653 protein-coding genes, 3 tRNA genes, 54 pseudogenes and 2 riboswitches (2 of these 712 running past the window's edge) are annotated in these 922,746 nt (G+C 69.9%); of the genes and pseudogenes, 396 read left to right on the top strand and 314 right to left on the bottom strand.

The window, feature by feature from the left end:
* Both OG609_RS06515 and OG609_RS06510 read left to right on the top strand, forming a co-directional pair.
* Positions 1-601, top strand: partial view of a response regulator transcription factor gene (locus tag OG609_RS06515; protein WP_327271919.1) — the 3' portion only. 89 nt of this gene lie to the left of the window's left edge; only the last 601 of its 690 coding nucleotides appear in the window; its start codon lies beyond the left edge, outside the window; the stop codon is at positions 599-601.
* A 108-nt stretch (positions 602-709) separates the two neighbouring features.
* Complete coding sequence (locus OG609_RS06510; RefSeq protein WP_327277955.1) at positions 710-3,238, top strand: SpoIIE family protein phosphatase; 2,529 nt, start codon at positions 710-712, stop codon at positions 3,236-3,238.
* Positions 3,239-3,286: 48 nt separating this feature from the next.
* On the opposite strand, the gene OG609_RS06505 is transcribed toward OG609_RS06510, so the two are convergent.
* The 3 genes and pseudogenes from OG609_RS06505 to OG609_RS06495 form a co-directional block, all read right to left on the bottom strand.
* On the bottom strand, positions 3,287-4,342 hold the full coding sequence (locus OG609_RS06505) for a lipoate--protein ligase family protein (RefSeq protein ID WP_327277954.1): 1,056 nt from the start codon (positions 4,340-4,342) through the stop codon (positions 3,287-3,289).
* Between the two features lie 235 nt (positions 4,343-4,577).
* A pseudogene (locus tag OG609_RS06500) lies at positions 4,578-4,823 on the bottom strand (transposase); the annotation flags it as partial.
* A gap of 137 nt (positions 4,824-4,960) precedes the next feature.
* Positions 4,961-5,902, bottom strand: coding sequence for an aminoglycoside phosphotransferase family protein (locus tag OG609_RS06495; protein WP_327271918.1), 942 nt, complete (start codon positions 5,900-5,902; stop codon positions 4,961-4,963).
* Between the two features lie 373 nt (positions 5,903-6,275).
* Between OG609_RS06495 and OG609_RS06490 the strand changes: the two genes are divergently transcribed.
* The 4 genes from OG609_RS06490 to OG609_RS06475 all read left to right on the top strand — a co-directional run bounded on the left by OG609_RS06490 (position 6,276) and on the right by OG609_RS06475 (position 12,260).
* Positions 6,276-6,701, top strand: coding sequence for a hypothetical protein (locus tag OG609_RS06490; RefSeq protein WP_327271917.1), 426 nt, complete (start codon positions 6,276-6,278; stop codon positions 6,699-6,701).
* Between the two features lie 776 nt (positions 6,702-7,477).
* Positions 7,478-8,917, top strand: a complete 1,440-nt coding sequence (locus OG609_RS06485) for a SulP family inorganic anion transporter (RefSeq protein WP_327271916.1) — start codon at positions 7,478-7,480, stop codon at positions 8,915-8,917.
* Between the two features lie 935 nt (positions 8,918-9,852).
* Positions 9,853-10,980 carry a PLP-dependent cysteine synthase family protein gene (locus tag OG609_RS06480; protein ID WP_382910305.1) on the top strand — a complete coding sequence of 376 codons (1,128 nt, stop codon included), beginning with the start codon at positions 9,853-9,855 and terminating at the stop codon, positions 10,978-10,980.
* Complete coding sequence (locus tag OG609_RS06475) at positions 10,977-12,260, top strand: MFS transporter (RefSeq protein WP_327271914.1); 1,284 nt, start codon at positions 10,977-10,979, stop codon at positions 12,258-12,260. The genes OG609_RS06480 and OG609_RS06475 overlap by 4 nt, the downstream gene beginning before the upstream one ends.
* Positions 12,261-12,426: 166 nt before the next feature.
* Here OG609_RS06475 and OG609_RS06470 read toward each other — a convergent pair whose 3' ends face one another.
* The 4 genes and pseudogenes from OG609_RS06470 to OG609_RS06455 all read right to left on the bottom strand — a co-directional run bounded on the left by OG609_RS06470 (position 12,427) and on the right by OG609_RS06455 (position 15,713).
* Positions 12,427-13,167 (bottom strand): SDR family NAD(P)-dependent oxidoreductase, encoded by a 741-nt coding sequence (locus OG609_RS06470; RefSeq protein ID WP_327271913.1) that lies wholly within the window; start codon positions 13,165-13,167, stop codon positions 12,427-12,429.
* A 243-nt stretch (positions 13,168-13,410) separates the two neighbouring features.
* A pseudogene (locus OG609_RS06465) lies at positions 13,411-13,677 on the bottom strand (CorA family divalent cation transporter); the annotation flags it as partial.
* Positions 13,678-13,828: 151 nt separating this feature from the next.
* Positions 13,829-14,974 (bottom strand): magnesium and cobalt transport protein CorA, encoded by a 1,146-nt coding sequence (locus OG609_RS06460; RefSeq protein WP_327271912.1) that lies wholly within the window; start codon positions 14,972-14,974, stop codon positions 13,829-13,831.
* 391 nt (positions 14,975-15,365) lie between these two features.
* Positions 15,366-15,713, bottom strand: a complete 348-nt coding sequence (locus tag OG609_RS06455) for an ArsR/SmtB family transcription factor (RefSeq protein WP_327271911.1) — start codon at positions 15,711-15,713, stop codon at positions 15,366-15,368.
* Between the two features lie 126 nt (positions 15,714-15,839).
* Between OG609_RS06455 and OG609_RS06450 the strand changes: the two genes are divergently transcribed.
* Together OG609_RS06450 and OG609_RS06445 are read left to right on the top strand one after the other, a co-directional pair.
* Positions 15,840-16,889: a cation diffusion facilitator family transporter gene (locus tag OG609_RS06450; RefSeq protein ID WP_327277953.1), complete on the top strand. Its 1,050-nt coding sequence runs from the start codon at positions 15,840-15,842 to the stop codon at positions 16,887-16,889.
* Between the two features lie 98 nt (positions 16,890-16,987).
* Positions 16,988-17,137 (top strand): annotated as a pseudogene (locus tag OG609_RS06445) (HoxN/HupN/NixA family nickel/cobalt transporter); the annotation flags it as partial.
* A gap of 141 nt (positions 17,138-17,278) precedes the next feature.
* Here the strand turns inward: OG609_RS06445 and OG609_RS06440 are convergent.
* Both OG609_RS06440 and OG609_RS06435 read right to left on the bottom strand, forming a co-directional pair.
* Complete coding sequence (locus tag OG609_RS06440) at positions 17,279-18,241, bottom strand: electron transfer flavoprotein subunit alpha/FixB family protein (protein WP_327271910.1); 963 nt, start codon at positions 18,239-18,241, stop codon at positions 17,279-17,281.
* A gap of 54 nt (positions 18,242-18,295) precedes the next feature.
* On the bottom strand, positions 18,296-19,081 hold the full coding sequence (locus OG609_RS06435; RefSeq protein WP_327271909.1) for an electron transfer flavoprotein subunit beta/FixA family protein: 786 nt from the start codon (positions 19,079-19,081) through the stop codon (positions 18,296-18,298).
* Between the two features lie 109 nt (positions 19,082-19,190).
* On the opposite strand from OG609_RS06435, the gene OG609_RS06430 reads away from it, so the two are divergent.
* The 5 genes and pseudogenes from OG609_RS06430 (at position 19,191) to OG609_RS06410 (ending at position 23,495) form a co-directional block, all read left to right on the top strand.
* The gene (locus tag OG609_RS06430) at positions 19,191-19,898 is read left to right on the top strand and encodes a TetR family transcriptional regulator (RefSeq protein WP_327271908.1); all 708 of its coding nucleotides are present in this window, start codon (positions 19,191-19,193) and stop codon (positions 19,896-19,898) included.
* 154 nt (positions 19,899-20,052) lie between these two features.
* On the top strand, positions 20,053-20,403 hold the full coding sequence (locus OG609_RS06425; protein WP_442817943.1) for a Zn-ribbon domain-containing OB-fold protein: 351 nt from the start codon (positions 20,053-20,055) through the stop codon (positions 20,401-20,403).
* Positions 20,404-20,689 (top strand): annotated as a pseudogene (locus OG609_RS06420) (oligopeptide/dipeptide ABC transporter ATP-binding protein); the annotation flags it as partial.
* A 73-nt stretch (positions 20,690-20,762) separates the two neighbouring features.
* On the top strand, positions 20,763-22,604 hold the full coding sequence (locus OG609_RS06415; protein WP_327271906.1) for a gamma-glutamyltransferase family protein: 1,842 nt from the start codon (positions 20,763-20,765) through the stop codon (positions 22,602-22,604).
* A 63-nt stretch (positions 22,605-22,667) separates the two neighbouring features.
* Complete coding sequence (locus OG609_RS06410) at positions 22,668-23,495, top strand: inositol monophosphatase family protein (protein WP_327271905.1); 828 nt, start codon at positions 22,668-22,670, stop codon at positions 23,493-23,495.
* Here the strand turns inward: OG609_RS06410 and OG609_RS06405 are convergent.
* Together OG609_RS06405 and OG609_RS06400 are read right to left on the bottom strand one after the other, a co-directional pair.
* A complete protein-coding gene (locus OG609_RS06405; protein WP_327271904.1) occupies positions 23,471-23,896 on the bottom strand; it encodes a VOC family protein in 426 nt (141 codons plus the stop codon). The two genes, OG609_RS06410 and OG609_RS06405, sit on opposite strands and share 25 nt — an antisense overlap.
* Positions 23,893-24,696, bottom strand: coding sequence for a nucleotidyltransferase family protein (locus OG609_RS06400; protein WP_327277952.1), 804 nt, complete (start codon positions 24,694-24,696; stop codon positions 23,893-23,895). Before OG609_RS06400 ends, OG609_RS06405 begins: the two co-directional genes overlap by 4 nt.
* A gap of 159 nt (positions 24,697-24,855) precedes the next feature.
* On the opposite strand from OG609_RS06400, the gene OG609_RS06395 reads away from it, so the two are divergent.
* Positions 24,856-26,271, top strand: coding sequence for a phytoene desaturase family protein (locus tag OG609_RS06395; RefSeq protein ID WP_327271903.1), 1,416 nt, complete (start codon positions 24,856-24,858; stop codon positions 26,269-26,271).
* Positions 26,272-26,352: 81 nt separating this feature from the next.
* On the opposite strand, the gene OG609_RS06390 is transcribed toward OG609_RS06395, so the two are convergent.
* Entirely contained in the window at positions 26,353-26,640 is a 288-nt protein-coding gene (locus OG609_RS06390) for a hypothetical protein (RefSeq protein WP_327271902.1), read from the bottom strand.
* A 14-nt stretch (positions 26,641-26,654) separates the two neighbouring features.
* On the opposite strand from OG609_RS06390, the gene OG609_RS06385 reads away from it, so the two are divergent.
* Positions 26,655-27,191, top strand: coding sequence for an O-acetyl-ADP-ribose deacetylase (locus tag OG609_RS06385; RefSeq protein WP_327271901.1), 537 nt, complete (start codon positions 26,655-26,657; stop codon positions 27,189-27,191).
* 85 nt (positions 27,192-27,276) lie between these two features.
* On the opposite strand, the gene rpsR is transcribed toward OG609_RS06385, so the two are convergent.
* From rpsR to rpmG, 4 genes are read right to left on the bottom strand one after another with little or no spacing between them, the layout of a single operon-like run.
* Complete coding sequence (gene rpsR, locus OG609_RS06380; RefSeq protein WP_327271900.1) at positions 27,277-27,513, bottom strand: 30S ribosomal protein S18; 237 nt, start codon at positions 27,511-27,513, stop codon at positions 27,277-27,279.
* A gap of 48 nt (positions 27,514-27,561) precedes the next feature.
* Positions 27,562-28,716, bottom strand: a complete 1,155-nt coding sequence (locus OG609_RS06375) for a CobW family GTP-binding protein (RefSeq protein WP_327271899.1) — start codon at positions 28,714-28,716, stop codon at positions 27,562-27,564.
* Positions 28,716-28,970 carry a type B 50S ribosomal protein L31 gene (locus OG609_RS06370; RefSeq protein WP_327271898.1) on the bottom strand — a complete coding sequence of 85 codons (255 nt, stop codon included), beginning with the start codon at positions 28,968-28,970 and terminating at the stop codon, positions 28,716-28,718. Before OG609_RS06370 ends, OG609_RS06375 begins: the two co-directional genes overlap by 1 nt.
* A gap of 32 nt (positions 28,971-29,002) precedes the next feature.
* Positions 29,003-29,167, bottom strand: a complete 165-nt coding sequence (gene rpmG, locus OG609_RS06365; RefSeq protein ID WP_327271897.1) for a 50S ribosomal protein L33 — start codon at positions 29,165-29,167, stop codon at positions 29,003-29,005.
* A gap of 67 nt (positions 29,168-29,234) precedes the next feature.
* Here rpmG and rpmB point away from each other — a divergent pair, with 67 nt between their 5' ends.
* Entirely contained in the window at positions 29,235-29,471 is a 237-nt protein-coding gene (gene rpmB, locus OG609_RS06360; protein ID WP_327271896.1) for a 50S ribosomal protein L28, read from the top strand.
* Complete coding sequence (gene rpsN, locus OG609_RS06355) at positions 29,471-29,776, top strand: 30S ribosomal protein S14 (RefSeq protein WP_327271895.1); 306 nt, start codon at positions 29,471-29,473, stop codon at positions 29,774-29,776. Before rpmB ends, rpsN begins: the two co-directional genes overlap by 1 nt.
* Positions 29,777-29,901: 125 nt before the next feature.
* On the opposite strand, the gene OG609_RS06350 is transcribed toward rpsN, so the two are convergent.
* Entirely contained in the window at positions 29,902-31,107 is a 1,206-nt protein-coding gene (locus OG609_RS06350) for a PstS family phosphate ABC transporter substrate-binding protein (RefSeq protein WP_327271894.1), read from the bottom strand.
* A gap of 285 nt (positions 31,108-31,392) precedes the next feature.
* Here OG609_RS06350 and OG609_RS06345 point away from each other — a divergent pair, with 285 nt between their 5' ends.
* Together OG609_RS06345 and OG609_RS06340 are read left to right on the top strand one after the other, a co-directional pair.
* On the top strand, positions 31,393-32,865 hold the full coding sequence (locus tag OG609_RS06345) for an AlkA N-terminal domain-containing protein (protein ID WP_327271893.1): 1,473 nt from the start codon (positions 31,393-31,395) through the stop codon (positions 32,863-32,865).
* Positions 32,866-32,885: 20 nt separating this feature from the next.
* On the top strand, positions 32,886-33,410 hold the full coding sequence (locus tag OG609_RS06340; protein WP_327271892.1) for a methylated-DNA--[protein]-cysteine S-methyltransferase: 525 nt from the start codon (positions 32,886-32,888) through the stop codon (positions 33,408-33,410).
* An 88-nt stretch (positions 33,411-33,498) separates the two neighbouring features.
* On the opposite strand, the gene OG609_RS06335 is transcribed toward OG609_RS06340, so the two are convergent.
* From OG609_RS06335 to OG609_RS06325, 3 genes are all read right to left on the bottom strand, one after another.
* Positions 33,499-34,083: a TMEM165/GDT1 family protein gene (locus OG609_RS06335; protein ID WP_327271891.1), complete on the bottom strand. Its 585-nt coding sequence runs from the start codon at positions 34,081-34,083 to the stop codon at positions 33,499-33,501.
* A gap of 235 nt (positions 34,084-34,318) precedes the next feature.
* Positions 34,319-34,948 (bottom strand): class I SAM-dependent methyltransferase, encoded by a 630-nt coding sequence (locus OG609_RS46085; protein WP_442817942.1) that lies wholly within the window; start codon positions 34,946-34,948, stop codon positions 34,319-34,321.
* 59 nt (positions 34,949-35,007) lie between these two features.
* Positions 35,008-35,757 carry an SIR2 family NAD-dependent protein deacylase gene (locus OG609_RS06325; protein ID WP_327271890.1) on the bottom strand — a complete coding sequence of 250 codons (750 nt, stop codon included), beginning with the start codon at positions 35,755-35,757 and terminating at the stop codon, positions 35,008-35,010.
* Between the two features lie 68 nt (positions 35,758-35,825).
* Here OG609_RS06325 and OG609_RS06320 point away from each other — a divergent pair.
* Positions 35,826-36,025 (top strand): annotated as a pseudogene (locus tag OG609_RS06320) (DUF2191 domain-containing protein).
* Here OG609_RS06320 and OG609_RS06315 read toward each other — a convergent pair.
* Positions 36,000-37,202 (bottom strand): hypothetical protein, encoded by a 1,203-nt coding sequence (locus OG609_RS06315; protein WP_327271889.1) that lies wholly within the window; start codon positions 37,200-37,202, stop codon positions 36,000-36,002. The pseudogene OG609_RS06320 and the gene OG609_RS06315 overlap by 26 nt on opposite strands.
* Before the next feature lie 191 nt (positions 37,203-37,393).
* Positions 37,394-37,888 carry an NUDIX hydrolase gene (locus OG609_RS06310; RefSeq protein WP_327271888.1) on the bottom strand — a complete coding sequence of 165 codons (495 nt, stop codon included), beginning with the start codon at positions 37,886-37,888 and terminating at the stop codon, positions 37,394-37,396.
* A gap of 132 nt (positions 37,889-38,020) precedes the next feature.
* On the opposite strand from OG609_RS06310, the gene OG609_RS06305 reads away from it, so the two are divergent.
* Positions 38,021-39,136: a glycerate kinase gene (locus tag OG609_RS06305; RefSeq protein ID WP_327271887.1), complete on the top strand. Its 1,116-nt coding sequence runs from the start codon at positions 38,021-38,023 to the stop codon at positions 39,134-39,136.
* A 73-nt stretch (positions 39,137-39,209) separates the two neighbouring features.
* Here the strand turns inward: OG609_RS06305 and OG609_RS06300 are convergent, their stop codons facing one another.
* The 4 genes and pseudogenes from OG609_RS06300 to OG609_RS06285 form a co-directional block, all read right to left on the bottom strand.
* On the bottom strand, positions 39,210-39,704 hold the full coding sequence (locus OG609_RS06300) for an SRPBCC family protein (RefSeq protein ID WP_327271886.1): 495 nt from the start codon (positions 39,702-39,704) through the stop codon (positions 39,210-39,212).
* A 128-nt stretch (positions 39,705-39,832) separates the two neighbouring features.
* On the bottom strand, positions 39,833-40,774 hold the full coding sequence (locus OG609_RS06295; protein WP_442818062.1) for an MASE1 domain-containing protein: 942 nt from the start codon (positions 40,772-40,774) through the stop codon (positions 39,833-39,835).
* A 139-nt stretch (positions 40,775-40,913) separates the two neighbouring features.
* On the bottom strand, positions 40,914-41,741 hold the full coding sequence (locus OG609_RS06290; protein ID WP_327271885.1) for a PP2C family protein-serine/threonine phosphatase: 828 nt from the start codon (positions 41,739-41,741) through the stop codon (positions 40,914-40,916).
* 198 nt (positions 41,742-41,939) lie between these two features.
* A pseudogene (locus tag OG609_RS06285) lies at positions 41,940-43,330 on the bottom strand (IS1380 family transposase).
* Positions 43,331-43,600: 270 nt separating this feature from the next.
* Between OG609_RS06285 and OG609_RS06280 the strand changes: the two are divergent.
* On the top strand, positions 43,601-44,632 hold the full coding sequence (locus OG609_RS06280) for a zinc-binding alcohol dehydrogenase family protein (protein ID WP_327271884.1): 1,032 nt from the start codon (positions 43,601-43,603) through the stop codon (positions 44,630-44,632).
* 127 nt (positions 44,633-44,759) lie between these two features.
* On the opposite strand, the gene pssA is transcribed toward OG609_RS06280, so the two are convergent.
* The 10 genes from pssA to OG609_RS06230 all read right to left on the bottom strand — a co-directional run bounded on the left by pssA (position 44,760) and on the right by OG609_RS06230 (position 56,420).
* Positions 44,760-45,617 carry a CDP-diacylglycerol--serine O-phosphatidyltransferase gene (gene pssA, locus OG609_RS06275; protein ID WP_327271883.1) on the bottom strand — a complete coding sequence of 286 codons (858 nt, stop codon included), beginning with the start codon at positions 45,615-45,617 and terminating at the stop codon, positions 44,760-44,762.
* A complete protein-coding gene (locus tag OG609_RS06270; RefSeq protein WP_327271882.1) occupies positions 45,604-46,251 on the bottom strand; it encodes a phosphatidylserine decarboxylase in 648 nt (215 codons plus the stop codon). The genes pssA and OG609_RS06270 overlap by 14 nt, the downstream gene beginning before the upstream one ends.
* A gap of 181 nt (positions 46,252-46,432) precedes the next feature.
* Complete coding sequence (locus OG609_RS06265; RefSeq protein WP_327271880.1) at positions 46,433-47,638, bottom strand: acyl-CoA dehydrogenase family protein; 1,206 nt, start codon at positions 47,636-47,638, stop codon at positions 46,433-46,435.
* A 2-nt stretch (positions 47,639-47,640) separates the two neighbouring features.
* Complete coding sequence (locus OG609_RS06260) at positions 47,641-48,168, bottom strand: MaoC family dehydratase (protein ID WP_327271879.1); 528 nt, start codon at positions 48,166-48,168, stop codon at positions 47,641-47,643.
* A 2-nt stretch (positions 48,169-48,170) separates the two neighbouring features.
* On the bottom strand, positions 48,171-49,136 hold the full coding sequence (locus OG609_RS06255; RefSeq protein ID WP_030971713.1) for an HpcH/HpaI aldolase/citrate lyase family protein: 966 nt from the start codon (positions 49,134-49,136) through the stop codon (positions 48,171-48,173).
* The gene (locus OG609_RS06250; RefSeq protein ID WP_327271878.1) at positions 49,133-51,145 is read right to left on the bottom strand and encodes a protein meaA; all 2,013 of its coding nucleotides are present in this window, start codon (positions 51,143-51,145) and stop codon (positions 49,133-49,135) included. Before OG609_RS06250 ends, OG609_RS06255 begins: the two co-directional genes overlap by 4 nt.
* A gap of 1 nt (position 51,146) precedes the next feature.
* Entirely contained in the window at positions 51,147-52,484 is a 1,338-nt protein-coding gene (gene ccrA / locus OG609_RS06245) for a crotonyl-CoA carboxylase/reductase (RefSeq protein WP_327271877.1), read from the bottom strand.
* A gap of 358 nt (positions 52,485-52,842) precedes the next feature.
* Complete coding sequence (locus OG609_RS06240) at positions 52,843-53,640, bottom strand: GNAT family N-acetyltransferase (protein ID WP_327271876.1); 798 nt, start codon at positions 53,638-53,640, stop codon at positions 52,843-52,845.
* A gap of 91 nt (positions 53,641-53,731) precedes the next feature.
* Positions 53,732-54,547 carry a TetR family transcriptional regulator gene (locus tag OG609_RS06235; protein ID WP_327271875.1) on the bottom strand — a complete coding sequence of 272 codons (816 nt, stop codon included), beginning with the start codon at positions 54,545-54,547 and terminating at the stop codon, positions 53,732-53,734.
* Positions 54,548-54,638: 91 nt separating this feature from the next.
* The gene (locus tag OG609_RS06230; RefSeq protein WP_327271874.1) at positions 54,639-56,420 is read right to left on the bottom strand and encodes a 3-hydroxyacyl-CoA dehydrogenase family protein; all 1,782 of its coding nucleotides are present in this window, start codon (positions 56,418-56,420) and stop codon (positions 54,639-54,641) included.
* A gap of 340 nt (positions 56,421-56,760) precedes the next feature.
* Between OG609_RS06230 and OG609_RS06225 the strand changes: the two genes are divergently transcribed.
* Entirely contained in the window at positions 56,761-57,333 is a 573-nt protein-coding gene (locus OG609_RS06225) for an adenylosuccinate lyase (protein ID WP_327271873.1), read from the top strand.
* 39 nt (positions 57,334-57,372) lie between these two features.
* Here OG609_RS06225 and OG609_RS06220 read toward each other — a convergent pair whose 3' ends face one another.
* The 3 genes from OG609_RS06220 to OG609_RS06210 all read right to left on the bottom strand — a co-directional run bounded on the left by OG609_RS06220 (position 57,373) and on the right by OG609_RS06210 (position 60,779).
* The gene (locus tag OG609_RS06220; protein WP_327271872.1) at positions 57,373-57,915 is read right to left on the bottom strand and encodes a GNAT family N-acetyltransferase; all 543 of its coding nucleotides are present in this window, start codon (positions 57,913-57,915) and stop codon (positions 57,373-57,375) included.
* A gap of 65 nt (positions 57,916-57,980) precedes the next feature.
* On the bottom strand, positions 57,981-59,585 hold the full coding sequence (locus OG609_RS06215) for an alpha/beta hydrolase (protein ID WP_327271871.1): 1,605 nt from the start codon (positions 59,583-59,585) through the stop codon (positions 57,981-57,983).
* Between the two features lie 153 nt (positions 59,586-59,738).
* A complete protein-coding gene (locus tag OG609_RS06210) occupies positions 59,739-60,779 on the bottom strand; it encodes an Rv2578c family radical SAM protein (RefSeq protein ID WP_327271870.1) in 1,041 nt (346 codons plus the stop codon).
* A 149-nt stretch (positions 60,780-60,928) separates the two neighbouring features.
* Here OG609_RS06210 and OG609_RS06205 point away from each other — a divergent pair, with 149 nt between their 5' ends.
* From OG609_RS06205 to OG609_RS06195, 3 genes are all read left to right on the top strand, one after another.
* On the top strand, positions 60,929-61,372 hold the full coding sequence (locus OG609_RS06205) for an SRPBCC family protein (protein WP_327271869.1): 444 nt from the start codon (positions 60,929-60,931) through the stop codon (positions 61,370-61,372).
* A 188-nt stretch (positions 61,373-61,560) separates the two neighbouring features.
* Positions 61,561-64,020 carry an MFS transporter gene (locus OG609_RS06200; protein WP_327271868.1) on the top strand — a complete coding sequence of 820 codons (2,460 nt, stop codon included), beginning with the start codon at positions 61,561-61,563 and terminating at the stop codon, positions 64,018-64,020.
* A gap of 163 nt (positions 64,021-64,183) precedes the next feature.
* Positions 64,184-64,915, top strand: a complete 732-nt coding sequence (locus OG609_RS06195; RefSeq protein ID WP_327271867.1) for a class I SAM-dependent methyltransferase — start codon at positions 64,184-64,186, stop codon at positions 64,913-64,915.
* Positions 64,916-65,243: 328 nt separating this feature from the next.
* On the opposite strand, the pseudogene OG609_RS06190 reads toward OG609_RS06195, so the two are convergent.
* A pseudogene (locus OG609_RS06190) lies at positions 65,244-66,680 on the bottom strand (IS200/IS605 family accessory protein TnpB-related protein); the annotation flags it as partial.
* A 14-nt stretch (positions 66,681-66,694) separates the two neighbouring features.
* Between OG609_RS06190 and OG609_RS06185 the strand changes: the two are divergent.
* The gene (locus OG609_RS06185; protein WP_327271866.1) at positions 66,695-66,946 is read left to right on the top strand and encodes a hypothetical protein; all 252 of its coding nucleotides are present in this window, start codon (positions 66,695-66,697) and stop codon (positions 66,944-66,946) included.
* Positions 66,947-66,977: 31 nt separating this feature from the next.
* On the opposite strand, the gene OG609_RS06180 is transcribed toward OG609_RS06185, so the two are convergent.
* Entirely contained in the window at positions 66,978-67,868 is an 891-nt protein-coding gene (locus tag OG609_RS06180; protein ID WP_327271865.1) for a LysR family transcriptional regulator, read from the bottom strand.
* A 117-nt stretch (positions 67,869-67,985) separates the two neighbouring features.
* Between OG609_RS06180 and OG609_RS06175 the strand changes: the two genes are divergently transcribed.
* Entirely contained in the window at positions 67,986-68,987 is a 1,002-nt protein-coding gene (locus OG609_RS06175) for an aldo/keto reductase (RefSeq protein ID WP_327271864.1), read from the top strand.
* A gap of 37 nt (positions 68,988-69,024) precedes the next feature.
* Here OG609_RS06175 and OG609_RS06170 read toward each other — a convergent pair.
* Positions 69,025-69,812 (bottom strand): annotated as a pseudogene (locus OG609_RS06170) (amidase family protein).
* Between the two features lie 47 nt (positions 69,813-69,859).
* On the opposite strand from OG609_RS06170, the gene OG609_RS06165 reads away from it, so the two are divergent.
* Positions 69,860-70,510 carry a TetR/AcrR family transcriptional regulator gene (locus OG609_RS06165; RefSeq protein ID WP_327271863.1) on the top strand — a complete coding sequence of 217 codons (651 nt, stop codon included), beginning with the start codon at positions 69,860-69,862 and terminating at the stop codon, positions 70,508-70,510.
* Positions 70,507-71,427 (top strand): alpha/beta fold hydrolase, encoded by a 921-nt coding sequence (locus tag OG609_RS06160; protein WP_327271862.1) that lies wholly within the window; start codon positions 70,507-70,509, stop codon positions 71,425-71,427. The genes OG609_RS06165 and OG609_RS06160 overlap by 4 nt, the downstream gene beginning before the upstream one ends.
* Positions 71,428-71,741: 314 nt before the next feature.
* Here the strand turns inward: OG609_RS06160 and OG609_RS06155 are convergent, their stop codons facing one another.
* From OG609_RS06155 to OG609_RS06145, 3 genes are read right to left on the bottom strand one after another with little or no spacing between them, the layout of a single operon-like run.
* Complete coding sequence (locus OG609_RS06155; RefSeq protein WP_327271861.1) at positions 71,742-72,236, bottom strand: hypothetical protein; 495 nt, start codon at positions 72,234-72,236, stop codon at positions 71,742-71,744.
* Complete coding sequence (locus OG609_RS06150; protein WP_327271860.1) at positions 72,233-73,753, bottom strand: HAMP domain-containing sensor histidine kinase; 1,521 nt, start codon at positions 73,751-73,753, stop codon at positions 72,233-72,235. Before OG609_RS06150 ends, OG609_RS06155 begins: the two co-directional genes overlap by 4 nt.
* Complete coding sequence (locus OG609_RS06145; RefSeq protein ID WP_327271859.1) at positions 73,750-74,442, bottom strand: response regulator transcription factor; 693 nt, start codon at positions 74,440-74,442, stop codon at positions 73,750-73,752. The genes OG609_RS06150 and OG609_RS06145 overlap by 4 nt, the downstream gene beginning before the upstream one ends.
* Before the next feature lie 135 nt (positions 74,443-74,577).
* Between OG609_RS06145 and OG609_RS06140 the strand changes: the two genes are divergently transcribed.
* The 5 genes from OG609_RS06140 to OG609_RS06120 all read left to right on the top strand — a co-directional run bounded on the left by OG609_RS06140 (position 74,578) and on the right by OG609_RS06120 (position 78,966).
* Positions 74,578-75,231 (top strand): hypothetical protein, encoded by a 654-nt coding sequence (locus OG609_RS06140; protein WP_327271858.1) that lies wholly within the window; start codon positions 74,578-74,580, stop codon positions 75,229-75,231.
* Entirely contained in the window at positions 75,228-76,304 is a 1,077-nt protein-coding gene (locus tag OG609_RS06135) for a peptidoglycan-binding domain-containing protein (RefSeq protein ID WP_327271857.1), read from the top strand. The genes OG609_RS06140 and OG609_RS06135 overlap by 4 nt, the downstream gene beginning before the upstream one ends.
* Entirely contained in the window at positions 76,301-77,026 is a 726-nt protein-coding gene (locus OG609_RS06130) for an ABC transporter ATP-binding protein (protein WP_327271856.1), read from the top strand. The genes OG609_RS06135 and OG609_RS06130 overlap by 4 nt, the downstream gene beginning before the upstream one ends.
* Positions 77,023-78,216 carry an ABC transporter permease gene (locus OG609_RS06125; RefSeq protein WP_327271855.1) on the top strand — a complete coding sequence of 398 codons (1,194 nt, stop codon included), beginning with the start codon at positions 77,023-77,025 and terminating at the stop codon, positions 78,214-78,216. The genes OG609_RS06130 and OG609_RS06125 overlap by 4 nt, the downstream gene beginning before the upstream one ends.
* 192 nt (positions 78,217-78,408) lie before the next feature.
* Positions 78,409-78,966, top strand: coding sequence for a DinB family protein (locus OG609_RS06120; protein ID WP_327271854.1), 558 nt, complete (start codon positions 78,409-78,411; stop codon positions 78,964-78,966).
* Positions 78,967-79,009: 43 nt separating this feature from the next.
* Here OG609_RS06120 and OG609_RS06115 read toward each other — a convergent pair whose 3' ends face one another.
* The 3 genes from OG609_RS06115 to OG609_RS06105 are packed head-to-tail and all read right to left on the bottom strand — an operon-like array spanning position 79,010 to position 81,375.
* Entirely contained in the window at positions 79,010-79,414 is a 405-nt protein-coding gene (locus tag OG609_RS06115; protein WP_327271853.1) for a GntR family transcriptional regulator, read from the bottom strand.
* 45 nt (positions 79,415-79,459) lie between these two features.
* Positions 79,460-80,434 (bottom strand): ABC transporter permease, encoded by a 975-nt coding sequence (locus OG609_RS06110; protein WP_327271852.1) that lies wholly within the window; start codon positions 80,432-80,434, stop codon positions 79,460-79,462.
* Entirely contained in the window at positions 80,431-81,375 is a 945-nt protein-coding gene (locus OG609_RS06105; protein WP_327271851.1) for an ABC transporter ATP-binding protein, read from the bottom strand. The genes OG609_RS06110 and OG609_RS06105 overlap by 4 nt, the downstream gene beginning before the upstream one ends.
* Before the next feature lie 217 nt (positions 81,376-81,592).
* On the opposite strand from OG609_RS06105, the gene OG609_RS06100 reads away from it, so the two are divergent.
* The 5 genes from OG609_RS06100 (at position 81,593) to OG609_RS06080 (ending at position 88,680) form a co-directional block, all read left to right on the top strand.
* A complete protein-coding gene (locus OG609_RS06100) occupies positions 81,593-82,426 on the top strand; it encodes a M55 family metallopeptidase (protein WP_327271850.1) in 834 nt (277 codons plus the stop codon).
* Positions 82,419-83,771, top strand: a complete 1,353-nt coding sequence (locus OG609_RS06095) for a M20/M25/M40 family metallo-hydrolase (RefSeq protein WP_327271849.1) — start codon at positions 82,419-82,421, stop codon at positions 83,769-83,771. The genes OG609_RS06100 and OG609_RS06095 overlap by 8 nt, the downstream gene beginning before the upstream one ends.
* Before the next feature lie 22 nt (positions 83,772-83,793).
* Complete coding sequence (locus OG609_RS06090) at positions 83,794-85,782, top strand: prolyl oligopeptidase family serine peptidase (protein WP_327271848.1); 1,989 nt, start codon at positions 83,794-83,796, stop codon at positions 85,780-85,782.
* Positions 85,779-86,723 carry a S66 peptidase family protein gene (locus OG609_RS06085; RefSeq protein WP_327271847.1) on the top strand — a complete coding sequence of 315 codons (945 nt, stop codon included), beginning with the start codon at positions 85,779-85,781 and terminating at the stop codon, positions 86,721-86,723. The genes OG609_RS06090 and OG609_RS06085 overlap by 4 nt, the downstream gene beginning before the upstream one ends.
* A 127-nt stretch (positions 86,724-86,850) precedes the next feature.
* On the top strand, positions 86,851-88,680 hold the full coding sequence (locus OG609_RS06080; RefSeq protein WP_385649370.1) for a CocE/NonD family hydrolase: 1,830 nt from the start codon (positions 86,851-86,853) through the stop codon (positions 88,678-88,680).
* A gap of 48 nt (positions 88,681-88,728) precedes the next feature.
* On the opposite strand, the gene OG609_RS06075 is transcribed toward OG609_RS06080, so the two are convergent.
* Positions 88,729-89,100, bottom strand: a complete 372-nt coding sequence (locus tag OG609_RS06075; RefSeq protein WP_327271846.1) for a substrate-binding domain-containing protein — start codon at positions 89,098-89,100, stop codon at positions 88,729-88,731.
* Here OG609_RS06075 and OG609_RS06070 point away from each other — a divergent pair.
* Together OG609_RS06070 and OG609_RS06065 are read left to right on the top strand one after the other, a co-directional pair.
* A complete protein-coding gene (locus tag OG609_RS06070) occupies positions 89,088-89,228 on the top strand; it encodes a hypothetical protein (RefSeq protein ID WP_327271845.1) in 141 nt (46 codons plus the stop codon). The genes OG609_RS06075 and OG609_RS06070 overlap by 13 nt on opposite strands.
* Before the next feature lie 22 nt (positions 89,229-89,250).
* Positions 89,251-89,835 (top strand): GNAT family N-acetyltransferase, encoded by a 585-nt coding sequence (locus OG609_RS06065; RefSeq protein WP_327271844.1) that lies wholly within the window; start codon positions 89,251-89,253, stop codon positions 89,833-89,835.
* Here OG609_RS06065 and OG609_RS06060 read toward each other — a convergent pair.
* Both OG609_RS06060 and OG609_RS06055 read right to left on the bottom strand, forming a co-directional pair.
* Positions 89,832-90,557: a carbon-nitrogen hydrolase family protein gene (locus OG609_RS06060; protein WP_327271843.1), complete on the bottom strand. Its 726-nt coding sequence runs from the start codon at positions 90,555-90,557 to the stop codon at positions 89,832-89,834. The two genes, OG609_RS06065 and OG609_RS06060, sit on opposite strands and share 4 nt — an antisense overlap.
* Before the next feature lie 227 nt (positions 90,558-90,784).
* The gene (locus OG609_RS06055; RefSeq protein WP_327271842.1) at positions 90,785-92,077 is read right to left on the bottom strand and encodes a glycosyltransferase family 39 protein; all 1,293 of its coding nucleotides are present in this window, start codon (positions 92,075-92,077) and stop codon (positions 90,785-90,787) included.
* A gap of 394 nt (positions 92,078-92,471) precedes the next feature.
* On the opposite strand from OG609_RS06055, the gene OG609_RS06050 reads away from it, so the two are divergent.
* Together OG609_RS06050 and asnB are read left to right on the top strand one after the other, a co-directional pair.
* Positions 92,472-96,107 (top strand): nSTAND1 domain-containing NTPase, encoded by a 3,636-nt coding sequence (locus tag OG609_RS06050; RefSeq protein WP_327271841.1) that lies wholly within the window; start codon positions 92,472-92,474, stop codon positions 96,105-96,107.
* A gap of 334 nt (positions 96,108-96,441) precedes the next feature.
* Positions 96,442-98,289 carry an asparagine synthase (glutamine-hydrolyzing) gene (asnB, locus tag OG609_RS06045; RefSeq protein ID WP_327271840.1) on the top strand — a complete coding sequence of 616 codons (1,848 nt, stop codon included), beginning with the start codon at positions 96,442-96,444 and terminating at the stop codon, positions 98,287-98,289.
* Between the two features lie 49 nt (positions 98,290-98,338).
* Here asnB and OG609_RS06040 read toward each other — a convergent pair whose 3' ends face one another.
* Genes OG609_RS06040 through OG609_RS06030 form a run of 3 tightly spaced genes read right to left on the bottom strand, consistent with a single transcriptional unit; the run spans position 98,339 to position 100,874 of the window.
* Complete coding sequence (locus OG609_RS06040) at positions 98,339-99,079, bottom strand: polysaccharide deacetylase family protein (protein ID WP_327271839.1); 741 nt, start codon at positions 99,077-99,079, stop codon at positions 98,339-98,341.
* Positions 99,080-99,090: 11 nt separating this feature from the next.
* Positions 99,091-100,050 (bottom strand): DMT family transporter, encoded by a 960-nt coding sequence (locus OG609_RS06035; RefSeq protein WP_327271838.1) that lies wholly within the window; start codon positions 100,048-100,050, stop codon positions 99,091-99,093.
* Positions 100,051-100,058: 8 nt separating this feature from the next.
* Positions 100,059-100,874, bottom strand: coding sequence for an SDR family NAD(P)-dependent oxidoreductase (locus OG609_RS06030; RefSeq protein WP_327271837.1), 816 nt, complete (start codon positions 100,872-100,874; stop codon positions 100,059-100,061).
* A gap of 413 nt (positions 100,875-101,287) precedes the next feature.
* Between OG609_RS06030 and OG609_RS06025 the strand changes: the two genes are divergently transcribed.
* A complete protein-coding gene (locus OG609_RS06025; RefSeq protein ID WP_327271836.1) occupies positions 101,288-102,382 on the top strand; it encodes an MGDG synthase family glycosyltransferase in 1,095 nt (364 codons plus the stop codon).
* 115 nt (positions 102,383-102,497) lie between these two features.
* On the opposite strand, the gene OG609_RS06020 is transcribed toward OG609_RS06025, so the two are convergent.
* Positions 102,498-102,842: a DUF6204 family protein gene (locus tag OG609_RS06020; protein ID WP_327271835.1), complete on the bottom strand. Its 345-nt coding sequence runs from the start codon at positions 102,840-102,842 to the stop codon at positions 102,498-102,500.
* 253 nt (positions 102,843-103,095) lie between these two features.
* Between OG609_RS06020 and OG609_RS06015 the strand changes: the two genes are divergently transcribed.
* Positions 103,096-105,066, top strand: coding sequence for a DUF5107 domain-containing protein (locus OG609_RS06015; protein WP_327271834.1), 1,971 nt, complete (start codon positions 103,096-103,098; stop codon positions 105,064-105,066).
* A 57-nt stretch (positions 105,067-105,123) separates the two neighbouring features.
* Here the strand turns inward: OG609_RS06015 and OG609_RS06010 are convergent, their stop codons facing one another.
* The 3 genes and pseudogenes from OG609_RS06010 to OG609_RS06000 form a co-directional block, all read right to left on the bottom strand.
* Positions 105,124-105,477 (bottom strand): VOC family protein, encoded by a 354-nt coding sequence (locus tag OG609_RS06010; protein ID WP_327271833.1) that lies wholly within the window; start codon positions 105,475-105,477, stop codon positions 105,124-105,126.
* A gap of 24 nt (positions 105,478-105,501) precedes the next feature.
* A complete protein-coding gene (locus OG609_RS06005; RefSeq protein WP_327277949.1) occupies positions 105,502-106,311 on the bottom strand; it encodes a methyltransferase domain-containing protein in 810 nt (269 codons plus the stop codon).
* A 213-nt stretch (positions 106,312-106,524) separates the two neighbouring features.
* Positions 106,525-106,677 (bottom strand): annotated as a pseudogene (locus OG609_RS06000) (phosphoesterase); the annotation flags it as partial.
* 26 nt (positions 106,678-106,703) lie between these two features.
* Between OG609_RS06000 and OG609_RS05995 the strand changes: the two are divergent.
* The 6 genes from OG609_RS05995 to OG609_RS05970 all read left to right on the top strand — a co-directional run bounded on the left by OG609_RS05995 (position 106,704) and on the right by OG609_RS05970 (position 113,113).
* Positions 106,704-106,829 carry a hypothetical protein gene (locus tag OG609_RS05995; protein ID WP_327278404.1) on the top strand — a complete coding sequence of 42 codons (126 nt, stop codon included), beginning with the start codon at positions 106,704-106,706 and terminating at the stop codon, positions 106,827-106,829.
* Positions 106,830-107,297: 468 nt separating this feature from the next.
* Positions 107,298-108,590: a cytochrome P450 gene (locus OG609_RS05990; RefSeq protein WP_327271832.1), complete on the top strand. Its 1,293-nt coding sequence runs from the start codon at positions 107,298-107,300 to the stop codon at positions 108,588-108,590.
* Positions 108,591-108,910: 320 nt separating this feature from the next.
* Positions 108,911-109,684 (top strand): IclR family transcriptional regulator, encoded by a 774-nt coding sequence (locus tag OG609_RS05985; protein WP_327271830.1) that lies wholly within the window; start codon positions 108,911-108,913, stop codon positions 109,682-109,684.
* Between the two features lie 2 nt (positions 109,685-109,686).
* Positions 109,687-110,532 (top strand): SMP-30/gluconolactonase/LRE family protein, encoded by an 846-nt coding sequence (locus OG609_RS05980; protein ID WP_327277948.1) that lies wholly within the window; start codon positions 109,687-109,689, stop codon positions 110,530-110,532.
* Positions 110,533-110,677: 145 nt separating this feature from the next.
* A complete protein-coding gene (locus tag OG609_RS05975) occupies positions 110,678-111,955 on the top strand; it encodes an aminotransferase class I/II-fold pyridoxal phosphate-dependent enzyme (RefSeq protein WP_327271829.1) in 1,278 nt (425 codons plus the stop codon).
* Between the two features lie 102 nt (positions 111,956-112,057).
* Positions 112,058-113,113 carry an MBL fold metallo-hydrolase gene (locus OG609_RS05970; RefSeq protein WP_327271828.1) on the top strand — a complete coding sequence of 352 codons (1,056 nt, stop codon included), beginning with the start codon at positions 112,058-112,060 and terminating at the stop codon, positions 113,111-113,113.
* On the opposite strand, the gene OG609_RS05965 is transcribed toward OG609_RS05970, so the two are convergent.
* The 3 genes from OG609_RS05965 to OG609_RS05955 form a co-directional block, all read right to left on the bottom strand.
* Positions 113,103-113,723 (bottom strand): DedA family protein, encoded by a 621-nt coding sequence (locus tag OG609_RS05965; protein ID WP_327271827.1) that lies wholly within the window; start codon positions 113,721-113,723, stop codon positions 113,103-113,105. The genes OG609_RS05970 and OG609_RS05965 overlap by 11 nt on opposite strands.
* The gene (locus tag OG609_RS05960; RefSeq protein WP_327271826.1) at positions 113,720-114,502 is read right to left on the bottom strand and encodes an MBL fold metallo-hydrolase; all 783 of its coding nucleotides are present in this window, start codon (positions 114,500-114,502) and stop codon (positions 113,720-113,722) included. Before OG609_RS05960 ends, OG609_RS05965 begins: the two co-directional genes overlap by 4 nt.
* 113 nt (positions 114,503-114,615) lie before the next feature.
* On the bottom strand, positions 114,616-116,067 hold the full coding sequence (locus OG609_RS05955; RefSeq protein WP_327271825.1) for a PucR family transcriptional regulator: 1,452 nt from the start codon (positions 116,065-116,067) through the stop codon (positions 114,616-114,618).
* A gap of 98 nt (positions 116,068-116,165) precedes the next feature.
* Between OG609_RS05955 and OG609_RS05950 the strand changes: the two genes are divergently transcribed.
* The 10 genes from OG609_RS05950 to OG609_RS05905 all read left to right on the top strand — a co-directional run bounded on the left by OG609_RS05950 (position 116,166) and on the right by OG609_RS05905 (position 129,367).
* Positions 116,166-117,704, top strand: a complete 1,539-nt coding sequence (locus OG609_RS05950; protein ID WP_327271824.1) for a purine-cytosine permease family protein — start codon at positions 116,166-116,168, stop codon at positions 117,702-117,704.
* Positions 117,705-117,736: 32 nt separating this feature from the next.
* Positions 117,737-118,147, top strand: a complete 411-nt coding sequence (locus tag OG609_RS05945; RefSeq protein ID WP_327271823.1) for a YybH family protein — start codon at positions 117,737-117,739, stop codon at positions 118,145-118,147.
* A gap of 64 nt (positions 118,148-118,211) precedes the next feature.
* On the top strand, positions 118,212-119,651 hold the full coding sequence (locus OG609_RS05940; RefSeq protein WP_327271822.1) for a gamma-aminobutyraldehyde dehydrogenase: 1,440 nt from the start codon (positions 118,212-118,214) through the stop codon (positions 119,649-119,651).
* Between the two features lie 154 nt (positions 119,652-119,805).
* On the top strand, positions 119,806-120,219 hold the full coding sequence (locus tag OG609_RS05935) for a hypothetical protein (protein ID WP_327271821.1): 414 nt from the start codon (positions 119,806-119,808) through the stop codon (positions 120,217-120,219).
* Positions 120,220-120,319: 100 nt separating this feature from the next.
* On the top strand, positions 120,320-122,419 hold the full coding sequence (locus tag OG609_RS05930) for a phage holin family protein (protein WP_327271820.1): 2,100 nt from the start codon (positions 120,320-120,322) through the stop codon (positions 122,417-122,419).
* Positions 122,420-122,446: 27 nt separating this feature from the next.
* On the top strand, positions 122,447-124,558 hold the full coding sequence (ligA, locus tag OG609_RS05925) for an NAD-dependent DNA ligase LigA (protein WP_327271819.1): 2,112 nt from the start codon (positions 122,447-122,449) through the stop codon (positions 124,556-124,558).
* A 157-nt stretch (positions 124,559-124,715) separates the two neighbouring features.
* Positions 124,716-125,540, top strand: coding sequence for a rod shape-determining protein MreC (locus OG609_RS05920; protein ID WP_327271818.1), 825 nt, complete (start codon positions 124,716-124,718; stop codon positions 125,538-125,540).
* A gap of 29 nt (positions 125,541-125,569) precedes the next feature.
* Positions 125,570-126,139: a hypothetical protein gene (locus tag OG609_RS05915; RefSeq protein WP_327271817.1), complete on the top strand. Its 570-nt coding sequence runs from the start codon at positions 125,570-125,572 to the stop codon at positions 126,137-126,139.
* Positions 126,140-126,169: 30 nt separating this feature from the next.
* Positions 126,170-128,485, top strand: coding sequence for a protein translocase subunit SecD (gene secD / locus OG609_RS05910; RefSeq protein WP_327271816.1), 2,316 nt, complete (start codon positions 126,170-126,172; stop codon positions 128,483-128,485).
* 138 nt (positions 128,486-128,623) lie between these two features.
* On the top strand, positions 128,624-129,367 hold the full coding sequence (locus OG609_RS05905) for a YoaK family protein (RefSeq protein WP_327277947.1): 744 nt from the start codon (positions 128,624-128,626) through the stop codon (positions 129,365-129,367).
* Here the strand turns inward: OG609_RS05905 and OG609_RS05900 are convergent.
* Positions 129,357-130,220, bottom strand: coding sequence for a helix-turn-helix domain-containing protein (locus OG609_RS05900; RefSeq protein ID WP_327271815.1), 864 nt, complete (start codon positions 130,218-130,220; stop codon positions 129,357-129,359). The genes OG609_RS05905 and OG609_RS05900 overlap by 11 nt on opposite strands.
* Positions 130,221-130,283: 63 nt before the next feature.
* Here OG609_RS05900 and OG609_RS05895 point away from each other — a divergent pair, with 63 nt between their 5' ends.
* Positions 130,284-130,589, top strand: coding sequence for a 4a-hydroxytetrahydrobiopterin dehydratase (locus OG609_RS05895; RefSeq protein ID WP_114247647.1), 306 nt, complete (start codon positions 130,284-130,286; stop codon positions 130,587-130,589).
* Positions 130,590-130,749: 160 nt separating this feature from the next.
* On the opposite strand, the pseudogene OG609_RS05890 reads toward OG609_RS05895, so the two are convergent.
* Positions 130,750-131,205: pseudogene (locus OG609_RS05890) on the bottom strand (LysR family transcriptional regulator); the annotation flags it as partial.
* Positions 131,206-131,295: 90 nt separating this feature from the next.
* On the opposite strand from OG609_RS05890, the gene OG609_RS05885 reads away from it, so the two are divergent.
* Entirely contained in the window at positions 131,296-132,039 is a 744-nt protein-coding gene (locus tag OG609_RS05885) for a class I SAM-dependent methyltransferase (protein WP_327271814.1), read from the top strand.
* Between the two features lie 8 nt (positions 132,040-132,047).
* Here OG609_RS05885 and OG609_RS05880 read toward each other — a convergent pair whose 3' ends face one another.
* The gene (locus tag OG609_RS05880; protein WP_327271813.1) at positions 132,048-132,899 is read right to left on the bottom strand and encodes an NmrA family transcriptional regulator; all 852 of its coding nucleotides are present in this window, start codon (positions 132,897-132,899) and stop codon (positions 132,048-132,050) included.
* Between the two features lie 81 nt (positions 132,900-132,980).
* Here OG609_RS05880 and OG609_RS05875 point away from each other — a divergent pair, with 81 nt between their 5' ends.
* Both OG609_RS05875 and OG609_RS05870 read left to right on the top strand, forming a co-directional pair.
* The gene (locus OG609_RS05875) at positions 132,981-133,949 is read left to right on the top strand and encodes an AraC family transcriptional regulator (RefSeq protein ID WP_327271812.1); all 969 of its coding nucleotides are present in this window, start codon (positions 132,981-132,983) and stop codon (positions 133,947-133,949) included.
* A gap of 20 nt (positions 133,950-133,969) precedes the next feature.
* Positions 133,970-134,932 (top strand): class I SAM-dependent methyltransferase, encoded by a 963-nt coding sequence (locus OG609_RS05870; RefSeq protein WP_327271811.1) that lies wholly within the window; start codon positions 133,970-133,972, stop codon positions 134,930-134,932.
* A 272-nt stretch (positions 134,933-135,204) separates the two neighbouring features.
* On the opposite strand, the gene OG609_RS05865 is transcribed toward OG609_RS05870, so the two are convergent.
* Positions 135,205-135,396, bottom strand: a complete 192-nt coding sequence (locus OG609_RS05865) for a hypothetical protein (RefSeq protein ID WP_327278403.1) — start codon at positions 135,394-135,396, stop codon at positions 135,205-135,207.
* Between OG609_RS05865 and OG609_RS05860 the strand changes: the two genes are divergently transcribed.
* From OG609_RS05860 to OG609_RS05850, 3 genes are all read left to right on the top strand, one after another.
* Positions 135,395-135,559 (top strand): hypothetical protein, encoded by a 165-nt coding sequence (locus OG609_RS05860; RefSeq protein ID WP_327271810.1) that lies wholly within the window; start codon positions 135,395-135,397, stop codon positions 135,557-135,559. The genes OG609_RS05865 and OG609_RS05860 overlap by 2 nt on opposite strands.
* 36 nt (positions 135,560-135,595) lie before the next feature.
* Positions 135,596-135,871, top strand: a complete 276-nt coding sequence (locus OG609_RS05855; RefSeq protein WP_327271809.1) for a hypothetical protein — start codon at positions 135,596-135,598, stop codon at positions 135,869-135,871.
* Positions 135,872-136,282: 411 nt separating this feature from the next.
* A complete protein-coding gene (locus OG609_RS05850) occupies positions 136,283-136,882 on the top strand; it encodes a hypothetical protein (RefSeq protein WP_327271808.1) in 600 nt (199 codons plus the stop codon).
* Positions 136,883-137,403: 521 nt separating this feature from the next.
* On the opposite strand, the gene OG609_RS05845 is transcribed toward OG609_RS05850, so the two are convergent.
* On the bottom strand, positions 137,404-137,886 hold the full coding sequence (locus OG609_RS05845; protein WP_327271807.1) for an RICIN domain-containing protein: 483 nt from the start codon (positions 137,884-137,886) through the stop codon (positions 137,404-137,406).
* Between the two features lie 87 nt (positions 137,887-137,973).
* Positions 137,974-138,810, bottom strand: coding sequence for an aldo/keto reductase (locus tag OG609_RS05840; RefSeq protein ID WP_327271806.1), 837 nt, complete (start codon positions 138,808-138,810; stop codon positions 137,974-137,976).
* Between the two features lie 413 nt (positions 138,811-139,223).
* Here OG609_RS05840 and OG609_RS05835 point away from each other — a divergent pair.
* The 4 genes and pseudogenes from OG609_RS05835 to OG609_RS05820 all read left to right on the top strand — a co-directional run.
* Positions 139,224-139,340 (top strand): annotated as a pseudogene (locus OG609_RS05835) (Tat pathway signal sequence domain protein); the annotation flags it as partial.
* A gap of 276 nt (positions 139,341-139,616) precedes the next feature.
* Positions 139,617-140,999 carry a carbohydrate-binding protein gene (locus OG609_RS05830; RefSeq protein WP_327271805.1) on the top strand — a complete coding sequence of 461 codons (1,383 nt, stop codon included), beginning with the start codon at positions 139,617-139,619 and terminating at the stop codon, positions 140,997-140,999.
* Between the two features lie 9 nt (positions 141,000-141,008).
* The gene (locus tag OG609_RS05825) at positions 141,009-142,649 is read left to right on the top strand and encodes a glycosyl hydrolase family 8 (protein ID WP_327271804.1); all 1,641 of its coding nucleotides are present in this window, start codon (positions 141,009-141,011) and stop codon (positions 142,647-142,649) included.
* A gap of 11 nt (positions 142,650-142,660) precedes the next feature.
* A complete protein-coding gene (locus tag OG609_RS05820) occupies positions 142,661-144,724 on the top strand; it encodes a PQQ-dependent sugar dehydrogenase (protein WP_327271803.1) in 2,064 nt (687 codons plus the stop codon).
* 32 nt (positions 144,725-144,756) lie between these two features.
* Here OG609_RS05820 and OG609_RS05815 read toward each other — a convergent pair whose 3' ends face one another.
* On the bottom strand, positions 144,757-146,556 hold the full coding sequence (locus OG609_RS05815) for an AMP-dependent synthetase/ligase (protein ID WP_327271802.1): 1,800 nt from the start codon (positions 146,554-146,556) through the stop codon (positions 144,757-144,759).
* A gap of 365 nt (positions 146,557-146,921) precedes the next feature.
* Positions 146,922-147,833: a LysR substrate-binding domain-containing protein gene (locus OG609_RS05810; protein ID WP_327277946.1), complete on the bottom strand. Its 912-nt coding sequence runs from the start codon at positions 147,831-147,833 to the stop codon at positions 146,922-146,924.
* A gap of 110 nt (positions 147,834-147,943) precedes the next feature.
* Between OG609_RS05810 and OG609_RS05805 the strand changes: the two genes are divergently transcribed.
* Entirely contained in the window at positions 147,944-148,972 is a 1,029-nt protein-coding gene (locus OG609_RS05805; protein WP_327271801.1) for a bile acid:sodium symporter family protein, read from the top strand.
* Between the two features lie 88 nt (positions 148,973-149,060).
* Here OG609_RS05805 and fdhD read toward each other — a convergent pair whose 3' ends face one another.
* Both fdhD and OG609_RS05795 read right to left on the bottom strand, forming a co-directional pair.
* Entirely contained in the window at positions 149,061-149,909 is an 849-nt protein-coding gene (gene fdhD, locus OG609_RS05800; protein WP_327271800.1) for a formate dehydrogenase accessory sulfurtransferase FdhD, read from the bottom strand.
* 5 nt (positions 149,910-149,914) lie between these two features.
* Positions 149,915-150,213, bottom strand: a pseudogene (locus OG609_RS05795) (4Fe-4S binding protein); the annotation flags it as partial.
* A 158-nt stretch (positions 150,214-150,371) separates the two neighbouring features.
* On the opposite strand from OG609_RS05795, the gene OG609_RS05790 reads away from it, so the two are divergent.
* The 22 genes from OG609_RS05790 (at position 150,372) to OG609_RS05685 (ending at position 175,752) form a co-directional block, all read left to right on the top strand.
* On the top strand, positions 150,372-151,322 hold the full coding sequence (locus tag OG609_RS05790; RefSeq protein ID WP_327271799.1) for a beta-ketoacyl-ACP synthase III: 951 nt from the start codon (positions 150,372-150,374) through the stop codon (positions 151,320-151,322).
* 64 nt (positions 151,323-151,386) lie between these two features.
* Positions 151,387-152,067: a GntR family transcriptional regulator gene (locus OG609_RS05785; RefSeq protein WP_327271798.1), complete on the top strand. Its 681-nt coding sequence runs from the start codon at positions 151,387-151,389 to the stop codon at positions 152,065-152,067.
* A 154-nt stretch (positions 152,068-152,221) separates the two neighbouring features.
* The gene (locus tag OG609_RS05780; protein WP_327271797.1) at positions 152,222-153,007 is read left to right on the top strand and encodes a DeoR/GlpR family DNA-binding transcription regulator; all 786 of its coding nucleotides are present in this window, start codon (positions 152,222-152,224) and stop codon (positions 153,005-153,007) included.
* 30 nt (positions 153,008-153,037) lie between these two features.
* Positions 153,038-153,697, top strand: a complete 660-nt coding sequence (locus OG609_RS05775) for an NUDIX domain-containing protein (protein WP_327271796.1) — start codon at positions 153,038-153,040, stop codon at positions 153,695-153,697.
* Between the two features lie 221 nt (positions 153,698-153,918).
* The gene (locus tag OG609_RS05770) at positions 153,919-155,100 is read left to right on the top strand and encodes an ROK family transcriptional regulator (RefSeq protein WP_327277945.1); all 1,182 of its coding nucleotides are present in this window, start codon (positions 153,919-153,921) and stop codon (positions 155,098-155,100) included.
* Between the two features lie 140 nt (positions 155,101-155,240).
* Positions 155,241-156,767: a sugar ABC transporter ATP-binding protein gene (locus OG609_RS05765; protein WP_327271795.1), complete on the top strand. Its 1,527-nt coding sequence runs from the start codon at positions 155,241-155,243 to the stop codon at positions 156,765-156,767.
* Positions 156,764-157,813 (top strand): ABC transporter permease, encoded by a 1,050-nt coding sequence (locus tag OG609_RS05760; RefSeq protein ID WP_327271794.1) that lies wholly within the window; start codon positions 156,764-156,766, stop codon positions 157,811-157,813. Before OG609_RS05765 ends, OG609_RS05760 begins: the two co-directional genes overlap by 4 nt.
* A 100-nt stretch (positions 157,814-157,913) precedes the next feature.
* Entirely contained in the window at positions 157,914-158,951 is a 1,038-nt protein-coding gene (locus OG609_RS05755) for a substrate-binding domain-containing protein (RefSeq protein WP_327271793.1), read from the top strand.
* Between the two features lie 68 nt (positions 158,952-159,019).
* Positions 159,020-160,261: a Gfo/Idh/MocA family protein gene (locus OG609_RS05750; RefSeq protein ID WP_327271792.1), complete on the top strand. Its 1,242-nt coding sequence runs from the start codon at positions 159,020-159,022 to the stop codon at positions 160,259-160,261.
* A gap of 12 nt (positions 160,262-160,273) precedes the next feature.
* Positions 160,274-161,278, top strand: coding sequence for a sugar phosphate isomerase/epimerase family protein (locus OG609_RS05745; protein WP_114247673.1), 1,005 nt, complete (start codon positions 160,274-160,276; stop codon positions 161,276-161,278).
* Between the two features lie 294 nt (positions 161,279-161,572).
* Entirely contained in the window at positions 161,573-165,295 is a 3,723-nt protein-coding gene (locus tag OG609_RS05740; protein ID WP_327271791.1) for a ThuA domain-containing protein, read from the top strand.
* A gap of 84 nt (positions 165,296-165,379) precedes the next feature.
* Entirely contained in the window at positions 165,380-166,534 is a 1,155-nt protein-coding gene (locus OG609_RS05735; protein WP_442818061.1) for an inositol-3-phosphate synthase, read from the top strand.
* The gene (locus OG609_RS05730; RefSeq protein WP_327271789.1) at positions 166,531-167,598 is read left to right on the top strand and encodes an SCO3242 family prenyltransferase; all 1,068 of its coding nucleotides are present in this window, start codon (positions 166,531-166,533) and stop codon (positions 167,596-167,598) included. Before OG609_RS05735 ends, OG609_RS05730 begins: the two co-directional genes overlap by 4 nt.
* On the top strand, positions 167,595-168,452 hold the full coding sequence (locus OG609_RS05725) for a sugar phosphate isomerase/epimerase family protein (RefSeq protein WP_327271788.1): 858 nt from the start codon (positions 167,595-167,597) through the stop codon (positions 168,450-168,452). Before OG609_RS05730 ends, OG609_RS05725 begins: the two co-directional genes overlap by 4 nt.
* 22 nt (positions 168,453-168,474) lie before the next feature.
* Complete coding sequence (locus tag OG609_RS05720) at positions 168,475-169,140, top strand: EboA domain-containing protein (protein WP_327271787.1); 666 nt, start codon at positions 168,475-168,477, stop codon at positions 169,138-169,140.
* Positions 169,140-169,988: a TatD family hydrolase gene (locus OG609_RS05715; protein ID WP_327271786.1), complete on the top strand. Its 849-nt coding sequence runs from the start codon at positions 169,140-169,142 to the stop codon at positions 169,986-169,988. Before OG609_RS05720 ends, OG609_RS05715 begins: the two co-directional genes overlap by 1 nt.
* Before the next feature lie 4 nt (positions 169,989-169,992).
* Positions 169,993-171,168, top strand: coding sequence for a metabolite traffic protein EboE (eboE, locus tag OG609_RS05710; RefSeq protein WP_327271785.1), 1,176 nt, complete (start codon positions 169,993-169,995; stop codon positions 171,166-171,168).
* Positions 171,165-172,583 (top strand): nucleotide pyrophosphatase/phosphodiesterase family protein, encoded by a 1,419-nt coding sequence (locus OG609_RS05705; protein WP_327271784.1) that lies wholly within the window; start codon positions 171,165-171,167, stop codon positions 172,581-172,583. Before eboE ends, OG609_RS05705 begins: the two co-directional genes overlap by 4 nt.
* 49 nt (positions 172,584-172,632) lie before the next feature.
* The gene (locus OG609_RS05700) at positions 172,633-173,784 is read left to right on the top strand and encodes a sugar phosphate isomerase/epimerase family protein (protein ID WP_327271783.1); all 1,152 of its coding nucleotides are present in this window, start codon (positions 172,633-172,635) and stop codon (positions 173,782-173,784) included.
* 128 nt (positions 173,785-173,912) lie between these two features.
* Positions 173,913-174,209 carry a hypothetical protein gene (locus OG609_RS05695; protein ID WP_327271782.1) on the top strand — a complete coding sequence of 99 codons (297 nt, stop codon included), beginning with the start codon at positions 173,913-173,915 and terminating at the stop codon, positions 174,207-174,209.
* 134 nt (positions 174,210-174,343) lie between these two features.
* A tRNA-Leu gene (locus OG609_RS05690) sits at positions 174,344-174,431 on the top strand.
* 487 nt (positions 174,432-174,918) lie between these two features.
* Positions 174,919-175,752 (top strand): recombinase family protein, encoded by an 834-nt coding sequence (locus tag OG609_RS05685; protein WP_442817941.1) that lies wholly within the window; start codon positions 174,919-174,921, stop codon positions 175,750-175,752.
* A 71-nt stretch (positions 175,753-175,823) separates the two neighbouring features.
* Here the strand turns inward: OG609_RS05685 and OG609_RS05680 are convergent, their stop codons facing one another.
* From OG609_RS05680 to OG609_RS05660, 5 genes are all read right to left on the bottom strand, one after another.
* Positions 175,824-176,678, bottom strand: coding sequence for a hypothetical protein (locus OG609_RS05680; protein ID WP_327271780.1), 855 nt, complete (start codon positions 176,676-176,678; stop codon positions 175,824-175,826).
* Positions 176,659-177,564, bottom strand: coding sequence for an aldo/keto reductase (locus OG609_RS05675; RefSeq protein ID WP_327271779.1), 906 nt, complete (start codon positions 177,562-177,564; stop codon positions 176,659-176,661). Before OG609_RS05675 ends, OG609_RS05680 begins: the two co-directional genes overlap by 20 nt.
* The gene (locus OG609_RS05670) at positions 177,561-178,748 is read right to left on the bottom strand and encodes a JmjC domain-containing protein (protein ID WP_327271778.1); all 1,188 of its coding nucleotides are present in this window, start codon (positions 178,746-178,748) and stop codon (positions 177,561-177,563) included. Before OG609_RS05670 ends, OG609_RS05675 begins: the two co-directional genes overlap by 4 nt.
* A 14-nt stretch (positions 178,749-178,762) precedes the next feature.
* Positions 178,763-178,900, bottom strand: coding sequence for a hypothetical protein (locus OG609_RS05665; protein ID WP_327271777.1), 138 nt, complete (start codon positions 178,898-178,900; stop codon positions 178,763-178,765).
* A gap of 195 nt (positions 178,901-179,095) precedes the next feature.
* Positions 179,096-179,368 carry a hypothetical protein gene (locus OG609_RS05660; protein WP_327271776.1) on the bottom strand — a complete coding sequence of 91 codons (273 nt, stop codon included), beginning with the start codon at positions 179,366-179,368 and terminating at the stop codon, positions 179,096-179,098.
* Between the two features lie 154 nt (positions 179,369-179,522).
* On the opposite strand from OG609_RS05660, the gene OG609_RS05655 reads away from it, so the two are divergent.
* Both OG609_RS05655 and OG609_RS05650 read left to right on the top strand, forming a co-directional pair.
* A complete protein-coding gene (locus OG609_RS05655; protein WP_327271775.1) occupies positions 179,523-180,779 on the top strand; it encodes a helix-turn-helix domain-containing protein in 1,257 nt (418 codons plus the stop codon).
* A gap of 14 nt (positions 180,780-180,793) precedes the next feature.
* On the top strand, positions 180,794-181,153 hold the full coding sequence (locus OG609_RS05650) for a hypothetical protein (RefSeq protein ID WP_327271774.1): 360 nt from the start codon (positions 180,794-180,796) through the stop codon (positions 181,151-181,153).
* Between the two features lie 307 nt (positions 181,154-181,460).
* On the opposite strand, the gene OG609_RS05645 is transcribed toward OG609_RS05650, so the two are convergent.
* On the bottom strand, positions 181,461-182,921 hold the full coding sequence (locus tag OG609_RS05645; protein WP_327271773.1) for an amino acid permease: 1,461 nt from the start codon (positions 182,919-182,921) through the stop codon (positions 181,461-181,463).
* Positions 182,922-183,145: 224 nt separating this feature from the next.
* The gene (locus OG609_RS05640; RefSeq protein ID WP_327271772.1) at positions 183,146-184,270 is read right to left on the bottom strand and encodes a serine hydrolase domain-containing protein; all 1,125 of its coding nucleotides are present in this window, start codon (positions 184,268-184,270) and stop codon (positions 183,146-183,148) included.
* Positions 184,271-184,564: 294 nt separating this feature from the next.
* Between OG609_RS05640 and OG609_RS05635 the strand changes: the two genes are divergently transcribed.
* The 3 genes and pseudogenes from OG609_RS05635 to OG609_RS05620 form a co-directional block, all read left to right on the top strand.
* Positions 184,565-185,581 carry a LacI family DNA-binding transcriptional regulator gene (locus tag OG609_RS05635; protein ID WP_327271771.1) on the top strand — a complete coding sequence of 339 codons (1,017 nt, stop codon included), beginning with the start codon at positions 184,565-184,567 and terminating at the stop codon, positions 185,579-185,581.
* A 424-nt stretch (positions 185,582-186,005) separates the two neighbouring features.
* Positions 186,006-186,926, top strand: coding sequence for a ribokinase (locus OG609_RS05625; protein ID WP_327271770.1), 921 nt, complete (start codon positions 186,006-186,008; stop codon positions 186,924-186,926).
* Positions 186,923-187,091: pseudogene (locus tag OG609_RS05620) on the top strand (RbsD/FucU domain-containing protein); the annotation flags it as partial. The gene OG609_RS05625 and the pseudogene OG609_RS05620, both read left to right, overlap by 4 nt.
* Before the next feature lie 156 nt (positions 187,092-187,247).
* On the opposite strand, the gene OG609_RS05615 reads toward OG609_RS05620, so the two are convergent.
* The 3 genes from OG609_RS05615 to OG609_RS05605 form a co-directional block, all read right to left on the bottom strand.
* Complete coding sequence (locus OG609_RS05615; protein WP_327271769.1) at positions 187,248-187,592, bottom strand: hypothetical protein; 345 nt, start codon at positions 187,590-187,592, stop codon at positions 187,248-187,250.
* Positions 187,593-187,622: 30 nt separating this feature from the next.
* The gene (locus tag OG609_RS05610; protein WP_327271768.1) at positions 187,623-189,293 is read right to left on the bottom strand and encodes a DUF262 domain-containing protein; all 1,671 of its coding nucleotides are present in this window, start codon (positions 189,291-189,293) and stop codon (positions 187,623-187,625) included.
* Between the two features lie 423 nt (positions 189,294-189,716).
* Positions 189,717-190,757 (bottom strand): LacI family DNA-binding transcriptional regulator, encoded by a 1,041-nt coding sequence (locus OG609_RS05605; RefSeq protein WP_327271767.1) that lies wholly within the window; start codon positions 190,755-190,757, stop codon positions 189,717-189,719.
* A 425-nt stretch (positions 190,758-191,182) separates the two neighbouring features.
* On the opposite strand from OG609_RS05605, the gene uriH reads away from it, so the two are divergent.
* The 4 genes from uriH to OG609_RS05585 all read left to right on the top strand — a co-directional run bounded on the left by uriH (position 191,183) and on the right by OG609_RS05585 (position 195,991).
* A complete protein-coding gene (uriH, locus tag OG609_RS05600) occupies positions 191,183-192,130 on the top strand; it encodes a uridine-preferring nucleoside hydrolase UriH (protein WP_327271766.1) in 948 nt (315 codons plus the stop codon).
* Positions 192,127-193,578: a uridine transporter UriT gene (uriT, locus tag OG609_RS05595; protein ID WP_327271765.1), complete on the top strand. Its 1,452-nt coding sequence runs from the start codon at positions 192,127-192,129 to the stop codon at positions 193,576-193,578. The genes uriH and uriT overlap by 4 nt, the downstream gene beginning before the upstream one ends.
* A gap of 641 nt (positions 193,579-194,219) precedes the next feature.
* The gene (locus tag OG609_RS05590; protein ID WP_327271764.1) at positions 194,220-195,155 is read left to right on the top strand and encodes an ATP-grasp domain-containing protein; all 936 of its coding nucleotides are present in this window, start codon (positions 194,220-194,222) and stop codon (positions 195,153-195,155) included.
* Positions 195,152-195,991, top strand: coding sequence for an ATP-grasp domain-containing protein (locus OG609_RS05585; protein WP_327271763.1), 840 nt, complete (start codon positions 195,152-195,154; stop codon positions 195,989-195,991). The genes OG609_RS05590 and OG609_RS05585 overlap by 4 nt, the downstream gene beginning before the upstream one ends.
* Here OG609_RS05585 and OG609_RS05580 read toward each other — a convergent pair.
* A pseudogene (locus OG609_RS05580) lies at positions 195,979-196,110 on the bottom strand (DNA helicase); the annotation flags it as partial. The gene OG609_RS05585 and the pseudogene OG609_RS05580 sit on opposite strands and share 13 nt — an antisense overlap.
* Before the next feature lie 261 nt (positions 196,111-196,371).
* On the opposite strand from OG609_RS05580, the pseudogene OG609_RS46080 reads away from it, so the two are divergent.
* Positions 196,372-196,522 (top strand): annotated as a pseudogene (locus OG609_RS46080) (DUF4158 domain-containing protein); the annotation flags it as partial.
* Between the two features lie 109 nt (positions 196,523-196,631).
* Here the strand turns inward: OG609_RS46080 and OG609_RS05575 are convergent.
* On the bottom strand, positions 196,632-197,156 hold the full coding sequence (locus OG609_RS05575) for an RICIN domain-containing protein (protein ID WP_327271762.1): 525 nt from the start codon (positions 197,154-197,156) through the stop codon (positions 196,632-196,634).
* 654 nt (positions 197,157-197,810) lie between these two features.
* Here OG609_RS05575 and OG609_RS05570 point away from each other — a divergent pair.
* From OG609_RS05570 to OG609_RS05435, 35 genes and pseudogenes are all read left to right on the top strand, one after another.
* A complete protein-coding gene (locus OG609_RS05570) occupies positions 197,811-199,100 on the top strand; it encodes a sensor histidine kinase (protein ID WP_327271761.1) in 1,290 nt (429 codons plus the stop codon).
* Positions 199,064-199,708 carry a response regulator transcription factor gene (locus tag OG609_RS05565; RefSeq protein WP_327271760.1) on the top strand — a complete coding sequence of 215 codons (645 nt, stop codon included), beginning with the start codon at positions 199,064-199,066 and terminating at the stop codon, positions 199,706-199,708. Before OG609_RS05570 ends, OG609_RS05565 begins: the two co-directional genes overlap by 37 nt.
* A 182-nt stretch (positions 199,709-199,890) precedes the next feature.
* The gene (locus tag OG609_RS05560; protein WP_327271759.1) at positions 199,891-202,038 is read left to right on the top strand and encodes an MMPL family transporter; all 2,148 of its coding nucleotides are present in this window, start codon (positions 199,891-199,893) and stop codon (positions 202,036-202,038) included.
* 10 nt (positions 202,039-202,048) lie between these two features.
* Positions 202,049-202,237 (top strand): annotated as a pseudogene (locus OG609_RS05555) (DUF6009 family protein); the annotation flags it as partial.
* A 532-nt stretch (positions 202,238-202,769) separates the two neighbouring features.
* Positions 202,770-203,933, top strand: coding sequence for a DegT/DnrJ/EryC1/StrS family aminotransferase (locus tag OG609_RS05550; RefSeq protein ID WP_327271758.1), 1,164 nt, complete (start codon positions 202,770-202,772; stop codon positions 203,931-203,933).
* A complete protein-coding gene (locus tag OG609_RS05545; RefSeq protein WP_327271757.1) occupies positions 203,930-205,714 on the top strand; it encodes an HAD-IA family hydrolase in 1,785 nt (594 codons plus the stop codon). Before OG609_RS05550 ends, OG609_RS05545 begins: the two co-directional genes overlap by 4 nt.
* A gap of 294 nt (positions 205,715-206,008) precedes the next feature.
* On the top strand, positions 206,009-219,196 hold the full coding sequence (locus OG609_RS05540) for a type I polyketide synthase (RefSeq protein ID WP_327271756.1): 13,188 nt from the start codon (positions 206,009-206,011) through the stop codon (positions 219,194-219,196).
* Positions 219,197-219,239: 43 nt separating this feature from the next.
* Entirely contained in the window at positions 219,240-220,862 is a 1,623-nt protein-coding gene (gene mhpA / locus OG609_RS05535; protein WP_327271755.1) for a bifunctional 3-(3-hydroxy-phenyl)propionate/3-hydroxycinnamic acid hydroxylase MhpA, read from the top strand.
* Positions 220,863-220,891: 29 nt separating this feature from the next.
* Positions 220,892-221,785, top strand: coding sequence for an SAM-dependent methyltransferase (locus tag OG609_RS05530; RefSeq protein WP_327271754.1), 894 nt, complete (start codon positions 220,892-220,894; stop codon positions 221,783-221,785).
* 62 nt (positions 221,786-221,847) lie between these two features.
* On the top strand, positions 221,848-224,697 hold the full coding sequence (locus OG609_RS05525) for a helix-turn-helix transcriptional regulator (RefSeq protein WP_327271753.1): 2,850 nt from the start codon (positions 221,848-221,850) through the stop codon (positions 224,695-224,697).
* Between the two features lie 37 nt (positions 224,698-224,734).
* Complete coding sequence (locus OG609_RS05520) at positions 224,735-225,262, top strand: YceI family protein (protein WP_327271752.1); 528 nt, start codon at positions 224,735-224,737, stop codon at positions 225,260-225,262.
* Positions 225,259-226,149 (top strand): ROK family protein, encoded by an 891-nt coding sequence (locus tag OG609_RS05515; protein ID WP_327271751.1) that lies wholly within the window; start codon positions 225,259-225,261, stop codon positions 226,147-226,149. The genes OG609_RS05520 and OG609_RS05515 overlap by 4 nt, the downstream gene beginning before the upstream one ends.
* A gap of 240 nt (positions 226,150-226,389) precedes the next feature.
* A pseudogene (locus tag OG609_RS46075) lies at positions 226,390-232,635 on the top strand (SDR family NAD(P)-dependent oxidoreductase); the annotation flags it as partial.
* Between the two features lie 12 nt (positions 232,636-232,647).
* Positions 232,648-232,986, top strand: a pseudogene (locus tag OG609_RS46070) (ketoacyl-synthetase C-terminal extension domain-containing protein); the annotation flags it as partial.
* Between the two features lie 36 nt (positions 232,987-233,022).
* Positions 233,023-233,961, top strand: a pseudogene (locus OG609_RS46065) (acyltransferase domain-containing protein); the annotation flags it as partial.
* 45 nt (positions 233,962-234,006) lie between these two features.
* A pseudogene (locus OG609_RS46060) lies at positions 234,007-234,456 on the top strand (polyketide synthase dehydratase domain-containing protein); the annotation flags it as partial.
* Positions 234,457-234,954: pseudogene (locus OG609_RS46055) on the top strand (polyketide synthase dehydratase domain-containing protein); the annotation flags it as partial.
* Positions 234,937-235,461, top strand: a pseudogene (locus tag OG609_RS46050) (SpnB-like Rossmann fold domain-containing protein); the annotation flags it as partial. The pseudogenes OG609_RS46055 and OG609_RS46050, both read left to right, overlap by 18 nt.
* A pseudogene (locus OG609_RS46045) lies at positions 235,435-236,046 on the top strand (beta-ketoacyl reductase); the annotation flags it as partial. The pseudogenes OG609_RS46050 and OG609_RS46045, both read left to right, overlap by 27 nt.
* A gap of 24 nt (positions 236,047-236,070) precedes the next feature.
* Entirely contained in the window at positions 236,071-236,886 is an 816-nt protein-coding gene (locus tag OG609_RS46040; RefSeq protein ID WP_442818060.1) for a phosphopantetheine-binding protein, read from the top strand.
* Between the two features lie 7 nt (positions 236,887-236,893).
* On the top strand, positions 236,894-250,420 hold the full coding sequence (locus tag OG609_RS05505) for a type I polyketide synthase (protein WP_327271749.1): 13,527 nt from the start codon (positions 236,894-236,896) through the stop codon (positions 250,418-250,420).
* A gap of 47 nt (positions 250,421-250,467) precedes the next feature.
* Positions 250,468-266,895 (top strand): type I polyketide synthase, encoded by a 16,428-nt coding sequence (locus OG609_RS05500; RefSeq protein ID WP_442817940.1) that lies wholly within the window; start codon positions 250,468-250,470, stop codon positions 266,893-266,895.
* Between the two features lie 25 nt (positions 266,896-266,920).
* Entirely contained in the window at positions 266,921-296,395 is a 29,475-nt protein-coding gene (locus OG609_RS05495) for a type I polyketide synthase (protein WP_327271747.1), read from the top strand.
* A 567-nt stretch (positions 296,396-296,962) separates the two neighbouring features.
* Positions 296,963-307,108 carry a type I polyketide synthase gene (locus OG609_RS05490; protein WP_442818059.1) on the top strand — a complete coding sequence of 3,382 codons (10,146 nt, stop codon included), beginning with the start codon at positions 296,963-296,965 and terminating at the stop codon, positions 307,106-307,108.
* 60 nt (positions 307,109-307,168) lie between these two features.
* Positions 307,169-316,651, top strand: a complete 9,483-nt coding sequence (locus OG609_RS05485) for a type I polyketide synthase (RefSeq protein ID WP_327271745.1) — start codon at positions 307,169-307,171, stop codon at positions 316,649-316,651.
* A gap of 48 nt (positions 316,652-316,699) precedes the next feature.
* Positions 316,700-337,267, top strand: a complete 20,568-nt coding sequence (locus OG609_RS05480) for a type I polyketide synthase (RefSeq protein WP_442817939.1) — start codon at positions 316,700-316,702, stop codon at positions 337,265-337,267.
* A 45-nt stretch (positions 337,268-337,312) separates the two neighbouring features.
* Positions 337,313-348,205 (top strand): type I polyketide synthase, encoded by a 10,893-nt coding sequence (locus OG609_RS05475; protein ID WP_327271744.1) that lies wholly within the window; start codon positions 337,313-337,315, stop codon positions 348,203-348,205.
* Complete coding sequence (locus OG609_RS05470; RefSeq protein ID WP_442817938.1) at positions 348,202-353,184, top strand: type I polyketide synthase; 4,983 nt, start codon at positions 348,202-348,204, stop codon at positions 353,182-353,184. Before OG609_RS05475 ends, OG609_RS05470 begins: the two co-directional genes overlap by 4 nt.
* 60 nt (positions 353,185-353,244) lie before the next feature.
* Positions 353,245-362,757, top strand: coding sequence for a type I polyketide synthase (locus tag OG609_RS05465; protein WP_327271742.1), 9,513 nt, complete (start codon positions 353,245-353,247; stop codon positions 362,755-362,757).
* Between the two features lie 25 nt (positions 362,758-362,782).
* A complete protein-coding gene (locus OG609_RS05460; protein ID WP_327277943.1) occupies positions 362,783-366,751 on the top strand; it encodes a type I polyketide synthase in 3,969 nt (1,322 codons plus the stop codon).
* A gap of 155 nt (positions 366,752-366,906) precedes the next feature.
* A complete protein-coding gene (locus tag OG609_RS05455; protein ID WP_327271741.1) occupies positions 366,907-367,911 on the top strand; it encodes a TauD/TfdA family dioxygenase in 1,005 nt (334 codons plus the stop codon).
* A gap of 48 nt (positions 367,912-367,959) precedes the next feature.
* The gene (locus OG609_RS05450; RefSeq protein ID WP_327271740.1) at positions 367,960-370,986 is read left to right on the top strand and encodes an amino acid adenylation domain-containing protein; all 3,027 of its coding nucleotides are present in this window, start codon (positions 367,960-367,962) and stop codon (positions 370,984-370,986) included.
* Positions 370,976-371,845, top strand: a complete 870-nt coding sequence (locus OG609_RS05445) for a metallophosphoesterase family protein (protein WP_382910940.1) — start codon at positions 370,976-370,978, stop codon at positions 371,843-371,845. Before OG609_RS05450 ends, OG609_RS05445 begins: the two co-directional genes overlap by 11 nt.
* The gene (locus OG609_RS05440) at positions 371,845-373,434 is read left to right on the top strand and encodes an acyl-CoA carboxylase subunit beta (protein WP_327271738.1); all 1,590 of its coding nucleotides are present in this window, start codon (positions 371,845-371,847) and stop codon (positions 373,432-373,434) included. The genes OG609_RS05445 and OG609_RS05440 overlap by 1 nt, the downstream gene beginning before the upstream one ends.
* 195 nt (positions 373,435-373,629) lie before the next feature.
* The gene (locus OG609_RS05435; RefSeq protein ID WP_327271737.1) at positions 373,630-374,820 is read left to right on the top strand and encodes a 3-deoxy-7-phosphoheptulonate synthase; all 1,191 of its coding nucleotides are present in this window, start codon (positions 373,630-373,632) and stop codon (positions 374,818-374,820) included.
* 324 nt (positions 374,821-375,144) lie between these two features.
* On the opposite strand, the gene OG609_RS05430 is transcribed toward OG609_RS05435, so the two are convergent.
* Complete coding sequence (locus tag OG609_RS05430) at positions 375,145-375,351, bottom strand: hypothetical protein (RefSeq protein ID WP_327271736.1); 207 nt, start codon at positions 375,349-375,351, stop codon at positions 375,145-375,147.
* Positions 375,352-376,038: 687 nt separating this feature from the next.
* Here OG609_RS05430 and OG609_RS05425 point away from each other — a divergent pair.
* The gene (locus OG609_RS05425) at positions 376,039-378,801 is read left to right on the top strand and encodes a helix-turn-helix transcriptional regulator (RefSeq protein ID WP_327271735.1); all 2,763 of its coding nucleotides are present in this window, start codon (positions 376,039-376,041) and stop codon (positions 378,799-378,801) included.
* Between the two features lie 35 nt (positions 378,802-378,836).
* Here OG609_RS05425 and OG609_RS05420 read toward each other — a convergent pair whose 3' ends face one another.
* Positions 378,837-379,496: a response regulator transcription factor gene (locus OG609_RS05420; protein ID WP_327271734.1), complete on the bottom strand. Its 660-nt coding sequence runs from the start codon at positions 379,494-379,496 to the stop codon at positions 378,837-378,839.
* On the bottom strand, positions 379,448-381,334 hold the full coding sequence (locus OG609_RS05415; protein WP_327271733.1) for a sensor histidine kinase: 1,887 nt from the start codon (positions 381,332-381,334) through the stop codon (positions 379,448-379,450). The genes OG609_RS05420 and OG609_RS05415 overlap by 49 nt, the downstream gene beginning before the upstream one ends.
* Positions 381,335-381,513: 179 nt before the next feature.
* Between OG609_RS05415 and OG609_RS05410 the strand changes: the two genes are divergently transcribed.
* Positions 381,514-382,221 carry a VC0807 family protein gene (locus OG609_RS05410; RefSeq protein WP_327271732.1) on the top strand — a complete coding sequence of 236 codons (708 nt, stop codon included), beginning with the start codon at positions 381,514-381,516 and terminating at the stop codon, positions 382,219-382,221.
* Between the two features lie 93 nt (positions 382,222-382,314).
* Here the strand turns inward: OG609_RS05410 and OG609_RS05405 are convergent, their stop codons facing one another.
* A complete protein-coding gene (locus OG609_RS05405; RefSeq protein ID WP_327271731.1) occupies positions 382,315-382,749 on the bottom strand; it encodes a type II 3-dehydroquinate dehydratase in 435 nt (144 codons plus the stop codon).
* On the bottom strand, positions 382,746-383,813 hold the full coding sequence (locus OG609_RS05400; RefSeq protein WP_327271730.1) for a 3-dehydroquinate synthase family protein: 1,068 nt from the start codon (positions 383,811-383,813) through the stop codon (positions 382,746-382,748). Before OG609_RS05400 ends, OG609_RS05405 begins: the two co-directional genes overlap by 4 nt.
* A 162-nt stretch (positions 383,814-383,975) precedes the next feature.
* Between OG609_RS05400 and OG609_RS05395 the strand changes: the two genes are divergently transcribed.
* Together OG609_RS05395 and OG609_RS05390 are read left to right on the top strand one after the other, a co-directional pair.
* Positions 383,976-384,752: a 4'-phosphopantetheinyl transferase family protein gene (locus OG609_RS05395; protein ID WP_327271729.1), complete on the top strand. Its 777-nt coding sequence runs from the start codon at positions 383,976-383,978 to the stop codon at positions 384,750-384,752.
* Complete coding sequence (locus OG609_RS05390) at positions 384,749-384,967, top strand: DUF5988 family protein (protein ID WP_327271728.1); 219 nt, start codon at positions 384,749-384,751, stop codon at positions 384,965-384,967. Before OG609_RS05395 ends, OG609_RS05390 begins: the two co-directional genes overlap by 4 nt.
* A 279-nt stretch (positions 384,968-385,246) precedes the next feature.
* On the opposite strand, the gene OG609_RS05385 is transcribed toward OG609_RS05390, so the two are convergent.
* The gene (locus OG609_RS05385; protein WP_327271727.1) at positions 385,247-386,005 is read right to left on the bottom strand and encodes a thioesterase II family protein; all 759 of its coding nucleotides are present in this window, start codon (positions 386,003-386,005) and stop codon (positions 385,247-385,249) included.
* Between the two features lie 138 nt (positions 386,006-386,143).
* On the opposite strand from OG609_RS05385, the gene OG609_RS05380 reads away from it, so the two are divergent.
* The 3 genes from OG609_RS05380 to OG609_RS05370 all read left to right on the top strand — a co-directional run bounded on the left by OG609_RS05380 (position 386,144) and on the right by OG609_RS05370 (position 389,059).
* Complete coding sequence (locus OG609_RS05380; protein ID WP_327271726.1) at positions 386,144-387,001, top strand: shikimate dehydrogenase family protein; 858 nt, start codon at positions 386,144-386,146, stop codon at positions 386,999-387,001.
* A gap of 163 nt (positions 387,002-387,164) precedes the next feature.
* Positions 387,165-388,205 carry an ATP-binding cassette domain-containing protein gene (locus OG609_RS05375; RefSeq protein ID WP_327271725.1) on the top strand — a complete coding sequence of 347 codons (1,041 nt, stop codon included), beginning with the start codon at positions 387,165-387,167 and terminating at the stop codon, positions 388,203-388,205.
* Positions 388,202-389,059: an ABC transporter permease gene (locus OG609_RS05370; RefSeq protein WP_327271724.1), complete on the top strand. Its 858-nt coding sequence runs from the start codon at positions 388,202-388,204 to the stop codon at positions 389,057-389,059. Before OG609_RS05375 ends, OG609_RS05370 begins: the two co-directional genes overlap by 4 nt.
* A 27-nt stretch (positions 389,060-389,086) precedes the next feature.
* Here OG609_RS05370 and OG609_RS05365 read toward each other — a convergent pair whose 3' ends face one another.
* The 9 genes from OG609_RS05365 to OG609_RS05325 form a co-directional block, all read right to left on the bottom strand.
* A complete protein-coding gene (locus OG609_RS05365; RefSeq protein WP_327271722.1) occupies positions 389,087-392,365 on the bottom strand; it encodes a BTAD domain-containing putative transcriptional regulator in 3,279 nt (1,092 codons plus the stop codon).
* 234 nt (positions 392,366-392,599) lie between these two features.
* Positions 392,600-393,256 (bottom strand): class F sortase, encoded by a 657-nt coding sequence (locus OG609_RS05360; protein ID WP_327271721.1) that lies wholly within the window; start codon positions 393,254-393,256, stop codon positions 392,600-392,602.
* Positions 393,257-393,409: 153 nt separating this feature from the next.
* Positions 393,410-393,838, bottom strand: coding sequence for a hypothetical protein (locus OG609_RS05355; RefSeq protein ID WP_327271720.1), 429 nt, complete (start codon positions 393,836-393,838; stop codon positions 393,410-393,412).
* A gap of 124 nt (positions 393,839-393,962) precedes the next feature.
* A complete protein-coding gene (locus OG609_RS05350) occupies positions 393,963-396,056 on the bottom strand; it encodes a HAMP domain-containing sensor histidine kinase (RefSeq protein WP_327271719.1) in 2,094 nt (697 codons plus the stop codon).
* Complete coding sequence (locus OG609_RS05345; RefSeq protein ID WP_327271718.1) at positions 396,034-396,762, bottom strand: response regulator transcription factor; 729 nt, start codon at positions 396,760-396,762, stop codon at positions 396,034-396,036. The genes OG609_RS05350 and OG609_RS05345 overlap by 23 nt, the downstream gene beginning before the upstream one ends.
* A 375-nt stretch (positions 396,763-397,137) precedes the next feature.
* The gene (locus tag OG609_RS05340) at positions 397,138-398,388 is read right to left on the bottom strand and encodes a TIGR02679 family protein (RefSeq protein ID WP_327271717.1); all 1,251 of its coding nucleotides are present in this window, start codon (positions 398,386-398,388) and stop codon (positions 397,138-397,140) included.
* A gap of 110 nt (positions 398,389-398,498) precedes the next feature.
* The gene (locus OG609_RS05335) at positions 398,499-402,932 is read right to left on the bottom strand and encodes a TIGR02680 family protein (RefSeq protein ID WP_327271716.1); all 4,434 of its coding nucleotides are present in this window, start codon (positions 402,930-402,932) and stop codon (positions 398,499-398,501) included.
* Complete coding sequence (locus tag OG609_RS05330; RefSeq protein ID WP_327271715.1) at positions 402,929-404,155, bottom strand: TIGR02678 family protein; 1,227 nt, start codon at positions 404,153-404,155, stop codon at positions 402,929-402,931. Before OG609_RS05330 ends, OG609_RS05335 begins: the two co-directional genes overlap by 4 nt.
* On the bottom strand, positions 404,152-405,777 hold the full coding sequence (locus OG609_RS05325) for a TIGR02677 family protein (protein WP_327271714.1): 1,626 nt from the start codon (positions 405,775-405,777) through the stop codon (positions 404,152-404,154). The genes OG609_RS05330 and OG609_RS05325 overlap by 4 nt, the downstream gene beginning before the upstream one ends.
* A 473-nt stretch (positions 405,778-406,250) precedes the next feature.
* Between OG609_RS05325 and OG609_RS05320 the strand changes: the two genes are divergently transcribed.
* The gene (locus tag OG609_RS05320; RefSeq protein ID WP_327271713.1) at positions 406,251-407,063 is read left to right on the top strand and encodes a maleylpyruvate isomerase family mycothiol-dependent enzyme; all 813 of its coding nucleotides are present in this window, start codon (positions 406,251-406,253) and stop codon (positions 407,061-407,063) included.
* Positions 407,064-407,219: 156 nt separating this feature from the next.
* On the top strand, positions 407,220-409,352 hold the full coding sequence (locus OG609_RS05315) for a tetratricopeptide repeat protein (protein WP_327271712.1): 2,133 nt from the start codon (positions 407,220-407,222) through the stop codon (positions 409,350-409,352).
* A 27-nt stretch (positions 409,353-409,379) separates the two neighbouring features.
* Here OG609_RS05315 and OG609_RS05310 read toward each other — a convergent pair whose 3' ends face one another.
* The 3 genes from OG609_RS05310 to OG609_RS05300 form a co-directional block, all read right to left on the bottom strand.
* Positions 409,380-410,768 carry a hypothetical protein gene (locus OG609_RS05310; protein WP_327271711.1) on the bottom strand — a complete coding sequence of 463 codons (1,389 nt, stop codon included), beginning with the start codon at positions 410,766-410,768 and terminating at the stop codon, positions 409,380-409,382.
* 560 nt (positions 410,769-411,328) lie between these two features.
* Entirely contained in the window at positions 411,329-411,811 is a 483-nt protein-coding gene (locus OG609_RS05305) for a GtrA family protein (protein WP_327271710.1), read from the bottom strand.
* 286 nt (positions 411,812-412,097) lie between these two features.
* Positions 412,098-412,502: a hypothetical protein gene (locus OG609_RS05300; protein WP_327271709.1), complete on the bottom strand. Its 405-nt coding sequence runs from the start codon at positions 412,500-412,502 to the stop codon at positions 412,098-412,100.
* 195 nt (positions 412,503-412,697) lie between these two features.
* Here OG609_RS05300 and OG609_RS05295 point away from each other — a divergent pair, with 195 nt between their 5' ends.
* Positions 412,698-414,314 carry a competence protein CoiA family protein gene (locus OG609_RS05295; RefSeq protein WP_327271708.1) on the top strand — a complete coding sequence of 539 codons (1,617 nt, stop codon included), beginning with the start codon at positions 412,698-412,700 and terminating at the stop codon, positions 414,312-414,314.
* Positions 414,315-414,354: 40 nt separating this feature from the next.
* Here the strand turns inward: OG609_RS05295 and OG609_RS05290 are convergent.
* Positions 414,355-414,558, bottom strand: a pseudogene (locus tag OG609_RS05290) (MarR family transcriptional regulator); the annotation flags it as partial.
* A 484-nt stretch (positions 414,559-415,042) separates the two neighbouring features.
* On the opposite strand from OG609_RS05290, the gene OG609_RS05285 reads away from it, so the two are divergent.
* Both OG609_RS05285 and OG609_RS05280 read left to right on the top strand, forming a co-directional pair.
* Positions 415,043-416,302, top strand: coding sequence for an esterase/lipase family protein (locus OG609_RS05285; protein ID WP_327271707.1), 1,260 nt, complete (start codon positions 415,043-415,045; stop codon positions 416,300-416,302).
* 24 nt (positions 416,303-416,326) lie between these two features.
* Positions 416,327-417,388, top strand: coding sequence for an alpha/beta fold hydrolase (locus tag OG609_RS05280; RefSeq protein ID WP_327271706.1), 1,062 nt, complete (start codon positions 416,327-416,329; stop codon positions 417,386-417,388).
* 252 nt (positions 417,389-417,640) lie between these two features.
* Here OG609_RS05280 and OG609_RS05275 read toward each other — a convergent pair whose 3' ends face one another.
* On the bottom strand, positions 417,641-420,367 hold the full coding sequence (locus OG609_RS05275; protein WP_327271705.1) for a glycoside hydrolase family 31 protein: 2,727 nt from the start codon (positions 420,365-420,367) through the stop codon (positions 417,641-417,643).
* Positions 420,368-420,788: 421 nt separating this feature from the next.
* On the opposite strand from OG609_RS05275, the gene OG609_RS05270 reads away from it, so the two are divergent.
* The gene (locus tag OG609_RS05270) at positions 420,789-422,846 is read left to right on the top strand and encodes a phosphocholine-specific phospholipase C (protein ID WP_327271704.1); all 2,058 of its coding nucleotides are present in this window, start codon (positions 420,789-420,791) and stop codon (positions 422,844-422,846) included.
* Between the two features lie 356 nt (positions 422,847-423,202).
* Here the strand turns inward: OG609_RS05270 and OG609_RS05265 are convergent, their stop codons facing one another.
* From OG609_RS05265 to xylB, 4 genes are all read right to left on the bottom strand, one after another.
* Complete coding sequence (locus OG609_RS05265; RefSeq protein ID WP_327271703.1) at positions 423,203-424,570, bottom strand: cytochrome P450; 1,368 nt, start codon at positions 424,568-424,570, stop codon at positions 423,203-423,205.
* A gap of 261 nt (positions 424,571-424,831) precedes the next feature.
* Entirely contained in the window at positions 424,832-425,677 is an 846-nt protein-coding gene (locus OG609_RS05260; protein ID WP_327271702.1) for a hypothetical protein, read from the bottom strand.
* On the bottom strand, positions 425,677-426,954 hold the full coding sequence (locus OG609_RS05255; RefSeq protein WP_327271701.1) for a VWA domain-containing protein: 1,278 nt from the start codon (positions 426,952-426,954) through the stop codon (positions 425,677-425,679). The genes OG609_RS05260 and OG609_RS05255 overlap by 1 nt, the downstream gene beginning before the upstream one ends.
* Before the next feature lie 178 nt (positions 426,955-427,132).
* The gene (gene xylB, locus OG609_RS05250) at positions 427,133-428,614 is read right to left on the bottom strand and encodes a xylulokinase (protein ID WP_327271700.1); all 1,482 of its coding nucleotides are present in this window, start codon (positions 428,612-428,614) and stop codon (positions 427,133-427,135) included.
* A gap of 299 nt (positions 428,615-428,913) precedes the next feature.
* Here xylB and xylA point away from each other — a divergent pair, with 299 nt between their 5' ends.
* The gene (gene xylA / locus OG609_RS05245) at positions 428,914-430,083 is read left to right on the top strand and encodes a xylose isomerase (RefSeq protein WP_327271699.1); all 1,170 of its coding nucleotides are present in this window, start codon (positions 428,914-428,916) and stop codon (positions 430,081-430,083) included.
* 190 nt (positions 430,084-430,273) lie between these two features.
* On the opposite strand, the gene OG609_RS05240 is transcribed toward xylA, so the two are convergent.
* The 4 genes from OG609_RS05240 to OG609_RS05225 all read right to left on the bottom strand — a co-directional run bounded on the left by OG609_RS05240 (position 430,274) and on the right by OG609_RS05225 (position 433,552).
* A complete protein-coding gene (locus OG609_RS05240) occupies positions 430,274-431,515 on the bottom strand; it encodes an ROK family protein (RefSeq protein ID WP_327271698.1) in 1,242 nt (413 codons plus the stop codon).
* 199 nt (positions 431,516-431,714) lie between these two features.
* The gene (locus tag OG609_RS05235) at positions 431,715-432,359 is read right to left on the bottom strand and encodes a DUF305 domain-containing protein (protein WP_327271697.1); all 645 of its coding nucleotides are present in this window, start codon (positions 432,357-432,359) and stop codon (positions 431,715-431,717) included.
* On the bottom strand, positions 432,356-433,006 hold the full coding sequence (locus tag OG609_RS05230) for a DUF3105 domain-containing protein (protein WP_327271696.1): 651 nt from the start codon (positions 433,004-433,006) through the stop codon (positions 432,356-432,358). Before OG609_RS05230 ends, OG609_RS05235 begins: the two co-directional genes overlap by 4 nt.
* A gap of 87 nt (positions 433,007-433,093) precedes the next feature.
* Complete coding sequence (locus tag OG609_RS05225) at positions 433,094-433,552, bottom strand: hypothetical protein (protein ID WP_327271695.1); 459 nt, start codon at positions 433,550-433,552, stop codon at positions 433,094-433,096.
* Positions 433,553-433,698: 146 nt separating this feature from the next.
* Here OG609_RS05225 and OG609_RS05220 point away from each other — a divergent pair, with 146 nt between their 5' ends.
* Positions 433,699-434,307, top strand: a complete 609-nt coding sequence (locus tag OG609_RS05220) for a GNAT family N-acetyltransferase (RefSeq protein WP_327271694.1) — start codon at positions 433,699-433,701, stop codon at positions 434,305-434,307.
* A gap of 49 nt (positions 434,308-434,356) precedes the next feature.
* Here the strand turns inward: OG609_RS05220 and pcaB are convergent, their stop codons facing one another.
* Both pcaB and OG609_RS05210 read right to left on the bottom strand, forming a co-directional pair.
* Entirely contained in the window at positions 434,357-435,727 is a 1,371-nt protein-coding gene (gene pcaB / locus OG609_RS05215; RefSeq protein ID WP_327271693.1) for a 3-carboxy-cis,cis-muconate cycloisomerase, read from the bottom strand.
* Between the two features lie 253 nt (positions 435,728-435,980).
* Positions 435,981-436,751: a VOC family protein gene (locus OG609_RS05210; protein ID WP_327271692.1), complete on the bottom strand. Its 771-nt coding sequence runs from the start codon at positions 436,749-436,751 to the stop codon at positions 435,981-435,983.
* A gap of 148 nt (positions 436,752-436,899) precedes the next feature.
* Here OG609_RS05210 and OG609_RS05205 point away from each other — a divergent pair, with 148 nt between their 5' ends.
* The 3 genes from OG609_RS05205 (at position 436,900) to thrS (ending at position 440,614) form a co-directional block, all read left to right on the top strand.
* On the top strand, positions 436,900-438,624 hold the full coding sequence (locus OG609_RS05205) for an FUSC family protein (protein WP_327271691.1): 1,725 nt from the start codon (positions 436,900-436,902) through the stop codon (positions 438,622-438,624).
* On the top strand, positions 438,621-439,127 hold the full coding sequence (locus OG609_RS05200) for a MarR family winged helix-turn-helix transcriptional regulator (RefSeq protein ID WP_327271690.1): 507 nt from the start codon (positions 438,621-438,623) through the stop codon (positions 439,125-439,127). The genes OG609_RS05205 and OG609_RS05200 overlap by 4 nt, the downstream gene beginning before the upstream one ends.
* 191 nt (positions 439,128-439,318) lie before the next feature.
* Positions 439,319-440,614 carry a threonine--tRNA ligase gene (gene thrS / locus OG609_RS05195; protein ID WP_327277942.1) on the top strand — a complete coding sequence of 432 codons (1,296 nt, stop codon included), beginning with the start codon at positions 439,319-439,321 and terminating at the stop codon, positions 440,612-440,614.
* Here thrS and OG609_RS05190 read toward each other — a convergent pair.
* On the bottom strand, positions 440,611-440,886 hold the full coding sequence (locus tag OG609_RS05190) for a hypothetical protein (RefSeq protein WP_327271689.1): 276 nt from the start codon (positions 440,884-440,886) through the stop codon (positions 440,611-440,613). The genes thrS and OG609_RS05190 overlap by 4 nt on opposite strands.
* Before the next feature lie 50 nt (positions 440,887-440,936).
* Positions 440,937-441,692, bottom strand: a complete 756-nt coding sequence (locus tag OG609_RS05185; protein ID WP_327271687.1) for an IclR family transcriptional regulator — start codon at positions 441,690-441,692, stop codon at positions 440,937-440,939.
* 577 nt (positions 441,693-442,269) lie between these two features.
* On the opposite strand from OG609_RS05185, the gene OG609_RS05180 reads away from it, so the two are divergent.
* The 6 genes from OG609_RS05180 (at position 442,270) to OG609_RS05155 (ending at position 448,398) form a co-directional block, all read left to right on the top strand.
* Entirely contained in the window at positions 442,270-443,877 is a 1,608-nt protein-coding gene (locus OG609_RS05180; RefSeq protein ID WP_327271686.1) for a sensor histidine kinase, read from the top strand.
* Positions 443,874-444,281 (top strand): roadblock/LC7 domain-containing protein, encoded by a 408-nt coding sequence (locus OG609_RS05175; RefSeq protein WP_093896207.1) that lies wholly within the window; start codon positions 443,874-443,876, stop codon positions 444,279-444,281. The genes OG609_RS05180 and OG609_RS05175 overlap by 4 nt, the downstream gene beginning before the upstream one ends.
* The gene (locus tag OG609_RS05170) at positions 444,278-444,649 is read left to right on the top strand and encodes a DUF742 domain-containing protein (RefSeq protein ID WP_327271685.1); all 372 of its coding nucleotides are present in this window, start codon (positions 444,278-444,280) and stop codon (positions 444,647-444,649) included. Before OG609_RS05175 ends, OG609_RS05170 begins: the two co-directional genes overlap by 4 nt.
* A complete protein-coding gene (locus tag OG609_RS05165; protein WP_327271684.1) occupies positions 444,630-445,244 on the top strand; it encodes a GTP-binding protein in 615 nt (204 codons plus the stop codon). Before OG609_RS05170 ends, OG609_RS05165 begins: the two co-directional genes overlap by 20 nt.
* Before the next feature lie 66 nt (positions 445,245-445,310).
* The gene (locus OG609_RS05160) at positions 445,311-446,903 is read left to right on the top strand and encodes a cytochrome P450 (RefSeq protein WP_327271683.1); all 1,593 of its coding nucleotides are present in this window, start codon (positions 445,311-445,313) and stop codon (positions 446,901-446,903) included.
* Between the two features lie 148 nt (positions 446,904-447,051).
* On the top strand, positions 447,052-448,398 hold the full coding sequence (locus tag OG609_RS05155) for a 6-phospho-beta-glucosidase (protein ID WP_327271682.1): 1,347 nt from the start codon (positions 447,052-447,054) through the stop codon (positions 448,396-448,398).
* Here the strand turns inward: OG609_RS05155 and OG609_RS05150 are convergent.
* The 5 genes from OG609_RS05150 to OG609_RS05130 are packed head-to-tail and all read right to left on the bottom strand — an operon-like array spanning position 448,395 to position 458,740.
* Positions 448,395-450,419, bottom strand: coding sequence for a hypothetical protein (locus OG609_RS05150; RefSeq protein ID WP_327271681.1), 2,025 nt, complete (start codon positions 450,417-450,419; stop codon positions 448,395-448,397). The two genes, OG609_RS05155 and OG609_RS05150, sit on opposite strands and share 4 nt — an antisense overlap.
* Complete coding sequence (locus OG609_RS05145; RefSeq protein WP_327271680.1) at positions 450,416-451,609, bottom strand: VWA domain-containing protein; 1,194 nt, start codon at positions 451,607-451,609, stop codon at positions 450,416-450,418. Before OG609_RS05145 ends, OG609_RS05150 begins: the two co-directional genes overlap by 4 nt.
* On the bottom strand, positions 451,606-453,966 hold the full coding sequence (locus OG609_RS05140; protein ID WP_327271679.1) for a DUF5682 family protein: 2,361 nt from the start codon (positions 453,964-453,966) through the stop codon (positions 451,606-451,608). Before OG609_RS05140 ends, OG609_RS05145 begins: the two co-directional genes overlap by 4 nt.
* Entirely contained in the window at positions 453,966-455,102 is a 1,137-nt protein-coding gene (locus tag OG609_RS05135) for an ATP-binding protein (protein ID WP_327271678.1), read from the bottom strand. The genes OG609_RS05140 and OG609_RS05135 overlap by 1 nt, the downstream gene beginning before the upstream one ends.
* Positions 455,099-458,740 carry a DUF4132 domain-containing protein gene (locus OG609_RS05130; RefSeq protein ID WP_327271677.1) on the bottom strand — a complete coding sequence of 1,214 codons (3,642 nt, stop codon included), beginning with the start codon at positions 458,738-458,740 and terminating at the stop codon, positions 455,099-455,101. Before OG609_RS05130 ends, OG609_RS05135 begins: the two co-directional genes overlap by 4 nt.
* A gap of 472 nt (positions 458,741-459,212) precedes the next feature.
* Between OG609_RS05130 and OG609_RS05120 the strand changes: the two are divergent.
* A pseudogene (locus tag OG609_RS05120) lies at positions 459,213-459,389 on the top strand (carbohydrate-binding protein); the annotation flags it as partial.
* A gap of 96 nt (positions 459,390-459,485) precedes the next feature.
* Here the strand turns inward: OG609_RS05120 and OG609_RS05115 are convergent.
* Both OG609_RS05115 and OG609_RS05110 read right to left on the bottom strand, forming a co-directional pair.
* Positions 459,486-459,926: a hypothetical protein gene (locus OG609_RS05115; RefSeq protein WP_327271676.1), complete on the bottom strand. Its 441-nt coding sequence runs from the start codon at positions 459,924-459,926 to the stop codon at positions 459,486-459,488.
* Complete coding sequence (locus OG609_RS05110; RefSeq protein ID WP_327271675.1) at positions 459,920-460,378, bottom strand: ATP-binding protein; 459 nt, start codon at positions 460,376-460,378, stop codon at positions 459,920-459,922. Before OG609_RS05110 ends, OG609_RS05115 begins: the two co-directional genes overlap by 7 nt.
* 207 nt (positions 460,379-460,585) lie before the next feature.
* On the opposite strand from OG609_RS05110, the gene OG609_RS05105 reads away from it, so the two are divergent.
* From OG609_RS05105 to OG609_RS05095, 3 genes are all read left to right on the top strand, one after another.
* On the top strand, positions 460,586-461,446 hold the full coding sequence (locus OG609_RS05105) for a helix-turn-helix domain-containing protein (RefSeq protein WP_327271674.1): 861 nt from the start codon (positions 460,586-460,588) through the stop codon (positions 461,444-461,446).
* Entirely contained in the window at positions 461,446-461,682 is a 237-nt protein-coding gene (locus OG609_RS05100; RefSeq protein ID WP_093896218.1) for a DUF397 domain-containing protein, read from the top strand. Before OG609_RS05105 ends, OG609_RS05100 begins: the two co-directional genes overlap by 1 nt.
* A gap of 73 nt (positions 461,683-461,755) precedes the next feature.
* Entirely contained in the window at positions 461,756-462,565 is an 810-nt protein-coding gene (locus tag OG609_RS05095; RefSeq protein WP_327271673.1) for an SAM-dependent methyltransferase, read from the top strand.
* An 18-nt stretch (positions 462,566-462,583) separates the two neighbouring features.
* On the opposite strand, the gene OG609_RS05090 is transcribed toward OG609_RS05095, so the two are convergent.
* Positions 462,584-464,071: a membrane-associated oxidoreductase gene (locus OG609_RS05090; RefSeq protein ID WP_327271672.1), complete on the bottom strand. Its 1,488-nt coding sequence runs from the start codon at positions 464,069-464,071 to the stop codon at positions 462,584-462,586.
* Positions 464,072-464,130: 59 nt separating this feature from the next.
* Positions 464,131-464,547, bottom strand: coding sequence for a cupin domain-containing protein (locus OG609_RS05085; protein ID WP_327271671.1), 417 nt, complete (start codon positions 464,545-464,547; stop codon positions 464,131-464,133).
* A 52-nt stretch (positions 464,548-464,599) separates the two neighbouring features.
* Here OG609_RS05085 and OG609_RS05080 point away from each other — a divergent pair, with 52 nt between their 5' ends.
* Together OG609_RS05080 and OG609_RS05075 are read left to right on the top strand one after the other, a co-directional pair.
* A complete protein-coding gene (locus OG609_RS05080; RefSeq protein WP_327271670.1) occupies positions 464,600-465,565 on the top strand; it encodes a GlxA family transcriptional regulator in 966 nt (321 codons plus the stop codon).
* A 30-nt stretch (positions 465,566-465,595) separates the two neighbouring features.
* The gene (locus OG609_RS05075; RefSeq protein WP_327271669.1) at positions 465,596-466,045 is read left to right on the top strand and encodes a YchJ family protein; all 450 of its coding nucleotides are present in this window, start codon (positions 465,596-465,598) and stop codon (positions 466,043-466,045) included.
* Positions 466,046-466,071: 26 nt separating this feature from the next.
* Here OG609_RS05075 and OG609_RS05070 read toward each other — a convergent pair whose 3' ends face one another.
* The 5 genes from OG609_RS05070 to OG609_RS05050 all read right to left on the bottom strand — a co-directional run bounded on the left by OG609_RS05070 (position 466,072) and on the right by OG609_RS05050 (position 471,576).
* Entirely contained in the window at positions 466,072-468,147 is a 2,076-nt protein-coding gene (locus OG609_RS05070) for an MDR family MFS transporter (RefSeq protein ID WP_327271668.1), read from the bottom strand.
* A 58-nt stretch (positions 468,148-468,205) separates the two neighbouring features.
* The gene (locus tag OG609_RS05065) at positions 468,206-469,033 is read right to left on the bottom strand and encodes a hypothetical protein (protein ID WP_327271667.1); all 828 of its coding nucleotides are present in this window, start codon (positions 469,031-469,033) and stop codon (positions 468,206-468,208) included.
* 258 nt (positions 469,034-469,291) lie between these two features.
* A complete protein-coding gene (locus OG609_RS05060; RefSeq protein ID WP_327271666.1) occupies positions 469,292-469,822 on the bottom strand; it encodes an acyl-CoA dehydrogenase family protein in 531 nt (176 codons plus the stop codon).
* A gap of 55 nt (positions 469,823-469,877) precedes the next feature.
* A complete protein-coding gene (locus tag OG609_RS05055; protein ID WP_327271665.1) occupies positions 469,878-470,141 on the bottom strand; it encodes a hypothetical protein in 264 nt (87 codons plus the stop codon).
* Between the two features lie 220 nt (positions 470,142-470,361).
* Positions 470,362-471,576, bottom strand: coding sequence for a helix-turn-helix domain-containing protein (locus tag OG609_RS05050; RefSeq protein ID WP_327271664.1), 1,215 nt, complete (start codon positions 471,574-471,576; stop codon positions 470,362-470,364).
* Positions 471,577-472,349: 773 nt separating this feature from the next.
* Here OG609_RS05050 and OG609_RS05045 point away from each other — a divergent pair.
* From OG609_RS05045 to OG609_RS05035, 3 genes are all read left to right on the top strand, one after another.
* Positions 472,350-472,967 carry a hypothetical protein gene (locus OG609_RS05045; protein ID WP_327271663.1) on the top strand — a complete coding sequence of 206 codons (618 nt, stop codon included), beginning with the start codon at positions 472,350-472,352 and terminating at the stop codon, positions 472,965-472,967.
* Between the two features lie 139 nt (positions 472,968-473,106).
* The gene (locus tag OG609_RS05040; protein ID WP_327271662.1) at positions 473,107-474,606 is read left to right on the top strand and encodes a DUF6801 domain-containing protein; all 1,500 of its coding nucleotides are present in this window, start codon (positions 473,107-473,109) and stop codon (positions 474,604-474,606) included.
* A 170-nt stretch (positions 474,607-474,776) separates the two neighbouring features.
* A complete protein-coding gene (locus tag OG609_RS05035; RefSeq protein WP_327271661.1) occupies positions 474,777-474,932 on the top strand; it encodes a hypothetical protein in 156 nt (51 codons plus the stop codon).
* A 190-nt stretch (positions 474,933-475,122) separates the two neighbouring features.
* On the opposite strand, the gene OG609_RS05030 is transcribed toward OG609_RS05035, so the two are convergent.
* Positions 475,123-476,055 carry a hypothetical protein gene (locus OG609_RS05030; protein ID WP_327271660.1) on the bottom strand — a complete coding sequence of 311 codons (933 nt, stop codon included), beginning with the start codon at positions 476,053-476,055 and terminating at the stop codon, positions 475,123-475,125.
* A 945-nt stretch (positions 476,056-477,000) separates the two neighbouring features.
* Here OG609_RS05030 and OG609_RS05025 point away from each other — a divergent pair.
* The 14 genes from OG609_RS05025 to OG609_RS04960 all read left to right on the top strand — a co-directional run bounded on the left by OG609_RS05025 (position 477,001) and on the right by OG609_RS04960 (position 490,386).
* On the top strand, positions 477,001-477,990 hold the full coding sequence (locus OG609_RS05025) for an ABC transporter ATP-binding protein (protein WP_327271659.1): 990 nt from the start codon (positions 477,001-477,003) through the stop codon (positions 477,988-477,990).
* Positions 477,987-478,841, top strand: a complete 855-nt coding sequence (locus tag OG609_RS05020) for an MlaE family ABC transporter permease (protein WP_327271657.1) — start codon at positions 477,987-477,989, stop codon at positions 478,839-478,841. The genes OG609_RS05025 and OG609_RS05020 overlap by 4 nt, the downstream gene beginning before the upstream one ends.
* 6 nt (positions 478,842-478,847) lie before the next feature.
* Positions 478,848-479,651 carry an MlaE family ABC transporter permease gene (locus OG609_RS05015; RefSeq protein ID WP_327271656.1) on the top strand — a complete coding sequence of 268 codons (804 nt, stop codon included), beginning with the start codon at positions 478,848-478,850 and terminating at the stop codon, positions 479,649-479,651.
* Positions 479,648-480,949: an MCE family protein gene (locus OG609_RS05010; protein ID WP_442817937.1), complete on the top strand. Its 1,302-nt coding sequence runs from the start codon at positions 479,648-479,650 to the stop codon at positions 480,947-480,949. Before OG609_RS05015 ends, OG609_RS05010 begins: the two co-directional genes overlap by 4 nt.
* The gene (locus tag OG609_RS05005) at positions 480,946-481,977 is read left to right on the top strand and encodes an MCE family protein (protein WP_327271654.1); all 1,032 of its coding nucleotides are present in this window, start codon (positions 480,946-480,948) and stop codon (positions 481,975-481,977) included. The genes OG609_RS05010 and OG609_RS05005 overlap by 4 nt, the downstream gene beginning before the upstream one ends.
* Positions 481,974-482,993 carry an MCE family protein gene (locus OG609_RS05000; protein WP_327271653.1) on the top strand — a complete coding sequence of 340 codons (1,020 nt, stop codon included), beginning with the start codon at positions 481,974-481,976 and terminating at the stop codon, positions 482,991-482,993. Before OG609_RS05005 ends, OG609_RS05000 begins: the two co-directional genes overlap by 4 nt.
* 1 nt (position 482,994) lies before the next feature.
* Positions 482,995-484,122 (top strand): MCE family protein, encoded by a 1,128-nt coding sequence (locus OG609_RS04995; RefSeq protein WP_327271652.1) that lies wholly within the window; start codon positions 482,995-482,997, stop codon positions 484,120-484,122.
* On the top strand, positions 484,119-485,360 hold the full coding sequence (locus OG609_RS04990; protein WP_327271651.1) for an MCE family protein: 1,242 nt from the start codon (positions 484,119-484,121) through the stop codon (positions 485,358-485,360). Before OG609_RS04995 ends, OG609_RS04990 begins: the two co-directional genes overlap by 4 nt.
* Positions 485,360-486,616 carry an MlaD family protein gene (locus tag OG609_RS04985; protein WP_327271650.1) on the top strand — a complete coding sequence of 419 codons (1,257 nt, stop codon included), beginning with the start codon at positions 485,360-485,362 and terminating at the stop codon, positions 486,614-486,616. Before OG609_RS04990 ends, OG609_RS04985 begins: the two co-directional genes overlap by 1 nt.
* Positions 486,613-487,131 carry a hypothetical protein gene (locus OG609_RS04980; protein ID WP_327271649.1) on the top strand — a complete coding sequence of 173 codons (519 nt, stop codon included), beginning with the start codon at positions 486,613-486,615 and terminating at the stop codon, positions 487,129-487,131. Before OG609_RS04985 ends, OG609_RS04980 begins: the two co-directional genes overlap by 4 nt.
* Before the next feature lie 19 nt (positions 487,132-487,150).
* Complete coding sequence (locus tag OG609_RS04975; protein ID WP_327271648.1) at positions 487,151-487,750, top strand: hypothetical protein; 600 nt, start codon at positions 487,151-487,153, stop codon at positions 487,748-487,750.
* 83 nt (positions 487,751-487,833) lie between these two features.
* The gene (locus OG609_RS04970) at positions 487,834-488,364 is read left to right on the top strand and encodes a nuclear transport factor 2 family protein (protein WP_327271647.1); all 531 of its coding nucleotides are present in this window, start codon (positions 487,834-487,836) and stop codon (positions 488,362-488,364) included.
* Between the two features lie 50 nt (positions 488,365-488,414).
* Positions 488,415-489,155 carry a hypothetical protein gene (locus tag OG609_RS04965; RefSeq protein ID WP_327271646.1) on the top strand — a complete coding sequence of 247 codons (741 nt, stop codon included), beginning with the start codon at positions 488,415-488,417 and terminating at the stop codon, positions 489,153-489,155.
* Positions 489,156-489,177: 22 nt separating this feature from the next.
* Positions 489,178-490,386, top strand: coding sequence for a lytic transglycosylase domain-containing protein (locus tag OG609_RS04960; protein WP_327271645.1), 1,209 nt, complete (start codon positions 489,178-489,180; stop codon positions 490,384-490,386).
* Here OG609_RS04960 and OG609_RS04955 read toward each other — a convergent pair.
* Positions 490,369-491,436: an ATP-dependent DNA ligase gene (locus OG609_RS04955; protein WP_327271644.1), complete on the bottom strand. Its 1,068-nt coding sequence runs from the start codon at positions 491,434-491,436 to the stop codon at positions 490,369-490,371. The two genes, OG609_RS04960 and OG609_RS04955, sit on opposite strands and share 18 nt — an antisense overlap.
* A gap of 98 nt (positions 491,437-491,534) precedes the next feature.
* Between OG609_RS04955 and ligD the strand changes: the two genes are divergently transcribed.
* Both ligD and OG609_RS04945 read left to right on the top strand, forming a co-directional pair.
* Positions 491,535-492,545, top strand: coding sequence for a non-homologous end-joining DNA ligase (ligD, locus tag OG609_RS04950; RefSeq protein ID WP_327277941.1), 1,011 nt, complete (start codon positions 491,535-491,537; stop codon positions 492,543-492,545).
* The gene (locus OG609_RS04945; RefSeq protein ID WP_327271643.1) at positions 492,542-493,621 is read left to right on the top strand and encodes an ABC transporter permease; all 1,080 of its coding nucleotides are present in this window, start codon (positions 492,542-492,544) and stop codon (positions 493,619-493,621) included. The genes ligD and OG609_RS04945 overlap by 4 nt, the downstream gene beginning before the upstream one ends.
* Positions 493,622-493,634: 13 nt before the next feature.
* On the opposite strand, the gene OG609_RS04940 is transcribed toward OG609_RS04945, so the two are convergent.
* Both OG609_RS04940 and OG609_RS04935 read right to left on the bottom strand, forming a co-directional pair.
* A complete protein-coding gene (locus tag OG609_RS04940; RefSeq protein WP_442818058.1) occupies positions 493,635-495,788 on the bottom strand; it encodes an OmpL47-type beta-barrel domain-containing protein in 2,154 nt (717 codons plus the stop codon).
* Positions 495,789-495,862: 74 nt separating this feature from the next.
* Positions 495,863-498,355 (bottom strand): ThuA domain-containing protein, encoded by a 2,493-nt coding sequence (locus OG609_RS04935; RefSeq protein WP_327271641.1) that lies wholly within the window; start codon positions 498,353-498,355, stop codon positions 495,863-495,865.
* A gap of 297 nt (positions 498,356-498,652) precedes the next feature.
* On the opposite strand from OG609_RS04935, the pseudogene OG609_RS04930 reads away from it, so the two are divergent.
* Positions 498,653-499,699, top strand: a pseudogene (locus tag OG609_RS04930) (multicopper oxidase domain-containing protein); the annotation flags it as partial.
* On the opposite strand, the pseudogene OG609_RS46035 reads toward OG609_RS04930, so the two are convergent.
* The 3 genes and pseudogenes from OG609_RS46035 to OG609_RS04920 all read right to left on the bottom strand — a co-directional run.
* Positions 499,672-499,731 (bottom strand): annotated as a pseudogene (locus tag OG609_RS46035) (pentapeptide repeat-containing protein); the annotation flags it as partial. The pseudogenes OG609_RS04930 and OG609_RS46035 overlap by 28 nt on opposite strands.
* 66 nt (positions 499,732-499,797) lie before the next feature.
* Entirely contained in the window at positions 499,798-502,011 is a 2,214-nt protein-coding gene (locus OG609_RS04925; RefSeq protein WP_327271639.1) for a DEAD/DEAH box helicase, read from the bottom strand.
* A gap of 97 nt (positions 502,012-502,108) precedes the next feature.
* A complete protein-coding gene (locus OG609_RS04920) occupies positions 502,109-502,891 on the bottom strand; it encodes an IclR family transcriptional regulator (RefSeq protein ID WP_327271638.1) in 783 nt (260 codons plus the stop codon).
* Between the two features lie 198 nt (positions 502,892-503,089).
* Between OG609_RS04920 and OG609_RS04915 the strand changes: the two genes are divergently transcribed.
* From OG609_RS04915 to OG609_RS04885, 7 genes are all read left to right on the top strand, one after another.
* Positions 503,090-503,200, top strand: a complete 111-nt coding sequence (locus OG609_RS04915; RefSeq protein WP_327271637.1) for a putative leader peptide — start codon at positions 503,090-503,092, stop codon at positions 503,198-503,200.
* Between the two features lie 151 nt (positions 503,201-503,351).
* The gene (locus OG609_RS04910) at positions 503,352-504,374 is read left to right on the top strand and encodes an ABC transporter substrate-binding protein (RefSeq protein WP_327271636.1); all 1,023 of its coding nucleotides are present in this window, start codon (positions 503,352-503,354) and stop codon (positions 504,372-504,374) included.
* 21 nt (positions 504,375-504,395) lie between these two features.
* The gene (locus tag OG609_RS04905) at positions 504,396-505,418 is read left to right on the top strand and encodes an NrtA/SsuA/CpmA family ABC transporter substrate-binding protein (protein WP_327271635.1); all 1,023 of its coding nucleotides are present in this window, start codon (positions 504,396-504,398) and stop codon (positions 505,416-505,418) included.
* Positions 505,415-506,245: an ABC transporter permease gene (locus tag OG609_RS04900; protein WP_327271634.1), complete on the top strand. Its 831-nt coding sequence runs from the start codon at positions 505,415-505,417 to the stop codon at positions 506,243-506,245. The genes OG609_RS04905 and OG609_RS04900 overlap by 4 nt, the downstream gene beginning before the upstream one ends.
* On the top strand, positions 506,242-507,000 hold the full coding sequence (locus OG609_RS04895) for an ABC transporter ATP-binding protein (protein WP_327271633.1): 759 nt from the start codon (positions 506,242-506,244) through the stop codon (positions 506,998-507,000). Before OG609_RS04900 ends, OG609_RS04895 begins: the two co-directional genes overlap by 4 nt.
* Positions 507,001-507,888, top strand: coding sequence for an ABC transporter substrate-binding protein (locus tag OG609_RS04890; protein ID WP_327271632.1), 888 nt, complete (start codon positions 507,001-507,003; stop codon positions 507,886-507,888). It abuts the gene before it with no gap.
* 4 nt (positions 507,889-507,892) lie between these two features.
* Positions 507,893-508,966, top strand: a complete 1,074-nt coding sequence (locus OG609_RS04885; RefSeq protein WP_327271631.1) for an LLM class flavin-dependent oxidoreductase — start codon at positions 507,893-507,895, stop codon at positions 508,964-508,966.
* Positions 508,967-509,029: 63 nt separating this feature from the next.
* Here OG609_RS04885 and OG609_RS04880 read toward each other — a convergent pair whose 3' ends face one another.
* Positions 509,030-509,506: a hypothetical protein gene (locus tag OG609_RS04880; RefSeq protein WP_327271630.1), complete on the bottom strand. Its 477-nt coding sequence runs from the start codon at positions 509,504-509,506 to the stop codon at positions 509,030-509,032.
* A 143-nt stretch (positions 509,507-509,649) separates the two neighbouring features.
* Between OG609_RS04880 and OG609_RS04875 the strand changes: the two genes are divergently transcribed.
* The 3 genes from OG609_RS04875 to OG609_RS04865 all read left to right on the top strand — a co-directional run bounded on the left by OG609_RS04875 (position 509,650) and on the right by OG609_RS04865 (position 511,392).
* Positions 509,650-510,450: a VOC family protein gene (locus OG609_RS04875; protein WP_327271629.1), complete on the top strand. Its 801-nt coding sequence runs from the start codon at positions 509,650-509,652 to the stop codon at positions 510,448-510,450.
* Between the two features lie 73 nt (positions 510,451-510,523).
* Positions 510,524-510,778, top strand: coding sequence for a WhiB family transcriptional regulator (locus OG609_RS04870; protein WP_327271628.1), 255 nt, complete (start codon positions 510,524-510,526; stop codon positions 510,776-510,778).
* 113 nt (positions 510,779-510,891) lie between these two features.
* Positions 510,892-511,392 carry a tetratricopeptide repeat protein gene (locus tag OG609_RS04865; protein WP_327271627.1) on the top strand — a complete coding sequence of 167 codons (501 nt, stop codon included), beginning with the start codon at positions 510,892-510,894 and terminating at the stop codon, positions 511,390-511,392.
* A 124-nt stretch (positions 511,393-511,516) separates the two neighbouring features.
* On the opposite strand, the gene OG609_RS04860 is transcribed toward OG609_RS04865, so the two are convergent.
* The 3 genes from OG609_RS04860 to OG609_RS04850 all read right to left on the bottom strand — a co-directional run bounded on the left by OG609_RS04860 (position 511,517) and on the right by OG609_RS04850 (position 515,778).
* Positions 511,517-512,491, bottom strand: coding sequence for an acyl-ACP desaturase (locus OG609_RS04860; protein ID WP_327271626.1), 975 nt, complete (start codon positions 512,489-512,491; stop codon positions 511,517-511,519).
* Positions 512,492-512,729: 238 nt separating this feature from the next.
* Complete coding sequence (locus OG609_RS04855) at positions 512,730-515,021, bottom strand: excinuclease ABC subunit UvrA (RefSeq protein ID WP_327271625.1); 2,292 nt, start codon at positions 515,019-515,021, stop codon at positions 512,730-512,732.
* A gap of 340 nt (positions 515,022-515,361) precedes the next feature.
* Positions 515,362-515,778: an SsgA family sporulation/cell division regulator gene (locus OG609_RS04850; protein ID WP_327271624.1), complete on the bottom strand. Its 417-nt coding sequence runs from the start codon at positions 515,776-515,778 to the stop codon at positions 515,362-515,364.
* A gap of 184 nt (positions 515,779-515,962) precedes the next feature.
* Between OG609_RS04850 and OG609_RS04845 the strand changes: the two genes are divergently transcribed.
* Complete coding sequence (locus OG609_RS04845; RefSeq protein ID WP_327271623.1) at positions 515,963-517,063, top strand: WD40/YVTN/BNR-like repeat-containing protein; 1,101 nt, start codon at positions 515,963-515,965, stop codon at positions 517,061-517,063.
* 92 nt (positions 517,064-517,155) lie between these two features.
* Here OG609_RS04845 and OG609_RS04840 read toward each other — a convergent pair whose 3' ends face one another.
* On the bottom strand, positions 517,156-517,455 hold the full coding sequence (locus OG609_RS04840) for a YciI family protein (protein WP_327271622.1): 300 nt from the start codon (positions 517,453-517,455) through the stop codon (positions 517,156-517,158).
* 112 nt (positions 517,456-517,567) lie between these two features.
* On the opposite strand from OG609_RS04840, the gene OG609_RS04835 reads away from it, so the two are divergent.
* Together OG609_RS04835 and mmpA are read left to right on the top strand one after the other, a co-directional pair.
* Positions 517,568-518,245: an endonuclease V gene (locus tag OG609_RS04835; RefSeq protein ID WP_327271621.1), complete on the top strand. Its 678-nt coding sequence runs from the start codon at positions 517,568-517,570 to the stop codon at positions 518,243-518,245.
* A gap of 49 nt (positions 518,246-518,294) precedes the next feature.
* A complete protein-coding gene (gene mmpA / locus OG609_RS04830) occupies positions 518,295-518,438 on the top strand; it encodes a morphogenic membrane protein MmpA (protein ID WP_327271620.1) in 144 nt (47 codons plus the stop codon).
* Positions 518,439-518,562: 124 nt separating this feature from the next.
* Here the strand turns inward: mmpA and OG609_RS46030 are convergent.
* Positions 518,563-518,649, bottom strand: a pseudogene (locus OG609_RS46030) (hypothetical protein); the annotation flags it as partial.
* A 231-nt stretch (positions 518,650-518,880) separates the two neighbouring features.
* Positions 518,881-520,071: a saccharopine dehydrogenase family protein gene (locus OG609_RS04825; RefSeq protein WP_327271619.1), complete on the bottom strand. Its 1,191-nt coding sequence runs from the start codon at positions 520,069-520,071 to the stop codon at positions 518,881-518,883.
* A gap of 204 nt (positions 520,072-520,275) precedes the next feature.
* Between OG609_RS04825 and OG609_RS04820 the strand changes: the two genes are divergently transcribed.
* The 5 genes from OG609_RS04820 to OG609_RS04800 are packed head-to-tail and all read left to right on the top strand — an operon-like array spanning position 520,276 to position 527,093.
* The gene (locus tag OG609_RS04820; RefSeq protein WP_327271618.1) at positions 520,276-521,418 is read left to right on the top strand and encodes a CaiB/BaiF CoA transferase family protein; all 1,143 of its coding nucleotides are present in this window, start codon (positions 520,276-520,278) and stop codon (positions 521,416-521,418) included.
* Positions 521,418-522,443 carry an LLM class F420-dependent oxidoreductase gene (locus OG609_RS04815; RefSeq protein WP_327271617.1) on the top strand — a complete coding sequence of 342 codons (1,026 nt, stop codon included), beginning with the start codon at positions 521,418-521,420 and terminating at the stop codon, positions 522,441-522,443. Before OG609_RS04820 ends, OG609_RS04815 begins: the two co-directional genes overlap by 1 nt.
* Positions 522,444-522,453: 10 nt before the next feature.
* Positions 522,454-523,596, top strand: a complete 1,143-nt coding sequence (locus OG609_RS04810) for an acyl-CoA dehydrogenase family protein (protein WP_327271616.1) — start codon at positions 522,454-522,456, stop codon at positions 523,594-523,596.
* Between the two features lie 36 nt (positions 523,597-523,632).
* Positions 523,633-524,847, top strand: coding sequence for an acetyl-CoA C-acetyltransferase (locus tag OG609_RS04805; protein WP_327271615.1), 1,215 nt, complete (start codon positions 523,633-523,635; stop codon positions 524,845-524,847).
* 38 nt (positions 524,848-524,885) lie between these two features.
* Complete coding sequence (locus OG609_RS04800) at positions 524,886-527,093, top strand: 3-hydroxyacyl-CoA dehydrogenase NAD-binding domain-containing protein (protein ID WP_327271614.1); 2,208 nt, start codon at positions 524,886-524,888, stop codon at positions 527,091-527,093.
* 21 nt (positions 527,094-527,114) lie between these two features.
* Here OG609_RS04800 and OG609_RS04795 read toward each other — a convergent pair whose 3' ends face one another.
* Positions 527,115-527,846, bottom strand: a complete 732-nt coding sequence (locus tag OG609_RS04795; RefSeq protein ID WP_327271613.1) for a MerR family transcriptional regulator — start codon at positions 527,844-527,846, stop codon at positions 527,115-527,117.
* A 167-nt stretch (positions 527,847-528,013) separates the two neighbouring features.
* On the opposite strand from OG609_RS04795, the gene OG609_RS04790 reads away from it, so the two are divergent.
* From OG609_RS04790 to OG609_RS04780, 3 genes are all read left to right on the top strand, one after another.
* Complete coding sequence (locus tag OG609_RS04790; protein ID WP_327271612.1) at positions 528,014-529,849, top strand: AMP-dependent synthetase/ligase; 1,836 nt, start codon at positions 528,014-528,016, stop codon at positions 529,847-529,849.
* Between the two features lie 45 nt (positions 529,850-529,894).
* A complete protein-coding gene (locus OG609_RS04785) occupies positions 529,895-530,371 on the top strand; it encodes a macro domain-containing protein (RefSeq protein WP_327271611.1) in 477 nt (158 codons plus the stop codon).
* Between the two features lie 315 nt (positions 530,372-530,686).
* Complete coding sequence (locus tag OG609_RS04780; RefSeq protein WP_327271610.1) at positions 530,687-531,319, top strand: TetR/AcrR family transcriptional regulator; 633 nt, start codon at positions 530,687-530,689, stop codon at positions 531,317-531,319.
* Positions 531,320-531,497: 178 nt separating this feature from the next.
* Here the strand turns inward: OG609_RS04780 and OG609_RS04775 are convergent, their stop codons facing one another.
* The gene (locus OG609_RS04775) at positions 531,498-532,448 is read right to left on the bottom strand and encodes an oxygenase MpaB family protein (protein ID WP_327271609.1); all 951 of its coding nucleotides are present in this window, start codon (positions 532,446-532,448) and stop codon (positions 531,498-531,500) included.
* A 290-nt stretch (positions 532,449-532,738) separates the two neighbouring features.
* Here OG609_RS04775 and OG609_RS04770 point away from each other — a divergent pair, with 290 nt between their 5' ends.
* Complete coding sequence (locus OG609_RS04770; protein WP_327271608.1) at positions 532,739-533,662, top strand: oxygenase MpaB family protein; 924 nt, start codon at positions 532,739-532,741, stop codon at positions 533,660-533,662.
* Here OG609_RS04770 and OG609_RS04765 read toward each other — a convergent pair.
* A pseudogene (locus OG609_RS04765) lies at positions 533,625-534,670 on the bottom strand (LacI family DNA-binding transcriptional regulator). The gene OG609_RS04770 and the pseudogene OG609_RS04765 sit on opposite strands and share 38 nt — an antisense overlap.
* Before the next feature lie 160 nt (positions 534,671-534,830).
* A complete protein-coding gene (locus OG609_RS04760; protein WP_327271607.1) occupies positions 534,831-536,315 on the bottom strand; it encodes a M1 family metallopeptidase in 1,485 nt (494 codons plus the stop codon).
* 211 nt (positions 536,316-536,526) lie between these two features.
* Here OG609_RS04760 and OG609_RS04755 point away from each other — a divergent pair, with 211 nt between their 5' ends.
* The 4 genes from OG609_RS04755 to OG609_RS04740 all read left to right on the top strand — a co-directional run bounded on the left by OG609_RS04755 (position 536,527) and on the right by OG609_RS04740 (position 541,904).
* Positions 536,527-538,536, top strand: coding sequence for a Xaa-Pro dipeptidyl-peptidase (locus tag OG609_RS04755; protein ID WP_327271606.1), 2,010 nt, complete (start codon positions 536,527-536,529; stop codon positions 538,534-538,536).
* Positions 538,533-539,846: a M14 family metallopeptidase gene (locus OG609_RS04750; RefSeq protein ID WP_327271605.1), complete on the top strand. Its 1,314-nt coding sequence runs from the start codon at positions 538,533-538,535 to the stop codon at positions 539,844-539,846. The genes OG609_RS04755 and OG609_RS04750 overlap by 4 nt, the downstream gene beginning before the upstream one ends.
* Before the next feature lie 118 nt (positions 539,847-539,964).
* Positions 539,965-540,216, top strand: coding sequence for a hypothetical protein (locus OG609_RS04745; RefSeq protein WP_327271604.1), 252 nt, complete (start codon positions 539,965-539,967; stop codon positions 540,214-540,216).
* A 50-nt stretch (positions 540,217-540,266) separates the two neighbouring features.
* Entirely contained in the window at positions 540,267-541,904 is a 1,638-nt protein-coding gene (locus OG609_RS04740) for an ABC-F family ATP-binding cassette domain-containing protein (RefSeq protein WP_327271603.1), read from the top strand.
* A gap of 140 nt (positions 541,905-542,044) precedes the next feature.
* On the opposite strand, the gene OG609_RS04735 is transcribed toward OG609_RS04740, so the two are convergent.
* Together OG609_RS04735 and OG609_RS04730 are read right to left on the bottom strand one after the other, a co-directional pair.
* On the bottom strand, positions 542,045-544,477 hold the full coding sequence (locus tag OG609_RS04735) for a Tex family protein (protein WP_327271602.1): 2,433 nt from the start codon (positions 544,475-544,477) through the stop codon (positions 542,045-542,047).
* A gap of 124 nt (positions 544,478-544,601) precedes the next feature.
* Positions 544,602-545,465 (bottom strand): SCO6745 family protein, encoded by an 864-nt coding sequence (locus OG609_RS04730; RefSeq protein ID WP_327271601.1) that lies wholly within the window; start codon positions 545,463-545,465, stop codon positions 544,602-544,604.
* Positions 545,466-545,599: 134 nt separating this feature from the next.
* On the opposite strand from OG609_RS04730, the gene OG609_RS04725 reads away from it, so the two are divergent.
* Together OG609_RS04725 and OG609_RS04720 are read left to right on the top strand one after the other, a co-directional pair.
* On the top strand, positions 545,600-546,562 hold the full coding sequence (locus tag OG609_RS04725) for a GlxA family transcriptional regulator (protein ID WP_327271600.1): 963 nt from the start codon (positions 545,600-545,602) through the stop codon (positions 546,560-546,562).
* A gap of 19 nt (positions 546,563-546,581) precedes the next feature.
* Positions 546,582-547,220, top strand: coding sequence for a DJ-1/PfpI family protein (locus OG609_RS04720; RefSeq protein WP_327271599.1), 639 nt, complete (start codon positions 546,582-546,584; stop codon positions 547,218-547,220).
* Between the two features lie 11 nt (positions 547,221-547,231).
* On the opposite strand, the gene OG609_RS04715 is transcribed toward OG609_RS04720, so the two are convergent.
* Entirely contained in the window at positions 547,232-547,990 is a 759-nt protein-coding gene (locus tag OG609_RS04715) for an enoyl-CoA hydratase/isomerase family protein (protein ID WP_327271598.1), read from the bottom strand.
* A gap of 80 nt (positions 547,991-548,070) precedes the next feature.
* Between OG609_RS04715 and OG609_RS04710 the strand changes: the two are divergent.
* Together OG609_RS04710 and OG609_RS04705 are read left to right on the top strand one after the other, a co-directional pair.
* A pseudogene (locus tag OG609_RS04710) lies at positions 548,071-548,343 on the top strand (DUF308 domain-containing protein); the annotation flags it as partial.
* A gap of 167 nt (positions 548,344-548,510) precedes the next feature.
* Positions 548,511-548,966 (top strand): ATP-binding protein, encoded by a 456-nt coding sequence (locus OG609_RS04705; protein WP_327271597.1) that lies wholly within the window; start codon positions 548,511-548,513, stop codon positions 548,964-548,966.
* A 39-nt stretch (positions 548,967-549,005) separates the two neighbouring features.
* Here the strand turns inward: OG609_RS04705 and idi are convergent, their stop codons facing one another.
* The 4 genes from idi to galE form a co-directional block, all read right to left on the bottom strand.
* Positions 549,006-549,599: an isopentenyl-diphosphate Delta-isomerase gene (gene idi, locus OG609_RS04700; protein ID WP_327271596.1), complete on the bottom strand. Its 594-nt coding sequence runs from the start codon at positions 549,597-549,599 to the stop codon at positions 549,006-549,008.
* 147 nt (positions 549,600-549,746) lie between these two features.
* Positions 549,747-551,015, bottom strand: coding sequence for a bifunctional class I SAM-dependent methyltransferase/N-acetyltransferase (locus OG609_RS04695; RefSeq protein WP_327271595.1), 1,269 nt, complete (start codon positions 551,013-551,015; stop codon positions 549,747-549,749).
* Positions 551,016-551,224: 209 nt separating this feature from the next.
* The gene (locus OG609_RS04690; RefSeq protein WP_327271594.1) at positions 551,225-552,166 is read right to left on the bottom strand and encodes a cation diffusion facilitator family transporter; all 942 of its coding nucleotides are present in this window, start codon (positions 552,164-552,166) and stop codon (positions 551,225-551,227) included.
* Between the two features lie 166 nt (positions 552,167-552,332).
* A complete protein-coding gene (gene galE / locus OG609_RS04685; protein ID WP_327271593.1) occupies positions 552,333-553,313 on the bottom strand; it encodes a UDP-glucose 4-epimerase GalE in 981 nt (326 codons plus the stop codon).
* A 274-nt stretch (positions 553,314-553,587) separates the two neighbouring features.
* On the opposite strand from galE, the gene OG609_RS04680 reads away from it, so the two are divergent.
* The 19 genes from OG609_RS04680 (at position 553,588) to OG609_RS04590 (ending at position 574,704) form a co-directional block, all read left to right on the top strand.
* Positions 553,588-555,360: a DUF5941 domain-containing protein gene (locus tag OG609_RS04680; RefSeq protein WP_327271592.1), complete on the top strand. Its 1,773-nt coding sequence runs from the start codon at positions 553,588-553,590 to the stop codon at positions 555,358-555,360.
* Complete coding sequence (locus tag OG609_RS04675; RefSeq protein ID WP_327271591.1) at positions 555,357-556,094, top strand: phosphocholine cytidylyltransferase family protein; 738 nt, start codon at positions 555,357-555,359, stop codon at positions 556,092-556,094. Before OG609_RS04680 ends, OG609_RS04675 begins: the two co-directional genes overlap by 4 nt.
* The gene (locus OG609_RS04670) at positions 556,082-557,143 is read left to right on the top strand and encodes an iron-containing alcohol dehydrogenase family protein (RefSeq protein WP_327271590.1); all 1,062 of its coding nucleotides are present in this window, start codon (positions 556,082-556,084) and stop codon (positions 557,141-557,143) included. The genes OG609_RS04675 and OG609_RS04670 overlap by 13 nt, the downstream gene beginning before the upstream one ends.
* Positions 557,121-557,906, top strand: a complete 786-nt coding sequence (locus OG609_RS04665) for a CDP-alcohol phosphatidyltransferase family protein (protein WP_327271589.1) — start codon at positions 557,121-557,123, stop codon at positions 557,904-557,906. Before OG609_RS04670 ends, OG609_RS04665 begins: the two co-directional genes overlap by 23 nt.
* A gap of 8 nt (positions 557,907-557,914) precedes the next feature.
* On the top strand, positions 557,915-558,787 hold the full coding sequence (locus tag OG609_RS04660) for a glycosyltransferase family 2 protein (protein WP_327277940.1): 873 nt from the start codon (positions 557,915-557,917) through the stop codon (positions 558,785-558,787).
* Positions 558,788-558,894: 107 nt separating this feature from the next.
* Positions 558,895-559,824, top strand: a complete 930-nt coding sequence (locus OG609_RS04655; protein WP_327271588.1) for an ABC transporter permease — start codon at positions 558,895-558,897, stop codon at positions 559,822-559,824.
* On the top strand, positions 559,817-560,602 hold the full coding sequence (locus OG609_RS04650; protein ID WP_327271587.1) for an ABC transporter ATP-binding protein: 786 nt from the start codon (positions 559,817-559,819) through the stop codon (positions 560,600-560,602). The genes OG609_RS04655 and OG609_RS04650 overlap by 8 nt, the downstream gene beginning before the upstream one ends.
* A 442-nt stretch (positions 560,603-561,044) precedes the next feature.
* Complete coding sequence (gene hpnC / locus OG609_RS04645) at positions 561,045-561,965, top strand: squalene synthase HpnC (protein ID WP_327271586.1); 921 nt, start codon at positions 561,045-561,047, stop codon at positions 561,963-561,965.
* Between the two features lie 29 nt (positions 561,966-561,994).
* The gene (gene hpnD / locus OG609_RS04640; protein WP_327271585.1) at positions 561,995-562,915 is read left to right on the top strand and encodes a presqualene diphosphate synthase HpnD; all 921 of its coding nucleotides are present in this window, start codon (positions 561,995-561,997) and stop codon (positions 562,913-562,915) included.
* A gap of 118 nt (positions 562,916-563,033) precedes the next feature.
* Positions 563,034-564,422: a hydroxysqualene dehydroxylase HpnE gene (hpnE, locus tag OG609_RS04635; protein WP_327271584.1), complete on the top strand. Its 1,389-nt coding sequence runs from the start codon at positions 563,034-563,036 to the stop codon at positions 564,420-564,422.
* Complete coding sequence (locus tag OG609_RS04630; RefSeq protein ID WP_327271583.1) at positions 564,419-565,522, top strand: polyprenyl synthetase family protein; 1,104 nt, start codon at positions 564,419-564,421, stop codon at positions 565,520-565,522. The genes hpnE and OG609_RS04630 overlap by 4 nt, the downstream gene beginning before the upstream one ends.
* A gap of 107 nt (positions 565,523-565,629) precedes the next feature.
* Positions 565,630-567,630, top strand: coding sequence for a squalene--hopene cyclase (shc, locus tag OG609_RS04625; protein ID WP_327271582.1), 2,001 nt, complete (start codon positions 565,630-565,632; stop codon positions 567,628-567,630).
* A complete protein-coding gene (locus tag OG609_RS04620; protein ID WP_327271581.1) occupies positions 567,630-568,289 on the top strand; it encodes a phosphorylase family protein in 660 nt (219 codons plus the stop codon). The genes shc and OG609_RS04620 overlap by 1 nt, the downstream gene beginning before the upstream one ends.
* Positions 568,290-568,294: 5 nt before the next feature.
* Positions 568,295-569,314, top strand: a complete 1,020-nt coding sequence (hpnH, locus tag OG609_RS04615) for an adenosyl-hopene transferase HpnH (RefSeq protein WP_327271580.1) — start codon at positions 568,295-568,297, stop codon at positions 569,312-569,314.
* A 4-nt stretch (positions 569,315-569,318) separates the two neighbouring features.
* A complete protein-coding gene (ispG, locus tag OG609_RS04610) occupies positions 569,319-570,485 on the top strand; it encodes a flavodoxin-dependent (E)-4-hydroxy-3-methylbut-2-enyl-diphosphate synthase (protein WP_327271579.1) in 1,167 nt (388 codons plus the stop codon).
* Between the two features lie 26 nt (positions 570,486-570,511).
* A complete protein-coding gene (gene dxs, locus OG609_RS04605) occupies positions 570,512-572,413 on the top strand; it encodes a 1-deoxy-D-xylulose-5-phosphate synthase (RefSeq protein ID WP_327271578.1) in 1,902 nt (633 codons plus the stop codon).
* Entirely contained in the window at positions 572,410-573,807 is a 1,398-nt protein-coding gene (locus OG609_RS04600; protein WP_327271577.1) for an aspartate aminotransferase family protein, read from the top strand. The genes dxs and OG609_RS04600 overlap by 4 nt, the downstream gene beginning before the upstream one ends.
* A gap of 87 nt (positions 573,808-573,894) precedes the next feature.
* Positions 573,895-574,503 carry a helix-turn-helix domain-containing protein gene (locus tag OG609_RS04595; protein ID WP_327271576.1) on the top strand — a complete coding sequence of 203 codons (609 nt, stop codon included), beginning with the start codon at positions 573,895-573,897 and terminating at the stop codon, positions 574,501-574,503.
* A 33-nt stretch (positions 574,504-574,536) separates the two neighbouring features.
* Positions 574,537-574,704 (top strand): DUF6126 family protein, encoded by a 168-nt coding sequence (locus tag OG609_RS04590; RefSeq protein WP_176729046.1) that lies wholly within the window; start codon positions 574,537-574,539, stop codon positions 574,702-574,704.
* Between the two features lie 23 nt (positions 574,705-574,727).
* On the opposite strand, the gene OG609_RS04585 is transcribed toward OG609_RS04590, so the two are convergent.
* On the bottom strand, positions 574,728-575,540 hold the full coding sequence (locus OG609_RS04585; protein ID WP_327271575.1) for a tyrosine-protein phosphatase: 813 nt from the start codon (positions 575,538-575,540) through the stop codon (positions 574,728-574,730).
* Between the two features lie 225 nt (positions 575,541-575,765).
* Here OG609_RS04585 and OG609_RS04580 point away from each other — a divergent pair, with 225 nt between their 5' ends.
* The 3 genes from OG609_RS04580 (at position 575,766) to OG609_RS04570 (ending at position 580,345) form a co-directional block, all read left to right on the top strand.
* Positions 575,766-577,862: an alpha-galactosidase gene (locus OG609_RS04580; RefSeq protein WP_327271574.1), complete on the top strand. Its 2,097-nt coding sequence runs from the start codon at positions 575,766-575,768 to the stop codon at positions 577,860-577,862.
* 296 nt (positions 577,863-578,158) lie between these two features.
* A riboswitch (cyclic di-AMP (ydaO/yuaA leader) is annotated at positions 578,159-578,317 on the top strand.
* Between the two features lie 3 nt (positions 578,318-578,320).
* Positions 578,321-579,310: a M23 family metallopeptidase gene (locus tag OG609_RS04575; RefSeq protein WP_327271573.1), complete on the top strand. Its 990-nt coding sequence runs from the start codon at positions 578,321-578,323 to the stop codon at positions 579,308-579,310.
* Between the two features lie 189 nt (positions 579,311-579,499).
* On the top strand, positions 579,500-580,345 hold the full coding sequence (locus OG609_RS04570; protein ID WP_327271572.1) for an SGNH/GDSL hydrolase family protein: 846 nt from the start codon (positions 579,500-579,502) through the stop codon (positions 580,343-580,345).
* Positions 580,346-580,393: 48 nt separating this feature from the next.
* Here OG609_RS04570 and OG609_RS04565 read toward each other — a convergent pair whose 3' ends face one another.
* Genes OG609_RS04565 through OG609_RS04540 form a run of 6 tightly spaced genes read right to left on the bottom strand, consistent with a single transcriptional unit; the run spans position 580,394 to position 586,555 of the window.
* On the bottom strand, positions 580,394-581,272 hold the full coding sequence (locus OG609_RS04565) for an STM4011 family radical SAM protein (RefSeq protein ID WP_327271571.1): 879 nt from the start codon (positions 581,270-581,272) through the stop codon (positions 580,394-580,396).
* A gap of 8 nt (positions 581,273-581,280) precedes the next feature.
* Positions 581,281-582,645, bottom strand: coding sequence for an STM4012 family radical SAM protein (locus OG609_RS04560; protein WP_327271570.1), 1,365 nt, complete (start codon positions 582,643-582,645; stop codon positions 581,281-581,283).
* Complete coding sequence (locus tag OG609_RS04555; protein ID WP_327277939.1) at positions 582,642-583,457, bottom strand: STM4013/SEN3800 family hydrolase; 816 nt, start codon at positions 583,455-583,457, stop codon at positions 582,642-582,644. The genes OG609_RS04560 and OG609_RS04555 overlap by 4 nt, the downstream gene beginning before the upstream one ends.
* A 37-nt stretch (positions 583,458-583,494) precedes the next feature.
* Positions 583,495-584,616 carry an STM4014 family protein gene (locus tag OG609_RS04550; protein ID WP_382905517.1) on the bottom strand — a complete coding sequence of 374 codons (1,122 nt, stop codon included), beginning with the start codon at positions 584,614-584,616 and terminating at the stop codon, positions 583,495-583,497.
* 4 nt (positions 584,617-584,620) lie between these two features.
* On the bottom strand, positions 584,621-585,592 hold the full coding sequence (locus tag OG609_RS04545; protein ID WP_327271568.1) for an STM4015 family protein: 972 nt from the start codon (positions 585,590-585,592) through the stop codon (positions 584,621-584,623).
* Positions 585,593-585,598: 6 nt separating this feature from the next.
* Positions 585,599-586,555, bottom strand: a complete 957-nt coding sequence (locus tag OG609_RS04540) for an STM4015 family protein (protein WP_327271567.1) — start codon at positions 586,553-586,555, stop codon at positions 585,599-585,601.
* A 200-nt stretch (positions 586,556-586,755) separates the two neighbouring features.
* Between OG609_RS04540 and OG609_RS04535 the strand changes: the two genes are divergently transcribed.
* The gene (locus OG609_RS04535; protein WP_114247858.1) at positions 586,756-587,082 is read left to right on the top strand and encodes a hypothetical protein; all 327 of its coding nucleotides are present in this window, start codon (positions 586,756-586,758) and stop codon (positions 587,080-587,082) included.
* A gap of 109 nt (positions 587,083-587,191) precedes the next feature.
* Complete coding sequence (locus OG609_RS04530; protein ID WP_327271566.1) at positions 587,192-588,193, top strand: DUF6745 domain-containing protein; 1,002 nt, start codon at positions 587,192-587,194, stop codon at positions 588,191-588,193.
* Positions 588,194-588,223: 30 nt separating this feature from the next.
* On the opposite strand, the gene OG609_RS04525 is transcribed toward OG609_RS04530, so the two are convergent.
* Together OG609_RS04525 and OG609_RS04520 are read right to left on the bottom strand one after the other, a co-directional pair.
* A complete protein-coding gene (locus OG609_RS04525; RefSeq protein WP_327271565.1) occupies positions 588,224-589,414 on the bottom strand; it encodes a serine hydrolase domain-containing protein in 1,191 nt (396 codons plus the stop codon).
* A gap of 85 nt (positions 589,415-589,499) precedes the next feature.
* Positions 589,500-590,141 carry a TetR/AcrR family transcriptional regulator gene (locus OG609_RS04520; protein ID WP_327271564.1) on the bottom strand — a complete coding sequence of 214 codons (642 nt, stop codon included), beginning with the start codon at positions 590,139-590,141 and terminating at the stop codon, positions 589,500-589,502.
* Positions 590,142-590,252: 111 nt separating this feature from the next.
* Between OG609_RS04520 and OG609_RS04515 the strand changes: the two genes are divergently transcribed.
* From OG609_RS04515 to OG609_RS04505, 3 genes are all read left to right on the top strand, one after another.
* Positions 590,253-591,809, top strand: coding sequence for an acyl-CoA synthetase (locus OG609_RS04515; RefSeq protein ID WP_327271563.1), 1,557 nt, complete (start codon positions 590,253-590,255; stop codon positions 591,807-591,809).
* 13 nt (positions 591,810-591,822) lie between these two features.
* Positions 591,823-592,992 carry an acyl-CoA dehydrogenase family protein gene (locus OG609_RS04510; protein ID WP_327271562.1) on the top strand — a complete coding sequence of 390 codons (1,170 nt, stop codon included), beginning with the start codon at positions 591,823-591,825 and terminating at the stop codon, positions 592,990-592,992.
* Positions 592,993-593,129: 137 nt separating this feature from the next.
* Entirely contained in the window at positions 593,130-594,503 is a 1,374-nt protein-coding gene (locus OG609_RS04505) for an MFS transporter (RefSeq protein WP_327271561.1), read from the top strand.
* A 21-nt stretch (positions 594,504-594,524) separates the two neighbouring features.
* On the opposite strand, the gene OG609_RS04500 is transcribed toward OG609_RS04505, so the two are convergent.
* The 5 genes and pseudogenes from OG609_RS04500 to OG609_RS04480 all read right to left on the bottom strand — a co-directional run bounded on the left by OG609_RS04500 (position 594,525) and on the right by OG609_RS04480 (position 602,631).
* Complete coding sequence (locus tag OG609_RS04500) at positions 594,525-595,136, bottom strand: TetR/AcrR family transcriptional regulator (RefSeq protein WP_327271560.1); 612 nt, start codon at positions 595,134-595,136, stop codon at positions 594,525-594,527.
* Positions 595,137-595,240: 104 nt separating this feature from the next.
* Positions 595,241-598,674: pseudogene (locus OG609_RS04495) on the bottom strand (S8 family serine peptidase).
* A 459-nt stretch (positions 598,675-599,133) separates the two neighbouring features.
* Positions 599,134-600,354 (bottom strand): Glu/Leu/Phe/Val dehydrogenase dimerization domain-containing protein, encoded by a 1,221-nt coding sequence (locus OG609_RS04490; RefSeq protein WP_327271559.1) that lies wholly within the window; start codon positions 600,352-600,354, stop codon positions 599,134-599,136.
* Entirely contained in the window at positions 600,351-601,946 is a 1,596-nt protein-coding gene (locus tag OG609_RS04485) for a thiamine pyrophosphate-binding protein (protein WP_327271558.1), read from the bottom strand. The genes OG609_RS04490 and OG609_RS04485 overlap by 4 nt, the downstream gene beginning before the upstream one ends.
* A 124-nt stretch (positions 601,947-602,070) precedes the next feature.
* Complete coding sequence (locus tag OG609_RS04480) at positions 602,071-602,631, bottom strand: carboxymuconolactone decarboxylase family protein (protein WP_327271557.1); 561 nt, start codon at positions 602,629-602,631, stop codon at positions 602,071-602,073.
* Between OG609_RS04480 and OG609_RS04475 the strand changes: the two genes are divergently transcribed.
* The 6 genes from OG609_RS04475 (at position 602,630) to OG609_RS04450 (ending at position 610,227) form a co-directional block, all read left to right on the top strand.
* Positions 602,630-603,070, top strand: a complete 441-nt coding sequence (locus OG609_RS04475; RefSeq protein ID WP_327271556.1) for a PPOX class F420-dependent oxidoreductase — start codon at positions 602,630-602,632, stop codon at positions 603,068-603,070. The genes OG609_RS04480 and OG609_RS04475 overlap by 2 nt on opposite strands.
* A gap of 99 nt (positions 603,071-603,169) precedes the next feature.
* A complete protein-coding gene (locus OG609_RS04470; protein WP_327271555.1) occupies positions 603,170-604,411 on the top strand; it encodes an MBL fold metallo-hydrolase in 1,242 nt (413 codons plus the stop codon).
* 769 nt (positions 604,412-605,180) lie between these two features.
* Positions 605,181-606,377, top strand: coding sequence for a M20 family metallopeptidase (locus OG609_RS04465; protein ID WP_327277938.1), 1,197 nt, complete (start codon positions 605,181-605,183; stop codon positions 606,375-606,377).
* Positions 606,378-606,390: 13 nt separating this feature from the next.
* The gene (locus tag OG609_RS04460) at positions 606,391-607,347 is read left to right on the top strand and encodes a GNAT family N-acetyltransferase (protein ID WP_327271554.1); all 957 of its coding nucleotides are present in this window, start codon (positions 606,391-606,393) and stop codon (positions 607,345-607,347) included.
* Positions 607,344-608,450: an o-succinylbenzoate synthase gene (gene menC / locus OG609_RS04455; protein WP_327271553.1), complete on the top strand. Its 1,107-nt coding sequence runs from the start codon at positions 607,344-607,346 to the stop codon at positions 608,448-608,450. Before OG609_RS04460 ends, menC begins: the two co-directional genes overlap by 4 nt.
* 106 nt (positions 608,451-608,556) lie before the next feature.
* Positions 608,557-610,227 (top strand): PucR family transcriptional regulator, encoded by a 1,671-nt coding sequence (locus OG609_RS04450; RefSeq protein WP_327271552.1) that lies wholly within the window; start codon positions 608,557-608,559, stop codon positions 610,225-610,227.
* 22 nt (positions 610,228-610,249) lie between these two features.
* On the opposite strand, the gene OG609_RS04445 is transcribed toward OG609_RS04450, so the two are convergent.
* The 9 genes from OG609_RS04445 to OG609_RS04405 all read right to left on the bottom strand — a co-directional run bounded on the left by OG609_RS04445 (position 610,250) and on the right by OG609_RS04405 (position 622,569).
* Positions 610,250-612,340 carry a prolyl oligopeptidase family serine peptidase gene (locus OG609_RS04445; protein ID WP_327271551.1) on the bottom strand — a complete coding sequence of 697 codons (2,091 nt, stop codon included), beginning with the start codon at positions 612,338-612,340 and terminating at the stop codon, positions 610,250-610,252.
* The gene (locus OG609_RS04440; protein WP_327271550.1) at positions 612,337-613,623 is read right to left on the bottom strand and encodes an erythromycin esterase family protein; all 1,287 of its coding nucleotides are present in this window, start codon (positions 613,621-613,623) and stop codon (positions 612,337-612,339) included. The genes OG609_RS04445 and OG609_RS04440 overlap by 4 nt, the downstream gene beginning before the upstream one ends.
* Positions 613,624-613,653: 30 nt before the next feature.
* Positions 613,654-615,516: an ABC transporter substrate-binding protein gene (locus OG609_RS04435; protein ID WP_327271549.1), complete on the bottom strand. Its 1,863-nt coding sequence runs from the start codon at positions 615,514-615,516 to the stop codon at positions 613,654-613,656.
* A 62-nt stretch (positions 615,517-615,578) separates the two neighbouring features.
* Complete coding sequence (locus OG609_RS04430; RefSeq protein WP_327271548.1) at positions 615,579-616,514, bottom strand: ABC transporter permease; 936 nt, start codon at positions 616,512-616,514, stop codon at positions 615,579-615,581.
* Entirely contained in the window at positions 616,511-617,461 is a 951-nt protein-coding gene (locus OG609_RS04425; protein ID WP_327271547.1) for an ABC transporter permease, read from the bottom strand. Before OG609_RS04425 ends, OG609_RS04430 begins: the two co-directional genes overlap by 4 nt.
* A gap of 67 nt (positions 617,462-617,528) precedes the next feature.
* On the bottom strand, positions 617,529-619,646 hold the full coding sequence (locus OG609_RS04420) for an ABC transporter ATP-binding protein (RefSeq protein WP_327271546.1): 2,118 nt from the start codon (positions 619,644-619,646) through the stop codon (positions 617,529-617,531).
* A 120-nt stretch (positions 619,647-619,766) separates the two neighbouring features.
* Positions 619,767-620,804: a dipeptidase gene (locus OG609_RS04415; RefSeq protein ID WP_327271545.1), complete on the bottom strand. Its 1,038-nt coding sequence runs from the start codon at positions 620,802-620,804 to the stop codon at positions 619,767-619,769.
* A complete protein-coding gene (locus tag OG609_RS04410) occupies positions 620,801-622,213 on the bottom strand; it encodes a serine hydrolase domain-containing protein (RefSeq protein ID WP_327271544.1) in 1,413 nt (470 codons plus the stop codon). Before OG609_RS04410 ends, OG609_RS04415 begins: the two co-directional genes overlap by 4 nt.
* Complete coding sequence (locus OG609_RS04405; RefSeq protein ID WP_327271543.1) at positions 622,183-622,569, bottom strand: beta-ketoacyl synthase N-terminal-like domain-containing protein; 387 nt, start codon at positions 622,567-622,569, stop codon at positions 622,183-622,185. The genes OG609_RS04410 and OG609_RS04405 overlap by 31 nt, the downstream gene beginning before the upstream one ends.
* 61 nt (positions 622,570-622,630) lie before the next feature.
* Between OG609_RS04405 and OG609_RS46025 the strand changes: the two are divergent.
* From OG609_RS46025 to OG609_RS04375, 7 genes and pseudogenes are all read left to right on the top strand, one after another.
* Positions 622,631-622,834, top strand: a pseudogene (locus tag OG609_RS46025) (IS630 family transposase); the annotation flags it as partial.
* Positions 622,835-623,369: 535 nt separating this feature from the next.
* A complete protein-coding gene (locus OG609_RS04400; protein ID WP_327271542.1) occupies positions 623,370-624,980 on the top strand; it encodes a sensor histidine kinase in 1,611 nt (536 codons plus the stop codon).
* A gap of 2 nt (positions 624,981-624,982) precedes the next feature.
* Positions 624,983-625,390 (top strand): roadblock/LC7 domain-containing protein, encoded by a 408-nt coding sequence (locus OG609_RS04395; protein WP_327271541.1) that lies wholly within the window; start codon positions 624,983-624,985, stop codon positions 625,388-625,390.
* Positions 625,387-625,752, top strand: coding sequence for a DUF742 domain-containing protein (locus tag OG609_RS04390; protein ID WP_327271540.1), 366 nt, complete (start codon positions 625,387-625,389; stop codon positions 625,750-625,752). Before OG609_RS04395 ends, OG609_RS04390 begins: the two co-directional genes overlap by 4 nt.
* Complete coding sequence (locus OG609_RS04385; RefSeq protein ID WP_327271539.1) at positions 625,730-626,338, top strand: GTP-binding protein; 609 nt, start codon at positions 625,730-625,732, stop codon at positions 626,336-626,338. The genes OG609_RS04390 and OG609_RS04385 overlap by 23 nt, the downstream gene beginning before the upstream one ends.
* Positions 626,335-627,609, top strand: coding sequence for a cytochrome P450 (locus tag OG609_RS04380; protein WP_327271538.1), 1,275 nt, complete (start codon positions 626,335-626,337; stop codon positions 627,607-627,609). The genes OG609_RS04385 and OG609_RS04380 overlap by 4 nt, the downstream gene beginning before the upstream one ends.
* A 57-nt stretch (positions 627,610-627,666) precedes the next feature.
* Positions 627,667-628,899, top strand: coding sequence for a cytochrome P450 family protein (locus OG609_RS04375; protein ID WP_327271537.1), 1,233 nt, complete (start codon positions 627,667-627,669; stop codon positions 628,897-628,899).
* Positions 628,900-629,090: 191 nt separating this feature from the next.
* On the opposite strand, the gene OG609_RS04370 is transcribed toward OG609_RS04375, so the two are convergent.
* On the bottom strand, positions 629,091-630,677 hold the full coding sequence (locus tag OG609_RS04370; RefSeq protein ID WP_327271536.1) for a M48 family metalloprotease: 1,587 nt from the start codon (positions 630,675-630,677) through the stop codon (positions 629,091-629,093).
* A 167-nt stretch (positions 630,678-630,844) separates the two neighbouring features.
* Entirely contained in the window at positions 630,845-631,369 is a 525-nt protein-coding gene (locus tag OG609_RS04365) for a hypothetical protein (RefSeq protein ID WP_327271535.1), read from the bottom strand.
* Positions 631,370-631,971: 602 nt separating this feature from the next.
* On the opposite strand from OG609_RS04365, the gene OG609_RS04360 reads away from it, so the two are divergent.
* The 5 genes from OG609_RS04360 (at position 631,972) to OG609_RS04340 (ending at position 636,138) form a co-directional block, all read left to right on the top strand.
* Positions 631,972-633,948 carry an ATP-binding protein gene (locus OG609_RS04360; protein WP_327271534.1) on the top strand — a complete coding sequence of 659 codons (1,977 nt, stop codon included), beginning with the start codon at positions 631,972-631,974 and terminating at the stop codon, positions 633,946-633,948.
* Between the two features lie 7 nt (positions 633,949-633,955).
* Complete coding sequence (locus OG609_RS04355; protein WP_266355709.1) at positions 633,956-634,390, top strand: roadblock/LC7 domain-containing protein; 435 nt, start codon at positions 633,956-633,958, stop codon at positions 634,388-634,390.
* Positions 634,391-634,392: 2 nt separating this feature from the next.
* Entirely contained in the window at positions 634,393-634,764 is a 372-nt protein-coding gene (locus tag OG609_RS04350) for a DUF742 domain-containing protein (protein WP_327271533.1), read from the top strand.
* Between the two features lie 229 nt (positions 634,765-634,993).
* Complete coding sequence (locus OG609_RS04345) at positions 634,994-635,554, top strand: GTP-binding protein (RefSeq protein WP_327277937.1); 561 nt, start codon at positions 634,994-634,996, stop codon at positions 635,552-635,554.
* A 20-nt stretch (positions 635,555-635,574) separates the two neighbouring features.
* Positions 635,575-636,138, top strand: a complete 564-nt coding sequence (locus tag OG609_RS04340) for a GAF domain-containing protein (protein ID WP_327277936.1) — start codon at positions 635,575-635,577, stop codon at positions 636,136-636,138.
* A gap of 83 nt (positions 636,139-636,221) precedes the next feature.
* Here the strand turns inward: OG609_RS04340 and OG609_RS04335 are convergent, their stop codons facing one another.
* The 5 genes from OG609_RS04335 to OG609_RS04315 form a co-directional block, all read right to left on the bottom strand.
* Entirely contained in the window at positions 636,222-638,132 is a 1,911-nt protein-coding gene (locus OG609_RS04335; RefSeq protein WP_327271532.1) for a DUF2264 domain-containing protein, read from the bottom strand.
* 37 nt (positions 638,133-638,169) lie between these two features.
* Positions 638,170-640,602 (bottom strand): polysaccharide lyase 8 family protein, encoded by a 2,433-nt coding sequence (locus OG609_RS04330; protein WP_327271531.1) that lies wholly within the window; start codon positions 640,600-640,602, stop codon positions 638,170-638,172.
* 22 nt (positions 640,603-640,624) lie between these two features.
* Positions 640,625-642,010: a M60 family metallopeptidase gene (locus tag OG609_RS04325; RefSeq protein WP_385650038.1), complete on the bottom strand. Its 1,386-nt coding sequence runs from the start codon at positions 642,008-642,010 to the stop codon at positions 640,625-640,627.
* Between the two features lie 163 nt (positions 642,011-642,173).
* Positions 642,174-643,268: a LacI family DNA-binding transcriptional regulator gene (locus OG609_RS04320; RefSeq protein WP_327271529.1), complete on the bottom strand. Its 1,095-nt coding sequence runs from the start codon at positions 643,266-643,268 to the stop codon at positions 642,174-642,176.
* A gap of 62 nt (positions 643,269-643,330) precedes the next feature.
* On the bottom strand, positions 643,331-644,317 hold the full coding sequence (locus OG609_RS04315) for a hydroxyacid dehydrogenase (protein WP_327271528.1): 987 nt from the start codon (positions 644,315-644,317) through the stop codon (positions 643,331-643,333).
* A 339-nt stretch (positions 644,318-644,656) separates the two neighbouring features.
* Between OG609_RS04315 and OG609_RS04310 the strand changes: the two genes are divergently transcribed.
* The 5 genes from OG609_RS04310 to OG609_RS04290 all read left to right on the top strand — a co-directional run bounded on the left by OG609_RS04310 (position 644,657) and on the right by OG609_RS04290 (position 652,014).
* Entirely contained in the window at positions 644,657-645,670 is a 1,014-nt protein-coding gene (locus tag OG609_RS04310; RefSeq protein WP_189279601.1) for an ABC transporter permease, read from the top strand.
* A gap of 82 nt (positions 645,671-645,752) precedes the next feature.
* Positions 645,753-646,613 carry a carbohydrate ABC transporter permease gene (locus OG609_RS04305; protein ID WP_327277935.1) on the top strand — a complete coding sequence of 287 codons (861 nt, stop codon included), beginning with the start codon at positions 645,753-645,755 and terminating at the stop codon, positions 646,611-646,613.
* Between the two features lie 51 nt (positions 646,614-646,664).
* On the top strand, positions 646,665-648,338 hold the full coding sequence (locus tag OG609_RS04300; RefSeq protein ID WP_327271527.1) for an extracellular solute-binding protein: 1,674 nt from the start codon (positions 646,665-646,667) through the stop codon (positions 648,336-648,338).
* Positions 648,335-649,801: a M1 family metallopeptidase gene (locus OG609_RS04295; RefSeq protein WP_327271526.1), complete on the top strand. Its 1,467-nt coding sequence runs from the start codon at positions 648,335-648,337 to the stop codon at positions 649,799-649,801. The genes OG609_RS04300 and OG609_RS04295 overlap by 4 nt, the downstream gene beginning before the upstream one ends.
* Entirely contained in the window at positions 649,798-652,014 is a 2,217-nt protein-coding gene (locus OG609_RS04290; RefSeq protein WP_327271525.1) for a right-handed parallel beta-helix repeat-containing protein, read from the top strand. Before OG609_RS04295 ends, OG609_RS04290 begins: the two co-directional genes overlap by 4 nt.
* A 64-nt stretch (positions 652,015-652,078) precedes the next feature.
* Here OG609_RS04290 and OG609_RS04285 read toward each other — a convergent pair whose 3' ends face one another.
* The gene (locus OG609_RS04285) at positions 652,079-653,101 is read right to left on the bottom strand and encodes a LacI family DNA-binding transcriptional regulator (RefSeq protein ID WP_327277934.1); all 1,023 of its coding nucleotides are present in this window, start codon (positions 653,099-653,101) and stop codon (positions 652,079-652,081) included.
* 246 nt (positions 653,102-653,347) lie between these two features.
* On the opposite strand from OG609_RS04285, the gene OG609_RS04280 reads away from it, so the two are divergent.
* Genes OG609_RS04280 through OG609_RS04270 form a run of 3 tightly spaced genes read left to right on the top strand, consistent with a single transcriptional unit; the run spans position 653,348 to position 656,087 of the window.
* The gene (locus OG609_RS04280) at positions 653,348-654,211 is read left to right on the top strand and encodes an ABC transporter permease (RefSeq protein ID WP_327271524.1); all 864 of its coding nucleotides are present in this window, start codon (positions 653,348-653,350) and stop codon (positions 654,209-654,211) included.
* 38 nt (positions 654,212-654,249) lie between these two features.
* A complete protein-coding gene (locus OG609_RS04275; RefSeq protein ID WP_327271523.1) occupies positions 654,250-655,269 on the top strand; it encodes an ABC transporter substrate-binding protein in 1,020 nt (339 codons plus the stop codon).
* Positions 655,266-656,087, top strand: a complete 822-nt coding sequence (locus OG609_RS04270) for an ABC transporter ATP-binding protein (RefSeq protein WP_327271522.1) — start codon at positions 655,266-655,268, stop codon at positions 656,085-656,087. Before OG609_RS04275 ends, OG609_RS04270 begins: the two co-directional genes overlap by 4 nt.
* Before the next feature lie 75 nt (positions 656,088-656,162).
* On the opposite strand, the gene OG609_RS04265 is transcribed toward OG609_RS04270, so the two are convergent.
* Entirely contained in the window at positions 656,163-656,888 is a 726-nt protein-coding gene (locus OG609_RS04265) for a TetR/AcrR family transcriptional regulator (protein WP_327277933.1), read from the bottom strand.
* A gap of 152 nt (positions 656,889-657,040) precedes the next feature.
* On the opposite strand from OG609_RS04265, the gene OG609_RS04260 reads away from it, so the two are divergent.
* A complete protein-coding gene (locus OG609_RS04260) occupies positions 657,041-657,988 on the top strand; it encodes an NAD-dependent epimerase/dehydratase family protein (protein ID WP_327271521.1) in 948 nt (315 codons plus the stop codon).
* Positions 657,989-658,055: 67 nt separating this feature from the next.
* Here OG609_RS04260 and OG609_RS04255 read toward each other — a convergent pair whose 3' ends face one another.
* The 4 genes from OG609_RS04255 to OG609_RS04240 form a co-directional block, all read right to left on the bottom strand.
* Entirely contained in the window at positions 658,056-658,913 is an 858-nt protein-coding gene (locus OG609_RS04255; RefSeq protein WP_327271520.1) for a sugar phosphate isomerase/epimerase family protein, read from the bottom strand.
* A 14-nt stretch (positions 658,914-658,927) separates the two neighbouring features.
* Complete coding sequence (locus OG609_RS04250) at positions 658,928-662,410, bottom strand: ThuA domain-containing protein (RefSeq protein ID WP_327271519.1); 3,483 nt, start codon at positions 662,408-662,410, stop codon at positions 658,928-658,930.
* A 181-nt stretch (positions 662,411-662,591) separates the two neighbouring features.
* The gene (locus OG609_RS04245) at positions 662,592-663,494 is read right to left on the bottom strand and encodes a transketolase family protein (protein ID WP_327271518.1); all 903 of its coding nucleotides are present in this window, start codon (positions 663,492-663,494) and stop codon (positions 662,592-662,594) included.
* 59 nt (positions 663,495-663,553) lie between these two features.
* Positions 663,554-664,255: a transketolase gene (locus tag OG609_RS04240; protein ID WP_327271517.1), complete on the bottom strand. Its 702-nt coding sequence runs from the start codon at positions 664,253-664,255 to the stop codon at positions 663,554-663,556.
* A gap of 127 nt (positions 664,256-664,382) precedes the next feature.
* On the opposite strand from OG609_RS04240, the gene OG609_RS04235 reads away from it, so the two are divergent.
* Positions 664,383-664,456, top strand: a tRNA-Pro gene (locus OG609_RS04235).
* A 189-nt stretch (positions 664,457-664,645) separates the two neighbouring features.
* Here the strand turns inward: OG609_RS04235 and OG609_RS04230 are convergent.
* Positions 664,646-665,113: a tyrosine-type recombinase/integrase gene (locus tag OG609_RS04230; protein WP_327271516.1), complete on the bottom strand. Its 468-nt coding sequence runs from the start codon at positions 665,111-665,113 to the stop codon at positions 664,646-664,648.
* 460 nt (positions 665,114-665,573) lie between these two features.
* On the opposite strand from OG609_RS04230, the pseudogene OG609_RS04225 reads away from it, so the two are divergent.
* Positions 665,574-665,840: pseudogene (locus OG609_RS04225) on the top strand (IS701 family transposase); the annotation flags it as partial.
* Positions 665,841-666,274: 434 nt separating this feature from the next.
* Here OG609_RS04225 and OG609_RS04220 read toward each other — a convergent pair.
* The 4 genes from OG609_RS04220 to OG609_RS04205 all read right to left on the bottom strand — a co-directional run bounded on the left by OG609_RS04220 (position 666,275) and on the right by OG609_RS04205 (position 673,081).
* Complete coding sequence (locus tag OG609_RS04220) at positions 666,275-666,457, bottom strand: hypothetical protein (RefSeq protein WP_327278402.1); 183 nt, start codon at positions 666,455-666,457, stop codon at positions 666,275-666,277.
* A 288-nt stretch (positions 666,458-666,745) separates the two neighbouring features.
* Positions 666,746-669,460, bottom strand: coding sequence for an ATP-binding protein (locus OG609_RS04215; protein WP_327271515.1), 2,715 nt, complete (start codon positions 669,458-669,460; stop codon positions 666,746-666,748).
* Between the two features lie 448 nt (positions 669,461-669,908).
* The gene (locus tag OG609_RS04210) at positions 669,909-671,603 is read right to left on the bottom strand and encodes an ISAzo13 family transposase (protein WP_327271514.1); all 1,695 of its coding nucleotides are present in this window, start codon (positions 671,601-671,603) and stop codon (positions 669,909-669,911) included.
* 422 nt (positions 671,604-672,025) lie between these two features.
* Positions 672,026-673,081 carry a terpene synthase family protein gene (locus OG609_RS04205; RefSeq protein WP_327271513.1) on the bottom strand — a complete coding sequence of 352 codons (1,056 nt, stop codon included), beginning with the start codon at positions 673,079-673,081 and terminating at the stop codon, positions 672,026-672,028.
* Between the two features lie 197 nt (positions 673,082-673,278).
* Here OG609_RS04205 and OG609_RS04200 point away from each other — a divergent pair, with 197 nt between their 5' ends.
* The 6 genes and pseudogenes from OG609_RS04200 to OG609_RS04175 all read left to right on the top strand — a co-directional run bounded on the left by OG609_RS04200 (position 673,279) and on the right by OG609_RS04175 (position 678,334).
* Positions 673,279-674,556, top strand: coding sequence for an FAD-dependent oxidoreductase (locus OG609_RS04200; protein ID WP_327271512.1), 1,278 nt, complete (start codon positions 673,279-673,281; stop codon positions 674,554-674,556).
* Positions 674,557-674,593: 37 nt separating this feature from the next.
* Positions 674,594-675,848 (top strand): annotated as a pseudogene (locus tag OG609_RS04195) (ABC transporter substrate-binding protein).
* Positions 675,845-676,567: a carbohydrate ABC transporter permease gene (locus OG609_RS04190; protein ID WP_327271511.1), complete on the top strand. Its 723-nt coding sequence runs from the start codon at positions 675,845-675,847 to the stop codon at positions 676,565-676,567. The pseudogene OG609_RS04195 and the gene OG609_RS04190 overlap by 4 nt, the downstream one beginning before the upstream one ends.
* Positions 676,564-676,824: a carbohydrate ABC transporter permease gene (locus OG609_RS04185; RefSeq protein ID WP_327271510.1), complete on the top strand. Its 261-nt coding sequence runs from the start codon at positions 676,564-676,566 to the stop codon at positions 676,822-676,824. The genes OG609_RS04190 and OG609_RS04185 overlap by 4 nt, the downstream gene beginning before the upstream one ends.
* Positions 676,814-677,647 (top strand): carbohydrate ABC transporter permease, encoded by an 834-nt coding sequence (locus OG609_RS04180; protein ID WP_327271509.1) that lies wholly within the window; start codon positions 676,814-676,816, stop codon positions 677,645-677,647. The genes OG609_RS04185 and OG609_RS04180 overlap by 11 nt, the downstream gene beginning before the upstream one ends.
* A gap of 108 nt (positions 677,648-677,755) precedes the next feature.
* Positions 677,756-678,334 carry a hypothetical protein gene (locus OG609_RS04175; protein ID WP_327271508.1) on the top strand — a complete coding sequence of 193 codons (579 nt, stop codon included), beginning with the start codon at positions 677,756-677,758 and terminating at the stop codon, positions 678,332-678,334.
* On the opposite strand, the gene OG609_RS04170 is transcribed toward OG609_RS04175, so the two are convergent.
* Positions 678,322-678,870 (bottom strand): hypothetical protein, encoded by a 549-nt coding sequence (locus OG609_RS04170; RefSeq protein WP_327271507.1) that lies wholly within the window; start codon positions 678,868-678,870, stop codon positions 678,322-678,324. The two genes, OG609_RS04175 and OG609_RS04170, sit on opposite strands and share 13 nt — an antisense overlap.
* Before the next feature lie 172 nt (positions 678,871-679,042).
* Here OG609_RS04170 and OG609_RS04165 point away from each other — a divergent pair, with 172 nt between their 5' ends.
* The 4 genes from OG609_RS04165 to OG609_RS04150 all read left to right on the top strand — a co-directional run bounded on the left by OG609_RS04165 (position 679,043) and on the right by OG609_RS04150 (position 681,687).
* Positions 679,043-679,276 (top strand): hypothetical protein, encoded by a 234-nt coding sequence (locus OG609_RS04165; RefSeq protein ID WP_327278401.1) that lies wholly within the window; start codon positions 679,043-679,045, stop codon positions 679,274-679,276.
* A 133-nt stretch (positions 679,277-679,409) separates the two neighbouring features.
* A complete protein-coding gene (locus OG609_RS04160; RefSeq protein ID WP_327271506.1) occupies positions 679,410-680,081 on the top strand; it encodes an SMI1/KNR4 family protein in 672 nt (223 codons plus the stop codon).
* A 359-nt stretch (positions 680,082-680,440) separates the two neighbouring features.
* Positions 680,441-680,755, top strand: coding sequence for a hypothetical protein (locus tag OG609_RS04155; protein WP_327271505.1), 315 nt, complete (start codon positions 680,441-680,443; stop codon positions 680,753-680,755).
* Positions 680,756-680,886: 131 nt separating this feature from the next.
* Positions 680,887-681,687 (top strand): hypothetical protein, encoded by an 801-nt coding sequence (locus OG609_RS04150; protein ID WP_327271504.1) that lies wholly within the window; start codon positions 680,887-680,889, stop codon positions 681,685-681,687.
* Between the two features lie 929 nt (positions 681,688-682,616).
* On the opposite strand, the gene OG609_RS04145 is transcribed toward OG609_RS04150, so the two are convergent.
* Positions 682,617-682,823 (bottom strand): hypothetical protein, encoded by a 207-nt coding sequence (locus OG609_RS04145; protein ID WP_327277932.1) that lies wholly within the window; start codon positions 682,821-682,823, stop codon positions 682,617-682,619.
* A gap of 554 nt (positions 682,824-683,377) precedes the next feature.
* Positions 683,378-683,995: a hypothetical protein gene (locus OG609_RS04140; protein WP_327271503.1), complete on the bottom strand. Its 618-nt coding sequence runs from the start codon at positions 683,993-683,995 to the stop codon at positions 683,378-683,380.
* Between the two features lie 563 nt (positions 683,996-684,558).
* On the opposite strand from OG609_RS04140, the gene OG609_RS04135 reads away from it, so the two are divergent.
* Positions 684,559-684,693, top strand: coding sequence for a hypothetical protein (locus OG609_RS04135; RefSeq protein ID WP_327271502.1), 135 nt, complete (start codon positions 684,559-684,561; stop codon positions 684,691-684,693).
* Positions 684,694-684,936: 243 nt separating this feature from the next.
* Entirely contained in the window at positions 684,937-686,220 is a 1,284-nt protein-coding gene (locus OG609_RS04130) for a phosphatase PAP2 family protein (protein WP_327271501.1), read from the top strand.
* A 1,137-nt stretch (positions 686,221-687,357) separates the two neighbouring features.
* Here the strand turns inward: OG609_RS04130 and OG609_RS04125 are convergent.
* The 3 genes from OG609_RS04125 to OG609_RS04115 all read right to left on the bottom strand — a co-directional run bounded on the left by OG609_RS04125 (position 687,358) and on the right by OG609_RS04115 (position 690,011).
* Positions 687,358-688,800, bottom strand: a complete 1,443-nt coding sequence (locus OG609_RS04125) for a hypothetical protein (protein ID WP_327271500.1) — start codon at positions 688,798-688,800, stop codon at positions 687,358-687,360.
* Between the two features lie 156 nt (positions 688,801-688,956).
* Positions 688,957-689,373, bottom strand: coding sequence for an outer membrane protein assembly factor BamB family protein (locus OG609_RS04120; RefSeq protein ID WP_327271499.1), 417 nt, complete (start codon positions 689,371-689,373; stop codon positions 688,957-688,959).
* Positions 689,374-689,390: 17 nt separating this feature from the next.
* On the bottom strand, positions 689,391-690,011 hold the full coding sequence (locus OG609_RS04115) for a metallophosphoesterase family protein (RefSeq protein ID WP_327271498.1): 621 nt from the start codon (positions 690,009-690,011) through the stop codon (positions 689,391-689,393).
* 688 nt (positions 690,012-690,699) lie between these two features.
* On the opposite strand from OG609_RS04115, the gene OG609_RS04110 reads away from it, so the two are divergent.
* The gene (locus tag OG609_RS04110) at positions 690,700-691,203 is read left to right on the top strand and encodes an NUDIX hydrolase (RefSeq protein WP_327271497.1); all 504 of its coding nucleotides are present in this window, start codon (positions 690,700-690,702) and stop codon (positions 691,201-691,203) included.
* A gap of 95 nt (positions 691,204-691,298) precedes the next feature.
* On the opposite strand, the gene fusA is transcribed toward OG609_RS04110, so the two are convergent.
* The gene (fusA, locus tag OG609_RS04105; RefSeq protein ID WP_327271496.1) at positions 691,299-693,398 is read right to left on the bottom strand and encodes an elongation factor G; all 2,100 of its coding nucleotides are present in this window, start codon (positions 693,396-693,398) and stop codon (positions 691,299-691,301) included.
* Positions 693,399-694,039: 641 nt separating this feature from the next.
* On the opposite strand from fusA, the gene OG609_RS04100 reads away from it, so the two are divergent.
* Positions 694,040-694,672, top strand: a complete 633-nt coding sequence (locus tag OG609_RS04100; protein WP_327271495.1) for a class I SAM-dependent methyltransferase — start codon at positions 694,040-694,042, stop codon at positions 694,670-694,672.
* A gap of 39 nt (positions 694,673-694,711) precedes the next feature.
* On the opposite strand, the gene OG609_RS04095 is transcribed toward OG609_RS04100, so the two are convergent.
* The 3 genes from OG609_RS04095 to OG609_RS04085 all read right to left on the bottom strand — a co-directional run bounded on the left by OG609_RS04095 (position 694,712) and on the right by OG609_RS04085 (position 696,718).
* Positions 694,712-695,038 (bottom strand): hypothetical protein, encoded by a 327-nt coding sequence (locus OG609_RS04095; protein ID WP_327271494.1) that lies wholly within the window; start codon positions 695,036-695,038, stop codon positions 694,712-694,714.
* Between the two features lie 120 nt (positions 695,039-695,158).
* Complete coding sequence (locus OG609_RS04090; protein ID WP_327277931.1) at positions 695,159-696,031, bottom strand: DUF2510 domain-containing protein; 873 nt, start codon at positions 696,029-696,031, stop codon at positions 695,159-695,161.
* 93 nt (positions 696,032-696,124) lie between these two features.
* Complete coding sequence (locus tag OG609_RS04085) at positions 696,125-696,718, bottom strand: TetR/AcrR family transcriptional regulator (RefSeq protein WP_327271493.1); 594 nt, start codon at positions 696,716-696,718, stop codon at positions 696,125-696,127.
* Positions 696,719-696,796: 78 nt separating this feature from the next.
* Here OG609_RS04085 and OG609_RS04080 point away from each other — a divergent pair, with 78 nt between their 5' ends.
* From OG609_RS04080 to OG609_RS04055, 6 genes are all read left to right on the top strand, one after another.
* Positions 696,797-698,329 carry a class I adenylate-forming enzyme family protein gene (locus tag OG609_RS04080; protein WP_327271492.1) on the top strand — a complete coding sequence of 511 codons (1,533 nt, stop codon included), beginning with the start codon at positions 696,797-696,799 and terminating at the stop codon, positions 698,327-698,329.
* Positions 698,326-699,105 carry a crotonase/enoyl-CoA hydratase family protein gene (locus tag OG609_RS04075; RefSeq protein ID WP_327271491.1) on the top strand — a complete coding sequence of 260 codons (780 nt, stop codon included), beginning with the start codon at positions 698,326-698,328 and terminating at the stop codon, positions 699,103-699,105. Before OG609_RS04080 ends, OG609_RS04075 begins: the two co-directional genes overlap by 4 nt.
* A gap of 379 nt (positions 699,106-699,484) precedes the next feature.
* Positions 699,485-700,222 carry a FadR/GntR family transcriptional regulator gene (locus OG609_RS04070; RefSeq protein WP_327271490.1) on the top strand — a complete coding sequence of 246 codons (738 nt, stop codon included), beginning with the start codon at positions 699,485-699,487 and terminating at the stop codon, positions 700,220-700,222.
* 155 nt (positions 700,223-700,377) lie between these two features.
* Positions 700,378-701,145 carry a (Fe-S)-binding protein gene (locus tag OG609_RS04065; protein ID WP_327271489.1) on the top strand — a complete coding sequence of 256 codons (768 nt, stop codon included), beginning with the start codon at positions 700,378-700,380 and terminating at the stop codon, positions 701,143-701,145.
* The gene (locus tag OG609_RS04060; protein ID WP_327271488.1) at positions 701,142-702,680 is read left to right on the top strand and encodes a lactate utilization protein B; all 1,539 of its coding nucleotides are present in this window, start codon (positions 701,142-701,144) and stop codon (positions 702,678-702,680) included. Before OG609_RS04065 ends, OG609_RS04060 begins: the two co-directional genes overlap by 4 nt.
* Positions 702,677-703,309, top strand: a complete 633-nt coding sequence (locus tag OG609_RS04055; protein ID WP_327271487.1) for a LutC/YkgG family protein — start codon at positions 702,677-702,679, stop codon at positions 703,307-703,309. The genes OG609_RS04060 and OG609_RS04055 overlap by 4 nt, the downstream gene beginning before the upstream one ends.
* A gap of 45 nt (positions 703,310-703,354) precedes the next feature.
* Here OG609_RS04055 and OG609_RS04050 read toward each other — a convergent pair whose 3' ends face one another.
* From OG609_RS04050 to OG609_RS04035, 5 genes and pseudogenes are all read right to left on the bottom strand, one after another.
* Entirely contained in the window at positions 703,355-705,256 is a 1,902-nt protein-coding gene (locus OG609_RS04050) for a DUF2264 domain-containing protein (protein WP_327271486.1), read from the bottom strand.
* A complete protein-coding gene (locus tag OG609_RS04045; RefSeq protein WP_327271485.1) occupies positions 705,253-706,293 on the bottom strand; it encodes a hydroxyacid dehydrogenase in 1,041 nt (346 codons plus the stop codon). The genes OG609_RS04050 and OG609_RS04045 overlap by 4 nt, the downstream gene beginning before the upstream one ends.
* Before the next feature lie 31 nt (positions 706,294-706,324).
* Positions 706,325-706,462, bottom strand: a pseudogene (locus OG609_RS46020) (carbohydrate ABC transporter permease); the annotation flags it as partial.
* Between the two features lie 7 nt (positions 706,463-706,469).
* Positions 706,470-706,718, bottom strand: a pseudogene (locus OG609_RS04040) (sugar ABC transporter substrate-binding protein); the annotation flags it as partial.
* Between the two features lie 102 nt (positions 706,719-706,820).
* The gene (locus OG609_RS04035; protein WP_327271484.1) at positions 706,821-707,993 is read right to left on the bottom strand and encodes a substrate-binding domain-containing protein; all 1,173 of its coding nucleotides are present in this window, start codon (positions 707,991-707,993) and stop codon (positions 706,821-706,823) included.
* Positions 707,994-708,203: 210 nt separating this feature from the next.
* Between OG609_RS04035 and OG609_RS04030 the strand changes: the two genes are divergently transcribed.
* Both OG609_RS04030 and OG609_RS04025 read left to right on the top strand, forming a co-directional pair.
* On the top strand, positions 708,204-708,389 hold the full coding sequence (locus OG609_RS04030; protein WP_327271483.1) for a hypothetical protein: 186 nt from the start codon (positions 708,204-708,206) through the stop codon (positions 708,387-708,389).
* 99 nt (positions 708,390-708,488) lie between these two features.
* On the top strand, positions 708,489-708,668 hold the full coding sequence (locus OG609_RS04025; protein ID WP_327271482.1) for a hypothetical protein: 180 nt from the start codon (positions 708,489-708,491) through the stop codon (positions 708,666-708,668).
* Between the two features lie 23 nt (positions 708,669-708,691).
* On the opposite strand, the gene OG609_RS04020 is transcribed toward OG609_RS04025, so the two are convergent.
* Complete coding sequence (locus OG609_RS04020; protein WP_327271481.1) at positions 708,692-711,649, bottom strand: alpha-L-fucosidase; 2,958 nt, start codon at positions 711,647-711,649, stop codon at positions 708,692-708,694.
* Between the two features lie 242 nt (positions 711,650-711,891).
* Here OG609_RS04020 and OG609_RS04015 point away from each other — a divergent pair.
* Positions 711,892-712,137: pseudogene (locus OG609_RS04015) on the top strand (sulfite exporter TauE/SafE family protein); the annotation flags it as partial.
* 120 nt (positions 712,138-712,257) lie between these two features.
* On the opposite strand, the gene OG609_RS04010 reads toward OG609_RS04015, so the two are convergent.
* Both OG609_RS04010 and OG609_RS04005 read right to left on the bottom strand, forming a co-directional pair.
* Positions 712,258-713,787, bottom strand: a complete 1,530-nt coding sequence (locus tag OG609_RS04010) for an amino acid permease (RefSeq protein ID WP_327271480.1) — start codon at positions 713,785-713,787, stop codon at positions 712,258-712,260.
* A 92-nt stretch (positions 713,788-713,879) separates the two neighbouring features.
* A complete protein-coding gene (locus OG609_RS04005; RefSeq protein WP_327271479.1) occupies positions 713,880-714,887 on the bottom strand; it encodes a hypothetical protein in 1,008 nt (335 codons plus the stop codon).
* 443 nt (positions 714,888-715,330) lie between these two features.
* On the opposite strand from OG609_RS04005, the gene OG609_RS04000 reads away from it, so the two are divergent.
* Complete coding sequence (locus OG609_RS04000) at positions 715,331-716,764, top strand: FGGY family carbohydrate kinase (RefSeq protein ID WP_327271478.1); 1,434 nt, start codon at positions 715,331-715,333, stop codon at positions 716,762-716,764.
* 182 nt (positions 716,765-716,946) lie between these two features.
* Here OG609_RS04000 and OG609_RS03995 read toward each other — a convergent pair whose 3' ends face one another.
* Positions 716,947-717,351 carry a hypothetical protein gene (locus OG609_RS03995; RefSeq protein ID WP_327271477.1) on the bottom strand — a complete coding sequence of 135 codons (405 nt, stop codon included), beginning with the start codon at positions 717,349-717,351 and terminating at the stop codon, positions 716,947-716,949.
* Positions 717,352-717,431: 80 nt separating this feature from the next.
* Here OG609_RS03995 and OG609_RS03990 point away from each other — a divergent pair, with 80 nt between their 5' ends.
* On the top strand, positions 717,432-718,193 hold the full coding sequence (locus tag OG609_RS03990; protein WP_327271476.1) for a cobalt-precorrin-6A reductase: 762 nt from the start codon (positions 717,432-717,434) through the stop codon (positions 718,191-718,193).
* 1 nt (position 718,194) lies between these two features.
* On the opposite strand, the gene cobF is transcribed toward OG609_RS03990, so the two are convergent.
* Complete coding sequence (gene cobF, locus OG609_RS03985) at positions 718,195-718,950, bottom strand: precorrin-6A synthase (deacetylating) (RefSeq protein WP_327271475.1); 756 nt, start codon at positions 718,948-718,950, stop codon at positions 718,195-718,197.
* A 43-nt stretch (positions 718,951-718,993) separates the two neighbouring features.
* The gene (locus tag OG609_RS03980) at positions 718,994-719,512 is read right to left on the bottom strand and encodes a DUF309 domain-containing protein (RefSeq protein WP_327271474.1); all 519 of its coding nucleotides are present in this window, start codon (positions 719,510-719,512) and stop codon (positions 718,994-718,996) included.
* Positions 719,513-719,620: 108 nt separating this feature from the next.
* Between OG609_RS03980 and OG609_RS03975 the strand changes: the two genes are divergently transcribed.
* On the top strand, positions 719,621-722,254 hold the full coding sequence (locus OG609_RS03975; protein WP_327271473.1) for an ATP-binding protein: 2,634 nt from the start codon (positions 719,621-719,623) through the stop codon (positions 722,252-722,254).
* 50 nt (positions 722,255-722,304) lie between these two features.
* Positions 722,305-722,378, top strand: a tRNA-Pro gene (locus OG609_RS03970).
* Between the two features lie 316 nt (positions 722,379-722,694).
* Here OG609_RS03970 and OG609_RS03965 read toward each other — a convergent pair.
* The 4 genes from OG609_RS03965 to OG609_RS03950 form a co-directional block, all read right to left on the bottom strand.
* Positions 722,695-723,333, bottom strand: a complete 639-nt coding sequence (locus tag OG609_RS03965; RefSeq protein WP_327271472.1) for a response regulator transcription factor — start codon at positions 723,331-723,333, stop codon at positions 722,695-722,697.
* A complete protein-coding gene (locus OG609_RS03960) occupies positions 723,330-724,565 on the bottom strand; it encodes a sensor histidine kinase (protein WP_327271471.1) in 1,236 nt (411 codons plus the stop codon). Before OG609_RS03960 ends, OG609_RS03965 begins: the two co-directional genes overlap by 4 nt.
* A gap of 68 nt (positions 724,566-724,633) precedes the next feature.
* Positions 724,634-725,362, bottom strand: coding sequence for an ABC transporter permease (locus OG609_RS03955; RefSeq protein ID WP_327271470.1), 729 nt, complete (start codon positions 725,360-725,362; stop codon positions 724,634-724,636).
* 64 nt (positions 725,363-725,426) lie between these two features.
* Positions 725,427-726,344, bottom strand: a complete 918-nt coding sequence (locus OG609_RS03950) for an ABC transporter ATP-binding protein (protein ID WP_327271469.1) — start codon at positions 726,342-726,344, stop codon at positions 725,427-725,429.
* Positions 726,345-726,717: 373 nt separating this feature from the next.
* Here OG609_RS03950 and OG609_RS03945 point away from each other — a divergent pair, with 373 nt between their 5' ends.
* Positions 726,718-727,593 carry a hypothetical protein gene (locus tag OG609_RS03945; protein WP_327271468.1) on the top strand — a complete coding sequence of 292 codons (876 nt, stop codon included), beginning with the start codon at positions 726,718-726,720 and terminating at the stop codon, positions 727,591-727,593.
* A complete protein-coding gene (locus OG609_RS03940; RefSeq protein WP_327271467.1) occupies positions 727,530-728,027 on the top strand; it encodes a cupin domain-containing protein in 498 nt (165 codons plus the stop codon). The genes OG609_RS03945 and OG609_RS03940 overlap by 64 nt, the downstream gene beginning before the upstream one ends.
* Before the next feature lie 229 nt (positions 728,028-728,256).
* Here OG609_RS03940 and OG609_RS03935 read toward each other — a convergent pair whose 3' ends face one another.
* Genes OG609_RS03935 through OG609_RS03925 form a run of 3 tightly spaced genes read right to left on the bottom strand, consistent with a single transcriptional unit; the run spans position 728,257 to position 732,285 of the window.
* Positions 728,257-729,675, bottom strand: coding sequence for an amidase (locus OG609_RS03935; protein WP_327271466.1), 1,419 nt, complete (start codon positions 729,673-729,675; stop codon positions 728,257-728,259).
* Positions 729,672-731,093 carry an MFS transporter gene (locus tag OG609_RS03930; protein ID WP_327271465.1) on the bottom strand — a complete coding sequence of 474 codons (1,422 nt, stop codon included), beginning with the start codon at positions 731,091-731,093 and terminating at the stop codon, positions 729,672-729,674. Before OG609_RS03930 ends, OG609_RS03935 begins: the two co-directional genes overlap by 4 nt.
* A gap of 1 nt (position 731,094) precedes the next feature.
* On the bottom strand, positions 731,095-732,285 hold the full coding sequence (locus OG609_RS03925; RefSeq protein WP_327271464.1) for a CaiB/BaiF CoA transferase family protein: 1,191 nt from the start codon (positions 732,283-732,285) through the stop codon (positions 731,095-731,097).
* Between the two features lie 132 nt (positions 732,286-732,417).
* Here OG609_RS03925 and OG609_RS03920 point away from each other — a divergent pair, with 132 nt between their 5' ends.
* Together OG609_RS03920 and OG609_RS03915 are read left to right on the top strand one after the other, a co-directional pair.
* The gene (locus OG609_RS03920) at positions 732,418-733,056 is read left to right on the top strand and encodes a TetR/AcrR family transcriptional regulator (protein WP_327271463.1); all 639 of its coding nucleotides are present in this window, start codon (positions 732,418-732,420) and stop codon (positions 733,054-733,056) included.
* Between the two features lie 151 nt (positions 733,057-733,207).
* Positions 733,208-734,449: a cytochrome P450 family protein gene (locus tag OG609_RS03915; protein ID WP_327271462.1), complete on the top strand. Its 1,242-nt coding sequence runs from the start codon at positions 733,208-733,210 to the stop codon at positions 734,447-734,449.
* A gap of 68 nt (positions 734,450-734,517) precedes the next feature.
* On the opposite strand, the pseudogene OG609_RS03910 reads toward OG609_RS03915, so the two are convergent.
* Positions 734,518-734,613 (bottom strand): annotated as a pseudogene (locus tag OG609_RS03910) (formylglycine-generating enzyme family protein); the annotation flags it as partial.
* A gap of 99 nt (positions 734,614-734,712) precedes the next feature.
* Between OG609_RS03910 and OG609_RS03905 the strand changes: the two are divergent.
* Positions 734,713-734,874 (top strand): hypothetical protein, encoded by a 162-nt coding sequence (locus tag OG609_RS03905; RefSeq protein WP_327271461.1) that lies wholly within the window; start codon positions 734,713-734,715, stop codon positions 734,872-734,874.
* A gap of 56 nt (positions 734,875-734,930) precedes the next feature.
* On the opposite strand, the gene OG609_RS03900 is transcribed toward OG609_RS03905, so the two are convergent.
* A complete protein-coding gene (locus tag OG609_RS03900) occupies positions 734,931-735,692 on the bottom strand; it encodes a metallophosphoesterase family protein (RefSeq protein WP_327271460.1) in 762 nt (253 codons plus the stop codon).
* 183 nt (positions 735,693-735,875) lie between these two features.
* On the opposite strand from OG609_RS03900, the gene OG609_RS03895 reads away from it, so the two are divergent.
* A complete protein-coding gene (locus OG609_RS03895; RefSeq protein ID WP_327271459.1) occupies positions 735,876-736,844 on the top strand; it encodes a DUF4331 family protein in 969 nt (322 codons plus the stop codon).
* Positions 736,845-736,950: 106 nt separating this feature from the next.
* The gene (locus tag OG609_RS03890; RefSeq protein WP_442817936.1) at positions 736,951-738,057 is read left to right on the top strand and encodes a PP2C family protein-serine/threonine phosphatase; all 1,107 of its coding nucleotides are present in this window, start codon (positions 736,951-736,953) and stop codon (positions 738,055-738,057) included.
* A 47-nt stretch (positions 738,058-738,104) separates the two neighbouring features.
* On the opposite strand, the gene OG609_RS03885 is transcribed toward OG609_RS03890, so the two are convergent.
* Together OG609_RS03885 and OG609_RS03880 are read right to left on the bottom strand one after the other, a co-directional pair.
* On the bottom strand, positions 738,105-738,605 hold the full coding sequence (locus OG609_RS03885; RefSeq protein ID WP_327271458.1) for a nucleotide triphosphate diphosphatase NUDT15: 501 nt from the start codon (positions 738,603-738,605) through the stop codon (positions 738,105-738,107).
* Between the two features lie 142 nt (positions 738,606-738,747).
* Entirely contained in the window at positions 738,748-739,740 is a 993-nt protein-coding gene (locus OG609_RS03880) for a helix-turn-helix domain-containing protein (RefSeq protein WP_327271457.1), read from the bottom strand.
* 231 nt (positions 739,741-739,971) lie between these two features.
* On the opposite strand from OG609_RS03880, the gene OG609_RS03875 reads away from it, so the two are divergent.
* Positions 739,972-742,539 carry a S8 family serine peptidase gene (locus OG609_RS03875; RefSeq protein ID WP_327271456.1) on the top strand — a complete coding sequence of 856 codons (2,568 nt, stop codon included), beginning with the start codon at positions 739,972-739,974 and terminating at the stop codon, positions 742,537-742,539.
* Between the two features lie 83 nt (positions 742,540-742,622).
* Here OG609_RS03875 and OG609_RS03870 read toward each other — a convergent pair whose 3' ends face one another.
* The 4 genes from OG609_RS03870 to OG609_RS03855 form a co-directional block, all read right to left on the bottom strand.
* Positions 742,623-743,522, bottom strand: a complete 900-nt coding sequence (locus OG609_RS03870) for a hypothetical protein (RefSeq protein WP_327271455.1) — start codon at positions 743,520-743,522, stop codon at positions 742,623-742,625.
* Positions 743,519-744,532, bottom strand: a complete 1,014-nt coding sequence (locus OG609_RS03865; RefSeq protein WP_327271454.1) for an SPFH domain-containing protein — start codon at positions 744,530-744,532, stop codon at positions 743,519-743,521. Before OG609_RS03865 ends, OG609_RS03870 begins: the two co-directional genes overlap by 4 nt.
* A 151-nt stretch (positions 744,533-744,683) precedes the next feature.
* A complete protein-coding gene (locus OG609_RS03860; protein WP_327271453.1) occupies positions 744,684-745,469 on the bottom strand; it encodes an SDR family oxidoreductase in 786 nt (261 codons plus the stop codon).
* 241 nt (positions 745,470-745,710) lie between these two features.
* Positions 745,711-746,334 (bottom strand): TetR/AcrR family transcriptional regulator, encoded by a 624-nt coding sequence (locus OG609_RS03855; RefSeq protein ID WP_327271452.1) that lies wholly within the window; start codon positions 746,332-746,334, stop codon positions 745,711-745,713.
* A 165-nt stretch (positions 746,335-746,499) separates the two neighbouring features.
* Here OG609_RS03855 and OG609_RS03850 point away from each other — a divergent pair, with 165 nt between their 5' ends.
* On the top strand, positions 746,500-747,378 hold the full coding sequence (locus OG609_RS03850; protein WP_390098012.1) for a phosphatase PAP2 family protein: 879 nt from the start codon (positions 746,500-746,502) through the stop codon (positions 747,376-747,378).
* A complete protein-coding gene (locus tag OG609_RS03845; RefSeq protein ID WP_327271450.1) occupies positions 747,375-748,340 on the top strand; it encodes a hypothetical protein in 966 nt (321 codons plus the stop codon). Before OG609_RS03850 ends, OG609_RS03845 begins: the two co-directional genes overlap by 4 nt.
* 82 nt (positions 748,341-748,422) lie before the next feature.
* Here the strand turns inward: OG609_RS03845 and OG609_RS03840 are convergent, their stop codons facing one another.
* Positions 748,423-748,962, bottom strand: a complete 540-nt coding sequence (locus tag OG609_RS03840; RefSeq protein WP_327271449.1) for a PadR family transcriptional regulator — start codon at positions 748,960-748,962, stop codon at positions 748,423-748,425.
* Between the two features lie 89 nt (positions 748,963-749,051).
* Positions 749,052-751,067, bottom strand: coding sequence for an NADPH-dependent 2,4-dienoyl-CoA reductase (locus tag OG609_RS03835; RefSeq protein ID WP_327271448.1), 2,016 nt, complete (start codon positions 751,065-751,067; stop codon positions 749,052-749,054).
* Between the two features lie 237 nt (positions 751,068-751,304).
* On the opposite strand from OG609_RS03835, the gene OG609_RS03830 reads away from it, so the two are divergent.
* Entirely contained in the window at positions 751,305-751,832 is a 528-nt protein-coding gene (locus OG609_RS03830) for a DoxX family protein (protein WP_327277929.1), read from the top strand.
* A 62-nt stretch (positions 751,833-751,894) separates the two neighbouring features.
* Here OG609_RS03830 and OG609_RS03825 read toward each other — a convergent pair whose 3' ends face one another.
* Positions 751,895-753,511: a chitobiase/beta-hexosaminidase C-terminal domain-containing protein gene (locus OG609_RS03825; protein ID WP_327271447.1), complete on the bottom strand. Its 1,617-nt coding sequence runs from the start codon at positions 753,509-753,511 to the stop codon at positions 751,895-751,897.
* Between the two features lie 326 nt (positions 753,512-753,837).
* On the opposite strand from OG609_RS03825, the gene OG609_RS03820 reads away from it, so the two are divergent.
* A complete protein-coding gene (locus OG609_RS03820; RefSeq protein WP_327271446.1) occupies positions 753,838-754,251 on the top strand; it encodes a hypothetical protein in 414 nt (137 codons plus the stop codon).
* Between the two features lie 309 nt (positions 754,252-754,560).
* The gene (locus OG609_RS03815; RefSeq protein ID WP_327271315.1) at positions 754,561-755,079 is read left to right on the top strand and encodes a transglycosylase SLT domain-containing protein; all 519 of its coding nucleotides are present in this window, start codon (positions 754,561-754,563) and stop codon (positions 755,077-755,079) included.
* A 124-nt stretch (positions 755,080-755,203) separates the two neighbouring features.
* On the opposite strand, the pseudogene OG609_RS03810 reads toward OG609_RS03815, so the two are convergent.
* Positions 755,204-755,383: pseudogene (locus OG609_RS03810) on the bottom strand (SDR family NAD(P)-dependent oxidoreductase); the annotation flags it as partial.
* A 412-nt stretch (positions 755,384-755,795) separates the two neighbouring features.
* Between OG609_RS03810 and OG609_RS03805 the strand changes: the two are divergent.
* The 3 genes and pseudogenes from OG609_RS03805 to OG609_RS03795 all read left to right on the top strand — a co-directional run.
* Entirely contained in the window at positions 755,796-759,710 is a 3,915-nt protein-coding gene (locus OG609_RS03805) for a metallophosphoesterase (protein ID WP_327271445.1), read from the top strand.
* A gap of 117 nt (positions 759,711-759,827) precedes the next feature.
* Complete coding sequence (locus tag OG609_RS03800) at positions 759,828-761,021, top strand: HupE/UreJ family protein (RefSeq protein WP_327271444.1); 1,194 nt, start codon at positions 759,828-759,830, stop codon at positions 761,019-761,021.
* Positions 761,022-761,127: 106 nt separating this feature from the next.
* Positions 761,128-761,332: pseudogene (locus OG609_RS03795) on the top strand (helix-turn-helix domain-containing protein); the annotation flags it as partial.
* 89 nt (positions 761,333-761,421) lie between these two features.
* Here OG609_RS03795 and OG609_RS03790 read toward each other — a convergent pair.
* The 8 genes from OG609_RS03790 to OG609_RS03755 form a co-directional block, all read right to left on the bottom strand.
* The gene (locus OG609_RS03790) at positions 761,422-762,186 is read right to left on the bottom strand and encodes an ABC transporter ATP-binding protein (RefSeq protein ID WP_327271443.1); all 765 of its coding nucleotides are present in this window, start codon (positions 762,184-762,186) and stop codon (positions 761,422-761,424) included.
* Positions 762,183-762,983: an ABC transporter ATP-binding protein gene (locus OG609_RS03785; RefSeq protein ID WP_327271442.1), complete on the bottom strand. Its 801-nt coding sequence runs from the start codon at positions 762,981-762,983 to the stop codon at positions 762,183-762,185. The genes OG609_RS03790 and OG609_RS03785 overlap by 4 nt, the downstream gene beginning before the upstream one ends.
* Complete coding sequence (locus OG609_RS03780) at positions 762,980-763,807, bottom strand: ABC transporter permease (RefSeq protein ID WP_327271441.1); 828 nt, start codon at positions 763,805-763,807, stop codon at positions 762,980-762,982. The genes OG609_RS03785 and OG609_RS03780 overlap by 4 nt, the downstream gene beginning before the upstream one ends.
* Positions 763,804-764,769 (bottom strand): ABC transporter permease, encoded by a 966-nt coding sequence (locus OG609_RS03775; protein ID WP_327271440.1) that lies wholly within the window; start codon positions 764,767-764,769, stop codon positions 763,804-763,806. The genes OG609_RS03780 and OG609_RS03775 overlap by 4 nt, the downstream gene beginning before the upstream one ends.
* Positions 764,769-766,286 carry an ABC transporter substrate-binding protein gene (locus tag OG609_RS03770; RefSeq protein WP_327271439.1) on the bottom strand — a complete coding sequence of 506 codons (1,518 nt, stop codon included), beginning with the start codon at positions 766,284-766,286 and terminating at the stop codon, positions 764,769-764,771. The genes OG609_RS03775 and OG609_RS03770 overlap by 1 nt, the downstream gene beginning before the upstream one ends.
* A gap of 47 nt (positions 766,287-766,333) precedes the next feature.
* The gene (locus OG609_RS03765) at positions 766,334-767,074 is read right to left on the bottom strand and encodes a DUF1684 domain-containing protein (RefSeq protein ID WP_327271438.1); all 741 of its coding nucleotides are present in this window, start codon (positions 767,072-767,074) and stop codon (positions 766,334-766,336) included.
* A 627-nt stretch (positions 767,075-767,701) separates the two neighbouring features.
* Positions 767,702-768,691, bottom strand: a complete 990-nt coding sequence (locus OG609_RS03760) for a pyridoxal-phosphate dependent enzyme (RefSeq protein WP_327271437.1) — start codon at positions 768,689-768,691, stop codon at positions 767,702-767,704.
* A gap of 487 nt (positions 768,692-769,178) precedes the next feature.
* Entirely contained in the window at positions 769,179-769,877 is a 699-nt protein-coding gene (locus OG609_RS03755) for an HAD family hydrolase (RefSeq protein WP_327271436.1), read from the bottom strand.
* Between the two features lie 551 nt (positions 769,878-770,428).
* Here OG609_RS03755 and OG609_RS03750 point away from each other — a divergent pair.
* On the top strand, positions 770,429-771,103 hold the full coding sequence (locus OG609_RS03750; protein WP_327271435.1) for a ScbR family autoregulator-binding transcription factor: 675 nt from the start codon (positions 770,429-770,431) through the stop codon (positions 771,101-771,103).
* 8 nt (positions 771,104-771,111) lie between these two features.
* Here the strand turns inward: OG609_RS03750 and OG609_RS03745 are convergent.
* Positions 771,112-771,319 (bottom strand): annotated as a pseudogene (locus tag OG609_RS03745) (IS701 family transposase); the annotation flags it as partial.
* 330 nt (positions 771,320-771,649) lie between these two features.
* Between OG609_RS03745 and OG609_RS03740 the strand changes: the two are divergent.
* The 3 genes from OG609_RS03740 to OG609_RS03730 all read left to right on the top strand — a co-directional run bounded on the left by OG609_RS03740 (position 771,650) and on the right by OG609_RS03730 (position 773,296).
* Positions 771,650-772,198 (top strand): GNAT family N-acetyltransferase, encoded by a 549-nt coding sequence (locus OG609_RS03740; RefSeq protein ID WP_327271434.1) that lies wholly within the window; start codon positions 771,650-771,652, stop codon positions 772,196-772,198.
* A gap of 373 nt (positions 772,199-772,571) precedes the next feature.
* On the top strand, positions 772,572-772,739 hold the full coding sequence (locus tag OG609_RS03735) for a hypothetical protein (RefSeq protein ID WP_327271433.1): 168 nt from the start codon (positions 772,572-772,574) through the stop codon (positions 772,737-772,739).
* Positions 772,736-773,296 carry a cysteine hydrolase family protein gene (locus OG609_RS03730; RefSeq protein ID WP_327271432.1) on the top strand — a complete coding sequence of 187 codons (561 nt, stop codon included), beginning with the start codon at positions 772,736-772,738 and terminating at the stop codon, positions 773,294-773,296. Before OG609_RS03735 ends, OG609_RS03730 begins: the two co-directional genes overlap by 4 nt.
* Here the strand turns inward: OG609_RS03730 and OG609_RS03725 are convergent.
* Positions 773,293-773,721 carry a peptidoglycan-binding domain-containing protein gene (locus tag OG609_RS03725; RefSeq protein WP_442818057.1) on the bottom strand — a complete coding sequence of 143 codons (429 nt, stop codon included), beginning with the start codon at positions 773,719-773,721 and terminating at the stop codon, positions 773,293-773,295. The genes OG609_RS03730 and OG609_RS03725 overlap by 4 nt on opposite strands.
* Before the next feature lie 366 nt (positions 773,722-774,087).
* Between OG609_RS03725 and OG609_RS03720 the strand changes: the two genes are divergently transcribed.
* The 4 genes from OG609_RS03720 to OG609_RS03705 all read left to right on the top strand — a co-directional run bounded on the left by OG609_RS03720 (position 774,088) and on the right by OG609_RS03705 (position 781,025).
* Positions 774,088-774,228, top strand: a complete 141-nt coding sequence (locus OG609_RS03720) for a hypothetical protein (RefSeq protein ID WP_327271431.1) — start codon at positions 774,088-774,090, stop codon at positions 774,226-774,228.
* Between the two features lie 184 nt (positions 774,229-774,412).
* Positions 774,413-774,850, top strand: a complete 438-nt coding sequence (locus OG609_RS03715) for a hypothetical protein (RefSeq protein ID WP_327271430.1) — start codon at positions 774,413-774,415, stop codon at positions 774,848-774,850.
* Positions 774,847-777,714 (top strand): hypothetical protein, encoded by a 2,868-nt coding sequence (locus tag OG609_RS03710; protein ID WP_327271429.1) that lies wholly within the window; start codon positions 774,847-774,849, stop codon positions 777,712-777,714. Before OG609_RS03715 ends, OG609_RS03710 begins: the two co-directional genes overlap by 4 nt.
* A gap of 35 nt (positions 777,715-777,749) precedes the next feature.
* Positions 777,750-781,025 carry a DEAD/DEAH box helicase gene (locus tag OG609_RS03705; protein ID WP_327271428.1) on the top strand — a complete coding sequence of 1,092 codons (3,276 nt, stop codon included), beginning with the start codon at positions 777,750-777,752 and terminating at the stop codon, positions 781,023-781,025.
* Positions 781,026-781,051: 26 nt separating this feature from the next.
* Here the strand turns inward: OG609_RS03705 and OG609_RS03700 are convergent, their stop codons facing one another.
* The 3 genes from OG609_RS03700 to OG609_RS03690 all read right to left on the bottom strand — a co-directional run bounded on the left by OG609_RS03700 (position 781,052) and on the right by OG609_RS03690 (position 784,643).
* Entirely contained in the window at positions 781,052-781,921 is an 870-nt protein-coding gene (locus OG609_RS03700) for an IS5 family transposase (protein WP_327271427.1), read from the bottom strand.
* 552 nt (positions 781,922-782,473) lie between these two features.
* Positions 782,474-783,484: a clavaminate synthase family protein gene (locus OG609_RS03695; protein WP_327271426.1), complete on the bottom strand. Its 1,011-nt coding sequence runs from the start codon at positions 783,482-783,484 to the stop codon at positions 782,474-782,476.
* Positions 783,485-783,524: 40 nt separating this feature from the next.
* The gene (locus OG609_RS03690; RefSeq protein WP_327271425.1) at positions 783,525-784,643 is read right to left on the bottom strand and encodes a hypothetical protein; all 1,119 of its coding nucleotides are present in this window, start codon (positions 784,641-784,643) and stop codon (positions 783,525-783,527) included.
* A gap of 483 nt (positions 784,644-785,126) precedes the next feature.
* Here OG609_RS03690 and OG609_RS03685 point away from each other — a divergent pair, with 483 nt between their 5' ends.
* The 6 genes and pseudogenes from OG609_RS03685 to OG609_RS46015 all read left to right on the top strand — a co-directional run bounded on the left by OG609_RS03685 (position 785,127) and on the right by OG609_RS46015 (position 789,448).
* Entirely contained in the window at positions 785,127-785,918 is a 792-nt protein-coding gene (locus OG609_RS03685; protein ID WP_327271424.1) for a DUF2785 domain-containing protein, read from the top strand.
* 859 nt (positions 785,919-786,777) lie between these two features.
* Positions 786,778-787,104 carry a transposase gene (locus tag OG609_RS03680; RefSeq protein WP_327271423.1) on the top strand — a complete coding sequence of 109 codons (327 nt, stop codon included), beginning with the start codon at positions 786,778-786,780 and terminating at the stop codon, positions 787,102-787,104.
* Positions 787,105-787,109: 5 nt separating this feature from the next.
* Positions 787,110-787,850, top strand: a complete 741-nt coding sequence (locus OG609_RS03675) for an IS3 family transposase (RefSeq protein WP_327277927.1) — start codon at positions 787,110-787,112, stop codon at positions 787,848-787,850.
* A gap of 105 nt (positions 787,851-787,955) precedes the next feature.
* The gene (gene panD, locus OG609_RS03670) at positions 787,956-788,381 is read left to right on the top strand and encodes an aspartate 1-decarboxylase (protein ID WP_327271422.1); all 426 of its coding nucleotides are present in this window, start codon (positions 787,956-787,958) and stop codon (positions 788,379-788,381) included.
* A gap of 30 nt (positions 788,382-788,411) precedes the next feature.
* Positions 788,412-788,771 carry a GNAT family N-acetyltransferase gene (locus OG609_RS03665; RefSeq protein WP_327271421.1) on the top strand — a complete coding sequence of 120 codons (360 nt, stop codon included), beginning with the start codon at positions 788,412-788,414 and terminating at the stop codon, positions 788,769-788,771.
* Positions 788,772-788,806: 35 nt separating this feature from the next.
* A pseudogene (locus tag OG609_RS46015) lies at positions 788,807-789,448 on the top strand (arylsulfatase).
* Positions 789,449-790,015: 567 nt separating this feature from the next.
* Here the strand turns inward: OG609_RS46015 and OG609_RS03655 are convergent.
* Positions 790,016-790,174 (bottom strand): annotated as a pseudogene (locus tag OG609_RS03655) (Rid family hydrolase); the annotation flags it as partial.
* 136 nt (positions 790,175-790,310) lie between these two features.
* Here OG609_RS03655 and OG609_RS03650 point away from each other — a divergent pair.
* The gene (locus OG609_RS03650) at positions 790,311-790,568 is read left to right on the top strand and encodes an alpha/beta fold hydrolase (RefSeq protein ID WP_327271419.1); all 258 of its coding nucleotides are present in this window, start codon (positions 790,311-790,313) and stop codon (positions 790,566-790,568) included.
* A 16-nt stretch (positions 790,569-790,584) separates the two neighbouring features.
* On the opposite strand, the gene OG609_RS03645 is transcribed toward OG609_RS03650, so the two are convergent.
* A complete protein-coding gene (locus OG609_RS03645; protein WP_327271418.1) occupies positions 790,585-792,000 on the bottom strand; it encodes a helix-turn-helix domain-containing protein in 1,416 nt (471 codons plus the stop codon).
* A 243-nt stretch (positions 792,001-792,243) separates the two neighbouring features.
* On the opposite strand from OG609_RS03645, the gene OG609_RS03640 reads away from it, so the two are divergent.
* A complete protein-coding gene (locus OG609_RS03640) occupies positions 792,244-793,620 on the top strand; it encodes a M64 family metallopeptidase (protein ID WP_327271417.1) in 1,377 nt (458 codons plus the stop codon).
* A 7-nt stretch (positions 793,621-793,627) separates the two neighbouring features.
* On the opposite strand, the gene OG609_RS03635 is transcribed toward OG609_RS03640, so the two are convergent.
* The 4 genes from OG609_RS03635 to gndA form a co-directional block, all read right to left on the bottom strand.
* Positions 793,628-794,425, bottom strand: a complete 798-nt coding sequence (locus OG609_RS03635; protein WP_327271416.1) for a family 1 encapsulin nanocompartment shell protein — start codon at positions 794,423-794,425, stop codon at positions 793,628-793,630.
* Positions 794,422-795,498: a Dyp-type peroxidase gene (locus OG609_RS03630; RefSeq protein ID WP_327271415.1), complete on the bottom strand. Its 1,077-nt coding sequence runs from the start codon at positions 795,496-795,498 to the stop codon at positions 794,422-794,424. The genes OG609_RS03635 and OG609_RS03630 overlap by 4 nt, the downstream gene beginning before the upstream one ends.
* A gap of 429 nt (positions 795,499-795,927) precedes the next feature.
* Entirely contained in the window at positions 795,928-796,107 is a 180-nt protein-coding gene (locus tag OG609_RS03625) for a hypothetical protein (RefSeq protein ID WP_327271414.1), read from the bottom strand.
* Between the two features lie 36 nt (positions 796,108-796,143).
* Positions 796,144-797,586 (bottom strand): NADP-dependent phosphogluconate dehydrogenase, encoded by a 1,443-nt coding sequence (gene gndA, locus OG609_RS03620; RefSeq protein ID WP_327271413.1) that lies wholly within the window; start codon positions 797,584-797,586, stop codon positions 796,144-796,146.
* Between the two features lie 154 nt (positions 797,587-797,740).
* Between gndA and OG609_RS03615 the strand changes: the two genes are divergently transcribed.
* Together OG609_RS03615 and OG609_RS03610 are read left to right on the top strand one after the other, a co-directional pair.
* Complete coding sequence (locus OG609_RS03615; protein ID WP_327271412.1) at positions 797,741-798,334, top strand: TetR/AcrR family transcriptional regulator; 594 nt, start codon at positions 797,741-797,743, stop codon at positions 798,332-798,334.
* Positions 798,327-799,241 (top strand): alpha/beta fold hydrolase, encoded by a 915-nt coding sequence (locus tag OG609_RS03610; protein WP_327271411.1) that lies wholly within the window; start codon positions 798,327-798,329, stop codon positions 799,239-799,241. Before OG609_RS03615 ends, OG609_RS03610 begins: the two co-directional genes overlap by 8 nt.
* A gap of 15 nt (positions 799,242-799,256) precedes the next feature.
* Here OG609_RS03610 and OG609_RS03605 read toward each other — a convergent pair whose 3' ends face one another.
* Complete coding sequence (locus OG609_RS03605; RefSeq protein ID WP_327271410.1) at positions 799,257-800,180, bottom strand: LysR family transcriptional regulator; 924 nt, start codon at positions 800,178-800,180, stop codon at positions 799,257-799,259.
* A gap of 71 nt (positions 800,181-800,251) precedes the next feature.
* Between OG609_RS03605 and OG609_RS03600 the strand changes: the two genes are divergently transcribed.
* From OG609_RS03600 to OG609_RS03590, 3 genes are all read left to right on the top strand, one after another.
* A complete protein-coding gene (locus OG609_RS03600) occupies positions 800,252-800,905 on the top strand; it encodes a maleylpyruvate isomerase family mycothiol-dependent enzyme (RefSeq protein ID WP_327271409.1) in 654 nt (217 codons plus the stop codon).
* Between the two features lie 318 nt (positions 800,906-801,223).
* Complete coding sequence (locus OG609_RS03595; RefSeq protein WP_327271408.1) at positions 801,224-801,727, top strand: DUF1772 domain-containing protein; 504 nt, start codon at positions 801,224-801,226, stop codon at positions 801,725-801,727.
* Positions 801,728-802,061: 334 nt separating this feature from the next.
* Entirely contained in the window at positions 802,062-803,357 is a 1,296-nt protein-coding gene (locus tag OG609_RS03590) for a transglycosylase family protein (RefSeq protein WP_327271407.1), read from the top strand.
* On the opposite strand, the gene OG609_RS03585 is transcribed toward OG609_RS03590, so the two are convergent.
* Positions 803,327-804,556: a DMT family transporter gene (locus tag OG609_RS03585; RefSeq protein WP_442817935.1), complete on the bottom strand. Its 1,230-nt coding sequence runs from the start codon at positions 804,554-804,556 to the stop codon at positions 803,327-803,329. The genes OG609_RS03590 and OG609_RS03585 overlap by 31 nt on opposite strands.
* A gap of 224 nt (positions 804,557-804,780) precedes the next feature.
* On the opposite strand from OG609_RS03585, the gene OG609_RS03580 reads away from it, so the two are divergent.
* Complete coding sequence (locus OG609_RS03580; RefSeq protein WP_442817934.1) at positions 804,781-805,461, top strand: (2Fe-2S)-binding protein; 681 nt, start codon at positions 804,781-804,783, stop codon at positions 805,459-805,461.
* A gap of 35 nt (positions 805,462-805,496) precedes the next feature.
* Here OG609_RS03580 and OG609_RS03575 read toward each other — a convergent pair whose 3' ends face one another.
* Positions 805,497-807,143 (bottom strand): APC family permease, encoded by a 1,647-nt coding sequence (locus OG609_RS03575; protein ID WP_327271405.1) that lies wholly within the window; start codon positions 807,141-807,143, stop codon positions 805,497-805,499.
* 222 nt (positions 807,144-807,365) lie between these two features.
* Between OG609_RS03575 and OG609_RS03570 the strand changes: the two are divergent.
* Both OG609_RS03570 and OG609_RS03565 read left to right on the top strand, forming a co-directional pair.
* Positions 807,366-807,677, top strand: a pseudogene (locus OG609_RS03570) (RNA-guided endonuclease TnpB family protein); the annotation flags it as partial.
* 277 nt (positions 807,678-807,954) lie between these two features.
* Positions 807,955-808,149 (top strand): annotated as a pseudogene (locus OG609_RS03565) (hypothetical protein); the annotation flags it as partial.
* A 41-nt stretch (positions 808,150-808,190) separates the two neighbouring features.
* Here OG609_RS03565 and OG609_RS03560 read toward each other — a convergent pair.
* The 3 genes from OG609_RS03560 to OG609_RS03550 all read right to left on the bottom strand — a co-directional run bounded on the left by OG609_RS03560 (position 808,191) and on the right by OG609_RS03550 (position 811,648).
* Positions 808,191-808,646, bottom strand: a complete 456-nt coding sequence (locus OG609_RS03560) for an ATP-binding protein (RefSeq protein WP_327271404.1) — start codon at positions 808,644-808,646, stop codon at positions 808,191-808,193.
* A gap of 99 nt (positions 808,647-808,745) precedes the next feature.
* Complete coding sequence (locus OG609_RS03555; RefSeq protein WP_327271403.1) at positions 808,746-810,371, bottom strand: sensor histidine kinase; 1,626 nt, start codon at positions 810,369-810,371, stop codon at positions 808,746-808,748.
* Positions 810,368-811,648, bottom strand: a complete 1,281-nt coding sequence (locus OG609_RS03550) for a PP2C family protein-serine/threonine phosphatase (RefSeq protein ID WP_442817933.1) — start codon at positions 811,646-811,648, stop codon at positions 810,368-810,370. Before OG609_RS03550 ends, OG609_RS03555 begins: the two co-directional genes overlap by 4 nt.
* Positions 811,649-811,906: 258 nt before the next feature.
* Between OG609_RS03550 and OG609_RS03545 the strand changes: the two genes are divergently transcribed.
* Positions 811,907-813,391: an SDR family NAD(P)-dependent oxidoreductase gene (locus tag OG609_RS03545; RefSeq protein ID WP_327271402.1), complete on the top strand. Its 1,485-nt coding sequence runs from the start codon at positions 811,907-811,909 to the stop codon at positions 813,389-813,391.
* Positions 813,392-813,740: 349 nt separating this feature from the next.
* Positions 813,741-813,914: a hypothetical protein gene (locus OG609_RS03540; protein WP_327271401.1), complete on the top strand. Its 174-nt coding sequence runs from the start codon at positions 813,741-813,743 to the stop codon at positions 813,912-813,914.
* Positions 813,915-813,998: 84 nt separating this feature from the next.
* Here the strand turns inward: OG609_RS03540 and OG609_RS03535 are convergent, their stop codons facing one another.
* The 7 genes from OG609_RS03535 to OG609_RS03505 all read right to left on the bottom strand — a co-directional run bounded on the left by OG609_RS03535 (position 813,999) and on the right by OG609_RS03505 (position 820,473).
* Complete coding sequence (locus tag OG609_RS03535) at positions 813,999-814,172, bottom strand: hypothetical protein (protein ID WP_327271400.1); 174 nt, start codon at positions 814,170-814,172, stop codon at positions 813,999-814,001.
* Positions 814,169-815,605: a lipase maturation factor family protein gene (locus tag OG609_RS03530; protein ID WP_327271399.1), complete on the bottom strand. Its 1,437-nt coding sequence runs from the start codon at positions 815,603-815,605 to the stop codon at positions 814,169-814,171. Before OG609_RS03530 ends, OG609_RS03535 begins: the two co-directional genes overlap by 4 nt.
* A gap of 36 nt (positions 815,606-815,641) precedes the next feature.
* Positions 815,642-816,172: a DUF1990 family protein gene (locus OG609_RS03525; RefSeq protein WP_327271398.1), complete on the bottom strand. Its 531-nt coding sequence runs from the start codon at positions 816,170-816,172 to the stop codon at positions 815,642-815,644.
* Complete coding sequence (locus tag OG609_RS03520; protein ID WP_327271397.1) at positions 816,169-817,023, bottom strand: YndJ family protein; 855 nt, start codon at positions 817,021-817,023, stop codon at positions 816,169-816,171. Before OG609_RS03520 ends, OG609_RS03525 begins: the two co-directional genes overlap by 4 nt.
* A gap of 284 nt (positions 817,024-817,307) precedes the next feature.
* Positions 817,308-818,372: a FecCD family ABC transporter permease gene (locus OG609_RS03515; RefSeq protein ID WP_327271396.1), complete on the bottom strand. Its 1,065-nt coding sequence runs from the start codon at positions 818,370-818,372 to the stop codon at positions 817,308-817,310.
* Complete coding sequence (locus tag OG609_RS03510; RefSeq protein ID WP_327271395.1) at positions 818,369-819,406, bottom strand: FecCD family ABC transporter permease; 1,038 nt, start codon at positions 819,404-819,406, stop codon at positions 818,369-818,371. Before OG609_RS03510 ends, OG609_RS03515 begins: the two co-directional genes overlap by 4 nt.
* Before the next feature lie 17 nt (positions 819,407-819,423).
* Positions 819,424-820,473: an iron-siderophore ABC transporter substrate-binding protein gene (locus OG609_RS03505; RefSeq protein WP_327271394.1), complete on the bottom strand. Its 1,050-nt coding sequence runs from the start codon at positions 820,471-820,473 to the stop codon at positions 819,424-819,426.
* 265 nt (positions 820,474-820,738) lie between these two features.
* Here OG609_RS03505 and OG609_RS03500 point away from each other — a divergent pair, with 265 nt between their 5' ends.
* The gene (locus tag OG609_RS03500) at positions 820,739-821,791 is read left to right on the top strand and encodes a chitinase (protein WP_327271393.1); all 1,053 of its coding nucleotides are present in this window, start codon (positions 820,739-820,741) and stop codon (positions 821,789-821,791) included.
* A gap of 93 nt (positions 821,792-821,884) precedes the next feature.
* Here the strand turns inward: OG609_RS03500 and OG609_RS03495 are convergent, their stop codons facing one another.
* The gene (locus tag OG609_RS03495; RefSeq protein WP_327271392.1) at positions 821,885-823,252 is read right to left on the bottom strand and encodes an FAD-dependent oxidoreductase; all 1,368 of its coding nucleotides are present in this window, start codon (positions 823,250-823,252) and stop codon (positions 821,885-821,887) included.
* Positions 823,253-823,511: 259 nt separating this feature from the next.
* On the opposite strand from OG609_RS03495, the gene OG609_RS03490 reads away from it, so the two are divergent.
* From OG609_RS03490 to OG609_RS03445, 10 genes are all read left to right on the top strand, one after another.
* Positions 823,512-825,578, top strand: coding sequence for a SpoIIE family protein phosphatase (locus OG609_RS03490; protein WP_327271391.1), 2,067 nt, complete (start codon positions 823,512-823,514; stop codon positions 825,576-825,578).
* Positions 825,579-825,699: 121 nt separating this feature from the next.
* Entirely contained in the window at positions 825,700-827,091 is a 1,392-nt protein-coding gene (locus OG609_RS03485; protein WP_327271390.1) for a wax ester/triacylglycerol synthase family O-acyltransferase, read from the top strand.
* Positions 827,092-827,237: 146 nt separating this feature from the next.
* Entirely contained in the window at positions 827,238-828,233 is a 996-nt protein-coding gene (locus OG609_RS03480) for an aldo/keto reductase (protein WP_327271389.1), read from the top strand.
* A gap of 1 nt (position 828,234) precedes the next feature.
* A complete protein-coding gene (locus OG609_RS03475; protein WP_327271388.1) occupies positions 828,235-828,546 on the top strand; it encodes an L-rhamnose mutarotase in 312 nt (103 codons plus the stop codon).
* Between the two features lies 1 nt (position 828,547).
* Complete coding sequence (locus OG609_RS03470) at positions 828,548-829,402, top strand: amidohydrolase family protein (RefSeq protein ID WP_327271387.1); 855 nt, start codon at positions 828,548-828,550, stop codon at positions 829,400-829,402.
* Positions 829,403-829,438: 36 nt separating this feature from the next.
* Complete coding sequence (locus tag OG609_RS03465) at positions 829,439-830,299, top strand: Fpg/Nei family DNA glycosylase (RefSeq protein ID WP_327271386.1); 861 nt, start codon at positions 829,439-829,441, stop codon at positions 830,297-830,299.
* 63 nt (positions 830,300-830,362) lie between these two features.
* Entirely contained in the window at positions 830,363-831,115 is a 753-nt protein-coding gene (locus OG609_RS03460; protein ID WP_327271385.1) for a LytR/AlgR family response regulator transcription factor, read from the top strand.
* 64 nt (positions 831,116-831,179) lie between these two features.
* Positions 831,180-831,542 carry a hypothetical protein gene (locus OG609_RS03455; protein ID WP_327271384.1) on the top strand — a complete coding sequence of 121 codons (363 nt, stop codon included), beginning with the start codon at positions 831,180-831,182 and terminating at the stop codon, positions 831,540-831,542.
* On the top strand, positions 831,539-833,002 hold the full coding sequence (locus OG609_RS03450) for a sodium/solute symporter (RefSeq protein ID WP_327271383.1): 1,464 nt from the start codon (positions 831,539-831,541) through the stop codon (positions 833,000-833,002). The genes OG609_RS03455 and OG609_RS03450 overlap by 4 nt, the downstream gene beginning before the upstream one ends.
* Before the next feature lie 217 nt (positions 833,003-833,219).
* On the top strand, positions 833,220-834,449 hold the full coding sequence (locus tag OG609_RS03445; RefSeq protein WP_327271382.1) for a sensor histidine kinase: 1,230 nt from the start codon (positions 833,220-833,222) through the stop codon (positions 834,447-834,449).
* Between the two features lie 19 nt (positions 834,450-834,468).
* Here OG609_RS03445 and OG609_RS03440 read toward each other — a convergent pair whose 3' ends face one another.
* On the bottom strand, positions 834,469-834,987 hold the full coding sequence (locus OG609_RS03440) for a hypothetical protein (RefSeq protein WP_327271381.1): 519 nt from the start codon (positions 834,985-834,987) through the stop codon (positions 834,469-834,471).
* Between the two features lie 125 nt (positions 834,988-835,112).
* Here OG609_RS03440 and OG609_RS03435 point away from each other — a divergent pair, with 125 nt between their 5' ends.
* Positions 835,113-835,310, top strand: a complete 198-nt coding sequence (locus tag OG609_RS03435) for a zf-HC2 domain-containing protein (protein ID WP_327271380.1) — start codon at positions 835,113-835,115, stop codon at positions 835,308-835,310.
* Here the strand turns inward: OG609_RS03435 and OG609_RS03430 are convergent.
* The 6 genes from OG609_RS03430 to OG609_RS03400 all read right to left on the bottom strand — a co-directional run bounded on the left by OG609_RS03430 (position 835,244) and on the right by OG609_RS03400 (position 840,081).
* The gene (locus OG609_RS03430; RefSeq protein WP_327271379.1) at positions 835,244-835,813 is read right to left on the bottom strand and encodes a sigma-70 family RNA polymerase sigma factor; all 570 of its coding nucleotides are present in this window, start codon (positions 835,811-835,813) and stop codon (positions 835,244-835,246) included. The genes OG609_RS03435 and OG609_RS03430 overlap by 67 nt on opposite strands.
* Before the next feature lie 182 nt (positions 835,814-835,995).
* Positions 835,996-837,450, bottom strand: a complete 1,455-nt coding sequence (locus OG609_RS03425) for an amino acid permease (RefSeq protein WP_327271378.1) — start codon at positions 837,448-837,450, stop codon at positions 835,996-835,998.
* 109 nt (positions 837,451-837,559) lie between these two features.
* A complete protein-coding gene (locus OG609_RS03420) occupies positions 837,560-838,021 on the bottom strand; it encodes a universal stress protein (RefSeq protein WP_327271377.1) in 462 nt (153 codons plus the stop codon).
* Between the two features lie 409 nt (positions 838,022-838,430).
* Entirely contained in the window at positions 838,431-838,964 is a 534-nt protein-coding gene (locus tag OG609_RS03410; protein WP_327271376.1) for a hypothetical protein, read from the bottom strand.
* A 172-nt stretch (positions 838,965-839,136) separates the two neighbouring features.
* Positions 839,137-839,904: a bestrophin-like domain gene (locus OG609_RS03405; RefSeq protein ID WP_327271375.1), complete on the bottom strand. Its 768-nt coding sequence runs from the start codon at positions 839,902-839,904 to the stop codon at positions 839,137-839,139.
* A gap of 15 nt (positions 839,905-839,919) precedes the next feature.
* Positions 839,920-840,081 carry a hypothetical protein gene (locus OG609_RS03400; protein WP_327271374.1) on the bottom strand — a complete coding sequence of 54 codons (162 nt, stop codon included), beginning with the start codon at positions 840,079-840,081 and terminating at the stop codon, positions 839,920-839,922.
* A 581-nt stretch (positions 840,082-840,662) separates the two neighbouring features.
* On the opposite strand from OG609_RS03400, the pseudogene OG609_RS03395 reads away from it, so the two are divergent.
* From OG609_RS03395 to OG609_RS03385, 3 genes and pseudogenes are all read left to right on the top strand, one after another.
* Positions 840,663-841,620 (top strand): annotated as a pseudogene (locus tag OG609_RS03395) (SCO0930 family lipoprotein).
* A 202-nt stretch (positions 841,621-841,822) separates the two neighbouring features.
* Positions 841,823-842,641 (top strand): SAM-dependent methyltransferase, encoded by an 819-nt coding sequence (locus OG609_RS03390; protein ID WP_327271373.1) that lies wholly within the window; start codon positions 841,823-841,825, stop codon positions 842,639-842,641.
* On the top strand, positions 842,638-844,812 hold the full coding sequence (locus tag OG609_RS03385; RefSeq protein WP_327271372.1) for a putative bifunctional diguanylate cyclase/phosphodiesterase: 2,175 nt from the start codon (positions 842,638-842,640) through the stop codon (positions 844,810-844,812). The genes OG609_RS03390 and OG609_RS03385 overlap by 4 nt, the downstream gene beginning before the upstream one ends.
* Positions 844,813-844,941: 129 nt before the next feature.
* Here the strand turns inward: OG609_RS03385 and OG609_RS03380 are convergent, their stop codons facing one another.
* Positions 844,942-845,832 carry a LysR family transcriptional regulator gene (locus tag OG609_RS03380; RefSeq protein ID WP_266355367.1) on the bottom strand — a complete coding sequence of 297 codons (891 nt, stop codon included), beginning with the start codon at positions 845,830-845,832 and terminating at the stop codon, positions 844,942-844,944.
* A gap of 95 nt (positions 845,833-845,927) precedes the next feature.
* On the opposite strand from OG609_RS03380, the gene OG609_RS03375 reads away from it, so the two are divergent.
* Genes OG609_RS03375 through OG609_RS03365 form a run of 3 tightly spaced genes read left to right on the top strand, consistent with a single transcriptional unit; the run spans position 845,928 to position 849,329 of the window.
* Positions 845,928-846,635 (top strand): succinate dehydrogenase, encoded by a 708-nt coding sequence (locus OG609_RS03375; protein WP_114248013.1) that lies wholly within the window; start codon positions 845,928-845,930, stop codon positions 846,633-846,635.
* Position 846,636: 1 nt separating this feature from the next.
* Positions 846,637-848,586, top strand: coding sequence for a fumarate reductase/succinate dehydrogenase flavoprotein subunit (locus tag OG609_RS03370; RefSeq protein WP_327271371.1), 1,950 nt, complete (start codon positions 846,637-846,639; stop codon positions 848,584-848,586).
* Positions 848,583-849,329 carry a succinate dehydrogenase/fumarate reductase iron-sulfur subunit gene (locus OG609_RS03365; protein ID WP_327271370.1) on the top strand — a complete coding sequence of 249 codons (747 nt, stop codon included), beginning with the start codon at positions 848,583-848,585 and terminating at the stop codon, positions 849,327-849,329. Before OG609_RS03370 ends, OG609_RS03365 begins: the two co-directional genes overlap by 4 nt.
* Before the next feature lie 72 nt (positions 849,330-849,401).
* On the opposite strand, the gene OG609_RS03360 is transcribed toward OG609_RS03365, so the two are convergent.
* The 3 genes from OG609_RS03360 to OG609_RS03350 form a co-directional block, all read right to left on the bottom strand.
* Positions 849,402-851,165: a glycosyl hydrolase family 18 protein gene (locus tag OG609_RS03360; protein ID WP_327271369.1), complete on the bottom strand. Its 1,764-nt coding sequence runs from the start codon at positions 851,163-851,165 to the stop codon at positions 849,402-849,404.
* Between the two features lie 248 nt (positions 851,166-851,413).
* On the bottom strand, positions 851,414-853,837 hold the full coding sequence (locus OG609_RS03355; RefSeq protein ID WP_327271368.1) for an excinuclease ABC subunit UvrA: 2,424 nt from the start codon (positions 853,835-853,837) through the stop codon (positions 851,414-851,416).
* Positions 853,838-854,053: 216 nt separating this feature from the next.
* A complete protein-coding gene (locus OG609_RS03350) occupies positions 854,054-855,445 on the bottom strand; it encodes a polysaccharide pyruvyl transferase family protein (protein WP_327271367.1) in 1,392 nt (463 codons plus the stop codon).
* Positions 855,446-856,266: 821 nt separating this feature from the next.
* Here OG609_RS03350 and OG609_RS03345 point away from each other — a divergent pair.
* Positions 856,267-856,416 (top strand): hypothetical protein, encoded by a 150-nt coding sequence (locus OG609_RS03345; RefSeq protein WP_327271366.1) that lies wholly within the window; start codon positions 856,267-856,269, stop codon positions 856,414-856,416.
* Positions 856,417-856,428: 12 nt separating this feature from the next.
* Entirely contained in the window at positions 856,429-856,917 is a 489-nt protein-coding gene (locus tag OG609_RS03340; RefSeq protein WP_327271365.1) for a phosphatase domain-containing protein, read from the top strand.
* Between the two features lie 51 nt (positions 856,918-856,968).
* On the opposite strand, the gene OG609_RS03335 is transcribed toward OG609_RS03340, so the two are convergent.
* The gene (locus tag OG609_RS03335; protein WP_266355349.1) at positions 856,969-857,184 is read right to left on the bottom strand and encodes a dodecin; all 216 of its coding nucleotides are present in this window, start codon (positions 857,182-857,184) and stop codon (positions 856,969-856,971) included.
* Between the two features lie 202 nt (positions 857,185-857,386).
* Between OG609_RS03335 and OG609_RS03330 the strand changes: the two genes are divergently transcribed.
* The 3 genes from OG609_RS03330 (at position 857,387) to OG609_RS03320 (ending at position 860,563) form a co-directional block, all read left to right on the top strand.
* Complete coding sequence (locus OG609_RS03330) at positions 857,387-858,643, top strand: extracellular solute-binding protein (RefSeq protein ID WP_327271364.1); 1,257 nt, start codon at positions 857,387-857,389, stop codon at positions 858,641-858,643.
* Between the two features lie 172 nt (positions 858,644-858,815).
* Positions 858,816-859,631, top strand: coding sequence for a GNAT family N-acetyltransferase (locus OG609_RS03325; protein ID WP_327271363.1), 816 nt, complete (start codon positions 858,816-858,818; stop codon positions 859,629-859,631).
* On the top strand, positions 859,628-860,563 hold the full coding sequence (locus tag OG609_RS03320; protein WP_327271362.1) for a lysophospholipid acyltransferase family protein: 936 nt from the start codon (positions 859,628-859,630) through the stop codon (positions 860,561-860,563). Before OG609_RS03325 ends, OG609_RS03320 begins: the two co-directional genes overlap by 4 nt.
* On the opposite strand, the gene egtD is transcribed toward OG609_RS03320, so the two are convergent.
* Genes egtD through egtA form a run of 4 tightly spaced genes read right to left on the bottom strand, consistent with a single transcriptional unit; the run spans position 860,506 to position 864,900 of the window.
* Positions 860,506-861,468: an L-histidine N(alpha)-methyltransferase gene (egtD, locus tag OG609_RS03315; protein ID WP_327271361.1), complete on the bottom strand. Its 963-nt coding sequence runs from the start codon at positions 861,466-861,468 to the stop codon at positions 860,506-860,508. The genes OG609_RS03320 and egtD overlap by 58 nt on opposite strands.
* On the bottom strand, positions 861,465-862,220 hold the full coding sequence (gene egtC, locus OG609_RS03310) for an ergothioneine biosynthesis protein EgtC (RefSeq protein ID WP_327271360.1): 756 nt from the start codon (positions 862,218-862,220) through the stop codon (positions 861,465-861,467). Before egtC ends, egtD begins: the two co-directional genes overlap by 4 nt.
* Positions 862,220-863,584: an ergothioneine biosynthesis protein EgtB gene (gene egtB, locus OG609_RS03305; protein ID WP_327271359.1), complete on the bottom strand. Its 1,365-nt coding sequence runs from the start codon at positions 863,582-863,584 to the stop codon at positions 862,220-862,222. The genes egtC and egtB overlap by 1 nt, the downstream gene beginning before the upstream one ends.
* The gene (gene egtA, locus OG609_RS03300) at positions 863,581-864,900 is read right to left on the bottom strand and encodes an ergothioneine biosynthesis glutamate--cysteine ligase EgtA (RefSeq protein WP_327271358.1); all 1,320 of its coding nucleotides are present in this window, start codon (positions 864,898-864,900) and stop codon (positions 863,581-863,583) included. Before egtA ends, egtB begins: the two co-directional genes overlap by 4 nt.
* Positions 864,901-865,050: 150 nt before the next feature.
* Between egtA and OG609_RS03295 the strand changes: the two genes are divergently transcribed.
* On the top strand, positions 865,051-865,887 hold the full coding sequence (locus OG609_RS03295; RefSeq protein ID WP_327271357.1) for a TIGR02452 family protein: 837 nt from the start codon (positions 865,051-865,053) through the stop codon (positions 865,885-865,887).
* Here the strand turns inward: OG609_RS03295 and OG609_RS03290 are convergent.
* From OG609_RS03290 to OG609_RS03280, 3 genes are all read right to left on the bottom strand, one after another.
* Positions 865,872-866,339: a type II toxin-antitoxin system PemK/MazF family toxin gene (locus tag OG609_RS03290; protein WP_327271356.1), complete on the bottom strand. Its 468-nt coding sequence runs from the start codon at positions 866,337-866,339 to the stop codon at positions 865,872-865,874. The two genes, OG609_RS03295 and OG609_RS03290, sit on opposite strands and share 16 nt — an antisense overlap.
* A gap of 149 nt (positions 866,340-866,488) precedes the next feature.
* Complete coding sequence (locus tag OG609_RS03285; RefSeq protein ID WP_327271355.1) at positions 866,489-868,003, bottom strand: flotillin family protein; 1,515 nt, start codon at positions 868,001-868,003, stop codon at positions 866,489-866,491.
* Positions 868,004-868,141: 138 nt separating this feature from the next.
* On the bottom strand, positions 868,142-868,360 hold the full coding sequence (locus OG609_RS03280; RefSeq protein WP_093897988.1) for a hypothetical protein: 219 nt from the start codon (positions 868,358-868,360) through the stop codon (positions 868,142-868,144).
* 49 nt (positions 868,361-868,409) lie between these two features.
* On the opposite strand from OG609_RS03280, the gene OG609_RS03275 reads away from it, so the two are divergent.
* Complete coding sequence (locus OG609_RS03275) at positions 868,410-869,432, top strand: LacI family DNA-binding transcriptional regulator (protein ID WP_327271354.1); 1,023 nt, start codon at positions 868,410-868,412, stop codon at positions 869,430-869,432.
* A 71-nt stretch (positions 869,433-869,503) separates the two neighbouring features.
* Positions 869,504-869,785 (top strand): hypothetical protein, encoded by a 282-nt coding sequence (locus OG609_RS03270; protein WP_327271353.1) that lies wholly within the window; start codon positions 869,504-869,506, stop codon positions 869,783-869,785.
* A gap of 103 nt (positions 869,786-869,888) precedes the next feature.
* Here the strand turns inward: OG609_RS03270 and trxA are convergent, their stop codons facing one another.
* Positions 869,889-870,260, bottom strand: coding sequence for a thioredoxin (gene trxA, locus OG609_RS03265; RefSeq protein WP_327271352.1), 372 nt, complete (start codon positions 870,258-870,260; stop codon positions 869,889-869,891).
* 115 nt (positions 870,261-870,375) lie between these two features.
* Between trxA and OG609_RS03260 the strand changes: the two genes are divergently transcribed.
* The gene (locus tag OG609_RS03260; RefSeq protein WP_327271351.1) at positions 870,376-871,818 is read left to right on the top strand and encodes a dihydrolipoyl dehydrogenase family protein; all 1,443 of its coding nucleotides are present in this window, start codon (positions 870,376-870,378) and stop codon (positions 871,816-871,818) included.
* On the opposite strand, the gene OG609_RS03255 is transcribed toward OG609_RS03260, so the two are convergent.
* Together OG609_RS03255 and OG609_RS03250 are read right to left on the bottom strand one after the other, a co-directional pair.
* Complete coding sequence (locus OG609_RS03255; protein ID WP_327271350.1) at positions 871,803-871,973, bottom strand: hypothetical protein; 171 nt, start codon at positions 871,971-871,973, stop codon at positions 871,803-871,805. The genes OG609_RS03260 and OG609_RS03255 overlap by 16 nt on opposite strands.
* Positions 871,974-872,074: 101 nt before the next feature.
* Positions 872,075-872,668, bottom strand: coding sequence for a histidine phosphatase family protein (locus OG609_RS03250; protein ID WP_327271349.1), 594 nt, complete (start codon positions 872,666-872,668; stop codon positions 872,075-872,077).
* Between the two features lie 122 nt (positions 872,669-872,790).
* Positions 872,791-872,883: riboswitch (adenosylcobalamin (AdoCbl) riboswitch) on the top strand.
* Positions 872,884-872,928: 45 nt separating this feature from the next.
* Here OG609_RS03250 and OG609_RS03245 point away from each other — a divergent pair.
* Together OG609_RS03245 and OG609_RS03240 are read left to right on the top strand one after the other, a co-directional pair.
* Positions 872,929-873,144 carry a CbtB domain-containing protein gene (locus tag OG609_RS03245; RefSeq protein ID WP_124720415.1) on the top strand — a complete coding sequence of 72 codons (216 nt, stop codon included), beginning with the start codon at positions 872,929-872,931 and terminating at the stop codon, positions 873,142-873,144.
* Positions 873,145-873,172: 28 nt separating this feature from the next.
* On the top strand, positions 873,173-873,946 hold the full coding sequence (locus OG609_RS03240) for a CbtA family protein (protein ID WP_327271348.1): 774 nt from the start codon (positions 873,173-873,175) through the stop codon (positions 873,944-873,946).
* A 132-nt stretch (positions 873,947-874,078) separates the two neighbouring features.
* Here the strand turns inward: OG609_RS03240 and OG609_RS03235 are convergent, their stop codons facing one another.
* Complete coding sequence (locus OG609_RS03235) at positions 874,079-874,579, bottom strand: GNAT family N-acetyltransferase (RefSeq protein WP_327271347.1); 501 nt, start codon at positions 874,577-874,579, stop codon at positions 874,079-874,081.
* A 133-nt stretch (positions 874,580-874,712) separates the two neighbouring features.
* On the opposite strand from OG609_RS03235, the pseudogene OG609_RS03230 reads away from it, so the two are divergent.
* A pseudogene (locus tag OG609_RS03230) lies at positions 874,713-875,393 on the top strand (TetR/AcrR family transcriptional regulator).
* Here the strand turns inward: OG609_RS03230 and OG609_RS03225 are convergent.
* Positions 875,390-875,755, bottom strand: coding sequence for a tetratricopeptide repeat protein (locus OG609_RS03225; RefSeq protein ID WP_327271346.1), 366 nt, complete (start codon positions 875,753-875,755; stop codon positions 875,390-875,392). The pseudogene OG609_RS03230 and the gene OG609_RS03225 overlap by 4 nt on opposite strands.
* 178 nt (positions 875,756-875,933) lie before the next feature.
* Here OG609_RS03225 and OG609_RS03220 point away from each other — a divergent pair, with 178 nt between their 5' ends.
* Positions 875,934-876,899, top strand: a complete 966-nt coding sequence (locus OG609_RS03220; protein WP_327271345.1) for a pirin family protein — start codon at positions 875,934-875,936, stop codon at positions 876,897-876,899.
* Between the two features lie 300 nt (positions 876,900-877,199).
* Here OG609_RS03220 and OG609_RS03215 read toward each other — a convergent pair.
* Positions 877,200-877,424: pseudogene (locus tag OG609_RS03215) on the bottom strand (hypothetical protein); the annotation flags it as partial.
* Between the two features lie 3 nt (positions 877,425-877,427).
* Here OG609_RS03215 and OG609_RS46010 point away from each other — a divergent pair.
* Together OG609_RS46010 and OG609_RS03210 are read left to right on the top strand one after the other, a co-directional pair.
* Positions 877,428-877,928: a phosphotransferase family protein gene (locus OG609_RS46010; protein WP_442817932.1), complete on the top strand. Its 501-nt coding sequence runs from the start codon at positions 877,428-877,430 to the stop codon at positions 877,926-877,928.
* A gap of 67 nt (positions 877,929-877,995) precedes the next feature.
* Positions 877,996-878,139, top strand: a pseudogene (locus tag OG609_RS03210) (IS110 family transposase); the annotation flags it as partial.
* Between the two features lie 22 nt (positions 878,140-878,161).
* Here OG609_RS03210 and OG609_RS03205 read toward each other — a convergent pair.
* Together OG609_RS03205 and OG609_RS03200 are read right to left on the bottom strand one after the other, a co-directional pair.
* Positions 878,162-878,782: a hypothetical protein gene (locus OG609_RS03205; protein ID WP_327271342.1), complete on the bottom strand. Its 621-nt coding sequence runs from the start codon at positions 878,780-878,782 to the stop codon at positions 878,162-878,164.
* A 46-nt stretch (positions 878,783-878,828) separates the two neighbouring features.
* Positions 878,829-878,981 carry a hypothetical protein gene (locus tag OG609_RS03200; RefSeq protein WP_327271341.1) on the bottom strand — a complete coding sequence of 51 codons (153 nt, stop codon included), beginning with the start codon at positions 878,979-878,981 and terminating at the stop codon, positions 878,829-878,831.
* Positions 878,982-879,221: 240 nt separating this feature from the next.
* On the opposite strand from OG609_RS03200, the gene OG609_RS03195 reads away from it, so the two are divergent.
* A complete protein-coding gene (locus OG609_RS03195) occupies positions 879,222-879,827 on the top strand; it encodes a hypothetical protein (protein ID WP_327271340.1) in 606 nt (201 codons plus the stop codon).
* Between the two features lie 883 nt (positions 879,828-880,710).
* Here the strand turns inward: OG609_RS03195 and OG609_RS03190 are convergent.
* The gene (locus OG609_RS03190; protein ID WP_327278400.1) at positions 880,711-880,839 is read right to left on the bottom strand and encodes a hypothetical protein; all 129 of its coding nucleotides are present in this window, start codon (positions 880,837-880,839) and stop codon (positions 880,711-880,713) included.
* A 316-nt stretch (positions 880,840-881,155) separates the two neighbouring features.
* Between OG609_RS03190 and OG609_RS03185 the strand changes: the two genes are divergently transcribed.
* The 3 genes from OG609_RS03185 to OG609_RS03175 are packed head-to-tail and all read left to right on the top strand — an operon-like array spanning position 881,156 to position 882,434.
* Positions 881,156-881,617 (top strand): SRPBCC domain-containing protein, encoded by a 462-nt coding sequence (locus OG609_RS03185; RefSeq protein WP_327271339.1) that lies wholly within the window; start codon positions 881,156-881,158, stop codon positions 881,615-881,617.
* A 5-nt stretch (positions 881,618-881,622) separates the two neighbouring features.
* The gene (locus OG609_RS03180) at positions 881,623-881,976 is read left to right on the top strand and encodes an ArsR/SmtB family transcription factor (protein WP_327271338.1); all 354 of its coding nucleotides are present in this window, start codon (positions 881,623-881,625) and stop codon (positions 881,974-881,976) included.
* Positions 881,977-881,990: 14 nt separating this feature from the next.
* Positions 881,991-882,434: an SRPBCC family protein gene (locus OG609_RS03175; RefSeq protein WP_327271337.1), complete on the top strand. Its 444-nt coding sequence runs from the start codon at positions 881,991-881,993 to the stop codon at positions 882,432-882,434.
* Positions 882,435-882,821: 387 nt separating this feature from the next.
* Here OG609_RS03175 and OG609_RS03165 read toward each other — a convergent pair whose 3' ends face one another.
* From OG609_RS03165 to OG609_RS03145, 5 genes are all read right to left on the bottom strand, one after another.
* Entirely contained in the window at positions 882,822-882,953 is a 132-nt protein-coding gene (locus OG609_RS03165) for a hypothetical protein (protein ID WP_327271336.1), read from the bottom strand.
* A gap of 135 nt (positions 882,954-883,088) precedes the next feature.
* On the bottom strand, positions 883,089-889,802 hold the full coding sequence (locus OG609_RS03160) for a polyketide synthase (RefSeq protein WP_327271335.1): 6,714 nt from the start codon (positions 889,800-889,802) through the stop codon (positions 883,089-883,091).
* Between the two features lie 88 nt (positions 889,803-889,890).
* Positions 889,891-895,986, bottom strand: coding sequence for an SDR family NAD(P)-dependent oxidoreductase (locus tag OG609_RS03155; protein WP_327271334.1), 6,096 nt, complete (start codon positions 895,984-895,986; stop codon positions 889,891-889,893).
* Positions 895,983-897,566 carry a PfaD family polyunsaturated fatty acid/polyketide biosynthesis protein gene (locus tag OG609_RS03150; protein WP_327271333.1) on the bottom strand — a complete coding sequence of 528 codons (1,584 nt, stop codon included), beginning with the start codon at positions 897,564-897,566 and terminating at the stop codon, positions 895,983-895,985. The genes OG609_RS03155 and OG609_RS03150 overlap by 4 nt, the downstream gene beginning before the upstream one ends.
* Positions 897,567-897,677: 111 nt before the next feature.
* Positions 897,678-898,790, bottom strand: coding sequence for an SDR family oxidoreductase (locus OG609_RS03145; protein ID WP_327271332.1), 1,113 nt, complete (start codon positions 898,788-898,790; stop codon positions 897,678-897,680).
* Positions 898,791-899,391: 601 nt separating this feature from the next.
* Here OG609_RS03145 and OG609_RS03140 point away from each other — a divergent pair.
* Positions 899,392-900,708, top strand: a complete 1,317-nt coding sequence (locus OG609_RS03140; protein WP_327271331.1) for a wax ester/triacylglycerol synthase domain-containing protein — start codon at positions 899,392-899,394, stop codon at positions 900,706-900,708.
* Positions 900,709-900,733: 25 nt separating this feature from the next.
* On the opposite strand, the gene OG609_RS03135 is transcribed toward OG609_RS03140, so the two are convergent.
* Positions 900,734-901,927 carry a wax ester/triacylglycerol synthase domain-containing protein gene (locus OG609_RS03135; RefSeq protein ID WP_327271330.1) on the bottom strand — a complete coding sequence of 398 codons (1,194 nt, stop codon included), beginning with the start codon at positions 901,925-901,927 and terminating at the stop codon, positions 900,734-900,736.
* 25 nt (positions 901,928-901,952) lie between these two features.
* Entirely contained in the window at positions 901,953-903,314 is a 1,362-nt protein-coding gene (locus tag OG609_RS03130) for a flavin-containing monooxygenase (protein ID WP_327271329.1), read from the bottom strand.
* 358 nt (positions 903,315-903,672) lie between these two features.
* Here OG609_RS03130 and OG609_RS03125 point away from each other — a divergent pair, with 358 nt between their 5' ends.
* The 3 genes from OG609_RS03125 to OG609_RS03115 all read left to right on the top strand — a co-directional run bounded on the left by OG609_RS03125 (position 903,673) and on the right by OG609_RS03115 (position 905,803).
* Positions 903,673-904,287: an ABC transporter ATP-binding protein gene (locus OG609_RS03125; RefSeq protein WP_327271328.1), complete on the top strand. Its 615-nt coding sequence runs from the start codon at positions 903,673-903,675 to the stop codon at positions 904,285-904,287.
* Positions 904,284-905,132 carry an ABC transporter permease gene (locus OG609_RS03120; protein WP_327271327.1) on the top strand — a complete coding sequence of 283 codons (849 nt, stop codon included), beginning with the start codon at positions 904,284-904,286 and terminating at the stop codon, positions 905,130-905,132. Before OG609_RS03125 ends, OG609_RS03120 begins: the two co-directional genes overlap by 4 nt.
* A gap of 149 nt (positions 905,133-905,281) precedes the next feature.
* Positions 905,282-905,803 carry a hypothetical protein gene (locus OG609_RS03115; RefSeq protein WP_327271326.1) on the top strand — a complete coding sequence of 174 codons (522 nt, stop codon included), beginning with the start codon at positions 905,282-905,284 and terminating at the stop codon, positions 905,801-905,803.
* A 155-nt stretch (positions 905,804-905,958) separates the two neighbouring features.
* Here OG609_RS03115 and OG609_RS03110 read toward each other — a convergent pair.
* Positions 905,959-906,487 (bottom strand): annotated as a pseudogene (locus OG609_RS03110) (TerD family protein); the annotation flags it as partial.
* Positions 906,488-906,596: 109 nt separating this feature from the next.
* Here OG609_RS03110 and OG609_RS03105 point away from each other — a divergent pair.
* Positions 906,597-906,827, top strand: coding sequence for a hypothetical protein (locus tag OG609_RS03105; protein ID WP_327271325.1), 231 nt, complete (start codon positions 906,597-906,599; stop codon positions 906,825-906,827).
* A 19-nt stretch (positions 906,828-906,846) separates the two neighbouring features.
* Here the strand turns inward: OG609_RS03105 and tatA are convergent, their stop codons facing one another.
* Complete coding sequence (tatA, locus tag OG609_RS03100; RefSeq protein WP_327271324.1) at positions 906,847-907,122, bottom strand: Sec-independent protein translocase subunit TatA; 276 nt, start codon at positions 907,120-907,122, stop codon at positions 906,847-906,849.
* A gap of 149 nt (positions 907,123-907,271) precedes the next feature.
* On the opposite strand from tatA, the gene OG609_RS03095 reads away from it, so the two are divergent.
* Positions 907,272-908,795 (top strand): LCP family protein, encoded by a 1,524-nt coding sequence (locus OG609_RS03095; RefSeq protein WP_327271323.1) that lies wholly within the window; start codon positions 907,272-907,274, stop codon positions 908,793-908,795.
* Here OG609_RS03095 and OG609_RS03090 read toward each other — a convergent pair.
* The 4 genes from OG609_RS03090 to OG609_RS03075 form a co-directional block, all read right to left on the bottom strand.
* On the bottom strand, positions 908,786-909,484 hold the full coding sequence (locus OG609_RS03090) for a transglycosylase SLT domain-containing protein (protein WP_327271322.1): 699 nt from the start codon (positions 909,482-909,484) through the stop codon (positions 908,786-908,788). The genes OG609_RS03095 and OG609_RS03090 overlap by 10 nt on opposite strands.
* 90 nt (positions 909,485-909,574) lie before the next feature.
* On the bottom strand, positions 909,575-909,811 hold the full coding sequence (locus OG609_RS03085; protein ID WP_327271321.1) for a CPBP family intramembrane glutamic endopeptidase: 237 nt from the start codon (positions 909,809-909,811) through the stop codon (positions 909,575-909,577).
* Positions 909,811-912,495, bottom strand: coding sequence for a magnesium-translocating P-type ATPase (mgtA, locus tag OG609_RS03080; RefSeq protein ID WP_327271320.1), 2,685 nt, complete (start codon positions 912,493-912,495; stop codon positions 909,811-909,813). The genes OG609_RS03085 and mgtA overlap by 1 nt, the downstream gene beginning before the upstream one ends.
* A complete protein-coding gene (locus OG609_RS03075; protein WP_327277925.1) occupies positions 912,449-912,811 on the bottom strand; it encodes an ArsR/SmtB family transcription factor in 363 nt (120 codons plus the stop codon). Before OG609_RS03075 ends, mgtA begins: the two co-directional genes overlap by 47 nt.
* A 152-nt stretch (positions 912,812-912,963) precedes the next feature.
* On the opposite strand from OG609_RS03075, the pseudogene OG609_RS46005 reads away from it, so the two are divergent.
* Positions 912,964-913,134: pseudogene (locus OG609_RS46005) on the top strand (transposase); the annotation flags it as partial.
* A gap of 76 nt (positions 913,135-913,210) precedes the next feature.
* Here OG609_RS46005 and OG609_RS03065 read toward each other — a convergent pair.
* Positions 913,211-913,615 (bottom strand): nuclear transport factor 2 family protein, encoded by a 405-nt coding sequence (locus OG609_RS03065; RefSeq protein WP_327271319.1) that lies wholly within the window; start codon positions 913,613-913,615, stop codon positions 913,211-913,213.
* A 216-nt stretch (positions 913,616-913,831) separates the two neighbouring features.
* Between OG609_RS03065 and OG609_RS03060 the strand changes: the two genes are divergently transcribed.
* Positions 913,832-914,287, top strand: a complete 456-nt coding sequence (locus OG609_RS03060) for a hypothetical protein (RefSeq protein ID WP_327271318.1) — start codon at positions 913,832-913,834, stop codon at positions 914,285-914,287.
* A gap of 291 nt (positions 914,288-914,578) precedes the next feature.
* Here OG609_RS03060 and OG609_RS46000 read toward each other — a convergent pair.
* Positions 914,579-914,686 (bottom strand): annotated as a pseudogene (locus OG609_RS46000) (transposase); the annotation flags it as partial.
* A gap of 43 nt (positions 914,687-914,729) precedes the next feature.
* On the opposite strand from OG609_RS46000, the pseudogene OG609_RS03050 reads away from it, so the two are divergent.
* Positions 914,730-914,944 (top strand): annotated as a pseudogene (locus OG609_RS03050) (transposase); the annotation flags it as partial.
* A 34-nt stretch (positions 914,945-914,978) separates the two neighbouring features.
* Here OG609_RS03050 and OG609_RS03045 read toward each other — a convergent pair.
* Both OG609_RS03045 and OG609_RS03040 read right to left on the bottom strand, forming a co-directional pair.
* Entirely contained in the window at positions 914,979-915,566 is a 588-nt protein-coding gene (locus OG609_RS03045; protein ID WP_327271317.1) for a histidine phosphatase family protein, read from the bottom strand.
* A 109-nt stretch (positions 915,567-915,675) separates the two neighbouring features.
* The gene (locus tag OG609_RS03040) at positions 915,676-916,476 is read right to left on the bottom strand and encodes an SAM-dependent methyltransferase (RefSeq protein ID WP_327271316.1); all 801 of its coding nucleotides are present in this window, start codon (positions 916,474-916,476) and stop codon (positions 915,676-915,678) included.
* Positions 916,477-917,106: 630 nt separating this feature from the next.
* Here OG609_RS03040 and ggt point away from each other — a divergent pair.
* The 4 genes and pseudogenes from ggt (at position 917,107) to OG609_RS03020 (ending at position 922,004) form a co-directional block, all read left to right on the top strand.
* Positions 917,107-918,967: pseudogene (gene ggt / locus OG609_RS03035) on the top strand (gamma-glutamyltransferase).
* 804 nt (positions 918,968-919,771) lie between these two features.
* A complete protein-coding gene (locus tag OG609_RS03030; RefSeq protein ID WP_327271315.1) occupies positions 919,772-920,290 on the top strand; it encodes a transglycosylase SLT domain-containing protein in 519 nt (172 codons plus the stop codon).
* Positions 920,291-920,534: 244 nt separating this feature from the next.
* Positions 920,535-921,161, top strand: a complete 627-nt coding sequence (locus OG609_RS03025) for a hypothetical protein (protein ID WP_327271314.1) — start codon at positions 920,535-920,537, stop codon at positions 921,159-921,161.
* A gap of 438 nt (positions 921,162-921,599) precedes the next feature.
* The gene (locus tag OG609_RS03020; RefSeq protein ID WP_327271313.1) at positions 921,600-922,004 is read left to right on the top strand and encodes a CBS domain-containing protein; all 405 of its coding nucleotides are present in this window, start codon (positions 921,600-921,602) and stop codon (positions 922,002-922,004) included.
* Between the two features lie 203 nt (positions 922,005-922,207).
* Here OG609_RS03020 and OG609_RS03015 read toward each other — a convergent pair whose 3' ends face one another.
* A protein-coding gene (locus OG609_RS03015; RefSeq protein WP_327277924.1) for an NADP-dependent oxidoreductase crosses the window boundary here: on the bottom strand, positions 922,208-922,746 show its 3' portion. 415 nt of this gene lie beyond the right edge of the window; the window shows 539 of its 954 coding nt (coding positions 416-954); its start codon lies off the right edge, out of view — the gene reads right to left on this strand; the stop codon is at positions 922,208-922,210.

Here is a 922,746-nt window from a genome sequence, read left to right as displayed (position 1 = left end):
GGAGGACGGCATCGAGGTGATCGGCGAGGCCGCCGACGGCCGCCACGGCCTGGAACTCGCCCGGCTGCACACTCCGGACGTCGCCCTCGTCGACGTACAGATGCCGGTGATGGGAGGCATCGAGGCCACCCGCGAGATCGCCGCCGACCCCTTGCTGGCGGGCGTCCATGTCGTGATCCTCACCAATTACGGCCTCGACGAGTACGTCTTCGACGCGCTGCGCGCCGGAGCCGCCGGTTTTCTCCTGAAGGACACCGAGCCCGCCGAACTCCTGAGGGCCATCCGCGTCGCGGCCGTCGGTGACGCACTGCTCTCGCCCGCCGTCACCCGCCGGCTGATCGGCGAATTCGTCGCCAGACCACCCGACCGGAGCACTGCGCCCGGCTTCGAGACCCTCACCCGCCGGGAGCGCGAAGTCAGCGCGCTCGCCGCTCGCGGTCTCACCAACGAGGAGATCGCCGCACACATGGTGATCAGCCCGTTCACCGCGAAGACCCACATCAGCCGCGCCATGACGAAGCTGGGCGCCCGCGACCGGGCGCAGCTCGTCGTCTTCGCCTACGAATCCGGCCTCGTCGCACCCCGGGAACCCCGCCCCTGAAGGCGGCCGACAGCGGCCCTGCCCGCCCGTCCACGCCGCTTGACATTCGCACCGGAGCGCCGTAGGCGGGATCATGGACTGGAACGGAGCGGATGGGTGGTGACCAGTATGGCGTCCAAAGGCCCGCCGTCGGCGCCCGGAGCCGAACCGTCGCAGCCCAGGACCCCCCAGCACTCCTTCGGCACGGCGAATGACGCGACCGCGGTGGTCGCCGCTGCCGGAACGGTCATCGGCTGGACTCACAGCGCACAGGACCTGCTGGGATACCGCGCCGCCGAGGTGGTCGGGCGGTCCGCGGGCTTCCTCCTCGCGATGCCCGAGGACCCGGTAAGAGTGGCGAGGATCGCCGAGCGGTGCCGTGCGGGCGTGGGCTGGAGCGGCCGCGCCGATGTGCGCCGGAGCGACGGCCGGCAGATCGAAGTGGATCTGCGGGTCTCGGCCTCGTTCCACCTGGACGGCCGGGTGTGTTTCCTGGTCTCCGGACGTGAACGGAAGCCGGAGCGGACGGTCGGGCAGTCCGTGCTGGATGCCTTCCTGACCAGCGCGCCGATCGGTATGGCGGTGATGAGCCCGCAACTGCGCTACGTCTGGATGAACGAAACCCTGGAGCGCATCGGCGGCGTCCCGCGTGAGCAGCGCGTGGGCCGCCGGATGAGTGAAGTGCTCCCGGGACTGGAGACCGACGCCATAGAGCCCCTGATGCGCCGTGTGCTGGACACCGGGGTACCCGTCATCGACTTCGAGTACCGGGGCTGGAGCTGGGCGGATCCGCACCGTGAGCGCGCCTACTCCACGTCGTTCTTCCCTCTGACCGACGGCGACGGTACCGTCACCGGCATCTGCTACATGGTCCTGGACGTCACCGACCGGTGGAGGGCCCAGCAGCGCCTGGCCCTGGTCAACGACGCCGGAGCCAGCATCGGCTCCACCCTGGACGTGATGCGCACGGCTCAGGAGCTGGCCGACTTCGCGGTGCCGCGGTTCGCCGACTTCGTCACCGTCGACCTGCTGGAGCCGGTTGCCAGCCCTGAGGAGACCGGTCCGTGGTCCTCCGGCACGGGGCTGTCCGGCCTGAGGCTTTCCGGTACGGGAGCCGCTCATCCCGGTGCGCCTGCCGAGCCGGGCCGGCCGAGGATGCGCCGCGCCGGGATGAGTTCGGTGCGGGAGGGCTGCCCGGAGGCGGTCTGCCGGATCGGGGACCCGGTGGATTTCGTGCCCCCGCCCCACGACATCCGGTTTCTCATCGATGGTGAACCCATCCTGATCCCGGTCCTCGACTCCGTCAGACATCTGTGGGCGGTCGAACAACCCGCCAGGGCGGCGCGCATCCGCGAGTACGGTTTCCACTCCCTCATCGCCGTACCCATGCGGGCCAGGGACACGGTGCTCGGCCTGACCACCTTCGTACGATCGGTGAATCCGGTCCCTTTCGAACCGGACGACGTGCTGCCGGCCCGCGATCTGGTGGCACGGGCGGCGGTGTGCGTGGACAACGCCCGCCGTTACACCCGAGAGCACGCCGCCGCACTGACACTGCAGCGCAGTCTGCTCCCGCACACGCTGCCCGGAGGGATGGCCCTGGACGTGGCCTCCGCGTATCTCCCGGCGGACGCCAAGGACGGTGTCGGGGGCGACTGGTTCGATGTGATCCCGCTGTCCGGCGCCCGGGTCGCCCTGGTCGTCGGCGATGTCGTCGGCCACGGCATCAGCGCCGCCGCGACCATGGGCAGGCTCCGCACCGCGGTGCACACCCTCGCCGACATGGACCTTCCCCCCGACGAACTGCTGGCCCACCTCGACGACCTCGTACTCCGCCTGAGCGACGAGGAACCCGAGGGCGAGTCGAGCGGCACGACCGTGCTGGGCGCCACCTGTCTGTACGCCGTCTACGACCCGGTCACCCAGCTCTGCACGATGGCGCGCGCCGGCCACCCGCCCCCCGTCGTCGTCTCCCCGGACGGGCGCGTCAACTTCCCCGAACTGCCCGCAGGCCCCCCGCTCGGCGTGGGCGGGCTGCCCTTCGAGACAGCGGAGATCGAGCTGCCGGAAGGCAGCCTGATCGCCCTCTACACCAACGGTCTCATCGAAGGCAGGGACCGGGACGCCGACCTCGGGATGTCCCGCCTCGGCGGTGCCCTGGCGCAGCACGGACTTCCGCTCGACACACTGTGCGCGACGGTCGTGGAGCAGTTGCTTCCCGTGCCGCAGCCCGACGACGTCGCCCTGCTGCTCGCCCGCACCCACGAATTGACCGCCGACCACGTCGTCTCATGGGAGGTACCCGCCGACCCGGCAGCCGTCGCGGGCGTCCGGGCCCGGACGGCCCGACTGCTGAGGAGCTGGGGCCTGGAGGAGCTGCAGATGACGACCGAGCTGATCGTCAGCGAGCTGGTCACCAACGCGCTGCGCCACGCCACCGGCCCGATCCGGCTGCGGCTGCTGCGCCAGTCCGTCCTGATCTGCGAGGTCTCCGACGCCAGCAGCACATCACCCCGGCTGCGCCACGCCAGGACCACGGACGAGGGCGGTCGCGGCCTCTTCCTCGTAGCCCAGCTCACCCGCCGCTGGGGTACCCGCTACACGCCCGAAGGCAAGATCATCTGGACCGAGCAGGAACTGCCGGCGACCGGAACGTGAGGACGTTCCGGGGAAGCCGTTCATGGCACCGGCTCCGCAGCACCGGCACTACGGCACCCGAGCGGTCCACTCCTCGGTGCCGAACTTCGTACGTACGAGCTCCTCGGCCTGCGCCATCTCCTCGTCCGTCACCTTGCCCTGCGTGAGGCCGTGCCGGTTTCGGAAGGAGGCGATCATCCGCTCGATGACGGCCTCGCGCGCCAGTCCGGTCTGGCGGCGCAGCGGGTCGACACGCTTCTTCGCGCTCTTGGTGCCCTTGTCGGAAAGCTTCTCCTTGCCGATCCGGAGCACCTCCAGCATCTTGTCGGCGTCGATGTCGTACGACATGGTCACGTGGTGCAGAACGGCCCCCTCCCCGCCGGCCACACGCTTCTGCGCCGCGCCCGCGATCTTCCCGGCCTCCGTCGCGATGTCGTTGAGCGGCTGGTACCAGGCCTTGATGCCCATGTCGCCGAGCGCGCCCAGGACCCAGTCGTCGAGGTAGGCGTAACTGTCGGCGAAGGAGAGGCCTGACACCAGCGACTCCGGCACGGACAGAGAGTAGGTGATCGTACTCATGGGCTCTACAAACATGGCGCCGCCACCAGAAATGCGGCGTACCACGGTCATCCCGTATTTCGCCGCCCCTCCGGGATCCACCTCGTTCCGCAGCGACTGGAAGCTGCCGATGACCACAGCAGGCGAGGCCCATTCCCAGATCCGCAACGTGGGTGCCCGTCGCCCGGCGGCCACCTCGGCGGTGAGGACTTCGTCCAGTGCCATGTGCAGGGCCGGGGCCTGCGGTCCCATGTGCACCAGTTGCCAGTGGTAGTCGCTCCACTCGGTCGCGTGGGCCAAGGCTCGCCGAGCTGCGATGCCAACGCCCTCCGCGGTCAGTCCGAGCATGACGGTCGACTCCGGCAGCGCCGCCGTGATCCGGGCCGCCAGGCCTGCGGCGCCCATCGAAGAAGGGGCACCCTCCAGTGCGCTGTTGATCGAGAGGATCGCCTCGTCGGGCTCCAGGAAGAAGTCCCCGGCGACGCGCACGTTGCGTAGTGCGCTTTCCTCGACGTCCAGATCCACGACGACAAGCTTGCCGCCGGGCACCTTGTACTCGCCATGCACGGCTTCGTTCCCTTCCAGTGCGCGGCGCAGATCCTGAGCCTGTTGCACCGACATCTGCATGAACGCGCACACACTTCACATCGGACTTCAATGCTCGCTCGTGACGAGCGGCTACGCAGCCCCGATGCCGCTGGAGCGGCATCGGGGCTGCGACCGTCAGGCCTGCCATACGCCTGCGGGCCGAACAGAATCCGGCGTACAGCCCGACTCGTCTGCCACTACCTGCGGCTTTGCTCAGTACTCCAGCTGTGTCGTCGTGCAGATGCTCCACCACGTAGCCCCGCAGGTCGTCACGGACCGCGTCGGCGTCCCACTTGGCCCGGCTGAGCAGGTGCTGCATGCCGTCCGGGGTGGACTCCCCGGCCCGTTCGGCGATGGTCCAGCAGTTCTTGTGCGGGAGGTCCGACAGGAGTCCGAGTACCAACCGCTGGACGCGACGACGTGGCTCCACCCGCGCGAAACGACCCGCGATCCGCCCCATCAGACCCTCGAATGCGTCCTGCCAACGGGCAGGATCTACGCTGTGACCTGCGGCCACTGCTTGATCGTTCGTTGGCTTCACAAACCACGGTGATCACTGGTGGCCGCACCCGTTCCCGCTCCGCCCCACCGGAAGGATCACGGGCCCAAGTGCGGCGCCGTGAGCAACTCCGCCATGCGGTCCGCGAATTCGGTGAGCCAGTCCAAGCGTGGTCCGCCGCGCGCAATACGGAATCCATGACGGCGGCCCCAGAATGCAGCCTGGACGGCATGGAACTGGGCCCAACGCCGGGTGCGCTCGCGGTCGAGTTCCGCGGCCTCAGTGAAGACGTCCAAGGTGCGGTGGAGAGCTTTGCGAAGGTCGTCGCGTTCAAGGAGCGTCAGCGCGCGTGACTTCAGCAGCGTGCCGCCGTCGTAGGCCGGGTCTCCCGCGTACCCCTTGGGGTCGACTGCCAGCCATGGCCCGCGGTCGGCGCGCAGGATGTTTCTGGCGTGCAGGTCACCGTGGATGAGGGTGTCCGGCTGAATGCGACCCAGCTCGCGGATGGTCGCCACGGCGGCGTCCACCGCATAAGGCGACAGTGCGTGCGTCAGCTCCTCGGCGTCCTTGCGCACCTGCTCCTCCCAGGCGTCGGCCTGCTCCCGCAGCCGGGGCAGGCCGGCCGGCGCGGGGATGGCCAGCCGGTGGCTGATCCGCCCTGCTACCGTCACGACCTCCTCGCCGTCTTCGACCTCGGCCAGGGTTGACGCCTGGGCACGTTCGAGCAGCATCGCGAACCGCTCATCGTCGCGCTCGTGCAGCAGAACGGCTCCGCGCCCACCCCACGCCGCCAAAGCATCTGGCTCGTGGACGTTGCCGGGGTGCGGAAACGACACCTTGAACACAGCCGTGTCCCCGGCTCTCCGCCGCACCGGGACGATGACTCCGACACCGCCGTGCATGACCTCCCCGTCCGGCACGCACCCCCAGTGCTCCAGCAGCTCTTCCACGATCCCGGGCAGTTCGGCGAGCCACGCCGCTCCGCGTTCTCCTTCGCGCTCGATGGTGCTGCGCGCGAACGGCTCTGGTGTCTCGAACATCCGGGAACCTTACGCACCAGCCCGAGGCCGCCGCCAGGAGCCCAAGCCAGTCACGGGTGTGTCAGCTTTGCCCGTCCTGGCGGCGCTGTCCGGTCCCGGCACCGCCAGGTGTGGGGGCGGGCCCGTACAGCACTCCTTCCCCGCCCGCCACGCCGCCCGACCGGCAACCGGCCAGTGCCTGCTCGACCGGCGACCGTCCGGCGGGCACGAACACGCGGACTACTACTACGGGCCGCGGACGACATCGCTGATCCAGCGCGCTTCCGGTGATTCGCCGTCCGGGTGAATTCGACACCGTACAGCTCATGTGCAGTGTCATCAGAAGCACTGGTGGGGTTTTCTGGTGACCCGGAGTCCGGTGGGAGGTGTGCACATGGTGTCCAGCAGCGGCAATGCGATGCGCCTGCTGTCCCGTGCCCTCTGTGCGATCACACTGATCACTCTGGCGACGCTGGCACACGCCGTCTCACCCCCGGCCTGGCAGCAGCCGACCTCCTCGCACATCGGCCTTGAAGGCCGCACTGTTCACACCGTGACCGAGGACATCGACAGTGCCGCTCTCCCCGTAGTGGGGTCCGCCGTCCCGGACTCCGGAGGTCACGCGGGCGCCCATGGCTGGCGAGTGGGTTCGACTTCCATCGGTAAGCCGAAGCATGCTGCCGACCTCGCGGGTGCTTCCTCTGTTGTCTCGCACGCGGTCCGCCGGGATGCAGAGGCAGGCAGTGGAACTGCAGGGCCCGCTCCTGCCGCAGCCGCGGGCGCTCCCGGATTCTCCTCAGGGTGCGCCCTGCGCTGCTGAGCGAACCCGGCCTCTTCGACGTGCCTGCCAGTGGGCGGGGCGCTGCGGAAGAGGCCTGCCGTCACAGTAGTTGACGCTCACTGACTCCGCAGGAGCACTTCCTCATGCCCGCAGACGTCTTTGCGGCCATGGGCGCGTTGGTACGCGCCGAGGCCGCCCGGAAACTCACCTCACCTGCCCCGCCCGTGAACATCGCCCCATCTCCACTCAGCGATGGGTCCGTTCACGGCTCCCGTCCGCTGCCACGGGCACCACGTCCTGCAAAGGCGCCGTCCGGGTGGTGGCGCCGGGTTGTGGTCACGCGGCACCCCTGGTGTGTCACATTGTGCCGCCACGACCCCGTCGGGGACGGCTCACCCGAACCCCGCCTCTGACTGCTTCCCGGCGGTAGGTGGACCCAGCGGCGTACGCCGCACCGGTGCCTTCTGCCCGGGTGCATTCACCCACGTCACAGACGCGCCCCGGGCGCATTGGGGACACCCGCCTGACATGCGATCCTTCATCGATCACGCCCGCGTCCTTCGCCATCCGCCCCTTCGACGCGGCGATTACCCGGCCCGTCCGGCAATGGCGGACGGCATCATCCCCCACCACAAGGGGAGGCGCATACAACTGCGCGCGTGGTGCTACGAAATCCACATCCGTACCGTGCTTGCCCCGCGGCCGCACCAAGACGCGTTTCTCCCGTTGTGACCGGCACCCGCGTACGCGACCGCGATCGGAACCCCAGGGGCAGGGGGGATGACCCCGAAGTCGGTAAACCGCGCGCCGGAGCGGTGGGACGTGAGGTAGCGGCGTCCTTCGTCGTCTTCCTCGTGGCGCTTCCCCTGTGCGTCGGAGTGGCGACTGCGTCCGGCGTTCCGGCTGAACTCGGCCTGGTCACCGGCATTGTCGGCGGGCTGGTGGTCGGCTGCCTGCCTGGCAGCAGCCTGCAGGTGAGCGGCCCGGCGGCCGGCCTGACAGTGCTGGTCCACGAGGCGGTCAGCGCTTACGGCATCACCGTGGTGGGGGTGATTGTCCTGGCGGCAGGCGTACTGCAGCTGGCCATGGGCCTCGCACGCATCGGAGGATGGTTCCGGGCAGTCTCTGTCGCCGTCGTACAAGGAATGCTCGCCGGAATCGGACTTGTGCTGATCGCCGGTCAGCTCTACGCGATGGCGGACGCGACGTCACCGAGTACAGGCCCGGCAAAGATCACCGGCCTACCGGGACTGTTCACGGGAGCAGTGGGCTCCTTCGAGGCACAGGCCGCACTCGCACTCGGGGCCACAACCATCGCGGTGATGACCGTGTGGAGACATCTGCCGCACGCTGTACGACGAGTACCGTCTCCGCTCGCTGGGGTGGGTGTGGCCACCGGATTGGCGGTTCTGTCCGACGCCCCTGTGGCGAAGATCGAAGTGCAGGGGGTGTTCCAGGCCATTCAGCCTCCGACCGCAGACGCCTTCGGGCAGTTGGCCGGGGTGAGTCTGGTCGGCACCGTGCTCGCCTTTGCCCTGATCGCCTCGGCGGAAAGCCTGTTCAGCGCAGCGGCGGTGGACCGGCTGCACGACGGGCCGCGTACCGACTACGACAAGGAGCTCGTTGCCCAGGGCGTCGGAAACACGGTCTGCGGGATGCTCGGCACCCTGCCGTTGACGGCAGTCATCGTGCGCAGCGCGGCCAACGTCCAGGCAGGTGCGCACACCAAGGCTTCCCGTGTACTGCACGGCGTCTGGCTTCTGCTGTTCGCTGCGATTCTGCCGTCCGCCCTCTCCGCGGTGCCGCTCGCCTCACTGGCCGGGGTCCTGATCTACTCGGGCGGCAAGCTGATCCCCGTCAGGCAATGGCGCGGACTGTGGCGCGAACAGCGCGGAGAGGCCGTGATCCTCGTAGCAACGGCAGCCTCGATCGTCGTGGTCAACATGTTCGAAGGCGTGCTGATCGGTCTGGCGTTCGCCGTGGCCAAGACTGCTTGGGACACCTCCCACCTGCGCTTGGAGGTGTCCGATCAGGGCAGTGGGCCGGTCAAGGTGTACATGATCGGCAATGCCACCTTTCTGCGACTGCCGAAGATGCTGGACGCGTTGGAGGCACTGCCCCGAAACCGCAGCGTGGAAATCGACCTGACGGGCCTGCGCCACCTTGACCACGCATGCCGCACTGCATTGTCCACATGGGCGGAGCCGCGCAATGAAGGACGCACCCAACCGGTCACCGTCATCGATGCCTCATGAGCCGGCCCACGCTTGGATACATCCGACAGGTGTCGAGTGTTCCGCACGCAGACCGGCAGCGTCGGGGAAGTCCTACAGGTGACGGTGTGGAGCCTCGGCCACTACGGATGGCGGCCCGAGTCGCATGGCGAGGAGGATCGTTCAGATGGCCGATGCGCGGCGCAGGGCCCGTCGTTGCCGATGACCCCGCCGAGGAGGACGCCCGCGGAGCACACCGCTGGGCTCACCGGCTGAGTTCCTTAGCAGATTCGCATGGCTGGTACTGTCTCGATGAGGTTTTTCACCCTTAATTCCCCATAAATGCACATCACTTCCTGTTCGGCGATATGGTCGGGGCGTGCCGTCCGTTGTTGTCCCGGGGCCGGGTGTTCGCCGCCTCGTCATCACTCTGTTCCTGAGCCTGGCGATCGCCGCCGTGGCCCATGTGCTGACATGTGGTGTGCAGGCGCAGGACGGACATCACGTGTCACTCCTCAGCGGTCCGCCGCCCGCAGCCGACCCCCACGTGCGGGACACGGGACCCGTGTTGGACACAGCGGAAACCACCGACAGCGACGGGTCCGAGACCGGGCATCATCCAGCGACTCCCGGCGGATGCTGTGATTCGGCGGTGCTCCTGGTCGAGGCGCCGACGCGCTCCGGGCTCCCCCTCCTGGCGGCGCTGCTGAACACCCTGGCAGCGTGGGGACTCATGGAGGCGGGCCTCTCGAGTCCGTCGCGGCGCCGTCCCGTAGGGCTCGCAGCCGGTGGGACGCCGTGCCCCACGGGATTCTCTCTGCTGCAACTGGTCTGCGTCAGCCGTACGTGACACGGCTCGGTGCGCCCGGCCGCTCCCGCGACCGCCCGCACGAGCCGCCCGTACCCGTACCGTTCTCACGCGACGGCCCCGACCCGGTTCGCGGCCGTGGAAAGACCAGGTCGCCATGACCGCTGCCATGCGCAGCATTTCCACCGACGACGTGCACACCTTCGTGGCCGCACACGGACTCCCCGAACCGGCAGGTGCGCCCCGCCGCACCCCCGCCGGTATGGTGGGCAACACCCCGGTCCTCTGGGTCGGAAGCCCTTTCACTCCCGCAGGCCGAGGCTTCTGGGCCAAGTTGGAGGGCGCCAATCCCGGCGGCATCAAGGACCGCCCGGCCCTTCACATGGTTGCGGCTGCCCGGGCCCGCGGAGAGCTCAGGCCCGAAGCGCCCGTCATCGAGTCCACCAGCGGGACGCTCGGACTCGGTCTCGCGCTCGCGGGCATCACCTACGGCCATCCGGTCACTCTGGTCACCGACCCAGGCATGGAACCGCTCATGGTCCACCAGCTCCGCGCCCTCGGCGCCCGGGTGGAGGTGGTGGCAGAGCCGAGTCCGGCCGGCGGCTGGCAGCAGGCGCGCAGGGACCGCGTCCGCTCCCTGCTCGCCGCGCATCCGGGCTCCTGGTGCCCCGACCAGTACCACAACCCGGACAACCCGGCGGCGTACGCGAATCTTGCCCTCGAACTCGTCGTACAGCTCGGCCGGGTGGACGTGCTGGTGGCCGCCGTTGGAACGGGCGGGCACTCGGCCGGGACCGCCCGTGCCCTGCGCGCGATCTCGCCGGGCGTGCGGCTGGTGGGCGTCGACTCGGTGCGCTCCACCATCTTCGGCCAGCCCGCCGGTGTTCGCCTGATGCGGGGCCTGGGCAGCAGTATTTACCCGCGCAACGTCGACCACGCCGCCTTCGACGAGGCCCATTGGGTCGCACCGAACGAGGCGGTCCGGGCGGCCCGGCAGCTGGCGAGGCACCACTGTGCGAGCGGCGGCTGGAGCGTCGGCGCCGTTGCGCTGGTGGCCGGCTGGCTCGCCCGCACCCACACCCCGGGTACCCGCATCGCGGCGATCTTCCCCGACGGAGTCCACCGCTACTGGGACACGGTCTACAACGACGACTACTGCCGCACGCACGACCTCCTCTCACGCCGGACCGCTGACGACCCCGATGAGATCGCCCATCCCGGCGAGCGCGTCGTGGAGCGCTGGACGCGCTGTGTGAACGTCACCGCGCCCCGCGCCGACGAGGAGACCACACGATGAGGGAGCTCGCCCGGCAGTTCCGCTCCTTCGACGGTGCCCTACGGCTGTTGATGGTCCAGCAGTTCACCATCAACACGGCGTTCTACATGCTCATGCCCTACCTTGCGATCCACCTCTCGGGTGGCCTGGGCATGGCCGCCTGGGCGGTCGGACTCGTGCTCGGCGTAAGGAACTTCAGCCAACAGGGCATGTTCCTCATCGGCGGCACGCTCGCGGACCGGCTCGGCTGCAAGAGCGTGATCGTCGCCGGATGTGTGCTGCGGACCGTGGGCTTCGGACTGCTCGGCTTCGTCGACTCGCTGCCCGCGCTGATCGTCGCGTCGGCGCTGACGGGCTTCGCGGGGGCGTTGTTCAACCCGGCTGTGCGGGCCCTGCTCGCACGGGAAGCGGGGGAGCGACGGGTGGAGGCGTTCGCGCTGTTCAACGTCTTCTACCAAGTGGGCATGTTCGCCGGCCCCTTGATCGGTCTTGCCCTGATCGCACTGAATTTCCGCCTGGTGTGCGCGGTGGCGGCACTGCTCTTCCTCGCACTCACCCTCGTACAGGTCAAGGTCCTGCCCGACCGCGGGCGCCCGCCGGCTGCGAAGGAGCGGCGCCAAGGAGTGCTCGCCGACTGGCGCACTGTCGTGTCCAACCGCCCCTTCCTGCTCTTTTCCGCGGCGATGATCGGCTCGTACGTCCTGTCCTTCCAGATCTACCTGGCGCTGCCGTTGCAGGCGCAGCGGGTGGCCCCGGGGAGCGGGGACGGCGTCACCACGTCGCTCTTCGCCGTGTCGGCGGGTGTTGCCGCGGCAGGGCAGCTGCGCATCACCGCCTGGGCGCGGGCGCGTTGGTCTCCGGGCCGGTCCGTCGTGTACGGCTTGACGCTGATGGGCGGCGCCTTCGCACCGCTCTTTGTCGCGGGCGCACCACCCCGGGGCGAGGGACTGCTGATCCGGGCGGTGGCCCTGACACCGCTGTTCCTTGCGGCCGCCCTGCTCGCCCTCGGTACGGCCCTGGTGTATCCGTTCGAGATGGACACCGTCGTCGCGTTCTCCGGCGAGCGGTTGGTCGCCACCCATTACGGCCTGTACAACACCATCTCGGGCGTCGGGATCACCGTCGGGAACCTTGCGACCGGCGCCGTGTGGGATGCCTCCACTGAGCAACCGCGCCTGCCCTGGCTCGTGTTGTGCATCGTGGGCGTCGTGTGCGCCGCAGCCATCGCAGGTTTGACGCGTACCGGGAGACTTGGACCTCTCCGGGTCGGCCGGGCGGGGGAACCTGTTCCGCAGCGGTGAGGCAATGCCGTCCGGCGCGATGGCCTGCTCAGCTCGCCGGGAAAACTGGGCGCACTGACCGCGACATTGCTCATTCGGCCGTGACCGAGCGCTCTAGCCGCCAGTCTTGAGCGCGGTGGTTGGCCGGCAGGGTAGTTCGCCGGCGTGGCATAGCCCTCCGGCCGGCTCAGGTCAGGTTCAGTCCTCCGTCGAGCACGATGACCTCGCCGGTGAGATAGGTGCTGGCGATCACCGACGCCACCAGGTCGGCCACGTCGGCGGGCTGAGCCGGGCGGCGCATGGGCGCGCGGTCCCGCCACAACTCGTGCGCCTGAGCCCAGTCCTTCGTCATCGGCGTGTCCACCAGCCCCGGAGCGACCGCGTTGACCCGCACATCCGGCCCGAGCGCAGCCGCGAGCAGCCGGGTCACGTGATTCAGCGCGGCCTTGCTCGCTGCGTACGGCACCGACGAGCCCTTGGGGCGCACCCCGGCATGACTGGTGATGTTCACGATGCTGCCGCCTGCGGGGGATCGGCGCAGCATCGGAAGTGCCGCTGTGCACAGCACCCACGGTGCGATCAGGTTGACTTCCAGCAACTGCCGCCAGTCCGCCGGTGTCGCAGCGGCCAAGTCGTCGTGCGGGATCGGCCAGCTGATGCCCGCGTTGTTCACCAGCACGTCCAGGCGCCCGAACCGGCCGAGTGCCGCCTCGACCAGCCCCCGGGCCTCCTCCTCCACCGCCAGATCCGCCCGTACGTACGCCCCGCCGAGCTCGGCCGCCAGCGCCTCCCCGGCCTCCGCACTGCGTCGCGAGTGCACGACGACCCGCATTCCGTCCGCCGCCAGCCTCCGTGCAACGGCCTCCCCGATCCCCGACGTGGACCCGCTGACCAGGGCGACGGGCCTATCCGCTTGTTCAGTCCTCATGCCGACGGATCCTGTCATGGCCTCCAGCAGAGATGTCGGGGCGTGGCCATCGCCACCCCACGCCGCGCCCGCGCCATCGACGCAGTCCTGCGTAACCGAGCGCCCCGGTTGGCCGGACGCGCCAACCAGGGCGCTCGGTCACATCGGTGTTCAAGGAATCCGGCCCCGGGAAAGGCCGCTGAGAGTGCAGCCCTCCCGCGTGAGGTGCTACCGCATGGCCGGAGCAGGTCCGGAGGACGCTGGTCAGAGCCAGCCGGCACGGTGGAAGCTTCGGTGGATGACGAGGCAGGCGGTAGCCATGACTCCGAGGGTGAGGGGATATCCGTAGGTTCAGCGCAGCTCCGGCATGTGGTCGAAGTTCATGCCGTAGACGCCGCAGACCATCGTCGGTACGGCGATGATCGCCGCCCATGCCGTGATCTTGCGCATGTCCTCGTTCTGGGCGACGGTCACCTGGGCGAGGTGGGCCTGGAGGATTGAACCGAGCAGGGCGTCGAACGACGCGACGCGGGGTTCAGTCGGCGCCGGTCCGTTTCCGGAGCGTGCACCGACTCATCCGCACGACGCGGGCGCCCCGCGCGGCGATACAAACTTTCGGGAGGATTGGACACACAGCCGATCTCCCGATCCTGGCGCATCCTCGATCTCCCGGTCCATGGGGTCAGAGCCAGTCCCGGCGTTTGAAGACCACGTACAGCCCGAGACATACGACAGCCATCAGCGCGATTGCGAAGGGGTACCCCAGGACCCAGCCGAGCTCCGGCATGTGTGCGAAGTTCATCCCGTAGATGGTCCCCACCAGTGTCGGCGCGAACAGAATCGCCGCCCACGAGGAGATCTTCTTGATCTCCTCGTTCTGCGCGTGGCCGGCCTGCGCCAGCTGCTTCATCTCCTCGTTCTGCTGCTGGCTGACCAGCGTGGCATTGACCGCGAGGATGTCCTGCAGCGCCAGGCGGAAGCCGTCGACACGTTCGGTGACATGGGTGGAGTGGTCGGCCACATCGCGCAGGTACCTGCGCAGTTCCTCGTCGATTCCGTACTTCTCGAATCCGGCGCTCAGCCCCTCCAGGATCCTCGTCAGCGGACGGGTCGCGCGCGCGAACTCCACCACTTCCCGGGAGAGCTCATAGATACGGCGGGACACCTTCGGGTCGCCACTGAAGACCTCGGTCTCGATCTCGTCTACGTCGTTCTCCACGCCGGCGACCACGGGCGCGTAGCCGTCGACGACCGCATCGAGGATCGCGTACAGCACCGCCTCGGGGCCGCGCTTGAGCAGATCCGGGGTGTCCTCCATACGACGCCGGACCGCTGCCAGATCCGGGGCGGCCCCGTGGCGCACGGTGATCACGAAGTCGGTTCCCACGAAGACGTGCAGCTCGCCGAAATCGACCTCTTCGGCGTCATCCAGGTAGCGGGCGGCACGCAGCACCACGAACAGGGTGTCGCCGTAACGTTCCAGCTTGGGGCGCTGGTGCGCCTCCAACGCGTCCTCGACGGCGAGCGGATGCAGGTCGAACTCGTCCGCAACGGACAGCAGCTCGGCCTCGGTCGGCCGGTGCAGGCCGATCCACGCCATGCCGCCGTCCGCCTCGCGGAGCTTCTGGAAGGTCTCGGCGAGCGAGTCATGGGTGCTGGTGCGGTGGCCGTCGTGATACAGCGCGGCAGTGATGACGCTGGTCTCACGGGGCGGCTGCTGCCCGGCCGATGCAGCCGTGCCGGGCTGCTCATCGGCGGGGAGATGCCCGGCCGGGCGCTTGGCCGGCTTCTTGAACGCGCGCAGGGCACGCAGACGACGCTCGGACATGACGGAGTCCTTCCGCAGGCAGGAAGTAGAAGGCGTAGGGATGGGCGAGGGCACGCCGCAGACGTCGCCTTCGGATCCGGCTAGGGTCCGGTCATGGCAGCGTCCCGCGGCGTGCGACTAGGAGGTTCACCACACATCGTGGATCTCACCTGCCTTTCTGTACGCACGGGACGGGGCCGGTGAGCAGGCTATACCTTGCCGGGCGAACTCTCTGGACCGATGAACACGGCGCCGTGGAGTACGCCTGCCAAGGCGAACCGCCTGCTCCTGGTGTGACCGGGGCCGCGGTCGGCCCGTCGCTGCCGGCCGGGGTGATGGTGAGGAGTCTGTACGCCGCGGCCTCAACCGCCTGCTGTGGCGCCGCCTCCACCGCCTCGCAGAGGCCCGCTGCTCAGTCGTGCACGGCAGCGCCGCTGAGGTGGTGGTCGGCGAGGTTCATGACTTCGTCGACCACGCGTCGCAAGTGCTCGTCGGGCAGGCCGTAAATCATGCGCCGACCCTCCTTGCGTACGGACACGAGCCCCGCCAGTCGCAGCTTGGCCAAGTGCTGACTGACCGCCGGACGAGCGGCTCCGCAGGCTGCCGTCAGTGAGGTGACATCCGCTTCACCTTTGCCGAGCGTGTGCACCAGTGCGAGCCGGGTGCGGTCGGCGAGCAGGATCAGGACCGCGGCGGCGTGGGTGAGCTGTTCGGCGCCTGGATCTCGCGGGTGCGTACCGTGTGCAGGTGATAGGTGCATGCGTGCGCTCATCTGCACATAATGGGTCAGGGCGCCTTGTGGTGTCCACATCCCCGTCCCGCGTCGAAAGGCCGGACCGTGAGCGAGCAGCCTGGACACACCCACCACCCGCACGAGTACCGGCACATGCGCGACCATGATCACGGACGGGACAGCGGGCAGGCCCATGGGCGCGGTGGCACCCGCCGCCGGGCACGGTGGCGGCATCAACTCGGCCACCTGGTGAAACCGCACTCGCACGAGTCCGCCGACAAGGTCGACCGTGCCCTGGAGTCCTGCGCGCAGGGCATGCGGGCGCTGTGGATTTCGCTGGCGGTGCTCGGCGTCACGGCTGTGACGCAGGCTTTGGTGGTCGTCCTGTCCGGCTCGGTGGCTCTGCTCGGCGACACCGTGCACAACGCGGCCGACGCACTGACCGCACTGCCACTGGGCGTGGCCTTCGTCCTGGGTCGCCGGTTGGCGAACCGCCGTTTCACCTACGGCTACGGGCGGGCCGAGGACCTGGCCGGCATCGTCATCGTGGTGACCATTGCGGCCTCCGCGTTCTTTGCCGCCTGGACCGCGATCGACCGCCTGCTGAACCCACAGGGGATCAGCTACCTGCCCGCCGTCGCTGCCGCGGCCGTGGTCGGCTTCGTAGGCAATGAGTGGGTGGCCCGCTACCGCATCCGAGTCGGACGCGAGATCGGCTCGGCTGCCTTGATAGCCGACGGATTGCACGCCCGAACCGACGGATTCACCTCGCTCGCCGTGTTGTTGGGCGCAGGCGGTGCCGCGATCGGCTGGCGGCTTGCCGACCCGATCGTGGGTCTTGTCATCACCGCTGCGATTCTGCTGGTGCTGCGCGACGCCTGCCGGGAAGTCTTCCGCCGGGTGATGGACGCCGTCGATCCCGCCCTGGTCGACGCAGCCGAGCACGCGCTGGAACACGTGGCGGGCGTAAGGGCGGTGGGTGAGCTGCGGCTGCGCTGGATCGGCCACCGGCTGCGTGCGGAGGTCGCGGTCGTCGTCGACGGCGAGCTGAATGTGCGTGAAGCCCACCAGGTGGCCGTGGAGGCCGAGCATGCCCTGCTGCACGCCGTACCGAAGCTGACCGCGGCCTTGGTCCATGCCGACCCGACTCCGGCGCCGGGTGCCCCGGACCCGCACCTGGTCCTGGCACACCACGGGACCTGAGCCGAGAGATCTGCAACGGCACCAGGACCATGAGGACTTCGTCGGCCGTGGCCGGCGAATACCTCCAGGGCGTGGACCGGTCGGTCCGCGTCGTCACGGTCGCCGGCTGGATCTCAGGCCTCGACCTGGGCAATGTCGGCTACATCATCGTCGGACTCTTCGTGCTGGTGCGGGCGGTGGCGTCGGCTTACTGGAGGATCGCGAAAGTCGAGGAACGCTGGACGGCCCGTGCCACCGACAACGGCTGACGCCGACTTCGTCCGAACCGGCAGGGGACGCCGCCGGATCTGCGTCGATGGTGATCGGAAACGGTCCGGGGCCGCGCGGTGAGTTCACACGACGCGGCCCCGGACCGTCGGAAAAGAAGGGGGGTGCGGCTGGGCGGCGGGTCAGCCCTTGCGGGACTTGACCTCGTCGGTGAGCTGGGGGACGACCTGGAAGAGGTCGCCGACGACGCCGTAGTCGACGAGGTCGAAGATGGGGGCCTCGGCGTCCTTGTTGATCGCGACGATCGTCTTGGACGTCTGCATGCCGGCGCGGTGCTGGATCGCGCCGGAGATGCCGGAGGCGATGTACAGCTGCGGGGAGACGGACTTGCCGGTCTGGCCGACCTGGCTGGAGTGCGGGTACCAGCCGGCGTCGACTGCGGCACGCGAGGCGCCGACGGCCGCGCCGAGCGAGTCGGCCAGCGCCTCGATGACCGCGAAGTTCTCCGCACCGTTGACGCCACGGCCGCCGGAGACGACGATCGCGGCCTCGGTCAGCTCCGGACGGCCCGTCGACTCGCGCGGCGTGCGGGACAGCACCTTCGTGCCGGTGGCCTGCGCGGAGAACGACACCGCCAGGGTCTCGACCGCGCCCGCCGCCGGAGCGGCCTCGACCGGAGCCGAGTTCGGCTTGACCGTGATGACCGGGGTCCCCCTGGAGACACGGGACTTGGTGGTGAACGACGCGGCGAACGCGGACTGCGTGGCGACAGGACCCTGCTCACCGGCCTCCAGGTCGACGGCGTCGGTGATGACGCCCGACCCGATCCGGACCGCGAGACGGGCCGCGATCTCCTTGCCCTCCGCGGAGGACGGGACCAGCACCGCCACCGGAGACAGGGCGGCATGGGCGGCCTGCAGCGCGTCGACCTTCGGCACGACCAGATAGTCGGCGAACTCCGGCGCATCGGCGGTCAGAACCCTCACCGCACCGTGCTCCGCCAGCACCCCCGCGGTACCGGCGGCACCACTGCCGAGCGCCACCGCGACCGGCTCACCGACACGACGCGCCAGCGTCAAAAGCTCCAGGGTCGGCTTGCGGACGGCACCGTCCACGTGATCGACATAAACGAGAACTTCAGCCATGGGACTTCAATCTCCTGCGAGTAGCGAAGAAACGACGGGGGACAAACAGGGGGGTCAGATGAACTTCTGGCCGGCCAGGAACTCGGCCAGCTGCCTGCCGCCCTCGCCCTCGTCCTTGACGATCGTGCCCGCCGTACGGGCCGGACGCTGCGCCACGGAATCCACCACGGTCCAGGCACCCGCCAGACCGACCTCGCCCGCCTCGATCTCCAGGTCCTCCAGGTCCAGCGACTGAACCGGCTTCTTCTTCGCCGCCATGATCCCCTTGAACGACGGGTAACGCGCCTCACCCGACTGGTCCGTCACCGACACCACCGCCGGCAACGACGCCTCCAGCCGCTCCGAGGCCGTGTCGCCGTCCCGGCGGCCCGTCACCGTGCCACCCTCGACCGACACCTCCGACAACAGCGTCACCTGCGGGACACCCAGACGCTCCGCCAGCACCGCCGGCAGCACACCCATCGTGCCGTCCGTCGACGCCATGCCACAGATCACCAGGTCGTAACCCGTCTTCTCGATCGCCTTCGCCAGCACCAGCGACGTGCCCATCACATCACTGCCGTGCAGATCGTCGTCCTCGACGTGAACAGCCTTGTCCGCACCCATCGACAGCGCCTTGCGCAACGCGTCCTTGGCATCCTCCGGACCCACCGTCAGCACAGTGATCTCCGCACCGTCCGTACCGTCCGCGATCTGCAGCGCCTGCTCCACCGCGTACTCGTCGAGCTCCGACAGCAGACCGTCGACATCCTCACGGTCCAGCGTCAGGTCATCGGCGAAGTGCCGGTCGCCGGTGGCGTCGGGCACGTACTTCACACAGACAACGATCCTCAAGCTCACGCCGGCTCTCCTACCTGGGTGTGGTTCGTATCGACGACAATATGGCACTCAGTACCCTCTGTAAAGGAACTCGGTGCCAGAAAGGGCATTCCGGTGCTACGTTCCCCGCATGACTGACGCACGCAGACCAGCGAAGAAGCCCCCCATGCGGGAGGTGCTCGCCCAGGCGGCCTTCCAGCTCTTCCTGGAGCGGGGCTTCGAGCGGACCACGGTGGACGACATCGTGGCGCGGGCCGGGGTCGGGCGCCGGTCGTTCTTCCGGTACTTCCCCTCCAAGGAGGACGCGGTCTTCCCGGATCACGAGCGCTGCCTTGCCGACATGACGGCGTTTCTCGCGGAGGTCGGTGACGCGGAGCCGGTCGACGCGGTGTGCGACGCGGCCCGGCTCGTGCTGCGCATGTATTCCGCAAACCCCGAATTCTCCGTCCAGCGCTACCGGCTCACCCGGGAGGTGCCCGGGCTGCGTACCTACGAACTGTCCGTGGTGCGCCGTTACGAACAGACGTTGGCCGGCTATCTCCGTGACCGGTACGGCGAGTCGGGGGACGGTGCGCTGCGGGCCGAGGTGATCGCCGCTTCCGTGGTTGCCGCGCACAACAACGGGCTGCGGACCTGGCTGCGTTCGGGCGGTGAGGGGGACGCGGAGGCCGCGGTGGATCTCGCACTCGGTCTGGTGCGTCAGGTGTGGGGGAGTGCGCCGGCCGGGGGTGCGTACCCGGCCGCCACCGACGGTGACGTGGTTGTCATGGTTGCCGCCAAGGGGGCCCCGATGTGGCGCGTCGTGCAGCAGATCGAGTCGGTCATCGGCCAGGGCTGACACCGGGGCCGACCTCGGTATGGCACTGAGTGCGTTTACGTTTCGGCACTCAGTGCCCTATGGTGCGGACGCGCCGACGCGCAGGTGCGGCGCATCCGAGCCGAGCTCAGGGGGTCGAAGCGTGTCCCAGTCATCAAGTGGCACCGTGCAGACGGTGCATGAGGAAGTCGGCCTGTACTACCACCGGTGCCGCTGGTGCGGCACGGCCTCCTTCCGGAGGCTGCTGTGTCCGGTGTGCGCATCAAGTGATCTGAAGCCCGAACGCAGCGCCGGTCTGGGTGTCGTGGTGAGGTCCGGCGTCGTGCATCGCTATACGGACGCGGCACGCAACGAGTCCCTCGTCCGGCTCCCCGAGGGCTTTGTGTTCCGTTGCCGTGTCGTGGGTGCCGCACCGCACCAGGTGTCGGCCGGCACGCGGGTGCGCCCGGTTGCCGACGGTGATCGGGATGCCGGTGAGGTGGTCTTCGAACTCTGCGACCCGCCCGGGCGCGACGACTGGTTCTGACAGGCCCCGACCGCCGAGCTGTTCGCCTCCCCGAAACACCTGTACACCCAGGCGCTGCTCTCCGCCGCGCCGGTCCCCGACCCGGTCGAGCAGCGCTCCCGCGAACGCATCGTGCTGCACGGCGAGCTCCCCAGCCCGCTGGACCCCGCCGCCCGGCTGCCGCTTCCACACCCGCTGCCCGCTCGCCACCGACCGGTGCCGCACCGAGGCCCCGGCCCTGCGCGAACTGCCCGGCGGCCGGCGGGTCTCCTGCGACCTCGTCAAGGACGACGGCACCGCCCCGGACCCGCCTGACCTTCCGTACATACGATCCGAACCGAACTCCAGAACCTCGCACGTCGCAGCAAGGAGCCATATCCGTGTTCACCACCCGGCCGACCCTCCAGGGCACCTTCGGCATGGTGTCCTCCACCCACTGGCTCGCCTCGCAGTCCGCGATGGCCGTCCTGGAGGACGGCGGCAACGCCTACGACGCCGCCGTCGCGGCCGGATTCGTCCTGCATGTCGTCGAACCGCACCTCAACGGCCCGGCCGGTGAAGTGCCGATGATCCTGGCGCCGAAGGACGGCGAGGTGCAGGTGCTGTGCGGCCAGGGCCCGGCCCCCGCCGGTGCCACCGTCGCCCACTACCGCTCCCTCGGCCTCGACCTGGTCCCCGGCACCGGACCGCTCGCCGCAGCCGTGCCGGGCGCGTTCGACGCCTGGATGCTGCTGCTGCGCGACCACGGCACCAGGACCGTCGCCGAGGTGCTGCGGTACGCCATCGGGTACGCGCAGGACGGCCACGCGCCCGTCGAGCGGATCGGCCAGACCGTCGAGACCGTCCGCGAACTCTTCGAGACCGAGTGGCGGTCCTCCGCCGACGTCTACCTGCCCGGCGGCAAGTCGCCGAGGCCGGGCGAGCTGTTCCGCAACCCCGCACTCGCCGCCACCTGGCGCCGGCTGATCGCCGAGGCCGAGGAGACCGGCGGCGAGGACCGCATCGCCCAGATCGACGCCGCACGGAAGATCTGGAGCGAGGGTTTCATAGCCGAGGCCCTGGTGCGCCAGGCGGCCCGCCCCACCATGGACACCAGCGGCTCCCGCCACACCGGTACCCTCACCACCGCCGACCTGGCCGGCTGGTCCGCGTCCTACGAGGCGCCCGCCACGTACGACTGGAACGGCTGGACGCTCGCCAAGGCGGCCGGCTGGAGCCAGGGCCCCGCCTTCCTTCAGCAGCTCGCCCTGCTCCCGGCCGAGCTTCCGCAGTACGGCTCCGCCGACTACGTCCACCTGCTCATCGAGGGCTGCAAGCTGGCCATGGCCGACCGCGAGGCCTGGTACGGAGACGCCGCCGACATCCCCCTCGACACGCTGCTCTCGGAGCCGTACAACGCCGAGCGCCGCGCCCTCATCACCGACGAGGCCTCGCGCGAACTGCGCCCCGGCAGCCCGGACGGCCGCACTCCCGTCCTCAGCGAGCACGCCCATGCCGTCGCCTCCGGCGAGGCCGGCTTCGATGCCATGGGCATCCCGGCGGCGGGCGTCGGCGAGCCGACCGTGGCGAAGAACCGCGCCGGTGCCGGCGAGCCGACCGTCGACAAGGACGGCACGACGCGCGGCGACACGTGCCACGTCGACGTGGTCGACCGCTGGGGCAACATGGTCTCCGCCACGCCCAGCGGTGGCTGGCTCCAGTCCAACCCGGTCGTGCCGGAGCTCGGCTTCCCGCTCGGCACCCGGCTCCAGATGGCCTGGCTCGACGAGGACCTGCCGAACTCCCTCACCCCCGGCCGCCGCCCCCGAACCACCCTCACCCCCTCCCTCGCCCTGCGCGACGGCGTTCCGGTCATGGCGTTCGGCACGCCCGGCGGCGACCAGCAGGACCAGTGGCAGGTCCACTTCTTCCTGGCGGTCGCGCTGCGCGCCGAGGTCCGCGGCGGCCTCGACCTCCAGGGCGCCATCGACGCCCCGAACTGGCACAACGACAGCTTCCCCGGCTCCTTCTTCCCGCGCGGGATGCGCCCCGGCAGCGTCACCGTCGAGGAGGGCATGGACCCGGAGGTCGTCGAGGAGCTGCGCCGCCGCGGCCATGACGTCACCGTCGGCGACCCGTGGTCCGAGGGCCGGATGTGCGCCGTGGCCCGTGACCCGGAGACCGGAGTGCTGTCCGCGGCCGCGAACCCGCGCGGCATGCAGGGGTACGCCGTCGGACGCTGACCGGCCACCTCCCCGTCATGACCAGGTCGTCGGCACCGCGGTGGACCGTGCTTAGCTGGGGTCATGATCGATGAATTCCTTGCCGGAGACCTGACCGAGGTCGAGGCGGCGGTCCGCGCAGCGGCCGCCGCCGAGATCATGCCGCGCTACCGGCAGCTCGCCGCGCACGAGATCGTCGAGAAGAGCGGCCCGCACGACCTCGTCACCACCGCCGACCGCCTCGCCGAGGAACACCTCACCGCATCCCTGACCAGGCTCCTGCCCGGCTCGGTCGTCGTCGGCGAGGAAGCGGTCCACGCCGATCCGAAGGTGTACGACGCGCTGGGCGGCGACGCACCGGTGTGGGTCGTCGACCCGGTCGACGGCACCCGCCAGTTCGTCCGCGGCGAACCGGGCTTCTGCACCCTGGTCGCCCTGGCCCACCGCGGCGAACTCCTGGCCTCCTGGACGTATGCCGCGGCCCTGGATGAGATGGCGATCGCCGTCCGCGGCCGCGGTGCCACGCTCGACGGCAAGCCGATATGCTCCGGCTCGCCCGCACCCGGGGCTGTTCTGCGGGTGGCGATGTCGCACCCCGACTACACCACCGAGGCCCAGAAGCGCGCCCTCCTCGGCCTGCGCACCGAGGGCATCGATGCCCGCCCCTGTGGTTCCGCGGGCCTCGAATACCTCGCCGTCGCCCGCGGCGACCAGGATGCGGTCGCCTTCAACTGGGAGTACGCCTGGGACCACGCGGCAGGCCTGCTCCTGGTCACCGAGGCGGGCGGCGCCCAGGCCACGCTCTCCGGCGCACCGTTCCGCATCACCGGCGGCAACGCCCTGCCGTTCACGGCGGCCCGTGACGAGGCGACCGTCGAACGCATCCTTCAGGCACTCCGCGGCGAAGCCTGACCGACCGCCGCCTCGCCGTGGCCGTGCTGGACCAGGCAGAACGGATGCCCGGCCGGGTCCGCATAGATCCGCCACGGGCGCGCCGTCCCGGCTCCGCCGTCGAGGATCACCGCACCGGCCGCCACTGCCTGTGTCTGCGCCGCGCCCAGATCCGGGACGCCGAAGTCGAGATGGAACTGCTGCGGGTGCGCCGGATCCCCCCACCGCGGCGGCCGGTGGTCCGCCACCCGCTGGAAGGCGAGGACCGGCCCGGCTGCCGTGTGGAGCGTCGCCCAGCCGTCGCCGAGCGCCCATCGCCGGTCCGGCCGGTCGATCTCCCCGCCGAGCAGGCAATGGTAGAACCCGGCGAGGCGTGCGGGATCGGCGCAGTCGAGTACCACGCACTGGAGTTCGGCGATCACGAGCAGATCCCGGGTGCTCCGGCGCCCGTCGCCAGCACCGATCGGACGTCCCGCACCAACTCCGCAGCCCTCTGCACCGCCGCCGCGTCCAGCCCCCTCAGCGCCTCGCCGACCCGTTCGGCGAAGTCCGCGGGGGTGTCCGGCAGGGCGCCCGCAGCGGCCAGCGCACCCTTCTCGTTCAGACACCAGGTGCGGTGGTGGGCGTGGAGTGACTGGGTGAGGATGCCGAACGCCCGCGACAGGCACAGGGCGACATGGAGCGGGTCCCCGGCAGGGGCCGACTTGCGGGCGGCCGCAACCGAGAATTCCGCCTCCCACGCGGCTTCGACGAGCGCGGTGCGCAGAGGCTCCGGATAGGTCCTGGTCTCCTGCTGAAGTGCTGTCAATTCGTTTCGGGGATCGGCAAGTACGTGCCCGAGCGCGACCTCCCCGGGATAGGCGGGGGACCAGAAGCCGAGCGGATGCCCCGGCTGCACGCCCACTTCGAAGCGGCCTTCGAGACAGTCGGACCAGACCGCCTCCACCCGGTCCAGATCGCGCAGGATCCAGTCCACCGGGGCGCCGTCCACCCGCAGCCAGGCCCCCCCGTCGACCCAGGGCCCCCAGCCACCGGGACCCGCGACCTCCGCCGGGGAGCCCTGTACCTCGGACGCCAACGCGGTCAGTGCGGCCAGGTCAGGAGCGCCGCGGTAGTACACGCCCAGATCCCAGTCGGAGTCCGGGCGATGCGTGCCGCGGGCCCGGCTGCCGCCCAGGGCGACGGCCCGGATGCCGGGCAGCGCGGCGAGCCGGGAGGCCATGTCCGCGATACGGACGGGCGTGACAGAGGAGGTATGCGACACGGGCGCGGCGTGAGAATTCGGCGTGTTCATCGAGCGGCGACCCTACCCGCGACCGAGTTGTCGACGCCTCGGAATATCCTGGGTGTCCTTGCCGTCGGCTGACGAAGGAGTCCGAAGGTGCCGTCGATGCTTGATGCTGTCGTCGTGGGGGCGGGGCCCAACGGACTGACCGCCGCGGCCGAACTGGCCCGCCGTGGCTTCGCCGTGGAGGTCTTCGAGGCGGCCGAGACCGTCGGAGGCGGTGCCCGCACCGAAGAGCTCACCCTCCCCGGATTCCGCCACGACCCCTGCTCCGCCGTTCATCCGCTGGGCATCGGCTCGCCCGCGTTCAACGCGATGCCGCTGGCCCGGCACGGGCTGGAGTGGCTCCAGCCCGAGCTGGCGCTCGCCCACCCGTTCCCGGACGGGTCGGCCGCCGTGCTCACCGGGTCGGTGGGGGAGAGCGCCATGTCGCTCGGTGCCCAGGACGCGGGGGCGTACCGCAGGCTCGTCGCCCCGTACCTGGGCCACTGGGACACCCTCGCCGAGGACTTTCTGCGCACCCCGTGGGACGGGCTGCCCCGTGACCCGTACCGCTGGGTGCGATTCGGTCTCGACGCGCTTCAGCCCGCGACGCTGCTCTCCCGCCGCTTCCGCGGTGCGAAGGCGCGCGGTCTGTTCGCCGGGCTCGGCGCCCACGCCATAGCGCCCGTCAGCGGTCTGGGCACCGGCGGGGTCGCCCTGCTCTTCGCCCTCGCCGCGCACGAGAAGGGCTGGCCGGTGCCGCGCGGCGGATCGCAGGCCATCTCCGACGCCCTTGCCTCGTACATACGCGAACAGGGCGGCACGATCCGTACCGGCACGGAGGTCAAGCGCCTGGACGAGCTCCCGCCCGCCCGCGCCTACATCTTCGACACCTCGCCCACCGCCCTCGCCCGCATCGCGGGGCTGGGCCACGCCTACAGCGGCTATCGGTACGGGGCATCCTGCTTCAAGATCGATTACGCGTTGTCGGGCCCCGTCCCCTGGACCGCGAAGGAGGCCCGCCGCGCCGGAACGGTCCACATCGGCCCCACGGCCGGCGAGATCAACTCCGCGCTGAGCGCCGCGGTGGCGGGCCGCGACCCGAGCGTGCCGTTCCTGATCACGGCACAGCCCACCCTGGTCGATCCGTCCCGCGCGCCCGAGGGCCGGCATGTCTTCTGGGCGTACGGACATGTCCCGGCGGGCTGGGAGGGCGACGCCACCGATGTCATCGAGCGGCAGCTGGAGCGCTTCGCCCCGGGCTTCCGCGACCTGGTGCTCGCCCGAGCGGTCGCGGGGCCGCCCCAACTCGCGGCGCGCAACGCCAATTACGTCGGCGGCGACATCGCGTGCGGCGCGTTCTCCGGCCTCCAGACGGTGATCCGGCCCAAGCTCGCACGGGTCCCGTATGCGACGGCGCATCCGGCGGTTTTCATGTGCTCCTCGGCCACTCCGCCCGGCCCGGGCGTGCACGGCATGTCCGGTCACCATGCGGCGAAGGCCGTCTGGCGGCGGCTTCGGGCGGCCTGAGCAACTCAAGGCCGTCCGTAGCGCCGGGACCGTCCGGACCGGGCCGATGTGCCCCCTGCACCACCGGGCAGGGGGCACCCATCATCTCCGGCCGGTCACGGCCGCACACCCGCGGCCGTGACCTTCGGGGCCTTCGCCTGCCGGCCGTGGACGCGGCAGGACGACGGCGACCAGGGCCGGGATCACGTCGGGCACGGCGAGGGAGGCGAGCGGAGGCATCCAGACCGCGGCGACACCGGCGGCGCATGCGATGAGCCGTCCGGCCCGGGCCCGGCGGGTGATGACGCGGTAGTACCGGGCTCGGTCGGCCAGGTGGACCACGGGACTGCCGAACAGCAGCGCCAAGGGCCGTCCGGCCGACGGGGACACGGCATCATGGCCGCATGCGCACACCCGAGGCCGTCACCGTCACCCTGGTACGCGGTGACATCACCCAGCAGTCCGCCGATGTCATCGTCAACGCGGCAAACTCCTCCCTGCTCGGCGGCGGCGGAGTCGACGGGGCGATCCACCGGCGCGGTGGTCCGGAGATCCTCGCCGCGTGCCGAGAGCTGCGTGCCTCGCGGTACGGAAAGGGCCTGCGCACCGGCCAGGCCGTTGCCACGACCGCCGGAAAGCTGGATGCCCGATGGGTGGTCCACACCGTAGGGCCGGTCTGGAGCGGCGCCGAGGACCGGTCCGCGCTCCTCGCCTCCTGCTACCGCGAATCGTTGCGTGTGGCTGCGGAGCTGGGGGCACGCACCGTCGCTTTTCCCGCCATCTCGACCGGGATCTATGGCTGGCCCATGGACGACGGGGCGCGTATCGCCGTCCGTACAGTTCTGGAGGAGGCCGCGCCGCCCGTCGAGGAGGTGCGGTTCGTGCTGTTCGACGCGCAGGCGTATGCGGAGTTCGAAGAGGCCGTGGCCGCGCGGGGCTGATGCGCGCGGCGCGTGCGCAGGGCAGGTGGGCTGCGTGCGTCCGACGGGCCGCGGAGGGGCCGGCGAACGCACGCAGCCTGCGCTGTTACCTGTGCGCGTAGGGCAGCAGGGCCATCTCGCGGGCGTTCCTGATCGCCCGGGCGAGCTGCCGCTGCTGCTGTGCGGTGACCCGGGTCACGCGACGGCTGCGGATCTTGCCGCGGTCGGAGATGAACTTCCGCAGCAGATCGGTGTCCTTGTAGTCGATGTAGGTGATCCCGGCCGTGTCCAGCGGACTGGGGCGGGACTTCAGCGGCTTGTGGGGATCGTTGCATCGTGCCATGTGACATTCCTTGGAGATGAGGGCTGCGCCGCCGCGTTCGGTGCGGGGTCAGGAAACCGGGTCGAGGAGCGAGTCGAAGGTGGCCGGGAGCTGTTTCCACGCCTCGGGTCCCGCGGCGTATTCGGTGTCGGTGAGCAGACAGGATTCGAGGAGTTCGGCCAGCCCGTCGCGGTCGAGGCCGGGGGAGGTGAAGACGAGGTGCTGGCAGCAGTCGCCGTGCTCGGGGTGCCAGTCGAGCGAGGCCGCCGCCCTGCGCATGGGGCTCACCATGTCCCAGGCCGCGTCCGGCAGGGACGCCAGCCACGGCCCTGCGCTCTCCACGCAGAGCGCACCACCGGCGGCGTCCCAGGCCAGAAGGGTGTCGGGACGGTCGGCGAGCCAGAACCGGCCACGGCTGCGCGCGGCCGCGCAGCACAGGTCTTCCAGCGCCTCGTAGAGCCGCTCGGGATGGAAGGGGCGGCGGCGGTGCCAGACGAGCGTGGCGACCCCGGCCTCGTCCGCCTCCTGCGGCAGCAGGGCGCAGGCGGGGTGCTGGGCCGCAGCCGCCGTCTCCACGTCGAAGCCCGCGAAGGCCAGTCGGCCGAGTTCGCCCGAACCTGCGGGCACCTGACGTGCGGTCGGGTGGAGCTGGGTGAGCAGAGCGCGGTCCTTGTCGTCGGCCGCTTCGCTGTCGACGAGGGCGAGCACGGGCGCGTACTCCAACTGTCGGGCCCAGGTGTCTCCCACGGTTCGCCGGTCGGTGGTGGCCGCCGCGAGACCCGCCTCGGCCAGGTCGTCGCCGTTGCCCAGGTACGGCAGCACGAGTGCGGGGTCGACGGCCGTCATCACATTGGTGAGTTCGAGTACGTGACCGCCGTGCGCGACGACGACCTCGGCCATCGCTCCGGGCTCGACCGAGTCCCACAGCTCGACGATCGCCAGCCGGGTCAGACCGCTGCCGGCCAGTCGCTCCAGCTCGGGGACCAGGTCCTCGCGCAGCGCGCAGCAGGCGCAGTCGTTGACGAGCGGGGCGTCGCCGCGGGACAGCTCACCCGACGCGTCCCGTACGAGGCGCCGCACGGTGCCCTCGGCGCCGGTGGCCAGATCGTGGTGGAGGGCGACGCTGCCGGGGACGGTACGCAGCAGTCGTTCCACGACCTCCTTGCGGGCGTCGGAGTGGAGCCCGCCGACGATCACGACGGGCAACCGGTCCTGGTCCTGCATCAGTTCGCCCCGTGTCGGCCGTAGCGGCGCTCGAATCGCTCGACGCGGCCGGCGGTGTCCAGAACGCGGGCGGTGCCCGTGTAGAAGGGATGGCTCGCGGAGGAGATCTCGACATCGACGACGGGGTAGGTGTTGCCGTCCTCCCAATCGACCGTCCTGTCGCTGGTCGCGGTGGAACGGGTGAGGAAGGCGGAGCCGGCGGCCTTGTCGCGGAAGACGACGGGACCGTACGCGGGGTGGATTCCGGGCTTCATGAAGTGTCCTTCTGGTTCGGACGGGGGAACGGTCAGCGCTCTTCGCGGAAGTCGACGTGCTTGCGGGCGACCGGGTCGTACTTGCGCAGAACCATGCGCTCGGGGTCGCTCCGGCGGTTCTTGCGGGTGACGTACGTGTAGCCGGTCCCCGCGATGGAGCGGAGCTTGACGACGGGGCGTAGTTCGTTGCGAGCCATGGGCGCTACTATATGGCAATGATTTCCATTTCCAACAAGCATTCCGTCGTGGAAAGCAGGTAGCGCCATGTCCGCCCACTGCCAACTGACCGGCGCCCGGCCGGGCTTCGGCAACAACATCTCCCATTCGCACCGGCGCACCTCGCGCCGCTTCGACCCCAACATTCAGTGCAAGAGGTACTGGCTGCCGAGCGAAGGCCGGAACATCCGGCTGACGCTCAGCGCCAAGGCGATCAAGACGATCGACAGCATCGGGATCGAGGCGGCCGTCGCCCGTATCCGTGCCGGGGGAGTGAAGGTCTGATGGCCAAGAAGAGCAAGATCGCGCAGAACGAGAAGCGCGAGGCGATCGTCGAGCGGTATGCCGCCCGCCGTGCCGAGTTGAAGGAGGTCATCCGCCGCCCGTCCTTCACGGATGCCGAGCGCCGCGCCGCCGTGGACGAACTCCGACGCCAGCCGCGCGACGCGAGCGCGACCCGGGTGCGCAACCGTGACGGCGTGGACGGAAGGCCGCGCGGACACCTGCGGAAGTTCGGGCTTTCTCGCGTCCGTATGCGCGAGCTGGCCCATGCCGGATACCTCCCCGGAGTCACCAAGTCCTCCTGGTGACCTGGTCATTCGTGATGTGTAGTGGTCGGTCGTGATCCCCGGCTGCAGCGGTTCGCCGAATGAAGGTGTGACATGACACAGCCCCGGCGGCCGAATCGGCTACCGGGGCTGCGAGCGAGAGCAGATCAGGGTGCGCTGTCGAGTGCGTCGAGGCTGTTGCGTGTCTGGCCGGATCGAAGCGGCAGGAAGATCTGCTGCCCCGAGACCACCTGCTGGCCCTGCTTGCTGAGGATGAAGCGGATCAGTTCCTCCATGACCGGGTCCAGTTGCTTCCCCGGCCGCTTGTTGACATTGAGATATGTGACCCGGCTCAGGGGGTACGCGGCCGAGGCGACGTTCTCGTACGTCGGGGCGTATGCCGGGTCACCGGCATGGTCGCTGAGCGAGATGACCTTGACCGCCGAGTCGACGTAGGCCATCCCCGTGTACCCGATGGCATAGGGGTCGTCGGAGACGGCCTTGGAGAGGTTGAAGACGGTCTTCTCCCAGTGCACCGCGGGATCGGCGGGGGTGGTGCCGTCCGCTGCCCCTGGGCGCCACTCACCGCGCTTGCCGTTGTGGTCGAGTACCCGCTGGCGGACGAACTCCTCGAAGCCGTTCCACGGCTGAAGGCCGACGATATGGACCGGCTTGTCGGCCCAGTCGCCGGTCGCGCCCAGATCGCCCCAGGTGGTTGCGGTCTTCCCGCCGCGGTTGTGGGTGGTGGACAGCACGGCGTCGAGCTGGTCGAGGGTGAGCTTGTCCACCGGGTTCTTCTTGTTGACCATGAACCCGACGGAGTCCAGGAAGCCGAAGTGCCGGTAGCTCCCGCCGGATATGGGGATGCTGAGCGGGTCGTAGCCGAAGGCGTCGTGGAAACCCTGGATGTCGGTCGGCTTCAGCTCGCGCGATACGAAGACGCAGTCGAGCTTGCCCTTGATCAGCTCCAGGGCGCCGAGACTTCCGGCGTAGGGCGGGTTCACGCTGATGTGGACCTTGGGGTACTTCTTCTCGAATTCCTTGATCCACTTTTGGGAGAGATCGGCGAGCACGTCCGAGGCGGCGCACTCGTAGTCACCGCGCAGCGAGTTCTTCGGCCGGGCCCGGTACTTCCCCAGGCCGGCGTCGAGCGTCGGCTGGAGGAGTTCCGGGGCGGGGAGGGGGCGGCCGTGCGTCTTGTTGTACTCGTCCTGCTCGGGGGTCTGCGGGGCCACCTTCTTCTGCGGTGCGACGGCCCAGGTCGTCAGATTGTCGGCGTTGTTGTCGGTGCTGGCGAGACTGGTGACGGTTCCGGCCGCCGCGAGCGCGACGGTGACAGCCAGTGCGGTTGCTGCGCGAGCCGTACGTTTCATCGATGGTCTCCCGGATAGCGGTCCGAAGGGCAACCGGAGAGGGACACTCCGTACCCGGCGGCCTGCCCTGCGATGGCGACCGGAACGCTAGGGCCGGGTGTCCGGAGGAGGCCAGAAGGATGCTGTTAATGCTCGTTGATCGCCCTTTAGATCATTCTGCTCAAGATCGATCACCATCCCGTCCGTTTTGTTCGCGAGATGATGAATTCGAAGAGGTCCTGGCAGTGCAAGGTTGATGTCGTATTTTCGCCAGCCCACAGGTGCCCGGTGACCGATCCTTGAACCATGCACACCGACACCGAGCGCTGCGTGCGGGCCGTCCAGTCCAAGGACTCCCGCTTCGACGGCTGGTTCTTCACGGCGGTCCTGACCACCCGGATCTACTGCCGCCCCAGCTGCCCCGTCGTACCGCCCAAGGTCGAGAACATGACCTTCTATCCAAGCGCCGCCGCTTGTCAGCAGGCCGGATTCCGGGCCTGCAAGCGGTGCCGGCCCGATACCAGCCCCGGCTCCCCGGAGTGGAACGCCCGCGCCGACTCCGTCGCCCGTGCGATGCGACTCATCCGGGACGGTGTCGTCGACCGCGAGGGCGTTCCCGGACTCGCGGCCCGGCTGGGCTACTCCGCCCGGCAGATCGAACGCCAGCTCCTCGCCGAGCTGGGCGCCGGCCCGCTCGCCCTGGCCCGCGCACAGCGCGCCCAGACCGCACGGCTGCTCATCGAGACGACCGGCCTCCCCATGGCCGAGGTCGCGTTCGCCGCCGGGTTCTCCTCGATCCGTACCTTCAACGACACCGTCCGTGAGGTCTTCGCGCTCGCCCCGGGCGAGCTGCGCAGCCGCGCCGCCCGGTCCGCCACACCGTCGCCCACCCCGGGAGTGATTGCGCTGCGGCTGCCGTACCGCGCCCCGCTCAACCCCACCAACCTCTTCGGTCACCTGGCCGCGACCGCGGTCCCCGGCGTCGAGGAGTGGCGCGACGGCGCCTACCGCCGCACGCTCACCCTCCGGTACGGACACGGCATCGTCGCCCTCACTCCGCACCCCGACCACATCGCCTGCCGGCTCTCCCTCACCGATCCGCGCGATCTCACCCTCGCGATCAGTCGCTGCCGCTGGCTGCTCGACCTGGACGCCGACCCCGTGGCCGTCGACGACCAGCTGCGCGCCGATCCACTGCTCGCCCCCCTGGTCGACAAGGCGCCGGGCCGACGGGTGCCGCGTACCGTCGACGGTACGGAATTCGCCGTACGAGCGGTGCTCGGCCAGCAGGTCTCGACCGCGGCCGCCCGCACCCATGCGGCCCGCCTGGTCACCGCCCACGGCCTTCCCGTCGACGACCCGGAGGGCGGCCTCACTCATCTCTTCCCGACCCCCGAGGCCCTCGCCGCGCTCGACCCCGAACAGCTCGCCCTGCCGCGCAGCCGCCGCACCACCCTCACCACACTCGTCGGCGCACTCGCCGATGGCACACTGCGACTCGGCACCGACACCGACTGGGAGAAGGCGCGGGCCGAGCTGACCGCCCTGCCCGGCTTCGGCCCCTGGACCGTCGAGGTGATCACGATGCGGGCGCTCGGGGACCCGGACGCGTTCCTCCCCACCGACCTCGGCATCCGGCGCGCGGCCGAACAAATGGGCCTCCCGTCGACGCCCGCAGCGCTCACCGCCCGCGCGGCGGCCTGGCGGCCCTGGCGGGCCTACGCGGTCCAGTATCTTTGGACCGTGGACGATCACCCCATCAACCACCTGCCCGTATAAGCAAGTTGGGAAGTTCACCCATGACCGCGACGCATACGCGTGCGGCGACCCGGCAGCACACGGTCGTCGACAGCCCGTACGGTCCGCTCACCCTCGTCGCCGCCGACGGTGTCCTCGCAGGCCTCTATATGACGGACCAGCGGCACCGCCCGCCCGAGGAGACCTTCGGCGACCTGGACCCACGCCCCTTCACGGAGACGATCCGCCAGCTCGACGCCTACTTCGCCGGTGAACTGCGCGAGTTCGACCTTCCGCTGCATCTGGACGGCACCCCGTTCCAGCGCAGCGTCTGGGCGCAGCTCCAGCTGATCCCGTACGGCGAGACCCGCTCGTACGGCGAACTGGCCGAGTTCCTCGGCAAGCCGGGCGCCTCACGCGCGGTGGGCCTCGCCAACGGCAAGAATCCGGTGGGCATCATCGTCCCCTGCCACCGTGTCATCGGCGCCTCGGGCAGCCTCACCGGCTACGGCGGCGGGCTCGACCGCAAGCAGCGGCTGCTGGCCTTCGAGAACGGTACGCAGGACGACACCCTGGCGCTCTTCTGACGCCGCCCGCGGGAAGAACGCGAGGACGGGCCTGGAATTCCAAGCCCGTCCGCGAGCCACGCATGAAGAAGCCGAGTCGAGGAAGACGTCAGCCGGTGAAGATCTCCACCAGGGTCCAGATCGCCAGTCCCAGCATGCAGAGCCCGCCGATCCGCTGAACCGTCTTGAGGGGCACCCGCTTCGCGATGAACCGCCCCGCGAGCAGCGCCAGTGCCGAGACGGACATCAGGGCGGCCGCGGACCCGATCGCCGTGGACCAGGTGCCGTTGCTCGCGGCCAGATTGGCCGTGGTGATCTGGGTGAGGTCGCCCCACTCGCTGATGAAGACCGCCATGAATGCGGTCGAGTAGACCGGCCAGAAGCCGGTCACCGTCTTGATGCCGCCCTCCTCCTCGTCATCGCCGCCGCCGTTGCGCAGCAGCATGAACGCCCCGAACGCGAAGAGGGACGCCGAGACGAGCTTGACGATCCAGTCGGGCAGCAGCCCGATCAGGCTGCCCGCCCCGACGGCGATGGCCACGTGCACGATGAACGCGGACGACGTACCGAACCAGACATACAGCGGTCGCATACGGGTGCCCATGGCAAGCGACGCGAACATCGTCTTGTCGGGGAGTTCCGCGAGGAAGATCAGCCCGAAGGCGGTGAGGATCGCCAGGGGGTCGAGGTGCATTCCGGGTGGCTTTCTGTAAGAGCCGGGCCCCGGGTCTTCGCGAAGCGCCACTCGGGCTTTTCGGAGGACCACTCGGCCCGGCATGACGTCAGCGCCCACGGGGCGCGGGCGCGTCATACCTGACCGAAGGTCTCGCCCGCCCGTAAGGATCTACGGGCCCGGCCACCGGGAACCCGGGGGCTCCAGTGTGTCGACGACCGGTTTGCGGGGCTACTCCCCTTCGCAGCCATCAACTCTACCTCACCGGCCGGCGGGGGAGCGCAGGTGTTCGATCCGGCGGAGGGATCGGTAGAGCCCCACGGCGATCATCCGCGTCGGCACCGGAGGCGTCCTCGTATGAGCCGCCGTACCCGCAAGGTGCGACCCCGCCCAGGGCACGCCCTGCCCCACCGTCAGCGTCTGCCGCGGCTGCTGCTGCGGGACACCGAAGGTCCCGGACGTCGACCACGCCGGTCAGCTCGCCGAGCTGCGCCGCTCGCTCGGCGAGGCCGTCACGGTCCGTGCCGTCGAGCGCCTGGACGCCTGCGAGCAGGCCGACGTCATCGTCGTACAGCCTTCCGCGCAGGGACGCAGGGCGGGCGGCCGCCCGGTCCGGCTCGGGCTGGTCAACGACCCGGACGCCGTGACGGACATCGCCGCCTGGGTCGAGGCGGGCGGCCCGGGGCCGGTGGACCCGCCCGAGATCCTCGGCCTGGAGAATGTCCGGCAGTTGCTCCGGCGGGGTGTGGGGGAGGCAGTACCAGGCGAGGGCACCGGCCAGGCTGCCGTCCGCCAGATCCAGGGCAGTCATCGACCCCTCGTCGAACGTGAGGTCCGGGTGTGCCCGGCGGGCCACCGCAGCCATGTCCGGTGACAGATCCGACACTGCCCGGCTCGATCGGCGCCGCTGCGGCAGGGGTGAGCGTTTTCGGCCGTAGCGACCACTCAGCCCCTGGAGTCCGTACCCGTGTCCGGGCCCGCGGCCAGTCGTTTCAGCAGTGCGGGAAGAGCCGTGCCGATGGGCTCGCGGATGGTCTCGTCGGCCAGTTCGTCGTACGGTGTGGGCTCCGCGTTCACCACGATCAGCCGCGCCCCGTTGTCCACCGCGATCCCGGCCAGCGAGGCGGCGGGCTGCACCTGCAGCGTCGTACCGACTGCGATGAAGACCTCGCAGGCCTTGGCGATCGACATCGCCTCGCCCAGCACCACCGGATCGAGCCGCTCGCCGAACATGATCGTCGCCGATTTCAGGATGCCGCCGCAGACGGTGCACGGCGGGTCGGCCTCGCCCGCCTCCACCCGGGCCAGCGCCTCGGCCATCGGGGAGCGGGCATGGCAGCGGGTGCAGACCGTCTCGTGCGCGCTCCCGTGCAGTTCGAGTACCTTGCGGGCGGTCAGACCGGCGAGCTGATGCAGACCGTCGACGTTCTGAGTGATCACCCGTACCGCGGCGCCGGACCGCTCCAGCTCCGCCACCGCCCGGTGGGCCGCGTTCGGCTCCGCGCCCCAGGTCGCGCTGGTGCGGCGCATCTGCCAGGAGCGGCGGCGGATCTCCGGATCGGCCATGTAGAAGTCGTACGTGACAAGCTTCTCGGCCTCCGGATCCTTGCGCCAAAGCCCATGGGGCCCGCGGTAGTCGGGGATGCCGGAGTCCGTGGAGATACCGGCGCCGCTGAGGATCGCGACGAGAGTCATGGCACGAGCGTACGCAGCGCCGGCCGTCTCCCGCGAGGTCATTTCACCCGGTGCCGTGGTCCCGTTCCATGGCCGAGGTCACCGTAGGTCTCGATGCGGAACTCGTGGTGGAAGTGATGGTGCTCGCGGGCGTCGGCAGCCCGCAGGACGCCGTCGAACTCGTCGTGCGCGACTCCTCGCGCGCGGCCACCGCACCGAAGCGCGGACCGCTGCGCGCGAGGAGTCGCTGCGCGAGGTGGACGTCAAGCCGCAGGACCGACAGGGCTGAACGGTGACGGGGTCCGGCCCGTCCAGGTGTTCAGCACGGCGCGGGCTGTCTGCTTGGTGATGCCGCCGTCCTGGACCGTGCCGCTCCGAGCGACATAGAACCGCCCGTCGTCGAGCGAGATCAGCCCGTACTGCCCGTACTGCCCCGGCACCGGCCACCCGTACGTGCCGGTCGCCGCATCGTGCGCCCCATCGCGCAGCAGGGGGAGCAGCAGACCGCGCTCCGGCCTCTGCTGACCGAGGACAGGGCCGCGTACCGGCTTCCTCGCACCGTCCAGTGCGAAGACCGAGTAGTTGGGGAAGCCCGGCTTGGTGCCCTTGTAGACGGCCATCAGCCAGTTGCCGCTGTGGCCGTCGTACTCCAGGTTCTGCACGCCGTACGTGGTGTTTCCGGTGTACGCGAAGAACTTTCCGTCGACGTGTGCGGGGCCGCTGGTGTGCGGCGCGGTCTCGGTCAGCGGGCGCTCGTACTTCTTCCACCGTGTGACGTCGTACTGGAGCAGCACCTGGTGGTCGTTGTCCGTGCGGCCCGTGTTGGCGTACACGCCGTACGCGACCGTCAGTTCTTCCTCACCGCGCTTGCCGCGCCGGTCGCCGAACGCCGGGCCGAACGCGACGCCGTCGATGCCGCTGCAGCCGTAGCGGTGATCGGGCGTATTGGCCGTGTCGCCGTCGAAGACGCCGTCGCCGTTCATATCGGCGGTGAAGTCCCTCACCACCTCCCTGAGATAGACGGTCGACACGACACCCGTGGACTGGGCGTCCATGTCCATCCGGGTGATGCGGTCGACGTCGAGGATCGCGATGTAGAAGGACTTCGCCTCCTTGTACTCCAGCGAGCCGTAGACCCTGCCGTCCTTCTCGTTGAAGTCCAGATCGCCGAGATGGCCGGTGAATCCGGTGACCGAGCCGACCGGGTTGCCCTTGAGGTCCGTCTTGACCAGCAGGTTGGTCATCGAGAAGTACATGAAGCCCTTGCGGCGGTCGATGGCAATGCCCTGGACATGCCCCGACTGCCACGCGCCGCCGTCGACCGACAGCGGCACCTTGCGGTGTGCTGCCGGGGCCGATGCCGGCTGCGCGATCGCGGTCGACGCCGTGGCGACAACTGCCGTACAGGCGAACGCTGCGACGATCGTGGCCAGCAGCCCGCCGAGGTGTCCCGTGTGCGTACGCATGATCCCTCCGCTGTCGTGGAGTCCGGATGATGCCGGTCGAGCGTGCACTGCGGACAAATGACACATGAACTGGGGTGTCCGGCAGCTGTCGACCGGACTATCAGCTGACGGCCCGTCAAGACAACGGGGCACAACGGGAATACGGGCTATACGTGACGGCGGTGGGTGCGGGGCGCGATCGGGCGCGTACGTCAGCCGGCCACCGGGCGGCCGTCCTCCAGCTCCACTGCACCGCTGCTGGAATCGAGCACATCCAGTGCCGCCCTCAGGCGCAGCGCGAGACCACCGTGCAGATAGCGGTCCAGGTCGTCGCGCTCGACCAGTTCCCAGGACAGGAGTTCCTCATCCTGCAGCCGGATCGCCTTCAACTCCGCCTCGTCCAGCACTCCGCCGTCATACAGATACGCGGCGATCGGTGGCCGCTTCGGGCCGCGTGCCCAGTCGATCGCGAGCAGCCGTCCCGGCTCCAGATCGAGACCGATCTCCTCGGCCGTCTCGCGTCGCGCGGCCTGCCGAGGGCTCTCGCCCTCGTCCGACTCGACCGTTCCGCCGGGCAGCGCCCAGCCGTCCCGGTAGTTCGGCTCGACGAGCAGCACTCGCCCGTGGACGTCCCGGAACACGGTGGCGGCGGCAGCGAGAACCCGGGGGAGTCCCGCGATGTAGGTGGCGTAATCAGTGGTGGTCACGCGGGCAGCGTAGTAGGAGCGGAGCCGGTGCGAGGACGGCTCTGGGCAGCAGGTATCCGCTGCGGATAGGGTCGGGGGCGGCGCGACTGCCTGTTCGAAAGCAAGGGATTCAAGGTGGCGGACGGAGCAGTGATGGAGACCGCACGCGTGCTCGTCGCGGCGGACAAGTTCAAGGGCTCGCTCACGGCCGCACAGGTCGCGGAGCGGGTGACGGCCGGGCTGCGGCGCGTCGTCCCCGGGGTGCAGGTCGAGACCCTGCCTGTGGCGGACGGCGGCGACGGCACGGTGGCGGCGGCGGTGGCCGCCGGGTTCGAGCGCCGCGAGGTGCGGGTGACGGGGCCGCTCGGGGATCCGGTGACCGCGGCGTACGCGCTGCGCGACACCACGGCGGTGGTGGAGATGGCCGAGGCCTCGGGCCTCCAGCACCTCCCCCCAGGGGTGTTCGCCCCGCTCACGGCCACGACGTGCGGCTCCGGCGAGCTGCTGGCCGCGGCGCTCGACGCGGGTGCCCGGACGATCGTGTTCGGCGTCGGCGGCAGCGCGACCACGGACGGCGGCGCGGGCATGCTGGCCGCGCTCGGAGCCCGCTTCCTGGACACGGACGGCAAGCCCGTCGGCCCCGGTGGCGGCGGCCTCGCCGACCTGGCCGAGGCGGACCTGTCCGGCCTCGACCCGCGAATGGCCGATGTGGACCTGATCCTCGCCAGCGACGTGGACAACCCACTGACGGGTCCGAAGGGTGCCCCGGAGATCTACGGCCGGCAGAAGGGCGCGACCGACGACGACATCGCGGCGCTCGATGCCGCGCTCGCTCACTACGCGTCCGTTCTGGGCCCGGACCACGCCCGGCTGCCCGGAGCAGGCGCCGCGGGCGGCATCGGCTACGGGGCGCTGGTCGCTCTCGGCGCCCGGTTCCGCCCCGGCATCGAGGTCATGCTCGATGTCCTCGGCTTCGCCCCGGCGCTGGCACGCGCCACGCTGGTGATCACCGGGGAGGGTTCGCTCGACGAGCAGACCCTCCATGGCAAGGCCCCGGCAGGTGTGGCCGCGGCAGCCCGTTCCGCGGGCGTCGAGGTCGTGGCGGTCTGCGGCCGCCTCGCCCTGCGGTCGGAAGCCCTGGCCGGCGCGGGCATCAGCCGCGCGTACGCCCTCACGGACCTGGAACCGGACCCCGCGGTCTCCATGGCCCAGGCGGGTCCACTACTGGAACGGGCGTCCGAGGCGATCGCGCGCGACTTCCTGCTGTAATCCGCTGCGGTTTCGGGAAGGACGGGTTGGGGGAGCCCCTTCCCGAAACCGCACCCCCACCTCACCCTCCGCGTCACCCCACAGAGGGCGCCGCCCCCTGACCGTCAGTCGTGTCCGCGTCGGGACGGTCCCCGTCGGTGAGCAGCTCCGCCAGACACCGCAGCTCCGCCGGCAGATCACGACGCCACGCCATCGTCACGAACGGCGCAAGAATGATCATTCCGCCATCCAGATGGGGCTTGACCGAAACGGTGACCATCGTTCCCTGCCGGCTCGGACTCAGCCGGAACTCGAGTTCCGGGGAGTGGCGGCCCAGCGGGGTCCACATACGCGCACCGCGGAAGGCCAGGTACTCGACAGGTGAGCTCGCGGTGCACGTGAGGCGATGCATCCGTCGCCTGCCCGGGAACTTGCAGGTGTACTCGTCGCCGAGTTCCGTGGTGATCGGGCCTTCGATCACCTGATCTATGCTCGATGACCACACGGCCAGATTCCGCGGATCCCGGAGAAACGAGAAGATCTCGTCGGCGGGGCGGGACACATGGACCTTCGCAGACACATGGGGCATGGCTCCACCTCTTACGGCGCCCGTCCGCCGAGTCTCGGCGTCCGGTTGCCCTCGTTGCGGTGCCGTTCGCCCATCAGCTTGCTTCGGATCGCGGGTCCGCGCACTCTTCGCACGGCCGATGGAGTGATTCAGGTGTCCTGCTGCGACACCTTCTCGGAGAGTTGCTCACAGAGTCGCTTGATCTCCTGGTATGTGCGGTTCCGTTCGGTGACGACCGCCGCGAGGAGCAGAGCTGTGAGTGAGGTGGCTCCGTTGAATGCCTGGAGCGTGATCATGCTGGTGAGGAGGCCGTGGTGGGCGAAGGGGCCTGTCATCCGTCCGGCGGCGAGGATCGCGAAGACGGACACGCCCAGTGCGCAGCACGCGGCGCCGGCCCGCTCGAAGCGGAAGGCGGCCCAGATCAGGAACGGGAACACGAGGAAGAGCAGGGAAGCGTTGGAGGTGTCGGTCGCCAGAAGGGTGACGGTCACCGTGCACACCACCAGCGCGGTGGCCTCGGCCCACCTGGGCAGGCCGACGCCGTCCGGCCATCGGACCCTTCGGACGACGAGCAGGAACGGCGTGACGACCATGACGCCCATGGCGTCGCCCGTCCACCAGACCGACCAGGTCGGCCGGAAGTCACCGGCCGCCAGCGCCCCCGACAGGACCAGGATGCTGGTGCCCACGGTCGCGCTGACCAGCATGCCTCCCAGCGCACCGAGGAAGACAAGCGCCAGCGCGTCCCGCAAGCGGTCGAGGTCGTTGTGGAAGCCGGCACGGCGCAGCATCAGGCAGGAGCAGATCGGGGCGAGGGTGTTTCCGGCAGCGATAAGCAGCACGGGCAGAACGGAAGGCCCGATGAAAATGTTGACGACGAGGGCGCCGAGGGCGATTCCCGGCCAGATCCGCACACCGAACACGAGCAGCGCTGCGACCGCGATCCCGGTCGGCGGCCACAGCGGCGTGACTTGGCCGCGTACCAGTTCCTGGAGCAGCCCCAGACGGGCCGTCGCGAAGTAGCAGACGGCCACCGCCAGGGACGTCAGGATCGTGGCCGTGTGCTGCCGGAGCTGTGCGCTGTCCACCACCACAGCATCAGACACCACGTCGAGGAGTCCCGGTCGGTCAGGCACGCCGACGCCACCCCGATGAAACGGACGAACGAGGTACGTCCCTGCCGGGCCGGAGCACGGTCGGTCGCCGTGGCCGACGAACGAGGACACCCCGCTAGCCGCCGCCCGGCACACCGTCGTAGCGGATGACGAGGACAGCGGCGTCGTCCTCATGACCGGTCAGGTCCGCCACCTTGATCACTCGCGAGGCCAGCTCGCCGGGATCGGCCCCGTCCGCCCTACCGACCAGCGCGGACACCGCGGCCAGTCCCTCGTCCATCGGATAGGCCGGCCCTTCCACGACACCGTCGGTCACCAGGACCAGATAACCGGGTTGCTTCAGCCGCCGGCGGGTCACGGGGTACTCCTGACAGGGCAGTATCCCCAGGGGCACCCCGCCGGCATCCAGGGAGATGCCCGAGTCGCCGCCGTCGGTGCCCCAGACGATCGGGACGTGCCCGGCCCGGGCGACGCAGAGCTCACCGCTCTTTGGGACGATGCTCAGCAGACAACAGGTCGTGAACAGTTCACCGCCCAGTGAGATCAGCAGATCGTTGGCGCAGGCCAGCACCTTCCCCGGGTCGGCCGTGACACTGGCGAGGGCCCTGAGACTGGCACGGGCCTCACCCATGAAGGCGGCGGCCTCCACCCCGTGACCCTGCACATCACCGATGGCGACCTCCGCCACTCCGTCCCTCATCGAGAACGCATCGTAGAAGTCACCGCCGACGGCCAGACCGTTCTGCGAGGGCGAGTACCGGGCCGCGATCCGGATGCCCGGAAAGTCCGGCAGTTCGGCCGGGAGCATGTGCCGCTGCAGCGCCATGCCCATCTCCGCCCGGGCTCGCTGCAGCCTGATGTTCGCCAGCGCCTGATCGACCAGACGCCCAAGGGTGACCAGGAGCTCCTGGGTGCTGTCCGGTGCGCTGCGGTGTCGGTGCATGACGTCCCTGGGCGTTCTTGGTGCGCCCCTGTTGAAACCTTAGCCTTGATCCACCGAGGTGGTTTGAGAGTGGTCTTTTGATCGGCTTGGGGTCGGGTGGTCGGGTGAGGGCAGGTTGTTTCCGCTGGTCTGCCCAGCATTTCCACGGTTCGGTTCCGGTCGGGCCCTTGCGGGCGGGGTGGGCAGGGGCTGTTCGTATCAGCCGGCCGGTCCGTGGGCCGTGGAGAACAGGTGTGTCCAGGCGTGCTGCCAGGGCCAGTTGTGCGGTAGGTGCAGTGTGATGCGGCGGGCGGAGTGGGCGATCCGGGCCGGAACATGGACCAGGTGGGTGCGGATCGTGGCGGTGGTGGCCCTGGCGTGGAAGGCGGAGGCTTGTGCGCCGGTGGCCCGCAGCAGGTTGTAGGTCATCGCCCACAGGGTGAGCCATGCTGCGTTGGCGTGGAAGTGTGCGGAGGGCAGGTGGGCCAGGGCGGAGGCTTTGCTGTCGGCGATGACCTGCTCGATGACCGCGTGGTGGCGGTGTTCGCGTTCGGCCTGGAGGGTTTGTGCAGGCTGGTCGGTGAAGAACGGGTGGTAGCGCCAGACGGGAAACAACTCGCCCTGCTCACCCACAATGGCGGGTTTGGCCAGGTCACGGACCCGGCGCACGATCAGCCGCGCGGTGACCCGCTCCGCTTTCGTGCGGCTGGCGAAGGCGGTGTAGGCGGGTATCTCGGCGACTTCGGCGTCCGAGACGAGCTCACCGGTTGCAGGATCGGGCACCGCGGTCGGGTATGTGATCTGCTGCCAGGCCTGGTCGGGAATGCCGAGGACGGCCCGTTTGATGGAGGGGTTCAACCCGCAGGTAATCGAGAAGTGGGCTCCGGCCCGGCGGCAGGCCGAGATCACCCCGGCGTTGTAGAACTGCGAGTCCGCTCGCAGGATCCGGGTGCCGGTGCAGCCCGCCTCGACGGCGGTGGACAGCGCCTCACTGACGAACTTCGGGGCCCCACGGGAATCGGCTGCCTTGCCGCGGCGCATCCGTACTGTGGCGATCACCGGCCGCGCGTGCGGGGTGCAGATCGTGGCGAGCAGGGGGTGCAGGGTGCGGATGCCCTTGAACCGGCCGTACTCGGCACCCTGCTTGGCCCGGCCGTAGACCCGCTTGTGGGTGGAGTCGATATCAATGAACGCCTTGTCGCCGGCACCGGGCAGCAGCGGGGCGTGCGCGGCCAGTTGACCGAGGAACCTGCGGTGGACAGCGTGGAGTTGGAGTGCGTGACCGTGGGTGAACGAACGGAGGAAGGTGCCCAGCGTGGACGGCGCACGGGCCCCCGGAACAGGGCCGGCATCGCGCCGTGCCGCAGGATATGGAGGTCGTCGATACTGTCCGCGCCCGCCGCCATGCCGGCCACGATGCTGCTGACCTTGACGTCCGCCGACGCACCCGCGCCGTTCCTCGTCCCGCTCAGCTTCACCTTCTGCGCCACCAGGCCCGACAGCCCGCACCGTTCGGCCAGCCGCATCACCGGAACCAGCCCGGCATGCGCGACCAGATTCGGGTCATCGAACGCAGCGGAGACCGCCGCTGGAGTATGGGAAACTTGCATCTCGGAAGTGCCTTGCCGATCGTGCGTGCTGGAAGCCTCAAGAACTCCCATCATCGCAGGTCACAAGGCACTTCCTTGTTTCTCGAAGAGTCATCCACAGCCATCAGATCGGTGGATCAAGGCTTAGCCCTCCTGCCGCCACATGCAGGAGCGCGCGGGTGAACACGGTCGAGGCACCACGGCGGTCCGGGCTCGGGGCTGTGGCCGTTCCCCCGCATCCGGACAACGGGGCCGGTTGCCTCTCCGACTCCGCCGCCGCACGCTGGATGGGTGGATGTCTCCGCGTCCGTTCCGGCCGAGCAGAGCGGCTGGGCCGTCCGGGCACCAGGTCCGATCGGCACCGGGCCCTTGGCGCGCGTGCGCCGCGCGATGCCTGCTCCCGGTCCCGGGGAGCTTCTGCTGAACGTGGAAGCGTGCGGCGTCTGTCGCACGGATCTCCATCTGGCCGAGGGCGATCTCCTGCCACGCCGTCCCTCCACGGTGCCCGGTCATGAGATCGTCGGCCGGGTGGCGGCCGTCGGCGACGGGGCCGGCCTCTTCCGTATCGGCGACCGGGCGGGTGGAGCGTGGCTGCGCGGAACGTGCGGGAGCTGCCGGTACTGCCTGGGCGGCCGGGAGAACCTCTGCCCGCGGTCCACCTATACGGGGTGGGACGCGGACGGCGGCTTCGCCGACACGGCGCTGGTTCCGGAGGCGTTCGCCTACCGGCTCCCGGAAGACCAGGACGCCGTCCGGCTCGCGCCACTCCTCTGCGCGGGAATTATCGGATACCGGTCGCTGAGGCGCAGCGCGCTGCCGGAGGGCGGGCGGCTGGGAATCTACGGCTTCGGCGCGTCGGCCCATCTGGCTGCCCAGGTGGCCATCGCCGAGGGCGCCACCGTTCATGTGCTGACCCGCTCGGCGCAGGCACGCGCGCTCGCTCTGGACCTCGGCGCCGCGTCGGCGGGCGGTGCCTACGACCGCCCACCGGAGCCCCTGGACTCGGCGATCCTGTTCGCACCCGTCGGTGACCTGGTGCCGGTGGCGATGGAGGCACTGGACAGGTCCGGCACGCTCGCCATCGCCGGAATCCATCTGTCGGACATTCCCGTGCTGAACTACCAGCGCCATCTGTTCCAAGAGCGCAATCTGCGCAGCGTCACCTCCAACACCCGCGAGGACGGCCGCGATTTCCTCGCTCTGGCCGGGCGCGTGGGCATCCGGGTCACGGTGAGCACCTACCCGCTCAGCAGGGCCGACCAGGCGCTGGCCGATCTGGCGGCCGACCGGGTGAACGGGGCCGCCGTGCTCGTACCCGGCTGAGGGCCGGGCGGTGCGCAGCGAGCGGCAGCACCGGAACACGTGCGTCAGCGGGTCCGCTCCCCAGCACACGCGGAGGGCCCCGGGTGCTGGGGAGCACCCGGGGCCCTCTTACGTATGTGCTGTGCGGCTACGGCAGTTGCGTCGCCCGTGCCTCACGCCGGTTGCCGCGGAAGGTGTTCACCCGCCGTGCCGTCGCGAAGAGCGGGATGACCGCTCCCAGGACCACCTGCAGAGCACAGCCGGTCTGGAGAAGCAGCTGACCGCCGGGGGCGTCGAACGCCCACGCGGCGAGGAGCCCCATCGCGGCCACGATCCAGCTGAGCATCGCCACCGCGAGCACGCCCCGCGGTTTCGGGTACTCGACCCGGCTGACCATCAGCCACGCCACTCCGACGATCGCGAGCAGCGTCGGTACGAAGGGCAGCTCCAGGAGCACGATCGAGACGACCGTGAGCGCTCCGAAGGGGCTCGGCATGCCCTGGAACATGCCGTCCTTCATGGTCACGCAGGAGAATCTCGCAAGTCTGAGCACCACAGCCAGCAGCACCACGATCGCCGCCAGCGCCGAGACCCGCTGGTGTGCGTCGTCCGCGACCATGCCGTACACGAGGACGAAGTACGCCGGAGCGAGTCCGAAGCTGATCAGGTCCGAGAGGTTGTCCAGCTCGGCACCCATCGGCGAGGAGCGCAGCTTGCGTGCCACGAGCCCGTCGAAGAGGTCGAACACCGCGGCCATGAGCATGAGGATCACGGCGGTGGCCGCGGAGTGCCGGGCCATACCGCTCTCGTCGCTGCCCGTGAGGTGCGGGATGAGGATTCCGGTGGTGGTGAAGTACACCGCCATGAAACCGCACGTCGCGTTGCCGAGAGTGAGGGTGTCCGCTATCGACAGCCGCAGAGAGAGCGGCATGTCCTCGCCGGCGTCCTCCTCGGACTCCGCCTCCGGCACCCAGCCCGCCTGCGTGTCAGGATCAATCACGGTCAATTCGAGTCACCCCCGCGGTGGTGGCCTGGCCGACCTCGACCGCGACATCGATACCTTCCGGAAGGTAGATGTCGACCCGGGAGCCGAAACGGATCAGGCCGATGCGCTCGCCCTGCTCCACCTTCGTGCCCTGCGGGACATAAGGGACGATGCGACGGGCGACCGCACCCGCGATCTGCACCATCTCGATGTCACCGAGCTCGGTGTCGAAGTGCCAGACAACGCGCTCGTTGTTCTCGCTCTCCTTGTTGAACGCCGGAACGAACCCACCGGGGACGTGCTCGACCGAGGTCACCGTGCCGGCCAGGGGCGCACGGTTGACATGGACATTCAGCGGGCTCATGAAGATCGCGACGCGGGTGCGCCCGTCCTTCCACGGCATGATGCTCTGCACCACGCCGTCGGCCGGCGAAATGACCCGGCCCTGGGTGATCTCACGCTCGGGGTCGCGGAAGAACCACAGCATGCCCGCCGCGAGCGCGGTGGTGGGCACGGCCACCGCGGCCCAGCGTCCGGACTTGCGGGCCCGGCTGAGGCTGAGTGCCGCGGTGGCCACGGTCGGGAGGAGCCACGGCGAAGCTCCGCGCGCAAGGCGGACTCCGCCGCGTGGTGCAGAGGTTTGGCTGTCGGGCATGGATGACCTTCGTAGCGGATGATGCCGCGCTGGCAACGGGGGACGGCGGCTTTTCCGGCGATGTTATCGGTTGCGAGCCGCAACTGGGCAAGCCAGCAGCCGAGTCGGACGGCTTGAAGGCACCGCCCGAGGGTGACAGGGTGTGATCTTCTTCGCGGCTAAATCGCCTCGAAAGGGACAATCACCCCTGGAACCGGTACTCCTCGAGGAGTCGGCGCCCAATGATCATTTTCTGGATCTCGGCGGTACCTTCACCGATCAGCAGCATCGGGGCCTCCCGGTAGAGGCGCTCGATCTCGTACTCCTTGGAGAAGCCGTAACCGCCGTGGATCCGGAAGGCGTCCTCGACGACTTCCTTGCAGTACTCGGAGGCGAGGTACTTCGCCATCCCTGCCTCCAGGTCGTTTCGCTCCCCGGAGTCCTTTTTGCGCGCTGCATTTACCATCATCGCATGGGCGGCCTCGACCTTGGTGGCCATTTCGGCCAGCTTGAACTGGATCGCCTGGTGCTGAGCGATCGGCTTTCCGAAAGTGTGGCGCTGCTGGGCATAGGAAACACCCAGCTCGAATGCACGCTGTGCGACGCCGCAGCCACGCGCAGCCACATTTACCCGGCCGACCTCGACGCCGTCCATCATTTGGTAAAACCCTCGGCCGGTGGTGCCGCCCAGTACCCGATTGGCTGGAATGCGTAGCCCGTCCATGATGAGTTCGGTCGTGTCGACGCCCTTGTAGCCCATTTTGTCGATTTTGCCGGGGATGGTGAGACCGGGCCGGACCTCGCCGAAACCGGGCTCCTTCTCCACCAGGAACGTCGTCATCGACTTGTGCGGGGCGGTCCCTTCGGGGTGGCCTTCGTCACTTCGGCACAGCACGGCGACGAGCGAGGACGTGCCACCGTTAGTCAGCCACATCTTCTGGCCGTTCAGGACGTACTCATCGCCGTCCTTGACGCCCTTGGAAGTGATCGCCGCGACATCGGAGCCCAGTGCCGGCTCGGACATCGAGAACGCGCCCCGGACCTCGCCCAGAGCCATCCGTGGCAGGAATGTGTCCTTCTGCTCCTGCGTGCCGTGCTGCTTGAGCATGTACGCCACGATGAAGTGCGTATTGATGATTCCCGACACGCTCATCCAGCCACGGGCAATTTCCTCCACGCAGAGTGCGTATGTGAGAAGCGACTCACCCAGGCCCCCGTACTCCTCGGGAATCATCAGCCCGAACAGGCCGAGCTCCTTGAGCCCCTCGACGATCTCGGTCGGGTACTCGTCACGGTGTTCCAGCCGGGTCGCGACCGGAATGATCTCCTTGTCGACGAAATCCCGCACCGTGGAGAGAATCTCCTGCTGGACATCGTTGAGACCGGCAGTCTGGGCAAGTCGCGTCATGGCTACTTCTCCACGTTCTTCTGCGAAGGCTGGTTCAGCTCGGGGCGGCCGGGCTGCTCCCCGCCACGCTCCTTGATGTATGTCTCGGTGGGGACCATCACCTTGCGACGGAACACGCAGACCAGCGTGCCGTCCTGCTTGTACCCCCTGGTCTCCACATAAACGATTCCACGGTCGTTCTTGGACTTTGACGGAGTCTTTTCCAGAACGGTCGTCTCGCCGTAGATCGTGTCGCCGTGGAAGGTTGGCGCGACATGCTTCAGCGACTCGACTTCGAGGTTGACGATTGCCTTTCCGGAGACGTCCGGAACGGACATTCCGAGCAGTAGTGAGTAAATGTAGTTGCCGACGACAACGTTCTTCCCGAAGTCGGTTGTCTTCTCCGCGTAATTGCTGTCCATGTGGAGCGGGTGATGATTCATGGTCAGCAGGCAGAAAAGGTGGTCGTCGTACTCGGTGACCGTTTTTCCGGGCCAGTGCTTGTAGACCGCGCCGACCTCGAACTCCTCGAATGTGCGTCCGAACTGCATGATCAGGCCTCCGGTGCTTCGAACTTGGAGGTGCGCTGCATACCGGCCGCGCGGCCCTTGCCCGCGATGACGAGGGCCATCTTGCGGCTCGCCTCGTCGATCATCTCGTCGCCGAGCATCGCCGAGCCCTTCTTGCCGCCCTCCTCCGAGGTGCACCACTCGTATGCGTCGAGGATCAGCTCGGCGTGGTCGTAGTCCTCCTGCGACGGCGAGAACACCTCGTTGGCCGCGTCGACCTGACCGGGGTGCAGCACCCACTTGCCGTCGAAGCCCAGCGCCGCCGCACGACCCGCGACCTCGCGGTACGCGTCCACGTCGCGGATCTGCAGGAAGGGGCCGTCGATCGCCTGGAGGTCGTGCGTGCGGGCCGCCATCAGAATGCGCATCAGGATGTAGTGGTACGCGTCCGCGCCGTACCCGGGCGGCTGCTGACCGACGACCAGGGTCTTCATGTTGATCGAGGCCATGAAGTCGGCCGGGCCGAAGATCAGCGTCTCCAGGCGGGGCGAGGCGGCGGCGATGTCGTCGATGTTCACCAGGCCCTTGGCGTTCTCGATCTGCGCCTCGATGCCGATCTTCCCGACCTCGAAGCCCATGGTCTTCTCGATCTGGGTGAGCAGCAGATCGAGCGCGACGACCTGCTGGGCGTCCTGGACCTTCGGCAGCATGATGCAGTCGAGGTTCTGGCCCGCGCCCTCGACCACCGTGATCACATCGCGGTACGTCCAGTGCGTCGTCCAGTCGTTGACACGCACGACCCGGGTCTTGCCCGTCCAGTCGCCGTTGTTCAGCGCGTCGACGATGTGGTGCCGGGCGCCCTCCTTGGCGAGCGGCGCGCAGGCGTCCTCCAGGTCGAGGAAGACCTGGTCGGCCGGGAGGCCCTGGGCCTTCTCCAGGAACCGCGGGTTCGAGCCGGGCACTGCCAGACAGGAACGCCGCGGACGCAGACGGTTCACGGGCTGGGTCATGCGGGGACCTCCAGAGGGTCGAGCTTGTTCGCTTTCCGGATCTCGTCGACGATACGGCCGATGATCTCCGTGATACCGAAATCCTTCGGGGTGAATACGGCGGCGACGCCCGCCTCGATCAGCGCGGTGGCGTCGGCGGGCGGAATGATCCCGCCCGCGATCACCGGGATGTCGGCGGCGCCCGCCTCGCGCAGCCGGGTGAGTACGTCGGGGACGAGTTCGGCGTGCGAACCCGACAGGATCGACAGACCGACGCAGTGCACGTCCTCGGCGAGCGCGGCCGAGACGATCTGTTCGGGGGTCAGCCTGATTCCCTGGTAGACGACCTCGAAGCCGGCGTCACGGGCCCGTACGGCGATCTGCTCGGCGCCATTGGAGTGCCCGTCCAGGCCCGGCTTGCCGACCAGCAGCCGCAGCCGCCCGGCGCCCAGGTCGGCCGCGGTGCGGGCGACCTTCTCGCGGACCAGGGCGAGCGGTGTCCCGGCCTCCGCGGTGACCGCGACCGGAGCGGACGAGACGCCCGTCGGAGCCCGGAACTCGCCGAAGACATCACGCAGCGCCCAGGACCACTCGCCGGTGGTGACACCCGCGCGGGCGCACTCCACGGTCGCTTCCATCATGTTCTCGGTGCCGGCCGCGGCCTTCTTCAGGGCCGCCAGCGCCTCGGAGGCACGGGTCTCGTCACGGTTGTCGCGCCACTCGTGGAGGGCTGTGACGACCTTGGCCTCATTGGCGGGGTCGACCGTCATGATCGCCCCGTCGAGGTCCGCGGTGAGCGGGTTCGGTTCGGTCGTCTCGTAGATGTTGACGCCGACGATCTTCTCCTCGCCGCCCTCGATCCGGGCCCGGCGGGCGGCGTGCGAGGAGACCAGCTCGGACTTCAGATAGCCGGACTCGACGGCCGCCATGGCGCCGCCCATCCGCTGGATCCGGTCGATCTCGGCAAGCGACTCGGTGACCAGCTCGTCCACCTTGGCCTCGATGACGTGCGATCCGGCGAAGATGTCCTCGTACTCCAGCAGATCGCTCTCGTGCGCGAGCACCTGCTGGATACGGAGCGACCACTGCTGGTCCCAGGGCCGGGGGAGCCCCAGTGCCTCGTTCCAGGCCGGCAGCTGGACGGCCCGGGCGCGGGCGTCCTTGGAGAGGGTGACGGCCAGCATCTCCAGGACGATGCGCTGGACGTTGTTCTCCGGCTGTGCCTCGGTCAGACCGAGCGAGTTGACCTGGACGCCGTAGCGGAAGCGGCGCCGCTTGGCGTCGGTGATGCCGTACCGCTCGCCGGTGATCCGGTCCCAGATGCGGCCGAAGGCGCGCATCTTGCACATCTCCTCGATGAAGCGGACGCCCGCGTTCACGAAGAAGGAGATCCGCGCGACCACATCGCCGAACTTCTCCTCGGGCACCTGACCGGAATCGCGTACGGCGTCCAGGACCGCGATGGCCGTCGACATGGCGTAGGCGATCTCCTGGACCGGAGTGGCTCCCGCCTCCTGCAGGTGGTAACTGCAGATGTTGATCGGGTTCCACTTCGGGATGTGGCTGACCGTGTACGTGATCATGTCGGTGGTCAGCCGCAGCGAAGGACCGGGCGGGAAGACATGCGTCCCGCGCGAGAGGTACTCCTTGACGATGTCGTTCTGCGTGGTGCCCTGGAGCCTGGTGGCGTCGGCGCCCTGTTCCTCCGCGACCACCTGGTAGAGCGCCAGCAGCCACATCGCGGTGGCGTTGATCGTCATTGAGGTGTTCATCTGCTCAAGGGGGATGTCCTGGAAAAGCCGGCGCATGTCACCGAGGTGCGACACGGGCACGCCGACCCGGCCGACCTCGCCGCGGGCGAGGATGTGATCGGGGTCGTACCCGGTCTGCGTCGGCAGGTCGAAGGCGACCGACAGGCCCGTCTGGCCCTTGGCGAGGTTGCGCCGGTAGAGCTCGTTGGACGCCTCGGCGGTCGAGTGACCGGCGTACGTCCGCATGAGCCACGGGCGGTCCTTCTGACGGTCACTCATGTCAGACATCCCGGAAGCGATTGATGGCGTCGATGTGCTGCTCGCGCAGCTCCTCGTTGCGTACACCCAGACCCTCGCGGGGGGCCAGTGCGAGCACGCCGACCTTGCCCTGGTGGAGGTTGCGGTGGACGTCGTACGCGGCCTGGCCGGTCTCCTCCAGCGAGTAGACCTTCGACAGCGTCGGGTGGATCTTGCCCTTGGCCACCAGCCGGTTGGCCTCCCACGCCTCGCGGTAGTTGGCGAAGTGCGAGCCCACGATCTTCTTCAGCGACATCCACAGGTAGCGGTTGTCGTACTCGTGGTTGTAGCCGGACGTGGACGCGCAGGTGACGATCGTGCCGCCCTTGCGGGTCACGTACACGGAGGCACCGAACGTCTCACGGCCCGGGTGCTCGAAGACGATGTCCACGTCCTCGCCGCCGGTCAGCTCACGGATGCGCTTGCCGAACCGCTTCCACTCGCGCGGGTCCTGGTTGTGCTCGTCCTTCCAGAACTTGTAGCCCTCGGCGTTGCGGTCGATGATCGCCTCGGCGCCCATCTTCCGGCAGATGTCCGCCTTCTGGTCGCTGGAGACGACACAGATCGGGTTGGCACCACCGGCCAGCGCGAACTGCGTGGCGTATGAACCGAGTCCGCCGCTGGCGCCCCAGATCAGCACGTTGTCGCCCTGCTTCATACCCGCGCCGTTGCGCGAGACGAGCTGACGGTACGCCGTGGAGTTGACGAGGCCGGGAGCCGCGGCCTCCTCCCAGCTGAGGTGCTGCGGCTTCGGCATCAGCTGGTTGGACTTGACGAGCGCGATCTCGGCGAGGCCGCCGAAGTTGGTCTCGAAGCCCCAGATGCGCTGCTCGGGGTCGAGCATCGTGTCGTTGTGGCCGTCCGAGGACTCCAGTTCGACCGAGAGGCAGTGCGCGACGACCTCGTCGCCCGGGTGCCAGGCGTTGACGCCGGGGCCCGTGCGCAGGACGACGCCCGCCAGGTCGGAGCCGATGACGTGGTACGGCAGGTCGTGGCGCCTGGTGAGCTCGCTGAGCTTGCCGTAGCGCTCCAGGAAGCCGAAGGTGGCCATCGGCTCGAAGATCGAGGTCCACACGGAGTTGTAGTTCACCGAGCTGGCCATGACGGCGACCAGCGCCTCGCCGGGCCCGAGCTCGGGCACCGGAACCTCGTCGAGATGCAGTGACTTGCGGGGGTCCTTGTCGCGGGTGGTGAGCCCGGCGAACATCTCCGTCTCGTCCTTGTGCACGGTCGCCGCGCGGTACGACTCAGGGATGGACAGGGCCGCGAAGTCTGCGGCGGTGCTGTCCTGCGATTGGATCGCGTCCAGGATTTCCTTCACGGTGTGCCTCCGGCGGATGGGGGCGCTGAGGGAACGCTTGAGGATCCCTGCAAGCTGAGGGGAGCGGTGTGGTGTGGAGGTGTTGCCGTCGGTTCGGCTGGTAAGGCTTCGGCTTGCTCTGTGGAGCAGAAGGGTTTGCCTGTGACGCAGGCGTCCGGGCGCGCAGGCATATTGCTTGCGGGGACAGCCGGCGTACGTGAGGTCTCAGCACGCCGGCCGCCCGGACAACTTCAACGTATGGCACTCCGTGACACCTGGCAAGGCACTCGGTGCCAACAATTTCTCTCACTTGTCACCCGCCGGGCACGCATGAGCAACGCAAGAGGTGTTTCGGGGGGTTCTGTCCCGCCGGGAGCGGTCAGCGTGAGGGCCGGTACACGTAAGGAATCGTGGTGCTCAGGGCCAGGAATCCGAGTCGCTGGAGGATCGGGCTGCTCTGATCGGAGGCGTCGACCTGAAGGTAGCCGTAGCCGCGCTCCGCCGCGATCCGGGCGCGGAAGGCGACCAGGGACCGGTAGACGCCCCTCCCGCGCCACGCCTCGACCGTTCCGCCGCCCCAGAGCCCCGCGAAGCCCGTGCCCGGGTACAGCTCCATCCTGGCCGAACTCACCGGCTCGTCGCCCGCCATGGCGAGGACGCCGACGAAGCTGTCCGGGTCCTCGGACAGCCTGGCCAGCACCTGATGCCGCAGCCGCGACCAGTCCGAGCCGAATGCCTGCTCATGGGCACGGGCCATCAGTTCCACATCGTCCGCGTCACTCACGGTGCGCAGCCGGACGCCCTCGGGCACTTCCACCGCCGTCGAGAGGTCCGCCACCGGGGCGACCAGCAGGGTCTCCGGCTCCTCCGCCTCGAAACCGGCCGCCAGCAGCCGCTCCGCCAGATCCGCCGGCCGGTCGTGCGCGTACAGCTTCCACTCGAACTCGTCGTGTCCCAGCGCCGTGTAGTGCGCCACCTGTGCCGCGATCGCCGCGTCCGCCCGTACGGCATCCAGGTCCGGGGCCGACCACACGACACCGTTCCAGTCGTCGGCCGCGCCGACCTGCCGTACGACATCACCGGCGCGCTCGACCCGGACGCCGGGGCCGTCGGGGCGGGCGTGCTCGCGCATTTCGCGGTCGAAAAGGGTCAGAAGTGTGTCGCGATCATGATTCATCCGCACACCACAGCACCGGGGCGCGGACGCGGCAACCGGGTTTCCGGTACGGGGACGTTTCCGGTACGGGGACGGGGGCGGCCGCCCCTGCTCAGCGGTTCTTGAGTGCCTGCTGGATCGTGCGCATCACTTCTTCGAGGGGCGCGTCCGTCCGCGCCACCGTGACGAGTACCTCGCCCTGGGACGTCACCGAAGCGGCCGGCTGCTTCGCCGGTTCGGTGCCGACGATCCGGCCCGCGCCGATGCCGGTCCCGAACGTGTCGCGGACGATCGAGAAGGCATGGTCGAGCTGGGCCTCCACATCGCCCTCGCCGCCCGCCCGCAGCCAGCGGCGCAGCACATGGTTGTGCGCGGTGACGACGGCGGAAGCCGCGACCTCCGCGAGCAGCGGGTCGTCATTGCCGACATGATGGTCGCGCTCGTCGAAGTGGCCCAGCAGATAGCGCGTGAACAGCCGCTCGTAGCGGGCCACCGAGGCGATCTCCGCCTCGCGCAGGGTCGGGACCTCACGGGTCAGCTTGTAGCGGGCCACGGAGACCGCGGGCTTCGCCGCGTACATCTTCATGACTTCCTTGATGCCGCGGCAGACGGTGTCGAGCGGGTGCTCGTGCGCGGGGGCGGCATTGAGGACGGCCTCGGCCCTGACGAGGGTGTCGTCGTGGTCCGGGAAGATCGCCTCTTCCTTGGAGCGGAAGTGCCGGAAGAAGGTCCGCCGGGCAACTCCCGCGGCGCCCGCGATCTCGTCGACCGTCGTCGCCTCGTACCCCTTCGTGGCGAAGAGCTCCATCGCTGCGGCGGCCAGTTCGCGGCGCATCTTGAGCCGTTGGGCGGCGGCGCGCGTGCCTGCGGCACTCTCCGGGGCGTCGGGTGCGGCGGAGACACGGGGGGACCTGGCGGGCTGGGACATGGTGTGAACGTACTGCATCGGTGCAGGGGAATGCGCCCGTGGGGGCGGGCCGCCCGAAGGATCGAGCAGCCCGCCCCACCCGGCTCCCGGCTCAGCGCCGGGCATATTCGCGGAAGCCGCGCCCCGTCTTGCGACCGAGGCAGCCGGCGGCCACCAGATGCTCCAGCAACGGAGCCGGGGCCAGGCCCGGGTCGCGGAACTCGCTGTGCAGCACCTTCTCGATGGCGAGCGAGACATCGAGTCCGACGACGTCGAGGAGCTCGAACGGGCCCATCGGGTAGCCGCCGCCCAGCTTCATCGCGGCGTCGATGTCGTCGAGGCTCGCGTAGTGCTCCTCGACCATCTTGATCGCGTTGTTGAGGTACGGGAACAGCAGCGCGTTCACGATGAAGCCGGCCCGGTCCCCGCAGTCCACCGGGTGCTTGCGGACCTTGACGCACACCTCGCGGACGGTGGCGTGGACATCGTCGGCGGTGAGTACCGTACGGACGACCTCGACCAGCTTCATCGCGGGTGCCGGGTTGAAGAAGTGCATCCCGACGACGTCCTGCGGGCGCGAGGTGGCCCGCGCGATCGCCACGACCGGCAGTGACGAGGTGGTGGTGGCGAGCACCGCACCCGGCTTGCAGACCTTGTCCATCGTCCCGAACAGCTGCTGCTTGACCGACAGGTCCTCGGCGACCGCCTCGACCGCGAGATCGACATCGGCGAAGGCGTCCAGCGAACCGGCTGCGGTGATCCGGGCCAGGGTTTCGTCCCGCGCCTCGGCGGTCAGCCGCCCCTTGGTGACGGAACGCTCCAGGGACTTGGCGATCCGGCCCTTCGCCGTGTCCGCCTTCTCCTGGCTGCGGGCGGCGAGCACCACGTCGTAGCCGGCCTTCGCGAAGACCTCGGCGATCCCCGAAGCCATCGTCCCGGAGCCCGCGACGCCCACCGAGCGCACCGCGCGTCCGTCGGCCGCCGACGTGCTCTCCCGCGGGGTCAGCGCGTCCGGCACCACGGTCTGGCTGCCGGATTCCGTGTACGTGTAGAACCCGCGGCCCGACTTGCGGCCGGTCAGCCCCGCCTCGCTGAGCTGCCTGAGGATGGGGGCCGGGGCGTGCAGCCGGTCGTGCGACGCGGAGTACATCGCCTCCAGGACGGTGCGGGCGGTGTCGATCCCGATCAGGTCGAGGAGGGTGAGCGGGCCCATCGGCAGGCCGCAGCCCAGCTTCATCGCCGCGTCGATGTCCTCACGGGAGGCGTAGTTCGCCTCGTACATCGCGGCGGCCTGGTTGAGGTACCCGAACAGCAGCCCGTCGGCCACGAAGCCCGGCCGGTCGCCGACCTCGACCGGCTCCTTGCCCAGGCTGCGGGCGAGCGCGGTGACGGCCTCGACGGCCGGCGGTGCGGTCAGCACCGAGGAGACCACCTCGACCAGCTTCATCGCGGGCGCCGGGTTGAAGAAGTGCAGACCGAGCACGCGCTCGGGGTGCAGAGATTCGGCGGCGAGCCGGGTGACCGACAGGGCGTTGGTGCCGGTCGCCAGGATCGCGGTCGGGGAGACGATCGCGTCGAGCTCCCGGAAGAGCTGCTGCTTGATCTCGTACGACTCGGGCACGACCTCGATGACCAGCTCCGCCTCCACGGCGGCCTGGAGGTCACCGAAGGTACAGAACCGGGCGAGGATGTCGCTGCGCTCCTCCTCCGTGATCCGCTCGCGCCGTACGGCGCGAGCGGTCGCGGCTTCCAGGGCGGCGACGGCCTGACGGGCGGCCGCGTCGTTGATGTCGATACCGATGACCTCGTGGCCGGCGCGGGCCAGGACTTCGGCAATGCCGGTGCCCATGGTGCCGAGACCGACGACGGCAATGGTGCTGAGCGGGGTGTCCATCACGGGACTCCAGAGAATGAGTGACGACTGTGAGGAGCACGGCGCGCGCCGAAGGGGAGAACTGGCGCAGAGCGTGCGGGGGTTGCGTGTCGTGGTGCTCAAGGCCGAGGCGCGATGGGCACGCCCGGACCGGGAAGGGGTGACGGACTCTGTCCCGGAGTCACGTCTCGCAAAGCTGCCGGACCGACAAGCACTCCGGGTGGCTGCGTCACCAGGCCACCGGAGCCGGCGGGGAGTGTGTCCCGCTCACATGAGCTTAACCGGTGGGTAACGAGCGCGCCAGCCCCGAATTGCTGTGGTCCGGCTCACACTCACTGTCATCGCCGATACGCTGACGGTCATGGACGAGGAGTTCCGGTCGCTGACGGACCGGCTTGCGGACGAGGCGGGCGAGTCGGCGGCGTACCGCAGACTGCTCGCCACCGACGACGACGAGGAGCTGGCCCGGGTCCTTGTGGAACGCGAACGCCCGCTCTGGGCGCGGGAGATCGCAGCGTTCAGACTCGGCTGTGGCGGCGACCGACGGGCCTTCGAGGCGCTGGTCCTGCTGCTCAACCACCGAGATCCGGAGCGCTGCGTCTCCGCCGCCCACGCCCTGGTGCGCCTCGGCGACCCCCGCACCCCCCGGGCCGCCGCCGCCCTGGCAACGAACAACCTGCGCACCGCGTACGCCCTGCACCCGGTGCGGCTGCTCACCGCGCTTCGGGCCCCGGAGTCCGTACCGGCGCTGATGAGCACCCTGGAGCGACTCCTGGCCCCGGACGATCCGCACTGGCGGGTGGCGCTCGCCTGTGTGGAAGGGCTCGGGCAGCTCGGGGACGAACAGGCCCGCCCGCTCCTGGAGGCGGCGCTGCCGCACCCGCGACTGGGCGGCGCGGCACGGGACGCGCTCAGCCGCCTGCGGGGGGCCTGAGTGCGCGGACCGCTGCCGGCCGGTCCGGCGCCGACGCGTTCAAGGGGTGCCGAGGGCGCGCACGTACCGCACCTCGGGCACGAGTACGCCGTCGACCTCGAAGGGCTCCTCGGCGCCGTCGGGGCGGAAACCCGAGCGCTCGTAGAAGCGGCGGGCCGGGGCATTCTCCTTCAGCACCCAGAGCGCCAGGTCCGGAAAGCCGTCCGCGGTGGCGCGGGTGAGCACCTGCGCCATCAGGGCGCGGCCGGCTCCGGTCCCGATCTGCTCGGGCAGCACATAGATCGCGTACAGCTCGCCCCGCGCCAGCCGTCTGCCGTTCTCGCGGTACGGGCCGTAGCAGGCCCAGCCGATCACACCGAGGCCCGCCCGTTCGGCCACCACATTCACTACCGGGTTGTCCTCGGTGAAGAATCCACGGCGCCGCTCCGCGTCCTCGGCGATGTCCATGGCGTCCAGATGCGACTGCGGCATCAGTCCGGCGTACGCGGCCTGCCAGCCGCGCACCCGGACTCTCGCGACCGCATCGCAGTCGTCGACAGTCATGTCCCGTACGAGCACATCGGGCGTGGTCCGTATCGTCATACGGGTCATCCTGACGCATGCGTCAGGATGACCCGTACAGGAATTCGGCCCGGGTTCGCAGGGCGTCAGCCGCGGAAGCCGAGCAGGCCGTGCAGGATGCTGCCCCTGCTGCCGGAACCCGTTCCCCGGGCCGACTCCACCGCCGCCCTGCCGGTCAGCGGCTTCGGGTCGGGGGACTTGGCGCAGACCGCGTCCGCGTCGGCCCCGCTGCCTTTGCCGCGCGGGACGGTGCCCTTGTCGAGATAGTCCGCCAGATAGGTGTCCAGACAGTCGTTGCCGCTCAGGGTGATGCCGTGATTGCCGCCGCCCTGCTCGACCACCAGGCTGGAGTCGCGCAGCTTGCGGTGCAGGGTGACTCCGCCCTCGTACGGCGTGGCCGCGTCCTCCGTGGCCTGGAAGAGCAGCACCGGCGGCAGGCTGTCGTTGGAGACCCGTACCGGGTTCAGCGGCTCCACCGGCCAGTCGACGCATGGGGCGTTGTACCAGGTGTTGTTCCAGGTGAAGAAGCGTGCCTTGTCGTGCACCTTCCAGCTGTCGTTGCGCCAGGTGTTCCACTGACGGGGCCACTGGGTGTCGCGGCACTGCACGGCCGAGTAGACCGAGTACCCGTTGTCGGCCTTCGCGTCGACCGCGCCGAACTTCTCGTACGCCTTCACGAGCGCGTCCTGGTCCTGGTCGTTCACATACGCCGCGAACGCATCGGCCAGATAGGGCCAGTAGCCGTTGTAGTAGCCGCCGGGCAGGAAGGTGTCCTCCAGCTCGCTCGCCCCGACCTTCCCGCCCGCGGGGTGCGCCTTGACGGCGGCACGCATCGCGTACCAGGCATCCTCGACCTTCGCCGGGTCGCTGCCGAGCCGGTACGTGGTGTCGTGCTTCGCGACCCAGGCGGCGAACGCCTTGTGACGGGCGTCGAAGGCGTAATTCTGGCCGATGTTGTCTTCGTACCAGACGCCCTCCGGGTCGACGTTCGAGTCGAGGACCAGGCGCCGCACCCGCTCCGGGAACAGCTTGGCGTACACCGCGCCGAGGTAGGTCCCGTACGAGTACCCGAAGTAGTTGAGCTGCTGGGAACCGGTTGCCTGCCGGATCACATCGAGGTCCTTGGCGGCGCTGACCGTGTCCATGTAGGGCAGCAGATCCGGGTACTTCTCGCCACATGCCTGCGCGAACGAACGGGCCCGGTTGCGGTTGGCATCCTCGACCGCGAGCGAGTCCGGCACCGAGTCGGGGCGCAGCGGATCGAAGTAATTCGGTACGCAGTCCAGTGCGGGCTCGCTCCGACCGACGCCGCGCGGGTCGAACCCGATCACGTCGTACTGCGCGGCAACCGACTTCGGCAGCGAGGACGCCACGAAGCCGGCCATCGAGAGGCCGCTGCCCCCGGGGCCGCCCGGGTTGACCAGCAGGGGACCCTGGAAGGTCTTCGCGGTGTGCGGGATCCGGGACAGGGCGAGGGTGATCTGCCGACCCGACGGATCGTCATGATCGAGCGGCGTACTGACCGATGAGCACTGCAGACTCGGGTACGACTTGGTGCCGCAGTCGGTCCATCTGAGCTCGGCCGCGGTGTGCCGCGCACCGTTGTCGGCGGTCGCCGGGGACGGGGCGGCGGTCACCAGACCGGCGACCGTCGCACCGACGGCGAACAGAATTCCTGGACGTTTCGTCATATGGCCTCCCGTGGTGGGGGAAAGACGGCTGCGCGTGACGCAGCCCCCGCCGCATGCTCCCCACATTCGCGCCCGGAAGGACATGATCTGTTGAGAGTTGACCCGTTTGCCCGCGTCGGATGCGCCGGGCCTGCCCGTGTCGAATCCGACGGGTCAGAGCAGGGTCAGCTGGGTGGGCTCGGGGCCGTCGAGCGGTGACCGCTGCTCCTGACGCACGGGGAGCCGGCGGGCCGAACCGCGGTGCGAGGGGCCGATGCCGAACTCGGTCGCCAGTTCGTGGACGTACCGCGTGATGCGCCGCTGGTACCACTTGGGCGCATAGGCCCCCTCGGCGTACAGCCGCTCGTAGCGCCGTACCAGATGGGGGTGGTGCTGCCCGAGCCACCGCATGTACCACTCCCGGGCGCCGGGCCGCAGATGGAGGACGAGCGGGGTCACCGAGGTCGCCCCGGCGGCGGCGATCGCCCGGACCGTGGCGCGCAACTGGTCCGGGTGGTCGCCGAGGAACGGGATGACGGGCGCCATCAGCACGCCGCAGTCGATGCCGTGCTCGCTCAGCGTCCGGACGGCGTCGAGGCGGCGCTCGGGGGAAGGTGTGCCGGGTTCTACGGTGCGCCACAGCCCGTCGTCGACGAAGCCCACCGAGACGGAGATGCCGACATCGGTGACCTCGGCCGCCTGTCGCAGCAGCTCCAGATCGCGCAGGATCAAAGTCCCCTTGGTCAGGATCGAGAACGGGTTCGCGTGATCGCGCAGGGCCGAGATGATGCCGGGCATCAACCGGTAGCGGCCCTCGGCGCGCTGATAACAGTCGACATTGGTCCCCATCGCGATGTGTGCGCCGTGCCAGCGGCTGGACGCCAGCTGGCTGCGCAGCAGCTCCGGGGCGTTGATCTTGACGACGATCTGGGAGTCGAAGCCGATTCCGGTGTCGAGGTCCAGATAGCTGTGGGTCTTGCGTGCGAAGCAGTACACGCAGGCGTGCGTACAGCCCCGGTACGGATTGACGGTCCACTCGAACGGCATCCGCGACGCGCCCGGCACCCGGTTCACGATCGAGCGGGCCCGGATCTCGTGGAAGGTGATGCCTCGGAATTCGGGGGTGTCAAAGGTGCGGGTGGTCACCGCGTCAGCGGTGAAGAGCGCGCTGGCTCCGGTATTGGTGGGGTTTTCGACCAGATTGTCCCAGCGCATGGACGCCTCCTCGGTAGCACTGGACAGAGAATAGAACACTTGTTCCCTTGATCGTTTTCTCTCCTTCGTCCCGGCCCGGATTTTGAGCGGCGTCCCGGAGGTGGTTGGCTCAGCACACCCCCGAACAACCGAGTGCTGGAGGAACAGCCATGGCGCAGGTCGAGGCAACGACGGAGCGAGTCATCGCGGCGGACGCGGAGACGGTGTTCGACGCGCTGGCCGACTACAAGGAGGTCCGGGGCAAGGTGCTGCCCGGACACTTCAGCGAGTACGAGGTGCGTGAGGGCGGTGACGGCGAGGGCACCCTCGTCCACTGGAAGCTCCAGGCCACCAGCAAGCGGGTGCGCGACTGTCTGCTGGAGGTCACCGAGCCCACCGACGGCCGGCTCGTGGAGAAGGACCGCAACTCCTCGATGGTCACCACCTGGACCGTCACTCCGGCCGGTGAGGGCAAGTCGAAGGCGGTCGTGTCGACCGTCTGGAACGGCGCCGGCGGCATCGGTGGATTCTTCGAGAAGACCTTTGCGCCCAAGGGACTTGGGCGGATCTACGACGAACTGCTGCAGAACCTTGCCACCGAGGTCGAGAAGTAGCTCCCACCTCTCTTGACCGGCCTCACCGGTTCGGGTGGTTTTCTCGGCCCGTCGGTTGTGCGCCGTAGTGGCTCCCACCGGCGGCTAAGCCCCCCGAGTGCGCCGTCAGCGCCCCCCCGTCACGTTTGCCCTCGCTTATCGCGCAATGCGAGAAATGGGCGGCGCAGATGCGACGAGGGGAGCGGCACGTGGTGGGTGGGATCACTCTGTTGGAGGACGAGCCGAGCGGTGCGGGGGCCGCCGGGGCGGCGACCACACCGCCCTCGCCGCTCCCTGACGTGAAAAAGACGGAAGAGGCGGAAGAAGCCGCAGTCATCGCGCCTTCCGCCGTACCGGAGACCACCCCCCGCCACATCCGGCTGGTCTTCCTCGGGCTGATGCTCACGCTGCTGCTCGCGGCGCTCGACCAGATGATCGTCGCCACCGCACTGCCGAAGATCGTCGGCGAGCTGCACGGCCTGGAGAAGATGTCCTGGGCCGTCACCGCGTACCTCCTCGCCTCCACCATCGGCCTGCCGATCTACGGGAAGCTCGGCGACCTCTTCGGCCGCAAGGTCGTCTTCCAGTTCGCCATCGTCATCTTCGTCATCGGCTCCGCGCTGGCCGGCTGGTCCCGCACCATGGACGAACTCATCGCCTTCCGTGCCGTCCAGGGCATCGGCGGCGGCGGGCTCATGATCGGTGTCCAGGCGATCATCGCGGATGTCGTACCGCCCCGGGAACGCGGCCGGTTCATGGGGCTCATCGGCGCAGCCTTCGGCCTCGCCTCCGTCGCGGGCCCGCTGCTCGGCGGCTTCTTCACCGACCATGCCTCCTGGCGCTGGTGCTTCTACATCAACGTCCCGTTCGGCCTGATCACCCTCGCCGTCATCACCGTCGTACTGAAACTCCCCAGGCCCACCGTCCGGCCCCGCCTCGACATCCTCGGCGCGCTGCTGCTCGCGGCCGCCTCCACCTGCCTGGTGCTGCTGACCAGCTGGGGCGGTACGGAGTACGCCTGGGGATCGCGCACCATTCTGGGGCTCGCCGCCGGAGCCGCCGGAGCGGCCCTGCTGTTCGTCGTCGTCGAGCACCGGGCAGCCGAACCGATCATTCCGCTGCGACTGTTCCGTGACTCGATCTTCAATGTCACCGCGCTCGTCGGTGCGGTCGTCGGGGTGGCACTGTTCGGCGCCGCCAGCTATCTGCCGACGTTCCTGCAGATGGTCGACGGCGCCACGGCCACCGAATCCGGGCTGCTGATGCTCCCGATGATGGGCGGCATCGTCGGCGCGTCCGTCGTCTCCGGTCAGCTGATCTCCCGCACAGGCCGCTACCGCGTCTATCCGATTCTCGGCGGCGCCTTCTCGGTGGCCGGCATGTGGCTGCTCTCCCGGCTCGAAACCGACACCCCACGGTTCGAATACAGCATCGCGCAGGCCGTGCTCGGCATCGGGATCGGCCTGGTCATGCCGGTACTGGTGCTCGCCGTGCAGAACTCCGTGGAGCCCGCCGACCTCGGCGCCGCCACCAGTGCCAACAACTACTTCCGGCAGATCGGCGGCAGTGTCGGTGCCGCCGTCTTCGGGACGCTCTTCGCGGGCCGCCTCGCGGACGCGCTCGCCGTCCGGCTGCCGTCCGGCGCCGACCTCCCCGACCCGGAGTCGATCACCCCGCAGCTGGTCCATGCCATGGAGCCCGCGCTGCGCGACAGTTACATCCAGGCATACGCCGACGCGATGCCGCGGATCTTCCTCTACCTCGTGCCGGTGCTCGCGCTCGGCCTGTTCTTCGCCTTCTTCCTCAAGGAGAAACCGCTGGTGTCCCATCACAGCCCCGAATCCGCCGCCGAGTCCGCACCGATTCCCGCCGCCCGCACCAACGCTGCCGCTCCGCCGCCCGTGTATCTGTCGGGTGTGCCGGTGTGCGGCAGCGTCCAGCACCCCGACGGTACGAAGGTCCCGCGTGCCGCCCTCACCCTCATCGATGTCCAGGGACAGCAGGTCGGACGGGGCGCGAGCGGGGACGACGGGCGGTACGCGCTGAGCGTGCCCGGCGCCGGCAGTTACGTCCTCATCGCCGCGGCCGGCGGCCACCAGCCGCAGGCCGTCAGCGTCACCGTGGGCGAGCGGCCCGTCGAGCTCGATGTGGTGCTCGGCGGTGCGGGACGCCTTGCCGGGACCGTCGTCACCGCCGACGGCATCCCGGTGCGCGACGCCGCCGTCACCCTCACCGATGTACGCGGCGAAGTGGTCGCGTCCACCCGCAGCGGCCGCGAAGGCGGCTATGTGATCACGGAGTTGGTGGCCGGCGAGTACACCCTGGCCGCCAGCGCGCCCGCCTTCCGGCCCGCCGCGCTGCCGGTGAGCGTGCAGGCGGCCAGGGAGACCCGGCAGGACATCGAACTCGCCGGTGGAGCGGTGCTGCGTGGCGTCGTACGGGCCAGCGGCGGCCGGCCCGTCGAGGACGCCCGGGTCACGCTCCTGGACGCGGCGGGCAATGTGGTCGACACGCTCACCACCGGGCCCGACGGCGCCTTCCGGTTCGTGGACCTGTCCACCGGTGAGTACACGGTGATCGCGGCCGGGTATCCGCCGGTGGCGACCGTCCTCCAGGTCGCGGGTGGCGGACGGACCGAACGCGACCTCCAACTCGGCCACGAGGACTGACCGTTCCGAGGTGCGGGCCGGCCGATGGCTTCACCGGCCGGCCACCTGGTGAAGGACATCGCCACGGGCGGTGGATGCTGGGCGCGGTCTTGCAGCGGCCGCCCCGGGGCGGTAGTCCGTACCTGAGCTAAATGCCTCAGGAAAAGCGGAATCGGGAGTGCATATGGACGTGTCACAGCGGTACCGCGAGGCGTGGGAGGGCTTCTGGTCCGCCACCTCGGACGCACCCGGTGAGGCGATCTGGGACGCCGACCCCTCGCTCAGCTCCGTACCCCACAGCGAGCTGCTCCTGCCGTACGCCGACACCTCGCTGCCCGTCGTCGACCTCGGCTGCGGGAACGGCACCCAGACTCGCTATCTCGCCACCCGCTTCCCCCGCGCGATCGGTGTGGACCTCTCGCACGCGGCGATCGCGCTCGCACGCCGCGCGGACCCCGACGGCGTCGCCGAGTTCGCCCAGCTCGACCTCGTCGACGCGGAGGCCGTGGCGGCCCTGCACGAGCGGACCGGCGACACCAATGTCTATATGCGTGCGGTGATCCACCAGAGCGAGGCCGAGGCCAGGCCCGCCGTTGCCGCGGCGGTTGCGACAATGGTGGGGGAGCGGGGCCGGGCGTTCGTCGCCGAGCTGACCCCGGCCTCCAAGGACGTGCTCCAGCAGGCGGCGCAGGGACCGGACGGCCCGCCCGAGAAGCTGCGCCGGGTCCTGGACCACGGTCTCAAGCCGGCGGGTGTCATGGAGGAGGAGGTGCCTGAGCTGCTGCGGACGGCCGGTCTGACCACGCTGGCCGGCGGTGACACCGCCCTGGCCCAGACCGAGTATCTGCCCGACGGAACCCGTATCGACCTGCCCGCACGCTGGTTCGTGCTGGCCGCGTCCTTGGCCGTCGGCTGACATCGTCGGCCGACGGCACAGGGAGCGGCGGGCGGGGAGGTCACGGCAGCAGCCGGCTCCCGTCGGTGAGCTGGTCGTGGGTTGCCTCGGCGGCCTGCTGCGCGTAGTCGCTCATGTCTCCGTCAGTACGACCTGCAGCGCTGTATGCCCACCATCCCGGGCGCGATCGGTGCGTTCCGCCGCGAGGCCGTACTGGCCGTCGGCGGGATGAGCAAGGACGCGCTCGCCGAGGACATACTGGGCCTGTCGGACACTGTGGCCTGGCGGGCCCTGCACATCACCGTGATGATCGGCGTCAACGACGTGAGCGGGGAGACGTTCACCGTTCCTAGCCAGTGTGCACGAGTGAGTCCTGGACCCACCGATGTGTACTGGGCGCATCCCGAACGGTGTTGGATGCGCTGGGTTCCCGCTTTCGCGTCCCGTTCGGTGGCACGTCTCTGGGGGCGTGGTCCGTTGCGGGTGGGCGGGTTCCGTCACGTCCTCGGGTGCCTGGTGGGGCCTGGGCGGTCCGATGCCCCGCACGATCGCTCCGGTCGTGTGGGGGCGGTGCCGTCCGACGCCGGACCGGGTGTCCGAGGGCGCGTCGTCCGATCGCGATGCCGGCGGCATCGTGACGGGACATCTTTCGCTTGGGGGTGGCCAGCGGTTTCTGCCAGTGCTGGGCACCCCACATCGAGGTGTAGGCGGGGTCGACCGCGACAATGCTCAGGCCCTGTTCGGCCGCCATGGAGACCAGCCGGGCCTCGAGCTTCCCGGTCGGAATGCCGGAGATCAGCTGCCGGAACCTCTTCCTGCGGCCGTGCTTCTCGCGGGTTTTCTCGGTGGTGAAGTCAAGGTCTTCGATGGCGATCGCGGTGACACCGGCCTGCTTGGCCCAGTTGATCAGGCGGGTCAGGGCGTGGCGGATCTGGGCGTCGCGGTGGTCGGCGGTGCCGGACAGGTCGTAGCCGAAGCGGTGGGGGTCGCCGATGGGGTTGCCGTGCCGGTCGAGGTGGTAGGCGGCGAAGTGGTCGGCGTTGGTGTCGACGCCGACCACACCCCGGGCGCGGGCGGTCTCCAGCGGGATGGTTTGCACGGCGGGGCGTTGCCAGGACGCGGTGAGGTACCAGCGGCTACGGTCCACGTCGAGGTGGATGCGGTAGGCCACGGCCCGGTTCGCGACAATGCGGTCGGCCCACTCCTGACCCCGGTGCGCAAACGCCGCGGTCGAGGTGAGGGTGTACCGGCCGTGCCGGGTGTTGGCCAGGTGTGCGAGCGGGGCGGGCAGTCTGATCGATACTTCGCCGTCCGGGGTGACGCGGATGGTCTCGTTCCCGAACCGCTTCCCCGACTCGCCGTCGGCGGCGATGAACCAGCGTTCCGCCTCCCACCGTTCCCGCCACTGCTCTTCGGTCAGGTGGGCCCGGGCGAGGTGGTGGCGGGTGTTGAGGAGGCCTTTGCCGCCCCGTACCACCCGGACGCGTCCGGCCTGCCGGTCGGCGACGGCGGCGGTGTGCCGTGCCTCCAGCGCGGCGAGGCGGCGGGACTTGCGAAACCACTCGCCCTTGGAGCGGTAGCCACCGGCTGCCCGCTTTGTTCCCCTCGCGCCGATGGGGAGGGACAGGCGGTGCCGCAGCGTCCTGATCCCGGATTCCAGATTCCGGATGTGCGCGGCCTGGCAACGGCGGGCCAGCGCCCACTGATCGTGTGTGGCCTTGGTGATCGCCCCCGCGATCCGCGACGACGACAGCGGCGTCAGGTCCCGCTTGCGCGACGCCCAGCTTCCGTCCCCACTCGGTGGACCCGCCGACAGGACTCACTCCTGCTCACTACAACGCACTTCAGCTCAGCAAACCGACAGCAGCTCACACCCTCGCCGACGCGGCGTCCCTGCGCACCTTCGCCGGGCGCAAGGGAATCGGCGCGCTCTCCCAGTGGGCCACCTTTCGCGATCAGGAGTGCACCGACGAGGACACCTCGAAGGCCGTCGACACCTGCAGTGGAGTCGCACAGGAGGCGGGAGCGTTCGCGAGGGCGCTGGGCGGATGACCGTTCGCACAACCCTCGCTCCCCGCTGCCCTCACAGCCCGCTCTCACTTTGGAGAAGCGCCATCAGTTCCCGCGCGCCCGGGCTCATGGCCCGGGCCGCCGGCAGCACCACGACGCTCTCGTAGTAAGGCTGTCGGGGCCCTTCGAGCTCCACCGCCACCAATCCCCGGGCCTCGGGCTTACGGGAGAAGTGGTGCGGCACCAGCGCGACCCCCAGCCCCTCGTGCACCAGCTCCAGCAGGCTGTGTACGTCATTCACCTCCAGCCCCACCGTGCGCCGCACCCGTGCCTCGGTGAACGCCCCGTCCGCCGCCCGCCGCGGACCCCAGTCCGGATGGAAGTCGATGAAGGACTCACCGGGCAGCTCACCCCACGCGACGCGGTCCGCCGTCGCGAACCGGTGACCGGGGGCGCAGAGGACGACCATGGGCTCACGCGCCAGCGGGATGAGCTCGCCTCGCCATTCGACGGAACTGACGGTCGCGGCGAAGGCGGCATCGAGCCGCCCGCCGGCCACCCCGTCCACCAGACTCGTGGTGCCCTCCTGGCGGAGCCGGATCTCCATGAGCGGATGCTTACGGTGAAAGGCCGCCAGCAGACGCGGAAGATGTACCCCGGGCACGCACTGCTCGACACCCACCGACAGTGTGCCGCGCAGCAGTCCCCGTACCGCATCGACGGCGTCCCTCGCCGCTCGCGCCCCCGCCAGCGTGCGCTCGGCCTCCACCAGCAGGGCGCGCCCCGCCTCGGTCAGCCGCACGCTGCGCGTGGTGCGGCTGAAGAGCGGGGTCCTGAGCTCCTGCTCCAGGGCCCGGACGGAGGCGGAAAGACCGGACTGCGACACGGCGAGGCGCTCGGCGGCACGTGTGAAGTGCTGTTCCTCGGCGACGGCGACGAAATGTTCCAGCTGACGCAACTCCATGATTGAGAAATATAAGCGCTGAATCCAAGCAGAATCTCCTGTTGGACTGCTGGATCGTTGTCGGCGAACCTGGACCCTGCGCACCGCAACCGCCCCTCTTCCGTCCGTGGAGCCCGCATGTACCTCCCGTCCGCCGACCGCTACCAAGCCATGCCCTACCGGCGCACCGGACGCAGCGGACTGCTGCTCCCCGCGCTCTCCCTCGGCCTGTGGCACAACTTCGGCGGCGACCGGACGCCGGAGACCCAGGGGCAGATCCTGCGCCGGGCATTCGATCTCGGCATCACCCACTTCGACCTCGCCAACAACTACGGACCGCCGCCCGGCGCCGCCGAGACCGCGATGGGCCGCGCACTGAGGACGGACTTCGCCCGGCTCCGGGACGAGCTCGTCATCTCGACCAAGGCGGGCTATCTGATGTGGGACGGCCCGTACGGGGAGTGGGGGTCCAGGAAGAATCTGCTCTCGTCGCTCGACCAGAGCCTCACCCGGCTCGGCCTCGACTACGTGGACATCTTCTACTCGCACCGCCCCGACCCCGACACCCCGCTCGAAGAGACGATGGGCGCGCTCGACTCGGCGGTACGTCAGGGCAAGACGCTCTACGTCGGCATCTCCAACTACTCGCCGGAGCAGACCCGTCAGGCCGCCCGGATCCTCAAAGAGCTGGGCACCCCGCTCCTCATCCACCAGCCGCGCTACTCGATGCTGGACCGCTGGGTCGAGGACGGCCTGCTGACGGCGCTCGACGAGCTGGGCACCGGATCGATCGCCTACTCGCCGCTGGAGCAGGGCATCCTCTCCGACCGCTATCTGCGCGGCATCCCGGAAGGCTCGCGCGCAGCCGGCAACAGCCCCTTCCTGACGCCCGATTCGGTCACTCCGGAACTGGTGGACCGGCTGCGGGCGCTCGACGAGGTGGCTTCCGCACGCGGGCAGTCCCTCGCGCAGATGGCGCTCGCGTGGGTGCTGCGGGGCGGCCGGATCACCTCCGCCGTGGTCGGGGCGAGCAGCGTCGCCCAGCTGGAGAACAGCGTCGAGGCGGTCCGTTATCTGGAGTTCGCCGACGAGGAGCTGGCCCGGATCGAGGACATCCTCAAGGGCCCGGACCTCCGCTGAGCCGTGGGGCGCCCCCTTGGCCGGGGCCCGGTGCACTTCATGGCCAGGGTCTCGCGCTGGAACTGGAGGAAGCCGCCCAGTGACGCACGCTCGTCGCCCACCTGCGGAGGATAGGTTCGGTACGGGTGGTCAGCGCATCGAGGAACGCCGCGGTGTCGCGCACGGTGCGGGCGAGCGGCCCCCGTACGGAGAGCCCCATCCCGTCGTTGCCGTCCGGGCCCGCCGTGACGAGCCCACGGCTCGGTTTCAGCCCGACCACACCGCAGGCGCTCGCGGGGGCGGTACGGAACCGGCGGTGTCACTGCCCTGGGCGATCGGCACCAGCAGCGCACCCACCGCGGCCGCCGCACCGCCACTGCTGCCGGCCGCGCTGCGGGTGAGGCCGAACGGGCTGCGCGCGGGGGCGGACACCTCGGGCTCGGTGTAGCAGGCGGCCCCGAATTCGGGAACGGTGGTCTTGCCGAGGCTGATCAGCCCGGCGTCGGCCATGACATCGACGATCTCGTCGTTGTGGTCGGGAATCCAGTCGCGCAGCAGCGCGGAACCCAGCGTGGTGCGTACGCCCGCGGTGGCCTCCAGGCCCTTGACGGCGGTGGGTACGCCGAACAGGCGCGGCAGTTCGGCTCGGTCCGAGGAACGCAGGGTGCGTCCGGCCTCGGCCGCGGCGGCGCGTGCCCGGTCCGCCGAAACGGTGGTGAACGCACCCACCCGGTCGCTCTCCTCGATCCGGGACAGCAGATGGTCCACGACTTCGGTGGGAGTTGTGTCTCCGCGCTTGTAGGCGCTGGCCAGTTGGAGGGCCGTGAGGTCGTGCAACTGCGGCATGGATGCTCCCATTGCTGTTTCGTTACGCGTATCGATATGGTGACGGCATGGTGGTCGAGAAGGCAAGCACTCCGAAGAACGGCCGTCCCCGGGCGGTCACGCTCGACGCGATCCTGGACGCGGCGACCGAGATCGCCGACGACCGGGGTCTCGACGCGGTGACCTTCCGCGTGGTGGCCGACCGGCTGGATGTGTCACCGATGGCGGTCCACCGCACGACGGGCGGCATCGACGCGCTCCAGCACGCGCTGGTGTCCCGGATCGTCGGCGAGGTGACCCGGTCCGTGGACTGGCCGGAAGACTGGCGCGGCGTCGTCCGGCTGTTCGCGGACACGCTCCATGACCTGCTCATGCGCCACCCCGTCATCCTTGAGGCGCACCGCCGCGCCTCCCTCGTCGGGCCCGGCGCGGACGACGTCGCACTCCGGGTCGTCGCCGCGCTGCAGACCGCGGGGCTCGACGAGGAGGCCGCCGTGTACGCGTACGGCGCCCTGCACGACTTCGTCACCGGGCATGTGGCGATCCGCCTCGGCCGCGGCGATCCGGAACAGCTCCGATTCCCGTCCGAGCGCCGGGCCATGTCGGTGTTCGCCGACCACCACGACTACGACCGCCGGTTCGCCTACGGCCTCGACCTCGTCATCGGCGGGATCGCCGCCGCTGCCGCCGCCCCCGTATCGCATGAGGAGCAGAGATGACCCCCTCCTTGCAGGATCTGCCCGAGACCGTCCGCCTGACGGCCCCCGGCGGGCGCCGTATCGCGTACTGCTCCTACGGGGACCCCACCGCCCCGCCCGCGATCGTGCTCCACGGCACGCCCGGCAGCCGCTTCGAAGGCATGGCGCTGCGGCAGGCCGCGACGGAGGCGGGCGTCCGTCTGGTCTTCCCGGACCGCCCCGGATACGGCGAGACCGACCCCGTGCCCGGCCGTGGCTTCCACCGCTGGACCGACGACTTCCTGGCCCTGCTCGACCACCTCGGCCGCGAACGGGCACCGCTCGTGGCGATCTCGGGCGGCGGCGGATACGCGCTGTCCGCCGCCCAGACGCACCCCGAGCGCGTGACGAAACTGATCCTCGCGTGCGCCGCCGTCCCCGGAGCACCCCGACAGGCGTACGCACGCCGGATCCCGATCGTGAAGTGGCTGGACCGGCTGGTGCGCTGGGCCCCGGTGATCGCCCGGCCGATGCTCGCGGGAACGGGGATCTTCAAGCGCATGAAAAACCGTGAGTCGCACCTCGATGCCTGGCCGCTTGCCGACCAACTGATAATGAAGGAACAGGAGTTCCAGGAGCTGTCGGAGCTGGACACCACCGAGGCCCGGCGTCAGGGCATGGACGCGGCCATGGTGGATCTCGCCGGATACTCCCGCCCGCTGCCCGAGTCGCTGGGATCGATCCGGGTGCCGACCGTGTTCATCCACGGTGAGGCGGACGGCAACGTCCCCATCGAGGTGACGCGTTGGGCGCACGCGCAGATCGACGGCGCCGAACTGCGCACCGTCCCCGACGGCGGACACCTGTTCCTCCTCGAGGAACCGGACCCGCTCCTTCGGGAACTGACCGGCCCGTATCGCGGCGTAACTGTCGGGAAAGGAGACAGTGGGCAGCACTGACGATCCCCCTCTCCTGCCGATGTGCTCGTCAGGGTCGATGCGGGGGCCGCGCACGGCGACGGGGCCCGCGCGGAGCGTACTTGCTCACGCGCACTTGAACGTTTTGGCGTGGCCGGCCTGACGGTGATCGACAGCACCCCGTGTGAAGTCCCCGTCCCGGGACGTTTGCGGCCCCTCCGCGACCTGACGGCCAGGACCGCTACGTGATCAGCGAGGTCGCCCGGTGGAGCGGTCGCACGCCGGCCGGCGCCGCTTGAGCAACGGGGTTCTGGACCGGCTCGCTTTAGTGGGCAAGGCGAACTCGCCTGCCCGCCTCATGTGTTGAGGAACTCCGCACACCGGTAGGGGCCCAGCGCGGCGCCTTCGGACGGCCGCAGGGTGACCTCGACGTCGTCGGTCCTGACCTTCGGGTCGAGTACGGACTGGGCGCGCGCCAGCGTGCACACCAGCTGGCCCGTACCCTGGTCGCGTCCCGACTCCGCATAGGGGCCGTCGAGGCGCACCGTGACGCGGGTGCCCGTCCCGGTCACCGAGAAGCCGGGGAGCTGGACAAGAGAGGTGAGCCCGTCGCGCTGCTCGGCGGGCGGCGGCCCCGACAGGAGCAGCTTCACCACCGCGTTGAGGTTCTTGACCTCCTTGTCGAGCAGGGGCACTCCGCGCAGCCCACTGGCGGACGCGTAGTACAGCCGTATGCCGCGCGTCAGCCCGGACGCGGGCTCGCCAGCGCCTATCACTCCGGTCGGCTGGACGCCGCAGCCCATGAGAGCGATCCCCAGCGCGGCGACCACGACCCCCTGTCGGACCTTCACTTCGTGCCCTCTCCTGTACGTCGCAGGGGCAGCCGCAGCGTGAACACCGCGCCGCGCCGCGCTCCATCGGCCACGTCGGCCACGTCGATCGTGCCGCCGTGCAGCCGTGCGTTCTCCAGCGCGATCGCCGTGCCGAGGCCGCTGCCCTGCCCGCTGTCGTCGGCCGCGCCACGCGTGCGGGCCGCGTCCGCCTTGTAGAACCGGTCGAAGACCCGCTCCCGAGCCCCCGGCGGCAGCCCGGGACCGTGGTCGGCGACCTCCAGCGTCACCCACTCCCCGTCCGCATCGAGGGCCGTCCCGAGGGTCACGGTGACCGGCGGGGCTCCGTGCCGCAGCGCGTTGCCCACCAGGTTCGCGACGATCACGTCGATGCGGCGCCGGTCGACCACCGCCCGTACGCCCTCATGGAGGTGCGTCTGCACCCGGTCCGTCCACCCGCGCAGCGCCAGCGACGCCCGTACGGTGTCGGCGAGGTCCGTCTCGGCCGCGTTGAGCCGTACCGCCTTGGCGTCGAAGCGGGAGATCTCCATCAGGTCCTCGACCAGTCGGGACAGCCTTGCCGTCTCCGCGCCGACGGTACGGGCCGCCCGCGCCGCGTCCGGCGGCAGCTGGTCGGCGTCCTCCTCCAGGACGGTCGCCACCATCGTCATCGCCGCGAGGGGCGTGCGCAGTTCGTGCGACACGTCCGCCACGAAGCGGCGTGCCTTCGCCTCCTGCTCGCGCAGTTCCGCGTCGGAAGCCTGGAGCGCGTCGGCGGTCTCGTTGAACGTCGTTGCCAGGTCGGCGAGTTCGTCGTGCCCGGTGACGGCGACCCGGCTGCCGAGGTCTCCGGCCGCGAGCTCGCGGGTGGCCCGGCCCAGCTTCCGTACCGGACGAAGGACCGTCCCCGCGGCCAGCAGCGCCAGCACAGCGGCCAGCAGCACCACCGGCACGATGCCCGCCCGTACGGAGTCCAGCAGGGCGGCGGTGTCGTCGCGCTCGGCCCGCAGATCGGCGATCGCGAAAACGTCCAGGCCGGAGGTGCGGTGGTCCCCGTCGGCGAATGTGACAGGTGTGCCGACGACCAGGTAGGGCTCGCCCCGCCACTGCACCCGCTGGAACTTGGCATCGTCGCCGGTCATGACGGCGCTGCGCAGCTCGACGGTGATCCGGCCCTCGGTCTCGGCGAGCGAGTCGGAGACCGCGGTGAGGTCCTGGTAGCGGGCGACCACGATCTTCCCGCCGATGCCGTCCGAGACCTTCGCCGCGAACCGGGACAGCGACGCCTGGTCGGGCGGCAGGTCGAAGTCGGCGGCGACCGCGGTGACCCGCTCCCGGAAGTCGTTCACGGCCGCGTTCTGGGCGCGCTGGAGGACAGCGGTACGGGCATCCCGGTAGGCGAGGGCGGTCGAGGTCACCGCGCTGATCAGGGCGACGACGACGAAGGTGACGACGAGCCGGGCGCGCAGCCCGCCGACGAGCCGCCAAGAGCGCCGCTTCGAGGCGACGCCGCGCTCGCCTTTGTCCGTACGGTTCACAGTGGCCCGAAGCGGTAGCCGAAGCCCCGCACCGTCTGTACGTACCGCGGCTTCGCCGGTACGTCCTCGAGCTTGGCCCGCAGCCGGCCGACCGCCGCGTCCACCAGCCGGGAGTCGCCCAGGTAGGAGTGGTCCCAGACGGATTCGAGGAGCTGCTCGCGGCTGAAGACCCGGCCGGGGGAGGCCGACAGTTCCAGCAGCAGCCGCAGTTCGGTGGGCGGCAGCGCGACCGGTGTGCCGTTCTTGGTGACGGTCAGCCCGGCGCGGTCGATCACCAGCCCGGCGAGATCGGCGTCCGAACGCTGTCGTGCGGACGGTTCCGCACGCCGCAGGGCGGCCCGGATGCGGGCCTCCAGGACGGGCGCGGTGACCGGCTTGACGACGTAGTCGTCGGCGCCCGCCTCCAGGCCGGTCACGATGTCCGAGTCGTCGCCGCGCGCGGTCAGCATGATGACCGGCAGGCTCGCCGAGCGGGCGCGGATGCGGCGGCACACCTCGAAGCCGTCCATGCCGGGCAGCATCAGGTCCAGTACGGCCAGTTCGACCCGCGCGCCCCGCTCCCCGGCGAGCAGGGCAAGGGCCTGCTCGCCGGTGGCGGCGGTGTCGACGTTGTACCCGTGACGGCGCAGCACGAGCTCCATTCCGTCCCGTACGGACGCGTCGTCCTCGATGAGCAGTACATGCGGCATGGGGCCGATTATGGGCACACGGGGACCGTTTCCGCCTACTCCGCACGGGGGTGGACGCGCAGCTCGGGGGCATTGTTACGTTCCCATCATGTGGCCATGGACGGGCCATCATCCGCGACGGCGAACGTGAAGCGCATGAGTTTCCTCAGGACGAACCCCCGCGCCACAGCCCGGCTGCGCATGGCCACCCTCGTGGCCGTGCCCGTACTCGCCTTCTCCGCCGCCTGCGGCGCCGGTGACGACAGCACCGGCGGTGCGAAGAAGGACGACGTGATCGCCGACGTACCGGACGCGCCGACCGCGAGCGCCGCGAAGGGCGAGAAAAAGCCGAGCACCCAGCCTGCGGGCAAGAGCGCCTTCTACGACGCCCAGATGAAGTACGTCCAGTGCATGCGCGTCAAGGGCGGCTACAAGGACTTCCCCGACCCCAAGCTCAGCGGGCACCTCGACTGGACGAAGGTCGACGAGATCGGCTCCCAGCCCGGCCGCAACGAGGGCATCAAGGGCGGCAAGAACGGTGTCTGCGTCACCGAGTTGCAGGCAGCCATGACGGCCGAGCCCAAGCGCGACCAGCAGAAGGACTACGAGTCGATGCTCGCGCACGCCAAGTGCATGCGCGACAACGGCGTCTCCAAGTTCACCAACCCGACCATGAGCGGCGGCAACGCCCAGCCGGGCGGCGACCCGAACCCGGCGTCCCCGTCCATCGACACGAAGTCGCCGTCGTACAAGCAGGCCCGCGAGGCGTGCAAGTCGAAGCTGCTCGACGGTCTGGACGGCATGCAGTGAAGCGTCGCACCGCCTTCCTCGCGCTCGGTGCGGTGACCGTCGCCGCCGCCGTCACGGGGGGAGTCCTGTTCCTCGGCGACGACGGCGACGCGGGCGCCTCCGGGAGGGCGGGCGACCTGCCGCCCGCCATCGCGACCGTCGTACGTACCGACCTCGTGCAGTCAAAGACGGTCGACGGCAAGCTCGACTTCGCGCAGCGCCGCGCCGTCAAGTCCGCCGTCGAGGGCACCGTCACGGTGGCCGCATCCGAAGGGAAGACACTGACCATGGGGCAGGCACTGTACGAGCTGAACGACAAGCCCGTCACCCTCCTCTACGGGCCGGTCCCGATGTTCCGCGAGATGAAGGCGGGCGACCGGGGCAGCGACGTGCTCCAGCTGGAGCGCAATCTGCGCGACCTGGGGTACGGAGCGAACCTCTACGTCGACGCGCGGTACGACGAGAACACCGAGGCCGCCGTCAAGCAATGGCAGAAGTCGCTGAACCGTGAGACCACCGGCAAGGTCGGCAAGGGCGATGTCGTCTTCCAGCCCGACCGGGTCAAGGTCGTCACCGCTGACGCGGCGCTCGCCGACCAGGTCGGCCCGGACACGGCCGTGCTGACGGTCGCCTCGACCAAGCCGGTCGTCCGCGCGCAGCTCGACCAGGGCGACGGCGCGCTCACCTCCCGGGGCACCAAGGTCGAGGTCACCCTCCCGAGCGGGAAGACGGCGACCGGCAAGGTGGCCCGGACGGTGCGCCCCGAGGCGTCCGCCGGGGAGAGCGATGCCGCGCAGAACGGCATCACCGTCGAGGTCGTCCTGGACGGCGGGATGAGCGCCGCGTCCGGCGAGGACGCCAAGGCGTCGGCGAGCGTGAAGTTCGTCAGCGAGGCGCGCAAGGGGGTCCTCGCGGTCCCCGTCGAGGCGGTCGTCGCCCTGCGCGGCGAGAACGGCGGCTACGGCCTCCAAGTCGTCCAGGGCGCCACCTCGAAGATGGTGCGGGTGGAGACGGGCATGACCGCCGACGGGCAGATCGAGGTCAGCGGCCCTGACGTGCGCGAGGGCCTGAAGGTCGGAGTGGCGAAGTCATGACGGTCTCATCGGACGCGGTGATCGAACTGCAGGACGCCACCAAGTCGTACCCCGGCGGCGTCCACGCCCTGCGCAGAGTGAACCTCACCGTCGAAGAGGGCGAACTGCTCGCCGTCGTCGGCCCGTCCGGCTCCGGCAAGTCCACGATGCTCAACGTCATGGGCACCCTCGACAAGCCCACCACGGGCACCGTCCGGGTCGCCGGGTACGACGTGTCCGAGCTCTCCGACTCCCGGCTCTCCGCACTGCGCGCCCGCCACATCGGCTTCGTGTTCCAGCACTTCCACCTGGCGGCGGGGCGCGACGCGGTGGACAACGTCGCCGACGGGCTGCTGTACGCGGGCGTACCGCTGAAGGAACGGCGCACGCGTGCGCGGGAAGCGCTCGCCAGGGTTCGACTGGACCACCGCTACTCGCACACGCCGAACGAGCTGTCCGGCGGTGAGAAGCAGCGCGTGGCCATCGCCCGCGCCCTGGTGGGAGATCCCCGGCTGCTGCTGGCGGACGAACCGACCGGGGCGCTGGACACCGCGTCCGGCAAGATCGTCATGGAGCTGCTGCACGAGCTGAACGCGTCCGGCACCACCATCTGCGTGATCACCCACGACAACGAGATCGCGGACTCGCTGCCGCGCCGGGTCCGCTTCAAGGACGGGGAGATCGTCTCGGACTCGCGTTCCGGCGCGCGCTCCGCCTCCCGTACGGAAGAGGTCGGTTCATGAAGAACGGCCTCAAGCCCTCCCGTCTCTCCCCGCGCGACATCCTCCGCGTCGGTGCGGTCGGCCTTCGCGCGCGCCGCGCGCGCGTGGTGCTCTCGGCGCTCGGCATCGCCATCGGTATCGCGACCATGGTCGCGGTCGTCGGCCTGTCCGAGTCGAGCCGCGCGGACCTGATGGCCCAGCTCGACCGCCTCGGCACCAACCTCCTCACCGCCGAGGCGGGCGAGGACGCCATGGGGCAGCCGATCAAACTCCCCAAGAACGCGGTCGCGATGGTCGAGCGTGTCGGCCCGGTCCAGCACGCCACGGCCACCGCCGACGTCGACGCGCGCATCCGCCGCAGCGACGTGGTCCCCGAGGAGCGCACCGCCGGCGTCACCACCCAGGCGGCCCGCATCGACCTGCTGTCCGCGCTCGGCGGCGAGGTCGACCAGGGCGTCTGGCTGAGTCCGGTCGGCGAACGCCTCCCGACGACGGTCCTCGGCGCGGTGGCGGCGGACCGCCTCGGAATCACCCGCACCGGCGAGACGATCATGATGAACGACACGCGCGTGGTCGTCGTGGGCATCCTCAAACCACTCGAACTGGTCCCCAACCTGGACCGGGTGGCCATGGTCGGATTCCCCGCCGCCGAGCGTTACTTCGGCTTCGACGGCCACCCCACCACCATCTTCGAGCGCTCCACGGACGCCTCGGTGGAGGACGTACGGGCGGTCCTGGCCCGCACCATCAGCCCCGGCAACGAGGCGGGCGTCAAGGTCTCCCGGCCCTCGGACGCGCTGGCCGCCAAGGCCGCCACCGACGAGGGCCTGACGACCCTGATGCTCGGCCTGGGCGCGGTGGCCCTCCTGGTCGGCGGTGTGGGCGTCGCCAACACCATGGTCATCTCCGTCCTGGAACGCCGCCAGGAGATCGGCCTGCGCCGCTCGCTGGGCGCGACACGCAACGCGATCCGGCTCCAGTTCCTGACCGAGTCGCTGCTGCTGTCGGCGCTGGGCGGGGCGACGGGCGCGCTGCTGGGCGCGGCGGCGACGTACGGCTTCGCGCGGGTCCAGGGGTGGACGGCGGTGGTCCCGCTCTGGTCCCTGGCGGGCGGCCTGGCCGCCACCCTCCTGATCGGCGTGGTCGCGGGCCTCTATCCGGCGATCCGCGCCTCCCGTCTCCACCCGACGGTGGCTCTGAACGCGACGTGAGGCGGCGGCGTACGGGGTGCCCTCTTGAGGTGGCGCCCCGAACGCCCCACTTGCCCCACTTGTCGTTCGGCGGGTGGCGACGTGTGGGGCGACCGTGCCGGTGATGAACCGGCGGAACCCGGTGAGCTTCTCGGAGAGCACGGACCTCTCGTATGCCCCAGCCGCGTCGCGGCCGGTGTGAGGATGGCCGCCATGACATGGACGGCACCCCGCATCGAACGTACGACAGCCGACTGCGACCAGCTGAACGTCCCGAGCACCGCGGACGAGCGAGCCATGCTGGAGGGCTGGCTCCGATGGCACAGGGAGACGCTGCTCACCAAGTGCGCCGGACTCGACCCGGCGCAGCTGGCGCACACCGCCGCCGAGCCGTCGAACCTCACTCTCCTCGGCCTGGTACGACACATGGCGGAGATCGAACGCTGGTGGTTCCGGCGGAGTTTCGCGGGTGAGCCGATCGGCGACGTCTTCACCGGCCTGGATGACGGGGACGAAGGCATCGACGGTGTCGACGCCGCGTACGCGGAACGCGACTTCGCCGCGTTCCGCGCCGAGGTCGAGGCGTGCGAGGCCGCCGTGGCGGGGCACGGTCTCGACGAGACGTTCATGTCGACGACCCGTGGCCGGCTCGTCAGCCTCCGCTGGGTGTACCTGGTGATGATCCAGGAGTACGCCCGCCACAACGGCCACGCGGACCTGCTGCGCGAACGGACCGACGGCGCCACGGGCGACTATCCAGTGCCGGGTTGAGCGCGGTTTCGTACTCGTCGGGCGAGGAGTACGAAACCGCCCCTCAGCCGTCCGTCCCGGACGGATACACAGCCGCATAGGCCGAGCGGAACAGGGCGGTGACCTCCTGGCCGCTGAGCCCCTGAGACCGTGCCTCGTCCAGCCACTGGGCGAGCGAGGCGCGCAACGGGGAGTCGAGGCCCTCCTGGGCCGGGGCGAGGGAACGGGTGATGAAGGTGCCTGCTCCCTGCCGGACCTCGGCCAGACCCGCGCGCTCCAGCTCGCGGTACGCCTTGAGGGTCGTGTTCGGGTTGACCTTGGTCTCCGCCGCGACCTGCGCGGCCGTGGGCAGCCGGTCGCCCTCCTCCAGGGCGCCCATCCGCAGAGCCTGTTCGACCTGTCGCACGATCTGGAGGTACGTCGCCACTCCGCTGCGTCTGTCGATTCGGAATACGACCACGGTCTTCACCTCCCTTTGAACTGCCGAAACGATACGTACCTGCGGCGGTTTGTCCTAAAGGGGGCTCCGGGACACCCGCCACAGGGTGAACACGGTGAGCACGGCGGTGGCCGCGAGCAGGATGCCGGCCCCGGTCCACTGCATGGACGGCATTTGGTCGTAACCGAGGTACTCGACGACGTTGTTGACGATGCCGTGCTCCTTGATGCAGGCGTCCGAGGCCGCTTCCGTGGTCTTGGCGCACAGCCCCCAGCCGTAGAGATGGCCGTCGGCGGAGCCGATCCAGCGGTCCAGCTCGTGCGACTCGTTCAGCCGTGCGGGCATGTCGCCGTTGAGCGGGTAGGTGAGCATGCGTGACGGTGCGAGGTATACGCGCATCTCGCCCCAGACGACCTCGACGATCGCGGCGAAGACGAACGTGACCAACATGGACGCGAGGACACGGCGCAGCAGCAAGCCGAAGGTGATGCCGGCGGCGGTCAGGAAGAGGCAGAGCGCGGGGAGTACCGGACCGGTGTTGTCGAAGACCGGCCCGTCCGGCCACAGACTGGGGAACACCGAGCGATAGGGCTTCCACCACCAGGTGAAGAACGCCGAGAGCACCGCGCCGGACACGACCACGGCCGCGTAGCACCAGACGAGCTTCGTCGTCAGCCAGCGACGCCGGGACACGGACTGGGTGGTGACCAGCTGCGCGGTGCCGTGCTCCTGATCGCCCGCGATCAGCGGGGCGCCGAGGAAGACGGCGAGGATCACGGGCAGCGCGCTCAGGGCCGTGACGGTGAGACTGAGTCCCGTCGAGGCGAAGGTCGGCTGCGCCAGCTCCTTCTCCGGCCAGCCCGCGGCTTCGAGCGTCTGGCCCATCCGGCCGCGCTGGTACGCGATCCAGATCGAGCCGAGGACCATCGCGGCGAGCACGGTGAGCAGCGCGGCCCGGTGCTGACGTACGACGAGCCAGTTCAGTCCGCGCAGCAGACGGGGTCCGGGCGCCCGTCCGGTTCGGGGCGTCTCGGTCAGGGTGGCGCTCATGAGGTGTGGATCCCTTCGGCCTCGATGCGGGCACCGGGTGTGAACAACGGGGGTGCGTCCGACGAGCGGAGGTGCGCCAGCAGCACTTCCTCCAGGCTGGGTTCGGCGACCACCCAGTCACCCGACAGCGGGCCGTTCGGCCGCACCAGCGCGTGGAACTGCCTGCCCTGGACGCGGGCTTCGACCACCGTGTGGGGAGTCAGCGAGGCGGCCGGGTCCCCGCCGGTGGCGAGTCCCGTGACCAGCGCGTGGGCCGGGACGAGGGCGTCCGCGTCGCCCGCCATCCGGATCCTGCCGTCGGCGAGGACCAGCAGGTAGTCGCACATGTCCTCCAGCTCGGACAGCATGTGCGAGGACATCACCACCGTGGTGCCGCGCTCCACGGCCTCCGACATCAGGAGGGCACTCATGTCGTGGCGGGCCAGCGGATCGAGGTCGGACATCGGCTCGTCGAGCAGCAGCAGGTCGGGCCGCTTGCCGAAGGCGAGCGCGAATGCGACTCGGGTGCGCTGACCACCGGAGAGAGTGCCGATCCGGGCGTGCATCGGCACCTGGCCCGACCGTACGATCCGCTCCGCCGCGGTCATGTCCCAGCCGGGGTTGAGCTCGCTGCCCAGACGCAGCGTCTCCGCCACGGTGAACCGCTTGAACAGCGGTTTGTCCTGCCCGAGGAAGGCGAATCTCGGCATCACCGCGGGATCGTCCACGGGCACGCCGAAGACGCGGAGTTCACCCTCTGTCGGCTGCACCTGCCGGGTCGCGAGTCCCAACAGGGTGCTCTTCCCCGCGCCGTTGGGGCCGACGAGACCGCAGATCCGCCCGGCCGGCAGCCGGAACGAGCAGTCGCGCAGCGCCCAGCCGCGACGGTAGCGCTTACCCAGGCCGCGGGCCTCCAGCGCCCATGCGCCGGACGCGCCGCCCGGAGTCAATGCGTCTGCCATGCACTTCGCCTCAATTCCATTAGTCAATTAATGGAATCATGGTCTTGGTGGAGGAGGGCTGTCAAGGCGAAGCAAGCGGGCCCGCGCGCCGACCGGGCGCGCGGCGTCCGGAATGCGCCTGTTCGGGGTGTAGGGCGCACTCTCTTCGGAGGACTGGACCATTGAACGTATCTGTGGCTCTGGCCTGGCGGTTCTTCGGCGCGTAGCGTGAGCCCGCATGAAGATCCTGATCAGCGCGGACATGGAAGGCGCCACCGGCGTGACCTGGCCGGCCGATGTGCTGCCGGGCACCCCGCAGTGGGAGCGGTGCCGCTCCATGTTCACCTCCGACGTGAACGCGGCGGCGCTCGGTTTCTACGACGGCGGCGCCGACGAGGTGCTCATCAACGAGGCCCACTGGTCCATGCGCAACCTCCTGCTGGAGCAGCTCGACGACCGGGTCCAGATGCTCACCGGCAGGCACAAGTCCCTTTCCATGGTGGAGGGCGTCCAGCACGGCGACGTCGATGCCATCGCCTTCGTCGGCTACCACACGGGCGCCGGTACGGAAGGGGTCCTCGCCCACACGTATCTGGCGAACTCCATCACCGGGGTCTGGCTCAACGGCGCCCGGGCCAGCGAGGGGCTCCTCAACGCGCATGTCGTGGCCGAGTACGGCGTTCCCGTCGTCCTCGTCACCGGCGACGATCTGACCTGCGTGGACGCGGACGGGTACGCCCCCGGGGCCCGCAAGGTCGCCGTGAAGGACTATGTGTCGCGGTACGCGGCGGTGTGCCGCACCCCGGCCCGTACCGCAGCGGACATCCGCGCGGCGGCCAAGGACGCGACCGCGCTCGCCGTACGGCACACCCCGGTGGAGGGCGGCCCCTTCACCGTCGAGCTGGAGTTCGACGCCGAGCATCTGGCCGCGGCGGCCACCGTGGTCCCCGGCGTGGCACCCAGCGGTGAACGGCGTGTCGCCTACACCAGCGCGACGATGTACGAAGGTATCCGCACGTTCAAGGCGGTGACGACGATCGTGTCGTCCGCCGTGGAGGAACAGTATGGCTGAGGCGACCCACCCCCAGGAGAGCGCCGAGAGCGTTGACGAGCGGGCGCTCGACGAATCGGTGACGTTCACTTCCGAACTGATCCGGATCGACACCACCAACCGCGGCGGCGGTGACTGCCGGGAGCGACCGGCCGCCGAGTACGTTGCCGAGCGGCTGGCCGCCGCCGGACTGGAACCGGCCCTGCTGGAACGCACCCCGGGGCGCACCAACGTGGTGGCCCGAATCGCGGGAACCGACCCGTCCGCCGACGCCCTGCTCGTACACGGCCATCTCGACGTCGTCCCGGCCGAGGCCGCTGACTGGACCGTGCACCCCTTCTCCGGGGAGGTCCGCGACGGTGTCGTCTGGGGGCGGGGCGCCATCGACATGAAGAACATGGACGCGATGGTCCTGGCCGTCGTCCGGGCCTGGGCGCGGAACGGCGTCCGGCCCCGCCGCGACATCGTGATCGCGTACACCGCCGATGAGGAGGCCAGCGCCGAGGACGGCTCCGGCTTCCTCGCCGACCGGCACGCCGAACTCTTCGAAGGGTGTACGGAGGGCATCAGCGAATCCGGCGCCTTCACCTTCCACGCCGGTCAGGACATGCCGCTCTACCCGATCGCCGCCGGTGAGCGCGGCACCGCCTGGCTGAAACTCACCGCGCGCGGCAAGGCAGGGCACGGCTCCAAGGTCAACAAGGCCAACGCGGTCAGCGCACTCGCCGCGGCCGTCGCCAGGATCGGCGAACACCGGTGGCCGGTCCGGCTCACCCCGACCGTGCGCGCCGCGCTCACCGAGATCGCCGCGCTGCACGGGATCCGCCCCGACCTCGACGCCCCCGGCTTCGACGTGGACGAGCTCCTCGGCAAGCTCGGACCGGCCGCCGCCCTGGTCGCGCCGACCGTCCGCAACAGCTCCAACCCGACCATCCTGGAAGCCGGGTACAAGGTCAATGTGATCCCCGGCCACGCCACCGCGTTCATCGACGGCCGGATGGTCCCCGGCGGCGAGGACGAGTTCCACGCCACCCTGGACCGGCTGACCGGACCCGACGTCGACTGGGAGTTCCACCACCGCGAGGTCCCGCTGCAGGCGCCCGTCGACTCGCCGACCTTCGCGAAGCTGCGCGCCGCGATCGAACGCTTCGACCCGGACGGCCACGTCGTGCCGTACTGCATGTCGGGTGGCACGGACGCCAAGCAGTTCTCCCGGCTCGGCATCACCGGCTACGGCTTCTCACCGTTGAAGCTGCCCGCCGGCTTCGACTACCAGGCGCTGTTCCACGGCGTCGACGAACGCGTCCCCGTCGACGCACTGCACTTCGGTGTCCGCGTCCTCGACCACTACCTGCGCACGGCCTGACCCGGAACGGGGGGAATCGAACATGGTGTCCACAGGTCCCTACGGAACGTGGCCTTCGCCGATCGACGCGCGGCTGGCCGCCTCGCACGACGGCCGTCCGGAGTACGTCGGCGTGGTCGGCGACGAGGTGTGGTGGACGGAGCCGCGCCCCGCCGAGGCGGGCCGCCGCGCCCTGATCCGCCGCCGCGCGGACGGGACCGGTGACAGCGTCCTGCCCGCTCCGTGGAACGTACGGAGCCGGGTCATCGAATACGGCGGACAGCCCTGGGCCGGGGCCGAACGCGCCGAGGGCGGACCGCTGATCGTCTTCGTCCACTTCGCCGACCAGCGGCTGTACGCCTACACCCCCGACGAGCCCGGCGAGCCCCGGCCGCTCACCCCGGTCTCGGCCGTCGGCGGCGGGCTGCGGTGGGTCGACCCGCAGCTCCACCTCGACCGGGGCGACCGGGGCGAAGTGTGGTGCGTCCTGGAGGAGTTCACCGGCGAGCAGCCCACCGACCTGCGCCGGGTGATCGCCGCCGTACCACTGGACGGCTCGGCCGCCGAGGACCGCTCCGCGGTACGCGAACTCACCGACGACAGCCACCGGTTCGTCACCGGGCCGAGACTCTCGCCCGACGGGCGGCGGGCGGCCTGGCTCGCCTGGGACCATCCGCGCATGCCGTGGGACGGCACCGAGGTGATGCTCGCGGACGTCGCCGAGGACGGTACGTTCCAGCACACCTGGAGCTTCGGCGGCGGCCCCGAGGAATCGGTGCCGCAGATCGAATGGGATGCCGAGGGGCGGCTTCTCTTCGCCAGCGACCGTAGCGGCTGGTGGAACCTGTACCGCGCCGACCCGCACCGGGGCGCGGTCGCGCTCTGCCCCCGGGAGCTGGAGTTCGCCGGACCGCTGTGGAAGATCGGCCTCAGCTGGTTCCGGCCGCTGGAGAACGGCCTGATCGCCACCGTCCACGGCAAGGGCACCACCACGCTCGGCATACTCGACCCGGAGACCGGCGAACTCGTCGACGTCGCCGGGCCCTGGACCGAATGGGCCGAGTCGCTCGCCGCGCACGGCAGCAGGATCGTCGGCATCGCCGCGAGCCCGTACAGCGCCTACGAGGTCGTCGAGCTGGACACCGCGACCGGACGCACCCGGATCATCGGCACACCGCACGAGGACGCCGTCGACCCCGCCTACTACCCGCAGCCCGAGGACCGCACCTTCACCGGGCCCGACGGCCGGGAGATCCACGCCCACATCTACCCGCCGCGGAGCCCCGACCGGGTCGGCCCCGACGGCGAACTGCCGCCCTATGTGGTCTGGGCGCACGGTGGCCCCACCGGCCATGCCGCACTCGTCCTCGACCTGGAGATCGCCTACTTCACCTCGCGCGGCATCGGCGTCGCCGAGGTCAACTACGGCGGCTCCACCGGCTACGGCAGGACCTACCGCAACCGGCTGCGCGAACAGTGGGGCGTCGTCGACGTCGAGGACTGCGCGGCCGTCGCCGAAGCGCTGGCCGCCGAGGGCACGGCCGACCGTCGGCGGCTCGCCATCCGGGGCGGCAGCGCCGGCGGCTGGACCACCGCCGCCTCGCTGACCGGCACCGATGTCTACGCCTGCGGCACGATCATCTACCCCATCCTCGATCTGACCGGCTGGGGCACGGATGAGACCCATGACTTCGAATCGCAGTATCTGGAGTCCCTGGTGGGCCCGCTCGCCGAAGTCCCGGCGCGCTACCGCGAACGGTCGCCGGTCACCCGCACCGACCATCTGACCACGCCCTTCCTCCTGCTCCAGGGGCTGGACGATCCGATCTGCCCGCCCGTCCAGTGCGAGCGGTTCCTGGCCGAGGTCGAGGGGCGCGGCATCCCGCACGCGTATCTCACCTTCGAGGGGGAGGGGCACGGGTTCCGGCGCGCCGACACCATGGTCCGCGCCCTGGAGGCGGAACTCTCCCTGTACGGCCAGACTTTCGGCATCGACTGTCCCGACGTACCGCGGCTGGAGCTGAAGAAGTGACCCTCGCCCCCCTGACCCGCCCCGTTCGACTGCGTCCGGGCGCCAGGGTCGCCGTCGTGTCACCGAGCGGGCCGGTGCCCGCCGACCGCCTGGAGGCGGGCCTCGACGTACTGCGTGGCTGGGGGCTCGATCCCGTCGAAGCACCTCATGTCCGCGACATGCACCCGGAGTTGGACTACCTCGCCGGTACGGACGAGGTGCGGGCCCGGGACCTCCAGGAAGCCTGGTGCGATCCATCCGTCGACGCGGTGATCTGTGCCCGCGGCGGGTACGGCGTGCACCGCATGGTCGACCTGGTCGACTGGGCGGCGATGCGCGCGGCCGGGCCCAAGGTGTTCATCGGCTACAGCGACATCACCGTGCTCCACGAGGCGTTCGCCCGGCGCATGGGGCTCGCCACCCTGCACGGCCCGATGGCAGGCACCGAGACCTTCCTCAAGGACCCGGACACCCAGGAGTCCTTGCGGGCCACCCTGTTCGAGCCCGAGTCGGTACGCACGCTCGGCCTGCCCACGGCGCGGGTGCTGGTCCCCGGCAGGGCCCGCGGCATCACCTACGGCGGCTGTGTGAGCCTGCTCGCCGCCGACATCGGCACCCCGCACGCCCGGACGTCCGCCCGGGGCGGTCTGCTGGTGATCGAGGACACCACCGAGGACCCGTACAACATCGACCGCATCCTCACCCAACTGCTGAGGGCCGGGGCGCTCGACGGGATCGCCGGGGTGGCCTGCGGTTCCTGGGCGGGCTGCGGTCCGTACGAGAAGGTGCGGGCGGTCCTTGCCGACCGGCTCGGCCCCCTGGGCGTACCCGTCGTCGAGGAGCTGGGCTTCGGGCACGGACCGACGGCGCTCACGATTCCGCTCGGCGTGCCCGCCGTGCTGGACGCGCCGGCCGGCGGCGGCCCCGCCACGCTCACCATCGAGGTGCCCGCGCTGGTCTGAACGGCCTTGAATCGCGAGGAAGTTGAGCATCCTTCAGGAAGCTCCGCCCCGAGCGTTGACATCGCTATGGCGCGTGTCACAGCATGAGCGCGGTCAGTTACTTACTGGTCGGTAAGGCGCCCTCGGTGTGGAGGTCTTCGTGTCACGTGCTGTTTCCCGCCCTCGGTCCGGGTATCGGGCACTCTCCCGGAAGTCGGTCGCATACGTGGCCGGAGCCGCGCTCGCCGCACCGCTGGTCCTCACCGGTGCGGCGCACGCAACGGCCGCCGAGACCTCTCAATACACCGTCACCCCACTGAAGTTCACCATTCAGGCGGATGGTCGCTCCTGCACCGTCGACGCCGACCTGTACCGCCCCGCCGGGGCCGACGCGCAGCACCCGGCCCCCGCCGTTCTCGCCACCAACGGCTTCGGTGGCAGCAAATCGGACGGCTCGACCGATGCCATCGGCAAGGCCTTCGCCTCCCGCGGCTATGTCGGCCTCGTCTACTCCGGCCTCGGCTTCGGCAAGTCCGGCTGCCTCATCACGCTCGACGATCCGGCCATCGACGGCAAGGCGGCCGCCGGACTCATCGACTTCCTTGCCGGGACACGCGCCGCCGACGACGGCACCAGGGCCGACTACGTCACCAGGGACGGCGAGGGCGACCCCAGGGTCGGCATGATCGGCGGCTCGTACGGCGGCGCCGTCCAGATGGCCACCGCGGCCGTCGACCACCGCGTCGACGCCCTCGTACCGCTGATCACCTGGAACGATCTCGCCTACGCACTCGCCCCCAACAACACCGGTACCCGCAAGGGCGTTTCGTCCGACACCGCCGGTGTCTTCAAGTGGCAGTGGACCAACGGCTTCTACCTGCTGGGGGAGGGACAGACGATCCTCAACGCGAGCCTCGACCCGTCCCGCTTCGGCAGCCTCACCTGTCTGCACTTCGCACCACAGGCCTGCGACACCATCCGGCTGCTCAACTCCGGACGCTACCCCGCGGACAGGACCGCCGCGATGCTCGACTACGCGCGCAGCGTCTCACCCGTCGACTACCTCAGCAGGGTCAAGGCACCCACCCTGCTCGTGCAGGGCCAGGCCGACAGCCTGTTCAACCTGAACGAGGCCACCGCCACGTACCGGATCCTCAAGGCGCAGGGCACCACGACCAAGATGATCTGGCAGGCCTGGGGCCACAGCGGCGGGCAGGCACCCGGTGAACTCGACCTGGGCAAGGGCAATCTGGAGACCAGCTACGTCGGACAGCGCGTCCTCGCCTGGTTCGACCGCTACCTCCAGCACGAAAAGAACACCGACACCGGGCCCGAGTTCGCCTACTACCGCGACTGGAAGAGCGGCTACGGTACCGCGGCCGCCGTACCGGGCCTGAGCCAGAAGATGTATCTCTCCGGCGACGGCAAGCTCGTCGACAACCGGTCCAAGGTCACCCGGGGCAGCCGCCAGTACGCCAACTGGCTTGTGCCGACCAGTCATTCGGAGAGCTCGCTCGCCGGACTCATCGGACTGCCCGACCCCGAGCCGTACGACATCAAGGGCACCTACCTGGGCTGGAGCAGTGCCCCGCTGACCTCCGCCGTGGATGTCGTCGGCGCGCCGAAGGCCACCCTGAAGGTGGTCTCGCCGAAGACCGAGCGCGTACAGAACAGCGGGGACGCCGCCGACAAACTCGTCCTGTTCGCCAAGGTGTACGACGTGGCCCCGGACGGCACCAGGACACTGGTGAACCGGCTCGTCTCGCCGGTGCGCGTGCCCGACGTCACCCGCTCGTTCGCCGTGCAGCTTCCGGGCATCGTCCACCGGTACGAGGCGGGACACCGGCTCGAATTCGTGATCGCGGCGAGCGACAGCGCCTACTCGGGCAACCGCGGCATCAAGCCGGTCACAGTGGTCAGCGCCCCCGAGGACACCGGAGTGCTGGAGCTTCCGGTGGTCGGCGGCCGGGTGGAATGAGGCGCTGAAGAAGCCTTACGACGCCGCTGACAATCGCGGGCGAGGTCGTTACGCCGACGCGGCCCCGACCACCCGGAGATACGCCTGCGCGGAGTCACGCGTACGGATCTCGACGGGCGGCAGGATGTGCCGCACCTCGTGCGGACCGTCCGGGTCCTGGATCCGGTGCGACAGCAGCTCCGCGGCCCGGCGGCCCATCTCCTGGGAAGGGACGCGCGCCGCGGCGATCGCCAGCGGCAGCAGGTCGAAGGGGCCGAAGTCGTCCATGCCGGCCAGTTCGATCTGACGGGGGACCTCCAGGCCGAGGACGGACAGGTCGCCGGCCGCATGGGCCGGAGTGGTGCCGTTGGCGCAGAGCAGGACAGCGGGCGGCTCCGGGCGGTCGAGGAGAGCCGAGAGCCAATCTGGTGGGCCCCACACACATCGACGACCGCCACGCGCGCAAGCCGGACCTCATCTCCAGCGGCGGCAAGCTCCACCACTTCTACTGCGCCGTCGGGGACAGCCCCGAAGGCCCGGTCCGGGGAATCACGTACGCGACGGGTTGACCACACGTTCTAGGCTGGCCGGATGTCCGAAAACGTATATCTGGCCCAGGGATCGCGCACGGCGATCCGTCCTTACGCCCAAGCGGATGCCGAAGAGTTCACCATCCGGGCGAGGGAGAGCCGGGACATGCACAGCCCCTGGATCTTCCCGCCCGACGACGCCCGCGCGTACGCCGCCTACGCGGGCCGGCTGATCGAAGACCCCACAAAGGCGGGTTTCCTGGTCTGCGAACGCGGGGGCGGCGAGAGCAGGGCGGGCGGGGGCGGGGCCCGTGACAGGATCGCGGGGTTCATCAACATCAACAACATCGTCGGCGGCGGGTTCCAGTGCGGCGCGCTCGGCTACGGGGCCTTCTCCCATGCGTCGGGGCGCGGCCTGATGAGCGAAGGGCTGGGACTGGTCCTGCGGTACGCCTTCGGGCCGCTCGGCCTGCACCGTCTCGAAGCCAACATCCAGCCCGCCAACGAGGGTTCGCTCGCCCTCGTCGAACGGGCCGGATTCCGCCTGGAGGGGTTCTCGCCGGACTTCCTCTTCATCGACGGAGCCTGGCGCGACCACGAGCGGTGGGCGATCACGGCCGAGATGCTGAGCCAGGAGGGCGTCTAGGACCCGGGCCGGGCCGTACCCACGGTCGCGGACACCACGGCGGCGGGCTCGGGCCCGGCCTGCACGGCCGGGGTTCCGTCCGGTGCCCAGATGCCGGAGCCGCCCGACGTGAGGGCGTACACCCCACTCGGTCCCGCCGCGGTGGCCAGCACCGCCCACACACCATGGGCGAGCGCCGCCCTGTTCATGTGGCCGTCGCGCCGGGCGGCCTGCTCGGGTCCGGGGCCGTACAGGGTGCTCGCGACATACGCGTCGATGCCCATTGCGGCGGTGGCGGCGGCGTGCTCGGGAACGGCGACGTCGTAACACACCGCAAGCCCCAGCCGCAGGCCGTCGACCACCAGGACCTCGGGCTTCTCTCCCGGGGCGAAGCGGTCGGACTCCTCGCCGTGCAGCCACATCTTGCGGTAGACGACGCTCACGCCCTCGCCCGTGACGGCCAGGGTGGCGATGTACTCACGCCCGTCCGCGGCGCGCACCGGCGCCCCGACCAGGGCCGTCGCCCCCGCCTCGCGGCACGCCGTGACGATCGGCCGCAGACGGGGGTCGTCGGGCGACACGGCCGGAGCGGCGAGGTCGTAGCCCATGAGCGACAGCTCCGGGAAGACGACCAGCCGTGCCCCCGACCGGCCGATCGCCTCCGCATGGACTACGGCGTTGGCGGCGACGTCGAGGTGAACACAGTCGGGCTGGGCGACGGCGACAGTGAGCGGTACGGGCACGAGGTACTCCGGATCAGCCGGTCGGCCGGGCACTTTGGGGGCGGACCGCCCGGGGAGACACCACAGGGCACCGACGCGAACAAGGTCGTGACCAGCCTATAGAGCAGCTCAACCCGAGCAGCCGGCCGGGTCCGTCGGACGGAGCGGTCAGCCGAGCCGGTCACCCGGGCCGGTCACCCGGGCCGGTCACCCGGGCCGGTCACCCGGACCGGTCCAGCCGGTGCGGTTCAGCAGTGGCCGGGTCTGGCATAGACGGTGATGCGCGCCTGCGTGACCGTTCGGCTCGCGCATTCCCCGAAGTGCGCGTCGAGGGTGGAGCGCTTGACCGCCTCGGGCGCGTTCGCGTCCAGGGGCTGGCCCTCCAGGTCGCGCACCGCGATGACGCGTGCGCTGGTCATGATGCGCTCGCGGATCCGGTCCGGTGACAGTTCCCTGCCGAACAGTGTGTTGGAGGCGACCGGGCTCTGTTCCAGGGCGAGGTCGGACAGGGACCGGAAGGAGTCCGGCCGGGCCAGCGTCCATACGCGTCTGCGTGACGGCATGAACAGCAGCCCGTCTCCCGGCTCGGCGATGTCCTGGACTGCCCGGGCAATCGCGACCGCGTCATTCTTGCGGCTCCCCGGCTTCCGCAGCGCGGTGCTCACGGGTACGAGGGTGGCGAGCACCGAGGCCAGTGCCACGGCACATGTCACACGTTGCACGGTTCCGGCACCGCGCGCCGACTGCCGGAGCCGGTCGAGCATCGAGCCCGCCAGGAGCGCGAAGCCGATGGCGGAGGCCAGGACGTAACGGTCCACGTACAACGGATGCAGCGGGCTTGTCAGCATGAGCAGCGTGCTGGGCAGGATCAGCAGCGGGAGCGCGAGCGCGGACAATGTGATCGGTCCGCGCGCTCGGCCGGCAGAGCGGGCGAAGGCGACGCCCAGCAGGGCCGTCGCGACGAAGCCCAGCACGTCCCCGGCGTCCGGCGTGCCGATCCAGTCCACCTGCGCGGACTGCGTGGTACTGAAGGCGGCGAGCGGGAGGAGGCCGGCGAGCACGCCACCCGCCGCGATGCTCCACGCCCACGTCACCGACGGCGCCAATCGCGCCCGGAAGACGGTCACGCCATGGGCCAGGAGCATCAGTACGGAGAACTCGTGGAGGAGACAGGCCGTCAGCATCACCGCGCCGTACGCCACCCAGCCCCGTCTTCCCGGCCGGGAGAGGTTGGCGACGAGCAGGCAGCTCGCCCACGTGATCAGTGCACAGACCAGGGCGTAGGACCGGCCCTCCTGCGCATACCGCTGCACCGGCGGGAGCAGCGGTAGGACGAGGCCCGCCAGCAGCCCGGTCCACGTCCCTCCGAGCCGCTGCCCCAGCCGTACGACGCCGACCGCCGCCGCGGCGACCGCCAGTGCCGACGGCAGCCGCAGCGCCACCAGACCGCCGTCCCAGAGGCCGAACACCCCCCGCATGATCAGGTAGTACAGGCCGTGCACGACGTCGACATGGCCCAGGGTGTGCCAGATCTGCGGCACACTCCGATGTGACATTTCATAGGTGACCGCTTCGTCTCCCCACAGGGTGTCCTGGCGGCGGATTCCCCAGACCCCGATGAGCAGGGCCGGCAGGCCGGGGGCCCACGGGACCGCCCGGCGCAGGGCGCTCCGGACCGGTTGCGGGAGATGTTCCGTTCGCGAATCGACGACGGGGGCGGTGCGCTGGATGAGAGAGATGACGTGCTCCGTCCGAAGAGAGGTCTCTCGCTCAGTCGATCGTCCGTCGTATTGATGGGCAGCCCCCGCAGGCGGTGCCAATCAATTTCATTTGCGCTGTTCAGCGCCGTTGCGCAGAAAACTCGACGCGCATAGCGTGATCGCCGGTTCGGTAACTCGACGGTGGGGGCACGGGGTGGGACGTCCGGAGAAACCGGTGGATCCCGCCGCCGGTGCGGTGCAGATGTTCGCCCACGAACTGCGCAAACTCCGCCACCGGGCGGGCAGCCCCACCTACCGTGCGATGGCCCGGCACGCGCCCTTCTCGGCGCCCACACTCTCCGCCGCCGCAGCCGGCGAGCGCCTGCCGTCGCTGCCCGTCGCCCTCGCCTATGCGGCGGCCTGCGGCGGCGAGGCCGCGCACTGGGAGGAGCGCTGGCGCGCAGCCGCCTCATCGGAGCCGGCCGCAGCCGAGGAGCAGGGGACGGCGGGCGCGCCCTACCCGGGGCTCGCCCGGTTCGAGCCCGGAGACCCGCTGTACGGACGGGACGAGCTGACCGACGACGTACGGGAGCTGACCCGGCGGCACCGGTTCGCCGCCGTGGTCGGCGCATCGGGCAGCGGCAAGTCGTCCTTGCTGCGGGCCGGTCTCATCCCGGCCCTGCGCACCGACTCCGGCACCCCCCTGGCCGTGATCCGCGTTCTCACCCCGGGGGAGCACCCGGCCCGCACCCACCGCGAGCTGCTCACCCCCTCGACGGAGCCGGATGCCGGGGGCGACACGATGATCGTGGTCGATCAGTTCGAGGAGGTCTTCGCGCTCTGCCACGATCCGGCCGAGCGCGCCGAGTTCATCGATCTGCTGCTCGCCGCATGCGATCCCGCATCCCGCCTGCGGGTCCTCGTCGCTGTACGTGCGGACTTCTTCGGCCGGTGCGCCGAGCACCACGCCCTCGCCCTCGCCCTGCGCGACGCCACCGTGCTGGTCGGCCCGATGGCTCCGGCGCAGCTGCGCGAAGCGATCGTCGGCCCGGCCTCCGCGGAACGGCTGGTGGTCGAACGGGCCCTGACCGCCCGGCTCGTGGCCGAGGTCGTGGACGAGCCGGGCGGCCTGCCGCTGATGTCCCACGCCCTGCTGGAGGTATGGCGGCGACGGCGGGGCCGGACACTCACACTGGCCGCATACGAGGCGATCGGCGGAATCCAGGGAGCCGTCGCGCACACGGCCGAAGAGGTCATCTCCGGCTTCACCCCGCAGCAGGCACGGACGGCCCGATCGCTGCTGCTGCGACTGATCTCACCCGGTGACGGTACCCAGGACACCAGGCGCCCCACCCCCAGGGACGAGCTGGGGACGTCCCCGGGCACGGCACTGGTCCTGGAACAGCTCGTACGTGCGCGCCTGCTCACCGCCGACGCCACCACCGTCGACCTCGCCCACGAGGCACTGATCCTCGGCTGGCCCAGGCTGCGTGGCTGGATCGAGGAGGACCGCGAGCGGCTGCGCCTGCACCGCAGGCTCACCGACGCCGCCCGCATCTGGCAGGGACTGGGCCGGGACGAAGGCGCACTGTTCCGCGGAGCACAGCTCTCCGCGGCCGGGGAGGCCTTTGGGGAGCCCGCGGAACTCACCGACCTGGAGGACGCGTTCCTCACCGTCTCCATCGAGGCCCGCGACCGTTCCCGGCGCAGCGAGATACGCACGACCCGGCGGCTGCGCGGCCTCAGCGTCGCCCTGTCGCTCCTGCTGTGCCTGGCCGTTGTCGCGGGCCTGCTCGCCTGGCAGCAGAGCCGCACCAGCGCCCGCCGGGCCACCGAGGCCGAAGCGCTGAGAGTCGCCGCCGTCGCGGACACCATGCGTCACTCCGACCCGCGCACCGCCCTGCGGCTCAGCGTGGCCGCGTGGCGGATCGCCGACCTGCCCCGGACCCGGGAGGCCTTGTTCGGCGCGGCCGCCCAGCGGGAACTGGATGTGTTCGCCTCTCCCACGACGGACTTCCTGCCGAACGAGGACAACGGCGTCTGGCGTCGCACCAGCCAGGACGGCCGCACCCTGACCGTGGTGAGCCCCGACCGCACCCGGCGCTGGGACGTGGCCTCGCACCGCGAACTCCCGTCGTACCCGGGCCTGGGGAAGCATGCGGACCACATCGTGGACGTGAGCCCGGACACCCGGAGCGTCGTGATCCGCACCCCCACCGGTCTGCGCGTGTGGGATCTGGCTGCGGGCCGTCCGACCGGGCCGGTCTTCGGACCGCCCGAAGGCTCCACCGGGTGGAACTCCGAAGGCGCCTTCACTCCGGGGGGCCGGACCTTTGCCGTTCAGGAGAACCACCGTGTCATCACGTTGTGGAATCTCCGCGACGGCCGGTTGCTGTCACAGATCCCGCTCCACGGCTCGGAGGCCCGCGGCCTCGTCGTCAGCCCGGACGGCAAGCTGCTCGCGTTCTGCCCGGAAACCGGCCCGGTCCAGGTGTGGGACACCCGACGACGCAGCCGATTGCGCACCCCGGGGGCCGCGCGTAGGCGCGCGTGCGACATGGACGGGGCCACCTTCACCCCGGACAGCCGGGCGCTGGCATTCCGGTCCGGCACCGGAGTCCGCATGTGGGACGTACGCACCGGATACGAGCGGCGCCGCATCCCCGTCACCGATCCGTCCGAGTTCGTGTTCAGTCGGGACGGCGCCTATGCGGCGACCCTCAGTGCCACGGAGGCCCTGCTCTGGCGTACGGCCGACCTGTCCGCTCCGGTGCTCCGCCAGCCGCTGTCCGGAGCGGGCTTCGGCCGGCTCACCCTGGACATCGAGGGCCGGGTCCTGCGCTATGAGGAGGGGACGGCCCCGGCGATCGCGGTGCGGTCCACATCCCTCGATGGAGTGCTCTCGCCCGGCCGGCTGCAGGAGCCCCTCAGCAGAGCCAGGTTCAGCCCGGACGGCAGGACACTCGCCACCGGAACCACCCTGTCCACCCCGCATGGCAAGAAATACGAAGTACGGCTGCGCGACGCCGCCACCGGCCGGCAGGACGCCGTGTTCACCGGACCGTCCTGCGAGGGCTGCGGCCGCCTGATGGCATTCAGCCCCGACAGTCGCACCTTCGCCCATCAGTCCGGTCCCACGACCGTCTCCGTTCACCCTCATGGATCCCTGCTGCAGGTGAGCGACCTGGTCGGCATCTCACTCGACGACCGGTCGGTGACCGTATCCCGTTCCTCCGCCGCGGGCGAGACCATCGAGGTCGGGAAACCGAAGGGTGACCCCGCCTGGTCCACCGTGTATCGCAAGCGTGACGGTTCCGTGGTGGCGACGGCCCCGGACGGCAGGTTCCTCACGGAGCTGGGTCAGTCGGTGGAACCGGGGTCGGGCCGGGCGAGGCGGGTCCTGCGAGGCGAGAGCGTTGTCGCAACCGCCGCCTACAGCCCGGACGGCCAATACCTGGCCATGGCCGACTTCTTCGGACGCGTCACCTTGTGGGACGGGGCGGGGCGCCGCCGCCTCGCCGTGCTGGCTCCCGGCGCCGACGGCGGGCTCCCGCAACCGGCCCTGGCGTTCTCCGCCGACAGCCGGTCCGTCGCCGTCGGCTCACCCGACGGTTCCGTGCGTATGTGGACCACCGAGGACCCCGGCTCCCAGGGGGCACCGCTGCCGGCCGCGGACGGGCCCGTGCTGGCGCTGGCCTTCGCCGCACAGGACAGCCGGCTCCGCGTCACCACCCCGTACACCGCCCTGCGCACCTACCCGCTCGCTCCGTCCCTGGCGGCCGCCGCCGTCTGCTCACGCTCCCGGGGCGGTCTCTCGAAGGACGAATGGCGGGCGCATCTGCCCGATGTGGGGTACCGGACCATCTGCTGACCCGCAGGGTGCACCCCACTGGCCCACCCCGGATTGGGCAAGTCTTTGCCCGTGGCCGATTCGGGCTGCGCGCCGCGCCCGCGGGCCTTTCCCGTACGGGCTGCGGAGCGCAGCACCCCGTATAGGAAGGGAAAAATGGCGGCCGAAAGTATGAGGGGCCGGCCTCCGTCGATGTATCGACCGTGTTGACCGTACGCAATCGCAGGCAGAGGCTCGTTACATAGCTGCTAAATACAACTGGTTCTGCCGGGCCTTCGCTTTCGGCACGCCGCCCGGGGGACGGCACCGTGCGTATGAACGCTTTCCCGGCCGGGACCGAATCGGGAGGACGCGTATGTGTGGCATCACGGGCTGGGTCTCCTTCGACCGTGACCTGCAGGCAGCCGAGGACGTCGCGACGCTGGACGCGATGACGGAGACCATGTCCTGCCGGGGCCCCGACGACCGGGGGACCTGGATCGCCGATCACGTGGGGCTCGGACACCGGCGGCTCGCGATCATCGACCTGCCCGGCGGACGCCAGCCCATGACCGTCGGCACACCCGAGGGGGAAGTCGCCCTCGTCTACTCCGGTGAGGCGTACAACTTCACCGAACTCCGTACCGAACTGACCGCCCGCGGGCACCGGTTCATCACCGACTCGGACACCGAGGTCGTGCTGCACGGCTATCTGGAGTGGGGCGAGTCCGTCGCCGAACGGCTCAACGGCATGTACGCCTTCGCCCTCTGGGACAGCCGCCACGACAAGCTCGTCATGATCCGCGACCGGATGGGCGTCAAGCCCTTCTACTACTGGCCGACGCCCGACGGAGTGCTCTTCGGCTCGGAACCCAAGGCCATCCTCGCCAATCCCGTGGCCCGGCCCCGGGTGACTCTCGACGGGCTCCGGGAGCTCTTCACCCTCGTCAAGAACCCCGGCCACGCCGTATGGGACGGCATGTACGAGGTGGAGCCCGGCACGGTCGTCACCGTGGACCGCGGCGGCCTGCGCAAGCACGTCTACTGGCAGCTCAGGACCCGCCCGCACCCGGACGACCGGGACACCTCGATCGCCAACGTACGGTCACTGCTCGACGACATCGTGCGCCGCCAGCTGGTCTCCGACGTGCCCCGCTGCGTCCTGCTCTCCGGCGGCCTCGACTCGTCCGCGGTCACCCTGCTTGCCGCCCGGCAGCTCGCAAAGAGCGGCGAGAAGGTCCGCACCTTTGCCGTCGACTTCGTCGGACGCACCGAGAACTTCGTCGCCGACGAACTGCGCACCACCCCCGACACCCCGTTCGTGCACGACGTGGCCGAGCAGGCGGGCACCCTCCACCGCGACATCGTGCTCGACCCGAACGCCCTCGCCGACCCCGACGTACGCGCCCGGATGATCCGGGCCCGGGACATCCCCATGGGCCTCGGCGACATGGACGCGTCGCTCTATCTGCTCTTCCGGGCCATCCGCGAACATTCGACCGTCGCGCTGTCCGGCGAGTCGGCCGACGAGGTCTTCGGCGGCTACCTCCAGTTCTTCGACGAGGAGGCCCGCAGCGCCGACACCTTCCCCTGGCTGGTGCGGTTCGCCGAGCACTTCGGCGAGGACGCGGGCATGCTCCGCGACGACGTGAACCAGGCCCTCGGCCTGGAGACGTACATCCGCGACAGCTACGACCGCGCCGTCGCCGGCATCGAACGGCTCACCGGTGAGAGCGACTTCGAGTACCGCATGCGCAGGATCTGCCATCTTCACCTGACGCGGTTCGTACGCATCCTGCTCGACCGCAAGGACCGCGCCAGCATGGCCGTCGGCCTGGAGGTCCGGGTGCCGTTCTGCGACCACCGGCTCGTCGAGTACGTCTACAACACTCCCTGGGCCCTGAAGTCCTTCGACGGCAGGGAGAAGAGCCTGCTGCGTGAGGCGACAGCGGATCTGCTTCCCCGGTCCGTGTACGAGCGGACCAAGAGCCCCTATCCGTCGACCCAGGACCCCAAGTACGCCGTCGCCCTCCAGGAGCATGCCCACGACCTCCTCGCACGCCCGGACCACCGGGTCTTCGACCTCATCGACCGCGCCCGGCTGCAGCGGGTCGCCGACCACGATGCGCCCCGGATCACCTCGGCGTCCCGCCGCGGCCTGGAGCGCACCCTGGACCTCGCGATGTGGCTGGACATGTATGAGCCGGAGGTGGACCTCGGCTGAGCGGTCCGCCGCCTCCGGCCCGGCGCGCGGCCCGTCGGGGTCGGCGTACTCAACCGGCCCGGCGCAGGGGCGTGAGGCCGTGGTCGACGAGCGGGCCGACGGTCAGCCCCTCGGCCCGAAGGCCGCTGATCATTTCCGGCAGCATCGCGAGTGCGGGCCGCCACCGGCCGGATGCCGACAGGTCGGCATCGTGGAGGAGGACCGTGCCGCCGCCCCGGAGCCCGCTGCGCACGGTCGTCAGAACCCTCTCGGGGGTCGCGCCCTCGGCCCAGTCCCGGCCCCAGGCCGACCACAGCACCGGCCTCAGTCCGGACTGCAGGGCCGCGGTCCAGCGGCCACCGGTCAGGATTCCGTACGGAGGCCGGTACCACAACGGCCGGGTGCCCGAGATCCTTCGTACCGTTTCGGCGGCGCGCGAGACCTCGCGCGTGTCCCGGACAACGGTGGGAAGCCATGGGCGGCTGTGTGTCCATCCGTGAACGGCGAGTTCGTGTCCGCGGCCGACGATGTCGCGGCCGAGCTCCGGATGGCGCAGAAGACTCTCCCCGAGCACGAAGAACGTGGCGCGTGTGGACAACTGGTCCAATACGCGCAGGAAGTGCGGGGTGGAGCGGGGATCCGGGCCGTCGTCGAAGGTCAGGGCGATGTGGCGGGGGTGTCCGAGGCCGGCCAGGGAGGGGAAACACCTGCGCCGCAAACCGGGCAGCCAGGTGCCGGCGGGGGCGACATGAGCGGTCAGCGCCAGCGCTGACGCGGCCAGTGGGGCACGGAACGCAGGGGGGAGCCTCATGGGCCGGGCATTCATCGGGACTCCGCGCCTTCGTCGTTGTCGGCCATCGGTTGCGGTCGGGCCTGCTCCGCCGCGTCATCGTTCCCTCTCGCCGAGTCCCAGTGACCCGCGACCGCCGACGAGAGCGACAGGCCCAACGTCCCGGCAGCGATCAGGCAGGCACCGAGCGTGGCCGGCAGCAGATGAACGCCCAGCGCGATCCGTTCATCGAACAGTGCCTTCCCCAGCACCACACCCAGCAGCGCGTCCCCGAGGGTGAGCGCCGGCTGGGAGGCGGCGAGTGTCCCGGCACGCAGGGTGCTCTGGAGCAGCAACAGACTCAACAGACCGGCGCAGCACATCGCGTACAGGTACCCCGTGGTGAAGACCGCGGCCGCACCCTGCGGGATCCGGCCCGTGACCTCCTTGATCAGAGCGGCCGTACATGCGAAGGAGACGGCGGTGGCACAGCCCAGCACCGCGGCGCAGGCGGCGCCGTCGAGGGTCCGGGCGAGCAGGGTCAGCGCGGCCATTGCCGTCGCGGCGGAGATGCCGACAGCCAGCCATGTGCCGGCCTGTCCCGTTGCCTCACCCACCGACGGGCCGGCGGCGGCCAGGAAGAGCGCCAGCCCCGCGGCGAGCATCAGGAACGACATCCACGTCCTGCCGCCCGGACGGTGATGGAAGACCGCCGTGCCGAGCAACAGCGTGAAGAGGAGTTCGCTCGCCATCAGCGGCTGGACCACCGACAGGCTACCGACCGCCAGCGCGCCCGTCTGGAAGGCCGCGGACAGCCCGAGCGCCGACGCACCGGCCAGCCAGAAGGGACGGCGTATCAGCTGTGCCGATCGGCGCACCACCTGCCGCACATCCGGCCTGCCGCCCGCTGCCTCGAACTCCACCTGCTCCATGGCGGCCCGCCGTTGCAGCACGGATGCGGCGCCGTTGGCGAGAGCCGCCGACAGCGCCAGCATCACGGCGAGAACGTTCATGTCGCTGTTCAGCCGAAGCGGGTGGCGAGACGGTGATAGAGCCCGGGGGCAACGGAGCGCACACATCCCGGCAAACGCAGCCAGCCGGGGATGAACACCTCATCACGGCCCGCCACAACAGCGTCCCAGACCGCGTCTGCGACGCGTTCCGGCGGCATGGGCCGGGGCCACGAACGGGTGTACGGCAATCCCCGGCGTTCGAAGAACGGTGTGTCCACCACCGCGGGGACCAGATGGGTGATGCGTACTCCGGTTCCCCTCAGTTCGTAGTGCAGCGCATCGGCGAAGGCGGCGATGGCTGCCTTCGCAGCCGAGTACACCGCCTCACCGCGGACAGCTGCGGATCCCGCCACCGATCCGATCAGCACGATGTGCCCGCGCCCCGCGGCGAGCATGTGCGGCAGCAGAAGCCGTACCAAATGGACGACGGACACCAGATCCACGGTGAGGACCCGGTCGGCGGCGGCAGCCGGCATGGAACGGAAGGAGCCGGCCCAGCCGACCCCCGCTGCCGCCACGAGCAGGTCGACTCCGCCGGCGGTGTCGAGGGCCTCCTTGACCAGTTGCTCCGTACCGTCGGCCGACATCAGGTCCGCGTAGAGAGCCGTCGAGCATGTCGTCGCCGCCACGCCGTCCAGCCGCTCGCGGTCGCGACCGGCGACCAGGAGCCGCCAGCCGCCTTCGGCCGCGATCCGGCGCGAGACCGCGGCGCCGATACCCGAGGAGGCCCCCGTCACCAGGGCCACACCCGCCTGGACGCCACTGCCGTCCGACGCGTCAGCGCTGGGCGCGCCGCGTTGAATGATGCCCGAAGGACGTGACATGGCTTCTCCCCTGTCTCAGCACGGTACGGCGCGGTGCCCGCCCCTCACACATTCAGGATGTGGGACTTCGCGTCGCCGTGTCGGGATAGGAGTAGCCCGGACGGGCGTCGGCAAAACCGTCGGGGCCCACGCCTCACTGCACCGCACCGCTCGCACCCACAGAATGGAAGAACCGCGTTCCGTGCCTCTTCCGACGGATCCTCCGGATGCTCGCCGAACGAGGGTGGTCATGTGCCTGTTGGTCATGCGGCTGAGCGTCCGGCCGCGCATCGAAGCCTCGGCCGGACGGGGGTGCTCCCGCTGCGACGGGTGAACGCGCCATCGGCGCTGCCGGCTCCGGATGGCGGAACGGAACTCCGGGGGCCGGTAACGGCCCCCTCCGGTACCGACGCCCGGGCGGGGGTATACGACAGATGAACGCGGTACCCGGACGCTTCCTCATCCTGAGCGCAGGCATGGGCTCCGGTCACCACGCTGTGGCCGCCGAGCTGGCCCGTCGGCTGGAGGCCCACGGAGGGCGGACGACGACGGTCGATGTCCTTGATCTGCTGCCCCCCGGTATCGGCAGCGGACTGCGCTCCTTCTACCGCTCGGTCATCTGCCGCATGCCTGTGGTCTATGCCGGGCTGTACACGGCGTTCTTCCGCGCCGGGGGCGGCCCCCGCCCCGGGAGCGCCCCGCTGGCCGCCCTCGCGGAGCGAAGGCTGCTGATGCTCGTCGCGCAACAACGACCGGACGTGCTCGTACCCGTCTTCCACCTCGCCGCCCAGCTCACCGGCGGGCTCCGCTCGCGCGGCGCACTCCCGGTGCCGAGCGCTGTCGTCATCACCGATTTCGCTGTTCACCGCCAATGGCTGCATCCGGGCAACGACCTCCATCTGTGTCTCACACCCGATCTTGCGCATCAGGTACGGCGAGCGGTACGGCGCCCGGCCGTCACCTCCGGCGCTCTGGTGGCACCCCGGTTCCACGCCCCGGCGCCCACGGTGGCGGACCGGCAGCGGCGGCTCGACTCGCCGGACCGTCCGCCGGTGCTGATCTCGACGGGGGCCTGGGGTGCCGGCGCCCACCTGGGACAGACCACGCGGCTGGTGGCTTCGGCGGGCTACAGACCGGTCGTGCTCTGCGGCACGAACACACGCCTGCGCCGGGACCTGTCACGCATCGCCCATGCCGATGCCAGGGGCTGGGTCGACGACATGCCAGGACTCATGGCGGCCTCCCGCGCGCTCATCGACAACGCGGCAGGGCAAACGGCGCTCGAAGCGATGGCCGTCGGATTGCCGGTGGTCAGCTATCGGCCCATTCCGGGGCATGGCAGAGAGGGCGCCCGACGGATGGCCGAGCACGGTCTCACCGACTACGCACCGGACCCGTGGGCGCTGATCCGGGCCCTGGACAACCTGACCGCATCGGGCCCGGTGCGCGAGCGGCGCATCACCACAGCCCGCAGCCTGTTCTCCGGCGCGGGCGTGCTTCCTCTCGAAGCTCTGGTCCGACCGGGCTGAACGGCCCAACCGGAAGCGACGCCCCGCTCAGCAGTGCCGGGCGGCTGATCCGCTGCGCGGCAAGAATTCCCTGGTCAGCGCACCTGCGGCAGCTTTCGGTGCGGAGTCACGCCGCTCATGACGTCCGCCGCCCCTTGTAGTTGATCTTCATGGTGTCCATGTCCGTTGCCGTGGACCGCAGTTCGCCATGGCCGTACCCCTGTTCCTTCAGCAGCGTCTCGGCCCGGTCCTCGGCGATCGCGGATGCCATCTCCTCGCCGTCCCCGGCGTCCGACACGACCACGAACCGGAAGCTGAAATGCTTGAGCACGCGGTCGTACGTCAGCGAGCCCTCCTCCGTGAACTGCATCGCGCTCAGGCCGTGCAGGTCCACCTCGGACAGGAGCCGGGCGCGCGCCTCGTCCGTCAGACCGTCCCAGGTACCGCGCACGATCACTCGGTAGGTGTGCTGCGTGCTCATCGTCCCGCTCCGCATTCCGCTCGTGAACCGTCGAGGGCCAAGGTTACGGCGGTGAGGACAGGGCGCACGCGAATTATCGCGGGGGGCGGCGGCCCCCGGGTCATGGCGGGGAGGGCGACCCCGGCCGTCGCCTCCGCGGTCTTTTGCCGAAGTCTGACGGCGATGCCCCTGGCCGGGCCGCTGTCCAGCGTGTTCCATGGTCATCGGGGGGCGCCCGGACCTGCGGCGGCCCGTGTGAGGGAGCGAGGTTGCCTTGGCCACGACCGTACGACGTGCCGTACTGACTCTGTCCGCCGCACCACTGGGCCCGGAGAACCCGCTGCCCGCACTGCGGCCGCTCGACGAGATGCATGTCGTCGACGACCGTGACAGGGCCGGACTGCCACGTGACATGGCACGCCAGATCGGCTACGAACCACTGGCCACTGTGCTCCCGGTCCGCATCCTCGACGGGTACGGGCGCGAACGCGTCCCCACTCAACTGGACGCGATCATCATCGAGAACGACCGGCTGCGGGCCACCGTCCTGCCCGGGCTCGGCGGCCGCATCCACTCCCTCCACCACAAGCCGACCGGCCGCGAACTCCTCTACACCAACCCCGTCCTGCAGCCCGCCGACTTCGCGCTCAACGGCGCCTGGTTCTCCGGCGGCATCGAATGGAACATCGGCGCCACGGGCCACACCACACTGTCCTGCGCCCCGGTCCACGCCGCGCGGGTGCCCGCACCCGACGGCGGTGAAATGGTCCGCCTCTGGGAGTGGGAGCGGCTGCGCGACCTGCCGTTCCAGGTGGACCTCTGGCTGCCCGAGGATTCCGACTTCCTGCACGTCGGCGTACGGATACGCAACCCGCACGAACACACCGCACCCGTCTACTGGTGGTCCAACATCGCCGTACCCGAGGGCGAGCGCACCCGCGTCCTGGCCCCGGCCGACGAGGCATGGCACTTCGGTTACGAGCGGACCCTGACCAGGGTCCCGGTCCCCGAGACCGGCTCCATCGACCGTACGTACCCGCTGCGCGGCGACTTCCCCGCCGACTACTTCTACGAGGTGCCCGACGGCGCCCGGCGCTGGATCGCCTCCCTCGACGAGGACGGCCACGGACTCGTCCAGACGTCGACCGATCTGCTGCGCGGCCGAAAGCTGTTTCTGTGGGGCAGCGGCCCGGGCGGGCGCCGCTGGCAGGAGTGGCTCACCGAGCCCGGCACCGTCGGATACGCCGAGATCCAGGCCGGACTCGCCCGTACCCAGCTGGAACACATCCCCCTCGAACCGGGCGCGGAGTTCAGCTGGCTGGAGTCGTACGGGCCGCTGTCCGCGGACCCCCGGGCCGTGCACGGCGACGACTGGGCGGCGGCCCGCGCCGAGACCGAGCGACGGCTCGCCGAGGCGCTGCCGCGCGCGGATGTCGACGCCGCGTACGCCGCCTGGCGCCCCTGCGCCGACAGCGAGCCCGGTGAGCCGCTCGCCACCGGTTCCGGCTGGGGTGCCCTCGAAGTCCGGCGCGGCAAGTACAAGCTCCCCGGTACACCGTTCGCCGAGTCGACCCTGGGTGAACAACAGGCACCCTGGCTGGACTTGCTCGACCAGGGCGTTTTCCCCGAACCGTCCGGGGTGGTCCCGCCCGGCCCCTCCCTGGTCTCCCCGCACTGGCGCGACATGCTGGAGACGGCCTCCGCCGAACCCCTCACCGAGTATCACCTCGGTGTCGCCCAGTGGCACGCCGGCGACCGCGCCCAGGCGGTCCGCAGCTGGGAACGCGGACTGGCCCTCGCCCCGTCCCGCTGGCCGCTGCTGCGCTGCCTCGCCGTCGCCGCCGCGGAGGGTGGCCAGCGGGACCGGGCGGCCGATCTCTACATCGAGGCGTTCGACGACCTGTGCGCAGAACGTCGCGACGACGGCGACGCCTGGACGTCCGCCACGGCGGCGCTCGGCCGCGAGGCGATGGAGGCACTGCTGACGGCAGGGCGCCCCGAAGCGGCCCGGACGGTGTGGGCCGGCCTGCGCGTGGCGGTCCGACAACGCGGTCGCTTCCGCCTGTTGGAGGCCCGGCTGCTGATCGCCGAGGGCGACCGCGCCGCCGCCCGGGCCGTTTTCGACGAGGGCTTCGAGGTCCCGGATCTGCGCGAGGGCGCGGAAATCCTGGACGAGGTGTGGGCCGAGCTCACCGACGAGCCGCTGCCGGACCGTTACAACTACCGGATGCGCCCCAGGACTTGATGGCGAAGGCTGTCCGGCCCGCGTCCACCTCCACCGGCGCGGGCCGGGTGCCGCGGGTCAGACGGTCAGGTTCCGGTCGACGTACTCGAAGACCGAGCCGTCCGGGTGCACCGCGATCAGATTGCGGCCCACCGGCGTCGGTACCGGGCCTGCGAGGATCCGGGCGCCGACGCGTGTGAGCGAGGCATGGGCTTCGTCGACATCCTTGACCGCGATTGTCGCCGTCACCTTGCGCAGGATCTCCAGCTCCGACTCCGGGCCGCTCATCAGCAGAAAGCAGCTGATCGCGGCGACCGAGACCCCGCCACGCTCGAAACGAAGCGCAGAACTGGCCGTGAGGTCCTCGTAGAAGGCCACCGCGGCCTCCAGGTCGTCGACGCAGATACGCAGCGTGGTTCCCAGAATGTCCATGCGGGCAAGGGTAGTTGGAGGTGCTCAGACCCGGCAGAGCACCTCGCCGTGCGGGACCATGAACCAGGCGTCGTCCTGTGCGCCCCACTCGCGCCAGGCCGCGGCGATCGCGGCCAGCTCCTCGGTGCTCGCGTGGCCGCCGTCCACGGCCAGCTTCGCGTACACCGAGCCGACCGTACGGTCCGCCCACAGACCGCTCCACCAGGCGCGGCTCTCCGGGGTGGCGAAGCACCAGTTGCCGGCGGTCGGGGTGATATCGGTGAAGCCGGCCCGGCGGGCCCAGGAGAGCAGCCGGCGGCCCGCGTCGGGCTCGCCGCCATTGGCGCGGGCCACCCGTCCGTACAGTTCCTGCCAGTCGTCCATGCCCGCTGCCTCGGGGTACCAGGTCATCGCCGCGTAGTCGCTGTCGCGGGCCGCGACGATGCCGCCGGGGCGGCAGACGCGCCGCATCTCGCGCAGTGCCTGCACAGGGTCGCCCACGTGCTGGAGCACCTGATGGGCATGGACGACGTCGAAGGAGTCGTCGGGGAAGTCCAGGGCATGGACATCGGCGGTGGTGAACTCGACGTTTTCCAGGCTGCGTTCGGCCGCGACTTCGGCCGCCCGGTCCAGGATCTCCCGAGTGGTGTCGACGGCGGTCACCCGGCCGGGGGCGACCAGCGCGGCCAGATCCGCGGTGATGGTGCCGGGTCCGCAGCCGACGTCCAACACGGACATGCCCGGGCGGAGTTCGTCGATCAGATACGCCGCGGAATTGGCGGCGGTGCGCCAGCGGTGCGAGCGCAGCACCGACTCGTGGTGGCCGTGGGTGTAGACGGCGGTCTCCTTCGGCATGGCCGTGGATCCTTTCTCGAAACGCAGAGCGCGACATGCGAACCGCGAAGCACTGATCGGTACGGTCACCGTACGCTCGAATGTCGAATGGTGAGATGTGTGTCTTGCGATATGGACATGCTTTTGGGTTGACCGGCATGCGGAAGGGCGGCCAACCCGCAGTCGGCCGACCCTTGTTCGCTCGCGGGTGGCTGATTCGCGGACGCTCCCCTGCATGGGCATCGGGCAGTACACCGTCAGTGCCCTCGGAAGCTTGTCGATCACCAACTCATGTCGGCTGTACGCCACCTCGCCGTCGTACGCATAAGGAGTGCCGGGCTTCAGGCCGGCGATCCGCACCCTCCGGCGCCGTTCCGCCGCATGTACGCTCCCTGCGCACCGCGCCCTTGCCGATGGTGTTGATCGCGGTCGACGCCACGGCCGGCGAGGCGCTCCCGCGCAGCGCGGCCCGCCGGGCCCGGGCGCTGCCGCCCAGCGCCGCCGGGCCCGCCGCAGTACCGAACCCCAGCAGCCCGTGATGGTGCCCCCGGTCTTGAGGTGACCGGCGTCGCCACACCTTGTGGCCGGGGGCGGCACTGACCTTCGGCACCGGGGCGACGATGGCTGGCTGCGGGCCCAGCCCGCGAGCACGCGCCTCATATCCACGCGTGTGACTGATGCTCTGAATATGACATATATGGCATGCGTGGAAATATGGGATGCGTGGTAGTTGGTGCTGGCGAGAACTTCTTTGCTGAACCCTCTGCTGGGAGGGCTCAGACAGGCGAGAGGAGTGCATCATGATCGCCAAGCTGCTCGGCAAGCTGTCCTTCACCCGCCACTACGGTGCGTACGGGGTACACGACTGGGGTGCGTAAGGCGGCGACGACCGGGTCTGACGCACTGCCGGCGGGAGCCCCCGGGCGCTCGCCGGCCTCTGGTCACGCTGCCTGCCGACGATTTCGGCCTGGACAGGTACGAGAGTCAGGGGCGATCCCATGGGCCGAATGAATGAGCCGCCGCGGTTGCCCGAAGGCAGCTTCGCGGCCTGGAGCCGCGACCGGCTGGGACTGGCGCGCCGTGGTGCTGCCGAGTGCGGGGACGTCTGGCAACTGGAGCCGGGTGTCTACGTAGCCGCTACGGCCGGGCCGTGTGAAGCAGTCCTGCACCGCGCGCAGGACTTCCCCAAGCCACCCTCGCCTCTCTTCCCGCCGTTGAAGCGGTCGAGCGGAGCACCGACGCCCCAGGAGCGTGCGCACGCTCACGCCGCCCGCATGCGCGGACTGCGCCCGCAGGCGGTTGCAGCCCGGATCGGTGAGATAGCGCCCAGGACCGCCCAATTTGCTGACCAGTGGCCCACGGGCCAGGACGTCGAGATTCTGCCCCCGGTCCGGCACGCCCTGGCAGAGATCGGTGTGCGCTACCTCTTCTCCGAAGACGCTCCCACCCTGCTGCCCTTTGCCTCACGGCTCTTCCTGGCCCGGGAGGTGCTCGTACGCCCCTCGCGCTGGGTATGGCCGCGCTGGGTCCCCACACCGGCACGGCGGTTCCGCACACGGCAGCAAGTCGCCTTCGTTGACGCTTTGCGGCCCATCGTCCGCCGACGCCGTTCATCGGGCCGGCTCGGTGACGACGTGCTGGGACAGATGCTCCGGCCCTCCTCCCGCTATGGCCTGCTGCCGGAAGAGGCCATCCTCGACCCTCTCCCCGGAATCACCGTCGCCACCTTCGAGACACCTTCCAGGGCAGCCGGATGGATCCTGCTCCACCTGGCCCGGCACCCCCAGGCAGCGGGCCGCGTCGCGGCCGAAGCCGCCTTGCTGCCAGCGGACCCGGCCACAACGACCAGCACCCACCTCGACAGCCTGCAATACACCCAGGCACTGGTACGCGAGGTGCTCCGACTGCACCCCCCGAGCTGGCTACTGACCCGGCGCGCCACGCGGCAGACTCAGCTCGCCGGCTACACCATCGACGCCGGGTCCACCGTTCTCGTCTGCCCCTACACCGCCCACCGCGACGCACGGGAACACTCCGAGCCGGACCAGTTCCAGCCCGAGCGCTGGCTCGATGATTCGGGCTCGCCGGCGAAACCCGGGGTCTTCCTCTCCTTCGGTACCGGGCCGCATGGCTGCGAGGGAGCCGCTCTGGCCATGGCGATGCTGACGCTCCTGACTGCGCAGACCGCCCGCCGCTACCACTTGAGCGAGCCACCCGGACCGGAACCCAGCTATCAGGTCACCACCTTCGAAGGTCTCGCAACTGTCGGCTTGCGCCTGCGTGCCACCTTGCGCAGCTGAGGGCAGTCCTGCTTTCAGTGACAGGCCGCCTCCACCCCGGTACCCGCAGCCGTCCCGGATCTCCCGCGCGTGCTCATAGCGGTTCTGGCGCCGCGCCCCGTACACGGCGAACTCGCCCGCCTCGACAGCAAGCTGCTCGGCCCGTCGAGCCCCCGCGGACGCCGTCCCGCAGACCGACCTGCTCGCGCTCCTCGGCTGACGACGGGCCTGACCTCACCCGCGGTCACCGGCATTGTCGCGACAAGTGCCACCCGATTACCCTGTGTTCGTGATTCCGGTCATCGGCCGGAGTGCCGAACGCGAGAGATGGGTGCACGACCATGGGGCGACTCGTCCCCGCGGTGACCAGGGCTCTGGACGTACTCGAGCTCTTCCTCCACGGCGACGGAACGCTCTCCGCCCCCGAGGTCACCCGCAAGCTCCAGCTGCCGCGTACCACTGTCCATGAACTGCTCACCACCCTCGCGGCCCGCTCCTACCTGGTGCCGGTCGCGGACCAGCCGGGCCGCTACCGCCTCGGGGTGCGTACGTACCAGCTCGGCAGCCGGTACGCCGAGCAGCTCGACCTCGCCGTCGAGGGCCGGCAGGTGGCCCGCGAGGTCGCCGAGACCTGCGGGGAGACCGCTCAGGTGGCGATCCTGGACGACACCGACATCGTCTGCATCGCCAAGGCGGACTCCAACCATGCGGTCCGGATGGTCTCCTCGGCCGGACACAGACTGCCCGCGCACTGCACCTCCGTGGGCAAGGTGCTGCTTTCCGCCCTGCCGCCGAGGGAGCTCGACGCGCGGCTCGACGGCCGCGAACTCACCGGGACGACCCCCGGCAGCATCACGGACGAAGAGGAGCTGAGGACCGGGCTCGCTTCGGCGCGCGAGCGGGGAGTCGCGGTGGAGCGCTGTGAATCCGACCCCGATGTCAGCTGTGTGGCCGCGCCGGTACGGGACCGTACGGGCAGCGTCGTCGCCGCGCTCTCCATATCCGTACCCATGATCCGCCGGACCGAGGAGCGCGAGGAGGAACTGGCGGGCCTCGTGGTCGACGGTGCCGATGTGCTCTCCGGCCGGCTCGGACACCACGAGGGGCAGAAGTGACCATCACACGCCTGGATGTTGCCGTACACGAGCGCGCCGAGCTCGGCGAGGGACCGACCTGGGATCCCGTCACCGGCCGGCTGATCTGGGTCGACATCGTCTCTGCCCGCGTGCACACCTACGACCCGGTGAGCGGCCGCCGTACGGTGATGGCCACCGAACAGCATGTCGGAGCCGCCAAGCCGCGCGCCGGTGGCGGACTTGTGGTCAATCTGCGCGACGGCATCGGTCTGTACGACCCCGACGGCGCCTTCCACTGGCTGGTCCACGACCCGGAGCCCGGACGCCGCGGCAATGACGCGGCGGTAGCTCCGGACGGGGCGCTGTGGGCGGGCACCATGCGCTACGACGGCGCGGAGACCGGCGGCAGCCTCGCCCGCGTCGCACCCGACGGCGCGGTCACCCCGGTGCTGCCCGTCGTGGCCTGCAGCAACGGCATCGGGTGGAGTCCGGACGGGCGGCTGATGTACTTCATCGACACGCCCACGCGCCGTATCGACGTCTTCGACTTCGACGGTGAACACGCCGTGAACCGACGCCCGTTCGCCACCGTCGAGCCGGGTGCGGGATTCCCGGACGGGCTGACGGTCGACGCCCGGGGAGCCGTCTGGGTCGCTCTGTGGGACGGCGCTGCGGTGCGCCGCTACACGGCCGACGGCGCCCTGGACCGGATCGTCGAACTCCCCGTACAGCGCCCGACGGCCTGCGCCTTCGGCGGCAGGGACCTGCGCGACCTCTACATCACCTCGGCCCGCACCGGGCTCGCCGCTCCGCATCCGCTGTCCGGTTCGCTGCTGGTACTGCCGGACGCGGGGCACGGGATGCCCGGGACGGCCTTCGCGGGCTGAGCCCGCCTCCCTCGGCCGATACCCGTGGCCCGCTGCCGGGCAGGCGCCTCGACGGCTCCGCTGGGCGGGCGCGGTCGGCCGAACCCTCGTATAAAGGGCCCTGAGTGCGAGACGACGGGACGGGGCGGCGGCGAAGGAGGCCCGGATGGCACGGAGGCGGACCGAGCGGACCGGAAGGGCGGGGCGCAAGGAGAAGGACGGGAGTGGTGCGGGTTTTGTACGGGAGGACCGCGGCCCTGTCCGGTACGGGCCGCCCGCACCCGATCCCGGTCTGCCCGTCCTGCCCGAGCTGGCCGAGGTGCTCGCCGCCGCGGCCGGCCGAAGCGAACCCGAACCGACCGGCGGCGGCGACGCCCTGCGCGAGGCCGCGACCGCCTACTGGGAGCGGCGCGGACTGCACGGCAGCCCGGAGAACATCGCCGCCGCCCCGGGCGCCTCGCCGCTGCTGCTCGCGCTGATCGCCGCGCACGGCGGCGACGTGCTCATGCCGCGCCCCTGCACAGCCACCTGGATTCCGCAGGCCAGGCTGCTGGGCAGGCCCGCCTATCATGTGCCGACCCCGGCCGAGTGCGGCGGCGTGCCCGATCCGTACGCGCTGCTGGAGACCGTACGCAGGGTGCGCGCCGAGGGAGGCAGGCCCCGGCTGCTGCTGATCTCCGTCGTCGACGATCCGACCGCCACCGTCGTCCCGCCGGAACTCGTGAGCGAGGCGTGCGAGGCGGCGGTCGCCGAAGGGCTGCACATCGTCAGCGACGAGACCTGGCGCGACACCCTGCACCGGCCGCACGACACGGTCCTGCTCAGTCCGGCCGAAATGTGCCCCGACGATGTCACGGTCGTCTGTGATCTCGCCGGTGCGCTGACCCCGTCCGCCTGGCCGGTCGCGGTCGCCCGGTTCCCGGACACCGAGCGGGCTGCGGTGCGCCATGCCCGTACCCTCGACATCCTCACCGCACTCGGCGCGCACGTCGCCGGGCCCGTGGCCATGGCCGCTGCCCACGCGCTGCGCGAACCGGACTCCGTCACGGACCGGGTCCGCCGGGCCGCCGCGCTTCAGGCGCAGGTCGCGGCAGCGGCCCACCGCGCGGTCCTCGCATCGGGCGCGCTGGCCAGACCCCCGCAGGCCGGCCGCCACCTCTACGCCGACCTCGGGCCCCTCAGATCCCGGCTCGCGAACCGAGGTGTCACCGACTCGCTCGAACTGGAGGAGTACCTGACGGAACGCCTCGGCGCACCGGCGCCGGGCGGCCACCGGTTCGGAGACGAACTGGGGGCGCTGCGCGTACGGCTGGGCACCGGGACGCTCCTCGGGTCGACCCCGGAACAGCAGATGGAGTCCCTCACCGCCGTGGCGCCCCTGGAATTGCCGCATGTGGCTCAAGCCCTGAGCATTTTCACAGAGGCCCTCGACGAACTCCGATGACGAATCGAGACGCCGAACCGACTCCGTATCCCCCCGACGACCCCGATCACCCCGACGACCCCGGACAACTCCGGTGCCCGACTCCGAGACGGGAGTCTCTCGATGACGGAACAGACCGAGCGCTCCCTCCCCGGGACCACGCACCCGCACCAGGTTTCTCGCGGCGAGGTCGTCGAACCGCGTCCGCTCGGTGAGCTCCGGGTCTGGCCGAAGACCTTCGCCGACCGGCTCACCGCACCCGTCCCGGATGTCATGAGCATGTCCCGGCTGGCCCGTGACCGTGTCCTGCGGCCCGATGCGGAGGGACTGCGCGGCATCCATCGGCTCCCGTACGCCCCCGAACCCCTGCCCGACACGCCGGCAGGCACCACATCCGTGACCTGGGCCGGGCACGCCAGCTGGATCGTGCGCACCGGCGGGCTGACCGTCCTCACCGACCCCGTCTGGTCCCGTCGCATCCTCGGCACCCCGGCCAGGATCACACCGGTCGGCGTCCGCTGGGAGGACCTGCCGCCCGTCGACGCCGTCGTCATCAGCCACAACCACTACGACCACCTCGACGCCCCCACCCTGCACAGACTGCCCAAGGACACCCCGCTGTTCGTGCCCGCCGGGCTCGGCCGCTGGTGCCGTCGTCGCCGCTTCACCTGCGTCACCGAACTCGACTGGTGGGAATCGGCCCGGCTGAACGGCGTCCGCTTCGATTTCGTGCCCGCCCACCACTGGTCCAAGCGGACCCTCACCGACACCTGCCGCTCCCTGTGGGGCGGCTGGATCATCGGCACCGGCCGCGACGGGCAGCGGATCCACTTCGCCGGGGACACCGGGTACGGGCACTGGTTCGGCGAGATCGGCCGCCGGTACCCGGGCATCGATCTGACCCTGCTGCCGATCGGGGCGTACGAGCCGCGCTGGTGGCTCGGTGACGTGCACACCGATCCGGAGGAGGCCGTGCAGGCGTACGAGGACCTCGGCGCCCGCGCGATGGCGCCGATGCACTGGGCCACCTTCCTGCTCTCCACGGAGCCCGTACTCGAACCGCTGGCCCGACTGCGTACCGCCTGGCAGCGGGCCGGGCACCCCCGCGAACGGCTCTGGGACCTGCCGATCGGCGGCTCCCGCGTGCTCGAACCGGAACCCCGCACGATCAGTGGCTGAACCGCGCCCGCATCCGGCGCCACGCCGCGGGCGCCCCGCTGATCAGGAGCGTCAGACCCACCGCCGCGACCACACCCTGCCACGGCTCGGGGAAGAGCGCACCGCCCAGAATGCCGATCAGCTGGTACGTCGCCGCCCACGCCAGACAGGCAGGCACATCCCCACGGGCGAACCGGTGCAGCGGTATCCGCCCCAGCAGGCAGGCCAGCATCACCGGAATCCGCCCCGCTGGTACCAGCCTCGACAGCACGAGCACCACCGCACCGTGCTCGTCCAGCTTCTGCTGTGCCTGTGCCAGCCGCTCGGGGGCGGCCCGGTCACTGATCGCCTGCAGCCACTTCGAACCGTTCTTCGACCGCACCCCGCGCTGACCGAGCCAGTACAGACAGATGTCACCGAGGAACGCCGCGGCCGACGCCACCCCGAAGACGATCAGCAGCGAGAACGGCGACGACTGATGCAGCGCCACCACCGCGGCCGAACTCACCAGCGCACCCGTAGGCACCACAGGGACCAGCGCGCCCAGCGCCACCAGCAGGAACAGGGACGGATAGCCCACCGCCTGCTGAGTCGACTCCGGGGGCAGCTGCCTCACGACCTCCTGGATCACCTGGCGGCCTCCGGCCGCACATGTTCGCCGTGGGACAGCCGGTGCACCGCCACCTCCGGCGCCAACAGCGCCGCCTTGCGGACGAACTCGTCACCGGGTGCGTGGAACTCGTGCGGCCTGACTCCGTCCATTCCGATCGGCCAGTACGTGCCGTAGTGCACCGGCACGGCCGACCGCGGCGTCAGCCGGGCCAGCGCCTGCGCGGCCCGGCCCGCGTCCAGATGGCTGTGGCCCAGATACGGACCCCAGCCGCCCACCGGCAGCAGTGCCACATCCACCGGACCGACCGCCCGGGCCATGTCGTCGAAGAGCCCGGTGTCACCGGCGAAATACGTCCGTGCCTCGCCCTCGACCACATAGCCGAGCGCGGGGGAGCGGTGCGGGCCCATGGGCAGGCGCCTGCCGTCGTGCAGTGCGGGAACCGCCCGTACCAGCACCTCGCCGACCCGGACCTCGTCGCCCGGTGCCACCTCGGTGATCCGCAGCCCGCGCACCGAGCGCAGCACCCGCAGCCCCTGGACGGAGCGCACCGCACCCACCGGCACGATGAGCCGGCTGCCGGGGGCGAGCCGGGCCAGTGACGGCAGATGCAGATGGTCGGAGTGAAGATGCGAGACGAGCACCACGTCGGCGACCGTGGCCTCGGGGCCGGGCAGCTCGCCGCGGCGGCGGCGCAGATGCGCGAAGCGCCGTACGAAGAGCGGGTCGGTCAGCACACGGACCCCGGAGTCCTCGATCGTGCAGGTGGCATGACCCCACCAGGTGACTTCCACCGGCACGCGGTGCCTCCTCGTTCCCGGGTTCCTTGTTCCGGCCCTGGCATCGAGCCTAGTGCCGTGACCGGACCGGGTGACCCGGCTCCGTCCGGTCGTTGCCATCCGGCTGGTCACTCTCAGTCGGTCAGGCCCAGTGCCCCCGCCGCCTGGATGGCCAGCCAGACCTCCGCCAGGGCCCCCGTGGATGCCATGTCACGGTCGGTCAGAGCGCCGAAGCGGCGCAGCCGGTAGGCGAGGGTGTTGGGATGGATGTGGAGTGCGGCCGCCGCCGTCTCCGTGCGGCGGTCCCGCTCCATCCACGTGCGGACCGAGACCAGCAGCTGCGAGTCATGGGCCTCGTCGTAGCGCAGGACCTCGCCGAGTACATGCTCGACCAGCGCGGTCAGGACCGCAGGGTCGTCGGGCAGCCAGCGGCCCAGGGAGTCGTCGCCGTAGCGGACCACGGAACGGCCCGACTCGGCGGCCTTCGAGACCGCCCAGAGCGCCTCGCGCTGAGCCACCCGCAGTGCGGCACCCGGCAGGAACGGGCGGCTCATCCCGGCCGCCACATCCGGCAGTTCACCGATCTCCACGGCCAGCTGCGGTGCCCCCAGGACATAGCGGTCCGTGCCCCAGGTGAGCAGCAGATGCGGATGGTCCTGGAGGCAGCGCAGCAGCGCCTCGTCCGTGGTCTGCCGCACCACGATCAGCACGGTGTCGCCCTCGATCGCATGCCGGGCGAGCCTGCGCCGGGCCGCCTCCGGGTCCAGTACCTCCTGAAGGAGTTCGGCCAGCGTCTCCGCGCCTTCGCGGCGCAGCGTCTCGCGCTCGTTGCGCACCATCGCGACCCGCAGCGCCGCCACCGTGGCGATGTGCTGGACGACGGCGAGCCCGGCGGGCTGGGCGCCCTCCCGCTCGTACGCGACGAGGAATCCCGCCGGGCCTCCGGGCGCCGGCACGGGCAGCACGAACCCGCCCGGGACGGTCGGCGGAGCGTCCACGGAAGCGGGCAGCACGCTCGGCTCCGGCACAGGCACGCCGGGCAGCAAGGGGCGCCCCTGGGGCGTGCACAGATACACGTCGTAACCGGAGAGGTGCTCCAGTCGGCGCAGCAGCGTCGGCGTGTCGAGATCCTCGGCGACCAGCCAGCGCAGCGAGCCGAAGACCTGGAGCTGGGCGCCGAGACGGTGCCTGGCGTCCTCCTGGACCGAGGCGGCGACCTCCTGGGAGACCGCGATGAACGGGACGGCGAGCGGGACCTCCAGGACCGGGAATCCGCGCTCCTCGGCCGCCCGGAAGAACGCGTCGTGCAGCGGTGGCATGTGCAATTGCGCAGACAGGGCGAGCGCGGAGACACCGGCGTCGTCGAGCCGCTCCAGATAGGCGCGCTGTCCGGCGGCGGTACGCGGGACCGCAAGGCCCGTCGTCATGATCACCTCGGCGCCCAGCAGCCAGGGCGTCGGATCGGCGAGTTCGCTGGCGTGCGCCCAGGACACGGAGCGGCCCAGGCCACTGCTGCCCGCCTTCACGGAGAGCTGCAGAGCGGGGAAGGAGAGCAGATCCTCAACGGTGAGTTTGTCGCTGGCCACAGACAACAGCGTAGTGCTCTGTGATGTGCACAATTGTCGACCGTCGTCCGGGGCCACAGACTGTGGGACCGTCCCCATGAACAAGAGGTGGAGCGCCCGTGACTGCTTCGATCACCGAAGTCGAGACAAATGGTGTCGAGCGGATTCCCGACGCCGACCGCACCGCTCGTCCGATCGACCTCTTCCGGCTCGCCTTCGGCGGTGCCAACACCTTCGCGACGTGCGTGCTGGGCGCCTTCCCGATCCTGTTCGGCCTCTCCTTCTGGCAGGGACTGGCGGCGACGCTGCTCGGCCTCGTCGCCGGTGCGCTGCTGCTGGCCCCGATGGCGCTGTTCGGCCCGACCAACGGCACCAACAACGCCGTCTCCTCCTCCGCCCACCTGGGCGTGCACGGCCGGATCGTCGGCTCGTTCCTCTCGCTGCTGACCGCGGTCGCGTTCTTCTCGATCTCGGTGTGGTCCTCGGGTGACGCACTCGTCGGCGGCGCCCACCGACTCGCCGGCGTACCCGAGTCCGATGTGACATATGGCATTGCATATGCGATCTTCGCCGGGCTCGTCCTGGTGGTCTGCATCTACGGCTTCCGCTTCATGCTGATGGTCAACAAGATCGCGGTGGTCGCCGCATCGGCACTCTTCGTCCTCGGCGCCTTCGCCTTCGCGGGAGACTTCGACGCCGGCTACGCGGGCACCTTCACCTCGACCGCCGACCCGCTGTTCTGGCCGTCGTTCATCGGCGCCGCGCTGATCGTGCTGTCCAACCCGGTCTCCTTCGGCGCTTTCCTCGGCGACTGGTCCCGCTACATCCCGGCCACGACGCCCCGCCGCCGGGTGATGGGCGCCGCGTTCCTCGCCCAGATCGCCACGTTGCTGCCCTTCGTCTTCGGCCTGGCCACCGCCTCCATCATCGCGTCCAAGGCCGCCAAGTACGTCGACCCGGCCGCGCCCAACTACGTCGGCGGACTGCTCGCCATCTCGCCCGGCTGGTACTTCCTGCCGCTCTGCCTGATCGCCCTGATCGGTGGCCTGTCGACCGGCACGACCGCGCTGTACGGCACCGGCCTCGACGTCTCGAGCGTCTTCACCCGCTTCAGCCGGGTGCAGTCGACGTTCTTCATCGGCGCCCTGTCGATCGCCTTCATCTTCATCGGCCGCTTCGCGCTCAACCTCGCGCAGTCCATCTCCACCTTCGCGACCCTGATCATCACCTGTACCGCCCCGTGGATGATCGTGATGGCACTCGGTTACGTCACCCGGCGCGGCTGGTACGACGCGGACGCGCTCCAGGTCTTCAACCGCCGCCAGACCGGTGGCCGCTACTGGTTCAACCACGGCTGGAACTGGCGCGGGATGTCCACCTGGTTCATCTCCGCCGGTGTGGCGCTCCTGTTCACCAACCTGCCCGGCCAGTTCGTCGGCCCGCTCGGCAACCTCGCGAACGGCGCCGACATCTCCCTCCCGGTCGGCCTCGCCCTCGCGGCCGTGGTCTACCTCGGCCTGCTCACCCTCTTCCCCGAGCCGCGCGGAGTGTACGGGCCGGACGGCCCCCGATTCGTCCGGGCGTCGGACTCCGAGGTCCCGCCGATCACCGGCGGCACAGAGGAGCCCCTCACCGCCGAACCCGCCGCCGCTCACTGAGCGCCTGCCCCGCCCGTAACCAGGAGCCAACCATGAGCACGCCCGAGAGCACCCCCGTCCAGGAGATCCAGGCCGCCGCCGATGCGCTCGTCGCCGCCTTCGCCGAGGGCCGCCTCGACGACTACTTCGGTGCATTCGCCCCGGACGCCACCTTCGTCTTCCACTCCACGCCGCAGCGGCTCGCCTCCACGGCCGAGTACCGCGCGCTGTGGCAGCAGTGGGTGGCCGAGGACGACTTCCGGATCCTGGGCTGCACTTCCACCGGACAGCTGATCCAGCACCTCGGCTCCACCGCCGTCTTCAGCCACGACGTCGAGACCAGGATCGCCACCCGGGCCGGTGAGGAGACCGTCCACGAGCGGGAGACGATCGTCTTCGCCCACGCCGAGGACGGCAGCTGGCCTGCCGTCCACGAGCACCTGTCCGCTCGTACCGCGGGCTGACGGCACCGCCGCGCCGGACGAGCACCACCTGTACCGCCGACCGACCACGAGAGAGACCGGTTCCATGAGCACCACGTTCCGCAATTACATCGACGGCGTCTTCGCGGACGCCTCGGACGGCCGCACCCTCGACGTCGTGGACCCCAGCACCGGCGAGGTCTACGCGACGTCTCCGCTCTCCGGCGACGCGGACGTCGACGCTGCCATGGCCGCCGCCGCTGCCGCGTTCCCCGTCTGGCGCGACACCACCCCCTCCGTACGCCAGCTGGCCCTGCTGAAGATCGCCGACGCGATGGAGGCGCGGGCCGACGAACTGGTGGCCGCCGAGAGCCGTGACACCGGAAAGCCGCTCCACCTCACCCGCAGCGAGGAACTGGCCCCGGCCATCGACCAGGTCCGCTTCTTCGCCGGTGCGGCGCGGATGCTCGAAGGCCGCTCGGCCGGCGAGTACATGGAGGGCCTCACCTCGATCATCCGCCGCGAGCCGGTCGGCGTCTGCGCGCAGGTCGCGCCGTGGAACTACCCCTTGCTGATGGCCGTGTGGAAGTTCGCGCCCGCGCTCGCCGCAGGCAACGCCGTCGTCCTCAAGCCCTCCGACACCACCCCCGCCTCCACCGTGCTGATCGCCGAGATCATCGGCGGCGTACTGGAGGAGCTGGAACTGCCACGCGGCATCTTCAACGTCATCTGCGGCGACCGGGAGACCGGCCGTGCGATGGTCGAGCACCCGACCCCGGCGATGGCCTCCATCACCGGCTCGGTGCGGGCCGGCATCCAGGTCGCGCAGAGCGCGGCCAAGGACGTCAAGCGCGTCCACCTGGAGCTCGGTGGCAAGGCCCCGGCGGTGATCTTCGAGGACGCGGACCTGGAGAAGGCGGTCGAGGACCTGATCGTCGGCGGCTTCTTCAACGCCGGCCAGGACTGCACGGCAGCGACCCGCGTCCTTGTCCAGGAGTCCGTCCACGACGAGTTCGTCGCGGCCCTCGCCAAGGCCGCCGCCGACACGAAGACGGGGCAGCCGGACGACGAGGACGTGCTGTACGGCCCGCTCAACAACGCCGGCCAGCTCGCCCAGGTCAGCGGCTTCATCGACCGCCTCCCGGAGCACGCCACGATCGAGGCGGGCGGCCACCGGGTCGGCGAGAAGGGCTACTTCTACGCCCCGACGGTGGTCTCCGGCCTCCAGCAGGACGACGAGATCATCCAGAACGAGGTCTTCGGCCCGGTCATGACCGTCCAGTCGTTCACGGACGAGGCCCAGGCCGTCGCGTACGCCAACGGCGTCGACTACGCCCTCGCCTCCTCGGTGTGGACCAAGGACCACGCACGGGCGATGCGGATGTCCAAGAACCTCGACTTCGGCTGCGTGTGGATCAACACCCACATGGCACTCGTCGCCGAGATGCCGCACGGCGGCTACAAGCAGTCCGGCTACGGCAAGGACCTCTCCGCGTACGGCTTCGAGGACTACACCCGCATCAAGCACGTCATGACGTCGCTCTGACCCACCAGTCCCCTGCGCCCCGCCCCGGCTCCGTCCCGGGGCGGGGGCGCACCGGCGTTCCGTACTCCGCGCTCCTCCCGTCCCGACATGCGCCTTTTTGTACGGGAGCCGGAGCGGTAGTGTCGCCCGTACGCCTAGCACGGGGGGAACGGCCATGGGGGACGTAACGGATGTACGGGTGGCGGCCATCGCCAGTCTCACGCCGCTCGAAGAGCTCGACAGCGATCCGTTCCTCGTGGACACCCGCAGCCAGCACGACATGTGCGCCCGCTGGGCCGCCGACAAGGGATACGTCGTCACCCGCCAGCTGCGCTTCTACGGGCTGCGCCCCGACCACCACGCCCTGTGGACGGATGTCGACAGCGGCGCTGTCGAAGTCTTCGTCGCCGCCAACGACCGGGTGCTGGCGCGGGCCCTCACCTCGGTGCCGGAGTTCGCTGCGGAGTGCGAGCGGCGCGGCGTACGGCTGGAGATCGCGGCACTGGACGAGCCGCCGTACAACGCCCGTACGAAGGCGAGTGTGCACCGCAGGCTCTCCATGCCCACTGCCGGATACGACGGCTGCTGACCGGCCTCCTGCCCGCTGCCGCCAGTGGCCCGCGGCGGCGCTGTGAAAAGCTGGGACACTGGGCCCGGAACGGCGGGGTCCGGACGTGAGGTGGAACGGCGTGGGTGACGGGCGATGGCGAACAGCCGGCAGCGCCCTGATGCGAGTGGTTGTGGTGTGGGCGGTCTCGACGCTCACGATGCTGGCGCTCGCCGGGATTCTGCCGGACTTCCAGCTCCAGTCGGACGACGGCGACAGCATCACCAAGATCGCGTTCACCGCGGCCTGGGGCGCCGGAGCGTTCGGTCTGCTCTCCGCGCTGGTCTGGCCGGTCCTGGTACGGGCACTGCTCATCGTGCCCGCACTCGTCCTGGGAATGCTCGTCTTCTTCCTGAACGGCTCGCTGCTGCTGGTCGCCCTGCGACTCATACCGGACGGGCGCGGCGCCGCCAACCCGGAGACCGCGGTCGTCGTCGCGGCCGTGATGTCCGCCGTCGCCTCCGCAACCTCCACGGCGCTCGCCGTCCGCGACGACAACGCCTACCGGCGCCGGCTCTCACGGCTCGCCGACCGCCGCCGTAGACGCAGCGGTGCGGACAGCGGACGCAGCGGACCGCCGGGCACCGTCTTCATTCAGCTCGACGGCGTCGGCCACGACGTGCTCGCCCGGGCCGCCGAATCCCGCCTGATGCCGACCGTCGCGAACTGGCTCGCCGACGAGGAGGGCCACCGGCTCACCCCGTGGCGCACCGACTGGTCCAGCCAGACCGGCGCCAGCCAGCTCGGCATCCTGCACGGCAGCAACCACGACGTCCCCGCCTTCCGCTGGTACGAGAAGGAGACCGGCGACGTCATGGTCTCCAGCCGCCCCGCGAGCGCCATAGAGCTCCAGCGCCGGGCCATCGCACGCACCCACGACGGCGGGCTGCTCACGCTCGACGGCGCCAGCCGCGGCAACCTCTTCAGCGGCGGCGCCGACCAGCTGGCACTCGTTCTGTCCATGGCGGCCCGGCTCGGCAAGGGCCGCCGCTCCAGGGCGGGGTACTTCGCCTACTTCTCCGACCCGGCCAACGCCGTGCGTACGGCGCTGTCGTTCGTCGCCGAGGTCTGCCGCGAGATCGGGCAGTCGACCCGGGCGCGGATACGGAAGGACACGCCCCGGATCAAGCGCGGTGGGCTCTACCCCCTCATCCGGGCCTTCGCGACCGTCGTCGAACGCGATGTGGTGGTCGCCGCCGTCATCGGGGACATGTTCGCCGGACGCACCGCCGTCTATGCCGACCTGGTCGCGTACGACGAGGTGGCGCACCACTCCGGACCGCACAGCCGTGACGCGGAGAAGGTGCTCGCGCGCCTGGACCGCTCGCTCGCCCTGATCGTCAAGGTCGCCGAACACACCCCGCGCACCTACCGGATCGTGCTGCTCTCCGACCACGGGCAGAGCCCCGGAGAGACCTTCGCGGGGGCGTACGGGCTGACGCTCAAGGATCTGGTGCGGGCGGGCTGCGGGCTGCCCGTACCCCGTCGGGCGCAGCGCACCCGCAGCGGTTCGGAGGCGCGTGACGCGGTACGGATCGCCCTGCACCGGCCGGTCGAGGAGGGCGAGGTGGAACACCGTGCGAAGCCGTCCGACCCGGTCGTCCTCGCCTCCGGCAACCTCGGCCTGATCTCCTTCCCCGACATCGAGGGACGCGCCTCGCGCGAACAGCTCGACCGGAGCCGTCCCGCACTGCTCAGCACCCTCGCCAACCACCCCGGCATCGGCTTTCTGCTGGTCCGCAGCGAGCGGCACGGATCGGTGGTGCTGGGGCGTGGCGGCACCGAGGTCCCGGTGTCGGAACTGAAGGACGGGGAAGGGCCACTGGCCCCCTTCGGCCCGGGCGCGGCGGCCGCGGTGCGCCGCACCGACACGTTCCCGCACGTCGCCGACATCATGGTCAACTCGATGCATGACGGGGCCACGGGCTGCGTGCATGCCTTCGAGGAACAGATCGGCTCGCACGGCGGTCTGGGCGGTGAGCAGTCCCGGCCGTTCCTGCTGTGGCCGGCGGATCTGTCCGCGCCGGTGGCGCAGGGCACGGAGCTGGTGGGGGCCGAGCAGGTGCACGAGGTGCTGCGGCGCTGGCTGCGGGAGTGTTCGGGACCGCAGATCCCGCTGGCACCGCCGCGCTCGGTGGGGGGCGCCGAAGAGGCGGGCGGGACGGTTCGGACGGCCGGCTGAGGGGCGTTGTCAGTGGTGGGCGGCAGGATGGGGGCCATGACGAACTCAGCTGTTGTGCTCGCCGATACCGCCGCCTACGCCGCCGCGGTCGAAGAAGCGTCGCAGGCCGCCGCCGCGTACTACGCCACGGGCGAGAGCACGCTCGACGACGACGCGTACGACCGGCTGGTACGGGGGATCGCCGCGTACGAACAGGAGCACCCGCAGGAGGTGCTGGAAGCGTCCCCGACCGGCAAGGTGGCGGGCGGCGCCGCGAGCGGGGACGTGCCGCACACGGTGCCGATGCTGTCCCTGGACAACGTCTTCTCGGCCGAGCAGTTCGCCACATGGACGGCGTCGCTGGAGCGCCGGATCGGCAGACCCGTCGCCGCGTGGAGCGTGGAGCCGAAGCTCGACGGCCTGGCTGTCGCCGCCCGCTACCGGGCGGGCCGCCTGGAGCAGCTGATCACCCGGGGCGACGGCACCGCGGGCGAGGACGTCTCGCACGCGATCGGCACCGTGGTCGGCCTCCCCGAGCAGCTCGCCGAGCCGGTGACGATCGAGATGCGCGGCGAGATCCTCATGACGACCGAGCAGTTCGAACAGGCCAACACCGTGCGCACCGAGCACGGCGGCGCCCCCTTCGCCAACCCGAGGAACGGCGCGGCGGGCACACTCCGCGCCAAGGACCGCGCGTACACGGTGGAGATGACCTTCTTCGCCTACGGTGCACTGCCGCTGCCCGAGTCCGGAGAGCTGACCGACACCCTCGCCGAACTCCCGCACAGCGAGGTCCTGGAGTACGTCGCAGGGCTCGGCGTGCACACCGCGGCGGACACGGACGTGGCACCGCGCATCGTCACCACCGTCGAGGGGGTGCAGGCCCGGGTCGAGGAAGTCGGGGCCCTGCGCGCCTCGCTGCCGTTCGGCATCGACGGCATCGTGATCAAGGCCGATCTGGCGGCCGACCAGCGCGAGGCCGGTTCAGGGACCAGGGCGCCGCGCTGGGCCATCGCATACAAGCTCCCGGCCGTCGAGAAGGTCACCCGGCTCCTCGGCGTCGAGTGGAACGTCGGCAGGACCGGCATCATCGCGCCGCGCGCCGTGCTGGAACCGGTGGAGATCGACGGCTCGACGGTCAGCTACGCCACACTGCACAACCCGGCCGACATCACCCGCCGCGATCTCCGCCTGGGCGACCGCGTGATGGTCTACAAGGCGGGCGACATCATCCCCCGCATCGAGGCGCCCGTCGCCCATCTGCGGACCGGTGACGAACAGCCCATAGTCTTCCCCGAGGCATGCCCGCAGTGCGGCTCCGAGATCGACACCAGCGAGCAGCGCTGGCGCTGTGTCCGGGGCCGCGACTGCCGCCTCGTCGCCTCCATTTCGTATGCGGCGGGCCGCGACCAGCTCGACATCGAGGGCCTAGGCGCCACCCGGGTCGTCCAGCTCGTCGACGCCGGGCTGGTGGCCGACTTCGCAGACCTCTTCACCCTCGGCCGCGAGCAGCTGCTGGGCCTGGAACGGATGGGCGAGACCAGCACCGACAACCTCCTGGCCGCCATCGAAACGGCACGGACCCAGCCGCTCTCCCGGGTCTTCTGCGCGCTGGGGGTACGCGGCACCGGGCGCTCCATGTCACGGCGGATCGCCCGGTACTTCGCGGACATGGACCGGATCAGGGCCGCCGACGCCGAGGAGCTCCAGCGCGTCGACGGCATCGGCAAGGAGAAGGCCGCGGGCGTCGTCGCGGAGCTGGTGGAGCTGACCCCGCTGATCGAGAAGCTGGTGGCCGCCGGGGTCAACATGACGGAGCCCGGTGCGACGCCGCCGCCGGAGCCGGGCGAGGAGGGCACCGAAGCCGCTGCCGCCGCCGACGGGGAGGGGACCGTCGGCCTGCCGCTGGACGGGATGACCGTGGTGGTCACCGGCGCCATGACCGGCGTGCTGGAGAAGCTCTCCCGGAATCAGATGAACGAGCTGATCGAGCGAGCCGGCGGGAAGTCCTCGTCCAGCGTCTCCAAGCGCACCACGCTCCTGGTCGCCGGGGAGAAGGCCGGATCCAAGCGCACCAAGGCCGAGGACCTGGGTGTCCGGATTGCCGCGCCAGACGAGTTCGCCGAGCTGATCGCCGGTTTCCTGCCGTCGGAGGTGTGACGCACGATGGAGACCTCGCCGCGCCCGAGCCCTTGGATTTTGCCGGGGAGTGGCTTTCTTTGCCTCCCTATTGCATAGTGAGGGCTCGGCCATGCCTCGCTATCAGCGGGTCAATGGGTGTGTGAACGGCCGCGTCGGCAGGCCGGTGGGAGGGGCGATGCGTTCGCTGCACAACGGACCGCGACTCGGCCAGTCCGTCCGCCAGGAGTACCGGGGCGTCACCCGTGGCCTCGCCCTCGACCTCGGCAGCTCACGGACCCGCGCCTGGATGCCCGGACACGGCGTCATCGCCGACACCGACGCCTGCAGCGACTTCGGCGCCGGGCCTGGGCACGGCCGCCCGGTCCGGCGTGGGCGCATCGTCGACCCCGTGTCCTGCGGCCGGATGCTCGGCCGTATCGTCGACAGCACCCTGGGCTCGGACCGCACCGACGCCGTGGTCGTCCTCAGCCATCCCGTCCTCGCAGGGTCCGAACACCGCGCCGCGGCGAGGGAACTGATCGCCGCACTCGGGCCGACGAGCGTCATCGCCCTGGACAGCGCAAGGGCGGCCGCCGCATACGCCGGACCGCAGGACGGCGGCCCGCTGCTCGTCGTCGACATCGGCGCCGAGCTGACCGAGGCGACCCTCCTCGTCGACGGACTGGTCCGCGACGCCCGCCAGGCCGAGACGGGACTGAGCGACCTCGACCCCTGCGAGCCGCCCACCGCCGTCGTCCGCACCGTCCTGGACATGGTGGACGAGATGTGGAAGCAGGACCGGCACGGCGCCGTCCTCGGGGCCTTGCGCAAGGGCCCGTTGCTCGCCGGGGGCGGAGCCGCCCGCCCCGACATCACCGACCGGGTCGCGGTCCGCCTCGGCGTTCCGGTACGTCTTGCCGACGACCCGGCGACCACGGTCGTACGCGGCGCCGGGCTGATACTCGGCTCCGTGCTCCGCCGAGCCGGCGCGACACCTGCCCTGCCCGGCCGAACGAGGTGACCCCCCTCCCGGGGCCGCCCCCGGGGAATGTGCCCCCGAGGGCACGGCCGGGCGTCCCGGCACACCGCAGGACCGCACAGGCGGCCCGGCAGGCCTTCGTCGCCCTCCTTCTCGCCGTACTCACCGTCGTCGGCGGCGCCCCCGCCACCGCCGGATCCGTACTCCCCGCCCGGCCGTTCGCCGGTGTGCCGCCCTCCGCCGCGTACTCGCCCGGCGCCCATCAGCCCACCCCGCACACGGACCGGACCGCCCGCACGGGCACCGTCCACGACACCCGGCGCACCCGCACGGCCACGGCGACCGACCGCCACCGGCCGGCGCCGACGACCGCACCCCGGCCCAGGGCCGGCACCGACCACGCCCGCACCCAGCACCATCTTCCGCCGCCCGGCCCCGACTTCCTGCTGCCCGGCGCGCCGGGCATCCGCGTACCGCACCACGCCCCCCAGCGGGCCCCCGCCGCACCTCCTCGTGCCACCGACCGCTTCCGCGCGGCACTCCCCGCCGTACGCGGTCCTCCGAGGACGGCCGTTCACCGGCCACCGGTCCTGCCACCGGTCCCGTCCCACAGACCCGCCGGAACGTCCTCGCCGAGGTGAGGGCGCCCGGCGCCCCCTCGGAGGAAACCCATGACTCGCGCCACCACGGTGCGAGCGGTTCTGGCTGCGGCCGTCCTGCTCGTCTCCGTGCTCATCACGCTGACCATGTCACCCAGACTCGGCCTCGACCTTCAGGGCGGCACCAGACTGGTGCTCCAGGCCAAGGACTCCGACACCGCGAAAGCGGACCGGGAGAGCACCGACCGCACCCTTGAGGTGCTCCGCCAGCGCATCGACTCCCTCGGCGTCACCGAACCCACCCTGACCCGCTCCGGCGAAGACCGGATCATCGTCGAACTCCCGGACGTCCAGGACCCGCGCAAGGCCGCCGAAGTCATCGGCAGAACCGCCCAGCTCAGCTTCCACGCGGTCCAGGGCCCCGCCGCGCAGAACGACGACACGGCGGACGCCGAGGGCGGCAACGGGCCGACGCTCCCCGACGAACAGGGCCGCTCCCTCGACCTCGGGCCGGCCCGGCTCTCCGGCGCGGGCGTCAAGGACGCCACCGCCGCGTTCGACGCCCAGCAGGGCGCCGGCTGGACCGTCTCCCTCGACTTCCACAAGGATGCGGGCCGCGACTGGACCCGGCTGACCGGTGAGGCCGCCTGCCACCCGGTCCAGGACGACCGGCGCCGCGTCGCCATCGTCCTCGACCAGCAGATCATCTCCTCTCCACAGGTTTCCCCCTCGGTCGGCTGCAACGTCGGCCTGCCGTCCGGGTCCACCCAGATCACCGGCTCCTTCAGCGCCGACGAGGCCCGGGAACTGGCCCTGCTCATCAAGGGCGGCGCTCTGCCGCTCCCCGTCGAGATCGTCGAACAGCGGACCGTCGGCCCGACGCTCGGCGCCGCCGCCATCGACGCCAGCGCCCGGGCCGCCCTCATCGGCGCCGCGGCCACCGCACTCTTCATCACCATCGTCTACCGGCTCTTCGGCGCGCTCGCCGCCGTCGCACTCGCTGCCTACGGGGTGATCTCCTACGCGGCCCTGGTCGCCCTGGGAGTCACCCTCACCCTGCCCGGCCTCGCCGGGTTCGTCCTGGCCATCGGGATGGCGGTCGACGCCAACGTGCTGGTCTTCGAACGGGCCAGAGAGGAACACGCACAGCACCCGGGCCGCTCCCTGCGCTCCTCGCTGACCGCCGGATTCCGAAACGCCTGGAGCGCCGTCGCCGACTCCAACGTCACGACGCTGATCGCGGCCGGGCTGCTCTTCTTCCTCGGCTCCGGGCCGGTGAAGGGCTTCGGCGTCACACTCGCCATCGGTGTGCTCGCCTCGATGTTCTCCGCACTCGTCATCGCCCGCGCACTCACCGAGATCGCCGCACGCTCACGATTCGTCAGCGACTACCGGGGCATCAACGGCATCGCCGCCCCCGGCCGGGTACGCACCTGGCTGACCCGCCGCGATCCCCAGCTGATGCGTTCCCCGCGCCGCTGGCTGCTGATCTCCACGGCACTGGTCGCCGTCGCCGTCCTCGGCATCGTTGTACGCGGCGTCAACCTGGGCGTCGAATACACCGGCGGCCGGCTCGTCGAGTACTCGACGAGCCGGCCCGTCGATGTCGAGCGGGCCCGCACCGCCCTCGCCGACGCGGGCTTCGGTGACGCCGAGGTCACCACGGCGGGCGCGGGCGACCTCTCCGTACGCACCGGAAAACTCGACAACGACGGCGAACACGCCCTGCGCGCCGCCCTCGCGAAGGAGGGCGGCAAGACCACCAAGGTCCGCGACGAACTCATCGGCCCCAGTCTCGGAGACGAACTCCGGCGCAACGCCCTGATCGCACTCGGCATCGCCGTCCTCGTACAGCTGGCGTATCTGGCGATCCGGTTCCGCTGGACCTTCGCCGTGGCCTCGGTCGCGGCGCTGGTCCACGACGTCATCCTCCTGGTCGGCGCCTTCGCCTGGCTCGGACGCACCGTCGACGGCATCTTCCTGGCCGCACTCCTCACCGTCATCGGATACTCCGTCAACGACTCGGTGGTCGTCTTCGACCGGGTGCGGGAACTGTGGGCGAAGGCCCGTCGCGTGCCTCTCGCCACGGTCGCCAACCAGGCCGTCCTCCAGACCGTCCCGAGAACGCTCAACACCGGAATGGGTGCCCTGTTCATCCTGACCGCACTCGCCGTGCTGGGCGGCGACTCCCTCGCGGACTTCGCGCTCGCCCTGCTGATCGGCATCTGCGTCGGCACATACTCCTCGGTGCTTACCGCCGTACCGGCCGCGCTCCTCCTGGAGCGGAGCAGCAAGGCCCCGCCGCCCGCCCGGAAACGGGCTCCCGGACGCCGGTCCGGTACGAAGGCGGCGCGCCGGGATCCGCTCGACAACGGGGCACGCGTATAGCGGCTCCGGAACGCACATCGCCCCCGCCCCGGGGAACCGAGCCTCCTTCGGGGCGGGGGCGATGTGCGTCGGTCGTGGTGTTCCGTACGCCCGGGGCGGCACAATTCCGACCACCCACCCCGTGATCGGAGCGTGTCCGTGTCCGTCGTGCTGCGTGAGGCATGGTCCACCGTCGTACCGGACATGAACGACCGGCATGGACCGCTGCCGCCCATGATGCTCGCCCTGACCGTCGTCACCGGGCTGGTCGACGCCGTCAGTTACCTGGAACTCGGCCGGGTCTTCGTCGCGAACATGACCGGCAATGTGGTCTTCTCCGGCTTCGCGATCGCCGGAGCCCCCGGATTCTCCTTCGCCGCCTCGCTCGTCGCGCTCGCCGCGTTCGCGGTGGGGGCACTGCTCGGCGGCCTGATCGTCCACCGTGCCCTGACGCATCGCGGCCGGATGCTGTTGTACGCGCTCCTCGTCGAGACCGCCTGTGTCCTGGCCGCGCTGATCGTCACTCTGGCCTCCGGCCATCCGTTCGTGGGTGGGGTCCGCTTCGCCCTCATCGCACTGCTCGGACTCGGCCTCGGTGCGCAGAACGCCGTCTCCCGGGCGCTGGCGGTCCCCGACCTCACCACCACCGTGCTGACCCTGACCATCACAGGCATCCTCTCCGACAGCCGCTTCGCCGGCGGAGGCGGCAGCAAGGCCGGACGGCGGGTGCTCTCGGCCGCCGCCATGATGACCGGAGCGTTCGTCGGAGCCGTGGCCGTACTGCACGGGCACCCGAGACTTCCCCTGCTGCTCGCCGTGGCGGTCCTGGCGGTCGTGACCACGGCCGCGATCGTCGTGGCGCGGGCCGATGCCCCCTGGGTCCGCCCGATCGTCAGGAAGTGAGAGACCGCAGATGGTCGGCGGTCGCCCGGTCGGCGGGCAGGAACGTCTCGATGGCCAGCTCGGCCACCGTCACATCCATCGGGGTATTGAACGTCGCGATGGAGGAGACGAACGAGAGCACCTGCCCGCCGTGCTCGATGTGCAGGGGCAGTGCGAACGGCAGGGACGACGCGGGGCCGGCTCCCGCGTTCTCCCCGACAAGGCTCCCGGCGCCCCCACTGCTTCCCACGGTTCCGGCCCCCTCGGCCCTGTCACTACCTACCGGTGCGGGATAGCCCGCGACCTCCTCGTACAGCTCACGCAGCTCCGCCGACCGGGCCAGGGCGATCTGACGCTCCATCTGCGCCAGCAGATCGGCACGCCACTCCCGAAGATTGCGGATGCGTGGGGCCAGGCCCTCCGGGTGGAGAGTGAGCCGCATGGCGTTCAGCGGCGGGGCCAGCAGATGCCCGGCCACTCCCTCCAGCAGCATTGCGATACCCCGATTGGCCGCCACCACGTTGTACATACCGTCGACGACGAGCGCTGGGTAGGGGTCGTACCCCTGGAGCAGTCGCTCCATCCCTTCGCGCAGCGCGCCCAGCGCGGGGTCGTCAAGCGCGGTCTGTGCGTAGCGGGGCGCGTAACCGGCCACCACCAGCAGGGCGTTGCGTTCCCTGACCGGGATGTCGAGATGCTCGGCCAGCCGCAGGATCATGTCCTCGCTGGGGCGGGAACGGCCCGTCTCGATGAAGGAAATGTGCCGGGCCGAGGAATCCGCGCGGAGCGCCAGCTCCAGCTGGCTGATGCGACGCTGCTCCCGCCAGCTGCGCAGCAGCGGCCCTACCCCCGTGTCAAGCGCGACAGTTGTCATACCCAGACCGTAACGTCACCGGGACCGCCGACCGGCACCGATCGCTCGTGAGGGAGTCGCAGCATGCCCGCCGCACCATTGTCGCAGAAGGAGATCGAGGACCGTCTGGGTGACCTGCCCGGCTGGTCGCTGGAGGGGGACCGGATCACTTGCACCTACCGGCTCCGCACGCACTTTGCCGCCGTCGGGCTGACCGTGCATGTTGCCCAGATCCAGGACGAACTGAACCACCATTCCGATCTGACCCTCGGTTACAACACCGTCACCCTGTCCGTGAACACCCATGACGCGGGTGGTGTGGTCACCGAGAACGATCTGAACCTGGCCGCGCGGGTGGTGGCGATCGCCGCCGGGCACGGCGTGAGGTAGCCGAATGGGCGGGCACGCCGCTGAACACCGGGCCGGGGGCCGGCGCGGGCGGACGACGTGCGGCCGCGCTGCGGCGCACGCCGTCCATGCGTGATGACATGTCACATCGCAGAGCTGAAGGAAGATGCGTGATGACATGTCACATCGCAGCACCGAACCGTGGATGGCTCTCCCCGCGGGCCCCGATGAGCGCGAAGTCGACTCTTCTGTCGACCAGTTGGTAGGCGAGCTCGACGACCGACCAGGAGGTGTACGTCGACACGGGAGCGGCCGGGTGGGCGGTGACCAGGCGGTCGACGAGACCGCCCAGCAGCGGACCGTGCGTGCCGCCCAGCCGGAAGCGCTCCATCGTCCCCCAGGCGTTGGCGAACCGCACCGCCTCCTCCTGGAGTCCGCTCACGGCGGGCAGCACCACCCGGGCCCGTTCGAGCACCAGCTCACCGAGGAGCGCGGGCCGGGCACCGGTGTGGTCCCGATCGAAGGGCGGGCCGCCGAGAGCCTTCTCGATCCGTCGCAATTGCGCGCTCGGCGCAGGCTGGGCGAGCCCGAGGGCGGCGGCCGCCTTGGTCAGGCTCCCGGTGTCGGCGATGGCACGCACGGTACGCAGATGGCGCAACTCCGCTCCATGAGCGCAAGTTATGGGCCCGGCGGCCCACCGGCAATATGCCGGTGTCCATTCGGTCGGGTGTGTTCTAGAGTCGGCCAGGTGCTGAACTACGACACCGCGGCAGCCCACTACGACGCCACTCGCGGCGGCGTGCCCAGGGCCGAGGCCGCAGCCGCCGCAGTGCTCGGACTGATCCCGTCACCTGCCCGCACCCTTCTGGACATCGGCTGCGGTACGGGACTGGTCACCGAGCGAATAGCCCTTGCCCGCCCCGGACTCGGCGTGTTCGGTACCGATGCCTCGTACGGCATGGCGCAGGTTGCTCGGAAGCGGATCGGCGCGGTGGTGCTCGCCGACGCGCGTCGGCTGCCGCTGCCGGACACGGCGGTGGATGCGGTCGGCGCCATCTGGCTGCTGCACCTGCTGCGTGGGGAGGGGGATGTGCGGGCGGTGGTGTCCGAGGCGGCGCGGGTGCTGCGGCCGGGCGGTGTGTTCGTCACCACCGTCGACAAGGACGCGGCCCACGACGTGGGCAGCGACATCGACGAGGCATTCGCCCCCTACCTCGAAGCCGATCCGTCCGATTCCGCGGATCTGATCGTCGGGTACGGCTCGGAGGCCGGCCTCGATGTGGTGGGGGAGGCCCACTTCCCGGGCCATGGCCAGGGCCAGAGCCCGCTGAGCGCGGCACAGAAGGTGCGCGAGGGCTATTTCGCCTCACGCCTGAACCTGCCGGGGACGGCGGCCGAGCGGCTTGCGACCGCACTGACGTCGCTGCCCGAGCCCGACAGGCCGCGAGCGGATCCGCGGTACCGGCTGCTGGCGCTGCGCCTGAGAGATTGAGAGAGGCCCTAGCCCTTCCACGCACCCGACTGTGCCGCCGCGCGGGTGAACGCCCCGAAGTCCTTCGGATCGCGCCCCAGGACCTGCTTCACGCCCTCGGTCACCGTCGCGTTGTGCCCGTCGAGCAGCATCGTGAACAGGCCCGCCAGGAAACCGGCTTCGGGCCCCGGCACTCCGTACCCCTCCAGCATCTGCGCGTACTTCGCTCCGGACACCGGCAGATACCGCACCGCACGCCCCGTGGCAGACGCGATCTCCGACACCACCTCGTCGAACGTCAGCAGCCGCGGCCCGGTCAGCTCATGCACCGCACCCGCATGACCGTCCTCGGTGAGCGCGGCCACCACCACATCCGCGAGATCGTCGATGTCCACGAACGGCTCCGCGGTCCCACCCGCCGGGAACACCACCTCGCCGCCGAGTACCCCGTCCAGCATGGCGCCCTCGCTGAAGTTCTGCGCGAAGAACGCCGACCGTACGACGGTGAGCTCCGCCCCCGCAGCCGACCTGCGCAGGCTCTCCTCCGCCGCGACCGCCTGCGGCTCACCCCGCCCGGACAGCAGCACCAGCCGCCGCACCCCGTGCTCCGTCGCGATCCGCCCGAAGGCTGCCATCGCCTCCGGCGCACCGGGCGCCGCCAGATCCGGGTAGTACGTCACATACGCTGCGTCCGCACCCCGCAGAGCCGGTGCCCAGCCCGACTCGTCCGCCCAGTCGAAACGGACCTCGGCACTGCGCGATCCGGCCCGCACCACCACTCCGCGAGCGGCCAGCCGCTCCACGACCCGGCGGCCCGTCTTCCCCGTGCCGCTCGTCACCAGTACCGTTTCCCGCTGCACGTTCTCGGTGTTCTGTGTCATGGCTCAAGGCTCGCCCGGTGGTGCCGTCCACGACATCCTCGAACCGCTCAGCTCCATACGCGTACGTCTACGCTGGCGGTCATGGATGCACTCGCCGGACTCCTGGACGGACCGAGGGCCAGGGGCGCCTTCCTGCTGCGGATGGTGATGGAGCCGCCGTGGTCCGTGCGGATCGAGGACCGGGCGCCGCTCTGCCTGATGTCGATGACCGACGGAGAAGCCCGGATCGTCCCGGCCGCGGGCGGCGACCCCGTGCTGCTGCGGCCCGGTGACATCGCCATCGCGCGCGGCCCGGATCCGTACACCGTCGCCGACACCACCGGCACCGCGCCGCACGCCGTGATCGGACCCGGCGGCATCTGCACCACCCTGCACGGTGAGCCGCTCTCCGAGTCCATGCAGTTGGGGGTGCGCACCTGGGGCAACGCCCCCGATGGCTCGGCGGCCATGCTCATCGGCACCTATCTGCTGGACGGCGAGATCAGCAGGCGGTTGCTCGACGCCCTGCCCCCGCTGCTCCGCCTGCCCTCCGGCGGGCGGGTCGGCCCCCTGCTGACGCTGCTCGACGAGGAGATCTCCAAGGACGAGCCCGGCCAGAGCGTGGTCCTGGACCGGCTTCTCGATCTGCTGCTGATCGCCGCGCTGCGGACCTGGTTCGCCCGGCCCGGAGCCGAGGCCCCGGCCTGGTACCGGGCCATGGGCGACCCTGTCGTCGGGCAGGCCCTGCGGCTGCTGCAAAGAGACCCCGCCCACCCCTGGACGGTCGCCGCTCTGGCCGCCCGGATCGGGGTCTCCCGGGCCGGGCTCGCCCGACGCTTCACGGAGTTGGTGGGGGAGCCCCCGATGGCTTATCTGACAGGCCGGCGCCTCGCCGTCGCCGCGGATCTGCTGCGGGAGACGGACGCCACGGTCGAGGCGGTGGCACGGAAGGTCGGGTACAGCCAGTCCTTCGCATTCAGTACTGCCTTCAAGCGCGTCCGAGGCGTCAGCCCCCAGGAATACCGGAGCAGCGACTTGCTGAAGCAGCAAAGAAACTTGCCGGGGAGCTGATGTGTGATGAGGCTGTTTCCATGAGCCAGCACACCGACCACGGTCATCAGAACGGCATCACCAGCAGTCATCACCACGACAGCACTCACGATCATCAGCGCGACAACACGCATGGACACCATCACGGCACGACCGAATTCGACTGGGACGTCATGGGCCCGCTGCTGGAGCAGAACGCCGAGCTCAGCCGCCCGCAGTACGAGGAGGCGGCCCGTTGGATCGCCGGCCTGACCACGGCTGCGAAGGTGCGCAGGATTCTCGACATCGGCTGCGGACCCGGCGTGATCGCCTGTCTGCTCGCCGAGGTGTTTCCCGAGGCGGAAGTCGTCGCCGTCGACGGCACCCCGGCGCTTTTGGAACGCACCCGGGCCCGCGCGCAGCGGCTCGGTCTCGGTGACCGGGTCCGTACACAGCAGGCCGACATCCCCGACGGCCTCGCCGAGCTGGGGGAGGCGGATCTGATCTGGGTGGGCAACACCCTGCATCACATGGGTGACCAGCGCGCAGTCCTCGCCGGGTTCGCCGCGCTGCTGCGCCCCGGTGGGACCGTCGCCCTGGTGGAGGGCGGTCTGCCACCCCGCCAGCTCCCGCGTGACATCGGCATGGGGCGGCCGGGTCTGGAGGCCAGGCTCGACGTGATCATCGCGGACTGGTTCGAGGACATGCGGGCGTCACTGCCCGGCACCAAGCGGGAGACCGAGGACTGGAGCGCCCTGTTCACCGCGGTGGGTCTGGACCCGCAGGGCACCCGCAGCTTCCTGCTCGACCTTCCGGCGCCGCTCTCCGCGCCGGCCCGCGACCATGTCATCGCCGAATTCGCCCGTCGGCGCGAGATGTTCGAAGAGTCCCTGGCGGTCGACGACGTCGCCGTACTGGACCAGTTGCTCGACCCTGAGGACCCGGCCGGGCTGCGCCGCCGCCCCGATGTCTTCCTGCTCACGGTCCGTACGGTGCACCTGGCCCGACGGGGTGACCTGTGCTGACCTGCTAGTTTCCCGGGACACAGCGGACGCGGCGGGCAGCGATCTCGCCGAGCGCGGCATACGCGGCACAGCCGCGTCGACCGGATCCACGCGTTGCTGGACGCCGATCTCGACTCTGCCCACGTACGGGCCGAGCTGCTGCCGGCACTGTCGGCCTGGCCGGGGGAGAACGCCGAATCGGACGGGGCGGTCCGCACATCCCGGCCGTGATGAACAGCCACCAGTGACACCGCGGCTCCACTCTCACACACCAGTGCCGCACTCCTGCGTGATCACCTTACCGAGCAGCCCCAAGCGTCGTCGAGGAGTGTGTCCGGGATGGACAGCGGCGGCAGGAACCGCAGTACGTTGCCGTAGCTTCCCGCGGTCAGCACCAGCAGGCCCCGGTCGTGGCGGCGTCGCGTGATATGGGCCGTCAGCTCGGGGGCCGTCCGCGCCGACCCGTCCGACCTCGCCGAACGCATGGGCCTGTCCGCGCGGGACACACCGTCCGACGCGGACCCCGACGCCCCCATGCGCCTGGTGGCCAACCCCATCGGGCTGCCCCGTACCCCGCCGCGTTACGAGCGGCGCCCGCCGCGGCTCGGCGAGCACACCGAGGACCTCAGGCGCTGGCTGGACAGCTGACATCCCGGCCGGCCCGCCTCCGTACCCCGGCACCCATTGCGATCCACACGGGCAGCACGGGCCGATGTGCCGCTGTGTGCGATATCGCAGCTGCTGTTGCTCGCGCTGCTGACCGCCGTCAACCTCATCTCGATACGCTCCTGCGGAGAGTTCGAGTACTGGTTCGCATTGATCAAGGTCATCGCGATCGTGATGTTCCTGGCAGTTGATGAGCCTCCTGGCCTGGGGCATCGCGCTGCTCGCGTACGCCGCCGGCCGGGCGCTGCGCTCCGGACGGACGCACCGGATACGGCCGACGTCGCCGGGGAATGAGCGCTCGCCCGCGGCCACCGGGCACCCGGCGACCCGAGCGGCGCTCCTTGGCGCGCTCCGTCGATGCGTCACCGCAGGTCAGGGCGGGTGGGACTGTGGATGACGGGTGCTCAGGGTGATGGCCTACGGCTCCTGCCCGGGCCGTGTCAACAAAGACACGCCGCCGCCAGGGGTGAGAGGGCATCAGCAAGTCGCCCGGACAGGCTAATGGCACATCAATTCACCCATAAATAAGGATGATTGAAAGCTTGTCAGATTATCTGGAAATGGCATTTGGGTGTCTTGTGTACCCCGATTGGCGCTCCGGCCCCGCCCCTTCCAACGCGTCCGATATGACAGCTATGGGGACCGTAAGTACGTTCAATCTCGGGTCGGCTGCTCGGTCGGCCTCTCTGAGACAGGAGAAGTGACATGGTTACGCGTTCCACTGTCGTTACCGCCGCTCTCGCGGCTGCCGCGGCCCTGGCCGCCACCGGCATCACGTACGCCTCGGCTGCCTCCACGGAGCCCGCCCAAGCCGCCCCGGTCGTCCAGCAGCAGGCCGCCGCCCCCGTGTCGGCCCTCAACGGCGGTGAGTCCGGCAACGGCAACGGCAACGGCAACGAGGGCAAGGGCAACGAGGGCAACGAGGGCAGGGGTGGTGGCTACGAGAACAAGGGTGGTGGCCGCGAGAACAAGGGCCACCGGGAACACTTCGAGGGCCGGATCCACATCAACGAGCGCACCTACACCGCCGAAGGGGGCGGCTGCATCACGGTGGTCAGCGGTCTCGGTTCCAAGACCCTCAACATCCGCAACGACAGCCGCCGGACCGTCGAGGTCTTCCGTGGCGCGACCTGCGACAACGGCGCCCCGCTGGCGACCGTCGGTCCCTGGAGCTCCAGCGACGGCGTCTTCCCGGGTCGTGTCCGGGGCGGCGTGAAGGTTCACAACGGAGTCGTGGGCAGCTTCCGGGTGATCGAGCGTCACCACGGCGGCGGCGGCTACGGCGACGAGGGCGGCGACTACTGAAACCGGTGATCGAACACCATCACGGTGGCCGGTAACCGAGTAACACTACAAAGGCCGGTGATCGATTCACCCGCCTGACATAGAACCCCGGCCCGCCGGAATCGGGCCGGGGTTCCAGTCTGGATACTGCTGCCACGCCATAGTAGAGCCGGACGGCGAGGCGCACTGCCAGCCCGGCTGGACCGCCGTGCCGTACGTGGCCTTCGAGCCTTTGGCAGGACCCGGCGACCGGGGCGGCAGAACGTGGCGCCGGCGCGGCAGACGCCGCCCACGTCCCGGCCGCCGGGAGCCTGGCCAGGCATGAGGCCGGATTCCTGATGGCTTTACCGGGCCTGCGATCGAATCCGAACGAAACGGCTTACGACCTCGCCCACGATTGGCAGTGGGGGAAGGAGCGGTGTCCGGGGCCTTCGAATCCAAGGCGGAGGAGGGAGTCGACGCGGAGCGTCGGCGACTGACGACAACGCCGGAGGTGGAGGTCCCGGACACCGCGACGCCGCTGACAATCGCGGGCGAGGTCGTTAGACCATGGGTGTGTCCGGCACCGGCTCCAACTGCCACCACTGGCCGGGGGAGTCGGTGTCCTCCCATTGCTGGACGCGGGCACCGTCCACCGTGCTGCCATCGGCCACTTCGAGGACGAGCCCGCTGATGAAACTGACCAGGGTCACCACCCCCGGCGCCTCCAGGTGCTGCTCGATCAGCCATTCCTGGGCGCCGTAGTTGTTGGCCCGCCACTGCTGGACCATGGCGCCGTTCTCGGTGGAGGCATTGGCGACATCCAGCCGCTTGCCGCTGTGGACATTGACCAGGTGGTACAGTGCGGCACCCTCGTGCACGGGCGTCAGCTCCCAGTGCTGGGCCGCCGAACCGCTCTCCTCGCCCTGCTGCACCGGGGCGCCTGCGCCCTTGGCGGAGCCGTACACCTCCAGCAACAGCCCGCTGCCCACATTGCGCAGCCGGTAGCGGCCCGCCGCGACGACGGGCGCGGTGTTCCCGCTCATGTTCCGGTTCCTTCCTGGGCAGCAGACCGCCGCCCGGCTCGGCAGTCGGGCGGCGGTCTGCGTACTTCAACGGAGCAGCGGCACGGCTCAGGCGCCGAGGTTGAACTCGCCCGGGTTCGGGCCGAGACGCTTGCCCTCGTCCAGTGCGGCGAACGCGGCCAGGTCGTCGGCGTCCAGCTCGAAGCCGAACACATCGAGGTTCTCCACGATCCGGGACGGCGTCACGGACTTCGGGATCACCACATTGCCGGTCTGGATGTGCCAGCGGAGCACCGCCTGGGCTGGTGTGCGGCCATGCTTCTGGGCGATCGCGACGACCGTCGGGACCTCCAGGAGGCCCTTGCCCTGACCCAGCGGCGACCAAGCCTCGGTCGCGATGCCGTGTTTGGCGTGCAAGGCGCGCGACTCGGCCTGCTGGAGCTGCGGATGGAGCTCGATCTGGTTGATCACCGGAACCACGGAGGTCTCGCCGAGCAGGCGCTCCAGGTGCTCGGGCAGGAAGTTCGAGACACCGATGGCCTTCGCGCGGCCCTCGGAGTAGATCTTCTCGAAGGCCTTGTACGTGTCGATGTACGCGTCCTTGGCCGGCACCGGCCAGTGGATCAGATACAGATCGACGTAGTCCAGACCCAGCTTGTCGAGCGAGGTGTCGAAGGCGCGCAGGGTGGAGTCGTAGCCCTGGTCGGCGTTCCACAGCTTCGTCGTGACGAAGAGCTCCTCGCGGGCGACACCGGAGGCTGCGACGGCCCTGCCCGTGCCCTCTTCGTTCTCGTAGATCGCGGCGGTGTCGATGCTCCGGTACCCGGACTCGATGGCTGTCGCGACCGCCTTCACGGCCTCGTTGTCCGGCACCTGCCAGACACCGAAACCGAGCTGCGGCATTTCGACGCCGTTGTTGAGGGTGATGGAGGGGACCTTGCTCACGAGCGGTCGATCCTTACGTCGTCGGTTGGGATTCTCATGCTCAACGATCACGGGGCGCGATGCATTCCCTGCCGACCTTACGTTCGGCAACGCCTTACGACCTCGCCCGCGACTGGCAGTGGGCGAGGTCGTTACTGCTCCGCCAGGGATCGACGCGACACCGGCTCGATATTGCTAGGACCTCATCCGGTCCGAGCCATTGACCGAGTCTCGTCAAGACGTAACTCTGGAGCACATCACTGAACAGTGAACACTCTTGTGAACGCAACAGTTGGTCGCCGCGGCGAGAACGGCCACGCCCCACTCAATCCTGAACCCCCATCTCAGGAAGGCTGGTACGGCTTATGTCTGATCGCAAGAAGACATCGGAGCACCACCCGTTCAGGAGACTGATCACCGCAGCCCGCGCCGTACTGGTCGACCGTGTACGGCCCAAGTAGGGCATCTACCGGCCGCTCGGCGACACCTCGGGATCGCTGCAGGACACCCATCTTCGGCTCACCGGCATGCGCGGCTGCCAACTGGTCTGAGGAGCTGATCCACGGACAACGGCAACGCGACATCGGCGTCCGGCACCGGAAGGGTCACCGTGCGCGGCCCGACCACCTCGACAGGAGGTGGAACGTCCTCTCGGACGCGGGGCGGCGGGGTGACCCCGTCGCCCCTCCGGGCTGCCCAAGGTCGGCCCAACCTGCCTGCAGCTTCTGGCATTTGGGCCCACGCGGGGCATTGACAGAACGAGCCCCAGGGAATCCCATGCAGTGTTGGTTAGGAACCTTTCCTAACGTCGAACCGAAGGGATCACCGTGCACCCTGCCGCACCCCCACGCCGCATCGTGGCCGTCTTCGCCGGACTCAGCTGTCTGCTTCTGCCCCTGCTCGCCCACCTCCCGAAGGCCTCAGCCGCCACGGCCGCGTACGAGGCCGAGAACGCGAGCCTGTACCGGGCGGCCGTGGCGACGAACCACACCGGATTCACCGGCACCGGCTTCGTCGACTACACCAATGTCGCCGGCGGCTACATCGAGTGGACCGTTGACGCCGACACCGCCGGCTCCACCACGTTCGACCTGCGCTACGCCAACGGCACCACCACCAACCGCCCGCTGGACATCTCCGTGAACGGCGTCACCGTTGCCGCGGGCAAGGCGTTCAACGGCACCGGGTCGTGGGACAGTTGGGCCACCGCCCAGGTCGCCGTCACACTGAAGGCGGGTGCCAACACCGTCCGGGCCACGGCCACCACGGCGAACGGCGGCCCCAACATCGACTCCCTGACCACCGGTACGACGGCAGCGGGCCCCGGCGCGATGGCCGCGGCCCCGTACGAGTACCTCGGCTGGGGGAACCCGCAGAAGCCCACCGATGTGATGGCGGCGACGGGGGTGAAGTGGTTCACGCTGGCCTTCATCCTCTCGGACGGCACCTGCAACCCGAAGTGGGACGGCGACCGGGCACTGACCGGCGGCTCGGACCAGGCGGCCATCAACTCCATCCGGGCGGCCGGCGGCGACATCGTCATCTCGGCGGGTGGCTGGAGCGGCAACAAGCTCGGTGAGAAGTGTTCCAGCGCCGCCGCGCTCGCCGGGGCATACCAGAAGGTGATCAACGCGTACCACCTGAAGGCGCTGGACATCGACATCGAGGACACCGAGTTCTCCAACGCCACGGTGCGGCAGCGGGTGGTCGACGCCCTGAAGATCGTCAAGAACGACAACCCGGGCATCGTGACGTACGTGACCATGGGGACCACGCCGACCGGCCCCGACGCCAACGGCAAGGACCTCATCAAGCGGGGAGCGGCAGCGGGCCTCGCCAACGACGGCTGGGTGATCATGCCGTTCGACTTCGGCGGGCACACCGGCACCATGGGCTCGGCCACGGTCGGCGCGCTCGACGGACTGAAGGCCGCGGTCAAGAGCGCGTACGGGTACAGCGACGACGCGGCCTACCGGCACATCGGGGTCTCCTCGATGAACGGGAAGACCGACGAGTCGGACGAGACCGTCACCACCACCGACTTCAGAACGATCCTCGGCTACGCGCAGCAGCACCACATCGCGCGCTTCGCCTTCTGGTCCGTCAACCGGGACCGCGCCTGCGGCTTGGGCAACGACGCGGACGCCTGCAGCGGGGTTTCCCAGTCCCCGTACGACTTCACCAAGATCGTCGTCCAGTACAAGGGCTGAGGAGGTTCGATGCGTACCACCACGAGAATACGAACCCTCGGCGGGACGGCCCTCGCTGCCGCCGGACTGTTGCTGCCCCTGCTCGCTGCGCCGCCCGCGGCCGCCGCGGGCACCCGTTACGAGGCGGAGGGTGCGACGCTCTCCCAGGCGGCCGTGGCGACGAATCACACCGGCTACTCCGGCACCGGCTTCGTCGACTACACAAACGTCGCCGGCTCGTCGGTGGAGTTCACGGTGAACGCCACCGCGGGCAGCACCTCGCTCGCCATCCGCTACGCCAACGGTACGACCACCAACCGCCCGATGGACATCAGCGTCAACGGTACGGTCGTCGCCTCCGGGGCAGCCTTCAACGGGACCGGCTCCTGGGACACCTGGGCGACAAAGACCGTCGCCGCCCAGCTCGTCGCCGGAACCAACACGATCCGTGCCACCGCGACCACGGCGAACGGAGGCCCCAACCTCGACTACCTGGACAGCCAGGACACCGCCGCCGGTGGTCCCGCAGTGCCCTTCGGCAGCCACCGGTTCCCGTACGCCGCTGGGACGCTGAAGCCGACCGACTCACAGTCCGCGCTCGACCAGGCCGTGATCAAGACGTACAACGCCTGGAAGTCCGCGTTCGTCAGGAAGAACTGCGGCAACGGCTGGTACGAGGTCATCTCGCCGGACGCCGACCACCCCTACGTCGCCGAGGCCCAGGGCTACGGCATGGTCGTCACCGCGACGATGGCAGGAGCCGACCCGGAGGCGAAGACCGTCTTCGACGGCATGGTGAAGTACATGCTCGCGCACCCCTCGGTCAACAACACCAACCTTCTCGCTGCCGAGCAGGACACGTCCTGCAAGAGCGTCGACGGCTCCGACTCGGCGACGGACGGGGACCTCGACGTCGCCTACGGGCTGCTCCTCGCCGACAAGCAGTGGGGATCCACAGGCACGTACAACTACAAGGATCTCGCGGTCAAGCACATCAACGCCATCAAGAAGAGCGAGGTCAACCCGACCACCCACCTCATGCTGCTCGGTGACTGGTCGGACTCCGGTGAGTCCCACTACTGGATGACCCGCTCCTCGGACTGGCTGATCGACCACTTCCGCGCCTTCAAGACGGCCACGGGCGACAGCACCTGGGACACCGTGCGCACTGCCCATCAGAAACTGATCACCACTCAGCAGTCCAAGTACGCGTCGAATACCGGCCTGTTGGCAGACTTCGTCGTCAACACGAACACCACGCCCAAGCCCGCTGCGGGTGAGGTGCTCGAAGGCCCCAACGACGGCGACTACTCCTGGAACGCCTGCCGCGACCCGTGGCGCATCGGCGCGGACGCCGTCACCAGCGGGGACGCGGCCTCGCTCGCCTCGGCGCGCAAGCTCAACTCCTGGATCAAGTCCAAGACCGGCGGCGACCCGAACAGGATCGTCACCGGCTACCACCTGAACGGCACGGCGTACGACAGCGGCGACGACATGGCGTTCACCGCCCCGTTCGTCGTGACCGCGTTGACCGACCCCGGCTCCCAGGCCTGGCTCGACGCGCTCTGGAGCAAGCTCGCCGCCACCTCGATCGACCCACAGCTCTACTACGGCGGGAGCGTCCAGCTGCAGTCGATGATCGTCGCATCCGGCAACTACTGGGTTCCCTGAAGGAGGTTCAGATGAAGGCCAGCACACTCACCACGTTACGAGGAAGAGTGGCCGCGCTCGCGGTCATGCTGCTCTGTACCGGCCTGGTGCAGGCGGTGCCGCAGTCCGCCTCCGCGGCGGCCACCCGGTACGAGGCGGAGTCCGCGACGATCGTCCAGGGCGCCGCCGAGTCCAACCACTCCGGCTACTCCGGGACAGGCTTCGTCAACGGCGACAATGTCGTCGGCAGCTATGTGGAGTTCACGGTCACCGCGGCCTCTGCCGGGACCGGACAGATTGCCATCCGGTACTCCAACGGCACGACGGCCGGCCGGCCCGCGGATGTCGCCGTGGGCGGCACGGTCGTCTCGGCCGCCCGCGCCTTCGACGCCACCGCCGACTGGAACATCTGGGCCACCTCCACCCTGACCACCCCGGTCAAGGCAGGCAGCAACAAGATCCGGCTGACGTCCACGACGGCCAACGGGCTGCCCAACCTCGACTACATCGACTTCACGGTCACCTCGTCGGACACACAAGCACCCACCCCGCCCGGCCGGCCCAGCTGCTCGGCGATTACCGAGAACAGCCTCACGCTGAACTGGGACGCCGCCACCGACAACGTGGGCGTCGCCGCGTACGACATCTACGAACACGGCAACAAGTTCGCGGAGGCGGCGGGCACCGCCACGACGAAGAATCTGACCGGGCTCACCCCCAATACCACGTACAACATCACACTGTTCGCGCGTGACGCGGCCGGCAATGTGTCGTCGGTCAGCCCGATCGTGGACTGCACCACCCTGCCCAGCTCCGACACCACCGCGCCCTCGGCACCCGGCACCCTGTCCACCTCGGGCCTCACCGCGAACAGCGTTGTCCTGAACTGGGGAGCGTCGACGGACAACAAGGCCGTCACCGCCTACGAGATACGCAGCGGCAGCACCGTCTACAAGGCCGTGACCGGCACCCCGCCGGCCACCACGACCACCCTCACCGGGCTCGCCTGCGCCAGCCCGTACACCCTGGACGTCGTTGCCAAGGACGCGGCGGGCAATGCCTCGCCTCCGAGCAACACGGTCACCTTCAACACCTCGGCCTGCGCCACCGACGGCGGCGTACCGTCGGACATCGCCACCGTTTCCACCGGCTGGTCCATCCCCTGGGGCACCTACTGGATGCCCGACGGCAAGACCGCGCTGGTGACCGAACGGGACAGCTTCAAGGTCTTCAAGGTCACCCCCGGCGGCACCAGGACCCAGGTCGGCACCGTGCCGGGCGCCGTCACGACCAACGGTGAGGGAGGCCTGCTCGGTGTCGCCGTCGACCCCAAGTGGTCCACCAACCACTACGTGTACTTCATGCACACCGCGTCCGAGGGCAACCGCGTCGCCCGCATGACATACGACGGCAGCTCGCTCGGCGGATACACGGTCCTGCTCCAGGGGATCAAGAAGAGCAGGTACCACAACGGCGGACGGCTCGCCTTCGGCCCCGACGGCTATCTCTACGCGTCGACCGGCGAAGCCCAGACCCCCGACCTCGCGCAGGACAAGAACTCGCTCAACGGCAAGATCCTCCGGATGACCACGGACGGCAAGGCCGCCCCCGGCAACCCGTTCGGCAACTACGTCTACAGCTACGGCCACCGCAACCCGCAGGGCCTCGCCTTCGACGGCAAAGGACGCCTGTGGGAGGCGGAGTTCGGCGACAGCAAGAAGGACGAGCTCAACCTCATCAAGCCGGGCAACAACTACGGCTGGCCCGTCTGCGAGGGCAGCTGCTCCACCGCCGGCATGACCAACCCGAAGAAGACCTGGAACGTCTCCGAGGCGTCGCCCAGCGGGATCGCCATCGTCCGAAATGTCATCTACATGGCCGCGCTGAAGGGCGAACGGCTGTGGCGGGTGCCGATCACCGGTGACACCGAGAACCTCGGCACGCCGACCGCGTACTACGTCGGCACGTACGGGCGGCTGCGCACGGTCACCAAGGTGCCCGGCCAGGACCAGCTCTGGCTCTCCACCACCAACTGCGACAACAACGGAGGCGAACCGGACGGAGCGGACAAGCTGTTCCGCATCTCGATCAGCTAGCACGCGCTCGACCGCTGAGGCACGGCCGTGCCTCAGCGGTACAGCGCGTCGACCTCCGCCGCGTACGCGGTCTCGATCGCCTTGCGCTTCAGCTTCAGGGACGGCGTGAGCAGACCGTGCTCCTCGCTGAACGGATGAGCCAGAATCCGGAACGTACGGATCGACTCGGCCTGCGACACTGCCGTGTTGGCGGCCACCACCGCGCGCCGGACCTCCATCTCCAGGTCCGGATCCCGCACCAGATCCCCCGGCCTCATGGGTGGCCGCCCCTGCATGGAGAGCCAGTGGTCCACCGACTCCTGGTCGACCGTGACCAGGGCCGCGATGTACGGCCGGTCGTTGCCGACCGCGATGCACTGCGCGACCAGCGGATGTGCCCGCACCCGCTCCTCCAGACCGGCCGGCGAGACACTCTTGCCGCCGGACGTCACCAGGATCTCCTTCTTCCGCCCGGTGATCGTCAGATAGCCGTCCTCGTCGAGCGCCCCCAGGTCCCCGGTGGCCAGCCAGCCCTCGCGCAGTACCGCGTCGGTGGCCTTCGGGTCGCCGAGATAGCCCGCGAAAACATTGCCGCCGTGCACCCACACCTCGCCGTCCTCGGCGATGTGCACAGTGGTGCCGGGGATCGGCTGCCCGACCGTGCCGTACCGGGTGCGCTCCGGCGGATTGGCGGTGGCCGCCGCGGTCGACTCGGTCAGCCCGTACCCCTCGTACACCGTGACGCCCGCCCCTTCGAAGAACAGCCCGAGCTGCCGCTCCATCCCCGAGCCGCCGGACATGGCGTGCCGGATCCGGCCGCCCATCGCCTCGCGCACCTTCTTGTACACGACCTTGTCGAAGAACTGGTGCTGCATCCGCAGCCCGGCGGACGGCCCCGGACCGGTCCCGAACGCCCGCGCCTCCGTCGCCTCGGCGTACTTCACCGCGATGTCCACGGCCTTGTCGAACGGCCCGACCCGGCCATCCGCCTCGGCCTTGCGCCGGGCGGCGTTGAAGACCTTCTCGAAGATGTACGGCACCGCCAGGATGAACGTCGGCCGGAACGACACCAGGTCAGGCATCAGGGCCTTCGCCGACAACTCCGGCTGATGGCCCAGCTTCACCCGGCCGCGGACCGCGGCGAGCTCCACCATCCTGCCGAAGACATGCGCCAGGGGCAGGAAGAGCAGGGTCGCCGCCTCGTCGCCCGGCCTGGAGTGGAAGACCGACTCCCAGCGGGCGGCCATGGTGTCCGTCTCGAACATGAAGTTGGCATGCGTGATCACGCAGCCCTTGGGGCGTCCGGTCGTGCCCGAGGTGTAGATGATGGTCGCCACCGACTCGGGCGTCACCGCGCGCCGGTGGCGGTGCACCACCTCGTCCTCGACATGGGCGCCCGCGTCGACGAGCTCGGTCACCGCGTCGGCGTCCAACTGCCAGAGCCGCTTGAGCTGCGGCAGCCGGTCGATCACCGACGCGAGCGTCATCGCATGGTCCTCGTGCTCGACCACGATGGCGGACACATCGGCGTCGTGCAGCATCCAGAAGACCTGTTCGGCCGAGGACGTCGGATAGACCGGTACGGACTGGGCGCCGACCGTCCACAGCGCGAAGTCGAGGAGCGTCCACTCGTAACGCGTACGCGACATCAGGGCCACCCGGTCGCCGAATCTGACGCCGTGCGCGATCAGCCCCTTGGCGAGCGCCAGCACCTCGTCGCGGAACGTTGCCGCAGTGACATCCTGCCAGCGTCCGCTCGCGTCTTTTCGGCCGAGCGCGACCCGGTGCGGATCTTCCTCGGCGTAGTCGAACACCACATCGGCCAGCCCGCCTACGAGGGGCGCGGCCGCCATGGGTGGGACAGTGAACTCGCGCAATGACCTGCTCCTTGTGGCGCTCCGCACAGCGCCGTGACGCTACCCCACCGGGCGGCGCGGCGGGAGGGCCCCGTAACGGCGGACAACGTGGCATATGCACAGGTCAGCCACCGAAATCCGGCCAGATGGGCAAGGCTCGGGCGCGGCTGAGACCGCGGAGTAAGAGGGCGGCGCCGGAATCTCCACCGAATCTGTACGCCGCTGTCACTTCCGTTCCGAGCGGGTACGAGGGTATTGGCCGCGGACGGACCCGCGGACGGACCCGCACATGCCCTGCCCGACCCGGCCGGGTCGGGCGCGGAACTGCGACTGCCGTCCGTTCTCCCCGTACAGGCGTGCGGTCATGCCCTGTCCCGGCCACCGATCGAACCGATTGTGCCGACACTGCGGATCAGCCGGTCGCCGCCCGCCAGGATCGCCGCCGCCAGGGCGTCCGCGGCCTCCTGCGCCCCGTCCCGGCGGCGGCCGTGCAGCAGGACGAAATCCACATCGCCCAGCTCCGGCAGGCCCGCTCTGGCCGGCACCGGCGCCAGACCCGGCGGGATCAGCCCCCGACTGTGAGCCATCACGCCCAGGCCCGCATGGGCCGCAGCGATCAGTCCGCTGAGGCTGGTGCTCGTACAGGCGACCCGCCAGGACCGGCCGTGCTCCTCCAGGACCTCCAGAGCACGGGCCCGGGTGATGCCCGGCGGTGGGAAGAGGATCAGCGGAACCGGACGGTCCGGGTCTATCCGCAGCTGCGGCGCGCCGATCCAGGTCAGCGCGTCCTGCCAGACCAGCTCGCCGTGCGTGTCGCCGGCGCGCCGCTTGGCGAGCACCAGATCCAGCCGGCCCGCGGCCAGCCGCTGGTGCAGCGTCCCGGAGAGCTCCACCGTCAGCTCCAGCTCGACCTCCGGGTGGTCACGGCGGAACGACTCCAGGATCTCCGGCAGCCGCGTCAGCACGAAGTCCTCGGAGGCCCCGAACCGCAGCCGCCCACGCAGCCGGGTGCCGGTGAAGAAGGTCGCGGCACGCTCATGGGCCTCAAGTATCGTCCGGGCGAAACCGAGCATCGCCTCACCGTCGACGGTGAGGTCGACCCGGTGCGTGTCCCGGGTGAACAGCTGCCGCCCCGTCGCATCCTCCAGGCGCCGCACATGCTGGCTCACCGTGGACTGCCGCACACCCAGCCGGCGGGCCGCCCGGGTGAAGCTCAGTGTCTGGGCGACGGCGAGAAAGGTACGCAACTGCGCGGGGTCGTACACAGCCCCCAGGCTATCGCGAATCGTGATGACAGTGAGAGCGGTATACCGGATTCCCGATCAAGGTGATCAAGAGCAGGATGGAAAAGGCACGACCAGAACCAAGAGAACATGTGGAGCACATGAGCCGCCGCACCCTGAAACTGCCGTCCTGGCTGCCGATCGACCCCTACATCCTGGCCCTGATCGGCACGGTCGTGCTGGCGGCGATACTGCCCGCATCGGGGACCGCCGCCGATGTGGCGGGCGGCGCCTCGACCGGAGCCGTCGCCTTTCTCTTCTTCCTGTACGGCGCCCGCCTCTCCACCGCCGAGGCACTCGTTGGTCTCAAGCACTGGCGGCTCCACCTCACCGTCCTCGTCTGCACCTTCGTGGCCTTCCCGCTGCTCGGTCTCGCGGGCAAGGGGCTGGTGCCGTACGTCCTGACGCCGCAGCTCTACAGCGGCTTCCTCTTCCTGTGCCTCGTCCCCTCGACGATCCAGTCGTCGATCGCCTTCACCTCGATCGCCCGCGGCAACGTGCCCGCGGCGATCTGTGCGGGCTCCTTCTCCTCGATCGCCGGAATCTTCCTCACGCCGCTGCTCGCCGCCGCGCTGCTGGGCAACGGCAGCGGTGGATTCTCGGCCGATGCGCTGCTGAAGATCGGAATCCAGCTGCTGCTGCCGTTCGTCGCCGGGCAGCTGCTGCGCCGCTGGATCGGTGGCCTCATCACCCGCCACAAGAAGGTCCTCGGCTATGTCGACCGCGGCTCGATCCTGCTCGTCGTCTACACGGCATTCAGCGAGGGCATGGTCGCGGGCATCTGGCACCAGGTCACCCCGGCCAGGCTCGGAGCGCTGTTCGGCGCCGAGGTGGTGCTGCTCTCGCTGATGCTCGCGCTGAGCTGGTACGGGGCGAAGCGGCTCGGCTTCGACCGTGGGGACCGGATCGCCATTCAGTTCGCCGGCTCCAAGAAGAGCCTCGCCTCCGGGCTGCCGATGGCGAGCGTCCTGTTCGGGGCGCACGCGTCCCTGGCCGTACTGCCGCTCATGCTCTTCCACCAGATGCAGCTGATGGTGTGCGCAGTGATCGCCAAGCGCCGCTCGCGCGATCCGCGGGAGGAGAACCGGGAGGACAGTGCGGTGTCACGGGAGTCCGTCACGGTGAGATGAGGGTGCGCCCGGAGCCCCGCCCGGGCGCGGGAGCGGCCGGCGCTCCCCGCCGGCCGGATCCCTGTCCCGTGCGGACGGGCGGGGCGCCTCAGCCCTGGCCGACCGTCGCCTCCAGGGCGATGCGGTGCTCACCCGCGTACACGTTCATGGAAGGACCCCGCAGAAAGCCGACCAGGGTCAGTCCGGTCTCGGCCGCCAGATCGACGGCGAGGGACGACGGTGCCGAGACCGCCGCGAGCATCGGGATCCCGGCCATCACCGCCTTCTGGGCCAGCTCGAACGAGGCCCGCCCCGACACCAGCAGAATCGCCCGGGACAGCGGCAGCCGGTGGTCGGTCAGAGCCCGGCCGACCAGCTTGTCGACCGCGTTGTGCCGGCCGACGTCCTCCCGGACGTCGAGCAGCTCACCCGTCTCGGAGAACAGCGCCGCCGCGTGCAGACCCCCGGTCCGGTCGAAGACCCGCTGCGCGGCGCGCAGCCGGTCGGGGAGGGCGGCGAGCAGGGCGGGCTCGACCCGGACCGGGGGAGCGTCGGCGACCGGATGCCGGGTGGTGGTGCGCACCGCGTCGAGGCTCGCCTTGCCGCACAGCCCGCAGGACGACGTGGTGTACACATTGCGTTCGAGTGTGATGTCGGGGACCGGGACGCCGGGGGCGAGCTTCACATCCACGATGTTGTACGTGTTGACGCCGTCCGCCGTGGCCCCGGCGCAGTAGACGATTCCCTGCACCTCGGAGCCGTCACCGATCACGCCCTCGCTCACCAGGAAGCCCGCCGCCAGCGCGAAGTCGTCGCCCGGCGTGCGCATCGTGATGGCGAGCGGCTTGCCGTTCAGCCGGATCTCCAGGGGCTCCTCGGCGACGAGCGTGTCGGGGCGCGTGGAGACGGCCCCGTCCCGGATGCGGATGGTGCGGCGGCGCTCGGTGACCCGTCCCATAGCGGTTAAACCCGATTCTGTACGTGTTGGAAGCCGAACCGGCCCTGAAGCAGAGGTTGCCGTGGGTCACCGGATTGCCGTGCGGAGAGGTGACCTTGACGATCTCAGTGTCCTGCACATGGAGTGTGACATTGCAGCCGACACCGCAGTACGCGCAGATGGTGGTGGTCTCCGTCCGGGCCTGTTCGTCCCAGGTCTCGGCCGCGCGCATATCGAATTCGGTCTTGAAGGAGAGCGCGCCGGTGGGGCACACCTCGATGCAGTTGCCGCAGTGGGCACAGGCCGAATCGGTAGATGTCAAGTCGACAGAATAATGTCTGCAATATGCTTTCTGGGTGGTCAAGGCTGTTGCCAAGCCTCCAATGACCGGGTGCTAATCCTGTGGGATCACGTGCCCCTGTACCGGGCAGTAGCGACCAAGACTGGATGGTTCCTGCCATATGTAGCGAGGGGATCTTGTACATGACCGGCTCACGTGTCGTGGCGCTCGGCCACTATCAGCCCGCCAAGGTACTCACCAACGACGAGCTGGCGGCCATGGTCGACACCAGTGACGAGTGGATCACCAGTCGCGTCGGCATCAAGACCCGCCATGTCGGAGGCCCTGACGAGCCGGTGGACGAGATGGCCGCGCACGCAGGGGCCAAGGCGCTCGCCGCGGCGGGGCTGCAGCCCGCCGAAGTCGATCTGGTTCTTGTCGCGACCTCCACCGCGATCGACCGTTCGCCGAGCATGTCGGCCCGGGTCGCCGCCCGGCTCGGCATGGGCTCACCCGCGGTGATGGACATCAATGTCGTCTGCTCCGGCTTCACGCACGCCCTCGCCACCGCCGACCATGCGATCAGGGCGGGCGCGGCCGAGCGCGTCCTCGTCATCGGCGCCGACAAGATGGCGGACATCGCGGACTGGACCGACCGCAGCACCTGTGTCCTGCTCGGCGACGGAGCCGGTGCGGCGGTCGTCGTCGCGGACCCGGACGGCGGCGACCGGCCTGGGATCGGCCCCGTGCTGTGGGGCTCGGTGCCGGAGATGGGGAACGCGGTACGGATCGAGGGGACGCCCCCGCGGTTCGCGCAGGAGGGGCAGTCCGTGTACCGCTGGGCCACCACGCAGCTGCCGCCCATCGCCCGCAGGGTGTGCGAAAAGGCCGGCGTCGCGCCCGAGGATCTGGCCGCGGTGGTACTGCATCAGGCCAATCTGAGGATCATCGAACCGGTCGCCAGGAAGATCGGTGCGGTCAACGCGGTCATCGCCCGGGATGTCGTGGATTCGGGTAATACATCCGCGGCATCTATCCCGATGGCCCTGTCCAAGCTGGTGGAGCGCGGCGAGGTGCACAGCGGCGGGCCGGTGCTGCTTTTCGGCTTCGGCGGGAATCTCTCGTACGCGGGTCAGGTGATCCGCTGTCCCTGAGGGGCGTTGTGCTCGGTAGACTGTAGACGATAAGCAATTGCTCGTCGCCCGGAGGGGGACCGCGATGTTGTCCACAGGACTGCCTCAAGGGGCTGTGCCGAAGCTGGAGCGGCCCGGTCCGCTACGCGAGCGCGTGTACGAGGCGCTGCTCGAGCTCATATCGACGCGTGCGCTCCGTCCCGGCCAGCATCTGGTCGAGAGCGAGCTGGCCGGCCATCTCGGAGTGTCCAGGCAGCCGGTGCGGGAGGCACTGCAGCGGCTGAACACCGAGGGCTGGGTCGATCTGCGGCCCGCCCAGGGTGCGTTCGTCCATGAGCCCACCGAGGACGAGGCGGACCAGCTGCTCTCGGTCCGCACCCTCCTGGAGGCCGAGGCCGCCCGTCTTGCCGCGGCCAACTCCGGCGCTGCCGGGATCGCCGCCCTGGAGGAGCTCTGCGCCAAGGGTGAGCAGGCCGTCGCCGACGACGACGTGGACCTGGCGGTCGCCACCAACGCGGCCTTCCATGCCAAGGTCATGGAGCTGGCGGGCAGTGTCGTCCTCTCCGAGCTCGCCGGACAGGTGGACCGCCGGGCGCGCTGGTACTACACCCCGGTGGCCCGCCGGCGCGGCACCCGGTCCTGGATCGAGCACCGCTCGCTCATCGCGGCGATCTCCTCACGCGACGAGCGGCGGGCCACGGAGATCATGCGGGCGCACACGGAACACACGCGCAAGACGTACCACCAGCGCGAAGAGGGCCAGTAGCGCGCGGCCGGACAGGCCGAACGGCGTCGTGAAGGAAGGGTCTGGGCTTTGAGCCCAGACCCTTTCCGCGTTCCCCGCCGTCCTGGTTCCTGGAACCGTCCAGTTTTCTCACACTCAAATGTTCAATCGAACATAGATGTGTTAGAAATGGGTCATGGGTGTCGCCAATCGTCTGGACCTGACCCTGCGATTGGTGCAGGGCTCCGACCGGGTTTCCGTGTCGGAGCTCTCCCATCGCCTGGGGGTCTCCGAAATGACCGTCCGCCGGGATCTCGACGCACTGGAGCGGCAGGGGCTGGTGCGCAGGGTGCACGGCGGTGCGGTCGCCACGCGTGCACGGGAGGAGGGCGCGGGCTTCTTTGCCCGTGAGCCGTGGCAGGCCGCGACGAAGGACCGGCTCGGTGCGGCCGTGGCCGCGATGGTGGAGCCGGGATCGCGGGTGCTTCTCGACGCGGGCACCACCACCGTGCACGTCGCCGAGCACCTGGCCGAACGGGCGCCCCTGACGGTGGCGGTGGTCAGTCTTCAGGCCGCGGTCCGCCTGGCGGACCGGCCCGGGATCGAGCTGCTGATCATCGGCGGCCGGTCCCGCCCCGGTGAGCAGTCGCTGGTCGGCCCGCTGGCCCTGCGCACCGTCGAGGCGCTGGCCTTCGACTGCTTCGTCATGTCCATCGGCGGTGTGCACGCCGAGTACGGCTGGTCGGAGTTCTCACTGGACGACGCGGCCGTCAAGCAGGCCGCGCTGGCGCAATCGGACCGGATCATCGCCGTTGCCGACGCGACCAAACTCGGGGTGCGTGCGTTCAGCCAGGTCGCCGCCGTGGGCGCGGTGGACGTGTTCGTCACCGACAGCGCGGCCGAGGACGCCGCCACCCACCCCAATGGCCCGCTGACGCTGTCCGCCCTGCGCGATGCGGGCGTCCACACCGTCCTGGCCTGAGAACCGGATCAACCGCGAGGAGCACACATCATGACCGCAGGCCTGGACACCCCCGACCGCCGCGGGCGCACCGGTCTGGACCGGCACGGCCGCGACCTGACCGGCAATCCGCGAGTGCGCATCAGTGACGTGGAGGTGCTGTCCTGCGATTGGTACGTCCTGCGCAGGACGACCTTCGACTATCAGCACAGCGACGGCCATTGGAGCCGGGAACAGCGCGAGACCTACGACCGGGGCGACGGCGCCACGATTCTGCTCTACCACCCTGGTCGTCGCACCGTTCTGCTGACCCGTCAGTTCCGGCTGCCCGCCTACGTCAACGGGCACCACGACGGGATGCTGATCGAGACCGCCGCCGGGCTGCTCGACGGCGACAGCCCCGAGGAGGCCATCCGCAGGGAAGCGGTCGAGGAGACCGGACACCTCGTCGGCACTCCCGAGCGCGTCTTCGACGTCTACATGAGTCCCGGCTCGGTCACCGAACGTCTGCACTTCTTCGCCGCCCCCTACCGTTCGGCGGGTGGCACCGCCGGCGCGCACGGGGTCGCGGCCGAGGGCGAGGACATCGAGACCGTGGAACTCCCCTTCGAGGAGGCTCTCTCCATGGTCCGCGGCGGGGCCATCGCCGACGCAAAGACCATCATGCTGCTCCAGTGGGCGGCCCTGGACGGCCCGTTCCGGCACCGCTGACTTCCGACCCGACCCGACCCGGTGCGCGCCCCGGTACGCGCCCCGAACGTCGCCCGCGCCGGCGGCCGACCAATGACTCGGCCGAACGGCTTTGTCCTCGGTGTGGAGAAAGTTGTAGCGGATTCCTGCGCAACTTCTTCCCACTCCCGGCAACCGCTGCTACGTTCCCCTCGAAAGCCCGACGGACAGGCCGATGTGGCGGGGAGGGGCGCGTGAGACGTATGACGGCACGACCCGCGAATGCGCATCAGGCGCGACTGCTCCGGCTGTTGCGCGACGGCGGGCCCAACTCAAGGGCACAGCTGGGGGATCAGGTAGATCTCTCCCGCTCCAAGCTCGCCGTCGAGGTCGACAGGCTGCTGGAGACCGGACTCGTCGTGGCCGACGGACTCGCCGCATCCCGCGGAGGACGTCGCTCGCACAACATCCGGCTCGCCCCGCAGCTGCGCTTCCTCGGCGTCGACATCGGTGCCACATCCGTCGATGTGGCCGTCACCAACGCCGAGTTGGAGGTCCTGGGTCACCTCAACCACCCCATGGACGTACGCGAAGGACCCGTCGCCATCTTCGAGCAGGTGCTGTCCCTGGCAGCCAAGCTCCGGGCCTCCGGGCTCGCCGAAGGATTCGACGGCGCGGGCATCGGCGTACCCGGACCGGTCCGCTTCCCCGAAGGGGTACCGGTCGCACCGCCGATCATGCCCGGCTGGGACGGCTTCCCGGTCCGCGAGGCGCTCAGCCAGGAACTGGGCTGCCCCGTCATGGTCGACAACGATGTGAACCTGATGGCGATGGGGGAGCAGCACGCGGGCGTCGCGCGCTCCGTGGGCGACTTCCTCTGCGTCAAGATCGGTACGGGTATCGGCTGCGGCATCGTCGTCGGCGGCGAGGTCCACCGCGGTACGACGGGCAGCGCCGGAGACATCGGCCACATCCAGGTCGAACCCGAAGGACGCGCCTGCGCCTGCGGCAACCGGGGCTGCCTGGAAGCCCACTTCAGCGGTGCCGCGCTCGCCCGTGACGCCGAGGACGCGGCGCGCGCCGGGCAGTCGGCGGAACTAGCGGGCCGGCTGGAGGCGGCCGGAAGGCTCACCGCCGCCGATGTGGCCGCCGCCGCGGCCGCCGGTGACGCGACCTCGCTCGACCTGATCCGCGAAGGCGGCAACCGGGTAGGCCAGGTCATCGCGGGACTCGTCAGCTTCTTCAATCCCGGACTGGTGGTGATCGGCGGCGGTGTGACCGGCCTCGGTCACACGCTCCTCGCCAGCGTCCGGACCCAGGTCTACCGGCAGTCGCTGCCGCTGGCCACCGGAAATCTTCCCATTGTGCTGGGCGAGTTGGGACCGGCCGCCGGAGTGATCGGCGCCGCCCGCCTCATCAGCGACCACCTGTTCTCACCGGCCTGACCCTCGGCCGGCAGCACATCGGCACAGTCCGGAAACACCCGCACCACCGCACCTGGTACAGCCCTGCCCGCTCACCGGCCTTCCCCAAGCTCTCGGCTGCGCTCGAGCAGGGGAAACCCCATTCGCCGAGGGGATTTGTCATGGCACCGGAACCACCCCTGCTCACCATGTCCGGCATCACCAAGTCGTTCCCCGGAGTACGGGCCCTCGACGGCGTGGACCTGGAGGTCCAGGCCGGCGAAGTCCACTGTCTCCTAGGGCAGAACGGCGCCGGCAAGTCCACCCTCATCAAGGTGCTCGCCGGGGCCCATCAGCCCGACGACGGCGAGATCACCTGGCGCGGTGAACCGGCCGCGCTCAAGTCGCCCATCGCCGCGATGCGCCTGGGTATCGCCACCATCTACCAGGAACTCGACCTGGTCGAGGGCCTGTCGGTCGCCGAGAACGTCTTCCTCGGTCACGAACCCACCACTGCCCGCTTCGTCGTCCGCACCCGCGAGGGCCGCACGGCGGCCGCCGCACTGCTGAAGCGTCTCGGCCACCCGGAGATCGACCCGGCCAGGCCGGTCGGCGAACTGCCCGCCGCCCAGCAGCAGATCGTCTCCATGGCGCGGGCGCTCTCCCATGACGTACGGCTCATCGTGATGGACGAGCCGTCCGCCGCACTCGACCCCGACGAGGTCGACAACCTCTTCCGTATCGTCGCCGCCCTCACCGCCGACGGGGTCGCCGTCGTCTACATCTCGCACCGCCTGGAGGAGATCCGCAGGATCGGCGACCGGGTGACCGTGCTCAAGGACGGCCGGGCCGTCGCCGTGGGGCTGCCCGCCAAGTCCACACCGACACGAGACATCGTTGCCATGATGACCGGCCGCAATGTCGAGTACGTCTTCCCGCCGCGTACCACGGGCGGCGCGGGAGCGACAGTGGCGGAGCCGGTACTGAAGGTCGAAGGACTGGCCAGGAAGGGCGAATTCGACCCGCTGGACCTCGAGCTGAGGCCCGGCGAGATCGTAGGTCTGGCCGGACTCGTCGGATCGGGGCGCTCCGAGATCCTGGAGACCGTCTACGGCGCCCGCAAGCCGAGCGCCGGACGGGTCACCGTGGCCGGCAAACAGCTCCGGCCCGGCAGCGTCCGCGCGGCCGTTGCCGCAGGCATCGGGCTCGCCCCCGAGGAACGCAAGGCGCAGGCCCTGCTGATGCTCGAATCCGTCACCCGCAATGTCTCCGTCTCCTCCATGTCCCGCTTCTCCAGGGCAGGTTGGCTCGACCGTGGGGCCGAGCGCCGGGCGGCCCGAACCGCCACCCGCGAGCTCTCCCTGCGCCCCGACAACCCGGACACCCCCGTCCGCACGCTCTCCGGCGGCAATCAGCAGAAAGCCGTCCTGGCCCGCTGGCTGCTGCGCGGCTGTCGGGTGCTGCTGCTCGACGAACCGACCCGCGGTGTCGACGTCGGCGCCCGCGCCGAGCTCTACGCCGTGATCCGCCGGCTGGCCGACGAAGGCCTTGCCGTGCTGCTCGTCTCCAGCGAGGTGCCCGAAGTGCTGGGCCTCGCCGACCGGGTGCTGGTGCTCCGCGAGGGCCGCGTCGTGCATGCGGCGGGCGCCCGGGAGCTCGACGAGCACCGCGTACTCGACCTAGTGATGGAAGGGAGCCCGACGTCATGACGCAGCCCGTTTCCTCGGCGCAGCAGGGCGGGCCGGACAAGGGGGCCGCCCCCGCCCCGGTCGCCGAACCCCGTAGGAAGGACGGACCTTCGCGCACCTTCGGCCTGCGCGCGGACGTCCGCAACCTCTCGCTCCTCGGCGTTCTCGCCGTACTTGTCGCCGTCGGCGGATTCACCGAGCCCGATGCCTTCCTGGACACCGGGAACCTTCAGCTGATCCTGACCCAGTCGTCCGTCATCGGCGTCGTCACCGTCGGGATGACCTTCGTCATCACCAGCGGCGGCATCGACCTGTCGGTCGGTGCGATGGTCGCGCTCGCCTCCGTCTGGGCGACCACGCTCGCCACCCAGGAGTACGGCTTCGCAGGGATTCTGTTCACCGCCGTGATCGTGGGACTCGGTGCAGGGCTGGTGAACGGGGTGCTCATCGCGTACGGCCGGATGGTGCCGTTCATCGCGACGCTGGCCATGCTCGCCTCGGCCCGCGGGCTCGCTCTCCAGATCACCGACGGCAAGACCCAGATCGTCACCGTCAAGTCGGTCCTCGACCTGGGCCTGCCCGACTCGTACGTCCTCGGTATCCCGCCCCTGGTCATGATGTTCGCCGCGGTGACCGTCATCGGCTGGCTGGTGCTGAACCGCACGACCTTCGGACGGCGTACGGTCGCGGTCGGCGGCAACGCGGAAGCGGCCAGGCTGGCCGGTATCGACGTACGACGGCAGCGGCTCTACCTCTATCTGCTCTCCGGGCTGTGCTGCGGCATCGCCGCCTTCATGCTGATCATCCTTTCCGGCTCGGGACAGAACACCAACGGCAATCTGTACGAGCTCGACGCCATCGCAGCCGCGATCATCGGCGGCACCCTGCTCAGCGGCGGACGCGGCACCATCGTCGGCTCCGTGCTCGGTGTCCTCGTCTTCACCACCATCACCAACATCTTCGCTCTCAACAATCTGCAGAGCGACGTCCAGCAGATCGCCAAGGGCGCGATCATCGTCGCGGCCGTCCTGGTCCAGCGCCGCACATCGGCGCACGGGGAGACCTGAGCCGCCGGGCGCACTCCCGGCAGCTCCGCTTCTCCATCCCGCACACCGCCCCATACGTCGTATGTGACATGTCACGCACCGGATGAAGGGTTTGACAGCCATGCCAGAAACCAGCCGCAGAGGACTGCTCTTCGGCACCGCAGCAGTCTCCGCGGGCGCCCTCCTCACCGCCTGTACCAGCAACGAGCCCAAGAAGTCGGAGACGGCGCAGAGCAATCAGCCCGCCGCCGACAACAAGCCCGGCAAGCCCGTCACCATCGGCTTCGCGGGCCCGCAGGCCGACCACGGCTGGCTCAATGCCATCAACGAGAACGCCAAGTCGCGGGCGGCGAAGTACTCCGAGGTGACCCTGGAGATCACCGAGGGCTCCAACGACACCGCCGCCCAGATCGGCCAGGTCAAGACCCTCATCAACAAGAAGGTCGACGTCCTCGTCATCCTCCCCGCCGACGGCAAGGCGCTCACCCAGGTCGGTCTGGAGGCGATGAAGGCGGGCATCCCCGTCGTCAACCTGGACCGGATCTTCGCCTCGCCGCAGGCGTACCGCTGCTGGGTCGGCGGCGACAACTACGGCATGGGCCTCAACGCCGGTACGTACATCGGCGAGCAGCTCAAGGACAAGGCGAACGCCAAGGTCGTCGAGCTGGCCGGCATCGACAACCTGGAGCTCACCAAGCAGCGCAGCCAGGGCTTCGCCGACGCGCTGAAGAACTACCCCAACATCAAACTGGTGGCCCGTCAGGCCGCCGATTTCACCGTCGAGTCGGGCCAGGCGAAGATGGCCCAACTCCTTCAGGCACAGAAGAAGTTCGACGCCCTGTGGAACCACGACGACGACCAGGGCGTGGGCGCGCTGCGCGCCATTCAGCAGGCGGGCCGCGACGAGTTCCTGATGGTCGGCGGCGCCGGCGCCAAGTCCGCGATGGATGCCATCAAGGCCGACGACAGCGTGCTGAAGGCCACCGTTCTCTACCCGCCGACGATGGCCGCGTCCGCCATCGACCTGGCCCGCGCCCTCGGACAGGGCAAGGGCATCGGCGGCCTGGCCGAACTGGAGATCCCGACCAGTCTCACCCTCTACTCGGCCGTGGTCACCAAGGAGAACATCGACCAGTACCTGCCCACGGGCTTCAGCTGATCCGCCCCGCAGGAGGGTGCTGACCCTCCTGCCGCACCCATCGAACGACCGACGAGGAGGAAGCCCGGATGGCCCGTAGGGAAGAGACGGATCAGGAGGCCGCAGCGCCGCCGCCGACGTATCGGCCGATGACGAGTGCGCCGACGCTCGGAGTCGGCATGGTCGGATACGCGTTCATGGGCGCCGCCCATTCGCAGGGGTGGCGCACCGCGGGACACGTCTTCGAGCTGCCGATGAAACCGGCTCTCGCCGCGATCTGCGGACGCGACCGGGCAGCGGTCGAGGCGGCGGCCGCCCGCCACGGCTGGGCTGCGGCGGAGACCGACTGGCGGGCCCTGATCGCCCGGGACGATGTGCAGCTCGTCGACATCTGCACCCCCGGCGACAGCCATGCCGAGATTGCCATCGCCGCCCTGGAGGCGGGCAAACACGTGCTGTGCGAGAAGCCGCTCGCCAACACGGTCGCCGAGGCCGAGGCCATGACCGAGGCAGCGGAGCGCGCGGCGGCCCGCGGTCAGGTGGCGATGGTGGGCTTCAACTACCGCAAGGTGCCCGCTATCACGTACGCCCGGCAGCTGATCGCCGAGGGGAGGATCGGCACCCTGAGGCATGTCCGCGCCACCTACCTCCAGGACTGGCTCGTCGATCCCGATTCCCCGCTCACCTGGCGGCTGAAGCGGGAGCACGCAGGCTCGGGAGCGCTCGGCGACCTGGGGGCGCACATCGTCGACCTGGCCCAGTATCTGGCGGGGGAGCTGCTGGTCGGGGTGTCGGCGGTCAGTGAGACGTTCGTGACGCAGCGGCCGCTGCTCGACGGTCCGTCGGCCGGGCTCTTCGGCGCTGCGGACTCGGCCGCGCGAGGAGCGGTGACCGTCGACGACGCGGCCCTGTTCACCGGCCGGCTGGCCTCCGGGGCGTTGGCCTCGTTCGAGGCGACCCGGATGGCGGCCGGTCGGAAGAACGCGCTGCGGCTGGAGATCAACGGGGAGCGCGGCTCGCTCGCCTTCGATCTGGAACGGCTCAACGAGCTGTCCTTCCACGACCACACAGAACCCGCCACCACGGCAGGGTTCCGGCGCATCCTCGTCACCGAACCCCAACATCCCTACCTGGAGGCGTGGTGGCCGCCGGGCCACGCCCTGGGCTACGAGCACACCTTCATCCACCAGGCCCGTGATCTGGTGCGGACGATTGCCGAAGGGACTGCCCCCGCACCGTCGTTCGCCGATGGACTGCAGGTGCAGCGGGTGCTCGCAGCGGTGGAGGAGAGCGCCGAGAAGAACTCCGTACACACCCCCGTAGTTCTCTAGGAGGTCCTGCGCATGCCCCGTCCCTTCACACTCTTCACCGGCCAGTGGGCCGACCTGCCGCTGGAGGAGGTCTGCCGGCTCGCCCGGGACTTCGGGTACGACGGGCTCGAACTCGCCTGCTGGGGCGACCACTTCGAGGTCGACAAGGCTCTGGCCGACCCCGGCTATCTGGACGGGCGGCGGCAGCTGCTCGACAAGTACGGACTGAAGTGCTGGGCGATCTCCAACCACCTCGTCGGCCAGGCCGTCTGCGACAACCCGATCGATGAACGGCATCAGGGGATCCTGCCGGCACGGATCTGGGGCGACGGTGAACCCGAAGGGGTGCGTCAACGAGCCGCAGAGGAGATCAAGAACACCGCCCGTGCGGCCGCCGCCTTCGGGGTGCGTACGGTCATCGGCTTCACCGGCTCCTCGATCTGGCACCTGGTCGCGATGTTCCCGCCCGTCCCGCCGCAGATGATCGAGCGGGGTTACGAGGACTTCGCCGAGCGCTGGAACCCGATCCTGGACGTCTTCGACGCGGAGGGCGTGCGGTTCGCCCACGAGGTGCACCCCAGCGAGATCGCGTACGACTACTGGACCACGCACCGTGCTCTGGAGGCCGTCGGCCACCGGGCCGCGTTCGGGCTGAACTTCGACCCCAGTCACTTCGTCTGGCAGGACCTCGACCCGGTCAACTTCCTGTACGACTTCCGGGACCGGATCTACCACGTGGACTGCAAGGAGGCCCGCAGGAGGCTGGACGGCCGCAATGGCCGCCTCGGCTCCCATCTGCCGTGGGGCGACCCGCGGCGCGGCTGGGACTTCGTCTCCGCCGGGCACGGTGACGTGCCGTGGGAGGACGTCTTCCGGATGCTCCGGTCCATCGAGTACGAGGGGCCGATCTCCGTCGAGTGGGAGGACGCGGGGATGGACCGGCTGGCGGGTGCGCCGGAAGCGCTTGCCACGCTGAAGCGGTATGACTTCGAGCCGCCGTCGGCGTCGTTCGACGCGGCGTTCGGGGGCGGGGACTGACGGGTCGTTCCGAGGAGCGACGCCTCCGGGCCGGGGCGGGGCGGGGAGAGAGCCCGCCGCCCCGCGCTCACCCCTGCCCTCACCCCGCTTTGTCCTGACGCAGGAAAAAGTTCAACAAGACCGCTGCGTAAGGGCTTTCCGTCCCGGACGAACAGGTCTACCGTCCCCAACGTGTTCATGACATGACCCGGGTCACCGGCGCCCCACAGGCCCCGCATGACCTGCGCGGCAGTCCCCGCGCAGAACGGCACGGCAGCACCCGCCCGTACAACCGGCACTCTCCGGAGGACACTCGTGCACAGAACCAGAAACAGGAGCAGAACGCGGCTCCGCGTCCGTAAATCCCTCGCGCTGCTCACCGGCGGCCTGCTCGCGGCGGCCACCCTCGCCCTGGGTGCCTCGCCCGGAGCAGCCGCGGCAGGACCGTCCTCGCCGGCCGCCGCCGACGTGGCGGCCGAGGACTTCCAGCAGGTCACCCTCGCCAAGGGCGCGGCCGAGACCGGCGAGCCCATGTCGCTGGCCGTGCTCCCCGACCGCAGCGTGCTGCACACCTCGCGCAACGGCGAGCTGCGGATCACCGACAGCGCCGGCAACACCAAGGTCTCCGGTGTCCTCCCCGTCTACTCGCACGACGAGGAAGGCCTCCAGGGCGTCGGCATCGACCCCAAGTTCAGTGAGAACCGGGCGATCTACCTCTACTACGCGCCCCCGCTGGACACCCCCGCGGGCGACGCCCCCGAGACCGGGACCGCCGCCGACTTCGCCAAGTTCGACGGAGTGAACCGGCTGTCCCGCTTCGTCCTCGAGGAGGACGGCACCCTCGACCTGGCCAGCGAGAAGAAGGTCCTCGACGTCAAGACGTCGCGCGGCATCTGCTGCCACGTCGGCGGCGACATCGACTTCGACGCGCAGGGCAACCTGTATCTGTCCACCGGCGACGACTCCAACCCGTTCGCCTCCGACGGCTACACCCCCATCGACCAGCGCCCCGACCGCAACCCGGCGTTCGACGCCCGGCGCACCTCGGGCAACACCAACGACCTGCGCGGCAAGATCCTGCGGATCAAGGTCGCCGATGACGGCTCGTACACCGTTCCGGACGGCAACCTCTTCGCGCCGGGCACGGACAAGACCCGCCCCGAGATCTACGCGATGGGCTTCCGCAACCCGTTCCGTTTCAGCGTCGACAAGGCCACCGGCATCGTGTACGTCGGTGACTACGGGCCCGATGCGGGCGCGGCCGACCCCAAGCGCGGACCGGCCGGACAGGTCGAGTTCGCCCGGGTGACCAAGCCGGGCAACTTCGGCTGGCCGTTCTGCACCGGCGACAACGACCCGTTCATCGACTACGACTTCGCGACGAAGACCTCCGGCGCCGCCTTCGACTGCGCAGCCCCGAAGAACACCTCGCCGCACAACACCGGCCTGGTCGACCTGCCCGCGGCGCAGCCCGCCTGGATTCCGTACGACGGCGGCTCCGTGCCCGAGTTCGGTACCGGATCGGAGTCCCCGATGGGCGGCCCGGTCTACCACTACGACCCCGACCTCGACTCCCCGGTGAAGTTCCCCGAGGCATACGACGGGGACTTCTTCGCCGGAGAGTTCGGCCGGCGCTGGATCAAGCGCATCGAGCAGGACGGCGACGGCACGGTCAAGTCCATCAACAACATCCCCTGGTCGGGCACCCAGGTGATGGACATGGCCTTCGGCCCCGACGGGGCGCTGTACGTCCTGGACTACGGCCTCTCCTGGTTCGGTGGCGACGAGAACTCCGCGCTCTACCGCATCGAGAACGCCACCGGTGGCCGTTCACCCGTCGCCGAGGCAGCGGCCAACAAGACATCCGGCACCGCACCGCTGAAGGTGCAGTTCTCCTCCGCGGGCACCACGGACGGTGACGGCGACGCGCTCACGTACGCCTGGGACTTCGGCGACGGCGGAACCTCCACGGCCGCCAACCCGACGTACACGTACAAGAAGAACGGCACCTACACCGCCACCGTCACCGCCAAGGACCCCACCGGGCGCACCGGCGCGGCAAGCGTCCATGTGACCGTGGGCAACACGGCACCCAAGGTGAACCTGGAACTCCCCGGTGACGGGCAGCTGTTCGACTTCGGGGATGACATCCCGTTCAAGGTGACCGTCACCGATCCCGAGGACGGCACGATCGACTGCTCCAAGGTCGAGGTGCGCTTCGTCCTCGGCCACGACAGCCACGGACACCCCATCACCACCGTCAACGGGTGCTCCGGCACGATCAAGACCGCGATCGACGGCGGACACGACCCGAACGCCAACATCTTCGGAGTCATCGACGCCTCCTACACCGACAACGGAGGCGGCGGCCAGGCCGCGCTGTCCGGGCACGACCAGTCGCAGCTCCAGCCCCGCCACCGGCAGGCCGAGCACTTCACCTCGTCGTCCGGCATCAAGACGTACGACAAGGCGGCCGCCCACGGCGGGAAGACCGTCGGCGACATCAACAACGACGACTGGATCGCCTTCAAGCCGTACATCCTCGACGGAACCACCAAGCTCACCGCCCGGATCTCGTCCGGCGGCGCGGGCGGCTTCCTCGAGGTACGGTCCGGATCGGCCACCGGCAAGATCCTCGGCTCCGCACCGGTGCCGGTGACCGGCGGCTGGGAGACCTTCCAGGACATCGACGTACCGCTGCGTGGCGTTCCCAAGAAGGCCACCGAACTCTTCCTCGTCTTCAAGGGAGGTGCCGGAGCGTTGTACGACGTCGACGACTTCGAGCTCTCCAACAGCGCCCCCGACCGGACCGCCAAACGGGTCCTGGTCTTCTCGAAGACGGCCGGCTTCCGCCACGACGCGATTCCGGACGGCATCGCCGCGCTGAAGGAACTCGGCAAGGACAGCAACATCACCGTCGACGCGACGGAGGCGGCCGGCCAGTTCACGACCAGCAACCTGGCGCGGTACGACGCCGTCGTCTTCCTGTCGACGACCGGTGATGTGCTCAATGCCGATCAGCAGAAGGCATTCGAGAACTATGTGGCCACCGGCGGCGGTTACATGGGCGTGCATGCCGCCGCGGACACCGAGTACGACTGGGCGTTCTACGGCGGACTCGTCGGCGCGTACTTCTCCGGGCACCCGGCGATCCAGCCCGCCACCGTACGCGTCGAGGACCACAATCACCCGGCGACCGCACACCTCGACGACGCCTGGGACCGTACGGACGAGTGGTACAACTACCGCACGAACCCGCGCAGTCAGGCCAAGGTCCTCGCCACACTCGACGAGACGACCTACACCGGCGGCACCATGAAGGGCGATCACCCGATCACCTGGTGCCAGACCTACCAGGGCGGCCGCTCCTTCTACACGGGCCTCGGCCACACCAAGGAGTCGTACGCCGAACCGGCCTTCCGTCAGCTCCTCATGGGCGGCATGCGGTACGCGGCCGGTCAGGTGAAGGCCGACTGCAAGCCCGACACCGGCTACCGGTCGATCTTCAACGGCAAGACGCTCGAAGGCTGGAAGCAGGCCGGCCCCGGAAAGTTCAACATCGTCGACGGTGAACTGCGCTCCGAGGGCGGCATGGGTCTGCTCACCTACCAGGCCAAGGAGCTCGGGTCGTACTCGCTCAAGCTCGACTGGAAGATGGAGGGCGACGACAACTCCGGTGTCTTCGTCGGCTTCCCGGAGTCCGACGACCCCTGGTCCGCGGTGAACAACGGCTACGAGGTCCAGATCGACGCCACCGACGCGCCCGACCGCACCACGGGCTCCGTCTACACCTTCAAGGCGGCGAACATCAAGGCCCGGGACCAGGTCCTGCGGCCGCCCGGCCAGTGGAACAGCTACGAGATCAAGGTCCAGGGAGAACGTCTCCAGGTCTTCCTCAACGGAGTGAAGATCAACGACTTCACCAACACCGATCCGGTACGGAGCCTGAAGGACGGCTACATCGGCATCCAGAACCACGGTGCCAATGACCATGTGTCCTTCCGCAACATCCAGTTGAAGGAACTGCCCTCGGCGTAGGGCGCATTCCGGCCGACGGCGGGCGGGGAAGAACATCCTCCCCGCCCGCCGTCACCAACCCCTCGTCGCACAGCGCCACTTGCTCTGCCCAGCCAGGACCCCCAGCCAGGGAGGCAGCCCGTGTCAGCACCCGCCGTTCTTACCGGAGTCTGGTTCATCGGAGCACGAGGCTCCGTCGCCACCACCGCCACAGCGGGGTGCGCGGCGGTCGCAGCAGGACTCCATCCGGCGGCAGGCATGGTCACCGAAACACCGCCGTTCGCCGAGAGCGGGCTGCCCACCCTCACCTCACTGGTCTTCGGCGGACACGACACCGTCGGCTGTCCGCTGCCCAAAAGGGCCGAGGCACTGGCCACCGGGGGTGTGCTGCCGCACGGCCTGCCCTCGGCGGTACGCTCCGAACTCGCCGCCGCCGACGCGGAGATACGGCCCGGCGGGCCACTGCCCGGCGACACCCGTAGCGACGAGGAGCTCATCAACGCCTTCGCCGCCGATCTCGCGGACTTCGGGCACCGCAACCACCTGGCCAGGACGGTCGTGATCAATGTCGCCTCCACGGAACCGGTCCCGGCCCCCGGCGAGCAGCGGTTGCCCGTCAGCTCGCTCTATGCCGCGGCAGCGCTCCGGGCAGGCTGCCCGTACATCAACTTCACCCCGTCCACCGGGCTGCGCACCCCCGCCCTCCAGGACGCCGTCGCGGGCTGCGGACTTCCTCACGCGGGCCGCGACGGCAAGACCGGCCAGACGCTGCTCCGCTCCGTACTCGCCCCGATGTTCGTGCAACGCGCCCTGCCTGTACGGGCCTGGTCGGGCACCAACCTGCTGGGCGGCGGGGACGGGGCGGCGCTGGCCGACCCGGGCGCGGCCGCGGCCAAGAACGCGGGCAAGGAACGCGTCCTCGCCGACACGCTGGGAACCGCGCCCGAGGGCCAGGTCCACATCGACGACGTACCGGTCCTCGGCGACTGGAAGACGGCCTGGGACCACATCGCGTTCGATGGATTCCTCGGGGCACGCATGGTGCTCCAGACGACCTGGCAGGGGTGCGACTCCGCACTGGCCGCACCCCTGGTTCTGGACCTGGCCAGACTGGTGGCCCGCGCCCACGAGAAGGGGCTGACCGGCCCCTTGCCCCAGCTCGGCTTCTACTTCAAGGACCCGGACGGCGGCCCTGCCGCACTTTTCGAGCAGTACATGGCGCTGCTCGCCTTCGCCGAAACGCTGCGGGGGGAGAAGTGACGGTACGGGCCTGGGCGGAGCTGCTGCGGGTGTCGGCGCTGTTCACCGTCCCCGGCGACGCACTCGCCGGGGCCTCTGCGACGGGCAGGCGCCCCGACCGCGGCACCGCACTTGCCATCGGCGCCTCGCTCTGCCTGTACGAGGCGGGCATGGCGCTCAACGACTGGGCCGACCGCGACGAGGACGCCGTCGACCGCCCGCACCGGCCGATCCCCTCGGGCCGCATCGCTCCCGGCGCGGCCCTCGCGGCGGCGGGCGCACTGACGGCCGCAGGACTGGGCCTCGCCGCACGGGCCGGCCGACCGGCCCTCGCGGTCGCCACGGGGCTGGCGGCGACGGTCTGGGCGTACGACCTCCGCCTCAAGCACACCCCGGCGGGACCGGCGGCGATGGCGGCGGCACGAGGACTGGATCTGCTGCTCGGCGCCACCGCCACCGGCGCGGCGAAAAGGGCGGCGAGCACGGGGTCGCGTACGGGATCGGGGTCGCGTACGACCTCGGGTTCGAGTGCCGCATGGGGGTCCGGCTCGCGCACGGGTTCGGCTGCGGCTGCGGCTTCGCGTGGCTTCGTTCGCGCCGCCCTTCCGGCAGCTGGCCTGCTCGGGGCGCACACCTACGCCGTCACCGCCGTCTCACGGCACGAGGCGCAGGGCGGATCGACCACCGCACCCCTCGCCGCGCTGGCGGCCACCGCCGCACTGGGCGCCGCGGCCCTGCGCGAGCAGCGCGGACCCGGGGACGCGACCTTGGATGCGGGACGCGGCAGGAAGGGGGAGTCGCACCGGTCGCACCGGCCCCCGGCGACCTCCGCCTCCACCGCCACCCGCCTCCTGCTCACCGCGCTCACCGGCGCCTACTTCCGTACTGCCGCGGGTCCCCTCCTCCACGCCGCCCTCAACCCGTCCCCGCCCCTCACCCAGCGCGCCGTCGGCGGCGGCATCCGGGCGATGATCCCGCTCCAGGCAGCCCTCGCCGCCCGCGCCGGAGCAGCAGGTTCGGGGCTCGCCGTCATGGGACTCGTCCCGCTCGCCCGCACCCTCGCCCGGAAGGTGAGCCTCACATGACGATCCGCCTCGGCTACGGCACCAACGGGCTCACCGACCTCCGCCTGGACGACGCCCTCGGGCTCCTCGCCGATCTCGGGTACGACGGGGTCGGGCTGACCCTCGACCACATGCACCTCGATCCCCTCGCCCCCGACGTCGCCGCGCGCACCCGCCACGTGGCGTCCAGGCTCCAGGAGCTGGGCCTCGGCGTCACAGTGGAGACCGGGGCCCGCTACGTCCTCGACCCCCGCCGCAAGCACGGCCCGTCGCTCCTCGACCCCGACCCCGAGGCCCGCGCAGCCCGCACCCGGCTGCTCGTTCGGGCCGTCGGCATCGCCGCCGACCTCGGTGCGCACGCCGTGCACTGCTTCAGCGGCATCACCCCACCGGACACCACCCCCGACACCGCCTGGCAGCGACTCACCGACTCCCTCGCCCCCGTCCTGGACGCCGCCGACCGCTCCGGCATCCCCCTGGCGATCGAACCCGAGCCCGGACACCTCCTCGCCGGCCTCGCCGACTTCCACCACCTGCGCGTTCTCAGTGGCGATCCACCACCGCTCGGACTGACTCTGGACATCGGCCACTGCCAATGCCTGGAACCCGCCGCGCCCGTCGACTGCGTCCGCGACGCCGCCCCCTGGCTGCGGCACGTCCAGATCGAGGACATGCGCCGGGGCATCCATGAACACCTCCCGTTCGGTGAAGGCGAGATCGACTTCCCGCCCGTACTCGAAGCGCTCGACGCCCTCCCCGACACCGGCTACCGCGGTCTCACCGTCGTCGAACTGCCCCGTCATTCCCACGCCGGCCCCGAACTCGCCCGCACCTCCATCGAGTTCCTCCGCAAGCACAGTCCGTCGAGCCGCTGAAACCGCCGAAGGGAGCAACGCCATGCCGACGACCCCGACGACCTCCCCGCTGCTGACCCGCAAGGAACTCGACGCACAACTCGGCGGAGCCGCGCGCGCCTGGCTCGACGAGGCCCTCGCCGAGGCCGAACACGCCGCCTCCCACGAGGACTCCGAACAGCCCGGCGGCCCGTACGCCGTACCGTCGTGGGAACTGCGGTACGCCGCCGCCGGCCGGCACTGCGGACTCGAACACGCCGACTCCGTACGCGCCCTGCTGCTCATCGAAGCCCGCACCGCACTGCCCGCCCTGACCAGGCTCTACGAGCAGGGCACCGCCGCCGAACGCCGTGCCGTCCTGCTCACCCTGCACCGGCTGGACCTCGGTCCCACCGCCCTTCCGCTCGTCGAGGACGCCCTGCGCACCAATGACACCCGGCTGGTCGCCGCGGCCGTCGGCCCGTACGCCGCCGCCCATCTCGACGCGCACAACTGGCGCCACGCCATTCTCAAATGCCTCTTCACCGGTGCCCCCGTAGATGCCGTCGACCAACTGGCACGGCGCTCGCGCGGCGACGCCGAACTCGCCCGCATGCTCGGCGACTTCGCGGCCGAACGCATCGCCGCGGGCCGCAGCGTCCCCGCCGACCTCACCCGGGTGCTCGACCTCACCACTCCCGGCCCTGCCGCCCCCACGGAGGAGTCCTGATGCGCATCTTCGACCCCCACATCCATATGACCTCCCGCACCACGGACGACTATCAGGCGATGTACGACGCGGGTGTCCGCGCCCTCGTGGAGCCCTCCTTCTGGCTCGGCCAGCCCCGCACCTCGCCCACCAGCTTCTTCGACTACTTCGATGCCCTGCTCGGCTGGGAACCCTTCCGCGCCGCCCAGTACGGCATCGCCCACCACTGCACGCTCGCCCTCAACCCCAAAGAGGCGAACGACCCCCGCTGCACCCCCGTCCTGGACGCCCTGCCCCGCTATCTCGCCAAGGACTCCGTCGTCGCCGTCGGCGAGATCGGCTACGACTCCATGACCCCGGCCGAGGACACCGCCCTGGCCGCACAGCTCCAGCTCGCCGCCGACCACGGCCTGCCCGCACTCGTGCACACCCCGCACCGCGACAAGCTCGCCGGACTGCACCGCACCATCGACGTCATCCGCGAATCCCACCTCGCCCCGGAGCGGGTCCTGCTCGACCACCTCAACGAGACGACCGTGAAGGACGCCAGGGACAGCGGCTGCTGGGCCGGCTTCTCCATCTACCCCGACACCAAGATGGACGAGGACCGCATGATCGCGGTCCTCAAAACCCACGGCACCGAGAAGGTCCTGGTCAACTCGGCCGCCGACTGGGGAAGGAGTGACCCGCTCAAGACCCGCAAGGTGGGCGACGCGATGCTTGCCGCCGGGTTCAGCGAGGACGACGTCGACCAGGTGCTCTGGCGCAACCCCGTCGCCTTCTACGGGCAAAGTGGCCGGCTCCAGCTCGACATCGCCGCTCCGGAACCACTCCACGAGGGCAACTCCATCCTGCGCGGCGGGGAGTGAGGCGATGCGCTTCCGCCACCCCGACGGCTCCACCGTCCACCTCTCGTACTGCACCAACGTCCATCCCGCAGAGACACTCGACGGCGTCCGCACCCAACTGCGCGACCACTGCGAACCGGTTCGCAAACGCCTCGGCCGGGACAGGCTCGGCATCGGCCTCTGGCTCGCCAGGGATGCCGCCCGCAGCCTGATCAACGACCCGTCCCAGCTGCGCTCCCTGCGCGCCGAACTGGACCGCCGCGGCCTGGAAGTCGTCACCCTCAACGGCTTCCCGTACGAGGGCTTCGGCGCCGACGAGGTCAAGTACCGGGTGTACAAGCCGGACTGGACGGACCCGGAGCGGCTCGCCCACACCACCGACCTGGCCCGGCTCCTGGCCGGTCTGCTCCCCGACGACGTCACCGAAGGGACCATCTCCACCCTCCCGCTCGCCTGGCGCACCCCGTTCGACTCCGACGCCGGGGCGGCCGCTCTCGCACACACCGCGCTCACCACCCTCGCTGACCGCCTCGACGCGCTGGCCGAGCTCACCGGCAAGTCCATCCGCATCGGCCTCGAACCCGAGCCGGGCTGCACGGTCGAGACCACCGCCGACGCCATCGCACCGCTCACCGCCGTCGGACACCGGCGCATCGGCATCTGCATCGACACCTGCCACCTGGCCACCTCCTTCGAGGACCCCGACACCGCCGTCGACGCCCTCGACACAGCGGGCATCCCGGTGGTCAAGGCCCAGCTCTCCGCCGCACTGCACGCCGAGAACCCCCACCTCCCCGAGGTACGCACCGCGCTCGCCGCCTTCGCCGAGCCCCGCTTCCTCCACCAGACCCGCACCAGCACCGCCGCCGGGCTGCGTGGCACCGACGACCTCCACGAGGCGGTCACCGGCCGGGCCCTGCCCGACGGCGCCCCATGGCGCGCCCACTTCCACGTCCCCCTGCACGCACCCCCCGCGCCACCGCTCACCTCCACCCTTCCCGTGCTCCGGTCCACGCTGACCCGGCTGGTCGGCGGCGCACGGCCACTCACCAGGCACCTGGAGGTCGAGACGTACACCTGGCAGGCGCTCCCGGCCGCGCTGCGCCCCCGCACCCGCACCCAGCTCGCCGACGGCATCGCCGCCGAACTCACCCTCGCCCGCGACCTCCTGGTCGACCTCGGCCTCAAGGAGCTCCCATGACCGCAGCCGAGCAGACCACCACGCAGGCCACCACGCCCACCGCACCAACCCCGCTTCTCGTTCTCGACGTCGTCGGCCTCACCCCCCAGCTCCTCGACCACATGCCGCACCTCAAGGCCCTGGGGCAGTCCGGCACCCATGCCCCTCTCGGCACCGTGCTCCCCGCAGTCACCTGCGCGGCCCAGTCCACCTTCCTCACCGGCACCACGCCCGCCGAGCACGGCATCGTCGCCAACGGCTGGTACTTCCGCGAGCTCGGTGACGTCCTGCTCTGGCGCCAGCACAACGGTCTGGTCGCCGGGGACAAGCTCTGGGACGCCGCACGCCGCGCCCACCCCGGCTACACCGTCGCCAACATCTGCTGGTGGTACGCGATGGGCGCCGACACCGACATCACCGTCACCCCGCGCCCCGTCTACTACGCCGACGGCCGCAAGGAACCCGACTGCTACACCCGGCCGCCCGCCCTGCACGACGAACTCACCGAAAAACTCGGCACCTTCCCCCTCTTCCACTTCTGGGGCCCCGGCGCCGACCTCGTCTCCTCCCAGTGGATCATCGACGCGACCCGGCACATCCTCGACACCCGCCATCCCGACCTGGCCCTGTGCTACCTCCCGCACCTCGACTACGACCTGCAGCGCTACGGCCCCGACGACCCCCGCTCGTACCGGGCCGCGGCCGATCTGGACCGGGCCGTGGCACCCCTCCTGGACGACGCCCGCCGCGAAGGCCGCACCGTCGTCGCCCTGTCCGAGTACGGCATCACCCGCGTCGACCGGCCCATCGACATCAACCGGGCCCTGCGCCGCGCAGGCCTCCTGGAGGTCCACACCCAGGACGGCATGGAATACCTCGACCCGATGGCCTCCCGCGCCTTCGCCGTCGCCGACCACCAGCTCGCCCACATCTACGTACGCCGCCCCGAGGACCTCGAAGCGACCCGCGAAGCCCTCCAGGACCTCCAGGGCATCGAGCAGCTCCTCGACGACGAGGGCAAGAAGGCACACGGCCTGGACCATCCGCGCTCCGGCGAACTGGTCGCCGTCGCGGACCCGGATGCCTGGTTCACGTACTACTACTGGCTCGACGACGCCCGCGCGCCCGACTTCGCGCAGCTCGTCGAGATCCACCGCAAACCCGGCTACGACCCGGTCGAACTCTTCCTGGACCCCCAGGACCCGTACGTCCGGGTCAAGGCCGCCGCGGCAGTCGCCCGCAAGAAGCTCGGCATGCGCTACCGCATGGCGGTCGTACCGCTGGACCCGTCACCCATTCGCGGCAGCCACGGCCGCCTCCCCATGAGCGACGAAGAAGGTCCGCTCATCCTGTGCTCCACCCCCCACGCGTTCACCGGACCCGTCCGGGCCACCGAGGTGAAGTCCTTGCTCCTCACGCTTGCCGGCCTCGCATGAGACCGGTCCGCACACGGCGTTTCGAGCATCTTCGAGAAAGAGAGAGACCGTGACCGCGTACAACGACGAATCCGGAACGGACGGCGCCCTGCGCCGCAGCCTCGGCGTCAGCCGCCGCCGTTTTCTGAGCACCTGCACGGCCGCCGCGGCAGCGGCGATCGCCGCGCCCGCCTTCGGCGCGTCGCCGGCCCTCGCCCAGACCGCCTCCGGCAAGGGGCAGGGCGTCGGCCAGGCTCTGGTCCCGGCGGAGCGACGAGGAATCATCCTGTACACCGTGCGCGACGCCACGGGCCGGGATCCGCTCAGCACCGGCCTTCCCTCGGGCTTCCGTGAGGTCTTCAGGGAGCTGGCCCGCTACGGCTACAAGCAGGTCGAGTTCGCCGGGTACGGCCAGCACGCCAACGCACCCGGCGGAAGCAACCTCGAATCGGTGGAAGGCGCGAAGCTGCTGCGCTCGTGGCTGGACGACTACGGTCTGCGCGCCCAGGGCAACCACGGCTTCATCCCGTCGTCCTGGCCGCTGAACCAGAGCGACCTGGACCAGTTCAAGCGCCACCTGGAGATAGCGAACATCCTCGGCATGGAACACATGGGCACCGGTGGCGACCCCACCGGCAGCGCCTACCGTGCCGACTGGGACGTGGCCGCCGACAAGTGGAACACGCTGGGACGGATCGCTCAGGGTGCGGGCATCAAGCTCTACACCCACAACCACGACGCGGCCTACGGCTTCCTGCTCGACGGGGGTCCGCTGGACGCACAGGGCCGTCCCACCCGCAGCTCCGGCATTCGCAAGCTCGAGTACTTCCTTCAGGTCACCGACCCGAAGTCCGTATGGCTGGAGATGGACATCTTCTGGGCGCACGTCGCCCAGTACAAGTTCCACAGCTACACCGCGCACGACGGATCGCAGCAGGAGAACATCTTCGACCCGGCGGCACTGGTCCGCTGCAACACCAAGCGCTACCCGCTGTTCCACGCCAAGGACGGCATCGTCAACACAACCAGCGGCCAAGGCTACGACATGGTCCCCTTCGGTACCGGGGTCATCGACTACCGGACGTTCTTCCGCCGCGTCGGGGCGAAGAACTACCACAACCCGATGGTCGAGCAGGACAACGCACCGAGCTCGACCGTCCCCGCGCAGTCCCTGAACCATGCGCGGATCGGCTACGACAACTTGGCGGCGCTGCGCAAGTAGGACCATCGGCGCCACCGGAGGGGCGGTCCGCGCCGCACCCCGAATTCCTGAAGACCGGGGAACAGCGCAAACGCCCGCCCGGTGACGTCAGGCACCGTACGCTCCACGGCAGTCACCAGGAGCGTACGGTGCCTGATCAGCGCCCCGAACTGCGCGACCAACCCCGGCGGCCGGCCGGGAACCCGCCGGTCGTTCTCCCCGATCCGGCGGTGATGAACGCGCCCTTGAGGTCCCACGCCCCCACCACCATGCTGCCCGTACCGGAGCCCACCTGCCCGGAAATCAGTTCCTGCGGCGCCGGGTCGGACGACTTCCCGGCTGATCGGCTGCGGATTCGGGGCGACGTCCCGCATCCGCCGCCCGAGGTCGCCCTGACCGTCGGGCAGCACCATGCGTACGCGAACAGCAACAGAACGTACGCGTAGCGGGGTGAGGTGCGCCAGATGGTGCCGGCAGCGTCCGGCGTACCGCACTGACCACCGGAAACGCAGGTGAGAGGCACCCCGAACCCCTGGTATTGTTTTCCATGTCGCCGCGGGAAACCGGGGCCGACCACCTGGTCCGGGTGGCGGAATGGCAGACGCGCTAGCTTGAGGTGCTAGTGCCCTTTATCGGGCGTGGGGGTTCAAGTCCCCCCTCGGACACCAGCTGAGACCCCAGTTCTTCTGGGGTTTTTCTGTTTCTCGGGCTGTGTCGTGACCAGCCACGTGACCAACAGCCGAGCGAATCCCCAGGTCGGACCAGGGATGACAGGCCGAGTCGGCCCGCACCGAAGGCGGCCAGTCGGCGCGCTCCGTCCTTACGTGAGTGGCCGTATCGGGCCATGGTGTAGCCCGGTGAGTGGCGCCGGACGTTGGCGGAGACCTCGACGGGGTTCTCCCCGGCCTCCAGGTCGTTCGTGACCTTGCTGTGCCGCCAGTCGTGGATGCGGAAGTCCTCGGGCAGGTGCAGCCGGTGATCCTCCGGATCACCACTACTGATGACGACGACTCGTCTCACTAACCTTCGTTATCGGGACGGTTCAGCCAAGCTCGGGGCGTGTCCGTTTCGCCCATGCTGGACCGTCCCGTAACCCGTCTCGAAATACCACCTCACGGACTAGCTTTCGGGACGCGTTTATGAGACTGTCTCGTCATGACCACGCCTACCCCGGCCTCACAGGTCGAACGTCACGACTGCCCGAAGTGCGATGCTCCCGCCGGTAGCCCCTGCCGTACGACTACGGGCAAGGTGGCGGCGAACTACCACACGGGCCGCTTTGCCCTGGTGCCCGCGCTCAAGGCGGAACTGACCGTGAAGACTCCGGCCGACCGCAACCCCGGCAAGACGTGGACGGCAGGCGCTCCCGTTCCACAGGTGGCCGACGCGATACCGTGCGCAGCTATCCGACTTGGCTACGCCCGTTGCTCAACCGTTGGACAGGAACTCCAGTCTCAGTTGGACATGCTGGCCCGTGCCGACTGCACCCGGGTCTTCTCCGAGAAGATCAGTACCCGCGTGAAGGAACGGCCGGAGCTGGAGAAGGCGCTCACGCTGGCACGGGAGATCAAGGCAGCCGCGCCGAATCAGCCCGTCATCCTGACCGTGGTCGAGATGAAGCGGCTTGCCCGCAGTGCGGCAGAGCTGATGACTCTGTCCTCCACCCTTCAGGCGGACGGCATCCAGCTGGAACTTTTGTCCGGTCCCCTTCAGGGCGTGTACGACCCGAACGGGGCGGGTGCGATCGTGTTCGCGGTGCTTGCCGTGAGTGCCGAGGTGGAGCGGGAGGGCATCCGGGAGAAGACGTTGGAGGGGCTGGACGCTGCGGCTCGTAAGGGCAACATCGGTGGGCGTCCGTCCGTCGTGGACGATGACAAGCTAGCCGTAGCCCGTGCCAGGTACGCTAAGGGAGACAGTGTCACAGCCATCGCTAAGGCCCTGGGGATCGGCCGTGCCACCTTGTACCGCCACCTTGGGGAGAGTGCCTGAGACAGGCGCACACAGGCGCAGAAACCCCGGCGTATCGATGACGCCGGGGTTTCCAGCACAGGGCGAGACTTTCAGGCGGCGACTTCGGAGTGCGCTGGGACGGGTGGCCGGACGCCCGTGAGTGACTCCGCGCGATCGAGAAGGCGCGGCGCCAGTTCCGGGTACCAGCCACGGGCTACGGCTTGCAGCATCTCCGCCAGGGCCGCGAGTTCTCCGACTCGGCCGGCAGGGGTGTCCAGCACCGAAGCGAACTCCAGCCGGATACGGTCGGCCACGTCGGGAACGAGCAGGCTGTTGACATGGAGAAGGCCCGCGTCGTAGCCGAAGGGCACCCGGCCCCACCGCTCCCAGTCCAGCAGGGTCAAGGGCATGGCCGTGAGGTTCCCCCAGTGCAGGTCACCGTGACCGGTCACCCGCTCGACCTTGGCGGGCGCTGGGATGCCGAGGAACTGGGGGAAGGCGCGCTCGATCCACCCGTCCCGGACGGTGGCCTTCATTCCCTCCGCCTCAGCGAGAAGATCAAGGGCTCGGTGCAGGTCGGCCCACCACTCGTCAGGCAAGCCGGGGTCGTGGTCCAGGTCGGCCCGCTCCGGGGATACGACGGGTTGCCGGACGTAGTCGAGGACTTCGGCTTCGAAGGCCCACTCGCCGTCAGTCCAGTCGTGCACCTCGTACAGGCGCGGGCGCGGGACGCAGTCGGGCACGAGCAGGGAGGCCCCTACGATTCCCTCCCCCCGCGTCCTGCCCGCGTTCCTCTTCGCGCTCCGGCTCACCCGTAGCCACCGGTCTCCAGCCCGGCGTCCGAGGGTGACACCTTGGAAGCCCCACGCCAGCGGACCCGTGCAGGTGAGACCCAGAGTCTTGGCCGCCCGGTTGTGAGCGGCCTCCATCAACGTCTGTACGTCCTCAGTCGGCGGCGAGTTCATCGGTCACCCTCCTCAGTTCCTCGGCTGTCAGCGGCGCAGCCAGAGCCTTCGCCGCATCGTCCCAGTGTTCCCGGGTGCTCGCGGAAGTGAGGACGACATCGAGGCCGGGGCACGATGCAGCAGCCAGCAGGGCAGCGGCTGCGGCCGACAGGCCGGGGCGGATGAAGTTCACCAGTTCGGGTGTCATGGCATCCAGGAGTTCGCCGCCGTGCATGGGTGCGGAGCCGAACGTGATCAGCCCAGCGCCCTTCGCCTGCACCAGCGGTCCACCGCCGTCGAGTGCCTGCGTGATCGGATCGTCCACGACCAGACTGACGGGCATCTGCAAGCCCGTGAAGTGATGCTCGGCGGAACCCGCCGCTTGTCGGGCGAGCGCGAGCAGCTCGGGAACAGTGAACGCTTCGGAGGTCAGGCCCGTCCAGGTGGCGACGCCGTACCCGCCGATCCTGCCCTCACGGGCGAACTCTTCCAGCACGGTGAAGGCTTCCCGCACACGCCAGTGCAGGGCGGCACGGTCCAGGCCGTGCCGGTGGTGCTCCGGGTTGTGAACGAAGACCAGGTCCACGCGGCCGAGCACGGCCAACGAGCACTCCGTCTGCCAGCGGACGAAGCCCGGTTCAAGGTTGTACCTACTGGCAGCCTCTTCCCTGGTAAGCACGCCCTCAGCCAGGGCGGCCCGGCCTTGCTCCTCCGTGAAGAACCCCGTCTTCGTGGCTACACGAACGGTCGGGTACTCCCCGAGAACCGGGCGCAGCTCCTCATGTGCCCGGCCATGTGCGTAGTTGGGTGCCGTGTCCACCCACGGGCTACCCGCAGCCAGGGCGGTGCGTGCCGCCTGACTGACGGCACGTACGCGGTAGGTCCCCAGGGACAGCTCAGCGGTCACAGCGCCGTCCCCACGACTGCGACGGCTTGGCCCTCGATGAGGGCGGAGACCAGTTCGGCCACGTCCTTTACCTCCAGTCCGGCGGAGTCGGCGAGATCGCCGAGCGTGTTCGGCTGACCGGTCAGCAGTGTGACCAGAGCGGGCGCGGCGGACTCGGCGAAGTCCCAGGCGGTACCGGCCGCCGAGAACGTGACCGTGCCATCTGCACGGTTCGCCGTCAGACGACCTCGCGGAGCGGTCAGCTTGACCATGATCTCCGGTCGTGCGGGCAGCCCGTCTACGTAGGGCAGCGAGGGAATCGCGTGCCCCTGATCGGTCGTGTCGATCGACTCCGCCCACCGCTGCACCAACCGGGGGTCCGCCAGTTCGTCCAGCACCTCACGACGTAAGGCGGCGGTGAAGTCGGAGTGCTCGGGCAGTGAAGCGAACCGGGGGATGTCCTTCCGCAGCGCGAGGGACGACCGAAGCTGGTCCACGACCCAGAGCAACAGATCGGCGCCCGTGTGGGGGACCATGCCGAACGTCAGGTGAAGCGACTCCGTCCCCTGGTCAGCCGTGACCGCGTGCCACCAGCCACGCGGCAGGTAGAGCACATCACCGGGGGCGAGAACGATGTCCGCCACCGGGTCGCCCTCGGGCCTCTCCGGCGACTCCACGTCCCGGAAGGTCGGAGCCTCACGGGTGGAGCCGTACAAGCGCCACCGCTTCGAGCCATGCACCTGCACCACCACAACATCGTGGTCGTCCCAGTGCAGGCCGAAGCCCTCGCGATCGGTCCACGACGCGTACACGTTGGCCTGCACGGACGTACCGAGGAACCGTTCAAGACCTTCGGCAGCCGCACCCACCGCCGGGTGGATCTTCTCGACCGCGTCGAGAACCAGCGACGCCCCGTCCCTGAGCTGGGCGTGGAAGTCGGTCGGCTGGATGCGGGACCAGGTGACCGCACGGCGGTTCGTGGTCGGGATCGCGTAGCGGTGAAGGGGGACCATCTCGCCGTCGGCCGACAGGCGCAGCCGGGGCGGCTCCAGTCGTTGCGTGGCGATGATCCGGTTGAGGTCGTCCCAGGAGAACAGGCCCGCCGTGTCGGCGATGCCGGGGAAGTGCGCGTAGGAGCGGTGGTACGTCTGGGCGAGGAACGTGTCCCCGCCCAGACGCCCCGCCCACGAGGCTGCATCAAGCATCGTGGGCTACCCCGTTAGTCGTTGCCGTCGGAACGGCCACTGCTGACGTCGGACTCCTGCTCGGCACGGGTGCGCGCGGCCATGATCTTGCGCTTCGAGACGAGCAGGCCACCCCCCTCGGGGGTCACCGAAGCGGTGTTCTCTTCCACCATCGGGCTTACCTCTCTATTCGGGAATTCCCGCCAGGAATCTGGCGAGAAGACGGGAGGGCAGCAGCCTGTGAGGCAGCTACCAAGTCGCAAGGACTCCGGCCAGGAACAGGGCCATGCCGCCAAGGAGCATCGCCACGTAGAGCGGACCGGCGTACCGGCCGAAGAGGCGAAGCAGCCAGTGCCCTGAGCCAGACATCACGGTGTCCTCGGCTCGATGCCGGCCGGGCGGAGCGAAGCGGCCGACAGCGAGTCGTGGCCCGTGCAGCGGGCACACGCGCAGGGCGGGAACCGGCCCGGATCGGACAGGACGACGAACGGGTCACCCTCACTGACGCTGGTGCTCTGCTGCCAGGTCCGACCCGAGTCACGGGAAACCCGAAGGGTCATCAGAACGCGGCGGTCAGCGCCGAGGTCAAGGGCCTGAGTAGACCCGAAGCCGTCGTTCGCCGTGCCGTTCTGCGTTGCCATGTCCGTGCCCTTCCACAGGTTCTCGCCCGTGCCGTTTGCGACAACATCAAGGAAAGCGCGGGGAGTCCGAGCACTCCACGGCATCGATGCGGCAGTCTTGATGCAGATCCGTGCACGGGAGCGGCGTAGGTTCTGGTCAGGGGAAGGGGCCGTCATGGGACTGGCGGAACGACGCAGGGCCCTGGGCTACAGTCAGGAGAAATTGGCCCAGTTACTTGAGGTGGACCGCACAACGGTCGGCCGCTGGGAGAGCGGCAGGATCGCCCCTCAGCCGCCCCAGCGGCGACGCTTGGCCATCGCCCTCGAAGTCACCCTCTCCGGGCTCGACGCCCTCCTGACGCAGCCACGAGCCACCAGCCAGGGGGCCACAGAGCAGCAGTCCAGTGACCACCCAGGCGCGGGAGACCCCGACGAGATGATCCGCCGCGAATTCCTCCGTATCCTCACCATCAGCGGGGTCTTGACCACCCTGCCGTTCGATGAGGCAGAAGCCCTCACTGACGGGGTGCGCAGGGGTGCGCCCGCCGACTTCATGCGGATGAACAACCACCTCTGGCAGGTCTACCAGCTCGCCCGCTCCAAGGGCTCCGTCTACCCCATCGTCCGTGACCAGCTGTCGACACTGAACGAGGCGCTGGCAGCAGACACCCGAGGCAACTCCCGCCCGCTCCTGAACGCGGCAGCCGACCTCTTCCAGTTGGCCGGAGAAGTCGCCTTCGACGCCAACCGGTACACCGACGCGGCAGCTTCGTACTCCCTGGCAGCATCCGTCAGCAAGGACGCCGGAGCCTACGATCTGTGGGCGTGCGCCCTCGTACGCCACGCCTACGTGGACATGTCCGCGCCGAACTACCGCCAGGCCGCGCAGATCCTCGCAGCGGCGGAGCGACTGGCCGCGCGGGGAGACAGCGCCCTCGCCACCCGCCAGTGGGTTGCTGCGGTCCAAGCCGAGGCGTACGCCGGCCTCGGCGACCAGGCCGCGTGTGAGCGCGCACTGGACCAGGCCGAGGAGGTAAGGGACTTGACCGCGGGCAGTACCAACGGTGGCTGGCTGCGCTTCGACGGCACGCGGTTGGCCGAAGAACGGGGAGCGCGCTACGTACAGCTTGGCCTCCTCGACCTGGCGGAGGAGACCTTGAAGAAGGCGCTGGCGCAGACCGCCCTTGCCTCCGGGCCGTCGTACCGGCGCAGGGGTGCCGTCCTGACCGACCTTGCCGCCGTCGGGGCGAAGCGGCATGACCCCGACCAAGTCGTCACGTACGGGCGGGAGGCCATCCAGTTGGCCCAAGCATCATCGTCCGGATACGTCGCCCGTAGACTTCAGGCCCTGTGCGAGGAGTTCGGCCCCCTGAGCAAAGACCGCCGCGTGGCGGAGTTGGGGGCGGAGATCGCCACGCTGAGCACGCCGTGACGAGAGGGGTTGGCATGTCGCAGATCGAAGGCGCGCGAGTGTTCCGGGAAGCCTGGATCGAAGGAGTGCACCGCCACTTCCCGGGAGAGCCCAAGGCCGGGTACGTCACCCCCTGGGAGGACACGCCGCAGTGGGAGCGCGAGGCCGCTGGTGCCGTCTACCAGCAGGTCCGCCAGTTCATCGAGATCAGCGACGGCCACGCGGGCAGGCTGTCCCGGGAGCAGAAGGGCCGGTTCGTGGCACTGTGCTGGACAGCACAGATGTTCAAGCACTTCGAGGACCCCAAGCCGGGGTACGTCGCCGACTGGCCCGACCTCCCGGCATGGCAGCAGGAGACCGACGCCGACATCTTCGAGGTCATCGAAAAGTCCTGATCAGCCACCGGGAACAGCCAGGGCCGGAGGGCTGGTCACGTGACCAACGCATGACCAACAGCGGCCCGAAAGCTACTGAAACAGCAGGAAAGAAGAGGGGAAGTGCCCGCCGAAATCCAGCCTACCGACGGGCGTTTCCCCAGGTCAGAGGCGCTGAGAGCTGTTGCCCGAGTGGAGAGTTCAAGTCCCCCCTCGGACACCAGCTGAGACCCCAGTTCTTCTGGGGTCTTTTGTGTTTCCGGACGGTGTTACGGGAACGGCCCCCGCGGAAATGTCACCGCGGGGGCGTTGCCCTGACCGAGCGAGGTCAGGCGTTCTCGCGCTCCTGTGCCAGGTCGTTCACCCGGCCGCGGACGACGAACCAGCCGCCGACCAGCGCCGCCGCGATCAGCGGCAGGCACAGCACGGTCGTACGGCCCACTCCGCCGCCCCACCACATCAGGCACACGACACCGGCGAGGAACGCCAGCGTGACGATCTGTGTGTACGGGGCCCAGGGCAGCCGGTAGGAGGGGCGGGTGACCCTGCCCTCCCGCGAGCGGTGCCAGAACAGCAGCGAGCAGAGCATGATCATGCCCCAGGTGCCGAGGATGCCGATCGACGCGAAGTTGAGGACGATCTCGAATGCCTGGCCCGGCATGACGTAATTGAGCACGACACCGAGTACACCGAAGCCTGCGGTCAGCAGGATGCCGCCGTAGGGCACCTGGCCCTTGTTCATCCGGCCGGTGAACTTGGGCGCGGAGCCCGCCAGCGCCATGGAGCGCAGGATGCGCCCGGTGGAGTACAGACCGGAGTTCAGGCTGGAGAGCGCCGCGGTCAGCACGACCAGGTTCATCACACCGGCCGCGCCCGGGATACCGAGCTTCTCCATGACGGTGACGAAGGGGCTCTCGTCCGCCGAGTACGAGGTGTACGGCAGCAGGAGGGCCAGCAGCACCACCGAACCGACGTAGAAGAGGCCGACGCGCCACATGATCGAGTTGATCGCCCTGGGCATGATCTTCTCGGGGTTCTGCGTCTCACCCGCGGCGACGCCGCACAGCTCGACGGAGGCGTACGCGAACACGACGCCCTGGATCACCATCAGCAGCGGGAGCATGCCGGTGGGGAAGATGCCGCCGCTGTCGGAGATGGTGGAGATGCCCGGCGTGTGACCGTCCACCGGGTGCTGGGTGACCACCAGGAAGATGCCGATGAGCATGAAGGCCACCAGGGCGGAGACCTTGATGATCGCGAACCAGAACTCCATCTCACCGAAGTACCTCACCGAGATGAGGTTGGCGGTGAGGACGACGGCGAGCGCGATCAGCGCGAGGATCCACTGCGGGATGTCGCTGAACATCGCCCAGAAATGGGCATAGGTGGCGGCCGCGGTGATGTCGGCGACGGCGGTGGTCGACCAGTTCAGGAAGTACAGCCACCCGGCCGCGAAGGCGCCCTTCTCGCCCATGAACTCCCGGGCGTACGAGACGAAGGCACCGGAGGAGGGCCGGTAGAGCACCAGCTCGCCGAGCGCGCGGACGACGAAGAAGGCGAAGACACCGCAGACCGCGTAGGCAACGGCGAGCGAGGGACCCGCACCGGCCAGTCGCCCGCCCGCGCCCAGGAACAGGCCGGTGCCGATCGCGCCGCCGATGGCGATCATGTTGATGTGACGGGACTTGAGGTCCTTGCTGTAACCGGCGTCGCCGGCGTCCCGATGGGGGGAGCTCGTCGCCGGTGGGGCGGCGGCGAGCGTATCGGCCGCAGTGGTGCGGTCACTCATGAAGGGGATTCGCCTTTGTGTGGGGAAGGTGGGCGGTCCCGGCCATGACCGGCCAGGGAGTCGTCACCCGTGGCACGGCTCAAGGGCACATCATCCGGGAATCCTGCGATTCTGGCAGTGCCCTACATCACTCAGGGACAAATCTGAGGTATTTCGGAGGTTACGGGCAGGTAAGCAAGGGTGCCCAAACGTTGCCCGATGCGGCACTGGCGAGGAGGAGTGGTTCAGCTGCACAGGGCCGCGTCCACGGCATTCTCAAGGTGCTTCACGGCTTCATTGGTCTTCGGTTCAAGGGTCATCGTGACGCTGGCGGCGCGGCCGTCGTCGGTGGCTGCGGCCCAGGTCCCGTAGCCGGGGATGGCACCGCTGTGGGCCCAGGCGACACGGTCGTGGGCGGGGTCGTCGTCGCACGGCAGTGGTGTGCTGATGATTCCCAGGCCGGCGTTGTAGCCGTCTTTCCCCATGGGGACGGTGGTGCGCATTTGGTCGAGCTGGGCCTTCGCGAGGAGGCGGCCGTCCAGCAGCGCGGAGAAGAAGCGGTTGAGGTCGGAGTTGGTGGAGACCATCGCACCTGCCGACCAGGACGCGGAGGGGTCGATCTCGGAGACGTTGCGCAGGGGCGCGCCCGGGGAGTCCTGGCGGTAGCCCTGGGGGTGGCGTTCCCGGATGGCCGTCTCGCCGGCGGCGGGGAAGTAGGTGTGGCGCAGCCCGATGCGCTGGATGACGCGCTTGTCGATCTCTTCGGCGAAGGGCCGTCCGATGACCTTCTGCACGATCAGCCCGGCCACCAGGTAGTTCGTGCTGCTGTATCCATACCTCGCCCCTGGAGCGAAGGCGGCTTCGTGTCCCAGGGCGACGTCCAGGGCATCGCGGGGCGAGAGGTGGCGACGCTCAAGGATGTCCTTGGTGACGTCGTCTTCGTATTCGGGAAGTCCGCTGGTGTGCTGCAGGAGCTGACGGACCGTGATGTGGCGTCCGTCGATCCCCTTCCCCCGGACGAGGCCCGGCAGATAGGTGTCGACCGGGGCGTCCAGGCTGATCTTGCCTTCGCCCACCAGTTGCAGCACGACCACCGCGGTGAACGTCTTGGTGACGCTGCCGATCCGCACCTGACCGTCCCGGGGCACCTTCGCGTGAGTGTCCCGGTCCCCTTCACCCGCGGTATAGGTACGGTCGTGCCCGGCGCCGTCCCGCGCACTCGCCAGCGCACCAGGTGCGCCATCCGAGCGCACCAGCGTCTCCAGCCCCTGTTGCACGGGGTCCGGGCCGGCGGCGGTCGCGGGTGCCGTCACGCCGACGGTGACAGCGGTGGCCAGGGTAAGGGCGGCGAGGGCGAGGCGGGTACGCATCGAGGTTCCTCCAGAGCAACGTTGACGGGCCTTGGCGACAAGATCCACCCTGCTGGGAGCGGTCGCCGTTGCCCATCAGTGATCGCCCTGATCGGACCCCTGGCTCGCCCCTGAGGCACGGTTCGCCTGCAACCGGCGTTGCGTGGGATGCCCTTGGTCACAATCCGGTCTCGGAGGCTCGGTGGGGTCTTGTTTTCGGCCGTGTAATCGATTCCAATCATCGTTGTAATCGATTCCATGGCTCTGGGCGGCTGGTTTCTGGGCTCACGGAAACCACAAGGAGGTGGTCCGGAAATGGCGAGCATCAAGGATGTCGCGGCCGAGGCGGGAGTGTCCGTCGCCACGGTCTCCCGCGTTCTCAACAGCCATCCCTCCGTCAGCCCCGACGCGCGCAGACGTGTCCTCGCAGCTGTCGACGTCCTCGGCTACCGGCCCAACGCCGTCGCCCGTTCGCTGCGCACCGATCAGACACGCACCCTCGGCCTCGTCATCAGCGACGTACTCAACCCGTACTTCACCGAACTGGCCCGATTCGTCGAGGAAGAGGCCCGCGCCCTCGGCTACAGCGTCATCATCGGAAACGCCGACGAGCGGCCGGACCTGCAGGAACATCACATCCGCACGCTCCTCGACCGCCGGATCGACGGACTCCTCGTCTCCCCGGCCGACGGGAGCTCCCCGCTCACGCCGGGCGCCGCGGGCAGCGGCACGCCGATGGTCTTCGTGGACCGCTGGATCCAGGGCGTGGACGTCCCCGTGGTGCGTGCCGACGGCCGCGACGCCATCCGGGACCTGGTCGCCCACCTGCACCGCCTCGGCCACCGCAGGCTCGCGATCATCGCGGGACCGGCGGCCACCACCACGGGCAACGAGCGCGTCGAAGCCTTCCGCGAGGCGCTGCGTGAGCACGGACTCGCGCTGCCCGACACCTACATCGGGCAGGGCGACTTCCAGGCGGACAGCGGGCGCCGCGCCACCGAGCGCTTTCTGGACCTTCCCGAACCGCCCGAGGTCGTATTCGCCGCCGACAATCTGATGGCACTCGGCGCGCTGGACGCGATCCGCGCACGCGGGCTGCGCGTCCCGCAGGACATCGGGCTCGCGGCCTTCGACGACATCCCGTGGTTCCTGCATACCGACCCACCGATCACGGCCATCGCCCAGCCGACCGGCGAACTCGGCCGAGCCGCCGTGCGGGCGCTGGTCGACCTCATCGAGGGACGGTCCCCGCAGTCCGTCACCCTTCCCGCCCGCCTTGTCGTACGCAGTTCCTGCGGCGAGCACGCTTCGAGCCGGAGGGGCAGCCTGTGAGCAGCCAGGGCGAGTTGCTGCGCATCGAAGGCGTACGCAAGGCCAAGGCGCGCGAACTGGGCATCGCCCGGCTGGAGATGGTGGAGATCGCCAAGGCGCTCAGCCTCGACGCGTGCGTTCTGATCACGCCTACTCCAACTCCGGCTCGCCCGGCGGCAACACGAAGGCGGGCATGTCGCTGTCCATGCTCAACAGCCCCTTCTTCGTACAGATGAAGGCGGGCGCCCAGACGGAGGCGAAGGCGGCCGAAGTCGCAGCCGAAGGAACTGGGCAAGATCGCCGTGCAGAAAGCGGTGCGGGCCGCAGAGGGCAAGAAGGTCGATAGCATGGTGAAGGTGCCGGTTCAAGGTAGTCACCGAGAAGAATGTCGCCGACTTCTCCCGAACAGTGCCTGAGCAGCGTCCGATCTCGGAAAGCAGGAACAATGCACGTCAACGACCACCACAAGTACGACCTGCTGGTTGTGGGCTCGGCCAACGCCGACCTGGTCATCGGTGTCGAACGCCGTCCGGCACCCGGTGAGACCGTGCTCGGTTCCGATCTTGCCGTCCACCCGGGCGGCAAGGGAGGAAACCAGGCGGTGGCCGCCGCCCGCCTCGGGGCCGTCACTGCGCTGCTGGCACGGGTCGGCGATGACGCCCACGGCCGCCTGCTGCTCGAATCGCAGCGGGCGGCCGGGGTGGACACCGAGGGCGTCCTCGTGGGCGGGGCACCGACCGGAGTCGCGCTGATCACCGTGGACCCCTCCGGCGACAACAGCATCGTGGTGTCGCCGGGGGCCAATGCCCGGCTGACCCCGGAGGACATCCGGGCGGCCGGACCTCTCTTCGAGGCGGCGCGGGTCGTGTCCGTACAGCTGGAGATTCCGCTGGAGACGGTTGCCGAGGTGGCCGGTGTCATGTCACCCGGTACCCGGCTGGTCCTGAACCCGTCCCCGCCCGCACCCCTGCCCGATCACGTGCTGGCCGCCTGCGACCCCTTGGTCGTCAACGAGCACGAGGCGCGCTACATGCTGGGGGAAGCCGCCGGCGCCACGCCTCAGGAGTGGGCGCGAGCACTGCTGAAGCTCGGCCCGCAGTCGGTCGTGGTCACGCTGGGTGCGGCGGGCGCGCTCGTCGCCGACGGCCGTACGGGTGACGTCGTACCCGTACCGAGCCCCAAGGTCGAGGCTGTGGACACGACGGGGGCGGGCGATGCGTTCACCGCCGCCCTGGCCTGGCGGCTCGGCCTGGGAGAGCAACTCGCCGAGGCCGCCGCGTTCGCCGTCAGGGTCGGTGCGGCGGCCGTCACCCGGCAGGGCGCGCAGGAGTCCTACCCGAGCGCGGAGGAAGTCTCCGCGCTGTGAAGAAGGCAGGAATGCTCAACCGTTGTCCGGCCGGGCGCGGCCGAGTCGGACCGGGGCGACGGGGTGCTGATCTGTGACGTGGGCGTGCCCATCTCGACCGGCCCGCGCCTGGCCGACCTGGCTTGCCGGGCCGGAGTCCCTTATTTCGCCGAGGTGCTCGACGGAACTGCTGGACCCGCGCCGCCCCTGTGAATACCCGGGGTGGCAACCGGTCACGACGTACGGCTGCCGCCCGATCTCCCGCGAAGCGCAGCGGGGACACGGTGACGTATCTGTCCGGGCGTCCGTGGTCTGCGCGTAGCCGCAGGCGGGGCAGAGCCGCTACACCGACCAGGCGCGCCGCTCCGGACTGCCGATGTCCAGGCGCGCGACATGCCTGTAGCCGTTGACGTAGAAGCTGTTGCCCGGGGCCAGTTCGGTCGGGGCGAGCTTGCGGGAGCGCTCGTCATCACGGACCTCGCTGCGGTGGGTGCTGGTCGGATCGGACTCGGGATCTCCCCCGGCGGGGTCACCGGTCTCCTTCCTGTGGAGCGTGCCCTCCAGTGTCGTCACCGTGTCGGCCAGGCCGTAGTTCGGCAGCAGCCCCAGATCCACGAGTACACGGTGTGCGCTGGTCTGGCTCGGGTTGCGCAGCAGATCGCGGGTCGAGCGTCGCTCGGCAAGCAAGTCCCGGTGTTCCGGACACCGAGTGGCCGGCTACAGCCGCCACGCAGTGGTGAGCAGGCCGAGGAGTTCCGCCTGTCGCTTCTCCAGGTGTTCCGGTGTCCAGGTGTCCTGTCCCAGAACCTGCGTGGTCAGAGGAAATGTGACGACGCCCCGCCTGAGGTATCGCTCCTTCTTGACGGTGAAGTCGAGGTTCTGGGCCTGGGAGTTCTTCGTGCGGCTGAGCAACACCAGATTGGCAAGCTTGTGTGTCCACCTCGCACGCTCGCTTTCGGTGAAGTCCGCCCGCCACTGCGATGCGAGGTCCGGATTCTGGGGAAGCACGTGCTCGACAGTGATACGCGGTGAGTCGTACGTCGCCACGACATCCTCCTCAGCGACCAACTCATCGAGCCGCAGCAGGATGTACCGACGCGTTCTGGTCTCGTAATAGACATCACCGTCGAGGCGACGAAGAGTCTCTTCCCGTTCCACTTCGGTCAGCTCGAGGGAAGGGGCGTCGAGCCCCCTTCCTGCTGTTAGCTCCTTGAGTAGTTCGGCGAAGCGAAGCACGCGGGGAGTGGTGTACACACGACGGATGAACATGCTTGCGGCGAGGCGCTCCAGGGCCTGGGAGAACGAACCCAGCCACACCGGATCGTCTCCATGGTGGCGCAGCGCCCAAAGCGCAGCCGGCCACCAGTCGTTGTTGTCCAGTTGCAGTAGTCGACGGAACCACAGATTGACCTGCGCAGACCCGTCGCCGGCGGAGTATGTCTTGTCCCGGATCACGGCGAATGCCTCGGCATAGGGGACAAGGACCTCGTCGACGAACTCCCTCGCCCGTCCCTGCTTGTAGTGAACCAGGACCTGTGTCTGGAACTCCTTGAGCAGCTCCTGCCGGGCCCGCTCGCCGGAGAAGATCATGCGGATGTGGAGAAAGAGGTCGGAGAAGTCCTCGCGGCCGAGGCTTTCCTCTGCGTCCTCCCACCGCGTGGCATACGTCTTCGAGGCCTCATCGTCGATCTCACCGATGATCTGAGCCTTGAAGATGTCCGCAGGCGACAGATCAAGACCTCGGGAGTTCATGACGCTGAAGATCCGGTGGGCACTGTCCAGATCAGGAGTGCTGACCGCGACGAGGAATGTCTGGACACCCATCAGCGTGCACAGTGCGAGCCGCTGCTCGTCGGACCAGGTCGTGAGCGCCGTGTTCAGGACCCTCGCATTGGCCTGGAGAGCCCTCTGCGCATCGGTCTTCAGGTTGTGCGGGTTCAGCGCCAGGAGCGTCCTGATGGAACCAAGGGTCTGAATGTGCTGGTGGAAGAAGTCGGCGTCCCGACGACGCAGAGTGAGCCGGGGCTTGGCCTTCAGCCCCAGGACGGTGTTCCCGGGCTCGGAGATCATCGCCACAAGGTTGGTCACTACGTCCTGCTGCTGAGCCAGATCACGCAGCACGGCCAGCAGGATGGTCAATGTCGTCAGCCGCTGCTGACCGTCGATGACATCGGCTTCGGCGGCACGGCTGTCCTTGACAAGCACCAGGGAGCCGAGGAAGTAGGGCTCTCCGTTGCCGCGGAGGAGCGCTTCCTCCAGGTCGGCAAGCAGCTGTTCGGCCTGCTCGGTCTCCCACGCGTAGGGGCGCTGGTACTCGGGGATGCGGAAGTCGTAGTCGCTGCAGAAGACTTTGTGAAGTGGCACTTCGCGTGCTTCGAGCTGAGCCATGAACGGCATGATTCCTCATGCACAGCCAACTCCGCAGCGGAGTAGGCAGGATACGCACCTCGGCTCCGAGGAACGCGCCTACCTCACACGCGCGTGAGTGGGGCCGAGCCGGCGTGGACCCTCCGGTCGGGCGTCGATGAACCGGGTCCGTCGGGTTTACCCCCGGTGCGGCTGTCGGATATCTCGATACGGAGCACCCCCGCCGTCCGTCTCCGTCAGGCGGACGCGTAAGTCCCGCCCCGGGACGTGTCCGTGCTGCACGGCGTTGGCGCACAGTGCGCCGTCGGCGAGCGAGAACGCGTCGTGGGCGGGCGATCCGCAGGGGCGGGCGCGGGGAGCCTGATTCGGCAGACTGAAGCCGTTCACGGACTCTGTGGATCACGACGCCGATTGTGAACGGTCAACCCCAGGCGCCGGCCACGGTCATGACGTCGGCTTTCCGGCAGGCTCCCGGGCCCACGCCGGGGCGGCGTCGGCCGGACCGGTGCAGTCCGTCGTGCTGGAGCCGCGGACGAAGAGTTCCGGACCGAGTCGTACCGTGCGGCTCGGGCCGGCCTTCTCTCCGGCCAGCCGCCGGTCCAGCAACCGGGCGGCTTCCGCGGCCAGTTCGGCGACGGGTTGGCGGACGGTGGTCACGCCAGGGTCGGTGAGGCTCGCCATGGGGATGTCGTCGAAGCCGGTGACGGCGATCTCGCCCGGGACGTCCACTCCCAGCTGTCGCAGTCGTTGCAGCGCACCGATGGCGATGAGGTCGTTGGCGCAGACGATGGCGTCCGGGCGGTGCGCGCGGACCCGGTCCACCGCGGCCCGCCCCCATTCGACGGAGAATTCGCCGAGTTCGACACGTTCGGGCGCCCGCGGGTCCAGTGCGCCGGCGCCGGACTCGTACGCGGCGCGGCGTTCGACTGCCGCCGAGGCGGTGCCCGCCGCCCCGACGAAGCACAGACGGCGACGCCCCGCGGCCGCGAGGTGGTCCAGCACGAGCTTTATGCCGGCGGCGTTGTCGACGACCACGGAGTCGGCGACGCCGGGGCCGCAGCCTCGGTCCAGCAGTACCAGCGGCACCCGGGCCGCCGCGTCGGTCACCGCGGCCACGCTGCGTTTCTCGTCGACCGGGACGACCAACAGGGCGTCGACCTGCCGGGCCAGCAAGGCGTTGATCCGGGCCGCTTCGGTCATCGGGTCGTCGTCGCAGTCGGCGAGAATCACGGCACGGTCGTGGACGTGCAGCGCGCGCGTCAGCTCCCGCACCAGAGTGGGGTAGAACGGGTTGGTGATCTGCGGCAGGACGAGGCCGATGGTGCCTGTCGAGCGGCTGCGCAGGGCACGGGCCACGTGGTTGGGCCGGTAGCCGAGACTGTCGGCGGCCGCGCGTACCCGCCGGGCGGTTTCCGCGCCGACCGGGCGGTTGCCGACGAGCACCCGGGACACCGTGGCGACGGAACAGCCCGCCAGGCGAGCCACGTCTCGCAGTGTTACTTCCGCCACTTCGGATCGCCTGCCCTGTTCGTCTGGTCCGGCCGCGTGAAGCGGGCGGATGCCCGCGGGGAGGCGGCAAACGTTATCACCGGCCTTTCCCCGCACCCAGACTGCGATCCGCCACCCCAAACGGGTCACAACGTGAGATAAGGCTTCACCCATTGACATCGTGGGCGTCGGTGCGCAAAGTCTTCGGAGAACGATTTCCCAGATCGTTTTCCCACCGCGTGATCAAGGAAGAGTGCGCGGTACCTGTTCGTCTCGCTGCCCGCCCGCGGGTCGGCGCCGCACGCCGGCGCGGGCCGCGACGGCGGTCGGGGACCGTGCCGGCGCACTCTGTGCAGTAGCCCTTTTGTGGCGCTGGCCGAGATCCATCTCAAACTGTTCAGCTGAGCGAAGGGGCTCTTCCGATGGCCAGAAAGATCATCCTCGACTGCGACCCGGGGCATGACGACGCGATCGCCATGCTCCTGGCGTACGGGAACCCGGATGTGGATCTGGTCGCCGTGACCACCGTGGTCGGCAACCAGACGCTGGAGAAGGTGACGCGCAACGCGTTGTCCGTCGCGCGTATCGCCGGTATCACCGGGATTCCCTTCGCCGCGGGATGTCCGCGGCCGCTGGTGCGGACCATCGAGACCGCGCCGGAGATCCACGGCGAGTCGGGACTCGACGGCCCGGCGCTGCCCGAACCGACCCTGGAGCTGGACCGACGTCACGCCGTGGACCTCATCATCGACACGGTGATGTCCCATGAGCCGGGCGAGATCACCATCGTCCCCACGGCCGGCCTGACCAACATCGCGCTCGCCGTACGCAAGGAGCCGCGCATCGCCTCCCGCGTCCGCGAGGTCGTGCTGATGGGCGGCGGCTACCACGAGGGCAACTGGAGCGCGGTCGCCGAGTTCAACATCATCATCGACCCGGAGGCCGCGCACATCGTCTTCAACGAGAGCTGGCCGGTCACCATGGTGGGTCTCGACCTGACCCACCAGGCGCTCGCGACCCCGGAGGTGCGGAAGAAGATCGCCGCGGTCGGCACCAAGCCGGCCGCGTTCGTGGGCGAGCTCCTCGACTTCTTCGGCGCCACCTACCTCGAGTCGCAGGGCTTCGAGCACCCTCCGGTACACGACCCGTGCGCGGTCGCCTACGTCATCGACCCGACCGTCATGACGGTGCGCAAGGCCCCGGTGGACATCGAGCTCACCGGCGGGCTGACCCTCGGCATGACCGTGACCGACTTCCGGGCCCCCGCCCCGCCCGACTGCCACACCCAGGTCGCCGTCAAGCTCGACCACGAGCGCTTCTGGGACCTCGTCGTGGACGCCCTGACGCGGATCGGTGACGGCGCCGAATGAACGTCTTCGCCAGTACCAGAGCCGTCCCGGGCGGGCCGCCGCCGGTCACCGACCGGCGTCCGGTCCGGGTGGGCGTGCTGGTCGCCGCGCTCCTCGTGGCGTGCTTCGCCTTCCAGCTGAACGCCAGCATGCTCAGCCCGGCCCTGAAGAGCATCGAGGACGGTCTGGGCGCCACTACAGCCGAGATCGGGCTCACTCAGACCGCGTTCTTCACCTCGGCGGCCCTGTTCTCGCTGTTCCTGCCGAGGCTGGGCGATATCGTCGGCCGCCGCCGGGTGCTGGTCGCGATGATGGTGCTCATGGCGGTCGGCTGTGTGGTCGCCGCGCTGGCACAGAACGTGCCGATGCTGTTCGTCGGCCGCATCATCCAGGGCGTGTCCGGGCCTACGGTGCCGCTGTGCCTGATCATGCTGCGGGTCGAGGTCACCGAGCCGAAGAAGTACGGCACCCTGCTGGGCGTGATCACCGCCGTCAACGGTGGCATCGCCGGGGTCGACTCCCTCGCCGGCGGGTTCCTCGCCGACAAGCACGGCTTCGCCTCGGTGTTCTGGGTGATGGCCGTAGTGGCGGCGATCGCCACGGTTCTGGTCGCCACCATGACTCCGGAGTCCAAGGCGGCCGCCGCATCCCGGATGGACTGGCCCGGCGTCACACTCCTGGTCGTCTCGGTCGGAGCACTGCTGATCGCGCTGAACGAGGCCGGAAAGCTCGGCGCCGCGAACTGGCTGCTCTTCGCCGTCCTTGTCGTCGTTGCTGCGATCGCCTTCGCCCTGTTCTGGCGGACCGAGGGCAGGAGCGGGCATCCGTTGGTCGCAACCCGGCACCTGCGGCAGCGCGCGACCTGGGCGACGCTGCTGACCACCGTGCTCACCATGACCGGCGTGTTCGCCGTCATGAACGGGCTGATCCCGGCGTTCGCCCAGGACGCTCACGCCGGGCTCGGCATGTCCGCCGAACAGTCCGCGTGGTGGACGCTCACGCCGTACGCGCTGGCCGGGCTCGCCATGGGTCCCGTCGCCGGCCGGCTCGCCGCCACCTTCGGCTACCGCCGCATCCTGCGTCTGGGCCTGATCGGCGCGGCCGCCTCCGTCGTCCTGATGATTTTCACCCTGGGCGACCCGTCGCGTGCCCTGCTGCTCGTGGCCTCGCTACTGGTCGGCATCACCTACGCGGGCGTGGGCAACATCATGCTCAACGGCCTCGGTATCGTGCTGTCCCCGCGCGAGAACCCCGGATTCCTGCCCGGGTTGAACGCCGGTGCGTTCAACCTCGGTGCCGGGCTCAGTTTCGCGGCGCTCTACGCGGTCCAGACGGCGGTCCAGCCCGCCGACCCGGCATCACCCGACGGCTACGTCGCCAGCATGATCGCCGGCGTGGTCATGCTGGGCCTCGCCACCGTGGCGTCCTTCCTGATCCCCAAGCCGGTGGCGGCGGAAGACGGACTCTGACGGCTGCGGCTGCCCCGGCGTGACACTGTCGACGCCGGGGCAGCGGGATCAGCTCGGCCGGAAGACCGCTGAGTTCCCGGGGCTGTTCACGGCACGCTGAGCGAACGTCCTGTTGCTGTGCGGCGTCTTCTTCCGACGAAGGCCGGCAGACACCAGGCGTGCGAATCGCGGACGACGGGCCTGCGCGGTGGTCACCGCGGTCTCTGCCGCGATCACCGCGCAGTCCGCGCAGCTGATGGGCCGCATCCCTCTTCGGGAGCGGCCCATCACGTGTATGCGCTGATGCAGACGGTGAGGATCCCGGCGAACCGTACGACAGTACTGACGTCCCCTCACCCGACCCATTCTCTCGTGACCCCGGGCGCGCCCGCGGGGCGGTCCGTACGCGCCACGGTGTCGGCCCCTCAAGGCAGATCCGTACTCCGTGACCCGGTGGAGGACTCGGCCGGTGCAAGGCCATCCACTCCATGACCACGCCTGACGAAGATCTGTTTGTATGAGGGAACGCACCATCAGTAACACCCGGTGGCCGTTGCTTTGGGGCGGGCGTGACGTAGCGTTGCCCTTTTGGCGGTGTTCGGAAGAGCACCGCAAGGCATCGTTGTGCCCTCATCAGTCATGGGGCACCGAGGGGTACTGGGATGAAGCTCTGCTTCCTCGTCGAAGAGCTGTACCGGCATGACGGCATGCCGCTTGACGTGGCCCGACGACTGTCGTCGTGGGGACACCAGGTGGACGTGGTGCGCCCCGGCGGCTCGCTGCTGCGGATTTCGGAAGAGGTGCGGGCGGGGACCCATGACGCCTGGGTGCTCAAGACCGTGTCCGGCGGCCCCGGGCTCACCCTTCTGGAGGCCGCGGCGGCCGTGGGCCTGACCACGGTGAACGATGCGCGGTCGATCCGCGCGGTGCGCGACAAGGTCCTCACATCGGTCATCGCGCGGCAGCACGCGCTACCGGTTCCGGTGACCTATTCGGCACCCAGGGCCACGCTGTTCGCGGATGTCCCCGAGGAGCTCTTCCCCCTGGTGGTCAAGCCCGCCGACGGCAGCTCGGGGCGCGGGGTGCGGCTCGTGCCGGATCCCGGGCATCTGGCCGATGCGGAGCAGGCGGGGGAGGGCCAACTGATCGCCCAGCCCTACGTGCCCAACCACGGTTCGGACCTGAAGGTCTACTGTCTCGCGGGTGAGTTCCACGCGACCTTGCGACGCTCCCCGCTCCACCCGGACGGGCCGGTCGACGAGGGAGCCGTCCCCCTGCCCGCCGAGGTGGCCGCAGCGGCGGCGAAGGTGGGAGCGGTCTTCGGCCTCGATCTGTACGGCATCGACGTGGTGCTCGGCCCCGACGGCCCCGTGATCGTCGACATCAACGACTTCCCGAGCTTCCGTCAGGTTCCCGACGCCGTATCCCGGTTGGCCGGAGCCGTCCTCGACCTGGCCAGGACGGGCGGCACTGCCAGGACGGGCGTGCCCGCCCCTGCTCCGCGCATTCCCGCGCAGCCGCAGATCCCCCACGGACAGCCCCACCCGCACCCCGAAGCGGACATGCTGGCGGCCGCACCGGGAGCCGCCCAGATATGAGGGTGTGTCTGCTGACCGACAAGCCGGCTCATCCGTTGCTTGCCGCAGCCTCTTCCGCACTGATCGAGGCGGAGCACCGGGTGACGTTCCTGAACCCGGACACCACAACCGGATCCCCGTCGGAGCTGGTGATCCCGGATGATCTCGCCGACGTCTACCTCCTCAAGGCTCATACCCCCCGGGCACTGGAGCTTGCCCGATTCCTCGAAGCACAGGGTGCCCGGGTGGTGAACTCCGCCGCCGCGACGGAGCTGTGCCAGGACAGGAGCCGGATCGCCACCGTGGCCGATGGCGCGGGATTGCCGATGCCCCGGACCAGGACCCTGGACGCGCTGTCCGAAGCCCTCCACGGAGCGGAGCGGCCGGAGAGCGGCTATCCGCTCATGGTCAAGAGCCGCCAGAGCCGGCGCGCGGACCTTGTCGCCCGCGTGGACGGCCCGGCCGAGCTACGGGACCTTGCCGCCAAGTGGCCCAACGAGCCCGTCGTCCTGCAGGAGTTCGTCGCGAACAGCGGCTGGGACCACAAGCTGTGGGTGATCGCGGGGGAGGTGTTCGCGGGGGTGCGCCCCGCACCGGTGGGCGCCCCGCCGGACGGTGCGCAGTCTGCGCCACTGGTCCGTGACCTGCCGCCGGCCTGGACCGAAACAGCCCTCCACACAGGCGAGGTCTTCGGCCTGGACGTCTATGGTGTCGACCTGCTGGACCGCGAGGGGGCGCCCGTCGTCGTCGACATCAACGCTTTCCCGGGCATCCGCGGACCGAAGGGCGCCCCCGCGGCGCTGGCAGCCCTGGCACTGCGACGCCCCCGGCCCGGCCCTCCCGCCTACGAGGCCTGACACACCCCGGCCTTTACCAGGAACTCGCTCGGGGTGCCCGACCACGACACATGCAGCCCGTCCCGGGCCCGCGTGCACGCGGCGAACAGCAGGCAGCGTTCCGCCAGCAGGTCCGAATCCGGCCCCGGGGATCAGTGGAACCGTGGTTGGCGCTGAGAGGCGGACGGCCCGAGGTCATCGACGACGACATGCTCACCTTCGCCCTGGCCCTCAGGGACAAGGGCGCCCCCGGTCCCGGCCCGTCTGAGGAACATCCGTGTCAGATCGTGCGCTAAGGCTTCTCCGAGCTGATTGGCGCTTTGACCTGGGGTGATCCGGCGTCGGAGCCTTCGCGGGTCGTTGTTGTCGACCTTCGGAGAGCTGTTGTTGCGGTCGAGTTCTTGCCGGATGAGCAGGCGGCCCGGTGGGGCCTTTCACGAGGCGCCATCTCGTGCGGAGCTGGAGCGGTATTTCTTCTTGGACGACGCGGACCGGGAGGCGGTGCAGACCAAGTGGCGGGCGCACAACCGGATCGGGTTCGTGGTCCGCCTGCTTCACGACGCCGGGTCACCTTCCGCTCCTGGGGCGGAGCCAAGGAGCACCGAACCGCCCACCGCGCCTCGGCCCTGGGAGGCCAGGACCGAGGCGGCTGAGGATCCGATCAAATCGTGTCCGCGACCTTGATGTAACCCCGCTGGATGACCCACTTCTGGTTTGTGTGGTTGAGGCACTGCCAGATGCGCACATGATCACCGTTGTTGCGGGTGTTGCCGGCGTCCAGGCACATCTCCTGGCTCTTCCCCACCGTGTCGGCGAGCACAATCTGCGCGTTGCGGACGATCCACTTCTGGTTCGTGTTGGTGCCGCCACACCCCCAGATCTTGGTCCTGTCACCGTTGTTGCGGGTGCTGCCGGCGTCCAGGCACATCTCCTTGCCCCTGCCGATCGTGTCTTCAACCTTGATCTGTCCATTGGTGATCACGAACCGCTGGTTTGCGTGGTTGACGCACTGCCAGATGCGTGCGTGATCACCGTTGTTGCGGGTGTTGCCGGCGTCCAGGCACATCTCCTTGGCAGCGTGGGACGCAGGAGCCGCCGCAGAGGACGGCACCCCCGCGCCGAGGGTGAGCATGAGCGCCGCGCCAGTGAGGGAGCCAAGGCAGCGAGGAGAAAGGAGCGAAGCCATGAGCACAATCCCAATCGTCAGAGGGGAACCGAGAGCACCGCCACGAGACCAGCAGTCGGTGCCCATGCATCCTGGTTGCCGCTGTCGGTCGCCGGTAGGGGACATCTCCAGCCACCCCCCGTTGGAGTGAAGCAGGATCACCCATCCGCAGGAGTCATAGGAAGATCACGGTGATGCCTCCGGCAGAGCGGGGTCGTCGACCGTCGTGATGGGGCGGGCGGCTTCGCGCCCCGGCGGGCCGTTCCGGTCGACGCGGGCTCGCTGGCGAACATCCATCCCCACGTCGTCAGCGAGGTGCGCTGATCTTTCTCCGCGCCAACCACGGTTCCATTGATCCCCGGGGCCGGAATCGTGCTGGAGCCGGTCGATATCGTCCGGGGTCACCGCACGCGGGTACGGCAGCACACCGTCGCTCACACCGATGACCGCGACGCACCGGCGCGATCCGGCACGGCGCCGATCCGGACACTTCCCGCCCGCAGTGCACCCGGGCCGCCTCCCGCACACCCCGGGCCCGGTGCGTGCTTCCCCGGATGAAGACAGGGGGGCCTAGGTTCCCCCTCGAACCGGGGTGGCAGGCCCAATGTCTCCGAAGCCTCCTCACGGCAGACTCGTCTCCGACGGGATCGAGGGAGCCCGCAGGAGGAGGCCGGAATGAAGAGGGTCGCATCACCCGCACTTTGGCAGCCGCCGATGCGCGGGCTCGCGCTGGTCGCGCAGAAAGTGCCGCAGGCGGCCCTCTTCGCACTCATGGTGTTCTCATCGGCCTCGCTGGGCCTCGGCGTAGGTGTGCTGCTGCTCCCCGTCGTCGTGGCGGCCGTCCGCAAGCTGGCCAACCGTTCCCGCAGGCTGGCCCGCGACTGGTCCGGGGTGACGATCGCGCGGCCGTACCGTGAACTGCCCGAGCCGGGGCCCGGTCTCGCGGGACGCTGGGGGCACTGCCTGCGGCTGCTCCAGGACCCGGCCACCTTGCGGGACACGCTCTGGACGATCGTCGACCCCGTGATCGGCACCGTTCTTGCGCTGCTGCCCGCCGCTCTGCTGGTGTACGGACTTGAGGGGCTGCTTATCCCGTTCCTCTGGGACCCCCTCGTCTCCGCCGGCTATCACGACCACTACGCCGGACTGATCGATGTGAGCGGCGAACGAGGTGTACGCACCTGGCTGATGCCCCTGTTCGGTCTCGGATTCATCTGGCTCGGACTTTGGACGGGACCCCTGCTGCTCACCGCCCACGCCCGCTTCACCCGCAAGCTGCTCGGTCCGCGAATCGATGACGAACTCACGGAACGTGTAGGTCACTTGACCCGCACCCGAGGGGCAGTGGTGGACAGTCAGGCCGCCGAACTCCGTAGGATCGAACGCGATCTGCATGACGGCGCACAGGCCAGGCTGGTCGCGATGGGAATGAACCTGGACGCCGTCGGTCAACTGCTGGAAACCAACCCCGAAGCCGCCCGCGCACTGCTGCTGGAGACCAGGGAATCATCCTCCAAGGCGCTCGGTGAACTCCGTGACCTGGTGCGGGGAATTCACCCGCCGGTCCTCTCCGACCGGGGACTCGGCGACGCCGTACGCGCTTTGGCGCTGGACAGCCCGCTGCCGGTCGATGTCGCCGTCGATCTGCCGGGTCGGCTCGACGCCCCGGTGGAGTCGGCCGCCTACTTCGCCGTCAGTGAACTGCTCACCAACGCGGCGAAGCACGCCCGGGCCGATCACGTCTGGATCGATGTCCGCCACGAACGCGAGGCCCTGCGCATCAGTGTGGGCGATGACGGATGTGGTGGGGCGACGGTATCGGCGGGAACAGGGTTGGGCGGAATCGAGAGCCGAATTGCCGCATTCGACGGAGTGCTTTCCGTCAACAGCCCTCAGGGTGGACCGACCATGACCACGATGGAGATTCCGTGCGCATTGTTCTCGCCGAAGACCTCTTCCTTCTGAGAGAGGGGCTCGTCCGGCTTCTGACGGCCCATGGTTTCGAAATCGCCGCCGCAGTGGACAACGGCCCGGAACTCCTCGACGCACTGGTTGAGCACCGGCCGGATGTCGCACTGGTGGATGTGCGGCTCCCGCCCACCTTCACCGACGAGGGACTGCGCGCCGCCATCGAGGCACGGCGCAGGAACCCCGGACTCCCGGTGCTGGTTCTCTCGCAGTACGTCGAGCAGCTGTACGCCCGCGAGCTGCTGGCCGACGGCACGGGTGGGGTCGGCTATCTGCTCAAGGACCGGGTCTTCGACAGCGGCCGTTTCGTCGATGCCGTGCGCCGGGTCGCGGCAGGTGGCAGTGCGATGGACCCGGAAGTGGTGGCAAAACTGCTCAGGGGCAACGCCCGGGACGAACCGCTCACCCGGCTCACCCCACGGGAGTACGAGGTGCTGGGCCTCGTGGCGGAAGGACGTTCCAACGCCGCCATCGCCGGCCGGCTCGGCGTGAGCGAGAAAGTCGTCACCAAGCACACATCGAGCGTCTTCACCAAACTCGATCTGGCGCCGTCGGACGACGACAACCGCCGGGTCCTTGCCGTACTCGCCTATCTGAACTCCTGACACCCTGCCGGGTCGGCAGCGAAACAAACGCGGTAGTCGCGGCGTCGCGATGCCGCGGGCATGCCATTCGCCGAACAGGCGCCGCGCAGCCGTAATGGTTCGCTGCGCCCGATGAGTCATGCCCGAACCCGGTCACAGCACAGCACACGGCACATTTCCCACTCATGGACGAGGAGTCCCTCATGCCAGGACCGCACGACTGGGCCGACCGGCTCCTGAGACTGCCGAGCGGACGAAAGGGCAAGTGGCTGACGCTGGTTGTCTGGTTGATCGTCGTGGTGGCTGCGGTGCCGCTCGCCGGGCAGCTGTCGGAGCTCGAGAAGGACGGTCTCACCGTGGAGCTGCCCCGTGGGGCCGAGTCCACCGAGGTGGCCGGACTCGCCGACCGTTTCGACGAGGGCAGGATCTCGCTCGGCATCGTCGTCTACGTCCGTGACAGCGGACTCACCGCGCTGGACCGGGCCAAAGTCGCGTCCGACATCGAGGAGTTCGCCACCCTGGCGGCAGGAGCGGTCGAACCGGCCCGACCCTCCGAGGACGGCAAGGCCCTGACCGCGTTGGTCCCCCTCGACAAGCACGACAGCACCGCGCTGGCGGACAACGCCGAGAAGGTGCGCGACCGCGCCACCAGCGACCGGCCCGACGGTCTGAAGGCCGAGCTGACCGGGCCCGCGGGCAACTCCCTGGACGCCGCGGACGCCCGGGAGTCCACAGGTCGTGCGCTCACCCTGATCACTGTCGTGGTGGTCGCCGCGCTGCTGCTCATCACATACCGCAGTGCGATCCTGTGGCTACTGCCCCTGCTCGTCGTGGGTGTCTCCTTCCTCACCACCCAGGCGGTCTCCGCCCTGCTCGCCAAGGGGTTCGGTCTGACCGTCGGCGGCGGGAACGAGATCGTCGTCACCGCACTGCTCTTCGGCGTGGGCACCGACTACGCGATGCTGCTGCTCGCCCGCTACCGCGAGGAACTGCGCGTCCACCAGGATCGGCACCACGCCATGCGGACGGCCCTGCGCAGGGCCGTACCGGCCATCGCCGCCTCGGCCGCGACCGTATGCATCGGCCTGCTCTGCCTCACCCGGGCCGACGTCGGGTTCAACCACACGCTCGGCCCGGGCGGTGCCGTTGCGATCGTCTGCGGACTTGCCGCGATGACCACGCTGTTCCCGGCCGTGCTCGTCCTGCTGGGCCGATGGGTCTTCTGGCCCCGTGTGCCGCGCGCCGGGGCCACCGCGAAGAACGCCAACCGCCTGCTGTGGGACCGGATCGGCGGCCGGATAGCCCGGCGCCCGCGTCTGGTGTGGATGGGCTCCGTCCTCGTCCTCACCGTGCTGGCACTCGGCTCCCTGGGCCTGAGGACCGGGCTGGACGACGAGCACCTCGTCATCGGCAGGCCCGGCTCGATCGCCGGCCAGGAACTCCTCGCCGCCCACTACCCGGCCGGGCAGAGCCGGCCCGCCGAGGTGATCAGCAGGGCCGCGGCCGCACCAGCGGTCGCCGAGGCACTGAAGCACATCGCCGGGGTCTTCGAGGTAGTGCCCGCCACAATCTCCACCGACGGTGAACTCGCCGACACCAAGGTCGTGTTGAAGGCGGACGTGGACAGCTCGGGCGCCGCTCGCACCGTGGACCGGATCCGCACCGCCGTCCATGACATCCCCGAAGCCGACGCGCGGGTCGGCGGTCCCACCGCCATGGCTCAGGAGAAGGCCGAGGCGCAGGCACACGACCGCAGGGTGGTCATCCCGCTGGTGCTCGTCGTGGTCTTCGTCATTCTGATCGCACTGCTCAGGGCCGTGGTCGCGCCGGTACTGCTGATGGCGACCGTGGTGCTCTCCTACTTCGCCGCACTCGGCATCAGTTGGCAGCTGTTCCAGCACGTCCTGGGCTTCCCCGCCGTCGACATCCAGGTCATGCTGATCGGCTTCCTGTTCCTGGTCGCCCTCGGTGTCGACTACAACATCTTCCTCATCCACCGCATCCGTGAGGACGTCGGGCATCAGGGCCACCGGAGCGGGGTCCTGTCAGGCCTCACCTCCACCGGCGGGGTCATCACCGGCGCGGGCGCGGTCCTCGCGGCGACGTTCGCCGCCCTCACCAGCGCTCCACAGGTGGCGTTCATCGAGATCGGCATCGTGGTGGCGATCGGCGTACTGATCGACACCTTCCTGGTCCGCTCCGTCCTCGTTCCGGCGCTCGCCCTCGACGTCGGCCCCGCCTTCTGGTGGCCGGGCCGCCCGGTGGGCCGGGACACGGCAGCGCAGAGCGTCGACGACGCACAGGGGGAGGCGGTCGCGGTCGCCGTCGGCTCCGGGCGGCGTACACGATGAGGTTGTCCACGGGGTGGCCCGCCGCAGGGTCTTTTTCCTTCTGCCCCATGACCGTGACACCGACCCCGAGGGTGTCTACCGTCAGGGGGCACCCGGCGAAGCTGTCGATCCGCGGACCGTCGAGCCCAAGAGGGTCGGAGAGGAGACACCTCGCTCCCAGTTGGGGGCCGCGGCAGCCACAACCTCAGTGGCTTCCTGAGGGCTGCCGTCGGCCAGCAGACCGAGGTACGGACCGGTCGTGCGCAGGCGGGCCGGGTCGGGGGTCGCGTCCTGCGGGGTCGTCACCCGGCCGCGTTTCCGCCGGACCCGAGGCCGGTCCGTTGCCGTGGTCAAGGGGTGAGGTCCAGCACCCGGACCGGTGCGCCTGCCCACCGGTCCGGCGCGGTGGTGGCGATGACCGCGCTCATGGGTGGGTCGGGACGCGTACTGGCTGTGTGCCGCGGCCCAGGTTCCGTGCGGCCGGGGGAGGGGGAGAGTTCGTCTCCGCCGCGCGGCGCCCGACCCCTGCATCCGTCGGCACGCATCTTGCCGGATCGGGGCGGGGTGTGACCGCGTTTTCACCGCGGGTTCAGGAATGCGTATCCCTGAGCCCGGCACTCCGTCTCGCGAATCCGCTCCGAGAAATGCTGATAGGGGGGTGGTAGGGGAAAGGGAAGGGGGAGGGCGGAATTCATTGCTGCGATAGCGTCACGGCCCAAGTCGATTCCATTCATTGGGAGAGTGTGTAAGCCATGGGCCGTTCGCCGCAGTCATTCGAATTTCCCGCCTGGCCGCAGTACGGGGACGAGGAGCGGACGGCTCTGAACCGTGCTCTCGACCAGGGGCAGTGGTGGCGTATCGGGGGTAGCGAGGTCGACACCTTCGAGGAGGAGTTCGCCGAGTACCACGGCGCCCCCTACGCGCTCGCGGTGACCAACGGGACGCATGCGCTGGAGCTTGCCCTTCAGGTGCTCGGGGTCGGTCCCGGCTCGGAAGTCATCGTTCCCGCATTTACCTTCATTTCCTCTTCGCAGGCAGCGCAGCGGCTGGGCGCGGTGGCCGTTCCGGTGGATGTCGACCCGGAGACGTACTGCATCGACCCTGCTGCCGTCGCCGCAGCGATAGGTCCCAGGACCAAGGTCGTCATGCCGGTCCACATGGCGGGCCAGATCGCCGACATGGACGCGCTGGAGAAGCTGGCCGCCGACGCGGGCGTGGCGATCCTGCAGGACGCGGCGCATGCCCACGGCGCTCAGTGGCAGGGGAAGAAGGTCGGCGAACTCGGGTCTGTGGCCGCCTTCAGCTTCCAGAACGGCAAGCTGATGACCGCGGGCGAGGGCGGCGCGGTGACCTTCCCGACGCGTGAGCTATACGACAGCGCGTTCCTGCGGCACAGTTGCGGGCGGCCCCCGACGGACCGCAAGTACTTCCACAACACTTCGGGCTCCAACTTCCGGATGAACGAGTTCAGCGCGTCGGTCCTTCGCGCCCAACTGGGCCGGCTGGCCGGGCAGATCGACACACGTGAGGAGCGTTGGCCGCTGCTGGCGAGCCTGCTCGCCGAGATCCCCGGCGTCGTACCGCAGGGCCGGGACGAGCGGAATGACCGTAATCCGCACTACATGGCCATGTTCCGGGTGCCTGGCCTCGGCGAGGAGCGGCGCAACGCCCTTGTGGACGCCCTGATCGAGCGTGGGCTTCCGGCCTTCGTCGGTTTCCGCGCCATCTACCGCAGCGACGGCTTCTGGGAGACCTCCGCTCCGGAGGAGTCCGTGGAGGACATCGCCCGCCGCTGCCCGAACTCCGAGGCACTCACCCGGGACTCGGTCTGGTTGCACCACCGGACCCTGCTGGGCACCGAGCAGCAGATGCACGACATCGCGGCCGTCATCGCCGAGACCATGGCCGGCGCGTGAACGGGCCTGTCCGTGTCGTGGTGGTCGGGATGGGGTGGGCGGGCCGGGAGATCTGGCTCCCACGGCTGATCGCGCACCCGGCCTTCGAGGTCACGGCTGTGGTGGATCCGGCGGCCGGCCCCGGAGACACCGGCGTTCCGCTGCTGCGTGACATCGCGGAGATCGCATCCGGGACGGTCGACCTCGCAGTCGTCGCCGTGCCGAACCACCTGCACGTCGATATCGCGGAGAAGCTGCTGGCCAGGGGCATTCCCGTGTTCCTGGAGAAGCCGGTGTGCCTCACGTCCGCAGAGGCCGACCGGCTCGCGGAAGCGGAACGCGCCGGAGGCGCGGTACTGCTCGCCGGCAGTGCGGCCCGGTATCGGGCCGACGTCCGGGCGCTTTACGAGCGGACGCCGGCCGTGGGACGGATCCGGCACATCGACGTGTCCTGGGTGCGGGCGCGTGGCGTTCCGGACTCGGGCGGCTGGTTCACGCAGGCGCGGCTTGCGGGCGGCGGGGCGCTGGTGGACCTCGGATGGCACCTGCTGGACAGCGTCGCGCCGATTCTGGGGCCGGCCGCCATGACACAGGTGGTCGGTACGGTGTCTGACGACTTCGTCAACACGGCTGGTGCGCGGGCTGGTTGGCGCGACGATCTGCCTGTTGGCGGCAGCGGTGCGGCAGGCGGGGACGTCGAGGACACCGTCCGGGGGTTCCTGGTCACGGAGGACGGCGTCTCGGTCGCGCTTCGCGCGAGCTGGGCATCGCACGGAGCGCGCGACGTCACGCTGATCACGGTTGAGGGCAGTGCGGGTGTGGCCTCGCTGCGCTGCACGTTCGGGTTCAGCCCGAACCGCGAGGGCGGGTCCGACCTGACGTTCACCAGTGACGGTGAGACGACGCGGGTGCCGTTCGAGGAAGAGCAGATCGGCGCGGAGTACGACCGGCAGCTCGATGAACTGCCCGCGCTGCTGGGTGACTCGGCCATGGCGGGGCGGGCGGTGGCGGACGCCCGCCGGAACATCGGGGTCATCGAGCGCCTCTACGCCTGTGCCCGGCAGGACGTTTCGAATCACGACGCGAGCAGGGAGTACCAGATGGACAGGCGCATAACCGGGCTCACCGAGGCCACGTCCGGTGTCGGCACTTTGGACCACCCCAGGAGCGTGGTCGTGTTCGACCTCGACGGGGTGTTGGTGGACAGCACCGAGGTGATGCGCGAGGCGTTCTCGATCGCGTACGCGGAGGTCGTCGGCGACGGACCGGCGCCGTTCGCGGAGTACAACCGGCATCTGGGCCGGTACTTCCCCGACATCATGCGGATCATGGACCTGCCGCTCGCGATGGAGGAGCCCTTCGTCAGGGAGAGCTATCGGATGGCTCATCTGGTGCCCCTGTTCGACGGGGTACCGGAGATGCTCCACACGCTGCGCGAGCGGGGGTTGCGGCTCGCGGTGGCCACGGGGAAGAGCGGTCCGCGGGCGCGTTCGCTGCTGTCGCAGCTAGGGGTACTGGAGCTCTTCGACCACGTGATCGGGTCGGACGAGATCGCTCGCCCGAAGCCCGCTCCGGACATCGTGCTGCATGCGCTGGAGCTGCTCGGGGCCGAGCCCGACAGTGCGGTGATGGTCGGCGACGCGGTCACCGACATCGAGAGCGCGCACGGGGCGGGGGTGGCGGCGTTGGCGGCACTGTGGGGTGAGACGGACGAGGCGGCGTTGCTTGCCGCGTCGCCGGATGCGGTCCTGCGTAAGCCGGAGGACCTGCTGGCGCTGTGGCCTGCGGGAACTGTCGACTGACCGGACCCCTGAGCCGGCCCACCACGCGTGGTGGCCGGCCTGTACGCGGCGGGACCCTGCTGCGGGCTCCTCCTCCCTGGTCCGGCCACGGGGCGGAGGAGCCCGCACTCGCAGGTCCGGCGGGGTTCCGGGAACCGGAACCCCGCCGCGGAAAGTTAGGGATGCCCTAGGGGGCCGCTAGGGGTGGGGTGCGGTGTGGGCGCGACCGAGACTGAGCGGTGACTCGCCCACTGCCGTGGGTGGCAACGGATACCGGCCCGTGCGAGGTGCCTCGCCGACCGACGGAGTGGTGACATGCTGCGTACCGAACTGATCCGGCCGCTGCCCGAACTCCTGAAGGCGCACGCCGACCGGTTCGGGGACAAGGTGGCCTTCCGGGACGCCCGCCGGAGCGTGACGTACGCCGAGCTGGAGCGCCGCACCGGCAGGATCGCCGGTCACCTGGCCCGGATGAGGCTGCAGCCGGGCGACTGCGCGGCGATCTACCTCGGCAACTGCGTCGAAGTCGTCGAGAGCTATCTGGCCGTTGCCAGGGCCAGTGCCATCGGGTCGCCGTTCAATCCCCGCGCCACCGATGCCGAACTGGCGTATCTGCTGGAGGACAGCAACGCGCGCGTCGTCATCACCGATGCGGCCCACGCCGACCAGCTCGGGCGGGTCCTGGCGGACCGGAGTGACGTGCGGGTCGTCATCACGGGCGACGCACCCGCAGGGACGTTGAGCTTCGAGACGCTCGCGGGTACCGAGCCGGCTGTCGGGCCACGGGACGACCTGGGACTCGACGACCTCGCATGGATGCTCTACACCTCAGGGACCACGGGCCGGCCCAAGGGTGTCCTGTCCACGCAGCGCAACTGCCTGTGGTCGGTGGCCGCCTGCTACGCACCCGTACCGGGACTGAACTCCGAGGACAGGGTGGTGTGGCCCCTGCCACTGTTCCACAGCCTGTCCCACATCGCGTGCGTGCTGGGCGTCACCGCGGTCGGCGCGACGGCCCGGATCGTGGACGGGTTCGAGGCCGAGGAGGTCCTTGACGCGCTGAGCGAGGACTCGGCGACCTTCCTGGCCGGTGTGCCCACCATGTACCACTACCTGGTGCGGGCGGCACGGCGGCAGGGCTTCGAGGCGCCCCATCTGAGGATGTGCCTCGTTGGCGGCGCCATCACCACGGCGTCGCTGCGCCGCTCGTTCGAGGAGGCCTTCGGCGCGCCGCTGCTCGACGCGTACGGATCCACCGAGACCTGCGGTTCGATCACGATCAACTGGCCTACCGGAGCACGGGTCGAGGGCTCCTGCGGACTTCCGGTGCCCGGCCTCGGCGTACGTCTCGTGGACCCGGAGACCGGCGAGGACGTCCCCGCGGAGCGCGAGGGCGAGGTCTGGGTGAGCGGACCCAGCGTCATGGCCGGCTACCACAACCAGCCCGAGGCCACCGCCGAGGCGATCCAGCACGGCTGGTACCGCACCGGCGACCTGGCCCGGCGCGATGCCGCCGGCTACTTCACGGTGACGGGGCGGATCAAGGAGCTCATCATCCGCGGCGGGGAGAACATCCACCCCGGCGAGATCGAGGAGGTCCTGCGGCGGGTCCCGGGCGTGGCGGACGTGGCCGTGGTCGGCCGACCGCACGAGACGCTCGGTGAGGTGCCGGTGGCCTGCCTGGTCCCCGGGCCCGAAGGGCTGGACCCGCAGGCACTGTTCGCGGCCTGCCGCAAGGAACTCTCGTACTACAAGGTGCCCGAGGAGCTCTACGAGGTCGCCCAGGTACCTCGTACGGCATCCGGCAAGATCATGCGGCATGTCCTGCTCGAACAGCCCGCGCGACTGCGCGCGGCGGGCGCCAGCCACTACGAGTCGCTGTTCCGGCTGGACTGGATCCCGCTGCCGTCGGTACCGCCGCCGCCAGTGGTTCCCGGCCGGTGGGCGCTGGTCGGCCCGGGTACCGAAGAGCTGACGGCGGGGCTGCTCGACCAGGGCATGCAGGTGTCGTACCACTCCGATCCGGCGGCGTTGCGGGACGCGGTGTCCGCCACCGGGGGAGCGGTGCCGGATGTCACGGTGCTCGCCCCCGTCGCGGGATCCGCCGATGACGGGGCGGTGCGTGAGCTGACCGGTGTTGTCGCCGATTGGCTGGCCGATGACCTGTTCGGCGGTGGGCAGTTGCTGCTCGCGACCGGGCGAGCGGTCGCCACCGCGTCCGACGAGGAGATCCCCGATCTGTGGCAGGCCGCGTTGTGGGGACAACTGCGTGGCATCCAGGCGCAGCACCCCGGCCGCATCGTCCTTGCCGACCTGGACGTTTCCGACGCGCAGTCCGGTGCGGTGCTGCCCACCCTGCTGCCGGGCGACGAAACGCAGTTCGCGGTGCGTTCCGGCGTCGCGCTGCTGCCCAGGCTGACCCGTGCGGCCACCCCCGCACCGGGCGAACGGGAACCCGCGCCGGACCCCCGGCGCACCGTCCTGATCACCGGCGCCGACGGGCCCGCTGCCGCGGCGGCCGCCCGGCACCTGGTCATCGGGCACGGCGTCCGCCATGCGCTGCTGGTCAGCGAAGGGGGCCCGCGCGACCGGGCCGCGGTCGAGCTCGAGGCCGAGCTGAGCCGCGCCGGGGCCAGGGTCGTGTTGGCCGCGTGCGATCTCACGGACCGTGCGGCACTCGCCGACGTACTGACCCGCATCAGGCGGCCCCTCACTGCTGTCGTGCACACCCCCGGGGCGGGCACCGGCGCCGGGGAGCCCCTGCGCCCGGCGGCGCTCCGCGCCCTGAACCTGCACGAACTGACCCTCGACTCCGGCCTCGACGCCTTCGTCCTCCACTCCTCGGCGGCCGGTCTGCTCGGGGCGGCGGACGCGCCCGCAAACGGTGCTCTCGCTGCCTTCCTCGACGGATTGGCACAGAACCGCCGCGCCGCCGGACACGCCGCGCTGTCCCTCGCCTGGGGGCCCTCGGAGGGGCACGGCGGCGACACGGAGACGGCGCCGCCCGCGGGCGTCGGCCGTCTGACAGCGCACGACTGCCGCGCCATGTTCGACGCCGCGCGGACCGTGGACCAGGCCGTACTGGTGCCGATGCGGCTGGACTCCGGGACGCTGCACACCGACGATGTCCCCGCGCTGTTGCGCGGTGTCATCGAGGTGACTCCCCGTGCGGCCGCTCTGGACGAGGCGGGCAGCGCGGCGCTGCGCGAACAACTGCTCTCCGTCCCGGACAGCGAGCGCGGACGGGTGCTCCTGGAGCTGGTGCGTACCCATGCGGCCCGTGTGCTGGACCTGCCGGAGGGTGAGACCGTCGGAGCGGACAGGGCCTTCAAGGAACTCGGCTTCACCTCCGTCGCGGCCGTGGCCCTGCGTGGCGCACTGACCGGGGCGACCGGCCTGCGCATGTCGGCGACCGTTGCCTTCGACCATCCGACACCGGTGGCCCTCGCCCGCCATCTGCGGGCCCTGCTGCTCGACGACGGGCCGGCCGTAACCCCGTTGACGCCGTCCGCGGCGGCGTCCGACGAACCGGTCGCCATCGTGGCCATGGGCTGCCGGCTGCCTGGCGGGATCACCTCTCCCGAGGAGCTGTGGCAGCTCGTCGAGCTCGGCCTGGACGGTGTCACCGCGTTTCCCGAAGACCGCGGCTGGGACGTTGCGGCGCTGTACGACCCCGACCCGGACCGGCAGGGCACCACATACGTCCGCGAGGGCGGTTTCCTGCACGACGCGGGCGACTTCGACGCGGACTTCTTCGGGATCTCGCCGCGTGAGGCACTGGCGATGGACCCGCAGCAACGGCTGCTCCTCGAGACGTCGTGGGAGGTCTTCGAGCGGGCGGGTATCGATCCGACATCGCTGCGCGGAGAGAACGTCGGCGTGTTCTCCGGGCTCATGCACCACGACTACGGCACCGACGCCGCCGATGCCCCCGAGGGCGTCGGCGGCTATATCGGGACGGGCACCGCGGGAAGCGTCGTCTCCGGCCGGGTCGCCTACACCCTGGGTCTCGAAGGCCCGGCGATCACGGTGGACACCGCGTGCTCCTCCTCGCTGGTGGCGCTGCACCTGGCGGCGCAGGCTCTGCGGTCCGGCGAATGCTCGATGGCGCTGGCCGGAGGGGCGGCGGTCATGGCCAAGCCCGGCTCCTTCATCGAGTTCTCCCGGCAGCGCGCGCTGGCACCGGACAGCAGGTGCAAGGCCTTCGCGGCGGCCGCGGACGGCACCTCGTGGTCCGAGGGCGTCGGCGTACTGCTCCTCGAACGTCTCTCGGACGCGCAGCGTAACGGCCACCGTGTGCTGGCGCTGCTGCGTGGATCGGCGATCAACCAGGACGGCGCGAGCAACGGCCTGACCGCTCCCAGCGGACCCGCGCAGCGCCGGGTCATCCGTCAGGCACTGGCCAACGCCCGGCTGGCAGGCCACGAGGTGGACGCGGTCGAGGCGCACGGGACAGGCACCACCCTGGGCGATCCGATCGAGGCGCAGGCCCTGCTGGCGACCTATGGGCAGGACCGGCCCGCGGACCGGCCGTTGTGGCTGGGTTCGCTGAAGTCCAACATCGGGCACGCACAGGCCGCCGCGGGCGTGGCGGGTGTGATCAAGATGGTGATGGCGATGCGGCACGGCGTGCTGCCGGGGACACTGCACGTCGATGCGCCGTCCCCCCACGTCGACTGGGCGTCGGGTGCGGTGGAGCTGCTGACCGAGGCCCGCGACTGGCCCGAGACGGGACGCCCGCGCCGGTCCGCGGTGTCCTCGTTCGGTGTGAGCGGTACGAACGCCCATGTCATCCTGGAGCACGTTCCCGAGACTGTCCGGGGGAGCGAACGGGAGGGTGACGGGGGCGGCGGTCACGGCCCCCTGCCGCTCCTGGTGTCCGGGCGCGGAGACCAGGCACTCGTTGCCCAGGCCGCACGCCTCGGCGACCATCTCGCGGCCCATCCGCGACTCGAACTCGGCGATGTCGCACACGCGCTGGCGACAACCCGGGCCGCGCTGGAACAGCGGGCCGTCGTGGTGGCCGACGACATCGACGAGGCGCGGTCCGCACTGGACGCGATGGCTGCCGGCCGGCCCACGACGTCCGTGGTCACGGGCAGCGCCGACACCGACGGCAAGGTGGTGTTCGTACTGCCCGGCCAGGGCTCCCAGTGGGCCGGGATGGGCGCCGAACTGCTCGACTTCTCACCGGTGTTCGCCCAGCACATGGCCCTGTGCGCGGAGGCGCTCGCACCGCACGTCGACTGGTCGCTGTCCGATGTGGTCCGGCAGGTTCCCGGAGCGCCCACGCTCGACCGGGTCGACGTCGTGCAGCCCGTGTCGTTCGCCGTCATGGTCTCGCTCGCCCAGGTATGGCGGTCCCACGGCGTCGAGCCCGACGCGGTCGTCGGACACTCGCAGGGGGAGATCGCGGCGGCCTGCATCGCCGGTGCGCTCTCCCTGCCGGACGCGGCACGGGTCGTGGCGCTGCGAAGCCGCGCCATCGCACAGCATCTGGCCGCCCGGGGCGGCATGATGTCGGTCGCCCTGTCCGCGGAGGAGGCGGGCAGGCGGCTGGACGGCACCTCGGACGGGGAACGGCTGTCCCTCGCAGCAGTCAACGGACCGTCGTCCGTCGTCGTCGCGGGAGCGCCCGAGGCGCTGGACGCCATGGCCGGCGAACTGACCGCCGAAGGTGTCCGGGTACGCAGGATCCCCGTGGACTACGCGTCCCACTCCGCGCAGGTCGAGCGCATCAAGGACGATCTCGCGGAAGCACTGGCTCCGATCAGCCCCCGCCGCTCGGACATCCCCTTCTACTCCACCGTCCACAACTGCTGGATGGACACGCGCGAGTTGACCGCGGACTACTGGTACCGCAACCTCCGCGGGACCGTACGCATGGAGGAGGCGATCCGAGCCCTCCTGGCGCAGGACTTCGGGTTCTTCGTGGAGGTCAGCTCGCATCCCGTTCTCGTACCGGCGGTGCAGGCCACCGCCGAGGACGCGGGCGGTGGCGCCGTGACCGTCCTCGGCACACTGCGCCGGGACGACGGCGGTACTCGGCGACTGCTGACCTCGCTCGCCGGGGCCTGGGTGCGTGGCCTGGCCGTCGACTGGTCCACCGTGTCCGCGCGTCCGGGCGTCGACCTGCCCACGTACGCGTTCCAGCGCCGCCGCTTCTGGCTCCAGGCGTCGGCGGACCGGAGTGCCGGCGCCGCGACGACGGTGGATCCCGTCGAGGCCTCGTTCTGGAAGGCCGTCGACAGCGAGGACCTGGACGGCCTGGCCGCCGCCCTGACCGCGGGCGGCCAGGAGGACGCCGGCGGGCTCGGCGCCGTTGCCGGCGCGCTGCCGGTGCTGGCCGACTGGCGCAGGCGGTACCGGGAGCGGTCCGCCGGCGATGCGTGGCGCTACCGGGTGGCCTGGAACCGCCTGGCCGTCTCGGGCCGTGACGAACTGCCCGGCCGATGGCTCGTGGTGATGCCCACGGCGTACGACGGTCCTGGCGACACCGCCGACGGTGTGCTCGACGGGCTGCGCGCACGCGGCTCCGTGTGCGTACGCATGGACGTGAACACCCCGGACACCGACACGGGCGAGCTCGCCGCCCGCATCCGGGAGGAGGCCGGGCGGCCCGGCGGGATCAGCGGCGTGCTGTCCCTGCTGGCCTTCGACGAACGCCCCGTGGCCGGAGCCCCCGCACACACCGCCGGCCTGGCCGCCACGGTCGCGCTGGTGGCGGCGCTCGAGGCGAGTGGTGTCGACGCCCCGCTCTGGGCGCTCACGTGCGGCGCGGTCGCGACCGGCCCCGGCAGCCCGGCGCCCAGCCCGGCGCAGGCAATGGTGTGGGGACTCGGCAGGGTTGTGGCACTGGAACAGCCGCACCGCTGGGGCGGGTTGGTGGACCTGCCCGACACCCTCGACGAACGCGCGCTGCGGCGGCTGACCGGCGCGCTGAGCGGCACGGACGGCGAGGACCAGCTGGCCGTCCGGCCGACCGGAGTCTTCGCCCGCCGCCTCGTGCCCGCGCCCACGGACGGTGCTCCCGCCACCCGCCGGTGGAACCCCCGCGGCACCGTACTGGTGACCGGCGGAACCGGTGGTGTCGGCGCGGAGGTGGCCCGCCGGCTCGCGTCCGACGGCGCCGCTCACCTGGTCCTGACCGGCCGGCGCGGCCCGCAGGCTCCTGGAGCGGAGCAACTGGCCGACGAGATACGCGCCTTGGGGGCACAAGTGACCCTCAGCGCGTGCGATGTCGCCGACCGGGACGCCGTGCGCCACCTTCTCGCGTCACTGCCGGGGCCGCTCACCGCAGTGGTGCACGCGGCGGGCGTGGGACAGAACAGCCTGCTCGCGGACACCGCCCCCGACGAGTTCGCCGGCATTCTCGCGGGCAAGGCGGCCGGTGCCGCGCACCTCGACGAACTCCTCGGGGACGCCTGCCTGGACGCGTTCGTCCTGATGTCGTCCAACGCCGGGGTCTGGGGCGGCGGCGGCCAGAGCGCCTATGCCGCGGCCAATGCCTTCCTCGACGCCCTCGCGGAGCGACGCCGTGCCCAAGGCCGTACGGCGACATCGGTCGCCTGGGGCGCCTGGGGCGGCGGCATCGGACTCGGAGCGCGGGACGGCGCCTCCGAACGGCTGCGGCGGGCGGGTGTGCTCGAGATGGAGCCCGGCACCGCTGTCTCGGCGCTGATGCGCGCCGTCGAGCACGACGACACCTGCGTCTGCGTGACGCACATGGACTGGCAGCGGTTCGGTGCCGCGTTCACCATGGCCCGTCCCAGCCCGCTGATCGCCGATGTGCCCGGGGTACGGGGCACGGGGACGGACGAGGAGGAGAAGCGGGACACATCGGGGCTGGCCGGGCGTCTCGTGGGGCTCGCCGGCCCCGAGCGCGACAGGCTCGTACTCGACCTGGTGCGGGCCCAGTCCGCCGCCGTGCTCGGTCATGCCGCGGCGGACGCCGTGGATGCGGCCCGTGCCTTCCGGGACCAGGGCTTCGACTCCATGACCGCACTCGACCTGCGTAACCGTCTGGCCGCCGAGGCCGGCCTCGCACTGCCGTCCACGCTCGTCTTCGACCATCCGACCCCCACCGCCCTGGCCGCCCATCTGCTCGGCCTGCTCCTCGGTGAAGAGACCGTCATGGCAGCTCCCGTCCCCGGTGCGGCACCCGACGACGACCCGGTCGTCATCGTGTCCATGAGTGCCCGGCTACCGGGTGGCGTCGCCTCGCCGGAAGACCTGTGGAACCTCGTCGCCGGCGGCGGCGACGCGGTGTCCGACTTCCCCGCCGACCGTGGCTGGGACGTCGACAACCTCTTCGACCCGGACCCCGAACAGACCGGTAAGTCCTACGTGCGGCACGGCAGTTTCCTTTACGACGCCGGGGACTTCGACGCCGCCTTCTTCGGGATCTCGCCCCGCGAGGCGCTGGCCATGGACCCGCAGCAGCGCGTGCTCCTGGAGACGGCCTGGGAGGTGGTGGAGCGGGCCGGTATCGACCCCGCCTCCCTGCAAGGCAGCCGGACAGGTGTCTTCGTCGGCGCCATGCACCAGGACTACGGCACGGGGCAGAGCCCGGCCCGGCGCGGAGCCGAGGGATACTTCGTCACCGGCAACGCGTCCAGTGTGCTGTCCGGCCGGGTCGCCTACACCCTCGGCCTCGAAGGCCCCGCCGTGACGGTGGACACCGCCTGCTCCTCCTCCCTGGTCGCCCTCCACATGGCCGCTCAGGCACTGCGCTCGGGCGAATGCGACCTGGCGATGGCGGGCGGAGTGACCGTCATGGCCACCCCTGACGGCTTCGTCGAGTTCTCCCGCCAGCGCGGACTCTCGACGGACGGCAGATGCCGCGCCTTCGCCGCCTCCGCGGACGGCACCGGCTGGTCCGAGGGCGCCGGACTCCTGCTGGTCGAGAGGCTGTCCGACGCCCGCCGCAAGGGGCATCCCGTCCTGGCCGTGGTGCGCGGCACAGCGATCAACCAGGACGGTGCGAGCAACGGACTGACCGCCCCCAACGGGACGTCCCAGCAGCGGGTCATCCGCCAGGCCCTGGCCGATGCCGGCCTCACCGCGCCCGATGTGGACGTCGTGGAGGCACACGGCACGGGAACGACGCTGGGCGACCCGATCGAGGCACACGCCGTCCTGGCGGCCTACGGCCAGAACCGGCCCGAGGGTCGGCCGCTGTGGCTGGGCTCCCTGAAGTCCAACATCGGTCACACACAGGCCGCGGCCGGTGTGGCGGGCGTGATCAAGATGGTCATGGCGATGCGCCACGGCGTACTGCCCCGCACCCTGCACATCGACGAACCCTCCCCGCACATCGACTGGGCATCGGGCGCCGTGGAGCTGCTGACCGAGGCCCGGGACTGGCCCGACCTGAACCGTCCCCGGCGGGCCGGAGTGTCTTCCTTCGGGATCAGCGGCACCAACGGGCACGTGATCCTGGAGCAGCCGCCCGTCGGCGAACCGGCCCCTGCCGAGGCGCGCAGGCCACTGCCCGCCGTGCCGTGGCTGCTCGCCGCACGCACCCCGGAGGCACTGTCCGCGCAGGCCGAACGCCTGGTGGCCGTCCTGGAGCGGCCTGACGGGCCCGACCCCGTCGACGTCGCGTACTCCCTCACCGCACGGTCGAACCTGGAACACCGCGCGGTCATCGTGGCCCGGAACGGCGAGGAACTGCTGCCGGGGCTGCACGCCCTGGCACACGGCGAGGGCGCCGCCACCCTCGTACAGGGCACACGGGCCGGCGGTCCGACCGCCGTCCTGTTCACCGGCCAGGGCGCGCAGCACCTCGGTATGGGGCGTGAACTGTACGACGCCTACCCGGCGTTCACCGAAGCCTTCGACGCGGTGTGCGCGGAACTCGATCCGCGCCTGGAACGGCCCCTGCACAGCGTGCTCCTGGGAACCGACCCCGCGCCGCTGGAACAGACAGCGATGACCCAGGCGGCCCTGTTCACCGTCGAAGTGGCCCTATTCCGCCTGATGGAGTCCTGGGGCGTACGGCCCGACGCCGTCGCCGGACACTCGGTCGGCGAGATCGCCGCCGCGCACGTCTCCGGGGTGCTTTCGCTGGCCGACGCCTGCACGCTGGTCGCCGCCCGTGGGGCACTCATGCAGGCCCTGCCCACGGGCGGTTCCATGATCGCCGTTGCCGCGTCCGAGGACGAGGTGCTGCCCGTGCTCGCCGGCCTGGAGGACCGGGTGAGCATCGCGGCAGTCAACGGACCGTCCGCCGTGGTGGTTTCCGGCGACGAGCAGGCCGTACAGGAGCTCGCGGCGGAGTTCACCGCGCGCGGCACGGAGACCAGGAGGCTCCGGGTCAGCCACGCCTTCCACTCCCCGTTGATGGACCCGATGCTCGACGCGTTCCGCGCGGTGGTGGAAGGACTCGACCTCCGGGCGCCCCGCATCCCCGTCGTATCGACCAGCACCCCGGAAGCGGCCGGAGCCGACGTCCTGTGCCGCCCGGACTACTGGACCGACCAGGTGCGGCGGCCGGTGCGGTTCCACGATGCGGTACGCACCTTGCACAGCCGAGGCGTCGGCACCTTCCTGGAACTCGGCCCCGGCGGTGTCCTCACCGCGATGGTGCAGGACTGCCTCAGCGACGTCGCGGAAACCATCGCCGCTGTCCCGACCCTGCGACGCGACAGGCCCGAACCGCAAGCGGTCGTCTCCGCGCTCGCACGGCTCCACGTGCGGGGCGTCCCGGTGGACTGGACCGCCCTGTTCGAGGGCAGCGGCTCACGGAAGGTCGACCTTCCCACGTACGCCTTCCAGCGCCGGCGCTACTGGCTCGACCCGGCCGGTGCCACGCCGGACGCGGGCGCGGCGGGTCTCACCGACGCCGGTCACCCGCTGCTGCGCGGCACCGTCACGCTGCCGGACAGCGACGGGGTACTCGCCACCGGCAGGCTGTCCGTGGCCACTCACGGCTGGCTCGCCGACCACGCGGTGGGCGGGCAGGTCCTGGTGCCGGGCACCGCGCTGGTGGAAGCGGTCGTACGGGCGGGCGACGAGGCCGGGTGCCCGGTGCTCGACGAACTCGTCATCGAAGCCCCTCTCGTCCTGCCCGACCACGCGGCCGTACAGCTGCAGGTCGCCGTCGCCGCGCCGGACGCGACCGGCCGCCGCCCCGTGGGAATCCACTCCCGCCCCGCCGGCGCGGAACCCGATGCCCCCTGGACCAGACACGCGAGCGGCCTGCTCGCCGCGGGCGGTACGGCACCCCTGCCCGTGTCCGGGGTGTGGCCGCCCGAAGGCGCCAAACGCGTCGACTCCGACGGCTTCTACCCCTCCATGGCGGAGGCGGGCTACGCCTACGGTCCGTCCTTCCGCGGCCTGCGATCCGTGTGGACCCGCGGTGAGGAGATCTTCGCCGAGGTCGCCCTGTCCAAGGAGTACGAGGACGACGCCCGGCAGTTCGGACTCCACCCCGCCCTGCTGGACGCGGCGCTGCACGCCGCGAGCTTCGGCGCGCTGGCCGGCATGGGACAGGGAAGGATCCTCCTGCCGTTCGCGTGGACCGGAGTCACCCTGCACGCCTCGGGCGCCTGCGCACTGCGCGTCAAGGTGACCCCGGCAGGCCCGGACGCCTTCGCCCTGGAGGCCACCGACACGGACGGCGTACCGGTGATGTCCGTCGAGTCCCTGGTCTTCCGCCCGGTCTCCGCCGACCAGCTGCACACAGGGCCTGTGGCGTACGACCGGCTGTTCCACCTCGACTGGCCCACCGTGACGCTGCCCGAACGCCAGGATCCGTCCCAGCGGCTGGAGTACGCCGACCTCACGGACACGCCGACGGCCGAGGGCCCTGCCCGGGTGCGGGACCTGCTGGGGCGTGCCCTGCACGCCGTGAGGTCCTGGCTGGACGAGGACCGGCCCCCCTCCGCACGGCTGGTGGTGCTCACCCGCGAAGCGTGCCTGCCCGGTAGCGACCCGGCGGCCGCCGCCGTGTGGGGCATGGTGCGCGCCGCTCAGTCGGAGAACCCGGACCGCATCGTGCTCGTCGACATCGACGCCGACGAGGACTCCCGGCGCGCCCTCCCGCGGGCCGTCGCCTCGGGGGAGGCGCAGCTCGCCATCCGGGCCGGTGAGGCACGGGTGCCCAGGCTGGCGCGTGTCCCCTCCGACACGCCGGCCGCGGGACGGCCGCTGGACCCGGACGGCACCGTACTGATCACGGGCGGTACCGGAACCCTGGGCGGACTGGTCGCCCGGCACCTGGTCGCCCAGCACGGAGTACGCAGCGTTGTACTGGTCAGCCGCAGCGGCGGCGAAAGCTCCGGGGCCCGGGCTCTCGACGCCGAACTGGCCGGACTGGGCGCGCGTGTGACGTTCGCCGCCTGCGACGTCGCCGACCGTGGGGCGCTCGCGGCCGTTCTCGACGCGATCCCGGCCGAACGGCCCCTCACCGGCGTGGTCCATGCCGCGGGTGTGCTGGACGACGGTGTGCTCACGGCGCTCACCCCCGAGCGCCTGGACACCGTGCTGCGCCCCAAGGCCGACGCGGCCTGGCACCTGCACGACCTGACCCGGGACGCCGACCTGGCCGTCTTCATGCTGTTCTCGTCGGCCTCCGGCCTCCTCGGCACACCGGGCCAGGCCAACTACGCGGCGTCCAACGCCTCTCTGGACGCGCTGGCCCAGTACCGGCACGCCAAGGGGCTGCCCGCGACGTCCCTTGCCTGGGGGTTGTGGGCCCAGGCGTCCGCCATGACCGGTGGCCTCGGCAGTGCGGAGCAGGAACGCGGCCGGCGCGGCGGCATGGACGCCCTGGATTCACGGGAGGCCATGGAGCTGCTGGACATCGCACTGCGCCTGGGACACGCGAAGCTGATGCCCGCCAAGCTCGACCTCGGCGCGGCCGGCACGGATGCCACGGGCGTACCTCCGCTGCTGCGCGGCCTGATGCGCGTCACCCGCAAGAGCTCGCGCGGTGCAGCGTCCGACGCGGTACGGATACCTGCACAGGAGCTGGCCGGCCTGAACGAGGCGGAGCGGGCGGCAGAGCTGCTGGAGATGGTGCGTGCCGAGGCGGCGACCGTGCTCGGTCACGGCTCCGCGGGGACCATCGAATCCGAGCAGGCGTTCAAGGATGTCGGATTCGACTCCCTGACGGCGGTGGAGCTCCGCAACCGGCTCGTCGGCGCCACCGGAGTCCGGCTGCCGGCCACGCTGATCTTCGACTACCCGACCCCCCTGGCGCTGGCCGGCCGCCTGGCCGAGCGGCTCCGCCCGGAACGGACCGGCGCGCCGGCCGCGGGCTCGCAGCCGCTGGTACTGACCGCTGAACTGGACCGGCTGGAAGCGGCGTTCGCGCACGCGGACCCCGACGAGGAGCTGCGGGCGGATCTCATGTCGCGGCTGTCGCGACTGGAGTCACTGACCGCCTCCTGGGGGTCTGCGGGCCGCATCGATGACGAGGAGGACGAATTCGACTTCGATACGGCCTCCGACGACGAGATCTTCGGGCTCATCGACAAGGAACTGGGGTCGTCCTGAACACCGTTCGGGTCCCCGCAGCAGCGTTCAGGGAGATACAGACGTGGTGAACTCCGATGTGCTGATCGTCGGATATGGTCCGGTGGGCCAGCTGGCGGCGATCCTGCTGGCCCAGCGCGGCCGCACGGTCACGGTGGTCGAGCGCTGGCCGCAGCCCTACCCGATGCCCCGCGCCGTCGCGTACGACGGCGAGGCGGCCCGCATCCTCGCCGCCGTGGGTGTCGCCGACCGCCTCGAGGGTGTCCGGGAACCCACCGGCGAGTACGTTTGGGAGAACGCCCGCGGGCAGACCCTGATCCATATGGAGGTGCCGGGGAAGAGCCCGTCGGGCTGGCCCGAGTCCACGTCGATGTACCAGCCCGGCCTGGAGGCCGCCCTCGTCGCACGCGGAGCGGAACTGCCCGGTGTCACCGTGCACCGCGGCCGGACGGCGGTCGAGCTGACCAGCTACGAGGACCGGGTGGAGGTCGTCGCGGAGGACGCGGACGGCAACCGGCACACGTACGGGGCCCGCTGGGTCATAGGCTGCGACGGCGCCAACAGCTTCGTCGGCCGGCACATCGGGACGACGGTCACCGACTACGGTTTCTCTCACGACTGGCTGATCTGCGACGTCGTGACCCACGACAAACGCGAGTACACGCCCAACAACCTGCAGATCTGCGACCCCGCCCGGCCCAGGACCGCGGTCTCCGCGGGTCCCGGCCACCGGCGCTGGGAGTTCATGCGGATGCCCGGCGAGACGGTCGAGGAGCTCGGGCACGAGACGACCGTGTGGCGGCTGCTGGGGCTCTTCGACCTCACCCCGGACAACGCCACCCTGGAACGGCACGCCGTCTACACCACGCAGGGCACCTGCGCGGACCAGTGGCGCTCCGGAAGGCTGCTGGTCGCGGGCGACGCCGCGCACGTCATGCCGCCCTTCGTCGGGCAGGGCATGTGCTCGGGCTTCCGCGACGCCGCCAACCTCGCGTGGAAGCTGGACCTCGTCCTGGGCGGCCGGGCAGGCGAGGACCTGCTCGACACCTACACCGTCGAACGCAGCGCACACGTACGGCCGGCCATCGAGACGTCGATCGCGCTGGGCAACGTCATCTGCCAGACCGACCGCGCCGCCGCGGCCGGGCGCGACGCCTTCATGCTCGCCGCCCGCATGCGCGCCAAGGGTGGTCGGGACCAGGCCGCCCCGGACGGGCCCTCGCTGGCCGACTCCCTCGGCGAGGGGTTCCTGCGCACCGGCGCAGCCTCGGCCGACGGGACCGCGCGGTCGGCCGGCCAGCTCGTCCCGCAGGCGGAAGTGGTACGCGGCGGCGTCAGGGGACTCCTCGACGACATCGTCGGTACCGGTTTCGTCCTGCTCTGCGCCGAGGACCCGCGCCTGTTCCTCGGCACCTCCGATCTGGACTTCCTCGACACCCTCGGCTGCCACCTCGTGCAGGTACTGCCTGCGGGGACCGCGCCGGAGAAGGCGGGGGAGTACGCGGTCGTCGATGCCGAGGGCCTCTATCTGTCCTACCTGGCCGGGCTGCCCGGCCCAGGACCTGCCGGTGCGATCGGCATGCTCGTACGCCCGGACTTCTACCTCTTCGGTGCCGCCCACAGCCCCGACGATCTGGTCGGGCTCATCGACGACCTGCGTCACCGGCTCGGCCGAACCACTACCTGAACCTCCGCCCCACGAAAGGCAGACCTCCCATGTTGGAAGCAGCCAAGCAGTTCGGAAAGCTCATCCAGATGATCTCGACGGGCGACCCCGTCAAGCGGACCCGGCGCCTCTACCAGTTCATGCCACCCAGCTTCGAGTTCGTCGACCGCACCACCACGTACTGCAACTTCGGTTACTGGAACGACGGATGCGTCAGCCTGGACGAGGCCGCGGAGGAGCTCGCCACCCGGCTGGGTGACGCCGCCGGCATCCAGGCCGGTGACACCGTGCTCGACCTCGGGTTCGGCTACGGCGATCAGGACTTCTCCTGGATCCGCAACCGGCAGCCCAAGAAGATCCACGGCCTGAACATCACCCCGCACCAGATCGAGGCCGCCCAGGCCCGCGCCAAGGCGGAAGGGCTCGAGGACCGACTCGAATTCCAGCAGGGATCCGCCACCGACATTCCCTTCCCGGACAACACGTTCGACCGGGTCGTCGCCCTTGAATCCGCATTTCACTTCTACCCGCGCAGCGCATTCTTCAAGGAAGCATTCCGGGTCCTGCGCCCCGGCGGTGTACTTGCCGTCGCGGACGTCCTTCCGACCCACGACGCGGTCGTACGCAAGGAACTCAAGTCCCGCGCGCTCAGCTGGATCCTCCTCAGTTACGACGAGGAGAACTGGTACACCTCGGGGGTCTACGCCGACAAGCTGGCCGAAGCCGGATTCGAGGAGAACCGAATCGATTCCATCAGGGACCGGGTGTGGGAGCAGTACCGCACGTTCATGGTGACGAAGATCAAGAGCCCTGAGTACAAGGAACTGGTCACGCCCACCCAGTACAAGGGAATAAGCCAGAACTGGAGTGACCAGGAACTGCTGAAGAAGGAGCTGGACACCATCGATTACGTTATTGCGGTCGCGCACAAACCGACGATCTGAACATCACCCGGATGCGGGCCGCGCCGGGACAGCAGTAAGCGTGCAAGGGCAGGGGTGGAAGGGTGCGTTTGGTCGAGCGTGACGAGCATGTGCGGTATCTGGACGGGCTGCTGGACGAATGCCGCGGGAGACGGGGGCATGTCGTCGTGCTCGACGGCCCCGTCACCACGGGCAAGACCGAGCTTCTGCGCGTATTCACCGAGCGCGCCTCGTCGGACGTCGTCGTGCTCCGTGCTACCTGCTCGCGCGCGGAGCGCACCCTGCCCTTGGGAGTCCTGACCCAGCTGCTGCAGAGCGCCAGCCTGCCCCTGGACATCGCCGACCGGGCCGCTCAGCTGCTGAAGGAAGGAGTGTCCTCGGACGCTCTGCCCCGAACCCACCACGACACCGTCGAACCGGAAGCCGTCCAGATCTTCCAGGGCCTCGGCGTCGTCCTGCTCGACCTGGCCGCGGAAACACCGGTGCTGATAGCCGTCGACGACGTTCAGCATGCCGACATCTCGTCTTTGCACTGCCTGCTCCACATCGTGCGCAGGATCGGATCGGCGCGGATCATGGCGGTCCTGACCGAGGACGCGGAACTCGGAGCGCAGCACTCCCCGTTCCGCGCCGAACTGCGACGCCAGTCGCAGTTCCACCGGCTGCGCCTGGCACCGCTCACCCGGGCGGGCGTCGCCGAGGTGCTCCGCGGCCGGCCCTCCGGCCGCTCTCCCGAACTGGAGGACTTCGCCTCGCCACAGCGGCCGGAGGGCCGGACCAGCACGTGGGACGTGGACGACTTCTTCCGGGTCAGCGGCGGCAACCCCCTGCTTCTGCACGCCCTCATCGAGGATCACCACATCGCTGGTGAGGCACGGGCACAGGGCTACGGGCTGGCCCTGCTCAACTGCTTGTACCGGGACAATCCCGGCGTCGCGCACGTGGCGCGCGCCCTGGCGGTCCTCGATGAGGAGGGAGCCGTGAAGGAGCTGGCCCAACTGGCCGGAGCCGACACGGAGGCGGTCGGCCGCGCCCTCCACGACATGGAAGCGGCCGGTCTGACGAACAACGGCGTGTTCCGGCACCCTGTGGCCCGCTCGACCATCCTCGACAGCCTGCAGGCCCCGGATCGGGCGGCCCTGCACCGCCGCGCCGCGCAGCTCATGCACGCGCGGGGCGCACCCGCCATGACTGTCGCCCGCCACCTGGTGGAGTCCAAGCACACCCAGGGCCCGTGGGCGGTCCGGGTGCTGCTGGAGGCCGCCGACCAGGCACTGTTCGGGGGCAGGATCCGGCTCGCGACGGAATGCCTCGCACTCGCCCACAGGTCCTGCGGCAACGAGCAGGACCGGCCGGGCATCAGAGCGCGGCTGACCCAGGCCGAATGGGAACTCAACCCCTCCGCGGCCGCGCGCCATCTCACCCCGCTGGCCGCGGCGGCGCGCACCGGCCAACTGGACCACGGCGACCTGCTGATCCTGCTCCGGCACCTGCTCTGGCACGGCCGTACGGGCGAGGCGGAGACCGTTCTCGAACGGATCCGCAGCGCCCGGTCCAAAACGGGTGAGGCCCCACAGGCCGCACCGTCCCGGAACACCGAACTGTGGCTCGCCGCCACCCATCCTCAGCTCGCCCGCAGACACCAGGGGTCCGTCCCGGCCGATGACGGATCCCCCACACTTGCCGACCCTCGCGGCGACCCGTGGCTGCGGTCGGCAGCCGAACTGGCGGGGCTGTTCACCCACGGGCCCGGCGAGCCGGCCGCAGACCGTGCGGAACGGGTCCTCGACGGCCTCGGCCTGGGCCGTACGTCGCCCTGGACCGAGGAAGCCGTACAGCTGGCCCTGCTCGTCCTGATCTGCGCGGGACGCCTGCGCAGCGCGGCCGACCAGTGCGAACGCCTCCTGGCCGAGGCGGGTTCACGGGAGGCCCCCCTCTGGTCGGCGATGGCTTCCGCGACGCGTGCGGAGATCGCTGTCAGGCAGGGCGACCTGGCAGCGGGCGCCGGACACGCCCGGCAGGCACTGACCCGGCTGCCGCCCCAGGCGTGGGGCGTCGCGATCGGCTTTCCGCTGGGCAGCCTCATCCTTGCCTCGACCAGGATGGGCGACTACGCGGAAGCCGCGAGACACCTCACGTACTCAGCGACCGACGGCATGTTCCAGAGCCGCTACGGGCTGCACTACCTCCACGCCCGCGGCCACTACTACCTCGCCACCAATCAACCGCACGCCGCGCTCGCGGACTTCATCTCCTGCGGCGAACTCATGCGCACCTGGGACCTCGACGCCACAGCCCTCGTCCCCTGGCGGACCGGCGCGGCCGAAGCCTGGCTGCGCCTGGGCAACCGGGACCAGGCCAAGCGACTCATCCACGACCAGCTGGCCGGGGCGGGCACGGACACGCCGCGCATCCGCGGCTCGGCCCTGCGCCTGCTCGCCGCGACGGGCCCCACCGCCAGACGTCCCGACCTGCTCACCGAGGCGCTCGATCTGCTGGAGGACTGTGGCGACCGCTACGAGCAGGCGAGAGCCCTCGTCGACCTCAGCCGCAGCTACCACCAGCTCGAGGAGTACCGGCGGGCCCGCATGGTCTTCCGCAGGGCCTGGCACGTGGCCAACCTCTGCGACGCCGGTCCGCTGACGAAAGAACTCCTCGCGGCCACAGGTGACCTCAGCAGCCCCGAGACGGCTTCGGGCAGCACCGAGGGAATCACCTCACTCACCGGTTCGGAACGGCGCGTTGCCGCGCTTGCCGTCATGGGCTGCACCAACCGCGAGATCGCGAGCAAGCTCCACATCACCGCGAGCACGGTGGAGCAGCACCTCACCCGCGTCTACCGGAAGCTCAAGGTGAAGCGCCGAAAGGACCTGCCGGTGGATCTCCGCAGTGATGTGGTCAAGGATGAACGGGCCCAACTCGACTGTGGCTGAAGTCCATTCCGCCCCCGAACCCCACAGAGGTAACAACGTGTCACAGACAGCAGCGAACCCCCTGACCGTGCCGGCCCCCGGTACCTACACCATCGACTCCGACCGCAGCGCCATCACCTTCCGTACCCGGCACGTCTTCGGCCTCGCAGGCGTGGACGGCTCCTTCTCCGTCCTCAGCGGCCAGATCCGGGTCGCGGCCGAGGTCACGGAATCCGGTGCGAGGGCCGTCATCGACGCCAACAGCTTCACCACGGGCAACGACTCGCGGGACAAGGTCGTACGCTCGGACAAGTACCTGGCCACCGCCGCGCACCCCCATATCTCCTTCACCTCGGACGCGGTGCGCGAGTCCCAGGGTGCGTACACCCTGCACGGCGAACTGACGGTCCGTGCCACGACCCAGCCGGTGGAACTCTCCATCGAGCAGTCGGAGATCCGGGCGGGAGGGATCAGTTTCCGCGCCACCACGAAGATCGACCGGTACGCCTTCGGCATCACCGCCGACAAGGGCATGACCGCCCGCTACCTGATCCTCACCCTCGACATCGTCGCCTCGCCGGCGTGACGTTCCTGGGAATCGACGTCGGCGGCACCAAGGTTGCCCTGCAGACCGACGGCGGCGCACAGCCACGCTCCGCGGTGTTCCCGTGGCCGCAGACGAGCAGCGCCGCGGACGACCTGGAGGCTCTCGCCAGGAACGTCCGCGCGCTGCTCGACGACACCCCGCAGCCCGTCGAGGCGGTCGGCGTCGCCATGCCGGCGACCGTCGGCCCGGATGGTCTGGTGACCACCTGGCCCGGCCGTCCCAGCTGGACCGGGCTGGACCTGGGCGCCGCGCTCCACGCCCTCTTCCCCGGTAGCCGGGTGCTCTGGGCGGACGACGGAGACCTGGCAGCCCTCGCAGAGGCGGACGAAGCGAACTGCCCGGACGTCGTGTACCTCGGCGTCGGCACCGGCATCGGCGGTGGCATCGTCCTCGGCGGGCGCCCCTGCCCCGGAACCGCCCGCGGCTCCTGCGAGGTCGGCCATGTGATCGTCGACCCCAAGGGCCCGCTGTGCGACTGCGGACGACGCGGCTGTGTGCAGGCCGTCGCCTCCGGCCCGGCCACCTTGCGCCGGGCCGGCCGACTGCGAGGGGAGCCCGTGAGCTTCGCCGAGCTGGCGGAAGGCATCCATGACGAGCGGGACTGGGCCGTCACGGCGATCGGCGAGAGTTGTGACGCCCTGGCGGTGGCTCTCGTCAACCTCAACGAACTCGTCCGTCCCTCACTGGCGCTGATCGGTGGCGGATTCGCCGCCGGACTCCCCGGCTTCGCCGGCACAGTGGCCGAAAGAGCCCACGCTCTCGCCAGACCGGGCCACCCTGTCGCCCACGTACGCGCCGCCGCACTCGGCGGCTTGTCGTCCTTGCGCGGCGCGGTTCTCCTCGCCCGGGGCCCTCACCCCGGGTAGGGGGCTTCGGGGTAGGGGGCCGAGCGAACCCCCTAGGGGTTGTCCGGTTCTACGGACCCCCCGTAGATTTCCCGAGTAAGGGGAAAAATTCGAGTGCTGCGGAGTGCTTCGGAGTAGCGGCACCGCGAAAAAGCCGTAAGGAAATCGCGCTGAACGCCGAGCCGATTTCCCGTGTTGACGGAACCTTTGACGGTGGGTCGAAATTCACCTGCTGACCGCCGCGACGGGTTGGGTTGAGTGGACAACGAAGAGAAGCTCCGTGAGTACCTGAAGCGTACGACCGCAGATCTGCGCCGCACGCGACAGCGCCTCCGAGAAATCGAGGCCCAGGATCAGCAGCCTATTGCGATCGTGGGAATGAGCTGTCGATATCCGGGCGGAGTGGCGAGCCCCGAGGATCTTTGGCAGCTCGTCGCCACCGGAACCGACAGCATCTCCGCATTCCCGGCCGACCGTGGCTGGAATCTCGGCAATCTTTATGAGGCCGACTCCGGACAGGACGGCAAATCTGCCACGAAAGAAGGCGGGTTCCTCCACGAGGCGGGTGACTTCGACGCCGGCTTCTTCGGGATCTCGCCGCGTGAGGCGCTGGCGATGGACCCGCAGCAGCGGTTGCTTCTCGAAACCTCGTGGGAGGCGCTCGAGCGTGCGGGCATCGACCCGACCACGCTGCGCGGCAGTCGTACGGGCGTGTTCGCCGGGCTGATGTACCACGACTACGCGGCCCGCCTCGCGGTGGTGCCCGAGGGCGTGGAAGCGTTCTTGGGTATCGGAAACTCGGGTAGCGTCGTCTCGGGCCGGGTGGCGTACACCTTCGGCCTCGAAGGCCCCGCCGTCACGGTCGATACGGCGTGTTCGTCGTCGCTGGTCGCCCTGCACCTGGCGGTGCAGTCGCTGCGCAAGGGCGAGTGCACGATGGCCCTGGCCGGTGGCGTGACGGTGATGGCGACGCCGGGCACGTTCGTCGACTTCAGCCGCCAACGCGCCCTCGCAGGTGACGGGCGCTGCAAGTCGTTCGCGTCCACCGCCGACGGTACGGGCTGGTCGGAGGGCGTCGGCGTCCTTGTGGTGGAGCGGCTGTCGGACGCGCGGCGTAACGGCCACGAGGTCCTGGCGGTGGTTCGCGGGTCGGCCATCAACCAGGACGGTGCGTCGAACGGTCTGACCGCGCCGAACGGTCCCGCACAGCAGCGGGTCATCCGGCAGGCCCTGACCAGCGCTGGCCTGAACGCCTCACAGGTCGACGCGGTGGAGGCGCACGGTACGGGTACGACGCTGGGTGACCCGATCGAGGCGCAGGCCCTGCTGGAGACCTACGGCCAGGAGCGTCCGGAGGGCCGGTCGCTCTGGCTCGGGTCCATCAAGTCGAACATCGGTCACACGCAGGCCGCTGCCGGTGTGGCCGGCGTGATCAAGATGGTGCTGGCGATGCGGCACGGTGTGCTGCCGCGGACGCTGCATGTGGACGAGCCGACGCCGCAGGTCGACTGGGAGTCCGGTGACGTCCGGCTGCTGACCGAGCAGCGGGAATGGCCCGAGACGGGCGAACTGCGGCGGGCCGGTGTGTCGTCCTTCGGCGTGAGCGGTACGAACGCGCACGTGATTCTTGAGCAGGCTCCTGAGGTGGAGACGGCGGAAGACTTCGTTGGTGTCTCGGTGCCGGTGGTGCCGTGGGTGGTGTCGGCGAAGTCCGAGGCGGGTCTTTCGGCGCAGGTGGAGCGGTTGTCGGCGTTTGCCGGGGATCGGGATCCGGTGGATGTCGGGTTCTCGTTGGTGACGACGCGTGCGGCGATGAATCACCGTGCGGTGGTCATCGGCGATCGGACGGTTCGGGGCACGGTCGCGTCGGGTAAGTCGGCGGTGTTGTTCTCGGGTCAGGGTGCGCAGCGGTCGGGTATGGGCCGTGAGTTGTATGGGGCGTATCCGGTGTTCGCGGATGCGTTTGATGTGGTGTGTGCGGAGTTGGACCGGCATCTGGACCGGCCTGTGCGGGATGTGGTGTTCGAGGGTGGTGAGCTGCTGGATCAGACGGAGTTCACGCAGGCGGGGTTGTTCGCGCTTGAGGTGGCGTTGTTCCGGTTGGTGTCGGCGTGGGGTGTGAAGCCGGATTACCTGTTGGGGCATTCGATTGGTGAGTTGTCGGCTGCGCATGTGGCCGGGGTGTTGTCGCTGGAGGACGCGGCGAGGCTGGTGGCGGCCCGGGGCCGGCTGATGCAGGCGTTGCCGACGGGTGGGGCGATGGTCTCGCTCCAGGCGACGGAGGACGAAGTCCTTCCGCTGCTGACCGACGGTGTGTCGATTGCCGCGCTCAACGGGCCGTCTGCGACGGTGGTGTCGGGTGATGAGGACGCGGTTCTGGCGATCGCCGCGCATTTCGGGGCGGAGGGCCGTAAGACCAAGCGACTCCGCGTCAGCCACGCCTTCCACTCGCCGCGCATGGACGCCATGCTGGACGAGTTCCGCACGGTCGCCGAAGGCCTCACCTTCCACCGGCCCGAGACCATGGTTGTGTCCAATGTGTCCGGTCGGGTTGTGTCGGACGAGGAGATCTGCTCGGCGGATTACTGGGTGCGGCATGTCCGTGAGGCGGTGCGTTTCCTCGACGGGATGCGTGCGCTCCAGGACCAGGGTGTGGCGACGTTCCTGGAGTTGGGTCCGGACGGTGTGCTGTCCGCGATGGGGCAGGACTGTGTCGTGGACTCGGCGTTCGTACCGGTCCTGCGCAGGGAGCGTGACGAGGCGCTGACGCTCGTGACCGCCCTCGCCGAACTCCATGTGCGTGGATCTGCGGTGGACTGGGCCGCGTGCTTCGCCGGCACCGGTGCCCGCCGTGTCGGCCTGCCGACGTATGCCTTCCAGCGTGAGCATTTCTGGTTGGCGTCTCTTCCGGCGGGTGCGGTTGATGGGTCGGGTCTGGGTGTGCGTGCGGTTGACCATCCTCTGTTGAATGCGGAGGTGTCCCTTGCTGAGGGGGACGGGTTGGTGTTGACGGGGCGGTTGTCGCTTCAGTCGCACGGGTGGCTTGTGGATCATGTGGTGTTGGGTTCGGTGTTGTTGCCGGGTACGGCGTTTGTTGAGTTGGTTCTGTATGCGGGGGAGCGGGTGGGTTGTGGGTATCTGGAGGAGTTGACGTTGCAGGCGCCGTTGGTGATGCCTGGGCGTGGTGGTGTGTCGTTGCAGTTGTCGGTGGGTGGGCCTTCGGCGGATGGGCGTCGGGTGGTGAGTGTGCATTCGCGGTCGGCTGAGGATGCTGATGGTGAGTGGGTGCGTCACGCGACGGGTGTGCTGTCGGTGGTGGGTGCGGGCAGGGGTGAGTCGCTGGAGGAGTGGCCGCCGCGGGACGCGGCGGTGCTTGGTGTGGAGGGGTTCTACGAGGAGCTGCGCGGGCTGGGGTATGGGTACGGCCCGGTGTTCCAGGGGCTGCGGTCGGTGTGGCGGCGCGGCGACGAGGTGTTCGCCGAGGTTGCGCTGCCGGAGGGGATCTCCGGGGACGGGTTCGGTGTGCATCCGGCCTTGCTGGACTCGGCCCTGCACGCGATGGGGCTGGCCGGCGACCGAGGTGAGGACGGTGGAGGAACAGGTCTGCCGTTCGCGTGGTCGGGGGTTTCCCTGCATGCTGTGGGGGCGTCGGTTCTGAGGGTGCGGATCACGCCGGCGGGTTCCGGGGTGTCGTTGGTGCTGGCTGACGCGGCCGGTGAGCCGGTGGCTTCGGTGGATTCGTTGGTGCTGAGGCCGGTTTCGGCGGAGCAGGTGCAGTCGCCTGGATTGCTGCGCGATGCGTTGTTCGCGGTCGACTGGGTTGAGCATGTGCTGGGCGCGGGTGACACGGTCCCTTCCGTTCAGGTGGTCACTGATCTGGGTGTGCTGGATGCGGTGCCGGGTGTGGTGGCGGTGTCGTTCGCTGACTCCTCCGGTTCCGGTTCCGGGGATGTGGTGTCTCGTACGCATGAGATCGCGGGCCGGGCGCTGGAGTTGGTGCAGGAGTGGTTGGCGGATGAGCGGTTCGCCGATGCGCGGCTGGTGGTGGTGACTTCGGGTGCGGTGTTCTGTGAGTCGCCTGATCCTGTTCAGGCTGCTGTGTGGGGTCTGGTGCGGACGGCTGAGTCGGAGAACCCTGGCCGGTTCGTGTTGGTCGATGTTGATGGGGCCGAGGCGTCGTGGGCGGTTCTGTCGGCTGCGGTGGCTTCGGGTGAGCCGCAGGTGGCGGTGCGTGGGGGTGAGGTGTCGGTACCGAGGCTGGTGCGTGCGGTGGTTGGTTCGGGCGGGGTGGCGGAGTCGGCTGCCGGTGTGGGCACGGTGTTGGTGACGGGTGCCAGTGGTGCGCTGGGTGGGTTGGTGGCGCGTCATCTGGTGGTGGAGCGTGGTGTTCGGAATCTGTTGTTGGTGAGTCGTCGGGGACCGGATGCTCCGGGTGCCACGGAGCTGGTCGCTGAGCTGGCTGAGTTGGGTGCGCGGGCTCGGTTTGTCGCGTGTGATGTGGCGGATCGTGTTGCGTTGGCGGAGGTGCTGGCGGGTGTTGAGGCCGAGTGCCCGTTGGTGGGTGTGGTGCATGCGGCGGGTGTGCTGGACGACGGTGTGGTGTCGTCCTTGACTCCGGAGCGGTTGGCTGGGGTGTTGCGGCCGAAGGTTGATGCGGCGTGGTATTTGCATGAGCTGACGCGTGGCATGGATCTGTCGATGTTCACGTTGTTCTCCTCGGCTGCGGCGACGTTGGGGTCGTCGGGTCAGGCGAACTATGCGGCGGCGAACGCGTTCCTCGACGCTCTTGCCGAGATGCGGCGGGCCGACGGGCTCGTGGGTCTGTCGCTGGGCTGGGGGCCTTGGGCCGAAGGCGGGATGCTCGGCCAACTCGACGCCACTGACCTCCAGCGCATGGCCCGGGACGGCGTCCTGCCGCTGAACGCGCCCGAGGGACTGTCCTTGTTCGACTCCGCACCAGGTGTCGGCGGCGGCGCCCTGGTGCCCATCAAACTGGACTTTGCCGCCTTGCGTCGCCTCGCTTCCACGGCCGCCGTACCGCCGCTGCTTCGGGACCTTGTGCGGGTGCCAAGGATGCGAGCGGCCCGTGCCGGAGCAGCCAGGGGAACCGTGCTTGCCGACCGCCTGGTCGCACTCGCGCCGGCGGATCGGGACCGGCTCGTGGACGACCTGGTGAAGGCTCAGGTCGCCACGGTGCTCGGGCACGCATCCAGCGACGCCATCGAGGGGACGCAGGCGTTCAAGGAGTTGGGGTTCGACTCTCTCACCGCTGTCGAACTGCGCAACAGGCTTGCGACAGCGACAGGACTGCGCCTCCCCGCCACCCTGGTCTTCGACCATCCGACACCTGCGGCATTGGCTGCCTTCGTGCTCTCCGAGGCGCTTGGGGACGAGACCGGCTCCACCCGCGACTCCGCCGTGGCTGTCGTGGCGGCGGACGGCCCGATCGCGATTATCGGCATGAGCTGCCGCTATCCGGGTGCGGTATCCGATCCGGACGGCCTGTGGCGACTGGTGGCAGGCGGCGGTGACGGGATCGACGTTTTCCCCACTGACCGGGGCTGGGACATCGCCGCACTCTTCGACGCCGACCCCGACCGGACGGGAACGACTTACACCAACGAGGGCGGATTCCTCTACGAGGCCGCTGAGTTCGACCCCGAGTTCTTCGGTATCTCACCGCGTGAGGCGCTGGCGATGGATCCGCAGCAGCGGCTCCTCCTCGAAGCCTCGTGGGAGGCTGTCGAGCGCGCCGGTATCGACCCCACTTCTTTGCGTGGCAGCCGCACCGGTGTGTTCGCCGGTGTGATGTACCACGACTACGCCTCCCGACTGAGGGCCGCGCCGGACGATACCGAGGGGTATCTCGGCATCGGTAATTCGGGCAGTGTCGCCTCGGGGCGGGTGTCGTACACGTTGGGCCTGGAGGGTCCGGCGGTGACGGTGGACACGGCGTGTTCGTCGTCCCTGGTCGCGCTGCACTGGGCGATTCAGGCGCTGCGGTCGGGTGAGTGCTCGATGGCGCTGGCCGGTGGGGTGACGGTGATGTCCACGCCGGGCACGTTCGTCGAGTTCTCCCGGCAGCGTGGTCTGGCGGCCGACGGCCGGTGCAAGTCGTTCGCCGATGCGGCGGACGGTACGGGCTGGTCCGAGGGTGTCGGCATGCTGTTGGTGGAGCGGCTGTCGGATGCGCGGCGGAACGGGCACGAGGTGCTCGCTGTCGTGCGGGGCAGTGCGGTGAATCAGGACGGTGCGTCGAATGGTCTGACGGCGCCGAACGGTCCGTCGCAGCAGCGGGTGATTCGGCAGGCGCTGGCGAATGCCGGTCTGTCGGCTTCCCAGGTGGATGCGGTGGAGGCGCACGGCACGGGTACGAAGCTGGGTGACCCGATCGAGGCGCAGGCGCTGCTGGCGACGTACGGGCAGGGGCGGTCGGAGGGCCGGCCGCTGTGGCTCGGGTCGGTCAAGTCGAACATCGGTCACACACAGGCTGCCGCGGGTGTCGCCGGGATCATCAAGATGGTGCAGGCCATGCGGCACGGGGTCCTGCCGCAGACGCTGCACGTGGACGAGCCGACGCCTCAGGTCGACTGGAAGGCAGGAAACGTACGGTTGCTGACCGAATCGGTGGCCTGGCCGGAGACGGGCGAGGCCAGGCGGGCGGGTGTGTCGTCGTTCGGGATCAGCGGCACGAACGCACACGTGATCGTGGAGCAGGCTCCGGACACCGACACGCCGGTTCCCACCGCGGTGTGCTCGGTGCCGGTGGTGCCGTGGGTGGTGTCGGCAAAGTCCGAGGCGGGTCTTTCGGCGCAGGTGGAGCGGTTGTCGGCGTTCGTCGGGGATCGGGATCCGGTGGATGTCGGGTTCTCGTTGGTGACGACGCGTGCGGCGATGAATCACCGTGCGGTGGTCATTGGCGATCGGACGGTTCGGGGCACGGTCGCGTCGGGTAAGTCGGCGGTGTTGTTCTCGGGTCAGGGTGCGCAGCGGTCGGGTATGGGTCGTGAGTTGTACGAGTCGTATCCGGTGTTCGCGGATGCGTTTGATGTGGTGTGTGCGGAGTTGGACCGGCATCTGGATCGGCCGGTCCGTGAGGTGGTGTTCGAGGGTGGTGAGCTGCTGGATCAGACGGAGTTCACGCAGGCGGGGCTGTTCGCGCTCGAGGTGGCGTTGTTCCGGTTGGTGTCGGCGTGGGGTGTGAAGCCGGATTACCTGTTGGGGCATTCGATTGGTGAGTTGTCGGCTGCGCATGTGGCCGGGGTGTTGTCGCTGGAGGACGCGGCGAGGCTGGTGGCGGCCCGGGGCCGGCTGATGCAGGCGTTGCCGACGGGTGGGGCGATGGTCTCGCTCCAGGCGACGGAGGACGAAGTCCTTCCGCTCCTGGGCGACGGTGTGTCCATTGCCGCGCTCAACGGGCCTTCTGCGACGGTGGTGTCGGGTGATGAGGACGCGGTTCTGGCGATCGCCGCGCATTTCGGGGCGGAGGGCCGTAAGACCAAGCGGCTGCGGGTCAGCCATGCGTTCCACTCGCCGCGCATGGACGCCATGCTGGCGGATTTCCGCAAGATCGCGGAAAGCCTGACTTTCGATTCACCGCAGTTGACGGTGGTGTCCAATGTGTCCGGTCGGGTTGTGTCGGACGAGGAGATCTGCTCGGCCGATTACTGGGTGCGGCATGTCCGTGAGGCGGTCCGCTTCGTCGACGGGATGCGTGCGCTCCAGGACCAGGGTGTGACGATGTTCCTGGAGCTGGGTCCGGACGGTGTGCTGTCCGCGATGGGGCAGGACTGTGTCGAGGACTCGGCGTTCGTACCGGCTCTGCGCAAGGAGCGTGACGAGGCGCTGACGCTCGTCACCGCCCTTGCCGAACTCCACGTGCGTGGTGCGTCCGTCGACTGGGCCGTGTACTTCGCCGGCACCGGTGCCCGCCGCGTCGACCTGCCCACGTACGCCTTCCAGCGTGAGCACTACTGGCTCACCGATAACGTCGTGCATCCCACCGACGCGAGCGGCCTCGGTCAGAGCCCGGTTGCCCACCCCCTCCTCGGCGCGGCGGTTCCGCTTGCCGGAGGAGAGAGCATGGTGTTCACCGGCTTGCTGTCTCCCGGCCGGTATCCGTGGCTCGCCGACCACACGGTCATGGGGTCGGTTCTGCTGCCCGGCACGGCCTTCGTCGACCTTGCGTTGCACGCCGCCTCGTATATGGAATGCGACCTTATCGAGGAACTGACACTCGAGGCACCGCTGGTCCTGTCCGAGCTCGTCGAGACGCAGCTGCAGCTGGTCGTTGGGGCCACGGACAGCGAAGGGCGTCGTGCGATCACCGTGCACGCCCGCTCTGCAGCGGACGCGGAGTGGACCAGGCACGCGGTGGGGACGTTGGCCACGCGCACTTTGCCGGGTGAGTCGCTGGAGGAGTGGCCGCCGCGGGACGCTGTCGGGCTTGACGTAGCAGGGCTGTACGGTCAGTTGTTCGATCTGGGTCTTGGTTATGGGCCGGTGTTCCGGGGGCTTCGTGCTGCGTGGCGGCGTGGGGACGACCTTTTTGCGGAAGTGGTCCTTCCTGATGGTGTGGAGGTTCAGGGTTTCGGGCTTCATCCGGCTCTGCTGGACGCTGCCTTGCATGTGGTGGGGCTGGCCGGTGGTCAGGGTGGGGAAGCGCGTCTGCCGTTCGCGTGGTCGGGGGTTTCCCTGCATGCTGTGGGGGCGTCGGTTCTGAGGGTGCGGATCACGCCGGCGGGTTCCGGGGTGTCGTTGGTGCTGGCTGACGCGGCCGGTGAGCCGGTGGCTTCGGTGGATTCGTTGGTGCTGAGGCCGGTTTCGGCGGAGCAGGTGCGGGCGGCGGGTGCGGCGTCGGATGCCTTGTTCCGGCTGGAGTGGCCGGGGCTTCGGTTGGACGTGGGTGGGTCTGCGAGTGCGTTGAAGATCGGGTCCTTCGGGGACTGGGGCGCTCCGGGTCTGCTGGATGTGGTGTCGGGTGTGGTGGCGGTGTCGTTCGCGGATGTGGATGTCGCTTCCCGTTCCGGGGACGTGGTGTCTCGTACGCATGAGATCGCGGGCCGGGCGCTGGAGTTGGTGCAGGAGTGGTTGGCGGATGAGCGGTTCGCCGATGCGCGGCTGGTCGTGGTGACTTCGGGCGCGGTGGTGTGCGGCGGTGATGGTGCGCCGGATCCGGCGCAGGCTGCTGTGTGGGGTCTGGTGCGGGCGGCGGAGACGGAGAATCCGGGCCGGTTCGTGCTGGTGGATGTTGATGTGGCCGATGAGTCCGTGGTGTCGGCTGCGGTGGCGTCGGGTGAGCCGCAGATGGCGGTGCGGATGGGTGAGGTTTTCGTGCCGAGGCTGGCGCGGGTGGCTGTCGGTGCTGGTGGGAGTGTTCCCGAGGTCGGTGTGGGCACGGTGTTGGTGACGGGTGCGGGTGGTGTGCTGGGTGGGTTGGTGGCGCGTCATCTGGTGGTGGAGCGTGGTGTTCGGAATCTGTTGTTGGTGAGTCGTCGGGGGCTGGATGCTCCGGGTGCCACGGAGCTGGTTGCTGAGCTGGCTGAGTTGGGTGCGCGGGCTCGGTTTGTCGCGTGTGATGTGGCGGATCGTGTTGCGTTGGCGGAGGTGCTGGCGGGTGTTGAGGCCGAGTGCCCGTTGGTGGGTGTGGTGCATGCGGCGGGTGTGCTGGACGATGGTGTGGTGTCGTCCTTGACTCCGGAGCGGTTGGCTGGGGTGTTGCGGCCGAAGGTTGATGCGGCGTGGTATTTGCATGAGCTGACGCGTGGCATGGATCTGTCGATGTTCACGTTGTTCTCCTCGGCTGCCGGTGTGTTCGGGGGTGCGGGGCAGGCGAACTATGCGGCGGCGAATGCGTTCCTCGATGCTCTGGCCGAGATGCGGCGGGCGGAGGGGCTTGCGGGGCAGTCGTTGGCTTGGGGGCTGTGGGCTCAGGCCAGTGAGATGACCGGGCAGCTGGGTGCGGATGATCTGCGGCGGATGGCCAGGGGCGGTCTGCTGCCGTTGTCGTCGGAGCAGGGACTCGAACTGTTCGACGCGGCCGCGGCATTGACCGACGAGCCGGTACTCGTCCCCGTCCCCCTCGACTTCGCCGTACTGCGCAGGAACGCCCTCACGAACGATGTGCCCACGGTGCTGCGGTCTCTCGTACGAAAGCCGATCAGGCGCCTTGGCGAGGACGGTCGCACCGCCGCGTCCGGCGGTGCCGAACCCTTTGCCGACCGGATGCGTGCGGTACCCGTCCCGGAGCGCGAGCGGCTGGCACTCCAGCTGGTGTGCGATCACGTGGCCGAAGTCCTCGGCCATGCCTCGGGGGCGTCCATCAAGCCGCACGACGCCTTTACCGAGCTGGGATTCGACTCGCTGACCGCCGTGGACCTCCGGAACCGGCTGAACACGGCGACGGGGCTGCGACTGCCCGCGACTCTGGTCTTTGACCACCCCACCCCCGGTGCGCTGTCCGAGCACATCCTGACCGAGATCGCCCCCGGCAAGGCGGCGCTGGTCTCGGCGCTCGAGGCACTCGACCGGCTGGAGACGGTGTTCGACGCGCTCACGCCGGACGGCGAAGGCCCCGTCGCCACGGTCACCGCCCGGCTGAACGCACTCATGGCCAGGTGGAACGAGGAGTGCGGGCCGGCACGTGCCCGGGACGACGTGAGCAACGACGCCGGTAACGACTTCAACCTCAGCCAGACACTCGGTACAGCCTCAGACGACGAGCTGTTCGAATTTATCGACAACAAGTTCGGCAGGTGACTCGCTGATGGCGAACGAAGACAAGCTCCGCGAATATCTCCGGCGGGTCACCGCTGATCTGCACGAGACCAGCGAGCGGCTGCGGTCCGTGGAGGAGAAGGACGGCGAGCCGATCGCCATTGTGGCGATGAGCTGCCGGTACCCCGGTGACGTACGGTCCCCCGACGAGCTGTGGGAACTGGCGGTGTCGGGCAGGGACGGGATCACCGGCTTTCCCACCGACCGCGGCTGGGACGTCGAGGCGCTCTACGACCCCGAGATGCAGCGGCCCAACACCAGCTACACCCGTGAGGGCGGTTTCCTGCACGACGCGGGCGACTTCGACCCCGAACCGTTCAGGATCTCGCCGCGTGAGGCGCTGGCGATGGACCCGCAGCAGCGCCTGCTGCTGGAGGCGTCCTGGGAGGCGTTCGAGAGGGCCGGAATCGATCCGCTGTCGCTGCGGGGCAGCCGTACAGGCGTGTTCGCCGGGGTGATGTACCACAATCACGCGGCGAGCGTGGGTGCCGTGCCCGAAGGGGTCGACGGCTACCTCGGTACGGGCACCTCGAGCAGTGTCGTCACCGGCAGGGTCTCGTACGCCTTGGGTCTCGAAGGGCCCGCCGTCACCGTTGACACGGCGTGCTCGTCGTCGCTGGTGGCATTGCACCTGGCGGTGCAGTCGCTGCGGTCGGGTGAGTGCACGATGGCGATCGCCGGCGGGGTCACGGTGATGACCACCCCGGCCACGTTCATCGACTTCAGCAGGCAGCGCGGCCTCGCCGTGGACGGCCGGTGCAAGGCGTTCGCCGCCGCCGCCGACGGCACGGGCTGGGGCGAAGGCGTAGGCGTACTCCTGGTGGAACGGCTGTCGGACGCGCGGCGGAACGGGCACAAGGTGCTCGCCCTGGTGCGCGGTTCGGCTGTCAACCAGGACGGTGCGTCCAATGGTCTGACTGCGCCCAACGGCCCGTCGCAGCAGCGCGTCATCAGGCAGGCCCTGGCCGGCGCGAGACTGACGGCCGCGCAGGTGGACGCCGTGGAGGCGCACGGCACCGGCACCACACTCGGCGACCCGATCGAGGCGCAGGCGCTCATCGCCACGTACGGACAGGAGAGGACTCAGGACCGGCCGCTGTGGCTGGGTTCGCTGAAGTCGAACATCGGCCATACCCAGGCCGCCGCCGGTGTGGCCGGTGTGATCAAGATGGTGATGGCGATGCGGCACGGTGTGCTGCCGCGGACGCTGCATGTCGACGAGCCGTCACCGCACGTCGACTGGTCGGCCGGGCGCGTCGAGCTGCTGACCGAGCAGGTGGCCTGGCCCGAGACGGGCGAGCCGCGCCGGGCGGGCGTGTCGTCGTTCGGAATCAGCGGCACCAACGCGCATGTGATCCTCGAACAGGCAGCGCACGAAAGCCGGTTGGATCCCGGACCGACGGACGCCCCCGAAGCTGACGCACGGACTCTGCTGACCACCGGTACCGCTCCATGGGTGCTGTCCGGGAAGTCGCCGGAGGCGGTCGCCGCCCAGGCCGCGCGACTGCTGGCACACCTGGAGGCACGCGACGGCGGCCCGGCCCCGGTGGATGTCGCGTGGTCGCTCGCGACCACCAGGGCCTCGCTCGAACACCGAGTGGCCCTGGTGGTGGAGGACCACGACGCGTTCCTGGCCGCGCTCCGGTCCGTCGCCGACGTCGGCTCGGCCCCCGGTGCCGTACAGGGGACCGCGTCCCGCCGGGTCAAGCCTGTCTTCGTGTTCCCGGGGCAGGGGGCGCAGTGGACCGGCATGGCCGCCGGCCTGGTGGAGTCGTCCCCCGTCTTCGCGGCGCGGCTCGCCGAATGCGGTGAGGCGCTGGCGCCCTACACGGACTGGTCGCTCCTGGATGTGGTGCGACGTGTGGAGGGCGCACCCTCGTCGGACCGGGCGGACGTCATGCAGCTCGTGCTGTGGGCGGTCATGGTCTCTCTCGCCGAGCTGTGGCGTTCGTGCGGAGTCGAGCCGGCCGCCGTGATCGGACACTCCCAGGGCGAGATCACCGCAGCGACCGTTGCCGGAGCCCTTTCGCTTCCGGACGCGGCACGCCTGGTGGCACGACGGCGAGAAGTCACGATGCCCCTTTCCGGCAAGGGCGGGATGGTGTCGGTGCCGCGCCCCGTGGAATGGGTGCGCGAGAAGGTGCGGCCGTACGGCCTCCGGCTGTCGGTGGCCGCGGTGAACGGGCCCGCGTCCGTCGTCGTGTCGGGTGACCTGGACGCGCTGGACGCCTTCGTGTCCGCGTGCGCGGCAGAGGATGTACGGACCCGGCGCATCGCGATGGACTACGCGTCCCACTCGGCGCAGATCGAGAGCATCCAAGACGAGCTCGCGGAGGCGCTGCGAGGGCTCGCACCACGCTCGGCGGCGGTTCCGTTCTACTCCACGCTGACGGGCGGGCTCGTCGACACCGCCGGTCTGGACGCCGACTACTGGTACCGCAACCTGCGGTCCATGGTCGAGTTCGAGGCGGCGACCGCAGCCGCGCTCGCCGACGGCCACACGGTGTTCATCGAGGTCAGCCCGCACTCGGTGCTCACGGCGGGGCTCCAGGAGACCTTCCATGCGGCGGGCATCGACGCGGTGGCGCTCGGCACTCTGCGGCGAGGCGAGGACGAGCCCCGACGCTTCATGACCTCGCTCGCCGCCGCTTACACGAACGGTGTGGAACCGGACTGGCGTGCCGTGTACGCCGGCACCGGGGCCCGGCGCGTGGACCTGCCCACGTACGCGTTCCAGCACCGGCGCTACTGGCTGGAGCTGGCCGGCACGCCGGAAACCGGCCGTCCTGAAACGGCTCCGGAGGACGATGCCTTCTGGGCCGCCGTCGACGGCGCGGATCTGGCGGCGCTCACGCGGACGCTCGCGGTCGACACGGAACAGTCGTTCGCGGCGGCTCTGCCGGCGTTGTCCGCGTGGCGACGACAGCGCACCGCCCTGTCCACCATCGATTCCTGGCGCTACCGCGTGGTGTGGCGGCGGATCGCCGAAACGACCGCGGCCCATCTGCTGACGGGCGCGTATCTGGTAGCGCTGCCCGCGACGACCGGCGCCGACCCGTATCTCGACGCGTGCCTCGACGCGCTCGCCCCCGCCGAGGCCGTCGTCGTCCGCGTGGCTCCGGGAAGCGACCGCGAGACGCTGGCCGCCCTCATACGCGCCGCGCTGAGCGACGGACCGGACACCGCCGTCGCCGGTGTGCTGTCACTGCTGGCCCTGGACGTACGCACCCACCCACAGGCGGATGCCGTACCGGCCGGGCTCGCACACACGGTGGCCCTCGTCCAGGCCCTCGCGGACACCGGAGTGCAGGCTCCGCTGTGGATCGCGACCCGTGGCGCGGTCTCCGTGGGACGCGCGGACCACGTGACCGCCCCCGCCCAGGCCATGCTCTGGGGACTGGGCGGTGTGATCAGCGCCGAACGCCCGCAGAGCTGGGGTGGTCTGCTCGACCTCCCCGAGGACCTCGACCGGCGTGCGGCCCACCGTCTCCGCATGGTCCTCGCGGCGCGTGACGCCGAGGACGACCAGCTGGCGATCCGTGCCACAGGTGTGCACGGACGCAGGCTTGTCCGCGTCCCTCGTCCGTCGCGTACTCCTGCCTCCCACGACTGGCGCTCGCCCCGAGGCACGGTCCTCATCACGGGCGGGACCGGCGCGCTGGGCGCCCACACCGCGCACTGGTTCGCGGACAAGGGCGCCGAACACCTGCTGCTCGTCGGCCGACGAGGTGCCGAAGCACCCGGTGCCGAGGCTCTGGCAGCGGAACTCACCGCGAAGGGCAGCAAAGTCACCCTCGCCGCCTGTGACGCGGGCGACCGGCCCGCGCTGGCCGCACTGCTCGCCTCGATCCCGGCCGAACTGCCCCTGACGGCGGTCATCCACAGCGCGGCACTGCTGGACGACAGCCTGCTCGACACGCTGAGCGTCGGCCAACTCCAGCGCGCACTGCACGCGAAGTCCCGAGCCGCGGTCAACCTGCACGAACTCACCCGCGATCTAGACCTCTCCGTGTTCGTGCTCTTCTCCTCCGTCGCCGGCCTGCTCGGCGGCGCCGGCCAGGGTAACTACGCCCCCGCCAATGCCTTCCTCGACGCACTCGCCCACCACCGTCGCGCCGAAGGCCTGACAGCTACCGCGATCCAATGGGGCCACTGGCACGGCAGAGGTCTCGGCGCAGCGCAGGAACAGCAATTCGCACGCAGCGGCGTCGGCTCCATGAGCCCCGAACTGGCACTGCTGGCCCTGCAACAGGCTCTCCAGGACGACGAGACATCGCTCGCCGTGGCAGATGTGCAGTGGGACCGGGCCGCCGGGCGGAACGCGACGCGTCGGCCGAATCCTCTGCTCCGCGAACTGGCCGACGTCCATGAGGCGGAGCGGGGTGCCGCCGCCCCGGCCGAGCAGGAGCCCGTGCACGGTTCGGCGCTCGCTTCCCGTCTGCGGACCTTGCCGGAACAGGACGGGCTCCGACTGGTGCTGGACCTGATCCGTGACGAGGCTGCCGCTCTGCTGGGCCACGGGTCCAGGGACGCGGTGCCCGCGGACAGAGCGTTCCTGGACCTCGGATTCAGCTCGATCAGCGCGGTGGAACTGCGCAACCGGCTCGACGCCGCTTCGGGGCTCAGCCTGCCGACGACGCTCGTGTACGACTACCCGTCCCCCACGGCGCTGGCCCGCCACCTGCGTTCCGAACTCGGGCCCGTGGGCGGAAGCGGAAGTTCGACGGCGCCTGGCATCCACCGGGTCGATGTGGACGACCCGATCGCGATCGTCGGCATGAGCTGCCGGTTTCCCGGCGGCGTCACCTCGCCGGAGGAACTGTGGGAGCTGCTGGCGGCCGGCTCGGACGGAATCTCGACCCTGCCGGAGAACCGCGGGTGGGATCTCGAGTCGCTCTACGACCCGGGTGCGGACTCCGCGGGCATCGGCACCTCGTCCACACGCGAGGGTGGCTTCCTGCACGACGCCGCCGACTTCGACGCGGAGTTCTTCGGGATCTCGCCGCGTGAGGCGCTGGCGATGGACCCGCAGCAGCGGTTGCTGCTCGAAGCCTCCTGGGAGGTCCTCGAACGCGCGGGCATCGATCCTTCGTCGCTGTTCGGCAGCTCAACCGGAGTCTTCGCCGGAACGAATGGTCAGGATTATGCCCACCTCATGAGCGGTGCGGGCGAGTCGGTCGCCGGGTACGGCGCCACGGGCAGCTCCGCCAGCGTGCTGTCGGGCCGGGTGTCGTACACGTTGGGCCTCGAGGGTCCGGCGGTGACGGTGGACACGGCCTGTTCGTCGTCCCTGGTCGCGCTGCACTGGGCGATCCAGGCGCTGCGCTCGGGCGAATGCTCACTGGCGCTGGCCGGCGGGGTGACGGTCATGTCGACCCCCGGTGCTTTCGTCGAGTTCTCCCGGCAGGGCGGTCTGGCGGAGGACGGCCGGTGCAAAGCGTTCGCGGAGGCCGCGGACGGTACGGCGTGGGGCGAAGGCGTCGGCGTACTGCTGGTGGAGCGGCTGTCGGATGCGCGGCGGAACGGGCACGAGGTGCTCGCTGTCGTGCGGGGCAGTGCGGTGAATCAGGACGGTGCGTCGAACGGTCTGACGGCCCCGAACGGGCCCTCGCAGCAGCGGGTCATCAACCAGGCGCTGACGAACGCCGGTCTGCACCCGGCCCAGGTGGACATGGTCGAGGCACACGGGACGGGCACGCGGCTGGGTGACCCGATCGAGGCGCAGGCGCTGCTGGCGACGTATGGGCAGGGGCGGGCGGAGGGCCGGCCGCTGCTGCTCGGGTCGATCAAGTCGAACATCGGTCACACGCAGGCCGCGGCGGGTGTGGCCGGGGTCATCAAGGCCGTGCTGGCGATGCGGCACGGTGTGGTGCCGCGGACGCTGCATGTGGACGAGCCGTCGTCGCAGGTGGACTGGTCGGCGGGTGCGGTGGAGCTGCTGACGGAGTCGGTGGCGTGGCCGGAGACGGGTGAGGCGCGGCGTGCCGCGGTGTCGTCGTTCGGGATCAGTGGCACGAACGCGCACGTGGTCCTGGAGCAGGCTCCGGAGACCGAAGCCGTGGTGGACAACGCGGCCGGTGTCGTGTTGCCGGTGGTGCCGTGGGTGGTGTCGGCGAAGTCCGAGGCGGGTCTTTCGGCGCAGGTGGAGCGGTTGTCGGCGTTCGTCGGGGACCGGGATCCGCTGGATGTCGGGTTCTCGCTGGTGACGACGCGTGCGGCACTGGAACACCGTGCCGTGGTGATGGGTGACCGGACGGTCGAGGGGTCGGTGACACCGGGTCGGACCGGTGTGCTGTTCTCGGGTCAGGGTGCGCAGCGGTCCGGTATGGGCCGTGAGCTGTACGAGTCGTATCCGGTGTTCGCGGATGCGTTCGATGCGGTGTGTGCGGAGTTGGACCGGCATCTGGACCGGCCTGTGCGGGATGTGGTGTTCGAGGGTGGTGAGCTGCTGGATCAGACGGAGTTCACGCAGGCGGGGCTGTTTGCGCTTGAGGTGGCGTTGTTCCGGTTGGTGTCGGCGTGGGGTGTGAAGCCGGACTATCTGTTGGGGCATTCGATCGGTGAGTTGTCGGCTGCGCATGTGGCCGGGGTGTTGTCGCTGGAGGACGCGGCGAGGCTGGTGGCGGCCCGGGGCCGGCTGATGCAGGCGTTGCCGGCGGGCGGGGCGATGGTCTCGCTCCAGGCGACGGAGGACGAAGTCCTGCCGCATCTGAGCGATTCGGTCTCGATTGCCGCGCTCAACGGGCCGTCTTCGACGGTGGTGTCGGGTGACGAGGACGCGGTTCTGGCGATCGCCGCGCATTTTGGGGCGGAGGGCCGTAAGACCAAGCGCCTCCGCGTCAGCCATGCGTTCCACTCGCCGCGCATGGACGCGATGCTGGACGAGTTCCGCACGGTCGCCGAAGGCCTCACCTTCCACCGGCCCGAGACCATGGTTGTGTCCAATGTGTCCGGTCGGGTCGTGTCGGACGAGGAGATCTGCTCGGCGGACTACTGGGTGCGGCATGTCCGTGAGGCGGTGCGTTTCCTCGACGGGATGCGTGCGCTCCAGGACCAGGGTGTGGCGACGTTCCTGGAGTTGGGTCCGGACGGTGTGCTGTCCGCGATGGGCCAGGACTGTGTCGAGGACTCGGCGTTCGCACCGGCTCTGCGCAGGGACCGCGACGAGCCGCTGACGCTCGTCACCGCCCTCGCGGAGCTCCACGTGCGCGGTACGTCCGTCGACTGGGCCGCGTACTTCGCCGGCACCGGCGCCCGCCGCATCGACCTGCCCACGTACGCCTTCCAGCACGAGCGCTACTGGCCCGAGAATGCGACGGCGCTTCCTCCCGGGCAGCGCACGCAGCCCGCCCCCGATTCCTGGCGTTATCGGGTGGTGTGGAAGTCGGTTGCTGGTGTGGTGTCGGAGTCGCTTGTGGGTGGTTGGTTGGTGGTGTGTGCTCCGGGTGGGGTGGATGGCCCGGTGGTGTCGGGGTTGGTGGGTCGTGGTGCGGGGTTGTTGGTGGTTGATGGGGTGGTTGATGGTGGGGTGTTGGGGGAGCGTTTGGTTGGGGTTTCGGGTGTGGTGTCGTTGTTGGACGGGTTGGGGACGTTGGGGTTGGTGCAGGCGTTGGCGGGTGTGGATGTGCCGGTGCGGTTGTGGTGTGTGACGAGTGGTGCGGTGTCGGTGGGGCGTGCGGATGGTGTGGTGGATCCGTTGGGTGCTCAGGTGTGGGGTCTGGGGCGGGTGGCTGGGTTGGAGTTGCCTGGGGTGTGGGGTGGGTTGGTTGATGTGCCGGGGGTGGTGGATGAGCGGGTGTTGGGCCGGTTGTGTGGGGTGTTGGCTGGTTCGGGTGGTGAGGATCAGGTTGCGGTGCGGGGTTCGGGTGTGTTCGGGCGGCGTGTGGTCCGTGCTCCGGGTGCGGGTGTGGGTGTGGGTGTGGGTGCGGGTGTGGGTGTGGTGGTTGGTGGGACGGTGTTGGTGACGGGTGGTTCGGGTGCGTTGGGTGGGCATGTGGCTCGGTGGGTGGTGGGTGAGGGTGCCGGTCGTGTGGTGCTGGTGAGTCGTGGTGGTTCGGCTCCGGCGGGGTTGGTCTCGGAGTTGGAGGGGCTGGGCGCCGAGGTTGTGGTGGTGGCGTGTGATGTGAGTGACCGGGATGCTGTGGGGGCGCTTGTGGAGGAGGTCGAAGCGGCCGGGGACCCGGTGCGCGCCGTGTTCCACGCGGCAGGTATCAACCGCCTTGCGCCACTCGTCGACACGGGGCGGGACGACTTCGACGAGGTGCTGCGTGCGAAGGTGACGGGTGCGGAGAACCTCGACGCGGTCTTCGGTGACCGGCCGCTCGACGCGTTCGTGCTGTTCTCGTCGATAGCCGGTACCTGGGGCAGCGGCGGCCAAGCCGCGTATGCGGCGGCCAACGCGCACCTCGACGCGCTGGCCGAGCGACGACGGGCCTGCGGCCTGACCGCCACCTCCATCGCCTGGGGCCCCTGGGCCGAGGGCGGAATGGCCGAGGGAGAAGCCGCGGAGCACCTTCGTCGACGTGGCCTGACCGCGATGGCGCCGACCATGGCGATCACCGGACTGGGGCAGGCGCTCGACGAGAGCGACACCGTGATCACGGTCGCCGATGTGGACTGGCAGCTCTTCACTCCGACGTTCACTGCTGCGCGCATGAGCCCCTTGCTGAGCGAACTCACCGAGCTCGACAGGTCCGTCGCTGCCGGTACACCGCACTCCTCGCTTCCGGCCGGGTTCGGCGCGCTTTCGGACGCGGAGCGGGATGCTGCACTGCTCGACCTCGTACGGCAACAGGTCGCATTCGTTCTGGGACACCGGAACACGGCCAGGATTCCGGCGGACCGGGCGTTTCAACAACTGGGGTTCGATTCCCTGACCGCTGTCGAACTGCGGAACCGTCTGCAGAAGGAAACCGGACTCGGTCTGCCCACCACTCTTGTCTTCGACTGCCCGAACCCCGCCGCCCTGGTGGACTACCTCCGTGTGCGGCTCTTCGGCGATGGAGGGACCTCGGCAAAGGCCGAGACAGCCACGTCCGTCACGAGCGAGGACCCGATCGTCATCGTGGGCATGAGCTGCCGGCTCCCCGGGGACGTCCGTTCTCCGGAGGACCTGTGGTCGTTGCTCGTCGCGGAGGCTGACGGAATCACCGGCTTCCCGATCGACCGGGGCTGGGCCGTGGACCCGAATGCCTCGTTCGCACGCGCGGGCGGCTTCCTGCACGACGCGGCCTCGTTCGATGCCGAGTTCTTCGGGATCTCGCCGCGTGAGGCGTTGGCGATGGACCCGCAGCAGCGGTTGCTGCTGGAGACGTCGTGGGAGGCGTTCGAGCGTGCGGGAATCGACCCGCTCTCCGTACGCGGCAGCCGTACCGCCGTCTTCGCCGGAGCCGCGAGCCAGGGCTACGCGTCGGGAGCGAATGCCGGCGAGGTGGAGGGCGTCGGGGGGCATCTGCTCACAGGAAACGCGACGAGTGTCCTGTCCGGTCGTATCTCGTACGCCTTCGGGCTCGAAGGTCCGGCAGTGACTCTGGATACGGCGTGCTCGTCGTCGCTGGTGGCCTTGCACCTTGCCTCTCAGGCCCTCCGGTCGGGTGAATGCTCGCTGGCGTTGGTCGGTGGCGTGACGGTGATGGGCACTTCGGTGACGTTCTCGGAATTCTCCCGGCAGGGCGGCCTGGCGGCCGATGGCCGGTGCAAGTCTTTCGCCGATGCGGCGGACGGTACGGGCTGGTCCGAGGGCGTGGGCGTGCTGTTGGTGGAGCGGCTGTCGGATGCGCGGCGGAACGGGCACGAGGTGCTCGCTGTCGTGCGGGGCAGTGCGGTGAATCAGGACGGTGCGTCGAATGGTCTGACGGCGCCGAACGGGCCCTCGCAGCAGCGGGTGATCCGCCAGGCACTGGCGAATGCCGGTCTGTCGGCTTCTCAGGTGGACGCCGTGGAAGCACACGGAACCGGTACCGCCCTGGGTGACCCGATCGAGGCGCAGGCGCTGCTGGCGACGTACGGGCAGGAGCGTGTGGAAGCGCATCCGCTCCACCTGGGGTCACTGAAGTCCAACATCGGTCACACGCAGGCCGCGGCGGGTGTGGCCGGGGTCATCAAGATGGTGCTGGCGATGCGGCACGGTGTGGTGCCGCGGACGCTGCATGTGGACGAGCCGTCGTCGCAGGTGGACTGGTCGGCGGGTGCGGTGGAGCTGCTGACGGAGTCGGTGGCGTGGCCGGAGACGGGTGAGGCGCGGCGTGCCGCGGTGTCGTCGTTCGGGATCAGTGGTACGAACGCGCACGTGATCCTGGAGCAGGCTCCGGAGATCGAGGCGGCGGCAGAGGTCGTGGGTGTCCCGGTGCCGGTGGTGCCGTGGGTGGTGTCGGCGAAGTCCGAGGCGGGTCTTTCGGCGCAGGTGGAGCGGTTGTCGGCGTTCGCCGAGGACCGGGATCCGCTGGATGTCGGGTTCTCGCTGGTGACGACGCGTGCGGTACTTGAGCACCGTGCCGTGGTGATGGGTGACCGGACGGTCGAGGGGTCGGTGACACCGGGTCGGACCGGTGTGTTGTTCTCGGGTCAGGGTGCGCAGCGGTCGGGTATGGGCCGTGAGCTGTACGAGTCGTATCCGGTGTTTGCGGATGCGTTTGATGCTGTGTGTGCGGAGTTGGACCGGCATCTGGACCGGCCGGTCCGTGAGGTGGTCTTCGGCGGTGGTGAGCTGCTGGATCAGACGGAGTTCACGCAGGCGGGGCTGTTTGCGCTTGAGGTGGCGTTGTTCCGGTTGGTGTCGGCGTGGGGTGTGAAGCCGGACTATCTGTTGGGGCATTCGATTGGTGAGTTGTCGGCTGCGCATGTGGCCGGGGTGTTGTCGCTGGGGGACGCGGCGAGGCTGGTGGCGGCCCGGGGCCGTCTGATGCAGGCGTTGCCGGCGGGTGGGGCGATGGTCTCGCTCCAGGCGACGGAGGACGAAGTCCTGCCGCTCCTGAGCGATTCGGTCTCGATTGCCGCGCTCAACGGGCCGTCTTCGACGGTGGTTTCGGGTGATGAGGACGCGGTCCTGGCGATCGCCGCGCATTTTGGGGCGGAGGGTCGTAAGACCAAGCGCCTCCGCGTCAGCCACGCGTTCCACTCGCCGCGCATGGACGCGATGCTGGACGAGTTCCGTGCGGTCGCCGAGGGCCTCACCTTCAACGCTCCGCAGATCGCCATCGTCTCGAACGTGTCCGGTCGGGTCGTGTCGGTCGAGGAGATCTGCTCGGCGGATTACTGGGTGCGGCATGTCCGTGAGGCGGTCCGCTTCGTCGACGGGATGCGTGCGCTCCAGGACCAGGGTGTGACGATGTTCCTGGAGTTGGGTCCGGACGGTGTGCTGTCCGCGATGGGGCAGGACTGTGTCGAGGACTCGGCGTTCGTACCGGTCCTGCGCAAGGAGCGTGACGAGCCGCTGACGCTCGTCACCGCCCTCGCGGAGCTCCACGTACGCGGTGCGTCCGTCGACTGGGCCGCGTACTTCGCCGGCACCGGTGCCCGCCGCGTCGGCCTGCCCACGTACGCCTTCCAGCACGAGCGCTACTGGTTCGAGGAGCCGACTGCCGTGCGGGCCGACCACACCGATTCCTGGCGTTATCGGGTGGTGTGGAAGTCGGTTGCTGGTGTGGTGTCGGAGTCGCTTGTGGGTGGTTGGTTGGTGGTGTGTGCTCCGGGTGGGGTGGATGGCCCGGTGGTGTCGGGGTTGGTGGGTCGTGGTGCGGGGTTGTTGGTGGTTGATGGGGTGGTTGATGGTGGGGTGTTGGGGGAGCGTTTGGTTGGGGTTTCGGGTGTGGTGTCGTTGTTGGACGGGTTGGGGACGTTGGGGTTGGTGCAGGCGTTGGCGGGTGTGGATGTGCCGGTGAGGTTGTGGTGTGTGACGAGTGGTGCGGTGTCGGTGGGGCGTGCGGATGGTGTGGTGGATCCGTTGGGTGCTCAGGTGTGGGGTCTGGGGCGGGTGGCTGGGTTGGAGTTGCCTGGGGTGTGGGGTGGGTTGGTTGATGTGCCGGGGGTGGTGGATGAGCGGGTGTTGGGCCGGTTGTGTGGGGTGTTGGCTGGTTCGGGTGGTGAGGATCAGGTTGCGGTGCGGGGTTCGGGTGTGTTCGGGCGGCGTGTGGTCCGTGCTCCGGGTGCGGGTGCGGGTGCGGGTGCGGGTGTGGTGGTTGGTGGGACGGTGTTGGTGACGGGTGGTTCGGGTGCGTTGGGTGGGCATGTGGCTCGGTGGGTGGTGGGTGAGGGTGCCGGTCGTGTGGTGCTGGTGAGTCGTGGTGGTTCGGCTCCGGCGGGGTTGGTCTCGGAGTTGGAGGGGCTGGGCGCCGAGGTTGTGGTGGTGGCGTGTGATGTGAGTGACCGGGATGCTGTGGCGGCGCTTGTGGAGGAGGTCGAAGCGGCCGGCGATCCGGTGCGCGCGGTGTTCCATGCGGCGGGTGTCGGTCAGATGACCGGGCTGGTCGGTATGACCGCGGAGGAGTTCACGGGTGTGCTGCGTGCGAAGGTGGTGGGTGCGGAGAACCTTGACGCGGTCTTCGGTGACCGGTCGCTGGACGCGTTCGTGCTGTTCTCGTCGATCAGCGCTGTCTGGGGCAGCGGCGGCCAAGCCGCGTATGCGGCGGCCAACGCGCACCTCGACGCGCTGGCCGAGCGACGACGGGCCCGCGGCCTGACCGCCACCTCCATCAGCTGGGGCCCCTGGGCCGAGGGCGGAATGGCGCAAGGCACGACCGAGGACCTGCACCGGCACGGACTCGTCGCGCTGGCTCCTGTCCAGGCGATCACCACGCTGCACCGGGCGCTCGCCGAAGACGAGACCACCCTCACGGTCGCCGACGTGGACTGGGAACGCTTCGCACCCGCGTTCACCGCTCGACGCCCGAGCCCTCTTCTCGGTGAACTCTCCGACGCACGCAAGGCGCTGACGCAGGACCGTGAGGAGGTGGACACCGGTCCTGGCGACGCGGCGATCCAACTGCGGGAGCGGCTGTCCTCGGCCACCGAGCCGGAACAGAACCGCATCGTGCTCGAACTCGTACGAGGCGAGGCGGCAAAGGTGTTGGGACATGAGTCCTCGGACGCGGTGAAGCCCCGGCGGGGCTTCGTGGAACTGGGCTTCGACTCGCTCATGGCCGTCGAGGTACGCAACCGGCTGGCGTCCCACACCGGGCTCCGCCTGCCGACCACGCTCCTCTTCGACTTCACCTCGTCCGCGGAGCTGGCGCAGCACCTGCGTTCCGAGCTGGCTCAGGAGATGTCGGCGGCGGCCCCGGTCGCCTCGGCGATCACAGAGCTGGAGCGCATGCTCTCCGGCTTGTCCACCACGGACGTCGACCGTGAGGACATCACGGAGAGACTCCAAGGCCTTTTGACGGCGTGGGGCGGCCCACAGGCACGTATCACGTCGTCGGAGACACTCTCGCCGACAACCGTCGAGGTGGACCCCGCGCTCGACGCGGCCACGTCGGACGAGATGTTCGACCTCATCCAACGCGAATTCGGCAAGTCCTGACCAACAGCTGTTGACGCGCGTGCAAATCATGGCTTTCTCAAGGGGCGGTGCTGTTTCCGATGGCGAGTGAAGAGAAACTCCTGGATCACCTGAAGTGGATGACCGCTGAGCTTCGGCAGACGAAGCAGCGGCTCCACGAGGTCGAGTCCGAGGGCCAGGAGCCGATCGCCATCGTCGGCATGAGCTGCCGGTTCCCCGGCGATGTCCGCTCGCCCGAAGAGTTGTGGCAGTTGGTCGCCGACGGCTCGGACGCGATCGCGGGCTTCCCGTCGGACCGTGGCTGGGACACGGACGGGCTCTACCACCCCGATCCGGACCATCCCGGCACGACCTACGCCGACCAGGGCGGCTTTCTGAGTTCCGTCGGGGACTTCGACGCCGAGTTCTTCGGGATCTCGCCGCGTGAGGCACTGGCGATGGACCCCCAGCAGCGACTGCTTCTCGAGACTGCTTGGGAGGCACTGGAGCGGGCCGGTATCGACCCGGCTTCGCTGCACGGCAGCAGCACCGGCGTGTTCATCGGTTCCAATGCCCAGGATTACGCCGGGCTGCTGCACAACGACACGGCGGAGCTCGGTGGTTACCTCGCCATCGGAAACTCCGCGAGCGTCATGTCCGGCCGGATCGCCTATGCCCTCGGTTTCCAGGGGCCTGCCGCGACCGTCGACACGGCGTGCTCGTCGTCGTTGGTGGCCCTGCACTGGGCTGCTCAGGCGTTGCGCCAGGGGGAGTGCTCCATGGCGCTGGTGGGTGGGGCGTCGGTGATGTCCACTCCGGGGGCCTTCCTGGAGTTCTCCCGGCAGCGTGGTCTGGCGTCCGACGGCCGGTGCAAGGCGTTCGCCGACGCGGCCGACGGCACCGGCTGGGGCGAAGGCATCGGCATGTTGCTGGTCGAGAGGCTCTCGGACGCCCGCCGCAACGGGCATCAGGTCCTGGCCGTCATCCGCGGCTCCGCGATCAACCAGGACGGTGCGAGCAGCGGTCTCACTGTCCCCCACGGCCCTTCGCAGCAGCGGGTGATCCGGCAGGCGCTGGCCGACGCCGGTCTGTCCCCGGCCGACGTGGACGCGGTGGAGGCCCATGGCACGGGGACCCGGCTGGGCGACCCGATCGAAGCACAGTCGTTGCTGGCCACCTACGGCCAGGACCGGCCCGAGCACCGGCCGCTGCGGCTGGGATCGCTCAAGTCGAACATCGGTCACACCGCGGGTGCTGCCGGTGTGGCCGGCGTGATCAAGATGGTGATGGCGATGCAGCACGGTGTGCTGCCGCAGACCCTGCACGTCGACGAGCCTTCGTCCCATGTGGACTGGTCGGCGGGAGGCGTCGAACTGCTGACGGAGTCGGTGACCTGGCCCGAGACGGGACAGCCGCGACGGGCGGGCGTGTCATCGTTCGGGATGAGCGGCACCAACGCGCACGTCATCCTGGAACAGCCCCAGGAAGCGGACGAGCAGGCCGAGACGGCGACCGCCGTGCTCCCGGTCGTTCCGTGGATCCTGTCCGCCAAGTCCTCGCCGGCGCTCGCCGAACAAGCCGCGCGCCTGCTGGCTTTCCAGCCCGAAACGGCCCACAGCGCAGTCGACCTCGGATACTCCCTCGCCGTGGCCAGGACCGCGATGGAAAGCCGGGCAGTACTCCTCGGCGCGAACCCGGAAAGCCTCCTCCGCCAAGCCGCGGCGCTGGCCGACGACCCGCGAGCCGCCGACGTGGTCACCGCCACGGCGGTCGACGACAACCCGATCGCGGTGTTGTTCTCGGGTCAGGGTGCGCAGCGGTCGGGTATGGGCCGTGAGTTGTACGAGTCGTATCCGGTGTTCGCGGATGCGTTTGATGTGGTGTGTGCGGAGTTGGACCGGCATCTGGATCGGCCGGTCCGTGAGGTGGTGTTCGAGGGTGGTGAGCTGCTGGATCAGACGGAGTTCACGCAGGCGGGGCTGTTTGCGCTTGAGGTGGCGTTGTTCCGGTTGGTGTCGGCGTGGGGTGTGAAGCCGGACTATCTGCTGGGGCATTCGATCGGTGAGTTGTCGGCTGCGCATGTGGCCGGGGTGCTGTCGCTGGAGGACGCGGCGAGGCTGGTGGCGGCCCGGGGCCGGCTCATGCAGGCATTGCCGGCGGGCGGGGCGATGGTCTCGCTCCAGGCGACGGAGGACGAAGTCCTTCCGCTGCTGACCGACGGTGTGTCGATTGCCGCGCTCAACGGGCCGTCTTCGACGGTGGTGTCGGGTGATGAGGACGCGGTTCTGGCGATCGCCGCGCATTTCGGGGCGGAGGGCCGAAAGACCAAGCGCCTCCGCGTCAGCCACGCCTTCCATTCGCCGCGCATGGACGCGATGCTGGATGAGTTCCGTGCGGTCGCCGAGGGACTCACCTTCAACGCTCCGCAGATCGCCATCGTCTCGAACGTGTCCGGTCGGGTCGTGTCGGACGAGGAGATCTGCTCGGCGGACTACTGGGTGCGGCATGTCCGTGAGGCGGTGCGTTTCCTGGACGGGATGCGTGCCCTCCAGGACCAGGGTGTGGCCACGTTCCTGGAGCTGGGTCCGGACGGTGTGCTGTCCGCGATGGGGCAGGACTGTGTCGAGGACTCGGCGTTCGTACCGGCTCTGCGCAGGGACCGTGACGAGGCGCTGACGCTCGTGACCGCCCTTGCCGAACTCCACGTACGCGGTACGTCCGTCGACTGGGCCGCGTACTTCGCCGGCACCGGCGCCCGCCGCGTCGACCTGCCCACGTACGCCTTCCAGCGGCAGCGCTACTGGCCGAAGAACACCTGGCCCCGGACCGGGGACGTGACCGGGCTCGGGCTGCGCACCGGTGATCATCCGCTGCTCGCCGCTGCGGTGGGGCTGGCGCACACCGATGAGTTCCTGTTCACCGGGCGTCTGTCGCTGCAGACGCAGCCGTGGCTGGCCGACCATGCCGTCATGGGCTCGGTCCTGCTGCCTGGCACGGCCTTCGTCGACCTGGCCCTGCACGCGGGCGAGCACGTCGGCTGCGAACTCGTGGACGAACTGACCCTGCAGGCACCGCTGGTGCTTCACGAGTCGGCAGGCGTCCACCTGCAGGTTGTCGTGGGCACCCCTGAGGCCGACGGGCGTAGGCCCATCAGCGTGCACTCACGCCCCGGTGAGGCCGACGGTGAGGAGAACGACTGGACCCAGCACGCCACCGGCCTGCTCGCACCGGTCGACGCGACTGTCGAGTCCGCCGCCGAATCCTCGGTACGGGAGTCCCTGCGGGCTTGGCCGCCGCGCGACGCGACCGAGATCGGTGTCGAGGGCCTGTACGAACAACTCGCCGTCCAAGGCTTCGGCTACGGGCCGGCCTTCCGGGGGCTGCAGCGGGTCTGGCGCCGTGGTGAGGAGGTCTTCGCCGAAGTGGCGGTGGCCGACCTCGACGTCGCCGGGTTCGGTGTGCACCCCGCGCTGCTCGACTCCGCTCTCCACTCTCTCGCTGTGGGCGGCCTTCTGGGCAACGGCGGGCCGGAGGACCCGGCGAGCGCCGAGCGGCGCGGCTGGCTGCCGTTCTCCTGGAACGGGGTGTTCCTCCGCGCCACCGGGTCCACCACGCTGCGGATGCGGATTGCGTCCACGGGCCGCGACAGCACGATGTCACTCGTCCTGGCCGATGCCGCCGGACAACTCGTCGCGAAGATCGACGCGTTGACACTGCGCGAGGTGTCCGCCGACCAGTTCGACGACCGGCTCCGGGCCACCACGGACTCGCTGTTCCAGCTGAGCTGGGTCCAGATCGCCGAAGACGGGCCCTCGCCCGAGCCGGGTGGCGAGGCGCAGTCGTGGGCCGTGCTGACAGCCGACGGGACCGGACCGGGCCTCGACGGCTGCGACACGTTCGCGGACGTGACCGCGCTGAGCGCCGCCCTCGACGCGGGAGCCGCCGCCCCGGACGTCGTACTGATCGACACCACCGACAGCACGGCCGGGGACGCCGACGTCCTCGGAGCCGCGCACCGCGCAGCGCACCGTACCCTCGCCCTTCTGCAGGAATGGCTGGCCGATCCGCGCTTCGACGCGTCCCGGCTGATCGTCGTCACCCGTCGCGCCGTCGACACGGACGGCGACACCAGCAGCATGCCCGACCTGTCCGCCGCCCCGGTGTGGGGCTTGCTGCGGTCGGCCCAGGCGGAGAACCCGCAGCGTTTCGTCCTGCTGGATCTGGACGAGACGGCGGGGCCCGACGTCGGTGTCGTACGTCGCGCCATCGCCAGCGGCGAGCCGCAGCTGGCCGTACGCGACGGAGTGCTCCACGCCCTCCGCTTCGTACGGTCCGGGCAGGACGGCACCCTGCTGCCGCCTGGGGACGGAACGACCTGGCGACTCGACAGCGCGAGCAAGGGAACGCTCGACGGACTGAGGCTGCTGCCCCACCCGGAAGCGCTCGACGAGCTCGAAACCGGTCAGATACGCGTGGCCGTGCGAGCGGCAGGGCTCAACTTCCGCGACGTGCTGATCGCCCTCGACATGTATCCGGGACAGGCCACGATGGGCATCGAGGGTGCCGGTGTCGTGCTGGAGACCGGCCCCGGCGTCACCGGGATCACGCCCGGTGACCGGGTGATGGGCCTGCTGAGCGGCGGATTCGGTCCCACCGCGGTGACCGACCACCGCATGGTCGCGAGGATTCCCGACGGGTGGTCGTTCACCGAGGCCGCCTCGGTGCCCATCGTGTTCCTCACCGCCTATTACGGTCTCGTCGACCTGGCTGCACTCCAGCCGGGCGAGTCGGTCCTTGTGCACGCCGCAGCGGGCGGTGTGGGCATGGCGGCCACGCAGTTGGCGCGCCACCTCGGCGCCGAGGTCTTCGGAACGGCCGGTCCCGGCAAGTGGGACACCCTGCGGGAACTCGGCCTCCACGACGATCACATCGCGTCCTCGCGCACGGTGGAATTCGAGGAGCAGTTCCGCGCCGCCACTGACGGACGTGGCGTGGACGTGGTCCTGGACTCCCTCGCCGGGCCGTTCGTGGACGCCTCGCTGCGGCTGCTCCCCCGCGGCGGACGGTTCGTGGAAATGGGCAAGGCCGACGTGCGCGACCCCGAAGCGGTCGCACATGCCCACCCCGGGGTCGCCTACCAGGCATTCGACGTCATCCAGGCGGGTCCCGAGCGGATCGGCCGGATGCTGGCCGAGGTGGTCGCGCTGTTCGAGAGCGGGGCGCTGCGTCCCCTACCGGTGCGGACCTGGGACGTACGCCGGGCACCGGAGGCCTTCCGCTTCCTCAGCCAGGCCCGGCACATCGGCAAGGTCGTGCTCACGGTCCCGCAGCCGCTCGACCGCGACGGCACCGTACTCCTCACCGGTGGCACCGGCTCGCTCGGCGGCGTACTCGCCCGGCACCTCGTCGCCACGCACGGCGCCCGGCACCTGGTTCTGGCCGGCCGGAGCGGGCCCGACGCACCGGGCGCGCAGGAACTCGCCGCCGAACTCACCGCGCTCGGCGCCACTACCGTCACCCTGGCGGCCTGCGATGTCTCCGACGCCGACGCACTCGCCGCACTCCTGGCCGCCATCGACGACGCGCACCCGCTGACCGCCGTGGTCCATGCGGCGGGGGTACTCGACGACGGCATCATCCCCTCGCTCACCAGCGATCGGCTGGACGCGGTGCTGCGGCCCAAGGCGGATGCCGCCTGGCATCTGCACCGGCTGACCCGCGATCTGGACCTGCCGATGTTCGCCCTGTTCTCCTCCACCTCCGGCCTGCTGGGGGCGCCCGGCCAGGGCAACTACGCGGCCGCGAACGTCTTCCTCGACTCGCTGGCCCAGGCCAGACGGAAGCAGGGGCTCGCGGCGACCTCCCTCGCCTGGGGCCCGTGGGAACAGGCCGGCGGCATGATCGACCGGCTCCGCGGGACGAGCGCCGGCCGCAGCAGCCGAGGCGGACTGATCACCCTGTCGGCGCAGGAGGGCGCGGCACTGTTCGACGCCGCACTGGCCGTCGACGACGCCGTTCTCGTACCGATGAAGCTGGACGCCACGTCTCTGCGCGGCCGGGCCGAGGAGCCGTCCCTGTTCAAGGGGCTGGGACTCGGTGGCCGCAGGTCCAGCAGGCGCAGCGCGGCTTCGGCGGCCATCGAGGCCTCGACGCTCACCGAGCGGCTGAGGGGACTGGACGAGTCCGAGCAGACGCAGATGCTCGTGGAACTCGTCAGCATGCAGGCGGCCGCTGTTCTCGGACACTCCGACGCGGACGCCGTACGCCCCGGCCGGGCGTTCAAGGAGCTCGGTTTCGACTCCCTGACCGCCGTCGAACTCCGCAACCGCCTGGGTGCGGCGACCGGACTGCGGCTTCCCGCATCGCTGATCTTCGACTACCCGACTCCGGCCGTGATGGCTGCCCACCTGCACAGCGCGCTGGTCGAAGCACCCGGATCACCCACGCTCGCCGATTCCGCCGTACGGGCCGGAGCGGCGGACACCGATGAACCGATCGCGATCGTGGCCATGAGCTGCCGTTACCCGGGCGGTGTCAACTCGCCCGAGGACCTGTGGAACCTCGTCGCCACCGGCACCGACGGCATCTCCGCCTTCCCCACCGACCGGGGCTGGCGGCTGCCGTCCCACGACGGCTCCGACACCGCCGGACTGCCCCACGAAGGCGGGTTCGTCCACGACGCGGGCGAGTTCGACGCCGCGTTCTTCGGGATCTCGCCGCGTGAGGCGCTGGCGATGGACCCGCAGCAGCGGCTGCTGCTCGAGGCGGCCTGGGAAACGTTCGAGCGGGCCGGCATCGCCCCCTCGTCCGTACGCGGCAGCCGCACCGGCGTCTTCGCCGGGACGTCCACCTCCGGATACGCAACGTCTCTGGACCAGCTCCCCGAGGGTGTCGCCGGACACGTGCTGACCGGCACCGCCGGCAGTGTTGTCTCCGGGCGGGTGGCGTACACCTTCGGACTGGAAGGGCCCGCGGTGTCGGTCGACACGGCGTGCTCCTCCTCGCTGGTGGCCCTGCACCTCGCCACGCAGGCGCTGCGGTCGGGCGAGTGCTCCATGGCCCTGGCCGGCGGCGTCATGATCATGGCCGACGAAGGGATCTTCGCCGAGTTCGGCGGGCACGGCGGCCTCGCCGCGAACGCCCGCTGCAAGGCGTTCTCCGACAACGCGGACGGCACCGCGTGGTCCGAGGGCGCCGGACTGCTGCTCCTCGAACGGCTCTCGGACGCGCGGCGCAACGGCCATCAGGTCCTGGCGGTGGTCCGGGGCTCTGCGGTGAATCAGGACGGTGCGTCGAATGGTCTGACGGCGCCGAACGGTCCGTCGCAGCAGCGGGTGATCCGCCAGGCACTGGCCAACGCCGGTCTGGAGCCGGCACAGGTGGACGCCGTGGAGGCACACGGCACGGGGACCCGGCTGGGTGACCCGATCGAGGCGCAGGCGCTGCTCGCGACCTACGGGCAGGGCCGGCCGGACGACCGCCCCCTCCTGCTGGGCTCGCTGAAGTCGAACATCGGTCACGCGCAGGCTGCCGCGGGTGTGGCCGGGGTCATCAAGATGGTGATGGCGATGCGCCACGGTGTGCTGCCGCAGACCCTGCACCTGGAGAGCCCGTCCTCCCAAGTCGACTGGTCGGCCGGGGCCGTTGAGCTCCTGGCCGAGTCGGTGGCGTGGCCCGTGAAGGACGAGCCGCGTCGGGCCGGTGTGTCGTCGTTCGGGATCAGCGGTACGAACGCACACGTCATTCTTGAGCAGGCGCCCGTCGAGGACGTGCCGGGGACGCCGGCGGACGGGGTCTCGCCGCTGAGCGGTGCGGCGCTGCCGTTCGTGCTGTCCGGGAAGTCGCCCGGCGCGGTGGCGGAACAGGCGGCTCGGCTGACCGGTCTGCTGGACCGGGAGCCCGGTCTGCCCCTGAGGGATGTGGCGTGGTCGTTGGCCACTGCCCGTACCAGGTTCACGCATCGTGCGCTGCTGGTTGCCGGAGACGTCGAGGAACTCCGGTCGGGTCTGGACGCGCTGGCGGACGGACGCTCGGCGCCGGGTGTGGTGCAGGGCGTCGCGGACGGCGAGGCGCGCGCGGTGTTCGTGTTCCCGGGGCAGGGTGCGCAGTGGGTGGGCATGGCCGCGGGGCTGATGGAGTCGTCGGCCGTGTTCGCCGAACGGCTCCGGGAGTGCGCGACCGCGTTGTCGGAGTACACCGACTGGTCGCTGCTCGACGTGCTGCGCGGTGAACCGGACGCGCCCGGGCTCGACCGGGTCGATGTCGTCCAGCCCGCGCTGTGGGCCGTGATGGTGTCGCTCGCCGAGGTGTGGCGCGCGGCGGGTGTCGAGCCGTCCGCGGTCGTCGGTCACTCGCAGGGCGAGGTCGCCGCGGCATGTGTCGCCGGTGGGCTGACTCTGCGGGACGGAGCGCGGGTGGTGGCGCTGCGGAGCAAGGTGTTGCTGGAACTGTCGGGTCTGGGCGGCATGATGGCCGTGGCGGAGTCCGCTGACCTGATCGGTGACCGGCTCACCCGGTGGGACGGACGGCTGTCGGTTGCGGCGGTCAACGGGCCGTCCTCCGCCGTGGTCTCCGGCGACGCCGACGCACTGGACGAGTTCCGGGAGGCCTGCAGGGCCGAAGGGGTCCGCGCCAAGCGCATCGACGTCGACTACGCGTCGCACAGTGTGCACGTGGAGCGGATCCGGGAGCGGTTGCTGGAGGTGCTGTCGGACCTCGAACCGCGCTCCTCGCAGGTGCCGTTGTACTCCACCGTGACCGGGGAACTTCTGGACACCACGGGCATGGACGCCGAGTACTGGTACACGAATCTGCGCCGGACGGTCCTCCTGGAGAAGACGACCCGGGCGCTGCTGAGTTCGGGGCACGGTGTGTTCGTCGAGGTCAGCCCGCATCCGGTGCTGGCCGTGGGGCTGCAGGAGACGTTCGCTGCCGCTGGTTGCGAGGCGGTGGCCCTGGGCACGCTGCGCCGTGACGAGGACGAATCCCGGCGTTTCATGACCTCGCTGGCCGAGGCACATGCGCACGGGGTCGAGCTGGGCTGGCGGGCTCTGTTCGAAGGCACCGACGTGCAGCGTGTCGATCTGCCGACGTACCCCTTCCAGCATCAGCACTACTGGCTGAAGTCGGTACCCGGACAAGGCCGCGACATCTCGGTGACCGGAATGCGGCCCGGCGGGCACGCCCTGCTCTCCGGGGCGATCAGGCTGGCCGACTCCGACGGCGTGGTGATGACGGGCAGGCTGTCGGTCGAGACGCACCCGTGGCTCGCCGACCACGTCGTTCTGGGTTCGGTGCTGCTGCCGGGCACGGCCTTCGTCGACCTGGCGCTGCACGCCGCCGACCAGGTCGGATGTGAGTTGTTGGAAGAGCTGACGATAGAGGCGCCGCTGGTCGTCCCGGATTCCGGCGCGGTCGTGATCCAAGTGACGGCCACCCTGCCCGACGCCTCGGACCGCAGCACTGTGCACATCTACGCGGCACCCGCCGACGCACCGGAGGACGTGTGGACCCTGCACGCCTCCGGCACGGCGACACGTGCGGAAGTGCCGGTGGCGGACGGTCTGAGTGAGTGGCCGCCGGCCGGGGCACAGGCGCTCGCCGTCGACACCCTCTACGAGTCTCTCACCGAGGCCGGCTACGGGTACGGTCCGCTGTTCCAAGGGCTGCGGGCTGCCTGGCGTCAGGGTGACGACGTGTACGCGGAGGTGGCGCTGCCGGACGAGGCCGACGTCGAGGGATTCGGGGTGCACCCCGCTCTGCTGGACGCGGCACTGCATGCCATGGGCTGGTCGGTGGCGCGTGACGCCGGAGGTGAGCCGGGCGCCGTCGAGCTGCCGTTCGCTTGGAGCGGTGTCTCGCTGAGCGCGGTCGGCGCCCGCGCGCTGAGGGTCAGGATCCGGCGCGTACGGTCGGGAGCCTCTCTGCTGCTGGCCGATGGAACGGGCTACCCGGTCGCCTCCGTGGACACGCTCGCACTGCGCCCGATCAGGCCGGAACAGCTGAAGCCTTCGGACAACGTGCTCGGTGACGCGATGTTCCGGGTCGAATGGGCGGCGAAGCCGATCGGCTCCGCAGAGTCCGTTCCCGGCATTGCCCGGTACGAGGACCTGGTTCCCGGGGATGTGGTGTCGGGTGTGGTGGCGGTGTCGTTCGCGGATGTGGATGTTGCTTCCCGTTCCGGGGACGTGGTGTCTCGTACGCATGAGATCGTCCGCGTGGCCTTGGAGTTGGTGCGGGAGTGGTTGGCGGGTGAGCGGTTTGCCGGTGCGCGGTTGGTCGTGGTGACTCGGGGCGCGGTGGTGTGCGGCGGTGATGGTGCGCCGGATCCGGCGCAGGCTGCTGTGTGGGGTCTGGTGCGGGCGGCGGAGACGGAGAATCCGGGCCGGTTCGTGCTGGTGGATGTTGATGTGGCCGATGAGTCCGTGGTGTCGGCTGCGGTGGCGTCGGGTGAGCCGCAGATGGCGGTGCGGATGGGTGAGGTTTTCGTGCCGAGGCTGGCGCGGGTGGCTGTCGGTGCTGGTGGGAGTGTTCCCGAGGTCGGTGTGGGCACGGTGTTGGTGACGGGTGCGGGTGGTGTGCTGGGTGGGTTGGTGGCGCGTCATCTGGTGGTGGAGCGTGGTGTTCGGAATCTGTTGTTGGTGAGTCGTCGGGGACCGGATGCTCCGGGTGCCACGGAGCTGGTTGCTGAGCTGGCTGAGTTGGGTGCGCGGGCTCGGTTTGTCGCGTGTGATGTGGCGGATCGTGTTGCGTTGGCGGAGGTGCTGGCGGGTGTTGAGGCCGAGTGCCCGTTGGTGGGTGTGGTGCATGCGGCGGGTGTGCTGGACGATGGTGTGGTGTCGTCCTTGACTCCGGAGCGGTTGGCTGGGGTGTTGCGGCCGAAGGTTGATGCGGCGTGGTATTTGCATGAGCTGACGCGTGGCATGGATCTGTCGATGTTCACGTTGTTCTCCTCGGCTGCCGGTGTGTTCGGGGGTGCGGGGCAGGCGAACTATGCGGCGGCGAATGCGTTCCTCGATGCTCTGGCCGAGATGCGGCGGGCGGAGGGGCTTGCGGGGCAGTCGTTGGCTTGGGGGCTGTGGGCTCAGGCCAGTGAGATGACCGGGCAGCTGGGTGCGGATGATCTGCGGCGGATGGCCAGGGGCGGTCTGCTGCCGTTGTCGTCGGAGCAGGGACTCGAACTGTTCGACGCGGCCGCGGCATTGACCGACGAGGCTGCGCTGGTGCCGATCCGGGTGGATACGGCCACTCTGCGGGTACGTCCGGAGATGACTCCGCTGATGCTGCGGGGTCTGGTCCGGGTGCCGAATCGGCGGAAGGCCGACGCCGGCACTGACCGCTCCCAGTCCTTCGCGCGCACCCTCCTCAGGCTGGAGGCAGCCGAACAGGAGGCGCGGGTACTTGAGTTGGTACGCAACGAGGTCGCCTCCACCCTGGGCCACAGTTCCAGCGAAGCGATCAAGCCCCGGCAGGTCTTCACCGATCTCGGGTTCGACTCGCTGACCGCAGTGGATCTGCGCAACCGGCTCAACGCTGTCATGGGCCTGCGACTGCCGGCGACGCTCGTCTTCGACTACCCGACCCCCGAGGCACTGGCCGGCTTCATCCGGGCGGAGATCCTCGGCACGCACAGCGAGTCGACCACGGCCGTTGGGGCGACCGGCACCACGGCGGACGACCCGATCGCGATCGTCGGCATGAGCTGCCGCTATCCCGGTGGAGTGTCCGGGCCGAAGGACCTGTGGCGGCTGCTCTCCACCGCCGGTGACGCGGTCACGGGCATCCCGTCCGACCGAGGCTGGGACGTGAACGCGCTGTTCGACCCGGACCCGGACAGGCCCGGTACGTCGTACACCCGCGAGGGCGGGTTCCTACACGACGCCACCCACTTCGACGCTGAGTTCTTCGGGATCTCACCGCGTGAGGCGGTGGCGATGGACCCGCAGCAGCGACTGCTCCTGGAAGCCTCGTGGGAAGCGGTGGAGTCGGCGGCCATCGATCCCGCCTCGCTGCGTGGCAGTAACACAGGCGTCTTCACCGGCCTCATGTACCACGACTTCGCGGCGTATGCCGCCGCGTCCGCCGAGAGCCTTGAGGGGCACCTCACCACGGGCACTGCGGGCAGTGTCGCCTCGGGGCGGGTGTCGTACACGTTGGGCCTGGAGGGTCCGGCGGTGACGGTGGACACGGCGTGTTCGTCGTCCCTGGTCGCGCTGCACTGGGCGATTCAGGCGCTGCGGTCGGGTGAGTGCTCGATGGCGCTGGCCGGCGGGGTGACGGTCATGGCCACACCCGGCACCTTCGTCGAGTTCTCCCGGCAGCGAGCACTCGCGGTGGACGGACGCTGCAAGTCGTTCGCCGCGGGCGCCGACGGTACCGGTTGGGGCGAGGGTGTCGGCATGCTGTTGGTGGAGCGGCTGTCGGATGCGCGGCGGAACGGGCACGAGGTGCTCGCTGTCGTGCGGGGCAGTGCGGTGAATCAGGACGGTGCGTCGAATGGTCTGACGGCGCCGAATGGTCCTTCGCAGCAGCGGGTGATTCGGCAGGCGCTGGCGAATGCCGGTCTGTCGGCTTCCCAGGTGGATGCGGTGGAGGCGCACGGTACGGGTACGAAGCTGGGTGACCCGATCGAGGCGCAGGCCTTGCTGGCGACGTACGGGCAGGGGCGGTCGGAGGGCCGGCCGCTGTGGCTCGGGTCGGTCAAGTCGAACATCGGTCACACACAGGCTGCGGCGGGTGTCGCCGGGATCATCAAGATGGTCCTGGCCATGCGGCACGGGGTCCTGCCGCAGACGCTGCACGTGGACGAGCCGACGCCTCAGGTCGACTGGGAGGCAGGGAACGTACGGTTGCTGACCGAGTCGGTGGCCTGGCCGGAGACGGGCGCGGCGCGCCGTGCGGCGGTGTCGTCGTTCGGGATCAGCGGCACGAACGCGCACGTCATTCTTGAGCAGGCGCCGGACGAAGAAGTCCCCGTTGAGACCGGACTGCCGGCCGACGCGGTGCTGCCGTTCGTGCTGTCCGGGAAGTCGGAGGGCGCGCTGCGGGACCAGGCCGCGCGGCTGGCGGAATCGGTGGCGGACGCACCGGAGCTGTCCATGGGGGATCTCGCGCACGCACTGGCGGTGAGCCGCTCCCGGTTCGAGCACCGTGCGGTGGTGACGGCCTCCGGCCGCGAGGAGTTGGTGGCCGGTCTCGGTGCCCTGGTGGAAGGGCGCTCCGGTCCGGGTGTGGTGCGGGGTGTCGCTGATGGTGCGGTGGCTCCGGTGTTCGTGTTTCCGGGGCAGGGGTCGCAGTGGGTGGGGATGGCTGCGGGGTTGATGGAGTCCTCGCCGGTGTTCGCGGAGCGGATCCGGGAGTGTGCGGCTGCTCTGTCGGCGTATACGGACTGGTCGTTGTTGGGTGTGTTGCGTGGTGAGTCGGGTGTGCCTGGGTTGGATCGGGTTGATGTGGTGCAGCCGGTGTTGTGGGCGGTGATGGTGTCGCTTGCCGAGGTGTGGCGTGCGGCGGGTGTGGTGCCTGGGGCGGTGATGGGGCATTCGCAGGGGGAGATCGCGGCGGTGTGTGTGGCGGGTGGGTTGTCCTTGGAGGACGGTGCGCGGGTGGTGGCGTTGCGGAGTCGGGCGATTTTGGAGTTGTCGGGTCTGGGCGGGATGGTGTCGGTGGCGGAGTCGGCGGGTCGGGTGGAGGCGCGGCTTGCGGGGTGGGGTGGGCGGTTGTCGGTGGCGGCGGTGAATGGGCCGTCGTCGGTGGTTGTTTCTGGTGATGGTGATGCGTTGGACGAGTTGGTGGTGGTGTGCCGGGGTGAGGGGGTGCGGGCCAAGCGTATTGATGTTGATTACGCGTCGCACAGTGCTCATGTGGAGCGGATTCGTGAGCGGTTGCTGGATGTGTTGTCGGGGGTGGTGCCGCGGGCTTCGGGGGTGCCGTTGTATTCGACGGTGACGGGTGGGTTGTTGGACACGGCGGGGATGGACGCGGAGTACTGGTACACCAATTTGCGGGGGACGGTGCGTCTGGAGGAGACGACTCGGGTTCTGCTGGGTGCCGGGCATGGGGTGTTCGTCGAGGTCAGTCCGCATCCGGTGCTTGCGGTCGGGTTGCAGGAGACGTTCGAGGCGGCCGGGAGTGATGCGGTGGCTCTGGGGACGTTGCGCCGGGACGAGGACGAGTCCCGCCGCTTCATGACCTCCCTCGCCGAAGCCCACGCGCACGGAGTCGACCTCGACTGGAAGACCCTGTTCGCCGGGCATGCCCCCACCCACCTGGACCTGCCCACCTACCCCTTCCAGCGCCGGCACTACTGGCCCGAAGCCCCCGGAGTACCCCTGGCTTCCCCGGACACGATGTCTCCGGATGAGGCGCGGTTCTGGCAGGCAGTCGAAGGCGAGGACCTGGACGCCCTCATACGCACCCTGGGCGGGACGCAGAGCGAGGCGGCCCTGCAGACGGTCATGCCGGCACTCGCGTCCTGGCGGCGTGACCGCCGTAACGGATCCACGATCGACGGCTGGCGCTATCGCGTCGACTGGACCCCGCTGGCCAAGGCGAAGTCCTCCCGGCTTTCCGGACAGTGGGTCGTGCTGATTCCGGAGGCGCTGCGCGACGACGCGGCGGTCTCCGCTTGTGACGCGGCTCTGACACAGCACGGAGCGCACGTGACAACCCTTGTGGTGTCCGAGGGGGAAGCCGACCGGGACACCCTGGCCGGACGCATCCGCCGGCTCCTCGACGCGAGCGACCACGAAACGGCGGGTGTGCTGTCGTTCCTCGGGGTGGATGAGACCCCCGACCCCGTGCATTCCGCGGTCCCCGCCGCCGTGACATCGACGCTGGCTCTCGTACAGGCGCTCGACGACGTGGAGCTTCAGGCGCCCCTGTGGTGCGCCACCAGGGGCGCCATACAGGTCAGTGACACCGCCGACCGCACTGTGAGCGTCGCTCAGGCGCAGGTGTGGGGGATGGGACGGGTCATCGGGCTGGAGCGCCCCGGCAACTGGGGCGGCCTGATCGACCTCCCCGACGACGGCGTCGACACACGCATCACCGACAGCCTGTGCGGGATCCTCTCCGACGCGGCCGGTGAGGATCAGATGGCTGTGCGCCCGGCGGGGGTCTTCGGCCGCCGACTGGTGCGCGCGCCCCTGAACGGAGCGGACTCCGGCACCCCGTGGAACGCCGAAGGCACCGTGCTGATCACCGGCGGTACGGGTGCCCTGGGCGGGCATGTGGCCAGGTGGCTGGCCGGGCGGGGCGCGGAGCGGCTCGTCCTGACCAGCCGTCGGGGCATCGCCGCGCCCGGCGCGGCAGAACTGGAGGCGGAGCTCACAGCTCTGGGCGCCAAGGTTTCCGTTGTCGCCTGCGATGTCGCCGACCGGGCCCAAGTGGCCGCGCTGGTCGGACGACTGAGCGAGGAGGGCAGTCCCGTCCGCAGCGTCATCCATACCGCCGGGATCAGCGACAGCGTCGCCCTGGCAGACACGGAGCCGGCCGCCTTCGCCGACGTACTCTCCGGTAAAACGGCGGGCGCCGCTCACTTGGACGAACTGCTCGGCGGAACGGTGGACGCGTTCGTCGTGTTCTCGTCCATCGCCGGGGTGTGGGGCAGCGCGCGCCAGGCCGCGTACGCGACCGCGAACGCGGCACTTGACGCGCTGGCTCTCCGCCGCCGCGCCCAGGGCTGGGCGGCCACGTCCGTGGCATGGGGCCAGTGGGCCGACAGCGGGATGGCCGCCGGTGACACCGGCGAGCAGCTGACCCGGTTGGGGCTGGCCCCGATGGAGCCGGGCCTGGCGATCGCCGCGCTGCAACAGGCGATCGAGCACGACGAGACGCCGATCGTCACCGTGGACGTGGACTGGTCCCGGTTCGCTGCCGCGTTCACGACCCTGCGGCAGAGCCCGCTCATCGGTGATCTGCCCGAAGTGAGGGCCGCGCTGACGAGCACCGAAGAATCCGCGGAGGCCGACGGCGCCGACACGGCCGATGCGTTGACCCGGCGGATGCGGGAACTGTCGGGGCCGGAGCAGGACCACGTGCTGCTGGAACTCGTACAGGAGCGGGCGGCCACCGTGTTGCGGCTGGACACACCGAACGCGGTACGCCCCGACCGGGCCTTCCGCAACCTCGGTTTCGACTCGCTGACCGCGGTGGAGCTGCGCAATCAGCTCGCGGAGGCGACGGGCCTACGGCTGCCGGCCGCACTGGTCTTCGACCACCCGACGCCCGCCGCCCTCGTCACGTACCTGCGGGGCAGGCTGCTTCCGGAGGCCGGCCGGTCCGGCGGGGAGGACACCGGCGCTTACGGCGACGTGGACGAGGCCGTAGTGCGCAGTGCACTGGCCACCGTGCCGCTGGACCGGCTCAGGGCCGCCGGACTGCTGGACACCTTGATGACGCTCGCGGAGGAACACGGCGGAGCCAATGCTCCCTCGCCCGCGGGTGACGACAACGACTCGATCGACGAGATGGACGCCGAGAGCCTGATCCAAATGGCTCTGGGCAACGGCGATTCCTGATGATGCGCGAAGTGTGGAGTTCATGATGGCTAGTTCCGGTGACAAGGTTCTCGAAGCGCTGCGCGCGTCTCTCAAAGAGGTCGACCGGTTGCGGAGGGAGAACACCCAGCTCACCGGCGCGGCCAGGGAGCCGATCGCGATCATCGGGATGAGCTGCCGCTACCCGGGCGGGGTGACGAGTCCCGAGGACCTGTGGCGGCTGGTCGCGTCCGGTACTGACGCGGTGGCAGAGTTCCCGACCGACCGTGGCTGGGACCTCGACGGGCTCTACCAATCGGGCGGCACCAACGCGACGACCTTCGAGGGCGGCTTCGTCGACGGTGTCACCGACTTCGACGCCTCGTTCTTCGGGATCTCGCCCCGCGAGGCGCTGTCCATGGACCCGCAGCAGCGCATCCTGCTCGAGGAGTCGTGGAAGGCACTGGAGCGGGCCGGGATCGCCCCGACCTCCCTCCACTCCACCCAGACCGGTGTCTTCGTCGGCGCGCAGAGCTCCGGATACGAAACGAGCCTGCGCCAGTCCGACGACAACGTCGACGGCTATTACGTCACCGGCACCGCCGGCAGTGTCGTGTCCGGCCGCATCGCGTACTCGCTGGGCCTGGAGGGGCCCGCGGTGACGGTCGACACCGCGTGCTCGTCGTCGCTCGTGGCTCTTCATCTGGCCGTTCAGGCGCTGCGCCAGCGCGAGTGCTCGCTGGCTTTGGCGGCCGGTGTGACCGTCATGAACAACCCTGGCGCGTTCGCCGAGTTCAGCCAGCAGGGCGGCCTCGCCGGCGACGGCCGCTGCAAGTCGTTCGCGGCGGCAGCCGACGGTACGGGCTGGGCCGAGGGCGTGGGCGTGCTCCTCGTGGAGCGGCTGTCCGACGCCGTCCGTAACGGGCACCACGTGCTGGCGGTCGTACGGGGCTCCGCCGTGAACCAGGACGGTGCGAGCAACGGCCTGACGGCACCCCACGGTCCTTCGCAGCGGCGTGTCATCCGCGCGGCCCTGGCCAATGCGGCCCTCTCGCCCGCCCAGATCGACGCCGTCGAGGCCCATGGCACCGGCACCGTGCTGGGCGACCCCATCGAGGCCCAGGCCCTGGTGGAGACGTACGGCCAGGACCGCCCGCAGGACCGCCCGCTGCTGCTGGGGTCGATGAAGTCCAACTTCGGTCACGCACAGGCCGCTTCGGGCGTCGCCGGTGTGATCAAGATGGTCATGGCGCTGCGCCATGCCTCGCTCCCGCAGACCCTGCACGTGGACGAGCCGACGCCGCACGTCGACTGGTCGGCGGGTGCGGTGCAGTTGCTGACCGAGCAGGTGGACTGGCCGGAGACCGGTCAGCCGCGCCGCGCGGGCGTGTCGTCGTTCGGTGTGAGCGGCACCAACGCGCACATCATCGTCGAGCAGGCACCGGTGCGGGACAGCTCCGAAGGCGCCGACGTGGCCGAGCCCGGCTGGGTCCCGCCGGTCGTCCCATGGCTCGTCTCCGCCGCCGGCGCCCAGGCGCTGCAGGCACAGGCGCGCACCCTGCTGGCGCATACGGAGACCGTTGGCGCCTCCTCCTCGGGCGCACTCGACATCGGCTTCTCCCTTGCTGTCGGCCGCGCCGCGCTCGAGCATCGGGCCGTGGTGCTCGAGGCCGGACGCGAGGACCTGCTGGACGGCGTAAGGGAACTGGCCGCATCCGGCACCGGGGCGCGGGTGGTTCGTGGTACGACCGCGCCCGGTGGCCTGGCGGTGTTGTTCTCGGGTCAGGGTGCGCAGCGGTCGGGTATGGGTCGTGAGCTGTACGAGTCGTATCCGGTGTTCGCGGATGCGTTCGATGCGGTGTGTGCGGAGTTGGACCGGCATCTGGACCGGCCTGTGCGGGATGTGGTCTTTGACGGTGGTGAGCTGCTGGATCAGACGGAGTTCACGCAGGCGGGGCTGTTCGCGCTTGAGGTGGCGTTGTTCCGGCTGGTGTCGGCGTGGGGTGTGAAGCCGGACTATCTGTTGGGGCATTCGATCGGTGAGTTGTCGGCTGCGCATGTGGCCGGGGTGTTGTCGCTGGAGGACGCGGCGAGGCTGGTGGCGGCCCGAGGCCGGCTGATGCAGGCGTTGCCGGCGGGCGGGGCGATGGTCTCGCTCCAGGCGACCGAGGCGGAGGTTCTGCCGCTCCTGACCGACGGTGTGTCCATTGCCGCGCTCAACGGGCCCTCTTCGACGGTGGTGTCGGGTGACGAGGACGCGGTTCTGGCGATCGCTGCCCACTTCGGCTCGGAGGGCCGCAAGACCAAGCGCCTCCGCGTCAGCCACGCCTTCCACTCGCCGCGCATGGACGCCATGCTGGACGAGTTCCGTACGGTCGCCGAGACGCTGACCTTCCACCAGCCCGAGATCGCCATCATCTCGAACGTCACCGGCGTGGTCGTGCCGTCGCGCGAGATCCGCACCCCGGAGTACTGGGTGCGCCACGTCCGGGGGGCGGTCCGGTTCCTCGACGGGATACGCACCCTGCAGAACCAGGGCGTGACGGCATTCCTCGAGCTGGGCCCGGACGGGGTCCTGTCGGCCATGGGACAGGACTGCCTCATTGCCGACGCGGAGAGCCGCGTGTTCGTTCCGGCCCTGCGCAAGGGGCGCGCCGAGGCATCGGCCTGTGTCACGGCACTGGCCGAGCTCCACGTGCGCGGACAGGCCGTGGACTGGGCCGCGTACTTCGCCGGTACCGGGGCACGCCAGGTCGAGCTGCCCACGTACGCCTTCCAGCGCGAGCGCTACTGGCCGCACGTCACCATGAAGCTGGACAGCGGGACCGCCGTGGTGGGCAACACACCGGCGGAGGCACAGTTCTGGGACGCCATCGAGCGGGAGGACCTGGCCTCACTCGTCGACGCGATACGACCCGAGGACTCCGACGCGCTGGCCGGAGCGCTGCCCGCACTCTCCGCCTGGCGTCGACAGAGCCGCGTCAACTCCACTGCGAGCCAATGGCGTTACGGCATCACGTGGAAGCCCGTCGCCCTCCCGGCGACGGCGCGACTGTTGGGCGACTGGCTGGTGGTCGTGCCCGCCGGATACATGGACAGCGCGCTCGTCGCTCGTACGGTCGAGGCACTGACCGCACACGGCGCCAGGGTGATCCCGGTTGAGACCGACACGGCTGCCGCCGATCGGGTCTCCCTCGCCCAGTTGCTCGACGACGTACGCGAGCAGGGCGCACAGCCGGCCGGCGTGCTCTCGCTGCTGGCCCTCGACGAGCAGCCGTCCCCCGTCCACCCGGTCGTCACCGCCGGCATGACAGGGACGCTGGCGCTCGTCCAGGCACTGGGCGACACGGGTATCGACGCCCCGCTGTGGCTGGCCACCCGTGGTGCCGTGTCCGTCGGTCGCTCCGACCCGCTGGCCAGCGCTGTCCAGGCCTCGCTGTGGGGTCTTGGGCGAGTCGTCGGCCTGGAGTGCGCCCACCGCTGGGGCGGACTCATGGACCTCCCGGAGACGCTGGACGACCGTGCGGCCGCCCGGCTGATCGGCCTCCTCGCCGACGGCAGCGAGGACCAGGTGGCGGTGCGGCCCTCGGGAGCGTTCGTCCGCCGTCTCGTACGGGACACCCGCCCCGACCTCGTCGGGCCGGTATGGACACCGCAAGGCACCGCGCTGATCACGGGCGGAACCGGTGCCCTGGGCGGCCACGTGGCCCGATGGCTCGCCCGCAACGGCGTCGAGCACCTCATCCTCACCAGCCGCCGCGGCCCGGACGCCCCCGGCGCGGCCGAACTCGTCGCCGAACTGGAGGAGCTCGGCGCCAAGGCCACCGTCGTCGCCTGCGACGTGTCCGACCGCGCAGCCGTCGCCGCGCTGATCGAAGCGTGCGACGCCGCGGCGGCCGACTACCCGGGCGCCGCTCTCCGGACAGTCGTGCACGCGGCAGGCGTCGCCACCGCGACCCTGCTGTCCGAAGCCACTGCCGACACCCTCGCCGAGGAGATCTCCGCGAAGGTCGCAGGCGCTGTGCACCTGGACGAACTCCTCGACGGCCACGACCTCGACGCCTTCGTCGTCTTCTCCTCCATCGCCGGAGTCTGGGGCAGCGGCGGCCAGAGCGGTTACGCGACCGCCAATGCCCACCTCGACGCGCTGGCACAGCGCCGTAGGGCGCGGGGCGTCCCGGCGACCGCGGTCGCGTGGGGCGCCTGGGCGGGCGGCGGCATGGCCGAAGGCGAAGAAGGCGAGCAGTTGCTCCGTCTGGGTATCCGGACCATGGCACCCGAGCCGGCGATCGCGGCCCTGCAGCAGGCGCTCGACCGGGACGACACTCTGGTGACCGTCGCGGACATGGACTGGGCACGGTTCGTACCGGTGTTCACCGCAGCTCGCAGCCGCCCGTTGATCAGCGATCTGGCCGAGGTGCGGGAAGCACTCGCGTCGTCCGCTCCCGAGGCCACGGCCTCCGCCGAGGACGGCGACTCGCCCCTTTGGAATCGACTCGTCGGACTGGCCCCGGCCGAGCGCACCGACGCGCTGACCACCGTGGTGCGGTCCCTGGCAGCCGCCGTCCTCGGGCACGCCTCGTCCGACGGAGTCGAGCCCGATCGTGCCTTCCGCGAGCTGGGATTCGACTCGCTGACCGCCGTCGAACTGCGCAACGCACTCGTCGCCGAGACCCGGTTGCAGCTGCCGACCACCATGGTCTTCGACCATCCGACGCCGACCGTCCTGGCGCGTTTCCTCGCGGCCGAACTCTCCGCACAGTACGAAATGCCCGGCCTGTCGGGTACGCAGTCGAGGCTGTCGGCCACCGAGTTCCATGCGCCGACGAAGGACGACGACCTGATCGCGATCGTCGGCATGAGCTGCCGTTACCCGGGAGAGGTGGCGAACCCGGATGAACTCTGGCAGCTCCTCGTCTCCGGCACCGACGGCATCTCGGAATTCCCGACCGACCGGGGCTGGGACCTGGACGGCATCTACAACCCCGACCCGGCGCACCCCGGCACGACGTACACCCGCCACGGCGGGTTCCTCCACGAGGCGGGTGACTTCGACGCCGGCTTCTTCGGGATCTCGCCGCGTGAGGCGCTGGCGATGGACCCGCAGCAGCGGCTGCTGCTGGAGGCATCGTGGGAGCTCTTCGAGGGTGCGGGAATCGATCCCACCTCGGTGCGCGGGGAGCAGATCGGCGTCTTCGCCGGTGCTTCCTCCTCCGGATACGGCGTCGGCATGGCGCAGGGCTCAGAAGGTAGCGAGGGGCACCTCCTCACGGGTACCGCGACGAGCGTGGTGTCCGGCCGCATCGCCTACATGCTGGGCCTGGAAGGCCCCGCCGTTACGGTCGACACCGCCTGCTCCTCGTCACTGGTCGCCCTCCACCTCGCAGCCCAGGCACTCCGTCAGGGCGAATGCACCATGGCGCTCGCCGGCGGGGTCGCGCTTCTTGCCAGCCCGACCGCGTTCGTGGAGTTCTCCCGTCAGCGCGGTCTGTCGGCGGACGGCCGCTGCAAGCCCTTCGCGGAGGGAGCGGATGGTACGGGATGGGCAGAGGGCGTCGGCCTGCTGCTGGTGGAGCGGCTGTCGGACGCGCGGCGTAACGGCCACGAGGTCCTGGCGGTGGTTCGCGGGTCGGCCATCAACCAGGACGGTGCGTCGAACGGTCTGACCGCGCCGAACGGTCCCGCACAGCAGCGGGTCATCCGGCAGGCCCTGACCAGCTCCGGCCTCTCGGCCGCCCAGATCGACGCCGTGGAAGCACACGGCACGGGCACTCGGCTGGGTGACCCGATCGAGGCGCAGGCCCTGCTCGCCACCTACGGTCAAGAGCGCCGGTCGGACGACCTCCCCCTGTGGCTGGGGTCGATCAAGTCGAACATCGGCCACGCGGCGGCCGCAGCCGGTGTCGGTGGCGTCATCAAGATGGTGCTGGCGATGCGGCACGGTGTGCTGCCGCAGACCCTGCATGTCGACGAGCCCTCGTCGCACGTGGACTGGTCGGCGGGTGCGGTGGAGCTGCTGACTGAGCAGGTGGCGTGGCCGGAGACGGGTGAGCTGCGTCGGGCGGGGGTGTCGTCGTTCGGGATCAGCGGTACGAACGCGCACATCATTCTTGAGCAGGCTCCTGAGGTGGAGACGGCGGAGGACTCCGTTGGTGTCCCGGTGCCGGTGGTGCCGTGGGTGGTGTCGGCGAAGTCCGAGGCGGGGCTGGCCGGACAGGTGGAGCGGTTGTCGGCGTTCGTCGGGGATCGGGATCCGGTGGATGTCGGGTTCTCGTTGGTGACGACGCGTGCGGCGATGAATCACCGTGCGGTGGTCATTGGCGATCGGACGGTTCGGGGCACGGTCGCGTCGGGTAAGTCGGCGGTGTTGTTCTCGGGTCAGGGTGCGCAGCGGTCGGGTATGGGCCGTGAGTTGTATGGGGCGTATCCGGTGTTCGCGGATGCGTTTGATGTGGTGTGTGCGGAGTTGGACCGGCATCTGGACCGGCCTGTGCGGGATGTGGTGTTCGAGGGTGGTGAGCTGCTGGATCAGACGGAGTTCACGCAGGCGGGGTTGTTCGCGCTTGAGGTGGCGTTGTTCCGGTTGGTGTCGGCGTGGGGTGTGAAGCCGGATTACCTGTTGGGGCATTCGATTGGTGAGTTGTCGGCTGCGCATGTGGCCGGGGTGTTGTCGCTGGAGGACGCGGCGAGGCTGGTGGCGGCCCGGGGCCGGCTGATGCAGGCGTTGCCGACGGGTGGGGCGATGGTCTCGCTCCAGGCGACGGAGGACGAAGTCCTTCCGCTGCTGACCGACGGTGTGTCGATTGCCGCGCTCAACGGGCCGTCTGCGACGGTGGTGTCGGGTGATGAGGACGCGGTTCTGGCGATCGCCGCGCATTTCGGGGCGGAGGGCCGTAAGACCAAGCGACTCCGCGTCAGCCACGCCTTCCACTCGCCGCGCATGGACGCCATGCTGGACGAGTTCCGCACGGTCGCCGAAGGCCTCACCTTCCACCGGCCCGAGACCATGGTTGTGTCCAATGTGTCCGGTCGGGTTGTGTCGGACGAGGAGATCTGCTCGGCGGATTACTGGGTGCGGCATGTCCGTGAGGCGGTGCGTTTCCTCGACGGGATGCGTGCGCTCCAGGACCAGGGTGTGGCGACGTTCCTGGAGTTGGGTCCGGACGGTGTGCTGTCCGCGATGGGGCAGGACTGTGTCGTGGACTCGGCGTTCGTACCGGTCCTGCGCAGGGAGCGTGACGAGGCGCTGACGCTCGTGACCGCCCTCGCCGAACTCCATGTGCGTGGATCTGCGGTGGACTGGGCCGCGTGCTTCGCCGGCACCGGTGCCCGCCGTGTCGGCCTGCCGACGTATGCCTTCCAGCGTGAGCATTTCTGGTTGGCGTCTCTTCCGGCGGGTGCGGTTGATGGGTCGGGTCTGGGTGTGCGTGCGGTTGACCATCCTCTGTTGAATGCGGAGGTGTCCCTTGCTGAGGGGGACGGGTTGGTGTTGACGGGGCGGTTGTCGCTTCAGTCGCACGGGTGGCTTGTGGATCATGTGGTGTTGGGTTCGGTGTTGTTGCCGGGTACGGCGTTTGTTGAGTTGGTTCTGTATGCGGGGGAGCGGGTGGGTTGTGGGTATCTGGAGGAGTTGACGTTGCAGGCGCCGTTGGTGATGCCTGGGCGTGGTGGTGTGTCGTTGCAGTTGTCGGTGGGTGGGCCTTCGGCGGATGGGCGTCGGGTGGTGAGTGTGCATTCGCGGTCGGCTGAGGATGCTGATGGTGAGTGGGTGCGTCACGCGACGGGTGTGCTGTCGGTGGTGGGTGCGGGCAGGGGTGAGTCGCTGGAGGAGTGGCCGCCGCGGGACGCGGCGGTGCTTGGTGTGGAGGGGTTCTACGAGGAGCTGCGCGGGCTGGGGTATGGGTACGGCCCGGTGTTCCAGGGGCTGCGGTCGGTGTGGCGGCGCGGCGACGAGGTGTTCGCCGAGGTTGCGCTGCCGGAGGGGATCTCCGGGGACGGGTTCGGTGTGCATCCGGCCTTGCTGGACTCGGCCCTGCACGCGATGGGGCTGGCCGGCGACCGAGGTGAGGACGGTGGAGGAACAGGTCTGCCGTTCGCGTGGTCGGGGGTTTCCCTGCATGCTGTGGGGGCGTCGGTTCTGAGGGTGCGGATCACGCCGGCGGGTTCCGGGGTGTCGTTGGTGCTGGCTGACGCGGCCGGTGAGCCGGTGGCTTCGGTGGATTCGTTGGTGCTGAGGCCGGTTTCGGCGGAGCAGGTGCAGTCGCCTGGATTGCTGCGCGATGCGTTGTTCGCGGTCGACTGGGTTGAGCATGTGCTGGGCGCGGGTGACACGGTCCCTTCCGTTCAGGTGGTCACTGATCTGGGTGTGCTGGATGCGGTGCCGGGTGTGGTGGCGGTGTCGTTCGCTGACTCCTCCGGTTCCGGTTCCGGGGATGTGGTGTCTCGTACGCATGAGATCGCGGGCCGGGCGCTGGAGTTGGTGCAGGAGTGGTTGGCGGATGAGCGGTTCGCCGATGCGCGGCTGGTGGTGGTGACTTCGGGTGCGGTGTTCTGTGAGTCGCCTGATCCTGTTCAGGCTGCTGTGTGGGGTCTGGTGCGGACGGCGCAGTCGGAGAACCCTGGCCGGTTCGTGCTGGCGGACGTTGACGGGGTGGAGGAGTCGGTTCTGTCGGCCGCGGTGGCTTCGGGTGAGCCGCAGGTGGCGGTGCGTGGGGGTGAGGCGTTCGTACCGAGGCTGGCGAGGGTGTCCGCCAGTGCCGGTGAGGAGCGTGCTCCTGATCCCGATTCGGTGGGCACGGTGTTGGTGACGGGTGCCAGTGGTGCGCTGGGTGGTTTGGTGGCGCGTCATCTGGTGGTGGAGCGTGGTGTTCGGAATCTGTTGTTGGTGAGTCGTCGGGGGCTGGATGCTCCGGGTGCCACGGAGCTGGTCGCTGAGCTGGCTGAGTTGGGTGCGCGGGCTCGGTTTGTCGCGTGTGATGTGGCGGATCGTGTTGCGTTGGCGGAGGTGCTGGCGGGTGTTGAGGCCGAGTGCCCGCTGGTGGGTGTGGTGCATGCGGCGGGTGTGCTGGACGATGGTGTGGTGTCGTCCTTGACTCCGGAGCGGTTGGCTGGGGTGTTGCGGCCGAAGGTTGATGCGGCGTGGTATTTGCATGAGCTGACGCGTGGCATGGATTTGTCGATGTTCACGTTGTTCTCCTCGGCCGCGGCGACGTTGGGGTCGTCGGGTCAGGCGAACTATGCGGCGGCGAACGCGTTCCTCGACGCTCTTGCCGAGATGCGGCGGGCCGACGGGCTCGTGGGTCTGTCGCTGGGCTGGGGGCCTTGGGCCGAAGGCGGGATGCTTGGCCAACTCGACGCCACCGACCTCCAGCGCATGGCCCGCGCCGGCCTGCCCGCACTCACGGCTGAACAGGGCGTCGCCCTCTTCGATGCCGCACAAACGACCGGGCGAGCAGCGGTTGTTCCGCTGCGCCTCGATCTCCCGGTTCTCCGTCAGGGCGTTGCCTCCAACGGTGTGGCGCCTCTGCTGCGCGGACTCGTACGCGTATCGGGACGCCGTGTCGCGAAGTCCGGCACGGCCGAGTCGGTTCTTGCCGACCGGCTGCGTAACCTGGACGAGACGGAACGTATCCGTCTGGTGCTGGACCTCGTCCGGGGTGAGGTCGCACTCGTACTCGGGCATGCGTCCGGGAACTCCGTCACCGCGGGACAGGCGTTCAAGGAGTTGGGCTTCGACTCGCTGACCGCAGTCGAGCTGCGCAATCGCCTCAACGAGGTGACGGGCCTCCGCCTGCCCGCCACGCTGGTGTTTGACTACCCCACTCCCGAATCGCTCGCCCAGTACATCCGCGACGAGGTTGTGGGTACCCAGGATGAGCTGAGCCGGGTCGCGGCTGTTGCGGACGCCCTGGACGACGACCCCATCGCGATCGTCGGTATGAGTTGCCGCTACCCGGGTGGAGTCCTCAGCCCGGAGGACCTGTGGCAGTTGACGATCGGTGGGGGCGACGGTGTCGCACCGTTCCCCACCGACCGGGGCTGGGACCTCAACGGCGTGTACGACCCCGACCCGGAGAACCGGGCCACCTCGTACACCGCCGAGGGCGGCTTCCTCTACGACGCGGGGAAGTTCGACCCGGCGTTCTTCGGTATCTCCCCGCACGAGGCGCTGGCGATGGACCCTCAGCAGCGGCTGCTGCTCGAGGCCACCTGGGAGGCGTTCGAGCGTGCGGGCATCGACCCGGCCACGCTGCGCGGAAGCCGGACCGGTGTGTACGCCGGCATGATGTACCACGACTACGCATCGCAGACCGCCTCTGTGCCGGAAGGCGTTGAGGGGTTCCTCGGCATCGGTACTTCGGGCAGCGTCCTGTCGGGCCGGGTGGCGTACACCTTCGGTCTCGAGGGACCGACCATGACCATCGACACGGCGTGCTCGTCGTCGCTGGTCGCCCTGCACTTGGCAGCTCAGGCCCTGCGCAAGGGCGAGTGCACCATGGCGCTGGCCGGCGGGGTGACGGTGATGTCCACCCCGGGGGCATTCATCGAGTTCAGCCGTCAGGGCGGCCTGGCTTCGGATGGCCGGTGCAAGTCGTTCGCCGCGAGCGCGGACGGCACCGGCTGGTCAGAGGGCGTGGGCATGCTGCTGGTGGAGCGGCTGTCCGACGCCCGACGCAACGGCCACCCGGTGCTCGCTCTCGTGCGCGGTTCAGCGGTGAACCAGGACGGTGCGTCCAACGGCCTCACGGCGCCCAACGGTCCGTCCCAGCAGCGCGTCATCCGGCAGGCTCTGGCAGCCTCCGGCCTGTCGACCGCCCAGGTGGACGCGGTTGAGGCGCACGGTACGGGTACGACGCTGGGTGACCCGATCGAGGCGCAGGCGCTGCTGGCGACTTACGGGCAGGGGCGGCCGGACGGACGGCCGCTGTGGCTGGGGTCGTTGAAGTCGAACATCGGGCACACGCAGGCCGCGGCCGGTGTGGCCGGTGTGATCAAGATGGTGATGGCGATGCGGCACGGTGTGCTGCCGCGGACGCTGCATGTGGACGAGCCGACGCCGCAGGTGGACTGGGAGTCCGGCGACGTCCGGCTGCTGACCGAGCAGCGGGAATGGCCCGAGACGGGCGAACCGCGGCGCGTCGGCGTGTCGTCCTTCGGTGTCAGTGGCACCAACGCGCACGTCATCCTCGAACAGCCCGTTGAGACAACGGTGGCGGACGCGGCCACTGTCCCGGTGCCGGTGGTGCCGTGGGTGGTGTCGGCGAAGTCCGAGGCGGGTCTTTCGGCGCAGGTGGAGCGGTTGTCGGCGTTCGCCGAGGACCGGGATCCGCTGGATGTCGGGTTCTCGCTGGTGACGACGCGTGCGGCACTGGAACACCGTGCCGTGGTGATGGGTGACCGGACGGTCGAGGGGTCGGTGACACCGGGTCGGACCGGTGTGCTGTTCTCGGGTCAGGGTGCGCAGCGGTCGGGTATGGGCCGTGAGTTGTACGAGTCGTATCCGGTGTTCGCGGATGCGTTTGATGTGGTGTGTGCGGAGTTGGACCGGTATCTGGACCGGCCGGTCCGTGAGGTGGTGTTCGAGGGTGGTGAGCTGCTGGATCAGACGGAGTTCACGCAGGCGGGGTTGTTTGCGCTTGAGGTGGCGTTGTTCCGGTTGGTGTCGGCGTGGGGTGTGAAGCCGGACTTCTTGTTGGGGCATTCGATTGGTGAGTTGTCGGCTGCGTATGTGGCCGGGGTGTTGTCGCTGGAGGACGCGGCGAGGCTGGTGGCGGCCCGGGGCCGGCTGATGCAGGCGTTGCCGGCGGGCGGGGCGATGGTGTCGCTCCAGGCGACGGAGGACGAAGTCCTGCCGCATCTGAGCGACTCGGTCTCGATCGCCGCGCTCAACGGGCCGTCTTCGACGGTGGTGTCGGGTGACGAGGACGCGGTCCTGGCGATCGCCGCGCATTTCGAGGCGGAGGGCCGTAAGACCAAGCGCCTCCGCGTCAGCCACGCGTTCCACTCGCCGCGCATGGACGCCATGCTGGACGAGTTCCGCACGGTCGCCGAAGGCCTCACCTTCCACCGGCCCGAGACCATGGTTGTGTCCAATGTGACCGGTCGGGTCGTGTCGGACGACGAGATCTGCTCGACGGACTACTGGGTGCGGCATGTCCGTGAGGCGGTGCGTTTCCTCGACGGGATGCGTGCCCTCCAGGACCAGGGTGTGGCGACGTTCCTGGAGCTGGGTCCGGACGGTGTGCTGTCCGCGATGGGCCAGGACTGTGTCGAGGACTCGGCGTTCGTACCGGTCCTGCGCAAGGAGCGTGACGAGGCGCTGACGCTCGTGACCGCCCTGGCTGAACTCCACGTGCGTGGATCTGCGGTCGACTGGGCAGCGTACTTCGCCGGCACCGGCGCCCGCCGCATCGACCTGCCCACGTACGCCTTCCAGCACGAACACTTCTGGCTCGCTTCGTCCTTCAGCGGGGCTGCGGATGCCAGGGCCCTCGGCCAGAACGCGGGTGAGCATCCGCTGCTGGGAGCCAAGGTCGTCGTGGCCCAGGCCGATGAGTACCTCTTCACGGGCCGACTGTCGGTCGAGTCGCATCCGTGGCTCGGCGACCACATGGTCATGGGATCGGTCCTGCTTCCGGGCACGGCCTTCGTCGACCTGGCGCTGCACGTCGGTGAGCAGGTTGGCTGCGACATCCTGAGCGACCTCACGCTCGAGGCGCCCTTGGTTCTCCCCAACCAAGGGGCGGTGGCCGTCCAGCTGACCCTGGGTGCTGCCGAGGACGACGGCAGCCGGGCGATCGCCGTTCACGGGCGGCCCGCTGAGGACACGGACGCGCAGTGGACGCGACACGCGGCCGGCACACTGTCCGCAGGCGGCGTACCGGCAGGTGAGTCGCTGGAGGAGTGGCCGCCGCGCGATGCGGTAGCCCTCGATGCCGAGGGTCTGTACCAGGACCTGGCGGAGATCGGATTCGGCTACGGTCCGACGTTCCAAGGGCTGCGGGCTGCCTGGCGGCACGGCGACGAGGTGTTCGCCGAGGTCGCCCTGCCCGAAGGAACGGATGCCGCAGGATTCGGCGTCCACCCCGCCCTGCTCGACTCGGCACTGCACACGATGGGTCTGGCGGCCGGCGACGGCGAAGGTGCGGCCGGAGAAGCGAGCCTGCCGTTCGCCTGGAGCGGAGTGTCGGTGTCCGCGGTGGGGGCGACCGTCCTGCGGGTACGGATCACACCCGTCGGTTCGGGTGTTTCCCTGGCCCTCGCGGACAGCACAGGTGCACCGGTTGCCTACGTCGAGTCACTCGCCCTGCGTGCGATCTCGCCGGACCAGCTCACCGCTGCCGCCGACACTGGAACGCGCGATGCGCTGTTCCAGGTGGACTGGGTCAGCCATGAGGTGGCGGAGGAGCGGGTCGAGGCCCGCTGGGCCGCGCTGGGCGACGCGATAGGCGTACCCGGACTGCGGTACGCCGACCTGACCGCGTTCACCGCTGCGGCCGACGCCGGTGAGTCGGTGCCGGGTGTGGTGGCGGTGTCGTTCGCTGACTCCTCCGGTTCCGGTTCCGGGGATGTGGTGTCTCGTACGCATGAGATCGCGGGCCGGGCGCTGGAGTTGGTGCAGGAGTGGTTGGCGGATGAGCGGTTCGCCGATGCGCGGCTGGTGGTGGTGACTTCGGGTGCGGTGTTCTGTGAGTCGCCTGATCCTGTTCAGGCTGCTGTGTGGGGTCTGGTGCGGACGGCTGAGTCGGAGAACCCTGGCCGGTTCGTGTTGGTCGATGTTGATGGGGCCGAGGCGTCGTGGGCGGTTCTGTCGGCTGCGGTGGCTTCGGGTGAGCCGCAGGTGGCGGTGCGTGGGGGTGAGGTGTCGGTACCGAGGCTGGTGCGTGCGGTGGTTGGTTCGGGCGGGGTGGCGGAGTCGGCTGCCGGTGTGGGCACGGTGTTGGTGACGGGTGCCAGTGGTGCGCTGGGTGGGTTGGTGGCGCGTCATCTGGTGGTGGAGCGTGGTGTTCGGAATCTGTTGTTGGTGAGTCGTCGGGGACCGGATGCTCCGGGTGCCACGGAGCTGGTCGCTGAGCTGGCTGAGTTGGGTGCGCGGGCTCGGTTTGTCGCGTGTGATGTGGCGGATCGTGTTGCGTTGGCGGAGGTGCTGGCCGGTGTTGAGGCCGAGTACCCGCTGGTGGGTGTGGTGCACACCGCCGGTGTGCTGGACGACGGTGTGGTGTCGTCCTTGACTCCGGAGCGGTTGGCTGCGGTGTTGCGGCCGAAGGTTGATGCGGCGTGGTATTTGCATGAGCTGACGCGTGGCATGGATCTGTCGATGTTCACGTTGTTCTCCTCGGCTGCCGGTGTGTTCGGGGGTGCGGGGCAGGCGAACTACGCGGCGGCGAACGCGTTCCTCGACGCTCTCGCCGAGATGCGGCGGGGCGACGGGCTGGCAGGGCAGTCGCTGGCCTGGGGCCCCTGGGCGGAGAGCGGAATGCTCGGCCAACTCGACGACGCCGACACCCAGCGCATGGCCCGGTCCGGTGTGCCGCCGCTGTCGGTGGACGAGGGCCTGGCGCTGTTCGACGCCGCTGCGGGTCTCGACCGCGCTGCCGTGGTCCCGGTACGGCTCGACCTTCCGGTGTGGCGCAAGCGCGCTGCGGCCGAGGGCGTGCCGCAGCTCTTCCGGGCACTTGTACGCGTTCCCGGCCGCCGTACCGCGAAGTCCGGCGAGTCCGAGTCTGGCTTCGCCACACGGCTGAAGGGACTGACACAGGACGAGCGGACTCGCTTTGTCGACGGCTTGGTCCGCACCCAGGTCGCGGCGGTCCTCGGGTACGCGTCGAGCGAGGCGATCAAGTCCAGGCACGCCTTCAAGGAATTGGGCTTCGACTCCCTGACCGCCGTCGAGCTGCGTAACCGGCTCAACGCGGCGACCGGGCTGCGACTGCCCGCGACCCTGGTCTTCGACTACCCCACCCCTGCCGTGCTCGCCGAGTTCCTGCTGGACGAGGCGCGGGAGGCTGAGCCCGACGCGGCAGCGGTCGCGGCGGTGGCGGGCTTCGCGGACGACGAGCCCATTGCGATCGTCGGTATGAGCTGCCGCTACCCGGGCGGGGTCGCCGCTCCCGAGGACCTGTGGCGTCTCGTCTCCACGGCAGGGGACGGGATCTCCGGATTCCCGACCGACCGGGGTTGGAGCCTGGACGGCATGTACGAATCCGACGCCGACCGGGAAGGTAAGTCCAGGACCATCGAGGGCGGCTTCCTGTACGACGCGGGTCAGTTCGACCCGGCGTTCTTCGGTATCTCGCCGCGTGAGGCGCTGGCGATGGATCCCCAGCAGCGACTGCTCCTGGAAACCTCGTGGGAAGCCATTGAGCGAGCGGGTATCGACCCCGACTCGCTGCGCGGCAGCCGTACGGGTGTGTTCGCCGGCCTGATGTATCACGACTACGCGGCCCGGCTCGGCTCTGTACCCCAAGACGTCGGCAGCTTCCTGGGAACAGGTAATTCGGGCAGTGTCGCCTCGGGGCGGGTGTCGTACACGTTGGGCCTGGAGGGTCCGGCGGTGACGGTGGACACGGCGTGTTCGTCGTCCCTGGTCGCGCTGCACTGGGCGATTCAGGCGCTGCGGTCGGGTGAGTGCTCGATGGCGCTGGCCGGTGGGGTGACGGTGATGTCCACGCCGGGCACGTTCGTCGAGTTCTCCCGGCAGCGCGGCCTGGCGGCCGACGGCCGGTGCAAGGCCTTCGCCGATGCGGCGGACGGTACGGGCTGGTCCGAGGGTGTCGGCATGCTGTTGGTGGAGCGGCTGTCGGATGCGCGGCGGAACGGGCACGAGGTGCTCGCTGTCGTGCGGGGCAGTGCGGTGAATCAGGACGGTGCGTCGAATGGTCTGACGGCGCCGAACGGTCCTTCGCAGCAGCGGGTGATTCGGCAGGCGCTGGCGAATGCCGGTCTGTCGGCTTCCCAGGTGGACGCCGTGGAGGCACACGGCACGGGGACCCGGCTGGGTGACCCGATCGAGGCGCAGGCGCTGTTGGCGACGTACGGGCAGGGGCGGTCGGAGGGCCGGCCGCTGTGGCTCGGGTCGGTCAAGTCGAACATCGGTCACACACAGGCTGCCGCGGGTGTCGCCGGGATCATCAAGATGGTGCAGGCCATGCGGCACGGGGTCCTGCCGCAGACGCTGCACGTGGACAGCCCGTCCTCCCAGGTGGACTGGTCGGCCGGTTCCGTCGAGCTGCTGACCGAGCAGGTGGCCTGGCCGGAGACGGGCGCGGCGCGCCGTGCGGCGGTGTCGTCGTTCGGGATCAGCGGCACGAACGCGCACGTCATCCTTGAGCAGGCGCCTGTCGACGAGGGTGCCGCGACGCAGGCGGACGAGGTCTCGCCGCTGGGCGGTGCGGCGTTGCCGTTCGTGCTGTCCGGGAAGACGGAGGGCGCGCTGCGGGACCAGGCCGCGCGGCTGAGCGAGATGATGGCCGCCGGTGCCGGGGTGGCGCCCGCGGGGATCGGCTTGTCGCTGGCCATGGGCCGGTCGCGCTTCGAGCATCGTGCGGTGGTCGTCGCCGTGGACGCGGAAGAGCTCCGGGCGGGACTGGGCGCGCTGGCCGGGGACCGACCCGGTCCGGGTGTGGTGCGGGGTGTTGCTGATGGTGCGGTGGCTCCGGTGTTCGTGTTTCCGGGGCAGGGGTCGCAGTGGGTGGGGATGGCTGCGGGGTTGATGGAGTCCTCGCCGGTGTTCGCGGAGCGGATCCGGGAGTGTGCGGCTGCTCTGTCGGCGTATACGGACTGGTCGTTGTTGGGTGTGTTGCGTGGTGAGTCGGGTGTGCCTGGGTTGGATCGGGTTGATGTGGTGCAGCCGGTGTTGTGGGCGGTGATGGTGTCGCTTGCCGAGGTGTGGCGTGCGGCGGGTGTGGTGCCTGGGGCGGTGATGGGGCATTCGCAGGGGGAGATCGCGGCGGTGTGTGTGGCGGGTGGGTTGTCCTTGGAGGACGGTGCGCGGGTGGTGGCGTTGCGGAGTCGGGCGATTTTGGAGTTGTCGGGTCTGGGCGGGATGGTGTCGGTGGCGGAGTCGGCGGGTCGGGTGGAGGCGCGGCTTGCGGGGTGGGGTGGGCGGTTGTCGGTGGCGGCGGTGAATGGGCCGTCGTCGGTGGTTGTTTCTGGTGATGGTGATGCGTTGGACGAGTTGGTGGTGGTGTGTCGGGGTGAGGGGGTGCGGGCCAAGCGTATTGATGTTGATTACGCGTCGCACAGTGCTCATGTGGAGCGGATTCGTGAGCGGTTGCTGGATGTGTTGTCGGGGGTGGTGCCGCGGGTTTCGGGGGTGCCGTTGTATTCGACGGTGACGGGTGGGTTGTTGGACACGGCGGGGATGGACGCGGAGTACTGGTACACCAATTTGCGGGGGACGGTGCGTCTGGAGGAGACGACTCGGGTTCTGCTGGGTGCCGGGCATGGGGTGTTCGTCGAGGTCAGTCCGCATCCGGTGCTTGCGGTCGGGTTGCAGGAGACGTTCGAGGCGGCGGGGAGTGATGCGGTGGCTCTGGGGACGTTGCGACGGGACGAGGACGAGTCCCGTCGTTTCATGACCTCCCTCGCCGAAGCCCACGCGCACGGAGTCGACCTCGACTGGAAGACCCTGTTCGCGGGTACCGGGGCCCAGCGCGTCGACCTGCCGACCTACGCCTTCCAGCACCAGCGCTACTGGCTGAACCCCTCCGCCGGAAACGGCGCCGTGGACGTGTCCTCGGCGGGGCTGAAGTCCCTCGACCACGCCATGCTGTCCAGCGCGATGGGCCTGGCCGGCACCGACGGTGTGGTGATGACGGGCAGGGTCTCGGTCGAGACGCACCCCTGGCTCGCCGACCACGCCGTGTGGGGCTCGGTCCTGCTGCCGGGCACAGCGTTCGTGGAGCTCGCGCTGCAGGCCGCCGACCAGGTCGGCTGCGACCTGGTCGAAGAGCTGACGATCGAAGCACCCCTTGTCATCGCCGACGGGGACGCGATCGTCATCCAGGTCGCGGTGGCCGCGGCCGACCCGACGGGCCGGCACGAGATCACGGTGTACTCCCGCCCCGCCGACGCCTCGGACGAGGCATGGACGAGGCACGCCAGTGGCACACTCGCCACCGGCGCATCGGCTACGGACGGCTTGGGCGAGTGGCCGCCGGCAGGAGCGCAAGCTGTTGCGGTGGACACGCTCTACACGTCGCTCGCCGATGCGGGGTACGAGTACGGTCCCCTGTTCCAGGGGCTGCGGGCCGCGTGGCGGCAGGGTGACGACGTATACGCGGAGGTGGCCCTTCCGGACGAGGCCGAGGTCGACGGCTTCGGGCTGCACCCGGCTCTCCTGGACGCCGCACTGCACGCGATGGGACTCGGAGCCACCGCCGAAACGGACACGACGGCGGGAGCGGTAGGCCTGCCGTTCGCCTGGACCGGTGTGTCCCTGTCCGCGGTGGGAGCACAGCTCCTGCGGGTTCGCGTCCGCCGCGAAGGATCGGGAGCGTCGCTGCTGCTTGCCGATGGAGCCGGATCGCACGTCGCCTCGGTGGAATCGCTGGCGCTGCGCCCGATCTCACCGGAGCAGCTGCGCGGAAGCGGTCACGCCCACGCAGATTCGCTGTTCCGCGTGGAATGGTCCACGAGGCCGATCGGCGCCGAGAACGCCGAGGGCACCTGGGCTGTTGTCGGGGACGCGGAATTCCTCCCCGACGCTGAGCGGTATGCGGATCTCGCCTCGATGGACGAGGTGCCGGGTGTGGTGGCGGTGTCGTTCGCGGATTCGGGCTCCGATTCCGGGGACGTGGTGTCTCGTACGCATGAGATCGCGGGCCGGGCACTGCAGTTGGTGCGGGAGTGGCTGGAGAACGAGCAGTTCGCCGATGCGCGGCTGGTAGTGGTGACTCAGGGCGCGGTGTTCTGTGAATCGCCCGATCCCGTACAGGCTGCTGTGTGGGGTCTGGTGCGGACGGCCGAGTCGGAGAACCCCGGGCGGTTCGTCCTGGTGGATGCCGACGGGGCCCAGGAGCCGCTTCTGCCGGCTGTGGTGGCTTCGGGTGAGCCGCAGGCTGCGGTGCGCGCGGGTGAGGTGTTCGTACCGAGGCTGGCACGGGTGTCGTTGCCCGTGGAACAGGCGCCCGCGCCGCTCGAACCGTCCGGCACCGTGCTGGTGACGGGCGCCAGTGGTGTGCTGGGCGGGGTGGTGGCACGCCACCTGGTCGCCGAGCGTGGTGTGCGGCACCTGCTGTTGGTGAGCCGCCGCGGTGCGGATGCTCCGGGAGCGGCTGAACTCGTGGCGGAATTGGCCGAGTCGGGGGCGCAGGCACGCTTCGCGGCATGTGACGTGGCGGATCGCGGTGCGCTGGCCCAGATCCTGGACGGTATCGAGGCCGAGCACCCGCTCATGGGTGTGGTGCACACCGCCGGCGTCTTGGACGACGGTGTCGTGTCCTCGCTGACCGCGGAGCGGATGGCTGCCGTGATGCGGCCGAAGGTCGATGCCGCGTGGAATCTGCACGAACTGACGCGTGGCATGGATCTGTCGCTGTTCACACTGTTCTCCTCCGCCGCCGGTGTGTTCGGCGGTGCGGGTCAGGCGAACTACGCCGCCGCGAACGCGTTCCTCGACGCCCTGGCCGAGGCCCGGCGGGCGGAAGGACTTGCGGGGCAGTCGCTGGCCTGGGGACTGTGGGCTCAGGCGAGTGCGATGACGGGGCAGCTGGGCAGTGGTGATCTGCGGCGGATGGCCCGGGGCGGTCTGACGCCGTTGTCCTCGGAACAGGGGCTCGAGCTCTTCGACCTGGCCGGCGGATTGGCCGACGAGGCTGTGCTGGTCCCGATCCGGGTCGACATGGCCGCTCTGCGGGCACGTCCGGAGATGACTCCGCTGATGTTGCGGGGCTTGGTCCGGGTGCCGAATCGGCGACAGGCCGACCTTGGCACCGATCGCTCCGCGTCCTTCGCGCGCACCCTCCTCGCACTTCCCGTGGCCGAACAGCACCAGTTGGTGCAGGACCTGGTAAGGGCCCAGGCGGCTGCTGTACTCGGGCATGACTCGGGCGAGGCGGTGCAGCCTGAGCGGGCGTTCACCGAGCTGGGATTCGACTCCCTCACCGCCGTCGAGCTGCGCAACCGAATGACTGCGGCCACCGGTCTGCGCCTGCCGGCCACCCTCGTGTTCGACTACCCGACGCCGTTCGCGATGGCCGACTACATACGGACCGAGATCGTCGGCGTACAAGCGGAAGCCGCCGGCAGCCGACCCGCCCTGATCGGCACCGGCTCCGAGGACGACCCGGTCGTCATCGTGGGCATGAGCTGCCGGTTCCCGGGCGGGGCGGAGTCGCCCGGCAAGCTCTGGGAACTGGTGGCCGGCGGCAACGAGGGCATCACCGGCCTGCCCACGGATCGAAACTGGGACGTGGAAGGGCTGTACGATCCCGACCCGGACAACCCCGGCACCTCTTTCACCCGCGAAGGCGGCTTCCTGCACGACGCGGCGGAGTTCGACCCCGGATTCTTCGGGATCTCGCCGCGTGAGGCGCTGGCCATGGACCCGCAGCAGCGACTGCTGCTGGAGGGTTCCTGGGAGGCCGTCGAGTCGGCGGGGATCGACCCGGCGTCGCTGCGCGGCACGAGTACCGGCGTGTTCGCCGGGCTGATGTACCACGACTACGTGGCTCAGCTGGCCACCGTTCCGGAAGGGGTCGAGGGGTACCTCGCCACCGGTACGTCCGGCAGCGTCGTATCCGGCCGTGTCTCCTACACCCTCGGACTCGAGGGACCTGCCGTAACGGTGGACACAGCCTGCTCGTCCTCCCTGGTGGCCCTGCATCTCGCGGTGCAGGCCCTGCGCTCGGGCGAGTGCTCGATGGCGCTCGCCGGTGGCGCGAGTGTGATGGCCACGCCGGGCAGCTTCATCGAGTTCAGCCGCCAGCGCGGACTGGCCGCGGACGGCCGTTGCAAGTCGTTCGCCGCGGGCGCCGACGGCACCGGTTGGGGCGAGGGCGTGGGGATGCTCCTGCTGGAGCGGCTGTCGGATGCACGACGCAACGGCCATGAGGTGCTGGCGGTGGTGCGGGGCTCTGCGGTGAACCAGGACGGTGCGTCGAACGGTCTGACGGCGCCGAACGGTCCTTCGCAGCAGCGGGTGATTCGCCAGGCACTGGCCAACGCCGGTCTGGAGCCGGCGCAGGTTGACGCGGTGGAGGCGCACGGTACGGGTACGACGCTGGGTGACCCGATCGAGGCGCAGGCGCTGCTGGCCACGTATGGGCAGGGGCGGTCGGAGGACCGGCCGCTGCTGCTCGGGTCGATCAAGTCGAACATCGGTCACACGCAGGCCGCGGCCGGTGTGGCCGGGGTCATCAAGATGGTGATGGCGATGCGGCACGGTGTGCTGCCCCGTACCCTCCACGTCGACGCGCCGACGCCGCAGGTGGACTGGTCGGCGGGTGCGGTGGAGCTGCTGACGGAGTCGGTGGCGTGGCCGGAGACGGGTGAGGCGCGCCGGGCGGGGGTGTCGTCGTTCGGCATCAGCGGAACCAACGCCCACGTGATCGTCGAGCACACCCCGGTTGTCGAGGAGCGCCACGAGCCTTCGGTAGCGTTGCCGGTGGTGCCGTGGGTGGTGTCGGCGAAGTCCGAGGCGGGTCTTTCGGCGCAGGTGGAGCGGTTGTCGGCGTTCGTCGGGGATCGGGATCCGGTGGATGTCGGGTTCTCGTTGGTGACGACGCGTGCGGCGATGAATCACCGTGCGGTGGTCATCGGCGATCGGACGGTTCGGGGCACGGTCGCGTCGGGTAAGTCGGCGGTGTTGTTCTCGGGTCAGGGTGCGCAGCGGTCGGGTATGGGCCGTGAGTTGTACGAGTCGTATCCGGTGTTCGCGGATGCGTTTGATGTGGTGTGTGCGGAGTTGGACCGGCATCTGGACCGGCCTGTGCGGGATGTGGTCTTTGACGGTGGTGAGCTGCTGGATCAGACGGAGTTCACGCAGGCGGGGCTGTTCGCGCTCGAGGTGGCGTTGTTCCGGCTGGTGTCGGCGTGGGGTGTGAAGCCGGACTATCTGCTGGGGCATTCGATCGGTGAGTTGTCGGCCGCGCATGTGGCCGGGGTTCTGCCGCTGGAGGACGCGGCGAGGCTGGTCGCGGCCCGGGGCCGCCTCATGCAGGCATTGCCGGCCGGTGGGGCGATGGTCTCGCTCCAGGCGACCGAGGACGAAGTCCTGCCGCTGCTGACCGACGGTGTGTCCATTGCCGCGCTCAACGGGCCCTCTTCGACGGTGGTGTCGGGTGACGAGGACGCGGTTCTGGCGATCGCCGCCCACTTCGGCTCGGAGGGCCGAAAGACCAAGCGCCTCCGCGTCAGCCACGCCTTCCACTCGCCGCGCATGGACGCGATGCTGGACGAGTTCCGTGCGGTCGCCGAGGGCCTCACCTTCAACGCTCCGCAGATCGCCATCGTCTCGAACGTGTCCGGTCGGGTCGTGTCGGACGAGGAGATCTGCTCGGCCGATTACTGGGTGCGCCATGTCCGTGAGGCGGTGCGTTTCCTCGACGGGATGCGTGACCTCCAGGACCAGGGTGTGACGACGTTCCTGGAGCTGGGTCCGGACGGTGTGCTGTCCGCGATGGGCCAGGACTGTGTCGAGGACTCGGCGTTCGCACCGGCTCTGCGCAAGGAGCGTGACGAGGCGCTGACGCTCGTGACCGCCCTCGCCGAACTCCACGTACGTGGATCTGCGGTCGACTGGGCCGCGTACTTCGCCGGCACCGGCGCCCGCCGCGTCGACCTGCCCACGTACGCCTTCCAGCGGCAGCGCTACTGGCCCGAAGGCGGGGCACCGCTCATGGGCGGCAAGGGAGCCCCGGAAGCCTCCTCGTCCCTCGACGCGGCGTTCTGGGCCGCTGTGGAACAGGAAGATGTGGCGGCGCTCGGGGCGGCCCTGGGGTCGGACGAGCTGGAACCGCTCGGGGCGATGCTGCCCGCGCTGTCCTCGTGGCGACGACAGAGCCGCAACCTGTCCACCGTCGATGCCTGGCGCTACCGTGCCACCTGGCAGCCGGTCTCCGCTGTCCCGCGTGCCGAGCTGACGGGCACCTGGCTGGTGGTCACGCCGGAGGACCAGGCGGCGCACCCCGTCACCGACGGGATCCGCGCGCACGGTGCCAACGTCATCCACCTTCCGCTCGCCGACACTGTCGGCCGGGACGAGCTGGCCGGAATACTCGCCGGCTACCCCGAACTCGCCGGAGTGGTAGCGCTGCCGGCAGCGGATGAGGCACCGGCCGCCGGAGCGGTGGGTGCCGAGGTCGTGAGGACCCTGACCCTTGTCCAGGCCCTGGGCGACGCGGGCAGGACGGTTGCGCTGTGGTGCCTGACCCGCGGCGCGGTGTCGGTGGGCCGGTCGGACGGAACGGTCAGCCCCGTACAGGCGCAGGTCTGGGGACTGGGCCGGGTGGCCGCACTGGAACACCCGCAGCGCTGGGGCGGGCTGCTCGACCTGCCCGAGGTGTTGGACGAGCGGGCAGTGGGGCGCGTCTGCGCGGCACTGGCAGGTATCGACGCCGAGGACCAGATCGCGATCCGGGCATCGGGTGTGTACGTACGACGCCTCGTCCGTACACCCGGCACCGGGCAGGGATCCGCGTGGTCGCCACGCGGGACGGTACTGATCACCGGCGGTACGGGTGTTTTGGGAGCGCACGTGGCCCGCTGGGCGGCCCGCAACGGGGCCGAGCGACTGGTGCTCACCAGCCGCCGGGGCATCGACGCCCCGGGAGCGGCGGAGCTCCGGGACGAGCTCGTCGCACTCGGAACGGCGGTCACCGTCGCACCGTGCGACGTCACCGACCGCGCCGCACTCACCGAACTGGCGGACGGCCTCCGGGCCGCCGGATCACCGGTACGGGCCGTGCTGCACACTGCCGGAGAGGCCGCGTCGCATCCGCTGGCCGAGCTGGACGCCGACGGCCTCGAGGCCGTCCTGTCCGCCAAGGCCACTGGGGCGACGAACCTGGACGCGGTATTCACGGACGACGACGCGGACGGAACGCTCGACGCATTCGTCCTTTTCTCCTCGATCGCGGGCGTGTGGGGCAGCGGGGGCCAGGCCGCCTACGCGGCAGCCAACGCCCACCTCGACGCCCTGGCGCTGAGTCGCCGGGCACGCGGTCTGGCCGCCACATCGGTGGCCTGGGGACCGTGGGCCGAGGGCGGCATGGCGCAGGGCGAGGCCGAGGCGCACCTGCTGCGACGCGGACTGCCGGCCATGGCTCCCGAGCGAGCTGTCGCGGCTCTGCAGCAGGCGCTGTCCGAGGGCGACTCCGTCATCACGGTGGCTGATGTCGACTGGACGCGCTTCGCCCCGGCGTTCACCGCGCTCCGCCCGAGCCCGCTGCTCACGGGAGTCTCCGACGTACGCGAACTGCGGGAGACGGCGTCGACACCGGCCGGCGGCGGCACGTCCGCCCTGCGGGACCGGTTGGCGAAGGCCACCGGAGGGGAGAGGACCCGGGCGCTGCTGGAGCTTGTACGTAAGCAGGCGGCGGTCGTGCTCGCCCACCCGAGCGCCGAGTCGGTCACGACGGCGAGCACGTTCCGCGAGTTGGGCTTCGACTCGCTGAGCGCTGTCGAACTCCGCAACCGTCTGGCCAAGGAGACCGGGCTGACGCTCCCCGCCACCATGGTGTTCGACTATCCGACGCCGATGGTGCTGGCCGAGCATCTGCGTACCGAGCTGTTCGGCGGCGAACTTCAGACGGCCGACGCCTTCACGGCCGTGGCCGCGGCGGACCACGACGATCCCATCGTGATCGTCGGTATGAGCTGCCGGTTCCCCGGAGGCGTCCGCTCGCCCGAAGAACTGTGGGAGCTGCTCGCCGCAGGCGCCGACGGAGTGTCCGGATTCCCGGTCAACCGAGGCTGGGACCTGGACTCGCTGTACGACCCGGACCCGGATCACCCCGGTACCTCCTACGTGTCGGAGGGCGGATTCCTGCATGACGTCGGGGACTTCGACCCCGGCTTCTTCGGGATCTCGCCCCGCGAGGCCACCGCGATGGACCCGCAGCAGCGGCTACTGCTCGAAACGTCGTGGGAGGTGTTCGAGCGGGCCGGCATCGACCCCGTATCCCTGCGCGGAAGCCGCACCGGTGTCTTCACGGGGACCAACGGCCAGGACTACTCGGCGTTGCTGTACATGTCGGAGCAGAACGCCGAGGGCCACATGGGGACCGGAAACGGCGCCAGCGCCGTGTCGGGCCGGCTCTCGTACACCTTCGGCCTGGAGGGGCCGGCGGTGACCGTGGACACGGCGTGCTCGTCGTCGCTCGTCGCCCTGCACCTGGCGATCCAGGCGCTGCGGGCGGGGGAGTGCTCCCTGGCACTGGCCGGCGGCGTCACCGTGATGTCGACGCCCGGTGCGTTCATCGAGTTCTCCCGTCAGCGCGGTCTCGCCGAGGACGGCCGCTGCAAGGCGTTCGCCGACGCGGCGGACGGCACGGGCTGGGGCGAAGGCGTCGGCATGCTGCTGGTCGAGCGGCTGTCGGACGCGCGGCGCAACGGTCATGAGGTCCTGGCGGTCGTGCGAGGTTCGGCGGTGAACCAGGACGGTGCGTCGAACGGCATGACGGCCCCGAACGGGCCGGCCCAGCAGCGCGTCATCCGGCAGGCACTCGCCTCAGCGGGTCTCTCCGCGTCCCAGGTGGACGTGGTCGAGGCACACGGAACGGGAACCCGGCTGGGTGACCCGATCGAGGCGCAGGCGCTCATGGCGACGTACGGACAGGAGCGCGCGCACGACCGACCGCTGCTGCTCGGGTCGATCAAGTCGAACATCGGTCACACGCAGGCCGCGGCCGGTGTGGCCGGGATCATCAAGATGGTGATGGCGATGCGGCACGGGACGCTGCCGCGCACCCTGCACGTCGACAGTCCGTCCTCACAGGTGGATTGGTCGGCAGGAGCGGTCGAGCTGCTGACCGAGTCGGTCAGCTGGCCGGAGACGGATGAGCCGTGGCGTGCGGGAGTGTCGTCGTTCGGTATCAGCGGCACCAACGCCCACACGATCATCGAACAGGCACCTCCTGCCCCGGCTACGGCCGTCGCCATCGCCCCGCCGGTTCTGCCGTGGGTGCTGGCGGGCCGGTCGGAACGAGCCCTGGTGGCTCAGGCCGGGCTCCTGCGGTCGCACCTGCTGCGGCGTCCGGAACTCGGAGCGCTCGACGTGGCGTTCTCCCTCGCCACGGGCCGAGCGGCGTTCACGCACCGGGCGGTGGTCAGCGGTGCGGACCGTGACGCGCTGCTGCGTGGTGTCACGGCCCTCTCCGAGGGAGGCACCGATCTGCAGGTGACGGTGGACGAGGAGGTATCCGGGCAACTCGCGGTGTTGTTCTCGGGTCAGGGTGCGCAGCGGTCGGGTATGGGCCGTGAGTTGTATGGGGCGTATCCGGTGTTCGCGGATGCGTTTGATGTGGTGTGTGCGGAGTTGGACCGGCATCTGGACCGGCCTGTGCGGGATGTGGTCTTTGACGGTGGTGAGCTGCTGGATCAGACGCAGTTCACGCAGGCGGGGCTGTTCGCGCTCGAGGTGGCGTTGTTCCGGCTGGTGTCGGCGTGGGGTGTGAAGCCGGACTATCTGCTGGGGCATTCGATCGGTGAGCTGTCGGCCGCGCATGTGGCCGGGGTGCTCTCGCTGGAGGACGCCGCGAGGCTGGTGGCGGCCCGGGGCCGGCTGATGCAGGCGTTGCCGGCGGGCGGGGCGATGGTCTCGCTCCAGGCGACCGAGGACGAAGTCCTTCCGCATCTGAGCGACTCGGTCTCGATCGCCGCGCTCAACGGGCCCTCTTCGACGGTGGTGTCCGGTGACGAAGACGCGGTCCTGGCGATCGCCGCGCATTTCGAGGCGGAGGGCCGTAAGACCAAGCGCCTCCGCGTCAGCCACGCGTTCCACTCGCCGCGCATGGACGCCATGCTGGACGAGTTCCGCACGGTCGCCGAAGGCCTCACCTTCCACCGGCCCGAGATCGGGATCGTCTCCAACGTCACCGGCCGGACAGCCGGACCGGATGAACTGTGCGACCCCGAGTACTGGGTCCGGCACGTCCGGCAGGCCGTCCGCTTCCTCGAAGGGATGCGGGGCTTGGAAGACCTGGGAGTCGCGACCTTCCTGGAGCTGGGCCCCGACGGAGTGCTCTGTGCCATGGGCCAGAACTGCGTCACCACAGAGGACGCGGCGTTCATTCCCGCCCTGCGCAAGGACAGGGATGAGCCCGCCACCATGGTCGCTTCGCTCGCCGGACTGCACGGACGGGGAGACACCGTCGACTGGGCGGCGTTCTTCGCCGGCACCGGCGCCCGGCGCGTCGAGCTGCCGACGTACGCGTTCCAGCGGCAGCAGTACTGGCCGAAGCCGGCCGAACGGGAAGCCGGCGGCGTCGGCGATGCCAGGACGTCCGCCCTGGACGAGCGGTTCTGGGCAGCGGTGGAACAGGAGGACCTGACCAGCCTGGTCGAGGGCTCCGGACTCTCCGCCGATCAGCCGCTGAGCACGGTGCTGCCCCTGCTGTCCTCGTGGCGTCGGCAGTCCCGTGAGCAGTCCACCGTCGACGCCTGGCGCTACCGGGTCACCTGGAAGCCGGCCGCTGAATCCGGTGGCGCGGCGGCATCGGGAACCTGGCTTGTCGTGGCGGCGGAGGAACACCACGGCCACCCAATCGTCACCGGTCTGCGTGAGCACGGCAGTGACGTCGAACTGCTGACGGTGGGCAGCGGCACGGAGGACAGGTCGGCGCCGGCCGAGGAACTGGCCGAGAAGCTGGCCGTTCACGGGGAACTCGCAGGCGTTGTCTCCCTGTTGGCGCTGACCCACAGCCCGACGGCGGCGAACCTGAACCTCGTCCAGGCCCTGGGCGAAGCCGGCGTCCCGGCTCCCCTGTGGTGCGTCACCCGAGAAGGGGTGAGCGTGAGCCGTACCGACGCCGCACCCGACCCGGAGCAGTCGCGGCTATGGGGTCTGGGCCGAGTCGCCGCCCTCGAACAGCCCCATCGTTGGGGTGGGTTGATCGACCTTCCCGCGACGCTGGACGAGCGAGCAGTGGGCCGGGTAGTCGCCCTGCTGACAAGCGGCAGCGCCGAGGACCAGGCCGCGGTGCGCTCCTCCGGAGCGTTCGTCCCGCGCATCGAGCGGGTGCCGGCCCACACGTCCGGGTCCGAGTGGGCGCCCAGGGGCACGGTGCTGGTCACCGACGCCTCGACGCCTTTCGGCTCGTACGCCGCACGCTGGCTGGCCGGCACCGAGGCCGACAAGGTGGTGCTGATGGTTCCGGAAGGCGCCGAACCGGCGGCGGACGCGGTGGCACAGCTCGGGGAGCGCGGCACCGTCGTGCAGTGCGACGTGGCCGACCGCAAGGCGCTGGAGGCGCTGGTCCGCGAGCTCACCGAGGAGGGCAGCCGGGTCCGTGCCGTGCTGCACACGGTCGGCGGTAACCAGCTCACCCCGCTCGACGTTCTCCGTATGGACGACATCGACGGACGCCTGACGGCGAAGGTGGTGGGCGCGGCCCATCTCGACGAGCTCTTCGCCGACACGGAACTGGACGCGTTCGTCCTGTTCTCCACCATCGCCGGTGTCTGGGGTGGCGGCGGCCAAGGGGCGTACGCCGCGGCAGGCGCGTACCTGGACGGTCTGGCGCTGAGCCGCCGGGCACGCGGTCTGGCCGCTACCTCGGTGGCCTGGGGGCCGTGGGCCGAGACGGCATCCGCCACCCCGGAAGACGCGGCGGCCGAGGAACAGCTCCGTTTGCGAGGGCTGCCCGCGATGGCGCCGGAGCTGGCGCTCACTGCCCTGCGGCGGGCTACCACCGACAACGATCCCCTGCTCACGGTGGCCGATGTGGACTGGGCGCGGTTCGTGCCGTCGTTCACGGCCATGAGGCCCAGCGCGCTGTTGGCAGACCTGCCGGAAGCGGTGGAGGCACTGGGCCGTGACGCCGAAGGCGCAGGCATCGACAAGGATGCCGCGGAGGAACTGCGCCGGCGTCTCGCGGGGCTGTCCGAGGCCGACAGGGAGGCGGAGCTGGTACGTCTGGTACGCACCCACGCGGCCGCCGTCCTCGACTACGCCGGCATCGAGGAGGTCGGCCCCGACCGGGTCTTCCGCGAGCTCGGCTTCGACTCGCTGACGGCCGTGGAACTCCGTAACAGGCTGACGCGAGCCACGGGTCTCCGGCTTCCCGCCGGGCTGGCCTTCGACTATCCGAGCGCTGTCGCCGCAGCAGGCTTCCTGCGTACGGAACTCCGGTTCGGATCGGACACCACAGGGGCGTCGCTGCTGGCGGAGCTGGACAAGCTGGAGGCGGCAACGGCGGAGAACGAGCCCGACACCCTCACCAGGGCGAAGGTCGCCATGCGCCTCCAGGCGTTCCTGGCCAAGTGGTCCGAAGGGGCAACGGCCGAGGCGGACCCGGCGGATGTGACCGACAAGCTCGAATCCGCCTCCGACGATGAGATATTCGACTTCATCAACAACGAACTGGGGCGCTCGAACTGACGGTCCCGGCCTCGGCGTGACGGCGAAGGGTGCCGCCACGCCGAGGCCGCGGTGTTTTCGCGACGGTTCTCAGGACTCCCGCCACGCGACCCCTGTGGATCTGCGCCCGCCGTCACAAGCGGGGAACCCAAGACGGAGAAACATCCGCAACCGGATGTATCCGAGCGTTTCGGGGGCCGGTGAGGCGGGGCCGGCCTCCCCCTGCCCGTGCGAAGTCGAGAGCTTGGGGCAGCGACTGCCGCGGTGTGCCCCCAGGGATGAGGGGAGGGCCGTTAGGGGGCTGATGGCCATCTGTAGGGGTTGTGCGGCCAAGGGGGGTCGAATAGCTTCGCATTGCGAGTTGATCTGCTGGAATGTCGACGTCATTGCCGGACCGCATCGATATCCATGGGTCGTCACGCAAAGGCTTTGGGTGAAGGGCTGTGTCGCCTCGGGTAATTAATTTCCGAGGACATCTCTATTCGTTGACAGCTGAAACGTCGCCCGACGTTCTACCCCTTTATCGGTCCTCCATCGCTATTAAGTGCTGTCTGCTCAGGGTGGGATTGAATGGCGAACGAAGAGACGCTGCGGGAATACCTCAAGTGGGTTACCGCGGATCTGCACCAGACCCGTCAGCGTCTGCAGGAGGTCGAAGCAGCCGACCCGGAGCCCGTCGCGATCGTCGGCATGAGCTGCCGGTATCCGGGCGGTGTGCGCAGCCCCGAGGACCTGTGGGAGCTGGCGTCCTCCGGCGTCGACGCCATATCCGGTTTCCCCCTGGACCGCGGCTGGGAAAGCCTCGGCGGCGCCACTGACGCCGCAGGGCCCTCGTTCGCCATGCAGGGCGGCTTCCTGGACGACGTCGGTGGGTTCGACGCGGCGTTCTTCGGGATCTCGCCGCGTGAGGCGCTGGCGATGGACCCGCAGCAGCGGCTGCTCCTGGAGACCTCCTGGGAAGCCATCGAGCGGGCCGGCATCCCCCTGGAAACGCTCCGGGGCAGTCGTACCGGCGTGTTCGCGGGTACAACGGGCCAGGACTACTCGATACTGCTCCAGCCGCCCCCGGAAGGAACCGGCGGCTATGTGCTGACCGGTACTTCGGCGAGCGTCGTCTCCGGGCGCATCGCCTATACGCTCGGTCTGGAAGGGCCGGCCGTCACGGTCGACACGGCCTGTTCCACCTCCCTCGTCACTCTGCACCTTGCCGTGCAGGCCCTGCGCTCCGGCGAATGCTCGCTGGCGCTGGCAGGGGGAGCGACCGTGATGTCGACTCCCAGCGCCTTCTACGGCTTCAGCGACCAGGGCGGACTCGCCTCCGACGGCCGTTGCAAGTCGTTCGCCGCGACGGCCGACGGCACCGCGTGGTCCGAAGGCGTCGGCGTTCTGCTGCTGGAACGGCTCTCGGACGCCCGCCGCAACGGCCATGACGTACTGGCGGTCGTTCGGGGCACCGCCGTCAACCAGGACGGTGCGTCCAACGGCCTGACGGCGCCCAACGGCCCCTCGCAGCAGCGTGTCATCCTCCAAGCCCTTGCCGACGCCCGGCTGTCGGCGCAGGACATCGATGCTGTCGAGGCGCACGGGACCGGCACTCGGCTGGGTGACCCGATCGAGGCCGAGGCGCTCATGGCGACCTACGGCCAGGGCCGCCCTGCGGCACGGCCCCTGCGTCTGGGAGCCCTGAAGTCGAACATCGGGCACTCGCAGGCCGCAGCCGGCGTGGCCGGTGTGATCAAGATGGTCATGGCGATGCGGCACGGGACGCTGCCGCGCACCCTGCACGTCGACAGTCCGTCCTCACAGGTGGACTGGTCGGCAGGAGCCGTCGAGCTGCTGACCGAGCAGATGGAGTGGCCGGGCACGGGAGAACCCCGGCGGGCGGGTGTGTCGTCCTTCGGCATGAGCGGCACCAACGCGCATGTGATCATTGAGCAGGCCCCCGCAGACAAGGCCCCCGCCGAGCAGGCTCCCGCCGACGAGGCCCCCGGGGCGCGCTCTGACGGGTCTTCGCCGCTGGGCGGTGCGGCGCTGCCGTTCGTACTGTCCGGGAAGTCGTCCGCTGCGGTGGCGGAGCAGGCAGCCCGGTTGCTCGCCCTGCTGAGCAGTGAGCCGGACGCGGTCCTGCCGGATGTGGCGTGGTCGTTGGCCACTGCGCGTACGAGGTTCACGCACCGGGCTGCTGTGGTGGCTTCGGAGCGTGCGGAGTTGGTGGCCGGCCTGGGCATGCTGGCCGGGGACCGCTCCGGTCCGGGTGTGGTGCGGGGTGTTGCTGGTGGTGCGGTGGCTCCGGTGTTTGTGTTTCCGGGGCAGGGGTCGCAGTGGGTGGGTATGGCTGCGGGGTTGTTGGAGTCCTCGTCGGTGTTTGCGGAGCGGTTGGCTGAGTGTGGTGCGGCGTTGGAGCCGTTCACGGGGTGGTCGTTGTTGGGTGTGTTGCGTGGTGAGTCGGGTGTGCCTGGGTTGGATCGGGTTGATGTGGTGCAGCCGGTGTTGTGGGCGGTGATGGTGTCGCTTGCCGAGGTGTGGCGTGCGGCGGGTGTGGTGCCTGGGGCGGTGATGGGGCATTCGCAGGGGGAGATTGCGGCGGTGTGTGTGGCGGGTGGGTTGTCCTTGGAGGACGGTGCGCGGGTGGTGGCGTTGCGGAGTCGGGCGATTTTGGAGTTGTCGGGTCTGGGCGGGATGGTGTCGGTGGCGGAGTCGGCGGGTCGGGTGGAGGCGCGGCTTGCGGGGTGGGGTGGGCGGTTGTCGGTGGCGGCGGTGAATGGGCCGTCGTCGGTGGTTGTGTCGGGTGATGGTGATGCGTTGGACGAGTTGGTGGTGGTGTGTCGGGGTGAGGGGGTGCGGGCCAAGCGTATTGATGTTGATTACGCGTCGCACAGTGCTCATGTGGAGCGGATTCGTGAGCGGTTGCTGGATGTGTTGTCGGGGGTGGTGCCGCGGGCTTCGGGGGTGCCGTTGTATTCGACGGTGACGGGTGGGTTGTTGGACACGGCGGGGATGGACGCGGAGTACTGGTACACGAATTTGCGGGGGACGGTGCGTCTGGAGGAGACGACTCGGGTTCTGCTGGGGGCCGGGCATGGGGTGTTCGTCGAGGTCAGTCCGCATCCGGTGCTTGCGGTCGGGTTGCAGGAGACGTTCGAGGCGGCGGGGAGTGATGCGGTGGCTCTGGGGACGTTGCGACGGGACGAGGACGAGTCCCGCCGTTTCATGACCTCCCTCGCCGAAGCCCACGCGCACGGAGTCGACCTCGACTGGAAGACCCTGTTCGCGGGTACCGGGGCCCAGCCCGTCGACCTGCCCACCTACGCCTTCCAGCACCAGAACTTCTGGCCCGAAGCACAGACGGCCTCCACCGCGTCGGGAGAGGCCGATCCGCTGGACGCCCGGTTCTGGGACGTCGTCGAGCGCGGCGACACGGATGCCCTGGCGGCCGATCTGGAACTGGACGGCGCTTCGCGCTCCGCGCTGGGCACAGTGCTGCCGGCGCTGTCCTCCTGGCGGCGGCAGCAGCGGGACGAGTCGACCGTCGACTCATGGCGCTACCGCGTGACATGGCAGCCCCTGACGGTCCTGCCGGCCCCTTCCCTGTCCGGGACCTGGCTGCTCGTCGTACCCGAATCCGAGGCCGACAACGAGACGGTGCACGAGACCGTGGGCGGCCTGACCCGCCACGGTGCCGACGTGTCGGTGTTCACTGTCCCGGCAGGAGCGGACCGCAAGCTCCTTGCCGGGCGACTGGCCGACGTACCCGACCCGGCAGGGGTGGCCTCCCTGCTGTCGCTGCTCGCAGGACCCGACGCTCAGCACCCGGTGATCCCGGCGGGTCTTGCCGCCGACGTCGAGCTCGTCAAGGCACTCGGCGACGCCGGCCGGTCCGCCCCGCTGTGGTGTCTCACCCGGAGTGCGGTCTCCGTCGGCCGCTCCGACGGCACCGTCCGCACGGACCAGGCGATGCACTGGGGCTTCGGCCGCGTGGTCGCGCTGGAGCACCCCGACCGGTGGGGCGGTCTCATCGACCTTCCCGCCACCCTGGACGACCGCGCCTGGACCCGTATCTGTGGCGTATTGACCGGCGGCGACGACGCCGAGGACCAGGTCGCAGTCCGGGCTTCGGGCGCCTTGGGCCGCCGACTGCAACGTGGCCGGTCAGCCCCGGGGACAGCAGGGAACAAGTGGACACCGCGGGGCACCGTACTGATCACCGGTGGCACCGGCGCCCTCGGCTCGTTCATCGCCCGCAGGCTGATCGGTGAGGGCGCCGAGCATGTCGTACTCACCAGCCGTCGCGGCGCCGACGCTCCCGGCGCGCAGGACCTCCGGGACGAACTGACGGCCCTGGGCGCCCGGGTGACGCTGGCCGCGTGCGACGTCACGAACCGTGAAGCGCTCGCCGCGACGGTACGGACGCTGCGTGAGGCGGGAGACCGGGTCACGGCCGTCGTGCACGCCGCAGGTGTCGGCCAGCTCAGCGTCATCACGGAGACGAGCCCCGCCGAGTACGCCGCCGTGCTCCAAGCGAAGGTCCTCGGCGCTACCCACCTCCACGAGGTCTTCGGCGACGAAGAACTCGACGCGTTCATCCTGTTCTCCTCGATCTCCGGAGTCTGGGGCAGTGGCGGCCAGGGCGCGTACGGCGCGGCCAACGCCTACCTCGACGCCCTCGCCCAGCAGCGGCGAGCCGCTGGACTGGCCGCCACCGCGATGTCGTGGGGCGCGTGGGGCGGTGCCGGTATGGCCAGGGGTTCGGCGGAGGAGATCCTGAGCAGGCGTGGCCTGCCGGCGATGGACCCTCAGCTGGCCATCGACGCGATGCAGGAAGCGGTCGGCTCCGGCGAGACGATGCTGACCGTGGCGGACGTCCAGTGGGAGAGGTTCGCGCCCACGTTCACCGTGACCCGGCCCAGCCCTCTCCTGGAGAATCTGCCGGAGGTACGCCGTGTGCTGGCGGCGGCCGCCGAGACCGAGGCCGCGGGCATGGGCGACCTCTCCGCATTCCAGCAGCGGCTCACCGCGCTCCCGGAAAACGAACGCCCCGACTTCGTACTGGAGCTGGTGCGCGGCGAAGCCGCTGCCGTACTCGGCTTCACCGACGCGGCGGCGGTGGAGGCCAACCGCGCGTTCCGCGAGCTGGGCTTCGACTCGCTGACCGCCGTGGAGGTACGCAACCGGCTCAACGGTGCCACCGGACTGCGGCTTCCCACCACCGTGGTCTTCGACTACCCGACCGCGACCGCGCTGGCCGGGCACCTCCTCGCCGAGTCCTTCGGACAGGACGACGAGACGGCCGCCGTCGCCGCCGTCGCCGTCCTCGACGACGACCCGATCGTCATCGTCGGTATGGGCTGCCGCTTCCCCGGAGACGTGCGAACGCCCGAGCAGCTGTGGGACCTCGCCGTCACCGGCACCGACGCGATCTCGGGCTTCCCCGTCGACCGCGGATGGGGCCGTGGCGCCGATGACGGAAGTGCTCCGGCGTTCACCCCCGCCGGTGGTTTCCTCCACGGGGCGGGCGGGTTCGACGCGGACTTCTTCGGCATCTCGCCGCGCGAGGCGCTGGCCATGGACCCGCAGCAGCGACTGCTGCTGGAAACCTCGTGGGAGGCGTTTGAACGCGCCGGTATAGCCCCGGTGTCCGCACGCGGAAGCCGGACCGGTGTGTTCGTCGGCGCCTCCTCGCAGGGGTACGCCAGTGACGTCCACCAGCCGCCGGAGGGCGTCGAGGGCTATCTGCTGACCGGCACCGCCACCGCGGTCCTCTCCGGTCGCATCGCGTACTCGCTCGGGCTCGAGGGCCCCGCCGTCACCATCGACACAGCGTGTTCGTCGTCCATGGTGGCCCTGCACCTGGCCGCGCAGTCCCTGAGCCAGGGCGAGTGCTCGATGGCCCTGGTGGGCGGCGCCGCGGTGATGGCCACCCCGGCCGTGTTCGCCGAGTTCAGCAGACAGGGCGGACTGTCCTCCAGCGGCCGGTGCAAGGCTTTCGCCGAGGCGGCGGACGGCACGGGCTGGGGCGAAGGCGTCGGTGTCCTGCTGCTGGAGCGCCAGTCCGACGCCGAGCGCAACGGCCACCAGGTCCTGGCGGTCGTCAAGGGCAGCGCCATCAACCAGGACGGCGCGAGCAACGGCCTCAGCGCCCCCAACGGCCCCGCACAGCAGCGCGTCATCCGGCAGGCACTCGCCAACGCCGGCCTGACCGCCGACCGGATCGACGCCGTGGAGGCCCACGGCACCGGCACGACGCTCGGCGACCCCATCGAGGCGCAGGCCGTCCTGACGACGTACGGGCAGGACCGTCCGGCGGACCGGCCGCTGCTGCTCGGCTCCCTGAAGTCCAACATCGGCCACACCCAAGCCGCCGCCGGGGTCGCCGGAATCATCAAAATGGTGATGGCCCTGCGCAACGGTGTGCTGCCGCAGACGCTGCACATCGACGAACCGTCCACCCATGTCGACTGGTCGTCCGGTGCCGTGGAACTGCTCACCGAGCAGCGGGACTGGCCGGAGACCGGGCACCCCCGCAGGTGCGGCGTCTCGTCGTTCGGCGTGAGCGGTACGAACGCGCACGTCATCCTCGAGCAGGCACCGGAGCCGGCCGCCGCCGCACCCCGCACGACCGCCGTCGACGGACCGCTGCCCTGGACCGTGTCCGCACGGGACGAGGCGGCGCTGTACGCCCAGGCGGAACGGCTGCGCGACGCGGTACTCGCCGACCCGGACCTCAACCTCCTGGACGTCGCGCACTCGCTGGCGACCAACCGTTCCGTGCATGAACAGCGCGCGGTACTCGTCGCGGACGACCGGGAAGCCTTCCTCGAAGGACTCACCGCCCTCGCCGCCAACGGCACCGCCCCCGGGCTCGTACGAGGTACGGAGACGCGCGGCAGAACAGCTGTGCTGTTCACCGGACAGGGGGCGCAGCGGTCCGGGATGGGACGCGCGCTGTACGACGCGTATCCCGCGTTCGCGGACGCCTTCGACGCGGTCTGCTCGGAGTTGGACCGCCATCTGGACCTGCCCGTCCGCGATGTGGTGTTCGACGGTGGGGAACTGCTGGACCAGACCCTGTTCACCCAGGCAGGGCTCTTCGCGCTCGAAGTGGCGCTGTACCGGCTCGTGTCCTCGTGGGGCGTCAAGCCCGACTACCTGCTCGGACACTCGATCGGTGAGCTGTCCGCCGCCCACGTGGCGGGTGTGCTCTCGCTCGAGGACGCGGCGACGCTCGTCGCCGCCCGGGGCCGGCTCATGCAGGCGCTGCCCGCCGGCGGTGCGATGGTCTCCCTCCAGGCGGCAGAGGCGGAGGTCCTGCCGCTGCTGACCGCCGGCGTATCGATCGCCGCACTCAACGGACCCCGGTCGACGGTCGTCTCGGGCGACGAGGCCGACGTACTGGTCATCGCTGAGCACTTCGAGACCCAGGGCCGCAAGACGAAGCGCCTGCGCGTCAGCCACGCCTTCCACTCCCCGCACATGGACGACATGCTGGCGGATTTCCGTAAGATCGCCGAAGGCCTCACGTTCCAGGAACCCACCCTCGCGGTCGTCTCCGACGTGACCGGGACCGTGCTGAGCGCCGACGAGATCCGGGACCCCGAGTACTGGGTGCGCCATGTGAGGGGGACCGTCCGCTTCCTGGACGGCGTACGCACCCTGCAGGACCAGGGGGTGACCGCCTTCCTGGAGCTGGGCCCCGACGGTGTGCTCTCCGCGATGGCCCAGGACTGTGCCACCGACGGGGACGCGGTCTTCGTACCGGCGTTGCGTTCCGACCGCCCCGAACCCCGGACCCTGCTGAGCGCCCTCGCCGGCCTCCACGTGCGCGGCGCGTCCGTCGACTGGCCGCGGTACTTCGCCGGCAGCGGTGCCCGGAGCGTCGCTCTTCCCACCTACGCCTTCCAGCACCGCCACTACTGGCTGCGGGGCGGCGGCGCGGCGGGAGACGTCCGCTCGGCCGGGCTCGGCCCCGCCAACCACCCGCTGCTGGGCGCGGCGGTGCAGATCGGCCACAGCGACGCCCACCTGTTCACCGGCCGTCTCGCGCTGGACAGCCACCCCTGGCTCGCCGACCACACCGTCCTGGGCACTGTGCTCATGCCGGGCACCGCGTTCGTCGAGCTGGCCGTCAAGGCGGGCGACGAGGTCGGCTGCGGCCACGTCGAGGAACTCGTCATCGAGGCTCCGCTCGTCCTGTCCGACGAGGGATCCGTCGCACTCCAGCTGTGGGTGGGACCGGCCGACGCGTCGGGCCGCCGGACGCTGGAGATCCACTCGCGCGACCTCGGCGGGCCCGAAGCCCTCTGGACCCGCCACGCGAGCGGCTCCCTCTCGGCGGCCGAGAACCGCGACCGGCCGGACGACCTCACCGTATGGCCCCCCGAAGGCGCCGTCGCCGTACCGGTCGAGGGTCTCTACGACCACCTCACATCGATCGGGTACGCCTACGGGCCGGTCTTCCAGGGGCTGCACTCCGCATGGCGGCTCGGCGAGGAGGTCTTCGCCGAGGTGGCACTGCCCGAGGCGACGGAGCCCGGGGCCGACCGGTTCGGCCTGCACCCGGCCCTTCTCGACTCGGCCCTGCACGCCATGGGGCTCAGCACGTCGCACGATTCCGCCGACGACGACAGCGCGGGGCGCAACCGCCTCCCGTTCGCGTGGAACGGCGTGACGCTGTACACGGCGGGCGCCGATGCCCTGCGCGTGCGCATCACCCCCAAGGACACCGATGGCGTCTCGCTCACCCTCGCCGGCCCGTCCGGCGAACCGGTCGCCACGATCGAGTCCCTGGTCCTGCGCACCGTCACGGCCACACAGCTCGACGGGGCGCGGCGGGCCACATACCACGACTCGCTGTTCCGCCTCGGCTGGTCGGCCGCACACCTCCCCCGGGAGCTCCCGGACGCCCGTTGGGCGGTGCTCGGGGAGGACCACCTCGAACTCGCCGCCGCGGGGGTCGGCATCGACGTCTTCCCCGGGGCGGAGGATCTGGCAGCCGCCCCCGTGCTGCCGCCGGCCGTCCTGTTGCCCCTCGCGCCGCAGACGGCGGACGAGCCGACCGTGCAGCGCACACACGACCGCACGGCCGATGTCCTGGCCACCGTCCGGACCTGGCTGTGCGACGACCGGTTCACCGACGTCCTGATGGTCGTCGCGACACGTGGTGCGGTCTCCGTCGACGGGGAGGACGTACCGGACCCCGCGCAGACAGCGGTCTGGGGCCTGCTGCGCTCCGTGCAGTCGGAGGCGCCCGGCAGGTTCGTCCTGGTCGACCTCGACGAGACCGACCTGTCGGCCCGCAACCTCGCCACGGCCGTCGCCACCGGCGAGCCGCAACTGGCCCTGCGAGCCGGACAGGTTTACGCCCCGGTCCTGAACCGGGTGGAGGCCACCGAGCCCACCCGGTCCGGCGACGTCGACCCGGACGGAACCGTACTGGTCACGGGTGCCGGCGGAGTGCTGGGCGGCCTGGTGGCACGCCGCCTCGCCGAGCGCGGTGCGCGCCACATGCTGCTGGTCGGCCGCCGTGGCGCGGCCGCACCGGGCGCCGCGGAACTGGCCGCGGAGCTGACACAAGCAGGCGTGCACGTCACCTTCGCGGCCTGCGATGCCGCCGACCGGGCGGCACTGGCCGGCGTACTCGACGGCATCTCCGCAGCGCACCCGCTGACCTCGGTCGTTCATGCCGCGGGCGTGGTGGACGACGGCGTCGTGGCATCCCTGACCCCGCAGCGACTCGCCGCCGTACTGCGGCCCAAGGTCGACGCTGCCTGGAATCTGCACGAGTTGACCGAGCGGTGGGACCTGGCGGAGTTCATCCTCTTCTCCTCCGCGGCCGGCACCTTCGGCGGCCCGGGGCAGGCCAACTACGCCGCTGCCAACGCCTTCCTGGAAGGCCTTGCCCAGCACCGGCACGCCCGCGGTCTGCCCGCGACCGCCCTGGCCTGGGGGCCGTGGGCCGAGAGCGGCATGGCCGGCCGGATGGACGCCGCCGACATCGCCCGCATGGCCCGCTCCGGACTCGTACCGCTGTCCCAGGAACAGGGAATCGATCTGTTCGACCTCGCCCGCACGACAGACCACCCGGCCCTCATGCCGACCCGGCTGAGCACCGACACCGCACAGATACGCGCCGACGCGATGCCTCCGCTGCTGCGCGGTCTGATCCGGCTGCCCACCAGGCCCACGGCGGAGAGGAGCGGCCGGACGGCCGAAGCCGCCACGGTGCTCAAGGAACGGCTCACCGCGGCGGGCGGGGCGGAGCGCACCGGCATTCTTCTCGACACGCTGCGCACAGCGATCGCCGACGTACTGGGCCACAGCTCTTCCGCGGCCGTCGTCGTCACGAGGGGCTTCCTCGAGATCGGCTTCGACTCGCTCACCGCCGTGGAACTGCGCAACCGGCTCAACACCCTGACCGGGCTGCGGCTGCCCTCGACGCTTGTCTTCGACCATCCGTCCCCCGAGGCGCTCGCCCTGTACCTGCGGGACGAACTCGTCGGCGACGGAACGGTGTCGGCCCTCTCGCTGCTCGCCGAACTGGACCGGCTGGAGGCCACGCTCGCCGACGTGCCGGCCGACGACGCCGACCGCGTCAAGGTGACCGAACGGCTGCGCGGGCTGATGTCCGGCTGGCACGACGGCGACGGCTCCGACGGGCACGGCTCGGTCCGGAGCATCGAGGAGGCCACGGCGGACGAACTCTTCGACCTGCTGGACGACGAGCTCGAATCCTCCTGACAGCCCCCGTCCGACCGCCCCGCCCCTTCCCGACCGACCCTTTGCAAGGAGTGACACCCCATGGCGAACGAGGAGAAGTTCCTCGACTACCTCAAGCGGGCCGCGGCGGACCTGCGCGAGACTCGCCGTCGGCTGCGGGAGATGGAGGACCGGGAGCGGGAGCCCATCGCGATCGTGGGCATGAGCTGCCGCTACCCGGGCGGGGTGACGAGCCCCGAGAAGCTGTGGGACCTGGTCGCCTCGGGCGGGGACGGCATCTCCCCGTTCCCCACCAACCGGGGCTGGGACATCGACGGAGTGTTCGACACCGACCCGGACCGGTCCGGTACGTCGTACGTCCGTGAGGGCGGATTCCTGCATGAGGCAGGGGCGTTCGACCCCGGTTTCTTCGGGATCTCGCCGCGTGAGGCGCTGGCGATGGACCCGCAGCAGCGCCTGCTCCTCGAAGTCTCGTGGGAAGCGTGCGAACGCGCGGGGATCGACCCGACGTCCTTGAAGGGCAGCCGGACGGGCGTGTTCGCCGGTCTGATGTACCACGACTACATCAGCACGCTGCACTCCCTGCCCGACGGTGTGGAGGGTTACCTGGGCACGGGCAACTCGGGCAGTGTCCTGTCCGGCCGGGTGTCGTACACGCTGGGCCTGGAAGGGCCCGCGGTGACCGTCGACACGGCGTGCTCCTCGTCCCTGGTCGCCCTGCACTTCGCGGTGCAGGCGCTGAGGTCGGGCGAGTGCACCATGGCCCTGGCCGGCGGTGTGAGCGTCATGGCGACCCCCGGAACATTCGTGGACTTCTCACGCCAGCGCGGTCTGTCCTTCGACGGCCGCTGCAAGTCCTTCGCGGCGAGCGCGGACGGCACCGGCTGGGCCGAGGGCGCCGGTGTCCTCGTGGTGGAGCGGCTGTCCGACGCCCTCCGGCTGGGACACGACGTGCTGGCCGTGGTCCGCGGCTCCGCCGTGAACCAGGACGGGGCCAGCAGCGGTCTGACGGCGCCCAACGGTCCGTCCCAGCAGCGCGTCATCCGGCAGGCACTGGCCAACGCACGGCTCGCACCGGAGCGGATCGACGCGGTGGAGGCGCACGGTACGGGTACGACGCTGGGTGACCCGATCGAGGCGCAGGCGCTGCTGGCGACGTACGGTCAGGGGCGGGCGGACGGGCGGCCGCTGTGGCTGGGGTCGTTGAAGTCGAACATCGGTCACACGCAGGCCGCGGCCGGTGTGGCCGGTGTGATCAAGATGGTGCTGGCGATGCGGCACGGTGTGCTGCCGCGGACGCTGCATGTGGACGAGCCGACGCCGCAGGTGGACTGGGAGTCCGGCGACGTCCGGCTGCTGACCGAGCAGCGGGAATGGCCCGAGACGGGCGAACCGCGGCGCGTCGGCGTGTCGTCCTTCGGTGTCAGTGGCACCAACGCGCACGTCATCCTCGAACAGCCGCCCGTGGTGGCAGCGGAGAGCGGAGCCACACCGGCGCGGAAGTCTCCGGTCGTGCCGTGGCTGCTCTCGGCCGCAGTCGGCCCCGGTGCGCTCGAGGCGCAGGCGGGCGCTCTGGCCGGCCACATGGACGCGGTGGGCACGCAGGCGTCCGGCGCGCTGGACGTCGGTTTCTCCCTGGCCACCGGCCGGGCGGCACTGGCCCAGCGCGCGGTAGTGCTCGCGGACGGCCGCGACGGACTGCTCGAGGGCCTGAACGCGCTGGCGGCCGGACGGCCGTCCGCCGGTGTGGTGCGGGGCTCGGCGGTGGACGGCCGGCTGGCGGTGCTGTTCCCGGGCCAGGGATCGCAGTGGCCGGGCATGGGCCGCGAGCTGTACGAGGCGTATCCGACGTTCAAGGACGCCTTCGACGCCGTATGCGCGGAGCTGGACCCCCATCTCGACCGGTCGGTACGCGAAGCCGTCTTCGATGGCGGGGAGTTGCTGGACCGGACGCAGTTCACACAGGCCGGACTCTTCGCTTTCGAGGTCGCGCTGTTCCGGCTGGTCTCGTCGTGGGGTGTCACCCCCGACTTCCTGATGGGCCACTCCATCGGTGAGCTGTCCGCCGCCCACGTGGCAGGCGTGCTCTCGCTGGAGGACGCGGCGACACTGGTCGCCGCCCGGGGCCGTCTGATGCAGGCCATGCCGGCCGGCGGCGCCATGGTGTCCCTGCAGGCGACCGAGAACGAGGTCCTCCCCCTGCTGGGCGAACGTGTGTCGATCGCGGCGCTCAACGGGCCGCAATCGACGGTGGTTTCGGGTGATGAGGACGCGGTCCTGGCGATCGCCGCGCATTTCGGTGCGGAGGGCCGCAAGACCAAGCGGCTGCGGGTCAGCCACGCGTTCCACTCCCCGCACATGGACGCCGCGCTCGACGAGTTCCGTACGGTGGCCGCGGGGCTCGCCTTCCATCCGGCCGGGATCGCCATCGTCTCCGACGTCACCGGCCGGATCGCCGAGCCCGGTGAGCTGAGCGACCCGGAGTACTGGGTACGTCACCTACGCCAGACCGTCCGCTTCCTCGACGGGACGCGAAGTCTCCAGGACCAGGGCGTGACGACGTTCCTCGAACTCGGCCCGGACGGCGTGCTGTCCGGCATGGCGCAGGAGTGCCTGGACGGCGAGGGGCACGCCTGCGTGCCCGCCCTGCGCCGGAACAGGAACGAGCCGCAGACACTGCTCCGTGCGATGGCGGAACTGCATGTGCGCGGTCCGCACGTCGACTGGGCCTCCTACTTCGAGGGGACCGCCGCCCGCCGGGTCGACCTGCCGACGTACGCCTTCCAGCACCAGGAGTTCTGGCCGCGGCCCCAGCTCCGGCAGCCGGGCGGCCCCGAGGAGCACGTGGTCCAGGATCCGGCTCAGGCCCGCTTCTGGGAAGCCGTCGAGGGCGGCGATTCCCGGGCCCTGGCCGAGGCACTCGGCGTCGAGGAGGACATGCGGTCCTCGCTCGCCGATCTGCTTCCCGTCCTGTCGTCGTGGCGGCGGCGGCACAGGGACGAGTCGACCGTCGACGCCTGGCGCTACCGCGTCACCTGGAAGCCGCTGACGCCCGCCCCCGCGGCCGCCCCCACCGGAACCTGGCTCCTCGCCGTCCCCGCGGACCGGGCCGGGGACGAGGCGGTGACCGCTGTCGGGCGCGAGCTGGCAGCGGGCGGCGCCGATGTCGCACGACTCCTGATCACCACGGACGGGAACGACCGGGTCACGGTCGCGCGCGCCCTGAACGACGCGCTCACCGACAGCGGCCCGCTTGCCGGGATCGTGTCACTGCTCGCGCTGGACGAGGAAGCGGACCGCAGCCATCCGGTGCTGCCGGGCGGGCTCTGCGCCCTGCTGGCGCTGATCCAGGCCGTCATGGACCTGGACGAGGACGTACCACTGTGGTGCGTGACCCGCGGCGCCGTGTCCATCGGGCGGTCCGAGGCCCCCGCAGGCGCCGTGCAGGCACAGACCTGGGGCCTGGGCCGGGTGTTCGGCCTGGAGCGCGCCGAGCGCTGGGGCGGCCTCATCGATCTTCCGGCGGACCTGGACACCCTCGACTCCCGGGCGTGGGCGCGACTGCGCGGCGTGCTGGCCGGGCCCGTCGGAGAGGACCAGGTCGCCCTGCGGCAGGGCGGCGTGTTCGGGCGCCGGCTCGTACGCGCCCCGGCACCCGCCGCGTCCGCGCCGTGGAACCCGCGTGGAACCGCGCTCATCACCGGCGGGACGGGTGCGCTGGGCGCGCACGTCGCGCGCCACCTCGCCCGCGAGGGTGTGGAGCACCTCGTGCTCACCGGCCGGCGCGGACCCGCCGCCGAAGGCGCCGCCGCACTCCACGACGAACTCGCCGCGCTGGGCGCCCGGGTGACGATCGCGTCCTGTGACGTCGCCGACCGTGACGCACTCGCCGCGCTCGTGGACCAGGTGCAGGAAGCGGACGGCCGACCCATCGGGACGGTCGTCCACGCAGCCGGGGTGACCGTGACGGCCGGGCTTGCCGAATCGGATCCCGCGGACGTCGCGGACGCCGTCGCCGCCAAGGTGGCCGGCGCCGCGAACCTCGACAGCCTCTTCGGGACGGAATCGGGCGGGACACCCGAGGCGTTCATTCTGTTCGCCTCGGGCGCCGGAGTGTGGGGCGCCGCCGGACAGGGCGCCTACGCGGCGGGCAACGCCTACCTGGACGGCCTGGCGGAGTACCGGCGCAGCCGCGGGCTTCCCGCCACGTCGGTCTCCTGGGGCGGTTGGTCCGGTGGCGGCATGGCCGACAGCGCGGCCCAGGACATGCTCGCCCGCCGCGGGCTCACGGGCATGGACCCGGAGCTGGCCATCGGCGCGCTCGTACGGGCGGTCGAGACGGGCGAGACGTGCCTGACCGTCGCGGACATCGACTGGTCCCTCTTCGCGCCCGCGTTCACGCTGGCGCACCCCAGGCCGCTGATCGGTGACATCCCGGAAGCAGCCGAAGCCCTGCGGAGCAACCCGTCCGAGGCCGGCAACGCCGGGACGGAGGCCTCGGCGGCGCTGCGCGCCCGGCTGACCGAACTCTCCGCGACCGGACGCGACCGGGAACTGCTCGACCTGGTCAGGGCCGAGGCCGCAGCCGTACTCGGTCACCCGTCGGCCGAAGCTGTCCCCGCCGACCGGGCCTTCCGCGACCTGGGCTTCGACTCCCTGACCGCCATCGAGCTCCGGAACCGGCTGAACAGGGCGACCGGACTGGACCTGCCCGCGACCCTCGTGTTCGACCACCCGACACCGGCCCACATCGCCACGGGCCTGCTGGCACCGCTGCTCGGGGGCGCGAATACCGGGGCCCCCGCCCCTGCCCCCGCTCCTCTCCGCACCGACGACGACCCCATCGCGATCGTCGGCATGAGCTGCCGCTACCCGGGCGGCGTCCGATCCCCCGACGACCTGTGGGACCTGGTCGCCAACGGCCGCGACGCCATCGCGGAATTCCCCGCCGACCGGGGCTGGGACCTCGGCCGGCTGTACAGCGACGACCGGGAACGCCCCGGCACCACCTACGGGGACGAAGGCGGCTTCGTCCACGACGCCACGGACTTCGACGCCGGCTTCTTCGGGATCTCGCCGCGTGAGGCGCTGGCGATGGACCCGCAGCAGCGGCTGCTGCTCGAAACCTCGTGGGAGACCTTCGAGCGGGCCGGCATCAGCCCGGCCTCGGTGCGCGGCACCCGCACCAGCGTGTTCACGGGGACCAACGGCCAGGACTACGCCACGGTCCTCCTCGGCTCCCCGGACGCCTCAACGGGCTCGCTGGCCACCAGCAACGCCGCGAGTGTCGTCTCGGGCCGGCTCTCGTACACCTTCGGCCTGGAAGGGCCGGCGGTGACCGTGGACACGGCGTGCTCGTCCTCGCTCGTCGCGCTCCACCTGGCGATCCAGGCACTGCGGGCGGGGGAGTGCTCGCTGGCCCTGGCCGGGGGAGTGACGGTCATGTCGACACCGGCGGCGTTCGTGGAGTTCAGCAGGCAGGGAGCGCTGGCTTCGGACGGTCGCTGCAAGTCTTTCGCCGACGCTGCGGATGGCACGGGCTGGGGCGAGGGCGTCGGGATGCTGCTCATGGAGCGGCTGTCGGACGCCCGGCGCAACGGTCACGAGGTGCTGGCCGTCGTCCGCGGTTCAGCGGTGAACCAGGACGGTGCGTCGAACGGTCTGACGGCGCCGAACGGACCGGCCCAGCAGCGCGTCATCCGGCATGCACTCGCCTCGGCGGGTCTGGAGCCGGCGCAGGTCGACGCGGTCGACGGACACGGGACCGGCACGCGGCTGGGTGACCCGATCGAGGCGCAGGCGCTGCTGGCGACGTACGGTCAGGGGCGGGCGGAGGGCCGGCCGCTGCTGCTCGGGTCGATCAAGTCGAACATCGGTCACACGCAGGCCGCGGCGGGTGTGGCCGGGGTCATCAAGATGGTGATGGCGATGCGGCACGGTGTGCTGCCCCGTACCCTCCACGTCGACGAGCCGACGCCGCAGGTGGACTGGTCGGCGGGTGCGGTGGAGCTGCTGACGGAGTCGGTGGCGTGGCCGGAGACGGGTGAGGCGCGCCGGGCGGGGGTGTCGTCGTTCGGTGTCAGTGGCACGAACGCGCACGTGATCCTGGAGCAGGCTCCGGAGATCGAGGCGGCGGCAGAGGCCGTGGGTGTCCCGGTGCCGGTGGTGCCGTGGGTGGTGTCGGCGAGGACGGCCGAGGCGCTCGTTGCCCAGGTGGAGCGGTTGTCGGCGTTCGTCGGGGATCGGGATCCGGTGGATGTCGGGTTCTCGTTGGTGACGACGCGGGCGGCGTTGGAGCATCGTGCGGTGCTGATGGGTGACCGGACCCTGCGGGGCGAGGTGGTCGAAGGCCGGTCGGCGGTGTTGTTCTCGGGTCAGGGTGCGCAGCGGTCGGGTATGGGTCGTGAGCTGTACGAGTCCTACCCGGTGTTTGCGGATGCGTTTGATGCTGTGTGTGCGGAGTTGGACCGGCATCTGGACCGGCCGGTCCGTGAGGTGGTCTTCGGCGGCGGTGAGCTGCTGGATCAGACGCAGTTCACGCAGGCGGGGCTGTTCGCGCTTGAGGTGGCGTTGTTCCGGTTGGTGTCGGCGTGGGGTGTGAAGCCGGACTTCTTGTTGGGGCATTCGATCGGTGAGTTGTCGGCTGCGCATGTGGCCGGGGTGCTGTCGCTGGAGGACGCGGCGAGGCTGGTGGCGGCCCGGGGCCGTCTGATGCAGGCGTTGCCGGCCGGTGGGGCGATGGTCTCGCTCCAGGCGACCGAGGACGAAGTCCTTCCGCTGCTGACCGACGGTGTGTCGATTGCCGCGCTCAACGGGCCGTCTTCGACGGTGGTGTCGGGTGACGAGGACGCGGTTCTGGCGATCGCCGCGCATTTCGGGGCGGAGGGCCGTAAGACCAAGCGCCTCCGCGTCAGCCACGCCTTCCACTCGCCGCGCATGGACGCGATGCTGGACGAGTTCCGCACGGTCGCCGAAGGCCTCACCTTCCACCGGCCCGAGACCATGGTTGTGTCCAATGTGACCGGTCGGGTCGTGTCGGACGACGAGATCTGCTCGGCGGACTACTGGGTGCGCCACGTCCGTGAGGCGGTGCGTTTCCTCGACGGGATGCGTGCCCTCCAGGACCAGGGCGTGGCCACGTTCCTGGAGTTGGGTCCGGACGGTGTGCTGTCCGCGATGGGACAGGACTGTGTCGAGGACTCGGCGTTCGTACCGGCTCTGCGCAGGGACCGCGACGAGCCGCTGACGCTCGTCACCGCCCTCGCGGAGCTCCACGTACGCGGTACGTCCGTCGACTGGGCCGCGTACTTCGCCGGCACCGGCGCCCGCCGCATCGGCCTGCCCACGTACGCCTTCCAGCACGAGCGGTACTGGCCGAGCGCACCGCTCGTCCCGGTCGGTGGACCTGCCGGCACGCGGAATCCGATCGACGCCGAGTTCTGGGACGTCGTCGCACGCGGTGACGTCGACACCCTGGCCAGGACGCTCGATGTCGGAGAGACCGGCACGCCGTCCCTCGCGAGCATGCTGCCCGCCCTGTCCCAGTGGCACCGCAATCGCAGCGAAAGCTTGTCGGTCGGGTCCTGGCGGTACCGCGTGACCTGGAAGCCCATCGACGACACGACCGAGCCCGCGCTCTCCGGCGTTTGGGTGCTCGCGGTTCCCACGGGAAGCACCGACGAACCGATCGTCGCAGACTGCGTGAGCTCCTTGCGCGACCACGGGGCAAGCGTCGTGGTTCTGCCCGTGGACGGCGGACTGGACGACGTCACCACGATCGGCGACCGGCTGCGCGAGACCATCGACGACCACGGAAGCCTCTCCGGCGTGCTGTCGCTGCTGTCCTTCGACGAGCGCGCCCATCCCGTGCACAGCGTGCTGCCGTCCGGTTCGTTCGCCGTTCTGGCCCTTCTGCGGGCGATGACCTGGCTGGAGCTGGAGTCGCCGCTGTGGTGCGCCACCCGGACCGCCGTGTCCGTCCGGCGATCCGACGTCCTCGCCCGGCCGGTGCAGGCACAGACCTGGGGCCTGGGACGGGTCGCCTCGTTGGAGCACCCCAAGGTGTGGGGCGGTCTCGTCGACCTGCCGGAAGAGGTGGACGCCCGCGCACTGAACCGCTTGGTGGCCGCCCTCGCGGGCACGGACGGCGAGGACCAACTGGCGGTACGTGGCACGGGGGTGCTCGCCCGACGGGTGCTGCCCGCGCCACCGGACGGATCGGCGCCCGCACGGTCCTGGAAGCCGTCCGGCACCGTGCTCATCACCGGCGGAACCGGTGCGCTGGGCGGGCACGTCGCGCGGTGGCTGGCCACTGAGGGAGCCGAGCACGTCGTCCTCACGAGCCGTAGAGGTGACAAGGCTTCAGGAGCCACTGAACTGGTCGCCGAGCTGGAGAAGCTGGGCAGCAGGGTCACCGTCGCCGCGTGCGACGTGACCGACCGGGCTGCGGTGGCCGGCCTGCTGGAACGGCTCTCTGCCGCCGGGGACACGGTGCGTACCGTCGTGCACGCGGCAGGAGTCGGCAAGCTCGCCTCGCTGACGGTGACGGACGACGACATGTTCGCGGACATCGCCGCCGCCAAGGTCGCCGGAGCCCGGTACCTCGACGAACTGATCGACCACGACAACCTCGACGCGGTCATCTACTTCTCCTCGGTCTCGGCCGTCTGGGGTGTCGGAGACCACGGGGCCTACGCGGCTGCCAACGCCTACGCCGACGCGCTCGCCGAACAACGGCGTGCCGAGGGCGTGCCGGCCCTGTCCGTGGCCTGGGGGCCGTGGGCCGGTGGCGGAATGGTGAGCGACGACGCCAAGATCCTCCTCGACCGGCAGGGCGTACGTCTCATCCAGCCCGCGTCGGGCATCGCCGCGCTCCGGCAGGCCCTGGATCACGACGACACCACCGTGGTGGTCGCCGACGTCGACTGGGAACGCTTCGCGCCGGTCTTCACCATGGCGCGCGCCCGCCCCCTGATCGCCGACATCCCGCAGGTGGCAGCGGCCATCGGGGACGCGGTGGAACCGGCCGACCAGACGGAGACCGCCCCGGCCCTGCGCGCGGAGCTGATCGTGCTCTCCGAGGCCGACCGGGCACAGCTCCTGCTGGATCTGGTGCGCGGCCACGCGGCGACCGTGCTCGGACACGCGACGCCCAAGGGCGTCGAAGCGGGCCGGGCCTTCAGGGAACTCGGCTTCGATTCACTCACCGCGGTCGAACTGCGCAACCGGCTCAACACCGCGACCGGGCTGCGCCTTCCGGCGACGTCCGTCTTCGACCACCCGACGCCGACCGCACTCGCACGCCATCTGCAGGCGGAAATCCTGCAGGACGCGGAAGGCGATCTGCCACCCGGCGAGGAACTCGACCGGCTGGAACAGGTTCTCGCCGCCCGCGCGCACGACGACATCGGCCGGATGCGCGTGGTCATGCGCCTGGAATCCCTGTTGTCCAAGCTCAACGAGGCGAACGGGCCTGCCGACCGGGACAGCAGCGCGGAGCGCTACGAGTCCGCGACGAACGAGGAGTTGTTCGACTTGATCGACAACGACCTCGGGATCTCTTGACGTGACAAGCATGAATTTTCCTGTACGACTCACGGGAGCGATGTACTGATGGCGGACGAAGAGAAGCTGCGCGAGTACCTGACCAAGGTGGTCGGTGAGCTCCAGCAGACTCGCCAGCGACTTCGCCATGTCGAGTCCGGCGAAGCGGACCCCATCGCGATCGTCGCGATGAGCTGCCGCTACCCGGGCGATGTGCGCTCCCCGGAGCAGCTGTGGGACCTGGTGGCCTCCGGCGGTGACGCCATCGCGGGGTTCCCCGCAGACCGGGGCTGGGACCTCGAAAAGCTGTACGACCCGGACCCCGACCTCGCGCACCCGGGTACTTCGTACGCGAACGAGGGCGGATTCCTCTACGACGCCGCCGACTTCGATCCGGGCCTCTTCGGGATCTCGCCGCGTGAGGCGCTGGCGATGGACCCGCAGCAGCGGCTGCTGCTGGAGACGTCGTGGGAGGCGTTCGAGCGTGCGGGCATCGACCCGCTCTCCGTACGCGGCAGCCGTACGGGCGTCTTCATCGGCGCCTCCACCCAGGGGTACGGCATCGGTATGGCAGCGTCGCCCGGCTCGGACGGGCACGCGCTGACCGGGGATGTCACCTCGGTGCTGTCCGGCCGGGTCTCGTACACGCTGGGTCTGGAGGGCCCGGCCGTGACGGTGGACACGGCGTGCTCGTCGTCGCTCGTCGCCATGCACTGGGCGATCCAGGCGCTGCGCTCCGGCGAGTGCACGCAGGCGCTGGCCGGCGGCGTCACCGTCATGTCCAACCCCGGCGTCTTCGTGGAATTCTCCCGGCAGCGGGGCCTGGCGGCCGACGGCCGATGCAAGGCGTTCGCCGAGGCCGCAGACGGCACGGGCTGGGGCGAGGGCGTGGGGATGCTCCTGCTGGAGCGGCTGTCCGACGCACGACGTAACGGTCATCAGGTCCTGGCGGTGGTCCGGGGCTCTGCGGTGAACCAGGACGGTGCATCGAACGGTCTGACGGCGCCGAACGGCCCCGCGCAGCAGCGAGTGATCAGCCAGGCGCTGGCCAGTGCCAGGCTGTCCCCCACCCAGGTGGACGTCGTGGAGGGCCATGGCACGGGCACCCGGCTGGGTGACCCGATCGAGGCGCAGGCCCTGCTGGCGACGTACGGGCAGGGGCGGCCGGAGGACCGGCCGCTGCTGCTCGGTTCCATCAAGTCGAACATCGGTCACACGCAGTCTGCTGCGGGTGTGGCCGGTGTGATCAAGATGGTGATGGCGATGCGGCACGGTGTGGTGCCGCGGACGCTGCATGTGGACGGTCCGTCGTCGCAGGTGGACTGGTCGGCGGGTGCGGTGGAGCTGCTGACGGAGTCGGTGGCGTGGCCGGAGACGGGTGAGGCGCGCCGGGCGGGGGTGTCGTCGTTCGGGATCAGTGGCACGAACGCGCACGTGGTCCTGGAGCAGGCCCTGGAGACCGAAGCCGTGGTGGACAACGCGGCCGGTGTCGTGTTGCCGGTGGTGCCGTGGGTGGTGTCGGCGAAGTCCGAGGCGGGTCTTTCGGCGCAGGTGGAGCGGTTGTCGGCGTTCGTCGGGGATCGGGATCCGGTGGATGTCGGGTTCTCGTTGGTGACGACGCGTGCGGCGTTGGAGCATCGTGCGGTGCTGATCGGTGACCGGACCGTGCGGGGCGAGGTGGTCGAAGGCCGGTCGGCGGTGTTGTTCTCGGGTCAGGGTGCGCAGCGGTCGGGTATGGGCCGTGAGCTGTACGAGTCGTATCCGGTGTTCGCGGATGCGTTCGATGTGGTGTGTGCGGAGTTGGACCGGTATCTGGACCGGCCGGTCCGTGAGGTGGTGTTCGAGGGTGGTGAGCTGCTGGATCAGACGCAGTTCACGCAGGCGGGGCTGTTCGCGCTTGAGGTGGCGTTGTTCCGGTTGGTGTCGGCGTGGGGTGTGAAGCCGGACTTCTTGTTGGGGCATTCGATCGGTGAGTTGTCGGCTGCGCATGTGGCCGGGGTGTTGTCGCTGGAGGACGCGGCGAGGCTGGTGGCGGCCCGGGGCCGGCTGATGCAGGCGTTGCCGGCGGGTGGGGCGATGGTCTCGCTCCAGGCGACCGAGGACGAAGTCCTTCCGCATCTGAGCGACTCGGTCTCGATCGCCGCGCTCAACGGGCCGTCTTCGACGGTGGTTTCGGGTGACGAGGACGCGGTTCTGGCGATCGCCGCGCATTTCGGGGCGGAGGGCCGAAAGACCAAGCGCCTCCGCGTCAGCCACGCCTTCCACTCGCCGCGCATGGACGCGATGCTGGATGAGTTCCGTGCGGTCGCCGAGGGACTCACCTTCAACGCTCCGCAGATCGCCATCGTCTCGAACGTGTCCGGTCGGGTCGTGTCGGACGAGGAGATCTGCTCGGCGGACTACTGGGTGCGCCATGTCCGTGAGGCGGTGCGTTTCCTGGACGGGATGCGTGCCCTCCAGGACCAGGGCGTGGCCACGTTCCTGGAGCTGGGTCCGGACGGTGTGCTCTCTGCCCTGGGACAGGACTGTGTCACTGCCGAGGGCACCGCTTTCCTGTCGGCGCTCCGTAAGGACCGCGACGCCACACAGTCGCTGGTGGGGGCTCTCGCCGAGGCACATGTGCGTGGAGTGCACATCGCGTGGGACGCGTACTTCGCTCCTTCCGGTGCCGTCCAGGTGGAGCTGCCGACGTACGCCTTCCAGCACGAGCGCTACTGGCCCGACACCGCCCCGGTCGCCCTCGTGACCGACGACACTTACGGCTCGGCGTCGGACCGCCGCTTCTGGGATGCCGTCGAGAGCGGTGACCTCGACGCCCTGGCCCGGACGCTGGACTCGGCCGACATCGGGTCCCTCCGCGAGGTCATGCCTGTTCTCTCGTCCTGGCGTCGCCAGTCGCGTGAACTCTCCACCGCGGATTCCTGGCGTTATCGGGTGGTGTGGAAGTCGGTTGCTGGTGTGGTGTCGGAGTCGCTTGTGGGTGGTTGGTTGGTGGTGTGTGCTCCGGGTGGGGTGGATGGCCCGGTGGTGTCGGGGTTGGTGGGTCGTGGTGCGGGGTTGTTGGTGGTTGACGGGGTGGTTGATGGTGGGGTGTTGGGGGAGCGTTTGGTTGGGGTTTCGGGTGTGGTGTCGTTGTTGGACGGGTTGGGGACGTTGGGGTTGGTGCAGGCGTTGGCGGGTGTGGATGTGCCGGTGCGGTTGTGGTGTGTGACGAGTGGTGCGGTGTCGGTGGGGCGTGCGGATGGTGTGGTGGATCCGTTGGGTGCTCAGGTGTGGGGTCTGGGGCGGGTGGCTGGGTTGGAGTTGCCTGGGGTGTGGGGTGGGTTGGTTGATGTGCCGGGGGTGGTGGATGAGCGGGTGTTGGGCCGGTTGTGTGGGGTGTTGGCTGGTTCGGGTGGTGAGGATCAGGTTGCGGTGCGGGGTTCGGGTGTGTTCGGGCGGCGTGTGGTCCGTGCTCCGGGTGCGGGTGCGGGTGCGGGTGTGGTGGTTGGTGGGACGGTGTTGGTGACGGGTGGTTCGGGTGCGTTGGGTGGGCATGTGGCTCGGTGGGTGGTGGGTGAGGGTGCCGGTCGTGTGGTGCTGGTGAGTCGTGGTGGTTCGGCTCCGGCGGGGTTGGTCTCGGAGTTGGAGGGGCTGGGCGCCGAGGTTGTGGTGGTGGCGTGTGATGTGAGTGACCGGGATGCTGTGGCGGCGCTTGTGGAGGAGGTCGAAGCGGCCGGGGACCCGGTGCGCGCGGTGTTCCATGCGGCGGGTGTCGGTCAGATGACCGGGCTGGTCGGTATGACCGCGGAGGAGTTCACGGGTGTGCTGCGTGCGAAGGTGGTGGGTGCGGAGAACCTTGACGCGGTCTTCGGTGACCGGTCGCTGGACGCGTTCGTGCTGTTCTCGTCGATCAGCGCTGTCTGGGGCAGCGGCGGCCACGCGGCGTATGCGGCGGCCAACGCGCACCTCGACGCGCTGGCCGAGCGACGACGGGCCCGCGGCCTGACCGCCACCTCCATCAGCTGGGGCCCCTGGGGCCAGGGCGGCATGATCGAGGAGATCGGCGAAGCCGAACTGCGGCGACGTGGACTGCCCACGATGCCGCCGGCCACCGCGATCACCGCACTCCATCGGGCGCTGGCCGAGAACGACGTGCACGTGGCGGTCGCCGACGTGGACTGGGAACGCTTCGCACCCGCGTTCACGGCCCTGCGGCCGAGCCCGCTCCTCGCCGGCCTGCCCGAAGTGCGGCAGATCCTTGAGCGCGCCGAGGGCCCCGCAGAGGGTCTGGCCGAGAGTTCCGCATTCAAGCAGCACCTGGCAAGTCTCTCCACACCGGAGCGCGACGCGGAACTGCTCGACCTCGTCCGCCGTGAGGCCGCTGCCGTACTGGGACACCGAAGCGCCGAAGAGGTCCCCGCCGACCGAGCGTTCCAGCAACTCGGCTTCGACTCACTCACCGCCGTCGAGCTGCGCAACAGGCTGACTGCGGCTACCGGCCTGTCCCTGCCCTCGACGCTGATCTTCGACTACCCGACCCCGACGGTGCTGGCGGACCACGTCCGCACGGAGGTGTTCGGCGAGACCCCGGAGGCCCTGCACACGGCCGCAGTGACCAGGGAGTACGCCGAGGACCCCATCGTCATCGTCGGCATGAGCTGCCGGTTCCCCGGTGGCGTCGCGTCACCCGAGGAGCTGTGGACTCTGCTCGAGTCCGGGGGAGACGGCATCTCCGGCTTCCCGGAGGACCGTAACTGGGACGTGAGCGCGCTCTACGATCCGGATCCCCAGAACGTGGGCACGTCCTACGTCTCCGAGGGTGGATTCCTGCACGATGCCGCGCAGTTCGACCCCGGCTTCTTCGGGATCTCGCCGCGTGAGGCACTGGCCATGGACCCGCAGCAGCGACTGCTCCTTGAGGCGTCATGGGAGGTCTTCGAGCGTGCGGGCATCGACCCGACCTCCCTCAAGGGCAACCGGGTCGGTGTATTCACCGGAACCAACGGCCAGGACTACGGCTACGTCCTGGGCGGCGCGGGCGACTCCGTCGTCGGGTACGGCGCCACAGGAAGCTCTGCCAGTGTCCTGTCCGGCCGCATCGCGTACACCCTGGGTCTCGAAGGCCCGGCGGTGACAGTGGACACCGCGTGCTCCTCTTCTCTGGTTGCCCTGCATCTCGCGGCGCAGGCGCTGAGGGAGGGCGAGTGCACCATGGCCTTGGCCAGTGGTGTGACCGTCATGTCTATGCCGGGTGCCTTCGTGGAGTTCTCCCGGCAGGGCGGTCTCGCAGTGGACGGCCGGTGCAAGGCGTTCGCCGATGCGGCGGACGGCACCGGCTGGGGTGAGGGCGTGGGCATGCTCCTCGTGGAGCGGCTCTCGGACGCGCGGCGTCATGGCCATGAGGTGCTGGCGGTGGTGCGGGGCTCTGCGGTGAACCAGGACGGTGCGTCGAACGGTCTGACGGCGCCGAACGGTCCGTCGCAGCAGCGGGTGATCCGCCAGGCACTGGCGAGTGCGGCTCTGGAGTCCACGCAGGTTGATGTGGTGGAGGCGCACGGTACGGGTACGACGCTGGGTGACCCGATCGAGGCGCAGGCCCTGCTGGCGACGTACGGGCAGGGGCGGCCGGAGGACCGGCCGCTGCTGCTGGGTTCGATCAAGTCGAACATCGGTCACACGCAGGCCGCTGCCGGCGTGGCCGGGATTATCAAGATGGTGCTGGCGATGCGGCACGGTGTGCTGCCGCAGACCCTGCACGTCGACGGCCCGTCCACACATGTCGACTGGTCGATGGGCGCTGTGGAGTTGCTGACTGAGCAGGTGGCGTGGCCGGAGACGGGTGAGCTGCGTCGGGCGGGGGTGTCGTCGTTCGGGATCAGCGGTACGAACGCGCACATCATTCTTGAGCAGGCTCCTGAGGTGGAGACGGCGGAAGACTCCGTTGGTGTCCCGGTGCCGGTGGTGCCGTGGGTGGTGTCGGCGAAGTCCGAGGCGGGGCTGGCCGGCCAGGTGGAGCGGTTGTCGGCGTTCGTCGGGGATCGGGATCCGGTGGATGTCGGGTTCTCGTTGGTGACGACGCGTGCGGCGATGAATCACCGTGCGGTGGTCATCGGCGATCGGACGGTTCGGGGCACGGTCGCGTCGGGTAAGTCGGCGGTGTTGTTCTCGGGTCAGGGTGCGCAGCGGTCGGGTATGGGCCGTGAGCTGTACGAGTCGTATCCGGTGTTCGCGGATGCGTTCGATGCGGTGTGTGCGGAGTTGGACCGGCATCTGGACCGGCCGGTCCGTGAGGTGGTCTTCGGCGGTGGTGAGCTGCTGGATCAGACGGAGTTCACGCAGGCGGGGTTGTTCGCGCTTGAGGTGGCGTTGTTCCGGCTGGTGTCGGCGTGGGGTGTGAAGCCTGACTATCTGTTGGGGCATTCGATTGGTGAGTTGTCGGCTGCGCATGTGGCCGGGGTGTTGTCGCTGGAGGACGCGGCGAGGCTGGTGGCGGCCCGGGGCCGGCTGATGCAGGCGTTGCCGACGGGTGGGGCGATGGTCTCGCTCCAGGCGACGGAGGACGAAGTCCTTCCGCATCTGAGCGACTCGGTCTCGATCGCCGCGCTCAACGGGCCGTCTTCGACGGTGGTGTCGGGTGACGAGGACGCGGTTCTGGCGATCGCCGCCCACTTCGGCTCGGAGGGCCGAAAGACCAAGCGCCTCCGCGTCAGCCACGCCTTCCACTCGCCGCGCATGGACGCCATGCTGGACGAGTTCCGTGCGGTCGCCGAGGGCCTCACCTTCAACGCTCCGCAGATCGCCATCGTCTCGAACGTGTCCGGTCGGGTCGTGTCGGACGAGGAGATCTGCTCGGCGGACTACTGGGTGCGCCACGTCCGTGAGGCGGTGCGTTTCCTCGACGGGATGCGTGCGCTCCAGGACCAGGGTGTGGCCACGTTCCTGGAGTTGGGCCCGGACGGTGTGCTGTCCGCGATGGGGCAGGACTGTGTGGAGGACTCGGCGTTCGTACCGGCTCTGCGCAGGGACCGTGACGAGGCGCTGACGCTCGTGACCGCCCTTGCCGAACTCCACGTGCGCGGTACGTCCGTCGACTGGGCCGCGTACTTCGCCGGCACCGGCGCCCGCCGCGTCGACCTGCCCACGTATGCCTTCCAGCGTGAGCACTACTGGCCCGCCGCCGCAGCGCGGTGGGCGGGTGACGTATCCGCATTCGGACTGCGCCCTGTCGGACACCCGATGCTCGGTGCTGCGATGACGCGGGCCGACGCGGACGGGCTGATCATGACCGGTCGCCTGTCGCTGCAGACACATCCGTGGCTCGGCGACCACGCCGTACTGGGTGCGGTCCTGCTCCCGGGCACGGCCTATGTGGAACTTGTCCTGCAAGCCGGCGAACATGTCGGTTGCGGTCTCATCGAGGAGCTGACGCTCCAGACACCGCTGGTGCTTCCCGAGCACGGTGGAGTCGACGTACAACTGACGGTGGGTGCGCAGGACGCGGAAGGCAAGCGTTCCGTTGCCCTGTACTCCCGGGCCGCCGAAGGTGAGGATGACGCCCTCCCGTGGCAGCAGCACGCGGCCGGTGCGCTGGCCCCCGCCGGCGCCGAGACCGACGACCCGGAGCTGGCCGAGTGGCCGCCCCGCGACGCCGTCGCCGTGTCCGTCGGCGGGCACTACGAGCGTCTGGCCGAGAACGGCTACGGCTACGGCCCCGTGTTCCAGGGGCTGCGGGCGGCATGGCGTCGCGGCGAGGAGATCTTCGCCGAGGTCGCGCTGCCCGACGGTGCAGAGGCCGAACGGTTCGGTCTGCATCCCGCCCTGCTCGACTCCGCCCTGCACGCGATGGGGCTGAGCGGCGGCGGCGAATCCCGGGGCGAGGCAACGGGGGTCGGTCTGCCGTTCGCCTGGTCCGGTGTCTCCCTGTACGCGGTCGGCGCATCCGTGCTGCGGGTGCGGATCACTCCCACGGCGTCGGGTATCCGCCTCCTGGCCGCCGACGGTTCCGGTTCCCCGGTCGCCCACGTCGAGTCGCTGGTACTGCGTCCGGTGACCGCGGAGCAATTGGCGGCGTCCGGAGCCGATCAGGACGCGTTGTTCCACCTTGACTGGACACCTCTCTCCGTGCCGCCGCTGCCGTCGGACGGTCCCGCCCGCCGGTGGGCCGTGATCGGCGAGGACTGGCCGGTGTCCCTGGGCGCCGAACCGTACGCGGACCTGGCCGCCGTGGACCCGGCCGTCGACCTCGTCCTCGTCACCCACCACGCCGAGGCCGGCGACGACCTGGCGTCCGATGTGCGCCGGAGCGCGCACGAGCTGCTCGTGCTGGTCCAGGAATGGCTGGCCGATCCCCGCTTCGCCGACGCCTTGCTGGTGGTCGCTACCTGCGGGGCGGTCGTGGCCCGCGCCGGGGAGGACGAGCTGTCCGACCTGGCCGGCGCGGCGGCTTGGGGCCTGATCCGTTCGGCGCAGTCCGAGAACCCCGGCCGGATGGTCCTCGTGGACCTCGACGAATCCCGCGACGACTCCCACGCAGCACTGCTTCCCGCACTGGCCACCGGTGAGCCGCAGCTCGCCATCCGTGCCGGTGACGTGTTCGTACCCCGGCTGGGCCGTCTCTCGGCGGGGGAGACCCTCGTACCGCCGTCCGGGAACACACCGTGGCGCCTGGACATCACGGAGAAGGGCACCTTCGAGAACCTCGCGCTCGCCGACTGCCTCGATGTCGCCGAGCCCCTCGCCCCGGGGGCGGTACGGGTCGGCATGCGTGCCGCAGGCCTGAACTTCCGCGATGTGCTCATCGCACTCGGCGTGTATCCCGGTGACGCCACCATGGGCATCGAGGGCGCCGGCATCGTCCTGGAGACCGGCCCCGGCGTCACCGGCCTGGAGCCCGGCGACCGAGTGATGGGCCTGTTCTCCGGCGCGTTCGGACCGGTGGCGGTGACCGACCGCCGCACCCTGGCACGTATCCCGGACGGTTGGTCCTTCACCGAAGCGGCATCGGCTCCGGTGGTCTTCATGACCGCCTACTACGCACTCGTGGACCTGGGGCAGCTGCAGCCCGGCGAGTCGGTCCTCATCCACGCCGCCGCCGGTGGCGTCGGCATGGCCGCCGTGCAGCTCGCGCAGCACCTGGGTGCAGAGGTCTTCGGTACAGCGAGCAGCGGCAAGTGGGACGTGGTGCGCTCGCTCGGACTCGACGACGCGCACATCGCCTCCTCGCGCACACTCGACTTCGAACGACAGTTCCTCGACGTCACCGAAGGCCGCGGCGTCGACGTCGTCCTGGACTCCCTCGCCCGGGAGTTCGTGGACGCGTCACTGCGCCTGCTGCCGCGTGGCGGCCGGTTCATGGAGATGGGCAAGACCGACATCCGTGACGCGGACGCGATCGCCGAGGCCTTCCCGGGCGTGGACTACCAGGCCTTCGACCTGATCGAGGCCGGCCCCGAGCGGATCGGCCAGTTGATGGCCGAGGTGCTCGCGCTCTTCGACAGCGGTGCGCTCAAGCCGCTGCCGATCCGCACCTGGGATGTGAGGCAGGCGCCGGAGGCGTTCCGCTTCCTGGCCAAGGCACGCCATGTCGGTAAGGTCGTCCTGACCGTGCCCGAACCCGTGGAGCGCCACGGGACGGTCCTGGTGACCGGGGCGACCGGCGCCCTCGGTGGACTGGTGGCACGCCATCTCGTGGCCGAGCACGGTGTACGCAGCCTCGTCCTGACGGGCCGCCGCGGGGCATCGGCCGCCGGCGCCGCCGCGCTCGCCGCCGAACTGACCGAGGCCGGCGCCGACGTCGTGCTGGCCGCCTGCGACGTCACCGACCGCGACCAACTGGCAGCTGTTCTGGCGGCTGTGCCGGAGGACCGGCCGCTGACCGGCGTTGTGCACGCCGCAGGTGTCCTCGACGACGGTGTGGTGTCGTCCATGACGCGCGAGCGCCTCGACACCGTGCTGCGTCCCAAGGTCGACGGCGCGGTCCACCTGCACGAACTGACCGCGGGCCTCGACCTGTCGATGTTCGTCACGTTCTCCTCCGTAGCCGGCGTCTTCGGCGGACCCGGTCAGGCGAACTACGCGGCAGCCAACGCCTTCCTCGACGGCCTCGCCCAGCAGCGTCGCAGGGCGGGACTGGCGGCCACCTCGCTGGCCTGGGGCCCCTGGGCCACCACGGACGGCATGCTCGGACAACTCGACGGCTCCGACGTGGACCGCATGGTGCGCTCCGGCGTCCTGCCGCTCGCGGACGAGCAGGGACTCGCCCTCCTCGACGCCGCGCTGGCCTCCCCACGGGCCGCGCTGGTGCCGGTCGGCCTGGATCTCACGGCCCTTCAGGCGCAGGCCGCCGCAGGTGCGCTGCCGGCAGTGTTCCGCGGACTGGTCCGCACCTCCGGCCGACGCCGGGCTCCGGTCGCAGTCGCGACGGGTTCGTCCACCCTGGGGCAGCGCCTCGCCGGACTCGACCCGCAGGAGCGCGACCGGGAACTGCTGGATCTCGTACGCACCCAGGCGGCCTCCGTGCTCGGCCACGCCGGTGTTGAAACGGTCGACGGCGACAAGCAGTTCAAGGAGCTGGGCGTCGACTCCCTGACGGCGGTGGAGCTGCGCAACCGGCTGAATGCCGCGACGGGTCTCCGGCTTCCCGCGACCCTCGTCTTCGACTACCCCACCCCTGCCGCGCTCGCCGGATTCCTGCTGACCGAGATCCTGGGCGTCGTCGTACCAGAGATCGCGAGCGCGCTTCTCACCGCCGCTGACGACGACCCGATCGCGATCGTCGGCATGAGCTGCCGATTCCCCGGCGAGGTGAACTCGCCCGACGACCTGTGGCGGCTGCTCATCGACGGCGGTGACGCGATCACCGGTTTCCCCGACGACCGTGGATGGAATGCCGACCGGCTGAACGCCCTCGAATCGGACGGAACCGCCGAACAGCTGACCACCGTGCGCGATGGTGGCTTCTTGACCGGCGCGAGCGCCTTCGACCCCGGCTTCTTCGGGATCTCGCCGCGTGAGGCCCTGGGGATGGACCCGCAGCAGCGGCTGCTGCTGGAGACGGCCTGGGAGACGTTCGAACACGCGGGTATCGACCCCGCCGACATGCGCGGGAGTGCAACCGGTGTGTTCGCCGGTGCGTCGTCCTCCGCCTACGGGGCCGGGGCGCAGCTGCCCGAAGGCTTCGAGGGCAACGCCCTGACCGGCAGCGCGACCAGCGTGGTGTCCGGCCGGGTGTCGTACACCTTCGGCCTTGAGGGTCCTGCCGTCACGGTGGACACGGCATGCTCGTCCTCGCTGGTGGCCCTTCACCTCGCGGTGCAGGCGCTGCGTCAGGGTGAGTGCACCATGGCGCTGGCCGGCGGTGTCACGGTCATGGCCGACCCGGGCATCTTCATCGAATTCAGCCGCCAGCGCGGGCTGGCACCCGACGGCCGTTGCAAGCCGTTCGCCGAGGCGGCGGACGGTACGGGGTGGTCCGAGGGCGTCGGCATGGTGCTGGTGGAGCGGCTGTCGGACGCGCGGCGGAATGGGCACCACGTGCTCGCTGTCGTGCGCGGTTCAGCGGTCAACCAGGACGGTGCGTCGAACGGTCTGACGGCCCCGAACGGGCCCTCGCAGCAGCGCGTCATCCGGCAGGCGCTGGCGAACGCGGGAGTCACCGCCGGGGACATCGATGCCGTCGACGCGCACGGGACCGGCACCCGGCTGGGTGACCCGATCGAGGCGCAGGCGCTGCTGGCGACGTATGGGCAGGGGCGGGCGGAGGGCCGGCCGCTGCTGCTCGGGTCGATCAAGTCGAACATCGGTCACACGCAGGCCGCGGCCGGTGTGGCCGGGGTCATCAAGATGGTGCAGGCCATGCGCCACGGGCTGCTGCCCCGTACCCTCCACGTGGACGAGCCGACATCGCACGTCGACTGGTCGGCGGGTGCGGTGGAGCTGCTGACGGAGTCGGTGGCGTGGCCGGAGACGGGTGAGGCGCGGCGTGCCGCGGTGTCCTCGTTCGGGATCAGTGGTACGAACGCGCACGTGATCCTGGAGCAGGCTCCGGAGATCGAGGCGGCGGCAGAGGTCGTGGGTGTCCCGGTGCCGGTGGTGCCGTGGGTGGTGTCGGCGAGGACGGCCGAGGCACTCGTTGCCCAGGTGGAGCGGTTGTCGGCGTTCGCCGGGGACCGGGATCCGCTGGATGTCGGGTTCTCGCTGGTGACGACGCGTGCGGCACTGGAACACCGTGCCGTGGTGATGGGTGACCGGACGGTCGAGGGGTCGGTGACACCGGGTCGGACCGGTGTGCTGTTCTCGGGTCAGGGTGCGCAGCGGTCGGGTATGGGCCGTGAGTTGTATGGGGCGTATCCGGTGTTCGCGGATGCGTTTGATGTGGTGTGTGCGGAGTTGGACCGGCATCTGGACCGGCCGGTCCGTGAGGTGGTGTTCGAGGGCGGTGAGCTGCTGGATCAGACGGAGTTCACGCAGGCGGGGTTGTTCGCGCTTGAGGTGGCGTTGTTCCGGTTGGTGTCGGCGTGGGGTGTGAAGCCGGACTATCTGCTGGGGCATTCGATTGGTGAGTTGTCGGCTGCGCATGTGGCCGGGGTGTTGTCGCTGGAGGACGCGGCGAGGCTGGTGGCGGCCCGGGGCCGCCTCATGCAGGCGTTGCCGACCGGTGGGGCGATGGTGTCGCTCCAGGCGACGGAGGACGAAGTCCTTCCGCATCTGAGTGACTCGGTCTCGATCGCCGCGCTCAACGGGCCGTCTGCGACGGTGGTTTCGGGTGACGAGGACGCGGTTCTGGCGATCGCCGCGCATTTCGGGGCGGAGGGCCGTAAGACCAAGCGCCTCCGCGTCAGCCACGCGTTCCACTCGCCGCGCATGGACGCCATGCTGGACGAGTTCCGTAGGGTCGCCGAGGAGCTGACGTTCCAGGCGCCCGGGATCGGGATCGTCTCGAACGTGACCGGTCGGGTCGTGTCGGACGAGGAGATCTGCTCGGCCGATTACTGGGTGCGCCATGTCCGTGAGGCGGTGCGTTTCCTGGACGGGATGCGTGCCCTTCAGGACCAGGGTGTGGCGACGTTCCTGGAGTTGGGTCCGGACGGTGTGCTGTCCGCGATGGGGCAGGACTGTGTCGAGGACTCGGCGTTCGTACCGGCTCTGCGCAGGGACCGCGACGAGCCGCTGACGCTCGTCACCGCCCTCGCCGAACTCCACGTACGCGGTACGTCCGTCGACTGGGCCGCGTACTTCGCCGGCACCGGCGCCCGCCGCATCGACCTGCCCACGTACGCCTTCCAGCACGAGCGCTACTGGCTTTCCGCGCCCACGGCTCCGCTGGGGGACATGGCGGCAGCCGGTATGGGCCGTTCCGATCACCCGCTGCTGGGAGCCGGCGTGCGGCTGGCCGGTACCGACGGGTTCCTGTTCACCGGGCGGCTGTCGGTCGAGTCCCACCCCTGGCTCGGTGACCACCTGGTGCTGGGTTCCGTTGTCGTCCCGAGCACGGCCTTCGTCGAGCTGGCGCTCCACGCGGGCGAACGGTTCGGCGCCGAACTGCTGGATTCGATGACCGTACGCACCCCGCTGGTCCTGCCCGAGCACACGTCGGTCGGCATCCAGCTGGTCGTCACGGCCGATGACGGCACCGGGCGGCGCAAGGTGGAGGTGTACGCGCGCCCCACCGCAGGTGGCCCGGAGACGGACTGGACGCTGCACGCCGCGGGCGTGCTGGCCCCGGCCCATGAAATCCCGGCTGCTTCACCGGAGTTCGCGGTGTGGCCGCCGAAGGACGCCGCCCCGGCATCGGTGCAGAGCGTGTACGACGATCTGGCCGACGCCGGTTACGACTTCGGCCCCGCGTTCCGTGGACTGCACGCGGTATGGAGGCGAGGCGATGACCTGTTCGCCGAGATCGCGCTCGACGAGGACACGGACATCAAGGGATTCGGTATGCATCCGGCTCTGCTGGCCGCAGCCTGCCACCCGGTTTCCGGTGGCCTGCCGTCCTTGTGGTCCGGCGTGACACTGTCCGCGGTGGGGGCGAAGGCGCTGCGTGTGCTGATCCGCCCGGTGGAGCAGGGCGTCTCCGTCTTCATGGCCGACGAGACCGGCGAGCCGGTCGCCGCCGCCGAGTCTGTGGTGCTGACTCCGGTGACACCCGAGCAGCTCCGGACCGACTCCGGCGAACGGGACTCGCTCTTCGCCCTGGAATGGGTGCCGGTGAAGCTGCCGTCCCACGCCGACGCGGGCACCTGGGCCGTTCTGGGAGAGCAGGGCATGCTCGCCCCGCTCGGCATACCGGCGTACGCGGATCTCGCCACCCTCGACCGGACACCCGACGTCGTCTTCTGCTTCCCGGAAGTCGCCGACGAGGGTCTGTCCTCCCGTACACACTCCACCAGTCACGCGGTCCTCGCGACCGTGCAGGAGTGGCTGAGCGACGACCGATTCGCGGACTCCGTCCTGGCCGTAGTCAGCCAGGGCGCGGTCGCCGTCGGAGACAGCGGACCCGACGACCTCGCGGGCGCAACCGCCTGGGGCCTCGTACGGTCGGCCCAGTCCGAGAACCCCGGCCGGCTCCTGCTCATCGACCTGGACGACCACGCCGACTCGCTCGGCGCCCTGGCCGCCACACTGGAGGGCGGCGAACCCCAGGTCGCGATCCGCGCGGGCCGTGCCTTCGCACCCCGGCTGACCCGGGCGGCGACACGCCTGGAAGCGGCGGAACCGAAGGCGCACGGCACCGTCCTGGTCACCGGCGCGACGGGCGCCCTCGGTGCCCTGGTCGCACGGCACCTCGTGGCCCGGCACGGCGTCCGCAGCCTGGTACTGACCAGCCGCCGCGGCCCCGACGCACCGGGCGCCGCCGAGCTCGCCGCAGAGCTGAGGGCGGCCGGCGCCGAGGTGGCACTGGCCGCCTGTGACGCAGCCGACCGGCAGCAACTGGCTGCGGTACTCGCCGCGATCCCGGCCGACCGCCCCCTGACGGGTGTGGTGCATGCGGCCGGCGTCGTCGACGACGGTGTCGTCTCCTCGCTGACCGCAGACCGGCTGGATACCGTACTGAGCCCCAAGGTTGACGCGGCCGTACACCTCCACGAGCTCACCGAGCAGCTGGACCTGTCGATGTTCGTCCTGTTCTCCTCGGTCGCCGGAACCTTCGGATCCCTGGGCCAGGGCAACTACGCGGCAGCGAACGCCTTCCTCGACGCGCTGGCCCTGCACCGTGCGGGCCGCGGGCAGGCGGCCACGTCGCTGGCCTGGGGTCCGTGGGACCTCGCCGACGGCATGGCCGGACGCCTGCACGACGGCGATACGAGCAGGATGAGCCGGTCCGGAGTAGTGCCCCTGACGGCAGACGAAGGGCTGAAGCTCCTCGACACGGCGCTTGCCGGCGGCCATGCGGCGCTCGTGCCCGTACACCTGGACCTCGTGGCCCTGCGCGCACAGGCCGCTGTCGGTGCGCTCGCGGGAATATTCCGCGGACTGGTCCGTACGAGCTCACGCCGCAGGGCAGGATCCGCAGCCGGCTCGCTCAAGCTGTTGCAGAAGCTCGCGGGGCTCACCCGGGAGGAGCGCGGCACGGTCCTGCTGGACGTGGTACGCGCCCAGGTCGCCGCGGTGCTCGGCCACGGCGGTACCGAAGCAGTGGGCGTCAACCGGCCGTTCAAGGAGCTGGGCTTCGATTCGCTGACCGCCGTGGAGCTCCGCAACCGGCTCGACGCGGTCACCGGTCTGCGGCTCCCCGCGACGCTGATCTTCGACTACCCCACTCCGACGGCCCTCTCCGACTTCGTACTCGGAGAGGTCCTGGGCACACAGCCCGAGGCCCCCGTCGCCCTGCCGACCACCCAGGCGGCTGATGACGACCCGATCGCGATTGTCGGCATGAGCTGCCGGTACGCCGGTGGGGTGGCGAGCGCCGACGACCTGTGGCGGCTGGTCGCCACAGGCGGGGACGGAATATCCGGCTTCCCGACCGACCGTGGATGGGACCTCGGCAGTCTCTACGCGGCGGGCGGCGAGGACGGCGCGTCAACGACGCTGGAGGGCGGCTTCCTTTACGAGGTGGCGGAGTTCGACCCGGCGTTCTTCGGGATCTCGCCCCGGGAAGCCGTGGCGATGGACCCGCAGCAGCGGCTGCTGCTCGAGATCTCGTGGGAGGCGTTCGAGCACGCCGGGATCGACCCCGCGTCCGTGCGGGGCCACCACATCGGAGTGTTCGCAGGAACCGCCGCGTCCAGCTACGGGGCCGGGATGCGGCTGCCGGAGGGAACCGAGGGGCACCTGCTGACCGGCAATGCGACCAGTGTCATATCCGGTCGCGTCTCCTACACCTTCGGGTTCGAGGGCCCTGCCGTCACGGTGGACACGGCGTGCTCGTCGTCGCTGGTCGCCCTGCACCTGGCGACGCAGGCCCTGCGGTCGGGCGAGTGCTCGATGGCACTGGCCGGCGGCGTGACAGTGCTGACAAACCCGGGAATTTTCGCGGAGTTCTCCCGCCAGCGCGGTCTGGCGGCCGATGGCCGCTGCAAGGCCTTCGCCGATGCGGCCGACGGCACGGGGTGGTCCGAGGGCGCCGGCATGGTGCTCGTTGAGCGGCTGTCCGACGCCCGGCGCAACGGGCACCGGGTACTGGCGGTGGTGAGAGGGTCGGCGGTCAACCAGGACGGTGCGTCGAACGGTCTGACCGCGCCGAACGGACCCTCGCAGCAGGGCGTGATCCGGCAGGCACTGGCGAACTCGGGGCTGTCCCCGGCGCAGGTGGATGCGGTGGAGGCACACGGGACCGGCACCAAGCTGGGTGATCCGATCGAGGCGCAGGCGCTGCTCGCCACCTATGGGCGGGAGCGGACGGACGACCGGCCGCTGCTGCTCGGGTCGGTCAAGTCGAACATCGGGCACTCGCAGTCCGCGGCAGGCGTGGCCGGGATCATCAAGATGGTGCAGGCCATCCGCCACGGTGTTCTGCCCCGGACCCTGCACGTGGACACTCCGTCCTCGCAGGTGGACTGGACGTCGGGGGCGGTCGCACTGCTCACCGAGCCGACGGCCTGGCCGGAGACGGGCGAGGCCAGGCGGGCGGGTGTGTCGTCGTTCGGGATCAGCGGCACGAACGCGCACGTCATTCTTGAGCAGGCGCCGGACGAAGAAGTCCCCGTTGAGACCGGACTGCCGGCCGACGCGGTGCTGCCGTTCGTGCTGTCCGGGAAGTCGGAGGGCGCGCTGCGGGACCAGGCCGCGCGGCTGGCGGAATCGGTGGCGGACGCACCGGAGCTGTCCATGGGGGATCTCGCGCACGCACTGGCGGTGAGCCGCTCCCGGTTCGAGCACCGTGCGGTGGTGACGGCCTCCGGTCGCGAGGAGTTGGTGGCCGGTCTCGGTGCCCTGGTGGAAGGGCGCTCCGGTCCGGGTGTGGTGCGGGGTGTTGCTGGTGGTGCGGTGGCTCCGGTGTTTGTGTTTCCGGGGCAGGGGTCGCAGTGGGTGGGTATGGCTGCGGGGTTGTTGGAGTCCTCGCCGGTGTTTGCGGAGCGGTTGGCTGAGTGTGGTGCGGCGTTGGAGCCGTTCACGGGGTGGTCGTTGTTGGGTGTGTTGCGTGGTGAGTCGGGTGTGCCTGGGTTGGATCGGGTTGATGTGGTGCAGCCGGTGTTGTGGGCGGTGATGGTGTCGCTTGCCGAGGTGTGGCGTGCGGCGGGTGTGGTGCCTGCGGCGGTGATGGGGCATTCGCAGGGGGAGATCGCGGCGGTGTGTGTGGCGGGTGGGTTGTCCTTGGAGGACGGTGCGCGGGTGGTGGCGTTGCGGAGTCGGGCGATTTTGGAGTTGTCGGGTCTGGGCGGGATGGTGTCGGTGGCGGAGTCGGCGGGTCGGGTGGAGGCGCGGCTTGCGGGGTGGGGTGGGCGGTTGTCGGTGGCGGCGGTGAATGGGCCGTCGTCGGTGGTTGTTTCTGGTGATGGTGATGCGTTGGACGAGTTGGTGGTGGTGTGCCGGGGTGAGGGGGTGCGGGCCAAGCGTATTGATGTTGATTACGCGTCGCACAGTGCTCATGTGGAGCGGATTCGTGAGCGGTTGCTGGATGTGTTGTCGGGGGTGGTGCCGCGGGCTTCGGGGGTGCCGTTGTATTCGACGGTGACGGGTGGGTTGTTGGACACGGCGGGGATGGACGCGGAGTACTGGTACACCAATTTGCGGGGGACGGTGCGTCTGGAGGAGACGACTCGGGTTCTGCTGGGTGCCGGGCATGGGGTGTTCGTCGAGGTCAGTCCGCATCCGGTGCTTGCGGTCGGGTTGCAGGAGACGTTCGAGGCGGCCGGGAGTGATGCGGTGGCTCTGGGGACGTTGCGACGGGACGAGGACGAGTCCCGCCGCTTCATGACCTCCCTCGCCGAAGCCCACGCGCACGGAGTCGACCTCGACTGGAAGACCCTGTTCGCCGGGCATGCCCCCACCCACGTCGACCTGCCGACCTACCCCTTCCAGCGCCGGCACTACTGGCCCGAAGCCCTGGCCGCCCCCGTCGGCGGTGCCGTGGACCCGGTCGACGCCCAGTTCTGGGAGGCTGTCGAGCACGGTGACCTCACCACGCTGTCCCAGACGTTCGACATCGAAGGGACGTCGTTGGGCGCGGTCCTGCCCGCCCTGTCCTCTTGGCGGAGGCAGCGACGCGAGGCCTCCACGACCGATTCATGGCGCTACAGGTCCAGTTGGACCCCACTGGCCGAGGGATCCGCCTCCCTCGCCGGTACCTGGCTGGTCGTGGCATCGGCGACCGGCGCGAGCGGCGAACTCGCCCCGACCGTCGCGCACGCCATGCGCGCACAGGGGGCCGACGTCCTGCATTGCGCGGCCGGAGACGTCCTCGACCGGGTGAAGCTGTCCCGGGAGCTGGCCGACACGCTCGGCGACCGCAACACCATCGCCGGGATCCTGTCCCTGTGCCCAGTCGACGAGGAGCCGGTCACCGGAACACCGGAGCTGACGACCGGTCTGGCCGCGACGGTGACCCTCGTGCAGGCGCTCGGCGACATGGCCGTCGCGGCACCCCTGTGGTGCCTGACCCAGGGCGCCGTCCAGACAGGTGGGCACGACGGACCCATCAGCCCCGCGCAGGCCCTGGTCTGGGGCATGGGCAGGGTGGCCGGTCTTGAACACCCCGAGCGGTGGGGCGGATTGGTCGATCTCCCCGACATGCCCGACGAGCGCGCGCTGTCGCGGCTGTGCGGCCTGCTCGCCGGGGCCGGCGACGAGGACCAGCTCGCCGTGCGTCCGGGCGGAGTGTTCGCCCGCCGCCTGCTGCCCGCGCCCGCAGTGGCTTCCGGCCGCTCGTGGACACCGGAGGGCACGGTGCTCGTCACGGGGGGCACCGGAGCGATCGGCAGGCAGCTGGCCCGCTGGCTCTGCGGCAACGGCGCAGGTCACGTGGTACTTGTCGGACGCAGGGGTGCTGATGCACCGGGTGCTGCCGAACTGATCCAGGAGCTGGCCGGATCGGGCGCCAGGGTCACCGCGGCCGCCTGCGACGTGGCGGACCGCGACGCACTGACCGGCCTGGTGGCGCAACTGACGGCCGACGGCGATCGGATCACTGCGGTGCTCCACGGTGCCGGCGAGCTGGACGACGCGGTCATGGGCGCGCTCACCACCGAGCGGCTGGCCGCCGCGCTGCGCGCCAACGTGGGCGGCGCCCGGAACCTGCACGAGGTGACACAGGGGCTGGACCTCGCCGCCTTCGTCCTGTTCTCCGGCATTGCCGGCACGGTCGGAGGCGCGGGCCAAGGAGCCTTCGCCGCCGCGAGTGCTTACCTCGACGCGTTCGCCGCGCACCGCAGGTCGCTGGGCCTGACGGCCACATCGATCGCCTGGGGGCCGTGGGCGGACGGCGGCCCGGCCACCTCCGACCCCGCGTTCGTCGAACGGATGGGCCGCCGTGGGCTGGCCGCTCTGCCGACCGCCTCCACGCTGCCCGCGCTGAGCCGGACGGTGGCGCAGGACAGTCCGTCCCTGCTGATCGCGGACATCGACTGGGGACTCTTCGGACCCTCGCTCACCGCGGTTCGCCCCAGCCCGCTGATCGCCGACGTCCCGCGGATGCGGGAGCTCACGCGCGCGGCACAAGAGGCCGGAGACGGCGCTGCGGACAGCGCGGCGGTGTTCCGGAGGACGGCGGCCGAACTGTCCGAGGTCGAACTCGGCCAGGTGCTCCTGGAGTTGGTGCGTACCGAGGCCGCCGGGACGCTCGGTCACACCGAGATCGAGGCGGTCGGTGCGAAGCGGCCCTTCCGGGATCTCGGGTTCGAGTCACTGACCGCCGTGGAACTGCGCAACCGGCTCAGCACGCGCACAGGACTGCGTCTTCCGGTGACGCTGACGTTCGACTACCCGACGCCGGTGGCGCTGGCAGCCTTCCTGCGGACCGAGGTCGACGAGAAGGCCGAGCCGCAGGCCGTCCCCGTGCTGGCCGAGTTGGACCGGCTGGAGGAGACCCTGGCATCGCTCTCCGCGGACCGCACGGCGCGCCACCGGATCGGGGCACGGCTGCGCGACATCCTCTCCGGCTGGGACGAGGAGCCCGCCACGGGCGACGGGACGTCGGCCGCGGTCGCCGAGAAGCTCCAGGCGGCGTCGGCCGACGAGGTCCTGGCATTCATCGACAACGAGCTCGGGGCCTCCTGATGGGTCGGCACCGTATTTCTGTTCTATGCAAAGGGGTTAGCGGTAATGGTGGCTGACGACAAGCTCCTCGAGTACCTCAAGCGGGTGACGGCCGACCTCCACCAGACCCGGCAGCGCCTTCGTGAGGTAGAGGCCGGCGAGCAGGAGCCCATCGCGATCGTTGCGATGAGCTGCCGGTTCCCCGGCGGTGTCGCGAGCCCTGAGGACCTGTGGAACCTGGTCGCCGCAGGTAGGGATGCGATGTCGCCGTTCCCGGACGACCGCGGTTGGGACACCGGACGGATCTACGACGCCGACCCCGAACAGTCCGGCACGTCCTACGTCCGGTCGGGTGGTTTCGTCGACGGCGTCGCGGAGTTCGACTCCGGCCTGTTCGGCATCAGCCCCCGCGAGGCCCTGTCCATGGACCCGCAGCAGCGGCTGCTCCTCGAAACGTCGTGGGAGGCGTTCGAGCGGGCGGGCATCGACCCGCTGTCGCTGTCCGGCGCACGGGTCGGCGTATTCGCCGGTTCCAGCGGCCAGGACTACGCCTCCCTGCTGCAGTTCTCCCCGGAAAGCGTCGAGGGGTACGGCCTGACGGGCACGGCGGCCAGTGTGGTCTCGGGACGCGTGTCCTACACGTTCGGTCTCGAAGGCCCGGCCGTCACCGTGGACACCGCGTGCTCGTCGTCGCTCGTCGCCCTGCACCTGGCCGCGCACGCACTGCGGCAGGGCGAGTGCTCGCTGGCGCTGGCCGGCGGTGTGACGGTCATGTCGACCCCCGGTGCCTTCATCGAGTTCAGCCGACAGCGCGGGCTGTCCACCGACGGCCGCTGCAAGGCCTTCGCCAAGGCCGCCGACGGCACCGGCTGGGCCGAGGGCGCCGGTCTGCTGCTGCTGGAGAAACTGTCGGACGCCCGCCGCAACGGACACGAGGTCCTGGCCGTCGTCCGCGGCTCCGCCGTGAACCAGGACGGTGCGAGCAACGGCCTCACAGCCCCCAACGGTCCCTCCCAGCAGCGCGTCATCCAGGAGGCGCTGGCGAACGCCGGGCTCACCGCCGACCAGGTCGACGCGGTCGAGGCCCACGGCACGGGTACGACGCTCGGTGACCCGATCGAGGCGCAAGCACTGCTCGCCACGTACGGCCAGAACCGGCAGGCCGGCCACCCGGTCCTGCTCGGCTCGGTCAAGTCGAACCTCGGCCACACCCAGGCCGCTGCCGGCGTCGCCGGCATCATCAAAATGGTCGAGGCGATGCGCCACGGCACGCTGCCGAAGACGCTGCACATCGACGAGCCCACCCCGCACGTCGACTGGTCGGCCGGTGCTGTCCAGTTGCTGACCGAGCAGACGGACTGGCCGGAGACGGGCCGGCCGAAGCGATTCGGCATCTCCTCGTTCGGCATGAGCGGTACGAACGCCCACACGGTCATCGAAGAGGCCCCGAGCCCCGAGGCGACCGCGCAGGCCGAGCAGGCCGAGCAGGGCGACGCGCTGCCGACGCTCGTCTGGACGGTGTCCGGGAAGACCGAGGAGGCGATGCTCGGCCAGGCGGCCCACGTGCTGTCGCACGCGGAGACCTCCGAGGCGACCCCTCTGGACCTGGCCTTCTCGCTCGCCACCGGCCGCGCGGCCCTCGACCACCGGGCCGTCGTCGTCGGCGAGACCCGCGAGAGTCTCCTCAGTGGTATGCGCGCGCTCGTCTCCGGCACTCCGGCCCAGGGACAGGCACGCGGCGTCGCCACGGAGAACGGCCGGCTCGGCCTCCTCTTCTCCGGGCAGGGTTCGCAACGGCCCGGAATGGGCCGTGGACTGTACGAGGCGTTCCCGGTGTTCGCCAAGGCGTTCGACGCCGTGTGCGCCGAGCTGGACCGGCACCTGGACCGGCCGGTCAAGGACATCGTCCTTGCCACGGACTCCGCCGACGAGGCCGCCGCGAGGCTGATCGACCGGACCGTCTTCACACAGGCCGGCCTGTTCGCCGTGGAGACCGCTCTGTTCCGCCTCGTCACTTCCTGGGGCATCCGGCCGGACTACCTGCTCGGCCACTCCATCGGCGAGCTGTCGGCCGCCCACGCGGCGGGCGTGCTGTCCCTGGAGGACGCCGCCGCCCTGGTGGCGGCCCGCGGACGGCTGATGCAGGCCCTACCCGGAGGCGGGGCGATGGTCTCGCTCCAGGCCACCGAGGACGAGGTGCAGCCCCTGCTGCGTACAGGCGTTTCGATTGCCGCGCTCAACGGGCCCAGCGCCGTGGTCATTTCGGGTGACGAGGACGCCGTCCTGGAGATCGCCGCGCACTTCGAGGCACAAGCGCGCAAGACCAAGCGGCTGCGGGTCAGCCACGCGTTCCACTCGGCACACATGGACGCGATGCTCGACGAGTTCCGCGTCTTCGCCGGGACGATCCGGTTCCGCGCCCCCGAACTGCCGATCGTGTCCAACGTGACCGGTGCCCTCATCGGCGCCAAGGAGATCACCGACCCCGGCTACTGGGTGCGCCACGTCCGCGAGGCCGTCCGCTTCCACGACGGAATCCGGACACTCCTCGACCACGGCGTCACCGCCTTCCTCGAGATCGGCCCCGGCGGCGTACTGAGCGCCATGGGCCAGGAGGCCCTGACGGAGACCGCAGCCGGAGCCGACGAGCCCGTCTTCCTCCCCGCCCTGCGCACCGACCGCCCCGAGGGCCGGTCGCTGATCACCGCCCTCGCCGAACTGCACATACACGGCAGCGGACCGGACTGGCACGCGTTCTACGACGGGACCGGCGCGCGGAACACCGCGCTGCCCACCTACGCCTTCCAGCGCAAGCGCTTCTGGCCGAAGCTGTCCGCCGCCTGGGCCGGCGACGCCACCGCCATGGGCCTGCGCGCGGCCGAACACCCGCTGCTCAGCGCCGCGGTCACCCTGGCCGACGGCGACGGCATGCTGTTCACCGGCAGGCTCTCGCTGGGGACGCACCCCTGGCTGGCCGACCACACCGTCCTGGGCACCGCCCTGCTGCCCGGCACCGCATTCGTGGAACTGGCCGTCCACGCCGGCGACCAGGTCGGCTGCGGCCAGCTCGTCGAACTCAACCTCGAAGCACCGCTCATCCTTCCCGAAGAGGGCGGCATCGCCGTCCAGATGACGGTAGGGGCACCCGATGACACCGGGCACCGCCCGCTGTACGTGTACTCCCGCCCGGACGGTGAGGAAGGCGAGGAGACCTGGAACCGCAACGCCGGCGGACTGCTGGCCCCCGGCCAGGCCACAGCCCCCGACTGGGCCGCCTTCGCCCAGTGGCCGCCCCGGGACGCCGTCCAGGTGCCCATGGACGACTTCTACGCTCAGCTCGAAGCCGCCAACTACGGCTACGGGCCCGCCTTCCAGGGCCTGAAGAGCGTCTGGCGGCGCGGCGACGACGTCTTCGCCGAAGTCCGCCTTCCCGAGGAACCCGCCGCCGAGGCCCAGCGGTTCGGCCTGCACCCCGCCCTGTTCGACGCCGCGATGCACTCACGGGCCATGCTGGGCAACGGGGACGAGGGCGGCCCGGGTCAGGAACGGCTGCCGTTCTCCTGGACCGGCGTATCCCTGTACGCCACCGGCGCCTCGGCGCTCCGGGTGCGGCTCTCGCCCACCGGAACCGACACCGTGTCCGTCGCGCTCGCCGACGAGAGCGGGGCGCCCGTCGCCTCCGTCGGGGCGACCGTGCTGCGCCCGGTCTCGGCGGAGCAGCTCAACACCTCTCGCAGCCCCCACCACGACTCGCTGTTCAGGATCGACTGGCCGGTCGCCCAGGGCACCGGGACCGCACCCGACACCAGCGGCTGGATCGTCCTGGGCGACAGCGACTTCGGTCTGCCGTCCGGCGGCCGGTTCCCCGACCTGTACGAACTCGGCGCAGCGGTCGACGAGGGTCTTGCCGCTCCGGAAACCCTCCTCGTCCCGTGCGTGACCGAACCGGGCACCGACACGGTCGAGGCGGCGCACGGCGCGGTCGCCCGCGTGCTGGCGCTCGCCCAGATCCTGCTCGAGGACGAAAGGTTCGCGTACACCCGCGTCGTCCTCATCACCCGCGGTGCCGTCGCCGCCACCGCCGAGGACGAGGTCGAGGACGTCGCGCAGGCGACCGTATGGGGCCTCGTCCGCTCGGCACAGTCGGAGAACCCGGGCAGGTTCATCCTGGCCGACATCGACGGACTGCCCGCCTCGCACCGCGCGCTTCCCCAGGCGCTGGCCGACGGCGAACCGCAGTTCGCCGTCCGGGCCGGCCAGGTGCGGGTGCCACGGCTCGCCCGGGTCGGGACGCAGGCCGCGGACACGCCGGGTACCCCCTTCGCCGACCCGGCCGGCACCGTGCTGATGACCGGTGCCACCGGCACCCTCGGCAAGCTGTTCGCCCGTCACCTGGTGACCGCCTACGGCATCCGCCACCTGCTCCTCGTCAGCAGGCGCGGACCGTCGGCGGAGGGGGCCGCCGAGCTGGAGGCCGAACTGGCCGCTCTGGGTGCCGCCGTCACCGTCGCCGCCTGTGACGTCGCCGACCGCGCGCAGCTCGCCGCCCTGCTGACCACGATTCCCGCCGAGCACCCGCTGACCGCGGTCGTGCACGCCGCGGGCATTACGGACGACGGCGTGCTCCCCGCCCTGACACCCCAGCGCATCACCGCCGTACTACGTCCCAAAGTGGACGCGGCGGTCACGCTGCACGAGCTCACCCAGGACCTGGACCTCCGCGCCTTCGTCCTGTTCTCGTCGGTCGCCGCCACCCTCGGCGGCGCCGGACAGGGCAACTACGCCGCGGCCAACGTCTTCCTCGACTCGCTCGCCCAGCACCGCCGGGCACGCGGACTGCCGGCCACCTCGCTGGCCTGGGGACTGTGGGCCGACCGCAGTGGCATGGCCGCGAACCTCGACGACACGCAGCTGAGCCGCATCGGCCGTTCCGGCGTCGGCTCCATGGAGTCCGCGCAGGGCCTGGCCCTCTTCGACGCCACCCGCGACCTGGACGACGCACTGCTCGTACCGGCCCCCCTCGATGTGTCCGGGGCACGCGGAGCCGGTTCCATCGAAGCCGTTCCGCCTCTGCTGCGCGGCCTGGTACGGCTCCCCGCGCGCCCCGCCGCGAGCAGCGGCGCGGGCCCGGGCTCCACCGGGACGGCTCTCGCGCAGCTGCTCGCTCCTCTCGACGAGGCCGGTCGCGCGGCCGCCGTACTCGATCTGGTCCGTACCCAGGCGTCCGCCGTCCTGGGTTACTCGGAGCACGACGAGATCGGAGCCCAGCGGGCCTTCAGCGACCTGGGCTTCGACTCGCTCACCGCGATCGAGATGCGCAACCGGATGAACCTGGTCACCGGGCTGCGGCTGCCCTCGACCCTGGTCTTCGACTATCCGACCCCCGCCGCGCTCGCCGACCACGTCAACGAACTGGTCGCCGGCCTCGTACCCGCCGGCAGTGGTGACGCGCCGCTGGCCGGCTCCGTGGACAGCGGTGAACCCATCGCCATCATCGGCATGAGCTGCCGGCTGCCCGGAGGCGTCGAGACGCCCGAGGACCTGTGGCGCCTGGTGGACGAAGGCCGCGACGCGATCACGGAGGTCCCGTCCTCACGGGGCTGGGAAATCGAAGGGCTCACCGGCGGATTCCTCACCGCTCCGGGCGACTTCGACCCGGCGTTCTTCGGCATATCGCCGCGCGAGGCCATTGCGATGGACCCGCAGCAGAGGCTGCTCCTGGAATCCTCCTGGGAAGCCGTCGAAGCGGCGGGCATCGCCCCGACCAGCCTGCGTGGCACCCGCACCGGCGTCTTCGTCGGCTCCAGCGGCCAGGACTACACCGGCCTGCTGCAACAGGCCGAGGACAACAACGCGGGCTACATCCTGACCGGCACCACCGCCAGCGTCATCTCCGGCCGGGTGTCCTACACGCTCGGCCTGGAGGGCCCCGCCCTCACCGTGGACACCGCCTGCTCGTCGTCCCTGGTGGCACTGCACCTGGCAGCCCAGGCACTGCGCAACGGCGAGTGCTCGATGGCACTGGCGGGCGGCGTCATGGTCATGGCCACCCCGGCCGGGTTCGCCGGACTCAGCGGACAGGGCGGCCTCGCCTCCGACGGCCGCTGCCGTGCCTTCTCCGAATCCGCGGACGGCACCGGCTGGAGCGAAGGCGTCGGCGTCCTGCTCGTCGAACGGCTGTCCGACGCCCAGGCCAACGGTCACCCGGTCCTGGCAGTGGTCCGAGGCTCCGCGATCAACCAGGACGGTGCCAGCAACGGTCTGACCGCGCCCAACGGCCCCTCGCAGCAGCGCGTCATCCGGCAGACCCTGGCCAACGCCGGGCTCACCACCCAGGACATCGACGTCGTCGAGGCGCACGGCACCGGAACGCCGCTGGGCGACCCCATCGAGGCACAGGCCGTCCTGGCCACCTACGGCCGGGACCGGCCCGCCGACCTGCCCGTGCTGCTGGGCTCCATCAAGTCCAACATCGGCCACTCACAGGCAGCCGCGGGCGTCTCCGGGATCATCAAGATGGTCCTGGCGATGCGGCAGGGAACGGTGCCGCGGAGCCTCCACCTGGACGAGCCCACCACCCATGTGGACTGGTCCGCAGGAGCGGTGTCCCTGCTCCAGAAGGCGGTGCCGTGGCCCGATACCGGCAGGCCGCGCCGCTCCGCCGTCTCCTCCTTCGGCATCAGCGGCACCAACGCCCACGTCGTCCTCGAACAGGCCCCCCAGGACCCGGAGGCCGCCCCCGCGGCGGGCGGCGATTCCTTCCTCGGAGCGCCGGCCGTACCGTTCGTACTCTCCGGCACCTCGGCGGAAGCCCTGCGCGAGCAGGCCGGACGCCTGCACCGCCACCTGCTGACCCACGATGACGCGGTCCTGGCCGACATCGGCTGGTCGCTGGCCACGACCCGGACCCGCTTCGGACACCGGGCGGCAGTCGTCGCGACCGGCAGGGACGACCTCCTGCACGCGCTCGCCGCCCTCGCGGACGGCACCGGAGCCCCCGGCCTCGCACAGGCCGTCGCCCCCGGGGAGGAGCCCAAGGTCGTCTTCGCCTTCCCCGGCCAGGGTGCGCAATGGGCCGGCATGGCACGCGGACTCCTGGACAGCAGCCCGGTGTTCGCCGAGCGGATCCGTGAGTGTGCCACCGCCTTGTCGGACCACACCGACTGGTCGCTGCTCGACGTGCTGCACGGGGCGCCGGACGCCCCCGGACTCGACCGCGTCGACGTGGTCCAGCCCGCTCTGTGGGCCGTCATGGTCTCGCTCGCCGAGGTGTGGCGTGCCGCCGGTGTCGAGCCCGCCGCCGTCGTCGGCCACTCGCAGGGTGAGATCGCCGCGGCCTGCGTCGCCGGCGCGCTGACCCTGGACGACGCCGCCCGCGTGGTGGCGCTGCGCAGCAGGGCGATCCTGGAACTGTCGGGCCTGGGCGGCATGGTCTCCGTACCGGAGCCGTCGGAGAAGGTACGTGCGCGGCTCACGCCCTGGGACGGGCGCCTGTCCGTCGCGGCCGTCAACGGCCCGTCCTCCGTGGTCGTTTCCGGCGACGCCGACGCCCTGGACGAACTGCTCGCCGCCTGTATGACCGAAGGCGTCCGCGCGAAGCGCATCGACGTCGACTACGCGTCGCACAGCGCGCACGTGGAGCGTATCCACGACCGCCTGGTCGCCATGCTCTCCGAGGTGGCTCCGCGTACTTCGCAGGTGCCCCTGTACTCGACGGTCACGGGCGAACTCCTGGACACCGCGGGCATGGACGCCGAGTACTGGTACACCAATCTCCGCCGGACGGTCCGCCTGGAGGAGACCACCCGGGTCCTGCTCGACGCGGGCCACCGGGTGTTCGTCGAGATCAGCCCGCACCCCGTCCTGGCCGTAGGACTGCAGGAGACCCTCGACGACGGGGCCGTCAACGGTGCCGTTCTCGGCTCGCTGCGTCGCGACGAAGGTGGCCCCGACCGGTTCCTGGCCTCGCTCACCACCGCTCACGTGCACGGAGTCCCCCTCGACTGGACCGCGCTCTTCGCGGGCCGTGACGTCCGCCGGGCCGAGCTGCCCACGTACGCCTTCCAGAACCAGCGGTACTGGCTGCCGATCCGGACCAGCACGTCCGGCGACCCGGCCTCGATCGGACTCGGCGCCGCCGATCACCCGATGCTCGCAGCCGGGGTGGCCCTGGCCGACGCCGACGGCTATCTGTTCACCGGTCGGCTCTCGGCGCGGACCCAGCACTGGATCGGCGACCACGTCGTCATGGAAACGATCCTGCTGCCGGGTACCGGCTTCGTGGAGATGGCACTGCGAGCAGCGCAGCAGGTCGGCTGCGACCTCGTGGAGGAACTCACCCTCGAGGCGCCGCTCGTACTGCAGGAACGCGGCGCCATGCAAGTGCAGTTGGTCGTCGGCGCACCGGACGCGACCGGCCGCCGGCCGCTGACCGTCCACTCCCGCCCGGCGGACCTGCCGGCCGAGGGCGGCGGCCTCACGGAAACGCCCTGGCGGCGGCACGCCACCGGTGTGCTCGCCACCCGCACCCCGTCCGGCACACCGTTCGACCTCTCCGCGTGGCCCCCCGCCGGAGCCACGGAAATCGAACTCGACGGCGTGTACGAACAGGCCGCTGCGCTCGGCTTCGGATACGGGCCGATGTTCCAGGGCCTGCGTTCCGCCTGGCAGTCCGGCGAGGACATCTACGCGGAGGTGGCGCTCCCCGAGGACGGCCGCGCCGAAGCCGCCGGATTCGCCCTGCACCCCGCCTTGTTCGACGCCGCGCTCCAGGCGATGGGACTCGGTACGTTCGGCCCCGGCCAGGGACGCGGGGAGGACGCCGGCAAGCCGCGGCTCCCGTTCGCCTGGCGCGGTGTGAGCGTGTACGCGACCGGGGCATCCGTCCTGCGGGCCCGGCTCTCCCCGAGCGGTGCGAACGGCATCGCGTTCCAGCTGGCCGACGGCACCGGGGCGCCCGTCGCCTCGGTCGACGCCCTCGACATGCGGCCGGTCGACCCCCAGCAGCTGAAGACCGCCACGCGGGAGGAGAGCGACTCCCTCTTCCGGCTCTCCTGGGAGCCCGCGCCCGAGGCACCCGCCGAGCCCGCCCCCACCGCCCCCTGGGCGGTTCTGGGCGCCGACCCCGCGCCGCTGTCCGCGGCCGGCGTCCACGCCGACGGGTACACCGGCCTCGACGAGCTCCTCGCGGCCGTCGACGCAGGCAGGCCACTGCCGGACACCGTGGTCGCCAGTCTCGGGGCTCCCGAGACGGACGACGCGGCCGCCGGGGCGCACACCGCCGCCCGCGAGGCACTCCTCCTGCTCCAGGGCTGGCTGGACGACGAACGCCTCGCCACCACCCGGCTGGTGATACACACCTCGAACGCGGTGGCGGCCACCCCCGGCGACAGCGTCGGCGGCCTGGCCACGGCACCGGTCTGGGGACTCGTCCGCTCGGCGCAGTCCGAGCACCCCGACCGGTTCGTCCTGATCGACTCCGACGACAGCGAGGCCTCCTGGCACGCACTGCCCGGGGCCCTGGCCCTGCCGGAGACACAACTCGCCCTGCGGGACGGCTCGGTACTGCTGCCCCGCCTGGTACGTACGGCACCTGCGGCGGACCCCGTCACCGGTGCCGCCTTCGACGGCGGAGGGACGGTCCTGGTCACCGGGGGTACGGGCACCCTGGGTAGCCTGCTCGCCCGCCACCTGGTCACCCACCACGGCGTACGCCACCTGCTCCTGCTGAGCCGGCGGGGCGAAGCGGCCGAGGGTGCTGGCGAACTCCTGGCCGGACTGCGGGACGCCGGCGCCGAAGCACGCGCCGTCGCCTGTGACGCGGCGGACCGGGACCAACTGGCCCGGGCGCTCGGCACCATCGATGACGCCCATCCGCTCACCGCCGTCGTCCACGCGGCAGGTGTCCTCGACGACGGGGTCATCACCTCCCTCACCGGTGCCCGGATGGACGCGGTGCTGCGGCCCAAGGTCGACGCAGCGGTGAACCTCCACGACCTCACCCGCGACAGCGGCCTGTCGGCATTCGTGATGTTCTCCTCGGCCGCCGGCACCCTCGGCAGCTCCGGGCAGGGCAACTACGCGGCGGCCAACGCCTATCAGGACGCGCTCGCCCACCACCGCAGGGCCACCGGCCTTCCCGCCACCACCCTTGCCTGGGGGTTCTGGGCGCAGGCCAGCGGCATGACCGGGCACCTCAGCGACGCGGAGGTGCGCCGGATGAGCGGGGGCGGTGTCGCCGGGCTCTCCTCCGAGGAGGGACTCGCCCTGTTCGACCTCGCCACGGCGTCCGACGACGCGCTGCTGCTGCCGGTCCGGCTGGACTTCGCGGCTCTCCGCGCCCAGGCGGCAGCCGGCGCGCTGCCGCCCCTGATGCGCAAGCTGGTCCGCGCGGCCGCGCCGCGTGCCGCCGACACGGACGGCACGGGCACCGGGGGAGTCGGACTGGCGCAGCGCCTGGCCGGGCTGTCCGAGGAGGACCGCGACCGCGTGGTCCTGGACCTGGTGCGTACCCACGCGGCCGCCGTTCTCGGGCACGCCTCCGCCGACGCGGTGGAGCCGGACATGGCGTTCAAGAAGCTCGGATTCGACTCGCTCATCGCCGTCGACCTGCGTAACCGGCTCAACGCCGCCACCGGACTGCGGCTGCCCGCGACGCTCGTCTTCGACTACCCGACACCGACGGAACTGGCGGCCCACCTGCGCGCCGAGGTCGTCCCCGACACTGGCGCGGCCGACGCGCCGGTGCTCGCCGGGATCGACCGTCTGGAAGCCCTGCTCGGCTCCGTCGGCACCGACGACGACCGGCGCACGAGGATCACCCTGCGGCTCAACGCCATGCTCGCCAACTGGGGCGACATCCGGGTGGCGGCCGAACCGGCCGTGCCGCCGCAGGACCTCGACACCGCCAGCGACGAAGAAATCTTCGACTTCCTCGGCAAGGAGTTCGGTATCTCGTGAACAGCCGACCGCATCCGGACGAACCGCTCCGAGGGGGGACCCAGGCCATGACCGACGACGACAAGCTGCGCTATTTCCTGCGGCGGGTGACCGCTGACCTCCAGGAGACCAGGGGCAAGCTGCGCGCTGCCGAGGAGAAGGACAACGACCCCATCGCGATCACGGCGATGAGCTGCCGTTTCCCAGGCGGTGTACGCGCCCCCGAGGATCTGTGGCAGGTCATGATGTCGCAGGTCGACGCCCTGTCCCCGTTCCCCGAGGACCGGGGCTGGGACTTCGAGGGACTGTTCTTCCGCGATCCCGACGACCCGGCCCGCACCTACACGCTCGAAGGCGGATTCGTTTACGACATACCGGACTTCGATCCGGAGTTCTTCGGGATCAGCCCGCGCGAGGCACTGGCGATGGACCCGCAGCAGCGCCTGGTCCTGGAGGCGTCGTGGGAAGCCGTGGAACGGGCCGGCATCGACATGGCGTCCCTGCGCGGCACACAGACCGGTGTCTTCGTCGGCACGTCCTATCAGGGTTACGGCAGTACGGTCTTCGTTCCGCCGGAGGGCACCGAGATCTACCTCGGCGTGGGCAATACCAGCAGCGTCGCCTCCGGCCGTGTCGCCTACACCTTCGGTTTCAACGGGCCGGCCGTCACCATCGACACCGCGTGCTCGTCCTCGCTGGTGGCCCTGCACATGGCCTGCCAGTCCCTGCGCAGGGACGAGTGCTCGATGGCGCTCGTGGGCGGCGTCACCCTGATGTCCAGCCCCGGTGCTTTCACCGAGTTCAGCCGTCAGCGCGGACTGTCGGCCAGCGGCCGCTGCAAGGCTTTCTCCGCCGACGCGGACGGCACCGGCTGGGGCGAAGGGGTCGGCATGTTCCTCGTGGAGAGGCTCTCCGACGCCCGGCGCAACGGTCATCCGGTCCTGGCCGTCGTACGCGGCTCCGCCATCAACCAGGACGGTGCGAGCAACGGGCTGACCGCGCCCAACGGCCCCGCCCAGCAGCGCGTCATCCGCCAGGCGCTCGCCGACGCACGGCTGTCACCCGCCCAGGTCGACCTCGTCGAGGCGCATGGCACCGGTACCACCCTGGGCGACCCCATCGAGGTCCAGGCGCTCGCCGCCACGTACGGGAAGGACCGCCCGGAAGGCCGTCCGGTGTGGCTCGGCTCGGTCAAGTCGAACATTGGCCACACCCAGGCCGCTGCCGGTGCCGCCGGGCTGATCAAGATGGTGCTGGCGGTGCAGCGCGGAGTGCTGCCGCCCACCCTCCACGTGGAGAACCCGACCACGCTCATCGACTGGACCGACGGGGGCATGGCCCTGGTCGCCGAACCCGCACCCTGGCCGGCGACCGGGCAGCCGCGCCGCGGAGGGGTGTCCTCCTTCGGCGTCAGCGGCACCAACGCGCACGCCATCATCGAGCAGGCCCCCCCGGCCGAGGAGCAGGAGCAGGAGGACGGCACCCCGGCGATCCACACGCCGCTGGACGGTGCGAAGCCGCCCCTGGTCGTCTCCGCCCGCACTGAACAGGCCCTGCGGGAGCAGGCTCGGCAGCTCCAGGCCCACCTGGCACGGCACCCGGACACCTCCACGACCGATGTCGGATACACGCTCGCCGTCCGCCGGACGAGGTTCAGCCACCGTGCCGCCCTCATGGCCGACGCCACCGGCGACTACACCGCCGCCCTCACGGCCCTCGCCGAAGGGCGCGAGTCATCGGACGTGACGCAGGCCGTCGCCACCCGGTCCACCCGCCCGGTGTTCGTGTTTCCGGGGCAGGGGTCGCAGTGGGTGGGTATGGCTGCGGGGTTGTTGGAGTCCTCGTCGGTGTTTGCGGAGCGGTTGGCTGAGTGTGGTGCGGCGTTGGAGCCGTTCACGGGGTGGTCGTTGTTGGGTGTGTTGCGTGGTGAGTCGGGTGTGCCTGGGTTGGATCGGGTTGATGTGGTGCAGCCGGTGTTGTGGGCGGTGATGGTGTCGCTTGCCGAGGTGTGGCGTGCGGCGGGTGTGGTGCCTGCGGCGGTGATGGGGCATTCGCAGGGGGAGATTGCGGCGGTGTGTGTGGCGGGTGGGTTGTCCTTGGAGGACGGTGCGCGGGTGGTGGCGTTGCGGAGTCGGGCGATTTTGGAGTTGTCGGGTCTGGGCGGGATGGTGTCGGTGGCGGAGTCGGCGGGTCGGGTGGAGGCGCGGCTTGCGGGGTGGGGTGGGCGGTTGTCGGTGGCGGCGGTGAATGGGCCGTCGTCGGTGGTTGTGTCGGGTGATGGTGATGCGTTGGACGAGTTGGTGGTGGTGTGCCGGGGTGAGGGGGTGCGGGCCAAGCGTATTGATGTTGATTACGCGTCGCACAGTGCTCATGTGGAGCGGATTCGTGAGCGGTTGCTGGATGTGTTGTCGGGGGTGGTGCCGCGGGTTTCGGGGGTGCCGTTGTATTCGACGGTGACGGGTGGGTTGTTGGACACGGCGGGGATGGATGCGGAGTACTGGTACACGAATTTGCGGGGGACGGTGCGTCTGGAGGAGACGACTCGGGTTCTGCTGGGGGCCGGGCATGGGGTGTTCGTCGAGGTCAGTCCGCATCCGGTGCTTGCGGTCGGGTTGCAGGAGACGTTCGAGGCGGCGGGGAGTGATGCGGTGGCTCTGGGGACGTTGCGACGGGACGAGGACGAGTCCCGCCGTTTCATGACCTCCCTCGCCGAAGCCCACGCGCACGGAGTCGACCTCGACTGGAAGACCCTGTTCGCCGGGCATGCCCCCACCCACCTGGACCTGCCCACCTACCCCTTCCAGCGGCAGCGCTACTGGATCGATGATCTGCGCCCGGTCATGGACGCACCCGCCGGCTCCGCCGGTGAGCTGTCCGTGGCCGACGCGCAGTTCTGGAGCGCCATCGAACAGGAGGACATCGGCTTCCTGGCCGACACCCTCGCCCTCGAAGGAGGCGAAGAAGCCCGCTCCGCTCTGGGAGCGATGCTGCCCGCCCTGTCCTCCTGGCGCCGACGCAGCCGCGAGCTCTCCACCGTCGACGACTGGCGCTACGAAGTGGCCTGGCGCCCGATGCCCGAGTCCTCCGCGAGCCGTCTCTCCGGGCACTGGCTGGTGATCGTCCCCGAGAGCCACGCCAAGGACGAACTGGTCCTGGCGTGCCTCGCGGCCCTGGCCGCCCACGGTGCCGAGACCTACTCCGTCACGGTCGACGCCGGCGCACTGCACCGCGGTCTGTTCGCCGACCACGACCTGCCCTCCGGCATCGAGGGCGTCCTGTCGCTGCTCACCCTGGACCGCGCGCCGCACGCCGACTTCCCCGACGTGCCGCGTGGCTACGCTGCCACCGTCGCCCTGCTCCAGGCGCTGGGAGAGGCCGGGGTGCCCGCGCCGCTGTGGTGCGCCACACGAGGCGCGGTCCAGGTGGGGCCCGCCGATCCGCTCGCCGGTGCCGAGCAGGCCATGGCCTGGGGCATGGGCCGGGTCGCCGCACTGGAGCACCCCGACCGGTGGGGCGGTCTCATCGACCTGCCCCCAACACTGGACGCGCGCACGGCAGCGATGCTCAGCGGTGCGCTCGGCGGTGCGGGGGACGAGGACCAGCTGGCGATACGGCCCTCCGGGACGTTCGTACGCCGGCTGAACCGGGCCCGCCTCGGCGCGGCCGCCGGGTCCCGGACCTGGGACCGTACGGGCACCACGCTCATCACCGGCGGGACCGGAGCCCTCGGCGGCCACGTCGCCCGCCGGCTGGCCGGCGACGGCGCCGAGCACCTGCTGCTGGTCAGCCGCCGGGGCCCCGACGCCCCGGGAGCGGCCGCACTGCGCGACGAACTGACCGCACTCGGCGCCCAGGTCACGGTCGCCGCCTGCGACGCCGGCGACCGTGACGCCCTGGCGGACCTGCTCGCCGCGATACCCGACGCATACCCGCTGACCTCCGTCGTGCACACCGCCGCCGCGCTCGACGACGGGCTGCTCGACGCCCTCACCCCTGACCAACTGGGCCGGGCCCTGCACGCCAAGGCCAGGGCCGCGCAGAATCTGGACGAGCTGACCCGGGACATCACGCTTTCGGCGTTCGTCCTGTTCTCCTCGTTCGGCGGCATCGTCGGCACGCCGGGGCAGGGCAACTACGCGCCGGGGAACGCCTTCCTGGACGCCCTGGCCCAACAGCGCAGAGCCCAGGGCCTGGTGGCCACCTCCATCGCCTGGGGCGCCTGGGGCGGCGGCGGAATGGCCGAAGGGGCGTTCGGAGACGTACTGAACCGGCACGGCCTGCGCGAGATGGACCCCGAAGCCGCGGCCGGCGCGATGCGGCAGGCGGTGGAACACGACGCCACCTGTGTCCTGATCGCCGACATCGACTGGGAACGCTTCTTCGTCGCCTTCACCGCGACCCGGCCCAGCCCGCTGCTCGGCGACGTGCCCGAGGTGCGCCGGATCGCGCAGGAGGGCAACGGCCCGGCCGGCGACGGCGCCGAGGAGCCGTCCGCCCTGGCACAGCGCCTCGCCGGGCTCGACGACGCCGAGCGGGACGCCGTACTGCTGGAAGCGGTACGCGAGCAGGTCGCCGCCGTGCTCGGGTTCCCCGGGCCGGAGGCCGTCAGCGTCAAACGGGCCTTCCGTGAGGTCGGATTCGACTCCGTCACCGCTGTGGAACTGCGCAACCGGATCGGCGCCAGGACCGGGCTGCGGCTGCCGGTCACGCTCGCGTTCGACTACCCGACCCCGGTGAAACTGGCCGCGTTCCTGCGGGAGCAGCTCGTACCCGATGGCGAGACCGTGGCCGTGTCCGTGATCGAGGAGCTGGACCGGATGGAAGCCGCCCTGGCCACGGTCGCGCCGCACGACGAAGGACGGACCAGGGTGGTGCGGCGCATACAGACACTGCTCGCACAGCTGCAGGAGACACCGGCCGCACCGGTCGGTGAACAGATCGAAGCGGCCTCCGACGACGAGATGTTCGAGCTGCTCGGCAAGAAGTTCGGCATTTCCTGACCGGTCGTCTCCAGCGGCAAGCACATCGCACCACACAGTTCCTGACAGAGGGGTCGCCCGATGGCGAACGAAGAGAAGCTCCGGTACTTCCTCAAGCGGGTCAGCACCGATCTCGAAGCGGCGCACGACCGGATCCGCGAAATGGAGGAGCGCGACACCGAGCCGATCGCCATCATCGGCATGAGCTGCCGCTATCCCGGTGGGGTGCGCTCCCCGGAGGAGCTGTGGGACCTGGTTGCCTCCGGCGCCGACGGCATGACCCCCTTCCCGTCGGACCGGGGCTGGAACACGGACTCCGTTTTTCAGCCCGCGCCCGGGGGGACGGGGTACGCCGGTGAGGGCGGGTTCGTCCGGGACGCGGGGGACTTCGACGCGGCGTTCTTCGGCATCAGCCCGCGCGAGGCGCTGGCCACCGACCCGCAGCAGCGGCTGCTCCTGGAAACGTCGTGGGAAGCGGTCGAGCGGGCCGGAATCGACCCGGAGACGCTGCGGGGCACCCCTACCGGGATCTTCGCCGGGACCAACGGCCAGGACTACCCCTACCTGCTGATGGGCTCGGCCGGCCTGGAGGGGTACACGGGCACGGGCAGCGCCGCCGCCGTGATCTCCGGGCGGGTCTCCTACACGCTCGGTCTCGAAGGGCCCGCCGTCACCGTCGACACCGCGTGCTCGTCGTCGCTGGTGGCGCTGCACCTGGCGGCGCAGGCCCTGCGCCGGGGCGAGTGCACGCTGGCGCTCGCGGGCGGGGTCACGGTCATGGCGACCCCCGGCATGTTCAGCAGCTTCAGCGCGCAGGGCGGGCTGGCCCGGGACGGCCGCTGCAAGGCGTTCGCCGCTGCGGCGGACGGCACGGGGTTCGCCGAGGGCGTCGGGGTCCTGCTCGTGGAGCGGCTCTCCGACGCCCGCCGGAACGGGCATCAGGTGCTCGCCGTGCTCCGCGGCTCAGCGGTGAACCAGGACGGCGCGAGCAACGGACTGACCGCCCCGAACGGACCGTCCCAGCAGCGCGTCATCGAACAGGCGCTCGCCGACGCCTCGTTGACACCGTCCCAGGTCGACGTGGTCGAGGCGCACGGCACCGGAACAGTGCTCGGTGACCCGATCGAGGCACAGGCCCTGCTGGCCACCTACGGGCAGGACCGCCCGGCGAACCGGCCGCTGTGGCTGGGCTCGGTCAAGTCCAACATCGGTCACACGCAGGCCGCCGCGGGTGTGGCCGGTGTGATCAAAATGGTGATGGCGATGCAGCGGGACGCACTCCCGGCGACCCTGCACATCGACGCGCCCACACCGCAGGTGGACTGGACCACGGGCGAGGTGCGGCTGCTGACCGACGCGGTGCCGTGGCCCGAAACCGGACAGCCGAGGCGCGCGGGTGTCTCGTCGTTCGGCATCAGCGGCACCAACGCCCACGTCATCATCGAGCAAGCCGCCACACCGGCCGACACGCCTGCCGCCACGCCGGCCGGCACCGGGGCGCAGGAGGGATCCGTCGCCCTGCCCGTCTCCGCGCGCGGCGGGACGGCGCTCGCCGCGCAGGCCGCCCGGCTGCGCGCCCTGCTGGCCACCCGCCCCGAGTACGACCTGGCGGACGTGGCCCACGCGCTGGCGACCACCCGCACCGCCTTCGAGGACCGGGCCGTGGTCGTCGCGGAGGACCGCGACGGCGTCCTGCTCCAGCTGGAGGCCCTGGCGAACGGCACGGCCGGACCGGTGCGCGGCACCGTGACCGAGGGCCGGGTCGCGTTCCTGTTCAGCGGACAGGGCAGCCAGCGGCTGGGTACGGGACGGGAGCTCGCCGAGCGTTTCCCCGTCTTCCGCGACGCGCTGGACGAGGTGTGCGCCCATCTGGACCGCCATCTCCAGCACCCCCTGCGCAGCGTGCTGTTCGCCGAGGAGGGCAGCGAGCGAGCGGCTCTGCTGCACCGCACGGCGTACACGCAGGCCGCCCTGTTCGCGGTCGAGGTGGCGCTGTTCCGCCTGCTCGCCCACTGGGGCGTCCGCCCCGGCCTCCTCGCGGGCCACTCCATCGGCGAGGTGTCCGCCGTGCACGTCGCAGGAGTCCTCTCCCTGGACGACGCGTGCACGCTGGTCGCGGCGCGGGGACGGCTGATGCAGGCACTGCCCGAGGGCGGCGCCATGGTGGCCGTCGAGGCGAGCGAGGACGAAGTGGTCCAGGCGCTGGCCAGCCGGACGGACCGGGCCTCGGTCGCCGCGGTGAACGGCCCCCGCTCCGTCGTCGTCTCCGGTGACGAGGACGAAGTACTCACCGTGGCCGCCCACTTCGAGGCCCGAAACCGCAAGACCAAGAGGCTGAAGGTCAGCCACGCCTTCCACTCCCCCCACATGGACCCGATGCTCGACGAGTTCGGCCGGGTCCTTCGGGCTCTGACGTTCGCCCCTCCCGCCATCCCGGTCGTCTCGAACGTGACCGGCCGGATCCTGACGGCCGAGGAGGCAGGCTCGGCCGACTACTGGGTGCGCCATGTCCGTCGGACCGTCCGGTTCGACGACTGCGTGCGGACCCTGGCCGGCCAGGGCGTGAAGACGTACGTCGAACTCGGCCCCGACGGCGTGCTCAGCGCGATGGTCGCCGACTGCCTGGACGCGGACGCGGACGCGGGCGCGGACGCGTTCCCGGTCCTACGGGCCGGCCGTCCCGAGACCCGGTCGGCGATGACCGCGCTGTCCCGGTCGTACGTACGCGGCGTCGATTGCGACTGGACGGCCCTGTTTCCCGGCGCCGGGCAGGTGACCCTGCCCACCTACGCGTTCCAGCGCACCCGGTACTGGCCCGAGTCGCTCGTATGGACGGCGGCAGCGGACGCGCGAGGTGGCGAGGACCCGGCGGAGGCCGGGTTCTGGTCCGCGGTGGAGCGCCAGGACCTGGACGCCGTGACCGGCACGCTCGCCCTCGACGGGGACCAGCCCCTCAGCACCGTACTGCCGGCACTCGCCGACTGGCGGCGCGGCCGGCGCGACCAGTCCGCCATCGACTCCTGGCGGTACGAGGTGCAGTGGCGCCCCGCACCGGAACCCGACCCGGCCGTACCGGCCGGTACATGGCTCGTGGCGGGCCCCGAGGACGCCACCGACGACATCGCGGACGCTCTGGGCGCCCACGGAGTCCGCGTCGTCCGCGTCCCGTCGCCCCACGACGGCGCCCTGCTGCGGGACGCCATGACGGACGGCGGCATCACCGGCGTGCTGGCCCTGACCGCCCTGCACGGCGAGGGGACCCAAGGGCTCCAGGACACCCTCGCACTGGTGCAGGCCCTGGCGGCCGCGCGGCTGCGCGCACCGCTCTGGCTGGCCACCCGCGGTGCCGTCGCCGTCAACGGATCCGACCCGCTGACCGCCCCCGAACAGGCCATGGTCTGGGGCCTCGGCCAGGTCGTGGCGGTCGAAGAGCCCGGTCTCTGGGGCGGCTTGATCGACCTGCCCGGGACACTCGACACCCGTGCCGCCCGCCGCCTGTGCGCAGTGCTCGCCGACACCCGCAGGACGGAGGACCAACTGGCGATACGGTCCTCCGGCGTCCACGTACGCCGCCTCGTCAGGTCCGCCCCCCAGCTGCCGGAGGCACGTACGCCGTGGCAGCCCGACGGCACCGTGCTGGTGACCGGCGGCACCGGCGCCCTGGGTACCGTCGCCGCCCGCTGGCTGGCCCGCAACGGGGCCGCCCACCTGTTGCTCACGAGCCGCAGCGGCCCCGACGCCCCCGGCGCCCGGGATCTGCAGGCCGAGCTCACGCAGCTCGGCGCGCGCGTCACCGTGGCCGCCTGTGACGTCACCGACCGGGACGCGCTGGCTGCACTGCTCGCGTCGGTACCCGCCGAGCACCCGCTGACCGCGGTCGTCCACACCGCCGGCGTGCTGGACGACGGCATGCTCGGCTCGCTGACCCCCGAGCGGGTCGAGCGGGTCCTGCGGCCGAAGGCCGACGCCGTCCTGCACCTGCACGAACTGACCCGCCATCTCGACCTGTCGGCGTTCGTCCTCTTCTCCTCGCTGGCCGCCACGTTCGGTAACGCCGGACAGGCCGCGTACGCGGCCGGCAACGCGTTCCTCGACGCGATCGCCGCCGTCCGCCACGCCCAGGCGCTGCCCGCCACGTCCATCGGATGGGGCGCCTGGGACGGCGCCGGCATGGCCGCCGACCCGCTGGTGGCCGAACGCGTACGCCGGGGCGGAATGCCCCCGCTGCCACCGGAACCGGCGATGCGGGCGCTGCGACAGGCCGTCGAAGGCGGTGCGCCCCACACGGTCGTCGCCGATGTGGACTGGGAGCGCTTCGCGCCCTCCCTGCCGCCCGGCCGGTCCGCGTTCATCGGCGAGATCCCCGACGTGCAGCGGCTGTCGGCGGCGACCGGCGCCCCGGCGCCGGAGAAGGCCGCCGAGAGCGCCCTGCACGAGCAGCTGGCAGGCACCTCACCGCAGGAGTCCGAGCGCATCCTGCTCGCGCTGGTCTGCGGCCAGGCCGCCGCGGTACTCGGGCACGCGTCGGCGGACGGGGTGCAGCCCGGACGTGCCTTCCGGGAGCTGGGCTTCGACTCGCTGACTGCAGTGGAGCTGCGCAACCTGCTCGGGGCGAGCACCGGACTCGCCCTGCCCGCGACACTCGTCTTCGACTACCCGACCCCGCTGGTCCTCTCCCGGTACCTGCGTGACGAACTCGTCGGCTCCCGGACGGGGCCGGCCCAGGACGCCCCCGTCGCCGTCCTGGACGACGACCCGATCGCCATCGTCGGCATGAGCTGCCGCTTCCCCGGCGGGGTCCAGTCCCCGGAACAGTTCTGGGACCTCCTGGAGTCGGGGACCGACGCGGTCTCCCCACTGCCCGGCGACCGGGGCTGGGACATCGAACGGCTCTACAGCGCGGACCCCGACCAGCGGGGCACGTCGTACGTGCGCGAGGGCGGGTTCCTGCACGATGTCGCCGACTTCGACGCGGGCTTCTTCGGCATCGCCCCGCGCGAGGCGCTGGCCATGGACCCGCAGCAACGCCTGCTGCTCGAAACCTCGTGGGAGGCGTTCGAGCGGGCGGGTATCGACCCCGATTCGGTGCGCGGCGGACGGGTCGGCGTCTTCGCGGGCACCAACAGCCAGGACTACACCGGCCTCCTGATGGGCTCGGCCGAGAGCGCCGAAGGCTTCGTGGCCACCGGAAACGCGGCCAGCGTGGTTTCCGGACGGGTGTCCTACGCGCTGGGTCTGGAAGGACCCGCGGTCACCGTCGACACGGCGTGCTCGTCCTCACTGGTCGCCCTGCACCTGGCCGTCCAGGCCCTGCGCGCGGGCGAATGCACCCTGGCCCTGGCCGGCGGTGTGACCGTGATGTCGACGCCGTCCGCGTTCATCGAGTTCAGCCGGCAGCGCGGACTGTCCTCCGACGGCAGGTGCAAGGCTTTCGCCGAGTCCGCCGACGGTACGGGCTGGGGCGAGGGCGTCGGCGTCCTCCTGGTCGAACGGCTCTCGGACGCCCGCCGCAACGGTCGTGAGGTCCTCGCGGTCGTACGGGGCTCCGCGGTGAACCAGGACGGTGCGAGCAACGGTCTGACCGCGCCCAACGGCCCCTCGCAGCAACGGGTCATCCGGCAGGCGCTGGACGGGGCCGGTCTGACCGCCGACCAGGTCGACGCCGTGGAGGCGCACGGCACCGGCACGACGCTGGGCGACCCGATCGAGGCGCAGGCGCTGCTCGCCACGTACGGGCAGGACCGTCCGGCGGACCGGCCGCTGTGGCTGGGATCGGTCAAGTCGAACATCGGTCACACGCAGGCCGCCGCAGGTGTGGCCGGTGTGATCAAGATGGTGATGGCGATGCGGCACGGCGTACTGCCCCCGACACTGCACGTGGACGAGCCGTCGTCCCACGTCGACTGGTCGGCGGGCGCCGTGGAACTGCTGACGGCACCGGTCGACTGGCCGGAGACGGACCGGCCGCGCCGCGCGGGCGTGTCGTCATTCGGCGTCAGCGGTACGAACGCGCACACCATCATCGAGCAGGCCCCTGCCGACGTCCCCGCCCCGGCTGCTCCCCAGCCGGACGTTCCGCTCGACACCGGCGCCACGACCGCGTGGGTGCTGTCCGGCAGGACGCGCCAAGCCCTGCGGGACCAGGCGTCGCGCCTGCTGGACGCGGTCGGCACCGCGGACCCGGCCGCCCTCGCCCACGCCCTGGCGACGACCAGGTCCCGTTTCGAGCACCGCGCGGCCCTCGTCGCCTCAAAGCCCGCCGAGTTCGAGGCGGCGCTGCGGGTGCTGGCCGCCGACGGCTCGGCGGCCGGAATCGTACGGGGGAGCGCGGCCCGCGACATCGGGCCCGCCCTCGTATTCCCCGGGCAGGGCGCGCAATGGCCCGGCATGGCGAAGGAACTGCTCGACACCTCCGGCGTGTTCGCCGCACGAATCGCCGACTGCGCACAGGCCCTGGCCCCCCATACGGACTGGTCGCTGGAAGACGTCGTACGTGAGGCTCCCGGCGCCCCCGGCCTCGATCGGGTCGACGTGGTGCAGCCCGTGCTGTGGGCGGTCATGGTGTCGCTGGCCGAGCTGTGGCGTGCCTGCGGAGTCCGTCCGGCCGCCGTGATCGGCCATTCGCAGGGCGAGATCGCCGCCGCGACCGTGGCCGGCGCGCTGTCCGTCGAAGACGCCGCGCGTGTCGTGGCCCTGCGCAGCAGGGCGCTGCTCGCCCTGTCCGGCAGGGGCGGCATGGTGTCGGTCGGGGAGCCGGCCCCGCTGCTGCGCGAGCGTCTCACCGCGTGGGGCGACCGGTTGTCGGTGGCTGCCGTCAACGGTCCGTCGTCCGCCGTCGTCGCGGGGGAGCCCGAGGCGCTGGACGAGCTCCTGAGCGCCTGCGAGGCCGGCGGTGTACGCGGCCGGCGCATCGCGGTCGACTATGCCTCGCACTCCGCCCAGGTCGAGGCCATCCGCGAGGAACTGGACCGGCTGCTCACCGGGATCACCCCCCGCTCGTCCACCGTGCCGTTCTACTCGACCCTCACGGGCGCGACGATCGACACCGCGGAACTGGACGCCGGGTACTGGTTCCGCAACCTGCGCTCCACCGTGGAGTTCGAGGCCGCCACCCGCGCGGCACTCGCCGACGGCCACCGTACGTTCCTCGAGGTCGGCCCCCACCCGGTGATGGGAATCGGGCTCCAGGAGACGTTCGACGCCGTGAAGACGGAGGCGACCGCGCTGGGTACGCTGCGCCGCCACGAGGGCGGGCCCCACCGGTTCCTCACGTCACTGGCCGAGGCCCACGTCGCCGGTGTGTCCCCCGACTGGCGTGCCGTGTTCGGCCCCCGTACGGGCCATGCCGAGCTGCCCACGTACGCCTTCCAGCGCAGCCGCTACTGGCCGAAGCCCGCCGCACTCCCCGCCCCGGCCGAACACCGCGACCCGGTGGACGACGCGTTCTGGGCCGCCGTGGAGAGCGAGGACCCCACCGCGCTGGCCGGCATGCTGGGAGCCGGCGACGACGAAGCCCGGCGCTCGTGGGAGAGCGTCCTGCCCTCCCTCACGTCCTGGCGGCGCGAACGCCGCGAGCAGTCCGTCCTGGACAGCTGGCGCTACGGGATCACCTGGGTGCCCGTCACCCCGGCCACGGCCCCGGCCACGGCCACGGCCACGGCCCCGTCGGGTACCTGGCTGATCGTCAGCCCGCACGGGGTGGCGAGCAGGGCGAGCGAGGCCGTCGAGCGAGAGCTGGCGCGCAACGGGGCCCGCACCATCCACGTGCTGTTCGAGTCCGACGACACCGGACGCGCCATGGCGCTGCAACGGCTCGGGGCCGCCGTGCCCGACGGCGGCCCGATCGAAGGCGTCCTGTCCTTCCTCGCCGAGGACGACCGACCCGACCCGTTCCACCCGGTCGTCCCGGCCGGCGTCGCGGCCACCACCTCCCTCATCCAGGCGATGACCGATCTGGACCTGGTGGCGCCCCTGTGGTGCCTGACCCGGGGAGCGGTCTCCGTCGACGGCTCCGGCCCGCTCGCCGGCCCGGCCCAGGCACAGGTCTGGGGGCTGGGCCGCGTGATCGGCCTCGAGCACCCCGAACGCTGGGGCGGCCTCATCGACCTGTCCGCCGAGCCGGACGAGCGGTCCGTCGCCCAGGTGTGCCGACTGCTGGCCGGGGCCGGTGACGAGGACCAGCTGGCCGTTCGCCCCCAGGGGGTGTTCGCCCGCCGCCTCGGACGCTCGCCCGCCGGCCCCCGGCCGGCCGCGCCGTCGCGCTGGCGGCCGCGCGGTACGGCCCTGATCACCGGAGGCATGGGAGCCCTGGGGTCCCACATCGCCCGCTGGCTCGCGGGCAATGGCGCCGAGCACCTGGTGCTGACCGGGCGCAGGGGCGCGGACACCCCCGGGGCCCTGGCGCTGAAGGACGAACTCACCGCCCTGGGCGCCCGCGTGACGCTCGCCGCCTGCGACGTCGCCGACCCCACCGCCCTGACCGCCCTCGTGAAGGACCTGGCACAGGACGAGAAGGCGCCCGTACGCACAGTGGTGCACGCTGCCGGGGAGACCCTGGTCTGCGGCCTGGAGGAGTCCGACCCCGCCGAGTTCGCTCGGGTCATGTCCGCGAAGGCGGCAGGCGCGACCCACCTCGACGAACTCTTCGACGACGACTCGCTGGACGCCTTCGTGCTGTTCGCCTCCGGCGCCGGCGTCTGGGGCGGATCGGCGCAGGGCGCCTACGCCGTCAGCAACTGCCACCTCGACGCGCTCGCGGAGCGCCGCCGCGCCCGCGGGCTGGCCGCCACTTCGGTCGCCTGGGGCGGCTGGGCCGGCGGAGGCATGGTGGACACCGCCGCCGAGTCGACGCTCACGCGCCTCGGACTGCGGCCCATGGACCCCGAGTCGGCCGTCCGGGCCCTGGTCCAGGCGGTGGAAAGGGAGGAAACCTGCCTGACGGTCGCCGACATCGACTGGACCCGGTTCGCCCCCGCTTTCACCATGGCCCGGCCCCGTCCGCTGATCGAGGACATCCCCGAGGCCGCCGCCGTGCTCCAGCCTTCCGAGGACGACCACGACGCGCCCGAGGCCGCGGCCACCGCCCTTGCGGACCGGCTGGCCGGCGCCTCGGAAGCCGAACGGAAGCGGGTGCTCCTGGACCTCGTACGGACGGAGGCGGCGGCAGTGCTCGGACATCCCGGCGCCGATGCCGTCGACCCCCAACGGGCCTTCCGGGAGATGGGATTCGACTCGGTCATGGCGGTCGAGCTGCGCAACCGCCTGAACGCCGCCACCGGGCTGCGCCTGGAGACCACCCTGGTCTTCGACGAACCGTCACCAACCGGCCTTCGCGACCGGCTGCTGCGCGAACTGCCGCCGCCGGGCACGGAGTCGTCCGACGAGGACGACGACGCACAGGTGCGCTCGCTGCTCGCCACCATCCCGATGGCCCGGATCCGAGAGTCGGGTCTCCTGGACGCGCTGCTGCGTCCGGAGGAGGCCAAGGCCCCGCAGGAGGAGCGAACGCCTGAGTCCGACGACCGGGTGGACGAGATCAACGCCATGGACATCACCGCCCTCGTCCGCATGGCGACACGAACGAAGGAAGCCTGATGCGACGAGCAGCGTGGAGCACATGATGGGGACGCAGGTCGAAGAGATCGTCGATGCGCTACGGGCGTCTCTCGTGGAGAACGAACGGCTGCGCCAACAGCATCAGCGCCTCGTCGACGAGCGGGCGGAGCCGGTCGCCGTCGTGGCGATGAGCTGCCGCCTGCCGGGCGGCGTACGGTCGCCGGAGGACCTGTGGCGCCTCGTCATGGACGGTACGGACGCCATGTCGGCCGTCCCCGACGACCGGGGCTGGGACGTGGACTGGCTGCGCGGGCTGGGTGACGAGGGCATCACCCCGGAGGGAGGATTCGTCCACGACGCCGACGCGTTCGACGCCGCGCTGTTCGGAATCGGCCCACGCGAGGCACTGGCGATGGACCCGCAGCAGCGGCTGCTGCTCGAGTCGTCGTGGGAACTGTTCGAACGGGCCGGTATCGACCCGTCGTCCCTGCGCGGCACCGGCACCGGCGTGTTCGTCGGGGCCTCCTCCTCGGGGTACAGCGCGGGGATGTACGGCGATGCCCAGGGCAGCGACAGCTACCTGCTCACCGGCGCCGCGGGCAGCGTCGTCTCCGGCCGGGTGTCCTACCTCCTGGGCCTCCAGGGACCGGCGATCACGGTCGACACCGCCTGTTCGTCGTCCCTCGTGGCCATCCACCTGGCCGCCAGGTCGTTGCGCGACAGGGAGTGCTCGCTGGCGCTGGCCGGCGGGGTGACAGTCATGGCCACCCCTGGCGCGTTCGTCGAGTTCAGCAAGCAGCGCGGACTCGCCGGCGACGGCCGTTGCAAGTCGTTCGCGGCCGGCGCCGACGGGACGGGCTGGGGCGAAGGAGCGGGCGTCATCCTCCTGGAACGCCTCTCCGACGCCCGCCGGAACGGCCGGAAGGTGCTCGCCGTGCTGCGCGGCAGCGCGGTCAACCAGGACGGTGCGAGCAACGGACTCACGGCTCCGAGCGGGCCGGCCCAGCGCCGTGTGATCGCCCAAGCGCTCGCCGACGCCGGTCTGACCCCGGCCGACGTCGACGCCGTGGAGGCGCACGGCACCGGCACGGTGCTCGGCGACCCGATCGAGGCCCAGGCCCTGCTCGCCACCTACGGCCGCGGCCGCCCCGCGGACCGGCCCCTGCTCCTGGGCACCGTCAAGTCGAATGTCGGGCACACCCAGGCCGCCGCCGGTGCCGTCGGCGCCATCAAGACCGTCCTGGCACTCGGCCACGCGACGCTGCCCCGGACCTTGCACGTCGACGCGCCCACCCCCCACGTCGACTGGTCGGCCGGCGCGGTGTCCCTGCTGACCGAGGCCACACCCTGGCCGGTCACAGGACGGCCCCGCCGGGCGGGCGTCTCGGCCTTCGGGCTCAGCGGCACCAACGCGCACCTGATCCTCGAACAGGCGCCCGCGAGCGAACCCGTCACCGGCTCCACCACCGAGCTCCCCGTCGTCCCGTTCCTGGTGTCCGCCCGCACCGAGGAAGCCCTGAGAGACCAGGCGACCCGCCTCCTGGACCGCCTGCGCGACGATCCCGGACACTCCCCGACAGACCTCGGGTACTCGCTGGCCGTCTCCCGTGCGGCACTCGACCGCCGGGCGGTGGTCCTGGCCGACGACCGCGACGGCCTCGTCCGTGGCCTCACGTCCCTGGCCGGCGGCGAGGCGGCCCCCGGTGTGATCCGAAGCGCGGTCCGGGCCGGGGAAGGTACCGTCTTCCTCTTCACCGGGCAGGGCAGCCAACGGCCTGGCATGGCGGACGAGCTGTACGCGGCCTTCCCCGCGTTCGCCGCGGCCCTGGACGCCGTCTGCGACGCGTTCGACCGGCATCTCGGCACATCCCTCCGCGCGGTGATGTCGGGACCGGACCCGGAGAAGCTCGACCGGACCGAGTTCGCCCAGCCCGCGCTCTTCGCGTTCGAAGTGGCCCTGTACCGGCTGCTGGAGAATTGGGGTGTGCGCCCCGACGCGGTCGCCGGTCACTCCCTCGGCGAGCTGACCGCGGCGCACGTCGCCGGGGTCCTGTCGCTGGAGGACGCCTGCGCGTTCGTCGCGGCCCGCGGCCGCCTGATGCAGGCGATGCCGGGCGGCGGCCTGATGGTGGCCGTCGAGGCGTCCGAGCAGGAGGTGCGGGACCTCCTCGGTGCCGGCTCCGGTCTGTCGATCGCCGCCGTCAACGGACCGTCGTCCGTGGTCCTGTCCGGTGACCGGGACGAGGTCCAGGACATCGTGGCCCTCTGGACGAAGCAGGGACGCAGACACAAGGAGCTGCGGACCAGCCATGCCTTCCACTCGGCACACATGGACGCCATGCTGGACGACCTCCGCACGGTCGCCGCGAACCTGACCCTCCGGCCGGCCGAGATCGACCTCGTCAGTGCCGTGACCGGCGCGCCCCTCACCACGGAGCAGGCGCTCAGCCCCGACTACTGGACGCGGCACGTCCGGGAGACCGTCCGGTTCGCCGAGACCGTACGACGACTGCACGACGACCGGGCGGGCACCTTCCTGGAGATCGGCCCCGACGGCGTGCTCACCGCCCTCGCCCAGGACTGCCTCACCGGCCGCGGCGACCTCGAGCCGCCCCTCCTCGTCGCGACACAGCACCGCGACCGTTCCCCGGTGCGCGCCCTGTTCACCGCACTGGCCGAGCTCCATGTGCACGGCCTCCCCGTCGACTGGGCGGAGGTGTTCGCCGGACGGGGCGCACGCCTGGCCGATGTACCGACCTACGCCTTCCAGCGCCGCCGGTACTGGCCCGCGCCGCCCGCATACATCCCCGGCCAGGCGGCCCCGGGCCCGGCTGCTCCCGGCCCGGCCGCCACCGAGGCGACCGGGGACATCGCGTCCGCCGAAGCCTCGACGGCCCTGGCCGAGCGGCTGGCCGAAGCCACCCCGGCCGGCCGGCACAAGCTGCTCCTGGACGTCGTCACCACCTGGGCCGCCGCGGCACTCGGTCTCCCCTCGGCCGAAGAGCTGGACACCGGGCGGGACTTCCTGGAGCAGGGCTTCGACTCCCTGACCGCCCTGGAGCTGCGGAACAGCCTCCGGACGGTGCTCGGCACCGAGGAGCTGTCGGCCACCCTCCTCTTCGACCACCCCACACCGTCCCGCCTGGCCCGGCACCTTTCCACGGTGCTGGACGGCGGCGGCGGCGAAGCCACCGCACCCACGGCCAGGCCGAGCGGCGGCATCCTGGGATCCCTCCTTCAGCACACCCGCTCCACCGGCCAGGCCGTGGAATACGCGAAGGTGCTGATGCAACTCGCCGAATTCCGGACCGTCTTCAACAGCGACGCGCCACCCGCCCAACCCGCGCCCGTCGTCCGCCTGGCGTCGGGCGACGGCCTTCCGCTCATCTGCCTCTGCACGATGTCGATGCTCTCCGGACCGCACGAGTACGCCCGCCTGGCCGCCGGTTTCCGGGGGGAACGCGACGTGTACGCGCTTCCGCACCCCGGCTTCGCCGAAGGGGAGGACCTTCCGGAGAACTTCGACGTCCTGATGCGTACGCACGCCGATTCGGTCCTGCGTACGGTGGGGGACAAGCCGTTCGTCGTCACCGGCCACTCCGGCGGTGCGTTGCTGGCCAACGCGCTCTCCCGCGAACTGGACCGGCGAGGACGTCCGCCGGCCGCCGTGATCCTGCTGGACAGCTACCCCGCCGACAGCGAGGTGATGGCCGCCTGGATGCCCGAACTGCTCGGCGGCATGGTCGAACGCGATGACGCGTACACCCCCATGGACGACTTCCGCGCCACTGCCTGGGCCGCCTACCTGCCCTTCCTGTACGCGTGCCGGGCGCAGCCCGTCGACGTACCCACCCTCCTGGTACGGGCGGAGGAGCCCCTGGGCGCGTGGTCGGGCGAAGGCGACTGGCATGCCGTCTGGCCCCTGCCCCACTCGGTCGTCGACACAGCGGGGAATCACTTCACAATGCTCGGCGAGCGCGCGGGGCCCCTGGCCCGCCGGATGCGCGAATGGCTGACGGAGCAGGGGTGCTGAGAACAAACGAACAAAATCCGCCGCACTGCCATACAGGGGTCGACGGACGATAGATAGGGGTTGCCGTCAATTCGGCCGAATCCATAGTCTGCGGACCGGAGTCGACTTGGCGAGCCCGTTCCTTCGGATCAACTCTGCCCACGAATGGTTGAATTATGCCTGCCGAAGTCAAGCCGAAAATCGGCGACGATGCCCAAATATCGCTCGACGGCCGGGAGAAGAGCGAACTGACCCTTCTGGCCGAGCAGTTGCGCGACGTCGATCCACGGCTGAACGACGACCCCCGCTGGACGTCCGCCGCCCGGGAACTCTCCTGCCGGCTTCCCATGCGGCTGCGCCAGACCCTGCGCCGGTTCACGTGGAACTCCGGCCGCGAGGCCATGCTCCTGGTGCGCAACCTGCCGGTGGATCCCGAGACCGTCCCCGACACACCGACGGTTCGCGGCTCCGTACAGCGCGAGACCACCACGGCGGCGTCCGCGCTGATGCTCATCGCCATGGCCATGGGCGAGGTGATCGCGTTCGACAAGGAGAAGACCGGCGCGCTCGTGCAGGATGTCGTCCCCGTCCCCGGAATGGAACAATTCCAGGGAAATGCCGGCTCCATCAAGCTCAACATGCACACCGAGAACGCATTTCACGAGCACAAGCCGGACCTGGTGGGCCTCATGTGCCTGCGCAACGACCACGAGAACGTCGCAGGCCTGCGCGTCGCCTCCGTACGCAACGCTCTTCCGCTGCTTTCCGGCCCGACCCGGGAGATACTCCACCAGCCGCGATTCGTGACCATGACACCGGCTTCCTTCGAGATCGCCGACGGCATGGAGGAACCGCATGGAATCCTCGCCGGCAGTTTCGACGACCCGGACCTGAAGGTGGACTTCAGCAGCACGATTCCGTCCGACGACGAAGCCGCACAGGCCATGGCCGAGCTCGAGGCCGTCATCGAACGGGTGGCCCACACGCTGATCCTCGGCCCTGGTGACCTGGCCTTCGTCGACAACCGGCTGGCCCTGCACGGCCGCAACTCCTTCCAGCCCCGCTACGACGGCCGGGACCGCTGGCTGCAACGCGTCTTCGTCCACCTGGACTTCCGCAAGTCCCGCGTCATGCGCCGGGCGGACGGCCAGGTACTCGGCGCCGGCGAAACCCTGCGCTGACCGGGCGTGACGCACCACCGACCGACCCGAACCGAAAGAGGTATCCCCATGTGCGCGGGTGAGGACGACAACGTCTACAGCCGGCCTGTGTCGCCCACCGAGACATGGTTCCTGGTGTACCCGGAGTCGGTTCCCGGTGTCATCCAGATCGTCATCGAGGGTGCCGGCCGCATCGGTCACGACGAGCTGATCCGCGCCGTGGACACCGCGTCCGGTGCCTGCCCCGGGGCGCGGCTCACCCGGCAGGGCATGACCTGGATGGACAGCGGCATGGCACCGGCCGTGCGCGTCCTGCCCGGCGACCGGGTCGACCGGCACACCTTCGCCGACGCGGCCGAACTGCACAGCCCCCTCATGGGCAACGACGGCGGCCCCACCTGCGAGCTCCTGCTCCTCACGGGCGAGGAGTCGGACACGCTGATCGTGCGCGCGTTCCACGGGGTCATGGACGGCCAGGGCGTACGCACCTGGGCGGAGGACATCTTCCGGGTGCTGCGCGGGGAGGAGCCCGTGGGCGCCCCCTCGCGCATCACCGAGAACGAGCTGATCGAGCAGGCCGGCGCCCCGCGGGAGCGGGAGATCACCCCTGACCTTGACTGGCCGTCCGCGCTCGGATCCCGTCCGCAGGGCCAGCACGACTTCTTCTGGCGCAGGCGTACCATCGACGGCACGCACCCCGCGCTGGTCGCCAAGATCGCCCGCGCCGTCACGCAGGCGTGCGGCCTGCGCACCGGCAGGTTCCTCGTCCCGGTCGACCTGCGCCGGTACCTGCCCGGTATCCGTTCGACCGGCAATCTCACGAACAACCCGCTGTACGAGGTACGGGGCGACGCCGGCTGGGAGCAGGCGCACGAGCAACTGCTGTCCATCCTCGCCACCGGTCAGGATCTGGCGGCCCGCGTCGACCCCTCACTGCCCGGCCAGAACCTGACGGAACTGCACCAGCAGATCATGGGCCTGGACGCCTACTCCGCACAGCAGGGCTGTTACAGCAGCCTGGCCACGCTCTCCCACATGGGCCGTGTCGACCCCGCCGTCTTCAGCACCGGCTCCTTCCACGCCACCACCGTCTACTCACTGCCCAATTCCGGGCCCCTGGGACCGCCGGAGATCAACGCGGTCGAGTTCGGCGGCCGCACCGAGATCACCATCGGCTGGTACGACGGTCCGCAAACCCCGGACCGCGCGGAGGCGTTGCTCGACCGCATCGAGGAGGCCCTGTCCCCGCGGGCGTACCGTGAGTGGGACGGCAACCGCACCCAGCGGGCGCTCGCCCGCCAGGGAACCGCCGTCGAGCAGTTCCGCCGGCAGGTCTCCAGCACCCCCGATGCGGTCGTCCTGACCGGCCCCGAGGGCGACGTGACCTTCCGCGAGCTGGACGGGCGGGCCGCCGCCGTCGCCGTCGAGCTGCTGGACAGGGGCATCGGACGCGACGACGTCGTGGGCCTGCTGGCCGGCCGCACCGTCGCGGCCATGGCCGCCATCTGGGGGGTGCTCAAGGCGGGCGCGGCCTACCTGCCGCTCGACCCGCAGCAGCCCGACCACCGGCTCGCCGACCTGGTGGCGGACGCCGGGGCCACCGTATGCCTCACCGAACGCGTCCACGCCGAGCGCCGGTTCACCCCGGACTCCGGCTGCGACGTGGTGGTGCTCGAGACACTGGAGCCCTCGGAGCGCCGCCCCGAGAGCGTCGAGGTGCGGCCCGAGGACCTCGCGTACGTCATCTACACCTCGGGATCGACCGGGCGCCCCAAGGGCGTGGAGATCGAGCACCGTCAGCTGGCCACCTTCATCAGCTGGGCGACCCGCGTCTACGGGGTGGACTCCACCACCCGCTTCCCGCTGTTCACCTCTCTCGCCTTCGACCTCTCCAACACGGCGATCTTCCTGCCGGTGCTGGCCGGCGGGTCCATCGCGCTGGTACCCGACGAGCCCAACCACGTGGTGCTGCGCGACATGCTGGAGAACTCGGGGGCCAACGCGCTCAAGCTCACCCCCACGCATCTCGACCTCATCGGCAGGCTGGGCCTGGCCCCGACCGGTTTCCGCGCGGTCATCGCCGGGGGGGAACTCCTCCGCGGTGCCGTGGCCGACCGCGCCCAGCAGCTCTTCGGGCCGCAGTGCGGCATCTTCAACGAGTACGGCCCCACTGAGACGACCATCGGCTGCATGACGCGACGCTTCGATCCCGACCACGACGCGGACCTGCCGTCGGTGCCCATCGGCGTGCCGACCGACAACACGCGGATCCACCTGATCGGCGGTGACGGCCGCCACGTCGCCCCGGGCGAGGTGGGCGAGATGTATCTCGCCGGTGATCAGCTGGCCCGTGGCTACCGCGGCCGGCCGGACCTCGTCCGCGAACGGTTCACGGCCCTCGCCGACGGCACCCGCGTCTACCGCAGCGGTGACCTGGCCAGGATGCTGGACTCGGGTGAACTGGAGTCCGTGGGCCGCAACGACGAGCAGGTCAAGGTGCTCGGGTACCGCATCGAGCCCGCCGAGGTCGCCAAGGCCCTGGAGGAGCATCCGGCCGTGGCAACGGCGTTCGTCACCGGCCTGGTCAGGCCCGGCACCACTGACAAGGTGCTGTGCGCCTACGTCGTCCTGCACGAAGAGGTATCCGTCGACCGGCTCACCGCACACGTCGCCGGCCGTCTGCCCCGCTACATGGTGCCGACCACGACAACGGTCATGCCGGAGCTGCCCCGTACGGTCAACGAGAAGGTCGACGTCGCCGCGCTGCCGGTGCCGTTCACCGGACCGCAGGCCGATGCCGCAGCCGCGGAGGCGAAGGCACGCGGTGAGGTGGAGGAGGCGGTGGCCAAGATCTGGGCGCGCGTCCTGGCGGTGGACGTCAACCGGCTCGGCGGTGACGCGGACTTCCACCGGCTCGGTGGTGACTCCGCCACCCTGCTGGCCATGCTCGCCGCGGTCAGCACCGAGGTCGTGGGCTCCCGTCAGGAGCGGGAATTCATGGCGGCCCTGCCGGCCATCCTCCGGCAGCCCACACTCGCGAAGGTCTCGGAACTCGCCGAGAGCGCGCGCGACGGGCAAGAGGCCACTGGTGGCTGACTCCGGGCCCGGAAGGCTCGTCGCGATCAGCGACGTCCATGTCCGCTACGACGAGAACCGGAAGATCGTCGACCGGATCAGACCGGAGAACGACAGGGACTGGCTGATCGTCGCCGGTGACATCGGTGAGATCGCCTCGGACATCGAGTGGGCCCTGCGCACCCTGCGCAACCGGTTCGCCAACGTCATCTGGGCGCCGGGCAATCACGAACTGTGGACCGCCCCCGACGACCCGGTGCAACTGCGGGGCGAGCAGCGCTACCTGCACCTGGTGGACATCTGCCGCAAGCTCGGAGTGTCCACTCCCGAGGACCCGTACCCGGTCTGGGAAGGGGAGGGTGGTCCCGTCGCCGTCGCACCGCTCTTCCTCCTGTACGACTACTCCTTCCGGCCGCCGGGGACGTACTCCAAGGCGGCGGCGCTCCAGGTAGCCGAGGAGGCCGGGGTGGTCTGCAGCGACGAGTTCCTGCTGCACCCGGACCCCTACCCCAGCCGCGAATCCTGGTGCCGGGCTCGGGTGCGGACGACCGAGGCACGTCTCTCGGCTCTTCCCGAGGACCTCCCTACCGTCCTCGTCAACCACTGGCCGCTCGTACGCGAACCGACGCGAGTGCTCTGGCGGCAGGAGTTCGCGCTGTGGTGCGGAACCACGGCCACCGCCGACTGGCATACGAGGTTCCGTGCCAGGTCGGTGGTCTACGGGCACCTGCACATTCCCAGGGTGATCCGCTGCGACGGCGTGCCGCACCAGGAGGTCTCCCTCGGATACCCCCGTGAATGGCAGCGGCGTCAGGGCACGCCGGGCCGGCTGGTCCAGATCCTGCCGGCCGTCACCTCCCTCCACAGAGAGTCGGTGTGATGACCGTTCCGCACGAACGTCCCGCCGGAGTGCTGCCGTCCGCCACGCGTGGCCGTGTGGCCGAACTGCTGGCGCTGCGTGAGCAGGCGCTGGCCGGCCCCGGCGAGCGGGCGACCGAGGCGCAGCACGCCAAGGGCAAGCTGACGGCGCGTGAGCGCATTGAGCTGCTGGTCGATCCGGGTTCGTTCAAGGAGGTCGAGCAGCTTCGCCGGCACCGGGCGACCGGCTTCGGCCTGGAGCAGAAGAAGCCGTACACCGACGGTGTCATCACCGGCTGGGGCACGGTCGAGGGCCGCACGGTCTTCGTCTACGCGCACGACTTCCGGATCTTCGGCGGCGCGCTGGGCGAGGCCCACGCCACCAAGATCCACAAGATCATGGACATGGCCATCTCGGCCGGTGCCCCGCTGGTCTCGCTGAACGACGGCGCGGGCGCCCGTATCCAGGAGGGCGTCAGCGCGCTCGCCGGATACGGTGGGATCTTCCAGCGCAACACCCGGGCCTCCGGTGTCATCCCGCAGATCAGCGTGATGCTCGGACCGTGCGCGGGCGGCGCGGCCTACTCCCCGGCGCTCACCGACTTCGTGTTCATGGTCCGTGAGACCTCGCAGATGTTCATCACCGGGCCGGACGTCGTGAAGGCGGTCACCGGTGAGGAGATCAGCCAGAACGGCCTCGGCGGCGCCGATGTGCACGCCGAGACCTCGGGCGTCGCGCACTTCGCGTACGACGACGAGGAGACCTGCATCGCCGAGGTCCGCTACCTGATCGGGATGCTGCCGTCCAACAACCGGGAGAACCCGCCCACCGTGGCGAGCGACGACCCGGCCGACCGGCGCGGCGACGTCCTGCTCGACCTGGTGCCGGCCGACGGCAACCGCCCGTACGACATGCACAAGGTCATCGAGGAGCTCGTCGACGACGGCGACTACCTGGAGATCCACGAGCGCTGGGCCCGCAACATCATCTGCGCCCTGGCCCGGCTCGACGGCCAGGTCGTCGGCATCGTCGCCAACCAGCCGCAGTCCCTCGCCGGTGTCCTGGACATCGAGGCCTCCGAGAAGGCCGCCCGCTTCGTCCAGATGTGCGACGCCTTCAGCATCCCGATCATCACCCTTCTGGACGTCCCAGGCTTCCTGCCCGGCGTGGACCAGGAGCACGGTGGAATTATTCGGCACGGTGCCAAGCTGCTCTACGCGTACTGCAACGCCACCGTGCCGAGGATCTCGCTGATCCTGCGCAAGGCCTACGGAGGCGCCTACATCGTGATGGACAGCCAGTCCATCGGTGCGGATCTGACCTACGCCTGGCCCACCAACGAGATCGCCGTGATGGGCGCCGAAGGTGCCGCCAACGTCATCTTCCGTCGGCAGATCGCCGACGCCGAAGACCCCGAGGCCATGCGCGTCCGCATGGTCAAGGAGTACAAGGCCGAACTGATGCACCCCTACTACGCCGCCGAACGCGGCCTCGTCGACGACGTCATCGACCCTGCCGAGACCCGCCAGGTGCTGATCGCCTCGCTCGCCATGCTGCGCAACAAGCACGCCGACCTGCCCTTCCGTAAGCACGGCAACCCCCCGCAGTAGCGGCCGGGTCGGGCAGTCGTCGCCCCCGCATGTCCTCGATCGCCGGACGGGCCGATCCCGGTAGGCACCGGCCGGACGCATTCAGGTCCGTCCCCTCCATCCGCGACGGCACCGCCGACCGCGTGCGATCCCGCCCGCGATCGAGGACACAACGGCCACCGGGCACACCCAGTGAACCAATGAGCACGAGGGACCATGACGAACGAGCCGTCCGACCTCCTCGGACTCGGACCGGGAGCCACGCCGTCGATGCGGCCGGACAAGGAGCGGACAACGCTCGCCGGTCTGCCCCCACTTGTCCTGCCGGCCGAGATCGACGACCTCGGCAAGCGCATGGCCGCGGTCGCCCGAGGAGAGGCCTTCGTCCTCCAGGGCAGCACCTGCGCGCAGCCGTTCAGCGAGCAGCGCCTGGGCGGCCTCGTCCGCACTCTGCTGCAGATGTCGGTCGTACTGTCCCACGCCGCCAGGATGCCCGTAGTCAAGATCGCCCGGCTGGCCGCCCGGCACCCCGCGCCGGGCCACGCCGGATGGGACCGGGCCTACGCGGACGCAGCGGTGACGATGAACGTGATCCGGGCGATGAGCGGCGAGAACGGCATTGCTGACGTGCGTCAAGTACAGCAGTGGAACAGGGAGTTCGTACGCGACACCGCGGGGGGAAGCCGATTCGGGGCGCTCTCCGCCGAGATCGACCGCGGCCTGAGGTTCATGGCCGCCTGGGGGGTCGACGACCGCCCCCTGCGGACCACAAAGGTGTTCGTGAGCCACGAGCCGCTGCTGCTCGCCTACGAGACCCCGCACCTGTTCCTGGAGGAGTCCGCGGACGAGTCACGGCTGTGGACCCTGTCCGCGCACCAGTTCCGGATCGGCGAGCAGGCCCGGCAGCCGGACGATTCGCACATCGCGCTCGCCGAGCTGCTGGCCAATCCGGTCTGCCTCACGATCGGACCGACGACGGCACCCGAGGAGGTCGTGGAGTACGTGAGGAGACTCGATCCGCACTTCCGGCCGGGCAGGCTCACTCTGATCAGCCGGATGGGCAGCGACCGGGTCCGTGAGGTGCTCCCGCCCATCGTGGAAAAGGTGACGGCGTCCGGTCACCAGGTGGTGTGGAGCTGCGACCCGATGCACGGCACCCCCCACGAGCCGGCGGCCGGCCGCAGCACATGCTCCTTCCCGCGCGTCGTCGACGAGGTGCGGGGATACATCGAAGTGCATCGTGAACTGGGGACCCACCTGGGCGGTGTACATTTCGAAACAACGGGCGCGCAGGATATTTCCGACACGGAACCGACCGGCCGCTACCGGAATAAATGCGACCCTCGGTTGAATGAACAACAATCGGTGGAGTTGGCTTTTCTTATGGCAGAGATGCTCCGCAGCTGATTTCCGGGACCGGAGGCTCCCTTCGGGCGTCCGTATCCGGGACCTCCGCTCACTTTCAATGGCTCAACCCTTGGCGCTGCTTGCTACCGCGAAGTGCACCGGGCAACCGGGCGCCGTGCGAGGGGGCCGCGCGCGGACATGGCCGGGGCGTGCGGCGGGCCGCGGATGGCTGAAACCCCCTGCGTGCCGCGGCGCGCCGGTGCGCCTGTGTGCCGCGACCGGGCGGAGGAATCCCGCCATCGGGGCCGGCCACCGCATCACCGGCCGCGCAGGAGCCACCGATGCCCGGTGGGCCGGCCGCGCGCCCTGGGCCGCACCGTCGGACTACGGCGGCCGTTCGACGGTCTCGACGCCGGTGCCGAGCGGGCCCCTCTCCCGGGCCCGGCAGCGCAGGAGTTCATGGACGACCCGGTCGGTCCCGTCGTCCCGCCGCGCGGCGAAGCAGTGGTACGCCGCGATCTTCGCGGGGAGGTCGTATGGGAGGCAGGTCCGCTGGTAGTCCGTATGGCCCTGGTGGGGGATCGCGTTCACGATCTCCCGCACCGCGTGGTGCCCCGGTGACCGCCGACCGGGCGGCGCCGGTTCTTCCGCTTCTTCCCGAGCAGTGATCACCGGCTCGATCGACGACCCCCGCTCGTCCGGTGAGGCGCTCGGACACGGTTTGCGTTCACTCACCCCGCCCCGTGGACCGAGGCCGCGGAGCGGCAGATTCCGCTCGCATCCGCACGCTCGGACGACGGCAGAGTCACTCAAAAAATCGCGAACCGCCCTCCGGGGTCTTTTGCACTTCCCGCGGTGGAGCGCCGTCGGGTCCGGAGCCCGATTCCCTATGTCGTGCGAGGGATACCCCTATGCCCGGCGGAGGCGGCATGAGTGGCCCGCGAGGGCTCTGAGCTTGACATTTGAGGTTAATTTGAGCTTTCTGCCTGCGATTTGACGGGGCTTCGGATGGGAGGTGGAGGCAAAGCGGAACGCGCGCGAAGGGACGCTGTGGACTTTGAGTAGGGGTTTGCAGGGGGAGGGGGGTGGAGCTAGTGTTCCAATTGGAGAGGGGTTCCAGTGGCTGGTAGTAGCCCTTGGTAATAACTGATGTGGCGTCAAGTGGCGTCCATACCGGACGGGGTAGTCACGGGGTAAGGCATGGTTTTGAGCCTTTGGCGATGTGCCGCCCCTCCTCTTGATTCATGTAAACGGTCACAATGGGGGATGATCGTGCCAGTGGCACTTGTGGAACGTGAGCGTGAGCTGCAACTGCTCCAGAATCTTCTGAACACCACTTTCAAGGGGCACGGAAAGATAGGACTGGTCAGTGGGCCGGTGGCCAGCGGCAAAACCGAGCTACTGCGATCGTTCGCCGATTTGTGCGCCGACGAGGGAGCCCTGCTCCTGAACGCGACCGCGACGAGAACCGACCGGTCCGTGCCCTTCGCCGTGCTTCGCCAGTTGCTCGACTGCCTGCCGGAGCAGGCAGGACCTGTCACGGAACTCATCGCCACAGGCACCGCGTCCGAGATCTCCCGCACGGCGGTGGCCACGCTGCTCGATCTGGCCGGACAGGCACCGCTGGTCGTCGTCGTCGACGACGTGCACCACTCGGACGAGCCGTCGATGGACTGCGTGATGCGCCTGGTCAACCGACTGCGGTCCTCCCGCATCCTGCTCGTACTCGCCGAATCGTCGGGCGACTGGTCGGTGCACCCCGCCTTCCGGATCGAGCTGGTCCGCCAGACACAGTTCCACAGGATACGTCTGGCACCCCTGACGGCGGACGGCGTCAGCGAGATGTGCTCGCAGCACCTCGGCCAGAGCGCGGCACATCATGCGCCGGAAGCCCACCAAATGACCGGCGGCAACCGGCTACTGGTACGGGCCCTCATCGAGGACCACGCGGACTCGGGGGAGCTGCCGGGCCGGGCAGGCGGCTCGTCGATCGGTGAGAGTTTCCGGCAGGCCGTCCTGACCTGCCTGCGCCGCAGCGGCCCGGACGAACTCGAGGCCGCCAGGGGTCTGGCCGTACTCGACGCCACCGGATCGACGAACAGGATCGCGGAGCTGCTCGGCCGCGGCCCGGAGGCGCTCCGCCGTGTTCTGCAGTCACTGCAAACGCTGGGGATCATCCATGACGGCCGGTTCCGGCACCGGCTCACCCGTGCGGCTGTCTACGACGACCTCGCCCCGCACATGCTGGCGGAACTGCACACGCGTGCCGCTCAGTTGCTGAGCGACGGCGGCGGCAGCGTCACCGACGTCGCGGACCACCTGGTGGCGGCCAAGCACGTGAGCGCGGACTGGGCCATAGCGGTACTCCAACGGGCCGCGGAGGAGTCACTGGCCGCCGACGACGAAGAACCGGCGATCAGATACATAGAGTTCGCCCTCTCCGTGTGTACCGAAGAGCGGCAGCGTGCCCTGCTGCGGATGCTGCTCGTCCGGACCAAGTGGCGCAGTGACCCGACAGGCGCCGCCCGCCACCTGTCACCGCTGCTCCAGGCGCAGCGCGAAGGCCACCTCGACGTGGAGCAGACTGCCTACCTGCTGCGCGTCCTCATGTGGCACGGGCGTATCCAGGACGGCAAGGAACTCATCACGCATCTGTCCCGCATCAGGCCGTCCGCGAACGAAGCGCCGAGCGCCGTCCTGACCGGTGCGCGCAACCTGCTCAGACACGCCTACCCCCAGTTCATCCCGCACGGATCGGGTGAGAGCGACCACCTCTTCGACAGCGCGACCACGCCGCCGGGCCAGCAGGCACAGGCGTCGGCCGTACTCAGTTCGGTCCTCGGGGAGAGCACCGGCGGGGACGAGCGGTGCATCAGGGTGGCCGAGCAGATCCTGCAGAGCACCCAGTTGAGCGACACGACGCTCGAATCCGTCTGCTCGGCCCTCCAGACGCTCATCTACGCGGAGCAGCCTCTCCTGGCGGGGCGCTGGTGCGACACGCTGCTCGCCGAAGCCGGCTCCCGCGGTGTGGTGACGTGGCAAGCGGTCCTGTCCGGGCTGCGGGCTGAGATCGCCCTGCGGGAGGGCGACCTGGTCCAGGCCGAGCGGTGCGCGGTCGGGGCGCTGACGCTGATTGGCGTGGAGGGCTGGGGTGTCGGCGTGGGGGCCACGCTGGGCACCCTCGTCCAGGCCGTCACCGCCCGGGGCGACTTCGACAACGCCCATAAGTACCTGCGGGAGCCGGTGCCCGCGGCCATGTTCCAGACCCGGTACGGCCTGACGTATCTGCGCGCCCGGGGCCGCTACTACCTGGCGACCGACCGGCTGCAGGCGGCGCTCGCGGATTTCAGCTACTGCGGTGAGCTGATGACCTTATGGCAGCTCGATTCCCCGGCGTTCGTACCGTGGCGGACCGACTCCGCCGAGGTCCTTCTCCGGCTGGGCGATCACGAGCAGGCGCGCGCGCTCACCAAGGAGCAGATGTCGCACATCGGTTCGCGCACCTCGCGGACGTACGGCGCCTCCTTGCGGGTCCTGGCGGGCACGGCAAGTCATCGTGGCCGGCTGAGTCTCCTGAAGGAGTCCGTCGAGGTCCTCCAGGCATGCGGTGACCGGCTGACCCTCACCCAGGCGCTCTTCGACCTCAGCTGCGCCCACGAGAGCATGGGTGAGTTCGGCAAGGCACAGATGATTTCGCGGCGTGCGGGGCGGCTGGCCAGGGAGAGCGGGGTGCAGCGGGTGCAGGATCCCGCACTCACCCGCCCGGAGGAGCCGATCGTGCTGCATCCTGCGCAGGCCGACACCTGGTCCCGGCCGGTGGACGAGGCCGCGTCGGCCGCCGACGTGCTGACCCTCTCCGAGCGCCGGGTTGCCGCGCTGGCCTCGCTCGGCTACACGAATCGTGAGATCTCCCGCAAGCTGCACATCACCGTCAGCACGGTGGAGCAGCACCTCACCAAGGTCTTCCGGAAGCTGCGGGTCAAGCGCAGGACGGACCTTCCCGTCGAGCTCGAGTTCGACGTCACCAGCCCGGCCTGCTGATTTCCGACACCCCGCCCCCACTCACCCCGCTTCTCCTACTCGCGTGAGCTGTTGAGGTACGCGATGACGGCCAGCACTCGCCTGTTGTCACTGGTGGACTGCACCAGGTCCAGCTTGGCGAAGATGCTGGCCGCGTGCTTGCTCACGGCGCTGTCGCTGAGCGACATCCGCTCCGCGATCGCCGCGTTCGACCTGCCCTCCGCCATGAGCGCCAGCACCTCTCTCTCACGCACCGTCAGTGCGGCCAGCGGCTGTGCCTGTGACGGCCCCATCGACTGGAACAACTGACTGATCACTTCAGGGTCCATGGCCGTGCCGCCGGAAGCAACACGGCGCACCGAGTCGATGAACGTGTCGTCGTCGAAGACACGGTCCTTGAGTAGATAACCGATGCCGCCGCGGCCGTCCGCCAGCAACTCCCGTGCGTACAACTGCTCCACATGCTGGGACAGCACCAGTACGGGGAGCCCGGGAACCGCCCGGCGGGCGGTCAGCGCCGCCTGGAGCCCTTCGTCCGTGAACGTCGGCGGCAGCCGTACGTCGACCAGGGCCACGTCCGGCCGGTGCCGGAGCAGGGCGCTGAGCAGGTCGGGGCCGTTGTCGACCACGGCGGCGAGTTCGAAGCCGTAGTCCTCCAGCAGATGGGTCAGTCCTTTCCTGAGGAGATACTGGTCCTCGCCGAGGACAACACGCACGGGAGCTCCATCGTCAAAGTGGTCGGGCCGCCCGGAGGCGAGGCCACGTCGAGCAGACCGTCAAAAGTGGCCAGGCGTCGCTGGATGCCCCGGATCCCGCTGCCGCGTGCGGGATCGGCGCCGCCGCATCCGTCGTCGGTCACCGTGATCCGCAGTGCCCCCGCCCGGTGGCGGAGGTCGATCAGAACGCGCTGGGCGCCAGAGTGCTTCGCACTGTTGGTGAGTGCCTCGCTCACGGAGAAGTAAGCGCAGGCGGCCACGGGCACCTCTGCCTGCCCCTGGAGGTCGGCGGTCACCTCGACCGTCAGCGGATGCGCCAGCGCCAGCGTTCGCACGGCGTCGACGAGCCCCCGTTCGGCCAGGACCGGCGGATGCACACCACGTACCAGACCGCGCAGATCGCGGAGTGCCGCGGCGGAGTTCTCCCGCGCCTCGGCGGCCATCGCCCGGAGCTCGGGCTGCTGACTGCCGAGGCGCTGCTCGATCGCGCGCAGGCTCATTCCGATGGCGACGAGCCGGGTCTGGGCGCCGTCATGCAGATCGCGTTCGATCCTCAGCAGCTCCGCCGCCTGCACACCCGTCGCCTCCGCCCGCGTCGTGGTCAGCTGCTGCACGCGCCGGGCGAGCGCGGACCGTTCGGTGGGCGCCAGCAGCAGCGCGCACCAGCGCGCCTGAGCCCGCAGCGTGTACGGGGTGACCCAGAGGGCTGCACCCGACGCGAGCAGGGCCGCGGCGATGCCGACCGGGCCGGGCCACCACAGCCCGATGGCGAAGACCGGCGCCACCGGTCCGAGCAGCAGGACCGCCGCCACGACCGGATTGGTCAGGAGCCACAGAAGGTCGCGCCAGGTCGCGGGGTCGGTTAACACCCACCGGCGGGCGGCCAGCCACGTCGGCAGCAGCGGGCCGGGGTGCAGCGTACGGCCGTACACATAGTGCCCATCGGCGCCCTGGACAGGGGCGGGCGGCTGTTGCCGGTACGGCTCCGCGATGTCCGCCAGGCCCCCGTTGCGCAACAGCTCCCGCCACAGGTTCACCAGCTTGCGGCTCACCAGAACCACCTGGGCGAAAACGGGAACGAGCCCGAAAACCAAGGAGAGCGCCGCGGTGATCAGCTGGAGCACGGCGAGGACGAGCCCGCACACCGCGAGCCCGCACAGCAGGAAGGCCGCCCCCACCGTCTGGACCCGCCGCCACGACCGGACCCGCCACCGGGTCCCGCCGCCCGTCGCCGGCCCGCCACCGCTCAGGAGCAGTCTCGTCCAGTACCCGTGCACCCGGATCATCGGCGGCCCTGCCGCGAAACCGGCCGACACCGAAGCCAGGCCCAGGCCCGGCACAAGTACGGTGCCGGGCCCTGTGTGCCACAGGGGCGAAATGACACCCGCCAGACCGGCACCGATCAGAGCGGCGGGCAGCACAGCCATCGGAGCCCCGACGAACGGGTCCAGCAGCAGCCACCACAGATCGCGCGCGGTCGCCGGGTCCCGGATGATCTTCCGAGCACCATGCTTACGCCGGGCCGTACGGCCGGAGGCGTACAGACGCGTGCCGTAGCGGTACAGCCCACCTTCCCTCGCCCGGGACTCCGAGGCATGAGGAACATACGGATCGGCGATCTCCACCTGTGACCAGGAGGCGGCCAGCCGGCGGCGCAGTCCGGGCAGCCGGCGGAACCGGAGCACCGTTTCCACCGCGCCGAACAGGAGGGCCAGAGCCATGGGTACGACGAGCAGCACACCGGCCGTACCGAGCGCGGCCAGCGCGACCCCCCGGACCGGGGCGAGCCAGTGACCGTGCCGCCGGGAAGTGCCAAAGGGCCGTTCTCCGTTGGTCATCGCACCTCCCGGCAGCTCGTGTGATCCACAGTCTGTCATGCGCGCACTCCTGCGGGCAGGTGCAGTTTTCTGCACCCCGACTGTGCTCCCGACTGCATTCCGCAGACCTCCGCAGGTGCGTAGCGTCGTCGATGAACACAGCACGGCAGGACCCGAAGCAGCAAGGAGAGGAGGCTGTCGTGAAGCCAGCGCTTCAGGCTCAGGAAGGGCCGGAACCGGAGCCCATCACGCTCCCGGAGAATGACGAGCAGCCGGAACGGACCGGCCGCAGCCCACGTACCGCCCTCATCGAGGTGGCGGCCTTGGACATCGCCCTGCCGCTCCTGCTCTTCTACGGGCTCCGGCTGATGGGTGTGAACCAGTGGCTCGCGCTCGTACTCAGCAGCGTTCTTCCTGTAGTGCGGATGGTCTACCGGTTGATCAAGGACCGGCGGGTGGAGCGGCCCACCCTGTTCTCCCTGAGCATCGTGCTCAGCGCCTCACTGGTGTCGCTGCTGACGGGAGACCCCCGGCTCGTCCTGGCCCGGGAAAGCTATCTGACGGCCCTGGTCGGGCTCTGGATGCTCAGCACGCTGCTGGCCTCGCGGCCCTTCATCTACCAGGCGACCATGCCCCTGCTCCCCGAGGCCACCTCGGCGGCCTGGCGTGAGGACTGGGAGAACGTGCCTGAGTTCCGTCGGGCCATGCGGGTGCTGACCATCGCCTGGGGAACGGCCTTCATGATCGACGCGGTGGCCCGGGTGGTCATGGCGTACACCCTGCCCGTCGACAGCGTTCCGCTGCTGGGCGCTGGTCTGCTCACGCTGCTGCTCATCGTGATCGTGCAGTTCAGCAAGGCGTACGGCAAACGCCTGTCGACCCGCCTCGGCCGGCCCGCCGAAAGCTGACTGCCGGGTTTGCCCCGTACTCCCGTCCGGGCGTTCAGGCAGGCACCGGTCCCTCCCCCCGGGGGACCGTGAGCCTCCGCCCGGACGGGGCACTCACTCCTGCGTCAGCGTCAGCAGGGCGCGCGCCGCCAGCTGGTAGCCGAGCGCCCCCATACCGACGATGACCCCGCTGGCCAGGGGCGCGATGACCGACTCGTGCCGGAACTGTTCCCGCGCCCAGACATTGGAGAGATGCACCTCCACCCACGGTTGCGGATAGTTGGCCAGCGCGTCGCGCAGACTCCAGCCGGCGATCATCAGTGCGCCGGGGTTGACGATCGCGCCGACCGTGTCGTAGCTGTCCTGTATCGCATGGATCAGTTCGCCCTCGGATTCACGCTGGATCGAAACCACCTCCCAGCCCCGCGTTCTCACCTCCCCGGCCACGGAGCGCTCGATGTCGGCCAGCGTCGCCTTCCCGTAGACGTCCGGTTCACGCTGTCCGAGGATGCCCAGGTTGGGGCCGTTGAGGAGAAGCAGTGTGCTCACGATGCACCCTTCGTGCCGTCGGTGGGTGTGATGTGGTCAGGGGGAACGGATGCCATGGTGGCGAGGGTCTCGGCGACCGTGAGCTCGGGGACGTCGTGCACCAGCTCCGGTCCCCGCGGCCCGTCCAGGACGAACGACAGGCCGGTGGTGGCCTTCTTGTCCAGCCTCATCAGAGCGATGAGGCGGTCCGGCGCCAGCCCGGCCGGCAGCTCGGTGGGCAGCGAGTAACTCGCCACGACCTGGTGGTGTTCCGCCACCCGCGCGCCGTCGATACGGCCCAGCGCTCCGGCCAGCAGTCCGGCGAACACGGTGCCGATGGCGACGCCCTCGCCGTGCCGGACGGCGTAGTCGGTCGCCCGCTCCAGGGCGTGACCCAGCGTGTGGCCGTAGTTGAGGATGTGCCGCATCCCCGAATCCCGCTCGTCGGCGGCGACGACGGACGCCTTCAGGGCCACACTCGCAGCGATCTGCTCGTGCAGCGACAGGCCGCGCAGGTCACCCGCTCCGATGAAGTGGCATCTGGCGATCTCGCCATAGCCGTTCAGCCACTCCCGGGGCGGCAAGGTGTCCAGGTAGTCGGTGTCGCAGAGCACGGCCTTCGGCTGCCAGTACGCCCCGACCAGGTTCTTCCCCTGCGGCAGATTCACCGCGGTCTTCCCGCCGACGCTCGCGTCCACCTGGGCCAGCAGCGACGTCGGCAGATGGATCACCGGAACACCGCGGTGGTAGAGCGCCGCCGCCAGGCCCACCGAATCGGTGGTCGTACCGCCTCCGCAGGAGACCACCGCGTCCGTCCTGGTCAGTCCGAACTCGGCGAACCGGCGGCACAGTTCCTCCACCGTCGCCAGGGTCTTGTCGTCCTCGCCGTCCTTCGCCGCCAGTGTCAGCGAGGGCACACCCGGATCCGGCACCCAGGCTTCGGGCCGCGCGGACGCGATGACGACCCGCGCCGCGCCCAGCCCGGCCACCACCTCGGGCAGCGTGTGCCGCACGCCGGGGCCGATGTGCACGGAGTACGACCGCGCACCCAGCGGCACCTCGATCCGCCGGTGTTCCTGGGGCATGTCCTCGCTCCTCGTCGTCCGTCCGCACGCAGGCCGCCACGGCCGCAGCATGAACCACACTCCCGCACCCGTGACTCGGATTCGCATGAATGCAGGGGGGTCGGCAGACAAACAGGGGTGAAGGACCGAACATAGGGGTGCCGTCGCCGACGGAGGAGAAATATGCTTCACGAAATCCTTCCCTGTGGTTATCGGACGACCACCGGCCCGGAATGGGTGAAGGCGATGATTGAGCAGATGCTCGCGGCGGAAGTCGCTTCGCACGAAGTATTCGAGGACCCGCCGGGTGTCGTCCTTCTTCCCGAGGAGGAGGCCCTGGTGCGCAACTCCATCGATTCGAGGCGCCGCGAATTCACCACGGGGCGTCATTGTGCCCGAAATGCGCTTGCGCGCCTCGGATTCCCCTCTGACCGGCCCATCCTGTCGGGCGAAAAGGGGGAGCCGGTCTGGCCCGACCAGGTGCGGGGGAGCATCACGCACTGCCGCGGCTACCGGGCGGCGGCGGTCGCCCGGGCCGCGGGGATCGCCTCGCTCGGCATCGATGCGGAGCCCAACCAGCAACTGCCGGACGGCGTCCTTGAGGCCGTGGCGCTTCCCCGGGAAGAGACCATGACGAAGGAACTCCTTCGTAGCTTTCCCGGTGTGTACTGGGACAGAATGCTTTTCAGTGCCAAGGAAAGCGTATATAAAACATGGTTCCCGCTCACGCATCGGTCACTTGAATTCGATGACGCTCTCATCGAGATCGACCCGGTGAACGGAACATTTTCTGCACGGATCCTTCCGCAGGGTATACGCGATATTCATAATGCCCCCAGGGGATTTGCCGGCCGTTGGATCGTCGGGAATGGCCTTGTGGTCACCGCAATCGCTGTACCGGCCGCGGCGGACTCCCTTGACCGAAACCGTGACAGCAGCCGAGGAGTAGTGACCGCATGAGCATCTTCGAGCCCAATGTGATTCTCCGGGGTGGACCTTCCACCTATCTCTCCGAAGAGCAGCGCATTTGCTACGTGGAGCAGCTGGACGAAAAGTTGAAGCTGCTTCGGGGCAACCGGTACGAGCACTTCGAGCCCACGGCGGGGAGCGAACTGCACGACGGCGTCCCCCTGCGTGTCTTCACCTGGGTCGGGGCCACACAGCTCGCGGAGTAGGCACCGCGGTGGATCAGCGATGGCGTCCTTCCTCTGGGCAGGACGCCACCACACCGCCATGAGAAACGGCCCCACATGGCCGCATGCGGTGGGCGGGTGCGAGGCGGGGGTGCGATGACGGCTACGGGCAGGGCCACCGGATTCGGCACGGCCCGCAGGTCCGGGTTCCCCGCCGTCGGGGCCGACGGCGGGGAACCCCTCGTACACGCCCCGGCTTCCAGGCCGACGACGTCCTGCCTGCAGACGCCGGCCGGGCCGGGGACCGCGCCCGCCGGACCGTCAGGGCAACAGCGACGAGATCGTCCGGGAGACCGAAGCGATGACCTGCGGCGCATGGTCGTTGAGGTAGAAGTGACCCCCGGTGTAGGTGTTCAGCTCGAACTCACCCTCGGTGTGCTCGGCCCACGAGCGGACCTCATCCACGCTCGCCTTGGGATCATCGGTGCCCGTGTGGGCGTGAACAGGGGCCGCGAGGCGCGGCCCGCCGGTGTAGCGGTAGGTCTCGGCCGCCTTGTAGTCGCTGCGGATGGCGGGCAGCACCATACGCATCAGCTCCTCGTCGCCGAACACCTGGGCCCCGGTGCCGTTGAGCGACCGCAGCTCCTCGATCATGCCGTCGTCGTCACGGAGATGAACGGACTCGTCCCGGTGCCGGCAGGGCGCACGCCGCCCGGACGCGAACAGCACGAGCGGCATCACGCCCTTCTGCTCCAGCCGCAGCGCGACCTCGAAGCCAAGCGTGGCTCCCATGCTGTGCCCGAACAACGCCAGCGGCCGGTCCGCCCACGCAAGCACCTGATCGACCACCGCGTCGGCCAGCTCGGGCAGATCCTCGATGCACGGCTCCGCACGCCGGTCCTGGCGCCCCGGGTACTGCACGGAGAGCACATCGACACCGGGCGACAGTGCCTTGGAAACAGGGAAGTAGAACGGCGCGGACCCCCCGGCATGCGGTAGGCACACAAGCCTGGCCCCGGCGTTCTCGGAGGGGTGGAACCGCCGGATCCACAGGCTGGGGTCGGTGAGATGCGCGGTCACCTGACATCCTTTCGAGTCACGGGCCGGAGCGAGATCCCGCCCGGCCGAATGCCTCCATCACCCTTCCCGTCCCCGGCGATCGCGCACAACCCCTAACCTCCCGGCTAGGGGGGACCAACTGTTCACGGAAGGCAAGGAATGGAACCCGTAGTTCCCGACGTCTCTGCACCGACGCGGATCTCAGGAAGCACGAGGCTCTACGCCGTCCTCGGTGACCCTGTCGAACAAGTGCGGGCACCGTCGCTCCTGAACCCTCTTTTCGCCCGCCTCGGCATCGATGCGGTGCTGCTCCCCGTGCACGTGGAACCGGTCGCCTTCGCCAGGGTCTTCCACGGGCTCACGCAGACGAAGAACCTGGACGGAATCCTCGTCACCATTCCGCACAAGGCGGCAGCCCTGCGCCTGGCGGACGAGGTGAGCCCGGCGGCCGCAGCGGCCGGGGCCGTCAACGCGCTGCGCCGCGAACCGGACGGCCGCTGGAGGGGAGAGAACTTCGACGGCATCGGTTTCGTTCGCGGACTGATCGAAGCCGGCCATCTTCCCGCGGGGAAGCGGATCGTCCTGATGGGCGCCGGTGGTGCCGGCAGTGCGATAGCGGCGGCGCTGCTGTCCGCGGGCGCAGCACAACTGACGCTCTGCGACCCGGACGTGGCCAAGCTCCACGGGCTCCTCGCACGCCTGGAGGAGCACTGGCCCGGTCGTGCGACGGGCGAGGCGAAACCCGCACTCGACGAGGCGGACATCGTGGTCAACGCGACCCCGCTGGGCATGCGGGCCGACGATCCGCAGCCGTTTTCCCTGCGGGCCCTCGCCCCGCGGTGCGTGGTAGCGGACGTGATCATGAAGCCGAGGGAAACCGCCCTGCTGAGGAGTGCTGCGGCGCTGGGCCATCCCGTCCTTCACGGTGCCCACATGCTCGACCACCAGCTCGACCTCTACCGAGCCTTCTTCCGGCTGGACGAGTCGGCCAGGGGGTGTGAACCGCCGCATCGGTGAGCAGGTACGGAGCCCGCACCGCTGAGACTTCGGTTCGTCAGCGGGACGCGGCCGGCGCCAGCACCGGACCGGTGGCCTGCCGCGACGCCCCGGTCGGCGGGCCGTCGGCCGCCTGTAGGAATCGTGTCGGGTGTTTGTCAGCGGAGCTTGATCTCATGAAGACATGACGCGAATCGACAAGAACCCCGACGGCGGCCGGCCGGCCGTCCAGGTGCGGGGACTGGTCAAGCACTACGGCGAGACCAAAGCACTGGACGGAGTGGATCTCGACGTCCGCGAAGGCACCGTCCTCGGAGTCCTGGGCCCCAACGGCGCCGGCAAGACGACGCTGGTCCGCTGCCTGTCCACTCTGGAGCGGCCCGATGCGGGCACGGCGCGGGTCGCCGGCTGCGACGTGGTGAAGAACCCGCGCCAACTGCGCCGCATCATCGGCCTGACCGGACAGTACGCCTCGGTGGACGAGAAACTGTCCGGCTGGGAGAACCTCTACATGATCGGGCGGCTGCTGGACCTGTCCCGCAAGGACGCCCGGCAGCGCTCCGAGGAGATGCTGGAGCGATTCTCCCTGACAGAAGCTGCCAAAAGGCCTGTTGTGCAGTATTCCGGCGGCATGCGGCGCCGACTGGACCTCGCGGCGTCCATGATCGGGCAGCCCGCGATCCTCTACCTGGACGAGCCGACCACCGGCCTCGACCCCCGCACGCGCAACGAAGTGTGGGCGGAGGTCCAGCGGATGGTCGGCGAGGGCGTCACCGTCCTGCTCACCACCCAGTACATGGAGGAGGCCGAACAGCTTGCGAGCGAGCTGGCGGTCATCGACCGGGGCAGGGTCATCGCCACCGGCGGAGTGGACGAGCTGAAAGCCAAGGTCGGCGGCCGGATGCTCAAGATCCGGCCGTCCGAACCGGCGCAGCTCTCCGCCATGGCGCGGGCGGTCACCGAGGCCGGACTGGACGGGATCGCCGGCGCGCAGTCCGTCCCGCAGGACGGCCTGCTGTACGTCCCGATCCGCCACGACGAGCAACTGAACGCGGTGATCGCTCTGTTGGGCACGCGAGGCTTCGGCATCTCGTACATCGGCACCCATCTGCCCAGCCTGGACGAGGTGTTCCTGGCCATCACCGGACAGAAGTCCACCTCCGCCCCGCCCGACGAGTCCGCGGACCGGGCGTCCGGCACCGTTCCCGAGGAGGTCGCGGCATGAGCACAGCGACGCTTTCCCGTTCTTCGTCCACCGCCCCGACGTCCGCTCCGGAGCACGGCCCCGCTGACGAGAGCCGGATCGGCCTGCGAGCGAACCTCCGGCACATCGGCGCCCTCACCCGGCGCAACGTCATGCAGATCAAGCAGGACCCCGGGTCGATGTTCGACGTCGTGCTGATGCCGGTCATCTTCACCCTGCTGTTCGTGTTCGTCTTCGGTGGTTCGGTTGGTCAAGCGCTGGGCGGCGACCGCGACGCGTACGTCAACTACGTCGTACCGGGCCTCATGGCGATGCTGGGCATGAACATCGCCATGGCCGTCGGCAGCGGCGTCAACGAAGACTTCCGCAAGGGGGTCATGGACCGGTTCCGGACGATGCCGATCGCCCGGTCCTCGGTGCTGATCGCGAAGATCGTGGTGGAGCTCGGCCGGATGCTGATCGCCATCGCCATCCTGCTGGGCGTGGGCTTCCTGCTCGGTCTGGAGATCAAGACCTCGGTGCTCGGGCTGCTTGCGTCCGTGGGGCTGTCCGCGGTGTTCGGTTCGTCATTGATGTGGATCTTCATCCTGCTGGGACTCACGATGAAGACCACGCAGACCGTCCAGGGCATGGCGATGCTGGTGCTGATGCCGCTGCAGTTCGGGTCGTCCATCTTCGCCCCGCCGTCCTCGATGCCGGGCTGGCTGCAGGCGTTCACCGACTACAACCCGCTGTCCAACCTCGCGGACGCGGCCCGCGGACTGATCAGCGGCGGGCCGGTCGCCCACTCCGCCGCGATGACACTGGCCTGGGCGGCGGCAATCACTTTGATCACCGCACCGCTCGCCGTCGCCAAGTTCCGCCGCAGGACCTGAGCCCGGTACCCGGGCCGGCCGGGCGGTTCACACCGCCGCCAAGGAGGCTGCCTCGTCCACCGTGAGGCGGCCTCCCTCGGCGTACAAGGCCTCGTAGGCGGCGTCCGTCAGGCCGGCCCGGACCGCCGCCTCGGCGTCCTCGTGCGATGCGCGCTCCTGCGCGGCGGGACAGTAGCCGGGGGGCAGCAGGGCGTCGGCCGCTCCCAGCAGCCGGGCCGCGTTCGCGACTCGGACCGTGCCTCCCAGCCCGGCCAGCGCGCGGGCCATGGTCATCAGGTGTACCGCCGGCATCTGCGGAGCGACCAGCGTGCCCAGCGGGTCCCGTGCCCGGGCCAGCGCTTCCCGCGCCCGGCTGAGTGCGTCCGCGTACCGGCCGTCCAGGTTGGCCGTCCAGGCCAGCAGTCCGTGCACGAGCCCCTCGAACGTCGCGAGGCTAGAATACCTGAACGTACCGAGCAGCCGCTCCAGTTCGGCACGCGCATCCTCGGTGCGGCCGGTGCGGTTCAGCCAGACGGCCAGTGTCATCCGCGCGGCGGGTCCGACCATGTGACTGTGCCGGTCGGCCTCGGCGAGGACCTCACGCAGCACCGCTTCGGCCTCCGTGCCCTGCCCCGGCTCCGTCATGACGCCGGCCAGCCGGGTCCTGAGCAGAGCGACCTGAGAGAGTGCGCCCAGTTGCTGCGCATGGCGGATCGCGGCCCGGAAGTCCCTCGCCGCACCGGCGTTGTCACCGGAGCGCTCGTAGGATTCGCCCCGCACGGACAGTGCCTCTGCCGCACCCCAGGAATCGCCGAGCCGGGTGAACAGCGCCAGGCTCTCATCGGCGTCCCGGGCCGCCTCGTCCGCCTTGTCGCCCCGGTTGGCCAGCATGTTCGCCCGCAGTTGGAGGGTGGAGGCCAGATCCCAGTCGTCACCCAGCGAACGGCAGGACTCGACGGCTCGGTCGATGAGCTCCAGCAGGCGGCCCGGCTCGCTGGTCAGCATGACCGCGTGTATCCACAGCACCCCGGGTGTGCGGCAGGTCTGCGGCACACCCGACCGGTAGACCTCGACGATCCTGCCGCAGTACTCCACCGCCTCGGGCGTGATCCACTTGTCGAGCTCGTGGCTCATGGACGAGAGATGGATGAGCCGGACGCCGCGCCGCGCCTCGACGAGCAGATCCGGACTCATCGGCGGAGGGGCGTCGGTGCACCGCTCGTACAGTGGCGGGGCGGGTGCGACCGGGGCGGCGAAGGGGTCGGGGCCCAGCGCCGCGACGGCCCCGGACCAGTGTCTGGCGTCGGCCCGCAGATCACGGATCTGCCAGTACCAGGCGAGGGCGTGGACAAGACAGAGCGCCTCGTGCTCCTCCTCGGCGGCCACTGCCCGGCGCAGGGCGGCTCGCAGGTTTTCGTACTCGTTCTGGAAGACCGCGATCGCCGCCCGCTGGCCGTCCCCGCGCAGCAGCGGGTCGGTACGGCGGGCCAGTTCGCGGAAATGGACGAGGTGGCGGCGCTCCACCCCGGTCCGTCTCCCCGACTCGTCCAGCCGCTCGGCGGCGTATTCGCCGATCGTTTCCAGCAATCGGTAGCGCATGCCGGTCCCGGTGGCGGTCGGGGCTGTGGCCACGACCAGCGACTTGTCGACGAGTGAGCCGAGCAGGCCCAGGGCGCCGGGCCCGCAGACCGCTTCGACCGCCGGCAGGTCGCAGTCGCCGGTGAACACGGACAGCGCGCACAGGGCCGCGCGCTCTTCGGCACCGAGCAGGTCCCAGGACCAGTCGACGACCGCACGCAGGGTCTGTTGCCGGGGCAGTGCGGTCCTGGCTCCGCCGGTGAGCAGCAGGAACCGGTCGTCGAGCCGGTCCGCGATCTGCCGGGAGGTGAGTATCCGCAGCCGGGCGGCTGCCAGTTCGATGGCGAGTGGCAGTCCGTCCAGCCGACGGCAGATCTCGGCCGCGGCCTCCGGATCGTCCTCGGGCCGGAAATCGGGACGTGCGGCGGCCCCGCGTTCGGCGAAGAGCCGCAGGGCCATCGGGCCGGGCAGCGGCTCCACCCGGCGCAGCACCTCGCCCGGCACCCCGAGGGGCTCACGGCTGGTGGCCAGGACGGTCACCCCTGGGCACCGGGCCAGTACTTCCTCGGTGAGCCGGGCCGCCGCCTCCACGACGTGCTCGCAGTTGTCGAGCAGCAGGAGCATCCGGCGTCCGCCGCAGTGCTCGGTCAGCCGGACCAGTGGGGCATCCCAGTTGCCGCGGTCGACGGCGCGCAGTTCCTCCGTCTTCGCGCCGGGCAGTACGGTCTGGCGGGCGCCGAGCGCGGTGAGCACGACCTCGGGCAGCGTCGACGGGTCGTCCACGGGGGCGAGTTCTGCAAGCCACACTCCGTCCGGCCAGCGCCGGCCGGCGCCGGTCGCCTCGGCTGCCTCCATCGACAGCCGTGTCTTGCCGGCACCGCCGGGCCCGAGCAGCGTGACCAGTCGCGCGTGCATGAGATCGGCCCCGATGGCCGCGATGTCGTCCTGGCGCCCGACGAAGCTGGTCAGGCGGGCCCGCAGGTTCCCGTCGGCCGCCGCGGGTTCCCCGAAAGCGGCCTGTTCAGTGGGCAGAGCGAGCAACTCGCCGTGCAAGCAACGCAGTTCGTCACCCGGATCGGTGCCCAGACGGTCGGTCAGGTCGCGGCGCAGCGTCTCGTACGCGTCGAGTGCCTCAGCTGTACGGCCGGTGGCCCGCAGCGCGCGCAGCCGCAGGGCCTGCAGGGGTTCGTCCAGCGGGTGTTCGTCGCACAGAGCGGTGAGCTCGGGCAGGGCCTCCTCGGCCCGCCCGAGCGCCAGCAGCGCACCGAGCCGCCCCCGGCGGGCCGCGAACAGCCGGATGCCGAGCCGGCCGGCCTCGGCGCTGTGCTCGGGCAGGTCGGCGAGGGCGGGGCCGCCCGGCCACAGTGCGAGGGCGTCGTTGAGGAGGGCGAAGGCGGCGGCCGGGTTGCCTGCGGCCAGGGCACGCGTGCCGTCGTCGGCCAGCCGCTCGAAACGGTGGGCGTCGACGTCGGCCGGAGCTGCGCACAGCGCGTACCCGCCGTCGGCCGAGGTCACCGTTGCGGGGCCGAGGGCCCTGCGCAGCCGGCCCACCAGTGCATGGAGGGCACCGGCCGCGTCGGCGGGGGGCGCGCCCACCCACACCGCGTCGACGAGGACGGCTGCCGGGATGCTGTGCCCCGGCCGCAGGGCGAGGACGGTGAGCAGCGCGCGCAGCCGGGCCCCGCCGACGGTGACAGGGGTTCCGTCCTCGCGGTAGGCACGGGCGGGGCCGAGTATCTGATAGCGCACGTGTCCATTCTCCTGGATACACGACGCGGGTACCCGTGAGACTCTTGGCAGAGCGCGCCCGAGGGTCTCCTCTCCGACCTCGCACGGTCATTGGTGGGTGTGACGTCGCCGGGGACGTTGCACCGCGCGACCCTCGCGTCGGCCCCGCCTTCTGGTGGCCGGGCCGCCCGGTGGGCCGGGACACGGCAGCGCAGAGCGTCGACGACGCGCCGGGGGAGGCGGTCGCGGTCGCCGTCAGCTCCGGGCGGCGTACACGATGAGATTGTCCACGGGGTGGCCCTGTGCGTCGAAGGCGCCGTCGCAGGTGATGAGGCGCAGGACTCGCTCGTCGGTGGCGCCGTAGACCCTCTTGGTCGGGAAGGCCTTCTTGCTGACGGTCTCCGTGCCGGTGACCCTGAAGTGGATCTCCGCTCCCCGGTCGTTGCGGATCGCGATGTCCGCACCCTTGCCGATCTTCTTCAGATCGTGGAAAACGGCCTTCCCGAAGCGGGTGTCGTTGTGGCCGATGAGGACCGCGGCGCCACGCTCGCCGGGGACGGCGCCACCGGTGTACCAGCCGACCGTCATGCCCTTCTCGGCGGGCGGGACCTGGACGGTGCCGTCCTCGTTCAGACCGAGCCGCATCAGCGAGCTGTTCACCCCGATCGAAGGGATGCTGACATGGGTGGGGCTTGCCGCGGACTTCGGCTTCCCGGACTTCTCGGGCTTCTGCGTCCCCTCGGGCCCCGTGTCCTTGGGAGAGTTGAGAGAGCCCGGGACGCTGGATGAACTCGCGCCGGCGTGTGATGCGGCGGACGAGGCATCCACGGCGCCGGAGGAGCAGCCGGTGAGAGCGAGACAGGCGAGCACCGGAAGTGTGGCATGCCAAAGCGACATGGTTGTACGGGACATGGGGGCTCCAGAACGGGACGGAGATGGCAGTGGCGCCGCCCGGGACCGGGCGGCGCCACGAGGGAAGGTCAACTGCTGTGCACGGTCAGTTGTCGCGCGCGGTCACATTGCCGTGCATGTCGGTTGCCGTGACGTGGTTGACGCAGCGGCAGTTCAGCGGCCCTGCTGGGCGGCGGAGCGGCGGCGCAGCACGACCGTTCCCGCTCCCGCGACCAGAAGAGCGGCTGCGGCCGACCCGGCAAGGGCGGTGGTGCTGCCGCCCGAGGTCCCGGCCGGTCGCTCGCCCGCGGCGACGCCACCGCGCGGAGCGGCGGCCGCGGAACGCTTGTCCGCGGCCGGACGCTCGACCACGGCCGGGGCGGGACTGTCGCCTGCGGCGACACCGCCACGGGGCGCAACCGACGGCTCCGTGCCCCGCGTGGGCGCGGTGGTGGTACCGGCCGGGGCGGCTGCGGCGGACGGCTCGACGGACGGCTTCGGTGCGGGCGTGCTGTCGGCGAAGGCCGCGGTCGACGGGACGAGTACCGCGCCGGCCGCGACAGCGGCAAGAAGGGCGGTACGCAGGGACAGACGGTGGGGCATGGGCATGGCTCCATTCCAGGTCGGCCTCGGTGGTGCCCGGAAGCCGGTTCGCACCGGGCACAAGGCATGCCGACAGGCTGGCGTGAAGTTATGAAGAAGCTGTCAGATCGCTGTGGTCATCGCATCAGGCCTGGCCCGCACCGCTTCCACGGCCGCCCACGGCAGGCTCGGGTCCGCCCGCGCCGCTCTCGCGCTCGCAGCCGCCTGCCACGCTCCCCGGCAGGCCCGTCGAGGCTCCTTGGGACTCGCCCGACCCACCAGCCTCTCCCCATTCGTCCGACCCCGTCCGTGCATGATCTGCCGGCAGCCGGAGCGTGAACACCGAACCCTGCCCCTCGACGCTCACGGCACTCACCGAGCCGCCGTGCGCCTCGACGAGTTTCCGTACGATCGCCAGGCCCAGCCCGCTGCCGCCGGTGCGGCGGCTGCGGGACTTCTCCGCGCGCCAGAAGCGGTCGAAGACATGGGGCAGATCTTCGGCAGGGATGCCGCTGCCCGTATCCGTGACGTCCACCACGACCTGGTCCGCGCACGCTGACCCGTGCGCATGCAATGTGACATTTCCACCGGCCGGAGTGTGACGCACCGCGTTGGAGACGAGGTTGCCGATGGCCTGATGCAGCCGGACCGGATCGGCCGTCAGCTCGGGACTGGGAGCGCCGGCCGTCGCCGTGAGGACGGTCAACGTGACCCCAGCCGTCTCCGCCCGCCCCTGGTGGGCCGCGGCGACCTGTCCCAGAACGTCCTCGATGCGTACCGGCTCGGGGTGCAACCGCAGCGCACCCGCGTCGGCCGCGGCCAGATCCTGGAGATCGTCGATGATGTGCTGCAGCTGAACGGCCTCCGTGTGGAGCGAGGAGATGAACGCCGGGTCGGGCTCCGCCAGACCGTCCTGCGCTGCCTCCAGCCAGCCGCGGATGTTGCTCAGCGGGGTGCGTAGTTCGTGGGCGACGTCGCTGACCATGTCCTTGCGCTGTCCTTCGAGGCGGGCACGGTGGGCCGACATGTCGTTGAAGGCCGCGGCGAGCCGCCCGATCTCGTTGTCGTCGGTGACCAGCACCGGCGCGGAGTCCTCCCCGTCCCGCATCCGTTGTGCCGCACCGGTGAGGGCGTGCAGCGGCCGTACGAGCCGGGCCCCGGCCAGCATGGTGGCTCCGACGGTGAGCGCCAGGACGAGCGCCGCGGCACCCGCGATCTTCGCGGTGTTCGCCGGGGAGAGGTCGAAGCCGGGCACGGTCGTGCCGCCCTCGTCGCCGATGAACAGCAGTGCGGGCGAGGCGACATAGGAACTGAGCTGCTCACGGCGGGCCGTGCCCACGCAGGATGCGGTGGCCCGGTCGTCGTCGCCGGTGCGGACGCTCGGCGCGGGGGCGGGCGTTCGGGCGGAGACGCCGGCGCTGGGCATCGGCTTGGGACCGTCGCCCCAGGACAGATCCGGATTGAGCCGCACGCCGGTGCGGCCCTGACGTTTCAGGCAGGCATCGGCGAGCTGATTGAGCGCCCCCAGCGCCTTCCGCTCGGTCGCTGTCGGTTCATCCAATTTGTCGGATGCGCACCTGGTGCCCTGCACCCGGTCGGGATCGTTGCCCACGACCTCGATGCGCGGGCGCCCACTCGGGCCCTGGACCACATCTGCCGCGACCCCGGACCGATTCAGGCACGCCACACTCCGGTCGGCGGCACGCTGCAACGCCGTACGCTCGGCCGCGGGCAGCCGGAACGGACCGACTGCTCGCGGGTCGACACGGTCGGCCGTGACGCCGGCCCGGCCCACCGTCTGGGACAGCGCCGTGTCCACGGACAGCGGATCCACGATCGCCGATGCCTCGGGCGGCAGGGCGGGCGGGGACGGCCGGGTGGCGGAATCGGCGAGTGGACGGCGCTGCTCGGTGGTGAGGGCGATCCGCCGACCGGACTGCCGCGCCAGGTCGTGCACGGTGCTGTCGACGCCGTCCCAGGTGGGGTGAGCCGCCGCGTATCCGAGCAGGGTGTTGTAGATCCGGGCGTCGGCGGTGAGGTTCTGACCCTGTTCCTGCTTGATGGCGCCGGAGGTGGTCTGTACGGCAAGCCAGGCCGTGGCGGCCACCGAACACGCCGCCACCAGCGCCGATACCGCCAGCAGACGGCCGAACAGACTCTTGCGGAGCGGCAGCCGCGCCCGCTGCTCACGTCGAAGGGGCACACCACGCACCCGGCTACGACGACGCACGCGAAGCATTCCTCGCCGGGTCCGTCAGCTTGTAGCCGACACCGAAGACGGTGAGCAGCCGGGCCGGCCGACGCGGTGCGGGCTCGATCTTCTTGCGCAGGTTCATGATGTGCACGTCGACGGTGCGAAAGCTGATGTACCGGTCGAAGCCGTGCAGCTCCTCCAGGAGCCGCTGCCGGGTGAAGACCCGCTCGGGCTCGGCCGCCATGGCGGCGAGAATCCGGAACTCACCGGGCGTGCACTCCACGAACCGGCCCTCGACCGACACCTCGTGCCGGACCGGATCGACCACGAGCGCACCCACCGTCAGTACCTGATCCGCGGCGGGATCGGTACCTGCCGCAACCTGCCGGGTGCGACGAAGCAGCGTCCGTACGCGCGCCATCAACTCACGCGGACTGTACGGCTTCGTCACATAGTCGTCCGCACCGAGATCCAGACCCAGCAGCAGATCGTCCTCCGTGCTGCGGGCCGTCAGCATCAGCACCGGCAGCTCCCGGTGCTCGGCGCGCAGCACACGTACCACGTCCAGACCGTCGGCCCGCGGCATCATCACATCGAGCACCAGCAGATCGGGCTCCCGGTGCCGGACCTCGGCAAGGGCAGCCAGGCCGTCCCCGACGACCGTGACCGCGTGGCCCTCGTGTTCCAGATAGCGGCGTACAAGTTCGGCCTGTTTCTCGTCGTCTTCGGCGACTATGACGTTTGCGCACACGCGGTTGATCGTAGATGAGGTGACGCAGGCCCCTCGTGGCACCGGACGGCGCCGGACACCGTGTTCCGCCTCGGAGGGGCGTTCCAGGCCATCGGCTCGGAAGGCGTCGAGGGACGGACGGTGAGAATTTCCAGGGCTCGGGGGCCACGCCTCGCCCACGAGCCCGTGCTGCCGTCCAGTGGCCGACCTCGGCGGAGGGCTTGCCGGATGCGACCTCCTTGAGCACCACACCGGGATGACGTCGTACGCGCGCCGAGCCCGTTCCACGGCCGAAACCGTGGGCACGACCGGGGGCCGGCGATGTGTTCGCAGGACGGCCGTGGAGGCGTACGCACGGTTCCCGCTGTCTCCATCGGCGGCCCACGTCGGGGCGAACTACTGAGCGCCCGCCCTGCCGTTCCTCGTGGACGGACCGTCGAGGAGATCGGTGAGGAGATCGTCGAGGACGGACTCCTCCTCGACACGTACCCCCAGTTCGACGAGCGCAGGGCGCAGTCCGGGGTCCCACGGGGAGTCGACGGGCCGGCCGGTGAGCGGGGCGAGCGGCGTGGTGCGGCCCACGGCCGTACGGTATTCGGTGGCCGTGTACCGCCATGGCCGCCAGGCCACATGCCGCAGCAGCGTCGACGCGATCCGCAGTCCGCCCCAGTCGAAGTCGCCGTGGTAGAGCAGCGTCGAGCCATGCGCGTGGAGCGTGCCCAGCAGGGCGAGCGCGGCGGCTGACGGCTGGCCCTGCAGACAGATCAGTGGGGCGCAGCCCGTGCCGTGGGCGTCGGCCGCAGCGGCCACGACCGCCGGGTTTTCGCAGATCCTTACGGTGGTCGGCCGCGTGCGCGGCGATGAGGGGTGACGGGTGAGCTGGCGCAGCGTCAGCACGACGGGTTCACCCGCGTCGGCGTGCAGGTCGAGAGCCGGTGTGCCGCGCACGTTCAGGGCGAGGACCGTCGACGACAACTCGTCTCTGACCAGTCCCGCCGAGGCCCAGGTCTCCCGTCGCCACTGCGCACCGCTGCCCGGTGGCCGGCCGCTGAGCCGTCGCAGGGCGGACAGTACGAGCGTGGCGAGGGCGGTGCCGTCGTCCAGGGCGTGTGCGTTGCCCAGTGCACGCGCCGCGAAAGCCGGGAGGGACATGGCCGGTTCGACGGGCAGGCCGTCCAGGGCGGACGCCGTGTCGGCGAGCAGGGCCGCGGCCAGTCGTGGCTCAGGAGCCAGGCGTCGTACGAGCCCCTCGCCCCGCATCCGGTCAGCCCACTTCGCCAGGTCGGGGCGGCGCGTCACCAGAGCGTCGAGCGGGGCATACGCCTCGGCCCAGGCCCGCGCCTTCTCGTCCCGCTCGGCCCGCACCGGCACTACGGGGCCGGTCAGTGCGCGTACGGCCGCCGCGAGACCGTCGGGGCTGATGCCGGAACGGCGCAGGACGTGGTCCACCGCCTCCAGCCGTACGGAGAGGGACCGACCGCGACGAGGCGCCCTGCCCAACAGCCGCTCGACCGCGCCACGCCCTGCGTCGTCGGGATCGGCGAGGGACACCGAGCCGGTGAGGGGTTCCTCGCGTTCGAGCCGTCGCCGGATCCGCTCGACGAGCCACGCCAGCTCCGGTGCGCCGAGCAGGCGGCGCAGGCGCACGAGGTCGATCGGAGCCGGACCGGGATGCGTACTCCCGTCGCTCCGGGGCCGGTCCCCTGCGTGTGTTGCCCCGCCCGGGTCCGGTGACGCCGCCTCGCCGGGCGGAGGAATCACTGCCACGCGCAATCCTGGAGAGTCGCGTTCTGCGCACCGGAGGCGGCGTCGACGGCCGGGCCCGCGATCGCCGTACGGGCCGGAGAGTCCGGCGGACTCGGAGCCGCCGACACCGGCTCGGCGCCCACTCCTTCCGCGCCCGCGCGTCCCGGTGCCGCCGTGTCCGGTTCGGCCCGGGTACCGACCGGTCCGCGGTCCGGCTCGAACCCCCGGGCGCGCTCCGTCCCGTCCCATTCCCAGCGGGTCACCAATACCGCCGCCACCTCGTCGATACGGGACAGCTGAGCGATCGCCACCCCCGGAACCTGGGGATAGCACGCCCACTCCCGTTCGCTCGTCATGACGACGTCCAGGTCGAAGGCGTGCAGCAGCCCGAGGCACTTGGCGCGCGAGTCGTCGTCGACGCCCGCGAACGCCTCGTCCAGGGTGACGAGCCGGGGTGCGTGCGGACTGGCGGCCGTCGCGTAGTGGGAGGAGGCCGCGGCGAACAGCGGCACCGATACAGCGAGCACCCGCTCGCCACCCGAAGCGGGGCCGGTGGCCGACACCCAGCGGCCGTGCTGATGGCGTTCGATCCCGAACTCATGCCAGGCCCGGTAGTCCAGCGCCGCGGTCAGCTGCTCCAGTCGGCTGCCCGATACGTCGGCCGACTGCCGCAGAGTGATCTGCGACTGCAGGAACTCGCCGACCGCCGCGCGATCCTCCGGTGACCAGGCGTCGGCGGACTGCCGCAACTGCTCGCGTGCGCGGGCCAGTCCCGTCGGCGCCTTGCGGGACGACCGCCACACCAGGCGCAGCTTCATGCCCGTGGAGGTGGGCCGCTCCTCCAGTTCCGCGTTCATCGCCCGCACCTGACGCTCGGCCGCGCCGATCAGCTCCTGGAGGGTGCCCGCGACCTCCGTGAGCAGATGGGTCTCCAGGATCTCCCGCTCATGAGCGGACAGGATGCGCTGCAACTCGCCGACCTCGGTGGCGAGTGCCTCCGCCAGCTCGGGTACGGCCCGCTCGCGCCCCTGGTAGACGATGTCGACGACCATCCCATCCTCCACCATCCGGGCCGACGCGGTATGACCGTGCCGGGACAGTGCGTCCTGCAGGGACTTGAGCTCCTCACTCAGACGACGCTGCACACGCTCCCAGGATCCGTCCGAATCGTCCGCCGCCGACAACTCCGCCTCGATGCCACGGGCGAGCGCGACGGCCGGAGTGACCGCCCACGCGCCGTCGTTCAGCGGCGGCAGCACGAGCTCGGGGACGGCCACCCCGATCAGTCCCGTGGAAGCGAACCGGCGCAGCGCTTCCACCGCATCCGTCCGCGCGGCGGAAGCGGTGTCGAGACCGGACTCCAGCTGTTCGATGCGGCCCTCGGCGTGACTGGCACGCCGGTCCGCCGCGGCGCGGGCCGCGGCCGACTCCTTCTGCTGCGGGACACAGCGGCCGAGCTCTCCGGCAGTCTCGGCGAGACGCTGTTCCAGCTCGGCCACCGCCGCTCCCACGGTGGAGCGCAGAGTGCGGTGATGTTCGTCGGCCGAGGCTGCCGCGTGGGATGCGGCTTCCGTACGTTCCGTCAGTTCCGCGACCCGGGCCTGCGTCTCCTCAGCATCCGACTGCTCCTCCGCAAGGGCCTGCCCGGCCTCGGTCCGCTCGCGGAGCGCCGGCCAGACCTCGGCGAGGGCCAGCCGGTGGTCGGCCAGACCGTCCTGTACGGAGGCCAGCGTGCGGCGCATCGCCGCCGGAGCGAACGCGGGATCCGCGGACACCGGCGGCCCGTCCGCCGTGGCCCCGGCCGTAGCCGGCGTCGGCTGCTCGGTCGCCTGCGGGGAGAGACCGACATCCGCAGCGGTCTCCGCAAGTTCACGGACGGCCGCACGGTCGCTGTCGGCTGCATGCGCCAGATCCGCCGACCGTTCGTCACGCCGCAGGACGGCCCGACGGGCGGTCTCGCGGGCCGCGACGGCACGCGCGTGTGCCTGCCTGAGCCCGCCGTCGTCGGGGAGCGCGGCGAGCTCCTCGTCGAGCAGCCCTCGCTGCGCCGCAACAGTCGACCGGTCCTCGGCGAGTGCCGCCGACTCCCTTTGGACGGAGGTCAGTTCGTCCCTGAGTGCGGACAGCCTGACCCGCCTCGCCGCTTCCCGGGCGCCCTCACCGACGTACTCCGCGGCCTCCTTCGACCAGCTGCCGGTCAGCGCGCCCACCCGGAAGCGGCCGTCCACGGCCACCCACGTACCGCTGTCGTACCCGGGCGGCCGCACCGCGCCCAGTCCGACGGAGACCAGCAGCCGGCCCACGGTCTCCTCGCCCACGGCCCGTGCGCGCTCGTCCTCGCGATCCACGGCCGGCCGCAGCGCCTGTGCCAGCGATGTGCCGGCCACCGGCGCCCCCGGAGCGACCAGGACGTCGTGGTTCCCCGCTGCCGGACCGGTCAGTGCCGACACGGCACTTCCGTCCGGGCACACCCAGGCATCCAGCAGCCCCGAGGCCTCCAACGCCGCCTCCAGCAAGGCGCGTTCTCGCTGCGGTACGTGATCGTGGAAGTCCACGAGACGCCACAGCGGCGCACCGGTGGCCCGCTCCCGGACTCCCGGCGTTCTCGTGTACGGGACCTGCGGTCCGCGCCCGCCTCCGGCCTCCAGCGCCGCCAACTCCCGCTGTACCGCGTCCCGGCGTGCGGCCAGCGCCGACTGCTGCTGCACCAGCCGGGCGGACAGGTCCGCGAGAGCGGCCGAAGCGGCACGATGGGCGTCCGCCGCATCCACCTGTGCCGGGCTCGGCCCGTTCAGATGCGACAGCCAGTCCTGCAACCGGTCCAGCAGGCCCACCGGGTCGGGAAACCGCAACTGACGGCATCCGCATACGTGTTCACGTACCTGGGCCAGCAGAGCCTCGCCGGCGGCGGTCACCGCATCGGCCGTCTGAGCCGCCAGCTCCCCGGCCTGCCCCACCTCGCCTTCCGCATCGTCCAGGCGCCGCGCCACATCCAGCCGGGCGGCGGCTGCCCGCTCGGCCCGGCCGGTCAGGCCCGCCACCAGATCCACCGTGCGCTGCCGGCGCGCCACCGCCTCCTCGACCGAGCGCCGCAGCTCGGGCTCCGGTACGTCCCGGGTATGCAGCTCCGGATCGATCCGCGCTGTCTGCGCCGCCCGGCGGCCCCGTAGCCGCGCCGACACGAGCCGTCCGTCCGCGGCGCTCAACCGGTTCTGCGCCGTGCCGACCCGGAGCACAGCCCGCCGGTGCGCGGCCATGGCAAGGTCTCGGTCGGCCGCGGCGCGGTCGTGGTCGTCGCCGGTCCGCAGGGCCTCCCTCCCGGCCTGTTCCAGCTCGCGCGCACTACGCATCTCCGGTCCCGCCCGCAGTGCGGCGTCCTGGGCCTTCAGCCGGGCCTCGGCCTCCTCCAGCGCCGCACCGCGCTCCTGTGCCGACGCCCGCTCCTCCAGCGCCTTGCCCCGCTCGGCCTGTGCCGCCGAAAGGTCACGCTGCAGCCGCTCGTAACGGGCGTGCTCGGTACGCGGCATGCGCGCACGACGCCGCGAGGCGATCCGCGCGTATCGCCGGTAGTGCTCCAGGAAGGCCGAGGCCGCGCGCTCCGCCTCGCTCGCCGCGCGGAGCTCCTCCTTCTCCTCGTCCAACGAACGGAAAGCCTCGGCCACATCGGCGATCACCGCCTGGTCCATCGGAGGCAGGGCTTCCGTCAGAGCGCGCGAGAGGGCCGCTTCGTTGGGACGCTTCGACAACTGTGGCTGGCGCAGCTGGACGAGCAGGTCCACCAATGCCGCGTACCGCTGCTCGCCCAGCCCGAACAGCGCTTCGTCCACCGCCCTGCGGTACGTCCCGGCTTGGTCGTACACCGTGCCGCGCCCGGCGACGGCGTCGGCCAGCCGGTCCCGCGACAGGGCCGTTCCCGTTGCGTCCAGCAGGCTCAGCTCCGGGCCGATCCGCTGGTCGGTGACAGCGAACCAGTGACGGGCGATACCGCGTCCGGACACGGCCTTCAGCCCGCACATGAGCGTACGGAAATGAGCCTGGCCCCGCTCGTCCAGCCGGCCGAACTCCACCCAGGTGTAGCCGAGCCGTTCCGGGTGCGGATGTTCCCCGCCCAGCAGCAGATTCCACTCCATCCGCTTACTCGGATCGGCATCCGGTTCCACCCTCCGTGCCGACAGGTCGCCGTCGAGCAGGAACGGAAGGGTGAGGGCGAGAACCTTGGACTTGCCGGTTCCGTTGTTGCCCCGCAACAGCAGCCGGCCGTCACGGAACCAGAACTCCTCGCGGTCGTAGTAGAAGAGGTCGACGAGCCCGATCCGCAGTGGCTGCCACCGGCTGCGCGCAGGAGCGGGAACGGCGGTTCCGGCCGTCGTCGGGACGCCTCTTCCAGCCGCCTGCTGGGCGGGAACGAGAGGGGCGGTCGCGGGGTCGTCCGGGAGGATGCTCAACGCTTCGGCGCCTTTCGGGTCGTGGACACACCGGGGTCGAGAACGACGGCCTCGCCCACGGCATAGCGGGCGAGTGCCGGGCGCGGTGCGACGCCGTCGGCCGTACGGGACACGAGCCCCAGGGCGGTCAGCCGCTCCACGGCCTGTTCCACCAACTCCGGTTCGGATCCCGGTTCCCGGGCCGCCTTGGACCAGAACCCGCCATGCACCGCGGCAAGTTCACGTACCCACTGCTGGAGCTCGACGAATGACACCGGGCCCGCGACGGCTGCCAGACGCTCGGTGAGCAGCAGCGTGATGTGACCACGGGTGCCCTGCTCGGGCATCCGGAGGTCGGCGAGGTCGTCGTACGGATCGACCATGGCGATCCCTTCGGCCCGCACCTCCGCCACCAGCCCGGTGAGTTCCGTGATACGGGCCGTCAGAAAGCCGCGCTGCCGGGTGAGATAGGCCAGTTCGGTATCCGTGAGCTCGTCGTAGTAGAGCACCGGATCGTCCAGCAGTCGACGGGTCAACGAGCGCCGCAGGGCGCGGAAACGCAGGTCGTCGCTGTCCAGTGCCGTTTCGGCGGTGAGCTCGGCCAGCCGCTCGTCGGCGCTCTCGGCGGCCACGAGCGACGGCCCCACACGGGTGGCCAGCATTCCGGCCAGTACCCGGCGCTCCACGTCATAGAGAACATCGCCGGACCCGCTCACGTAGGCGTCCTCCTCACCGGCCACCCGGCGCAGCACGCCGTACCGGAGCAGCAGCCGCACCACTGCCGCGAGGTCCAGACGCTCGTCGCGCCGCTCAAGGGTGAAGGCGACACCGGCCGCGAGGAGTTGCGGATCGGCGGCATCCAGGACCACCTGCTCGGCGAGACGGCCCAGCGCGATCTGATTCTCGCCGCGTTCCAGGCAGGCAAGTGCCAGGCACAGAAGCACATAGCGGCGGCGGGTGAACGGTACTGCGGCGCGGCTCGCCTCGCGCGCCGGATGAGAGGCGTCGTCGAGGGTGCCCGGTGTCCGGTACAGCCGGGCGGTCTCCGCATCCACCTGAAGGCGCCAGCCGGTGTTGCGGTCGAACCATTCTCGCAGTTCGGAGGCGTGCTGTCGGACGAGCCGGAACGCATCGGCACTCGGACCGGCGGCCCGCAGCAGCGGCTCCTTCAGTAGGGCGCGCGCCGCCCGCCTCACCTCGGCGGCACGCTGTCCCTCCAGCACCTCGGCGAGAGGGGTGGTCATCCTGCCTCCAGGGGTGTCGCGGCCGCCGCCGCTACCGGTGGGCCGGCCGCCGGCCGCCGGGACACCGGCATGGTCAGATCGGTGATCTCGACGCCGTGGTCGGGCCCGGTGAAGACCCCGTCCGGAGTCTCGATACGGGCCGTCCGGCCGTCACCCAGGGCGGTGAGCCGGATCTCCATGGAGCCGTCGTTGCTGGTCACCGCAGTCGTTGTCATGCCCGGCCGCCACGAGGCAAGAGCATCGCCCAGCAGCTGGAGGAACAACTGGAAGGAGAGCGGGTCCAGCGTACCGAGTCGTGACAGACGGGTTTCACCGCCGGTGGCGAGCAGCGCACGGGCCGTTTCGGTCTCCTGGGTCTGTTTCCTCGCCAGTGCGGCGAGCAACTCCCGGGCCTCGGTCCTGTCCTCGACCTTGCGCGCCTTTCCACGCCTCTCGTAACTGCCGCTGCGCCGAAGCTGCGGACTGATCCGCAGCGGCTCCGCCTCGGCCCAGGGGGTCGAGGCCGGAGTCGGGGATGCCTGGCGCGCGGCGAGGGAATCCGCGTCGATGCTGAGATGACGGGCGGGGTAGAGGCCGAAGGCCACACGCCACAACCGGTGCCGTGTCTCGTCGTCGGGCGCTTCGGCGAACCAGCGGGCCAGCGTCCGGAAGTCCGCGGACCGGTCCGAGCGCCCGGCCCGGCGTTCGGTCAGTGAGCGGACCACGGCCAGCAGTTGCGGAATCGCGCCGAGTGCCCGGCCGCGCAGCAGCCGGGCCTGCGACTCGCGGCCGTCCCGGGACAGGAACCAGGAGGCGAGTCCGGACCAGCGGCCCTGCCACTGCCCGAACGCTCGGGCTTCGGCCTGTTCCGTTTCTCCGGGCGAAGCATCGGCGGCCTCTCGGGCGGCGGCCAGCCGCAGCAGCGGTTCGACCCGGTGCTCCAACTCCAGGACGAGCCGGGCGATGCGTGCGCCGAGCGTGATCAGGTCCTGGATGAAGCGTTCCAGATACTGGATCAACTGGTCCTTGTACGCGAGGAACGTCTCGACTTCGACGTCGTGCAGGTCGATGGTGCGCTGCAGGGAGCCCATGAACGCCCGCGCGTTGTCCGCGAGTGCCGCGAAACGGCTGGTCAACGTGAACAGTGCGAGATGTGTCTTGGCCGGGTCCGGCGCGTCGTCCGCTGCGAGGACGAGCAGGGCGCGCAGCTGCGTGATGATGTCACGCAGGGCGACCGCCTGCAGAGCCCCGGGCCGTCCCAGCGATTCGTCGTAGGCGGCGAGCGCCGTCTCGGCCGCCTCGCCGGACGCGGTGAGCTGGTAGATGAACCGCTTGCGGTAGAAATCCTCGACAGCGGTCACCCGCGCGGTGTCCGGATCGGCCCGCAGATTTCCCCATTCCACCAGCTTGTCCAAGGCCTTCACCACGGTCTCGGCCTCCGGCGGCCGATGCTCGGACGGCAGAGCGGCGTACACGTCTTCGGGACGCAGATGCACCGCGAACCGCTCCTTCGCGGCGAGGAACGCCGCCATCACCTGCCGGTAGAGAGCCGAGTTCGGGGCGGTGAGGTGAGCGAAGGCGCTGTAACGGCTGGGACCCGGGGGCGTTCCGCTCTGATCGGGGGCCGGTGGTATCGCTGTCATTGACGCTCATTCTGGCCTATGAACTGACGGGATCGTCTCCTATGGCCACGTATGAGCGGAGGGTGATTGTGGGGTGGCGACTCGCAGCAGGGTGGGGGGAATGTCTTACGGCCCGTGCGGTGGCGAGACGAATGGAGAGATCGGGCTGAAGGCGTGGCCGGACAGCCGGGGCTTCATGTATACGGCGGCGGGACACCTTGGCCGAACCGGAGAGCCTCCTCCGTGCGCGGCTGCCGGAACGGACGAGGCACTCGATGCCCAGGTCGGCGTACTGCTGGACACGGTCCGGTGACCTGCTCGCCATGTGCTGGTCGATGACGCCCGCGGCGCTGGTGCTCCGACCTCTTGTCGCGGGCCCCGCCACCTGGTCTTGTGTACCACGGGCACCGTGGGTGATCCGTGACGAGGTTTGCGGCCGGGCTGCGCGCATCCGGCGCGCAGAGGCGGTCGAGGCGGGGAGAAACGTGGAACCAATGACCGGACGCGACGTACCAGGCACGCTGCCCGAAGGGCTCGGCGACGCGATACGCGCCACAGCGGAGGAGATCGCCTCGCTGCTGCGCGGGGTTGCCGAAACGAGCGTTCCGGTGCCCGGCTCGGAGTGGACCGTCGGGCAGGCGGCAGCGCATCTGGCGCAGGCCAACGAGCTGATGGCCGACATCGCGGCCGGGCAGGAACGCAGCTACGGGGACGGAACGCCGCAGAGTCTGGCCGCGGCCAATGAGCGCGCGCTCGCCGACTTCGAGGAGCGGGACGCCGAGCCGCTGGCCGGGATGATCGTGACGCACGCGGACGCGTACCTCACGGCGGTGGACGGGTGCACGACGGAGGCGAACGTGGTCACCCCGTTGGGCCCGATGAGCAAGGCGGTACTGGGCTCGTACCTGCTGACACACATGCTCGGCCATGGTTACGACCTCGCCCGTGCGCTGGGCCGCCCGCACATGCTCGACCGCACGCGCGTCGAACTGTCGCTGCCCTTCCTCATTACGGCGATGCCCCGGGTGACCGATGCCGCTGCGACCGCCCGGCTGACCGCCCGCTACACGATCCGACTGTGGGGCGGCGCCCGCTTCGGCGTCACCTTCACCGAGGGCGTCGTATCCGTCACCCCGCAGCCGCCCACCCGCCCGGACTGCACCATCCTCATCGAGCCGGTCACCTTCCTCCTGATGGCGCTCGGCCGGTGCAACCCATGGGGAGCCATGGCCCGCGGCCGTGTCCTCGCCTGGGGCCGCAAACCCTGGCTCGCTCCCCGCTTCCCGGAGCTGTTCAAGGCGCCCTGAGGGACGGGGGGTTTTCGGGCGTCAGGCCGGGACGATCAGCATTGCCATGTCCAAGGGATATCGACCCGTCTGACGCTAACGTTGATCCGCACGGTGGAAGCGGCGGTGCCGGGGAGGGCGCACCGCGCGAAACACCGGGAACGAGGAGTGCGCGACATGCTCGATCCCACTTCGGTGGCGGCGATTTCGGCGGTACTCGGCGCAGTTGGTTCGGGGATGGCCAACGAGGCCGGCAAGTGGGCCTGGGAGTCGACCGGCGGCGTCGTACGGAGAATCGCCGGCCGGGAGGTCCCCGCGCCCGTCGCCCCTGAGGAACGGGACGACGTGGCCCGCATGGTCTACGAGCAGATCCGTACCAACCCGCAACTCGCGGCCTCCTGGAGCGCGTTCGCGTCAAGAGTGCACGGAGGGCCGAATCCGGCCCGAGCCGTGCAGTCTCACCTCCCCGCCTCCATAAGGTTCTTCACGGACCGCAAGGAAGCGATGAAGCAACTCCAGCGAGAGGCAACCCGCCGCGCGGACGGAAGGCCCCGGCTCGCCCTGGTGCACGGCCCGGACGGCATGGGTTCCAGCACGCTTGCCGTGCACTTCGGAGCGCGGCCGACCCGGCTCTTCCCGGACGGCCAGATCTATGCCGACCTCGGCGGCGGGGGCGCCGGGAGCGCACGCGACGTCGGAACCGTACTGCGCGCACTGCTTCGCCAACTGGGCTTGCGGGACGAAGAGATGCCGACCGCCACCGACCGGCTCGGTGAGTTCTTCCGTCATTGCGCAGCGGACCGCAAACTCCTGGTCGTGCTCGATCACGCGCACTCCGCAGCGCAGGTCAGACCATTCCTCACGTCGGCGCCCGGGGTGTTCACGATCGTCGTCGCCCGGACCCCGTTCCCCGGCCTCGACGCCGTACGGGTTCCCGTCGGTCCGCTCACGGACAAGGATGCTGTGCGTCTGCTCACCGATATCACCGACAAATCCACCGTCGCCGCAGCCCGCGCCACGCTGCCTTCGCTGCTCGCGCGATGCGGCGGATCGCCGTACGCCCTGCGCGCCGCGGCGGACTGGCTCTCCGCCCCCACGCTTCCGCCGCGGCAGGCCGCACCGGACAGCGACCCGGTACAAGGGGCGGCGGAGGACAACTACCAGTTCCTGACGCCGGAATCCGCCAAACTGTACCGGCTGATGGCACTGCGCAGCTGGCCCGCCTTCGACGCCGCGACGGCCGGACTGGCCACCGGCCAGGACCCGGCGGTCACGGCGGAACTCCTGGCGGATCTCGCCGACAGGATGCTCCTGGAACGCAGCCGGAGCGGAACCGACATCAGCCGCTACCACTACCGCCCGGGGGTCCGCGCACACGCCGAGGCGACAGCGATTCGCGAGGACGGAATCGCGGCCTGCTCCGCGGCTCTCACCCGCACGCTGCTCGCCTACGCGGACCTGGCGACATCGGCGGCCCACCAGGCACTCCCGGAGAGCTGGCGCGTCCCGGCACCCGCCGAGGACCGGATCGGGCAGAGGTACGCGGACCGGGGCGCCGCCCTCGACGCGTTGCTCGCGGAGCTGGGCAACCTGGTCGAAGCCGTTCGCTGCGCCGAGGAGTCCGGCGACCCGGACACCGCCGTACGCCTGAGCCGTTCCCTGTGGCCGCTGCAGCTCAAGGCGGGCCACCACGAGATGCTGCTGCCGGCGCTGCGCATCGGAGCGCGTCTCGTCGACGCCCATCTCCCGGGAAGCCTCGACGCCGGAGCGCTCCACGCACAACTGGCTCACTCACTGACCGAGTTGGGGCGTTGGGAGGAAGCGGAGACGGAGACACTGGCGGCTGCGCGGGCCGAGGAGTCGGCCGCCCACAAGCGAGGCCACGCCTCGGCCGTGGAGTTCCTGGGATTGCTCAGGCTGCGTCAGTGGCGTTACCAGGAGGCCTACGAGTGCTTCGACGAAGCGGGCGTCATCCTGAACACGATGGGCGTACACGACGAGGGAACCGCCGACCTGCCGCGTGCCCAGGCCCTGTTGGAACGCCATCGCGGCCGAGCCCTGCGCGGGCTCGGACAGGGCGGGGAGGCCCGCGAGAGGCTGCAGACCGCACTGCGCCACTTCCGGGCGAGCGGCGATACGTACAACACGGCCCGGACTCTCACCGATCTGGCCGAGACCTGGTTGGACGAGGAGGACACCGAAGCGGCACTGCCGCTGATCGACGAGGCGATCGCAACGCTCGACGGCCAGCGTGCGGAGTACCACCTGTCGCATCTGCGGCGGATGAGAGAACGCTGTGTCACCCCGTAAACCCTCTTCCCGCCTCTGACATCCCCGTCATTCCGGGGGTGTCAGAGGAACAACCCGTACGCGGTGAAGCCGCGTACCTGTCCGCACGGAGAGCCCGTCGGCCATCGCTTGCGTGAGGCGTTTGTCGGCTGCGGCCGCGCCGGGGTTGCCGGTGGCCAGCCAGGCGTACAGGGCAGAGGCGTACGCGGCGGGGTCCAGACCAGACATGCCTCCCGCATCGGCGCCGGGCGCCGCCACCAACCGGAGCGGCTCTTCGCCACGCACCCGGACCACACACGCGGACGGCCCGGTCACATAGGCCGCAAGGGAGCAGCCCTGATGGCGCCGGAGCACTTCGGCGGTCCAGACCGATGGGGAGCCGAAGCGCGGGTCGTCAGGTGCCCCGTCCCGGAAAATGACATCTGCCAGATCCAACTGGTCCACGTCACGGGTGTCCTCGTGCACGGCAACGTGCAGTTCCCCGTCGTGACCCGGGCCCACCGTCGGCCGCGGGCCCGCCCGCCGACTGACCGCAACCTCTCCCGGCCCGGGGACCTCCGACAGTACGTGAAAGGGGACGGTGGCCGTACCGGCCTCGTAATCGGGCAGCGGGAGGGGCTTCAGCGAAGCCGGCCAACCGGGCTCCGGCGCACCCATCATCGAGTAGAAGAGCCTGCGCAACCGGACCGCTGATTCACCCGGCACGGAGGTGGTGAACCCGGCAGGCCCCGACAGTGGCCGGTGACAGCGGATGAGTCTCGCGATCTGCGCCGACAGCGACGCGTCGGGGTCGAGCCGCGGCGCCTCCCGCATGAACGCGGAGATCGGCGCATCGGGATCGAGGGCGTCGAGCGGCGCGGCCCCCAGGAGCACAGGAGTGCCGAGGGCGGCAGCGTAGTAGGTGACGGAACCGTGGTCCCCGATCACGGCATCGGCGGCCAGCAGAGCCTGCCGCCACCCCTTCAGCGGATCGATCAGCGCCAGCCCGCCGCGCCGCGCGCGATCGAGCCAGGCGCGGATCTGACCGGGTCCGTGTCCGTGCCAGATGTTCGGGTGCAGTACGGCGGCGAACCGGTACTCGTCCACGGGGAACTCCGTGGCGACCCGATCCAGCAGCGCGGCCACGACGTCACCCCCGCCCCGGCCGTCTGCGCCGTCACCGACCAGTGAATCGGAGCTCCAGGTCGAATTGAGCAGTACGAGCCGCTGCCCCGGCCGCACCCCCAACGCCCGGCGGAAGCGCTCGCGATAGGGCCGGGCGGCGAGCATCCGGTCGAAGCAGGGGTCCCCGGCGAGAACGGCGGTCGGCGCCGCCTCGGGGCAGGCGATGCGCAATCGTTCGTACTGCTCGGGGTGGGAGAGGACGAGCGCGTCCGCGACGGGCACGCCCTGCGACAGAAGCCACTCCGGCGCGAGCCCGAAGACGGGCGCAGGCACCGCCCCCGCCCCCGACCCGGTGTCCGGTGTCCGGTGTCCGGTGTCCGGTGTCCGGTGTCGCCAGCCTCTTAGTGTAGCCGACACCATGCGAGAGAACGGCCAACTTCCCGGCAGGGAAGTCCAGTTGGCCGCCAAAGCTGGCGGAGATGACGAGATCCACCCCCGTCTCGGTCGCCTGCTCGTACGGCACGACCGGCACCCCGGTGTCGGACAGCAACTCGGCCGTACCGGCCGCGAATGCCGAGGAGCCCGTACAGGTCACCAGCAGCTGGACACGCCAGTCGTCGTCGAACAGGGGGAGCACGTCGAGCAGCCGGGTCGCGGCGGTCACGTTGTGTACAACGACGAGCACGCGCAGGCACTTGCCCCGGGTCGTCCACCGTGCCGCATCGTCCCCCACCGGCACCCGCACCCATCCGGCCCGCCCGTACGCCATCCGTCCGCACGCCCCTTCATCCAGTCCAGCTCAGCCATGACAGTCAACCAGCGCGACCACCGGACCGACCACGGGGCATACCCGATTGGGGCAGACCAGGACGGGCTCCTTTATGCGGCACCCCTCACGCAGCCATCGCAACCGCAACCTTGCTCAGTGGTGAGTCGTCGCGCGATCGAGGCGGGTTCCGGTCGGCGAAGACGACAACCCGCAGCAGCGCGAAGCGTGCGACACCCGCCAGAGCGGATGCCGACAGATAGACCGTCTGCTCGACGAGGGCCGAGGGCTCGGGTCGTACGGCGTGCAGGCAGAGCAGCGCGCCGGTCGTGAACGCATAGCTCACCGCGACCGTCACCCCGGACTGAAGATGGACCCCCCACCCCTTCCGCTCACTCCGGAAGGAGACCCGCCGGTGCAGCTCGGTCGCGATGACCGTGGAAACGACGGCGACCAGCGCGTTGGCAACAACCATCGGTATCCGCTCGCTGAGCAGGACGAGCGCCCCGCTCGACATCAGCCCGACACCACCACCGCACACGACGAACCGCACGAAGGCCGCGACGAGCGGGTGAGAGATGCGCGTCTGCCGACGCGATGGGGCGGTCACTGGTGGGCCTCCGTGGGCTGTGGCGTGGAGTGGCGTGTCGATTCCACCGCAGAACCTACGGAGCCGGCGTCGCCCGGGCGACTGGATTAACCCCCGACATCCCATGGGTGACAACCCCGAGAGAACCCTGGTTCCGACGCCCTGACGCCCTGACGCCCTGACGCCCTGACGCCCTGACGCCCTGACGCCCTGACGCCCTGGCACCCCGGCACCCTCTGGCACCCCGGAACCCCGATTCGGAGCCCGCGGTCCTGATGCCCGGGTGCGGTCCCTTGGATCTTTCGGTTCACGCTTCGTCGCGGTGGGTGAGGCGGCCGTCGGTGAGTCGCCAGTAGTGCTGGTGAGGGGTCAGTTGCCAGGTCTCGTTGGCAGCGATCGCCTGCGTGATCCACTCGTGGAGTTGTGGGAGGGCCTGCGCCCGTAGAACAGCGCGGATGGCAGCACGCTCGGTGGCATCAACCGGGTGGACGTCTATACAGACGCCCACCATGTCGGGGTGGATGCCGCGGCCGTAGTTGAAGGGGTGCGGAGCGACCCATTCAGCGCCCAGAACGATGGTCCCGCTGTCATGTCCGGTGAGAAACCGCAGGTCTGTGACGCGGGCCATGTAGGTGCCGAGACACTCGTTGATGTCGGTGGTGGTCAGTGGCCAGGCACGGTGCCTGGGCAGTCTTCGATTTCGTGCGGACATGGAAAGGAGAATCGCAGGAGATTGCTGCCGGTGCTCAGGGGATCTCTGTTCGGCGGCGGTTCAAGGACCTCATCCTCGCCGAGTGCGACCGCACGACCGTGTGGCCGCCGGGCTTACCCTGGAAAACCCCTGGTCAATGGTGAGAACTACACCTCCACCCTCATCTCGCCCCACCGCACCCGCCCGGAGTACGCCATGCCCCCGTCCGTCGATGAAGAGGACACCCGCAAAGTCCAGACGGCAGTATCCGGTTCTCCCGGGGCGGACTCGCCGGTCTATCTGCCGATGGACGTGGTGGAGTACGACACGTTCATCCGCCTCCATCCGCAGAAGGATTTCTACTGCGGCAGGCTTCTCGGCGGCTGCGGCAAGAAGCTGACCGCGCGCAAGTACCGCGACAAGAAGTGCCACTTCGCCCACATCGCCTCAGGGCACTGTCGACGAAGCGCGACGAACGAGGCCAGCGCGGATCACCTCTACATGGGGCGCGCTCTCGTCACTTGGCTGAAGCAGCAGAAGTGCAAAGGTGTTCAGCCCCGCTACAAGCAGAAGGGCCAATTGCTGCGCGAGCGGGTCGATGTGTTGTACACCCTTGGCCGGCAACCACGGCTGCTCCGCGTTCAGCTCGCCGCCAAGTCCAAGGCGTTGTGGGAGGCGGACGACTCTCGCCTCCGCAGCGAATGGGCAGGCATCGAGTGGCTCTTCGGTCCGGACAGCATGCTGGCCAACTGGCAGGTGGACCGGCAGGGTCACGCCCTTCGCATCCGATGCCGAGCGTCCGGAGCCACGCGCATCGTGGAGATCGGAACCCAATATCCCGACACCCCGGTCGAATGGGTTCCCCTTTCCGCCTGCCGCATGACCTCGTTCGGCATCCAGACTCCGGGCCTCGCTCTCACCCCCGGTGGCCTCGTCCAGCGCGGCAAGGAACCTCGAAGTTCCGCTGCCCCGCGCGGGAAGGCCGACGCCCGCATGCCAACCGATCCGCTGATAGTCGAGACAGCGCAGGCAGCACCCACGGAATCCGCAGGCAGGAGAGGACCGGGAAGCGACCTGCTTCCTGAGACCGCCCGGGATGGCAGCCGGGACGGAGAATCGCTCTCGGCGTCCAGCCGACGGCTCCGCGCTCGCACGGTCTTCGGTGATGGGGCTGAGGCGGCCCCCCGCCCAGTCGTGGAACAGGCACCGGTCCTCGCCGCTCCGCAAACCACGGCCGTCACGCCTGCGCAACTGCTTTCCCGGGACGACGAGCGGGCCGGCAGGCGGTTGGTGCGACTCCTTGACCACCTCGATCTCGTGGGCGACATCCTCCACCTGGATCAGCTCCAGTCGGTGCTCCGCGAGGCCGGGGCCTGTGTGTCGGCGATGTGGAGCCCACCGGCCTGTGACCTCACATCACGTATAGCCGCGTGGCGGGCTCATGCGAATCTGCTCATCGCGCGGCCGAGCTTCCGCGAGATCCAGGCGTGTGCCGACCTGATCAGACCTGCCTTGCGCATGGCAGCACGGGTTTCCCGACCGCTCACATGGATGGATCTCGGCAGTCGGCTCGATGACCGTCTGCCCGGTCTCCACCCGGACGACAAGGTGTCCGTCCTGGTCGAGACAGACCGCATGACCCCGCGCAGCAGGCCGCTTCTCTCGGCTCTTGTCGCGGCCCGGGAGAATCGTGTCCACCCTCTGTACGCCCAGGTCTTGGACCACTTGGATCGCCCGGTGCCGTCTGAGCATGCGGCCCAGGCCCGATGGCTCGTTGATGTACGCAGCCACCGAGCCTCCGAGAGCGGCGACTTTCTGGTGACGCGCGTCTGATCCGTGCTTCGTCGCTCCGACGAGCCGTGCCCGGGGCCCTCTTCACGCTCATCGCGGCGCCTTCGGGCAGGCGGTCGATGAATCCGGCGATGTATCCCTCGCGAGCGGGCAGCAGCGTGAAGTCATCGGCGCGGGGCGGCCGCTCGTCCGGTACGGACCGCTTGCCGTATCCGGGCTTGGCCATCGGGTACGGAGGCGAGGATGCGGGCGCGGGCAGGGCGGCGCTAAGGTTCTCGGTAGCCACGAGATCGCTCTTTTCGATCTTGGGGTGAGACCCCGGCATGGTGCTCGTAACACCGCGTCGGGGTCGTTTTGTTGTGTCGGCACCGTAAGCAGGTGCGACTGCGCGTCGCAAGCCGGTCACGATTAGTCGTACTTGCTTGCCGTTACGGGTCGGGGAGGTCAGGGGGGTTTCCCACCCCCCTATGACCCGCTGGTCAAAGAAGGCGCTCGGATCCCGGCGCCCGGGTCTCGCTGCTCGTGTCCCGGCGCCCGGATCCCGAAGCTCAGGACTCGGCCGAAGACCCTGGCACGTACCCACGAAAGAGTGAGGAGGGCGCTGCGGCAGCTCGGGTTCCGACACCCGAGTTTCGAGACCCGGCACATGGGGGCACGACACACCCCTCCGCCCCGCACCTATGGCTGCCCACCCCATGGGAAGGTCCCCCGCACCGTCCTACCGTGACGGACTCGAACCACCGAGTCCACCCCCCGACGGGAGAGCCGCAATGCGCAGAGCAACGAGCACCCTGCTCGGCCTGCTTCTCACACTGCTGAGCCTCGGAGCAGCCACCACACAGGCCCATGCCGCCCCACCCAGCTACCTCACCCTAGAAGCCACCTACACCACCGTCGCCAACGGCTGGGACCGCGTCGATCGCTACCTCGACACCACCAGCGGCTTCCATTCCGAGCAGTACCCCCCGGACGGCCGTGGCGACCAGGACGGTCAGCGACGCACCTTCTTCGGCGGCGTCAAGCAGCCCTACTCCGGCCGCTTCCTCCTCTACTCCGCCCCCGGCTGGAACAGCGGAAGTCACCAGACCCCCGTCCTCCTCGTCCACGGCGCCAACGACAACGCCGACCGCGCCTGGGCCAACCCCGGCGAATCCGGTGGCTACGGCTGCGGGTCCATGTCCTGCCCCAGCACCGGACTCATGCAGTACCTCGCCGCTCGCGGCTACCGCGTCTTCGCCGTCAACTTCGCCCACAAACAGGGCGACAACCTGATGCAGGCCCAGCAGGTCGGCGACGCCATCGCCGTCATCAAGGACCGGCTCGGCGTCAGCCAGGTGGACCTCGTCGGCTGGAGCAAGGGGGAGATGTCCACCCGAGCCTATGTCTCCTCACTGCGGCCCACCTGGGGACGCCCCTATGCCGGAGACGTACGCCGCCTCATCACCCTCGGTGGCCCCAACGGCGGCTACGACTACCCCTATGCCCACGGCTGGGCCCATGACTTCAGCATCTGGCCCCAGTGCGGCGGCAGCGTCAACGCCCCGTCGCCCCACCTCTACATGACCTGCTACGGCACCTACACCGCCCATCCCGAATTCGCCTTCGCCCCCACCAGCGGCTACGACGTCTATCCCGGACAGCGCCAGATGCTCGCCCGCTGGGACGCCACGTACGGCATCGACATGACCCAACAGGACTGGTACACCACCTACCACGGTGGCCAGGGCTTCTATACCTCCGGCAGTGGAATCCAGACCGCGATCGACGCCGGCTCCCTGATCGCCCCCCTCCACAAGGCAGGCATCCCCGGCTCCGTCGCCACCTACCTCCTCGCCGGCGGATCCCCCAGCGTCCTCGGCATCTACAACGAGAACCGCGGCCCCAGCGACGGCGTGGTCTTCGTCGACAGTGCCCTCGACCGCACCGGCATCGCCAACGTTGCCGGAACCGCCCTCATCTCCACCGCCAACCACCTCCAACTCGGCTGGCACTCCTCCGCCGGCGCCCAGATCGCCGCCTGGCTCGGCTGACCCTGCCACTCCCAAGGACGGACCATGACCTCGCCCGCACTCCTCCCCGGCATCCACGCTCGACGGATCACCACTCCCCGGCTCACCCTCAACCTCCTTGAACTCCCCGACCGGACCGGCGAACCCGTCCTCTTCGTCCACGGCAACGTCTCCGCCGCCACCTTCTGGCAACAGACCATGCTCGACCTGCCGCACCCCTACCGCCCCCTCGCCGTCGACCTCCGCGGCTTCGGCGACACCGACGCCCTCCCCATCGACGCCACCCGCGGCGTCCGGGACTTCAGCGACGACCTCACCGCCCTTTGTGATGCCCTCGCCCTCGACCGCGTCCACCTCGTCGGCTGGAGCATGGGCGGCGGCATCGCCCTCCAACACCTCCGCGATCACCCCACCGCCGTCCGTAGCCTCACCCTCGTCAACCCCGTCTCCCCCTACGGCTTCGGCGGCACCCATGGCGCCGACGGCCGACTCAACCACCCCGACGGCGCGGGCTCCGGCGCAGGCACCGTCAACCCCGAATTCGTCCAGCGACTCAAAGAGGGCGACCGCAGCGAGGACTCACCGCTCTCCCCCCGCGCCGTCCTCGCCTCCAGCTACGTCAGACCGCCGCTCCGTCCCGCACTCGAGGACACCTTCGTCGACGCCATGCTCTCCACCCGCACCGGTGACGACCATTACCCCGGCGACACCTGTCCAAGCGACCACTGGCCCGGCACCGCCCCCGGCCTCCGAGGTGTCCTCAACGCCATGGCCCCCACCCGCTTCCGTATCGACGACCTGCACCGGATCGACCCCAAACCGCCCATCGGCTGGATCCGAGGCACCGACGACCTCATAGTCTCCGACACCTCGCTCTTCGACCTCGCCCACCTCGGTGCACTCGGCGCCGTCCCCGGCTGGCCCGGCGCCGAACACTGCCCCGCCCAGCCCATGGTCGCCCAGACCCGCCACGCACTCGATCACTACGCCGCCGCGGGCGGCCCCGTACGCGAAACCGCCATCCCCGACGCCGGCCACGCCGTTCACATCGACAAACCCAAGGAGTTCACCGCCGCTCTCCTCGACACCCTCACCGCGGGCCGGTGAAGGGGCCGGGCTGTCCCCCGTGAGGACCTGTGTCGACGTCGAGGTTGTCCAGAGCGATCCCTGCGTCAAGGGCTCTTGCGCCAAATCGGCGTCAAGGAGTGACTCGCGGGCGCTGTCGCCGGCCCACGCGTGATACATCGTGCCGCAGACCGATCTACGGTGCGGTCGCCCGAGGATTACAGGACGGGGACACGCGGCAGGGGCCGTCCGTGAACGGCCCCTGACACGGTTCCTGCCGGCCGGCAGGACTCGCTACTTCTGCAGCTCCACCGTGAAGCCGTGTCCCGTGGAGACGGACGGCGTCTTGATCTCCGTGATCCCGGTCGCGGGGTCGGTGAACCAGCCGGTCTTGGCTGCGGCGAACTCCGTCGCCGAGTTCAGCCGGTGCAGACGGCTGTGGTCCATGACGACCTGCGACGGGGCGTTATTGCCGTGCACGGTGACATGGTACGAGCGGGCTGACGGCTTGCCCTCGTAACTGCCCACGCTCGCACCGATCTTGACGGTGGTGCGGCCGGCCTTGCCGTGCGTGGGTGCCTGGACCTGTACGTGCTGCGTGGCCGAGGCGCCTTCGGTGAACTTCCTCGTCACGCCGTCGTCCTCGTAGAGCGTGTAGTCCGTGGTGCCCTGCGGATAGATGTCGTAGTCGAGTTGGCTCTTGTCCCGTGATTCCCAGGACACGGTGCCCTTGGGCCACATCGGCACGATCGATCCGCCCTTGACGAACAGCGGCAGGGTGTCGAGCGGCGCCTTGTAACCGTTGACCGTGGTCGGGCCCTGGTAGGTCTTGCCCGTCCAGTAGTCGGTCCAGGTGCCCTTCGGCAGGTAGATGCCGTCACGGACGTCCGTGTCGCTGTACACCGGTGCGACCAGGAAGTCCGGTCCGGCCAGGAACTCGTACTTCGCGTTCGGCCCCAGTGCCGCCGGGTCGTCGGGGTACTCCAGCGAGAGCGGCCGGACCGGACCGACGCCGGTCTTCGTGGCGTCCTTCGACAGGGTGTACATGTACGGCAGCAGCCGCTCCTTCAGCTGAAGGTACTTGCGATTGATGGAGGTGTACGGCTCGCCGTCCAGCCACGGCTGCTGGTCGTGCGGCTTCTTGGTGGTGATGTCGCTCGCCCAGCCGTCCATGGTCATGATGGCCGGGAGGAATGCCTTCCACTGCAGGTCACGGGTGTACATCTCGGGGTCGTGCCGGTAGATGCTGCCGACGTCACCCGTGTTGTACGCGATGCCGGACATGGTCGCCCCGGCGTATGTCGGTATCTGCCAGCGGATGTAGTCCCAGGACAGGCTCTGGTCACCGCTCCACAGCACACCGCAGCGCTGTGCGCCGGCCCAGGAGACGGGCAGCCAGACGAAACCGCGGGCGTCGCTGTTGTCCTCGATGCCGGCCTTGGCCTGGTCGCAGGCGTCCAGGGCGAAACCGTAGCCGCCGCCGACCCAGGCGACATCCAGCTTGCGGACGCGGACGCCGGCCTTGGCCTCCTCGGCCTGGTCGGGCAGACCGTTCTGCGTCCAGAGGCCGAGCTGGGCATGGTTCTTGTTGAGGCCCACACCTGTCTGGGAGAGGTTCTCGTAACCGCAGCCGTAGCCGTCGTTGACGAGCATCCAGCCGAGCGGCATGCCGTTCTGTACGTAGCTGTCGGAGACCTTCAGCGCGTCCAGGGTGTGGCGCTCGCCCCGGTTGGCGTTGTGGAGGTAGCAGTCGGCGGAGCCGGGCTCGAGCCCGTACACCGGCGGCATGAACGGCTTGCCCACCAGGGAGGTGTACTTGCCGATGACCGACTTGGTGTCACCGGTGAAATAGTAGGCGTCCAGCCGCCGTTCCTGCTGGCCGGTCCGTACCGGTGAGTTGAAGTCGTAGATGCCGGGGGTCATCGTGTTACGGAAGACGCCGTAGCCGGCGGTGGAGATGTAGAACGGCTGGGAGTTGTTGTAACCGCCCTCGTTCCAGTTGGTGTTGTTGCCGACGTTCATCATCTGATCGCGGTGCGAGAAGCTGCCGTTCTGCTCACCACCGCCGAAGAACTGTTCATCGGCGCCGCGCTTCAGGCTCTGCCGCATGCCGCCGCCGGTCCAGCGCAGCGGGTCGGCCTCCTGCCAGATGACCGTGCGGTTGTCGGCCTTGTAGAGGCCGAAACGCAGCGGCTTCTTATAGACGCGCATCACCACGTCCTTGGAGCGGATGCCGTAATAGGTCCCCGCGTCGAAGGATTTGGTGTGCCGTTGGGCCGTGGGCTGCTGCCGGATCATGTGGCTGTCCTTCGGATCGGCGAGGACGCCGTCCGGGGATGCCTGCAGCCGCAGTGTGTCGTCGGTGAAGAACTCGGCGCGGGCCTTGAGCGCACCGGCCTCGATCTCGTACGTACCGTGCGAGCCGCTGAAACCGGTGAGGTCTCCGGCGTCGGTGGCCTCGGGGAGGTACGCCCTTCCGCTGAAGGAATTGTTGTGCACGTCGTAGGGGACCACGACCACGTGGTATGTGCCGGAGGCCTTCGGGATGACCGCGGACTCGGGGTCGGCTGTGCCCGCGCTGGACGCCACCTGCTTATTGGCCGAGTCATAGATGTACATGTCGAAGTCGTCGGTGGGCGTCTCCCATTGGATGGAGACGGGGACGCCGCCCTCGGGATTGTCGTCCCACTGGCCCGCGGGTGGGTTCACGGTCAGATCGAAGCGGGCGCAGACGGCGTTGTCCGGGTCGTCGGCGGCCGTACCGCACTTGGAAGGTGAGTCGACGGTGCCCTTGGCGTAGACCGGGCTCTGCCAGCTCACATTCTTCGTGGTGCTGTCGAGGGTGCCCGACGGGGTTGCCGCGGCCTGTGCCTGCGTGGCTGGGACGGTCAGCGCGGTGAGCGCGAGGACGATCACCGACAGCGAGCCGACCGCCGCCTGGCTGGGACGGTTCTGAAGGATCCGCAAGGAGTGTTCTCCGTTCGTACCGAACAGCGAAGTAGGCGATGTCTGCGCAGACATGCTTGGAACATTGGAGATTCGCGCATCAGAATTCACCGTACGGCCGGTGCATGTCAACGTTCCGGCTCAGTGCTTCGCGTCGGTACGTCATGTCCGGGCTTCGTACCGACGCTCCGGCCCTGCGGGCTCGTGCGCCGGATGGGAGTCGATTCAGTCGATTCCTGGCTCGTGACGCGCATCGAAGAGACGCCGAGGGCCGCCCGAACCGTCCGGGCGGCCCTCCTGCCTGTCCGGAGGATCAGGGGCGGACAGGCCACCGTGGCCGCGCCCGCCGGGCCGGTCACGCACCGGCCCGCCGACTGCCGTTCGGCGGATCGCCACCGTGTCCACACCGCGTCGGTCTTTCGCCACCCCGGCGGACTCTGGAACACTCCAGTCGCTTTCGCCCCCACACCTCCTCACCCCACAGAGGTCCTGACCCATGGCTGAACTCGACCGTCGCCGTTTCATGCAACTCGCCGGAGGCGCAGCCGCCTTCAGCATGCTGTCGAACAGCATCGCCCGCGCTGCCTCCCTCCCGGCGAAGGGTGTCACAGGCACCCTTGAGGATGTCGAGCACATCGTCGTGCTGATGCAGGAGAACCGCTCGTTCGACCACTACTTCGGCACGCTCAAGGGTGTACGCGGCTTCGGTGACCCACGTCCGGTGACCTTGCCCAGCGGCAAACCGGTGTGGCACCAGGCCTCCGGCACCAAGGAGGTGCTGCCGTTCCGGCCGACGGCCGACAACCTCGGACTCCAGTTCATCCAGGACCTCAACCACGACTGGGCGGGCGGCCACCGGGCGTTCAGCATGGGTGCGTACGACCAGTGGGTGCCCGCCAAGTCGGCGACGACGATGGCCTACCTCACCCGCGAGGACATACCGTTCCACTACGCCCTCGCCGACGCGTTCACCGTCTGCGACGCGTACCACTGCTCCTTCATCGGCTCGACGGACCCGAACCGCTACTACATGTGGACGGGATACACCGGAAACGACGGCACCGGCGGCGGCCCCGTGCTCGGGAACGACGAGGCGGGGTACGGGTGGACGACGTACCCCGAACGGCTGGAGAAGGCCGGGGTGTCCTGGAAGATCTATCAGGACATCGGCGACGGGCTCGACGCCGCAGGGTCCTGGGGGTGGATCAGCGACGCGTACCGCGGGAACTACGGTGACAACTCGCTGCTCTACTTCAACAATTACCGCAATGCCAAGCCCGGCGATCCGCTCTACGAAAAGGCTCGCACCGGCACTGACGCCAAGAAGGGCGACGGGCTCTTCGACAGGCTCAAGGCCGATGTGAAGGCCGGTGCCCTGCCGAAGATCTCCTGGATCGCCGCCCCGGAAGCCTTCACCGAGCACCCCAACTGGCCCGCGAACTACGGTGCCTGGTACATCGCGCAGGTGCTGGACGCGCTGACGTCCAACCCGGAGGTGTGGGGCAGGACCGCCCTGTTCATCACGTACGACGAGAACGACGGCTTCTTCGACCACATCGTGCCGCCGTACCCGCCGTCCGGGGCCGCGCAGGGGCTGTCCACCGTGGCGGCCTCCGCCGACCTTTTTGCGGGCAACGGGGGTTACGCCGCGGGCCCGTACGGTCTGGGGCAGCGCGTGCCGATGCTGGTCGTCTCGCCGTGGAGCACTGGAGGGTTCTCCTGCTCCGAGGTCTTCGACCACACCTCGATCATCCGGTTCATGGAACGTCGCTTCGGGGTGAAGGAACCCAACATCTCGCCCTGGCGGCGCGCCATCTGCGGCGACCTCACCTCCGCGTTCGACTTCCGCCGTACGGACACCGCCCCCGTCGCCCTGCCCTCCACCGCCGGGTACCTGCCGCCGGACCGCAACCGGCATCCCGACTACGTGCCCGTGCCGCCCGCTGTCGGCAGCGTTCCCACACAGGAACCGGGTTCCCGGCCTACCCGGCCGCTGCCGTACGCGCCGTTCGTGGACGGCTCGGCGAATCCGGCGACCGGAAAGTACGGCCTCACCTTCAGCGGTGGTGCTGCGGCCGGAGCGCAGTTCCTGGTCACGTCCGCAAACCGTACCGACGGACCGTGGACGTACACCACCGAGGCCGGCAAGTCGCTCTCCGACACCTGGAACACGGCCTACTCGAAGGGGGTGACCAGCCTCAGCGTGTACGGGCCGAACGGTTTTCTGCGTACCTTCAAGGGGCCCGGCAAGGCGGCAGGGCCCGAGGTGACCGCCCGCCACAACGCCATCAATGGGAATCTCGACCTGACGATGACTCATACGGGGTCCGGAGACGTTCATTTGACGGTGAGGGACGCATACGGTGACTCTGTCCAGACGTTCACGGTGCGCGCGGGTGCGACCGTGAACCACTCGGTGGATCTGCGGGGGAGCAGCCGCTGGTACGACATCTCGGTGGTCTCCGACACGGACACCACGTTCCTGCGCCGCTTTGCCGGACACGTCGAGACGGGCGAGGCGGGTACGAGCGATCCGGCCCTGATGGCAGGCTGACCGTGGGGGGCGGGGGAAGGTGTTCATGCCCCCGCCCCCTTGGCCGGTCCGGGCGTCTGACCACCCGTCGGCCCGACGGGCGGGTTCAGGTCGGAATCATCTGCGCATGTCACCCGCGGCCGGACGGCCCGGTGGCCGGTGAGCCCGACATCGCCAGTGTGACCGTTATGCCCCGATCTTCGCGACAGATCGGACAAGTCGGTTCGATATATCTGGCGACGGGATGGAGCCCGGGGCCTCGTGACTGCGGGGCGGTAGTGCTACGCCGTCTCGGCCGAGCCGTCCTGCACCGTACGACCGCAGCCTACGGGGCGAGGGTGCGGGAGACCGCGGCGTCCACCCCACCCCGTACGCCGCTACCGCGCCCGGACCGTCGCCATCACTTCGCGGTGCGGCTGCAGCGTCAGCGTCGGTACAGGGTTGACGGTGCCCGGGTCCACCTCCAGTTCGAAACGGCGTGCCAGCACGGCCAGGATCAGCACCGCCTCGACCATCGCGAACCGTGTGCCCAGGCAGACCCGGGGGCCGCCGCCGAACGGGAACCAGGCGTACTCCGCGATGTCGTCGCCCTCCTGTGGATCCCAGCGCTCGGGACGGAATTCCTCCGGCTCGGGAAACCACCGCTCGTCGCGGTGCGTCGCCCACTGACTGGTCCACACCCGGGTGCCCTCCGGCATCGGCACACCGCCGATCCGCGCACCCTCCTTGGCGACGCCGGTGACGAGCCAGATCGTCGGGTAGAGGCGCAGGGTCTCCTTGACCACCGACTGGGTGTACGTCAGCCGGGCATAGTCGTCGAACTCCGGCTCACGGTCGCCGAGTACCCGGTCCAGTTCCTCGGTGAGCGCGGCGCGTGTCCGCGGATTGCGGGACAGCAGATACCAGGCCCACACCAGAGTGGAGCTGGTCGTTTCGTGCCCACCGATGTACAGGGTGACCGTCTCGTCGCGTATCTCCTGGTCCGTGAGGTGCGCACCCGTCTCGTCGACCGCGGTCAGCAGCCGGCTCAGCAGATCGGGGCGATCGTCCCCGCCGTCGCGGTGACGCGCGACGACCCGGCCCACCTCGGCGTCGATGACCGCGGCGGCCTTCCTGATCCTGGCCCGGCCCGGTGTCGGCACCCAGTCCGGCAACAGCGCGCCGATACCGGCGAACTCTTTGCCGATCTCCCGCTGCGCCACATCCATCGCCCGGCCCATCGCATCGGCGTCGGCCGGGGTGTCGACGCCGAAGATCGTACGGACCGCGATCTTCTGCGTCAGTGCCGCCATCTCGCGCTTGATGTCGATGCGTTCACCGCCGGACCAGGTGTCCGCCAACTCCACCGTGCTGCTCGCCATCGTCGCCGCGTACGACCGCACCTGCTTGGGGCGTACGGAAGGCTGCACCAGTGACCGCTTCCGCCGCCAGTCCGTACCGCGGGCGACCACAACGCCGTTTCCCAACACGGTCCGGAAGGCGACACCGAGTGCGGGCTGGTCGAAGGTGCGTTCCGTTTCGGTGAGCAGCTCGCCTATGCACTCCGGATCGGCTATGTACACGCACGGGTTGGGGCCGAATCGCCAGCCGACCATGTCGCCGTGACCGCGCAGTCGCTCGAAGAAGGCGAGGGGATTCTTTCCGAACTGGGGCAGGTTCCCGAGAAACGGCAGCCCCTTCGGGCCCGGCACGATCGTGTGGCCTCGCGGCTCGGCATCGACGGCCGGGCCGGTCTCCGTGGACATGAAAGTCTCCGCTCCCTTGTGGCGCATCCGACTGGATGCGCAGCGACCTGACTTCAGCAGTACCGCACGGCATGGAAGGTGTCATCGGCCTTGTGCGGTACGTGAGTTGTCGAGGGTAGCGGCCGCCGTGCCGAGAAGGTACGGGCGGCTGGGCGGTCGGCGGGATGTGTCCGCCGTCGCCGGACGGGCCCAGGGCCTGGGCCCGTCCGGCGGTGCGGTCCGGTGGGCTCGTGGTCCGGAGCCCGTTGCGCGATGTGCGCGTCAGACGCCCGGCGGTACCCGGGACGGGCGGCCGTTGCCGCGGGTGAGGGAGTAGCCGAAGACGGCCGCGAGCGCCCCCAGTACTCCGCCGCCGACCGTCCACAGCCAGCGGTCGGTCCACCAGCCGGAGGCCCAGCCGTCCTCGGGCTCACTGCCGCGCGACACCGTGGACGGCGAGCCGTCGCCACTGGCGGCCGAGCCGTTCGAGATCTGCTCGACGGAGGACCCGCCGGGGACCAGCGGCTCGGCGAGCGTGCCGTCCACATCCCCGGCGCCGCCCTTGTCGGCTGCCGTGACCTCGACCTCGGTCTGCACCGGAAGACCGAGGTCCGCCGAGGGCAGGTCGACGACCGTGAGACGTACGTAGTAGCTGCCCGGCAGCGGGTCGTTGGCCCACGGCTCGGACCAGGCGCGGACGGTCCGCAGCACGCAGGTCAGCTCGACGGTCGACGCGTCGGCCGCCGCCTTCCCGGTCTGGCGGCCGTACATGCAGGCCTGGCGGCGCCGCAGCCCGTCGTACACATCGACCTGCCAGGTCGACGCGCCGTGCCGGGTGGCGCTCTCCGGCAGGGTGATCTTCGCCTTGACGGTGGCCCGCTGGCCCGCGTCGGCGGGGAACACCCAGTACAGGTAGTCACCCGTGGACGCCCCTGCGGTGGCGTGCTGGTTCTGCTGGACCGCAGTGGCCGTACGGAAGGTGGTGCCGGCCTCGGTGGGGCCGGACCCGCCGTCCGAGGCGCTCGGGCTCGGGCTCGCCGACGGGTCGTCGGCCGCGGCGGCGCCCGCCGAGGTCAGCAGGGCGAGGCCGGTCAGCAGCGCACCCGCGAGTACACGTGTCGTACGCATCAGTTGGTCCTCCAGACGGCGATGCGCCAGCGCGAGATCCAGCCGGTCAGCAGACCCGCGACCAGTCCGGTGAGAACCAGTACGCCCAGCAGCCACCAGCCGCGGCCGAGACCGAACGCGGCGACATCGGCCGCGTCGTCCGGGGCGTCCACCAGGTCCACGGTCAGTTCGAGGGGCATGCCCGGCGTGGTCTTCACCGAGGCGGGGGCCGAGTAGGAGTTGCTCACCTGGAGGCACACGGTCTCGGCGGCGGGCTTGTCGCCGCTGTCCGTGTCGTCCTGCTCGGGCTTCGGGTAGCGCAGGCCGGAGGAGATCGCATCGGTGCGGCCGGTGCCCGACTCCGAACCCCGGACGATTTCCCGGCCGTGTACGGTCACCGCGCGCAGCAGCACGCCGTAGTCATTGTTCACGGCACGGTCCGCAAAGACGCTCACCGAGGCGCGCAGCTCCTGACCGGGCAGTACATCCACCCGGTACCAGCGGTGCTCGCCGAACTTCTCCCGGTCGGTGTACAGACCGGCCTTGAGCGGTGGCGCCGTGGAGCAGCGGTCCGCGCCCTCCGTCGCCACCGGCGTGACGACCGGCTCGGCGGCCCGGCCGACCAACTGCTTGACACGGCCGGAGAGTTCATCGGTGTGCTGGACGGCGGTGTAGGTGCCGCCGGTGGCCTCGGCGATACAGGTCAGCTGCTCGCGGATCTTCGCGTTCGGCACCAGGCCCAGTGTATCGATGACGAGGTGGATGCCACGGGCTGCAATGTCACGTGCCACCTCGCACGGGTCGAGCGGGCCGCAGGTGTCCTCGCCGTCGCTGATCAGCACGATCCGACGGGTGGAGTCGCCGCCTTCGAGGTCGTCGGCGGCGCCCAGCAGGGCCGGGCCGATCGGGGTCCAGCCGGTGGGGGCCAGGGTGGCGACGGCGGTCTTCGCCTCGGTGCGGTCCAGTGGGCCGACCGGGTAGAGCTGCTTGGTGTCCTTGCAGCCGACCTTCCGGTCATTGCCGGGGTAATTGGCGCCGAGCGTCCGGATGCCGAGCTCCACCTGCTCGGGCACGGCGTCCAGGACCTCGTTGAACGCCTGCTTCGCCGCGGCCATCCGGGACTGGCCGTCGATGTCACGGGTCCGCATGGAGCCACTGACGTCGAGCACCAGCTCGACCTTGGGGGAGGCTTTGGTGGGGGTTTCATCAGCTGCGGCGGGGAGCGCCGAACCGAGCCCGGCGGTCAGGGTGGCGAGCAGGATGCCCACCCCGACCGTCAGCCTTTTTCTTATGATCATCGCCGGATACTAGTGAAGATCGCTTCGCTTCCCCAAACCGGTCCGGAGACGGCCGGGGCGCCGTCGCCCGGGCCGGTCAAGGGGAAATGACAGCCAGTCAGTGCCCCTTGCGGGGTGTGTGGGCCGGCTCGGGTGTGCAGGGCTGCGCAGCGGTCAGGGTGTGCCGGGTGTACGGGTGTCAGGCCCTGCCCAGCAGAGGGCCCGCGGCCCGCTCCAGTGCCGACCCGACCCGCTCCCAGGTTGCCGAGTCCCGCTGGACGGCGGGCAGTTGGGTGTCCTCGCCGGTGTTCCAACCGGTGGCGATCGCGACCGGATCCTCGCCGGTTGCTGCGGCGGCGGCCAGTGCGGCCGCCCCCAGAGCCACCAGTTCTCCGCTCCCGGGCACGATCAGCGGCCGGCCGGAGAGCCGCCGTACCGTCTCCACCCAGGTGCCCCCCTGGGCGCCGCCACCGATCAGGCGCAGCGGCCGGGCGGCCACCTCGGGGTCGGCCGGGTCGAGGCCGCAGGCCCGCAGGAGTTCGTCGAGGGCACGCAGCACGGTGAAGACCGCGCCCTCGTAGGCGGCGCCCAGGAGTTGCTGCGGGGTGGTGTCGTGCCGCAGCCCGGTGAGCAGGCCGGAGGCGGTGGGCAGATCGGGGGTGCGTTCGCCGTCGAGGTAGGGGAGGAGCACTGCCTCGCCGCCGGGGGCCGCGTCGTCGCGCTCCAGGCCGAGCAGTGCGGCGACCTTGTCCACGGCGAGCGTGCAGTTGAGGGTGCAGGCCAGCGGGAGGTACGTACCGTCCGCCGCGGCGAAGCCGGAGAGTGCCGTCGACGTGGGCCGTGTCCGGGAGGCGGCGAAGACCGTTCCCGAGGTGCCGAGGCTGAGGACGGGGTGGTCCAGCAGTCCGGCGCCGCCCAGTCCGAGACCGACGGCGGCGCTCATGTTGTCCCCGGTGCCCGCGGCCACGGCGATTCCGTCCGGCAGGCCGAGCGCGGCGGCCGCTTCGGCGGTCAGCGAACCGATTCGGGTCGCGCCGGTCTCGGCCACCTCGGGCAGCAACGAGACGTCCAGACCGAGGAGTTCGAGGAGTTCGGGGTCGTACGCACCGGTCGCGGTGGAGTACCAGCCGGTGCCCGAGGCGTCACCGGGGTCGGTGACGGCGGTGTCTGCGAGGCGTTCGGTCAGGAAGTCGTGGGGGAGGCGTACGGCCGCGGCCGCGGCGGCGTTCTCCGGTTCGTTCTCCCGCAGCCACTGCCACTTCGTCGCGGTGATGGAGGCCACCGGCACGGATCCGGTCCGCGCGGTCCAGGCCTCGGCCCCGCCCAGTGCCGCGGTGAGGGCGGCGGCCTGCGGGGCGGAGCGGGTGTCGTTCCACAGCATCGCAGGGCGCAGTGGACGCCCCGTCCGGTCGAGGACGACCAGCCCGTGCTGCTGCCCGGCGACCGCGATACCGGTCACGGCGGAGGCGGCGACGCCGGACTCCTTCAGGCCGGCGGCGACGGCGTCGCACAGCGCCTGCCACCACACCTCCGGGTCGCTCTCGCGGGCACCCGCCTCGCCGGTGACGAGATGCGGTGCCCGACCGACGGCGAGCAGCCGGCCGGTTCCGGCGTCGACGAAGGCGGCTTTGGTGGACTGGGTGGAGCTGTCCACACCGATGACGACGGTACGCGGCGGCATGGGTGACCTCATTCCTGTGCTGCGGGGAGATGACTGCGGGGAGGCGGACGCAGCGAGATGGCTGCGGGGCACGCATCGCTTCGAGGCGTGGTTGCTGGGATGGAGCCACGGAAATTTGATCGTACGGAAAACAAATTACGCGATCGATCCCGCTGGGAACAGTGGTCTCTCCGGATTTCTGGCTATGGGGGGTTACGTGCCGGACGCACTCGGTGCATGATTAGTCATGACACTAAACAAATAGGGTTCGGCCACCTCGACCGGTCATGGAACCCGACAGCACTGAAGGCGGCCAGACGATGACGGAACGCTTCACGCCCACGCCCGACGACAAGTTCACCTTCGGACTGTGGACGGTGGGCTGGCAGGGGCGCGACCCCTTCGGCGATGCGACCCGCACGGCGATCGACCCGGTCGACTCCGTGCAGCGGCTCGCGGAGCTCGGTGCGTACGGTGTGACATTCCACGACGACGACCTGATCCCGTTCGGCTCGACGGACACCGAGCGCGAAGGGATCGTGAAGCGGTTCCGGCAGGCGCTGGACGCGGCCGGACTCGTCGTCCCCATGGCGACGACGAACCTCTTCACCCATCCGGTGTTCAAGGACGGCGCGTTCACCGCCAACGACCGGGACGTACGCCGCTACGCCCTGCGCAAGACGTTGCGCAACATCGACCTCGCCGTCGAGCTCGGCGCCACCACCTATGTGGCCTGGGGCGGCCGCGAGGGCTCCGAGTCCGGCGCCGCCAAGGACATCCGGGTCGCTCTCGACCGTATGAAGGAAGCCTTCGACCTGCTCGGCGACTACGTCACCGAGCAGGGGTACGACCTGAAGTTCGCCATCGAGCCCAAGCCGAACGAGCCGCGCGGCGACATCCTGCTGCCGACCATCGGTCACGCCCTCGCCTTCATCGAGCGTCTGGAGCGCCCGGAGCTGGTCGGCGTCAACCCGGAGACCGGGCACGAGCAGATGGCCGGGCTGAACTTCCCGCACGGCATCGCGCAGGCACTGTGGGCAGGCAAGCTCTTCCACATCGACCTGAACGGTCAGTCCGGCATCAAGTACGACCAGGACCTGCGCTTCGGCGCGGGTGACCTGCGCCAGGCGTTCTGGCTCGTCGACCTGCTGGAGACGGCCGGCTACCAGGGCCCGCGGCACTTCGACTTCAAGCCGCCGCGGACCGAGGACTACGACGGTGTCTGGGCCTCGGCCGCCGGCTGCATGCGCAACTACCTGATCCTCAAGGAGCGCGCCGCCGCCTTCCGCGCCGACCCCGCCGTGCGGGAGGCGCTGCGCGCGTCCCGGCTCGACGAGCTGGCCCGCCCCACCGCCGAGGACGGCGTGGCGGGGCTGCTGGCCGACCGGTCGGCGTTCGAGGAGTTCGACGTGAACGCGGCGGCGGAACGAGGCATGGCGTTCGAGGCCCTGGACCAGCTGGCGATGGACCACCTGCTCGGGGTCCGCTGAGCCCGGCCCGCAGCGACGCGGGGCCACGGGTGTGGGCCGGACACCAGACGTCCGGCCCACACCCTTTCGCGTGGAGCCGGCCGGCGGTCCGGTCTGTACCCGGTGGGACGGATCGGCCGGTTGGCCGGCCCGTGCCCGTGCCCGTGCGGGCGGATCAGCCGACTGCCCGGCCCGCACGCACAGGGGCGGATCAGCCGGTTTCCCGGCCGTCCGCGTACGCCACCGGGTCGGCCAGTACCCCCGTCATCACCAGCGCCGCAGCGCCCCGCGCCGCGTCACCCGCCACGGACGAGGCGCGCAGACGGCCGCTCCCGGGGGCCCAGAGCCCGGACACCACCCGGCCGGTCAGCTCCTCGTCGGCGGGCGGTGACAGCCATGGCATCAGGTTCCGGTATATCCCGCCGAGCACCACCGCGTCCGGGTCGAGCAGATTCACCGTCCCGGACAACACCCGCCCCAGCATCCGGCCGGCCTCCGTGACAGCGGCCACCGCCTGCTCGTCCCCGGCCAGGGCGCGCCGTTCCAGCTCGGCCACCCCGGAGCCGCTGCCGGAATCCTGGATCCCGGCGGCCCGCAACAGCGCCGCCTGTCCCGCGTACTGCTCCAGACAGCCGCGCGAGCCGCACCGGCACTGCGGTCCCTGCGCGTCCACCACCACATGCCCGATCTCCCCGGCGAACCCGTGCGCCCCGCGCAGGAGTTCACCGTCGATGACCAGGGCGCCACCGACGCCGATCTCGCCCGTCAGATACAGGAAACTGCGGACCGTGTCGAGTCCGCCGAACCAGAGCTCGGCGAGCGCCGCCAGATTGGCCTCGTTCTCCGAACTCACCGGCAGCGCCTCGCGACCGGGTTGCTCGGCGGCGAGCGAAGCGGCGAAGAGTTCCTCGGCCGGAACCTGATTCCAGCCCAGGTTGGGCGCCTGGCGCACCGCACCGCCGGAGACCAGACCGGGCAGGGCGAGCGCCACCCCGACCGGGAACAGTTCCTGCTCGCGCGCCGACTCCAGGGTGCGCGCCGCGATCCCGGCCGCCCGCGCCAGCACCTTTGCGGGCGGCGCGCCGCGGTTGTCGAGGTGCTCGGTGAGCCGTACCCGGCCGGTGCCCGCCAGATCGACGACACATACCGACACATAGTCGATGTTGACCTCCACACCGAGCCCGGCAGGCCCCGTGCGCGCCACTTTGAGCGCGGTCCCGGGGCGCCCCGCCTGCCCGCTGAAGGTCTTGCCGGACTCGGTGAGAAACCCGATGTCGATGAGTTGCTCGACGAGCGAGGACACCGCGGCCCGGGTCAGCCCCACCCGCGCGGCGACCCCGGCCCTGGTCGCCTCGCCCTCGTCACGGACGGCCCGCAGCACCAGACTGAGGTTGCTCCGGCGCACGGTGTCCTTGTCGGCCTTGGGCCCCAGCGGTGTGAGGTTGCTCTTCATGTTGGATCCGAGCCTATGCGATCCCTTGTGCAATCAGTCCTGTGAGCTGGTGAGCTTTTGCGACCGGCAAGTCCTGACGCCGTTCGCCGTCTCGCCGCCGGGGCGGCCCGTTCGCAGGAGAAGGAACCCGCCGCGAACGGGCCGCCGGTGAAGGTGAACCCGTGCGCGCGCCCGCACGGGCCGTCGGAACGTACGACGCTCAGGCCGTCGAACCGCGCTCCTTGAGCATGTCCGCCATGAGTGCGATCTCGGACTGCTGGCCCCGGACCATGCCCGCCGCCAGATTCCTGATCTCGTCGGTTCCGGCCGCGGCGGCCGCCGCCTGTGCCATCTCCGCACCGGCACGGTGGTGCGCGGTCATCAGCTTCAGGAACAGCACCTCGGCGTCCTTGCCCTTCGCCACCCGCAGTGCGTCGAGTTCGGTGTCGGTCGCCATCCCCGGCATCAGCGAACCGTCGCCCCTGGGCGTGACCGTGTGCCCCATCCACTCCATGGGAGGTGCGCTCGACGACTTCGCCCGACCCCACATCTCCAGCCAGCCGAGCATCATGCCGCGCTGATTGGCCTGGGTGTTGATGATGTCGTACGCGAGCCGGCGTACAGCCACGTCGGACGTACGGTCCCGCACGATGAACGACATCTCGACCGCCTGCTGATGGTGGATCGACATGTCGCGCGCGAACCCGACATCGACGGACGTGTCCGAGGGTGCGGCCGCCGGTGCGGCGGAGCCCGCGGAGGACGACGGCCGTACGAGCATCAGCGCGACCAGGCCCAGCGCCAGCAGCAGCACCGCACCGCCCGCCACCATCATCGGGCGCGAGGAGCGGGCCGCGGACGTCACTGGGCGACCCCGCCGGTGCAGGCCGCGCCCGGCTCCGGGGTCTGCGGACCCTGCACGTACTTGGTGAAGAACTGCGCCACGCGTGCGTCGGTGGCGCTCGTCACCGTCACCTGCTTGCCCCAGGCGCTGAGCATGAGCGGAGCGGCCTGGTCCTCGACCGGGCTCATCAGGGAGTAGGGCGTTGCCTCGACCCGCTCGCCCAGTTTCTTGATGTCGGCCGGCTTCGCCTTGCTCGTGTACGTGACCCAGACCGCGCCGTGCTCAAGGGAGTGGACGGCGTTCTCCTTCGGTATCGCCTTGGTGTAGACATCGGCGTCGCAGTTCATCCACACCGGGTTGTGATCGCCGCCGACCGGCGGGTTCATGGGGTAGTCGACCTTCTTCTCGACATGGTTCTGGGCGAGCTTGTCCCAGGTCCGCTCGCCCTGCACGGGCGAGGACTTGGCCTCGACCTCGGCCTCTTCCTTGTCGTTGGCGGCGGACATCAGGTAGCCGCCGCCCGCGACGAGTGCGGCGATCACGGCGACGGAGGCGGTGAGGGTGATGATGCGGCTGCGCCGCTCGCGGGCCCGCTCCTTGCGGCGGGCCTCCTCCAGCTTGGCGCGGCGTGCGGCGGCAGGGGTGTTCTGTTTCTTGGCGGAAGCCATGGAGAGTCGTCCTTCGGTTCAACAAGACTGATGGAGCTGAGGGCATGCGGGAGAACGTCCTCGGTGTGCCGAGGACGGGCCCTGCCTCTAGATCCGTTGAACCTGCAGACGCAGATGGTCGACTTCCCGCACGGCGTCGTTGGACGGGCCGCGGATCGCGGCGGCGCCGGTGAGCGGGGCGACGGGGGCTGTGGCGGTCACGCCGGGAAGCGCCACGGGTGCGCTCTGGGTGGGCAGTACGACGGGTGTCGCATGCTCGGAGGTTCCGTGGCAGGAACTGCCCATGCCCCGGCCCTCAGGGGCATCGGCCACTACGGTCCGTACGATCGCGGGATGCGCGGGCGTCATGGCCCGGGCGGCGGTTGCGGTACGGGTACCGGACTGGTGCGAGGCCGAGCCCGGGGGTGCCATCCGGTGCGCGGGCGAGTCCGCGGCCGCGACCGAACAGCACGAGACCATGGCGAGCAGTACGAACAGCCAGCCGAGAACGGCCGACGCGTGGGCGCTCTGCCGTCGTCGGTGCGTCCGTTCGCTCAGCCTGTTCATCCCCGCCATCGTACGTGGTGTGTGAAGTTTCAACGAGGGGTGCAGGCTGTGGAAGTACGGGATGCGGCCGCCTTTGCGCGATCTCCCGCGCAAGGGGGCTCCCGTGTACCGCCGGAACGGGTTCCGCCCCGTGCGATGATGCGCCCATGCCGTACTTGGTGCCGCCCCATATCCCTCCGGGGCGCCTCGCGGACTCCGTACAACCCGCTCTGCCCGTCGCCGACGACCTGCTCCTGCGGCCGTGGCGGTACGCGGACGCGCCGGCCGTTCTCGCCGCCTTCGCCGACCCGGTCATCCAGCGCTGGCATCTGCGCCGGGCCGACTCCGAGGACGAGGCGCGCGACTGGATCGACCAGTGGCAGAGCGCCTGGTACCGCGAGACCGGAGCCCACTGGGCCGTCGTCCGCCCCGCAAGCGCGGCCGGCGGAGCCGAGGAAGTGCTCGGCCGGGTCGCGCTCCGCTCCCTGACGCCGGCCATCGGTCACGCCGAATGTGCCTACTGGACGCTGCCGGCCGTCCGTGGACGCGGCATCGCGTCCCGAGCCGTCTCGGTGCTGGCGCGCTGGGCCTTCGACGAGATCGGGTTCGAGCGCCTCGAACTCCCCCACTCCGTGCTGAACGAGGCGTCCTGCCGAGTGGCGGCCAAAGCGGGCTTCGCCCTGGAGGGCACCAGACGCCGGGGCCATCTGCATGCCGACGGCTGGCACGACATGCACGTCCATGCCCGGATCCGCGGGGACGGCGTCCCTCGTTGACAGGTGTGGCGAATGAGCGGCGCCACCGGGAAGCGGACGGCGAGTGCGGTCATCCGCGGTCCAGCGCACGGTCGGTGAGGACGCCTGCGCAGCCGGTGTACCGGGCGGGTTCGGTCAGGTCGGAAAGATCGAGACCGGCGAGTTCGGGCTCCTCGTCCAGCACATCGCCGAGGACATCGGCCAGATCCGTGGTCTCCGCACGGGCCCGGGCGGCGGCGCTCACCAGAACCTCCTTGGCGCGCTTGCGGCCGATGCGCTCGGCGAACACGGCGGCCAGCCGCTCCGAGACGATCAGCCCGTCGGTGAGCTGGAGATTCTCCCGCATGGCGTACGGGACGACGCGCAGTCCGTCCGTGAGTTCGGCGGCGTCGTACGCGGCCCCGCCGACGAGCCGCAGCAGTTCGCGCAGCGGCTCCCATTCGGCGTGCCACGACCCGGCCGGCCGCTCGTCCTCGGCTGCGAGCGAGCCGTACAGCGTCGCCGCCAGGCCGGGGGCGCGACGGGCGGCCGCGGCGATCAGCGTGGCGCGCACCGGGTTGGCCTTGTGCGGCATGGTGGACGAACCACCGCCCTTCCCTTCGGTGACCTCGCCGATCTCGGTACGGGACAGGGTGAGCACATCGACCGCCAGCTTGCCGAGCGCACCTGCCGTGAAGGCGAGCGCGCCCGCCAGATCGGCGATCGGGGTACGCAGACTGAGCCACGGCAACAGCGGTTCGGCCAGACCGAGTTCGTTCGCGAATGCCTGGAGCACGGTCAGCCCCCGGCCGTCGTCGTCGGCGACTTCGGCTTCGTCGATGGGCGCGAAGGCATTGAAGGCGGCCAACGTTCCTGCCGCGCCACCGAGTTGCGCGGGTAGCGATTCCCGTACGGCCGAGAGCCGGTCCCGTGCGTCGAGGATCAGTGCACGCCACCCGGCGGCCTTCAGCCCGAAGGTGGTCGGCACGGCGTGCTGGGTGAGCGTTCGGCCGGCCATCGGGGTGTTGCGATGTGCGAGTGCGAGCCGTGCCACCGCCTCCGCGGACCGTGCCAGATCGTCGAGCACCGGTGCCAGGGCCCGGGCGGCGACCAGCATGGCGGCCGTGTCGAGGATGTCCTGGCTGGAGGCGCCCCGGTGCACGTACGGCCGGACGTCCTCCTCCACTGCGGCGACCAGGTCGAAGACCAGCGGGGTGACCGGATTGCCGCTCGCACGTGCGCGCAGCGCCACATCCCGCACATCGAATCGGCTCGCGTCGGCCGCCGCCGCGGTCACCGCCCGCCCGGCCTCGGCGGGGGCGAGCCCGCAGACGGACTGGGCGCGGGTGAGCGCGGCCTCGGCATCGAGCATCGCCCGCAGAAAGGCGCTGTCGCCGGTGGCCGTCTCGGCGGGTGAGCCGGCCCGCCCGGGGGCGAGCAGTCCGACATCGCTCTCGTACATCAGCTGAACTCCAGGAAGACCGTTCGCCGTCCCCCTGCAGGCGGATGTCGAACCGGTGGGTACGCGGGTACGTGGGTGTCGCGATCAGTGTGGCCCGGTGCTCGGCGTCCAGCGACTCCAAAAGCGTGTCACCTGCCGGAACGGCGGCCAAGAGGTACGGGACCCCGCCCGTCGGCAGGGCCCCTACCACCCGATTGCCCGTCGGCGTCGTCGACATCCGGCCCCGCCCGGCGTCCGGCTCCCACGACAGGACCTACTGGCCCTCGTCGCCCGCCCGGTGGATACCGAACACCGCACCCTGCGGATCCCGGACCACCGCGATCCGAGGTCCGTCCGGCACGCTCGTCGGGGGCATCAGCAGTTCGCCGCCGGCCCCCTGGGCGGTGGCCGCCGCCGCGTCGACGTCCGTCACGGCGAAGTACGGCAGCCAGTTGGGTGGCGCCTCCGGCGGGAACCTGTCGTCCATGATCAGCATGCCGCCGAAGTCCTCGCCGGCCACGCCCCACTGCGTGTAGCCCTCCGAAGCGGTGTTCACCGTCCATCCGAAGACCGCGGGATAGAAAGCGAGCGACTGGTCGGCCTCCCGGGTGATGAGTTCGACCCAGCCGAGCGCGCCCGGGTCGTTCAGCCGCTCGGCGCCGGCGAAGGCGCGGCCCTGCCACAGCGAGAACACCGCACCGGACGGATCCGCGACCACCGCGAACCTGCCCTGGTCGAACACGTCCATCGGGCCGACCAGGAGCGAGCCGCCCGCCGACTTCACCTTCTCGACCGTGGCGTCCGTGTCCTCGCTGGCGAACGAGACAGTCCAGGCGGGCGGCTGTCCCGGCTGGTAGACCGGACTCAGTGCGGCCACTCGCGCATCTGAGAGGCGCGCCATGGTGTAGCCGCCCGCCTCCTCACGCGGATCGGTCTCGGAGCGCCAGCCGAAGAGCGCCGCGTAGAACGACTTGGCAGCCGGGATGTCGGGGGTGCTCAGCTCGATCCAGCAGGGACCGCTGGGCACCGGTTTGGTGAGCTTCATACGGATTCCTTCGTGGGTGCATCGACATATGCCTGTCTGTCCTCGTGCGGTTGAACGCTATGGGTTCACGGAGGGGGCGGCCATCAGTGCCGCGGCCTGGTCATCGAAGAAGTTGTTTTACGGGTGTAATACCTGTTAAAGTATTTGGGTGAGCGATACAATCATCCGATCCCGGCAGCCCTCGGTCCGCAGACTCCCGCTGGCCGCACCCCTGCGCCTCGCCCGGCCCTCGGACATGTGGTTCAAGCCGGCGCTGAGTGTGGTCGTCGCCACCGCCGTACCGGATCTTCTGCTGTTCGCCGTCGACCGGCTCGACCTCGTGATGTACACGATGGCCGGCTCGCTCTGTGCGCTGTACGGCCACAACCTGCCGTACGCCCGCCGCGCCCGAGCCGTGGCCGGAGTCGTCGTCTCCATGGTCATCGGCATGGCGATATCCCTCGTCGCGGCCTCGCTCACCGGATCGACCGCCGTGCTGATCGCGGTGGGCGCACTGCTCGCCGCCGGACAGAAGATGCTCTGCGACGCCACCCGCATCGGCCCGCCCGGGCCGGTGATCTTCACGTTCGTGACCTCGGCCGCACTCTTCGCCCCGCAGCACCTCGGCCAGGTACCCGGCCACCTCGCGCTGACCCTGGCCGCGGGCGTGATCTCCTGGCTGGTCACGGTCGGCCCCGCGGTGATCCGCAGGGAGGGGCCGGAGCGCCGGGCGACCGCCCGCGCACTCGACGCGGCCGCGGCATACGTCACCGCCCCCGGTCATCGCACCCGGCGCGCCGCGGTCGCGGCCGTGCACGCGGCCTGGCAGGCGCTGCTCGCCGCCGGACGCCCCACGCCCGTACGCCGGGCTCTCGAACGTCTCGTCGTCCACGCCGAGGCCGCCCTTGCCGGGGGCGCCCACGGCGTTTCCCCGATCGCTCCCACCGCTGCCCCCGCTTCCGCCCCCGACCCCGAACGGCTCCGCGTCTGGGCCCGGCAGACCCGTGCCCGCGGACCCGTCCCCACTCCGCCGCCCGCCCCCGGCACGTCCGATGAGTTGTTCGGCATCGACGCCGAACGGGCCGCCCGGCGCACACGAAGCCGCCGCGAAGCCCGCCGCGCACTGCTGCGCCGCCTCGCCCCGGGCTCCCCGCTGCTCCCCATCGGCGCCCGTGCGCTGATCGGCTGCGCCCTGGCCGGATATGTCTCCCAGGCGGCCGGCGTCGGCCGGCCCTACTGGGCGATCGTCACGGCCGCCTCCCTGTACCAGGCCAACGTGACATTGTCCTGGAACCGGGCCCTCCAGCGGACCCTCGGCAATCTGCTCGGCGTCCTCGTCTTCGCCGTCGTCCTCCCGGTCAGCCGCACCGGACCGCTGGCCCTCATCGGCTTCTGCCTGCTCTTCGGCTTCGCGGCGGAGGCCCTGATCACGCGCAACTACTGGCTCGGCTCCATCGCCGTCACGCCGATGGCCCTGCTGGTCCTGGAGTTCGGCGGCACCCACCCGGCCGGTGAGCTCATCGGCGACCGGGTCCTGGACACGGTGATCGGCGCAGGCGTGGGCATCCTCGCCGCCATGCTGGTGACCAACCGCCGGGCCGCCGGACGCCTGGAAAAGGCCCTGGCCGCCACTGACCGGGCCCGCGCCCATGCCGTACACGCTCTCGCCGCCCCGCAGCCCACGCCCGCCGCCCTCGACGCCGCGCGCCGCAGGCTGACCGGATCGCTCGTCGAGCTGCGCGAGGCCGACGACACCGCAGCGGGCGAATGGTGGCAGCGCGCCCTGCCCCAGGAACAGGTCCTCGCGGCCGAGCAGGCCGGACACCGTACGCTCGCGGCGACAGCAACACGGCAGGGGCTGATCGCCCCCGCCCAGGAGAACGGAGCGGTGTGACCGACGACATCGTCGCCTCGGTGGTGCGGCAGTGGCAGGCCGTCAACCCGGAGCTGGACACCGGACCGATGGAACTCATCGGCCGTATCAACCGCTGCGCGGCCCTGCTCCAGCAGGCGGAGGACGCCCCGCTGCGCGCCGCCGGCCTGACCCGCGCCGAGTTCGACCTGCTCGGTGCCGTACGCCGTACCGACCGCGAACTCACCCCCGGCGAGCTGGCCAGGGAGACGTTCTCGTCCGGCGCCGCCGTCACGAAGCGTCTGCGGGTCCTTCAGGAGCGTGGGCTCGTCGACCGCCGCAGCGACGCCCGCGACCGCCGCGTCGCCCATGTCCGCCTCACCGAGGAGGGCCGCGACCTGGTCGACCGGCTGCTGCCCCGGCAGCTGGCGTACGAACGCATGGTGCTGTCCGGTCTCGACGAGCAGTCCCGTGCCCGGCTCAGCACCCAGCTCAGCGAGTTGCTGGTGCAGCTGGAGGGACGCATCGGCGGCGCCCGGCGCTGAACCGGGGGCCGGGACCCCGCCGGGTCGGCCCGCGGCCGGGACCGGCAGCACCGCACTGCCGGGCAGCGCCGCAGGGTCGGCGGCGCCGGAAATAAATCCCGCGCGGACATCGGTACGTCGCTGCTAACGTCCGCCGCATGAAGCGCGCTGCCATGACGACGACGCCGGAGAGTGTCCCGGCGCGCTGACAGCTGTTCAGTCCGAAGCCCCGGGGCGAGTGCCCCGGGGCTTCGCCTTGCGGTCACTCGTCCGACGACCGCGAGGAGACCGCCATGAACGACCACCGCAAGCTCGGCCGTGAGCTGGACCTGTTCGACACCGACCCGCTGATCGGCGCGGGACTGCCGTACTGGCTGCCCGACGGCGCAGTCGTGCGCCACACCCTGGAGGAGTACATCCGCACCGCCGAACGGCGGGCGGGCTACCGGCACGTGTACTCGCCGGTGCTCGGCAAGCGGGAGCTGTACGAGATCTCCGGGCACTGGTCGCACTACAGCGACGACATGTTCCCGCCGATGGACCTGGGTGGGGAGCAGGTCGTGCTGCGGCCCAGCCTGTGTCCGCACCACGCGGTCATCTACCGCTCCCGCTCCCACAGCTACCGCGAACTGCCGCTGCGCATGGCCGAGCTGGGCGGCATGTACCGCTCCGAACTCTCCGGAGTGCTCGGCGGACTGACCCGTGTGCGGGCCATCCAGCTGAACGACGCGCACATCTTCTGCACCCTGGACCAGGTGGCCGAGGAAGCGCAGGCCGCGCTGGAACTGATCCGCCGGGCGTACCGGGCGCTGGGCGTCAGCCCGGCCCGCTACCGGCTCTCCCTCCCGGGACCAGGCGGGAAGTATGTCGCCGCCCCCGAGATGTGGCAGCGGTCCACCGCCCTGCTGACCGAGGTCCTCGACCGTTCCGGCCTGCCCTACGAGGCGGCCGAGGGAGAGGCCGCGTTCTATGGTCCCAAGATCGATGTCCAGGTCACCGACAGTGCGGGCAGGGAGTCCACCCTGTCCACCGTCCAGATCGACTTCCACCAGCCGGCCCGGTTCGACCTGCACTACATCGGCCCGGACGGCGCGAAGCACCGGCCGGTCATGATCCACCGCAGCATCATCGGCAGCGTGGAGCGAGCCGTCGCCCATCTCATCGAGGAACACGGCGGGGCCTTCCCCGCCTGGCTCGCCCCCACCCAGCTGGCGATCCTCCCGGTCTCCGAAGCCGAGCTGCCGAATGCCGAGGCGCTCGCCCGGCGGTGCACCGGTCTCGGGCTGCGGGCCGAGGTCGCCGGACCGGAACGCGGCACCCTGGGGGCCCGCATCCGGGAAGCCCGCCTGGTGCCCTACCAAGCCGTCATCGGTTCCAGGGAAGCCGCCGACGACCATGTCGCCCTGCGTCTGCGCGACGGACGCCGGCACGATCCACAGTCCGCCGACGACGTCCTCGCCCGCATCGTCGCCCTGGTGGACGCCCACAGCACCGACCTCTGGGACTAGGGAGAGGTGCTCGGCCCCGGAGCAGGCCCTCGGGCGGCCTGCTCCGGGCGCCTGCTCACCCGTGGATGTACGGCCAGGATCGGCACACACACCACGGCGGCGGCCGGCGCGAACTCGTTCATCGCCCGCGCCATCCCCTGGTACCTCACCCGTAGTCCGGCAGCGACGGCCGGCAGCCCGAGACCCGCGTACACGATCGTGTAGAACGTCGCGAGCACCGCCCCGCGCGACTCGGGTGCCTCGGCGGTCACCGCGGCCGTGATCTGCTGCATCCTGCCCGAGAACGCCGGACCGTGACCGAAGCGGTGGTTCGGAGCCCGCTTCAGAGTGCGCCCAACAGTGCGGCGGACCGGCGCAGTTCCTCGGCGCGGCGGATGAGTGCCGCGTCGTCGCCGCGGTCGGCGGGCGCCGATGCCATCAGGGCCAGCCGGTCCCGCCAGCTCGCCCCGGCCAGCGGAACGGCGACGGCGTTCATGCCCCAGACCGACTCCCCGCGGCTGAGGGCGTATCCGCAGGAGCGGATCTCATCGAGCTCCGCGAGCAGTGCGGACCGCGAGGTGAGGGTGTTCGGGGTGACCTCCGCCAGCTCCTCCTGCGGGTAGAGGGCGCAGACCTGCTCCACCGTCATCCGGGAGAGCAGCATCTTGCCGCCCGAGGTGGCGTGGGCGGGATGAGTACGGCCCATCTCCAGCATCACCCGCACCGGGTGCGAGGACTCGCGGCCGTCGGTGATGATGATCTGGTCGCCGATCAGTGCCGCACTCTGCACGGTCTCACCGGTGCGCCGTACCGCGTCGTCCAGTACCGCTCCGAGCTGTTCGCGGACGGCCGTACCGAAGCCCGCCGGGCGGCCGAGCCGTACGAGTTCGGGACCGGCGCAATAGCCGCGGCCGGAGGAGTCCCGGATCGCGAAGCCGCGTCCCGCCAGGGTGCTGAGCACCCGGTGGGCGGTGGACCGGCCGACGGAGAGCAGCTCGGCAGCCTCGGAGACGGTGAGCGTGTCATGGGTGAGGAACAGCTGCATCAGCCGGAGCCCGGTGTCCAGCGATTCGATGGTGTAGCCCCGTGTCGGCCCCATGGTGTGTCCGTTCTTCTTCGATTCCGATCGGCGGCGACGACCGTCGAGCCCTTCCCTGTGCGGTGAGGACGCGGCAGATCTCCGCACCGATACCACCCGCACCGCCCGTCACTATGGCGACCTTGCCGTGCACCCGTCCTTCAGTCATGAATGTGCTCCTTTCGATCCGCTTCGATCACATGTGCCCGCGTCCCTCTTTGCGGTACGGAATGGATCGGTCCTGGGATGGAGCCATTCGGCTATTTCTCCATCTGCCCTACTCCTTCCGTAAGCGTGCTCGAATCGGCCTTCCGGGCATCTCTGCGACTGTCCCTCTGTGAGGTACGAAGAGTGCTCGGCCTTGCGAATTTCCCCCGCTCGTTACTCCTTGTGCACGCGCGGAGGCGGTGCGTGCAAAAACTCGTGAGTGTATTACCGCGGGAGCGCTCGCGCAGGGGGTTGGGTGAATGTGCCGAAGCACTGTTCCGATCTGACTAAGCTCACGCGCAGCGAAGTCGAGTTGATATGAATTCGAGCGCTTGTTCCCGAGTGTCCTGCAAGCGCTTATACCTCCCGAATCAACCGCCAGAGGTTTTAGATGGTTCGTGTTGAATCACCGCCGATCGAACGAGGAACCCCCGTCGTTCGCGCCATGTTGCTGCCCGTGCTCCTGATGGGCGGTGCCACCGCCGCCGCGGTGGCACTGGTTTCCCCGGCCGCGCGGATACCAGTCGTCTGGTGCGGCGCGCTCGCCACCGTCGTGGTCGCCGTACTCACCCTTCAACTCGCCCGCCGGGCACGCGATCTGCGCACCCAGCGTGCGGTGTACGAACGGCGCTTCGTCGACCTGGAGCGGCGCATCGCCACACACGACGACGAGACCGTGAGGATCAGCAAGGAGCTCCTGCCGGCCGCCATCCACCGGCTGCGCGTGGGTAATTCGCCCGAAGAGGTGCTCCGTGATGTCGTCGACGCGGACGAGCTGTACCGCGACCTGCCCGACGCCCAGCGCACCCTCGTCTACACGGTGCTGAACATCATCGACAACGAAGAGGCGATGCGTGACTCCGCGCAGCGCGCCTTCGTCAACGTCGCCCGGCGGGTCCAGGCGATCGTCCACCGCCAGGCGAGTGAACTGCGGGAGATGGAGGAGCACCACGGGCGCAACCCCGATGTCTTCGACGACCTGCTCCGCATCGACCACGGCACCGCGCTGATCGGCCGTCTCGCCGACTCCATCGCGGTACTCGGCGGCGCCCGCCCCAGTCGCCAATGGCCCAAGCCCGTACCGCTGTTCAGCGTGCTGCGCGGCGCCATGTCGCGCATCCTGGAGTACCCGCGCGTCGATCTGCACTCGATCGCCAAGGTCGCCATCATCGGCACGGCCGTCGAACCGCTCATCCACGCCTGCGCCGAACTCCTCGACAACGCCACCCGCTACTCGCCGCCGCAGACCCGGGTGCACGTCACCGCCGTCGAGGTGCAGACCGGCATCGCCATCGAGATCGAGGACGGCGGCGTCTCGCTCAGCGAGGAGGCCCGCGCGCGGGCCGAGAACATGCTCGCCAGGGCGCAGGCCGGCTCCAACATGAACGACCTCGGCGAGTCCCCGCGACTCGGCATGGCAGTCGTCGGACGGCTCTCGCGGATGTACGACCTCCAGGTCTCGCTGCGGCAGTCCGCGTACGGCGGTGTCCGTGCCGTACTCATCGTGCCCCGCGCCATGATCACCACCGGACCCGCTCCCGGCATCGCCCACGGCATCGGCGCCACATCGAGGCCCACCAGCGACATCGACCAGGAGGCGATGAAGCACGTCGTGCCGGCACGTCGCAAGCCCCGCCCCGTGGCCCAGCGCCCCGCCACCGGACCGGTCGCACCCGTCACCCGGCCGGCCGTCCCCGCGGCCGCCATGGAGGATGACGTCCCCGTGGTGACCGAGTGGACCGCGGGCGGTCTCCCGCAACGCCGCAGCCGTGGCCGCGCCCCCCTGGGCTCGCACAACCTCCCCGCGCAGGCCGTCGACCCCACCGCAGGACAGCGCAACGGCCACATCAGCGGCCACGGCCAGGGGAACGACAGCGGCAAGGCGCAGCCCCCCGGACTCTGGCTGGAGGCCTTCACCAACGCCGTCAACGGTGTGCCGCAGGAGCCGAAGACCGACGAAGACTCTGACGATGCCTGGGACAAGGGAGACCTGAAGTGATCCAGCAGCGGGGAAATATGGACTGGATGCTCAAGGAACTGGCAGACGACGTGCCGGACATCCACCAGATCGTGGTGCTCTCCGCCGACGGTCTGCGCATCGCCCGGCACGGCGGCGACCCCGATGTCGCCGACCGCCTCGCGGCGGCCTGCGCGGGGCTGCAGAGCCTGGCCGCCGCCGTCGCCTCCGAAATCCCTTACAGCGACGGCCTTATGCGCCTCGTCGTCATCGAAGTCACCGGCGGCTTCTTCTACTTGATGGCCGCCGGAACCGGGGCGTACCTCGCGGTCCTTGCCGGTGAGACGGTCGACGCGGGGCTCGTCGGGTCGCGGATGCGCGACATGGTCGTCAGGATCGGCGCCCACCTGACGAGCCCGCCGCGCCATGATGGGCAGGCCGGATGAATTCTCCCCGACGAGAACGCCGAGAGGCCGATCCGTCACTGAGCGACCCGGAACGGCTGTACGTGATCACCGGCGATCCCGACGGCAGCGAGCGGGCGCCGCTCGACCTGGTCACGATGGTCGTCGCGAAGGCCCAGCCGACGCCGACTGTCCAGCCCGAGCAGGCCGTGATCCTGCGGCTCTGTCAGGCGCCGTTATCCGTCGCCGAGATCTCGGCGTACCTCGGTCTGCCCTTCAGCGTGGTGACATCGCTCCTCACGGAACTCCTCGCGAGCGAACTCATCGAATCGCGCGCGCCCATCGTCCGCGCCACTCTCCCGGACAGGTCCCTTCTCGAAGCGGTGATGCATGGACTTCAGAAGCTCTGACACGATCACCGGCCCCCGGCGCGAGGACGTCCTTCCCACCACGGCGACAGCCGCGGTGAAGGTCGTGATCGTCGGAGGGTTCGGGGTCGGCAAGACGACCATGGTCGGATCCGTCAGCGAGATCCGGCCGCTGACCACCGAAGAGACCATGACCCAGGCCGGAGTCGGCGTGGACGACAACTTCGGGGTGGAGAGCAAGACCGCGACCACCGTCGCCATGGACTTCGGCCGGATCTCCATCAGTGAGGAACTGATCCTCTATCTGTTCGGCACCCCGGGCCAGGAACGGTTCTGGTTCCTGTGGAACGGCCTGTTCGAAGGTGCCCTCGGCGCGGTGGTCCTCATCGACACCCGCCGCCTCGAAGTCAGCTTCGACGTCATCGGGCGGCTGGAGGAGCGCGGCGTGCCGTTCGTCGTCGCCGTCAACACCTTCCCCGACGCCCCGAAACACCCCGTCGAGACGCTGCGTGCCGCTCTGGACCTCCCCGAAGAGGTCCCCGTGATCGACTGCGACGCCCGGCTGCGTGCCTCCAGCCGAGACGTACTGATGACGCTGATGCGCTATCTGCACAGTCTGGCCCTCCCGCTCGCCTGACAGCAGTACACACCCCCCGCGCGTCCCATCCGTCTGGTCCTTGGAATCCTGATCCCTGGAGCGATCGTGACAACCCCCTTTCACTACGAGCCCGGAGCGGCTCAGGGGCCGGTTCCGCCCCCCGAGTGCCCGGCCCACGGCCTCGGTGTCGGCCCCGGCGGACTGCGCCGGCTCTACGGCCCGGAGGCCGAGCGGGACCCCCACGGGCTGTACGACAAACTGCGCGCCGAACACGGCAGCGTGGCCCCCGTACTGCTGCACGGAGACGTACCCGCCTGGCTGGTCCTCGGGCACAGCGAGAACCTGCACATGACCCGTACCCCCTCGCAGTTCTCCCGCGACTCCCGGCGATGGCGGGCCCTGCAGGACGGCACAGTCGCCCCGGACCACCCACTGGCCCCGATCTTCACCTGGCAGCCGGTCTGTGTCTTCGCCGACGGCGCCACCCATGAACGCCAGCGCGGCGCGGTCACCGACAGCATGGGCCGCATCGACACCCGCGGGGTGCGCCGCCACGTCAACCGCTACAGCAACCGGCTCGTCAACGGCTTCTGCCAGGAAGGCCGCGTCGACCTGGTCAGCCAGTTCGCCGAGCGGCTGCCGATGATGGTGATGTGCGCGATCCTCGGCATGCCCGAGGAGTACAACGACCGGATGGTCCAGGCCGCCCGTGACATGACCCGCGGCACGGCGACCGCCGTCGCGAGCAACGCCTACGTCCTTCAGGCACTGACCCGGCTCGTCCAGCGCCGCCGGCGCGAACCCGCCGACGACTTCGCCACCTGGCTCGTCGAGCATCCGGCAGGAATGAACGACCAGGAGGTCAGCGAGCATCTGCGGCTGATCCTCATCGCCTCCTACGAGGCGACCGCCAACCTGATCGCCAACGTCCTGCGCATGGTGCTCACCGATCCCCGCTTCCGGGCCAGGCTCAGCGGTGGTCATATGACGGTGCCCGAAGCGGTCGAGCAGACCCTGTGGGACGAACCGCCGTTCACCGCGGTCTTCGGCCGCTGGGCGGTCGGCGACACCGAACTGGGCGGTAAGCAGATCAAGGCGGGCGACGCCCTGATCGTCGGCATCGCACCGGCCAACACCGATCCGCTGGTGCGGCCCGACCTCAACGCCGACATGGAAGGCAACCGCGCCCACCTCGCATTCAGCGGCGGCCCCCATGAATGCCCGGGGCAGGACATCGGACGCGCCATCGCGGACGTCGGTGTCGACGCCCTGCTCATGCGGCTCCCCGACCTCGAACTGGCCGTCGACGAGAGCGAGCTGAGATGGATCGGGAACATCATGGGCCGGCACCTGGTGGAGCTTCCGGCGGACTTCGCCGCGCGTGAGCCGCAGGACGACAAGGAACCGCCGTCCATAGGGAGGCCGAACCTGCCGCGCCAGGACTGGGAGGCGCAGTCCACGGTCCGGCACACCGCCCCCACACCCGGACGCACTCCCGGTGCGGCACCGGCGCCTGCCTCGATGGGTGCGCCGGCTGCGCCCGGTGCGCCTGGTGTGACGTCCACTGCGACGGTGACCGACGAGTCCGGTGGCACGTCCGCCGGGCGGTCCGCCGCGGGCCGGATCCCGCAGCAGCGCAGGCAAGCCGCCCCCGCGAGGCTGTGGCGGGCCGTATCGCGCTGGTGGAGCGGCAACTGAACCGGCGGGATCGAGACGAATCACCGGCCCGGTGGCGCGGACCCGCCGGTCCGCGGCCTCCGGGCCGGGTGCTGTCGGCGCCGGTGGACAGCTGCCTTCCGGAGTCGCCCGGGCCCCGTCCGGGCCCGCCCACGTACCATGCGGAAGCGTGAAGCTGACAATTCTGGGCGGCGGCGGATTCCGGGTTCCACTCGTGTACGGGGCGCTGCTCGCCGATCACGCCGAGGGCCGCGTGACCGCGGTCACCCTCTACGACACCGACGCCGGCCGGCTCACCGCTATCGCCCGGGTGCTCGGCGAACAGGCCGCGAACGTCCCGGACGCGCCCGCCGTCACCGCCACCACCGAGCTCGACGAGGCGCTGAGCGGCGCCGACTTCGTCTTCTCGGCGGTTCGCGTCGGAGGTCTCGAAGGGCGGGCCACCGACGAACGGGTCGCCCTCGACCAAGGCGTACTCGGCCAGGAGACGGTCGGGGCGGGCGGCATCGCGTACGGGCTGCGCACCGTGCCCGTCGCCGTCGACCTCGCCCAACGCATCGCGCGGCTCGCCCCGGACGCCTGGGTCATCAACTTCACCAACCCGGCAGGCCTGGTCACCGAGGCCATGTCCCGTCACCTGGGGGACCGGGTCATCGGCATCTGCGACTCCCCGGTCGGCCTCGGCCGCCGAATCGCTCGGGTGCTCGGCGCCGACCCCGACCGATCCCGGATCGACTACGTCGGCCTCAACCATCTCGGCTGGGTCCGCGCACTGCACGTCGACGGCCGCGACGAACTCCCGCGGCTGCTGGCGGACCCGGAACTTCTCGGTTCCTTCGAGGAAGGCAGACTCTTCGGCGTCGACTGGCTGCAGTCGCTGGGCGCCATCCCCAACGAGTATCTGCACTACTACTACTTCAACCGGGAAGCCGTACGCGCCTACCAGGACGCCGAGCAGACCCGGGGCTCCTTTCTCCGTGAGCAGCAGGAGGGCTTCTACGCCCGGGTGAAGGACCCGGCCGCCCCCGCACTGCCGGCCTGGGACCGCACCCGCGCCGAACGCGAAGCCACCTATATGTCGGAGAACCGGGAGGTCGCCGGGGTCGGCGAGCGGGACGAGAGCGATCTGGAGTCCGGCGGCTACGAGAAGGTGGCGCTCGCCCTCATGCGGGCCGTCGCCCGCAACGAACGGACCTCGCTCATCCTCAACGTCCGCAACCGCACGACGCTTTCCGTGTTCGACACGGACGCCGTCATCGAGGTGCCGTGCCTGGTCGACGCGAACGGCGCCCGTCCCGTCGCCGTCGACCCGCTTCCGTACCACGCCGTCGGCCTGGTCACCGCGGTCAAGGCCGTCGAGCGCGCGGTACTGGACGCGGCGGAAAGCGGATCACGCGCCACCGCCGTGAAGGCCTTCGCGCTGCACCCACTGGTCGACTCGGTGACCGTGGCCGGACGACTCCTCGACGGGTACACGAAGGCCCATCCCGGGCTCGCCTATCTGAACCGGCCCTAGGCGGATACCGAAGCTGCCACGAACTCCGGTTGAGAGGAACGGAGTTCGCTGCTGACCAGGAGATGGAGCTGGGCTTCCAGCCACGCATCGGAGCGGGCGGCGAGGCCCTCCCCGTTCGGCGCGGCCCCGGCGTCCAGAGCGTCGAGGAAGGCGCGCAGCAGGGTCGCGGCACGGGTCAGGCCGGTGCGTGACAGCGCGGTCGCCGCCTCGTCGATACGGGAACGGGCGGGGCTGTTCAGATGGCGCAGTCCGCTGTGCGGCACCGCCGACATGGCGGATATCGCCTCGTCCAGCACCGCCGTCAGCGGATCGGACGGACGGTGCACCGTCGCTGCCAACGCCGTGGAACCGTCACCGGGCGCGAGATCGGGCACGACCACCCCGGCCGGGGTGAGCACCGCGATCGGATCGATCCGGATTCCACCACCGGAGCGGTGCACCGAACCACTGACGTGCGTGGCGCCGCCCTCCAGCGCGTCGGCCAGGGCGTCCAACGCACCGGGGCACTCCGGCCGGTAGCCCGACGTCACCAGCGCGGGGGTCCCCGAGGCATCGCGCACGACGGCTTCGAGGCGCTGCTCGGCTGGGTCGTAACCGACGCTCTCCACCTGTGACAGGGCGACGACATGGACCGCCTCCGCCTCGATCCGCGGCCGGATCAGCCGGGGCGGCCTGCCCTCCCAGCCCGCCGTCAGCGCGGACAGATCCCGTACGAGCAACGGCTCCGGAAGCTCCGTCCAGGCGGCGCCGACGGGCGTGATGGTCGTCGTGCCCAGCCGGCCCCGGGCGATCGTCAGCGCGCGGCTCGGCGTGCGCCGCACGCTCTCGCTGACCAGGCTTCCGGCGGCCAGTGAGCTCAGCGGCGTGGCGAGGACGCGGCGGGTGGACAGCAGATGGCCGGTGAGCTCCTTGCCCTCGCCAGCCGTCCAGGTCTTTCGCAGGACGAGGACGGTGCCCGCGCCGGGATGAGCGAAATACACCTCGCAGATCAGGGACTGCGGTGTGCCGTGGACACGGCAGCCGAGCGAGGTGAGCCGGACCCGGCGCAGCGGGGTGTCACCGGCATCGCGGCTACCCAGTACGCCGGGGAGCGCGCCGGCCCGCCTACGGGCGTACAACTCGGTGAGCAGGGCGGCGACCATCTCCGGGCGGTAGTGGGCGTTGCGGTCGGCGTACGCCGTGAGCTGGTCCGTCAACTCGGCGAGCGCACCCGCGGGCCAGTGCAGTGACTCGGCGGTCAGCCCGGCACCGGCCCGTGCCAGGGCTCCGCCGTGGACCGGTCCGACATGGGCCACGCCCTCCACCAGCAGCTCTCCCGCCAGCTCGACGGCCGCGTCGAGCGCGGGCCCGGCCGTGGGCGGCGCGGTGGCGCGTCCGCCGACCTGGACGGGGACGGGCCGCTCGTCGGTCCCCGCTGCGTCGGCGGCCCGGAACGCCCATACCGCGAGCGCCACCATCTCGCCGCGCAGCACGGCTGCCGCATCCGTCAGCGCGTACGCGATCTCGCCGGGGACCGGGAAGCGCACCGTGCAGGTGGGGAGTTCGACCCGGGGCTCGGAATGGTCCGGGGACGGGCGGTGCACAAGGGCGGCGTAACCCCGCTCGAAGGCGCGGCGGGCCGCGGCGAGCGGCCGGGCGCCTACGGCTTCGGCCAGGGCCGTGTCGTCGGTGCTGCCGGGGGACCAGTCGGTCACGGGGGCGGGGGCGGCCGTCCCGGCCTCGAACCCGCGCTGATAGGCCAGCACCAGGGCGATGAGGTGGCGGCACACCCCTGGTGCGGCGCAGCTGCAGTCGCCGTCGTCCAGACCGGTGCCGGGCGGCAGCGCCGTGGTGGTGCCGTCGTCGAAACGGGCTCGCACCGTGGTGTCCGGGTCGGTCATGAGAGCGGGCACCGTGCCCGCGTCCAGCTCCTTCGTGGCCCGTTTGACCAGGCCGCGGTTGGCCAGTGACGCGAGCGTGTCCGCGGTGAGGGCGAGCAGATCGGGGCGTGCGGCGACGGCGCCGCTCGTCGTGTCGGTCATCGGCCCAGCCTCTCGGCTACGAACTCGGCGAGGCGGCCAGGTGTCATCGCCCCGATGTGTGCCCCGGCCGCGGCGAGCCGTCCGGCCAGCTCACGGTCGTACTCGGGGTCGGCGTCCTCGTCGAGCGCGGCCAGCCCCAGCACGGTGCTGCCCTGCTCCACCAGCGCCCGCACCGTGCGCAGCAGCCGGTAGGGGTCGCCGCCCTCGTAGAAGTCGGTGATCAGCGCGACGATCGTGCGCCGCGGATTCTCCACCAGACCCGCGCCGTACTCCACGGCCCGCGCGATGTCGGTGCCGCCGCCCAGCTGGACCCGCATCAGCAGCTCCACCGGGTCGGTCACATCGGAGGTCAGGTCCACCACCTGGGTGTCGAAGGCGACGAGGTGCGTCTTGAGGCCGGGCAGGCCCCACAGACACGCGGCGGTCACCGCCGAGTGGATCACCGATCCGGCCATCGAGCCCGACTGGTCCACCAGCAGAATCAGTTGCCACTGCGTCACATGGCGTTGGGTACGGGAGTGGAAGTGGGCGCGCTCGATCAGAAGACGCCGCTCGGCCGGCTGGTAGTGGGCGAGGTTGGCCCGTACGGTCTGCCGGAAGTCGAAGTCCCTGGCCAGTGGCACCCGGCTGGGCTTGCGGGAGCGGGTACCGTGGAACGCCCGGCGGATCTCCGGCCGGAGCTTGGCCAGGAGCTGCTTCACCACCGACTCGACGATGCGCCGGGCCAGTCGCAACACCTGCGGGTTCATCAGATGCTTGGTGCGCAGCACGGCCCGCAGCAGAGTGGGGCTCGGCTCGACCCGCTCCAGCACCGCGGGGTCGGTGACTATCTCCTGGATGCCGTACCGTTCGACGGCGTCCCGCTCCAGGCGCTCGATGGTCTCCTTCGGGAAGAGCCGGTGGATGTCGTCGAGCCAGTCGATCGCGGTCACGGCGGACGGGCCGTCACCTCCCTGGCGGGGGGTGGTGCCGGAGCGGCGCACACCGCGTCTGGCGAGGTCGGGGTCGCGGCCGTAGAGCCAGTCGAGTGCGGCATCCCGGCCGGCGTTGCCCGGCCCCAGCGGTCCGGTGTGCCGTTCGGCGGCGGAACCGAGGACCAGCCGCCAGCGTTCCAGCCCGGCGTCGGGAGCCGTGCCGGTTCCTTCCCCGGGCGTGGGTGCGCGGCCGGGTACGTGTTCGGGCGTGGTCATGGGGTGGCTCCCAGTTCATAGCGGGCCAGCAGTCGGGACACGGACTCCTCCAGGGAGCGGGCCCGGGCGATCAGCAGCGGGTCCTCGGTGGTCCGCAGCAGGGAACGCGACGAGCCGCGCACCCCGCGCCGTTCCAACAGGCGACCGGCGATCCGGTCGCGTTCGCGTGGCGGGAAGAATGCGAAGGCCTGACGCAGAGCGGGCAGACCCGACAGGAATTCGTTGTCGGGCAGCGCGCAGACCAGGCTGTCCAGCACATCGATCAGCGACTCCGCGCCACCGCCGCGCTCGTCCCCGCCCTCGTTCCGCACCGCGCCCGTCACCTCGTCGCGGGCGAGCGCGAACAGTCCGGCCAGCCAGTCGCCGAGCGCATCAGTACCGGCCGTCACGACCGTACGTACCGCCTCGGCCGGGTCCCCGGAGGTGTCCGGGCCCTGCGCCAGGGCCCGGTGCAGTCCGAACGCGGCCCCGCGCAGATCGATCGGTGCCTCCGGATCGCCGCTGATCCGCCACGCGATCGCGGCCGCCGTCTCCCGCGGGACGGAGAGCAACCCCGGCGCGTGCAGCAGGGCGTCGCGCACCGCGACCACGGCCCGCAGACGAGGGAAGTCCACCCCCGACGCACCGCGCGCCCCCTCCAGAAGCCACAGCAGCCGACCCGTCGCCCCGTTGATCACAGTGGCGAGCAGCGGACCGCGCGCCACCCCGAACACCCGGTCGTGCCGCCAGAGCCCCAGGGCCGTGGAAAGTATGTCTCCGAGCGATCCGGCGTGCTTCAACTCGCCTACGCCTGAGGCCAGGTCACCGAGCAACTCCTCGGAGAACCCGTCCATCCCGCACAGCACGGCGTCGAACAGCACCCGGGCCAGGCCATCGGCCTCGGCCGCGGCGTCCCGCGTGCGCTCGGTGAGCGTGGCTGCCGCCGCCTCCGACAGGGTCGCGCCGTAGGCCCCCGCCTCCACCAGCGCGGCCTCGCGCCCCGAGACGGACCGCGCCTCCCAGCGTTCGGTGCAGACCGGGTCGATTCCGCGCTCGGGGCCGGCCGTCCGCCCGTGACCGGGAATCCCCAGCACCCGCAGCCGGTGCAGCACCCGGCTGCGCTCCAGGTCGGTGGAGACCGTGAGATCGAGGCGGTACAAGGCCTCGGGGCCGCCGTCGAGCGCCAGCCCGGCCAGCTGCGCCGCCACATCGTGAACCAGTGGCGGCGCCGGAGTGCGGGGATGGAGTTGACCGGTGCGGTCGCCGCTGCAGGCCGCCACCATCTCGACGACCGCAGGATGGGCCCCGGTCGTCAGCGTGCCCCGGCTCGTCCACGGGAGCGGGCGGTCCAGGTCGTCCGTGATCAGGGCGCCCGCGAGACCGTCCAGCACATCGATCCTGGCGGGGCGCGGATGGCCGCGCAGCGCCGTGAGTCCCTGGGCCAGACTCCGCGCGGCGATCAGATCGGCGGTGGAGACCGGGAACCTGCGCGCCCGCAGCCGCTCGACGACCACGCGCAGCAAGCCGTCCGCCGCGGCTTCGGGGCCCGCCTCCCACACGTGCTGGTAGTAGCCGGGTGACGGCATCCCCGACTGGTACCCGGCAAAGGCGTCCAACTGCCGGAAGGAGTACGGCACGAGGAAACTCCCGGCCATGGCCCCGTCCGGCGGGGCGGGCACCACCGGCCACCCGTCCGCGCTCCGCTCCCAGCCGTCGCCGTCGGCAGCGCTCCCCCCGCCGGATCCGGTGAGCGCCCGGAGCGCGGGCTGGTGGAAGCCGCCGGTCACCACCAGCACCGGCCGGTCCCCGGCCCTGGCGACCGCCGCCCGGACCCACGCCGCCATGTACGTTTCGCGCGCCCGGTCGCCGGCATCGGCTTCCGCGTCCCCGCGCACCAGCGCGAAGTACGCGTCGAGCCGCTCGGCGAGACCGTCGTCGGGCTCCACCTCGAACAGGCGGTCCCACAAGGCGTCCGAGGAGTCCACCGCGAATTGTCGGCACAGCCGCTCCGTCGCCTCCGCGTAGCGGACCTCCGCATCGGCATAGCGGTTGGTGCGCTCGGCGAACGCCGGGTGCCAGGCAGGCAGATCGATGAAACGGACCTGCGCCCCGGCCGCCCGCCCCGCCCGCAGCGCGACCCACTCGGGCGAGTAGTCGCAGAGCGGCGCCCAGGACGTCGCGGACCGCTGCCCGTCGCGGTAGTGGCTGAACACCGCGACCGGCAGCTCATGCCCGAGCAGCAGCTCGTCCAGCCGTCCGTTCATCTCGGCGGGACCCTCGATCAGCACCTGGGCGGGCCGAAGCTCCTCGATGGTCCGCTCGACGAGCCGTGCGCAGGCCGGGGAGTGGTGACGCACCCCCAGGAACACCGCGGACATCAGTCGGCCAGCAGATGGCGTGCGTCGTACAGGGCCTGCCACGCCGGGCTGCGACGGCGCGGCACCTGCTGCTCCAGATAGCGGCGCAGCCGGGCCAGGTCTTCCGGGCTGTCCTTCGCCGCCGTCCCCGCCAGACACGCCACCACGTCGGCGGCACTGCCCGGCTCGCCGCGCAGGAACCAGCCGCGCACGCCCACGGCATGGGCGACCGAGACGGCCTCCGCGGTACTCATCACCGCCGAAGGACGGTCCGAGCCCCCACCGGGGCCGCCCTTCCCGCCGGCCCCTGCACGCAGCTCCCGGAACGTACCGACCAGGACCTCCAGCACATCCCGGTCCGGCGGCGGCTCCACCCCCGAACGCCGCAGAAGAGTGGTCACCTCCGCCTCGACAAGCGCCAGTTCGGTGTCCAGGTCGGGGATCGGGAACACGGTCTCGAAGTTGAACCGCCGTTTGAGCGCCGCACTCATCTCATTGACGCCCCGGTCCCGGGTATTGGCCGTCGCGATGACATTGAAGCCCTGCCGGGCGAAGACCATGTCGTCCGGCCCTGTCAGCTCGGGGATCGCCACCACCCGCTCGGAGAGCAGCGACAACAGAGAGTCCTGCACCTCCAGCGGACAGCGGGTGATCTCCTCGAACCGCACGAGCCTGCCCTCCGCCATGCCACGCAGCATCGGAGCCGGGACCAGCGAGCGGGTGGAGGGCCCCTCGGCGACCAGCAGTGCGTAATTCCAGCCGTACTTGATCTGGTCCTCGGTGGTGGCCGCGCCACCCTGAACCGTCAGCGTCGAGTCCCCGCTGACCGCGGCCGCGATCAGTTCGGAGAGCAGCGACTTGGCGGTGCCTGGCTCCCCGACCAGCATCAGCCCACGGCTTGTCGCCAGTGTCACCAGTGCCCGGTCCACCAATGAGGGATTGCCGACGAACTTCCGGCTGATACCCGTGTCCGCGTCACCGATGACGAAGCGGCGCGCAGCGCGCAGGCTCAACTCCCAGCCCGGCGGCCGCGGATCACGGTCACCGGCCCGCAGTGCGGCCAGCTCCTCGGCGTACCGCACCTCTGCCGGTGGCCGCTGCACCGGAGTCGGACCGCCGTCCGGTGTCTCAAGGCGCGTCTCGTTCCGTACGGTCATGATGCGACGCCCTCGGTCAGTTCCGACAGGTCGCCGAGGAGTTCGGACACGGTCACCGCGTCCAGGTCGGCGAAACGGAGCAGGTGGCTGCGACTGTCCCAGTGATCGTTGGGCCGGCCGTCGAGCCAGACCGTTTCGAGGATCTGGTCGGGGAACATGTCGACCACCCCGACCGCGATGCCCTCGTACAGCGCGATCACCAGATAGCAGTCGTCGGTCAGCCGCTTGGAGATCCAGCGCTCCACTCCGGCGTCCTGAGGCGCCCCGCGCTCCCAGCCTCGCCGCTCCAGCCCCAGGACCTTCCCGGTCGGCACCTTGAGGCCCTCGAACCTGGTGAGCCGGTAACCCGACCTCTCCTCCTCGGACAGCACGAACACGGTGCGTCCGAGCTGCGCGAACGGCTGAAGGATCTCGTAGTCGGCGAACACCTCGGACCAGGTGGCCAGTTCCTCCCCGAGATGCAGCGGGTGCGCGAGCCGCACGGTCGCGTCGTCGGTCAGGGCGAAGACATCGTCCTCCGCGTCGGCGAACGTACGGTCCTCCGCGACCCGGAACGCCGTGCGCACGTCGTCGCCCGTCTCACTCAGCCAGACCAGTCGGCGTACCAGATGCCACAGCAGCGGATGACCGACGAACAGCTCCTGGAACTCCTGGGCCGTCCAGGAACGCCCGGTCACCATCGCGGCCTCGAGTCGGCGCACCTGGTCGGAGGCGATCGTCCGGACGTCCTTCTTGAGCGCCATGAACCGCTTGCGCTCTGCCGGGGCGAGCTCCGCGTCGTCCCGGGCTCCGGGCTGCGGCAGATCCTTGCGGCGCTTGCCGTCACCGTCCAGCACATAGGGCCGCAACTGCTCGTCGAAGCCGACCGTGAACGAACGGGTGCCGTAGTCGACGACCGTCGAACCGTCCGCGTCCAGACCGAGGTCCGGCACCAGACGGTCGGAGAGCTGTTCCCCGGTCAGCCCGAGCCCCGCGGCGACCTCGGCGATCTTCTCCTGGGCGCGTGCCTTCAACGCCTTGAACTTCACCCGCTGCGAGATGCCGTGCAGATGCAGGAGCGCAACGTCGGTGCCGATGGACGCCAGCACATCAAGGCCCTCCACCGCCCGGTGGTGCGCACCCTCACCGGGCCAGGACCGGATGACCGGTGTGAGCCGGCGGACCGTCTCGTCGTCGCCCAGCAGTCCCAGCGCGTGCAGCGCCCACGACTCCTTCGCGGGCAAATTGGCCAGCTGCCACTGCTCGAACAGGGCCCATGCGAACTCGGCGAGTGAAGTGGTATCGGCCGTCTCGACGAGCGAAGCGGCCCCCGGGTACACCTCGCCGGGCTTCGACAGCGCCAGCATCGTCAGGGCGTGGCGCACCGACTGCGCCGGCAGCGCACCGCCGGAGCGGACTGTGATCTGGGGCAGCAGCGAGGGCTCCGCCCAGCCCGGCAGCACAGGCATCTTGACGGGCAGCGCTCGCTCCAGCGGGTCAGCGGCCAGCAGCGCCTCCACCGCGGCAGCCGCCTGCGTGCCGTACGCCCGGGCGGCATCGCGCACCACAGTGTCGCCGTGCACCGTGGCGATCAGCGTCAGTGCCCCTTCGGCGGCGCGCCGTGCGGCACCCGCCTTGCCCACGGCGTCCGGCACCAGGAGCGGGGCGGCCGCGATGCCGTGCCGGGTGAACCAGGAACGAGCGGTCGCCGCAGTGGACTTGAGCCGTGCCGCCCAGTCCGCCATGTGCCGGGCGACCTGCGCATCGACGAACGGGAGCAGCAGTGGGGCGAGCGCACCGGGCTGCCGGGGCACGGCGCGCAGCAGCAGTGGCAGCGCGGCGAGGCCGAAGCGGGCGGCGATCGGCTTGAGGGTGTCCTCGCCGTCCCACAGGTCGGTCGGATCCCAGGTGGCCAGCAGCGGAGCGACCAGTTCCTCGGGCCCGTGGACGAAGACCCAGGCCGGCCGTAGATCGCCCACGGCCAAGTCGTGATGCAGGGTGGCGGTGTCCTTCTCCCAGTCGCCGTTGCTGTGCCTGGTCGTGTACCAGGAGGAGCTGGCCGCCCATGCCGTCTGCTCCTCGGGCAGCCACTCCAGCGAGGGCTCGGACACCGTGGTCAGTCCCGTCACCACCACGGCCTTGGCATGGGTGCGGGGCCGGGACCACGGCGGCGCCGTCAGCACGGTCGGCAGGGCGTCCACGGGTGCGTCGGCGATCAGGTCCGCAGGGTTGAGCAGCGGTTCGACGATCTCCACGACCTCGGCGTCCAGATCCTCGAGTGCGAGCGAGACCAGATCGTGGTGGGCGCCGATATGACCGCGCAGCAGTTGCAGTGTCCGGCTGGACGACGCGGCCGAGGTGCCGCGTGCCTCGGCGGCCAGCAGCCGCACCGCACGTACCGGATAGCGGCGTATGGCGTCGAGGAGAGCCGGGCGGACATACTTGGAGTCCGCATGGGCCAGCAGGGCGAGGAAGGCCTCGTCGGTGGGGAGCTCGGCCAGGGAGTTGGCAGTGAGCTTCACGCCGTCGGGGTAGTAGTGGTTGCCGTTGAGGGAGTCGGCCAGCAGGGGAGCGATAGCCGGTCCGATGCCCTCGGCGACCGTCGCGATGAACGCGACGCTGTCGGTGAAGGCCGGCCGGTGGGGGAACCGCGCCATCTGGTCGGCCGAGTTCAGCGAGCTGAACACCATGGCGCGCAGGGTGTGGTCCCGCTCCGCGCTCACTTCGGGGTCCGTGCAGAGGTCGTCGACCCAGCCGGCCTCACTCGGTACCAGATAAGAGACGATGATCTTGCGCAGGGCATCGGTGCGGCACCCGGCCAGCGCCTCGACCGTCTCCCGGTAGGTCTCCTCGTCGGCCACGGCGAGCAGCGTACGGACCCGGTCCATCGGCAATCGGCGGTCCCTCGCCCAGTACGCGTGGCGCGGGCCTGCGAGTGCCTCCAGCCGGGGCGCGCTCCGCCGGTGGCCGCTCTGGTGCCAGTCGGCGTCGACCGAGAACAGCTCGACCGCGGCCCGTGCGGCGAACGGCAGACCGTAGCGCTCGGACCAGTGGTCCGCCCACGCGGAGTCGGGCACGGGAAGCTGGACGACCGAGGCCAGTACGGCCGCTCCGACCGGCGAGGGGCTTCCGGCGGCATGCGACCGGAGATGGTCGGCCAGCCCCGCATCCGAACGCGGCGCGTCCACGAACTCCTTGATCCAGGACGCCTCTTCGACGATCCGGGTCTCGACCTTCTCGAGCGTCTCCTTCCGCGCCTTGCCGGGCACCCGGTGCACTCCGCCGCGCCGGGGGTGGAGCGTTCGCCGCCAGCTCGCGGGAAGAACAAAGGTGTCCTCGTCGGGCAGAGCAAGAGCGTCCGCTTCGGGAAGCGCAGGAGTGTCCGCTTCGGGAACCGCGCCGGGCGCGGTTCGAGTCGCAGCCCCTGTTCCAGTTGCGGCCCTCGCAGTCGACGCCCCCACCTCGCGGTACCCCTTCTTCTCCTTCTCCGCGATCGTCTTGCGGACCTGCGCCGACGCGGCCTCGGCCGACGCGTACTCCTTCGTCTGCGTACGCCCGTCGCTCCCGCACCGCCCGTAGCGCACCGTCACCACGGCACCCTCGGCCTCGGTCTCCCAGAACTTCGAGGCACTGCCCTCGACGTACTCCCAGCGGCGCACGGCCCCGCCCCCTTCACACCCGGACAGCCCGCCTGCCGCGGGCTTTTCGATCAGTGGTGCCACAGTAGAACGGACCACTGACAACGCAGCGTGACCGGGGTGTCCGGTGAGTGAAGCAGCAGGTCAACCGCTGTGTGAGAGCTTTTCCCTGTGTACGGAGCGAGCAAATGGCAACCCCGAGACCAGACGCTCCACCTCGTCGACCGCCGCACTCCCGAGCCGTTCCAGCTCATTGGTAGAGCGAGCCCGCCAGATGCGGCGTCAGGAAGGCGCCCGGCAGGTCGAGAAGCCGGCTAATCGGGCCGCAGGGGTTCCGGATCGGTGACATCGAGTACGGCGCTGATCCGGCCGGCCGCCACCTCGTCCGTCAGCGCCCCGGCTGTACGCGGACGGGCCGGACGCCGCCGCCACCCTCCAGGCCGAACAGGCCACCGACGTCAAGGGGGCGGCGCGGGGCGACGCGGCGACCGGAGTGCTCGGCTCCGGCGACCGGTTCGTTTTCCGCGAGGTCCAGTTCGGCGCAGGGACGGACCGGCTGACGGCCCGCCTCGCGGCGGCCGGAGAAGGTCACGCCGGGGTGCTCCACGTGCGTCTGGACAGCCCGGCCGGCCCGCACGTGGGTGTGCTGCCGGTGAGGTCCACCGGCGGTTTTGATACCTGGCAGGAGCAGTCCGTGAAGCCGCTGCGCACCGTCACCGGCACGCACGCGGGGTTCCTGAGGGAACCCCGCCCCCTCCCGGATGCGTCAGGGAGCGGAAACGGCGCGTGCGCCGCCGGACGGTGCCCACGACGGCGTCACGCCGGTGAGCTGACATACCATCAGGAAGAGTGGGATGGGCGGGGTGTACGGCGCGCGGTTGTCGGGCTGGTGGATCAGCCGGGGCCGCACTGCCGGAACGCGGGCCCCTTTCGCATAGGCGGCCTGCGCGGGCCAGTCCAGATCGAGGTCGGAGCCCGCAGGCACGATCCACCACCAGCGGTCGGCGTCCGCGAAGACGCAACCGGTGCGTGGCAGATGAGACATGAGCCGAAAGCCGTACCGGGACGGCACCCCCACCGCGTCGCAGCCCAGGCTCGCCGACAGCGCGGGGGGCAGCGGCAACTGCACTGTGCCCGTGGCGACGGCTCGCTGGGGCCCACGGGAGCGGCGTGCTCCGAGCAGGTGGGACATTGCGTTCTTCAACATGACCGCTCCGAGCCGTGCGGCAGTTCTGCCCAGACGATGCGGCCCGAGCCGTTGCCCGCGTCGCGGGAACCCCAGGAGCTGCTCATCGCGTCGACGAGCAGCAAGCCGCGTCCGTGCTCGTCATCGGCGGTGCGGCACAGCTGCGGCCCGCCGGGCTGGTGTCCTTGGTCCTGTACGGCTATGCGAAGCCGTCTGTCGAGGTAGTGCAGCTCACACACGACGCGAGCGCTCTCGGTGTGCACCACCGCGTTGGTGACCAGTTCCGAGACGATCAGGATCGCCGCCTCGTGCGTGTCCTCGTCCAGCCGCCACTCGTCGAGCCGAGCCTTCGTCAGCCGCCGTGCACCGGCCACCGACTCGGGGTGCGCAGGCAGCGCGAAGCAGTACCGGAGCGCTTCCGTCCCGGGTCTGAGATCCATGAGCCGGGGGACAAGCGCGCTGCCAGGTGCCACAACCGATTCCTCACAGTGGGGGCTGCGTCACACTCCGCGGTCCCACGCAAATGAGGGCGGCCGTGACTACGTGAACTGGTTCACTCACCAACTCTCCCCCTGTCGAGAACACTTGGCAAGGGGCACTCTGAAAATTTCAGAGTGGTTCTGTCTTGAACGGCCTGCGCATGGCACACTGCTGGCTAACAGCGCATCGGGAGGTCTGAAGTGAGCGAACCGCGGTCCGCCCCGACCGTGGGTCAGGTCGTTCTCGGCAAACGCCTGCAGGATCTGCGGGAGCGTGTCGGCCTGAGCCGTGACCAGGCTGCCAAGGTGCTGCGGGTCGCACCTGCGACGATACGCAGGATGGAGACCGCCGAGGTCGCTCTCAAGATCCCCTACGTCCAGCTGCTGCTGAAGGCGTACGGGATCGCCGACGACGAGGCCGACGCCTTCGTGGAGCTCGCCGAGGAGGCCAATAAACCCGGCTGGTGGCAGCGCTTCCACGATGTGCTGCCCGACTGGTTCAGCATGTACGTCAGCCTGGAGGGCGCCGCGAGCCTCCTGCGCATGTACGAGCCGCACTTCGTCCCCGGACTGCTGCAGACCGAGGACTACGCGCGCTCGGTGATGCGCACCGGAGCCGTCGGCCAGACCAGGCCCGAGGACATCGAGCGCCATGTGGCGCTGCGGATGGAGCGTCAGTCCCTGCTGACCAGGCCGGACTCCCCGAAGCTGTGGGTGGTGATGGACGAGACGGTGCTGCGCCGTCCCGTCGGCAGCGTCGACGCCATGCGCGGACAGATCGACCGGCTGCTCGAAGCGACCGAGATGCCGCATGTGACGCTGCAGATCGCGGAATTCTCGACCGGCCACCATCCGGGCACCTACGGCCCCTTCGTCCTCTTCCGCTTCGGCGTCCCTGAACTCCCCGACATGGTTTACAGCGAGTACCTGACCGGAGCCGTCTACTTCGACGCGCGCCCCGAGGTGGCCTCCTACCTCGAAGTCATGGACCGCATGGCGGCTCAGGCCGCAACTGCACAACGCACGAAGGAAATCCTCCGGGACTTCCGCAAGGAGCTGTGATGGAACCCATATACAACGGCATGCCGGCCGCCGAACTCGGCTCCGAGGGCTGGTACAAGCCGTGGAGCGGTGGGAACGGAGGCAATTGCGTCGAAGCCATGAAGCTGTCGGACGGCAGAGTCGCCGTGCGTCAGTCCGCCGATCCCGACGGCCCCGCCCTGATCTACTCCCACCGTGAGATCGCCGCCTTCATCCAGGGGGCCAAGTCCGGCCAGGCGGACTTCCTTCTCACCTGAATCCGCAGCGCCGGAGCCCCTCCTCGCCCCACACTCTTGTTGTTCGCCGACCTATGGACCCATGGAGCGCGCTATGACCGGGCACGAACCCCAAGCCATTGAGATCGACACCAGCAAGCCGCATCCCGCCCGGATGTACGACTGGTTCCTCGGCGGCAAGGACAACTACCCGGTCGACGAACAGATGGCCCAGCAGCTGCTGGCCCTCGACGCCAGAGGGCGCGACATGGCCCGGGTCAACAGGGCCTTCATGCACCGGGCCACCCGGTGGCTGGCCGAGAACGGCATCCGCCAGTTTCTCGACATCGGCACCGGTATCCCCACCGAGCCGAACCTCCACCAGATCGCCCAGCGGACCGCCCCGGACGCGCGCATCGTCTACTGCGACAACGACCCGATCGTTCTCGCGCACGCGGCGGCCCTGCTGCGCTCCACCCCACAGGGCGCCACCGAGTACATCCAGGCCGATGCCCGCAAGCCGGAAGTCATCCTGGAGCAGGCCGGCAAGGTCCTCGACTTCGGCAAGCCGATCGCGCTGTCGCTGCTGGCCCTGCTGCACTTCCTGGACGACGAGGACGGCGCGGCCGAACTCGTCGACCGCCTGGTCGAGCGGCTCCCCTCCGGCAGCTACCTGGTTCTCTCGCACACCACCGGGGACTTCGACCCCGAGGGTGCGGCACAGGCATCCGCCATGTACAAGGCTCGCGGGATGACACTGCGCCTGCGTTCCCACGCCGAATTCACCACGTTCTTCGACGGACTCGAACTCGTCGAGCCGGGTGTCACGCTCTCCGCGGACTGGCATCCGGAACTCGGCGAGGCCATCGACGTCCGCGGCGACGAGCCGATCCCGGGCTACGCCGGCGTAGCCCGCAAGGCCTGACCGCCCGGCCCCGCGTCGTCACTGACGGCTGACCGACCGGGTGATGCCCGCGGCGATCGTCGTCGCGAGCAGCCACCCGGCCGCGATCAGCAGATATGACAGGTACTGGTACCAGCCCTGCGGGTTGAACGCCTTCTCCTGCCCGAAGTCGATGACCGGCAGCAGCAGATCCAGGGTGTAGAAGAACGCACTGAACGGCGGGGCCTCACCGGCCTTCAGTGGCGGCGGACAGTGCAATCCGTACGCCAGCGACCCGATGAGCAGCAGCGAGAAGAGCCAGGCCGCCGCCCGCACCGGCCGGAAGCCGTACCCCACGGTGACGTCCTGCAGATATCCCCACACCCTCGCGTATCCCGGCAGGGTGGCGCGGTGGGTGCGCTGTTTGGCGAGCAGTACGGTGCGTGCCGCGTCGTCGTCACCGATCCGCCGGTACGCCGCCGTCAACTGCTCGTACGCGTGCGGAACGTATCCCTCCTCCTCGCGTCCGAGCAGCGGCAGCCGTTGCCCGGCGGGCAGATGGGGGAGCAGAGCGGTGTACGTCAGCCCGTCGAGGCGGACATCGCGCGGCCAGACCGTCGGGTCGGCGTGGATGAGATCGATCTGCGCGCGGCGCAGATTCACCCTTCCCTCGATCGGAGCCGCCTCCCGGAGCGACAGCTCGCCGACCGTGCAACTGCCGGCACGCACGGCGACACCGCCGGGGTTCGAAAGCCGTGCGTACGCGAAGTTGAGCTGCCCCGGTATCCGGCTGCCGCGCACATTGGTGCGCCCCTCGACCCGGATCCGCATCGCGTGGACATCGGTGCCGACCGTCAGCGTCTCCGCCTGGAGTGCGGTCGCCCCCGGATTCAGCAGCTCGGCGTCGTTCAGCAGTACCTGCCCGGTGACGGCGGCACCGTCGAGGCGGAACTCGCCGTGCACGACGAGTGCCGGCATCCACATGTCGTCCCCGACGATCACATGATTGAGCTGGAGGACCGCTTCGTCGCCGGCCGCCGTCGAACCGTCGGCGTTCACCCCGATCCGGGTGCGGTCGAAGAACAACGCCTGGGTGATCCTCGAACCGCCGAGTCGGACCGGGCCGGAGATCCGGCAGTCCGTGAGCCTCAGTACACCGTCGATCCGGACGGTGGCGGCGGCCAGGCCCGGGAGCACCGAATTGCTGAGGTTGAGCTGGCGCAGCTGCGCCCCGTACAGATTCGGCGCCTGTTCGAAGTGACAGCCGGCCAGCAGCACCGCGTACTCGGCCGTCGCGTACCGCACGTTCAGGAAGCCCGAGATGCGTGCGCCCATCACACGCAGCGCGGCCACCTCGCCGTCCTCCTGCCGGCCGCTGATCAGCAGGGCCCGCAGCACCTCGCCGCGCACCGTGCGCTCCGGCCCCCAGCCGGCTCCGGTATCCGGGTCGTCCTCGTCCTCCAGGCCCGTACGGAAGTCGACGGGAACGCCGCGCGGGAAGGCATCCCATACGCGGCGTTCGGCGGGGGTCAGCTCGGTGATCTCCATCGGCGGGACTCTGACCCGTGGCCCGTCACAGTGTCAACCCCGCCGGGTCACCGCCGCGTTCAGCTCCCCAGGGCATGGCCGATCGTCACATCCACATGGCCGGGGACCTCGTCGTGCCGGTCGCCCACGGACGGGGTACCGGAGGGCTCGAAGAACAGGACCGAGGCCCCGTCGGCGGCGGACGGCTTGTGCCAGGTCCCGCGCGGAACGACGAACACCGCGCCACGGGCGAGGGTGACGGTCCTCTCCCCGTCCGTCTCGCGCAGCTGGATGTCCAGCGTGCCGTCCAACACGAGAAAGAACTCGTCGGTGTCCTCATGGACGTGCCACACATGCTCACCGCGGACCTTGGAGATTCGCACGTCGTAGTCGTTGACGCGGGCCACGATCCGCGGGCTCCACAGGGCCTCGAACGTTTTCAGCGCATCGCTCAGCAGGATGGGGCCGGGCGCGGTCTTCGTCGTGTCATTGCTCATGATCCCCATCCTCGGCCTTGGCCCGGGCCTTCGTGAGTGCTAGGAATCGCATATGGCGCAAGAATCCTCGCACCGGGTCGCAATGATCGTCTCGGCCGGCTCCAACCCCTTCGAGATGGGCGTGGCCACCGAACTCTTCGGGCTGCGCCGTCCCGAGCTGCCCGTGCCCTGGTACGAATTCGAGCTGTGCGCCGAGACCCCGACCGTGCGCATGCACCAGGGTCTCTTCCAGCTCTCCGGCACCGCCGGGCTCGATGCCGTGGACCGCGCCGACACCGTCATCGTGCCGAACCGCCCCGACCCGGAGACCGAACCCGATCCGGCCGTCCTCGACGCGATCAGACGCGCGGACGCCCGGGGAGCCAGGCTGGTCAGCTTCTGCACGGGTACGTTCACGCTGGCCGCCGCCGGAGTGCTCGACGGTCGACGGGCCACCACCCACTGGCGCTGGGCCGACGCCTTCATCGCCCGCCACCCGCAGGTCCACCTCGACCCGGATGTGCTCTTCGTCGACGACGGCCGGGTGATCACCGCAGCCGGCAGCGCCGCCGCCCTGGACACCGGTCTCCACATCATCCGCTCCGACCACGGCGCGGAGATCGCGGCCGCTGTGAGTCGCCGTCTGGTCTTCGCGGTCCACCGCGACGGCGGCCAGCGCCAGTTCGTCGAGCACCCCCTGCCCGACGTCCCCGACACCTCGCTCGGCCCGCTCCTCGCCTGGGCCGAGGAACACCTCGGCACGGACCTCACGGTGACCGGCCTCGCCGCCCGCGCCGCCGTGAGCCCGGCCACCCTGCACCGCCGCTTCCGCGCCCAGCTCGGCACGACCCCGCTCGGCTGGCTGACCGAACGCCGGATCACCCTCGCCTGCCGGCTGATGGAGCGCGGCGAGGAACGCCTCGACGTGGTCGCCCGCACCAGCGGACTCGGTACGGCGACGAATCTGCGGACCCAGCTCCGCCGCCGCACCGGACTGACTCCCAGCGAGTACCGTCGCCGCTTCACCCCGGCCGGCTGAACCGGCCGGGCCGCAGGTGACAATGGACGCATGTCACGACGCACCACACGACCGAAGCGGTCCGCCACCGCCAAAACGCGGACGCCCGCGATCACCGCGGAGTCGCCGTGCCCGTGCGGCCTGCCCGCCACCTACGCGGACTGCTGCGGACGCCTGCACGCCGGGACCGTCGCAGCGCCGACCTGCGAGGCGCTGATGCGCTCCAGGTACGCCGCATTCGTCGTCCGGGACGAGGCGTATCTGCTTCGCACCTGGCACCCCGACACCCGGCCGCCCGCCGTCGACTTCGATCCCGGGATGCGGTGGGTGCGCCTGGAGATCCTGGAGACGACGGACGGCAGCGCGTTCCACATCACAGGAACGGTAACCTTCCGCGCGCACTACACCGACGGCGGGCGGCCGGACTCGCTCCACGAGAAGAGCCGCTTCGTCCGGTCCGAAGGCGCCTGGGTGTACTCGACGGCGGTCTTCGTCGACTGACCCGGCCGCGCGGTGACCGGGGCTGTTCAGATGGCGGCCTCCACCTGCGGCTTCTCCGGCGAGAGCTCCTGCGCCAGGTCCTCCGCGAGTAACCGCTTGGCGATCACATCCACCGCCGCCCGCAGCTGCCGGTCGTCCGGGCGTGCCCCGTGCTCGTCCAGGCGCTCATTGAGCCACCGCGCCCACGCGTCGTTGATCGCCGCTGCCTCCCGGCTCCCGGCGGCCGTATGCATGAACAGATGACCGTCGCCGGTGAGATAGCCCTCCTCGATCATCCGGTCGAAGACCGGCACCAGCACCTCCGGCGGAACCCGGTGCCGGGTCGCGATCAGGTTCAGACCCGCATGGCCGACCATCCGGGTGAACAGCTCGACCTGCATCACCGCCCAGGCCCCTGCCATGTCCAGCCGGGTGTCCGACTCCGCGACGATCCGCCGTGCCGTGTCGCCACCCGCTCCGTGCAGGATCTTGGCCACGGAGAATTCCAGGAGCTTGACCGAGTCGCCGGCGCCGGGCTGGGCGAATCCCTCGCCCATGTCCGTCGAGCCGACCCGCGCCGTGTCGCGCAGCTTCACCTGCTTCAGGAAGAGCGCCACGACGAACCCCAGGACCGCGACCGGTACCGTCCACAGGAACACGGTGTGCAGTGTGTCGGCGTATGCCTGGGCCAGTGGCGCGGACTGCGCGGCGGGCAGACCGTGCAGCCCGTGCGGGCTCTGCGCGGCCCTCGCCAGCACCGCGGGGTCGCCGCCCGCCCGGGCCGCCGCCGCGACGCCGTCGGTCAGATTCGGCTTCAGCGCATTGGCGTAGATCGTGCCGAAGACCGCCGTACCGAAGGAGCTGCCGAGCGTACGGAAGAATGTCACGCCCGACGTCGCCGTACCCAGATCCGAGTAGTCGACCGTGTTCTGCACTGCGATCGTGAGCACCTGCATGCACAGGCCGATGCCGACCCCGAGAACCAGCATGTAGAGCGATTCCAGCCACACTCCGCTGCCCGGGCCCATCCGGGAGAGCAGAAACAGCCCGACCGCCATGATCAGCGAGCCCACGATGGGGAAGATCCGGTACTGGCCCGTCTTGGAGACCACATTGCCGCTGAAGATCGAGGCGACGAGCAGCCCGATGACCATGGGCAGTGTCCGCACCCCCGACAGGGTCGCCGAGTCGCCGTCCACGTACTGGAGATACGTCGGCAGGAAGATCATCGCGCCGAGCATCGCGAAGCCCACGATGAAGCTCAGGATCGAGCAGACGGTGAACACCGGATTCCGGAACAGCCGCATCGGCAGCATCGGTTCCTGGGCCCGGAACTCCACGAGGCAGAAGAGCGCCAGTGCCACGGCACCGCCCGCGAAGAGACCGATGATGACGGGCGATCCCCATGCGTACTCATTGCCGCCCCAGCTGGTCGCCAGGATCAGTGCGCTCGCGCCGACCGTGACCATCGTGATGCCCAGATAGTCGATCACGGGCCGCCCGGCGGCCTTCACCGACGGGATCGTCCGGGCGGCGGCGATGACCACCACGATCGCGATCGGCACATTGACGTAGAACGCCCAGCGCCAGCTCAGATGGTCGGTGAAGAGCCCGCCCAGCAGCGGTCCGATCACCGTCGACACCCCGAAGACCGCACCCAGCGCACCCTGGTACTTGCCGCGCTCGCGCAAGGGGATCACATCGGCGATCAGCGCCATCGAGGTGACCATCAGCCCGCCCGCGCCGATGCCCTGCAGTCCGCGCCAGATGATCAACAGCGTCATATTGGTCGCGAGGCCGCACAGGAACGAGCCGGTGATAAAGATGATCGCCGACAGCTGGAAGATGATCTTCCGGCCGAACAGGTCGCCGAACTTGCCGACCAGGACCGTCGCCACCGTCTCGGCGAGCAGATACGCGGTGACTACCCAGGACATATGCGCGGCGCCGCCGAGATCCGAGACGATCGTCGGCAGTGCGGTGCCGACGATCGTCTGGTCCAGGGCGGCCAGCAGGAGCCCCAGCACGATCGTTACGAAGACGATGTTCCTGCGGCGCGGATCGAGTACGGGTGGCGCGACGGCACTCTGCGCGGCGGGGGCGGTCTCGCTGGCAGTAGTCACGCTTGCACCCTCACACCGGCCCCCGTCCCCCGCATGTGGGGGACGGCCGGACGTGGCGTCAGGCCAGCAGATCCCGCACGGAAGCCTTCATACGGGCCACGAACGCCTCCCGCACCGGCTCCGCCACCCGGTCCAGCGAGAGATACGGATTGAGGTCCTCCAACTCGACGAGCAGCAGCTCGCCCGCCGCGGTCCGGCAGGCGTCGACCCGCTGGATGCCATGGCCGAGACTGTTCCACTCCACGAAACTGCGGGCGAACTCCAGATCCGCCGCGCTCGGCTCGTACGGCTCCAGCACCCACCGCTGCTCCGGATGCGGTGCGTACAGCGCGTACTGGAAATCGCGGTCGATGAAGTAGAACGACACCTCGTAACGGAAGTCGATCCGCGGCTGGATGAGCAGCGTGCCGTCCTCGCTCTCCGGCAGCGCGGCCTCCCGTATGAACCGCAGCCCGACCGAGTCCGCCCCCAGCTTCGGCTTGACCGCATACTCCGCGGCCGCGGGCAGCAGCCCCAGATCGGCCGCTCGGTCCACCGTGGGGATCACCGGGTATCCGCCCCGGCTCAGATCGACCAGATACTGCTTGCCCGCCATGTCCCCGCGGCCGTGCAGCGGGTTGTAGACGCGTACGCCCAGCTCCCGCGCCCGCGCGCAGAACGCGTCGTACGCCTCCTGGTAGTGCAGCACCGGACCGCTGTTGCGTACGACGACCGCGTCGAAACCGTCGAGCAGCGCGGCGGCGTCCCGGGGGTGACAGAGCGCGACATCGAATTCCTCGCGCAACCGCGACGTCAGATAGATGTCCTCGTCGCAGTAGCGGCGACCGCGGGCCTCGTAGGCGAGGTCGGTGACGAAGAGGACGGACGGGCGCGGGCCGGCGGGCATGGCGTTCCCCCATGAGGTGTGTCGGCGGACAGTGGACCAATGACGTCGACGGCGTTGGCCCGGCACGGACCCGGAGGTGATGAGGTCCGCCCCGAACGAGTCGACCGCATCGCAATCGCCGCCACTGCCCGACATTCTCACGCCGGCCGCGGCCGATCCCAATCCGGGCGGTGACCCGGATGCGGTCACAAGGGGCGCGAGCGGCCGGAGATGCCGGGGCACGCGAACGGGCGCGCGCCGGCATCCGTGCAGGAGCGATCAGCGGATGTGGCGCCCGGAGATCGCCCGCGCGATCACCGGCCGCTGGATCTCGCTCGTCCCCTCGAAGATCGTGTAGATCTCGGCGTCGCGGTACATCCGCTCTACTGGATGCTCCCTGCTGTATCCGGCGCCGCCCAGGATCCGGATGGCCTTCTCCGCCGCGGACACGGCGAGTTCGCCCGCGCGCAGCTTGGACATGGAGAAGGCGGCGACCTTCGGGTCGTCCTCGTCGCCGTAACACTGCGGCACCCACTCGGCGAGCTGGTCCGGAGTGCCGGAGGCGAAGATTCCGGCGACGGCGAGGGAGGTGCCGAAGAGCGCCAAGTCGATTCCGGCGTCGCCCCGGAACAGTTCCTCGTTGGCTATCTGGAGGGAGAGCCCGGAGGGGTCGCCGTACATGTCCGCGAGGGATTCGAAGCCGTACAGGCCGATCTGTGCGGCTTCCTGGATGACGGGCCACGGGGTCTCCTCCCGTGCGTCCCACTCGGCGGCTGCGGGGCGGACGACCTGGGTGGCGAAGCCGTGCACCCGGTCGCGGCGTCCCCTCGCAAGGCGGGAGCGGAGTGGGGGAGGTGCGGGCGGCTCACCAGGAGCTGCCGGGGCGCACTGGCAGCCGGGGGTGGTGGGCGGCGAGGATCTTGTTGGCGCGGGCCAGCGCGGCGAGTGACTGCTCGCGGTCGGCCTCGTCCTCGACGCAGAGCCGCGGGCCGCGGAACCTGCGAACCTCGCGCGCGGCGCATTCGGCGTCGAACTCCGCCTCCACGATGTGCGGCGGGATGCAGGACCCGATCAGCGCGGCGACCCGGTCCGGGATCGGCACGGGGACGAGGAGGTGCGAGGCGGTCATAGGGGGTTCCCTCTCGGATGGCTGGCCAGGAGGCGGTGCTCGGTGCGGCCGCTGGGTGGGCGGCCGACTTCTCCATGTGTACGGGACGCACTTCCGGGTTTCTCGTTGAGAACGTCTCCGTGTGGCAACCGTTTGGGAGTGACCGGCTATTTTGCCTTACCCGTAAGTAAGTTGACTGCGCGTGAGGAACGTGCTCGGGTCGGGATCCGCGCTGCGCCGATCAGAGTGGTGTGCCGTCGCTGCGGGCGCGCAGCCGCATCGCGCGGAGTACGGCCTCGGTCGAGAACCGGGACTCGGGGTCGACGAGTTGCTCGCCGAAGATGGATTCGAGATTGCGCATCCGGTAGCGGACGGTCTGCGGGTGCACGTCTAGCAGCTCGCCCATCTGGGCGGCGGTGCCACGGGTGTCGAGCCAGATCCGCAAGGTCTCGATCAGCCGCTCCCGCCGATTGGCGCTGATACCGGCGATCGGGGCGAGTTCGCGCCGTGCGAGCTGGTCCAGGAGGACCGGGTCGGAGAGGAGCCACAGGGTGATGAGGTGGTCCTCGCAGAGGATGACGGGTGCGTCGTCGATGACGCCTGCATCGACGAGTTCGAGCACTCGACGTGCCCAGCGGACCGAGTCCGAGGCCAGGGATGTGGGAACAGTCAGGCCGATTGCGGCGCGGGCACCCGGGAGCGCGTGATCGAGCATGCGTCTTCGCATCTCGTCGAACGGTCCCGGGATCAGTAAGTGAGGCTGCGGGTCGGTGAAGTCGACGAGGACGTCACGGTCGGCGCCGAGCCGTCCCAGCTCCGCCGAGGGGCGCACCGCGACGAGAGTCACCTCGTCGGGCAGTACCCAGCGGGTCTGCTCACAGAGTTCGGCGATGGCTGTACGGGGCACGGGCCGGCCGGCGAGTACCAGATGCAGCAGACGCCGCCGGAGGGTGTCCGTGTGGTCGCCGGAGGCCGCCCGGACCTCCAAGTAGCCCTCGCGGGACAGTGCTTCGAGCTCATCGACGTACGAGAAGAGGGCATCGGCGAAGGTGAGCATCATCGTGGGGGAGAGGTTGTAGCGCCGGCCCACCTTCTTGGCCCGGCGCAGCGCGATCCGGGCCCCCAGTCGATACGCGCCCTGCAACTGGTCCAGGCTGCGTCCCTCGTACGCCTCGAACCTGCCGAACCTGCGGCACATCTCGTCGCGCAGCGGGGAGGGAGCGGCCGGCTCGGCGACCTGGTCCACGAAGACGGAGATGCTCTGCTCGACGCCGACCCGGATGCCCTGGCCGTAGGGACCGTCGAGCAGTCGCGCATACTCGGGGTAGGCGCGGGTCACCTCCAGTCCGATCTCCTTGATCAGGCTGGGGAGTTCGGGCCGCACGATCGCGGCGAACTCCTGCGGCAGCGGTCCCAGTGGTTCTCCGAGGTCCGAGGGCTGTACAACTCCCGGCATGCCTGCATCCCTTGCTCTCCGGCGCCCGATGGGGGGTGGGCCGTGGGAGGAGCGCTCCCAAGCCGTCAGGTGCGTACCAACGTGGGCTGCTGAAGATAGTCCAAGCAGGGGCGCGTGGACACAGTTGTGACAGCACGAGACGCAAGGGGCACGTATTGCCGTGCCGGGTCCGGGCCGCACGTGCCCCGGCGGCCGGAGTTCCGGCGGCCGGAGCGGGCCCGCAATCAGGTTCGGCGCGGGGTGACAAGGAATTCCCGGGGCGCCGGGGAATCCTTGTACGGCCGTCACCTGTAATGGAGAGCGAGTCGCGATAGATATTCCGGTGGTAATTCGACTGTGCAGGCGCGGTGAAGTCAAGGGCCCCTCGCTCCGGCGGCCGCGCAGCGTGCCGGCCGGGACCGGCATCGTCTCGCAGCAGTGGTTGTGACGTGGGGCGTTGCCGGGCGGTTCGGTCGCCGATCGGTCGATCCGACGGGTGCGCGCCGCACCACCGTCGGGCCGGAACCACTCACTTCTGGATAAGAATCCATGAGCCCGTACTCGCCCCGGAACAAATTACTGAGCGACGAGGGCGCATTCGGAGATTCTTCGGCCCGAGTGTTGCGAAGCAACATTACTCGCCCGTAGCGTCTTCGCCGAACGCAAGTGGTCGCGCAGTCGGTCAGGTCGGACTGCCACTTCTCTGTCCTGTGACCCCGCCCCGCGAGTTCCGCCGAATCCGGCCGGAGGCGAGCTCCGGCGCCGGGTCACATACCCTGAAGGGATACGGATCCGTGAACACCCTTGCACGCAGAGCCGCAGTTGTAACCGCCGCCCTCGGTGCGGCCATCGGAATGACGGTGTCGACGGCCTCGGCCGGTACCGCGACGACGTGGACGATCACGCCGTCGGGGGCCTACACCGCGCACGCCGACTTCCCCACGCTGGAAGTACCGTTGGCGTCACTGGAGTGTGCGTCCTCCGATGTGACGGCCGGAGTCCTCCAGGCGTCCAGTGCCACCGGCAACGGTATTGCCAACATCAACAACATCACCTTCACCGATTGCACGGTCGGTGGCATTCCCTTCAATGTCACGATGAAGACGACGCCGTGGTTGATCAACGCCGTCAAGCCGAACGCCTCCAACTCGAACTGGGTGGATGGCAGCGTGAGTTCCATCTCGGCCCACATCTCCGGAATCGGCTGCAGTGCCGACTTCACGGGCAAGGTCTACGGGCGCTACCAGAACAACACCGGTGACCTCGTCATCGACGGCTCGGGCACCGACCTGGTCGCGTCCAACGCCAGCTGCCTCGGTCTCATCAATGACGGTGATGTGGCCAGCTTCAACGCCTCGTACCACGTGACCGTGACATCGACGGGCACATCGCCGGTGATCACCACCCCGTAGCACTGGACGGCGCACGGGTACGGGCCGACGGTGAGCAGATGCTGCCGCCGTCGGCCCGCCCTTCTCGTTTCCGGCGTCGTGGGCGACGGCGCCGCAGCAGATCAGTTGCAGCACGCACGAGGTGGAGGACAGCGTCGGCATGAACACAAAGACACCCGTGAGGGGCGACAGGCGGTCGATGCGGCTCGCCTCGATCGCGAGCGTCGCCCTCCTTGCCGGGCTGCTGTCCGGACCCGGATCCGTCGCGGACGAAGGCACGAAGCCGGTCACCCTCGCGTACGACTGCGGACCGAACAGCGGGGCCGTGGCGGCCACGGTCGAGGTCTCGGTGGAAGTGCCGGCCACGGGCGAGGTCGGCCGGCCCGTGCAGCCTGGGCCCGCGACGGTTGCCGTGGTGCTGTCGCGGACCGATCTCGACGGACTGCTCCCGGCCGGTGCCGATGCGGTGGTGAGCACGGCGACGCTCACGGTGGAGGTGGCGCAGAACGATCAGTCGGTCCAGGCGCAGTGGGCGGACCTCGGCGCTCCGGGCACCCCGCTTCCGCCCGACGGTGCGGTGCGGATGGTCCACTCGGGCGAAGTTCCGTCGGTGACGGTAGGTGCTCCGGGTGAGGTTCGGTTCACCGCAGGGGAGTTGAGGATCGCCCTTCGTTCCGCGGCGGCACTGGGCCAGGAGAGCGAGTCGGCCCCGGAGACAGTGACGTGCGAACCGGCTGAGGGACAGGACGGACGCCTTGCGACCGTCTCGGTGCCGGGCGGACCGGATGCCGAAACGTCAGGGACACCCGACCCGGCGGAGCACGGCGACTTTGGCGAGAGGCCCGGTGACGGCATCATGGTCGAGCCGGAGGACACCACGGCGAAGGACACCGATCCGTGCCCGGTCGAGCAGGCCACGGGGGAGATGGACTCGAGCGAGGCACCGCAGGCACCTCCGGGCGATCCCACCAGGGAGACCGACGTGCCCACGGGCGGAACCTTCGGTTGCGCGTACGCGGTCGGGATCGCCAATGTGCGCAAGCTGAATGGGGCCATGATCGTGAACGACCCCACCCGCACCCCGGCATTGATCAGCGTCATGGCGATCAAGCACACGTCGAATCGTGCTCCCAGCGCCAAGGGCGGTGCCTACACACGTCTCGACTCGCTCGGAAATCTGAAGCTTCCGGATGCCGAATCGACCTTTTTGACATTCGGATTCCAGCCGGTGAGCGCGAAGGTGGAATTCGAGAACGGTCCGATGACCATCTCCACCGGAAACATTGGTTCCGGCGCCCAGAGAATCGCCTTTTCCACCGCCTACTTCAAGCAGAGCCTGCGCCTCCACGACGTGAAGGTCAATGGAACCCCTCTGGACGTGGGAAGCAACTGCAGGACCGTCAGGCCCTACAAGGTGGTTCTCAACGGTGGGGCGAAGTACGTCAATGTCTACTCGGGAGGTCTGTTGGAGGGCAAGGTGGACATTCCGCCGTTTTCCGGCTGCGGAACGGGTGAGGAAGACCTCGACGCCTTGTTCACGGCATCCATCTCGGGCCCCGGAAACCTGATCAGCATGAACCAGGGAACGACATGTATTCCGAGTTCACCCAATAACCTCTGCCCGCCGACCATGCCGAAGATGCCCGGTACGGACTCGTGACCCGTTCATGTCGGGCAGGACGTACGTCCTGCCCGACATGAACGGCCGGCCCCGGTCTTCGGGCTCTGCGCCGTCGGCACCCACAGTAGCCAGGCCCGCCGCTGGCCCGAACTCCCCGTGGACACCGCGCTCTCGGCACCGACGTCGGCGTCTGCGGCGATGTCGTCACCGTGTGCGACCGCATCGGGGAACTCCTTCCCGAAGTCCTCGGCGGCACCATCGAGCCCGGACGGGTCCTCAACCTCGGGAGGCTCCTGGCCGCAACCGCCGAAGCCTGCGCGGCCACGGACGAGCGCCGCGTCGTCGAGGTCGTTCTCCGACCGTGAGGGGTGGTTCTTCCGCGATCCGGTGGGACCGGATGCTGCCGACCCGGTCCGGTGGTCCGGGACCGTGTCCTGTGCGGTGAGCCGTCGGCAGAGCCCTCTCCGTCGGCCGACGCGTCTCAACACCCCGGTGGGGCCACCTCCCAACAGGAGCGTGGCCCCACCGGGGCGTCGGGTAGTGCTCGGCCGACGGTTACTGGGCCGCCGAGTGCCAGTACTGCGACAGCAGCTTGCCCGCGTCGGGGGCGACGCTGCCGGGGTTGTTGATCGTTGCGACGTACGTCTGGGCGTTGTTGAGGACCACGCTGTTGTTGCCGGAGGCGGACGGCAGCCCGGTCTTCAGGTTCACCGCCCAGTTGAGCAGGCCCAGCCCGCAGCCACTGGCCCCCGGGACCGCGTACGTCGTGTCGGTCTGGTTGGCGCCCACGAGGCTGATCCGGCCCATGGGGCCGGTCGCGTCGGTGGTGCCGTCGCCGGCGAACTGCTGGGTGCTGATGGCCGGGCGCGTCAGGTTCTGCGGGCGGAGCAGGACCGGGTCCGAAGCGGAGCCGATGTAGCACGAATTGCCGAGGAACGGGTTCTCCAGGTGGATCCGCACCGGCAGTGTGATGATCGGCTTTCCGGTGGTGGTTCCCGCGAGGAGCTGGAAGCCGCTGGGGCTGTTGACGGACTCAATGGTGGCGGTCACCCGGTTGAGAGTGTTGTCGGTCAACTGGTTGCAGATGCCGGTGATCACGGGAATGTCGCTGGGGCACATCAGGCCGAGCAGTCCGCCGGGGATCTGCGCGGAGTCGGCGACGAGGGCGCCACCCGGAGGTGAGACCACGGTCGCCCCGCCGCCCGGATGCGTGACCACCCCGACCTGGAGGTCGCTGGCGCCCACCGGAACCACGGTGTTGCCGAGCTTGATGGAGCCGCTCGCCGAGTGCGAGGAGACGCAGACGGCGGTGTCGGTCGCCCCGTCCGCGGCCAGCATGGCGGGAGCGTCCACCGGACAGCGGGTGAAGGGCGCCCAGTTGCCGTTCAGGCTCGTGGCGGCGGTGGCCGACCCCATGGACGCGAAGGCGGCAAGTGCGGTGAACGAGGCCAAGAGCCCCACGCGCGCCCGGTTCGAACCAGATCTCATGTCTTCCCCTTTTTGAGGCAGCCGTCGTCGAGGCGGCCCGGTGAGTCCGGAGTTGCTCGGTCTGCCTGCGGCGCCCCGAAGCCGGCATGGTTCGGCCATGGCGTGAGGGGCGCGCAGACCATAGGTGTGCGGAATGCGGGTGCCGGGGTCCGCAGCGAGCAATGCCGGTTCGGACTCCCCATTCACCGAGCCGTGAGGTTACTGGCGAGAAACACTGGCGCACAATCCCGCCGTTTGGGAATCTGCCCGCGAATGTGGCTTCTCGTCCGCTGGTGAGTACTGGGCAAGGACACCTTGTCAATCGGTGCGCATGGATCCACGGCGGAACTCGATGCCGTCGCGACTCGTGACCTATACGGAATTCGGTCTCCCGCTTGTGCGTTCGCGCCGGTCCGGACGGTCGTCGGGCGGCCGGCGTGATCGCTGAGCTCCCGCCGCCAGGGCTGAGGAACTTGTCACTTGCCGATAAATGCCCCGGGGCTCCTGCTCAGACAATGCAAAGAACTCGACGGCTCGTCGCGGACTCGCGAAAACTTGGAGAACTTGTATTGCGGGCCAGGTTACTCGGCCGTAACGTCGCCCTCGTCAGCAACTCGGGCGGTGCGTCCGGAGCTTGCTCGCCCGTCAGGAAAGGAACTCCGTTGTGGCTCCCCACGCCGGGATTCCTTGCCCGGGAGCCCCCGGTCCCGTACCTCCGGGCGGGGCGGCGCTCTCGCTCCGGGGCCCCGCGGCTCCGGCCCTCTGGGCTGTGCGGTCCCGGCCTGCACCGACCGTTGCGAGTGCGCAGCTCTTTACAAGGTTTGAGTGAAAGCTTGTCACTGGATGACAAGTGGGCCGGTCGTTCACGAATTGGCTGTTCAAAGGCTTGTCCTGGCGGTGTCGGTGAACTTAACGTGCGCCCCTTGGCGCACTTCTGTCACTTCGTGAGCGCATGCAGGAGGTGGGATGGGAATCGAAGTAGTTGTCGAAGGCCTTACCAAGTCTTTCGGCAAGCAGAACATCTGGCAGGATGTGTCGCTCACCCTCCCCGCCGGCGAGGTCAGCGTCATGCTCGGCCCGTCGGGCACGGGAAAGACCGTCTTCCTCAAATCCATCATCGGCCTGCTGAAGCCCGAACGCGGTCGCGTCCTCATCAACGGCGTCGACATGGTGAACAGTCCCGAACGAGACATCATGGAGACCCGCAAACTCTTCGGGCTCATGTTCCAGGACGGTGCTCTTTTCGGATCGATGTCGCTGTTCGACAACATTGCCTTCCCCCTGCGCGAGCACACCCGGAAGAAGGAATCCGAGATTCGCCGCATCGTCATGGAGCGGATCGACATCGTCGGGCTCCTCGGTGCCGAGGGGAAGCTGCCCGGTGAGATCTCGGGCGGCATGCGCAAACGGGCCGGTCTCGCCCGTGCGCTCGTCCTGGACCCGCAGATCATCCTCTGCGACGAGCCGGACTCCGGACTCGACCCCGTCCGCACCGCCTACCTCTCGCAGCTCCTCATCGATCTGAACGCGCAGATCGATGCCACGATGCTGATCGTCACCCACAACCTCGACATCGCGGCGACCGTCCCCGACAACATGGGGATGCTGTTCTGCCGCAACCTCGTCACCTTCGGGCCGCGTGAGGTACTGCTCACCAGCGATGTGCCGGTCGTATCCCAGTTCCTCTCCGGACGTCGCGAAGGCCCCATCGGCATGTCCGAGGAGAAGGACGCCGCAACCCTCGCCGCCGAGCAGCTGAATGGCAGCTCCTACGACCACGGCTCAGGCCCGCGGACCGTCGTACCGCAGCTGGAACCCTCGCCCGGGATGCCGGTCCGCCGGGCCGTCCAGCGCCGCCGGGAGCGCGTCCTCGGCATGATGGGCCAGCTCCCGGAGGCCGCCCGGACGGCCATCATGAACAGCTACACCCCGGCCGCCGGCGGTGCACGCCCGTGACGGCCGAGATTCCGGTGCGGCCCCCCGAGCCGCCCACCACCGATGCGACGCCCCCGCGGCAGGCCCCCGTGCAGAAACAGCCGACGAGGCTGCTCGCACCGCTGCGCGAGACCGGGAAGCTGTTCGCGCTCGGCCTGTCCGTGACCCGCGCTGTCTTCCGAAGACCTTTCCAGGTACGAGAGTTCATCGAGCAGTTCTGGTTCATCGCCAGCGTCACCATCCTGCCGGCCGCCCTCGTCTCCATCCCGTTCGGCGCGGTCATCGCCCTCCAGGTCGGCTCGCTCACCGAGCAGCTCGGCGCCCAGTCCTTCACCGGCGGCGCCAGCGTCCTCGCCGTCATCCAGCAGGCCAGCCCGCTCATCGTGGCGCTGCTCATCTCCGGAGCGGGCGGATCGGCGATCTGCGCCGATCTCGGGTCGCGGAAGATCCGTGAGGAACTCGACGCGATGGAGGTCATGGGCGTCTCGCCCATCCAGCGCCTCGTCGTCCCGCGCGTCCTGGCCACCATGTTCGTGGCCGTCCTGCTCAACGGCCTGGTCTCCGTCGTCGGCACCCTGGGCGGCTACTTCTTCAACGTGATCATGCAGCACGGGACCCCCGGCGCGTACCTGGCCAGCTTCTCCGCCCTCGCTCAGCTGCCCGACCTCTACATCAGCGAGTTCAAGGCGCTGATCTTCGGGTTCATCGCGGGCATCGTCGCCGCCTACCGCGGGCTGAACCCGCGCGGCGGTCCCAAGGGCGTCGGCGACGCGGTCAACCAGTCCGTCGTCATCACCTTCATGCTGCTGTTCTTCGTGAACATGGTCCTCACGGCGATCTATCTCCAGATCGTCCCCGCGAAGGGGAGCTGAGAGAAGATGTCCATGCTCGGCTGGCTGGATCGCTCAGGCGATCAACTCACCTTCTACATACGCGCGTTGATCTGGATACCCCGAACCCTGCGCCGCTACCTCAAAGAGGTGCAGCGCCTCCTCGCCGAAGTCGCGTTCGGCAGCGGCGGCCTCGGTGTCATCGGCGGAACAATCGGCGTGATGATCGCGATGACGCTCTTCACGGGGACGGTCGTCGGTCTCCAGGGGTACGCGGCTCTCAACCAGATCGGCACGTCCGCCTTCACCGGCTTCATCTCCGCCTACTTCAATACCCGTGAGATCGCCCCGCTCGTCGCCGGGCTCGCTCTCTCCGCCACCGTCGGCGCCGGCTTCACCGCCCAGCTCGGCGCGATGCGGATCAACGAAGAGGTGGACGCCCTCGAAGCGATGGGCGTGCGATCCATGCCCTACCTCGTCACCACCCGGGTCATCGCGGGAGTCGTCGCGATCGTCCCGCTGTACGCGATCGGGCTGCTCTCGTCGTACGTCGCGTCCCGTTACGTCACCGTCCTGTTCAACGGGCAGTCGGAGGGCACGTACGACCATTACTTCAACCTCTTCCTCTCCCCGGACGACGTACTGCTGTCGGTTCTCAAGGTGCTGATCTTCAGCGTGATGGTGATCCTCGCCCACTGCTACTACGGATTCCGGGCCGAGGGCGGACCCGCCGGGGTCGGTATCGCCGTCGGGCGGTCGGTGCGCAACGCGATCGTGCTGATCAGCGTCACCGACTTCTTCCTCTCGCTCGCCATCTGGGGCGCCACGACGACCGTGAAGGTGGCCGGATGATGAACACCCAGACGGTACGCCGCAGGCTCGCCGGAGTCAGCTTTCTGCTCGTCCCCGCCGTACTGGCGTGGGTGTCTGTCGCGGTGTACAACAAGGACTTCACCCACGACGCCACTGTGACCGTACGGACCGGGACCGTCGGCAACGAGATGCACGACAACGCCGATGTGAAGCTGCGCGGCGTCGTCGTCGGACAGGTCCGCGACATCGCGGCCGATGGGGACGGGGCCCGGCTCACCCTCGCCATCCAACCCGACAAACTCGGCCGGATCCCGGCCGACGTCACCGCCCAGATGCTGCCCACCACCCTCTTCGGGGAACGGTTCGTGGCTCTCGTACCGCCGGAGATTCCCTCCGCGCAGTCGCTGAAGGCTGGGGCCGTCATCCCGCAGGACCGCTCCAGCAACGCCATCGAGCTGGAACAGGTCCTCGACAACGTCCTGCCACTGCTCACCGCCGTACAGCCGCAGAAGCTCTCCGCCACCCTCACCGCCGTCTCCCAGGCACTCGAAGGGCGGGGCGACAAACTCGGCGAGACCCTGGTCACGCTCGACGCGCACCTGAAGAAGCTCAACCCCCAACTGCCCAAGCTCAACGCCGACATCAAGAAACTCGTCAAGGTGAGCACCGTGTACGCGGATGCGGCGCCGGACGTTCTCGACGCGCTCACCGACTTCACCACCACCAGCGGCACCCTCGCCGAACAGCAGGCCGGGCTCGCCGACCTGTACGGGTCCACGACCGCCTCCGCCCAGGACGTCACCACCTTCCTGCGGAAGAACAAGGACAACCTCATCCGGCTCTCCGCAACAGGCAGACCGACGCTGGAGACCCTCGCGAAGTACTCGTCGGAGTTCCCCTGCACCCTGCGCACCATGGCCGGGTTCGTCCCGGCCATGGACAAGGCACTCGGCAAGGGCACCGATGAACCCGGTCTGCACGTCACGCTGAAGACCGTGCCCTCCAAGGGGAAGTACGTGGCCGGGAAGGACACGCCGGTCTACGACGCGACCGGCGGACCGCACTGCTACTCCCTGCCCTACGTCGGCAACACCGTGCCGACCGCGGATGCCCGCGCGGGGGCCGGCCGGGGCGCTCCGCCGGATTCCACGCTCGGCGCCCCCGAAGAAGTGGCGGCAGCGGACGCGTCCCTCGGCATGCCCAACTCCCCGCAGGAGAGCCGGCTCGTCAACGAGCTGGTGGCTCCCTCACTGAAAGTCCAGCCGCAGGCCCTGCCCGAGTGGAGCAGCGTACTCATCGGTCCGGCCTTCCGCGGTGCGGAGGTGAAGCTCAAGTGAAGCGCCGCTCCCTCGCCGGGCCACTCGCGAAATCGATCGTCTTCATCCTGGTCACGGTCCTGGCCACCACCGTTCTGGCCCTGTCCATCGCCAACACGGGCGTCGGCAGCACCGCTGCGTACAAAGCCCGGTTCACCGACGCGACCGGACTGATCGTCGGCGACAGCGTCCGGATCGCCGGGGTCAAGGTCGGGCAGGTCGAATCCATCGAGGTCGCCGACAGGCGGCTCGCCGAGGTCGGCTTCAGCGTCCAGAAGGGCCGGAAGCTCCCGGCGTCGGTGACCGCGTCCATCAAGTACCTCAACATGGTGGGCCAGCGGTACATCGACCTCGACCAGGGGGCGGGCCCGGTCGGCGAGAGCTTCACCGCCGGCTCGACCATTCCGCTCTCCCGCACCACCCCGGCACTCGACCTCACCCAGCTCTTCAACGGTTTCCAGCCGCTCTTCGAAGGGCTCTCCCCGCCGGACGTCAACGAGCTCGCCGGCTCCATCGTCCAGGTGCTCCAGGGCGAGGGCGGCACCGTCGACAGCATCCTGCAGCACGTCGGCTCGCTGACCGGCACCGTCGCCGCCAAGGACAAGGTGATCGGCGAGGTGATCAAGAACCTCAACACGGTCCTGAAGACCGTCAACGACCGTGAAGCCGGCTTCAACGACCTCGTCGTCACCCTTCAGAAGCTCGTCACCGGCTTTTCCGGAGACCGCAAACCGCTCGGCCGGGCGGTCACCGCGATGGGCGCGCTCACCACCGTCACCGCGGACCTGCTCAACGACGGCCGGGGGCCGCTCAAGGACGACATCAAGCAACTCGGGCGCCTATCCGACCGGTTGGCGGACAACTCGCCGAAGATCGAGAACTTCCTGGAGAAGACCCCGGCCAAGATGGCGGCGATCAGCCGCCTCGCCTCGTACGGCTCATGGCTCAACCTCTACCTCTGCGAGGCCAGGATCAGCGGTGTGACGACCAGCGACGGCAGCACACCGCCCACCGGCATCGAGATCACCCAGCCGAGGTGTCTGTCATGAGAATCAAGCCCGTACGGGAACGCAACCCCGTCGCCGTCAGCATCGTCGGCCTGCTGGTCCTGGCCCTCGTCGGACTCGCCGCCTACCGAGCCGACTCGCTGCCCTTCATCGGCGGCGGTACGACATACAGCGCCGACTTCACCGAATCGGCCGGGCTCGCCGACGGCGATGGAGTACGGATCGCCGGAGTGAAGGTCGGTGAGGTCACCGGGATCTCCCTCGACGGCGCCAAGGTGAAGGTCACCTTCCGGGTCAAGGGCGCCTGGATCGGCAACTCCAGCACCGTCGGCATCGCCATCAAGACACTGCTCGGCGAGAAGTACCTCGCTGTCGACCCGCTCGGCAACGCTCCGCAGGACCCGCACGAACGCATCACGGCGAGCCGCACCACATCCCCGTACGACGTCACCCAGGCGTTCAACGGCCTCGGCGAGACCATCGGGGAGATCGACACCGCACAGCTCGCCAAGAGTTTCGAAACGATCTCCGCCACGTTCAAGGACTCCCCGCCGGATGTGAAGAGCGCCGCGAACGGGCTGTCCGCACTCTCCAGGACCGTCTCCGAGCGCGACGCCCAGCTCGCCACCCTCCTCAAGGGCAGCAAACAGCTCACCAAGACCCTCGCCAACAAGAAGAGCAGCTTCGAAACCCTCCTGGAGGACGGCAATCTGCTCCTCGGCGAGATCCAGGCGCGCCGCGACTCCATCCATCTGCTGCTGACCGGCACCCGCGATCTGGGCACCCAGCTCACCGGGCTCGTCGCCGACAACAACAAGCAGCTGAAGCCGACGCTCACCGCGCTCGGCCGGGTCACCGCGGTCCTGCAGAAGAACCGCAAGAGCCTCGACAAGGTGCTGTCGCTCGCCGGGTCGTACAACAGGCTCGTCGGCAACACCCTCGGCAACGGCCGCTGGTTCGACAACTACGTCTGCGGTGTCGTCCCGAAGAACTATCTGCCCGCCGACACACCACCGGCGACCGGGTGTATGCCTCCCAAACAGGAAGGCGGCAGCTGACATGAGACTCACACGCATCGTCGGCATCGGCGCCGGACTCGCCGTCGTGGCCGTCGCGGCCACCACCGGGGTCATGTCCCTGGACGAAGAAGGAACGACAACTGTCACCGCGTACTTCGACCAGGCCACCGGTGTCTACGCCGGATCGGACCTCCGGATCCTCGGTGTGAGGGTCGGCACCGTCGAATCGGTGAAACCGCGCGGCAAGGAGGTCGAGGTCGTCCTGCGCGTCGACAAGGGCATCAAGGTCCCCAAGGAGGCGCACGCCGTCGTCGTCGCGCCGAGCCTCGTCGCCGACCGGTACATCCAGCTCGCACCCGCCTACGACGGGGGAGCGGTCCTGGCAGATGGCGCCGAACTGCCCGCCGCGAACAACGCCACGCCCGTGGAGGTGGACCAGTTGTACGAGTCCATCACCGAACTCACCGGCGCGCTCGGACCGGATGGGGCGAACGCGCAAGGCGCGTTCGCCGGGCTCCTCGACACCGGGGCGAAGAACCTCAAGGGCAACGGCAAGGACATCGGCGACTCCATCGAACAGTTCGGCAAGGCCACGAAGACCCTCGACAAGAGCAGCGGGGACCTCTTCGACACACTGTCCTACCTGCAGACCTTCACCACGATGCTGAAGGAGAACGACGGCGATGTGCGCGCCGCCGAGCAGCAGCTGAACTCCGTGACCGGCTTCCTGGCAGACGACAAGAAAAACCTCGGTGCCGCGCTCAAGGAGCTGGGCACCGCACTCGCCCAGGTCAAGACCTTCATCCAGGACAACCGCGGGGCACTCAAGAAGAACGTGGACGCCCTGGTACCGCTCACCCAGACCCTCGTCGACCAGCGGGCCTCGCTCGCCGAGTCCCTCGACACACTGCCGCTCTCCGCGGGCAACGTCATCAACGCGTACGACCCGACGAACCGGACCCTCAACGGCCGGACCGACCTCAACGAGCTCAGCATGGGCGGGCCGCTCACCGAATCCACCGTGAGTCTCGAAGGGCTCTCCCCGGTGACCGCCGAACGGCAGAAGACCCTGCCTTCGCTGCCGCTCCCGGCCGTGGGCACCGTCTACGGCACGCCGGAGGACACCCGGACGACGAAGAACAACGAGAACAAGGGGGCGAACCGATGAGCCGTACCCTCCGCAGACCCGGAGCCCTCGCGACCACCGGTGCCGCCACCCTGATCGCCTTCGGCCTCTGCTGCGTCCTCGTCGTCAGGGGCTGCGAGGCCCCGCGGTTCAGCGGCATCGACCAGCTGCCGCTGCCCGGCGGCGCGGACCTCGGAGACCATCCGTACGAGATCACCGCCGACTTCGCGGACGTACTCAGCCTCGCCCCGCAGTCCTCGGTGAAGGTCAACGACGTCTCCGTCGGCCGCGTCACCAAGATCTCCCTCGCCCCGGACAGCTGGCAGGCCAGGGTCACCATGCGCGTCAACGGGAAGGTGGAACTGCCCGCCAACGCGTATGCCCACCTGGAACAGTCCAGCCTCCTCGGCGAGAAGTACATCCAGCTCTCACCACCCGCGACCGGCACCGCCCGGGGCACGCTCACCGACGGTGCGAAGATTCCGCTCACCCGCACCAACCGGAACCCCGAGGTCGAAGAGGTCCTCGGCGCCCTGTCGATGCTCCTCAACGGCGGCGGCCTCAACCAGCTCAAGACCATCACGACCGAACTCAACAAGGCGTTGGCAGGGCAGGAACCGCAGATCCGGTCCATGCTCAGCCGCGTCGACACCCTCGTCACCGACCTCGACGACCACAAGAAGGACATCACCGAGGCACTCGACGGTGTCAACCGGCTCTCCACCACCCTCGCCACCCGCAAACAGGACGTGGGAAAGGTCCTCACCGGGCTCAGCCCCGGAATGAAGGTCCTGGAGAAGCAGCGCGGCTCGCTCCTCACGATGCTGCGCGCACTCGACACCCTCTCCACCGTCGCCGTCGACACCGTCAACAAGAGCAAGGCGGACACGATCGCAGACCTGAAGGCCATCGCCCCCACCCTCAAGGCGCTCGCCGACTCGGGCAACGACCTGCCGGACTCCCTCCAGGTGCTGCTCACCTACCCGTTCACGGACGAGGTACTGCGCGGTGTCAAGGGCGACTACCTCAATGTCTACCTGGACATGACGGCCGCCCCCGGCACGCAGATCATCCCGCCCTACGACCCGGACGCCGACACGGCGACCGGAACGCCGGCAACGGCCGGATCGGCCGGCTCGGGACTGCCACTGCCGCTTCCCTCGATCACCACTGAGGGAGCGACCACGACCACGCCGTCCGGAACGCCTTCCCGGAAGCCGTCCCAGAGATCTTCGGACAAACCGTCGGACATGCCTTCGGCCTCGGAGGGGAGCAACTGATGATCACCCTCGCCATCCGGCTGAAGAACATCTCGTTCCTGATCATCGCAGTGCTGGTGCTCGGCTATCTGGGTGTCCGCTACGCCGACCTCGGCCACTACATCGGCATGCGTGACTACTACACCGTCAAGGTCCAACTCACCCGGACCGGTGGGCTGTTCACCCACTCCAACGTCACCTACCGGGGGGTCTCCGTGGGCCGCGTCGGCCCGATCGAACTCACCGACGACGGTGTGGAGGCCGAGCTGCGCATCGACAAGTCCGCACCCCCCATCCCCGACGACCTGAAGGCCGTCGTCGCCAACCTCTCCGCCGTCGGCGAGCAGTACGTCGACCTGCGGCCGACCCGCACCGACGGGCCCTACCTGGCGAACGGCTCGGTCATCGACCTGGCGGACACCACCGTCCCGGCACCGGTGACGAATGTCCTCACCAGTGTCAACGACCTCGCCGGTTCCGTCGACCTGGAGTCGCTGCGGACCGTGGTCGACGAGTTCGGCACCGCGTTCGACGGGCGCGGCGACGACCTCCAGGTCCTCCTGGACACCGGCAGCGACTTCGTGCAGGCGGCCGACGACGCACTGCCCACCAACACCAAGCTGATGGCCGACGGCGAGACCGTTCTGCGCACCCAGGCCGAACAGGGCGAAGCACTCAAGGGATTCGCCTCCGGGGCCAAGGAGCTGGCCGCCCAGCTCAAGGGCTCCGACACGGACCTCCGCAAGCTGATCGCCGCCGCGCCCGATGCGACCGAGCAGATCAGCGGACTGCTGCGCGATCTCGACCCCGGTTTCGGGATCGTCGTCGCGAACCTCCTCACCACGTCCGAGGTCGCCGTCACCCGGCAGCGCGGCATCGAGGAACTCCTCGTGAAACTGCCCGCGGTCGCCGCGGCCGGAGCGAGCGCCGTGGACGAGGACGGCGCCCGGTTCGGTATGTCGGTCACCTTCTTCGAACCGCTGCCCTGCACCGCCGGATACGGCGGCACGACCTATCGCAACGGTCTGGACACGACAACCGGCCCCGAGGTCAACACCAAGGCGCGCTGCACCTCCTCACCCGGCACGGGCATCAACGTACGCGGCAGCGCCAACGCGCCGAAGGGCCCAGCCGTACCCGAACCCGCCAAACCGGGCTCGATGCTCCTGGGCGCCGACGCGGGAGGCACGCTCCCGGGCGCACTCGGGGCCACGGCGAACACGTCACCCGCCACGAACGGCATGGCCGGGCTGCTGGGACTGGAGGCCGGCGAGTGAACCCCCGTACCAGAGGTCTCATGGGCTGGGCGGTCGTGCTCGGTGCCGTACTGATCTGCGCCTTCGGCGTTTCGTCGTACACACAGGCGCGCGGCGACGACACCCTCGCTTACGTGAAGAGCCGCGACGCGGCCCTGGCGGCGGGCAAGCACCATCTCGCCCGGCTGAACAGTCTGAACGGCAAGGACGTCACGAGCGTGGACGCGGGGCTGCGGCAGTGGCTCGATGTCTCCACCGGGCCGCTGCACGACCAGCTGAAGCGAACCCGGAGCAAGGATGCGAACGACCTGACGAAGAGCGGCAGCACGGCCCGCGGCACCGTCACCGACGTGGCGCTCACCGCGCTCGACGATCGCGCCGGTACGGCCGAGCTGATCGCGACCGTCGACGTCCGCGTCACACCGCGCACCGGCGGGGCCGGCACCGAGCGCAAACGGTTCGAGGCCACTCTCACCCGTACTCCGGACGGCTGGAAGGTCAAAGCACTCACCGCGATTCCGGTGGGTGCCGCATGAGGTGTGGAGGAGGACGGCGATGGTGAGCACCGAGGAGAAGACCGAAGCCGAGGTGGAGGAGCCCAAGAGCCCGGAGTCCACCGGGGACGAGCCCGGCGAGGCCGGGGAATCCGGGTCCACCCGCCGCCTGTGGCGCACCGCGGTCGTGCTGCTGGTCGTCGCCCTGGCCGTGGCGGGAGCCGGATTCTTCGTCCGGGCCCAGCAGATGAGGGACACTCCCGCCACCGACAATCTGGCGCTCAGCGACACCGAGGCGACGACCCGCGTCGTGGGCGACGTGAGCAGCGCACTGGGCAAGGTCTTCTCGTACGGTCCACAGGACACCGCAGGCACCAAGGAGTCCGCGAAGCAGCTCCTCGGCGGAAAGGCGCTGCGGCAGTACGCGGCTCTGTTCGGCCAGGTCGAGAAGCAGTCCAGGGACCAGAAGCTGACCCTCACCACGCATGTCGTACGCGCCGGGGTCAGCCGTCTCTCCGGCACCAGCGCCCATCTTCTCGTCTTCCTCGACCAGGTCTACGAGCGCCGGGGCAAGCCCGCCACCACGGCGGCCGCCCAGCTCTCCGTCACCGCCGAACTCCGGGACGGGCACTGGAGAATCGTGGACATCACCTCCAGATAGCCAGGCCACAGCCACAGCCACAGCCACAGCCGCAGCCCATCGGGCATTCACCGCTCAGCTCAGCCGGCAAGGGAGAGACAGCAATGGCACGGGTACGGACGACGAAGAACCCACTGGTGGTGGCGGCGATCGTGCTGACGGCCCTGGCGGCCGGCAGCGCGGCCTGGGGCGGCTGGTCCTGGTACGGGGCCGCGCACGACGACTCGGCCGGCTACGGGCAGACCCGCGACGACGCCCTGGCGGCGGGCGAGCAGGCCGTGCAGAACCTGAACACGCTCGACCATCAGAAGCTGGACCAGGGTCTGGACAGCTGGGAGGACTCCACCACCGGCGATCTGCACCAGCAACTCGTGGACGGGCGCGGCGGGTTCGAGAAGCAGATCAAGGAAGCGAAGACCGTGAGCACCGCCAAGGTGCTGTCCGGCGCGGTCACCGAACTCGACGGCCGGACCGGCAAGGCATCGGTGATGGTGGCCTTGCGGATCACCGTGACGGCACCGAAGGGAAAGCCCGCGGTGAAGGAGAGCCGGATGCTCGGCCGGCTCACCCGCACGTCCGAGGGGTGGAAGCTCAGCGCCCTCGGTCAGGCGCCGGTCGGGAACACGGCCGGCTGAAGCCGCCCGGCCCCATCCGATCCATTCCATCACCGAGAGGAACTCCGGACATGCCGACGACCCGCCACCTCGTGAACCGTCAGCGCCGGTTGGCAACCGTGGCCGCCGCGGAGCGCACGACCGCACCACCGCGCAGGAAAGCGCGGACCGGTGAGCACGAGCAGCAGTCCGTGGTCACACCGGACCTCGAGGAGTCATCGGATTCCCGCGACGCAGAGCAGACGGAGGAAGAGGAGGCCGACGAGGCGCGGGGTGAACAGCCGCGCACAACGCCCCGCCTGCGGATCCGGCTCCCTGCCGTGCTCTGCGCGCTCACCGTCCTCCTCGGCGCCTTCGCCGCCTGGTCGTTCACCGCGGCCGACGGGCTGCGCGGCGACGCGAGCCGCCGGAACACCGCACTGACCGACATCAGCCGTACCAGCGAGGTGAAGGGGCAGATCTCCGAGGCGGTGGGTGCGGTCTTCTCGTACAACTACGCCGCCACCGCCAAGTCCGAGCAGGCGGCGCGGACTTACCTGGTCGGAAAGGCCGTTCAGCAGCACAAGGGCATGCTCGCGGAGGTACGGGCGCAGGCGCCGAAGCAGAAGCTCGTCCTCACCACGACCGTCACCGAGAGCGGTGTGGAGCTCCTCGACGGCGACCGGGCCCGGCTGCTGATCTTCGCCGACCAGAGCAACACCCGTACCGGCAAGTCGGACGAGACGACCTACGCGGCGGCCATGTTCGCCGTGGACGCTGTTCGCCGCGGCGACACCTGGCGGATCTCCGCCATCGATACGTTCACCCAGTGACCCGGGGGAGAGGGGAGCACGCATGAGGTTCAACGGCACCATGCGCCGCGGAATCGGCGGCACGGCAGCCGCGGTCGCCGCGATGGCCGCACTCACCGCGTCCCAGGCACCAGGACTCGTCCGCCATGAACAGACCGCGAGGGAGCGCCAGGAGGCCGACGAGGTCACGTGGTCGCACGTGCCCAACGACGACTCCTACCACACCGAACTGCCGCCGCTGCAGTCGCCGGAGCCGCCGAAGGCAGGTGTGAAGCAGAGCCCGGCCGTCGCCCGGTCCTGGGCCGAGGCGGGCATCCCGGCCACGGTGCTCGCCGCCTACCGCAAGGCGGAGAGCGCGCTCGGCCGCACCGACCCCGGATGCCATTTGCCGTGGCAGTTACTCGCGGCGATCGGCAAGGTCGAGTCCGGCCAGGCCGGCGGGGGTCGGGTCGACGCCCACGGCACGACGCTGAGCCCGATTCTCGGGCCGGTGCTCAACGGCGCCGGCTTCGCCAACATCCCGGACACCGACGGCGGCGCGTACGACGGTGACAGGACGTACGACCGGGCGGTCGGCCCGATGCAGTTCATCCCCTCAACCTGGGCCCATTGGGGCAAGGACGGAAACGGTGACGGCCGCCGCGATCCGAGCAACGTCTACGACGCCGCGCTTGCCGCCGGGTACTACCTGTGTGCCGGACCGCGCAATCTGTCGGTGAAGGCCGATCTGGACCAGGCGATCCTCAGCTACAACCACTCGGACACCTATCTGCGCACAGTGCTGTCGTGGCTGGAGTTCTACCGCAAGGGCATCCACCCGGTGGCCGACGGCAAGGGCCCCGTACCGAAGAGCCCCGGCGCGGGCGGACCGAACAAGCCGACACACCCGGTGGGCGGCCCCGGTGCCCCGGGCGGCGGCATCATCGTGGGCCCGCAGCCCGGCGGTTCGCCCGGCCCCTCGTCATCGGCGTCCCCGAAGCCCTCCGAATCGCCGACCGGCTCCCCGCACCCCACCGATCCGGCCGGCTCCCCCGATCCGACCGACAGCGGACCGGCCTCCCCGGACCCCGGCACGTCGAGCCCCGACCCCAGTACCTCGGCACCCGACCCGGGCACGGACCCCGGCTGCCCGACGGACTCCGCATCCCCCGATCCGACCGACTCGGCCGGACCCACCGAGTCTCCGTCGCCCGACCCGGGAACGAGCGAGGACCCGTGCGCCACGCCGTCGGGCTCAGCGTCCGCCGGCTGACAGCACCTCGGCCAGGTCGTACCGCACCACCTCTTCCAGCTGCGCGTAGGTGCAGCTGTCCGGGGTGCGGTCCGGCCGCCACCGGCGGAACTGGGCGGTGTGCCGGAAACGGTCGCCCTCCATGTGGTCGTACGCCACCTCGCAGACCCGCTCCGGACGCAGCGCCACCCACGACTGGTCCTTCTTCCCGGACCAGCGGCTCGGCGTCCCGGGCAACCGGGCGCGTTCGTGGGCCTCGGCGTCCGCCCAGGCCGCCCACGGATGGCCGGTGAATTCGATGCGCAGCGGCTCCAGCTCCGTGACCAGCTCCTCGCGCCGCTTCATGGAGAAGGCCGCACAGACTCCGACGTGCTGCAGTACGCCATCGGAGTCGTACAGGCCGAGCAACAGCGAGCCGACGACCGGGCCGCTCCTGTGGAAGCGGTACCCCGCCACCACGCAGTCGGCGGTCCGCTCGTGCTTGATCTTGTACATCACCCGGGTGTCGGGGCGGTACGGCAGATCGAGCGGTTTGGCGATCACACCGTCGAGCCCCGCGCCCTCGTACCGTTCGAACCACTCCTGGGCGAGGGCCGGGTCCGTGGTCGCCGGTGCGAGATGGACGGGGGCCGACGCACCGGACAGGGCCGCCTCCAGAACGGCGCGGCGGTCGGACTGCCTGGTGGAGAGCAGCGAATCGTCGCCCACCGCCAGGATGTCGAAGGCGACCAGACTGGCCGGGGTCTGCTCGGAGAGCAGCCGCACCCGGGAATCGGCGGGGTGGATGCGCTCGCTGAGCCGGTCGAAATCCAGCCGGCCGTCGTACGCGATCACGATCTCGCCGTCGATCACACAGCGCGGCGGAAGATTGTCCCGGACAGCGGTGACCAGCTCGGGGAAGTAGCGGGTGAGCGGCTTTCCGGTGCGGCTGCCGATCACCACCTCGTCGCCGTCGCGGTGCACGATGGCACGGAAGCCGTCCCACTTGGCCTCGTACTGCATACCGGGCGGGATCTTCGAGACGGACTTGGCGAGCATCGGCTTCACAGGCGGCATCACCGGCAGATCCATGACCCCGATTCTTGCCCATGGGTGGACATACGTCTCCCGATATGCGGCGTATGTGAGCCAGGCCTACCGTGACCGTCATGGGTGCAGCGGGAAAAGCGGTGGAGCTGGAAGCCGACGGTCGGGCCGTACGGCTGTCCAGTCCGGACAAGGTCTACTTCCCGGAGAAGGGCTACACGAAGAGGGACGTGGCCGAGTACTTCCTGGCCGTGGGCCCCGGCATCACGCGCGCCCTGCGCAACCGGCCGACCACCCTCCAGCGCTTCGTGGACGGTGTCGAAGGCGAGTTCTTCTACCAGAAGCGGGCCCCGAAGAACCTCCCCGACTGGATCCCCACCGCCAGGATCGCGTTCCCCAGCGGCCGCCCGGCCGACGAGATCTGCCCCACCGAGCTCGCCGCCGTCATCTGGGCGGCCAACCTCGGCACGCTCACCTTCCATCCCTGGCCGGTCCGGAGCGCCGACACCGACCATCCGGACGAGCTGCGCATCGACCTCGACCCGCAGCCCGGTACGCAGTACGCCGACGCGGTGAGGGCCGCCCATGAGCTGCGGTCCGTGCTCGACGACCACGGTCTGCGCGGTTGGCCCAAGACCTCCGGCGGCCGGGGCATCCATGTCTTCGTCCCCATCGAGCCACAGTGGACCTTCACCGAGGTCCGGCGCGGCGCCATCGCCGCCGGGCGCGAACTGGAACGCAGGATGCCGGACCGGGTGACCACCGCCTGGTGGAAGGAGGAGCGCGGCGAGCGGATCTTCGTCGACTTCAACCAGACCGCGCGCGACCGCACGATCGCCTCCGCCTACTCCGTACGCCCCTTTCCGCACGCCCCGGTCTCCGCCCCGCTGCGCTGGGAGGAGATCGACGACGCCGAACCGGGCGACTTCGACATCAGGACCATGCCGAAGCGCTACGCGGAGGTGGGCGACGTGCACGCGGACATGGACGAGCACGCCTTCCCGCTCGACGGGCTGCTGGAGCTGGCGGACCGGGACGAGCGGGAGCGCGGCCTCGGCGACATGCCCTACCCGCCGGAGTACCCGAAGATGCCGGGCGAACCGAAACGGGTCCAGCCCAGCAGGGCCCGGCACGACGAGGACGGCGATGCATGAGCGCACCCGACCTGGAGCCCGTCACCCCGCGCGGGGAACATGCCCGGCCCCCGGCCCGCGGTGACCGATGGGCGGCGTTCAAGGCGTCCCCGTACCTGCCGGCCGTCGTGCTTCTGTTCATCATCGCGGCCGCGGCCGGTCTCTTCGCGGGTTCCTACACGTACGCGATGGCCAACCCGACCCCGCGCAACATCCCGGCCGCCGTGGTCGGCGAGCTCGGCACCCCGCGCGACAAGGTCTTCCTCGACCGGCTGGAGGGCGCGCTCGACACCTCGCTGGTGCTGCGCGAGTACGCCACCGGAGCCGCAGCCCGCATCGCGCTGGAGGAGCAGAAGGTCTTCGCCGTCCTGCGGTCCGAGAACGGCGGGGTCGGCCTGGATGTCGCGAGCGCATCCGGAGCCTCGGTCGCCCAGTTACTCGCCGAGTCCACGCTGAAGGTGGGGGAAGCGGCCCATGTGCCGGTGAAGGTCACGGACGTGAAGCCCCTGCAGCGGGGCGATCCGCGCGGCCTCGCTCTCTTCTACATCTCGCTCGCCGCGGTGATCGTCGGGTTCATCGGCGCGATCCAGCTGAGTGTGCACGCCAAGGCGCTGGAGCCCCTGGAGCGGATCGGGTTCACCGTCGTCTACGCCCTGCTCGGTGGGTTCGCCATCGCCGCCGTGGTGGACTGGCTGCTCGGCTCCGTCGACCTGCCGTTCGTCCAGTCGTGGATGATCCTCGCCTTCACCATGTTCACCACGGGCATGGTCTTCAACATGTTCAACGCCCTGATCGGGCGCTGGGCGATGATCCCCACCTGGGGACTGATGGTGATGCTCGGCAACCCGTCCTCCGGTGGCGCGGTGTCCTGGCCGCTGTTGCCGTCGGTGCTCGGCTTCATCGGCCGCTGGCTTCCCCCGGGCGCCTCGGTCAACGCCCAGCACGCCGCCGTCTACTACCAGGGGCACCAGCGGGTCTTCCCGTACCTGGTCCTCGCCGGCTGGGCGCTGGTCTCCTGCACGGTGTTCTGGGTATGGCGCCACCGGCACCCGGGAGGCCGTGACCACATGCCTCAGCATGCGGCCACGGCCACCTGATGGTGCGGGCCGGCTACAGCTCCTTGATCCGGATGTCGCGGTACGAGACCACGTCCGTGGTGCTGTGGACCTGGAGTCCGATGTAACCGGAGGCGTACCGCCGGCCGTCGGTGCCCGGGTCGTCGCCACGCGGCGGCTCGAAGACCTGGCCGCCGTTGTTGTCGAACTCGTTCAGCAGGACACCGTTGCGGTAGACCGAGTAGTGCTGGTCCACCACCCGGATCTCGTAGTCGTTCCAGGTGCCCTTGGGCGTGACCCCGGCGCCGGCCAGACCGATCCGGTCGAAGCCGTAGATCGATCCGGTCTTGTACATGTCGCCGTCCGGACGGTCGAGGATCTGCACCTCATGGCCGTACTTGATGGCGACCCACTCCGGACGCGACTCCTCCGGGTTGTCGTGGACGTTCGGGAAGCGGACGAACACACCGCTGTTGGCGTTGCCCGTGCCGGGGGCGTCGTCGCGCCACTGGAGCTTGAGCGAGAAGTCGCCGTACTGCCGGCCCGGGAACCAGAGCATGCCCATGCCGTCCACGGTGGTGGAGCTGGTGATCGTGCCGTCCGGATTGAGCCCGAACCTGCCGCCACCGACCTGCTGCCACTTGGCGAACGACGACGCCGTGCCGTCGAAGAGCTTCTTGTAGCCCTCGTCCTGGCCCGGCTCGCCGATCCCCGACTGCTTGGCCGCCCGGTAGATCTTCTTGTGCTCGCGCGCGTCGATCACACCGGCGGCGAGCAGCTTGTCGAGGACGCTGTCGACGTGCTTGAGGAACAGCGCGTGCGACGACCAGTCCTTCTCGTCCTCGATCAGCTCATTGATGGTGCAGCGGTTGCCGGTGATGCGGTTGGGCACCCCGGTGTCGACCGTGCCGACGATGACGGTGAGCCGCTCGTCGAACTCCGGGCAGTTCGGCGCCGGTACGCCCCCGCTCTCTGCGACGGTGAACGACACCTGCTTCGCCACGGAGGTGTTGCCGGCCTTGTCCGTCGCCCGGTGGGCGACGGTGTGATAGCCGACGCGGTCGACGATGACGGTGGTGGTGTACGCGAGGTACGGGCCGCCGTCGAGCGAGTACTCGATCCTGTCCACGCCCGATTCGGCGTCGGTCGCGGTGACCGTCACCTTGGCGCTGGTGATGTAGGCGTTGTCGGAGTTCTTGTCGCCCTCGACCTTGGCCGAGGTCTCCGGCGGCGTCTTGTCCTGCGTCGGCGGTGCGACGACGGTGAAGTCGACCGACTTCTCGGCCGCCGTGTTGCCCGCCCTGTCTGTGGCCCGGTAGCGGACCTGGTGCGTGCCGGTCTCGTGCACCATCACGGGCGCGGTGTACGGCTGCCAGGCGCCGTCCGCCCCGATCGCGTACTCGATGGTGTTGACGCCGGACCCGGTGTCGGAGGCGGTCACGGTGACCGTCGCCATCCCCAGGTACTGCCCCTGGTCGTCCTTCTCACCGGACACGGTCGCCGAGGTCTCCGGAGGCGTCTTGTCGTCCGTCGGCGGCGCGGCGACCGCGAAGCCGACCGACTTCTCCGCTGCCGTGTTGCCCGCCTTGTCGGTGGCGCGGTACCGGATCGTGTGCGTCCCGACCTCGTTCACCACGATCGGTGTGGTGTACGGCTGCCAGGCGCCGTCCGCCCCGACCGCGTACTCGACGGTGTCGATACCGGAGCTGTCGTCGGTCGCCGAGAGAGTGACCATCGCCTGACCGATGTACGCGCCGTCGGCGTTCTTGTCGCCGTCGAGCTTCGCGGAGGTCTCGGGCGCGGTGGTGTCCGTACCGCCGCCGTCCGTCACGGTGAGAATGCCCTGCATCGCCTCGTGCCCCGGCATGGTGCAGTGGTAGAAGTACCGGCCGGGGGAGAGTGTGACCTCGGCGGTGTGCTTGCCGCCCTGGTCGTCGGCCGGGTTGGCCAGGATGTTCAGCGCGACATCGTTGTTGAACTCCGGGTCCGAGACGGTGAACGTGAGGGTGTGCGGCATCCCCGTGGTGTTGCCGGTCGCCGCGCTGTTCTCGAAGACGATGGTCGCCTTGCCGGCCACCGCGGTCTTCGGAGCGGACAGATAGTGGTCGATGGGGTCGCCCGCCGTCCAGGTGAGGACCTGGTCGGCCGCCGCAGCGGCGGGCGACACCGTACGGCCGTAGGCCGCCGTCGAGGTCAGCCCCAGCACCATCAGGAACGAACCCAGCAGGGCGAGCCACAGCCGGGCGGGCCGGTACCGCGGTCGCAAGAAGATCGATCGGTGTCTCACTGCACTGCCGCCTTCCTGGCCAGATCCTCGGCGGCCGGGGTCGGGCCGCCGCCCTTGTACGTCACACGCCACAGCGCGGACTTGGAGTCGGAGGTGAAGAAGCCGCGCCCGTAGTCGAGGACATACAGCGAACCGTCCGGGGCGAACTTCCAGTCCATCAGGTTGCGGATGCCGTCCGCGCCGACCGGGATGATCTTCTTCAGGGACTCGGCGTGCGTGGGCAGACCGCCCTTGCCGGCCGTCTTCGGGTCGGTGAGCACGGCGTGCCGCGGCTGGGTGTCGTCGTAGAAGTCACCGACGAACCACTTGCCGTCCCAGTAGGAGGGCCACTTGTCGGCGCTGGTGCTCGCCGCGTCGAACCGGTAGACCGGGCCGTTCATCGTGGCCTGACCGCCGCCCTTGAGCCACGGCAGCAGCTGCTTCTGCTCCTCCACCTTGTAGCTCGGGATGCCGTTCGCGTCGCGCGGGTAGTCCACACCACCGCCCTGCGGCGAGTACCAGATGGTGTTGGACGTGATCGGCGGCAGGTTCACCAGGCCGTCGTTGTTCGGAGACTCGTTCTTGGGGTGGTCGCAGTCGTACCAGCCGAGCGGCTTGCTCGGGTCGGGCAGATTGCGGTCCCGGTAGGGCTGCTTGTTGCCCATGCAGTACGGCCAGCCGTGGTTGCCCGCCTTGGTGATCGCGGCGAACGTGTCGTACTTGGCCGGACCCCAGGTGGTGCTCGGCGAGCCCGCGTCGGGGCCGACCCAGCCCGCGTACAGCGTGTCGGTGGTCTTGTCGACGGAGATCCGGGCAGGGTTGCGCACCCCCATCACATAGATCTCGCCGCGGGTCCTCCCGCCGCCTTCATCGGGCTCCTTGCCGGTGAAGAGATTGCCCTCGGGGAGCGTGTAGGTGCCGTCGTCCTCGGGGTGGATCCGCAGGATCTTCCCGTTGAGGTTGTTCGTGTTGCCCGCGGTGCGCCGGGCATCGGCGAAGGAGACGCCCTTGTAGTTCGGCTGCGGGTTGTTTCCGGAGTAACCATCGCTGAAACCGGAGGAGTTGTTGTCACCGGTGGCGATGTACAGATTGCCCTTGGAGTCCCAGGCCATCCCGCCGCCCGCATGGCAGCAGCTGTGGATCTGGACCGGCCAGTGCAGCAGCACCTTCTCGGACGACAGATCCAGCTTGTTCGTGGTCAGGTCCAGGGTGAAGCGGGAGACCTGACGCACCGCCATCTGCTTGTCGCGGTCGATCTTCGAGTGGGGCGTGTAGTGGAGATACACCCAGCCGTTCTTCTCGAAGTCCGGGTCCAGCTCGATGCCGAGCAGTCCCTCCTCGACCTTGACCAGCTCGTCGCCGCCGCCCTTGTTGCCGAAGATGGTCAGCTCACCGGCGAGGGTGACCTTCTTGGTCTTCGGGTCGTAGACATGGATCTGCCCCAGCCCCTTGCCGATGTCCGGGTTGTTCCAGTCGGTGACGACCGGCTTGCTGCTGTCGGCGCCGCCGCGCCCGATGTACAGCACCCGCCCGTCCGGGGCGACAACCAGGCCGTGCGGCTCGCCGATCTGGTCGTTCTGGCCCGGCTGATTGGGCTGGGTGACGCGCTCCGCCTTGTAGTTGGAGTTGATCGTCGCCTTGCAGTCGGCCTGCGAGATCCGCGTCGTCCAGTCGAGCGCGCCGCGCAGATGGTCGCGGAAGTCGGTCTCCGCGAAGCTGTCGACCGTACCGCCCATCGCCGTGTAGAAGGACCTGCCGCCGTCGTAGTCCCGGCACCAGGAGACCGGGTGGTCCCAGCCGTTGGCGCTCGCGCCCGGCTTGTACGTGATCTCCCGGACGCGCGCCACGGTGTGTACATCACCGGACGGATTCTTCGTCCAGTTCAGCCACTTGTCCGGGCGCTTCCACTCCAGCGGCAGATTCTTGGTCGCCGGATGCTGGCGGTCTCCGATCTCAACCGCCGCACGCTGTACGCCGGTTGGGCTGCCGGCCGCCGGACGGGCCCCGATCAGACCGGTGAACCAGTCCGAGTACGGCTCGGTGCGCGCCGCGTCGTGGATGCCGAGGAATCCGCCGCCCGCCTCCATGTACGCCTCGAGACCGGCCTCCTGCTCCGGGTCGAGCACATCGCCGCCACCGGTCAGGAAGACGACGGCGTTGTACTTGCCGAGCTGCTTGCCGTTGGTGAAGACGGCCGGGTCGTCGGTGGCGACGGTCCTGAACCGACCGGCCTCCGGCCCGGTGAGCCCGATCTTCTCGATCGCCGCGATCCCGGCGTCGACGGTCGGGGACTCCTCGGTGGCGGAGGCATGGAACACCAGCACCTTGACGTTGGCGCCGCCCGGCGGCGACGGTAGGGATAACGTTGTCACGAGGCTTCGCGGCGGTTCCAGATAAGGTCTGGCGCTGGCGGCGTTGCCGCCGAGCAGGGAAGCGGTCAGTGCGCCGGCCGTCAGGGCCACCGCAAGTCCGCGTCGCGATCTGGACCTGTGATGTGGTGTGCGCTGCATGTGGTCACCCACCCCTCTTTGGTCACTGCAACAGCGGATGAAGCTAGACCTCTTTTCGCGGCTCGCCAATAGCTATGGCAGCAATGGCACGAACTTTGTCCTGGGTGTGGATAAACGAAGATCCCCCGGCTACGGTGTGGGCCGTCCGGGCGGCACCTGTACCCCGCCAACCTCTGCTACCTCTGAAGCCGCCGCAATCCCCGTAACCTCCGTAATCTCCGCGGTCTACGCAGACTCCGCGTTCTGGGCAAGTTCGCAAAAACTCCGTAAATTCCTTAGTGCAGTGGGGAGTTCGACATGGACAGAAGGAGCTTCAACCGGCGGATTCTGGTCGGTGGTGGGGTGGCGGCCGCCACCGGCGTGACATCGTTGTCGCTCGGTACGATCGAGGCCAGCTCGGCGGAACCCCCGCCCAAGACCGCCCCGGCCGGAGGTGTCGTCCGCCATCTCAAGCTGTACGCGGAGAAGCTGGCGGACGGTCGGATGGGATACGGCCTGGAGAAGGGCAAGGCGTCGATCCCGGGACCGCTCATCGAGATCAACGAGGGCGACACCCTGCACATCGAGTTCGAGAACACCATGGATGTGCCGGCCAGCCTTCATGCGCACGGCGTCGACTACGACATCGCGAGCGACGGCACCCGGATGAACAAGAGCATCGTCGAACCGGGTGGCACCCGCACGTACACCTGGCGCACCCATGCGCCGGGCCGGCGCAAGGACGGTACCTGGCAGCCGGGCAGTGCGGGCTACTGGCACTACCACGACCATGTCGTCGGTACGGATCACGGCACCGGCGGCATCCGGAAGGGCCTGTACGGTCCGCTGATCGTCCGGCGCAAGGGCGACATCCTGCCGGACAAGACGATCACGATCGTCTTCAACGACATGACGATCAACAACAAGGCGGCCCATGAGGCACCCAACTTCGAGGCCACGGTGGGGGACCGGCTCGAAGTGGTCATGATCACGCACGGCGACTACTACCACACGTTCCACGTCCACGGTCATCGCTGGGCGGACAACCGGACCGGGCTGCTCACCGGCCCCGACGACCCGAGCCGCGTGATCGACACAAAGATCGTCGGCCCGGCGGACTCCTTCGGCTTCCAGGTCATCGCGGGCGAACACGTCGGCGCCGGTGCCTGGATGTACCACTGCCATGTGCAGAGCCACTCCGACATGGGCATGGCCGGACTGCTGCTGGTCGCCAAGGCGGACGGCACCGTGCCGGGGTACGACCCGCACGCCACGACGACCCACGATACGGCCGCGCCGGACAAGACTGCGCCGGACAAGGCTGCGCCGGACAAGGCTGCGCCGGAGAAGACCGCGCCGGACAAGACCGCGCCGGACAAGACCGCTTCGCGTGGCACCGCGCCCGGCGAAACGGGGAAGGAGCCGGCCGCCCACGACCCGGCGACGCACGGGTCCTGACGCAGTCAGTTCTCCGACACCGCTCCGGCTGCTTCGGCCGTTCCGGTGGCGAGGCGCAGCTGTTCCTCCTCGACGATGCGTCGGGCCAGAGCCCCGTCCGACACATCCACGGCGTCCGGCGTCGTCTCGGCGACGTCGCTGCGCCGTGCGTAGAGGTCGAACAGCCGCTCCTTGCGGGCGAGGATGTTCAGCATCCGCTCGTCGACGCTGTCGGCCGCGAGGAGCCGGTGCACCTGGACGGTCCGTATCTGCCCCATCCGGTGAGCGCGGGCCACCGCCTGGTGCTCCATCGTCGGCTTGATCTGCGGTTCGCAGATGATGACGACGGAGGCAGCCTGCATGTTCAGTCCGACACCACCCGCCTGGATCTGGCTCAGCAGGACGGCATGGCCCTCGACGGCACCGAACCGGTCGATCATCTCCTGGCGCCGGGCAGCCGGGTGAGTCCCCGAGAGCGGCCCGAACACACACGTCTCCAGGGCCTGTTCGACCGTGAGGAGCACTTCTCGGAAGTATGAGAACACGACGACCTTGAGGCCGTTGTCCGCGGCCTCCGCGACCAGCTCGCGCAGCCGGTTCAGTTTCGCGGATGTGGCGGGCCGGGCGTACGCGGCCCGGCGCATCCGCATGAACTGCCCGGCGCCCACCGCCTCGCGGTAGGCATCGAGATCGTCCTCACTGAACTCCTCCCACTCATCGACCTGCACCAGCGCCGGGAGTTCGGTCAGCACGTCCTCCTGATTGCGCCGCAGATAGGCCGGGGCGACGGCCCTGCGGAACGCGTGCGAACCGGCGGCTCCATGGGTGGTGCGGATCGAGGGCGCCAGTTCGGGCTGCAGATGGCGGACGAGGCTGCGGAACTCCTCGACCCGGTTCTCCATCGGCGTACCGGTCAGGAACAGCACCCGTTCGGTGCGTTGTGTCCAGCCGGAAACCGCCCGGGAACGGCGGGTCTCGGGGTTCTTGACGTAGTGCGCCTCGTCGACCACCAGCATGCCGGGTCTCATGCCGCAGTCCCGGGGGGCCGGCAGGGTGTGCAGGGCATCGAACGTGGTGAGCGCGACCCCGCCGGTCTCTCGCCACTCGGCGAAGGCGCCGTGTCGCTCGGGGCCGTGCACCGGCAGCGCGCGCAGGGTGGAGCGGGAACGGACCTCGCGCGCCCAGTTGATGAGCACGCTCGCCGGGCAGACCACCAGGAAGTGTGTCTCGCCCCGCGCCGAGAGGTGCGCGAGCGCGGCAATGGCCTGGACGGTCTTGCCGAGCCCCATCTCGTCGCCGAGGATCACCCGCTTCTGCGCGAGCGCGAACCGGGCGCCGAACGACTGGTAGCCGCGCAGGGAGACGCGCAGATGGGCGTCGTCCAGCCGCAGACCGCGCACCCGGTGCGCGATCCCGGACGGGAGGAACCCCTCAGCCGCGTCCCGGTCGGGGCCGGTGCCCGACATCTCGGCGAGCAGACTGTAGTACTCGGCGGACCGAAGCTCGAAGTCGACCCACGCCGCGACGTCCGACTCCGCGTTCCGCAGCAGATCGACCGAAACCTGCCCGAACAGCAGGGGAAGCCCGCGCGCAGTCGCTTCGGCGACGGCGGTCCGTACCGAGGCGACGGCCTCCAGCGCCTGGGCGCGGGTCTGCCGCCGGGTGAACAGCATGCGCAGCCGCCCCCGCGCAGGCCCGGCCGCGGCGAGCAAGGGCTCAAGACGCCCGATGAGCCGGCCCGCCGCATCGACGGCCCGGCGGACGTCCGGACCGGCCTCGACCAGCCGGTGCAGTGCGGTGACCAGCGCGGTCGTGGATTCGTCCGGGGTGTCCACGTCTATCCGGACCGCGACGGTGTCCCGTACCGCGTGGGCGATCTGCCCGGCCGCTGCCAGCGCCTGGTCGGCGGTCTGAGCGCCGACCCCGGGGATCTGGCGGAGCTCGTAACGGTTCGCCCCGTGGACTTGGCCGACGGTCGTGAAGCCGGCCTGCTCGATCGCGCCGAGCCGCAGTCTGCCCTCGGTGACGTCCTTGAGTCTGGAGACCGGGATGGCCGACAGTTCGCGACGGATGAGGGAGTCGAGCAGCGGCGTCAGCGCCGTGTGCACCGCATCGACGGCGCGGGCATGATCGGCCAGCACCACGCGCGCCGTGTCCAGCAGCCGCTCGGCCTGCGCCAGCAGCTCCCGGGCGTCCCGTCCCGTGGACGCCCCGGCCTCCGTCGGTCCGGCCTCTGTCATGTACGTTCCTCTGTCCGAGCAGCCCGGCTGCCGTCCTGCCCGGCACCTGCCCCGAGCGATTCATATCGTGCCACGCGGCGCCGACAGTGGCTTCGGTTCAGGGCGTGGGCGGTCGGCGTTCCGCCGGGGACAGCAGCAGGACCTCCAAGGCCCGCGCACAGGAGCGGGCCTGCGACAGGAACCACTCGGTGCGCGCTTTTGTGATCACGGACGGCGTGGCCCTGACCGCGAGGGCGAAGCGCGCATACCCGGCGCCGTCCAGCACCGGGACCGCCAGGGTCCGTACTCCGTACGCCGACTCGCCGTCGTTGAGCGCGTAGGCGTCGGTCCGTACCTTCGTCAACTCAGTCTCCAGTGCGGCCGGTTCGACGATCGTGCGGTCGGTGAACGCGGGAAGCGGAGGGAGTGAGGAGGGTCCGCCCTCGCCCGGCCGGGCCCAGGCCAGCAGCACCTTGCCGAGCGCGGTGGAGTGCAGTGGCCTGCGCAGCCCCATCCTCGGAGTGACCGAACCACCGGCGACGATCACGGCGTGGGGGCCGCTGCGCAGTGCCAGGTCGGCGGTGGCGCCGGTGCGCTCGGCGAGATCGGTCAGCTCCGGGGCGGCCAGATGCAGACCGCGCTGGTGGTACGAGAGCCGGCCCAGCTCGGTCACGGCGGGGCCGAGCCGGTAGCGGGACGTACGGGCGTCCTGCTCAAGGAAGCCGGCGCCGAACAGGGTGCGGGCCAGACGGTGCGCGGTGGAGACCGACAGTCCGAGGCGGCGGGCGAGGTCGGAGGCGCTGAGGTCGGGGCCGTTGTCGTGGAAGCAGTGCAGGACGTCCAGGGCGCGCTGTACCGCCTGCGCTCCGCCGGGAGCACGCACTGTCGCGGCCTCGGTCATATCAGGTCACTCTCCGCTCGTTAAGGGGAAGCCGGGGCATGCGGTTGCCACATTACGGGAGTTGAGAAAGCGAAATCCGGGACTGCGAAACATTCTATTCACACTCAATCCCACATCATGGGAAGCGAGTTGTGGGCCGAGGCGAGTCCGTGGCAGGCTGCTGCACGTCACCACCGACGAGCAGAAGGGAGCAGTGCCATGGCCGGCCGCCGAACCGCGACCCCCGCCCACGCCGCTCCGGTCCTGCTCGCCCTGACGCTGCGCCGTCACATCGACCTGGCGCGGGTCTCCAGCGCCGCCTGTCGCTGACCCTCTTCCCTTCCCCCGCTTTCCATTCCCTTCTCCCGCCGCGTTTCCGAAGCGGCCCGGAGCTCTTTCGCCGTACGCGGTGCCCGCACCCCTGGCGTGCGTGCCACGCGCCACGACTCCATCTGCTTCGCCGACCCCTCGGGAAGACTCCATGACGCATGCCGTCCTGCCCCGGACGCTCTGGTTCACCCGCTGTCCCGTACCCACCGCGACCGGCATCGCCGCCGACCGGCAGTGGCTCACCGAAGAGTTCGCGCCCGACGGCATCATGGTGCGCTCCCTCCAGGACGCCGCGCCCGATGCCGACCGTGCCGCCCACTTCACCCACGCGCTGCCGGGACTCTTCCGCGAAGGAGGCAACGTCCCTGCCCTGTGGGCCCGTTCGCGTGGCGAGCGGACCCGGCTGATCGGTCTCACCTGGATCGAGGAACGGCAGACCGTACTGGTCAGGCCCGGCTCCGGCATCCGGGGCGTCGACGCCCTGCGCGGGCGGCGGCTCGGCGTTCCCGTGCACGGCATCGCCATCGACTTCTGGCGGGCCATGGCACTGCGCGGCTTCGAGGGCGCGCTCGCCTGCGCCGGACTCGCACTGGACGACGCCACCGTCGTCGACGTACCCGCCTCGGAATACGAAGGCCAGTGGGCCGCCGAGCTGGCGGCGCTGCGGCGCGGTGACGTCGATGCCGTGTATGTGAAGGGCGCGCTGGCCGTCGAGGCCGCACGGCGGGCGGGCGCCGAGGTGGCCGTCGAGCTCGACGAGCTGGCCGACCGCCGGTTCCGGATCAACAACGGCACCCCGCGCCCCATCACCGTCCACCAGCAACTCCTCGACGACCACCCCGACCTCGTCGACCGCTTCCTCGCCGTCCTGCTCAGGGCCGCCGACTGGGCCACCGGACAGCCCGGCGAGGTCGCCCGCATCCTCGGCGCCGAAACCGGGGCGGGCGCCGACGGAGTCGCCGGGGCCTACCGGCCGGGCACCCACCTCAACCTCCACCCCGACCTCTCCCCGGAACGCCTCGCCCTTCTCACCGCGCAGGAGGCCGGGCTGCGCGCCCACGGCTTCCTGCCCGAAGCCGTCGACGTCACGGCCTGGGCCGACCCCGAGCCGCTGCGCCGCGCCATCGCACTCGCCGCCTCCCGTCCCGCCGCCTCCCCGCTTTCTGCCCCCTGAGCCATGAGGACCCCCGACACCATGAACCTTCCCCGGCCACTGCGTACGACCATCGCCCCCGCGATCCTCACGGTCACCGCACTCCTCGCCCTTACCGCCTGCGGCACCTCCGAGGCCGACAGCGGCAGCGGCGGTTTTGGTGCCAAGGGCACGGTGGACATCCGCATCCCCGACCCCGGAAACTCCGGTGTGCTCGCCGTCGGCAAGAAGGACGGCAGCCTCGACAAGGCTCTCGCGAAGGCCGGCGCCAAGGTGCGGTGGACCGGCAGCGCCGGGCCGTTCGCCCCGGCCGCCCAGGCGATGAACGCCGACCAGCTCGACATCGCCACCGGCTCCATCACCTCCGGCATCACCTCGCTCGCCCAGCGCCCCGGCTTCAAGTTCTTCACCGCGGTCGACCCGGACGCTGCCGGCGAAGGAATCCTCGTCAAGAACGGCTCCGGCATCGAATCGGTCGCCGATCTGGTCGGCAGGAAGGTCGCCGTCAACCAGGGCGGCACCGGCGAATACCTGTTGCTGAAAGCCCTCGACAAGGCCGGTATCCCCGCCGACAAGGTCAAGCGGGTCTATCTGCGGCCCGACCAGACAGCCGCCGTCTTCAACGCGGGCAAGGTCGACGCCTGGTCCGTCTGGGCGACCTACGCCGTTGCCGAAATCGGCAGCGGCAAGGCGCACTTCGTCGCCGACGGTGCTGCTATCGGCTCCGACAACTACAGCCTCAACGCCGTACGCACGGGCTTCGCCGAGCAGCACCCGAAGGTCGTGAAGGCGCTCTACCAGTACCTCCACGAAGCCGGCGCCAAGGAGAAGCAGAACCCGGCCGCGTACCTGAACGTCTTCACGGACGTCGGACCGACCGCCGTCACCGGCAAGGCCAAGGAGGTCCAGACCGACTTCATCCGCAAGGGCGGCACGGTCGGCCCCATCGGACCCGAGGACATCAAGCGCTTCGAGGCCGTCGCCGGCTTCTACGCCGAGCAGAAGGTCACCCCGACCGAGATCGACGTCGCCGCCCACCTCCTCGACATCGAGAAGCTGAAATGAGCGACACCACCCTGCATCCGGGCCTCGTCCGGCCACGTCCCCAGCGGCTGGGGGCCCGCAGCCGGACCTACTCCGTGACCGTCCGGGCACTCGGCCCCCTCGCCCTCCTCGCACTCTGGTGGGCGGCAGCCGCCACCGGCCTCCTCACCCCCGACGTACTCGCCTCACCCGCCGAAGTGCTGCGTGCCGTAGGGGAGTTGTGGGGCAACGGGCAGCTGTCCGACGCGCTCACCACCTCCCTCACCCGCTCCGGACTCGGCCTCCTCATCGGGCTCGCCGCCGGGCTGACCCTCGGCATCACGACCGGATTCACGCGCCTCGGCGACGAACTCCTCGACTCCTCCCTCCAGACCCTGCGCACCATCCCGTTCCTCTCCCTGGTGCCCCTGTTCATGGTCTGGTTCGGGATAAACGAGACCGCAAAGATCCTGCTCATCGCCGTCGCCACCACCTTCCCGATGTATGTGTCGACATCGAGCGGGGTGCGCAACACCGACCCGAAGCTCATCGAAGCCATGCGCAGCTTCGGCATGGGCCGGCTCGCTCTCGTGCGCGAAGTCGTCCTTCCCGGAGCCCTGCCGTCCCTGCTCGCCGGGCTGCGGCTGTCCATGACACTCAGCGTCATCGCACTGATCGCCGCCGAGGAGATCAACGCGACCGCCGGCATCGGCTATCTGATGTCCCAGGCACAGAGCTACGCCCGCACCGACATCCTCGCCGTCTGCATCCTCGTCTACGGGCTGCTCGGACTCACCGCCGACATCGTCGTACGGCTGCTGGAACGCGTGCTCATGCCCTGGCGCACCCCGCAGGGAGCCGCCCGATGACCGATCAGACCCCTCATTCACCTGCGGTACGGGTACGGGGACTGCGCCGCGTCTTCGGCGACCGTGCCGTGCTCGACGGACTGCGACTCGACATCGCACGGGGCGAGTTCGTCGCCCTGCTCGGCGCGAGCGGGAGCGGCAAGACGACCCTGCTGCGCATCCTGGGCGCACTCGACGGCGCCGACGGGGGAGAGGTCCTCGTCCCTCAGGCCCGTACTGTCGTCTTCCAGGAACCCCGCCTCGTACCGTCGAAGAAAGTCCTCGCCAATGTGACGGTGGCCCTGCCGCGCAACCGCTCCGAGCACGGGCTGCGTGCCCTGGCCGAAGTCGGTCTGGAACGGCACGCCGACGCCTGGCCCGCCACCCTCTCCGGCGGCGAGGCCCAGCGGGTCGCGCTCGCCCGCGCCCTGGTACGCGAACCCGAACTGCTGCTGCTGGACGAGCCGTTCGCCGCACTCGACGCCCTGACCCGGCTCAAGATGCAGGACCTGGTGGGGGAGCTGTGCCGCAAGCACCGGCCCGCGGTCCTCCTCGTCACCCATGACGTCGACGAAGCGGTACGGCTCGCCGACCGGGTCGCCGTCCTGCGCGAGGGCCGGCTCATCACCGACGATCCCGTCACCGTCGACCGGCCGCGCGACCCCGGCGACCCCGCGTTCGCAGCCCTGCGCCGACGACTCCTCGACGACCTCGGGGTCGAGACGGCCCCGCAGCCCGCAACAGCCCCCGAACGTAACGAAGTCGGAGTGATCTGAATGACCATCACCATCGGTGTGCACAGCAGTAACCCGTCCCTCTACCACCTGTACCACCTCTCTCGGCTCGGCCTCGCCCAGGAGGAACTGGCCCCGCTCGGCGAGAGCGTCGTCTTCCATCCGTACACCAACGGCGTCCGCACCGGCGAACTCCTCAGCCAGGGCGTCATCGACTTCGGCGGCACCGGCTCCACCCCGCCGGTCACCGCCCAGGCCGCCGGACACGACATCGTCTACACCGCCGTATCCGCACCGCGCCCCGAACACGGCGCGCTCCTCGTCCCCGAGGACAGCCCCGTGCGTACGATCGCCGACCTCAAAGGCACCACCGTCCACCTCGCGATCGGTTCCTGGCAGACCCATCTGATCGCCAAGGCGCTCGACGACACCGGGCTCTCCTACGCCTATGACATCACCGCCGTACGCAGTGACGGCGACAGCGAGGAGCTGCTGCGCACCGGTGTCATCGCCGCCTGGGTCGCGCAGGGCGCCCAGCTGGCCGCGGCCCGCCGCACCGGCGGGCTGCGCACCCTCGTCCGGACCGGCGATGTCATCACCGACCGCTCCGTCTTCTTCGCCCGCCGCGACCTGGCCGAGAGCCGCCCCGAAGTCATCGAGGCGCTCACCCGTGCCCTGCAGCGCGCCGACGACTGGGCGGCCGCCCATCCCCGCCAGGCGGCCGAGATCGCCGCCGCCGACCTCGGTGGATCCGCCGACGACTGGGAGACCGCGCTGCGCACCCTGCCCTGGCAGATCGAGCCCGTCACGGACGCCTTCATCGCCGAGCAGCAGGAAGCGGCCGACATCTTCCACCGCACCGGCTTCATCGACCGGCCGGTCACCGTCGCCCGTGCCCGGGCCGGTGCCGCCGCGGACAAGGCGGCGTGACGAAATGGCGACCGAAGTCCTCTGGTACATCATCCCGCGCGAAGGCGCCTACCCCTGGGAGCCCGAAGGGCGGCGGCCGGTAGACCTCGGCTACCTCACCCAGCTCGCCGGCACGGTCGAACGCCTGGGCTACAGCGGTGCGTTGCTCGCCACCGACCTGTACGACGTCTGGCCGCTCGGCAGCGCGCTGGCCGCCTCCACCAGCACCAGGTTCAAGCCCCTGCTGGCCGTCCACCCCGGCCTGATCTCACCCACCCTGCTCGCCAAGACGGCCCTCAGCTTCGACACCCTCTTCGGCGGCCGTCTCCGCTTCAACGTCGTCAACGGCTCGACCAAGACGCTCCAGGAGTACGGACTCCACGTGGAGCACGACGAGCGGTACGAACTGAGCGCCGAGTACTGGTCGATCGTGAAGCGGCTGACGGCCGGTGAGGTCTTCGACCACAAGGGCCGCTTCTACGATCTGAAGAACGCGGGCGCGTCCTTCAGGGAGCTGAAACCGGTCCAGGAATCGCACATCCCGCTCTGGTTCGGCGGCTCCTCCGACCCCGGTATCGAGATGGCGGCCGAGCACGTCGACACCTTCCTGACCTGGGGTGAACCCCCGCACCTGCTCAAGGAGAAGCTGGAGAAGGTCAGGGCGCGCGCCGCCGCGTACGGGCGCACCCTCAGGATCGGACTGCGCCTGCACCTCATCGTCCGCGACACGGAGGACGAGGCCTGGGCGGCGGTCGACCGGCTCCTGGACGTCACGAGCGACGCGACGTACGCCCGTCGGCTCGGCGAGAGCGCGGGAGAGGACGGCGTGGGCTGGCAGCGCCAGTTCCGCCAGCACGGCGGCAAGGTCCCCGCGCACGCACGGGAGCTGGAGGTGCACCCCAACATGTGGCCGGGCATGAGCCTCTTCCGCCCCGGCCCCGGTACCGCGGTCGTGGGCTCGACGGCCCAGGTGATCGAACGCCTCAAGGAGTTCGAGGACCTGGGCGTCGACACCTTCATCCTCTCCGGCAATCCGCTGCTGGAGGAGGCATACCGGGTGGCGGAGACGGTACTTCCGGCGCTGGGGGTGAAGGGCTGACACGCGGCGGCCGATGCTCCGTACGGTGGCCGGGGGCCGCCGTACGGTATCGGCCCTGTTTCGTCAGCTCCCGGCGATGTCGAGCACCCACCCATTGTTCGCCAACGCGCTGGCGTCGGGCCGGACCAACTGCGCGGACTCCTGATCCGGCTCGACGGTCGCCTCAGTGATCCGGCCGTACGTCAGCGTGCTCACCCCGTGCAGGAACGCCACGCGCTCGCCATCGAGCGCTATGCCGCGCACGCCGCTCATCCGCGTCGTACGGGCCCTTACGGTGCCGTCGGGGCGGACCTCGATCAGTGGGTAGTGCATGTACGGGCAGGCCCAAGCCGTCGTGCCGTGCACATTGAGCGCACCGCAGTCGGACATGTCGATCGGTCCGGTCCCGGGGCTGAACGACCGGAGAGGTTCGCCCGTGCTGCTCCAGCGCCGCAGCCCTGGGTGGCTGAGCGGGTCGTTCCCGTACACCCCCTCGTCGAAGTGGTTGACCCATCCATGGGGCCGGCGTTCGTACGCAATGCGGCGGCGGATATTGGCCATCCGTGTGCCGCCCTTGTACGGCCTACGGCAGCGCGGCCCGCCCGCAGGCCGCGTGCTGCGGTTGTCGGTGCCCGGTGCAAGACTCGGAACGTCAGGACGGATCTCTGCCACCGCGAGAACGGGCCTCATCGAAGGAGCTCGCCATGCTTACCACCCGTTTTGTCAACGGAGCGCCCAACTGGATCGATCTGGGCACGCCCGACCTCGACGGGGCCATCGCGTTCTACACCGGTCTCTTCGGCTGGGAGTATCTGGCCGGAGGCCCGGAGACCGGCGGCTACGGCATGTTCATGCTGGGCGGTAAGACGGCCGGGGGCGCGATGACGGTCACCGAGGAGCAGGCGAAGCCGTCATGGTCCGTGTACTTCCAGTCGTCGGACGCCGACGCCACGGCGAAAGCGGTCGAGCAGGCCGGCGGCGAGGTGCCGTTTGCCCCGATGGATGTCCTGGACTTCGGCAGGATGGCCGGTTTCAAGGACCGGGCGGGTGCGTTCTTCGGTATCTGGGAGCCGAAGGAGAATCCGGGCCTCGGCGTGGTGGGTGTCGCGGGCTCCCTGTGCTGGGCCGAGCTGTACACACCGGACGTCCCGGCGGCCGCCGCGTTCTACGACACCGTGTTCGGATGGGAGACCGCGCAGACGCCGTTCCCGGGGGGCGGCGGGTCCTATACGGTGATCCGGACCAGGGGCGGCGGCGAGGACGCGAGCTTCGGCGGTCTGGTGCCGCTCAACGCCGTTGCGACACGAGCGGTCGCCGGGCCGCACTGGCTGCCCTACTTCGAGGTCGGCGACTGCGATGCCGCCGTCGCGGACGTGGAGCGGCTGGGCGGCAAACTGACGCTGGAACCGATGGAGATGGAGGGCGTGGGCAAGTTCGCCAACGTCGCCGATCCGGACGGAGCGGAATTCGCTCTGATCAAGAGCGCGCAGACGCCGGAAGGCTGACCGGAAGCCATCGGCGCGCCGCATTGATGAAGTGTTGATCAGTCGTTTATCGCGACCGGGCACTGTGACTTCCATGCTGATCAACACCGCGTCCGACCCCGCGTTCGTCTGGCAGGAGACAGCGCTGTGCGCGCAGGCGGGGCCCGAGTTCTTCTTTCCTGCTCCCGGCAGCTCCACCCGTGAGGCCAAGCAGCTCTGCAACGCCTGCGAAGGGCGCGAGGCCTGCCTGGAGTACGCCCTCGCCAACGACGAGCGCTTCGGCGTATGGGGCGGCCTGTCCGAGAAGGAGCGGGACCGGCTGCGCAGAACCGGTCGCGACCGGGCCTGAACTCACCTCGCCCGCAGAGCGATCCGGCCCGCCCGGGGCACCGGCCGCACCCGCACGTCCGGGCCGGAGCCCCCACGGCCGGACGGGCCCTGCCGGCCTGGGACGATGTCCGCATGAATGATCACGACAGGGACGCTCTGCTCGCGGCGGCGGTGCGGCTGCGCACCGACGGACGGCCCGAGGAGGCCCGACAGCAGCTGCTGTCCCTCTCCGCCGCCTTCCCCGCCGATGCCGAAGTGGCCTACCAGACCGCCTGGGTCCACGATGTGCTCGGTCTGGAAGCCGAGGCCGTGCCGTTCTACGAACGCTGCCTGGACGGGACGGGGCTGTCGGAGGAGGACCGCCGGGGTGCGCTGCTCGGCCTCGGAAGCACCCATCGGGTGCTCGGACAGTACGAGAGGGCCGTCGAGGTCCTGCGCAGCGGTGTGGAGCGGTTCCCCGACGACGGGGCGCTGCGGACGTTCCTCGCCATGGCGCTCTTCAACACCGGCGAGCACCATGAATCCGTGCAACTGTTGCTGAGACTGCTTGCCGCCACCAGCGAGGACCCGCATGTGCGGCAGTATCGACGGGCGATCGAGCACTACGCGCAGGACTTGAACGAAACGATGTGAGCCCGGCGCGGGGCGCTGTGCCCCACGGCCCGTCCGGCGGATCAGGGTCGGACAGGCCTTTGGCCGCCGGACAGGGCTGTGCAGCAGTGGCCCGGCCGGCGGCCGATGACAGCTGTGCGGGCCGTCAGGCCAGGGCGCGCGCTGCCATCCGCGCCTTGCGGGCCGCCAGCTTTTCGTCGAACTTCGACGCCTCGCTGTCCAGGCCGCCCATGTACAGGCCCAGCTCCTCCTGCGCCTTCAGGCCGTCGGGGCCCAGGCCGTCGATGTCGAGGACCTTCAAGTAGCGCAGCACGGGCTGGATCACGTCGTCGTGGTGGATGCGCATGTTGTAGATCTCGCCGATCGCCATCTGCGCGGCGGCCCGCTCGAAGCCCGGCATGCCGTGACCGGGCATCCGGAAATTGACGACGACATCGCGTACGGCCTGCATCGTCAGGTCCGGAGCGAGCTCGAAGGCCGCACCGAGGAGGTTGCGGTAGAAGACCATGTGCAGGTTCTCGTCGGTCGCGATCCGCGCCAGCATGCGGTCGCAGACCGGGTCGCCCGACTGATGACCGGTGTTGCGGTGCGAGACGCGGGTCGCGAGCTCCTGGAAGGCGACGTACGCCACCGAGTGCAGCATCGAGTGGCGGTTGTCGGACTCGAAGCCCTCCGCCATGTGCGCCATCCGGAACTGCTCCAGCTTGTCCGGGTCGACCGCGCGCGAGGTGAGCAGATAGTCGCGCATCACGATGCCGTGCCGCCCCTCCTCCGCGGTCCAGCGGTGCACCCAGGTGCCCCACGCGCCGTCGCGGCCGAAGAGGGAGGCGATCTCGTGGTGGTAGCTGGGGAGGTTGTCCTCGGTCAGCAGATTCACGACCAGCGCGATCTTGCCGATGTCGGTGACCTTGGACTGATCGGCCTGCCAGGCTTCACCGTCCTCGAAGACGCCGGGGAAGTTCCGCCCGTCGGAGAACGGCACGTACTCGTGGGGCATCCAGTCCTTGGCGACCTTGAGATGGCGGTTGAGCTCCTTCTCCACCACCTCTTCCAGGGAGTACAGCAGCTGGGCGTCGGTCCACGCCTTCGGGCTGCCGAGGTGGGGAGCGGTGATCGTCACGGGGGACTCCTGGGGACGGGAGAATTACCTACGGACACGTAGGTTACGAGACCGTAGGTTAAAGCGGCAGTAAGGCCATCGCCAAGCCCGCCCCCGCGATGCCCGATTACGTAACGTTATGTACGCAGGTCGCGGGGGTGTGGAGGTTGACAGTCCGCCCGGCTGCCGGGCGTACTGAACTCCCTCATATCCACTAATATGGGGCCGTGTCGGGCTCTGTGGAGTCGGAGAATTGCCCTCAAGTCCCGGCGCCGGGGCGCTCCAGGGCCAGATCCCGGCGCAGATACTCGGCCGTGAACGATGTGCGATGGCCGAGCAGCGCCGCCGGGGTCCCCTCGAAGACAAGCTCGCCGCCGTTTCTGCCGCCCTCGGGGCCGAGGTCGACCACCCAGTCCGCGCGCTTGAGCACCTCGAGGTTGTGCTCCACGCAGATCACGCTGTTGCCTGCGTCGACCAGCCGGTCCAGCAGGTCGACGAGCGTGCCGGTGTCCGCCATGTGCAGTCCGGTGGTCGGCTCGTCCAGGACGTACACGCTGCCCGTCCGGTGCAGCCTGGTGGCGAGCTTGATGCGCTGGCGCTCACCGCCGGAGAGCGTGCTGAGCGGTTGCCCCAGTGTCAGATAGGTCAGGCCGACGTCGTCGAGTGTGTGCAGCTTCCGCAGCAGTGCCCGGTGGTCGAAGAGCTCGGCCGCCTGAGCGGCCGTCATCTCCAGTACGTCGACGATCGACGCGCCACCCACCCGGTGCTTCAGCACGTGGTCCTGGAAGCGCCGCCCCTCGCACACCTGGCAGGTGGTGGTCACCGGGTCCAAGAATGCGAGATCGGTGTAAATGATGCCGCGGCCCGAGCAATGCCCGCACGCCCCGGAGGAGTTGAAGCTGAACAGGCCGGGCTCGACGCCGTTCTCCCTGGCGAAGACCTTGCGGATGGAGTCCAGTGCCCCGAGGTACGAGGCCGGGGTGGAGCGGGACGACGCGGTGATCGCCCCCTGGTCGATGACCACCGCGTCCGGGTACGCCGCCGTGAACACCCGGGAGACCAGCGTGGACTTGCCGGATCCGGCCACTCCGGTCACGACCGTCAGCACACCTTCGGGGAACGCCACGTCCACGCCCTTGAGGTTGTGCAGTGCGGCGCCCGTCACCGGCAGCCGCCCGGTGGGGGAGCGGAAGGCCTCCTTGAGCGGTGTCCGGTGGCGCAGGCACCGGCCGGTGAGGGTGTCCGCCTCCCGCAACCGGTCCACCGGGCCTTCGAACACGACATGTCCGCCGTCGGTGCCCGCTCTCGGGCCCATGTCGACGATGTGGTCCGCGACAGCCATCACATCCGGGTCGTGCTCGACGACGATGACGGTGTTGCCCCGGTCGCGCAGCCGCACCAGAAGGTCGTTCAGCCTCCTGACATCACGCGGATGCAGGCCCACGCTCGGCTCGTCGAAGATGAACGTCAGCCCGGTCAGTGAACTGCCCAGATGCCGGACCATCTTGAGTCGCTGCCCCTCGCCGCCCGACAGCGTGGTGGTCTCCCGGTCCAGGCTGAGATAGCCGAGCCCGATGCCCACCAGGCGCTCCAGCCGTTCGCGGGCGGCCGAGGCGATCGGACCGGCCACCGGATCGTCGATCCCGGCCAGGACGTCCACCAGATCGGCCACCTCCATCCGCCCGTAGTCGGCCACGGAGAGCCCGTCGATACGGGTGGCGAGCGCGGCCGCGTTCAGCCGGGCGCCGCCGCAGGACGCGCACACCGACTCGGTCGTGAAACGCCGGGCGGCCTCGCGCCGCCGCTCGGAGAGCGCCTCGGTGTCCCGCTTCAGGAAGAGCCGGGTGAACCGCTCGGCGATTCCCTCGAACCGCATGTCCGCAGAGGTCGACTTCAGCTCCAGCCGGACGGTGAACCCACCGCCGTACAGCAGGAGCTGGAGCTCTTCCTCGGTGAACTGCGCGAGCGGCTTGTCGTTGTCGAAGCGTCCCGAACCGGCGTACAGCTGCCACTCCCAGCTGCCCACCGAGAGCCCCGGCAGCAGCAGCGCACCCTCGTTGAGCGACTTCGTGACGTCGATCGCCCGGTCGATGTCGAGGCGGACCGTGCGCCCCACACCGTCGCACTCCGGGCACATCCCGCCGGGGTCGTTGAAGGAGTACGAGGTCGCCGGGCCCGCACTCGGCGTCCCGTACCGCGAGAACAGCACCCGGATCACCGACCAGATGTCGGTCATCGTGCCGACGGTGGAGCGGGCGTTGCCGCCCAGCGGCTTCTGGTCGACGACGATTGCGACGGAGAGGTCGTCGATGGCGTCGGCATGGGGCCGTTCGTACTTCGGCAGCCTGTTCCGGATGAACCAGCTGAAAGTCTCATTCAGCTGCCGCTGCGATTCCACGGCGATGGTGTCGAAGACGATCGACGACTTGCCCGACCCGGAGACCCCGGTGAAGACGGTGATCCGCCCCTTGGGCACGGTGAGGGAGACATCACGCAGATTGTTCGCGCGTGCCCCGGTGATGACGATGCTCCGGTCCTTGTTCCGATCCATGCCGCCGAAGCTAACCGCGATACCGGACAGCTTCTGTCTGGATTTTCCGGGCGGTCGGGATCTTCTGCGGGGCCTGACCGGCCCCCGTCGGCGGAGCGCTCGGAGCTGTCGGCGTACTCGGAGCGGACGCGTACGGGGGCGCGGTGCATGGTCGGGCCGGGCGGTCGGAGCCGGCGGCTGCAAGGCCTGGGCCTTACTCCACCGGTGACCCCCGCACCGACCTCGTCCCCCCATCGCTCACACTCCCGCGCGTCCCTCCTCGGCCGTGATGTCACCCGATTCCCTGCCGGGCAACCGCGCCACCGGCGCCGTACGAAATCGCCTCCCGCCCGACGTGCGGTCAGCAGGCCCCGCCGAGCAGATCGGTCAGGCTCCGGTCGAGATCCAGGAACCGGTGCTCGTCGCCGGCCGGCACCAGTTCCTGCGCCCGCTCGAGAAAGCGGCGGAGCTCCGCAGTGCGGACGTGCACCATCGCGATTCCCTCGGTGGCATGGAACTCCAGGACCGTGCGGTCATATCCGAACGGCCTGATGCGCACGTCCCCGACACCGGCGGCTGAGTCCACTCCCGCCGCGAGCAACTCGCGGGAGAACTCCCAGGAGACATCGGTGCCCTCCAGGGTCGCGTTGGCGGGGAACGCCATGCGTACGGCGAACGGATCCCGCCGGTCGTACTGCAGGGTGGCGGGGAGGGTCTCCATCCGCGGTGCGGATGCGACCATGCGGGCCTGCACGGACTGCTCGATAACGGTGGACAAGACCTGCTCCCTTTCTCGGCCAGATGAACGGTTCCCGACACTGATGGAGACGACGGAACTCCCTCATCCGTGCATCGGAAGGTGGCGTGAGTTGTATCACCGCACGCCGCCGCACCGATCGAGTGCCCACTTGCCGCCGGTGCACCCTGGACGGAGTACGGCTCGTGGGCTAGCTTCCAGCGCCATGAGGGCCAAGGGGAAGACGAGACGACTGATGTCATGGGGGCTCTGTGCGGCGGCGCTGACCGCAACACTGGCCACACCGGCAGCCGCGGCTGCACCGGGGGAGCGACACCGGCCCGGCGAACGGCCGGCCTGGACGCTTACCGCGACAGGGACCGACGCCCGCTTCCGCGGCCTCGCCGCCGTCAGCCGTCGCACCGCCTGGGTCGCGGGTTCGAAGGGAACGGTGCTGCGCACTTCGGACGGCGGCCGTCACTGGCGTGATGTGTCACCGCCCGGTGCGGCTCAGGAGGCGCTGGAGTTCCGTGACATCGAGGCGTTCGACGCCCGGCGCGCGGTGGCACTGGCCATCGGGGAGGGCGAGGCCTCCAGGGTGTTCCGTACGGACGACGGGGGAGCGACCTGGACGGAGTCGTTCCGTAACGCGGACGCCCGCGCCTTCTACGACTGCCTCACCTTCTTCGACAGTCGGCACGGACTTGCGCTGAGCGATCCCGTCGACGGGAAGTACCGCATCCTGTCGACCGCTGACGGCGGCCGGAGCTGGCGGGTGCTGCCCAGCGCGGGCATGCCGGATGCCCAGGCCGGTGAGGCGGGGTTCGCCGCCAGCGGTCAGTGCCTGGTCGCATCGGGTTCCGGGGATGTCTGGCTGGCGACCGGGGGCGCCGCCACGGCACGGGTGCTGCACTCCGGCGACCGAGGGCTGACCTGGACCGCGACCGAATCCACGATCCCGGCCGGCGACCCGGCACGCGGCGTCTTCGGCCTGGCCTTCCGCGACCGCCACCACGGCATCGCGGTCGGTGGCGACTACCGGGCCGGCCTGCCGTCGCCGAACGCCGCGGCGGTGACAGGCAATGCCGGCAGGAGCTGGCAGCAGTCCGCCACCCCGCCGGCCGCCTACCGCTCGGGCGTCGCCTGGCTCCCGCACAGCAGCTCGGGTGCGCTGGCGGTCGGCCCGACCGGCACGGACCTCACCGTGGACGGCGGCCGCACCTGGCGCACGGTCGACACGGGGTCGTACGACACGGTCGACTGCACACCGGACGGCGGCTGCTGGAGCGCGGGCGAGAGTGGACGAGTGGCGCGCGCGGGGTTCTAGCGAGGAGGGGCGCCCGGCGGATCGGGGTCGGGAGGATCACCGCTCCGGCCCGTCCGGCGATCGAGGAGCGGTGCCCGGGTTGCGGATACCCGCTATCCGGGCAACTGCTGCTGGTACGGGGCGAGTTCGTCCGAGGTCTTCGTCGCGATGAACTCCGTGATCCGGTACGTGCACACGCCCTGTGCCGTGAACGGGTCCTCCGCCGCGATCTTCTCGATCTGCGCGCGGTCGTCGCCGACGGCCAGGATCACCCCGCCGTCGCGCGGGTTCTTGCGGCCCGATGCGATGAACACCCCGGCCGCGTACTGCGTGTTCAGCCAGGCGACGTGGTCCTGCAGCAGCGCGTCGATACGCTCGACGGGCGCGGTGTAGGTCAACTCGAGTACGAACATGATCTCCAGGCTACGTGTCGAGGGCGCGCCGGCCCCGGTCCATGTCCGCGAAGTCCCGCCCGGCCCGCTGCCGAGCCGCCCGCCGTGCCCGTTGCCTAAACTTGACAGCACTATGACAACTCTCCCGATGCCCGCCGACGAGGCCGAAGCCCGAGCCCTTCAGGACGCCCTGCGCCCCCGGGTGGTGCTCGACGAACCCGGCCCGCCGCCCGGCACCGGCCGGGTCACAGGGGTCGACGTCGCCTACGACGACGAGCGCGATGTCGTCGTGGCGGCAGCGGTCGTCCTCGACGAGGCGACGCTCGACGTGGTCGCCGAGGCCACTGCCGTCGGCCGGGTCACCTTCCCGTACATCCCCGGACTCCTCGCCTTCCGGGAGATCCCGACCGTGCTGGCCGCGCTGGAATCCCTGCCGACCGACCCCGGACTCGTGGTCTGTGACGGCTACGGCCTGGCGCACCCGCGCCGCTTCGGACTCGCCAGTCACCTCGGGGTACTCACCGGACTCCCGGTGATCGGCGTCGCCAAGAACCCGTTCACCTTCTCGTACGAGCAGCCGGGCCCCCGCCGAGGCGACTGTTCGCCGCTGCTCGACGGCGAGGAGGAGGTGGGCCGGGCGCTGCGCACCCAGGACGGCATCAAGCCGGTCTTCGTCTCCGTCGGGCACCGGACCGGCCTGGACAACGCCTGCGCCCACACCCTGCTGCTGGCCCGCGGCTTCCGTCAGCCGGAGACCACCCGCAGGGCCGACGCGCTCTGCCGTCAGGCACTGCGGGAAGCGACCGCCTGAGTATGTGTACGGATAACGCCCGTCGGTCATGACGGGCAGACTGGTACACATGACCGAACATCGAACGTCCACACGGCCAGGAACCGTCTATCTCGCTCAGCGCCGGGTCGCGGTGGGGATGACTCTGGGCATTCTCGTAGGAGCGGTCTGGGCCGTCTCGATGGTCTGCACGCTGGTGTCCTGGGCACTCTGACCCGAGAGGGCGCGCCGCCCGGACGCCGCGGCTGCTTGTGCTGGTCCGGGCCCTGGGCGTTGAGCAGCGCGCGCCAGGTGTCCTCGTCCCCGATACCTGTCACGGGCACGTCCCGGGACGCCTGGAACTCCTTCAGCGACCGCCTGGTCGAGGTGGTGTACGCGCCGGTGGTGTCGGTCGGCGGCCCCGCGTTGTGAAGCAGGTACTGCACCGCCTCGACGGCCTCGGGCCCCGCACAATCAGCTCATGGCGGCCTGCAAGAAGCCCGGTGCGCAGGAGGTACTCGGCCCACGCAGCGCCGGACACGGCCGCCATGCGCACTGCGGATGGTCCCGCTGACCCCGATCCGCAGAAGGCAGGACAGGTGTCCGGCCACCCCGCGCCGGGGCGGCCGGACACCGGCATGCCGACCGCACCCCGCCCCGGCCGGGCGCCGGTCCGCTCAGTGAGCCGCCGCGACCCGGAAACGCAGCCCGGCCGCGCGCAGCCGTTCCAGCAGTGCGTCACCCATCGCGACGGCCGTGGTGACCTGCCCCGATGTCGACGGAAGCTCGTCCAGGGCGAGGCAGAGCGCGGACTCGGCGAGCATCTTCGCCGTTTCGTCGTAGCCGGGGTCGCCGCCCGACACCTCGGTGAAGACCCGGTGTCCGCCCCCTTTGCCGACGAAGCGCACGGTGAACCAGCTGCGCCGCCTACGTTCCGCGTCCGGGCCCTCGCCCGGCTCGTACCGGTCCATCAGCCAGGACCGCGCCGCCGGTACCTGCGCGGCACCCAGGAGGGCGCCGATCGCGGCCGTGCCGCCCAGCGCCACGGGCAGATGCTTCACGGAGGCGAAGTGGCGGTAGCGGAAGTCGGGGCCGTACCGGGCGAGCACCCGCGCCGAACGCTCGATGACCTGCGGGTCCAGCGTCGGCAGCGGCAGCGCCCAGGTGCCGGTCTCCGTACTGAAGTGCGGGGCGCCGAGCCGGGCGCGGGCGCGGCGGGCCACCAGACGGGGTTCATGGAGCCGGCGTTCCTGCGCGGCGCGCAGCATGTGAGGGCCGCGGCCCATCGCGGTGAGCGCGGAGGCGAACGTACCGCCGGAGAAGACGGCGTTGCTGTGGACGAATCCGTCGATCGTCAGCGGCACGTCCTGCGGCAGCTGCTGGACGGTGAAGTACGCCCCGAGGTCGTGCGGTACCGAGTCGAAACCGCAGGCGTGCACGAGCCGGGCCCCCGTCTCGCGGGCCCGCGCGTCATGCTCCAGATACATCCGGTCCACGAACTCCGCCTCGCCGGTGAGGTCCGCATAGTCCGTCCCGGCCTCGGTACAGGCAGCGACCAGCTGCTCGCCGTACCAGACGTAGGGGCCGACCGTCGTGGCCACCACATGGGCGGATTCGGCGAGTTCGCGCAGCGAGTGCTCGTCGTCGGCGTCGGCGTGCAGCAGTGGGAGATCCGCGCAGCGCGGGGCGATCGCGGTGAGGCGTTCGCGCAGTTGCTCCAGTTTGGCCCGATTGCGTCCGGCTGCGGCCCAGCGGCAGCCGGCTGGTGCGTGGGCGGCGAGATATTCGGCGGTGAGGGTACCCGCGAAGCCGGTGGCGCCGAAGAGGACTACGTCATAGGGGCGTTGTGCCCCGTTCTGCCTGTTCACGAGTGCCTCCGCAGGGGCCGGCGCCGATGTAGCAGGCAGAGGTTAGCGGAGGGGTTCGTGGCGGTGTGCAGCCGGGCGGCGATCGTGGGGGAGGATCCAGGGGAATGAACTAAGCGCTTGCTCGGGCCAAAGGGTTGTGCGGAGCGCGGTGCGTTCTTAGCATCATCGCTGTTACATCAGTTGTGTCACACCGCTGGGGGTTTGATGGCAACGACAGAGCACGGCCCGCTGGCAGGCGTGCGCGTGGTCGAGCTGGCAGGCATCGGCCCCGGCCCGTTCGCCGCGATGCTCCTGGCCGACCTCGGCGCCGATGTCGTCAGGGTCGACCGGCCGGCCGGCCCGGGGCTGGGCATCGATCCCGCGTACGACCTCACCAATCGCAACAAACGCTCCGTGCTCGTCGACCTCAAGGCCGAGGACGGCCCGGACCGCGTCCTGGACCTGGTCGAACGCGCCGACATCCTGATCGAGGGCTACCGGCCGGGCGTCGCCGAACGCCTCGGCGTCGGCCCCGACGCCTGTCTCGCCCGCAATCCCGGGCTCGTCTACGGGCGGATGACCGGCTGGGGCCAGGACGGACCACTCGCCGAGCGGGCCGGACACGACATCGCGTACATCGCCCTCACCGGCACGCTCTCCATGATCGGCAAGCCCGGCGAGCCGCCCACCGTCCCCGCCAATCTGGTCGGCGACTACGCGGGTGGCTCGCTCTATCTCGTCGTCGGCATCCTTGCCGCCCTCCAGCACGCACGCACCCCCGGCGGTACGGGCCAGGTCGTGGACGCGGCGATCGTCGACGGCGCCGCCCATCTCGCCACGATGATCCACGGGATGCTGGCGGCCGGCGGCTGGCAGGACCGGCGCGGCTCCAACCTCCTGGACGGCGGCTGTCCGTTCTACGGTTCGTACGAGACCGCCGACGGCCAGTACATGGCGGTCGGCCCGCTGGAGCAGCAGTTCTACGACGAGTTCATCAAGCTCCTGGGCATCGAGGACCGGGCTCCGGACCGCAAGGACGTCACCCGCTGGGAGGAGCTGCGCACGGTCGTCGCCGACCGGTTCAGGACCCGGACGCGCGCGGAGTGGACCGAGGTCTTCGAAGCCACGGACGCCTGTGTGGCCCCCGTCCTCTCGCTCCGCGAGGCCCCGGATCACCCGCACCTCGCCGCCCGCTCCACCTTCGTCGAACACGGCGGCCTCACCCAGCCCGCCCCCGCACCCCGCTTCTCCGCCACACCCGTCTTTGTACGCAGCGGACCCGCGCAGCCCGGCGCGGACACCGAGGACGTAGCCCGCGACTGGGACGTACCGAGCATGCACCGGCCCCGGAAGGACACCACCGACTGATGGAACTCTCCCTGCCGCTGAACTACGCGGGGGACCCCCGCGAGGCCTGCGACCAGGTCGCAGCCCTGGAGTCCGCCGGACTCGACGCCGTCTGGGTCGCGGAGGCGTACGGCTTCGACTCGCCCACGATCATGGGCTATCTGGCCGCCCGTACCGAGCGCATGAAGATCGGTGCGGCGATCCTCAACGTCTACTCCCGCACCCCCGCCCTGATCGCCCAGACCGGCGCCGGACTCGACGCGATCTCCGGCGGCCGGGCGCTGCTCGGGCTCGGCGCGTCCGGGCCGCAGGTCGTGGAGGGATGGCACGGCAAGGCGTACGACAAGCCGCTCGGCCGGACCCGCGAGACCGTCGAACTGTGCCGCCGGATCTGGCGCCGCGAGGTCATCGATCACCACGGCATCACCGACATGCCGCTGCCGAAGGAGAAGGGCGGCCGGCTCGGCAAGCCGCTGAAGATCCTCACCCGGCCGGTGCGTGAGGAGATCCCGCTCTACATCGCCTCGCTCGGCCCCGCCAATGTCCGGCTGACCGCCGAGATCGCCGACGGCTGGCTCCCGACGCTCTACATCCCGGAGAAGGCCCGGCAGGTGTGGGGCACGGCTCTCGACGAAGGCGCGGCGGAGCGCGACCCGGCACGAGGCCCCCTCCGGACCGTCGCGGGCGGACTCCTCGCCATCGGCGACGACGCCGCCGCGCTTCGGGATCTGGCACGCCCGCACATCGCGCTGTACGTCGGCGGCATGGGCGCCAGGGGCAAGAACTTCTACAACGACCTGGCCGTCGCCTACGGATACGAGAAGGAAGCCGCAATCATCCAGGAGCTCTACCTCTCCGGGAAGAAGAAGGAGGCCGAGGCCGCCGTCCCGGACGAATTCTGCGAGCTCATGTCGCTCTGCGGTCCCGAGGGTTATGTACGCGACCGCCTCGAGGCCTTCCGCGAGGCCGGCGTGACGATGCTCAACGTCACCCCCGTCGGCCCCGAACCGGCCCGGCTGATCTCCACCGTCAAGAACTGGCTCTAGGAGGCTCGCAGTGCAGCGGCAGATCTTCACCGAAGAGCACGACGCGTTCCGCGAGACCGTCCGCACCTTCCTCACCAAGGAGGTCCTCCCACACTACGAACAGTGGGAGAAGGACGGCATCGTCTCGCGCGAGGCCTGGCTCGCGGCCGGCCGGCAGGGACTGCTCGGCCTCGCCGTATCCGAGGAGTACGGGGGCGGCGGCATCACCGACTACCGCTACAGCGCTGTCCTTGCCGAGGAGTTCACCCGAGCCGGCGCCCCCGGACTCGCTCTCGGCCTGCACAACGACATCATCGGCCCCTACCTCACCGGGCTCGCCACCGACGAACAGAAGCGGCGCTGGCTGCCCGGCTTCTGCAGCGGCGAGATCATCACCGCCATCGCCATGACCGAACCCGGCGCGGGCTCCGACCTCCAGGGCATCCGCACCACCGCCGAGGACAAGGGCGACCACTGGCTGCTCAACGGCTCCAAGACGTTCATCTCCAACGGCATCCTCGCCGACCTGGTGGTCGTCGTGGCGAAGACAACTCCGCAGGGCGGTGCGAAGGGGCTCTCGCTGATCGTCGTCGAACGCGGCGCGGAGGGCTTCGAGCGGGGCCGCAACCTCGACAAGATCGGCCAGAAGTCCCAGGACACCGCCGAGTTGTTCTTCAACGACGTCCGTGCCCCCAAGGAGAATCTGCTCGGCGAGCGGGACGGCGCCTTCATCCATCTGATGACCAACCTGGCGCAGGAGCGCATCGGCATAGCGGTCGCCGGAATCGCCGCCGCCGAACATCTGTTGGAGATCACCACGCAGTACGTCAAGGAGCGCGAGGCTTTCGGACGGCCGCTCTCCAAGCTCCAGCACATCCGGTTCGAGATCGCCGAAATGGCCACCGAGTGCACCGTCACCCGCACCTTCATCGACCGGTGCATCGTCGAACACTCCGACGGTGGGCTCGACGCCGTTCATGCCTCGATGGCCAAGTGGTGGGCCACCGAGCTGCAGAAGCGCGTCGCCGACCGCTGCCTGCAACTCCACGGCGGTTACGGCTACATGACGGAATTTCCGGTCGCAAGGGCGTTCACTGGCGGCCGCATCCAGGCCATCTATGGCGGCACGACCGAGATCATGAAGGAGATCATCGGCCGCTCGCTGCTCGCCTGACCCCTGACGCACAACCACCCTCGAAAGGCTGCTGTCTTGAGTACCGAAGCGTTTGTCTACGACGCGATCCGCACCCCGCGCGGCCGCGGCAAGGCCAATGGCGCCCTGCACGGCACCAAGCCGATCGACCTCGTCGTCGGCCTCATCCACGAAATCCGCAGCCGCTTCCCCGGCCTGGACCCGGCGGCCGTCGACGACATCGTCCTCGGCGTGGTCAGCCCGCTCGGCGACCAGGGCTCCGACATCGCACGGATCGCCGCCATCGCGGCCGGCCTCCCGGACTCGGTCGCGGGCGTCCAGGAGAACCGCTTCTGCGCCTCGGGCCTGGAGGCCGTCAACCTGGCCGCCGCCAAGGTCCGTTCGGGCTGGGAGGACCTGATTCTCGCGGGCGGCGTCGAGTCGATGTCCCGCGTCCCGATGGGCTCCGACGGCGGTGCCTGGGCGATGGACCCGATGACCAACTTCGACACCGGCTTCGCCCCGCAGGGCGTCGGCGCCGACCTCATCGCCACCATCGAGGGCTTCTCCCGCCGTGACGTCGACGAGTTCGCCGCGCTCTCCCAGGAGCGCGCCGCCGAAGCGTGGAAGGACGGCCGCTTCGCGCGCTCCGTCGTCCCCGTCAAGGACCGCAACGGCCTCGTCGTCCTCGACCACGACGAGCACATGCGGCCGGGCACCACCGCCGACTCGCTCGCCGCGCTCAAGCCGTCCTTCGCCGCGATCGGCGAGATGGGCGGCTTCGACGCGGTCGCGCTGCAGAAGTACCACTGGGTCGAGAAGATCGACCACGTCCACCACGCGGGCAACTCCTCCGGCATCGTCGACGGCGCCGCGCTCGTCGCGATCGGCAACAAGGAGATCGGTGAGCGGTACGGACTCACGCCGCGCGCCCGGATCGTCTCCGCCGCCGTCTCCGGCTCCGAGCCCACCATCATGCTGACCGGCCCCGCGCCCGCCACCCGCAAGGCTCTCGCCAAGGCCGGGCTGACCATCGACGACATCGACCTCGTCGAGATCAACGAGGCGTTCGCCGGCGTCGTGCTGCGCTTCGCCAGGGACATGGGGCTCTCCCTCGACAAGATCAACGTCAACGGCGGCGCGATCGCGCTCGGCCACCCGCTCGGCGCCACCGGCGCGATGATCCTCGGCACCCTCATCGACGAACTGGAACGGCGCGAGAAGCGATACGGCCTCGCCACCCTCTGCGTCGGCGGCGGCATGGGCATCGCCACCGTCATCGAGCGTCTCTGACCGTCCCCGGCCACCCCTGCTTACGGAGAAGAAAAGCAATGACCGAGAGCACGACAATCCTCTGGGAACAGGACGAGACCGGCGTCGTCACCCTCGTACTCGACGACCCGAACCAGTCCGCCAACACGATGAACCAGGCCTTCAAGGACTCCATCGCGGCCATCGCCGACCGTGCCGAGGCCGAGAAGGACTCCATCCGCGGCATCATCTACACCTCCGCCAAGAAGACCTTCTTCGCGGGCGGCGACCTCAAGGACATGATCAAGGTCGGTCCCGAGAACGCCCAGCAGGCCTTCGACACCGGCACCGCCATCAAGAACTCGCTGCGCCGCATCGAGACCCTCGGCATCCCCGTCGTCGCCGCCATCAACGGCGCGGCGCTCGGCGGCGGTTACGAGATCGCGCTCGCCTCGCACCACCGCGTCGCCCTCGACGCGCCCGGCTCCCGGATCGGCCTGCCCGAGGTCACCCTCGGCCTGCTGCCCGCGGGCGGCGGTGTCACCCGCACCGTACGCCTCATGGGCATCGCCGACGCACTGCTGAAGGTCCTCCTCCAGGGCACCCAGTACACCCCGCAGCGCGCCCTGGAGAACGGCCTGGTCCACGAGGTCGCCGCCACCCGTGAGGAGATGCTCGACAAGGCCCGCGCCTTCATCGACGCCCACCCCGAATCCCAGCAGCCCTGGGACGTCAAGGGTTACAAGATCCCCGGCGGCACCCCATCCAACCCGAAGTTCGCCGCGAATCTGCCCGCCTTCCCGGCCAACCTGAAGAAGCAGATCGCGGGCGCCCCGATGCCCGCACCCCGCAACATCCTGGCCGCCGCCGTCGAGGGCTCGCAGGTCGACTTCGAGACCGCGCTGACCATCGAGGCCCGCTACTTCACCGAGCTGGTCACCGGCCAGATCTCGAAGAACATGATCCAGGCGTTCTTCTTCGACCTCCAGGCCGTCAACTCCGGGGCCAGCCGCCCCAAGGGCATCGAGGAGCGCCAGGTCCGCAAGGTCGCCGTCCTCGGCGCGGGGATGATGGGCGCGGGCATCGCGTACTCCTGCGCCCGCGCGGGCATCGACGTGGTCCTCAAGGACATCTCCGCGGAGGCCGCCGCCAAGGGCAAGGCGTACAGCGAGAAGCTCCTCGACAAGGCGCTCTCCCGGGGCCGTACCACCGAGGCCGAGCGCGACGAGCTGCTGGCCCGCATCACCCCGACCGGCGACCCGGCCGATCTGGCGGGCTGCGACGCCGTCATCGAGGCGGTCTTCGAGGACACCGCGCTCAAGCACAAGGTGTTCCAGGAGATCCAGGACATCATCGAGCCGGACGCCCTGCTCTGCTCCAACACCTCGACCCTGCCCATCACCGTCCTCGCCGAGGGTGTCTCGCGCCCCGCCGACTTCATCGGGCTGCACTTCTTCTCGCCCGTGGACAAGATGCCGCTGGTCGAGATCATCAAGGGCGAGCAGACCGGCGACGAGGCCCTGGCCCGCGCCTTCGACCTGGTCCGCCGGATCAGGAAGACGCCGATCGTCGTCAACGACTCCCGGGGTTTCTTCACCTCGCGCGTCATCGGCCAGTTCATCAACGAGGGCGTCGCCATGGTCGGCGAGGGCGTCGAGCCCGCATCGGTCGAGCAGGCCGCGGCACAGTCCGGCTACCCGGCCAAGGTGCTCTCCCTGATGGACGAGCTGACCCTCACCCTGCCCCGCAAGATCCGCAACGAGACGAGGCGGGCCGTCGAGGAGGCCGGTGGCACCTGGGCCGGGCACCCGGCGGACGCGGTCATCGACCGGATGGTCGACGAGTTCGACCGCCCGGGACGCAGCGGCGGCGCGGGCTTCTACGAGTACGACGAGGCCGGCAAGCGCACCCGTCTCTGGCCTGGCCTGCGGGAGCATTTCGGGGGTTTTGGGGGGCGTCCCGCGGGTGAGCACGGCACGAAGCCGGACACGGACATCCCCTTCATCGACATGAAGGAGCGGATGCTGTTCTCCGAGGCACTGGACAGCGTCCGCTGCCTGGAGGAGAACGTCCTCATCTCCGTCGCCGACGCCAACATCGGCTCCATCATGGGCATCGGCTTCCCGCCGTGGACCGGCGGCGTACTCCAGTACATCAACGGATACGAGGGCGGCCTGCCGGGCTTCGTGGCACGCGCCCAGGAGCTCGCGGAGCGGTACGGCGACCGCTTCCTGCCGCCCGCGCTGCTCCTGGAAAAGGCCGAGAAGGGCGAGACCTTCCACGACTGACAGCAGCACCCCGGGCCGCGTTCACTCCGCAGTGAACGCGGCCCGCAGCTCTTCCTTCAGCGACCGCTGGAACGCGGTCACCAGCGCCTGCAGCACCATCGGCTGCATATCGGCCGACAGCGACTTCATCGCCGCCACATGCTCCGGGTCCGACTCCCGCTCCCGGTACGGATTCCACACCTCGTCCCGGAACAGCCGGGTCAGCTCCTGCGCGGCGGACCGGGAGTGCTCCAGCAGGACCGTGCGCGCGGCAAGAATCGTCTCGTGCGCGATAGGTACACCGAGCAGCTCGACTCCGAGCCGCAGCAGCCCCGGGTCCACCCGGTAGCTGCCATCGGCCGGCTCCGCACGCTCCAGCACCCCCATGGCTGCCAACCGCGCTATGTCCTGTTCGCTCAGCGCCCGCCCCGCACGCCGCTCCAGCTCCGCCCGCGTCGCATCCTCCGCCGAATCCGGTGCCCAGGACGCCACCAGCGCCCGGTGTATCGCCAGATCGTGTGCGCTCAGATCCGGTGGCAGCTGCTCCAGATAGCGTTCGATCGCGGACAGCGTCATGCCCTGGTGCTGGAGCTCCTCGATGAGCGCGAGCCGGGACAGATGTTCATGCCCGTAGTGCCCGACGCGACGCGGCCCGATCACCGGAGGCGGCAGCAGACCCCGAGTGCTGTAGAAACGCACGGTGCGTACGGTGACACCGGCGCGCGCCGCCAGCTCGTCGACGGTGAGCGTCGGGTCCTCGGTCCCGGTCGCCATGTCTGCTCCTCGCGTTCCGACCCAGCGGCGAACTGCTGTGTCTGCACCAATCAGGTTCAACAGTATTGCTGTCTCACCACTGTTGTGAAAGTGTCCGGCAGCATCCAAGCGCAGTCCCCCTCCGTTACGGACCCGCACGGTCCGGCCGATGGTGACAGGAGGCGGCCGTGACCACGATCCTGCGACTCCCCGCCGAACCCGGGCAACTCACCCTGCCCGCTCTGCTCCTGCGCAACGCGGAGGACCACGGCCACCGCCCCGCGCTCTCCTGGCGTGCCGGCGGCGACGGAACGGACTGGACGACCCTCACCTGGCAGGAGGTGCGGCGCAGAACCGCCGTACTCGCCACCGGGTACAGCGCACTCGGTGTGGAGCGCGGCGAACAGGTCCTCATGATGATGGGCGACCGGCCCGAACACTGGCTGTCCGACCTGGCCCTCACCCACCTGGGGGCAGTCCCCGTCAGTGTGTACGGCACCGCGGCCCCCGAACAGATCGCACACATCGCCCGGCACAGCCGCGCCCGGTTCGCGATCGTCGAGGGCAGCCGCGAACGGGAGCGCTGGGAGCCGCTGCTCGCGGAGGACACCGTACGGCTGGAGAAGCTGGTCGTCGTGGAGGCGGCCGAGGCCGGACCCCACCGTGCGTACGGATCGCTGCCGGCCATGGGCGCCCGGCTGCACCGGCCCGACGTGTTCGAGAAGGCCTGGCGGGAGTCCCGCGCCGACGACCTGCTCACCGTCGTCTACACGTCCGGCACGACCGGTGATCCCAAGGCCGTCCCGGTCACCCACCGCAGCATGGTCCTCAATGCCCTCGCGCTGGACCGGGTCGTCGAGCTCCCCGACCACGTCGAGCACATCTGCTACCTTCCCTTCGCCCATATCGCGGAGCGGATGCTCGGCATCTATCTGCCGGTCTTCCGCGCCTCGCACGTCCATCTCTGCTCCGACCCGGCAGCCGTGGCGGCCGCGGCACGAGCCCTGCACCCGGTCCAGTTCTTCGGCGTACCGAGAGTCTGGGAGAAGCTCGCAGCTTCTCTGCAGGCCGCCCTCGCCGCCCTGCCGGAGGACCAGCGTGCGGCGGTCGACGCGGCGGGCGCGACGGCCCGGCAGCATGTTGCGTACCGGGAGCGCGGCGAACAGCCACCGGCGGCGCTCGAAGCCGCGTACCAGCAGGCCAAGTCCACGATCCTGGACCCGCTGCTGGCGCCGGCCGGATTCGACCGGCTGGTGTGGACGGCGAGCGCATCCGCACCGATGCCACTCGACGTGGTCCGCTTCTGGGCCGGCTTCGGTATCGTGATCATGGACGCGTGGGGGCTGACCGAGACGGTCGGGGTCTGCACCTGCAACAGCCCGTCCGCCTTCCGGCTCGGCTCGGTTGGGCGGCCCCTGGACGGCCTGGAACTGAAGATCGCGCAGGACGGCGAGATCCTGGTGCGCGGGCGGACGGTCTTCACCGGCTATCTGCGCGCCGACGGGACGGTGGACGACGCCCGTGACAAGGACGGCTGGTTCGCGACCGGGGACATCGGCCGGATCGACGAGGACGGCTACCTCTGGCTCAAGGACCGCAAGAAGGAAATGATCGTCACCTCGACGGGCAAGAACGTCTCGCCGGCCCTGGTCGAGAACACCCTCAAGGAACATCCCCTGATCGGCCAGGCCCTCGTGCACGGCGACGGCCGCTCCTACCTGGTCGCGCTGTTGGTCCTGGACTCCGAGACGGCGCCTGCCTGGGCGGCGGCACACGGCATCGACGCCGACCCGTCCGCACTCGCCGGCCATCCGGCCGTACGGGAGGAGATCGCCCGAGCGGTCGAGGCGGCCAATGCCCGGCTGAACAGTACGGAACAGATCAAGCGCTACCGGCTGCTCTCGGAGGAATGGGGTCCCGAGACAGGCGAACTGACCCCCTCGCTGAAGCTGCGCCGACGGGTGATCCGCGACAAGTACGGCGAGTTGATCGACGCGCTGTACGGGGAGGACGGCCGGGACTGACCGGGCCCCGGGGCACTTGTCAGTGGTGGCTCCTACGCTGGTGTCATGTCGGAGATCACGTATGTACGGGGGGACGCCACCGCCCCACAGGGCAAAGGTGTCAGGCTGATCGCGCATGTCTGCAACGACCTGGGCGGCTGGGGCAAGGGCTTCGTCCTGGCCGTCTCGCGCCGCTGGCCCGAACCGGAGACGGCCTACCGCCACTGGCACCGGGAGCGCGCGGGCAACGACTTCGCCCTGGGCGCGACGCAGTTCGTCCAGGTGAGTCCATACCTTTGGGTGGCGAACATGGTGGGCCAGCGGGGGATGCGCACGGGCAGCAAGGGGGTACCCGTGCGCTACGAGGCGATCGACACGGCGTTGGGGGCCGTGGCCGACCGGGCCGTCGAGCTGGGGGCTTCGGTCCATATGCCGCGGATCGGCTGCGGGTTGGCGGGCGGAAAGTGGTCCCGGATCGAGCCGCTGATAGAGAAGCGGCTGCTGAGCCGGGGAATAGCGGTGACGGTGTACGACTTCGACTAGTGCACTGCCGCCGGTGCGCTGCCATCCGGAGCAGAGGTTCGCGACGGTCCGCCGGTTCGCTGCTGCGTGGCGGGCCGCAGGCCGCCCGGGATCTGAACCGTGCGGGACGACCCCGCGGGACACCCGGCGCGCAGCCGGCGTCCACGTGTCTTCGTTCGCGCCGGGCGTCCCTGCGGAGCGAAGCTCCCGGAGGGGGATCCTGGGCAGCCTTTAGGGGAAAGAGCCTTGGAGCGGGGGAGAGTTACAGAGAAACGGGGCAGGTCACTGTGTATCGGCTTCTAAGGTGGGGTGGAAGCGGCGGAACGGGGAGGGCCCATGGCGGCACGGAGAACGAGCGAGACGCTGCTGGCCCGGGCGCTCAGCGAGACGCCGCCGTCCGACGTGCTGAGCGAGCAGATCCTCGACGCAGCGCGTGAGCAGTTCATGACCTTCGGGCTGCGCCGTTCGACCGTCGATGACGTCGCCAAACGCGCCAGGGTCTCGCGGGTCACCGTGTACCGGCGGATCGGCAACAAGGACAGCCTGGTCTCGGCCTGTCTGCTGCGCGAGTACCGGCGCTTCGTCGTGGAAGTGGACGATGCGGTCGCCGCACTGCCCACGACGGAGGACCGGCTCGTCGAGGGTTTCGCCGCCGTCCTCGGGCACATTCGTGAACATCCGCTCATCGGCGGGCTGTTGAGGCTGGAGCCCGAGACCATGCTTCCCTTTCTGACCTTGGAGAGCGGGCCGGCCTTCCTCGCCATCCGTGAGTACCTGGCCGACCGGCTGCGCCATGCCCGGCGTGCGGAAGGCCGGCCGGTGAGCGATCCGACACCGGTCGCCGAGCTGATGGTGCGGATCACGGTCTCCTTCCTCCTCAACCCCGTCAGCTGTTTCGAGCTCGACGACGACGCGCAGGTGCGGGCGTTCGCACGCCGATATCTGGTGCCGCTGCTTGCCGCGGGCTAGGCCGCTTCGTCCGGATCACAGCCGGAACCGGCTGGTCACGTGGCGCTTTGTCCCCGCGGATCCGTCGAGATGGAGTACTCGGGTGACGACCGTGTCACCAGCGGGTTCATATGCGACACAGGTATCGGCCGGTACGACGACCGCCTCCGGGTCGGCCGCCGAGCGGGTCTCGGCGGCTTCACGCGTCCGTCGTCGGCCGGGCCCTCGGATGATCCGAAAGAATCGTCCTGGAGCCGTCGGCGGTGGGGAAGGGCCCCGTCTCGTCGGGCAGGGGCTCCAGAGGACGGCTGCGCGCCCAGTGCGGGCCGAGGTCGTCGAGCCGCCAGCCGAAGGGGTACGAACGAGGCTGCGGGCGCGAGGGCAGCCAGTGCGGCCGGGCCGGCAGCCACCGTACGCAACGCGCACGCAGTCGCAGAGCTCCCGCGGCCGACGACCGCGCCCAGTGCGGTTGCGGACGGAAGCCCAGCGCCACGAGCAGCCGCTCGTCCAGCACAGCGAGCGAGAACCGCGCCACGAGGGGGCGCAACGGCCGCGGATACCAGCTGGCCATGATCCGGAACGTGGCGTTCGCAACCCGTCGGTTGGCCGGGTCGTACGCGAACATCCGCTCCTCGTAAGAGTCGAGGAGCCGCTCGAACCCTTCGTACGACTCAGGAGCACCCTCGATGCCCATCATCGCCGCCATCTTCCGGCCGACCTCCGCCAGCGCCTGGACCTCCTGCGCGCACAGCGGGCGCCAGCCGAACCGGTCGATCCAGCGTTTCGGGCCCACGACCGTTGTCGCGAGGACATAGAGGAAATCCTCGTTCGGGATGCGGTACTTGCCGTGGATCCGATTGAGATGACGCGCCGCGGCCCGGCCGCGCTCCGAGTCGAAGCCGTCCGCGGCCATCTCGTACCCGAACAGCACCGTGTCGTCGTACCGCTTCTGCCCGGACCGCTCGAACTCCTGAGTGCGGTCGAGGAGCACGGAGATCCGGGGGACTCCGTAGTCGCGGAGGAACGCGACGCTCACGCCCTGCCGGTAGTCCCAGGGGAACTCGTACTGCGAGATCAGTCGGAGGATCTCGGCGTAATCGCGCGCGGGATCCATCCGGCGGATCTCGCGCAGACGGCTGTAACGGCCCATGGTGCGCCCCCCTGTCCGTGTGCCGAGTTCGGGCGAGCCCTGCTTCTCTCGTCTCCTCCTTTGTCCAACTCCGTTGATCTGCAAGGAATTTGATGGATCATCGAATCCGAGGAGTCAAAGATACAAATACTATTGACTTGTTTCATCGGTCGCGTCAACACCGTCGACGCGCAAGAGCCGAAGAAGGCGTCCCAGAGGCGCGTGCGCACCGGCCCGGAAGCGATCGCATACTGGATCGCACAAGGGTCGGGCGCCGAGCCGCACGCCCCGCCGACCGCCGGGAGCACCGCATGAACACCGAAGCAGCCAGAGGCGGCACCCCCGCCCCGCCCCCGCCCCCGCCCGGCGGCGTGCTCTGGAGCCTCTCCGGCGACATCCGCGCCCTCCTGATGCTGCCTGCCGCCCTCACTCTCCAGGTCGCCCACCCGGCGGTCGGTGCGGGCGTCGACGAACACTCCGTCTTCCGTACGGACCCGTGGGGGCGCGGCGAGAGGTCGCTGCGATCGCTCCAGCTATGGGTGTACGGGGGTGAGGCGGCCGCCGAGGAAGGCCGCAGGCTCCGCAAGCTGCACCGCACCATCCAGGGCACCGACACCCGGGGGCGCCGTTACCATGCGTTGTCCCCTGCGAACTATGCGTGGGTGCACGCCACGGGCTTCCCCGTCTACCAGCATGCCGCGCGCTATCTCGTCCGGCCGCTCACCGACGCGCAGGAACGGGCCCTGTACCGGGAGTGGCTCCAGGTGGGCAGGATCCTCGGCATTCACGACCGGGACATGCCGCAGACGATCGAGGAATTCTGGCCGTACTTCCGAAAGGTGCTCGCCGACGAGATCGAGCTGACCGTCGTCGTCGAGGACCTGATCGCCACCGACCGCCCCGTGCCGCCGCCGGACCGGGGGCCGCTGCCCGTCCGGCTGCTGCTGAAGGCGGTGTGGCCGGTACTGCTCCCGCCGCTGGCCCGGTTCCGCCGTTTCGTGACCATCGGCCTGATGCCGCCGGACGCACGGGCGGCGATCGGGCTCGAGTGGACGGATGCGCAGGAGCGGAAGCTGCGGCGGTTCTGCGGGGCGGTGCGGCGCGTCGTGCCCGTGCTGCCCGAGCGGCTGCGCTATCTGCCGTACGCGCGCCGGGCGCGGGCGGCGCATCGCGAGGCCGTCCGGGGCGACGGGAAGCTCAGGCGGAAGCCCGGTGCACCAGCCGGGTCGGCGTGATCACCGATTCGAGCTCGTCACCCTCGCCCTCGCCGTTCAGCCGCCGCATCAGCATCCGCACCATCAACCTGCCCATTCCCTCGATGTCCTGACGGACCGTCGTCAGCGGGGGATCGGTGGTCTCGGCTATCGACACCATGTCGTCGAAGCCGACCATGGCCACCTCCTCCGGCACTCTGCGACCGCGCTCGCGCAGCACCCGCAGGGCACCCGAGGCCATCAGGTCGTTGGCGGCGAAGACCGCGTCCAGATCGGAGTGGTGCTCAAGGAGTTGCGTCATCGCCCGTGCGCCGCCCTCGACGGTGAAGTCGCCTTCCGCGAGCAGTGCCGGATCGCCTTCGGGCAGTACATCGCGGTAGCCGTCGATCCGGTCGAGTGCCGATGTCTGGTCGCGCGGTCCTGCGATGTGCGCGATCCGCCGACGGCCGAGGGAGACGAGATGGCGTACGGCCTCGGCTGCGCCGCCCCGGTTGTCGCAGTCGACGTAGGGAACGGCCAGTTCGGACGCGGCACCCGGCCGGGGCGGCCGCCGTAGACCGTGGGCACCCGGAACCGGCGGATGATTGAAGGGAGCTCGTCGTCCATGTGCAGCGAGAACGCCAGCGCGCCGTCCACATGGCCGCCGGCCAGATAGCGGGCGACCCGGTCGAAGTCCCCGCTTCCCTCCACCAGGAGCAGTACCAACTGGGCGTCGTACACGCTCAGTTCACGGCTGATTCCACGGATCTCCTGGGAGAAGAACGGGTCGGAGAAGATCCGGAACTCCGGCTCGTCGATGATCACGGCGACCGCGCCGTTGCGCCGGGTGACCAGGGTCCGCGCGGCGTGGTTCGGAACGTAGCCGAGCTCGGCGACCGCCTTGCGTACCTGTTCCACGAGCGGCTGCCGCACCCCCGCCCCGCCGTTCACCACCCGGGAGGCCGTCGCCCGTGAGACCCCGGCGAGGGCTGCCACGGCTTCCAGCGTGGGGCGGACATCGCGTGGGGAATCGGGGGTCGGACCGGGCAAGGGACGCTCCTCGTACGCGCGGGATCGGGCCGGATACGGCCGCGGCCGGCCGGACAGCACCGACGCCATCGGCCTAACCGTCCGCCCCGGCCGTCCGCCGGACACCGTCGCCCCGCCGAGGAGAGCGGGGCGACGGTGCCCGGAGCCGATCCGTGGACCGTCAGTGGTGGTCGTGAATCGTGTTCGTGGCCGCGATCTGCTTCCATGAAGCGGGCTGCGTGATTGCGCGCAAAGAGCGCGCCGCGGCCGCCGCCGGGGCCTGGGGCCGCGTCGGCTGGTACAGCCAGGTGTCGAAGAAGCCGGCGAGCGGTTTGCCAGAGACCCGTTCCGCATACGTCACGAAGTCAGCCACGCTCGCGTTCCCGTACGCGTGCTCGGCCGGCCAGCCCTTCAGCAGCGCGAAGAACGTCTCGTCACCCAACTCGTTGCGCAGCGCCTGGAGCGCCAGCGCACCCCGGTCGTAGACGGCCGCGTCGAACTGGTTGTCCGGGCCCGGGTCGCCCGGCTTCACCGTCCAGAAGGCGTCGTCGGCCGGATGCTGGGCGTACGTGTAGTCCGCCAGCTCCTGCGCGGTGCCCTCGCCCTCCTTCTCCGACCACAGCCACTGGCTGTAGCGGGCGAAGCCCTCATTGATCCAGATGTCCTTCCAGCCCTTGAGGGACACGCTGTCGCCGTACCACTGGTGCGCCAGCTCATGCACGACGACGGAGACGTTCGCACCGTTCGCGAACTGTTTCGGGCTGTAGAACGGCCTGGTCTGGGTCTCCAGCGCGAACCCGCTCGTCACATTGGGGGAGTACCCGCCGAGCGCGTCGAAGGGATACGGTCCGAAGACCTCCGTCAGCCACTCGGCGACCTCGGTGGTCCGCTCGATGCTGGCGCGTGCCGCACCACCGTTGGCGCCGAGATCCCTGCTGTACGCGTTGACGACCGGCAGCCCGTCCGACGTGGTGTCGGTGGTGATGTCGAACTTGCCGATGGCCAGCGTCGTCAGATACGTCGCCTGCGGCTTTGCGGAGCGCCAGTTGTAGCGGGTCCAGCCGAGCTTCGAACTCTGCGACTGGAGCGTGCCGTTGCTGATCGCCTGGGTGCCGTCCGGCACGGACACCGAGATGTCGTACGTCGCCTTGTCGAGCGGGTGGTCGTTGCTGGGGAACCACCACGCGGCCGACTCCGGCTCCTGCGCGGCCACCGCGCCGTCCGGCGTACGGACCCAGGAGGTCCAGCCGTTGATCTTCACCTCCGACGGCTTTCCGGCGTACCGCACGACCACCGAGACGGCTTTGCCCTTGGCCAGCGCCGCCGCCGGGGTGATCTCGAGCTCCTGCTCGCCGCTCCTGGCGTAGGCGGCCTTCTTGCCGTTCACCCGCACCTCGGAGACGTCCAGCCCGAAGTCGAGGTTGAAACGGGAGAGTTCCTGGGTGGTCGTGGCGAGGATCGTCGCCGTGCCCTCCAACAGGTCGGTGGCGGGCTGGTACTTCAGCCGCAGGTCGTAGTGGGACACGTCGTAGCCGCCGTTGCCGCTGGCCGGGTAGTAGGGGTCGCCGATGCCCGGGGCGCCCGCGGTGCCTTCGGCGGCCGAGGCCGGGATCGCCAGCAGCAGGGAGGCCGCGAGTGCGCTCGGGACGATGAATCTGCGGTGCACGAATGCTCCAATTCGTCGGGGCGAAGGATCTTTCGAACCGTCACGTAGAGACTATTCAGCGACCCCCGCATCAGTCGTGTCCATGGCAGCTCCTGTCACACGATCGCCATTCGGCCGACATGGCACACGGTCGTCCTTCCCGCATGGGCACGTCATATTCATCGGTGATCGCCCCCTGTTGCCCAGGAGTTGACCGGGGTACCTTCCGCCCATGCCGACACGTGCGCGGGGCACCCGCTTGACGTACAGATCGCTGGTGGTGGCGGCCGTCGCCGCCCTGATGGCAGTCCTGCTCCTACCGGCAGGTGCACAGGGCGCGAGCCCTCGGAAGAGCGGGCCCGTGGCGAGCGGGCCCCTGGAGAGCAGCCCGGTCTATTCGTACGAGAACGCCGTGCGCGAATCCGTCTGGGTGGACACCGGACTGGACGGCGACGGGAACGGCAGGAGCGACCGCGTCGCCGTCGACATCGTCCGGCCGGGCGAACCCGCCCGACAGGGCCGGAAGATCCCCGTGATCATGGACGCCAGCCCGTACTACTCCTGCTGCGGCCGCGGCAACGAGAGCCAGCTGAAGACGTACGACGCCGATGGCCGACCGGTCCAGTTCCCCCTGTACTACGACAACTACTTCGTGCCGCGCGGCTACGCGTTCGTCGCCGTCGATCTGGCCGGAACCAATCGCTCCGACGGCTGCGTCGACGTCGGCGGCCGCTCCGACGTGCAGTCCGCCAAGGCAGTCATCGACTGGTTGAACGGCCGCGCCCGCGGATACACCACCCGCACCGGCGGCGAACGCGCCACGGCCGGCTGGTCCGACGGACGCACCGGAATGATCGGCAAGAGCTACGACGGCACCATCGCCAACGGTGTGGCCGCGACCGGCGTGGACGGGCTGCGGACCATCGTGCCGATCGGCGCCATCTCCTCCTGGTACGACTACTACTTCGCCCAGGGCGCGCCCCTCTACGACAGCGGCCCCGACTGGCTCTCCGGCTACGTGGAGAGCCCCGAGGCACGCGACCGCTGCGCCGCCGTGCAGCAGCAACTCGTCGACCAGGCGCCGCGCACCGGCGACCTGACGAAGCTGTGGAGCGACCGCGACTACGTGAAGGACGCCCGCAAGGTGCGGGCCAGCGTCTTCGCCGTACACGGCATGCAGGACCTCAACGTCCGCACCAAGCACCTCGGCCAGTGGTGGGACGCCCTCGCGGACCAGGGCGTGGAGCGCAAGATCTGGCTCTCGCAGACCGGACACGTCGACCCGTTCGACTACCGGCGCGCCGAGTGGGTCGACACGCTGCACCGCTGGTTCGACCACTACCTCCTCGGCTACGACAACGGCATCGACCGTGAACCGATGGCCGACATCGAACGGCACCCCGACCAGTGGTCCACCGACAGGGTCTGGCCGCCCCGCACCACGCACACCACCACCGTGCGTCCCGGCCCCGGCGACGCGCCCGGCGTCGGCACCCTCGCCCTGAAGCCCGCCCGCCCCGGCGCCACCGAGACGTTCACCGACGACCCGGCGCAGAGCGAGACGGAGTGGGCCGCAGACCTGGACCGGACCACGAGTGCCAAGACGGGATTCCGCACCGCGCCGCTCACCCAGGACCTGCGACTGGCCGGATCGTCCACGGTGACCGTCACCGCCACCCCGACCACATCGACCGCTCATCTCTCCGCGGTCCTCGTGGACATCGGCCCCGACACCATCCGCGACTACGGCTCGTCCGGCGAAGGCATCACCACCCTCACCGACCGCACCTGCTGGGGCGCGAGCACCGCCGGGGACAGCTCCTGCTTCAAGGAGACCCGGGCCAGGACGGCCGCCGTCGACCGGACCGTCCTCAGCCGCGGCTGGGCCGACCTCGGCACCTACGCCTCCGCCGGACACGGCCGCCCCCTCACCCCGGGCAGGGCCTACACGATCACCATCGATCTGGCGGCCACCGACCACGTCGTGCCGGCCGGACACCGCCTCGCCCTGATCGTCGCCGGCACCGACCGGGACCTCATCGACCCGCCGGACTCCGAGCCCACGCTCACCCTCGACCTGGCCCGTACGTCCGCGAAGCTGCCGTTCACCGGCGGCGCCGGAGCCTTCGTGCGAGCCACCGCGGGTTCCGCACCCGCGACAGCCACCCCCCGCGCAGTCCACTCCGAGGGCGTGACGCCACCGCGTCCCGCCCACCGCATCCCGGGAGGCAGCCGCTCATGACACCCCGTATCCCGACCGCCCGCGGGTCAGTCCGCCGCAACCTCGTCCTGACGGCAGCCGCCGCCGTCCTGGCCGTACCCCTGGTCACCGTGCCCGCCCAGGCCGCGCACACCCAGCCCCGGCCCCGTACCGGCTTCGAGATCAGCAACGGGGCTCGCTGGACCAGCCGGCCGGAGGAACAGTCCTTCCTGGCAACCGTCGACCGGGGCAGCGATCGGGTCTCCGTCGACCGGATCGGCACGACGAAGCAGGGCCGCCCACTCCAGCTCGTCCGGATCGGAAACCATCGCGCCAAGGCGAACACGATGCTGCTGATCTGCAGTCAGCACGGCAACGAACCGTCGGGTCGCGAAGCGTGTCTGACGACCATTCGCGATCTGGCCTACGCCCAGGACCGGTCGACCCGCGCCTTCCTCTCCCGTACCAATGTCCTCGTCGTGCCCACCGCCAACCCCGACGGACGCGCCGCGAACACCCGCGGCAACTCCGACGGCGTCGACATCAATCGCGACCACATCGCGCTGCAGACCGCCGAGGCCCGTGCCATGGCGGCGGTCATCCGCGACCGGAAGCCCGATGTGATCTACGACCTGCACGAGTACGGGGCCACCCCGCCGTACTACGACAAGGACCTCTTCGTCCTGTGGCCCCGGAACCTCAACGCCTCCGACCGGGTGCACGGCGAATCGCAGACCCTCGCCGAAGGGTACGTACGTCCCACCGCCAAGGAGGCCGGCTACAGCAGCGGCCTCTACGGCATCTGGACCGACCCGGTCACCGGCGACCCGATCAAACAGACCGCGGGCGACGGACAGGAGCGCATCCTGCGCAACACCTCCGGTATCAAGCACGCCGTCGGCCTGCTCATCGAATCCCGCGTCGACGCGCTCACCGACGCCGAGAAGGCCGACCCGGCACTCAACAGCCGACGCCGAGTGAACTCACAACTCGCCGCACTGGATGGCCTGTTCGCCTTCACCGAGGAGCGGCGGGGCCGGATCGAGGCCGCCACCGCCGCATCCCGCGCTGCGGGGCTCAAGGACCGCGGTCCCATCTATCTCGGCGGTGCCGACAACGAGTCACCCCAAGCCGGTCAGGTCCTTCAGGACCCGCCGTGCGGATACCGGCTCACCAAGACCCAGTTCGACGACATCAAGGACGAACTCGCCCTGCACGGCGTCACCTCCCGGCCCGACGGTGACGGAGCGTACGTACCGCTGCGGCAGTCGGCCCGGAATCTGATCCCGCTCCTCCTGGACGAGCGGGCGACATATCACCTCGCAAACGGTCAAGCCGATACTGCTTGTTGATCCCATGAGATGAGCGCCACGTGTAGCACTGACTGCGGAGAGTGAAATCACAGCTTCCGTGAAACGTGCCATTCGTGTCGCAGGACGAACAGAGAACGGGTGGCCGGGGGATCTGCCGGTGACGGCGGACCTCCCCGGTGACCCGGACCGGGACCGGCACCCCACGACCGACCGGGTGGTGTTCTCGGTCACCGCCGCCCTCACTCCCGCCTTCGTGATCTGGGGAGCCACCGCCACCGAATCGCTGGAGGACGTCTCCAGCTCCATGCTCAACACGGCCACCGAGCCCGCAGGACGAGTGACGACGACCGCCGCCCCCCACCATCCGCTCCCGCGCCCGCACCTGCTCTGCGAACTCTGCGAACCGTGACCGGCCGGGCTGCTCCGCCCTCCGTGGCCGCCGTTAGGATCGACACCCTGATGACTGCCACTCTCGTCGCCAAAGACCTCGCCGCCGGACACGGCGACCGCACACTCTTCGCCGGACTCGACCTCGTCGTCGCGCCCGGTGATGTGATCGGTCTCGTCGGTGTCAACGGCGCCGGTAAATCGTCCCTGCTCCGACTGCTCGCCGGACTCGACCGGCCGGAGGAGGGCGAGCTGCGGCTCTCCCCGCCCACCGCCACCGTCGGCCACCTCCCGCAGGAGCCGGAACGGCGTCCGCAGGAGACCGTGCGGGAGTTCCTGGCCCGCCGCACCGGCGTCGCCGACGCCCAGACCGCGATGGACGAGGCGACGCAGGCGCTCGTCGACGGGGCGCCGGGCGCGGACGACGCGTACTCCGAGACGCTGGAACGCTGGCTGGCTCTCGGCGGCGCGGACCTGGACGAGCGCGCCGAGGAGGTCGCCGCCGACCTCGGACTGACCGTCGGCCTCGACCTGCCGATGACCGCGCTCTCCGGAGGCCAGGCAGCCCGCGCGGGCCTGGCTTCCCTCCTGCTCTCCCGCTACGACATCTTCCTGCTCGACGAGCCCACCAACGACCTCGACCTGGACGGCCTGGAGCGGCTGGAGCGCTACGTCTCCGGGCTGCGCGCAGGCACGGTCGTCATCAGCCACGACCGCGAATTCCTGATGCGTACCGTCACCAAGGTCCTCGAACTGGACCTGGCCCAGCAGCAGATCAACCTGTACGGCGGCGGATACGCGGCCTATCTGGAGGAGCGCGAGCGGGCTCGCAGACATGCCCGTGAGGAGTTCGAGGAGTACGCCGACAAGCGCTCCGCCCTCGAAGGCCGCGCGCAGATGCAGCGCGGCTGGATGGACAAGGGCGTCAAGAACGCCCGCCGCAAGGCCACCGACAACGACAAGATCGGCCGCAAGTTCCGCAGCGAATCGAGCGAGAAGCAGGCCGCGAAGGCCAGGCAGACCCAGCGCATGATCGAACGGCTCGATGTCGTCGACGAGCCGCGCAAGGAGTGGGAACTGCGGATGGAGATCGCTGCCGCACCCCGCTCCGGCTCGGTCGTGGCAACACTCCGCGAAGCGCAGGCCGTACGCGGCGACTTCAGCTTCGGCCCGGCATCCCTGCAGATCGACTGGGCGGACCGGGTTGCCATCACCGGTGCCAACGGAGCGGGCAAGTCCACCCTCCTCGCCGCGCTTCTGGGCCGCCTGCCGCTGGATGCCGGGCACGCGACGCTCGGCTCGGGAGTGGTGGTCGGAGAGGTCGACCAGGCGCGCAAGCTGTTCCACGGCTCGGAGTCGCTCCTGGAGGCGTTCTGCGCGGCCGTCCCCGAAACCGAACCGGCTGAAGTCCGTACGCTGCTCGCCAAGTTCGGCCTGCGCGCGGACCATGTGATGCGTCCCGCGACGACACTCTCACCGGGCGAACGCACGAGGGCGGCGCTCGCCCTGCTCCAGGGCAGGGGCGTCAACCTCCTCGTCCTCGACGAGCCGACGAACCACCTCGATCTGCCCGCGATCGAGCAGCTGGAATCGGCGCTGGAGTCGTACACGGGGACGCTGCTGCTGGTCACGCACGATCGCCGAATGCTGGAAGCGGTACGGACGACGCGGCGCGTCGAGGTGGTGGACGGCAAGGTGAAGGAGCTGTGAGGGGCTCCTCAGGGATCTTCGGTCCGTCCGGCGTTTGAGGAGCGGGGTCCGAGGCAGAGCCACGGCTTCGGGAAGGGGCGGGTGGGGGAGGGAAGGGCCCCGCACAGTGGACCGCACCCCACCCACACCCACCCCCGACGTCAGCCCCTCTTACCGCCCTGCTTCGGATCCGCCAGCCCGGCCCGCCGCAACGCATCCGCCATCGCGCTGTTCACCGGCGCCGCCGCCGGTGCCGGACGGGCAGAGCCACCGCCACCGCCACCGCCACCGCGCCGGTCACGGTCCTGACCGCCCTGCCCCTGCCTCTGCCGCGGCGGCCGGCCACCCTGGCCACCACCCTGGCCGCCTCGCTCGCCCCGCTCCCGCCTGGGCCCGCCGCCCTGGGACGCGCCCCCCGCCGACGCCTCGTCGTCCAGCCGCAGCGTCAGCGAGATCCGCTTCCGCGGAATGTCGACATCCATGACCTTGACCTTCACGATGTCGCCCGGCTTCACGACGTCCCGCGGATCCTTCACGAAGGTGCGTGACATCGCCGACACGTGCACCAGGCCGTCCTGATGCACACCGATGTCCACGAACGCACCGAACGCCGCGACATTGGTCACGACGCCCTCCAGCACCATCCCCGACGCCAGATCACCGATCTTCTCGACGCCCTCCTTGAAGGTGGCCGTCTTGAACGCGGGGCGCGGGTCACGCCCCGGCTTCTCCAGCTCCTTCAGGATGTCGGTAACGGTCGGCAGACCGAATTTCTCGTCCACGAAGTCGTCGGCCCGCAGTGACCGCAGCACACTCGTGTTACCGATCAGCGAGGCGACGTCACTGCCGGTCCGCTTCACCATCGACCGGACCACCGGGTACGCCTCCGGGTGCACGCTCGACGCGTCCAGCGGATCGTCCCCCCGGATGCGCAGGAAGCCCGCGCACTGCTCGTACGCCTTCGGGCCCAGCCGCGCCACGTCCTTGAGTGCCTTGCGGGACCGGAACGGCCCGTTCGCATCACGGTGCGCGACAATGTTCTCGGCGAGCCCCGAGCCGATCCCCGAGACCCGTGAAAGCAGCGGCGCCGACGCGGTGTTGACGTCGACACCGACACCGTTCACACAGTCCTCGACGACCGCGTCCAGCGAGCGCGACAGCTTCACCTCGGACAGGTCGTGCTGGTACTGGCCGACACCGATCGACTTCGGGTCGATCTTCACCAGCTCTGCGAGGGGGTCCTGCAGCCGCCGCGCGATCGAGACGGCGCCGCGCAACGACACATCCATGTCGGGGAGCTCCTGCGAGGCGAAGGCCGAGGCCGAGTACACCGACGCGCCCGCCTCCGACACCATCACCTTGGTGAGCTTCAGCTCGGGGTGCTTGTCGATGAGTTCACCGGCGAGCTTGTCGGTCTCGCGGGACGCCGTACCGTTGCCGATCGCGATCAGGTCGACGGCGTGGGCCTTCGCCAGCTGCTCCAGCTTGGCCAGCGACTGGTCCCACTTGTTCGCCGGGACGTGCGGGTGGATGACATCCGTCGCGACGACCTTGCCGGTCGCGTCGACGACGGCGACCTTCACACCCGTGCGGAAACCGGGGTCGAGCCCCAGCGTGGCCCGAGTCCCGGCCGGCGCGGCAAGCAATAGATCGCGCAGGTTCGACGCGAAGACGCGTACCGCCTCGTCCTCCGCCGCCGTACGCAGCCGCAGCCGCAGATCGATACCGAGGTGCACCAGGATCCGGGTCCGCCAGGCCCAGCGCACGGTGTCGCCGAGCCACTTGTCGCCGGGGCGGCCGCGGTCGCTGACCCCGAAGCGCCGGGCGACCATGTTCTCGTACGTCGAAGGGCCGGGCGTCTGGGAGGGCTCCTCCGGCTCCATGACCAGGTCGAGCACGTCCTCCTTCTCGCCCCGCAGCATCGCGAGCACCCGGTGCGAGGGCAGCGCGGTGAACGGCTCCGCGAAGTCGAAGTAGTCGGCGAACTTCGCCCCCGCCTCCTCCTTGCCGTCCCGCACCTTGGCGGCCAGCCGCCCGCGCGACCACATGCGCTCACGCAGCTCACCGATCAGATCGGCGTCCTCCGAGAACCGCTCGGTGAGGATGGCGCGGGCCCCCTCCAGCGCGGCCGCACCGTCCGCGACACCCTTGTCGGCGTCGACGAAGGCGGCTGCGGCGGCGAGCGGTTCCACCGACGGGTCGCCGAGCAGGCCGTCGGCGAGCGGTTCGAGCCCCGCCTCCCTGGCGATCTGAGCCTTCGTGCGCCGTTTGGGCTTGAACGGCAGATAGATGTCCTCAAGGCGCGCCTTGGTGTCGGCGGCCCGGATCTGCGCCTCCAGCGCCTCGTCCAGCTTGCCCTGTTCGCGTACCGAGTCGAGGATCGCCGTACGACGGTCCTCCAGCTCCCGCAGATACCGCAGCCGCTCCTCGAGCGTGCGCAGCTGCGCATCGTCGAGCATCTCGGTCGCTTCCTTGCGGTAGCGCGCGATGAACGGCACGGTCGACCCGCCGTCGAGCAGCTCGACGGCCGCCTTCACCTGCCGTTCGCGTACGCCGAGCTCCTCGGCGATCCTGCCTTCGATGGACGTCGTCACGGTTCTACCGACTCGCCTTCTCGTACTGGCTGTGCTTACCGGGGCGGGGCCCCTTCGCCTGCATTGTGCCGGGTGGTCGGGCGCCGTGTCGCCCGACCACCCCACTTGTCCGCCGGTCGGCGGCTCAGCCCTTGCCGATCAGGTCGGCCGGGAATGCGCCCGCCGAGGCCGCCGTGAACAGGAATCCGCGCGCCAGCTCGGTCAGCCGAGCCACACCCTCCTCGCCCAGATGCTCGTACGGGGCCTGGTCCATCCGGTCCGTGGCGTCCTCCAGATCCGCCCGCAGCGCGACACCCGCCGCTGTCAATTCGCCCTCGCCGTCCAGGAGTCCACGCCCGCGCAGCCGCTCGGACGCCTCCTCCCAGTCGCTACGGCGCCAGCCGCGGGTGGCGAGGACCCAGCGCGGGGACATTCCCTTGCCGGTCGCCGTGTGGCTGACCAGGGCCTCCACCGGGTCGAGACCGGCAGCGAGGAGAGCTGCGAGATGGCCGTCGCCGCGGTGTTCGCGCAGCAGCGTCCCCGCGTGCCAGTACGCCAGATGCGGCTGCTCGGGCACCGGAAGATCGGCATGGGCGGCGTAGAGCGGCCGGGCGTGTCGGGTGCACGCCTCGGCGGCGCGGAGCGCCAGTCCGGCCGCCTCGGCCAATTCGGGGGAGGTGATGATCTCCTCGCCCAGCAGTCGGCGCAGCGTGGAGTCGGCTGCGCGCAGCCGGGCGTCCAGGACCGCCTGCGGCGAGGCGACGGACCATACGGCGGGCAGGTGCCGGGCGACGAGGTCGTGGTTGAAGTTGTAGAAGGCCGCGGTGACCGTGCCGGGGCCGACGGCGCCCAGAGCCGCCCCGCGCGCGGCGAAGTAGGCGGCGTTCGAGTCGTCGATGCCGAGCTCTCGGAGCTCCTTGCCGAGGTCGGGGGAGAAGTAGACGGTCGAGTGCAACGGGTTGATGGCGTTGTGGCAGCGGCGTCCGGCGCGCGGCGGCAGAGTAGTCATGCGAGAACGTTACCGACTGGTCGGTACGTCCCGTAACCCCGGGGCGACGCCCAATCCGTGCGAGCCCCGGCCTGGCAGAAAAGGTGGGCTTTTCGTCATTGCGGCCATGCTCCCGGTTGCCCAGGATGGCAGTCATGACGCAGCGATCCGTACTCGTCGTCCTCTTCGACGGCGTCCAGAGCCTCGATGTGACCGGCCCGGTGGAGGTCTTCGCCGGGGCCTCCCGCTTCCCCGGGGCCGGGTACGAACTGCGCACCGCCTCCCTCGACGGCGCTCCGGTCCGTACCAGCAGCGGCCTGACCCTCGTCCCGGACGGCGGCCTCGCCGACGCCGAACCGCCGCACACCCTCCTCGTCCCGGGCGGCGAGGGCACTCGAACCCCCGACCCGGCGCTCGTCGACTGGCTACGGGACCACGCCGCACACGCCGAACGGCTCGTCTCCGTCTGCACCGGTGCGCTGCTGCTCGCCGCGGCAGGACTGCTGGACGGGCATCGGGTGACCACGCACTGGACGGTCTGCGAGCACCTCGCCCGCAGCTACCCGGCGGTCGAGGTCGACCCGGACCCGATCTTCGTACGCGACGGCAGGCTGGCCACCTCCGCCGGAGTCACCGCCGGTATCGACCTCGCCCTCGCACTCGTCGAGGAGGACCACGGCAGGGACATCGCGCTCACCGTCGCCCGCCACCTGGTGGTCTTTCTGCGCAGACCCGGGAACCAGGCCCAGTTCAGCGTCCAGCTCACCGCCCAGACCGCCCGGCGCGAACCGCTGCGCGAGGTCCAGCACTGGATCACCGAGCACCCCGGCGACGATCTCTCCGTCGAGGCGCTCGCCGCCCGCGCCCGCCTCTCGCCCCGCCACTTCGCCCGCGCCTTCCAGGCAGAGACGGGCCTCACACCGGGCCGTTACGTCGACCGGGTACGCCTCGAACACGCCCGTCGGCTGCTGGAGGACACCACCGACGGCGTAACCGGCATCTCACGCGCCTGCGGCTACGGAACCCCGGAGGCCATGCGCCGCGCGTTCACCAAGGCCCTCGGCACGGCACCCGCCGAATACCGGCGACGCTTTTGGACCCAGCCCGCCATCGACTGACCGAACGAAAGGAACCCCCATGCAGATCGCCATCGTCCTCTTCGACCGCTTCACCTCACTCGACGCCGTGGGCCCCTACGAAATGCTCGCCCGCACCCCCGGCGCCGAGACCGTGTTCGTCGCCGAACGGACCGGACCAGTGCGCAACGACAACGGCAGCCTCGCGCTCGTCGCCGACAAGACCTTCGCCGACGTGCCTGCACCGGATGTGGTGGTCGTCCCCGGTGGCCCCGGCCAGAGCGACCAGATGGAGAACGAGGCGCTGCTCGGCTGGCTGCGCACGGCCGACGCCACCAGCACCTGGACCACGTCCGTCTGCACCCCCTCGCTGCTGCTCGCCGCGGCCGGACTGCTGAAGGGCCGCCGAGCCACGTCGCACTGGCTCGCGCTGGACATTTTGAAGAGCTTCGGCACGGACGCGACCGGCGAACGCGTCGTCTTCGACGGCAAGTACGTCACGGCAGCAGGCGTCTCCTCCGGCATCGACATGGGGCTCACCCTGCTCGGCCGGATCGCGAACGACGAGCACGCCATGGCCGTACAGCTGCTGACCGAGTACGACCCGCAGCCGCCGTACGACGCGGGCTCACCGGCGAAGGCCCCGGCGGCACTGGTCGAGGAGTTCCGCGGCAAGAGCCGCTTCATCCCTGAGCAGTAGCCGCGGGGGCGTCACGACCCCGTCGTCCAGGTGAAGCGCGGCGCGCGCCGCTCCAGGAACGCGGCGACACCCTCCGCGGTGTCGCCGCTGCGCCGCGCCTGCTCCGCCCAGTAGGCGTCCCGGTCCTCGCGGCCTGTGGCGAACTCCTTCGCTGCCGCCTGCGTCAGCTGCGAGCGCGCTGCCAGGGTCCGTACGTACGAGTCGACCCGCTTGTCCAGCTCACCGGCCGGCAGCACCTCGTCCACCAGACCGGTCCGCAGCGCCCGTGCGGTGTCGATCAGCTCGCCGGAGAACAGCAGATGCTTCGCGGCGGCCGGCCCGATCAGCGCCACCAGCCGCCGGGTCGACGACGCGGCGTACACGATCCCGAGCTTGGCCGGTGTCACGCCGAACGACGCACCCTCCTCGGCGAACCGCAGATCGCAGGCGGCCGCGAGCTGGCTGCCGCCGCCCACGCAGTAGCCGCGGACCGCCGCCAGCGTCGGCCTGGGGAAGGCGGCCAGCGCCTCCTCGGCCGCCACGGCGAGTGCCTGCGGATCGCCCGCCGGATCCCGGAGCGAGGAGATGTCCGCACCGGCACAGAAGGTGTCGCCGGCGCCCGTCAGCACGAGCACCCGGACCGCAGGGTCGGCGGCCAGCCGCTCCAGCAGAGCGGGCAGCGCGCTCCACATCGCGGCCGTCATCGCATTGCGTTTGGCGGGGTTGCTGATGACGACAGTGGCGACACCGCCCGCGACGGTGTGCTCCAGCCGGGGTTCCGTACGGTCCATGCGCCGGATGCTATCCGTACGGTTCGAACCTATGATCAAGAAGGGGTCGCCGAACAGGCACGCACCGTGAGGCGCTTCCCGTGGCCGATCCCGCAGTCGAGGGCAAGAAGCTGAGCCGCAGTTTCGGCTGGCTGGCGCTGCTCGGTGCCCTTCTCGTCGTGGCCGGGCTGGTCGGCCTCGTCTACACCGGGGTCGCGACACTCACCTCGATGCTCCTCTTCGGCCGGCTTCTGCTGATCGGCGGCCTCGTCGGGCTGCTCCACGCCGTCGAGTCCCGCGGCACCAACTACTTCTGGCTGGGCGTCGTGGTGGCCGCACTGAACATCGCTGCCGGAGAGCTGCCGGACGCGCACACCGGAGAGGATCAGGACCGGTCCAGGAGCTGATGGTTTCGAGCTTGTCCGGTCAAAACCTGTCGATAGAAGTCGACTTTTGTGCAGTAGCACGGTCTGGGCCAACTGCGCCCCGCACTCTGTACTCGACGTGCAGTCACCATCGAGTCGAGAGCGGGTACCGGACTATGGAGAGCCGCGGGAGTGTCCCCGCCCGGCCCGTGTCGTACGAGGGAGTCTGGCGGTTCACCGCCCCGGCCGTGGACGTCTCCGTACCGCAGGCCAGGCACGCTGTACGCGATCTGCTGAACCGCCAGGGCGTGCCGATGGACGACGACATCGCCGAGGGCCTGCTGCTCATCGTCTCCGAGCTGGTCACCAACGCCGTGAAGCATGCCGCGCTGCTCTCGCCGGAACTCGCCGTCGAGGTGGCCGTCGGCGCGGAATGGGTCAGAGTGTCCGTCGAGGACAACCACCCCTACCGTCCGACGGCCCTTGAGACGGACTACGCGCAGACCGGCGGGCGCGGCCTGCTCCTGGTCCGGGAGATCACCCGGGAAGCGGGCGGCGCCTGCGATGTGGAACACACCGCAGGCGGCGGAAAGATCATCTGGGCGGCACTGCCGCTGCGCCCGCAGCTCTGACCACCCGCATTCGCTGCGGCACCCGGTGCCCTCCGCTCGCTACCAGCCGGCGGACGGTCCGGTCAGCTCCCTGATCGCCGGTCGTGCGGCATCCAGCACGGTCATGAACCAGGCCGAGAACGGCGCCCGGGCATGCTGCTCGGTCAGCTCGTCGGCTGTCACGAACGCGGTCTCGCCGACTTCCTCCGGGTCCGGGTGCAACTGGTCCTGCGCCATTCCCACGAAGAGATGGTTGAACTCCTGCTCCACCAGGCCGGAGGCCGGGTCGGGGTGGTTGTAGCGGACCGTGCCCGCCTCCGCCAGCAGGGAGGGAGAGACCCCCAGCTCCTCGTACGTACGCCGGGCGGCGGCGGCGAAGGGCGCCTCACCCGGGTAGGGATGGCCGCAACAGGTGTTCGACCAGACACCGGGGGAGTGGTACTTGCCGAGCGCGCGGCGCTGCAGCAGCAGCCTGCCCTGCTCGTCGAAGAGGAACACCGAGAAGGCCCGGTGCAGTTGACCGGGCGGCTGATGGGCGGCGAGCTTCTCCGCCGTACCGATGGTGGTGCCGTTCTCATCGACCAGTTCGAGCATGATCGCTTCTGCTGTGCCGTTCGACGAGCTGTTCGCCGCGGTGGCTGGTGTGGTCGGCATACCCATCCTTCGCTATGGTCCCGGCCCCGTGCGCCGGTCCCGTCGAGTCCGCTCAAGTCTGCCGTACAAAAGCCGCTTGTCCGCACTTCGGGTCCTGGCATGTCCGGCCCGCCGCACCACGGGGGCACGGCGGGGCCGGACGGCACGTCAGACGCCGAAAGCCGCCGGGTAACGGATCGTGCCCTGCGGCACCGGCACGGAGTCGTCGAGCACCAGGGCCATCATCGCTTCGTCCGGGACGTCGAAGCCCGGCCGGATCCCGTACCGGGACGCCGGTACGAAACCGAACTTCGTGTAGTACTCGGGATGACCGAGTACCAGGACGAGCGACTCGCCCCGCAGCCGGGCCGCGTCGAGCGCGGCCCGCACCACGGCCTGTCCGGCACCCTGCCGCTGACGGTCCGGGGCCGTCGCCACCGGGGCCAGCGCGAGCGCCGGCGCGTCCCCGACCCGGCACCGGGTCAGCAGCGCGTACGCCGCGATGTCGCCGTCCGGGCCATCCAGCGCGACGTACCCGAGGCCGGGCAGCCAGGCCGCCGGATCGGTGCGCAGCGCGTCGACGAGAGTGGCTTCGTCCGGCGTCGGGAACGCGGCGGCGTTGACCGTGTGTACGGCCTCGATGTCCGCCGCCGTCTCCGGCCGGGTCGTCCAGCGTGGATCGGCGGGGCGCAGTACGTAGCAGGCGTAGCCGTACTCCGTACCGTGGTCGCGCCGCATGGCCAGCTCCTCGCGGCTCGCCGCGAGCGCCCACTCCATACCGGGAGCCGACGTGTCGGCGGCCTCGACACGCTCGGCGAGCGGGACGTAGTACTCGTCCCAGTCGCTGTCGGGCTGCACCCGAACCCCGAGGACGTGGTAGCCGGCCGCCACGGCTGCCGCGGTGTTGGCCGCCACGGGGCGCAGCGAGGTTTGCTGCTCCCAGAAGGCGCGGGCTTCGTCCGTCGGCGCGTCCGTCGTCCAGACGCACTCGCTGACGACGAGGGAGCCGCCCGGGGCGAGCAGCCGCTTCCAGTCACGCAGAGCGGTGTCGAAACCGATGATGTACGCGGCCCCCTCGGCCCAGACGAGATCGAACGACCCGTCCGGGAAGTCGGGACCGGAGAGCTCGGCCATGTCGGCCCGGACCGTATCGATACGGTCGCCGAGCCCACGGGCCTCGGCCGCCTCGCGCAATTCGTCGAGGAACGGCTCGTGGAGATCGACGGCGGTCACCTCGGCGCCCGCCTCGGCGGCGAGCAGCAGTGCGGCGCGGCCGGGCCCGCAGCCCAGATCCAGGACGCGCGGACGGCGCGGCAACGGGCCGGTGAGCCCCAGCAGCCGCCGGGTGGTGGCATCGGATCCGGGGCTCTGTCGGGGCAGCTTGTGGTGCAGGGAGAAGAACGCCTCGGAGCGGACGGCGTGATCATTGTCGGTCAACGTGGGAAACCCTTGTGTGTGAGGGCTCCGGCCAACGTGTCGACCCGGTGCGAGTCGGGCGCTAGCCGAGAACCCGGGAGATGAAGAGGGACCGGATGCTGCGCCGGACAGGCGCCGTCGCGGCGGTCATCAACCTCAGCTCCTCTCTCGGACACGGGGAGCCCCACACGCTCCGCCGAATACCCTACACGGCCCTGCTGAACGGCAGTTCAGTGACAGAGCTTGGCCTCGTGCTCGGCATGGCCGCTCGGCTCCAGCTGGAATGTGCAGTGCTCCACGTCGAAGTGGACACCGAGACAGCCCTGCAGTTCATGGAGGAGCTTCTCGTGACCGATCGAATCGAGCATGTCCTGGCGCACCACCACATGGGCGGAGAGCACCGGCATCCCCGACGTGATCGTCCAGGCATGCAGGTCATGGACGTCCAGTACTCCGGGCAGGGCGGTGATGTGGGCCCGTACCTCAGCCATGTCGACGCCCTTGGGCGCCGCCTCCAGCAGCACATTGAGCGTCTCTCTGAGCAGCTTCACCGTACGGGGGACGATCATCAGGCCGATCACCAGCGAGGCGATCGGGTCGGCGACCTGCCAGCCCGTGGCCAGGATGATTCCTGCCGAGATCAGCACGGCGAACGAGCCGAGCGTGTCCGCGAGCACCTCCAGATAGGCGCCGCGCACATTGATGCTGTCCTTCTGGCCCCGGAGCAGCAGCGACAGGGAGACCATGTTGGCGACCATGCCGACCAGGGCGAAGACGATCGTCAGTCCGCCCCTGGTCTCGGCCGGGGTGATGAAGCGCTGGATCGCCTCGAGGAGCAGAAAGCCGCCCACTCCGAGCAGCAGCAGACAGTTGGCCAGGGCGGCGAGGATCTCGGCGCGTGCGAAGCCGAAGGTTCGGTTGAGCCCGGCCGGCCGGTTGGCGAAGTGGATCGCCAGCAGTGCCATGCCCAGACCCAGGGCGTCGGTCGCCATATGGGCCGCGTCGGCGATCAGGGCGAGCGAGTCGGCGAGCAGCCCCCCGACGATCTCTATGACCATCACGGTGAGCGTGATGCACAGCGCGATCCGCAGCCGTCCCTTGTACGCGGCAGCTGCCGTGCCGGTGGGCGGTGGCCCGCCGTGTGTGTGCCCGTGGTCGTGCCCTGCCCCCATGGGGACGCCTCCCGGTCGTCGCGCGGACTCGGACACGATCTGCCCGAGCACTGCCAGTGAACTACGGGTGGGGGGTATCGGGCAACACGGCACTGAACACCGTTGTCATATGCCCTGACCTGCGGAAATGGCTGCAGGTCAGGGCTGTGGAGTGATCGCCGGCGGCTCAGTTGCCGCGCGCCTCGGGGTGGTGCAGGCACCAGCCCTGCCAGGCCGACTCGACCATCTCGCGCACCCCGCGCTGGGCCGTCCAGCCGAGCTCCTCGGACATCCGGACGGCGGACGCGACGGCCTTTGCCGCATCGCCGGGGCGGCGCGCCTCGATCTCCGGCTTCTCCGGCCGGCCACTGACCTCGCCCACCAGATCGGCGAGCTCACGCACCGAGACGCCCTCGCCGCGGCCGATGTTCACAGTCAGGTCCCCGGCGTCCTGCTCGGCCAGCCTCCGGGCGACGGCGAGATGCGCGTCGGCGAGGTCCGCGACATGGATGTAGTCGCGGATGCAGGTGCCGTCGGGTGTCGGATAGTCGTCACCGAAGATCCGGGGGGCCTCGCCGCGGGTCAGTCGGTCGAAGAACATCGGAATCACATTGAAGACACCGGTGTCCGACAGTTCCGGCGCGGCCGCTCCGGCCACGTTGAAGTAGCGCAGACAGCCGGTGGACAGGGAGTGTGCCCTCCCGGTCGCCCGGACCAGCCACTCCCCGGCGAGCTTCGTCTCACCGTACGGATTGATCGGAACACAAGGAGTGTCCTCGGTGACGAGTTCCACATCCGGTACGCCGTACACCGCGGCCGAGGACGAGAACAGGAAGCGCCGCACACCGGCGGCGACGACGGCCTCCAGGAGGACGGTCAGCCCGGCCACGTTCTCCCGGTAGTACAGCAGCGGCTTCCCGACGGACTCGCCGACCTGCTTCTTCGCTGCGAGATGCACCACACCGCTCACGTCGTACTGAGCCAGCACCCGGTCGAGCAGCGCACGGTCGGCGGCCGAGCCCCGGATCAGCGGAACATCTGCCGGGAGCCGCTCGACGACACCGGTCGAAAGGTCGTCGAGGACGACCACCCGCTCACCGGCACCCACCATGGACCGCACTACATGTGCACCGATATATCCCGCTCCGCCTGTGATGAGCCATGTCATGCGGGTCAGCCTAGGTGTATGCCATCGCGTTTTGTCAGCCGAGGCGGGGATCGACGATGATGATCGCGGACGGCGCCGCATGTTGCCGGTCCACCCCGAACGGAGCACAAACAGGCAGTGAACTCCCGCTTCCGTTCATCCGATAGCCTCTGCCGACGTGCCGCCGGCCCGCTTGTGGGCCGCACTGTCGCGCGCCGGCCCCGTCAGCACCAAGGAGTGAGTTCGTCTGTCGACCGCCATCCTCACCGGTGCACCGGTACCCGGATCGTCGCTCGTGGACGATCTGCGGTCACTGGGCTTCGACGTACAGATCGCCGCCGATGTGACCGAGGCCGCACAGCTGCTCTCGGCCGTCCCCGCCGACCGCCGCGTCGCACTGGTCGACCCCCGTTTCGTCGGCCATGTCCATGCCCTCCGGCTGGGGCTGACCGACCCACGCTTCCCCGCCGCCACCGTGACCGGTGCGCTCACCGCGCAGCCGGAGGCGCGCCCCGCGCTCGTCCGCGCCCTGAACACCGCCGCCGCGGGCGTCCCGGCCGGGCCGGGCGCGACCACGACGACGGTCACCGACCGCACCGTGCCGGGCCGCCTCGCCGTCACCATGGACGCCGAAGGCACCGCTGTGCAGCGCCCCGAGCTCGGCTCGCTGGTCGCCGCCGTCCCGGTCGACGAGTCCGCGCGCACCACCGCGCAGAGCGCCGTCGCCGCAGTCGACGACGAGGCGGTACGGCTGCGCAGCGCCGTGAAGGCCCACGACGGCTTCTTCACCACGTTCTTCATCAGCCCGTACTCCCGCTACATCGCCCGCTGGTGCGCCCGCCGCGGTCTCACTCCGAACCAGGTCACCACCGCATCCCTGCTCACCGCGCTGGTCGCGGCGGGCAGCGCGGCGACCGGCACCCGCGGCGGCTACATCGCCGCCGGACTGCTGCTGCTCTTCTCCTTCGTCCTGGACTGCACCGACGGGCAGCTCGCCCGTTACTCGCTGCAGTACTCGACGATGGGTGCGTGGCTGGACGCCACCTTCGACCGGGCCAAGGAGTACGCGTACTACGCGGGCCTCGCGCTCGGCGCCGCCCGCGGCGGTGACGACGTATGGGCACTGGCCCTCGGCGCGATGGTGCTCCAGGCCTGCCGCCATGTCATCGACTTCTCGTTCAACGAGGCGAACCATGACGCGGTGGCCAATTCGAGCCCCACGGCAGCCCTCTCCGACAGGCTCGACAGTGTCGGCTGGACGGTCTGGCTGCGCCGGATGATAGTGCTGCCGATCGGCGAGCGCTGGGCGATGATCGCGGTACTGACCGCGGTGACCACGCCCCGGATCGTCTTCTACGCCCTGCTCATCGGCTGCGCCTTCGCGGCCTGCTACACCACCGCGGGCCGCCTGCTGCGCTCGCTGACCCGCAAGGCGGAGCGCACCGACCGCGCCGCCCGGGCACTCGCCGACCTGGCCGACTCCGGTCCCATTGCCCAGATCGTGGCGGTACGGGGCCCCCGGATCAGGGGCGCCTGGAGCGCACCTGTGATCGCGCTCGTCGGCGCCGGTGCACTGATCGCCGCGGCTGTGCAGCAGCCGTTCGGCAGCAAGCAGATGATCTTCGCCGCGGTGTTCTACGCGATCTGCTCGGGTATAGCCGTGGCCCGCCCCCTCAAGGGCGCCCTCGACTGGCTCGTACCCCCGATATTCAGGGCGGCGGAGTACTGCACCGTCCTCGTTCTTGCCGCGCGCAGCGATGTACCGGGAGCCCTTCCGGCAGCCTTCGGGCTGGTCTCGGCCGTCGCCTACCATCACTACGACACGGTGTACCGCATTCGCGGCGGCACCGGCGCGCCGCCCCAGTGGCTGGTACGCACGATCGGTGGGCACGAGGGCCGCACTCTGGTGGTGGCCGTACTCGCCGCCGTACTCACTCGGCATTCAGCGTTCACCGTGGCACTCACCGCTCTCGCGGTGGCTGTGGCACTGGTGGTGCTCGTGGAGTCCATCCGCTTCTGGGTGTCCTCCGGAGCACCCGCCGTACACGACGAAGGAGAACCCGCATGATCGGCCTCGTACTGGCAGCCGGTGCAGGACGGCGTCTGCGCCCCTACACCGACACGCTCCCGAAGGCTCTCGTGCCTGTCGATGGCGAGAAGACGGTCCTGGACCTGACGCTGGCGAACTTCGCGGAGATCGGCCTCACCGAGGTCGCCGTCGTCGTCGGCTACCGCAAGGAAGCCGTGTACGACCGCAAGGCGGAGCTCGAGGCGAAGTACGGCGTGACCCTCACCCTGATCGACAACGACAAGGCCGAGGAGTGGAACAACGCCTACTCCCTGTGGTGCGCCCGTGACGTCCTGACGCGCGGCGTCATCCTGGCCAACGGCGACACCGTCCACCCGGTCTCCGTCGAGAAGACCCTGCTCGCCGCCCGGGGCAACGGCCAGAAGATCATCCTCGCCCTCGACACGGTGAAGCACCTCGCCGACGAGGAGATGAAGGTCATCACCGAGGGCGACAAGGGTGTGCGACGCATCACCAAGCTGATGGACCCGGCCACCGCGACCGGTGAGTACATCGGTGTCACCCTCATCGAACCGGAGGCCGCCGCGGAGCTCGCCGACGCCCTGAAGGCGACGTATCTGCGCGACCCCGACCTCTACTACGAGGACGGCTACCAGGAGCTCGTGAACCGCGGCTTCACCGTTGACGTGGCCCCCATCGGCGAAGTGACGTGGGTCGAGATCGACAACCACGACGACCTCGCGAAGGGCCGTGAGATCGCGTGCCAGTACTGACCCGGCTCATCCCGTCCCCGGTCGTCGTCGACATCCGCCGCGGCGCCCTGGACGATCTGGCCGGTCTCCTCGCCGACCAGCGGATCTCCGCCTCCGGCAAGCTCGCCGTCGCGATCAGCGACGGTTCGGGGCGCGCCCTGCGCGAGCGGCTGGCCCCCGCGCTGCCCGGCGCCCACTGGTACCCGGTCACCGACGGCACCCTCGACTCGGCCGTCAAGCTCGCCGACGACATCAAGGGCAACCGGTACGACGCCGTGGTCGGCCTCGGCGGCGGCAAGATCGTCGACGTGGCGAAGTACGCCGCGGCGCGCGTCGGCCTGCCCATGGTCGCCGTGGCGACGAACCTCGCCCACGACGGTCTCTGCTCGCCGGTCGCGACACTGGACAACGACAACGGCCGGGGCTCCTACGGAGTACCCACCCCGATCGCCGTCGTCATCGACCTCGACATCGTCCGCGAGGCACCGGCCCGCTTCGTGCGCTCAGGCATCGGCGACGCGGTCTCCAACATCTCCTGCGTGGCCGACTGGGAACTCGCCCACGCGGTCAACGGCGAGGAAATCGACGGACTCGCCGCGGCCATGGCCAGGCAGGCCGGCGAGGCGGTGCTGCGCCATCCCGGCGGGATCGGCGACGATGCCTTCCTCAAGGTGCTGGCCGAGGGCCTCGTGCTGACCGGCATCTCGATGTCGGTCGCCGGGGACTCCCGGCCGGCCTCGGGCGCCTGCCACGAGATCAACCACGCCTTCGATCTGCTGTACCCCAAGCGTGCGGCGAGCCACGGCGAGCAGGTCGGCCTCGGCGCCTGCTTCGCCATGCATCTGCGCGGTGCGCGCGAGGACTCGCTGCTCATGGCGGTCACCCTGCGCCGCCACGGACTGCCCGTCCTGCCCGAAGACATCGGTTTCACCGCCGACGAGTTCGTCCAGGCCGTCGACTACGCCCCGCAGACCCGCCCGGGACGCTTCACGATCCTGGAACACCTCAACCTGTCCACCGACCAGATCAGGGACGCGTACGCCGACTATGCCAAGACCATCAGTAGCTGAACTCCGCCCGGTCGTTCACCCGGACGGAGTGAAGGACCGGCGCAGCGGTGAGCACTGGGCCGGGCGCATGTACATGCGGGAGATCTCGCTGCACATAGACCCGTACCTGGTGAACACGAAGATCACGCCGAACCAGCTCACCTACCTCATGGTGGTCGTGGGTGTCATAGGTGGCGCCGCCCTGCTGGTCCCGGGGCTGACCGGCGCGATCCTCGCGGTCGTGCTGTTCCAGATCTATCTTCTGCTCGACTGCGTCGACGGAGAGGTCGCCCGCTGGCGCAAGCAGACCTCGATCACCGGTGTCTATCTCGACCGGATAGGCCACTACCTCTGCGAGGCGGCCCTCCTGGTCGGCTTCGGCATCCGGGGTGCGGACGTCTTCCACCAGAACGGCACCTCGACCAACTGGCTGTGGGCGTTCCTCGGGACGCTCGCCGCGCTCGGCGCGATCCTGATCAAGGCCGAGACCGACCTGGTCGACGTCGCCCGTCAGCGCAGCGGACTGCCCGCCGTCAAGGACGAGGCGTCCGTGCCGCGCTCCTCCGGTCTGGCGCTCGCCCGCCGCGCCGCTGCCGCGCTGAAGTTCCACCGTCTCGTCGGCGGCATCGAGGCCAGCCTCTTCATTCTGGTGGCCGCGATCCTCGATGTGGTCCACGGCGACCTGTTCTTCAGCCGCCTCGGCATCGCGATCCTGGCCGGCATCGCCATCGTCCAGACCCTCCTGCACCTCGTGTCGATCCTGGCGTCGAGCAGGCTGAAGTGAGCACCCCCATGAAGCTCGGCGCGGTCATCATCACGATGGGCAACCGTCCCGAAGAGCTGCGCGCCCTCCTCGATTCGGTCGCCAAGCAGGACGGCGACCGAATCGAAGTGGTGGTCGTCGGCAACGGCGCCCCCGTACCGGAGGTCCCCGCGGGCGTACGCACCGTCGAGCTGCCCGAGAACCTCGGCATCCCGGGCGGTCGCAACGTCGGGATCGAGGCCTTCGGCCCGTCCGGCGCCGATGTGGACGCTCTGCTCTTCCTCGACGACGACGGACTGCTGCCGCTCACGGACACCGCCGAGCTGTGCCGGCAGGCGTTCGAGGCCGATCCCGAGCTGGGCATCATCAGCTTTCGTATCGCCGACCCCGACACGGGCGTCACCCAGCGCCGCCATGTGCCGCGGCTGCGTGCCGCCGATCCGATGCGCTCCTCGCGCGTGACGACCTTCCTCGGTGGCGCCAACGCCGTACGCAGCAAGGTCATCGCCGAGGTCGGGCCGCTGCCCGGCCAGTTCTTCTACGCGCACGAGGAGACCGATCTCGCCTGGCGGGCACTGGACGCCGGCTGGATGATCGACTACCGCGCGGACATGGTTCTCAACCACCCGACGACCGCCCCGTCGCGGCACGCGGTGTACCACCGCATGGTGGCCCGCAACCGGGTCTGGCTTGCCCGGCGCAATCTGCCGGCGCCGCTGGTCCCCGTCTACCTCGGCGTGTGGCTGCTGCTGACCCTGCTGCGCAAGCCCTCCGGCCCGGCTCTCAAGGCATGGTTCGGCGGCTTCCGGGAAGGCTGGTCCACGCCGTGCGGAACCCGCCGTCCGATGAGGTGGCGCACGGTATGGCGGCTGACCAGACTCGGCCGCCCTCCCGTGATCTGAGAGGCTCTCCTCTGAGACCATGAGTCGTACGTTTTCTCCACGGGACCTGTCCGCTCCGAGCCGCGCCCGCGACTGGCTGCGCATCCTGAATACGAGAGTTTCATCTGGTGAGTGACACAACCCATGATGGTGCGGTCGCACTGAGCACCCCACCATCCGCCGACGACGGCCTGAGCGCGGCCGAGATGGCCACCAAGTACGGCCTGACGGTGAGCGGCGCCCGGCCAGGGCTCTTCGAGTACATCCGGCAGCTCTGGGGCCGACGCCACTTCATCATGGCGTTCTCCAGGGCGAAGCTGACCGCCCAGTACAGCCAGGCGAAGCTCGGCCAGCTGTGGCAGGTGGCCACACCGCTGCTCAACGCCCTGGTCTACTACCTGATCTTCGGGCTGATCCTGGGTACCAGGAAGGGGATGACCCAGGAGGTCTTCATCCCGTTCCTGGTGACCGGTGTCTTTGTCTTCACCTTCACCCAGAGCTCGGTGATGGCGGGTGTGCGGGCCATCTCCGGCAACCTCGGACTGGTCCGGGCGCTGCACTTCCCGCGCGCCTCGCTGCCCATCTCGTTCTCGCTGCAGCAGCTCCAGCAGCTGCTGTTCTCGATGATCGTGCTCGCGGTCGTGGCCGTCGCCTTCGGAAGCTATCCGGGTCCCTCCTGGCTGCTGATTCTCCCGGCGCTGGTGATGCAGTTCCTCTTCAACACCGGCCTGGCGATGATCATGGCCAGGCTCGGCAGCAAGACCCCCGACCTCGCCCAGCTGATGCCGTTCGTGATGCGGACCTGGATGTACGCGTCGGGCGTCATGTTCTCCATTCCGGTGATGCTCAAGGACAAGCCGGACTGGATCGCCAACGTGCTCCAGTACAACCCGGCGGCCATCTACATGGACCTGATCCGCTTCGCGCTCATCGACGGCTACGGCTCGGAGAACCTGCCGTCGCACGTCTGGGTCGTGGCGCTCGCCTGGGCGGTCCTCGTCGGCGTCGTGGGCTTTGTGTACTTCTGGAAGGCAGAGGAACGGTACGGCCGTGGCTGACGACAACACTTCGGGGCGCGTCCCCACCGTCATCGCCGACGATGTGCACATCGTGTACCGGGTCAATGGCGCGGGCGGAGGCAAGGGCAGCGCCACTGCGGCGCTGAGCCGGATATTGCGCCGCGGCAAGGGCGAGTCGCGCGGTGTGCGGAAGGTGCACGCCGTCCGCGGAGTCTCCTTCACCGCCTACCGAGGCGAGGCCATCGGCCTGATCGGGACCAACGGCTCCGGCAAGTCGACCCTGCTGCGGGCCATCGCCGGTCTGTTGCCGACCGAGCACGGCAAGGTGTACACGGACGGCCAGCCGTCGTTGCTCGGTGTGAACGCGGCGCTGATGAGTGATCTGACCGGCGAGCGCAACGTGGTGCTCGGCGGTCTCGCGATGGGTATGTCGCGCGAGGAGGTCCGCGAGCGCTACCAGGGCATCGTCGACTTCTCCGGCATCAACGAGAAGGGCGACTTCATCACCCTTCCGATGCGGACGTACTCCTCCGGTATGGCCGCCCGGCTGCGTTTCTCCATCGCCGCCGCGAAGAACCACGACGTCCTCATGATCGACGAGGCGCTGGCGACCGGAGACCGCAAGTTCCAGATCCGCTCCGAAAAGCGCATCAGGGAGCTCCGCAAGGAAGCGGGCACCGTCTTCCTGGTCAGCCACAGCAACAAGTCCATCAGGGACACCTGCGACCGGGTGCTGTGGCTGGAAAAGGGCGAGCTGCTGATGGACGGACCGACGGACGAGGTCCTCAAAGCCTACGAGCGTGAGACCGGGAAATAGCCACTCCCGGGGCCCGTGACACCGAGGTGGCCTCTGCCGGAACTCCGGCGGAGGCCACCTCGTGTCCGGATCGTGGACTCCCGGCGGCGCCCACCACCCCCGGCTGTACGCGCTGCACAAGATCTCCTCCCGCCGGATGACGTCAATTTCCTTGCGCACGGGGAAGGTTGGCGGGGCAGGGTGCGTTGTTCTTCTGCGCGTAACACCCCGACGTATCGATGAGCGTTGTACAACGTAAGCTGTAGCGGTGCTGATTCGTTGCAAGTGGGGCGATAGTGCCTGGCCATACGGCCTGGCGGCGTGCCCCGCACTCGGTAGAGCGGGCGGCGTGTCCGGAATGGGATGTTTTAGGTCAGCAGTGTAGAACGGGAGATGTGACGGCTATGACGGAAAATCTCCAGCTCCGAGGTGCTCACGCCGTCCCAGCGCCGGGCGGTCGGTGGTGACCCGTACCCAGCAGGCGCACCCCGATGCGGCCGTGCCCAGCACCCTCGACAAGGCCGCGGACGAGAATTTCCCCGTAGCCCCCTTCTTTCTGCCGCGCGCCTGGCGCGACGACCTGATGGCCGTCTACGGCTACGCCCGTCTCGTCGACGACATCGGCGACGGCGATCTCGCCCCCGGCGGCGCGGACGCCCGCCATCTCGGGCTCGACCCGGCGCAGACCGAGGACCGGCTCGCCATGCTCGATGCCTTCGAGGCCGATCTGCACCGGGTCTTCGGCACCGCGGGCGACGGCCCGCGCCACCCCCTGCTGCGTGCCCTGCGCCCCACCGTGCGGCGTTGCGCGCTCACTCCCGATCCCTTCCTCGGCCTCATCGAGGCGAACCGGCAGGACCAGAAGGTCCGCCGCTACGGGACGTACGAGGACCTCGTCTCCTACTGCGAGCTCTCCGCCAACCCCGTGGGCCGACTTGTCCTGCAGATCACCGGAACAGCCAGCCCCGAACGCATCCGCCGCTCCGACGCCGTCTGTACGGCCCTGCAGATCGTCGAGCACCTCCAGGACGTCGCCGAGGATCTCGGCTGCGACCGGATCTATCTGCCCGCGGACGACATGGCCCGGTTCCATGTCCGCGAAACAGATCTGGCCGCCCCGTCGGGGGGCGCATCGGTGCGTTCACTGGTTGCGTACGAAGCAGAACGCGCTCGGGAACTGCTGAATGAAGGCACCCCCCTGGTGGGTAGCGTCCACGGCAGGCTCAAGCTGCTTCTCGCCGGATTCGTGGGAGGGGGGCGTGCCGCCCTCACCGCGATCGCGGCCGCCGGGTTCGACGTACTGCCCGGACCGCCCAAGCCCACCAAGCCCAGCCTGCTGCGCGAAGTGGGAGTTGTCTTGCGAAGAGCGCGTAGAGAGGGGTGAGCCGGACCGTGGAGGGACAGACGACGTATATGTCGGCACCGGTACAGGCCGCATACAGTTACTGCGAGGCGGTCACCGGACAGCAGGCGCGTAACTTCGCGTACGGCATCAGGCTGCTGCCGGCCGAGAAGCGACAGGCCATGTCGGCGCTGTACGCCTTCTCCCGTCGTGTCGACGACATCGGTGACGGCGAGTTGGAGCCGGAGACCAAGCGGACCCGCCTGGAGAGCACCCGCACACTGCTGGACCGGATCCGCAACGGCGTGATCGACGAGGACGACACCGACCCGGTGGCCGTCGCGCTCGCCGACGCCGCGCGCAGATTCCCGCTCCCGCTCGGCGGGCTCGACGAACTCATCGACGGCGTGCTGATGGATGTGCGCGGTGCGACGTACGAGACCTGGGACGATCTCAAGGTCTACTGCCGCTGTGTCGCGGGCGCCATCGGCCGTCTCAGCCTGGGCGTCTTCGGTACGGAACCGGGCGCTCCCGGCGCCGACCGGGCCGCGGAGTACGCCGACACGCTCGGCCTCGCGCTCCAGCTGACCAACATTCTGCGCGACGTACGCGAGGACGCGGGCAACGGGCGTACATATCTGCCCGCCGACGACCTCGCCAAGTTCGGCTGCTCGGCCGGCTTCCACCGGGCCACCCCGCCGCCCGGCGCCGACTTCGCCGGCCTGGTCCACTTCGAGGTACGGCGTGCCCGTGCCCTGTTCGCCGAGGGATACCGGCTGCTGCCGATGCTGGACCGGCGCAGCGGTGCCTGTGTCGCGGCCATGGCGGGCATCTACCGGCGGCTACTCGACCGGATCGAGCGCGACCCCGAGGCGGTGCTGCGCGGCCGGGTCTCGCTGCCCGGCCACGAGAAGGCGTATGTCGCGGTGCGTGGACTGTCGGGCCTCGACGCGCGATACATTTCCCGCCGCACGTCCAGGGGGCGTGTCTGATGCGCCGTACGAACATCTCACGAAACATGTGCATCACGGTGAGTCGCTTCGGTCAGTGGTCAACCCCCTGGTGTACTGACGCGTCCCTGACTGAAGTGACCTGGCGAAAGGAGGACGCATGACGGACGACGCCCCGGGTTCCTCCCGCGCGGTCGTGATCGGCGGCGGACTCGCCGGCATCACCGCGGCCCTGCGTCTCGCCGACGCCGGGCTTGACGTGACCCTTCTCGAAGGGCGGCCCAGGCTCGGCGGACTCGCCTTCTCCTTCCGGCGCGGTGAACTGACGGTCGACAACGGACAGCATGTCTATCTGCGCTGCTGCACCGCCTACCGCTGGTTCCTCGACCGCGTCGACGGGACGCGGCTGGCACCACTGCAAAACCGTTTGGACGTGCCTGTTCTCGATGTCGGGCGCCCCTCCGGCCCCCGGCTGGGACGGCTCCGCCGCAACGCACTGCCGGTGCCGCTCCACCTGGCCGCCGGACTCGCCGGCTATCCGCATCTCTCGCTCACCGAGCGGGCGAGCGTCGGACGCGCCGCACTCGCGCTGGGCCGACTGGACCCGGACGACCCCGCGCTCGACGCCGTCGACTTCGGCAGCTGGCTCGCCCGCCACGGGCAGTCGCCGCGCACCATCGAGGCCCTCTGGGACCTGGTGGGCGTCGCCACACTCAACGCCACCGCGCCGAACTCCTCGCTGGCCCTTGCCGCGAAGGTCTTCAAGACCGGACTCCTCTCCGAACCCGGCGCCGCAGACATCGGATGGGCGAGCGTGCCGCTCGGCGAGGTGCACGACACACTGGCCCGCAAGGCCCTCGACTCCGCCGGAGTACGCACCGAGCTGCGTACGAAGGCATCCTCCATCACCCGTACAGAGGACGGCTGTTGGATCGTCGACACCGGCAGTGAACGGATCGAGGCGGACGCCGTCGTCCTCGCCGTCCCGCAGCGCGAGACCCACGAGCTGCTGCCCGAGGGCGCACTCGACGAGCCGGAGCGGCTGCTCGACATCGGCACATCGCCGATCCTCAATGTGCACGTGGTCTACGACCGCAAGGTGCTGCGCCGCCCGTTCTTCGCTGCGCTCGGCTCCCCGGTCCAGTGGGTCTTCGACCGCACTCAGGCCTCGGGTCTTACCGGCCCCGGACAGTACCTCGCCGTGTCCCAGTCCGCCGCGGACGAGGAGATCGACCTCCCCGTTGCCGAGCTGCGAAAGCGCTACCTGCCCGAGCTGGAGCGGCTCCTTCCGGCCGCCCGCGGGGCCGGAATCAGGGATTTCTTCGTCACCCGGGAGCGCACGGCGACCTTCGCCCCCGCCCCCGGCGTCGGCCGACTGCGGCCCGGCGCCCGCACCCGTACTCCCGGCCTCAGTCTGGCCGGAGCTTGGACGGCCACCGGCTGGCCCGCGACGATGGAGGGTGCCGTCCGCAGCGGGTTCAGCGCAACGGACGCCGCGCTCCGGACGCTCGGCCGCACCCATGAACATCCGCTGCAGGAGGCGGCATGAGCAGTACCACCGGAACAAGAGGAGAGTCAGTGACCCCGGCGAATCCGGCTTTCGACACCGTGGCCGACACCACGGACGTCACCGCGCTTCTGGAGCGTGGACGGGCCCTTTCCGCGCCGGTGCTCCGGGCCGCCGTTGACCGGCTCGCACCACCCATGGACACCGTCGCCGCCTACCATTTCGGCTGGATCGACGCCCAGGGACGGCCCTCCGACGGCGACGGCGGCAAGGCCGTGCGCCCGGCGCTCGCCCTGCTGTCCGCGGAGGCGGCCGGCGCCGCCGCCGAGGCCGGCATCCCCGGCGCCGTAGCCGTCGAACTCGTGCACAACTTCTCGCTGCTGCACGACGACCTGATGGACGGCGACGAACAGCGCCGCCACCGCGACACCGTCTGGAAGGTGCACGGCCCCGCCCAGGCGATCCTGGTCGGCGACGCGCTCTTCGCGCTCGCCAACGAGATCCTGCTGGAGCTCGGCACCGTCGAGGCGGGCCGCGCGGCCCGCCGGCTGACCGTCGCCACCCGCAAGCTCATCGACGGGCAGGCCCAGGACATCTCCTACGAGCACCGCGAGCGGGTCACCGTCGAGGAGTGCCTGGAGATGGAGGGCAACAAGACCGGTGCCCTGCTCGCCTGTGCCTGCTCCATCGGCGCGGTCCTCGGCGGCGCCGACGACCGGACCGCCGACACCCTGGAGGCATACGGCTACCACCTCGGCCTCGCCTTCCAGGCCGTCGACGATCTGCTCGGCATCTGGGGCGACCCCGAGTCCACCGGCAAGCAGACCTGGAGCGATCTGCGCCAGCGCAAGAAGTCCCTGCCGGTCGTCGCCGCGCTCGCAGCGGGCGGACCGGCCTCGGAGCGCCTCGGTGAACTGCTCGCCGCCGACGCCAAGAGCAGTGATTTCGACAGCTTCTCCGAAGAGGAGTTCGCCGCCCGTGCGGCGCTCATCGAAGAGGCGGGCGGCCGCGAATGGACCGCCCAGGAGGCTCGTCGACAGCATGCGGTCGCCATTGAGGCACTGCACCGGGTCGACATGCCGCAAACCGTGCGGGCGCAGCTCACAGCGCTCGCGGACTTCGTCGTCGTACGAAAGAGATGATCACCATCTGCTCCATATGACTCGCAGTCGCCGGCCGGTGTCCGTCCCGGGCGCCGGTCGACGGAGACCCCAGCACAGCAGAGGAACAACTGCACGAAGGGGAAGCCATGACAGCGACGACCGACGGAAGCACCGGGGCTGTGAGCCCCCGCGCAGCCTCGGCCAGTAATCCGACCGATACAACATTCGCCGCGGACGACGTACTCGCCGCCGCGCGGAGGGCCGCGGAACGCTCGGTGGAGCATCTCCTCGGCAGGCAGGACGAGCAGGGCTGGTGGAAGGGCGACCTCGCCACCAACGTCACCATGGACGCCGAGGACCTGCTGCTCCGTCAATTCCTCGGCATTCAGGACCAGGCCACCGTATCGGCGGCCGGCCGTTTCATCCGCGGCGAACAGCGCGGCGACGGCACCTGGGCCACCTTCCACGGCGGCCCGGGCGAACTCTCCACCACCATCGAGGCGTACGTGGCACTGCGGCTGGCCGGAGACCGGCCGGACGAACCGCACATGGCCCGCGCTTCGGGATGGATCAGGGAACAGGGCGGAATCGCGGCGAGCCGCGTCTTCACCCGGATCTGGCTCGCCCTCTTCGGCTGGTGGAAATGGGACGACCTGCCGGAACTCCCGCCCGAGCTGATGTTCTTTCCCAAATGGGTTCCGCTCAACATTTATGACTTCGGCTGCTGGGCCCGCCAGACCATCGTGCCGCTCACCATTGTCTCGGCCAAACGGCCGGTACGCCCGGCCCCCTTTGCCCTCGACGAGCTGCACACCGACCCACGCAACCCGAACCCGCCCAGGCCCGCCGCTCCGGCGGCGAGCTGGGACGGAGTCTTCCAGCGCCTGGACAAGGCGCTGCACGCGTACCACCGGATCGCACCTCGCAAGCTGCGCCGGACCGCCATGAACGCGGCGGCCCGCTGGATCATCGAACGCCAGGAGAACGACGGCTGCTGGGGAGGCATCCAGCCGCCCGCCGTGTACTCCGTCATCGCCCTGCACCTGCTCGGCTACGACCTGGACCACCCGGTGATGCGGGCCGGACTCGCCTCGCTCGACCGCTTCGCCGTCTGGCGCGAGGACGGCGCCCGGATGATCGAGGCCTGTCAGTCCCCGGTCTGGGACACCTGCCTCGCCACCATCGCCCTCGCCGACGCCGGGGTCAGCCCGGACCACCCGGCGCTCGTGAAGGCCGCGGACTGGATGCTCGGCGAGGAGATCGTGCGGCCCGGCGACTGGTCCGTGCGCCGACCCCGGCTCAACCCGGGCGGCTGGGCGTTCGAGTTCCACAACGACAACTACCCGGACATCGACGACACCGCGGAGGTGGTCCTCGCGCTGCGCCGGGTCCGCCACCCCGACAAGGCACGCATCGAGGCCGCCATCAGGCGCGGAGTGCGCTGGAACCTCGGCATGCAGTCCCGCAACGGGGCCTGGGGCGCGTTCGACGCGGACAACACCAGCGCGTTCCCCAACCGGCTGCCCTTCTGCGACTTCGGTGAGGTCATCGACCCGCCGTCGGCCGATGTCACCGGGCACGTGGTCGAGATGCTCGCCGTCGAGGGGCGGTCCGGACACCCCGCCACCCGGCGCGGTATCGAGTGGCTGCTCGCCGAACAGGACGCGAGCGGCGGCTGGTTCGGTCGCTGGGGCGTCAACTACGTATACGGCACAGGGTCGGTGGTGCCCGCATTGGTGGCCGCCGGACTGCCCGTCACGCATCCGGCGATCCGCCGCGCGGTCGGCTGGCTGGAGTCCGTACAGAACGACGACGGCGGCTGGGGCGAGGACCTGCGCTCGTACCAGGAGGACAAGTGGATCGGGCACGGCGCCTCGACCGCCTCCCAGACCGCGTGGGCACTGCTCGCACTGCTTGCCGCAGGACGGCGGGACAACAAGGCCGTGCAGCGGGGGGTGTCCTGGCTCAGCGAGACGCAGCAGGCCGACGGATCCTGGGACGAGCCGTACTTCACCGGAACCGGCTTCCCCTGGGACTTCTCCATCAACTACCACCTCTACCGGCAGGTCTTCCCGCTCACCGCACTCGGACGGTACGTGTATGGCGAACCGTTCGCCGACCGCACGGTCACCCGCAAGGGGGCCTGATGGGCGATGGTCCGGGGCCGGTGGGCCCCGCAGCGCCGCTGCTGATCGCCTGTGCGCTCGGCATCGAGCAATTCGCCCTGCGCAGCGGCCGAGGCAGGGCCGGTGACGCGCCGGGCCCGGTGACCGTACTCCGTACGGGCATGGGCCCCAAGGCCGCCGAGGCGGCCGTGTCACGGGCGCTCGATCAGGACCGGGCGCCCGGTACGGCGGTGCTCGCCTCCGGATTCTGCGCCGGGCTGTCACCCGGCATGCACCCCGGGGACCTGGTGGTCGCCGCCGAGACCAGGGAATCCGGGCACTCGACGGTCTGCACCGGCACGGGCCTGCTCGCCGAGGCCCTCGCCGGTGCGGTGCCCGGCCGCACCGTCCACACCGGTCCGCTGACCGGCTCCGCCCATGTCGTACGCGGACATGAGCGGGCCGAGCTGCTGGCCACGGGAGCGATCGCGGTGGACATGGAGTCCGCCGCCACTCTCCGCGCCGCCCTGCGGTCCGGGCCACGCCCGGTTGCCGCCGTACGGGTGGTCGTGGACACTCCCGAGCATGAGCTCGTCCGCATTGGCACGATACGCGGTGGAATATCGGCTTTCCGTGTTCTCCGTTCCGTCCTACCGGCTTTCTACGAATGGCACCGATCTCTGCTGCTCCCCAGGAGGTGAGCTAGATGGCCATGCCGCTCCGCCAGACCATCAAGGTTGCGACGTACCTCATTGAACAGAAGCTCCGCAAGCGGGACAAGTTCCCGCTCATTGTCGAGCTGGAGCCTTTGTTCGCCTGCAATCTGGCGTGCGAGGGCTGTGGGAAGATTCAGCATCCGGCCGGAGTTCTGAAGCAGCGCATGCCGGTGGCCCAGGCCGTCGGTGCGGTACTGGAATCGGGAGCCCCGATGGTTTCCATCGCGGGCGGCGAACCCCTGATGCACCCGCAGATCGACGAAATCGTGCGGCAGCTGGTGGAAAAGAAGAAGTACGTCTTCCTCTGCACCAATGCGATGCTGCTGCGTAAGAAGATCGAGAAATTCACCCCCTCGCCTTTCTTCGCCTTCGCCGTGCACATCGACGGGCTGCGCGAACGGCACGATGAATCGGTCGCCAAGGAAGGCGTTTTCGACGAGGCGGTGGCGGCGATCAAGGAGGCCAAGCGCCGCGGCTTCCGGGTCACCACGAACTCCACCTTCTTCAACACCGACACCCCGCAGACCGTCATCGAGGTCCTGAACTATCTCAATGACGATCTGAAGGTCGACGAGATGATGATCTCGCCCGCCTACGCGTACGAGAAGGCACCCGACCAGGAGCACTTCCTCGGCGTCGAGCAGACCCGAGAACTGTTCAAGAAGTCGTTCGCGGGCGGCAACCGGTCCCGTTGGCGACTGAACCACTCGCCGCTGTTCCTGGACTTCCTGGAAGGCAAGGCGGACTTCCCGTGCACCGCGTGGGCGATCCCGAACTACTCGCTCTTCGGCTGGCAGCGGCCCTGCTATCTGATGAGTGACGGGTACGTCCCGACGTATCGCGAACTCATCGAGGAGACCGACTGGGACAAGTACGGCCGGGGCAAGGACCCGCGCTGCGCCAACTGCATGGCGCACTGCGGTTATGAGCCCACCGCTGTCCTCGCCACCATGGGATCGCTGAAGGAATCCCTGCGCGCGATGCGCGAGACCGTCTCCGGGAACGGGTGACGGCATGGCCGCTGGAGAACCGGTCGCACTGGGTCTCCCCGAGCTGCCGGCCCGGCCGCTCGCGATGCGCCGCCACTCGCGGCGCATCCAGGTCGGGTCGGTTGCGGTGGGCGGGGATGCGCCGGTGACGGTGCAGTCGATGACCACGACGCGTACGTCGGACGTCGGTGCGACGTTGCAGCAGATCGCGGAGCTGACGGCGTCGGGCTGTCAGATCGTGCGGGTGGCGTGTCCGACGCAGGACGATGCGGACGCGCTGGCGACGATCGCGAGGAAGTCGCAGATTCCGGTGATCGCGGACATTCATTTCCAGCCGAAGTATGTGTTCGCGGCGATTGATGCGGGCTGTGCGGCGGTGCGGGTGAATCCGGGGAACATCAAGCAGTTCGACGACAAGGTGAAGGAGATCGCGCGGGCCGCGAAGGATGCGGGTACGCCGATCCGGATCGGTGTGAATGCCGGTTCGCTGGATGCGCGGCTGCTGAAGAAGTACGGGAAGGCGACTCCGGAGGCTTTGGTGGAGTCGGCTCTGTGGGAGGCGTCGCTCTTCGAGGAGCACGGTTTCCGGGACATCAAGATCTCGGTGAAGCACAACGATCCGGTGGTGATGGTCAATGCGTACCGTCAGCTGGCGGCGCAGTGCGATTATCCGCTGCATCTGGGTGTGACGGAGGCGGGGCCGGCGTTCCAGGGGACGATCAAGTCGGCGGTGGCGTTCGGTGCGCTGCTGAGCGAGGGGATCGGGGACACGATCCGGGTGTCGCTGTCGGCGCCGCCGGCCGAGGAGGTCAAGGTCGGGCTGCAGATTCTGGAGTCGTTGAATCTGAAGCAGCGGCGGCTGGAGATCGTGTCGTGTCCGTCGTGCGGTCGGGCGCAGGTGGATGTGTACAAGCTGGCGGATCAGGTCAGTGCGGGTCTTGAGGGCATGGAGGTGCCGTTGCGGGTGGCCGTGATGGGCTGTGTCGTCAACGGTCCGGGTGAGGCCCGTGAGGCGGACCTGGGTGTCGCTTCCGGGAACGGCAAGGGGCAGATCTTCGTGAAGGGCGAGGTCATCAAGACCGTGCCCGAGTCGAAGATCGTCGAGACGCTGGTCGAAGAAGCCCTGAAGATCGCCGAGGGCATGGACGACGCAGGGAAACCATCGGGGGTTCCCGCCGTCACCGTGAGCTGAAACGGAACCAGAGAGGGGGCCCGAGTGTGACGATTCTGGAGAGCATCCGGGGGCCGCACGATCTCAAGGCGCTGAGCGAAGCACAACTCGACGAACTCGCCGAGGACATCAGAGAGTTCCTCGTCCGGGCGGTGGCGAGGACCGGCGGTCATCTGGGGCCCAACCTGGGGGTGGTGGAGCTCTCCATCGCCCTGCACCGGGCCTTCGACTCGCCCGTGGACCGCATCCTGTGGGACACCGGGCACCAGAGCTATGTGCACAAACTGCTCACCGGGCGGCAGGACTTCTCCAAGCTGCGCGGCAAGGGGGGCCTTTCCGGCTACCCCTCCCGCGAGGAGTCCGAGCACGACGTCATCGAGAACTCGCATGCCTCGACCGTCCTCGGCTGGGCCGACGGCATCGCCAAGGCCCATCAGGTGCTGGGGCGGAGCGACCATGTCGTGGCCGTCATCGGTGACGGGGCCCTCACCGGCGGGATGGCCTGGGAGGCGCTCAACAACATCGCGGCCGCGAGGGACCGGCCGCTGGTCATCGTGGTCAACGACAACGAACGCTCCTACGGCCCCACCATCGGCGGTCTCGCCAACCACCTCGCCACCCTCCGCACCACCGACGGATACGAACGCTTCCTCTCCTGGGGCAAGGGCGTGCTCCAGCAGACGCCCGTCATCGGACAGCCGTTGTACGAGTCGCTGCACGGCGCGAAGAAGGGGTTCAAGGACGCCTTCGCCCCGCAGGGCATGTTCGAGGACCTCGGGCTCAAGTACGTCGGGCCGATCGACGGTCATGACATCGCGGCCGTCGAATCCGCACTGCACCGGGCGAAACGCTTCCACGGCCCGGTGCTGGTGCACTGCCTCACCGAGAAGGGCCGCGGCTACCCGCCCGCGCTCCGGGACGAGGCCGACCGCTTCCACACCGTGGGCGCGATGGACCCGCTGACCTGCGCACCGCTCGCCCCGTCCGGAGCGCCCTCCTGGACCTCGGTGTTCGGGGACGAGATCGCCGCGATCGGCGCGGAGCGGCCTGATGTCGTGGCCATCACCGCGGCGATGCTGCACCCCGTCGGACTGACGAAGTTCGCCGAGGCGTTCCCTGACCGGGTCTGGGACGTAGGGATCGCCGAGCAGCACGCGGCGGTCTGCGCAGCGGGACTCGCCACCGCCGGACTGCATCCGGTCGTCGCCGTCTACGCCACCTTCCTCAACCGGGCCTTCGACCAACTGCTGATGGATGTCGCGCTGCACAAATGCGGGGTGACCTTCGTCCTCGACCGGGCCGGAGTCACCGGTCCCGACGGGCCCTCGCACAACGGCATGTGGGACATGTCCATGCTGCAGGTCGTCCCCGGGCTGCGGATCGCCGCCCCGCGCGACGCCGACGAATTGCGCGCCGAGCTCCGCGAGGCCGTCGACATCGACGACGTACCCACCGTGATCCGGTTCCCCAAGGAGTCGGTGGGGGAGCCGATCCCGGCCATCGACCGGATCGGCGGAATGGACGTACTGCACCGGGCGGACGACCCCGATGTGCTGCTCGTGGCCGTCGGTGTGCTCGCCCCGGTCTGTCTGAAGGCCGCAGACCTGCTGGCGGGCGGCGGCATCCGCTGCACCGTCGTCGACCCGCGCTGGGTCAAGCCGGTCGACGAACAGCTCGCCCCGCTCGCCGAACGGCACCGGCTGGTCGCCGTCGTCGAGGACAACAGCCGGGCAGGGGGTGTCGGTTCGGCGGTCGGGCAGGCGTTGCGGGATGCCGGGGTCGACGTACCGCTGCGGACGTTCGGCATCCCCGATCAGTTCCTCGCCCACGGCAAGCGCGCCGAAGTGCTGGCCGACATCGGGCTCACCCCTGTCGAGGTCGCGGGGCGCATCAGCGCCGCACTGGCCGGCAAGGAAGCAGCGACAAGGACCGAGGAGAGCGGGGCATGAAGGACGACGGGCCCAAGGGCTTCGACCTGGCACAGCTCCTCGCGGAGCGCGGCGGCGAGCGCTACGAGCTGCACACGAAATACCTCAACCACCAGCTGCCCCGCATGCTGCACACCATCGGCTTCGACAAGGTCTACGAACGGGCCGAGGGCGCGCACTTCTGGGATGCGGACGGCAACGACTACCTCGACATGCTGGCCGGGTTCGGCGTGATGGGCCTCGGCCGGCACCACCCCGTCGTACGCAAGGCCCTGCACGACGTCCTGGACGCCTCGCTCGCCGATCTCACCCGCTTCGACTGCCAACCGCTCCCTGGGCTGCTGGCCGAGAAGCTGCTCATGCACAGCCCGCACCTGGACCGGGTCTTCTTCGGCAACAGCGGTACGGAGGCTGTCGAGACCGCCCTGAAGTTCGCCCGGTACGCCACTGGCAGGCCCAGGATTCTCTACTGCACCCACGCATTCCACGGGCTGACGACCGGCTCGCTCTCGGTCAACGGGGAGAGCGGCTTCCGGGACGGCTTCGCACCGCTGCTGCCGGACACCGCCATCGAGCTCGGGGATCTCGACGCACTGCGCCGTGAACTGAAGCGCGGTGATGTGGCGGCACTGGTCGTCGAGCCGATCCAGGGCAAGGGCGTCCACGCAGCGCCGCCCGGCTTCCTGCGGGATGCCCAGGAACTGCTGCACAAGCACAAGGCACTGCTCATCGCCGACGAGGTGCAGACCGGCCTCGGCAGGACCGGCGACTTCTACGCGTACCAGCACGAGGCGGGTGTCGAACCCGATCTGGTCTGTGTCGCCAAGGCTCTCTCCGGTGGCTATGTGCCGGTCGGGGCGACCCTCGGCAAGGACTGGATCTTCAGACGCGTCTACTCGTCGATGGACCGGGTCCTGGTCCACTCCGCGAGCTTCGGCTCCAACGCCCAGGCGATGGCGGCCGGGCTCGCAGTCCTCTCGGTGATGGAGGACGAGGAGACCGTCGCGGGTGCGCGCCGCACCGGTGATCTGCTGCGCGAGCGGCTGTCCGCACTGGTCGACCGCTATGAGCTGCTGCACGAGGTGCGCGGGCGCGGGCTGATGATCGGCATCGAGTTCGGCCGACCGTCGTCACTGAAACTGCGTAGTCGCTGGACCATGCTGCAGGCGGCCCGCAAGGGCCTCTTCGCGCAGATGGTGGTGGTGCCCCTGCTGCAGAAGCACCGGATCCTCACCCAGGTCTCGGGCGATCATCTGGAAGTGATCAAGCTGATTCCGCCGCTGGTGATCGGGGAGCCGGACGTCGACCGGTTCGTCACGGCGTTCACCGCGGTGATGGACGAAGCGCACAGCGGCGGCGGGCTGATGTGGGACTTCGGCAGGACCCTGGTGAAACAGGCCGTCGCCAACCGCTGATCCCGCGGGCGGCCCTGCAAGGTTTACCTCATTTGCCTCGGAGGCAAGAAATTTGCCTCCGAGGAAAGTTCCTGGCCCAATGGGTATATGAACACTCCAGACGGAGGGGTGGCCGACGAGCTGCCGGGAGTCGCGCAACGCCTGCGCGATCTGCGCCGCAGCCGTGGTCTCACCCTGGAGACCGCCGCTCAGCGGGCGGGGCTCTCACCCGCCCATCTCTCCCGGCTCGAAACGGGCCGTCGGCAGCCTTCGCTGCCGATGCTCCTCGGTCTTGCCAGGATCTACGGTACGACGGTCTCCGAACTGCTCGGCGAGACGCCCCCTGAACGGGGGGCGGTCATCCGCGGCGGGAAGTACGAGGGGGCCGAGGCCGACGGCTGGATGTATCAGCAGGCCGGCGGCTCCGGCCGGGCGATGCAGGCGCTCCGCGTCCGGGTTCCGTACGGCGCACAGGGTGATCTCGTGCGCGTCCATCCCGGCGAGGAGTGGCTGTACGTGCTCGCCGGACACCTCCGGGTCACGCTCGGGGACACCGTGCACGATCTCGCCCCCGGTGACAGTGCGCACTTCGACTCGCTCACCCCGCACCGGATCGCGGCCGTCGACCGCGACGGTGCCGAGCTGCTCTTCGTCCACACCCTGCTGCAGAGCCCCGCCGCCGAGCTGTGCCTCGGCAGCGGCATCCACCGTCGCTGAGGCCGGGCCGTCCGGTCACCAGAGAGGACTGTCATGTCCGATTCAGAGAACTTCGACCCGCTCGGGTCCAGGAAGAACTACGAAGCCCAGGAGCGGAAGTTTCCGCGCGGCGTGGTGATCCGACTGTTTGCCTACCTCATTGCCGGACACATCTTCGCGGCCTTCCTCTACCTGCTCTTCGCGGTGGCAGGCAAGGGCTGATCGCCGCCGACGGGCAGGTGTGGCTACGCTTCGTCGAGGAGTCGGCCGCGCAGCTGTTCACGGGTCTCGGGCGCGAGCTTCAGGCCCTCGGAGAAGTAGCGGTCCGTGCTGCCCCAGGTCTCCTCGATGGTGGCGAAGGCCGCCGCGAGGTAGTCGGCGTGGGCGCCGAAGAGCGGATTGAGCAGCTCCATCACCTCGGCCGACATGCCGTCCGCCGAGGTGTCGCTGCGGCGCACCTTGTAGCGGCGGTGGGCGTCGTTCGACTTCAGGTAGTCGGCCTCGATGGCGTCGCGCTCGACACCGACCGCGAGGAGGGACACCGCGATCGCCAGACCGGCCCGGTCCTTGCCCGCCGCGCAGTGCATCAATGCGGGAACGCTGTCCTCGGCCAGGGCGTGCAGAACCCGGCTGTGCTCGGCGGTACGGTCCCGGATGATCGCGCGGTAGGAGGCGATCATCCGGTTCGTTCCCTTGCCGTCGGCCAGGACCGAGCGCAGCTGGTCGAGGTCGCCGTCGCGGACCATCCGCCAGAACTCGGCGCCGTCGGCGGGGTCGGAGAGCGGGATGCTCACATTCCGTACGCCCGGCAGCTCCACATCGAGGCCGTCGAGCCGGTGGTCGGCCGCATTGCGGAAGTCGAAGACCGTGTGCAGACCGAGACCGCCCAGGAAGGCGGCGTCCTCGGCGGTGGCGTGCGCGAGGTGACCACTGCGGAAGAGCCGTCCGTACCGCACCCGTCGGCCGTCCATGGTGGGCAGTCCGCCCACATCGCGGAAGTTGCGGACACCCGCCAGCTCGGGTTCCGTCGACGGGATCTGCGGCAACTGCTGCGTCACAGTGACTCCTGGAGTGTCTGGCGCCGGCGCGAGTCGCCGACAAGGCCACTCCCGCGACGATACGACATTGATTCCTCAGGCAATCATCTCGGCCTTTGCTTGTCGAGATTTCCGCCAACCCCGTTACTCCTGCGGCGAATCCGCCCGGTGAATTCCCTGCAAGGCCGTTGCTCACCCACCGATGATGGTCGATGATGTGCGGAACTGTTGGAATGTGGGGATGCGATGATCGAGACTGGCGACAAGGGCCGGACCTGGCTGCTCACCGGGGCGAGCAGCAGCTACGCACTGCGACTCACCGAGCGGGACGAGCTGGTTCATCTGCACTGGGGGCCGCGGATCCCCCTTGCCGTGGCCGAGGCCCTGGCCGCAGCGCCTGAGCCACCTTTCAGGGGCTTCGAGTCCCAGCTCGACGGCCGCGAGGAGTACCCCGTGGAGGGCGGCCCCCGGTTCGTCCGCCCGGCCCTCTCGGTACGCACCCCTCAGGTCCGCGGCACCGAGTGGGCCTTTGCCGACGCCACGGTGGACGGAGACGAACTCCGTATCGGATTCACCGACTCCGTGCACCGGCTCGTTCTCACCCTGCATTACCGGGTGCGGGACGACTCCGATGTGATCGAGCGCTGGGCCGACGTCGCCCACGCCGGGCCGGACGGTCCGCCGCTGGAACTGCTGCGCGCCGACGCGGCAGCCTGGGTGCTGCCCGCCCGCGACGGCTGGCGGCTTAGCCGGCTGCACGGACGCTGGGCGGCGGAGTCGCAGCTAGCACGGGCGGAGCTGACGTACGGCGAGAGCGTCATCTCCAGCAGGCGCGGCCACACCGGGCACCAGTACTTGCCGTGGGTCGCACTCGATGCCGACGGTGCGGCGACCGAGGAGGGCGGCGAGGTGTACGGCTGTGCGCTCGGCTGGTCCGGGTCGTGGCGGATTTCCGTACAGCAGCTCCCCGATGGGCTCGTACAGATCACCGGCGGCGCCGGCTACGACGACTCGGGGTTGCTGCTGCTCGCGCCGGGCGAGTCGTACACCACCCCGGTCTTCGCCGGTCTGTGGAGTGCGGAGGGGTTCGGGGGGGCGAGCCGGGCCTGGCACGCCTGGCAGCTGGCCCATGTGATCCCGGACGCACAGAGCCTGCGGCCGGTGCTCTACAACTCCTGGGAGGCGACCGGCTTCGACATCTCGCAGGAGCAGCAGCGCGCCCTCGCCGAGCGCGCCGCCGCGATGGGTGTCGAGCTGTTCGTCGTGGACGACGCGTGGTTCGGGCAGCGCACCAGTGACCGGTCCGGGCTCGGCGACTGGACGCCGAATCCGGACCGCTTTCCCGGCGGACTGAAGCCGCTCGCCGACGAAGTGCACGGACTCGGCATGCAGTTCGGTATCTGGGTCGAGCCGGAAATGGTCAATGCCGACAGCGATCTCTATCGTGCACACCCTGACTGGGTGCAGCATTTCCCTGGGCGGGCGCGGACCGAGTTCCGCAATCAACTGGTGCTCAATCTGGCCCGCACCGATGTGCAGGACTATCTGTGGGAGCAACTGGACACACTGCTCTCGAGTGCGCCCGTCGACTATGTGAAATGGGACTTCAACCGCAGCTTCACCGATGCGGGCTGGCCGGGTGAGGAGTATCAGCAGAAACTCTGGATCGAGCATGTGGACGCCCTGTACGCGCTGATCGACCGGCTCCGGGCCGCGCACCCCTCCGTCGCCTTCGAGTCCTGCTCGGGCGGCGGCGGCCGGATCGACCTGGGGATTCTGTCCCGTACGGACCAGGTGTGGACCTCCGACAACACCGACCCGCTCGACCGCCTCACCATCCAGGAGGGCTTCGGCCAGATCCATCCGGCCCGGGTGATGGCCGCCTGGGTCACCGACAGTCCGAATGTCCAGCTCAACGACAGGGTCAGCTCACTGCGGTTCCGTTTCGTGAGCGCGATGGCCGGTGTGCTCGGGGTCGGTGGGGACCTCACCGACTGGAGTGAGGAGGAGCTGGCGGAGGCGCGGAACTGGGTGGATCTCTACAAGGAGATCCGGCCGGTGGTGCAGCACGGCGCGCTGTACCGGCTGCGCGCCCCGCGCGGCGGACTCAGCGCGGTCCAGTACGTCCACGGGGACGAAACCGTGGTCCTGATGTGGCTGGAGGCACAGAGGTACGGGGAGCGGCCCCCGGCCCTGCGGTTGCGCGGGATCGACCCCGCAGTGACGTACACCTGCCTGGACACCGGGGCGGCGCACCACGGTTCGGTACTGCTGCATCAGGGGCTGCACACCGGGCTTCGGGGGGATCTCGATGCGCGGGTGCTGAGGCTCCGACGCGAATGATGAGCGCGACATGTCCGTAATGGGTGCATTTAACTCAATATGCCCCGCATGTACGGGAGATGATCGCCCCCTCGTGAGCGGAATCATATCCGTGACGGTGTGTGCTGGCCGGGCGGTCGGGCATTCCGTGCGCGACGCGGAAAGACAAGATCCCTAATCCACGGAGTGTGACCGGAATTCCGCGCCGATTTCCGAGCGCGGATTCCGGTACGGAACCAGTGGCTTGTTATCGCCGGCCCGACTCGCTTACGGTCACCGTCAATCCGGACGGACCGCCTAATCCTGCCGCCGCCCGGAATTCGCACCCACTCATATCGCGTGGCAGGAGCGGGGGAACCAGGTAGGCCGCCGATCGGAGAAATCCGGCCGGCTCGGGGTGAAGTCGCGCTCGGCGCGGCCGGGCATCTCCAGCCCGAACCCGACAGCTCACCTCGCAGGCGCCGGAGAGGAAGCACGTCATGCCCATATCGGGTAAGCATCGTCGTACGAAGTCCAGCACCATCGCCCGTGGCATCGCCGCCGCAGGCGCCGGTGGTGCCGTCATCGCACTGCCGCTGCTCGGCGCCACCGGTGCCCAGGCCGCGCCGCAGTCGGCCCCGACCGCCGCGCCGCAGTCGGCCTCCGCCGCCGCCACGCACGCCGCCCCGGCCAAGCCGGTCGCGCAGAAGCAGGCCGCCACCACGACGTACTCCGTCGTCTCCGGCGACTACCTGTCGAAGATCGCCACCGAGCACAAGGTCAAGGGCGGCTGGCAGAAGCTGTACCAGGACAACCGCAAGGTCGTCGGTGAAGACCCCAGCCTGATCTTCCCGGGCATGAAGCTGACGCTCGGCGGCAAGGCGTCGGGTGACGCCGCGTCCACCGGCGCCGGCTCGGGCGCGGCCCTCCCGTCGAAGGCCCCCTCGGTGCCCTCGTCGGTCGTGGAGAAGTCCGCCCCGGCCAAGTCGGCCCCGGCCAAGTCCGCCCCGGCCAAGTCCGCCCCGGCCAAGGTCTCGACGGTCACGGAGTCCAAGACCTCCGCTCCGGCCGGCCGGAGCAACAGCTCCGGCTACAGCCACCCGGTCCCCGGCAACCACACCACCGGATACCGCGCCTCCGGCTCCAACTGGTCCAGCGGCAGCCACACCGGCATCGACTTCCCCGTCTTCACCGGCACCAGCGTGAAGGCCATCACCTCCGGCACCGTCGTCACCGCCGGCTGGGGCGGCGCGTACGGCAACCAGGTCGTCATCAAGCACGCCGACGGCCACTACTCGCAGTACGGCCACCTGTCCTCGATCTCTGTCTCCGCGGGCCAGACCGTGGGCACCGGTCAGCAGATCGGCCTCTCCGGTGCCACCGGCAACGCCACCGGCCCGCACCTGCACTTCGAGGTCCGCACGGGCCCGGCGTACGGCTCGGACATCGACCCGATCGCCTACCTGGCTTCGCACGGCATCTACGTCTGAGCCGAACGGCCGGGCAGTTGAGCAACAAAGCGTGAACTGGGCAACACAGAAGGGGCGGTGCGCGGCGGCGCACCGCCCCTTCTGCTTATTCCCCCTTTACCAAAACCTGACCGGGTGGTCTATCTCACCACCCGTCAACCCCTTATTACGGTCGCGTAGGTCACATTCATCGGTGCAGGATAGGCGTTTGTGGCAGACGATTCGAGAAAAAATCAACGTGGCGTCATCAACCGACATGGCGTCATCGGGTCGTACGCAGCGATTGGCGACAGCTTCACCGAGGGAGTCGGCGACCCCGGCCCGGATGGAACCTTCGTCGGCTGGGCGGACCGTTTCGCGGTACTTCTCGCGGACCAGCTCCCGGACCCCGATGCGGGGACGAGTACCGAAGGCTCCACTCATGGGAATTTCAGGTACGCCAATCTCGCCGTACGCGGACGCCTCCTCGACCAGATCGTCGAGGAGCAGGTGCCGCGCGCCAAGGAGCTCGCACCCGACCTGGTGAGCTTCTGCGCGGGCGGCAACGACATCATCAGGCCCGGCACCGACCCCGACGACGTGGCCGAGCGCTTCGAGCGCGCGGTGGCCGAGCTGACCGAATCGGTCGGCACCGTCCTGGTCACCACCGGCTTCGACACCCGAGGCGTTCCCGTGCTGCGCCATCTGCGCGGCAAGATCGCCACCTACACCGCCCATGTGCGGTCCATCGCCGACCGCTACGACTGCCCGGTCCTCGACCTGTGGTCGCTGCGGTCCGTCCAGGACAGGCGCGCCTGGGACGACGACCGGCTCCATCTGTCACCCGAGGGGCACACCAGGGTCGCACTGCGCGCCGCCCAGGTCCTCGGCATCGATGTGCCGGCCGACCCCGACCAGGAATGGCCCCCTCAGGCACAGCGCGGCACGCTCGAAGTACGGCGCGACGACATCCACTGGGCGCGCGAGTACCTGGTTCCGTGGATCGGCCGGCGGCTGCGCGGCGAGTCCTCCGGCGACCATGTCGAGGCGAAGCGGCCGGACCTCCTGCCGCTCTAGGCGGCGTCCGCCACCGTGATGCCCTCGCTCGCCGGACGGGCTGGAGGTTCAGGACCGTCCGGCGAGGGGCGACAACGGGGACGCCGGTATCCGTTCCAGCACACCGCCCGCGAAGACGTCGTACAGCGGCAGCGTCTCCAGGTGCACATAGCCGATGTGACAGTCACAGACAGCCAGCGGACAGGCCCGCGGGCCGAGAGAGCGCCGGTAGCTCCCGTCGTAGAGGTTGCCGAGCTCCGCCGGGACGAAATGGCAGCGTCGCACCGTGCCGCCGCCGTCCACCGAGATGACCGACTCGCCCGTCCGGCACGGCAGCCCGGCCGACCGGTGCGGATGCCGGCTGTACGGGAAGAGCGGGTCGAGGCCCGTCCACCGATCCGCTTCCTCGTCCGTATAGGTGTGCCCCTCCGCGGCGTTCACCCAGAGATAGACCTCGTCCGGCAGGGCGGTTCGCAGCCGCCGCGCCTCGTCGAGATGGCCGTCGAGACCGACGACACCGACGCTGTGGCGGATACCGAGCGCGGTCAGCTCCCGGCACTTGGTGAGGAACCGCTCGTACGGTGTCTGCCCCGGGTGGTACGTGCACCAGAGCGCGATCTTCTCGCGTCCGGCGTCACCTGCCTCGGCCAGCCACCCCGTGCGGGTGCTGAGATTGGTCTGGATCGCGACCCGGCCGATGTGCGGCAGCTGCGCCAGCTCGACCAGCGCACGCCGGTACCAGGAGCGGACCAGACCCTCGCCCCACGGGGTGAACAGGACCGAGATCCGGTCGCCGGTCTGCGCCGCGGCCCACGCCGCGAACCGCTCCAGCGCGGCGCGGTCGGCGCGCAGCTGCTCCCGGCTGTCGCGCCGCTTGGCGAACGGGCAGTACGGGCAGTCGTAGTCGCAGGACGCGAGCGGACCGCGGTAGAGAATGGTCAGGTCCATGGGCGCGCTCACTTCAGTTCGTACGAGGCCATCACGGCCCGTACGCCGGGGGAGAAGAGTTCGGGGCCCAGCGCGTCGGAGTGGGCCAGGCCCTCGGGGGAGAGCCGTAGCGGGCCGGACGCCCCGGCCGTCGCGTCGAGCCAGCCGCGCGCCTCGAACCGGGCCAGTTCGGCGGGGAAGTCGTCGGCAGGGGAGGTGCCGAACCGCTTCCGGTATTCGGCCGGTTGCAGCCCCTCGGCCTGGAGGACGGACTGCAGGAGGTGGCGGCGGCGCGCCTCGTCGCCGTCGACGTAGCGTCCGACCTCGGCGCGCGAGAAGTCCTCGGTCGTGGTGTAGCCGTCGATGATCGCCCGCACCTCACGCATCTCCACCGCGTAGTCGAAGGAGTAGTGCAGCTTCGAGGTGTACGAACGGGCGCCGCACCCCAGGCCGATCATGCCGTCGGTCTGGCAGGCGTAGTCGTCGGGGCCGTCCGTCCGCGGGGCGCCGGCGCGGCGGAACATCCGCATGGACACCTGCTCGTAGCCGTGGGCGAGGAGATGGTCGCGGCCCGTGCGGTACAGCCGCAGCCGCTGCTCGTCCCAGGCGGCGCCCGAGGCTGCCTCGCCGTCGGCGTCGAGCCGCCCGAGACCGGTCAGCGGGCGGACATACAGCGGATAGAGATACAGCTCCTCCGGTTGCCAGCCGAGCGCCGCGTCCAGCGATGTGCGCCAGCTGTCCTCGCTCTGCCCGTCGATGCCGTAGATCAGGTCGATGTTCAGGATCGGGATGCGGGCATCTCGTATCCGGTCCAGCGCCGCCTCCACATCCGCGCGGCGCTGCGGTCGCACAGCGGCACGCGCCTCGGCTTCGACGAAGCTCTGCACGCCGATGCTGATCCTCGTCGTCCCGCGGTCGGCGAGGACGGCCAGCCGGTCGGCCGTCGCGGTCGACGGAGACGTCTCGACCGACAGCGGGACGGACCGCAGATCGGCGCCCATCCGCTTCTCCGCGATGTCGCAGAGCCGCTCCAGCTCCGCCGCGGTCAGGAACGTGGGAGTGCCCCCGCCGAACGCCGCCGCTGCGAAACGCACCGGCTCGGCGTCTCCCAGCGCGTCGCGGACGGCGGTGGCCTGCCGGTCCAGAGCATCGAGATACCGGGTCGTCAGCTCGTCGGGAGCGCCGATCCGGGTGAAGAGATTGCAGAAGCCGCAGCGGACCTCGCAGAACGGTATGTGGAGATAGAGCGAGAGCGCGTCCTTGCGCTCTCCCGCCCACAGCTCGCGCAACGCCGGCCGGTCGGCCAGAGGGCGATAGGCGGTCTTGTGCGGATAGGCGTAGACATAGCTCTGGTACGGGCGGGTGGTCTGTGCGATGGTCGTGGTGCGGCTCATGGTGCGGTGGCCCCCGGTTCCAGGAAGAAGTGCGCGTACGGAACGGTCCAGACGGACTCGTGACCGAGCCGGTGACCGGTGTAGCCGCCATCCCCGTACGCCGTTCCGTGGTCGGAGCAGACGATGGCGAAGCAGCGGCGGCGGCTGCTCGCGGCAGCGAAGAGCCGGCCGATGTGGGCGTCGACGTACTCCAGGGCGGCGGCATGGGTGGCGCGGGAATCGCCCGCCTCACGCGTGGCCCCCGGCTGGTGGAACCAGTTGGGCTGGTGCATGGCGGCCACATTGACGAAGAGGAACAGCCGCTGCTCGGCGGGGAGTTCGGCGACGACCTGCTCGGCACGGGCCACCTGTGCCTCGAAGGAAGTGGGCGACGCGACGCCGAACTCCGGTTCCCAGTGGCTCTCCTGGAACATGCCGGGCAGTACGGAGCCGAGCGGCCCCTGCCGGTTGAAGAAGCCGACGCCGCCGATGCACACCGTGCGGTAGCCCGCACCGGCGAGGCCGGACAGCAGATCGGGGGTGTCGAAGACAAAGGTGCCCGAAGCGGTGGACTCACTGCCCGCGAAACGCGCAGCGAACAGCCGGGGGTGCGGCCCCCGGCCGGCCGGAGTCGGCAGGAATCCCGCGAAGATTGCCTGGTGGGAGGCGTAGGTGAAGCTGCCGGGCGCATGCCGCTTCTCCCAGACACCGTCCGGCAGATGGCGCGCCAGATGCGGGATGCGTCCGGCGGCGGCGAGCTCCGCCGCCACGTCGTAGCGCAGTGTGTCCAGGGTGATGAGCAGCAGGTCGTGGCTGCCCACGATCTCGCTCATGTCGGGGTTCCGGGCGTCCGCGAGGGCGGGCGCGGTGTCAGCAGGTGGCGGTTGCACGGTGATTCCTTGCTCTGCTCAGTACGGCGGCGACCTGCGCCGCATAGGTGTCCAGGCCCTCGGCGCCGCTGCCGGGAAGGCCGGTCAGCCGTGGCAGCAGATCGCCGAAGGCGTTGACCTCGCCGACGGCGAAGCGCCGCCAGCCGGTCGCGGGCAGTAGATCGACGCCCACACACAGCGTGTCCGGGAAACAGGCCGCTGCCCGCTCGCACACGGCCAGGGCCTCGGCCCAGCTGCCGCCCGCGGCCTCGACGGCCGCACGGACGTCGTCGAGACTTCCGCGCTCGCCACCGAGGTGAAGATTGGTCATGGGGGAGTGGCTGGTGCGCACGACGGCATGAGTGGCGCGACCGGCCACCACCACGACCCGCAGATCCGTCGCGCGGCCGCGCTGAGTGGCCTTGGGCAGCCAACGCTCGATGTGCAGCCCGTCCGGAGCGAGTGTGTCGATAATCGCCGCGACTTCCCGCTCCGTCGTACAGCGACGCACCCGCAACGAGTTGAAGAGCCGGCCGGCTGTGTCGCGCTCCACCGATGTGGTCGCCCTGACCCGGCCGGGTCCGGCCGTCTCCACGGCCAGCACCCCCGAGGCGGACGAACCGTGCGCCGGCTTCACAAAGGCCCGGGGCATGCCATGGGCCGTCATCCGCTCGCGTACGTCCGCCCAGTCGCGCACCACGGGGGCTGCGGCTCCTGAGGTCGGTGACGCGGGTACGGGCACTGCGGCGCCGTCCAGCACGGCATGGCAGAGCCGCTTGTCGAACAGCACCGCGACATCGCCGGGGTCATCGAGCAGAACGGCACCGGAAGCGGCTGCCGCCCGCGCCACTGCCCGTACAGCCGAGGTGAACCGGGCGTACCACAGGGCGGTCCCCTCGACCCTGGCCGGATCGCCGACCGCCCGGAGCAGCCGCTCCACCTCGGCATCCTCACCCGGCGAATCCATCCGTACGGTCTCGCCCGGCCGGAAGGCGGCCCCGCCGCGCAGGACGTCCAACCAGGGCACGACCCGCGCGGCCGGCAGCCCGGCGGCGCGCACGGCGTCCTGGAAGAACGTCACCCGGCGGTTCCCGGGATTGCAGACGACCGCGAAGCGCGGCATGAGGCTATTCGTCGACGGCGACATAGCGGGGCTCGTCGTCCTCGGGATCCCAGTAGTCCGCTTCATCGAGATCGACGTGGACACCCTGGGGCGGGAGCAGGTCCTGAATACGGGAGATCAGCGCATCGGTGATGTAGTGATGATGCAGATCCAGCGATGTCAGATGCGTCAGCGGCTGGCCGTCCAGGAGCGCCTGGGCGCCCGTGTCACTGAGGGTTCCCATCGCGAGCGAGAGCGACTCCAGTTGGGCGACCACCGGGGCGGAGGCCACCGCTGCGGCGATCTCGTCCTGGATCTCGCTGTTCTGCAGACCCAGATGGCGCAGTTTCGGGAATCGGCCGCCCGACAGCAGCGGTGCCAGATCGGCAACCGATGTATCGCCGCCGTAGAACGAGACACCGAGCCAGAGTTCGAGGCGTTCCAGCGCGGGCAACTCCGACGCGCCGATCGCGCGCACCACATCCGCGGCCAGACCGCCCGACTCGAACCTGAGAGATTTCAGCGACTCGTGCTGCACCGGCCGCAGGGCCAGACGCTCCTGGTCCTGCATGTATTCGCCGCACCCGCGTACCGTCAACTCCTCCAGCTGTGGGAACGCCTCGATCACCGGGGTGATGTCGGCCATCTCCAGCCACGACAGCTCGCACTCCTCGCTGACGACATCGGCGAGGAAGATCGCCCTCAGGGCCGGAAAGCGGTCCGCGTGGGCGGACAGCAACTCGACGACCGGGGCGAAGGGCTCGTACTCGTCCTGCCACCAGGGACCGATCAACAGAGCCTGTACACCAGCCGTGTCGACCGTGTCGAGGAAGTGATGCCACAGCGCGGCGAACGTCAGACCGTCCCGCCAGGCGCTCTCCAGCCGCCACGCGACCGCGTCGGCCGCCGGGAGCGGCGCGGAGCTCGGCTCGGCCGGCCCCGGCAGAGTCAGCACCGGCAGGCTGTGAAAGACCTCCGGGTGTTCGATGTCAGTCATCGCGCATCACTCCGAGATCGCGGTGTAGCGGCCTTCGGCACCGCGACCGCCCCAGGGCTCCTCGCGCTCCGAGACATCGACCTGCGCCCCATGGGGTTCCAGCGCCTGAGTGATCCGCCGCTCCATCGGCTCGGTCATGAAGTGGTGGTGCAGATCCAGCCGTTCGAGATGGGTGAGCGGCTGGCCGTCCAGCAGCGCCGCCGCGCCCTCGTCACCCAGCGTGCCGTGCGACAGGTCGAGGGTACGGAGCTGGGCGACGACCGGGGCACCCGCGACGGCCGCCGCGATCTCGTTCTGCACCTCGCTGTTGCGCAGACCGAGGTGGTGGAGGCGGGGGAAGCGGGAGCCGGAGAGCAGGGGTGCCAGGTCCGCCACATCGGCGTCGCCCCCATACGCGGAGACGCCGAGCCAGAGGTCGAGCCGCTCCAGCGCGGGCAGTTCGCTGTCGAGGATGCCGCGGATCACTCCGACCGGCAGGCCGCCGGTCTCGATGGTCAGCGAACGCAGCCGCTCGTGCTTCGTGGCGGAGAAGACCAGATCCGTGCCGCCGCGCACGCCCAGCTCCAGCAGGCCGGGGAACGCGGTCAACAGCGCGGTGACATCGGACTGCTCGATCCAGGAGATCTCGTTCTCCTCCGGAGTGATGTCGCCGACGAAGACGGCCTCCAGCGAGGTCAGCCGGTCGGCCGCGGCGATGACCAGATCGATCGGGTAGGACGAGGTCTCCTCGTACGACTCGCCCCACTGACCGATGATGAGCGCCCGCACACCGGCCGGGTCGACCGCCGTCACAAACGCCTGGAACGCCTCCTCCCAGGTCATCTCGCACTCGTCGTCGTACGGATCGACCGTGATGCGCCAGGCCGCCGCATCGGCGGCCTGCACCGGCGTTTCCTTCGTCGCGTGCTGGAAGTCGACGGCGGGAAGGCCGAGCAATTCGTGCAGATGGTCCACACCGGACATGACCCTGGGCTCCTGGTACTGGGGGACGGCTGATGTCCGCAAGGTTTATCAAGCCGCACTGACAACGGCGCGACCGGGGACGGTCCGTGACATGTCCACCGACGCCCGTGGGAGCCGGTCGCCGGTCGATTGTCAGACCCTCCCCTTAGCGTTTTCCTCGTGGCCGGCACAGCGGGTGCGGCCATCGAGGGGAGACTTCTGTGTACCGGCAGGGCGATGTACTGATCGTGTCGTTGGAGGAGTCGGCGGTGCCCGCGCATCTGGTGGACGCGCCGGGCGAACCGAGGGACGGCCGAGGGCGGATGATCCTCGCGCTGGGCGAGGTCACCGGCCATGCCCATGCCGTTCAGGGGCCGGGCCGGCTGATGCGCGAGGCGGGTGCCTTCGGGCCGATGCTGCTCCATCTCCCCGAAGGCGGGCGGGTGGTTCACGAGGAGCACGCGGCGATACCGCTGTCGAAGGGCTGGTACCGAGTGGTGCGCCAGCGGGAGTACGCCCCGGGCGCGGTCCGCATCGTCGCGGACTGACGCCGCCGGGCCCACCCGGGCAGCAGCGGATCGGCGAGCCGGATCAGAGATCCGGAGCACGCACACACAGAACACCGAACGACACGGAATCAGGGGACGGGGAAGACCGATGCAGTACGTGGACTCATGGCGGGCCGTGGCAGCGGCGACCGGTGCGGCGGACCGGGCCGCGGCCGAGGACGGGCTGCGGCTCGCCTACCGCAGCGCAGGACTTGCCGAGCCGGAGCGGATCGTCTGGGTCGACTCGCCCAGGGCCGCCGTGGAGGCCGTCGAGAAGCTCGTCGACGCCGGACGCTCGGTGCGTGACGAGGTACGGACCCGGCCCTGGGCGCAGGAGCGGCGCCGGATGTACGACGAGCTGGGCCCGGCGGGCTGGTCCGCCCTGTGGTCCGCCACGGGGGCGCAGCTCTGGGAGACCACGGCGGCGCTCGCCGAGCGGATCAGGGCCGGTGTCGTCGCGGACCTCACGGAGCGCCCCGAGGACGAGTCCGATGTCCGGCTGGTGCTGCTCGACGCGGTCCTGGGTCAGCACGATGCGGCCTGGCTCGCCGCGTTCGACGGCCGGGGCGAGCGGCTCGACGGTCTGGCCGAGGTCGCGAGGCACGCGGGCTGGTGGTGGCCGTACGAGCGTGTGGTGGTGATCAGCGAGCGGCCCGAAGCGCTCCACCGGGACGAGGCGGGCCGGCTCGACCGCGGGGACGGCCCGGCGCTCGCCTACCGCGACGGCTTCGCGCTCCACGCCTGGCGGGGCATGCCCGTGCCCGCCGAATTCCTCGCGGAACTGAACTCCCTGACCCCCGAACGGATACGTGAGGAGGAGAACGCGGAACTGCGCCGCGTGATGCTGGAGTTCTACGGTTACGACCGCTACCTCACCGAGTCGGGCGCCGAGCCGGTCCATCGGGACGAGACGGGCATCCTCTGGCGGATCGCGCTGGACGGCGACGAGGACGTGGTGATGGTCGAGGTCGTCAACTCCACCCCGGAGCCGGACGGAACCCACCGCACCTACTGGCTCCGGGTGCCGCCCGGCATGAGGACCGCGAAGGAGGGTGTGGCCTGGACCTTCGGACTCCAAGGGGATGCGTATGCACCCCTGCGCCAGACCTGATCTCCGTCGGCCGAGCAGGCGGAACGCCTTTCAGATCCCGGCGTCGAGGTGGGTGCCGATCCGTATGAAGGCCGGGACCAGCGGCGCCGGGGGGACCGAGGGCGACATGACCTGGGAGGCGAAGTGCACGATGACCAGGTCCAGTTTGGGGGAGATGAACAGGCGCTGTCCGTGGATGCCGCTGGCCATGAAGGACTCGTAGGGGTCGTTCAGGATCCACCAGAGGTCGTGGTACGAGAGCGTAGCGGGCGAGTCCGGGGGTGCCGCCGGGAAGCGGACCCGCCGGGGGTAGCCGTCCGGGGTGCCGGTGGCGATCGTCGTGGCGATGCTTTCGGGCACGATCTGACGGTCACCGACGGCGCCGCCGCATCGGACCATCTCGCCGAGCCGGGCCACGTCACGCAAGGTCGCGCTGAAGCCGCCGCACGCCGCCTCGGTTCCTTCGGAGTCGAGGATGTAGTAGCCGTCCTCCTCCATCCCCAGCCGGGACCAGATCACCTCGCTGAGCAGCGCGGACGTACTGATGCCGGTGACGCGGCGGAGGACTTCCGCGAGGGCCTCGACATTGCCGTTCTCGTAGCGGAATTCCGTGCCGGGCTTGCCGGTGGCCCGGGCGGTGGCGAGATGTTCGCGGATGCTGGTGGGGCCGTTGTAGCCATAGGGGCGCAACTGAGGGGCGAGGATGGCGAAGTACCGCTGGGCCTCGATCGCCTTGTCGAAAGGCCGGCCGGCGTAGCTCATCAGGGTGCCCATGTGCAGCAGATCGTCGACCCGTGCCTCTCCGAACGCCGTTCCCGTGAGTTCGGGGACGTATCGGGTAACGAGCGCGTCGCGGTCGAGCAGCCCCTGGTCCGCGAGGATCGCTGCCAGGAGGCCGATGTACGACTTCGCCGCCGAAGCGTTGAAGTGCGGCACGTGGGATTCGTATCCGTGCAGGTAGCGCTCGTAGACCACGGTGCCGCGGTGCATGACCAGGAAGGCGTCCGTCTGGGCGGCGGCGAAGAGCGCCGACAGGGTCAGCGAGCGGCCACCGGACGTGGTGAACTCCAGCGCTTCGAGATCGTGCGGTGCGCAGGGTACGTCGAGCGGCTGCGTCCTGCCGCGCCATACGCGCCGGCTGGGCACGGTCTCGCGGCCCGACGTGGTGTGCCGGCGGACCCAGGCCGGGTCCGTGAATCCGCGCGCCCAGGTCAGCTCGGTCAGCGAAGGTGTTTCGGTCATGCGCCCACTCCTGTCGGTGCTGCCAACTGATCAGTACCGTACAGCGTGTCCAGAAACGTGGCCAGGTCCGGTCGGGTCGGCAGGCCTATGCGCTCGCCTCGTCCACCGGGGGGTCGAAGGCGCCCGGAGCGTCGGACGGGGCGAGTCCGGAGGCCCAGACGCGGCCGTACACGGACAGATCCCGGAGGTGCCCGGTGATCTCGGCGGCGCTGTAACCGGTGTCGTTCTCGACCCACCAGGTCAGCACGCCGATGAGCTCGCCGGTCCAGGCCCGGGCGATGACGTCGAACGGGATGCGCGGTGTGACGCCGAGCTGCGCCGCGCGCTCCCGGAAGACGGTCTCGACGCGCTCGCAGATGATCGCGGAGAACTCGCGCAGAGCGCGCCCGTCGCCCTCGCCTCGGAGAATGACCTGGTAGACCCGCCTCTCCTGCTCCGCGTGCCGGAAGATGTAGAGCACCGGAAGGCCGGTGAAGCCTTGTGTCTGCGCCTGTTCGACGGCGGGCAGAAGACGCTCGCGGTCCTCCGCCAGATCCCGGACGATGCCGAGGAGCAGGTCCTCCTTGTCCCGGTAGTGCGCGTAAAAGGTCGCGCGGGCGACATCGGCGCGCTCGGTGATCTCTTCGACGCTGAGCGCGTGGAATCCCCTCTCCAGGACGAGGTCGACGAGGGCCGCGCGCAGGGCGCGGTGGGTGCGGCGGACACGGCGGTCACCTGCAGTCTTCATGCCCTGGATTATTGCGTCTTCCTTTCGAACCGTTGACCGGCAGGCTGCCGCGCGTTACGTTTCCGGCCATCGAGATTGTTAACAGACAGCCTGTTCAGTTATGGAGTCGTCATGAACCTCGGGCGATATGTACGCAGGTCCAGCACCCACCATCCCGAAGCCGAAGCCGTCGTCTGCGGCAGCACGCGGCTCACCTACGCCGCCCTCGACGAGCACAGCGACCGGCTCGCCGCCGCGCTGCGCGCCCTCGGCCTGACGGCCGGAGACTGCGTCGCGACACTGGCGGCCAACCGCGCCGAACTCGTCGTCACCGAAGTGGCCCTGTACAAGGCCGGACTTGTGCGCGCCCCCGTCAACGCACGCCTCGGCGCGCAGGAAGTGGCCCATCTGCTGCGCGAGTCGCACGCCCGGGTGCTTCTGGTGGACGCCGCCCACGTGGAGGCGGCCCGACAGGCCGTGCCGGGCAGCGAGGTGAAGAGCGTGATCGGTTTCGACGGACCGGGCGAGCTCGGTCCTGGCTACGCCGAGGTCCTCGCCGCCACCCACCGCGAGCCGGTCGACGTCGACTGCGACGAGGACGACACGGCCGTCCTGCACTTCACCTCAGGCTCCACCGGCAAACTCAAAGCGGCGACACAGACGTATGGCAACCGTCTCGCCCTGATGCGCAAATCCGTGATGAACGCGCACACCCGGGTCGGCCCCGGTGACAAGCAGATCCTGGCCGGCCCCGTCACCCACGCCTCCGGCATGCCTCTGATGGGCATCTTCTTCGCCGGTGGATGCGCCGTCGTCATGGAGCGCTGGGATGCCGAAGCCTTTCTCGCCACCATAGAACGGGAGTGCGCGACGCACGCGTTCGTCGTACCGACCATGATCAATACGGTGCTCGCACTGCCCGCCCCGGGCGCCTACGACGTCTCCAGCCTGCGCCAGCTCATGTACGGTGCCGCACCGATGTCACCGGCGCGGATCCGCGAGGCGTGGCAGCTGTTCGGCCCCGTGCTCTCTCAGGGATACGGCTGCGGGGAGACCACCTCTGGCGTGCTGTTCCTGTCGACCGACGATCACCGGCGCGCGATCGAGGGCCAGGACGAGGAACTGCTGCTGTCCTGCGGCCGCCCCCTCACCGAGGCCGAGATCAGGATCGTCGACGACTCCGGTGCCCAGGTCGCCGACGGCGAGATCGGTGAGATCGTCGTCCGGGGCCCCGACGTCGTACCCGGTTACTTCAACGAACCCCGCCTGACCGCCGAGACCTTCCACGACGGCTGGTTCTGTACCGGCGACCTCGCGCGGCGCCGTGGCGACGGCTACATCTTCATCGTCGACCGCAAGAAAGACATGATCATCTCCGGCGGTTTCAACATCTACGCCGTCGAGGTCGAATCCGCCCTGCACCAGCACCCCGACGTGTTCGAGGCGGCTGTCGTCGGGATCCCGGACTCCGAATGGGGCGAAGCCGTCAAGGCCGTCGTCGTCCTGCGCGACGGCGCGGAGCTTCAGGAGAGCGAGCTCATCGACTTCTGCGCGTCCCGGCTTGCCCGCATGAAGAAGCCCCGCTCCATCGACTTCGCTGACGCCCTTCCCCACAACCCCAACGGCAAGATCGACCGCCGTGCCATCCGCGAACGCTACTGGGCCGGCGCCGAACGCCGCGTGCACTGAACGGACACCACTCATGACCTTCACCCTCGAACCGTCGTACGACGACAATCCCCGTCTGCAGGAGCTCGTCGAAAGGCTCCGCACCTACCTCCGCGACGAGTTGATCCCCTTCGAACAGGAACGGGGCATCACTCCCGAGACCAAGGTCGACCGGCCCGTCCTCGAACAGGTGTGGAAGCGAAGCCGTGAACTCGGTTTCTACGGCGTCAACCTGCCGCCGGAGTACGGCGGGCAGGGCCTGTCGCTTTTCGAACTGTGCGCACTCAAGGAGGAGTTGACCGCCTCGGGTGCCGCCCTGTCCCACTCGGTCCTCGGCGACATGGGCGGCCCGCTGCGTGCCGGAGCGATCCTTCACCATGCCACCGAACACCAGCTGCAGCGCTATCTCCTGCCCGTGATCCGCGCCGAGCGTGCCTGCTGCTTCTCCATCACCGAGGACGACGCGGGCTCCGACGTCCGGCGCATGACCACCACCGCGACCCCGGACGGCGACCACTACGTCCTCAACGGACGCAAGGTGTTCAGCTCCGCCGCCCCCTTCGCGGACTTCGCCGTCGTCGTCGTCAGAATGGCCGGCACCGAGGAGTCGTACAGCGCTTTCCTCGTCGACCTCGACACCCCGGGCTGTCAGGTGCTGGACGGCGAAATACCCATGTCCGGCCAGCAGATGGAGGGCGACCTCCTGTTCGAGGACTGCAGGGTCCCCGCCGAGAACCTCCTCGGCGAGATCGGACAGGGACTGCGGATCGGCATCGGACGCATCACCCTCAACCGCCTGTTGCACTGTCCTTCCCTGATCGGCGCCGCCCGCCGCGCCTGGGACCTGTCAGTCGACTACTCCAAGAACCGGGTCGTCTTCGGCCGCCCACTGCTCGCCCTCCAGGCCATCCAGCACAAGCTCGCCGAGATGGCCACCGACATCTACGCCGCCCGTTCCATGGTGATGGCCACCGCGGCCAGGGCCGACGAGGGCGCTGCCATCGGTGTCGAGGCGAACATGTGCAAGCTGTTCACCTCCGAGTCCTGCTTCCGCGTCGCCGACCAGGCCGTACAGATCCATGGCAAGGCCGGACTGACCCACGGTCACGAGGTCGAGCAGATCTTCCGCACGCTGCGCATGTTCCGCATCGTCACCGGCACCACCGAGATCCACAAGAACGCCATCGCCAAATCGCTCGTGTGACCCGGCGGGCCGGGAGCTCCCCGCCCCGGCCCGCCCACCGGCTCACCACATGCCCAGGAGCCCGGCACAGGCTCGTGCGGCCCCTCGACACACCAGCTGGGCCCATCTGCACCCCCGCACCCGCGCAGGAGTCACCCATGGCCACCCGCCCCACCGAGCCCGTCACCGGCTGCGCAGCCCCGCACCCGAGCGTGCCCGAACCCCGCTACAACCCCCGTCGCGCCTGGCTGATCACTGCTCTGATCGTGGCCTTCATGGTCATCAACTACGCCGACAAGTCCGTCCTGGGCCTGGCCGCCGTCCCGATCATGGACGAACTCGACATCAGCAACGGCACCTACGGTCTGATCTCCAGTTCCTTCTCTCTCCTGTTCAGCCTCTCCGGGCTGCTCGTCGGCTTCACCGCGTCGCGCATATCGAGCCGGATGCTCCTGTTCACCCTGACCATCTTGTGGGCCGTTGCCCAGCTGCCGGTCCTTTTCGTGGCCGCTGTGCCCACGCTCATCGCCGGCCGCGTGCTGCTGGGAGCCGCCGAAGGGCCCGCGGCCCCGATGTCCATGCACGCCCTGTACAAGTGGTTCCCCACCGCCAAACGCGGACTGCCCTCCGCGCTCCAGATCGGCGGTGCGGCTCTCGGTACCCTCATATCGGCGCCCCTGCTCACCTGGCTCATCAGCGACTTCGGCTGGCGCTCGGCGTACGCGGTGCTCGCGCTGGTGTGTGTCGTCTGGAGCCTGATCTGGTTCAGGCTCGGACACGACGGCCCCTTCGGGCAGGACGGCTCCTTCGGACACGCCCTTGAACCCGCGGTCACCGCAATCCCGCCGTCGGGCCGTCGCCTGCCCTACCGCAGACTCCTGCTGAACGGGACGGTACTCGGCTCCATAGCCAGTGCTTTCGGTGCGGCCTGGGCCCTCTCCCTCAGCCAGGCCTGGCTCCCCGTTTATCTGAGAACACAGCTGGAGATGACGCCCGCCCGCGCGGCCACCACCATCAGCGTCATCTCCGCCTTCAGCCTCGTCCTCCTGCTGACCCTCTCCCCGCTCGTCGATGCCCTGAAATCGCGCGGGGTGTCCAGTCGCTGGTCCAGCGGTGTCCTGCAGGGCGCTGCCGTGGTCGTCGCAGGTACCGCGATGGCCGTCTTCCCCTTCGTCGATGCGTCCGGTCCGCGCCTCGTACTGATCGGGGTGGCGTTCGGCGGACACGCCATCGCCATCCCCCTGCACTACATGACCACTGCGGAAGTCGTGCCCCCGCGCCAACGAGGAGCACTGTTCGGCATCGTCGCGGCCACCGGCACGCTGCCCGGCCTCGTCGCACCCTTCCTCACGGGTCGCATCATCGACACCGCAGGCTCGGAATCGGCCGGTTACCTCGTGGCCTTCCTCATCGCCGCCGCGGTCATGCTCACCGCGGGGGCCTTCGCCATCGCCGCCATCCGGCCCGAACGCGACGTCGTACGGCTCGGCATCCCCCACCCGGACCGCCGGGAAGCCGGCACGTCGGGGTGATCCACCGGCGGAAGGCGCATCTCAGGCCGTCAGTGCCGCACGGTCGATGCCGAGTTCGCGGGCGAGGGCCTCGTCGGTCCAGGCCAGCATCGTGGCCCGGGTGAGCGGACCCGCGTACGACGTCATCTGTACGGCCAGGCCGTCCAGCAGGGCGGTCAGCCGCCAGGCCACGGACATCGGGTCGTCGCAGTGGAACTCACCGGCGGCGGCGCCCTCTTCGATGACCTCGGCCAGCTCCGCCTTCCACTGCTGGTCGAGATCGCCGGCCACATTGCGCAGAGCCGGGTCGCGCAGCGAGGCCGCCCAACCCTCGATCCACAGCCGCCAGCCCTTGGCCTGGCCCGTCGGGGCGTACCAGCGGACGGCGGCGCGCAGCCGCCGTACCGCACTCGTGCGGCGGCTCAGCAGCTTGCGCAGATGGGCGAGGTCGGCCTCGGCGGCATGCGCGAAGGCGGCCGCGACCAGCTTCTCCTTGGTCGAGAAGTGGTAGAGCACGAGCGCATTGCTCACACCGAGCACGGCGGCCACGTCGGCGATCCGTACCGCTGCGACCCCCCGCACCTCGATCTGTTCGACGGCAGCGCGCAGGAGCTCCTCACGCCGTTCCGCCACGCTCAACCGCACTCTTGCCACGGCGTCACCCTAACGAATGCGCGGGGCCCGGGCAGGCCGGGGGGCGGAGCCGCGTACGGCCCCGCCCCCTGTTCATCCGACGCCCGGGGCGCCGGCCTGCACCGTCAGCACCAGATGTCGGCGCAGCCGGAGTTGTACGCGTCGATCAGGGTCTCCGTCAGCGAAGCACCCGAGGTGTCCGTGACGGTGGACTTCAGATCGACCTTGGCGGTCCCGAGGGCCGGCACGGTGACCTTCCAGCGGCCGTCCGCCCCGCGAGCCGCCACGGCCTGCTTCCAGTCGGTGCCGTCCGTTGCGTACCAGACCTTCAGTGAGGCGATGGGAAGCGCCTTCCGGCTGCCCTGCGCGGACAGACCGACCGTGTAGTCGAGCGGTTTTGCGGGTTCGGCCGCGTTCTCGCCGGTGAGCGGCAGCCGGTAGTCGAGGTCCAGCAGCCGGGCCGGTGCGGCCGACTTCTCGTGCCCGGAACGCAGCCGCCACTCGCTGGTGACCCTGGTCCCGAGCATCCAGGTCACCGGATCCGGCGACGTACGCGTGGCATCGACAGTCAGCCGGTACCAGCTCTCCTTGCGCGGCAGGTCGAATGTGGCGCGTCCCGGTGCGGCATTGCGGGCCAGCACCTTTCCGCTGTCGTCCGCCAGGACCGTGCTCCCGCTGTCCGCGTCCGGTGCCGTCTCGGCCCGGTGCCCGGCCGCGTCGGAGAACACCGGGAGCGCCACCTTCAGCTTGTCGCCCTCCCTGACGACCTGGGCGGCACCGGCCTGCTTGCCGAGCGCCGGGTTGAAGGGGGCGGACATCCAGTCGTCCCGGTAGTCGCCGTCCTTGCGGTACATGGTGGGAGCGCTGACCAGCGTGCCCAGCGGGTAGACCGTGTCCCCGACGTCGTACTGGTAGTGGAAGGTCGCCGTCGTCCACGCCACGTCCGGGGAGAAGTACAGCGTCTGCTCCGACGGCGGACGGTAGCGGGTGACCTGCTGATAGAGCGTCAGCCCGTGCCAGGTGGTCCAGGCGTACATGCCCTTGGGGTCGGACGGGTAGCCATGGGTGCGCTCGGTCGTCCGCACCTTGGCCAGCCCGGACCGCCGGTCGACCCAGTCGGCCCCGGCCGGGACCCGGCCGTCGACCGAGTGGTGCAGATAGTAGGCGTCCGCCCCGGTGCTGACGCCGTCGAGCGTCAGGGTCAGCGGCCCCTCGGCCAGCCGGTCCCGCAGCGCGGGCACGCTTGCCTCGTCCAGCCGGAGCACCGGCGTCGGCCGGTAGACGGAGAGCCCGTAGCCGACGTACATGATGGCGGCCGTGCCCGCGTCGGTCAGCTTCTGGTAGAGCGCGTTGTTGAACGAGGTCTGGCTGGTAGCCGGTGTCCACAGCACGATCTTGCCCTTGAGGTCCATCGTCGCCGGGTCGGTGTCGGCCCCGGTGCCGATGTCGACGACCTCGCCCGTGGCGGTGCCCAGCCAGCTGTAGATGCTGTACTGCGACAGCAGCAGCTTCAGCGCGTTCGCCGAGGAGCCGGGCTCGTGCGCGTCGACCTCACGCTGCTGCCAGCTCAGCCCGCCGAAGAATGTCAGCCCGTCCAGTGCCGCCCCGGTCGTGGGCACGGCCTCGACGCGGTACTGGCCGGCGGAACTCGGCGCGACCAGACCGCTGTCCACGGCGCCGGAGCCGGTGCCTGTCCGCGAGACGATTCCGGTCGCCGACTGGAGGGTCACCCGGGCGGACCCGTCGTCCACCCCGATCCGTACCGGCTTCGCGTCCTTGCTGTCCAATGCGACCGAGGTGTCCTGATCCACCGTCACCCGCCGGGCGAAGTGGATCGCCGTGGTGCCGACGACGGTATTGCCCACCTTGTCGTACTCCCAGGTGTGCCCGAGGGCCCGGTAACTGCCGCGCGGCAGCGTCACCTTCTTCGGGGTGGTGCCTGTCAGCCCGATCAGCTGGGACGCGCCGGTCTTCTCGTTCTGCAGAACCACACCCGTCGAGGTGGCCTCGCTTCCCTCACGCGCCGCGGGTCCGGTCAGGGTGAGGGTGTACGTCTCGGGATCGGCCTGGATCGAGACGGGCACGGTCGCCCGTCCGCCTCCCGGCCAGGTCGCCGTCACGGCACCGCCGTACGTCGTGCCCGCCTCGACCCGCGACGGTTCGAGGGTGACCTTCGAGACGGCGGAGGAACGCGCCGGCACGGTCAGCGTCTGCGCGTCGAGGCGTACCGCCGAGCCCTGCCCCGCGGAGAGCCGCAGCCTCACCGGCTTGTCGGTGGTGTTCGTCCACGTCAGCTCGCGGCTCTGCGGCTCGGCGGAGGTGTTCGGGTACGTGGTGTGGGCGGCCAGCGTGGCGGGTTCGGCGAGCACCGCAGTGGCCAGTGCGGCCGGTACGTCGGTGAGGCCCGAACCGGTGTCGGAGACCGTCGCACCGTCCACCGGCGCGGCGCTGCCGATCAGTGCCGCCTTCAGTCGGGCGCCGGACCAGTCGGGGTGCCGCTGGGCCAGCAGGGCCGCGGCGCCCGCCACATGCGGGCTCGCCATCGACGTACCGGAGAGCGAGGCGTACCGCTCGGTGACGGCGGCGTCGTCCAGGGTGCCGGCGGCCCGCGCTGCAACGATGTCACTGCCGGGGGCGGAGATCTCCGGCTTGACGGCGGGCCGGCCCTGACGCGGTCCGCGTGAGGAGAACGCCGACATCTCACGGACTTGGTGACCGAGCCGACCGTCAGAGCGGCGTCGGCGGCACCGGGTGCGCTGATCGTCCGGTCGCCGCTGTTGCCCGCAGCGATGACGAAGAGCGTGCCGTGCTCGGCGGAGAGCTTGTCGACGGCGGCCGACAACGGGTCGGTGCCGTCGGACGCCACGCGCGAGCCGAGGCTCATGTTGACGACCTTGACGTCCTGGTCGACGGCCCACTGCATGCCCGCCAGGATCCAGGAGTCGTAGCCGTAGCCGTCGTTGCCGAGCACCTTGCCCTCGACGAGCTCCGCACCCGGTGCGACACCCGCGTACCGGCCTTCGGAGGCGGCCCCGGAACCGGCGATGATCGAGGACACATGGGTGCCGTGGCCCTGCATGTCCTGCACGTCGCCGTCTCCGGTGAAGTCCTGCGAGGCGACGACGGCGCTCTTCAGATCGGGGTGGTCCCGGTCGTAGCCGGTGTCGAGAACGGCAACTCTGGTGCCCTTCCCGGTGATCCCGGCACGGTGCGCCCGGTCGGCGCCGATCTGCGGTACGGACTTGTCGAGCGTGGCCCGCACCCTGCCGTCGAGCCAGACCTTGCCGATGCCCTCGGTGCGGGCCCGCGATTGGGTGCCGAGCTGTTTCCAGACGGTGTCGGCCGACTTCTTCGGGACATTCAGCGCGGTGGTCTGTGTGGTCGGGAATGCCGCGGCGACCCGTGCGCCCTTCGGGGCGTCGGGGCTCCCGGACGACGATGCGGCACCGCCGACGAGGATGCGCAGCGAGTCCGTATCGGCATCCGCGTAGCCCGAGGCGACGAGCTCGGTCACATCGAACAGCCGCTGGTCCACACGGCCCCGGGAGATCTGGCCCATGGCGTCGATCGGTACCGCGTACTCGTGGCCGCCGGCCCGGAAGCGGGTGAAGCCCATGCCCTCGCGGCCGGTTCCCGGCACGATCGAGCTGATCTGTACGCCGTCCCCACGGCCGGAGTACGTCACCACATCGCCGGTCAGCAGGGTGACGGTGCTGCTCCCGCCGGCTGTTGCCGGGGAGGTGGACGGGTTGGCGAAGGCTGCTGTGTTGTCGGCGGCAGCGGGCAGTGTTCCACCGGTAAGGGCGGCGGCAAGCACGGTGGCGCAGACCGCCGCCCATCTGGTCCGTCTCATTCTCACCTCGTGAACTCGTGTGTTTTCAGGGGGTGGTGAGGTGAGAGTGTCAGGAGCATGGCGGATTGGAGCTGGGCCGGGGCTGGCGGGAAGCTGCCATGGCAGCTATACGCCGTTCACGTGGACGGCCGGCCGGAACAGCCTTGACCGGCAGTGCAGTTGGGTTCAGCGGTACCAGCCGAACCGCTGCGCCATCACCGGCAGCCGGTCGGCGACGACGGCATGGGCGGCGGCCCGCGGGGTGCAGTCGTCGGCCTCGGCGCGGGCCAGCATCAGGTCGATCAGGGCCCGCATCGAGCGGCGGGTGTGCCCGAACGCCTCGTCGGCGTCAGCACCGATGTCACCGAACAGCGTCCACCACCACCAGGCGTTCGTACCGGAGTTGACGACCACATCCGGCAACACCGTGATCCCGCGTGCCGCGAGCAGTGCCTCCGCCTCCGCGAGCACCGGCATGTTCGCCGCCTCGACGACCCAACATGCCTGTATCCGCGCCTGGTTGGCGGTATCGATCGCGTACGAAACGGCGGCCGGTACCAGTATCTCGGCCTCCTGCTCCAGCCATGCGTCCGCGGGCAGCTCCCGGTCCCCGTCCCGGAGCGCGCCGCGGTCCACCGTTCCGTACCCGTCCCTGGCGGCCAGCAGCGCCTCGACGTCCAGGCCGGCCGGATTGGCGATCGTGCCCTTGACGTCGGCCACGGCGACCACCGTCAGCCCGGCCCGCGCCAGGAACCGCGCCGTCGCCCCGCCCATGGTGCCCAGCCCCTGTACGGAGACCCTGGCCTCCCGGTACGGGACGCCCGCCCGGTCCAGCGCCGCGAGCGCCGACTCGGCGACACCGCAGCCGCCGACCAGCTCGTCGAGCCCGATGCCGTCCACCTCGACGGCGAACGCGTCGGCAAGACGCTGCCGGGCCGCCGTCTCGTCGTCGAGCAGGGGATAGACGGCCTGGATCGAGGAGACGAGCCCGGCCTCGGCCACCGCCCGGTCCACGATGTCCTGGGTGAGCCCCAGGTCCTCGCCCGTCGTCCACACGTTCTCGATGTACGGGCGCACGGCCCGTAGATAGCGCACCAGAACGCCGTAGGCCTCCGGGTCGCGCGGGTCGCAGTCGATGCCGCCCTTCGCGCCGCCGAGCGGTATGTAACGGGTTCCCGTGTCATCGGCGTTGAAGTGGAGGGCCTCCTTCATCGTCATGCCGCGGGCCAGCCCCGCGACCTCGTCGAGAGTGCAGCCAGCCCGCATCCGCAGCCCGCCGCTGGACACGCCGCGCACCAGCCGGTCGACGACCAGGTGCCCCTGGCGGCCGGTGATGTGGTCGGTCCAGGTGAGCGAGATCAGGGGGGCGGACGGGGCGGTGGGACGGGACACCGCAGGTGTCGTCATCGGGGGGTCTCCTCGGTCACAGTGATCACGGTGGGCCCGGGGGTGGTCAGGGCCAGGGACAGGGCGCGGGCGAGCGACTCAGGGGTGTCGGCGCGGGTGCCGTGGCCGCCGTACGCCCGCGCCAGCGCGGGCAGGTCGACGGACGGCAGATCGACGCCCGTGGGGGTGTCGCCGCGCGCAGTCATTTCGTCGCGGATCTCCCCGTAGCCCCCGTTGTCGAACACCACGACGGGCAGCGGCAGCCGCAACTGGGCGGCCGTGGCGAGCTCCTGCACGGAGAACTGCAGCCCGCCGTCGCCGCTCAGCGCCACGACCTGCCGGTGCGGGTACGCGGTCTTCGCGCCGATCGCCGCGGGCAGCGCGTAGCCGAGGGTGCCGAAGCCGGTCGGGTGCAGATAGCGCCCGCGCGGGCCGACGGGCAGGTGGGGCAGGGCGCCGTAGTAGCAGCACTGCGCACTGTCCGAGGTCCAGATCGCGTCGGCGTCCAGCACGGCCCGTGCAGCCCGCAGATACGGCACCCAGCGGGCGTCGCGCTCCGCGGTCTCGGCGTCCCGTGCGGCGCGCAGCGCCCGCACCGCGGCGGCACCCTCCCTTGCGCCCGATTCCCCGGTTGCCTCCTCCAGCGCCTCCCGCAGCGCCTCCAGCGTGGGGCGCGCCGCGCCGACCAGCGCCAGATCGGCGGGCAGTCCCGCGTACATCTGGGCGGGGTCGATGTCGACCCGGATCAGCGTGCCGCCCAGCGGCGGCGGCGCGGACCACAGATCGGACTCGGCCAGCTCGGTGCCGACCGCGAGCACCGCATCGCAGTCGGCCAGCCACTTCTGTACGGACGGGCTGTGCAGCGACACCCCGAGCGACAGTGGATGCGTCTCGTCGACGATCCCCTTGCCGTTGGCGGTGGTGACGACCGGGGCGGCCAGGGCCTCGGCGAGCGCCTGGCACCCGGCGGACGCGGACCGAGCCCCTCCGCCGAGGACCACGGCGGGCCGCCGGGCCGAGCGCAGGACCCGGGCCGCGTCCCGCAGCGAGGGCCCGGCCGGGCCCGGGGCGGACAGCGGTGGCGTGAGCCGCACCGGTCCCGCGGGCTGCGCCGTCTCCAGCAGATCCAGCGGTACCTCGATATGGACCGGGCGCGGCCGCCGGGTACGGAACAGGGTGAACGCACGCGCCACCGCCGAGCCGATCTCCTCGACCGTCGACACCCGATGGCTGAACGCCGCGACCGCGCGCAGTGCCTCGGTCTGGCTGCGCATTTCGTGCAGCAGACCGGTCGGCTGCCGGGGGTGGCGCAACGGCATCCCGGGCGACACGACCAGCAGCGGCACGCTGTCCGAATACGCCTGACCGACCGCTGCCGTGATGTTGAGCAGGGCCGGCCCGGTGGTGGTGATCGCCACCCCGGGCCGCTCGGTGACCCGTGCGTACGCATCCGCCGCGTATCCCGCGCCCTGTTCGTGCCGGGGCGTGACATGTGCGATGCCGTACGGGGCCAGATGCCGGTAGATCTCCAGGTTGTGCGTTCCGGGAATTCCGAACGCCCTGGTGACCCCATGGGCCGCCAGAGCCCGGACGACGGCTTCACCGCCGGTCACGGACGCGCTCCTCGACTGTTCGGGCACGCCGGCTACCTCCACTGAAAGGTCGATTTACTGAATCGCCGGTCAGTATCGGGAGGTGGAGGCGGCCCTGTCAATGCGGCCACTGCTGAATCGTCGTTCAGTGGCCGGACCGCATCGGTCGGCGGCCTGCGGGGCGTTCCACCGCGCATCGGTCCTTGAAGCCCTGGCTGGCCGGACCGAGAGCGGAATTGGTGCGGGAGCGCATGTTCTCCACCACGACCGTGGTCGTGAGCTCGACGAGTGGCGCCTCGCAGGGCGTCGTCCGCAGCCGCTCCATCAATTCGTCCCCGACCTCGGGCGGGGTGAGGCTCATCGCCTCCGCGTACGCCATGACGTCACGCTCCAGCGGGGTGTACGCCTCGCTCTCGCGCCACACCCGTGCGTCGCGCAACTTGCGGGGGTCCATGCCGGGGCGGTGGTTCTCCCAGTAGCCGAAGTCCGTGCACCAGCTGCAGCCGACGGTGGCCGCGGACGACATGACGGCCAGCGTTTTGAGCTGCGGGTCCAGCTTCTTCCAGCGGCCCACCGCCAACTCGAAGCGGAGCCCCGCCCACAGCACCCCGGTGTGGTGGGCGGCGGCCCGTAGGCCCCCGGATGTGGCACGGGAGTACGGCCGAATGCGGAATCCTGTGGCGAGCACGGACGTTGGATTCGGCATGACGGGATTCGATACACAGCAGGAAGCGCTGCTCGGGCTGCTCGGCGAGGAGAACGGCGGCGTACTCGTGACGCTCAAGCGGGACGGCAGGCCCCAGCTGTCCAATGTCAATCACTTCTACTACCCCGATGAGCGCATCGTCCGCGTCTCGATCACCGAGGACCGGGCGAAGACGAAGAACCTCCGCCGTGACCCGCGGGCGAGCTACCACGTCACCAGCGCGGACCGCTGGTCGTGGACGGTCGTGGACGGCACGGCCGAGCTGACCCCCGTCGCCACCGATCCGCACGACGCGACGGTGGAGGAGCTGATCACGCTCTACCGCGACGTCCAGGGCGAACACCCCGACTGGGACGACTACCGCAATGCGATGGTCCGGGACCGCCGCGTCGTCCTGCGGCTGCGCATCAGCCACGCGTACGGGCAGCCGCGTGGCTGATGGAGTCCGGTCCGGCGATCAGCCCGTCGGCCGTTCCGCTCTCGCACTGTCGTACCCCCCGCCCATAATGAGACGACACCGACTCCTTCAGGAGATGCTGTGACCGGCGCTGACCCCTTGCCTCCGCTCCGCACCCGGCTGCGTTCGCTGCGCCCCGCCGCATTCGGCGCCGATCCGGGCGGTGCCCGCATGGAGCGCATCCGCCGCTCGCCGAACTTCGCCGACGGCGTCTTCCAGAACCCGGTGGGGGCACGGACCCGGCCGTCCGGATCCACCCTGGAGTTCGCAAAGGTCTATTTCCGCAAGGAGGAGCGGGCGCGCAGGGCGCCGGTCGGCACCATGCCCGTCCACGCCACCACCTACGCCGACCTCGCCGAGCCGCCCGCCACCGGGCTGCGGCTCACCTGGATGGGCCATTCCAGCGTGCTCGCCGAGATCGACGGCCGGCGGGTGCTCTTCGACCCGGTGTGGGGCGAGCGCTGTTCGCCCTTCGCCTTTGCCGGGCCCAAGCGGCTGCACCCCGTGCCGCTGCCGCTCGCCGCGCTCGGACCCGTCGATGCGGTGGTGATCTCCCACGACCACTACGACCACCTCGATCTCCCGACGATCCGCGCCCTCGCGGGCACGGATACGGTCTTCGCCGTCCCGCTCGGCGTCGGCGCCCATCTGGAGCGGTGGGGCGTGTCCGCCGACCGGACGCGTGAACTGGACTGGAACGAAACCACGAAGATCGCCGGGATCAGCCTGACTGCCACCCCGGCACGGCACTTCTGCGGCCGCGGTCTGCGCAACCAGCAGCACACGCTCTGGGCGTCCTGGGTCGTCGCGGGGCCCGAGCACCGGATCTACCACAGCGGTGACACGGGCTATTTCCCCGGCTTCAAGGACATCGGCGCCGGATATGGCCCATTCGACGCGACGATGATCCAGATCGGCGCGTACTCCGAGTACTGGCCCAAGAACCGCACGGACTGTACCCCACTCCCCGGTGGGTGGCCCGACATACATATGACGCCCGCTCAGGGGATCCAGGCCCACCTTGACCTGCAAGGGGGCAAGCCGCACGGCGTCATGATGCCCATCCACTGGGGCACCTTCACCCTCTCCATGCACCCGTGGGCAGAGCCCGGCGAGTGGACTAAGGACGCCGCCGAGGAAGCTGAGCAGCCAGCCGCATTTCCCCGGCCGGGCGAGCCCTTCGAACCCGCGGGAACGCTTCCCCTCGATCCCTGGTGGCGGTCCGTCGCCGCCCCGATTGCACACCCCTGGCGCCGCAGCGAGGCAACGGACGTTACTCAGGGTCAGGACAATCGCGATCTTGATCTTGCGGGTGAGCGGTGACTCGGGGCAGGGATGAAAGCCTGAACGCAATGACGCAGTCGTTCGCCAGGTTGACGGAGGCCGAAGAAAAGCAGGCGATCCAGGCGCTCGACGATCCCTCTCGACGGGGGAGGGCTACTGAGGCACGGCAGTACATCCCACTGCCCACTTCACGAAAGCCATCCGGCATCCAAGTCGAGACGCGGATCGTCAAATCCTGACACCGAGGCCCCACCCTTCCGGCCAAAACGGCGGGGTGGGGCTTCCGTATTTCTCACTTGACTCTGTCGGGGATCTTGGTTTCCCGACGCCGGCGCGATCAGCAGGCATGCTCGGACGAAACGCCCGCCGCTCAGCAGCCAGACGGCCAGACGGCCAGACGGCCAGACCCCCACCCTCCGCATACCGCATACCACCGGCATACCGCAGGGATCACCAAAGTCACCACCCGACGACAAAGCGACGCTCTCCGAGGCATCTTGACGCCCGTTCTGGTGAGCCGTCAGGATCTTTGGATCGCGGGTCAGATGGTTTGCCGCCCCCGCGGCAATGGGCGGTACGGCCTGAGCCGGGTCACTGCACTGGAGGCCCGGTTCATCGCCCCACCCCAATCGAGCACATCGATATTGGCCGACCGGACAGATCGCACCGCGGCGCAGCTCACGATGCTGGGCAGATGCGTCGACTGGAGGTGTCCGCCGTGACAGAACACCGCGCCGTGGTGAATCGAACCACTGGACAGGAGGACGGTGCCCGGCCGGAGAGCCGGGAACGAGAGCGTGCGGCCGCGATGATCGCAGACGTCGAGCGGCTGGTGCGCTGCGAGTCCCCCTCGGACGACCTGGCCGCGGTCGCCCGCAGCGCCGAGCTGGTGGCCCGGATCGGCGCCGGTCACCTCGGGGCCGAGGCGGAGCGGGTAGTCATCGACGGATGCACGCATGTGCGGTGGCGCTTCGGCCGGACCCCGCGCGTGCTGCTCATCGGGCATCACGACACGGTGTGGCCGGTCGGGTCGTTGAACAGCCATCCGTTCGAGGTTCGCGACGGAGTGCTGCGCGGACCCGGTTGCTTCGACATGAAGGCCGGTCTGGTGATGGCGTTCCACGCCTTGGCGGACCTGATCGGCACGGGGACACGGACGAGTGTGTCCGGACCCGGGGCCGCGCATCCGCTGGACGGTGTCACCCTCCTCATCACCGGTGACGAGGAGCCGGGTTCGCCCTCGTCCCGGGAGCTCATCGAGGGCGAGGCCCGCTCCCACGTCGCCGCCCTCGTACTGGAGGCCGCCGGACCGGGTGGGGCCCTGAAGACGGAACGCAAAGGCGTGTCGCGCTACGAGGTGCTGGTTCGAGGACGTGCCGCCCACTCCGGCCTTGAGCCGGAGCGTGGCGTGAACGCGACGATCGAGGCCGCCCACCAGATCCTGGCCGTGGCCGCACTGGACGATGCGGCACACGGTACGACTGTCACGCCGACCCGCCTGGAGGCAGGCACCACGAGCAACACCGTCCCCGCCTCGGCACGCTTCGACGTCGACGTCCGCATACGGGACGCGGCAGAGCAGCACCGGGTGGACCGAGCGATGCGCGACCTGCGGGCCCGGTCGGCCGGCGCAGCCGTGGAGGTCACAGGTGGTCCGAACCGGCCGCCCTTGCAGGCCACCGCATCGAAGGATCTTTTTGCGCGGGCGTGCCGGCTCGCGACGGACCTCGGGCTCGGCCCGCTCACGCAGGTGGCCGTCGGCGGCGCCTCCGACGGAAATCTCGCCGCGGGAGTCGGCACCCCCACCCTCGACGGCCTGGGAGCGGTGGGCGGCGGCGCGCATGCCGACGACGAACATCTGCTCGTCGCGGAGCTGCCGCGGCGGACCCGACTGCTCACCGCGTTGGTGGCCGACCTCCTGGCACCGCAGGACGGCTGTCCGCCCGGACGAAGCGGGAGCCCGCATCCTGTGCCCTCGAACCAGCTGCACGAAGATCGGGGTTGAAACCATGACCTGCGTGACCGATCTCCTGCGCGACCGCACCGAATCCCCGCCCGTCGACGCGGCGTACGCCGCGGCTGAGACCGCCGCGCGCGTCGCGGGCATCGACATCCGTTCCCTGGACAGTGTCAGTGAGCTTGAGGCCGTTCGGCGCCTGTACGAGCAGATCTGGCGCACCGGCGAGAACAGTCCGGTGGTGACCGCCGACCTGCTGCGTGCGCTGGCGAAGGCGGGCAGTTACGTCAGCGGCGCCTTCGTGGGGGACGAACTGGTCGGCTCCTGCTTCGGGTTCTTCTCCCCGCCGGCGCGCGCGGCCCTGCACAGCCACATCGCAGGGGTGCTGCCCCACGTGCGGCGGCGCAATGTCGGATTCGCCCTGAAACTGCACCAGCGGGCCTGGACGCTGGCGCGGGGTGTGGGCGAGATCTGCTGGACGTACGACCCCTTGGTGCGCCGCAACGCTTACTTCAACATCGCCAAGCTGGCTGCCGAGCCTGCCGAGTACCTGCCGGACTTCTACGGCCCCATCGACGACGGGATCAACCGCAGCGACGACAGCGACCGGATTCTGGTGCGGTGGTGTCTGGCGTCTCCGGAGGCCGAGTCGGTCTGCACCGGGCGGCCCAGGCCGGCCGACGCGGAAGTCGCCCGGTCGCGCGGAGCGACCGTCGCCCTCGGAGTCTCCGCAACGGGCGCGCCGTCGGTGGGGCGCACCGGCGGCAACGCACGCACCGTACTGGTGGCCGTACCCGAAGACGTCGAGGCACTGCGCGAGAGCGACCCGGCGTGCGCCGTGAGCTGGCGCGCGGCGGTACGGGACGTGCTGGGCGGACTGCTCGCCGACGGCGCGCGGGTGCGCGGCTTCGACCCGGCGGGCTGGTACGTCGTGGACCGCGGAAGCCCGACGCAGGTCACCGGCGGCACACGCCGGCACGGAACACACCACAACGAAGCGCCACAGGAGACAGCGTGAAGGTCACCGGAGTCGAACTGCGCACCATCAAGGCACCCCTCGTATCCCCGTTCCGCACCTCGTTCGGCACCGAGACCGTGCGGGAGGCCCTCCTGGTGCGCGTCGTCACCGACGAGGCCGAGGGCTGGGGCGAGTGCGGCGCGGGCACCGCTCCTCAGTACTCGTCGCAGTACACGCACGCCGCCGCGGACGTCCTCAGCCGCTTCCTGGTCCCGGCGCTCGCCGGGGTGGCCGACCTCGACGCCCACCGGGTCGCCCCGGCTCTGGCCGCGTTCAAGGGGCACCGCATGGCCAAGGCCGCCCTGGAGACGGCGGTGCTGGACGCGGACCTCCGGGCCCGGGGAGTGCCCCTCGCACGCGCCCTCGGCGCGGTCCGCGACAGAGTGCCGTGCGGGGTGTCGGTGGGGATCACGGAGTCGATCCCCGCGCTCCTCGACGCCGTCGCCGGATATCTGGACGCCGGCTATCTGCGGATCAAGCTGAAGATCGAACCCGGCTGGGACATCGAGCCGGTGCGCGCCGTCCGCGAACGGTTCGGCGACATCCTGCTGCAGGTGGACGCCAACGCCGCCTATCGCCGCGGCGACGCCCGCCATCTGGCCCGGCTCGACCCGTTCGCCCTCCTGATGCTGGAGCAGCCTCTCGCGGAGGACGACCTCCTCGGCCACGCGGAACTCGCGAAGCGCATCACCACCCCGATCTGCCTCGACGAGTCGATCGTCTCCGCCCGCGCCGCCGCCGACGCGCTCGTGCTCGGCGCCTGCCACGTGGTCAACATCAAGCCGGGCCGCGTCGGCGGCTATCTGGAGGCGCGGCGGATCCACGACGTCTGCGCGGCGCACGGCGTCCCCGTCTGGTGCGGCGGCATGCTCGAGACGGGACTGGGCCGCGCCGCCAACGTGGCGCTTGCCGCACTGCCCGGGTTCGTGCTGCCCGGCGACACCTCGGCCTCCGACCGCTACTACCGGACCGACATCACCGCACCGTTCCACCTCGTGGACGGACATCTCGCCGTGCCGACCGGGCCGGGCCTCGGCGTCACCCCCGTCCCGGAGATTCTGGACGAGGTGACGGACTCGACGACCTGGGTGCCCGTCCCATGAGGCCCTCACCGCGCCGGCCCGTTCGTCCGTGTGGACGAACGGGCTGGCATCATTACGTCATGCGCGACCAACTCCGATGCCGGTGGGCCGGGCTAGTTTCGGCCCCGTGCTCATTCCCGTGACCAGCCTTCCGCGAGCGAGCCTCGCGCGTGTCCTGGAGGAACTCGGTTCCACCCTGCTCGACGTGGTCTGCGGTGACATAGAACGCGCCGACGGCATCGGCGGCGTCGTCATCCACGACCCACTCGACGAGCCGGAACTCCCGGACAACGCACTGGTACTGGGCGTAGCCCTGCACGACCTCTCCGATATCGCCCGAGTCGTCACCCGACTGGGGCAGCGTGGCGCCGCCGCCCTGGTGGTACGCGCGCCCCTCACCGCCGACGAGGCGCTGATCGATGCGGCCGAGGCGTCGGGCGTGGCCGTGCTCTCCTTCGCCCGCGGCGCCTCCTGGACGCACCTGGCGGGGATGCTCCGGACGCTGACGACCGACAGCAACCGGCATGCCATGGATGGTCACACGGCCGACCGGATCGAATCCGGCGACCTCTTCGCGGTCGCCAACGCGATTGCCGCGCTGCTGGACGCGCCCGTCACCATCGAGGACCGCAATTCGCGCCTGCTGGCTTTCTCCAGCCGGCAGGAGGACATCGACCCCTCGCGGGTCCAGACGATCCTGGGCCGGCAGGTCCCCGAGCACTACACACGCATCCTTGAGGAACGCGGGGTGTTCCAGGCGATCTACCGCAGCGACCGCCCCGTCTTCGTCGCGTCTCTCCCCGAGTCGGGCGACACGACACAGCCGCCCGAACTGCCGCGCGCGGCGATCGCCGTGCGCGCCGGGGACGAGATCCTCGGCGCGATCTGGGTGGTCGTCGCCGAGCCGCTGAGCGAGGACCGTAGCGAAGCGCTCTACGAGGCGTCCAAGCTGGTCGCGATGCACATGGTGTGGCAGCGCGCGGACGCGGACATGGAAAGGCGGCAGCGCGCGGAGCTGCTGGCCACCGCACTGGAGAGCGGCCCTGGATCACCCGAGGCGATCCGCCGCCTCGGCCTGAAGGACGAGCCCGCCGTCGTTCTCGCACTCACCGTCGTCGACGCGGCGAATGAACACCGGCTGCCCGCCCGTACCGCCACCGAACGCAAACGCCTCGCTGACGCGTTCGCCATGCATCTGGCCGCGGTGCACCCGCGCGCCACCGCGGCGCTGATCGGCGACATCGCGTACGGCATCCTGCCCCTTCTTCCGCAGAACCGGCACGACGCCGAGGAACGGGCGGCCCGCATCGCCACCGAGTTCCTGGCCCGCGTGGGCTCCCGGCTGCGCCCCGTGATCGGCGTAGGGCCGTACGCCGAGGACAGTGCGGCGCTGGCCCGGTCGCGTACCGGAGCCGAACGGGCGTCGCGCGTCCTGCGGTCGGGAACCGCCGGGCAGCCGGTCGCCCGCCTGGACGACGTCCACGTCGAGGCACTGCTGCTGGAGCTCGCCGACCTCGTCCCGCGCGGGGACCTGCCCAGCGGCGTCGTCGCACGCGTCATCGCCTACGACGAGATCCACGAGACCAACCTGGCCGAGACGCTGCGGAGTTGGCTAGACGCCTTCGGCGATGTCGCCACGGCCGCCGCCTCGATGTTCGTGCACCCCAACACGTTCCGCTACCGGCTTCGGCGCGCGGCGGAGGTCGGCCGGATCGACCTCAATGATCCGTCCGCACGTCTCTCGGCCATGCTGCAGCTGCACCTGATGTCGCTCAGGTCCGCCCCGGACGGCGGATGAGCGGACAGGCTGTCCCGCCCGCTCATCCGGAAGCTTCCTGACGGCCCAGACCGAGTGCCCTGATCAGAAAGGCCAGCCACTCTGCGTCCTGTGCGGTCGCGACCTCGTACGACGTCGCCGCGCCATGCCCGGCGTTGTCGAAGACGTGCAGGAGGATCGGCGCGTTCCCTTCCTGTGCCGCCTGCAGGCGGGCGGCGAACTTGCGCGCATGCCAGGGAGGACAGCGCGGATCGGTCGCCCCGGCCTGAAGATAGATCGCCGGGAAGACGCCGGGCCCGACCAACTGGTAGGGCGAGAGCCGCAGCAGCCGCCGTACTTCCGCAGGATCGTCCGGATCCGCCCACGCCTTGCGGATGACGAAGTCCAGATAGGGATCGCGGGTGCCCCCGATGAGGTCGAGGAGCGGCGCCATCGGCAGCACGGCACACCACAGCTCGGGGCGCGTCGTGAGGGCGACCCCGCACATGAGACCGCCGTCGGAGCCACCGGTCAGCGCGAGCCGCTCGGGTGTGGTGAGCCCTGTGGCGATGAGGTGCTCGGCGACGGCGATGAGGTCACGGTCGCGCACGTGCTTGCGTTCCCGGTGCGCGGCCAGGTACCAGTCGCGGCCGAACTCGCCGCCCCCGCGCAGATGCGCCTGTACGAGCACGCCGCCGGCCGCGACGAAGGCGGCCATCTCGGGCTGGTACTGCGGCAGCAGAGGCACGTTCGCCGCTCCGTACGCGGAGATCAGCGTGGGCGCGGGCTGCGTCGGGTCGCTGCCCGCCGGTCGCACCACGTGGTAAGGGATCTCCACGCCGTCGAGTGCGACGGCCCGCTCGAACGTCACGTCGGCGTCGAGGGTGACCGCCGGGGCCGACAGCGTCTCGATGTCCGCCTCTCCCGGACGGTGCCGATAGACGCCCCAGGAGCTGGTCAGGGTGGAGAAGGCGAAGACGAAGTCGTCCGGGGGAGAGCCCACGGCCAGGCCGGTCAGGGCGAAGAAAGGTGCGGAGAGCGCCCCCTGCCCGGGCAGCGGAACCTCCCCGGTGACGGCGCCGGAGCGGTCGAGGATCCGTACCCGGGCGCACGTCCGGTCGAACTCACTGAGGTACAGATGGTCACCGACCGGAGACAAGGAGCGCAGCACCGTCTCGCCCTCGGGCACCAACTCCGTCCACGAGGCAGGGTCGTTGGGATCGGCGGCGTCCAGCGGGAGCGCAACCACGCGCCCGCGTGGTGCCGCTACATCGGTCACCGCGATGTAGCGGTCGCCGACGATGTGTCCGGCGACGGTCCCGGCGCAGTCGGTGACGAAGGGACGCCAGGGGGTGGCGGGCCGGGACAGATCGCGTACGGCGACCGGAACAGGACTGCCCACCCGGTGACTTGCGACGACCCAGCGGCCGTCGGCCGAGAACTGCACGAGTGTGTACTCCTGGGAGCCCTCACCGACCGGGATCGGTTCCACCACGGTGCTGCCCGCGCTGTCCCGCGTGGCGAGCCGGTGACGGTACACGGCCTGCCGGAACTCATGCGGCGAACCGGTCAGGGCGAGGAAGAAGAAGCCGCTGCTGTCGGGCAGCCACGACACGCCACCGGCCCACGCGCTGTGCAGGACCTGCCGTGGCGCGCCGTCCAGTACGCGCCCCGAGTCCACCTCGATGAGCCGGACCGTGTTGTGCTCGCTGCCGTCGGTGCAGACGCCCAGGGCCAGGACGCGACCGTTCGGCGACGGCGCGAGCCACGACAGGAACGCGGGGTTCTGCCCGTCGCCGAAGGCGGTCAGGTCGACCACCGGTCGGCCCGCGCCGAACGGCCGGTCGGCGACGACCACGCTGGGCGCCGCCGCACCGGGTGCGTTCACGGCGCGGAACCAGCGGCCCGCCGCGAACCTCGGCAGTGCCGGGCGGGACCCGGCATCGTAGGTCTCGATCAGCTTCCGTACGGCCGCAGGGTCCTGCCCGTCGTAGGCGGTCGAAGTGGCGAGTTCGGCCTGTCGGCGCTGCCACCGCTGTACTTCGTCGGTCTCCGGCTCCAGCCACCGGTACGGGTCCGGCACCCGGACGCCCGCGACGTCCTCGAAGGCGTCGACGGTCCGCGCGGGCGGATACGGCGGAGGGCTGCTGTTCACTGTGACTCCGACTCCTCGGTGTCCCGGAGACCGTCGAGGTCTCCGGGACGCATGGACTGATCTGCTGGTGCATTCGCATCCGGGGCCGCCTCGAAGCCCGCTCGCGCGGCCGCGGCGAACTCGGCACGCAGCCGCTCGAACGCTCCGGGGATCCGGTTCACCTGCCGGACGTGGAGCAGTGCGTCGTAGGCAGCCGGGAAGTCGTCGACGGGGTCGAGCTCCCCACCGGCGAGCGTCCCCTCGACGCCGTCGAAGAACCCGGCGGGCGCGCGGCGCGGATCGAGGAGGGTCACCTCCGGGCCGAGACGGTCGAGCCGCGATTCGACGGACTCCGGCGTGAGGGTCCGCGCCCCGAGCGTGACGTCGCAGTCGAACGGACGCGACGACCGCTGGGTGAAGGTGACTTCGGGCCCGGAGCCGTACGTCATCCCGATGACTACGAGGTCCGCTCCCAGCTCGGAGGAGAGCAGACCGCCCAGGGTCGGCCGACCGTGCAGCGGTGTACGGCGGACGTGTGCGTTGTGGGCGCTCACCACGATGCGCCGCTCCCGGCGCAGGATACACTCCACGCTGCGCGCCATGAACGCCTCCCGCGGATAGGGACCCTCCGAGGAGGTCCGGTCCTCGTCGGCCTCGGCGACGAAGGCTTCGAGCGAGGCCGCGCACCACAGGGCGATCTCGGCGTCCTCGTCGTCCGGGCCGCTGTGCCGGCGGTAGCGGAGTGCGCGCTCGTCCAGTCCGCGAAGGCCGTCGAGCAGCCGGGCACGGTCCGAGGAGGACATCGCCGCGTAACGGACCGCCGCCTGCGACCGGTCGCCCAGATCGCTCAGCCGCAGCAGCTCCTCGTCGCCCGGGCGCGCGGGCAGCCGGTCGAGGCAGGCACGGACCGCCGGGCCGGGGGAGGTGGACGAGCCCGGCAGGTCCATTCCGTAGAAGGAGACCTTCGCCGACCCGCCGGAGTTGCGCCGACGCATCCAGCGCAGTTGCCTCCGCATCGGCTCGCACTCGCCGAAGCGGTAGGTGACGCCGTCCCGGGCGACGGTCTCGACCCGTCCCGGCCCGCCGTCGATCCACTCGTCGACGGCCAGCCCCTCGGCGAATCCGGACTCCAGGACCAGCCCGGTGAACCCGCACTCCCGGACCAGGAACCGGAACAGCAGGTCCCTGAGCCCGTAGAACTCCGTGATGTTGTGCGCGCCCTCGCCGAGCGCCACCACCCGTGCTCCGCCGATCAGTCGACGCAGCGCAGCCATGTCCGCAGACGTGTCGTGGAACGTATCCATGACGGCTCACCACCTTCCCGCGCGCGGCATTCAGTTGTGGAAGTACCAGAGTTCCGGCGTATACAGGAAGCTGAGCAGTGAGCTGAACGACGACGGCGGCCCGGAGAGGCTGTCCTTCCACACGACAAGGGTGTGCGGAGTCGGGAAGTAGAGCACCGGCAGGTCCTTGCCGAGGTGGGTCACTTCGGCCGACAGGGCCTTGGAATCCGCTCCGAACGTCGACGCGTCGATCAGCTTGTCCGCCTCGGCGTCGCGGTACCCGCCGAGATTGAAGCTGCCTCCCGTGTTGAACACGGTGTTGCTGCTCGGGTATCCGGCCGCCAGGTACAGCGGTCCGTAGTCCTGTGCCGCCCACTTGTTCTTGTTGGCGGGCGCGAAGGAGTTGCCGTAGTTGGTGTACAGGTAGTTGAGCGACTTGCTCACGAGCGTGACCTTGAGGCCCAGCTTCTTGGCCTCCGATGCGAAGGCGGTGTCCCGGGCGCCGACGTACGCCGGGGTGTTCGCGGAGGCGAGGGAGAAGTCGATCGTCTGCCCGCGCGGGATGCCCGCCCCGCACTTGCCGGCCCCGGTGCCCGGGCGTCGGCAGGTGGTGGCGCCGCCCGGCTCGACCTTCCAGCCGTGGCTGGTGAGCAGGTTCTTGGCGGCGGCCGGGGCGTACGGGTAGGGCGCCTTGTCACCGAACGCGGGCGGGTATGGGGAGTCGCTGCCCGCGGTCGTGTGGTTGGCGGAGGCGGCACCGTTGTACACGCCCCGGCTTCTGATGTAGCCCTGCTGGTCGATCAGGTGTTGCAGGGCCTGGCGGACGTACGGCTGCGCGATCACCTTGTCGAAGTGGTGGGTGGTGTCCTCGAAGTTCAGGACCAGCGGGTCGAACCGGGCGGGCGCCGGGGCGCCGTAGACGTGGTAGCCCTTCTTCTTCAGTGCGCCGATCTGCATGATGAAGCTGGAGTCCAGCGTTCCGACGGTCAGGTTGCCGGCCTTGAACTGGTTGAGGACCGCCGGGGCGGAGGTGAACGACTTGAAGTCGACCCGGTCGAGCCGTGAGCCGCCCGGGCCGCTGTAGGACGTGTTGGGGACCAGGGAGAACGAGCCGGTCGTGGGGTCGAAGCTCTTGAGACGGTACGGGCCGTTGACCACCTGCCAGAGCGGGTTGTCGGCGAAGGTGGCCTGGGACTCCGACTGCTTGGTGAGGTAGGTGTAGATGGCCTTGGCGTTCTCCGGCTGCGTGTAGTCCAGGTGGGGCCCTGAGGTGCGGGCGATGTTCCACTCCTTGGCGGGCATCACGTACAGCAGGGTCAGCATCGACATCAGGTAGGACGGGTTGTACGCGGTCGTGGACCTGAGGGTGAGTTCGTCCGGCGCGGTGGCCTTCGCGGTGATGCCGTCGGGGAACTGCCCCGGGGTGTAGAAGCTCCAGTTGGCCGGGCTCTCCTTGAGCGCGGCCTTCAGCAGGGCCAGGGAGAAGACGACGTCGTCGGCGGTGACCGGCCTGCCGTTGGACCATGAGTAGTGCTTCAGCTTGATGCTCACGGTCTTGCGGTCGGTGCTGTAGCGGGGCGCCTCGGCCAGGCTCAGTGCGGCGTCCGCGATCTGGTCGCCCTCACCACTGGGGCGGTAGAGGGAGCGCCACAGGAGCCCGCGGGCGATGACGGTGCCGTTGGCGGACGCCGGCGGATACGGATAGATGTAGTTGGGGCTGAGCCCCGGAGTCAGCGCGACCGTGGCCGTGCCGCCGTCCTTGGGCTTCCCGGACTCCTTCGGCAGGGTCTTGTAACCGCCCTGCAGATCCTTGGCCAGGTCGCCGCCGCCGGTGCACGCCGTGGCCAGTACGGCGAGCACGGCGGCGAGCACCGCGAAGCGGCGTCCTCGCGCCTTGCCGGGCACATGTGTCATGGATGGCTCCCTGCGAGGTGTGGTGGAAGAGGGTGAGGAGGTCACGGTTGTGGCGAGCGGCCTCAGCCGGCCCGGTGACCGACCGCGTCGCGGAGCCCGTCCGCCAGCAGGTTGAGCCCCAGCACCGTGACGATGACGCAGATGCCGACGGGATACACCAGCCACCAGTAGTCGGCGGAGATGAACGTCGCGCCGTTGGCAAGCTGGCTGCCCCAGTCCGCGGTCGGGTATGTCAGGCCGAAGCCCAGGAAGCCCAGAGCGGCGACGACGAGGATCGCGTCGGCCACCTGGAAGGTGATGACGACGATGATCACGCTGAGCGCGTTCGGAATCAGGTGGGTGAGGATGAGCCGTGGGCGGGAGGCCCCCATCACCCGGGCCGCCAGCACGAACTCCCGTACCCGCAGGGTCAGGACCTCGCCGCGGACGAGCCGGGCGGAGACCAGCCAGGAGAACCCGCCGATGACCAGGCTCAGCGACACGGCGTTCGGGTGGAAGCGCACCGAGAGGATCAGGACGAAGAAGAGGAAGGGGACCGACAGCAGGGTGTCGACCACCCGCATCAGGAACCCGTCGACGACCCCGCCGGCGAGTCCGGCGACGGCGCCGTAGACCGCACCGATCGTGGTGGCGAACAGCGCGGCGAGCAGCCCGATCTGCAAGGACACCCTGCCGCCCGCCATGAGGCGGCCGAGCACGTCGAACCCGTTGAGGTCCGTCCCGAGCGGATGCTCGGCGCTGGGCGGCAGAGCCGCGTTCACCAGATCCACGTCGGTCTGGTTGGTCTGGTAGAGCAGGGGGCCGAGGAAACAGAACCCGACGACGAGTATCAGAAGCAGCCCGCCGGCGAGGCCCAGCGGGTGGTGCCGCAGTGCGCGCAGCACCGGTTTCGGAGTGAACCGCTCGCGCACGTCGGTCGGTTCGACCGGGTCGGCTGCTGACGGCGCCCTGGCGACCGCCTCCAGGGCCCCCGCTGTGTCCGTGTGTCGTGAGGTCATTTGTTCAACTCGATTCGGCTGTCGGCGGCGGCGACCGCGATGTCGGCGACGAAGTTGCCGGCCACGGTGAGGACGCCGCCGATCAGGGTGTAGGCGAGGAGCACCGGGTAGTCCTCGTGCTGCAGGCTGTTGAGGAACAGCAGGCCGAGGCCGGGGTAGTTGAAGAGCGACTCGACGATCAGGTTGCCTGCCAGGAGGCTGGGGATGAGCGTGCCGACCAGCGTGATCAGCGGCAGACAGGCGTTGCGCAGCAGGTGGCGCGTCAGGACGCTCCGCTCCGGGAGCCCTTTGGCCCGGGCGACCCGGATGTAGTCCTGGCCGAGCTGGTCGAGAGCCGACGAGCGCTGGTACTGGGAGAAGATCGCGACGCTGGTGACAGCGAGCGTGATGACGGGCAGGGCCATGGCGCGGGGATCGGTGAGGACCACCCACGAGGAGTGTGACTGGGACGCTTCGGCAGGGAAGAACGGCAGGGACTGGCTGAACACGGCGATCAGGATCAGGCCCAGCAGGAACGACGGAGTCGCGTAGAGCACGTAGGAGGCCGCCGTGGTGGCACGGTCGACGAGACTGTTGCGGCGGACCGCCTGGAGGATGCCGAGCGGGACGGCGATCAGCAGCGCGAGGACGAGGCCGGCGAGCGACAGCATCGCGCTGCGGCCGGCGTTCTGCTGCAGTACCGCCCCCACGTTCTCGTTGAGCTTGTAGGACCTGCCCAGGTCACCGTGGGCGAGCTGGCCCAGATAGCTGAGGTACTGCACGACGAGCGGCCGGTCGAACCCGTGCTCCCGGTTGAAGTCGGCCACGGCCTGGGGGGATGCGCGCTGTCCCAGGACCACGCGGCCCGGGTCGTCCGAGACCACGTGCAGCAGGAAGAACACCATCGCGGAGATGCCCAGCACGACGACGAAGGAGATCGCCAGCCGTCGGACCACGTACCAGCTCATGCGTGACCATCTCCTCTCCGGGAGATCCGTGGGGTGCCTGATATGCAGGGAAGTGGTGAGTGACGGTTCATCGTGCGGAGAGCTCCTCGGGCTGTGCGGCCGGCGAGCGCAGGGGGTGGTGGCAGGCGACCTTGTGCGTGCCGGTGAGGGTCGCGAGGGCGGGCTCCGTCGCCGCGCACACCTCGGTCGCCAGTGGACATCGGGTGCGGAACCGGCAGCCGCTGGGCGGATCGATGGGACTGGGCAGTTCGCCGCGCACGCGCGTGCCCGACCGGGGGCGCGGCGCGGCGGGGTCCGCCTCGGGAACCGCCGCGAGCAGACCCGCGGTGTACGGGTGCGCGGTGGACCCGTACACCTCCTCGGTGGTGCCGGTCTCCATCAACTTGCCCAGGTACATGACTCCGACGCGGTCGGCCAGGTACCGCACGACCGCGAGATCGTGGGAGATCACGACACTGCTCAGTTCGCGTTCACGTTGGACGCGCTGCATCAGATTGAGGACCTGGGAACGGATGGAGACGTCCAGCGCGCTGACCGGCTCGTCGGCGATCAGCACCTTCGGGTCCAGGGCCAGCGCGCGGGCCAGCCCCACCCGTTGGCGCTGTCCCCCGGAGAGTTCGTGGGGGTAGCGCTCCAGGACGCCCGACGGCAGCCCCACGTCCCCAAGTAGTTCGCGGGCCCGGGCGGTCCGGGCGGCGCGCCTGCCGATGCCCTGGATCGCGAGGGGCTCGCGCAGGATCGCGCCGATGCGCATGCGGGGGTCGAGAGAGGAGTTCGAGTCCTGGAACATCATCTGCAACTTGGCCCGGCGCGGCGCGAGTTCGCGGGCACTCATACCGGTCACCGACGCGCCGTCGAAGATCACCTCGCCCGACGTGGGCCGGTTCAGGGCCACGAGCATGCGGCCCAGCGAGGACTTGCCGCACCCTGACTCCCCGACCAGGCCGAACGTCTCACCGGGCGCCACGTCGAAGCTCACTCCGGAGACCGCCTTGACAGTGCGGCGCCGCCCGAGGAGGCCCCGTCCGCCCACCGGGTACTCAAGTCTGAGATCGACGATCCGCAGCCGCGGCGTCGTCTCGCGTGCGGCAGGGGCCTCGGGGGAGACGACGGGCCGTGCGACGGCCGATGCCCCTGAGCCGGTACGGACTGCTGCCGTGGCGACCGGGTGCCAGCACGCGTGGGTGTGCCCGTCCTCCTCCACCGAGAGCGGCGGCCGCTCCTCGTGGCAGCGGTCCGTCGCGGCCGCGCAGCGCGGCGCGAAAGGACAGCCCGCGGGGGAGGCGGCCAGATCCGGCGGTGTGCCGGGAATGCTGAAGAGCTGCTCGCGCCGGTCCTGGGTGAGCGAGGGGATCGAGGACAGCAGCGCATGGGTGTAGCGGTGCCGGGTATGGCTGAAAAGAGCTGGTGTCGGCCCGGTCTCGGCCACGCGTCCGGCGTACATCACGCCCACCCGGTCGGCGTGCCGGGCGATCACTCCCATGTCGTGGGTGATGAGGATCATCGACATGCCCAGCCGGGACCTGAGGCCGTCCAGGAGATCGAGGATCTCCGCCTGGATGGAGACGTCGAGCGCGGTGGTCGGCTCGTCCGCGATGACGACCCGCGGCTCGCACGCCAGCGCCATCGCGATCATCACGCGTTGCCGCATGCCGCCCGAGAGCTGGTGCGGATGGTCGTCCAACCGCTCGAGGGGCTTCGGTATCCCGACCAGGTCGAGCAGCTCCGCGGCACGTGCGCGCGCGGCCTGCTTCGATGCGCCCTGGTGCAACCGCACCGGTTCGGCGACCTGTTCGCCGATGCGGCGGGTGGGGTTCAAGGCCGTCATCGAATCCTGGAACACCATCGCGATGTCGTTGCCGCGCAGGGCCCGGTACCGGTCCGTGGGGAGTCCGACGAGCTCCGTACCGCCGAAGTCGATCGAGCCGCCGGTCACCCGGCCACCGGCCGGCAGCATGCCCATCACGGCCAGGCCGGTCATGGACTTGCCGGATCCGGTCTCCCCGACGATCCCCAGGGTCTCCCCGCGATCGAGCGCCAGACTGACGCCCGAGACCGGGTGGACGATCCGGTCGCCCCGGCGGATCTCGACCGACAGATTGCGGATCGTCAGCACTCGGCTGCCGTCCGCGGGCTCACGTGCGTTCTCAAAACCATCGCTCGCGCGCACGATATGGCTCTCCATCTCCTCGACCATCCGACGATTTTGAGACACGTACTTCAGGCGTCGTTCGTCGGGTTCACTGAACATTCAGGTGTGCGTCGTTCCGATCGCACGAAGGGAATCTCCTGCCGCGCACAGCGCTCAGCCGGCGGACGCGGGCCGGCCCAGTTCGTTCCGCAGCAGGCGCCGTACGTTCTCCCCCAGGACCGCGAAGATGTCGCGCTCCGGCCACCCCCGCTGTTGCAGCGCATCGGTGACCAGCGGCAGCCCGGCCGGACCCGCAAGCCCGGGCAGATAGGCGTCGGCCGGCACTCCCTCGACGAAGGCCGGCTCGCAGCAGGGGGGAGTGGTGTCGGCAAGTACTTCCTTGATGAAGTCGGGACCCAGCCCGACGTGCTCGACGCCGGCCACCCCGGCAATGTGCTCGATGTGGTCGATCAGTCGGCCGATCGAGTAGTCGCTCTCGTGCAGGTACGGAGCGAAGAAGTTCACGCACACCACTCCGCCGCCCGCGGCGACGCCCCGGATCTGCTCGTCGTCAAGGTTGCGGTGGTGGTCGAAGAGCGCCCGTGCGCTGGAGTGCGTGGCGATCAACGGCCGTGAGGACAGCTCCAGGACATGCTCGACCCCGGACGCGCCGAGATGACTGATGTCGTAGAGCATGCCGAGGCGCTCCATCTCGGCCAGCGCCGCGACCCCGGAGCGGGTCAGCCGGCCGCCCGTCGCGTCCTCGCCGCTGCCGTCGGCCAGGGAGGTGCGACCGAAGTGGGCCAGGGACGCGATCCTGACCCCCAGCCGGAACAGGGTCTCCAGTAGCTCCACGTCCTCGCCCACGCCGGGTGCGCTCTCCAGTGCCAGCACCAGGGCGATCCGGCCCTCGGCCAGCGTCTGGTCGACCTCGGCGCCGTCCGTGCACAGCGTGACGGCATCGGCGTTGCCGGCCGCGAGCCGGTGCGCCGCCTCGATCATGCGCAGCGTGCGGCGAAGCGCCCCCTCCGGCCGGTACGGATCTTCGACGAACACCGGCAGCGCCTGAAGGTTCACCCCGCCGGCCCGCAATTGCGGCAGCCAGCGCTCCCGGAAGAACTCCGCCCAGTGGTCCACCGGCCGGGCGACCACCGCACACAGCAGGTCGTTGTGCAGGTCTGCCACGATCGCGCGTCGGTGCATCTCGTTCATCGCTGTGCCCGCCGCTCGGCCCGGCCGGTGTGCAGATACAGCGCGCGTCCCTGCCCGTCGTCACCGAGGAAGGCGAGCGGGGCGTGGACCCCGCGCTCCGGCTCGACCGGGATCAGGGTGTCACCGCGCCTGCCGACCAGTTCCGTGCGGTACGGCGCCTCGTCCAGTTCGGCGATGGCTCCCCGGGGAGTGCGCTCCAGCCACAGCCGCCCAGCGGTGTCCCGGCTCACCGTGGTCTCGGCGGTGCTGGACGTGTACGTACCTACATACCGGGACGTCTCCGCAACGCGAGCGCCCACGTCCGGCACCGGCGAGGCGGGCAGACCGACCCCGGCGAGTTCACCGAGGACCCGGCCCGCGATCTCCGTGTACACGCGCCGTGACAGGCCGCCGTTGGTGACGATCGCCACCGCGACATCCCGCTCCGGCACCAGGCGCAGGAACGCCGACTGACCGATGGTGTTCCCGTCGTGTCCGATGACCATGCCGCCCGACAGGTCGAAGAGCTCCCAGCCGAGCCCCCAGGCGGCGCCCTGGTCGATGTCGGGCAGCGTGACCTGCGGCCGCTGCATGGCCCGGACGGTCTCCGGGCGGAGCACGGTCACCCCGTCGGGGCCCCGGCCTCCGGCGAGGTGCATCCGGGCGAAGGCCAGCAGATCGCGCGCACGCATCGCCAGCATCGATCCGGCCGGTGCGTTCGAGCGTGCCAGGGCCCACACCGGCGTCGGCTCGAGCGGCGCCCCCGGCACCGTCTCGATGTGACCCACTGCCGTGCGGTGGACGATCGCCTCGTAGGGGTCACTCGCGGTGTGACTCATACCCAGCGGAGTGAACAGGTGCCGCCGGGCGCAGACGTCGAACGGCTCCTCGCGCAGCACCTCGACGATCCGCCCGAGCACGCAGTACCCGGCGTTGTTGTACGAGAACATCGCGCCCGGCTCGAAGAGCTGCGGCACGTCCCGCAGGACGCCCAGGTACTTTTCCAGGCAGTCGTCACCCTTGCCGGTGTCGGTGAAGATGTCCCCCTCGAAACCCGCGACGTGACTCAGCAAATGCCGCGTGGTGATCCCTCGCGCCGCTTCCTCGTCGGCGATCCGGAACTCCGGCAGGACGGCCTGTACGGGAGCGTCCAGATCCAGTCGTCCCTCGTCGGCCAACTGCATGACCAGCGTCGCGGTCATCACCTTGGTGATCGACCCGATCTGGAAGAGAGAGTCCACCGTGGCGTCGACCCCTGTGGCCGTGCTCAGCACACCGGCCGCGGATTCGACCCATTCATCACCGGCTTGGACCGCCACGGCTGCCCCGGGCACCTGGCTCTCGACGAGCAGATCCGGCAACCGGCGGCGCAACCAGGCACCGACCTCCTCCAGCTTGTTCAGCTGATCCGACCCGTCCAGCTTCTGCACGGCACCCCTCCCTGCTCGACTGCGCAGGAGCTTAGGACCTGCGGAAACCGCCCTCTTCGTCCACTCCCACCACATGCGGCCCGGGCATTGGTGCGACTGGCCGAACCGGGCGGCTCGCCGCTTCGACGGGTGGGGGAGCAGGCTTGTGACGAAGCGAAGGCCGGGCCTTCCGCGTCAAAGGCCGTGATGTGGTTCGCGCTCGAACTCGCGGCACTGCCGGCCGGCGTGCCGTAGGCACGTGCTCCACGGGCCCGGGCGAACTCGGCGCGTTCGAGCACCATCATCCCCGCGCCCTCGCCCATAACGAACCCGGACCGCTTGACGTCGAACGGGCGAGACCCGGTCTCTGGGTCCACGGACTGCGTCGACAGGGGGTAAAAGCCGACGGCTGGTCACCTGCTGGGGTATCACCGGGGCATGAGGTATCCACAAGGGGAGGTGTCCGCCGAACGGCAGGAGTTCCGCGAGGAGTTACTGCTCCAGGCTGCGGATCGGTTCGCCCTGGGTGAGGCGAGTGCGGTGATTACAAAGGACCTACGGGTCAGCGTCCGGTCGGTGCAGCGGTGGCGGCGGACGTGGAGCGTCGAAGACCTCCATCGCTCGCCGACGCCGGGCCGGTCGAGGTTGTTCTGCGTGAACGCGGCCATGCGCTCGTCCCGTTCGACACCAACTACCCACCCGGGCGCGGTGATTGCGGCGGTGAGCGCGAAGAGACACCCGGCCCGGTTCCGAGGCCCAGGTAGGGGTGCCCTGCGGCGTTCTGCATTTTCTGGAGGACTTCCACGGGGTACGGGGTGAACGTTGGCATCGCCGCCGTCCGGCCCCGCTCACGGCGCCGCCGCCGAAGCCTTGATTGCCGCCCTGCAAGGCGTGAGCTGTGGCGCAGCGCGCCCAAGTGGGAAGGGGGCCATGACTGTTCATGCCCGGCCAGCACTTCCGCTGAAGCGGATCGAAGATACGATCTTCAGACAACCTCTTGCGCAGGAGTGGTTCCTCTCATGAAGACGATGACGAACCGGGGCGATGCCGACAGGTCGCCCGGGTTCGCGGACCCCCGTGCTGCCACCCGCCCGGTCCTCCCCCCACCGCACATCGCTTGATGTCCGACGCCTGGCTTCCACCAGACATCGACTTATTGCCGAATCAAAGGTTTTCCATGGCCCGTTCCCCCGCGCCCATTGTCAAACCCCGTAGGAGCAACGGCCTTTGGGCGGTGTCTCTCGTGCTCACGCTCCTTGCCTTCTCAGGAGCCGTGGTGCCCGTCGCAGGCGTCGGCGTGGCCGCGACCGTGGCATACGCCGTGGCTTTTCTGCTGGTCTTCGCCTGCCTCGTGCACCTGCGCAGGCAGCACCGAGCGAGCGTGGCCGAAGCCACCCGTCTGGGTGCCGAGATACGTGAGCGTGAGGCGGAAACCGCACGCCGTGACGCCGACTGGCACGCATATGTACGTACGCAGTCAGAAGCGACACTCCAGGAGGCGGAGTTCCTCCTGGAGGAGCGGCTGCCTGCCGCTCTCGGCAGGAGCGGGATTCCCGCATCGCGGGACAGTTCGGAGCCACTCGTCCGGGAGCTCTCCAAGCGCTTCGACCAGCTGCTCACGGATGTGTCCGAGGCGATCGACAACCGCGAGGAGTCGCAGCGCATCGCGTTGGTCGAGCTGGCGAGCAGAGTCCAGACCTCGGCACACCGAATTCAGGCGACGATCACGGGTGTGGCGGAGCGTCACCCGGGCGACGCAGACCTGCTCGAGGCCACCATGCATGTGGACCACGCGGCGACTCAGCAGGCGCGACACGCCCAGAGTCTCAAGGTGCTGTGCGGGGAGTGGCCCGGCCAGCAGTGGCAGAAGCCGCTGGCGCTGGTCGATGTGGTGCGGGCCGCCTCGGGCCGGATCGTCTCGTTCAAGCGTGTCGAGGTCACCGGTGACCCGGATGTCGGCATCACCGCATCGGTGGTCGAACCACTGATCCATCTCATCGCGGAGCTGCTCGCCAACGCGACCGAGTACTCACCGCCGAGGACCAGCGTGCCCGTCACGGTGCGGACCGTGCAGCGTGGTGCGGTCATCGAGGTGGATGACGGCGGCCTGGGCCTGGACGAGTACCGGCTGGCCGAAGCACGTGACATCGTCTCGGGCCGCCGCCTTCTCGGCGTCGGTGATGTCGGCGAGATCCCGCAGACCGGCTTCGCAGTCGTCGGCCGCTTCGCCCACCGGCACGGTCTCAGTGTCGATCTGGGTCCGTCGCCGTACGGAGGTGTCCGCGCGGTGATCCTCGTGCCGCTGGAGCTCCTGAAGACCCTCGCGCCCGCCGGAGTGCCCGGCGGGCGGGTACTTCCCACACCGCCGCCCGCTCCGCCGTCACCATCACCGGCCGTGCCCTCCGCCGACGTCACCCCGGCCGCCCCCGGCCGCACCGTTCCTGCGCAAGCCCCGGCTCCGGCGGCCGAACCCGCCCCATCGCCCGAGCCGCCCCGGGAGGCGGACCGGTCCGATTCGCTCCCGCCTGCCACCGATGGTCCGGCCGCACGTCACCACCGGTTGCCCCAGCGCAGGTCTCGACGTGACGGATACGTCCCCGCGGTGGAGGAGGCGCCGACCGCTGTCACTCCGCCGGGTTCGCCGGAGGACGCCGGCGACTGGATGGGGCAATTCTTCGAAGGCGGCCGGACCACGCCCCCCGCATCCGGCTCCGCTCCCGGTCACGACCCGCACGACCCCCCGTACGACTCCTCCGCCACCCCCGATTCCTCGAAAGGACAGATGTGAGCATGAATTACGTGGAGAACCCGGAGCAGCGTGGCTGGATGATCTCCGAAGTCGCCGCAGTGCCCGGCGTACGGCTGGCGATCGTCTTCAGTTCCGACGGTCTGCTGTTGGCCAACTCGGAGGGCATGGACCGCGACTCCGCCGACCGGTTGTCGGCGAGCTGCTCGGGTCTTCAGTCCCTCGGCCGCGGTCTCGGACGGGAGTTCGGTGAGGACGGCGGCGCCGTGCACCAGCAGATGGTGGAGTTCAACGGCGGTTTCCTGTTTATGCGCAGTGCCGACGGAGCACATCTCGCCGTCGTGACGGGCCCCGTGATCGACCCGAAGCTCGTCGCCCGGCAGATGCAGGCGCAGGTGATGAAGATCGGGGCGCGCAATCTCAGCAGCCCGCCGCGCCAGGGCCCCGCGTGAGCGGGCCGGGAGCGGGGTTCTCGGACGGTGCGTTACGCCCGTACGTGATCACGAAGGGGCGCTCCCGGCCAACCCGTAACACGATCGGCGTCGAGACGCTCCTCGTGGCGATGGACCCCCTACGAGCCCTCCCTGTCTCCGCGACCAGGGAAGAGATCGCCCTCGTGCGCATGTGCGCGCAGCTGCTGTCCCTCGTGGAGGCCGCCGCTCATCTCGGGCTGCCGGTCAGCCTGGTGAGGGTGCTGGCGTCCGACCTCGTCGACAGCGGACATCTGTCCGCACGCTCCGGTGTTCCACGGGCCGCCCTGCCCGATAAGCAACTGCTACAGGAGGTACTGGATGGTCTCCGTCGGTTCCGCTGACCGCTACTTGCCCGACACGGTGCAGCAGGCCGTCAAGATCCTCGTCGTGGGCGCGTTCGGCGTAGGCAAGACCACGCTCGTCGGATCCGTCAGCGAGATCGAACCGCTGCGCACCGAGGAGGTGATGACGGCGGCGAGCGTGGGGGTCGACGAACTGGCCGGTCTGAGCGACAAGACGACCACCACCGTCGCCATGGACTTCGGCCGTGTCACGCTCAGCTCGCGACTGGTCCTCTATCTGTTCGGCACGCCTGGCCAGCGGCGGTTCTGGGATCTGTGGGAAGGGCTGGCCGAGGGCGCCCTCGGTGTGCTCGTGCTGATCGATACCCGCAGGCTGGAGGAGAGTTTCGACGTACTGGAGCAATTGGAGATCCGCGGGCTCCCGTTCGCGGTCGCGATCAATCAGTTCCCGGACAGCGAGCGCTACACCGACGACGAACTGCGCGGTGCGCTCGATCTGCTGCCCGAGACACCCATAGTGACCTGCGACGCGCGCGACCGCACCGCATCGGTCGATTCCCTGATCAGGTTGGTGGAACACGTATCGGGCACCCATGCGGCGCGCACCCTGGAGACAGCCCCATGAGCACTCTGCCGCCGCCGGGGTGCCCGGCGCACGCACAGCACGGCACCGGACTGCTTCAGCTGTCCGCAGTCGTCGGCTCGTCCGACCCACGTGCGGTCTACCGCAGGCTCCGCGAGGAGTGGGGCAGCGTCGCGAAGGTCGAGCTGGAGCCGGGAGTGCCTGCCTGGCTGGTCATGGGCTACCGGGAACTGCTGGTCATCACCCGGCAGGAGCAGCTCTACTCCCGCGACGCCCGTAACTGGCGCGACCTGAACGAGGGGGTCGTCTCGCCGCATTCGGGGCTCCTCCCGATGATGGGATGGCGTGCCAACGTCATCGGAGCCGACGGCCCCGAACACCGGCGGCTGCGCAAGCCTCTCGACGACGGGATCGCGCGGATGGACCAGCGCAGGGTGCGTCGTGAGGTGGAGGCGTTGTGCACGGATCTGATCGCGACGTTCTCCGAGCGTGGCAGCGCTGATCTGGTCAACGAATACGCCACGATCGTGCCGATGCTGTCGCTCGCTTCGTTGTTCGGCCTGGACAGCGAAGAAGGCCGGGAACTGCTCGACGCGCTCATCGCACTGTTCGGCAGCGCGGCGGACTCCCAGGCCGGCAACCGCGACTTCGAGCAGATCCTCCTCGATACGGTGCGAGAGCGGCGGAGCAATCCGACCGACGACATGACGACGGTCTTCATCAACCACCCCAACCTGCGCAACGAGGCGGAGCGCCTGCAGTCCATCGTCGTGATGATCTCCGCAGGAAACGAGACGGTCACCGCCTGGATCTCGCACACACTCCGGCTCATGCTCACCGATCCGCGTTTCGCCGCCCGCCTGCACGGCGGGAGGCTCGGAGTGGATGACGCGCTCGACGAGGCACTGTGGCGCGATCCCCCCATGAACAACATGCCCGCCCGGTACGCGCTTCACGACACCGAGCTGGGAGGCCGGTACATCCAGCGCGGCGACTGCCTCATCCTCGGGCACGCAGCCGCCAACGACGATCCCGAGGTCCGGCCGGAGGGTGCGGACGAAGGCTGGGGAAACCGCTCGCATCTGGCCTTTTCGGCCGGCCCGCATGTGTGTCCCGCACAGGTGCCCGCTCGGCTGATCACTCGTACCGCGGTGCAGACCGCTCTGCATCTGCTGCCGGACATGAGACTCGGCATTCCGGCGGACGAGGTGGCCTGGCGTCCCTCTCCCTGGACGAGGGTGCCGGTCGCACTGCCCGCGGAGTTCTCCGCGGCCCGTATCCCGGCCCGTATCCCTACCAGGACGGGTCGATGAACCCCGTATCCGACAGGACCACCGCACGGCGGGTCCTGAGATTAGGAGCAGTTCGGCATGACGCCACATATACCTGTCATCGCTCTGGATCCTCATGGCGCGGACCATCACGGCGAGGCCGCCAAGCTCCGTGAACTCGGCCCCGTGGTGCGGGTCCAGCTGCCCGGCGACGTGATGGCCTGGTCCGTGACGGATCACGCCCTGCTGAATGAGATGATCACCGACCCCCGCTTCAGCAAGGACTGGCGCAATTGGAACGCCATCATCCGAGGCGAGATTTCGGACGGCTGGCCCCTCATCGGCATGGTGAAAGTCACCAACATGGTGACCTCGGACGGCCAGGAACACCGCCGCCTGCGCAAACTCGTCACCCAGACCTTCACACCGCGCCGCGTCCAGGAACTGCGTCCCCGTATCCAGCAGATCGTGGACGACCTGCTGGATGACCTGCCTTCGCATGCCGCCGCCGACGGCAGTGTCGACCTCCGCCGTCACTTCGCGCACCCTGTGCCCATGCAGGTCATCTGCGAGCTGTTCGGTGTTCCGGCCGACGAGCGTCCCCGCCTGCAGGAGCTGATGGACAACATCTTCCGCTCCGATCTGCTGCCCGAGGAGGTCAGCGCCAGCCAGATCGAGCAGTACGAACTGCTGGCGCGGGTGGTCGAAGGCCGCAGGCGTGAGCCGGGAAGCGACCTCACCAGCGCGATGATCGCGGCCCGTGCCGGGAACCCCGACGCGCTCAGCGAGGAGGAGCTGGTCGGTACTCTGCTGCTCATGCTGTCGGCAGGGCAGGAGACCACCCTGAGCCTGATCACCAATGCGGTGCGCGCGCTGCTGACCCATCCCGACCAGCGGGAGATTGCCGTACGGGGCGACGCGGACACCTGGGCGAACGTGGTGGAGGAGACGCTGCGCTGGGACGCCCCGATTGGGAACTTCCCCTTCCGCTATCCCCTTGAGGACGTCGAGATCGCCGGGGTGCGCATCCCGAAGGGGGAGGCGATCATGGCTCCGTTCAGCGCTGTGGGGCGTGACACGGCCCAGCACGGCGAGGATGCCGACCGGTTCGACATCACCCGGGAACAGCGCAAGCACCTGGCCTTCAGTAACGGCCCGCACTTCTGCCTCGGCGCGCCGCTGGCGCGGCTGGAGGCCGCGGTGGCCCTGCCCGCAGTGTTCGAGCGGTACCCGGATCTCGCGATGGCAGTCGATCCGGACGCCCTCATCGCGGTGCCGTCCCTCTTCTCGAACAGTTCCTCGACCCTGCCTGTACGGCTCGGTAATATCTGACCCTGTGTGCGAGGCCCGGCGGAGCATGCTTGACGCTGATGGTCGATTCGGGCCCGGTTGCTTCGCCCCGTCGTTGTGCGGCGGGGCGAAGTGCTGCAAGGGGGCCCCTCGCGTGCACCCTGAGCATCGTCTGCGGCAGCTCGCCGCTTGAATGCTCGCTGCGGCTCGACCCCTGGGAGGCCGCCCGTCTCTCAGGGCCCGATCCGCCAAGACTGATCTGGGTGTGGGAGGGTCCGTGGTGGGTGCTCGGGCGGCTTTCGACCCCGTGCGGTGATGCGCCCGCTCAGCGGTACCACCGCGAGGGCGACGGTCGCAAGGACTCCGTACACCAAAGGGATCTTGGCATGCGTCACGGCCAGTACGCGTATCAGATAGGTGGGTACTCCTCGGTCACTCGCGTGGGGGGACGCTGAGAAGGTGAGTGCCAGGTCGGTGGGGTGGATCACGTAGGACAGGCCCAGCCCGAAGCTGAGCGGTACAAGGGCGCAGCAGATCACGCTGACCACGAGGAGTCCCCTGAGTCCGCCGCCTGCTGTGAGGGGAGCCCAGGCGCGCGCCGTGTACGCGAGCCACCAGGTGAAGACGTAGCTGCCGAGGAACAGGAGGAAGAGCCAGGCGGCCAGCTCGCCCGCAGGGGCTGACGGCCCCGTCTGGGGCATGCCGAGGTTGGTCGGCCTGGTGACCGTCCCGGTCACGAAACCGATCCCTGTGGCGACCGCTACCCGATGGGCACTGCTCAAGCCCCGGCCGAGGAAGAAGGCAGCCCACTCCGCGCGCCAGAGCCCGTACGCGGCCCCGACAGCCAGTGGCAGGGCAGCGGGCAGTGCTGCCAGGGGGTGACTAGGGGGGAGTCCAAGGAACCCGCTGGTGAAGGCGGTGACCGGGCCCTGCGCCATTGCGCAGACCAGGCCCAGCGCGAATCCCTCCCAGGGGACGAAGGAGAAGAGCGGAGTGGGGTCACGCAGTGCATCCAGGCGGCGGGCTGCCAGGGGGTGTGGGCGCAGGAACTCCACGGGAGGAACGGCGGCCTGGGAGTCCGTCTCGCGTTGCGTGGAGAGTACCGCTGTGAGTCTGGTCGCACCGTTCTCCCAGGAGGCGGCGCGGGCATCTGCGTGGAACTCGCGGCTGCGCAACACCGCGTTGCGGGTCAGTGGCACCGCCAGCCCGAAGACAAGCACTCCTGCGGCGGTGCCCAGGTAGAAAGAGGCCGGTCCTGCGGACGGATCCAGGGCAGCGAGCGGGAAGGCGAGAGTGACGGGGATTGCCACCATGCTGCTGAAGACCGAGGACGAGATCAGCGTGAGGTACGCGATGTCGACGTCGCGGTTCCGCAGGTGCGCCAGCTCGTGCAGGACGATCGCCCGGAAGGCTCCGGGGTCGGTGTGGTGCAGCGCGATCAGACCACGGCTGAGCAGGACATAACGCTTGCCCACCCTGCCGAAGGCGAGCGCGGTCACTCTTCCGTCGAGGAGATCCACCAGCAGGTTCACCCGCCGGTCCACGCCGACCGAACGCATCAGCCGAGCCAGCTCCTCCTGAATGCCCGGAAGCGTACGGGTGTTGAATGGGGTATAGCCCCTCCGGCGTATGCGCCAGCCAGGAAGGACCCAGTACACGAGGGCCACCAGGGCCCAGAAGCATCCCAGGACGCCGAGCTGGATCCACAGGAGAGCGGTGTCGGACAGGCCCCCGCACTGGGCGAGATGACTTGCGGCCTCTGTGTCACCTGAGGCTGCGCCCGGGGCGTACTTCTCGACGCACGCATGGGTGGCATCCATGCCGACCGCGCGGTCTCCGAGGAACGGCCGAGCCCAGAAGAGGCCGACCGAGATGACCGTTCCGGAGATAGCAATGATGAGGAGAGCGAAACGGAAAGTTGTGCCGGAGGGAAGCGAGAAAGGGGAGAGGGGAGAGGGCGTCGGCCGCGCACCGGCCGCCGCGGAACTCACTGTCCCGTGCCGGGATCCGCGGACCCTTCGCGCAGGGTGCTGTGGCCGCCGCCTTGTTCCTCACCGCTGTCCTGGGCGCTGCGCGCCAGGCCACCGACGAGAGCGTCCGCCAGCAACTCCGCACGCTCTGCGGAGAGCCCCAGCTCCATGCCTCGTTTCTGAGCGAGCTCGCGCAGCTTGCCCAGGTGAGCGTCGGGGACCGGCTCCAGGTCCGGAACGGACCGGGCCTGCCGCCTCCGTCCGAACCGGAACCAGTTCGTGGTTCGGTCCGCCGTCTGTACGGCAATATGCTGAAGCACCGAGGTGGTCACGGCTAACGCCACGCCCGATAACACCCCCACAACGGTCTCCAGCCCCATACCGACAGGGTCCTGAAGCGTCACCGCACGGCGGGGAACCGGCCGGGCGAAGAACGCCTCGGCCGTCTCGTCGAAGAGCTCCAGCTCTTCCGGCGCGATGTCAGCCACCGCCGAACGGGCAACCCGAGCGGTCTGCTCACGGTCGTAGTGATGGCGCAACATGGACACCTTTACTCCGAGCGGGCGCCGTCCGTGTCGACTGCCCTGAGAGTTCCATCTGGCGCTAGCACAAAGGGACTTGTCAAGATCTGGGGTGATCCGGCAGGAGCGGCACGGTGCGACTCAAGCGGCGAACGGTCTCTGAGACCCGTGTCTTCGCATGGTCGACGTCCGCGCCGGCCCTGCACGCCCGGTATCGTCCGGGGCCGGAAGTTCCGGGCCGGGCGAGCCCTTCGAGCCCGCGGGAACGCTTCCCGTCGATCCCTGGTGGCGGGCCGTGGCTGCCCCGATCGCACACCCCTGGCGCCGTACCGAGGGAACGGACGGTTCGCTCCCGTAGGCCGTTCGGGTCTCCGTCGACCAGGTGTCAATTTGGAGTGATCGGTCTCTTGTGCGAGAGGTCATACCAGAGCGGGACGGATGGCGGGCAAGTTCGACAACTGCCCGTCGCACCTGCGTGACTGGCGACTACCGTGTGTGTTCGGTGATTAACGGTGGGCTCATATCTTTCGAGCCTGCCCGACCGATGAACCCAGCCTGACCGACCACCGTAGGTGCCACCGCATGAACGCCGATTCCTGGTGCCCCACGTACCGAGGACACTGATGTCTCAACTTCGCGCACCCGAAGCGCGACCGGAACGCCGAGAGGGCGGACGGCACGGCCGACCGGGTGCCCGTTCCCACTCGGCCACGGCCAGGCCGCGTGCCGTCCAGCCATCCTCCGAAGCGCGTATACGCCCCCAACTCCTGCGCACCGCGGTGCTGCCGACCGTCGCCGCCGTGCTGAGCGGAGCCGCAGCGGTCATCTTCACCGTCCGCTCCACCGGAGCCCGGCCCTCCACCGAACTGTGGACCGCGCTGGGCGGGGCCGGTGCACTGTCCGTCGCCTCCGTGCTGGCCGCGTACTTGGCCGCCAACCGAGTCGCCACCACCGTCTTCGGCCGCTGCCTGGCGCTCCGCCGCGCCAGCGCACAGGGCCAGGCCGAACTTCAGCGGGTGGTGGAACAGCTCCGCAACGGCGAGCCCGTGCCCGCACGCAGGCCCGCGCGGCCCGCCGCACCCGGCAGCGACGCCTTCGAGCTGCTTGCGCAGGAACTCGGCCGCCAGCAGGAAGTTGCCGTGGCCGCGGTCATGCAGGCGTCCCGGCTCTCCGACCACACCGGCGAGGACCAGAAAGTCGAGGTGTTCGTCAATCTCGCCCGCCGACTGCAGTCGCTCGTACACCGAGAGATCCAGCTGCTCGACGAGCTGGAGCACGAGGTCGAAGACCCGGATCTGCTCAAGGGTCTCTTCCACGTCGACCATCTCGCCACCCGCATCCGCAGGCATGCCGAGAACCTCGCCGTCCTCGGTGGCGCCGTCTCCCGGCGCCAGTGGAGCAACCCGGTCACCATGACCGAGGTGCTGCGCTCGGCGATCGCCGAGGTGGAGCAGTACCCGCGGGTCAAACTGGTACCGCCGATCGACGGTACGCTGCGCGGACACGCCGTGGCCGATGTGATCCATCTGCTGGCCGAACTCGTGGAGAACGCCACCGTGTTCTCCGCCCCGCACACCCAAGTGCTGCTCCGTGCCCAGCAGGTCACCGCCGGACTGGCCCTGGAGGTCGAGGACCGGGGCCTGGGCATGCCGGGCAACGAGCAGCAGCGGATGAACGCCCTGCTCACCGACCCCGACCAGGTCAATGTGTCCCATCTCCTGCAGGACGGCCGGATCGGCCTGTTCGTCGTCGCCTCACTCGCCCGACGGCACGGCATCGCGGTCAGGCTGCAGAGCAACATCTATGGAGGCACGCAGGCCGTACTCGTCCTCCCGCAGTCCCTGCTGGGCGTGGACGGGGACGCTCCGGCCGAGGCCGACGCGGCGCCGGTCCCGCCCCCGGGGCCCGTGCACCGTCCGCCGGCCGAGGACGACACCGGAAGCCATCGCAAGCCGAACCCGACCCTGAATCCCGGACCGGGCGCCGGTCCGGGCCCGTCACCGGGCCCGCAGGCGAGCGCCAACCGGCAGCCGTACGTACCCACTCAACCGCTTCGCCTGCATCAACCCCCCCAGCAGGCGAGACGCGAGGGCGAAGCCCCACCGCTCCCACTGCGCGCCGAGCGCCTCGACCGCCCCACCCCGCCCGAGGCCCGCCCCGGAATCCGGCGCACGGACGAAACCGCTACGGCGCTCCACTCCGAGCCCGGAGTCGTACGAGGCACCATGGGCAGGCCTCAACTCCCCAGGCGCGCCCACCAGGAGCACCTGGTTCCGCAGCTCAGGGAGGCACCGGCCCCGCGCACCGAGGACGAACAAGCCCTCCACGACCCGGGACTCATGGCAGCCTTCCGGCGGGGCATCGAACTCGCGGAGGCCCGGAGCGAATCCGAGGCGGACACCGAACGGGGCCCGGACACGAGCCTCGAAACGGCGGCCCCGCAGACCTGGCAGGCCCAGAACCCGCCCGGACCGCTGCCGGTCCGCGGACTCGTCGCGACCGTCGCACCGCGCCACCCGTCCCCGGCACCGGGTCCTTCCTTGGATCAGGACGCGGCCCCAGCCACCGACCCTCTCGAAGCGAATGCCTCCAAGGAGTAGATGCACCATGGCGACCGATATGCCGTCCGGTCAGGTCTCGGACCTCGACTGGCTGCTGAGCGGACTGGTCCAGCGCGTGCCGTACACACGCAGCGCAGTCCTCCTCTCCGCCGACGGGCTGGTGAAATCCCTCCACGGCATGGACGCCGACAGCGCCGACCACATGGCGGCGCTGGCCGCCGGCCTGTACTCGCTCGGCCGCAGTGCCGGCGCGCGCTTCGGCGACAGCGGCGACGTAAGACAGGTGGTGGTCGAGCTCGACTCGACGCTGCTGTTCGTCTCCACCGCCGGGTCGGGCACCTGCCTCGCCGTTCTCGCCGGCCGCGAGGCGGACGCGGCGGTGCTCGGCTACGAGATGACCATGCTGGTCAAGAGCGTCCGGCCCTATCTGATGACTCCGGCGAGACAAGCGGCCGGGACATCGAGCGCCGCGGGGTTGTGAGGGTGTCGGTTCCGCAGGACGGGCCGTTGCTCGACGACGCGGCAGGCCGGCTCATCCGCCCGTACACCGTGAGCAACGGCCGTACCCGTCCGACGACCGTGCTCGACCTGCTCTCCCTGGTGATGGCCACCGGGACCGAGCCGCAGATCCATCTCGGTCCCGAGCACTCCGTCGCGCTGGGGCTGTGCGGCGGCCCCACCTCGGTGGCCGAGATCGCCGCCCATCTGCGGCTGCCCGCAGTCGTCACCAAGGTGCTCGTCTCCGACCTGGTGGACTGCGGGGCAGTCACCGCGCACCCGCCCGCCTTCCATGACATGCCCACCGACCGATCTCTGCTGGAGGCAGTGCTCGATGGCTTACGACGACAGCTCTGATGGCTTCGGCAGCTCCGCCGCGTACGAGAACAGCGCAGGCTCCGAAGGCTTCGGAAGCCACGCAAGCCACGCAAGACATCGCCATCTGCAAGGCTACGGCGACCCCCGTGGTGCCTATGGCTCCGGCGACACCCATGTCTTCGGTGGCCGTCATGACGCCGGTGGAGCCGCCGGAACCGGTGGAGCCCATGACTCCGGTGGCTCCGAAGGTTTTCCCGTCGCGCTCAAAGTGCTGGTAGCAGGCGGGTTCGGCGTCGGCAAGACGACCTTCGTCGGCGCGGTCAGCGAAATCGCACCGCTGAGCACGGAAGAGCTGCTGACCCAGGTCAGCGCCGCCACCGACAGCCTCGACGGCATCGAGTCCAAGACCTCCACCACCGTGGCGATGGACTTCGGCCGCATCACGCTCGACGAGCAGCACGTGCTCTATCTGTTCGGCACCCCCGGCCAGGAACGCTTCTGGTTCATGTGGGACGAACTCTCCCACGGGGCGCTCGGAGCGGTCGTGATCGCGGACACCCGCAGGCTCGCGGAGTGCTTCGCCGCCGTCGACTTCTTCGAACGGCGCGGCATCGGATTCATCGTCGCGGTGAACGAGTTCGACGACGCCTACCGCTACGCGCCCCAGGAAGTACGGGCCGCGCTCGACCTGGGGCCGGACGTGCCGGTCGTGCTCTGCGACGCCCGGATCGCCAGCTCCGGTACCGGGGTACTGGTCACACTGGTCCAGCACCTGATCAACGCCACCTCCGCCCCGGCCCCCTTGTCCGGCTTCGGAGCACACCCGTGACCCTGCATGTCGGCGGCCGGATGCTGCTCACGCCTGTCGACCTCGACGCCCTCGTCCGTACCCAGCGGCTGCGGACCCTTGGCCTCGGGGAACGCGCCGATGCCTCGTTCGACAACTTCGACGCCTTCGCCGACCGGGTGGCCGAAGTGACCGAAGTGCCGTTCTCGATGGTCAACTTCATCGACGGGAACCGGCAGTTCCACGCCGGACTGCACACCCCGGCCGGCACGCTCAAGGGCTTTGACCTGGGCGCAACGGCCGCGGGCAGCGGCCGCGGCGGCCGGTATGTGGCCCTTGACCGCGGCTACTGCCCGCATGTCGTCGTACGGCGCAAGGCGCTCGTGCTGGAGGACGTCTGCGACTACCCACGGTTCGCCGGAAATCCGGTAGTCGACGAAATAGGCATCCGCTCCTACCTCGGCGCGCCCCTCATCGATCGCACGGGCATCGCCCTGGGCGCCGTGTGCGCGGTCGACACCGTGCCCCGCGCATGGGGCAGGGCAGGGCTCGACACGATCAAGTCGCTGGCGCAGGAACTCGTCGGCCACCTGCATCGGCGGGAGGACAGCAGCATCGGGATCTGACCGGGCGGTTCCCAGCAGGCCGGTCCGTGAACGGGCTTCGACCGCGATCAGGCCTTTTGACCACGACGCGACCTCGACCGTCTTCAGACCTCGACCGTCGTACCGTCCAGGAATGTCAGCACCACCGAGTCCGCACCCGCTCGTACCCGCACCGAGTCGCGCAGCGCCTCCGGATGAACGGTGTCCCGGGAGAGGGCGACCAGCGATACATGGATGCTTTGCCCGCCCGGGTGCGGTCCGCTGCGCAGATACGGGATCGCGGAACGCGGTCCGTACGCATTGGACTGGACGTCACGCGCCACAGCGGCCCCTTCAGCGCCACCGTCCCAGCCGTACAGCGCGATCAGGGCGCTGCTCAGACCGTCGGCCGTACGGGCGAGCGCCCAGTCGGGACCCGACAGGGCGAACGGGTTCTGCGCATGAGCCACCGCGTGACCCCCCTCCCGCACCACCGCACCCTCGGGCGCTTCGACCCGGTGCACCCGGATCTCCCACGCGCCGTGCAGCACACTCGTCGTCTCGATCCGGTACGGCTGATCGTCACCGGGCAGCCGGGCCGCGTACCAGGAAGCGGCGACGCGGTCCTCGCAGCGCAGTGGATGGATCCGGCGTCGCAGCGACGGGGTGCCGTCCGGGGCGACGAGTGCCAGATGGCCGTCGATGGAGCGTGTCACGGCGTGCGGGGCGGCTTCGGGGGCAGTCGCCGTCGAGTAGGCGAACTTCGCGTAGTGCGGATCGTCGCCACCCTCGGACGGGTCGGCCGCCCCGTCGTACGGCGGATTGTGGTCGCTGCCGTGATTGATCAGCCGCACGATGCCGTCGTCGCGGGTGCCGTGCAGCAGCCAGCCGGGTGCGGGCAGCGCGGTGTACTGGTCGGACTCCTCGACGGGCAGCGGGAGTTCCCGTGCCGTCCACACCGGATGGTCCGCCGGGAGCAGCAGCCCGAGGAATCCCTTGCTCGCCCAGTACGGTGAGGCGGGACCGGAGTAGGGCTGGGTGCTCGGCAGGAACGTGTCGTACCAGCCGAGTGTCAGCAGCCCCCGCTCGTCCGGCACACCGCGCTCCGCGAAGTGCCGCATCGTGCCCGAGGCGAGCCGGCGAGTGAGCCCCGGCGCGAGCGGGGTGCAGTCGGCCAGCGCCCCCATCCACACCGGTGCGAGAGCGGCGAACCGGTACGTCAGGGAACGGCCCTGGTGGACCGGCGCACCGTCGGAGCCGAAGAAGTGCGGGTAGTCCTCCAGGAACCGGCTGAGCCGCTGCCGGTAGACCTCGGTCCTGCCCCCGTCGTCGGCGCCCGCGATCCGCGACCACAGCAGCGGGTACAGATGCATGGCCCAGCCGATGTAGTAGTCGAAGTTCCGGCCGTCGCCGTCGGTGTACCAGCCGTCACCGACGTACCAGTCCTCGATCCTGTCCAGATTGCTCTCGATGTCGGAGCGGCTGTACGGGGCGCCGACCGAGGCGAGGAACTGCTCGGACACCACCTGGAAGAGCCGCCAGTTGTTGTCCCAGGTACGCCCGCCGACGAACCCGGAGAACCAGTCGACGACCCGCTGCTGGACCCGGGCGTCCAGCCGGTCCCAGATCCACGGCCGGGTCTCGTGCAGTGCGACCGCGACCGACGCCGCCTCCACCATCTGCTGCGAACAGTCCGTCAGCCGCGGCCAGGACTCACCGCTCCCGGGGTCCGTGCCCGCGGCCAGGCCCGCCGTGTACCGCTCGATCAATGCGGGGTCGACCGCCCCGCCCGCGCCCGCGATCCGGCAGGCGGCGAGCAGGAACGACCGGGCAAATCCTTCCAGACCGTCCGAGACGACCCCCGACCAGCTGTTACGGCCGGGCAGGCGGTACTGCGCATAGCCGGGTGTCGCGTACGGCACCAACGCGTCCAGCATCCGGTCGGCTGTGGCCTCCCAGTGGGCCCGGGTCCAGCCGGTACGGGAGGACAGGATCCGGTCGGGCGGCGGCAGTTGCAGATGCGGTGCGACGGACATGGTGGTGCTGCTCCTGGAAGGGGTGCGAAGGGGTGGATTACTGGATGAGTTCGGCTCGGTGGGTGTGGCCGCGCGAGCCGCCGACGGCGACGGTGAGTACGGGCCTGCGGCCCGGGGCGAGGCTCACCGTGTCATCGGCGTCCACCACCGACCGTACGTGGAACGGCAGCTCGACCGAGAGCGTGGTGAGCGTCCGGCCCGGGTCGGCGACCGCGACGCAGACGTGTCCGCCCCGGCGCTGCACGAGCACCGATGCCGGACCGGAGGCCGTGATCCCGGCCGCGGTCCCGGCGCCCCAGAAGTTCACCGCGGTCAGTCCCGCCCGGCGCACCTCCACGGCCTGCGCGGTGGCGTCGTTGGCGACGATCCGGACCGGCCGGGAGTGCGACCAGACCGCGGTCGCCGCCGCCGATGCGCCGGGCAGCAGCACATAGGCGTACCGGGCGTCGGTGGGGGAGATGCCGTGATCGACCCGGAGCGTGAGATAGCGGCGGGTGACCGGATCGGTGCTGCCGCCCGTGTCCGCCCCGGTGTCGATGGCCCGCCAGGTGCCGGTGCGCTGCTCCCGCAGGGCGTGCAGGGCGGTCCCCTCAGGGAAGACATAGCCGCCCACGCCGTCGACGTGTGCCCATCGTGCTCGGCCGAAGTCCTCGGCCCAGCCCTGTTCGACGGGCTGACGGATCCCGTCGATCAGCAGCCGGTTACCGCCGTCCGTGCCGAGGTTGCGGTTCTCGACGATCGTCTCCACCGGCCGACCGTCGCTCGCGGTGATGCCCGAGCCGAGCGCGATCACCGCGTTGTCCAGCAGGAACCAGCATTTCTTCGCCCGCAGGGTGGTTCCCTGGGCGCCGATCACCTCCATCGCGGCGGCTCCGTACCGGCCGTCCAGCACGGCCCCGCCCGCGACGGCGTTCGTCGGACGGTAGGTGGACGTGCCGGCGCCCGTGCCGAGATCGGTCCGCTGCCGGGTGTCGACCGTGGTGCCGGGGAGCCGGTACGGATCGACGGTGGGCCAGAAGCCGTCGTTGAACTGCCCCAGGTCGTCGCCGTCGTACAGATACGTCATGCCGTCGCCGGTGTACCAGCCGTGCAGATTCTCGCCGTTGCCCGCCTCGTACGCCGAGATCCGCTTCGATGAAAGCGACAGCGCGCAGGCCCAGCCGGGACGGCGGTGCACGACGCGGTCCATGTCGGCGAAGACGAAGCTGCCGGTCGTACGAGCCTCGGCCTTCACCGTCCGGTCGTTCAGGACGGCTTTCGCCAGGGCGAGCTGGGGAAGCGTCGCAAGAGCCGTGAAGGGAGTGGTGCGGTTTCGGGTCAGCCACCCTTTGACCAGCGCCCGCCAGCGCCCCGCGTACTCGGCGGGCGCGCCGGACGCGAGGAGCAGGATCGCGGCGATGGCCGTCGCACCGTCGCGGTGGTCACCGGCGCGTTCCCGGGAGATCGCCCGGCCGCGCACCGAGTCCATCATCAGCCCGTCGAAGATCACCGGGGCGAAGGTCCGCTCGACGGCCTCGTACATCACCGACACCTTCGGGTCGGCGACCGCCCACTCGGAGCCCGCCAGCAGCGCCAGCAGATAGGCCGTGCCATTGAGCAGCACGATGCCGTACGAACCGGTGTAGGCGACGTCGTCGTGCTGGACGAACGAACCGTCCTCGTAGAAGCCGTCACCCGAACTCGTGTAACGGAAAAGGCTGTTGCGACCCGTGTCGCGGACATCGGAGAGCGCGTCACGGGCGGAGACGAGCTTGGCGGTGTCCTGCCCCAGCAGCCCGCGCAGCGCCACGATGACTGCCTTGTCGGTGCGGTTCGCGCCGGTCTCCGCGAGCGAGGGGGAGTTGGTACGACGGTCCGCGTCCGGGCAGAACCGGTCGACGACCGACAGATAGTCCGTCAGATCGCCTGCGGGAAGCCGGTCGCGGAGGATGACGGAGCAGTCCATCAGGGCACGCGGGGCGCCGATCTCCCAGAACCACCAGTTGCCGGTCTCGCGCTTGGCCGGGTTGTACGCGGTGTCGTACGTGAAGCGCAGCGCGGCCACGAGGGCGTCCGCCACCTCCGTGCTCCCGGCGAGGGAGGTGCCCTCGGTCGCCCAGGCGACCGCGATCGTGCGCAGCCGGGTGTAGCTCTGACCGAAGTTGCCCGGGTCGGTGAGCGGTGCGAGGTCGGGCCAGAGCGCGGTCCGTCCGGCGCCGCGGTCGAGGGCGTCCCAGAGCCCCTTGGCCGTGGTGGACAGGGCGGCGAGCGCCGCTGTGAAGTCGGTGTCGGCCGGGTCGAACTCGCCGCCGGTGAGCAGCGTTTCGGCCCGCCGGAGGAGGGTGTCGAAGTCGGCGGTCACCGCGGCTTCGGCGGATGCGGCCGCGATGGGCCGCGCGTGCGCGGCGCCGGCCGACGTCATGAGCGTCGTCGCGGCTGTGACGGCCGTGGCGCTGCTCGCCGCCAGAAGGGTTCTTCTGCTGAGGTTCACAGTGGCTCCTTGTCTCCGGTGGTCAGTCCGACAGCGTGGACGGGTCGATGGAGGGCTTCGGCAGGTTCAGCGCGGCCAGCTCGGCCTTGCCGGTGGCGTCGATCGGGAACGCCCAGGTGTTCACGAAGAAGTCCGTGAGGTCGTAGCCGGCGACGCGGCTGGAGTAGGTGGCGAGGGCCCGGTAGCGCTTGTCGTTCTCCGTGTAGTCCGACTGGGGGTTCTCCTCGCGCACCAGCTTGTGCAGCCGGGGCCAGAAGTCGTCACCGAAGGCGAGCTCCAACTGGCGCAGCGGGACGAGCTTCTCGTAGGCGCCGAAGGACTTTTCGTACGTCAGCCCGGCCGTGCCGAACTTGCGCTGCGCGGACTGGAAGTAGGTGAGCCCGGTCGTCGCGTCGACCGTGAGCAGGTTGGACGGCTGCTGCAGGGTGCGCTGCGCGGCCAGCGAATAGATGTTGACCGTGACCTCGGTCAGACCGCCCGGCTTGTACGCCATCTGCTGGTGTAGGTGGCCGAGTTCGTGGTAGAGCCCCCAGCCGCGGGTCCGCAGCCCCTCGACGGTCGTGGCCCGGTCGAGGTAGGCCCGCGGGAAGCCGTTGTAGCCGTGCGTGGCGTAGGCACCGACACCGGCGGGAACCTTGCTGACCTCGGTGAAGTGGTACGGACCCGCCTTGCGCCGGTGCACCGGCTTCGAACCGTCGAGGCCGCTGATCCGGGCGTGCGAGTCGATGATCGTCTCGACCAGTCCGAGCAGTGCGGCATGGTCCTCGTCGCGGTACAGCAGCGCGCCCTCGCGGGTGAGCGTCATGATCGTGTGAGGCGCGTGGAGTTCGACGTAGGGCGATGCGGTGAGCGTGTCCAGCTGTTGCTGGTAGTCGGCCTGCGAGGTGCGGCCCAGGGCGAAGACGGGCATGGGGACGGCGCCGGAGCGGACCAGCACACCGGCCCGCTCGCCGCGGCCCGTCATGGTGAGGTAGACCGGGCCGCCGTGCGGGTCCGTCACGGTGTTCGCACCGGCGGTCAGCGGATAGCTGCGGGGCTCGGTGATCTCGCCGTAGTAGTCCCAGGCGCCGATCCAGAGGGTGGGCAGCAGGTCGTCGTACGGCTGGACGGTGAGGGAGAGGGGCGTACCGGCCGGGACGTACAGGCCGGTGGGCTGGAACTCCGAGCCGCGCAGGGCCTGTCCGAGCCGCAGCCGCTCGGCCTCTGCGGCGGGCCGGGCGGTCACGGTCAGGTGGACCGGGCGGGCCCCCCGCGAAACGGAGGTGTCGGCCGTCGTGGCCCGGGCCGTGCCGGTGCCCAGGGCGAGCGCCGCTCCGGCTCCGGCCGCGGCGGCGAGAACGGAACGCCGGCCGACGAGGGAGGAAGCGGAGGAAGGGGCGGTGGAGGGGCCGGCGGAGTCTGTGGGCATACGCATGCGGAACTCTCCCTGCAGAAACGAGTGAGGGGCGGAAGCGTGCGGAACGGGTGCTACTCGGCGCCAGCATGTAAGCGGTTGCTATCGAGTCGCAAGGGGAGTCGGGAAGTTACTGTGATTTTCTATGGCCAACTGCGGACAGGAGGGAAGTAACCGGTCACATCCGGGTGGGTCGGCCGGTTCGTGGCGCAACGGAATCGCGTACCACGATGTGGGTGCCGAGGCGCAGCGCACCCGTGGTCGGTTCGCGCCAGTCGTCCTCGTCCCCGCCGGTGACGGCCAGTCGTACCGCCTGGCGCCCCATCTCCTCCAGCGGCACATGGACGGTGGTCAGCCGCGGCCGCAGCTCCTGGGCCACCGGAATGTCGTCGTACCCCACCAGGGACACGTCCTTCGGCACCCGTACCCCGGCCTCCTCCAGAGCCTGCGCCGCGCCTGCCGCCACCACGTCGTTGGCGGCGAAGACCGCAGTGAAGTCCGGTCCGTCCCGCAGTAGTTCGGCCATCCGCCGGTACCCGAAGTTACGGCTGAAGGCGCCGGGCTGGACCAGCTCGGGGTCCGGGGTGATGCCCCGCAGCTCAAGGGCCCGCTGGTGCCCGGCCAGCCGGTCGCGGGTGGTGGAGAGCTTGGGCGGGCCGCCGAGGTAGAGGATCCGCTCGTGCCCCTGCATCAGCAGATGGTCGGTGATGGCGAACGCGCCGCCCTCGTTGTCGTACTCGACGGCGGCGGTCGGGGCCTGCTCGCCCAGCGGCGGCCTGCCGCACAGCACGAGTTTCGATCCGCCCGCGTCCAGCTCGCGCGCCCTGCGGGCCAGCTCGGTGGTGTAGCCGCGGTCCGCGAGGGAGCCGCCGACCACGACCACGGCGTCCGCCCTGCGCTCATGCATCAGATCGATGAAGGCCAGCTCGCGCTGCGGGTCGCCCTGGGTGCAGCAGACCAGACAGAGCCGTCCGCCGAGTGCCGCCTCCCGCTCCACGCCACGCGCGATGTACGCGTAGAACGGGTCGATGACCTCGTTGACGATGATGCCGACAGTGCGGTTGGAGACACCGGCCAGCGCACGGGCATGGGCGTTGACGACATATCCGAGCTCGCGCATCGCGGACTCGACACGCTCCCGGGTCGCCTCGGCGACAGGGTAGTTGCGGTTCAGTACGCGGGAGACCGTGGCCGTCGAGACGCCCGCGCGCCGCGCGACATCGGTGACCGTCGCGCGCCGTTGTCCGTCCGCGGCTGTGCTCTGCCGGCGCATCCGGCTCACCCCCTGGTGGCTGTTGTGTGACGCCGAGCCTAGAGCCTGTGCCGGGACGGAGCTCATGCGATCCTCCCCAGGTCGGCCCGGTGCACCGGGTGGTCGAACGGTGCGCCCCGCGCGAACCGCGCCAGCTCGTCCACTGCGAGCGCACCGAGCCGTCCCACCTCGTTGCCCTGGGCGCCCGCGAGATGCGGGGTGAGGAAGACGTTCGGCAGGTCCCACAGCGGGTGGCCGTCCGGCAGTGGCTCGGGCGATGTCACATCGAGGACGGCGTCCAGCCGCCCGCTGACCAGGTGCCCGGTCAGCGCCTCGGTGTCCACCAGGGGGCCGCGGGCCGTGTTGACGAGCAGGGTGCCGGGCCGCATCAGGGCGATCCGCCTGGCGTCGATGATCCCGCGGGTCTCCGGCGTGTCGGGGGCATGGACGCTCACCACGTCGCTGGTCGCCACCAGGGTGTCCAGGTCGGTCGGGGTGACACCGAGCAGTTCCGCCTCGGCCGCACCGACGTACGGGTCGTACAGCAGTACCTCGGCATCGAGGACCCGGAGTAGTTCGATCACCCGGCGGCCGATCCGGGACGCCCCGACGATGCCGATGGTCAGGCCGTGCGTGCCGAGCCAGTGCTGGCGGTCGAGGTCGGCGCCGGTGCGGTGGGTGCGCCGGGTGCGGTAGAGCCCGGCCAGCGGAAAGACTCGTTTGGCGCCCATGATGATCGCCGCCAGGGTGAACTCGGCGACCGGTACGGCATTGGCGGCGGCGGCCGAGGAAACGACGATCCCGCGGTCGAACGCGGCCGGGGACAGAAACGTTTTCACCGTGCCGGCCGCATGGATCACGGCGCGCAGCGCGGGTGTCCGGTCCAGCAGCGCGGCGTCGACGGGCGGGCATCCCCAACCGGTGAGCAGGACCTCCGCCGCATTCAGTGCCGCGGAGGCGTCCGGGGAGTCGAACTCGCTGATCACGGACGGGTTGAGGAGGTCGGCGGTCTCCTCGAGACGAGCCCGCACCGGTGGCGGAAAGACGTCGTCGAGCAGTCCGGGGCTCATGGCCAGGACCGTGCGCGGCCGTCGCGGGGGCGGTGCCGCAGCATCGCTACCGGAATGAGCCGGTGCCTCTTCGGTGGTTCGCACCCTGCCTCCGGATAGTAATCGCGTTCTATGGAATGACCGGAACGCTAAGGAGCGTGACGGCCGACCGTCAAGCTCGCGGCCGCCCCAACTGTCCACTTAAGAAGTATTTTTGTTGATTCGTTGGGCTGGTTTTGATGATGAGGACATCGCGTCTCGACGACATTTGCCCGGATCTCTTGACGCTTGGGTTAACCGCTTACTAACTTGCGGCCCCAGAAGGCTCACCATGCGCCACCCAGCCGAACAGGACGCACCATGGCTGAAACAGCACCCCCGTTGCCGCGGGAGAAGCGGCGGCAGAAGGCTGAAATACCCTCCCCGCCCGCTGCCCAGGCCGTTGTCGCACAGCACCGGCTGACACTCTGGCAGCGGATCAAGCGGGACCGGGTGATGCTGCTGCTCACCCTGCCCGGCCTGCTGTACTTTGTCGTTTTCCACTACGTACCGCTGCTCGGCTATGTCGTGGCGTTCCAGGACTACCAGCCGTACCTCGGCTACATGCACAGCGTCTGGGTGGGGTTCGCCAACTTCTCCGCGGCGTTCGGTGAGCCGGCCTTCTGGTCCGCGACGTTCAACACCCTGGAGATCGCCCTCGTCCAGCTGGTGTTCTTCTTTCCGATCCCCGTCGCCCTGGCCCTGCTGCTCAACAGCATCGCCAGCGACCGCATCAGGCGCTTTGTCCAGAGCGTCGTCTATCTGCCGCACTTCATCGGCTGGGTCATCATCGTCTCGATCTTCCAGCAGATACTGGGCGGCGCCGGGCTCCTGCCCGACGTACTCGGCGGGTTGGGGCTGCCGCGCTACGACATGATGAGCGACCCCGACGCCTTCCCCTGGCTGCTGACCCTCCAGGTGGCCTGGAAGGACGCCGGCTGGGGCACGATCATCATCCTCGCCGCGCTGCTGAACATCGACAGACAGCAGTACGAGGCCGCCGCGATCGATGGCGCGGGTCCGCGACGCCGCCTCTGGCACGTGACCCTGCCGGGCATCGCCCCCGTACTCATCCTGCTGCTGATCCTCAACCTCGGGCAGATCCTTTCCGTCGGCTTCGAGCAGATCCTGCTCCAGCGCGACGCGGTCGGCCCGGACGCCGGTGAGGTCCTCGACACCTACGTCTACTACCACGGCATCAAGGACAACGACTGGGGCGTCGCCGCCGCCGTCGGACTCGTCAAGGCGGTCATCGGCACCGCACTCGTCCTGGGCGCGAACAAGTTCGCCCACCGACTCGGCCATGAAGGGGTGTACCGCGGTGCTGACCGCTGAGAAAACGCGCGCCACATCGGAATCCACCGCACCGGCGCCCCGGCCCGCCACCGCCCGGAAGTCCGACGGCCGGCCCCCGTGGATGGAGCGGCCGACCCGCATCGGGCAGACCGCCAAGGCGATCGCCATCGTCGTGGTCGTGCTCGCCGTCGCCTACCCGCTGGTCGGCGTCATCGGCACGAGCTTCGCCTCGCAGACCGACATCATCAAGAGCTCCGGCCTCGTCCTGTGGCCGGACCACCCCACCCTGGACGCCTACCGCACCATCTTCACCGGCGGAGTCGTCACCCGGGCGCTGATCGTCTCCGTCGGCATCACCGTATTCGGCACCCTCGCCAGCCTGCTCGTCACCGTCGGCATGGCGTACGGACTCTCCCGCCGCGATGTCACGGGCTCCCGCTTCATCCTGATGACGGCCCTGTTCACGATGCTCTTCAACGCGGGCATCATCCCGAACTTCCTGCTGGTCAAGGGACTCGGCCTGTACGACACCTACGCGGCGCTCGTCATGCCCACCCTGGTCAGCGCCTTCAACCTCGTCGTCCTGCGGTCCTTCTTCATGAACCTGCCGGAGGAGTTGTACGACGCCGCGAAGGTCGACGGGGCCGGTGACTTCCGCATCCTGGTGCGGATCGTCCTGCCGCTGTCCAAGGCCGTCCTCGCAGTGATCAGCCTCTTCTACGCGGTGACGTACTGGAACGCCTTCTTCAACTCGCTCCTGTACCTCAACGACTCCGACAAGTGGCCGCTGCCGATGGTGCTGCGCACCTACGTCCTGCAGGGCCAGAGCCTGAACGCCGCATCGGCCGGCGAGGTGCTCGCCCCGCAGCAGGCCGTCCAGATGGCGGTTCTTGTGATCGCCGTCGTGCCGATCCTCTGTGTCTACCCGTTCCTCCAGCGCTACTTCACCAAGGGCGTCCTCACAGGCGCCGTCAAGGGCTGAGCGCAGCCACCGCCCCCCACTCCTTCCTTCCCCTCTCTCAAGGAGATTCAGGTGTCGAGCTCCACCCCCATCAATCGCAGAGCGCTGTTCCGCATGGGTGCGGGCGTCGGTCTGGGACTGGCCGCCGCCCCGCTGCTCGCCGCTTGCGGCGACGGCGGCACGACCGCGAAGGCGGAGGCCAAGAGCGCCTCGCTGCTCCCGGACACCGCGGTCCGCAACATCGGCCTCAAGCCCGACCTGGCGGGCACCGCCGCCGGTGTTCCGCAGGGCTACTTCAGCTACCCGGCCAAGCCGCTGCGGGCCACGAAGGGCACGCCGCTCAAGGGTGCCAAGCCGATCAGCGCGACGATGGAGACCTTCTCCCCGCCGCCGCCCGCCCGCGGCAAGAACGCCGCCTGGCAGGAGATCGAGAAGCTCCTCGGCGGCCAGGTGAACATCACCGCCGTCCCCGCCGACGACTACGGCACCAAGTTCTCCACCATGGTCGCGAGCGACAGCCTGCCCGATCTCTTCATGTATCCCGAGGTCGGGGGCGTCGACAACAAGGCGGCCTTCCTCCAGGCCAAGTGCGCCGACCTGACTCCGTACCTCGCCGGGGAAAAGATCAAGGACTACCCGAACCTGGCCGCGATCCCGAAGGGCGCCTGGCAGGCCGCGATCTTCGGCGGGAAGCTGTTCGGCATCCCGATCGCCCGCACCGGCACCGGCGGCGCCGGCTTCTACCGCCACGACCTGTTCGAGGAGGTCGGCGTCACCAGCCTCGACCAGATCACCGACCTCGACCGGTTCGTCGAGGTCTGCAAGGAACTGACCCGGCCGAAGAAGGACCAGTACGCAATCATCGCGGGCGCCACCACGATGCTCGCCATGTCCGCGGGCGCTCCCTACGCCTGGCGGCTGGACGAGAAGACCGGCAAGTTCACCTCCGACCTGGAGACGCCGGAGTACCGCAAGGCCGTGGAGACCGCCCGGGAGCTGTACAAGTCCGGCTGCTACTACCCGGGCACCCTTCAGATGTCCGGGGCGCAGAAGGCCCAGTACACGGACATGTTCAAGAACGGCAAGGGTGCGTACGTCTACGACGGCATGCCCACCTACCTGGCCCCCGGCGTCGGGTACATCGCCTCCATGGGAGCGATCGACAAGAAGTACGACCCGCGCCCCTTCGTCCCGATCGGCAAGGACGCCATCTCCTGGATGGACAACCTCAAGCTGGAGAACACCCACGTCAAGAAGGCGTCCGCGGAACGGGTCAAGCAGATCCTCGCACTCGCCGACTTCGCCGCCTCCCCGTTCGGCAGCCAGGAGTACACGCTCATCAACTACGGCGTCGAGGGCAAGGACTTCACCCGTGATGCCAAGGGCAACCCGGCCCTCACCAAGCAGGGCACCCAGGACGTCACCGTGCCCTGGAAGTTCATGGCCTCCGCCGTCCCCGCCATCTTCAGCGCCGACTCGGAGCAGGGCGTCCGTCACGTCCACGAGGCCTTCACCAAGATGATCCCGATCATGGAGCAGGACCCGACGCTCCAGTACTCCTCGCCCACCTGGGACTCGAAGGGATTCGGCAGCCTCTACACGTTCAAGCAGGACGCGCTCAAGGACATCATCGCGGGCCGCAAGCCCATGTCCGCCTACGACCAGCTCGTCAAGGACTACCTGGCCAAGGGCGGCGAGCAGGCCCGCGGCGAGTTCGAGGACGCCTTCCAGAAGGGGAAGAAGTGACGACGCGACGCTCGGCCCTCAGACTCGGCGGCGCGGCGGTGGCAGCGGCCGTCGCCGTACCCGCACTCGGCTCGACCGCCATCGCACAGCCGCACGGCTTCGACCCGAAGCCCGGCTCCGACGGCGTCGGCGACCCGCTCTTCCCGACCCTCGGCAACGGCGGCTACCAGGTCGTGCACTACGACCTCACCTTCGACTTCACCCCGGTGACCTACGACTTCACCGCCGTCGTGAAGATCAACGCCAAGGCCACCCAGGACCTCTCCGCCTTCAACCTGGACACCGACGGCCACACCATCGACTCCGTCACCGTCGCAGGCCGCCCCGCCACCTGGGAGCTCTCGCCCGGCAAGAGCGGCCAGGAGTTCACCATCTCCCCCGCCCGCCCGCTCCACAACGGGCAGGCGTTCACCGTCGAGGTGGGCTACCGGGGCAACGGCAAGGCGCCCCGACTCGGGCTGACCGGCTGGAAGTTCGGCACCGACGGCGGCTTCGCCTCCGCCGCCCAGTCCTCCCGCGCCGACACCTTCCTGCCCTGCAACGACACCCCGTCCGACAAGGCGACGTGGACCTTCCACATCAGCGCACCGCAGGGCTATGTCGCCGCCGCCAACGGCGAACTGCTTCACAAGACTCCGCGCGCCGACGGCTCCACCGTCTGGCACTTCGCCCTGCGCGAGCGCATGGCGACCGAACTCATCGGCATCGCCGTCGTCAAGGGCACTTATCTGTATGGCACCAGCCACCGCGGACTGCCGCTGCGGCACATCGTCCCGCAGGGACAGGAGGACAAGTACGGTCCGATCGTCGCGCGTACTGCGGACCATCTGGCCTGGCTGGAGGCGAAGTTCGGCCGCTACCCGTTCTCCGTCTACGGCGTCCACATCTACGACGGCTACACCGACGCCCTGGAGAACCAGACCCTCTCCCTGTTCTCCACCAACTGGTTCAAGCTCAACGCCAATGGGCAGCCCGGCTACGAGACCACCATGGTCCACGAGCTCGTCCACCAGTGGTTCGGAGACTCCGTCACGCCGAACGACTGGCAGCAGGCCTGGCTCAACGAGGGCCCCGCCGTGTACTACGCCGGCCTGTACGGCGAGGAGCGCGGCTGGTCGGTCTTCGAGGACAAGATGAAGGCCACGTACGCGACGCTCGACGCCATCCGCGCCACCGACGGCCCGCCCGGACTCCCGAAGGCGCTCGGCGGCACCAATATCTATGACGGTGGCGCACTCGTCCTGTACGCCCTCAGCCTTCAGATCGGTCAGCGGCGGTTCGACCGGGTCATGCGTGAGTGGGTGAAGCGCTTCAAGGACTCCACCTACACCAGCGAGGCCTTCATCCGGCACACGGTCGACGTCACCGGCGACAGGTCCCTCGACCCGTTCCTGCGCGACTGGCTCTTCGGAGCCGTGAACCCGCCCATGCCCGGCCACCCCGACTGGAAGGCCTCCGCGTGAACCGCCGCTCACTGAACGTCGTACGAGGAACCGCCGCTGCCGCCACCGCCGCCTTCCTGGCCGCGCTTCTCGCCGCCCCGACCGCCCAGGCCGCATCCGGCCCCCGCACCCTGTACGCGGCCCCGGACGGACACGGCACCTCCTGTACGGTCGCCCGCCCCTGTACCCCGGAAGGCGCTCGCGACCAGGCACGCACCGAGACCGGCCGCGACGTCCGCGTACTTCTGAAGAACGGTACGTACAAGCGCGACGAACCCCTGAAGCTCGGCGCCGCCGACTCCGGGAAGGACGGCCACACGGTCACCTGGACCGCGGCTCCCGGAGCCCGCCCCGTCCTCTCCGGCGGACAGCACATCACCGGCTGGCGGCAGAACCCCGACGGCACCTGGACCGCCGACGTCCCGGCCGGTGTCACCCCCCGCCAGCTCTTCATCGACGGCAGGCGCGCCACCCGCGCCCGGGGCGCGGCCTGCGCGGCGAGTACCTGCGACGCCACCAGGACCGGGATGACCGGCGCCGTCGCCACCGGGATCGACCGGTGGCAGCGCCCCACCGACGCCGAAGCCGTCATCCGGGTCCGCTGGCGCAACTACCACTGCCGGATCACCGGAGTCAGCGGCGACGTCATGACCTTCGCCCAGCCCTGCTGGAGCAACTCGGCGAGCGGCACGAACCGCACCGGACCCGCCTGGGACTCCACCGCGGTCGACTCCACCCGCTACAGCGGCGTCGCCTTCTTCGAGAATGCCCCCGAACTCCTCGACGAACCGGGTGAGTTCGTGTGGAACTCGCAGGACCACACCGTGACGTACCTGCCACGCAAGGGCGAGAACATGCGCCGGGCGCAGGCCGTCACCCCGCACACCGAGCAGCTGCTCGTCGTCGACGGTGCCCATGACCTCACCGTCAGCGGAATCGGATTCGCCTACGCGGCGTACCGCCAGCCGGACACCGACGAGGGCTACGCGGGCATGCAGGCCGGTCTCACCCTGACCGGAGCCACCGGCCCCGTCGACCATGCGGGCCGCTTCTACACCAAGCCGTCCGCCGCGGTCACCGTCCGCGGCGGACAGCACATCAGCATCGAGAACGCCCGGTTCAGCCGGCTCGGCGGGGCGGGCGCCATCCTCGAAGCGGGCACCAAGGACAGTTCCCTGACCCGCTCGTCCTTCACCGATCTGTCCTCGGGCGCGGTGTACGTGGGCGACACCGAGCCGATGCCCGGGGCGGCGCTCGCGGGGGAGCGGAACACGATCGCGTACAACACCATCACCCGCTCCGGCGTCGAGTACACCGACGCGGTGGGCATCTGGGCCGGTTACGAGGCGGAGCTGACCGTCGACCACAACAGCCTGGACCATCTTCCGTACTCCGGGATCTCGGTCGGCTGGGGCTGGAACCAGCCCGAGGCCCAGAAGTCCGTGCTGCGCGACAACAAGGTGACCGACAACCGCATCACCGATGTCATGGAAGTCGCCCAGGCGCAGCACGACGGCGGCGCGATCTACACCCAGGGCGCGCAGCCGGGCACGGTCGTCTCCGGCAACTACATCAACCGCTCCGCCTTCGGCAACACCGAGCGCGACGGCAACGGCATCTACCTCGACGAGCAGTCCTCGCACATCGTCGTCGAGAAGAACGTCATCACCCGCATCGGCTACAAGTGGGTCTCGAACTGGGCGGATTACGGCATCCAGAACATCGCCCGGGGCAACTGGACCGACACAGCGGCGCCGGCACTCGCCGGCAACGGCTCGGTCATGACGGACAACCTCACCGGCCTGGACCGACTGCCGGCCGAAGCCCTCGCCGTCGCAGCCGGGGCAGGCTCCCACGGCGGCCCCGTCGAGCAGCTGCGGACCGACCTGGCCCGTACCGGCACCGCGACCCAGTCCTCCACCGAGGGCACGGCGGCCGCGGCGCTCGCACTGGATGCCGACACCAACACGGACACCCGCACGCTGTCGGAGGCGGGCGCCTGGTGGCAGGTCGACCTGGGCAGCGAACAGCGCATCCGTCAGATCGAGATCTGGAACAACTCCTCTTCCACGACCGCCGACTTCGATGTCATCACCGACGACACGACAGTCCACGTCAGCGGGAAGGCGCTGCGCCCGACGGTCCTGAACCTGGACAGCCGGACCCGCACGGTGAAGATCGTGACCTCCGGTACGGGACGCGTGGCACTCTCCCAGGTACTCGTCCACCCGTAGTGGTCCGGCCTCCGTCGCCGGGCGAATCGCGATGGAGGGCACCTCGGCACCCGAACGCCGCCGGTCACCCGACCGGCGGCGTTCCCGTGCTCGCGCGCACCACCACCTCCCCCGTCACCCGCACCACCCGGGCCCGCCGCCCCGCGGACGGCTCCCGCAGAGCCAGCGCGATCACGTCCTCGCCCATCGAGGTCAGCGGCAGCGCCACCGTGGTGAGCGCCGGCGACAACTCCCGTACCAGCGGAATGTCGTCGAACCCGGCGAGCGAGACATCCTCCGGCACGCGCAGCCCCTCCTCCCGCAGCGCGGCGAGCGCACCGACCGCCATCACATCGGTGACCGCGAACACGCAGGTCGGCCGCGGTCGGCCGCAGGCCAGCAACCGCCGGGCCGCCGCATACCCGCCGTCGCGAGTGAACGCGCCCTCCACCATCCGGTCGAGCCCGATTCCCGACTCCGCGAGCCCTTCCCGGAAGCCGGTGAGCCGGTCGGAGACAGTGGTCAGCGCGGGTGGGCCGGTGAGCACCGCGAACGTGCGGTGCCCGAGCCCCACCAGCGTCCGGGCGAGCGCGGCCGCCCCCGCCCGGTTCTCCGGCTGTACGGTGTCCACCCGCAGGCTGCGGTGCCTGCTGACGACGGCCACCCGCCCCCCGCCCCGTACGTAAGGCTCCAGTTCGGCATCCAGGGCCCGCTCCCACGCCCGGTCCTGGAAGCCGGAGCCGATGAGCAGGATCGCCCGGGCGCGCTGAGCCCGCAGCATCGAGACGTAGGCGATCTCCCGGGCGGGTTCCCGGAAGGTGGAGGCCAGCATCACCAGCAGATCCTGCTCGGCCGCGGCGCGCATCACGCCACTCGACACGGCGGCGAAGTACGGATCACTCACGTCATGACAGATGACGCCCACCGTACGGTTGTTGGTCGAATTCGCGAGAGCCTGCGCATGGGCGTTGGGGATGTAATCGAGCCGCTCCGCCGCCGCCCGTACCCGCTCTCGCAGATCGTCGCGTACCCGGGTCGTGCCGTTGAGGGCGCGCGAGGCGGTGGCGGGTGATACCCCGGCCTCCCGAGCCACGGCGTCGAGCGTCACATGCGCCGCTGCGGGAAGGCCGCCGCGCGGCTGCGGTTGGTGCGGTGTTCCCCGTTCACTCAACTCGACCCCCAAGGGCGCGGTGGTGGAAGGCCCCGAAACTTGTCGACGACCTATTGACCGTGCGTGCAGGCAGTCATTAGCGTGGCGAAAACCTTATCAGAAAGCGCTTTCTGAAAGCGCCTTCTCGTCATCGCAGGATCGCACAGCTCTCCAAAACTGCACCCGAAGCGGCGGGAGTTCACAGTGAGCCAGAGCGCGTTGACCAAAAGTCCCCCTGAAGCGGCAGGAGTTGTCCGGCGGGCCGGTCCCTCGGCGGGGGAGCGGTTCGCGCGGGCGGCCGAGCAGAGCTGGCGGCCCGTCGCCCTGCTGCTGGCCTGTTTCGCCGTCTGGTGGGTGATCTCGGCGGCGGAGCTGGTGAAGCCGTATCTCGTACCGTCACCCGGGGCGACCCTCGATGTCCTTACCGGCAAGGCCGGTTATCTCTGGCAGCACACCTGGGTGACCACATACGAAACGCTGCTCGGCTTCCTGATCGCCGTGGCCGTCGGTGTACTGGCGGCAGTCGTCATGGTGTACTCCTCGACCGTCGAGCGCACGCTCTATCCCATTCTGTTGTTCGCCCAGGTCGTACCGAAGATCGCGATCGCGCCGCTGTTCGTCGTCTGGCTCGGCTTCGGTATCGAGCCGAAGATCCTCATCGCCGTGCTCATCGCCTTCTTCCCCGTCGTGATCTCCATGGTCACCGGCCTCAAGGCGGTCGACCCGGAGATGCTCCAGCTGTCGGCGACCATGGGCGCCAAGCCCTGGCAGACCTTCCTCAAGATCCGCTTTCCGGCCTCGCTCCCGCATCTCTTCTCCGGGCTCAAGGTCGCGGTCACCCTGGCGGTCACCGGAGCGGTCGTCGGCGAGTTCGTCGGCGCCAACGAGGGCCTGGGCTATGTGATCCTCCAGGCCAACGGCAACCTCGACACCCCGATGCTCTTCGCCGGGCTGCTCGTGATGTCACTCATCGGCGTCGTGCTCTTCGTCGCCGTCGAGATCGCCGAAATGCTGCTGCTCCCGTGGCACGCCAGCCGCCGGGACGCCTCCGCCACCACCACGTACTGACTCCGTCGTACCGATTTCGTCGCGAGAAGGGCCAGCCCATGCATGCGCGCAGACTCCTGATCGGTGTCGTACCCCTCGTCCTGGTGGCCACGGCCTGCGGTGGCAACGACGCGTCGACCACCACGAGCGACTCCGGCAAGAAGCTGGACAAGGTCACGCTGACGCTCAACTGGTATCCGTACGGCGAACACGCGCCGTTCTACTACGGCAAGCAGCAGAAGATCTTCGAGAAGCACGGCATCGACCTGGAGATCCAGGCAGGTCAGGGCTCGCAGAAGACGGTGCAGGCCACCGCCGCGGGCCAGACCGACTTCGGCTGGGCCGACACCCCGGCACTGCTCGCGGGCGTCGACCAGGGCGTCCAGGTGAAAAGCCTCGGAGTCTTCCTCCAGACCACCCCGGCGTCGGTGCAGTCCTTCGACGCCGAGGGCATCGAGTCGCCTGCGGATCTCAAGGGAAAGACCATTGCGGGGACCGCCGGTGACGCGCTCTCCAAGACCTTCCCCATCTTCCTGAAGAAGAACAACCTCGACGCGTCGGACGTCAAGGTCCAGAACACCGACCCGGCGGGCAAGATCGCCGCGGTGATCTCCGGGAAGACCGACGGACTCCTCGGCTACGCCAGCGACCAGGGCCCCACCATGCAGGACAAGGCCAAGAAGCAGGTCTCGTATCTGCGTTTCTCCGAGAACGGGCTGAACTTCTACTCCAACGGTCTGCTCGCCGGACAGAAGATCCTCGCCACGAAGTCCGAACTCGCCGGACGCATGGTGCAGGCGGTCAGCGAGTCGTGGGCGGCCGCCGAGAAGGCCCCCGGGCCGGCGGTCGCGGCGATGGACGGAGCCTCGGAGCAGCTGCCGCCGACCACGGTCCTGGCCGAGCAGTTCAAGACGACGCTCACTCTGCTGCACACCTCGTCGACCGAAGGGAAGGCACCCGGAGTGAACAACGAGGCCGACTGGCAGCAGACCATCGACGTCTTCGCCGAGGCGGGCATGGTCAGCAAGCCGAAGGCCGTCGCGGACTACTGGGACGAGAAGACGGCGCTGAAGGGATGACGATGCCGAAGCAGTACACGACGCGGACCGAGGCATCGGTTCCCGCCGCGGCGGCGGTCGGACTGTCCGATGTGGCGGTCCGGTTCCGCAGCAGGAAGCGCGATGTCACCGCGTTGCGCGAGGTATCGCTCGATGTGGCGCCCGGTGAGTTCGTGGCGATCGTCGGACCGTCCGGATGCGGCAAGTCGACCCTGCTCAAACTGGTCGCCGGACTGCTGAAGCCGTCCTCGGGCGAGGTCCGGCTCGGCGGCGAGCAGGTCGACGGGGTGCGGCACGACATCGGTTACGTGTTCCAGCGTGCCGCCCTCCTGGAGTGGCGCTCGGCGCGCCGCAACATCCTGCTCCAGGCCGAGATCCGGAAGATGCCTCCGGCGCAGGCGCGCGGCCGGACCGACGAGCTGATCCGGATGACGGGCCTGGCCGGCTTCGAGGACGCGTATCCGCATGAGCTGTCCGGTGGAATGCAGCAGCGTGTGGCGTTGTGCCGGGCGCTGCTCCACGAACCCCCGGTGCTCTTGATGGACGAGCCGTTCGGCGCGCTCGACGCGCTCACCCGCGAGCAGATGAACATGGAGCTGAACCGCATCTGGCGCGAGACCCGCACCACCGTCCTGCTGGTCACCCACTCCATCTCGGAGGCCGTCTACCTGGCCGACCGCGTGGTGGTGATGAGCCCGCGCCCCGGCACGATCTCCGAGATCATCGAGGTGGGGCTGGATGCGGAACGGGAGTACGGCGAGACGCTGGGCCGCCCGGAGTTCCGGGACGCGGCCGCCCACATCCGCGACCTGCTGGGTGCGGCTTCCGCGCACGACTGACGGTGTCCTCGGCCGCCGGACGGGCTTGAAGACCGAGCCCGTCCGGGGCGATCGAGGACAGGACGGCTGTTCTGCTCACTCCAGCCCGAACGCGTCCGCCAGCATCTCCGTTTGCGCGCCCAGCAACGTGGCGCCGCTGTGGCCCATACCCACGAACTGCCCTGCGGCCTCCAGTCCCACAGAACCGTGCAGCTGTGCCCACGCCAGCACCGCACCCGCCAACGCCTGTGCCGACTTTCCGGTGTCCCCGGCCGCAGTCGGTGCGTACTCGGCCACCCAATCGCCCACAGCCCCGTCCGTGCCCAGCCACACCGTCATCTCTGCCACCACCGCAGCGACCCGGGCTCCCGGTGTTCCGTCAGCGAAGACTGCCAGGAAAGGCCCGAGAACGGCACGGGCCCGGTCCAGCGTGTCGTCCGGAGCGACATAGCCCGGCACGGGTGCGCCCTGGATCAGCAGATAGCGGTGCGGCTCCTCGACCGCCCAGGCCCGGTAGGCATCGGCAAGCGTGTGCAGCCGTCCGCGAGGGCCCTGCGAGACGGTCGATGCGTCGGCCGACGCTTCGGCCATCGCCGCTGCCGCGTCGTCGTACGCATCCCGGATCAGTGCGCTCAGCAGATCGTCCCGGCTGGCGAAGTAGCGGTAGAGCGCCGGTCCTGAAAGCCCCATTTCCTTGGCGATGCGGGTCAGCGCGAGCGCCCCGACCCCGCCATCGGCGAGCTGCTGAAGCGCGACTTCCTTGATCTCCGACCGGGTTTGCTCCCGGTACCGGGCACGCGGCCCCTGCTCGGCTCGGACCATCACCGGCTCGTCCTTCGCTAGGTGGACTCACTTCTGTTATGGAGTCTAACAGTGGATCTTGCGATGACCCATTGCGAGAGTTACTGTCTCTAACAGTTGCAAGAAGTCGTAGCGAATCAAGTCGATCCAGAGTCGATCAAAAGGGGCATGCCATGACCGCAACACGTGATCTTCAGGTCGTTCTCGGCGCCGGCCCGGCCGGCACCGCGCTCGCCGTCGAACTTGCCCACCGCGGCCACCCGGTCCGGCTCGTCGACCGGGCGGGCGACGGGCCCGCGATCGAGGGCGTCGAGCGGTTCGCCGCCGATGTCGCGACCGCGGACGGCGCCCGCGCCGCGGCCGATGGCGCCGCCGTCGTGTATCACTGTGTCAACGTCGGCTACCACCTCCAGGTCGAGGTGATGCCACGGATCCAGGAGGCGGTTCTCGCAGCGGCCGAGGCAGTCGGTGCGCGCCTCGTCGTACTCGACACGCTCTACCCGTACGGCGAGACGCACGGCGCCGTCATGACCGAGGACACCCCATGGAACGCGACGACCCGCAAGGGCCGGATGCGTGCCGAGCTGGATGCCCGCTATCTCGCGGCACACAGGGAAGGGCGGCTCCGTGTCGTCCTGGGCCGGTCCGCCGACTTCGTCGGACCCGGCGTCCTCAACTCCACCCTCGGTGGCGCCGTCTTCCCCGCCGCACTGACCGGGGGAGAGGTCCCGGCCCTCGGCGACATCGACCTGCCGCACAGCTACACCTACATCGGCGACGTCGCCGCCGGGCTCGCCACGCTGGGCGAGAATCCGGACGCCGACGGCCGGGTCTGGCACCTGCCGACAGCCCCGGCACAGACCACCCGACAGATCTTCGCGATGATCGAGGAACACACCGGCCGCCCCCTGAATATCACGGTCGTCGACGAACCGCGTCCGTTCGGCCCCTTCGACGAGGTCTTCATGGCGGAGTACGCCGAGATGTTCTACCAGCACACGGAGGCGCAGATCGTCGACTCCTCGGCGATCGAGAAGGCGTACGGCCTCGTCCCCAATCCCCTTTCCGCCACGGTGGATTCGACGCTCGACTGGTACGGGGAGCTGCTTGCCGCCCGCTGAATGCGCAGCGGCCCCGGGCTGCGGTACGCGCAACCCGGGGCCGCTCCGTGTGCCTGCCAGCTCGGTCTCAGTAGCGCAGCCGGGAAAGATACGTATAGCTCGCGAGCGCCGAGGCGAACGGATCAGCCGGCGCGTCGTGCTCCACCAGCCACTGCTTCACACCGCCCTGCCGCGCCGTGTCGAACATCGCCGGGAAGTCCAGCACCCCCGAGCCGACGTCCGCGAAGTCCCCGTTCGGCGCCATGTCCTTCACATGAAGTGCCGGGAAGCGTCGCGGATGCCGTACGAAGAGCTCCCCGGGCGCGGAGGCGCCGCCGTTGGCCGCCCAGTACAGATCCAGCTCGAAACCGACCAGTTCCGGGTCGGTTTCGGTGAGCAGGATGTCGTAGAGGCTGACGCCGTCCACCACCTGATGATCCGTCCCGTGATTGTGGTACAGCAGCTTCAGCCCGGACTCGCGCGCGGCGAGCCCCACCCGGTTGAACTCCTTGGCCACTTCGCGGTATCCGGCCGGACTGTGCAGCGAACCCGGCAGGCTGGGCACGACGATCCACCTGCCGCCCAGGGTGTGGATGTCCTCCAGTGCCTGGGGGAGTCCGGCCCCCTTCACGATGTCGTAGCCGACATGTTCGAGAACGGCCCGCAGCCGGCTCTCGTCGAGCATCCGCCGGATGCCGGCCGCGCTGTGGCCGTGCCGGCCGCTCACCCCGACCGTGGCATAGCCGATCTCCGCCAGCCGCTCAACAGTGCCCCTGAAGTCCGTCGCCAACGGCGTACGCATGGTGTAGAGGTGCATGCCGATCCCGGACGGCGGGATGCGCCGGCAGCGGCGGGCTTCGGTGGCGGACGCGGGGCCGGTGCCGAGCCCTGCGGCAGCGGCGATGCCCACGGCCGTGCCAAGGAAGGTGCGTCGTGTGCGGTCCATGCGGGTCTCCCCTCTCAACTCACGTCGATGCGTACAAAACCGGTGCTGGTGTCGCCCTTGTCGTCGGTGACCGTCAGATGCGCGGTGTACGCACCCTTCCGGTCATAGGTGTGCGTGGCAGTCGCACCCTCCGCTTTGGTGTTGTCGCCGAAGTCCCAGTGGTACGAGGCGATCGTGCGCCCGGCCACCGGCTCCACCACGCTGCTCAGTGCCACGGCGAGCGGTGCGGTGCCCGTCGCCGGGGCCGCCTTCACCGCGACCTTCGTACCGTGCCTCTTCTCGACGCCGGGACCGTTGAAATGCAGCCAGTCGACCGCGAACAGATCGGCCTTGTCGCTGCTCCAATCCGGGTTGCTGAACACCGCGTACAGCTTCATGCTGCCGCCGGGATCCGTCAGTGCCGTCGTCGGTGAGACGACCTTGCCCCAGTCACCGGTGTTCGGGACGGTCACCTTGCCGAGCAGTGGGCCCGTCGGTGACCCGGCCCGGAATTCGACATTCCCGCCGATCCCGCCGGAGGCCGCACCGACGGTCACCGAGTCGATGTTCTTCAGGTTCACCGGATCGAAGCTGATCCAGTCACCGTCCTCGATCTCGGTCAGTCGTTTCCCGCCGGAGGCATCGGGCCTGCTCCCGATCACCGCGCCGCCGTGAGTACCGCCGGTCGCCGTGAAGTGCTCGGCCTCGCGGAAGGCGGTACGCAGAGTGAGCGAGGTGGAACCGGTCAGCGCGGGTGCGCCCGGAGCGCCCTTGTCCTCGTACTGGGCGGTGATTCCGTAGTACAGGTTCTGTCCCGGACCGTGGCTGTCCCCGGCATCCGTGACGATCTCCCCTGTGCAGCCGGTGTAGTTGTCGAGCGGATGCAGATGGGTGTCATGGCCGAGCTGCGACTGCACGACCACCCGTGAGCAGTCGATCGGACCGTTCTTCCTGTCCTCCTTGTCCTTGACCTCGACGGTGAAGGGGATGGTGTCGCCGAAGCTGAACACCCCGCCGTTCGGGGGCTGTTTGATGGTCACTTCCGGACGGGAGTTGCCGACGGTGATGTCCTGCACGGCCTGCGCCGTGAGACCGCCGGGCCCGGTGACCGTGAGCCGCGCGGTGACCAGCCCCTTCGTGCGATAGGTGTACGAGGGGTTCGCGTCGGTCGAGTCGGTGGTGCCGTTCCCGTCGAAGTCCCACGCATACGAGACAGGCCGGCCGCCGGGCAGTCCGGAACCGGCGCTGGAGAAGCCGACCGTCAGCGGCGCCGGACCGTTGTCCCGGCTCGTGGTGATCTTCGCATCGGGCAGCCGTCCGTCACCGACGTAGTCGATCCGGTAGATGCCGGCACCCTCGTTGCTGCCACCGCGGCCCGTACCGCTGCCGAGCCCGAAGTCGATGACGTACAGCGCTCCGTCGGGACCGAAGTCGGCATCGAAGGGCTGGTTCCACTGCATGTCCTGGAAGATGCCGTTGATGGACTGGAGTTCACCGGCCTTGACGGGAGCGAACCGCGGATCGTCGAACGTCTGGTCCTTCTGCTGGAAGGAGAACGTCTTGAACCACCGGCGGGTCAGTTCGTAGTTGATCCACTTCCCCTCGAAGTACTCCGGGAATTTGGTGCGGTAGGTGTTGTCCGGGTCGTAGTCGTAGACGGGACCGCTCATCGGGCCGCCGCCTCCGGTGCCGAGCTCCGGGAATTCGGCGGATGCGGAGTAGGCGTACCAGACGGTGGCGGGCTGGGCAGGCGGCAGCTGCCGCAGCCCGGTGTTGTTCGGTGAGTCATTGACGAGCGCCGCGCAGTCGAACTTCGGACCCGACTTCTTCGTCGTGAAGTCGTAGTCAGTGAAGGGGGTGTTGTTGCCTATGCAGTACGGCCAGCCGAAGTTCCCGGCCTTGGTGATACGGGTGTACTCGACGGTCCCCTCGGGCCCGCGATCGGCGACCGCCTCCTTGGCGTCCGGACCGTAGTCGGCGACCATCAGCGCGCCGCTGAGCGGATCGGTGGTGATCCGGAAGGGATTGCGCATCCCCATCGCGTAGATCTCCGGACGCGTCTTCTCCGTACCGGGCGCGAAGAGATTGCCCTCGGGAACGGTGTACGTACCGTTGTCCCTGGGCGTGATGCGCAGAATCTTGCCACGCAGATCGTTCGTATTGCCCGCCGTGCCCTGGGCGTCCCAGGCGCGCCGGCCCGCGCCCTCGTCGATCGGGTTGAAGCCGTCCGAGGCGAACGGATCGGTGTTGTCCCCGGTCGCCGCGTACAGGTTGCCGGCCTTGTCGAAGGCGAGTGATCCGGCCATATGGGAATTGGCCCGGCCCTCACCCCGCCAGGTCGGTATGGTCAACAGCCGCTTCTCCGAGGCGGGATCGACTGTATTGCCGGTGACGGTGAACCGGGAGAGATCGAGTTGTTTCTCGGTCTTGTCGGAGTGCAGCAGATAGAGCCAGTTGTTCGTGGCGAAGCCCGGGTCGAGGGCGAGGCCGAGCAGTCCGTCGGACTGACTGGTCATCTCCGGTGTGTACGCGAAGTCCAGCGCAGTCGACACCTTCATCGTCTGCTGGTCGATGACCTTCAGCTTCCCGGTGCGCTGGGCGAAGAACACCCGGCGGTCGGGGGCGACGGCGAGTTCGAACGGGTCGGCGAGGTCGCTGGTGGCCAGCGCGGTCCGCTGGAACGAACCGGTCCGCGTCGCCGTGCAGTCACCGGGCTTCGCACCCGCGGCCCATTCGATACCGCCGAGCAGGTGCTGGACGAAGTCCTCCTCCTGGAACGCCGAGGACGCGTGCCCGCCTGCGGTGAACCAGGAGCGGCCGCCGTCGTAGTTCTGGCACCAGGACCACGGATGGTCCACGCCCTCGTCGAGCCCGGTGATGCCGTCGCGCACCTTGATCTGCGCGAGGGTGTGCACCTTGGAGGTGGGATTGGTGCGCCAGTTGTACCACTCCTCCGTACGCTCCCAGAGGTCCGGAAGGCCCTTGGTGGAGGGGTGCGCGTGATCGAGGACCTTGATCCGGCCGGTCTGCACGGCCGGGTGCTGGTCGAAGATGGCACCGGTAAGACCCTCGTACCAGTCCCAGTCGCGCTCACTGGCGGACGCGGCATGCAGACCGACCCAGCCGCCTCCCGCACGGATGTACTTCTGCAGGGCCGCCCGCTCGTCGGTGTTCAGCAAGTCACCTGTTTCCGGTGTGGAGTTGGTGTTGTTGAACACGACCGCCTGGAAGCGGGTGAGATCGGTGTCGTTGAAGACGGCGGAGTCTTCGGTCGCCTCGACCTCGAAGCCGTTCTCGGCGCCGAGCTTCTGGATCGCTTCGATCCCGGCGGGAATCGAGTCGTGAGGGAAGTTGGTGACCTCGGAGTAGACCAGGACCCGGAAGGAAGCCGCGTGGGCCCGGGGCGGCGAGGCCGCCAGAAGACCGACGACCAACGCCAGGAGCGCGGTGACGGCGATGAGCGGCGAAGGAAAGCGGCGACCTCGTAACGGGCGGCTTTGCAGCGGGCGATGACTCATGGGCGCTCCCTGTGCGGTAGATGCCGACTACGGGATTTAGAAAGCGCTTTCTGGAGTGCATCGCTCAGAGTAGGTTCAGGTCTTGATGGGGTCAATGGGCCGGGAGCGCACTCTGTGACTTCGGGGCTTCTGGCGCGGGTTGGGGGAGAGCGGTTGTCCCGGTACGAGGGCACCGCCCCGGTCATCGGTGGAGGAACCCGCCGATCCGCTCCCGCAGCCCCCGCGGATCCAGACCGTGGGCGGCGAGGTGCTCGTCCATTTCCCCGTACTTGCGCAGCTCGGCCCGCCCCACCCCGAGGCCCAGCACGCGGTGCGGCCGCTCGGCGAGTGCGTCATTGGCCGCGGCCGTGGACGTGCCCGCCAGATACGGCTCGACGATCACCACATCGGCTGCCCCGTGATCACCGACCGCCCGCCGCAGCCCGGCCCCGTCGAAGGGGCGCACCGTCGTCGCGTACAGCACGGTCACATCGAGGCCGTCGGTCGCCGCGAGGACATTGTCGAGCATCGGTCCGACCGCGATCACCACCCCGCCCTCCCCCTCCCGCACCGCTGTGAACCCGGTCCCCGCGCCGACCGGCCGCGCCCGGTCGTTGGACTGCAGCGACAGCCGTACGTACACCCGGCCGACCCCGGCCGCAGCCTGCCGCAGCAGCTCCTCGGCCTCGTCGGGGTGGCCCGGGACGTGCACCGTCCAGCCGTCGAGGGTGTCCATGAGAGCGACATCGCCCGGTGACATGTGGGTGAAGCCGCCCGCCGGCCAGTCGTACGAGCCTCCGGCACTCACCAGCACACCGCCCACTCCCTGATGGCCGAAGTCCAGCTTGACCTGCTCGAACGGCCGCTCGACCAGAAAGCTGGCGAAGGTGTGCACGATCGGTCGCAGGCCGGTGAGCGCCATCCCGGCGCCCGTCCCGATCAGCAGCTGTTCCCTGATTCCCACATTGATGACCCGGTCCGGATGGGCCCGCGCGGCCCGGTCGAAGCCGTCCCGGCTGATCTCGGCCAGCACGAGTGCAAGGCGGGGGTCCTCGTCCAGCAGCTGTGAGGTGGTCGAGATGAAGCGGTCACGCATCGTGTCCATGTGAAGTGTCCCTCTCCGGTTTCGTTGCTTCTGTCTCTTCGGATTTCGTCCCGGTGCGTTCAGTTCTTGGGGTCGACGCGTGCGACCACAGCCTGCGGCCGCCCAGGGTGTGGCGCTGTGTAGGCCGCGTACAACGCCTCGTGGTCGCGTCCGTCGACGGAGTCGACCGACCAGCCTGCAGCCTCGAACCGGGCCGCGATGCCGCCGGGCCGGCCGTAGGAGGCCGACGCGTTGTCGATCACCACGGTGTGCAGCTGTTCCAGCCCGGCCGGGCCCGCGTAGGCGAGGGCCTCGTGATTGCTGCCCTCGTCCAGCTCGGCGTCCCCGATCAGCACCCACACCCTCGGGTCGGTCAGCCCCTGCGCCCGTAGGCCGAGCACGCTTCCCACGGCCAGCGGCAGCCCGTGCCCCAGCGACCCGCTGCCGATCTCGATCCCCGGCGCCAGCGTCCGGTCCGGGTGATGCCCGAGCGGTGAGTCGTACGCCCCGAAGCCGGAGAGCAGTTCCTCGCCGAAGAAACCGTGCGCGGCCAGGACCGCGTAGTACGCCATCGGACCGTGCCCCTTGGACAGCAGGAAACGGTCGCGGTCGGGCGCGTCGGCGGTGCCGGGCGTCACCCGCAGCACCCGGTCGTACAGCACCCAGAGGGCATCCAGCGTGGAGGTCGCGGCGGGGCCGTGCTTCTCGTCCCCCGTCATCAGGCTCATCAGCCGGTTCATGTCGCGGTAGTCGCCCGTGGGCGCAGCAGTTGTGTTCGTCATGGACTCAGCGTTGAACATCAAGTTTGGTTGAGGTCAAGCCGGGGAAGGTGTTCGTGACCACCCATCGAAGTGCGGTATTGTTCTCATGCGCGTTCGGCCAGGGGGAAACCCCAGGTCAGGCGGGCATCGGGACGTGGCGCAGCTTGGTAGCGCACTTGACTGGGGGTCAAGGGGTCGCAGGTTCAAATCCTGTCGTCCCGACTTGTGTTTTCGCAGGTCGCAGGCGGTATCGGAGAAATCCGGTACCGCCTTTCCGTGTTTCTTGGGGACCAGTTGGGGACCACGGGGGCTAGCGGCGCCGTCCTGCTGCCGGCTGGACGGCGAGGGTGAGGGGTGTGCGGATGGGGTTGAGGTGTGCGGTGAGGGCGTGGCCGGCGTTGGTGATCTGGGTCATGTCGGGGTGGAGGTAGCGCTGGGTGGTGAGGAGGGAGCCGTGTCGGGCGATTTTGCGGAGGACGTGGGCGGGGACGTGTCGGCGAACCAGGTGAGTCCTGTGTGGCGGAGGTCGTGGCGGCGTAGGTGTTCGTGGCCGAGTGAGGTGACCACCTTGTCCCAGTGGGTTGCGTCCCGTAGGACGGCGGTGGAGATGCGCCCGCCGCGGGGGCCGGTGAAGAGCCGCGCGTCAGGGTTGGGGCCGACGGCGAGGATGCGTTCGGCGATCATCGGGCGGATTTCCTCGATGAGGGGGACTTGGCGGGCGCGTTTGCCTTTGGTGTTCTTGTCGGTGAGTCCGCCGGGTGCGGGGGTGGTCTGCCGGCGGACGGTCCAGATCCAGTTCTCGGTGTCGATGTCGCAGGCGCGGACGCCGGAGACCTCGCCGATGCGGGCGGCGGTCGCGGCGGCGAAGACGACGACCACGCGCCATCCTCGGTAGTGGTCGTGGGATCGGTCGGTGAGTGCCTGGGCGAGGCGGAGCAGGGTGGGCCAGTCGCGCAGGGCGAGGGCCGGGGGTTGTCGAGTTCGTCCTCGGCCTGTTTGTACTCGCGCTGCCAGCCGGTGACTCGGGCGGGGTTGACGGTGAGGATCCCGTCGCGGACGGCTTGTTCCATGACGCGGACGAGGACGGCGAGGCTGTTCTTGACGGTGGAGCGGCTGTGTTGGTCGGCGATCCAGCCGTGGACGGTGCGGTCGACGGCGCCGTTGGTGATCATCCGGACGGGGAAGTGCCCGAGGGCCGGGACCACACGGCAGCGCCGGTCGGCGAGGTAGGGATCGAGCGTCGTGAGCTCCAGGCCCCGCAGGGCCAGGTCCATATTGCTTGCGCCGTACTCGGCCAGGGACATGGTGGCCACGTTCGGAGTGATACCGACTTGGGCGAACCGAGCCCTACAACGGGAACGGGCGTCCGCCGGTGGCGAAGTACCCGGACAAGCCGCAATCGGTGAAGCAGCTGGTCATCGCGGCGGGCCGGAAGGCAGCGAAGCCGGTGCAATGGCGTGAGGGCTCCCGGCCCGGCACCGGCCGCAGTGGCTTCAAACGGATGTATTCACGGTTTGTGGCCTTGCGGATCCGTCCTGCCGGACGCGATCGGCAGGCGGTCCAGGGGCCGCAGCTGCCGGAGTGCTGGCTGCCGGCCGACTGGCCCGGCTGTCTCCCACACACGCGTGATGTAGAGGGCCAAGCTGACCGCGATGCTCATTGTGATCGCAGCCTTCTCACTGCTCGCCCCCGGACTGTGCCGCCCGCCAGGATGCGCTCGTCATGGACCGCGTGACCCTGGACGAAAACTGGCGCGGTTCTCAGCGCCCGCGCCATATACCGACGCGGTGACCTGGGCGTTCTCACGGAGTCTCCCGCTATGCTGCCTGCGAGATTCTCAACTCCGGTCCACATCCGCACGGTTCTCGCCGACGGGGTGGGAACGTCCGAGGAACTGACCAGCGTGTCCTGTCGAAGTGCATCTGTCAGATGGTGAGCCGTTGACCTGGTGGGGTGCCACGTTGATTGAGAACGCTGGCCCTCAGTATTCTCAACTGACATGGCTTTCACGGAATCGTGCTGACGGATGGGACAGCTGACTCAGCCGTCCTGCTCTTCAGCGAAGCTGCCCATGGTCTCCCTCGGACGGCGCCGTGCCGGAGCCAGACGCTCCGCGTAGTCAGCAGCGAAGATCCCGGGGAGTGTCTTGTCCAATGTCCCCGCGAGTTTGTGGATCGGAACCCATGCGGCTGGGTCGTCGACCAGACGGCTGAGGTCGGTCATCTGAACTCGCTCCAGCCAGTCCGAGAGGACGAGGGCTTCGTCGGAGGTGAGCTCGATTGTGACAGATCACCCCCTCAAACTGATCCCGCAGCCGCTCGGGGTACGGGCCGTACTCAGCTATCGGCAGGAATGGCTCGATCAACTTCCACTGTTCGTCGGTGAGTTGCCTGCGCGTCGCGATCGTCTTCCCACCGGATCCGCCTTCCAGGCGGATCCGGATCTGCAAGATTGATCACGACATCACACAGGCCCCATTCAGGGGGGCCGACCCCGTTGCCTCGCTCGAGGTCAGCCCTGCTCTGCGGCGCTCACCCGACGCTGCGCCAAAGTGCGTTGCCGATGCAGCCGCAGCCCCGCCTTGGCCATCTCCGCACGGCCTCGCTCAGCGAGATGGTCGGCACCACATCGGTCCGCCAGCTCGATACCCTCGAACAGCAGCTCGGCTACCCTGTCGGTGCGGCCGTCGCGCCTGAGCTCCGCGCCGAGGTCAATCAGCGCCTCAGCGTACGCGTGCCGGTTGGGGGACCGGCTCAGTACCTTCACCGCGCGCTCTCGCTGGGGCAGCGCCTGCCCGTCCTCGTCCACCGCCGCGCCGAAGCACAGCGCCTCACCGATGGCGGTGGGCGTGCCATAGCGCTCTGCCCGACGCAGCATCTCCGCTGCGAGGGCGCGGGCGCGCTGGGGGTCCTCCTCAGCGATGGCGATGGCGAGGTATCCCGCCCAGGGACACCAGGTCGGGTTGAGGATGCCCTTGGCTTCCAGCCGTTTCCCGGCCGCGGTGAGTTGTGCCACGGCCTCCTCGCGCAGACCACGGGCGAGAAGCAGTCGTCCGTATACGGTTTGGGAGTCGGGAAAGGCCACCGCGTTCGGGTAGGGGGGCGCGAAGTCGTACGTCTCGGCGACGCGAAGCGCCTCCTCGACGCGGCCCCGGGACAGCAGGACGTCCAGCAACAGTCCGACGGCATACCATTGGGCGGGCACCCGGGGGCCCACCCGCTCGGCCAGGCGCACTCCCTCACGCGCGCAGTCCTCTGCTTCGACGAGCATCCCGCGCCGGAACCAGACCAGGCCGAGGAGAGTGAAGCCGAAAGAGAGGTGGGCACCACTCCACCCGACCTGCTCGCACTCTGCGATGGCCGAACTGAACAGTTCTTCCGCGCGGTCGCACTCGTCGGCGTACATGTAGCTGAGCGCGGTCAGGCTCGGGAGTTCGAAACCCCAGTCCGGGTCGGTGTAGCTCAGTCCCAGGGCACGTGCGGCGATGGCCAGCGTGTTCGCGGTCGGCTCCCCGCGCAACATCGCGTCCCAGGTTCGAACGCACAGCAGGGCCCGCTCCTCGATGTCCTTTCCGGGCACGTGCTCGGCAAGCCGTACGAGCCGACGGGAGCGCTCGGACGCCTGCGCCTCGTGCGCGTCGAAGGCCAGCCACAGATAATGCGCTGCCTGCAGGCGCAGCCGCGCTCGAGCGGACTTTGCCTGTGCTGCCTCGGCGCCCGCGACGGCGGCCGCTCTGGCGGGCTGGTCGTTGTGGGCGAATGCCTGAGCCAGCCGGAAGGTGGCGTCCTCCCTGAGCGCGGGGTCCAGGAAGGGCTGCTCCAGGGCTGCCGTGAGGTGATTGACGGTGACGGCCGGGGCAGTGAGCAGGGCAGAGCAGCCGAGTTCGTAGAGCACGCCCGCGCGATCCTCGGGCGCCGGCGGTTCGCGCAGCGCACGTTCCAGACAGCGTCGAGCCGCGTCGGGCGCGCCAAGACGGAGATTCTCGCGCGCGGCAGCGCGCAGTTGAAGGACGGTGTGTGGGTCGTCCTCGGGATGGGTCTCGAGCAGATGCCGAGCGGCGGCTGTGACGCCCAGGCCCGCGTCGGCCACCGCCCAGGCGGCCTGACCGTGCAGCGCGGTGCGGGTGGTCGGCGGGATGGCCTGGTACACAGCGGTGGCGACGAGTGGATGGATGAACTCGAGTGTCCGGCTGCCGGTGAGAATACGGGCGACGCGCAGCCGGTCCACGGCGTCCTGGGCCTCGGCCGGTGGCAGTCCGGCCACTGCTGCGGCCAGCTCCGGGGAGATCTCGGTGCCGAGCACCGCGGCGGCCCAGGCAACCCGGACAGAGGCGTGGCCGAGCCTCTCCAGCCGTTTGACCAGTCCGGCGCCGCGTGCGCTCGCAGCGAGTTCGCGCAGCAGGGAGGCCGACTCCGCGTTCGGGGCGAGGCTGCGGTCCTGGACCTTGGCGATGAGCTCGACGGCCTCGTAGGGGTTGCCGCCGGTGACCGCCCAACACTCGCGGCAGAAGAGGTCGTCGGCTTCCGCTCCGAGCGAACTTCGCACCAGTTCGCCCACTGCCTCCGGGCTGAGAACGTGCAGGGGGATCGGGCGTCCGCTGCGGCCTTCGATCAGTTCGCGGAACGTCGCGGCCTCGGTGGGCACTTCGTCCGGGCGGTAGCCGAGGACCACCAGCACGGGAAGTTCCTGCGCTCTCACCGCGAACGCGGCGAGCCAGGCGAGTGACTCCAGATCACCCCAGTGGGCGTCGTCGAGAACGATCACTATCGGTGCCCGTCGCACGGCCAGCTGGGTGACGACCCAGTCCAGACCGTCCCGGACGCCCTGCGGGTCCGGGGCGGCGGTACCGGTCTGCTGAGCGAACAGACCAACGGCCGGGCCGGCGATCTCGTACCACCCGCCGAATATCTCGCGACGCTCGGCCTCGGTGCAGGAAGCGAGGATGGGCTGCAGCAGCTGGCGTACGACATGGAAGGGGACGGTATGCTCCTGCTCGCCGCCTCGGGCAGACAGTACAGTGCAGCCGCGGGCAGTGGCGATGCGCCGGACCTCGGCCAGCACGGTCGTCTTGCCCAGCCCGGCGGCAGCGCTGAAGAACAGCAGCCCACCCTGCTTGCCTTCGCGGTCCCCGCCGCCTGCGCAGATCCCCTCCACCGCATTCCGAGCAGCGACCACCTCGTTTTGGCGCTCGTACAGGGGCTTACCCACCCGATCGCGTCCGTCCACGACGGTGGTCCTCTCGGTGCGGTGACGTTCCGACACTTTATTCCCCCTGCTCTGCCAGCATGCTGGGGAGCCTAGCGAAACACACATATACACGGCAGAGATGTTGGGGGATTGGATGCGGTTGATCGTGCGGTGGCATCTCGCAACGCCGGCGTGGGGTTCGGCTTCACGGGCCATCGTCGCCGGGGTCTCCCGACTTCATCGGTAGGCAGACACACATGATCGGCGGATTCGTGGGTTGACCTGGGAGAACGGCGTGCGGGACCGTCGGGGGCATGTCCGCGGCTCCGACGGCCGTTTTCCTTGTCGTCCGGGTCGAGGCGGAACGTCGTGGGGTACCAGGCGACCCCCTGGCGGGTCCAGTCCCGCGGCAGGTCGACGGGCTGCCACTGGTGTCGGGGAAGCCGGGCAGATACCACCCGGCCCGGTTCTTAGGGCCCGTAAAGAATCAACACGTTGGTTTGGTCTTTGTCGTGAGGGTCGCGCCGTGTGCGGTGGCGTGGACGAGGAGTCCTGCCAGGGTGCTGAGGTGTGCTGCTGGGGGCTGGGATGTGTGCGCGTGCTGGTCCATCAGTCGTCGGATCTCGCTGGTGGTGTGGCGGATGGTGTCCTTGCTGACGTCGAAGAGGTGGGCCAGCACGGTAGGTGGCAGAGCGAGGTTTTGTTGCAGCACGGTGGCCAGGACCCGGTCGGCCAGGTCGAGTTTGGCTTTGCGGCCGCCGCCCGGGGCCCGGCGCCGGGTGCCGCCGTCGCGTCGGGTGGCCGGGTCCTGTTTCTGCAGCGCCTGCCAGCCGGGGGTCAGGGTCTCGGTCAGCTCGGTCAGTGCGGTGCAGGTCATGCCGGTCAGCACGGGGTGTGACAGGGCACCGCGGTCGATGACCGCTGCCGGCCCGGGCGTCGGCGGCCTGGTGTGGCCTGCCGGGCTGGCGGGGTGGGGGTGCACGGTGTAGTTCCATTCGCCGTGGAAGGCATGCCCGGTGACCGGCACCGCGTTCAGCTCCGCATCGCTGACCTTCACACCGGTGGGATAGGTGCCGGTGTCGAGTTCGGCGTGGACGGTGAGACCGGTGCGGGTGGTGGTCGCGGCGATGGACTGCACGACGACCTCGTGGCTGTTCAGCGGTCTGCCGCGCCAGTTCATGGTGATGGCGGAGAACAGCCGATGCTCCACCTTGTTCCACTTCGATGTGCCCGGCGGCATGTGACAGACCGTGACGGCCAGGCCGGTCCGGGCGGCGAACGCGGCCAGCTCGGTCTTGAAGGCCCGGGTGCGGTAGCCGTTGGAGCCGCCGGCATCGGCAGTGATCAGCAGACGTCTGGCCTGCGGGTAGTCGAGGCGTCCTTGCCCGTTCCACCAACGGCCGATCGATTCGACCGCGAAGGCTGCGGTGTCGTGATCCGTACCGACATTCACCCAGCCGGTGTCCGCCGCCAGATCGTAGATGCCGTAAGGCAGGGCCTTGCCCAGTGCATCGCCGGGGAAGTCATGGACGTCAACCCGCACGGGTTCACCGGCCGGCCGCCACTGACGTCCCGCATTCTTGAACTCCCCGACGACTTCCTTCTTCTTCGTGTCCACACTGACCACCGGCTCGCCCTCCGCCTGATGGTCCTTGACCTGGTCGTTGATGTAGCGGAACTGCGCGTCCCGGTCGGGGTGCTGAGCGCCCTCAAGGGTCTTGGCATTGGCCTGCAGACTGAAGCCGTTCTCCCGCAGCAGCCTGCCCACGGTCGGCGCTGACGCGGCATGGCCCTGCCGCGTCAGCTCCCCGGCCAGAGACCGCAGCGACTTGGTCGTCCACCGCAGCGGCGACATCGGATCGCCCCGCTCATCCGGCTCGACCAGCGCCAGCAACGCCGGAACGAGCAGCCGGTCAAGCTTCTCGGCGCTCTTGCGACCGCCGCCGTCCCGGCGGACCCGGCCATCGGGCAGTGGGTCCTCACCGCCCTCCAACTCAAAGACGCCCTTCCGCACCGTCGTCTCGCTCACCCCTGCGGCACGCGCGACGGCCCGGACCCCGCCGTGCCCCAGCAGCCGGGCCTCGGCGGCCAGCGCCAGCCGCTGCTGCCGCTCATTCAGGTGAGGGAACAACACTCCGAATCTCAGGGCAAGTTGGTCACGAACCTCGCTCGGTATGCGCATACCACACCAACGACAGGGAGGCCGTGAAGCAACGTGTTGATTCTTTACGGGCCCTTAGTACATCCACCGGCGTTGAGCGGTCCGCGGACGAGTTCGTCCCCGGTCCCGCCCTGGATGCGCCAGGCAAGCACGGTGGCGTCGCCGTCGAGTCCGGCCGCGGTCAGCCCACGGGCCGACGTGAAGGCGTCGTTGGCCCAGGAGGGTGCTCTTCGCGCGCCACCTGTGGGACGTGGTGAGGTCGCAGAGCCGCCAGGACGAGTCGTCGAACCCGGCGTCGGCCTCGGGGTTTTCCGGGGCGTACCGCCAGCCGGTGAAGGGCCGGCAGCAGGACCGGGGGCGGTCCTGCTGCCAGTGCGCTCAGGACGTTTCCCGAGCCGGTCGGGCGGACATCGATCGGTCGCCCGTTCCAAAGTAATCCTGGCTCACAACCGCAGCCCCGCCGTTGCTGGGGGAACGGAGGCCTCGGCGTACCGTGCCGATTCCTGGCTGTATTCGAGAAATCCACGAGCCCATGCGCGGATCCCGTCCACGTACCGGTCAACTGCGGCCTGTTCCTGCACCGTCAGGTTCATGGCGAAGGCGGTGGTCTGCAGACTGACTATTGCGGCAGGCAATTCGATGATTCGCAGGGAGAGCCGGCGGTGCACCTCGTTGACAGCGTCCTGCAGCGTCAAGTGGTGATGGTGCTGCAGTATCACGACGAGGTTGCTGGTTTCGCCGGTGCGTAGTTCTTTGCCGAGGGAGTACAGGTCGTTGGTCCAGCAGATGATGTCGGCGGCGGTATCCCGCAGCTGTCGGCAGGCCGGCGAGGACCACACCAGCTCGGTGAGTCCCGCGTCCTGTGCGTATTCGGTGAGGTCGAAGCACCAGCCGACCGCTCCGGAGACCCGGCGCCAGGCGACGTAGGCATGAGGCGTGGGTACGCTGCGTTCCACCCGGCGCCGGATCATGTCCCGGTTGGTGCGTATCCATTCCGCCAGATGCCGGCGGAAGCGATCGTTCCATGCGGGGCTCATCTGATCGGCCAATCGGGGCACGACCTCTGCCAGGACGCGTACGGTCCCCGGCGCCTTTTCGGGCACAACGTCCTGTTCGCAGGTGACGATGCGCATCATGGCTTGCAGCTCTGTGTCGACCGCTCCGGAATCGTCCCCGCGGGCGTCACTGCGGTCATCGACGACGAACATCCACAGGGCCAAGCGAGACAGCTCTGCCAGCCGCTCCGGGGGTGCCCATGGCCAGACCCGTCCGGCGAAGGCAATATGACGCTCCCTGCGGGCCTGCTCAGCCGCTTCCGCAGACAGCAGCCCCACTTTCTGCGCCCACGCCGTGACGTGCGGCTCTACGTGGGGAAGGCCGGGGTTGAGCAGCGAGAGGTCCCGGGTTTTGCACTGCAGGGGGGCAAACCATTGCCCGCCGTCCCCTGGGATGGCCCACCCTGCGATCTCGGTGCCTGCGCTTGCAGGCGTTCGTCTCACGAGAACTTCCCTCCAGCCCGCTACAGCACGGGTAAGGACCGCGCCTTGTCATCTTTCCCTACGGACCGGCTTTTACCCGCCCCGCCGGGACACGGCGCCCTCTCTTCATGCATCGCGCCCTCGACGCGAAACCCAACGACGCGACTCTGCTGGTGATGTTGGGCAGATCATGCGGTGGCTGAGCACAGAGTGCGGAAGTGCGTGGCCCGGCGTCGTGTTCTGGGTGCGGTGTCGATTCAGTCGGCGACGCGGGCGACGTTGCAGGGCCGCCGAGTTCAGCTGCCACTGGAGTGAAGGTCGTGGACGGGGTGGTCCGCACGGTTACGGTCGCGGATCCGCAGACCGGGGCGCAGAGCGTGATCACGGCGGAGTTCGTGCTGGACGGCACCGAGACCGGTGACCTGCTGCCGCTGACCGGCACCGAGTACGTCGTCGGTACCGAGGCGCGGTCCGACACCGGTGAGCCGAGCGCTCCCGACGTCGCCGACCCGGCCAACGTGCAGTCGATCGCGTGGTGCTTCGTCTTCGACCATGCCGCCGGGGATCACACGATCGCCCGGCCCGACGACTACGACGACTGGCGCTCGTTCGAGCTGCCCTACTGGGGCGCGCCGATGCTGTCGTTCACCGCGCCCGATCCGCGCACCCTGGTGCCGGAGCAGCGCACCATGATCGTGAATCCGGAGCAGGACGTCTCCGGTGATCCGCGGTTCGACGCCGGGGACCGGGACCTGTGGCAGTTCCGGCGGATTGCCGCCCGGCAGACCTTCACCGACGGCCTGTACGACAGCGACATCGTGCTGGCCAACTGGCCCCAGCTGGATTACGTCGGCGGCTCGATCATCGACACCGACGAACGAGCGCGGCACCTGGCCGCGGCGAAGGCGCAGTCCCGGGCCTACGTCCACTGGCTGCAGACCGAGGCGCCCCGGCCCGACGGCGGCCGAGGGTGGCCCGGACTGAGGCTGCGCGGGGACCTGGTAGGAACCAGCGACGGCTTCGCGCAGGCTCCGTACATCCGGGAATCCCGCCGGATCAAGGCGCTGACCACCGTCCGCGAGCAGGACATCTCGGTCGCATCCCGCGGGTCCGGCGCGCCGGCCCGGTTCGATGCGTCCGTCGGGGTGGGGATGTACCGGATCGACCTGCACCCCTCGACCGGCGGCGACAACTACATCGACGTCGAGTCGGCGCCGTTCGAGATCCCGCTGGGTGCCCTGGTCCCGGTCCGGACCCAGAACCTGATCCCCGCCGCCAAGAACATCGGCACCACCCACATCACCAACGGCGCCTACCGGCTCCACCCGGTCGAATGGAACGTCGGCGAGTCCGCGATCGAACTCACCGCGTTCTGCCTGGACCGCGGACTGAGCCCGCAGCAGGTCGCCGCCGAACCCGCACTCGTCGATCAGCTCCAACGCCGCCTGGTCGAGGCCGGCGTCGAACTCCACTGGCCCGAGGTCGTCGGCTACTGAGCCGGACCGGACACCCCGCACGTCGAAGGAAACCACCATGATCAGAACCAGAAAGGTGCTCGGCACCGTCGCCCTGACGACGGTCATCGCACTCAGCGCCGCCTGCGCCGGGCCGGCGACTGGCACCTCGGACAAGGCAGTCGAGCTGCGGATGACGGTCTGGACCTCGGACAAAGCCCAGCTGAAGCTGTTCGACAGCATCGCGGCGGCCTACCGGGCCGACCATCCCGACGTCGCGAAGATCACCTTCGAGAGCCTCCCGTTCGCCGACTACAACACGACGCTCACCACCCAGATCGCCGGCGGCAACGCCCCGGATCTCGCCTGGATGGGTGACCTGTCGCGGGATCTCATCGCCTCCGACGCGCTCGTCGGGCTGACCGACAAGTTCAAGGCCACCCCCGGCTGGAAGTACGACGACCTGCTCGACAGCGGAGTACAGCCACGACGGCACGCTGTACGCCTACCCGTTCTCCAACTCGCCGTACGCCCTCTACGTGAACACCGACCTGCTGGCCAAGGCCGGACAGAAGATCGACCCGGCCACCCTGACCTGGGACCAGGTCGCCGCCGCCGGAGCGGCCGTCCACGCCAAAACCGGCAAGGCCGGCTTCGTCGTCCGGGACTTCGACTACAAGGCGTGGAACACGCTGGCCACCGTGTGGACCGGCTGGGGCGCGTCGGCGTGGAGCGCGGACGGCAAGACCTGCACCTTCGACAGCCACGAGATGCAGCAGGCGTTCACCTTCCTGCACGACGCGGCGTTCAAGACCCAGGCGATGCCGGGCCCTGGCACCACCGCCGACTTCTTCGCCGGCGATGCCGCCTTCACCGTCGCGCAGGTCTCCCGCGCCTCGCTGCTGACCGGCACGTTCAAGTTCGGGCTGTACCCGCTGCCCGCGGGCCCCAAGGGCACGTACTCCGTCCTCGGCCAGGCCGGGATGGGCGTGCTGGCCTCCAGCAAGCACCCGGACCAGGCGGCGGACTTCCTCGCGTACCTGACCGATCCGGAGAACGCCGCCAAGCTGGCCCAGTACTTCCCGCCGCCGCGCAAGTCGCTGCTGACCGGGGACAAGCTCGCCGCCAACAACAAGGTCCTGAAGCCCGCCCAGCTCCAGGACGCGGTGGTCGACCAGCTGCCGGACGCCGTCCCGCTGCCCAACCACACCAGCCCGGCGGAGATCGCCCAGAAGGGCAAAACGGCGCTCGACGCGATGTGGCGCGCTGATGCCGACATCCCGGCCGTCCTGCGCTCGGTCTGCGCCGCGATCGATCCGATTCTGGCCAAGTGACCAGGAAAAAGGCCGCCGAGCGGGCCACCCCGCAGGTCACCGGGCAGGCGGCCGCACGGGCCGCCGCCGGGACCGCACGCGCATCCGGGCCAGGCTTCTGGACGTCCCGCCGACGGGACGTACTGACCGGCTACCTGTTCATCCTGCCGCAGCTCGTCGGGGTGGCGGTGTTCGTCCTGCTGCCGGTCGGCATGGCGATCTGGTACAGCCTGAACAAGCGGAACGTCTTCACCGGCAAACAGACCTTCGTCGGCGGCGACAACTACGCGGCCCTGGCCCACGACCCGCAACTGCCCAAGGTGCTGCTGGCAACAGTCTTCTTCTCAGGCGGGGTGGTGGTCGCCAACGTCACGCTCGGGCTGCTGATCGCCGTCCTGCTCAACCGGAAGTTCCGCGGTGTCACGGTGTTCCGGACGCTGTTCTTCTCCCCGGTGGTGGTCTCCGTGGTCGCCTGGACCCTGGTCTGGGGCTTCCTGCTCCAGGACAACGGCGGCATCAGCGGCCTGCTGGGCAGCGTCGGGATCGACGGGCCGAACTGGCTGCAGAAGGGCGACACCGCGATGGTGTCGGTGATCCCCACCCAGGTGGTGCGCGGCGTCGGGGTCAACATGGTGCTGTTCCTGGCAGCCCTGCAGGGCTGCCACGGGAGCTGTACGAGGCCGCTCGCATCGACGGTGCGAACAGCCGCACGGTCTTCGCCCGGATCACGTAGCCGATGATCTCACCGACGGTGCTGCTGACCGTCATCGTCACGGTGGCCGGGGCGTTGCAGTCCTTCGCCCAGATCGCCGTCCTGACCGGTGGCGGGCCGGGGCTGTCCACCACGGTTCTCGTGTACTACGTGTTCCAGCAGGCCTTCGAGTTCAACGACATCGGCTACGGCTCGACGCTGGCCCTGATGCTGCTGTCCTTCGTCATGCTGCTCACCTTGCTGCAATGGCAGCTGCGCCGTAAGTGGGTGTTCTATGAGGACTGACAGAGTCCGGTCGGTACTGCTGGTGGTCGCTCTGAGCGTGCTGGCGATCCCGTTCGTGGTGCCGACGATCTGGATGGTCGCCGCGTCGGTAAAACCACTGGCGGAGATCTTCAAGGCCCCGCCGTCGCTGTGGACCGACTCGCCGACACTGTCCGCGTACCGCGAGGCATTCAGCTTCCAGCCCTTTGCCCGGCAGTATTTCAACAGTGTCTACATCGCCGTACTGGTCACGCTGATCACTCTGCTGGTGTCCAGTCTGGCCGGGTACGCCTTCGCCCGGATCCGGTTTCCCGGCGCGAACGCGCTGTTCCTGGTAGTGCTGACCGGGATGCTGGTACCGAGCGAAGTGACGATCGTGCCGCTGTTCCAGCTGTTCAAAGCGGCCGGCCTGATCAACACGCACTGGCCGCTGATCCTGGTGACCGCGCTGGCCGGACCGTGTGTGCTGGCCACTTTCATCATGCGGCAGTTCTTCATCGCCCTCCCTGTCGAACTGGAGGAGGCCGGCCGCCTCGACGGCCTCGGCCGTCCCGCGATCTGGTGGCGGATCTGCCTGCCGCTGGCCAGACCGGCCCTGTCGGCGGTGGCGATCCTGACGTTCCTCGCCTCCTGGAACCTCTACCTGGAACCCACGGTGTACCTCACCTCACCAGAACTGTTCACCTTGCCGCAGGCCCTGACCCGCTTCACCGACGCCTACGGCGGCCCGATGTGGAACACCCAACTCGCCGCCGCCACCATGACCGTCCTGCCGATGCTGATCGTCTTCGTCCTGGCCCAGCGCCACTTCATCGAAGGACTGTCCCACTCCGGTCTCAAATGAACGCCAGGCTGCCAGCCGCCTCTCGCCGAGAAAACCGAACCCTCAGCACGCCGGGCGCCCGCCGGGGCCTGCCCGGTGCCGCACCGTGACGTGTTCCGGACGGCTGCGGTGTCCGCGTCGCAGGCAGTCCTGCGGGCGAACGGCCGGACGTCCGCGGTGCGTCGGCTGGGCACGGTCCACACCGCACCTGACGGCACCGCCGTCGAGAACGGGCCGGCGGGCGAGGCGACGGACAGTACGGACACCGCCGCGGTACGGGCCCTGCCGACGACAGTTGAGGCGTCGCAGGCCGCCGTACTGAGGGATCGTTCACGGTGCTGTGCTCCTTCGAGAGTGCGGCGGGCCGTCCGGCAGCCATGGACGGCGCCTGATGCCGGTCCTGCTCATCCAACGCCTGCCGGGCTGCGCGGTCGACGGGTCGCCCTGGCCACCGCGAAGCTGCCCGAGGGAGCGGCGGGCATCGCGAAGCTGCATGAACTCCTCGCCCGCCGCGGAGAGGAGGACCTGGACCCAGCCGGTGGGGTGGTCGGGATCGAGACCGACCGCGGCTCATGGGTGCAGGCCCTGATCGCCTCTGGTTATCAGGTGTTCGCGATCAACCCCCGTCAGGTCAACCGGTTCAAGGAGCGGTATGCCTCCTCCGGCGCCAAGAGCGGCAGGCGTTCACTCAAGCACTACGTCCGCTGAGCCCCGTCCTCGCTCGGCCCGTCGTCCACCTGGAGCCACGGGTAGTCCGGATCGGCGGTGATCTTCACCTGGTGGGGAGCGTCGCGGGGGAAGGTCCAGATCCGGCCCAAGGTGCTGGTGGCGGTCACCGTGGTGGCGCCCAGGGTGACGTCGGTGAACGGGTTGGAGTAGCAGGAGACCGCGAGCCACTCCAGGGCGCCTTCGTCGTCGTCCCGGGTCAGGGCAACCCAGCCGATACTGCCGTGGTCTGATGATTCGCCTGCCAGGGCACGGCTTCCGGCGTGAGCGCGCGAAGCGAACGTCGCGTCGACGTCCATCCAGTCGCTGGGGGTCCACGCGGTGGCCCGGAGCAGCTCCGACCAGTGCCAGTCCTGGGCGCGGGTGTCGTGGCGCCGACCGGACTGGTAGAGCCGCAGGAGGTTCATCACCGACAGCGAGCCGTCGGCATACACGATGAAGTCCCCGGCGGGCGCCTCTCGGGCGCGCCAACGGTCCTGCACCTGGTCGGACTTGGGTGTCGCATCAGAGGAACTCACGCCCACCAGGATGACATCGGCCGCGGGCTGCGGTGCGGCCTGCCGGGCTGAACAGCTGGCCGGGCGACGAAGGCGCCAAGCCCTCGCGGGGTCTGGCCTTCGGCGTGTGCGGGAAACGCTGAAGCCAGCCGGCGGGCTTTGCGCACCAGCGAGGACAGCTCCGGGCTGCTGCGTGGACCCAGCGGCGCCCGGCCGGCTGCTGGACGGCGTCCCGGCGGGGTGCGACAGCAGCGTCCTCTGCAGCACGGTGAACGACCTGGAGCCGGCCGGCCGCTACCCGCAAGGCGTCACCCTGCACCAGCTCGGCAACCGCCTCGGCGGCATCCTCCACGGCTGCCTCAAAACCCGCACCCGCTACGACGCAGCGACCGCCTGGTCACACCGCACCAGCCCCCATGCTACTTGACCCTCAACGACATGGGGTGTCTGACACTGTGCGGCGTAACGCCCTCAGCCCGTCGGCGACTCCAGGGATGCGGGCTCATAGGATTCGGGTATGACCGATTTGGCGAGGATCAGCGGCAAACTGGCTGAGCTGCGTGCGGCCGACCCCGATCGGCGGGTCTTCCCTTCACGGGTACGAAATCGGTCTGCCCGCGGCCCCGGCTGCCCTCGGCCGTGTCGAAGACCTTGCCGGCACTCGCCTGCCAGAGGACTTCCGGGAGTTCGTCACCACGATCGGGGACGGGGCTCCCGGACCCTACTACGGCGTCAACTCGCTCGCCCGAGCCGTGGAGTTCGTAGAGAAGGGTTGGGGTCGTGCCGTGCTCGGCGCGGACAGCCCGCTCACTGGCGACGTCGACTTCGTCGAGTTGCTGGGGGGACCGGACGACTGGGAGGCCCACGCGGTTCTGCTGGACAACGACCCGGCTTACGCCGCCGGGTTCGACCGCCTGCAGGCGACGTATCTGGGCGAGCCGTGGTGCAACGGCCGACTTCCGATCGCCGACTACGGCTGCGGGGACTGTTTGTTCCTCATGCTGCGCGGTCCGCGCCGGGGCACGGTGTGGGCCGACCGCCTGAGCAACGCCACAGGTCTGTACTGCCTCGAGGTCGATTTTCTCACGTGGTACACCCGATGGCTCGATGATGCCCTGGACCTCGCGTCCCGGGGCGATACCGCACCGGACAACGGCGACTACCCGTGCTCTCAGGTACGGAGACAACCCGCGCTACCGACCGCCCCCGAACCGAGCACTCGGTGGCCCTGACCTTGGTGCAGGCAATGACGACGCGCCAAGGTCATAGGCTCTGCCGCATGGCGTTGTCCGCAGAGGCACTCGGGTTGGCGGTTGCGATGCTGACCGCTGACCGAGGTGTTGCAATGTGCCGCCGTCAGCGCGGCGTTCGGGCCCTGCCCGGTTGCCGGTCTTCCGACGGTAGCTCGGGACCTGCCGGTTTCGGCGGAAATGTGGAGCCTCTACAGGACTGCCGGTCCGCTCGACAGTGTCGATATCCCTGCCCCGCTCGGAGGGATCACCTTCACTCCCGGTCGAGATCTGGTGTCCTTCCAGTACGGCTACCGCTCGCGTGGCGATGACGGGCACCGCCTGGACGGTTGGCCGGAGGAGTGGGGGTCATCGCCAGCCACTCGGCAGATCCGTTTGTCGCCGACACCTCGGTCCCCGGCACCCGCGTCGGCATCGCGATCCACGGCGCGGGCTCGTGGAAGCCGTTCTGGGTCGAGCCCACGCCGACCGACTTCATGATGCTGCTGGCCTGCTTCACCCAGGCCTGCGTCGTGGAGTGCCTCAACCGACCCGATGGTGATGAGGCCGAGGACGAAAGCCGGCCGCCCGCCTGTCACAACCGAGTCGCCGTACTCCTGCGTGACCGCGCCCCTGAGGTCGACGCCGCGGCGTTCCTGGACCATCTCTGCCAGTGAGAACATGCGCGAGCAGGCACAGTACGACGGCGTACGGGCCTCCCCGGTGCTCCCAGCCCCGTCAGTTCCGGTAGGTAGGGTTGATCGCCACGTGATCGATCACAAGTACGGGGTTGCAGAAGGGGTCGTTGATGTCCGCGGAGGCGTTTCCCGCTGTCGGCCACGCGATGGGCACCCCGTCCAGCCCAAGGGAGGGCGAGGGCGAGCCCCGGTTGCGGGAAGACGTCATGACGGCAGGGACGGGCCTGCGGGTCTACCCCGAGCCTGCGGACGTGTTCGTCGCCGACCAGGTCGAACTGGCCCGGCACCTACACCCGTTGATCTCCATCGATCTGGCCCAGGTCAACCCGGCCTGGCACGGCTGGATCCACCTGGTCAGCCCGCTGGAACCGGCGGAGGGGTACATCGGTGACCACACCCAGGCATTCCACTCGGCCCTGCAGACAACCAACTGGCTCGGGTTCGCGATGGACGGCGACCGCTACCGCCTGCTCGGCGACGTGCGCTACTTCGCGCGGGCGGCAACCCCCGAGGAAGTACCCGAGCTCTGGGAAGGATTCCGCGCCCGGCTCGATGAGCACTGCGAGCGCCAAGAACGCAGCTACCAGGCTCACCGGGACACCTTCCGCTGTGAGGGCGAACTGCTCAGGCTCGACGACGAGGGTTCCCCGTTGTACGGGACGCGCGACCCGGTGGCTCTGCTGGACCAACTCGGCGGCCGTGCCGACGCCCACAGCAACTGGGTAGATCCCGACCTGTTTCACCTTGAGTACGACGACGACCACGCGTGGCCGATCAGCCCGGCCGGAAACCGGTTCCAGTTCGTGGCGGCGGTGCCGGGCTGGCACTACCGACGCAGCGGCGCCGACCAGATTCTGCTGTTCTTCGAACCCGTAGACCGGTTGGCTCTGCTGACCTTCGACTGGAGCTGAGGCCCCGGCACTTACGCTCCCGACGGCCGACCGTCGCGGACCCCACCTGGTGTGCTCGGCGGAGGGCATTTCGTTCCCGGGGCCTACGTTTGATCAGCAGGTCACGGTGCGGGGCCCCGAAAACCGTATGTAAGTCCCTCAAATTCGGGCGCAGCCCGATTCCCCGTTGAATTGGATTCAATCCTATCCTGGTCCAGGGAAGCTCTGCGGTGTTCACCGAAGGATTTCGGGGTCACGGTAAGGTAGTTGGGAATCTCCGCCGGCCGTCACAACTACGGCGTGTGCGACAGCCGTTCCTCGGTCACTGCTGCGAGTTCTCCGGATCTTGCCGCAACTGGTCGAGAAGCTGGTTGATGGCTGCCTTCGCCTCCATCACCGACGCGCCGGTCGCCTTCCGCCAGGTGTTGATCGCCTGGATGCGGTCGCCCGAGCGTACGTGGGCAACGGCCAGCCGCGCGTGGAGGGGATAGCCCGGCAGTCGGGCGGGAACGGGTCGGCCGCGTGGCTCGCCGCCGCGGCCGCTGGGGTCGAGCTCGTCGAGTGAGGAGTGCAGTCCATCGATCGGTGCCCGCTCTGTCGGCTGTGCGGTGCGGACCGCCACGAGCTCCCAGCGGAAGTCGGTCTGCTCGGACCAGTCCTCGTCCAGTCCGACGCCCAACAGCCCTGGATCGTCGATCAGCTGGCAGACGTTGTAGGCAAGATCGTGCTGCATCTGCCGCACCACATCGGTCAGATCGTCCGGATCCGCCCCGCACGCCAGGATCCGGTGCAGCGCCGCAGCCGATGCGCTGCCGGGAACGCTCCCCTGTTCGTGGCCTCGTAGCCAGGACTCGATCCACGACGGGGAGCCGTCGGTGTAGGCGTCCTCGTCGACAGCCATGTTCCACACAGTGGTGAGGAACGACTGGCGTGCCTGCGTCGGCCAGTCATCAGGATGGGGATCTTCGTTTTCGGCCATGCGCCAACACTGCCATCCGTTGGTGAGGGCGTTGCCGACGGGACGGCCGGGTTGCGCCATCGCTGCCCGCTTCCTTCCCGCTGTCACCTGGAACTGCAACTGCCGGACCGTACGAGGCTTCCGGGCGGAGAATGTCGTCGAGGTTGGCCTGCGTGAGGAGTCCAGGTGCCAGGACGATGTCGGCGACGGTGCGGCCGGTGACGAGCGCTTCCTGTGCGGCGGCGCTCGCCTGGGCGTCCAGGCCGGTCGCTCGGCGCCGTGGGGTTGGTTGCGCCCAATCCAGCGCAGCCGGTCCTCGTCGGAGGCGTCGAGAAGATGGCGGATCTGGTCGCGCTCGGCCCGACTGGAGCGGAGCCCCTGGCGGAGGTTCGCGTAGTCGGGGGCAACCGGGCCGGTGATCTGGTGAAGGGCGCCGTCTCGGGTGTCAACGTAGATGGCCATCCGACTCTCGGGTTGCCGGTACTCGTCGAGGTCACGGCTGAGCGGCGTGATTTTTTGACTTCATAGTCCAGCTCTGCCAGGGCTGTTCGGAGGTCCGCGAAGGTAGGCACGGGCGTGGGGCCGTGCTCGAGGCGGTGGCACTGCACGGTGAACCGGCAGCCCTGCCACGGTTCCTTCCTCGAGGGCCGCTCCCACGTGAACTCGACCAGACGGCACGCAGTGCCGCGTGGCGGCGCCGCACCGGAAGCGTGCAGTCAAGCACGAGCCGGCGGTGCGTCAGGAAGCTCGCCATCAGCTCAGCTTTCGCAGTGGTGCGGTGATTGCGAGCGACCGGTCGACCGCACTGACCAGTGCCTGCGCCGACTGGGGCGCGTGCTGCTCGGCCCATGCTGCGACCAGGAGGAGGAAGTCCGCGAGGTCCTGCTGGACCCCGGCGAGCAGCCGGGGGAGCTCGGTCCGGGCGACCTCGATCACGGGGCCCGGGTGCTCGCCGTTCGGGTGGAGCCGGACGGTGTCGCCGAGTTGTTCGGCCCACGGTGTCGGGTCGTGGCCGAGCCACAGCTCGCTTCCGTCGGCGATCTCCAGCCATCCGCGCCAGTCCTCCAGTCCGCAGCAGCAACCGGGCGTCAGCGTCGTGCCGGTGCCCGTGTCCTGGACGCGGAGCCCTCCAGGGGCGACGAACCCCTCCTCGTGCAGCAGTGAGCTCAGGAAGGCGTCGGCCGGGTCGGTCAGGTGGTCTTCGACCCGGCTGGAGTTGTAGCCGGCCATGGTGGCTATTGCCGTGCCGACCTGCTCATCGCTCAGCGTGCCGTTCAGTGGGGTGAGGTGGTGCGGCGGTTGCTCGGCGACCGGCCAGAACTCGAAGCCGGGGAGCGCGCCGGTCTCCAGCACGGGGCGTATGACGATCACCGACCCAGTGTCGCGGACACCTGCCCCGGGCGCCGCCGAATATCAGCCACTGGTGGTTGGCTATGCAGGTGACAACGGAGAGCGTTTGTCGGCAGATACGGAGAGCGGCCGCTTCGTCCAGGACGCTCAAATGTTGCCGAGTTCTGAGTGGGCGTTTAGGTATGCCTGGTAGAGCTATAACGCCTTTGTGACCAGTGGCTTTTGAGGCGACTTGCCGCATGAGCGGGGATTGACATGCGCGAAGACGGCGACTGTGCGCCCGTTTAGCTCGCACATGCTGCACAGATTCCGTCTGGTCTAGCAATGACCTGGAAGCTCCCTGCCGGTAAGGGGCTTCCAGACATTTCGGACCGTGCGTGTTAGCGATATATGCGGCGAAGCGTGTCGAAACGTCCGGCGCGAACCAACATCAAACGCCCACTCAGGAATCGGAAGGCGGCCTTTCGTGCGTCCGGGGGCGTGGTGGTCGCAGTGTGATCGCATGCCCGGGTCGGGGCTGGTTCGCGGTGGGTGGGCAGCATCCGACAGAGTCAGTGGCCCCCTGGTGTGGCTGAGCGCTGTAGGTGGCCAGTCTGAGCACTCTCGTTGGCGGCTATCCGCTGTCGGCGTCGCTCGCGCTGCCCTCGACCGACACTGTCGCCGTCGAGCTCGCCCCGACACCCGCCCTCCCGTCCACCGAGCCGCCCGCGCCGCCCTAATCCGGGGCCGTGCGGGGCGCGCGGCGTTTCATGTCCGCCGTGGCCGCGGGAAAAGGGGAGCTGATCGCTGTATTCGGCGTACCTGTGATCAGCGAAACCCGCCCGTTCCGTTAGCATGTTCGAGCTCGCAACGATCACATTGAAATATGACAAAGCAGCTGAAAATTGATATCTACGGTAACGCGAATGTTTTCGCGAATAGACGGCAGAACTAGGTTCGCTGCATGGCGTCAACCACGCGTCATGCTGTGGGTCGCGGTGAGTGTGGCGGCCCTCGGATTCCTCATTGCACTGGAGGTCGCCGCGCGTCGGTACGGCGAGCCGGGGCCGATCACCGACCAGGCGCGAGAGGTGATATTCGCCCCCAAATCGGGGACGGTGCTGTACGTCAGTATGGCGTTGATGACGGTGGTGCTCACCTGGCGGCAGCGGTTCATCGCGGCCGGCGCCGCGATCGGCATCGACATCGTCTTCTGGCTCGTGCGGTGGGCGGTCGACGCCGAGATGATGTTCGGCAACGGCGCGTTGTGGGTGACTTTGGCCTGTGCCGTCATCGCTGTCACGCGCCGCACCGACCGGGACCGTGTCCTGCTGCTGAAAGGCGTCGGACTGGCCCTGCTGCTGGTGGCCGGCCGCAAGACCGGCTACACCTGGCTGCTGATCACGTCGAAGACCCGCCCGGCGGTGCTCGACCAGTACGTGGCAACCGCCGATCATGCGTTGGGTAACCCGTCGTGGCTGGTAGGCCGGATCGTCGCGGCTACCGGCACGGTCGGCGCCCACGTTCTCGACTGGGTCTACATTCAACTCGCGGTGGCCGCAGTCGTCGTCGCGCTGTACCAGCTGCGCAACGTGGCGGTCGAGCGCCGCTTCCCGGGCCATCATCTGGTGCGTACCTTTCTGGTCATCGGCCTGCTCGGGCCGGGCATCTACATGATCTTCCCGGTGGTCGGACCGATCTTCGCCTACGGCGCGGACGGGGGGCACTGGGCGGTGGCCAACCTGTGGCCGGACACGCCGCCGCCGGTCAGTACCCCGCACCCGATGCTCTTCGACGAGATCACCCCGCGCAATTGCATGCCCAGTCTGCACACGGCGTGGGCTACCGCGATCTTCATTCATTCCCGCAAGGGCCCGCGGGCTCTGCGATTCGCAGGCGCGTTCTGGCTGATCGCCACGCTCGGTGCAACGCTGGGCTTCGGCTACCACTACGGCGCGGACATCGTCGCCGGTGTGGTGTTCACGCTCACGATCGAGACGGCGCTGCGCTCGCTCGACCGCGGCTGGGACCGGTCGGGAATCCAGCTGGTCGTCTACGGCGCCGCAGTCTTCGCTGGGCTCTTGGCGTCGTATCGCTATCTGTCGGTGGAGATGGCCGGACATCCGTGGGTGTTCGGGCCGCTGCTCATTCTGGCGATGACCTCAGTGGTCTACGGCTACGTACGGACCACCAAGCTGTGGGACCGGAAGGCCGCGTCGGCGTATCTGCCGGAACCGCGACGCGAATCGCAGCCCGAACTGGTTTGAGTCATGTTGCAGCGGGTCGTGGGCTGAGCGCCTCCCGGGTGGGGCCGGGAGTGTGGCTGAGCGCTGTGGTTGGCCAGTCTGAGTGCTCTCGTCGGTGACTGTCCGCTGTTGGCGTCGCTCGCGCTGCCTTCGGCATCGCCACGGTCGCCGTCGATGGAGGCCCGGACGCATGGGGCATGGGGCTGGTGGTGGGGACCCGTCCGGATGCTCCTGTTGCCGGCCTGTGTGAAGTCAGCGCGCGGCGGGCTCGGTCGCGGCCTGTTTCCGGGCCGGGATCAGGCGGGGGACGGGGTTCAGTTGAGCTGCCCTTGCTGGCGGTTCCCCGACCTTGTTCCGGCGCCCCTTCGCCATGCGGCCGGTGAAGGACTTCATCTCGAAGATGAAGTCCGCCGGCGTCCGCGCCGGGTACTGGTCGCTCGACCAGTACCGACCTCCAGGGGCGACCGGGTCCGGGCTTGGGGACCAGCTGGGGACCAACAGGGTATGCCCGGTGCCGCACAGTGTGCCTCGCCATGCACGATCTGCATCCGTGAAATGTGTGATCTATCCGGAAAATTCCCCTGGCTCGCACTCCTGGGGGTCAAGGGGGCGCAGGTTCAAATCCTGTCGTCCCGACAGAGATGTCGGATGTTTCCGCAGGTGAGGGGCGCTCTTCGGAGCGCCCCTCACGCACGGGCGGTATCGTTCCGGGAGCCCTCTTCCGCGCCCAATGCCATCGCTCCGAGTCGCCGTCGGCGGCGTCCCTTCACCATGGCCGATTGCCCGATCCTGGCGGGTTCGCGGTGCTCCTGACCGGTTGGGCCTGATGGGGGCCGCAGGGACCGGTTGCCGACTGCGCCCGGGTATACGCGCACGGCACCCGCCTGCGTCCGAACGCAGCCCTCCCGCTTCCGCCGCGCCCTCCCGCTTCCACCGCCCGATGACGGCGGGCCGCCACGCCCGCCGCCCCGTCCGTGCCTGCCTCTGGGCCCCGAAGCGCAGGACCTGCGAGGAAGAGCGGCCCGCCGTCCACCGACAGGCCGTGCTGCTCACGGCCGTGCTGCGCGTGCCGCTCCGAGTGCGTGCGTACGAGCAGGCGCACGGCGCGTGCCTGCGTCACGCCCTGATCGGCGCATGCCCGTCGCGCCGCCCTTCAGGTCAGTTGCCCGCCGTCCACAGAGCCGCCTCCGGGGCCGACTGTGTAAGCGTCCTCTCGCCCGTCCAGTCGATGAAGGAGGTGCCGGGCAGATAGTCCTCTTGGAGGAAGAACGCCCGTGTGATCCGTGTGACCGTCACGGACGCGCCGGTCTCCTGGACGGGCGTACGCAGCCCGACGACCTCCGCGACGTCCGACGGCTTCGTCCCCACAGGCAGCTCGATCGTGGTCGCCGCCGCGCCATTGCGGGTGATGGACCACGAGGCGACGTCATGGTTGGACGTGTACAGCTTCTCGCTCCCCTTCAGCCGCACGCCGATGGACAGGCCCACGTTACCGGCCTGGTCCGACGGCGAGGTCGTGTGGGACACCGCGAGGTACAGGTAGCTGCGCTGATCGCCGAGGTCCGGAGTATCCGGGTCCGAGGGGGATTCGATCTGGCCCTCACGGGTCATCTCCTTCCCCATGACGGAGTAGAGCCACGGATTCGTGTCCATGATGTGCTCCCGCGTCCGACCCGCGGGCAGCGACTCGATCGGTGCGAGGGAGAACCGCATGGGATCGTCGACCTTGTCGCACAGGTTGTTGTTGGAGGTGCAGGTCTCCAGCAGCGGGCGGCTGTTCTCGTACGCGCCGGCGAATTTCAGCGTTTGGTGGTTGGGCGCCTGGTAGACGCCTGTGCCGGGGACCGGCTTGCCCTTGGCGTCGACTTCGACGCGATAGGCCCACTCGATGTCGGTGGTCCGGCCCCAGCGTGCCATCAGCGCCGGCGAGTTGGTGCCGCCGTCCTCGTTGCTCCAGATCACCGTGTACTGGATCACCTTGTGGCCGGCGGTCTGCGCCGGGGAGATCTCGTGATAGGCGAAGACCGGAGTGTCGGTTGTGCTGCTCTGGAACCGATCACCCAGATCCGGCAGGTTCCGGCCATAGAGTACGGGTGCGTTCTTCAGCACGAGTGCCTCATCGGTCTCCTCCCCGTACATCCGGACCGAGACGTCGTCGAGCTGCGCGCTGCTCGCTCCCTGCGGAGAGCGGTCGTCGGCGAAGCGGAACCGCAGCTTGTGCGGCCCCTTTTTGAGGTGGCCCAGGGTGAAGCTGCGGGTGATCGGCTGATCCGAGGGGATCACGATGTCGGTCGCGTAGCGCCCGTCGACGTATGCCGATACGACCGCGGACTCGCTGCCCTTGATCCCCCAGGAGACCCCCGGCGCCCGGGAGTTCAGCGATACCACGGCCTCCCCCGCCCGATTTGCGACGAAGGGCAGGGTCCGTGCGGGCTTGCCGCGCTTCACGGTGACGGTGGGTGTGTCCGCCTTTCGCACGTCTGTTGCCGCGGCCGGAGGTGTGAACAGCCCGACTGCCGATACGGCAAGGAGGACCGCTGCCGCGCCGCTCCCCAGCCCGACCGAGGCGGTACCGAGCAGTGACACGCGAGTGTTGTTCATCGTTGAGTTCCTTTCAGGTCTTCTTACGCATGAAGCCTTGACGAGGGTGCAGCAGTCCGGCGTCGGCCGGGCCATGTGAACACCAAGCGCAGTTGAACTTCCCGGTCGGCGACATCGTGACTTCGCACAGGTTCCAGGAGGGTGAGCCAGGCGCGTTCACGGCAATGCGATGCCGTGCACGACGCCGTCCTGATCACCCACCACCAGAGTGTTGTTGACGACCGCGGGGCTGCTGAAGGTGAAAGCGAGCGTGTGCTGCAGCCACCCACGCCGCGTGCCGTCGGCGATTCGCAGGCCGATGAGTTTGCCGTCCACGGATTGGATCCAAGCGGTGTTCTCATGGACGATCGCGCCCGCGTTGAACACCCGGACGTCCAGGGAGGTCTGCCAGATCGTGTTACCCGTGGCCAGATCGACGCGACTGACGACGCCGTATTCGGTGGTGAGCAAGGCCGTGGCGTCCTGGAGGACGACGGTCGGGGCGTACATCGCGCTTCCCGAAAACGTCCACCGCAGCGCTCCGGTGGCGGCGTCGAGGGCATACGAGCGGGAGACGTTTGCGACAATGGCCATGTCGTGGCCGAGAGCCACTACGTTGTCCCATCCACTGTGCAGGCCGGAAAGTGCTGGAACAGCACGGCCGGGGTCCCCGGAGCCATCCTGCGCAGATCGGCTTCCAGCCAGGCGAGCCGGCTCGCCCCGGAGTGGCCGGGCTCCTGCAGCACCTGCGTCGGGTCGAATCCGATGAAATGGACTCCGCCAGCATCGAAGGAATACGGTGCCGGTCCGAAGCGGGAGTGGTACAGCTCCTTGGCCGTGTGGTCCCAGCGCGTCTCATGGTTGCCCGGCGCGTAATGGATCCTGCCGCGCAGGGAGTCGGGGATCGTCTGCCCGTACAGGACGTACTCGTCGGCCTGACCGGAGTCGGTGATGTCGCCGCAGTGCAGGACGAAGTCGGGGTCACGTCGTGCCATGGAGGCGAAGACCTGGGTCATCCACCCCGTGCGCTGGGGAGCGTGCACGTTGAGGTGCGTGTCGGAGACGAGGCCGAACCGCAGGCCACCGTCGGATTCCCGCATCGCCGCGTCCGCCGGTGCGGCCCCAAGCAGCGTTGCGAGACCAGCCGTTGCCAAGGCGGCGCCGCCGAGACCGAGGAGCGTGCGACGGTGCATTGCGTGCGAGCACGGCTCGTGGCCGTTTGTGACCACCATCGGGTGTTTCCCTTTCGTTGGATGATCTACGGCGAAAGGCTCGCTCGATGAGATGAAGGGCGACTTACCGGGCGTCACTGGTTACGTGAATGGCACGCACCATCCGTGGACGCCCGTGCGGCGCTTCCGGTAAACGGTGCGGTGGTTCAGGGGCCTTGCGCCGGTCGGTGGACGGGCGCTTGCGGGACACCCGGCGTCGCGAACCTCGATCCCGGCCTCGACGCCGACGCGGTCTTGGCCCCACTCGGACGAGCCGACGTCCGGCCCGCCCGAAAGCGCCGTTTCGCCTGGGCCGTCGTCGCCCGTCCCGGCTGCTGACCGCCGCCGGTTACGAGGCCCCCACCCGGGCCGCCCTGAGGTTCGTCAACGAACTCGTCGAGGCCGGGGGCGACCATGGTGGTCCGACCGGCCTGTCCGCGCTGCCACGGGGTAAGGCGCTGTCCAAGCTGGCCCGCACAGCACCATCGGCAGCGAGAAACGCTGGGCCGACACTCGGCGCCTCCTCGACGACGACACACTGCCGGCCCCGGACCGCGTCGCGGGACTGCTGCTGATCCTCTACGCACAGAGAATCGGCACCATCAGCCGGCTCACCGTCGACGACGTCAACATCGACGGCGAGGTTGCGGGCCGCAGTGTCGACGAACCGGGAGCACAGTGCGAAAGCGCCCGGCCTACGCTGTCAGGCATGCCAACAGACAACCGGGCATTCACCGTCAACCACGACGTCGAGGTGCCCGTTTCTGTACCCGGAGCGGTCTGGACCGTCGGAGCGGTCATCCTCAACCAGGACGGCGAAGCCTTCGCCCAGAAACGAAGCCCGGACCGCAACCTCTTCCCCGACACGTGGGACATCGTGGGCGGTCACGTCGAGGCGGACGAAACCCTCCTGGATGCTCTCGCGCGAGAGGTCGCGGAAGAGACGGGATGGCGCCTTCGCCACGTGCGCCGATTTCTGGGTACCAGCACCTGGACCGGAGACGACGGAGCTGGACTCCGTCACGAGGCCGACTATCTCGTCGAGGTCGACGGCGACTTGGACCACCCCGCCCTGGAATGGTCCAAGCACTCTGCCTACGGCTGGTTCGGCCCTGACAACCTCGCTCGCCTCAGAGAGAATCGCGCGCCCGGAGAATTCTTGATCCACGACCTGATCGCGCGAGCTGTGCAGGATCGACCGGAGAGTTCCTGACGCGGGCTGGAGCGGTGTGGAGAACATCTCCTCCACGCAGAGACCCTGGTCAAGAGAGTTCGTGAGCTGGTCATGAACCAGGGCCATCCCCAGCCCTACCGGTCCGGTGTCCCGCGAGGCACCGCGCCCGGCGCCGGAGCGAAACCGGTGGCCCGGGTGGTGAACGTTCCCCGGCCCTGGGTCCGGCTGCGCAGCCGGGTCGCATAGCCGAACAGCTCGGCCAGCGGCACGGTCGCGCTGATCACCGATGTGCCGGCCCGCGCGGTCGAGCCCGAGACCCGGCCGCGCCGTGCCGCCAGGTCACCGAGCACCCCGCCCACGGCGTCATCGGGCACGGTGACCGTGACCTCCACCACCGGTTCCAGCAGCACCATCACGCTGTTGCGCAGCGACTCACGGAGCGCGAGCCGGCCGGCTGTCCGGAACGCCATCTCCGAGGAGTCCTTGGAGTGGGTGGCCCCGTCGGCCAGCGTGACCCGCAGCCCGGTCACCGGGTGTCCGCCGAGGGGGCCCTCCGCCAGGGCATCCCGGCAGCCGGCCTCCACCGCCCGGACGTACTCCTGCGGCACCCGGCCACCGACGACGGTCGACCGGAACGCGAAGTCCATCGCATCGCCACCGCTGTTGTCACCGGCGGCTTCCAGCGGCTCCACATCGAGGACGACATGAGCGAACTGGCCTGCACCTCCCTCCTGCTTGACGTGCCGGTACACCAGTCCCGACACCCCTCGGACGACCGTCTCCCGGTAGGCCACCTGCGGCCGGCCGACGCCGATCTCCAGCCCGTGAGCACGACGGATCTTCTCCACCGCGACCTCCAGATGCAGTTCCCCCATTCCGGACAGCACCGTCTGACCGGTCTCGGGGTCGGTCCGGACCGCCAGCGAAGGGTCCTCCTCGACCAATCGCGCCAGCGCCGACACCAAGCGCTCGGTGTCGATGCGTCTGCGCGCCTCGACCGCCACGGAGACGACCGGATCGGCAACGGAGGGCGGTTCGAGAACCAATGGCGCCGCGGGTGTGCACAGGGTCGCCCCGGCACGGGCGGCTTTCAGTCCGATCACCGCGACGATGTCCCCGGCCACCGCCTGGTCCACGTCCGAGTGCTGTCCGGCCTGCACCCGCAGGATCCGGCCGATTCGCTCGTTGCGTCGCGCGCCCACGTCCAGCACCGCGTCCCCCTTCCGGATCGTTCCCGAATACACGCGCAGATAGGTCAGCCGCCCCTTGGCGGTCGAGTTCACCTTGAACACCAGCGCGGCGAACGGTGCCGCAGGGTCGGCGGACCGCTTCTGCACCGCGCCGTCCAGGGTGCCGCGTACCGCAGGCACATCCAGCGGCGAGGGCAGGTAGGCCACGACGGCCTCCAGCAGCGGTTCGATTCCTCGGTTGCGGTAGGCCGAACCGCACAACACCACAACGCCCTCACCGGTACGGGTCAGGTCGCGCAGCGCGGTGGACAGAGTCTGTGCGGAGACCGTCGACTGCGCACAGAACTCCTCCAACGCGACCGGATGGAGTTCCGCCACCGTCTCCTCGAGAAGCCGGCGGCGCCGGAGCGCCTCTTCCCGCAAGGCGTCCGGCACCCGGCCCTCCTCGAACGTGCCGGGGCCGTCGGCCCAGACCAGCGACCGCATACGCAGCAGATCCACCACCCCGGTGAACCCGTCCTCCTTTCCGATCGGCAGCTGTACCACCAGCGGGACCGTGTGAAGCCGCGCCCTTATCGACGCGACCGCCGCGTCGAGGTCGGCACCGGCACGGTCCAGCTTGTTGACGAACGCGATTCGCGGCACCCTGTGCCGATCGGCCTGCCGCCACACCGACTCGCTCTGCGGTTCGACCCCGGCGACACCATCGAACACCGCGACCGCGCCGTCGAGCACCCGCAGCGAGCGCTCCACCTCGTCGGAGAAGTCGACATGGCCCGGGGTGTCGATCAGATTGATCCGGTGGCCGTCCCAGAAACAACTCACCGCAGCGGCAAAGATGGTGATCCCGCGGTCGCGTTCCTGGGAATCGAAGTCGGTGACTGTCGTCCCGTCATGGACCTCGCCCCGCTTATGGGTGGTGCCGGTGAGGTAGAGGATTCGTTCGGTGACGGTGGTCTTGCCGGCATCGACGTGGGCGAGGATGCCCAGATTACGAACGCCGGTCAGCGGACTGGTGAGATGACGGTGCAGGTCGGTACGCACGGCCCATGGCCTTTCGGGGTGATCCGGATCGGGTCGGCGCAATTCCCGGACGAACCGGCCTGTGGTCAGGCCCCGCAGAAACCCCTATGCGGCGCACCGCATCGGTGCACAGCCGCTTGGGCTGCTGAACACCTTCGAGAAAGAGGTCAGTTGTCCGTCACGGACATCCGGTGCCGGCCGCGCAGCAGGCACCGGGCAGACGAGGACACCAGGATCACCTCGTACCGCGACTGGGGGACAACAACAGCGGTGCGGTAACGCACGGCCGGTCTCCCCTCACTCGTCACGGTGCGCGCTGCGATGTTGTTGCAGCGTGCGATTGGTGGCGAGTGTAGTGAACCCGGTGCCGGCAGTTCACCGGATTTTTCTGCCTGACGCCGTATCCGGCGACCCGCGCATCGGGCCGGGTCGGCTCCTCCCCCTGGCCATCGGCGGCTGGGAGATCTCGGATTCGTTCCCGGTGCGCAACCCGGAGGAGACCGGGCAGGCCTGGCGGCGAACGACGGACGATCCGTTCCCCTCATTCGTCCACCGGGCGCCCCGAGCCCCCCATGTGACGTGCCCGATTGGGCGTTGAAGGTCGCTGCGAATGATGAAACGATCCCGAGGAAGCCGCCAGGGCAACGGAAGGACCCACATCGATGGACGAAGTCCACGGCCTCCCGGCCGCACAGGTGTTCGACGCTCTGGGTGCCGAGTACGAGCGGGCGTTCGCCGACTCGGCCACCCACCACGCCTCGCTGAAGCGGCTGTTGGAGCACATCGCACCGCACAGCCGGGTCCTGGACGTGGGCTGCGGAACGGGCCGGCCGACCGCGCAGACCCTGGTCGACGCCGGTCATGATGTGCTGGGCGTCGACGTGTCGCCCGTCATGGTGGACCTGGCGGCCCGACAAGTGCCCGGTGCGTCGTTCGAGTGTGCCGACATTCGTGAACTTCACCTGGACGAGGGGAGTTTCGACGCGGTCTGCGTGTACTTCTCGTTGCTGCAGATGTCCCGCGACGACCAGTCCCGACTCCTGGGGAAGCTGGGGCGTCTGCTGGTCCCCGGAGGCCACCTGGTCGTCGCTACGGTGCCGCTGGACGTCGAGGACGTCAGCGTCGTCTTCATGGGACAGAAGGTGCAGGCGACCAGCTTCGGCGCCGACGAATTCACCGAGCTGGTCGCCGGGGCCGGATTCACGGTCCTGTGGGAGCGCAGCAGCCTGTTCACCCCGGCCTACGAAGCAGCGGTGGCCGAGCCCCAGTTGTTCCTGCACTGCCGAAGGGCCTGACATACCGCGGGCCTGCCCTCCGGGCAGGCCCGCGGTATGTCAGCGCTCGGGCAGAAGCACCCCGGACTGTCGTGGGCGACGTACCCCGGGGCACCGCTGCGCAAGAGCGCCCGGGCGCTTGCAGGCGTTCAGCGGGCCCTTCCACCTGCGAAGCGCATGCCTGCCGCATCTGCGCCACTGCGCGGGCGAGATGGGTACGGGCTGCCCACCCCTGGTGACCATCGCGTTGACCGGCGTCATCGGATCCGTCGCCAAGGTCTTGGCCAGCAGCACACCGATCACCAGCGGGGCCAAGGTCACGGCCAGTGCCGTACCGGCGGTGGCGACGTGCTGCATGCGGGGGCGGGGCGGTGCGTCAGGAGCCATGGGTGTCATTCGATCAGCGATGGACCGGTGAGGAATCGGACGACGTACTCAGTCCGGTCGTCCTTTCGTACTCATCGGTGTACGACGCCCGCCCCGCCGACGGATCGTCCCGCCACGCGCCTACGCGGTCGTGCCGGGACCGGAGCCCGTTCCCGATGCGGCCTTGATGCCCTTGGTGATGTCGTCCATGACGGAGAGCTCCGGCGCCTTGGTGTTGATGTCGAAGCCGGAACGGATGACGATCAGTGTGTCCTTGGAGCGGGGCGACGGGAACGCCAGCGACTGGACGTACCCGTCGTCGCCGCTCTTCGTCACCACTTTCCAGCGCACCAGATAGCCCTGCTCACCGGCCACGGTGACCGGCCCCGACTTGAGCTCCTGATGCGAGGTGATGCCTCCGTAGATCTTCTCGCCGTAGGAATCCGTCGCGTTGGCGGAGATGTCCTTCGTCGCGGTGGCCTTCGCCGTTGTGGTGTCGAGCTTCAGGGCCTTCGCCGGCATGGAGAACACCCCGCCGCGCACGCACTCCTGGGACGTGTCGCCGGGACAGGCGTACTCGCCCGTGGTCACTCCCGCGCCCGCGATCCCCGACTTGCCCGTCCAGCCGTCGGGCACCGGGAGGCTGATTCCGCTGGCCAGGTCCGTGGCGTGGCCGTCCTCGGTCTGCGGTACCTGGCGCTCGGGTGCCTGGCTCTCACCGCCGTCTCCGGGCATGCCCGGCCCGCGGCCGGGCGCACCGGAAGGTGCGGTGGACGGGGCAGTGGCCGCATTCTCCTTGGAATCGCCGGAATCGTCCGACAGCAGGAAGAGGCCGCCCCCGATGGCGGCGAGCACCACCACACCTGCGGTGATGCCGATACGCATCCGGCGGCGCCGGATCGTGGCGGGCGGCACGCGGAGGTGGTCGGTCCACTGGTTGCCGTCCCACCAGCGTTCCTGAATGGGGCCAATTCCTGTATACCCGGGGTCTGGATGCCAGCCGGGCGGGCTCATCTGGGTCACGCGGCCCACCGTAGAACGGTTGCGTGAGAATCAGATGAATCCATTGGGCCGGATGAACCGGGCGAACACGGCGAATCGCGTGAATCAGGCGAGGAAGCGCTCCGCCCACAGCCGCAGCATCTCGTCCCCGAACGCCGGGTCCTCGCGCAGCACGCTGGTGAGAGCCAGCCCTCGGTGCAGGACCAGCAGTGATTCGCAGAGCATGGCGAAATCGTCGCGCGCCGCGACCTTTGGCCCGAAGATGTGTGAGATCACGGCGCGCTGAGCGGCGCCCACCTCCCGTTCCGCGGGCAGCAGGGCCGCCTTGAGACCGGGATCGGTGCGGGCCGCGAGCCACAGCTCCAGGCCCGCGAGAAAGTGCGGTCCCGACATCGCGGTACGCAGCAGCGCGAGCCCGTGCTCCGGATGCGCGGCGCCCCCGTCCGTCTCGGCGCGGATGTGTGCGAGGCGCAGCTCGGCGACATGGTGGGTCGCCGCCGCCAACAGGTCGGCCTTGGATGCGAAGTGGTGCAGCAGCGCGCCCCGTGACACCCCGGCCCGTTCCTGCACCCGCTGGGTGGTCGTACCCGCGAAACCGTGCTCCACCAGGCAGTCGATCGTGGCGTCGAGAAGCCGTTGCCGGGTCTCCTCCCTTCGCTGCTGCTGGGTGCGTCGGGCGGGTGGCGTGACGGGGGACATGGCGCGAGCCTATGGCACGGAAAATGAACCAACAAACAGTCTGGACGGACTGTATTTGACGGGTCTATGGTCCGGCACATGCTTGCTGTAGACCTGGTTCGCCGCGGTGCCGCGCGTTTCGCAGGACGTACCGCCGTGCATTTCGAAGACCGTTCCCTCACCTATGAGGAGGTGGACGAGGCCGCAAACCGCCTCGCCCATGTCCTGGCCGGACTCGGCGTCTCACGGGGCGACCGCGTCGGGCTGCTCCTCGGCAACGGGCTGTGGTCCGTCTCCGTCGACTTCGCCTGCCTCAAGGCCGGCGCCGCCCGCGTCCCGCTCAACGGCCGGCTCTCCGCCGCCGAACACACCCGTATGCTCCGGGACACCGGCGTCACACTGCTGGTGTACGGGCCCGAGCTCGCCGAGCGGGCGCTCGAACTGGGCTCGTCCGTGGCCGGGTTGAGGCTCGCCTGCCTCGGCGATTCCACTGATGCGGACCACCTCGACCTGATGGCCGCGATGCGCGGGGCGAGCGCCGCCGACCCGATGCTGCCCGCCGCGCCGGACGACGTCATCCTCATCCTCTACACCTCCGGCACCACCGGCACGCTCAAGGCGGCCCAGCACACCCAGGCGAGCTACGCCGCGATCACCGCGAACATCCTGTCCAATCTCGTCTCGCCGGGCCGGGACGATGTGATGCTGCATGCCGCGTCCCTCATCCACGCCAGCGGCACCTTCGTACTGCCGTACTGGGTGCGGGGCGGCGCGTCGGTCGTCCTCGGCGGCTTCGACCCGGACGAATACCTCGCCGCCATCCCCCGGTACGGGGTGACCGCCGTCAACCTCGTCCCCACCATGCTCGGCATGCTCTTCGCCGAAGGGCGGGCCGAACGCGCGGACCTCGCCCGGCTGTCCACCGTCGTCTACGGCGCCAGCCCGATGCCGCGCCCGCTCATCGAGCACGCTCTGGACGCCTGGGGCCCCAGATTCGTCCAGTACTTCGGCCAGACCGAGGCGCCGCTGTGTCTCACCGTGCTGGACAAGGACGACCACGCCGAGGGCGGCGCGCTGCTCGGTGCCGCCGGGCACCCCGCCGTCGATGCGCAGCTCGCCCTCACCGACGAGGACGGCGCCCCGGTCGCGCCCGGTGAGATCGGCGAGGTGCGCGTCAAGGCCCCCTTTGCCATGACCGGTTACTACAACGAGCCCGGGCTGACCGCGCAGAGCCTCGACCCCGACGGCTGGGTCCGCACCCGCGACCTCGCACGCTTCGACGACCGTGGTTACCTCCACCTCGTCGACCGCAGCAGCGACATGATCATCACGGGTGGCTACAACGTCTACCCGCGAGAGGTCGAGGACGCGCTCGCGAGCCACCCCGCCGTCGCCCAGTGCGCCGTCGTCGGCGCCCCCGACCCCACCTGGATCGAGGCCGTCACGGCCTTCGTCACCCTGCGAACGGGGGCGGGGGTCTCCGAAGCCGCCCTGCGCGACCATCTACGCGCCCGGCTGGCGGGGTACAAGGTTCCGAAGACCGTGCACTTCGTGGACACCATCCCGTACTCCCCGGTCGGAAAGATCCTCCGCCGGGCACTGCGCGACCCCCTGTGGGAGGGCGAACGATGAGCGGAAAACCTGCGGTACGGATCGAGCGCGACGGCCCCGTGCTCACGGTGATCCTCAGCCGGCCCGAGGTCCGCAACGCCGTTGATGGCCCGACGGCGGACCAACTGGCCGATGCCTTCCGTCGGTTCGAGGACGACCCGGAAGCAGCCGTCGCCGTGCTGTGGGGCGAGGGCGGTACGTTCTGCGCCGGAGCCGACCTGAAGGGCATCGGTACGGAACGCGGCAACAAGGTCCTGGCCGAGGGCGACGGACCGATGGGCCCGACCCGTATGCGCCTGAGCAAGCCCGTCATCGCGGCGGTCGCGGGGCATGCGGTGGCCGGAGGGCTGGAGCTGGCCGTCTGGTGCGATCTGCGGGTGGCCGAGGACGATGCGGTCTTCGGAGTGTTCTGCCGCCGCTGGGGGGTGCCGCTGGTGGACGGCGGGACCGTCCGGCTGCCACGTCTGATCGGTGAGAGCCGGGCCATGGACATGATCCTCACCGGGCGGCCGGTCCGGGCCGCCGAGGCGTACGCCATCGGGCTCGCCAACCGGATCGTCCCGCCGGGTGAGGCTCGCCGTGCGGCGGAGCAACTCGCCCGGGAGATCGCCGCGTTCCCGCAGCTGTGTCTGCGCCACGACCGGCTCTCGGTGCGTGAGCAGTACGGTCTGGGCGAGCCGGACGCCCTGGCCTCGGAGTACCGGCACGGCCTGGTGCCGCTGACTGCGGGGGAGACACAGGCCGGTGCCGACCGCTTCGGGGGCGGCGCGGGCCGCCACGGGTCCTTCGCCGACTGAACGGCGGGCCGCCCCGCGCGACGGGGGCGGCCTGCGTGACCAGCATCCGGACTGGTCCGGACAAGAGGAGAGGGAAGTCGACGGCATCCGTCGCCTGGCCAGGAGCAGGCTCTCGGCTTCGCTCCTCGGCCGGTCACCCATGCTGATGCCGGTCAACAAACCGACCGCGGCGGAAAATTCTACGGAGCCCGGGTGCGTCGGCACATACACACATCGGATGTCGACCCACCTGTACCCCACCAAGCCCCGGGCGGGCGATCGCGTCGCCATGCGCATGACCGGCCTTTGGTCCGACCATAGGTGATGTGTGACATAGTTGGAGATCGGGCAGCAGATACGACGGCAACCGGACGATTCCGGCCGAGGCAGGGGGTGACGGATGCCCGTCGAGTGGCAACCCGTACGGCAGTCCCGTACGCATGAACTCGTGCTCCAGAGCATCGAGCAGCGGGTGTTCGCCGGTGAGCTCAGGGCCGGTGACCGGCTGCCGCCCGAGCGTGAGCTCGCGCCCGTTCTCGGGGTCAGCCGGTCCGCGCTGCGTGAGGCGCTGAGGGTGCTGGAGACCATCGGTGTGCTGGTTGCCCAGCCGGGCCGGGGGCCGGACGCCGGGGCGCGGATCGTACGCAACCCGGACGACGCCCTCGGTCGGCTGCTGCGTCTGCACTTCGCCCTCGGCAGCTACAGCCTTCATGACGTCCTGGAGGCGCGCGTCGTGCTGGAGAGGTCGAGCTTCGAGGCGGCCGCGCGGCATGCCTCGAAGGAGGACCTCGAGGAGGCGGAGGCCCTGGTCGTACGGATGGGAGGGCCGGACGTCGAGGTTCTCGAGTTCAACGACCTGGACACCCGGTTCCATGTGCACATCGCCCGCAGCTCCGGCAATGAACTGACCTCCACGCTCACCTCCGCCGTACGCGAGTCGGTGCGCCCGCTGATCCTGCGAGCCCTGGAGGAGGCCGAGGACTGGCCGGCCACGGCCGCCGCACTCAACGCGGAGCACACCGAACTCCTGCGGCTGGTGCGCGCGGGCAAGGGCGCGAAGGCCGCCGACCTGGTCGAGCAGCACATCCGCAGCCTCCATGGCACGCTCGTCGACGAGAGCTCCGAGCGGCTGCAGTAACGGTGATCGACGACCGGTGCGTCGGCCTTCGAGCGAAAGATTGTCAGGGGCATGACTGAATGTCGTGCTGCTCCGGCGCGCCGCGCCCTTCGCGTTCCGGACTGAGAGTAGTATGGTCGGACCATAAAAATTGGAGAATCGATCGGAGAGACCCCATGCGCATCGGACTCTTCGCCACCTGTCTGGGAGACACGCTCTTCCCCGAGGCGGTGAAATCGACTGCGGTCCTGCTCGCCCGCCTGGGCCATGACGTGGTGTTCCCGCCGGGGCAGACCTGCTGCGGTCAGATGCACGTCAACACCGGATATCAGCGCGAACCCGTGCCCCTGGTACGGAATTTCGCCGAGCAGTTCGGTGACGCGTCGATCGACGCCGTCGTCATGCCGTCCGGATCGTGCGCGGGTTCGGTCCGCCATCAGCACGAGATCGTCGCCGAGCGGTACGGGGACGCGGCGCTGCGCGCGGGTGTCGCCACCGTCAAGGCCAAGACGTACGAGCTGTCGGAATTCCTCGTCGACGTCCTGGATGTGACCCAGGTCGGGGCGTACTTCCCGCACCGGGTGACGTACCACCCCACCTGCCACTCCCTGCGTATGCTCCGGGTCGGCGAGAAGCCGCTGAAGCTGCTCCGCGCCGTCGACTCCATCGACCTCGTCGAGCTCCCCGATTCCGATTCCTGCTGCGGATTCGGCGGCACCTTCGCCGTCAAGAACGCCGAGACGTCGACGGCCATGCTCCAGGACAAGATGCGCAACATCGCCACCACCGGAGCCGATGTCTGCACCGCGGGCGACTCGTCCTGTCTGATGCACATCGGCGGCGGACTCTCCCGTATCGCCTCGGGCACCCGCACCCTGCACCTCGCACAGATCCTCTCCTCCACCCGCACCTCGCCGTACGCCCCGACGGAGGCCGCCCGATGAGCAGCACCTTCCTCGGCATGCCCGCAACCCCGCCTCGTTCGCCGTACGGCACGGGGAATCTGCGCGGCGACCGGACGTTCCCCGAGGCGGCCCACGACGAACTGCGCAACGAACAACTGCGCCGCAATCTCGGCAGGGCAACCCACACGATCCGCGCCAAACGCCTGAATGTCACCGGTGAACTGTCCGACTGGGAGCAGTTGCGCGACGCCGGTTCGGCCATCAAGACCGACACCATGAACCGGCTCCCCGAACTCCTGGAGCAACTGGAGCGGAAGGTCACCGAGCGCGGCGGCACCGTCCACTGGGCGCGCGACGGAGTCGAGGCCAACGAGATCGTCACCCGGCTCGTCAAGGCGACGGGCAGCGGCGACGTCATCAAGGTCAAGTCGATGGCCACCCAGGAGATCGGCCTCAACGAGCACCTCGAATCGGTCGGTATCACGCCGTACGAGACGGATCTCGCCGAACTGATCGTCCAGCTTGCGCACGACAAGCCGTCGCACATCCTGGTGCCCGCGATCCACCGCAACCGTGACGAGATCCGGCAGATCTTCCTCAAGGAGATCCCGGGCGTCGACCCGGGCCTCGACAACGTACCCGCGCATCTCGCCGCCGCGGCCCGCGCCTATCTGCGCGAGAAGTTCATGACGACCAAGGTGGCGGTCTCCGGCGCCAACTTCGGTATCGCCGAGACCGGAACCCTCTGTGTCGTCGAGTCCGAGGGCAACGGCCGCATGTGCCTGACCCTGCCCGACACCCTGATCACCGTCATGGGCATCGAGAAGGTGCTGCCGCGCTATCAGGACCTCGAAGTCTTCCTGCAGTTGCTGCCGCGCTCCTCCACCGGTGAGCGGATGAACCCGTACACCTCGATGTGGACCGGTGTGACGCCCGGCGACGGACCGCAGGACTTCCATCTGGTCCTGCTCGACAACGGTCGCACCGCCGCGCTCGCCGACCGGATCGGGCGCGAGGCGCTCAACTGCATCCGCTGCTCGGCCTGTCTCAATGTCTGCCCGGTGTACGAACGGGCCGGCGGTCATGCGTACGGATCGACCTACCCCGGACCGATCGGCGCGGTCCTCACCCCGCAGCTCGCCGGGATGCACGCGGCCAAGGACGACCCGAACAGCTCTTTGCCGTACGCCTCCAGCCTCTGCGGTGCCTGTTTCGACGCCTGCCCCGTCAAGATCGACATTCCGTCGCTGCTGGTCGAGCTGCGCCACCAGCACACCGAGCAGTCCGGTACGACGGCGGAGAAGCTGGCCATGAAGGCCGCGGCCGGAGTGATGAAGAGGCCGAGGCTGTTCACCGCCGCGCAGAAGGGTGCGGCGATCGGCCGCGTCATCGCCGGGCGGGACGGGAAGATCTCGCATCTGCCGCCGCCGTTCAAAGGCTGGAGCGACAGCCGCGACACCGCCGCCCCGCCGAAGCAGTCCTTCCGCTCCTGGCTGACATCGGCCGAAGGCGCCGCGACGATGCGGGCCGCCGCCGACGAGTACGAGAAGAACCAGAAGAAGGAGGAGAAGTGACGACCGCTCGCGAAACGGTGCTGGGCAGGATCAGGGACGCCCTGGCCCTCGCCCCGACCCCGGACACCACTGTCCGCCGCGCCTACCGCACCGGCCGCGGCCTCCCCGACGACGAGCGCCTGGCCCTCTTCACCGACCGGCTCGTCGACTACAAGGCGCACGTGCACACTTGTACCGCAGACCGCACGGCGCCGGTCGTCGCCGAGGTGCTGCGGGAGCGCGGTGCCCAGCGGATCGGTGTGCCGGCCGGACTCGACGCGGCGTGGCTCGACGCGTACGACGGTGAGGTCCAGCAGGACTCCGCCGATATTCCGGCTCCCCGGCTCGACGCCTTGGACGGGGTCGTCACCGCCTCGGCGGTCAGCTGCGCGGAGACCGGCACGATCTTTCTGGACGGCTCACCCGACCAGGGGCGGCGGGCGCTGTCCCTCGTTCCCGATCTGCATGTGTGTGTCGTCGATCTGTCGACGGTCGAGGCCGGGGTGCCTGAGGCGGTGGCCCGGCTGGTGCCGGAGAGGCCGACGACGCTGATCAGCGGTCCTTCGGCCACATCCGACATCGAACTGGAGCGGGTGGAGGGTGTGCACGGTCCGCGCACACTGGCCGTGGTGATCAGGACAGACGTGTAGGGGAGGGCGGGGTTGCGCGGCCCCGCGGCCGCGCAACCCCGGTGTTCACCCGTGCGTGACCGTCACTGGACCGAAGCCGATACGTGTCGTCGCCGCATCCTGCGCCCAGCAGACCTCCACCGTGTCCCGGTCCACATTCACCCCGCTCACCACCGCATCGAGCGACGCCGCGTCGGGCTCCGCGGTCAGCGAGGCGAGCGACACCAGCACCGCCGTGCCCTCAGCAGCTGCGGACAGCCGGGGCACCACCGCCCAGCGCGTGTACGCCGTGCCCTGCGGGGCCCGTATCCCGTCCCGTGTCTCCCAGCCGTGCAGACCGTGCAACGCGGAGGTCACCGCGTCGTCGCGGCCGGTCGCCCAGCCCGTCTGCTCCACCCGGGCCCCTGCCGGTGCGCCGAGCACGCGGTGCACCCGCAGCTCGTACCGGCCGCGGACCACGGTGACGCTCTCCACCCGCATACCCGGCACCATCGGTGCACCGGACGTGAACACCGGGCGGTGCCAGGAGGCGGCCCAGCCCCAGCCGTCGCCCCCACCGGCGCCCAGCGGACGGATGGCGCGGCGACCGCTGCGCACCCCGGCGACGACCACGGCCAGATGGTTGTCCGCCACGTTCGCCATCGACGTGGGGCCGGTCACCGTGGAGTACGACTGACGGCTGTACAACGGATCGTCCTGCACACCCGACTCGCCCTCGTGCGGGCGCACATGGTCACTGCCGTGGTTGTGCAGCCGTACGATTCCGTCCGCCCGGGTGGACTGGACGAGCAGTCCGGGCGACGGCAGGGCGAGCACCCGGTCGGGGCCCTCGCTCGGCGCGGGCTCCTCGGTCGCGGTCCACAGCGGATGACCGTCCGGGGCGAGCAGCGAGACGAAGGCCTTGGACGCCCAGTACGGCGAGGCGGGGGCCGAGTAGTTCTGCAGCGTCGCCTCGTGGGGGCCGTGCCAGCCCAGACTCAGCAGTCCGTCCGTACCGGTCGCACCCCTGTCCAGGAAGTAGCGCAGAGACCCGTTGATCACCCGACGCGAGGCGCCGGGCGTGAGCGGGGTGTGCCCGGTGACGGCGCCGAGCGCGACCGACGAAGCCGCCGCGAAACGGTACGTCAGCGAGCGGCCGAAGTGGATCGGCGCACCGTCGCCGCCGAACAGCAGTGAGAAGCCCTCCAGATGTTCGCGCAGCCGGTCGCCGTAGTGCGCGGACAGCTCGGCGTCACCCGACAGATGCGCGTCCAGCACGGGGTAGAGGTGCAGCGCCCAGCCGTTGTAGTGGTCGAACGCGCGGCCGTCGCCGTCCGAGTACCAGCCCTGCCCTCGGTACCAGCCCTCCAGCAGGTCGAGAGCACGCTCCTTCGCGCGGGCCGTCTCCGCGTCGCCACGGCCCACGGAGTCGAGGAACGCCGCCACGGAGTAGGGGAACAGATACCAGTTGTTGGGAGCGGGGGTGTGCCGCAGCGCGCCGCGCAGCCACTCCTCGGCCCGGTCCTGCACCCCGGACTCCAGCCTGTCCCAGAGCCACGGCCGGGTCAGCCGCAGACCGATGGCGACCGACGCGGACTCGACCATCGGCTGGCCGAAGACGGTGTGGTCGCGGATCAGCGGCCAGGACTCGGCATCGTCCCGTCCGGGGGTACGGGTACCCGCGGTGAGCCCGTCGGCGTACCGGTCGAGCCAGCCGTGCGGGTCCTTGCCGTCCGCGCCCGCGACCCGGAAGGCGGCGGCGAGGAACGTACGCGCGTATCCCTCCAGACCGTCGGAGCGCACCCCGGACGCGGACGGCCGGCCCGGCAGGTCCAGCAGCGCGCCGCCCGGAGTGGCCCACTGCCAGGCGGCCTTGAGCAGTCCGTCCGCCGCTGCCTCCCAGTGCGCACGGGTGTAGCCGGTGTGCGGGCTCAACGCCCGGTCATCGGCGGGGAGTTCGAGGGGAGATCCCAGATGGGGTGCGGTCATGCGAGGAATGCCAGCCTTTCGCGTCGTACGGGATGGGCGAATCCGTCGCCCGCGGCCCAGCGGCCGGCCTCGCCGACCGCCAGATCGACCAGTCGCCCCCACTCGTTGCCCTGCGAGCCTGCGAGGTGTGGGGTGATGGTCACGTTGTCGCACTCCCAGAGGGGGTGTGTGGCGGGCAGGGTGTCGGGCTCCGTGACGTCGAGGATCGCCCGGATCCGGTCCTGCCGCAGGACGTCGACGAGCGCGTCCTGGTCGACGACGGCGCCCCGCGAGGTGTTGATGAGCACGCTGTCGGGGCGCATCGAGGTGAGCAGTTCACGGCTGACGAGCCCGCGGGTGGCCGGCAGCAGCGGGGTGTGGACGCTCACCACGTCGCTGCGGGCGAACAGTTCACCGAGGCCGACGGGCCGGACGCCGAGAGCGGCGGCCTCCGCCTCGGAGACGTACGGATCGTGGAGCAGCACCGGCAGGTCGTACGGCCGCAGCAGTTCGATGACGCGTCGGCCGATCAGTGAGGCGGACAGAATGCCGACGGTGCGGCCGTAGTTCCCGACCTCCGTCGAGGTGGCGAGCGAGTTGTCGCGGCGGCGTTCCGTCCGGTAGTCGCGGGCCCGTTCCAGGACCCGTTTGCCGGAGAGCAGGATCATCGCGACGGTGTACTCCGCCACCGGCAGGGCGTTGGCGGCGGCCGCCGACGACACCTCGATGCCACGTTCCCAGCAGGCTTCGGTGATGTGTCCGCGGATGGTGCCCGCGGTGTGGACGACGGCGCGCAGATGCGGCGCCGCGTCCAGGGCCGCCCCGTCGAGCGGCGGACAGCCCCAGCCGGTTACCAGGACCTCCACGTCGGCCAGTACGGCGCGGGCCCGGTCGGTGCTGAAGTCGTCGAGAACGGGCAGGGGAGCGAGGTCGCACACCTCGCCGAGCGCGGCCAGGGACCGTGCGTCGAGGAGGGCGGCCGCGGCGTCCGGCTTCATGGCGACGGCGGCGCGTGGCCGGTTCCGAGCGTCGGGGGAGGTGTGGGCGGTGCTGAGCATCTTTCTCCTGGTACGGGGGGTGTTGGCGCGGCTACTTGACGGCGCCCACGGTGAGCCCCGACTTCCAGAACCGCTGGAGCAGGGCGAAGGCGAGGATCAGCGGCAGGACCGCGAGCGTTTGTGCGGTTGGTCCAGCGGGTGACGCCGTAGGAGAGGGCGATGCAGCCGTACCACCCGACCTGGACGGTGTCGTGGGTGCGATTGAACGTGTCCACGACTTCCTGGCTGCCGCGCAGAGCGGACCAGAAGGTGATGTGCGTAGCCTGCTTCTCGTCCTTGCCGGCTGAACCGACTGCGCTGCTGGTGTTGCTCGCGCTGCCCGATCCTGATGATCCGCCGTTGCCGCTGCAGGCGCTGAGCGCGCCTGTCAGCGGCAGGGCGGCGATCGTGGCGAGCACGGATCGACGACCTTGTCGATCGGGCATGTACGCCTCCCGCGGCTCCTGATTCGGGTCACGGGGAATCCTGATCGGCTGATCGGTAGTGGTCAAGAGATCGCTCAGAAGAAAATCAAAGCGGTCAAACGCTCACTCGGTGGGGGCGGTGAGGGTCTGCGCGGATCCACGCACCTTGAGCGTGGGCAGCAGCTCCGTCCGGCGTACCGGGCCGCTCGCGCCGGCGGCCCCGGACAGCCGTTGGAGCAGCAGTTCGGCGGCGACCCGCCCGATCTCCGCCTTCGGCGGCGCCACCGCTGTGAGGGGGGTGCTGCCCAGGGCCGCGACCACATCGTCGTACGCCACCACCGAGCAGTCCCGCGGCACCTCCACACCGCTCTCCGCCAGTCGCTGAACCAGCATCAGCGCGTCCACATCGCCGTGCAGCACCGCCGCTGTGACGCCCCGCTCCCGCAGCAGCGCGGCCAGGTCGAGAGCGGTGCGGTCCTCGGTCGCTGGCGGGGCGGCTTCCACGGCGGCGGCTCCCACCGCAGGAGAGTCGGGGCCGGGGCCGGGCACCGCCTTCGGGGAACTCAGCACCACCGACCAGTCCTCCACCTCCGGGCGGGCCGCGGCGATCTCGGTGAACGCGGCTCGGATACTGCGCGCCGTCGGACTGTCGTCGCGGGCCGCCAGCACGATACGGCGATGCCCGAGCGAGACCAGGTGCTCCACGGCGAGATACGTCCCGTACCAGTGATCGGAACAGACGGAATCCAGGGCGTGCAGCGCGCTGCCCGGCCGGGGCCGCCGTTCCATCAGCACGGTCGGCACCCTCAGGTCCGCGAGCCAGCCGTAGTCCAGCTCCTCCGAACGCGCATTGCGCCAGCGCGGCGCGATCAGCAACCCGCGCGCCCCGTCCGCCAGCGCCCGCTCCACCTGCGGACGTTCGGCGCCGGCCGACTGAGGTGCGATGTGCAGGGCGATCCGCATCCCGGACTCCTCCAGGACGGTCCGGGCGCCGTGCAGGGTCTCGTACAGGTACGAATGCCGCTCCGGGACGACCAGCGCGACCGCCCCGCCGTCCCCGCCGGGCTCCTCGCTCCTCGGCGCCGGGACCGCGGTGGGCGGCTGCGCCTCCCGTACCGGCCGGGCCACCCCGTGCCCGCGCCGAAGCCGCCCGGCCCGGGTCAGCTCCTCGACGTCCCGCCGGATCGTGACCACCGAGACGTCCAGCTCGGCCGCGAGCACGCTGACCTTGACCGCGCCGCGCGACTCCACCACCGACAGGATTCGCTGCCGCCTGAGTTCAACCGGCTCCCGCATGCTGTTGGCCCCCTCGCCGTACCGCTGCGCGTTGTTCGTTTGAACGCTTCCTGTGAGCGCTTGGGTCGCAGCATAGCGATCACCCCTCCACTGTCCACGCGCGTGGACTGTCCCGTACGCCCTACCGCCCTCAGGAGGCACTCTTGCGAGCCTTGTACAACGGCACCTGACGTCAACGAACTTGAGATCGACAGTGGAAGGGAGGGGCATGTGGAGATCAAGAAAGCAGTGGTTCGCGAGGAAGAGGCGAAGAACCGCGAACGGCAGACGATCGAGAAACGCTCGACGCTGCCGGCCACGTTCCTGACCGTCCTGGACGCCACTTCCGTGCCCTGCCTGAGCGCGATCGGTCGGGAGCGGTGGACCTGCTGGCAGCGGAACGCCTCGCGTGGGTGACGGACGGCTGGGTGGTGGCCCTGCCACCGCGCATGCGCCGGTGGCCCCGAGCTCCAGGGCCGGGTCGCCGGGGTTCTCCGGGCCGCACTCATCGGTACGGTGCCGATCGGCGCACTCGGCGGCGGCGCGCTCGCCTCCTGGCCGGGCAGCATCCCGGTGCTCACGGGCGGGGCGGCGGTGGCGCTCCTGGCCGCCGCCTCTCTCTGGCTCCCGAACCGGACGCCCGGCATGCAGCACGGGGCCGGCATACGTCAGGGGCCGCTGCAAAACGGCCCCTGACTGCACTGCCACGCCGACGACGGCTACGGCCGTCCCAGCGACACCCGGTCGAGGTCGGGTGCGGACGCCTTATCGTTGTAGATCCTGACAGTGTTGCCGCCCGCATCGAGTGTCACCGGAACGGACGTCGTCTCGGGAGTGCTGTTCCCGATTCCGCTCACCGCCGCTTCGACCGGCGCACCGCCATTGACACTCACGAGGAACGAACGGTCCCCGTTCACCGTGTAGTCGAGGAAGAGTGTGTACGGTCCCGCGCTGTCCACGGTGACATCCTCGAACGTGACGTCGGCGGTGGTGCTTCCGCCGATGTTGCGCACCTTCTCACCTCCGGAGCAGGGCGAACAGCCGGTGAGTCCCGCACTGCCGAGCGCGTTCCTGGAGTCCTCGGCCTCGCGCATGAACACCCGGTCCGCCGGGCGCGGCCGGACGCCGACGCTCTGTGACACCTCGTGCGGGGTGCCGAGCGTCAGGAAGCGCGCGGTGACCGGCACGGTGGTCGAAATGACATCCGCTCCGGGCGGCGAGGTGAGTGTCCAGCTCGCCTCCAGCGTCTGACCCAGCCGCATCGACGTCGCTGCTGCCGGGCCGCCCTCGACGGACCAGCCCGTGGGCACCTTCGGGGCGAGCTCTACACCGTCGAGCGCATCGTCGGCGTCGAGCCTCAGCTTCGCCGTCACCTCGACGGACCGCTGCCCGGGGCCGACCCATTGCAGCCCGTGCGGCTCGACCGTCATCGTCGTCTTGGGCACGTACGACGCCGGCGGCAGCGGTCCGACCGCGATCCGGTCGAAGCCGGGCCCCTTGGGGGCCGTGCTGAACACCTCGACCGTGTTGGCTCCGGCGCGCAGGCGTACGGAGAGCGCCGTGGATCCCGGTACATCCGGATGGCCCGCGGCCACCGGTACCCCGATCGCCGCCCCACCGTTGATCCGTACCGAAAGGGAGGCTGCCGACCCTGCCGTGTGGTCGAGCTGGAGCCGGTAGTCACCGGATTCGGCGACCGTGACACCGGGGAACGTGACGGAGTTACGGGCTCCGCCGCCGAACCCGACGAGCCGGGACGTGCCCGAGCAGGCCCCGCACGCGGACGCCCGTACGCCACCGTGCCGGTCGTTACGCCGTGACTCGGCCTCCAGCGGCATCCGGGCCGAGCCCGACACAGGTGATCCGTATGCCACCTTGATCTCGTCGATCCTGAGCCTGCCGAGGAAGTCCGGGGCCTGCGGACCGGCCCAGGTGTTCAGCACATCCAGCTTGAGATAGCGGGCCTTCTGGTCTCCGATGTCGATGAACTGCACGCCACGGGCGCTCGGCAGAGCGCCGGAACGGACGGTCCTCCAGTGCTCGCCGTCGTCGCTCGCAAAGACCCTGAAGTCCTTGATACGCGCGGAGTCCTCCGGCCTGCCGAACGTCGAGCGTGCGTGGGTCGGTGACCACTCACGCTGATTCACCGCAAGAGACGTCGCCTTCCGGCGGCCCCCGAGATCGATCGTCACGGACACGGGAAGCCGTGCGTCACTGTCCCAGTAGTTCTGGAAGTCCCCGTCGACGAGGTCTCCGGCAGGGTGTCCGGCGAGCGAGGACGAGGCGGTGGCCCGCAGGGACTTCTGCGGATAGTAGGACTCCTGCCGACCGGACGTGTCGACCTTGAACACCGTGTCGTACGGGTCCCAGTCGTGGACGCCGAGGATCGTCAGGTAGCCGCCGGACTGGCTGAAGTCCATGGCCCTGCCGGTCCGTACATCGGTCACCTCCATGGCCCGGTAGCCGTTGTCGCGCAGCCGGACCATGTCGGTCCTGGGCCGGGTCACCACGTGCACGTACTGCGTTTCGGCACCGGGACCGACGGTGATGACGCCATGCGCGCCGTCGTTCCAGAAGCCGGGCTGCATGCCGCCGTACATATAACCGCCGCCCTCGGTGCCCAGCAGCGACGACCGGATCGGCGTGGTCCATCGGGCCATGAAGTCGTTGTACTTCTGCTGGTTCGGCGGGAAGGTGCCGTTCACCATCGCCGTCTCGGCCATCAGCGACTTCATGGACGATCCGGCGTTGGTGATGTAGCGGCCGGTGCTGAGCCGGAAGTCCACCGGGTGGTCCTGGCCGTCATACCACCAGTTGCCGCTGGTCGGCAGCTTGTAGTCGCCCTCGGAGATGCGCGGCATCGGTGTGAACGCGGCCGACGGATAGTCGTACGGCGGCGTCATCCCGGTCTTCTGCTCATTGCTGACCGTGTCCATGATCGGCGTGTCCTCGTTGTTGTTGGTCAACAACCAGGACGGCCGCTTCGCCCGAATCTGCTCGTAGAGCTGGTGCTTCTCCCAGTACTCGTTGTCGTTGTCGATCCAGAACCCGGCCAGGTCCGGGTAGTTGTCCATCACCTCGAAGAACTGGTCGTAGCTGAACCGGCCGAAACCGTCCCGCGTCGTCAGATCGACCTTCTCGCCCTTGTACGCGGAGTAGGCGTCCGAGTCGAGCGTCTGCACACCCGGCACCTCGTTGTGCCACTGCGGGTCGTCGGTCATGTACAGCATGATCCTGATGCCCTTCGCCTTGCCCGCCCTCACCAGCTCGCCGAGGAAGTCCCGCTCCGTGGAGCAGCTTCCCGGGATCTTCGAGGGCCAGGGGCGTGCGTAACCGAGCCTGCTGTGGAAGGTCGCCAGGACGATGTACGAGGCGCCGAGCTTGCGTGCCTCGTCGACCCAGTAGCCGGGCGTCCAGCCGCCGTCGGTGACGTCGCGCTCCCACGCCTTGCAGTCGACGTGGCGGGGCGCGGTGAACATGCCCCAGTGCAGGAACAGGCCGGCCGTGGAGTCCCGCATCCACTGCTGCCGCGGATGTTCGACCTCGGCGGTGGCAGCGGGTGCGCCGATGAGGCCCGTCGTCACCGCGAGGGCCACGGCGACGCAGAAGAGTCGCCATCTCGCCCAGACGGATGGTGTGTGTGGAGGCCGGGTGCGGCTCTGCGGTCCGAATGCCATGGCCGTCGCTCTCTCGCTGGGGGCCGGTGTGGTCGGAGGCGATGGAACCACCTACCGAGACATCCGATGCTTGCGCTGCCGCCTTTCGCGGTCAAGGCTTCAGGCGCGCAACTGGTCAGTAAATATTGAGTGTTTGAAGGTGATTCGCTCTGCTCCCATGCCAACCCATCCGATGATTTGGTGAAAAGGTGGCCGCTCGGAAGCGGGATCGGAATCACGTGGGCTTACCATCTGTTCCTGGCATGAACACCCTCACACTCTTCCAACTGGCCGCGCTCGCCGCGGCATCCGCACTCGTCGGCATTTCGAAGTCGGCCGTCAGCGGCGCCAATACGATCAGTCTGGCGGTCTTCGCGGCCGTACTTCCGGCCCGCGAGTCCACCGGAGTACTGCTCCCGATCCTCATCGCGGGCGATGTGCTCGCCGTTCTCATCTACCGGCGGCACGCCCACTGGCCGACTCTGCTGCGGCTCTTCCCCGCCGTAGCCTGCTCCTGCGCTGACCGTACACAGCGTTCCTTACCGCCACCGCACACGCGCCTCAGCCCTCCCCGACAGCTGCTCGCTGCGACCGGGGAGGGCTGAGAACAAGGCGTGAACGGGGCGGGGTCAGACGATGCCTTCCTCGATCTCCGCCTGCTCACGAGCGTTCCCGTACGCCGAAGGCGTGCTGTACGAACGGCGCGCGACGAACCACCACACGGTGGCCAGAATCAGCACCGCGACCAGCGCGATCGACGCGTAGTTCATCGAGTCGACCGTCACCGGGGACGACTGCGGAAGCAGGAAGAGCACGGTCACGATGGCGACCCACACCACGGCGATCCAGCCGATCGGCTTGCTCCAGCGCCCCAGGTGCCAGGGACCGCGTTCGAACCGGTCGCCGGAGCGCAGCTTCAGGAAGATCGGGATCGCATAAGCGGGCGTGATGCCGATGACATTGATCGCGGTCACCGCACCGTAGGCGGTGGTGGAGTACAGCGACGGCAGCGCGAGCACTCCGGCGACGACGACCGACAGCCACACCGCGTTGACGGGTGTCTGGGTGCGCGAGCTCACCTTGTGCCACAGCGCCGAGCCCGGCAGCGCGTTGTCACGGCTGAACGCGAACACCATCCGGCTGGCGGCGGCGACCTCGGCGTTGCCGCAGAACAACTGCGCGGCGATCACGATCAGGAGCATGGCCGTGGCCCCGGAGGTGCCCAGCGCATCGATGAGGATCTGCGCCGGAGGCACCCCGGTTGCGCTGTCCTGGGTGCCCGCGTAGTCCTGGATCGCGAAGGTCAGCCCGGCCAGGAGTACGAAACCGGCGACCCAGGAGACCCAGATCGCGCGGACGATGCCCTTGGCGGCCGTCACCGAGGCGTTCGACGTCTCCTCCGACAGGTGGGCGGAGGCGTCGTAACCGCAGAAGGTGTATTGCGCGAGAAGCAGGCCGATCGCCGCCACGTACAACGGGTTGTGCCAGCCCGTGTCATTGACGAACTCGGTGAAGACGAACGACGGCGACTGGTGGTGCGAGGGCACGATGGCCAGCACGGCCACGATCACCGCGACACCGGCGAGATGCCACCACACACTGATGGAGTTGAGCACGCTGACGAGGCGGACACCGAAGAGATTCAGCACGGCGTGCAGCAGCAGAATGCAGACAAAAATGATCATTGTCTTGCCCGGTGTGGGGGTGAATCCCCACTGCAGATTCATCAGCGCACCGGTGAACAGCGCGGCGCCGTAGTCGATGCCCGCGATCGCACCGAGCAGCCCGAGCAGATTCAGCCAGCCGGTGTACCAGCCCCACTTGCGGCCGCCGAGCCGGTCGGCCATGTAGTAAAGCGCCCCCGAGGTCGGGTAGGCGCTGGTCACCTCGGCGAGCGCCATGCCGACGCAGAGCACGAACAGGCCGACACCGGCCCAGCCCCAGAGCATCACCGCCGGGCCACCGGTCGACATGCCGAAGCCGTACAGGGTCATGCAGCCGGACAGGATCGAGATGACGGAGAAGCTGATGGCGAAGTTGCCGAAACCGCCCATGCGGCGGGCGAGCACCGGCTGATAGCCGAGTTCACGCAGTCGCTGCTCCTCGTCCACGGGTGGGGTGGTCTCCGCACCCGACTGGGTCGGGGTGGATATGGACATGGGACAAACCTCCATGAGCGGGATGGGGAAGGGACGGAAAGGGATCGGTTCGAAACGGAGAGAAAGGCCGCGCTGCGTCACGACGCCGTGGCTCAGCCGTGCGGCCCACGTCCGGGGTCGCGGGACACGGCGAGACTGCGGCTCCGGGCGCGCAGGAAAACCTCCTCGGCGGCTCCCGGGGCCTTGGGATCACGGGTGCGGTACACCCAGGGAACCGAGGTGAAATAGGGGCCGAGCTCCCGGAACACCGGTGCGGCGTCAGCGAATTGAAGTGCTCCCCACAGGGCGTGGGCCAGATGGTTCAGGTCGAGCAGGGAGTGGGTGATCGGGGCCGTGCGACGGAACCAGAGCTCCAGGGCCCGGGCCGCGTCCCGCTCGGCATCCTCGGTGACCCAGTGGAGATCCAGGGCCTTCTCGTGACCGTGCTCACGGCGATAGCGCTCGACCCGCACATACAGCGGCAACACATGCAGCGCGGAGCCGTCGGGGGCGGAAGAGGCCGCCCACTGCACGAAGTTGACCGCTTCCGAGAGGGATCCGCCGGCCTTTCGCGCGTACACGAACTGGAGCATCCGGTGGTAGGCCTCGCGGTTGTACGGATCGCGCTTGTCGGCCTCGGCCAGCAACCCCCACGGGCCGGGGAAGAGCATCGGTCCCGGCGGATGCAGCCGGTGCTCCTCCAACTGCTGCCGCTCGTCGAGCTGGGACAGGGCCAGCAGGCACACCCATGGCACCGGGTCCGCGGGCGAGCTGTGCGCGGCAGAGCGGCAGGCTCCCCACGCTTCCTGCCACAGCTCCTGAGCGCGGGGATGGCCTTCGCGGTGGGCCCGCACGGCCCGTTCCACGACGACCCGTGCGTGCATCACGGCAGCGGCGATACTGCGGGGCTCCTCGGTCAGCCAGGCCTGCACCGCATCAGATCCGGCGGCGATCGCCCCAAGTACCTGTGTGCGCTGGGTCCACAGGGTCCAGTCGGGCGTACTCTCCAGTAGATTCCGCATGGACAGCCAGCGTCCGGTGCGCAAATCCTGTAACGCGACACGCAATTCGTTGTCATGGCCGGCCGGGTGATAGACCGGCCGGAAATCACTGTTGGCCATGGACTCGTCCTGCCCCTGTTCGACGGGACGGCATGCGACGGATGGGGGATCTCCTCAGCACGTCACGCAACCCGGCGGTGGCACGGAACCCGTGCAGAAGCGGAAGGCCCGGGAGCCGGGATGTTGGTGTTCGGGGCGGAGTGTCGGTCTCATCAATCCTCAAGGACGTGGGGGGCTAAGCAGCTGTTGAAAAACGAACTGCTCGAAAGCGTCCGGATGTTGCTCGGCGGTGAGTGTAAGGCCAGTTGCCCCGAACTCCGGACCGATTCGCGGATCTTACTCAAGTCATCTGATTCATACGGACGTTGACCGGCATCCGGTCGTTCCGGGCGTGAGTCCGTGCAGCCCTTGACGTACGCGGTGGTCTGCACCACTCTGGGCGTCGTAGATCAATGATCACGATTCCGTTCAAGCCGCAGAGCTTCCGCACAACTGGAGTTTCGATGACAGGCCCGGTACTCGCCGTGGACCAGGGCACATCGGGAACCAAAGCTCTGGTGATCTGCCCCGAGCGTGGCGTGATCGGTTCCGGTACGGCGCCGGTGCGGCCGCGTCACGGCGCCGGGGGAGCGGTCGAGGTCGACCCCGCCGAACTGCTGGACTCGGTCGTCGACGCCGGGCGACGGGCGCTGCACGAAGCGGGTGAGCCGGTGGCGGCCGTCGGCCTCGCCAACCAGGGCGAGACGGTGCTCGCCTGGGATCCGGACACGGGGCGGCCGCTCACCGACGCGATCGTCTGGCAGGACCGGCGGTCCGTCCAGCTGTGTGCCGAACTCGCCGCGCACGAAAATGAGTTGAAGCAACTCACCGGACTGCCGCTCGATCCGTACTTCGCCGCACCCAAGATGGCCTGGATCCGCCGTGAGCTGACCCGCGAAGGCGTCGTCACCACCAGCGACTCCTGGCTCGTCCATCAGCTGACCGGGGCGTTCGTCACGGACGCGGCGACCGCAGGACGCACGCAACTGCTCGACCTCGACCGGGTCGGCTGGTCGCCCGCGGCCCTGGACATCTTCGGCCTCGGCGACGAATGCCTCCCAGCCGTCGTCGACTCCGACGGGACCGTCGGTACCACTACCGCCTTCGGCGATGAACTCCCGCTGACCGGACTCCTCGTCGACCAGCAGGCCGCCCTGCTCGCCCAGAACGCCCTGGACCCGGGCAACGCCAAATGCACCTACGGAACGGGTGCGTTCCTACTCGCCCAGACCGGGCCCGCCCCGCGCCGCGGCTCCACCGGACTGGTCAGCTGTGTCGCCTGGCGGCTCGGCGGCCGTACGAGCTACTGCCTCGACGGACAGGTCTACACCGCCGCGTCCGCAGTCAACTGGCTCACCGACCTGGGGGTGATCTCCGGCGCGGCCGACCTCGACCCGGTCGGTGCCACCGTCCCCGACTCCGCCGGCGTCACGTTCGTACCGGCGCTCGCCGGACTCGCCGCCCCGTGGTGGCGCGGCGATCTGCGCGGATCGGTGACCGGCCTCGGCCTCGACACCACCGCGGGCCACCTGGTGCGCGCCTTGTGCGAGGGCATCGCCGCGCAGGTAGTCGAACTCACCGAAGCGGTCGCGACCGATCTGGGCTCCCCGCTGACCTCGCTGCGCGTCGACGGTGGCCTGACCCGCTCCGCACTGCTCATGCAGACCCAGGCCGATCTGCTGCAACGACCCGTCGAGGTGTCCGCGCTGCCCGATGTCACCGCCCTGGGCGTCGGAGCCGTCGCCCGCCTCGGCCTCGACCCCCGTCTCCCGCTCCGGCAGGCCGTACCCGAATGGAAGCCCGCCGCCGTGTACGAGCCCAGGATCGGCGCCGACGAGGCGGCCGAACGTCTCGCCGGATTCCGTGCGGCCGTGCACACCCTGCTGGAACATGCCTGACACGTACGAGAGTCACGCGACGAACTGCACGATCACCACGACCGGAGACCTGAGGGGCCGACCTGCCCGAGGATTCGGCGGACGAGCTGCCCGGCACGCCGGTCCATGACGTGACCGCCGTCGGTCGACCGGGTCGATCCGCACGGGGCGACCGTGCGGATCACGGCGCCGCTGACCGTACGTCAGGGAATCAGCAGCCAGTCCGAACCGATAGCCGCCAGCAGACCGGCGGCCAGCAGCCAACTGCCGAGCCGGGTACGGCCGTTCCTGCTGAGCTCGATCACGATCCCGCACAGGATCAGCGCCAGCCCGTACACCCCGACCACCAGCACGGACGACCGGCTGGCAATCCGCAGCGCGAGAACGACCGCCATCGCCGCCATGCCGACCGATGAGAGAGCGATCCGCAGCCGTCTCGCCTGACGAGGTGTCAGCCTTTGGCTCTCGGTCTCGGCAGCGGCCTCGGCAATGGCCTCGTCATCGGTCTCGGGAACGATCTCCGAAGCGGCCTCGGAACCGGGTTCCGAAACGGTCTCGGAACCGGCTATCGGGGTGTCCACGGCCTGGTCCTGGTCAGAAGTGCTCATGACGCCGGATCGTAATGGCTGCGGGCCGCCCTGTTCACCGCTCCGGGCGGCGGGCGGTGAAAGTGGCGTAGGTTCGGTGCATGCCCGGCCACATCCTGATCCTCGGCGGTACGACCGAAGCCCGGCAGCTCGCCGCTGAGCTGACCGGGCCCGGCGGCGACGCGACGGTGCGCATCACCACGTCGCTGGCCGGCCGGGTCGCCCGGCCCCGGATGCCCGCCGGCGACGTACGCATCGGAGGCTTCGGCGGCCCCGAGGGCCTCGCCGACTGGCTGCGCACCCACAGGGTGGACACCGTCGTCGACGCCACCCACCCGTTCGCCGGCAACATCAGCGCCAACGCCGCCGCGGCCGCGAACACCACCGGCACCGCACTGTTCGCGCTGCGCCGCCCCGGCTGGACGGCGGGCCCCGGTGACCGCTGGCACCCGGCCGACGACCTCGCGGACGCCGCCGCGCAACTGCCCGCCCTGGGCCGCCGGATCTTCCTCACCACCGGCCGCTTGGGCCTGGCCGCCTTCGCCACTGCCCCGGGCGCGGATACGCTCCACTTCCTCGTACGGTCCGTGGAGCCCCCCGAGCCACCGCTGCCCCGCGACACCGACGTACTCCTCGACCGTGGCCCGTACACCGTCGAAGGTGAGACGGCGCTGCTGCGCGACCGCGCCATCGACGTCCTCGTCACCAAGGACAGCGGCGGCCCCGCCACCGCGGCGAAACTCACCGCGGCCAGGAACCTCGGCCTGCCCGTGGTCGTGGTCCGCCGTCCGCCACCGCCCGAGGGCGTACCCGTCGTGCACCATGTGGCGTCGGCGCTCCAACTGCTCTGCCAGGAAGACTGATTCAGCCGCGGCGCAGCAGATACGTATCCATGATCCAGCCCTTTCGGGTGCGCGCCTCGGCCCGCATCTCCTCGATCCGGTCCGACACCTCAAAGAGGCGCCCGGAGACCAGGATCTCGTCCTCGGTCCCCACATACGCGCCCCAGTAGATGTAGAGGTCCTGGTCGAGATGACGGGTGAACGCCTGGCGTGCGTCGAGCATCACCACCACGTCGTCGACCCCCTCGGGCCAGCCCTCGGCCAGCCGCCGGCCGGTCGTGATCTGCACCGGCCTCGCCACCCGGTTCAGCCCCGTCCGGTGCTTGGCCAGCAGCGCGGAGACACTGCTGATCCCGGGGACCACCTCGTGGTCGAAGGCGACCGAACCCCGGTCGAGGATCTCTTCGAGGATACCGAGCGTGGAGTCGTACAGCGCGGGATCGCCCCAGACCAGGAACGCCCCGCACTCGTCCGCACCGAGATCCTCCGCGATGAACCGCTCGTACAGATCCGCACGGCGCCCGCGCCAGTCGTCCACCGCGGGTGAGTAGTCCGACGTCCTGCGGTCCCGCTCCGGATCCCGTGCCTCGACGAGCCGGTACGAGGTGTTCTTCACATGCACATCGAGGATGTCCCGCCGCAGCCCGGTCAGATCGGACTTCTCCTCACCCTTGTCGAGGATGAAGAACGCATCCGTCCGGTTCAGCGCCTTGACGGCCTGGAGGGTCAGATGGTCGGGGTCGCCCGCGCCGATACCGATGACATAGATCTTTCTCACCGCACCGAGTCTGCCCCATGCCCCACCGCCCCGGGCGTCCGGGCTACCGGCCCCCGGCCCGCAGACACGGCGCCTCGCCGGCCGCGTCGACGGGCCGCGCACGCGCCGCGTCCGCGCCGCAGGCCTTCTTCGCCTCGACCCGCCCCGCCAGCTCCTCGGCCCAGCCGATCAGCCCGTCGACCCCGATCCCGTGAGGGCGGGTGGTCCCGAACCCCGCGAGCGCCGCTGCGCCCCGTCGCAACAGCCGGGCCCCACCTGTCGTATTGCCCCGCGCCGCATGCGTCAGCCCCACGGCCAGCTGCGCAAGACCGCGCCACAACTCTCGTTCCGCCACCGGGCCCGACTTCCACGCATCCTCGAACACCTCGTGCGCATGGAACGGCATTCCCGCGTCCAGCAGCCGTTGCGCCTCACGCAGGGTCTCCTCGGGGGTACGGGTCACACCCTCGGGCTGCCGATCCACTCCCGGTGCCCCGTACGGCAGGGGGCGTCCCAGCCCGTCACGGGGGCGCGCATTGCGCGCACGGCCCTCGGCGTCGCGGTCCCTGCGAGTCTCGTCCACCTCTCGATTGTGCCCCGCACCTGCGGCGAACTGTCCGAACCACTGTCCGTGGACCCCCGCGCACGACTAGTGTCGACAGTCATCCGCACCACTTTGGGGAGGGTAGGGATGAAGCAGTCCCGGCCGCTGTACGAGCGCGAACCGGAGCTCGCCGCTGCCGCACAAGCCGTGGACGCCCTCTGCGGCGCCCAGGCGGCAGGCCGGTTACTGATCTTCAGTGGCGAGGCAGGCATCGGCAAGACAGCACTGCTCGCCGAGATCCAGGCGATGGCCGCCGACCGCTGCACGGTCTGGTCCGCACGTGGCGGCGAAACGGTCACGTCCGTGCCGTTCCACGTCGTACGCCAGCTGCTGCAGCCCGCACTCGACCAGTTCCCGCCCGACGAGGTACGGGCCTTGTTCGGAGCCTGGTACGAGATCACCGCGCCCGCACTCGGACTCGCCGAACCGAGCGGTCCGCAGCCCGATCCGCAGGGTGTGCGGGACGGCCTCGACTGGGTCGTCTCCCGGCTCGCATCCCGGCTGAGCCACCGTCCGCCGGTGCTCATCGTCGACGACGCACACTGGGCGGACGGCGAATCCCTCGCCTGGCTCGCCTCGTTCACCGCACGCCTCGGCGAACTGCCCGTCCTGGTCGTCCAGGCCCACCGGCCGGAAGAACTGGCAGCACGGCAGAAGGAGAGCGGATCGGGCGGCGCCCACCCCTCCCAGGTCCGGGTCGCGCTGCGCGCCCTCACCCCGGACGCCACCGCGGAACTGGTCCGCGCAGGCCTCGGCGAACATGCCGACGACCCGTTCTGCCGCGAGGTGTGGGCCGTCACCGGCGGCAACCCCTACGAGGCGGTCGAACTCGTCGCCAAGGTCCAGGACCGCGAACTGGCGCCCCTTGAGGAGTCGGCCGGGCTGCTGCGCGAACTCGGTGCAACGGCCCGCGGCAGCGGACTCGTCGCCCGGCTCGAACGGCTCGGTACCAACGCCAACCGGTTCGCCTGGGCCGCCGCCGTGCTCGGCACGGACATCTCGCAGGATCTCGCCGCCACCCTCGCCGGGATGAGCCCCGCCGAGGCCGCCGACTGCACGGCGCGGCTGCGCGAAGCCCGTATCGTCACCGGCTTCGACCCGCTGGAGTTCGTCCACCCGCTGATCGCCACCGCGGTGTACCGCTCCATCCCGCCGGCCACCCGTACCGCCATGCACGGCCGGGCCGCCTGGGCGATCACCCGTGCGGGACTCGGCGCCGCCGCGGCCTCCCGGCACCTCCTCGAAGTGCACCCCGACGACGACCAGGAACTGGTCGAGCAGCTCCGCGAAGCAGCCCAACAGCACCTCGCGGTCGGTGCCCCGGAGGCCGCCCGCCGCTGCCTCGAACGCGCCCTGCAAGAACCACCGCGCCAACGGGTCAAGGCCACTCTGCTGTACGAACTGGGCTGCGCCACGCTGCTCAGCTCCCCGGCCACCACCGTCCAGCATCTGCGGGCCGCCCTTGAGATGCCCGGACTCTCCGAGGACCAGCGGGTCGACGCCACCTTCCGGCTCGCGGCCGCGCACTCCCACAACAACCAGCTGAAGGAAGCGGCACGCGCCCTCGCCGTCGAGGCCGCACACACCGCCCCCGGCCCCGGCCTGATGCGGCTCCAGGCGGCCCACTTCCTCTGGGAGGGCATGCAGGCCGCCGAGGACGACGGACCCGCCCGTTCCGCCAGGCTCGCCCGGAACGCCGACCATCTGTCCGGCCGCGACAACGCCGAGCGCGCCCTGCTCACCATCCGCGCCTTCGACGCCATGATGCGCGGCGAGAACTCCCAGCTCATCGTCGACCTCTGCGAACGCGCCCTGGTCGACGGCCACCCCGCCCGCGGGCTCGGCTGGACCGACGCCGAGTGGGGCTTCGAGCTCCCGACCCTCGTCGGCATCACCTACGCCTTCACGGACCAGCTGGACCGGGCCGAGGAACTCTTCGGCGAGGCCGTCCGCGCCTTCGAGATCTCGGGCTGGAGCGGTGCACATCTCGCGTTCGCACACACCCTGCTCGGGCTGGTCCACCGCCGTCGCGGCCGGCTGGCCGAGGCGGAGGGCTTCCTCCGCGAAGGACTGCGCCTCGCCGACCGTGTCGGCAGTGGACTTCCCGTCCACTGGGACGCGGCCTGTCTGCTGATCGACACACTGGTCGCCCGCGGCCGTGTCGGCGAGGCGCGCGAGCTCGCCGACCGTTACGACTTCGGCTCGCCCTACCCCAGCGCGATGGTGCTGCCCGACGCGCCGTGCGTCCGCGGACGGCTGCTGCTGGCGGAAGGCCGTACGAAGGAAGCGGTCACCGAACTCGAAGCGGCCGGTCAGGCCCTCGAACCCCGCGGCAGGTTCAACGGCGTATGGGCGCCCTGGGCCGGCGATCTCGCCCGCGCACTGGCCGAGGAGGACCCGAGCCGGGCCGCCCAACTCGCCACCTCGGCCCGGGTGCACGCCGAACGGTTCGGCACGGACACCGCGATCGGTGAGGCCCTGCGCTGTGTCGCCCTCTTCGCTCGCGCCGAGGACGCCACCCATCTGCTGGCCGAGTCGGTCCGCCACCTGGAAGCGTCCCCGTCCGCGTACGAACACGCCCTGGTCCTCGTCGACTACGGCATCGCGATCCGCTCCCCGCGCGAACTCGCCAGAGCCCACAAACTGGCCACGGCGTGCGGCGCCGAATCCCTGGCAAACCGCGCCCACCAGGCACGGGCGTCGATCCAGTCCTCGGAGTGAGGTAATGTTTGTCCTGCGCAGCCGCCCGGAAACACTGGGGGGAATCGCAGCGGGACGTGGCGCAGCTTGGTAGCGCACTTGACTGGGGGTCAAGGGGTCGCAGGTTCAAATCCTGTCGTCCCGACTCGAAGGAGTCGTAGGTCGGGGGCTGTTCCGGAGAAATCCGGAGCGGCCCCTTGATCATTCCTGGGGACCAGCGCTCCACGACCGGCGTCAGCGGGTGACCACGATCGGGCTCGGCAGGGAGCGTGGCGCGCATGCCGCCGCCGGTGGCGTGGGCATGGCGACGGACCGCTCGACGGCCACGACGACAGCGATCTCGAGTCCGCGACGGTGGACGACATCCTCGCGCTGATCGACGATGAGCTCGGGAGCTGATCACCTCTCAGTTCCGAGCCACCGTCGTCGCGGCACGGCGTACGGTCGGCGGACGTCCGGGCTCAGGTCACCAGGCCACGACGGAACGCCTCGCCGACCGCGCCGGCCCGGTCACGCACCCCGAGCTTGTCGTAGATACGCAGCAGGTGCGTCTTGACACTGGCCTCGGTGATGAAGAGCTGGCTCGCCACTTCCTTGTTGGACGAGCCGTTCGCGATGGGGCGCAGCACTTCGAGCTCCCGTGCGCTCAGTACGCCGTTGCTCGGCCGCCGTACCCGGTCCATCAGACGCCTCGTGACGGCGGGGGAGAGCACCGCCTCACCACGTGCCGCTGCCCGGGCCGAGCGGAGCAGTTCTTCCGTAGGCGCGTCCTTGAGCAGGTAGCTCGTGGCGCCTGCCTCGATCGCGGGCAGCACGTCGTTGTCGGTATCGAAGGTGGTCAGCACCAGCACCCGTACGTCCGGTGCCGTCTCGCTGAGCCGTTGGATCGCGGTGACGCCGTCCATCACGGGCATGCGCAGATCCATCAGCACCAGGTCGGGCTCCAGCTCCGTGACCAGGTCGAGGGCTTCCGCGCCGTTGCCCGCCTCGCCGACCACCTCGAATTCGGGGTTGCCGGTGAACGCGCCGCGCAGGCCGTCGCGGACGATCGGATGGTCGTCCACGATCAGCAGCCGGACCGGTGCCCGCTGTTCGCTCATTCGCCACCGCCCCGGCGGATCGCGGGCACGCTCGCGTTGATCGCGGTGCCCGAGCCGGGGGCGCTCTCGATGGTCAGCGTCCCCAGCACCCGGTCGAGCCGCTGCCGCAGGCCGTTGAGCCCGAAGCCGCTGTCGCCGTTCCCCGGCGGCGGTTCGCTGTGCTCGGTCACGGTGAAGCCGACGCCGTCGTCGCGAACGTCCAGCATGACCGTGTCCTCCAGGTAGGAAATGGTCAGTCCGACCTTACTGGCACCGGCGTGCTTCGCGACGTTGGCGAGCGTCTCCTGGGCGACCCGGAAGAGAGCGACCTCGATCTCCGTCAGCAACGGGACCGGGTCGCCCGTAGCCTCGACGCACGCCGGGACGCCCTGGAGGGACGACCATCGCTGCGCGAGGTCGTGGATCGCGCCCGGCAGGTGCGCCTCGTCCAGTTCCGCCGGCTGGAGCGCGGCCACCGACCGCCGGGCCGCCGCGAGGCCCTCCTTGGCCAGCGCCCGCACCTGCTCGAGGTGCCACTCGCGTCGGTCGGGCCGCTCCCGGGCCTTGTCCGCGGCCTGGAGCTGCGTGATGATCCCGGCCAGTCCCTGGGCGATGGTGTCGTGGATCTCCCGGGCCATGCGCTGCCGCTCGTCCTGGATGCCCGCCTCCCGGGCCTGGGTGAGCAACTGGGCGTGCAGGCCGTTGTTCTCCGCGATAACGGTCTTCAGCTTGGTGACCAGCCGCCGGCGTTCCTCGCTGCGTTCGTTGAAGCGGTGCGAGAGGTTGCCGAACCAGCCGATCAGGAACGTCTGAAGGCACACGGACGCGACCGCGACCGCGATCCGTTCCGAGGTGTCGGGTACTCCGCCGGGGATCAGGTTGATCATCAGCGAGGTGGCGCCGATGCTGACGAAAGCCCACTGAGGCGGGAGCAGATCGTACGCCTGGACGAACCCGATCACGGCGAACACGAAGAAGATCGGATGCTGCGTCATCAGCACCGCGGCCAGGATCTGCTGGACCGCCACATAGGTCAGCATCGGTCCGGTGCGGTTGGTCCATTCCCGTGACCGCAGTGTGTACATGGCGAGCGTCCACACAGCGGTCACCGCGACCAGGGGGATGACAGCAGCGCGTGCGTTCACCGCGCCCTCGTCGGGCTGCACGAGGCACAGCGCGGTGGCCACACCCAGCAGCGCCAGGGGCAGGGGGGCCAAGAAACGGCGGAGGTCGATCGGTTCGTCGCTCTTCATGTTGATCCCCAGCCCCCGTGTGGTTCAGGAAGTCCGCTCAAGACCATATGCGGTCATGATGTCCCGGCCTACTCCCAGCGGAAGAGACGGGCGGCCGCGACACCGAAGACCACCGCGTACGCGGCCAGGACCAGGAGCGCGGTCATGCCGGGCCAGTTGCCCCTGGCCGCGTCGCCGAAAGCCAGGACGGACGCGCCCAGCGGCGTGAAGTCCCCGATCTGGTTGACCGCGGCGGGCATCTGCTCGCGGGGCACGTAGAGCCCCGCGAAGAACATCAGCGGGAAGAAGAGTACGCTGCCCGCGCCGGTGGCGGCCTTACTGGTCTTCATCACCGAGGCCAGGAAGAGCCCGATGGCCAGGACCGCCGTGACCGAGAGCACGAAGGCGAGCAGGAAGCCGCCTGCGTTGGTCGGCAGTTCGACGTCCCAGAGCAGCGCCGCGGTGCCGAGCACCAGGACGGTGGTGGCGACGGCGACGGCCGTCTGGACCACGAGCTGGGCGATCAGCACCCGGGCCGGGCCCACCGGCGTGGTCGAGAGCCGGCGCAGAATGCCCTTCTCCCGGTAGCTCACCAGGTAGGTCGGCGTGATGAACAGGCCGACCAGCGCGAATGCCAGCACCACCAGGACGGGCGTGAAGTAATCGATGCCGCGCCGGCCGATTTCCGCGCTGACCTCACGGGACGCCGGGAGGCTTCCGACGATCACCACGAGGGCGACCGGGAAGAGCAGCGTCCAGAAGTACGCGGTGGGGTCTCGCAGGAAGAGTTTGAACTCCACGACCGTGAGTCGGTTCATCGCCCGCACTGTTGTCTCGTCTCCTTATGGGGGATCCGGGGTCTGCTTCGAGGGAGCCGTCGGGCTACGGGGCAGGGTGGTCGAACCGGCGGCCGGTCAGCGCGATGAACGCGTCCTCCAGGCTGGCCGGCTCGGCCCGCAGGTCCGCGGCGACGATCTGGTTGCGCGCCAGTACCGACGTGACCGCGTGCACCAGGTTGCCGGTGCCGGTGACCACCACCTGCGAGCCGTGCCGCTCCACGGAGACCACCTCCGGGAGTGAGACCAGGAGTTCGTCGTCGAGTGTGGTGGTGGGCCGGAAGCGCACTTTCTGCTCGGCGTCCACTTTGGCCACCAGACCGGCCGGGGAGTCCAGCGCGACGATCCCGCCGCCGTCGATGAGGGCCAGCCGGTCGCAGAGCCGTTCGGCCTCCTCCATGAAATGCGTGACCAGGACGACGGTGATGCCACGGTCGCGGACCTGCTCGATCAGGCCCCAGGTGTCCCGGCGGGCCGCCGGGTCCAGTCCGGTGGTCAGTTCGTCCAGTACGGCGACCTTCGGGTTGCCGACCAGCGCCAGCGCGATCGACAGACGCTGCTTCTGACCGCCGGAGAGGCTGTCGAACGGACTGTCGGCCTTGTCCCCCAGATCCAGCGCCGCGAGCAGCTCGTGCCAGTCGGCCTGGTTGTCGTAGAAGGAGGCGTACAGCTCCATCGCCTCGGCGACCCGCAGCTTGTCCGGCATCTCGCTCTTCTGCAACTGCATGCCCAGGATGTGACGCAACTTGGCCGCGTCGCGCTGCGGGTCGAGACCGAGCACCGAGATGCTGCCTCCGTCCGGCTTGCGCAGACCGGCGATGCACTCGACCGTCGTCGTCTTCCCGGCTCCGTTGGGGCCGAGGATCCCGAAGACTTCGCCCTCCTCGACCTCGAACGAAATGTCGTCCACGACGACCTTCCGGCCGTACTGCTTTCGCAGGTTCGATACGACGATCGCTGGCACAGTGTCCGTCTCCGTCCTCTTGGGTTCGACCAGTATCCGGCCGACACCGCGCCGCGCGGATCGACCCGGTGACAGACAAACGGTGGAACATCCAGCGATCGAACGGTTGACACCCGAACCGCCGCGCGTGCCTCCCAGCCGTCCGTATGCCGGGTCCCGGCGCCCCGGATCCGGCCCCCTGTTTCGTCTGCCGGGGCGGCGGTTAGGTGTATCCGCCCGGGTTGGCCGTGCCTACGCTCGGCCTCACCCACGGGAGGCTGAGGGAGCACGCACCGGTGGAGTCGAGCGAACGGCAACTTCGTGCACGGAGACGACCGTCAACCTGATCGGCAACGGCATCCTGGCGCTGCTGCGTCGCCCCGCCCAATGGCGGATGGTCGCCGAACGCCCGGAACTGGCCGAGAACGTGGTCGTCGAAACCCTGCGCCACGACCCGCCCGTACAGACCTGTCGGCGGATCGTGCGCGAGCCGGTCGAGCTGGCGATCGTGGCCGCCGGGGCCGACCGGGACCCGGAGGTCTTCACCGACCCCGCGCGGTTCGACATCACCGGCGCCAACCGCAACGGCACGCTGTCGTTCTCGGCGGGCATCCACTACTGCCTTGGCGCGTTGCCGGCCGAACTCGAGGCGGAGGTCGCCTACCAGGCCCTGATCTCCCGGATGCCCCGGCTGCGGCCGGGCGGGTGTGGCCGCAGCCGACGTCAGCCTGCGCCGCCCCACCCTCGACGAGGTGTTCCTGCGCCTCACCGACCGACCGATCGACCGCCGTCGACGACGACGAACGAGTCAAGGACAACGCATGATGACCGTCCGGACCACTTCCGTTCCTCGCCAGTCTTCCGCCAGTCGGCTGCGTTGGGCTTTCTCGGACGGGCTCGTCCTGGTCGGTCGCGAGTTCAGCTGCCTCCGACAGGAATTGGGCGAGCTCATCACCGCCCTGATCTTCCCGCCGTCACGGTGCTGTTGTTCGGCCTGATTTCCGCACCCTTCGCCGCGACGCCCCTGAGCAGGCCGGGCACCAACACCGGTTACATCGCCTTCCTCCTCATCGGTCTGCACGCCGGGCGTGGGTGGACCGGATGCGCCACAGGCGTGTGGGAATCGCCGTCCGGCAGAAGTCGCTGTGGTCTTCGACCTGGCACATGGCCTACGTTTCGGCGGGATCAACATTTCAGGAGCAAGCGATGTCTCTCTTCATCCCCGACTTCGACGAAACCGTCGTCGTACGCGCTGCTGACGCCGAAGTGATAGGCGCGGGCGGCCCGGTGACCAACCAACTGCTCGTCGACAGCCCCGACACGGGTGGCGCGCTCTCCAGCATGCGTGTCACCCTCGGCAAGGGTGCGAACGGTGCCCGTCCGCACCACCACGGCAAGTCCGCCGAGATGTTCTATGTCCTCGACGGCACCGCCCAGCTGCTGTCCGGCGAACAAGTGGTCACCGCAGAGCGCGGCGACCTGGTCGTCGTACCGCCCGGCACACAGCATGCCTTCGCCGCCGCGCCCGGCGAGATCGCGGACATGCTCGTCATCATCACGCCCGGGGTGGAGCGCTTCGAGTACTTCCGCCATCTTGAGCGCATCCGCTGCGGCAAGGTGCCGCCGGAGAGCCTCCTCGAAGTCCAGGAACTGTACGACTCCTACTTCGGGACCAGTGCGGTCTGGGACGCCGCACGCGGATAACGACGCCGATGGCTGGCGAAGATCGCGACGTCGGCCGTGACGTGCGGGTGGCCGCACGGGTTCTTCGAGTGTGACCAAGAAGTGGTCCGCGCGGCCTTGTCTCATCCTGCCTTCACCGGCATTTCCCGACTCGCACCGGTCGTAGGACAGAGGCCGTATCGGAATGTCCGACGCGGCCTCTTGACCGTCCCGTGTCCTGCTTCCACCGGCGAACCGGCGGACCATTTCGTCAGGAGCCGGACGCGAAGGCGGGCGGCCGCAAGGGTCCGTGGGCGGCCTCGACGGTCAGCGCGGAGCCGAGCAGGAGGTCTTCGCGGTGATGCGGGGCGACGAGCTGCACCGCACAGGGCAGTCCGTCCGGGCCCAGCCCCGCCGGGACGCTGATCGCCGGATGGCCGGTGTCATTGAAGACGGAGGTGAAGGAGATCGGCACGGTCCGCTCGCGCACGGCTGCCATCACGTCCGGCCCCTCCGCGGGCCAGGCCGTGGTCGGCACGGTCGGCAGCAGCAACAGGTCGTACCGCGCGAACAGCCCGGCCGCCCACTGGTCCAGACGTCCCCGGTGTCGCGAGTAGCGGGCGAAGTCGGCAGGGGTGACGGCGGCCCCGTTGTCGAGTACGTCGGCGAACCATGGCTCGAAGTCGGCGCGACGAGCCGTGAACTCGTCGAAGACGCCGACGAGCCGGTGGTACGCGAGGACTTGCTGGCGCAGCAGGAACGGGGCGGGGAAGTCCTCCGCTCCGGGCAGCACCGAGTCGTCGTCCACCACCTCGTGGCCCTGCTCCCGCAACACGTCCGCCGTCCTCTCGACGGCCCGCAGTATCTCGGGCCGGGGCTCGGCCACACCCAGCGTGCGCAGCACGCCCACACGCAGCCGGGGCAAAGGGCGGTCGAGGCTCTCCAGGTAGGAACGGCCCGGTGCAGGCAGCGAGTTGGGATCGGTCGGGTGGTGACCGGCGGCCACATCGAGATGGAGCGCGGTGTCCCGGACGGTGCGGGCCATGCCGCTGAGGCAGATGTGCTGCGGCCAGCACGGCGCGGCGGACGGGATGCGGCCCCGGCTCGGCTTGAGGCCGACGACTCCGCACAGCGCGGCGGGGATACGGGTGGATCCGCCCCCGTCCCCCGCGGTACCGAGGGCGACCAGACCGGCGGCGACGGCGGCGGCCGCGCCACCACTGGAACCGCCCGGCGATTTCTCGGGATTCCAGGGGTTGCGGGTGATGCCGAACGCATCGTTCGCGGTGTGGACGCCGGCTCCGAGGGGCGGCATGTTCGTCTTGCCGATCACGAGCGCGCCGGCGGCCCGCAGCCGGGCCACGTGGACGCCGTCACGGCTCGCGGCCGGGAGGTCCCGGAAGGCGCGGGTGCCCCGGGTGGTGGGAAAGCCCTCGGCGTTCTCGCCGTCCTTGACGAGGACGGGAAGCCCGGCGAGCGGCCCGGGGTCCTCGCCGCGGGCGATCCGCGCGGACATGGCGGCGGCCTCGACGAGCGCCCGCTCGGTGTCCAGGGCGATGACGGAGTTGAGGGCGTGGTCCAGCGTCCTGATCCGGTCGAGGGTGTGCCGCATGAGCTCCTCGGGTGACAGCTCGCGCCGCCGCACGAGGGCGACGAGTTCGGTCGCGGGAGTGAAGGCGAGGTCGGTCATGGGTGAGCTGACTCCTTTGCGGTGATGGGGTGTTCGGGAGTTCCGGTGGCCTCCAGGCTCACACCGGTAGTGCGCGGGCCGAAGGCGACGGCGACGGCACCGCCCACCACACCCAGGGCGGCGAGGAAGGCGAAGACGGCGGTGTATCCGAGCCCGGCGTAGATCGCGGCGACCAGCATCGGGGCGGCGAAGTTGAAGATCCGGGACAGGGCATTGGCGGTGCCCGAGCCGAGCGCGCGGATACGGGTGGGGAAGATCTCGGCCGAGTACACCTGGAGGAAGGGCACGGTCATCTGGAAGAGCAGACTGACCACGCAGCCCAGCACGAGTACGGCCGTGGTGTCCCGGACGAGACCGAACAGCAGCAGTGTGACGGCGGTCAGCGTGCCGAGGGCGAGCTGAGCCAGGCGTCGGTCACAGCGGTCGATGAGTGGCAGGGCGACCAGCGCGCCGAGAGGCGCGGCGGTGGCGAGGACGGCGGAGAGGAGGAGGGTGTCGGAGAGTTCGAGTCCGTTCTCCGAAAGGAACGTCGGCGTCCAGGTGTTGAAGGCCGAGTAGGCGAGCAGCCCGGTCACCCACATGACCGACACCGTGAGAAACCTGCGACGGTACGGGGGGCGCAGCAGCTCGGCGAGGCGGGGGCGGCCGGGTGCGTCGGGCCCCACCGGTCGGGGCGGCGCGGACGGCACGGCCGGGGCGGAAACCGGCACCGGCTCTTCGCGCGGCGGTACTCCGCATTGCCGCTCGATCGACCGCACCACCTCTTCGGCCCGCTCCAGTTCCCCGCGCGCGACGAGCCAGCGGGGGCTCTCCGGCACCCAACGCCGGATCAGCCAGGCGAAGACCACCCCGAAGAGGCCGAGGCCGAAGACCAGCCGCCAGCCCCAGCTCCACTGCGGTACGAGGAAGTAGCCCGCCCACGCGGCGATCGGGATGCCGAGCGAGCCCACGGCGACCTTGTAGGTCTGCAGCCGTCCACGGGCGGCCGCCGGGACGAACTCGGTGAGGACGACGATGGCGACGACCGCCATCCCCTGCGCGCCCACGTGGGCGGCGCAGCGTGCCACCATCAGCTGCCACGGGCTCTGGACGACGACGCAGAGGGCGGTGGCCGCGCAGTAGACGGTGACGAGGGCGAGCATGGTGCGGCGGCGGCCGAGCCGGTCGGCCAGGTAGCCGCCGAGGACGCCTCCGATGAAGGCGCCGAGCTGACCGATGCCCGCGATGACGGCGATGCCCGAGAGCGACAAACCCCACTGGGCGCGCAGGGCGGGCGCGACGAACGCGAAGGCGTAGGTCTCGACCCATTCGAAGAGGATCATCCCGGCCAGTGCGAGGACGAGTCTGCGGTGGAACGGGCTGAGCGGGAGCCGGTCGAGCCGGTTCCCGAGGACGCCGGCCGCGGCGGTGGCCGCCATGTCAGATGACTCCGTCGGCGCCGAGCACGGCGAGATCATCGGTGCTCAGGCCGAGCAGGTCCTGGTAGACCTCGGCGTTGTGCGCGCCGAGCGCGGGACCGGTGGAGCGGATGCTGCCCGGGGTCCCGGAGAGGCGCGGTAGCGGCGCGACCATGGGGAGTTCGCCGAAATCGGGGTCGTCGACGGTGACGAGCGTGCCCCGTTCCCGGTAGTGCGGGTCGGCCGCGATGTCGGCGATGTTCATCAGCGGGGAGGCGGGGATCCCGGCGTCGCTGAGCAGCTTGGTGAGATCGTCCGCGGTGTACGTCGTGACCCAGGCGGCGATTTTCTCGTACAGCTCGTCGGCATGCTCGGCGCGCGCGGCGCGGGTGGCGTACGCGGGGGCGTCGGCCAGTTCCGGGGTCCCCATGAGGGCGGCGAGCCTGCGGAAGAGCGGGTCCGTGCCGGCGTGGAGCGAGACGCGGCGTCCGTCGGAGGCCGTGAAGTCGCTGGCCGGGACGATCTGGGGGTTGCGATTGCCGAGGCGCTCGCGGATCCGGCCGGTGGTCGCGTACGAGGCGAGCGCGTCCTCGGAGGCGCGGAACCCGGCCTCGTACAGCGCGAGGTCGATGACCTGGCCGCCACCGCCCGCCGTGTCGCGGTGGTAGAGCGCGGTGACGACGGAGAAGGCGCCGAGATAGGCGGCCATGTAGTCGATGGTGGAGTAGCCGCTGCGCACCGGTGGCCGGTCGCCGTCTCCGGTGACGTACGTCAGGCCCGCGAAGGCACTCGCGATCCGGTCGAAGGAGCCGCGGTCGGAGTACGGGCCGGTCAGGCCGTATCCGGTGACGTACACCAGCACGGTGTCGGGAGCGAGCGGGCGCAGGGACTCCGGGTCGAGCCCCCAGGCACGCAGGGTGGGCGGGCGGTAGTTGGTGATCACGACGTCGAAGTGCGGGACGAGGCCGCGGACCAGGCCACGGCCGCGCTCGGTGCGCAGGTCCAGGGTCACGGACTTCTTGTTGCGCGCCTCCTGCGCCCAGTAGGGGGAGCGGCCACCGCTGGCCGTACCACGGGTGAAGTCACCGCGCCCCGGCTCCTCGACCTTGATCACCTCCGCGCCGAAGTCACCGAGGAAGGTGGCCGTGACCGGCGCGGCGAGGACGGTGGAGAGGTCGAGCACGCGTATGCCCGCCAGAGGAAGTGTCGCCATGGATGCCCCTTCGCACGAAATTCACGTTCCGTTATTAACGAAACGTTGTTAGTGGGACCATAAGCTGGTCACCGCAGTGCGACAAGGGCGTGCGACGAGAAAAACGATCCACGGATGGACGGGGAGCCGGGCATGAGTGAGACGGGCAAGGTGCGGCGGCGTCGGCGGACCCGCCAGGAGACCGAAGCGGACCTGCTGGCCGCCGCACACCGGCTGCTCCAGCGCGACGGGGTGCTCGCGGGGGTCAACCTGCGTGAGATCGCCACCGAGGCCGGGGTCAACCACGGGCAGATCTACCAGTACTTCGGCACCCGTCAGGCTCTGCTCCGGGCATCCGTCGCGGACTTGGTGGAGCGTCAGACCGCCGATCGGGACGGTCACTGGGAGCTGCCGTTCGCCGAGCGCAGGGCGGCCATGTTCCGGCACCGCTTGGAAGAGCCCGAACTGGTCAAGCTGGAGGCTCTGTTGGCGCTGGACGGGGATGAGGACTTCAGTCCTCTGCCCCGGTTCGCGCAGACCCGCCGCAGCCTGGAGCGGGACCAGGAGGAGGGTTTCCTGCCGGACGATGCGGATGCGGTGGCCGCCCATGTGATGACGGCCGCGGCGCAGATGGGCTACGTCATCTTCCGCGAGGCCTACGCCCGGGACACCGGGATTCCGCTGGAGGAACTCGATGAACGGGCGGCCGGAGCCTTCGCGCGCATGGTGGCCGGTCTCGCCGCGGCCCCGTCACCGGACGCGACGGACGGCGGGGCTGCGTCCCGCCCCTGAACGGGCACGCAGAGCTGAGTGCCCCCGACTCGCCGGCCTCGGCTCGCGCCGCCCTTCCCTTGGGTGGCGCCCCGGGCCCATTACGCTGGGGCATATCGCTCAAAACTGTTCAATTGTGAGTGAAGAGGCGCGATGCCCTACGGGAGGCATGATGAGCCAGCAGCCGGTCCTCCTGCCCTACGCCGACCCGGCCTTCGTGGCGGATCCCTTTCCGCTCTACCGACAGCTTCGCGACGACGGTCCGGTACGACGCGCCGTCATCGCAGGAGGCCTGGAAGCCTGGCTGGTCACGCGGTATGGAGACGGCCTCGCGGCCCTGTCCCACCCGCAGCTGAGCAGTGACGTCCGCGATGCGTCGGATCCCCGGCTCATCGAGCGGCTGCCCGCCACCGACCGCGAGTCCGTGCTGCGCAACATGCTCCGCTCCGATCCGCCCGACCACACCCGCCTGCGCCGCCTGGTCTCCAAGGCATTCACTGCGCACCGGGTGGCGGAGCTGCGGCCCCGCGTCCAGGAGATCGCCGACCGACTGCTCGACGAGATTGCGCCGGCCGGTCGCGCCGACCTCATCGAGACCTACGCGCTGCCGCTTCCGGTCACCGTGATCAGCGAACTGCTCGGGGTACCCGTGACGGACCGGCACGACTTCCAGCAGTGGACCGACGACATGACCCTCCGGGGGATCGAGCCGCCGGACCCGGCCCGGGTGGACGGGGCGTGGCGACAGATGCACACGTACCTGACCAGGCTATTGGAGGCCAAACGGGTCCGGCCCGGGGACGACCTGCTCAGCGCGCTGATCGTTGCCAGGGACGAGGAACAGCGGCTGGACGAGGACGAGCTGATCGCCATGGCCTTCCTGCTGCTGGCGGCCGGATACATCACCACGGTCAACCTGATCGGCAGCGGCATCGCCGCACTGCTCGCCCACCCCGACCAGCTTCGGATGCTGCGGGACGACCCGGCGCTGCTGCCGGGCGCGATCGAGGAATTCCTGCGCTACGACGGACCCGTCAACCCCGGCATCGCCAGGTTCGCGCGCGAGGACATCACCATCGCCGGGGTGGACATCCCTCGCGGCGCGACCGTGCTGGTCGCCTCCGCCATCGCCGACCGCGACCCGGAGCACTTTCCCGAACCCGACAGCCTGGACATCGCCCGGCAGGACAACGCCCACCTCGCGTTCGGACACGGCATCCACTACTGCCTGGGTGCGCCGCTGGCCCGGCTCGAGGGCCAGATCGCCATCGGCACCGCGCTGCGCCGTCTTCCCGGTCTCGCCCTGGCCGTTCCCCCGGACGAACTGCGGTGGCGGCCGGGCGGATTGCGCGGCCCCGAATGCCTGCCGGTCACTTTCACATTCGATGACGCGAACGCCGGCAGCCGTTCCTGAACCACGTGCCGGCTGATGGGGCGCCCCAGAACAAATGGCATCGACCGGACGCGTTGCGCGTCCCCCGCTCAGAGTGATCGGGCGAGCCGGAACCCGAGGTCGTCGATACGAAAGGTCGGGTGACTCTTGCGGCGGCACGACGCCCGGCATCCTCGGGGGCGATCGTATCCGCGCACAGCGGTTCAGGTTGTCCCGGCGCTCTCGGAATGTCTCCCCCTCTGCGTGCCGGAGCAACTCGCCCCAATACCCACTTCGGCTGGGCCATGCGCGGAACCATATGCGTCACTGCCGACTGGATCTCCGGAAGCTCGAGCGACACCGACACGGTCTGCAACGCCGCGGCAGGCGCACACGTCGACGCGATCCCGCAGTACTGCGCCGCTCACCCCAGCACCTGCCAAGGCCTGCTGAAGCTGCTCGTCTGAACTGCCGGCCCGGCGACCTGCTCAGCTACCGCCCTCTCGACGACCGAGGCCCCTGGTCACGGCGCGTGGCGACGGCCGTCGCGTGGGGCGAACGCTTCAAGGGCGTCTTCGTCCGTCGCGCGGGCGTGCAGGAAGTAGTCGGCCCACTCGGTGATTTCGGGGTAGGTGGAGTCCCGGCCGATCCGAGTTGCGGCGGCCTCGATGTCGAAGTCCGTGGTTCGCAGTTCGACGCCCGGGCCGAGGATGGCCCAGTGGGCTCCGGCCCTCCCGTAGGGCATGCCGACGCTGCCGGGGTTGATCACGAGCCGGCCATGGGCGAGGCGCACGAACGGCATATGAGTGTGGCCGCAGACGACGGTGCGGACGTCGGCATCGAGTCCGCTGAAAACTTCCTTCCAGCGGTCGAGGCGGGAGTCGACGAGGACGACCTCCTCGTCGTCACGCGGGGTGGCATGGCAGAACAGCACTTCTCCCAGGCCGCGCACGGCCAGGGAGAGTGATCGTGGCAGCGAGCCGAGCAGGTCGAGGTGATCCTCGCGCAGCTGCTCGGCGGCCCAGGGGGCGATCGGATCGGGAATCGAGTCGCGTTGCCCGCGGCGGTACTCAAGAAGTTCGCGGTCGGCGTTGCCGCTGATCCATACGGCGCGGTCGCCGAGACCGGTCAGCAGGTCGAGAACCTGAGTCGGTTGCGGGCCGGCGGTGATGTCGCCGGTGAGCACGATGCGCTCGGCGGCGCTCACGTCCGGCTCGGCGAGCACGGCCTCCAAGGCCGGCAGGACTCCGTGGATGTCGGACAGTACGGCTACTCGATTCAGCATGGTCACAACTGTGGGGTGAAAGCCGCCCAGAGGTGAGAGCGTTCGCCTGACGCGTAGCCGAAGGTGAGGCCGCTGCAGCGTGCGTGGTGGCCGAGCGCGGCGCACTGCGGCCAGGCGGATGACCCCGGGGCTGCCTCCGGACGTTGCAGGGTGATGCACATGCGCCGGGCGGACGCTGGGGTCATGTCTCATCACCTCAGTGGGCCCAATCTGCGCTCCCCCATGGACGATGCCCGGCTCGACCTGACGGACCTCTTCGCGTTCGGCGTCCCCGGGGACCGCACCGTACTGATCATGAACGCCCATCCGGTCGCGACCGCCGCCGGTGCGGCTTTCCACCCGGACGCGGTGTACCGGATCAATATCGACACCGACGGCGACCACCAGGCCGACGTGGCGTTCAGCATCGTGTTCTCCTCGCCGCAAGACGGGAAACAGACCGCCACCGTCCACCGGGCGACCGGAGCGCAGGCACGCGCCCACGAGGCCGCGGGCGAGCCGATCATCATGGAAGCGCCGGTCGGCACCGGCTCGGAGCCGGTTGTGATCGAAGCCGGCCCCTGTATGTTCTCCGCGGGCCTGCGCAGTGACCCGTTCTTCGCCGACCTGGACGGCATCGTCAAGGAATTCCAGTGGACCGGCACGGACTGGGGTGCCGACAAGAACGTCCTCGGCATCGTGCTGGAGATGCCGGACGCGGAACTTGCCGCGGGGCCGGTGATCGGGGTGTGGGCGCGGGTGAGCCTGCACCGGGACGGGAAGCTCATGTCCGTCGACCGCGGCGCCCACCCCTCTCTGACCGCGTACTTCAACGCCGAGGACGCCAAGGAGGCCTACAACCGCGGCGAACCCGCGACGGACTGGGACACCTACCGCGAACCGTGGACCGCAGCCCTCCAGCACTTCGGCGGCTACGACCCGCAGACCGCCGAGCAGGCTCTGCACACCGTTCTGCCGGACGTCCTGCGCTACGACCGCACCAAGCCCGCCGCCTACCCCAACGGCCGCACTCTCACCGACGACGTCACCTCTGCCCGCCTGGCCATGCTCACCAACGGCAAGGTCAGCAGCGACCACATCGGCCCCCACAGTGACCTGCTCCCCGAATTCCCGTACCTCGGTGCCCCTCACCCGGCGCCCCCGACCGGTTAGGCCCGGTCGGGGGCGGAGTCAGGAGACCTGGCTATGACGCATATATGGATATTTTGGGTGGTACGTTCAAATTCAAGGCCTGGAGGGGGAGCGACAGGGAGCACAGGTGAAGGAGATCGGGCGCAGGGCGGCATGGGCGGGTTGGCTGCTCGTCGTTCCGGCCCTGGTCTCGGGCGTACTGCTGAACATCCTCGCGCCCCAGCCGTACATGGGACTTCCGCTCCTGGCCGCGGCGCCGCTGATCGCCGGCGCGATGCTGTCGTTCCGGGCCGGCGTCCTCGTCGCGAGCCTCGCCTGCGCGGTCTCGTTGGGGCTGGATTACATCCAAGGACGTTCCGCTTCGGAGAGTTTCGTCGATCTCGCCGTGATCGGCCTCATCGGAATTCTGGCCCTCGCGGTCAACCTGCTGTTGCGGCGTCAGGGGCGGGATCTCGCGAGGGCGCGGGTCATCGCTGAGGCGGTGCAACTGGCGGTTCTGCCGGATCCGCCGCCGCGGGCCGGGCCGCTCGCCGTCGCCGCCGGATACACCCCCGCACAGGCCGAAGCCAGAATCGGCGGCGACCTCTTCGCGCAGCAGGAGACTCCGTACGGCGTGCGCATGATCATCGGGGATGTGAAGGGCAAGGGGCTTCAGGCGGTCGCATCCGTCTCGGTGGCGATCGGTGCGTTCCGTCAAGAGGCCGAGAACGCCCCCACGCTGGCCGAACTGGCGCAGCGCCTGGACGACGCGCTGAGCAGGGAGTCGGGCCGCTGCGGAAACGAGACATCGGGAGAGGACTTCACCACGGCCGTGCTGGCCGAAGTCACCGGCGACGGCGAGCTGCTCCGCCTGGTCAACCGTGGCCATCCGGGCCCGTACCTGATCCACGACGGCGCGATCGTACGGCTCGACGCAACCCGTCCGCAGCTGCCCCTGGGCATGGGGCTGGGGGCGGTACCGGCACCCGATGGCGAGGCGCTCACCGATGTCTTCCCGCTGCCGCCCGGCGCGCTGCTGCTCCTGATCACGGACGGCGTCACCGAGGCACGCAACCGGACGGGCGCCTTCTACGATCCGTGTGCGTCCGCCGTGCTCACGGGCGCCCGCTTCATGGATCCCGGCGACCTGGTCCACGCGGTGACCGCGGATGTCGCACGCTGGAGCGGCGACGGTCACCAGGACGACATGGCCATCCTCGCCGTCACCCGGCGCTGCCGCCCCCGGCTCGGCTGAAGCCGGCTCCGCCTACGAACCCCGGGCACAGGGCCGAGGGGCCAGGACTACGAGCCGTCTCCGGTGGCCGAGACGGTCAGCCGGTGCGCGGGAGGGTGCTCGATCGGGAGATCCGGGCGCCAGGCCGCGAGTACCTGTGCCGAGGGACCGAACAACGGACCCGGCAGAGCGTCGAGCCCGGTCCACTGCCAGGTGCTGATCAGATGGGGCTCGGTCACCTGCGGGCTGCCCGATTCCAGGGTCACCACGGCAGCCATCGATACACGGTTGATCCCCGCGACCACGTCATGGAGCATGGCGAAAACCGTCACACTGTCCACGCCGACCTCCAGGCCCGTCTCCTCGCGGAGCTCACGCACGGCCGCCGCCGCGATGGACTCATTGGTCGGGTCGACCTTGCCGCCGGGAAGCTCCCAGGTTCCGCTGTGGTGCCTGCCGAGCAGCACGCGCCCCTGGGTGTCCTGCACGATGACGCCCACGCCGAGCGCCGCCTGCGCCAGCGGCGGACGGGCGTTGCGGGAGAGGGTGTCCGTGGGGGTGGTGTCCATGGTGCTCCTAGCGGGTGGGTGCGGGGTGCCGCAGGCGCGAGGCCTCGGCGTTCCGGTGTACCCGGAAGCCTACGTACCACCGCACGCGGACCCGTCGAAGTGGCCCGCCGCCCGGCGGAGGCCCGGTGTTCGCCTCGGCCGGTCAGCTGCCATGGCGCGTGAGCCAGCCGTACTCGCTCGCATACCAGCCCAGATGGAGCCGGCTCGTTGCCCCGCTCAGATCCATCAGCCGCTTGATCCGCCGCTGGACGGTCCGCGCCCCGAGATCGAGTTCCTTGGCCACACTCACATCGGTGAGCCCGGCCAGCAGCAGCGACAGGATCTGCAGGTCGACGGCGTCGGGGCCCGGCTCCTGTGCCATCACGGCCTTGTCGCCGCTGCTGAGGCTCAGCGGCAGCGCATGACGCCACACCGACTCGAACAGCGCGGCCAGCGAGACCAGCAGACCGCTGGAGCGCACCACCAGTGCGGCCGGTTCCGCGGGCCGGGCATCCAGGGGAAGCATGCCGAGCGAGCCGTCGGCGATGACGAGTTTCGTCGGGACCTCGTCCGCCACCCGGACCTCCATACCCCGCCCCAGGGAATCGGCCAACTCGGCCGGCTGAAGATGCTGACCGGACAACATCTCGCGTCCGATCACGACCCGGTAGTTCACCCCGCGCGACATGGCCAGCGTCTCGGCCGAGTTCTCCTCGGCGGCGACAGCGAGCGGCTCGGGAAGGATCAGGAAGCAGACCTCGCGCTCCGCTCCCAGCTGGAGTTGGGAGAAACGCTGGGACACGGCGCTCGCACCGGTCACGACCTCCAACAGGTCGTGCACCGCGGGGGTGTCCGCCTCGGGGCGGTACTCCGCGGCGAGCTTCGCCGCAGCCAGCTCCGCGCACTCCAGCTCATGGCGGTGCTGCGCGAGCAACGGGCCGAGCGCCACTGCCGGGGGCGCGCACACCCAATGGCCGGGCCGGCTGCCGCACCGCGAGACGAGCCCCTGCTGTTCGAGTCCCTGCAGGGCCAGGAGCACGTCCCGCACGGGCAGTGCGAAGCGGGACGCCAGGGTGTCCGCGCCGGCAGCCCCGTGCGCGACCAGCTCCTGATATGCCGTCTCCTGTACGGCATCGAGGCCTATCGCGCTCAGCACTGTGCCCCTTCCTGCGGACTACGCACACCCGTCGGAACCGTGCAGGGCATCGGGCCCGTGGGACACCGAGAAGATACATGTGCGTATCCGATACAACAATGGGTGTAATCCCACGTCAGGTGGGTGTCCGGTGGCAACCGGGGCCATGGGCCGGGCGAGTTCCCGCCAGGCGAGTTCTCGACACCCGGGAGCCACTGGACGCCGGTCACCACCGCTGGTGGGGTAACGGCCATGCGAAGATCTCTCATTGCCGCACTGGCGCTCCTGCCCCTCGCCGCCACCATGGCGCCCGCAGCCGCCACCGATGCGGGTACCGGGGACCGCACCGTCACCCGGATCGTCACGGTTTCCGGCGACACCGCCGCCGACCGCGCAGCCGTGCTCGACGAAGCGGAACGCGCCGGGATCGATCTCACCGTCACCCGACGGTTCGACAAGGTTCTGAGCGGATTCACGGTGCGCGTCTTCGAATCCGACGCGGCACGTCTGGCCGCGCTTCCCGATGTGGCCGAGGTCGCGGCGCCGGTCACCTACGAGGCACCCCCGTCGCCGACGCCCGTCTCGGCGGAAACGGTACGCCGGGCCGTCGCGGACGCGACTTCGGGCGATCGGCCCGGGACCAGGGAGAGTTCGCCGTCCGGACGCGAGATCGTCACCGTGACCGGGCTGACCGGAGTCGCCGAGGCGCACCGCGCCGGGCACACCGGCAAGGGGGTCACGGTCGGCATCATCGACAGTGGCATCGCCTACGACCATCCGGCGCTCGGCGGCGGGGGATTCCCCAACGCCAAGGTGACCGGCGGCTGGGACTTCGCCGACGAGGACGCCGACCCGTACGACTCCTCGACCGGACCGGCCACCGGCCACGGCACCCATGTGGCGGGCATCGTCGCGGGCGACGGACCACAGACCGTCGGCGTCGCACCCGATGCGACACTGCGTGCCTACCGAGTCTTCGGCGAGAAGAACCAGCCCACCGACGAGATCGTCATCGCTGCTCTGGAGAAGGCCGTCGAGGACGGTGTGGACATCGTCAACCTCAGCCTCGGCAACCCGAACGGCGCCCGCTCCAGCAACGCACTGGCCCGGGCCGTCGACCGGGTGTCAGATTCCGGAGTGACCGCCACCGTCGCGATCGGCAACGGCTACGCGGGGCCGTTCCGCGCCGCGAGCCCGGCCGTCGCCGACGAAGCCATCGCCGTGGGCAGCACCCACAGCGAACGCTACGGCTACCTCGCCTTCCGCTTCGCCGACGGTACGGACACCCCGATCCCGTACCTGAACATCACACGCGCCCCGTCCACACCGGCGGACGGAAGCCTGCCGGTGGTGAAGGGGACCGCCACCTGCGACGCGCTGCCCGAAGGCAGCCTGACCGGCAAGGCCGTCCTGTTCACCGGCACGCTCGGCCTGCCGTGCAAGCCGATGGATGCCATCCGCAGGTTCGAGGCGGCCGGCGCCGCGGCCACCGTGTACTACACCACGAGCGGCGACCAGCTCCCCGGTGCCATCTTCTGCTGCGAGCAGTCCGACATCCCCGGTGTCGTCATCAGCGAGACCGCCGCCAAGAGGATTCTGGCCGCCCCGTCCGGCACCGCACTGACCTGGGGCGCCTACGCGGGTATCTCCTACGGCCCGGACCAGGCCGGGCTGATGGACGCCTCGTCGTCCTGGGGACCGGGCAACGAGCAGGAGTTCAAGCCCGATCTTGCCGCGCCCGGCGGCTCGATCCTCTCCACCCTCCCGCGCCATCTCGGCTGGTACGGAGTCGAGTCCGGCACCTCGATGGCCGCCCCGCACGTGGCCGGCATCGTCGCGCTGATGCTCGCCGAACACCCCGGCCTCAAGCCCGGCGAGGTGCGCGGCATCCTTCAGAACACCGCCGACCCGGTGGCCTTCACCGGCGATCACACCCGAGGCGCACAGCCGGTCGCCCAGCAGGGAGCCGGCCGGGTGAACGCGCTCGGCGCACTCGCCGCGGCCGACCGCACCGCCGCCACCGCCACCCCGTCCGAACTGCCGCTCGGTGACACCGAGGGCCGCGAGAGCGTCCGCCGGATCACCGTGCACAATCCGGCCGGTCACCCCGTCACGTACACCGCCGGCCACACCGCGGCGATCTCCGCGCAGCCCCCGTACACGTCCGAATGGGTCGCCGCGGATGCCGGCGCCCGCGCCGACTTCAGCGCTCACGGCCGGATCACCGTGCCCGCCCACGGCAGCAGGAGCTTCACTGTCCGGCTGCGTGAACCGCACGGCGTGCCGCAGGACACCCTGTACGGCGGCTGGATCGAGCTGACCCCCGCGGGCGCGGACACCCCGGAGGTACGGGTGCCGTACCAGGGCGTGGCGGGAGACCTGGACGCTGTATCCGCGGTCAATCCGACGTTCACCCGCATCAACACGACGCTCGACAACCCGGCGCTGCGCCCCGGCTACTTCAGTTTCGGCAAGTCGCTGCCCGTGACGGTCGATCTCAGCAACGAGTCGACCGCCGACGACAGCGCCTGGCTGATGTTGTCGCACGATTTCCCGCTGTTGGAACGGATGCGGGTCCAGGCGGTCGACGCCCATGGCAAGGTCGTCGCTACGCCGTACGACGTCTCATGGCTGACCCGTAACTCCGGCGCCGGCACGGGAGTGGATTTCTACGGCTGGGACGCGAAGCTGGCCGACGGCTCGCCCGCCCCGGCGGGGACGTACACCCTGCGCTTCGTCTTCGACAAGGCGGGCGGGGACAAGGACCATGCGGCGCCGAGGGAGATCTGGAACTCTCCTGCGGTGACGGTCGTGCGCTGACCGTGCCGGTGCCCGCTCGTCCTCGACGCAGGAGAGCGGGCACCCGCGCGCGGCTGCCCCGGCCGGGTGCGTGGTCCGGGCCGTCAGACGGTCAGTCGCAGCGATGTCGCCGAGATGCCCAGCCGTATCGTCTGACCCCATGTCAGTTCCAGCGCGTCCGTCTCCATCCCGTCACCGAAGACCACCACCCGGTCGGACTCCACGGTGAGCCGCAGCCCCTGTCCGCGCCCCAGTTCGCCCGCGACCAGTGAGGTGCCGGTCGCCGGTGAGGGCCAGGCCTCGCGGACGAACCAGAGCAGCCGCGGGTCGGTGGGTGCGGGGAGTCGCAGGGCGCTGTGGCGTTCCTGCCACAGTGAGCGGAGCCAGCCCGTGGCACCGGTGCCCGTGCCGACCAGGACGCCGGAGGAGGCCTGCGGTTCGGTGGGGGCATCGGGCACGTCGGGGCCGAGCCGGTAGCGGGCGGTCTGGTGGCCGGGCGGGCCGAGGTAGATCTCGTTGAGGGCCAGGAGGCGCTGGGTGTCGTCGGCGACCGCCTCGACCATGGTGAGTTCGTCCGCCGCGCCGCCGGGGGATGCGGCCGCCCGGAGCAGGGCGGCCGCATCGGAGGGCCGGTGGCGTACGAGCACGCCCGGATTGCGTCCGGGGTCGGTGTCGATGCCCACGACGGGCTGGCCGGACAGGTACTTGGCGGCGTTGGCGACGAGTCCGTCCTGTCCGACTACGACCACCACGTCCTCGGGCGCGAACAGGAAACGGTCGAGATCGGCGCGCTCCACCCGTGACTGACGCCACTGGAGCGGTACGGCTGCCGCCACATCGGCGAGCGCCTGCCGGGTCTGCCGGTGCCGCAGGGCCACCTCGTCGATGGACCGGCCACGGCTGGAGAGGAAGAACGCGGCCTGGCCGTGCGTGCCGTGCCGGGCCAGCAACTCGTCGTACTCGCTGGTGCGGTGGACCAGCACAGCGCGCGGGGCGAGGCTCATGCCCGGGGCTCCGGGTCGCTCCTGCCGAGCTTGCTGAGCAGGCCGGTGAGGACGTCGGGGGAGAGGGTGAGGCTGTCGATGCGCGGCAGGTTCTCGGCGAGCCTGGTCGCTGCCAGGGCGTGCAGGGTCGCGGCGTCCACCTCGCCGTGCACCCGCAGCCAGGCCGCCTGGGACTCCGCGCGTGCGGCCCCGACCTCGCGGGCGGCTTCGGCCTCGGCCCGGGCCAGCCGCACCTTGCGTGCCGCTTCGGCCTCGGCGCGTACCCCGTCGGCCGCGGCGTTCTCCTCGGCCTCGCGGCGGGCGTTGGTGCCGCGCTGCTCGACCAACTGCTCCTCGCGGCGGGCCAGTTCGATCTGGCTGGCGAGTTCGTTCTCGGCGATGGCCCGTTCCCGTTCCACAGCTACGGCACGGCGCTCGTAGGTGGCCCGGTCGGCCTCCTGCTGGATCTGCTCGCGGGCGGGGGTGCGCAGCGCGCGCTCCACCTCGGCCTCGGGACGGATGGCGACCACCCGCACCGCGACCACGTCGATACCGGTGGCGGGCAGCCGGGGCTCGGCGGCAAGCCCTGCTGCGACGCGGTCGCGTACCGACGCGACTCCGTCGACCAGGGCCTCGGCCAGCGCCGTTCTGGCCAGCACGTCCAGGGTGTGCTGCTGGGCGGTCTCCGTGAGGAGTGTGGCGATCTGTTCCAGCGGCGCTCCGCGCCAGACCCCGGTGTCGGGATCGACGGAGAAGTCCAGGCGGGCGGCGGCCTCGGCCGGGTCGCTGATCCGGTACGTCACGGTGGCCTGCACGGTGACGTCCTGGAAGTCGGACGTGCGGGCGTGGAAGGCCATGGCCAACTCCCGGTCATTGACCGGAACTTCCGAGAGCGCGGCGGTCAGTGACCGGTACCAGAAACTCAGCCCCGGCCCGTCGTGGGCGATCCGGCCGCGCTTGTGGTGGCGGATGTGGGCAGTGGGTGCGCAGCGCAGATGGCGCCAGCCGAAGCGCCTGGTGATGTCAGCCATGTCGAAATCCCCCTCATTCTCGTCATGAAGACGATAAGACGGTCGGTCGATATCGTCAAGGGGACGAGAATGATCGTCCGTGTGTACGTCCGCCTTCGAAGCGCCGATGCTCGCCGTCGGCGGTCCGTCGCTCGCCGGGATTCCCGGGGTTTCAGCCGCCCTGTCCGCTCTTCGAGGCGAGGAACCTGGCCGGCACCTCACCCCCGCCGTGCACCGCCAGATCGGCCCCACTGACGTACTCGGCCAGATCGCCCGCCAGATACAGGCAGGCGCGCGCCACATCGTCCGGTGCGGCCATCCGTCGCATCGCAATCACCCCGGAGACGGCGGCGCCGCCGTCCTCCCCGTACACCGGTGCCGCGCTCTCGGTGCGGATCAGTCCGGTCGTGATGTGGTTGACGCGCACCTTCGGCGCCCACTCGAGAGCCAGCGCCCGGGTCAGCCCCAGCAGCCCGGCCTTCGCCGCCGTATAGGCGGCCGTGCCCGGCTGCGGGGTGTGCGCGGAGACGCTGCCGATGTTGATGACCGAGCCGCCCTCGCTCTGGCCCTGCATGAGCCGGTTGGCGGCCTGCGCCACATAGAAAGGGGCCAGCAGATTGAGTGCGACGACCTTCTCGACGAATCGCGGCGAAACCGTGGCCGCGTCGGCGTCCGGGGAGCCGCCCGCGTTGTTGACGAGCACATCCAGCCGTCCGAACCGTTCCACCGCCGTGTCGACCAGTGCGGCGGCGGCCGCAGGGTCGCGGACATCGGTTGCGCGGAAGTGCGCATGCCGGGTGCCGCTTCCCGGCAGTTCGGGAGGTTCGCTGCGGCCACAGACCAGTACATCCGCACCGGCAAAGAGAAAGGCCCTGGCGATCGCGGCGCCGATGCCCTTCGTGCCGCCGGTGACGAGCACTGCCCGTCCTGTGAAGTCGATGGGGTTGCCGATGTCCATGGTCCGCCTCCGCTGTGGCCGAAGTGCACGCTGATCGGTTCGGTAAAGCTACCAATCGTTTGTTTGGTGGAATAGTCGCCGCTTCGGCCGAGTGGGGTGAGCTGCTGGGGGTGAAGCGCGGGCGGCCGGTGACTCCCTGAGGAGTCACCGGCCGCCCGGATGGTGCGCCGCCCCCGTCCCCACGGTGCGGCGCGAGCGGGCCGTCGTCATCCGCTCGGACAGCGGCCCACGTCTCTCAGGACTAGAGGGCGGACGCCTCCAGTCCAAGTGCGGGAAGGACGGCGTTCTCCACGAAGCGGGTGAGATACGCCTCATCCGCGAACTTCCCCTCCAGCAGCGGCCGGGCACGCATCACGCCCAGCAGCTGCGCGGAGACGAACTCCGCCGCGGGAGTGTCCGCCGGAATCTCGCCGCGCTCCGCGCCGCGTCGGACCATCGCTTCGATCGCCGCGATCTCCGGCAGGATCAGTGCCTCACGCAGCGCACACAGCAACTCGGGGCTCTGTAGCGCGGCATGGCTGAGCGCGTGCATCAGCGGGGTGTCGCGGCCCGAGCCCGCACCGATGGCCCGGGCGGCCTCGCGCAGATCCCCTGCCAGGGTGCCGGTGTCGATGTGCGGAAGCAGCACCCGCCGGGTGCCGTGCAGCGCCGCCACGACCAGTTCGGGCTTGGAGCCCCACTGCCGGTAGAGCGTGGACTTGCCGCAGCGCGTCCGCGAGGCGACCCCTTCCATGGTGAGGGCCTCGTAGCCGGACTCTCTCAGCATGTCGAGCACGGCCGCGTAGAACTCCTGCGCCCGCTCCGGCGTGATCTTCGAGCGGCGTGGCGTGTGTGCCGGTTCCTGCGCGGCTTCCTGCGGCGACATGCGTTTTCCCTCTCAGCGATTCTGCGACGAGGTCCATCGATACGCCAGTGTACCGAAACGCACGTGTACCGATACGTTCGCGTATCGGTACACTGGCGTATCGATGCGGCGTGGACTGGACCATGCCGTCGCAACACTGCTTCGTCAGCAAAGGGGCACCGGGTGATGTACGCCGGTAGCGAGCCCGCAGATCAGGAGCCGGACAGTTCTGCCCGACCGCCCCTCGTCCGCGAGCTTCTTCTCGTCGTGGGGCTCTTCGTGATCTACAAACTCGGCCGGCAGGCCGCGAACGGTCACGTCGAGGAGGCGTATCGCAACGCCGGAAACGTCTGGGACTTCGAACGGTCCGTGCACCTGCCCGGCGAGGGCACTGTGCAGAGTCTGCTGCTGCACAACGAGACGCTGATCCACCTCGCGAACACCTACTACGCGACCGTGCACTTCCCGGCCACGCTGCTCTTCCTCGTGTGGCTCTACTGGCGCCGCCCGCGCCACTACGTCTGGTCGCGCCGCATCCTCGCCGCGCTCACCGGCGCCGCACTCGCACTTCATCTGCTGTTCCCGCTCGCCCCGCCGCGGCTGCTGGCCGCCGCCGGACTCGTCGACACCGGCCAGGTGTACGGACCGACGGTGTACGGAGCGACGCCGGCGACCGACTCGATGGCGAACCAGTTCGCCGCAATGCCCTCCCTGCACTTCGGCTGGGCGGTGATGGTCGCCGTCGGGCTGATCGTCGCCACCCGCACCCGGTGGCGCTGGCTGTGGCTGCTGCATCCGCTCATCACGCTGCTGGTGATAGTCGGCACGGCCAATCACTACTGGCTCGACTCGATCGTGGTCTCCGCGCTCCTCGCGGTGGCGTTCGCGGCGTTGCCGCTGAGGCGCACGGTGCCGGTACGGGCACACATCCCGTGGCCCTCCACGGGATACGAGCCCGCGCTGACGGCCGTGCCCCGGCCCGCCGAACCCGCCGTGTCGACCGTCTGCGCCGAGCCGCAGACCCACTCCGCCCGCTCGTACGCCTCGTCCGGGACCCGGCGGTGAACGCCACCCTGATCGCTGTCGCGCTGTCACTGGTCTCCGCTGCCGCGTACGCCTCGGCCGCGGTGGCACAGGCCCGGCTCGCCGGGCGCACCGAGCCGGACGCCGGGGTCCTGAGGCTGCTCGGACGCGGCGCCTGGTGGTCGGCGGTCGGACTCAATGCCGGTGGCGCGTTGCTGCATGTCGCGGCGCTCAAGTACGGCCCGCTCACCCTTGTCCAGCCGCTCGGCGCCCTCACCCTGGTCGCCGCAGTCCCGCTGGGCGCCAGGGCCGCCGGACGCCGGGTCACCAGGATCGAATGGCGCGGCACGATTCTCACTCTGCTCGGCCTCGGCGCCCTGCTGATGACCGCGGGCGGCACCGCCCCGCACGAAACGCTCAGCCTCCCCGAAGCCCTGGCCGTCGGCGCCGGGACCATGGCTGTCGTTGCCGGACTCAGCCGCCCGGGAGCACGCCCCGGCCTGCGGCACGCGGCGGCGTCCGGCATCACCTCCGGGGTCGCCTCCGCGCTCACCCAGACCCTGACCGTCTCCGTCACCGACCGCACCGGCCCGCTGTTCAGCTGGGGCCTGGTCATCGTCGCGCTTCTCGTCTCCGCGTTCGCGATGAGCGGGCTGCTGCTCTCCCAGACCGCCTACCGGGGTGGCCTGGGCGCGCCGCTGGCCGTCGTCACACTCGCCAATCCGGTGGCCGCGGCCGCCATAGGACTGGCCCTGCTCGGCGAACGCCTCCAGGGGGGCACGATCAGCCTGATCCCGGCAGTGCTCGGCACGGCAGCGGCGGTACGGGGCGTGATTCTGCTGAGCCGCGCACAGGCGGAGACGTCGTCCGTCGCCGACCGGGCCACGGCCGAGTCGAAGCCCGGGGCCGGATCACCGTCTCGCGTCATGATCGGGAGCCGAGGGCCGATGGATCAGCCGACGCTACGACCGGAGCTGGGCCGGACGCCGGTGGGTGGACCGTAACGAGTGGAAGCGACGCCCGCCGGGGGCATGGTGCGAAGACGTGACGTCTGCCCACCGAACTGTCACGCACGGAAACACCCCCCTACGGACTCGGCTGCTCGTCCTGGGCCAGTGCCCGGGTCAGCCAGCCGATCCAGAAGTTCTCCAGATCGATGCCGCCACGCAGAACCAGATGCCGCAGCCGGTCCTCGGCGGAGTTCCGCTCGGGCGGGAAGTCCCGCTCCTCGATCTCCAAATACTCCGCCAGTTGCCGACGGTGCAGCCCCAGATGACGGCGCAGCTCCGCATCCAGGCCGGGCGCCCCGACGACCGCCGCCGCCCGCATCCGCAGCAGCAGCGGATCCCGGATCTGCTTGGGGTCCTCGGACCGGGCCACCCATGCGGACAGCGCCTCGCGGCCCGCGGGCAGCACCTCGTACTCCTTCTTCTGCCCACGGGCGGGCTGCTTTGACGGCAGCGCCCGGATCTGCCCGGCCTGCTCCAGCTTCCCCAGCTCGCGGTAGATCTGCTGGTGCGTGGCGGACCAGAAATAGCCGATCGACCGGTCGAACCTGCGGGTCAGCTCCAGCCCCGACGACGGCTTTTCGAGCAGGGCGGTGAGGATCGCATGCGGGAGTGACATGGGGTGCATCCTAAGGACGGCCGGGTGGTGGCCCGATGACGGAGGGGCCGGGCCGGCCGGGAACCCCCGGGCCGGGGTCCCCGGATCCGTCACAGCGCAGCGGCGAGCTCCGTGCCCTGGCGGATCGCGCGCTTGGCGTCCAGTTCGGCGGCCACATCGGCGCCGCCGATCAGATGCGCCGGACGGCCCGCGGCGAGCAGCTCCTCGTACAGCTCGCGGCGCGGCTCCTGGCCCGCGCAGAGCACCACCGTGTCGACCGGCAGGAGGTGCTGTTCGCCGTCGACCGTGAGGTGCAGTCCGTCGTCATCGATCCGGTCGTAGCCGGCGCCCGCGATCATCGTGACGCCGCGGTGCCGCAGCTCGGTGCGGTGAATCCACCCTGTGGTCTTGCCCAGCCCAGCACCGACCTTGCTGGTCTTGCGCTGGACCAGATGGACTGTGCGTGGCGCCTTCCCGCGCTCCGGGGCACGAAGACCGCCCCGGCCGCGGTAGTCGGTGTCGACGCCCCACTGCCGGAAGAACACCTCGGGGTCGAGGCTTGCCGCATCGCCCGAGTCGGTCAGGAACTCGGCGACATCGAAGCCGATCCCGCCCGCCCCGATGATCGCGACCCGGTCGCCGACCTGCGCCCCGTCACGCAGGACGTCGAGGTAGCCGACCACGCTGGGGTGGTCCAGGCCCGGTATCGCGGGGGAGCGGGGCGCGACACCGGTGGCCAGGACGACCTCGTCGAAGCCTTCGAGCACATCGGCCGTGGCCCGTGTACCGAGCCGCAGCCCGACCTTCTCCTCCGCGAGCCGGGTACGGAAGTAGCGCAGTGTCTCGTTGAACTCCTCCTTGCCGGGAACCCTGCGTGCCACGTTCAGCTGGCCGCCGATCTCCTCGGCCGCGTCGAAGAGCGTCACCTCGTGCCCGCGCTCGGACGCTGCGACGGCGCACGCGAGACCGGCGGGTCCGGCGCCGACGACCGCCACCCGCTTGACGGTGCGGGTCGGTGACAGGGTGAGCTCGGTCTCGTGGCAGGCGCGAGGATTGACCAGGCAGGAGGTGACCCGGCCGCTGAAGATGTGGTCCAGACAGGCCTGGTTGCAGCCGATGCAGGTGTTGATCGCGTCGGCCCGGCCCTCGGACGCCTTGAGGACGAAGTCGGGGTCGGCGAGGAACGGCCGGGCCATCGACACCATGTCCGCCCGCCCCGAGGCGAGGATCTCCTCGGCGACCTCGGGTGTGTTGATGCGGTTGCTCGTCACCAGCGGTACGGAGACGGCGCCGCGCACCTTTTCGGTGACCCAGGTGTAGGCACCGCGTGGCACCGAGGTGGCGATGGTGGGGATACGGGCCTCGTGCCAGCCGATTCCCGTATTGATGATCGTCGCGCCGGCGGTCTCGATCTCGCGGGCGAGCTGCACGACCTCCTCCAGCGACGAACCGCCGGGCACCAGATCCAGCATCGAGAGCCGGTAGATCAGGATGAAATCGCTGCCGACGCGCTCACGGACCCGGCGCACGATCTCGACGGGGAACCGGATGCGGTTCTCGTACGAGCCGCCCCAACGGTCGGTGCGGTGATTGGTGGCGGCGGCGATGAACTCATTGATCAGATAGCCCTCGGAGCCCATGATCTCGACACCGTCGTACCCGGCACGCCGCGCGAGCTCGGCGGCCCTGGCGAAGTCCTCGATGGTCTCCTCGACCTCTTCGTCGTCAAGGGCGTGCGGAGTGAATGCGCTGATCGGCGCCTGGATCGAGCTCGGCGCAACCAGGTCGGGATGGTGTGCGTACCGGCCGAAATGCAGGATCTGCATGGCGATCCGGCCGCCCGCCTCGTGCACGGCGGCGGTGACCCGCGCGTGCTGCTCGGCCTCCGCCTCGGTGGTCATCTTGGCGCCGCCGGGGAAGGAGCAGGCGCGGGAGTTCGGAGCGATGCCGCCGGTGACCATCAGACCGACGCCGCCCCGGGCGCGTTCCGCGTAGAAGGCGGCCATCCGCTCGAAGCCGCGCTCGACCTCCTCCAGACCGATGTGCATCGACCCCATCAGCACCCGGTTGGGGAGGGTGGTGAACCCGAGGTCGAGCGGGCTCAGCAGATTCGGGTACGGGCTCATGAGGCGGCTCCTCGCGCAGTGTCGTTGAGCCAGTTGTAGACCACCGAAACCCCATTATGCAACAAGTTGCATAATGGGGTTCGTCGCAGAGTCGCGAGTGCGGTCGTCCCCCGGACGGCCTAACACCAGGACACGTCGGCGCCCCGGGCCACGGAGAGTGGAAGCGTGGCATCTGTCCGCCACGGCGCGGGTGGCGCGTCGAAGCCCACCGACCCCCGAACCCTTGCGGAGACCCTCATGGCCTGCCTCGACCGGCGTGACCTCGGCCTGCTCGTCCTGCGCGTCGGTACCGGCGCGGTACTGGCCGCGCACGGTACCCAGAAGCTGGCCGGCTGGTTCGGCGGCGGAGGCATCGAGGGAACCACCGCCGCGATGGAGGCCATGGGCTTCCACCCGCCCAAGCACAGCGCGGTCGCCGCCGGGCTCGGCGAGGCGGGCGGCGGCGCACTTCTGGCCCTCGGCCTCGCCACCCCGGCGGCCGGTGCGGCCGCGGCCGGGGCGATGGCGGGCGCCGTGGCCGTCCACGCACCCGCCGGATTCTTCGCACAGGGCGGCGGCTACGAGTACCCGGCCTTCCTCGGCTTCACCGCCGCGGCGATCGGCCTGACCGGCCCCGGCCGGTACTCCCTCGACCATGCCACCCGGCATGCCTTCAACCAGCCATGGATGGTCGCCCTTGCCTTCGCGGGCAGCGCCGTCGCGGCGGCAGCCGTCGTCGGCAGGCGGGCCAAGGGCCGGGCCGCGGTCGACCCCGACGCGACCTGACCACCAGGCAGGACAGGGACCGGACGGCACCCCAGGGAGGGAGCCGCCCGGTCCCGGCAGCGTTACTTGCCGAACGTAAGCGACGCGGCCGGGGAGGCGTTCCCGTACGCGTCGACGGCGACGACCCGTGCCACGTACCGGCCGCCCTCGACCGCGCCCGTCACCGGGATGTCGAGGGTGTTCGGCCGGGGCATGAAGTAGAAGTCCGAGAGGACCTTGGACGAGACGACCGAGGCGCCCGTCGAAGCGTCGGTGATGTCGACGTTGTAGTGGTGCACCATCTGGTCGTCCTCGGCCTGGGCGATCCGCAGAGCCGTGCCGCCCCTCGCGTCGTGCACCTGGGAAAGCGGCTTACGTGTGGTGAACTTCGGTGCCACGGTGTTGCGTTCGGCGTCCGTGTAGCGGAAGTTGTCCTTGATCTGCTGGTTGGTCGAACCCTTCAGGCGCACGGTCCAGGTGGGACCGCTCAGGGTGCCCGCACTGGCGTACGGCGGCTGCCAGCTCGCCGACCACTGGCCACCGGTGTAGATGTCGTGCTTGTCCGCGGCCATGTTCACCCGCGCGATCTCCGTGCGGTCCTTGTAGACCTCGACGAAGAGCGCCTGCGCGGTCGGCGACTCGAAGCGGTCGGCGAGGCCGTCCTCGGTGACCATCTGGTAGCCGTGATCGATCTCGACGTAACTCATCGAACCGTCGTTGACCGAAGTGAAGTCGCGCTGGTGGATCGAGCGGTCGTCGTTGATGTTCAGGTGCGAGTGGCCGGAGAAGAGGATGGCCTGCGGGAAGGCGCTCAGATCCTCCGCCAGTCGCGGGTTGGAAGCCTGCTGGCCGTCCATGGTGGTTCCGGTGGTGGGCCGGTGTCCCTGGACCAGGACCGGCTTGCCCGCGTAGGCCGGATCGGCGGTGATCGCGGTGAGCCGCTCCTTCAGCCAAGTGCGCTGGGCCGTGCTGGAGTTGTACGTCTCGGTGTTGACCGTGAGGATGTGCAGGCCCTTCACCTCGGACTCGTAGTAGCCGCCGCCCGAGTCGGGGAACCATGCCTTCGGGTATCCGGCCCGTATCGCGGCGAGGCTCGCGTCGTGGTTGCCGTTGGAGATCAGCAACTGGGTGTCGGTCATGCCCTTGCGGGCGAGGTTGGCCTGGAAGACCTCGGAGACGATTCTGTGGTCGGGGCCCTTGCCGTCCCCGTTGTCGTTGATCATGTCGCCGTTGGACAGGATCGCGTCCGGCTCGGGAAAGATCGACCCGATGGTGTCGAAGAAGCTCTCGTACTTCTTGTCGGCGCTCTCATGGCTGCCGACGTGCACATCGGACATGACGACCAGACGGGCGAGCGGCTTCTCCCGGGACTTGATCAGATAGCCGTACGACACCGGGACGCTGCTCTGCCTGCCGCGGAAGGCGACCGCCGTGACATTGGTGTCCTTCTTGATCCGCAGCGGACGGCCGGGGGAGTAGACGCGACTGTCACGGGTCGGGGTCGTACCGTCCAGCGTGTAGCGGACGGTGGTCCCGCGCTCGGCCCGGAACTTCAGCTCGACCGAGTGTTCGTACCGCCCGCCCGGGACGCTCACGCCGGGTGCGGACGGGGCGTGGGCGGCGGGGGTCCGGGCTTGCGCGACGGCCGGGGAGACGAGCGCGACGGACGTCGCGGCGATCACGAGAGGGGTGAGTCTCACGGGGGTCCCTGTTCTCTGGCCCGGGGATTCTGGTCCGGGAGTCGTGGTCGGTTGTGTAACGGGTACATAACCAGTCTGAACCAAAGACGTTAGGTGTCGTGCGTCAGGTCGTGGTGCGACCTGGCCGACTTCCCGGTGAAGCGATCATGAATGTCTGGTCGGGGTCGCTCAGGCGTCATTTCGCCCCGCGGCGGTCGGCTCCTTCAATGTCTGTTCCGGGCGGCCGGGTTCGGTGCCCGAGGCGGCGCGGGCGCGGTCCGCTCTTCCGCCCCGCAGGATTGCCGCCTACGCTCTCCGCGACATTCGCACACCACTTGGGAGTACGTGTGACGGGTTGGAGCGGCCGCACCGCCGTCGAGATCGCGGATGCCGTACGGCGCGGTGATGTGACGCCTCGCCAGGTCGTTGTCGAGCACCTGGCACGTATCCGGCGGCTCGACGAACGCCTCGGTGCCTTCAGGACCGTACTGGACGAAGAGGCGCCGGCCGCCGCAGATGCTCTCGCCGACCGGAAAAATCTGCTCGCCAACACCAGGTTCAGCCCCTACGTAGAACGTGGGATGCGTCAGGCCGAACTCGATGTGCGGGTCCCAGTCGCGCCGCAGGTCCTCGACCGGATCACCGGTGGCTGCCAGGGCCTGCTTGTCCGAGAGGTGGTGCGGTCCGGGTCCCAGTCGATCGGACGCCTCGGTGTCCTGCCCGCCCCCGTCGAGACCGCCGATGTGGCGCCGTGGATGTGATGCCACCCATAGGAGCTGTGTCACATCCTAAGGCGGGTAGTAGGGCGGCGGGTCGCCCGAACAGTACACAAGCACCACAGAATATGTCATTTTGGACATTTCTCCGATGTTGGGTAGTACGTCACATCATTGCGCCCCGCCCCGCACGTCGCTAACCATGGCTGTCGTTGCGGGAAGCCGCGACAGGGCCGGGCGGATTCCTTCGGATCCGTTCGTTCCGGCCCGCAGCGCGGGGCACCGCCCCGCAAGCCACCGCAACCATGACCGGTAGGCAGCACCGTGACGTCCCCATTGGAGAGTTCCTTCCGTATGACCACGAACACGCAGACCCGTACCAGCCGCATCGCCCGCTTCCGCACCATGTCCGTCGCCGGCATCGCCACCCTCGGTGCCGCGGCCGCCGCCCTCACGCTGACGTCGACATCCGCGCAGGCAGCCGAGAAGGCACCGGCGAGCGCCTCCGTGGTCAGGGCTTCCGTGGACGGCGCCCAGGGCGGCAGGGGCTACGCCAACAACCTCGACGGCTGGATCAAGGAATCGCTGGCCATCATGAAGGCCAAGGGCATCCCCGGCACCTACGAGGGCCTGCACCGCAACATCATGCGTGAGTCGAGCGGCAACCCCAACGCCCAGAACAACTGGGACGTCAACGCGCGCAACGGCATACCCTCCAAGGGCCTGCTCCAGGTCATCCAGCCGACCTTCAACGCCTACCACGTCGCCGGCACCGCCCACGACCTCACCAACCCCGTCGCCAACATCACCGCGGCCGCCAACTACGCCGCCCACCGCTACGGGTCGATCGACAACGTCAACTCCGCCTACTGAGCCACAGACTCAGCCCCCGCACCGCAAGCCAGGACCGGCACAGGCAGCAGCACCGCTGCCCGCGCCGGTCCTTCGGCGACTGGTGCGGCAGACCGCCCGGCGGGGTTCGATGCTGCAACCCCGCCATCTCCACCGGTGTGACCACCGCCGAATCGCTTGCGATGTTCAGGATTCGCCCCCAGGAGCGGTCCTTCATGGCCGGAAGGCAGGTGCGGATCATCCTGACGGCGGACAGGACATTCACGTCGAAGTACTGGCGCCACACCTCATCGCTGATCTCCAGGGCAGGGGTCGCCCCGAAGATGGACCGGGAAAGACGCTGAAGGGTGACGGCAGGTCTCCCGCGCGGGACATCTCCGCGGACTCCCCCACATCGATTGCGCACGCGGTGAGCCGCCCGGGACGGGGCTGGAGATCCAGCGGGCCGAAGTCGTCCCGGCTGCGGACGACCTCTGGGCCGGCCGCGTGAGGTATGCCCTGGGACCGATGCCCGGCAGCTGTTCCGGCCGTGGCCGTGGACGGGGATCCTTCCGCTGATGGTTCACAGGTGATTCAACTCCGTTCACCTGCGCTGCCCAGGATTCGCCATGGGCATGTCGTACATCTTCACGGCGTGCCCTTCACCTTGCAGCGATCAGGAAGGACGGCTGCTGATGCGGCCAGCAGAGCGGCGAACACGGCCGGGTGGCAGATCGGGCGGACGACGACTCGCGGGGGTGGCTCTCACCGCGCTGCTCCTCGTGAGCGGCGACCTGGCGACGGCGTACGCCGATACCGGTTCGGAGCAGCGCACACCAGGGCAGAGCGGGTCGGCGGGCGGCACGAGTCTGCCGGTCCTCACCCCGGGCGACGGGGCGTATCTGGAGGGCACGGAGAAGGCCGCGGCCATGCCGACGCTGGCCGGTGACTCCGTGACGGGGCTCGCGGTCGACGGGAAGGCGATCGACGCCGAGCGGACGGTCGGGGTGTCCCGGCTCAGCTTCGACGTCGGGTCGAACTCGACGGAGGCCCGCTACCACAACCATGTGCTGGTCAACGGCGAGTACCGGGCCGACATCGGCGACCTCGTCAACGAGCGGGGCACGATCGAGATCCCGAACCAGCACCTGGTCAAGGGCGAGAACAAGATCGAGATCCTGGCCGGCAAGGTCGACAGCTCGTGCGGCACCAATTACGACGACTTCGTGCTGTCCGACATCAGCCTGGACCTGCTCGGCGAGGTCGCGGACGGCGAGGAGAACGAGTACACGTACTCCTTCGGCGACGGCAGCTGCGGTTCCAACACCTCGCTGGTGACGAAGGCCACGCTCAGCTTCTTCGTACTGGGCGACCCGCAGGGCACCACCGGCCTCCAAGCCGACCTGGACACGACGAAGTTCGCCAACGGCGAGCACGCCCTCACCGCCAGGACCGTCTCGGGCAAGACGGTCAAGAACACCGTGACGGTGAACAACGCCCCGGCGGGCGCCCCCCGGCTGCTGCCCAAGGACGGCACGCTGGTGAAGGGCCGGCAACCGGTGTTCGCGAACTTCCCGGCGGGCGCCGAGGGCGACGTCGAGTCGCTGACCGTGGACGGTGACACGCCCGTCACCGATCCGCACCTCGGCAACGGCGCGGCGACCTTCTCCTTCGACGTCGGGTCGAACTCGATCGACGACCGGAACGACAACTACCTGCTCGTCAACGGCAAACGCATCGACCTGGGCGGCACCTGGGTGAGTCAGCGGGTCGACATAGCGATCCCGGCGCGCCACCTGGTGCCCGGTGACAACACCATCACGGTCGTCACCGGCTCGTACAAGGAGAGCTGCGGCAACAACCGCGACGACTTCGACATCGCGCGGCTCGCCCTCGCCCTCGACGGCGCGACCGTCACGGGCCAGGACATCGCGGACTCGTACGCCATGGGCGACGGCACCTGCGGCAACAGCGACACCCGCCTGCGCGAGGTGGAACTCCACTACACGATCGACGCCCCGGCCGTCCGAGTCTCCGACACCCTCGGATCCGGCAACGCGACCCTCGGCTTCACCGTGGGCAGCAACTCGATCGAGGCCCGATACCAGAACCACATCCTGGTGAACGGTCAGAAGCACGTGCTCGACAGCGACTTCGTCAGCCAGCACGTCGGCCTGACCTTCCCGAACGAGTGGCTGGTCCCCGGCTGGAACACGGTCGACTTCGTCGCCGGTACGTTTCCGACCTCGTGCGGGGACAACCGCGACGACTTCGCCGTCTCCGACATCACCCTCACCCCGGCGAACGGCATCGCCACCGGCCGGATGCTCAAGGGCTCGTACAGCTTCGGCGACGGCAACTGCGGCGACAACGTCAATCCGCTGACCGAGGTCGACCTGGAGTTCTTCGTCGAGGGTCCGGCCCAGGGCCTCCGCGCCGACCTCGACACCACGAAGATCGACGACGGAAAGCACACCCTGGCCGCGGCATCGAGGACCGGCAGGACCGCGACCCGCGTCCTGGTCACCGACAACTCGGCGCCCCAGGTGTCTGCCAGCACCCCCGCCGCCGGTCGGCGGATCACCGCGTCGGTCGTCCTCGACGTCCGGCTGGGGGACCTCTCCGGCGTGGTGGACGGCCCGGATGTGAAGCTCGACGGCAAACCGATCCAGCTCGGCGCCCCCGTGGGCCCCGGTCTGTCCGCCGGCGAGCACACGCTGTCGGTGTCCGGCACCGACAGTGTCGGCAACAGAGGCACCCGCGAGGTGAAGTTCACCTCCGCCGGTATCCCGGACACCCCCGCCGACCTCACTCCGAAGTCCGGCACGACCGACGTGGGCAGCAAGGTCGAACTGTCGGCGAAGGTGGCCGAGCCCGACGGCGGCACGGTGAGCGCCACCTTCTCCGAGGCCGAGATCCTCACCCCCAACCAGGTGTACGTGGGAACGGCCACGTCCGTTCCCACGACGCTCAAGGTCAAGGGCGAGAAGAAGGTGAAGGCCGACGGCCTCGCACCCGCCGACGGCAGGACGCTCGACGCCCCGGCCGCCGAGGACGTCACGTACCAGCGGTTCGACGTCCAGGTGAAGGGTCATGTCGACGCGCCGGTGCTGCGCTGGGAGGGCGTCATCGACCCCGAGCGGTTCGCCGCGCTGCGCGTGTGGAACACCGGGACGAAGCAGTGGGATGTCCTGACCAGCGCCCGCGGAGCCGCCGACGGCAACACCGTCCTGACCGCCGTCGTCGACCGGAAATACGTCGACCGGCAGCAGATCCACACCATGGTGACCGGCGAGGACCCGTTCGCCGACGACATCGACGCCGGTGACCCGAACGGGTTCGCCGACCCCGACTCGTACGACTTCTCGATCGTCCACTACACCGACACGCAGTACCTCTCCGAGGGTGCGGTGGAGCAGGAGACGCCCCAGGAGCGCGCGGTCTGGGAGAAGGCGTACGGAGACGTCTCGCGCTGGATCGCGGACAACAAGGACAAGCGCAAGATCGCGTACGTCGCCCACACCGGCGACATCATCGAGAACAACATCCGCAAGCCCGCCGACGAAGCCACCCGGCGCCAGGTCACCGGCGAGCTGGAGGTGTCCTCGAAGCAGCAGAAGATCCTGGACGACGCGGGTGTGCCGAACGGTGTGATCGCGGGCAACCACGACAACCAGTCCGGCACCGAGAACGGTCCGGACGCCATCTACAACCAGTACTACGGGCCCGAGCGCTACCAGGCGCTTTCGAAGGGCTGGGAGCACGCCGAGTACGGAGGCCCCTGGCGCCAGGGCGACAACCAGAACCACTACGACCTGTTCTCCGCCGGCGGCCTCGACTTCGTCGTGGTCGGCCTGTCCTACGGGGTGACGCGCGAAGAAGCCGAATGGGCCGACTCCGTCTTCAAACGCTACCCCGACCGCAACGGCATCCTGCTCTCGCACGACTACCTCGCCCCGAGCAGCAACCCCGACGGACGCGGCGCCCAGTTCTCCGCGCCGGACGGCTCGATGCTGTACAAGACGGTGGTCCAGGACAACCCCAACGTGTTCCTGATCCTCGCCGGTCATGAGCACGGCGTCGGCACCAACGTGAAGCCGAGGGTCGGCGAGGTCGGTCACGACGTCGTCGAGCTGCTCGCGGACTACCAGTTCTACACGGTGTCCGCGGACCGGCTCGGGCTCACCGAGATCGGCGGCTACCGGCCCGACGACCAGCTGCAGTTCGGCGCGAGCTTCTTCCGCATGCTCCAGTTCGACGTCGACCGGTCCGAGCTGACCGTGGACACCTACTCGCCGCTGCTCGACGAGTTCGGCGCCACCGAGTACGACACCAACCACCGTTACGACGGCACCGAGGACAACATGGTCCTCCCGATCGACCTCAGTACCCGCAAGACGACCTTCAAGACCGACTCACTGGCGCTCTACAACCCCGTGAGCGTCATCGGGAAGACCAAGGCCGGCTCCGGTGAGGTCGCCTCGGTGACCTGGAAGGGACTCAAGCCCGGTACGACCCACGCCTGGTTCGTCACGGCACGCTCCACCGGCGGCGGCGTGACCGCCTCCGCGCCGAGCGCCTTCGTGACCAGGGACGCCCATGGCCGGCCCGGCACCTGGGGACCGGACGTGCCCGCCTACCCGTGGTTCACGTCGTCCGCCGACCGGCGGTGACCGGTTGACCCGCCGGTAGCACACGTCCGGCACCCACGCCCGCCGTCCCGGATCCGAGCGGTCCGGGACGGCGGGCCCACCACTGCCCGGCCCTTGACAACGAGAACCGAGAACTCCATGCCCGCCCCCTTGCCCCTGCCGGCACCCCTGCCCTCCTCCTGGCTGTCCCGGTTCCGACGGCGCAGGCTGCCCGCCGCACTCCTCACCACCGTCGCGGCCCTGGTGACCGTGCTCGCCGCCGGCCTCGCCCACCCGGCCCCCGCCGCCGCGCACGACGCGACCTCGACCGCGTACGTCGAGGTGGAGGGCGCCGAAGCCCGCGTCGAGGCGACCCTCGACCTCGAATACGACCTGCTCATGAAGTCGGCCTGGCTGTACGCCGAGGCGTACGAGGCGAAGGACCGCGCGGAGCAGCTGCACCAGCTCGACACCCATGCCGAAGCGGTGACGGAATACGTCACCGGACGCTTCGCCGTCACCCGCGACGGCACCTCCTGCACACCCCGCCGCGTCGGCGACGCCGACGTCCGCACCCGCGGCACCCGGCCGTTCGCCGTCCTCACCCTGGCCTACGACTGCGAGGGCGGCGCCGACGGCACGTACACCGTCTCCAGCGCCCTGTTCCCCGACTCGGAGAGCTTCGTCCACAGCACGGAGACGATCGTCCACTATGACGTCGACGGGCAGCGGGGCTCCCAGGTGCTGACGGCCGCCGAACCGGCCCTGGAGACCGGCGGACACCACGAGTCGCACCAGATCGTGGAGTTCTTCCTGCTCGGTACCGAGCACCTGCTGTTCGGCCTGGACCACATCCTCTTCCTGCTGTCGCTGCTCATCGGCGCCCGCGGCCTGCGCGACATCGTCCTCACGGCGACCGCCTTCACGGCCGCGCACAGCGTCACGTTCCTGCTGGCGGCCACGGGCGTGGTGAACGTGCCGGGATCGGTCGTGGAGCCGGTCATCGCGGCCTCCATCGCCGTCGTGGCGCTCGCGGGCGTCGTCCTGCGCGACCGGGAGGGGACCGGACGCTGGCGGCTGCCGGCCGTCTTCCTGTTCGGCCTCGTCCACGGTCTGGGCTTCGCGGGCGCGCTCGGCATCGACGAGAGCTGGTCCTGGGAGCTGCTGCTGTCGCTGCTGAGCTTCAACGTCGGCATCGAGACGGTGCAGTTGGGCATCATCGCCGCGGTGTTCCCGCTGCTGGTCCTCCTTCGCCGGACCCCCGCACACCGCTGGGCCCTGCCCGCGATGACCGCACCCATCGTGATCGTCAGTCTGTACTGGTTCTGGGACCGGGTAGCAATCGCGGCGTGACCTGGGCGTATTGATCACGGGCGTCGTTGACACCGATGGGCCCTGAACATGGCGAAGGCCTCCGATGCGGTGGAGTTGTCCAGGAACACACCGCACGGAGGCCTTCGTGTCCCACCGCATTTCCCGTGCGACCGGTTCACGGCGGACGGCGTCCGTCGACCGCGTGGGTTCCGCCCGGCCCGTTGCGCATGTCGCTGCCGAGATGCATCTCGCGTGCCACAGGCCACACATGGGTCCGCCGGTGGCCGGCCGCAGGTGACGAGGGCCTGCACGATCGCTCGATCCGGCCCCGCACAACACCGCACCGCACGCCGGCAGGAAACTGGCCGACCGCCGCCGCGTGCTCGATACGGACCCGGACATCGAAGTGATCGAGTCGTCGGAGGCGCGCATTCACCGGTCAAGCGGGCAGTCGAGGCACGCTTTCGACGAGGCGACGCGTGTACGGGTGCGCGGGAGCGCCCAGCACCTGTGCGGTCTCGCCCTGTTCAACGATGTGGCCGCTCTCCAGGACGGCGGTGCGTTCGCACAGCGAGGCAACCACCGACAGGTCGTGGGAGACCATGACGAGAGTCAGGCCCTGCTCCTGCTTCAACTCGTTGAGCAGGTCGACGACCTTGACACGAGTGGTGACGTCGAGCGCACTGACGGGCTCGTCGGCGAGCAGCACTCGCGGGTCGCAGACGGTCGCGCGGGCAATCGCGATGCGCTGGCGCTGGCCGCCGGAGAACTCGTGCGGATAGCGCTCAGCGGCGTCGGCCGGGAGTCCGACCCGCTCCAGGGCGGCGGCCACCTTGGGCCCGGCCGTGCTCCGGCTGTCGATGCCGAGGGAACGCAGTGGTTCGGACACGATGCCGCCGACGCGCTGACGTGGGTCCAGCGATGAGTACGGGTCCTGGAAGACGCACTGCACACTGCGCCTGAAACGCCGCATCTGCTCGCTGTTGCGCGGTTTCAGCTCCTCGCCGTCGAACCGGACGGTGCCGGTGGTTGCCCGGGCGAGCCCGAGCAGCAGCCGCAGCAGAGTCGTCTTGCCCGCGCCCGATTCGCCGACGAGAGCGAGGCTCTGCCCGGTCTCGACGGTGAGGGAGATGTCCTCGACGACGGGCGCGGCGTGTCCTCGGTAGCTGAAGGAGGCTCCGTTCAGCTCCAGTACGGGCGTCATCGCGCGCTCCTCAGGTCCAGAGCTGATTCCAGCTGCCGCGCGCTTGCCACCAGCGCCTTGGTGTACTCCTCACGCGGGGTGCGCACGATCTCGCGAACGTCGCCCTCCTCGACGGCGCGGCCGTCCTTCATGACCAGAACGCGATCGGTGACCTTCGAGACGACCGCGAGGTCGTGGCTGACGAAGAGGACGGCCATGTCCCGTTCCTGTACGAGGGTGTCGAGCAGGTCGAGCATGTCGGACTGCACGGTGACGTCGAGGGCGGTGGTCGGCTCGTCCGCGATGAGTAGTTTCGGGTCGCAGGCCAGTGCCATGGCGAGTGCGACGCGCTGGCGCTGTCCGCCGGAGATTTCGTGCGGGAAGGCGCGGGCGATGCGGTCGGGCTCCGGCAGCCGCACTTGCTCCAGCGCTGCCACGACAGCCCGCTTCAGTTCGGCGCCCTTCAGCCCTCGCCTTCTGCTCAGCGGTTCGGAGATCTGCCTGCCGACGCGCATCAGCGGGTCGAGCGCGGTGAGTGGTTCCTGGAAGACGATGGCGGCGTCCTGGCCGCGCACACCCGTGAGCTGTTTCTCGCTCGCGCCCACGATCTGGGTGCCGGCGAGCTCGGCGCTGCCGGTGGCCGTCATGCCGTCGGGCAGCAGGCCGAGCACGGCGAGGGTGGTCAGCGACTTCCCGGAGCCCGACTCTCCGATGAGTCCCAGGCGTTCGCCGGGGGCCATGGTCAGCGAGAGGCGGTCGACGAGGACGCGCCCGTCAGCCGTACGGATCGTGAGGTCGCGTACGTCGAGAATGTTCATGCGCGCCTCCGCCGGGCCGCGGGGTCGAGGGTGTCGCGAAGTCCGTCGGCGATGAGGTTCACGCCGATGACGAGCAGGACGAGAAGGATGCCGGGGGCCAGCGCGCCTGCCGGGGCCGTGGTGAAGGTGGCCTGCGCCTCCTGGAGCATGCGGCCCCACGAGGCGTTGGGCGGCGGCGCTCCCAGACCCAGGTAGGACAGGCCGGCCTCGGCCAGCACCGCGAGCCCGAACTGGAGGGCCAGGTTCACCACGAGCGTCGGCCAGATGTTGGGCAGTACGTGTCCGGCCACGATCCGCGGCCAGGACGTGCCCGAGGTGCGCGCGGCCGTGATGTAGTCCTGCGCCAGGACCCGCTTGACCAGGATCCGCACCAGCCGTGCCACGACCGCGCTCTGCGCGAGGCCGATCGCCAGCACGGCGGACCCCAGCGTGGCCGAGCGGGCGGCGACGATGAGCATGGCCAGCAGCAGCGTCGGGAAGGCGATCAGGATGTCGAGGAACGCGGAGAGCGTGTCGTCGAGCCAGCCCTGCGCGAACGCGGCCAGCACACCCAGCGTGCCACCGAGGGCGGCCGCGATGAGGACCGATCCCAGGCCCGCTTCGAAGGCGATACGGGAGCCGGTCATCAGCTGGGTGAACAGATCGCGGCCGAGCTTGTCGGTGCCGAGGAGATGGCCCGTACCGGGGCCCGTGAGCCGACCGCCGGACGTGTCGTCGGCGGCGTACGGGAGCCAGAAGAGCGAGACCAGCGCAAGCACGGCGATCAGGCCGGCCAGGACGCATCCGATGGTCAACGTGTACGAGCGTTTCGTCGACTGCTTCATCGGGCACCTCCCGAGAGCCTGCCGCGCAGCCGCGGATCGATGACCCGCTGTGCGAAGTCGGCCGCGAAGCCGATGATCAGTACCGTGAGCGTGGAGACGAACAGCACGCCCTGGATCACCGGATAGTCGTGCTGTGCGATGCCGGTCGCGAGCAGGGAGCCGAGGCCCGGTAGCGCATAGACGGACTCCACGACCACCGCGCCCAGCAGCGTGGACGCCAGCTCGATGCCGAGGATCGAGATCACCGGTACGGAGGCGTTGCGCAGCCCGTGCCGCCACATTGCCTGTCCGAACGACAAGCCCATGGCTCGCGCGGTGCGCAGGTAGTCGCTGCCCAGTACGTCGAGTGCGGCCGACCTGACGTAGCGGATCAGCGAGGCGCTCATCACGAGCGCGATGGTGATGACGGGCAGGGCCAGTGAGCGGATCGCCTCGGTCGGCTGTGACCAGCCGTCCTGCGGGAAGCCGCCCGCGGGAAGCCAGCCGGCGTTCAGGGCGAAGACGGCTATGAGGATCATGCCGAGCCAGAACACGGGGACGGCGATGCCCAGTTGGGACACTCCGTTGAGCAGCGCGCCGTACCAGGTCCGGCGCCGGTGCGCGGCCACGAAGCCGACCGGAACGGCGATGAGCACCGCCAGGACGAACGCGGCCAGTGTGAGCGGGATGGTGACGTTCAGCCGAGAGGCGATCTCGGGCCCGACCGGCAGCGAGCTGACGAACGACGTACCGAGGTCACCGCTCGCCAACTGCCCGACCCAGTGGACGAACTGCTCGGGCAGCGGCTTGTCGGAGCCGATGGAGTGCCGTGCCGCCGCAATCTGCTCGGGGCTGGCGCCCACTGAGGTGAGCGCGTTGGCGGGGTCGCCCGGCAGCATCCGCAGCAGCGCGAACAGGACCACGCTCGCGAGCGCCAGCGACACCAGCAGGAAGGCGAGACGGCGCAGGAGATACCGGCCCATCAGCCCTTCTTGATGTCGTAGGCGAAGAACTGGGAGTTGAGGCCATTGACCGGGTAGCCGGACAGCTTGCTGCTGGCCACGACGATCTGCGGGTACAGGTACAGCCAGTCGCTGGCCGCTTCCTCGGCGGTCTTGCGGTTGACCTTCTTCAGGAGTTCGGTCTGCTCGGAGGTGCTGGACGCCTGCTCGGCCTCCTCGACCCACTGGGTGACCTGCTTGTTGTCGTAGCCCCAGTAGAAGTCGGGGTTGCCGTACCAGACCAGGTCGCGGTCATTGACGTGTTCCTGGAGCGTGGCCGTGAAGTCGTGGTTCTTGTAGACCTTCGTGTACCACTCGTCCGGCGTGATCGTGTTGATTTTGACGGTGATGCCGACCTTGGCGAGCTGCGACTTGATGAAGGTCGCGGCGGTCGGGTGCGGGTCGTAGTTCGGGGTGTCGAGGGTGAAGCTGAAGCCGTTCTCGTATCCGGCCTCGGCGAGCAGCTTCTTGGCGCGTGCGGTGTCGTACGCGTTGACCTCGGTGAGATCCTCGTACCACGGGTCGGTGGGCGGCACCATGGAGCCGATGGGCTTGCCGTAGCCGCCCCAGACCGACTCCAGCAGCTTCTTGTCGTCGATGGCGGCGGAGACGGCCTGGCGGACCTTGACGTCAGTGAAGGGCTTGGCCTTGTCGTTGAAGGCGAGCAGCAGCTTGGTCGTGGAGTTGCCGTCGTTGACCTTGTAGTTCTGGTTGTTCTTGAACTGGTCGAGGGCGTCGGGCGACTGCTCGCTCGTGACGACATCCACTGCGTTGGTCAGCAGCGCGTTGTTCAGCGCCGTGGCGTCCTTGTAGTAGTGGAAGACAACCTGCTTGTTGGCGGCCGCGTCGCCCCAGTAGCCGGCGAACCGGGCGAGACTGAGAGCGGAGCCGCGGGTCCACTTGTTCAGCTCGTACGGGCCGGTGCCGTCCTCGGTCGTCTTGAGGCCCTTCGCGTCGGAGTTGATGATCCACACGTAGGAGAGGTTGTAGACGAAGGAGATCGACTTCTTCGACAGCTGGATCTTCACCGTGCGCGCGTCCGGTGTCTCGATGGACTTGATGACCTCGAGATTGGTCTTGCGCGCGGACTGCGAGTCCTTGGCTATCACCTTCTCCAGGCTGTACTTGACGTCCTGGCCGGTGAGCTTCTTGCCGCTGTGGAACTTCACGCCGTCGCGCAGGGTGAAGGTGTACGTGAGTCCGTCGCCGCTGACCTTGTAGTCCTGGGCGAGCAGATTCTCGACCTTGCCGTCGTCGGTGAGCTTGAACAGCCCTTCGTACACGTTGCCGTTGAGCGCCTCGGTGACGCCCTGGCCGCCGCCTGCGGTGTTGTCGAGATTCTGCGGCTCGTAGAGTGAACCGATGTTGACTGTGGCGTTCTTGTCGTGCGCCCCTCCGGCGGCGCCGCCCGCGTTGGAGCCCCCGCCACAGGCTGTGAGGGTCAGGGCGAGGGCGGCGGCGGTGGCTCCGCCGTACAGGGAAGTCTTCTTGATGCTCATGAGGAGTACGCGCTTTCGTGCTGCGAGGCGGCGGAGTGCGGGGTTGATCAGTGCTGCGCGGGGAAGCCGTCGCGGAAGACGGGCCGCTTCTCTCCGGCCTCCATGGGCAGGTGGAAACGGTTCTGCCGCGGCGGCATCGGACAGTTGTACTGGTCGGAGAATCCGCAGGGCGGCACGAAGGCACGGTTGAAGTCGAGCAGGACGTGGCCCTCGCCGGTGTGGGCGACGAAGAGGAAGCGTCCGGCACCGTAGGTGATGTCGCCGTTGGTGGGGTCGCCGAAGACGAGCAGCAGGGTGCCGTCGTCGTCGAAGGCGCTCAGTGTGTACTCCCGGCCGTCCAGGGTGAGCTCGATGTCGCCCGGCACGACGAGGTCACGGGTGCCGCCGTTGTCCCGGATGTGCTCGAACCCGACGCGCCTGGCACCCGACACCGGGGTGTACGAGGCCTCCAGCACCCAGGCCGGGTCGTACGGGAAGACGTCGGTGCGATCGAAGTTCTGGATCGCGGGGGACTGCGCGTCCCAGAAGCGGAGACCGTACTCGGGCTCACCGGTGACGAAGTCGGTGCGCTCCACTGTGGTGACAGTCACAGAATCCGGCTGTCCGGAACGGGCCGCATCGAGGTCGGGGCGTTCACCGGCCGGGGCCCAGCGGGTCTCGACGAGGGCGAGATTCCCGGCGGCCGAGGTGACAGAGCGCCGCCGCTCGGCGCGCCATGCCTCCCAGTCCCCGGCGGGGTCGGTCGGCTGGTCGGGGGCTACGGCGGCGTGGGACACGGCATTACTCATTCATGTAGACGTTCGTCGGCTGCCACGCCTCGAATGTCACGCTGCGTGAACTTTAACCCAAAGGACCTTCTTTATCTTTCATAAGGCGAGCTAATGTCAAATTTGGCTGAATAGTGAGACCGGGGCGGAGCCGGTGGCCCGAGCCGACCGCCGGTGGCCAGGCGGCAGCAGCACTCGGCCGAGCCGTGTGAATATCGGGCCGCGGCCTGCGCCGGAGGGGCGGTGGGGGGAGCTTGCTCAGCTCGGACCCGGATGCCGAGCGGGAGCCCACCCCCGCGGGGGGCCGTACTCGGTACCGGCCGTGTGGGCTCCTGCCCGGCCCGCCGGGCGCTCGCCCTCCTTCGTGTACAGACGGCGCTCAGCCGGTGGAGCGCAGCGCACACACGAGCAACTTCGTAACCTTCTGACCGGGCTCGATGTGCGCGTGGGCGCGAGATCTCTCAGGACGACGAACCGGCAGTCACGTCGACGGCAATGACGCGAGGAGCAAGGCCGATTCCGGCATCGCTGCGAAGGAGTTGGAGCGCAGCTTGACCGGTGCCCCAGAAGGTCCGCCTACCGCGAAGGGCTGGACGGTCGGTTCCCTATGCCGTCGTGGACTGTGGCAGCGTGAGGTCGGCCTGCTGCCTACGGAGCTGGGAGCGTCAGCGCCTCCTCCAGTTTCGCGAGCGTTGCCGCGTGACCGAAGAGACCGGGCAGGCCGCCCGAGTGCAGGAAGACAGTGCGCTGCCCGGGTACCACGGCGCCGTCCTCGACCGCCGCGATCAGGCCGGCCATCGCGCGTCCGGTGTAGATCGGGTCGAGCACGATGCCTTCGGTGCGGGCGGTCAGGGTGAGGGCGGCCGAGGCTGCCGCGGTCAATGTGCCGTATCCGTCGCCGACCTGATCGAGCCGCAGCCTCAACGTCTCCGGCTTGCAGTGTGTCCCGGACAGGCTGGAGGCCAGCTCGGAAACGGTCCGGGCGGGATCGGTGACGGCACCGCAGTGGACGCCGAGCACGCGCGCGCAACCGAGCGGGTCGAGGAGGCCGGCCATGGTTCCACCGGAGCCGACCGCGACGACGACGGTCGCCAGGTCGGGTGCCTGGACGAGGAGTTCACGCCCGCACTCGGCGTAACCGCGCGCGCCGAGCACGCTGGAACCACCGAAGGGGATCAACGCCGGGACGGCGCCGTGCCGCCGCAGTCGCTCTGCCACCTGCTCGGCAGTGGAGCCGAGCGCCTTGTCGTCGACATCACCTGCCCACACGACCGTGGCCCCGAAGAGACCGTCGAGTGCGAGGTTGCCGGATGTCGACGATCCGGGCGCACCGGCCAGCACGAGGACGACGTCGAGTCCCAGCCGGGCCCCGGCAGCGGCGGTCAGACGCGCGTGATTGCTTTGTGGCGCACCGGAGGTCACGAGGGCCGTGGCGCCGGCGGCGAGCGCCGCACCGCAGGTCCACTCGAGTTTGCGTACCTTGTTTCCGCCGCCGCCCAGGCCGGTGAGGTCGTCACGTTTGACCCACAGGTCGCCCGCGCCGAGACCAATGGCCCGGGCCAGCCGTGGCATGGGCTCGAGAGGGGTCGGCCAGGTTCCGAGTACTGCTCGCTGTGAGGTACGGCTGTCCGGGGTCATCGCCACCACTCTTCGCCTGCGCTGCCGTCGTGTGTGTCTTCGGGGCATGCTGCCACGGCGGCAACCGCGCCGACGCCGGACGCGTTCGACGTCGGTGACGGTGCCTACGGCTCATGCACTCTCAGGTCGAGCGAAACGGATGGCTTGGATCCGCTCGCCCGAGCCGAAGTCACTGCCGTGAGGCCTGCTCGTGCCTGCGGGGCCGGACGGAGAGTCCGCACGCCGCTTCGGGACAACTTCCTCTTGTCTGGCGCGGCGGCCGTCCGGCGTGCATGGCGGCGGTGAGGTCATCGGTGTGACGGAACCTCAGCAGCCGCACGAGTAACTCCGGATCACGGGTGCGTCGACGGCGCAGGGTTACCGGGGTCCCGGTGTGAGCGCCAGGTCGATCAGTCGACCAGTGTTCGCACCGGTGCATCCACGCACGTGCGGACTGATTCCGTGGGCGATGAGCGTGTGCGCAGATCTGGACGAGGTGCCCGGCACCTCATTCGCGGAGTGGCCCTGCCATGGCGATCCGGGTGTTGGCCCAGGCCACCAGCTTCGGGTCACCCAGGGTGCTGACCCATAAGTCGACCCGGTCCGCACCCCGACCGGCAGGGCGGGGGCCGGCCCCCAGCACGCGCAGACCGGCGCTTCGAGCCGAGTCGATACCGGTGACGGAGTCCTCCACCGCCAGCGCGTCCTGCGGCTGCACGCCGCAGAGATCTGCCGCGGCGGCATAGACGTCCGGATGGGGCTTGGGCCGCAATGCGCCGCCCGCGACGACGATATGGCCGAAGTGGCCCAGCAGTCCGGCCCGGTCCAGGCTGGACTCCACCATGTCCACGGGACAGTTGCTGGCAACCGCGAGTGGCAGATGACGGGCGGCCAGACGGACCAGCGCTGCCGCGCCCGGCATGGTGACGGGGTCTGCGGCGACCAACGCCGTGAAGTGTTGGAGAAGCGAATGGGTCATATCACCGGTGAGGTCAGGCTTTCCGGTCGCCTCGGCCATGAGGCTGCCGCACTCGGTGTAGTGCACCCCCTTGGCTCGCTCGGCGAATCCGGCCGGGGGCTTGAGGCCGAACTCTTTGAAGACTCTGTTGCGTGCGTCCTGCCAGTGGCGTTCGGTGTCCATCAGGGTTCCGTCGCAATCGAATACGATAGCGGCCGGGGACCAGTCAAGGATGCGATGAGCTGTCATTTCTCTGCCGTTCTCGGAGAGTTTGCCGACCCCGTTCCGTCGCCGGGTTCGTGAGATGTCGAACTGCGGGAGAGATGCACTCGACTGTTCAGCCTGGGATGCCGAACGGTCTTTCTTGACCACGTGCGCAGGTGGTCGATTCGTCTGCGTGGGGCCCGTCGCTCCGGACATCGTCCGTCTCATGAGTCGAGCCCGAAAACATCGTGGTCGCTACGTTAATTTTGTCCGAAGAGGGGCGCAATCACTCCTTCGGGTGTTTGACGGCAGGCCAGTCGCAGGTTAGACGCGAGGGGCGGGGTGGCCGGAGGCCGACTGTCGTGCTCCGCGAGACCGCTCAACTGCGCTGCGCAGTAGGTCAGTTGATGTAAACGATGCCGCAGTGGGCGTATGAGGCAAGTCAGGTTCGCGGAGTCATCGGGATGAGGTCGCAAATTTCACCGATGTCACCCACATGCACGCACGGTCGAAGAATAATAAAAGCTCCGTGGTCAGCGGAGCGGTGCCGCCAGTGCGCGGGCGCACTACCCCCCTGCATCAAACTCATTGCATGAATGAACGAAGGTGGAACATACGTGCAAGACAGGGCGAGAGCGACCCGGAGATCCCTGCTGGAAGCCGCAGCACAACTCTTTGTCGAACAGGGATACGCAGGCACCAGCATCAACGACATAAGTGGTCGATCGGGGAAGACCAGTGGAGCCATCTACTTCCACTACTCCAGCAAGGAAAAGCTCGCCCTCGCCATCGTCAGTGAACAGTTCGCTGCATGGCCGCAATTGGCCCAGCACTACACGGCCCCGGGCATCCCGCCGCTTGAGAAGCTCGTCGCTCTGAGCTTTGAAATCGCCAGAGTCCTGCGCGAGGACGTCGTAGCCCGCGCCGGCGCCCGCCTGTGGGCCGAGCGCCGGGGCATCGACGCGCCCGTGCCCGCGCCGTTCGCCGCCTGGACCGCGGCCGTCACGAGGCTTCTGGCCGAGGCCCGGTCCAGGGGCGAACTCGCCGAGGGGATCGAGCCGTCGGGCACCGCCACGACACTCGTGTGCGCGCTCTTCGGTCTGTACAGCCTCACCGACGAGGTGGCGAGGGAGCAGGAACTCGGGTCCCGGCTCGACCAGTGGTGGCTCCTGGTCCTCAACGCGCTGCAGGCGCGTCCTGACCCCGCCGCCCTGATTGCACGAGCGCGAGCACGGTTTCCCGTGAACGGCCCGCCCGCCCGGGCCGAGTGACAGTCCGGCGCCCAGCGGCTGCCGGCCACGGTGACGGCTCGTCCAGGGTGATCTCGACGGGTGTGCAGGCGATCTCGTCGGGGCGGGCGATGCTGCGGCGAGCAGGGACCCAGTGCTTCCGGTCCGGCCGGTGCCAGGGTCGGCCTCGGCGCGTCGCCAGTCGTGAACCGTGGGGCCATGAGCCCCGTTGCCGCAGGAGGGGCGCTTCCACTTCTGGTGCCCCGGTTCGGCGCTGGCGGACGTGGACGCCTACCGGCGGTGGGATCGGGCGGAGGTCGTCGCGAACGCGCAGGCCGTGGGCAGGTACGCGCAGTGGCGCAGGCCGTGGGTGGTGGGAGACCCGGCGAAGCCGTGGGCGCGCCGGGTCGGTTCGCAGTTCCGTGTCGCGGTGGAGCACCTGGCGCTGCGCGAGCGGCGGCTGCTGCTGATGGACGGGCCGAGCGGGTTGGAGCCAGCGATGCCGTGGCTCGGCGAGAGCGGGCAGCCACTGTCGTTTGTCGGTCGTCCGAGGCTCCTGGCCGGCGGGTGTGCGATAGGTTGCCCGCCATGTCTGATCCAGGACCCGTCGCCTGGCCACCTGCCCCGATCAGGACCGAGCGGCTCGTGCTTCGCGAGCCCGAGGCGCGGGACCGCGGGGCGTTCATCGAGCTGTTCGCCTCGCCAGAGGTGGGTACCTACATCGGTGGCCCTCGACCGCGTGATGAGCTCGAGCGCGCGGTGCCTGAGGTGCCCGGGCGGCGGCCTGGCCTTCTCGTGATCGATCTCGACGGAGCGATGATCGGCATGATCACGCTCGATCGGCGCGACGCGGAGCGTCCGGGGCACGTCCGTCCGGATGCCGGGGAGGCCGAGCTCGGCTACATGTTCCTGCCGGGGGCGTGGGGATTCGGGTACGCCGCCGAGGCGTGCGCGGCGGCACTCGACTGGTTCGCCGACGCGCTTCCCAGCGAGCCGGTGGTGCTCTGCACCCAGACCGCCAACGACCGCGCGATGCGCCTCGCGGCGAAGCTGGGGTTCACCGAGGTGGAGCGGTTCGAGGAGTACGGCGCCGAGCAGTGGTTCGGCGTGTGGTCCTCGCTCACGCCGTCCGGTTGAGCTCGTGCTCGACAGCGCGGATCCACGAGGCCACCGATCGGTCGTCGGCCTCGGCGCGCCGCTTGACCTCGTGGAGCACGTCGGAGGGGAAGCGTACGGGGATGGGCGATGTCAGTGGCGCTGCGCGCGGTACCGAGAGGATGCACGGCGCCGAGGACAACAATCGAGTACACCAATCTCCGAATGTATCCATTTGTCCCCGAACGCCCCCTGCTGGCGCGTGGGCTGGGTCGAGGAGCTCCACGACGACCTTGAGGCGAGGCGATGCGCCGCCTGGCTGCCTCCGTGAGCGTAGCCATCCGGCGCACCGTCGCGCGCCCGTCACCTGCCCCCCGACGTCCTGGACCGCCTCTCGCACGACCCAGACCCCCAGGTGCAGTCCAACCTCGCCTACTTCTGCGAGGACGCCATGGCAGGCCGCCTGGCGAAACTCGTCCCCGGCGGGCACACTGCCACGGTGCCGGTGGCCGTGTACTACCCGAACATGGAGAACCCGGTCCGCTTCAACGCCGAACTGACGTCGTTCTTGGAGATCGTATGAGCAGCGCCCTTCTCGTGATGGACGTCCAGCGAGCCGTCGTGGACATTGTCGACGACGGCTCCGGATACCTGCCGCGCCTGCGCAGGGCGATCGATGGTGCCCGGGCGGCAGACATTCCTGTCATCTACGTGGTCATCGCATTACGCCCGGGCTTTCCGGAAGTCGGCCCGAACAACAGGGCACTCACCGCCGTCGCGCGAGCCGGGCTCCATGTCGAGGGCGACCCCGGCACCGAAATCCACCCCGATGTCGCGCCCCGGCCGGGCGAGGTGGTGGTCACCAAGAGACGGGCGAGCGCGTTCTCGGGCAGCGACCTCGACGTGGTGCTCAGGGCACACGCCATCGACAGCCTCGTCCTCACCGGCATCGCCACCAGCGCCGTGGTGCTGCACACCCTGTGCCAGGCCAACGACCTGGACTTCGACCTCACCGTCCTCGCCGACGCCTGCCTGGACACCGACGCCGAGGTTCACCGGTTCCTCACCGAGAAACTGTTCCCGCAGTGGGCGGACGTCGTCACCGTCGACGACTGGCTCAATGCCACCACACCCCGTTAGCGGCGGAGCAGGGAGAGACTGGTGTGTGGTGGCGCACGTCGGCGCATCGCTGCTGCTTCGGGCATGACCTTGCCATGACGCTCCGTCACGGCACGTGAGAATCCTTGCAGGCAGCGATGCCGCCTTCGACGAGTCGGCCGGGGCAGCGGCGCCGGCCGAACGGGCGATCGTCGCGGCGTGCGAGCTGGCTGGCTGGTGCCCCGATGTCTCTGCCCTCCAGGACGAGTTTGTCCGCCGGGCTGAGCCGCGCGCCCGGGCGTCGCTGCCCCGTTGGTGTTCGTCGGCCGGACCGACGCCGCTGCCCGGCGGCCGACGACCCCGTCGGCCTTCAGGCCGTGGCGCTTCTGGACCGCCTTCACCGCACCCGTCGTACGCGGCCCGAACGCCCTGTCCGCGGTGACGGTGTACGCGGCGGCAGCAAGCAGCTGCTGGGCGGTGCGGACGTCCGTTGCCCGGGATCCGGTCTTCAGCAGCGGCTATGCCTTCGCGGCGACGTGGATGATGACGCCCAACCCGCTGACACCACCCCACCCACTCACACGGCCATCCACCGACAAGGCCTCGCCCCCGCGCCCGGCCGTCGGGGCAAGGGATGGTCGAATTCAAAGGATGGACCGAATGCCAGATTCCGGCGACGGGCCGGGAGGCGGGAGCCCTGACGCGGGCTGGCTACGGGGCTCGACGGCTCGCTCGCGGCATGGGGCCTTCTTCGAGGACTGCGGTTGCGCCAGGCCGACCCGGCGTCCGCATGCGTACACGATCCGGTTCAGGGACGCTCGGTAAGCAGCGCGATGAAGCCGAATACGGCACTCAAGATCCACCGGGCCACCGTCACCCAGGCCGATCCGCACTGCGTGGGATCGGCGACCGGCCCGTCCGAGCCCCTACCGGGCTCCGACCAGTGGTGCGGTCCCCGGGCCGTCGCGGTCTGACCACCGACCGACCCGTCGGCGACCGTCCGGTGTCCTGACCACCAGGCCTGGGGCGACGGAGACCGAGGCCCCCGTCGTGGCGGCGCAGGAGAGGAAACGGGGCTGCCCGGTTCGGAATTGGATCAAGAGGAGGGGACAATGTCCGTGCAGGGCAAAGTCGTTGGGTCACGGGGAGAGGGACAAGATGCTGGAGGAACTTATTCTGGTCGGGGGAACCACGGTCGTCGCGGCCATGGCCACCGACTCGTGGGCGGTCGCGCGCGGCGGAGTCGCACGGCTGTTCCGCCACCGCGGAGAGGACCAACAGACCGCCATCGCGGCCCAGCTCGACAACAACGAGGCCCTCGTCGCGAGGGCCGACGACGCCGAGCGGGTACGTCAGAGCCTGCTCCCCGTGTGGATGCTGGAGCTGGAATCGCTCCTGGGCGAGTACCCGGACGCCGCGGACGAACTGCGTGAGCTGACCGAGGAGATCAAGAAGCGGTTGCCCGAGACGCGGCAGCCCCAGGTGCAGAACAACGTGGCCAAGGACAACGGACAGGTTTTCGCGGCTCTGGGCGGCAATGTCATCGTGCACCCGGCGCCTCCTGGACAGGCGGGAGGCGCCGGAGCCGCCCAGTGAGTCGGCCTGGAGCCGGGCCACGGCAGACGGTTCGCGTCGACGGCGGGTTCGGCTACGGCGTCATCGGCGCCGACCTGCACGTCTTCCCCGACCGGGGCCCGGTCTACCTGCTCTCCCGGTATCGACCTGCTCCGGGCCTGGCCCCCGCCCTCTCACTCGGGGAGAGGGATACGGCCGGACCCGCCCCCCAGCCCAGTCGGCTCCTCAACGCCCGCTTCCAGGTCGTGGATTTCACCGGTCGGGACGAGGAGCGGGCGGAGCTGGCCGCATGGCGGGACGGTGACGGTCCACGCGCCGCCCTCTGGCTGCACGGAGCCGGCGGCCAGGGCAAGACCCGGTTGGCTGCGCAGTTTGCGGCCGACAGCGCGTCAAGGGGCTGGAAGGTCGTCTCGGCCACCCACGGCGCCGGCACGATCCACCCGCACCCGGGAAGCCAGGACCTGCGGCTCGATGGCGCTGCGGGGCTCCTCCTGGTCGTCGACTACGCCGACCGCTGGCCCCTCTCCCATCTGACCTGGCTGTTCAGTAACAAGCTGCTGGACGGGCCCCTGCCGACCCGACTGCTGTTGCTGGCCCGGTCCATCGCCCCCTGGCCTGCCGTGCGCTCCGCGCTGGAGGACACCGGGACGGAGACGGGCGCCCTCGCACTGCGACCGCTCGATGAGCGCCACGGTGGACTCGACGCCTGCCGAGCCATGTTCACCGTCGCCCGCAACTGCTTCGCCGCCCACTACGGTCTCGCCGACCCGAATGCCATCGCCGTACCCGGCTATCTGGACCGGTCGGACTTCGGCCTGGTTCTGGCGCTGCACATGGCCGCGCTGGTGGCCGTCGACGCCCACGTCCGCGGCGGCAGCCCGCCGAAGGACATGGCGGGCCTGTCCGCATATCTGCTCGACCGCGAACGCAGGCATTGGACCCGGCTCCACGAACTCCGCCTGGAGGGCCTGGAGTACGAGACCCCGCCCGGCGCCATGAGCCAGGTGGTCTTCACCGCCGCGCTCACCGGCGCGACCACGCACCACGACGGCACGACCCTGCTCGGTGGCCTCGGCATGGAGCGCCCCGCGCGGCTCCTGGCCGATCACGCCACTTGCTATCCGCCCGAGGAGCCCGGCGTGGTCCTCGAACCCCTCTACCCCGACCGGCTCGCCGAGGACTTCCTTGCCCTGGCCCTCCCCGGCCACGACACGACCGGCTACCCCACGGCTCCCTGGGCGCCGGATTTCATCGGCACGCTCGTCGCCCGCGACCCGGACGGTTCGCCGCCTGCTCATCTGGCCCGTGCCCTGACCTTCCTGGCCTCCACGGCGGCACCGCACCGCTGGCCGCACGCCGCCCGGTACCTGGAAACCCTGCTGCGCACGGACCCAGCCCTGGCCGTCGCCGCCGGCGGCGCCGCCCTGACCGCGCTGGCCGCGGTCGACCTCGACACCGAGGTCCTGGAGGCGGTCGACGCGCACTTCCCCCACCGCGGACAGGCAGATCTCGATGCCGGTATCGCCGCCGTCACCGAGCGCCTCGCCGAACGCCACCTCTCCACCACCCAGGACTCCTCCGCGCACGCCCGGCTGTACCAGAACCTCGGGTTCCGGCTGGTGAGGGCGGGCCATCGGGAGGACGCCGTGGCCGCGGCCGAGAAGGCGGTCGCTCTCTTGCGGAAGCTCGCGGCCGTTGACGCCGCCACGCATGAGCCGACGCTCGCCATGGCCCTGGCCCAGCTGAGCGAGCGTGCTCATTCGGCGGACCGCACGGAGGCGAGCCGCCACGCTGCCGAAGAGGCCGTTGGCCTCTTTCGAAGACTGGCGGCCACCGACCCCACAGCGCACGAACCCGGCCTCGCCCTGTCGCTTTCCCACCTCGGCGTGAGCCTGTCCGAGGCCCGGGACCCCGAAGCGGCCCTCGCCGTGACCCAGCGGGCCATGGGAATCTTCCAGCGGCTGGCGGCTACCGACCCCGAGACCTACGGTCCGGGCCTGGCCGTGACCCTGGTCAACGAGGCTGTTCTGTGCCGGCAGCAGCGTCGCTGGTCGGACGCCCGGACAGCTGCCGAACGGGCGGTCGCGCTCATCCGGCGCCTGGTGGCTGCCGGACCCGCAGTCTCCACGTCCGAGCTCAACCGGTCCGTCGCGGTCGACGAGTCCGACCTGGCGACGGCCCTGTCCATTCTTGGGCTGCTGCTGTGGGGCGCACGCCGTCGCGACGATTCCCTGGCCGCCCTGCGGGAGGCGGCGGACATCAGATGCCGGCTGGCGACGGCCAACCCCACCGCCCATGAACACGCTCTGGCCGATGACCTCTCCTCCCTCGGCACCTACCTCGCGCAGAGTGGTTGTGCCGAGGAGGCGCTGGCCGTGACCGCGCAGAGCGTGGAGATCTACCAGCGCCTCGCGTCGCAGAACTCCGGGGCGTTCGAGGGGCCGCTGCGCAAGGCGTACGAGGCATACCAGACCCTCCGCGAGCGGCTGAGCGGAACTGCCCTTGAAACCGACAGGACTTGGACGCTGGATGAGCACTATGTGGCGCTCCTCAACCAGGACGAGGTCTGGCAGGACGCCCAGGACCGCCGCCATCGCCTGGACGACATGGACCCCCGCTACAGCGGCAACGTGCTGCGTTTCCTGCTCCGGCAGGCCGATGTCCTCTTCGAGGGGCTGTTGGACGGGCTCGGCGCCTCCCCCGAGTCGCTCGGCCGATGGGCCGGTGAGACTGCCGAGACCTGGCTTGCCCGGCAACCGCTCGCCGTCGCTCTGCGCCGCCGCTCGGAGGGTAAGCCGGCCCGACCGGCACTCTGCTATTGCGGGTACGCCATTCAGCCCGAGTGGAATCGTGATCATTGCTATCCCGGCATCATCGTCGCCTGAACAGCGCTGCCGACCGGGTGGACGAGGGGAGACTCGTGGGGGACATAGCCGAATTCGGTCTGACGGTCGTGGAGGTCGTGCGGGTGCGCTGGGGCGTCGTCCTGCCCGCCGACGGTCTCATCGCCCGTTTCACCGAACCTGGTTGGACCTACGAGGAGGAGGTGGCACGCCCCTGCCCGGAGTGCGACGGCCGGATGCACTCGCTGCGCAGACCGTACGAGTCGGCGGGGAAGGTCTACCGCTACGTGGCCGTCGTCTGCCCGGTCTGCCCGGGGGCGTACACCCTCGCCGACCTGGGCGTAAAGACCTACGAAAAGCTGAGCGCGCGGCCCGGTACGGCGAAGTCGGACCCGGTGGAGCCCGGCGAGGCGAACGAGTCCGGTGCCGTGCCCCCGGCGCGGGCGTCTCGCCGGACGGGCGCGGTGCGGCCGACGGGGACGCGTGTCAGGGCGAGCGCACGGACGAACTCGGCATGGCTGTCCGAAGGGGCACGAGAAATCGAACGGTTCCTCGGCCCTTGCCCTGCCGGGCCGGGCGTCACCATCACCGTTGTCGCGGCTTCTCCCGCCCCTGCCTGGCCGACGGATCTGCCGATGCCGACCGGGCCGGAGAAGCGCCACCTGTTCTGGCGCAAGGTCACCGACCCTGCCTGGCGGCCGCCCGAGGGGGCGGTGAAGGCGGCCGATGACATCCGAGTCATCCTGCCCGAGGGCCGCGCCTTCGACGACCTGCGCGCCCACCTGGCCGAGCGGGGCATCGCGTTCCGCAGCGTCCGGCACTGGGTGGAGGACGAACAGGTCGGCACGGTGGGTGAGTTCGGCAGTCCCACGGATCTGGTGGCCCACCCCGCCCGCGCATTTGCGGGCCTGGGTTCCCCCATGCCGCCCACACCCGTCGCGGGACCCGGGGCGCACGGTGCCCGGGACGCGTTCGAGGCCCAGTGGGATGCCCTGGCGGACCTGCCGGACGCCGACGAGGCCTCGTACGTATCGGTCACCGATCTGGTCCCCGAGGACTGGACCCGGCTGTTGCCGCACCCCACCTTCAACCCGGCCCAGGCCGACGCCGTGCCCGCCCTGCTGGAGGACGACGGCCATGTGATGGTCGTCGCCCCGACCGGCGCGGGCAAGACACCCATCGGCATGGTGGCCGCGCTGCGGGCCCATGCGCAGGGCCGCAAGGCAGCCTGGCTCGTCCCCCAGCGGTCGCTCACCGACGAACTCGACCGCGAACTGGAGAACTGGCGACGGCACGGCATCGGGGTCGTCCGGCTCACGGGCGAGTACGCCACCGACACCGAACTCGTCCGCGAGGCCGACATCTGGGTCGCCACCACCGAGAAGTTCGAGGCGATCTGCCGAAACGGGTCGCTGGGCGGCGTCCTTGCCGAGGTCGGCTGTCTGGTCGTCGACGAGATCCACCTGCTCGGTGATCCGGTGCGGGGCGCCGTGCTCGAAGCGGTGCTCACGCGGGTACGCGAGGACAGTGCCCAGACCCGCATCGTCGGACTGTCGGCGACCGTGGCCAACGCCGGCGAGGTCGCCGACTGGCTGGGGGCCCGGCTGATCCGTACGTCATGGCGGCCGACCCGGCTGACCTGGCAGATCCCCCTGCTGCCCGCCGCACGCTCCATGGGGTCCACCGCCGCTCGGACCTCCGCCGCCGTGCGGCTGGTCCGGACCGTGACCGACGAGGACGGCAGCGTGCTCGTCTTCTGCAGCAGCAAGCGCGGAGTGCGTGCGACGGCACTTGCCATCGCCGCGGACCGCGGGGCCGCGACACGCGGCGTCGACGCGGACGACACAGAACTCGTCGAGCGGCTGTGCGGCAGCGCGGGCGTCGGGCTGCACTACCGCGACTGGCCGTACAAGCGCGAGGCCGAGAAGGCGTTCCGGGCCCGTGAGACCGACGTCCTGGTCGCGACCTCCACCGTGGCAGCCGGGGTGAACCTCCCCGCCCGCGCCGTCGTCGTGCGCGACGCCCGTCTTGGCCAGAACCGGATCGAGGTGTCCATGGTGCAGCAGATGTTCGGCCGCGCCGGACGGGTCGGCGCGGGGGAGCGGGAGGGTTGGGCCTATCTGCTGGCGGACGAGACGGAGCGCCCCGCGTGGCAGGCCCGGCTGACCGTCGGCTACACCGTGCGTTCGCGTATCGGCGACCGGCTGCCCGACCACCTGCTGGCCGAACTGGTGCAGGGACGTGTGACCTCGCTGGAGGAGGCCGAGGAGTGGTGGACCGACACATTCGCCTTCCACCAGGGGCACGACAGTGTCGAGCCGCTCCACGACGCAGTGGACTATCTGGAGGAGGCCGGCTTCCTGCGCCGGCACCCCGGACCCGGGGGCGCCACTTTCCTGGAGCCGACCGAACCGGGCACGCTGACCAGCCGCTTCATGGTGGACGCCGTCCTGGCGCACGAACTGTCCGAAGCGGTACGCGACCTGCCCGTACCGGAGGACCCCGACCACGCCGAACAGGCACTGACGAGGCTGCTGGCGACCCGGCTGCCGGAGTTGGCGGAGGCCACGTTCAGCGACCGCGCCCGTGTCACCCTGCGCAGGGTACTGAGCCACCAGGGCCGGACGGAGCAGCTGGAGACCGATCGGCAACCACCGGACAAGGACGAGGGACTGCTGCCGGGAGACCTGGCCCACGCGGTGCTGCTGCTGGTCGCCACCAGCCCCGAGGCGTTCACCGCGCGCGCCGGGTATGTGCTCGGCATCCCGGCCGAGAGCCTGACACCCGTCCTCGACGAGGCCCAGCGCTATCTGGCCTGGCTGGGTGCCCAGGGAGAGCTGGGCACCGTCCACCCCTGGGCGGCCGTCGTGGCCGCCGACCTCGCCGAACGCATTCGCTGGCGCGCCCTCGGCCCCGACCGGGGCGCCGGCCGGCTGCTGTGGATGTGCGGCCGGATGGCCACACCGCGGCTGGCACCGCGGCTGGTACCGCGCATGTGGCGCGCGGCGCGCGATCGCGGTATCGGTGCCCCCGACTGGACGGGGACCACCCCGCCGCGCGACAGTGCGATCACACCGGCGCGATACCAGGCGCTGCTCAAGCAGCGGGCCACCGGAACCGTCCTCACCCCGCACTCCGGCTCATTGCGTGTGGAAGCCCCGCACGGCGCGGTGATCTGCCTCTGGGACGGCGCGACGACGATCCGGTACGTCTCCGACGGCACCCCCGCCATGGTCGACTACCCGCCGGGCAATCTCGATGACTCTTCAAGAGGCCGACGAGGAGGCGCCGTCTTCACTCGCGGCGACCGCCATGCCGCAGGGTGGCTCGCGCCATACAACGGGCACTCCTAGCTAAGAGGTCGTTTTCTCCCGGTGTTTCATCCCGTGGATCGCGTTTCGTCCTGGGCTGTCAGGTCGCGCCAGGACACGGTGGTTTCCCCGGTGAGGCGGCGGGCCATGAGGTCGGTCATGGCGAGGTGGATCATGGCTTCGGAGCGGGTGGGCAGGGCTTCGTAGTCGCGGGCCAGGCGGCGGTGAAACATCAGCCATCCGTAGGTTCGCTCGACGGGCCACCGCTTCGGGATGGGGGTGAAGCCCCTGGTCCCGGGCCTGCGTTGGGTGATTTCCATGTCGATACCCAGGGCCGCGGCGTGCTCGACGAGGTGCTGGCGGTAGCCGCCGTCGACCCAGACCTTCCGGATCGTGGGGTGCTCGGCAGCCACCGTGTCGATCAGGCTGGTGCCGGCGACGGAGTCCTGGACGCTCGCGGCCGTGACCAGAACCGCCAGAAGCAGGCCGAGTGTGTCCGTCACGATGCTTCTCTTCCTGCCGACGATCTTCTTGCCCGCGTCCGTGCCCTGGCTCGTGGCGGGAACGCTTGTGGAGGTTTTCACGCTCTGTGCGTCGATGACGCACGCGGACGGTTCGGCGTTTCGGCCTTCGTGTTCACGCAGCAGGCTCCGCAGCAGCCCGCTGAGCTGGGCGAACACGCCGTCCTTTTCCCACTTGGCGAAGTAGCCGTAGACCGTTTCCCAGGGCGGGAAGTCGTGGGGGAGGTAGCGCCACTGCACTCCGGTGCGGTCCACGTAGAGGATCGCGTCCAGGATGGTACGCAGGTCGTGCTCGGGTGGGCGACCGATGTTCAGGGCCCTGCTGCGGCACTCGGCCCGCCAGTCGGTCAGGACCGGTTCGATCAACTCCCACCGGGCATCGGACAGATCACTCGGATACGGGCGGCGTTCAGTCATGCTCTGGACGTACCGCTCAGGGCAGCCCACGCCCAGGCGTGCGGCACCGACAACGGGAGCAAAGCCAATGCGCCCCCCACCCTGGGATGAAACAGACCCAAGGCATACTCCGCCCCACCCGTCACCCCAGAAGAGCACCTTCGAGCCACCCGCCTCAGTGGCCTCAACCGTCCGTCACGCACGCGCCGAAAGAATCGCCATCTTCCCAACCGAATTGCAGGAAAACGACCTCTAAGAGGTCGTCTCATTTGGGCTGCTCGATAGTCTGGTGTCGTGGGGATCATAGAGCGGCTGGTGCCGGACGAGTTGTGGGACCTGTTTGAGCGGGTGGTGCCGCCGGCTCCTGCTCTGGTGGGGCCTCGGGGGCGGGTACATGCTGGTGCTCGCCCTGCTGCTGGTGAAGGGCGCCGGGGTCGTCCTGGCGGTCTTCTGACCGGGTTCGTCAATCAGCAGCTGGCGCGGAACCTGGCCCGCACGACCGTGGAAGGCCGGGAGAACGGGGGAAGACGTTCACCGCGTACGTGAACACCTACCCGTGGGACTGGACGCTGGTCAGCGGGCGAGTACGTGGCCGTCGTGGGGGCGGTGGTCGCGGGAGCGGCGCAGGTCGGTGGTGACGTAGGTGCGTTGCAGCCAGCGGTCTGCTCCGTCGTAACGGGGGTGGAAGGCGGTGCGGCCATGGACGGTGACGCGGTTGTCGATGATGACCAGGTCGCCGGGTGTCAGGCGCAGGGTGCGGGCGGTCGCGTCGCAGGCGCGGCCGAATTCGGTCAGTGCCGCGGTGGCCCGAGGGGTGAGCGGGGTGGTGACGAGTTGGGCCATGCGTATGTCGGGATCCTCGACCGCTCCCGACAGCACCGGTCGGGGCTTGACGTCGGGCTCGCTCGCGGCAGTGGCGGGGCCGAAGGAGGGTGGTGGTGTGGTGATGAACTCCGGTGCGAACAGGGCCTGGCGGCTGGCTGGGGTGAGAAGCGGCAGTGCTTGGCGGATGCCGGCGATGCGCATGCCGGCGATCTGGTCGTGGTCGGCGCGCAGGCACAGGAAGATCACATAGTCGGGTGGGTGGGGGTGGAAGCCGTTCTCGGTGTGGAAGGACAGCGGCACCGAACCGGCGTTGCCGTGGAAGGTCTCCTGCCCAGGCACGGGCACGACGTCCTGCACGAGGGCGCCGGATTTCTCAGCCCGGTAGGCGAGAGGCTCGCCTAGCCCGCAGGCCACCATGGTGAGCACCGCGGCCGAGATGGTGGCCTGGCGCTGGACCGAGCCGGGTACGGTCGGTGTCGCGGGCAGGGCCGCCTGATCGACGGGCAGGCCGCTGATCAACAAGGTGCCGTGCGGGCCGGAGTGCCTTCGAAACCGGCGCACTCCACGGCGCAGCGGGAACGGAAGGTCCTCCCAGGCGTCCCGGGCCCCTGCCACCCACTCGGGGTTGTCGACCTGGTCGTGCCCGCCGGTGCACAGGGTGCGGGCCAGCCGCTCGCACGCGTCGGCATCGGCCGGGTCAAGTGCCCAGCCGGCGGCGACGGCAGAGCTTTGGGTGGTGCCGGGCGTCGTCTCGGGCATCAGGGTCTCCTGCCGGGGGGTGGGTGGCGGACACGCGGACTCACGAGTGCCGCAGGCCGGCCACGGCGTCGGCGATGTAGTGGTCCCCGAACCGGATCAGGGATGCGTACTGAGCTGCGCGGCGATGGCGCATGAGCCGTAGTTCGGCGACGGCGTTGTCGGGGCCTTCTGGTTTCTGAGCGATGGAACGATGCAGATGCACCATCGAGTACGCGAGGGTGACGTGCCGTTCACCGTCCACGATGTCGGCTTCCAGGAGAGCGGCCCGTGCCTCGGCCAGCTCCGGGGCGCGGGCCGCCAACTGCTCGTAGGAGTCGGGAACCACGGACAGCAGGTCCTTCATCGCCGCCCGGAACAGCTTGTATCCGCGATGTTGGCGCCCGCTCAACGGGACGTCCACCGACGGAGGCGCCATGGTGTGGCGTATCGCCGCCATGTAGTAATCGGCCGGGACGGTACTGGCGTGGGTCATGGCCGCCGGGAAGCCCCGCACGTACACCGTCGCATCTGTCAGCCGCAGCAGAGCGGCATCGCCGTCGCCGTGCCGCAGGTGGCGGGTGGCGTCGGCCACGGCGACCGCGGCGCAGACGTTGAACAAGACATGGACCTGGTGCCCGATGAGCCACCGAGCACTCCACACACTCTCCAACGACGACCCCTCAGCAGGCTCGGGGACGGCCACCGGCGGTACGAAGTCAGGGTCGGCGGCCGGCGCTGCGCCGGTGAGGTCGAGCACCGACTGCCGCATCCCGGCCGCCTCCAGTGCCAGGTCGGCACCCGACAGCGGAGCCTCACACAGGTCTTCCAGACCGCGGTGGACGACCAGGACACCGTGCAGGGCGGCCTGCTGATCCGACAGCTCCCCTTCACGGACCCGGAAGAAGGACTGACTGGTCGACTCCGCCGGCAGTCCCTCACCGGCCACGGCCGGAGCCAGAGCCGACAGCGCGGCCACCAACTCACCGGCAGCCGTGGCGGCCTGCCGCAGCGCGACGGTCCGCTCGACAGGTCTGGCATGGGTCGCCAACCCGGCCAGCACGCGCGCGGTGCGCTTCGCCTCAGCATCGACCCGCGGGCCCAGCACCGGGACGGACTGCCCGCCTCGGGGCTCACGGAAAACAGCGACAGCAGGATGACCGGCAACCGGCGATAAGCCCATGGTTGAAGTACTTCGCCAAGAACACTCCACACGAAACCCTGATCTGCAAGACCATTCCTGTGCGGTGCGCTGGAGTTGGCCGGCGAGGTCCGCGGCGACGGGCCCGGCATGCCCCGCGGACTCCGGTCCGAGGTCCGTACTGGTGAGCTCGCGTATCCAACTGTCGCCAATGCTCCCACTACACAAGGATGAATGTCACTCTCTGTAGCTATCGAGTACGGTAGCCCGGGGAACTCGCGACAGTTGAATACGCGAGCTCACCAGTAAAGCGCCGCGTGACCAGTGGTCTGGCTTCGGCCGGTCGCGGACCCGCGGCATCGCGCGCTGGACCTGGCCGCTGTGCATCACCCTGTCCGGCTTCGGCGGGCAGGGTGATGCAGAAGCCAGAACTGCTGGGTATGGTCGGGCAGTTGACGGGTTGAGATGGATACCTGGACATAATTCGCAGGCGTGCGGCAACGGCAAGGACCTACTCTGCTCGTCATGATCGACTGGAAGAGCGTCGAGGCCGGCGACTGTGCCGTGCCCGCTGACCGGCCCATGGACGACCTCGTCCGCGAGTTGTCCCGTGCCCTGGCAGATCCCGATCCACTGGTCCGGGACGGCGCGCCCTACACCGTCCTCGCGACCTGGATCGCCCGCGGGGCGATCGGGACGTCCCGGCGGCTGGAGCTGGGGGACGAGATGGCGACCCGGTTCACCGACGCGCGGGTCGAGGCCCGCACCTTCGCGCCCCTCGTGCTCGACATGCTGGTGGCCGCGGGGGACTTCAAGGCCGGCTGGGTGGACGCGTTCGAGCACTGGTACCCGGCGGAGCAGGATCTACGCGGCCACGACGACACGCTCGGCTGGCTTCATGCGGTGGCGCACGGCGCGGACCTGCTTGCCGGCTTCGGTCGCCACCCCGAGGTGGCGCCGGTGCGGATGCTGGACCTCGCCGCCGCGCGGCTGACGGCGCCCACCGACCACGTCTACGACCAGATGGAGGACGACCGCCTGGCTCGGGCGATCGCCCGGGTCCTCACCCGCACCGACCTGAGCGAACGCGACGCCGTCGGCTGGCTGGATCCGATCGCCGACCGCTTCGGGGCCGACCGCATCAGCACCCCGGTGCCCGCTCACATCAGCAACTGCCTGCGCACCCTGCGCCTGCTCTACATCCTCGCCGACCGGGGCGTGCGCCCCACCAGCGAACTGCCCGCGGAACCCCTCCACCACCGCGACGCGGTCAAGTCCGGCATCGCCAGCGTCCTCGACCGGATCGTCAGACGCTGACCGACGGCACCCGTTCGGCCGGGCAGGCCGGTACGCATGCCCTCCACGGACGACGGGGATGGCGCTGATCGCGCACACCGGCCTCCCCTGCCCGCATCGCCCAGTTGACGCTCGACGACGTGTTCAGCGACGGAGAAGCAACGCTTTTACGGCTCGGGGAACCCGCCTCACCCGCCCCCGCGCCAGTCGCATCCCTGCTGCTGGAGTACATCGCAAGTCGCGACAACATGAACGCCGCCACCAATCAGGCACCCCGCTGGCTCTTCCCCAGCCGGCCCGCCCCGACACCCTTCCGCGCTCATGGGCGGGATCGGCGTCGCGCGGTCGCAGCCGCCCGCGGTGCCGCCATCCGACAGCAACTCCTCGAACTGCCTGCCCCCGTCGTCGCGGACGCTCTCGGCTACCACGACAGGGGCACCAGCCGCCTCCTGAAGGAGACCGGCGGGACGCGGAGCCGTACGCCGCCGGCGATCACACAAGGTCACCAGTCGGTTGGACTCCTCGGAGAACTGGCGACAGTTGAATACGAGAGCCCACCAGTAAAGCGCCGCTGTTCCCCGGGCGCCGGGCCGGACAGCCGATGCACCCCAACGGGCTCTCGGCGTTGGTCAACGACCTCGGCGTCCCCACTATCGCCGGCCGGGCCTCTGCGATCCGCCAGCACGTAGATGCCCGCACCCGTCGTCGCCGACGCCCCTCGGCTGCCACCAGGTCACCACCGCCAAGCCGGCCGCCCAAGCCGGAGGAACCTGGAGCCGGTACGCCTTCGGAGACCACCTACGGTCACCATCCGGCTGGACTCCCCAGGGAACTCATGAACCGTTCCGGGTTCAGTAGCGACTCGATCGAGGATCGAGTCATGGCACGTCCTTCCCAGTACCCGCTTGAGCTGCGCCGTCGTGCGGTGCGGATGGTCGCCGAGGTGCGGCCGGAGTACGACACCGAGTGGGCCGCGATGAAAGCGGTCGCGTCGAAACTCGGCATCGGCACGACCGAGACCTTGCGCAAGTGGGTCCGGGAGGACCAGGTCGACGCCGGCGCCCGGCCAGGGACAACGACGGAGGAGTCCACGCAGATCAAGGCGATGAAGAAGCAGATCGCCGAGCTGAAGCGGGCCAACGAGATCCTCAAGGCCGCGGCAAGTTTCTTCGCGGCCGAGCTCGACCGGCCACACACACGCTCGTAGCCTTCATCGACGAGCCCCGGGACCGCTTCGGCGGAGTCGAGCCGATCTGTCGTGTCCTTACCGAGCACGACTGCAAGATCGCCCCGTCCACCTACTACGCCCACCACAAGCGCCGGGAATCACCGGCGGCCCGCATTATTCGCGATGCCGAACTGAAGACCCTGATCCAGGACGTCTGCGAGGCCAACTACCGCGTCTACGGAGCGAGGAAGATCTGGCGGCATCTGAACCGCCAAGGCCAGCCGGTGGCCCGCTGCACCGTCGAACGGCTGATGCGCGAGCTCGGCATCACCGGCGCCATCCGTGGGAAGAAGGTGATCACCACAATCCCCGCCCCGGCCGCACCACGCGCTCCGGACCTGGTCGACCGTGACTTCGTCGCGTCCGCGCCGAACCGTTGCTGGGTCGCCGACTTCACCCACATCGCCACGTTCTCCGGCGTCGTCTACGTCGCGTTCGTCGTGGACACCTTCTCCCGCCGCATCGTCGGCTGGGCCGCCTCCACCTCGAAACAGACCCAACTCGCCCCGGACGCCCTGGACATGGGGCTGTGGCAACGCGACCGTGAAGGCCGCCCGCCCGGCACCGGCAACCTTGTCCATCACTCGAACGCGGGGTCGCAATATACGTCGTTCGCGCTCGCCGAACACCTGGCGGCCGCCGGCATCAGGAGAGCGGGGCGAATCCCCCTGCAACCGCCTGACGATTTGTCAGAAAAGTCAGCAAGTGGTCGGCATGAGTCCTGAAAAACCTGGGGAATGCTGCCCGAAAATGCGACTCGCTGTAGGGTAGGGAAACCGCCCTTGACCTGCAAAAACGCAGGCAGGGAGCCTAGATCCAGGAGCGCCTCGATGATGCGTACAATGTTCAAGTCCAAGATCCACCGGGCCACCGTGACCCAGGCCGACCTGCACTACGTCGGCTCCGTCACCGTCGATGCCGAGCTGATGGAAGCTGCGGATCTACTGCCCGGCGAGCTGGTGCACATCGTCGACATCGACAACGGCGCCCGCCTGGAAACGTACGTCATCGAGGGCGAACGCGGCTCCGGTGTCATCGGTATCAACGGCGCCGCCGCCCATCTCGTCCACCCCGGTGACCTGGTCATCCTGATCAGCTACGCCCAGGTCGACGACGCCGAGGCCCGTGGACTGACCCCGCGCATCGTGCACGTCGACGCCGGCAACCGTATCGTCGCGCTCGGCGCCGATGCCTCCGAGCCCGTACCCGGCACCGCTACCGAACGGAGCCCGCACGCCGTCCCCGCGGCGCGCTGATCCGGCTCGACCACCGAGGGAGTACCCGTCATGGCAGAACAGACCGACCGGATCGAACTCGACATCCGCGACGACCGCGCGAGCGGCAACCTGCGCGCGTACGAGAACGGCAAGGCCGTTGGAGTCATCGCATACTTCGTGATGGACGGCGACCCCGCGGCGCTCGTGGCCGTGCACACCGTCGTCGAACCCGGCCACGAGGGCAAGGGCATCGCCGGCGCCCTCGTCCAGGAGTTCTACGCCATGGCGGGCCGTGAGGGCGTTCCCGTCGTCCCGCTCTGCCCGTACGCCGCGAAGTGGGCGCAGCACCACCCCGACCGGGCTCCCGAAGCCCCGGCCGAACTGATGGAGCAGGCGAAGGTCCAGCTCAAGTCGCACCCCGAGCTGTAGTGATCCCATCGGCCGGGGGGTGTACCGCTTGGCGGATGACACTCGCCCTGCTCTGCACACCTCCCCGGTCCATGTCCCGGTCTTCGACGCGCTCAGGGGCACGGGCCATCCCGGACTCGCCCTGTGTCATCTCGTGCCATCTCGTGTACGAGGACCTGCTCACCCGAGCAAGGGAGTCGGGAGCCCGGACGCGGTGTCGGGCGAGATCCTGGCGCTGCTCGCGGGCAACGTCGCAGAGGATGCCTCCGCAGTCCTCTGTACCTGTTCGACGATCGGCGGAGTCGCGGAGTCGGCCGCGGCGACGCTCGGCGTTCCCGTGCTGCGTGTCGACCGCCCGATGGCGGCCCGCTGCCGCGGAACGGGAACGCGTGGTGGTACTCGCGACCGACTCCGCGCCCCTGGGACCGACCCTCGCGCTGCTCGCCGAAGCGACGGGGGACCGGCCCGTAGAGGTCCGTGCCGTGATGGTCGACGGCGCCTGGGCGTGCTTCGAAGCCGATGACCGTCACGGCTGTCCGGACCTGGTCGCGGCCACGGCCGATGCGGTGGCGGACGCCGATGCGATCGTGCCGGCGCAGGCGTCCATGGCCGATGCGGTCACCCGTACGGCCACCCGGATCCCGGTGCTCTCCAGTCCCCGGCCGGGCCTCGCCGCCGCGGCCGCCGCCGCGCGCTGACCTGCCGTTCGGGTCCCGGACCCGCACGGATCATTCGGAACCTGTACGCATGGACTCACCAGGCGAGGGCAGCCGCGCCGGGGGACGGTGGAAGGAGATCCACCCCGAACCGCTCGGAGGCCCCCGATGACCAATCCGTACCCCGACCCCGTGCCACCGGCGCCCACCCCGGGACCGATGCCGGGGCCTCCGGCGCCGCTGCCGGAGCCGCCGCCCCCACCGCCGGGCCCCATCCCGCCCGGCCCGTCACCGGATCCGATTCCGCAGCCGCCCACACCCGAGCCTGCGCCGGCGCCGGAGCCGTCCCCCCGGTCAGCCGGATGAGTGCTGCCCGGTGCGCTTCACGGGCTCTGTACTCCCGGTCGGAACGCCTCAGGCCCCGGCCAGGACGGCGTTCGCCCGCGCGGTGACCTTGGCAGTACGCGGCCTGCCGCTGCCAGGTCCTCGGCCGGCAGACCCGCGTACAGCCGGGCCGTGATGTCCGCGATGCCGGTCCTGTCCGCCTGCCGGCGACCAAAATTGCAGGCGTGAGGACGACGCGGGTCGTGCTGCCCGGGACCTCCTCCAGCAGCCCCGCGACAGACTGAGCGCGTATTCGATGTTGCGGAGGCACTGCTCGGCCTGCTCGACGACGTCGTCCGAGATGGTCATCGTGCGGTAGTCGAAGCCGGTCGTCCCGGATACGTGCACCCAGTCGCCGTCGACCACGGCTCGGGCGTAGCCGATCTGCTCCTCGTAGGTCGATCCGCGGCGCGGAGCTGTGCGACGGCGGCGTCGATGTACCGGGTGGTCCAGAGAACCACGGCGTCAGGACCAGGCCGAGTGAACCGAGCTGGTCCTCGAGGAGGCCGCGGACGTCAAGGTGTCCCGCGGCGCTTTTCACCGCGAGGCGGCCCGCGCCGCCCTGAGCGCGTGGGATGCACCGGTCCTGGTCCATGCGGGCGGAGCGGACGGCGGCCCGCTTCCCCGTATCGCCGCCGACATCACGGAGTTGTTCCCCCGGGCCGAACTGGCCGTCCAGCCGGACGCCGGCCATTACCCCTGGCTCGACGACCCCCGCCGATTCACCCGGACCGTCGAGGCGTTCCTCACCCAGGGGTGTGGCGGGCAGGCGGTCTGACTCGACCGGACGGAACTCAGGCGGTGGGCGGCCGCACCGGCGCCGGTCCCAGTGTGGTGCTGCCGGGAGAGGCCTGATGCCCGAGCCCGGTCCGGTACGCGTCCATCGCCGCCTCGGTCCGGCCCAGGCGTCGTAGCAGATCGCCCAGGAGTCGGCAGATGTCCGCGAGATCACCTGCGGCGCCCGCCCGCTCCAGCAGGGCCAGCGCGGTGACGTAGTGCTCCTCGGCGGAATCGAGGTTGCCCTGTTCCTCGTGGATGAGGCCCAGAAGCCGGTGCGCGCCGCCGGCGTGGACCGATCCCCGGTCGGGGTGCAGTTCACCCAGGAGTCGATGCAGCAACTCCTGGGCCTGGGACGCCTTGCCGCGCCGGCGCAGTACATCCGCCAGCTCCACCTCGACCTGCGCCGTGTACAGGGCGGCCCGTTTCGACGCCAACATGTCACGGGCGGCGCGCAGCTCGGTCTCGGCGCCGGACAGGTCGCCGTCCTGTGCGTGGACGTAGCCGCGCATCCAGTGGCAGTGTGCCAACTCCGTACGGATCTGGAGCTGTTGGTAGATCTCGGCCGCCTTGGCGAGGGAGGCGTCCGCCTCCGTGGTGCGGCCCGCTGCGATGAGCGTGCGCGCGACGCTCCGGTGCAGTCCGGCCACCAGCTCCGGATCGGACACCTGCGGTGCGAGAGCCAGTGCCAGCTCACCCGCCTGGGCGGCGCGGGCATGGGCGCCCATGTCCATGTACGGCGCGATCGCGGCCGTGTACAGCAGCAGGAGTGCGCCGGGGTCCTGCAGGCCGGAGGCGTTGAGCTCGTCGATGGCGCTTTCCAGCAGGTAGCAGGCGTAACGGAGTTCACCCGCCAGTAGATGGGCGACCGCCCGGCCGCGGACGGCCGGGGCGCGCCGGGGGAGCGGCGCGTCGGCGAGCAGCCTCTCCGCGGCCTCGAAGTGGCCGCGGGCCACGGGCAGATCGCCCGTCTCCAGTGCGCACTGGCCGAGCCCGAGCAGAGCTGCGGCGCGTTCGCCGTCGAGTCCGTGCCCATCGGCCTCGGCGAGCAGCCGGGTGTAGGTGGCGGCGGCGTCCTCGGCGGCGCCGGTGGCCAGTGTCCGTTGGGCTTCGACGAGCTTCAGCCGCAGCTCGGTGGCGAGATGGGCGGGGCGTCCGGTCGCCAGTTCCTCGTACGTCACGCCGAGCCGGTCCGCGAGGTGGCGCACGGCCGCTTCCGACGGGCGTACCCGGCCCGCCTCCAGCGTGGAGATGTAGGCGGGGGTGTAGGAGGGCTCGGCGAGCTGCCGCTGAGTCAGTCCGCGTTCGGCGCGCAGCCGTTGTACGCGTCGACCGACGGCTCCGCGATCGTCGTAGCCCGGGCCGTGCGCATCGTCCGGCCCGTGGTCGGAGCCCGCTCCGGCGCCTCGTCCTGTTGTGCGCTTCTCGTTCATCGCGCCGCCCCTTCTGCCTCGCACGGCCTCGAAATGCGGCCCATGCATCGTAAATGCCCGGATACGAGCATCAACCACTCGGACCCTGGGCCTTGTTCAGAACCCCGCGCCCTTCTAGGTTAAGCGGCATATTAATTCCACTTAACCAGCGAGTTACGTGCTGGTCGTGCCCCGGAAGTGCCCCAGAAACCGCAGGAGTTGTCCATGCGCATACGCCCCCGCACGCGCCGAACAGCAGTATCGATGACGGGACTTGCTCTCGTCGGCCTCCTGGCGGCGGCCGCCGCCACCGCCCCCGCGTCAGCCACCCCCACGGGCACCGATGGCGGCCGGCGCGTCGAGGCCGAGTACTTCCCCGACCCCGGCGGCCCGGGCAGGACCGTGGAGGTTCCCGCCGCTTCCCCCACGCAGAGGGGCAAAGGCGCCGCCGCCCCGTTGAGCGCCGCCGAGGCCGCACTCGACGGCACGGTGGGCAAGCAGGCAGTGACAGGCCCCACCGGCGACCGCCTGGACGTCGTGATCATCGGCGACGGCTACACGGCCGGCCAGCAGGACGACTTCCACGCGGACGCCACTGCCAAGTGGGCCGACATCACCGGCCTGGAGCCGTACAAGAGCTACCAGGGTCTGTTCAATGTCTGGACCGTCGATGCCGTCTCCAACGAGTCCGGCGTCAGCGGAGATCCCGGAGCGGACACCGTCAAGGACACCGCACTCGGCAGCTACTTCTGGTGCTCGGACACCGAGCGGCTGATCTGCACCGACATCGACAAGGTGGCCGCCTACGCCGCCAAGGCCCCGGCCGCGGACCTCGTGGTCGTCATCGCCAACTCGACCAAGTACGGGGGCGCGGGCTACTCCGGACTCCAGGCCGAGGGCTACCCCTTCAACGGAGTCTCCACGCTCTCCTCCGACCACGCCTCGTCCAGCCTGATCGCCGCCCATGAGATCGGGCACTCGGTGGGCCTGCTCGACGACGAGTACACATATGAGGCGTACGGCACCTGGACCGGAGGCGAGCCGGGCGGAATCAACTCCACCACCTACACGTCCGCGCAACTCACCGAGAAACAGGCCAAGTGGTACCGCTGGCTGGGGCAGAGCGACCCGGCGGGCGGCACCGTCGGCACGTACGAGGGCAGCTCCTACTACCCGTTCGGCATCTACCGTCCGACCGCCTCATCGATCATGCGCGAGCTGAGCAACACCGAATTCAACCTGCCGGGACGCGAGGCGATGATCGCCGGGTTCTACCGCGCGGGCAACGCACTGAGCAGCACCGTCGACACGGACGACACCGTCGGACCCGGCCGCCGTATCGCGGTGACCCTGGCGGACCTCACCACCATCGGCGTCAAGCCCCACACGCACGGGCGCCCCGATGCCACCACCGGCCTCGCCAGGACCGATCTGCGCTGGTACGTCGACGGCGTCGAGAAGGCCGCCGCCCGGGGACGTACTTCCGTCACCCCGGCCTCGCTCGGAGTTCACGCGGACGGTCGCAGCCACAAGGTGACCGCCGAGGCCGTGGACCGTACGGACGCCATCCGCGACCCCGCCGTCCGTGCTCTGGCGACCGACACCCTCACCTGGAGCGTCAGGCCGACCGGGCGCCGGTAGCAGTTCCTCAGGCGATGATCGGGACGACGGCCTCGGGTGTCAGCATCCGGAAGGTGAACGCCTGGTGGAAGTAGAGCCGGATGCTGGTCGCGTCGTGGTCCTGATAGCCGATCGACAGATCCTGGCCCAGGCACAGTTCGAAGTCGCCGCCACGGGTGGACAGAAGTACACCACCCGCGACGGCGGGCGCCCAGAGGATCTGGTCGTCGAGCAGCCGGGCCAGATGGGTGGCCACCGGATATCCGTGGTCGGAGGTCTCGGTCGCCTCGGTGAAGGCGTCGGCACCGAGCAGCAGCCGGTACGGCCCGTCGACACCGGCCAGCCGCAGTTGGGTGAGTGCCTGGCTGACGGTGGCCGGGTAGTCGCGGGCGTCGGCCGGCAGCGGCAGCGGGGAGTGCGAGGAGCCGTCCCGAAGTCCGGTGATGCCGGCCGACGCGTACCCGTCGATGATCGCCATGTCCTCGGCGAACGCACAGGTGCGGGCCGCGGCCTTGACGGGCTGCCAGTCGCTGTCGTCGGAACCGCGCTCGACGTCGTCCACGGCCGACCGGGTCACCGTGAACGGCACCCGCCAGTCGATGACGGGCACCGAGGTGCGGGCCCGGGCGATCACGTCCGGCGTGGGGGGATCGATGTGGCGCAGATGGCCGTCGCCGATGGCTGCCAGCTCGGGGCCGTCCGGGCCGGTCACATCGACGACACGGCGGCCCGCCACATGGCGGCTGAAGGTGCGCCGGGCCTCTTCTTCGATCTGGTCCCAGGCGGCTTCCGTGACAGGGGCGAGTCCGCGGTGGAGGTTGTTCATGACTGGGCGCTTTCTTGCAGGCTGCCGATGTGCAGCGAACCGTCGTCCGAACGGACCGGGGCCGGCGCCGGTGCCACTGCCGGCGCGGACGCCGGCTCCGGCAGGGTCTCGGTCGCGGTCGCCACGGGCGACGGCGGCGGGGCGTCGAAGAAGTCGGCGCTGGGGACGTAGAAGAGCGTGCCGGTGACCGCCGTCGAGAAGTCGAGGATGCGGTCGTACGTGCCGGTCGGATTGCCGAGGAACATATTGCGGAGCATCTGCTCGGTCACGCCCGGGTCGGCGGCGTATCCGATGAAGTACGTGCCGAACTCGCCCTGTTCGAAGCTGCCGAACGGCATGTTGGCCCGCAGGATCTCGCGTTCCGTGCCTTCCGGGTCGGTGATCGTATTGAGGGCGACATGCGAGTCGGCGGGCTTGACGTCATCGGGGAGCTCGATGTCGGCGAACTTCGTACGGCCGATGACTCGCTCCTGCGCCTCGGTGCTCAGCGTGTTCCAGGACGCGAGGTCGTGCAGATACTTCTGCACGATGACATAACTGCCACCTGCGAACTCCGGATCCTCGGCGCCGACCAGGGCCGCCGACCGTGCACCCGCCCCCACCGGGTTCTCGGTGCCGTCCACGAAGCCGAGCAGATCCCGGTGGTCGAAGTAGCGGAACCCCTGTGTCTCGTCGGCGACCTTCACCGCGCCGCCGAGCCGGTCGAGGAACCGGGCCGCCCACTCGTAACACACGTCCATCCGCTCGGCCCGGATGTGGAGCAGCAGGTCCCCCGGAGTGGCGGGGGCACGGTGTCGGGCACCCTGCAGTTCCTGGAACGGGTGGAGCCCCGCAGGGCGCGGCCCCGCAAACAGCCGGTCCCAGGCATGGGAACCGAAGCCGGTCACGGAGACCAGGCCGGTGCCCGGGAACCGGAATCCGATGGAGCGGGCGATCGCCGCGAGATCGGGCAGCACGTCGCGTACGACGGGCTCACCACCGGGCTCGATCGTGGCGACCAGGATCAGGGCGGCGCTGGTCAGCGGCGCGACGACGGGCTGTGCCGCGACAGGTTCCGGCGTGGCGTCGGGCATACGTGGGCTCCATGGGTCGGCAGCGGTACGGAACGGCAGCGGTACGGAACGGCAGCGGTACGGAACGGCAGCGGGCTCGCGGGTGCGGGGGACAAGTGGACCCGCTGCTACTTACGCATACCTACGACGACGCCGCACCCCGGGTCACCTGACCGGGCGACTGCGCGGACGGTCCTGTTCCCCGTGGTTTCCGGGCGCGCTGCTGGCCGTCACGCGGGGCGACCGACCGGTGATCCGGGACGCGAGTTCATCCGCGTGCCCGCGGCCGAGGACCCGCAGGGGCCCGCACATGGTCGTCGGCCGCAGCCCGATCACCGGCCAGTACCCGTCCTTGTCCATACCGCCTGCGGCGGAACTGCTGAAGAAGCCCGCCTGACGATGGGGTGCCATCACCCGCCGGGCGGACGTCGACGCACCCGGGGCACGGGGTCAGCCGTCCACCATGACCGGCCGGTCCGGCGGGCCGTTTGCCGGGAGCGTCGCGATCAGCTCGGGCGCCCCGGCCGGCAGCAGCAGGTCCGTCGTCGCGGCCGGTTCCGCGGCGGTCCACCATCGGTGTCCGGGGCCGGGGTCACATGCGTCAGCCCGGTCTCCTGCAACTCCCCGCATTCGCCGAGGCTGTGGGGCGCCCACCGGCGTCGCGTATCAGCCTGCTTCGACCTCCGACCGGTCGCCGCCCCAGAGCGTGTGGAAGGAGCCCTCGCGGTCCGTGCGCCGGTATGTGTGTGCGCCGAAGAAGTCGCGCTGTCCCTGGGTGAGCGCCGCGGGCAGCCGGTCCGCGCGCAGTCCGTCGTAGTACGCGAGCGCGGCTGCGAACCCCGGCGTCGGCACCCCCTGCCGTACCGCCTCGGCGACCACCGTGCGCCAGTCGTCCTGCGCCGCACCGATCTCCTCGGCGAACTGCTCGTCCGAGAGCAGGCTCAGCAGGTCGGGGCGGGTGTCGTAGGCCGCCCGGATCCGGTCCAGGAACGCGGCCCTGATGATGCACCCGGCCCGCCAGATCGCCGCCACCGCGCCGAGGTCGATGTTCCAGTCGTAGGCCTCGCTGCCCGCCCGGATCTGGTGGAACCCCTGCGTGTATGAGACGATCTTGGACGCGTACAGCGCCTGCTCCACCCGGTCGGCGAAGGCTGCAGCCGCTGTCTCGTCGAGCGCCTTGGGCGACGGGCCCACCAGGCCCTGCGCCGCCTCGCGCAGATCTGCATGGCCGGACAGCGAGCGGGCGAAGACGGCCTCCGCGATACCGGATACGGGCACCCCCAGATCCAGCGCGATCTGCACCGTCCAGCGGCCCGTGCCCTTCTGCTCCGCCCGGTCCTGCACGATGTTGACGAAGGGCTTTCCGGTGGCCGCGTCGGTGTGGGCGAGGACCTCCGCCGTGATCTCGATCAGATACGAGTCCAGGCGGCCGGTGTTCCAGCTGCGGAATGTCTCGGCGATCTTTGCGGGGGAGTAGCCCGCCACCGCACGCAGCAGGTCGTACGCCTCCGCGATCAGCTGCATGTCCGCGTACTCGATGCCGTTGTGGACCATTTTCACGAAGTGCCCGGCACCGTCGGGACCGATGTGGGTGGTGCACGGGGCACCGTCCTTCGCCTTGGCGGCGATCTTCTCCAGCAGCGGCCCCAGCGATTCGTAGGACTGGGTCGAGCCGCCCGGCATGATGCTCGGCCCGTTCAGCGCGCCCTCCTCGCCGCCCGAGATGCCGACGCCCACGAAGTGAATGCCGCGCTCGCGCAGTTCCTTCTCGCGGCGGCGGGTGTCCTCGAAGTGTGCGTTGCCGCCGTCGATGATGACGTCGCCTTCTTCGAGGAGCGGGGCGAACTCCTGGATCACGGCGTCCGTCGGATCGCCCGCCTTCACCATGATGACCAGCCGGCGCGGACGTTCCAACGCCGCGACGAACGCCTGCGGCGTGTGTGCGGCAACGAAGGAACCCTCGTCGCCGAACTCCTTGACCAGGGCGTCCGTCTTCGCGGTCGTGCGGTTATGCAGGGCGACCGTGAAGCCATTGCGGGCGAAGTTACGAGCGAGATTGCGGCCCATGACCGCGAGTCCTGTGACGCCGATCTGCGCAGTGCCGCTCATCTGTGTGCTCTGCAATCTGTGTGGGGGATGCCGGGATCTTCAGTATGGATACGGGGCGCGGGGACGGCCTGTTCAGCATGGGCCGTATGGACCTGCTTATGTATATTAGGAAAATGCCTAGAGGGTCTAGGTATTGCTCTGATGGTGGTGTCGGATGGTCCGTGCGGGTCTCACGACCGAACGCGTGGTGGAGGCGGCGGCCGATCTGGCCGATTCCATCGGATTCGACAAGGTCACGATCTCCGCACTGGCCCGCGGCTTCGGGGTCAAGGACGCCAGCCTGTACTCGCACGTCCGGAATCTGCATGACCTGCGGACCCGGGTCGCACTGCTGGCCGCGGGTGAGTTCATCGACCGGATCAGCGCAGCAGTGGCGGGCCGAGCCGGAAAGGGCGCCCTGGTCGCCTTCGCCGACGCCTACCGGTCGTTCGCGCTGGAGCGGCCCGGGCGGTACGAGGCGACGCAGATGCATATCGACCCCGCCGTCGCCGCCCGGTCTTCCGCGTACCACCGCACCATCGAGACCACGGGTGCGATGCTGCGCGCCTACGGCCTGGCCGAGCCCGATCTCACGGACGCGGTACGGCTGCTGCGCAGCGCCTTCCACGGCTACTGCGCCCTGGAGGCGAGCGGAGGCTTTGGCGCGCCCCGCGACGTACAGACGTCCTGGGAGCGGTCCGTCGAGGCCCTGCACTTCCTGCTGGAGCACTGGCCCTCCGCGATGAACAAGGGGAAGAACCATGACTGACCGCACGACACCGGCCCGCACCGGCCGTCTGAAGGTGCCCGGAGCGACGCTGTACTACGAGGTGCGCGGCGAGGGCCCGCTGCTGCTGATGATGCCTGGCGGGAGCGCCGACGCAGGGATCTACGACCGGATGGCGGCACAGCTGGCCGACCGGTGGACCGTAGCCGCCTTCGATCCGCGGGGATACTCGCGCAGCGTCCTCGATGGGGAGACCGGCGACCAGCGGGTGGAGGTGCAGAGCGAGGACGCCTACCGGCTGATCGATCTGCTGTCACCGGACGGCGGGCCCGCGGCCGTCTTCGGATCCAGTTCGAGCGCCGTCGTCGCCCTGGACCTGCTCACCCGCCACCCGGAACGGCTGCACCGGGTGATCGCGCACGAGCCGCCGGTGGTGGAGCTGCTGCCCGATCCGGAACAGGGGCGAAAGCTCTTCGCCGCCGTGCGCGACTCCTACCGCAGGGACGGGGTGGTCGCCGCGCTGGCCACCATGACCGAGGGTCTGACGGGTCAGGAAGCGGAGCGTCCGGCCGAGGGTGAACGCCGGGCGCGAGCGGACCGTGCGGCCCGGGGCGGGCACCGGGCGGCCGCCGAACGGTCCCCGTACGAGGCCGAGGTGTTCCGGCGGATGCGGGCCAACCTCCCGGTGTTCCTGGAGCACGTGCTGTGCCCGTTCAGCAGTTACGTACCGGACTTGGAGGCCCTTGGATACGGCGCGCAGAAGCTGACCATCGGGGTCGGGCGGGACTCCCGCACCCTGCTCACAGCGATTCCGGGTGCCCGGCTGGTGGACAAGGTCGGCGGCAGGCTCGTGGAGTTCCCCGGTGGACACACGGGTTGCACCGAGGATCCTGATGCGTTCGCCACGCGGTTGCGGGAGGCCCTGCTCGACCCTCCCCTTCCTCGGTAGTGCCATCGTCCGACGTCAGCCGGTCCCTGGCGCGGTGAGTCTTGTACGCAGCAGGTTCAGGAAGACGGTGGCTGCGGGGCTGGAGGGGCCGTCCGTCCGCCAGGTCAGAGCGACCCGGCCGCGCAGCTGCGGTTGAGTGATCTCCAGCGTCCGCAGCCCGAAGGCTGACGCCGCGCCGGCGGGGAGGGCCGGAACCACTGCTACGCCGAGACCGCGGGCAGCGAGCTGTGCAAGGAACAGCGGAGCGGCCGCCTCGAAGGCGATGCGGGGCTGGAACCCCGCCTGCGCGCACGCGTGGTCGAGCACTCCGCGCAGTCCTGTGCCACGCGGCAGACTGATCAGCGGGCGATCGCGGAGCTCGGCCACCGGAATGCTCGTGCGGTCCGGGGGCATGAGGGCGGGGTCGTCCGGGGCGATGGCCGCGACCAGGGGTTCGTCGACCAGGACCTGGACGGAGATGCCCGGTGGGGGTTCGTCGTCCGCGAGTCCGATCACGGCGATGTCGAGTTCCCCGCGATTCAGCGCGGTGAGCATCCGCTCCGATGTGTCCTCGGTCAGGGCTATCTCGACTTGGGGGTGGTCCTCGTGGAAGCCGGCCAGGACGGCGGCGAGGTCGAACCCATGGGCTGCCGCGGCTGCGCCCGAGACGAGGCCGAGGGTGACCTGGCCGCGGAGCAGCCCGGTGAACTCGTCCGCAGTCTGCCGTACCGCTTCGACGGCGCTGAGCGCGGCCCGCGCGTACGGCAGTACGGCCTCGCCCACCTCCGTCAGGGTCACCGACCGGCCGGAGCGGTCGAGCAGCGGATGCCCGAGTTCCTTTTCGAGCTGCCGGACTTGGGCGCTCACACCTGGCTGCGCCAGGTGCAGCCGGGCAGCGGCGCGGGTGAAGTTGGCTTCCTCCGCCACCGTGACGAAGTACCGCAGCTGCCGAATGTCCATAACTGATCATTCTAGCTGCGAGACATACAAACTCTTGGACTTATGGCTGGGCTGCCGAGACCCTTGAGGCCATGGGGAAGACGACGTACCGGAGACCAGCGACGGACATCAGAGCCGCGATCGCGGCCGAACGCCGGGAGCTGGCGGCCATGCTGGATGGCTTGTCGGCCGAGGAGTGGGACGCTCCGACCCTGTGCGTGGGGTGGCGGGTACGGGAAGCTGCGGCCCACATGACGATGGGGTTTCGGTACTCGCTCTCCAAGATGGCGGTGGAACTGTTCAGATCGCGAGGCAACCTCCATCGGATGACCGATCGATACGCTCACAAGGACGCGGCCGCCCATTCGACGCGTGAGCTCGCCGCATTCCTCAGTGACAACGCGGATCACCCCTGGAGGCCGCCGGTCGGCGGGATCGAGGCGGCCTTGGGCCACGATGTGATCCACGGCCTGGACATCACGGTCGCGCTGGGCCTCGACCGCCGGGTTCCCGAAGCCCGCTTGCGCATACTCCTCGAGAGCGTCGACGCCAGGACCCTCAGGTTCTTCGGAGCCGACCTGGGCGGCATCGCACTCCGCGCCGACGACCTCGACTGGTCCTTCGGTACCGGAACGCCTGTGTCCGGCGCCGCACAGGACCTCCTCCTGCTCGCATACGGCCGACGGCTCCCCCCGGGACACCTCCGCGGCGAACTGCACGATCGCTTCGTCGCTGCGCAGGCGTGACTGCGCCAGTCCGTGGGCGGTCATCTGTACGCCTGCCGGCCAACGACGACACCGCAGGCAGCAACCCGCCGCCCTGCGCCGCCCCGCAGAACCAATACCGGTCGAGTTTCCCGAATCTCCGCACCGGACAGTCGGAGAACTGTCGCGGTCGTGGCCGTGACCGGCTGTCACGTCAGGTGGTCGCCGGCCTGCGGGAACACGTCGACTACCTGTGACCATGCGGCACCACCGGTCTGTCTCAGGACTTGCAACGCCGTCACCACTCAGGACGTCGAACGGACCTGGGCCCATAGCACCCATGTACTGGAGCCAACGAACATGCGCATCCGACTCTTCCAGGGACTCGCCCTGCTTGCCACCGGCCTCCTCGCCGGCGCATTCGGTTACGGTGCGGCCAACCTCGTCCCCACCTTCAATGCCGTACCGCTCGACATGCGGCTGTCATTCCATGCCGAACTGATGAAGATGAACGGCATCACCATGCAGGCGGCGATGGCCGTGTCGACGCTGAGCTCCCTCACTCTCGCGACCCTGACACGCGGCCGCGCCCGGCTGATCGCGGGTACGGCAGGTCTGCTGACCCTCGCGTCCTTCCTGATAACCCGGCTCGGAAATGTGCCGATCAACGGCCGAATCAAGGAATGGGCGCTCACCTCGGCCCCGGCCGATCACGCGGAGATCCTGCGGCGCTGGGAGCTGTTCAACAACCTGCGCACGCTCACCGCCCTCACCGCGTTCGCTCTGCTGATCATCCTCTCCCTGAGGCAACCGCTGGCCGACCACGCTGCTCCGCACAAGCAGCTGCAAACCACCCCGGCCTGAACACGGTCAGGGCCCGACTGGGGCGGTGACGAACTCGCGGGCCGCCTATGCCGCCGTGTGCGACGATCGCCGCACACGGCGACTCTCAATCGCGATGCCACACGCTAGGCAACTCTCCTCCGGAGAAGGCCGGATGACCGGCGCAGTCGTCAACCCTCGTACCCGGTAGCACGGTACGAGGGCCGACGAGTGCACCGGCCACGAACCTCGGGCGGCGGTGTCCCCTGGGCCGCCCGTGGCGGATGAGTCGCTATCGCTCCCTTGTCATCGGCCTTTGTCTGCCCATAAGTTGGGCGCTTGCGACGTGTCCTACTGCCAGTGGGGGAGCCAAGTCATGGCCGCAAACGGACGGCACCGCAGATACCAGCCCAGCCGGCTCAACCGTGCCTCGCTCACGGTCACCGCCGGCGGTGCGGGCATCGCGCTCCCGCTCATCGCAGCCGCCTCGGCAGGCGCCGCCTCCGCGGATGTCTGGGAGAAGGTAGCCACCTGCGAGTCCACCGGCAACTGGCACATCAACAGTGGCAACGGCTACTTCGGTGGCCTTCAGTTCACCCGGTCGACGTGGGCGGCCTACGGCGGCACGGTCTACGCCCCGCGCGCCGATCTGGCCACCAAGGACCAGCAGATAGCCATCGCCGAGAAGGTGCTCGAAGGGCAGGGACCCGGCGCCTGGCCGGGCTGCTCGACACGGGCGGGGCTGACCAGTGGCGGGGAAGCCCCTGGCATCAACCCGCAGTCGGAGCGGACCGGCCACTTACAGGCGCCCGGGAAGGCTGCCGTCGGGAAGCCGGAGACGAAGCGGACGACCACGCCCGCCAAGCCGACCACTGTGCCCGGCAAGCGCGAGTCGTACACCGTGGCCGGTGGTGACTCGCTCTCCGCGATCGCGGCGGGTGAGCATGTCCGGGGCGGCTGGCAGCACCTGTACGCGGCGAACCGCACGGTCGTGGGGGACGATCCGGATCTCATCTTTCCCGGACAGCGCCTGAGCCTCGATGTGGCCCAGGCACCGAAGGCGGGATCCAGGACGGGCTCGACACCGGCCGGGAAGCCGAAAACCGCACCGCACCAGAGGGCGAAGCCGCAGCACGAGACGACCAAGCCGAAGCAGCACCCGGCCACGTCACAACACCAAACCGCGAAGCCGCGGCACCAGACCACCGAGCCGAAGCAACACCCGAAGAAGGCCGAGAGCCACAAGCCGCAGCGGGCGGAGAAGCAGTCCGACGGTCTCGTCGCGCCGATTGCGGCAGGTATCGGTACCCCGTACCACCGGGCCGGTTCCTGGGCCAGTGGCTATCACACCGGTGTCGACTTCCCCGTCCCGACCGGCACTTCGGTGAAGGCGGTCGGCTCCGGCACCGTCGTCTCGGCGGGCTGGGCGGGGGCGTACGGATACCAGATCGTCATCCGGCACAGCGACGGCAAATACAGCCAGTACGCGCATCTGTCCGCGCTTCACGTGCGTGAGGGCCGGCATGTCTCCGCAGGCCAGCGGATTGCGCGCTCGGGCTCCACCGGGAACGTCACCGGTCCGCACCTGCACTTCGAGATCCGTACCGGCCCCGGTTACGGCTCGGACATCGACCCGCTGGCCTACCTGAGGGCGGGCGGGGTCAGCGTCTGAACGACCGCCTGGGCCCCGGCTGTGTCAGCCGGGGCGGCAGGCTCCGCGGACGCGCCGCCCCGCCGTGCTGCGGTGCCGGTGTGCGACGACCGTCCGGGCCCGAACTCCACCTGCCCGAGACGACGCTCCAGCGGCATCACCAGAGGCATTACAGAGGCTGCCGAGAACGTTTCCGCGATGGTCTCGACGGCTGCGGCGGGCGTCGGCGGTGCGGGCTCGGGATGAATGACGACCTTCTGCGTCTCAGCCGGCCGGGCCAGGTCCACCGCCGGTTCCGCAATACCTCCGGCGCCGGGCTCCGCGTCCGCCCCGTCTCCCAGAGCGTTCGGGTACTCGCTCGCGGCCGGCTGCCCGGCACGGTGCTCCGCGCCCAGCCGCTCCGTCGTGAGAAGTATCAGCCCGCCCGCGGCGACCACCCCGCAGGCCAGCGCGAGCAGGGTGCCCGCCGTACCGTGCCGGAACTGCTCATCGAACATGGTGATGCCGACAGCCGCGGCTATCACCGGGTTCACCACAGTCACCGTGGCCAGCGGCGCGGTCAGCCCGGCGCCCCGGTACGCGGCCTGGGAGAGCAGCAGCCCGGCGGCCGCGAACGTGCCTATCGCCAGCAGCGCCGGCATTCCGGCCCCCGCCGCACCGGAGGTCCACTGCACGGCCACGGTCTTCGTGAACACCGAGGCGATCCCGAAAGCGACACCCGCGGCCCCGGCCAGGATCACGCTCCGTACCACCGGCCGGTGCAAGCCCTTGGAGATCAGGAAGAGCGCTGCGACCGCACCGAGCGTCACGCCGGCGAGCGTCAGCTGATCCGGGCCGCTCAGGGTGTGCGGCTCGGCGTTCCCGGTGAGCGAGAGCAGGCCCGCCAGACCGACGGTCGCCATGATCGCGCCGCGCCATGCGATGGCGCCTGCCCGGCGGCGTACGAAGAGTGCCGCCATCGGCAGGGCGAAGACGATGGTCAGCGCACCGAGCGGCTGGACGAGACTGAGCGGACCGTAGGCCAGCGCCACGACATGCAGGACCGCGCCCACGCCGTTCATTGTCACGGCGGCCCACCAGACACGGTTGCGCAAGGGTGCGAGCGAGCGGCCGTCTCCAGCCGTGGCCACGCGCTCCTGGACGATCGCCCCGGCCGCGTAGGCGACTGCGGAGACCAGTGAGAGAAGCACGGACAGCGCAAGGGAACTCATGTACACCACGATGTCCCTTCAAAGCCGCTGCGTCGTCGTCCTTGAGGCGGCAATCCTGCGTACTGCCTTGGTAGTACGTGAGTACTCCCAGTGTCCTCCTCCCGACGGCAGTCGTCCCTCCGGAGGGCCCCGGAGCGATCAACCCGAGGGGCTACGGTGAATGGCGGGTCGTGGTACTCCGGGTGCCCGCGATGTCACCAGTAGCGGCCGGGGAGCCGAGAAGGAGCAGCACGATGGACGAGCCGGCAGCGGCCTCTGTGGGCGGATTCTTCACGCTGCGTACCGCTTCGCCGTCCGACGGGGCGCATCGCCCGCTGGCACTCTTGTACGCGGGGGAGGTCGCACCGCTCACGGCCCGTATCGACACGGTCGCCACCCGGCTCCGTACCCCTGAGCGCAGAGTCGCCGCCTCCGTCGCGCACCTGGGGCTGGCCTCCCGCCTCTGGTCGATCGCACTCGGCCCGGCGGCCCTGACCGGCCGTTTCCCCGATCTCTCGCCCGATGCCCTGCACTGGGACCCACAGCACACCGCCCCCGACGACCTGTGGCTGAGCACCTCCGGATCGCTACCCGCTACCGCCGCCCGGATGCGGGAAGCCGTGCAGTACGCCCATCTCGTGCCCCTCGCCGAGGCGATCCACCGCGACGGTCCCTTGTCGAACGGGCTGCTGTGGGGCAACGTGGGGTCGGCGCTGGCGGGAGCCCTGCGCGAACTGGTCGCCTGGGCCCGTATCCACCACCGACCCGACGTGTCAGGACAGGCCCGCGCCCTGGTCGCCGAACTCCTCGACCATCCCGACCTCCGGAACACCGGCGCCCCGCACGACCCGGCGTTCCGCCGTCGCAGTTGCTGCCTGTACTACCGCTGCCCGGGCGGCGGTCTGTGCGGCGACTGCGTCTTCGAGAACGTCTGACACCCGGACGCGCCGGAGCCGGGCGGGAGGCCGCGTCACCCGCCGGGCACCACCTCGACGGAGCCGATGTACTCCTGGGTCTCCTCGTCGGGGAGCCGCACGGCCTGGGCCCAGAAGTAGATCACCAGGCTGAACGCGGCGATGAGCACGACGTCCCACCACAGCGGCACGGCATCGGTCGCACCGCAGGACGCCGACGACGCCGGGCCGGTGCTGCAGAAGCCGCCCTGCCAGGAGATCAGCCCCATGCCCACGAGGTACACCGGCAGCCACTGCGCGGACCGCCAGTCCATATGCGGAACCTTTGGGTTGAGCTTGAGCAGCGCGGAGCCGCCCAGCAGCAGATAGCCGAGCACGATGGCCACGCCGAGCCGCCACAGGGTGTCCCAGCCCGCCCAGTAGATGATCAGGTTCGAGACGATGAAGGCCACGGGCGCCCAGAACATCCCGCCGGGCAGCCGGTACGGGCGAGGCCGGTCCGGGTCCTGCTTGCGCAGGCATCCGAAGGCGAGCGGCGCCCCCGCGTACATCAGCACACTCGCTGACGTGACGAAGCCGACCAGCTTCTGCCACGTGGGGAACGGCAGGAACACGATGAGGCCGACCACGAACGCGAAGAGCAGGCTGAACCACGGGACGCCGCGCTTGGTGGTGCGCTCGAAGACCGCGGGGACGTAGCCGTTGCGGGACAGGCCGTAGGAGACCCGAGAGGTGGCGGTGGTGTAGATCAGGCCCGTACCGGACGGTGACACGACCGCGTCGATGTACAACAGCGTGGCGAGCCAGCCGAGTCCGACGGAGGTGGCGAGCCCGGCGAACGGGCCCGCCTTTCCGCTGAAGGAGAGATTGGCCCAGCCGTGGGCGAACGCGCTGTGCGGCAGGGCGGCGATGAAGACGACCTGAAGCGCCACATAGACGAGGACGCCGATGAGGATGGAGCCGATCACCGCCCGCGGGATGTCCCTGGCCGGGTTACGGCTCTCGCCCGCGAGCTGGTCGGCCTGCTCGAAGCCGAGGAGCGCGAAGATGATGCCGCTGGTGCTGATGGCGGAGAGCACGCCCCTGGCGCCGAAGGGGGCGAAGCCCTGGTAGCCGAAGTTGCCGCTGTGAAAGGTGGTGGCGGCCAGCACGATGATGGTGAAGACGGGGACGGCCACTTTCCACCACGTCGCCACGCTGTTGGTGTGGGCGAGCCATTTGATGCCGAGGAAGTTGACGACGACGAAGAACGCCATGAACGCGACAGCCAGCCCGTACCCCGCGGGTGTCAGGTGATTCTTGCCGGTCTGCACCCAGGGGGCGTGGACGCTGAGATAGTTCAGCGACGCCATGACCTCGATCGGCGCCACGGTGACGGCCTGCAGCCACGAGAACCATCCGAAGGACGCACCCGCGGCACTGCCGAAGGCATAGTGCGGGAAGCGGGCGGTGCCGCCCGCCACCGGGTACATGGCCCCCAGTTCAGCATGGACGAACGCCAGCACAATGATGGCGAGTGCCCCGATTCCCCAGGAAATGAGCGCCGCCGTGCCGGCTGCCTGCGCGGCGAACAGGGCGCCGAACAGCCAGCCGGACCCGATGATGGACCCCTCCGAGGTCCAGATGAGACCGATCAGCCCGATTTCCCGCTTGAGGCCCGGATTCGTGGGCGCCGCGGGTGCGACAGGCTTGGACATCCGCATGCGGCATGCACCCCTTGTTCCGGTGGGGATGAGGCGTGGGGTGTAGGTCTGCGTCCAGGGGGGACCTCAACAGGATGCCCCGATCTTCGTGAATCGTTCCCGGAGCACGCGGAAGTTGCGCCAGTCGGTTCGCACCTGAGGTCGTTGCCCGATGGTGGATCCGAACGACCCGGAGGGGATGTGTGTCAGTCGTTGTGCGGCGTGGACAGCACCCATCCGTCGATGCGGCCGGTCTGGATGACCGGCGGTCCGGCGCAGCTCGACAGGATGCTGACCGAGGCCGGGAAGAGTACTGCGTGGCTGCGGGAGGGCAGCTCGGTTCCCCAGCAGCAGGTCATCCGTGATTTCGGGAAGTCCAAGGCCAAGGCGCAGAGAGACATCAGGGAACGGCTGCCCATGCATCGCCGGGCCGGGATGCCGAAGTGCAAGAAGAAGCGTGAAGCCCTGCCCTCCCTCAACTACACGCGGCGCGGCTTCCGGCTCAGCGACGGGAAACTGCATCTGGTCGGAGGCGTTGTGCTGACGGTGGTGTGGTAGCGGGAGCTGCCATCGGCGTGGGCCCCGTGCAGCACGGCGGCGCTCATGAGCACGGCCCGCTGGGCTCCGTGCCGTAACCCGGCCACCTGCCGGGCCACTTGCGGACCGCGGTCGGTCATCGCGTCGCGGGCACGAGCGCACCATTGGGCGAAGGCCTCGCAGTCGGGAGCGGTCGCCCGGGCGCGGACGATGAGGCGGGCGAGGTCGGCGATGTCACGCATCGGACGCTGGACACCGAGGAAGCCGCCGAGCGCCGGGGCGGGCTGAACGAACGCTGACGGTCAGCGCACCCGGCACCTCGGACACCGACCGCTACATCCAGTCGGCCCGGCTCGACGGGACGGTGCAGTCCCGCACCTACCTCACCACCGACGACATCCGCTCGACCCGTTCGCTCTCCTTCACGGTGGGCGGCGAGCCGTCGGCCTGGGGCACTTCGGCCGCGGACGCCCCGCCCGCACTGGGATGACCGTGGTCGTGGGGCGGGCGGCGTCCCGCCCGCCCCACAGCTCAGCTGCTCAGCTGGAACTCGGCCCGGATGCGCTTGCCCACCGGCACGCGCTCGGCGGTCAGCCGGTCGCACAGCGCCACCACGATCTCCATGCCGTGGCCGCCGGGGCGCGTCGGGTCGGGTGAGTAGAACAGCGGCAAGGCCGTGCTGCTGTCGTACACCGTGACGCTCACGCGCTCCGCGGTGCCCTCCAGCTCCAGCAGATACGGGCCCTGGCTGTAGCGGTCCGCATTGGTGACCAGCTCGCTCACGGCCAGCATGAGATCGCTGCGGGTGTGCTCGCCGAACACCGCGAGCCACTCCGCGGCCAGCCGGACCAGGAAGCGGTCGGCCAGTGCCCGGGCCTGCGCGATGCAGCCGGGCTCGCCGTCGAACACCTCGGCGCTGTGCAGAACGTCCGTGAGCCGGTCTTCGCCGGGGCGGCCGGCCGGTCGCGAGGTGACCTGTTCGTTCATGTGCTCCAGCCAGGGCGACGCAGGGGTGTTCGATGACAGCTGTTCGACGTTCGCCTACCCGCGACGAACGGTCCCACTCCGGGGAAAACCCGACAGATCTCAGCCATGGCCGGGCCGCCCGACGAGGGATTCCGCGACGAGCGGCTCAGCAGTGGTGCGCGCGGGTACGGCGGGAGCGACCGGCAGCGTGAAGCGGATACAGGTGCCTTCGGCGGCCTCCGGCTCCAGCCAGATCCGGCCTCCGTGGAACTCCACGATCTTCCGGCACAGGGCCAGACCGATGCCCGTTCCCTCGTACTGCTCCCTGCCGTGCAGACGCTGGAAGATGACGAACACCTTCTGCGAGAACTCCGGCGGGATACCGATGCCGTTGTCCGCGACGGAGAAGCGCCAGTCGTCGCCGTCCCGTACACAGCCGATCGTGATCCGGCACGGTACGTCGGGGCGGCGGAACTTCACCGCGTTGCCGATCAGGTTCTGCCAGACCATGGAGAGCGCCGTCGCGTCCCCGGTCGGTTCGGGCAGCGGGCCCTCCCGTACGACCGTGGTACCGGACTCCTCGACGACCAGCGCGAGATTGGCCAGCGCACGGTCGAGGGAGCCGTCGAGGTCGACCGCCTTCCACTTGTCGTGCACCCGCCCCATACGGGAGAAGGTGAGCAGATCGTTGATCAGCACCTGCATCCGCTTGGCGCCGTCGACCGCGTAGTCGATGTACTGCCGCGCCCGGTCGTCGAGCTCCGTGGCGTACCGCTTCTCCAGAAGCCGGCAGAACGAGGCGACCTTGCGCAGCGGTTCCTGCAGATCGTGCGAGGCGACATAGGCGAACTGTTCCAGTTCGGCATTGGACCGGCGCAGCTCCTGTGCCTGTTCCGCCAGCAGCGTCCCGCGGTCCTGGGATTCGGCGAGCTCCTCGACGATGCGGCGGCGCATGTCCTCCACGGCCGCGGCCACCGCCCGCACATCGGACGGTCCGTCGACCTCGATCCGGTTATGGAACGCCCCGGAGCTGACTGTGTCCGAGGCGGCGGTCAGCCGGCGCAGCGGCCGGCCCACCATCCGGTTCAGCAGCAGACTCAGCGAGACAACCGCGAGCAGAAAGCCCACGACCAGTGAGATGAGCACCTGGTCACGGGTGGTGCGGGCGGTGCTCAGATCGGCGCGGGCCCGGTCACGCGCCACGTCGAGATGCGCCTGCTGTGTCGTGTACAGCCGCCGCAGAGTGTCGAATTCGCCCTTGCTCCGCCGGATCGGGGCCGAGGACTCGGACGCCGGGCCGTCCCGGCGGACCGCGGCGACCAGCGGCTCGGCGTGCCGGCTGCGCCACTCCCGCGCGGCTGCGGCGATCCGGTCGAGATCGCGGGCGAAGGGCTGCTCGTCCCCGACGAGGGCACGCACCTTGGCCAGCCGCAGCTTCTCGTCCCGCATCCCCGCCTCGTACGGCCGCAGGAAGGTCGAGTCACCGGTGAGCGCGTATCCGCGGACCCCGGTCTCCTGGTCCAGCAGGGCGTTCTGCAACTGGAAGGACGACGAGCGGGCGGGCTGGATGCGGTCCACCAGCTCGGTGGTGCGGTCGGATATCCGGGACAGCACCAGGGCACCGACGGTCAGCCCGGCGCAGACGACCAGTACGAAGACGGCGAGAATCAGATGGACCCAGTTCTGGACCGACAGACGTGAGGCGAGGCCGCGCCGGCGGGCCGGCGATGCGTCCCGGCCGCTCATCGCGGATCCCCCCGTCCCCAGCCCAGATGGAGCACGGCGACGTCGTCGGCGAGACCGCCGTACGGGGACGCGGCTCCGGCGGCCTCGTCGACCAGGGTGTCCACAAAGGCGCGGGCCGCCAGCGCCCCGTGCCTGCGGGCTACGGCGAGCAGTCCGTCCTCGCCCAGCCGGGAGCCAGGCCCCGTGCGCCCCTCGAAGAGGCCGTCCGTGAAGAGGACGATCCGGCCGTCCCCGGGCAGGGACAGCTCCGAGACGCTCCACCGTCCCGCACCCGGGAGCAGCCCCAGGGCCATTCCGGGCTCGGGCTCGACCCAGCTCACCCGGGCACCGCTGCGCAGCAACAGCCCGGGGTGGCCGGCCCGCACCACCCGCACCCGACGGCGGTCCGGCGCGAAGGACAGTGAGGTGACGGTGGCGAAGACATGCGGGTCGGAGCGTTCGGCGACCAGGATCTCCTCCAGCAGCCGGACCTGTTCGAGCTGGCCGGTGGCGCACAGCACCGCGGTGCGCCAGGCCACCCTCAGACAGACACCCAGCGCCGCCTCCGCCGCCCCGTGCCCCGACACATCGCCGATCACCGCGTGCACCGTGCCGTCGGACGTCTGCACCACGTCGTAGAAGTCACCGCTGAGCAGGGCGTGCGCCCGGCCCGGTGCGTATCGCGCCACCGCTTCGAAGGAGTCGTCGCGCAGCAGGGGCACGGGCAGCAGCCCGCGCTCGAGGCGGGCGTTCTCCTGCGCCATCAGCCGGTTGGCACGCAGCGCCGCGGCGGCCCGCTCGACCTGCTTGCGCTGGAGGGCGTACCGGACCGAGCGGCCCAGCGCCTCCGGATGGAGTCGCCCCTTGACGAGATAGTCCTGGGCGCCGGTCGCCACGGCCGACAGGCCCGTATCGGCCTCGGCCCTGCCGGTCAGCACCACAATGGCCGCATCGGGCGCCGACTCGACGATCTGGGTGACGGCGTCCACGCCGTACACATCGGACAGGTGCAGATCGAGCAGTACGCAGCACGGGGTCCGGCAGCCGGCCAGGAACCGGCGCGTCTCCGCGAGCGTCCGGCACCAGGTCAGCGCGGAGTCCAGCTCGCTGTCCGCGAGCATCTCCTCGACGAGGAGCGCATCACCGGCATCGTCCTCGACCAGCAGGATCACGGCATCGACGTCCCACACCGAACCGTTGCCGAGGCTGTTGCCGACCGGCACAAGTGCGTTCTGTACGGGGATGGCGGCCGGGAGCACAGGCCGTGCAGGAGAGCCGCCCGCGGGGGGTTCGGCCACTCTCCACCCCCTTGTAACGGACGGCACAGCTCAACCCTGGCCGTTTCGCAGGGAAGCATATGTGACCGATCCGTGGAGGAGCCGTCGGGGCGGAGGGGCGCAGCCATGCACACGCGTGCCGGCGAACCGCGGGGAACCCCTTGAAGTCACGCGAACGGAGCAGCATCCGGTGCATGGCAGACTTGATCGGGGCGTTCGGCCCGGCAGGACCATGTATGGCGGTCGGCGCCACGAGTGACAAGCGACAGAGGAACGGCAATGACGGTGACAGAGGACAGCCCGGGGTTCGCTCCCGGTACTGAGGAGTTCGGTCCCGGTATCGACCCGGAGCGGCTGGCCGTCTGCCTGAGCGTGCTCGACGAACTCGACGACATCGACGTCGACCACCCCGACGCCATCGCCGTGCGCCGCGCCACGGCCGGGATCTACCGGACCGTGAAGCAGCGCCGTCGTCAGGAGCGCCGCGCCGCCAAGACCGCGCACGACAAGGCCGTCACCGAGGCCACCGCGACCGGCTCGGCCGACCGCATCGACGACGAGACCCAGGGGGTCCTGCCGTCGTCCTCGGCCCGTGCCGAGATCGCGGGCGTCCTCCAGCGGCCCCGGTCCTGCTACATCTGCAAGACCAGGTACGTCGAGGTGGACGCGTTCTACCACCAGCTCTGCCAGCAGTGCGCCAAGGAGAACCGCTCGCGCCGTGACGCACGGACCGACCTCACCGGCCGGCGCGCGCTCCTGACCGGCGGCCGCGCGAAGATCGGCATGTACATCGCGCTGCGACTGCTGCGAGACGGTGCGCACACCACCATCACCACCCGTTTCCCCAACGACGCGATCCGCCGTTTCAAGGCGATGCCGGACAGCGACGAGTGGATCCACCGGCTGAAGATCGTCGGCATCGATCTGCGCGACCCCGCCCAGGTCGTCGCGCTCGCCGACTCGGTCGCGGCCGAGGGCCCGCTGGACATTCTGATCAACAACGCGGCGCAGACCGTGCGCCGTTCCGCGAACGCGTACAGCGAACTGGTCAACGCCGAGTCCGCCCCGCTCCCGGCGGGCGAGCTGCCCGCCGCCGAGGTCATCGGCACCTTCGGCAGCGGCACCGTCGACCGTGTCGCGGCCCTCCCGGCCGCCCGCAAGGAAGGCCTGAGCGCGCAGGACGTCACCGAGCTCGCACTGGTCACCGGGTCTGCCTCCCTGGAGCGGATCGCCGCCGGAACGGCGATCGACGCGGGCGGTCTCGTACCCGACCTGCACGACACCAACAGCTGGATCCAGACCGTCGAAGAGGTCGAACCGATCGAGCTGCTGGAAGTCCAGCTCTGCAACTCCACCGCGCCCTTCATCCTGATCAGCCGGCTCCGTCCGGCGATGGCGGCGACCGCCGCCAAGCGCGCCTATGTGGTCAACGTCTCGGCGATGGAGGGCGTGTTCAGCCGTGGCTACAAGGGCGCGGGCCACCCGCACACCAACATGGCCAAGGCCGCGCTGAACATGCTCACCCGCACCAGCGCCCAGGAGATGTTCGAGAGGGACGGCATCCTGATGACCGCCGTCGACACCGGCTGGATCACCGACGAGCGCCCGCACCCCGACAAGATCCGCCTTGCCGAAGAGGGCTTCCACGCCCCGCTCGACCTGGTCGACGGCGCTGCCCGCGTCTACGACCCGATCGTGCGCGGCGAGGAGGGCGAGGACCTGTACGGCTGCTTCCTCAAGGACTACGCGCCCGCCAACTGGTAGTCGATCGATCACGCGGTGTTCGCGCGGAGCAGTGGGCCCGGCCCGGGACTCGTTCCCGGCCGGGTCTTTTCCGTACTCGATGGCCGAAAGTGAGCCAGTGCACACATTCCATCGAGCGTGAACGCGCTCATTTGGTTACTCTGATGCGAACGGACGTCATCGAGGAAGCCACGAAACCTCTTCGACCGTCCTGGGACAGGCTTGTCAACCAAGTCGCCGTCCCGCCCCGTACCCGGCGCCACCGCGACCGAACTGTTCTTGCCCCTGCCCCTCGCGGGTGGTCGACTCCCGGGTATGAGGCCGGGGCGTCGGCGACGCCCCGGGGTTACGCGACACGAAGGAGTGCGCGGTGACGACACCAGAACTGGCGAACGAGAAGCGACCGGCCGAACGGCACGGAGAGCGGACCCGCAAGACCGAGAAGCTCCAGAACATCGAGGTCTGGGCCAGGTCCGCGCCGATCCGGCTGGCCGGCTACGAGGACGACCTTGCCGAGCCGCACATCCTGCCCAGCGTCGACTGACCGCTTCGTACCTGCACATCCGAGCTCCGGCCCGAACCCCGCGAGGGGTGGGCCGGAGTTCGGCCGCTCCGGGGCATCCGCCGGTCAGCGGACCGCGTCCGCCACAGCGGCCCCGGCGAACGAGAGCCCGACCCCCGCGCCGACGCTGAGCAGCAGATAGCCGCTGCGATGCCCAGGCGACGGGCCGACGTCAGGCTCGCTGGTGATCGACGTACCGGCGGCGGCCCGCAGGGCCGGGAAGCACGCCTGGGTGTTCAAGATCGCCTGGTCGGGCTGAGCCAGGAGGGACCGAGCGAGACGGGGGGCATGAAGTCCCGCACATAGGTGCGGTGCCACCAGCGTCCCGTGGCCCGCAGTTCGCGCCAGGTCGTGTACCGGTAGTGGTACAGCCTGGCGCGGACATGCGTGGGCGGGGCCTGAGGGAACGGGTTGTGACGCAGCAGCCGCAGCGTGTCCCGGTCGTTCTCCAGCAGCCGCTCCACGAACTGGCCGAACCAGGGGCCCGCGTACGCGGGGGAGAGCGCAGCGAACCACATCAGCCAGTCGAGCCGCAGATGGTACGGGGCGAACTGGCGGGGCAGGCGGCGCGGATCGCCCGGCTTGCCGCGGAAGCCGTACTCCTGCCAGACCGTTCCGTCGTGGAGTTCCTGCTCGTCGGTGCCCTCGACCACCACCTCCAGCCGGACCCGGCTGATGCTGCCGAACGCGCCGTAGGTATTGACCAGATGCAGTGGGTCGAAGGAGCGGTTCATCACCTGGCGGCGGGAGACCAGATTGCGCGCCGGGCGGTAGCTGAGGAACACGACCAGCGCGGTGACCGCGATGACGACGGTCTCGTACCAGAGCGGCGGCGCGGACTGCGCGGGCGGTTCGGTGAACAGGGACCAGTCGACGGCGGACAGGGCGAGAGTGATCGTCACCCAGTTCAGCCAGGCGAAGTTCCCCGAGACGACCAGCCACAGCTGGGTGACGATCATCAGCCCCGCGGCCGCACTCGCCACCGGCTGCGGAGTGAAGAGGAGTACCGGCACCAGGAGTTGAGTGACATGGTTGGCCGCCACCTCGGCCCGGTGGACAGGCCTCGGCAGCCGGTGGAAGAACCAGCTCAGCGGGCCCGGCATCGGCTGGGTCTCGTGGTGGAAGTACAGACACGTCAGGTTGCGCCAGCACTCGTCGCCGCGGATCTTGATCAGCCCGGCGCCGAACTCCACCCGGAACAGCACCCAGCGCAGCAGCCACAGCACCAGCACGGGCGGCGCCGTGTCCGCGTTGCCGAGAAAGACGGCGAGGAAGCCGGTCTCCAGCAGCAGGGACTCCCAGCCGAAGCCGTACCAGGTCTGGCCGACCTGGACGATCGACAGATAGAGCGCCCACGGCAGTGCCCAGAGAACCATCGCGGCCCAGAGCGGAACATACGCGTCCAGGCCCGCGATCAGTGCGACGGCGAGCGCGCAGCCGGTCCAGCAGACGAGAGCGAAGAAGCGGTCGGAGTAGTGGAGCCGGAAGAGGCCGGGCGTGCTGCGCCAGTCCGTACGCCGCAGGAAATCCGGTACGGGCAGCATGCCGCGCTCGCCGATCAGCGCCCGGAACTGGAGCGCGGCGGTGAGAAACGCGACCAGATAGATGCCGGCCAGAGCCCGCTGGAAGATCAGCCGGCTGAGCCAGTACCCGTCTGCGGTGAACCACTCCATTGTTTCCAGTATCGGTCCCGTGACGCGGCTCGGCCTTCAGACCCGCGCGCGCCGGCCTTCGGTGACGATCCGGCGCAGCGTGCTGCCGAGCCGGCGGGCATACCACCGCTGAATCACCGGTACGACGGGCCCCGCGAGCCGGGTGTGCCAGGCGGCCGGGCGGCTGAACGCCATGACGGCGAACCACACCGCCCCGTCGTCCGCGAGCTCCACCACGAATGACTCCTCGCCGCACTCGGGGTGCCGGACCAGCGTCCCGTAGGCGAATCCGATGCGGTCCTTCTCGTACGCGGCCCAGACGACCCGGCAGGGTGCGGTGAACCGGAACGGGCCGATGCCCAGCGACACCCGAACTGAGACCCCGGCCTCGGCGCGGGCCGCCGACGCGCGGACCCCGGCTCCGCTGCTGCGATGCATGCGCCATTCGGTGACCGCCGCGCCCGCTGTCTCGAAGTCGGCGCGGCCGCGCCCGACCCGGGTCCGGTGGTGGAGGTGGTTGTAGCCGTCGGGGAGCGGGCCGAGGCGAGTGGCTCCGACCTCGGGGTAGGTGTAGGTGAAGGTGCTCATGTGGTCCTGTCCTCGTGAACGGTGTGGTTCCGGAGCCTGCGCCAGGCAAGCACGGAGCAGAGTGCGAAGCCGAGTGCGTTGCCGAGACCGTGGGTGGCGGCCATCCACGTCAGCGTGGGGTGAGGGAGCCCGGTGGCCTCGCCCAGTGCCCAGCTCAGCGCGAGCACCATGGTGACCACGAGCACGGCGGACGAGGTGGCGAGCAGCAGCCGGGTGATCCGGTCCCGTTGCCCGCCGCGGATCGATCGCCAGGTGAGCAGGGCGACGGTCCACATGCCCGCTGTCAGAACGACTGCCCCGGCCAGCTCGGCCCGGTCCCCGATGAAATATCCGATCAGGACGAGCAGGGTGCCCAGCGGAACGCTCAGCGCAGCGAACCTTCCTGCGGCGCTGTCGGCGGTCCGGCAGACGAGCCCCGAGACCAGCGCGGCGGCGAATCCGGCGAAGTGGAAGTGCGGCACGGTCAGTGCCAGGATGCCGAGCCCGAAGCCGAGGAATGTGTGCCCCGAGCGTTCGGCGACCAGCGCGATGGCGGCGATCGAAGGGGTGACCAGGGCGGTGAGCAGGGCGATCTCGGCGGGCGCCACGGCGGAGGTTTCGGGCGCTGCGAGGTTTCGGAGCAGCCGTGGCGGGGCGTGCATGGCGAGGAGTACGGCACCGAGCGCGTAGCAGGCCGCCAGGATGGCGGCGGGCCCGCCGCGCGGCAGCCAGAGTGCGACGGCGCCTGGCACGGCGAAGAGCGGCCACAGACGGCGCACCCGGTCCAGTTCGGGTGCACCGGTCAGCCGGAGCCCCGCCGGAACCACCACCAGCATGCCCAGCATGACGATCAGACCGACCAGTACCGACATGGCCACCCCCCGACTTGAACGTGTTCAAGTGTGCTCGGTGTTGACTCTACGGCTTCTCTTGAACGTGTTCAAGAGAAGCCGCGGGGTGCGTCGGGGGAGGCCGGGTCCGGTCACGGTGGCAGGATGCCCGGCGTACGGATCGACCCCGGACGCGGCGTCGGCCTCGTCACGACCGGGTGACCCGGATCCGGCGGCCGGAGAGGACGGCGAACGGGCCGTCCGTGAGGGCGTGTCCGTTGCGCCGCATGCCTACTCCAGCGGCGAGTGACAGCCCTCGAAGGGCCTCACAGCACTCCCCGGCGCCACTCCCGTACCAGCAGCCAGCCGAGGTACACCCCCCCGATGGCCATCGTGTAGATACCGACGGGCAGGTTCTCGAACAGCGGCAGTTGCTGGGCGCAGAGATCCGCGATCACCAGCAGCAGTGCGCCCGTCAGCGCCGACAGCAACAAGTGCGGGCCGGAGACCCGGGTGATCCGCTTGGCGATCTGCGGGGCCGTCAGCGAGATGAACGCGATGGGCCCGGCGACACTGACGGCGCCCGCCGAGAGCACGATCGCCAGCACGATGGCGATCGTCTTCGTGCTGCGGGGCTCGGACCCGAGTGCGCCCGCGATGTCGTCGCCCATCTCCCCGATGTCCAGCCGGCGTGCGATCAGGGCGGTGAGCGGGGCCACGATCAGCAGCACCAGCCAGATCGTGGTGGCGTCGTCCCAGGACCGCGCCGACAGGCTGCCGTTGACGTAGGCGGTGAGGACGGCGGCCCGGTCCCGCTCCATGGCGTAGACGACGTACTGGGTGACCGCCGTGCCGATCGCGGCGACGCCGATCCCGGCGATGACGAGCCGTGCGGGGTTACGGAACCCGGTGCCGGTCGACACATACACCAGCACCATGGCGAGGACGGCACCGAGCAGTGCCCCGAGGGCCACCGGCACGGTGTCCGGGAACATCAGCGCGCTGATCGCGGCGCCGGCGCCCGCGCCGGACGCCAGCCCGATCACATCCGGGCTGCCGAGCGGATTGCGGGTGACTGACTGGAACAGTGCCCCGGAAAGACCGAGGGCTCCGCCGGTGCCCATGGCGACCACCAGACGCGGGCCGCGCAGGCGTTCCAGGACGAACGCGTGTCTGCCCTCGGCCCCGCCCGTCACCGCCCCGGTGAGATCCGTGAGCGGAATGCCCAGCCGCCCGAGCGACAGCGTGGCGACGGCGGCCACCACGAGCAGCACGAACAGCACGAGTGCCGTCAGCACGGACACCCGCCGGAACGGCAACGCCACCGTCCTGCCGATCGTCAGGAACCCCCTGGGCGAGGCGGTACGGGATCCGGCCTGATGCGACGTCATGCGTTGCCCCTCATCCTGCGTACGGCAATGAGCAGTGCGGGCGCTCCGATGAACGCTGTCACGACACCGACCATCAGTTCCTGCGGGCGCATGACCACCCGCCCCACGACATCCGCGAGGAGCAGCAGCGAGGGACCGGCCAGCGCCGAGAAAAGGATCTGCATACGGAAGTCGACACCGACCAGGGCCCGCACCACATGCGGAACGGCCAGGCCGACGAAGGCGATCGGGCCGACCGCCGCAGTTGCCGCGGCGCTCAGCAGCGTGGCCGAGAGCAGCCCGCCCGCCCGGACGAGGGCCGGATTCGCCCCGAGGGACGCCGCGGTCGAGTCACCGAGTGCGAGTGTGTTGAGGCCGGGCCCCAGCACTGCGGCTATCACCAGGCCGACCACAGCGAACGGCAGAACCGACAGGAAGACGTCGAAGTCCCTGCCGCCGAGCGCGCCGACGACCCAGTACCGGTAGCTGTCGAACACCTGCGGCCGGCTCAGGGTCACCGCCTGGATGAACGCCATCAGCACGGCGGAGAGCACCGCACCGGCGAGCACGAGCCGCACCAGTCCGCTGCCCGAACCCGCCGATCCGATCGCATGGACGAGCAGACCGGCAATCAGCGCGCCGGGCAGCGCCCACCACATGGTGTCCGTACTGCCCGACGCCCCCAGGAAGGCCGTCGCGGCGACGACGCTCGCCGAGGCGCCCGCGTTGATCCCCAGGAGGCCGGGATCGGCCAGCGGATTACGGGTCACGCCCTGCATGAGTGTGCCCGCGACGGCAAGACAGAGACCGGCGAGTACACCGAGCGCGGTCCTCGGACAGCGGCTTTCGATGATGGTGGTGACATTCGGATCGGCGGTGCCGGACAGGACGTGCAGCACATCGCTGAACGAGGTGGTCCGGCTGCCGAACATGACGCTCGCGAACACGGCGAGCACGAGAACGACGAGTGCGATGACGAGGGAATACACCCGCCGAGCGGTGCCGGTCCGTGAGGTGCCGGCACCACTCGGCGGTGCATGCGTGGTGGTGGCCATGTGGGCGGTGGCCGGCCTCAGCCGTTGTCGGCGGCCTTGATGGCCTTGTCGATCAGCGGCAGGTATCGGTCGATCACCCACGGCACGGTGAGCGGGTTGATGATCGAGGAGGCGGTGACGAAGGAGTTGTCCTTGCTGTACACCATGGCGCCGCTCTTGACTGCGGGCATCGCCGCGTACAGCGGCTGAGCCTCGATCTCCTTGCGGGACTTGTCATCCATGTAGAAGGTGAAGAGCAGATCGCTGTCCTTCAGCTTCTCGGCGTTCTCCAGACCGATGAGCGCCGAGTCGGTGCCCTTGGTCTCCTTGAAGGTGTTCACCACCGGGTCGACGGTGAGACCGAGCGAGGAGAGCATCTTGACGCGCTGCTCCTCGGGCTTGAACACGCCGAGGGTGCCGGGACCGGTGTTGTAGATGTACGAGAACTTGTAGTTCTTGTAGTTCGGCCGGGTCGCCGCCGCGTCGGACAGCTGCTTCTCGATCTTCGAGACGAGGCCCTTCGCCTCGTCCGTCTGTCCCAGCGCCTTGCCGATGATGTCGATCTGCTGGTCCCAGTCCGTGCTCCACGCCAGATCGGGGTAGGCGACGGTGGGGGCGATGTCCTTGAGGATGTCGTAATCCTTCTGCGTGATCCCGGACCACGGCGCGAGGATGACATCCGGCTCCAGCTCGGTGATGGCCTCGAAGTCGATGTCCTCACCACCCGTGAACTGGGTCGGCAGCTTGTCGCCGGACTTCTTCACCGCCTGGTGGATCCAGGGCAGATAGCCGGTCTTGTCGCTGCCCCACTCGTACTTCTCCATGCCCACCGGGGTGTGGCCGAGCGCGATGGCGGTCTCGGCCGAGCCCTGGCCGAGGGTGACGATCCGTTCGGGCTGTTCCTTGATCTCGGCCGTGCCGAGCGCGCTCTTGATCGAGACGGGGAACGCTCCGTTGCTCTTCCCGGATGCGCCGGAGGTCTCCTTGGCGTCGTCGCTCGACGAACAACCACCGAGGACGAGAACGAACGCTGCGGCGGTGGCAGTTGCGGCGAGCGTCCGGCGACGCACGCGGGTGAACCGGGACATGGATGTTCCTCATGGGTTGGCGGGCAGAGCAGTTGGATCCGCGCGAACCGCGAGGATTTAGGTAAGCCTAAGCTAAGTCAACTTCCGCCTACAACCGGCCTCCGGTTATCGGTATCCGCCCTTGGTCCAGACCCATTGATGAAAGGTCTGGACCAACTTGCGTTGGGCGCATCGTGGCGCGCGGAGCCGTGCGGGGAACGCTTGTCGAGATGCTTGTCAGGGGCATGACCGTCATCATCCGATTCGTCCGGGAAGGGAACTGAACATGATCGGTCGGACATCGCGCCTGCTGGGGCTCGGCCTCGCGGCGGCCTGTGTCGTGCAGATGCTGGTCGGCGCAACGCCGAGCGTCGCGCAGGAGGACACGTGCGCGGTCAAGTCGAAGCCCTCGGGCAAGGTGCTCCAGGGGTACTGGGAGAACTGGGACGGCGCGTCCAACGGCGTGCACCCGCCACTCGGTTGGATTCCGGTCACCGACAGCCGCATCATGGGTCACGGCTACAACGTGATCAATGCGGCCTTCCCCGTCATCCTCCCGGACGGCACCGTCCTGTGGGAGGACGGGATGGACTCGACGGTGAAGGTCCCGACCCCGGCCGAGATGTGCGAGGCGAAGGACGCCGGACTCACCACCCTCATGTCCATCGGCGGTGCGACCGCCGGTATCGACCTCGGCTCCAGTGCCGTCGCCGACCGGTTTGTCGACACGGTCGTGCCGATCCTGAAGGAGTACAACTTCGACGGCATCGACATCGATATCGAGACCGGCCTGACCGGCAGTGGCGACATCAGCCAGTTGTCGACCTCGCAGGCCAACCTCATCCGCATCATCGACGGTGTGCTCGCCCGGATGTCCTCGAACTCCGGCCTGACGATGGCGCCGGAGACGGCCTATGTAACCGGTGGGAGCATCACGCACGGCTCGATCTGGGGCGCCTACCTGCCCATGGTGAAGAAGTACGCGGACAACGGCCGCCTGTGGTGGCTGAACATGCAGTACTACAACGGCAGCATGTACGGGTGCGCGGGCGACTCGTACTCCGCCGGCACGGTCGAAGGATTCACCGCGCAGACGGACTGTCTGAACAAGGGCCTTGTCATCCAGGGCGCCACGATCAAGGTCCCCTACGACAAGCAGGTACCTGGACTCCCTGCCCAACCAGGCGCTGGTGGTGGCTATATGACGCCGGGTCAGGTGTCGCAGGCGTGGAACCACTACGGCAGCAGTCTCAAGGGCCTGATGACCTGGTCGCTGAACTGGGACGGTTCGAAGGGGTGGGTATTCGGGGACAACGTCAGGGCGCTGCAGGGCCGTTGAGCCAATCACGAGCCGGGCAGCTCTGTCGAGGTGAACGGATCCGCCCTTCCGGTCGGCCGCCGACGGCGGCCGACCGGAAGGGCGGCGCGTACTTCAGGAGCGGGGCTCGGAAGCGTCCAGCATGGCGTCGCGCTCCACGACCTTGATCCTCTCGCGTCCCTGCTCCGTGCCCAGTGCCTGCTCGTGCGTGTCCAGGCGGTACCAGCCCTCGCGGGTGGTGTAGCGGACGCCGCGCTCCTCCAGGAAGGCCGTTACGGCCTCCGGATCGGGCTGTGCCGGGGTGGCCAGGCGGCCGGTGGCATGGTCGTCCAGGAGGCAGGCGACCGTTTCGTTGGCATCGCCCTTGGTGTGGCCGATCAGACCGATCGGGCCGCGCTTGATCCACCCCGTGACGTACACCGACGGCATGGGCTCCTCGCCCTCGACGACACGCCCTGCGGCGTGCGGGACGGTGCCGGAGGCCACGTCGAACGGGAGCTTCGGGAGCTCCTGCGAGTAGTAGCCGACCGCGCGGTAGACGCTCTGTACGTCCCAGTCCGTGAAGCGTCCGGTGCCCTTGACGTTCCCGGTGCCGTCCAGCTCGGTCCGTTCGGTACGCAGACCGACGACCCGGCCGTCCTCGCCGAGTATCTCGGCCGGGGACTCGAAGAAGTGCAGGAACAGCTTGTGCGGCCGGTCGCCCACGTCGCGGATGGCCCAGTTCTCCAGCGTGGAGGCGACCATGTTGGCCTGCTTGTTGCCGCGCCGGGTCTCGATCGAGCCCGCGTCGTACTCGATGTCCTCGGGGTTGACGATGACCTCGATGTTCGGTGAGTGGTCCAGCTCCCGGAGCTCCATCGGGCTGAACTTGGCCTGCGCGGGACCGCGGCGCCCGAAGACGTGTACTTCCAGGGCCTTGTTGGCCTTGAGGCCTTCGTAGACGTTCGCGGGTATCTCGGTCGGCAGCAGTTCGTCCGCCGTCTTGGCGAGCATGCGTGCCACGTCCAGCGCCACATTGCCCACCCCGAGCACGGCTACCTTCTCCGCATCCAGGGGCCAGGTGCGGGCCACATCGGGGTGTCCGTCGTACCAGGAGACGAAGTCGGCCGCGCCGTGGGAACCGTCCAGGGAGCCGCCGGGGATGTCGAGCGCGCGGTCCGCGTCGGCGCCGGTGGAGAAGATCACCGCGTCGTAGAAGGACCGGAGATCGTCCAGGTCGATGTCGGCGGGGTAGTCGACGTTGCCGAACAGTCGCAACTGCGGCTTGTCGAGCACCTGGTGCAGTGCCTGGACGATGCCCTTGATCCGCGGGTGGTCGGGGGCCACTCCGTAGCGGATCAGGCCGAAGGGGGCGGGCATCCGTTCGAACAGGTCGATCGAAACACCCGGGTCCTGAGCGGCCTCGGATTTCAGCAGCGCGTCCGCTGCGTAGATTCCGGCGGGGCCGGCTCCGACTATGGCGACGCGGACGGGGCGGGTCATGGAGTGCAGGTCCTTAGAACGGGCTGACGCGGGCAGTGCGGCGCAGGGTAGAAGTAAGGATGGGCTTACCGTGCTCCACGGGACACGGTATCCGCTGTTGACCTGCGGCCTCTGGGCGGGCACCTTTCGGGGCGGTCCAGGGCGCTGCAGCCCGGTGCCGGCGGGAGGGCGGGAAGGTGCCCCGACTGTGCGACACCGGATTCCCCGCCGGTTCGGGGTTCGCTCGAAGAATTGGACAAATGATGACAGAGTGACCCGCATGGATGATCGGGTAGCGGGTGCCCTGTCACTCCCGGACGATTGGCCCGCCCACCCGGATCTCAGCCTCGCCCTGAACCGTATGGGCAGTTTCGACTGGGACCTCGACAGTGGCCTCATGCACATGGACCGGCCCGCACTCGATGTGTTCGACCTGCGGGCCGAGGAATACGACGACCGGCCGGAGTCGCTCGCGCCGCGGGTGCCGCCGGACGAGGGTGTCCGGCTCGACGCGATGGTCGCGCAGGCCCTCAAGGGCGGGCAGAGAAATTACGGCGCGTATTTCAGGATCCTGAGGCGTGACGGCACTCTGCGCTGGACCCATACCCAGGGCTTCATCCAGCGCGACGAGACCGGCCGCCCCCATCGCATCATCGGCATCGTCCGGGACGCCACCCAGGAGCTGGCCGACTCCACCGCCCGCCGCGAACTGGACATGGAGCGGCAGCGCCGCACCAGCCTGGTGGAGGGCACCACGGCCGCGCTGGCCCACGCCCGGACGGTCCGGGACGTCATCGACGTGCTGAAGAACTCGCAGGGCCTGGCGCATCTCGGTGCGACCAGCCTGGTCGTGGGCCTGATCGAGGCGGGACGCATCCATCTGGTGGCGGACGGCCCGGACGGCTCCTTCGTACCCGGTACCCGTTACACCCGGACGGACGAGCCGTACCCGATGAGCGAAGTGGTGACTACGCTCTCGCCCCGGTTCATCGAGTCCGCCACGGATTTCGCCACCTCGTACCCGATTCTGTGGCCCCACATCAGCCACCTCGGCATCACGTCCGCCGCCTATCTGCCGCTGATCGCCCAGGCCCGGCCCATCGGCGCACTCGGACTGCTCTACAGCGAGAAGGACGGCTTCACCGGCGACGAACGCAACCTGCTCGTCGCTCTCGGCAGCTCCATCGCCCAGAGTCTGCAGCGGGCCATGCTGTACGAGCAGGAGCACGATCTCGCCGAGGGCCTGCAGCAGGCCATGCTGCCGCGCCGGATCCCGGACGTGCCGGGCGCGCAGGTCGCCGTTCGGTATCGGTCGGCCCGGCTGGGCCGGGACATCGGGGGCGACTGGTACGACGTCATCCCGCTGCCCGGCGGCCGGGTCGGGGCCGTTATCGGGGACGTGCAGGGCCACGACACGCATGCCGCGGCTGTCATGGGGCAGCTGCGCATCGTGCTGCGCGCCTACGCGGCGGAAGGGCACAGCCCCGCCACTGTGATGGCCCGGGCCTCGGTGTTCCTTCATGAGCTGGACACCGACCGCTTCGCGACCTGCTCCTACGCCGAGGCCGACCTGACAACGGGAGTGGTGCAGCTGGTCCGGGCCGGTCATGTCGATCCGCTGGTGCGCGACACCGACGGCAGCTGCCGCAGGCTGCCCGTGGAGGGCGGGCTGCCGCTGGGGCTGTCGGCCGAGTTCGGGCGGCTCGAATACCCGGTCAGCACGGTCGAGCTGGACCCCGGTCAGACGCTGGTGCTGTTCACCGACGGTCTGGTGGAGCTGCCCGGAGCCGATCTCGACGAGGGCATGCAGCTGCTGGCGTCCATGGTGCGCAACGGTCCGCAGGGCCTCCAGCGGCTGGCCGACCAGCTCTGCGAAGAGGTCGACGAGCGTGGCGGCGAGGACGATGTGGCGGTCCTGCTGCTGCGCCGGCAGGCCGCTCACGCACCCCGGCCGGGCGGCCGGCTCCAGCAGCATGTCGCACAGGGCGACCCGGAGGCGCTGAGCTCCGCGCGGCACATGATCCGTGCCGCGGTGCGGGCCTGGGGTGCCAGGGCGCGGGCCGACGAGGTCGAGCTGGCCGCCGACGAGCTGGTCACCAACGCGCTGATGCACACCGACGGCGGGGCGATCGTCACGATCCGGGTGCTCACCGGGCCCGAGCGGCGGCTGCGGGTCGACGTCGAGGACCGTTCCAGCGCGCTGCCCCGGCGCCGGGACGCGGGGCAGGCCGGGGTGTCCGGGCGAGGGCTGATGCTGGTGGACCGGCTGGCGGACCTGTGGGGTGTGGAGTCGCGGGGCAGCGGCAAGTGCGTGTGGTGCGAATTCGTCATTCCGGAACGCGAATGACGGCGATGTTGACTACTACCCGACAGTAACAGAACGTAACATGTCTGTGCTTGACCGTAACCGACCGCGAACGATTGACTGCGACTCCGTCAGTCTTTGTCTTCGATGACATGAGGACCCGTTGGGCACTGAGCTACTGGCACCTCTCGATCTGGCCTTCTGGCACCTCGAATCCGATGCCCACCCCATGCACCTCGGCGCGCTCGCCGTCTTCTCCCCTCCGCCCGACCCGGCGCACAGCGTCGGCCCGGAGGCCGTGCTGGAGCTGCTGGGCATCCGTGCCGCCGCGATTCCCCGGCTGCGGATGCGGGTCAGGGACGTACTGCTGCCGGTCGGCGGTGCGGCCTGGTTCGTGGACAAGGACTTCGATGTGCACCGGCACATCGAGCGGGTGCAACTGACCGAGGCTGAGTCGCGGGGTGAGGACGGCGGATTCATGGCGGGCGCCACCCGGCTCGCGGGTGAACTGATGGAGCGGCCCCTCGAACGGGGTCTGCCGCCCTGGCAGATGTATGTGATCGGCGGCGCCGCGGGCGGCCCCTTCGCGGTGCTCGTCAAGCTCCACCATGCGCTCGCCGACGGAATGCGCGCAGTCGCCATCGGAGCCGGGATCTTCGACGAGATCGCCTCCGCCGCCGGACGTGCCCACAGCGGCATGTCCGCCCGCCGGGCGCGCACGGTTCCGCCCCGCTCCTGGATGCCGGGCCCGCGCCAGGTCGCCGGCCTCGCGCTGGGCCGGATCGAGGATCTCGGACGGGCGTTCGGGGTTGGTGCCTCCATGGTGCGGGCCAGTCGCCTCGACCTGCGCGGCGCGCCCGCACTCACCGCGAGCTCCAGCGGCACCCGGCGGCTGGTCACCGCGGACCTGGACCTCGACGCCGTCCAGCGCATCCGGCGGGCCGCCGGAGGCACGACCAACGATGTCCTGCTCGCAGTCGTCGCGGGGGCGTTGCGCCGCTGGATGCTGGAGCGCGGCGAACCGCTGCCCGCCGAGGACCCGCGCGCCCTGGTGCCGGTCTCCCGCCGCAGACCGGGCCAGGCCGCCGCGAGCGGGAACAAGCTCTCCGCCTATCTGCTCGGGCTGCCCGTCTCCGAGCCCGACCCGTGGAAGCGGCTCCGTACCGTCCGCACGGCCATGGACCGCAACAAGGCTGCGGGACCCTTCCGCGGCGCCGGCGCGGTGGCCGTACTCGCCGATCAACTGCCCTCGCTGGCCCACCGCTTCGGCGCACCGATCGCCGGGAACGCGGCCAGGATGCTCTTCGACGTCCTGGTCACCAGCGTGCCCCTGCCGCGTTCGGCGCTCTCGCTCGGCGGTTGCCCGCTGCGCGCCGTCTACCCCATGGCGCCGCTGGCCCGCGGCCAGTCCCTGGCCATCGCCCTGTCCACATACGGCGGCCGGGTGCAGGTCGGGCTGGTGGCCGACGGCAAGGCGCTGCCCGATCTGGAGCGGCTGGCGGGCTGCGCCGACGACGAGGTGGCGCAGCTGCTCGCCCTGCTGCCCGCTCGATGAACGGCCTGCGCCCAGATCGGCCATAGATCGGACAGATTTCTGGGAATGTGCTGCGGATCATGGCGTCTGAGGTGTTGACGCGTCCAAGTGATCCGATGAATATTCGCTGTGTGCAGGAAGCGATCACCGGGGAGGGCGGCGGAAGCATGCGGCGCAACAGGCTGGGAAGCAGCGCGGTCGAGATCACCGAGCTGTCCTTCGGAGCGGCTGCCATCGGCAATCTCTTCGCCGCCGTCGACCCCGCGCAGGCGGCGGCCGCCGTCGACGCCGCATGGGACGAGGGCGTCCGCTACTTCGACACCGCGCCGCACTACGGACTCGGCCTCTCCGAACGACGGCTCGGCGAGGCCCTGCGCGCCAGACCCCGCGACTCGTATGTGCTGTCCACCAAGGTGGGACGGGTGCTCGACCCGCTGCCCGCCGACACCGGTACGGCCTGCGAGCACATGTCCGACGGTCTCTCCGAGGGCTTCGCCGTACGGGCCACGCACCGCCGCCGGTGGGACTTCAGCGCCGAAGGCGTACGCCGCAGCATCGAGGACAGCCTGGAACGGCTCGGCCTCGACCGCCTCGACATCGCGTACCTGCACGACCCGGACGACCACGCGGAGGCGGCGTTCCACGAGGCATACCCCGAACTGGAGAAGCTGCGTGCACAGGGTGTCATCGGCGCGATAGGCGCGGGCATGAACCAGACCGCGATGCTCACCCGCTTCGTGCGCGACACCGATGCCGACGTCGTGCTCTGCGCGGGCCGATACACCCTCCTCGACCAGTCCGCCCTGACCGAACTGCTGCCCGAGGCGGCCGCCCGCGGCCGCAGCGTCGTCGTCGGCGGGGTCTTCAACTCCGGGCTGCTCGCCGACCCGCGCCCCGGTGCCACATACGACTACACGGCCGCGCCCCTGGCACTCCTGGACCGGGCGCTGCGCATCAAGGCCGTAACCGAGGGCCACGGCGTCCCGCTGCGGGCCGCGGCCCTCCACTACCCGCTCGCGCACCCGGCCGTCGCCGGAGTGCTCGTCGGCACCCGCTCCCCGGACGAGGTGCGCGACGCCGCCGCCCTGCTCCGCCGCGAGATCCCGGACGCCCTCTGGGAAGACCTGCGCGCCGAGGGCCTGCTGACCGAGGACGGACACTGACATGAGAATCGCCCTGCACACCAAGGTCCGCGCGGACCGCATCGAGGAGTACGAGGCCGCGCACCGCGAAGTCCCCGCGGAGCTGACCACCGCGATCCGGGCAGCGGGCGCCACGTCCTGGACGATCTGGCGCAGCGGCACCGATCTCTTCCACGTCATCGACTGCGAGGACTACGCCGCACTCCTCGCCGAACTGGAGAGACTCCCCGTCAACGTCGCCTGGCAGGCGAGGATGGACGAGCTCCTCGATGTCGCGCACGACTACTCGTCGGACGGCGCCGAAGCCGGTCTCCCGGTTGCCTGGGAGCTGTGACATGACCGGTCAGCAACGGATCGTCGACGCCCACCACCACGTGTGGGACCTGTCGGTGCGCGACCAGGACTGGATCACCGGCGACGCACTCGCCCCGCTCCGGCGTACGTTCACCCTCGCCGACCTGGAGCCCGAGGCGCGCGCCGTCGGGGTGTGTGCCACCGTCCTCGTCCAGACCGTCACCGTCCCGGACGAGACGCCCGAGTTCCTGGCCCTCGCCCACGACAACGACCTCGTCGCGGGCGTCGTCGGCTGGTGCGACCTCACGGCGCCGGACGTCGCCGACACCCTTGCCGCGCTGCGTGAACTCCCGGGCGGCGACCGGCTCGTCGGTATCCGCCACCAGGTCCAGGGTGAACCCGATCCCCAGTGGCTGCTGCGCCCCGACGTCCGGCGCGGACTGCGAGCCGTCGCCGACGCAGGGCTCGTCTACGACCTCGTCGTCCAGGCCCACCAGTTGCCCGCCACCATCGAGGCCGCCGCCCTGCTGCCCGGGCTGACCTTCGTACTCGACCATGCCGGCAAGCCGCCCGTCGCCACCGGCGAACTGCACCCCTGGGCCGACGACCTCCGAGCCCTGGCCGCCCGCCCCAACACCGTGTGCAAACTCTCCGGCCTGGTCACCGAGGCCGATGTGCACTCCTGGACCGTGAGTGATCTGCGCCCCTATGCCGACACCGTCCTCGACGCCTTCGGGCCCGACCGGCTGATGTTCGGCTCGGACTGGCCGGTGTGCCGGCTCGCCGCCACGTACCGGGAGGTCGTCGACACGGCACGCACCCTGACAGACGCCCTCACCGAGGACGAGCGGCACCGCGTCCTCGCCGCCACGGCCGAGCGCGTGTACGGCCTCTGACAGGCGGCCGGCCGACGCTTCCGGCAGTCTGGAACCATGCCCGAACTGCCGGAAGTCGAAGCCCTGCGGGTCTTCCTCGACGACCACCTCGTCGGCAGGGAGATCGACCGCGTCCTGCCACTGACCGTCAGTGTCCTCAAGACGTACGACCCGCCCCTCACCGCGCTGCACGGCACCACGGTCACGGCCATCGCCCGGCACGGCAAGTTCCTGGACATCGCCGCCGGGCAGCTCCACCTGATCACCCACCTCGCCCGGGCCGGCTGGCTGCGCTGGAAGGACGGTTTCCCCGCGGCGCCGCCGCGCCCCGGCAAGGGACCCCTGGCGTTGCGCACCGTACTCACCGGCGGCGACGGCTTCGACCTCACCGAGGCGGGCACCGCCAAACGCCTCGCCGTATACCTGGTGCACGAACCGGCCGAGGTGCCCGGCATCGCCCGACTCGGCCCCGACCCCCTCGACGATTCCTTCGACCGGGACGCGTTCGCCGCGCTGCTCGCCGGGGAACGCCGCCGGATCAAGGGCGCCCTGCGCGACCAGTCCCTGATCGCGGGCATCGGCAACGCCTACAGCGACGAGATCCTGCACGCGGCGAAGATGTCGCCGTATCTGCTCACCGCGAACCTCACCGACGACCAGATCAGCCGGCTGCACACCGCGCTGCGCACCACACTCCGCGACGCGGTCGCCCGTTCCAGCGGACTGCGGGCCGGAGAGCTCAAGGCCGAGAAGAAGAGCGGGATGCGCGTCCATGGACGCACCGGCGAGGCGTGCCCCGTCTGCGGCGACACCATCCGCGAGGTGTCGTTCAGCGACTCCTCGCTCCAGTACTGCCCCACCTGCCAGACCGGCGGCAAACCGCTGGCCGACCGCCGCCTGTCCCGACTGCTCAAGTAGCCCGGTCCGGCGGGTGCCCCGCACTCCGGCCCGGCACCCCCACGCACGTTCTACACTCCGCCCATGCTGCGCGTACTCGCCGTCGACGACGAAGAACCCGCCCTGGAGGAACTCCTCTACCTCCTGCGCGCCGATCCCCGCATCCGCAGCGCCGAGGGCGCCACCGGAGCCACCGAGGCGCTGCGCCGCATCGGCAGCGCCGTCGAGGCGGGCCCCGACGACCCGTCCGCCATCGACGTCGTCTTCCTCGACATCCACATGGCGGGCCTCACCGGTCTCGACGTCGCCCAGCTGCTGGCCGGATTCGCCGCGCCCCCGCTCATCGTCTTCGTCACCGCACACGAGGGCTTCGCCGTCCATGCCTTCGACCTGAAAGCCGTCGACTACGTCCTCAAGCCGGTACGCCGCGAACGCCTCGCCGAAGCGGTACGACGCGTGGCCGAACAGGTCGGCGACCGCTCCGCACCCGCACTCGACACCGCGAACGACCAGATACCGGTGGAGCTCGGCGGAGTGATCCGGTTCATCCCGATCGGCGACATCGCCTACGCCGAGGCCCAGGGCGACTACGCCCGGCTGCACACCGACAACGGCAGCCACCTCGTCCGCGTCCCCCTCACCACCCTGGAGGAACGCTGGCGCTCGCGCGGCTTCGTACGCATCCACCGCCGCCATCTCGTCGCGCTGGGGCGGATCGACGAACTCCGACTCGACGCGGGCAGCATGAGTGTGCGCATCGGCACTGCGGAGCTCGCCGTGAGCCGTCGCCACGCCCGCGCGCTGCGCGATCTGCTGATGCGCCAGACCGGCCGCTGACCAGGCCCTGCCCGGGCTCGAACCCCTTCCCACGACCGTCCGGTGCTGCGTACACTCCGGGCCCATGTCCGCAGAGCCAACGCCCCGGCGTGAAGTGGTGACGGGGGAGCCCCGGCGGGTGCGCCCGCTGCCGCGCTACCGCACCCAGTCGGAGATCGACGAGCAGACCGCACTCGGCGGCGCCTACGTCCGCTCGCTGATGCGCAGCCAACTGCGGGCCGGACTCACCGCGTTCACCGTCCTCGCCGTCGTCGTCGGCACACTGCCGCTGGTCTTCGAAGCCCTGCACAGCGCCGCGCTCGTCTGGGCCGTCCTGGGGTTCGCCGCGTACCCACCACTGACCCTGGCCGCCTGGTGGTACGTGCGACGGGCCGAGCGCAACGAACGCGACTTCGCCCGGCTCGTGGAAGGCCGCCCCGCACAGTGAGCCGTACCTACGCGGTGGCGGCCGTCGCCGCCGTCGTCGTCGCGACCGTCCTCGTCGGCGGTTTCGGGCTGCGCATCTCCCGTACCACCTCCGACTTCTACGTCGCCTCACGCACCGTACGGCCCCGGCTCAACGCCGCAGCGATCAGCGGCGAATACCTCTCCGCCGCCTCCTTCCTCGGCATCGCCGGCCTGGTGCTCGTGCACGGCCCGGACATGCTCTGGTACCCGGTCGGATACACCGCGGGCTATCTGGTGCTGCTGGTGTTCGTCGCCGCACCGCTGCGCCGCTCGGGGGCGTACACCCTGCCCGACTTCGCCGAGGGGCGGCTGGAATCGCGGCAGGTGCGCAGGCTGGTGAGCGTCTTCGTCGTCGCGGCGGGCTGGCTCTATCTCGTACCGCAACTCCAGGGCGCGGGGCTGACGCTCAAGATCCTGACCGGGGCGCCCGGCTGGCTCGGTGATGTGCTCGTGGCCTCCGTCGTCGTCATAGCCGTCGCCGCGGGCGGCATGCGGTCCATCACCTTCGTACAGGTCTTCCAGTACTGGCTGAAGCTGACCGCACTCCTCGTCCCCGCGATCTTCCTGGTGCTCGCCTGGCGGGGCGACGGGCAGCCCCGCGTCCACTTCGACGAGCAGCTCTCCGTGTTCCGCGCCGACCATCCGCTGTACGCCACCTACGGGCTGATCGTCGCGACGTTCCTCGGCACCATGGGCCTCCCGCATGTCGTCGTCCGCTTCTACACCAGCCCCAACGGCCGCGACGCCAGACGCACGACGGTCGCTGTCCTCGCCCTCATCGGCCTGTTCTATCTGCTGCCGCCGGTCTACGGCGCACTGGGCAGGCTGTACGCCCCCGAGCTGATCCACGGCGGGGACGCGGACGCCGCCGTGCTGCTGCTGCCCGAACGCGTCATCGGCGGGCTCGGCGGGGACCTGCTCGGCGCGCTCATCGCGGGCGGCGCCTTCGCGGCGTTCCTGTCGACCGCCTCCGGCCTCACGATGGCCGTCGCCGGAGTGATCACCCAGGACGTGTTCCCGTCGCGCGGGGTACGGCACTTCCGGCTGGCCACCGTCCTCGCCATGTGCGTACCGCTGGCCGGTTCACTGATGGTGAGCCGGGTGCCGGTGGCCGACTCGGTGGGGATGGCCTTCGCCGTCTCCGCGTCCTCCTTCTGCCCACTGCTGGTCCTCGGCATCTGGTGGCGGCGGCTCACCCCGCCCGGCGCGATCGCCGGGCTGCTGCTCGGCGGCGGCTCCGCGTTCCTGTCCGTCGCCATCACCGTCAGCGGCGCGGTACGCCCGCCCGGCTGGCCGCACGCTCTGCTCGCCTGGCCCGCCGTCTGGTCGGTGCCGGTCGGATTCCTCGCCATGGTCCTGGTGTCCCTCGCCACGCCCGGCTCCATACCTCCCGGTACGAACGCCGCCATGACCCGCTTCCACCTGCCGGAAGCGCTGTGAGGGCCCGGCAGCGGGCTTCGCGGCGTCGCGGGGCCGGGGCACGCACCTCGCGGCGTTGCCGTCAATCACCAACGCTCCTTCCCCAAGCTCTCAGCTGCGTTCGAGCAGGGAAGACCCCATCTGCCCCGATCATCCGCCTTGCGATGCACGTACCCCAGCCCCGCTCCTTCACCCGCGCTGCCCACTGCCGGGCCCTCCCGACCTCGGGGGGACACCGATGACCGGGGCCGGATACGCCGTACTCGTCCTGCTCGTCCTCCTGCTGCTCGGCGCGGGCTTCCTGCTCGGCCGCCGCACCGCCCGGCCGGTCCGTACCAGCGACGTCGGAACCCCCGTCGAGCACGCCACCTTCGAGACCCTGCACACCGCCTCGCTCGCCGCGCCCCCACTGCGCGCCGGACTCACCGAGGAGAGCGCCCGTAAATCCGCCCGCAGGCTCCGCTCCCTGCTCGGCACCGACGCCCTCTGCCTCACCGACCGCGACCGGGTGCTCGTCTGGGACGGCGAGGGCGAACACCACGGCCGGCACGTCATGGACCAGGTGCGAGACCTCCTCGCCAGCGGCCGGGACACCGCCTTCCACAGCGACTGCGACGACCTCGACTGCCCATTGCGCTGGGCCGTCGCCGTGCCGCTCACCGTCGACCACCGGGTCCTCGGCACCCTCATCGCCTACGCCCCTCGCGAATCCGCGGTGCTGGCGAGAGCGGCCGGAGAGGTGGCCCGCTGGGTCTGCGTACAGCTGGAACTCGCCGAACTCGACCGGTCCCGCACTCAGCTCATCGAGGCCGAGATCAGGGCGCTGCGGGCCCAGATCTCCCCGCACTTCATCTTCAACTCGCTGGCAGCCATCGCCTCGTTCGTCCGCACCGACCCCGAGCAGGCCCGTGAACTCCTGCTGGAATTCGCCGACTTCACCCGCTACTCGTTCCGCAGCCACGGCGACTTCACCACCCTCGCCGACGAACTCCACTCCATCGACCAGTACCTGGCACTGGTACGGGCCCGCTTCGGAGAGCGGCTTGCGGTCACCCTCCAGGTCGCCCCCGAGGTACTGCCGGTCGCCCTGCCGTTCCTCTGCCTCCAGCCCCTGGTCGAGAACGCCGTCAAACACGGCCTCGAAGGAGCCGTCACCCTTCCCCGAACTCCCGACTCCGTTCGAGCAGGGGAGACCCCGACCCGCATCACCATCCGCGCACTCGACGCCGGTTCGGAGGCCGAGGTCGTCATCGAGGACGACGGCGCCGGGATGGATCCGGAACGCCTGCGCCACATCCTGCGCGGCGAGGGCGGCAAGTCGACCGGAATCGGGCTGCTCAACGTCGACGAGCGGCTGCGCCAGGTGTACGGGGACGACTACGGACTCGTCATCGAGACGGGCATCGGCGCCGGGATGAAGGTCACGGTACGGCTGCCGAAGTACCGTGCGGGGGTGTACGGCTCCTGACCACCCGGTGGGGCGGCGCTCAGTGCAGATGGATCGCCAGATGCCCCAGCGGCAGCCCCAGCTGCCAGGCCGGCGTCCACACCTGGGCCTCCTCCTCCGTATCCGCCCCGTCGCTCATCGGTCCCCAGGGCGGCGGACCGATCGTATCGAGGTCGGCCGCGAGCAGCTCGGTCTCCTCCAGCCACCGCCAGGCCGCGCGGGCCAGCGCCAGATCTGGATCCGCGTCGCCGGGCGCGAGCCCCGGGGCCGTGTCAAGTGCGTCGAGCCGCTCACAGACCCAGCCACGCCAGGCCGCCTCGTACGCCGTCAACAGCCGCAGCTCGTCCATCCGGGCCGCGGGCAGAGCATCGGGCACCCCACCGTCGGAGAGGAAGACGGTGAGCGCGAGCGCGTCCCGCCCCGCGCGGTACTCCAGGGTGGACGGCTCCATCAGATCGCCGGTCCGCAGCAGTTCGTCGGCGATGTACTCGGCGTACATCCAGGCCATCGGGACCAGCAGCCCGCCCCCACTGGTTCCATCCTGACGTTCCGGGCGCATCCCGTCTCGCCTCTCTCTCTTCTCGGCACCGGGCTTCACGGAGCATTGAACCGGGGGAGCGCGCCCTACGTGGCCAGAAAGACAGGATCCGTCATGACCGGATCCGTCCACGACACGAGGATGCGATGACCGCCGATCACGGAGAGGGCGCGCACGTGCGGCAATCGCTCGGCGCCTATGTTCTCGATGCGCTCACGGCCGACGAGACCCGAACGGTCTCCCGCCATCTGCAGTCCTGTGACCGCTGCGCCGCCGACTACATGGAGGTCGCGGAGGCCGTGTCGCTGCTCGCCCTGATCACCGTGGAGGATCTGCTGGAGTAGCCCGGCAGGTTACGGGAGAGCTGACGCAGCGCGTAGTGGGACCGGGACTTGACCGTGCCCGCCGGAATACCGAGAGTCCGGGCCGTCTCGCCCACGCTCAGCCCACGGAAATATATCTGGACGAGGACCGCACGGTGTTCCGGGCTGAGGGTGCGTACCGCATCGCGTACGTCGAGGGCCGAGACCGTGGACTCGGCGGTGTCCTCCCCGCCCGCGGCGGTCTCCAGCACGATGTCGCTCACCTCGGTCGGCCGGGCCTGCCTGGAGCGGCGCGCATCGATCGCGAGGCGCCGGGCCACAGTGAAGAGCCAGGGCCGCATCGAGTCGTACGGAGCGTCGAAGGCCTCCGGGTTCTGCCAGGCCCGCACCAGCGTCTCCTGGAGCAGATCCTCGGCCCGCTGCCGGTCGCCGAAGGTCAGCCCGAGCAGGAAAGTGAGAACGGCGGGGCCGTGGTCCCGCTGGAGATCCGCCAGGGCCCGCTCATCGGTCGTCGTGGTGGTCATCGTGAACGCCCTTCCCCGCAGTGGCCCCTTGCCGCTTCGCTGCCGACTGGCGTATACGAACGCATCGCGGCGCCGAGGAACAGGCGACGGGCGGCTCCGTGCGACGAGCGGTCGCACAGTGCGGCGAATGGTGCGGTGAACGGTCGGGCGGCGGTCGACCGGGCGTTCTTACAGGCGATGGATCAACCTGTACCTGTACCAGCCCCCGTACCCGTCTCCGGTGTCTTCGCCATCTCCGACTTCCGGTACGAGTAACCGAAATAGATCACCAGACCGATCAGGAACCACACCGCGAACCGTACCCACGTCTGCCACTGCAGAAAGGTGATCAGCCAGATCGAGAACACCACACCCAGGGCCGGCACGAACGGCATGCCGGGGGTGCGGAACGTACGCGGCAGATCGGGCTGCTTGTAACGCAGAACGATCACCGCGACGCACACCACCACGAACGCCAGCAGAATGCCGATGTTCGTCAGCTCGGCAGCCTCGCCGATCGGCAGGAACCCGGCGATCACGGCCGAGGCCGCACCGACGATCCAGGTCACCCGGGTCGGTACGTGCCGGGTCGGGTGGGTCTTGGCGAACCACTTCGGCAGCAGCCCGTCGCGGCTCATCGAGAACCACACCCGGGTCACGCCGAGCATGAAGGTGAACATCACCGTGAGGATGCCGATGATCGCGCCCACCGCGATCACATCGGCGAGTCCGCTGAGCCCCACCGACTTGAAGGCAGTGGAGAAGCCGGACTCCGGGTCGATGTCCTTGTAGCTCTGCATCCCCGTCAGCACCAGACAAGCCGCCACATAGAGCACCATGGAGATCGCGAGGGAGTACAGGATCGCCTTCGGCATGTGCTGCTGGGCGTCCTTGGACTCCTCGGCCGCCGTCGACATGGCGTCGTACCCGAACACCGCGAAGAACACCGTGGCCGCACCGGTGAAGGCACCGCTCACCCCGAACGGGAAGAACGGGTTGTAGTTGGCGGTGTTGATGTGGAACACGCCGACGCCGATGACCAGCAGGACGACCAGGACCTTCAGGACCACCACGACCGTTTCGAAGCGGGCCGCGTTCTTGATGCCGAGGGTCAGAAGGTACGCCACGAGCAGGCAGAGCAGCGCGGCGAACAGGTCCACGCGATGGCCCGACCCGGTGCCGGGCGCACCCAGCATCCACTTCGGCAGTTCGAGCCCCATCTCTCCGAGCAGAAAGCTGAAGTAGCCGGAGATGCCGATCGCGACCACGGCCACGATCGCCGTGTATTCCAGCAGCAGGTCCCAGCCGATGAACCAGCCCACCAGCTCGCCGAGTACCGCGTATCCGTAGGTGTAGGCGGAGCCGGCCTTCGGGATCAGGCCGGCGAACTCCGCGTAGCTGAAGGCGGCCGCCGCGCTCGCCACACCCGCGATCAGGAAGGAGATCAGGACCGCGGGCCCGGCGGTGCCGTTCGCCACCGTGCCGGCGAGGGTGAAGATACCCGCGCCGATGATGCCGCCCACGCCGATCGCCGTGAGCTGCCACAACCCGAGCGTTCTGGTGAGCTGAGTGGTGGCGTCCCCCACCGGCCCCTTCTCGTCGATCTGCTCGATCGGCTTGCGGCGCAGCACACCCTCGCCCACTCGGAGCCTTGCCATGAGTCACCTCTCCGCTGACGGCTGTCCCTGACGGGCGCTCATGATGGCCCAGGTGGGTCCGGTGCGAAAGACGGTGTGCCGTCCGGCTGAGGTGAGGATTCCGCGACGGTTACGGCACCACCGTGACGGGCCAACGGCCCGCCTTCACCAGCCGGATCGCCACCGATCCGATGAACCGGTGCCCGGCCGACTCCGACGCTCCCACCACGACGGCATCGGCCTTCAGCTCGTCCGCCGCTGTGACGAGCCCGTTGTAGGGATCACCGCGGAAGGTGTGGAACTCCCAGCGCACATCCCATATGTCCTTCATCCGTTCCGTCGCCTCCCGGATCTCGTTCACCAGCTCCTCCGCGACCTCTCCGGTCGTATCGGCGACCGGTGCGCCGAGCGCGGCCCCCGCGGGCAGCACGGGCTGGACATAGACGAGGGCGAGCATGGCCCCCTGACGACGGGCGAGCCCCGCCGCGTACGCCGCGGCATGCATGGAGGAATCGGACCCGTCGAGGCCTGCGACGATCACTCTCGGGCCGTCTGTGCCACGTTCGAACTGGTGGGGCTGTTGGTCTGTCACGGCAGTGAGGCTATCCGGTCCCGGCACCGACCCCGGCCCGGGCTGTGACAACGCCCCGGACAGGGCTGCCGCTGGGTACTCCGGGGGCCGCCCGACGGAGGTCGACCGACGTGGCGGCGGCCGGCCGGGGAGGGCCCAGGGAGAAGTCCGCGCCGTTCTGTATCAATGCCAGGCCGGTGAGCAGCACCAGGGCGATAGCGCCCCAGGGCGAGTGCCTGGTCCGTTCGACGCGCCAGTTGTCCCGGCCCATGGTTCTCCCTTCGTCGCGACGCTTGGAACGTTAAGCGCGGGACGGCCGGGCGGCGATCAGTGAAGGGCGAACGGGTGGTGTCGGCCCGACACGCCCGTCGCCCCAAGTCCTGCCGGAGGACTCGGGGCGACGGGCGTATCGGGCCGCACTGCCCTGCTCTCAGTGCGGGCGGCTCCCCTTGCGCTCACGTATGACATAGATGGTGCCGGTGGCCGTGACCACCGCCAGCGCCGTTCCGGCGGCGATCTCCGCGGCGTTCATCCTGTCGACGCTGCCGCCGAGTCCGCCCTGCACACCGGCCGGCGAGGCCGGGGTACTCGTGGCGGGCGCGTCGGAGGCCGCGCGGACCGTGAGTCCGGCCTTCGCCGTGGAGCCGGGTGACGTATTGCAGATGAACGTCACCTCGTAGGCGGCGCCAGGTTTTGCGTCCCGGTCCACCGTGGTCGCGACGGCCGCGCCCCTGGGAATGGTGACCGTGTCGAACACTCCGGAGCCGGCTGTGGCAGTTGTGGAGCACCCCCGGGCGGCCAGGATGACCTGGCTCCCCGGCACGATCACCGACGGAGTGACGGTGTATCCGGTCGCGGAGGACGCGCCTCCCGACGTCGCGGCGTATGCGGTTGCAGCCGGAGCGGTCAGGGCGAGAGCGGCGGCGCCGAGCAGGGCGACGGGTGCGGCACCTATTGCGCGCATGGAATCCTCCGGGTCCCCGAGGAGCAGTTGCGGAACGGTTTTCCACATAGCGTCAGAAATGCGCCTCGACGCGCCAAACGCTAGAAGTTGCGCATTCTGTTCGCGATCGGAGTGCGCCGCCCGGGGCACCTGTTTCCCCCGAGCGGCGCACCGCCGGTATTTCGGCGGACCGCTATCCGCCCGCCGCGCCGGGGAACAGATCGAGGAACGGTGCCGCGGTGGCCGAGATACCCCGGCCGAAGGGGGAGTCGAAGTCCCAGATCAGGAAGAGGAGAAAGGCGATCAGGACGCTGAAGAGGCCGGCCAGCAGCAGTTCGCGGAAGGTTCTGCGGATCTGCAGCGTGAAGATCAGCCCGACGGTCACCAGCGCCCCGGTGATCAGGCCGAACCAGACCACGCCCGGCATGGTCGCACCGGCACTCTGCCCACGTCCGCTGCGCGCGTCGTCGGCTGCGGCGACCTGATCGACCAGTGGTTGATATGCCTGCCCCTCGTGATCGTTCCTCGGCCGGTAGTCGGTGACATCGGTGCGCACCTTGCCGAGGAGCAGGGCCCCGTCGTCGGTGAGAGAGCCGTGCTCGGTCATCGACTGCCACTCGTCGTGGACGACGTGGCGGACGTAGGCGTCGACATCGGCGCGGATGCGCGTACGCACCTCGGCCGGGTAGACGGCGGAGCGGACGTTCACCTCGTGCAGCGCCTGGGCCTCCTGGCGCACGTACTCCTGGGCGGCGCTGCGGCCCTCCCAGACGCCCGCGATGGCGAGGCCCAGCACGATCGCGTAGACCACGCCGATCATCATCGTCATGTACTCGATGACGTCAGGGGTCTCGGACGGGTCGTCATCGTCCCCGATCCGGCGGTTGTTGAGTACGGCGATGGTCAGGACTACGGCGCTCACCGCGACCATCGCGAGGGTGAGAACAAGCCATTCCGACATGGGTTCCTCCGGAGGTCATCGGGAGCGGGGACGCAGCACGGCGACGGCGAACACCGCGGGGGCCGTGATCAGCAGGGTGAGGGTGACCAGGGAGGTGCCGCGCCGCGGGACCTTGCGCGGCGGCTTGCGGTAGGCGGGGAGCGCCACGGGCCGGGGCGCGGGATGCGTGGGGCGCACGGAGGGCGAGGGTGAAGGAGGCGGTGGCGCGGGCTCCGGATCCGGTCGTGGTGGTGCGGGGGGCGGTGGAGGAGGGGGCGGTGGTGGTGGCGGTAGCGGCGGTGGTGGTGTGGGTGGTGGTAGCGGCGGTGGTGGTGTGGGTGGTGGTAGCGGTGGTGGTGGTGGAGGAGGAGGAGGAGGAGGAGCGGGGGGTGGAGTCGGCTTGGGCGCCGGGCCCGCGTGACAGTGACCGGTGCCCGACACGGCGACCGCCGAACTCCCGCCGCTCTCCCCGATGGAGGCGTAGGCGCAGCTGTCCGCCACCGCGGGTGCCGGGGCGGTCAGCAGCCAGAGAAGTGCGACGGCTGTCGTGAGCCGTCCTATGAGTGATCCGTACACGACGGGGAGCATGTTCCGGCCGGTAGCAGCGCACGCCGGGTGCGCACCGGATTCCCCTGATGGTGGGGATATGTGGCGTCGGGTGTTTGCGTCTCAGGGTAACTATCTGGACGCGTTCAACGAAGAGGGGGCTGCCGCCCGTACCCATGGCCATGGATGACGCGAAGACGCGTCACAACTCGCTTTATATGAAAGGAGTTGGCATGAGCTCCTGGCGGAACGCCTCACTCGCAGTGACGGCGGCGGCTCTGTTGGCACTGACGACGGCGTGCGGTCCGGAAAGGGGAACCAAGACTCCCAACGGGCAGAACGTGGGCAACGCCGACCCGGCCGGACGGGACACGGGAAGCGGCTACGGATCGGACGGTTACGGCTCCGGCAGCGGTTACGGCTCCGACGGCGCGGAGCAGGGCAGCTCGGGCAAGCAGGCAGGCCGGCTCGGGGTGTGGAACAGCAAGAAGCTCGGCAAAGTCCTCACGGACAGTGAGGGTTTCACGCTCTACCGCTTCGACAAGGACACCGCGAGTCCGCCCGAGTCGAATTGCGAGGGCGAGTGCGCGAAGATCTGGCCGGTGGTGCTCGCGGGCAATGTCACGCGGGCAGCCGGGACCGATCCCGCACTGATCGGAAAGGTCACCCGCTCCGACGGCACCCAGCAACTCACCATTGCGGGCTGGCCGATGTACCTCTATGCCAAGGACACCGCGCCCGGCGACGCCAACGGGCAGGGCGTGGGTGGCACCTGGTTCGCGTCCGCGCCGGACGGCAAGAAGGCCGCGGTGAACGCCGACAGCCCGGCCGGCGCCGAACCGGCCGAACTCGCGGGGCTTTCGGTCCGCAAGGACCCGAAACTCGGGGACTTCGTCGTGGACAAGCGCGGCATGACGGTCTATCGGTTCAAGAAGGACGTCGCATGGCCGATGCCTGCCTCTCGAAGTGGCCGGTCGTTGCCCATTGACAAAGAAAGACGTCAAAGGCGTCACGACCAAGGGCTTTGTCACCTTCAATCGGCCCGACGGAATCAAGCAACAAGCCATCGACTGCTGGCCGGTCCATACCTTCTCCGGCGATGTGAAGCCCGGAGACGCCAACGGCCAGGGCGTCGGGAGCGCATGGTACGCGGTGTCCCCCGACGCCGAACTGGTGGGCGTCCCCAAGTAACCCGACAGCGCCCCTCCGGGGCCGGTCCGCCACCGAATGTCACACGCAGCGACGGACCGGTTGCACATGCCACTGGTGTGTGACCAATAACGGACGGCTAATTTCCGTTTCTGCTCGCTCTCCTGGCGGTCGATCAGTAGCCTCTGGTCAACACTGACCATGAACATGGCCGGATCGCCGTGGCGACTTGTTGGAGACATCGATGGAGCGTCCCGCCTGGGCACCGCAAGGCATAGACATTTCGGTGCCGAGCGTGTCTCGCATGTACGACTTCTATCTGGGCGGATCGCACAATTTCGAGGTGGACCGGGAAGCGGCTCGCAAGGCCATGGAGTTCATGCCGGGACTCCCCAAGATCATGCAGGCGAATCGCGCCTTTATGCGCAGGGCCGTGCGATATGCGGTGAGCCAGGGCATCACCCAGTTTCTGGACATCGGTTCCGGAATACCGACTTTCGGGAATGTGCACGAAGTCGCACAGGCGGCCGACCCCGAGGCCCGGGTGGCGTATGTCGATCACGACCCCGTTGCGGTCGCGCACAGCCGGGCCGTACTCGAAGGAAACGACCGGGCGGTGATCGCCGCCGCGGATCTGCGCCGCCCGCAGGAGATCGTGAAAAGCCCGGCGATCACCGAACTGCTCGACCTGGACCGACCGGTGGCTCTGCTGCTCGTCGCCGTACTCCACTTCATCGAGGACTCCGAGGACCCGCACACCTCGGTCGCCGAACTGCGCGAGCAACTCGCCCCCGGCAGCCTCATCGTCATCACCCACGCCTCGTACGAGGGGATTCCGCTCACCCGGGAGCAGGCGGGCGGCGCGGTCGGCGTCTACAACAACATCCGCAACCCGCTGGTCATGCGGTCGCGTGAAGAGATCGCCCGCTTCTTCGAGGGATACGAGATGGTCGAGCCCGGACTCGTGTCCATGCCGAACTGGCGCCCCGACACTCCCCACGCGGTGGAGCACGAGGACCCATTTGCCTTCTCGGGCTTCGCAGGGGTGGGACGCAAGGCGTGAGCATTCCCGCCCAGTCGTCCGGAGCGCCCGACACGGAGCCCGACGGGCCCGAGGACCGGCTCCGGAGATTCGCCACGATCTGGAGCCGGGCCACCTTCCCGGCGACAGCCACCTCCATGACGCGCACGGAGTTCGAACAGCATCTGCTGCCGCTGGCCCGCGGGCTCAGCGACATCCTGCACGCGCGGCCCTTCGACGCGACGCCCGCGAGCGACGTGGGCGTCGCCCTTGTGGCCGCGCACTGCACGGACCCGGACGCACTCAGCAGCACGCTCGGCGTCATCGACTCCTACCTCGTGCTCTACTGCGGAAGCAACGGCGCGACGGCGCTGTCGACCGAGGACAGCAGAGCCCGCTGCGCCCGGATACAGCATGCCCTCGCCGGCGGCTTCACCCATGCGCTGCGCGAGCGGACCCTCGCCGAACAGGAGGCCATCGCCCGCTCGGCGCTCACCGCCCGCTCGGACGCCGAGCAGGCTCTGCACGCCACCGAGGCACGCTTTCGCGCCGTCTTCAAGGACGCGGCCATCGGCATCGGGATCGCCGACCTGGACGGCAATGTGCTGGAGGTCAACGACACGCTCACCCGGATGTTCGGCGGGCTCGAACACCATGTGCGCAGCCACAAGCTCAACGAGTGGGTCCACCCCGAGGACTCGCCGCAGGTATGGAAGTACTACAACGAGCTGGTACGTGGCGAACGCGAGCACTACCGGGTCGAGAAGCCGTACTACCGCAATGACGGCACCGTGCTGTGGACCAATCTGACGGTGTCACTGCTGCGCGACTCCGAGGGCAGGCCGGAGTATCAGCTGGCGTTGATGGAGGACACCACGGAGCGTCGGCTGCTCAACCTGCGGCTGCGGTACGAGGCCACGCATGACGCGCTCACCGGCCTGCCCAACCGGACGCTGTTCTTCGAACGGCTGGAGAAGGCGCTCTCCGCCGACGACAGCAGCCGCTTCGGCCTGTGCTACCTGGACCTCGACGGCTTCAAGGCGATCAACGACAGCCTCGGCCACGCGTCGGGGGACCGGCTGCTGGTCGAGGTGGCCGACCGGCTGCAGAGCTGTGCGACCGCGCCCGGCGAGATGGTGGCTCGGCTCGGCGGCGACGAGTTCGTGGCCCTGACCACCGGCCCCGACACCCGGACGGAGGTCGACGAGCTGGCCTGCCGCATCCTCGGCGTGCTCGGAACCCCGATCCGGCTGGAGGGCCGTGAGCTGACCGTACGCGGCTCCATCGGGGTCGTCGAAGGGCCGGCCGGTGAACGCAGCGCCGCCGAGGTACTGCGCAGCGCCGACATCACGATGTACCGGGCCAAGTCGGCGGGCGGCAACCGCTTCGAGCTCGCCGACGCCGAGGCGGATGCCCGTGCCATCACCCGGCACGGGCTGACCACCGCGCTGCCCGCCGCCCTGGAGCGCGGTGAGTTCTTCATCGAGTACCAGCCCCTCGTACACCTCGGCGACGGCACGGTGCACGGCGCGGAGGCACTGGTGCGCTGGTGCCACCCGCAGCACGGGGTGCTCGGTCCCGACCGGTTCATCCCGCTCGCCGAGGACACCGGGCTGATCGTGCCGCTCGGCCGCTGGGTGCTGGAGGAGTCCGTGCGGCAGGCCCACTTCTGGCAGGAGCGGCACAGCGACGGCGGTCCGCTGCGGATAAACGTCAACCTCTCGCCGACCCAGTTGCACCATCCGCGGCTGGTCGCCGAGACGGTCGACGTGCTGGAGCGGTCGGGGCTCGAACCCGGGGCCCTGTGCCTGGAGGTCACCGAGTCCGCGCTCATCGGAGCGGACGACGATCTGCTGAAGCCACTGCGGCAACTGGCGGAAATGGGCGTCGACATAGCACTCGACGACTTCGGCACCGGGTACTCGAACCTGGCGAACCTGCGCAGGCTTCCGGTGAGCGTCCTCAAGCTGGACCGTTCCTTCACGCAGGGCATGCAGCAGCATCCGGCGGATCCGGTCGATCTGAAGATCGTCGAGGGAATCGTCTCGCTGGCCCACAGCCTGGACCTCGCGGTCACGGTGGAGGGTGTGGAGACCGGGGCCCAGGCGGAGCAGCTGCGGGAGCTGGGGTGCGACACGGCCCAGGGGTGGTACTACGCCCGCCCCGGTGCGCCCGACCGGATCCACTCACTGCTGCTGGCCGACGCGGTGTGAGGGGGCGGGGAGTGAAGGCGCCGAGGCCGTCCGGTCGACGTCTCGTCGTCAATCGCGAAGAACAAGCCCGTCCGGCGATGGGGGACAAAGGGCGGCCGTGGGCCGCGTGACAGGCGGCCCGTGACCGGCTCAGGCCCGGCCGGCTGCGAGTACCACCTTCTGCAGCTCGCGCGCCGCGCGCGGTGGGGCCACATCGCTGCGGTGCGCGAGCGCGATCGTGCGCCGCAGGCCCGGGCGGGCCAGCGGTGTGGTCCGCAGGTCGTGGCCGGCCCGGACGGCGACCATGCTGGGCACCACAGCGATCCCGAGTCCCGCCCGGACGAAGCCGAGCACCGCGTCCATCTCCCCGCCCTCCACCGTGAACGACGGCTCGAAGCCCTCCGCGCGGCAGGCGGCGACCGTCAGCTCGCGCAGGTCGTAGCCGTGCCGGAACATCACCAGGGATTCCCCCTGGAGGTCGGCGATCCTCACGCTCCCGCCCCGGCCGGGCCGCGGCGCCTGTGCCGACGACACCACGACCAGATCCTCCTGGAGCAGCTCGACCGTGGTGAGCGCGGGGGACGCCGCGGGCAGCGGCAGCACGATCAGGGCCAGATCGAGTGCTCCGCGCGCCAGCTCCCGCACGAGGTCGAGCGAGCCGCCCTCCTCCAGCAGCAGCTGGATTCCCGGATGCCGGTCGTGAAAGGCGCGCAGTACGTCGGGGAGCAGGCCCGTACAGAGACTGGGCGTGGCGCCCAGCCGGACCCGGCCCCGGCGCAGCTGAGCCAGCTCCTGCACCTCGTGGCGTGCGGTGTCGGCGTCGGCGAGGATGCGCCGGGCGAGCGGCAGCAGGGCCTCGCCCGCATCGGTCAGGGTGATGTTGCCGCGGGCCCTGCTGAACAGCTCCGCCCCCAGCTCGTTCTCCAGCGCTCTGATCTGCTGGGAGAGCGAGGGCTGTGAAACGTGCACCTCTTCAGCGGCGCGGGTGAAGTGACGGGTCTCGGCCACGGCCACGAAGTACGTCAGCTGCTGGAATTGCATACACTCAGCATAGCGGCCACAATAGTCCACGCCTATGAAGATGAGCTGCTCCATGTCTTGGACTGATGGGGTCTTTCGGCCCTAGCGTCGTGTCCATGGCATTGGCAACACGGACGGACCGACGGCCGTCCATGACGCGTACGCTCTGGGACTCGTCCGTCGGCAAGAAGACGATCATGGCCGTGAGTGGCCTGATCATGCTCCTCTACTTGGTTGTCCATATGATCGGCAACCTGAAGATCTTCTTCGGGTCCGGTGAGTTCAACCATTACGCGCACTGGCTGCGGACCATGGGCGAGCCCTTCCTGCACTACGAGTGGGCCCTGTGGATCGTCCGCGTCGTGCTCGTCGCCGCCGTCGTGCTGCACGCCACCTCCGCATACCAGCTGAGCCGGCGCGACATCAAGGCACGGCCCAGCAAGTACGTCCACAAGAAGCCCAGGGCGAGCTATGCCACGCGGACCATGCGCTGGGGCGGGATCATCCTCGCCCTGTTCATCGTCTGGCACATTCTCGACCTGACGACGGGCACCGTGCACTCCGGCGGATTCCAGTCCGGGCACCCGTACCAGAACGTCATCGACACCTTCTCCACCTGGTACGGCAACACCATCTACATCGTCGCCATGCTCGCCCTCGGACTCCACGTCCAGCACGGCTTCTGGAGCGCCGCCCAGACCCTCGGCGCGGGAAACGCGACCCGCGACCGAGCCCTCAAGACCATCGCCAACGTCCTCGCACTGGTGCTGACGGTGGGCTTCATCTCCGTACCCGTCGCCGTCATGACCGGAGTCGTGAGCTGACATGACCGACTATTCGCACTACGAGACGGGCGCACCCGTCGTCGACACCAAGTCGCCCGAAGGCCCCGTCGCCGAACGCTGGGACACCCGCCGTTTCCAGGCGAAGCTGGTCAACCCCGCCAACCGCCGCAAGCACACCGTCATCGTCGTCGGCACCGGCCTCGCCGGCGGCTCGGCCGGGGCGACGCTGGCCGAACAGGGCTACCACGTCGTCCAGTTCTGCTTCCAGGACTCGCCCCGCCGCGCCCACTCCGTCGCCGCCCAGGGCGGCATCAACGCCGCGAAGAACTACCGCAACGACGGCGACTCGATCCACCGGCTCTTCTACGACACGGTCAAGGGCGGCGACTTCCGCGCCCGCGAGTCCAATGTCCACCGGCTCGCCCAGATCTCCGTGGAGATCATCGACCAGTGCGTCGCCCAGGGCGTCCCCTTCGCCCGCGAGTACGGCGGCCTCCTGGACAACCGCTCCTTCGGCGGCGTACAGGTCTCCCGTACCTTCTACGCCCGCGGCCAGACAGGACAGCAACTCCTCCTCGGCGCCTACCAGGCGCTGTCCCGGCAGATCGCGGCCGGCAACGTCGAACTGCACGCCCGCACCGAGATGCTCGACCTGATCATCGTCGACGGCAAGGCCCGCGGCATCGTCGCCCGCGACCTGGTCACCGGGAAGATCGACACCTACTTCGCCGACGCGGTCGTGCTGGCCAGCGGCGGCTACGGCAACGTCTTCTACCTGTCGACGAACGCCATGAACTCCAACGCCACCGCCATCTGGCGCGCCCACCGCCGCGGCGCGTACTTCGCCAACCCGTGCTTCACCCAGATCCACCCCACCTGCATCCCGCGCACCGGCGACCACCAGTCCAAGCTGACGCTGATGAGCGAGTCGCTGCGCAACGACGGCCGGATCTGGGTGCCGAAGGCCAAGGGCGACAACCGCCCCGCGAACGAGATCCCCGAGGACGAGCGCGACTACTACCTGGAGCGCATCTACCCGGCCTTCGGCAACCTCGTGCCGCGTGACATCGCCTCGCGCGCCGCGAAGAACGTCTGCGACGAGGGCCGCGGTGTCGGCCCCGGCGGACAGGGCGTCTACCTCGACTTCGCCGAAGCCATCCAGCGGATGGGCAGGGCCAAGGTCGAGGAGAAGTACGGCAACCTCTTCGACATGTACGCGCGGATCACCGCGGAGAACCCGTACGAGACCCCGATGCGCATCTACCCGGCCGTGCACTACACGATGGGCGGACTCTGGGTCGACTACGACCTCCAGACCACCATCCCCGGCCTCTTCGCCATCGGCGAAGCCAACTTCTCCGACCACGGCGCCAACCGGCTCGGCGCCTCGGCGCTGATGCAGGGCCTCGCCGACGGCTACTTCGTCCTGCCGTCGACCATCAATGACTACCTGGCCCGCAACCCGCACCACGACGAGGTCGACGCCTCGCACCCGGCCGTCGAAGAGGTCGTGGCGGACACCGAGGACCGGCTGAACCTGCTGCTCTCCGTCGACGGCGACCGCACCCCCGACTCCTTCCACCGCGAGATCGGTGAACTCATGTGGGAGTACTGCGGCATGGCCCGCACCGAGGAGGGGCTGCGCAAGGCCCTCGACCGGATCCCGCAGATCCGCGACGAGTTCTGGCGCCGCATCAAGGTTCCCGGCGCCGGCGACGAGTTCAACCAGTCGCTGGAGAAGGCCAACCGCATCGTCGACTACCTGGAGCTCGCCGAGCTCATGTGCCTCGACGCCCTGCACCGCGCCGAGTCCTGCGGAGGCCACTTCCGCGAGGAGTCACAGACCCCCGACGGCGAAGCCGCCCGCCGGGACGAGGAATTCTCCTACGCCGCCGCCTGGGAGTTCTCCGGCACCGGCGAGGCACCCGTTCTGCACAAGGAAGACCTCGTCTTCGAGTACGTCCACCCCACTCAGCGGAGCTACGCATGAAGCTCACCCTGCGCGTCTGGCGCCAGAAGAACGCCGACGCCCCCGGCGCCATGTCCACCTACGAGGTGGACGGCATCTCGCAGGACATGTCGTTCCTGGAAATGCTCGACACCCTCAACGAGGAACTCATTCTCGCCGACGACGACCCCGTCGCCTTCGACCACGACTGCCGCGAAGGCATCTGCGGCGCCTGCAGCCTTGTCATCAACGGTGATGCCCACGGCCCCGAGCGCACCACCACCTGCCAGCTCCACATGCGGTCCTTCCAGGACGGCGACACGATCGACATCGAACCGTGGCGCGCCTCCGCCTTCCCGGTCGTCAAGGACCTGGTGGTGGACCGCTCGGCCTTCGACCGGATCATCCAGGCGGGTGGCTACATCTCCGCCCCGACCGGCACCGCCCCCGAGGCGCACGCCACACCGGTGCCCAAGCCGGACGCCGACTTCGCCTTCGAACACGCCGAGTGCATCGGCTGCGGCGCCTGCGTCGCGGCCTGCCCCAACGGCTCGGCGATGCTCTTCACGTCGGCGAAGATCAACCACCTCAATGTCCTGCCGCAGGGCGCCCCCGAGCGCGAGACCCGGGTGCTCGACATGGTCGGACAGATGGACAGCGAGGGCTTCGGCGGCTGCACCCTCACCGGCGAGTGCGCCACGGCCTGCCCGAAGGGCATTCCGCTGCCGTCGATCTCGGCCATGAACAAGGAGTGGCTGCGGGCGACCCGGAAGGTGCACCGCTGAGACCACGGCCGAGTTCCTGGCCCCGGAGGCCGCCCACCTCAGGGGCCAGGAAGTCTCAGCGGCTCAGGCAGGTCACGACGTCACCGAGATGTCGTCGCCGTAGACCGTGCCCTGCCCGTACCAGCCGTGCAGATAGACGGTCACCGTGCCGGTAGAGCCGGTGGTGAACGCCACCGACTGCTTGGCATAGCCGCTCGACGAACCCCAGGTGCTCGCCGAGGCGTCGCCCCGCACACCGAGGTAGCCGTAGTTGCCCTGCACCCAACCGCTCAGTGTGTACTTGGTGTTGGGGGACAGCGTGAGCGTCTGCGTGCACTCGCCCGTCCGGGACGAGCCGGCCGCCGCAGCGAGCGCGTGCGAACCGCCGTGCACAGGAGTGGAGACGACCGCGCCGCCGGATTCACAGGTCCAGGGACTCAGCGAACCCGTCTCGAAGTCGCCGTTCACCAGTGCGCCGGTGCCGCCACCCGGACCCGACACCGTCAGGGTGAAGGTCGCCGCGTGGCTGAGCGTGCCCGCGGTGCCGGTCACATTGATCCGGTAGGTGCCGGGCGCCGCGGAAGCCGACGCGTCGACCGTCAGCTTCGACGCACCCCCTGCGGTCACCGAGGCCGGGCTGAGGTTCGCCGTCACCCCGGCGGGAGCCCCGCTCGTCGTCAGCGCGACGGTCTTCGCGTTGCCGGAGGTGACCGCGGTGTTCACGGTCGCCGTTGTGGAGCCACCGGGGGCGACTGTGGCCGAACCGGGTGCGACGGCCACCGAGTAGTCGTCCGTCACCGGACCGGTGCCGCTCGTGAAGGGCTCGAAGGTGTGGGAGAAGTACCACGTGTCCTGCGCGATGCCGGAGCAGCTGTCGCTGCCCCCGGTGCCGGGGCAGCCACCGTTGTCGCGTTGCAGCGCCCAGAACGACAGGGTGCTGACGCCCTTGGACACGGCCCAGTTGTAGACCGAGGTGGCGTCGGCCGTGGTGAACGTCTCGGCCGGGCCGTAGTCGTCGATGCCCGGCATCTCGATGATGCCGGTCATGCTCCACAGCTGGGCGTCGGTCCTCGCCGGGTACAGGCCGGCCAGCTGGCCCTTCAGGCCGGTGATCGCCGTCTGGGTGTCCTGCGCCATGTTGTGCGAGGCGCCGTCGTAGTAGTCGAACGTCATGAGGTTCACGACGTCGACCCTGGCGCCGTTGGACACGGCGTTCTCCAGCACCGCCAGACCGCTGTCGGCGAGACCGCTCGTGGTGGTGGGCAGGGTGTAGGAGATCTGCACCGAACGCCCGTTGGCGGCGGCCCAGTCCTGCACCTTCTTGATCGCCTTGTTGCGGCGGTCGATTCCTGCGCTGTTCTCCAGCGAGTTGTCCTCGATGTCCATGTCGAGGCGGGACACGTCGTAGGTCGTGATGACCTTCTCGTACGCCGCGGCGATCGAGTCGACGCTGGTGCAGCTGTCGGCGATCTCGGTGCCGCCGTTGTCGGCCGCGTAGCCGCCGAACGACGGGATCACATCGCCGCCGCGCGACCGGATGGTGGTGAAGTCGGCGCCGAACTCGGACGGTGCGATGGGCCGGCCCGAATCGCCGTTCCAGTACGGGGTGCAGGAACCGCGGGCCTCCGTCTGGACGAAGGCCATGGTCAGATACTTGGCACCGGACTGCTCGGAGAGAGCGGCCGGGCTGTCTCCGTTGTACGCCTCGAAGTAAGGGGCGAAGACATGCGCGGGCAGGGGCGTGGCGGCGGTCGTGGCGGCCTGCGCACCGGCGCCTGATCCGAGAATCAGGCCGGCGGACGCGATGGTCGTTGCCAGGACACTCAGGACTGCGCCGAGTGTTCTTGGACGTCTCATGGGGTGCTCCCAGCGGGGTGAGACAACGGGCGGATCGCACGGCTCAACCGCGCCCCGTCGGGGGCGCGGCCCGTTCCTGTGAATCCCGGCCGGGGGTCACGTGCCGCACGGCATGGAGCGGCCGTGAGGCATGCCCATGATTGGTCTGGACCAGCCTGTGGTCAATGTTCTTTGCCTTTTCATTTCCCATTGCTTGCCCGATGCGGCAACTCTCAGTGGAAACTGGGCAGTTGAAATCGATGGAATCCTCAGGCGAGACGGAGGGACGCCCTGAGGTACGCCGCCGTACGGCTGCCCTCCGCACGCGCGACCTCGGCGGGCGGTCCCGCCGCAACGATCCGGCCGCCCCGGTCGCCGCCGCCGGGACCGAGGTCGATCACCCGGTCGGCGCCCGCCACCACCGCCATGTCGTGCTCCACGACCACAACCGTGTTGCCCGCGTCGACCAGGCCGTGCAACTGCCGCATCAGCACCTCTACATCGGCAGGGTGCAGCCCGGTCGTCGGCTCGTCGAGCAGATACATGGTGTGGCCCCGGCGGGTGCGCTGGAGCTCGGCGGCGAGCTTGATCCGCTGGGCCTCACCCCCCGACAACTCCGTGGCGGGCTGACCGAGCCGCAGATAGCCGAGGCCGACGTCGAGCAGTGTCCGCAGACTGCGCTCGGCAGCGGGCGTACCGGCGAAGAAGCCGGCCGCCGACTCCACCGTCAGGTCCAGTACCTGCGCGATGTCGAGACCGCGCAGGGTGATCTCCAGGGTCTGAGGGTTGTACCGCGCACCGTGACAGTCGGGGCAGGGCGCGTACGTGCTGGGCAGGAAGAGCAGTTCGACGGAGACGAACCCCTCGCCCTGGCAGGTCTCGCACCGCCCGCCCGCCACGTTGAACGAGAACCGTCCGGCCTTGTAGCCGCGCTCGCGCGCCGTGTCCGTCTCGGTGAACAGCTTCCGTACGACATCGAAGAGCCCGGTGTACGTGGCCAGATTGGACCGAGGGGTACGGCCGATGGGCCTCTGATCGACCTGCACCAGACGGTCCACCGCCTCCAGTCCCTCCGCCGACGCGCACCCGGGTGTGGGACGCTCGGTGGGGAGGTCGGCGGTGGCGGAGGCCTGCCGGTCGGCGAGGACACCGGCCAGCACCTGACCGACCAGGGTCGACTTCCCCGACCCCGAGACGCCGGTGACGGCCGTGAACACCCCGAGCGGAAACTCCGCGTCCACCCCCCGCACATTGTGGCGGTCGACCCCGTTCAGCTTCAGCCACCCCGACGGCGTACGCACCTCCCGCACCGGAGCGGGTCCGTCGTCGAAGAGGAAGCGCCGGGTCGCCGACTCCGCCACTGCCGCAAGTCCGGCCGGGGGGCCGCTGTGCAGCACCCGGCCCCCGTGCTCACCGGCCAGCGGTCCCACATCGACCAGCCAGTCCGCCCGGCGCACCACATCCATCTGATGCTCCACGACGAAGACCGAGTTCCCGGCCTCCTTCAGCCGGCCGAGCACCCCCAGCAGCGACTCGGTGTCGGCCGGGTGCAGACCCGCCGACGGCTCGTCCAGCACATAGACGACACCGAACAGACCGGAGCGCAACTGGGTGGCGAGCCGCAGCCGTTGCAGCTCGCCGGAGGACAGTGTCGGAGCCGTGCGGTCGAGGCTGAGATAGCCGAGTCCGAGCTCGGTGACCGTCTCGATCCGGGCGAGCAGATCTGCCGTCAGCACCCGCGCCGTGTCACCGCCGCCCGCCTCGCGCAGCACCTCGGCGAGCGAGGTGAGCGCAAGCGCGGCGAGTTCGGCGATCGAACGGCCGGCGAAGGTGACGGCCATCGCCTCCGGACGCAGCCGACTGCCACCGCAGACCGGGCAGGGGGCACTGGTCAGGAAGCGCTCGGCCTTCGCCCGCAGAGTGCGGCTCTTGGAGTCCGCGAAGGTGTGCATCACATAACGGCGAGCACTCATGTACGTTCCCTGGTAAGGGCGTTGGATACGCCCCGCGTCACGCACCGGATGGACCGTCACCACCGGCTGCTCATCGGTGAACAGGATCCACTCCCGGTCCCCGGCGTCGAGCTCGCGCCACGGTCGGTCGATGTCGTAGCCCAGCGCATCCAGCACATCGCGCAGGTTCTTGCCCTGCCAGGCCCCCGGCCAGGCGGCGATCGCACCGTCCCGGATCGACAGCGAGGGGTCGGGTACGAGCAGCTCCTCGGTGGTGCGGTGGATACGGCCGAGACCGTGGCACTCAGGACACGCACCGGCGGCGGTGTTCGGTGAGAAGGAGTCGGAGTCCAGCCGTTCGGCACCGGCCGGGTAGTCCCCGGCGCGCGAGAACAGCATGCGCAGGGAGTTCGAGAGCGTGGTGACCGTCCCGACGGACGAACGGGCACCGGGCACCGAGCGGCGCTGCTCCAGCGAGACGGCGGGCGGCAGCCCGGTGACCTCGCCGACCGCGGGCGCACCGACCTGATGGATCAACCGGCGGGCGTACGGGGCGACGGACTCGAAGTAGCGGCGCTGCGCCTCGGCGTAGATCGTCCCGAACGCGAGGGAGGACTTCCCGGAGCCCGAGACGCCGGTGAACACGGTGAGTGTGTCGCGCGGGATGTCGACCGAGACGTCCTGGAGATTGTGTTCCCGGGCGCCGCGCACCCGGACGTACGGATCATGGGGGGTGGACATGTGCGCGGGGACTCCGTACGGATCGGGGCAGGGCCGGCAGCCTAGGGACAAACACTCCGATTCTAGGCGTCGGGGGTGGCTCAGGCGTGGCGAGGCCCGTAGGTACGGGACCGGTCGGCGCAGGGCTGCCGGACCATCTCCCCGGCCCCGGCCCCGGCCCCGGACGACCGGAGGCCGGTCCTGCCGGACCGGCCTCGGATCAGGTTCGGACTGGTCCTAGCGCGACGGGCGCAGGGCGCGCTTTATGGGCCTTCCCACGACACTGCGGGCCCGCTGGTACGTGGAGCGCTGGACGGGCACCGCGGTGCTCTTCGCGAGCTTCCGCTTGAGCTGCGTGTTCTGGGCGGTGAGGTCCGTCAGCTGGGACTGGAGCCAGTTGAGTCGCGCACCCATCGTGGAGGCGTCGGCTCCGACCCACGGGCGGATACCCGGAGGGAAGGCCAGCGAGCTCATCCGTGCCTCGAAGGCCGCACCGCTGTCACCATGGGTGAAGGTGTTCTCCAGGCCGTTCTTGTCGAGGAAGTTCATGAACCGGTCGAACCGCTCCTGGTGACCGCGCATCAGCGGCCCGAAGTCCGCCTCGGCGCAGAGGCCGGCGGGATCGAGGTCGAAGGGGGCGTCGGCGAGCATCCGGTGCGGGATGTCGAAGTAGCGGCACAGCTCCAGTGTCCGGGAGTCGCCGCAGAGCACGGTGGCGGGCGTTCCGGCCAGCAGCGCCGCGATGTTGCCGTGGATCCGGGAGCCGAAGGAGAAGTCGAAGCCCCGCAGATCGTCCATCCAGGTGACCGGGTCGATGTAGACCCGGACCTTGTCCTGCCCGTACATGGGGTGGTCGGGGTGGGTGGGGATGTCGGTCAGCGAGGCGTTCTGATGGGACAGGTCGCGCCAGTGCAGCTGACGTGCTTCGGAGAGGTTCTGGCCGATGAACCGGAGGTGGGGGTAGCGCGCGTGGGTGTGGTTGATGATCCGCCCGAGCTTGTGCTTCCGCACGGCGTCGTGCGATCCGTTGATGGCGATCCGGGACTCGGGCCCGAGCGCCCGGCCGCTCTGCCGGATGTCGATCCTGCTGCCGTTGAGGAACATCGAGGGACAGCCGATGACGTCCACGTCACGGAAACCCATGTCCCGCAGATACCGCTCGGTGAACTCCCCGCGCACGCCGATGGAGGCGCTGTGGTCGAGCACGGCCGAGACGAACGCGTGGACCGTCGGCTGCATGGGCTTCAGCCGGTCCGCGGAGTAGTTGACGCCGGTCTGGGCACCCACACCCGGGACCACGACCGGGATCTTCAGTTTCGAGATCAGCTGCGTCAGGCGCTCCAGCTGGCGCTCGAAGGACGGCCGGAAGGCATTGGCGAGCGGGATGACGAAGACGTCGTACTCGCTGTTGATCCGGTCGGCATCGGCGACCCTGGTGGCGATGCCGTTCGACACCACCTCCGAACGCGGCGTCTCCAGGATCTTGTGAGCGGCGTCGCTGAAGATCAGATTGCCTGAGTTGGTGGCGAACACGTCCTCATGGAGAGCTCGCTCGACAGGGACGACGTCGTAGGGGCTCTTCCCTGAACGCAGGAGTATTCGCTTCACATGGTTAACGTTGGATGCCACAAACCTGAATATAGCTTTACGAACGCTTTTGGTTCCATGCACATCCTGGACAACCTTTTGCGATCTGCGCGGAACGTAGGGACATGATCACACATCCGCGCGTGTGTGGGCGCGGGGGTTGTGCAACGGACGTCTCGGGGCGGTCCTCGTGAGGTCCTCGCGGCGCACTCTTGAGTGGCGGACGGCCCCGCCCGTACGCTGCGTCCTGCGCACGGGCGCGCCTACCGGGGAGGTGGAAGCGCCGTCATGGCCGATTCACTGTCCGAGGACGACATCCTCGAAGCGGTCGCCCGGCACACCGGCCGGCCCGGACAGGGGCCGCAGCCGCGGCGGACCGGCGCCGACATCGCTCAACTCCCGATGCTCGACCTGAGAATCGTCCGGTGCGTGGAGACTCGGACCACGCGGCCGGAGACCAGGCCCGGCACCTACGACACGTCGGGGCGGCCCACGTACGAAGGCGATCTGCGCGACCATCCGGTCGAGCCGCCCAAGGATCCGACGGTTTCGCGGACGGCGGAGTTCGTGCTCCGTGGCTCGGTGAGAACGGTGCCCTGCGGCTGCGACGAGGGACGCCAGCCGTGCTCGCGGTGCCGGGCCGAGGGAAAGCTGCGCTGTGACACCGGCCCGATGTGCCCGGCCTGCAAGGGTGTCGAGCCGTGCACCTGGTGCGATGGCACGGGCGAACGCCGCAAGGGCCGCACAACGGCCGAGTCGGCGCGGGAGAAGCCCGTTGTCAGGCGGGCCACCTGTGTGAAGTGCCGCAAACCCCACACCGCTTGTCCGGAATGTCGGGGATGGGGCACCAAGAAGTGTCCGCAGTGCGACGACACGGGCTTCAGGGTCTGCCCGGTCTGTTCGGGCGAGAGGTCGACGGAGCACACCCCTGGTCGCGGCGCCGGTCCCTGCGCGTCGCCGCAGCGGTGGCCGGGCTGGTCGTGCTGGTGCTCCTGGTGGTTGCGCTGGTCTGATTTGCTGGGGGAGTGAGAAGCGACCACCGGCCCCTGGCCGTATTCGACTTGGACGGCACGCTCGCGGACACCGGCCATCGGCAGCACTATCTGGAGGGTCGACGGCGCGACTGGAGCGGCTTCTTCTCCGCAGCCGTCGACGACCCGCCGCTTCCCGAAGGGGTGCGGCTGGTACTGAGCAGTGCCGAGGAATGCGAGGTCAGGTATCTCACCGGGCGGCCCGAGCGCTGCCGCCGGGGCACCGTGGCCTGGCTGGCGGGACAGGGGCTGCCCGAGGGGCGGTTGTACATGCGCCGCAACGACGACCGCAGGCCGGCCCGGCACACCAAGCTGGAGATCCTGAAGCGGCTGGGCCGGGAGCGTGAGGTGCGGATGCTGGTCGATGACGACGAACTCGTCTGCGATGCGGCGGAGCAGGCCGGCTTCGCCGTGGTGCGGGCCCGCTGGATGAAGGTATCGCCCCGGCTTGAGGACGCCCAGGAGCGTGAGGGCCGTACGTGATCCCGGCGTGGCGGCACCGGCCGGACGCGGCCCTGATCCGGTCGCGCCGGATCAGCTCGTCTCGTCGAGCCGGAAGCCCACTTTCAGGCCCACCTGATAGTGCTCGATCCGGCCATCCGTGATCTCTCCGCGAACCTGCGTGATCTCGAACCAATCGAGATTGTGCAACGTTTCCGAAGCTCTCGCGATGCCTCTGCGGATGGCGTCGTCGACGCCTTCATGAGAGGTTCCCACGATTTCCGTGACCCGATAGGTGTGATTCGACATCTTATGTCTCCTCTCGCTCCCTACCACGGTGCCCTACCCGGCCCGAGGGCGCGAGAGGTCGGTGTGCAGAATGCGTGATGAACGGGACTTGACCAGAGCAATGGTCCATACCAAAATCCAGCCACGCCCGTGCGAGCGCCGCCCGCATTCCCCCACACCGGGTTCTGGATTTCGTCGTGCCGTTTCGCAGAAGGTGAACCTGGTGAAGAACCGCATACTCGTCGGAGCCGTTGCGCTCGTTTCCACCTTTGCGCTGGGCGGATGCGGCTTCGTCCCGGGCTCGGAGGCGTCCAGCAGCAAAAAGGTCACGATCTGGCTGATGAAGGACAGCGTCTCGGCCGACTTCCTGAAGCGCTTCACGAAGGCGTACGAGGACGAACACCCCTCCGTCGAGCTCGAGTTCAAGATCCAGAGCTGGAGCGGCATCGGCCCGAAGGTCACCAATGCGCTCAACGGCAAGGACACCCCGGACGTCATCGAGGTCGGAAACACCCAGGTCCCCCAGTACGCGGAGAGCGGCGGGCTGCGCGACCTCACCCTGGAGTCCGCGCGTGACCTCGGCAGCGAGGACTGGCTGCCCGGTCTCGCCGACCCGGGCAGCATCGACGGCGTCCAGTACGGCATCCCCTGGTACGCAGCCAATCGAGTGGTGATCTACAACAAGGACCTCTTCGAGCAGGCCGGTATCAAGACCCCGCCGAAGACCCGGGACGAATGGATCGCGGACAGCGCACAGCTGAACCGGAACGGCAATCAGGGCATCTACCTCGCCGGCCAGAACTGGTATGTCTTCGCCGGATTCATCTGGGACGAGGGCGGCGAACTGGCCGAGGAGGGGGGCGGCGACTGGGAAGGTGCCCTGGACAGCCCCGGCGCAATCAGGGGCATGAGCTTCTACAAGGAACTCCAGGCGCTCGGTGACGGCCCCAAGGACGCGGACGAGGAAAGGCCCCCGCAGGCCAAGGTCTTCGCCAAGGGCGACGTCGCGCAGATCATTTCGGTGCCCGGCACCGCCGCGCAGATCGAGCAGCTGAACCCCGAACTCAAGGGAAAGCTGGGCTACTTCCCGATCCCGGGCAAGTCCGCGAAGGCCCCCGGCTCCGTGTTCACCGGCGGGTCCGATCTGATCGTTCCGCAGAAGGCGAGTCAGGGCACCGCGGGTATTGATGTGATCAAGGCGCTTGCGGGCCGGAAGTGGCAGGAGGAACTCGCCAGGACCATGAGCTACGTGCCCAACAAGCCCGGTCTCGCGCGTGCCATCCTGGGGCAGGAAGGTACCGCGGCGATGGCCCGGGGCGCCACGAAGGGGCGTGCGACGCCCAACTCGCCGCAGTGGGCGAATGTCGAGGCCGTCAACCCGATCAAGCCGTACATGACGGCTGTCCTCCAGGGCGGCGACCCGCAGGAAGAGGCGAAGGCGGCCTCGCAGAAGATCACCGACCAGCTCGCGGGCGGCTGACACACCCAGTATTGATCCGCTCGGACACACCCGGGATTCAGCCTTCGCACATCCCGGCTCCTCCATGCGGTCATGTCGAATCCAGCCGGTCACGGAAGAAGTAAGGGGCCGGGCTTCGCAGCAGTGCGTAGGCCCGGCGGCCGCCCTTGCCGATCCGTCCCCGGAGACCGTCATGAACGCGCTGCCCGTCACCTCTCTCCCCGCCGCCCCCGTTGTTCCCGCTCAGCCCGTCCCTTCCGCCCCGTCGCGCTACCGGGTGTCCCTCGCCGTCGACCAGGAAGACGTACGTGCCGCCCAGCGCCTGCGCCATCAGGTTTTCGCCGGAGAGCTCGGCGCCAGGCTGGACGGAGCCGAACCCGGTCTGGACAGCGACGCGTTCGATGCCTACTGCGACCATCTGCTGGTACGGGAGGAGACCACCGGCGACGTCGTCGCCACCTACCGCCTGCTGCCGCCCGACCGGGCACGGATCGCCGGGCGCCTCTACGCGGAGAGCGAGTTCGACCTCGGGCGGCTCGGACCGATCCGCGAAGACCTGGTCGAGGTCGGCCGGTCCTGCGTCCACCCGGCCCACCGGGACGGCGCCGTCATCGCGCTGATCTGGGCCGGACTCGCCCGCTACATGGAACGCACCGGGCACAACTGGCTGGCCGGCTGCTGCTCGATACCCCTCGCCGACGGTGGCATCGCGGCGGCCGGGGCCTGGGAAACCGTACGGACCAAGCACCTGGCACCCGAGGATCACTGGGTCACCCCCCACCGCCTCTGGCAGCCCACCGCCGGATCCGCAGGAAGGGGAGACGCGCCCACCGGACTCACCACGCTCCCTCCCCTTCTCCGCGGCTATCTGCGACTGGGTGCCTGGGTCTGCGGGGCGCCCGCGTACGACCCCGACTTCAACGTCGCCGACCTGTACGTACTGCTGTCGCTGCGCCGCACCGACCCGCGCTATCTGCGCCACTTCCTCGCACTCGCCCCACTGCGATGAACCCGTGGCTGCCCACCTCACCCTGCACCCCGCTCACCTGCGCAGGTCACGACGGACGCACGCGGGGCCGCGCGGCGGCCGTGGTCCTGCTGCTCGCCGGGTGCGCGTTCATTCTGGCCGGGGTGCTGGGTGCCCCGTTCGTGCTGCTGCTCGGCTCGGTACGGCGGGAGCGGTTGATCCGGCTCTGGGCGTACGGGGTCGTGCGGGCCTTCGGGATACGTGTGCGGGTCATCGGCACACCCGGGGCAGGCGCACCGGGCACGCTCGTCGTCGCGAACCACATCTCATGGCTGGACATCCCGCTCGTCGCGGCCGTGTTCCCCGGCCGGATGCTGGCCAAGAGCGAGATACGGAACTGGCCGCTTCTCGGCCGGCTCGCCGTCGTCGGCGGCACGCTCTTCGTCGAACGTGAACGGTTTCGCGCACTGCCCACGACCGTGCGCGACATCGCGGCGGCACTGCGCGGCGGTTCACGGGTGGTCGCCTTCCCGGAGGGCACCACCTGGTGCGGGCGCGGCGGCGGGCGGTTCGGGCCTGCCGTGTTCCAGGCCGCGATCGACGCGAACGCCACCATCCAACCGGTACGCATCACCTACCGCACCGCTCCACCGCGCAGCACTGTCGCCGCCGGCCGGACGGGGCCCGCCGTCGCTGCACGTGCGGCCGGTGAGGGCGGCCGGTCGCCCGGCCACGAGCGCGCCGCTCCGGCGGAGCACACGGCCCCGGCCGGTGCGGCGGCGTTCGTCGGCGACGATCCACTCATCGCCTCACTGTGGCGGGTGGTGACGGCGGCCGGGCTGATCGCGGAGATCCGCGTCCTGCCGCAGATTCCGGCGGGCGACTGCCCCGACCGCCGCACCCTGGCCCGTCTTGCTCAGACCGCCGTCGCCAACGACAGCGCGAACCGGTCCCCGGAGTCCGTCCACCACTGATCCATGCTCAGACCGGCCGCGGCGAGTTCGGCCCGGATGCCCTCCTTGCGGAATTTGGCCGACACCTCCGTACGCACCTCCTCGCCGGCCTCGAAGGCCACCACCAGATCCAGATCCGGGACCTTCACCGTGAGTGCCTCGCGGGCCCGCAGTCGCATCTCGATCCACTCCCGCTCCGGGTCCCAGAGCGCCACGTGATCGAAGTCGGCCGGGTCGAAGTCCGCGCCCAGCTCCCGGTTCACGACCCTGAGGACGTTCTTGTTGAACTCTGCCGTCACCCCGGCCGCATCGTCGTAAGCGGCGACCAGCGCCTTCTCGTCCTTCACCAGATCCGTGCCGAGCAGCAGCGCGTCGCCGGGGGAGAGCAGCGACCGGACCGACTTCAGGAACACCGACCGCTCGTCGGGCAGCAGATTGCCGATCGTCCCGCCCAGGAACGCGATCAGCCGCGGCCCCGGGGTGCCGGGCAGCGCCAGACCGCCCGTGAAGTCGGCGATCAGGGCGTGCACGCAGAGGTCGGGCCGCTGCGCGAGCAGGGCCTCGGCGGCGCCGTGCAGCGCGCTCTCGCTCACATCGACCGGCACATAACTGTGCAGCGCGGGCAGCGCGTCCAGCAGGTGCCGGGTCTTCTCCGACGACCCCGATCCCAGCTCGATCAGGGTCTGCGCCCCGGACGCCGCGGCGATCTCCTCGGCGCGGTCGATCAGGATCTCGCGCTCGGCGCGGGTCGGGTAGTACTCGGGAAGCCGGGTGATCTCCTCGAACAGTTCACTGCCGTGCGCGTCGTAGAACCACTTGGGCGGCAGTGTCTTCGGGTGCCGGGTCAGGCCGTGCAGCACATCGGCGCGCAGCGCCGCGTCCGTCGCGTCCGCCGGCAGGGTGCGGGTCAGCAGAAAGGGACTCACTCAGTGGGCTCCTTGAGCGGGGTCAGCAGAACTTCGGCGCGGGTCGCCGTCAGCAACGTCCGGTCGGGGACCGTGCGCCAGTGCGGATCGTCGTCGTACGGCTCCGAGGCCACGACCGTGCGCAGGCCGGGCTCGGCGAGATACCACAGGGTGTCTCCCCAGGCCGTCGCCACGATTGTGGTGCCATCGGTGAGCAGCAGATTCAGCCGCGATTTTGGCGCCGCGGCTGCCACGTCGAGCACGGTGTCGGCGACGGCCTGCGGCAGTTCGTCGCCGTCGGCGAGGCGGTGTCGTACGAGGGCCCAGATCAGGGCCGAGTCGCAGCGGGCGGTGAGGGTCAGCAGTTCGGCCGGGGGCAGCGCGGCGGCGAGTGACGCCAGGGACCGAGGCCAGCCCTTCACCGCGCCGTTGTGGCTGAACAGCAGCCGTCCGGCGGCGAACGGCGCGGCCGCCGCCTCGCCGTCGGCGCCCGCCTCCGTGGCGTCACGCACCGCGGCGAGCAGCGCCGCACTGCGCACCACTCTGGCCAGATCGGCGAACGTCTGGTCGCCCCAGACCGGGCCCCGGCGCCGGTATCGTCCGGGCACCGGATCGCCGTCCGCGTACCAGCCGACGCCGAAACCGTCTGCGTTGACGGTCCCATGCCGCTGGTGTCTCGGCGCCCAGGACTGGCGCACCAGGCTGTGGGGCGGTCGTGCCAGCACCTCGCCGAGAGACACCGACGGTCCCAGATAGGCGATATGACGGCACATCAGAGATCCCTCGCGGTACGGAATCCGGAGAAGATCTGGCGCCGCACCGGCAGGTCCCAGTTGCGGAACGTCCCCCGGCACGCCACCGGGTCCACGGCGAACGAGCCGCCGCGCAGCACCTTGTGTGCCGGTCCGAAGAACACCTCGGAGTACTCGCGGTACGGGAACGCCGCGAAGCCGGGATACGGCAGGAAGTCGCTCGACGTCCACTCCCATACGTCACCGATCAACTGCCGTACGCCGAGTGGCGACTTGCCCGCGGCGTACGCCCCCGCAGGTGCCGGCCGAAGATGGCGCTGACCCAGGTTGGCCCGCTCGGGAGTCGGGTCCTCGTCGCCCCACGGGTGGCGCAGCGAACGACCCGTCGCCGGGTCGTGGCGTGCCGCCTTCTCCCATTCCGCTTCCGAGGGCAGCCGGCGCCCTGCCCAGCGGGCGTATGCGTCCGCCTCGTACCAGCTGACATGGAGCACCGGCTCGGTCTCGGGGACCGTCTCGGTCACTCCGAAGCGGCGGCGCAGCCACTGACCGGCGTCCCGGTGCCAGAACAGCGGAGCGGTCAGTTCGTGCTCGCGGACCATGGCCCAGCCCTCGGGGGCCCACCAGCGCCGCTCGGTGTAGCCGCCGTCCTCGACGAACCCCTGGTACGCGCCGCAGGTGACCGGGGTCGTGTCGATGAAGAAGTCCGGTACGTCGCGCACATGGGCCGGGCGTTCGTTGTCGAGAGCCCACGGCTCGGTGGACGTACCCATGGTGAACGGGCCGCCCGGGACCAGTACTTCGGCAGGGAGACCCGCCGCGTCGGCGGGTGCGGGCGGCGGAACCGGCGCGGTCAGAACGGCAGGTCCCGATCTCAGCTGATGGGTGATCAGCATCGTTTCGTCGTGCTGCTGTTCATGCTGGGCGATCATGCCGAAGGCGAACCCGGCCCGCACCAGCGGGCGGTCACCGTGCAGTGCCGTGCCGTCGAGTACGTCCAGCGCGCGACCACGTACCTCCGCGGCGTAGGTACGGGCCTCGGCAGGCGCCAGCAGCGGCAGCGAGGGGCGGGACGCCCGGGGATGCTCGAAGGCGTCGTACAGCCCGTCGATCTCCGGGCGCATCGCCTCCCGACCGGCCACCCCGCGCAGCAGCCACAGCTCCTCCTGATTGCCGATGTGCGCGAGGTCCCATACCAGGGGGGACATCAACGGCGAGTGCTGGGCGGTCAGTTCATGGTCGTCCACGCTGTCGGTGAGAAGTGTGGTGCGTTCACGGGCGGTGAGCAGCGCAGCGAGGGCCCGCTGCCGGAGCGCTTCGGTGTCCGCCTCGTCCGGAGCGGCGGTGCTGTGCGGACCGGAAGTGGCGGGCGTGGGGGAGTCGGTCATGAGCGGGGCCCCTCGAAGTGATGGCCCGAATCACCCGCTGAACCCGGCGCGAGCAGTTCGGGAAGATCGTCGGCCGGACATCGGCCCCGGGCGACGAAGCGGTCGTTGAAGTCCGCCACCGCCTCCTGCACGGCCGTGGTCGCTCCCATCCGGGGCAGCGCCTCCAGCGCGAGTTCGAAGCAGGTGATGGCCGCCGACCGCAGTTCGGGATCGGTCAGGCCGTCGCGGGCGGCGCCCACCCAGAGCGGATTGCGCGGCGCGGGCCGTGGCCCGGCCGTCTCGGCCAGTGGTTTGACGGTGCGGTACACGGTCTCGGCGGCCTCCGGGTCGTCGAACAGGGCAGTGGTGACGGCGAGCGGCACCAGCCACCCGTCCGCGCCGTGCTGCGCGTCGATCATTCGCAGCTCAAGATGTCCGCGCGGGCGCACGGGCGGAAAGAGGGTGCTGATGTGGTAGTCGAGGTCGGCGCGCACCGGTGGTCTCGGCGTGCCGGTGCGGATCCAGTCGCGGAAGGTCAGACCGTCCGGCACTGCCCATGGCTCCTCGTCGTCCCGGATGCACATCACCGGGGTGTCCAGGACATGCGTGGCCCACGCGTCGCGCGGCGGCAGACAGCCGGGCGGTGCCAGGGACCGCCATGGATCGAGGTCGGCCCAGAGCGACTGCCGGGTGGACCGCCACGGTGTCGGGCGGCCGAACTGGAACGGCGAGTTGGCGAACACCGCTACCAGCACCGCGCCCAGCAGATGGGACAGCTGCCAGCGCCGCCCGTAGCCGAGCGGACCCGGTTCCTCCTCTCCTGCGTCCAGACATACCTGGACGGACGCGGTGGTGCACATCATGGCGCGGCCGGCCGGTCCCGACCGGTCGAACGAGATCTCCATGGCGTCGTAGCGGGGCTCGTGCAGAAGACGGCGCGGTGGATGCCACGGATCGACGCCGAGACCCACCGGTGCGAGATCCACCCGGTCCAGGGCGTCACGTACCGCGTTGAGATCGGCGGCGGTGGCATCGATGCACGCCATCAGGGAGCCGGCGGGGCGCGAGCTGAGCTCCAGCTGGCCGCCGGGTTCGAAGGTGAGCGCCGCACTCAGGGGCAGGGCCCGGAGGATGTCGGCGGCCGCGTCGAGACGGTGGTGGGGGACAGGGACGCGGGGCTGATCCCGGTGGTGAATGAGCCATTCGAGTTCAACGCCGACCGTTCGGGGCGGTCCGGTCTTGAAGCAGATGCAGCGCAGTAAATCCTCCGCCTCGCCCTCGCCGAGGGGCGGGTCCTGGCCGGGCGGACCGTGCTCTCCGGGTGTGTCGGATGACATGCCGGGGCCTCCTTCTGCTCGGTTCGTCCGTACCAGCCAAACCCCTACGGGGAGATCGCACAAGAGTGCCCCTGTGCGTCGGAAATACGGTTGCATCCATGCCGCTGGAGCGCAGAGCATGCCCCGTATGCACCACACGGGGGAGTACCGATGAGCGCACGGCTGCGCGGCATCGCGCGAGAGACCGAAGCCATTGTCGAGGCCGGCCGCTACCGCACGCGGGAAGGGCGTGAGGTGAGCATCGAGCCTGCGCTGACCACCGCATTGTCGGGCACCAGGCTGTACGGTCCCGAGCCGGTACCGGTCGCGGCACTCGACTTTGACCGCACGCCGGTCGTCGAGGTCACCGACGAGAGCAGCCTGCAGGCGGCGCGGCGGATGGCCGGCGAAGGGCCCGGCGAGATCGCTGTCCTGAACTACGCCTCCGCCCGCAATCCCGGAGGCGGCTATCTCAACGGCGCACAGGCCCAGGAGGAAGCCCTGTGCCGTGGCTCCGCCCTGTACGCCACGCTGCTGCGCGCCCCCGACTACTACGCCCACCACCGCACAGAACGCAGCGCCTTCTACACCGACCGGGTGATTCATTCACCGGGTGTACCGGTGTTCCGCGACGACCGGGGGCGGCTGCTCGACACTCCGTACGCCGCGGGCTTCCTCACCTCCCCGGCACCCAACGCCGGAGTCATCCGCAGCCGCGCCCCCGAGGACGCGCACCGCATCCCCGCCGCGCTCGCGTCCCGGGCCGAGCGGGTGCTGGAGGTCGCGGCGGTGGGCGGGTACCGCAGGCTGGTGCTGGGCGCCTGGGGCTGTGGTGTGTTCCGCAATGATCCGGCAGAGGTGGCCGGTGCGTTCCGGGCGCTGCTGCTGGACGACGGCAGGTTCGCCGGGCACTTCGAGCAGATCGTCTTCGGCATCCTCGACCGCAGCCCCGAATCCGCCACCAGGTCCGCCTTCGCCCGGACGTTCGGCGGTCAGTTCCAGTCGTAGCGTTCCCGCATCCGGCCGACGACAGAATCGAACCGGTCCCGGTCCAGAGCGCACGCCTCACGCCGCATCCCGTCCTCGTGCACCCGCAGCACCCGGTCCAGATCGACCCAGGACGGGCGGCCCGAGCTGTCCCACGGTCCGGCCCCGAGCGCCACCCACTCGCGGTCCCGGTCGTGCTGCTTGCTGGAGAGCTGCACGGCGAGCAGCGTGCCCGCCGCCTCACGGGCCACCACCAGAACCGGACGGTCCTTGCCGCGCCCGTCGTTCTCCTCGAACGGCACCCACGTCCAGACGATCTCGCCGGGGTCGGGGTCGCCGTCCCGGTCGGGGGCGTACGAGGTGCGGACCGGGCCCACGTCGCGCGGGTCGGCCTCGGATGTGGCGGTCGCGCCGGTGCGGCCGGGGAAGGCGGCCGGACCGTCGGTGCTGTCGTCACGGTGCTGGATGGTCATCCCCACACCGTAGGACCTGCACGGCCCGTTCCACGGAGCGGGGCCGGTGAACGGGCAGCAGGCCGCACCCTCGACTTCGAGGACCGGAGCTGCGGCCGGTGCTTGCCCCGGGCTGAGGGGCGTGCACCGGCCACAGCCGACGGGACCGGTCAGGAAGGCGTGCCGTCCTCCTGATCACCCGTCACCGCAATGTGCTGCTTACGCGGCGAGGGCGTAGCGGCCGGCGTGACTCCGTCGACCTTGGACGCCGGTTCTGCCGGGCTGTCCTGACTCATCGTGGACAGCAGCTGCCGGGCCAGTCCGAGGCCCGTGCCGCCCATCGTCAGCGCCTTCGCGAACATGTCCGACATGCCGTCGGCCCCGTTCAGCAGCACCATGTGGTCCACACTGCTGAAGGCGCCCGCGCCCGCCTCGACGATCTCCGGCCACTTCTCGGCCAGCTGCTGGGCGACCACCGCCTCCTGGTTCTCCGCCAGGGCCGCGGCCCTGGCCTTGATCGCCTCCGCCTCTGCGAGGCCCTTGGCACGGGTCGCCTCGGCCAGTGCCAGCCCCTTGGCCTGGGCCGCGGCGGCCTCCGCCTCACCCGTCGCCCTGGTCGCCGTCGCGGCGGCGGCGCCGCGCGCCTTCGTCGCCTCGGCCTCCGCGAGCGCCGCCGTCTTGACCCGGTTGGCCTCCGCGACCGCGGCGAGCTCCGTCTCCCGCGCCTTCGCCTCGGCCGCCGAGATCCGGGCGTCGCGCTCGCCCTCGGCCAGGGTGCGCTTCTCGTACGCCTGGGCGTCCGCGGGCTTGCGCACATCGGCCTGCAGCTGCTGCTCGCGCCGCTGGGCCTCCAGTTCGGCGACCCTGGTCTCCTGAACCACGACCTCCTGCCGCGCCGCCGCGTCGGCCAGCGGACCCGCCTGCCGGGAGCTGGCCGCGGCCTTGTCGCGCTCGGCCTGATACCCGGCCTGCAGGATCTCGCTGTCGCGGGTCGCCTCCGACATCCGGGCGGCGGCCTGCTGCTCCGCCTCGGTGGCCCGCCGGTTGGCCTCGGCCTGCGCTATCCGGGCATCCCGCTGCACCGCCGCCGCATGCGGCATCGCCAGGTTCTTGATGTAGCCCGTCGGGTCCTCGATCTCATGGATCTGGAGCGAGTCGACGATCAGCCCGAGCTTCTCCATCTCGGTCCCGCACGCCGCCCGGGTCTGCCCGGTGAGCTTCTCCCGGTCCCGGATCATGTCCTCGACCGTCAACCCGCCCACAATGGAACGCAGATGACCGGCGAACACGTTGTGCACCCGCTCCGACATCATTTTCTGCTGGTCGAGGAAGCGGCGGGCCGCATTGGCGATCGACACGAAGTCGTCGCCCACCTTGAAGATGACGACGCCCCGCACCCGCAGCGGAATCCCCTGATGCGTGACGCAATCGACCGACAGCTCGGTCTCGTTGAGATCCAGGGACATCTTCCGCACCGCCTGGACCCCGGGCAGGACGAGCGTGCCATGACCAGTGACGATCCTAAATCCCATGCCCTGCCCGAGACCCTCGGTCTTGTGCTTGGAACCGGAGATGACGAGGGCTTCGTTCGGCTCGGCCACTCGCCACATCAGCTTGAACAGGCCGATCAACACAATGATGGCGGCGAGTACGAGACCCGCCGTGACGCCGATGACCATCGGCATGCGCCCCCTTATCGCAGTGCCCCGTCGGCACCGCTGAACAGGGGGAGTCTTCTCCTGCTCGCGGCGGTGGAGAAGACGCGTGCGCAACCTTGCCGAATTCTTGACGACGAAAGGTGTGAAGACCCTCCCGCCGGGGCCTCAACTACCGTATGCGCGAGCCACATACACCGTCCGCGGCGGCAGATACTCGATCACCGTCACCACCGTGCCGGGCTCGATGCGTTCCTTCGCGGAGGCCGGATGCGCGAGGAAGTGCTCGGCGCCGCCCCGGATCCGTACGATCACCTCGCCCACCAGTCCCGGCCCCACCGTCCCGGTCACCCGGCCGATCAGTCCCACCATCGAGGAGTCATCCATGCCCCGGAGCGTACCCACGCCGCACAGGTCTGGAAGACTGCCCGACGCCATGAGCCAGTTACCGAACCAGCCCACCGAAGGCCCCGTCCCGACCAGTGCCGATGTAGCACGGCTCGCCGGCGTCTCCCGGGCCACCGTGTCGTACGTACTGAACAACAACGTGTCCGTGCGGATCAGCGAACCCACCCGCCGCCGGGTCAGGGAAGCGGCCACCGAACTCGGCTACGTACCGCACGCGGCGGCCCGCAGCCTGCGTGCCGGACACACCCGCATGGTGCTGCTCCCCACCATGAACTTCCCGGCCGGCCCGCTCCACCACCGCTTCTTCCACCAACTGGAATCCGGGCTGCGCCGCCTCGACTACACCGTGGTCCAGTACGGCAGCACCGGCCTGGATGCCGAGGACGCGCCACGCGCCTGGGCCGAACTCCGTCCCGTCGCCGTCATCGCACCCGGCACGATCGCCCTCACCCCGCAGGGCATATCCGTACTCAGGCGATCCGGAGCCAAGGCCGTGATCACCCTCGGGCCCCGTCCGGTGGCTGGTGCCCATGCGCTGGTCATGGACCAGCGGGAGGTCGGCAGCTGTGCGACCGGACATCTGCTGGAGCGCGGCCGGCGCCGCATCGGCGTGGTCATGCCCGAGGAAAGCGGCCTCGGCCTGTTCGCCGAACCCCGGCTGGCCGGAGCCCGGCAGGCCGCACTGAGCCACGGAGCCCGTATCGAACCGCTGCCGTTGCGGTACGAGGAGGAATCGGCCGCCCGGCTGGCCGCCCGCTGGCGCACCATGGGCCTCGATGCAGTGTTCGCATACAACGACGAATACGCGATGCTCCTGATGCGGGCCCTTCAGGACGCGGGCATCGAGGTACCCCGCGAGACGGCCGTGGTCGGCGCCGACGACCTGATGCTCGGCAGACTGCTGCGGCCCCGGCTCAGCAGCGTGCGGATGGAGCTGGCCACGCCACAGCCGCTGGCGGACCTCGTCGACCGGCTGGTGCAGCACCCCGGCGGTGCCCCCGAGCGCCACGACCTGCTGCGGGCTCGGACGGTCCACCGCGAGTCCAGCTGAGCCGCCGACTCCGCACGGTGCAGCAGCGCGGCAACGTGCGCACCGCGCGCTGCTTGCCTAGCGTCATGACCATGAGTCATCCGCAGAGTTACGAGATCCTGCTGGTCCCCGGATTCGCCGAGGACACCACTGACGCCGCCGAGCCCGGCGGCGCCATCCGTTCGGCGGTCGTGGCGGCGACCGGTGAGACGGGGGCATCGGGCTACCCCCGGTATTCGGGCGAAGGCATCGTGGCGGACATCGACCCGGCGACGCGCACGGTAGAGGCCCTGCTGGTCGACGGGGCCGAGCTGGACTACGGCCTCTCGGTCCGGATCAAGGAGAAGAACGCCGAGGACAAGGCCGACAGCTGAGGCCGGGCCGCCCGTTTCCGGCTGTGGAAGGCCGCGGAACGCCACGGAGAGAGACCCGACCGGTGTGGTCGGGTCTCTCTGCCTGCTCATGTGCGCGCGGAGCCTACTTCTGTTCCTTCTGCTGATCCTCGATGGACTTGCGGACCTCGTCCATGTCCAGCTTCCTGGCCTGCCCGATGATGTCCTCCAGCGCCGCCTCCGGCAGCGCCCCGGGCTGGGCGAACACCGCCACATTGTCCCGGACGATCATCAGCGTGGGAATGGAACGGATCTCGAAGGCCGCTGCCAGCTCCTGCTGCGCCTCCGTGTCGACCTTGGCGAAGACCAGGTCGCCGTGGCGCTCGGACGCCGCGTTGTAGACCGGCGCGAACTGCCGGCACGGGCCGCACCAGGAAGCCCAGAAGTCGATCAGGACGAAGTCGTTGTCACTGACGACCTGATCGAAGTTTTCCTTGGTGAGCTCAACGGTGCTCATGCTCTGCTACCTCTTCCTGTGCCCGTTCGGACCTGTCCGACACAACCGTGCCTGTACTTGCGCTATTCCGCCTGCCCATGTGGCCGCCGCGCACACCCACGACCAGACTGTCCCCATGACAGATGCTTCCCTGAACACCGAGTACGACGTCGTGGTGATCGGAGCAGGTCCGGTGGGTGAGAACGTCGCCGACCGGGCCCGTGCCGCCGGGCTGAGCACGGCGGTCGTCGAGGCGGAACTCATCGGCGGCGAATGCTCGTACTGGGCCTGCATGCCCAGCAAGGCCCTGCTGCGCCCGGTCGTCGCCCGTGCCGATGCCCGCCGAGTCCCCGGCCTCAGCGACGCCGTGCAGGGACCGCTGGACACGGCAGCGGTCCTCGCCCACCGTGACGAATACGCCTCGCACTGGAAGGACGACGGACAGGCCGCCTGGCTGGAGGGCGTCGGAGCGGACATCTACCGTGGCCAGGGTCGGCTCACCGGTAAGAAAACGGTCTCCGTCACCGCCCCCGACGGCACGGAACACCGGCTCACCGCCCGGCAGGCCGTCGCCGTCTGCACCGGCAGCCGCGCCGTCGTCCCCGCCCTGCCCGGCATCGACGGGGCCCGCCCCTGGACCAGCCGGGAGGCGACGAGCGCCAAAAAGGTACCCGGCCGCCTCGTGATCGTCGGTGGAGGCGTGGTCGGTACGGAGATGGCCACCGTCTGGCAGGCCCTCGGCGCCCGGGTGACGATGCTGATCCGCGGCAAGGGACTCCTGCCGAAGATGGAACCTTTCGCGGGCGAGCTGGTCGCCCGGGCACTGACGGAGGCGGGCGCCGACATCCGTACCGGAGTCTCGGCGACTTCCGTACGGCGCGCGGTCCCGGACGGCCCGGTCACCGTGGATCTGAACAACGGAGAGCGCGTCGAGGCCGACGAGATCCTTTTCGCCACCGGCCGCGCCCCGCGCACCGATGACCTCGGCCTGGAAACGGTGGGACTGAAGCCCGGCTCCTGGCTCACCGTCGACGACAGCTGCCGCGTCGACGGCACCACCTGGCTCTATGCGGTCGGCGACGTCAACCACCGGGCGCTCCTCACGCACCAGGGCAAGTACCAGGCACGCATCGCGGGCGCCGCGATCGCCGCCCGCGCCGCAGGTGTGCCGCTGCTGGAGACCGACCGCTGGGGTGCCCACGCAGCCACCGCCGACCACGCGGCCGTCCCCCAGGTCGTCTTCACCGACCCCGAGGCCGCATCGGTCGGCCTCACCCTCGCCGAGGCCGAGGAGGCCGGCCACCGCGTACGCGCCGTCGACCACGACCTCGCCGCGGTGGCGGGCTCCGGCCTGTACGCGGACGGCTACCGAGGCCGCGCCCGCATGATTGTCGACCTCGACCGGGAGATCCTGCTCGGTGTCACGTTCGTCGGGCCGGGCATCGGCGAACTGCTGCACTCGGCGACGATCGCGGTCGCGGGCGAGGTCCCCATCGACCGGCTGTGGCACGCGGTGCCCGCGTATCCGACGATCAGCGAGGTCTGGCTGCGCCTGCTGGAGGCCTACCGGGACGCGTAGGGCCCGGCCCGCCCGTCTCCAGCAGCTCCCCCGGGCGGGGCGGCATCCGTACCGATCGTGACGACGGCCGCGAGCAGCGCCTTCGTGTGCGGATGCCGCGGCGCGTCGAACACCTCCTCGGCCGCCCCCTCCTGCACCACCTGAGCGTCCTTCATCACCGGTATCCGGTCACTGATCCGCCAGACCCCCGGTAGATCGCGTGAAACGGACCACAGGCGGCACGTCAGTTGTTCATACCGTGGGCCACGGGAGGGCGTCAGTCCCCCGGAGCGGGGGACAGCGGCTGCCCACAGTGCAGGTTCCACCGTCCGGAGCGGCCGCTGAGCCCGGTCAGCGTCAGCGGGGCGACGTCCAGCCGCCAGAACGCCTCCGTCGGGAGAGCGAGCGCCCCTACGATCACCGCCCGCACCACCGCAGGCTCGACGACCCCCAGCACACGGCCGCCCTCGTCGCCGTACAGGGGCTGGAGGGCATCCAGCCAGCGGCCGACCCTGGCGCAGAACTCCAGCAACGGTTCGCCGCCGTGCGGAGCCGCCGAAGGATCGGTCATCCAGGCCGACACCGCCTCCGGCTCGCTCCCGCTCACCTCCTCCAGCCGCTGTCCGTTCCACCGGCCCATGTCCCAGCCGCCGAGCGCGAGTTCGTGCTCGGCGTGCAACCCCAGTGCGTCGGCGGTCCGGGTGCACCGTTCGGACGGCCCGCAGACATACCGGTCGGCCGCAGGCACCGCTGCCGCAGCGGTCCTGGCCCGCCGGACCCCGACCGCGTCGAGCGGCGCATCGCCGTCGAAGCGGGCCTCGCGCAGCGCGGCGTTGAGCGCCGGTGAGATCAACATCACCTTTATCGTCATGACCGGGTCAACTCCCTGAAGTCTGGCCCCTCAAGTGCACCCACCATGGCATCCGGCCGTTCCGGCCCCGCCGACGGCACCATGGCCGTGCCTGCTCCCAGGCGGTATCGTCCGATGAGCATGACGAAGTGTGACGGAAGTCCGGTGAGAATCCGGCACGGTCGCGCCACTGTGAACCCGTACCCGTACGGGAAGTCAGACCCAGCACCTTCGTCTCAGGCACCACGAACGGGACGCGTGTTCCCTCAGGAGGTTCTGCCATGGCACAGACTGCTGCCCCCGCCACCGCCGTACCGGCAATCACCCCCATCTCCCTGAAGGCCATTGCCCCTTGGGCGGTCTTCTTCGGCATCCTCATGCTCGTACTGCTGTACTTCGTCGGCGCCGAGCAGGGCGCCACCGCGGTCATCTCCGGCGAAGGTGTCCACGAGTGGGTCCACGACGGCCGCCACCTCCTCGGTTTCCCCTGTCACTGACGTACCGTCCGATCCAGGGGAAATCCTCATGAACTCCATATCTGTCAGAGCCCTGCTCGTCCGCGGCATGCTGGCCGGCCTCGCCGCGGGCGCGCTCGCTCTGGTCGTCGCCTACTTCCTCGGCGAGTCCCGGGTGGACGCGGCCATCGCCCTCGAAGAGGCGCACAGCCATGACCACGGCGGCGGCGGGGAACTCGTCAGCCGCACCATGCAGTCCACCGCCGGCCTTGCCACCGGTGTGCTCGTCTTCGGTGTGGCGATCGGCGGCATCGCCGCCCTCGTCTTCTGTTACGCACTCGGCCGGATCGGCAGATTCGGCCCGCGGGCCACGGCCGCCCTGATCGCGGGTACGGCACTGCTGACGGTGTACATCGTGCCGTTCCTGAAGTACCCGGCCAACCCGCCGGCCGTCGGCAACCCCGACACGATCGGCCGACGCACCGCCCTGTTCTTCCTGATGGTCGCCCTCAGTGTGCTGCTGGCCGTCGCTGCCGTCATCTGCGGCAAGCGGCTGGCTCCACGCCTGGGCAACTGGAACGCGACGATCACCGCATCCGCCGCCTACGTCGTCGTGATCGGGGTCGCCTACGCGTTCCTGCCCTCGTTCAACGAGGTCGGAAAGGACTTCCCGGCCGGCCTGCTGTGGGAGTTCCGCCTGGCCACGCTCGCCGTGCAGGCCACTCTCTGGATCACCTTCGGCCTCGTCTTCGGCTGGCTGACGGAACGGCTTCTCGTGCCGAGTACCGACTCCGTCAGGACCGGGAACGGTGCGGCGAACCGGGCTGCCACCGCGGCCGGCTGACCGACGCACCACTGACAACCGGAAGACATCGGAACCCGCCGGGAGTTTCCCGGCGGGTTCCGTCGTCCCGTAATGCGCGGCCGAGCCGGTGCCTACGTACCCGCAAGGGGCCGGGCGACCGGGGACTCACTCCTACGCCCGCTGATCCCAGTCGATCCGGTAGTGCTTCAGCTGCGCGTCCTCCTTCACCAGGCGCATACCGACGGCTGTCATGACGTGCTGCGACGCGAGGTTGTCCAGATCGGTGTCGCCGTGCACGCAGCTCACACCCTGGTCGCGGGCGAACAGGAGCAGTGCGCGCAGCGCCTCGGAGGCGTAACCCGTGCCTTGAGCCGAGGGGACGAGGCCGTAGCCGATCGTGACGTGTCCGTTCTCGTCCGGAGCGCCATGGAATCCCAGCCCGCCGATCACCTCTCCGTCGTCGCGGCGACGTATCTCGTACGAACCGAAGGGGCTGGGATCACCCGACGTCGCGCATGTGTGGAGGAAGCGCTCGGCCGCGGCCATCTCACCGGGGGACGGGTATCCGGGCGCCCAGCGGGCACCGTCTCCCGGCTTGCCCGCCATCACCTGCAAGGCATCGGAGGCGCTCATCAGCCGCAGGAAGAGGCGGGGAGTCTCGAGGTCGGTCATGACCGAGTGAAGTATCACGCGGGACGGGCGGAAGGCATCCGGATTGTCCGACGGGAGCGTCCGAAACGGGCGGGCACCCCGGCGAGGTCCTGCAGAGACCTTGCAGGGCGCGGGGTAGCGCTGGAGCAGGCGCCTGGTCGCGGAATCCCCGAACGGGGACATCTCCACCCGGGCCGTGTGCGAGGCCGCGCAGGTGGGCGCCCCGGCGCGCTACCGCCACTTCGGCGACAAGGAAGGCTTGTTGTCCGTGGTGGTGGACCACGGCTTCGACAAATACTTGGCGACCAAGCGACAGCGTGGCGAGAGCACGGACCCCATCGAGGATCTGCGCAACGGCTGGGACAGCCACGTCGAGTTCGCTCTGCGGAACCCCAGTCCGTACCGGCTGATGAATTCTCCGGCCATGCGTACACCACCGGCCGCGGCCCTTGAGTCCTACCGGATCCTCACCCGGGACCTGGAAACGGGCCGCGGCTGTGGGCCGGCTGCGCCTGACCCCCGATCCGGCCGCACAGATGGTGATGTCGGCCAATGTGGGCATGGCGCTGATGCTCGTCGCCCGCTCCGCGACCTTCGGCGACGCGAGCGTGTCACGGCGGGGACGGGACGCCGTGCACGCCGCGGCCTTCACCCCGGATGTGTCCGGCGCCTACGCCGACGACACGGGGGCCGCCGTGTCCGAGGCCCACGTGCCGTCCAGCGCGGCCCGGCTGAACGCGCTGCTGCGGCGCCGGATCCAGAACTCAGCGCGGCCGAGGGCGTCCTCCTGACGGGATGGCTGAACCGCCTGTCGAACGCCCCATGCGACCGCTAGAGCCCTGTCCGGTCCGCGTCGAAGTCCAAGTCCCCGGAGAACGCCGCCGCCATCCGCAGATGACCGGTCGCCTCCGCGCTCCGCCCCTGGCGCTCAAGCGTGCGGCCGAGCATCAGCCGCGCGTAGTGCTCCACCGGGTCGCGCTCCAGAACCGCCCGCAGCTCCGTCTCGGCCCTGCCGAGCCGAGCCGAGTGGTAGTAGGCCCGGGCCAGCAGCAGACGCGGGGAGACCTGCTCCGGCGCCTCCTCGACCAGACCTTCCAGAATCCGGGCCGCAGTCATGTACTCCTTCGCTTCGAAGAACATCTGCGCACGGTCCCAGCGGTCGGCGGAAGTACCGAACTCGAAATAGGTGTCGCTCACTTGACCTCCTCGTTCACGGACCGTCCCGGGATCGCTCCCGGCCCTGTCCAGCCACTGGCCCGGCCATACGCTCAGCCGTGCACCACTCACCCGAACATGGCACACTGGTTGAATATTCCACTAAATTATCGGCGTGGGTACCGGCACCCCGGGCCCGCACGGGAATAGGTTGAGCGCCATGAGCAATCTCGATCGCCAGGCCGCAGTCTCCGTCTGTGGAGGACGGGGCTTCGTCGTCGCCGAGCCTGTACGTGAACTCCTCACCCCGCGCCATGTCCGGCTGGGTGAGTCCACCGAGGTCCGCAGACTGCTGCCCAATCTGGGTCGCCGGATGGTCGGCGCATGGGCCTTTGTCGATCATTACGGCCCCGACGACATCGCCGGCGAACCAGGGATGCAAGTACCGCCCCACCCCCACATGGGCCTGCAGACGGTCAGCTGGCTGCACGACGGCGAGGTCCTGCACCGGGACAGCCTCGGCAGTCTCCGCACGATCCGCCCGCGCGAGCTGGGGCTGATGACCTCCGGCCGGGCCATCAGTCACTCCGAGGAGAGCCCGAAGTCGCATGCGAGGTTTCTGCACGGCGCCCAGCTCTGGGTCGCCCTGCCGGACGCCCACCGCCATGTCGAGCCGCACTTCCAGCACCACACCGAACTGCCGACCGTCACCGCCCCCGGCCTCGCCGCCACCCTGATCCTGGGCGAACTCGACGGCGCCACTTCGCCCGGCACCGCGTACACCCCGATCGTCGGTGCCGACCTGGCCCTGTCCGCCGGCGCCGAGGCTCGTCTGCCGCTCGACCCGGACTTCGAGTACGCGGTGCTCTCGATGTCCGGCCAGGCCGAGGTCGACGGCGTACCCGTGCTGCCCGGTTCCATGCTCTACCTCGGCTGCGGCCGCACCGAACTCCCTCTGCGCGCGGACACCGACGCGGGCCTCATGCTCCTCGGGGGCGAGCCCTTCGAGGAGGAGATCGTCATGTGGTGGAACTTCATCGGGCGGTCCCAGGAGGAAATCGAGGAGGCCCGGCAAGCGTGGGCGGAGGGCTCCCGCTTTGGTGAGGTGCACGGCTACGACGGCGGCCGGCTGCCTGCTCCCGCGCTGCCGCCGGTGGCGCTGAAACCACGGGGACGGGTGCGCTGACCTGGGGTGATGCGCCCTCCGACGCTCCCCGTTGCGTGCGCTCTCTGCGTCCCTTCGCCGGTACGGCGGGGGAACGCAGTTGTGCCTGCCGTGGGTCGGTTCCGCGGGCGGTCGGCAGTTGCACGTGTTGGCACCTGTGACCAGGTCTGATCAAACACGTGCTGACCCTTTGCTGACCTTACTGATTCGTAATCAGGTTGGTGGGGTCAACGAACCGCCGGTGCCGGCCCTGCCCGGCTAGTGCTCCCAGTGGGTGCTCGCGCGGTGCGAATCCGGGTAGTGAGCGCACTGGCTGCCTCGCTACAGTCGCTTTGCCTTTGACGGCCTCGCTGCGGCGTGACGCACCCTTTGCATTCCGGATTGCTCGCGGAAATCACCCAGGTGTGGGCGGTACTGGATCTTCTTGAGGCTGCGTTTCACGGCGGTGGCCAGCTGGTCGAGGATTGCGGCGGCGAGGTTGCCGATGGTGCGTTTCACCAGCGACCAGATGCCTTCCTGTGGGTTGAGGTCGGGTGCGTACGCGGGGAAGTGACACGGGGCGCATCCCCAGCGCTGAGTATCTCGGCCGCCTTCTTCGGCAACTACGTCAGATTCCCCAACCACCCATCACACTGCCGAAGTGGACGCCACTCACTTCCTTCACCCAGACACTTGCGCACGCGAACTCAGTGCCCGACCCCCAGAAGGACTGGGTCGCCACACGCGCACGAGCTCATTGCCGCCTTCGAGGAACTTGACTACGCCTTGGCCCCCGGCCTCGTCCACGGTGACGCATACCTCGGCAACTGCCTCTGGGACGGCGACCATGCGCTCCTTGGCGACCGGGATGAGGCTGCCATCGGGCCACGGGAGGTTGACCTTGCCAACTACCAAGGCCGGCGATTCGGAAAGCGTATGGGTAAGAAATCTCAAGCCGGCCCGGTCTACCCATGCTCATCCGCATCCGCGACATGCACACACGCGGCTCGGACATCCGCCGCGCCGGCATGGGGAACGCAGCAGCAGCCCACGAACTCGGTCGGAGATTAGCCACTCTTCAACGAGGTGACAGTGCGGCAATCTGGAAGGCGGCTTGAGCAGCTCCTGATTGGGCAAACTCGCCGAGACCGTAGTCGGAGCGGCTCGGTCCCGGCTCACCGCGCTGCCCGGCGAGAGGCCGGCGGCCGCGGTGGTGGCTCGCCTGGCGAAGGGCGTGATGGCCCTCGATGAGGAGATCTCCGAGCTTGACGCGCTCACTGAGGGGTCGTAGGCCGTCCTCGCCCTCACCACGCCTCAAGCTGAAGTTGAGAAAGACTCCGGGGCCGCGCTATTCCTGCTGTTCCCCCCTCCCATGACGGGTCCTCCCAGGACGGGTCCTCCCAGGACGGGTCCACGGGGACGTTCCAGCCTCTCAGCATGGCCAAAATCTCCGCCCGGGTCTTCGGCCGGGCGAACCGGAAGGCGCGGTCGAGTACTTCCCTGCTCTTCAAAAAGAATTCCACGAAAGTGAAGTAGGCCGTATCCACCAGCCAGCCACTGGGGTCCTCCTCAAGCCCCTCGATGAACTCGAAACAACGCGCCAGGAAGTCCTCTGCTTCCGCATCGATCTCCGGAGATTCCATCAGGGGTTGAAACAGAGGGTAAGTGAGCACTTCGGACAGGAGCGTTCCCGGGTGGGAGTTGACCTGGTCCCAGTGAGTCACCTGCGACACACGCAGGCCGTGGCGCTCAGCTGCCTTGTCGAAATAGGGCTCAACTTCCGGGAGCAGCCGCATGAGATGCGTGACCAATTCATCGGAGGAGATTCCTTGCATGTTCATACTCCTTCGTATTGTGCTGAATAATACTGCGCCACCGGCCAGGAGCTTCTCCCGGCCGGTGGCGCGCGTCTGGTAGGCGGTCATTTGCCGCCGCTTGGTGAAAATCCGGGGGCTGTGGGCGGTGCTGGGGTCAGTAGGAGTGGGGCGCGTACTGGCTCCAGTGGCCGAGGTGCGGCTTGAGCTTTGCGGCGCTGGGCTCGGGTGGCGTGAGGAAGTGCGGCGTCAAGGCGGTCTCGGGGAGATGCCGCGTGTGCGTGTCCGCGAGATCCCAGGTGGACCTCACTCGCGGAGGCCAGTGGGATCCTCCTCACATGGGCCCCCGGTTTCGCTGGGTGCTGAAGTTCCACGCGACAAACCTGTCCAAGGTCACCTGCAGTGCCAAATCAGCTGCAACAGCGAGAGATCCGCGGCACGTGTACTTTGATCGTTCTCCTACCACGTGAACGCCGCAAGCGGTACGTTCTATGCGCCCGACGCACATCACCGGGCATATGTCGCCATACGCGGAGGTGGAGCACAGATCATGAGGCTCGTGGGCGATCTCACCCTGGAGCGCGGCACCTCCCTGCATGAGAAGCCGGGTACAACTTGCACTGGGGTCTCAGCGAAGGGCCCGGCCGTTGAGTGGGAACTACGCCTTCCCGACCGCCCGTTGTTGACAGTGCACGACACCCGCTGGGACAACGGCGAACGAGACCTCGTGCTCTACCAGCCCACGGTCGTCCCCGAAATCCCCGCGGCGCTATCCAACCTGCACAACCGGCTGCGTGTCGGCATCGCTCGCGCGCCGGGAAACACAACCACCCTGCGCATCATGGCCTTCCCTGCCTGGGTGGACGGGGAACGCCCCAGGATCAAGAAGTCCCTCACCACGGCTCAGCTGGCGGCCAAGTACGGTCTCCAGCAGCTGCGTGACCTGACCGCGCGTCCGGGCGTTGCTCTGCACTCGGCCGGCGGCCGTGTCGACGTTCCTGGGTACGACGTGGATGATCCGCAGGACGATATACGTATCCAGCACGCCTTGTCCTTCCCGGTCGAGGACGATGAGACACCCGTGATCGCCTTCACCCACCTACGCGTGGTGCCCGTTCTCCGCCACGTCGGCTGGCTTTGCACGGTCGCCGTGTAACACACGGCGTTGGACGTCAGGCGCGTACGTCGCCTGCCTGCGTAGCGACCATGAGACGCACAGCGCCTGACATTGAGGGGTTACCCGTGAGCGATCACCGACCGAGCCAGCGCGTCAGTCTGGAGAAGGCGATCCGCGCGCTTCGCGGCCTATGGGACACCCAGCGCGCGCTTACCGCACTGCGCGACGCCGGTCATGAGGCAGAGGAAAAGCACACGCGACAGATCCTCCGCGATCTCGCGAGCAGCGGTCTGCTGGTCAAGGTGCAGGAGCGGCCGGTCCTAGTACCGCGCAGAGCCCATGAACGAGTGAGGCAGGCCCTCACGCGGCACGGGGCCCGGAGGGTACCGGTATAGCCCTTGGTCGGACAGTTCGTCCGTTTCCAGGAGGGGAGAAGTCTCCTGGCTCTGTCCACAGGCTCGTGGCCGCACCCTGCGGGGGAGTCGCAGTGATCCACGCGGTGACCGCTCTGTGAGGAGATCCGTATGCCGTACCTGATTCCCTCCCGTACGCCGCTCGTCTCGGAGCAGGTGGAGCGCGCCTTCGCCCACATCCCTGCCTTGCAGATGGGCGGTGGGACCGGAGTCGGTGTGCATCGTCCCGTGCCTATGAGTAACTGGCTTTCCCGGGGCGTCCGGCGGGTTCAGCAGCTCGTTCGTGAGGTTGATGCCGAGGGCGGCGGCGCGGTAGCGGGGTGGGGAGCGTCCTGCCGGCGGGCGCCGAAGGAGTCGATGAACACGTCGGGTGTCACGGAGCCTCCAGGCACATAGGGGTGGAGACGTCCGGAGCGCCGCCCCCGGTCGGCAAGGTCGGGACGGCGCTCCGCGGCGTCAGGGGTGTTACTCGGTGGTGGCGTTGGTGGCCACGAAAAACTGGTCGCTGCTCAGGTCCATGCGGCGTCCGTGCCCTGGGCGTGCTGGACCGCGGCGTATTCGTCGGCGGGCCGGCTGCCGCAGGGGTGGCCGGCGGGGAACCGCTCCAGGGCGGTGCGCGGGGTGGCGGTGGTTGTCATCGGGGGTGACCGCCGTTCTCGAAGGCGTCGCAGATCATTCGTCGACCCCGCCGGGCTGGTCCTGCGCTTGCTCGCCATCAGCTCCGCTCCTTTGTCACTCGCGACCGTCAACCGGGCCATACGTCGGGCCCGCCCGGCGGCCGGGCGCCCTGCTGGGCGGGCGCTTCTTGCGAGCGGCGATCCGGTTCAGCTCGGCGCGGACTCGCTCGGAAATCATGGGCAGGAAGAGGGGCGTCATTGCGCAACTAACGGTTGCACATGCCTGAGGAGGTCGGCTAGATTGATGCGCAACCAAACGTTGCAGAAGGTGGCAGGCATGGAACTCGGAACGATCGAGCGGGAGATCCACATCGACGCCTCACCCGAGGTCGTCTTCGACGTGGTGAGCAGTCCCGAGCACCTACGCGAGTGGTGGCCGGACGAGGCGGAGTTCCCGGCCGTGCCCGGGGGAGCGGGGCGGATCGGTTTCGGGGACTTCTCGCAGGGAGGCACCTGGGTGCAGTTCGCGGTCGTCGACGCCGTGCCGCCGCGGCGCTTCTCCTTCCGGTGGACCCACGACGAGGGGGAGTCGGCCGCCCCGGGCAACTCGAACCTGGTCGTCTTCGAACTCGAGCCCGCCGGGACAGGGACGCTCCTGCGGATGACCGAGAGCGGCTTCCGGGAGCGCGGCTGGGACGAGGCGAAGGCCGCCGCCAAGTACGCCGAGCACGTCACCGGCTGGGACTTCTACCTGCCGCGGCTGCCGGCGTACGCCGCGAAGGTCGGAGCGGGTGCATAAGCGTGATGGTGGACGACGACCTCTGGTCGGCGGTCGGTGACCCGACCCGGCGCCGGATGCTCGACCTGTTGCTGAGCGAAGGCAGCGGGACGGCGACCAGCCTGAGCGAGCACCTGCCGGTGACCCGTCAGGCGGTGGCGAAGCACCTCGTCGTCCTCGACCGGGTCGGCCTGGTGCACGCCACCACCGCCGGCCGCGAGAAGCAGTTCCGCGTCGATCAGGCCCAGCTCGCCCGCGCCGTCGCCCAACTCGCCGACGTCGGAGCTGCCTGGGGCTCCCGTCTCCAGCGCATCAAGCGCATCGCCGAGACGATCCAGCGCGGCAAGGACACAAACAACGAGACCGAGAAGAAGCAGTAGAGAGGAACACGGAGATGGCAGACATCCTTCACCGCATCGGAGTCGAGCAGTCCTCGCCGGAGCAGGTGTACGACGCGCTCACCACCCTGGACGGCCTGTCCGGCTGGTGGACCGAGAAGACGTCGGGGGAGACCGACCTCGGCGGCGTGATCGAGTTCCGGTTCGGGCCGGGCGGGTTCGACATGAAGGTCACCGGGCTCGATCCGGGCCGGCTCGTCCGCTGGGACGTCGTGGACGGACCGCAGGAGTGGATCGGCACCAGCGTGCAGTGGGACCTCCGACAGGACGGCGACTACACGATCGTGTTGTTCAAGCACGAGGGCTGGCGTGAGCCGGTCGAGTTCATGCACCACTGCAGCACCAAATGGGCCGTCTTCCTGATGAGCCTCAAGCGGCTCCTTGAGACCGGGGAAGGAGCCCCCGAGCCGCGCGACGTGAAGATCAGCGACTGGCACTGACCCGGCAACGCTCGCCGAGCCAGCCGTTCGCGCGGGCTTCGCGGATGCGCGTGGGTGGAAGCCGTTGAGGTGGGGGAAGCGGAGGTCGCCGAACGGGATCAGGCAGATCGGGCGCACGAGGGTGGCCTCCTGGTCGCTGGTGATGGACGCCGAACACTGGAGCGCCGCGCCCGGCCGGGAAGGTCGGGCGCGGCGCTCGGGGATGCGGTGCTACTCGGTGGTGGTGTTGGTGACCACGAGGAACTGGTCGCTGCTGAGGTCCATACCGACCTGGGCGTCGGTGCCCTGGGCGCGCCGGGCGGCGGCGTTTTCGTCGGTGGGTTACGATCCCGCGCGGCTGGCCGGCGAGGAACCGCTCCAGGACGGTGCGCGGCGAGCCGGCGGTCGTCATCGGGACGCAGCACCGTTCTCGCAGGCGTCGATCAGGCCGCCGATCGCGTCGGGGCCGGCCGCCTCACCGACCCACGTCCCGGACGCGGTGAAGACCGGGACATGGTCGCGGTCGGCATCGAACACCACGACGTAGATGCCGTACCGCCTCCAGCACCATCTCGTGCAGGAACTGCGCGGTACTGCATCTGATGCACGATCCGAACTCCTTGCAGACGGGTGACTTCTGCCGACGGGGCACCGCCCAGCCATCGGGATCACGATCTACATCTGGAGTACTGGTAGGTCCCCCGCCCGGAATGCCGCTGGACCGTCTCCGGGCACCACGCGCATGCCCAGCCCGCGTACGAGATAGATGCACGTGTCGTCGCCCCACAACGACGCCTCCGCGGTCGCATAGGGGCCTCGTGCGTCCCTGCCGGCCTCCAGGATCTCCATCTCCACCCTGATCAGCCGGTTGGCCGGGGTGATCTGACCGCGGTACGTCCAGGTAATCTCGCGGTCGGGTAGCACCGGCTCGAACCGGGGATGCGGGACACCCGCGGTCATGCCGCGTTCGAGCAGGTAGTACTGGAGCAGCTGGCACATGGCCTCGATACCCAATGAGCCCGGCTGCACCGGGTCCTGGAAGAAATGAGCCCTGAAGAACCACTCGCCCGCATCCACGTCCTTCTCCGACCGCAGTCGGCCGAGCCCCGCGCTGCCCGCGTCCGGCCAGTAACCGGTGATGCGGTCGAGCATCAGAAGCATGGGGCCGGGCAGGCGCACCGGGCCTGCGCAGTAGCGGGCGGGCCGGGCGGTGAGGTCGACGGTGTGACTGCAGGGTTCGTCGAGACGGGCCCGGTCCTGCGCCGACACCGCGAGGCCGGCCTGGTTGTCGAAGGACGAGGGCGGGAAGTATCCGAACACCGTGGACAGCTCGAAGAGCGGTTTACCGTCGGCCGTGCACCGGACCTCGAACGACTCGATGATCATGTCACCGCTGCGGGAGATACGGGTCAGTTCGGCGTGGGTGCGTACCGTCCGGGTCGCGGGGGTGACCTCGCCGGTGACGGTTCCCGAGCCGTCGAGGTTGCGGAACAACAGGTCCGTGCCGGTGGTCAGCGCGCTGCCTACGTACGAGGCCAGCCACCCGCACGGTTGCAGCGCGGTCTCCAGGAGGACGGCGAACGGCATCGTATGACCGCCGCTCTGCTCGAAATACCAGGCCAGGGCGGGCACGTCGTATTCGGCGACGACGCTGCTGCCCTCCCGCATGCCGCCCTGCGGGCCGTCCACCCCGGCGATACGGCTCATGAAGTGGTACGGGGGGCCGGGCAGGCGTGCGACCTTGCGGGTGCCGTCGAAGGGCTCGTACGCGGCGCCGAACGCCTCACTCGGCCGGCCCCACGCGCACGCCAGTAAGGAGGCGTAGCCGAAGGAGAATCCGTCCACCGCGGCCACCGGTCCGTTCTCGCGGTGTCCGGCCAGCCCGCCGAGCGTGGCGAGCGGCACCGGAGCACCTCCGGTCTGTACGGTGGACGGGCCCGACCGCCGCCAGTGCGACAGCGGCCAGTCGGGCACCAGCCGCAACGTCACGTCACTGCCATGGAACGCCTTGACCCCGTCCACGGTTCCCAGGACATCGGCGTGCAGCGTCGGCAGCGGCCCGGACGAGACACCGCGCACGAACACCTCGTACACGATCCGGTGGCTGTCCGGGGTCACCTGGCCACGGCAACTGGCCGAGCAGGGGGCGTTGTCGACGGGCTCGAAGCGCCATCCGTCCCTGTCCACGGTGAAGCCCATGGCCGCCAGGTAGAACGCCATCGCCTGGAGGCCGCCCTGGAGCATCAGGGTGCCAGGCATGCAGGGATCGTTCTTGAAGTGCCCCGCGAAGAACCAGTCGTCCGGCGAGACGGGCGTCTCGGCGCGCAGGTAGCCGCGGCCCCACGGTCCTCCGGACGGGTCGAACACGGTGACCTCGTGCAGCAGACGCAGCCGACCGCCGCCGATCCCGGGGGAGCGGACGTGGGCCGCGGTCGTCTCCCAGCCGGGACCGAAACAGTCCGCGGGCCGCCCCTCCGCCAGGGCCCGTACCCGCTCCGCGGTGAAGCCGGTCAGCTCGCAGCGCACCGCGGGCGGGTCGAGCGGCAGTGCGTCGCCGGGCCGGCAGTCGGCAGGGTCCCACCGCACACCACCGCTGCCGCCGAGTTCGGCCGGGGTGAAGAACCCGGCCCGGCCCTTGCGGACGCTGAGCCGGAGTTCGCCGTCCACGTGGCAGTCGTAGCGGAAGAAGAAAAGCCGGACGCCGTCGTGTTCGGCGTGGCCGTCGATGTGGATCTCGTAGCGCAGCGTGTCCCCCGCTTCGGGCGGGCTGCCGTGGAACGTCAACTCGCAGCCGAGCAGCCGGTAGACGCGCTCGCCCCGATTGAGGAGGTCGACGCCGAGCCAACTGAGCAGAAGCAGGTCCGCCTGGCCGGCCTCGACCATCAGACCGGTCGGCATGCGGCCCGTGGCATCGAGATACCAGCTGTCGGGGCGGACGTCGGTCTCGGTCCAGATCGTTCCGTCGGCGTGTACTGGTCCGGGCTCGACGAGCGCCGCCGGTACCGCGTCGATGCCGGTGACGCGGTCGGCGAGCAGCATGGGCGGTGCGGGCATCCGGGTCTGCACCGCGTACGCGTCCTGTGCGGCGAACCGTGCGCCGAAGAGCGCGGAGATCTGCCGGGAGGCGAGATGTTCGAGCTGGGCGCGGTCGAACTTCGGTCCTGGCAGCGGTCCGTGTGGAGACCTCGGTACAGGCTTCGGCCGAGTGGCGGGAACGTACTCGGGTCGTGGGGACGGCAGCGGCCCGGCAACGGTGGGAGCGACCGGGCGCGGCGTCGTGGGACCGGGCATCTGTACGGGGAACGCGGGCGTCCTGCCCCCTGCCCCGGCGCGTGTCAGCAAGGTGACCGCCTGGGCCGACATCCGCAGGAATCGCTGATGGGCCTCGGTGTGCCTGGCCGTGATCTCCTGGTGGAGCGCGATCGCCCGGCGGCTCTGCCGGGCGACCAGGGCACGGACGCTCGCCGGTTGTGGCTCCGAGGGCCGACCGGTCGGCTGTCCCTCCGGCAGCGGTCGCCGCACGGCACCGGGGGAGGACGCGGTGACTGCCGGTGTGCCGGGCCGGTCGGCCTCCAGGTCCGGCACCGGTGCCAGCTCGGGGGCCCTGGGCATGGTCACCGCGGACGCCTCCGGGGACGTCAGACGCGGAGTCCCGGGCACGGTCACCGTGACGGTGGGACCGGGGGTGGTGAGGTCCACGGCAGCCCTCCCGAGCTGTGCGAAGAGTTCGTGGGCACGCACCGGCACCCCGGCGACGACGAGTTCGGCCACCGCGAGACACAGCTGCCGCAGCCCCTGGTCGTGCGGGGCGTCCAGAGCGACGGCCACGTGGTCCCGGTCGCCGAGCACGCGCTTGATCCAGCCGGTGCACAGGCTGCGCGGCCCGTGCTCGACGAAGATCCGGACCCCATCGGTCCACGCCTGTTCGACGGTACCCGCGAAGTCGATGGTGTCGAGGCCCTGCGCGGTCAGTGCTTCGGCGACTCGCTCGGGCGTCGGGGAGTACGACTGCCCGGTGGCTCCGCTGTAGAACCGTACTCCGGGCACTTCGGTGGTGGGACGGTGGTGGACCTGGCGCCACTTGTCGCGAACGTCGGCCAACTCCGGTGCGTGGGCGGCCATGTCGTAGTCGATCGCGATCGCGCGGCCGGCGCCGAGCCGGGCCACGACGGCCGCGCACGCCCGCGACTCGCCGCCGATGACGCATACGCCGGGTGCGTTCACCGCCATCAGGTGGACTGCGGGTTCGGCCGCGAGTTCGGTACGAACCGTGTTGAGGGGCGCGCTGACCAGGTAGCTCGACCAGCGGGAGCCCTGGACGCCCACACGTTCCCATGCACGCCGGACCGCCCGGAGTTCACCGGTGAGTTCCGTCGTGAACAGACCGCTGTCCCTGGTGGCTTCGTACAGCCCCGCGGCGTCCTGCCAGGCACCCAGAGCCATCAGGGCAGCCGACTCGCCGGAGGAGTATCCGATGGCGGCGTCCGGCCGCAGACCGAGCAGCTGCCGGGTGAGTACGGTGTGGACGGTCGCGAGCTTGGCGGCGCCCCAGATCTGGTCGAGCACCCCCGCTGCCGATCGGGACCGCACCCGGGCGCCGACGGGCCCATGCTCTGCCCTGACGGTCTCGCCGAGCGAGGGCAGCGCGAGCATCAGCGCGTGGCCCATGCCCGGGTAGGAGGCCGAGCCGTTGGTGTACACGAAGGCGGTCTGCCCCTTCACCGGCTCGTCCCGGTACAGCACGTCGGCCGGTCGGATCCCGCCCTCCGTCAGCCAGCGTCGGGCGGCCTCCTTACGGCCCGGCAGCTCGACGTCGTCCTGAATCACGAGTGCCAGCCGGGCCGGGCCGTCGGAGGACTCCACACCGGACTCCAGCGCGGCCAGCACTTCTCGGCGGTCGCCCCCGGAGAAGAGGTGCAGACGCGGAGCCGGCCCCCGCAGCCAGGGCCGGGCGTCACCCGCGCGCAGCCGTGCCCGGGCGGGGGGCCCCTCCAGCGGTGACACGACGGCAGCCGCGGTCCGCGGAGACGCGCCGGTGTCCGCGGGCTCGTCCGGGCGCGGCACCGCGCGGTGCTGAAGGGCGGTCGCCGCGACCGCGACGGAGACCAACCCCTGGGCGGCGTGGGCACGGCCGAAGGTCGACGCAGGGTCGAACGCGGCGTCGGAACCGTCACCGATGACCATGTCGGGTTCGCCGGTGGACTCCTCGTCGAGCAAGGCGATCACGGTGTCGCCGTCCCTGCGGGCGGCGTCCAGAGGCTTGAGGACCAGGACCACGGCGGCGTCACCCGGATCGGCCTCATGGCCGAGTTCACGCAGGGCGGCCCGATGGACCGGCTCGCAGGACAGGTCGGCGGCACCGACGAGCGCGGCGTCCGCCTCGCCCGCCCGGACGGCCCGTGCCGCAAGGTCCAGCGCCACCAGGCCGGATGCCTCTTCCGCCGACACTGCGAAACCCGGCCCCGCCAGATCGAGCTGGGTGCTGATCCGGTTCGCCATGAGGTTGGGCAGGCTGCCGACCACCCGATCCGCGGTCATGGGCGGTGCGAAGGCGTCCTGGGCGTGGGCCGGCGACTCTGCGACAGCGGTCGGTCCGGCGTGCTCCAGCCAGTGGGGAAGCCGCCAGCGGGCACCGGAGCGTGCCACCCCGGGGTCGACGCCCATCCCGATGACCACCATGGTCCGCTCGCGGGGCAGCGAGACAGCCCGTACGGCCTCGCGGGCAGCCTCGAACACCAGGAGCTGCTGGGGCAAGGTCTGCTCCAGCGCCAGCGGCGGGAAGGACAGGTCCGTCAGTTCCACGGCGATCTCCGTGGCGGGACCCCGCCGTTCGCCGCCGAGCACCGCGCGGCGGAAGTCCTCGGCGCTGGTTCCGTCGCCGACCCGGGCGCCGAGGGCGACGATGGCCACCGGCGTGCGGCCCCCCTGCGATTCCGGCACCGGGACGCCGGGCGTCGGGCGGTCGGAGGATTCCGGGGCGAGGGAGCCGGAGTACGTGAGCGTCGCGGAGTCCGGAACCAGGGCGTCCGGTACCGCGCGGGCCGACGCGGGCACGGCGAAGACCGGGTCGCCGTCCGGGAAGTCCACGATCAGATGGGCGTTGGTGCCACCGAAACCGAAGGCGCTGACGGCTGCCCTGCGCGGCCCCGGCCATGGCTCCGGTGCGGTCAGCACCCGTAGCGGTGTGCCGCGCAGTCCGGTGATCGGACGCTCCGCGCCGAGCGTCGCCGGACGGATTCCCGTGCGCATGGCGCCAAGCACCTTCAGCAGCCCGGCCACGCCCGCCGAAGCCAGCAGGTGCCCGACGTTGGACTTCGCCGAACCGATGGGCACATCGTCTCCGGCAGCATAGATCCGGGCCATGCTGCGCGCTTCCACGGCATCCCCGAGCGGAGTTCCCGTCGCGTGGCACTCGACGAGCGAGACGGTCTCCGGCGCGATGTCCGCCGTGGCGTAGGCCAGGCGCATGGCACGTACCTGGCCCTCCTCCGCCGGGCTGAGCAGCCCGCCGCCGCGCCCGTCGTTGGACAGCCCGATACCGCGGATCACCCCGAGAACGGGCAGGTCGGCGGTGAGCGCCTCCGACAGTCGCACCAGAGCGACGAATCCGGCGCCTTCGCCGTGCATCAGCCCGTCGGCGTCCTGGTGGAAGGGGCGGCTGCGGCCGGTCCGGCTCACCGCGGACAGACCGCAGAACCCCACGTGCAGATAGAGGTTGTCGACCCGGTTGACCGCGCCGGCCACCATCAGGTCCGCCGTGCCATCGTGCAGGCGGTCACACGCCAGCTTGATCGCGTACAGCGACGAGGCACAGGCGGCGTCGAGCGCCCAGGCGCCCGCGCCGAGCCCGAGCGCCTGGGCCGCGAGATGGGCCGGGAGCCCGGACGAGAAGCGGTTGCGCGCGTCGGGCCGCCTCCGGCGTACGCCCGTCAGCAGGGCGTCGCGCAGGGAGGGGGGCTGGGCGGACAGCCATACGTGTTCGGCGAAGGCCGATCCCGCGGCCGTGGGAAAGGACAGGTTGCCCAGCACCAGGCCCGCGCGCGGCAGCGGACCCTCACGTCCGGCCTCCGTGAGTGCTTGCCGGGCACCGTACATGACCCACTGGAAGAGCGGGTCCAGTGCCAGGATCCGCTCCGGGGCGATGCGGAAGCCGCTCGGGTCGAAGGCGGACTCGAACCCCCGTACGTACCCGCCGACATCGGTCCAGGTGCGGTCCAGGTGCTCGTCCACCGAGCCCATGGCCCAGTGGTGCGGCAACCGCCATCGGCCGTCCGGAACGGCCGACAGGCTGTTCCGGCCCGCGGCGATGTTGTTCCAGAACGTGTCCGGATCGAGTGCGTCGGGCAGCACACAGCCCCGGCCGACGATGGCGATCGGTTCGAATCCCATACAGGTCTCACTTCATGACACGGACGCGGTGCGGCCGCGTGCGGTACGGACGGCTGTGCGCCGGGGCGACGGCAGTTGCCGGCAGGGCTCAGGAGGGACGGCGGACGAGTTCCACGCCGAGCAGTTCGATGCGCACGGACGCGTCGGGGTCGATCAGCGCGACGTCGCACCGTGCTCCCGTCTCGTGCGTCTTCCGCGCCCGAACCACGCACCGCATGGTCTCGGGTGCCGGGCCGCGCCGGTGCACCCTGCACTCCGCGACTGCCATGGGCAGCGTCGCCTCACCGAGTACGTTCTCCGCCCAGATCAGGGCGAGTTGGAGCGCGCCGTCCACGGCGGCCGGGTCGAGCGGCCAGTGGTCACCCGCCCAGTCCAGCGCGTGCAGGCCCACAACGGTCGCCTCGGCTCCGCGGCCGGAGACACCGTGCAGGGTGCGGATGGACTGGAACCGGGGGCCGTGGAACAGGGTCCGTCCGTCGTAGACCTCAGGGCGGGTCGGCGGCTCCAGCCCGTCCGGGGTGATCCACACGGCCGGATCGGGTTCCACGGCCTCGAACTCCAGCACGGCCCGGAAGTGCGCAACGCCGTCCTTGCCGCGCAGTTCCACCTCCAGGTCCGAGGGCGCACCGACCGTGCCGCGGCGGCCGTGCACGGTGATCCGGTGGCCGTCGCCGGCGAGTCGCGGCAGGACGAGCTTCTTGTACACCCGGACGTCGCGCAGGACGATCCGGTCGGTGGCAGGCCGCCAGGCGGCGGCCGCGCCGGTGAACCAGTTCAGGACCATCGCCACGGGCAGTACGGGAACTCCGGCGATCTGGTGGTCGGACAGCTGCGGATGGCTGCTCTCCCGGATCAGCACCTGCGCCGGGCGAGGATCGCCGACAGGCGTCATGGCTGCCGGATCGTCGCCGGCCGCGATGACGACGCGCGGTTCGCCGACCGTACCGTCCAACTCGGCCGAGAAGGCGGCGGCGCCCTGCTCCAGGGGGATGAGCGCGACGCCGGCGCGGCCGAAGTGCCCGGCCAGGGCGGGGGTGACCATTCCGCCGTGCCACGGGCCCCAGGCCACGGAACGCACCAGGCAGTCGGGGCGGCGGGACCGCTCGGCGGACGCCACGTGATTGAGCACCTCATTGGCCATGGCGTAGTCGCTCTGTCCCTCGTTGCCGAACACGGCGGCCACCGAGGAGAACAGGCAGATCACGTCGAGTGGATCGTCCGCCGTCGCGGCCAGCAGCGCGCGCAGGCCGTCCACCTTGGTGGACATCACCCGGTCGAACTGCTCGTCGGTCTTGTCGGCGATCCGCTTGTCGGCCAGTACCCCGGCGCCGTGCACGATGCCGGTGATCGGACCCCACGATTCGCGTACGTCGCGCAGCGCGGCGGCGAGCGACTCGCCATCCCTTGTGTCGACCGGGACGTAGCGGGCGGCGGAGCCCGCCGCCGTCAGCGCCGCCAGCGTCGCCCGTACCTCGCGAGCCGCCAGGATCTCCCGGGCCCGGACGGCGATCTCGGCCGGGGAGGATCCATCCGCGTCCCCGGCGGAGCGCGCGGCGAGCAGACGGGTGAGCGCGGGTTCGTCGGCGGCCGACTCCAGCCCGGGCGTCTCGGTGGCCGGTTCGGTCCGGCCGAGCAGCACGATCCGGGGCCGGTGTGTCCTGGCCAGGTCCAGCAGCGCGGCGGCGGTCACCCCGCGTGCCCCTCCGGTGGCCACGATCACCGACTCCGAAGTGATCCTCGTCGCGCCGCCGGGTGTCAGAGGTGCGGGGACCGCCCGTGGGATGGTGCGGGTACCGTCCGCGCGAAGGCCGACCTCCGTCTCGGGGCCGCCTTCGAGGAGTTCACGCACGATCGCCTCGGCGACCGTGTCGAGGTCGCGCCCGCCGGCCTCGCAGTCGATCGCCTTGACCGAAGCTCCCGGCCACTCCTTCGCCGCGGTCCTGGCCAGACCGGCGATCCCGCCGAGCCACGCGCGATCGGGCCGGCGGCCGTCGAGCCCGAAGTCACCACCGGTGTCCTGCACGGTCACGAACAGCCCGCCCCGTGAGGCCATCCGCGCCGCGACCGAACGAGCCGCGTGGAACGCCGAACGGTGGACTTCCCGTGCCTCGTCCGGCGAGCCGGTCCCGGTCAGCCCGCCGAGGTGGACAACACCGTGCGCGTTCTCCGGCACGTCCGTCACAGCGGTGGCGTCGATGCCGTGTGCGGTCAGCTTCCGCGCCACGAGACCGGCGATTCCGGCGTCGTCGATGCCGTCACTGTCCCCTCCGGTCACCACGAGCGGCCCGTCCCCGAGGGCAGCCACGGCCAGGCCGGACGCGGGTGATTCCGCCGTACGCGGGACCAGCCTGGTCAATGCCGCGCGCTGCGGCGGCTCGGTGCGCATGGCCGGGATCTCCGGGACTGCGGCAACCTCCGTGGTGCCCGGGGCGGCAGCCGCGGCCAGGGAGTCCGGTGCTGCAGCCCCGGGAGACACCGGGCCGGTGCCCGCGGTGAGTGCGTCGACGATTTCGCGCAGGGTGCGGAGTCTGCCGAGCTGGGCGATGCTCTCCGCCGGCGCGTCGCCCGTCCGCTGACGTACGGCGGACAGGATCTCGACGCGCTTGATCGAGTCGACTCCCAGATCCGCTTCCAGATCCATGTCCACGTTGAGCATGTCCGTCGGATAGCCGGTGAGCCGGGCCACCACCGAGAGCAGCAGTTCTTCGAGTGCCTGCGCCGACAGGGCCACCGCCGGCGTGATGTCCGGATGGGTGTCCGGGGCCCGGTCCTCGGCGGTCGACGGTCCGGGGGAAGGCAGTCGGGCGGGCGGCCCGGCGAGCACCGCAGGCGTGGGGGCCTCGAACAGCACGGGCGCCGGGGGCTGCGGCACGGCCTGTGTCCGCGCGGCCGACGACTGCTCCGGGAGCAGTGACGGTGACCGCTGGGGGAGCAGCGGTGGTGACGAGGAAGCTGTGTCATCGAGCACGCCGTTGACGCCCTGCGCTCCCAGCATCGCGCAAAGGGTCGTCTCGGTCATCCTCAGGAACGTCATATGACTGTCGATCAGCATGCGCTGACAGGCCGCGTGGGCTTCCGCCGTCTGCCGCTGGACACTCTCGACCATGGCGTACCAGTCGGAGCCCGCAGAGGACGCGGGCACGGACAGGGGTGCAGACGCGAGCACCGGTTCGTACGCGGACACCGGCTCGTCTGCGGGCGTCGGGGCTACCGGGGCCTCCGGTACGGGTACGGATTCCGCCTGCTGCCCGGGCGGGTTGGGCGAGTCGGGCCGGGCCGGCTCACTCGGCGCGGGCAGTACGGCGGCCCCACCGGCGGGCGGGTAGGGCTGACCGTAGTTGGCTCCGCTGATCTTCACGGTCATTCGGGGCTTGCGCTCCTTCGCTGGTGCTCCGGGCGGCCCGTAAGGCGCCCAGAGGTGGTCGTAATCGAGTGGGATGCCGCGTACGGCGAGTCGGCCGAGCGCGGTGTGCAGGCTGCTGACTCCGGACCGGCCCGGCCGGTCCAGGGGGATTGCCGCGTGCTCGCGGTCGCCGAGGATCTGCCCGACCAGACCGGTCAGCGTGGTGCCCGCGCCGACCTCGACGAAGGTCCGGACCCCCGCGGCGTACATCGCCTCGATCTGGTCGTGGAAGAGCACCGGTGAGGCAAGTTGGCGGGCGAGCCTGCGGCGCACCTCGTCGGGCGGTGCGGGGTACGGTGCCGCGTCCGCGTTGCCGTAGACCTCGATCCGGGGCTCCGTGAGCGGGATCCCGCTCAGGAAGGCGGAGAGCCGTTCACCCGCCGGGGCGACCAGCGGGCTGTGGAAGGCGGTCGATGTGTTCAACCGCCGGGTGTCGACGTCCTCGGCTGCGAAGGCCTTCTCCACGACCGCGATCGCCTCGGTCGTGCCGGAGAGCACCACCTGCCGGGGGGCGTTGTGGTTCGCCGGCCAGACGTCGTCGAGCCCGATGCCGGCAAGGACCGCCGCCACCCGCTCGCGGTCCGCACCGACGGCGAGCATCGCGCCCGGAGCGACGGCCGCGTCCCGCATCAATGTGCCGCGCTTGCGGGCCAGAGCGACCAGGGACTCGGCGTCCAGGACGCCGGCGCAGTGCAGGGCCACCAGTTCGCCGAAGCTGTGGCCCGCCGCGCAGTCCGGCCGCAGACCGAGCCCACGCGCCACTTCGAGCAGGGCGAGACTGTGCACCGCCAGCGCGGGCTGCGCCCACTCGGTGGCGGCCAGCCGCGAACGCCGGGCCGCACGTTCCTCGTCGGTGAAGGCCGGCGGGGGGAACACCACCCGGTGCAGGGGGCAGCCGTCAAACCCGGCACTGCCCAGCCGGTCCCAGACCGCCTGGGCATCCGGTGAAAGCATGGCCAGATCGGCGCCCATGCCCACGTACTGGGCGCCCTGTCCGGGGAAGAGGAAACCGATCCGGCCGGGCGCGGGGGTCCCGGTGGCGTACTGGATACCGGTCGGCGTGGAGAACGCGGTGTCCGGCCGCTGCCGGATCAGCGCGGTCGCAGCGGCGAACTTCTCGGCCAGGTCCTCGGTGTCGGTGGCGACGACGGCCAGCCGCACCGGGTCGGTGGGCGAGAACGTGCTGTGGCTCTCCCGTGCGATCGCGGCCAGCGAACGGTCGCCGTCGAAAGCCGATGCCTGCAGAGCGGACGGCGAAGAGGCGCTGAACAGGACGAGTTCGGTCGGAGCGGAGCGGTGGCGCCACGCCGTACCGCCCGATGCATCCGACGGCACGTACTCCTCCAGCGTGACATGGAAATTGCTGCCCCCGAAGCCGAAGCTCGACACCGACGCCCGGCGGGGGTGGTCGGGTGAGCGCACCCACGGGCGCGCCTGGGTGTTGACGTAGAACGGGCTGTCCGAGGCAGTGGTCGCAGGGCTGGGCCGGTCGACCTTGATGGTCGGAGGCAGCACCTTGTGGTGCAGGGACATGACCGCCTTGAGCAGCCCTGCCGCGCCCGCCGCGCATTTGGTGTGGCCGATCTGCGACTTGACCGAGCCGATCGCGCACCACTGCTGGTCCGTGCGCCTCGATGCCCCGAACACAGTGCGCAGCGAGGTCAGTTCGGCAGCGTCTCCGGCCTTGGTTCCGGTGCCGTGCGCCTCGACCAGCTCGACGGTGTCCGGGCCGTAGCCTGCCTCCTCGTAGGCGCGCCGCAGGGCCCGCGCCTGTCCGTCGGGCAGGGGCGCGTAGATCGCGGTGCTCCTGCCGTCGGACGAGGTGCCGATTCCGCGGATCACCGCATGGATCCGGTCGCCGTCCCGTTCCGCGTCGGACAGCCGCTTGAGGGCGTACATGACGACGGCCTCGCCGAGCATCGTGCCGTCCGCCGCTTCGGAGAACGGCCGGCAGTCACCGGTGGGGGACAGCGCGGGTGTCTTGGAGAAGCACAGGAACATGCCGATGTCGTTCCCGGTGTCGACGCCGCCGCTGATCACCAGGTCGGACCGGCCGAGCGCCAGCTCACCGACCGCCGTGGACAGTGCCGCCAAGGAGCTGGCGCAGGCCGCGTCGGTGGTGTGGTTGGTGCCGTGCAGGTCGAACCGGTTGGCGATCCGGCCCGCGACGACATTGCCGAGCAGTCCGGGGAAGGTCGATTCCTGCCAGGGTGTGAAGTGCTCCGTGATGCGGTCGCACGCGGCCTGCGCTTCGGCCTCCGCAAGGCCGCTCTCCCGCAACGCCTTGAGCCATAGCGGGCGGTGGGCGCGCCCGTACATGTGCGGAAGCAACTGCAGGGCGGCCGCGCCGAGGACGACGCCGACCCGGTCCCGGTCCATGCGCGCCAGACCGCCGGCGTCGGCGAGCACCTGGTCGGCGACCATCAGGGCGAGCAACTGGGCGGTGTCCGTCGCCGGCAGGTTGGCGGGTGGCACGCCGTAGGCCAGCGGATCGAAGTCCACCTCCGGCAGGAACGCGCCCCTGCGGGCGTAGGTCTTGTCGGGGGCGGCCGGATCGGGATCGTAGTGGTCCTCCACGAGCCAGCGTGAGGCGGGGACTTCGGTGATCAGGTCCTGACCGCCGACCACGATCCGCCAATAGCCTGCCGCGTCCGTCGCGCCGGGAACCAGCGCGCCGATGCCGACCACGGCGACGGGTACCTGGCGGTGGGTGGCGAACACTGGCTCTCCCTGGTGTCGAACGAATGCTGCTGATGTCTCCGGGGCACCGGGGCCCGTCATGCGAGCCTGCACGGTGTGTAGGCGAACGCCGAAGCCGGCAGCGGGACGCCGTAGGTGCGCAGTTGGTGAGCGCGGGTGAGCACGGCCGCGCCTTCGAGGAGGTTGAGCGCGATCTGCACCACGGACCGGTTCGCCGGTTCGGCCAGGAAGGTGCCCGCGGCCCACCGGTTGAACGCGCCCATCGCGGGCCCGCACCAGATCTGGTAGTCGGTACGCCGTGCCGGTTCCCCGGTGATCGCCCATCGGCTGGAGTTCCCGAGGTACCAGCGGAAGACCAACGCCATACGGTGCTTGGGGTCGGCCTCCGCGCGAATGACCTCCGACGGGTCGCGCTGGTGCCAGAACTCGCGTGTGCGCTGCCAGACCTCGTCGATCGGGGCGCGCAGCACGTCGCGTTCGATGGTGGCGCGCAACGGCTGCGGGAGTTCCTCCAGCGAGCCGTGCTCCTGGTACGCCGCGTGGAGCCGGGCGGCTCGCTGGGCGAACATGGTCCCGCGGGCGAGTACTTGCAGCTTGACGCCCAACTCGAACATGTCGGCCGCCGGTGCCATGGTCACGTCCGCGATGTCGGCCTCGGAGAGCATCGTCTTGGCCTCGTCGGACAGACCCGCCTCCGTGGCGGTCTGGTTCACCGATCCGATGACCACGTAGGAGGCGCCGAGCGCGAACGCGGCGGCCACCGCGCTCGGCGTGCCCAGCCCGCCGGCCGCGCCGATCCTTACCGGTTGGTGGTAGCCGAACCGGCGGGTGAGTTCGTCGCGCAGGAGGACGATTCGCGGCAGCAGTGCCGCCAGTGGGCGGTTGTCGGTGTGCCCGCCGCTGTCGGCCTCCACGGTGATGTCCTCGGCCACCGGCACCCGTGCGGCCAGGTCGGCTTCCTCGGAGGTCAGTTCTCCCTGGGCGACGAGCCGGCGCAGCAGCTCGGACGGTGCGGGCGAAAGGAACTGCCGGGCCACCTCGGGGCGGGAGACCTTGGCGAGCATCCGGGAACGCCGGGTGATCCGGCCGTCGGCACCCCGGCGCAGTCCCAGGGCCGAGCACAGCACGACGGCAGGGGTCAGTTCCATGAACGCCGAGGCCGAGATCCGGGGTACGCCGTGTCGCAGCAACAGCTTGGCGACGCGGAACTCCAGCGCGGGCTCGGCCGGTGAATGGATGAGGTTCACGCCCCAGTTCGGACTGTCCGGCAGCTCGTCGGCCAACGTGCGCACGGCCCGCTCGACGTCGGCGTATCCGAGGCCACCCGCGCCGAAGAACCCGAGCATCTCCGCCCGGGCCATCGCGGTCACCATCCGGGTGGTGGCGATGCCGTTCGCCATCTCGCCCGCCACGTAGGGGAAACGGACGCCGTGCGCCTCGCAGAAGGTGCGCCCGCCGAGCCACTCGGGATACAGCGGGGGCAGCGTACCGAGCACCGGGCCGCTGGGCCGGGGGCCGGTGGCAAGGCCCAGCTCACGGCCGGTCGGGTCGGTGACGATGTGCACGTGTTCCCGGATCCGCCGGGCACGGGCGGCGATCCCTTCGGCGGAGAGGACCGGCGGGGGCGCGGCGGCGAGGTCGGGACCAGCGAGGACGGACAAGGGCGGGCTCCAGCGGGGATGGGCGTGTGCGGGTCAGGCGTACCCGGGGGTCGGGAACGCAGTCGTGGTCGCGATCGGTGGAGAGGGCGCGTGGTTGGGTGCGGGCGACGGTCAGCCCGCCGTCGCCGGCCTCGGACCCAGACCGGACCACAGGTAGTCCAGGTCCACCCGGAACCCGGTTGTCGACGGCCCGAACAGGGTCCGGACGCGGGTGTCGTCGAAGCGGCGACGGTGACTGAGATAGGCCGTGAAGCCTGGGTAGAAGTCCAGCAGGGATTCCAGCACGGACGCGTCGTCGGGCTTCCTGGCGACAACGTCGAGGTTCAGGTGCACAAGCCGTTCCAGGAGCGCGACGATGGTTGAAACGGGGACGTCGTGACCGTGGACGACGTTGTACGTGTCGACTCCCCCCGAGGGCGGCCGGCCGGCCAACCGCACCATGACCTCGGCCGCGTCCTCCACCGGCATCAGGTTCAGATGACCGTGCGGGTGGCCCACCAGCCGTATCTCCGGACGGCTGGACCCGGGGATTCCGGGGCCGGCGAGACCGGCGGTGCGCAGCGAGTCCTGCAGGATCCGTTCGATGACCTGAAGGGGGTGCGAGGGCAGGTCCGGGTGCGGCGGCAGATCCGTGACCAGGATGCTCGGCCGCAGGACCAGGACTGGGCGGTCGTGTGCCCGAGACCACGCACGGACCAGGACCTCCGCCTCGTACTTGGAGCGCTCGTAGGCGTTCTCGAAGCCGTACGTGTCGTCCAGCTCGTCCTCGTATGCCACACCTTCGCGCCGTGCCCCGGCCACGAAGGCGGTGCTCACGTGGTGGACCGCGGGGTTCCTGTGTCCGGCGGCGGCCAACTCAAGTACGTGCCGCGTGCCTTCGACGTTGATGCGGCGCAGCCGTGCGAGGTCGTCCTCGAGGTTGATGCTTCCCGCGCTGTGCCAGATCGCGTCGAGTCCGTCGGCCAGCTTCTGGAAGTCGTTTCCGGACAGCCCCAGCCGTGGCCGCTCCAGCTCGGTCTCCACCACTCGCAGCCGGCTGGGGAGTGCCGCGATCAGCGTGTCCGGATCGCCGGACAGCTCGAAGAACCGGGTGATGCGGTGCAGCGCGTCGCCCGACCTCGCATGGGTCAATACCGTCAACGACGCGTGCGTGGTGAGCAGTCGGCGTAAGAGACGGAGCCCGAGGAATCCGGTGGCGCCGGTGAGGGCGACGTGCACGACCATGACTCCAAGAGCTTCGAAAGGGACAGGAACGCACGCAGTGGTGCGGACGACCGGTGGCTGACGGGGTCCGTCCCGGCTCGTCCCGCCCGTGCGGCGCGAGCTCGCCGACCCTCGGTCCCCGGGCCTCCTCCGACTCGGCGACCACCGATGCAAGAGGAACAGTGACAGATGGTGAACGGCGGCGGGGCCCCCGGTCTGCCGGCTCACCCGAACGGAGTATCAGGGCGAGGGAACGGGGGACGCCCTGTGCCCCCTGCGGTACGCCAACAGCCCCGTTGCGCAGGCTCGATGGGACACGCTGTCACCCGTCCGGGCCGTCCGCGACCTTGTCATCATTTCGGGTGACTTCGCGGCCGGTTTCCGCGAGCCGGTCCAGGCGGCCCGGTGGCGCGGCCGGCAGGCGGCGCACGGCACGTAGCTCTGCGCGACGCGACCGAAAATCCGCGCGGGCAGCGCGCGAAACCGGGTTCCGGGCGTGCGACTGCGCGATATAAACCGTGGTCATACGAGCGGGGCGACGAATCGGTGCCGCGCGGGTCCGCCCGATCGGCTGTCCGCCCGTCCGTCTGCGCGCCCGTCGGCCGACGAGACTGGAGCCCTCATGACCGTGTCCGTTCAGTCCGCCCACCACCGCACTCACTCCGTAGACCGCGCGTTCCTCAACCTGGAACGGACTCATCCCGACGTCCGTTGGGATGCCGGCGGTGTCGCGTATCTGAGCGGTCCGCCTCCGAGCCTGGCCGACTTTCGCACGTACGTGGGCATGTGCGTGGCCCGGCTTCCCATGTTCACGACCCGCGTGGACGGCGAGACCCGACGCTCCAGGTGGCGACCGGACGCGGACTTCACCGTTGAGCGGCATGTCCACGAGGCGGTCGCGGACGGTCCGGCGGAGTGGGAGTCCGCCATAGACATGGCGCTCAACGCGCCGTTCCCGCCCGGCGCACGCTGGGGGATCTGGCTCGTCCACGGCCACGCGCCCGACGAGTACGCCGTGTGCTACCGGTTCCACCACGCCTGCCAGGACGGCTCGGCCGCAGCACAGACCTTTCGTGTCCTTCTGGGCGAAGGAGAGCCTTCCGCCCGCCCCGTGCTCCGGGCAGGCCGCCGCGCCGACCTGCCGCGGAGGGCGGGACTGGCGCTCGGCCTGGCCGCGAAGTTCGGGTTCGCGGCCCTCGCCGCCCTCGCCACCCGCAGTCGCGGACCGGCTGCGTCCTTCGTGCCGACGGGCGACAGGCGGCTGTGGCGGGGCCGCGTACCGCTGGACAGTCTCCGGCGGATCGGCACAGTGCAGGGCGGATCGGCTCACGACGCCCATCTCGCCGCTCTTGCCGGGGCGTTGTCCGCCTGGTCGGCACAGTCCGGCGTATCGCTGCCGCGGATCTCCGCGCTGGTGCCAGTCGACGCCCGGCGCCGGGACGAGGAACAGACGTGGGGCAACCGCTGCTTCGCCCTGCCGATGGAACTGCCCGTGAACCCCGCTCCTGGGCGCCCTGGGGGTTCTTCGGACGACGACTTGCCCGTGCGGCGGCTGGGGCGCGTCATGGCGACGACCGCGAGGCTGAGGAGCGAGCCGTGGCGGCAGGCCATCCAGGATTTGGTCAGATTTATGCCAGACCGTCCAACCGAGTGGTATATGCGGGGCGTGTTCTCGCCCCGTGTGACCGACATCTTGGCCACGTCCATGCCGCTGGCCAACGAGGGCAGCCTGGGCGCCACCCAGGTGACCGGTACCGTCCTGCTCCCCCTGCTCCTCCCCGGCCACCTCTTCGGGGTGGGTCTGTCGTTCTTCGGCACCTGGGCCGAGGTGTCCTTCGTGACCGACCGCGGCCTTCCGCTGGCGGAACTGCTGCCGAGCCTGTGGGAGCAGGCCGTGGGCGAGTTGGAGGAGGCCTCGGCGCCGGTGCCAACCAATTGACGGCATGAGCGGGCCGGCCGCTCGGTCAGATCCGTGCTTCGAGCTCCTGGAGAGCGGCCAGCCACAGCTGCGGGATGTCGCGGCCCTGGGGGAGAGCTCCGTCGTGGACGACGGACAGCTCACACTCGGTTCGGCGTCTGAGCAGCGTCAGGTGGCAGAGCTGACCCGGCAGAGGGGCACCCAGCCCGAGCGCACCGTCCAGCCGAGCGTCCCCGAAGGACGGCTGCGGCATGGCCGTGGGGAAATAGGTTCCGACGACAGGGACGTGGCGTGGGCTCATGAGCCGCCGAAGCGTCCAATGGGTCACGGGACGCGGTGCGAGCCGCATGAGGGCGAGGGAGGTCCGGATTCTCCGCTCGGTGTTCCCGGGTGACAGCTGGCGGGTGATACGGGAGAGGCGGCGAAGGGGGCAGGGTTCGTCACACGGCAACTCGACGCGCAGCATGGTGAGGAAGTTGCCCACGGCTCCCCTCTCGCTGCCCGTTCGGGTCGAGAGGGGCCAGGAGAGCGGGAGCGGTGCCAAAGGCTCCCCCTCGGCCAGAGCGACGGCGCGCATGGCTCCGGTCAGGGCGGTCAGGAAGACCGCGCTGACGTCTGTGCCGAGAGCTCTGGAAACGGTGAGCAGCCGTCGTGTCCCGACCGTGCAGAAGGCCGCGGAGAGCTTCCCCGTCGGGGGCCGGCGCAGCACGCGCCAGGTGCCGGCGCCCCGGAAACTGTGCGCGATGTCGTTCACGACGCCGAGCACGCCCCGAAGGGAGACGCGTCCCGCTGCATGACGCGGCGGATGTCCGTCCCCGGATCCGGCCGACCTTCGCGGGGTGAACAACGTCTGCAATACGTAGTGGTGCCCCGCGCCGTCCTCCATGGCGTGGTGAATGCGGAACACGAGAACGTACTCGGGCGTTTCGGTGTATCCGTGGATCAGCCAGAGGTCCCAGGGGGGATGGGGAGCGGTCGGCAGAGGCCGTCCGAGCACCTCCTGGACACAGTCCTGCCACCGCTTCAGGGGAGCTGTCGCGGTCAGACCTCGCACATGCCTTCGGGGGTCGAGGTCCGACGCGGGCACGAACCGCGGCGCCGGGAAGTCCTGGATGCAGTGGGTCAGCGTCGGTAGTTCGGCCAGCCTCTCCCATAGGTGCCGGCGCAGTTCGTCCGGTGTGGGGGGCTCTCCGCGGAACCGTACGGCCCATCCCACGGCCAGTTGGTGCTTGCCGGTCATCCGGTGGAAAACCTGACTGAGCGGGTCACAGCGCGTCGGCTCTTGGAGCGAGGTCAACCATGGTGGGGAGGTCCGGGGCTGTGCTCCGTGTGCGACGCCGGCCTGCTCGACGTTCACGGCTGAGGGCCCTTCGGTAGGAGCGGAAGTCAATTTCGATCCCGTGGCGGTAGGTGGGGGCGTAGGTCTTCCGGTGCCGACGCCATTCGCGCCGGATCGCTCGCGTCATGTGCGACGCCGACGGCAGAGCGGCCGAGCCGTCGATCAGGTCGGCGATCCATTCCGCTTGTGACTCGAGCAGAGGGAAGGCCGCACCGGACGGTTGCGCGAGACCCATGAAGTAGAGCCCGGAAATTCCAGGAGGAACGGTGCGCAGGTAGAGCTCGGTGCGGCCGTCCTGGGCGGCGAACACGGCGGGTTCCAGAAAGGGGAAGGAGATCTTGTAGCCCGTTGCGTACACCACGGCATCCACCCGCTCACAGGTCCCGTCCGTGAAGACCGCGGTGTCGGGGCCGAAGCCGCTGACGCCGGGCCTCGCGGTAACCGCCCCCCGGGCCAGCTGCACAAGGAGTTCGTCCGAAGTGGAGGGGTGGGTGGTGAGGAGTTCACGGTCCGGTTCGGGAAGCCCGTAGCGAGCCGGACCGCCGCGGGCGAGCCACAGGAGGAGCCGCAGGGCGGGACGTTTCAGGAACAGCGGGAAATCGGACAGCGGGCTCGACACCAGATGGTCGGCCGGGCGGCCGAGGAGCATCTTGGGGAACACATGCGCACCGCTGCGCGCGGAGAGAAGGGTCCGCGCCGCCGTGCGGGAGATTTCAGCGGCGATCTCGCACGCGGAGTTGCCCATGCCGATCACCAGTACACGCTGACCGGCGTACGCGTGGGGAGCGCGGTACTCGTGCGAGTGGATCGTGGTTCCCTCGAAGTGTTCGGCCCCCGGAACGGCGGGGTCCGGGAAGTGCGGGTCCCAGTGGTGTCCGTTGGCAACCAGTACCTCCGAGTAGCGCCGCGACTTCTCGGCCGGATCGCCACGGCGCCGATACGCGACCTCCCAGCTGCCGTCACGCTGCGGCCGAGCCGCCGTCACTTCCGCGCCGACGTCGATGTGACGGTGGAGATCGAACGACGTGGCGTAGTCCTCCAGGTAGGACAGGACCTGGCTGTGATGCGGAAAGACCGGGTAGTTCTCCGGCATGGCCATGGACGCGAAGGACATGCTCTCCTTCGAGATGTTCGCGTGCAGCGACGCGTAGATCCCGGACAAGCCGTTGTCGTTGGCGAATCGCCACAGCCCGCCGATGCCCGATCCGGCTTCGTAGCAGTCGAACGGAATGTTCCGCGACGCAAGGACCTTGGACGCGGCCAGCCCTGACGGGCCAGCTCCGATCACGCACGTTCTCCGCATGATTGACCTTCACTCGTACGTGATCGGGATCGAAGGGGCGAGGGCTTCCGCCGACGCCATGACTCCCGCCCCGTCCGGGATGCCCGGACACGAAGCACCGAGAAGCCGCCGGCGCTCGGAGGCGCTGAGGAGCTCGCCGGCACGCGCCACCCTAGCGGCCCCTGCCGCCCCTGGGACCGGTCCTTCCGCGCGAATTCCGCCCTACGTATGACACTGCGTGACCAGGTTGACGCCGAGGATCAGTACTGGTCCCGGCACCGTTTCTGTTGAGCGGTCGGATCGTTGGGCACGGGCGGATCGGGTTCGCCGCTATCCGGAAGACCTGGCACGACGGAGCAGCACGATGGAAGTCAGAGATGTGCACCATTCCTATCGGCACCACGCCGTCCTGCGAGGCGTCGACCTCACTCTGCGTCCGGGTGTCCTGGCCGGGATCGTGGGGGAGAACGGTGCCGGCAAGACGACGTTGCTGAAGACCTTCTCCGGCGAGCTCCGGCCCGACCGCGGATCGGTCCGCCACAGCGGCAGGTTCGGCTACTGCCCGCAGGCCGTGGTTCTCGACGACTCCTTCACCGTCCGCCAGCACCTGGACTTCTTCAAGAGCGCCTTCGGGCTCGCGGACCTGCGGCGAGCCGAGGAGGTGATGGAGACGCTGGCCTTCACCGAGTACCTCGACCAACGCGCGGGCCTGCTGAGCGGCGGCTCCCGGCAGAAGCTGAACCTGACGTTGGCGCTCATGCACGATCCGGAGGTTCTCCTGCTGGACGAGCCGTACCAAGGCTTCGACTGGGAGACCTACCTGCGCTTCTGGGAGCTGGCGATGAGGCTGCGCGACGCCGGGCGCTCGGTGCTGGTGGTCTCGCACCTGGCGTACGACATCGGGCGGCTGGACGAACTGTGGCGCCTGGACTGCGGCCGCCTCCACCGCCAGGACTCCCGGACGGAGGCGACGACATGAGAAGGCACTGGTCCCTGTTCGTCACCGCCTCCCGGTACGCACTGATCGGGCACGCCCGCAACCGGTTCGCCATGCTGCTGGTGGTCCTGTACATCCCGATCTGGATCGCCCTGGCCTACGTGACCATTCCCGACCGTCCGGCGCCGTTCCGGCTGCGGGCCACGGGTCAGGTCCTGTCCCCGGCCGGCAACCACCTCACTCAGATCACCGGTGCGTTGAACGCCGTCACGCTGATCGCCGGATTCATGATGTTCGCCGCCACGTTCACGGGCGGTGCCTTCGACCGCCGCCTGGCAATGGCGGGCTACCCACGCTTCCACCTGGTACTCGCCAAGCTTTCCGCGCTCACCCTGGTCTGTGCCGCCATCTCCGCATACGCCACGGCCGTCACCGGCGTTGCCTGGTCCCCCCGACAACCCCTCATGCTCGCCGCCGCGCTGTTCTGCGCAGCCATGACCTACGGCGCGCTCGGAGTGGTCTTCGGGTCAGTGCTGGGCCGCGAGGTGGAGGGCATGTTCGCCATCCTGATGATCAGCATCATCGACGTCGCCCTGCAGAACCCCCTCTCCAACTCGGGATCGGACAGCGCGGTCATGCGCTTCCTGCCGTCGTACGGGGCCGTGCAGGCCAGTATGTCCGCGGCATTCTCAACCACATCGGTGTCCCAGGGCCTCGCCATCCAGCTTCTCTGGCTCACCGTGGCAGCGTTCGCCGGCTTCCTCGTCTTCCGCAGACGCACCCGCAACGCGCTCCCGTCCGAACGAGAACGACGCCCGGACCGGTCCGAGCCGGACATGGACGCGGGGGAGCCCGGCACACCCTCGCAGCCCGTACGACCCACATGACTTGCCCGACCGTCGCGTGCTGGGATCACCGCCGCTTCCGCAGGGCTCGGTTTCGACCGTGTCCTGCACAGCCCGGTGATCGTTCTGTAGCCGGGCCGCTGTTCGCGCCCTGATCGGAACACCCTCTCTTTCAAGGAGTATCAGCCGTCATGACTCTCTGCCGTGCCGTCCAGCGCACCGTTCTCACCGCGGCTGTCCTGTCCGCCTCCGCCCTGGCCGCACCCTCGTTCGCGCACGCGGCCCCGCTGCCCCCTGCGTGCCAGGAGTCTCTTCTCAAGACCCTCGACAAGTTCCCCGTCGTGTACTTCACGGTGCCCGACAAAGTCCAGGAAGCCCTGCTGAACGAGATCGTGACGCTGACCGAGGCCGACCAGGCTGCGTTTACGCAGACCGCGTGCGCGGCGTGGAACGGCTGGGCCACCACGAACGGCAAAGCCGTAGCCAAGGACCTGGACACCCGGTACCAGAACGCCACCGGACCGGAGTGCAGCAAGTTCACAACGGCGGCCATCGGGACGATCAAGAAGTACGCGCCGAACGTCCCCGCCGAGACCCGGGGTCTGGAGAGCGTGGCCAAGAAGGTCTGGAAGAACGCCATGCAGAAGCTCTCCGTCGAGGCGTCCAACGCCACCTGCCGCCAGTCCTACAACGGGGTGAAGACCGGCTGGTAGCGAGCGAACCCGCCATGGTGCAGGGGTAGGTGAGTACGGAATCCCCTGCGGGAAGGGTCGAGAGGTGGGTGCTTCCCCGCACCCCTTCTCGGCCCTTGACGCGCTTCAGGGCTGTGAGAGTTCCGCGCGTTCCGTGCGGGTGACAGACGCGGTCCGCCTTGGCCGATGGCGCGGAACTTCCACTCCTCGCCTTTGCGGTAGAGGGCGCCGAAGACCGTTGCGGTCTCGCCGGTGGCGTCGTAGGAGAGTTCGTAGCGGCACATCTCGGGGCCGGTGAGGTTGTCCACAACGGGGATGAAGGCTTCGCTGACCTGCCCGAAGTTTTGGCCGCGCCGTTCCGTGTCGTGGATGGAGACCGTGAAGGCGACCTGCTCCATCTTCTTGTCCGGCCTGTGGAGGTCGATGAGGATCTGTTCGTGGTCCTCGTCGGCTTCGTAGGTTGTGTTGTCGCCCGTGTGCCGAACGGCGTCGTCGGGGCTGGTGAGGTTGTAGTGGAAGGCGAAGTGCTTGTCGGAGATGGCCTTTGTCTCGGGGCCGTAGATGATCGTGGAGGTGTCGAGGTCGAAGTCCGTGGCGCCGACCGGCCGGCCGGACGTCTCGGCCCAGTTCGACGGTGACGTCCCCGAGTGGGGTGTTGTCCCGGTTGAGGACGACGTTGTGACCCTTGGCGGGGCTGACGCCCATGTGTGCTGCTTCTCGGCGAAGTCGAGCTGCGTTCGGGGCCGCTTGGTGGAGCCCCGGAGTGACGAGTTTCACAATAGTTCAAAACTTGCGCAATAATTAAACTATGCGCATGGATGCGAACGACTTGACGGGCTCGGAGAGCGCGGTGCTTGACGGCGGCCCCGCGGACGGGCTGTGGATGCGGGTCACCGGCCGGCCCTCGGTGCTGCAGGTGACGTACCCCTGCCGGCTGGAGGCCCCGCCGGGCGGCGTGCGGGTGGAGGCGCTTTATGTCTACCGCCGGGATCCCGGGGTGCGGAGTGAGCCGCTGAGGTACGGCTTCGACGGCGCCAGCCCCTGACGGCGCCGCCGCGTGCGGTTCAGTGGGTGGTGTTGGTGCTTTCCGTGGCCGACCGGGCCGGAGTCGGCTCGCCTGTGGTCCGGATCGCCGAAGGTGCGACCTGCGCGGACGGGTCGGGATCGGAGGCGGTGCTCGTCGCTCCGTCCTCCTTCATGGCCTTGGTCTCGCTCTTGAGGATGCGCAGCGACTTGCCCACCGCCCGGGCGGTGTCCGGCAGTTTCTTCGAGCCGAACAGCACGATGACGACGATCGCCACAATCAGCAGATGCCAAGGCTCCAGACCGTTACGCAACATTTCCAGCTCCGCCTTTCGTCTCATCAAACGGGGCGCGCACCTCGGGGTGGCTCCCACTGGAAAGCTTGCTACATTGCGCAACTGTACAACCTCGGGGTGGGGCGAGTCGTCCCCTCTGTATCGGTCGGACGGATGAGGGCGCACAACACATGGCAGGCACCCGCCAGGAGATGGCACCCCCGCGTCGCAGCGGCGCTCGAGCCGCCGTCCGCACCCGGCGGCGCAAGCGCAGCCGGGTGCGGAGGGTGCTCGTGATAGCTGTGTCGTTTCTCCTACTGGTGACGGCGGGAGCGGGGTGGGTCTACCTCCGGCTGAGCGGCAACATCGAAACCTTCAGCTCGGACGGTATCTCCGGCGACAGACCGGATGCCTCCGCTTCGAAGGGCGCGAACGTCCTGGTCATCGGCTCGGACGCGCGCACCGGCGGGAACAGCGATCTGGGTGGCGGTGACAAGACTGACGTCGGCCGCTCCGACACCGCCTTCCTGCTTCACATATACGCCGACCACAAGCACGCCGTCGCCGTGTCCGTTCCGCGCGACACCCTTGTCGACATCCCGCCGTGCAAGCTCCCGGACGGGAGTTGGTCCAAGACGCAGACCAACACCATGCTCAACGCGGCGTACTCCGTGGGTCAGACCGCCAAGGGCAACCCGGCCTGCACCCAGAACACCATCGAGAAGCTCACCGGACTACGCGTCGACCACACCGTCGTCGTCGACTTCAAGGGCTTCTCGGAACTGACCGAGGTCGTCGGCGGCGTCGAGGTGTGTCTGCCACAGAACATCTACCAAAGGGACCTCAATCCCAACCGCACCACGCGCGGCAAGCTCCTGTTCGCCAAGGGCGAGCAGAAGGTCTCCGGGCAGCAGGCACTGGACTACGTGCGCATCCGGCACGGCATCGGCGACGGCTCCGACATAGGCCGCATCAAACGCCAACAAGCCTTCGTCGCAAGCCTGATCAAGAAGGTGAAGAGCGACGGGCTCACCCCCACCAAGCTGCTGCCGCTCGCGGACGCCGCGACCAAGTCCATGACCGTCGACCCCGGTCTCGGGTCCGCCGACAAGCTGCTGTCCTTCGTGATGTCGATGAAGGACATCGACCTGCACAACACCAAGTTCGTGACCATTCCTTGGCAGTACCGGGGATCGCGGGTCGCGATCGTCGAGCCGGACGCCGACGCCCTGTGGGCCGCGCTGAAGTCCGACCGGACCATCGACGGCAAGGACGCCAGCGGCAAGAACGGTGACGAGACGGCCTCGGCCTCCCCCTCGGCGAGTGCCGACGAAGCGGTCTCCGGGGACGGTATCGACGTCGCCGTCTACAACGGCACCACGGTCACCGGACTTGCCGCCGACGCGGCGCGGACCCTCAAGGGCCACGACTTCACCGTCACGAGTACCACCACCGCCGCCAACCAGGACCACAGCACCACGCTGATCGAGTACGGTCCCGGCCAGAAGGACCGGGCAGAGACCGTCGCCCGCCTCTTCCCCGACGCGGATCTCCGGGCGACGACCACGGCGGGCATCAACGTGATCCTCGGCAAGGACTACGCGGACAGCCTCGCGGACACCGGCTCCGGCGGGCCGGCCTCCGTACCCTCCGAAGTGGCCGACGGTGCCCGCTCCGCCGACGACGACCTGTGCACCAACCTCTCCTACGGCTGAGCGGACATCGCCTTCCCGGCCTTGGCCCAGTTGGCATGCAGCCGGTCCAGGTAGGACTGCGCCTGACTGCCTGGGTGCGCGCCGCGGGCGAATGCCAGCATGTTGCCCGACCCGGTGTTGTAGCCCAGCGCCAGCAGTTCGCTCTTCGTGTACATCCCCGGCCGGCGGGTGGGCAACTGCGCGGCCAGGTCGTGCAGATGCCAGGCGGCCGCCTCAATCGCCAGGTCCCGGTCGTCGGGCAGTTCCTCCCACCGGCGGTTCGTGAAATCATGCCGCCGCTTGGTCTCGTCGAAGGCGGCACGGTGCATGTTCGCGATGCCGAAGGCGGCATCCGGTTTGTAACGCTGCCAGGCCCGCTCCAGCTCCGGGTCGTGTGGCTTGTAAGACTCGTTGTAGAGGACCGCCATCAACAACTTCGGATCGACGTCGGCGTGGGCTGCGTGGGTACGAACCTGCGGCGCGTAGGCGGCGGGGTCGTAGGCCCCGGTCGTCGACGCGTGCGGGCTGCTCTCATCGGATGCCGGAGCACTCGGCGCGGCATGGGCAGTGGCGGCCGGTGAAGCGCTGGGCGGCGTGGTTCGTGAAGCATCTGCGGACTCGGGCGTTTGGCCGCCGCGCACCAGGGCCCATGCTGCCAGTACGAGTACCAGCACCCCGATCCACCGCCGGCGCGCCCCGGAGTCTGCCACCGTCTGCTGCCTCCTCCCGCGCACCGCCTGAGTACCCACAGCCTACGGAGTTCAGTCGATGTCGGCGCGCGGCAACGCCACATCCGAGATTCAGTGCAGTACCGCCACCGCCATGGTCCCGATGACCGCGTTCGCCGCGACACGCACGATGTACGGAATCAGGATTCCGCCGCTGCGCAGGCGCATGATGCCGAGGACGAGCGCCCAGCCCCCGGCCATCACCATGCCGATCGGCCCGGAAGGGAATCCCGCATCGTTTGCGGACCCGAACAGCACGGCCTGCACGACGACAGCTGTGCGGGGAGCGCACTCGCCGGACGGCGCCACTACGGATGTGTACCACGACGCTCGTAGCGATGTCTGGCGGTCGCAAGTCCCGCCGCGTACAACCCGAGCACTACCACGAGCAGCAGGTAGTAGAGGCTGGGCAGGGCCATCAAGCCCAGCCGCGGGCCGAGCGGGGAGAGCGGCAGCAGCAGTCCGGTGGCGGCGAGCGCAGCTGCGGCCCAGCCGACCGGGCTGATTCCGCGCGTCTCGGCGGTGCGGCGGCCGGTCCGCAGGAGCAGCATCACCAGGGCCTGCGTGAGCAGGTTCTCGGTGAACCAGCCGGAGTGGAACACCGCCTCGTCGTCCGTACCCCCGGGACCGTGCAGGGCGACGGCGAGCACCGCGAAGGTGGCCAGGTCGGCGACGGCGTTGAGGGCTCCGAAGGCGGTGATGAAGCGGAGGAGGTCGCGCGGTCGCAGCATGGTCGGGTGCTCGAGTGCGGCGGGCGCGGGCCGGTCGTAGGAGAAGGTGAGCTGGGCGGCGTCGAAGCACAGGTTCTGGACGAGGGCCTGGGCCGGGAGCATCGGCAGGAAGGGCAGCAGGAGGCCGGCGGAGAGCATGGCGATGACGTTGCCGAGGTTCGAGGAGAGCGTGATGCGCAGATACGTCGCGATGGTGACGCTGCTGTGCCGGCCTGCCGTGATCGCGTGCTCGATCGTGGACAGGTCCTTGCCGTGGTCGGCAAGGACCACGTCGGCATTCTCGCGGGCCATGTCGACGGCGTCGCGCGGGCAGATCCCGACATCGGCCGCGTGCAGTGCGGGCAGGTCGTTGACGCCGTCCCCGAGGAAACCGGTGGTGTGGCCCGCGGCACGCAGGGCGGTGACGATGCGGGCCTTGTGCTCGGGGGTGCAGCGCGCGAACACGGTGGTCCGGTGGGCGAGGTCGGCCAGCTCCGGGTCCGTGAGCTCGTCGATGCGGTCTGCTGTGCATACGTCACCGGGGTCGAGGCCCAGATCGCGGCAGGCGCGGGCCGCGGTGCCCGGGTGGTCGCCGGTGAGGACCTTGACCGTGACGCTGCGGTCGGCGAGGGCGCGCAGGGCAGCGGCGGCGGAAGGGGCGAGTTCCTCGCGCAGAGCGATGAAGCCGATGAAGGTCAGGCCGCGTTCGTCGGCAGGTGTGTATGCGCGGCGTCGCGCAGGACGTTCGGCGGTGGCGACCGCGAGGAGCCGCAGCCCGTCGTCCGCTCGGCTCGCTGCGAGTTCGAGCAGCCGGTGCCGCTCGACGTCGTCGAGCAGGCATCGTTCCAATACGTTCTCGACTGCGCCCTTGACGACGAGTGTGTGGACACCGAGGCGGCCGGGGTCGCGTACGACGGCAGTGGAGAGGCGGCGTGCCGGATCGAAAGGCACGGCCGCGACCCCGTCGTGGCGCAGTGCACCGTCCTCGTCGGCGGCGTCGAGAACCGCCTCGTCCAGGGTGTCGGGAACGGGCAGATCGGCGAGCTGCAGCGTCCACCAAGCGTTCACGGCGGCCCAGCGCAGCACTTCGGGATCAGCCCGGCCGTCGGCACTCAGCGCGCGGACCACGACTGGACGGTCTTGGGTGAGCGTGCCCGTCTTGTCCAGGCACAGCACATCGACCGCGCCCAGGTCGTGCAACGCGGGCAGTCGTCTGACGATCACGCCGTGGACGCGCGCGAGGAGCGATGCGCCGCGTGCCAGACACGTGGTGACGATCACCGGCAGCATTTCCGGGGTGAGCCCCACCGCCACCGCCACCGCGAACGGCAGCGTCTCCAGACCCCGGCCGCGCAGAGCGGCATTCGCCATCAGCACCAGCGGCGGCGTCAGCAGCATGAACCGGATCAGGATCCAGGAAATCCCGTGCACCGAGCGGTCGAAGGCGCTCGGGCCACGTGGGTGTACGGAGTGGTGTGCGGCGGCGAACCAGGTACACGCCCCGGTCGCGACAACCACCGCGGTGCCGCTGCCCGACATGACGCTGCTGCCCTGAAAACACAGCTGCGGCTCATCGAACGGACCGTTGTCCAGCGGGCCCGGCGCATCAACAGGATGCTTGGAGACCGGAGCCGACTCCCCGGTGAGCACTGCCTGATCCACACTCAGGCCATTCGAGCGCAGAAGTCGCACGTCGGCGGGGACCAGGTCTCCGGGGCCGAGGCGGACCACATCCCCCGGCACCAGCTGATCGACCGGAGTCTCCCGAGGCACCGGCGCCGCGTCCTCATCCGTGCGGCGCAGCACCGTCGCGGTGGTCGTCACCAGCTCCCGCAGCCCGGCCATCGACCGGTCGGCTCGATGTTCCCCGGCCGACCGCAGCACACAGCTGACCACCACAAGCACGGTGATCACACAGGCGGTGCCCCAGGCCGCGACGACCGCGGACACCAGGCCGAGGCAGAGCAACACTGCGGTGAACGGGTCGCGCAGGCTGCGTAGAAAACGCCCGCCCCATGACACGGTCCGCCGGGCAGGCAGCGTGTTCTCGCCGAACCTGACCAGGCGCGCGTCAGCTTCCACGTCCGTCAGCCCGCGAGGGCCGCTGTCCAGCGCGCGCAGCACCTGAAGCGAGGTCAGTTCTTGCGACGCCCCGCCGACTGCAGGGGCTCTGCGCGACGGTGGAGCGGTTGGCTGGCCGGGCACCACAAAGGCCGGCCCCTCAACCGCGGAAGTGTCAGGCACCGGTCCTGCGGAGCGTTCGTACCGACGCGGATGCGGCATCGGCGCGCGCGGTCAACTGGCCGACCATGAGCCGAACCACGGTCACAATATCGGGGTCGTCCACGAAGTAGACCATCCGCCGGCCCTCGCGGCGGGAACGCACAAGACCCGCGAGCTTCAGCTTCGTCAGGTGCTGACTGACAGCGGGCAGCGCGCCTCCCACCCGCTCCGCGAGTCCGGTCACATCACTCTCGCCCTGGGCCAATGTCCACATGATGTGCAGCCGTGCCGAGGACGCCAGCAGCCCGAAGGCCGCGGCCGCCTCCGCGAGTACCTCGGCAGGCGGGTCCTCGAAGCTGTCGACGCCTGTCGCCACCGTCGTCCCTCCCATTTCCGCGGGGTCGCTTGCGAACCTCCCCAGTCTAGGCCGCCCTGCGAAGCTCCCGAGCGACGCCGTCCGCCGCCACCGAGGACCCGTCTCGCTCCGCCGGCATCGTCGACGCCACGGCCCGAACGCGGCCGGCTGTCGACGCTGGCTACGACGTGCCCCGCCTGACCTTCCTGCTACGGGATCTGCCGGTACAGGTGCTGGGTCGCATGCGCTTGGAGCGTGTCCTTCGCCGCCGGGTTCCTCCACGGGAGCGCGGCACCCGGGGCCGCCCGCCCCGTCACGGCGGCGAGTTACGGCTGTCCCGACCAATGGCGGCTGATCTGCGCCGGCCGTGGGAGAAGCCCAGCCCGCCCGACCGGCTCACTCCCGCCTGTCAGCCCTGGGTCAGGCCCTGGCGATATTCCTGCCCGGCATCGGCTCCGCGAGTGCTGTCCGCCATTCAGGCGAACCGAAGGCGTCCGCGAAGTACTGCGTCTCGTGCACCACATGCCCATGGGCAAATTCCATAATGCTCACTGAGTAGGTGGGCACCCCGTCGTACGTGATGACACACTCGCTCACCCACAGATCCCCGCTGCCAACGATCCGGTGGACGGTGAAGTGCCGACTGGCGGGGTGCCCGCCACGTTGCGAGGAAATCGTCGCGCGGCCCCGGAATCGTTCACCTGACTGGGGGTAGTCGAGGATCGCGTCCGCAGCGTAGATGGCGTGCTCGGCTTCGGTATCCCCACGTTCCGATGCCTGCCAGTGTTCCTCGAGTGCGGCCCTGGTCCGGATATCAGGATCCATCGTATTGTCCCTTCTGCAGGCGGCCGGAGCGATCCGGGGACCTGGGAACGCTTCGAGGCTTCGTCCCGGGACGCTGGGCCGTTGAACGTAATGGGCAACGGTGACAGCGTAGACCGCCCAACGCAGCGACTCGGGCCACCCTGCGCGAGGAGCCCATGCGGCACCGAATCATCGGAAGGAATCCCTCCGCGGCGATCAGTGGTTAGTGTCCGTCGCATGACACATATGAGGAAGATCCAGGCGCGACGGATGACGGTGGCGCTGGTCGGCGCGGCCGCCGCGATGGTGCTGGGTGTGGGCGGGGCGATCGCCGTGGCCGCCCAGGACGGCAGGGCGTCCGGCCCGACTCCTGTGCCCGCGGAGACGTCCGATACGGGAAGCGGCGGTCTCGCGGGCGGCGGGGACACCGGCGCTGGGGGCGGTGGCTCCGTCAGCGGTTCAGGTGGCACCGACGGCGGCAGCTCCGGGAGTACGGATACGGGAGGCTCGGGTGGTTCCGAGTCCCCGGCTCCTACGGACGGACCCACATCGCATCCCACGGCTCCGGCAAGCCTGGACGACCTGGCGGAACGCATCGACGGTCTGGAGAAGAAGGTGGATGAGCTGCCCACCAAGAAAGAGCTGGCCGATGCCCTCCGCGCCTTCGCCGACGCGTTGGAGCAGCAGGACTGAGCCCACGGAACATGCTGCGGCGCACCCAGGGCGAGGCCGTACCGAAGGCTGATCCGGCAGATCTGCTTCGTCGCGTGCTCGTCGAGCCAGTCGGCCACTGGTCGGCGAGCGCCTCGGTGGCATTTTCGCCGCGCACGGCTTCGGAGTGGTGCGCCCGGTGGCGGGCGTCAGTCGCCGTGCAGTTCCCGCTTTGCGTATTCCGACGAGCCACCGGAATTGCGCGGAGAGGTAGGTGCTCTTCGAGCGGGCGGCTGCCGCGGTGGCGATGCCAAGGACTCCTTCGAGCCGCGCATCGCCGTGGCGGGTGCGGCCGCTGGTGACCTTGCCGGCGGACTCGTGGTTGCCCGGGCAGACTCCCGCCCACGAGGCGAGATGGCTTGCTGTGGGGAACCGCTGCATGTCGACGCCGATCTCCGCTATTACGATCTGAGCGGCCGTCACCGACCGGCAGGTGCTGGCGGCCATTGTGTTCGTGGCCACGACGGGCTGTACGTGCCGCCAACTGCCGCCGGGCTTCGGCCCGTCCGGGCCGACCGCACACCGGCGGTTCACCGAGTGGAGCCGGGCCCGGGTCTGGGGCAGGCTCCACCGCCTGGTCCTGGACGAGCTCGGCGCGCGCGAACCTCGACTGGTCGCGGTGCGCGATCGACGCCGGCGCCTCTCGCGGCAGGCGTGAGACAGCGGGCTCCCGTTACGGCACGTTCCAGGCAGCAATGAAAGGCCGCTCGTCCTCGGTGGCCAGGAAACTGAGAGTGCCTGGATGTGGGTGACCAAGTAGTCGGCTGGCGGACGCGTCAAGGCCGAGCCAGCGCACGGCGAGCACGCGTGCCAGATGTCCGTGAGCGACGACGGCGACGTCGCCATCGCCCAACAGCGGCCGGATCCGGTCCAGCACCGCGTCCGCGCGCACGGCCACCTGCTGGAGCTGTTCGCCAGGATGGGCGGCGTCGCCGGGAATGACACCGTCCTGCCACAGGTCCCATCCCGGCCTTGTCTCCTGGATCTGCGCCGCGGTCAGGCCCTCATAGCCACCGTAGTCCCACTCCACCAGGTCCTGATCGGGCCTGACGCCGGTCAGGCCCGCCAACTCTGCCGTCCGCAGGGCGCGGCTGAGCGGGCTGCTGAACACAGCGACCAGATGGCGTCGGGAAAGCCGCGGGGCGAGCGACTTGGCTGCAGCCTTGCCCGCGTCAGTCAGCGGAACGTCGGTGCGGCCGGCGTGCTGGCCCGACAGGCTCCATTCGGTCTGGCCATGCCTGATCAATATCAGTTCACCCATGGCTGCGCACGATATCTGATCATGCGACATGACCGAACGCTTCCGCGCCTTCGCCGCCATCGCCTGCGCCCTCATCTGCCACAGCCGACTCACCAGTTGAGATGACCTCTTAAGCCTTGCGGGCGACGGCACACCACATGGGCAGGGTGTCATCCGGAGTGTCGGACGGTCCGGGACGCCAGCGGGTCAGGGTGACAACGCCCGGTTCCAGGATTTCCAGGCCATCGCAGAATCGTTGAACCTCTTCGTGGGTGCGGGGGGTGGCGGAGGCGTGGCTGGCTGCGCGCTCGTTGTAGATCCGCATGGATTCGGCGACCTCGGGGGCGGTGACGTCGACGGCCGGATGGGACAGGACGAGGTGACTGCCCGGGGCAAGGCGGTCCAGCAGCCGGTGGGTGACGTCCCACGGGTCCTCGGCGTCCTTGATGTACTGCAGTATCGCCACCAGCATGAGGCCGACCGGCTGCTCCAGATCCAGGGTGCGGGAGGCGGCGTCGAGAATCGTGTCCACGTCCCGCGCATCGGCCTGCACGTAGTCGGTCTGCCCCTCGGGGCCGCTGACCAGCAGCGCCCGCGCGTGGGAGAGGACGATCGGGTCGTTGTCGACATAGACGACACGCGATTCGGGAGCGGCCCGCTGGGCCACCTCGTGGGTGTTCTCTGCGGCGGGAATGCCCGTACCGATGTCGAGGAACTGGCGGACTCCGGTCGCCGCGAGGTGACGTACGGCGCGGCCCAGGAAGGCCCGGTTGGCCCGGACCGACGGCACAATTGTCGGGTTCGCCCGGGCAGCGAGTTCGGCTGCCTCCTGATCCACCGGATAGTGATCCTTGCCGCCCAGCCAGACGTTGTAAACGCGGGCGGGGTGTGCGTTCGTGGGATGCGGTGCGGACAGTGCGTAATCGTTCATCGTTCGTCACCTCGTGCGGCCGAAACGGCCAGGTCGGACTCAGGTTCGGCCACGGTACCGCCGTGATCCGCCCCTCACTGCCGATCAGCGGAAATCGCTCGGCGAGCGTTCTGCGCTGGCGTGTTCCATGGTGGGCTGGGCGTAGCGGCACGGAGCCCAGGGGACGCCGACAGGCCGGCGGTCCTCTTGCAGGACCGCGAAGAACATAACGGGGGCAGCTGAGCAGGGCATGGTGTGAGCCCGCTCCCTGGGTGGCCCGGACTTGCAGGTGTTGGCACCTGTGACCAGGTCTGTTCAGACACTTGCTGACCCCTTGTCGACTCTGCTGACGAGTAATCAGATTCCGCTGGGTGCCTGCCTCGACGACGAGGGTGGCGTCCGGGTCAGGCACGAGCAGGCCGGCTTGGGCCGAAGTCGCCGCCGACCTGTCGCACACGCATGCTTCCCCGCCCTCGTGGCATCGTGCGCCGGTGGATCGCCGACTCCTGGTACCGGTGGGTCGTTGAACCGTGCTGGTTACTACCGAGGAACCTCAGATGTTCCGCAAAGATCTCCAAGATCCATTGCTGATGAGGCCGGCTGTTGCCAGAGTGCCAGCAATTACCCTCGCCCGAGGCCCTCGGAGGCTTGATGATCGCCCGCCGTGCCCTGGTGTCTGCCGTGTCAGCGGCAGCCCTCGCTCTCCCCCTGCTCGTTCCCACTGCAGCCGTCGGCTCATCCCCGGCAGACGGCGCCGCGGTACCCTCCGGCTCCCGGCTCCAGCCGCCGCCCAAACAGGCCGTCGCCACCGGCAGCGGGGGTGCGGTCTCCAGTGTGAACCCGTACGCCTCGCAGGCCGGCATCGAGGTGCTGCGGCACGGCGGCAACGCGGTGGACGCGGCGGTGGCGACCGCGGCGGCGCTCGGTGTGGTCGAGCCGTACTCGGCAGGCGTAGGAGGCGGCGGTTACTTCGTGTACTACGACGCCGCCCAGAAGAGGGTGCACACCATCGACGGCCGCGAGACGGCCCCGGCCCGGATGCGCTCCGACTCCTTCGTCGACCCGTCCACGGGCAATGCCATCCCGTTCCAGGAAGCGGTCAACTCCGGCCTGTCCGTGGGCGTTCCGGGCACCCCGGCGACCTGGCAGAAGGCTCTGGACGACTGGGGGCACGGTCTCGCTCGGGCGCGCACTGCGCCCGGCCACCCGGATCGCCGGCGACGGCTTCGTGGTCAACGACGAATTCCGCGCCCAGACCGCGATGAACGAAGCCCGCTTCCGGGACATCACCTCGACCTCCGAGCTGTTCCTGCCGCACGGTGAACTCCCCGTGGTCGGCTCCCGCTTCCGCAACCCCGACCTCGCCCGTACGTACCGGGAGCTGTCCCACAAGGGCATAGACGCGCTCTACCACGGCGACATCGGGCGTGATGTGGTGCGCACCGCGCAGAACCCGCCGGTGGCCGCCGGCTCCGACCGTACGTTCCGGCCCGGACTCATGGAGCGGAGCGACCTCGCGAACTACGGGGTGGTGCGCCGGGACCCGACCCTCACCACCTACCACGGGCTGGACGTCTACTCCATGGCGCCGTCCTCCTCCGGCGGCACGACAGTCGGCGAAGCGCTCAACATCCTGGAGAACTTCCCTCTGTCGTCCGCCGGCCGGGTCCAGGCGCTGCACCACTACCTGGAGGCCAGCCGGATCGCCTTCGCCGACCGCAACCGCTGGGTGGGTGACCCCGCCTTCTCGCACGTGCCCACGGGGGCGCTGCTGTCCAAGAGGTTCGCGAAGGACCGGGCCTGCCTGATCCGGCCCGACGCGACCCTGACCAGTCCGCTGGCCCCGGCGGACCCGCGCAGCGCGACAACCGGCTGTGCCCGGGGGAAGGGCAGTCAGGAGCCTTACGAGGGGCCCTCGACGACCCATCTGGTGACCGCCGACCGTTGGGGCAATGTGGTCTCGTACACCCTGACGATCGAGCAGACCGGAGGCTCGGCCATCACCGTGCCGGGACGTGGCTTCCTGCTCAACAATGAGCTCACCGACTTCGACTTCACCCCGCTCACCCCCGGGGTACCCGACCCGAATCTGCCGGCGCCGGGCAAGCGCCCGCGCAGCAGCATGTCGCCGACGATCGTGCTGCGGGACGGCAAGCCGTTGATCGCGGTCGGTTCGCCGGGTGGTGCGACCATCATCACCACGGTGCTCCAGACCCTCGTCAACCGCCTCGACCTGGGCATGTCGCTGCCCGATGCGGTCGCCGCTCCGCGGATCTCGCAGCGGAACCGGACCACGACCGAAACCGAACCCGCCTTCCTCGACGCACCCGAGCGCACCGCGCTCGAAGTCCTCGGCCAGCACTTCGTCCTGGCCCCACAGACCTTCACCCCATCCCCTGAGATCGGAGCGGTGGCCGCACTGGAGTTCCGGCGCGACGGGAAGGTCACGGCGGTCGCCGAACCCAAGCGGCGAGGCGGCGGCTCGGCCATGGTGGTGAACGAGAGCCGCTGACCCGGCGAAGGACGCATCGATCCGGCCTCGTGCAACGCCTCGGCGCGGCACGCCCGGGGCCGGCACGATCACCACAGTCGGTTTCTCGTCCGACCGGCTTCTGGCCCCTGTCCGACGCCGTAGCCGTAGGACAACGATCACAGCGCGCGGTACTGCCATGTTGATCGCCGGCACCCGCCCAGTCCTCCCGTCGGGCAACGGCCGCGCTCGACCGCTCCGGACGGATGACTCAGCCGCTCGTGATCCCGAACCGGGAAGCCTCGTATCTCAGTTGCTCGGAGTCGGCGGCACAGTGTTCTCCTGGCCGGATTACCGGGGATCACCGTCGAGCGCCAGGGGATCCGTCGCCCGGACACATCAAGAGCAGGTTGGGGCCGCCATGAGACGGGGCGGCCCCAGCCGTCCGACAACCGGCGGTGCTGCCGGCCGGGGAAGGCGCGGATCCGGTGCGGGAACCGCCCTGCCAGGACCGCCGATGTGACGCCGTGGATGTGATGCCACCCATAGGAGCTGTGTCACATCCTAAGGCGGGTAGTAGGGCGGCGGGTCGCCCGAACAGTACACAAGCACCACAGAATATGTCATTTTGGACATTTCTCCGATGTTGGGTAGTACGTCACATCATTGCGCCCCGCCCCGCACGTCGCTAACCATGGCTGTCGTTGCGGGAAGCCGCGACAGGGCCGGGTGGATTCCTTCGGATCCGTTCGTTCCGGCCCGCAGCGCGGGGCACCGCCCCGCAAGCCACCGCAACCATGACCGGTAGGCAGCACCGTGACGTCCCCATTGGAGAGTTCCTTCCGTATGACCACGAACACGCAGACCCGTACCAGCCGCATCGCCCGCTTCCGCACCATGTCCGTCGCCGGCATCGCCACCCTCGGTGCCGCGGCCGCCGCCCTCACGCTGACGTCGACATCCGCGCAGGCAGCCGAGAAGGCACCGGCGAGCGCCTCCGTGGTCAGGGCTTCCGTGGACGGCGCCCAGGGCGGCAGGGGCTACGCCAACAACCTCGACGGCTGGATCAAGGAATCGCTGGCCATCATGAAGGCCAAGGGCATCCCCGGCACCTACGAGGGCCTGCACCGCAACATCATGCGTGAGTCGAGCGGCAACCCCAACGCCCAGAACAACTGGGACGTCAACGCGCGCAACGGCATACCCTCCAAGGGCCTGCTCCAGGTCATCCAGCCGACCTTCAACGCCTACCACGTCGCCGGCACCGCCCACGACCTCACCAACCCCGTCGCCAACATCACCGCGGCCGCCAACTACGCCGCCCACCGCTACGGGTCGATCGACAACGTCAACTCCGCCTACTGAGCCACAGACTCAGCCCCCGCACCGCAAGCCAGGACCGGCACAGGCAGCAGCACCGCTGCCCGCGCCGGTCCTTCGGCGTGTCAACCGGTGATGAGCCTTTCCGGGCTGTCCGGCTCGGGTGGTATCCCGATCGGTGCTCGGTGTCAGCCGTTCGATATGCCCGAAATGACAGTCTTGTGGAGCGTAAGTACGTTCAGTCACGGGTCGGCTACGCAGCTGGCCTCTCTGAGACAGGAGAAGTGACATGGTTACACGTTCCACCGTCGTGACCGCCGCCCTCGCGGGCGCCATGGCCCTGACAGCCACCGGCAGCACCTTCACCTCGGCCGCCACCATCGAGTCGGCCCGGCCGGCCCGGCCGGCCCAGCCGGCCCCGGCAGTCCCGGCAGTCCCGGTCGTGCGACAGGCCGCAGCCCCGGCTTCGGCCCCCAACGGCGAGGGCGACGCCGGAAAGGGTGACCAGGGCAGAGGTAACGACGAGGGCAGGGGCAACGGCGAAGGCAGGGGCAACGACGAGGGCAGAGGTAACGACGAGGGCAGAGGCAACGAGGGCAGGGGCCACGGCGGGGGTCGGGGCTACGACGAGGGCAGGATCCACTTCAACGAGCGGACGTACTCCGCCTACCCCGGCGGCTGCATCACCGCGGCCAGCGGCCTCGGCGCCACGAGCTTCAACATCTTCAACGACAGCCGGAGGACCGTCGAGGTCTTCAGCGGGGCGACCTGCGACAACGGCGGCCCCGTCGCCGTCGTCGGACCCTACGGCGCCACATCGGGCGTGTTCCCGCAGCGCGTCGAAGGAGGCGTGTTCGTCAACGACGGCGTGGGAGCGAGCTTCCGAGTGATCGGATACGACTTCGAAGGCGAGTGACGGATCCGCCTGCGTGACGTGACGAAGAACCCCGGCCCGCCGGAATCGGGCCGCGGTGTCCTTGTCCGGGCACCCCGATCGGGACGCACCGGTTCCAGAGGCCCACGCCCTCATCCGACCCACGCCCGATCGACGCGCGCATCTGCCTCGACGTGCTGAAACCGACGGCGAGGCACTGTCGGCCCAGCCGGACCGTACCTCCCATCGGTCTCGGCCGGACCCGGCAACCGGGACGGCGGCGCTCCCGCGGACGACCGTACTTGCCGGGTGCCGTGTACCGGCGCCCGGTCTCGAACCCCTGGAGGCGGCGGTCATGAGCACACCTCTGCACCAGCTCAAGGCCGACGCCGCCGCGCCCTCAGCAGGTGCGCCCTCTCGTGCCCGCCGGGCGTGACGCCGCGCACCGCCAAGCCCCTGGAGCCGACGATCACCTCTCGAATGAGTCCTACAGCCGCCGACGCCATGATCGCGCCGGACCTGCAAATCAGCGACCACGTCAGCATCGACAGGGCACTCGATGTCCTGCGCGGATCCCGCACCCAGTACGTACTCATCCGCGACGACGCCGGCCGGTGCGCCGGAATCATCACTCTCGACCAGCTCACCGCCCACGCAGCGCAGCCCTGGTACGCCGAGGACACCCGGGTCCGTGACATCGCACACGACAGCGGCCCGTTCGCGCACCCCGGCATGCCGGCGTCGGAGGCCGCGGCCGCCATGCGCGAGCGGTCCCTGACAATCCTGCCCGTCGTCGACGAGGACGGCTTCGCGGTGGGCATCCTCACCACCGCACGGCTGCAGGCACTTCTCGGCACCCTTCCGGAGGACACCGACCGGCCCTGATCCGAGAGCGGCAGCCTGACGCAGAGCGGGGATCTTTCGGCACCGGCCAAGGAACGAGGAGAACCTGTTTCCGGCGTGGCCGACCCGGCGGGCACCCACTTCCTTGTTGTCATTGCGGAACAGGTGGACCGCTCCGGCAGGGTCTGGCACCACGACTCCGGCTGTCCGTCCGGGAATCCGCATCGCAGACCCTGCCGGAGGGATCACAACTCCGCTGATGCGGGCTCCGTCACGACGAGCACGATCTTTCCCGAGGTCCGGTCGGTCTCACCGAGGGCGTGGGCCTTGGGTGCCTCGGCGAGGGGAAACGTGGTCTCGACGTGGGCATGGAGGGAGCCGGCCTCGACGAGGTCGGCGATGGCGTTCATGCCGGCGTGGTCGGCCTCGACAAGGAGGGTCTCGACACGGACGCCCAACTCGGCGGCCCGCTGCCGCTCGTTCGGGGACCCGCCGTACAGGAGCGAGACGAGAACACCGCCAGGACGCAGGACGTTCAGCGAGCGGGCGCGGGTCTCGCCCGCCAGGGGATCGAGGACGACATCGATGTCCTTGACGGCCTCGGCGAAGTCGACGCTGTGGTAGTCGATCATCTCGTCCGCGCCAAGTGCCCGGACGAAATCGTGCTTGGGAGCGCTCGCGGTACCGATCACGTACGCCCCACGGGACTTGGCGATCTGGACTGCGAGGTGGCCGACGCCGCCTGCGGCCGCGTGGACGAGGACCCGCTGCCCGGGGCGCACGT

The sequence above is a fragment of the Streptomyces sp. NBC_01224 genome (genome assembly GCF_036002945.1).
Classification (GTDB): Bacteria; Actinomycetota; Actinomycetes; order Streptomycetales; family Streptomycetaceae; genus Streptomyces.
The sequence above is the reverse complement of the archived record's forward strand: the minus strand, read 5'-3'. Positions and strand labels throughout refer to the sequence as shown.

Bases quoted from the DNA above. Each gene is read 5' to 3' on its own strand.
- OG609_RS06510 (WP_327277955.1), top strand. From the start codon at position 710: ATGGCGTCCAAAGGCCCGCCGTCGGCGCCCGGAGCCGAACCGTCGCAG.
- OG609_RS06495 (WP_327271918.1), bottom strand. From the start codon at position 5,902: ATGTTCGAGACACCAGAGCCGTTCGCGCGCAGCACCATCGAGCGCGAA.
- OG609_RS06490 (WP_327271917.1), top strand. From the start codon at position 6,276: ATGGTGTCCAGCAGCGGCAATGCGATGCGCCTGCTGTCCCGTGCCCTC.
- OG609_RS06480 (WP_382910305.1), top strand. From the start codon at position 9,853: ATGCGCAGCATTTCCACCGACGACGTGCACACCTTCGTGGCCGCACAC.
- OG609_RS06475 (WP_327271914.1), top strand. From the start codon at position 10,977: ATGAGGGAGCTCGCCCGGCAGTTCCGCTCCTTCGACGGTGCCCTACGG.
- OG609_RS06470 (WP_327271913.1), bottom strand. From the start codon at position 13,167: ATGAGGACTGAACAAGCGGATAGGCCCGTCGCCCTGGTCAGCGGGTCC.
- OG609_RS06460 (WP_327271912.1), bottom strand. From the start codon at position 14,974: ATGTCCGAGCGTCGTCTGCGTGCCCTGCGCGCGTTCAAGAAGCCGGCC.
- OG609_RS06455 (WP_327271911.1), bottom strand. From the start codon at position 15,713: ATGCACCTATCACCTGCACACGGTACGCACCCGCGAGATCCAGGCGCC.
- OG609_RS06450 (WP_327277953.1), top strand. From the start codon at position 15,840: ATGCGCGACCATGATCACGGACGGGACAGCGGGCAGGCCCATGGGCGC.
- OG609_RS06440 (WP_327271910.1), bottom strand. From the start codon at position 18,241: ATGGCTGAAGTTCTCGTTTATGTCGATCACGTGGACGGTGCCGTCCGC.
- OG609_RS06430 (WP_327271908.1), top strand. From the start codon at position 19,191: ATGACTGACGCACGCAGACCAGCGAAGAAGCCCCCCATGCGGGAGGTG.
- OG609_RS06410 (WP_327271905.1), top strand. From the start codon at position 22,668: ATGATCGATGAATTCCTTGCCGGAGACCTGACCGAGGTCGAGGCGGCG.
- OG609_RS06400 (WP_327277952.1), bottom strand. From the start codon at position 24,696: ATGGCCTCCCGGCTCGCCGCGCTGCCCGGCATCCGGGCCGTCGCCCTG.
- OG609_RS06385 (WP_327271901.1), top strand. From the start codon at position 26,655: ATGCGCACACCCGAGGCCGTCACCGTCACCCTGGTACGCGGTGACATC.
- rpsR (WP_327271900.1), bottom strand. From the start codon at position 27,513: ATGGCACGATGCAACGATCCCCACAAGCCGCTGAAGTCCCGCCCCAGT.
- OG609_RS06375 (WP_327271899.1), bottom strand. From the start codon at position 28,716: ATGCAGGACCAGGACCGGTTGCCCGTCGTGATCGTCGGCGGGCTCCAC.
- OG609_RS06370 (WP_327271898.1), bottom strand. From the start codon at position 28,970: ATGAAGCCCGGAATCCACCCCGCGTACGGTCCCGTCGTCTTCCGCGAC.
- rpmG (WP_327271897.1), bottom strand. From the start codon at position 29,167: ATGGCTCGCAACGAACTACGCCCCGTCGTCAAGCTCCGCTCCATCGCG.
- rpmB (WP_327271896.1), top strand. From the start codon at position 29,235: ATGTCCGCCCACTGCCAACTGACCGGCGCCCGGCCGGGCTTCGGCAAC.
- rpsN (WP_327271895.1), top strand. From the start codon at position 29,471: ATGGCCAAGAAGAGCAAGATCGCGCAGAACGAGAAGCGCGAGGCGATC.
- OG609_RS06350 (WP_327271894.1), bottom strand. From the start codon at position 31,107: ATGAAACGTACGGCTCGCGCAGCAACCGCACTGGCTGTCACCGTCGCG.
- OG609_RS06345 (WP_327271893.1), top strand. From the start codon at position 31,393: ATGCACACCGACACCGAGCGCTGCGTGCGGGCCGTCCAGTCCAAGGAC.
- OG609_RS06340 (WP_327271892.1), top strand. From the start codon at position 32,886: ATGACCGCGACGCATACGCGTGCGGCGACCCGGCAGCACACGGTCGTC.
- OG609_RS06335 (WP_327271891.1), bottom strand. From the start codon at position 34,083: ATGCACCTCGACCCCCTGGCGATCCTCACCGCCTTCGGGCTGATCTTC.
- OG609_RS06325 (WP_327271890.1), bottom strand. From the start codon at position 35,757: ATGACTCTCGTCGCGATCCTCAGCGGCGCCGGTATCTCCACGGACTCC.
- OG609_RS06315 (WP_327271889.1), bottom strand. From the start codon at position 37,202: ATGCGTACGCACACGGGACACCTCGGCGGGCTGCTGGCCACGATCGTC.
- OG609_RS06305 (WP_327271887.1), top strand. From the start codon at position 38,021: ATGGAGACCGCACGCGTGCTCGTCGCGGCGGACAAGTTCAAGGGCTCG.
- OG609_RS06300 (WP_327271886.1), bottom strand. From the start codon at position 39,704: ATGCCCCATGTGTCTGCGAAGGTCCATGTGTCCCGCCCCGCCGACGAG.
- OG609_RS06290 (WP_327271885.1), bottom strand. From the start codon at position 41,741: ATGCACCGACACCGCAGCGCACCGGACAGCACCCAGGAGCTCCTGGTC.
- OG609_RS06270 (WP_327271882.1), bottom strand. From the start codon at position 46,251: ATGCCCGACAGCCAAACCTCTGCACCACGCGGCGGAGTCCGCCTTGCG.
- OG609_RS06265 (WP_327271880.1), bottom strand. From the start codon at position 47,638: ATGACGCGACTTGCCCAGACTGCCGGTCTCAACGATGTCCAGCAGGAG.
- OG609_RS06260 (WP_327271879.1), bottom strand. From the start codon at position 48,168: ATGCAGTTCGGACGCACATTCGAGGAGTTCGAGGTCGGCGCGGTCTAC.
- OG609_RS06255 (WP_030971713.1), bottom strand. From the start codon at position 49,136: ATGACCCAGCCCGTGAACCGTCTGCGTCCGCGGCGTTCCTGTCTGGCA.
- OG609_RS06250 (WP_327271878.1), bottom strand. From the start codon at position 51,145: ATGAGTGACCGTCAGAAGGACCGCCCGTGGCTCATGCGGACGTACGCC.
- OG609_RS06240 (WP_327271876.1), bottom strand. From the start codon at position 53,640: ATGAATCATGATCGCGACACACTTCTGACCCTTTTCGACCGCGAAATG.
- OG609_RS06235 (WP_327271875.1), bottom strand. From the start codon at position 54,547: ATGTCCCAGCCCGCCAGGTCCCCCCGTGTCTCCGCCGCACCCGACGCC.
- OG609_RS06230 (WP_327271874.1), bottom strand. From the start codon at position 56,420: ATGGACACCCCGCTCAGCACCATTGCCGTCGTCGGTCTCGGCACCATG.
- OG609_RS06225 (WP_327271873.1), top strand. From the start codon at position 56,761: ATGGACGAGGAGTTCCGGTCGCTGACGGACCGGCTTGCGGACGAGGCG.
- OG609_RS06220 (WP_327271872.1), bottom strand. From the start codon at position 57,915: ATGACGATACGGACCACGCCCGATGTGCTCGTACGGGACATGACTGTC.
- OG609_RS06215 (WP_327271871.1), bottom strand. From the start codon at position 59,585: ATGACGAAACGTCCAGGAATTCTGTTCGCCGTCGGTGCGACGGTCGCC.
- OG609_RS06210 (WP_327271870.1), bottom strand. From the start codon at position 60,779: ATGCGCTGGGACAATCTGGTCGAAAACCCCACCAATACCGGAGCCAGC.
- OG609_RS06205 (WP_327271869.1), top strand. From the start codon at position 60,929: ATGGCGCAGGTCGAGGCAACGACGGAGCGAGTCATCGCGGCGGACGCG.
- OG609_RS06195 (WP_327271867.1), top strand. From the start codon at position 64,184: ATGGACGTGTCACAGCGGTACCGCGAGGCGTGGGAGGGCTTCTGGTCC.
- OG609_RS06180 (WP_327271865.1), bottom strand. From the start codon at position 67,868: ATGGAGTTGCGTCAGCTGGAACATTTCGTCGCCGTCGCCGAGGAACAG.
- OG609_RS06175 (WP_327271864.1), top strand. From the start codon at position 67,986: ATGTACCTCCCGTCCGCCGACCGCTACCAAGCCATGCCCTACCGGCGC.
- OG609_RS06165 (WP_327271863.1), top strand. From the start codon at position 69,860: ATGGTGGTCGAGAAGGCAAGCACTCCGAAGAACGGCCGTCCCCGGGCG.
- OG609_RS06160 (WP_327271862.1), top strand. From the start codon at position 70,507: ATGACCCCCTCCTTGCAGGATCTGCCCGAGACCGTCCGCCTGACGGCC.
- OG609_RS06145 (WP_327271859.1), bottom strand. From the start codon at position 74,442: ATGCCGCATGTACTGCTCATCGAGGACGACGCGTCCGTACGGGACGGA.
- OG609_RS06140 (WP_327271858.1), top strand. From the start codon at position 74,578: ATGAGTTTCCTCAGGACGAACCCCCGCGCCACAGCCCGGCTGCGCATG.
- OG609_RS06130 (WP_327271856.1), top strand. From the start codon at position 76,301: ATGACGGTCTCATCGGACGCGGTGATCGAACTGCAGGACGCCACCAAG.
- OG609_RS06125 (WP_327271855.1), top strand. From the start codon at position 77,023: ATGAAGAACGGCCTCAAGCCCTCCCGTCTCTCCCCGCGCGACATCCTC.
- OG609_RS06120 (WP_327271854.1), top strand. From the start codon at position 78,409: ATGACATGGACGGCACCCCGCATCGAACGTACGACAGCCGACTGCGAC.
- OG609_RS06110 (WP_327271852.1), bottom strand. From the start codon at position 80,434: ATGAGCGCCACCCTGACCGAGACGCCCCGAACCGGACGGGCGCCCGGA.
- OG609_RS06105 (WP_327271851.1), bottom strand. From the start codon at position 81,375: ATGGCAGACGCATTGACTCCGGGCGGCGCGTCCGGCGCATGGGCGCTG.
- OG609_RS06100 (WP_327271850.1), top strand. From the start codon at position 81,593: ATGAAGATCCTGATCAGCGCGGACATGGAAGGCGCCACCGGCGTGACC.
- OG609_RS06095 (WP_327271849.1), top strand. From the start codon at position 82,419: ATGGCTGAGGCGACCCACCCCCAGGAGAGCGCCGAGAGCGTTGACGAG.
- OG609_RS06090 (WP_327271848.1), top strand. From the start codon at position 83,794: ATGGTGTCCACAGGTCCCTACGGAACGTGGCCTTCGCCGATCGACGCG.
- OG609_RS06065 (WP_327271844.1), top strand. From the start codon at position 89,251: ATGTCCGAAAACGTATATCTGGCCCAGGGATCGCGCACGGCGATCCGT.
- asnB (WP_327271840.1), top strand. From the start codon at position 96,442: ATGTGTGGCATCACGGGCTGGGTCTCCTTCGACCGTGACCTGCAGGCA.
- OG609_RS06040 (WP_327271839.1), bottom strand. From the start codon at position 99,079: ATGAGGCTCCCCCCTGCGTTCCGTGCCCCACTGGCCGCGTCAGCGCTG.
- OG609_RS06035 (WP_327271838.1), bottom strand. From the start codon at position 100,050: ATGAACGTTCTCGCCGTGATGCTGGCGCTGTCGGCGGCTCTCGCCAAC.
- OG609_RS06030 (WP_327271837.1), bottom strand. From the start codon at position 100,874: ATGTCACGTCCTTCGGGCATCATTCAACGCGGCGCGCCCAGCGCTGAC.
- OG609_RS06025 (WP_327271836.1), top strand. From the start codon at position 101,288: ATGAACGCGGTACCCGGACGCTTCCTCATCCTGAGCGCAGGCATGGGC.
- OG609_RS06020 (WP_327271835.1), bottom strand. From the start codon at position 102,842: ATGAGCACGCAGCACACCTACCGAGTGATCGTGCGCGGTACCTGGGAC.
- OG609_RS06010 (WP_327271833.1), bottom strand. From the start codon at position 105,477: ATGGACATTCTGGGAACCACGCTGCGTATCTGCGTCGACGACCTGGAG.
- OG609_RS06005 (WP_327277949.1), bottom strand. From the start codon at position 106,311: ATGCCGAAGGAGACCGCCGTCTACACCCACGGCCACCACGAGTCGGTG.
- OG609_RS05995 (WP_327278404.1), top strand. From the start codon at position 106,704: ATGGTGTTGATCGCGGTCGACGCCACGGCCGGCGAGGCGCTCCCGCGC.
- OG609_RS05990 (WP_327271832.1), top strand. From the start codon at position 107,298: ATGAATGAGCCGCCGCGGTTGCCCGAAGGCAGCTTCGCGGCCTGGAGC.
- OG609_RS05985 (WP_327271830.1), top strand. From the start codon at position 108,911: ATGGGGCGACTCGTCCCCGCGGTGACCAGGGCTCTGGACGTACTCGAG.
- OG609_RS05975 (WP_327271829.1), top strand. From the start codon at position 110,678: ATGGCACGGAGGCGGACCGAGCGGACCGGAAGGGCGGGGCGCAAGGAG.
- OG609_RS05970 (WP_327271828.1), top strand. From the start codon at position 112,058: ATGACGGAACAGACCGAGCGCTCCCTCCCCGGGACCACGCACCCGCAC.
- OG609_RS05945 (WP_327271823.1), top strand. From the start codon at position 117,737: ATGAGCACGCCCGAGAGCACCCCCGTCCAGGAGATCCAGGCCGCCGCC.
- OG609_RS05940 (WP_327271822.1), top strand. From the start codon at position 118,212: ATGAGCACCACGTTCCGCAATTACATCGACGGCGTCTTCGCGGACGCC.
- OG609_RS05935 (WP_327271821.1), top strand. From the start codon at position 119,806: ATGGGGGACGTAACGGATGTACGGGTGGCGGCCATCGCCAGTCTCACG.
- ligA (WP_327271819.1), top strand. From the start codon at position 122,447: ATGGGGGCCATGACGAACTCAGCTGTTGTGCTCGCCGATACCGCCGCC.
- OG609_RS05920 (WP_327271818.1), top strand. From the start codon at position 124,716: ATGCGTTCGCTGCACAACGGACCGCGACTCGGCCAGTCCGTCCGCCAG.
- secD (WP_327271816.1), top strand. From the start codon at position 126,170: ATGACTCGCGCCACCACGGTGCGAGCGGTTCTGGCTGCGGCCGTCCTG.
- OG609_RS05900 (WP_327271815.1), bottom strand. From the start codon at position 130,220: ATGACAACTGTCGCGCTTGACACGGGGGTAGGGCCGCTGCTGCGCAGC.
- OG609_RS05895 (WP_114247647.1), top strand. From the start codon at position 130,284: ATGCCCGCCGCACCATTGTCGCAGAAGGAGATCGAGGACCGTCTGGGT.
- OG609_RS05880 (WP_327271813.1), bottom strand. From the start codon at position 132,899: ATGACACAGAACACCGAGAACGTGCAGCGGGAAACGGTACTGGTGACG.
- OG609_RS05875 (WP_327271812.1), top strand. From the start codon at position 132,981: ATGGATGCACTCGCCGGACTCCTGGACGGACCGAGGGCCAGGGGCGCC.
- OG609_RS05870 (WP_327271811.1), top strand. From the start codon at position 133,970: ATGAGCCAGCACACCGACCACGGTCATCAGAACGGCATCACCAGCAGT.
- OG609_RS05860 (WP_327271810.1), top strand. From the start codon at position 135,395: ATGGGCCTGTCCGCGCGGGACACACCGTCCGACGCGGACCCCGACGCC.
- OG609_RS05865 (WP_327278403.1), bottom strand. From the start codon at position 135,396: ATGCGTTCGGCGAGGTCGGACGGGTCGGCGCGGACGGCCCCCGAGCTG.
- OG609_RS05850 (WP_327271808.1), top strand. From the start codon at position 136,283: ATGGTTACGCGTTCCACTGTCGTTACCGCCGCTCTCGCGGCTGCCGCG.
- OG609_RS05845 (WP_327271807.1), bottom strand. From the start codon at position 137,886: ATGAGCGGGAACACCGCGCCCGTCGTCGCGGCGGGCCGCTACCGGCTG.
- OG609_RS05825 (WP_327271804.1), top strand. From the start codon at position 141,009: ATGCGTACCACCACGAGAATACGAACCCTCGGCGGGACGGCCCTCGCT.
- OG609_RS05820 (WP_327271803.1), top strand. From the start codon at position 142,661: ATGAAGGCCAGCACACTCACCACGTTACGAGGAAGAGTGGCCGCGCTC.
- OG609_RS05815 (WP_327271802.1), bottom strand. From the start codon at position 146,556: ATGGCGGCCGCGCCCCTCGTAGGCGGGCTGGCCGATGTGGTGTTCGAC.
- OG609_RS05805 (WP_327271801.1), top strand. From the start codon at position 147,944: ATGAGCCGCCGCACCCTGAAACTGCCGTCCTGGCTGCCGATCGACCCC.
- fdhD (WP_327271800.1), bottom strand. From the start codon at position 149,909: ATGGGACGGGTCACCGAGCGCCGCCGCACCATCCGCATCCGGGACGGG.
- OG609_RS05790 (WP_327271799.1), top strand. From the start codon at position 150,372: ATGACCGGCTCACGTGTCGTGGCGCTCGGCCACTATCAGCCCGCCAAG.
- OG609_RS05785 (WP_327271798.1), top strand. From the start codon at position 151,387: ATGTTGTCCACAGGACTGCCTCAAGGGGCTGTGCCGAAGCTGGAGCGG.
- OG609_RS05780 (WP_327271797.1), top strand. From the start codon at position 152,222: ATGGGTGTCGCCAATCGTCTGGACCTGACCCTGCGATTGGTGCAGGGC.
- OG609_RS05775 (WP_327271796.1), top strand. From the start codon at position 153,038: ATGACCGCAGGCCTGGACACCCCCGACCGCCGCGGGCGCACCGGTCTG.
- OG609_RS05770 (WP_327277945.1), top strand. From the start codon at position 153,919: ATGACGGCACGACCCGCGAATGCGCATCAGGCGCGACTGCTCCGGCTG.
- OG609_RS05765 (WP_327271795.1), top strand. From the start codon at position 155,241: ATGGCACCGGAACCACCCCTGCTCACCATGTCCGGCATCACCAAGTCG.
- OG609_RS05760 (WP_327271794.1), top strand. From the start codon at position 156,764: ATGACGCAGCCCGTTTCCTCGGCGCAGCAGGGCGGGCCGGACAAGGGG.
- OG609_RS05755 (WP_327271793.1), top strand. From the start codon at position 157,914: ATGCCAGAAACCAGCCGCAGAGGACTGCTCTTCGGCACCGCAGCAGTC.
- OG609_RS05750 (WP_327271792.1), top strand. From the start codon at position 159,020: ATGGCCCGTAGGGAAGAGACGGATCAGGAGGCCGCAGCGCCGCCGCCG.
- OG609_RS05745 (WP_114247673.1), top strand. From the start codon at position 160,274: ATGCCCCGTCCCTTCACACTCTTCACCGGCCAGTGGGCCGACCTGCCG.
- OG609_RS05725 (WP_327271788.1), top strand. From the start codon at position 167,595: ATGACGATCCGCCTCGGCTACGGCACCAACGGGCTCACCGACCTCCGC.
- OG609_RS05720 (WP_327271787.1), top strand. From the start codon at position 168,475: ATGCCGACGACCCCGACGACCTCCCCGCTGCTGACCCGCAAGGAACTC.
- OG609_RS05715 (WP_327271786.1), top strand. From the start codon at position 169,140: ATGCGCATCTTCGACCCCCACATCCATATGACCTCCCGCACCACGGAC.
- eboE (WP_327271785.1), top strand. From the start codon at position 169,993: ATGCGCTTCCGCCACCCCGACGGCTCCACCGTCCACCTCTCGTACTGC.
- OG609_RS05705 (WP_327271784.1), top strand. From the start codon at position 171,165: ATGACCGCAGCCGAGCAGACCACCACGCAGGCCACCACGCCCACCGCA.
- OG609_RS05685 (WP_442817941.1), top strand. From the start codon at position 174,919: ATGACCACGCCTACCCCGGCCTCACAGGTCGAACGTCACGACTGCCCG.
- OG609_RS05680 (WP_327271780.1), bottom strand. From the start codon at position 176,678: ATGAACTCGCCGCCGACTGAGGACGTACAGACGTTGATGGAGGCCGCT.
- OG609_RS05670 (WP_327271778.1), bottom strand. From the start codon at position 178,748: ATGCTTGATGCAGCCTCGTGGGCGGGGCGTCTGGGCGGGGACACGTTC.
- OG609_RS05665 (WP_327271777.1), bottom strand. From the start codon at position 178,900: ATGGTGGAAGAGAACACCGCTTCGGTGACCCCCGAGGGGGGTGGCCTG.
- OG609_RS05660 (WP_327271776.1), bottom strand. From the start codon at position 179,368: ATGGCAACGCAGAACGGCACGGCGAACGACGGCTTCGGGTCTACTCAG.
- OG609_RS05655 (WP_327271775.1), top strand. From the start codon at position 179,523: ATGGGACTGGCGGAACGACGCAGGGCCCTGGGCTACAGTCAGGAGAAA.
- OG609_RS05650 (WP_327271774.1), top strand. From the start codon at position 180,794: ATGTCGCAGATCGAAGGCGCGCGAGTGTTCCGGGAAGCCTGGATCGAA.
- OG609_RS05645 (WP_327271773.1), bottom strand. From the start codon at position 182,921: ATGAGTGACCGCACCACTGCGGCCGATACGCTCGCCGCCGCCCCACCG.
- OG609_RS05640 (WP_327271772.1), bottom strand. From the start codon at position 184,270: ATGCGTACCCGCCTCGCCCTCGCCGCCCTTACCCTGGCCACCGCTGTC.
- OG609_RS05635 (WP_327271771.1), top strand. From the start codon at position 184,565: ATGGCGAGCATCAAGGATGTCGCGGCCGAGGCGGGAGTGTCCGTCGCC.
- OG609_RS05625 (WP_327271770.1), top strand. From the start codon at position 186,006: ATGCACGTCAACGACCACCACAAGTACGACCTGCTGGTTGTGGGCTCG.
- OG609_RS05610 (WP_327271768.1), bottom strand. From the start codon at position 189,293: ATGGCTCAGCTCGAAGCACGCGAAGTGCCACTTCACAAAGTCTTCTGC.
- uriH (WP_327271766.1), top strand. From the start codon at position 191,183: ATGGCCAGAAAGATCATCCTCGACTGCGACCCGGGGCATGACGACGCG.
- uriT (WP_327271765.1), top strand. From the start codon at position 192,127: ATGAACGTCTTCGCCAGTACCAGAGCCGTCCCGGGCGGGCCGCCGCCG.
- OG609_RS05590 (WP_327271764.1), top strand. From the start codon at position 194,220: ATGAAGCTCTGCTTCCTCGTCGAAGAGCTGTACCGGCATGACGGCATG.
- OG609_RS05585 (WP_327271763.1), top strand. From the start codon at position 195,152: ATGAGGGTGTGTCTGCTGACCGACAAGCCGGCTCATCCGTTGCTTGCC.
- OG609_RS05575 (WP_327271762.1), bottom strand. From the start codon at position 197,156: ATGGCTTCGCTCCTTTCTCCTCGCTGCCTTGGCTCCCTCACTGGCGCG.
- OG609_RS05570 (WP_327271761.1), top strand. From the start codon at position 197,811: ATGAAGAGGGTCGCATCACCCGCACTTTGGCAGCCGCCGATGCGCGGG.
- OG609_RS05560 (WP_327271759.1), top strand. From the start codon at position 199,891: ATGCCAGGACCGCACGACTGGGCCGACCGGCTCCTGAGACTGCCGAGC.
- OG609_RS05550 (WP_327271758.1), top strand. From the start codon at position 202,770: ATGGGCCGTTCGCCGCAGTCATTCGAATTTCCCGCCTGGCCGCAGTAC.
- OG609_RS05540 (WP_327271756.1), top strand. From the start codon at position 206,009: ATGCTGCGTACCGAACTGATCCGGCCGCTGCCCGAACTCCTGAAGGCG.
- OG609_RS05530 (WP_327271754.1), top strand. From the start codon at position 220,892: ATGTTGGAAGCAGCCAAGCAGTTCGGAAAGCTCATCCAGATGATCTCG.
- OG609_RS46040 (WP_442818060.1), top strand. From the start codon at position 236,071: ATGACCGGGCAGCTGGGTGCGGATGATCTGCGGCGGATGGCCAGGGGC.
- OG609_RS05505 (WP_327271749.1), top strand. From the start codon at position 236,894: ATGGCGAACGAAGACAAGCTCCGCGAATATCTCCGGCGGGTCACCGCT.
- OG609_RS05495 (WP_327271747.1), top strand. From the start codon at position 266,921: ATGGCTAGTTCCGGTGACAAGGTTCTCGAAGCGCTGCGCGCGTCTCTC.
- OG609_RS05485 (WP_327271745.1), top strand. From the start codon at position 307,169: ATGGCGAACGAGGAGAAGTTCCTCGACTACCTCAAGCGGGCCGCGGCG.
- OG609_RS05480 (WP_442817939.1), top strand. From the start codon at position 316,700: ATGGCGGACGAAGAGAAGCTGCGCGAGTACCTGACCAAGGTGGTCGGT.
- OG609_RS05475 (WP_327271744.1), top strand. From the start codon at position 337,313: ATGGTGGCTGACGACAAGCTCCTCGAGTACCTCAAGCGGGTGACGGCC.
- OG609_RS05465 (WP_327271742.1), top strand. From the start codon at position 353,245: ATGGCGAACGAAGAGAAGCTCCGGTACTTCCTCAAGCGGGTCAGCACC.
- OG609_RS05460 (WP_327277943.1), top strand. From the start codon at position 362,783: ATGGGGACGCAGGTCGAAGAGATCGTCGATGCGCTACGGGCGTCTCTC.
- OG609_RS05455 (WP_327271741.1), top strand. From the start codon at position 366,907: ATGCCTGCCGAAGTCAAGCCGAAAATCGGCGACGATGCCCAAATATCG.
- OG609_RS05450 (WP_327271740.1), top strand. From the start codon at position 367,960: ATGTGCGCGGGTGAGGACGACAACGTCTACAGCCGGCCTGTGTCGCCC.
- OG609_RS05440 (WP_327271738.1), top strand. From the start codon at position 371,845: ATGACCGTTCCGCACGAACGTCCCGCCGGAGTGCTGCCGTCCGCCACG.
- OG609_RS05435 (WP_327271737.1), top strand. From the start codon at position 373,630: ATGACGAACGAGCCGTCCGACCTCCTCGGACTCGGACCGGGAGCCACG.
- OG609_RS05415 (WP_327271733.1), bottom strand. From the start codon at position 381,334: ATGACCAACGGAGAACGGCCCTTTGGCACTTCCCGGCGGCACGGTCAC.
- OG609_RS05400 (WP_327271730.1), bottom strand. From the start codon at position 383,813: ATGCCCCAGGAACACCGGCGGATCGAGGTGCCGCTGGGTGCGCGGTCG.
- OG609_RS05395 (WP_327271729.1), top strand. From the start codon at position 383,976: ATGCTTCACGAAATCCTTCCCTGTGGTTATCGGACGACCACCGGCCCG.
- OG609_RS05390 (WP_327271728.1), top strand. From the start codon at position 384,749: ATGAGCATCTTCGAGCCCAATGTGATTCTCCGGGGTGGACCTTCCACC.
- OG609_RS05380 (WP_327271726.1), top strand. From the start codon at position 386,144: ATGGAACCCGTAGTTCCCGACGTCTCTGCACCGACGCGGATCTCAGGA.
- OG609_RS05375 (WP_327271725.1), top strand. From the start codon at position 387,165: ATGACGCGAATCGACAAGAACCCCGACGGCGGCCGGCCGGCCGTCCAG.
- OG609_RS05370 (WP_327271724.1), top strand. From the start codon at position 388,202: ATGAGCACAGCGACGCTTTCCCGTTCTTCGTCCACCGCCCCGACGTCC.
- OG609_RS05360 (WP_327271721.1), bottom strand. From the start codon at position 393,256: ATGTCCCGTACAACCATGTCGCTTTGGCATGCCACACTTCCGGTGCTC.
- OG609_RS05355 (WP_327271720.1), bottom strand. From the start codon at position 393,838: ATGCCCCACCGTCTGTCCCTGCGTACCGCCCTTCTTGCCGCTGTCGCG.
- OG609_RS05350 (WP_327271719.1), bottom strand. From the start codon at position 396,056: ATGCTTCGCGTGCGTCGTCGTAGCCGGGTGCGTGGTGTGCCCCTTCGA.
- OG609_RS05330 (WP_327271715.1), bottom strand. From the start codon at position 404,155: ATGACCACCCCTCTCGCCGAGGTGCTGGAGGGACAGCGTGCCGCCGAG.
- OG609_RS05325 (WP_327271714.1), bottom strand. From the start codon at position 405,777: ATGACAGCGATACCACCGGCCCCCGATCAGAGCGGAACGCCCCCGGGT.
- OG609_RS05320 (WP_327271713.1), top strand. From the start codon at position 406,251: ATGACCGGACGCGACGTACCAGGCACGCTGCCCGAAGGGCTCGGCGAC.
- OG609_RS05315 (WP_327271712.1), top strand. From the start codon at position 407,220: ATGCTCGATCCCACTTCGGTGGCGGCGATTTCGGCGGTACTCGGCGCA.
- OG609_RS05300 (WP_327271709.1), bottom strand. From the start codon at position 412,502: ATGTCCGCACGAAATCGAAGACTGCCCAGGCACCGTGCCTGGCCACTG.
- OG609_RS05295 (WP_327271708.1), top strand. From the start codon at position 412,698: ATGCCCCCGTCCGTCGATGAAGAGGACACCCGCAAAGTCCAGACGGCA.
- OG609_RS05285 (WP_327271707.1), top strand. From the start codon at position 415,043: ATGCGCAGAGCAACGAGCACCCTGCTCGGCCTGCTTCTCACACTGCTG.
- OG609_RS05280 (WP_327271706.1), top strand. From the start codon at position 416,327: ATGACCTCGCCCGCACTCCTCCCCGGCATCCACGCTCGACGGATCACC.
- OG609_RS05275 (WP_327271705.1), bottom strand. From the start codon at position 420,367: ATGTCTGCGCAGACATCGCCTACTTCGCTGTTCGGTACGAACGGAGAA.
- OG609_RS05270 (WP_327271704.1), top strand. From the start codon at position 420,789: ATGGCTGAACTCGACCGTCGCCGTTTCATGCAACTCGCCGGAGGCGCA.
- OG609_RS05265 (WP_327271703.1), bottom strand. From the start codon at position 424,570: ATGTCCACGGAGACCGGCCCGGCCGTCGATGCCGAGCCGCGAGGCCAC.
- OG609_RS05260 (WP_327271702.1), bottom strand. From the start codon at position 425,677: ATGCGTACGACACGTGTACTCGCGGGTGCGCTGCTGACCGGCCTCGCC.
- OG609_RS05255 (WP_327271701.1), bottom strand. From the start codon at position 426,954: ATGATCATAAGAAAAAGGCTGACGGTCGGGGTGGGCATCCTGCTCGCC.
- xylB (WP_327271700.1), bottom strand. From the start codon at position 428,614: ATGCCGCCGCGTACCGTCGTCATCGGTGTGGACAGCTCCACCCAGTCC.
- xylA (WP_327271699.1), top strand. From the start codon at position 428,914: ATGACGGAACGCTTCACGCCCACGCCCGACGACAAGTTCACCTTCGGA.
- OG609_RS05240 (WP_327271698.1), bottom strand. From the start codon at position 431,515: ATGAAGAGCAACCTCACACCGCTGGGGCCCAAGGCCGACAAGGACACC.
- OG609_RS05230 (WP_327271696.1), bottom strand. From the start codon at position 433,006: ATGGCTTCCGCCAAGAAACAGAACACCCCTGCCGCCGCACGCCGCGCC.
- OG609_RS05225 (WP_327271695.1), bottom strand. From the start codon at position 433,552: ATGAACAGGCTGAGCGAACGGACGCACCGACGACGGCAGAGCGCCCAC.
- OG609_RS05220 (WP_327271694.1), top strand. From the start codon at position 433,699: ATGCCGTACTTGGTGCCGCCCCATATCCCTCCGGGGCGCCTCGCGGAC.
- pcaB (WP_327271693.1), bottom strand. From the start codon at position 435,727: ATGTACGAGAGCGATGTCGGACTGCTCGCCCCCGGGCGGGCCGGCTCA.
- OG609_RS05210 (WP_327271692.1), bottom strand. From the start codon at position 436,751: ATGAAGCTCACCAAACCGGTGCCCAGCGGTCCCTGCTGGATCGAGCTG.
- OG609_RS05190 (WP_327271689.1), bottom strand. From the start codon at position 440,886: ATGCAGCAGATCACGGCCGCGGTGACCGCCGAGGCACCCGAGTCGCGC.
- OG609_RS05185 (WP_327271687.1), bottom strand. From the start codon at position 441,692: ATGGGGCCGACACGGGGCTACACCATCGAATCGCTGGACACCGGGCTC.
- OG609_RS05180 (WP_327271686.1), top strand. From the start codon at position 442,270: ATGGTTCGTGTTGAATCACCGCCGATCGAACGAGGAACCCCCGTCGTT.
- OG609_RS05170 (WP_327271685.1), top strand. From the start codon at position 444,278: ATGAATTCTCCCCGACGAGAACGCCGAGAGGCCGATCCGTCACTGAGC.
- OG609_RS05165 (WP_327271684.1), top strand. From the start codon at position 444,630: ATGGACTTCAGAAGCTCTGACACGATCACCGGCCCCCGGCGCGAGGAC.
- OG609_RS05150 (WP_327271681.1), bottom strand. From the start codon at position 450,419: ATGACCGACACGACGAGCGGCGCCGTCGCCGCACGCCCCGATCTGCTC.
- OG609_RS05145 (WP_327271680.1), bottom strand. From the start codon at position 451,609: ATGACCACGCCCGAACACGTACCCGGCCGCGCACCCACGCCCGGGGAA.
- OG609_RS05140 (WP_327271679.1), bottom strand. From the start codon at position 453,966: ATGTCCGCGGTGTTCCTGGGGGTGCGTCACCACTCCCCGGCCTGCGCA.
- OG609_RS05135 (WP_327271678.1), bottom strand. From the start codon at position 455,102: ATGACCGTACGGAACGAGACGCGCCTTGAGACACCGGACGGCGGTCCG.
- OG609_RS05115 (WP_327271676.1), bottom strand. From the start codon at position 459,926: ATGTTGAAGAACGCAATGTCCCACCTGCTCGGAGCACGCCGCTCCCGT.
- OG609_RS05100 (WP_093896218.1), top strand. From the start codon at position 461,446: ATGGAACCCATATACAACGGCATGCCGGCCGCCGAACTCGGCTCCGAG.
- OG609_RS05095 (WP_327271673.1), top strand. From the start codon at position 461,756: ATGACCGGGCACGAACCCCAAGCCATTGAGATCGACACCAGCAAGCCG.
- OG609_RS05090 (WP_327271672.1), bottom strand. From the start codon at position 464,071: ATGGAGATCACCGAGCTGACCCCCGCCGAACGCCGCGTATGGGATGCC.
- OG609_RS05085 (WP_327271671.1), bottom strand. From the start codon at position 464,547: ATGAGCAATGACACGACGAAGACCGCGCCCGGCCCCATCCTGCTGAGC.
- OG609_RS05080 (WP_327271670.1), top strand. From the start codon at position 464,600: ATGGCGCAAGAATCCTCGCACCGGGTCGCAATGATCGTCTCGGCCGGC.
- OG609_RS05075 (WP_327271669.1), top strand. From the start codon at position 465,596: ATGTCACGACGCACCACACGACCGAAGCGGTCCGCCACCGCCAAAACG.
- OG609_RS05065 (WP_327271667.1), bottom strand. From the start codon at position 469,033: ATGCCCGCCGGCCCGCGCCCGTCCGTCCTCTTCGTCACCGACCTCGCC.
- OG609_RS05055 (WP_327271665.1), bottom strand. From the start codon at position 470,141: ATGACCGCCTCGCACCTCCTCGTCCCCGTGCCGATCCCGGACCGGGTC.
- OG609_RS05050 (WP_327271664.1), bottom strand. From the start codon at position 471,576: ATGCCGGGAGTTGTACAGCCCTCGGACCTCGGAGAACCACTGGGACCG.
- OG609_RS05040 (WP_327271662.1), top strand. From the start codon at position 473,107: ATGAACACAAAGACACCCGTGAGGGGCGACAGGCGGTCGATGCGGCTC.
- OG609_RS05030 (WP_327271660.1), bottom strand. From the start codon at position 476,055: ATGAGATCTGGTTCGAACCGGGCGCGCGTGGGGCTCTTGGCCTCGTTC.
- OG609_RS05025 (WP_327271659.1), top strand. From the start codon at position 477,001: ATGGGAATCGAAGTAGTTGTCGAAGGCCTTACCAAGTCTTTCGGCAAG.
- OG609_RS05015 (WP_327271656.1), top strand. From the start codon at position 478,848: ATGTCCATGCTCGGCTGGCTGGATCGCTCAGGCGATCAACTCACCTTC.
- OG609_RS05010 (WP_442817937.1), top strand. From the start codon at position 479,648: ATGATGAACACCCAGACGGTACGCCGCAGGCTCGCCGGAGTCAGCTTT.
- OG609_RS05000 (WP_327271653.1), top strand. From the start codon at position 481,974: ATGAGAATCAAGCCCGTACGGGAACGCAACCCCGTCGCCGTCAGCATC.
- OG609_RS04995 (WP_327271652.1), top strand. From the start codon at position 482,995: ATGAGACTCACACGCATCGTCGGCATCGGCGCCGGACTCGCCGTCGTG.
- OG609_RS04990 (WP_327271651.1), top strand. From the start codon at position 484,119: ATGAGCCGTACCCTCCGCAGACCCGGAGCCCTCGCGACCACCGGTGCC.
- OG609_RS04985 (WP_327271650.1), top strand. From the start codon at position 485,360: ATGATCACCCTCGCCATCCGGCTGAAGAACATCTCGTTCCTGATCATC.
- OG609_RS04975 (WP_327271648.1), top strand. From the start codon at position 487,151: ATGGTGAGCACCGAGGAGAAGACCGAAGCCGAGGTGGAGGAGCCCAAG.
- OG609_RS04970 (WP_327271647.1), top strand. From the start codon at position 487,834: ATGGCACGGGTACGGACGACGAAGAACCCACTGGTGGTGGCGGCGATC.
- OG609_RS04965 (WP_327271646.1), top strand. From the start codon at position 488,415: ATGCCGACGACCCGCCACCTCGTGAACCGTCAGCGCCGGTTGGCAACC.
- OG609_RS04960 (WP_327271645.1), top strand. From the start codon at position 489,178: ATGAGGTTCAACGGCACCATGCGCCGCGGAATCGGCGGCACGGCAGCC.
- OG609_RS04955 (WP_327271644.1), bottom strand. From the start codon at position 491,436: ATGGATCTGCCGGTGATGCCGCCTGTGAAGCCGATGCTCGCCAAGTCC.
- OG609_RS04945 (WP_327271643.1), top strand. From the start codon at position 492,542: ATGAGCGCACCCGACCTGGAGCCCGTCACCCCGCGCGGGGAACATGCC.
- OG609_RS04940 (WP_442818058.1), bottom strand. From the start codon at position 495,788: ATGGTGCTGGGGCTGACCTCGACGGCGGCCTACGGCCGTACGGTGTCG.
- OG609_RS04935 (WP_327271641.1), bottom strand. From the start codon at position 498,355: ATGCAGCGCACACCACATCACAGGTCCAGATCGCGACGCGGACTTGCG.
- OG609_RS04925 (WP_327271639.1), bottom strand. From the start codon at position 502,011: ATGACAGAGGCCGGACCGACGGAGGCCGGGGCGTCCACGGGACGGGAC.
- OG609_RS04920 (WP_327271638.1), bottom strand. From the start codon at position 502,891: ATGACCGAGGCCGCGACAGTGCGTGCTCCCGGCGGAGCGCAGGCGGTA.
- OG609_RS04915 (WP_327271637.1), top strand. From the start codon at position 503,090: ATGGCCGGCCGCCGAACCGCGACCCCCGCCCACGCCGCTCCGGTCCTG.
- OG609_RS04910 (WP_327271636.1), top strand. From the start codon at position 503,352: ATGACGCATGCCGTCCTGCCCCGGACGCTCTGGTTCACCCGCTGTCCC.
- OG609_RS04905 (WP_327271635.1), top strand. From the start codon at position 504,396: ATGAACCTTCCCCGGCCACTGCGTACGACCATCGCCCCCGCGATCCTC.
- OG609_RS04900 (WP_327271634.1), top strand. From the start codon at position 505,415: ATGAGCGACACCACCCTGCATCCGGGCCTCGTCCGGCCACGTCCCCAG.
- OG609_RS04895 (WP_327271633.1), top strand. From the start codon at position 506,242: ATGACCGATCAGACCCCTCATTCACCTGCGGTACGGGTACGGGGACTG.
- OG609_RS04890 (WP_327271632.1), top strand. From the start codon at position 507,001: ATGACCATCACCATCGGTGTGCACAGCAGTAACCCGTCCCTCTACCAC.
- OG609_RS04885 (WP_327271631.1), top strand. From the start codon at position 507,893: ATGGCGACCGAAGTCCTCTGGTACATCATCCCGCGCGAAGGCGCCTAC.
- OG609_RS04880 (WP_327271630.1), bottom strand. From the start codon at position 509,506: ATGGCCAATATCCGCCGCCGCATTGCGTACGAACGCCGGCCCCATGGA.
- OG609_RS04875 (WP_327271629.1), top strand. From the start codon at position 509,650: ATGCTTACCACCCGTTTTGTCAACGGAGCGCCCAACTGGATCGATCTG.
- OG609_RS04870 (WP_327271628.1), top strand. From the start codon at position 510,524: ATGCTGATCAACACCGCGTCCGACCCCGCGTTCGTCTGGCAGGAGACA.
- OG609_RS04865 (WP_327271627.1), top strand. From the start codon at position 510,892: ATGAATGATCACGACAGGGACGCTCTGCTCGCGGCGGCGGTGCGGCTG.
- OG609_RS04855 (WP_327271625.1), bottom strand. From the start codon at position 515,021: ATGGATCGGAACAAGGACCGGAGCATCGTCATCACCGGGGCACGCGCG.
- OG609_RS04845 (WP_327271623.1), top strand. From the start codon at position 515,963: ATGAGGGCCAAGGGGAAGACGAGACGACTGATGTCATGGGGGCTCTGT.
- OG609_RS04840 (WP_327271622.1), bottom strand. From the start codon at position 517,455: ATGTTCGTACTCGAGTTGACCTACACCGCGCCCGTCGAGCGTATCGAC.
- OG609_RS04835 (WP_327271621.1), top strand. From the start codon at position 517,568: ATGACAACTCTCCCGATGCCCGCCGACGAGGCCGAAGCCCGAGCCCTT.
- mmpA (WP_327271620.1), top strand. From the start codon at position 518,295: ATGACCGAACATCGAACGTCCACACGGCCAGGAACCGTCTATCTCGCT.
- OG609_RS04820 (WP_327271618.1), top strand. From the start codon at position 520,276: ATGGCAACGACAGAGCACGGCCCGCTGGCAGGCGTGCGCGTGGTCGAG.
- OG609_RS04815 (WP_327271617.1), top strand. From the start codon at position 521,418: ATGGAACTCTCCCTGCCGCTGAACTACGCGGGGGACCCCCGCGAGGCC.
- OG609_RS04800 (WP_327271614.1), top strand. From the start codon at position 524,886: ATGACCGAGAGCACGACAATCCTCTGGGAACAGGACGAGACCGGCGTC.
- OG609_RS04795 (WP_327271613.1), bottom strand. From the start codon at position 527,846: ATGGCGACCGGGACCGAGGACCCGACGCTCACCGTCGACGAGCTGGCG.
- OG609_RS04785 (WP_327271611.1), top strand. From the start codon at position 529,895: ATGTCGGAGATCACGTATGTACGGGGGGACGCCACCGCCCCACAGGGC.
- OG609_RS04780 (WP_327271610.1), top strand. From the start codon at position 530,687: ATGGCGGCACGGAGAACGAGCGAGACGCTGCTGGCCCGGGCGCTCAGC.
- OG609_RS04775 (WP_327271609.1), bottom strand. From the start codon at position 532,448: ATGGGCCGTTACAGCCGTCTGCGCGAGATCCGCCGGATGGATCCCGCG.
- OG609_RS04770 (WP_327271608.1), top strand. From the start codon at position 532,739: ATGAACACCGAAGCAGCCAGAGGCGGCACCCCCGCCCCGCCCCCGCCC.
- OG609_RS04755 (WP_327271606.1), top strand. From the start codon at position 536,527: ATGCCGACACGTGCGCGGGGCACCCGCTTGACGTACAGATCGCTGGTG.
- OG609_RS04750 (WP_327271605.1), top strand. From the start codon at position 538,533: ATGACACCCCGTATCCCGACCGCCCGCGGGTCAGTCCGCCGCAACCTC.
- OG609_RS04740 (WP_327271603.1), top strand. From the start codon at position 540,267: ATGACTGCCACTCTCGTCGCCAAAGACCTCGCCGCCGGACACGGCGAC.
- OG609_RS04730 (WP_327271601.1), bottom strand. From the start codon at position 545,465: ATGACTACTCTGCCGCCGCGCGCCGGACGCCGCTGCCACAACGCCATC.
- OG609_RS04725 (WP_327271600.1), top strand. From the start codon at position 545,600: ATGACGCAGCGATCCGTACTCGTCGTCCTCTTCGACGGCGTCCAGAGC.
- OG609_RS04720 (WP_327271599.1), top strand. From the start codon at position 546,582: ATGCAGATCGCCATCGTCCTCTTCGACCGCTTCACCTCACTCGACGCC.
- OG609_RS04715 (WP_327271598.1), bottom strand. From the start codon at position 547,990: ATGGACCGTACGGAACCCCGGCTGGAGCACACCGTCGCGGGCGGTGTC.
- OG609_RS04705 (WP_327271597.1), top strand. From the start codon at position 548,511: ATGGAGAGCCGCGGGAGTGTCCCCGCCCGGCCCGTGTCGTACGAGGGA.
- idi (WP_327271596.1), bottom strand. From the start codon at position 549,599: ATGCCGACCACACCAGCCACCGCGGCGAACAGCTCGTCGAACGGCACA.
- OG609_RS04690 (WP_327271594.1), bottom strand. From the start codon at position 552,166: ATGGGGGCAGGGCACGACCACGGGCACACACACGGCGGGCCACCGCCC.
- galE (WP_327271593.1), bottom strand. From the start codon at position 553,313: ATGACATGGCTCATCACAGGCGGAGCGGGATATATCGGTGCACATGTA.
- OG609_RS04675 (WP_327271591.1), top strand. From the start codon at position 555,357: ATGATCGGCCTCGTACTGGCAGCCGGTGCAGGACGGCGTCTGCGCCCC.
- OG609_RS04665 (WP_327271589.1), top strand. From the start codon at position 557,121: ATGCCAAGACCATCAGTAGCTGAACTCCGCCCGGTCGTTCACCCGGAC.
- OG609_RS04660 (WP_327277940.1), top strand. From the start codon at position 557,915: ATGAAGCTCGGCGCGGTCATCATCACGATGGGCAACCGTCCCGAAGAG.
- hpnD (WP_327271585.1), top strand. From the start codon at position 561,995: ATGTCGGCACCGGTACAGGCCGCATACAGTTACTGCGAGGCGGTCACC.
- hpnE (WP_327271584.1), top strand. From the start codon at position 563,034: ATGACGGACGACGCCCCGGGTTCCTCCCGCGCGGTCGTGATCGGCGGC.
- OG609_RS04630 (WP_327271583.1), top strand. From the start codon at position 564,419: ATGAGCAGTACCACCGGAACAAGAGGAGAGTCAGTGACCCCGGCGAAT.
- shc (WP_327271582.1), top strand. From the start codon at position 565,630: ATGACAGCGACGACCGACGGAAGCACCGGGGCTGTGAGCCCCCGCGCA.
- OG609_RS04620 (WP_327271581.1), top strand. From the start codon at position 567,630: ATGGGCGATGGTCCGGGGCCGGTGGGCCCCGCAGCGCCGCTGCTGATC.
- hpnH (WP_327271580.1), top strand. From the start codon at position 568,295: ATGGCCATGCCGCTCCGCCAGACCATCAAGGTTGCGACGTACCTCATT.
- ispG (WP_327271579.1), top strand. From the start codon at position 569,319: ATGGCCGCTGGAGAACCGGTCGCACTGGGTCTCCCCGAGCTGCCGGCC.
- OG609_RS04600 (WP_327271577.1), top strand. From the start codon at position 572,410: ATGAAGGACGACGGGCCCAAGGGCTTCGACCTGGCACAGCTCCTCGCG.
- OG609_RS04595 (WP_327271576.1), top strand. From the start codon at position 573,895: ATGAACACTCCAGACGGAGGGGTGGCCGACGAGCTGCCGGGAGTCGCG.
- OG609_RS04590 (WP_176729046.1), top strand. From the start codon at position 574,537: ATGTCCGATTCAGAGAACTTCGACCCGCTCGGGTCCAGGAAGAACTAC.
- OG609_RS04580 (WP_327271574.1), top strand. From the start codon at position 575,766: ATGATCGAGACTGGCGACAAGGGCCGGACCTGGCTGCTCACCGGGGCG.
- OG609_RS04575 (WP_327271573.1), top strand. From the start codon at position 578,321: ATGCCCATATCGGGTAAGCATCGTCGTACGAAGTCCAGCACCATCGCC.
- OG609_RS04565 (WP_327271571.1), bottom strand. From the start codon at position 581,272: ATGGACCTGACCATTCTCTACCGCGGTCCGCTCGCGTCCTGCGACTAC.
- OG609_RS04560 (WP_327271570.1), bottom strand. From the start codon at position 582,645: ATGAGCCGCACCACGACCATCGCACAGACCACCCGCCCGTACCAGAGC.
- OG609_RS04555 (WP_327277939.1), bottom strand. From the start codon at position 583,457: ATGAGCGAGATCGTGGGCAGCCACGACCTGCTGCTCATCACCCTGGAC.
- OG609_RS04550 (WP_382905517.1), bottom strand. From the start codon at position 584,616: ATGCCGCGCTTCGCGGTCGTCTGCAATCCCGGGAACCGCCGGGTGACG.
- OG609_RS04545 (WP_327271568.1), bottom strand. From the start codon at position 585,592: ATGACTGACATCGAACACCCGGAGGTCTTTCACAGCCTGCCGGTGCTG.
- OG609_RS04540 (WP_327271567.1), bottom strand. From the start codon at position 586,555: ATGTCCGGTGTGGACCATCTGCACGAATTGCTCGGCCTTCCCGCCGTC.
- OG609_RS04530 (WP_327271566.1), top strand. From the start codon at position 587,192: ATGCAGTACGTGGACTCATGGCGGGCCGTGGCAGCGGCGACCGGTGCG.
- OG609_RS04525 (WP_327271565.1), bottom strand. From the start codon at position 589,414: ATGACCGAAACACCTTCGCTGACCGAGCTGACCTGGGCGCGCGGATTC.
- OG609_RS04520 (WP_327271564.1), bottom strand. From the start codon at position 590,141: ATGAAGACTGCAGGTGACCGCCGTGTCCGCCGCACCCACCGCGCCCTG.
- OG609_RS04515 (WP_327271563.1), top strand. From the start codon at position 590,253: ATGAACCTCGGGCGATATGTACGCAGGTCCAGCACCCACCATCCCGAA.
- OG609_RS04510 (WP_327271562.1), top strand. From the start codon at position 591,823: ATGACCTTCACCCTCGAACCGTCGTACGACGACAATCCCCGTCTGCAG.
- OG609_RS04505 (WP_327271561.1), top strand. From the start codon at position 593,130: ATGGCCACCCGCCCCACCGAGCCCGTCACCGGCTGCGCAGCCCCGCAC.
- OG609_RS04490 (WP_327271559.1), bottom strand. From the start codon at position 600,354: ATGACGACACCTGCGGTGTCCCGTCCCACCGCCCCGTCCGCCCCCCTG.
- OG609_RS04475 (WP_327271556.1), top strand. From the start codon at position 602,630: ATGACGGGATTCGATACACAGCAGGAAGCGCTGCTCGGGCTGCTCGGC.
- OG609_RS04480 (WP_327271557.1), bottom strand. From the start codon at position 602,631: ATGCCGAATCCAACGTCCGTGCTCGCCACAGGATTCCGCATTCGGCCG.
- OG609_RS04465 (WP_327277938.1), top strand. From the start codon at position 605,181: ATGATCGCAGACGTCGAGCGGCTGGTGCGCTGCGAGTCCCCCTCGGAC.
- OG609_RS04440 (WP_327271550.1), bottom strand. From the start codon at position 613,623: ATGGATACGTTCCACGACACGTCTGCGGACATGGCTGCGCTGCGTCGA.
- OG609_RS04435 (WP_327271549.1), bottom strand. From the start codon at position 615,516: ATGACACATGTGCCCGGCAAGGCGCGAGGACGCCGCTTCGCGGTGCTC.
- OG609_RS04430 (WP_327271548.1), bottom strand. From the start codon at position 616,514: ATGACCTCACGACACACGGACACAGCGGGGGCCCTGGAGGCGGTCGCC.
- OG609_RS04425 (WP_327271547.1), bottom strand. From the start codon at position 617,461: ATGAGCTGGTACGTGGTCCGACGGCTGGCGATCTCCTTCGTCGTCGTG.
- OG609_RS04420 (WP_327271546.1), bottom strand. From the start codon at position 619,646: ATGGAGAGCCATATCGTGCGCGCGAGCGATGGTTTTGAGAACGCACGT.
- OG609_RS04415 (WP_327271545.1), bottom strand. From the start codon at position 620,804: ATGAACGAGATGCACCGACGCGCGATCGTGGCAGACCTGCACAACGAC.
- OG609_RS04400 (WP_327271542.1), top strand. From the start codon at position 623,370: ATGGCCCGTTCCCCCGCGCCCATTGTCAAACCCCGTAGGAGCAACGGC.
- OG609_RS04395 (WP_327271541.1), top strand. From the start codon at position 624,983: ATGAATTACGTGGAGAACCCGGAGCAGCGTGGCTGGATGATCTCCGAA.
- OG609_RS04385 (WP_327271539.1), top strand. From the start codon at position 625,730: ATGGTCTCCGTCGGTTCCGCTGACCGCTACTTGCCCGACACGGTGCAG.
- OG609_RS04380 (WP_327271538.1), top strand. From the start codon at position 626,335: ATGAGCACTCTGCCGCCGCCGGGGTGCCCGGCGCACGCACAGCACGGC.
- OG609_RS04375 (WP_327271537.1), top strand. From the start codon at position 627,667: ATGACGCCACATATACCTGTCATCGCTCTGGATCCTCATGGCGCGGAC.
- OG609_RS04370 (WP_327271536.1), bottom strand. From the start codon at position 630,677: ATGGATGCCACCCATGCGTGCGTCGAGAAGTACGCCCCGGGCGCAGCC.
- OG609_RS04365 (WP_327271535.1), bottom strand. From the start codon at position 631,369: ATGTTGCGCCATCACTACGACCGTGAGCAGACCGCTCGGGTTGCCCGT.
- OG609_RS04360 (WP_327271534.1), top strand. From the start codon at position 631,972: ATGTCTCAACTTCGCGCACCCGAAGCGCGACCGGAACGCCGAGAGGGC.
- OG609_RS04355 (WP_266355709.1), top strand. From the start codon at position 633,956: ATGGCGACCGATATGCCGTCCGGTCAGGTCTCGGACCTCGACTGGCTG.
- OG609_RS04340 (WP_327277936.1), top strand. From the start codon at position 635,575: ATGCTGCTCACGCCTGTCGACCTCGACGCCCTCGTCCGTACCCAGCGG.
- OG609_RS04335 (WP_327271532.1), bottom strand. From the start codon at position 638,132: ATGTCCGTCGCACCGCATCTGCAACTGCCGCCGCCCGACCGGATCCTG.
- OG609_RS04325 (WP_385650038.1), bottom strand. From the start codon at position 642,010: ATGCCCACAGACTCCGCCGGCCCCTCCACCGCCCCTTCCTCCGCTTCC.
- OG609_RS04320 (WP_327271529.1), bottom strand. From the start codon at position 643,268: ATGCGCCGGCAGAGCACAGCCGCGGACGGACAACGGCGCGCGACGGTC.
- OG609_RS04315 (WP_327271528.1), bottom strand. From the start codon at position 644,317: ATGAGCCCCGGACTGCTCGACGACGTCTTTCCGCCACCGGTGCGGGCT.
- OG609_RS04310 (WP_189279601.1), top strand. From the start codon at position 644,657: ATGGCTGAAACAGCACCCCCGTTGCCGCGGGAGAAGCGGCGGCAGAAG.
- OG609_RS04305 (WP_327277935.1), top strand. From the start codon at position 645,753: ATGGAGCGGCCGACCCGCATCGGGCAGACCGCCAAGGCGATCGCCATC.
- OG609_RS04275 (WP_327271523.1), top strand. From the start codon at position 654,250: ATGCATGCGCGCAGACTCCTGATCGGTGTCGTACCCCTCGTCCTGGTG.
- OG609_RS04270 (WP_327271522.1), top strand. From the start codon at position 655,266: ATGACGATGCCGAAGCAGTACACGACGCGGACCGAGGCATCGGTTCCC.
- OG609_RS04265 (WP_327277933.1), bottom strand. From the start codon at position 656,888: ATGGTCCGAGCCGAGCAGGGGCCGCGTGCCCGGTACCGGGAGCAAACC.
- OG609_RS04260 (WP_327271521.1), top strand. From the start codon at position 657,041: ATGACCGCAACACGTGATCTTCAGGTCGTTCTCGGCGCCGGCCCGGCC.
- OG609_RS04255 (WP_327271520.1), bottom strand. From the start codon at position 658,913: ATGGACCGCACACGACGCACCTTCCTTGGCACGGCCGTGGGCATCGCC.
- OG609_RS04250 (WP_327271519.1), bottom strand. From the start codon at position 662,410: ATGAGTCATCGCCCGCTGCAAAGCCGCCCGTTACGAGGTCGCCGCTTT.
- OG609_RS04245 (WP_327271518.1), bottom strand. From the start codon at position 663,494: ATGGACACGATGCGTGACCGCTTCATCTCGACCACCTCACAGCTGCTG.
- OG609_RS04240 (WP_327271517.1), bottom strand. From the start codon at position 664,255: ATGACGAACACAACTGCTGCGCCCACGGGCGACTACCGCGACATGAAC.
- OG609_RS04220 (WP_327278402.1), bottom strand. From the start codon at position 666,457: ATGACCGACCTCAGCCGTCTGGTCGACGACCCAGCCGCATGGGTTCCG.
- OG609_RS04210 (WP_327271514.1), bottom strand. From the start codon at position 671,603: ATGCGCATACCGAGCGAGGTTCGTGACCAACTTGCCCTGAGATTCGGA.
- OG609_RS04185 (WP_327271510.1), top strand. From the start codon at position 676,564: ATGATCTCACCGACGGTGCTGCTGACCGTCATCGTCACGGTGGCCGGG.
- OG609_RS04180 (WP_327271509.1), top strand. From the start codon at position 676,814: ATGAGGACTGACAGAGTCCGGTCGGTACTGCTGGTGGTCGCTCTGAGC.
- OG609_RS04150 (WP_327271504.1), top strand. From the start codon at position 680,887: ATGTCCGCGGAGGCGTTTCCCGCTGTCGGCCACGCGATGGGCACCCCG.
- OG609_RS04130 (WP_327271501.1), top strand. From the start codon at position 684,937: ATGCTGTGGGTCGCGGTGAGTGTGGCGGCCCTCGGATTCCTCATTGCA.
- OG609_RS04125 (WP_327271500.1), bottom strand. From the start codon at position 688,800: ATGAACAACACTCGCGTGTCACTGCTCGGTACCGCCTCGGTCGGGCTG.
- OG609_RS04120 (WP_327271499.1), bottom strand. From the start codon at position 689,373: ATGGCCATTGTCGCAAACGTCTCCCGCTCGTATGCCCTCGACGCCGCC.
- OG609_RS04115 (WP_327271498.1), bottom strand. From the start codon at position 690,011: ATGGTGGTCACAAACGGCCACGAGCCGTGCTCGCACGCAATGCACCGT.
- OG609_RS04110 (WP_327271497.1), top strand. From the start codon at position 690,700: ATGCCAACAGACAACCGGGCATTCACCGTCAACCACGACGTCGAGGTG.
- OG609_RS04100 (WP_327271495.1), top strand. From the start codon at position 694,040: ATGGACGAAGTCCACGGCCTCCCGGCCGCACAGGTGTTCGACGCTCTG.
- OG609_RS04095 (WP_327271494.1), bottom strand. From the start codon at position 695,038: ATGGCTCCTGACGCACCGCCCCGCCCCCGCATGCAGCACGTCGCCACC.
- OG609_RS04090 (WP_327277931.1), bottom strand. From the start codon at position 696,031: ATGAGCCCGCCCGGCTGGCATCCAGACCCCGGGTATACAGGAATTGGC.
- OG609_RS04085 (WP_327271493.1), bottom strand. From the start codon at position 696,718: ATGTCCCCCGTCACGCCACCCGCCCGACGCACCCAGCAGCAGCGAAGG.
- OG609_RS04080 (WP_327271492.1), top strand. From the start codon at position 696,797: ATGCTTGCTGTAGACCTGGTTCGCCGCGGTGCCGCGCGTTTCGCAGGA.
- OG609_RS04075 (WP_327271491.1), top strand. From the start codon at position 698,326: ATGAGCGGAAAACCTGCGGTACGGATCGAGCGCGACGGCCCCGTGCTC.
- OG609_RS04070 (WP_327271490.1), top strand. From the start codon at position 699,485: ATGCCCGTCGAGTGGCAACCCGTACGGCAGTCCCGTACGCATGAACTC.
- OG609_RS04065 (WP_327271489.1), top strand. From the start codon at position 700,378: ATGCGCATCGGACTCTTCGCCACCTGTCTGGGAGACACGCTCTTCCCC.
- OG609_RS04060 (WP_327271488.1), top strand. From the start codon at position 701,142: ATGAGCAGCACCTTCCTCGGCATGCCCGCAACCCCGCCTCGTTCGCCG.
- OG609_RS04050 (WP_327271486.1), bottom strand. From the start codon at position 705,256: ATGACCGCACCCCATCTGGGATCTCCCCTCGAACTCCCCGCCGATGAC.
- OG609_RS04045 (WP_327271485.1), bottom strand. From the start codon at position 706,293: ATGCTCAGCACCGCCCACACCTCCCCCGACGCTCGGAACCGGCCACGC.
- OG609_RS04035 (WP_327271484.1), bottom strand. From the start codon at position 707,993: ATGCGGGAGCCGGTTGAACTCAGGCGGCAGCGAATCCTGTCGGTGGTG.
- OG609_RS04020 (WP_327271481.1), bottom strand. From the start codon at position 711,649: ATGGCATTCGGACCGCAGAGCCGCACCCGGCCTCCACACACACCATCC.
- OG609_RS04010 (WP_327271480.1), bottom strand. From the start codon at position 713,787: ATGTCCATATCCACCCCGACCCAGTCGGGTGCGGAGACCACCCCACCC.
- OG609_RS04005 (WP_327271479.1), bottom strand. From the start codon at position 714,887: ATGGCCAACAGTGATTTCCGGCCGGTCTATCACCCGGCCGGCCATGAC.
- OG609_RS04000 (WP_327271478.1), top strand. From the start codon at position 715,331: ATGACAGGCCCGGTACTCGCCGTGGACCAGGGCACATCGGGAACCAAA.
- OG609_RS03995 (WP_327271477.1), bottom strand. From the start codon at position 717,351: ATGAGCACTTCTGACCAGGACCAGGCCGTGGACACCCCGATAGCCGGT.
- OG609_RS03990 (WP_327271476.1), top strand. From the start codon at position 717,432: ATGCCCGGCCACATCCTGATCCTCGGCGGTACGACCGAAGCCCGGCAG.
- OG609_RS03975 (WP_327271473.1), top strand. From the start codon at position 719,621: ATGAAGCAGTCCCGGCCGCTGTACGAGCGCGAACCGGAGCTCGCCGCT.
- OG609_RS03965 (WP_327271472.1), bottom strand. From the start codon at position 723,333: ATGAGCGAACAGCGGGCACCGGTCCGGCTGCTGATCGTGGACGACCAT.
- OG609_RS03960 (WP_327271471.1), bottom strand. From the start codon at position 724,565: ATGAAGAGCGACGAACCGATCGACCTCCGCCGTTTCTTGGCCCCCCTG.
- OG609_RS03955 (WP_327271470.1), bottom strand. From the start codon at position 725,362: ATGAACCGACTCACGGTCGTGGAGTTCAAACTCTTCCTGCGAGACCCC.
- OG609_RS03945 (WP_327271468.1), top strand. From the start codon at position 726,718: ATGGTCGCCGAACGCCCGGAACTGGCCGAGAACGTGGTCGTCGAAACC.
- OG609_RS03940 (WP_327271467.1), top strand. From the start codon at position 727,530: ATGTCTCTCTTCATCCCCGACTTCGACGAAACCGTCGTCGTACGCGCT.
- OG609_RS03935 (WP_327271466.1), bottom strand. From the start codon at position 729,675: ATGACCGACCTCGCCTTCACTCCCGCGACCGAACTCGTCGCCCTCGTG.
- OG609_RS03930 (WP_327271465.1), bottom strand. From the start codon at position 731,093: ATGGCGGCCACCGCCGCGGCCGGCGTCCTCGGGAACCGGCTCGACCGG.
- OG609_RS03925 (WP_327271464.1), bottom strand. From the start codon at position 732,285: ATGGCGACACTTCCTCTGGCGGGCATACGCGTGCTCGACCTCTCCACC.
- OG609_RS03920 (WP_327271463.1), top strand. From the start codon at position 732,418: ATGAGTGAGACGGGCAAGGTGCGGCGGCGTCGGCGGACCCGCCAGGAG.
- OG609_RS03915 (WP_327271462.1), top strand. From the start codon at position 733,208: ATGAGCCAGCAGCCGGTCCTCCTGCCCTACGCCGACCCGGCCTTCGTG.
- OG609_RS03905 (WP_327271461.1), top strand. From the start codon at position 734,713: ATGCGCGGAACCATATGCGTCACTGCCGACTGGATCTCCGGAAGCTCG.
- OG609_RS03900 (WP_327271460.1), bottom strand. From the start codon at position 735,692: ATGCTGAATCGAGTAGCCGTACTGTCCGACATCCACGGAGTCCTGCCG.
- OG609_RS03895 (WP_327271459.1), top strand. From the start codon at position 735,876: ATGTCTCATCACCTCAGTGGGCCCAATCTGCGCTCCCCCATGGACGAT.
- OG609_RS03885 (WP_327271458.1), bottom strand. From the start codon at position 738,605: ATGGACACCACCCCCACGGACACCCTCTCCCGCAACGCCCGTCCGCCG.
- OG609_RS03875 (WP_327271456.1), top strand. From the start codon at position 739,972: ATGCGAAGATCTCTCATTGCCGCACTGGCGCTCCTGCCCCTCGCCGCC.
- OG609_RS03870 (WP_327271455.1), bottom strand. From the start codon at position 743,522: ATGAGCCTCGCCCCGCGCGCTGTGCTGGTCCACCGCACCAGCGAGTAC.
- OG609_RS03865 (WP_327271454.1), bottom strand. From the start codon at position 744,532: ATGGCTGACATCACCAGGCGCTTCGGCTGGCGCCATCTGCGCTGCGCA.
- OG609_RS03860 (WP_327271453.1), bottom strand. From the start codon at position 745,469: ATGGACATCGGCAACCCCATCGACTTCACAGGACGGGCAGTGCTCGTC.
- OG609_RS03855 (WP_327271452.1), bottom strand. From the start codon at position 746,334: ATGTCGCCGCAGGAAGCCGCGCAGGAACCGGCACACACGCCACGCCGC.
- OG609_RS03850 (WP_390098012.1), top strand. From the start codon at position 746,500: ATGTACGCCGGTAGCGAGCCCGCAGATCAGGAGCCGGACAGTTCTGCC.
- OG609_RS03840 (WP_327271449.1), bottom strand. From the start codon at position 748,962: ATGTCACTCCCGCATGCGATCCTCACCGCCCTGCTCGAAAAGCCGTCG.
- OG609_RS03835 (WP_327271448.1), bottom strand. From the start codon at position 751,067: ATGAGCCCGTACCCGAATCTGCTGAGCCCGCTCGACCTCGGGTTCACC.
- OG609_RS03830 (WP_327277929.1), top strand. From the start codon at position 751,305: ATGGCCTGCCTCGACCGGCGTGACCTCGGCCTGCTCGTCCTGCGCGTC.
- OG609_RS03815 (WP_327271315.1), top strand. From the start codon at position 754,561: ATGACCACGAACACGCAGACCCGTACCAGCCGCATCGCCCGCTTCCGC.
- OG609_RS03800 (WP_327271444.1), top strand. From the start codon at position 759,828: ATGCCCGCCCCCTTGCCCCTGCCGGCACCCCTGCCCTCCTCCTGGCTG.
- OG609_RS03790 (WP_327271443.1), bottom strand. From the start codon at position 762,186: ATGACGCCCGTACTGGAGCTGAACGGAGCCTCCTTCAGCTACCGAGGA.
- OG609_RS03785 (WP_327271442.1), bottom strand. From the start codon at position 762,983: ATGAACATTCTCGACGTACGCGACCTCACGATCCGTACGGCTGACGGG.
- OG609_RS03780 (WP_327271441.1), bottom strand. From the start codon at position 763,807: ATGAAGCAGTCGACGAAACGCTCGTACACGTTGACCATCGGATGCGTC.
- OG609_RS03775 (WP_327271440.1), bottom strand. From the start codon at position 764,769: ATGGGCCGGTATCTCCTGCGCCGTCTCGCCTTCCTGCTGGTGTCGCTG.
- OG609_RS03770 (WP_327271439.1), bottom strand. From the start codon at position 766,286: ATGAGCATCAAGAAGACTTCCCTGTACGGCGGAGCCACCGCCGCCGCC.
- OG609_RS03765 (WP_327271438.1), bottom strand. From the start codon at position 767,074: ATGAGTAATGCCGTGTCCCACGCCGCCGTAGCCCCCGACCAGCCGACC.
- OG609_RS03760 (WP_327271437.1), bottom strand. From the start codon at position 768,691: ATGACCCCGGACAGCCGTACCTCACAGCGAGCAGTACTCGGAACCTGG.
- OG609_RS03755 (WP_327271436.1), bottom strand. From the start codon at position 769,877: ATGACAGCTCATCGCATCCTTGACTGGTCCCCGGCCGCTATCGTATTC.
- OG609_RS03750 (WP_327271435.1), top strand. From the start codon at position 770,429: ATGAACGAAGGTGGAACATACGTGCAAGACAGGGCGAGAGCGACCCGG.
- OG609_RS03740 (WP_327271434.1), top strand. From the start codon at position 771,650: ATGTCTGATCCAGGACCCGTCGCCTGGCCACCTGCCCCGATCAGGACC.
- OG609_RS03730 (WP_327271432.1), top strand. From the start codon at position 772,736: ATGAGCAGCGCCCTTCTCGTGATGGACGTCCAGCGAGCCGTCGTGGAC.
- OG609_RS03720 (WP_327271431.1), top strand. From the start codon at position 774,088: ATGAAGCCGAATACGGCACTCAAGATCCACCGGGCCACCGTCACCCAG.
- OG609_RS03715 (WP_327271430.1), top strand. From the start codon at position 774,413: ATGCTGGAGGAACTTATTCTGGTCGGGGGAACCACGGTCGTCGCGGCC.
- OG609_RS03700 (WP_327271427.1), bottom strand. From the start codon at position 781,921: ATGACTGAACGCCGCCCGTATCCGAGTGATCTGTCCGATGCCCGGTGG.
- OG609_RS03695 (WP_327271426.1), bottom strand. From the start codon at position 783,484: ATGCCCGAGACGACGCCCGGCACCACCCAAAGCTCTGCCGTCGCCGCC.
- OG609_RS03690 (WP_327271425.1), bottom strand. From the start codon at position 784,643: ATGGGCTTATCGCCGGTTGCCGGTCATCCTGCTGTCGCTGTTTTCCGT.
- OG609_RS03685 (WP_327271424.1), top strand. From the start codon at position 785,127: ATGATCGACTGGAAGAGCGTCGAGGCCGGCGACTGTGCCGTGCCCGCT.
- OG609_RS03680 (WP_327271423.1), top strand. From the start codon at position 786,778: ATGGCACGTCCTTCCCAGTACCCGCTTGAGCTGCGCCGTCGTGCGGTG.
- panD (WP_327271422.1), top strand. From the start codon at position 787,956: ATGATGCGTACAATGTTCAAGTCCAAGATCCACCGGGCCACCGTGACC.
- OG609_RS03665 (WP_327271421.1), top strand. From the start codon at position 788,412: ATGGCAGAACAGACCGACCGGATCGAACTCGACATCCGCGACGACCGC.
- OG609_RS03645 (WP_327271418.1), bottom strand. From the start codon at position 792,000: ATGAACGAGAAGCGCACAACAGGACGAGGCGCCGGAGCGGGCTCCGAC.
- OG609_RS03640 (WP_327271417.1), top strand. From the start codon at position 792,244: ATGACGGGACTTGCTCTCGTCGGCCTCCTGGCGGCGGCCGCCGCCACC.
- OG609_RS03635 (WP_327271416.1), bottom strand. From the start codon at position 794,425: ATGAACAACCTCCACCGCGGACTCGCCCCTGTCACGGAAGCCGCCTGG.
- OG609_RS03630 (WP_327271415.1), bottom strand. From the start codon at position 795,498: ATGCCCGACGCCACGCCGGAACCTGTCGCGGCACAGCCCGTCGTCGCG.
- OG609_RS03625 (WP_327271414.1), bottom strand. From the start codon at position 796,107: ATGCGGGGAGTTGCAGGAGACCGGGCTGACGCATGTGACCCCGGCCCC.
- gndA (WP_327271413.1), bottom strand. From the start codon at position 797,586: ATGAGCGGCACTGCGCAGATCGGCGTCACAGGACTCGCGGTCATGGGC.
- OG609_RS03615 (WP_327271412.1), top strand. From the start codon at position 797,741: ATGGTCCGTGCGGGTCTCACGACCGAACGCGTGGTGGAGGCGGCGGCC.
- OG609_RS03610 (WP_327271411.1), top strand. From the start codon at position 798,327: ATGACTGACCGCACGACACCGGCCCGCACCGGCCGTCTGAAGGTGCCC.
- OG609_RS03605 (WP_327271410.1), bottom strand. From the start codon at position 800,180: ATGGACATTCGGCAGCTGCGGTACTTCGTCACGGTGGCGGAGGAAGCC.
- OG609_RS03600 (WP_327271409.1), top strand. From the start codon at position 800,252: ATGGGGAAGACGACGTACCGGAGACCAGCGACGGACATCAGAGCCGCG.
- OG609_RS03595 (WP_327271408.1), top strand. From the start codon at position 801,224: ATGCGCATCCGACTCTTCCAGGGACTCGCCCTGCTTGCCACCGGCCTC.
- OG609_RS03590 (WP_327271407.1), top strand. From the start codon at position 802,062: ATGGCCGCAAACGGACGGCACCGCAGATACCAGCCCAGCCGGCTCAAC.
- OG609_RS03580 (WP_442817934.1), top strand. From the start codon at position 804,781: ATGGACGAGCCGGCAGCGGCCTCTGTGGGCGGATTCTTCACGCTGCGT.
- OG609_RS03575 (WP_327271405.1), bottom strand. From the start codon at position 807,143: ATGCGGATGTCCAAGCCTGTCGCACCCGCGGCGCCCACGAATCCGGGC.
- OG609_RS03560 (WP_327271404.1), bottom strand. From the start codon at position 808,646: ATGAACGAACAGGTCACCTCGCGACCGGCCGGCCGCCCCGGCGAAGAC.
- OG609_RS03555 (WP_327271403.1), bottom strand. From the start codon at position 810,371: ATGAGCGGCCGGGACGCATCGCCGGCCCGCCGGCGCGGCCTCGCCTCA.
- OG609_RS03545 (WP_327271402.1), top strand. From the start codon at position 811,907: ATGACGGTGACAGAGGACAGCCCGGGGTTCGCTCCCGGTACTGAGGAG.
- OG609_RS03530 (WP_327271399.1), bottom strand. From the start codon at position 815,605: ATGGAGTGGTTCACCGCAGACGGGTACTGGCTCAGCCGGCTGATCTTC.
- OG609_RS03525 (WP_327271398.1), bottom strand. From the start codon at position 816,172: ATGAGCACCTTCACCTACACCTACCCCGAGGTCGGAGCCACTCGCCTC.
- OG609_RS03520 (WP_327271397.1), bottom strand. From the start codon at position 817,023: ATGTCGGTACTGGTCGGTCTGATCGTCATGCTGGGCATGCTGGTGGTG.
- OG609_RS03515 (WP_327271396.1), bottom strand. From the start codon at position 818,372: ATGACGTCGCATCAGGCCGGATCCCGTACCGCCTCGCCCAGGGGGTTC.
- OG609_RS03510 (WP_327271395.1), bottom strand. From the start codon at position 819,406: ATGGCCACCACCACGCATGCACCGCCGAGTGGTGCCGGCACCTCACGG.
- OG609_RS03505 (WP_327271394.1), bottom strand. From the start codon at position 820,473: ATGTCCCGGTTCACCCGCGTGCGTCGCCGGACGCTCGCCGCAACTGCC.
- OG609_RS03500 (WP_327271393.1), top strand. From the start codon at position 820,739: ATGATCGGTCGGACATCGCGCCTGCTGGGGCTCGGCCTCGCGGCGGCC.
- OG609_RS03495 (WP_327271392.1), bottom strand. From the start codon at position 823,252: ATGACCCGCCCCGTCCGCGTCGCCATAGTCGGAGCCGGCCCCGCCGGA.
- OG609_RS03490 (WP_327271391.1), top strand. From the start codon at position 823,512: ATGGATGATCGGGTAGCGGGTGCCCTGTCACTCCCGGACGATTGGCCC.
- OG609_RS03480 (WP_327271389.1), top strand. From the start codon at position 827,238: ATGCGGCGCAACAGGCTGGGAAGCAGCGCGGTCGAGATCACCGAGCTG.
- OG609_RS03475 (WP_327271388.1), top strand. From the start codon at position 828,235: ATGAGAATCGCCCTGCACACCAAGGTCCGCGCGGACCGCATCGAGGAG.
- OG609_RS03470 (WP_327271387.1), top strand. From the start codon at position 828,548: ATGACCGGTCAGCAACGGATCGTCGACGCCCACCACCACGTGTGGGAC.
- OG609_RS03465 (WP_327271386.1), top strand. From the start codon at position 829,439: ATGCCCGAACTGCCGGAAGTCGAAGCCCTGCGGGTCTTCCTCGACGAC.
- OG609_RS03460 (WP_327271385.1), top strand. From the start codon at position 830,363: ATGCTGCGCGTACTCGCCGTCGACGACGAAGAACCCGCCCTGGAGGAA.
- OG609_RS03455 (WP_327271384.1), top strand. From the start codon at position 831,180: ATGTCCGCAGAGCCAACGCCCCGGCGTGAAGTGGTGACGGGGGAGCCC.
- OG609_RS03445 (WP_327271382.1), top strand. From the start codon at position 833,220: ATGACCGGGGCCGGATACGCCGTACTCGTCCTGCTCGTCCTCCTGCTG.
- OG609_RS03440 (WP_327271381.1), bottom strand. From the start codon at position 834,987: ATGCGCCCGGAACGTCAGGATGGAACCAGTGGGGGCGGGCTGCTGGTC.
- OG609_RS03435 (WP_327271380.1), top strand. From the start codon at position 835,113: ATGACCGCCGATCACGGAGAGGGCGCGCACGTGCGGCAATCGCTCGGC.
- OG609_RS03430 (WP_327271379.1), bottom strand. From the start codon at position 835,813: ATGACCACCACGACGACCGATGAGCGGGCCCTGGCGGATCTCCAGCGG.
- OG609_RS03425 (WP_327271378.1), bottom strand. From the start codon at position 837,450: ATGGCAAGGCTCCGAGTGGGCGAGGGTGTGCTGCGCCGCAAGCCGATC.
- OG609_RS03410 (WP_327271376.1), bottom strand. From the start codon at position 838,964: ATGCGCGCAATAGGTGCCGCACCCGTCGCCCTGCTCGGCGCCGCCGCT.
- OG609_RS03405 (WP_327271375.1), bottom strand. From the start codon at position 839,904: ATGTCGGAATGGCTTGTTCTCACCCTCGCGATGGTCGCGGTGAGCGCC.
- OG609_RS03390 (WP_327271373.1), top strand. From the start codon at position 841,823: ATGGAGCGTCCCGCCTGGGCACCGCAAGGCATAGACATTTCGGTGCCG.
- OG609_RS03380 (WP_266355367.1), bottom strand. From the start codon at position 845,832: ATGCAATTCCAGCAGCTGACGTACTTCGTGGCCGTGGCCGAGACCCGT.
- OG609_RS03375 (WP_114248013.1), top strand. From the start codon at position 845,928: ATGGCATTGGCAACACGGACGGACCGACGGCCGTCCATGACGCGTACG.
- OG609_RS03370 (WP_327271371.1), top strand. From the start codon at position 846,637: ATGACCGACTATTCGCACTACGAGACGGGCGCACCCGTCGTCGACACC.
- OG609_RS03365 (WP_327271370.1), top strand. From the start codon at position 848,583: ATGAAGCTCACCCTGCGCGTCTGGCGCCAGAAGAACGCCGACGCCCCC.
- OG609_RS03360 (WP_327271369.1), bottom strand. From the start codon at position 851,165: ATGAGACGTCCAAGAACACTCGGCGCAGTCCTGAGTGTCCTGGCAACG.
- OG609_RS03355 (WP_327271368.1), bottom strand. From the start codon at position 853,837: ATGTCCACCCCCCATGATCCGTACGTCCGGGTGCGCGGCGCCCGGGAA.
- OG609_RS03335 (WP_266355349.1), bottom strand. From the start codon at position 857,184: ATGTCGAATCACACCTATCGGGTCACGGAAATCGTGGGAACCTCTCAT.
- OG609_RS03325 (WP_327271363.1), top strand. From the start codon at position 858,816: ATGAACGCGCTGCCCGTCACCTCTCTCCCCGCCGCCCCCGTTGTTCCC.
- OG609_RS03320 (WP_327271362.1), top strand. From the start codon at position 859,628: ATGAACCCGTGGCTGCCCACCTCACCCTGCACCCCGCTCACCTGCGCA.
- egtC (WP_327271360.1), bottom strand. From the start codon at position 862,220: ATGTGCCGTCATATCGCCTATCTGGGACCGTCGGTGTCTCTCGGCGAG.
- egtB (WP_327271359.1), bottom strand. From the start codon at position 863,584: ATGACCGACTCCCCCACGCCCGCCACTTCCGGTCCGCACAGCACCGCC.
- egtA (WP_327271358.1), bottom strand. From the start codon at position 864,900: ATGTCATCCGACACACCCGGAGAGCACGGTCCGCCCGGCCAGGACCCG.
- OG609_RS03295 (WP_327271357.1), top strand. From the start codon at position 865,051: ATGAGCGCACGGCTGCGCGGCATCGCGCGAGAGACCGAAGCCATTGTC.
- OG609_RS03290 (WP_327271356.1), bottom strand. From the start codon at position 866,339: ATGACCATCCAGCACCGTGACGACAGCACCGACGGTCCGGCCGCCTTC.
- OG609_RS03285 (WP_327271355.1), bottom strand. From the start codon at position 868,003: ATGCCGATGGTCATCGGCGTCACGGCGGGTCTCGTACTCGCCGCCATC.
- OG609_RS03280 (WP_093897988.1), bottom strand. From the start codon at position 868,360: ATGGATGACTCCTCGATGGTGGGACTGATCGGCCGGGTGACCGGGACG.
- OG609_RS03275 (WP_327271354.1), top strand. From the start codon at position 868,410: ATGAGCCAGTTACCGAACCAGCCCACCGAAGGCCCCGTCCCGACCAGT.
- OG609_RS03270 (WP_327271353.1), top strand. From the start codon at position 869,504: ATGAGTCATCCGCAGAGTTACGAGATCCTGCTGGTCCCCGGATTCGCC.
- trxA (WP_327271352.1), bottom strand. From the start codon at position 870,260: ATGAGCACCGTTGAGCTCACCAAGGAAAACTTCGATCAGGTCGTCAGT.
- OG609_RS03260 (WP_327271351.1), top strand. From the start codon at position 870,376: ATGACAGATGCTTCCCTGAACACCGAGTACGACGTCGTGGTGATCGGA.
- OG609_RS03255 (WP_327271350.1), bottom strand. From the start codon at position 871,973: ATGAAGGACGCTCAGGTGGTGCAGGAGGGGGCGGCCGAGGAGGTGTTC.
- OG609_RS03250 (WP_327271349.1), bottom strand. From the start codon at position 872,668: ATGACGATAAAGGTGATGTTGATCTCACCGGCGCTCAACGCCGCGCTG.
- OG609_RS03245 (WP_124720415.1), top strand. From the start codon at position 872,929: ATGGCACAGACTGCTGCCCCCGCCACCGCCGTACCGGCAATCACCCCC.
- OG609_RS03240 (WP_327271348.1), top strand. From the start codon at position 873,173: ATGAACTCCATATCTGTCAGAGCCCTGCTCGTCCGCGGCATGCTGGCC.
- OG609_RS03235 (WP_327271347.1), bottom strand. From the start codon at position 874,579: ATGACCGACCTCGAGACTCCCCGCCTCTTCCTGCGGCTGATGAGCGCC.
- OG609_RS03220 (WP_327271345.1), top strand. From the start codon at position 875,934: ATGAGCAATCTCGATCGCCAGGCCGCAGTCTCCGTCTGTGGAGGACGG.
- OG609_RS03205 (WP_327271342.1), bottom strand. From the start codon at position 878,782: ATGACCGCCTACCAGACGCGCGCCACCGGCCGGGAGAAGCTCCTGGCC.
- OG609_RS03195 (WP_327271340.1), top strand. From the start codon at position 879,222: ATGAGGCTCGTGGGCGATCTCACCCTGGAGCGCGGCACCTCCCTGCAT.
- OG609_RS03190 (WP_327278400.1), bottom strand. From the start codon at position 880,839: ATGACAACCACCGCCACCCCGCGCACCGCCCTGGAGCGGTTCCCCGCC.
- OG609_RS03185 (WP_327271339.1), top strand. From the start codon at position 881,156: ATGGAACTCGGAACGATCGAGCGGGAGATCCACATCGACGCCTCACCC.
- OG609_RS03180 (WP_327271338.1), top strand. From the start codon at position 881,623: ATGGTGGACGACGACCTCTGGTCGGCGGTCGGTGACCCGACCCGGCGC.
- OG609_RS03175 (WP_327271337.1), top strand. From the start codon at position 881,991: ATGGCAGACATCCTTCACCGCATCGGAGTCGAGCAGTCCTCGCCGGAG.
- OG609_RS03160 (WP_327271335.1), bottom strand. From the start codon at position 889,802: ATGGGATTCGAACCGATCGCCATCGTCGGCCGGGGCTGTGTGCTGCCC.
- OG609_RS03155 (WP_327271334.1), bottom strand. From the start codon at position 895,986: ATGACGGGCCCCGGTGCCCCGGAGACATCAGCAGCATTCGTTCGACAC.
- OG609_RS03145 (WP_327271332.1), bottom strand. From the start codon at position 898,790: ATGGTCGTGCACGTCGCCCTCACCGGCGCCACCGGATTCCTCGGGCTC.
- OG609_RS03140 (WP_327271331.1), top strand. From the start codon at position 899,392: ATGACCGTGTCCGTTCAGTCCGCCCACCACCGCACTCACTCCGTAGAC.
- OG609_RS03135 (WP_327271330.1), bottom strand. From the start codon at position 901,927: ATGACCGGCAAGCACCAACTGGCCGTGGGATGGGCCGTACGGTTCCGC.
- OG609_RS03125 (WP_327271328.1), top strand. From the start codon at position 903,673: ATGGAAGTCAGAGATGTGCACCATTCCTATCGGCACCACGCCGTCCTG.
- OG609_RS03120 (WP_327271327.1), top strand. From the start codon at position 904,284: ATGAGAAGGCACTGGTCCCTGTTCGTCACCGCCTCCCGGTACGCACTG.
- OG609_RS03115 (WP_327271326.1), top strand. From the start codon at position 905,282: ATGACTCTCTGCCGTGCCGTCCAGCGCACCGTTCTCACCGCGGCTGTC.
- OG609_RS03105 (WP_327271325.1), top strand. From the start codon at position 906,597: ATGGATGCGAACGACTTGACGGGCTCGGAGAGCGCGGTGCTTGACGGC.
- tatA (WP_327271324.1), bottom strand. From the start codon at position 907,122: ATGTTGCGTAACGGTCTGGAGCCTTGGCATCTGCTGATTGTGGCGATC.
- OG609_RS03095 (WP_327271323.1), top strand. From the start codon at position 907,272: ATGGCAGGCACCCGCCAGGAGATGGCACCCCCGCGTCGCAGCGGCGCT.
- mgtA (WP_327271320.1), bottom strand. From the start codon at position 912,495: ATGCCGCATCCGCGTCGGTACGAACGCTCCGCAGGACCGGTGCCTGAC.
- OG609_RS03065 (WP_327271319.1), bottom strand. From the start codon at position 913,615: ATGGATCCTGATATCCGGACCAGGGCCGCACTCGAGGAACACTGGCAG.
- OG609_RS03060 (WP_327271318.1), top strand. From the start codon at position 913,832: ATGACACATATGAGGAAGATCCAGGCGCGACGGATGACGGTGGCGCTG.
- OG609_RS03045 (WP_327271317.1), bottom strand. From the start codon at position 915,566: ATGGGTGAACTGATATTGATCAGGCATGGCCAGACCGAATGGAGCCTG.
- OG609_RS03040 (WP_327271316.1), bottom strand. From the start codon at position 916,476: ATGAACGATTACGCACTGTCCGCACCGCATCCCACGAACGCACACCCC.
- OG609_RS03030 (WP_327271315.1), top strand. From the start codon at position 919,772: ATGACCACGAACACGCAGACCCGTACCAGCCGCATCGCCCGCTTCCGC.
- OG609_RS03025 (WP_327271314.1), top strand. From the start codon at position 920,535: ATGGTTACACGTTCCACCGTCGTGACCGCCGCCCTCGCGGGCGCCATG.
- OG609_RS03020 (WP_327271313.1), top strand. From the start codon at position 921,600: ATGAGTCCTACAGCCGCCGACGCCATGATCGCGCCGGACCTGCAAATC.